The organism is Paraburkholderia youngii, from assembly GCF_013366925.1.
Classification (GTDB): Bacteria; Pseudomonadota; Gammaproteobacteria; order Burkholderiales; family Burkholderiaceae; genus Paraburkholderia; species Paraburkholderia youngii.
In genome coordinates this window covers 5,330,001-6,242,874 of record NZ_JAALDK010000001.1, presented here as the reverse complement: position 1 = coordinate 6,242,874, position 912,874 = coordinate 5,330,001, and the positions used below count along the sequence as shown (strand labels likewise).

The 912,874-nt window shown below is 64.3% G+C and carries 817 protein-coding genes, 6 tRNA genes, 1 other RNA gene, 13 pseudogenes and 2 riboswitches (1 of these 839 running past the window's edge); of the genes and pseudogenes, 455 read left to right on the top strand and 382 right to left on the bottom strand.

Going from position 1 to position 912,874, the window contains the following annotated elements; genetic code table 11:
• The 4 genes from G5S42_RS28455 to G5S42_RS28440 all read right to left on the bottom strand — a co-directional run.
• A protein-coding gene (locus G5S42_RS28455) for an ABC transporter permease (RefSeq protein ID WP_176110660.1) crosses the window boundary here: on the bottom strand, window positions 1-369 show its start. The gene continues 612 nt to the left of window position 1, outside the view; the window shows 369 of its 981 coding nt (coding positions 1-369); the start codon lies at window positions 367-369; the stop codon falls past the left edge of the window.
• A gap of 49 nt (window positions 370-418) precedes the next feature.
• Window positions 419-1,984 carry a sugar ABC transporter ATP-binding protein gene (locus tag G5S42_RS28450; protein WP_217710195.1) on the bottom strand — a complete coding sequence of 522 codons (1,566 nt, stop codon included), beginning with the start codon at window positions 1,982-1,984 and terminating at the stop codon, window positions 419-421.
• 325 nt (window positions 1,985-2,309) lie between these two features.
• The gene (locus G5S42_RS28445) at window positions 2,310-3,329 is read right to left on the bottom strand and encodes an ABC transporter substrate-binding protein (RefSeq protein WP_176109781.1); all 1,020 of its coding nucleotides are present in this window, start codon (window positions 3,327-3,329) and stop codon (window positions 2,310-2,312) included.
• 175 nt (window positions 3,330-3,504) lie between these two features.
• Window positions 3,505-4,557: a LacI family DNA-binding transcriptional regulator gene (locus G5S42_RS28440; RefSeq protein ID WP_176109780.1), complete on the bottom strand. Its 1,053-nt coding sequence runs from the start codon at window positions 4,555-4,557 to the stop codon at window positions 3,505-3,507.
• Between the two features lie 394 nt (window positions 4,558-4,951).
• Between G5S42_RS28440 and G5S42_RS28435 the strand changes: the two genes are divergently transcribed.
• Window positions 4,952-5,905 carry an aldose 1-epimerase gene (locus G5S42_RS28435; protein ID WP_176110659.1) on the top strand — a complete coding sequence of 318 codons (954 nt, stop codon included), beginning with the start codon at window positions 4,952-4,954 and terminating at the stop codon, window positions 5,903-5,905.
• Window positions 5,906-5,952: 47 nt separating this feature from the next.
• Here G5S42_RS28435 and G5S42_RS28430 read toward each other — a convergent pair whose 3' ends face one another.
• Both G5S42_RS28430 and G5S42_RS28425 read right to left on the bottom strand, forming a co-directional pair.
• Entirely contained in the window at window positions 5,953-6,750 is a 798-nt protein-coding gene (locus G5S42_RS28430) for an endonuclease/exonuclease/phosphatase family protein (protein ID WP_176109779.1), read from the bottom strand.
• A 54-nt stretch (window positions 6,751-6,804) separates the two neighbouring features.
• Window positions 6,805-7,365 carry a hypothetical protein gene (locus tag G5S42_RS28425; RefSeq protein ID WP_176109778.1) on the bottom strand — a complete coding sequence of 187 codons (561 nt, stop codon included), beginning with the start codon at window positions 7,363-7,365 and terminating at the stop codon, window positions 6,805-6,807.
• 282 nt (window positions 7,366-7,647) lie between these two features.
• Here G5S42_RS28425 and G5S42_RS28420 point away from each other — a divergent pair, with 282 nt between their 5' ends.
• The 3 genes from G5S42_RS28420 to G5S42_RS28410 all read left to right on the top strand — a co-directional run bounded on the left by G5S42_RS28420 (window position 7,648) and on the right by G5S42_RS28410 (window position 10,530).
• Entirely contained in the window at window positions 7,648-8,625 is a 978-nt protein-coding gene (locus G5S42_RS28420) for an AAA family ATPase (RefSeq protein WP_176109777.1), read from the top strand.
• A 354-nt stretch (window positions 8,626-8,979) separates the two neighbouring features.
• Complete coding sequence (locus tag G5S42_RS28415; RefSeq protein ID WP_176109776.1) at window positions 8,980-10,086, top strand: NAD(P)/FAD-dependent oxidoreductase; 1,107 nt, start codon at window positions 8,980-8,982, stop codon at window positions 10,084-10,086.
• Window positions 10,087-10,218: 132 nt separating this feature from the next.
• Complete coding sequence (locus tag G5S42_RS28410) at window positions 10,219-10,530, top strand: high-potential iron-sulfur protein (protein WP_176109775.1); 312 nt, start codon at window positions 10,219-10,221, stop codon at window positions 10,528-10,530.
• A gap of 122 nt (window positions 10,531-10,652) precedes the next feature.
• Here the strand turns inward: G5S42_RS28410 and G5S42_RS28405 are convergent, their stop codons facing one another.
• Together G5S42_RS28405 and G5S42_RS28400 are read right to left on the bottom strand one after the other, a co-directional pair.
• On the bottom strand, window positions 10,653-12,209 hold the full coding sequence (locus tag G5S42_RS28405) for an amidase (RefSeq protein ID WP_217709965.1): 1,557 nt from the start codon (window positions 12,207-12,209) through the stop codon (window positions 10,653-10,655).
• Between the two features lie 241 nt (window positions 12,210-12,450).
• Window positions 12,451-13,149 (bottom strand): dienelactone hydrolase family protein, encoded by a 699-nt coding sequence (locus tag G5S42_RS28400; protein WP_176109774.1) that lies wholly within the window; start codon window positions 13,147-13,149, stop codon window positions 12,451-12,453.
• 321 nt (window positions 13,150-13,470) lie between these two features.
• Here G5S42_RS28400 and G5S42_RS28395 point away from each other — a divergent pair, with 321 nt between their 5' ends.
• Window positions 13,471-14,574 (top strand): NAD(P)H-dependent flavin oxidoreductase, encoded by a 1,104-nt coding sequence (locus G5S42_RS28395; protein WP_176109773.1) that lies wholly within the window; start codon window positions 13,471-13,473, stop codon window positions 14,572-14,574.
• Window positions 14,575-15,025: 451 nt separating this feature from the next.
• Complete coding sequence (locus G5S42_RS28390; protein WP_018436890.1) at window positions 15,026-16,171, top strand: branched-chain amino acid ABC transporter substrate-binding protein; 1,146 nt, start codon at window positions 15,026-15,028, stop codon at window positions 16,169-16,171.
• Window positions 16,172-16,275: 104 nt separating this feature from the next.
• Here the strand turns inward: G5S42_RS28390 and G5S42_RS28385 are convergent, their stop codons facing one another.
• A complete protein-coding gene (locus tag G5S42_RS28385; RefSeq protein WP_176109772.1) occupies window positions 16,276-17,490 on the bottom strand; it encodes an MFS transporter in 1,215 nt (404 codons plus the stop codon).
• A 252-nt stretch (window positions 17,491-17,742) separates the two neighbouring features.
• Between G5S42_RS28385 and G5S42_RS28380 the strand changes: the two genes are divergently transcribed.
• The 3 genes from G5S42_RS28380 to G5S42_RS28370 all read left to right on the top strand — a co-directional run bounded on the left by G5S42_RS28380 (window position 17,743) and on the right by G5S42_RS28370 (window position 20,674).
• A complete protein-coding gene (locus tag G5S42_RS28380) occupies window positions 17,743-18,405 on the top strand; it encodes a HugZ family pyridoxamine 5'-phosphate oxidase (protein WP_176109771.1) in 663 nt (220 codons plus the stop codon).
• A gap of 397 nt (window positions 18,406-18,802) precedes the next feature.
• The gene (locus G5S42_RS28375) at window positions 18,803-19,105 is read left to right on the top strand and encodes an H-NS histone family protein (protein ID WP_008921239.1); all 303 of its coding nucleotides are present in this window, start codon (window positions 18,803-18,805) and stop codon (window positions 19,103-19,105) included.
• A 285-nt stretch (window positions 19,106-19,390) separates the two neighbouring features.
• Window positions 19,391-20,674, top strand: a complete 1,284-nt coding sequence (locus G5S42_RS28370; protein ID WP_176109770.1) for a cation diffusion facilitator family transporter — start codon at window positions 19,391-19,393, stop codon at window positions 20,672-20,674.
• Between the two features lie 63 nt (window positions 20,675-20,737).
• Here G5S42_RS28370 and G5S42_RS28365 read toward each other — a convergent pair whose 3' ends face one another.
• The 3 genes from G5S42_RS28365 to G5S42_RS28355 all read right to left on the bottom strand — a co-directional run bounded on the left by G5S42_RS28365 (window position 20,738) and on the right by G5S42_RS28355 (window position 22,560).
• Window positions 20,738-21,196, bottom strand: coding sequence for an Lrp/AsnC family transcriptional regulator (locus G5S42_RS28365; protein WP_012431468.1), 459 nt, complete (start codon window positions 21,194-21,196; stop codon window positions 20,738-20,740).
• 90 nt (window positions 21,197-21,286) lie between these two features.
• Complete coding sequence (locus G5S42_RS28360) at window positions 21,287-21,919, bottom strand: 3'-5' exonuclease family protein (protein WP_176109769.1); 633 nt, start codon at window positions 21,917-21,919, stop codon at window positions 21,287-21,289.
• Window positions 21,916-22,560 carry an MBL fold metallo-hydrolase gene (locus G5S42_RS28355; RefSeq protein WP_176109768.1) on the bottom strand — a complete coding sequence of 215 codons (645 nt, stop codon included), beginning with the start codon at window positions 22,558-22,560 and terminating at the stop codon, window positions 21,916-21,918. Before G5S42_RS28355 ends, G5S42_RS28360 begins: the two co-directional genes overlap by 4 nt.
• Before the next feature lie 646 nt (window positions 22,561-23,206).
• Between G5S42_RS28355 and G5S42_RS28350 the strand changes: the two genes are divergently transcribed.
• The gene (locus tag G5S42_RS28350) at window positions 23,207-23,812 is read left to right on the top strand and encodes a septal ring lytic transglycosylase RlpA family protein (protein ID WP_176109767.1); all 606 of its coding nucleotides are present in this window, start codon (window positions 23,207-23,209) and stop codon (window positions 23,810-23,812) included.
• A 122-nt stretch (window positions 23,813-23,934) separates the two neighbouring features.
• Here G5S42_RS28350 and rsmI read toward each other — a convergent pair whose 3' ends face one another.
• Window positions 23,935-24,819, bottom strand: a complete 885-nt coding sequence (rsmI, locus tag G5S42_RS28345) for a 16S rRNA (cytidine(1402)-2'-O)-methyltransferase (RefSeq protein WP_176109766.1) — start codon at window positions 24,817-24,819, stop codon at window positions 23,935-23,937.
• Here rsmI and G5S42_RS28340 point away from each other — a divergent pair.
• The 11 genes from G5S42_RS28340 to G5S42_RS28290 all read left to right on the top strand — a co-directional run bounded on the left by G5S42_RS28340 (window position 24,818) and on the right by G5S42_RS28290 (window position 33,692).
• Complete coding sequence (locus G5S42_RS28340; protein ID WP_176109765.1) at window positions 24,818-25,330, top strand: YraN family protein; 513 nt, start codon at window positions 24,818-24,820, stop codon at window positions 25,328-25,330. The genes rsmI and G5S42_RS28340 overlap by 2 nt on opposite strands.
• Before the next feature lie 148 nt (window positions 25,331-25,478).
• Window positions 25,479-26,066, top strand: coding sequence for a phosphoheptose isomerase (locus G5S42_RS28335; protein WP_176109764.1), 588 nt, complete (start codon window positions 25,479-25,481; stop codon window positions 26,064-26,066).
• 26 nt (window positions 26,067-26,092) lie between these two features.
• The gene (locus G5S42_RS28330) at window positions 26,093-26,884 is read left to right on the top strand and encodes a BON domain-containing protein (RefSeq protein ID WP_176109763.1); all 792 of its coding nucleotides are present in this window, start codon (window positions 26,093-26,095) and stop codon (window positions 26,882-26,884) included.
• Window positions 26,884-27,240 (top strand): c-type cytochrome, encoded by a 357-nt coding sequence (locus tag G5S42_RS28325; protein ID WP_176109762.1) that lies wholly within the window; start codon window positions 26,884-26,886, stop codon window positions 27,238-27,240. Before G5S42_RS28330 ends, G5S42_RS28325 begins: the two co-directional genes overlap by 1 nt.
• Before the next feature lie 62 nt (window positions 27,241-27,302).
• A tRNA-Ala gene (locus G5S42_RS28320) sits at window positions 27,303-27,378 on the top strand.
• 164 nt (window positions 27,379-27,542) lie between these two features.
• The gene (locus G5S42_RS45495) at window positions 27,543-27,983 is read left to right on the top strand and encodes an Arm DNA-binding domain-containing protein (protein ID WP_176109761.1); all 441 of its coding nucleotides are present in this window, start codon (window positions 27,543-27,545) and stop codon (window positions 27,981-27,983) included.
• A 3-nt stretch (window positions 27,984-27,986) separates the two neighbouring features.
• Window positions 27,987-29,201 (top strand): tyrosine-type recombinase/integrase, encoded by a 1,215-nt coding sequence (locus G5S42_RS28310; RefSeq protein ID WP_176109760.1) that lies wholly within the window; start codon window positions 27,987-27,989, stop codon window positions 29,199-29,201.
• A gap of 473 nt (window positions 29,202-29,674) precedes the next feature.
• Window positions 29,675-30,307, top strand: coding sequence for a hypothetical protein (locus G5S42_RS28305; RefSeq protein ID WP_176109759.1), 633 nt, complete (start codon window positions 29,675-29,677; stop codon window positions 30,305-30,307).
• 87 nt (window positions 30,308-30,394) lie between these two features.
• On the top strand, window positions 30,395-31,441 hold the full coding sequence (locus G5S42_RS28300) for an RES family NAD+ phosphorylase (protein WP_217709964.1): 1,047 nt from the start codon (window positions 30,395-30,397) through the stop codon (window positions 31,439-31,441).
• 294 nt (window positions 31,442-31,735) lie between these two features.
• On the top strand, window positions 31,736-32,482 hold the full coding sequence (locus tag G5S42_RS28295) for an HNH endonuclease (RefSeq protein ID WP_246392088.1): 747 nt from the start codon (window positions 31,736-31,738) through the stop codon (window positions 32,480-32,482).
• 868 nt (window positions 32,483-33,350) lie between these two features.
• Complete coding sequence (locus tag G5S42_RS28290; RefSeq protein WP_176109757.1) at window positions 33,351-33,692, top strand: YuaM family protein; 342 nt, start codon at window positions 33,351-33,353, stop codon at window positions 33,690-33,692.
• A gap of 176 nt (window positions 33,693-33,868) precedes the next feature.
• Here G5S42_RS28290 and G5S42_RS28285 read toward each other — a convergent pair whose 3' ends face one another.
• On the bottom strand, window positions 33,869-35,476 hold the full coding sequence (locus G5S42_RS28285) for an HNH endonuclease (protein ID WP_176109756.1): 1,608 nt from the start codon (window positions 35,474-35,476) through the stop codon (window positions 33,869-33,871).
• A 924-nt stretch (window positions 35,477-36,400) separates the two neighbouring features.
• Between G5S42_RS28285 and G5S42_RS28280 the strand changes: the two genes are divergently transcribed.
• Window positions 36,401-39,196 (top strand): type I restriction endonuclease subunit R, encoded by a 2,796-nt coding sequence (locus G5S42_RS28280; protein WP_176109755.1) that lies wholly within the window; start codon window positions 36,401-36,403, stop codon window positions 39,194-39,196.
• Window positions 39,197-39,211: 15 nt separating this feature from the next.
• Entirely contained in the window at window positions 39,212-39,955 is a 744-nt protein-coding gene (locus tag G5S42_RS28275; RefSeq protein ID WP_217709963.1) for a type I restriction-modification system subunit M N-terminal domain-containing protein, read from the top strand.
• Window positions 39,956-40,222: 267 nt separating this feature from the next.
• On the opposite strand, the gene G5S42_RS28270 is transcribed toward G5S42_RS28275, so the two are convergent.
• A complete protein-coding gene (locus G5S42_RS28270) occupies window positions 40,223-41,329 on the bottom strand; it encodes an IS5 family transposase (protein WP_376776852.1) in 1,107 nt (368 codons plus the stop codon).
• Between G5S42_RS28270 and G5S42_RS28265 the strand changes: the two genes are divergently transcribed.
• The 9 genes and pseudogenes from G5S42_RS28265 to G5S42_RS28225 all read left to right on the top strand — a co-directional run bounded on the left by G5S42_RS28265 (window position 41,292) and on the right by G5S42_RS28225 (window position 53,242).
• Complete coding sequence (locus G5S42_RS28265) at window positions 41,292-42,227, top strand: HsdM family class I SAM-dependent methyltransferase (protein ID WP_312883645.1); 936 nt, start codon at window positions 41,292-41,294, stop codon at window positions 42,225-42,227. The genes G5S42_RS28270 and G5S42_RS28265 overlap by 38 nt on opposite strands.
• Window positions 42,224-43,834: a restriction endonuclease subunit S gene (locus G5S42_RS28260; protein WP_217709961.1), complete on the top strand. Its 1,611-nt coding sequence runs from the start codon at window positions 42,224-42,226 to the stop codon at window positions 43,832-43,834. The genes G5S42_RS28265 and G5S42_RS28260 overlap by 4 nt, the downstream gene beginning before the upstream one ends.
• Window positions 43,831-44,064 carry a hypothetical protein gene (locus G5S42_RS28255; protein WP_176104970.1) on the top strand — a complete coding sequence of 78 codons (234 nt, stop codon included), beginning with the start codon at window positions 43,831-43,833 and terminating at the stop codon, window positions 44,062-44,064. The genes G5S42_RS28260 and G5S42_RS28255 overlap by 4 nt, the downstream gene beginning before the upstream one ends.
• Before the next feature lie 84 nt (window positions 44,065-44,148).
• Window positions 44,149-45,649, top strand: a pseudogene (istA, locus tag G5S42_RS28250) (IS21 family transposase).
• Window positions 45,646-46,467 (top strand): IS21-like element helper ATPase IstB, encoded by an 822-nt coding sequence (gene istB, locus G5S42_RS28245; RefSeq protein ID WP_176109753.1) that lies wholly within the window; start codon window positions 45,646-45,648, stop codon window positions 46,465-46,467. Before istA ends, istB begins: the two are co-directional and overlap by 4 nt.
• A gap of 85 nt (window positions 46,468-46,552) precedes the next feature.
• A pseudogene (locus tag G5S42_RS28240) lies at window positions 46,553-48,187 on the top strand (restriction system-associated AAA family ATPase); the annotation flags it as partial.
• Window positions 48,187-49,281, top strand: a complete 1,095-nt coding sequence (locus G5S42_RS28235) for an HNH endonuclease (RefSeq protein ID WP_176109751.1) — start codon at window positions 48,187-48,189, stop codon at window positions 49,279-49,281. The pseudogene G5S42_RS28240 and the gene G5S42_RS28235, both read left to right, overlap by 1 nt.
• 960 nt (window positions 49,282-50,241) lie before the next feature.
• Window positions 50,242-51,774 carry a sensor domain-containing diguanylate cyclase gene (locus G5S42_RS28230; RefSeq protein ID WP_176109750.1) on the top strand — a complete coding sequence of 511 codons (1,533 nt, stop codon included), beginning with the start codon at window positions 50,242-50,244 and terminating at the stop codon, window positions 51,772-51,774.
• 160 nt (window positions 51,775-51,934) lie between these two features.
• Window positions 51,935-53,242 (top strand): solute carrier family 23 protein, encoded by a 1,308-nt coding sequence (locus G5S42_RS28225; RefSeq protein ID WP_176109749.1) that lies wholly within the window; start codon window positions 51,935-51,937, stop codon window positions 53,240-53,242.
• Window positions 53,243-53,304: 62 nt separating this feature from the next.
• On the opposite strand, the gene G5S42_RS28220 is transcribed toward G5S42_RS28225, so the two are convergent.
• Window positions 53,305-54,960 (bottom strand): Na+/H+ antiporter, encoded by a 1,656-nt coding sequence (locus G5S42_RS28220; protein ID WP_176109748.1) that lies wholly within the window; start codon window positions 54,958-54,960, stop codon window positions 53,305-53,307.
• A 239-nt stretch (window positions 54,961-55,199) separates the two neighbouring features.
• Here G5S42_RS28220 and G5S42_RS28215 point away from each other — a divergent pair, with 239 nt between their 5' ends.
• Window positions 55,200-56,486 carry an EAL domain-containing protein gene (locus tag G5S42_RS28215; RefSeq protein ID WP_176109747.1) on the top strand — a complete coding sequence of 429 codons (1,287 nt, stop codon included), beginning with the start codon at window positions 55,200-55,202 and terminating at the stop codon, window positions 56,484-56,486.
• A gap of 35 nt (window positions 56,487-56,521) precedes the next feature.
• Window positions 56,522-57,217, top strand: coding sequence for a copper homeostasis protein CutC (locus tag G5S42_RS28210; protein WP_176109746.1), 696 nt, complete (start codon window positions 56,522-56,524; stop codon window positions 57,215-57,217).
• A 23-nt stretch (window positions 57,218-57,240) separates the two neighbouring features.
• Here G5S42_RS28210 and G5S42_RS28205 read toward each other — a convergent pair whose 3' ends face one another.
• Window positions 57,241-60,828, bottom strand: coding sequence for an indolepyruvate ferredoxin oxidoreductase family protein (locus G5S42_RS28205; RefSeq protein WP_176109745.1), 3,588 nt, complete (start codon window positions 60,826-60,828; stop codon window positions 57,241-57,243).
• Between the two features lie 242 nt (window positions 60,829-61,070).
• A complete protein-coding gene (locus G5S42_RS28200) occupies window positions 61,071-62,048 on the bottom strand; it encodes an ion channel (protein ID WP_176109744.1) in 978 nt (325 codons plus the stop codon).
• Window positions 62,049-62,548: 500 nt separating this feature from the next.
• Here G5S42_RS28200 and G5S42_RS28190 point away from each other — a divergent pair, with 500 nt between their 5' ends.
• Entirely contained in the window at window positions 62,549-63,124 is a 576-nt protein-coding gene (locus G5S42_RS28190) for a DUF3828 domain-containing protein (protein ID WP_246392087.1), read from the top strand.
• Between the two features lie 89 nt (window positions 63,125-63,213).
• Here G5S42_RS28190 and G5S42_RS28185 read toward each other — a convergent pair whose 3' ends face one another.
• The 6 genes from G5S42_RS28185 to G5S42_RS28160 form a co-directional block, all read right to left on the bottom strand.
• Window positions 63,214-63,459 (bottom strand): hypothetical protein, encoded by a 246-nt coding sequence (locus tag G5S42_RS28185; RefSeq protein WP_176109741.1) that lies wholly within the window; start codon window positions 63,457-63,459, stop codon window positions 63,214-63,216.
• 77 nt (window positions 63,460-63,536) lie between these two features.
• On the bottom strand, window positions 63,537-63,767 hold the full coding sequence (locus tag G5S42_RS28180) for a hypothetical protein (RefSeq protein WP_176109740.1): 231 nt from the start codon (window positions 63,765-63,767) through the stop codon (window positions 63,537-63,539).
• 153 nt (window positions 63,768-63,920) lie between these two features.
• A complete protein-coding gene (locus tag G5S42_RS28175) occupies window positions 63,921-64,829 on the bottom strand; it encodes a carbohydrate kinase family protein (protein WP_176109739.1) in 909 nt (302 codons plus the stop codon).
• On the bottom strand, window positions 64,826-66,127 hold the full coding sequence (locus G5S42_RS28170) for an AGE family epimerase/isomerase (RefSeq protein ID WP_176109738.1): 1,302 nt from the start codon (window positions 66,125-66,127) through the stop codon (window positions 64,826-64,828). The genes G5S42_RS28175 and G5S42_RS28170 overlap by 4 nt, the downstream gene beginning before the upstream one ends.
• Complete coding sequence (locus G5S42_RS28165) at window positions 66,124-67,110, bottom strand: LacI family DNA-binding transcriptional regulator (protein WP_176109737.1); 987 nt, start codon at window positions 67,108-67,110, stop codon at window positions 66,124-66,126. Before G5S42_RS28165 ends, G5S42_RS28170 begins: the two co-directional genes overlap by 4 nt.
• A gap of 371 nt (window positions 67,111-67,481) precedes the next feature.
• Window positions 67,482-68,507: a bile acid:sodium symporter family protein gene (locus G5S42_RS28160; RefSeq protein ID WP_176109736.1), complete on the bottom strand. Its 1,026-nt coding sequence runs from the start codon at window positions 68,505-68,507 to the stop codon at window positions 67,482-67,484.
• 533 nt (window positions 68,508-69,040) lie between these two features.
• Between G5S42_RS28160 and G5S42_RS28155 the strand changes: the two genes are divergently transcribed.
• From G5S42_RS28155 to icmF, 4 genes are all read left to right on the top strand, one after another.
• Complete coding sequence (locus G5S42_RS28155; protein WP_312883644.1) at window positions 69,041-69,577, top strand: hypothetical protein; 537 nt, start codon at window positions 69,041-69,043, stop codon at window positions 69,575-69,577.
• Window positions 69,578-70,135: 558 nt separating this feature from the next.
• Window positions 70,136-71,221: a porin gene (locus G5S42_RS28150; RefSeq protein ID WP_176109735.1), complete on the top strand. Its 1,086-nt coding sequence runs from the start codon at window positions 70,136-70,138 to the stop codon at window positions 71,219-71,221.
• A gap of 150 nt (window positions 71,222-71,371) precedes the next feature.
• On the top strand, window positions 71,372-72,304 hold the full coding sequence (locus G5S42_RS28145) for a LysR family transcriptional regulator (RefSeq protein WP_176109734.1): 933 nt from the start codon (window positions 71,372-71,374) through the stop codon (window positions 72,302-72,304).
• A 118-nt stretch (window positions 72,305-72,422) separates the two neighbouring features.
• The gene (icmF, locus tag G5S42_RS28140; protein ID WP_176109733.1) at window positions 72,423-75,815 is read left to right on the top strand and encodes a fused isobutyryl-CoA mutase/GTPase IcmF; all 3,393 of its coding nucleotides are present in this window, start codon (window positions 72,423-72,425) and stop codon (window positions 75,813-75,815) included.
• Between the two features lie 39 nt (window positions 75,816-75,854).
• Here the strand turns inward: icmF and G5S42_RS28135 are convergent, their stop codons facing one another.
• Window positions 75,855-76,814, bottom strand: a complete 960-nt coding sequence (locus G5S42_RS28135) for an NAD(P)H-dependent flavin oxidoreductase (RefSeq protein ID WP_176109732.1) — start codon at window positions 76,812-76,814, stop codon at window positions 75,855-75,857.
• A 315-nt stretch (window positions 76,815-77,129) separates the two neighbouring features.
• On the opposite strand from G5S42_RS28135, the gene G5S42_RS28130 reads away from it, so the two are divergent.
• Window positions 77,130-78,020, top strand: a complete 891-nt coding sequence (locus G5S42_RS28130) for an alpha/beta fold hydrolase (protein WP_176109731.1) — start codon at window positions 77,130-77,132, stop codon at window positions 78,018-78,020.
• A gap of 38 nt (window positions 78,021-78,058) precedes the next feature.
• Here the strand turns inward: G5S42_RS28130 and G5S42_RS28125 are convergent, their stop codons facing one another.
• Window positions 78,059-78,529, bottom strand: coding sequence for an Lrp/AsnC family transcriptional regulator (locus G5S42_RS28125; protein ID WP_176109730.1), 471 nt, complete (start codon window positions 78,527-78,529; stop codon window positions 78,059-78,061).
• Window positions 78,530-78,642: 113 nt separating this feature from the next.
• Between G5S42_RS28125 and G5S42_RS28120 the strand changes: the two genes are divergently transcribed.
• Window positions 78,643-79,581 carry a DMT family transporter gene (locus G5S42_RS28120; protein WP_176109729.1) on the top strand — a complete coding sequence of 313 codons (939 nt, stop codon included), beginning with the start codon at window positions 78,643-78,645 and terminating at the stop codon, window positions 79,579-79,581.
• Window positions 79,582-79,879: 298 nt separating this feature from the next.
• Here the strand turns inward: G5S42_RS28120 and G5S42_RS28115 are convergent, their stop codons facing one another.
• The 6 genes from G5S42_RS28115 to G5S42_RS28090 all read right to left on the bottom strand — a co-directional run bounded on the left by G5S42_RS28115 (window position 79,880) and on the right by G5S42_RS28090 (window position 84,057).
• Window positions 79,880-80,797, bottom strand: coding sequence for an MBL fold metallo-hydrolase (locus G5S42_RS28115; protein WP_176109728.1), 918 nt, complete (start codon window positions 80,795-80,797; stop codon window positions 79,880-79,882).
• Window positions 80,794-81,267: a MaoC family dehydratase gene (locus tag G5S42_RS28110; protein ID WP_176109727.1), complete on the bottom strand. Its 474-nt coding sequence runs from the start codon at window positions 81,265-81,267 to the stop codon at window positions 80,794-80,796. The genes G5S42_RS28115 and G5S42_RS28110 overlap by 4 nt, the downstream gene beginning before the upstream one ends.
• Window positions 81,264-81,509, bottom strand: a complete 246-nt coding sequence (locus tag G5S42_RS28105) for a DUF1289 domain-containing protein (protein ID WP_176109726.1) — start codon at window positions 81,507-81,509, stop codon at window positions 81,264-81,266. Before G5S42_RS28105 ends, G5S42_RS28110 begins: the two co-directional genes overlap by 4 nt.
• Window positions 81,510-81,514: 5 nt before the next feature.
• The gene (locus tag G5S42_RS28100; RefSeq protein WP_176109725.1) at window positions 81,515-82,036 is read right to left on the bottom strand and encodes a YbaK/EbsC family protein; all 522 of its coding nucleotides are present in this window, start codon (window positions 82,034-82,036) and stop codon (window positions 81,515-81,517) included.
• Between the two features lie 35 nt (window positions 82,037-82,071).
• Window positions 82,072-82,998, bottom strand: a complete 927-nt coding sequence (locus tag G5S42_RS28095; RefSeq protein WP_176109724.1) for a hydroxymethylglutaryl-CoA lyase — start codon at window positions 82,996-82,998, stop codon at window positions 82,072-82,074.
• Window positions 82,999-83,115: 117 nt separating this feature from the next.
• Window positions 83,116-84,057 (bottom strand): 2-hydroxyacid dehydrogenase, encoded by a 942-nt coding sequence (locus G5S42_RS28090; protein WP_176109723.1) that lies wholly within the window; start codon window positions 84,055-84,057, stop codon window positions 83,116-83,118.
• A gap of 316 nt (window positions 84,058-84,373) precedes the next feature.
• On the opposite strand from G5S42_RS28090, the gene G5S42_RS28085 reads away from it, so the two are divergent.
• Both G5S42_RS28085 and G5S42_RS28080 read left to right on the top strand, forming a co-directional pair.
• Window positions 84,374-84,976 (top strand): RBBP9/YdeN family alpha/beta hydrolase, encoded by a 603-nt coding sequence (locus G5S42_RS28085; RefSeq protein WP_176109722.1) that lies wholly within the window; start codon window positions 84,374-84,376, stop codon window positions 84,974-84,976.
• A 102-nt stretch (window positions 84,977-85,078) separates the two neighbouring features.
• The gene (locus G5S42_RS28080; protein ID WP_176109721.1) at window positions 85,079-86,116 is read left to right on the top strand and encodes a sulfate ABC transporter substrate-binding protein; all 1,038 of its coding nucleotides are present in this window, start codon (window positions 85,079-85,081) and stop codon (window positions 86,114-86,116) included.
• 107 nt (window positions 86,117-86,223) lie between these two features.
• Here G5S42_RS28080 and bioB read toward each other — a convergent pair whose 3' ends face one another.
• The 11 genes from bioB to G5S42_RS28025 all read right to left on the bottom strand — a co-directional run bounded on the left by bioB (window position 86,224) and on the right by G5S42_RS28025 (window position 98,901).
• Window positions 86,224-87,324 (bottom strand): biotin synthase BioB, encoded by a 1,101-nt coding sequence (gene bioB, locus G5S42_RS28075; protein ID WP_176109720.1) that lies wholly within the window; start codon window positions 87,322-87,324, stop codon window positions 86,224-86,226.
• 52 nt (window positions 87,325-87,376) lie between these two features.
• A complete protein-coding gene (gene bioD, locus G5S42_RS28070) occupies window positions 87,377-88,117 on the bottom strand; it encodes a dethiobiotin synthase (protein WP_176109719.1) in 741 nt (246 codons plus the stop codon).
• A complete protein-coding gene (gene bioF, locus G5S42_RS28065) occupies window positions 88,114-89,298 on the bottom strand; it encodes an 8-amino-7-oxononanoate synthase (protein WP_176109718.1) in 1,185 nt (394 codons plus the stop codon). Before bioF ends, bioD begins: the two co-directional genes overlap by 4 nt.
• Entirely contained in the window at window positions 89,298-90,659 is a 1,362-nt protein-coding gene (bioA, locus tag G5S42_RS28060) for an adenosylmethionine--8-amino-7-oxononanoate transaminase (RefSeq protein WP_176109717.1), read from the bottom strand. Before bioA ends, bioF begins: the two co-directional genes overlap by 1 nt.
• A gap of 448 nt (window positions 90,660-91,107) precedes the next feature.
• Window positions 91,108-92,415 carry a dienelactone hydrolase family protein gene (locus G5S42_RS28055; RefSeq protein ID WP_176109716.1) on the bottom strand — a complete coding sequence of 436 codons (1,308 nt, stop codon included), beginning with the start codon at window positions 92,413-92,415 and terminating at the stop codon, window positions 91,108-91,110.
• Between the two features lie 611 nt (window positions 92,416-93,026).
• Window positions 93,027-93,482 (bottom strand): YchJ family protein, encoded by a 456-nt coding sequence (locus tag G5S42_RS28050; RefSeq protein ID WP_176109715.1) that lies wholly within the window; start codon window positions 93,480-93,482, stop codon window positions 93,027-93,029.
• A 7-nt stretch (window positions 93,483-93,489) separates the two neighbouring features.
• Complete coding sequence (locus G5S42_RS28045; protein WP_176109714.1) at window positions 93,490-94,620, bottom strand: acyl-CoA dehydrogenase family protein; 1,131 nt, start codon at window positions 94,618-94,620, stop codon at window positions 93,490-93,492.
• A gap of 33 nt (window positions 94,621-94,653) precedes the next feature.
• Entirely contained in the window at window positions 94,654-95,331 is a 678-nt protein-coding gene (locus tag G5S42_RS28040) for an SDR family oxidoreductase (RefSeq protein ID WP_176109713.1), read from the bottom strand.
• 27 nt (window positions 95,332-95,358) lie between these two features.
• Window positions 95,359-96,567 carry an acetyl-CoA C-acetyltransferase gene (locus G5S42_RS28035; protein WP_176109712.1) on the bottom strand — a complete coding sequence of 403 codons (1,209 nt, stop codon included), beginning with the start codon at window positions 96,565-96,567 and terminating at the stop codon, window positions 95,359-95,361.
• A gap of 72 nt (window positions 96,568-96,639) precedes the next feature.
• Window positions 96,640-98,457 (bottom strand): bifunctional isocitrate dehydrogenase kinase/phosphatase, encoded by a 1,818-nt coding sequence (aceK, locus tag G5S42_RS28030; RefSeq protein ID WP_176109711.1) that lies wholly within the window; start codon window positions 98,455-98,457, stop codon window positions 96,640-96,642.
• A gap of 39 nt (window positions 98,458-98,496) precedes the next feature.
• The gene (locus tag G5S42_RS28025; RefSeq protein WP_176109710.1) at window positions 98,497-98,901 is read right to left on the bottom strand and encodes a MerR family transcriptional regulator; all 405 of its coding nucleotides are present in this window, start codon (window positions 98,899-98,901) and stop codon (window positions 98,497-98,499) included.
• 158 nt (window positions 98,902-99,059) lie between these two features.
• Here G5S42_RS28025 and G5S42_RS28020 point away from each other — a divergent pair, with 158 nt between their 5' ends.
• Entirely contained in the window at window positions 99,060-100,133 is a 1,074-nt protein-coding gene (locus G5S42_RS28020) for an MBL fold metallo-hydrolase (RefSeq protein WP_176109709.1), read from the top strand.
• A 100-nt stretch (window positions 100,134-100,233) separates the two neighbouring features.
• Here G5S42_RS28020 and G5S42_RS28015 read toward each other — a convergent pair whose 3' ends face one another.
• Both G5S42_RS28015 and G5S42_RS28010 read right to left on the bottom strand, forming a co-directional pair.
• Window positions 100,234-100,677 (bottom strand): lysozyme inhibitor LprI family protein, encoded by a 444-nt coding sequence (locus G5S42_RS28015; protein WP_246392086.1) that lies wholly within the window; start codon window positions 100,675-100,677, stop codon window positions 100,234-100,236.
• Entirely contained in the window at window positions 100,665-101,405 is a 741-nt protein-coding gene (locus tag G5S42_RS28010; RefSeq protein WP_176109708.1) for a LysM peptidoglycan-binding domain-containing protein, read from the bottom strand. Before G5S42_RS28010 ends, G5S42_RS28015 begins: the two co-directional genes overlap by 13 nt.
• Before the next feature lie 170 nt (window positions 101,406-101,575).
• On the opposite strand from G5S42_RS28010, the gene G5S42_RS28005 reads away from it, so the two are divergent.
• A complete protein-coding gene (locus tag G5S42_RS28005; protein WP_312883619.1) occupies window positions 101,576-102,169 on the top strand; it encodes a hypothetical protein in 594 nt (197 codons plus the stop codon).
• Between the two features lie 95 nt (window positions 102,170-102,264).
• Here the strand turns inward: G5S42_RS28005 and G5S42_RS28000 are convergent, their stop codons facing one another.
• The 6 genes from G5S42_RS28000 to argS all read right to left on the bottom strand — a co-directional run bounded on the left by G5S42_RS28000 (window position 102,265) and on the right by argS (window position 109,244).
• Window positions 102,265-103,851, bottom strand: coding sequence for an ABC transporter substrate-binding protein (locus G5S42_RS28000; RefSeq protein WP_176109707.1), 1,587 nt, complete (start codon window positions 103,849-103,851; stop codon window positions 102,265-102,267).
• 281 nt (window positions 103,852-104,132) lie between these two features.
• Complete coding sequence (locus G5S42_RS27995; RefSeq protein WP_176109706.1) at window positions 104,133-104,951, bottom strand: helical backbone metal receptor; 819 nt, start codon at window positions 104,949-104,951, stop codon at window positions 104,133-104,135.
• A 3-nt stretch (window positions 104,952-104,954) separates the two neighbouring features.
• A complete protein-coding gene (locus G5S42_RS27990) occupies window positions 104,955-105,728 on the bottom strand; it encodes an SDR family oxidoreductase (protein ID WP_176109705.1) in 774 nt (257 codons plus the stop codon).
• A gap of 15 nt (window positions 105,729-105,743) precedes the next feature.
• A complete protein-coding gene (locus G5S42_RS27985; protein ID WP_176109704.1) occupies window positions 105,744-106,382 on the bottom strand; it encodes a thiol:disulfide interchange protein DsbA/DsbL in 639 nt (212 codons plus the stop codon).
• A 176-nt stretch (window positions 106,383-106,558) separates the two neighbouring features.
• A complete protein-coding gene (locus G5S42_RS27980; protein WP_176109703.1) occupies window positions 106,559-107,374 on the bottom strand; it encodes an SPOR domain-containing protein in 816 nt (271 codons plus the stop codon).
• 79 nt (window positions 107,375-107,453) lie between these two features.
• Complete coding sequence (gene argS / locus G5S42_RS27975) at window positions 107,454-109,244, bottom strand: arginine--tRNA ligase (RefSeq protein WP_176109702.1); 1,791 nt, start codon at window positions 109,242-109,244, stop codon at window positions 107,454-107,456.
• 458 nt (window positions 109,245-109,702) lie between these two features.
• On the opposite strand from argS, the gene G5S42_RS27970 reads away from it, so the two are divergent.
• Complete coding sequence (locus G5S42_RS27970; RefSeq protein ID WP_013088219.1) at window positions 109,703-110,029, top strand: DUF1840 domain-containing protein; 327 nt, start codon at window positions 109,703-109,705, stop codon at window positions 110,027-110,029.
• Window positions 110,030-110,160: 131 nt separating this feature from the next.
• On the opposite strand, the gene G5S42_RS27965 is transcribed toward G5S42_RS27970, so the two are convergent.
• The 7 genes and pseudogenes from G5S42_RS27965 to G5S42_RS27935 all read right to left on the bottom strand — a co-directional run bounded on the left by G5S42_RS27965 (window position 110,161) and on the right by G5S42_RS27935 (window position 118,382).
• Window positions 110,161-110,358, bottom strand: a complete 198-nt coding sequence (locus G5S42_RS27965; RefSeq protein WP_176109701.1) for an acid-shock protein — start codon at window positions 110,356-110,358, stop codon at window positions 110,161-110,163.
• A 155-nt stretch (window positions 110,359-110,513) separates the two neighbouring features.
• Window positions 110,514-113,240: pseudogene (gene metH, locus G5S42_RS27960) on the bottom strand (methionine synthase); the annotation flags it as partial.
• Between the two features lie 62 nt (window positions 113,241-113,302).
• Window positions 113,303-114,373 carry a homocysteine S-methyltransferase family protein gene (locus tag G5S42_RS27955; protein ID WP_176109699.1) on the bottom strand — a complete coding sequence of 357 codons (1,071 nt, stop codon included), beginning with the start codon at window positions 114,371-114,373 and terminating at the stop codon, window positions 113,303-113,305.
• A 296-nt stretch (window positions 114,374-114,669) separates the two neighbouring features.
• The gene (locus G5S42_RS27950; protein WP_013088223.1) at window positions 114,670-114,927 is read right to left on the bottom strand and encodes a BTH_I0359 family protein; all 258 of its coding nucleotides are present in this window, start codon (window positions 114,925-114,927) and stop codon (window positions 114,670-114,672) included.
• A gap of 119 nt (window positions 114,928-115,046) precedes the next feature.
• Window positions 115,047-115,835 (bottom strand): alpha/beta fold hydrolase, encoded by a 789-nt coding sequence (locus G5S42_RS27945; RefSeq protein ID WP_176109698.1) that lies wholly within the window; start codon window positions 115,833-115,835, stop codon window positions 115,047-115,049.
• A 151-nt stretch (window positions 115,836-115,986) separates the two neighbouring features.
• Entirely contained in the window at window positions 115,987-117,276 is a 1,290-nt protein-coding gene (locus tag G5S42_RS27940; protein WP_176109697.1) for a DUF3108 domain-containing protein, read from the bottom strand.
• A 41-nt stretch (window positions 117,277-117,317) separates the two neighbouring features.
• Window positions 117,318-118,382 carry an IclR family transcriptional regulator gene (locus G5S42_RS27935; protein WP_376776964.1) on the bottom strand — a complete coding sequence of 355 codons (1,065 nt, stop codon included), beginning with the start codon at window positions 118,380-118,382 and terminating at the stop codon, window positions 117,318-117,320.
• A gap of 21 nt (window positions 118,383-118,403) precedes the next feature.
• Here G5S42_RS27935 and G5S42_RS27930 point away from each other — a divergent pair, with 21 nt between their 5' ends.
• The 6 genes from G5S42_RS27930 (at window position 118,404) to rfaE2 (ending at window position 124,651) form a co-directional block, all read left to right on the top strand.
• On the top strand, window positions 118,404-119,387 hold the full coding sequence (locus G5S42_RS27930; protein ID WP_176109695.1) for a fumarylacetoacetate hydrolase family protein: 984 nt from the start codon (window positions 118,404-118,406) through the stop codon (window positions 119,385-119,387).
• A gap of 196 nt (window positions 119,388-119,583) precedes the next feature.
• Window positions 119,584-120,837 carry an ABC transporter substrate-binding protein gene (locus G5S42_RS27925; protein WP_176109694.1) on the top strand — a complete coding sequence of 418 codons (1,254 nt, stop codon included), beginning with the start codon at window positions 119,584-119,586 and terminating at the stop codon, window positions 120,835-120,837.
• 54 nt (window positions 120,838-120,891) lie between these two features.
• A complete protein-coding gene (locus G5S42_RS27920) occupies window positions 120,892-121,749 on the top strand; it encodes an enoyl-CoA hydratase/isomerase family protein (RefSeq protein WP_176109693.1) in 858 nt (285 codons plus the stop codon).
• An 82-nt stretch (window positions 121,750-121,831) separates the two neighbouring features.
• Window positions 121,832-122,656, top strand: coding sequence for a PhaM family polyhydroxyalkanoate granule multifunctional regulatory protein (locus G5S42_RS27915; RefSeq protein WP_176109692.1), 825 nt, complete (start codon window positions 121,832-121,834; stop codon window positions 122,654-122,656).
• A gap of 480 nt (window positions 122,657-123,136) precedes the next feature.
• Window positions 123,137-124,015, top strand: coding sequence for a ferritin family protein (locus G5S42_RS27910; RefSeq protein ID WP_176109691.1), 879 nt, complete (start codon window positions 123,137-123,139; stop codon window positions 124,013-124,015).
• Between the two features lie 153 nt (window positions 124,016-124,168).
• Window positions 124,169-124,651: a D-glycero-beta-D-manno-heptose 1-phosphate adenylyltransferase gene (rfaE2, locus tag G5S42_RS27905; RefSeq protein WP_176109690.1), complete on the top strand. Its 483-nt coding sequence runs from the start codon at window positions 124,169-124,171 to the stop codon at window positions 124,649-124,651.
• 68 nt (window positions 124,652-124,719) lie between these two features.
• Here the strand turns inward: rfaE2 and G5S42_RS27900 are convergent, their stop codons facing one another.
• From G5S42_RS27900 to G5S42_RS27890, 3 genes are all read right to left on the bottom strand, one after another.
• Complete coding sequence (locus G5S42_RS27900; RefSeq protein ID WP_176109689.1) at window positions 124,720-124,959, bottom strand: hypothetical protein; 240 nt, start codon at window positions 124,957-124,959, stop codon at window positions 124,720-124,722.
• 78 nt (window positions 124,960-125,037) lie between these two features.
• Window positions 125,038-125,877, bottom strand: a complete 840-nt coding sequence (locus tag G5S42_RS27895; protein WP_176109688.1) for a type III pantothenate kinase — start codon at window positions 125,875-125,877, stop codon at window positions 125,038-125,040.
• A complete protein-coding gene (locus G5S42_RS27890; protein ID WP_176109687.1) occupies window positions 125,874-126,812 on the bottom strand; it encodes a biotin--[acetyl-CoA-carboxylase] ligase in 939 nt (312 codons plus the stop codon). Before G5S42_RS27890 ends, G5S42_RS27895 begins: the two co-directional genes overlap by 4 nt.
• Window positions 126,813-126,960: 148 nt before the next feature.
• On the opposite strand from G5S42_RS27890, the gene G5S42_RS27885 reads away from it, so the two are divergent.
• The 10 genes from G5S42_RS27885 (at window position 126,961) to G5S42_RS27840 (ending at window position 135,742) form a co-directional block, all read left to right on the top strand.
• Entirely contained in the window at window positions 126,961-128,094 is a 1,134-nt protein-coding gene (locus G5S42_RS27885) for an MlaE family ABC transporter permease (RefSeq protein WP_176109686.1), read from the top strand.
• Entirely contained in the window at window positions 128,091-128,969 is an 879-nt protein-coding gene (locus G5S42_RS27880; RefSeq protein WP_176109685.1) for an ABC transporter ATP-binding protein, read from the top strand. Before G5S42_RS27885 ends, G5S42_RS27880 begins: the two co-directional genes overlap by 4 nt.
• A gap of 46 nt (window positions 128,970-129,015) precedes the next feature.
• A complete protein-coding gene (locus G5S42_RS27875; RefSeq protein WP_176109684.1) occupies window positions 129,016-129,993 on the top strand; it encodes an MlaD family protein in 978 nt (325 codons plus the stop codon).
• Window positions 129,994-130,023: 30 nt separating this feature from the next.
• Window positions 130,024-130,650 (top strand): ABC-type transport auxiliary lipoprotein family protein, encoded by a 627-nt coding sequence (locus G5S42_RS27870; RefSeq protein WP_176109683.1) that lies wholly within the window; start codon window positions 130,024-130,026, stop codon window positions 130,648-130,650.
• Between the two features lie 31 nt (window positions 130,651-130,681).
• Entirely contained in the window at window positions 130,682-131,839 is a 1,158-nt protein-coding gene (locus G5S42_RS27865) for a VanZ family protein (protein ID WP_176109682.1), read from the top strand.
• Between the two features lie 136 nt (window positions 131,840-131,975).
• The gene (locus tag G5S42_RS27860; RefSeq protein ID WP_176109681.1) at window positions 131,976-132,299 is read left to right on the top strand and encodes a (2Fe-2S) ferredoxin domain-containing protein; all 324 of its coding nucleotides are present in this window, start codon (window positions 131,976-131,978) and stop codon (window positions 132,297-132,299) included.
• Window positions 132,300-132,331: 32 nt separating this feature from the next.
• Entirely contained in the window at window positions 132,332-132,976 is a 645-nt protein-coding gene (locus tag G5S42_RS27855; RefSeq protein WP_176109680.1) for an alpha/beta hydrolase, read from the top strand.
• Between the two features lie 322 nt (window positions 132,977-133,298).
• Window positions 133,299-134,528, top strand: coding sequence for a D-alanyl-D-alanine carboxypeptidase family protein (locus G5S42_RS27850; RefSeq protein WP_176109679.1), 1,230 nt, complete (start codon window positions 133,299-133,301; stop codon window positions 134,526-134,528).
• A 13-nt stretch (window positions 134,529-134,541) separates the two neighbouring features.
• Window positions 134,542-135,501: a D-amino acid aminotransferase gene (locus G5S42_RS27845; RefSeq protein ID WP_176109678.1), complete on the top strand. Its 960-nt coding sequence runs from the start codon at window positions 134,542-134,544 to the stop codon at window positions 135,499-135,501.
• Window positions 135,473-135,742, top strand: coding sequence for a DUF493 family protein (locus G5S42_RS27840; RefSeq protein WP_013088246.1), 270 nt, complete (start codon window positions 135,473-135,475; stop codon window positions 135,740-135,742). The genes G5S42_RS27845 and G5S42_RS27840 overlap by 29 nt, the downstream gene beginning before the upstream one ends.
• Before the next feature lie 27 nt (window positions 135,743-135,769).
• Here the strand turns inward: G5S42_RS27840 and G5S42_RS27835 are convergent, their stop codons facing one another.
• Window positions 135,770-136,753, bottom strand: a complete 984-nt coding sequence (locus G5S42_RS27835; RefSeq protein WP_176109677.1) for a transcriptional regulator GcvA — start codon at window positions 136,751-136,753, stop codon at window positions 135,770-135,772.
• Between the two features lie 98 nt (window positions 136,754-136,851).
• On the opposite strand from G5S42_RS27835, the gene G5S42_RS27830 reads away from it, so the two are divergent.
• The 7 genes from G5S42_RS27830 (at window position 136,852) to G5S42_RS27800 (ending at window position 145,065) form a co-directional block, all read left to right on the top strand.
• Entirely contained in the window at window positions 136,852-137,178 is a 327-nt protein-coding gene (locus G5S42_RS27830) for a DUF2917 domain-containing protein (protein ID WP_176109676.1), read from the top strand.
• A gap of 118 nt (window positions 137,179-137,296) precedes the next feature.
• Window positions 137,297-138,022: a lipoyl(octanoyl) transferase LipB gene (lipB, locus tag G5S42_RS27825; RefSeq protein WP_176109675.1), complete on the top strand. Its 726-nt coding sequence runs from the start codon at window positions 137,297-137,299 to the stop codon at window positions 138,020-138,022.
• Between the two features lie 13 nt (window positions 138,023-138,035).
• On the top strand, window positions 138,036-139,043 hold the full coding sequence (gene lipA / locus G5S42_RS27820; protein WP_176109674.1) for a lipoyl synthase: 1,008 nt from the start codon (window positions 138,036-138,038) through the stop codon (window positions 139,041-139,043).
• 125 nt (window positions 139,044-139,168) lie between these two features.
• Entirely contained in the window at window positions 139,169-139,921 is a 753-nt protein-coding gene (ugpQ, locus tag G5S42_RS27815; protein WP_176109673.1) for a glycerophosphodiester phosphodiesterase, read from the top strand.
• 377 nt (window positions 139,922-140,298) lie between these two features.
• Window positions 140,299-141,579 carry a dicarboxylate/amino acid:cation symporter gene (locus G5S42_RS27810; RefSeq protein ID WP_176109672.1) on the top strand — a complete coding sequence of 427 codons (1,281 nt, stop codon included), beginning with the start codon at window positions 140,299-140,301 and terminating at the stop codon, window positions 141,577-141,579.
• A 44-nt stretch (window positions 141,580-141,623) separates the two neighbouring features.
• Window positions 141,624-143,684, top strand: a complete 2,061-nt coding sequence (locus tag G5S42_RS27805; protein ID WP_176109671.1) for a sensor histidine kinase — start codon at window positions 141,624-141,626, stop codon at window positions 143,682-143,684.
• A gap of 31 nt (window positions 143,685-143,715) precedes the next feature.
• Window positions 143,716-145,065, top strand: a complete 1,350-nt coding sequence (locus G5S42_RS27800) for a sigma-54-dependent transcriptional regulator (RefSeq protein WP_176109670.1) — start codon at window positions 143,716-143,718, stop codon at window positions 145,063-145,065.
• Between the two features lie 60 nt (window positions 145,066-145,125).
• Here the strand turns inward: G5S42_RS27800 and G5S42_RS27795 are convergent, their stop codons facing one another.
• Window positions 145,126-145,662 carry a TlpA disulfide reductase family protein gene (locus tag G5S42_RS27795; protein WP_176109669.1) on the bottom strand — a complete coding sequence of 179 codons (537 nt, stop codon included), beginning with the start codon at window positions 145,660-145,662 and terminating at the stop codon, window positions 145,126-145,128.
• Window positions 145,663-145,867: 205 nt separating this feature from the next.
• Between G5S42_RS27795 and G5S42_RS27790 the strand changes: the two genes are divergently transcribed.
• Complete coding sequence (locus tag G5S42_RS27790; protein WP_176109668.1) at window positions 145,868-146,551, top strand: hypothetical protein; 684 nt, start codon at window positions 145,868-145,870, stop codon at window positions 146,549-146,551.
• A 332-nt stretch (window positions 146,552-146,883) separates the two neighbouring features.
• Here G5S42_RS27790 and G5S42_RS27785 read toward each other — a convergent pair.
• Window positions 146,884-148,505 (bottom strand): annotated as a pseudogene (locus tag G5S42_RS27785) (YifB family Mg chelatase-like AAA ATPase).
• 120 nt (window positions 148,506-148,625) lie between these two features.
• The gene (locus G5S42_RS27780) at window positions 148,626-148,880 is read right to left on the bottom strand and encodes an accessory factor UbiK family protein (RefSeq protein WP_176109667.1); all 255 of its coding nucleotides are present in this window, start codon (window positions 148,878-148,880) and stop codon (window positions 148,626-148,628) included.
• Between the two features lie 387 nt (window positions 148,881-149,267).
• Here G5S42_RS27780 and G5S42_RS27775 point away from each other — a divergent pair, with 387 nt between their 5' ends.
• The 7 genes from G5S42_RS27775 (at window position 149,268) to ptsP (G5S42_RS27745) (ending at window position 157,041) form a co-directional block, all read left to right on the top strand.
• Entirely contained in the window at window positions 149,268-149,606 is a 339-nt protein-coding gene (locus G5S42_RS27775; RefSeq protein WP_013088261.1) for a P-II family nitrogen regulator, read from the top strand.
• 46 nt (window positions 149,607-149,652) lie between these two features.
• On the top strand, window positions 149,653-151,164 hold the full coding sequence (locus tag G5S42_RS27770; protein WP_176109666.1) for an ammonium transporter: 1,512 nt from the start codon (window positions 149,653-149,655) through the stop codon (window positions 151,162-151,164).
• A gap of 248 nt (window positions 151,165-151,412) precedes the next feature.
• A complete protein-coding gene (gshA, locus tag G5S42_RS27765) occupies window positions 151,413-152,702 on the top strand; it encodes a glutamate--cysteine ligase (protein WP_018434736.1) in 1,290 nt (429 codons plus the stop codon).
• A gap of 103 nt (window positions 152,703-152,805) precedes the next feature.
• On the top strand, window positions 152,806-153,762 hold the full coding sequence (gshB, locus tag G5S42_RS27760) for a glutathione synthase (RefSeq protein WP_176109665.1): 957 nt from the start codon (window positions 152,806-152,808) through the stop codon (window positions 153,760-153,762).
• A gap of 227 nt (window positions 153,763-153,989) precedes the next feature.
• Window positions 153,990-154,517, top strand: a complete 528-nt coding sequence (locus G5S42_RS27755; protein WP_176109664.1) for a PTS sugar transporter subunit IIA — start codon at window positions 153,990-153,992, stop codon at window positions 154,515-154,517.
• 124 nt (window positions 154,518-154,641) lie between these two features.
• The gene (locus tag G5S42_RS27750; RefSeq protein ID WP_013088266.1) at window positions 154,642-154,911 is read left to right on the top strand and encodes an HPr family phosphocarrier protein; all 270 of its coding nucleotides are present in this window, start codon (window positions 154,642-154,644) and stop codon (window positions 154,909-154,911) included.
• 384 nt (window positions 154,912-155,295) lie between these two features.
• Window positions 155,296-157,041, top strand: coding sequence for a phosphoenolpyruvate--protein phosphotransferase (gene ptsP, locus G5S42_RS27745; protein WP_176109663.1), 1,746 nt, complete (start codon window positions 155,296-155,298; stop codon window positions 157,039-157,041).
• A 98-nt stretch (window positions 157,042-157,139) separates the two neighbouring features.
• On the opposite strand, the gene G5S42_RS27740 is transcribed toward ptsP (G5S42_RS27745), so the two are convergent.
• The 3 genes from G5S42_RS27740 to gpmA form a co-directional block, all read right to left on the bottom strand.
• A complete protein-coding gene (locus G5S42_RS27740) occupies window positions 157,140-157,898 on the bottom strand; it encodes a HesA/MoeB/ThiF family protein (protein WP_176109662.1) in 759 nt (252 codons plus the stop codon).
• 244 nt (window positions 157,899-158,142) lie between these two features.
• Window positions 158,143-159,720 (bottom strand): S41 family peptidase, encoded by a 1,578-nt coding sequence (locus tag G5S42_RS27735; protein ID WP_176109661.1) that lies wholly within the window; start codon window positions 159,718-159,720, stop codon window positions 158,143-158,145.
• 263 nt (window positions 159,721-159,983) lie between these two features.
• Complete coding sequence (gpmA, locus tag G5S42_RS27730; RefSeq protein ID WP_176109660.1) at window positions 159,984-160,730, bottom strand: 2,3-diphosphoglycerate-dependent phosphoglycerate mutase; 747 nt, start codon at window positions 160,728-160,730, stop codon at window positions 159,984-159,986.
• 137 nt (window positions 160,731-160,867) lie between these two features.
• On the opposite strand from gpmA, the gene G5S42_RS27725 reads away from it, so the two are divergent.
• From G5S42_RS27725 to G5S42_RS27705, 5 genes are all read left to right on the top strand, one after another.
• Window positions 160,868-161,293 (top strand): rhodanese-like domain-containing protein, encoded by a 426-nt coding sequence (locus G5S42_RS27725; RefSeq protein WP_013088271.1) that lies wholly within the window; start codon window positions 160,868-160,870, stop codon window positions 161,291-161,293.
• On the top strand, window positions 161,290-161,550 hold the full coding sequence (gene grxC / locus G5S42_RS27720; RefSeq protein WP_062125843.1) for a glutaredoxin 3: 261 nt from the start codon (window positions 161,290-161,292) through the stop codon (window positions 161,548-161,550). Before G5S42_RS27725 ends, grxC begins: the two co-directional genes overlap by 4 nt.
• 149 nt (window positions 161,551-161,699) lie before the next feature.
• Window positions 161,700-162,179, top strand: a complete 480-nt coding sequence (secB, locus tag G5S42_RS27715; protein ID WP_176109659.1) for a protein-export chaperone SecB — start codon at window positions 161,700-161,702, stop codon at window positions 162,177-162,179.
• 22 nt (window positions 162,180-162,201) lie between these two features.
• On the top strand, window positions 162,202-163,200 hold the full coding sequence (locus G5S42_RS27710; protein WP_176109658.1) for an NAD(P)H-dependent glycerol-3-phosphate dehydrogenase: 999 nt from the start codon (window positions 162,202-162,204) through the stop codon (window positions 163,198-163,200).
• A gap of 97 nt (window positions 163,201-163,297) precedes the next feature.
• Window positions 163,298-163,858 carry an O-acetyl-ADP-ribose deacetylase gene (locus G5S42_RS27705; RefSeq protein ID WP_176109657.1) on the top strand — a complete coding sequence of 187 codons (561 nt, stop codon included), beginning with the start codon at window positions 163,298-163,300 and terminating at the stop codon, window positions 163,856-163,858.
• Here the strand turns inward: G5S42_RS27705 and trmL are convergent.
• Together trmL and G5S42_RS27695 are read right to left on the bottom strand one after the other, a co-directional pair.
• Window positions 163,831-164,301: a tRNA (uridine(34)/cytosine(34)/5-carboxymethylaminomethyluridine(34)-2'-O)-methyltransferase TrmL gene (gene trmL / locus G5S42_RS27700; RefSeq protein ID WP_176109656.1), complete on the bottom strand. Its 471-nt coding sequence runs from the start codon at window positions 164,299-164,301 to the stop codon at window positions 163,831-163,833. The genes G5S42_RS27705 and trmL overlap by 28 nt on opposite strands.
• An 18-nt stretch (window positions 164,302-164,319) precedes the next feature.
• The gene (locus tag G5S42_RS27695; RefSeq protein WP_176109655.1) at window positions 164,320-165,105 is read right to left on the bottom strand and encodes a ComF family protein; all 786 of its coding nucleotides are present in this window, start codon (window positions 165,103-165,105) and stop codon (window positions 164,320-164,322) included.
• Window positions 165,106-165,187: 82 nt separating this feature from the next.
• Between G5S42_RS27695 and G5S42_RS27690 the strand changes: the two genes are divergently transcribed.
• From G5S42_RS27690 to G5S42_RS27660, 8 genes are all read left to right on the top strand, one after another.
• Window positions 165,188-166,153 carry a methyltransferase domain-containing protein gene (locus G5S42_RS27690; RefSeq protein ID WP_176109654.1) on the top strand — a complete coding sequence of 322 codons (966 nt, stop codon included), beginning with the start codon at window positions 165,188-165,190 and terminating at the stop codon, window positions 166,151-166,153.
• A gap of 395 nt (window positions 166,154-166,548) precedes the next feature.
• The gene (locus tag G5S42_RS27685) at window positions 166,549-167,025 is read left to right on the top strand and encodes a DUF2244 domain-containing protein (protein WP_176109653.1); all 477 of its coding nucleotides are present in this window, start codon (window positions 166,549-166,551) and stop codon (window positions 167,023-167,025) included.
• A gap of 64 nt (window positions 167,026-167,089) precedes the next feature.
• Window positions 167,090-168,727 (top strand): cytochrome c oxidase subunit II, encoded by a 1,638-nt coding sequence (gene coxB, locus G5S42_RS27680; RefSeq protein ID WP_176109652.1) that lies wholly within the window; start codon window positions 167,090-167,092, stop codon window positions 168,725-168,727.
• Between the two features lie 44 nt (window positions 168,728-168,771).
• Complete coding sequence (gene ctaD, locus G5S42_RS27675) at window positions 168,772-170,385, top strand: cytochrome c oxidase subunit I (RefSeq protein WP_176109651.1); 1,614 nt, start codon at window positions 168,772-168,774, stop codon at window positions 170,383-170,385.
• A 125-nt stretch (window positions 170,386-170,510) separates the two neighbouring features.
• Complete coding sequence (locus tag G5S42_RS43850; RefSeq protein WP_217709958.1) at window positions 170,511-170,645, top strand: cytochrome oxidase small assembly protein; 135 nt, start codon at window positions 170,511-170,513, stop codon at window positions 170,643-170,645.
• A 42-nt stretch (window positions 170,646-170,687) separates the two neighbouring features.
• Window positions 170,688-171,314, top strand: coding sequence for a cytochrome c oxidase assembly protein (locus G5S42_RS27670; RefSeq protein ID WP_176109650.1), 627 nt, complete (start codon window positions 170,688-170,690; stop codon window positions 171,312-171,314).
• Window positions 171,315-171,364: 50 nt separating this feature from the next.
• A complete protein-coding gene (locus G5S42_RS27665; protein ID WP_018419310.1) occupies window positions 171,365-171,574 on the top strand; it encodes a DUF2970 domain-containing protein in 210 nt (69 codons plus the stop codon).
• Between the two features lie 125 nt (window positions 171,575-171,699).
• Window positions 171,700-172,557 carry a cytochrome c oxidase subunit 3 gene (locus tag G5S42_RS27660; protein WP_176109649.1) on the top strand — a complete coding sequence of 286 codons (858 nt, stop codon included), beginning with the start codon at window positions 171,700-171,702 and terminating at the stop codon, window positions 172,555-172,557.
• 191 nt (window positions 172,558-172,748) lie between these two features.
• On the opposite strand, the gene G5S42_RS27655 is transcribed toward G5S42_RS27660, so the two are convergent.
• On the bottom strand, window positions 172,749-172,958 hold the full coding sequence (locus G5S42_RS27655) for a twin transmembrane helix small protein (RefSeq protein WP_008921867.1): 210 nt from the start codon (window positions 172,956-172,958) through the stop codon (window positions 172,749-172,751).
• 111 nt (window positions 172,959-173,069) lie between these two features.
• On the opposite strand from G5S42_RS27655, the gene G5S42_RS27650 reads away from it, so the two are divergent.
• The 5 genes from G5S42_RS27650 to G5S42_RS27630 are packed head-to-tail and all read left to right on the top strand — an operon-like array spanning window position 173,070 to window position 177,201.
• Window positions 173,070-173,786: an SURF1 family protein gene (locus G5S42_RS27650; protein WP_176109648.1), complete on the top strand. Its 717-nt coding sequence runs from the start codon at window positions 173,070-173,072 to the stop codon at window positions 173,784-173,786.
• A 51-nt stretch (window positions 173,787-173,837) separates the two neighbouring features.
• Window positions 173,838-174,524 (top strand): SCO family protein, encoded by a 687-nt coding sequence (locus G5S42_RS27645; protein ID WP_176109647.1) that lies wholly within the window; start codon window positions 173,838-173,840, stop codon window positions 174,522-174,524.
• A gap of 22 nt (window positions 174,525-174,546) precedes the next feature.
• The gene (locus G5S42_RS27640; protein WP_176109646.1) at window positions 174,547-175,656 is read left to right on the top strand and encodes a COX15/CtaA family protein; all 1,110 of its coding nucleotides are present in this window, start codon (window positions 174,547-174,549) and stop codon (window positions 175,654-175,656) included.
• Between the two features lie 5 nt (window positions 175,657-175,661).
• Window positions 175,662-176,567 (top strand): heme o synthase, encoded by a 906-nt coding sequence (gene cyoE / locus G5S42_RS27635; RefSeq protein ID WP_176109645.1) that lies wholly within the window; start codon window positions 175,662-175,664, stop codon window positions 176,565-176,567.
• Window positions 176,568-176,571: 4 nt separating this feature from the next.
• Window positions 176,572-177,201, top strand: a complete 630-nt coding sequence (locus G5S42_RS27630; protein WP_176109644.1) for an SCO family protein — start codon at window positions 176,572-176,574, stop codon at window positions 177,199-177,201.
• Between the two features lie 75 nt (window positions 177,202-177,276).
• Here the strand turns inward: G5S42_RS27630 and G5S42_RS27625 are convergent, their stop codons facing one another.
• Window positions 177,277-177,567, bottom strand: a complete 291-nt coding sequence (locus G5S42_RS27625) for a YciI family protein (RefSeq protein ID WP_176109643.1) — start codon at window positions 177,565-177,567, stop codon at window positions 177,277-177,279.
• A 271-nt stretch (window positions 177,568-177,838) separates the two neighbouring features.
• On the opposite strand from G5S42_RS27625, the gene G5S42_RS27620 reads away from it, so the two are divergent.
• On the top strand, window positions 177,839-178,651 hold the full coding sequence (locus tag G5S42_RS27620; RefSeq protein WP_176109642.1) for a MetQ/NlpA family ABC transporter substrate-binding protein: 813 nt from the start codon (window positions 177,839-177,841) through the stop codon (window positions 178,649-178,651).
• Between the two features lie 78 nt (window positions 178,652-178,729).
• Here G5S42_RS27620 and G5S42_RS27615 read toward each other — a convergent pair whose 3' ends face one another.
• Window positions 178,730-179,656: a bifunctional helix-turn-helix transcriptional regulator/GNAT family N-acetyltransferase gene (locus G5S42_RS27615; RefSeq protein WP_176109641.1), complete on the bottom strand. Its 927-nt coding sequence runs from the start codon at window positions 179,654-179,656 to the stop codon at window positions 178,730-178,732.
• A gap of 367 nt (window positions 179,657-180,023) precedes the next feature.
• Here G5S42_RS27615 and G5S42_RS27610 point away from each other — a divergent pair, with 367 nt between their 5' ends.
• The 5 genes from G5S42_RS27610 (at window position 180,024) to nagE (ending at window position 187,474) form a co-directional block, all read left to right on the top strand.
• Entirely contained in the window at window positions 180,024-180,758 is a 735-nt protein-coding gene (locus G5S42_RS27610) for a GntR family transcriptional regulator (RefSeq protein ID WP_176109640.1), read from the top strand.
• 75 nt (window positions 180,759-180,833) lie between these two features.
• Window positions 180,834-181,937, top strand: coding sequence for an N-acetylglucosamine-6-phosphate deacetylase (gene nagA / locus G5S42_RS27605; RefSeq protein ID WP_176109639.1), 1,104 nt, complete (start codon window positions 180,834-180,836; stop codon window positions 181,935-181,937).
• The gene (locus G5S42_RS27600; RefSeq protein WP_176109638.1) at window positions 181,921-182,937 is read left to right on the top strand and encodes an SIS domain-containing protein; all 1,017 of its coding nucleotides are present in this window, start codon (window positions 181,921-181,923) and stop codon (window positions 182,935-182,937) included. The genes nagA and G5S42_RS27600 overlap by 17 nt, the downstream gene beginning before the upstream one ends.
• An 11-nt stretch (window positions 182,938-182,948) precedes the next feature.
• A complete protein-coding gene (gene ptsP / locus G5S42_RS27595; RefSeq protein ID WP_176109637.1) occupies window positions 182,949-185,543 on the top strand; it encodes a phosphoenolpyruvate--protein phosphotransferase in 2,595 nt (864 codons plus the stop codon).
• A gap of 131 nt (window positions 185,544-185,674) precedes the next feature.
• On the top strand, window positions 185,675-187,474 hold the full coding sequence (nagE, locus tag G5S42_RS27590; RefSeq protein ID WP_176109636.1) for an N-acetylglucosamine-specific PTS transporter subunit IIBC: 1,800 nt from the start codon (window positions 185,675-185,677) through the stop codon (window positions 187,472-187,474).
• A gap of 116 nt (window positions 187,475-187,590) precedes the next feature.
• Here nagE and cydB read toward each other — a convergent pair whose 3' ends face one another.
• The 4 genes from cydB to rpoH all read right to left on the bottom strand — a co-directional run bounded on the left by cydB (window position 187,591) and on the right by rpoH (window position 191,956).
• Entirely contained in the window at window positions 187,591-188,727 is a 1,137-nt protein-coding gene (gene cydB, locus G5S42_RS27585) for a cytochrome d ubiquinol oxidase subunit II (protein ID WP_176109635.1), read from the bottom strand.
• A gap of 34 nt (window positions 188,728-188,761) precedes the next feature.
• On the bottom strand, window positions 188,762-190,354 hold the full coding sequence (locus G5S42_RS27580) for a cytochrome ubiquinol oxidase subunit I (RefSeq protein ID WP_176109634.1): 1,593 nt from the start codon (window positions 190,352-190,354) through the stop codon (window positions 188,762-188,764).
• Window positions 190,344-190,604: a cytochrome oxidase putative small subunit CydP gene (gene cydP, locus G5S42_RS27575; protein ID WP_176109633.1), complete on the bottom strand. Its 261-nt coding sequence runs from the start codon at window positions 190,602-190,604 to the stop codon at window positions 190,344-190,346. Before cydP ends, G5S42_RS27580 begins: the two co-directional genes overlap by 11 nt.
• A 416-nt stretch (window positions 190,605-191,020) precedes the next feature.
• Entirely contained in the window at window positions 191,021-191,956 is a 936-nt protein-coding gene (rpoH, locus tag G5S42_RS27570) for an RNA polymerase sigma factor RpoH (protein ID WP_176109632.1), read from the bottom strand.
• 353 nt (window positions 191,957-192,309) lie between these two features.
• Here rpoH and G5S42_RS27565 point away from each other — a divergent pair, with 353 nt between their 5' ends.
• Both G5S42_RS27565 and G5S42_RS27560 read left to right on the top strand, forming a co-directional pair.
• A complete protein-coding gene (locus G5S42_RS27565; RefSeq protein WP_176109631.1) occupies window positions 192,310-192,873 on the top strand; it encodes an acyloxyacyl hydrolase in 564 nt (187 codons plus the stop codon).
• A 41-nt stretch (window positions 192,874-192,914) separates the two neighbouring features.
• The gene (locus G5S42_RS27560) at window positions 192,915-193,298 is read left to right on the top strand and encodes a nuclear transport factor 2 family protein (RefSeq protein WP_008921685.1); all 384 of its coding nucleotides are present in this window, start codon (window positions 192,915-192,917) and stop codon (window positions 193,296-193,298) included.
• A gap of 189 nt (window positions 193,299-193,487) precedes the next feature.
• Here G5S42_RS27560 and G5S42_RS27555 read toward each other — a convergent pair.
• Window positions 193,488-194,474 (bottom strand): annotated as a pseudogene (locus G5S42_RS27555) (2-isopropylmalate synthase); the annotation flags it as partial.
• 377 nt (window positions 194,475-194,851) lie between these two features.
• Window positions 194,852-195,823, bottom strand: a complete 972-nt coding sequence (gene ybiB / locus G5S42_RS27550; RefSeq protein ID WP_176109629.1) for a DNA-binding protein YbiB — start codon at window positions 195,821-195,823, stop codon at window positions 194,852-194,854.
• A 222-nt stretch (window positions 195,824-196,045) separates the two neighbouring features.
• On the opposite strand from ybiB, the gene G5S42_RS27545 reads away from it, so the two are divergent.
• Complete coding sequence (locus G5S42_RS27545) at window positions 196,046-196,744, top strand: fumarylacetoacetate hydrolase family protein (protein WP_176109628.1); 699 nt, start codon at window positions 196,046-196,048, stop codon at window positions 196,742-196,744.
• A 38-nt stretch (window positions 196,745-196,782) separates the two neighbouring features.
• Window positions 196,783-197,427 (top strand): maleylacetoacetate isomerase, encoded by a 645-nt coding sequence (gene maiA / locus G5S42_RS27540; RefSeq protein ID WP_176109627.1) that lies wholly within the window; start codon window positions 196,783-196,785, stop codon window positions 197,425-197,427.
• 121 nt (window positions 197,428-197,548) lie between these two features.
• Here the strand turns inward: maiA and ftsY are convergent, their stop codons facing one another.
• Entirely contained in the window at window positions 197,549-198,703 is a 1,155-nt protein-coding gene (gene ftsY, locus G5S42_RS27535) for a signal recognition particle-docking protein FtsY (RefSeq protein ID WP_176109626.1), read from the bottom strand.
• A gap of 250 nt (window positions 198,704-198,953) precedes the next feature.
• Between ftsY and rsmD the strand changes: the two genes are divergently transcribed.
• Both rsmD and coaD read left to right on the top strand, forming a co-directional pair.
• On the top strand, window positions 198,954-199,568 hold the full coding sequence (rsmD, locus tag G5S42_RS27530) for a 16S rRNA (guanine(966)-N(2))-methyltransferase RsmD (protein ID WP_176109625.1): 615 nt from the start codon (window positions 198,954-198,956) through the stop codon (window positions 199,566-199,568).
• A 100-nt stretch (window positions 199,569-199,668) separates the two neighbouring features.
• Entirely contained in the window at window positions 199,669-200,178 is a 510-nt protein-coding gene (gene coaD, locus G5S42_RS27525; RefSeq protein WP_176109624.1) for a pantetheine-phosphate adenylyltransferase, read from the top strand.
• Between the two features lie 57 nt (window positions 200,179-200,235).
• On the opposite strand, the pseudogene G5S42_RS27520 reads toward coaD, so the two are convergent.
• A pseudogene (locus G5S42_RS27520) lies at window positions 200,236-200,505 on the bottom strand (winged helix-turn-helix domain-containing protein); the annotation flags it as partial.
• Between the two features lie 102 nt (window positions 200,506-200,607).
• On the opposite strand from G5S42_RS27520, the gene G5S42_RS27515 reads away from it, so the two are divergent.
• Window positions 200,608-200,865: a YfhL family 4Fe-4S dicluster ferredoxin gene (locus G5S42_RS27515; protein ID WP_176109623.1), complete on the top strand. Its 258-nt coding sequence runs from the start codon at window positions 200,608-200,610 to the stop codon at window positions 200,863-200,865.
• A gap of 77 nt (window positions 200,866-200,942) precedes the next feature.
• On the opposite strand, the gene hisC is transcribed toward G5S42_RS27515, so the two are convergent.
• The 8 genes from hisC to G5S42_RS27475 form a co-directional block, all read right to left on the bottom strand.
• A complete protein-coding gene (hisC, locus tag G5S42_RS27510) occupies window positions 200,943-202,022 on the bottom strand; it encodes a histidinol-phosphate transaminase (protein WP_176109622.1) in 1,080 nt (359 codons plus the stop codon).
• 50 nt (window positions 202,023-202,072) lie between these two features.
• A complete protein-coding gene (gene pth, locus G5S42_RS27505) occupies window positions 202,073-202,678 on the bottom strand; it encodes an aminoacyl-tRNA hydrolase (protein WP_176109621.1) in 606 nt (201 codons plus the stop codon).
• 150 nt (window positions 202,679-202,828) lie between these two features.
• A complete protein-coding gene (locus G5S42_RS27500; protein WP_013088318.1) occupies window positions 202,829-203,446 on the bottom strand; it encodes a 50S ribosomal protein L25/general stress protein Ctc in 618 nt (205 codons plus the stop codon).
• Between the two features lie 163 nt (window positions 203,447-203,609).
• Window positions 203,610-204,566 (bottom strand): ribose-phosphate pyrophosphokinase, encoded by a 957-nt coding sequence (locus tag G5S42_RS27495; RefSeq protein WP_008921698.1) that lies wholly within the window; start codon window positions 204,564-204,566, stop codon window positions 203,610-203,612.
• 74 nt (window positions 204,567-204,640) lie between these two features.
• Window positions 204,641-204,717 (bottom strand) — tRNA-Gln (locus G5S42_RS27490).
• Between the two features lie 52 nt (window positions 204,718-204,769).
• Window positions 204,770-205,651, bottom strand: a complete 882-nt coding sequence (gene ispE / locus G5S42_RS27485) for a 4-(cytidine 5'-diphospho)-2-C-methyl-D-erythritol kinase (RefSeq protein ID WP_176109620.1) — start codon at window positions 205,649-205,651, stop codon at window positions 204,770-204,772.
• A gap of 87 nt (window positions 205,652-205,738) precedes the next feature.
• Window positions 205,739-206,371, bottom strand: coding sequence for a lipoprotein insertase outer membrane protein LolB (gene lolB, locus G5S42_RS27480; protein WP_176109619.1), 633 nt, complete (start codon window positions 206,369-206,371; stop codon window positions 205,739-205,741).
• A complete protein-coding gene (locus tag G5S42_RS27475) occupies window positions 206,371-208,212 on the bottom strand; it encodes a tetratricopeptide repeat protein (RefSeq protein ID WP_176109618.1) in 1,842 nt (613 codons plus the stop codon). The genes lolB and G5S42_RS27475 overlap by 1 nt, the downstream gene beginning before the upstream one ends.
• A gap of 87 nt (window positions 208,213-208,299) precedes the next feature.
• On the opposite strand from G5S42_RS27475, the gene mutM reads away from it, so the two are divergent.
• Both mutM and mutY read left to right on the top strand, forming a co-directional pair.
• Window positions 208,300-209,130 carry a bifunctional DNA-formamidopyrimidine glycosylase/DNA-(apurinic or apyrimidinic site) lyase gene (gene mutM / locus G5S42_RS27470; protein ID WP_176109617.1) on the top strand — a complete coding sequence of 277 codons (831 nt, stop codon included), beginning with the start codon at window positions 208,300-208,302 and terminating at the stop codon, window positions 209,128-209,130.
• Window positions 209,131-209,137: 7 nt separating this feature from the next.
• Complete coding sequence (mutY, locus tag G5S42_RS27465) at window positions 209,138-210,271, top strand: A/G-specific adenine glycosylase (RefSeq protein WP_176109616.1); 1,134 nt, start codon at window positions 209,138-209,140, stop codon at window positions 210,269-210,271.
• A gap of 21 nt (window positions 210,272-210,292) precedes the next feature.
• On the opposite strand, the gene G5S42_RS27460 is transcribed toward mutY, so the two are convergent.
• From G5S42_RS27460 to kdsD, 11 genes are all read right to left on the bottom strand, one after another.
• On the bottom strand, window positions 210,293-210,928 hold the full coding sequence (locus G5S42_RS27460; RefSeq protein ID WP_013088324.1) for an LON peptidase substrate-binding domain-containing protein: 636 nt from the start codon (window positions 210,926-210,928) through the stop codon (window positions 210,293-210,295).
• A gap of 39 nt (window positions 210,929-210,967) precedes the next feature.
• Entirely contained in the window at window positions 210,968-211,861 is an 894-nt protein-coding gene (gene rapZ, locus G5S42_RS27455) for an RNase adapter RapZ (protein WP_041734268.1), read from the bottom strand.
• 98 nt (window positions 211,862-211,959) lie between these two features.
• Window positions 211,960-212,928, bottom strand: coding sequence for an HPr(Ser) kinase/phosphatase (gene hprK / locus G5S42_RS27450; protein WP_008921706.1), 969 nt, complete (start codon window positions 212,926-212,928; stop codon window positions 211,960-211,962).
• 80 nt (window positions 212,929-213,008) lie between these two features.
• Window positions 213,009-213,524 carry a PTS sugar transporter subunit IIA gene (locus tag G5S42_RS27445; RefSeq protein WP_083421008.1) on the bottom strand — a complete coding sequence of 172 codons (516 nt, stop codon included), beginning with the start codon at window positions 213,522-213,524 and terminating at the stop codon, window positions 213,009-213,011.
• Between the two features lie 342 nt (window positions 213,525-213,866).
• Window positions 213,867-214,223, bottom strand: a complete 357-nt coding sequence (gene hpf / locus G5S42_RS27440; RefSeq protein ID WP_008921708.1) for a ribosome hibernation-promoting factor, HPF/YfiA family — start codon at window positions 214,221-214,223, stop codon at window positions 213,867-213,869.
• Window positions 214,224-214,393: 170 nt separating this feature from the next.
• Entirely contained in the window at window positions 214,394-215,911 is a 1,518-nt protein-coding gene (locus tag G5S42_RS27435; RefSeq protein ID WP_176110653.1) for an RNA polymerase factor sigma-54, read from the bottom strand.
• Window positions 215,912-216,102: 191 nt separating this feature from the next.
• A complete protein-coding gene (gene lptB, locus G5S42_RS27430; protein WP_176110652.1) occupies window positions 216,103-216,879 on the bottom strand; it encodes an LPS export ABC transporter ATP-binding protein in 777 nt (258 codons plus the stop codon).
• A 17-nt stretch (window positions 216,880-216,896) separates the two neighbouring features.
• Window positions 216,897-217,568, bottom strand: a complete 672-nt coding sequence (gene lptA / locus G5S42_RS27425; RefSeq protein ID WP_176109615.1) for a lipopolysaccharide transport periplasmic protein LptA — start codon at window positions 217,566-217,568, stop codon at window positions 216,897-216,899.
• Window positions 217,569-217,607: 39 nt separating this feature from the next.
• On the bottom strand, window positions 217,608-218,195 hold the full coding sequence (lptC, locus tag G5S42_RS27420; RefSeq protein WP_152851817.1) for an LPS export ABC transporter periplasmic protein LptC: 588 nt from the start codon (window positions 218,193-218,195) through the stop codon (window positions 217,608-217,610).
• Window positions 218,192-218,752, bottom strand: a complete 561-nt coding sequence (locus G5S42_RS27415; RefSeq protein WP_176109614.1) for a KdsC family phosphatase — start codon at window positions 218,750-218,752, stop codon at window positions 218,192-218,194. The genes lptC and G5S42_RS27415 overlap by 4 nt, the downstream gene beginning before the upstream one ends.
• The gene (kdsD, locus tag G5S42_RS27410; RefSeq protein WP_176109613.1) at window positions 218,752-219,735 is read right to left on the bottom strand and encodes an arabinose 5-phosphate isomerase KdsD; all 984 of its coding nucleotides are present in this window, start codon (window positions 219,733-219,735) and stop codon (window positions 218,752-218,754) included. The genes G5S42_RS27415 and kdsD overlap by 1 nt, the downstream gene beginning before the upstream one ends.
• A gap of 205 nt (window positions 219,736-219,940) precedes the next feature.
• On the opposite strand from kdsD, the gene G5S42_RS27405 reads away from it, so the two are divergent.
• From G5S42_RS27405 to purU, 5 genes are all read left to right on the top strand, one after another.
• A complete protein-coding gene (locus G5S42_RS27405) occupies window positions 219,941-221,938 on the top strand; it encodes a monovalent cation:proton antiporter family protein (protein WP_176110651.1) in 1,998 nt (665 codons plus the stop codon).
• Window positions 221,939-222,019: 81 nt separating this feature from the next.
• The gene (locus G5S42_RS27400; RefSeq protein WP_176109612.1) at window positions 222,020-222,586 is read left to right on the top strand and encodes an adenine phosphoribosyltransferase; all 567 of its coding nucleotides are present in this window, start codon (window positions 222,020-222,022) and stop codon (window positions 222,584-222,586) included.
• 159 nt (window positions 222,587-222,745) lie between these two features.
• Window positions 222,746-223,360, top strand: coding sequence for a LysE family translocator (locus G5S42_RS27395; RefSeq protein WP_176109611.1), 615 nt, complete (start codon window positions 222,746-222,748; stop codon window positions 223,358-223,360).
• Between the two features lie 71 nt (window positions 223,361-223,431).
• The gene (locus G5S42_RS27390) at window positions 223,432-224,313 is read left to right on the top strand and encodes an NUDIX hydrolase (RefSeq protein WP_176109610.1); all 882 of its coding nucleotides are present in this window, start codon (window positions 223,432-223,434) and stop codon (window positions 224,311-224,313) included.
• Between the two features lie 81 nt (window positions 224,314-224,394).
• Window positions 224,395-225,264, top strand: a complete 870-nt coding sequence (gene purU, locus G5S42_RS27385) for a formyltetrahydrofolate deformylase (protein WP_176109609.1) — start codon at window positions 224,395-224,397, stop codon at window positions 225,262-225,264.
• A 58-nt stretch (window positions 225,265-225,322) separates the two neighbouring features.
• On the opposite strand, the gene G5S42_RS27380 is transcribed toward purU, so the two are convergent.
• The 3 genes from G5S42_RS27380 to uvrA form a co-directional block, all read right to left on the bottom strand.
• Window positions 225,323-226,549: a PepSY-associated TM helix domain-containing protein gene (locus G5S42_RS27380; RefSeq protein ID WP_176109608.1), complete on the bottom strand. Its 1,227-nt coding sequence runs from the start codon at window positions 226,547-226,549 to the stop codon at window positions 225,323-225,325.
• A 268-nt stretch (window positions 226,550-226,817) separates the two neighbouring features.
• Window positions 226,818-227,903, bottom strand: a complete 1,086-nt coding sequence (locus tag G5S42_RS27375; protein WP_176109607.1) for an AI-2E family transporter — start codon at window positions 227,901-227,903, stop codon at window positions 226,818-226,820.
• Window positions 227,904-227,938: 35 nt separating this feature from the next.
• Entirely contained in the window at window positions 227,939-230,812 is a 2,874-nt protein-coding gene (gene uvrA / locus G5S42_RS27370; protein ID WP_176109606.1) for an excinuclease ABC subunit UvrA, read from the bottom strand.
• 309 nt (window positions 230,813-231,121) lie between these two features.
• Here uvrA and G5S42_RS27365 point away from each other — a divergent pair, with 309 nt between their 5' ends.
• Window positions 231,122-232,309 carry an MFS transporter gene (locus G5S42_RS27365; RefSeq protein ID WP_176109605.1) on the top strand — a complete coding sequence of 396 codons (1,188 nt, stop codon included), beginning with the start codon at window positions 231,122-231,124 and terminating at the stop codon, window positions 232,307-232,309.
• Between the two features lie 146 nt (window positions 232,310-232,455).
• Window positions 232,456-232,998 (top strand): single-stranded DNA-binding protein, encoded by a 543-nt coding sequence (locus G5S42_RS27360; protein WP_176109604.1) that lies wholly within the window; start codon window positions 232,456-232,458, stop codon window positions 232,996-232,998.
• A gap of 145 nt (window positions 232,999-233,143) precedes the next feature.
• On the opposite strand, the gene G5S42_RS27355 is transcribed toward G5S42_RS27360, so the two are convergent.
• Complete coding sequence (locus G5S42_RS27355) at window positions 233,144-233,944, bottom strand: bestrophin-like domain (RefSeq protein ID WP_176109603.1); 801 nt, start codon at window positions 233,942-233,944, stop codon at window positions 233,144-233,146.
• A gap of 261 nt (window positions 233,945-234,205) precedes the next feature.
• On the opposite strand from G5S42_RS27355, the gene G5S42_RS27350 reads away from it, so the two are divergent.
• A complete protein-coding gene (locus G5S42_RS27350; RefSeq protein WP_176109602.1) occupies window positions 234,206-235,852 on the top strand; it encodes a methyl-accepting chemotaxis protein in 1,647 nt (548 codons plus the stop codon).
• A 37-nt stretch (window positions 235,853-235,889) separates the two neighbouring features.
• On the opposite strand, the gene G5S42_RS27345 is transcribed toward G5S42_RS27350, so the two are convergent.
• The 7 genes from G5S42_RS27345 to G5S42_RS27315 form a co-directional block, all read right to left on the bottom strand.
• On the bottom strand, window positions 235,890-236,696 hold the full coding sequence (locus G5S42_RS27345; RefSeq protein ID WP_176109601.1) for a c-type cytochrome: 807 nt from the start codon (window positions 236,694-236,696) through the stop codon (window positions 235,890-235,892).
• Window positions 236,693-238,318 (bottom strand): b(o/a)3-type cytochrome-c oxidase subunit 1, encoded by a 1,626-nt coding sequence (locus G5S42_RS27340; RefSeq protein WP_176109600.1) that lies wholly within the window; start codon window positions 238,316-238,318, stop codon window positions 236,693-236,695. Before G5S42_RS27340 ends, G5S42_RS27345 begins: the two co-directional genes overlap by 4 nt.
• Window positions 238,305-238,877 carry a cupredoxin domain-containing protein gene (locus G5S42_RS27335; RefSeq protein WP_176109599.1) on the bottom strand — a complete coding sequence of 191 codons (573 nt, stop codon included), beginning with the start codon at window positions 238,875-238,877 and terminating at the stop codon, window positions 238,305-238,307. Before G5S42_RS27335 ends, G5S42_RS27340 begins: the two co-directional genes overlap by 14 nt.
• A 2-nt stretch (window positions 238,878-238,879) precedes the next feature.
• Complete coding sequence (locus G5S42_RS27330; protein ID WP_176109598.1) at window positions 238,880-239,056, bottom strand: hypothetical protein; 177 nt, start codon at window positions 239,054-239,056, stop codon at window positions 238,880-238,882.
• Between the two features lie 52 nt (window positions 239,057-239,108).
• A complete protein-coding gene (locus G5S42_RS27325) occupies window positions 239,109-240,449 on the bottom strand; it encodes a c-type cytochrome (RefSeq protein WP_176109597.1) in 1,341 nt (446 codons plus the stop codon).
• A complete protein-coding gene (locus tag G5S42_RS27320) occupies window positions 240,446-241,171 on the bottom strand; it encodes a c-type cytochrome (RefSeq protein ID WP_176109596.1) in 726 nt (241 codons plus the stop codon). The genes G5S42_RS27325 and G5S42_RS27320 overlap by 4 nt, the downstream gene beginning before the upstream one ends.
• Before the next feature lie 553 nt (window positions 241,172-241,724).
• On the bottom strand, window positions 241,725-242,606 hold the full coding sequence (locus G5S42_RS27315; RefSeq protein ID WP_176109595.1) for a LysR family transcriptional regulator: 882 nt from the start codon (window positions 242,604-242,606) through the stop codon (window positions 241,725-241,727).
• Window positions 242,607-242,700: 94 nt separating this feature from the next.
• On the opposite strand from G5S42_RS27315, the gene G5S42_RS27310 reads away from it, so the two are divergent.
• The 8 genes from G5S42_RS27310 to G5S42_RS27275 all read left to right on the top strand — a co-directional run bounded on the left by G5S42_RS27310 (window position 242,701) and on the right by G5S42_RS27275 (window position 253,988).
• On the top strand, window positions 242,701-244,032 hold the full coding sequence (locus G5S42_RS27310; protein ID WP_176109594.1) for an MFS transporter: 1,332 nt from the start codon (window positions 242,701-242,703) through the stop codon (window positions 244,030-244,032).
• Between the two features lie 266 nt (window positions 244,033-244,298).
• Window positions 244,299-244,967, top strand: coding sequence for a response regulator (locus G5S42_RS27305; protein WP_176109593.1), 669 nt, complete (start codon window positions 244,299-244,301; stop codon window positions 244,965-244,967).
• 136 nt (window positions 244,968-245,103) lie between these two features.
• A complete protein-coding gene (locus tag G5S42_RS27300; protein WP_176109592.1) occupies window positions 245,104-245,793 on the top strand; it encodes a response regulator in 690 nt (229 codons plus the stop codon).
• Between the two features lie 108 nt (window positions 245,794-245,901).
• Window positions 245,902-246,546, top strand: a complete 645-nt coding sequence (locus tag G5S42_RS27295) for a response regulator (RefSeq protein ID WP_176109591.1) — start codon at window positions 245,902-245,904, stop codon at window positions 246,544-246,546.
• 249 nt (window positions 246,547-246,795) lie between these two features.
• Window positions 246,796-247,539, top strand: coding sequence for an aquaporin Z (gene aqpZ / locus G5S42_RS27290; protein ID WP_176109590.1), 744 nt, complete (start codon window positions 246,796-246,798; stop codon window positions 247,537-247,539).
• 167 nt (window positions 247,540-247,706) lie between these two features.
• Window positions 247,707-252,119 (top strand): ATP-binding protein, encoded by a 4,413-nt coding sequence (locus tag G5S42_RS27285; protein ID WP_376776963.1) that lies wholly within the window; start codon window positions 247,707-247,709, stop codon window positions 252,117-252,119.
• Window positions 252,120-252,456: 337 nt separating this feature from the next.
• The gene (locus G5S42_RS27280; RefSeq protein WP_176109589.1) at window positions 252,457-252,891 is read left to right on the top strand and encodes a CHRD domain-containing protein; all 435 of its coding nucleotides are present in this window, start codon (window positions 252,457-252,459) and stop codon (window positions 252,889-252,891) included.
• A 128-nt stretch (window positions 252,892-253,019) separates the two neighbouring features.
• Window positions 253,020-253,988: an alpha/beta hydrolase gene (locus G5S42_RS27275; protein ID WP_176109588.1), complete on the top strand. Its 969-nt coding sequence runs from the start codon at window positions 253,020-253,022 to the stop codon at window positions 253,986-253,988.
• On the opposite strand, the gene G5S42_RS27270 is transcribed toward G5S42_RS27275, so the two are convergent.
• Window positions 253,955-254,794, bottom strand: a complete 840-nt coding sequence (locus tag G5S42_RS27270; RefSeq protein WP_176109587.1) for an EcsC family protein — start codon at window positions 254,792-254,794, stop codon at window positions 253,955-253,957. The genes G5S42_RS27275 and G5S42_RS27270 overlap by 34 nt on opposite strands.
• Window positions 254,795-254,931: 137 nt before the next feature.
• Here G5S42_RS27270 and G5S42_RS27265 point away from each other — a divergent pair, with 137 nt between their 5' ends.
• Both G5S42_RS27265 and G5S42_RS27260 read left to right on the top strand, forming a co-directional pair.
• Window positions 254,932-256,527, top strand: a complete 1,596-nt coding sequence (locus G5S42_RS27265; RefSeq protein ID WP_176109586.1) for an MFS transporter — start codon at window positions 254,932-254,934, stop codon at window positions 256,525-256,527.
• 30 nt (window positions 256,528-256,557) lie between these two features.
• Complete coding sequence (locus tag G5S42_RS27260) at window positions 256,558-257,061, top strand: MarR family winged helix-turn-helix transcriptional regulator (RefSeq protein WP_176109585.1); 504 nt, start codon at window positions 256,558-256,560, stop codon at window positions 257,059-257,061.
• Window positions 257,062-257,171: 110 nt separating this feature from the next.
• On the opposite strand, the gene G5S42_RS27255 is transcribed toward G5S42_RS27260, so the two are convergent.
• Window positions 257,172-258,449 (bottom strand): amino acid deaminase, encoded by a 1,278-nt coding sequence (locus tag G5S42_RS27255; protein ID WP_176109584.1) that lies wholly within the window; start codon window positions 258,447-258,449, stop codon window positions 257,172-257,174.
• Window positions 258,450-258,600: 151 nt separating this feature from the next.
• On the opposite strand from G5S42_RS27255, the gene G5S42_RS27250 reads away from it, so the two are divergent.
• The 3 genes from G5S42_RS27250 to G5S42_RS27240 all read left to right on the top strand — a co-directional run bounded on the left by G5S42_RS27250 (window position 258,601) and on the right by G5S42_RS27240 (window position 261,435).
• Entirely contained in the window at window positions 258,601-259,491 is an 891-nt protein-coding gene (locus G5S42_RS27250) for a MurR/RpiR family transcriptional regulator (RefSeq protein WP_176110649.1), read from the top strand.
• Window positions 259,492-259,494: 3 nt separating this feature from the next.
• A complete protein-coding gene (locus G5S42_RS27245) occupies window positions 259,495-260,976 on the top strand; it encodes an N-acyl-D-amino-acid deacylase family protein (protein ID WP_176109583.1) in 1,482 nt (493 codons plus the stop codon).
• Window positions 260,977-261,048: 72 nt separating this feature from the next.
• Complete coding sequence (locus G5S42_RS27240; protein WP_176109582.1) at window positions 261,049-261,435, top strand: RidA family protein; 387 nt, start codon at window positions 261,049-261,051, stop codon at window positions 261,433-261,435.
• A 107-nt stretch (window positions 261,436-261,542) separates the two neighbouring features.
• Here the strand turns inward: G5S42_RS27240 and queF are convergent, their stop codons facing one another.
• From queF to ilvA, 3 genes are read right to left on the bottom strand one after another with little or no spacing between them, the layout of a single operon-like run.
• A complete protein-coding gene (gene queF / locus G5S42_RS27235; protein ID WP_176109581.1) occupies window positions 261,543-262,367 on the bottom strand; it encodes an NADPH-dependent 7-cyano-7-deazaguanine reductase QueF in 825 nt (274 codons plus the stop codon).
• A complete protein-coding gene (locus tag G5S42_RS27230; protein WP_176109580.1) occupies window positions 262,364-263,266 on the bottom strand; it encodes a 5'-nucleotidase in 903 nt (300 codons plus the stop codon). Before G5S42_RS27230 ends, queF begins: the two co-directional genes overlap by 4 nt.
• Window positions 263,267-263,289: 23 nt before the next feature.
• Window positions 263,290-264,855 carry a threonine ammonia-lyase, biosynthetic gene (gene ilvA / locus G5S42_RS27225; protein WP_312883643.1) on the bottom strand — a complete coding sequence of 522 codons (1,566 nt, stop codon included), beginning with the start codon at window positions 264,853-264,855 and terminating at the stop codon, window positions 263,290-263,292.
• A 502-nt stretch (window positions 264,856-265,357) separates the two neighbouring features.
• On the opposite strand from ilvA, the gene G5S42_RS27220 reads away from it, so the two are divergent.
• From G5S42_RS27220 to G5S42_RS27135, 18 genes are all read left to right on the top strand, one after another.
• Window positions 265,358-269,464: a DUF3683 domain-containing protein gene (locus G5S42_RS27220; protein WP_176109578.1), complete on the top strand. Its 4,107-nt coding sequence runs from the start codon at window positions 265,358-265,360 to the stop codon at window positions 269,462-269,464.
• 33 nt (window positions 269,465-269,497) lie between these two features.
• Window positions 269,498-269,926: an HIT family protein gene (locus G5S42_RS27215; RefSeq protein ID WP_176109577.1), complete on the top strand. Its 429-nt coding sequence runs from the start codon at window positions 269,498-269,500 to the stop codon at window positions 269,924-269,926.
• 98 nt (window positions 269,927-270,024) lie between these two features.
• Entirely contained in the window at window positions 270,025-270,438 is a 414-nt protein-coding gene (locus G5S42_RS27210; protein WP_013088372.1) for a gamma-butyrobetaine hydroxylase family protein, read from the top strand.
• Window positions 270,439-270,504: 66 nt separating this feature from the next.
• Window positions 270,505-271,236 (top strand): bifunctional demethylmenaquinone methyltransferase/2-methoxy-6-polyprenyl-1,4-benzoquinol methylase UbiE, encoded by a 732-nt coding sequence (gene ubiE, locus G5S42_RS27205; RefSeq protein ID WP_176109576.1) that lies wholly within the window; start codon window positions 270,505-270,507, stop codon window positions 271,234-271,236.
• Window positions 271,237-271,273: 37 nt separating this feature from the next.
• Window positions 271,274-272,275 carry a Tim44 domain-containing protein gene (locus tag G5S42_RS27200; RefSeq protein ID WP_176109575.1) on the top strand — a complete coding sequence of 334 codons (1,002 nt, stop codon included), beginning with the start codon at window positions 271,274-271,276 and terminating at the stop codon, window positions 272,273-272,275.
• A 162-nt stretch (window positions 272,276-272,437) separates the two neighbouring features.
• A complete protein-coding gene (locus G5S42_RS27195; RefSeq protein ID WP_176109574.1) occupies window positions 272,438-273,082 on the top strand; it encodes a ubiquinone biosynthesis accessory factor UbiJ in 645 nt (214 codons plus the stop codon).
• 15 nt (window positions 273,083-273,097) lie between these two features.
• Window positions 273,098-274,675, top strand: a complete 1,578-nt coding sequence (gene ubiB, locus G5S42_RS27190) for a ubiquinone biosynthesis regulatory protein kinase UbiB (protein ID WP_176109573.1) — start codon at window positions 273,098-273,100, stop codon at window positions 274,673-274,675.
• 95 nt (window positions 274,676-274,770) lie between these two features.
• Window positions 274,771-275,394, top strand: a complete 624-nt coding sequence (locus G5S42_RS27185; protein WP_176109572.1) for a methyltransferase domain-containing protein — start codon at window positions 274,771-274,773, stop codon at window positions 275,392-275,394.
• A gap of 171 nt (window positions 275,395-275,565) precedes the next feature.
• Window positions 275,566-275,898, top strand: a complete 333-nt coding sequence (locus G5S42_RS27180; protein ID WP_176109571.1) for an FmdB family zinc ribbon protein — start codon at window positions 275,566-275,568, stop codon at window positions 275,896-275,898.
• A 75-nt stretch (window positions 275,899-275,973) separates the two neighbouring features.
• Window positions 275,974-276,630, top strand: coding sequence for a DUF502 domain-containing protein (locus G5S42_RS27175; RefSeq protein WP_026228003.1), 657 nt, complete (start codon window positions 275,974-275,976; stop codon window positions 276,628-276,630).
• Between the two features lie 75 nt (window positions 276,631-276,705).
• Window positions 276,706-278,505 (top strand): aspartate--tRNA ligase, encoded by a 1,800-nt coding sequence (gene aspS, locus G5S42_RS27170; protein ID WP_176109570.1) that lies wholly within the window; start codon window positions 276,706-276,708, stop codon window positions 278,503-278,505.
• Window positions 278,506-278,684: 179 nt separating this feature from the next.
• A complete protein-coding gene (gene nudB, locus G5S42_RS27165; RefSeq protein WP_176109569.1) occupies window positions 278,685-279,200 on the top strand; it encodes a dihydroneopterin triphosphate diphosphatase in 516 nt (171 codons plus the stop codon).
• Window positions 279,197-280,456: a cardiolipin synthase ClsB gene (gene clsB, locus G5S42_RS27160; protein WP_176109568.1), complete on the top strand. Its 1,260-nt coding sequence runs from the start codon at window positions 279,197-279,199 to the stop codon at window positions 280,454-280,456. The genes nudB and clsB overlap by 4 nt, the downstream gene beginning before the upstream one ends.
• A gap of 213 nt (window positions 280,457-280,669) precedes the next feature.
• Complete coding sequence (locus G5S42_RS27155; RefSeq protein ID WP_176109567.1) at window positions 280,670-281,269, top strand: TetR/AcrR family transcriptional regulator; 600 nt, start codon at window positions 280,670-280,672, stop codon at window positions 281,267-281,269.
• A gap of 98 nt (window positions 281,270-281,367) precedes the next feature.
• Window positions 281,368-283,155 carry an acyl-CoA dehydrogenase C-terminal domain-containing protein gene (locus G5S42_RS27150; RefSeq protein WP_176109566.1) on the top strand — a complete coding sequence of 596 codons (1,788 nt, stop codon included), beginning with the start codon at window positions 281,368-281,370 and terminating at the stop codon, window positions 283,153-283,155.
• A gap of 123 nt (window positions 283,156-283,278) precedes the next feature.
• Complete coding sequence (locus G5S42_RS27145) at window positions 283,279-285,714, top strand: 3-hydroxyacyl-CoA dehydrogenase/enoyl-CoA hydratase family protein (protein WP_176109565.1); 2,436 nt, start codon at window positions 283,279-283,281, stop codon at window positions 285,712-285,714.
• Window positions 285,715-285,742: 28 nt separating this feature from the next.
• Window positions 285,743-286,942 (top strand): acetyl-CoA C-acyltransferase, encoded by a 1,200-nt coding sequence (locus G5S42_RS27140; RefSeq protein ID WP_176109564.1) that lies wholly within the window; start codon window positions 285,743-285,745, stop codon window positions 286,940-286,942.
• 117 nt (window positions 286,943-287,059) lie between these two features.
• Window positions 287,060-287,830, top strand: a complete 771-nt coding sequence (locus tag G5S42_RS27135; RefSeq protein ID WP_176109563.1) for an enoyl-CoA hydratase — start codon at window positions 287,060-287,062, stop codon at window positions 287,828-287,830.
• A gap of 68 nt (window positions 287,831-287,898) precedes the next feature.
• Here the strand turns inward: G5S42_RS27135 and fdhD are convergent, their stop codons facing one another.
• Complete coding sequence (gene fdhD / locus G5S42_RS27130) at window positions 287,899-288,783, bottom strand: formate dehydrogenase accessory sulfurtransferase FdhD (RefSeq protein WP_176109562.1); 885 nt, start codon at window positions 288,781-288,783, stop codon at window positions 287,899-287,901.
• Window positions 288,784-288,940: 157 nt separating this feature from the next.
• On the opposite strand from fdhD, the gene G5S42_RS27125 reads away from it, so the two are divergent.
• Together G5S42_RS27125 and G5S42_RS27120 are read left to right on the top strand one after the other, a co-directional pair.
• Window positions 288,941-289,417: a nitrate reductase associated protein gene (locus G5S42_RS27125; protein ID WP_176109561.1), complete on the top strand. Its 477-nt coding sequence runs from the start codon at window positions 288,941-288,943 to the stop codon at window positions 289,415-289,417.
• Window positions 289,418-289,610: 193 nt separating this feature from the next.
• Entirely contained in the window at window positions 289,611-292,790 is a 3,180-nt protein-coding gene (locus G5S42_RS27120) for a sensor domain-containing protein (RefSeq protein ID WP_176109560.1), read from the top strand.
• Window positions 292,791-292,853: 63 nt separating this feature from the next.
• Here the strand turns inward: G5S42_RS27120 and G5S42_RS27115 are convergent, their stop codons facing one another.
• Window positions 292,854-293,465 (bottom strand): glutathione S-transferase family protein, encoded by a 612-nt coding sequence (locus G5S42_RS27115; RefSeq protein WP_176109559.1) that lies wholly within the window; start codon window positions 293,463-293,465, stop codon window positions 292,854-292,856.
• A gap of 121 nt (window positions 293,466-293,586) precedes the next feature.
• Window positions 293,587-293,982: an acyl-CoA thioesterase gene (locus G5S42_RS27110; RefSeq protein ID WP_176109558.1), complete on the bottom strand. Its 396-nt coding sequence runs from the start codon at window positions 293,980-293,982 to the stop codon at window positions 293,587-293,589.
• A gap of 205 nt (window positions 293,983-294,187) precedes the next feature.
• Here G5S42_RS27110 and G5S42_RS27105 point away from each other — a divergent pair, with 205 nt between their 5' ends.
• The gene (locus G5S42_RS27105) at window positions 294,188-296,086 is read left to right on the top strand and encodes an ABCB family ABC transporter ATP-binding protein/permease (RefSeq protein WP_176109557.1); all 1,899 of its coding nucleotides are present in this window, start codon (window positions 294,188-294,190) and stop codon (window positions 296,084-296,086) included.
• A 3-nt stretch (window positions 296,087-296,089) separates the two neighbouring features.
• Here the strand turns inward: G5S42_RS27105 and murU are convergent, their stop codons facing one another.
• A complete protein-coding gene (gene murU, locus G5S42_RS27100; RefSeq protein WP_176109556.1) occupies window positions 296,090-296,803 on the bottom strand; it encodes an N-acetylmuramate alpha-1-phosphate uridylyltransferase MurU in 714 nt (237 codons plus the stop codon).
• A 3-nt stretch (window positions 296,804-296,806) separates the two neighbouring features.
• Window positions 296,807-297,874 carry an aminoglycoside phosphotransferase family protein gene (locus tag G5S42_RS27095; RefSeq protein WP_176109555.1) on the bottom strand — a complete coding sequence of 356 codons (1,068 nt, stop codon included), beginning with the start codon at window positions 297,872-297,874 and terminating at the stop codon, window positions 296,807-296,809.
• Window positions 297,875-298,098: 224 nt separating this feature from the next.
• On the opposite strand from G5S42_RS27095, the gene G5S42_RS27090 reads away from it, so the two are divergent.
• The 4 genes from G5S42_RS27090 to rsmA all read left to right on the top strand — a co-directional run bounded on the left by G5S42_RS27090 (window position 298,099) and on the right by rsmA (window position 303,876).
• A complete protein-coding gene (locus tag G5S42_RS27090; protein ID WP_176109554.1) occupies window positions 298,099-300,471 on the top strand; it encodes an LPS-assembly protein LptD in 2,373 nt (790 codons plus the stop codon).
• A gap of 65 nt (window positions 300,472-300,536) precedes the next feature.
• Window positions 300,537-301,901 carry a peptidylprolyl isomerase gene (locus G5S42_RS27085; RefSeq protein WP_176109553.1) on the top strand — a complete coding sequence of 455 codons (1,365 nt, stop codon included), beginning with the start codon at window positions 300,537-300,539 and terminating at the stop codon, window positions 301,899-301,901.
• A 13-nt stretch (window positions 301,902-301,914) separates the two neighbouring features.
• Window positions 301,915-302,925, top strand: coding sequence for a 4-hydroxythreonine-4-phosphate dehydrogenase PdxA (pdxA, locus tag G5S42_RS27080; RefSeq protein WP_176109552.1), 1,011 nt, complete (start codon window positions 301,915-301,917; stop codon window positions 302,923-302,925).
• 108 nt (window positions 302,926-303,033) lie between these two features.
• Window positions 303,034-303,876: a 16S rRNA (adenine(1518)-N(6)/adenine(1519)-N(6))-dimethyltransferase RsmA gene (rsmA, locus tag G5S42_RS27075; RefSeq protein WP_176109551.1), complete on the top strand. Its 843-nt coding sequence runs from the start codon at window positions 303,034-303,036 to the stop codon at window positions 303,874-303,876.
• A 44-nt stretch (window positions 303,877-303,920) separates the two neighbouring features.
• On the opposite strand, the gene G5S42_RS27070 is transcribed toward rsmA, so the two are convergent.
• Window positions 303,921-304,868 carry a DMT family transporter gene (locus G5S42_RS27070; protein ID WP_176109550.1) on the bottom strand — a complete coding sequence of 316 codons (948 nt, stop codon included), beginning with the start codon at window positions 304,866-304,868 and terminating at the stop codon, window positions 303,921-303,923.
• Between the two features lie 189 nt (window positions 304,869-305,057).
• Complete coding sequence (gloA, locus tag G5S42_RS27065; protein WP_176109549.1) at window positions 305,058-305,453, bottom strand: lactoylglutathione lyase; 396 nt, start codon at window positions 305,451-305,453, stop codon at window positions 305,058-305,060.
• A gap of 340 nt (window positions 305,454-305,793) precedes the next feature.
• Between gloA and G5S42_RS27060 the strand changes: the two genes are divergently transcribed.
• The 5 genes from G5S42_RS27060 to G5S42_RS27040 are packed head-to-tail and all read left to right on the top strand — an operon-like array spanning window position 305,794 to window position 309,580.
• The gene (locus G5S42_RS27060; protein ID WP_176109548.1) at window positions 305,794-306,630 is read left to right on the top strand and encodes an ABC transporter substrate-binding protein; all 837 of its coding nucleotides are present in this window, start codon (window positions 305,794-305,796) and stop codon (window positions 306,628-306,630) included.
• Window positions 306,631-306,667: 37 nt separating this feature from the next.
• Window positions 306,668-307,384 carry an amino acid ABC transporter permease gene (locus tag G5S42_RS27055; RefSeq protein WP_176109547.1) on the top strand — a complete coding sequence of 239 codons (717 nt, stop codon included), beginning with the start codon at window positions 306,668-306,670 and terminating at the stop codon, window positions 307,382-307,384.
• A gap of 21 nt (window positions 307,385-307,405) precedes the next feature.
• Window positions 307,406-308,050, top strand: coding sequence for an amino acid ABC transporter permease (locus G5S42_RS27050; RefSeq protein WP_176109546.1), 645 nt, complete (start codon window positions 307,406-307,408; stop codon window positions 308,048-308,050).
• The gene (locus G5S42_RS27045; protein WP_309235086.1) at window positions 308,047-308,799 is read left to right on the top strand and encodes an amino acid ABC transporter ATP-binding protein; all 753 of its coding nucleotides are present in this window, start codon (window positions 308,047-308,049) and stop codon (window positions 308,797-308,799) included. The genes G5S42_RS27050 and G5S42_RS27045 overlap by 4 nt, the downstream gene beginning before the upstream one ends.
• Window positions 308,800-308,830: 31 nt before the next feature.
• The gene (locus G5S42_RS27040) at window positions 308,831-309,580 is read left to right on the top strand and encodes an IclR family transcriptional regulator (protein WP_176109545.1); all 750 of its coding nucleotides are present in this window, start codon (window positions 308,831-308,833) and stop codon (window positions 309,578-309,580) included.
• 9 nt (window positions 309,581-309,589) lie between these two features.
• Here the strand turns inward: G5S42_RS27040 and G5S42_RS27035 are convergent, their stop codons facing one another.
• From G5S42_RS27035 to G5S42_RS27000, 8 genes are all read right to left on the bottom strand, one after another.
• Window positions 309,590-310,483 (bottom strand): M48 family metallopeptidase, encoded by an 894-nt coding sequence (locus G5S42_RS27035; RefSeq protein ID WP_176109544.1) that lies wholly within the window; start codon window positions 310,481-310,483, stop codon window positions 309,590-309,592.
• A 48-nt stretch (window positions 310,484-310,531) separates the two neighbouring features.
• Window positions 310,532-311,290, bottom strand: a complete 759-nt coding sequence (locus tag G5S42_RS27030) for a lysophospholipid acyltransferase family protein (RefSeq protein ID WP_176109543.1) — start codon at window positions 311,288-311,290, stop codon at window positions 310,532-310,534.
• Window positions 311,291-311,329: 39 nt separating this feature from the next.
• On the bottom strand, window positions 311,330-311,884 hold the full coding sequence (gene gmhB / locus G5S42_RS27025) for a D-glycero-beta-D-manno-heptose 1,7-bisphosphate 7-phosphatase (RefSeq protein ID WP_176109542.1): 555 nt from the start codon (window positions 311,882-311,884) through the stop codon (window positions 311,330-311,332).
• A 10-nt stretch (window positions 311,885-311,894) separates the two neighbouring features.
• Entirely contained in the window at window positions 311,895-313,994 is a 2,100-nt protein-coding gene (gene glyS, locus G5S42_RS27020) for a glycine--tRNA ligase subunit beta (protein ID WP_176109541.1), read from the bottom strand.
• A gap of 15 nt (window positions 313,995-314,009) precedes the next feature.
• Entirely contained in the window at window positions 314,010-315,017 is a 1,008-nt protein-coding gene (gene glyQ / locus G5S42_RS27015; protein ID WP_013088411.1) for a glycine--tRNA ligase subunit alpha, read from the bottom strand.
• 182 nt (window positions 315,018-315,199) lie between these two features.
• Window positions 315,200-316,810 carry an FMN-binding glutamate synthase family protein gene (locus G5S42_RS27010; protein WP_176109540.1) on the bottom strand — a complete coding sequence of 537 codons (1,611 nt, stop codon included), beginning with the start codon at window positions 316,808-316,810 and terminating at the stop codon, window positions 315,200-315,202.
• 276 nt (window positions 316,811-317,086) lie between these two features.
• A complete protein-coding gene (gene mnmA / locus G5S42_RS27005; protein ID WP_176109539.1) occupies window positions 317,087-318,349 on the bottom strand; it encodes a tRNA 2-thiouridine(34) synthase MnmA in 1,263 nt (420 codons plus the stop codon).
• Window positions 318,350-318,410: 61 nt separating this feature from the next.
• On the bottom strand, window positions 318,411-318,890 hold the full coding sequence (locus G5S42_RS27000; protein WP_176109538.1) for an NUDIX hydrolase: 480 nt from the start codon (window positions 318,888-318,890) through the stop codon (window positions 318,411-318,413).
• Window positions 318,891-319,172: 282 nt separating this feature from the next.
• Between G5S42_RS27000 and G5S42_RS26995 the strand changes: the two genes are divergently transcribed.
• Genes G5S42_RS26995 through G5S42_RS26985 form a run of 3 tightly spaced genes read left to right on the top strand, consistent with a single transcriptional unit; the run spans window position 319,173 to window position 322,117 of the window.
• Window positions 319,173-320,315, top strand: a complete 1,143-nt coding sequence (locus tag G5S42_RS26995; protein ID WP_176109537.1) for a Re/Si-specific NAD(P)(+) transhydrogenase subunit alpha — start codon at window positions 319,173-319,175, stop codon at window positions 320,313-320,315.
• An 11-nt stretch (window positions 320,316-320,326) separates the two neighbouring features.
• A complete protein-coding gene (locus tag G5S42_RS26990; RefSeq protein WP_176109536.1) occupies window positions 320,327-320,665 on the top strand; it encodes an NAD(P) transhydrogenase subunit alpha part 2 in 339 nt (112 codons plus the stop codon).
• Window positions 320,666-322,117: an NAD(P)(+) transhydrogenase (Re/Si-specific) subunit beta gene (locus G5S42_RS26985; RefSeq protein WP_176109535.1), complete on the top strand. Its 1,452-nt coding sequence runs from the start codon at window positions 320,666-320,668 to the stop codon at window positions 322,115-322,117.
• Between the two features lie 52 nt (window positions 322,118-322,169).
• On the opposite strand, the gene G5S42_RS26980 is transcribed toward G5S42_RS26985, so the two are convergent.
• From G5S42_RS26980 to G5S42_RS26950, 7 genes are all read right to left on the bottom strand, one after another.
• The gene (locus tag G5S42_RS26980; RefSeq protein WP_176109534.1) at window positions 322,170-322,913 is read right to left on the bottom strand and encodes a helix-turn-helix transcriptional regulator; all 744 of its coding nucleotides are present in this window, start codon (window positions 322,911-322,913) and stop codon (window positions 322,170-322,172) included.
• A 38-nt stretch (window positions 322,914-322,951) separates the two neighbouring features.
• Window positions 322,952-323,335, bottom strand: a complete 384-nt coding sequence (locus G5S42_RS26975) for a VOC family protein (RefSeq protein WP_018431914.1) — start codon at window positions 323,333-323,335, stop codon at window positions 322,952-322,954.
• 221 nt (window positions 323,336-323,556) lie between these two features.
• Entirely contained in the window at window positions 323,557-324,843 is a 1,287-nt protein-coding gene (locus G5S42_RS26970; RefSeq protein WP_176109533.1) for a THUMP domain-containing class I SAM-dependent RNA methyltransferase, read from the bottom strand.
• Between the two features lie 188 nt (window positions 324,844-325,031).
• The gene (locus G5S42_RS26965; protein WP_176109532.1) at window positions 325,032-325,781 is read right to left on the bottom strand and encodes a PqiC family protein; all 750 of its coding nucleotides are present in this window, start codon (window positions 325,779-325,781) and stop codon (window positions 325,032-325,034) included.
• Window positions 325,778-327,439: a PqiB family protein gene (locus G5S42_RS26960; protein ID WP_176109531.1), complete on the bottom strand. Its 1,662-nt coding sequence runs from the start codon at window positions 327,437-327,439 to the stop codon at window positions 325,778-325,780. The genes G5S42_RS26965 and G5S42_RS26960 overlap by 4 nt, the downstream gene beginning before the upstream one ends.
• Window positions 327,432-328,082: a paraquat-inducible protein A gene (locus G5S42_RS26955; RefSeq protein ID WP_176109530.1), complete on the bottom strand. Its 651-nt coding sequence runs from the start codon at window positions 328,080-328,082 to the stop codon at window positions 327,432-327,434. The genes G5S42_RS26960 and G5S42_RS26955 overlap by 8 nt, the downstream gene beginning before the upstream one ends.
• Window positions 328,083-328,089: 7 nt before the next feature.
• Window positions 328,090-328,869: a paraquat-inducible protein A gene (locus tag G5S42_RS26950; protein ID WP_176109529.1), complete on the bottom strand. Its 780-nt coding sequence runs from the start codon at window positions 328,867-328,869 to the stop codon at window positions 328,090-328,092.
• 346 nt (window positions 328,870-329,215) lie between these two features.
• On the opposite strand from G5S42_RS26950, the gene G5S42_RS26945 reads away from it, so the two are divergent.
• The 4 genes from G5S42_RS26945 to G5S42_RS26930 all read left to right on the top strand — a co-directional run bounded on the left by G5S42_RS26945 (window position 329,216) and on the right by G5S42_RS26930 (window position 332,583).
• Complete coding sequence (locus G5S42_RS26945) at window positions 329,216-329,776, top strand: cytochrome b (protein WP_176109528.1); 561 nt, start codon at window positions 329,216-329,218, stop codon at window positions 329,774-329,776.
• Between the two features lie 8 nt (window positions 329,777-329,784).
• Entirely contained in the window at window positions 329,785-330,348 is a 564-nt protein-coding gene (locus tag G5S42_RS26940; protein WP_176109527.1) for a YceI family protein, read from the top strand.
• Window positions 330,349-330,458: 110 nt separating this feature from the next.
• Window positions 330,459-331,028, top strand: coding sequence for a YceI family protein (locus G5S42_RS26935; RefSeq protein ID WP_176109526.1), 570 nt, complete (start codon window positions 330,459-330,461; stop codon window positions 331,026-331,028).
• A 277-nt stretch (window positions 331,029-331,305) separates the two neighbouring features.
• On the top strand, window positions 331,306-332,583 hold the full coding sequence (locus G5S42_RS26930; RefSeq protein WP_176109525.1) for an MFS transporter: 1,278 nt from the start codon (window positions 331,306-331,308) through the stop codon (window positions 332,581-332,583).
• Window positions 332,584-332,682: 99 nt separating this feature from the next.
• Here G5S42_RS26930 and secF read toward each other — a convergent pair whose 3' ends face one another.
• From secF to queA, 5 genes are all read right to left on the bottom strand, one after another.
• Window positions 332,683-333,633, bottom strand: coding sequence for a protein translocase subunit SecF (secF, locus tag G5S42_RS26925; RefSeq protein WP_176109524.1), 951 nt, complete (start codon window positions 333,631-333,633; stop codon window positions 332,683-332,685).
• An 18-nt stretch (window positions 333,634-333,651) separates the two neighbouring features.
• Window positions 333,652-335,742, bottom strand: coding sequence for a protein translocase subunit SecD (secD, locus tag G5S42_RS26920; RefSeq protein ID WP_176109523.1), 2,091 nt, complete (start codon window positions 335,740-335,742; stop codon window positions 333,652-333,654).
• 116 nt (window positions 335,743-335,858) lie between these two features.
• The gene (gene yajC, locus G5S42_RS26915; protein ID WP_176109522.1) at window positions 335,859-336,188 is read right to left on the bottom strand and encodes a preprotein translocase subunit YajC; all 330 of its coding nucleotides are present in this window, start codon (window positions 336,186-336,188) and stop codon (window positions 335,859-335,861) included.
• Window positions 336,189-336,398: 210 nt separating this feature from the next.
• Window positions 336,399-337,589 (bottom strand): tRNA guanosine(34) transglycosylase Tgt, encoded by a 1,191-nt coding sequence (gene tgt, locus G5S42_RS26910; protein WP_176109521.1) that lies wholly within the window; start codon window positions 337,587-337,589, stop codon window positions 336,399-336,401.
• Window positions 337,590-337,703: 114 nt separating this feature from the next.
• Window positions 337,704-338,762 carry a tRNA preQ1(34) S-adenosylmethionine ribosyltransferase-isomerase QueA gene (queA, locus tag G5S42_RS26905; RefSeq protein ID WP_176109520.1) on the bottom strand — a complete coding sequence of 353 codons (1,059 nt, stop codon included), beginning with the start codon at window positions 338,760-338,762 and terminating at the stop codon, window positions 337,704-337,706.
• A gap of 189 nt (window positions 338,763-338,951) precedes the next feature.
• On the opposite strand from queA, the gene recG reads away from it, so the two are divergent.
• From recG to ubiA, 6 genes are all read left to right on the top strand, one after another.
• The gene (gene recG / locus G5S42_RS26900; RefSeq protein WP_176109519.1) at window positions 338,952-341,252 is read left to right on the top strand and encodes an ATP-dependent DNA helicase RecG; all 2,301 of its coding nucleotides are present in this window, start codon (window positions 338,952-338,954) and stop codon (window positions 341,250-341,252) included.
• Between the two features lie 104 nt (window positions 341,253-341,356).
• Window positions 341,357-342,316: a LysR substrate-binding domain-containing protein gene (locus G5S42_RS26895; RefSeq protein ID WP_176109518.1), complete on the top strand. Its 960-nt coding sequence runs from the start codon at window positions 341,357-341,359 to the stop codon at window positions 342,314-342,316.
• 411 nt (window positions 342,317-342,727) lie between these two features.
• Window positions 342,728-344,182 carry a catalase gene (locus tag G5S42_RS26890; RefSeq protein WP_176109517.1) on the top strand — a complete coding sequence of 485 codons (1,455 nt, stop codon included), beginning with the start codon at window positions 342,728-342,730 and terminating at the stop codon, window positions 344,180-344,182.
• A 95-nt stretch (window positions 344,183-344,277) separates the two neighbouring features.
• Window positions 344,278-344,442 (top strand): hypothetical protein, encoded by a 165-nt coding sequence (locus G5S42_RS26885; protein WP_176109516.1) that lies wholly within the window; start codon window positions 344,278-344,280, stop codon window positions 344,440-344,442.
• Between the two features lie 156 nt (window positions 344,443-344,598).
• On the top strand, window positions 344,599-345,096 hold the full coding sequence (locus G5S42_RS26880; RefSeq protein ID WP_018431894.1) for a Dps family protein: 498 nt from the start codon (window positions 344,599-344,601) through the stop codon (window positions 345,094-345,096).
• Window positions 345,097-345,330: 234 nt separating this feature from the next.
• Entirely contained in the window at window positions 345,331-346,194 is an 864-nt protein-coding gene (gene ubiA, locus G5S42_RS26875; protein WP_176109515.1) for a 4-hydroxybenzoate octaprenyltransferase, read from the top strand.
• Window positions 346,195-346,326: 132 nt separating this feature from the next.
• Here ubiA and proC read toward each other — a convergent pair whose 3' ends face one another.
• The 6 genes from proC to G5S42_RS26845 all read right to left on the bottom strand — a co-directional run bounded on the left by proC (window position 346,327) and on the right by G5S42_RS26845 (window position 353,524).
• Window positions 346,327-347,142 (bottom strand): pyrroline-5-carboxylate reductase, encoded by an 816-nt coding sequence (gene proC / locus G5S42_RS26870; RefSeq protein ID WP_176109514.1) that lies wholly within the window; start codon window positions 347,140-347,142, stop codon window positions 346,327-346,329.
• A 76-nt stretch (window positions 347,143-347,218) separates the two neighbouring features.
• The gene (locus tag G5S42_RS26865; protein WP_176109513.1) at window positions 347,219-347,941 is read right to left on the bottom strand and encodes a YggS family pyridoxal phosphate-dependent enzyme; all 723 of its coding nucleotides are present in this window, start codon (window positions 347,939-347,941) and stop codon (window positions 347,219-347,221) included.
• A 36-nt stretch (window positions 347,942-347,977) separates the two neighbouring features.
• Entirely contained in the window at window positions 347,978-349,204 is a 1,227-nt protein-coding gene (gene glcF, locus G5S42_RS26860; RefSeq protein ID WP_176109512.1) for a glycolate oxidase subunit GlcF, read from the bottom strand.
• Window positions 349,205-349,212: 8 nt separating this feature from the next.
• On the bottom strand, window positions 349,213-350,301 hold the full coding sequence (gene glcE / locus G5S42_RS26855; RefSeq protein ID WP_018431890.1) for a glycolate oxidase subunit GlcE: 1,089 nt from the start codon (window positions 350,299-350,301) through the stop codon (window positions 349,213-349,215).
• Window positions 350,302-350,482: 181 nt separating this feature from the next.
• A complete protein-coding gene (locus G5S42_RS26850; protein WP_176109511.1) occupies window positions 350,483-351,976 on the bottom strand; it encodes an FAD-linked oxidase C-terminal domain-containing protein in 1,494 nt (497 codons plus the stop codon).
• 129 nt (window positions 351,977-352,105) lie between these two features.
• A complete protein-coding gene (locus tag G5S42_RS26845; RefSeq protein WP_176109510.1) occupies window positions 352,106-353,524 on the bottom strand; it encodes an FAD-linked oxidase C-terminal domain-containing protein in 1,419 nt (472 codons plus the stop codon).
• 222 nt (window positions 353,525-353,746) lie between these two features.
• On the opposite strand from G5S42_RS26845, the gene G5S42_RS26840 reads away from it, so the two are divergent.
• Window positions 353,747-354,301 carry a cob(I)yrinic acid a,c-diamide adenosyltransferase gene (locus tag G5S42_RS26840; protein ID WP_176109509.1) on the top strand — a complete coding sequence of 185 codons (555 nt, stop codon included), beginning with the start codon at window positions 353,747-353,749 and terminating at the stop codon, window positions 354,299-354,301.
• 62 nt (window positions 354,302-354,363) lie between these two features.
• Here G5S42_RS26840 and G5S42_RS26835 read toward each other — a convergent pair whose 3' ends face one another.
• The 6 genes from G5S42_RS26835 to G5S42_RS26810 all read right to left on the bottom strand — a co-directional run bounded on the left by G5S42_RS26835 (window position 354,364) and on the right by G5S42_RS26810 (window position 363,469).
• Window positions 354,364-354,696: a helix-turn-helix domain-containing protein gene (locus G5S42_RS26835; protein WP_008923434.1), complete on the bottom strand. Its 333-nt coding sequence runs from the start codon at window positions 354,694-354,696 to the stop codon at window positions 354,364-354,366.
• Window positions 354,693-355,037, bottom strand: a complete 345-nt coding sequence (locus tag G5S42_RS26830; protein ID WP_176109508.1) for a type II toxin-antitoxin system RelE/ParE family toxin — start codon at window positions 355,035-355,037, stop codon at window positions 354,693-354,695. The genes G5S42_RS26835 and G5S42_RS26830 overlap by 4 nt, the downstream gene beginning before the upstream one ends.
• 201 nt (window positions 355,038-355,238) lie before the next feature.
• Window positions 355,239-356,312: a 3-deoxy-7-phosphoheptulonate synthase AroG gene (aroG, locus tag G5S42_RS26825; protein ID WP_176109507.1), complete on the bottom strand. Its 1,074-nt coding sequence runs from the start codon at window positions 356,310-356,312 to the stop codon at window positions 355,239-355,241.
• Between the two features lie 339 nt (window positions 356,313-356,651).
• Complete coding sequence (gene tldD / locus G5S42_RS26820) at window positions 356,652-358,118, bottom strand: metalloprotease TldD (protein ID WP_176109506.1); 1,467 nt, start codon at window positions 358,116-358,118, stop codon at window positions 356,652-356,654.
• An 87-nt stretch (window positions 358,119-358,205) separates the two neighbouring features.
• Window positions 358,206-359,066, bottom strand: coding sequence for a carbon-nitrogen hydrolase family protein (locus G5S42_RS26815; RefSeq protein ID WP_176109505.1), 861 nt, complete (start codon window positions 359,064-359,066; stop codon window positions 358,206-358,208).
• Between the two features lie 149 nt (window positions 359,067-359,215).
• Window positions 359,216-363,469 (bottom strand): YhdP family phospholipid transporter, encoded by a 4,254-nt coding sequence (locus tag G5S42_RS26810; RefSeq protein ID WP_176109504.1) that lies wholly within the window; start codon window positions 363,467-363,469, stop codon window positions 359,216-359,218.
• 261 nt (window positions 363,470-363,730) lie between these two features.
• Here G5S42_RS26810 and glnE point away from each other — a divergent pair, with 261 nt between their 5' ends.
• The gene (gene glnE / locus G5S42_RS26805) at window positions 363,731-366,529 is read left to right on the top strand and encodes a bifunctional [glutamate--ammonia ligase]-adenylyl-L-tyrosine phosphorylase/[glutamate--ammonia-ligase] adenylyltransferase (protein ID WP_281375065.1); all 2,799 of its coding nucleotides are present in this window, start codon (window positions 363,731-363,733) and stop codon (window positions 366,527-366,529) included.
• Window positions 366,530-366,641: 112 nt separating this feature from the next.
• On the opposite strand, the gene recN is transcribed toward glnE, so the two are convergent.
• Both recN and G5S42_RS26795 read right to left on the bottom strand, forming a co-directional pair.
• Complete coding sequence (recN, locus tag G5S42_RS26800; RefSeq protein WP_176109502.1) at window positions 366,642-368,309, bottom strand: DNA repair protein RecN; 1,668 nt, start codon at window positions 368,307-368,309, stop codon at window positions 366,642-366,644.
• 63 nt (window positions 368,310-368,372) lie between these two features.
• On the bottom strand, window positions 368,373-369,275 hold the full coding sequence (locus G5S42_RS26795; RefSeq protein WP_176109501.1) for an NAD kinase: 903 nt from the start codon (window positions 369,273-369,275) through the stop codon (window positions 368,373-368,375).
• 210 nt (window positions 369,276-369,485) lie between these two features.
• Between G5S42_RS26795 and hrcA the strand changes: the two genes are divergently transcribed.
• The 3 genes from hrcA (at window position 369,486) to hslR (ending at window position 372,170) form a co-directional block, all read left to right on the top strand.
• Complete coding sequence (gene hrcA, locus G5S42_RS26790) at window positions 369,486-370,505, top strand: heat-inducible transcriptional repressor HrcA (protein WP_026227992.1); 1,020 nt, start codon at window positions 369,486-369,488, stop codon at window positions 370,503-370,505.
• A gap of 178 nt (window positions 370,506-370,683) precedes the next feature.
• Window positions 370,684-371,754: a ferrochelatase gene (gene hemH, locus G5S42_RS26785; RefSeq protein WP_176109500.1), complete on the top strand. Its 1,071-nt coding sequence runs from the start codon at window positions 370,684-370,686 to the stop codon at window positions 371,752-371,754.
• A gap of 8 nt (window positions 371,755-371,762) precedes the next feature.
• Window positions 371,763-372,170 (top strand): Hsp15 family ribosome-associated heat shock protein, encoded by a 408-nt coding sequence (gene hslR, locus G5S42_RS26780; RefSeq protein WP_176109499.1) that lies wholly within the window; start codon window positions 371,763-371,765, stop codon window positions 372,168-372,170.
• Here the strand turns inward: hslR and G5S42_RS26775 are convergent.
• Window positions 372,142-372,303 (bottom strand): hypothetical protein, encoded by a 162-nt coding sequence (locus G5S42_RS26775; protein ID WP_176109498.1) that lies wholly within the window; start codon window positions 372,301-372,303, stop codon window positions 372,142-372,144. The two genes, hslR and G5S42_RS26775, sit on opposite strands and share 29 nt — an antisense overlap.
• A 363-nt stretch (window positions 372,304-372,666) precedes the next feature.
• Here G5S42_RS26775 and grpE point away from each other — a divergent pair, with 363 nt between their 5' ends.
• The 4 genes from grpE to pabB all read left to right on the top strand — a co-directional run bounded on the left by grpE (window position 372,667) and on the right by pabB (window position 378,854).
• Window positions 372,667-373,254, top strand: a complete 588-nt coding sequence (grpE, locus tag G5S42_RS26770; RefSeq protein WP_176109497.1) for a nucleotide exchange factor GrpE — start codon at window positions 372,667-372,669, stop codon at window positions 373,252-373,254.
• 332 nt (window positions 373,255-373,586) lie between these two features.
• Window positions 373,587-375,542, top strand: coding sequence for a molecular chaperone DnaK (gene dnaK / locus G5S42_RS26765; protein ID WP_176109496.1), 1,956 nt, complete (start codon window positions 373,587-373,589; stop codon window positions 375,540-375,542).
• Between the two features lie 267 nt (window positions 375,543-375,809).
• Entirely contained in the window at window positions 375,810-376,949 is a 1,140-nt protein-coding gene (gene dnaJ / locus G5S42_RS26760) for a molecular chaperone DnaJ (RefSeq protein ID WP_018431876.1), read from the top strand.
• 18 nt (window positions 376,950-376,967) lie between these two features.
• Window positions 376,968-378,854 (top strand): aminodeoxychorismate synthase component I, encoded by a 1,887-nt coding sequence (pabB, locus tag G5S42_RS26755; protein ID WP_176109495.1) that lies wholly within the window; start codon window positions 376,968-376,970, stop codon window positions 378,852-378,854.
• 49 nt (window positions 378,855-378,903) lie between these two features.
• On the opposite strand, the gene panB is transcribed toward pabB, so the two are convergent.
• The 6 genes from panB to hda are packed head-to-tail and all read right to left on the bottom strand — an operon-like array spanning window position 378,904 to window position 384,066.
• The gene (gene panB / locus G5S42_RS26750; protein WP_176109494.1) at window positions 378,904-379,719 is read right to left on the bottom strand and encodes a 3-methyl-2-oxobutanoate hydroxymethyltransferase; all 816 of its coding nucleotides are present in this window, start codon (window positions 379,717-379,719) and stop codon (window positions 378,904-378,906) included.
• Between the two features lie 37 nt (window positions 379,720-379,756).
• Window positions 379,757-380,437: a deoxynucleoside kinase gene (locus G5S42_RS26745; RefSeq protein WP_176109493.1), complete on the bottom strand. Its 681-nt coding sequence runs from the start codon at window positions 380,435-380,437 to the stop codon at window positions 379,757-379,759.
• Window positions 380,434-380,976, bottom strand: coding sequence for a 2-amino-4-hydroxy-6-hydroxymethyldihydropteridine diphosphokinase (gene folK, locus G5S42_RS26740; RefSeq protein WP_176109492.1), 543 nt, complete (start codon window positions 380,974-380,976; stop codon window positions 380,434-380,436). Before folK ends, G5S42_RS26745 begins: the two co-directional genes overlap by 4 nt.
• Before the next feature lie 51 nt (window positions 380,977-381,027).
• Window positions 381,028-382,638: a polynucleotide adenylyltransferase PcnB gene (gene pcnB, locus G5S42_RS26735; protein ID WP_176109491.1), complete on the bottom strand. Its 1,611-nt coding sequence runs from the start codon at window positions 382,636-382,638 to the stop codon at window positions 381,028-381,030.
• On the bottom strand, window positions 382,635-383,321 hold the full coding sequence (locus G5S42_RS26730; protein ID WP_176109490.1) for a histidinol-phosphatase: 687 nt from the start codon (window positions 383,319-383,321) through the stop codon (window positions 382,635-382,637). The genes pcnB and G5S42_RS26730 overlap by 4 nt, the downstream gene beginning before the upstream one ends.
• The gene (hda, locus tag G5S42_RS26725; RefSeq protein WP_176109489.1) at window positions 383,314-384,066 is read right to left on the bottom strand and encodes a DnaA regulatory inactivator Hda; all 753 of its coding nucleotides are present in this window, start codon (window positions 384,064-384,066) and stop codon (window positions 383,314-383,316) included. The genes G5S42_RS26730 and hda overlap by 8 nt, the downstream gene beginning before the upstream one ends.
• Before the next feature lie 277 nt (window positions 384,067-384,343).
• Between hda and purM the strand changes: the two genes are divergently transcribed.
• Entirely contained in the window at window positions 384,344-385,411 is a 1,068-nt protein-coding gene (gene purM, locus G5S42_RS26720; RefSeq protein WP_176109488.1) for a phosphoribosylformylglycinamidine cyclo-ligase, read from the top strand.
• A gap of 117 nt (window positions 385,412-385,528) precedes the next feature.
• On the opposite strand, the gene miaA is transcribed toward purM, so the two are convergent.
• Both miaA and mutL read right to left on the bottom strand, forming a co-directional pair.
• Entirely contained in the window at window positions 385,529-386,509 is a 981-nt protein-coding gene (gene miaA, locus G5S42_RS26715; protein ID WP_176109487.1) for a tRNA (adenosine(37)-N6)-dimethylallyltransferase MiaA, read from the bottom strand.
• A gap of 45 nt (window positions 386,510-386,554) precedes the next feature.
• Window positions 386,555-388,645 carry a DNA mismatch repair endonuclease MutL gene (mutL, locus tag G5S42_RS26710; protein WP_176109486.1) on the bottom strand — a complete coding sequence of 697 codons (2,091 nt, stop codon included), beginning with the start codon at window positions 388,643-388,645 and terminating at the stop codon, window positions 386,555-386,557.
• Window positions 388,646-388,839: 194 nt separating this feature from the next.
• On the opposite strand from mutL, the gene G5S42_RS26705 reads away from it, so the two are divergent.
• On the top strand, window positions 388,840-389,511 hold the full coding sequence (locus G5S42_RS26705; protein WP_176109485.1) for a VTT domain-containing protein: 672 nt from the start codon (window positions 388,840-388,842) through the stop codon (window positions 389,509-389,511).
• A gap of 122 nt (window positions 389,512-389,633) precedes the next feature.
• On the opposite strand, the gene G5S42_RS26700 is transcribed toward G5S42_RS26705, so the two are convergent.
• The 3 genes from G5S42_RS26700 to G5S42_RS26690 form a co-directional block, all read right to left on the bottom strand.
• The gene (locus G5S42_RS26700) at window positions 389,634-390,452 is read right to left on the bottom strand and encodes a mechanosensitive ion channel family protein (protein WP_176109484.1); all 819 of its coding nucleotides are present in this window, start codon (window positions 390,450-390,452) and stop codon (window positions 389,634-389,636) included.
• A gap of 192 nt (window positions 390,453-390,644) precedes the next feature.
• Window positions 390,645-391,019 (bottom strand): hypothetical protein, encoded by a 375-nt coding sequence (locus G5S42_RS26695; RefSeq protein WP_176109483.1) that lies wholly within the window; start codon window positions 391,017-391,019, stop codon window positions 390,645-390,647.
• Window positions 391,020-391,088: 69 nt separating this feature from the next.
• Window positions 391,089-391,511 carry a hypothetical protein gene (locus G5S42_RS26690; RefSeq protein ID WP_176109482.1) on the bottom strand — a complete coding sequence of 141 codons (423 nt, stop codon included), beginning with the start codon at window positions 391,509-391,511 and terminating at the stop codon, window positions 391,089-391,091.
• A gap of 191 nt (window positions 391,512-391,702) precedes the next feature.
• On the opposite strand from G5S42_RS26690, the gene G5S42_RS26685 reads away from it, so the two are divergent.
• On the top strand, window positions 391,703-392,026 hold the full coding sequence (locus G5S42_RS26685) for a hypothetical protein (protein WP_176109481.1): 324 nt from the start codon (window positions 391,703-391,705) through the stop codon (window positions 392,024-392,026).
• 84 nt (window positions 392,027-392,110) lie between these two features.
• Window positions 392,111-392,290 (top strand): hypothetical protein, encoded by a 180-nt coding sequence (locus G5S42_RS26680; RefSeq protein ID WP_176109480.1) that lies wholly within the window; start codon window positions 392,111-392,113, stop codon window positions 392,288-392,290.
• Window positions 392,291-392,351: 61 nt separating this feature from the next.
• Here G5S42_RS26680 and G5S42_RS26675 read toward each other — a convergent pair whose 3' ends face one another.
• Window positions 392,352-392,591, bottom strand: a complete 240-nt coding sequence (locus G5S42_RS26675) for a hypothetical protein (RefSeq protein WP_176109479.1) — start codon at window positions 392,589-392,591, stop codon at window positions 392,352-392,354.
• Between the two features lie 311 nt (window positions 392,592-392,902).
• Here G5S42_RS26675 and G5S42_RS26670 point away from each other — a divergent pair, with 311 nt between their 5' ends.
• Entirely contained in the window at window positions 392,903-395,137 is a 2,235-nt protein-coding gene (locus G5S42_RS26670; protein WP_176109478.1) for a LamG-like jellyroll fold domain-containing protein, read from the top strand.
• 79 nt (window positions 395,138-395,216) lie between these two features.
• The gene (locus tag G5S42_RS26665; protein WP_246392084.1) at window positions 395,217-395,453 is read left to right on the top strand and encodes a hypothetical protein; all 237 of its coding nucleotides are present in this window, start codon (window positions 395,217-395,219) and stop codon (window positions 395,451-395,453) included.
• 201 nt (window positions 395,454-395,654) lie between these two features.
• Here G5S42_RS26665 and G5S42_RS26660 read toward each other — a convergent pair whose 3' ends face one another.
• Entirely contained in the window at window positions 395,655-395,990 is a 336-nt protein-coding gene (locus tag G5S42_RS26660) for a hypothetical protein (protein WP_176109477.1), read from the bottom strand.
• Between the two features lie 590 nt (window positions 395,991-396,580).
• Here G5S42_RS26660 and G5S42_RS45820 point away from each other — a divergent pair.
• The 3 genes from G5S42_RS45820 (at window position 396,581) to G5S42_RS26650 (ending at window position 397,566) form a co-directional block, all read left to right on the top strand.
• A complete protein-coding gene (locus G5S42_RS45820; protein ID WP_376776888.1) occupies window positions 396,581-396,718 on the top strand; it encodes an ESPR-type extended signal peptide-containing protein in 138 nt (45 codons plus the stop codon).
• Window positions 396,702-397,076, top strand: coding sequence for a hypothetical protein (locus tag G5S42_RS26655; RefSeq protein ID WP_246392083.1), 375 nt, complete (start codon window positions 396,702-396,704; stop codon window positions 397,074-397,076). The genes G5S42_RS45820 and G5S42_RS26655 overlap by 17 nt, the downstream gene beginning before the upstream one ends.
• A 157-nt stretch (window positions 397,077-397,233) precedes the next feature.
• The gene (locus G5S42_RS26650) at window positions 397,234-397,566 is read left to right on the top strand and encodes a hypothetical protein (RefSeq protein ID WP_176109475.1); all 333 of its coding nucleotides are present in this window, start codon (window positions 397,234-397,236) and stop codon (window positions 397,564-397,566) included.
• Window positions 397,567-397,739: 173 nt separating this feature from the next.
• On the opposite strand, the gene G5S42_RS26645 is transcribed toward G5S42_RS26650, so the two are convergent.
• The 9 genes from G5S42_RS26645 to ydfG form a co-directional block, all read right to left on the bottom strand.
• Window positions 397,740-397,815 (bottom strand) — tRNA-Lys (locus G5S42_RS26645).
• Window positions 397,816-398,002: 187 nt separating this feature from the next.
• On the bottom strand, window positions 398,003-398,752 hold the full coding sequence (ybgF, locus tag G5S42_RS26640) for a tol-pal system protein YbgF (protein WP_176109474.1): 750 nt from the start codon (window positions 398,750-398,752) through the stop codon (window positions 398,003-398,005).
• Between the two features lie 20 nt (window positions 398,753-398,772).
• The gene (gene pal, locus G5S42_RS26635; protein WP_176109473.1) at window positions 398,773-399,279 is read right to left on the bottom strand and encodes a peptidoglycan-associated lipoprotein Pal; all 507 of its coding nucleotides are present in this window, start codon (window positions 399,277-399,279) and stop codon (window positions 398,773-398,775) included.
• 32 nt (window positions 399,280-399,311) lie between these two features.
• Entirely contained in the window at window positions 399,312-400,604 is a 1,293-nt protein-coding gene (gene tolB, locus G5S42_RS26630) for a Tol-Pal system beta propeller repeat protein TolB (protein WP_176109472.1), read from the bottom strand.
• Window positions 400,605-400,741: 137 nt separating this feature from the next.
• A complete protein-coding gene (tolA, locus tag G5S42_RS26625; protein ID WP_176109471.1) occupies window positions 400,742-401,782 on the bottom strand; it encodes a cell envelope integrity protein TolA in 1,041 nt (346 codons plus the stop codon).
• A complete protein-coding gene (gene tolR / locus G5S42_RS26620; protein WP_013088523.1) occupies window positions 401,779-402,225 on the bottom strand; it encodes a protein TolR in 447 nt (148 codons plus the stop codon). Before tolR ends, tolA begins: the two co-directional genes overlap by 4 nt.
• A gap of 10 nt (window positions 402,226-402,235) precedes the next feature.
• On the bottom strand, window positions 402,236-402,913 hold the full coding sequence (gene tolQ / locus G5S42_RS26615; RefSeq protein WP_176109470.1) for a protein TolQ: 678 nt from the start codon (window positions 402,911-402,913) through the stop codon (window positions 402,236-402,238).
• A gap of 187 nt (window positions 402,914-403,100) precedes the next feature.
• The gene (gene ybgC / locus G5S42_RS26610; RefSeq protein ID WP_176110647.1) at window positions 403,101-403,565 is read right to left on the bottom strand and encodes a tol-pal system-associated acyl-CoA thioesterase; all 465 of its coding nucleotides are present in this window, start codon (window positions 403,563-403,565) and stop codon (window positions 403,101-403,103) included.
• A gap of 200 nt (window positions 403,566-403,765) precedes the next feature.
• Window positions 403,766-404,512: a bifunctional NADP-dependent 3-hydroxy acid dehydrogenase/3-hydroxypropionate dehydrogenase YdfG gene (ydfG, locus tag G5S42_RS26605; protein WP_176109469.1), complete on the bottom strand. Its 747-nt coding sequence runs from the start codon at window positions 404,510-404,512 to the stop codon at window positions 403,766-403,768.
• Window positions 404,513-404,759: 247 nt separating this feature from the next.
• Window positions 404,760-404,886: riboswitch (ZMP/ZTP riboswitch) on the top strand.
• Window positions 404,887-405,064: 178 nt separating this feature from the next.
• On the opposite strand from ydfG, the gene glyA reads away from it, so the two are divergent.
• From glyA to G5S42_RS26570, 7 genes are all read left to right on the top strand, one after another.
• Window positions 405,065-406,312 carry a serine hydroxymethyltransferase gene (gene glyA / locus G5S42_RS26600; RefSeq protein ID WP_176109468.1) on the top strand — a complete coding sequence of 416 codons (1,248 nt, stop codon included), beginning with the start codon at window positions 405,065-405,067 and terminating at the stop codon, window positions 406,310-406,312.
• 6 nt (window positions 406,313-406,318) lie between these two features.
• Window positions 406,319-406,801, top strand: coding sequence for a transcriptional regulator NrdR (nrdR, locus tag G5S42_RS26595; protein ID WP_008919734.1), 483 nt, complete (start codon window positions 406,319-406,321; stop codon window positions 406,799-406,801).
• 213 nt (window positions 406,802-407,014) lie between these two features.
• Window positions 407,015-407,581 carry a GspH/FimT family pseudopilin gene (locus tag G5S42_RS26590; RefSeq protein WP_176109467.1) on the top strand — a complete coding sequence of 189 codons (567 nt, stop codon included), beginning with the start codon at window positions 407,015-407,017 and terminating at the stop codon, window positions 407,579-407,581.
• Window positions 407,578-408,027 carry a type IV pilus modification PilV family protein gene (locus tag G5S42_RS26585; RefSeq protein WP_176109466.1) on the top strand — a complete coding sequence of 150 codons (450 nt, stop codon included), beginning with the start codon at window positions 407,578-407,580 and terminating at the stop codon, window positions 408,025-408,027. Before G5S42_RS26590 ends, G5S42_RS26585 begins: the two co-directional genes overlap by 4 nt.
• Window positions 408,024-408,830, top strand: coding sequence for a PilW family protein (locus G5S42_RS26580; protein ID WP_176109465.1), 807 nt, complete (start codon window positions 408,024-408,026; stop codon window positions 408,828-408,830). The genes G5S42_RS26585 and G5S42_RS26580 overlap by 4 nt, the downstream gene beginning before the upstream one ends.
• 128 nt (window positions 408,831-408,958) lie before the next feature.
• Window positions 408,959-409,429, top strand: coding sequence for a pilus assembly PilX family protein (locus tag G5S42_RS26575; RefSeq protein ID WP_176109464.1), 471 nt, complete (start codon window positions 408,959-408,961; stop codon window positions 409,427-409,429).
• Window positions 409,430-409,451: 22 nt separating this feature from the next.
• Complete coding sequence (locus tag G5S42_RS26570; RefSeq protein WP_176109463.1) at window positions 409,452-409,883, top strand: type IV pilin protein; 432 nt, start codon at window positions 409,452-409,454, stop codon at window positions 409,881-409,883.
• 87 nt (window positions 409,884-409,970) lie between these two features.
• Here the strand turns inward: G5S42_RS26570 and G5S42_RS26565 are convergent, their stop codons facing one another.
• From G5S42_RS26565 to G5S42_RS26555, 3 genes are all read right to left on the bottom strand, one after another.
• A complete protein-coding gene (locus tag G5S42_RS26565) occupies window positions 409,971-410,486 on the bottom strand; it encodes a DUF3318 domain-containing protein (RefSeq protein WP_176109462.1) in 516 nt (171 codons plus the stop codon).
• A 57-nt stretch (window positions 410,487-410,543) separates the two neighbouring features.
• Window positions 410,544-410,933, bottom strand: coding sequence for a phage holin family protein (locus tag G5S42_RS26560; protein WP_176109461.1), 390 nt, complete (start codon window positions 410,931-410,933; stop codon window positions 410,544-410,546).
• A gap of 133 nt (window positions 410,934-411,066) precedes the next feature.
• Complete coding sequence (locus G5S42_RS26555) at window positions 411,067-411,369, bottom strand: ElaB/YgaM/YqjD family protein (protein WP_026227987.1); 303 nt, start codon at window positions 411,367-411,369, stop codon at window positions 411,067-411,069.
• Window positions 411,370-411,711: 342 nt separating this feature from the next.
• On the opposite strand from G5S42_RS26555, the gene G5S42_RS26550 reads away from it, so the two are divergent.
• On the top strand, window positions 411,712-412,350 hold the full coding sequence (locus G5S42_RS26550) for a peroxiredoxin (protein ID WP_176109460.1): 639 nt from the start codon (window positions 411,712-411,714) through the stop codon (window positions 412,348-412,350).
• A gap of 76 nt (window positions 412,351-412,426) precedes the next feature.
• Here the strand turns inward: G5S42_RS26550 and G5S42_RS26545 are convergent, their stop codons facing one another.
• Window positions 412,427-413,617, bottom strand: coding sequence for an acyl-CoA dehydrogenase (locus G5S42_RS26545; RefSeq protein ID WP_176109459.1), 1,191 nt, complete (start codon window positions 413,615-413,617; stop codon window positions 412,427-412,429).
• Window positions 413,618-413,711: 94 nt separating this feature from the next.
• Between G5S42_RS26545 and G5S42_RS26540 the strand changes: the two genes are divergently transcribed.
• On the top strand, window positions 413,712-414,497 hold the full coding sequence (locus tag G5S42_RS26540) for an IclR family transcriptional regulator (protein ID WP_176109458.1): 786 nt from the start codon (window positions 413,712-413,714) through the stop codon (window positions 414,495-414,497).
• Between the two features lie 39 nt (window positions 414,498-414,536).
• On the opposite strand, the gene G5S42_RS26535 is transcribed toward G5S42_RS26540, so the two are convergent.
• On the bottom strand, window positions 414,537-415,370 hold the full coding sequence (locus tag G5S42_RS26535; protein ID WP_176109457.1) for an EAL domain-containing protein: 834 nt from the start codon (window positions 415,368-415,370) through the stop codon (window positions 414,537-414,539).
• A gap of 266 nt (window positions 415,371-415,636) precedes the next feature.
• Here G5S42_RS26535 and G5S42_RS26530 point away from each other — a divergent pair, with 266 nt between their 5' ends.
• The 3 genes from G5S42_RS26530 to fahA all read left to right on the top strand — a co-directional run bounded on the left by G5S42_RS26530 (window position 415,637) and on the right by fahA (window position 419,696).
• Window positions 415,637-416,992, top strand: a complete 1,356-nt coding sequence (locus tag G5S42_RS26530; RefSeq protein WP_176109456.1) for an MFS transporter — start codon at window positions 415,637-415,639, stop codon at window positions 416,990-416,992.
• 62 nt (window positions 416,993-417,054) lie between these two features.
• A complete protein-coding gene (hmgA, locus tag G5S42_RS26525) occupies window positions 417,055-418,401 on the top strand; it encodes a homogentisate 1,2-dioxygenase (RefSeq protein WP_176109455.1) in 1,347 nt (448 codons plus the stop codon).
• Window positions 418,398-419,696 carry a fumarylacetoacetase gene (gene fahA / locus G5S42_RS26520; protein ID WP_176109454.1) on the top strand — a complete coding sequence of 433 codons (1,299 nt, stop codon included), beginning with the start codon at window positions 418,398-418,400 and terminating at the stop codon, window positions 419,694-419,696. The genes hmgA and fahA overlap by 4 nt, the downstream gene beginning before the upstream one ends.
• Before the next feature lie 107 nt (window positions 419,697-419,803).
• Here the strand turns inward: fahA and G5S42_RS26515 are convergent, their stop codons facing one another.
• On the bottom strand, window positions 419,804-421,336 hold the full coding sequence (locus G5S42_RS26515; protein ID WP_312883613.1) for an outer membrane protein assembly factor BamB family protein: 1,533 nt from the start codon (window positions 421,334-421,336) through the stop codon (window positions 419,804-419,806).
• Here G5S42_RS26515 and G5S42_RS45490 point away from each other — a divergent pair.
• Window positions 421,320-421,661 (top strand): hypothetical protein, encoded by a 342-nt coding sequence (locus tag G5S42_RS45490; protein WP_312883612.1) that lies wholly within the window; start codon window positions 421,320-421,322, stop codon window positions 421,659-421,661. The genes G5S42_RS26515 and G5S42_RS45490 overlap by 17 nt on opposite strands.
• A 52-nt stretch (window positions 421,662-421,713) precedes the next feature.
• Here the strand turns inward: G5S42_RS45490 and G5S42_RS26510 are convergent, their stop codons facing one another.
• The 5 genes from G5S42_RS26510 to G5S42_RS26490 form a co-directional block, all read right to left on the bottom strand.
• The gene (locus G5S42_RS26510) at window positions 421,714-422,874 is read right to left on the bottom strand and encodes an MFS transporter (RefSeq protein ID WP_176109452.1); all 1,161 of its coding nucleotides are present in this window, start codon (window positions 422,872-422,874) and stop codon (window positions 421,714-421,716) included.
• 40 nt (window positions 422,875-422,914) lie between these two features.
• Window positions 422,915-423,463: a hypothetical protein gene (locus G5S42_RS26505; protein WP_176109451.1), complete on the bottom strand. Its 549-nt coding sequence runs from the start codon at window positions 423,461-423,463 to the stop codon at window positions 422,915-422,917.
• Window positions 423,464-423,533: 70 nt separating this feature from the next.
• Window positions 423,534-424,691, bottom strand: coding sequence for an MFS transporter (locus G5S42_RS26500; RefSeq protein WP_176109450.1), 1,158 nt, complete (start codon window positions 424,689-424,691; stop codon window positions 423,534-423,536).
• 173 nt (window positions 424,692-424,864) lie between these two features.
• On the bottom strand, window positions 424,865-425,257 hold the full coding sequence (locus tag G5S42_RS26495; RefSeq protein WP_176109449.1) for an SRPBCC family protein: 393 nt from the start codon (window positions 425,255-425,257) through the stop codon (window positions 424,865-424,867).
• A 34-nt stretch (window positions 425,258-425,291) separates the two neighbouring features.
• On the bottom strand, window positions 425,292-426,125 hold the full coding sequence (locus G5S42_RS26490) for a crotonase/enoyl-CoA hydratase family protein (RefSeq protein ID WP_176109448.1): 834 nt from the start codon (window positions 426,123-426,125) through the stop codon (window positions 425,292-425,294).
• Between the two features lie 142 nt (window positions 426,126-426,267).
• On the opposite strand from G5S42_RS26490, the gene G5S42_RS26485 reads away from it, so the two are divergent.
• Entirely contained in the window at window positions 426,268-426,846 is a 579-nt protein-coding gene (locus G5S42_RS26485; RefSeq protein ID WP_176110646.1) for a plasmid fertility inhibition factor family protein, read from the top strand.
• Window positions 426,847-426,890: 44 nt separating this feature from the next.
• Here G5S42_RS26485 and G5S42_RS26480 read toward each other — a convergent pair whose 3' ends face one another.
• Window positions 426,891-427,886, bottom strand: a complete 996-nt coding sequence (locus G5S42_RS26480) for a 2-hydroxyacid dehydrogenase (protein ID WP_176109447.1) — start codon at window positions 427,884-427,886, stop codon at window positions 426,891-426,893.
• 461 nt (window positions 427,887-428,347) lie between these two features.
• Here G5S42_RS26480 and aspT (G5S42_RS26475) point away from each other — a divergent pair, with 461 nt between their 5' ends.
• From aspT (G5S42_RS26475) to G5S42_RS26440, 8 genes are all read left to right on the top strand, one after another.
• On the top strand, window positions 428,348-430,033 hold the full coding sequence (aspT, locus tag G5S42_RS26475; protein WP_176109446.1) for an aspartate-alanine antiporter: 1,686 nt from the start codon (window positions 428,348-428,350) through the stop codon (window positions 430,031-430,033).
• A gap of 134 nt (window positions 430,034-430,167) precedes the next feature.
• Entirely contained in the window at window positions 430,168-431,850 is a 1,683-nt protein-coding gene (gene aspT, locus G5S42_RS26470; protein WP_176109445.1) for an aspartate-alanine antiporter, read from the top strand.
• A 123-nt stretch (window positions 431,851-431,973) separates the two neighbouring features.
• A complete protein-coding gene (locus G5S42_RS26465) occupies window positions 431,974-433,638 on the top strand; it encodes a bifunctional aspartate transaminase/aspartate 4-decarboxylase (RefSeq protein WP_176109444.1) in 1,665 nt (554 codons plus the stop codon).
• Between the two features lie 157 nt (window positions 433,639-433,795).
• Window positions 433,796-435,019: a pyridoxal-phosphate-dependent aminotransferase family protein gene (locus tag G5S42_RS26460; protein WP_176109443.1), complete on the top strand. Its 1,224-nt coding sequence runs from the start codon at window positions 433,796-433,798 to the stop codon at window positions 435,017-435,019.
• Between the two features lie 717 nt (window positions 435,020-435,736).
• The gene (locus tag G5S42_RS26455; protein WP_246392082.1) at window positions 435,737-436,726 is read left to right on the top strand and encodes a carboxylate--amine ligase; all 990 of its coding nucleotides are present in this window, start codon (window positions 435,737-435,739) and stop codon (window positions 436,724-436,726) included.
• Between the two features lie 36 nt (window positions 436,727-436,762).
• Complete coding sequence (locus G5S42_RS26450) at window positions 436,763-438,016, top strand: FAD-dependent oxidoreductase (RefSeq protein ID WP_176109442.1); 1,254 nt, start codon at window positions 436,763-436,765, stop codon at window positions 438,014-438,016.
• Between the two features lie 61 nt (window positions 438,017-438,077).
• Window positions 438,078-438,962: a polysaccharide deacetylase family protein gene (locus G5S42_RS26445; protein WP_176110644.1), complete on the top strand. Its 885-nt coding sequence runs from the start codon at window positions 438,078-438,080 to the stop codon at window positions 438,960-438,962.
• A 92-nt stretch (window positions 438,963-439,054) separates the two neighbouring features.
• Complete coding sequence (locus tag G5S42_RS26440; protein WP_176109441.1) at window positions 439,055-440,299, top strand: glycosyltransferase; 1,245 nt, start codon at window positions 439,055-439,057, stop codon at window positions 440,297-440,299.
• Window positions 440,300-440,696: 397 nt separating this feature from the next.
• Here G5S42_RS26440 and G5S42_RS26435 read toward each other — a convergent pair whose 3' ends face one another.
• Complete coding sequence (locus tag G5S42_RS26435) at window positions 440,697-441,080, bottom strand: hypothetical protein (RefSeq protein ID WP_176109440.1); 384 nt, start codon at window positions 441,078-441,080, stop codon at window positions 440,697-440,699.
• 221 nt (window positions 441,081-441,301) lie between these two features.
• On the opposite strand from G5S42_RS26435, the gene G5S42_RS26430 reads away from it, so the two are divergent.
• From G5S42_RS26430 to G5S42_RS26405, 6 genes are all read left to right on the top strand, one after another.
• Window positions 441,302-443,521, top strand: a complete 2,220-nt coding sequence (locus tag G5S42_RS26430; RefSeq protein WP_176109439.1) for a succinoglycan biosynthesis protein ExoP — start codon at window positions 441,302-441,304, stop codon at window positions 443,519-443,521.
• 142 nt (window positions 443,522-443,663) lie between these two features.
• Window positions 443,664-444,764 carry a glycosyltransferase gene (locus G5S42_RS26425; protein ID WP_176109438.1) on the top strand — a complete coding sequence of 367 codons (1,101 nt, stop codon included), beginning with the start codon at window positions 443,664-443,666 and terminating at the stop codon, window positions 444,762-444,764.
• Window positions 444,765-444,768: 4 nt separating this feature from the next.
• Complete coding sequence (locus G5S42_RS26420) at window positions 444,769-445,974, top strand: hypothetical protein (RefSeq protein WP_176109437.1); 1,206 nt, start codon at window positions 444,769-444,771, stop codon at window positions 445,972-445,974.
• Window positions 445,975-446,131: 157 nt separating this feature from the next.
• On the top strand, window positions 446,132-447,049 hold the full coding sequence (locus G5S42_RS26415; RefSeq protein WP_176109436.1) for a glycosyltransferase family 2 protein: 918 nt from the start codon (window positions 446,132-446,134) through the stop codon (window positions 447,047-447,049).
• A gap of 57 nt (window positions 447,050-447,106) precedes the next feature.
• The gene (locus tag G5S42_RS26410) at window positions 447,107-448,843 is read left to right on the top strand and encodes a hypothetical protein (protein ID WP_176109435.1); all 1,737 of its coding nucleotides are present in this window, start codon (window positions 447,107-447,109) and stop codon (window positions 448,841-448,843) included.
• A 24-nt stretch (window positions 448,844-448,867) separates the two neighbouring features.
• Window positions 448,868-450,157, top strand: a complete 1,290-nt coding sequence (locus tag G5S42_RS26405) for an oligosaccharide flippase family protein (RefSeq protein ID WP_176109434.1) — start codon at window positions 448,868-448,870, stop codon at window positions 450,155-450,157.
• A 19-nt stretch (window positions 450,158-450,176) separates the two neighbouring features.
• Here G5S42_RS26405 and G5S42_RS26400 read toward each other — a convergent pair whose 3' ends face one another.
• Window positions 450,177-451,388 (bottom strand): MFS transporter, encoded by a 1,212-nt coding sequence (locus G5S42_RS26400; protein ID WP_176109433.1) that lies wholly within the window; start codon window positions 451,386-451,388, stop codon window positions 450,177-450,179.
• A gap of 388 nt (window positions 451,389-451,776) precedes the next feature.
• Between G5S42_RS26400 and xdhA the strand changes: the two genes are divergently transcribed.
• From xdhA to xdhC, 3 genes are read left to right on the top strand one after another with little or no spacing between them, the layout of a single operon-like run.
• Entirely contained in the window at window positions 451,777-453,294 is a 1,518-nt protein-coding gene (gene xdhA, locus G5S42_RS26395; protein ID WP_176109432.1) for a xanthine dehydrogenase small subunit, read from the top strand.
• 34 nt (window positions 453,295-453,328) lie between these two features.
• Complete coding sequence (xdhB, locus tag G5S42_RS26390) at window positions 453,329-455,698, top strand: xanthine dehydrogenase molybdopterin binding subunit (RefSeq protein ID WP_176109431.1); 2,370 nt, start codon at window positions 453,329-453,331, stop codon at window positions 455,696-455,698.
• A 31-nt stretch (window positions 455,699-455,729) separates the two neighbouring features.
• On the top strand, window positions 455,730-456,341 hold the full coding sequence (gene xdhC / locus G5S42_RS26385) for a xanthine dehydrogenase accessory protein XdhC (protein WP_176109430.1): 612 nt from the start codon (window positions 455,730-455,732) through the stop codon (window positions 456,339-456,341).
• 61 nt (window positions 456,342-456,402) lie between these two features.
• On the opposite strand, the gene G5S42_RS26380 is transcribed toward xdhC, so the two are convergent.
• From G5S42_RS26380 to G5S42_RS26370, 3 genes are all read right to left on the bottom strand, one after another.
• A complete protein-coding gene (locus tag G5S42_RS26380) occupies window positions 456,403-457,383 on the bottom strand; it encodes a LysR substrate-binding domain-containing protein (RefSeq protein WP_176109429.1) in 981 nt (326 codons plus the stop codon).
• 202 nt (window positions 457,384-457,585) lie between these two features.
• The gene (locus tag G5S42_RS26375) at window positions 457,586-458,245 is read right to left on the bottom strand and encodes a 2-hydroxychromene-2-carboxylate isomerase (protein WP_176109428.1); all 660 of its coding nucleotides are present in this window, start codon (window positions 458,243-458,245) and stop codon (window positions 457,586-457,588) included.
• Window positions 458,246-458,404: 159 nt separating this feature from the next.
• A complete protein-coding gene (locus tag G5S42_RS26370) occupies window positions 458,405-459,808 on the bottom strand; it encodes a TAXI family TRAP transporter solute-binding subunit (RefSeq protein ID WP_176109427.1) in 1,404 nt (467 codons plus the stop codon).
• A gap of 555 nt (window positions 459,809-460,363) precedes the next feature.
• Between G5S42_RS26370 and G5S42_RS26365 the strand changes: the two genes are divergently transcribed.
• A complete protein-coding gene (locus G5S42_RS26365; RefSeq protein ID WP_176109426.1) occupies window positions 460,364-460,702 on the top strand; it encodes a BON domain-containing protein in 339 nt (112 codons plus the stop codon).
• A gap of 265 nt (window positions 460,703-460,967) precedes the next feature.
• Window positions 460,968-461,216 carry a hypothetical protein gene (locus G5S42_RS26360; protein ID WP_176109425.1) on the top strand — a complete coding sequence of 83 codons (249 nt, stop codon included), beginning with the start codon at window positions 460,968-460,970 and terminating at the stop codon, window positions 461,214-461,216.
• A 45-nt stretch (window positions 461,217-461,261) separates the two neighbouring features.
• On the opposite strand, the gene G5S42_RS26355 is transcribed toward G5S42_RS26360, so the two are convergent.
• Together G5S42_RS26355 and G5S42_RS26350 are read right to left on the bottom strand one after the other, a co-directional pair.
• A complete protein-coding gene (locus G5S42_RS26355; RefSeq protein WP_176109424.1) occupies window positions 461,262-462,050 on the bottom strand; it encodes a sulfite exporter TauE/SafE family protein in 789 nt (262 codons plus the stop codon).
• Between the two features lie 254 nt (window positions 462,051-462,304).
• Window positions 462,305-462,952, bottom strand: a complete 648-nt coding sequence (locus G5S42_RS26350; RefSeq protein ID WP_176109423.1) for a LysE family translocator — start codon at window positions 462,950-462,952, stop codon at window positions 462,305-462,307.
• 214 nt (window positions 462,953-463,166) lie between these two features.
• On the opposite strand from G5S42_RS26350, the gene G5S42_RS26345 reads away from it, so the two are divergent.
• The 4 genes from G5S42_RS26345 (at window position 463,167) to G5S42_RS26330 (ending at window position 468,190) form a co-directional block, all read left to right on the top strand.
• Window positions 463,167-464,060, top strand: a complete 894-nt coding sequence (locus G5S42_RS26345) for a LysR family transcriptional regulator (RefSeq protein WP_176109422.1) — start codon at window positions 463,167-463,169, stop codon at window positions 464,058-464,060.
• 278 nt (window positions 464,061-464,338) lie between these two features.
• Window positions 464,339-465,355: a hydroxymethylglutaryl-CoA lyase gene (locus tag G5S42_RS26340; protein WP_176109421.1), complete on the top strand. Its 1,017-nt coding sequence runs from the start codon at window positions 464,339-464,341 to the stop codon at window positions 465,353-465,355.
• Complete coding sequence (locus G5S42_RS26335) at window positions 465,352-466,599, top strand: CaiB/BaiF CoA transferase family protein (RefSeq protein WP_176109420.1); 1,248 nt, start codon at window positions 465,352-465,354, stop codon at window positions 466,597-466,599. The genes G5S42_RS26340 and G5S42_RS26335 overlap by 4 nt, the downstream gene beginning before the upstream one ends.
• Window positions 466,600-466,684: 85 nt before the next feature.
• Window positions 466,685-468,190, top strand: coding sequence for an MFS transporter (locus G5S42_RS26330; protein WP_176109419.1), 1,506 nt, complete (start codon window positions 466,685-466,687; stop codon window positions 468,188-468,190).
• Here the strand turns inward: G5S42_RS26330 and G5S42_RS26325 are convergent, their stop codons facing one another.
• Complete coding sequence (locus G5S42_RS26325) at window positions 468,191-468,340, bottom strand: hypothetical protein (RefSeq protein WP_176109418.1); 150 nt, start codon at window positions 468,338-468,340, stop codon at window positions 468,191-468,193.
• A gap of 879 nt (window positions 468,341-469,219) precedes the next feature.
• Here G5S42_RS26325 and G5S42_RS26320 point away from each other — a divergent pair.
• The 5 genes from G5S42_RS26320 (at window position 469,220) to G5S42_RS26300 (ending at window position 476,821) form a co-directional block, all read left to right on the top strand.
• Entirely contained in the window at window positions 469,220-470,215 is a 996-nt protein-coding gene (locus G5S42_RS26320; protein WP_176110643.1) for a GlxA family transcriptional regulator, read from the top strand.
• Between the two features lie 90 nt (window positions 470,216-470,305).
• The gene (locus tag G5S42_RS26315; RefSeq protein ID WP_176109417.1) at window positions 470,306-471,907 is read left to right on the top strand and encodes a sugar phosphate nucleotidyltransferase; all 1,602 of its coding nucleotides are present in this window, start codon (window positions 470,306-470,308) and stop codon (window positions 471,905-471,907) included.
• A 53-nt stretch (window positions 471,908-471,960) separates the two neighbouring features.
• Window positions 471,961-473,346, top strand: coding sequence for an undecaprenyl-phosphate glucose phosphotransferase (locus G5S42_RS26310; RefSeq protein WP_176109416.1), 1,386 nt, complete (start codon window positions 471,961-471,963; stop codon window positions 473,344-473,346).
• A 39-nt stretch (window positions 473,347-473,385) separates the two neighbouring features.
• Entirely contained in the window at window positions 473,386-474,528 is a 1,143-nt protein-coding gene (locus G5S42_RS26305; RefSeq protein WP_176109415.1) for a polysaccharide biosynthesis/export family protein, read from the top strand.
• 49 nt (window positions 474,529-474,577) lie between these two features.
• The gene (locus G5S42_RS26300; RefSeq protein WP_176109414.1) at window positions 474,578-476,821 is read left to right on the top strand and encodes a polysaccharide biosynthesis tyrosine autokinase; all 2,244 of its coding nucleotides are present in this window, start codon (window positions 474,578-474,580) and stop codon (window positions 476,819-476,821) included.
• Window positions 476,822-476,925: 104 nt separating this feature from the next.
• Here the strand turns inward: G5S42_RS26300 and G5S42_RS26295 are convergent, their stop codons facing one another.
• Window positions 476,926-477,495: a hypothetical protein gene (locus G5S42_RS26295; protein WP_176109413.1), complete on the bottom strand. Its 570-nt coding sequence runs from the start codon at window positions 477,493-477,495 to the stop codon at window positions 476,926-476,928.
• Between G5S42_RS26295 and G5S42_RS26290 the strand changes: the two genes are divergently transcribed.
• On the top strand, window positions 477,470-478,555 hold the full coding sequence (locus tag G5S42_RS26290) for a hypothetical protein (RefSeq protein ID WP_176109412.1): 1,086 nt from the start codon (window positions 477,470-477,472) through the stop codon (window positions 478,553-478,555). The two genes, G5S42_RS26295 and G5S42_RS26290, sit on opposite strands and share 26 nt — an antisense overlap.
• 346 nt (window positions 478,556-478,901) lie before the next feature.
• Here G5S42_RS26290 and G5S42_RS26285 read toward each other — a convergent pair whose 3' ends face one another.
• Window positions 478,902-479,519 carry a hypothetical protein gene (locus G5S42_RS26285; RefSeq protein ID WP_176109411.1) on the bottom strand — a complete coding sequence of 206 codons (618 nt, stop codon included), beginning with the start codon at window positions 479,517-479,519 and terminating at the stop codon, window positions 478,902-478,904.
• A 320-nt stretch (window positions 479,520-479,839) separates the two neighbouring features.
• On the opposite strand from G5S42_RS26285, the gene G5S42_RS26280 reads away from it, so the two are divergent.
• The 3 genes from G5S42_RS26280 (at window position 479,840) to groL (ending at window position 482,585) form a co-directional block, all read left to right on the top strand.
• Window positions 479,840-480,229: a hypothetical protein gene (locus tag G5S42_RS26280; protein ID WP_176109410.1), complete on the top strand. Its 390-nt coding sequence runs from the start codon at window positions 479,840-479,842 to the stop codon at window positions 480,227-480,229.
• Between the two features lie 371 nt (window positions 480,230-480,600).
• The gene (groES, locus tag G5S42_RS26275; RefSeq protein WP_008923887.1) at window positions 480,601-480,891 is read left to right on the top strand and encodes a co-chaperone GroES; all 291 of its coding nucleotides are present in this window, start codon (window positions 480,601-480,603) and stop codon (window positions 480,889-480,891) included.
• Window positions 480,892-480,944: 53 nt separating this feature from the next.
• The gene (groL, locus tag G5S42_RS26270; RefSeq protein ID WP_176109409.1) at window positions 480,945-482,585 is read left to right on the top strand and encodes a chaperonin GroEL; all 1,641 of its coding nucleotides are present in this window, start codon (window positions 480,945-480,947) and stop codon (window positions 482,583-482,585) included.
• Window positions 482,586-482,788: 203 nt separating this feature from the next.
• On the opposite strand, the gene cysC is transcribed toward groL, so the two are convergent.
• The 3 genes from cysC to G5S42_RS26255 all read right to left on the bottom strand — a co-directional run bounded on the left by cysC (window position 482,789) and on the right by G5S42_RS26255 (window position 485,696).
• Window positions 482,789-483,427: an adenylyl-sulfate kinase gene (gene cysC / locus G5S42_RS26265; protein ID WP_176109408.1), complete on the bottom strand. Its 639-nt coding sequence runs from the start codon at window positions 483,425-483,427 to the stop codon at window positions 482,789-482,791.
• A 26-nt stretch (window positions 483,428-483,453) separates the two neighbouring features.
• On the bottom strand, window positions 483,454-484,665 hold the full coding sequence (locus G5S42_RS26260; RefSeq protein ID WP_176109407.1) for a chondroitin 4-O-sulfotransferase: 1,212 nt from the start codon (window positions 484,663-484,665) through the stop codon (window positions 483,454-483,456).
• Between the two features lie 170 nt (window positions 484,666-484,835).
• Complete coding sequence (locus G5S42_RS26255) at window positions 484,836-485,696, bottom strand: hydroxymethylpyrimidine/phosphomethylpyrimidine kinase (RefSeq protein WP_176109406.1); 861 nt, start codon at window positions 485,694-485,696, stop codon at window positions 484,836-484,838.
• A 299-nt stretch (window positions 485,697-485,995) separates the two neighbouring features.
• Here G5S42_RS26255 and G5S42_RS26250 point away from each other — a divergent pair, with 299 nt between their 5' ends.
• The 8 genes from G5S42_RS26250 to G5S42_RS26215 all read left to right on the top strand — a co-directional run bounded on the left by G5S42_RS26250 (window position 485,996) and on the right by G5S42_RS26215 (window position 493,059).
• Window positions 485,996-486,166 (top strand): rubredoxin, encoded by a 171-nt coding sequence (locus G5S42_RS26250; protein WP_006047743.1) that lies wholly within the window; start codon window positions 485,996-485,998, stop codon window positions 486,164-486,166.
• Between the two features lie 296 nt (window positions 486,167-486,462).
• Window positions 486,463-487,869, top strand: coding sequence for a FimL-related protein (locus G5S42_RS26245; protein WP_176109405.1), 1,407 nt, complete (start codon window positions 486,463-486,465; stop codon window positions 487,867-487,869).
• Window positions 487,870-488,177: 308 nt separating this feature from the next.
• On the top strand, window positions 488,178-488,756 hold the full coding sequence (locus G5S42_RS26240) for a YqgE/AlgH family protein (RefSeq protein ID WP_013088593.1): 579 nt from the start codon (window positions 488,178-488,180) through the stop codon (window positions 488,754-488,756).
• Between the two features lie 10 nt (window positions 488,757-488,766).
• Window positions 488,767-489,207 carry a Holliday junction resolvase RuvX gene (gene ruvX, locus G5S42_RS26235; protein WP_176109404.1) on the top strand — a complete coding sequence of 147 codons (441 nt, stop codon included), beginning with the start codon at window positions 488,767-488,769 and terminating at the stop codon, window positions 489,205-489,207.
• Window positions 489,194-489,733 (top strand): bifunctional pyr operon transcriptional regulator/uracil phosphoribosyltransferase PyrR, encoded by a 540-nt coding sequence (pyrR, locus tag G5S42_RS26230; protein WP_176109403.1) that lies wholly within the window; start codon window positions 489,194-489,196, stop codon window positions 489,731-489,733. The genes ruvX and pyrR overlap by 14 nt, the downstream gene beginning before the upstream one ends.
• Window positions 489,734-489,796: 63 nt before the next feature.
• A complete protein-coding gene (locus tag G5S42_RS26225) occupies window positions 489,797-490,822 on the top strand; it encodes an aspartate carbamoyltransferase catalytic subunit (protein ID WP_008920711.1) in 1,026 nt (341 codons plus the stop codon).
• Between the two features lie 60 nt (window positions 490,823-490,882).
• On the top strand, window positions 490,883-492,163 hold the full coding sequence (locus G5S42_RS26220; RefSeq protein WP_176109402.1) for a dihydroorotase: 1,281 nt from the start codon (window positions 490,883-490,885) through the stop codon (window positions 492,161-492,163).
• A 38-nt stretch (window positions 492,164-492,201) separates the two neighbouring features.
• Window positions 492,202-493,059 carry a lysophospholipid acyltransferase family protein gene (locus G5S42_RS26215; RefSeq protein ID WP_176109401.1) on the top strand — a complete coding sequence of 286 codons (858 nt, stop codon included), beginning with the start codon at window positions 492,202-492,204 and terminating at the stop codon, window positions 493,057-493,059.
• A 36-nt stretch (window positions 493,060-493,095) separates the two neighbouring features.
• On the opposite strand, the gene G5S42_RS26210 is transcribed toward G5S42_RS26215, so the two are convergent.
• Complete coding sequence (locus G5S42_RS26210; RefSeq protein ID WP_176109400.1) at window positions 493,096-493,968, bottom strand: symmetrical bis(5'-nucleosyl)-tetraphosphatase; 873 nt, start codon at window positions 493,966-493,968, stop codon at window positions 493,096-493,098.
• Between the two features lie 171 nt (window positions 493,969-494,139).
• Here G5S42_RS26210 and G5S42_RS26205 point away from each other — a divergent pair, with 171 nt between their 5' ends.
• The 19 genes from G5S42_RS26205 to G5S42_RS26115 all read left to right on the top strand — a co-directional run bounded on the left by G5S42_RS26205 (window position 494,140) and on the right by G5S42_RS26115 (window position 515,932).
• Complete coding sequence (locus tag G5S42_RS26205) at window positions 494,140-495,051, top strand: GDP-mannose 4,6-dehydratase (RefSeq protein WP_176109399.1); 912 nt, start codon at window positions 494,140-494,142, stop codon at window positions 495,049-495,051.
• Window positions 495,052-495,437: 386 nt separating this feature from the next.
• Complete coding sequence (rfbB, locus tag G5S42_RS26200; RefSeq protein WP_013088601.1) at window positions 495,438-496,499, top strand: dTDP-glucose 4,6-dehydratase; 1,062 nt, start codon at window positions 495,438-495,440, stop codon at window positions 496,497-496,499.
• 10 nt (window positions 496,500-496,509) lie between these two features.
• Complete coding sequence (gene rfbA, locus G5S42_RS26195; RefSeq protein ID WP_013088602.1) at window positions 496,510-497,403, top strand: glucose-1-phosphate thymidylyltransferase RfbA; 894 nt, start codon at window positions 496,510-496,512, stop codon at window positions 497,401-497,403.
• Window positions 497,388-497,939, top strand: a complete 552-nt coding sequence (rfbC, locus tag G5S42_RS26190; protein WP_176109398.1) for a dTDP-4-dehydrorhamnose 3,5-epimerase — start codon at window positions 497,388-497,390, stop codon at window positions 497,937-497,939. The genes rfbA and rfbC overlap by 16 nt, the downstream gene beginning before the upstream one ends.
• A gap of 9 nt (window positions 497,940-497,948) precedes the next feature.
• Window positions 497,949-498,875, top strand: coding sequence for a dTDP-4-dehydrorhamnose reductase (rfbD, locus tag G5S42_RS26185; RefSeq protein WP_176109397.1), 927 nt, complete (start codon window positions 497,949-497,951; stop codon window positions 498,873-498,875).
• Window positions 498,876-499,140: 265 nt separating this feature from the next.
• On the top strand, window positions 499,141-500,556 hold the full coding sequence (locus G5S42_RS26180; protein WP_176109396.1) for a mannose-1-phosphate guanylyltransferase/mannose-6-phosphate isomerase: 1,416 nt from the start codon (window positions 499,141-499,143) through the stop codon (window positions 500,554-500,556).
• A gap of 1 nt (window position 500,557) precedes the next feature.
• Window positions 500,558-501,376, top strand: a complete 819-nt coding sequence (locus G5S42_RS26175) for an ABC transporter permease (RefSeq protein WP_176109395.1) — start codon at window positions 500,558-500,560, stop codon at window positions 501,374-501,376.
• A 4-nt stretch (window positions 501,377-501,380) separates the two neighbouring features.
• Entirely contained in the window at window positions 501,381-502,160 is a 780-nt protein-coding gene (locus tag G5S42_RS26170; protein WP_176109394.1) for an ABC transporter ATP-binding protein, read from the top strand.
• A gap of 196 nt (window positions 502,161-502,356) precedes the next feature.
• Window positions 502,357-503,739: a phenylacetate--CoA ligase family protein gene (locus G5S42_RS26165; RefSeq protein WP_176109393.1), complete on the top strand. Its 1,383-nt coding sequence runs from the start codon at window positions 502,357-502,359 to the stop codon at window positions 503,737-503,739.
• Window positions 503,736-505,313, top strand: a complete 1,578-nt coding sequence (locus tag G5S42_RS26160) for a polysaccharide deacetylase family protein (protein ID WP_176109392.1) — start codon at window positions 503,736-503,738, stop codon at window positions 505,311-505,313. The genes G5S42_RS26165 and G5S42_RS26160 overlap by 4 nt, the downstream gene beginning before the upstream one ends.
• Window positions 505,310-506,431 carry a non-hydrolyzing UDP-N-acetylglucosamine 2-epimerase gene (gene wecB, locus G5S42_RS26155; protein ID WP_176109391.1) on the top strand — a complete coding sequence of 374 codons (1,122 nt, stop codon included), beginning with the start codon at window positions 505,310-505,312 and terminating at the stop codon, window positions 506,429-506,431. The genes G5S42_RS26160 and wecB overlap by 4 nt, the downstream gene beginning before the upstream one ends.
• Window positions 506,424-507,677, top strand: coding sequence for a glycosyltransferase (locus G5S42_RS26150; protein WP_176109390.1), 1,254 nt, complete (start codon window positions 506,424-506,426; stop codon window positions 507,675-507,677). The genes wecB and G5S42_RS26150 overlap by 8 nt, the downstream gene beginning before the upstream one ends.
• Window positions 507,674-508,807: a glycosyltransferase gene (locus tag G5S42_RS26145; protein WP_176109389.1), complete on the top strand. Its 1,134-nt coding sequence runs from the start codon at window positions 507,674-507,676 to the stop codon at window positions 508,805-508,807. Before G5S42_RS26150 ends, G5S42_RS26145 begins: the two co-directional genes overlap by 4 nt.
• Window positions 508,808-509,146: 339 nt before the next feature.
• Complete coding sequence (locus tag G5S42_RS26140) at window positions 509,147-510,571, top strand: UbiA family prenyltransferase (protein WP_176109388.1); 1,425 nt, start codon at window positions 509,147-509,149, stop codon at window positions 510,569-510,571.
• 2 nt (window positions 510,572-510,573) lie between these two features.
• Window positions 510,574-511,890, top strand: a complete 1,317-nt coding sequence (locus tag G5S42_RS26135) for an FAD-binding oxidoreductase (protein ID WP_176109387.1) — start codon at window positions 510,574-510,576, stop codon at window positions 511,888-511,890.
• Window positions 511,887-512,627: an SDR family oxidoreductase gene (locus G5S42_RS26130; RefSeq protein WP_176109386.1), complete on the top strand. Its 741-nt coding sequence runs from the start codon at window positions 511,887-511,889 to the stop codon at window positions 512,625-512,627. Before G5S42_RS26135 ends, G5S42_RS26130 begins: the two co-directional genes overlap by 4 nt.
• A 79-nt stretch (window positions 512,628-512,706) precedes the next feature.
• On the top strand, window positions 512,707-513,105 hold the full coding sequence (locus G5S42_RS26125) for a GtrA family protein (protein ID WP_176109385.1): 399 nt from the start codon (window positions 512,707-512,709) through the stop codon (window positions 513,103-513,105).
• 120 nt (window positions 513,106-513,225) lie between these two features.
• Window positions 513,226-514,647, top strand: a complete 1,422-nt coding sequence (locus G5S42_RS26120; RefSeq protein ID WP_312883611.1) for a DUF8728 domain-containing protein — start codon at window positions 513,226-513,228, stop codon at window positions 514,645-514,647.
• A 97-nt stretch (window positions 514,648-514,744) separates the two neighbouring features.
• Window positions 514,745-515,932, top strand: coding sequence for a hypothetical protein (locus G5S42_RS26115; protein WP_176109383.1), 1,188 nt, complete (start codon window positions 514,745-514,747; stop codon window positions 515,930-515,932).
• A 29-nt stretch (window positions 515,933-515,961) separates the two neighbouring features.
• Here G5S42_RS26115 and G5S42_RS26110 read toward each other — a convergent pair whose 3' ends face one another.
• From G5S42_RS26110 to G5S42_RS26100, 3 genes are all read right to left on the bottom strand, one after another.
• On the bottom strand, window positions 515,962-517,125 hold the full coding sequence (locus G5S42_RS26110; RefSeq protein ID WP_176109382.1) for a class I SAM-dependent methyltransferase: 1,164 nt from the start codon (window positions 517,123-517,125) through the stop codon (window positions 515,962-515,964).
• Between the two features lie 77 nt (window positions 517,126-517,202).
• Window positions 517,203-518,276: a zinc-dependent alcohol dehydrogenase gene (locus G5S42_RS26105; protein ID WP_176109381.1), complete on the bottom strand. Its 1,074-nt coding sequence runs from the start codon at window positions 518,274-518,276 to the stop codon at window positions 517,203-517,205.
• A 42-nt stretch (window positions 518,277-518,318) separates the two neighbouring features.
• Window positions 518,319-519,275, bottom strand: coding sequence for a class I SAM-dependent methyltransferase (locus G5S42_RS26100; RefSeq protein ID WP_176109380.1), 957 nt, complete (start codon window positions 519,273-519,275; stop codon window positions 518,319-518,321).
• A gap of 491 nt (window positions 519,276-519,766) precedes the next feature.
• Here G5S42_RS26100 and G5S42_RS26095 point away from each other — a divergent pair, with 491 nt between their 5' ends.
• From G5S42_RS26095 to G5S42_RS26080, 4 genes are read left to right on the top strand one after another with little or no spacing between them, the layout of a single operon-like run.
• The gene (locus tag G5S42_RS26095; RefSeq protein ID WP_176109379.1) at window positions 519,767-520,756 is read left to right on the top strand and encodes a glycosyltransferase family protein; all 990 of its coding nucleotides are present in this window, start codon (window positions 519,767-519,769) and stop codon (window positions 520,754-520,756) included.
• Window positions 520,757-520,805: 49 nt separating this feature from the next.
• Window positions 520,806-521,816, top strand: a complete 1,011-nt coding sequence (locus G5S42_RS26090; RefSeq protein WP_246392081.1) for a glycosyltransferase — start codon at window positions 520,806-520,808, stop codon at window positions 521,814-521,816.
• Between the two features lie 5 nt (window positions 521,817-521,821).
• Complete coding sequence (locus tag G5S42_RS26085) at window positions 521,822-522,412, top strand: histidine phosphatase family protein (protein ID WP_176109377.1); 591 nt, start codon at window positions 521,822-521,824, stop codon at window positions 522,410-522,412.
• Window positions 522,409-523,314 (top strand): hypothetical protein, encoded by a 906-nt coding sequence (locus tag G5S42_RS26080; protein ID WP_176109376.1) that lies wholly within the window; start codon window positions 522,409-522,411, stop codon window positions 523,312-523,314. The genes G5S42_RS26085 and G5S42_RS26080 overlap by 4 nt, the downstream gene beginning before the upstream one ends.
• Before the next feature lie 59 nt (window positions 523,315-523,373).
• On the opposite strand, the gene G5S42_RS26075 is transcribed toward G5S42_RS26080, so the two are convergent.
• From G5S42_RS26075 to G5S42_RS26060, 4 genes are read right to left on the bottom strand one after another with little or no spacing between them, the layout of a single operon-like run.
• Window positions 523,374-524,489, bottom strand: coding sequence for a glycosyltransferase (locus G5S42_RS26075; protein ID WP_176109375.1), 1,116 nt, complete (start codon window positions 524,487-524,489; stop codon window positions 523,374-523,376).
• Window positions 524,486-527,722: a glycosyltransferase family 4 protein gene (locus G5S42_RS26070; RefSeq protein WP_176109374.1), complete on the bottom strand. Its 3,237-nt coding sequence runs from the start codon at window positions 527,720-527,722 to the stop codon at window positions 524,486-524,488. The genes G5S42_RS26075 and G5S42_RS26070 overlap by 4 nt, the downstream gene beginning before the upstream one ends.
• Window positions 527,715-529,910: a glycosyltransferase family 2 protein gene (locus G5S42_RS26065; RefSeq protein ID WP_176109373.1), complete on the bottom strand. Its 2,196-nt coding sequence runs from the start codon at window positions 529,908-529,910 to the stop codon at window positions 527,715-527,717. Before G5S42_RS26065 ends, G5S42_RS26070 begins: the two co-directional genes overlap by 8 nt.
• The gene (locus G5S42_RS26060; protein ID WP_176109372.1) at window positions 529,907-530,878 is read right to left on the bottom strand and encodes a glycosyltransferase; all 972 of its coding nucleotides are present in this window, start codon (window positions 530,876-530,878) and stop codon (window positions 529,907-529,909) included. The genes G5S42_RS26065 and G5S42_RS26060 overlap by 4 nt, the downstream gene beginning before the upstream one ends.
• 507 nt (window positions 530,879-531,385) lie before the next feature.
• On the opposite strand from G5S42_RS26060, the gene G5S42_RS45255 reads away from it, so the two are divergent.
• The 8 genes and pseudogenes from G5S42_RS45255 (at window position 531,386) to G5S42_RS44470 (ending at window position 537,756) form a co-directional block, all read left to right on the top strand.
• Window positions 531,386-531,517 (top strand): hypothetical protein, encoded by a 132-nt coding sequence (locus G5S42_RS45255; RefSeq protein WP_255215120.1) that lies wholly within the window; start codon window positions 531,386-531,388, stop codon window positions 531,515-531,517.
• The gene (locus tag G5S42_RS26055) at window positions 531,514-532,473 is read left to right on the top strand and encodes an NAD-dependent epimerase/dehydratase family protein (RefSeq protein ID WP_176109371.1); all 960 of its coding nucleotides are present in this window, start codon (window positions 531,514-531,516) and stop codon (window positions 532,471-532,473) included. Before G5S42_RS45255 ends, G5S42_RS26055 begins: the two co-directional genes overlap by 4 nt.
• A gap of 52 nt (window positions 532,474-532,525) precedes the next feature.
• Window positions 532,526-533,548 carry an MraY family glycosyltransferase gene (locus G5S42_RS26050; protein ID WP_176109370.1) on the top strand — a complete coding sequence of 341 codons (1,023 nt, stop codon included), beginning with the start codon at window positions 532,526-532,528 and terminating at the stop codon, window positions 533,546-533,548.
• 11 nt (window positions 533,549-533,559) lie between these two features.
• A complete protein-coding gene (locus G5S42_RS26045; protein ID WP_176109369.1) occupies window positions 533,560-535,440 on the top strand; it encodes a polysaccharide biosynthesis protein in 1,881 nt (626 codons plus the stop codon).
• Window positions 535,441-535,911: 471 nt separating this feature from the next.
• Window positions 535,912-536,430 (top strand): DUF2778 domain-containing protein, encoded by a 519-nt coding sequence (locus G5S42_RS26040; RefSeq protein WP_176109368.1) that lies wholly within the window; start codon window positions 535,912-535,914, stop codon window positions 536,428-536,430.
• Window positions 536,411-536,677, top strand: a complete 267-nt coding sequence (locus tag G5S42_RS26035; RefSeq protein ID WP_176109367.1) for a hypothetical protein — start codon at window positions 536,411-536,413, stop codon at window positions 536,675-536,677. The genes G5S42_RS26040 and G5S42_RS26035 overlap by 20 nt, the downstream gene beginning before the upstream one ends.
• A 359-nt stretch (window positions 536,678-537,036) precedes the next feature.
• Window positions 537,037-537,518 (top strand): annotated as a pseudogene (locus G5S42_RS26030) (DUF2778 domain-containing protein).
• A complete protein-coding gene (locus G5S42_RS44470) occupies window positions 537,499-537,756 on the top strand; it encodes a hypothetical protein (protein ID WP_246392080.1) in 258 nt (85 codons plus the stop codon). The pseudogene G5S42_RS26030 and the gene G5S42_RS44470 overlap by 20 nt, the downstream one beginning before the upstream one ends.
• A gap of 213 nt (window positions 537,757-537,969) precedes the next feature.
• Here G5S42_RS44470 and G5S42_RS26025 read toward each other — a convergent pair whose 3' ends face one another.
• Complete coding sequence (locus G5S42_RS26025) at window positions 537,970-539,070, bottom strand: MraY family glycosyltransferase (RefSeq protein ID WP_176109366.1); 1,101 nt, start codon at window positions 539,068-539,070, stop codon at window positions 537,970-537,972.
• A 249-nt stretch (window positions 539,071-539,319) separates the two neighbouring features.
• Here G5S42_RS26025 and G5S42_RS26020 point away from each other — a divergent pair, with 249 nt between their 5' ends.
• The gene (locus G5S42_RS26020) at window positions 539,320-540,885 is read left to right on the top strand and encodes a methyl-accepting chemotaxis protein (RefSeq protein ID WP_176109365.1); all 1,566 of its coding nucleotides are present in this window, start codon (window positions 539,320-539,322) and stop codon (window positions 540,883-540,885) included.
• Between the two features lie 104 nt (window positions 540,886-540,989).
• A complete protein-coding gene (locus G5S42_RS26015) occupies window positions 540,990-542,543 on the top strand; it encodes a hypothetical protein (RefSeq protein ID WP_176109364.1) in 1,554 nt (517 codons plus the stop codon).
• A 79-nt stretch (window positions 542,544-542,622) separates the two neighbouring features.
• On the opposite strand, the gene galE is transcribed toward G5S42_RS26015, so the two are convergent.
• The 4 genes from galE to G5S42_RS25995 form a co-directional block, all read right to left on the bottom strand.
• A complete protein-coding gene (gene galE / locus G5S42_RS26010; protein WP_176109363.1) occupies window positions 542,623-543,645 on the bottom strand; it encodes a UDP-glucose 4-epimerase GalE in 1,023 nt (340 codons plus the stop codon).
• 13 nt (window positions 543,646-543,658) lie between these two features.
• On the bottom strand, window positions 543,659-544,807 hold the full coding sequence (locus tag G5S42_RS26005) for a glycosyltransferase family 4 protein (protein ID WP_176109362.1): 1,149 nt from the start codon (window positions 544,805-544,807) through the stop codon (window positions 543,659-543,661).
• A gap of 119 nt (window positions 544,808-544,926) precedes the next feature.
• A complete protein-coding gene (locus G5S42_RS26000; RefSeq protein ID WP_176109361.1) occupies window positions 544,927-545,757 on the bottom strand; it encodes a glycosyltransferase in 831 nt (276 codons plus the stop codon).
• The gene (locus G5S42_RS25995; protein ID WP_176109360.1) at window positions 545,754-547,016 is read right to left on the bottom strand and encodes an oligosaccharide flippase family protein; all 1,263 of its coding nucleotides are present in this window, start codon (window positions 547,014-547,016) and stop codon (window positions 545,754-545,756) included. The genes G5S42_RS26000 and G5S42_RS25995 overlap by 4 nt, the downstream gene beginning before the upstream one ends.
• Before the next feature lie 328 nt (window positions 547,017-547,344).
• Between G5S42_RS25995 and G5S42_RS25990 the strand changes: the two genes are divergently transcribed.
• The 5 genes from G5S42_RS25990 (at window position 547,345) to G5S42_RS25970 (ending at window position 553,167) form a co-directional block, all read left to right on the top strand.
• Window positions 547,345-548,739 (top strand): phosphomannomutase/phosphoglucomutase, encoded by a 1,395-nt coding sequence (locus G5S42_RS25990; protein WP_176109359.1) that lies wholly within the window; start codon window positions 547,345-547,347, stop codon window positions 548,737-548,739.
• 234 nt (window positions 548,740-548,973) lie between these two features.
• Entirely contained in the window at window positions 548,974-549,915 is a 942-nt protein-coding gene (waaC, locus tag G5S42_RS25985; RefSeq protein ID WP_246392210.1) for a lipopolysaccharide heptosyltransferase I, read from the top strand.
• Between the two features lie 80 nt (window positions 549,916-549,995).
• Window positions 549,996-550,880 (top strand): Kdo hydroxylase KdoO, encoded by an 885-nt coding sequence (gene kdoO / locus G5S42_RS25980; RefSeq protein WP_176109357.1) that lies wholly within the window; start codon window positions 549,996-549,998, stop codon window positions 550,878-550,880.
• A 97-nt stretch (window positions 550,881-550,977) separates the two neighbouring features.
• Window positions 550,978-552,291 carry a lipid IV(A) 3-deoxy-D-manno-octulosonic acid transferase gene (gene waaA, locus G5S42_RS25975; RefSeq protein ID WP_176109356.1) on the top strand — a complete coding sequence of 438 codons (1,314 nt, stop codon included), beginning with the start codon at window positions 550,978-550,980 and terminating at the stop codon, window positions 552,289-552,291.
• 126 nt (window positions 552,292-552,417) lie between these two features.
• Window positions 552,418-553,167: a Fic family protein gene (locus tag G5S42_RS25970; RefSeq protein WP_176109355.1), complete on the top strand. Its 750-nt coding sequence runs from the start codon at window positions 552,418-552,420 to the stop codon at window positions 553,165-553,167.
• A 12-nt stretch (window positions 553,168-553,179) separates the two neighbouring features.
• On the opposite strand, the gene ureG is transcribed toward G5S42_RS25970, so the two are convergent.
• The 21 genes and pseudogenes from ureG to G5S42_RS25870 form a co-directional block, all read right to left on the bottom strand.
• The gene (gene ureG, locus G5S42_RS25965) at window positions 553,180-553,842 is read right to left on the bottom strand and encodes an urease accessory protein UreG (protein WP_176109354.1); all 663 of its coding nucleotides are present in this window, start codon (window positions 553,840-553,842) and stop codon (window positions 553,180-553,182) included.
• Window positions 553,843-553,862: 20 nt separating this feature from the next.
• Entirely contained in the window at window positions 553,863-554,543 is a 681-nt protein-coding gene (locus G5S42_RS25960; protein ID WP_176110642.1) for an urease accessory protein UreF, read from the bottom strand.
• Window positions 554,530-555,138 carry an urease accessory protein UreE gene (ureE, locus tag G5S42_RS25955; protein ID WP_176109353.1) on the bottom strand — a complete coding sequence of 203 codons (609 nt, stop codon included), beginning with the start codon at window positions 555,136-555,138 and terminating at the stop codon, window positions 554,530-554,532. The genes G5S42_RS25960 and ureE overlap by 14 nt, the downstream gene beginning before the upstream one ends.
• A 2-nt stretch (window positions 555,139-555,140) precedes the next feature.
• Window positions 555,141-556,847, bottom strand: a complete 1,707-nt coding sequence (gene ureC / locus G5S42_RS25950; RefSeq protein ID WP_176109352.1) for an urease subunit alpha — start codon at window positions 556,845-556,847, stop codon at window positions 555,141-555,143.
• Window positions 556,848-556,934: 87 nt separating this feature from the next.
• A complete protein-coding gene (locus G5S42_RS25945) occupies window positions 556,935-557,240 on the bottom strand; it encodes an urease subunit beta (RefSeq protein ID WP_176109351.1) in 306 nt (101 codons plus the stop codon).
• 25 nt (window positions 557,241-557,265) lie between these two features.
• A complete protein-coding gene (gene ureA, locus G5S42_RS25940) occupies window positions 557,266-557,568 on the bottom strand; it encodes an urease subunit gamma (RefSeq protein ID WP_008923043.1) in 303 nt (100 codons plus the stop codon).
• 110 nt (window positions 557,569-557,678) lie between these two features.
• Complete coding sequence (locus tag G5S42_RS25935; RefSeq protein ID WP_176109350.1) at window positions 557,679-558,491, bottom strand: transporter substrate-binding domain-containing protein; 813 nt, start codon at window positions 558,489-558,491, stop codon at window positions 557,679-557,681.
• A 215-nt stretch (window positions 558,492-558,706) separates the two neighbouring features.
• On the bottom strand, window positions 558,707-559,576 hold the full coding sequence (locus G5S42_RS25930; RefSeq protein WP_176109349.1) for an urease accessory protein UreD: 870 nt from the start codon (window positions 559,574-559,576) through the stop codon (window positions 558,707-558,709).
• A 74-nt stretch (window positions 559,577-559,650) separates the two neighbouring features.
• Window positions 559,651-559,848, bottom strand: coding sequence for a hypothetical protein (locus G5S42_RS25925; RefSeq protein ID WP_176109348.1), 198 nt, complete (start codon window positions 559,846-559,848; stop codon window positions 559,651-559,653).
• Between the two features lie 59 nt (window positions 559,849-559,907).
• Window positions 559,908-560,267 (bottom strand): hypothetical protein, encoded by a 360-nt coding sequence (locus tag G5S42_RS25920; protein ID WP_246392079.1) that lies wholly within the window; start codon window positions 560,265-560,267, stop codon window positions 559,908-559,910.
• A 151-nt stretch (window positions 560,268-560,418) separates the two neighbouring features.
• A complete protein-coding gene (gene urtE / locus G5S42_RS25915; RefSeq protein WP_176109347.1) occupies window positions 560,419-561,111 on the bottom strand; it encodes an urea ABC transporter ATP-binding subunit UrtE in 693 nt (230 codons plus the stop codon).
• A gap of 50 nt (window positions 561,112-561,161) precedes the next feature.
• The gene (urtD, locus tag G5S42_RS25910) at window positions 561,162-562,025 is read right to left on the bottom strand and encodes an urea ABC transporter ATP-binding protein UrtD (protein WP_176109346.1); all 864 of its coding nucleotides are present in this window, start codon (window positions 562,023-562,025) and stop codon (window positions 561,162-561,164) included.
• Between the two features lie 10 nt (window positions 562,026-562,035).
• Entirely contained in the window at window positions 562,036-563,226 is a 1,191-nt protein-coding gene (gene urtC / locus G5S42_RS25905; protein WP_176109345.1) for an urea ABC transporter permease subunit UrtC, read from the bottom strand.
• 1 nt (window position 563,227) lies between these two features.
• Window positions 563,228-564,862: an urea ABC transporter permease subunit UrtB gene (urtB, locus tag G5S42_RS25900; protein WP_176110640.1), complete on the bottom strand. Its 1,635-nt coding sequence runs from the start codon at window positions 564,860-564,862 to the stop codon at window positions 563,228-563,230.
• Between the two features lie 191 nt (window positions 564,863-565,053).
• Window positions 565,054-566,352 carry an urea ABC transporter substrate-binding protein gene (gene urtA / locus G5S42_RS25895; RefSeq protein WP_176109344.1) on the bottom strand — a complete coding sequence of 433 codons (1,299 nt, stop codon included), beginning with the start codon at window positions 566,350-566,352 and terminating at the stop codon, window positions 565,054-565,056.
• A gap of 414 nt (window positions 566,353-566,766) precedes the next feature.
• Window positions 566,767-567,168: a hypothetical protein gene (locus tag G5S42_RS25890; protein WP_246392078.1), complete on the bottom strand. Its 402-nt coding sequence runs from the start codon at window positions 567,166-567,168 to the stop codon at window positions 566,767-566,769.
• A gap of 96 nt (window positions 567,169-567,264) precedes the next feature.
• A pseudogene (locus G5S42_RS25885) lies at window positions 567,265-567,363 on the bottom strand (rhodanese-like domain-containing protein); the annotation flags it as partial.
• 7 nt (window positions 567,364-567,370) lie between these two features.
• Entirely contained in the window at window positions 567,371-567,796 is a 426-nt protein-coding gene (locus G5S42_RS45815) for an STY0301 family protein (RefSeq protein WP_376776961.1), read from the bottom strand.
• Window positions 567,790-567,942: pseudogene (locus G5S42_RS45810) on the bottom strand (BPSL0067 family protein); the annotation flags it as partial. The pseudogene G5S42_RS45810 and the gene G5S42_RS45815, both read right to left, overlap by 7 nt.
• A 231-nt stretch (window positions 567,943-568,173) precedes the next feature.
• Window positions 568,174-568,497 carry a rhodanese-like domain-containing protein gene (locus tag G5S42_RS25875; RefSeq protein WP_018431735.1) on the bottom strand — a complete coding sequence of 108 codons (324 nt, stop codon included), beginning with the start codon at window positions 568,495-568,497 and terminating at the stop codon, window positions 568,174-568,176.
• 89 nt (window positions 568,498-568,586) lie between these two features.
• Entirely contained in the window at window positions 568,587-569,240 is a 654-nt protein-coding gene (locus tag G5S42_RS25870) for a protein-L-isoaspartate O-methyltransferase family protein (protein WP_176109342.1), read from the bottom strand.
• A gap of 286 nt (window positions 569,241-569,526) precedes the next feature.
• Here G5S42_RS25870 and G5S42_RS25865 point away from each other — a divergent pair, with 286 nt between their 5' ends.
• The 6 genes from G5S42_RS25865 to G5S42_RS25840 all read left to right on the top strand — a co-directional run bounded on the left by G5S42_RS25865 (window position 569,527) and on the right by G5S42_RS25840 (window position 576,449).
• Window positions 569,527-570,615, top strand: a complete 1,089-nt coding sequence (locus tag G5S42_RS25865) for a LacI family DNA-binding transcriptional regulator (protein WP_176109341.1) — start codon at window positions 569,527-569,529, stop codon at window positions 570,613-570,615.
• A 3-nt stretch (window positions 570,616-570,618) separates the two neighbouring features.
• Window positions 570,619-572,106 carry a sugar ABC transporter ATP-binding protein gene (locus G5S42_RS25860; RefSeq protein ID WP_176109340.1) on the top strand — a complete coding sequence of 496 codons (1,488 nt, stop codon included), beginning with the start codon at window positions 570,619-570,621 and terminating at the stop codon, window positions 572,104-572,106.
• Window positions 572,087-573,100, top strand: a complete 1,014-nt coding sequence (locus G5S42_RS25855) for an ABC transporter permease (RefSeq protein WP_013088671.1) — start codon at window positions 572,087-572,089, stop codon at window positions 573,098-573,100. The genes G5S42_RS25860 and G5S42_RS25855 overlap by 20 nt, the downstream gene beginning before the upstream one ends.
• 100 nt (window positions 573,101-573,200) lie before the next feature.
• The gene (locus G5S42_RS25850; RefSeq protein WP_176109339.1) at window positions 573,201-574,163 is read left to right on the top strand and encodes a substrate-binding domain-containing protein; all 963 of its coding nucleotides are present in this window, start codon (window positions 573,201-573,203) and stop codon (window positions 574,161-574,163) included.
• A gap of 68 nt (window positions 574,164-574,231) precedes the next feature.
• Window positions 574,232-575,281 carry a sugar phosphate isomerase/epimerase family protein gene (locus tag G5S42_RS25845; RefSeq protein WP_176109338.1) on the top strand — a complete coding sequence of 350 codons (1,050 nt, stop codon included), beginning with the start codon at window positions 574,232-574,234 and terminating at the stop codon, window positions 575,279-575,281.
• 16 nt (window positions 575,282-575,297) lie between these two features.
• Window positions 575,298-576,449, top strand: a complete 1,152-nt coding sequence (locus G5S42_RS25840) for a Gfo/Idh/MocA family protein (protein ID WP_176109337.1) — start codon at window positions 575,298-575,300, stop codon at window positions 576,447-576,449.
• A gap of 39 nt (window positions 576,450-576,488) precedes the next feature.
• Here the strand turns inward: G5S42_RS25840 and G5S42_RS25835 are convergent, their stop codons facing one another.
• Window positions 576,489-576,749 (bottom strand): hypothetical protein, encoded by a 261-nt coding sequence (locus tag G5S42_RS25835; protein WP_176109336.1) that lies wholly within the window; start codon window positions 576,747-576,749, stop codon window positions 576,489-576,491.
• Window positions 576,750-576,906: 157 nt separating this feature from the next.
• Here G5S42_RS25835 and G5S42_RS25830 point away from each other — a divergent pair, with 157 nt between their 5' ends.
• Window positions 576,907-577,671, top strand: coding sequence for a bestrophin-like domain (locus tag G5S42_RS25830; RefSeq protein ID WP_176109335.1), 765 nt, complete (start codon window positions 576,907-576,909; stop codon window positions 577,669-577,671).
• A gap of 12 nt (window positions 577,672-577,683) precedes the next feature.
• Here the strand turns inward: G5S42_RS25830 and G5S42_RS25825 are convergent, their stop codons facing one another.
• From G5S42_RS25825 to G5S42_RS25810, 4 genes are all read right to left on the bottom strand, one after another.
• Complete coding sequence (locus G5S42_RS25825) at window positions 577,684-578,448, bottom strand: ParA family protein (RefSeq protein WP_176109334.1); 765 nt, start codon at window positions 578,446-578,448, stop codon at window positions 577,684-577,686.
• Window positions 578,449-578,545: 97 nt separating this feature from the next.
• Window positions 578,546-578,956 carry a DUF302 domain-containing protein gene (locus G5S42_RS25820; protein WP_176109333.1) on the bottom strand — a complete coding sequence of 137 codons (411 nt, stop codon included), beginning with the start codon at window positions 578,954-578,956 and terminating at the stop codon, window positions 578,546-578,548.
• 56 nt (window positions 578,957-579,012) lie between these two features.
• Window positions 579,013-580,182: an ABC transporter substrate-binding protein gene (locus tag G5S42_RS25815; RefSeq protein ID WP_176109332.1), complete on the bottom strand. Its 1,170-nt coding sequence runs from the start codon at window positions 580,180-580,182 to the stop codon at window positions 579,013-579,015.
• 51 nt (window positions 580,183-580,233) lie between these two features.
• Window positions 580,234-581,175: a CysB family HTH-type transcriptional regulator gene (locus G5S42_RS25810; protein ID WP_176109331.1), complete on the bottom strand. Its 942-nt coding sequence runs from the start codon at window positions 581,173-581,175 to the stop codon at window positions 580,234-580,236.
• A gap of 243 nt (window positions 581,176-581,418) precedes the next feature.
• On the opposite strand from G5S42_RS25810, the gene G5S42_RS25805 reads away from it, so the two are divergent.
• From G5S42_RS25805 to cobA, 6 genes are all read left to right on the top strand, one after another.
• Window positions 581,419-583,098, top strand: coding sequence for a nitrite/sulfite reductase (locus tag G5S42_RS25805; protein WP_176109330.1), 1,680 nt, complete (start codon window positions 581,419-581,421; stop codon window positions 583,096-583,098).
• Between the two features lie 22 nt (window positions 583,099-583,120).
• On the top strand, window positions 583,121-583,666 hold the full coding sequence (locus tag G5S42_RS25800; protein WP_176109329.1) for a DUF934 domain-containing protein: 546 nt from the start codon (window positions 583,121-583,123) through the stop codon (window positions 583,664-583,666).
• Entirely contained in the window at window positions 583,663-584,409 is a 747-nt protein-coding gene (locus G5S42_RS44465; RefSeq protein ID WP_246392077.1) for a phosphoadenylyl-sulfate reductase, read from the top strand. Before G5S42_RS25800 ends, G5S42_RS44465 begins: the two co-directional genes overlap by 4 nt.
• A 99-nt stretch (window positions 584,410-584,508) precedes the next feature.
• A complete protein-coding gene (gene cysD, locus G5S42_RS44460) occupies window positions 584,509-585,471 on the top strand; it encodes a sulfate adenylyltransferase subunit CysD (RefSeq protein WP_176366993.1) in 963 nt (320 codons plus the stop codon).
• Window positions 585,472-585,495: 24 nt separating this feature from the next.
• The gene (locus tag G5S42_RS25790; protein ID WP_176109328.1) at window positions 585,496-586,812 is read left to right on the top strand and encodes a sulfate adenylyltransferase subunit 1; all 1,317 of its coding nucleotides are present in this window, start codon (window positions 585,496-585,498) and stop codon (window positions 586,810-586,812) included.
• An 88-nt stretch (window positions 586,813-586,900) separates the two neighbouring features.
• Window positions 586,901-587,656: a uroporphyrinogen-III C-methyltransferase gene (cobA, locus tag G5S42_RS25785; protein ID WP_176109327.1), complete on the top strand. Its 756-nt coding sequence runs from the start codon at window positions 586,901-586,903 to the stop codon at window positions 587,654-587,656.
• Between the two features lie 59 nt (window positions 587,657-587,715).
• On the opposite strand, the gene G5S42_RS25780 is transcribed toward cobA, so the two are convergent.
• Genes G5S42_RS25780 through lptF form a run of 3 tightly spaced genes read right to left on the bottom strand, consistent with a single transcriptional unit; the run spans window position 587,716 to window position 590,393 of the window.
• Window positions 587,716-588,096 (bottom strand): sirohydrochlorin chelatase, encoded by a 381-nt coding sequence (locus tag G5S42_RS25780; RefSeq protein WP_176109326.1) that lies wholly within the window; start codon window positions 588,094-588,096, stop codon window positions 587,716-587,718.
• Between the two features lie 47 nt (window positions 588,097-588,143).
• Window positions 588,144-589,292 (bottom strand): LPS export ABC transporter permease LptG, encoded by a 1,149-nt coding sequence (gene lptG, locus G5S42_RS25775; protein ID WP_176109325.1) that lies wholly within the window; start codon window positions 589,290-589,292, stop codon window positions 588,144-588,146.
• Window positions 589,293-589,295: 3 nt separating this feature from the next.
• Window positions 589,296-590,393 (bottom strand): LPS export ABC transporter permease LptF, encoded by a 1,098-nt coding sequence (gene lptF / locus G5S42_RS25770; RefSeq protein WP_176109324.1) that lies wholly within the window; start codon window positions 590,391-590,393, stop codon window positions 589,296-589,298.
• A gap of 137 nt (window positions 590,394-590,530) precedes the next feature.
• Between lptF and G5S42_RS25765 the strand changes: the two genes are divergently transcribed.
• The 3 genes from G5S42_RS25765 to G5S42_RS25755 all read left to right on the top strand — a co-directional run bounded on the left by G5S42_RS25765 (window position 590,531) and on the right by G5S42_RS25755 (window position 593,391).
• Entirely contained in the window at window positions 590,531-592,042 is a 1,512-nt protein-coding gene (locus tag G5S42_RS25765; RefSeq protein WP_176109323.1) for a leucyl aminopeptidase, read from the top strand.
• A 52-nt stretch (window positions 592,043-592,094) separates the two neighbouring features.
• Entirely contained in the window at window positions 592,095-592,511 is a 417-nt protein-coding gene (locus G5S42_RS25760) for a DNA polymerase III subunit chi (protein WP_176109322.1), read from the top strand.
• Window positions 592,512-592,596: 85 nt separating this feature from the next.
• Complete coding sequence (locus tag G5S42_RS25755) at window positions 592,597-593,391, top strand: DUF2486 family protein (RefSeq protein ID WP_176109321.1); 795 nt, start codon at window positions 592,597-592,599, stop codon at window positions 593,389-593,391.
• A gap of 24 nt (window positions 593,392-593,415) precedes the next feature.
• On the opposite strand, the gene G5S42_RS25750 is transcribed toward G5S42_RS25755, so the two are convergent.
• Complete coding sequence (locus G5S42_RS25750; RefSeq protein WP_176109320.1) at window positions 593,416-593,754, bottom strand: c-type cytochrome; 339 nt, start codon at window positions 593,752-593,754, stop codon at window positions 593,416-593,418.
• A gap of 147 nt (window positions 593,755-593,901) precedes the next feature.
• The gene (ilvD, locus tag G5S42_RS25745; protein WP_176109319.1) at window positions 593,902-595,575 is read right to left on the bottom strand and encodes a dihydroxy-acid dehydratase; all 1,674 of its coding nucleotides are present in this window, start codon (window positions 595,573-595,575) and stop codon (window positions 593,902-593,904) included.
• Window positions 595,576-595,733: 158 nt separating this feature from the next.
• On the opposite strand from ilvD, the gene G5S42_RS25740 reads away from it, so the two are divergent.
• Window positions 595,734-596,720, top strand: coding sequence for a LysR family transcriptional regulator (locus G5S42_RS25740; RefSeq protein WP_176109318.1), 987 nt, complete (start codon window positions 595,734-595,736; stop codon window positions 596,718-596,720).
• A gap of 58 nt (window positions 596,721-596,778) precedes the next feature.
• Entirely contained in the window at window positions 596,779-597,684 is a 906-nt protein-coding gene (gene lgt / locus G5S42_RS25735; RefSeq protein ID WP_176109317.1) for a prolipoprotein diacylglyceryl transferase, read from the top strand.
• Window positions 597,685-597,786: 102 nt separating this feature from the next.
• On the opposite strand, the gene G5S42_RS25730 is transcribed toward lgt, so the two are convergent.
• The 5 genes from G5S42_RS25730 to G5S42_RS25710 form a co-directional block, all read right to left on the bottom strand.
• Entirely contained in the window at window positions 597,787-598,512 is a 726-nt protein-coding gene (locus G5S42_RS25730) for an SIMPL domain-containing protein (RefSeq protein WP_176109316.1), read from the bottom strand.
• A 256-nt stretch (window positions 598,513-598,768) separates the two neighbouring features.
• Window positions 598,769-599,227 carry an EVE domain-containing protein gene (locus G5S42_RS25725; RefSeq protein WP_176109315.1) on the bottom strand — a complete coding sequence of 153 codons (459 nt, stop codon included), beginning with the start codon at window positions 599,225-599,227 and terminating at the stop codon, window positions 598,769-598,771.
• Window positions 599,228-599,367: 140 nt separating this feature from the next.
• A non-coding RNA gene (gene ssrS / locus G5S42_RS25720) (6S RNA) lies at window positions 599,368-599,549 on the bottom strand.
• A gap of 78 nt (window positions 599,550-599,627) precedes the next feature.
• The gene (locus G5S42_RS25715) at window positions 599,628-599,942 is read right to left on the bottom strand and encodes a cell division protein ZapA (protein ID WP_013088698.1); all 315 of its coding nucleotides are present in this window, start codon (window positions 599,940-599,942) and stop codon (window positions 599,628-599,630) included.
• Window positions 599,939-600,298: an ATPase gene (locus G5S42_RS25710; protein ID WP_176109314.1), complete on the bottom strand. Its 360-nt coding sequence runs from the start codon at window positions 600,296-600,298 to the stop codon at window positions 599,939-599,941. Before G5S42_RS25710 ends, G5S42_RS25715 begins: the two co-directional genes overlap by 4 nt.
• Before the next feature lie 220 nt (window positions 600,299-600,518).
• Window positions 600,519-600,782: riboswitch (cobalamin riboswitch) on the top strand.
• Window positions 600,783-600,874: 92 nt separating this feature from the next.
• Between G5S42_RS25710 and G5S42_RS25705 the strand changes: the two genes are divergently transcribed.
• From G5S42_RS25705 to cobC, 6 genes are all read left to right on the top strand, one after another.
• Window positions 600,875-602,806: a TonB-dependent receptor domain-containing protein gene (locus tag G5S42_RS25705; RefSeq protein WP_176109313.1), complete on the top strand. Its 1,932-nt coding sequence runs from the start codon at window positions 600,875-600,877 to the stop codon at window positions 602,804-602,806.
• A 39-nt stretch (window positions 602,807-602,845) separates the two neighbouring features.
• Window positions 602,846-603,910 (top strand): FecCD family ABC transporter permease, encoded by a 1,065-nt coding sequence (locus tag G5S42_RS25700; protein ID WP_176109312.1) that lies wholly within the window; start codon window positions 602,846-602,848, stop codon window positions 603,908-603,910.
• On the top strand, window positions 603,907-604,761 hold the full coding sequence (locus tag G5S42_RS25695; protein WP_176110638.1) for an ABC transporter ATP-binding protein: 855 nt from the start codon (window positions 603,907-603,909) through the stop codon (window positions 604,759-604,761). Before G5S42_RS25700 ends, G5S42_RS25695 begins: the two co-directional genes overlap by 4 nt.
• A 35-nt stretch (window positions 604,762-604,796) precedes the next feature.
• On the top strand, window positions 604,797-605,858 hold the full coding sequence (gene cobT, locus G5S42_RS25690; protein ID WP_176109311.1) for a nicotinate-nucleotide--dimethylbenzimidazole phosphoribosyltransferase: 1,062 nt from the start codon (window positions 604,797-604,799) through the stop codon (window positions 605,856-605,858).
• Window positions 605,859-605,931: 73 nt separating this feature from the next.
• Window positions 605,932-606,708, top strand: a complete 777-nt coding sequence (locus tag G5S42_RS25685) for an adenosylcobinamide-GDP ribazoletransferase (protein WP_176109310.1) — start codon at window positions 605,932-605,934, stop codon at window positions 606,706-606,708.
• Window positions 606,693-607,283 (top strand): alpha-ribazole phosphatase, encoded by a 591-nt coding sequence (cobC, locus tag G5S42_RS25680; RefSeq protein ID WP_176109309.1) that lies wholly within the window; start codon window positions 606,693-606,695, stop codon window positions 607,281-607,283. Before G5S42_RS25685 ends, cobC begins: the two co-directional genes overlap by 16 nt.
• A 53-nt stretch (window positions 607,284-607,336) precedes the next feature.
• Here the strand turns inward: cobC and G5S42_RS25675 are convergent, their stop codons facing one another.
• The 4 genes from G5S42_RS25675 to cobU are packed head-to-tail and all read right to left on the bottom strand — an operon-like array spanning window position 607,337 to window position 610,956.
• The gene (locus G5S42_RS25675; protein ID WP_246392076.1) at window positions 607,337-608,296 is read right to left on the bottom strand and encodes a cobalamin-binding protein; all 960 of its coding nucleotides are present in this window, start codon (window positions 608,294-608,296) and stop codon (window positions 607,337-607,339) included.
• A 54-nt stretch (window positions 608,297-608,350) separates the two neighbouring features.
• Window positions 608,351-609,427, bottom strand: a complete 1,077-nt coding sequence (cobD, locus tag G5S42_RS25670) for a threonine-phosphate decarboxylase CobD (RefSeq protein WP_176109308.1) — start codon at window positions 609,425-609,427, stop codon at window positions 608,351-608,353.
• A gap of 33 nt (window positions 609,428-609,460) precedes the next feature.
• Window positions 609,461-610,402, bottom strand: a complete 942-nt coding sequence (cbiB, locus tag G5S42_RS25665) for an adenosylcobinamide-phosphate synthase CbiB (protein ID WP_176109307.1) — start codon at window positions 610,400-610,402, stop codon at window positions 609,461-609,463.
• Window positions 610,402-610,956: a bifunctional adenosylcobinamide kinase/adenosylcobinamide-phosphate guanylyltransferase gene (cobU, locus tag G5S42_RS25660; protein ID WP_176109306.1), complete on the bottom strand. Its 555-nt coding sequence runs from the start codon at window positions 610,954-610,956 to the stop codon at window positions 610,402-610,404. The genes cbiB and cobU overlap by 1 nt, the downstream gene beginning before the upstream one ends.
• Window positions 610,957-611,045: 89 nt before the next feature.
• On the opposite strand from cobU, the gene G5S42_RS25655 reads away from it, so the two are divergent.
• Window positions 611,046-612,572: a cobyric acid synthase gene (locus tag G5S42_RS25655; protein WP_176109305.1), complete on the top strand. Its 1,527-nt coding sequence runs from the start codon at window positions 611,046-611,048 to the stop codon at window positions 612,570-612,572.
• A gap of 57 nt (window positions 612,573-612,629) precedes the next feature.
• On the opposite strand, the gene G5S42_RS25650 is transcribed toward G5S42_RS25655, so the two are convergent.
• Window positions 612,630-613,049 carry a PaaI family thioesterase gene (locus G5S42_RS25650; protein WP_013088711.1) on the bottom strand — a complete coding sequence of 140 codons (420 nt, stop codon included), beginning with the start codon at window positions 613,047-613,049 and terminating at the stop codon, window positions 612,630-612,632.
• A 245-nt stretch (window positions 613,050-613,294) separates the two neighbouring features.
• Here G5S42_RS25650 and G5S42_RS25645 point away from each other — a divergent pair, with 245 nt between their 5' ends.
• Window positions 613,295-613,933 carry a ParA family protein gene (locus G5S42_RS25645; protein ID WP_176109304.1) on the top strand — a complete coding sequence of 213 codons (639 nt, stop codon included), beginning with the start codon at window positions 613,295-613,297 and terminating at the stop codon, window positions 613,931-613,933.
• Between the two features lie 48 nt (window positions 613,934-613,981).
• Here the strand turns inward: G5S42_RS25645 and panD are convergent, their stop codons facing one another.
• From panD to G5S42_RS25625, 4 genes are all read right to left on the bottom strand, one after another.
• The gene (panD, locus tag G5S42_RS25640) at window positions 613,982-614,368 is read right to left on the bottom strand and encodes an aspartate 1-decarboxylase (RefSeq protein ID WP_018431692.1); all 387 of its coding nucleotides are present in this window, start codon (window positions 614,366-614,368) and stop codon (window positions 613,982-613,984) included.
• 60 nt (window positions 614,369-614,428) lie between these two features.
• Window positions 614,429-615,262 (bottom strand): pantoate--beta-alanine ligase, encoded by an 834-nt coding sequence (gene panC, locus G5S42_RS25635; protein ID WP_013088714.1) that lies wholly within the window; start codon window positions 615,260-615,262, stop codon window positions 614,429-614,431.
• A gap of 282 nt (window positions 615,263-615,544) precedes the next feature.
• The gene (locus G5S42_RS25630) at window positions 615,545-616,480 is read right to left on the bottom strand and encodes a segregation and condensation protein A (protein ID WP_217709950.1); all 936 of its coding nucleotides are present in this window, start codon (window positions 616,478-616,480) and stop codon (window positions 615,545-615,547) included.
• 20 nt (window positions 616,481-616,500) lie between these two features.
• Window positions 616,501-616,686, bottom strand: a complete 186-nt coding sequence (locus G5S42_RS25625; RefSeq protein WP_013088716.1) for a DUF3460 family protein — start codon at window positions 616,684-616,686, stop codon at window positions 616,501-616,503.
• A 268-nt stretch (window positions 616,687-616,954) separates the two neighbouring features.
• On the opposite strand from G5S42_RS25625, the gene G5S42_RS25620 reads away from it, so the two are divergent.
• Window positions 616,955-618,802: an autotransporter assembly complex protein TamA gene (locus G5S42_RS25620; protein WP_176109303.1), complete on the top strand. Its 1,848-nt coding sequence runs from the start codon at window positions 616,955-616,957 to the stop codon at window positions 618,800-618,802.
• Between the two features lie 44 nt (window positions 618,803-618,846).
• A complete protein-coding gene (locus tag G5S42_RS25615; protein WP_176109302.1) occupies window positions 618,847-623,193 on the top strand; it encodes a translocation/assembly module TamB domain-containing protein in 4,347 nt (1,448 codons plus the stop codon).
• A 98-nt stretch (window positions 623,194-623,291) separates the two neighbouring features.
• Here the strand turns inward: G5S42_RS25615 and metG are convergent, their stop codons facing one another.
• Entirely contained in the window at window positions 623,292-625,427 is a 2,136-nt protein-coding gene (gene metG / locus G5S42_RS25610; RefSeq protein WP_176109301.1) for a methionine--tRNA ligase, read from the bottom strand.
• Window positions 625,428-625,825: 398 nt separating this feature from the next.
• Window positions 625,826-626,479 carry a YiaD family glycine zipper/OmpA-like lipoprotein gene (locus G5S42_RS25605; protein WP_176109300.1) on the bottom strand — a complete coding sequence of 218 codons (654 nt, stop codon included), beginning with the start codon at window positions 626,477-626,479 and terminating at the stop codon, window positions 625,826-625,828.
• A gap of 341 nt (window positions 626,480-626,820) precedes the next feature.
• On the opposite strand from G5S42_RS25605, the gene apbC reads away from it, so the two are divergent.
• The 5 genes from apbC (at window position 626,821) to G5S42_RS25580 (ending at window position 632,451) form a co-directional block, all read left to right on the top strand.
• Entirely contained in the window at window positions 626,821-627,909 is a 1,089-nt protein-coding gene (apbC, locus tag G5S42_RS25600; protein ID WP_176109299.1) for an iron-sulfur cluster carrier protein ApbC, read from the top strand.
• Window positions 627,910-628,039: 130 nt separating this feature from the next.
• Window positions 628,040-628,576 (top strand): superoxide dismutase family protein, encoded by a 537-nt coding sequence (locus G5S42_RS25595; RefSeq protein ID WP_176109298.1) that lies wholly within the window; start codon window positions 628,040-628,042, stop codon window positions 628,574-628,576.
• Between the two features lie 180 nt (window positions 628,577-628,756).
• Window positions 628,757-629,326 carry a dCTP deaminase gene (gene dcd, locus G5S42_RS25590; RefSeq protein ID WP_176109297.1) on the top strand — a complete coding sequence of 190 codons (570 nt, stop codon included), beginning with the start codon at window positions 628,757-628,759 and terminating at the stop codon, window positions 629,324-629,326.
• 90 nt (window positions 629,327-629,416) lie between these two features.
• A complete protein-coding gene (locus tag G5S42_RS25585) occupies window positions 629,417-631,702 on the top strand; it encodes an arginine/lysine/ornithine decarboxylase (protein ID WP_176109296.1) in 2,286 nt (761 codons plus the stop codon).
• A gap of 2 nt (window positions 631,703-631,704) precedes the next feature.
• Window positions 631,705-632,451, top strand: a complete 747-nt coding sequence (locus G5S42_RS25580; protein WP_176110635.1) for a lysozyme inhibitor LprI family protein — start codon at window positions 631,705-631,707, stop codon at window positions 632,449-632,451.
• A 31-nt stretch (window positions 632,452-632,482) separates the two neighbouring features.
• Here the strand turns inward: G5S42_RS25580 and G5S42_RS25575 are convergent.
• From G5S42_RS25575 to zwf, 4 genes and pseudogenes are all read right to left on the bottom strand, one after another.
• Window positions 632,483-633,408 (bottom strand): annotated as a pseudogene (locus G5S42_RS25575) (bestrophin family protein).
• A gap of 151 nt (window positions 633,409-633,559) precedes the next feature.
• Window positions 633,560-635,476, bottom strand: coding sequence for a bifunctional transcriptional regulator/glucokinase (locus G5S42_RS25570; RefSeq protein WP_176109295.1), 1,917 nt, complete (start codon window positions 635,474-635,476; stop codon window positions 633,560-633,562).
• On the bottom strand, window positions 635,454-636,170 hold the full coding sequence (gene pgl, locus G5S42_RS25565; protein ID WP_176110634.1) for a 6-phosphogluconolactonase: 717 nt from the start codon (window positions 636,168-636,170) through the stop codon (window positions 635,454-635,456). The genes G5S42_RS25570 and pgl overlap by 23 nt, the downstream gene beginning before the upstream one ends.
• Window positions 636,171-636,364: 194 nt before the next feature.
• Window positions 636,365-637,828: a glucose-6-phosphate dehydrogenase gene (gene zwf / locus G5S42_RS25560; protein ID WP_176109294.1), complete on the bottom strand. Its 1,464-nt coding sequence runs from the start codon at window positions 637,826-637,828 to the stop codon at window positions 636,365-636,367.
• Between the two features lie 597 nt (window positions 637,829-638,425).
• On the opposite strand from zwf, the gene G5S42_RS25555 reads away from it, so the two are divergent.
• The 4 genes from G5S42_RS25555 (at window position 638,426) to G5S42_RS25540 (ending at window position 642,917) form a co-directional block, all read left to right on the top strand.
• Window positions 638,426-639,673: an ABC transporter substrate-binding protein gene (locus tag G5S42_RS25555; RefSeq protein ID WP_176109293.1), complete on the top strand. Its 1,248-nt coding sequence runs from the start codon at window positions 638,426-638,428 to the stop codon at window positions 639,671-639,673.
• Window positions 639,674-639,889: 216 nt separating this feature from the next.
• Window positions 639,890-640,828 (top strand): carbohydrate ABC transporter permease, encoded by a 939-nt coding sequence (locus G5S42_RS25550; protein ID WP_176109292.1) that lies wholly within the window; start codon window positions 639,890-639,892, stop codon window positions 640,826-640,828.
• Window positions 640,818-641,675, top strand: a complete 858-nt coding sequence (locus G5S42_RS25545) for a carbohydrate ABC transporter permease (protein ID WP_176109291.1) — start codon at window positions 640,818-640,820, stop codon at window positions 641,673-641,675. Before G5S42_RS25550 ends, G5S42_RS25545 begins: the two co-directional genes overlap by 11 nt.
• Window positions 641,676-641,801: 126 nt before the next feature.
• The gene (locus G5S42_RS25540; RefSeq protein WP_013088733.1) at window positions 641,802-642,917 is read left to right on the top strand and encodes an ABC transporter ATP-binding protein; all 1,116 of its coding nucleotides are present in this window, start codon (window positions 641,802-641,804) and stop codon (window positions 642,915-642,917) included.
• A gap of 85 nt (window positions 642,918-643,002) precedes the next feature.
• Here G5S42_RS25540 and G5S42_RS25535 read toward each other — a convergent pair whose 3' ends face one another.
• The 4 genes from G5S42_RS25535 to trxB form a co-directional block, all read right to left on the bottom strand.
• Window positions 643,003-643,923: a LysR family transcriptional regulator gene (locus tag G5S42_RS25535; RefSeq protein ID WP_176109290.1), complete on the bottom strand. Its 921-nt coding sequence runs from the start codon at window positions 643,921-643,923 to the stop codon at window positions 643,003-643,005.
• A 130-nt stretch (window positions 643,924-644,053) separates the two neighbouring features.
• The gene (locus G5S42_RS25530; RefSeq protein WP_176109289.1) at window positions 644,054-644,713 is read right to left on the bottom strand and encodes a glutathione S-transferase family protein; all 660 of its coding nucleotides are present in this window, start codon (window positions 644,711-644,713) and stop codon (window positions 644,054-644,056) included.
• A 114-nt stretch (window positions 644,714-644,827) separates the two neighbouring features.
• The gene (locus G5S42_RS25525; protein ID WP_176109288.1) at window positions 644,828-645,592 is read right to left on the bottom strand and encodes a Smr/MutS family protein; all 765 of its coding nucleotides are present in this window, start codon (window positions 645,590-645,592) and stop codon (window positions 644,828-644,830) included.
• A gap of 187 nt (window positions 645,593-645,779) precedes the next feature.
• Window positions 645,780-646,781 carry a thioredoxin-disulfide reductase gene (gene trxB / locus G5S42_RS25520; RefSeq protein WP_176109287.1) on the bottom strand — a complete coding sequence of 334 codons (1,002 nt, stop codon included), beginning with the start codon at window positions 646,779-646,781 and terminating at the stop codon, window positions 645,780-645,782.
• Window positions 646,782-647,172: 391 nt separating this feature from the next.
• On the opposite strand from trxB, the gene G5S42_RS25515 reads away from it, so the two are divergent.
• From G5S42_RS25515 to G5S42_RS25500, 4 genes are all read left to right on the top strand, one after another.
• Window positions 647,173-649,482: a DNA translocase FtsK gene (locus G5S42_RS25515; protein WP_176109286.1), complete on the top strand. Its 2,310-nt coding sequence runs from the start codon at window positions 647,173-647,175 to the stop codon at window positions 649,480-649,482.
• 150 nt (window positions 649,483-649,632) lie between these two features.
• On the top strand, window positions 649,633-650,376 hold the full coding sequence (lolA, locus tag G5S42_RS25510; RefSeq protein WP_176109285.1) for an outer membrane lipoprotein chaperone LolA: 744 nt from the start codon (window positions 649,633-649,635) through the stop codon (window positions 650,374-650,376).
• A 314-nt stretch (window positions 650,377-650,690) separates the two neighbouring features.
• Window positions 650,691-650,921 (top strand): hypothetical protein, encoded by a 231-nt coding sequence (locus G5S42_RS25505; protein WP_176109284.1) that lies wholly within the window; start codon window positions 650,691-650,693, stop codon window positions 650,919-650,921.
• A 166-nt stretch (window positions 650,922-651,087) separates the two neighbouring features.
• The gene (locus tag G5S42_RS25500; protein ID WP_176109283.1) at window positions 651,088-651,315 is read left to right on the top strand and encodes a hypothetical protein; all 228 of its coding nucleotides are present in this window, start codon (window positions 651,088-651,090) and stop codon (window positions 651,313-651,315) included.
• Window positions 651,316-651,432: 117 nt separating this feature from the next.
• Here G5S42_RS25500 and cytX read toward each other — a convergent pair whose 3' ends face one another.
• Complete coding sequence (gene cytX, locus G5S42_RS25495; RefSeq protein WP_176109282.1) at window positions 651,433-652,749, bottom strand: putative hydroxymethylpyrimidine transporter CytX; 1,317 nt, start codon at window positions 652,747-652,749, stop codon at window positions 651,433-651,435.
• 224 nt (window positions 652,750-652,973) lie between these two features.
• Here cytX and G5S42_RS25490 point away from each other — a divergent pair, with 224 nt between their 5' ends.
• From G5S42_RS25490 to G5S42_RS25445, 10 genes are all read left to right on the top strand, one after another.
• Window positions 652,974-654,287: a replication-associated recombination protein A gene (locus G5S42_RS25490; protein ID WP_176109281.1), complete on the top strand. Its 1,314-nt coding sequence runs from the start codon at window positions 652,974-652,976 to the stop codon at window positions 654,285-654,287.
• Window positions 654,288-654,351: 64 nt separating this feature from the next.
• On the top strand, window positions 654,352-655,647 hold the full coding sequence (gene serS, locus G5S42_RS25485) for a serine--tRNA ligase (RefSeq protein WP_176109280.1): 1,296 nt from the start codon (window positions 654,352-654,354) through the stop codon (window positions 655,645-655,647).
• Window positions 655,648-655,846: 199 nt separating this feature from the next.
• A tRNA-Ser gene (locus tag G5S42_RS25480) sits at window positions 655,847-655,937 on the top strand.
• Between the two features lie 740 nt (window positions 655,938-656,677).
• Window positions 656,678-658,273: a hypothetical protein gene (locus tag G5S42_RS25475; RefSeq protein ID WP_176109279.1), complete on the top strand. Its 1,596-nt coding sequence runs from the start codon at window positions 656,678-656,680 to the stop codon at window positions 658,271-658,273.
• 489 nt (window positions 658,274-658,762) lie between these two features.
• The gene (gene map / locus G5S42_RS25470; RefSeq protein ID WP_176109278.1) at window positions 658,763-659,548 is read left to right on the top strand and encodes a type I methionyl aminopeptidase; all 786 of its coding nucleotides are present in this window, start codon (window positions 658,763-658,765) and stop codon (window positions 659,546-659,548) included.
• Between the two features lie 92 nt (window positions 659,549-659,640).
• The gene (locus tag G5S42_RS25465) at window positions 659,641-660,174 is read left to right on the top strand and encodes a GNAT family N-acetyltransferase (RefSeq protein WP_026227959.1); all 534 of its coding nucleotides are present in this window, start codon (window positions 659,641-659,643) and stop codon (window positions 660,172-660,174) included.
• Window positions 660,175-660,386: 212 nt separating this feature from the next.
• The gene (gene minC, locus G5S42_RS25460; protein ID WP_176109277.1) at window positions 660,387-661,220 is read left to right on the top strand and encodes a septum site-determining protein MinC; all 834 of its coding nucleotides are present in this window, start codon (window positions 660,387-660,389) and stop codon (window positions 661,218-661,220) included.
• Window positions 661,221-661,325: 105 nt separating this feature from the next.
• Window positions 661,326-662,141: a septum site-determining protein MinD gene (gene minD, locus G5S42_RS25455; RefSeq protein WP_013088749.1), complete on the top strand. Its 816-nt coding sequence runs from the start codon at window positions 661,326-661,328 to the stop codon at window positions 662,139-662,141.
• 14 nt (window positions 662,142-662,155) lie between these two features.
• Entirely contained in the window at window positions 662,156-662,410 is a 255-nt protein-coding gene (gene minE / locus G5S42_RS25450; RefSeq protein ID WP_008922443.1) for a cell division topological specificity factor MinE, read from the top strand.
• A 269-nt stretch (window positions 662,411-662,679) separates the two neighbouring features.
• Window positions 662,680-662,991 carry a YXWGXW repeat-containing protein gene (locus G5S42_RS25445; protein WP_176109276.1) on the top strand — a complete coding sequence of 104 codons (312 nt, stop codon included), beginning with the start codon at window positions 662,680-662,682 and terminating at the stop codon, window positions 662,989-662,991.
• 42 nt (window positions 662,992-663,033) lie between these two features.
• Here G5S42_RS25445 and G5S42_RS25440 read toward each other — a convergent pair whose 3' ends face one another.
• Window positions 663,034-664,470 (bottom strand): chloride channel protein, encoded by a 1,437-nt coding sequence (locus tag G5S42_RS25440; RefSeq protein WP_246392075.1) that lies wholly within the window; start codon window positions 664,468-664,470, stop codon window positions 663,034-663,036.
• 220 nt (window positions 664,471-664,690) lie between these two features.
• Here G5S42_RS25440 and waaC (G5S42_RS25435) point away from each other — a divergent pair, with 220 nt between their 5' ends.
• Window positions 664,691-665,695, top strand: a complete 1,005-nt coding sequence (gene waaC, locus G5S42_RS25435) for a lipopolysaccharide heptosyltransferase I (protein ID WP_176109275.1) — start codon at window positions 664,691-664,693, stop codon at window positions 665,693-665,695.
• 510 nt (window positions 665,696-666,205) lie between these two features.
• Entirely contained in the window at window positions 666,206-666,337 is a 132-nt protein-coding gene (locus tag G5S42_RS45250) for a hypothetical protein (protein ID WP_013088753.1), read from the top strand.
• A 30-nt stretch (window positions 666,338-666,367) separates the two neighbouring features.
• On the opposite strand, the gene G5S42_RS25430 is transcribed toward G5S42_RS45250, so the two are convergent.
• The 6 genes from G5S42_RS25430 to ppc form a co-directional block, all read right to left on the bottom strand.
• Window positions 666,368-666,547 carry a hypothetical protein gene (locus G5S42_RS25430; protein WP_013088754.1) on the bottom strand — a complete coding sequence of 60 codons (180 nt, stop codon included), beginning with the start codon at window positions 666,545-666,547 and terminating at the stop codon, window positions 666,368-666,370.
• Between the two features lie 219 nt (window positions 666,548-666,766).
• Window positions 666,767-668,074, bottom strand: coding sequence for an MFS transporter (locus G5S42_RS25425; protein ID WP_176109274.1), 1,308 nt, complete (start codon window positions 668,072-668,074; stop codon window positions 666,767-666,769).
• A gap of 368 nt (window positions 668,075-668,442) precedes the next feature.
• Window positions 668,443-668,973, bottom strand: a complete 531-nt coding sequence (locus G5S42_RS25420; protein ID WP_176109273.1) for an energy transducer TonB — start codon at window positions 668,971-668,973, stop codon at window positions 668,443-668,445.
• Window positions 668,974-669,335: 362 nt separating this feature from the next.
• On the bottom strand, window positions 669,336-670,742 hold the full coding sequence (gene argH, locus G5S42_RS25415; RefSeq protein ID WP_176109272.1) for an argininosuccinate lyase: 1,407 nt from the start codon (window positions 670,740-670,742) through the stop codon (window positions 669,336-669,338).
• Window positions 670,743-670,906: 164 nt separating this feature from the next.
• Window positions 670,907-671,719: a helix-turn-helix transcriptional regulator gene (locus tag G5S42_RS25410; protein ID WP_176109271.1), complete on the bottom strand. Its 813-nt coding sequence runs from the start codon at window positions 671,717-671,719 to the stop codon at window positions 670,907-670,909.
• A gap of 192 nt (window positions 671,720-671,911) precedes the next feature.
• Entirely contained in the window at window positions 671,912-675,070 is a 3,159-nt protein-coding gene (ppc, locus tag G5S42_RS25405; protein ID WP_176109270.1) for a phosphoenolpyruvate carboxylase, read from the bottom strand.
• A gap of 543 nt (window positions 675,071-675,613) precedes the next feature.
• On the opposite strand from ppc, the gene hemC reads away from it, so the two are divergent.
• From hemC to G5S42_RS25380, 5 genes are all read left to right on the top strand, one after another.
• Window positions 675,614-676,612, top strand: coding sequence for a hydroxymethylbilane synthase (hemC, locus tag G5S42_RS25400; protein WP_176109269.1), 999 nt, complete (start codon window positions 675,614-675,616; stop codon window positions 676,610-676,612).
• Window positions 676,612-678,603 (top strand): fused uroporphyrinogen-III synthase HemD/membrane protein HemX, encoded by a 1,992-nt coding sequence (hemDX, locus tag G5S42_RS25395; RefSeq protein WP_176109268.1) that lies wholly within the window; start codon window positions 676,612-676,614, stop codon window positions 678,601-678,603. The genes hemC and hemDX overlap by 1 nt, the downstream gene beginning before the upstream one ends.
• 2 nt (window positions 678,604-678,605) lie before the next feature.
• Window positions 678,606-679,796 (top strand): heme biosynthesis protein HemY, encoded by a 1,191-nt coding sequence (locus G5S42_RS25390; RefSeq protein ID WP_176109267.1) that lies wholly within the window; start codon window positions 678,606-678,608, stop codon window positions 679,794-679,796.
• A gap of 158 nt (window positions 679,797-679,954) precedes the next feature.
• On the top strand, window positions 679,955-680,989 hold the full coding sequence (locus tag G5S42_RS25385) for an SDR family oxidoreductase (RefSeq protein WP_176110632.1): 1,035 nt from the start codon (window positions 679,955-679,957) through the stop codon (window positions 680,987-680,989).
• A 114-nt stretch (window positions 680,990-681,103) separates the two neighbouring features.
• Entirely contained in the window at window positions 681,104-682,843 is a 1,740-nt protein-coding gene (locus G5S42_RS25380; protein WP_176109266.1) for a SulP family inorganic anion transporter, read from the top strand.
• Between the two features lie 141 nt (window positions 682,844-682,984).
• Here G5S42_RS25380 and G5S42_RS25375 read toward each other — a convergent pair whose 3' ends face one another.
• The 3 genes from G5S42_RS25375 to G5S42_RS25365 form a co-directional block, all read right to left on the bottom strand.
• A complete protein-coding gene (locus tag G5S42_RS25375; RefSeq protein ID WP_312883609.1) occupies window positions 682,985-683,587 on the bottom strand; it encodes a hypothetical protein in 603 nt (200 codons plus the stop codon).
• Between the two features lie 225 nt (window positions 683,588-683,812).
• Window positions 683,813-684,415 (bottom strand): hypothetical protein, encoded by a 603-nt coding sequence (locus G5S42_RS25370; RefSeq protein ID WP_312883608.1) that lies wholly within the window; start codon window positions 684,413-684,415, stop codon window positions 683,813-683,815.
• A gap of 13 nt (window positions 684,416-684,428) precedes the next feature.
• Window positions 684,429-688,196, bottom strand: coding sequence for a type VI secretion system Vgr family protein (locus G5S42_RS25365; RefSeq protein WP_312883641.1), 3,768 nt, complete (start codon window positions 688,194-688,196; stop codon window positions 684,429-684,431).
• 349 nt (window positions 688,197-688,545) lie between these two features.
• On the opposite strand from G5S42_RS25365, the pseudogene G5S42_RS25360 reads away from it, so the two are divergent.
• Window positions 688,546-688,931 (top strand): annotated as a pseudogene (locus G5S42_RS25360) (NADP-specific glutamate dehydrogenase); the annotation flags it as partial.
• A gap of 106 nt (window positions 688,932-689,037) precedes the next feature.
• Here the strand turns inward: G5S42_RS25360 and G5S42_RS25355 are convergent.
• The gene (locus G5S42_RS25355; RefSeq protein ID WP_176109263.1) at window positions 689,038-690,564 is read right to left on the bottom strand and encodes an aldehyde dehydrogenase family protein; all 1,527 of its coding nucleotides are present in this window, start codon (window positions 690,562-690,564) and stop codon (window positions 689,038-689,040) included.
• Window positions 690,565-690,875: 311 nt separating this feature from the next.
• On the opposite strand from G5S42_RS25355, the gene G5S42_RS25350 reads away from it, so the two are divergent.
• The 3 genes from G5S42_RS25350 (at window position 690,876) to G5S42_RS25340 (ending at window position 694,233) form a co-directional block, all read left to right on the top strand.
• On the top strand, window positions 690,876-692,918 hold the full coding sequence (locus G5S42_RS25350; protein WP_176109262.1) for a sigma-54-dependent Fis family transcriptional regulator: 2,043 nt from the start codon (window positions 690,876-690,878) through the stop codon (window positions 692,916-692,918).
• A 182-nt stretch (window positions 692,919-693,100) separates the two neighbouring features.
• Complete coding sequence (locus G5S42_RS25345) at window positions 693,101-693,796, top strand: glycine zipper 2TM domain-containing protein (RefSeq protein WP_176109261.1); 696 nt, start codon at window positions 693,101-693,103, stop codon at window positions 693,794-693,796.
• 143 nt (window positions 693,797-693,939) lie between these two features.
• Window positions 693,940-694,233: a hypothetical protein gene (locus G5S42_RS25340; protein ID WP_176109260.1), complete on the top strand. Its 294-nt coding sequence runs from the start codon at window positions 693,940-693,942 to the stop codon at window positions 694,231-694,233.
• Between the two features lie 98 nt (window positions 694,234-694,331).
• On the opposite strand, the gene G5S42_RS25335 is transcribed toward G5S42_RS25340, so the two are convergent.
• From G5S42_RS25335 to G5S42_RS25325, 3 genes are all read right to left on the bottom strand, one after another.
• A complete protein-coding gene (locus tag G5S42_RS25335; RefSeq protein WP_176109259.1) occupies window positions 694,332-695,651 on the bottom strand; it encodes an MFS transporter in 1,320 nt (439 codons plus the stop codon).
• Window positions 695,652-695,790: 139 nt separating this feature from the next.
• Window positions 695,791-696,549, bottom strand: coding sequence for an SDR family oxidoreductase (locus tag G5S42_RS25330; RefSeq protein WP_176109258.1), 759 nt, complete (start codon window positions 696,547-696,549; stop codon window positions 695,791-695,793).
• Between the two features lie 91 nt (window positions 696,550-696,640).
• Window positions 696,641-698,080 carry an aldehyde dehydrogenase family protein gene (locus G5S42_RS25325; protein WP_176109257.1) on the bottom strand — a complete coding sequence of 480 codons (1,440 nt, stop codon included), beginning with the start codon at window positions 698,078-698,080 and terminating at the stop codon, window positions 696,641-696,643.
• A 297-nt stretch (window positions 698,081-698,377) separates the two neighbouring features.
• Here G5S42_RS25325 and ppa point away from each other — a divergent pair, with 297 nt between their 5' ends.
• Window positions 698,378-698,905, top strand: coding sequence for an inorganic diphosphatase (gene ppa, locus G5S42_RS25320; protein WP_013088778.1), 528 nt, complete (start codon window positions 698,378-698,380; stop codon window positions 698,903-698,905).
• Between the two features lie 231 nt (window positions 698,906-699,136).
• Entirely contained in the window at window positions 699,137-701,233 is a 2,097-nt protein-coding gene (locus G5S42_RS25315) for an FUSC family protein (RefSeq protein ID WP_176109256.1), read from the top strand.
• A gap of 6 nt (window positions 701,234-701,239) precedes the next feature.
• Here the strand turns inward: G5S42_RS25315 and G5S42_RS25310 are convergent, their stop codons facing one another.
• Both G5S42_RS25310 and G5S42_RS25305 read right to left on the bottom strand, forming a co-directional pair.
• Window positions 701,240-701,557, bottom strand: a complete 318-nt coding sequence (locus G5S42_RS25310; RefSeq protein WP_176109255.1) for a GIY-YIG nuclease family protein — start codon at window positions 701,555-701,557, stop codon at window positions 701,240-701,242.
• 10 nt (window positions 701,558-701,567) lie between these two features.
• Window positions 701,568-702,737 (bottom strand): GNAT family N-acetyltransferase, encoded by a 1,170-nt coding sequence (locus tag G5S42_RS25305; protein WP_176109254.1) that lies wholly within the window; start codon window positions 702,735-702,737, stop codon window positions 701,568-701,570.
• 150 nt (window positions 702,738-702,887) lie between these two features.
• Here G5S42_RS25305 and G5S42_RS25300 point away from each other — a divergent pair, with 150 nt between their 5' ends.
• Together G5S42_RS25300 and glnK are read left to right on the top strand one after the other, a co-directional pair.
• Entirely contained in the window at window positions 702,888-704,612 is a 1,725-nt protein-coding gene (locus G5S42_RS25300; RefSeq protein ID WP_176109253.1) for an NAD+ synthase, read from the top strand.
• 101 nt (window positions 704,613-704,713) lie between these two features.
• Window positions 704,714-705,052, top strand: coding sequence for a P-II family nitrogen regulator (gene glnK, locus G5S42_RS25295; protein WP_013088783.1), 339 nt, complete (start codon window positions 704,714-704,716; stop codon window positions 705,050-705,052).
• Window positions 705,053-705,235: 183 nt separating this feature from the next.
• Here glnK and G5S42_RS25290 read toward each other — a convergent pair whose 3' ends face one another.
• The 5 genes and pseudogenes from G5S42_RS25290 to G5S42_RS25270 all read right to left on the bottom strand — a co-directional run.
• Window positions 705,236-706,393: a porin gene (locus G5S42_RS25290; protein ID WP_176109252.1), complete on the bottom strand. Its 1,158-nt coding sequence runs from the start codon at window positions 706,391-706,393 to the stop codon at window positions 705,236-705,238.
• Window positions 706,394-707,010: 617 nt separating this feature from the next.
• Window positions 707,011-707,790, bottom strand: coding sequence for an ABC transporter ATP-binding protein (locus G5S42_RS25285; RefSeq protein WP_176109251.1), 780 nt, complete (start codon window positions 707,788-707,790; stop codon window positions 707,011-707,013).
• Window positions 707,791-707,829: 39 nt separating this feature from the next.
• The gene (locus G5S42_RS25280; protein WP_176109250.1) at window positions 707,830-708,543 is read right to left on the bottom strand and encodes an ABC transporter permease; all 714 of its coding nucleotides are present in this window, start codon (window positions 708,541-708,543) and stop codon (window positions 707,830-707,832) included.
• Window positions 708,540-709,229, bottom strand: a complete 690-nt coding sequence (locus tag G5S42_RS25275; RefSeq protein WP_176109249.1) for an ABC transporter permease — start codon at window positions 709,227-709,229, stop codon at window positions 708,540-708,542. Before G5S42_RS25275 ends, G5S42_RS25280 begins: the two co-directional genes overlap by 4 nt.
• 240 nt (window positions 709,230-709,469) lie before the next feature.
• A pseudogene (locus G5S42_RS25270) lies at window positions 709,470-709,607 on the bottom strand (ABC transporter substrate-binding protein); the annotation flags it as partial.
• 619 nt (window positions 709,608-710,226) lie between these two features.
• On the opposite strand from G5S42_RS25270, the gene G5S42_RS25265 reads away from it, so the two are divergent.
• A complete protein-coding gene (locus tag G5S42_RS25265; RefSeq protein ID WP_176109248.1) occupies window positions 710,227-710,937 on the top strand; it encodes a pirin family protein in 711 nt (236 codons plus the stop codon).
• Between the two features lie 147 nt (window positions 710,938-711,084).
• Here G5S42_RS25265 and G5S42_RS25260 read toward each other — a convergent pair whose 3' ends face one another.
• Window positions 711,085-711,618, bottom strand: a complete 534-nt coding sequence (locus G5S42_RS25260) for a periplasmic heavy metal sensor (protein WP_176109247.1) — start codon at window positions 711,616-711,618, stop codon at window positions 711,085-711,087.
• 218 nt (window positions 711,619-711,836) lie between these two features.
• Here G5S42_RS25260 and G5S42_RS25255 point away from each other — a divergent pair, with 218 nt between their 5' ends.
• A complete protein-coding gene (locus tag G5S42_RS25255) occupies window positions 711,837-712,562 on the top strand; it encodes a response regulator (protein WP_018419780.1) in 726 nt (241 codons plus the stop codon).
• Window positions 712,546-713,862, top strand: coding sequence for an ATP-binding protein (locus G5S42_RS25250; protein WP_176109246.1), 1,317 nt, complete (start codon window positions 712,546-712,548; stop codon window positions 713,860-713,862). Before G5S42_RS25255 ends, G5S42_RS25250 begins: the two co-directional genes overlap by 17 nt.
• Window positions 713,863-713,922: 60 nt before the next feature.
• Here the strand turns inward: G5S42_RS25250 and G5S42_RS25245 are convergent, their stop codons facing one another.
• A complete protein-coding gene (locus G5S42_RS25245) occupies window positions 713,923-714,189 on the bottom strand; it encodes a hypothetical protein (protein WP_013088792.1) in 267 nt (88 codons plus the stop codon).
• 168 nt (window positions 714,190-714,357) lie between these two features.
• A complete protein-coding gene (locus tag G5S42_RS25240; protein ID WP_176109245.1) occupies window positions 714,358-716,049 on the bottom strand; it encodes a sensor domain-containing diguanylate cyclase in 1,692 nt (563 codons plus the stop codon).
• A 776-nt stretch (window positions 716,050-716,825) separates the two neighbouring features.
• On the opposite strand from G5S42_RS25240, the gene G5S42_RS25235 reads away from it, so the two are divergent.
• Both G5S42_RS25235 and G5S42_RS25230 read left to right on the top strand, forming a co-directional pair.
• Complete coding sequence (locus tag G5S42_RS25235; protein WP_176109244.1) at window positions 716,826-718,577, top strand: ABC transporter permease; 1,752 nt, start codon at window positions 716,826-716,828, stop codon at window positions 718,575-718,577.
• Window positions 718,578-718,596: 19 nt separating this feature from the next.
• Window positions 718,597-719,943 carry an ABC transporter ATP-binding protein gene (locus G5S42_RS25230; RefSeq protein WP_176109243.1) on the top strand — a complete coding sequence of 449 codons (1,347 nt, stop codon included), beginning with the start codon at window positions 718,597-718,599 and terminating at the stop codon, window positions 719,941-719,943.
• 67 nt (window positions 719,944-720,010) lie between these two features.
• On the opposite strand, the gene G5S42_RS25225 is transcribed toward G5S42_RS25230, so the two are convergent.
• The 3 genes from G5S42_RS25225 to G5S42_RS25215 form a co-directional block, all read right to left on the bottom strand.
• On the bottom strand, window positions 720,011-720,547 hold the full coding sequence (locus tag G5S42_RS25225; protein ID WP_176109242.1) for a hypothetical protein: 537 nt from the start codon (window positions 720,545-720,547) through the stop codon (window positions 720,011-720,013).
• Window positions 720,544-721,122: a hypothetical protein gene (locus G5S42_RS25220; RefSeq protein ID WP_176109241.1), complete on the bottom strand. Its 579-nt coding sequence runs from the start codon at window positions 721,120-721,122 to the stop codon at window positions 720,544-720,546. Before G5S42_RS25220 ends, G5S42_RS25225 begins: the two co-directional genes overlap by 4 nt.
• A gap of 246 nt (window positions 721,123-721,368) precedes the next feature.
• Window positions 721,369-722,427, bottom strand: a complete 1,059-nt coding sequence (locus tag G5S42_RS25215) for a sigma-54 interaction domain-containing protein (RefSeq protein WP_176109240.1) — start codon at window positions 722,425-722,427, stop codon at window positions 721,369-721,371.
• Window positions 722,428-722,787: 360 nt separating this feature from the next.
• Between G5S42_RS25215 and G5S42_RS25210 the strand changes: the two genes are divergently transcribed.
• The 6 genes from G5S42_RS25210 (at window position 722,788) to otsA (ending at window position 727,586) form a co-directional block, all read left to right on the top strand.
• A complete protein-coding gene (locus G5S42_RS25210; RefSeq protein WP_176109239.1) occupies window positions 722,788-723,105 on the top strand; it encodes an ElaB/YgaM/YqjD family protein in 318 nt (105 codons plus the stop codon).
• 89 nt (window positions 723,106-723,194) lie between these two features.
• Window positions 723,195-723,446 carry a hypothetical protein gene (locus tag G5S42_RS25205; protein WP_176109238.1) on the top strand — a complete coding sequence of 84 codons (252 nt, stop codon included), beginning with the start codon at window positions 723,195-723,197 and terminating at the stop codon, window positions 723,444-723,446.
• Window positions 723,447-723,733: 287 nt separating this feature from the next.
• Window positions 723,734-725,134, top strand: coding sequence for a sigma-54-dependent transcriptional regulator (locus G5S42_RS25200; protein ID WP_176109237.1), 1,401 nt, complete (start codon window positions 723,734-723,736; stop codon window positions 725,132-725,134).
• Window positions 725,135-725,276: 142 nt separating this feature from the next.
• Window positions 725,277-725,513: a hypothetical protein gene (locus tag G5S42_RS25195; RefSeq protein ID WP_376776957.1), complete on the top strand. Its 237-nt coding sequence runs from the start codon at window positions 725,277-725,279 to the stop codon at window positions 725,511-725,513.
• A 200-nt stretch (window positions 725,514-725,713) separates the two neighbouring features.
• Window positions 725,714-725,926: a hypothetical protein gene (locus tag G5S42_RS25190; protein ID WP_169499220.1), complete on the top strand. Its 213-nt coding sequence runs from the start codon at window positions 725,714-725,716 to the stop codon at window positions 725,924-725,926.
• Between the two features lie 232 nt (window positions 725,927-726,158).
• A complete protein-coding gene (gene otsA / locus G5S42_RS25185; protein WP_176109236.1) occupies window positions 726,159-727,586 on the top strand; it encodes an alpha,alpha-trehalose-phosphate synthase (UDP-forming) in 1,428 nt (475 codons plus the stop codon).
• 176 nt (window positions 727,587-727,762) lie between these two features.
• On the opposite strand, the gene G5S42_RS25180 is transcribed toward otsA, so the two are convergent.
• The 5 genes from G5S42_RS25180 to G5S42_RS25160 all read right to left on the bottom strand — a co-directional run bounded on the left by G5S42_RS25180 (window position 727,763) and on the right by G5S42_RS25160 (window position 732,313).
• Window positions 727,763-729,181: an MFS transporter gene (locus G5S42_RS25180; RefSeq protein WP_217709949.1), complete on the bottom strand. Its 1,419-nt coding sequence runs from the start codon at window positions 729,179-729,181 to the stop codon at window positions 727,763-727,765.
• Between the two features lie 117 nt (window positions 729,182-729,298).
• Window positions 729,299-729,802, bottom strand: coding sequence for a YbhB/YbcL family Raf kinase inhibitor-like protein (locus G5S42_RS25175; RefSeq protein WP_176109235.1), 504 nt, complete (start codon window positions 729,800-729,802; stop codon window positions 729,299-729,301).
• 240 nt (window positions 729,803-730,042) lie between these two features.
• The gene (locus G5S42_RS25170; protein WP_176109234.1) at window positions 730,043-730,489 is read right to left on the bottom strand and encodes a very short patch repair endonuclease; all 447 of its coding nucleotides are present in this window, start codon (window positions 730,487-730,489) and stop codon (window positions 730,043-730,045) included.
• Window positions 730,490-730,519: 30 nt separating this feature from the next.
• The gene (dcm, locus tag G5S42_RS25165; protein WP_176109233.1) at window positions 730,520-731,824 is read right to left on the bottom strand and encodes a DNA (cytosine-5-)-methyltransferase; all 1,305 of its coding nucleotides are present in this window, start codon (window positions 731,822-731,824) and stop codon (window positions 730,520-730,522) included.
• 162 nt (window positions 731,825-731,986) lie between these two features.
• Window positions 731,987-732,313, bottom strand: coding sequence for a hypothetical protein (locus tag G5S42_RS25160; RefSeq protein WP_176109232.1), 327 nt, complete (start codon window positions 732,311-732,313; stop codon window positions 731,987-731,989).
• A gap of 198 nt (window positions 732,314-732,511) precedes the next feature.
• On the opposite strand from G5S42_RS25160, the gene G5S42_RS25155 reads away from it, so the two are divergent.
• The 4 genes from G5S42_RS25155 to G5S42_RS25140 all read left to right on the top strand — a co-directional run bounded on the left by G5S42_RS25155 (window position 732,512) and on the right by G5S42_RS25140 (window position 734,980).
• Window positions 732,512-732,703, top strand: coding sequence for a CsbD family protein (locus G5S42_RS25155; RefSeq protein WP_176109231.1), 192 nt, complete (start codon window positions 732,512-732,514; stop codon window positions 732,701-732,703).
• A 229-nt stretch (window positions 732,704-732,932) separates the two neighbouring features.
• On the top strand, window positions 732,933-733,154 hold the full coding sequence (locus G5S42_RS25150; protein WP_176109230.1) for a hypothetical protein: 222 nt from the start codon (window positions 732,933-732,935) through the stop codon (window positions 733,152-733,154).
• Window positions 733,155-733,283: 129 nt separating this feature from the next.
• Entirely contained in the window at window positions 733,284-733,991 is a 708-nt protein-coding gene (locus G5S42_RS25145; RefSeq protein ID WP_176109229.1) for a glutathione binding-like protein, read from the top strand.
• 149 nt (window positions 733,992-734,140) lie between these two features.
• A complete protein-coding gene (locus G5S42_RS25140) occupies window positions 734,141-734,980 on the top strand; it encodes a hypothetical protein (protein WP_176109228.1) in 840 nt (279 codons plus the stop codon).
• A 24-nt stretch (window positions 734,981-735,004) separates the two neighbouring features.
• Here G5S42_RS25140 and G5S42_RS25135 read toward each other — a convergent pair whose 3' ends face one another.
• The gene (locus G5S42_RS25135) at window positions 735,005-735,943 is read right to left on the bottom strand and encodes a class I SAM-dependent methyltransferase (RefSeq protein WP_176109227.1); all 939 of its coding nucleotides are present in this window, start codon (window positions 735,941-735,943) and stop codon (window positions 735,005-735,007) included.
• A 210-nt stretch (window positions 735,944-736,153) separates the two neighbouring features.
• On the opposite strand from G5S42_RS25135, the gene G5S42_RS25130 reads away from it, so the two are divergent.
• Window positions 736,154-736,942, top strand: coding sequence for a hypothetical protein (locus G5S42_RS25130; protein ID WP_176109226.1), 789 nt, complete (start codon window positions 736,154-736,156; stop codon window positions 736,940-736,942).
• 6 nt (window positions 736,943-736,948) lie between these two features.
• A complete protein-coding gene (locus tag G5S42_RS25125; protein ID WP_246392072.1) occupies window positions 736,949-737,341 on the top strand; it encodes a hypothetical protein in 393 nt (130 codons plus the stop codon).
• Window positions 737,342-737,547: 206 nt separating this feature from the next.
• Here G5S42_RS25125 and G5S42_RS25120 read toward each other — a convergent pair.
• Window positions 737,548-737,622, bottom strand: a tRNA-Arg gene (locus G5S42_RS25120).
• Between the two features lie 233 nt (window positions 737,623-737,855).
• A complete protein-coding gene (locus G5S42_RS25115) occupies window positions 737,856-738,047 on the bottom strand; it encodes a rubredoxin (RefSeq protein WP_013088815.1) in 192 nt (63 codons plus the stop codon).
• 309 nt (window positions 738,048-738,356) lie between these two features.
• Here G5S42_RS25115 and G5S42_RS25110 point away from each other — a divergent pair, with 309 nt between their 5' ends.
• The 5 genes from G5S42_RS25110 to G5S42_RS25090 all read left to right on the top strand — a co-directional run bounded on the left by G5S42_RS25110 (window position 738,357) and on the right by G5S42_RS25090 (window position 746,472).
• Window positions 738,357-738,758 carry a DUF4399 domain-containing protein gene (locus G5S42_RS25110; protein WP_176109225.1) on the top strand — a complete coding sequence of 134 codons (402 nt, stop codon included), beginning with the start codon at window positions 738,357-738,359 and terminating at the stop codon, window positions 738,756-738,758.
• A 171-nt stretch (window positions 738,759-738,929) separates the two neighbouring features.
• Entirely contained in the window at window positions 738,930-740,864 is a 1,935-nt protein-coding gene (locus G5S42_RS25105; RefSeq protein ID WP_176110627.1) for an ATP-binding cassette domain-containing protein, read from the top strand.
• A 492-nt stretch (window positions 740,865-741,356) separates the two neighbouring features.
• Window positions 741,357-743,342, top strand: a complete 1,986-nt coding sequence (locus G5S42_RS25100) for a DNA topoisomerase IV subunit B (protein WP_018431606.1) — start codon at window positions 741,357-741,359, stop codon at window positions 743,340-743,342.
• 60 nt (window positions 743,343-743,402) lie between these two features.
• Entirely contained in the window at window positions 743,403-745,724 is a 2,322-nt protein-coding gene (gene parC / locus G5S42_RS25095) for a DNA topoisomerase IV subunit A (protein WP_176109224.1), read from the top strand.
• A 289-nt stretch (window positions 745,725-746,013) separates the two neighbouring features.
• A complete protein-coding gene (locus G5S42_RS25090) occupies window positions 746,014-746,472 on the top strand; it encodes a CopD family protein (RefSeq protein ID WP_013088820.1) in 459 nt (152 codons plus the stop codon).
• Between the two features lie 48 nt (window positions 746,473-746,520).
• Here the strand turns inward: G5S42_RS25090 and G5S42_RS25085 are convergent, their stop codons facing one another.
• The 6 genes from G5S42_RS25085 to G5S42_RS25060 all read right to left on the bottom strand — a co-directional run bounded on the left by G5S42_RS25085 (window position 746,521) and on the right by G5S42_RS25060 (window position 754,243).
• The gene (locus G5S42_RS25085; protein ID WP_176109223.1) at window positions 746,521-747,729 is read right to left on the bottom strand and encodes a chromate transporter; all 1,209 of its coding nucleotides are present in this window, start codon (window positions 747,727-747,729) and stop codon (window positions 746,521-746,523) included.
• Window positions 747,730-747,766: 37 nt separating this feature from the next.
• The gene (locus G5S42_RS25080) at window positions 747,767-750,130 is read right to left on the bottom strand and encodes a bifunctional diguanylate cyclase/phosphodiesterase (protein WP_176109222.1); all 2,364 of its coding nucleotides are present in this window, start codon (window positions 750,128-750,130) and stop codon (window positions 747,767-747,769) included.
• 418 nt (window positions 750,131-750,548) lie between these two features.
• Window positions 750,549-751,448, bottom strand: coding sequence for a PhzF family protein (locus G5S42_RS25075; protein ID WP_176109221.1), 900 nt, complete (start codon window positions 751,446-751,448; stop codon window positions 750,549-750,551).
• A gap of 196 nt (window positions 751,449-751,644) precedes the next feature.
• Complete coding sequence (locus G5S42_RS25070) at window positions 751,645-752,109, bottom strand: RidA family protein (protein ID WP_013088824.1); 465 nt, start codon at window positions 752,107-752,109, stop codon at window positions 751,645-751,647.
• A gap of 104 nt (window positions 752,110-752,213) precedes the next feature.
• Window positions 752,214-753,410 carry an aminotransferase-like domain-containing protein gene (locus G5S42_RS25065; protein ID WP_176109220.1) on the bottom strand — a complete coding sequence of 399 codons (1,197 nt, stop codon included), beginning with the start codon at window positions 753,408-753,410 and terminating at the stop codon, window positions 752,214-752,216.
• 128 nt (window positions 753,411-753,538) lie between these two features.
• Entirely contained in the window at window positions 753,539-754,243 is a 705-nt protein-coding gene (locus G5S42_RS25060) for a VOC family protein (protein ID WP_376776887.1), read from the bottom strand.
• 223 nt (window positions 754,244-754,466) lie between these two features.
• Between G5S42_RS25060 and G5S42_RS25055 the strand changes: the two genes are divergently transcribed.
• From G5S42_RS25055 to G5S42_RS25040, 4 genes are all read left to right on the top strand, one after another.
• The gene (locus G5S42_RS25055) at window positions 754,467-755,924 is read left to right on the top strand and encodes an aminotransferase-like domain-containing protein (protein ID WP_176109219.1); all 1,458 of its coding nucleotides are present in this window, start codon (window positions 754,467-754,469) and stop codon (window positions 755,922-755,924) included.
• Between the two features lie 122 nt (window positions 755,925-756,046).
• The gene (htpG, locus tag G5S42_RS25050; protein WP_176109218.1) at window positions 756,047-757,945 is read left to right on the top strand and encodes a molecular chaperone HtpG; all 1,899 of its coding nucleotides are present in this window, start codon (window positions 756,047-756,049) and stop codon (window positions 757,943-757,945) included.
• A 202-nt stretch (window positions 757,946-758,147) separates the two neighbouring features.
• Window positions 758,148-758,864 (top strand): chorismate--pyruvate lyase family protein, encoded by a 717-nt coding sequence (locus tag G5S42_RS25045; protein WP_176109217.1) that lies wholly within the window; start codon window positions 758,148-758,150, stop codon window positions 758,862-758,864.
• Entirely contained in the window at window positions 758,864-759,340 is a 477-nt protein-coding gene (locus tag G5S42_RS25040; RefSeq protein WP_176109216.1) for a DNA-deoxyinosine glycosylase, read from the top strand. Before G5S42_RS25045 ends, G5S42_RS25040 begins: the two co-directional genes overlap by 1 nt.
• A 21-nt stretch (window positions 759,341-759,361) precedes the next feature.
• Here G5S42_RS25040 and G5S42_RS25035 read toward each other — a convergent pair whose 3' ends face one another.
• The 4 genes from G5S42_RS25035 to G5S42_RS25020 form a co-directional block, all read right to left on the bottom strand.
• Window positions 759,362-760,477: a succinylglutamate desuccinylase/aspartoacylase family protein gene (locus tag G5S42_RS25035; RefSeq protein WP_176109215.1), complete on the bottom strand. Its 1,116-nt coding sequence runs from the start codon at window positions 760,475-760,477 to the stop codon at window positions 759,362-759,364.
• A gap of 311 nt (window positions 760,478-760,788) precedes the next feature.
• On the bottom strand, window positions 760,789-761,265 hold the full coding sequence (locus G5S42_RS25030; RefSeq protein ID WP_176110625.1) for a GNAT family N-acetyltransferase: 477 nt from the start codon (window positions 761,263-761,265) through the stop codon (window positions 760,789-760,791).
• Window positions 761,266-761,273: 8 nt separating this feature from the next.
• Window positions 761,274-761,675 carry a cupin domain-containing protein gene (locus G5S42_RS25025; RefSeq protein ID WP_176109214.1) on the bottom strand — a complete coding sequence of 134 codons (402 nt, stop codon included), beginning with the start codon at window positions 761,673-761,675 and terminating at the stop codon, window positions 761,274-761,276.
• Between the two features lie 81 nt (window positions 761,676-761,756).
• Window positions 761,757-762,584, bottom strand: coding sequence for an AraC family transcriptional regulator (locus tag G5S42_RS25020; protein ID WP_176109213.1), 828 nt, complete (start codon window positions 762,582-762,584; stop codon window positions 761,757-761,759).
• Between the two features lie 358 nt (window positions 762,585-762,942).
• Between G5S42_RS25020 and G5S42_RS25015 the strand changes: the two genes are divergently transcribed.
• The 5 genes from G5S42_RS25015 to G5S42_RS24995 all read left to right on the top strand — a co-directional run bounded on the left by G5S42_RS25015 (window position 762,943) and on the right by G5S42_RS24995 (window position 769,587).
• Window positions 762,943-765,183, top strand: coding sequence for an NADP-dependent isocitrate dehydrogenase (locus tag G5S42_RS25015; protein WP_176109212.1), 2,241 nt, complete (start codon window positions 762,943-762,945; stop codon window positions 765,181-765,183).
• A gap of 129 nt (window positions 765,184-765,312) precedes the next feature.
• Window positions 765,313-766,248: a class I SAM-dependent methyltransferase gene (locus tag G5S42_RS25010; RefSeq protein ID WP_176109211.1), complete on the top strand. Its 936-nt coding sequence runs from the start codon at window positions 765,313-765,315 to the stop codon at window positions 766,246-766,248.
• Window positions 766,249-766,543: 295 nt separating this feature from the next.
• Window positions 766,544-766,786 carry a DUF3311 domain-containing protein gene (locus G5S42_RS25005; RefSeq protein WP_176109210.1) on the top strand — a complete coding sequence of 81 codons (243 nt, stop codon included), beginning with the start codon at window positions 766,544-766,546 and terminating at the stop codon, window positions 766,784-766,786.
• Window positions 766,783-768,333: a monocarboxylate uptake permease MctP gene (gene mctP, locus G5S42_RS25000; RefSeq protein ID WP_176109209.1), complete on the top strand. Its 1,551-nt coding sequence runs from the start codon at window positions 766,783-766,785 to the stop codon at window positions 768,331-768,333. The genes G5S42_RS25005 and mctP overlap by 4 nt, the downstream gene beginning before the upstream one ends.
• A 129-nt stretch (window positions 768,334-768,462) precedes the next feature.
• Complete coding sequence (locus G5S42_RS24995; RefSeq protein ID WP_176109208.1) at window positions 768,463-769,587, top strand: FUSC family protein; 1,125 nt, start codon at window positions 768,463-768,465, stop codon at window positions 769,585-769,587.
• A 40-nt stretch (window positions 769,588-769,627) separates the two neighbouring features.
• Here the strand turns inward: G5S42_RS24995 and G5S42_RS24990 are convergent, their stop codons facing one another.
• The 5 genes from G5S42_RS24990 to G5S42_RS24970 form a co-directional block, all read right to left on the bottom strand.
• Entirely contained in the window at window positions 769,628-770,047 is a 420-nt protein-coding gene (locus tag G5S42_RS24990) for a VOC family protein (RefSeq protein WP_176109207.1), read from the bottom strand.
• Between the two features lie 223 nt (window positions 770,048-770,270).
• Window positions 770,271-771,224: a transaldolase gene (gene tal, locus G5S42_RS24985; RefSeq protein ID WP_176109206.1), complete on the bottom strand. Its 954-nt coding sequence runs from the start codon at window positions 771,222-771,224 to the stop codon at window positions 770,271-770,273.
• Window positions 771,225-771,448: 224 nt separating this feature from the next.
• Entirely contained in the window at window positions 771,449-772,666 is a 1,218-nt protein-coding gene (locus tag G5S42_RS24980; RefSeq protein WP_176109205.1) for a benzoate/H(+) symporter BenE family transporter, read from the bottom strand.
• Window positions 772,667-772,734: 68 nt separating this feature from the next.
• On the bottom strand, window positions 772,735-773,910 hold the full coding sequence (locus G5S42_RS24975; protein WP_176109204.1) for a vWA domain-containing protein: 1,176 nt from the start codon (window positions 773,908-773,910) through the stop codon (window positions 772,735-772,737).
• A gap of 28 nt (window positions 773,911-773,938) precedes the next feature.
• Window positions 773,939-774,781, bottom strand: coding sequence for an AAA family ATPase (locus G5S42_RS24970; protein WP_176109203.1), 843 nt, complete (start codon window positions 774,779-774,781; stop codon window positions 773,939-773,941).
• Between the two features lie 316 nt (window positions 774,782-775,097).
• On the opposite strand from G5S42_RS24970, the gene G5S42_RS24965 reads away from it, so the two are divergent.
• The gene (locus G5S42_RS24965) at window positions 775,098-775,466 is read left to right on the top strand and encodes a c-type cytochrome (RefSeq protein ID WP_013088844.1); all 369 of its coding nucleotides are present in this window, start codon (window positions 775,098-775,100) and stop codon (window positions 775,464-775,466) included.
• Between the two features lie 46 nt (window positions 775,467-775,512).
• Window positions 775,513-775,893 (top strand): c-type cytochrome, encoded by a 381-nt coding sequence (locus tag G5S42_RS24960; RefSeq protein ID WP_176109202.1) that lies wholly within the window; start codon window positions 775,513-775,515, stop codon window positions 775,891-775,893.
• A gap of 100 nt (window positions 775,894-775,993) precedes the next feature.
• On the opposite strand, the gene G5S42_RS24955 is transcribed toward G5S42_RS24960, so the two are convergent.
• The 3 genes from G5S42_RS24955 to rsxB all read right to left on the bottom strand — a co-directional run bounded on the left by G5S42_RS24955 (window position 775,994) and on the right by rsxB (window position 778,158).
• A complete protein-coding gene (locus G5S42_RS24955) occupies window positions 775,994-776,428 on the bottom strand; it encodes a DUF1841 family protein (protein WP_176109201.1) in 435 nt (144 codons plus the stop codon).
• A 136-nt stretch (window positions 776,429-776,564) separates the two neighbouring features.
• Window positions 776,565-777,209, bottom strand: a complete 645-nt coding sequence (nth, locus tag G5S42_RS24950; protein WP_176109200.1) for an endonuclease III — start codon at window positions 777,207-777,209, stop codon at window positions 776,565-776,567.
• A gap of 43 nt (window positions 777,210-777,252) precedes the next feature.
• Entirely contained in the window at window positions 777,253-778,158 is a 906-nt protein-coding gene (gene rsxB / locus G5S42_RS24945) for an electron transport complex subunit RsxB (RefSeq protein WP_176109199.1), read from the bottom strand.
• A gap of 241 nt (window positions 778,159-778,399) precedes the next feature.
• On the opposite strand from rsxB, the gene G5S42_RS24940 reads away from it, so the two are divergent.
• A complete protein-coding gene (locus G5S42_RS24940) occupies window positions 778,400-779,032 on the top strand; it encodes a TetR/AcrR family transcriptional regulator (RefSeq protein WP_176109198.1) in 633 nt (210 codons plus the stop codon).
• A gap of 123 nt (window positions 779,033-779,155) precedes the next feature.
• Here the strand turns inward: G5S42_RS24940 and G5S42_RS24935 are convergent, their stop codons facing one another.
• The 3 genes from G5S42_RS24935 to G5S42_RS24925 all read right to left on the bottom strand — a co-directional run bounded on the left by G5S42_RS24935 (window position 779,156) and on the right by G5S42_RS24925 (window position 782,712).
• A complete protein-coding gene (locus tag G5S42_RS24935) occupies window positions 779,156-780,433 on the bottom strand; it encodes a polyhydroxyalkanoate depolymerase (protein ID WP_176109197.1) in 1,278 nt (425 codons plus the stop codon).
• Between the two features lie 179 nt (window positions 780,434-780,612).
• The gene (locus tag G5S42_RS24930; RefSeq protein WP_176109196.1) at window positions 780,613-782,502 is read right to left on the bottom strand and encodes a glycoside hydrolase family 15 protein; all 1,890 of its coding nucleotides are present in this window, start codon (window positions 782,500-782,502) and stop codon (window positions 780,613-780,615) included.
• A gap of 69 nt (window positions 782,503-782,571) precedes the next feature.
• A complete protein-coding gene (locus tag G5S42_RS24925) occupies window positions 782,572-782,712 on the bottom strand; it encodes a hypothetical protein (protein WP_176109195.1) in 141 nt (46 codons plus the stop codon).
• Between the two features lie 35 nt (window positions 782,713-782,747).
• Here G5S42_RS24925 and G5S42_RS24920 point away from each other — a divergent pair, with 35 nt between their 5' ends.
• Entirely contained in the window at window positions 782,748-782,993 is a 246-nt protein-coding gene (locus G5S42_RS24920; RefSeq protein WP_176109194.1) for a hypothetical protein, read from the top strand.
• Window positions 782,994-783,229: 236 nt separating this feature from the next.
• Here the strand turns inward: G5S42_RS24920 and G5S42_RS24915 are convergent, their stop codons facing one another.
• Entirely contained in the window at window positions 783,230-783,382 is a 153-nt protein-coding gene (locus tag G5S42_RS24915; RefSeq protein WP_013088853.1) for a DUF3096 domain-containing protein, read from the bottom strand.
• A gap of 267 nt (window positions 783,383-783,649) precedes the next feature.
• Here G5S42_RS24915 and G5S42_RS24910 point away from each other — a divergent pair, with 267 nt between their 5' ends.
• The gene (locus G5S42_RS24910) at window positions 783,650-784,969 is read left to right on the top strand and encodes a lactonase family protein (RefSeq protein ID WP_246392071.1); all 1,320 of its coding nucleotides are present in this window, start codon (window positions 783,650-783,652) and stop codon (window positions 784,967-784,969) included.
• A gap of 105 nt (window positions 784,970-785,074) precedes the next feature.
• Here G5S42_RS24910 and G5S42_RS24905 read toward each other — a convergent pair whose 3' ends face one another.
• On the bottom strand, window positions 785,075-789,055 hold the full coding sequence (locus tag G5S42_RS24905) for an FtsK/SpoIIIE family DNA translocase (protein ID WP_176109192.1): 3,981 nt from the start codon (window positions 789,053-789,055) through the stop codon (window positions 785,075-785,077).
• Between the two features lie 113 nt (window positions 789,056-789,168).
• Complete coding sequence (locus G5S42_RS24900; RefSeq protein WP_176109191.1) at window positions 789,169-789,705, bottom strand: META domain-containing protein; 537 nt, start codon at window positions 789,703-789,705, stop codon at window positions 789,169-789,171.
• 258 nt (window positions 789,706-789,963) lie between these two features.
• On the opposite strand from G5S42_RS24900, the gene purT reads away from it, so the two are divergent.
• From purT to G5S42_RS24870, 6 genes are all read left to right on the top strand, one after another.
• The gene (gene purT / locus G5S42_RS24895) at window positions 789,964-791,178 is read left to right on the top strand and encodes a formate-dependent phosphoribosylglycinamide formyltransferase (protein ID WP_176109190.1); all 1,215 of its coding nucleotides are present in this window, start codon (window positions 789,964-789,966) and stop codon (window positions 791,176-791,178) included.
• A gap of 84 nt (window positions 791,179-791,262) precedes the next feature.
• Window positions 791,263-791,475 (top strand): DUF6726 family protein, encoded by a 213-nt coding sequence (locus tag G5S42_RS24890; RefSeq protein ID WP_176109189.1) that lies wholly within the window; start codon window positions 791,263-791,265, stop codon window positions 791,473-791,475.
• Between the two features lie 125 nt (window positions 791,476-791,600).
• Window positions 791,601-791,981 carry an MliC family protein gene (locus G5S42_RS24885; RefSeq protein ID WP_176109188.1) on the top strand — a complete coding sequence of 127 codons (381 nt, stop codon included), beginning with the start codon at window positions 791,601-791,603 and terminating at the stop codon, window positions 791,979-791,981.
• A gap of 239 nt (window positions 791,982-792,220) precedes the next feature.
• Window positions 792,221-793,873, top strand: coding sequence for an acetolactate synthase large subunit (locus G5S42_RS24880; protein WP_176109187.1), 1,653 nt, complete (start codon window positions 792,221-792,223; stop codon window positions 793,871-793,873).
• Window positions 793,874-793,918: 45 nt separating this feature from the next.
• The gene (locus tag G5S42_RS24875) at window positions 793,919-795,355 is read left to right on the top strand and encodes an aldehyde dehydrogenase family protein (protein WP_176109186.1); all 1,437 of its coding nucleotides are present in this window, start codon (window positions 793,919-793,921) and stop codon (window positions 795,353-795,355) included.
• Window positions 795,356-795,701: 346 nt separating this feature from the next.
• Complete coding sequence (locus G5S42_RS24870) at window positions 795,702-797,159, top strand: DEAD/DEAH box helicase (protein ID WP_176109185.1); 1,458 nt, start codon at window positions 795,702-795,704, stop codon at window positions 797,157-797,159.
• Between the two features lie 106 nt (window positions 797,160-797,265).
• On the opposite strand, the gene gluQRS is transcribed toward G5S42_RS24870, so the two are convergent.
• Both gluQRS and G5S42_RS24860 read right to left on the bottom strand, forming a co-directional pair.
• Entirely contained in the window at window positions 797,266-798,156 is an 891-nt protein-coding gene (gene gluQRS, locus G5S42_RS24865; RefSeq protein ID WP_176109184.1) for a tRNA glutamyl-Q(34) synthetase GluQRS, read from the bottom strand.
• Window positions 798,157-798,208: 52 nt separating this feature from the next.
• Window positions 798,209-799,072, bottom strand: coding sequence for a sulfurtransferase (locus G5S42_RS24860; protein ID WP_176109183.1), 864 nt, complete (start codon window positions 799,070-799,072; stop codon window positions 798,209-798,211).
• A 317-nt stretch (window positions 799,073-799,389) separates the two neighbouring features.
• Here G5S42_RS24860 and dnaE point away from each other — a divergent pair, with 317 nt between their 5' ends.
• Window positions 799,390-802,980 (top strand): DNA polymerase III subunit alpha, encoded by a 3,591-nt coding sequence (dnaE, locus tag G5S42_RS24855; protein ID WP_176109182.1) that lies wholly within the window; start codon window positions 799,390-799,392, stop codon window positions 802,978-802,980.
• A 58-nt stretch (window positions 802,981-803,038) separates the two neighbouring features.
• Here the strand turns inward: dnaE and G5S42_RS24850 are convergent, their stop codons facing one another.
• Entirely contained in the window at window positions 803,039-803,800 is a 762-nt protein-coding gene (locus G5S42_RS24850; RefSeq protein WP_176109181.1) for a glycosyltransferase family 2 protein, read from the bottom strand.
• Window positions 803,801-804,045: 245 nt separating this feature from the next.
• On the opposite strand from G5S42_RS24850, the gene msbA reads away from it, so the two are divergent.
• Window positions 804,046-805,839 (top strand): lipid A export permease/ATP-binding protein MsbA, encoded by a 1,794-nt coding sequence (gene msbA, locus G5S42_RS24845; RefSeq protein ID WP_176109180.1) that lies wholly within the window; start codon window positions 804,046-804,048, stop codon window positions 805,837-805,839.
• 149 nt (window positions 805,840-805,988) lie between these two features.
• Window positions 805,989-807,029, top strand: coding sequence for a glycosyltransferase family 2 protein (locus G5S42_RS24840; RefSeq protein ID WP_176109179.1), 1,041 nt, complete (start codon window positions 805,989-805,991; stop codon window positions 807,027-807,029).
• Window positions 807,030-807,086: 57 nt separating this feature from the next.
• On the opposite strand, the gene G5S42_RS24835 is transcribed toward G5S42_RS24840, so the two are convergent.
• Window positions 807,087-808,112: a glycosyltransferase family 2 protein gene (locus G5S42_RS24835; protein WP_176109178.1), complete on the bottom strand. Its 1,026-nt coding sequence runs from the start codon at window positions 808,110-808,112 to the stop codon at window positions 807,087-807,089.
• Window positions 808,113-808,294: 182 nt separating this feature from the next.
• On the opposite strand from G5S42_RS24835, the gene G5S42_RS24830 reads away from it, so the two are divergent.
• Window positions 808,295-809,389, top strand: coding sequence for a glycosyltransferase family 4 protein (locus G5S42_RS24830; RefSeq protein ID WP_176109177.1), 1,095 nt, complete (start codon window positions 808,295-808,297; stop codon window positions 809,387-809,389).
• Between the two features lie 45 nt (window positions 809,390-809,434).
• Here G5S42_RS24830 and G5S42_RS24825 read toward each other — a convergent pair whose 3' ends face one another.
• The gene (locus tag G5S42_RS24825; RefSeq protein ID WP_176109176.1) at window positions 809,435-810,736 is read right to left on the bottom strand and encodes an O-antigen ligase family protein; all 1,302 of its coding nucleotides are present in this window, start codon (window positions 810,734-810,736) and stop codon (window positions 809,435-809,437) included.
• 290 nt (window positions 810,737-811,026) lie between these two features.
• Here G5S42_RS24825 and G5S42_RS24820 point away from each other — a divergent pair, with 290 nt between their 5' ends.
• On the top strand, window positions 811,027-811,872 hold the full coding sequence (locus G5S42_RS24820; RefSeq protein WP_176109175.1) for a glycosyltransferase family 2 protein: 846 nt from the start codon (window positions 811,027-811,029) through the stop codon (window positions 811,870-811,872).
• Between the two features lie 54 nt (window positions 811,873-811,926).
• On the opposite strand, the gene G5S42_RS24815 is transcribed toward G5S42_RS24820, so the two are convergent.
• Window positions 811,927-812,253, bottom strand: coding sequence for a hypothetical protein (locus tag G5S42_RS24815; protein WP_176109174.1), 327 nt, complete (start codon window positions 812,251-812,253; stop codon window positions 811,927-811,929).
• Between the two features lie 198 nt (window positions 812,254-812,451).
• Here G5S42_RS24815 and G5S42_RS24810 point away from each other — a divergent pair, with 198 nt between their 5' ends.
• A complete protein-coding gene (locus G5S42_RS24810) occupies window positions 812,452-813,384 on the top strand; it encodes a recombination-associated protein RdgC (protein ID WP_176109173.1) in 933 nt (310 codons plus the stop codon).
• Window positions 813,385-813,387: 3 nt separating this feature from the next.
• Here the strand turns inward: G5S42_RS24810 and G5S42_RS24805 are convergent, their stop codons facing one another.
• The 5 genes from G5S42_RS24805 to G5S42_RS24785 all read right to left on the bottom strand — a co-directional run bounded on the left by G5S42_RS24805 (window position 813,388) and on the right by G5S42_RS24785 (window position 818,856).
• Window positions 813,388-814,245: a FecR family protein gene (locus tag G5S42_RS24805; RefSeq protein WP_217709948.1), complete on the bottom strand. Its 858-nt coding sequence runs from the start codon at window positions 814,243-814,245 to the stop codon at window positions 813,388-813,390.
• A gap of 560 nt (window positions 814,246-814,805) precedes the next feature.
• Window positions 814,806-816,026, bottom strand: a complete 1,221-nt coding sequence (locus tag G5S42_RS24800) for an MFS transporter (RefSeq protein ID WP_176109172.1) — start codon at window positions 816,024-816,026, stop codon at window positions 814,806-814,808.
• Between the two features lie 91 nt (window positions 816,027-816,117).
• Entirely contained in the window at window positions 816,118-816,591 is a 474-nt protein-coding gene (locus G5S42_RS24795; RefSeq protein WP_176109171.1) for a VOC family protein, read from the bottom strand.
• Window positions 816,592-816,658: 67 nt separating this feature from the next.
• The gene (locus G5S42_RS24790; RefSeq protein WP_176109170.1) at window positions 816,659-817,144 is read right to left on the bottom strand and encodes a VOC family protein; all 486 of its coding nucleotides are present in this window, start codon (window positions 817,142-817,144) and stop codon (window positions 816,659-816,661) included.
• Between the two features lie 149 nt (window positions 817,145-817,293).
• Window positions 817,294-818,856 carry an SH3 domain-containing C40 family peptidase gene (locus tag G5S42_RS24785; protein ID WP_246392070.1) on the bottom strand — a complete coding sequence of 521 codons (1,563 nt, stop codon included), beginning with the start codon at window positions 818,854-818,856 and terminating at the stop codon, window positions 817,294-817,296.
• A 158-nt stretch (window positions 818,857-819,014) separates the two neighbouring features.
• Between G5S42_RS24785 and G5S42_RS24780 the strand changes: the two genes are divergently transcribed.
• Window positions 819,015-819,440, top strand: coding sequence for a TOBE domain-containing protein (locus tag G5S42_RS24780; RefSeq protein ID WP_176109169.1), 426 nt, complete (start codon window positions 819,015-819,017; stop codon window positions 819,438-819,440).
• Window positions 819,441-819,477: 37 nt separating this feature from the next.
• Here the strand turns inward: G5S42_RS24780 and G5S42_RS24775 are convergent, their stop codons facing one another.
• The gene (locus G5S42_RS24775) at window positions 819,478-819,915 is read right to left on the bottom strand and encodes a hypothetical protein (RefSeq protein WP_176109168.1); all 438 of its coding nucleotides are present in this window, start codon (window positions 819,913-819,915) and stop codon (window positions 819,478-819,480) included.
• Window positions 819,912-820,394 carry a lysozyme gene (locus tag G5S42_RS24770; protein WP_246392069.1) on the bottom strand — a complete coding sequence of 161 codons (483 nt, stop codon included), beginning with the start codon at window positions 820,392-820,394 and terminating at the stop codon, window positions 819,912-819,914. Before G5S42_RS24770 ends, G5S42_RS24775 begins: the two co-directional genes overlap by 4 nt.
• A gap of 285 nt (window positions 820,395-820,679) precedes the next feature.
• Between G5S42_RS24770 and msrC the strand changes: the two genes are divergently transcribed.
• Together msrC and G5S42_RS24760 are read left to right on the top strand one after the other, a co-directional pair.
• A complete protein-coding gene (gene msrC / locus G5S42_RS24765; protein ID WP_176109166.1) occupies window positions 820,680-821,180 on the top strand; it encodes a free L-methionine (R)-S-oxide reductase MsrC in 501 nt (166 codons plus the stop codon).
• A gap of 200 nt (window positions 821,181-821,380) precedes the next feature.
• Window positions 821,381-822,190 (top strand): mechanosensitive ion channel family protein, encoded by an 810-nt coding sequence (locus tag G5S42_RS24760; protein WP_176109165.1) that lies wholly within the window; start codon window positions 821,381-821,383, stop codon window positions 822,188-822,190.
• An 18-nt stretch (window positions 822,191-822,208) separates the two neighbouring features.
• Here the strand turns inward: G5S42_RS24760 and G5S42_RS24755 are convergent, their stop codons facing one another.
• From G5S42_RS24755 to upp, 10 genes are all read right to left on the bottom strand, one after another.
• Window positions 822,209-822,607, bottom strand: a complete 399-nt coding sequence (locus G5S42_RS24755; RefSeq protein ID WP_176109164.1) for a VOC family protein — start codon at window positions 822,605-822,607, stop codon at window positions 822,209-822,211.
• Between the two features lie 398 nt (window positions 822,608-823,005).
• On the bottom strand, window positions 823,006-824,475 hold the full coding sequence (rng, locus tag G5S42_RS24750; protein WP_176109163.1) for a ribonuclease G: 1,470 nt from the start codon (window positions 824,473-824,475) through the stop codon (window positions 823,006-823,008).
• A 9-nt stretch (window positions 824,476-824,484) separates the two neighbouring features.
• Window positions 824,485-825,114 (bottom strand): Maf family protein, encoded by a 630-nt coding sequence (locus G5S42_RS24745; RefSeq protein ID WP_176109162.1) that lies wholly within the window; start codon window positions 825,112-825,114, stop codon window positions 824,485-824,487.
• 259 nt (window positions 825,115-825,373) lie between these two features.
• Window positions 825,374-825,844 carry a 23S rRNA (pseudouridine(1915)-N(3))-methyltransferase RlmH gene (gene rlmH / locus G5S42_RS24740; RefSeq protein ID WP_008919684.1) on the bottom strand — a complete coding sequence of 157 codons (471 nt, stop codon included), beginning with the start codon at window positions 825,842-825,844 and terminating at the stop codon, window positions 825,374-825,376.
• A 36-nt stretch (window positions 825,845-825,880) separates the two neighbouring features.
• Window positions 825,881-826,330, bottom strand: coding sequence for a ribosome silencing factor (gene rsfS, locus G5S42_RS24735; RefSeq protein WP_176109161.1), 450 nt, complete (start codon window positions 826,328-826,330; stop codon window positions 825,881-825,883).
• Window positions 826,331-826,334: 4 nt separating this feature from the next.
• On the bottom strand, window positions 826,335-827,090 hold the full coding sequence (locus G5S42_RS24730) for a nicotinate-nucleotide adenylyltransferase (protein ID WP_176109160.1): 756 nt from the start codon (window positions 827,088-827,090) through the stop codon (window positions 826,335-826,337).
• A 10-nt stretch (window positions 827,091-827,100) separates the two neighbouring features.
• Entirely contained in the window at window positions 827,101-828,024 is a 924-nt protein-coding gene (gene hemF / locus G5S42_RS24725) for an oxygen-dependent coproporphyrinogen oxidase (RefSeq protein ID WP_176109159.1), read from the bottom strand.
• 229 nt (window positions 828,025-828,253) lie between these two features.
• On the bottom strand, window positions 828,254-829,537 hold the full coding sequence (gene purD, locus G5S42_RS24720; RefSeq protein WP_176109158.1) for a phosphoribosylamine--glycine ligase: 1,284 nt from the start codon (window positions 829,535-829,537) through the stop codon (window positions 828,254-828,256).
• 104 nt (window positions 829,538-829,641) lie between these two features.
• Window positions 829,642-830,370 carry a YebC/PmpR family DNA-binding transcriptional regulator gene (locus tag G5S42_RS24715; RefSeq protein ID WP_176109157.1) on the bottom strand — a complete coding sequence of 243 codons (729 nt, stop codon included), beginning with the start codon at window positions 830,368-830,370 and terminating at the stop codon, window positions 829,642-829,644.
• 620 nt (window positions 830,371-830,990) lie between these two features.
• Entirely contained in the window at window positions 830,991-831,641 is a 651-nt protein-coding gene (gene upp, locus G5S42_RS24710; RefSeq protein ID WP_013088896.1) for a uracil phosphoribosyltransferase, read from the bottom strand.
• 216 nt (window positions 831,642-831,857) lie between these two features.
• Between upp and G5S42_RS24705 the strand changes: the two genes are divergently transcribed.
• The 15 genes from G5S42_RS24705 (at window position 831,858) to G5S42_RS24635 (ending at window position 847,769) form a co-directional block, all read left to right on the top strand.
• Entirely contained in the window at window positions 831,858-832,637 is a 780-nt protein-coding gene (locus G5S42_RS24705) for an SDR family oxidoreductase (protein ID WP_176109156.1), read from the top strand.
• A gap of 86 nt (window positions 832,638-832,723) precedes the next feature.
• Window positions 832,724-833,113 (top strand): methylglyoxal synthase, encoded by a 390-nt coding sequence (locus tag G5S42_RS24700; protein WP_013088898.1) that lies wholly within the window; start codon window positions 832,724-832,726, stop codon window positions 833,111-833,113.
• Between the two features lie 46 nt (window positions 833,114-833,159).
• Window positions 833,160-834,134 carry a quinone oxidoreductase family protein gene (locus G5S42_RS24695; RefSeq protein ID WP_176109155.1) on the top strand — a complete coding sequence of 325 codons (975 nt, stop codon included), beginning with the start codon at window positions 833,160-833,162 and terminating at the stop codon, window positions 834,132-834,134.
• 178 nt (window positions 834,135-834,312) lie between these two features.
• Window positions 834,313-834,423: a potassium ABC transporter ATPase gene (locus G5S42_RS24690; protein WP_176109154.1), complete on the top strand. Its 111-nt coding sequence runs from the start codon at window positions 834,313-834,315 to the stop codon at window positions 834,421-834,423.
• Window positions 834,423-834,515, top strand: a complete 93-nt coding sequence (gene kdpF, locus G5S42_RS24685; RefSeq protein WP_085484604.1) for a K(+)-transporting ATPase subunit F — start codon at window positions 834,423-834,425, stop codon at window positions 834,513-834,515. The genes G5S42_RS24690 and kdpF overlap by 1 nt, the downstream gene beginning before the upstream one ends.
• The gene (gene kdpA, locus G5S42_RS24680) at window positions 834,512-836,317 is read left to right on the top strand and encodes a potassium-transporting ATPase subunit KdpA (protein WP_176109153.1); all 1,806 of its coding nucleotides are present in this window, start codon (window positions 834,512-834,514) and stop codon (window positions 836,315-836,317) included. The genes kdpF and kdpA overlap by 4 nt, the downstream gene beginning before the upstream one ends.
• Before the next feature lie 95 nt (window positions 836,318-836,412).
• Window positions 836,413-838,524, top strand: coding sequence for a potassium-transporting ATPase subunit KdpB (gene kdpB, locus G5S42_RS24675; RefSeq protein ID WP_176109152.1), 2,112 nt, complete (start codon window positions 836,413-836,415; stop codon window positions 838,522-838,524).
• A 28-nt stretch (window positions 838,525-838,552) separates the two neighbouring features.
• The gene (gene kdpC / locus G5S42_RS24670) at window positions 838,553-839,131 is read left to right on the top strand and encodes a potassium-transporting ATPase subunit KdpC (protein WP_176109151.1); all 579 of its coding nucleotides are present in this window, start codon (window positions 838,553-838,555) and stop codon (window positions 839,129-839,131) included.
• 151 nt (window positions 839,132-839,282) lie between these two features.
• The gene (locus G5S42_RS24665) at window positions 839,283-842,135 is read left to right on the top strand and encodes a DUF4118 domain-containing protein (protein WP_176109150.1); all 2,853 of its coding nucleotides are present in this window, start codon (window positions 839,283-839,285) and stop codon (window positions 842,133-842,135) included.
• Window positions 842,128-842,826, top strand: coding sequence for a two-component system response regulator KdpE (kdpE, locus tag G5S42_RS24660; protein ID WP_176109149.1), 699 nt, complete (start codon window positions 842,128-842,130; stop codon window positions 842,824-842,826). The genes G5S42_RS24665 and kdpE overlap by 8 nt, the downstream gene beginning before the upstream one ends.
• Before the next feature lie 102 nt (window positions 842,827-842,928).
• Window positions 842,929-843,249, top strand: a complete 321-nt coding sequence (gene sugE / locus G5S42_RS24655; protein WP_176109148.1) for a quaternary ammonium compound efflux SMR transporter SugE — start codon at window positions 842,929-842,931, stop codon at window positions 843,247-843,249.
• Window positions 843,250-843,478: 229 nt separating this feature from the next.
• Entirely contained in the window at window positions 843,479-844,090 is a 612-nt protein-coding gene (locus tag G5S42_RS24650) for a DUF4126 domain-containing protein (protein WP_176109147.1), read from the top strand.
• A gap of 101 nt (window positions 844,091-844,191) precedes the next feature.
• Entirely contained in the window at window positions 844,192-846,681 is a 2,490-nt protein-coding gene (locus G5S42_RS24645) for an ABC transporter permease (protein ID WP_246392207.1), read from the top strand.
• Window positions 846,682-846,718: 37 nt separating this feature from the next.
• Window positions 846,719-847,132 (top strand): group II truncated hemoglobin, encoded by a 414-nt coding sequence (locus G5S42_RS24640; protein ID WP_176109145.1) that lies wholly within the window; start codon window positions 846,719-846,721, stop codon window positions 847,130-847,132.
• On the top strand, window positions 847,125-847,769 hold the full coding sequence (locus G5S42_RS24635) for a DUF924 family protein (RefSeq protein ID WP_176109144.1): 645 nt from the start codon (window positions 847,125-847,127) through the stop codon (window positions 847,767-847,769). The genes G5S42_RS24640 and G5S42_RS24635 overlap by 8 nt, the downstream gene beginning before the upstream one ends.
• Window positions 847,770-847,821: 52 nt before the next feature.
• On the opposite strand, the gene G5S42_RS24630 is transcribed toward G5S42_RS24635, so the two are convergent.
• The 11 genes from G5S42_RS24630 to G5S42_RS24580 form a co-directional block, all read right to left on the bottom strand.
• Window positions 847,822-849,873, bottom strand: coding sequence for an ArnT family glycosyltransferase (locus G5S42_RS24630; RefSeq protein WP_176109143.1), 2,052 nt, complete (start codon window positions 849,871-849,873; stop codon window positions 847,822-847,824).
• A 283-nt stretch (window positions 849,874-850,156) separates the two neighbouring features.
• On the bottom strand, window positions 850,157-850,903 hold the full coding sequence (locus G5S42_RS24625) for an SDR family oxidoreductase (protein ID WP_176109142.1): 747 nt from the start codon (window positions 850,901-850,903) through the stop codon (window positions 850,157-850,159).
• Between the two features lie 70 nt (window positions 850,904-850,973).
• A complete protein-coding gene (locus G5S42_RS24620) occupies window positions 850,974-851,561 on the bottom strand; it encodes an LOG family protein (protein ID WP_176109141.1) in 588 nt (195 codons plus the stop codon).
• Between the two features lie 2 nt (window positions 851,562-851,563).
• Window positions 851,564-852,289 (bottom strand): TetR/AcrR family transcriptional regulator, encoded by a 726-nt coding sequence (locus tag G5S42_RS24615; RefSeq protein ID WP_013088915.1) that lies wholly within the window; start codon window positions 852,287-852,289, stop codon window positions 851,564-851,566.
• A 282-nt stretch (window positions 852,290-852,571) separates the two neighbouring features.
• Complete coding sequence (locus tag G5S42_RS24610; protein WP_176109140.1) at window positions 852,572-853,255, bottom strand: diacylglycerol kinase; 684 nt, start codon at window positions 853,253-853,255, stop codon at window positions 852,572-852,574.
• Window positions 853,256-853,275: 20 nt separating this feature from the next.
• The gene (locus tag G5S42_RS24605) at window positions 853,276-854,307 is read right to left on the bottom strand and encodes a glycosyltransferase family 4 protein (protein WP_176110622.1); all 1,032 of its coding nucleotides are present in this window, start codon (window positions 854,305-854,307) and stop codon (window positions 853,276-853,278) included.
• 48 nt (window positions 854,308-854,355) lie between these two features.
• On the bottom strand, window positions 854,356-855,297 hold the full coding sequence (locus tag G5S42_RS24600) for a UDP-2,3-diacylglucosamine diphosphatase (RefSeq protein WP_176109139.1): 942 nt from the start codon (window positions 855,295-855,297) through the stop codon (window positions 854,356-854,358).
• A 728-nt stretch (window positions 855,298-856,025) separates the two neighbouring features.
• Entirely contained in the window at window positions 856,026-856,550 is a 525-nt protein-coding gene (locus G5S42_RS24595; RefSeq protein ID WP_176109138.1) for an RDD family protein, read from the bottom strand.
• Between the two features lie 21 nt (window positions 856,551-856,571).
• Entirely contained in the window at window positions 856,572-857,345 is a 774-nt protein-coding gene (locus G5S42_RS24590; protein ID WP_176109137.1) for a DUF3106 domain-containing protein, read from the bottom strand.
• A 16-nt stretch (window positions 857,346-857,361) separates the two neighbouring features.
• Entirely contained in the window at window positions 857,362-857,784 is a 423-nt protein-coding gene (locus G5S42_RS24585; RefSeq protein WP_176109136.1) for a DUF3619 family protein, read from the bottom strand.
• Window positions 857,781-858,344, bottom strand: coding sequence for an RNA polymerase sigma factor (locus tag G5S42_RS24580; protein WP_008920621.1), 564 nt, complete (start codon window positions 858,342-858,344; stop codon window positions 857,781-857,783). Before G5S42_RS24580 ends, G5S42_RS24585 begins: the two co-directional genes overlap by 4 nt.
• Before the next feature lie 354 nt (window positions 858,345-858,698).
• Here G5S42_RS24580 and G5S42_RS24575 point away from each other — a divergent pair, with 354 nt between their 5' ends.
• The 6 genes from G5S42_RS24575 (at window position 858,699) to G5S42_RS24550 (ending at window position 865,782) form a co-directional block, all read left to right on the top strand.
• Entirely contained in the window at window positions 858,699-860,462 is a 1,764-nt protein-coding gene (locus tag G5S42_RS24575; RefSeq protein ID WP_176109135.1) for an acetolactate synthase 3 catalytic subunit, read from the top strand.
• Between the two features lie 124 nt (window positions 860,463-860,586).
• Complete coding sequence (gene ilvN / locus G5S42_RS24570) at window positions 860,587-861,078, top strand: acetolactate synthase small subunit (RefSeq protein WP_008920618.1); 492 nt, start codon at window positions 860,587-860,589, stop codon at window positions 861,076-861,078.
• Window positions 861,079-861,183: 105 nt separating this feature from the next.
• The gene (ilvC, locus tag G5S42_RS24565; protein WP_008920617.1) at window positions 861,184-862,200 is read left to right on the top strand and encodes a ketol-acid reductoisomerase; all 1,017 of its coding nucleotides are present in this window, start codon (window positions 861,184-861,186) and stop codon (window positions 862,198-862,200) included.
• A gap of 133 nt (window positions 862,201-862,333) precedes the next feature.
• The gene (locus G5S42_RS24560; RefSeq protein ID WP_018420001.1) at window positions 862,334-862,972 is read left to right on the top strand and encodes a phosphatidylserine decarboxylase; all 639 of its coding nucleotides are present in this window, start codon (window positions 862,334-862,336) and stop codon (window positions 862,970-862,972) included.
• Window positions 862,973-862,996: 24 nt separating this feature from the next.
• Window positions 862,997-863,866 (top strand): CDP-diacylglycerol--serine O-phosphatidyltransferase, encoded by an 870-nt coding sequence (gene pssA / locus G5S42_RS24555; protein WP_176109134.1) that lies wholly within the window; start codon window positions 862,997-862,999, stop codon window positions 863,864-863,866.
• A 368-nt stretch (window positions 863,867-864,234) separates the two neighbouring features.
• A complete protein-coding gene (locus tag G5S42_RS24550) occupies window positions 864,235-865,782 on the top strand; it encodes a 2-isopropylmalate synthase (protein ID WP_176109133.1) in 1,548 nt (515 codons plus the stop codon).
• Between the two features lie 126 nt (window positions 865,783-865,908).
• On the opposite strand, the gene G5S42_RS24545 is transcribed toward G5S42_RS24550, so the two are convergent.
• From G5S42_RS24545 to G5S42_RS24535, 3 genes and pseudogenes are all read right to left on the bottom strand, one after another.
• Window positions 865,909-867,471: a SulP family inorganic anion transporter gene (locus G5S42_RS24545; RefSeq protein ID WP_176109132.1), complete on the bottom strand. Its 1,563-nt coding sequence runs from the start codon at window positions 867,469-867,471 to the stop codon at window positions 865,909-865,911.
• Window positions 867,472-867,578: 107 nt separating this feature from the next.
• Window positions 867,579-868,214: pseudogene (locus G5S42_RS24540) on the bottom strand (carbonic anhydrase).
• A 228-nt stretch (window positions 868,215-868,442) separates the two neighbouring features.
• Window positions 868,443-868,994 (bottom strand): hypothetical protein, encoded by a 552-nt coding sequence (locus tag G5S42_RS24535; protein ID WP_176109131.1) that lies wholly within the window; start codon window positions 868,992-868,994, stop codon window positions 868,443-868,445.
• Window positions 868,995-869,181: 187 nt separating this feature from the next.
• On the opposite strand from G5S42_RS24535, the gene G5S42_RS24530 reads away from it, so the two are divergent.
• From G5S42_RS24530 to G5S42_RS24390, 30 genes are all read left to right on the top strand, one after another.
• Entirely contained in the window at window positions 869,182-870,489 is a 1,308-nt protein-coding gene (locus tag G5S42_RS24530; RefSeq protein ID WP_176109130.1) for a branched-chain amino acid ABC transporter substrate-binding protein, read from the top strand.
• 194 nt (window positions 870,490-870,683) lie between these two features.
• Window positions 870,684-870,956 (top strand): 30S ribosomal protein S15, encoded by a 273-nt coding sequence (rpsO, locus tag G5S42_RS24525; RefSeq protein ID WP_008920609.1) that lies wholly within the window; start codon window positions 870,684-870,686, stop codon window positions 870,954-870,956.
• Between the two features lie 346 nt (window positions 870,957-871,302).
• Complete coding sequence (pnp, locus tag G5S42_RS24520) at window positions 871,303-873,438, top strand: polyribonucleotide nucleotidyltransferase (protein WP_176109129.1); 2,136 nt, start codon at window positions 871,303-871,305, stop codon at window positions 873,436-873,438.
• A gap of 145 nt (window positions 873,439-873,583) precedes the next feature.
• Window positions 873,584-874,600, top strand: coding sequence for an NAD(P)H-quinone oxidoreductase (locus tag G5S42_RS24515; protein ID WP_176109128.1), 1,017 nt, complete (start codon window positions 873,584-873,586; stop codon window positions 874,598-874,600).
• A 97-nt stretch (window positions 874,601-874,697) separates the two neighbouring features.
• Complete coding sequence (gene tpiA / locus G5S42_RS24510; protein ID WP_176109127.1) at window positions 874,698-875,474, top strand: triose-phosphate isomerase; 777 nt, start codon at window positions 874,698-874,700, stop codon at window positions 875,472-875,474.
• 82 nt (window positions 875,475-875,556) lie between these two features.
• Window positions 875,557-875,952, top strand: coding sequence for a preprotein translocase subunit SecG (gene secG, locus G5S42_RS24505; RefSeq protein ID WP_176109126.1), 396 nt, complete (start codon window positions 875,557-875,559; stop codon window positions 875,950-875,952).
• Window positions 875,953-876,064: 112 nt separating this feature from the next.
• Window positions 876,065-876,149, top strand: a tRNA-Leu gene (locus tag G5S42_RS24500).
• A gap of 158 nt (window positions 876,150-876,307) precedes the next feature.
• Window positions 876,308-876,667, top strand: a complete 360-nt coding sequence (locus G5S42_RS24495; RefSeq protein ID WP_018420012.1) for an NADH-quinone oxidoreductase subunit A — start codon at window positions 876,308-876,310, stop codon at window positions 876,665-876,667.
• Between the two features lie 62 nt (window positions 876,668-876,729).
• Entirely contained in the window at window positions 876,730-877,209 is a 480-nt protein-coding gene (locus G5S42_RS24490; RefSeq protein WP_006052903.1) for a NuoB/complex I 20 kDa subunit family protein, read from the top strand.
• A 20-nt stretch (window positions 877,210-877,229) separates the two neighbouring features.
• Entirely contained in the window at window positions 877,230-877,832 is a 603-nt protein-coding gene (locus tag G5S42_RS24485; RefSeq protein WP_176109125.1) for an NADH-quinone oxidoreductase subunit C, read from the top strand.
• 9 nt (window positions 877,833-877,841) lie between these two features.
• Window positions 877,842-879,095: an NADH-quinone oxidoreductase subunit D gene (locus tag G5S42_RS24480; protein WP_176109124.1), complete on the top strand. Its 1,254-nt coding sequence runs from the start codon at window positions 877,842-877,844 to the stop codon at window positions 879,093-879,095.
• 133 nt (window positions 879,096-879,228) lie between these two features.
• Window positions 879,229-879,714, top strand: a complete 486-nt coding sequence (nuoE, locus tag G5S42_RS24475; RefSeq protein WP_013088938.1) for an NADH-quinone oxidoreductase subunit NuoE — start codon at window positions 879,229-879,231, stop codon at window positions 879,712-879,714.
• The gene (gene nuoF / locus G5S42_RS24470; RefSeq protein ID WP_176109123.1) at window positions 879,711-881,039 is read left to right on the top strand and encodes an NADH-quinone oxidoreductase subunit NuoF; all 1,329 of its coding nucleotides are present in this window, start codon (window positions 879,711-879,713) and stop codon (window positions 881,037-881,039) included. Before nuoE ends, nuoF begins: the two co-directional genes overlap by 4 nt.
• Before the next feature lie 128 nt (window positions 881,040-881,167).
• Entirely contained in the window at window positions 881,168-883,501 is a 2,334-nt protein-coding gene (gene nuoG / locus G5S42_RS24465; protein WP_176109122.1) for an NADH-quinone oxidoreductase subunit NuoG, read from the top strand.
• Complete coding sequence (nuoH, locus tag G5S42_RS24460) at window positions 883,502-884,566, top strand: NADH-quinone oxidoreductase subunit NuoH (RefSeq protein ID WP_176109121.1); 1,065 nt, start codon at window positions 883,502-883,504, stop codon at window positions 884,564-884,566.
• Window positions 884,567-884,581: 15 nt separating this feature from the next.
• Window positions 884,582-885,070: an NADH-quinone oxidoreductase subunit NuoI gene (gene nuoI / locus G5S42_RS24455; RefSeq protein WP_013088942.1), complete on the top strand. Its 489-nt coding sequence runs from the start codon at window positions 884,582-884,584 to the stop codon at window positions 885,068-885,070.
• Window positions 885,071-885,262: 192 nt separating this feature from the next.
• On the top strand, window positions 885,263-885,955 hold the full coding sequence (locus G5S42_RS24450; protein WP_176109120.1) for an NADH-quinone oxidoreductase subunit J: 693 nt from the start codon (window positions 885,263-885,265) through the stop codon (window positions 885,953-885,955).
• Between the two features lie 20 nt (window positions 885,956-885,975).
• Window positions 885,976-886,281 (top strand): NADH-quinone oxidoreductase subunit NuoK, encoded by a 306-nt coding sequence (gene nuoK, locus G5S42_RS24445; RefSeq protein WP_176109119.1) that lies wholly within the window; start codon window positions 885,976-885,978, stop codon window positions 886,279-886,281.
• Between the two features lie 17 nt (window positions 886,282-886,298).
• A complete protein-coding gene (gene nuoL, locus G5S42_RS24440) occupies window positions 886,299-888,365 on the top strand; it encodes an NADH-quinone oxidoreductase subunit L (RefSeq protein WP_176109118.1) in 2,067 nt (688 codons plus the stop codon).
• A gap of 14 nt (window positions 888,366-888,379) precedes the next feature.
• The gene (locus G5S42_RS24435) at window positions 888,380-889,870 is read left to right on the top strand and encodes an NADH-quinone oxidoreductase subunit M (RefSeq protein WP_176109117.1); all 1,491 of its coding nucleotides are present in this window, start codon (window positions 888,380-888,382) and stop codon (window positions 889,868-889,870) included.
• Window positions 889,871-889,894: 24 nt separating this feature from the next.
• Window positions 889,895-891,367: an NADH-quinone oxidoreductase subunit NuoN gene (nuoN, locus tag G5S42_RS24430; RefSeq protein ID WP_176109116.1), complete on the top strand. Its 1,473-nt coding sequence runs from the start codon at window positions 889,895-889,897 to the stop codon at window positions 891,365-891,367.
• Entirely contained in the window at window positions 891,367-891,663 is a 297-nt protein-coding gene (locus G5S42_RS24425) for a DUF2818 family protein (RefSeq protein WP_018420024.1), read from the top strand. Before nuoN ends, G5S42_RS24425 begins: the two co-directional genes overlap by 1 nt.
• Window positions 891,664-891,708: 45 nt before the next feature.
• A complete protein-coding gene (locus G5S42_RS24420; RefSeq protein WP_013088948.1) occupies window positions 891,709-892,299 on the top strand; it encodes an NUDIX domain-containing protein in 591 nt (196 codons plus the stop codon).
• Window positions 892,300-892,592: 293 nt separating this feature from the next.
• Window positions 892,593-892,838, top strand: coding sequence for a hypothetical protein (locus G5S42_RS44455; RefSeq protein WP_246392068.1), 246 nt, complete (start codon window positions 892,593-892,595; stop codon window positions 892,836-892,838).
• A 63-nt stretch (window positions 892,839-892,901) separates the two neighbouring features.
• Window positions 892,902-893,426 carry a helix-turn-helix transcriptional regulator gene (locus G5S42_RS24415; RefSeq protein WP_176109115.1) on the top strand — a complete coding sequence of 175 codons (525 nt, stop codon included), beginning with the start codon at window positions 892,902-892,904 and terminating at the stop codon, window positions 893,424-893,426.
• 216 nt (window positions 893,427-893,642) lie between these two features.
• A complete protein-coding gene (locus G5S42_RS24410; protein WP_013088951.1) occupies window positions 893,643-894,068 on the top strand; it encodes a DUF1178 family protein in 426 nt (141 codons plus the stop codon).
• A gap of 48 nt (window positions 894,069-894,116) precedes the next feature.
• Window positions 894,117-895,313 carry an acyl-CoA dehydrogenase family protein gene (locus G5S42_RS24405; RefSeq protein ID WP_176109114.1) on the top strand — a complete coding sequence of 399 codons (1,197 nt, stop codon included), beginning with the start codon at window positions 894,117-894,119 and terminating at the stop codon, window positions 895,311-895,313.
• 10 nt (window positions 895,314-895,323) lie between these two features.
• Window positions 895,324-896,451 carry an acyl-CoA dehydrogenase family protein gene (locus tag G5S42_RS24400; protein WP_176109113.1) on the top strand — a complete coding sequence of 376 codons (1,128 nt, stop codon included), beginning with the start codon at window positions 895,324-895,326 and terminating at the stop codon, window positions 896,449-896,451.
• A 34-nt stretch (window positions 896,452-896,485) separates the two neighbouring features.
• Window positions 896,486-896,944 (top strand): MaoC family dehydratase, encoded by a 459-nt coding sequence (locus G5S42_RS24395; RefSeq protein WP_176109112.1) that lies wholly within the window; start codon window positions 896,486-896,488, stop codon window positions 896,942-896,944.
• Complete coding sequence (locus G5S42_RS24390; protein WP_176109111.1) at window positions 896,941-897,417, top strand: MaoC family dehydratase; 477 nt, start codon at window positions 896,941-896,943, stop codon at window positions 897,415-897,417. Before G5S42_RS24395 ends, G5S42_RS24390 begins: the two co-directional genes overlap by 4 nt.
• A gap of 99 nt (window positions 897,418-897,516) precedes the next feature.
• Here the strand turns inward: G5S42_RS24390 and G5S42_RS24385 are convergent, their stop codons facing one another.
• The 6 genes from G5S42_RS24385 to G5S42_RS24360 form a co-directional block, all read right to left on the bottom strand.
• Window positions 897,517-898,218, bottom strand: a complete 702-nt coding sequence (locus G5S42_RS24385; RefSeq protein WP_176109110.1) for a glutathione binding-like protein — start codon at window positions 898,216-898,218, stop codon at window positions 897,517-897,519.
• 126 nt (window positions 898,219-898,344) lie between these two features.
• Window positions 898,345-899,604, bottom strand: a complete 1,260-nt coding sequence (locus G5S42_RS24380) for an acyl-CoA dehydrogenase family protein (RefSeq protein WP_176109109.1) — start codon at window positions 899,602-899,604, stop codon at window positions 898,345-898,347.
• Between the two features lie 57 nt (window positions 899,605-899,661).
• Window positions 899,662-900,768 (bottom strand): phosphotransferase, encoded by a 1,107-nt coding sequence (locus tag G5S42_RS24375; protein WP_176109108.1) that lies wholly within the window; start codon window positions 900,766-900,768, stop codon window positions 899,662-899,664.
• A gap of 20 nt (window positions 900,769-900,788) precedes the next feature.
• Window positions 900,789-901,505 carry a histidine phosphatase family protein gene (locus G5S42_RS24370; protein WP_176109107.1) on the bottom strand — a complete coding sequence of 239 codons (717 nt, stop codon included), beginning with the start codon at window positions 901,503-901,505 and terminating at the stop codon, window positions 900,789-900,791.
• A 21-nt stretch (window positions 901,506-901,526) separates the two neighbouring features.
• Window positions 901,527-902,315: an oxepin-CoA hydrolase, alternative type gene (locus G5S42_RS24365; RefSeq protein ID WP_176109106.1), complete on the bottom strand. Its 789-nt coding sequence runs from the start codon at window positions 902,313-902,315 to the stop codon at window positions 901,527-901,529.
• On the bottom strand, window positions 902,312-903,868 hold the full coding sequence (locus G5S42_RS24360) for a 3-hydroxyacyl-CoA dehydrogenase (RefSeq protein ID WP_176109105.1): 1,557 nt from the start codon (window positions 903,866-903,868) through the stop codon (window positions 902,312-902,314). The genes G5S42_RS24365 and G5S42_RS24360 overlap by 4 nt, the downstream gene beginning before the upstream one ends.
• Window positions 903,869-903,995: 127 nt before the next feature.
• On the opposite strand from G5S42_RS24360, the gene G5S42_RS24355 reads away from it, so the two are divergent.
• Window positions 903,996-904,643: a glutathione S-transferase family protein gene (locus G5S42_RS24355; protein WP_176109104.1), complete on the top strand. Its 648-nt coding sequence runs from the start codon at window positions 903,996-903,998 to the stop codon at window positions 904,641-904,643.
• 109 nt (window positions 904,644-904,752) lie between these two features.
• Here the strand turns inward: G5S42_RS24355 and G5S42_RS24350 are convergent, their stop codons facing one another.
• Together G5S42_RS24350 and G5S42_RS24345 are read right to left on the bottom strand one after the other, a co-directional pair.
• Complete coding sequence (locus G5S42_RS24350; RefSeq protein ID WP_176109103.1) at window positions 904,753-905,925, bottom strand: pyridoxal phosphate-dependent aminotransferase; 1,173 nt, start codon at window positions 905,923-905,925, stop codon at window positions 904,753-904,755.
• A gap of 137 nt (window positions 905,926-906,062) precedes the next feature.
• On the bottom strand, window positions 906,063-906,578 hold the full coding sequence (locus G5S42_RS24345; RefSeq protein ID WP_176109102.1) for a putative toxin-antitoxin system toxin component, PIN family: 516 nt from the start codon (window positions 906,576-906,578) through the stop codon (window positions 906,063-906,065).
• Between the two features lie 57 nt (window positions 906,579-906,635).
• Here G5S42_RS24345 and yaaA point away from each other — a divergent pair, with 57 nt between their 5' ends.
• Both yaaA and G5S42_RS24335 read left to right on the top strand, forming a co-directional pair.
• Complete coding sequence (yaaA, locus tag G5S42_RS24340; RefSeq protein WP_176109101.1) at window positions 906,636-907,418, top strand: peroxide stress protein YaaA; 783 nt, start codon at window positions 906,636-906,638, stop codon at window positions 907,416-907,418.
• Window positions 907,419-907,464: 46 nt separating this feature from the next.
• Window positions 907,465-908,631, top strand: a complete 1,167-nt coding sequence (locus tag G5S42_RS24335) for a M14 family metallopeptidase (protein WP_176109100.1) — start codon at window positions 907,465-907,467, stop codon at window positions 908,629-908,631.
• Between the two features lie 112 nt (window positions 908,632-908,743).
• Here G5S42_RS24335 and G5S42_RS24330 read toward each other — a convergent pair whose 3' ends face one another.
• The 4 genes from G5S42_RS24330 to G5S42_RS24315 form a co-directional block, all read right to left on the bottom strand.
• The gene (locus G5S42_RS24330; RefSeq protein WP_176109099.1) at window positions 908,744-909,355 is read right to left on the bottom strand and encodes a BspC domain-containing protein; all 612 of its coding nucleotides are present in this window, start codon (window positions 909,353-909,355) and stop codon (window positions 908,744-908,746) included.
• A gap of 174 nt (window positions 909,356-909,529) precedes the next feature.
• The gene (locus G5S42_RS24325) at window positions 909,530-910,204 is read right to left on the bottom strand and encodes an energy-coupling factor ABC transporter permease (protein ID WP_176110621.1); all 675 of its coding nucleotides are present in this window, start codon (window positions 910,202-910,204) and stop codon (window positions 909,530-909,532) included.
• 126 nt (window positions 910,205-910,330) lie between these two features.
• Window positions 910,331-911,212 carry a response regulator transcription factor gene (locus G5S42_RS24320; protein ID WP_176109098.1) on the bottom strand — a complete coding sequence of 294 codons (882 nt, stop codon included), beginning with the start codon at window positions 911,210-911,212 and terminating at the stop codon, window positions 910,331-910,333.
• Between the two features lie 213 nt (window positions 911,213-911,425).
• Window positions 911,426-912,640, bottom strand: coding sequence for a DUF2863 family protein (locus tag G5S42_RS24315; RefSeq protein WP_176109097.1), 1,215 nt, complete (start codon window positions 912,638-912,640; stop codon window positions 911,426-911,428).
• Between the last annotated feature and the right edge of the window lie 234 nt (window positions 912,641-912,874).

Here is a 912,874-nt window from a genome sequence, read left to right as displayed (position 1 = left end):
GTTGAACACGCCGCACAGGGCGGCCGCCAACACCGGCAGCACGAACGCGAGCGCGATGCCGAGCGGTCCCGCGATGTTGAGGAACAGCATCGGCGCGAGCGCGCCTGCAATCGCCATCGACGCGCCCACCGACAGATCGATGCCGCCCGTCGCCACGACCAGCGTCATGCCGATGCCGACGATCACGATGGTCACGACCTGCGTCATGTTCACGTTGAAGGTCTGCAGCGACCAGAAATGCGGCGTGAAGATCAGGTTGAACAGCACCATCGCGAGCAGCACGATCACTTCGCGCTGCATCGCGAGATGGCGCCACTTCTGCACGGTGCTCGCGGACCGAGCGGGCGGCGTGTCGGTCGATTGCATCATGGTTGTATCGGCGCCCGGCGCCTCGCCGCGCAGCGGATTGGAATGCAGCTTAAGCGCCATGACGGTCGCCCTCCAGCGCGTCTTCGATATGTGCCGCTCGCGCGGCTTGCGCGAGCGCAGATTGGCCCTCGCTGCCGTAGGCGATCGCATCCATGATCGCGGTCTCGCTCATATCGGCTCCGTTCAGTTCGGCGACCGTGCGGCCGTCGCGGATCACGACCGCGCGATCGGCGACCGCGGTCAGCTCTTCGAGCTCGGACGCGGACAGCAGCACCGCGAGCCCCGCGTCGCGCAACTCGCGCACGATCTTCGCGACGTCGGCTTTCGCGCCGACGTCGATGCCGCGCGTCGGCTCGTCGAGCAGCAGCAGCGCTGGTTCGGCCGCGAGCCAGCGCGCGAGCAGCACTTTCTGCTGATTGCCGCCCGACAGCTCGCGGATCGGCTGATCGGCCGAGCGCAGCTTGATGCCGAGCGAAGCGATGAAGCGATCGACGATCACCTGCTGCTTCTTCACATCGACGATGCCGTTTTTCGCAAGCGTGCGCAGGCAGACGAGCGTCAGGTTGTCGCGCACCGACAGTTCGGGGACGATGCCTTCGCCCTTGCGGTCTTCGGTCAGGTACGCGAGGCCGCGAGCGATCGCGTCCTGCGGAGATTTCAGCGCGACCGTCTCGCCGCCGATCGCGAGCGAGCCTTGCGCCAGCGGATCGGCGCCGAACATCAGCCGCATCGTTTCGGTGCGGCCCGAGCCGAGCAGGCCGGCCAGACCCACCGCCTCGCCGGCGTGCACGTCGAGCGACACGCCGTTGACCTTCGGCGGCGCGCCAAGCTGTGTCGCGCCGATCACCTGCTTGCCGCGCTTCGCGAGATTCGCTTCGCGCGTTGCCGTGTCGTCCTGCACGACCGCGGCGAGCGAGCGGCCGAGCATCGTCGTGACGAGCTGCAGCTTGTCCATCTCGGCCATCGTGCTTTGCGCGACCGTCTGGCCATCGCGCATCACGGTCACGCGATCGCACAGCGCGTAAAGCTCGTCGAGCCGGTGCGACACGAAGATCACCGCGCGGCCGTCGTCGCGCAGCTTGCGCACGACGGTGAACAGCAGTTCGACCTCGCGCTCGTCGAGCGACGACGTCGACTCGTCCATGATCACCATCTTCGCGTCCGACGACACCGCGCGCGCCAGCGCCACCATCTGCTGGATCGCGGTCGAGTAACGGCCGACCGGCTTCTTCACGTCGATCTGCAAACCGAACGAATCGAGCAGCGCCGCCGCGCGCTGCTGCACCGTGCGCCAGTCGATCAGACCGAAGCGGCGCGGCTCGCGGCCCAGAAAGATGTTTTCCGCGACCGAGCGGAACGGTACCAGGTTGATCTCCTGGTAGATCGTGCTGATGCCCGCTTCGCGCGCCTGCTTCGGCGTGCGGAAATCGACCTCGCGGCCTTCGAAGCGCACGCTGCCCGAGCCGCGCCGATAGGCGCCGGTCAGGATCTTGATCATCGTCGATTTGCCGGCGCCATTCTGGCCGATCAGTGCGTGCACTTCGCCGGCTGCCACGCTCAGATTCGCGCCGCGCAACGCGGGCACGCCGCCGAAGCTGATGCCGATGTCCTGCATCTCGAGCAGCGGCGAACGGGTAAGGGGGGAGTGTGGCGTCTCTTTGCCAGATTCCGTCACGGGAGTTCTCCTGATGCGGATGCTGCCGATATTGCCGGATGACCTGTTGCTGGCGACGCGGTCGGGCCGCCCCAGCGCGTGCGGCCCATGTTACGCCCGTATAAAAGCGAAGCGACGGTCCGTCGGTCACGGGCGCGTCGCTTCGAAGCCTTCCCGCCACCCGCCCGACGAGGAGACATTCGTAGAAGGCGGGTGACTTCCTGCTACAACGCCGAAGGGAGTCCCCGGGAATATGCCGCCCCGGGGCACTTCCCGATGCTTGCGATCAATAGCCGTACTGCATGTTCTGCTGCACGTTTTCCTTGTCGTAGAAGCGGTCGGACACCTTGACCCAGGTCGGGATCTTTTCACCCTTCGCATAGCGCTGCGCAACGTCGCAGGCGAGCGGGCCGAAGAACGGGCTCGACTGCACGCTCGCGCCGAGCTCGCCAGCCGCGATCGCGTCCATGCCGCCCTTGGTCCCGTCGATCGTGACGATCTGGATGTCCTTGCCCGGCTGCTTGCCGGCCGCCTTGATCGCGGCGATCGCGCCGAGCGCCATTTCATCGTTGTGCGCGTACACGGCGGTCACGTCAGGATGCGCCTGCAGCAGCGTTTCCATCACCTTGCGGCCGGTGTCGCGCGCGAAGTCGCCGCTTTGCGACGCGATGATCGTCATGCCGGGGTTCTTCGCGATCACTTCGTCGAAGCCCTTCTTGCGATCGTTCGCGGCCGACGCACCCGTCGTGCCTTCGAGCTCGATGATCTTCGCCTTGCCGCCCGTTGCCTTGACGAGCCAGTCGGCGGCGCGGTGACCCTGATCGATGAAGTCCGAGCCGATGAACGTGATGTAGTCGCGGCCCGCCTTCGCGACCGACTGGTCGACGTTGCGGTCGACGAGGATCACCGGAATGCCGGCCTTCTTCGCCTGCAGCACGACCGGCGCGAGCGGCTTTTCTTCGCGCGGCGGGAATACCAGCAGATCGACGTGCTGGGCGATCATGCTTTGAATGTCGGAGACCTGTTTGGAGTTGGAGCCGTTGGCGTCGGTCATCACGATCTGCCAGCCGCATTTCGCGGCGATGTCCTTGAAGCTCCTGGTTTCAGCGAGACGCCACGGGTTGTTGCTTTCGGTCTGCGCGAAGCCGACCTTCAACGGGGTCTTGGTCGCCAGCTTCGGCAATGCGTCGTCGGCATGCGCGGCCGCCGCGCCGACACCGATTGCCAGAGCCAGCAGCGAAGCTGCGAGCGGACGAATCTGCTGCTTGCGCGCGTGCATGCGCGACTGCGTAATGAGCGACGCCATGTCTTCCTCCAGTAACCGGTGACGGTGTATTTGCTTTTTGTGCTGCTCGGGATTGTCTCTGTCCAGCCGGGAGCCCGGCGCTGTTTCGACGGCGAGGATGCAGTTGGCTATAACCCACCGGTGCGCGTTCTTCCCGACCCGACATGCCGATTATTCCACTCGGAATTATTATCGGTCAATCACTAATAATATTAATCGTCGCCGGTTTTGCCTCGGTAATTACCCTGACCGAGGCGCGTTCGACCAGTGGTCCGTCGAGCTTCACCGTGCGATGGCGCACCGGTGCGCCGGCCGCGCGGTTGTGCTCTTCCTGCAGCAACGTCTCGACGGCCCAGCGGCCGAGTTCGTAGTTGGGCAGCACCACCGTCGACAGCGGCGGATGTGTGTGGCGGGCGATTTCCTGGTCGTCGTAGCCGAGCACCGACACGTCCTCGGGCACGCGCAGACCGAGCTGCTTGAGCGCCTCGATCGCGCCGATCGCGGTCAGGTCGTTCGCGCAGAAGATCGCGGTGGGCGGATTGGCTTCGCGCATCAGCGACAGCGTCAGCTCGAAGCCGAGGCCCGAACTCCAGTCGCCGTCGCGCACGAGTTCGGCCGCGAACGGCAGATCGGCGGTCGCGAGCGCGGTGCGGTAGCCCTTCAGGCGGTCTTTCGCGGCGTCCTGCCATGGCTCGCCGTTGATATAGCCGATGCGCCGGTGGCCAGCCTGCAGCAAGTACTCGGTCGCCAGATGGCCGCCCGCGACCTCGGCCGGCACCACCGACGAAAACGTGCTGTCGCCGGTGTAGCAGTTCAGCAGCACGGTCGGCACCTGCGACAGCGCGGCGGGCGGCGCGACCTTGCGCGTGTAGACGGTCGCGTAGATCACGCCGAATACGTGCGGATTGGTGATGACTGTGTCGAGTACCTGTTTTTCGATGTCGGCGTTGCCGTGCGTCGAATAGACGGCGAGCATCTTGCCGCTCGCATACGCTGCGTCGCGCGCGCCGTCGATGTTGACGACCGGGTGTGGGCTCGTGGAGATTTCATCGGCCAGATAGACGATCAGATTGCGCTCGTCGCTCGATGCGGTGAGCGGCTCGCGCAGCGACAGCCGGTAGCCGAGGTCGTGCGCGGCCTTCAGCACCTTGTTGCGGGTGGCCTCGGAGAACTTCGCGCCGGCCGCGTTGTTGAGCACGAGCGAGACGGTGGATTGCGACACGCCGGTGAGCTTGGCGATGTCGGTCATGGTGGGACGGCGTTGAGTCGATTTTTTCATTGTGCGGGCCGCGCTGGGGCGGCGCTGAAGCAGGGGAATGCCAGCGGCATCATGCTGCTGACGGTACCACTAATAATATGCGCGCGGCAACGCGCGCTAACCCGCCAATTGGGAATTGAGCTTACGCTCCGTCACCGGCTCTTTTTGAACGAATTTATTACTAATAATATTGACCGGCAATGCGGTGTCGTGCGATTCTCGCTTGGGGCGGACTGCCGTAGTCCGCCGGCCGCGGGGTGCGCGGCACGTCAAAGGAGATATGAATGCACGTTTCTGTTGCCGCTTTCCGCTCGCGGTTTCGCCTCGTCTGACCATGCGCGACGTTTTCCTGAATCCTGCCCGGCCGGGCGAGGCATATGCCGTGATGCGATCGCCGGCGCAGCTGTCATGGCTCGACGATCCCGCGATCGCCGCGCGCCTCGTCACGTTGTCGGCCGGCGCATTGCGCGCGGTGCTCGCGCCGGACATTGGCGGCGCGCTCGCGGCGTTCTATGAGGTCACGCCGGAAGGCCCGTTGCACTGGCTGCGGCCGGCGCTGCCGGAAGCGTTCGAAGCGCGCGATCCGCTGCGCATGGCGAGCTTCCCGCTGTTCCCGTACTGCAACCGGATTCGCGATGCACGCTTCGCGTTCGACGGCGCGACGATCGATCTCGCCGGAAACGACCCGCATTTCGCCCACGCGCTGCATGGCAACGCGTGGCGTCGTCCGTGGCGCGTCGGAGCGCGCAGTGAAAGCGCGGTGGACTTGCACTTCGAGCACGAGCCCGATGCGAGCGTGACCGGCGACTGGCCGTTTCGTTATCGCGCGCGGCAGCGTATCGAGTTGCGCGGCGGCGCGCTGCACATCACGATGTCCGCACGAAATCTCGCCGATCGGCCGATGCCGTTCGGCATGGGCCATCACCCGTACTATCCGCGCACCGCGGCGACGCGCATCCATGCCGACGTGCAGGCGATGTGGCACGCGGACACCGATGTGCTGCCGACGCATCTCGGCCCGCATCCTGCCGTCGACGCGTTGCGCGCGGGCATGTCACCCGACGCGTTCGATCTGGATAACAACTTTTCGAACTGGTCGCGCGCGGCGACGATCGCGTGGCCCGACGAGCGCCGCAAGCTGACGATGCGCGCCGACGCGCCGTTCGATCACCTGGTCGTGTTCGCGCCGGCCAACGATCCGCAGCTATGCGTGGAGCCGGTCACGAACACGACCGACTGCTTCAACGCGATTGGTACACAAGAGCACGTCGGCGGCTGCGTGTTGCAGCCGGGGGAAGAGATAGAAGCGGCGTTGAGCTGGACACCGAATCGCGAGTGAAGGGAGCACGCGCTTTCCGTTGGCGGAGGCGCAACGAGCGAAAACGTTTACTCCAAGCGCAACTTCGCCATATACGGCAAATGATCCGACAGCCACGCGGTCTCCTGCGTCGGCTGGATCCATTCGACCGGCTGCATGCCGCGCACGAACATCTTGTCGAGCGACAGCGCCGGCGAGAACGCCGGGAACGTGCGCGCCGGTTCGCCGAGCAGCGTCGCGACTTCCTGCAAGCCGTGCTCGCGAAAGAGCGGCACCGAGTCGTTGCGCCAATCGTTGAAGTCGCCGGCCAGCACGAGCGGACCGTCTGGGGCTTCCTTCGCGATCCAGTGCGCGATCCAGTTCATCTGCCGCAAGCGCGCCGGACGCGTCAGCGCGAGATGCGCGCACAGCAGCGTGACGAGCCGCCCGCCGAACGTCGCACGCGCGACCAGCAGGCCGCGCTTTTCGAAGCGGTGCGCGGAAATGTCCCAGCGGCCGCCGAGATCGAGCGGATGCGGCGACAGAATTGCATTGCCGTGCCGCCACGACGGCTTGAACACGTTCGGGCCGAGTGCGACTTCGAGTTCGAGCGCGCGCGCGATTTCGGTCGCCTGACAGTGCCAGACGTCGGTCAGTGGATCGTCCATCGGCGCGCCGAAACTGCTCGCCAACACCGGCGACGGCATGCGCCGCGCCATCGCTTCCTGCAGGAAGTACGCGTCCGCGTGAGTCGATTGAACCCAGCGCTGCATCGCCTGCCAGGCCTGAAAACCGAGCGGTGTGCGGCCTTTGTGCAGGTTCCAGCTCACAGCGACGAAATCGTTCGGCGCGAGGCTCTCGCGGATCAGTTCTTCTGGGTTTCGCATGCCGCGTTATCCACGTGTTCTATTTGAGCGCGCCGGTCAGGCGCGCGGTTCCTTTCAGTTTGGAGTGTTGCCGCCAGTCGCGGCGCCATTGCCGCTCGTGCCGCCATTCGTACCGTGGGCATTCGCACCGTTGCTCACGACGCTCGCGTGCACGCGGTACACGAGATTCGGATTGCGATCGACGATCGTCCAACTCGCCCATTGATCCGGCGGCACCACCAGACCCGGGTGGCTCGCGCTCACCTGGCGCGGTTGCGGCGGCAGCTTGCAGCCGATGTCGGTGCGCCCCGCGCTGTTGTCCTCGAGCGTTTCCTGCGTGTCGATCGAAAACATCACGCCCTCGGGATCGACGCGCAGCGGCGACACCGTGATCGTGCGCGACAGATCGATGCTGCCGGCCGGCTGGTCCTTGCAGCCGACATTGTGTTGCACGACCTGGTGATGCGTATCCGTGCGCGCCTGGCCGACGGTAGTGGTGCCGTCGAACGCATCGATCTGCTGGCCATCTTTCACTACCTGCAATTGCCATTGCACGACCTGCTGCGCTGGCTGTTGTTGCGCGTGGGCGAGCAACGAAGCGCCAAGCAGCATGGCCACGATACTGGTTTTCCACATATAAAGGTTCTCCGCTCACGCGTCGGTTGCGGGGTTGCCTTGCCTCTCGCCGCAGCAGGTCAGAGAGCAATCTTACCCCCGATGGCCGCAACGATTTCTGACACGGTCGACGAGGGCCGGTTCAGCAACAATCCATTCCAGATAAGGATCGGAATGGCAGCGATCGTTAGCAGCAGAGCCGCGCGACTGCTGGCTTGCACGCGTTTGTGTCCTCGCTACACTGGACTGGAATCGGCGCTCAGAAGGCGCCGCCGCTGCAGAATCAGCCAGACGGGGTGAGCGATGACGACAGCAATGGTCAAACAGGAAATCGCCGTGGCCTCGTTCAGCCGGGTGTATGACCTCGATGAGGTCGAAAGCGCGCTGAACGGTCTCGGCGAAGGCGCGAACGAGGCGCTGCGCACAACCTACGAAAAGATGCTGAAAAACGGCAATCTGCGCTTCTGCGTGAAGCCGAACCGGATGCCGTCGATCGACGATCTGATCGACGCGCTGCCCAATTTTTCCTCACCGCTCGACGACATCCGCAAGCAGGTCGCGCTGTGCCTCGAAACCGAGGATCGGCTCGAACTGATGCCGATCCTGCTGCTCGGCGAACCCGGCATCGGCAAGACGCATTTCGCGAAGCAGTTGGCGCGCCTGCTCGGCACCGCGTACCAATATGTCGCGATGAGTTCGCTGACGGCGGGCTGGATTCTGTCGGGCGCGTCGTCGCAATGGAAGAACGCAAAGCCGGGCAAGGTGTTCGATGCGCTCGTGAACGGCAGCTATGCGAACCCGGTCATCGCTGTCGACGAGATCGACAAGGCGACCGGCGATTCGCAATACGACCCGCTCGGCGCGCTGTACGCGCTACTCGAACACGACACCGCCCAGAGCTTCGTCGACGAGTTCGCCGAGATACCAATCAACGCGGGCAACGTGATCTGGATCGCGACCGCCAACGACGAACGCGCGATCCCCGAGCCGATCCTGAACCGCATGAACGTCTACGAGATCGCGCCGCCAGACCACGCCGGCGCGCGACGCATCGCGCAGTCCATCTACGACGAAATCCGCGGCGCGCACAACTGGGGCCTGCGCTTTCCGGAGACGCTCGGCGACGCGACGCTCGATGCGCTCAAGCGGGCATCGCCGCGCGAGATGCGCCGCGCGATCCTGAACGGCTTTGGCGCGGCGCGCATCGCGGGACGCGACCGGGTCGAACCCGCCGATATCCGGCTCGATTACGGAAACCGGCGAAAACCGATCGGGTTTTGACGTTTTCGGCCAGTTTCTTGCACCAATCCCGCGTTTTTCGTGATTTTGGTGGCTGTCGCGGCAATTCGTACAATGTGTGTGGTGAATGCAACGGCAATTATTGCTGTTTTCGCCGTAGATCGCTGGATCAAGCCAGTTTGCGCCGCCGTCACCTGGTCGATGCGCACGAGCGTTTGTCACTTCTGTCTGTACCGAGTCGTACAATTTTCCGTGGGGGTGATAAAAAGACATAAGCAGACCCAGCGGACAGATACGTTCGACAATGAACGGAACGCGGCGGCGAGATGCCGTTCCTGTCTTCCTTCCATCGGCTGAACGAGGCAGCGCGCGGTGCGATGCGCCGCGTCAACGGATATGGATCAGATCGAATGTGTAGTGATCGGTGCCGGCGTGATCGGCCTCGCGACGGCGCGCGCTCTGGCGGCGCGCGGGCGCGAAGTGATCGTGCTGGAGGCCGCCGACGCGATCGGCGTGGGCACGAGTTCACGCAACAGCGAAGTGATTCACGCGGGCATCTACTATCCGCGCGGATCGCTGAAGGCCACGCTGTGCGTGCGCGGCCGCGAAATGCTGTATGACTACTGCGCCGAGCGCAACGTACCGCATTCGCGCTGCGGCAAGCTGCTCGTCGCGACGTCGCGCCACCAGATTCCGCAGCTCGAAAGCATCATGGCCAAAGGGCGCGACAACGGCGTGCTCGACCTGATGCGCATCACCGGCGATCAGGCGCAGGCGCTCGAACCAGCGCTCGAATGCGTGGAGGCGGTATTTTCGCCGCAGACGGGGATCGTCGATAGTCATCAGTACATGCTCGCGCTGCAAGGCGATGCCGAGCGTGACGGCGCCGTGTACGCGTTTCATGCGCCGGTCGAGGCGATCGAGGCTCACAACGGCCGCTTCACGATCGCGGTCGGCGGTGCGGCGCCCACCACGATCAGCGCCGCCTGCGTGATCAACAGCGCGGGTCTGCATGCGAACGCGCTCGCGCGCAAGATTCGCGGGCTCGACCCGCGCCACGTGCCGCCGCTTTACTTCGCCCGCGGCAATTACTTCAGCATCTCGGGGCGCGCGCCGTTCAGCCGCCTGATCTATCCGATGCCGAACGAGGCCGGCCTGGGCGTGCACCTGACGCTCGATCTCGGCGGCCAGGCGCGTTTCGGTCCCGACGTCGAGTGGGTCGACGCGATCAATTACGACGTCGATCCGCGTCGCGCGGAGTCGTTTTATGCGGCGATTCGCGCGTACTGGCCGGCCTTGCCCGATAACGCGTTGCAGCCGGCTTACGCGGGCATTCGTCCGAAGCTTTCAGGTCCTGGTGAACCCGCCGCCGATTTCGTGATTCAGGGGCCGGCCGCGCATGGCGTGCGCGGGCTCGTCAATCTGTTCGGCATCGAGTCGCCGGGTCTGACGGCATCACTGCCGATCGCGCAGCGGGTCTGCGAGCTGGCGGGGCGCGCGTAAGCCCGCGATTACACCGTACCGATCCGCTTATCTCCAGCATTTGGAATATCACCGGAGACGGCTTCGTTGCTATGCTTGGCGAACGCTGTCATCAGAACGGCGTTGATTCCAATATAAATGGAGTGAGTCCCCATGAGATCTTCCCGTCGTACGTTTTTGATCACCAGCATCGGTGTGGCATCGACACTCGCATTGTCGCGCCAGGCGTTCGCCGACGCGCCGAAAGTCTCCGAAACCGATCCGACCGCGCAGGCGCTTGGCTACAAGGCGGACGCGAGCAAGGTCGACAAGGCGAAATTCGCCAAATTCGCGCCTGGCCAGCAATGCAGCAACTGCAGCTTCTTCCAGGGCAAGGCGGGCGATGCCTACGGCGGCTGCCCGATGTTCGCGGGCAAACAGGTCGCGGCCACCGGCTGGTGCAGCGCTTATAACAAGAAGGCCTGATCGAGCCGGCGTGTGATAGCAGGCTTTGCGCGGGATGCGCGGCGACATCGCGGCGCATCCCGCGACTGCGTGCATCGTGGCGTTTTGCGCCAGATGCGGATTGCAGCCGGCCGCTGGATTTCTTAGCGCCGCGCTTTCATCAATGGTGGGCGCCTGTCGAACCACGGCCGTGCCGCCTCGAGTTGCGCGGCGAGTCTGAACAGCGTCGCCTCACCGCCGACACGCGCGGCGAACTGCACGCCGATCGGCAGTCCGCGCGCGTTCCAGTACAAGGGCACCGACATCGCCGGCTGGCCACTCAGGTTGAACAGCTCCGTGCAACCGGCCCAAGCGAATGCCTTGTTCGACGCTTCGAACAGCAGTTTCTTCATCAATCGTTCCAGCGGCATCGTGGTGACCGCGCGCATCTGCATGCGCTCGACGGAACTCGGCCGCATCTCGCCGATCTTGATCGGCGCGGACGCCAGCGTCGCGCACAACAGCACGTCGTAGCGGTTCAGCAGATCGGTCAGACGCGCGGTGATGCGGCGCTGTTCGTCGAGCGCGGCCGGCAAACCCTGCTCGCCGATCTTGCGGCCGACGTGCGCCATCGCCCACGTCGAAATTTCGAACTCGCCGCGCGTCGGCCTGTGGCCGGTGATGCGCTCCGCGTTCAGCACGAGGTCTTCGGCCGTCACCGACCACAGCGTCAGGAACGCATGACGGACCGCCGCGAAATCGACGCCGAGCGACACCGGCTCCAGACGATGGCCGAGTGAGCTCGCGAGTTGCGCGGCGTCGTCGAGCGCGGCGCGCGCATCGGCCGATAACGACGGCGCGAGCATCGGCTCGGTCACGTAGGCGATCGTCAGCGGCTTGCATGGCTCGCGCGTTGCGCCGAGAAAGGTGCCGGGCGCGCCGGCCGGCCGCTCGGCGTTGCCCGCCAGCAGGTCCAGCAGCAATGCGCTGTCGCGCACGCTGCGCGAGACGGCGTGATCGATGCCGAGTTCGCCGGCACTGGCCTGTGCCGCGCGCGGCACGCGACCGCGCGACGGTTTCAGGCCGAACAGTCCGCAGCATGACGCCGGAATTCGGATCGAGCCGCCGCCGTCCGACGCATGCGCGAGCGGCACCACGCCGGCGGCGACCGCCGCCGCCGCGCCGCCGCTCGAACCGCCCGGCGTGTGATCGAGATTCCACGGATTGCGGCACGCGCCGAATAGTTCGGGCTCCGTATAAGGCATCTGGCCGAGCTCGGAGGTGCTGGTCTTCGCGAAGATGTTCAGACCCGCCGCTTTCGCGAGCGCGACGACCGGCGCGTCCTGCGTCGGAATGAAGTGGCGGTAGTGGCGGCTGCCCATGGCCATGCGCAGTCCCGCCACGGGCGCGCCGAGATCCTTGATCAGGAACGGCACGCCGGCGAGCGCGGCGTGGGCGGAGGAGTTGTCCGTTCCGTTCACGCCGTCGGCGCTATTCGCGCGGTTTGCGTCGTCGCGCGATGCGCGCTGGCGGGCCGCATCGTAGTCCTTCAGAACGACTGCGTTGATCGCGGGATTGACGGCCTCGGTGCGCGAGATCGCGACGTCGATCAGTTCGCGCGCGCTAACCTGGCGCGTGCGCACGAGTTCGGCGAGGCCGATGGCGTCATGAGCGAGATAGTCTGATAGCACGTCGTTTGAGCCCTCGCGGTCGGTTGGCATGCTGCGTCGAATTCGCGGCCGGCCATGCACGCGCGACGGCGTCGTTTCGCTCGAATTCGCGTTGCTCCGCTCGGGCGTCGCGCATGTGAAAGACGGCGTGTCGGCCGACACGCCGTCTTTCACAGAGTACCTGAGTTGAGCGCCGACGTGACTGATGTGAATTCGAATGCTCACTTCAAATGCGCGAGCTGGCGATCACATCAGTAACGCGGCGGGTCCGGCTGAATGCCGGAACCGCGAATTACATCCGCTCGCCGAGGAACGTCAGCGTGCGGCCATGCGCCAACGCCGATGCGTGCTGGTTGTACGACGCACGATCCGAGCAGTTGAAGCCATGATCCGCGTTCGGGTAGATGTTGAATTGCACGTCGGCACGACCCGCGAAGCGCTCCTGAATCTGGCCGATGTCCGACGGCAGAATATGCGCGTCGAGCTCGCCGTAGTGGAACTGCATCGGCACCTTGACGTTCGCGGCCTTGTCGAGATGGTTGTGGATGCCGCCGCCGTAGTAGGCGACAGCGGCGTCGACCGAACCGGCCGCTGCGGCCAGATAGGCGAGACGGCCGCCGAAGCAGTAGCCGATCGCCGCGACCTTGCCGGTCACTTCCGGCAGCGCGCGCAAGGTGGCCGCGGCGGCGCCGATGTCGGCGACCGCGTCATCGACCTTGGTCTTCTGCATCAGCTCGATGCCCTTTTCGCGATCCTTGCCCTCATACGTCAACTCCACACGCGGCTGCACGCGCCAGAACACGTCCGGGGCGAGCGCGACATAGCCGTCCTGCGCGTACTGATCGGCGACCGAGCGGATATGGCTGTTCACGCCGAAGATTTCCTGAATGATGATGACGGCCGGTCCCTTGCCGCCCTTCGGCAGCGCGAGATAGCCGCCGAAAGTATCGTTGCCGGCCGGGATGTCGATCCATCGGGAAGTCGTGCTCATGCTGTTCTCCATTGACTCGCGCGAACGCCGCGCGAGGTCGGTGTGTACGAAACGCTCAAGGCCACGCGGCCCTGCAACGGGCGGTTAGTTTGCCATCAAAAGAACCGGCTTGCAGCGAGGCGGGACGGGGCCTCGCGGCCAATGCGGCGCGCTTCGATTCTCGTAAGGCGATTGAAACGATCTCGATTATTCATTTCTCCGCGATGGCGCGGATGGGTACAGTCAGCGTGTAATGGCTCGCGCGTGTCAGCGCATCTCGCGACATCTTGGCGAGCGCATGCGTGAGCACATCGGCGGCTTTGCGCCGGAAAGGAAACGAACATGAACGAAGACAGTTTTGTGACGCCGTTTGCCGAGCGCTTCCAGCTGCGGGTACCCGTCGTGCAGGCGCCGATGGCCGGCGGCGCGACGACGCCGGCGCTCGTCGCGGCGGTATCGAATGCGGGCGGGCTTGGTTTTCTCGCGGGCGCGGCGCTCGCACCGGAGAAGATCGCGAGCGAGGTCGCGGCGATTCGCGCGCTGACCGATCGCCCGTTCGGCGTGAATCTGTTCGTGCTCGATCCCGTCTCGCCCGATGAAGCGACCGTGCGTCGCGCGCTCGACGCGATCGATCCGCTGCGTGCCGAGCTCGGTCTGCCGCCGGGCCAGCCGCTCGCACACTATGCGCCTGACTTTCGCGCGCAACTGGAGGCGCTGATCGACTTGCGTGTGCCGGTCGCCGGCTTCACGTTCGGACTGCTATCGGCGACCGACGTCGAGCGTTTGCATGCGGGAGGCAGCTATGTAGTTGGGACTGCGACGCATGTTGCCGAGGGCATCGCGTGGCGCGATGCGGGTGCCGATGCGATCGTCGCGCAAGGCGCGGAGGCAGGCGCGCATCGCGGCACGTTCATCGGCGCATTCGAAGATGCGCTGGTCGGCACGATGGCGCTCGTGCCGCAACTGGTCGACGCGACCGGGCTGCCGGTGCTGGCGGCCGGCGGCATCATGGACGGTCGCGGCATCGTCGCGGCACTCGCGCTAGGCGCGCAAGCCGCGGTGATGGGCACCGCATTTCTGACCACCCGCGAGAGCGCGATCCCCGAGGTATGGAAAACCCGCGTGCGCGGCACGTCCGATACGTCGACCACGGTGACGCGCGCGATCACGGGCCGTCACGCTCGCGGCATCCGCAATCCGTTGATGCAACGTTTGCGCGAATCGGCGGAAAGCATCGCGCCGTATCCGGTGCAAAACGCGTTGACGCAGGAGCTGCGGCAACACGCGGCGCGCGCGCAGAACGGCGACTACCTGTCGCTGTGGGCGGGGCAGGGTGCGCCGCTCGGGCGCACGCGCGCCGAAGCAATCGGCGCGGCTGAACTGATGGCGCAGCTCGAGCAGGAATGGCGGGCGGCCTCCGCGCGAATCGCCGGGTTCGTGCGTTGATTGCGTGGTCGATTTAAGGTTGATTTAAGTTTTTTACCGTCGTCACATTCCTGTGCGGCACGCCACATTTTTGAGTTGAAAAACCCTTCGAATCTTATGTGACAGAAGCCGGAAAAAGACTAAATCCGCGCCCGCGGAGAAACTTCCCAATTAGCGGAAACCCGCATGGGATGGGGCTTTCCGGCTCGCTCGCCCAAGCCGCGAGCGGCTCGCGCAGGAACTGCGCTATTAGTGTTGTTCCCACTTTCTCAAAAAACTCCCGCAAATTAATTTGTTGGCCTACACTTGCGCGCAAGTACGGTTTGCCAACTGTCACAAACAGTCCGGTAAACGTACTGGCCAAGTGCATGAACGATGCAACCGGCGTGGTCGTCCACGGGACTGAGCGACACGTGTAGGGGAAGCGGGGCACAGGGCGATTACGTTGTTTTGACCGAAACTGGAGACTTACATGAGCATCAAAATTCAAAAGCTGTTGCCGATCAGCGCTGCCGCTCTGCTGTTCGCGACGTTGGCAACATCGGCCGCGGCCGACACGGTCATCAAGATCGGTCACGTTGCGCCGTTGACTGGCGGTATCGCTCACCTGGGTAAGGACAACGAGAACGGCGCGCGTCTGGCCGTTGAGGAAATCAACGCGAAGGGTCTGACGATCGGCGGCCAGAAGGTCACGCTGCAACTCGACGCGCAAGACGACGCGGCTGACCCCCGCACGGCTACGCAGGTTGCGCAGAAGCTCGTCGACGACAAGGTCGTCGCCGTGGTCGGCCACCTGAACTCGGGCACCTCGATCCCGGCATCGAAGATCTATAGCGATTCGGGCATCGTGCAGATCTCGCCGTCGGCAACGAACCCGGCCTACACGCAGCAAGGCTTCAAGACGACCTACCGCGTCGTCGCGACCGACGCTCAGCAAGGCCCGGCACTCGCGAACTACGCGGCGAAGGGCATGAAGGTGAAGAGCGTCGCGATCGTCGACGACTCGACCGCTTACGGCCAGGGTCTCGCGAACGAGTTCGAGAAGACCGCGAAGGCGCTCGGTCTGAACGTCGTATCGCACGACGCGACGAACGACAAGGCCGTCGACTTCCGCGCGATTCTGACGAAGATCAAGGGTGAAAACCCCGACGCGATCATGTACGGCGGCATGGACGCAACCGGCGGCCCGTTCGCCAAGCAGGCAAAGCAGCTCGGCCTGCGCGCGAAGGTGCTCGCAGGTGACGGCGTGTGTACCGACAAGCTGTCGGACCTGGCCGGCGACGCAACCGACAACATCGTCTGCTCGGAAGCCGGCATGGCGCTCGAAAAGATGGCAGGCGGCAAGGCGTTCGAAACGAAGTACGAGAAGCGCTTCGGCCAGCCGATCCAGATTTACGCGCCGTTCACGTATGACGCTGTGTACATCATCGTCGACGCGATGAAGCGCGCCAACTCGACCGAACCGGCGAAGATCCTGGCAGCGATGCCGGCGACCGACTACAAGGGCGTGATCGGCGAAACGACGTTCGACTCGAAGGGCGACCTGCAGCACGGCGTGATCTCGCTGTACAACTACAAGCAAGGCAAGAAGACGCTGCTCGACGTCGTGAAGATGTAAATTCGGTGTGATCGAAGGCGGCGTCGCGCCGCACTTCGATTCGCAGCTTGAGAGGCACGTGGGCCGCGAGGCTTGCGTGCCTTTTCTTTTGTTCACCGCTCCTGTCAGATCTTCAAACGCCGCAGCACCTTCGGCCCGGCGAAGGCGATCATCGCGGCGCACACCGCGACGACCGACAGTCCGATCGTCAGATTGGTCACCTGCGCGACGGCGCCGATGATCACCGGTCCGAGCAGCAAGCCGAAATAGGCCAGCCCCGCGACGTGCGCGAGCCCTTCAGCCGCGTGGATGCCCTTCACGCTCGCCGCCGCCGCGAACAGCACCGGCATCATGTTCGCGAGGCCCAGGCCGATCAGCGCAAAGCCGGCTAGCGCTGCCACCGGATTCGGCAGCAGCAGCGCGTCGACCATCCCGGCGCAGGCGAGCGCCGCGCTGATCATCACGAGCTGGGGTGCGCCGAAGCGGGCGCGCACCGCGTCGCCGGCAAAACGCGCGACTGCCATGCCGCCGGAAAACGCCGCGTAGGCGGCGCTGGCGAGCGCGGGCGTCGAGAGCACGACATCGCGCATATAGACCGTGGCCCAGTCGTACATCGCGCCTTCGGCGATCAGTGCGACCAGCGCCATCGTGCCGAGCGCCCATAGCGCCGGCGAGCGCCAGCGGCTCGCACGTGGTGTCGCCGCATCGGGATGCTCGGCGTGCGGCACGTGCGGCAACACCGACGGGCAGGCGAGCACCAGCACGAGCGCGCTGGTCGCCGCGGCGAGCGCGAGATGCAGGGCCGGCGCCATGCCACGCGACAGCAGCGCCCCACCGACCGCTGCGCCGAACATGCCGCCAAGACTGAACATGCCGTGCAGCGAGGACATGATCGGCTTGCCGAGCGCCTTTTCGACGGCGCTCGCTTCGGCGTTCATCGCGACGTCGAGCGTGGCCATGCCGGCGCCGAAGACGGCCAGCACGACCAGCAGAATCCAGTACGCGGGCACGGCCAGAATCAGCGCCGCGCAGGCGGCCATCGCGAGGCCGCCGGCCAGACAGGCCCGGCGTGTGCCGACCCGCGCGATCCACGACGCATTGGTCACCATCGCGCCGATCGATCCGCCCGCCACCGCGAACAACGCGAACGACAGCATCGCCGGATTCAGATGGAAGCGATCGCGCACCGTCGGCACGTGCACGCCCCACGACGCGTACATCATGCCGGCGATGAAAAACAGCGCCATCGTGGCGATCCGTGCGCGTTGCCGTGCGGTGACGGACAAGTTGCGATGGGCGGCGGGGAGGACGGCGAATTCGGAGGCGTGGTGATCGGGCACGGAGGTCTCGAGGCGGAGGGCGCGAGAAAGCGCATTGAAAGCGGATCTCCGATTTTATCGAAGCGTGGTGGCTAACGCTTGGAGCCGTGGGATCGGGCGCATACGATTGATGGGCTGGAGATGCAACGAAGCGGGATTGCTGGATGTCATGCTTTGGTGCGCCGCTGTTGCTTTTTGAATTGCTGCGCGTGACGGCTTTTGTGCCGCTCACCGCTCTCCCGTTCATTCCAAATTCACCCGAGGAACGCTCAGTTGAACATTCCCGCTCACGCTCCGCTGCATCTGCTGCACACGGCCGCGGTCGGCACGCTCGCCACGCACGCTCGCCAGCCGGAGGGCTTTCCGTATCCGTCGGTGCTGCCGTTCGCGCCGGACGCACGGCATCGTCCGACGATCCTCGTGAGCCGGCTCGCGGAGCACACGCACAACCTGCACGCCGATCCGCGCGCCGGTTTCCTGGCCGTCGACGCAGCCGATGGCGACGTGCTGGGCAGCCAGCGCGTCACGCTGCTCGGCCGCTTCGAGCCGGTCGACTCGAACCCGGAACTGGTGCGGCGCTACCTGCGCTATCACCCGGACGCGGAGCGCTATCTGGCGTTGGGCGATTTCACGTTCTGGATCATGGAGATCGAGCGGCTGCGCCACATCGGCGGCTTCGGCGCGATGGGCTGGCTCGACGGCGCGCAACTCGATCCGCTGCCACCGCTTGCCGCCAGCGACGAGGACGCGCTGATCGCGGAGTTCGGTCGCCGGTTTAGTGGCGCGGGCGGCGTCGAAATGCTGGGCGGCGACCGTTACGGCGCCGATCTGAAACGCAACGGTGTGCGTCGCCGCTTCGCATTCGATGACGCGCGATCCGATACCGGCACATTGCACGCGGCGCTCGAAGTCTGCATCGAGCGGCATGCGGATTAAGCATTTATCGTTTATCGGAAAAACAAGCGTGCGCCAGTCGCAACGAACGGACGCCTGTATCAAAAGTGCGTGCTTATCCGAGCCAAAGCTTTCATGCCGTGAAATGTTTGATGGCCAATAGGCGGTTCAAGTCTCATTTTCTGATAGTTAAATCGGATCAATATGCAGACTGGGGGAATTTTTTCAGCGACGTGCGAAATCACCTATTTGAAAGGCCGCTGTCCGACCCAGAAGCGACGCAGGAAACTTTTTGAAACGAATTTAAATTAATTTTTTCCGGGCGCTTATCCAGCCTTTCTATTTTGTGTTAATCTCGCCATCAAATTCCGAGGCATGAAACCTTCAAAGGCGAGTCGGCAAAAGACCGGCGTCATTTATCCATACCACAAGGGAACCTATGTCTTCTTACAAGGAACTACTCGCGCAGCGCGAGAAGCTCGAAAAGCAGATTGAAGAAGCGAAGTCGCGCGAATACGCGGAAGTCTTGAATGAAATCAAGCAGAAAATGGCCGACTACGGCATTTCGCTGAGCGAACTCGGCGGCGGCCGCGCACCGAAGGGCGCTAAAGCGAGCCGGCCGCGCGCAGGCGTCGCGCCTAAATATCGTGATCCCGAAAGCGGCAGCACGTGGTCCGGTCGCGGCAAGCCGCCGCGCTGGATCGCCGGTCTTGATCGCGAAAAGTTTCTGATCCAGAAGTAATCGAGATCCGGCGGATGGTAAGGGTTTGCCTGCACGTAATGCGGATACTGGCAATCCGCCGCGTTTATAGCCTGCTGCAGAATCTCAAAAAGCCGCGCACCGTTCAGGGCGCGGTTTTGTCATTTGCGGCGCCGGGTTTCTGTCGCATGCACTTCAGGTAGCTGGAACGCGAATGCTTTTCGTTTAGATAAGCGACTGATTTAAAAAGGTTTTTTCGCAGCCTTCCCTGCGCAGGCGAATCGTGGCGGGTACAATAGCAACAACTGACCTTTCCGCCTTTTCAGCATGCCGTCCGCCGCGATCGCCCAAACCGCCGAGAAACAACGCGTTGCACGCAAGAGTACCTTTGCGAGTATTGCGGTCAATACCGTATTGATGACGCTGCAAATCATCATCGGTACGATCGCGCACTCGCAGGCGCTGGTTGCCGACGGTGTCCATTCGCTCGCCGATCTCATTTCCGATTTTGTCGTGCTGATTGCCAATCGGCATAGCGGGGCAAAACCCGACGCCGATCACAATTACGGACATAGCCGTTATGAGACAGTGGCGTCGTTATTTCTCGGCGCGCTGCTGATCTCGGTCGGCGTCGGTATGTTGTGGCGCGCCGGTACGCGGCTCGCCGATCTACAAAATATTCCCGCCGTGCATATGAGCGCGCTCGCGGTCGCGGCGCTCGTACTGGTCTCGAAGGAAGCGCTGTTTCGCTACATGCTGCACGAGGCGAACCGGGTGCGTTCCGCGATGCTGATCGCGAACGCATGGCACGCCCGCTCGGACGCGGCGTCGTCTCTGGTGGTGGGGATCGGCGTGGTCGGAAGTCTCGCCGGCCTGCGGTTGCTCGACCCGATCGCGGCGGCTATCGTCGGCTTCATGGTCGCGCGCATGGGCTGGACCTTCGGTTGGGACGCGTTGCAGGATCTGTCGGACCGTGCGCTCGACGAAACCGCCGCCGCCGACATGCGCGCGCTGCTGATGTCCACCCCGGGCGTGCGTGACGTGCACGAAATGCGCACGCGCAAGACGGGCGATTTCGCGCTCGTCGACGCGCATATCCTCGTCGATCCGATGATTTCGGTGTCGGAAGGCCATTACATCGCGGAGTCGGCGCGTCTGCGTGTGCTGACCGACAAGCGCGTGCTCGATGCGCTGATTCACGTTGACCCGGAAAACGACGCGCTCGCGCATCCACCGGTCGATCTGCCGCCGCGTGAGCGCGTGACCGCCGAGGTCGACGAGGCGCTGGCTGCCGGTGGCTTGCGGGCCGCTGCGGTGAATCTGCACTACCTGAGCACCGGGCTCGACGTGGAGGTGGTGTTGCCGGCGGCGGGGTCTGCTGAAGGGCGCGCTGCGGAGGGTGCCGAAGTCGCTCGTTTGCTGGAGAGCGAGGCGCAGTCGCTCGGCCGCGTCGATCTGACGGCGCTCAAGCGTCGTCTCGGCGCACGCAAGCTCGACGTGCTGCTGCAACGGGATATCTCGGCCGCGCAAGGCGGTTCGGCGGCGGAGCTCAAGACCGGCACCGCTCCCGCCGGTCGGTCAACCGCCACCGAGCCTCACAACGCCACCTGAGTTTGGTCAGTTTCGGACGCCCGAAACCGCGAACTTCCATGCCGCCCGCGGTGGCGGCATCCGTCACAACGGCAACTGCGTATCGAACTTGATTTCGCGCAGCACCACGCTCGTGCGCACCTGCGCGACGGCCGGAATCTTGAAAATGCGTTCGTGCAGAAAGCTGTCGTACGCCTTGATGTCGGGCGCGACGATCTTCAGGATGTAATCGGATTCGCCCGTCGTGCTGTAGCACTCGGTCACTTCGGGGCAGGTAGCGATTTCCCGCTCGAACTGCTCGACGCCGCCTTCGGTGTGACGCGTCAGATGGATATGCGCGAGCGCGCACACGTGCAAGCCGAGCTTTTCGCGATCGAGCAGCGCCGTGTAGCGCTGGATCACGCCCGACTGTTCCATATCCTTGATGCGCCGCCAGCATGGTGTGCTCGACAACCCGACCTGGTCGGAGATTTCCTGCACGGAACGGCGTGCGTCGAGCTGCAGCAGGCGCAGGATCTTCTGTGAGAACGTATCGAGTGTCAACTGCGCCTCCGTTAGCGTCGCCGTATCAACGAATGGTAGAGGGCGCGAAAACGAAACGCAATGTAAAACGGCTCTCGCGAGCGAGATTGCCTAATTTACCGGGTCCGGAGCGGCGTTTTGCCCTGAGCCGTCCCCATCATCCTTGCCGTCCCCCGGCAGCTCGGGCTGACGCGCGCGCAAGTCCTTCAGCATGTTGCAAAAGAGGGCACCCTGCTCGATTGCGTCGTCGAGCGCGACGTGCGTGTGCGGATGCTCGTCGAACCAATGTCTCGGAAAGCGCGGCTTGATGTTCTTGCGGTACGGCAGGCCGGTCATCGCAAACGCGAGCGTCTTGATATCGAGCGCCGACCACGAGAACGGGCAGCGGCCGACGAAGCGCATCATGTACCAAAACATATAGGTGAAGTCGAAGCCAGCCGGCATCGCGACAAACACGGGCTTGCCCGGCAGCGCCTCGACCCAGTCGACATAGGCGCTCAGGGCGGCCTCGGGCTTCTGCAAGTCCTGACGGCAGGCCGCCCATGCTTCCGGCTGGGTCTTCCACCACGCTTCTTGCACTGGATGCGGCGCCGCGCCTTCCAGTAGTTCGAGATTCGCCGAGAACGTCGCGATCAACTGCTTGTCCTCGGTGTATGCGGCGGATGCGAAGCTCAGCATCGAATGCGGGCCTGGGATCGGGCCGTCCGCTTCGACGTCGGTACTGACATAGATTTCGCTGCTCATGCGCCCACTCCGTCGGCGACATAGGGATTCGTGCGGCGCTCGGCGCCGAACGTCGAGGTCGGGCCGTGGCCCGGCACGAACGTGATGTCGTCGCCGAGCGGCCAGAGTTTGTCGCGGATCGAGCGGATCAGGTCCGCGTGGTTGCCGCGCGGGAAATCCGTGCGGCCGATCGAGCCGGCGAACAGCACGTCGCCGACCAGCGCAAGCCGGTGCGCCCGGCTGAAGAAGACCACGTGGCCCGGTGTGTGGCCGGGGCAGTGGTACACCTCGAAGGTTTCGTCGCCGAACTGCACGGTGTCGCCGTCTTGCAGCCAGCGGTCCGGCTCGAAGGCATCGGCCGCGGGGAAGCCGAAGCGCGTGCTTTGATCCGGCAATTTGTCGAGCCAGAAGCGTTCGTCGGGATGCGGACCTTCGATCGGCACGCCGTAGTGGGTGGCGAGCGTCTTCGCGCCGGCGCAGTGATCGATGTGGCCGTGTGTCAGCAAGACCTTCTCGACGGTCACGTTCTGCCGCGCGACTTCGCGTTGGATCATGTCGAGGTCGCCGCCCGGATCGACGACGGCCGCGCGCCCGGTGGTCTCGCATACGAGCAGCGAGCAGTTCTGCTGGAACGGCGTGACGGGGATCAGGGTGACTTTCATGGCTGCAACGACGCGCTGGAAAAACGTTGATTGTACCGGCCTCGCGACAGTCTCCGTCGCCGACGCGACGGGCTTGCGCATGGCATCGTCGCGCCTGTCGCCTGCCCATTTTTGCGATAAATGTGAAGATTGATCAAGGATTGTGGGTGCTCGCCATCCCAAAATTTTTTTTTGGGTATAATGGAGTCCATGCACAAGAGTTGTGCAGCCACAAGGCGACGCATCCTCACAAAACGGAGATGCCGCTCGCTATTCAAGTAAGGGCTGTCGGAATGCCGACGGCCATCAAGTATCGATGCGTTCGATGCACACGTCTTGCCCAGCCAGGCGCCGCGCGCCTGCTACGGAATTAACCTCCGTGACGCTGGGTGGGGCCTACGCCGCCGTTCCTGCGCGCTGAGTTACGCGCGCAAGAACGTGTTTGCCACGTTCGATTGGCGGCATGTGGGGTCTGGTCAGGCTGCCGGGGACAGGTTGCGCCAGACGTGAAAATTAACCGTGCGGTAGCGGCTGAGTGAGCCGCATCCGGGCTTTGACGTACTGCGCTTTTTCGCGCGGCGCGTTGTCGTCCCTACCGCCGGAGCCGCAAGCGACATGCCCAGCAGTTTCGCGGGTGACGCGGCTCGACTATGTGTTTGCACGTCTTATGAAAACTCGGCTATCCCGTGGTCTAGGGACTCTTTTTGCCTTTTTTGTACTGGCCGGCTGCGCCACGCCTCCCGGTGCGAGCGACACGTCCGCGAACGACACGCCGCAACGTACGAAGAACATGCACCTGAGTTCTTTCGGACCGCAATCGTTCGGTAGCGCGCCGGCCTCGAGCCCGGGCACGTCGGACGCGCCTGCGCCGTCGCTGGCTGACGCGAAGCCGCTCACCGACGACGGCGTCGACGTTCCGGACTTCCATCAGATTGGACGTGCGTCGTGGTACGGACGCTTCTTCCACGGCCGCCGCACCGCCAACGGCGAGCGTTACGACATGCACGCCCTGACGGCCGCGCATCGTACGCTGCCGCTCGGCTCGTACGTGCGCGTGACCAATCCGGCCAATTCGCGCTCGGTGATCGTACGGATCAACGACCGCGGTCCGTACGCGCGCGGCCGCGTGATCGACCTGTCGATGGCGGCCGCCGGCATGCTCGACATGCGCCACAGCGGCACCGCGCGGGTCAAGATCGAAGGGCTCACGCAGCAGGAAGCGCGTGCCGAGCTGAACGAGACGCTCGCGTCGAACTCGGATTCGAACAAGTGATGTGACGTGACGGCGGCGGTGATGCCGCGTCGGCTGAACCAACCGTCTGTAGACAAGCGAAGGGCCGCGACATGCGGCCCTTTTCTCTTTCTCTTCCGCCTTTTGCCCGCCCGGCTTTGTCCTCAGGTGTCGGGCTTGTCTTGCTTCAGCGCGAGCGCGCGCGTGTACAGCGCGTTGCGCGATGCGCCCGTGAGCGCCGCCGCGACCTTCGCGGCGCTGCTCACCGTCAATTCTTCGAGCAGGATGCCGAGCAGCGCGTCGTGATCGTGCTCGCCGGCCTCTTCGGGCGAAGCGCCTTCGACCACCAGCACGAATTCGCCCCGCTGCCGGTTCGCATCGGCGGCGAGCCACGTTGGCCCTTCGGCCAGGGTGCTCTGGTGCAGCGCTTCGTGTAACTTCGTTAGTTCTCGCGCGATCAGCAGACGACGCGTGCCGCCGAACGCATCGGCGAGCGCCTGCACCGTCTCGATGATCCGGTGCGGTGCTTCGTAGAACACCATCGCGTGAGGGTGCTGCGCGAGCGCCTGCAAGGCGGCGGCGCGCGCCTTCGGCTTCGGCGGCAGGAAGCCGAGGAACGAGAACGTCGCGACCCAGTCGCCGGTCGCGCTGAGCGCGGTGGCGAGCGCGCTCGCGCCGGGCAGCGGGACCACCGCGAAGCCGGCCTCGCGAACGGCATCGACGAGCTTGGCCCCCGGGTCCGAGATGCCCGGCGTACCCGCGTCGGACACGTATGCCACACGCTCGCCGGCCTGCAGATACTCGATCACGCGCTGCGCGGCGGCGCGCTCGTTATGCTGATGCACGGCGACGAGCGGCTTCGAGATGCCGTAGCGCGCGAGCAGCTGACCGGTGTTGCGGGTGTCCTCGGCGGCGATGCGATCCGCGAGTCCGAGTACGTGCAGCGCGCGCAGCGTGATGTCGGCGATGTTGCCGATCGGCGTGGCCACCACATACAGCGCGGCGGCGGGGTACTGCTGCCCTTGCGCGAGTTCGGAGAGAGGAGTCATGACACGGAAGACACAAACAGACGGAACGAGGCCGACATTGTGCCATGTGGGCTTGCGCGAGCAGGTCGCGCCGAAGACTGCGCAAAAGACGTCCATCAACGTCAGGCCAAAAACCGCCCACAACTTTTCCTGCGCGCACCAGTCCAAATCCGTCGGCGCCGCTTTCGAAGCACGCGCACGAGAGTTTTTGCAGCGCCAGCGTCTGCGCTTCGTCGCGAGCAACGTGACGTGTCGGGGAGGCGAGATCGATCTCGTGATGAGTGATCGCGACGGCGCGCTGGTGTTCGTCGAAGTTCGCGCGCGTGCGCAGCGGCATTACGGTGGTGCTGCCGCGAGCATCGGCTGGCAGAAGCGGCAGCGCATCGTGCGAGCGGCGCGGCACTATCTCGCGACTCGCGCCGCGACGAACCGCGCCCCGCGCGATGAACCCGCGTGCCGTTTCGACGTCGTCGCGTTCGAGAGCGGCAGGCTCGTGTGGTTGCGCGATGCTTTTCGCGCCGACGAACTCTGACGGCCCGCGCGGACAACGCGCGTGAGTGCGATAAACTTGCGCTCGCGTGCCGCGCGAGCGCAAGTTTATCGGCGGCCACAGCCTGGCAGTATGACTTCACAACACGGCCGCACAGTGCGGTCCATTCGCGGTAGAAGATAGAGACTCGATGTCAGTCGAACGCATCCAACAACACTTCCGCGACAGCGCGGCAGTCAAACTCGAAGCCCTGGAAATCCTCTCGATGCCGATCGCCGCCGCGATCGACACGATGTTCGCCGCGCTCGCCAACGGCAATCGCATCCTCGCGTGCGGCAACGGTGGTTCGGCCGCCGACGCTCAGCATTTCGCGGCCGAGCTGATCGGCCGCTTCGAGCGCGAGCGGCCAGGTCTGCCTGCCATTGCGCTCAGCACCGACACCTCCGTGCTCACCGCGATCGCCAACGACTATTCGTTCGAACAGATTTACGCGAAACAGGTCTGGGCGCTCGGTCAGCCCGGCGACGTGTTGCTCGCGATCACCACATCCGGCAATTCCGCGAACGTGCTTGCCGCGATCGAAGCCGCGCATGAGCGCGAAATGATCGTCGTTGCGCTGACCGGCAAGGGCGGCGGACGCGCGCAGGAAGTGCTGAGTGACACCGACATCCACGTATGCGTGCCGTCCGATCGCACCGCGCGCATCCAGGAAGTGCACCTGCTGACCATCCATTGCCTGTGCGACGGCATCGATGCCATGTTGCTCGGCGAAGACTGAGACTGATTTCGAAGGAGAGCTAGTTGATGAGCGTATTCCGCATCAAGAAGACACTGGTGAGAACCGTGCTCGTGGTCGGGTTCGCGGCGGGGCTGTCGGTCACGCTGCAAGGCTGCTTTCTCGCCGTCGGGGCCGCGGCGGGCGGCGGCGCGCTAATGGCGACCGACCGTCGCACGCTCGGCGCGCAGACCGAGGATCGCGAGATTCAGGTGAAGGCGCTGTCGCAGATCAGCCAGAACCTGCCGGACTCCGCGCACGTGAACGTCACGGTCTTCAACCGCCGCGTGCTGCTGACCGGCGAGGTCGCGGGCGAGGTGTCGAAGCAACGCGCCGAGAGCATCGTGCGGAACCTGAACAACGTGAATACGATCGTCAATGAACTGGCGATCATGCCGGCGAGCTCGTTCTCGTCGCGCACCAACGACACCTACCTCGAAACGCGCGTGAAGACCGCGCTGATCGCCGAGAAGAACATTTCGGCGAACAACTTCAAGGTCGTGGCCGAGCGCAGCAACGTTTATCTGATGGGCCTTGTCACAATGGATGAGGGCAAAATCGGAGCCGACGTCACGAGTCGCGTGCCGGGCGTCATGCAGGTCGTCAAGGTGTTCCAGTACATCCAGCCGCAGGAAGCGGAGGCCGCTGCGGCCGCGAGCGCGACGGCGCCGGTGGCCGCCTCGCAGCCCGAGGTTGGTGAGCCGACGGTCGGCGCGATTCCCGATTCGGGGGTGAGCGCGCGACCGCTCGATCAGCAGGCGCCTGCTCCGGTTAATTCGTCGACGGCGGTGCGGCCGGGCAATCCGAAGGCGGTGCCTTGATGCGGGGTGTGACGCTTGGGGGTGTTGTGTTGGCGGTGGTGGTCGGTGCGATGGCGGGCACGATGACGTCGGGTGCTTGCGCGGCTGAGGCCGCACTTCGCGGGCAGCAGGTCGCCGCGGCGAATGCGTGCATGGGCTGTCACGCGGTGGATCGCAAGCTGGTCGGGCCGTCGTTCCAGCAGGTCGCCGCGAAATATAAGGGTGATGCGCAGGCGCCGGCCAAACTCGCGCGCAAGGTGAAGGACGGCGGCGCCGGCGTATGGGGCATGATTCCGATGCCAGCCCATCAATCGATGAGCGATGCGGATATCCGCACGGTGGTCGACTGGGTGCTCGCGGGCGCGCCGTCCAGATGAGGTTTTCCCGAGGCTGGAGGCTTGGCAAAAGGGAAAATGGCTGTGCTAGAATTATTTTCGTTGGGGGGGTAGCTCAGCTGGGAGAGCGTCGCGTTCGCAATGCGAAGGTCGGGAGTTCGATCCTCCTCCTCTCCACCATTCGATATTCCAAGCAAGTCCGCAGAAATCCGGAAACCCCGCGTAGCGTAAGGCTCGCGGGGTTTTTTGTTGCTTGGACGTCCGGTCTGATCCGTTGACATCCTGCCCCGGAAGGGGAAGACTTTGGGGGCTACTGGCAATCCTGCGAAGGCAGTATTCCCCAAATGGCGCTCACCGCTACCGACATCAAGCAAGCCAAGTCCGCCGAGAAGCCGCAAAAGCTGTTCGACGGCGGGGGGCTATTCCTGTTCGTCACGCCCGAGGGCGGGAAATACTGGCGGCTCAAGTACCGGTTCGGCGGCAAGGAAAAGAAACTGGCGTTGGGTGTCTACCCTGAAGTGACGTTGGAGGCCGCGCGAGAGTTAAGGGACGATGCCCGCGCCTCACTTGCTGAGGGAGTCGACCCGGGCGAGACTCGGAAGCAGCAACGCGCCTTCGAGCGGGATGAAGCCAGTCGGCTGGAGGCGTCAATGCGCTTTGCCATGGATAGTGACGGGGCGCTATCGATACGACTGGGGGCTCGCCGCGTGAACCTGACTCCAGCGGAGACCGCCCAGCTTCGCGCATTTCTCCAGGCAACGCGTGAGGTGCTTCCCAAGGAGTGAAGCATGGCACTTACCGACCTAGCTGTTCGCAATGCCAAGCCGACCGGAAAACTCTATCGTCTTTTCGACGAGCGCGGCATGTATCTGGAGGTCTCCGCCACAGGGGGCAAGTGGTGGCGCTTCAAATACCGGTTTGGGGGCAAGGAGAAGCGGTTATCCCTTGGCGTCTATCCAGATATCGGCCTGAAGGACGCACGCGAGAGGCGGGACGACGCTCGCAAGCTCGTGGCGAAGGGTGTTGACCCCGGTGAGCACAAGAAAGCGGTGAAGGCCGCGACACTTGACCGGACCGCGAACTCCTTTGAAGTCGTCGCTCGCGAATGGTTCGCCGGGCAAGAGCCCAGTTGGGCCGAGAGCCATGCGGACAAGATCATCCAGCGGCTGGAAAAGGACGTTTTCCCTTGGCTAGGCAAGCGACCCGTGTGTGAAATTACTGCCCCCGAGGTACTGACCTTGATTCGGCGGATTCAAGAGAGGGGTGCGCGGGATACTGCCCACCGGGCGATGCAGAACTGCGGGCAGGTATTCCGCTATGCAGTGGCGACGGGGCGCGCCGTGCGTGATCCTACGGCTGACTTGCGAGGCGTTCTTCCGCCCGTTAGGCACGAAAACTTCGCGTCCATCACCGATCCTGCGAAAGTGGCGGAGCTGCTACGTGCGATCGATGGTTTTCGAGGCACATTCGTCGTGAAGTGCGCGCTGCTTTTAGCCCCACTGCTGTTCGTTCGGCCGGGCGAATTGCGTAACGCAGAGTGGGCAGGATTCGATCTCGATAAGGCCGAATGGCGCTATTTCGTCACCAAGACAAAAACCGAGCAACTTGTTCCGCTCTCTACGCAAGCTCTGGAGACTTTGCGGGACCTTCATGCGTTGACCGGGCACAGGACCTACGTCTTCCCTGGGCGAGACGCCAGGAAGCCGATGAGCGAGGCTGCGATCAACGCAGCCTTGCGGCGCATGGGGTATGACACGAAAACCGAGATTACCGGTCATGGATTCCGGGCGATGGCGAGAACCATCCTTCACGAGCGGCTTAAATTTCCCGCCGAAGTCATTGAGCATCAGCTCGCGCACAAGGTACCGGACTCGCTGGGTACGGCCTATAACCGCACGAAGTTCCTGGACGATCGTGTTGCGATGATGCAGGCTTGGGCTGACTATCTGGATCGGTTGAAAGCCGGAACGGAGGCGGTGTCGATTCGGCCGCACGCGGGTTGATGCTCGGGGCGTTTGTTTTCTGAGGGTCGACGATTACGATGCTCGTGTCGAGATTCACTTAGCTTTGAACTTTCTGCGTGCGCTCGACTTTTCTCCGGCGAACACAGGTGAAGGCGGGCTCCAGGCAGCGCTGGGACGAAATGACAATCCGCGTTTTTGGTCGCAGATAGAACGGCGAGGAAGAGTGGCGACCGCGGACGCGCCGACATCGAAAGCGCGGACGGTCCCGGCTGGGCGATGCCTGAGGATGCTTCTGCGGACTGTGCGCTCATGAGCGGCACAGGAGACCCCAATCCTGCAGCCGTCCGGTAGGAGCCAATTCCGGACGGTCAAGGTCCTCTTCTGTTACCTTGATATTGGATTCGCTATACGGGGAAGGGCTCAATATCGTGCCGTCATCAGACAAATCCAATATTGGCGCTGTCGCTTCGTCGGTAGACTTGCGTGCGCTCCTTGCGGCTACGGATATATCCGTGGCAGGACGGACCGAGGGGCGAACGACTGAGGACACTGAACTATGGACAATCTGTAGACTGCTCGCCACGCTCAACCAACAAGGCCGGCTGCACTTTCCTCTCAAGATCGAGCACGGAGATAGACCGGACTTCGAGCTAGTTCAGGGCAATAACAGCACGGGGATTGAGATAACCGAGGCCATCAGTCAGAGTTACTCTGCATGCTTGGCCCTCGCTGAGCGGATAAAACCGGACGCCGTGATCGACATGTCTCTTTTCCGTCCGGACTCACCGAGGAAGACCACACAGGAACTCAGAGAGATTATTGCTGCTTCAAGCTTGACAGGTTCGGGCTGGCCGGGGAGTTTAGCGGAGGAAGACTGGGCGACTTTTATCGCAGGTGATATTTCTGGCAAACACGCGAAGCTAGTAGGTTATCGTCAGTTTCCGGTGAACTGGCTCGCCATTTACGATAATCTGCCGCTACCGAACGTGAACCTCGCTGACGCAATAGCGCACCTTGCTCCTAAGATCGCGCCACTGTGGGGCCGGAAACCGTGTTTCGATACGGTTTTCATAGAGCGTGGCCCCGTTATCGTTGAACTTACGCGTTCGAAAAGTACGCATCATATCTTGGTGGATCTGTGGTGAGCCCCTGGCACGACGACGCGGGGGATGTGCCGAACAGCGGAATTTACTTTGCTTCAGGCGCACGCATGCCTCTGATCTGTGACGTTGATGACCCGCTTTTCTAGGATGCCGATGACCGCAACGGGTCTAGGATTGAATGAAGATTCAAACGTGCTCTTGACGCTCAGCTGCTCGGCAGTCGGCAACCAACAACCAATAACCAATCACCACTGGAATGAGCACATGACCCTGGATGATTGCGACCGTATCTTTGACAGGGCACTTAGCAGTGAGACGGAGGCAGAGTTCTGTCACGCCGTGGCGCCCTTGTTCGACCATTACAAGATTCTTTCCCTAAACTGGGGCACGGGCAGTATTTTCTGGCGGGCCCGCATCGTTCAAGGTACGCCGTTCAAAAACCTTATTGAAATGAATTATCCGCCAGCTCACGTTGCACGAGTCGGACGCTTGAACGACGCTGGCTCTCCGTGTTTTTACGTTGCTGCAAGAAAGGAAACCGCGATTGCTGAAGTCGATGCTGAAGAGGGGCACCTTGTTCAACTCGCAGGCTTCCGTGTGCGTGAAGGCAACCCGGTGCGATTGGCACTAGTTGGTGAATTCTCGAACGTTCAAAAGGTCGGGTATATGCACTTTGGTGGAACCGATCCAGACATGGGCATAACCAGATTAATGAACTCAATGCCTCCTCACGATGCATTGAAGCTGATTTATATCGACAAATTCTTCGCTCATGTGCTTGCTGATACCGACGCAAACAAAAGAAATTATCTGATGAGTCGCGCGCTGACACGGGCGATATATAGTAAAGGCAAGGCCGATGGCATTGCTTTTCCGAGTGTCAAGGATCGAGGTGGATTTAATATAGGAGTTAAACCCGACCCCACTGACAAATGCTTTAATAATGTCTGTTGCATGATCGTCAGGGTTTTGAAAAAGCGACGCTTTGGCGTGTTACAGTTTGAGATGGAAAAGTCGGCAAATTCGCTCGACATCGAATCTAATTTTGTTTGGGACGATTCACCGGCAGGACAAAGATTCGCGATTTATGGATTGAAAAAAGAAGAGTTTGAATTGGCGAAGTCTCCAAACGATCCGAACGCATTGTTAGATGTTCTTCATAGGGGGCGCACTTAAATTGCTGCGTATAGGAATACCGAGCGAGCACCAGCGTTTTGGATGTCTGCTATGTAGAGAATGAAAAGACGGCTTCGGGTCGATCACGGCCTTGCGCGTCGGGCGGCGGTCGGCCAACATGCATCACTCATTGGAGGGCCTGCATTGACATTTGAACGTCATCAACACATTTGAAAGCAGCCGGCCGATCTCTCAAGTTCGGAGCTAAGTCGTCTAGACGCGATGCGATAGTTCTATGTTTGTGTATGCGTCACGCGAAGGTACGATATCCATCTCCTATGAATTGAAGAAAAAATGGCCGATAAGAAGCAAAAGCAAAAAAGTACACCGGAAATGATCGAGGTGGGATACGAAATTTCTCGCCGAGTCTACGAAGGGACGTTGCCGGAAAACAAGGCAAATCAGCTTTTTATGTCGCGCCTAGATTTGGAGCCTAATCGAAGCCGAACCGCCAACGGATACTGGCAATGCTATCTATACCTGCTTAACCGTCGCCTCATTCAAAATACAATCTCTGAGGAGGGTTGGCGGTACAACTTCGAAAAAATCGCTGCGTTGGGACCCGGTCTCCTGACTACGGCTCTATATGCGCTCAATAGCCATATTGGGTATGTCAAAAGAAGGAATCCGGCCTACCGCGTTCCAGAGCGGGTTCACAGCCACTTCCTGGCTAGACTGTCCGTGATAGACGGGGGTAACGCAGAAGCAATCGATCTGGACCTTCAGGTCAGGAACGCGCTTCTCGCAACAGAAGATGAGCGTAATCGAGCCATTACGCAAATGCCTACCATCCCGGAAAAGATGACGGTAACGACGACCGTTTATCGAAGGAACCCGTACATCATCGCCCAAGTTCTTTTCCGCTCGAAGGGAAGGTGTGAGGGCTGCCATAAACTGGCGCCCTTCATCCGGCCTGATGGAAGCCCATACCTCGAAGTGCATCACATTCAACGCTTGGCAGATGGGGGACTCGATACTGCAGAGAACGCAGAAGCCCTTTGTCCCAACTGCCATCGAGAAAGACACTTCGGAGCCACATAACGGAACAAAAAATATTTTTTGATGTTTCGCGCGAGCAACAGACTGGAAAAACCTGTGCCGCAGAATCGAACGAGGACCTCAACAAACTACCGCATAGTAACGCGCAGCCACTTGCAACACACATCCCGCAACCGCGATCTCCGGAAGCCCAACCGTTACAGACAGCCTGGCGCACCTGAGCGTCTCATTGGGCAGACTTTGTTGGGCACAGCTACAGACTGCTTACGCGACGTCGCAGACTGACACACGTGACCTTGCATACACTGAGTGGCAACGCTCAGACTAGGAGCGCACGTCGATGCGACGCCTAGTGTTACCACGAACAAACTCGTCAGAGGGGCTTCGCGAACTGCAGTCCCCTAGCGAACAGACTCATCATGTCGATCTCAAGACTTCGCCCAACGTAGTGGTCAGCATGGCCCCATATGCTCGCGGATTTTCGGCAGGAGACAAACGGAATCGCACGCATGGCCTCACAAACTCAACGGGTAGACCTCGCGGAAAACCCCGAACCGCGTGACAAAAAAACGGAATTGCAGATGGGATGGCAGGATAGGCTTGCGCCGGTTTGGGGCGCCATCCATTCGTCGAGTTGATTTTCACGTAGATTGGTTGTTGACTGGTGAGCGGCTGTGGTTGCGAAAGAATAGATTGGGAAGGGTGAAATCGAAATAACATTGCGCCGTGCAACATTGCTTCGTCACATTGGGAAGAATGAGGCCGCCAGACGTGCTGAGAGTGTGCTCGAATTGCATGTTTCCCTTCGCGAGATAAGCCGCCGAGCCGAAGCAACGGCACGTCGCTGCCTCTGGAGTTCTCAACGGACTCGCCGTCCTCGAACTTCACCGACAACAGCTTCGGCACCTCGATGTTCACACGCATCGACGCCCGTATCGCACTCTTTTTCGGCAAGGAGGCGGCAATCGTTACGGCACTTGCTGCAGCATTCACTCAAGTTAAGGATTTAGGCGGCGTGTCATCGCTCTTGAAGACGTTCCAACTCGGCGCTGTTCCCGGGAACTACATGAACTCGATCTTTCTGGCTGCATTGGCCGCCGTTACGGGCCTCGCGCTCGGCGTAATCGATCTTAAAACCCAGCAGGGGCGTTACACGAATCGGGTAGAGCTCGTGGATCTTGCTCTGTTGCTGAGATCGCAATCACGGCCGAAGATGATTATTGAAGAAGCACCGGAAACCGTGTCGACGTGACGTGTGCAGTATTGGCGGGCTCTCGCGCGACTCCGCGAAGGAGCCCTCCTCGATCAGCAACCCATTGACACGCGCAGCAATTCACGAGCCGGCGGCGAACCTCTCGATTTAGTTACTAAGCGTTCCTTAACCGCACCGTGCATTTTTTTGCATAAAGCTGTTTTTTTGACTGGAAATCAGAGGGGCTTAATCATTTCGAGTACGTTCAAACCTCCGGTGTGAATGACCGGTGTGCCGTTGGGCGAATTTCCAGTGTCGAATACTTGATCCCAAAACCCCGCAGGGGGTTTTCCGCCGAAAGCAGTTTGAGATAGTTGGTAATCAACCCATAAAGGCAATCGCCCCAGATGATCGAGAAAATTCCCGATAATGGTCCAAAGCTGGCTAGGAAATTTATATTGAAAAAGTTTCTCTAGACGGACATTTCGTCCGTTCATCGTAAAATAATTTACGATAACCTTTGAGACAAACGGCAGCCAGCCAGTCATTACTTCTTCTCGACCAATGCGATATGCGCGAAGATGATTGTCAGGTATATTGTCTCCTTTCTGAACCTTGCTCTCGATACGATCAACCCCACGTTCGAAATCGTATTTGCCATCTGTGTAAAATTTTTCCGCGATTAGAGACATGAGTTGAACCATCTGTCTGCGCTCTAAGTCGCGGGGATTTTCTCCCTCGGCATTGACCCCATAAAATGGAGATTCAAGCATATCTTTTCCGAGGAACTGGGAAAAAAAGGTTTTTTCGATCGAAGAATAAGAGATTGGCTTGTCCGTTCCTTTTCCACCCCATTCGATAAAATCGCGCAGTTTATTGTCTTCATGGTGAGAAATTGCGTTTCTTTGCGCGTCTAGGACGTAACGGCGCATCTGCGCCTGTTCTCCGCGAAAATGCTCCACGAGGTCTCGCTCGGAGAATCCTTCCTCGCCGGGTCGCTTTCCCTTGTCTTTTAGAAAACGATCGATTCGGTCTCCAAGGATACTGGCACCCAGAAAACGCTGAGTCGATTTGTCGAATGCGACCTGGCGCAGATTCGTTCCGGCATTCGTATTTGCAGTAATCAACACATCGGTATCAGGATCAACGAAAACTCGTACGGGCAACCACGTTTGATCCAGTAGGACTTGCGCCGCCGCCTTATGTTGACCATCAAATATACGTACGCGTGAGCCGCCGGACTCGTTTAGGTCGATCCATGCCAAGGGGACGTGCAGTTGCGGGCGCTTCCTGTGGAATTCTTCTACGAGTCCACGAATCGAGTTGCCAATAGGCCGAGGATTGATTTTGTAGTCGTGATGTAGATATTCGATCGGTAGGCGGAGGAATGCTGTACGCATGCCGGACAAATCATCTCTCCATATTGGAACGGAGGTCTCGTCGTAGAAGCCCTTCTCGGGCATTTTGAAGCACAGATTATCGTTCTCCACGCTAAACCGTATAGAGTGTTTTGACCCGCCATATTCCGAAAGCACGTCGCCGAGGTTTGCTCCACGCGTGTCTTTCGCATCGTGCCGGATTTCTTCAAGTCTATATAGCACACGTGCAACATATAGATGAGACGCCTGCTTACTCTCGTTCGCACGGGCAAATACCAAAGCCCAGTTGCTTTCATCGTCTGGTCCTTTGTCTCGCGATGGAATGATATGATCGATTTCGAGGTCATCTTTAGACAGGTCCATAGCTTTTCGAGTTATGAAGCACTGCCCATTTTGGCGCTGCCAAAGCCGCTCTTTCAACAACCGACGTTCATCCGGCGATAGCCTAGTTAATGCTTGCGACATAAATATCAGTTCTCCTGCCTCTTGTTGGTGGCGATAAACGAACCCTTCATTCGTCAGCCTAGGAAACCCGGCAAGGATGTACCGGCTGCGCAAATATCGCAAGGTCTGGACACACAGTGACTAAATGGGAGACGCGATAGCCGGCGATATGCGCGATGCATAGCTATCCGACGATTTCTCCCAGCCAAGCTTTCATCGATCGGTTCGGGCAGGCCCCGGTCCCCTTGTACCCAAGGCAGACAGCAGCGATCACTGCAACACACGACGTTGACACTACATGTTTCCTGTCCGGCCGGAATCGACATGTTCGTTGCCGGCGACACCAAGGTCTACATCCGCGGCGAATGCCAGCGGTCTAGAGCACGGGATGTCAGATCGCGTCAAACCTCCAGCATGGCTGATCGGCTCGAAGATTGGGTCATTGCCCATAGCGCCTATAGCAGGGAGTCATAGTCGGATGGACGGTGACGTTGTTTGAGTGCTCGCATAGGCAAGTGCCAAGGTGAGCAAATATTCGAAAGGTGGAAGCATTACGAACCTAGGTCGTCGATGTAGATCCGCAGCGGCGACGATGACGGGGTCGCTGATATTCGTTCGGTACTTACGGGCCGATAATTTCCGCGTGGATACCGGATGGGCCCAAATGCAGTTGCGATACAATTTTGCGATTGGAACTCCATGCCGCGATGCGTGCGGTGGCGATCCAAAGGGGAATGCATCTTGGTGGCGGTGCGCATGTTCATTTGAAGAGCATCCAAGTTGCATCAGAGACCCGGCCCAAGCCGACGCGAAAGCCGACCTACATGTTTGTCTAGACGACGTTTTTTGTTTGACCGGACCACAACAACCATACCGATGTCCCAAAGCGCGGGCGATTCTGTTGGCAATTGACGGGACTACCGTCCACCGGGAGGACGGCAAAATATGACCAAATCCGAAGCCCAGACCCGTGGGGAGTTGATTGATCGGCAACTGGCACTTGCTGGCTGGAACGTCAAAGACCCCACCCAGGTAATCGAGGAGTTCAATATCCTCACTGGTCTGTCCGATGGCATGGACGAGCCTCATACCTTTCATGAAGGCCGCCAGTTCAGCGATTACGTCCTCCTAGGTAAGGATCGTAAACCGTTGGCTGTGGTCGAGGCGAAGCGCACAAGCAGAGATGCAGCTCTGGGTCGCGAGCAGGCCAAGCAGTACTGCTACAACATCCAAAAGCAGCTTGGTGTTGACCTGCCGTTCTGCTTCTACTCCAACGGCCACGACACCTACTTTTGGGATGTGGAAAACTACCCACCGCGTAGGGTGGTGGGCTTCCCCACGCGGGACGACTTGGAGCGCTTTGCCTACATCCGCCGTAACCGCAAGCCGCTGACGCAGGAATTCATCAACACTTCGATTGCCGGGCGTGACTACCAGATTCGAGCTATCCGTGCTGTGCTGGAAGGCATCGAGCAAAAGAAGCGTGACTTTCTGCTGGTCATGGCAACCGGAACCGGAAAGACACGTACCTGCATTGCCTTGGTCGACGCACTGATGCGTGCGAGTCATGCTGAGAAAGTGCTCTTCTTGGTGGACCGGATCGCCTTGCGAGAGCAAGCATTGGCCGCGTTCAAGGAGCATTTGCCCAACGAACCCCGCTGGCCCAACGCTGGCGAGAGGATGTTGGCGAAGGACCGCCGCATCTATGTGGCCACCTACCCAACGATGCTCAACATCATCCGGGACGAAACCCAGCAACTCTCGCCGCACTTTTTTGACTTCATAGTGGTCGATGAGAGTCATCGCTCCATTTACAACACATACCGGGAAGTACTGGATTACTTCAAGACGATCACCTTGGGGCTCACGGCCACACCTACCGATCTGATCGACCACAACACGTTTCACCTCTTTCATTGCGAAGATGGCCTACCCACCTTTGCTTACACTTATGAAGAGGCTGTGAACCGTACGCCACCCTATCTGTGCAGCTTCCAGGTCATGAAGATTCAGACCCGGTTCCAGATGGAAGGCATCAGCAAACGCACTATTTCGTTGGAAGACCAGAAGAAGCTGATGCTGCAAGGTAAGGATGTTGAGGAAATCAACTTCGAAGGCAGCCAGCTCGAAAAGCAGGTCATCAACGCTGGCACGAACACCTTGATCGTCAAGGAGTTCATGGAAGAGTGCATTAAGGACGGCAGCGGCGTGCTGCCGGGCAAGACGATATTTTTTTGCTTATCCAAAGCCCACGCGCGCCGTGTCGAAGAAATCTTTGACAGACTCTACCCCCAACATAAAGGCGAGCTCGCCAAGGTGCTCGTCTCGAACGACCCTCGCGTCTATGGCAAGGGCGGCCTGCTCGACCAGTTCACCAACAATGACATGCCGCGCATTGCTATCAGCGTCGATATGCTCGACACGGGCATTGACGTGCGCGAGATTGTTAACCTTGTCTTTGCCAAGCCAATTTACTCCTACACCAAGTTTTGGCAGATGATCGGACGAGGTACGCGCCTCTTGGAAACCGACAAGCCTAAACCTTGGTGTACCGAGAAAGACGTGTTCCTGATCCTCGATTGCTGGGACAATTTTGAGTACTTCAAGCTCCAGCCGAAGGGCAAGGAGCTGAAGTTACAAGTACCTTTGCCAGTGCGACTGGTGGGCCTGCGGCTGGACAAGATCGAAAAGGCGCTCGACACGGGCTACGCGGACGTGGCTGAGCATGAGGTTGCCAAGCTGCGCCTGCAGATTGCCGCCTTGCCCTCGAAATCTGTCGTCATTAAGGAAGCCGGTGTCGCAATTGCGCGGCTTAGTGAAGCAAACTTCTGGATCACTCTTACCCACGATAAGCTCGAATTCTTGCGCGCAGAGATCAAGCCGCTGTTTCGCACGGTCTCCGAAGTTGATTTCAAGGCGATGCGTTTCGAGCGCGACTTGCTCGAATACACCCTAGCTGTGCTCAGCGGAGAGAAGGAGCAGGCCGTCACACTGCGTGACGGTATCATCGAGCAGATTAGCGAGCTACCGCTCTCAGTCGGATTCGTGAAGCAGGAAGAGTCGCTCATCCGCGCCGCTCAGACTAGTCACTACTGGGCCAAGGCCGATGAGGCCACCTACGACGAGCTCGTTCTCAGGCTCGGCCCATTGATGAAGTTCCGCGAGCGAAGCACCAACGCCCCCGTGCATCTCGACTTGACCGACACTCTGCATAACAAAGATTGGGTCGAGTTTGGGCCGCAGCATGAGGCGGTGAGTATCAGCCGATATCGCGAAATGGTCGAAGAGCTCATTACTGAACTCACCAACAGCAACCCCGTTCTGCAAAAACTTAAACAAGGCCAAAACGTAAGCGACGACGAAGCTCGACAGCTCGCCGAAGTGCTGCATGAGGAGCGTCCGCACATCACCGAAGACCTGCTGCGTCAAGTTTACAAGAATCGCAAGGCGCGCTTCATCCAGTTCATCCGCCATATCTTGGGGCTGGAAAAGTTGAAGAGTTTCCCGGACGAAGTCGGTTCTGCGTTCGATCAGTTCATTCGTGCGCACACCACGCTGAATAGTCGTCAAATGGAGTTTCTCAGCTTGCTGAAAAACTTCATCATCGAGCGCGAAAGAGTGGAGAAGAAAGACCTGATCAACGCCCCCTTTACCGTCATCCATCCACAAGGGATCCGTGGCGTGTTCACCCCGGCTGAGATCAATGACATCCTGCAGCTGACCGGACGGTTGGCTGCTTAAAGAATAGGTACGCACATGCTGCAAAATAACCCCGAACTCAAAAGCAAGATCGACCAGCTCTGGAATAAGTTCTGGAGCGGTGGGATCAGCAACCCGCTTACGGCCATCGAGCAAATCACATATCTACTGTTCATGAAGCGGCTGGACGACCTGGACCTTAAGCGTCAGGCGGATGCGGACTGGACAGGAGAGAAGTACACCTCCAAGTTCGATGGCACATGGATTCCGCCTGAAAGCCGCAACCAACTCGAGCCCGAAAAATTCGCAATCGAGAAGCATACGCTGCGGTGGAGCGAGTTCAAGCACATGAAGGCCGAGGAGATGCTGCAACACGTTTCCAGCAAGGTCTTTCCTTTCCTCAAAGACCTGAACGGGGCCGAGTCCAACTTCACCCACCACATGAAGAATGCAGTGTTTATCATCCCTAAGCCGGCGCTGCTGGTGGAGGCGGTGAAGACCATCGACGAAATCTTCGAGGTGATGGAAAAGGACTCGCAGGAGAAAGGCCAAGCATTCCAAGACATTCAGGGTGATGTTTACGAGTTCCTGCTTTCCGAGATCGCCACCGCGGGTAAAAACGGTCAGTTCCGGACACCGCGCCACATTATTAAGCTCATCGCTGATCTGGTACGGCCGCAACTCGGCCACAAGATTGCTGACCACAGCTTGTGGTACCGGTGGTTTCTTGCTCGGAGCCTACCAATACATCGTCACGCAGCTTGCTATCAAGGCAGGCACGCAGAACCTCACCTCAGATGAAGATGGCTTTGTTCGGACTTCGGTGGCCGCCGGCCTGACCGTCAAGGCACAAGCTATTCTGGCCACCTCCCTGTCGGGGTACGACATTGACAGCACGATGGTGCGCCTAGCAGGCTGTTGAAAAGCGCCCCGTCATGACGACCGAAGCTATGTTCAGGAGACTTGCGCGTGCGATATTGCGCTGAATTAACGGTTCACCGCGCGATCTGCGCGGGGCAGGCGCACGCATGCGGCTCGTCTGGCGCGCAGTCTTCGCGCATTGGCGGCTCATCGCGTCGCTCCTCGCGGCACCATCCCTGGCATTCGGGCCATGCGGGTCAGATTGCTCGCAACCATCGTCAGCTTGAAGTGCTGGTCGACGCGCTTGAGGCCGCGATAGACCGTCTGCCGGATCCGCCCGATGGTTTTGCCCCAGCCGAAATGCTCTTCGATTCGTTTGCGGATGATCTGGCTAGTCCGGTAGCCCGCATGCCGCGAAGTGCGACCGTCGATGGCGCTGCCGCCCCAACGCTCATCGTTGCGCGCGACATGCGGTGTCACGTTGCGAGCGCGGCAATCGTTCACGAAGTCACGGGTGTCATACGCCTTGTCGGCGCCAACTGTCTTCGCATGAGTACCTGGCACGCAATCGAGCAATTGCAATGCGCTGGCCCGCTCGGCAAAACCATCTGCGTGACTAACCACGGCGCCGACCACCAGCCCCGAGCGATTCTCCATCAGGATGTGCCCGTGGTAGCACAGGATGGCCGGGCTCTTGTGGCTCTTCTTGAACAATCGCGCCTCCGGATCAGTAGTCGACTCGTGCGTGGCATTGCTACGTCGCTCGCCTTTCCAGTCGGTGTCGGCGTTGCGGCCACCGCCGGCTGGCGGACCATCGTCCGGGCCGTCCTTGCGGCGGAAGCTTTTGTGACTGGCCCACGCCTGAATCAGCGTGCCGTCCACCGAGAAATGCTCTCTCGACAGCAAGCCCCGCTTGTCCGCCAGGCTCATGACTTCGGTGAAGAACGCTTCCACGACTTCATGCTCCAGAAGCCGGTCGCGGTTCTTCGAGAACACCGAGTGGTCCCACACGGCGTCCTCAATCGCCAGCCCGACAAACCAGCGGAACAGCAGGTTGTAGCGCATCTGCTCCATCAGCATGCGCTCGCTGCGTACGGAGTAGAACACCTGCAACAGCAGCGCCCGCATCAGCTTCTCAGGCGCAATCGAGGCACGACCGGTGTCCGCGTAGATGACGCTGAACAGCCCGTTGAGCCGTTTCAACGCATCATTCACCAGCAACCGGATCGGTCGCAACGGGTGATCTGCCGGGACGAAGTCCTCGAGCTTGACCGTCGTGAACAGGGGTTCCTGCATCTCGTCCATTCCGCGCATCGCATCCGCTGCCAAAGATCATGAACACGATATCCATAACGCCCGTCCTTCAAACCCCGTTTACACGGGATCCAAATTCAACAGCCTGCTAGGCCTGATGAACCTGATGATGCACGGAATCGATGAGCCGCGTATCGACTATCAGGACACTCTTAGCAAGCGTTATACCGAGGAAGCCGAATATGACATCGTGATGGCCAACCCTCCATTCACCGGCAGCATTGACAAAGGAGACATCAACGAGAACCTAAGCTTGGACACGACCAAGACCGAGTTATTGTTCGTCGAAAACATTTATCGTCTGCTGAAGAAGGGTGGCACCGCCGGCGTCATCGTACCGCAGGGCGTGCTGTTCGGCTCAGGCAAAGCATTCAAAGAGCTACGTCAAAAGCTCATCGAACGATGCGATCTCAAGGCCGTGATCACTCTGCCAAGCGGCGTGTTCAAGCCCTACGCCGGTGTCGCAACCGCTATTCTGATTTTTACGAAGGTCTGGGGGCCAAAAGATAAGGTAACGAAGCCCGCCACGGAGCATGTCTGGTTCTATGAGATGGCGGCGGACGGCTATAGCCTCGATGACAAGCGCACCAAGCAGAAGGGCTACGGCGATCTACAGGATATTGTTGCCAAATATCACGCTCGCAATGCTCAGATTGACACTGATCGCACCGCTCAATGCTTTATGGTATCGCGCGCAGACGTTGAGGAGGAGGGGTACGACCTTTCACTCTCGCGCTATCGCGAGGACGTCCTTGAGGATGTGCACTACGACCCACCTGGCGTGATTCTCGACCGGTTGATTACGGCCGAGATAGGCGATATGGGCGAAGGGTCCCTACAGAGGATCCAGAGCGGCATCGTCCGCGAATTGCTGGTTTTGAAGGGGATAGTGGGATGAGCTGGGACATGAAGCCGCTCGGCGCAATACTGGAACAATCTGGCCATGATCGCGCTGGAGATCGGGAGTTTCCTGTTTTGTCGATCACAATGAGACACGGACTTGTCGACCAAACGGAAAAGTTCAAGAAGCGTGTGGCTAGCCAAGATACATCTAACTACCGAATTGCCCACAGGAACGAGTTGGTCGTCGGCTTTCCGATTGATGAGGGTGTTCTTGGATTTCAGACGAAGTATCCAGCTGGGATCGTTAGTCCCGCATATGACGTCTGGCGACTCAAGGCCGAGGCCGACTGCCACATTCCGTATCTGGAGCGTTACTTGCGCTCCACTCAAGCGAGGCGGCTGTATGCGTCGCGGATGCAGGGCGCGGTAGCTCGTAGGCGCAGTCTTACCAAGGCGGATTTCCTCAAACTCGAGATTCCCGTTCCTCCGGTCGATGACCAAATTCGCATTGCCTATTTGCTCGGCAAGGTTGAGCGGATGATCGTCCTGCGCAACCAACACCTGCAACAGCTAGACGCACTGCTCAACAGCGTGTTTCTGGATATGTTTGGCGACCCAATGCGGAATGAGAAGGGATGGAAGACCGGATCCCTTGATAGTTACGGATCGTTCAAGAACGGGCTCAATTTTGGCAAGGCAGAAGCAGGCGTCAAGGTGCGCTATCTGGGTGTTGGGGATTTCAAGGGGCATGCAAAAATTGATGAGATGGGCACTCTGTCCTATCTTGATCTCAACACGCTCCCAACTCCTGATTACTTTCTGAAAGACGGTGACCTTGTTTTTGTTCGCTCCAACGGAAACAGGGAGTTGGTTGGAAGGTGCCTGGTTATCTACCCGGGGAGTGAGAGCGTCACGTACAGCGGCTTTTGTATCAGGTTTCGCATCGAGACGCAGATGCTGAACGCGACCTATATAGTCCACATGTTCAGAACACCTTCTATTCGGAGAGCATTGTTTCAGGGTGGCCAAGGCGCCAACATTCAAAACATAAATCAAAAAATTTTGGCGGCACTGCCAATTCCGCTTCCACCAATCAAACTTCAGAGCGATTTCTCCGAGATCGTCAATAGGATTGAAGGATTGAAATTGGAATATCGGCAAAGCCTTGCTGATCTGGGATCTCTGTATGGTGTCTTAAGTCAGCGGGCGTTTAAGGGTGAATTGGACTTGTCACGTGTACCATTGTCCGATACTGCGCAACAGGAGTTACCGCCAGCTATGTACAACGATGTCGAGCCGATTGCAACGACGCCGCAGTCGATCTTCCTGCCCGAAACCAATTTGGTGCATGAAGCAATGGAAAACCGCGAGCGCATAAAAGACCTGCTCGAGTTCTGGCTGGAGGCCTATCGTAGCCAACTTGGTAGCGCGACCTTCTCAGCGCAGAGTTTTATGTCAGCTGCCCAATTTCGCCTGAGCGAACTGCATTCTGATGATGACTTTGCACTGGGGAGTAAGGAGTACGAGCACATTAAGGCGTGGGTGTTTGCCGCACTTGCTGACGGGCGTCTCCTGCAAGTCCGCAACATTACGGAGCAAGTTGAAAAGGGAGGGCCAATTTTTGGCAATCTCGTTGAGCTAAAGTACGGAGCGAGGACTTGAAACTCCTGCGCCTGAAAATCAATGATCCGAAAGGTTTTCGAAGCCTACCGGCCGGATTTGAGCACTACTTTCGCACCGAATGGAGCTTGCAGGAGGAGGCTGCCCGACCCGACGAAGGCTTTACGCCTTTTGTCTGCGCTGGCCCAAACGGCAGCTGGGCGCCGACAATTATCTTGTCCGGTCGATTGACGATTGTGTTGGCCGGTGGTGCGGAGTCGGAGGCGGCGTAGCCGCCGGAGACGACGCACCACCGGCGGCGCCGGGATGATGGGGTCATAGGATGGCTGATCGCGTTCAAGAAGAAGCGAACAGCCATGTCCGGAACCCGAATCACGGACCAGCAGGTCCGCCTCTATATGAGCAAGCGCAAACATCACACTCAGGAAGTCGCTGCTGCCAAATCGGGCATGAGTTCGCGCACGGCACGGCGAATCGAACGCGATGGCCGGTTACCGTCGCAGAAGCCGCATCGCGATTGGCGCACTCGCCCCGATCCATTTGCCGAGGTCTGGGAGAGTGAAGTGCTGCCTCTGCTGCGCAGCGCCCCCGGGCTGAGGGCTATCACGCTGCTGGGCAAACTGCAGGAGACGCATCCGGGCGAGTTTCCTGACAGCATGCGGCGTACGCTGGAGCGACGCGTTAGCCAGTGGCGTGCCCTTGAGGGACCAGGCAAGGAAGTCTTCTTTCCCCAGGAGCATCTGCCTGGCGCACAGGGGCTTTCGGACTTCACCGATATGGGCGGCCTCGGCATCACGATCACCGGCGTGCCGTTCGCCCACCGGCTGTACCACTTTGTGCTCGCGTTCTCGCACTGGGAATACGCCTGTGTCGTCGATGGGGGCGAGAGCTTTGAAGCGCTCTCCCAAGGCTTGCAGAATGCGTTGTGGCAGGCCGGCGGATGCCCACGGGAACACCGCACCGACAGTCTGTCGGCGGCGTTCAGGAATCTGCAGGAACAGGACGACTTCACGGTCCGCTATACCGCGCTGCTCGAGCATTACGGCATGGTCGGCACGCGCAACAACCGCGGGCAGGGCCACGAGAACGGCAGCGTGGAGTCATCGCATCGTCACCTGAAGGAGGCAATCGATCAGGCGTTGATGCTGCGCGGTCATCGCGACTTTGCCGAGCGTGCTGCCTATGACGGGTTCGTTCGCGAAGTCGTCATGCGCCGCAACCGGCGCAATGCTGCTGGATTCAACGTTGAGCGCGAGCATCTGCACGATCTGCCCGAGCGTCGCACGACCGACTTCGTCGAGGAAGAAGCGCGCGTTACCCGCTGTGGCACCTTTTACCGTGCGCGGAATCCTCTACAGCGCACCATCGCGCCTGATCGGCCACCGCCTGCGGGTACGGCTCTATAACGACCGACTCGACTGCTATCTGTCCGGCGCACTGGTGCACAGCACCCAGCGAGGCTCGCGTGTGCCCTACGGCCGCGGCCGCGCCCTCGATTACCGACACTTCATCGATGCACTCAAACGTAAGCCGCAGGCCTTCAGGGGCCTGGCGTTTCGCGACGACCTGTTTCCGCGCGAAGCGTATCGCCGCACCTGGGAGCAGCTTGAGGCAAGACTGGCACAACGCGAAGCCTGCAAGCTCATGGTCGGGCTACTCGAACTGGCCGCGCATCACGGCGTCGAGGCAATCCTGGCCGAACGGCTCGATGCGCTGCTCGCTGCCGGCAAGTTACCCGAGCTGGAGCAGTTGCGTCACGAATTTGCACCGCGTCAGCCCCAGTGTCCCGAAGTGGTGGTTGAGACGCCATCGGCGGCACTCTACGACACGCTGCTCGATGACGAGGTGCCGGTATGAACACCGCTGCTACTTACGATGCCGCCCGTCTGGGGTTGATGCTCAATGAGCTGCGGCTGCCGACCATCGGCCGGCTGTGGCCTGAATTTGCCCAGCGTTCCGACAAGGAAGGCTGGCAGGCCACGCGGCTACTTGGTGCACTGCTCGAACACGAACTCGCCGAGCGCGTGAAACGGCGCATTGAGCGGCACCGCATCGAATCGCATCTGGATCCGACCAAGACGCTCGATACCTTCAACTTCAGCATGGTGCCGATGGTCTCGAAGGCGCACGTCATGGCGCTGGCCAGCGGCGATTCGTGGCTGGAGAAAGGGGCCACGATCCTGTTATTCGGGCCGCCCGGCGGCGGCAAGACACATCTCGGTTCCGCCATCGGCCACGCTCTGATCGACGCCGGTTACCGGGTGCTGTTCACGCGCACCAGCGAATTCGTGCAGAAGCTACAGGTTGCACGCCAGAGCCTGCAGTTGCCGTCGATGCTCGCGAAGTTCGATCATTTCGATCTGATCATCCTCGACGACCTCTCATACGTCCGTAAGGATCAGGCCGAAACCAGCGTGCTGTTCGAGCTGATCGCTGAAAGATATGAGCGGCGCAGCCTTCTGATCACAGCCAACCAGCCGTTCTCCGGCTGGAATGACGTCTTCCCCGACCCGGCCATGACCGTGGCCGCCATCGATCGCCTGGTTCATCACTCGACGATCTTCGAACTGAACGTCGAAAGCTACCGGCGTCGGAACGCCACCGACAACAAGGCAGCACGGCGGCGTCAATTACCGGATCCCGAGCCACAAGGAGCGACAACTATGACCTCTTGAACAGCGACGATTACCCCCGCTGACCGGACAAGATAATTGTCGTTCGGCCGGACTTCATGCTTGACGCTCTACAGGCAGCGGCAAGTCAAACGTGCTCGAGGCGCTAGCAGCGATCTTTTACCAGTTGGAAGTACAGCGTGTTCGACGTAGTTTTCTGCCAGAGGCGCTGGCGACGCAGGAAGATTTGGGGACCCCACATGCCTTCGAACTGGAATACTTGATCAAATTATCGGCTGAAGTACTACCTCTCGATGCGCCGCAGCGCGAGGCTCGGGTGCTTGTGCGCAAAGCCCTCGGCGAATCGCCGCAAGTGATGTGGACAAATTCGGCTGACTTCCCTGGTTTGAGTGAGGGTTTATCGGCGGATGATCCTGTGGGGGAGCGAGAGCGCGACTTTCTCTTGCCTCAACAAGTGCTGGGCTACTCGTCGGGCGAGAACGAGATCCTCAGCCTTCCGTTTTTCAAACTACGCTTTGTCCAGTTCGACGAGTACTGGAACAGCCTAGAAGCTCAACTACAGTACCCAGGTCGCCCGGAAACCCGATTGTCCTATCTCGACAGCGGTTTCAGTCAGGCCATTTTGCTATGCAACCTGCTGTTTCAGGACGAGAAAACGTTACAGCCGTTCCGCGAGGATGTCGGCATCGAGGCTCTGAAGGAGTTTCGAATCGTGATCAGGCGCAGCATTACGGTGTCCGACGAGGTTGCGAACATGTTCGAAGAGAACAATCCCGCGGTGCGCTTGGACGAGCAATCAGGTTTGGCACGCGTCAATTTAATGCATTGGCTGGAATCCACGGATCACACGACGCAGTCTGAGCGCTCCTCATATGTGAACTTTGCCAACTTCGACCCAATCGTGACTCGGCTCAAACGCTGCGCCACACTGAGTTACCGTGACGACGATGCAGACACACTTGTTTTGGACTATTGGGTCAACACGGCGACTCAAGAGGCCTTTAAGGCCAACTTTAAAGATGCGTTAGAGTTATTTCAATCGTTTCAGGTGCTGCTCACACTAAACCTATATGTGGCGAGCGATGCACTCAAGGTTGACCTTTATCGCTCCAGCAGCCACTACGTGAGCGAAACAGTACCAACACTGGCCTCGGATCAGCGCATCATGCGTTTTAAGTTTGTGCGTTTCACCAAGCAGGGCGTGACCGAGCCGATGATGCTCAAGGAGCTCTCTGACGGTGAGCACCAGTTGTTGCACAGCTTGGGACTTTGCTTACTGTTCCGTTATACCAACAGCCTTTTCCTGCTCGATGAGCCGGAAACACACTTTAACCCGGACTGGCGAGCCAACTTCATCAGCCGGCTGCGAGAGTGCTTGCCAGGTGGAAGTGACGTCGGTCAGGAAATGCTGATTACTACGCACACCCCCTTCTTGGTCAGTGACAGCCGACCAGAAAAGGTGCTGGTTTTCAGCAAGGACAGGGCCACGGGCGCTGTAAGCGTTCACCACCCCGACTACAACACTCTGGGCGCATCGATCAACAAGATAACCATGAACACCTTTGGCAAGCGTGACACCATTGGCGCCTACGCACGGGAGATTTTGGACAAACTGCGTGCCCGCTTCACGGAGGGGAACGAAGACCCTTCTGCTTTGATCGAGGAGATCAATCGCGAGCTCGGCGACTCTGTGGAAAAGGTTCTTGTGATCAAGGCCCTCCTCGATAAGGCGGGAGATCGCCAGTTGAAGGGACAGGATTAATGCTGTTTGCCTACATCTATGTGCCTCATCAAATGGAGAAGATGCAAGAGTTCATCGACTTCGTTTTTTACGAGGTGTGGTGCAAAGCACCGATCGGGCTTGAGTTCCATCCCGACCTCTTTAAGGGTAAGCCAGAATTGCAAGGGATCATGTCAGAGTTTGGTTTTGCAGCGCAGGCTCCTGAACGTGGAAAGGAGTTCTACAAGGATGTTAAGGGAATCTATGTTCTCTTCTCCTCATTGTCAGCGCAGGACATAGGGCAGTTCAAACGGTGGTACCAAGGCAACAATAATATCGAGAGCGTTTGCGCGAACGACCCTGCAACACAAGTCGTGCGTTATAGCGACATTCCGGTTACCCACAAAAAGCTGGTTGAACGACTGAGAGCGTTTTTTAAGGATTTGTATTCGAAATCATTGCTTGGTTTGGCAGCGATCAAGGACAAGATCGGCGACATCGATGACCATTACAAGACATTCGTGGCAACCAATAATAAGAAAAAATGTCCATTCTGCGGCGTGAATGATTTGCTCGGTGAATATGCCAGCAAGCGCGAAGCCTATGACCACTACTTACCAAAAGCGCTGTATCCGTTCAATTCGATCAATTTCAGAAATCTAGTTCCGTCCTGCCACCACTGCAATAGTAGCTACAAGACCAGCAAAGACCCGGCACATCCCATAAAAGACCCGGCAGGAGCCTTGCAGCGACGTAAGGTTTTTTACCCTTACGCGATGCAGGCACAAAGCATCGAGATCTCAGTTGAAATCGCACGGACGGATGTTGATGGACTTTGCCCCGAGGACATCGATTTGCAGTTCGGCCCTGCCGCATTGAATGAGGAAATCTTGACTTGGCGGGACGTCTACGGGATCGACGAGCGTTATAAAGATAAGTTATGTGGACCAGACGCAAAGGACTGGATTGAGCAATTCAGAATATTAAATCGAAGAAGCAAGATTACGGCAGATGAATACCTTGAGGACATTGATACCTTGGATAAGTTTGCCAACAGCAATTTCTTGAAATCAGCCTTCGTTAGAGCATGCAAGAACAAAGGACTATTGCAAACACTTGAGAAATACAAGAATTGATCGCCCAGATACTTAAGAGGTCGAAGTGCCGAACATCGCCGCGTAGTGATTCGATCGGGAAGTCAGCTGGACATCGAGTCCCTGCACCGGTCAGTAGTTTGCGGGTGTAGGTGACCCAACATTTAGGCGGTTGCCTCGGCTTCCATCGACCCTCTAGGAATACCGGTTTCCGTATGCGGAACGCTTCTCGGGGCGCCACAGAGTGAAACGACACGCGCCGGATTTTTCGTAATTTCTAGGGTGGCTGGGCGGTGCCGCGTCAAGCCACGGTGAGCGCCTCTTGAGGAAGTGTTGCCGGAAAGCAACGGCAACGCGATGCATTGATACCAGTTTCACTCGTTGTGGTGCCATTTCAAGATCGACATCAATTGGGCGAACCACGACGAAAGCGAGCGTTTGCTGATACGCGGCGGGGACAACATTGGGGGCATTTTGCGAAAACTTGTCAAGGTTATTCATGTAATTCAAAAGGTTGGTTGATTAGTTCGATCCTCCTCCTCACAAAATAGCCGTACGCGATGCTCACCGCAATCCAGTGACGAGCGATGCCATCTTTCACCGACAAGGCCTGCATTATCGAAGACAGGGAGCCGCCTGGCTTCCGCGGGCAGCGATTGGCTACACAACTGGGAGAGCAGCGAGGTAGCACGCAACGTTTGAACGTGACAGCCTCGATTGAATACCCAGGTGACGAGGCCAACTATCCAGCCAATACGCATTTGCTATCCAAATAATCGGACGACGCCTGGATAACCCAGCGATCGGGCGCAAACCCCGTCGGACGCGGCTTCCGGCGCGCCGATTTTGCGCATTCAGGCGAAAATCCGTCTATGCAAACGTTTGCCGATGCGCCACGTCTGCTACGCTAACGCTTTCGTAGGTCGCGTAACTAACGGTACTGCCGGGACGCGGCCGCCTCTTCACGCGCCACCTTCAGCGCAAGCCAAAAACCAAAAACGCATGCCGACGCGCGGACCGAACAACGTGATTGCGATCAGCGTCTTGCTGGCCGGCGCGATCCTCGCGATCGCCGTGTCGCTGCTCGCACAAATGCGCGAAGATGCGTTGCGCCGCGCGCAAGACTCCATCGGCAACATATCCCTGCTGGTCCAGCGTGACGTGTCGCGCAATCTCGAGATCTATGACCTGTCGTTGCGCGCGGTGATCGACGGACTGAAGCAGCCGGGCGTCCTCGATCTGCCGCCGGCGATCCGCCAGATGGTGCTGTTCGACGGCTCGATCAGCGCACAGGACATGGGCTCGGTATTCGTGCTCGACGAGAACGGCAACGTGCGTTTCGATTCACGCGCATGGCCGCCGCGCGAACAGAGCCATGCCGACCGCGACTACTTCAAGACACAGCGCGCTTCGCCCGACGTCGGGCTGTACATCGGCCGCCCGTTCAGCCGGAACGGCACCGACGAGGACCTGCGCATCGCGCTCAGCCGGCGCATCTCGAGGCCGGACGGCAGCTTCGGTGGCGTGGTGGTCGGCACGCTGCGGCTCACGTATTTCCATCGGCTGTTCGACGGCATGAAGCTCGGGCCGAGCGGCTCGATGGCATTGATGCTCAGCGACGGCACGATGCTGATGCGCCGTCCTTACGACCCGAAAACGATCGGCATCAACCTGACCGGCACGGCCAACTTCTCGCGCTTCGTCAAGCAGCCGAGCGGCGACTTCTTCGGCACCGCGGCGATCGACCGTGTCGAGCGCTGGTACGCGTTCCGCCATATCGACGGCTTTCCGCTGATCCTCGACGTCGCGCTGTCCACGCGCGACATCTACGTCCAATGGCGGCGGCGCGCATGGGTCATCGGCACGCTGATCGTCGCGCTCGACGTGACGATCATCGCGCTCGCGATCCTGTTCTCACGCCAGTTGCGTCTGCGCCGCGCGGCCGAGGAAGAGCTGCGCGAACTGGCGCGCACGGACGGGCTGACCGGCCTGAACAACCGCCGCACCTTCGAGGAACACGTGAACGACGAATGGCGACGCGCACAGCGCAACGGCAGGCCGCTGTCGCTGCTGCTGATCGATGTCGACAACTTCAAGGGCTTCAACGACCTGTACGGTCATTCGGCCGGCGACGAAGCGCTGATTGGCGTCGCGCGCTGCATCGCGCAGAACGCGCGGCGTCCGGGCGACACGGCCGCCCGCTTCGGCGGCGAGGAGTTCGCGGTGCTGCTGCCGGACACGGATGCGACGGGCGCGCAGCGGATCGCCGAGCAGATCCGCGCGGCGGTGCAGGCGCTGCAATGCCGCCACGTGGCCAGCACGCATCACGTGCTGACGGTGAGTGCCGGAGCAGTAACGGCGCAGGACGCGGCGTTCGCGACCAGCCGCGCACTCGTCGACGCCGCCGACCAGGCGCTGTATCGCGCGAAGGATGCCGGCCGCAATCGAGTGATGGCCTACGGCGCGGCGACGGACAACTCCTCGCGGGCCGGCTCCGCGGTGACGCCGGACATCGACGCGCGCGGCGCGAAGTGACGCGCACCCGGGCCGTGCTTGTCGGCCCGCTTCATGGCCCGCTTCATAGCCTGCTTGCCAGCCCTTATTGCTCTCCGTAAACTCGCGCGTAATTTCGCCGGACCCACGCCGCAGCGCGTGATCGGCACACACCACGCCGACCCAGAGGAGAATCCCCGCGATGGCCGCATCCTATTTCCCCCGCTGGCGCCGCCAGCCTGCCGCCGCCGAGGGCGGCATCGTCGGCATCGACGAGAGGCTCGGGTGGCCGCAGATGTTCGCGATGGGCGTCCAGCACGTCGTCGCGATGTTCGGCTCGACGGTGCTCGCGCCGCTGCTGATGGGCTTCGATCCGAATCTGGCCATCTTCATGTCGGGGATCGGCACGCTGCTGTTCTTCGTGCTCGTCGGCGGGCGCGTGCCGAGCTATCTCGGTTCGAGCTTCGCGTTCATCGGTCTCGTGATCGCGGTCACCGGCTACGGCGGACACGGAGCGAATCCGAACATTCCGGTCGCGTTGGGCGGCATCATCGCGTGCGGTGTTGCGTACGGGGTGATCGGTCTGATCGTGGCGGCGGTGGGAACGGGCTGGATAGAAACGCTGATGCCGCCGGTCGTGACCGGCGCGATCGTCTGCGTGATCGGTCTGAACCTCGCGCCGATCGCCGTGCATGGCGTGAGCGGCAGCAATTTCGAGTCGTGGATGGCGCTCGTCACGGTGCTGTGCGTCGGCGCGGTCGCGGTATTCACGCGCGGCATGCTGCAGCGTCTCTTGATCCTGGTCGGCCTGCTGCTCGCCTACGTCATCTACGCGATCGTCACGAACGGCCTCGGCATGGGCAAGCCGATCGATTTCTCGATCGTCGCGAACGCCGCGTGGTTCGGTATGCCGCACTTCATGTCGCCGGTGTTCGACCCGCACGCGATGACGCTGCTCGCGCCGATCGCGGTGATCCTCGTCGCGGAAAACCTCGGCCACATCAAGGCGGTCAGCGCGATGACTGGCCAGAACCTCGACCGCTACATCGGCCGCGCGTTTCTCGGCGACGCGCTCGCCACGATCGTATCGGGCTTCGCGGGCGGCACCGGCGTGACAACGTACGCGGAAAACATCGGCGTGATGGCGGTCACGAAGATCTATTCGACGCTGGTGTTCGTGATCGCCGCGTTGATCGCGCTCGTGCTCGGCTTCTCGCCGAAGTTCGGCGCGGTGATCCAGACGATTCCGGGACCGGTGCTGGGCGGCGTGTCGATCGTCGTGTTCGGCCTGATCGCGGTGACGGGCGCACGCATCTGGGTCGTCAACAAAGTCGACTTCTCCGATAACCGCAACCTGATCGTCGCGGCAGTCACACTCGTGCTCGGCGCCGGCGACTTCTCGCTGAAGCTCGGCAGCTTCGGGCTCGGCGGCATCGGCACCGCGACGTTCGGCGCGATCATTCTGTACGCGCTGTTGAGAAGGAAGCCAACGCAAGGGCCGGTGGCCTGAGCTTCTTCTACCGGCACCGGCGTTTCGAGCGCCGGTGCCGAGCCTGATCCAGCAGCGACCTCCTACCTTTTGCGCGCGGTCAGCGCCGTCTCCGACAGATCCACTTCACGCATCAGCTTGTTCATCGTCTCGTCGTTGATGCGCTGGGTGTCGCGCAAATCGAGCAGCGTCTTGCGCTCGGCACGCATCGCCGCGAGCTTCATGCGGAATTCGAGCGCATCGGCACGGCGCGCGAGTTCGCGTGGCGCCTGGTCGTCGTCGAGTGACGCGAGGCGGCGTCGGTACAGGTCCATCACGCGCGCAGTCACGTCGGTTGCATAGGCCTGAGCCGATTCATCGAGGTCCGCGCACTCGGTGTCGTGCAGATGATCGATCGCGCGAATCGCCGATTGAGCGGCCAGCGTGCGCGCGAGCGCTTCCTCGGCCGCGTGCGGGTCCTTGCCGCGCCGCCAGCCGCGCAGCAGCAGCGGCAACGCGGCCACCGCCACCAGCAGCGACAGCAGGATCACGCCCGACGCGATGAAGATCGCGAGATCGCGTCCCGGCAGCGGCGTGCCGTTCGGCAGCACCTCCGGCAGCGACAGCACGCCCGCGAGCGTCACCGCGCCGCGCACCCCGGCCACGGTTGTCACCGACACCATGCGCAACCCCGGCACCGCGTTCGCGACACCATGTTTCGTCGCGCCGCGGCTAGCGAACCAGCGCAGCAGCCACACCCACGCGAAGCGCATCGCATATAGCGCGAGCGCCACCGCAACGATATAGCCAATCAGCAGCACGACTTGCGCGTCGTTGGTTTCATGCGCATCGAGCAGCGCGCGGCCGAGGATGTGCGGAAACTGCAGGCCGAGCATGATGAACACCATGCCGTTGAACACGAACTCGATCATCGTCCACGTGCTCGTGGCCCGCACGCGCGAGGCGACCTGCCACTTCTCCATGATGCTTGCGTAATTCATCATCATGCCGGCCGCGACCGCCGCGAGAATGCCCGACAGCTCGAAGCGCTCGGCGGTCAGATAGGCGGCGAACGGAATCAGCAGCGTCATCACGACGCCGGGCGCGGGATCGCCTTCCTCCGTGAGATTCAGGAAACGCGCGGACACGAAGCTGAACACCGCGCTCACCGCTGCACCGACCGCGAGGCCGCCCACCGCGATGATCACGAAGCTAACCGACGCCGCACGCAGCGAGAACGTCCCGGTCAGCGCGGCGGCGATCGCGAACTTCAGCGCGACGAGGCCAGACGCGTCGTTCATCAGCGCCTCGCCTTCGAGGATATGCATCAGCTGCCCCGGAATCTTGCCCTTGCCGGCGATACCGGACAACGCGACCGCGTCGGTCGGCGACAGCACCGCGGCGAGCGCGAACGCGACCGGCAGCGAGATCTGCGGTACCAGCACGTGCACGAAGTGACCGACGACCAGCACCGTCATGAACACGAGGCCGAGCGCGAGCATCAGGATCGCGCGGCGCGCCATGAAGAACTCGCGCTTCGGAATGCGCCAGCCATCCGCGAACAGCAGCGGCGGAATGAACAGCAGCATGAAGATTTCCGGATCGAACGCGACGTGCAAATCGAGGCGAGGCCACGCGAGCATCGCGCCGATCGCGATCTGCACGAGCGGCAACGGCAGCTTGAACGGCAGTGCGCGGGTCAGCACGCCGGACGCGGCGACGGCCAGTAGCAGGATCAGAACGGTGAAGACAATTTCCATCGTGTATTCCGGGTGGATGAAGGGGGGCCATCCGCGCACCGCAACGGTGCGCGCCACGCCCCCGGGCGGCGCACGAACGCTGTCGCCGGTGCAATCTTTCGGGCGAATTACAGCACAGTGTGCGCCAGCGTGCGCATGGAGCTTGCTTAACCGGTAACGATGACGCACATTTTGAGAGACGGTGTCGGTCTCGTTGCCGTTCCCGTTCTGACCGACCGGTTCTCGCGTGAGAGGATTGCATGACGATTGCGCAACAGGACAGGGCGGCGGGCGTGCCGCACGGCTTCGAGGTCGAGGTGACCTCGGGCCTTCGACGCTATTCGGTGCAGCACGGCGATCTGACGCTGACTAGCGTATTCCAGCCGATCTTCAGTCTGTCGCACTTGCGCGCGGTCGGCTACGAGGGCTTGCTGCGCGCACACGACGCGCTCGATCGCGCGGTGTCGCCGCTCGACGTATTCGGCGACGCCGCGCGCCTCGGCGACGCGCTGCAGATCGACCGGCTCGCGCAGACGCTGCATCTGGAGAACTTCAAGGTGCTCGGCGCGGAGCGCGAATGGTTGTTCCTGAACGTGCATCCGGGCGTGCTGACCGACCCGTATCTCGCGGCCGCTTTGCTCGCGAATCTGCGGCGGCTAGATCTGTCGCCGCGGCGCGTCGTGCTCGAAGTGCTCGAGCAGAGCGCCGAAGATCTCGATCGACTCGCCGACGCGGTGCGCGAGTTCCGCGAGCGCGGCTTCCTGATCGCGCTCGACGATTTCGGCGCCGGCCATTCGAACATCGAGCGGATCTGGCAACTGAATCCCGACATCGTGAAGCTCGACCGCATCATGCTGTCGCACGCCGCGCATCGCGCCGACATGGCGACGATCCTGCCGGGGCTCGTGTCGCTGCTGCATGAAGCAGGCAAGCTCGTGCTGATCGAGGGCGTCGAAACCGAGCACGAAGCGCAGATGGCGCTCGCCTGCAATGCGGACTTCGTGCAGGGGTTTTTCTTCGGCCGGCCGAGTCCGGGTATTGCCGATGCGATCCACACGGCGATTTGCATCGGCGAAGTCACCGAGCGTTATCGCGAGCAGGCCGAGGCACGCGAGCGGCGCAGCGCGAGCCGGCTCGCGCCGTATCTGCGCGCGTTCGAGCGCGCCGCGGAGCGTCTCGCCGCTGGTGAGCCGCTCGACGAGGTGTGCTGGAATTTCCTCGCGCTCGATCACGCGGCGCGCTGTTTTCTGCTCGATGCGAAGGGCCGCCAGGCGGGCCGCAACGTCGTGCTGCGCGCCGATCGCGCGGCGCAGGAAACGCGCTTCCTGCCGCTCGCCGACGCGCAGGGCGCGAACTGGCTGCGTCGGCCGTACTTCAGCGTCGCGATCAATGCGCCGGAGCGCGTGCACGTGACACGGCCGTATCTGTCGATCAACGAGGCGTTGCCGTGCGTGACGCTGTCGGTGGCGACGCGCGTCGGCAGCGAGACCTGTGTGCTGTGCGGCGATATCGACTGGGTCGAGGAAGAACGCGACGCGCGCATCTGACATGATGTCGCTTTAATCGAAATCAGGTTGCGCTCATGTCCGTGCTGCTCGAAGTGATTGCCACGACCGTCGCCGATGCGCGTGCGGCCGCGCAAGCCGGTGCCGACCGTCTCGAACTCGTGACCGCGATGGGCGAGGGCGGTTTGACGCCGAGTGTGGGCTTGATCGAGGCAGTGGTAGCCGCGGTTGGCATACCCGTGAACGTGATCGTGCGGCCGCATAGCCGCTCGTTCGTCTACGACGCCGACGACTACGCGGTGATGCTGCGCGACATCCGTGCGGTGAAGGCGGCCGGCGCGAACGGCATCGTGATCGGCATGCTCGATGCCGAGCGCACGATCGACCGCGACGGTCTCGCGCGCGCGTGCGAAGCTGCCGATGGACTCGCGATCACGTTCCATCGCGCGTTCGACGAGGCGCGCGATCTACGCGAAGCGCTCGACGTACTGCTCGGCTTCGAGGCGGTGACGAATGTGTTGACGTCGGGCGGAAAGCCGTCGGTGCTGCAGGCGCAAGCCGTGGTCAGCGAACTGGTGCGGCAGGCTGACGGCTCGCCTTGCACGGTGCTCGCCGGTGCCGGCTTGACGGTCGATGCGGTCGCGGACTTCGTCAGCAACACGCACGTCGAGGCCGTCCATTTCGGCTCCGGCGTGCGCGTGAACGGCAACGGACTCGCGCCCGTCGATCCGGTGAAGGTGATGCAGGTGCGGGCGCTGCTCGACGCGACTTGAGCCGAACAGCGCAACGAACCTACTTACTTCGCGACCACCACTGGAATGCCGCGCAACTGCCCGGCGCCTTTCATTTCCTCGAGCGACTTCTTCACCGCGACACCGGTCGCCGCATCGATGCCGAGGCGTGCGGCGAGGTCGCGCTCGCCACGCTTGACGCCCGCCAGATTGGCCAGCTTCACGTGCCCATAGCCGCGCACGCGCGCGTGCAGTTCTGCGAGTTTCGCGACGTCGTCGAGATGGCTCGCGTCGAGTTTCGCCAGCGCGCGTTGCAGCGTGGTTTCGTAATCGCCCGCGAGCTCGCGCTCCATCTTGCGCTCGAGCGTGCGGCCGAACGGATCGAGCGCCGTGCCGCGCAGACCGCGCCATTTCGCGAGCAGGCCGAGCACGGGCCACATCCACTGACCATAGGTCTTCTTCGTGGGCACGGCACCGGGCTGCGCGCGCGTAAGCGTCGGCGGCGCGAGGTTGAAGCGGATCGTGAAGTCCTTGCCTGCGACACCCTCGAACTGCGCTTCGAGCGCATCGCGGAACGCGGCATCCGTATGCAGACGCGCGACTTCGTACTCATCCTTCACCGCGAGCAGCCGATAGAACGTCGTCGCGACCGCGCGCGTCACACGCTCGCTCGCCGCATCGACGGCGGTTTCCGCGCGCCGTGCCGCATCGACGAGCGCGCGATAGCGCTTCACATAAGTCGCGCCACCATACGCGAGCAGACGTGCTTCGCGATGCGCGATCAGCTCGTCGAGCGTATCGACTCGCACGCTCGGCTTCGGCGCATGTCGCGACTGCCACAGCGATTCGAGCGCGGCGGGATCGGCCGCGGCCATGCGCCCGATCGAGAACGCGAGTTGATTCATCTGCACCGCGACGTTGTTCAGTTCGATCGCGCGCATCATCGCGGCGAACGACACCGGCACCAGACCGAGTTGCCATGCGAAGCCGAGCATCAGAATGTTCGCGCCGATCGTATCGCCGAGAAAACGCGTTGCGAGCGCTTGCGCGTCGCACGTTGACATGCGCTCTGCACCCGCCGCGTGACGCATCTTGTCGATCAGCGCATCGGCATGCAGCGTCGCGTCGGGGTTCTGCACGAAGCTCGCGTTCGGAATCGCATGCGTGTTGACGACGATGCGCGTGCGGCCATGCCGCACCGTCTGCAGTGCATCGGCACTCGCGCCGACCACCATGTCGCAGGCGAGCAGCACGTCGGCCTGCTGCGTGTCGATGCGCACCTGGTTCAGCCATTCGTCGCGCGCGGCGAAACGCACGAACGACAGCACCGAGCCGCCCTTTTGCGCGAAGCCCATGAAGTCGAGCACCGACGCGCTCTTGCCTTCGAGGTGCGCGGCCATGCTGATCAATGCGCCGACCGTCACGACACCGGTGCCGCCGACTCCGGTGACGAGGATGTCGTACGGCGCGGCATCGAGTGGCGTCGCGGGAGTCGGCAACGCGTTGACGTGGGCAGCGAGCGCCTGCGGATCGAAGGCGACGCCCGCGGCTTTTTTCAATGTGCCGCCTTCGACGGTGACGAAGCTCGGGCAAAAGCCGTTCACGCACGAGTAGTCCTTGTTGCACGACGACTGATCGATGCGGCGCTTGCGACCGAGCGCGGTTTCCACCGGTTCCACCGACAAACAGTTCGACTGCACGCCGCAATCGCCGCAGCCTTCGCAGACTTCTTCGTTGATGAAGAGCCGCTTGTTCGGATCGGGGAATTCGCCTTTCTTGCGACGCCGGCGTTTTTCGGCCGCGCAGGTCTGGTCGTAGATCAGCACGGTCACGCCGTCGGTGTCGCGCAACTCGCGCTGCACGGTGTCCAGCTCGCTGCGATGGTGAAACGTCGTGCCCTGCGGAAACTGGCCGTGATGACCGTCGTATTTCTCGGGCTCGTCGCTGACCACGACGAAGCGCGACACGCCTTCGGCTTCGACCTGTCGCGCGATCTGCGGCACCGAGATGCTGCCGTCGACGGGTTGACCGCCCGTCATCGCGACCGCGTCGTTATAGAGGATCTTGTAGGTGATCGTCGCTTTCGCGGCGACCGCCTGGCGAATCGCGAGAATGCCCGAGTGAAAGTAGGTGCCGTCGCCGAGATTCTGGAACACGTGGCGGGTCTTCGTGAACATCGAATGCGCGGCCCAGTCGACGCCTTCGCCGCCCATCTGAATCAGTCCGGTCGTGTCGCGCTCCATCCACGACGCCATGAAATGACAGCCGATGCCGGCCTGCGCGATCGAACCGTCCGGCACTTTCGTCGACGTGTTGTGCGGACAGCCGGAGCAGAAGTACGGCGTGCGCTTCACGCTGTCCGCCGCGTTCGACAGGATCTGCGGCGCGACCAGATCGACGACGCGTTCGCGGCGATCGAGCGCCGGCTTGTGCTTCGCGAGCCAGTTCGCGAACACCGGCAGAATGCGCGACGGCCGCAATTCGCCGAGCGACGACAGCAGCAACGTGCCATCTTCGGCGTGCTTGCCGATCACGACCGGCCGCGTGCCTTGCGTGCGGTTGTACAGATAGTCCTTGATCTGCTGCTCGATGACGGGGCCCTTCTCTTCGATCACGAGCACTTCGGACAGACCCGACACGAACGCGTCGATGCGCGTCATCTCCAGCGGAAACGACAGCCCGACCTTGTAGATGCGCACGCCGGCCGCGTCGAGATCGGCGACGGTCAGATCGAGCCGGCGCAGCGCTTCCATCAAATCGAGATGCGCCTTGCCGCACGTGACGATGCCGACGTTCGCGTGCGGGCTCGGCGCGATCCATTTGTCGATGCTGTTGATGCGCGCAAACTGGCGCACCGCGTCGAGCTTCGCGTGCAGACGCGCTTCGATCGTCAGGCTCGGCAGATCGGGCCAGCGGTTGTGCAAACCGCCGGCTGGTGCTTCGAATTCCTGCGGAGGTGTCCATTCGGTTTGCAGCGCGTCGAGATCGACGGTCGAGCCCGATTCGACGGTCTCCGAAATCGCCTTGTAGCCGACCCACGCGCCCGAGAAGCGCGACAACGCCCAGCCGTACAGGCCGAACTCGAGCATGTCCGCGATGTTCGACGGATTCACCACCGGCATATGCCACGCCATCATCGCGAAGTCGCTCTGATGGGGCATCGACGACGACACGCAGCCGTGATCGTCGCCGGCGACCACCAGCACGCCGCCGTGCGGCGACGAGCCGTACGCGTTGCCATGCTTCAGCGCATCGCCCGCGCGGTCGACGCCCGGGCCCTTGCCGTACCACATCGCGAATACGCCATCGACGGTACGCTCGGGATCGGCTTCGACGCGCTGCGTGCCGAGCACGGCGGTGCCGCCGAGTTCTTCGTTGATCGCGGGCAGAAAGCGGATGTCGCTCGCGGTGAGCAGTTTTTTCGCCTTCCACAACTGCTGATCGACCATGCCGAGCGGCGAGCCGCGATAGCCGCTGATGAAGCCGGCGGTGTTCAGGCCGCGGGTTTTGTCGAGCGCGCGCTGCATCAGAGGGAGGCGCACGAGCGCCTGAGTGCCGGTCAGAAAGATCCGGCCGCGCGTCGCGGTGAGATTGTCGGAAAGCTTGTAGTCGGCGAGAGCGGGCGTGCCGTCGATGGGCAAGCGAGCGGTCATGGGGGAGTCTCCAATGTTCTGGCTCGGCGCGCGGGTGGTGGGGTCACCGATACCGCGCAGCGAAAGAGACTCTATTTTTTAGCGCTCGCGGGAGTGAATTATTGCTTCTTTAATCGGGCGTGCGCGAATGGGCGCGATGACTCGCGCGTTTCGGCCCGCTTTTGAGCCGGATTTGCCAGGCGGCGGCGCGCTTCGGGTATGCCCTGGGTATCGTGGGGCGTCGAATGGGACTGTGGCTATTGCTACTGCGCGGTGTTCGCCGCGATGTCCGGTTGGAGCGGCGCCGCATCGAGCGGCACGATCTCGTCGAAGTGCGAATAGTCGATGTGGCTCACGCCGTCTTGCTCGCTCATGATGTCGACGAACCGGTGCTGCCAGACGATCTGGTCGCAGGTCCACATGTGGCGCGCCTGCATGGTTTGCGACGTCGATTCGTCGATGCCTTCGAGCGTGAGCAGCAGCGACACGTCGCGGCCCTTCAATGATTCGGCGTTTTCGCCGAACAGCGGACTCGCTTCGTCGATGATGTGCATCAGCGTCCAGCCGAGCTTGAACACCGGGTGCTGGTCGCGTACCAGCGTGAGGTCGTAGAGCTTGCGCAGCGTAAAGCCTTCGATCGACGTCTCCAGACGCATGATGCGCAGCCGCGCGCGTGCCTCGGCGATCACGTTTTGACGCGCGTTGGCCGAGCGCACCATCAACGTCATGCGGCCGTCGATCGGCCGGATCACCGCATAGCGCGCGAACATGATCTTCGCGTGCGGCCGCGAAAAGCGCGCGAAGATCAGCCCGGTCGCCAACGCGATGCTGGACATGCCGATGAAGATTTCGAGCGTCGCGATCCAGTGCGCGTAGACGGTTTGCGGATGCATGTCGCCGTAGCCGACCGTCGCGAGCGTTTCGACGCTAAAAAAGAACGCGCCGCCGAAGCCCTTCGGAAACTGATTCGCAATCGGCGCGTCGCCGAGCATGTAGAGCACGGCGAACACGGTGTTGAGCAGCAGAAACAGCAGCGCGAGCGACACGAAGAACACCGGCCAGCGCACGCCGAGCGCGCGGTGATACAGGTCTTGCCACAACGGCGTCGGCATACCGTGCGCGATCACCATGCGATCGTCGAGACGCATTTCGCGGCTGCCGCGCGGGTGGCGCCTCGGCGCGCTCGTGTCGGTGTCGGGGTCGCCGAGCGTGGAAAAACGGTCTGACGGTTCGCTTGCCATCACGCGCTCGTGGGGATCGATACAGGTACAGCGTAGCATGGCGTGAGACTCATGCAATTGACTAGAACGTGCCGATCAGCTTGATTTCCCTCGTAACTAGCACGGTATTGACGAAGGCTATATTTTTATTCAAAAAAGCTATCTCTATTTAAAATGTTTTCGAGATAATAAAATATCTTGGTTTGTTTTGGATTTGCTGTATGATTTCTAAATCAAAATATGATCGAGATAATCTAATATGTCGTAGAATAAAAATGCTGCTGTCGACTACTTGCAATTGAATGCAAGACCAGTAAGCCGTGGAGAATGCGCCCGGTACGTTAGAGAAGCAATTGAACGAGGCGGAATTGTATTGGCCCGCACACGGTCCGCGAAAGACTACGGGCTTTCGCTGGCTCACGCTGGGTTTCGCGCGGTATCGACTGCCTCTCTCCAAAAAGGCGATGTAATCGCGATCGACGGCATCCATTTGCATCCGCACGGACATATGGCAATGTACGATGGACAATACTGGATTTCCGATTTCAAGCAGTGGCGTGGCTTCTATCCCGGTCCCGATTACCGGTCCGCACGACCGGATTACAAGATCTATCGCCACGATTGAGGTTGCATCCATGAGAAAATATCTGGCGATTTTTGTTGCCACGCTGTTGCTGAGTTTTAACGGCACCTCATATGCAGGAAACCCGACCCACGCCGAACAAGCAACTCCCGAGACCCGCGTAAGAGATTTCTACGCATGGTTCATTCCCCGCCTGGCCGCAGACCGAGACTATCCGATCATGGAAAAGGAGATATACAGGCACGTTGTAAAACCAACCGTCGATTTATTGCGAAAGCAATATCAGGCCAACAAATTGTCCGAAGATGCGGAGTACTTCACGAAAGTACAAGACTTCGACGAGAAAGATTGGTCCGGGCATATAGCGGTGCATCCAGTCTTCATGCTCGACGGCGTGGCGCTCGTGGCTGTTACGTTCGGCTCGAAAGACAAACAGACCAATATCGTGTTTTTGCGCCAGGAAAACGGAATCTGGAAGATCACCAAGGTCGTAGACACGCTCGACTATCGCTGACAGCTCAGCGTTACCTTGCCTGGCGACGCGCAGCGCTCAAGGCCGCCACGGCGCATTTCGACGCGGCCTCAAAAAGCGCGTCGACAAGCTTACGGAAACACGTGCGGCTTCGGAATTCCCGCGCCATGCTCGATATCGTCGACGGCCTGCCGACGCGCGCTTTCCACCGCTTCCGCTTGCTCGGCAAAGCCCGCGTCGCCGCCGACCGTGGTCCACGGCTTGACGGCCTTCTCGCGATGACGGATTTCGTACTCCGCGTCCCAGCGCGCGCCGCTCAGTTCGAGCGGACGAACGTGAATCGAATACACGCCGTATTGGAACAGCTGTTCAGCCATGATCGCCTCCACCCGGTCGAGCCCGCAGCGGCGCGCCGATGCGCGAGCACGCGCGACGCGCTGCCCCTTGGTTCGGCCTACAGTTCGATTTCCCCGAGGATACGATGTGCGAGCGCTTTGGCTTCTTCGAGCGCTTCTCCCGGCGTCGACGACGTCGAGTCGACCTCGTAGAGCGTGGTCTCCTGATCGTCGCTGGGTTCGCCCTCGTCGCGCGCGAGGGTGACGACACCTTGAAAGGCGTCCTGTGCGACTTCCCTTATCGACGCAGTGGCCGTGTAGATCCCTTTGGTGTAGGTGACGTCCTCCATGGCCTCGCTCCTTTTCGCAAAGGTTTCGATATTTTCATCCTAGCACGGCGTGGCGGGATCGGTTCCCGCCCAGGGCGGCTTCGCGCCGCGCGACGCGCTCGACATCCGTCACGCTACGCGCGTCCCAAGGCAGCAGAATTACAGAGCCGCGTTTTACAGCAACGCGACCACCTCGTCGAGCGTCGGCGCGTGCGCGCCGGCGTGGCCGCAAGCCGCCGCGCCGGCCGCGAGCGCGAATGCGAGTTGCTCGGGCCATCTGCGTTGCGGCGCGCTCATCAGGCTGAACAGCAGACCGCCGATCGACGCATCGCCCGCGCCGACCGTATCGACCACTTCGACGCGCGGCGGCTTCGCCTCGATCACCGCGGCGCCGTCGAGCAGCATCGCCGCGTCGGGGCCGCGCGTGACGAGGACGGTGGCGGCCGGATTCATCGCGCGCAATTGCGCGAGCGCGGCGGCTTCGTCGCTGGTCCTGAAGAACATGCGCAAGTCTTCGTCCGAAACCTTGATCAGATCCGCGAGCGCGGCCATCTGGCGCAATGTCGGCTCGTAGCCGTGCTCCATCAGATTGCGATAGTTCGGATCGAAGCTGATCTTCACGCCGTGCGAACGCAACTCGGCAGCGAGCGCCGCGAGCGTATCGCCGAGCGGCTGACGCGCGAGGCTGATGCCGCCGAAGTGCGCCCACTTCACTGCGTTCATCCAGCCGGCCGGTAGCCTGGCTGGATCGAACGCGAGATCGGCGCTGTTCTCGCCCATGAAGAAGTAGGCCGGCGGATGCGTCTGATGCACGATCGCGAGCAGCGGCGGGTGCTCGACGCGCTGCAGGAAGCGCATATCGAGCCCGGCGGCGACGCTCGCGTCCCACAGTTCGTCGGAAAAGTTATCGACGCCCAGCGAGCCCGCGCACGCGGTCGGCAGGCCGAGCCGCGCGACGCAGCGCGCGACGTTCCAGCCCGCGCCGCCCGGACGCGACAGCCAGTGCGATGCGCCGGTGCGCACGAGATCGGTGAGGATGTCACCGGCGGACACGAAAACGGGGAGTTCGGTGGTCGCGCTCATTGTGCTTTCTCCGCTGAAACCGCTGCGGCGGGCGCGGTCGATCCAGCCGACGCGTCTTCGCCGAGCGCATGGGCGAGCACTTCGTAGCACGCGCCCATCGTGTGATAGTCGGTCTTGCCGGCCGGGCTCTTTTCGTCGCTGTACTTGCGGTTGTCGCAAGTCAGGATGCGATACCACGCCCCGTACTTGTGGTCGACGAAGTGCGTCCAGCTATAGCGCCAGATCTCGTCGTACCAGTCCCAGAAGCGCTCGTTGCCGGTGCGCTTGCCGAGCAGCGCGGCGGCCGCGAACGTTTCGGCCTGCACCCAGAAATACTTGTCGTGATCGCACACGGTGCCGTCGGGGCCGAAACCGTAGTAGAGGCCGCCGTGGTCTTCGTCCCATGCGTGCGTCATCGCGGCGTCGAACAGTTCGATCGCGCGCGGCAGCAGCCACGGCAGCGGACGGAAGCGTTCGAGAATCAGCAGCAGCTTCGCCCATTCGGTCTGATGGCCGGGCTGGAAGCCCCACGGACGGAAGATGTCCGAGCTGTCTTCCTCGTTGTAGTGCCAGTCGACCGACCAGTCCGCGTGAAAGTGCTCCCAGACGAGCCCCTGCGACAGCTTCGCCTGGCGCAGCGTGATGTTCGACGCGACCCGCTCGGCGCGATCGAGATACACCAGATGGCCGGTCGCCTCGTGCGCGGCGAGCAGCGCCTCGGTGGTATGCATGTTCGCGTTCTGCCCGCGATACGTGCTGACGCGCCAGTCGGCCGATGCGTCGTCGGCATAGAGGCCGGCGGCGGCGTCCCAGAAGCGGTGCTCCATCAGCTCGAAGGTCGCGCCGATCATCGGTTTCGCTTCTTCGATGCCGGCCATCGCCGCGTGCGAGTACGCGAGCAGCACGAACGCGAGGCCGTAGCAGTGGCGCGTCGCGTCGAGCGTGCGCTTTTTGCCGTCGCGCCATTCGATTTCCCAGTCGTAGCCCTCGTGCTGCGAGTCCCAGTGCGCGTCGCGCAGAAAGCGCAGGCCGTGGCGCGCGTATTCGAGGTGCTTCGGGTCGCCGAACTGCCGGTACGCCATCGCGTAGTTGAACACGTAGCGGCAACTGCTGACCAGGTGGCGCGTGGTGCGGTTGTAGATCGAACCGTCGTCGCGGAAGAAGTGGTAGAAGCCGCCGCTCGGATCGAGCACGTTCGGCGCATAGAAGCGCAGCGTGTCCTCGATGTGCGCGAGCAAAAACTCGCGCTTGCGGAAGCTGGCGACCGGCGGCGCCTTCGCGACGTCGGTGGAAGGGTGATGCGGATCGGTTTTCGTCATGGCGTTTTCACCAAAGTACTGGCACGGGCAACGAGTTGAACGGGCAAGCGGACTTCGAGTTCGGCGGGCGAGTCTTCGAGCAGCAGATCGACGCCGCGTCGGCCGAGCGCCTCCTTGTCGACTGCGATCGTCGATAGCGGCGGGGTGGCGTGGGCGGCGGCAGGAATGTCGTCGAAACCGATGATCGCGATGTCGTCGGGCACGCTGAGGCCGCGCCCGAGGCACACGCGCAGCGCGGCGAGCGCGGCGGCATCGTTGAATGCGAAGACGGCGTCGGGGCGCGGGCCCGGCGCATCGAGCAGGCGCTGCATCGCGCGCGCGGCGCCGGTGTCGGGATCGAGCCCGGCGTCGATGTTCACTTCGAGCGACGGGTCGAACAGCAGCCCAGCTTCGAAGAACGCGCGGCGGTAGCCGAGCGCGCGCTCGGCGATGCTGAAGTGCGCGAGCGAGCCGCCGATGAACGCGACGCGCTTGCGCTGCTGCTCGAACAGATGGCGCATCGCAAGGGTGGCGCCACCGGCGTTGTCGAGATTGACCGAGCGCAGGCCCGGCGACCATAGATCGATCAGCACCAGCGGGCGTTGCATCGCGACCAGCGTGGCGAGCGTTTCGGGCTCGACGAAGCCGGCGATCGCGACGGCGTCGGGCGCGTGCAGGCGCATCTGGTGAATCACGTCCTCGGTCGGCCCGGCGGTCAGCACCGACGGCACGATGCCGCGCTCGCGGCAAGCGTCTTCGACGCCGTGCAGCACGTGCGAGAAAAACGGGCTCGCGGCGAAGTTGTTGTGCTGACGATGCAGCAGGAAAGTCAGGCGGCGGATGCGCGGACGCAGCTGCGCCGAATCGTAGCCGAGTTGCCGCGCCGCTTCGACGACGCGTTCGCGCGTGGCCTCGGAAAGGCCCGGCTGATTTTTGAGCGCGCGCGACACGGTGCCGATCGAAACGCTGGCTGCGCGGGCGACGTCGCGGATGGTTGTGGCCATCGAATGAAGCTGCCGCGCGAGGCGAGGCAGCACGGGTTCAGGTCGGGCGATTGTATAGTAAAACGCTGCTAAAACAGCCCGCAAAACGCCCGCGCAACACCGGTAAATACCCGTATTTAATGGAGTTGTCTGAAGTTGGATTGTTTAGTAAAAAAGACTAAACAATAGGTGAGCCGCCGTTTTAGAGGCACATCCAGAATCGTCCTATGCCATCCGGCCGAGGCGACAACAAGAGCGTTTGCGCGTGAAATAACGACAACGGCCAATGAAGAGCCAAAAGAAAAAGCCGCCCGAAGGCGGCTTGCTTCACACGATCAAAACGACGCTCAGGGAGGGCGCTTATGAATGTCCGGTTCGCATTGCGAGTGTGTTCAACGGCGCGCGACGGCGGCGGCGGGTCGCCGCGCCGCCGCCTCGCTCTCGCCGCTGAGGTCGCGGGCGCCCCAGCGCTGCGCGAGCGCGGCGCAGACCATCAGCTGGATCTGGTGGAACAGCATCAGCGGCAGCACCACGGCGCCGACCGCGTGCGACGCGAAGATCACCTTGGCCATCGGCACGCCGGCGGCGAGGCTCTTCTTCGAGCCGCAGAAGATGATCGTGATCTGGTCCGCGCGATTGAAGCCGAGCCGCTTGCTCACGAAGATCGTCACGCCCAGTGCGAGCGCGAGCAGCACGCAGCTCACCACGACGAGGCCGCCGAGCGCAGAGAGCGGAATCGTGTGCCACAGGCCTTCGGTGACGGCCTCGCTGAACGCGCCGTACACGACGAGCAGGATCGAGCCCTGGTCGACGAACTTCAGCACGCCGCGATTCTTCTCGATCCACTTGCCGATCAGCGGGCGCAACAGTTGGCCGGCCACGAACGGCACGAGCAGTTGCAGCACGATGTTGCCGATCGTGTGCCACGGCGAAGTGCCGCCGCTCGCAGCCTGATTCGTCACGATGAGGCTGACGAGTGCTGGGGTGACGAAGATGCCGAGCAGGCTCGAGGCGGACGCGCTGCATACCGCGGCCGGCACGTTGCCCTTGGCAATGGACGTGAACGCGATCGACGACTGGACCGTCGATGGCAGCGTGCAGAGGAAGAGGACGCCGGCGTAGAGCGACGGCGTGACCAGCGGCGAAAGGACCGGTTTAAGCGCGAGGCCGAGCAGCGGAAACAGCGCGAACGTGCTCAGCAGCACCACCAGGTGAAGGCGCCAGTGCGTCGCGCCCGCAATGATCGCCTCGCGTGACAGCTTCGCGCCGTGCAGGAAGAACAGCAGGCCGACCGCGATGTTCGTCACCCAGTTGAACCCCACCGCGGCCTGCCCATGAACGGGCAGCAGGCTGGCGAGGATCACGGTGCCGACGAGGCACAGCGTGAAGTTATCGGGAAGGAATCTCGGACGGGCCATGTCGCAATCTCAATTCAATGACGCGGTGTGAGCACGGGACGGGCCTGTCAGGGCGCGGTGCGTGCCAATGGGAAACGGCTATTGTTGTCGAAAGTCGATTGAAAACGCAAATTCATTTGCCGAATCGATTAATGAAGTTTGTGCATTGACTCGCGTGGCGCACTCGATTTCAGTATTGGCGACGTGCTCACGCGCCACAAACCGTTTAACCCTTGACGTGGCAAGCGGCGTTTATTTGCAACAAACGGGGTTCGCGCGGAGTAGGCGAAAACGCCTCGAAGCATGCCCCAAAGGCGTACCCGAACAAGGGCTCCAGCGCGGAAAACGCCGCAGTAACAGGGTGTTACATCCACCGACGAGACCTAACACTTTTTGGCTCGACACCCTCTGCCCACGCCCATAAATTACTCAGTCAAAGGCCGCAGGGATGCCTGCGTCGCGGCAGGCACGCGGCGCTTTTCTCCTCCCGCAACAGGTCCATCGCAGCTCGAACGGTGGATTTCAGGCAAGTCTTCGGGCGTGAGAGTCACAAGGTGGACGGGTTGTCGAGAACGAGGCACTGGGCGTGGGGCGCGGTCATCGCCGTGCTGTGCTCGTTCGCCTATGCGAAGGGGCAAGGTGTGCCACATGGCGGCGGTGGCGCCGTGGGCGGCGCTTATTCGCACCACGTTGGCGGGCACGCGCCGCGCATGGAGATCCGCGGCGACGGCCATTACGCCAGGGCGGGTGGCGCGCCTGCTCCGCGCGGCTCGCGCAATGCGACGGCTTGGCGTGACGCACGCGCACAGCGCGGCAATCCGAACATCGCGGACGCCAATTTTGGTTATGGCTTCGGCAGCTACAAGTCCGGCATGCGCCGTGTCGGCGAGCCGTCCAGCTATGCCGGCGCGATCACGCCGGTCAGTGCGGAAGCGCGTCCGGTACCGCATCCACCGTCCAACATGCCGATGCGCAACGGCTCGATCCGCGCCGACGTTGCCCGCTACAACGAAGAGCGCGGCGCCGCGCGTCCAATGCAACGCCCGTCCGACGATCCGCGGCAACCGGGCGGTTCACCCTATCGCAATTAGCTGAGCGCGATTTACCTGATCGATTCGCGTCACGTGGGCAACGTTCGCCGCTACCTGAACGGGTGAGGCTGCCGGCTTTACACGCAACGCGACCGCATGTCACCTGTCGCAAAACCCGTTCTCCAGATCCCTTCCCGCGATCCCCCGCGCGCCTTCCTCTGCGCCGGAGCTCCGAATCTGACGTATCGACGCCACACTTTTTTGAAAACGCTCGGCATCGAAGTATCGGTCAGCGTCAAATCTTGGCATTCTGCCGCGTCGCGTCATCGGCCCTTCATTTAAGGCGTTCCGGCCGCCCTTGCGCGCGGTTCGCCGCATGCCGCATGGCATCCGGGGCGCCGGCCGCAGTCCATCTGAAAGTGTCCTATCAAGCCGATAACCGACCAAACTAATCAGACCGATATACCCGCAATAAGCAGCGATATTTTTGTTTATAAAAATGGTCCGCAAAGATGGACCCGCCCAGATTGACTCGACGATCGAACGGATAACAACAACGTTTCGCGCGAGCGCGCCCTTTCGCACAGCCACACCTTTTTGACAAAGATTGGAGAACCAATGAACACAAGCCTCAGCACCGCGCTGAAGACTACTCTCAAGGCCACCGCATGCGTCGCCGCGCTGGCGAGCGCATCGTCGGCATTCGCGCAATCGAGCGTGCAGCTCTACGGCCAGGTCGACGAATGGGTCGGTGCGCAGAAGTTTCCGGGTGGCAAGACCGCGGTAGTCGTGTCGGGCGGTGGCATGTCGACGTCTTACTGGGGCTTCAAGGGGACCGAGGATCTGGGCAACGGCTACAAGGCGATCTTCACGATCGAAGGCTTCTTCCGCGCGCAGACTGGCGAGTTCGGCCGCTTCACCGGCGACACGATGTTCTCGCGCAACGCGTACGTCGGCATCGAATCGCCGTACGGCACGGTGACGGCCGGCCGTCTGACGACGCCGCTGTTCGTGTCGACGATCTTGTTCAACCCGTTCATCGATTCGTACGTGTTCTCGCCGATGGTCACCCACGTGTACCTCGGCCTCGGTACCTTCCCGACCTACACGACCGATCAGGGCGTGACCGGCGACTCGGGCTGGAACAACGCGGTGTCGTATGCGACGCCGAACTTCAACGGCCTGTCGGCGACGGCGATGTATGCGCTCGGCAACACGACCCAGAACGGCGCGAAGAAGTGGAGCGGCCAGGTTCTGTACTTCCACGGCCCGTTCGCGGCGACCGCGGTGTACCAGTACGTGAACTTCAACAACGTGCCGGGCGACCTCGGCAGCTTCGAAACCTCGGGCGTGCCGGGTCTGCGCAGCCAGAGCGTTGCGCAGGCGGGCGTGTCGTACGACCTGAAGTTCGTCAAGCTGTACGGCCAGTACATGTACACGTACAACAACCAGCAGGTGACGAGCTGGCACGTGAACACCGGACAGGGCGGTGTCACGGTGCCGTTCGGGCCGGGCTCGGTGATGGCGTCGTACGCGTATTCGCGTAACGGCGGCGGTTCGAACCAGACGCGCCAGACAGCGGCGGTCGGCTACGACTATCCGCTGTCCAAGCGCACCGACGTCTATGCCGCGTACATGTATGACCACATCACCGGTCAGTCGAGCGGCAACACGTACGGCGCGGGGTTGCGCGCGAAGTTCTGATTTCGGCCTACGGTTTCAGCGCAAAGCCCGCGTTCCGCCCGGAACGCGGGCTTTGTCGTTTTCAGCGCAGTCGAATACAGGTGTTTGCTGCCGTTCCTTTGATAAACCCGGCAAAATGGCGTGGATTGATTCCTGAAGCGAGCGACTGAGATGGACACCCTCGTCAGCATGAAAGTGTTTCGCCACGTGGTCGACGCAGGTAGCTTCGTCGGTGCGGCGGACAAGATGGAGATGTCCGCGGCGATGGCGAGCAAGCATGTGATGCATCTGGAGCAGCAGCTCGGCGCGCGGCTGCTGAACCGCACTACGCGCCGCGTCGCACCGACCGAGGCGGGCCGCGAGTACTACGAGCGGCTCAGCCAGGCGCTCACCGAACTCGACGAGGCAGGCCAGGCGGTCGGCGCGGCGAGCGTCGTGCCGCACGGGCGGCTGCGGGTGTCGTCGCTATCGGCGTTCGGCCTGAATCACGTGATGGCCGCGGTCGCGGACTACGCCGAGCAGTATCCGCAGGTCACCGTCGATATGACGCTGTCCGACCGCGTCGTCGAGCTGATCGACGAGGGTTTCGACGTCGCGATTCGCGCGTCGCCGGGCGGGCTCAAGTCGTCGTCGCTGATCGCGCGGCAGATCGCGACCGCGCATCTGGTGCTGTGCGCGTCGCCCGCCTATCTGCGCAAGCATGGCACGCCGAAGTGCGTCGCCGATCTCGCGCGCCACAACTATCTGCAATACGCGGGCGTGTCGGCACTCGAAGTCGCGACCGGCGACGCGAGCTCGCGCGTGCGCCTGTCGGGCAACCTGATCGTCAATCAGCTCGAGGCGCAGCGCGTGGTCGTGCTGCACGGCGCGGGCATCGCGATGCTGGGCACCGAGGTGATCGGCAGCGATCTCGCCGAAGGGCGGCTCGTGCCGCTGCTCGTCGACGAAGTGCCGCCGCGCGAACTGCCGATCCACGTCGTCTACACGAGCCGCCGGCATCTGTCGGCCAAGGTGCGCTCGTTCGTCGATTTTCTGGCGGCGCGGTTCGCGAACGAATCGCTGTGGCCGTCGCTTGATGAGATCAAGGCGTTGGCGGTGCGGTAGCGTTTCACGAAGCAGCTAACAGACGCCGCCAATCGGCCGCCCGGCGCCCCGGCGCCGTCTTACCCCGTTTCTATATACTGATTGTCAGCACCCATCAGTTAAATGAATTGGGGGAGACATGACCGATCTGTCCACGCCGCAGCGTGCCGGCAGCCACGAGCTGCCCGCGGGCCGGCGCCTGCGCTTCGTCACCGCCGCCGCACTTTTCGACGGCCACGACGCGTCGATCAACATCATGCGGCGCATCCTGCAGGCGAGCGGCGTGGAGGTGATCCACCTGGGCCACAACCGCTCCGTCGCCGAAGTCGCGACCGCCGCGCTCAACGAGGACGCCGACGGCGTCGCCGTGTCGAGCTACCAGGGTGGTCACAACGAATATTTCCGCTATCTCGTCGAGTTGCTGCGTGCGCGCGGCGGCGAGCGCATCAAGGTGTTCGGCGGCGGAGGAGGCGTGATCGTCCCCGAGGAGATTGCCGCGCTGGAACGCGACGGCGTCGAAAAAATCTACTCGCCGCACGACGGTCAGCGGCTCGGCCTGCAAGGCATGATCGACGACATGATCGCGCGCTGCGTCGAAGGCGCGCGCGCGGCCGAGGCGGCGCGGCCGACGCCGGTGCGCGAATGGGTCGCCGAGCTGGCCGCGCGTCCATTGCCGCTTTGCGTCGAGGCGGATGCTCCACACGGCCGCACTGCCCCCGGCTCGTACCCTGACGATCCCGCCGCGCCGATCTTCCGCCGCCTCGCGCAACTGATCAGCGCGTTCGAAACGAACACCGTCGACGCCGCCGCACGCGACCAGCTATCGACGCTCGCGCACACCACGCGGGTTCCCGTGCTCGGCATCACCGGGACCGGCGGCGCGGGCAAGTCGTCGCTGACCGACGAGCTGATCCGCCGCTTCCGGCTCGACTACGACGACACGCTGAACATCGCCGTGCTCGCGATCGATCCGTCGCGCCGCAAGTCCGGCGGCGCGCTACTCGGCGACCGCATCCGCATGAACGCGATCGGAGAATGGGGCGGCGGCGCACGGGGCGACGCCCGTGTGTATATGCGCTCGATGGCGACGCGCGAGGCATCGACCGAACTCTCCGACTCTCTGCCCGCCGCGCTGATGCTGTGTAAGGTCGCGGGTTTCGATCTGATCGTCGTCGAGACCTCGGGGATCGGTCAGGGCGATGCGGCGATCGTGCAGTTCGTCGACGAATCGCTGTATGTGATGACGCCGGAGTTCGGCGCCGCGAGCCAGCTCGAGAAGATCGACATGCTCGACTTCGCGAGCTTCGTCGCGATCAACAAGTTCGATCGCAAGGGCGCGCAGGATGCGCTGCGCGATGTCGCCAAGCAGGTGCAGCGCAACCGCGCGGACTTCGCGACATCGCCCGATGCGATGCCGGTGTTCGGCACGATCGCGTCGCGTTTCAACGACGACGGCGTGACCGCGCTGTACCTGCGCATCGCCGCTGCGCTGCGCACCCACGGCCTGCGCGACGGCGGCGCCCGGCTTAGTGCTCCCGAAGGTCTGCGCTTTTCGAGCAACCTGCACGCGATCGTGCCACCCGCGCGCGTGCGCTATCTGGCCGATATCGCGCAGACGGTGCGCGGCTATCGCGAGCGGGCCGACGCGCAGGCGCAGATCGCGCGCGAGCGTTGGCAGCTCTTCGAGACGCGCCGCATGCTCGGCGAAGCGGGCAACGACGCCTCATCGCTCGACGCGCTGATCGAGCAACGCAACACCGCGCTCGGCGAGCGCGAACGCAAGCTGCTCGATGCGTGGCCGCAAACGGTGGCCGCCTATACCGGCGACGAACACGTGGTGCGCATCCGCGAACGCGAAATCCGCACCGCTCTGACCGTGACGACGCTGTCCGGCTCCGAAATCCGCAAAGTGTCGCTGCCGAAATTCGTCGATCACGGCGAGATCCTGCGCTGGCTGATGCTCGACAATCTGCCCGGCTATTTCCCGTTCACCGCTGGCGTGTTTCCGTTTCGCCGTGAGAACGAGGACCCGACGCGCATGTTCGCGGGCGAGGGCGATCCGCAGCGCACCAATCGCCGCTTCAAGCTGCTGTCGGAAGGCATGCCGGCCAAGCGGTTATCCACCGCATTCGACTCGGTAACGCTGTACGGCGAGGAGCCGCACGAGCGCCCGGATATCTACGGCAAGGTCGGCAATTCGGGCGTGTCGGTCGCGACCCTCGACGACATGAAGACGCTCTACGACGGCTTCGACCTGTGCTCGCCGGAAACATCGGTGTCGATGACGATCAACGGCCCCGCGCCGACGATCCTCGCGATGTTCTTCAACGTCGCGATCGACCAGCAGCTTGCTTTGAAAGAGCAACAGCAAGGCCGCCCGCTGACCGAAGCCGAACTCGCCGCAACGCGCCGTGCGGCGCTCGAAAACGTGCGTGGCACCGTGCAAGCCGACATCCTGAAGGAAGACCAGGGGCAGAACACTTGCATCTTCTCGACCGAATTCAGCCTGAAGGTGATGGGCGACATTCAGGCGTATTTCGTCGAACACGGCGTGCGCAATTTCTACTCGGTGTCGATCTCCGGCTATCACATCGCCGAGGCCGGCGCGAACCCGATCTCGCAGCTCGCCTACACGCTCGCGAACGGATTCACCTACGTCGAGGCGTATCTCGCGCGCGGCATGTCGATCGACGACTTCGCGCCGAATCTGTCGTTCTTCTTCTCGAACGGCATGGACCCGGAGTACACGGTGCTCGGCCGCGTCGCGCGACGCATCTGGGCGATCGCGATGCGCGAGCGCTATGGCGCGAACGAGCGCAGCCAGAAGCTGAAGTATCACGTGCAGACGTCGGGCCGCAGCCTGCACGCACAGGAGATCGATTTCAACGACATCCGCACGACGCTGCAGGCGCTGATCGCGATCTACGACAACTGCAATTCGCTGCACACCAATGCGTTCGACGAAGCGATCACGACGCCGACCGAGGAATCGGTGCGCCGCGCGGTCGCGATCCAGCTGATCATCAATCGCGAATGGGGGTTGGCGAAGAACCAGAATCCGAATCAGGGCAGCTTCGTGATCGACGAGCTGACCGATCTGGTCGAGGAAGCGGTGCTTGCCGAGTTCGAGCGGCTCACCGAGCGCGGCGGCGTGCTCGGTGCGATGGAAACCGGTTATCAGCGCGGACGGATTCAGGACGAGTCGATGCTGTACGAGCATCGCAAACATGACGGCTCGTATCCGATCGTCGGCGTGAACACGTTCGTGAGCGCGCATCCGCATGAAGCGCCGCGTCCGCTGGTGCTGGCGCGTTCCACCGAGGCGGAAAAGCAGAGTCAGCTGCGGCGGCTACGGGATTTCCAGACGCGCCACCGCGACGCCGCGCCTGAGGCGCTCGAACGCCTGAAGCGCACGGTGATCGACGACGGCAACGTGTTCGCGGTGTTGATGGACGTGGTGCGCGTGTGTTCGCTTGGGCAGATCACCCACGCACTGTTCGAGGTGGGCGGGCAGTATCGTCGGAATATGTAGGCCGCGAGGGGCGGCCCGGCCCGCCCCCGTTCAACACCTTCAGCGCGCGATGCCGAGCCGCGCCTTCGCGTCGTCGTATTCCTTCTTCAGACGCCGCACGAGTTCGGCGACGCCCGGCACGTCGTCCATCAGGCCGACGCCCTGGCCTGCGCCCCAGATGTCCTTCCACGCCTTCGCCTTTTCGCTGCCGAAGTTCATCTTGGTCTTGTCCGATTCGGGCAGCGCGTCCGGGTCGAGCCCCGCGTTCTGGATGCTCTCGCGGATGTAGTTGCCATGCACGCCGGTGAACAGGTTCGTGTAGATGATGTCCGACGCCTTCGCGTTGATGATCGCCTGCTTGTAGCTGTCAACGGCATGCGCTTCTTTGGTCGCGATGAAGCGCGTGCCCATGTACGCGAGGTCCGCGCCCATCGCCTGCGCGGCGAGAATCGAGCCGCCGTTCGCGATCGAGCCCGACAGCACGATCGGGCCGTCGAAAATGCGCCGCACCTCGCCGACCAGCGCAAACGGCGAGGTGGTGCCCGCGTGGCCACCCGCGCCCGACGCAACCAGAATCAAGCCGTCGACGCCTGCTTCCAGCGCCTTCTGCGCATGACGCAGATTGATCACGTCGTGCAGCACGATGCCGCCATAGCTATGCACCGCATCGACGATCTCGCGTGCCGGCGCGCGCAGGCTGGTGATGAAGATCGGCACCTTGTGCTCGACGCACACGCGCACGTCGTGTTCGAGCCGCGCATTCGACTGATGAACGATCTGATTGACCGCGATCGGGCCGATCACCGCATCCGGGTTCGCGGCCTTGTGCTCGGCGAGTTGCGCCTGGATCTGCGTGAGCCACTCGTCGAGCAGCTCGGCTGGACGCGCGTTGAGGGCTGGAAACGAGCCGACGATACCGGCCTTGCACTGTGCCAGCACGAGTTCGGGATAGCTGACGATGAACATCGGTGAAGCGACGACGGGCAGCGCGAGGTTTTGCAGAACGGCGGGCAGTGCCATGGTGCGAATCTCCAGATTGGGCCAACCGATGCGGCGCGCGCCCGGCGGACAGATGAGTTTAGCGGCGGCACGCGGCTGCGGCGTCTCGGGCGGCGAATGCGTATGGCAATCGCACGAAACCGGCATGCCGTAGTCGCGACAAACATTTAAGAACGATCGTTCGATTATAGGCGAAGTGGACGACCACCGCGCGTTAGGGCCATCCGAAGCGGTTCGAAGGAGTATTCAGGTTCCACGTCTGCGTGGGTTATCCCACCTCGCACGGACTTGTCGGCCTTCTACAATGCACGGACCTCAAACGATCAACGAGACGTCATGGCCTTCGAAAATTTCACGCCTTTTCGTGTCCCCGTGGGCGATGTCGATATTTTCGGAGTGAAGGGCGGCGCCGGGCCGCCTCTGTTGCTGCTGCATGGCCATCCGCAATCGCATCTGATCTGGGAACGCTGCGCCGCGCCGCTCGCGCAGCACTTCACGGTGATCGCAACCGATCTGCGCGGCTATGGCGCGTCGGGCAAACCACCGAGCGATGCGACGCACACGCCGTATTCGAAACGCGCGATGGCCGCCGACCATGTCGCGGTGATGCGCCACTTCGGCTTCGAGCGCTTCCTCGTCTGCGCGCACGATCGCGGCGCGCGCGTCGCGCACCGCATGGCGCTCGATCACGCCGAGGCGGTCGAGCGTCTGATGCTGCTCGATATCGCGCCGACGCTCGCGATGTACGAAGCCACCGACCGCACGTTCGCGACGCACTACTTCCATTGGTTCTTCCTGATCCAGCCCGAGCCGCTGCCCGAAACGTTGATCGGCGCGAATCCGGCCGCCTATGTCGACGCGGTGATGGGCGGACGTCACGCGGGCCTCGCGCCGTTCGACCCCGCCGCGCTCGACGCCTATCGGGCAGCGCTCGCGCAACCGGGCGCGGTGCACGCGATGTGCGAGGACTATCGCGCGTCGGCGAGCATCGACCTCGAACATGATCGCGCGGATATCGAGCGCGGCAACAAGATCGGCTGTCCGCTGCGCGTGCTGTGGGGCGACAAGGGCGTGGTCGAAAAATGCTTCGATGCGCTCGACGAATGGCGGCATGTCGCGCGCGACGTGAGCGGCCGCGCGCTATCGTGCGGGCACTATCTGCCCGAGGAAGCGCCGGACGAACTGGTCGCCGAGATGCTGTCGTTTTTCGAGGCGGTCGAAAAATAAGCGCCGGGCCGCTTCGCGCGGCCTTGGTGCGACCTTGGTCAGCCGAGCGGCGGCAGCCGCCGCGCGACCGGCGTCGACTTGACGATCGCGGTGCTGGTTTCCGCGCGCTCGGTCACTTTCGACAGGATCTCGTCGAGCTGCTCGATCGAATGCAGGTACAGGCGGCAGATGAAACAGTCGTCGCCGGTCACCTTGTCGCATTCGACGAACTCCGGAATGCGCCGGATCACTTCCTCCACCAGGTGCAACTGGCCGGGCAGCGGCTTCACGCGCACGATCGCCTGCAGCGTGAAGCCGAGCGCACGCGGATCGATCTGCACGGTGAAGCGCTCGATCACGCGCTGCGCTTCGAGCCGCCGCACGCGTTCGGCCGTGCTTGGCGCCGACAAGCCGACGACGCGCGCGAGTTCGCTGACCGGCTGGCGCGCGTCCTGCGCGAGCGCGGCGAGCAGTGCGCGGTCGGTGTCGTCGAGTGCGACCGGTGCGATCGATGCAAGGCGTTTGCTCATGATGGCCTTCGTTTATGAGGTGAAAAAGCAGTAACGCTTAAGTTTAGCCATGTATTCGCGTGGGTGGATTCATTACACTGCCAGTTATGCAGTCATCAATCCGGGATCGAATCATGGCTTCAAACAAGGCTTCAGCGACGAGCTCGAGCAGTTCGTCCAGCGACATCCGCCGCGGCGCGGCCGAGATGAGTATTGCGATGCTGATGTCGGGCACGATCGGCTGGCTCGTCGTGTCGTCGCAGCAAAGCCCCTTTAACGTGGTGTTTTTCCGCTGCATCTTCGGCGGCGCGACGCTCGCGCTCGTGTGCGCGGTGCTCGGCCTGTTTCGCCGCGAGCTGTTTTCGTGGAAGATGCTCGGCCTCGCGTTACTCGGCGGCGCGGCGATCGTCGTGAACTGGGTGCTGCTGTTCGCCGCGTATTCACGCGCGTCGATTTCAATGGCGACGGCCGTCTACAACACGCAGCCGTTCATGCTGGTCGGGCTCGGTGCGCTGGTGTTTCGCGAGCGCATCAGCGCGTCGACGATCGCGTGGCTCGTGGTCGCGTTCGTCGGGCTCGTGTTCGTCGTGAAGGTCGAGCCGGCCGTGCTCGCGGTGCCGGGGCAATATCTGGTCGGCGTCGCCTATGCGGTCGGCGCGGCGGCGATGTACGCGGTGTCGTCGATCATCACGAAGCGGCTGAAGGGCACGCCGCCGCATCTGCTCGCGCTGATCCAGGTGTCGCTCGGCGTGTTGTTGCTCGCGCCGTTCGTGCGCTTCGACGCGTTGCCGGCAAGCGGGGTGCAGTGGCTCGAACTGGTCGTGCTCGGCGTCGTCCATACCGGTCTCATGTACGTGCTGCTGTATGGCGCGATTCAGAAGCTGCCAACGTCGATGACGGGCGCGTTGTCGTTCATCTATCCGGTGGTCGCGATCATCGTCGATCGGATTGCGTTCGGACAGACACTCGCATGGATTCAGGTGCTGGGCGCCGCGCTGATTCTGCTGGCGGCGGCGGGCGTGAATCTCGGGTGGCGGATCGTGCCGCAAAAGAAGCGCTTATCGTCCACGTAATACCGATTTGACACTCGATCGGATATTGCCAGGGATTCCGGAATAAAGCGCGCGCATTCGAACGCCTAACGCGGCTTGATGACAGAATATGTATGCATTTGTAAAACGCGGTGTCATTTTTCTGTAGGGAAATCACTGATGCGTTGCGAATATTCACACGCGTATCATTGGTGGCGACGCTGATCACGTCCACACAGATGTTCCGCCGCTCGCCTTGTCGGGCGGCTTTCTTTTTGTAGGTACGGTTTTGGTTCCGGGGCGCTTTCGACGGCACCGGCTGAACGGGCCAACCCCACGTTCAACGCCGCGCGAGAATGCGCGTGCCGTCCACTTCGAGCGGTCCACCATTTGCCGCGAGTTCCCCGATCATTCCCGTTAGCAACGCTGGCCATTCGCTGCGTGGCTTCAGCATCGACGCGGCGGCGCGCATCACGGACGCGTCGTCGAGCAAGCGCAAAAGCGTGTCCACGCTCATCTCGCGAACTTCGAGCAGCTTGAATACGATCAGCACCTTCAGCGCGTTCCTCGCGTTGCGCGCGGGATCGGCACGCAACCAGGCTACGCGCGACATCGCGCGGTCGAGCGCCGGTTCGACATGCGTGAACGGCGCGCCGTGGCCTGGGATGACCACGCGCACGTCGAGTGTCGCGATCATGTCGAGCACGGCCTGCTGCTCGGCAAAGCCGCTTTCGCCTTCAAGTTCGGGAAAGATCACGCCGAAGCCGTTTTCCCATAGCGCGTCCGCGCTGATCAGCAAGCGTTCGTCCGCGCAATAAAGCATCAACGAATGCGGATCGTGGCCCGGTGCGCCGAGCACCTGCCAGTCGAGTGCGCCGAGCCGCAAGCGCGCGCCGCGTGCGAGCGTGCCGGAAAAACCGAAGCGCTCGCAGGTTTGACCGGTCGCGCGAAAGCTGAGGCGCGTTTCGTCCCAGTCGCGTACGGCATCGGCTTCGGATGACGGGATCAACGTGCGACACGGCCATGTGGCCTGCAACAGCGTGTTGCCGCCGCAGTGATCCGAATGCAGATGCGTGTTGACGATCAGATCGAGCGGCCGCGTGTGCAACGCATTGCGCACCAGCGCGACCGTCTGCGAAGCGTGCGTCGCATAGCCGGTATCGACGAGCGCCGCGCAGGTTTCATCGACGAGCAGCACATTGTTCGACGACAGCCAGCCGCGCTCGAACACCTGGATCGATGCGGGCAGCGCGATCATGGTGCGGCCGTTTTCGATTGCGCGTGCTCGAGCGCGTCGGGCTTCGGCATCACGAGGATCGTCGAGGTGCCCGTCAGCAGCAGTTCGCCGCGCTGATTGACCACGGTGCCTTCGAGGTAGGTCAGGTCGCCGCTCAGGCTCGGCTTCCAGTGAGCGTCGCGCACACGCCATGTGATCGTCAGCGTGTCGTGCGCCTGCACAGCCTTCTTCAGCTTGATATCGAATTCGAGGCCGAGCGGTTGCGCGTAAGTAGAAAAATGCGTGGCGAGCAGCGCCATGAAATACGCGGTGGGTTGCGTGCCCGACGCGATCAGCCCGCCAAAGCGGCTTTGCGCGGCATACGCTTCATCGTGATGCAGCGGGTTCAGATCGACAACGAGCGTTGCGAACGATTTGATCGACTCCACCGACAACTCTACCGTCGAACTGAACGTCTCACCGAGCGTGACGACGCGCGGCGCGGCTTTCATTGCTTCTCCTTCGCCGTCGATGCGGTGCGGCCAGCAATGAACTCCGCGTGGCGCGCTTCGATCGCGTCCCATACCGCGCGCTTATCGTCGTCGTCGAACGTCGACCAGCCGGCGATTTCGTCCATCGTGCGCAGGCATCCTTCGCACCAGCCGGTCGACGCATCCATCCTGCATACGTTGATGCACGGCGACGGCACGCAGACGTCGCCGGCTTTTTGTTCGTAAGGCTTACTGCTCGCCATCGTGTTCAGGCCGTCTCGCGCAACGCGACATCGACGACCGGCGCGCCCGTCAGCGCGATCAGCTCCTGCGCGGTCAGATTGAACACTGCGTGCGGATGACCAGCGGCCGCCCACAGGCTCTCCAGCTCGAGCAGATCGGCATCGATCAGCGTGACCGGCTCGGTCGCATGGCCGACCGGGCACACGCCACCGATCGCATAGCCGGTTTTTTCACGCACGAACTTCGCGTCCGCGCGGCCGATCTCGCCGACCTGCGCGGCCACCTTCTTTTCGTCGACGCGATTCGCGCCGCTCGCGATCACGAGCACCGGGGCGTCGTCTTCGCGGCGCCGGAACAGGATCGACTTCGCGATCTGCGCGACCGCGCAGCCAAGTCCAGCGGCCGCTTCGGCGGAAGTCTTGCCGGTTTCCGGCAGCATCACGATTCGCCCCGCGTGACCGCGTTCGCGCAGCAGCAGCGCGACGCGGCGTGCCGAGTCGGGCAGCGCGGCGAGATCGTCGGAGTCGAAGGACGCGAGGTCGTTCATCGTTGGAAATCCTGATTCAAAAATGGATGGAGCGTTTATACGCAGGTATTCGCTTCGCTGCGCGCCTTCGCGAGCAGCGCTTTGCCGGCGCGCGACATGTTGGTCCGGCCGATCGCGTTCGAAATGAAGTCGCCGATCTCGACCACCTGGGCGAGGTCGATGCCGGTCTCGATGCCGAGGCCGTTCATCAGGTACAACACGTCTTCGGTCGCGACGTTGCCGGTCGCGCCCTTCGCGTACGGGCAACCGCCGAGCCCCGCGACCGATGCATGAAAAATCTCGATGCCTTCGAGCAGCGCAGCGTAAATGTTCGCAAGCGCCTGGCCGTAGGTGTCGTGGAAGTGTCCCGACAGATGCTCGCGCGGAAACACTTCGGTCACCGCCTCGAACACTTCGCGGGTGCGCTTCGGCGTGCCCACGCCGATCGTGTCGGCGATATCGATCTCGTCGCAGCCGAGCGCCGCGAAGCGCTTGACGACGTCGATGACCGACGCGACCGGCACCTCACCCTGATACGGACAGCCGAGCGCGCACGACACGCTGCCGCGAATCCGCAGGCCATGTTCTTTCGCCGCTGCGGCAACCGGCGCGAAGCGCTCGATGCTCTCGGCGATGCTGCAGTTGATGTTCTTCTGCGAGAACGCCTCGCTCGCCGCGCCGAAGATCACGATCTCGTCGGCGCGCGCGGCGAGCGCGCCTTCGAAGCCGCGCAGGTTCGGCGTCAGAACCGAGTAGATGGTGCCGGCGCGGCGCTCGATGCCAGCCATCACGTCAGCGCCGTCGGCCATCTGCGGCACCCATTTCGGCGACACGAACGACGCCGCTTCGACGTTGCGAAAACCCGCCGCCGACAGCCGGTTGATCAGTTGTATCTTGGTCGCGGTCGGCACGAATTCCTTCTCGTTCTGCAGCCCGTCGCGCGGGCCCACTTCGACGATTTTCACTTGTTGCGGTAAGGCCATGATGTGTCTCCGATCCGATGCGGTTTTACCGCAGTCCCATCCACGATGGGTGCTGCCGCATTGCTGTGATTCAGTTCAGCCCGCGCGCCTGCGACGCGCGCGGGCGTGGGAATTCACCTAGTAGCCGCGCTCCACCTGCACTATTCCGCTCACCTGCTCACCGCGCATCATCGCGCCGATCTTGTCCGCGACCTGCGCGACGCTGTCCTCGCGCAATGTCAGCGCCGACGTATGCGGCGTGATCGTGATGCGCGGCTCGCGCCAGAACGGATGATTGGCGGGCAGCGGTTCCTCGCGGAACACGTCGAGCGTCGCGGCGGCGAGCTGGCCGCTCGCGAGCGCGGCGAGCAGATCCGTTTCGACCAGATGCGCGCCGCGCGCGACGTTGATCAGATATGCGCCGCGCGCGAGCTTCGCGAAGACTCGCGCATTCAGCACGCTTTCCGTGTCGGGTGTATGCGGCAGCAGATTGACGAGCACCTTCGCGCCGTCGAGGAAGCGATCGAACTGCACGTCGCCGGCGAACGTCGCGATGCCGTCGATCCGCTTCGCGCTGCGGCTATAGCCGCGCACCGGCAGGCCGAACGACGCGAGCATTTGCGCGACCTGCGTGCCGAGCACGCCGAGACCGAGCACGCCCACCGTGAACGTTGCGCGCGGATGCGGCTCGAGCACTTTCCAGCGGCGCTCGCCCTGCAGCATCTGGTATTCGTCGAAGCGGCGCAGATAGCGCAGCACCGCATGCGTCACATACTCGGCCATCTGCGCGCCCATGCCGGTATCTTCGAGGCGAATCAGCGGCACTTCGGGCGGCAACGTGCCGGGGTGCGCGCGTTCGAGCGCGAGAATCGCATCGACGCCCGCGCCGAGATTGAAGATCGCGCGCAGCGTCGTGCGGCCGGCCAGCATCTCGCGCGGCGGACGCCAGACCACCGCGAAATCGGCTGGCGCGTTGTCGCCGGGCTGCCATTCGCGCAGCTCGGCCGCGGGCAAAGCGCGCGCGAAGTCGTGCAGCCAGGCGGCGGCTTCGGTGTGCGGGGCGTAGAAGAGTATTTTCATGCGGTACCGATTGCGGCGGCGTCGATCTGCGCATCAGCGGGGCGGACTGTCAGCGCGCCTCGGCGATGGGGCGACGCGAGCGGCATCGGGTCTCCTCCCGTTATGAAATAGGCTTCATTCTACTTTTTCGACGCAAATCGCGCGCGTCTGCGCACGGGCGTGCGCTTCGGGATGCGTGTAGTCGCGGGCGTCGAGCCCGCTCGCACCGGCGCATTTCTTCGTTTGCCCCATAACGAAAGCACAAAATCTTGGTTCATCGACGCGCGACCGAGCGGGACAATGATTGCCCGGATTCCCTGCGCAGCGAGGCACGCACATGCTTTCATGCACCCGATCGAGCTGGCCGCCACGGCTCGTCACCGTTCCCGGCCTGCACGGCAGCGAAGGCGCGCATTGGCAAACCTGGCTGGAGCGGCAGTTCGCGCGCTCGTTGCGGGTCGAGCAGGCCAACTGGGACGCGCCCGATCTCGCGCTATGGGCAAAGTCGTTGCGCGATCTGCTCGCGCGCGAACGCGGTCCGTTCGTGCTGGCCGCGCACAGCTTCGGCTGCCTTGCGACTGCGCATGCGTTGCAGCAGGGCGCACTCGCCAGCGACGTGGTCGGCGTGCTGTTCGTCGCGCCCGCGAGTCCGCGCAAGTTCGAATCCGCGGGACCGTTCGACGCGCGACGTCTGGGCGTGCCGTCGATCCTGATCGGCAGCGAAACCGATCCGTGGATGACGCTTGCCGACGCGCGCAATCTCGCGCAGCGTTTCGGCAGCGCGTTCGTCAATCTCGGCGATGCGGGGCATATCAACACGGCGGCGGGCTTCGGTCCTTGGCCGCGTGCGAAGTACTTCGTCGATACGCTCGTGCACTGCGCGGCGCCGCTGCGCTTTCGCGAGGAGGCGATCGATACGGTGCAGCATGCGCTCGTGTGAGCACCCCGCTGCGGCGCGCGCCAGGTAAGCAATCCGTTAGAATCCCGCGTCATGCCGCGTATGCGCGGCTACAGGTTTTGATCATCGACAGACGGGGAAACAATGAAGGGCAACACGGGGACATCACGCCGGCTCACAGTGGTCGTGACGGCAGGCATCACACTAGTTGCGCTCGCGTTCGGCGGCGTCACGACAGCGCGCGCTGATACGTCGCTGCTGAACGTGTCGTACGACGTGACGCGCGAGCTGTACAAGGACATCAACGCGGGCTTCATCGCGGATTACAAGCAGAAGAGCGGTGAGACGGTGTCGGTGCGGCAGTCGCACGGCGCGTCGAGCGCGCAGGCACTGTCGGTGTTGCAGGGGTTGCAGGCCGACGTGGTGACGATGAATCAACCGAACGACATCGACCTGCTCGCCGAAAAGGGCCACCTGGTCCCCGCCAACTGGCGCGCGCGTCTGCCGGACGATAGCGCACCCTACACGACTACGATGGTGTTCCTCGTGCGCAAGGGCAACCCGAAGCACATCAAGGACTGGGACGACCTCGCGAAGCCCGGCGTCCAGGCGGTGATCGCGAATCCGAAGACCTCGGGCAACGGACGTTATACGTATCTCGCCGCGTGGGGTTATCGCAAGCAGCAGGGCGGCACCGACGCGCAGGCGCTCGACTTCGTGAAGGCGATCTTCCGCAACGTGCCGGTGCTCGATACCGGCGGCCGAGGAGCGACGACGACGTTCACGCAGCGCGGTATCGGCGATGTGCTCGTCACGTTCGAGAACGAAGTCTCGCTGATCGATACGGGTGTCGGCGCGGGCGGCTATGAAGCGGTGTATCCGTCGCTGAGTTTGCTCGCGGCGCCGCCGGTGTCGATCGTCGATAAGGTCGTCGACAAGCGTGGCACGCGCAAGCAAGCGCAGGCATACCTCGACTATCTGTGGTCGCCGGCCGCGCAGGAGATCATCGCGCAGCATCATCTGCGTCCGCGCGACAAGAACGTCTTCGCGAAGCATGCGGCCGAGTTCAAGCCGATCAAGACCTTCACGGTCGAGCAGATGTTCGGCAGTTGGCAGAAGGCGCAGGACACGCACTTCTCCGACGGGGGGACGTTCGATCAGATTATTGTTGATCGGAAGTGAGCGTCGGGCTTTTCGTCAAAAGAAAAGGCTGCCTCACAAAATGAGGCAGCCTTTTTTATTTCCGCACGCTTGGCGCATGCGAGTTACCGATGCAGCGACTCCGCGACTCAATTCGCCGCGCCGTGATCCCCATGCCCATGCGCACATCCTCGCTCGCACTCACTCTGCTCAACTGGCATTTGCAGCGCAGCCTCAGCGCGAATGCCCAGACGCGCGAGCAGCTTGCGGTCCGCTTCCGCCTGCGGGTTGCTCGTGGTCAGCAACTGATCGCCGTAAAAGATCGAATTCGCGCCCGCGAGGAAGCACATCGCCTGCAACGCCTCGTCCATCTGTTCGCGGCCAGCCGATAGACGCACCATCGCGCGCGGCATCGTGATGCGCGCAACCGCGATCGTGCGCACGAATTCGAACGGGTCGATCGGTTCGGTGCCGGTCAGCGGCGTGCCTTGCACCTGCACCAGATTGTTGATCGGCACCGATTCCGGATACGGCTCCATGTTTGCGAGCTGCGCGATCAGCCCCGCGCGTTCGCGGCGCGATTCGCCCATGCCGACGATGCCGCCGCAGCACACGTTGATGCCCGCGTCGCGCACGCGTTCGAGCGTGTCGAGCCGATCCTGATAGGTGCGCGTCGAAATGATCTGGCCGTAGAACTCCGGCGACGTATCGAGGTTGTGGTTGTAGTAGTCGAGGCCCGCATCACGCAGCGCCTGTGCCTGGTGCGTTTCGAGCATGCCGAGGGTCACGCAGGTTTCGAGGCCCATCGCCTTCACGCCGCGGATCATGTCCTTGATCGGCTCGAGGTGGCGATCCTTCGGATTGCGCCACGCGGCGCCCATGCAGAAGCGCGTCGCGCCGTTGTCCTTTGCGAGTTTCGCTGCGGCGAGCACTTCGTCGACCGGCATCAGCTTGTCGGCCGCGAGACCGGTGTCGTGATGCACCGACTGCGGACAGTACGCGCAATCCTCTTCGCAGCCGCCGGTCTTGATCGACAGCAGCGTCGACAGTTGCACCGCATTCGCGTCGAAATGCTCGCGATGCGTTTGCTGCGCGCGAAACAGCAGGTCGTTGAACGGCAATTCGTACAACGCGACGATATCCGCGACGCGCCAGCGCGCGAGCGGCTTCGCTTCAGTGGCGGCGCCCGTCGAATTGCCGTTGGCGGCGCTCGTGTCGGCGCTGCCCGTTGCGATATTCAGTTGTGTCATGTGATCGATCCTCGTGTACGGATGAAATGGGGTTCGGCGCTGCTGGGCAGCGCTATGTCGCGCGCAATTGGCGCAGCGTTTGCAGAAGCCGTCGAATATCGAGCTGTTCGGCCGCAAGTTCTGGGGACAGCGGGCTGATATGCGGCACGATACCGAGCAGCGGCGCGTCGTATGCTTGCGCGAGATGCGTGCGAATCGACGCGATGTTTTCGTCGGCGAAGCTCATATCCGGGTCGATGCGATTCGCGACCCAGCCCGCGAGCGTGAGACCGCGCGCGGCGATTGCTTCGGCGCTCAGCAGCGCATGGCTGATGCAGCCGAGCCGCATGCCGACCACCAGCACCACCGGCAGCTTCAGCGCGACGGCGAGATCGGCGGTGTCCTGCGTCGCGGTCAACGGCACGCGAAAGCCGCCGACACCTTCGACCACGACGACCTCGGCGAGCTTCAGCGCCTCGCGATGGCACGCGACGATGTGATCGACATCGAACGAGACGTTTTCCAGCGCCGCAGCGATGTGCGGCGCAGCCGGTTCCTTCAGCAGATATGGCGTGCGCATCGCGGGCGGCAGCAGCACGCTCGACGCGGCATCGAGTTGGTCCGCGTCTTCGTTGTGCAGCACACCGTTCACTTCGAACGCGCCCGCCGCGATCGGCTTCATCGCGGCCGCTTGCAGACCTTCGCGCACGAAGCCGCGCAATAGCGCCGACGACACGAAGGTCTTGCCGATCTCCGTGTCGGTGCCGGTGACGAACAGCGACAGTGCGCCGCCATCGTTATTCGGGTTGCTCATGCGGCGCGCGCTCCGACTTGTTGCAGCGCGGCTTCGAGCCGGTCGAGATCCGCATGCGAGTGCGCGGCCGACAGCGAGATGCGCAGGCGCGACGTGCCGGTCGGCACGGTCGGCGGACGGATCGCGGGCACCCACAGCCCTGCGCGATCGAGCGATGCGGCGATCTCGAGCGTCGCATCGTTCGCGCCGATGATCAGCGGTTGAACGGCCGTATGCGAATCGACGGGCAGCCACGGCGTCGCCTTCAGCATCGCGCGTGTGCGCTCGATCAGTTGCTGCAGATGCGCGCGGCGCGCATCGCCTTCATCGCCGCCGATGATGCGCAGGCTCGCCGACACCGCATGCGCGGCCGCCGGCACCGACGCGGTCGTGAAGATATACGGACGCGCGCGCTGCACGAGCCATTCGATCACGGTCGCGTGCGCGACCACGAAGGCGCCGGAAACGCCCGCCGCCTTGCCGAGCGTGCCGATCGAGATCAGATGCGGCGAGCGCAGCGCGGCTTGCGCGATCGCGCCGCGGCCCTGCGGGCCGAGCACGCCGAAGCCGTGTGCGTCGTCGACAATCAGCCACGCGCCGTGCCGCTCCGCTAGTTCGAGCAAACGCGGCAGCGGCGCGATGTCGCCGTCCATGCTGAACACCGTGTCGGAGACGATCACCTTGACGTCCGCCTCAGACGCTTCGAGCATCGCGCTCAACGCATCCATGTCGCAGTGCGGATAGATCTGCACATCGGCGCGCGACAGCCGCGCACCGTCGATCAGCGATGCGTGATTGAGCGCATCGGAGAACAGCGTCGTGCCGCGGCCCGCGAGCGCGGTCAGTGTCGCGAGATTCGCCATATAGCCGGTGCTGAAATACAACGCGCGGGCATCGTCGACGAAGCTGCCCGCGAATGCCGCGAGATCGTCCTCCAACCGCGCATGCGCGCGCGAATGACCGCCGAGCAGATGCGAGCCGCCGCTGCCCGCGCCATACAGCCGCGCGCCTTCGGCGATCGCCTCGATCAACTGCGGATGCGCGGCGAGGCCCAGGTAGTCGTTGCTCGCGAAGCCGATCATTTCACGGCCGTCGACCGTCATGTGCGCGGCGCAGGGTGTGTCCGAGGTGCGGCGGCGGCGGCGCAGGCCGCGCGCGTCGATTTCCTTCAGGCCTTCGGCGAGTGTGTCGAGCAGATGCATCAGCGGGCCTCCGCGAGCGTGGCGTCGAAGGTGTCGCGTGTGCGCGCGGCGAGCAGCGCGAGTTCTTCGTCGCCGAGAATGTACGGTGGCATCAGGTATACGGTGGTGCCGATCGGGCGCAACAGTAGCTCGCGTTGGAGCGCGTTTTCGAAGAAGCGGCGCGAGAATGTTTTGGCTCGCTGCGAATCGTCGAGCACCGCATCGAACGCGAAGATCGTGCCGCGCTGACGCAGATTGCGCACCTGCGCGTGCTCGGCGAGCGGTGCGAGCGCGGCCTCGAGCGTCGCCGATTTGCGGGCGTTGGTGGCGAGCACGTCGTCGCTCGCGAACAGATCGAGCGTTGCGAGCGCGGCGCGGCACGCGAGCGGATTGCCGGTGTACGAGTGCGAATGCAGGAAGCCGCGTGCGGTGTCGTCGTGATAGAAGGCTGCGAAGATCTCGTCGCGCGACAGCACGATCGACAGCGGCAGATAGCCGCCGCTGATGCCTTTCGACAGACACAGGAAGTCGGGCCACACGCCTGCCTGCTCGCATGCGAAGAACGTGCCGGTGCGGCCGCAGCCGACCGCGATTTCGTCGGCGATCAGATGCACGCCGTACTGGTCGCACAGCGCGCGCAATCCGGCGACGTACGACGCGTCGTGCATCGCCATGCCGGCCGCGCACTGCACGAGCGGCTCGACGATCAGCGCGGCGATGCGGTTCGCGCGCGCCTCGAACAGCGCGCGCACGTTGTCGAGCGCGCGGCGCGCGACGTCGGCGGCGGTTTCGCCCGCTTGCGCGAGCCGTGCATCGGGCGACGCGACGACGTGCGCGTGACGAATCAGCGGATCGTACGCGTCCTTGAACAGCGCGACGTCGGTCACGCCGAGCGCGCCGATCGTCTCGCCGTGGTAGCTGTTGGCAAGGCAGACGAATTCCTGCTTGTCCGCGTAGCCCCGGTTGCGCCAGCTATGAAAGCTCATCTTCAGCGCGATCTCGACCGCCGACGCGCCATCCGACGCGAAGAACGCGTGGCCGAGCGTGTTGCCGGTCAACGCGTGCAGACGTTCGGCGAGTTCGACGGCGGGTTCATGCGTGCAGCCGGCGAGCATCGCGTGTTCGAGCGTATCGAGCTGCTCTTTCAGCGCCGCGTTGATGCGCGGGTTCGCGTGACCGAACAGATTGACCCACCACGAACTGATCGCGTCGAGATAGCGATGACCCGCGCGATCGTATAGCCATGCGCCTTGACCGCGCGCGACGGGGATCAGCGGCAGACGTTCGTGATGCTTCATCTGCGTGCACGGATGCCATACCGCGCGAAGGCTGCGGGCGACCCAATCTTCAGGGGCGACCCGGGGGGCTGCTGAATTTTCCAAAGAGGTACTCCGAGGTGCTTTTATGCCACGCACGCGTGAGGTCGGTCTCACGCCTTTTTGAAAGGCGTTTCCGCGTTTTCCGCAGACCTATTCCGCTCGCGAGGAACGAGCCTTGGCGAGTGCGCGGGGTCGAGATTAGCGGTTTATTTCGTCGCGCGCATCAGCCGCGAAACGCGTGTTTTTCGCGCTGGCGTCGAGGTTTGCCGCTGTTCGATGCAGCTCGTTCGACTTCGGGATTGAAGCTCGCTAATCGACGGAGATAGCGACGTCAAAGTAATGGGCTGTTACTGGCGAGAATTTGTGGTGAAGAGGTGGTTTTCGCAGGGCGCGCGGCACGAACGCTCGTTGCGGTCATCGTGCAACGGCGGCCCGAATGCAAAAAGGCCTGCTGAATCAGCAGGCCTTCGACACGTCGGAACCGAACTCGAATCCAGATGCGATGCGTACTTCACTCCCGGCTCGCAATCGCTTTCCGGCCATTCGCATCGGCATCACCCGCATCCGCCGTCTGCGAGCTCTGATTGCCCCACACGACCGAGTTATCGACTGCATACAGCCGGCACGGATCGGAGCTCTGCTTCTGGCAATTCGCCACCGCCACCGACATCGGATCGTCGCCGCCCTCGGCCCACGACCACGCGCCCGAATCCGACACCGCGAATGCGCGGCTCGGATACTGATGCAGGAAGTTGCGATAGCCATTGCGGCCCTCGTTGTCGAGGTACGGCACCGCGTCGACGGCGTCGAGCGCAGCGAAGCCGGTTGCCTGCGGCGCGGCCGGATCGGCGACGTGATACTGCACGGCCGTCGGCATGCCGGCGCGCGCGAGGAACGCTTCGACGGCCGGCCACCATACGCGCACGCCGTCGCGGTCACCGACCAGCCGATGCGCGTCGTTCTTGTACTTGCCGAAGTCGACCATCTTCACGCTCGCGCCATGCGCGCCATACGCGGCGTACATGCCGGCGACGAGCGGCGCGTTCCACACCGAATCGTTATCGCCATAGAGCCACAGCGACGGCACCGTGGTCTTCTCGCCGTACGCGCCGAATGCGCGCGTCAGATTGCCTTGCCAGTCCTCGCAGGAGTCCTGGCGCAGGCCGCCCGAGAAATTGATCAGCGCGCGCACGCCGGGCGCCGCTTCGGTGCCGTACGCAATCGTCGCGAGACCGCCATGCGAGGTGCCGGCCACCACGATGTGCGTCGCGTCGACATAAGGCTGCTTCGACATGTAATCGATCGTCGCGGCGACGTCGCCGGCCTGGCCGAGGCCATTGCGTTGGACGTCGCAGCCGTCCTGCTCGTACACGCCGTCAGAGTGGCCGAAGCCCTGGCGGTTCGGCGCGACGACCACGTAGCCGCGGCGCACGAATTCGCGCGCAAACGGCAGCGGGTCGCTGCGTTCCTGTGTGCGCGGATCGCCCGGAATCTTGCCGTGGTTGAACACGATCATCGGGAACGGGCCGCGGCCGTCCGGCTTGTAGATCGTGGTTTCGAGCGTGACAGTGCCGGCGGCGTCGACCGGCACGCGGATGATCTTCTCGTTCAGGTGAGCGGTGGGCAGGTAGACGTCGTCGTCGAGCGCGAGGCGCGGCACACGGGCGCGCGACAGCGGTCCCTGGGTGTCGCTGGTCGGTGTCGCGTTGTGTGCCGAAGGTGAAGAGTAAGCGAGCGGATCGGCGTGCGCGATCGTGACCGCACACGTGGCCGCGGCGCAGATCGCCGCACACTTCGTCAGAACCTTGCTCAACACCATTGACGCACCTGCTTGAAAGACCTGTCCTGAACTCCGTGCTGTCCGGTGGCCAAAAACGCTGCTGACGTTCAGCTTTCGTTCGCGTTTTCGACACAAACAGACTCACTCGCGTGCGTAGTGCGCAAAGCGCACGCACGCAAATCGAGATCGCACGGGATGAACCCAACGGCCGACGCGACCCCACGCGCCGAGGATGAGCGTCACTCGGTGCTCCGGAGCCCGCGCGGCGCGCTTTCGATCAGCGGCCGGTCAGGCTTCCTTTGCATGTTGCGGAACTGGTGTGACCCGCTCTCGCAATGTGACGTCATGAAACTACGGACTCATCCTGGCACGACAATTTTGTTTTGTGCAATCAAGGAGAACCCGCGACGAAAAAATTGCTGCGTCTGCGAATAAGGCCTCAAAGCCTTGCCAGGCATGGGCCGGGGACATGTGGCGGGAAGCGGCGAATAAAGGTCGTGTACGTGCTGTGGCGTGAGGCCAACGAAGGAGCCTGCGCGCGTGGAACGAAAAAAAGCCCGATCCGAGGGCTTTTATGAATTTTGTCGAGAGCGAGAGGCAGGCATGAGAAAGCCTCGACGCGTTATGCAGCGATCACTTAATCAGCCCTGTTACTCATTGACGTCTCCGTCTACATAACGCCAGCGACCATCATCGCCACGCAGGAAGCGGCTCAATTCATGCAGCCGATGCGCACGTCCCCCCACTTTGTAGCGGGCGATGAATTCGACGGTCGCGTGATCGGCATCGCTTTCGGCGAACGCTTTGATCTGCAGTCCGAGCCAACGAGGCGCGTCGGGTGCGGTGGGATCGACGTCGAGATCGGCGGGGCGGGTGCTGGGGTCCCACGTCGCGCGCAGGTAGTCGGTTGCACCGAGCACGTACGCGCTATAGCGCGAGCGCATCAGTTCGAGCGCGTGCGGCGCCGCTTCGCCGCCGTCGATATAGCGGCCGCAGCATTGTGCGAAACGCGGGGCCTTGGTCGGGGTGCCTCCGCGTGCGGCGGGCGCGGCGCCGCCGCATGGACAGTCGACAGGTCTTTGCAGTGACAACAATGGCTTATTCATTGAAATTTCAGTTGAGCGCGCGAGCGATCAGGATCTTCTGGATATCGCTCGTGCCTTCGTAAATCTGGCACACGCGCACGTCACGGTAAATCCGCTCGACCGGGAAGTCGCTCAGATAACCGTAGCCGCCGTGAATCTGCAACGCGGCCGAGCAGATGCGCTCGGCCGCTTCGGAAGCGAACAGTTTTGCCATCGCGGCTTCGGTCAGGCACGGTCGGCCCGCGTCCTTCAGCGACGCAGCGTGCCAGATCAATTGACGCGCGGCTTCGAGTTGCGTGGCCATGTCGGCCAGACGGAACTGCACCGCCTGGTGCGAGAACAGCGGCGCGCCGAAGCTCTCGCGTTCTTTTGCGTAAGTCAGCGCCGCTTCGAACGCGGCGCGCGCCATGCCGACGCTTTGCGCAGCGATGCCGATGCGCCCGCCTTCGAGCCCTGACAATGCGATCCGGTAGCCTTCGCCTTCCGCGCCAATCAGGTTCGCCGCCGGCACACGGCAGTCCTCGAACACGATCTGCGCGGTGTCTGACGAATGCTGGCCGAGCTTGTCTTCGACACGCGCGACTACGTAGCCCGGCGTGCTGGTGGGCACAATGAACGCGCTGATGCCGCGTTTGCCGGCGGTCTTGTCGGTGACGGCCATTACGATCGCGACGTCGCCGTTCTTGCCGCTCGTAATGAACTGCTTGACGCCGTTCAGCACGTACGCGTCGCCATCGCGCGTCGCGGTAGTGCGCAGCGCCGACGCATCCGAGCCCGCTTGCGGCTCGGTCAGGCAGAACGCGCCGAGCATCTCGCCGCGCGCGAGCGGCGTGAGCCAGTCGCGCTTCTGCGCGTCGTTGCCATAGGTGAGCAGGATGCTGCACACGGGGCAGTTGTTCACCGAGATCGCGGTCGACGTGCCGCCGTCGCCAGCCGCGATTTCTTCGAGGATCAGCGCGAGCGCGAGCGCGTCCATGCCGGCGCCGCCATACGCGTCGGGCACCAGCACGCCATAGGCGCCGAGTTCGGCGAGCTGCCGGTGCACGTCGCGCGGAAAGGTGCGCTCGCGATCCCATTGCGCCGCGTACGGCGTGATCGCTTCGCGCACGAAGGTGCGCAGCGCGTCGCGCACCATCAGGTGATCCTGGTCAAGCACCATGAGTGTGTCTCCGATCCGATGCAACCCGGTTGTCTACCAGTCGAGCTGCGTACCGTCGTGCTGAACGAAGCGGCCGTGGAACGCGTCGCGCGATGCCGCCGCCTGCGCCAGCACCTCGCGCATGCCCGCGACGCTGCGCGCCGGATCGAGCGCGGCCTGCGCGCCACCCATGTCGGTGCGCACCCAGCCGGGATGCAGCGACACGCAGGTCGCGCGTTGCGCGTCGAGCGACGCGAGCTTCAGCACGGCGTTCAGCGCCGCCTTGCTGGTGCGATACAGCCAGCCCGTCGTGCCGCTCGCATCGGCGATGCTGCCCATGCGGCTCGAAATCACCGCGAGCACGCCGTCCGTTTCCTCGACGAGCGGCAGCAGGATCGGCAGCAACTGCATCGGGCCGCGCACGTTCGTGTGCATCACGTGATCGAAGTCCTCGGCGGTGATCGTCTCGATCCCTTCGGTGCGCGGACCGTACACGCCCGACACCACGATCGCGACGTCGAGCCGTTCGCCGTCGAGCTTCCAGCCGAGCGCCGCGATCTCTTCGGGGGCGGTGACGTCGAGCATGAAGGTTTCGGCACCGAGCTCGTTGAGCGCGTCGAGCGCGGCGCCGTCGCGCGCGGTCGCGAGCACGCGCCAGCCGCTCTTTTTGTACTGCCGCACGAATTCCTGGCCGATGCCACGAGACGCACCGACGATCAACACTGTTTTCATCGTATTCCTCGAAGTTTGGTCAACGCTTCAGATCAGTTCGATACCCATCGCGGTCGCCTCGCCGCCGCCGATGCACAGCGACGCGACGCCGCGCTTCAGACCGCGATTCTTCAGCGCGCCGATGAGCGTAACCAGAATGCGCGCGCCCGAGGCGCCGATCGGATGCCCTAGCGCGCATGCTCCGCCGTTCACGTTGACCTTGTCGTGCGGCAAATCGTGCTCTCTCATCGCGGCCATCGTGACGACCGCGAACGCTTCGTTGATCTCGTAGAGATCGACGTCGCCGGCGCGCCAGCCGTTCTTCCCGAACAGCTTGCGCATCGCGCCGACCGGCGCGGTCGTGAACTTCGCGGGCTCCTGCGCGAACGTCGAATGACCGACGACGCGTGCGAGCGGCGCGACGCCGAGCCGCTTCGCGGTCGACTCGCGCATCATCACCAGCGCGGCCGCGCCGTCCGAGATCGACGACGAGTTCGCCGCCGTCACGGTGCCGGTCTTGCTGAACGCTGGCTTCAGCGTGGGGATCTTGTCGAGATTGGCCTTGAACGGCTGCTCGTCGCGCGCGATCGTGACGTCGCCTTTGCGGGCCGCCACCGTAACAGGCGCGATTTCCCAGTCGAACGAGCCGTCCTCGTTCGCGCGTTTCGCGCGGTTCAGCGACTCGACCGCGAACGCGTCCTGCGCCTCGCGCGTGAAGTCGAACGACGCCGCGCATTCCTCGGCGAACGTGCCCATCAGACGGCCTTTGTCGTACGCGTCTTCGAGGCCGTCGTAGAACATGTGGTCGAGCACTTGGCCGTGGCCCATGCGCATGCCGCCGCGCGCCTTCGGCAACAGATACGGCGCGTTCGTCATGCTTTCCATGCCGCCCGCGACGATCACGTCGAGCGAGCCCGCGGCCAGCATGTCGTGCGCGAACATCGCCGCGCGCATGCCGGAGCCGCACATCTTGTTCACCGTCGTGCAGCCGGTGGCGAGCGGCAGACCCGCGCCGAGCGCGGCCTGGCGCGCGGGCGCCTGGCCGAGGCCGGCGGGCAGCACGCAGCCCATCACCGCTTCGTCGATCTGCTCGGGCTTCAGACCCGCGCGCTCGACGGCCGCCTTGATCGCGACCGCGCCGAGTTGTGGCGCAGTCAGCGACGCGAAGTCGCCCTGAAAGCCGGCCATCGGCGTGCGCGCCGCGCTGACGATCACGATCGGATCGGCATGGATACCACTTTGAATTGCGTCACTCATGTTTGAGCTCCTTGGTCATAGCTTGGATGGCTACCGCCGCGCGCGGCCTGCTGTGAACCCTCGTGAGATTCATCAAGCCACGCGCACATTCGGCTCGTTCGCCTCTGCATCGGTTGTTTCGGCGAACCGCTCCGGATAACGCACGCAGAAGCGCACGCTCTGGTCGTACGGGAAAAAATCGGGCAACTCGCCCTTCAAGAGAAAATCCTTGTATCGCTGCCACAGTTCGGGCTCGAAGAGATCCGCGTGATGCCGCATGAACGAGCGGCGCACGCGTGGATCGCCGAGCAGGAAGGTGCCGTACGTCTCCGGGAAAATATCGTGCGGACCGACCGGGTACCACGGCTCGTCCGACATTTCGTCTTCCTCGTTGCGCGGCGCCGGCACCGCGCGCACGTTGCAGTCGGTCAGGTACTCGATCTCGTCGTAGTCGTAGAACACGACACGGCCGTGGCGCGTCACGCCGAAGTTCTTGTACAGCATGTCGCCGGGGAAGATGTTCGCCTGGATCAGTTCCTTCACCGCGTTGCCGTATTCCTTGATGCCGTGCTCGATGTCGTCGTCGTTGCCGTTCTGCAGGAACAGATTCAGCGGGATCATGCGTCGCTCGATGTACATGTGGCGAATCACGAGGTTGTCGCCGTCGTATTCGATCAGCGACGGCACTTCCTTCTCGAGTTCGCGCAACAGCGTTTCGTCGAGCCGCGCAAGCGGCAGCGCGACGCTCGAATATTCGAGCGTGTCGGCCATGCGGCCGAGCCGGTCGTGACGTTTGACGAGCAGATACTTCTGCTGGATCTGCGCTCGCGTGGTTTCCTTCGGCGGCGGAAAGTTATCCTTGATCAGCTTGAACACGTAGGGGAACGACGGCAACGTGAACACCAGCATCACGAGCCCCTTGATGCCGGGCGCGACGATGAAGCGGTCGCTCGAATGCTTGAGGTGATGCAGCAGATCGCGATAGAACAGATTCTTGCCCTGCTTCTGCAGGCCCACCGACGTATAGATCTCCGCCTTCGGCTTGGCCGGCATCACCGTGCGCAGAAATTCGACATACGCGGACGGCACTTCCATGTCGACCAGAAAATACGAATGCGAGAAGCTGAAGATGATCAGCAACTGCTCGCGCTTGAGCAGCACGGTGTCCAGTGCGAGCACGCCCGGTTTCACGTGACGCAGCGGCACCGCGAACGGCAGCAGCGCGTCGCCGTTGATGATGCGCCCGACGATGTACGCAGCCTTGTTGCGATAGAACAGTGACGACAGCACATGAATCTGAAAATTCGGCGACTCGTCGAACACGCCGAACGCTTCGCGAATCGACTGCACCACACAGGCGACGTCGCGCGTCAGATCCTCGAACGGCGGGTCGAGCTGGAAGTTCGTGACGACCCGTTCCAGCGTTGCGGCAAGTCCGTCCGTGCCGGGGTAATACGCGCGATAGGTCGGCTTCGCGGCCGGTTCGTCGTTCTCGATGTATTCGGTCGAAATCGCCGGGCGCACGAAAATGAAATCGTTGTTGAAGTACGAGCGGTGCAGGATCTTGCAGGAAACCGAATTAAAAAAGGTTTCCGCGCACTCGGGCTGACGGTGCGTGGTCAGAAGACCAATGTAGTGCAGCTTGATCTGCTGCCACACTTCGCTGTCGATGTTCTCCGCGTCGTACTCGTCTTCGAGCAGGTGCACGCATTCCTGCACGCGATCGTCGTACGACGCGATGCGGTCGCGCGCGAGCCTTTGCAGGCCGTGCCAGTCGCCGGCTTCGAACAGCGTCTTCGCATGGATCGCCGCGTCGCGAAAGATCCGGTAGTGACGGTCGAACCCTTCGAGCATCGTCTGCGCGACGTCGAAACCGATTTGCGACGATAACAGTTTGGGGAAGTGATTCATCACGCGCGCTCCGCAAACGCCGGTCAGAGTCAGGCAGCTTCAGGCAGGTTTCGCGTCGCGCCTCGTGCCATCGAGCAACGCGCGCGCCTGCGCTTCGTACTGCGCCAGATCTTCGAGCGTCGCGTCGAGATCTTCGCGCTGACGTTCGAGCACTTCGCGATGACGCGCGACCGTCGCGAGAAACGCGTGCAATTGCGGCACGGTGTCGGTCGGCGACTCGTAGACGTCCAGCAGGTCGCGGATCTCCGACAGCGTGAAGCCAAGGCGCTTGCCGCGCAGCGTGAGCTTCAGACGCGTGCGGTCGCGGCCGGAATAGACGCGTCGCAAGCCGCTCGAACCCTCGCGGCTCGGTGAGAGTAAACCCTGGTCTTCATAGAAACGAATTGCGCGTGGCGTGACGTCGAATTCGCGCGCGAGTTCGGTGATCGTGTATTGCGTATTCATCGGGACATCTCGTGGCCGCTTGGCCGGCACAAAACCGGATTGAACGATAGAATCGACGTTTACGTTATCGTCAACCTGAGCGGAACGCAACCACAACCAGGCCGACCGGCATCGCATACCTGGCCATGCCGGAGAGTCGTCGGAGGAAGACAGTCCCCATGAATGCACTCGAACACCAACTCCAATACCCGTTCAACGACACGATGCCCGACTCGGGCCGCACGATGGAAGTCGCGCCAGGCGTGCTTTGGCTGCGCATGCCGTTACCGTTCGCTCTCGACCATATCAACCTGTGGCTGCTGCGCGATGAGATCGACGGTCAGCAAGGCTGGACCGTGGTCGACTGCGGCATCACGTCGGACACGATCAAGGCGAATTGGGAGAGCGTGTTCGATTCGGCGCTCGACGGGCTGCCGGTGCTGCGCGTGATCGTCACGCATTGCCATCCGGATCACATCGGCCTCGCGGACTGGGTGTGCGGCGGCGGCGAGCAAAAGCGTTGGGACGCGCGGCTGTGGATGACGCTCGGCGAATACATGCAGGCGCGCGTGATGGCGACGGGCGACGGTTCGAACGCGGGCGGCGAGGCAGCGGCGCGGCATTTCGCGCGGCATGGTTTGAACGACACCGAATCGATCGACAAGCTGCGCAATCGCACGAGCTATTACTCGAGCCTCGTGCCGGCGATTCCGGGGCAATACCGGCGTTTGCGCGAAGCCGAGGACGTGAGGATCGGCGGCAGGACGTGGCGCGTGGTGACGGGTTTCGGCCACTCGCCGGAACACTGCGCGCTGCACTGTGCGGAAACCGGCACGCTGATTTCAGGCGACATGGTGCTGCCGCGTATTTCAACCAACGTGTCGGTGTTCGATATCGAGCCTGAGGGCTCGCCGCTCGAACTGTATCTGGAGTCGCTTGGCCGTTACGAGACGATGCCAGAAGACACGCTCGTGCTGCCGTCGCATGGCAAGCCGTTTCGCGGCGTTCGCACGCGCATTCAGCAACTGCGTGAGCATCACGACGCGCGGCTCGCCGAAGTGCGCGAAGCGTGCGCGGAAAGGCCGCGTAGCGCCGCCGATATCGTGCCGCTGATGTTCAAGCGCCAACTCGATATCCATCAGATGACGTTCGCGATGGGTGAGGCGCTCGCGCATTTGCATCTGCTGTGGCGGGCGGGGGAATTGAAGCGGACGCAGGATGCGGATGGGGTGATCCGGTTTGCGGCGGTGTGATCTCGGACCTTCGCCGCGGGCGGAGAAGCGCGGACGAATAGGTCCGCGCTGGGCGAAGGCACTGAGCGGCGCAACGATGCTGGGTGTCCTCTCATGCGAATTACTTCAAGGGCAAGTCAGACGCAGCGTTGCGTAGTTGCTCGGCTCGCCGGTTGTTGAGTTCGGAAACGCAAGCTAAATGGCGCACTTCGCGCGCACTGCCGGCTCCACCACCACTTAACGAAGCTGCGAAGTCGCATTGAGCCTCACGGTACTGAGCGAATTTTCTGTTTGATGCGGCGAGTTTTGCCTTGGCCTGGTTGACGTACTTGTCGTCTTCATCCCATTTGGAGAGGGTGCCGGCCATCTTCTCCTCGGCGCGTCTGAGGGCTTTCCGACTGGCCTCTGCTTTTTCTGCCAGACAGTCCCGCATCCCCGCTTGCGAGAACGCGCTGCATTCCTCGCGTAAGGCCCGCTCGCTTGCGACGGGAGCAGCTGAGGCCGCGAGGGCCATTGTTGATAGGCAGGCGGCCAGGCCGAAACAGGTCTGCTTCATTGCACGCATAGGGCTACCTTTCCTTTGCGCACCAGTGGCAAAGCGTAGTCGAGCTTCCTGGCGTAATTGATGTCACCGCCTCCGTTGTAACGCTCTGCTATCAATGCCGTGGAGATGGGGCGCCAGCTTGCAATAGTGTTTTGAACCGAAGCTTTCCGGTACTTCAATACCTGTCCGGGGTGCAGAACGGTGGCGGTGGAATTCAGCATTTTTAGCGTGTCGATGGTGGTGCCCTGAGCCTTCGCCATCTTGTCGAGGCTATCCCCTAGCCTGACAGTCATTTCGTAAACCGCAGGGTCAGCACCGAGTACGCTTCGGTACTTATAACGCGCCATGCGCATGAGCAAATAGCCAATGCCAGCACGGATGTTATACGCCGGTATCGTTCTGGCTGAGGCCATTGTCAGCCGTCCTTTCCAGGCTGGCGGCACAATCAAATCGCCGCCTTCTTTGCCCGAAAGCAGCGATGCCAATCCAACATCGCCTGCAACCCCAATGCGCATCGGCTTGGAATTCCACTGAGGATCGTGTGCACCTGTTTCGACCCACAATATCGCCTTGATAATCTGCCAATCCAAGGCCACGTACCCCGAGGTGCCGCGAAGATGGAGGTTGTACTCGTTGACTGCCATCTGGATTTCGCAATCCCAGGAATTCCATCTTGCATCGCTTACAGCCTTGCTAACACCGTCCTGCCACCGTTCGAAACCTGTCCTCGTTGGAGCTTGCATAGCCATAACCATTTCCTCTGCAAAAGTGTGGGCGGGTACTTTGCGAGCAATTATTGGCTTCTTGCATGAGGAAAATTGCATTAGGAGTCGGTATAACGGTCAAAGGCCCGAGATCACGTCGGCAAAAGGTTGCGGAATGTCAGATGCACCCAGCGCGGACTACTATGGAAGATGGTATGACAAGACTTACCCGTTCAGGTGATTGGACGAAGGCGCTTGCAGTACTTTGTCTGGCAGGGTGGTTTGGCGGATGCAGCCTCGCGGCCGGACACTACGGACAAGATCCACAGATGACTCAACCGGACATGACACTGTGGCAGACCATCGACGCCTTGGCGCAGCAAATTCCGTTCACTAAGGCAAAAGTCGAAAGCGTGCTTGCGACTCACCTTGTCGACAGAGATACCACCAAAGATCCAATTCAAAATGCCGAATTCAACTTTTACGTCGGCGGTCCGGGGAAGATGGCAGATGGTGTCGTGGTCGGCAATGTGGGTTTGCGCGTTCGCCACACTGGAGGGCATCCTGGCTTTCTTGCACTCGGGCGGCTGAGCGGCGAATGCGTCACGCTCGCGATGGTCCATGCGCAATACAGCAACCTCAAAATTACGGACTCTCCGCGTGGGCATTCACTGGATGAAACCACGGCATATTCAGCCTTTCTCCCGTGGGGAACCTTGTCCTTCGCTTTCGCTGAACGTAATCGTGATTGTCTCGAAGGCGTATCGTTCGATCCAAAAATCGCCGCCGCAGACAACGCGGTGAAGTAACGGACGACCTCTATCGACCAGGAAACGCTGGGCGCAAAAAAAGCCGACCCGTGAAGGTCGGCCTTATCCTTTCCGCTTTCAACCGCAGCGCAAAATCACTGCACCACCACCGCCCCAAAATTCTGCCGTCCAAAAGGACTCACGTGATACCCGTTCACGCTCGTACGCGTAATCGCGGCCGCGGTCGGGTAGCCGAGCGGAATCCACAGCGCTTCGTCGTGGATGATCTGCTGCGCGGCTTCATACGCTTTCGTGCGCTTGGCGATATCGGACGTTGCTCTGCCGTCGGCGATCAGCTTGTCGAGATCCTGATCGCAGAAGCGCGCGAAGTTGATGCCCGACTTCACCGCGTTGCAACTGAAGAGCGGCGACAGATAGTTGTCCGGATCGCCGTTGTCGCCGGCCCATCCCATGAATAGCGAGTCATGCTGCCCTTGCTTCGCCTGCTTGATCAGTTCGCCCCATTCGATCACCTTGACGTCCGCCTTCACGCCGATCTTCGCGAAGTCGGCCTGCAGCAGTTCGGCACCGGCCTTCGGATTCGGATTCAGCACACTGCCGTTCGGACGCACCCAGATGGTCGTTTGGAAGCCGTTCGGAAAACCCGCGTCGGTGAGCAACTGCTTCGCCTTCGCCGGGTCGTACGGCCAGCCCTTGATCGAGTGGTTGTAGCTCCACGTGTTCGGCGGAAACGGGTTCACGGCCGGCGTCGCGGTATTGTCGAACACCGTCTTCAGATACGTCGTGCGGTCGAACGCCATGTTCAGCGCGGCGCGCACCTTCTGGTTGTCGAGCGGCTTCTGCTGCGTGTTCAGCGCGACGAAGGCCGTCATGAACGCGGGCGTCTGCACGATCGCGAGCGACTTGTCCTTCTTCGCGTCGGCGAGATCCTGCGGCTTCGGCGATAACGCGATCTGGCATTCGCCAGCCTTCACCTTCTGCGCTCGCACGGTTGCGTCCGGCGTGATCGCGTAGATCAGACGCTCGATCTTCGGCTTCGGCCCCCAGTAGGTCGGGTTCGCGTCATAACGGATCACCGCGTCTTTCGTATAGCTCTTCAGCACGAAGGGCCCGGTGCCGATCGGCTTCGCGTTCAGGTCGACCTGCTTGCCGGCCTTCAGCAACTGGTCCGCGTACTCGGCCGAATAGATCGACGCGAAGCCCATCGTCAGGATCGACACGAACGTCGCGTTCGGCTCGTTCAACTCGAACTTCACCGTGTTGTCGTCGACCTTGGTAATCGACTTGATCAGCTTCGGCAGCCCCATCGATTGCGCGTGCGGGAAGCCGCTCGCGCCCGCCACCTTGTGCCACGGATTGCTGTCGTTGAGCATGCGGTCGAACGTGAAGATCACGTCGTCGGCATTCAGCGCGCGGGTGGGCTTGAAGTAGTCGGTGGTCTGGAACTGCACGTTTGGACGCAGATGGAACGTGTAGGTCAGGCCGTCAGGGCTCACTTCCCATTTGTCGGCGAGCGCGGGCACGACCTTCTTCGCGGCTTCGTCGAACGACACCAGCGAGTTGAAGATCACGTCGGCCGATGCATTCGTCGTGACCAGCGAATTGAACTGCACGACGTCGAAGCCGTCGGGACTCGATTCGGTACAGACGGTCAGTGGTTTGGCGAGCGCGAGCGCGGGCGCCGTGAGCAGGATGGCGGCTGCGAGCAGATTGAAGCGCATAGGATCTCCGGTAACGAGCGCAGTCAGGCAGTGCGTCTGGTTGTGTTTATGGCGGCGATGCGTGAGCGGGCAGGAGAGCGCTCCCGGCGCGCGCGTCGCCACGATTGTGATACGTTCCCGGCGCCGCCGTACAGGTCGGGCGATCCCGGCCTGAGGCCGAGGGGCCTGCCTTCGAGGCATGGCCGGCGGCGCGCCTTCGCGAAAGCTTATCGAAGGGCCATTATGGCGACAACAATTTAATCGACATATCCATATGGGGGCGGCGTGGCTGTGTTGCCGCCTCAGACCGCCGCGGCCTGCCGCAGCAGATAGCCGATGCCCTCGATTGCGCGCACGCCGTACCACGACGTCATTTCCCCATCGATGAGCTCGATGCGCTTGCCGGTGAAACGCGGATCGCGCGCGAGCGCATCGCGATGCGCGGCCGTGAAGCGGTACGGCTCGCTCGACAGCAGCACGCGGTCGACTTGCGCGAGCCATGGCGCGGCGTCGAAGTCGAGCGTCGGGTAGCGCGTGGCGCCCGCGCTGCCGCCGTGCACGTCGGGCAACGTGTGCCAGTTCACGAGACGCAGCATCGCGGCGATGTAGGTGTCGCGCGCGACGCTCATCCACGGTTCGCGCCAGATCAGGTACAGCACGTTCTGCGCGGCGAAGGTCTGAGCGGCGGCTTCGCGCAGACGCGCATCGAGCGCGCCGCTCAAGCGCCGCGCTTCTTCTTCACGTCTGAAGATCGCGCCGAGCAGCGCGTACAGCGCGAGGTTGTCGCGCGGCGTCTGCGGATGAGTGACGACGATGTGCGGCAAGAACGCGCGCAGTTGCTCGACGGTGTCGCGTTCGTTTTCGTCGATATTGACGATCAGGTGGGTGGGGCGCAGTGCGCGGATCGCGTCGAGCTTGACGGCTTTCGTGCCGCCGACCTTCGGCACCGCGCGGACCTTGTCGCGCGGATGCACGCAAAAGCCGGTGCGCCCGACGATCTGCCGCTCGAGCCCGAGCGCGAACAGTGTTTCGGTGAGGCTCGGCACCAGCGACACGATGCGCGCGTCGGCGCCCGCGGATTCGTGCGCGACGCCGGCTGCATCGACCGCACGGGGTTGCATGACTTACTCGGTGGCGGCGCGCGGCTTGCGCGGCGCGCGTTCGAACACGCGGTCGTAGAGCCAGCGCGGCAGGACGTGCAGCAACATCGCAGCCACGCGCATCTGCCACGGAAACACCGCGAACGACGTCTGCCGTTCGACCGCTCGTGCGACCTTCGCCGCGAAGCGATCGGCGTCCATCAGGAACGGCATGTTGTACGGATTGTGCTCGGTCATCGGCGTGCGGATATAGCCGGGCGCGATCGTCACGACACCGACGCCGAACGGCCGCATCTCGACGCGCAACGCTTCGAGATACTTCAGCGCCGCCGACTTCGACGCGCTATATGCACCCGAGCCCGGCAAGCCGCGCACACCGGCGACGCTCGCAACGCCGACCAGCGTGCCGCGTTTCGTGTCGGCCATCGCGGCGGCGAACGGCTCGAACGTCGCGACCATGCCGAAGTAATTGATGTCCATCACCTCGCGGAAGGCGCGCAGATCGCCGTGACCGGTCAGCGCGCCGCGGCTGATGCCGGCATTGGCGATCACGACGTCGGGCAGGCCGTGCTCGGCGATGAAGCGCGCGGCCGCATCGGCGAGCGCTTCCGCGTCGCGCACGTCGAGCGCATAGATCGAGACGGTGTTCTGGGGATGGGACTGCTGGAACGCGGCGAGCGCGTCGCCGCGGCGGGCGACGAGGCCGAGAATCGCGCCGCGCCGTGCATATTCGCCGGCGAGCGCGAGGCCGATGCCGCTCGAAGCGCCGGTAATGAAAACCTTCAGCGGAGAGGTCATACCGGCGCCTCGTGATTACATCTTTTTGGCGCGGACTTGGGAGACGAGGTAATCGAGCACCTGGATCGTGCCCGGCAGGGTGCCGGTCGCGGCTGGGCCGGTCAAATACTTGCCCTGCACGGCGAGCGTCGGCACGCCGTCGATCTTGAACCCGTCGAGCAGTTTCTTGTCCTTCTGCAGCGCGCTTTGCGTCGAGAACGAGTTGTACGCTTCCATGTACTTCTTCGGATCGACGCCGAACTTCGCGAGGAATTTGGTCTGGTCTTCCGGCGTCAGCAGATAGTTCTTGTTGACGTGGATTTCGTTGAAGACCTTCGGCGTCAGTTCGTTCGCGAGGCCGAGCGCGTCGAGCGCGTGGAACATCTTCGAGTGCGGGATGAAGTCGTCGCGGAAGGCGACCGGCACGCGGCGGAACACGACGTCCGGGGCCTGCTTCTTGACCCATGCTTCGAGGAACGGGTTGAATTCATTGCAGTGCGGGCAACCGTACCAGAAGAATTCGATGACTTCGATCTTGCCGGCCGGCACGTCGGTAGGTTGCGGCGTGGCCAGCACGGTGTAGTCCTTGCCGGCCACCGGCGCGGTCGGCGACGCATGCGCGCTCGCCGCGATCAGGCCCAGCGAGAGGAACAGGATGCTCAGCAGTTTTTTCATGTCGTGTAGACCCGGATAAGGCGGTGGCGCGGCGACGCCATGCGAAAGGCCCGTCACCGCTGGTGGGATTCGGTGTGGTGGCCCGCCACAATACAGGTCGAAGCGGCCATCGTGCTTGTGACTCGCGCGCCGCGCCGATAGTTCGACGCGCCGCGCGGGCCGGCATTACCGTTTATTTATTGTTTGGTGAAGCGGATCACCGCGGTATCGACACCTGCGTCCGACAGACGCTGACGGCTCGAATTCATGTCCTCGAACTTCGAGAACGGCCCGATGCGCACGCGGTAGTACGTGACGCCGCCGGCATCGCGCTGCGTGACCTTCGATTCGAAGCCCTGGAACGCGAGGCGCGCGCGCTGCTGCTCGGCATCGGCGGCGGTCTTGTACGCGCCGACCTGCAGGAAGTAGCCGGTGTTCGCGTCGCCGGGTGCAGGTGCGGGCGCGGGCGAGGCAGCCGAGCCAGGCTTGACGTTGGCCAGGGTGGTCGCGCTCGAGCTCTTCGGCGCGGAGCCTGCCGCGGTGGCGGCCGGTGCGCTCGAGGTCTGCGGCTTCTTCGCCGGCGCGGGCGCGACGATGCCGCCGGTGCCGTTTTCCTGCGCGGGGTTCGGCGCGACCGCCGTACCGTTGCTATTCGCGTTGCCGCCCGACGGCGGGACTTCGACGATCTGCGGTTCTTCGAGCATGCCCGACTGGGTCTGCGCGTTGGTCTGGCCCGGCGCGGTGTTCGGCGGCGCGGGTTGCGCGGCCTGCGGCACCGGCTGGCCCGGCGTCTTGCCTTGCAGCGGACGGTTCGGATCATATTGCGCCTGGCTCGCGCCGTTGTCGGTCGGCGCCGGTGGCGCGACCTTCGACACGAACGGCGTAGGCGCACGGGTGATATACAGCGCCACCACCACCGCGATCGCCAGGCCGACGATCAGGCCCAGCACGATGCCGAGAAAAGTGCCCCCGGTTTGCTTCGATTGCTTTGTTGTGCGGCGTGGTTTTGCCATCGTACGAATCACCTGCAAAAAGAATCCAGGAACGGCCGCCGATTATAACGACGGCCGCGCGCATATTACGCTGGAGGAGTTACATCTTGACGGGAGCGGAGACGCCGATCGTCGCGAGACCGTTGGCCAGCACCTGGCGCGTGGCCGCGAGCAGCGCGACGCGAGCGTTGCGTTCGGCCGCATCGTCGACCAGCACGCGCTCGGCACGATCATTGTAGAACGAGTGAAATTCGCCGGCGAGTTCTCGCAAGTAGAACGCGACCGCGTGCGGCGCGAGTTCGTCGGCGGCGTGCTGCAGCATGTCCGGGAATTCGGCGAGCTTGTTGAGCAGCGCCATCGAGCGCTCGCTCGCGAGCGGCGCGAGATCGACGCTCGGCAGTGCGCTTTCGTCGAGGCCGTAGCGCGCGTTGCATTCGGCGATCACCGAGCAGATGCGGGCGTGCGCGTACTGCACGTAGTGCACCGGATTCTCGTCGTTCTGCTTCAGCGCGAGGTCGATGTCGAACACGAACTCGGTGTCCGCCTTGCGCGAGATCAGGAAGAAGCGCACCGCGTCGCGGCCGCGGCGGATGGTTTCCTCGTCGATCAGATCGACGGCCGCTTCCGAGCCCGGCATCGCGCCACCCGACCATTCGATCAGGTCGCGCACCGTCACGTAGCTGCCCGCGCGCTTCGAGATCTTCACCTCTTCGCCGTTGCGCATGACCGTGACCATCTTGTGCAGGATGTAGTCGGGGTAGCCCTTCGGAATGCCGATGCCGAGACCCTGCAGACCGGCGCGCACGCGCGCGATCGTGCCGTGGTGATCCGAGCCCTGCACGTTGATGACCTTCGTGAAGCCGCGCTCCCACTTCGCGACGTGATAGGCGACGTCCGGCACGAAGTACGTGTAGGTGCCGTCGGTCTTGCGCATCACGCGGTCCTTATCGTCGCCGTCGTCGGTCGTGCGCAGCCACAGCGCGCCTTCCTGCTCGTAAGTCTTGCCCGCGGCGATCAGCGCGTCGACGGTTTTCTCCACGCGGCCTTCCGTGTACAGCGACGATTCCAGGTAGTACTGGTCGAACTTCACGCCGAACGCCTGCAAATCCATGTCCTGCTCACGACGCAGATACGTGACGGCGAAGCGGCGGATCGCCTCGATGTCCTCGACGTCGCGCGCGCCGGTGACCGGCTCGCCGTCGCTCGCCTCGACCGTGATGCCGTTCAGATAGTCCTTGGCGATGTCGGCGATGTACTCGCCGTTGTAGGCCGACGCGGGCCAGCCTTCGTCGCCGGGGGCGAGGCCGCGTGCGCGTGCCTGGGTCGACAGCGCGAGCGTGTTGATCTGCACGCCGGCGTCGTTGTAGTAGAACTCGCGATGCACGTCCCAGCCCTGCGACTGGAGCACGTGCGCAAGCGCGTCGCCGAGCGCGGCCTGGCGGCCGTGGCCGACGTGCAGCGGGCCGGTGGGGTTGGCCGACACGAACTCGATCAGCACGTGCTTGCCGGCGTCGCGCCGCGAGCGGCCGTACGCGTCCTTCTCGGCGAACACGGCGGCGATCACGCCTTGCTTGGCGGCGGCCGTGAGGCGCAGGTTGATGAAGCCGGGGCCCGCCACTTCGGCAGTATCGATCAGGCCTTTGGCCTGCGGATTGACGAGCAGCGCGTCGACGATCTGTTGCGCGAGCTGGCGCGGATTGGCGCGCAGCGGCTTGGCAAGCTGCATCGCGACATTGCACGCGACGTCGCCATGCGCGGCGACTTTCGGGCGCTCCAGCGCGATGGCGGGCGAGACGAAAGCGGCTTCGGTCGCGCCTTGCGTGGCGGTTGCGACCTGCTTCACCGTGTCGGCGAGCAGTGTTTCGAGTGTGTGTTTATGTGCGGGCAGCATGCTTGTTGCAAGTCCAGTGAGGCAATCCGGTAAGGCGGAAGAGGCGCCAGCCGCGGCCGGTGTCGCAAGCGTGGAGCGGCCGCGCTTTGAGGCGCTGATGGCTGCGTCGCCGGCACAGCGTCCCCAGGCGATGCGGCGACCCGCAACTCAAGCCGCGCAACGCGGTGGACTCCGCACGGCGGCTTGCCGTTACGCAGGCTCGCGCGGTATGCGGATTGCGGCCCATGATTCGACGCCCCCGGTTGCCCGCGTGCGCGATGCTCGTCGAGCCGCGCCGTACGTGGCGCTGGGCGGCGCGCTTTTCCGTTCAGACGGATTTTAGCAGGTGCTAATATGTTCAATGAGCTGCCCGCGAGGGGTGTGGCCGCCGCGCCTTGCCGGCGCCACGTCAGGCGCGCGCAGCTGCAGCCCTTGGGACGCTCGTGCGCTCACCCGACATAACGAAAAAGGGAACAGTCATGCTGATTACTTTCAAGTGCCACGCCTGCCCGGACGTGATGATGCTGGAGAATCTGGCGCAGTATCTGGTCGGCATTGTCGGCAAACGCCTTGGGCAGCGGGGCGTCATCACTCACGACGAACTGGGCCCGGCCATTGAAAAGCTCGAAGCGGCGATCACATCCGATAAGCAGGAGCGCGCCGAGCACGAGGGCCATTTCCACGAGGGCGAGGACGGCCGTGATCGTCACGAGATTCCGCCCGGTCTCGCGCAGCGCGCGTATCCGTTCCTCGACATGCTGCGCGCGGCGCAGAAGGAAAACGCGGATATCGTCTGGGGGATCTGATTTCTGGCGGGTCCCGAGCGCCGCGGTCCGGACTCAGAAGGACTTCGTAAGCGCTCTTTTGGCGCACCAAAGAAAAGAGCCCGCTCGACGCGGGCTCTTTGCCATTCAGAAGGTTTTATCCGCCGTGCCGCTCATTGGCTCTCGGAGGCCGCCGACGCTGCCGCGCCCTTCTTCATCTTTTGCTTCTTCGCCTTTTTGACATGCGCCTCGGTGGGGGGCGAGTAGGAGCTGACCGAGCTCGATCCGCCCGGCGCGGCGGGCTGCGCGAGCGCCATGGAGGCACCCGCGGCCAGTGAAACAGCGGTGAATAACAGTGTCAGCTTCTTCATACGATTTTCTCCGTTGACGGTTGCAATCTCGGTGAGCCGGCGCGTCGTGTTCGCGCCTGACGGGGTGAAAGCCGACTCAGTCTACAAAGCCGAAATTGCCGTGGCGCCAAATATTCAGTCTTTCGGACTCGATATAGTCACGCATCGCTTCACGCTCAAAGCAACGGCGCCAACGCGCGCTCGGCGTCCGCTTTCGAGAGCGACATCCGCTGCGCGTAGTCGTCGAGCTGATCCGCGCCGATCTTGCCGACCGAGAAATAGGTGCTGTCCGGATGCGCGAGGTAGAAGCCCGACACGCTCGCGGCCGGCAGCATCGCCAGCGATTCGGTCACGCTCATGCCGATTTCGTTCGCCTGCAGCACCTCGAACATGTCTCGCTTGACGAGATGGTCGGGGCAGGCCGGGTAGCCCGGCGCCGGGCGAATGCCGCGGTATTTTTCGGCGATCAGTTCGTCGTTGGAGAGGTTTTCGCTGCTCGCGTAGCCCCACAGGTCGCGCCGCACACGCGCGTGCATCGCTTCGGCGAACGCTTCGGCGAGCCGGTCCGCGAGCGCCTTCAGCATGATCGCGCTGTAGTCATCGAGATCCTTCTCGAACTGCTTCTCCTTCACGTCGACGCCAAGACCCGCCGTCACCGCGAACATGCCGATGTAGTCGGCGACGCCCGAGTCCTTCGGCGCGATGAAGTCGGCGAGCGACCGGTTCGGTCGCATCACCCCGTCGACCACCGGCCGCACACTCTGTTGACGCAGATTGCGCCAGGTGAGCGCGACTTCGGTGCGCGATTCGTCCGTGTAGATTTCGATGTCGTCGTCGTTCACCGTGTTGGCCGGCAACAGCGTGATCACGCCGTTGGCCTGCAGCCAGCGGCCCTGAATCAGACGCGCGAGCATCGACTTGCCGTCGGAGAACACGCGTCGCGCCGATTCGCCGACGATCTCGTCGTTGAGGATCGCCGGATATGGGCCGGCGAGATCCCACGTCTGGAAAAACGGACCCCAGTCGATGTAGTTCGCGAGCTCGTTCAGATCGAAGTTCTTGAACACGCGCCGACCGATGAACTTCGGCTTGACCGGCTGATAGCTCGCCCAGTCGATCTTCGTCTTATTGGCGCGCGCTTGGGCGAGTGTGACCATCGGCTGCGCTTTTTTGTTCGCGTGCTGATCGCGGATGCGGTTGTAGTCGGCGTTCAGTTCGTCGATGTACTTCGCGGCGCCCTCGTCGGACAGCAGGCTCGAGGCGACCGACACCGAGCGCGACGCGTCCGGCACGTAGACCACCGGACCCTCGTACTGCGGGGCGATCTTCACCGCCGTGTGCACGCGCGAGGTGGTCGCGCCGCCGATCAGCAGCGGAATCTTCTTCACGCGGAAGTAGTCGTCGCGCTGCATTTCCGACGCGACGTAGGCCATCTCTTCGAGACTCGGCGTAATCAGGCCCGACAGCCCGACGATGTCCGCGCCCTCGACCTTCGCCTTCGCGAGGATCTCATTGCACGGGACCATCACGCCCATGTTGACCACTTCGAAGTTGTTGCACTGGAGGACGACCGACACGATGTTCTTACCGATGTCGTGCACGTCGCCCTTGACGGTCGCGATGATGATCTTGCCCTTCGCGCGCACATCGCCGCCGGCCGCCGCGAGCTGGCGCTTTTCTTCCTCGATGAACGGGATCAGATGCGCGACCGCCTGCTTCATCACGCGCGCCGACTTCACGACCTGCGGCAGGAACATCTTGCCCTGACCGAACAGGTCGCCGACGATGTTCATGCCGTCCATCAGCGGGCCTTCGATCACATTGATCGGACGGCCGCCCTCGGCGGCGATCTTCGCGCGCACTTCCTCGGTGTCTTCGACGATGAAGGTCGTGATGCCGCTCACGAGCGCGTGCGCGAGACGCTTTTCGACCGGCTGGTTGCGCCACTCGAGGTTCTCTTCCTTCTTCGCGGCGCCGCTCTTGAACTTGTCGGCAATTTCGAGCAGACGGTCGGTACCGTCTTCACGTCGATTCAGCACGACGTCTTCGACCCGCTCGCGCAGTTCGGGATCGAGCTCGGCATAGACGCCGAGCTGACCGGCGTTGACGATGCCCATGTCCATCCCCGCCTGGATCGCGTGATAGAGGAACACGGTGTGAATCGCCTCGCGCACCGGGTCGTTGCCGCGAAACGAGAACGACACGTTCGACACGCCGCCGCTCACCTTCGCGTACGGCAGGTTCTGCTTGATCCAACGCGTCGCCTCGATGAAGTCGACCGCGTAGTTGTTGTGCTCCTCGATGCCGGTCGCGATCGCGAAGATGTTCGGATCGAAGATGATGTCTTCGGGCGGGAAGCCGACTTCGTTGACGAGTATCTCGTACGAGCGCCGGCAGATTTCCTTCTTGCGCGCGAACGTATCGGCCTGGCCCTGTTCGTCGAAGGCCATCACGACGCTGGCCGCGCCGTAGCGCCGAATCAGCTTCGCGTGGTGAACGAACTGCTCCTTGCCTTCCTTCAGCGAGATCGAATTGACGATCGCCTTGCCCTGCACGCATTTGAGCCCCGCCTCGATCACGTCCCACTTCGACGAGTCGATCATGATCGGCACGCGCGCGATGTCCGGCTCCGACGCGATCAGATTCATGAAGCGCACCATCGCCGCTTTCGAATCGAGCATCGCCTCGTCCATGTTGATGTCGATGACCTGCGCGCCGTTCTCGACCTGCTGGCGCGCGACGGCCAACGCCTCGTCGAACTGATTGTTCAGGATCATTCGCGCGAACGCTTTCGAGCCGGTCACGTTAGTGCGTTCGCCAACGTTGATGAAGAGCGTCCCGGACGTGACGTTGAACGGCTCGAGGCCGCTAAGGCGCATGGTGTGGTCGGTCATGGCGTATGTACGAGTCGGGTGCGTGCGTTAAGGGGCGTGCTGGGCGTCGGGGTGAAGTGCGTAAGGCCGGCTCAGGCCGCGTCGCGATACTGGCTCGGCCACTTGCGCGGCTTCAGATCGGCGAGCGCCTTCGCGATCGCCGCGATGTGCTCGGGCGTCGTGCCGCAGCAGCCGCCCGCGATGTTCACGAGCCCCGCTTCGGCGAATTCCTTCAGCAGGCCCGAGGTATCCGCGGGCAATTCGTCGAAGCCGGTGTCGCTCATCGGATTCGGCAGACCGGCGTTCGGATAGCACGACACGTAGGTGTCGCACAGCTTGGCGAGCTCGGCGATATACGGGCGCATCAGCGCCGCGCCGAGCGCGCAGTTCAGGCCGAACGTGAGCGGCTTCGCGTGACGCAGCGAGTTCCAGAAGGCCTCGACGGTCTGGCCGGACAAAATGCGGCCCGAGGCATCGGTGACGGTGCCCGAGATCATGATCGGCAGACGCTCGCCGGTGTTTTCGAACAGTTCGTCGAGCGCGAACAGCGCCGCTTTCGCGTTCAGCGTGTCGAAGATCGTTTCGACGAGGAACAGGTCCGCGCCGCCGTCGAGCAGCGCTTTCGCCTGCTCGTAGTACGCGGTGCGCAGTTCGTCGAAGGTCACATTGCGCGCGCCGGGATCGTTGACGTCCGGCGAGATGCTGGCGGTTTTCGGCGTCGGGCCGATTGCGCCGGCGACGAAGCGCGGCTTGTCCGGCGTCGCGTATTTGTCGCACGCGGCGCGCGCGAGCTTCGCCGATTCGATGTTCATCTCGACGGCGAGCGACTCCATGCCGTAGTCGGCCTGTGCGACCGTGGTCGCACCGAACGTGTTGGTCTCGATGATGTCCGCGCCCGCCGCCAGATACTGCTCGTGAATCTCGGAGATGATCTGCGGCTGGGTGATCGACAGCAGTTCGTTGTTGCCCTTGATGTCGCGCGCGTAGTCCTTGAAGCGCTCGCCGCGATAGCTGGCTTCGTCGAGCTTGTAGCGCTGGATCATCGTGCCCATCGCGCCGTCCAGGATCAGGATGCGCGAGTTCAGCAGCGCGGGCAGCGCTGCGCCGCGAGTATAGGCGGGCTCGGAACGGACTGGCGTGATGGATTGAGCAGGCTGGGTCATGGCGGACGAGGGCTTGCGCCGGCGTTGGCGGAAAGCCTGTCATTGTAGCCGCTGACGCGCGGATGCGCCCGGCGGGCGGGAGGCGGGTTTGAGGCGCGACCGGCAAAATCGACCGATACGAATGCGCCGCGTCAGCAATTCAGAACGCGCTAACAGATGAAGCAATAAAAAATAGCCCGGCAAGCCAAAGCCTGCCGGGCCGTTTTCGTTGCCGCCGACCGCAAGATGGAACCCGCCGGACAAGCCGCGCGGTACGGTCGATCGATGTCGCCTGAGCGCCAGCTAAACCCCTCCGGTCAATGCAGAACAACGGGTTGGTGCATCAAGCTGTCGAATTGACCGAGGAATTCGTCGACCTCGTCGAGCGTCGGCTCGCCTTCGATCAGCTTTTGCACATGCTCGCGAAAACGCGCCGCCATTGCACCGTCGATGTAGATTTCGCGCTGCATGTTCTTGTCAACAATCTCGTAGCCGCCCGACTTCATGGCCAGCTGACCTTCCTGCGGAGGAAACTCGACGACACAGTAGTTAGGGCTGTTATAGATCATTTGCATGGCGACACTCCTTATTTCCGTTGGGCTCCTGCCCTTTTCTGCAACATAGGTGGAGCATGGGGGATGGAATTCAAGGGGTGGGTCCGGACGACGCAAGTAAAAAACTCCGGACCTGACGGTTAGACTCGCCGCTCCAGAAACGATTCAAGCAACGCGGCAAAACGGTGAGATTGCTCGACGGGCGCGAGATGCGCGGCATCCAGCAACTCGAAGCGGGCGCCCTCGATCGCCTCCGCTATTGCCTGCGTAGCAGCAGGGGGCGTGCCCGTGTCGTGACGTCCGGCCACCGTCAGCGTAGGCAAGCGGATCGCGCCGTGCTTGCCGCGCAGGTCGAAGTCGCGCAGCGCCTCGCAGGCCATCGCGAAGCCTTCCGGCGGGGTGCGCGCAAATGCCTCACGGATCGGCTCGACCGCTTCGGGATGCCCGGCCTGAAAGTCAGGCGTGAGCCAACGCGCGATCGTCGACGGCAGCAGCGCCTCCATGCCGTCGCTGCGAGCGGTGTGGGCGCGCTGATTCCACAACTCGCGGTTTTCGGGCGGAGTGCCGCCGGTGCTGTCGGCGATCGTCAGCGTGTCGACGCGCGATGGATGGTCGAGCGCGAATTGCTGCGCGATCATGCCGCCGAGCGACAGGCCGACCAGGTGCGTCGTCGGCGCGCCGAGCGCATCGAGCAGTTTGGCAAGATCGTCGGCCAGATCGCGCATGGTGAACGGCTCGCGCGCGACCGCGCTGTGGCCGTGGCCGCGCACGTCGTAGCGCAGCACTGTGTAATCGTCGCGGAAATAGCCGGCCATCTGATCCCAGATGGAAAGATCGCCGCCCAGCTGATGGATGAACGTGAGCCACGGGCCGCCGCCTTCGTTGCTCAGCACGTAGCGTGTTTCGATACCGTTGATGTTCACTTGCATGCAGACTCCTTTGAAGGAAACGCAGTGAAAAAGCGCGGTGGGTCGCCCCGTTCGCGCAAACGGAGGCTCCATTGACGTGCGAGTCAGTGTTGCAAAGTAAGTTTCGCCGATCTCGAGCAGATCTGCTCGTGACAGTGTGTCACGACAAGTGTCACGGTTTGATGATTGTTGGAGCGGTTGAATCGACCGCTGCGGCGGGGGCGGGCTCGGGCGTTACTGCCGATGCGTCGGCCGGCGCCGGCGCAGGGCTCGTGGCGGAGGGGGCAGAGGGGGCTGAGGGCGAGGCATCCACCGCCGACGCCCCATCGACATTTAGCTTGCCGCGCCACACCAGCTCGAACTGGGTACCGTTCGGCTCCGTCTGCAGAATGCGCGCGGGCAGCCAGCCGAGCGACGGCGCGAGCCACACGTCGATGCGGCGCTGGTCGCCATCGTGCCGCGGCAGACGTTTGAAATGACGCGTCTGCAGGTAGCCCTGTGCCGCGCGGATCGTTTCGTCGCCGATCGTCTCGATCGGCCAGTTCTCGCCGCTATCGGAATCGACGACGAAAAACTGTCGCGTCACGCCGGGCTTGTAGGCGTCCGGTTCGCCTCGCACGAGGCTTGCGAGCTGCATCACGACGCTGAAGCGGTCCTGCGCGCCGTCGGGCAACGGTAACGAGGCGGGCGTGCGCGTGAAGCCAATCTTCCCGTCGCTGCGATTGAAGATCGCGATGTCTTCCGCGCGACGGCCACGCTTTTCGCTGTACTGCGCCGGCGCGAGGCCAAACGCGTCGATCCCTCCGTGGCTCGAAAACACGAACGGACCGACGAACGGCAGCGGCACCGATACGACCATTTCGTAGCCTTGCCCATTGCTCGCCCAATGGATCGTGCCGGGCGCGTTGCGCACGCCGTTGTAGAACGTGTCGTAGTCGAGTTCGGCCGATGGCGGCACCGAAAACTTCACGCCCTGCGACGCCTGCGGCGCGCTGGCCGCGCCAGCGGCACTCGCCGCGGCGCCGCTGGCATTGGCATTGACCGGCGCATTCGCGCTCGCGGCGGCGGGCGGCGCGCTTGCCGCGGCCTCCGACGCCGGCGTGGCCGCCGGCTCGTTCGGCTTGGCCGGCTGCAACGCGCTCAACACATGCTGCTCGCGCGGCGGACCTGCCGCGGGCTTGCGTGTGGGCGCGGGTGGGTGCGGTGCCGGCGCGGCCGGCTTTGGCGCCGGTTGACGCTCGACCCTCTCGGGCGTCAGCAGCGCGACCTGCACCGGCACATGCTCGTGATTCGCCGGATTCAGATTCACGCGATTGCGCTCGAACCATTGCGCCGCGATCCAGTGCAAGATCGCCACGACCACGAGCACCGCGATCCAGCGTCCCGCGCGCGCCCCGCGTCCAGGCCCGCTGCCCAAAGCGGGAAGGCGATCACCACGGCGGTTGGCGGAAGCAAAATCCATCGGCGCTTGAATCTGTGAGAGCTTGAAAGGACTGGCGCGTATCAACCGTTGTCGCTACGCGGGATCGCGCTATAGCCGAGTTCGTACGACAGCTTGCGCGCGCATTCGCGCAGCGCGGTATCGATCTCGCCACCCCAGCGGATATCGAACCCGCCTTCATGGCCGAGCGCGACGAGAGCGAGTGCGAGTTCGCCGGTCGAATCGAATACCGGCATCGAAAACGCGTGGATCGTTGGCAGCAGCATGCCTTCGACTCGCGCGGCCTCGTGCTCGCGCACCTCGGCGAGCACCTTGTCGACGTCTTCGCGGGTGCGCGGCGCGCCGCTATGCGACGAACGCCGCGAGTCGGCCAGCTCGCGCTCGATCATCGCCTCGGTCTTGCCGGATGGCAGGTAGGCAGCGAACAGCAGACCGGTCGCGGAACTCAGCAAGGGCATCACGTCGCCGAGTTTCAACGATGCCTTGGCCGGATAGCTCGACTCCATCCAGTGCACCATCGTCGGCCCCTGATTGCCCCACACGGCGATGCCGACCGTCAGATCGAGCCGGTCGCGCAACTCGGCGAGCGCGATGCGCGCGAGCTTCACACCGTCGACCCGCGCAAGCCGCGCGAGCCCCAGCTGCAACGCGAAGCCGCCGAGTTCGTAGCGGCCGGACAGCGGGTCTTGCGCGACCACGCCGAGACGCAGAAAGCTGACCAGATAGCGATGCGCCTTCGCCGGACTCATGCCCGCGCGCTGCGCGAGATCGCGCAGCATCATTGCGCGCGGCTCGTGGGTCAGCACGTCGAGCAGCCTGAACCCGACCTCGATCGACTGGATGCCCGAGCGCAGTTTTTCTTCGCCGGGTTCACCAGCTTCGTCATCGACACCGGTTGCGTCGGTGGCATCGGCGGGGTCGGGCAGTTCGTCGGCGGACGCGGGGTCGGTGCGGGTGCGGATCGTGCCGGAGCGGGCGTTGGCGGACATGTGCAAAAGGCGCGGGCAGCGCGTTCGGTAATCGTAATAGGCGCGTAACGGCGGTGGTGACAGTGACAGCGACGAAGAACACGCACATCTTGGGCCGCGCCGATTCACCATCGTAGAATAGATTCCTTCCATCGTCACTAATACACGGTTCACAGCTCTATGAAACTTGCCTCGCTGAAGGACGGCACGCGCGACGGTCAACTGATCGTCGTGTCCCGCGACCTGCACACGGCGGCCATCGCCGACACGATCGCGCCCACGCTGCAGCGCGTGCTCGACGACTGGGCCTTCTACGCGCCGCAACTGCACGACCTCTACGATGCGCTGAACCAGGGCCGCGCGCGCAACAGCTTTTCGTTCGACGCTAAAGAGTGCATGGCGCCGTTGCCGCGCGCGTTCCAGTGGGCCGACGGTTCATCGTACGTGAACCATGTCGAACTCGTGCGGCGCGCACGCGGCGCGGAAATGCCGCCCGAATTCTGGACCGACCCGCTGATGTACCAGGGCGGCAGCGACGACTTCATCGGCCCGCGCGACGACATCGTGTGCGCATCGGAACAGTACGGCATCGACTTCGAGGCGGAAGTCGCGGTCATCACCGGTGACGTGCCGATGGGCGCGACGCCCGACCAGGCGCTGCGCGGCGTGCGGCTGGTTGCGCTCGTCAACGACGTGTCATTGCGCCACCTGATCCCCGCCGAACTCGCGAAGGGCTTCGGCTTTTTCCAGAGCAAGCCGGCCACGTCGTTCGCGCCGGTTGCGGTGACGCCCGACGAGCTCGGCGAACACTGGCGCGAAGGCCGCGTGCATCGGCCGATGATCGTCCACTGGAACGGCAGGAAAGTCGGCCAGCCCGACGCGGGCACCGATATGGTGTTTCACTTCGGTCAGCTGATCGCCCATGCGGCGAAAACGCGCAATCTGCGGGCTGGTTCGATCGTCGGTTCGGGCACGGTGTCGAACAAGGACGCGAAGCGCGGCTACTGCTGTATCGCGGAGAAGCGCTGCCTCGAAACGATCGAGCACGGCGCGCCGCAAACGGAGTTCATGAAGTACGGCGACACCGTGAAGATCGAAATGTTCGACGACGCGGGCAAGTCGATTTTCGGTGCGATCGAGCAGAGCATCGCGCCGCTCGAATGAAGCGCGGCGCTCACGCGGCGATGCGTTGACGCGGCGATACGTGCGAAAGGGTTTCGCCCGATGCCACCGCCCGCGCGCGCGGCTACACTGACTGGCGCGCCGGCTGGGACGGTGCGAATGTCATAAAGCGTGCAGCAACGCATCGGTAGCACATCGGCAATACATCACAACGAAAATCCCGACGTGAGGAGACAGCATGCCGCGATTCAACTTCCCCGCAGATGGACATCGACGCGCTGATGCGTCACTCGTTCAAGCGCGCACGAGCGCGCGCGGCTCGTATCAACGCGGCCGGCGCTTCGCGCGGCGCGCCGCGACGCTGTGCGCCGCGCTCGTCTGCGCGTTGCCGCTGACATCGTTCGCGCAGGTGAAGATCGGTCTCGTGTTGTCGCTGACCGGACCGGCCGCATCGCTCGGCATTCCCGCGCGCGACACGGTCGCGCTGCTGCCGAAACAGATTGGCGGGCAAAACGTCGAGTACATCGTGCTCGACGATGCCTCGGACACGACCCAGGCCGTGCAGGACACCAAGAAGCTGATCAGCGAGAATCACGTCGACGCGATCATCGGCTCATCGATCACGCCGAATTCGCTCGCGATGATCGACGTGGTCGCCGAGGGCGAAACGCCGATGATCTCGCTCGCGTCGTCCGCGAAAATCATCGAACCGGTCGATGCGAAACGTCGCTGGGTCTTCAAGACGCCGCAGACCGACGCGATGATGGCCTCGGCGATCGCCGAGCATGCGAGCGGACACGGCGTGAAGACGATCGCGTTCATCGGCCAGGCAGACGCGCTCGGCGAGACCTTCTACGCCGAGGTCGCGAAGTTCGCGCAGTTGCATCACATCGACGTGGTCGCGAGCGAGCGCTTCAATCGCACCGATCCGAGCGTGACCGGCCAGGTGCTGAAGATTCTCGCGACTCACCCCGACGCGGTGGTGGTCGGCGCGGCCGGCACGCCTGCCGCGCTGCCGCCGAAAACGCTGCGCGAGCGCGGCTACAAAGGCGTCATCTATCACAACCACGGCGTCGGCAATAACGACTTCCTGCGCGTGTGCGGAGCCGATTGCAACGGCACTTACCTGCCCGCGAGCCCGGTGCTGGTCGCCGCGCAATTGCCGGCCGATCATCCGGCCAGGCGCCTCGCGCTCGAATACATCGCGCGCTTCGAGGCGCAGCACGGCGCGGGCAGCGTGTCGGCGTTCGGTTCGTACACCTCGGACGCGAACGCGTTGCTCGAGCACGCAATTCCGCTTGCGTTGAAGAGCGGTGCGCCAGGCACGCCGGCGTTTCGCCGCGCGCTGCGCGATGCGCTCGAAGGAACCCGCGGTCTCGCGGATACCAACGGCGTCGTCAACATGAGCGCGGCCGATCATCTCGGGCTCGATCAGCGCGCGCGCGTGATGGTCGAAATCACTAATGGCAAGTGGCTCTATCAGCCGCATTGAACGGGTCGCGACGTTCCGCGCGCGACTGAACGAATCACCTACGGACTGCTCACCATGACTCAGTCATCGCAACCGAACGACGCGTACTACGCGCACTACCAGTCGCTGCGTTTGCAGCGTCATCCGCACGGCGTGCTCGAAGTCGTGATGAGCGGCGAGGGCGCGAATAAAAGCGGCCTCGCGACCGCGGACGCACGCATGCATTACGAGCTCGCGGAAATCTGGCGCGACATCGATCGCGATCCCGACACGCGCGTCGCGATCATTCGCGGCGAGGGCAAGGGCTTTTCGGCCGGCGGCGATCTGCAGCTCGTCGAGGACATGGCGAACGATTTCGAGGTGCGCACGCGGGTGTGGCGCGAAGCGCGCGACCTCGTCTACAACGTGATCAATTGCGGCAAGCCGATCGTGTCGGCGATGCACGGGCCCGCGGTCGGCGCGGGGCTCGTCGCGGGGCTGCTCGCCGATATCTCGATCGCGGCGAAGACGGCGCGCATCATCGACGGACATACGCGTCTCGGCGTCGCCGCGGGCGACCATGCGGCGATCGTCTGGCCGCTCCTGTGCGGCATGGCGAAGGCGAAGTACTACCTGCTGCTGTGCGAGCCGGTGAGCGGCGAAGAGGCGGAGCGCATCGGGCTCGTGTCGCTCGCGGTCGACGAAAGCGCGCTGCTGCCGAAGGCGTTCGAAGTCGCGCGCAAGCTCGCCGACGGGTCGCAGACCGCCATCCGCTGGACCAAGTACGCGCTGAACAACTGGCTGCGCACGGCGGGGCCGGCGTTCGATACGTCGCTCGCGCTGGAGTTCATGGGCTTCGCGGGGCCCGATGTGCGCGAGGGCTTGAGCTCGTTGCGCGAGCGGCGCGCGCCGGATTTTGGCGCGGGCCGTCCGCGTCACGACGAACCATCGTGATGTCATACCTCAAACGGTATGATCGAATCAACGCGCGCGGCATCGCGCGCTCTACCTGTCATCCAGCACCGAGGCGACAACCATGACCGACACCACTGGCTCCGCGCCGCCCTTTCCCGGCTTTCCCGGTTTTCCGCCCGCTGAAATGCTCGATCGGATGTGGAGCATGATTCGGCTGTCACCGTTCGGCGCCGCCATGACGGGCGCGCAGCCGGGTGGCGGCACGAGTCCGTCGCTGTCGATGATGTCCGACATGATGGCGCCGCTCACGAGCGTCGAGGAGCTCGACAAGCGCATCACCGACATGCGCGCGGTCGAGCAATGGCTGAAGCTGAATCTGAGCATGCTGCAGTCGGCGATCCAGGCGCTCGAAGTGCAGCGCGCGACGCTCGCGACGCTGCGCGCGTTCGGCGCGTTCGCACAGACCTCGATGTCGCAGGCGGCGGCAGCTGCAACGGGTGCGGCCGCGACTGACGCACCGAGCCCCGCTCCGAGCCCCGCGCCGGCGCCGAGCTGGACGAAGCCCGCTGAGCCCGCGCCCGAAAGCGCCCCTCCAGCCGACAGAGACGACGAGGGAGCGCCCGCGGCACCCGGTTTCGATGCATCCGCGTGGTGGAATCTGCTGCAATCGCAGTTCAATCAGATCGCGCAGTTCGCGATGACGCAGCCGTCCGTCGCGGTCGCGGCGGCGGGCGGGGGCACGCAGGGCAACCCGGAGTCGAAGGCTGCGGATCCGTCGGGCGGCGATCCGTCGGGCGGCGATCCGTCGGGCGGCGATCCGTCGGGCACCGGTGCGCGAAGCGCGAAGCCCGCCGCCAAACGGCCGGCCGCGAAGCGCGTCGCGACATCGGCCAAACGCGCGTCCGGCGAGGGCACGAGCGCCGCAACGCAGAAAAAGTCGACGTGAGCGGGCGGTGCGGGCGACACGCTCGCACCCTGCGCGAATTGCCGACTTTATTGAGAGAAGTCAATGCCATAGCACGCTCGCACCGCTTCTGTCACGGGTTTCGCCGGAGGCGCGTGCTATCATCGTGTAAGCTTGATCTGGCTTTGGGGCGTGCGCCGAAAACAACCAATCCCGCCGCTCTCTCGTCATTCGCCGTCGGCGCTACCGGTGCAGGGCTGGACGGTGCGGTTGTCGACCCAGACTGGCTCGACCTCAGGCAAAGGGTATTCCTCACCCACGGTTGGCCGCGGCGCCCGATTCACGCTCCAGGCGCCAATACAACAGACCGGACTTCTTTGCTGCCCGATGCTTCTGGGCGGCCGGTTAACGCGTAAAATTGAATGCTTGGCCGATAAACGGCATGTCCGTTCGTCACAGGTGAAAACGGCTACACGTAGCAGCAACAGACACACACAGTATGTGCAGAACAGGGGTGGGACTATGAACACCATGCTTTATCCGGAACTTTATAAATCGCTCGAATCCGTTCGATGGGACATGGAGAAGGACATTCCCTGGGACAAATTCGATGCATCGCTGTTGACCGACGAGCAGGCCGCGACGATCAAGATGAACGCGATCACCGAATGGTCGGCCTTGCCCGCCACGGAAATGTTTCTGCGTGACAATCATCACGACAGCGATTTCTCCGCATTCATGAGCGTCTGGTTCTTCGAGGAGCAGAAACACTCGCTGGTGCTGATGGAATACCTGCGCCGCTTCAAGCCGGAACTGGTCCCGACCGAAGAGGAACTGCACGCGGTGCGCTTCGAATTCGATCCCGCGCCGCCGCTCGAAACGCTGATGCTGCACTTCTGCGGCGAAATTCGCCTGAATCACTGGTATCGCCGCGCCGCCGAATGGCACACCGAGCCGGTCATCAAGCACATCTACGAAACCATCTCGCGCGACGAAGCGCGCCACGGCGGCGCGTATCTGCGCTACATGAAGAAGGCGATGGCGCAAACCGGCGACATCGCGCGTGCCGCGTTCGCCAAGATCGGCGTGCTGATGGCGTCGGCGCGTCGCACCGAAAAGCCGCTGCACCCCACCAACCTGCACGTGAACCAGGCGCTGTTCCCGCGCGACACGATCCAGTCGCGTCTGCCGGATCCGGAATGGCTCGAGCGCTGGCTCGACGAGCAGATCCGTTTCGACGACGGCTGGGAAAAGAAAGTCGTCGAGCGCATTCTGCACAACCTGTCGCTGCTGTTCGAACGCACGTTCACCACCGCGCAGGAACTGAACCGTTATCGCAAGGAAGTGGTCACGCGTCTGCAAGCCGCTGAACAAAGCCCGGCGCAGCAGCAACCGGCGTAACGGCTCGGGCGGTGTCAGCACCGTTTCAAATGGCGGTCCGGCAGGCGTGAGCTTGCCGGACCGTTTTGCTTCGAGCCGCCCAGCATGTATCGTGGCGGCACCCGGCATTCCTCTTCCCGCAACTTCGCAACTCCCCAACTCTGTGACCGTGCGATGACCGCCATCTTTGAACGCAAGATTCTGACGCGCGATGCCCTGGTGAAGCTGCGTCCTTCGCTGCGCGCGCCCGTCGTATTTACGAACGGCGTGTTCGATATCCTGCATCGCGGTCACGTCACCTATCTGGCCGACGCGAAGGCGTTGGGCGCGTGCCTGATCGTCGGTGTGAATAGCGATGCATCGGTCCGGATGCTCGGCAAAGGCGACGACCGGCCGATCAACAACGAGGCTGACCGCATGGCCTTGCTCGCGGCGCTGGAAAGCGTCGACTACGTGGTGGGCTTCGGCGAGAAAACGCCGGTCGAGCTGATTTCCGCGCTGCGCCCGGACGTGCTCGTGAAGGGCGGCGACTACGACATGGACGCGCTACCCGAATCGGCGCTCGTGCGCGGTTGGGGCGGCAAGGCGCTCGCGATCGCGTTCGAGCACGATCGCTCGACGACCGCGCTGTTGAAGAAGGTGCGCACGCAGGATTGATGCTGCGTGTTGCCGCGCGAACGCGTGGCGCAATGCCGAGCGTCTAATCGACCGCGTCGCTCGGCCGATCACTGCGGCAACTCCGATGTCGAAACCTGTGCCTGCGGTGCGGGTCCGCCGACCACTGCCTGATCGGCCGCGTCGGCGGCGCTGACGGGGCGCACCTTCAGCCAGTTCGGATGAATCTGGCGGTTCAGATGATTCGGCTCGCGTCCGCTGGCGGTGGGCATCGCGCCGAAGGCGCCACGCAGCGCGACGAAAGCCAGCACGTTGACAACAATCAGAATGGCGATCGGCCAGCGAAGCATCGTGGGTGTTTCCAATCCAGAAAGAAGTTGAGCGCGGGGTGTGAGGGCGCAACTCGGCCGCACCCGCCTGGCAGGCATTCAGCCGCTTTGGCCCGCCGTATCCTCGGTGGCGATCAGCGCGAGCCCCGACAGCACCAGCGAATCGTGGCGAGTATGCGGCACTTTCAGCGCGCTCGCCACTTCGTCGGCGGCGCCGCCGCTGACCACGAGACGCACCGGCACTTGCCATTCATCCTGCAGATCCCGCCACATCCGCTCGATCAGTCCGGCCTGCGCCAGCGTGCAGCCCGCTGACAGCGAGCGCGGCGTATCCGTTGCGAAAAACGGACCGCGTCGTGCCGCGTCGGCTGTAGCGGCCCCGCCGAGCAGACCGCGCGCGTACTTGGCGTCGAGCGTCGGCAGTTGTGCGGTGTGCTCACCGAGCGAGCGCATCATCAGCGTCCAGCCCGGCGCAATCAATCCGCCGATAAACGCGCCGTCCGCACGCAACGCCTCGAGCGTCGTCGCGGTGCCGAAGGTCGCGAGCAGCAGATGTTCGCCGGGAAAGGCCGCGTGCGCGCCGATCATGCCGCACCAGCGGTCGCTACCGAGCGAGTGCGGTGTCGTATAGCAATTGGTCACGCCGCATTGATGAGCGCTCGCGCGGATCGTCGCGAGCGGCAGTTGTGGCCAGAACGCTTCGACGAGCGCGGCGATGTGCGTCGCGATCTGCGTGCCCGCGACGTTGGAGAGCCACGCGCCGCAGGGCGCTGGCAAGTCGGCCCAACCGGTTTGCGAAGCAGATTGCGCGCGTGGCCCGGCAATGTCGTGATGCGCGAGCGCACCGCTCGCCAACTGCGTCCCGTCCGGCTGCACCAGCGCCCACTTGATCCGGCTATTGCCCGCGTCGATCAGCAGATAAGGCGCGCGCTGCGTCATGCGGCACCGTCGGCGAGGCGCAGCGACACGTCGCCGGTCGCGATGCTCCGGCGGCCTTCGGCCGTATCGAGCAGCAACTGGCCGCGTTCGTCGACGCCCGCCGCCACGCCGCGCGCGAGTTCTTGACCCTGCTCGAGCAGCACCACATCGCGGCCCGCGTACGCATGCACTCCGTTCCAGCGAGCCTGGAACGGTGCGAAGCCTTCAGCGCCGAAGCGCTGCAGCATCGGTTCGAGCGCGTTCAATTCGGCGGCCAGCGTATCGGTCAGATTCGCGTTCGGCAGCGCGCGCTGCAACGCGGTCGGCACGGTGCCGCGCGCCTGCGGCGATACCTCGGCGTTCAGCGCGCCGACCTTCGCCGCGAGTTCGTCGGCGCCCTTCACGTTGGTGCCGATGCCGATCACGACCGCGCTCGCGTGGTCGGTGCTCCACGCGGTTTCGATCAGGATGCCGGCGAGCTTGTCGCCTTCGAGCAGCACGTCGTTCGGCCACTTCAGCGCGATCTGTCCGGGACCCGCGACCGGCAGCGAGCGCAGCCCGTCGACGAGCGCGACGCCCACCGCGAGGCTCAAGCCCGCGAGCCCTTCGAGCGGGCGCGGCAATACGCACGCGACTGAAAACAGCAGCGCGTTGCCGGGCTCCGCGTACCACGGCCGGCCACGACGGCCACGCCCGGCGGTCTGCAGATACGCGACGCGCACGATCGGCCGCGGCAGCGCGTTCGCGTGGCGCGGTAGTGCTTTCATGTGGGCCATCAGATCGGCGTTGGTCGAACCGGTTTCTTCGACGATTTCGATCGGCCAGTCATGCGCATGCGCGCCGAACAGTTTGACCGCGCGCTCGCGATCGATGCGCCAGTCGGCCGAAGCCGACGACGAGGCCGCGGCCGCGCTTGCCGCAGCGGGCGGAGAGGCGGGAGTCTTGGAGGCATTCATGCCTCGTATTGTAGCCACAGCAAACCCGCCTGGGACTCGAATGCCGACCGGCGAGGAGGCGACGCGGATCGATGCACATCCTGGCGGACCGGGCGGCCGAGCCTTCGTTACAATGGCCGCTAATCCGATAACCAGATTCACGCGATCCTTGAACTACGACACTCCGCCCGGCCTCGAAGTCGCGGCCGGCAGCCAAGGCAAGATCGTCCGTCTCTCGGGCCAGTGGACGGCGCTCGCGCTCGCGCGCGATCGCGACACCGGGCACGTGATTCCGCAACTGCGTTCGCTGACCGGCGCGCAGGGCATCGGCGGGTGGGACCTGTCGCGCGTCGACAGCATGGACCACGTCGGCGGCCAGGCCCTGTGGCGCGTATGGGGCCGCAAATTGCCGCCGGGCACCGCGCTCACGGACACGCAGCGCGACATCTTCGAGCGCATCGCGCTGCTCGACACGGTGCGCGAGAGCGCCGAGCCGGTCACGCGCTTCGATCCCTTCACGCGTCTCGGCCTTGGCATCTTCTCGTTCGTCGAGCACATGCAGGGCGGTGTCACGATGCTCGGGCGCTTCGTGCTCGATCTGCTCGCGATCCTGCGCAAACCGAAACTCACGCCGTGGACCGAAATCTCCGCGAACATCTACAACGCCGGCGCCCGCGCGCTGCCGATCACTGCGCTCGTCGCGTTCCTGATCGGCATCGTGTTGAGCTATCTGTCGGCACAGCAATTGCGCATCTTTGGCGCGAACCAGTTTATCGTCAATATTCTCGGCCTCGCGGTGATTCGGGAACTCGGCCCGGTCTTGTCGGCGATCCTGGTGGCGGGCCGCTCGGGCTCGGCGATCACCGCGCAGATCGGCGTGATGCGCGTAACCGAGGAGCTCGACGCGATGCGCGTGATGGGCATCCCGCACGGTCTGCGGCTGATCCTGCCGCGCGTGATCGCACTGTCCGTCGCGATGCCTCTGCTCGTGATGTGGACCAACGTGATCTCGTTGACAGGCGGTGCGCTCGCCGCGAAGCTCGTGCTCGGTATCGACATGAGCTTCTTCGCGCGGCAGCTGCCCGTCGTCGTGCCGATCGCGAACCTGTGGATCGGCCTTGGCAAGGGCGCGGTGTTCGGCATGCTGATCGCGCTCGCCGGCTGTCATTTCGGTTTCCGTATCAAGGCCAATTCGCAGAGTCTCGGCGAAGGCACGACGACCTCGGTGGTCACGTCGATCACCATCGTGATTCTCGCGGACGCGGTGTTCGCGATCCTCTTTCAGAACGTGGGGCTCGGATGATCGCGCCACTAACCGAAGCCGTACGCGGCCAGCCCGTACCGTCGATCGCCGAGCCGGTGATCGAGGTGATCGACATCACCAAGCGCTACGGCCGCAACATCGTGCATCAGCATCTGAGCCTCGACGTGCGGCGCGGCGAGATCGTGTCAATCGTCGGCGGCTCGGGCTCGGGCAAGACCACGCTGGTGCGGCAGATTCTCGGCCTCGAGCGGCCGTCGCGGGGCACGATCAAGCTGTTCGGCGAAGACCTCGCCACGATCTCCCCCGAGACCGCGCTGCTGATGCGCAGCCGCTCCGGCATGCTGTTCCAGCGCGGCGCGCTGTTCTCGTCGCTGTCCGTGTTCGACAACGTCGCGCAACCGGTGCGCGAGCTCGGCAAGGTGCCCGAAGACCTGCTGCGCGACATCGTGATGCTGAAGCTCGAAATGGTCGGGCTGCCGTGCAAGCACGCGTCGAAGATGCCGTCGGCGCTGTCGGGCGGCATGATCAAGCGGGTCGGCATCGCGCGCGCGATCGCGCTCGAACCCGAACTGCTGTTCCTCGACGAACCGACCGCCGGCCTCGATCCGCAGGCGTCCGACGAATTCGTCGAGCTGATCTCCGGGCTGCATCGCGCGCTCGGTCTGACGGTCGTGATGATCACGCACGATCTCGATACGATGGTCGCGTTGTCGACGCGCGTGGCCGTGATTGCCGATCGCAAAGTGCTCGTCAACGCGCCGGTCGAGGAGGCCGCGGGCGTCGACCATCCGTTCATCCGCGAATATTTCCTCGGCCTGCGCGGGCGCCGCGCGCTGCAGGCGCTGCCGCCCGAGCGTCGCGCGAAGCTGCCGCGGGCGGCGCTCGAGCCGGCGTCGTCCGAGTTGTCGCTGTGAGGCCGGCCGCCACCAAGCGGGCCGCTACGAACCTGGAAAACTGACCATGGAAAACAAAGCGCATGCGTTCTGGGCCGGGCTTTTCACGGTCGTGCTGACGGCGGCGATCGCGCTGGCCGCGTATCTGTTCAATGTCGACCGCACCGTGCGAGTGCCTTACGACCTGATCGCGCGCACCAACGTGACCGGCCTCTTTGCGGACGCGGCGGTGCGCTTTCGCGGGCTCGACGTCGGCCGCGTACAGTCGATCAAGTTCGATCCGACACATCCCGGGCAGATCCTGATCCGCATCATGGTCGACGAGCACGCGCCGATCACGCATTCGACGTTCGGCAGCCTCGGCTTACAGGGCGTGACCGGCATCGCGTTCGTCCAGCTCGACGATACCGGGCGCGACCTGACGCCGCTGCACTCGTCGGCGCACCAGGTCGCGCAATTGCCGATGCGCCCCGGTCTGTTCGACCAGTTGCAGCAGCGCGGCGACGTGCTGCTGCGCAAGCTCGAAAAAGTCACCGACAACGTGAACGACATGCTCTCGCCGGAAATGGTCGAACAGCTGCACGAGACGGCGGCGAGCATCGCGCAGGCGGCTTCGGGCGTCGCGACGCTGACTCGTGAGATGGCGCCGGTCGCCAGCAAGCTGCCCGGCACGATCGACCAGCTGAACCACACGCTCGCGTCGACCGACCAGATGATCACCGGCCTGAACCGTCCGGACGGACCCCTCGAGCGCAATCTGAACAAGGTCGGCACGGCCGCGCAGCAGGCGGGCGATGCGCTCACGCAGATGAACACGTCGCTGCAGGACCTGTCCGCGCGGGTCGGCTTCGAAACGCTGCCGCGCGTCAATTCGCTGACCGAGGACGTGCGCTCGGCGGCGCAATCGATCGATCGCGCCGCCGACACCTTCAATACCAATCCGCGCAGCGTGCTGTTCGGCGCGCCGCGCGCGGCGCCGGGTCCGGGCGAGGCCGGCTTCGCGTGGCCCGCCGCCGCCGCGCCCGCAGCCCCCGCGGCCCATTAAATTCGCCGGCTAGAACAGAGGAAGATGCCCATGTCACGCTCGATTCACCGACTGTTGTCCTCGCGCGCCGCGCTCGCGGCGCTGCTCGCGTCCGGCGTGCTGGCGGCGGGCTGCGCGGGCACGTCCGCGGTCGTGTCGGACGTCCGCTACGACTTCGGACCGCCGCCGCAGGCCGCCGCCGCGAGCCGGCTGGCGGCCGTCAAGGTGCTCGAGGTCAGCGCGCCGTCCGTGCTCGAATCGGACCGGCTGACGTATCGGCTGAGCTACGCCGATGCGCAGCAGACGGCCGCCTACGCCAACAGCCACTGGACGATGATGCCGTCGCAACTGCTGACGCAGCGCCTGCGCAACGCGCTGAGCGAGCGCGGCACCGTGCTGACGGGCGCGGACGGCGTGAGCGCGCCGGTGCTGCGGATCGATCTGACCGAGTTCGAGCAGGTTTTCGCCAGCCCGACCGACAGCCACGGCGCGATCGCCGCGCGCGCCACGCTGATGCAGGGTGGCAAGGTGGTCGGCCAGCACACCTTCGTCGCGCACGCGCCCGCGCATTCGGCGGATGCGGCCGGCGGCGCGCGGGCGCTCGCCGCGGCCAGCGACGATCTCATCGCGCAGATCACGGCGTGGCTCGGCTCGCAGGCGCTGGTCGCCGCGCAATGACGGGCAGGCAGCGCACGCAAAGGAGCGCCGCATGAGCGAGCGCCCGTGGCTGCGCCGCCCGTCGACGCTGGCACGTCGGGCGCTGCTGCTGTACGCGGCGCTGATCGTGTACGGCTCGTGGTATCCGTTCTCGGGGTGGCGCTCGCTCGGCATCGCGCCGTTCGCCTATCTGTTCGATCCGATGCCGCAGTACCTGACTGCATTCGACGTCGTCACCAACGTGCTCGGCTATATGCCGTTCGGCGCGCTGGTGGTGCTCGCGGTGTATCCGCGCTGGCGCGGCACACTGGCCGTCGCGCTCGCGTTCGTGTTGGGCGGCCTGCTGTCGGGCACGATGGAAGCCGTGCAGACCTATCTGCCGACCCGCGTCGCCTCCAATCTCGACCTTGCGGCCAACACGCTCGGCGCGCTAATCGGCGCGGCGATGATGTCGCCGTTGACCGGCGCGCTGCTCGATCGCGGCCTGCTCAGGCGTCTGCGGCTGCTGTGGTTCGAGCGCGGCCATGCGACGCTCGCGTGCATCGTCGCCGCGTGGCCGTTCGCGACGATGTTTCCGGCGCCGCGCCTGTTCGGCCTCGGCAACTGGCCGCGCGCGCTGTGGCTGAGCGTCGATCCAGCCACCCAGGACGCGCTGCTCGCGTGGACGCCGTCTGCATGGCAGGTCGGCACATGGCCGGCGGCGGCCGCCGCGTGGCTGGACGACGACACATGGGAAGCGCTGATCGCGACGCTGAACCTGTTTGCGGCGCTCGCGCTCGCGTCGCTGCCGATGCGCCGTCATGCGCCGCGCGTGCGCCTGCTGTTCGTGTTCATCGTCGCGACCTTATGCGTGAAGGCCGGCGCGACGTTTCTGCAATCGCAATCGGGCCTCGCGTTCGACTGGGCGACGCCGGGCGCGTTGCCCGGACTCGTGTGCGGCACCGTCGCGGCGCTCGTCGCGCTGCCGCTGCGGCGGCGCGTGCGCGCGACGCTCGCCGGGGTCGCGCTGGTCATCGCACTCGTGTTCGTCAATCTGCTGCCGGTGAATCCGTATTTCGACGCGGTGCTCGCCGACTGGAGACAGGGACGCTACCTGCATTTCAACGGACTCGCGCGTTGGCTCGCGTGGATGTGGCCCTATGCGGCGCTGGTGTGGCTCGCGTTCGCGGTCGAGCGGGCGTGGCTGAAGCGGCGCGTGAAGCCGGCCTGACGTGCTTGCGCTGCGGCCGCCAGGCCGCGGCGCGTGCACAGCCCGGTCGCTATAATCGTCCGCACGACGGGCGCTTCGGCATACCGGATGCCGACTGCGCCATTGCACTTCCTTTCAGGCTCGCCTCCCGAACATCATGGATTCCTTTTACAAGCACCACGTTTTCTTCTGTCTGAATCAACGCGACCCCGGCGCCGAGCGTCCGAGCTGCGCGAACTGCAATGCGCAGGCGATGCAGGAGTACGCGAAAAAACGCGTGAAGCAACTCGGGCTCGCCGGTCCCGGCCAGGTGCGCATCAACAAGGCCGGCTGCCTCGATCGCTGCGAACTGGGCCCGGCGCTCGTCGTGTATCCCGAGGCGGTCTGGTACACCTACGTCGACGAGAGCGACATCGACGAGATCGTCGAATCGCATCTCATGAACGGCAAGGTCGTCGAGCGTCTGAAGATCGATCAATAACGCGAACCACGAAACGATCCACAGGCATCCCGATGAACGTCAACACGAAGAAGTATCTGATCGACGGCCCGGTCGGCAAGATCGAGGTCGCGCTGGACCTGCCCGACGACGTCCGCGATAAAAGCGCCGCGCCGCGCGGCATTGCGCTCGTCGCGCATCCGCATCCGCTGTTTGGCGGCACGATGGACAACAAGGTCGCGCAGACACTCGCGCGCACGCTCGTGCAACTGAACTACGTCACGTACCGGTCGAATTTCCGCGGCGTCGGCCAGACTCAGGGCGAACACGACGCGGGCGTCGGCGAGCGTGACGATCTGTGCGCGGTCCTCGAGCACATGCGGGCCGATCCGGACTTTGGCGATCTGCCGCTCGTACTCGCGGGCTTTTCGTTCGGCACCGTGGTGCTGTCGCATGTCGCGGCGAAGCTGCGCGAGGAAGGCCGGGATATCGAGCGCATCGTGTTCGTCGGTACCGCGGCGAGCCGCTGGGACGTCGCGCCTGTGCCCGAAGGCACGCTCGTGATTCACGGCGAAGTCGACGAGACCGTTCCGATCCAATCCGTGTTCGACTGGGCGCGGCCGCAGGAACTGCCGGTCGTCGTGATTCCGGGCGCCGAGCACTTTCTGCATCGTAAGCTTCACATCCTGAAGCGCATCATCGTCGACGCCTGGCGCTGAAACCGCGCGACACGCGTTTTGCGGGGGACAGGTACGCGCAAACGTGTGCAAATCAACGACACACGCACGAAGTTGACCAGGTAGCGCGCGTATAATGAGCGCTCTTTTTTTGGGCACAGCGCCGCCCAGCCGGCAGAATCGCGCGCCGCGGAATCATTTCGCGGGAGGGCGCGGCCGGGTGCTTAGCGCTGTGCTCGCGAACCGATTGCGTCGCCATCAGTCCAACGGGCGCCCGCCGTTTTACGGCCAGATGCCCCGCCGACCGGCTCCCCCAACTCCGCGCGCCTGTCGCGCAACGTATTTTTCTGCACCAATCGACCCTATGCGTTTCTCCTCCTCTGGCCGCACGTCTTTCCCGTCAGTCGCTTCTTTCATTCCCACTTCGCTCAACCGTGCCATTACCGTCGGCCTCGTGCTGCCGGCCACGCTGGTCGCGAGCACCGCGTTCGCGCAGGTGCCTCCGCCGGGCGTCAACGCGCGCTCGTGGGTGCTCGTCGATGCGACCAGCAACCAGGTGCTCGCGTCCGCCAATGCCGACGAACGCGTCGAGCCGGCGTCGCTGACCAAGCTGATGACCGCGTATCTGGTGTTCGAAGCGCTCGGCACCAAGAAGATCACGATGGATCAGAGCATCGAGCCGAGCGAAGCCGTGCGGCGCGTGCGCAACGACGAGTCGCGGATGTTCATCGAGGCGCTCAAGCCGGTGACCGTGCACGACCTCGTGTACGGCATGATCGTGCAGTCGGGCAACGACGCGGCGATCGCGCTCGCCGAACTGGTGGGCGGCAACGAGGCGCAGTTCGTCGACATGATGAACAAGGAAGCGCAGAAGCTCGGCATGAAGAACACGCATTTCGCCGACGTGAACGGCATGCCCGACCCGCAGCACTACACGACCGCGGGCGATCTCGCGATCCTGTCGGCGCGCCTGATCCGCGACTATCCGGACTACTACAACATCTTCTCGGTCAAGGAATTCACGTACAACAAGATCAAGCAGCCGAACCGCAACCGTCTGCTGTGGATCGACCCGAGCGTCGACGGTCTGAAGACTGGTCACACGCAAGCGGCCGGCTACTGCCTGATCGCGAGCGCGAAGCGTCCGCTGCCCGGCACGACGGACGCGTCGCGCCGTCTCGTCTCGGTGATGATGGGCGAGACCAAGGAACACGACCGCGTGCAGGACAGCCTGAAGATGCTGAACTACGGCTACACCGCCTACGACACGACGCGTCTGTACAAGGCGAACCAGGTCGTGGCCACGCCGCGCGTCTACAAGGGTTCGCAGGACAGCGTGCAGGTCGGCGTGAAGAGCGACCAGTACATCACTCTGCCGAAGGGCGCCGGCGACAAGGCGAAGCCGCAGATCGAACTGAACGATCCGCTGATCGCGCCGATCGCGAACGGCCAGCAGATCGGCACCGCCAAGCTCGTCGCCGACGGCAAGGTGCTCGCGCAGTTCCCGGTGCTCGCGCTGCAGCCGGTGCCGCAAGCCGGTGTGGTCGGCCGCGTATGGGATTCGCTGATGCTGATGTTCAACAAGAAAAAGTAAGGGCTACGTCGCAATGACCGCTGTCTGCGAGGTTTCGCCGGAGCCGATCGTTTATCTGAACGGCGAACTGGTGCCGTTGTCCGAAGCGCGCGTGCCGGTGCTCGACCGCGGCTTCATTTTCGGCGACGGCATTTACGAAGTGGCGCCGTTGTACGCGCACGCGAGCGGCCGCCGCACCGCGTTTCGTCTGAAGCAGCATCTGGCGCGGCTCGGGCGCTCGGTCGGCAAGATCGGCATCGCCAATCCGCTCGACGACGCCGGCTGGCGCGAGCTGATCGAGCGGGTGGTCGAGGCCAACGAAACGGACGGCGGCCTGCGTGCCGATCAGGACGCGATCGCGTACATTCAGGTGACGCGCGGCGTCGCGAAGCGCGCTCACGCGTTTCCGGCCAGCGTGAAGCCGACCGTGTTCGTGATGGTTACCGCGCTGAGCCTGCCCGGCGCCGCGCAGCGGGCGAGCGGCGTCGCGTGCGTGAGCGCGGAGGATCGTCGCTGGCTCAATTGCGACATCAAGTCGGTGTCGCTGCTCGGCAACGTGCTGATGGCGCAACACGCGGCCGAAAACGACGCCTTCGAGACGCTGCAGTTCCGCGATGGTTTGCTGACCGAAGGGTCGTCGTCGAACGTGTGGGTCGTGAAGGATGGCGTACTGGTCGCGCCGCCGCGCAGCAACAAGATTCTCGAAGGAATCCGCTATGGGCTCATCGAGGAGCTGACGGCCGAATGCGGCATACGCTTCGAGGCGCGCGACATCACCGAGGCCGAAGTGCGCGCGGCCGATGAAATCATGGTCAGCTCGGCGACCAAGGAAGTGCTGCCGGTCACGCGGCTCGACGGCGCGCCGGTCGGCGCGGGCCAGCCGGGCGCGGTGTTTGCGGCGCTGTATGCGGCGTATCAGCGAGCCAAGGCGGCCGAAGCCGCCGCGGCGGAAGAAGGAGTAGAGAATGAATCCCGAGAACGACTCACTGTTTGAATTCCCCTGCGATTTCCCGATCAAGATCATGGGCAAATCGCACCCCGAGTTTGCCGCGACGATCGTCGAAGTGGTGCGCGAGTTCGATAGCGAGGTCGATGCGTCGCGCGTCGAGACGCGGCCGTCGAGCAGCGGCACCTACACGGGGCTGACCGTCCACGTGCGCGCGACGAGCCGCGCGCATCTCGACGATATCTATCGCGCGCTGACCGGGCACCCGATGGTCAAGGTCGTGCTGTAACCAACACGCCACACGCGATTTCTCGCCTCACGGCGCGACGCGCAACGCGTCCGCCGGCGTTGGCTCCCCTACCAGGCGCGCACACGCCTCAGGCCCCGCCGCGCAGGCGAGATCGAACAGCTGCCTGAAGCGCGCCACCTCGTCGAACACCCAGTCGCGAAACGCCTTGACCCGCGCGGTCTCCAGCGTCTGCGGGAGGCAGACCAGATAGTATTGCCACGGGCTGGGCCCATCCACATCGAATAGCCGCACGAGCCGGCCTGCTGCGATTTCGTGCATCGCGAGCGAGCGGCGCGTGAGCGCAACCCCCTGGCCGTCGACCGCCGCCTGCAGCAGATTCGACGAATCCTGATACAGCACGCCGCGTTTCGGCTCCGGCCAGTCGGTGAGGCCGGCGGCGTCGAACCACGGGCGCCATAGCTCGTCGTCGGAGCGCAGCAGCGGGACTTTGGCGAGATCGGCCGGGGTTTGCGGCAGCTTGCCGCCGTTGAAGTTGGGCGAGCAGGCCGGGAAGAAAATCTCGTCGAGAAGCAACTCGGCGTGCAGTCCCGGATATTTGCCGAAGCCGAAACGGATCGCCACGTCGACGTCGTCGCGCGCGAAGTCCGTCAGCGCGTTGGTGGTCAGCAGCTCGAGATCCCACTGCGGATGCGCCTCGATAAAGCTGCCGATGCGCGGCGTCACCCAGCGCGCCGCGAACGACGACAGCATCGATATCACGAGGCGCCGCTCGCGGTCGCCGGCGCGGATCGCGCGGGTCGCGTCGGCGAGCTCCATCAGCGCGGCGCGCACCTGGGTGGCGTAGCGGCGGCCGGTCTCGGTGAGGCGCACGCGCTTGCCGTCACGCGCAAACAGCGACACGCCGAGCTCGGCTTCGAGCCCGCGGATCTGGTGGCTGACCGCGCCGTGCGTGACGAAGAGCTCGTCGGCGGCGCGCGAAAAGCTCTCGTGGCGGGCGGCGGCTTCGAACGCCTTGATCGCGTTCAGAGCGGGGAGTTGACGCAGGTCCATCGCAATATTTCTCACATAGACGTGAAAATTGATCGTTTTGCCCAAGTCCTTACTGCACCTAGGATTCTAGTCAGGAAACCATTTTTGGCGAGGGCCTCATGCGAGAAATTTCCTCTAGCATTGCATATGAAATCCGCACTGGCGACACGCTGCCGCTGAAGGTCGCGCGCAGCACGAAGCTGACCGTGCGCGGCGGCGCGGTGTGGGTCACGCGCAGCGACGACACCAAAGACTACTGGCTGCAGCCCGGCCAGACGCTGCATCTGCGCCGCGGCGAGCGGCTCTGGCTCAGCGCCGAGGGCGCCACGTTCGCAAAGGTCACGTTCTTGGTGCCGACCCGCTGCGACAAGCGCGCGCTCAACTGGCTCGCGCGCATCGGCGAGCGCTGGATGATGCGCGTGCGCGGCGGCTGGCGCACGGTTTGAGCGTGGGTGCGGCGGCCGCGCCGCGTCTTACGATGGGGCTGGCGGCGCGCCAGCCCCTCTGCGTTGAGTCCCGTCCCCTCGGGCGCGGTTTCCGAGATTTCGGTAAACTCGCGGGATCATGTGCGCCACCCCTGTTTCTCCGTCTCCTCTAGCTGCCATCGAGCCACCCAAGCTGCGCTGGCTCGGCCTCGAACCCTACCAGGTCAGTTTCGACGCGATGCGTGCGTTCACCGACGCCCGCACCGCCGACACCCCCGACGAAATCTGGCTCGTCGAACATCCGCCCGTCTTCACGCTCGGCCAGGCCGGCGATCCGGCTCACCTGCTCGCGGCCGACAGCAGCATTCCGCTCGTCAAGGTCGACCGCGGCGGGCAGATCACGTATCACGGGCCCGGCCAGGTGGTCGCGTATCTGCTGCTCGACCTGCGCCGGCGCAAGCTGATGGTGCGCGAGCTGGTCACGCGGATCGAGCAGGCCGTGATCGACACCCTGGCGGCGTATAATCTCGCCGGAGAACGCAAGGCGGGCGCCCCTGGCATCTACGTGGCGCCTGGGCCCGAGGCCGGGTCGCATGCCGGCGCGAAGATCGCGGCGCTTGGCCTGAAAATCCGCAATGGTTGCAGCTATCACGGCGTGAGTCTGAACGTGAACATGGACCTGCGGCCGTTTCTCGCGATCAATCCATGCGGCTACGCGGGGCTCGAAACAGTCGATATGGCGACGCTCGGCGTCGCCGCCGGCTGGGACGACGTGGCCCGTACCCTCGCAGCAAGTCTCACCGCAAACCTCGACGGCAATCCCGCGGCCGTCGCCCAACCACAGGCCGGTGCGCTCACCGCCTGACTGGATCGAACGAATGACTGACGTAACCGCGAATTCCGCAGCAGCCAACCCCGCGCCCGAAGGCGTGCCGGCCCCCGCCGCCTACGACGCTACCGCGAAGCAGAAAGCGCAAGCCAAGACCGCGCGCATCCCGATCAAGGTCGTCCCGATCGAAAAGCTGAAGAAGCCGGACTGGATTCGCGTGAAGGCGGCCACCGGCAACTCGCGCTTCTACGAGATCAAGCAGATCCTGCGCGAGCACAATCTTCACACGGTGTGTGAAGAGGCGAGCTGCCCGAACATCGGCGAATGCTTCGGCAAGGGCACCGCGACCTTCATGATCATGGGCGACAAGTGCACGCGCCGCTGCCCGTTCTGCGACGTGGGCCACGGCCGTCCCGATCCTCTCGACGTCGACGAACCGGCCAACCTCGCGCGCACCATTGCGGCGCTGAAGCTGAAGTACGTGGTGATCACGAGCGTCGATCGTGACGATCTGCGCGACGGCGGTGCGGCGCACTTCGTCGAATGTATTCGTCAGACGCGCGAGCTGTCGCCGGAAACGCGCATCGAAATCCTGACGCCGGACTTCCGCGGCCGCCTCGACCGCGCGCTCGGCATCCTCAACGCGGCGCCGCCCGACGTGATGAACCACAACCTTGAAACGGTGCCGCGCCTGTACAAGGAAGCGCGCCCGGGTTCGGACTACGCGCATTCGCTGAAGCTGTTGAAGGACTTCAAGGCGCTGCATCCGCACGTCGCGACCAAGTCCGGCCTGATGGTCGGTCTCGGCGAAACCGAAGAGGAAATCCTGCAGGTGATGCGCGATCTGCGCGAGCACGACGTCGACATGCTGACGATCGGCCAGTATCTGCAGCCGTCGGAGCACCATCTGCCGGTGCGCGCTTACGTGCATCCGGACACCTTCAAGATGTACGAGGAAGAGGCGTACAAGATGGGCTTCACGCACGCCGCGGTGGGCGCGATGGTTCGTTCGAGCTATCACGCCGACGTGCAGGCGCATGGAGCCGGCGTAGTCTGACGCGCTGACGCCTCGCCGCTGTTGCCTCGCCGCTGTTGCCTCGCTTCACGCCCGCAAAAATGAAAAAGCCCGCCGATGTGCGGGCTTTTTTTTGAACCGTTCATCTATCAGTAAGGAAACGACACGTGGCAACTGGGATCGACCGCGGGACCTCCGCGCAATGGCCTTATCCGCGGCTGATCGCGCACCGCTGCGGCGGCACGCTCGCGCCGGAAAACACGCTGGCCGGTTTCGACGCCTGCGTGCGCTACGGCTATCGCATGGTCGAATTCGACGCGAAGCTGTCCGCCGACAACGCGCCGTTCCTGCTGCACGACGACACGCTCGATCGCACGACCAACGGCCACGGGCCCGCGGCCATGCACACCTGGCACCAACTCGCCGCTCTGGATGCCGGCGCGTGGCGCGGCGCCGCGTTCGCCGGCACGCGGCTGCCGACGCTGGCCGACGCGGCCGGGCGTTGCGCGCGCGACGGCATCGCCGCGAACATCGAGATCAAGCCGTGTGCGGGCCGCGAAGTCATCACCGGCACGCTGGTCGCCCAAGGCGCGCTCGAGCTTTGGCGAGGGCAGACGCCGCCGCTCCTGTCGTCATTTTCGTTCGACGCGCTCGCCGCCGCGCGCGCTGCCGCGCCGTCGCTGCCGCGCGGCATGCTGTTCGAGCAGGTGCCGGCGGACTGGTTGAGCATCGTGCGTGAGCTCGACTGCGTATCGCTGCACGCGAGTCACCGTTATCTGAGCGAGCCGCTGGTCGCGCAGATCCGCGCGGCCGGGCTGCGCGTGCTCGCGTACACGGTGAACGATCCGGCGCGCGCGCGGGTGCTCGAAGAATGGGGCGTCGACATGATTTGCACGGATCGGATCGATCTGTTGAGCTGAAGTCGCGCTCGCGAGCTTCGCGCCAACCCCTGCGGGTTTTCCCGCAACCGTGCGCGCACTGGATTCCGGATTCCCCGACAGCATTCGTCCGGATTTCCGGAATCCGGGACGGCGCGCGCCGCGCCTTACCTAAAAACCCATAAAAATCAAGGCTCTCAGTCTGAAATTAAACTGGCATCGACCTTGCAAATTAAAACGCGTGGCCGCCACGGCCCGACATAAAAGCAAGGAGACAACGATGTCCGATTTCCCTTCCCGGTATTTCTGAATTCGTCGTCTTTGCAGCGGCCCGCTACCGTGCGCGCACGTGACGACGTTTCGTTTGCGTGTCGCGCGTCGCGGCAGGTCATTCGCTCATATCCCTCGCAGGAACCATCGTGAAGAAACCTATCCATAAAGTGCTGTACGTCCAGGTGATCGTGGCGATCATCATCGGCATCGTACTCGGACATTTCTACCCGAACCTCGCCACCGACATGAAGCCGCTCGGCGACGGCTTCATCAAGCTGATCAAGATGGTGATCGGGCCGATCATCTTCTGCACGGTCGTGACTGGCATCGCCGGCATGGAAGACATGAAGAAGGTCGGACGCGTCGGCGGCAAGGCGCTGTTGTACTTCGAAATCGTCTCGACGTTCGCTCTGGTGCTCGGCCTCGCCGCCACGCACCTGCTGCGACCCGGCGCCGGCTTCAACGTCGACCCGGCCTCGCTCGATAGCCGCGCGGTCGCGTCGTACGCCGCGAAGGCGCACGGCCAGTCGACCGTCGACTTCTTCATGCACCTGATTCCGGACACGCTGTCGTCGGCGTTCGCGCAGGGTGAAATCCTGCAGATCCTGCTGATCGCGCTGCTGTTCGGCGCCGTGCTCGCGACGGCCGGTGAGAAGGGCAAGCCCGTCACGAACTTCATCGAAGGGCTCTCGCACATTCTGTTCGGCATGGTGCGCATCATCACGAAGCTCGCGCCGATCGGCGCGTTCGGCGCGATGGCCTTCACGATCGGCAAGTACGGCATCGGCTCGCTGCTGCCGATGCTCAAGCTGATCGGCACGTTCTATCTGACCTCGATCGTATTCGTGGTGGTCGTGCTCGGCGCAATCGCACGGATGGTGGGCTTCAACATCCTGCGTTTCGTCGCGTACATCAAGGAAGAGATGCTGATCGTGCTCGGCACGAGCTCGTCCGAAGCCGCGCTGCCGCAACTGATGCAGAAGCTCGAAAATCTCGGCTGCTCGCGCTCGGTGGTGGGCCTCGTGGTGCCGACCGGCTACTCGTTCAACCTCGACGGCACCAACATCTACATGACGATGGCGGTGCTGTTCATCGCCCAGGCGACCAACACCGACCTCTCGTGGGGCCAGCAGCTGACGCTGCTCGCGGTGACGATGCTGACCTCGAAGGGCGCGAGCGGCGTGACCGGCGCGGGCTTCATCACGCTCGCGGCGACGCTGGCCGTGGTGCCGACGATTCCGCTGTCGGGCATGGTGCTGATCCTTGGCATCGACCGCTTCATGAGCGAGTGCCGCGCGCTGACGAACATCGTCGGCAACGGTGTCGCGACGGTCGTCGTATCGGCCTGGGAAAAAGAGCTCGATCGCGCCCGGCTGAACAAGGTGCTGCGCGGCGAGGTGGCGGTCAAAGAGCCGGCCGGCGTTTGAGCCGCGCTCGCCAACCCTGTCGTGACCAGCGCGGACGCTTGAGCATGAAACCGGCGTCCGCGCGTCTTTCCGAGGCGTCTGCTGTCGCTCCGGCGTCCCCGGCACCTTCGACGCCTACCTCGGGCGGCGACCCCTTGCCGCCCTATGCCACAATGTCCGATGCTCATCTATCGGACCTTGCCAACGTGACCCGCCGCCTGCTGATTCTCTTCGCGCTCGCAGCCGGGCTCGTGGCGGCATGCTGGCTCACCTACAGCCTTGCGTGGAAAAGCGGTGCCGACACGCTGCGGCGCAACGCCGCCGTGCGCGCCGAGCGAACCGCGAGCGCGCTCAGGAGCACGCTCGAACGCTACGAATCGCTGCCTTATCTGCTCGCCGAGCATCCGATCGTGCAGGACGTGCTGATCGATCCGAACCCCGCCAACGTCCAGCGCGCGAATCTCTATCTCGAAGACCTGAACCGCCATGCGCGCGCGACGGTCACCTACATCATTTCGCTCGACGGCTACTGCGTCGCCGCCAGCAACTGGCGCGGCCCGGGCAGCTTCGTCGGCGCCGGCTATCAGTTCCGGCCGTATTTCGTCGATGCGATGAATGGCGGCGTCGGCCGCTTCTTCGGCATCGGCACGATTTCGCAGGCGCCCGGCTACTACATCTCGCAGCCGGTGCGGCGCGACGGCAAGATCGTCGGTGTGGCGGTCGTCAAGCTCGACCTCGAATGGTTTCAGGGCGTCGATGCGTCCGAGCCGCTCGTCGTCACCGACGATCATGGCGTGATCTTCCTGTCGTCGGTGCCGGCGTGGAAATACCACACGATCCGGCCGCTGCCCGGCCGGATCGCCGATTCGATCTATCAGGCGCGCCAGTACGCGCAGCAGCCGATCGAGCCGCTGCCGGTGACGGTCGAGCGCATGCTCGAAGGCAATGCGCAGATTCTGCGGATCGGCGGCGGGCGCCTGGCACCGCGCTACCTCGCGTCGCGGCACGCGATGGGCGAGCCGGACTGGCATCTGATCACGATGTCGCCGGTCGATCCCGTCGATGCCGACGCGCTCAAGGCGACCATCGTCACCGGCTTCGGCTACGTGTCGCTGGTGCTGCTCGCGTTCTACTGGCGCATGCGGCGCGCGCGCGTGCGCGAAGTGATGCGCAGCCGCGCGCTGCTGCAGAAGGCGTATGCCGAACTGAACCAGCGCGTCGCCGAGCGCACCGCGGATCTGTCCGAGGCGAACGAGCAACTGCACAAGGAAGTCGCCGAGCGCACCCGCGCCGAACAGGAGCTGCGCGCCGCGCACGACGAACTGATCCAGGCGAGTAAGCTCGCCGCGCTCGGCCAGATGGCGGCCGGCATCACGCACGAGCTGAACCAGCCGCTCGCGGCACTGCGCAGTTTCTCCGACAACACCCGCGTGCTGCTCGAACGCGGCGATCAGGCATCGGCGCGTGAGAATCTCGAAGCGATCGCGGCGCTCACCGAGCGCATGGGCAAGATCACCAATCAGCTGAAGCTGTTCGTCGGCCGCGCGCGGCCACGCAGCGCGCGCGCGTCGGTCGTGCGGGCGCTGCGCAACGTCGTCGCGCTACTGCAGAAGCGTCTGCAGGGCGTCGAGCTCGAATTCGTGCTGACCGATGCCGAGGCAGACACCGTCGCGAAGGCCGCCGCTGCGCCAGGCGGCGCGCGCACGCCGCTGAATCTCGCCGACGATCATCCGGAGCTGATCGCGAATTGCGACGATCTGCGGCTCGAACAGGTGCTGATCAACCTGCTCGGCAACGCGCTCGACGCAACTGCCGGCATGAACCCGCCGCGTATCACGGTCGAGGTCGAGGCCGGCGCCGCGAATCTGTCGATCGCGGTCGGCGACAACGGCCCCGGCATTCCCGACGACGTGTTGCCGCACCTGTTCGAACCGTTCTTCACGACGAAGGAAATGGGCCAGGGGCTCGGCCTTGGCCTCGCGATTTCGTCGTCGATCGCGCGTGATTGCGGCGGCTCGCTGGTCGCGCGCAACGCGCCGCAAGGCGGTGCATCATTCGTGTTGACGCTGCGTCGCGCGCGCGTGCAGACCAGTCCTTCGCACGATCCGCTGACGGCGGGCTCCTGATTTCACACCGACGCATCACCCGGAACACGCAATGAACGATGGCCTGCAAGTGCTGTATATCGAAGACGACGAACTGGTGCGGCGCGCGAGCGTGCAGAGCCTGCAACTGGCCGGCTTCGACGTGATCGGCCATGCATCGGTCGAGGCGGCGGCGAAGCTGATCAGCGCGGACTTTTCCGGCGTGATCGTCAGCGATATCCGGCTGCCCGGCGCGAGCGGCCTCGATCTGCTCGCGCAGTGCCACGAGCGCGCGCCCGACGTGCCGGTGATTCTGGTCACCGGCCACGGCGATATCTCGATGGCCGTGCAGGCGATGCGCGATGGCGCCTACGACTTCATCGAAAAGCCGTTCGCGTCCGAGCGGCTGATCGAAACCGTGCGGCGTGCAATGGAGCGCCGCAAGCTCGTGCTCGAAAACCTCGCGCTGCGCCGTGAGCTGGCTGGCCAGAACGCGGTCGCGCCGCGCATCATCGGCCGTAGTCCCGCGATCGAGCAGGTGCGGCGCCTGATCGCCAACGTCGCGCCAACCGACGCGTCCGTGCTGATCAACGGCGATACCGGCGCGGGCAAGGAGCTGATCGCGCGCAGCCTGCACGAGATGTCGCCGCGGCGTGACAAGCCGTTCATCGCGGTGAACTGCGGCGCGCTGCCCGAGCCGATGTTCGAGTCAGAGATGTTCGGCTACGAGCCGGGCGCGTTCACCGGTGCGGCCAAACGACGGATCGGCAAGCTCGAACATGCATCGGGCGGCACGCTGTTTCTCGACGAGATCGAGAGCATGCCGCTCGCTCTGCAGGTCAAGCTGCTGCGTGTGCTGCAGGATGGCGTGCTCGAGCGGCTCGGCTCGAATCAGCCGATTCGGGTCAATTGCCGCGTGGTCGCGGCGGCGAAGGGCGATATGGCCGAGCATGTCGCGGATGGCTCGTTCCGGCGCGATCTGCTGTACCGGCTCAACGTGGTGACGATCGCGCTGCCGCCGTTGAGCGAGCGTCGCGAGGACATCGTGCCGCTGTTCGAGCATTTCCTGCTCGATGCTGCGGTCCGTTATCAGCGGCCGGCGCCGATGCTCACCGATCGCCAGCGTGCGAGCCTGATGCAGCGCGACTGGCCGGGCAATGTGCGCGAGCTGCGCAATGCCGCCGACCGCTTCGTGCTGGGCATCGCCGACGAACCGGTGCTGTCGTTCGGCGAAGACGACGGGGCCACCCATCCGCTGAAGGAGCGTGTCGAGCAGTTCGAGCGCGCGATGATTGCCGAGGCGTTGGAGCAGGCGGGCGGCGTGGTCGCGGTCGCGGCAGACCGGCTGCAGCTTGGCAAGGCGACGCTCTACGAGAAGATCAAGCGATATGGCCTTGCGGCAAAAGGCGAAGGGGAGCGGTGATCAGGAGGGCACCGGCGGCGGGAGATTGCGCCGGCGCGTTGAGGATCTGCTTGACCCGGCTTAAGCCGCGCCAGCTTTCAGCGCTTTGGCGAGCAACTGGTCGAGTTCCGCGAATTGCGGCTCGCCGACGTAGCGCTTCAGGATCTTGCCGTCTTTATCGACGACGAAGGTGGTCGGCGTGAGCTGCACGTTGCCGAACTGCTTGGCGGCCGAGCCGTCGTCCATGGCGACCTTGAACGGCAGCTGACGCGTTTGCGTGTAGTTGGTCACGTACATCGGCGCGTCGTAGTTCATCGCCACCGCGACGAATTCGAGGCCCTGGCTCTTGAAGCGGTTATAAGTCTCGACCATCTGCGGCATTTCCTTCATGCAGGTGTCGCAGCTCGTTGCCCAGAAATTGACCAAATAAACCTTGCCTTTCAGGTCCGCGGTCGTCAGCTTCTGTCCCGATAGCAGCGTGAAGGTCGCATCTGGCACGCGCTGTTGACCGGCAAACGCCAGGTAACCGGCGACGGCGAGCGCAATGGCCACGGCCACCGCAATCAGATAGCGAAGCGGGTTCGTGCGCCGGGCGGCGGTCGGTGAATTGGAACTCATGGACGGAACCTCGTGAGTCGCGCGCGGCGCGGAACAATGGGTCGGTGCAATGGCGCTCGGGCCGGTGCTGAATAGCTTTTCCATTGTAGCTGCAATGGGGCGGCTGCGCCGAGGTGGCCGAAGCGTGCGACTCGGCGCGACGGGCCGGAAGCCGATCAGCGGATAATGGAGTTTTACGCTCCGCAAGCCCGATCTCTTCCGCCCCATGCTCCAAATCGTTCTTCGCGTCTGCCGCTTGGTTGCCCGCGTTTCGTGCCGCTTTCCGTTGATCCGCCGAATTCCCGCCCGCCGTGCGAACGTATTCCAGCCGGCGGGCCATTTCCTTCGCGCTTTCACGCGACCCGGTCACGCTCGTACCGTGCTCGGCGCGATGACGGCCGCGTTGGCGGTCGGCGTCGCGCTCAGCGCCTGCTCGCCGACCTTCGACTGGCGCACCGTGATGAATAACGACAAGGGCTATACGGTCGACTTCCCGGCCAAGCCGGGCAACGACCAGCGCGCGGTGCAGATCGACGGCACACCCATGCAGATGGCAATGCAGACTGCAGAAGCGGGCAATGCGGTCTTCGCTGTCGGCACCGTGATGCTGCCCGACGATACCGACGCGACGCAGCGCGCCGCACTCGATTTCCTGCGCGCGGGACTGGCGCGCAACGTCGGCGCGACACCCGATGCTCACGCGGTGCAGATCCCGCTGGCGGCGGGCGGCAAGATTCCGGGGCAGGAAATGACGGTGAGCGGCGCCGCGGGCGCCAAACACGAAACGCGCACCGTGTATGCGCGGCTCGTCGCGCGCGGCCGGCACGTGTACCAGGCGGCGATCATCGCCGATCAACCGCTGCCGCAAGACCAGGTCGACCAGTTTTTTTCGTCGTTCCAACTCTACTGAACGCGGTATTTTTGGCCGAACGGACGCGCCTCAGAATGCCGAATGCAGTGAAAGTTCCTTCGCAGGTTTGCGCGCTAATTACCGGTTTACGTTGAGCTTTTTGAGTTACGCGCACAACCTGTGGATAACTCTGTTGAGAAGTCGCCTTCGAAGGCCGCAAAAGCCCATCAGACGGGCCTTTCGTCAAAATCCATGAGCGCAGGGCGTTTTAAAAAAGTCAATTAAATCAATTGCTTGAGGGGATGCCTGTCTGCGCGCTTGCGAGTTGTATCAAAATCTAACAGGATCGTGGCTGTGTGAATAAGTCAAGTCTTGACAGTAGTTTTTTCTCATCATAACGAGCCAAAAGCGCGGCGGTATTGGATTGCCTCGGCGACCTGTGCGGCGCTCGGCATCGCCTCGCCAGCCAGATCCGCGACGGTGCGCGCGACCTTCAACACCCGGTAGTACGCGCGCGCCGACCAGCCAAACCGCTCGCCGGCTTCGCGCAACAGTGCCTCGCCTGCTGCGTCCGGGCGGCACACATCGTCGACTTCGCGCCCGTCCAGTTCGCGGTTGGTCTTGCCTTGCCGGACCAGTTGCCGCTCGCGCGCAGCGCTCACGCGGTGTGCGATCGCCGCGCTTGCTTCGCCGGCGGTAGCGGCGCGGGCCGCGAGTTCGGTGGCGGTCAGAGCCGGAATTTCCAGCTGGATGTCGATGCGGTCGAGCAGTGGTCCCGACAATTTACGCAGATAGCGCGCCGCAACTTCGGGCGTACAGCGGCAGCGCCCGCCCGGATCGCCGCGCCAGCCGCACGGGCACGGGTTCATTGCGGCGATCAGTTGGCAGGCAGCGGGGAAGTCCGCTTGCCAGGCGGCGCGCGAGATCGTGATGCGGCCGGCTTCGAGCGGCTCGCGCAGCGTTTCGAGCACCACGCGGTCGAATTCATAGGCTCGTCGAGAAACAGCACGCCCAGATGCGCGAGCGTGATCTCGCCAGGCTGCGGCGGATTGCGTCCGCCGACCAGCGCCGCCGCGCTCGACGAATGGTGCGGCGCGCGAAACGGCCGCTGCCGCCACTGCGACGGCTTGAAGCCGATGCGGCTCGCCGACAGCAGCGCGGCGGAAGCGAGCGCTTCGTCGTCGGTCATTGGCGGCAGCAGGCCGGGCAGGCGTGCCGCGAGCATCGACTTGCCGGCGCCGGGCGGCCCGATCAGCAGCACGTGATGGCCGCCGGCCGCCGCGACTTCGAGTGCGCGCCGCGCGGCACGCTGGCCGATCACGTCAGCCATGTCCGGCGCCGGAGCGCCGGCGTGCTCGTAGAGCTCGGGTGCGGCGACCGGCCTAAGACGCGCGTCCGGCGCGCCTGCGAGGTGCGCGCATAGCGACGGCAGATCGGCGGCGCCGAACACGTCGACACCGGGCACGAGCGCCGCTTCCGCCGCGCTAGCGGCCGGCAGGTAAAGCTGTGGGGTATGAAACGCCTGCGCGGCTACTTGATCGAGGAGGGCTGGCAACGCGGAACGCGTTTCAGATGATGCGTCGGCGTCTGCGCCGGCGGCGTCTGCGCTCGTCATAGCGCCCCGCGCGGTGCCGCATGCCATCGCGAACGCGCCGCGCATCGGCCGCAGCGCGCCGGTCAGCGACAGCTCGCCGGCGAACTCGCGATGGAGCAGCGATTCGGCCGGAATTTGCCCGCTCGCGGCGAGGATGCCGAGCGCGATAGGCAGATCGAAACGACCGGATTCTTTCGGCAGATCGGCGGGCGCGAGGTTGACGGTGATGCGGCGGACCGGGAAATCAAAACCGCAGTTCTGCAGCGCCGCGCGCACGCGCTCACGGCTCTCGCGCACTTCCAGGTCGGGCAGGCCGACGATCGAAAAGGACGGCAGTCCATTGGCGAGGTGAACCTCGACGGTCACTTCGGGCGCACGGCCAGCGGCCGGCGCGCGGCTGCGCACCACGGCAAGCGACATATTCCCTCCCGTCGGACAGCGCGCTCACTTCGCGCGCAAATCCCCTAAAACGCTGATGACGTCACGGCCCGCTTGCCGGTGATGTGCGGCACTGCGCAGCGCTAAGGCTGCAACCAGTGCTTACGGCGTCTGCGTGAGCGGCAGCTTCTGTTCGAGCTCGGCGACGCGGCGCTCGAGTTCTTCCAGGCGCGCGCGCGTACGCACGAGCACCTGGGTCTGCGTATCGAATTCCTCTCGCGTGACCAGATCGAGCTTCGAGAAGCCCTGCGTCAGCATTGCTTTGACGTTGCGTTCGACATCCTTGGCCGGCGAATTCTTGAACAGATCGCTGACGCGAGCCTGGAAGTCGTTAAAAACGTCGTTCGGTTGTTTCATCGTGTTCCCCTTGGTGCACAAAAAATGTGCATGTTTCATTGCGCCTGTGCCCCGTTGCGGCGAATGGGCGGTCCTGGTGCGCGCGGCTGCTTCGCTGCCGTGGCCTCGTGAGCGTGTTTGGTGCGCGCCTCGCGTTCAGAACGTTCGAACACTCTAGCAACGATCCCCCCGCCGCGCCACCGCCGGCCGCGCCGCTGGCCGTTCGGACAAGGCCGGCCGGGCGCGCTGCGCCACCCGCGCGACGCGCAGTCAGACACGATATGGCATAGGAGTTGCTGTTACTGCCGCGCGCGCACTGCCAGGGCACTTTTACCGGGAGCGCAGGAGACCGCGGTCACGTGTACGCAACGGGGCAGCAACGGTTCAGCAACAACTAGCGAGGATTTCATGAAACTCATTACCGCAATCATCAAGCCGTTCAAGCTGGATGAAGCGCGCGAAGCCCTGTCGGCGATCGGCGTGTCGGGCATCACGGTGACCGAAGTCAAAGGCTTCGGACGGCAGAAGGGCCACACCGAGCTGTATCGGGGCGCTGAATACGTGGTCGATTTTCTGCCGAAGGTGAAGATCGAAGCGGCGGTATCGGACGACATCGTGGATCAGGCGATCGAGGCGCTCGAGCGCGCGGCGCGAACCGGCAAAATCGGCGACGGCAAGATCTTCGTGACGCCGATCGAGCAGGTGGTTCGGATCCGCACCGGCGAGACCGGCGCGGACGCACTGTAAAAAATCAAAGCATAGCGACACGGATCGCGACAAGAGGAAAACCAAGATGCGCAAACTCATGATGTCCCTGCTGATGGCCGGCTCGCTGCTCGCGGCCGGTGTCGGCACCGCCCTCGCGGACGACGCGTCCGCTCCCGCGGCCGCCTCCGCTCCCGATACGACGGCGAGCGCGCCCGCACCGGACGCCTCCGCCGCAGTCGCTGCCCCGGCTGCTTCGGCTCCCGCCGCCGAAGCGTCCGCCGCGCCGGCGGCAAGCGCACCGGCCGCCACCGACGCATCGGCTGCCGCTGCCGCAGCCGCGCCGGCCGCGCCGACCGCACCGTTCTCGGTCGATTCGTCGAAGCTCAACTCCGGCGACACCGCGTGGATGCTGACTTCCACCGCGCTGGTGCTGTTCATGACGATCCCGGGCCTCGCACTGTTCTACGGCGGCATGGTCCGCAAGAAGAACGTGCTCGCGACGCTGATGCAAAGCTTCGCGATCACGTGTCTGGTGACGATCGTCTGGACCGTGGTCGGCTACAGCCTCGCGTTCACGCCGGGCAACTCGTTCATCGGCGGCTTCTCGCGCGTGTTCATGACGGGCATGAACTACATCAAGGGCGACAAGGCCACGACGCTGACCGTCAGCCATCTCGCGCCGACGATCCCCGAGACGGTCTACTTCGTCTACCAGATGACTTTCGCGATCATCACGCCGGCGCTGATCACCGGTGCGTTCGCGGACCGCATGAAGTTCTCGGCGATGCTGGTGTTCATGACGCTGTGGTCGGTCATCGTCTACTCGCCGATCGCGCACATGGTGTGGGAACCGAGCGGCTGGCTGGCGACCGCGGGCATCCTCGACTTCGCGGGCGGCACGGTGGTGCACATCAACGCGGGTATCGCGGGTCTGGTCTGCTGTCTGGTGCTCGGCAAGCGCGTCGGCTACGGCAAGGAGTCGATGGCGCCGCACAACCTGACGCTGACGCTGATCGGTGGCGCGATGCTGTGGGTCGGCTGGTTCGGCTTCAACGCGGGTTCGGCGGTAGCGGCGGACGGCCGTGCCGGCTTCGCGATGTTCGCGACACAGGTGGCGACCGCCGCGGCGGCGCTCGCATGGATGTTCGCCGAATGGGCGGCCAAGGGTAAGCCGTCGGTGCTCGGTATCGTGTCGGGCGCGGTCGCGGGTCTGGTGGCGGTGACGCCGGCGTCGGGCTTCGTCGGCACGGTAGGCGCGCTGGTGATCGGCATCGTCGCGGGCGTGGTCTGCTTCTGGTCGGCCACGTGGCTCAAGCACAAGCTCGGCTACGACGATTCGCTCGACGCGTTCGGCGTGCACTGCATCGGCGGCATCATCGGCGCGATCCTGACGGGCGTGTTCGCGGTCAAGGACATCGGCGGCTCCGACGGCAACGTGATCCTGCAGGCGAAGGGCGTGCTGACGACGCTGATCTACAGCGGCGTGGTGAGCTTCGTGCTGCTGAAGATCATCGACATGGTGATCGGCATCCGCGTGACCGAAGAGCAGGAGCGCGAAGGCCTCGACGTGAGCCTGCACGGCGAGAAAGTCGAATAACGAAGAATCTGTTGCGCTGCGGGCCCGCGCTCCTGGGCCCGCCAGTCTGGAAAAAGCTGATCGCAGCAAAATTCGCCCGCCTTCATGGCGGGCTTTTTTCTTGCTGATCGGGTTGCGAACGGCAATTTTCCGCGCCTATCATCGAGATAGGGAGAATGCATTCGGGTCTGCTTGCGAATGGAGAAACCGTCCCCAAATGGACAAAGCATTTGCTCTACAATCTTTTTTCTCCAGTCTGCGAGTGATCAATGGTTCCGCACCTAGTTACGGCGTTAAACGGCCCGCTGCTCGACCTCGAGCGGAAGATCCTCGACGCCACGCCCGCTATCGAACGCTGGTTCCGGCTTGAATGGCAGGAGCACACGCCGCCGTTCTATTGCTCCGTCGATCTGCGTAACGCGGGCTTCAAGCTCGCGCCGGTCGACACCAACCTGTTTCCCGGCGCATTCAACAATCTGCCGCAGGAAGTGCTGCCGCTCGCGGTGCAGGCCGCGATGGCGTCGATCGAAAAGATCTGCCCAGACGCGAAGAATCTCCTCGTGATTCCGGAGCGCCACACGCGCAACGCGTTCTACCTCGAAAACGTCGCCCGGCTTGCGTCGATCATGCGCCAGGCGGGCCTGAACGTACGCTTCGGCACGCTCGATGAAACCATCAACGGCCCGGTCACGATCGCGCTGTCCGACGGCCAGAAGCTCGTGCTCGAACCGCTCGAGCGCTCGCAGCGGCGCTTGGGGCTGAAGAACTTCGACCCGTGCTCGATTCTGCTGAACAACGACCTGTCCGGCGGCATTCCGCCCGTGCTCGAAAATCTGCACGAGCAGTACCTGCTGCCGCCGCTGCATGCGGGCTGGGCAGTACGCCGCAAGTCGACGCATTTCTCGTGTTATGACGACGTCGCGAAGAAGTTCGCGAAGATGGTCGAGATCGATCCGTGGATGATCAATCCGTATTTCGCGCACGTCGAGGGCGTCGACTTCCAGCAGCGCACCGGCGAGGAAGCGCTGGCCGATGCGATCGACGGCGTGCTGAAGAAGATCGCGCGCAAGTATCGCGAGTACGGCATCTCCGAAAAACCGTATGTCGTGATCAAGTCGGATGCGGGCACTTACGGCATGGGCGTGATGACCGTGCACGACGCGTCGGAAGTCGCCGCGCTGACGAAGCGCGAACGCACGCGCATGGCCGCAACCAAGGACGGCCTCGAAGTGCACGACGTGATCGTGCAGGAAGGCGTGTACACGTTCGAGCGCATCGGCGAGGAAGTCGCCGAGCCGGTCGTCTACATGATCGACCGCTACGTGGTGGGCGGCTTCTATCGCGTGCACGGCAGCCGCGAGCGCGACCAGAACCTGAACGCGCCGGGCATGCACTTCGTGCCGCTCGGCTTCGAGCATACGGCGCTGCCCGATGCGCACGCGAAGCCCGGCGCGGCGCCGCCGAACCGCTTCTATATGTATGGCGTCGTGGCGCGGCTCGGGTTGCTGGCCGCATCGGTCGAACTCGAAAAGACCGATCCCGAAGCGATCCAGGTCTAAGCCATCTCGCGCGGCAGGATGGCGGCATGCGTGCCGCCATCGCCGTCTTCAAAGACTATATTGACGAACAATGTCACGCCCGTCAGGGCGCACCGGGACTTTCATGGACATTCTTTTCATCGCCGATCCGCTCAGCCATTTCAAGATTTACAAAGACTCGACCTACGCGATGATGGCCGAAGCGGCGCGCCGCGGTCACACGGTGTACACCTGCGAGCCGAAGCATCTGGCGTGGACGGGCGGCGATGTCGAAGCGAACGTGCAGCGCATTGCGATCACCGGCGATACCGCCGATCTGCATCGTGACGTCTGGTTTGTCGCCGATGCCGCCGCGCCGCGCGCGCTTGCGAGCTTCGGCGCGGTTGTGATGCGCAAAGACCCGCCGTTCGACATGGAATACGTGACATCGACGTGGCTGCTCGAACTGGCCGAGCGTGGCGGCGCGCGCGTCTTCAACAAGCCGCAGGCGATCCGCGATCATTCGGAGAAGCTCGCGATCGGCGAGTTCGCGCAGTTCGTCGCGCCGACGCTGGTCACGCGCGATCCGGCGCGTCTGCGCGCGTTCCACGAACAGCACGGCGACGTGATCCTGAAGCCGCTCGACGGCATGGGCGGCATGGGCGTGTTTCGCGTGAAGGCGGACGGCATGAACCTCGGCTCGATCGTCGAAATGCTGAGCCACGACGGCGCACGCTCGGTGATGGCGCAGAAATTCATCCCCGAGATCAAGGAGGGTGACAAGCGCATCCTGCTGATCGGCGGCGAAGCGGTGCCATACTCGCTCGCGCGCATTCCTCAGGGTAATGAGGTGCGCGGCAACCTGGCGGCCGGTGGACTGGGTGTCGCGCGCCCGCTCAGCGAGCAGGACCGCAAGATCGCCGATACGCTCGCGCCGGTGCTGGCGGCGCGCGGCTTGCTGCTGGTCGGACTCGATGCGATCGGCGACTGGCTCACCGAAGTCAACGTCACGAGCCCGACGTGTTTCCGCGAGATCATGGATCAGACCGGCTTCGACGTCGCCGCGATGTTCGTCGACGCGCTGGAGCGCGCGGTCGGCTGACGCGCCGACTCTAGCGGCCTTGATTGCCCGGCCGCACCCCCAATCTGTGTAGTAAATCCGCATCAGGCGCGCCGTCGGGATTGGCGCGAAAATGAGGCTGCTACAATGCCCGCTCGCCCGACGATGCATTTCCACCCTCGCGACCCACGGCCGGTCCGGGGCGATGGCGAACCGGGCTCGAGTCCCGGTCCACGGTTTTGGGGCCGTTCTATTGCAGTAAGGCTGACATGGCAGGCATTCTGATCATTGCGCACGCTCCATTCGCCACCGCGTTGCGCGATTGCATTTCCCACATCTATGGCGGTTTGCCGGCGCGTATCGGCGTGATCGATGTGTCGCCGGATTGCGATCCCGCGCAGGTCGTCGCGTTCGCGAATTCGGAAGTCGCGCGGTTGAAGGAAGAGAACGGCGCGCTCGTGCTGACCGATATGTTCGGCGCGACGCCGGCCAACATCGCGGGCCGGCTCGCCACCGAGCCGGATGTGCGCGTGCTGTGCGGCGTCAATCTGCCGATGCTGGTGCGTGCGGTCTGCTATCGCGCGACGCCGCTCGACACGCTCGTCGACAAGGCGCTCGCCGGCGCGACCAAGGGCGTGCACGCGATCGGACCGGCGACGCCGGAACCGGTCGCGGCGTCAGCCTGCCCGGCCGATTGCCTGCCGGCGCTGCCGGCTGACGCGGCGCCCGCCGACTGTGTTCCCGCGTTGCCGGCCGATGCCGATCTGACGCAGAAGCCGGACGCGCCCGGCCTGTAAATCGGGCTGGTTCGCAGGCAAGCTTCGACGGATTCAAGCGGTTTCGCAACGGCGCCAAGCGCATTGCAGCCGCTTTGCAGTTTGACTTTTCACCATTTCATTCACCCGCGCTTCGGACCATCACATGCTGCAACAAGAAACGACAATTGTGAACAAGCTGGGGCTGCACGCGCGCGCGTCGGCCAAGTTGACGCAACTCGCGGGCAACTACCAGGCGGAAATCTGGATGAGCCGCAATGGCCGTCGTATCAACGCAAAGAGCATCATGGGCGTGATGATGCTCGCCGCGGGCATCGGCAGTACCGTGCTGATCGAAACGGAAGGTACCGACGAACAGGAAGCGATGGACGCGCTGTTGAAACTGATCGCCGATAAATTTGGCGAAGGTCAATAACGCCGCGCGCTTTGTGTTCGACAAACCCGAAAATGCCGCGGCTCAGTCCGCGGCTTTTTTTTCGCCGCCGACATTTGAATATCAGAAGAGGCCCGCTGCTAATCGACATTAAGGCTTATAGAAGCGGCGCGAAAGCCGCGGGGAAGAGTGCGTAAGGCCACATGCGCGTAGGGCGACACGCGTTTTCAATGTTTAAACCATATATTGTCCGACGCGTAGAAAGCGCAGCTTCGCGGTGTACGAGGACACCTGTATGCGATAACTCGTGCTGCGCTGCACACACCGCCGACATACTTCAAAAAGGCGCGGAATTTATAATGCCAGGTACAGTCTGAGAGCATTGCAGCGGTTTGCCGCGGCATCACACAACTAGAGGAGGTGCGCGTGTCATTCACGCTGCATGGAATTCCCGTCTCGCGCGGTATCGCCATCGGGCGGGCCTATCTGATCGCCCCGGCAGCACTCGACGTAGACCACTATCTGATCGAACCCGCCCAGATCGAAGGGGAGGTCGGGCGCTTTCGCGCGGCTCAGCAACGCGTGCATGAAGAACTCAACGTGCTGCGCGCCGATCTCGCCGCGGATGCCCCCAGTGAAATGGGCGCGTTCATCGACGTTCACACGATGATCCTGAACGACGTGATGCTGGTTCAGGAAACCATCGACTTGATCCGCACGCGCCGCTACAACGTCGAGTGGGCGCTGACCGAACAGCTGGAAAGACTCTCGCGCCATTTCGACGATATCGAAGACGAATACCTGCGCGAACGCAAAGCCGACATCGAACAGGTCGTCGAACGTGTGCTGAAGGCGCTCGCGGGTGCGCCGGGCATCGTCGACAACGTGCATGGCGCGTGCGATGAAATGATCGTCGTCGCGCACGACATCGCGCCGGCCGACATGATGCAGTTCAAGACGCAGACGTTCCAGGGCTTCGTCACCGATCTCGGCGGGCGCACGTCGCATACCGCGATCGTCGCGCGCAGCCTCGGCATTCCGGCCGCGGTCGGCGTGCAGCATGCGAGCGCGCTGATCCGCCAGGACGATCTGATCATCGTCGATGGCGACCACGGCATCGTGATCGTCGATCCCGCGCCGATCGTGCTCGAGGAATACTCGTATCGGCAAAGCGAGAAGGAGCTCGAGCAGCGCAAGCTGCAACGGCTCAAGTTCTCGCCGACGCAAACGCTGTGCGGCACGCGCATCGAACTGTGCGCGAACATCGAGTTGCCGGACGATGCGCGCGCGGCGATCGAATCGGGCGCGACCGGCGTGGGTCTGTTTCGCACCGAGTTCCTGTTCATGAATCACAAGGACCGGATGGCCGAAGAGGAGGAGCAGTTCAGCGCGTATCGTCGCGCGGTCGAACTGATGAACGGCTTGCCGGTCACGATCCGCACGATCGACGTCGGCGCCGACAAACCGCTCGATTCGATGGCCGGCGGCGACGGCTACGAGACCGCCGTGAATCCGGCGCTCGGCTTGCGCGCAATTCGCTGGAGCCTGTCCGAGCCGCAGATGTTCCTCACGCAGCTGCGCGCGATCCTGCGCGCGTCGGCGTTCGGCAAGGTGAAGATCCTGATCCCGATGCTCGCGCACGCGCAGGAAATCGACCAGACGCTCGATCTGATCCGCGAAGCCAAGCGCCAACTCGACGACGCGGGCATTGCTTATGATCCGAACGTGCAGGTCGGCGCGATGATCGAGATTCCGGCCGCCGCGATCGCGTTGCCGCTGTTTCTGAAGCGGCTCGATTTCCTGTCGATCGGCACCAACGATCTGATCCAGTACACGCTCGCGATCGATCGCGCGGACAACGCGGTCGCGCATCTGTACGACCCGCTGCATCCGGCCGTGCTGCACCTGATCGCGTTCACGCTGCGCGAGGCGAAGCGTGCGGGCGTACCGGTGTCGGTGTGCGGCGAGATGGCGGGCGATCCGGCGTTGACGCGTCTGTTGCTCGGCATGGGCCTGACCGAGTTTTCGATGCATCCGAGCCAACTGCTCGAGGTCAAGCAGGAGGTGCTGCGCTCGCATCTGAAGACGCTCGAAAAGCCCGTGGCCGACGTGCTGGCTTCGTTCGAGCCGGAAGAGGTGCAGGCGGCGCTCAAGCGGGTCGCGCTGGTGTGAATCCGACGCGCTTCGTCTCGCCTCGTTGAACGAAAAAACACCGCACATGCGGCGTTTTTCTGTTTCGGCGTCGTTCGGACGCGCAGTGGGGAACCGCCTCAAGAGCCGTGCGCGTGGCCGCACACCGGGCAATCCGGCTGACGTCCGATGCGCATCGTGTTCCATTCCATTCGCAGCGAATCGAGCATCGTCAGGCGGCCCACGAGCGGCGTGCCGATTGCGCCGATCACCTTCAGCGCTTCGGCAGCCTGCATCGAACCGATGATGCCGACCGTCGGCGCGAACACACCCATCGTCGAGCAGGCGACTTCCTCGAACGGCTGGTCTTCGGGAAACACGCACGCGTAGCATGGCGACGCTTCGTCGCGGAAATCGAAGGTGCTGATCTGGCCGTCGAAGCGCAGCGCCGCGCCCGACACGAGCGGCACGCGATGCTTGACGCACGCGCGGTTGATCGCGTGACGCGTCGCGAAGTTGTCGGTGCAATCGAGCACGACACTCGCGTGCGGCACCTCGCGATCGAGCCATGCATCGTCGACGCGCTCGGCGACCGCGCTGACGACGACCTCGGGATTGATCTGCGCGAGCGTGTCGCGCCCGGACTCGACCTTGCTGCGTCCAACCGACGCGCTGACGTGCAGGATCTGGCGCTGCAGATTGGTCAGGTCGACGGTGTCGGCATCGACGAGCGTCAGACGGCCGACGCCCGCCGCCGCGAGATACATTGCGGCCGGCGAACCGAGCCCGCCCGCGCCGACGACGATCGCGTGGGCGTCGATAAAACGCTGCTGCGCCTCGATGCCGATTTCGTCGACGAGGATATGGCGGGAGTAGCGAAGGAGTTGATCGTCATTCATGGCGGGGCGCGTGGTGTGTCGCTATGTCGCGGTGTCGCGCAAGGAGAGGCAGGCCGGAGGGCCGCGGCGCGCATTCGTGGCTGTTATTTTAATCGCGCGGGGAGGGTGGCTGCTGCGGCTTGCCGTGAGACGCCGCCGGTTAAGCGGCGGCCTGTGCTGAAACTGCTGCGGCGTGTCTTCGCAGACTATCGTGCTGCGAAGACACGCGCGGGTTCGCTGCTTATTGGCCAGCTTATTTGCCGGCTTACTTTCCAGCGGGAGCCGGTGCCGAAGCCGGCGCCGGTCCCGATGCGCCCGGCACCGGTTGCGTCGGCTTAACCGCGACCGGCGCGGAGGCCGACGTGCCCGGCTTGTTCTGCGCGAGACGGCGTTCCATCAGCGATTTGGATTCCTGAACCGGCTTGCCTTCGAGCTTGCCGACCGCCTGTTGCATCATGAAGTCGTCGTTGGAACCGAACTCGACCGGCTTGCGTTCGCGTTCCTTCTGGCGCTGCTCCGGCGTCTTCTTGTCGTTCTGCTCTTCGAGCTGACGCAACTGCTCCATGCGCTCCGACTCGCGCTGCTCGGCTTCCTTCTTCTCGTTCGGGTCCTGCGTGTTCGCAAGGTGATTCGAGTAGTCGACTTCGCGAGTGACGAGCGCGTCGTCCGGATCGCCGTCCGCGTATTGATCGACCGGAAGGTCGGGGCGGATGCCCTTGTTCTGGATCGAACGGCCGCTCGGCGTGTAGTAATACGCGGTGGTCAGGCGCAGCGCGGTGTCCGCCGTCATGGGGCGTACGGTTTGCACCGAACCCTTGCCGAACGTGGTCTTGCCGAGAATCAGCGCGCGGTGCTGATCCTGCAGCGCGCCCGCGACGATTTCCGATGCCGACGCCGAGTAGGCGTTGGTCAGCACGATCATCGGCACGGTCTTGAAGATGGCCGGGACGTCTTTCAGCGGATCGCTGTCGAACGATTGCAGACGGTAGTTATCGTAGGTGTCGCGATAGATCTGCTTCGAATCCGGAATCTGGCCGTTGGTCGACACCACCACCGAATTCGGCGGCAGGAACGCGCCCGCGACGCCGACCGCGCTTTGCAGCAAACCGCCGCCGTTGTTGCGCAGGTCGAGGATGAGGCCCTTCAGGTTCGGCTCCTGGCGCGCCAGATCCTGCAGCTTGGCCGCGAGGTCAGGCGTGGTGCGTTCCTGGAAGCTCGTGATGCGCACGTACGCGAAGCCCGGCGCAACGATCTTGCCCTTCACCGACTGAACCTTGATGATCGCGCGCGTGACGGTCAGCGGGAACGTGCGGTCGTCGGTCTTGCGGAAGATGGTCAGCGTGACCTTGGTGCCCGGCTCGCCGCGCATCTGCTTGACCGCCTGGTCGAGCGTCATGCCGCGCACGGGCTTGTCGTTGATGCGCGTGATCAGGTCGCCCGGACGGATGCCGGCGCGGAACGCGGGCGTGTCTTCGATAGGCGAAATCACCTTGATCAGGCCGTCTTCCGACGAAATTTCGATGCCGAGGCCCGCGAAGCGGCCCTTGGTCTGCTCCTGCAGCTCTTCGTAATCGGTCTTGTCGAGGTACGACGAGTGCGGGTCGAGGCTCGAGACCATGCCCTTGATCGCGGAAGTGAGAAGCTTCTTGTCGTCGACCGGTTCGACGTATTCGTGCTTGATCTGCCCGAACACTTCGGCGAAGAGCCTGAGCTGGTCTAGCGGCAGCGGGGCGACCGCGGCGCTAGCGGGTTGCTGGGCCGAGGCGGAGAATTGCAGGGTGGCAAGGACACCGGTAGCAAGGCCCACGGCAATCAGGCCGATATTTTTCAGGTTCTTTCGCATAGAGTCTATTGCGGTCGGAAGCGCGTGGCAGCGTCGATAAAGATTGGACGGACAAGTATAACTGCACACCCGCCTGCTCAGGGCGCGGTGCAGGCAATCGTGCTTCGACAGTACGGGAAGGTCCTGGTTCTTGCGAACCGGCCCGCGGCTGGCGGGCCGTGCGATACGCCGCGCGGCACAATACAGTTTTTCCTGCCGGGCCGGTTGTCTCCGTGCGGCCCCGGGCCTTCCCGTGGCGAGGGGCCGCGGCCGGAAACGCGCGATCAGCCCGCCTTGCCTTGGCTCGCGACCGCGGCTTGCGCCTTTGCGATCGCGTCCTGGTCGCCGAGATAGTAGTGCTTGATCGGCTTCAGATCTTCGTCGAGTTCATAGACGAGCGGCACGCCGTTCGGGATGTTCAGGCCGACGATGTCGCTGTCCGAGATGTTGTCGAGGTACTTGACCAGCGCGCGGATCGAGTTGCCGTGCGCGGCGATCAGGATGCTGCGCCCAGACTTGATGGCCGGCGCAATCGACTCGTTCCACAGCGGCAGCACGCGCGCGACCGTGTCTTTCAGGCACTCGGTCAGCGGCAGTTGCTCGCGCGGCACCTTGGCGTAGCGCGGATCGGTGTACGGCGCGCGCTCGTCGGTCGGCTCGAGCGCGGGCGGCGGCGTGTCGTAGCTGCGGCGCCAGACCAGCACCTGCTCGTCGCCGAATTTGGCTGCCGTTTCGGCCTTGTTCAGACCCGACAGCGCGCCGTAGTGGCGTTCGTTCAGGCGCCATGAATGCACGACGGGCAGGTACATCAGATCCATCTTGTCCTGCACGTGCCACAGCGTGCGGATCGCGCGCTTGAGCACCGACGTATAGGCGATGTCGAACGTATAGCCCGACTCCTTGAGCAGCACGCCCGCCTGCTGCGCCTCGAGGCTGCCCTGCTCGGTGAGGTCGACGTCGATCCAGCCGGTGAAGCGGTTTTCCTTGTTCCACGTCGATTCGCCGTGGCGGATGAGAACGAGTTTGTACATAAGAGTTGCCGGTCGGTAGTGAGGAAGCGGTCTCGCGCTGTGCGGCGCCTTCGGCGGCGCATCGCCATCGCGTCAAACGGTTATTTTATAATGGTCGGGTTGACCTTTTCGATTTCTCTCTTTCCGGCGGATCTTCCGTGAAGTTTTTCACCGAATACACAAACCTTGTCCTGATCGCAATCGTCCTTATCTCTGGTGGGTTGCTGCTGTGGCCGACCATCAGTCGGCGTGGACGTGGCGGCCTGTCGGCCGCTGAAGCCACCCAACTGATCAACCGGCGCAACGCGGCGGTCATCGATCTGCGGCCGTCCGCCGACTACGCCAAGGGGCACCTGCCCTCGGCACGGCATTTCGAATTCGCGGAGTTGCAGGCGAAAGTCACGCAACTCGCGAAGAACAAGAGCAACCCGGTGCTGCTGGTATGCCAGACCGGCCAGCAGTCGAACAAGGCCGCACGTATCGTGCAGGAAGCGGGATACGCGGAAGTCCATGTTCTCGAAGGCGGCGTCGACGCCTGGCAGAAAGCCGGTATGCCGGTTGTGAAACAAGGAGCAGCCAAGTGAACAAAGTGATCATGTACAGCACCCAGGTGTGCCCGTATTGCCAGATGGCCGAACGTCTTTTAAAGTCGCGCGGCGTCGAGCAGGTTGAAAAAGTACTGATCGACAAAGACCCGGCCCGCCGTGAGGAGATGATGACCCGGACCGGGCGTCGCACGGTGCCGCAGGTGTTCATCGGCGAGACGCATGTCGGCGGCTATGATGACCTTTCCGCGCTCGATCGCGCGGGCGGTCTGACGCCGCTGCTCGAAGCAGCCTGAGTTCGCGCGTTTCGCGCCGCGCGAGCGGGCGGACCACTCGATAAGCCGACGCGTGCGCGCTCCTCGTGGAGCCGGCGAGCCGGCGCAATAATCTGGCGGCCCATGCGTGCATCGGCCGCCGCCACGCATACCTATCAGGAATCACCATCATGTCCGACGAGAATAACCAGCCGTTCTTCAACATCCAGCGCATCTATCTGAAGGACATGTCGCTCGAGCAGCCGAATTCGCCGGCAATCTTCCTCGAGCAGGAAATGCCGTCGGTTGAAGTCGAAGTCGACGTGAAGGCCGAGCGCCTCGCAGAATCCGTGTTCGAAATCCTCGTGACGGGCACCGTTACGGCCAAGGTGTCGGACAAGGTCGCGTTCCTGATCGAAGCGAAACAGGCCGGCATTTTTGACATTCGCAACATTCCTGCCGAGCAGATCGATCCGCTGGTTGGCATCGCCTGCCCGACCATCCTGTTCCCGTACCTGCGCTCGAACATCGCCGACGCGATCACCCGCGCCGGTTTCCCGCCGATCCACCTCGCCGAGATAAACTTCCAGGCGCTGTACGAGCAGCGTCTCGCGCAAATGAGCGCGGCCCAGCAGGGCGACGGCGCGGCGCAAAGCGGCGTCACGCATTAAGGCGCCGCGGGCCGTGCCGGCTATGAAGGTCGCCGTTCTCGGCGCTGGCGCGTGGGGCACCGCCCTCGCCGGCCATCTGGCCGTCAGGCATGACACGGTGTTGTGGGCGCGCGAGTCCGCGCTCATCACCGAGCTTTCCACTTCGCACGAAAACGCCCGCTATCTGGCGGGCGTCGCGTTGCCGCCCGCGCTCCGCTGCGAAGCGGATCTCGGTGCGGCGCTCGATCACGCGCTCGCCGACGATGCGCTGTGCGTGATCGCGACGCCGGTGGCTGGCCTACGCGGTCTGTTGCGCGCGATGCGCGATGCGGGCAAGGTGCCCGCGCATATCGTGTGGCTGTGCAAGGGGTTCGAAGCGGATTCGCAGTTGTTGCCGCACCAGGCGGTCGCGGCGGAATTGCCCGAGCATGCGAGCAACGGCGTGTTGTCCGGACCGAGCTTCGCCCGCGAAGTCGGACAGGGACTGCCGGTTGCGTTGACGATCGCGAGTTCGTCGGCGGTGTGCCGCGAACGCACGGTCGCGGCGTTCCATCACGGTGCGATGCGCATCTATACCGGCGACGACGTCGTCGGCGTCGAAGTGGGCGGCGCGGTGAAGAACGTGCTCGCGATCGCGACGGGCATCGCCGATGGCCTCGGCCTCGGCCTCAATGCACGCGCGGCGCTGATCACCCGCGGACTCGCCGAAATGTCGCGTCTTGGCGTGACGCTTGGTGGGCGCGCGGAAACCTTTACCGGGCTGACCGGCCTCGGCGATCTGATCCTGACCGCGACCGGCGATCTATCGCGCAACCGCACCGTGGGCTTGCAGCTCGCCACCGGCCGCACGCTCGACGACATCCTCGGCGGCCTCGGTCACGTGGCCGAAGGTGTGCGCTGCGCGAAGGCGGTCCTTTCGATCGCACGCGCCCATGCAATCGAAATGCCGATCACCCAAGCGGTCTGCGCGGTGCTGTTCGACGGCGTGGCGCCGCGCGATGCGGTCAGCGCGCTGCTGCGGCGCGATTCGAAGGCCGAATAAAGTCTTTTCTTTCAGCCGTTTAGCGCAAATTCGCGTTGAACGGCTGCCTCACCTGGCTGTCCACTTCTTGAGCGAGACTCAGGTCAGCGAGGTTTTCATGCCCACCTTCAATCTCAGTCACGGCACGTGCACGCTCGAAGCGCGCGTGGTCGATATCACGACGCTCGCCGTCGATGCGATCGTCAATGCCGCGAATACTTCGCTGCTCGGCGGCGGCGGTGTGGATGGCGCGATTCATCGCGCGGCCGGCAAGGAGTTGCTGCGCGAATGCGAAACGCTCGGCGGCTGCGCGACCGGCGACGCCAAGATCACCGCCGGTTATCGGCTGCCCGCGAAGCATGTGATCCATGCTGTCGGTCCAGTGTGGCGCGGCGGCGCGCACGGCGAAGCCGACCTGCTCGCATCGTGCTATCAGCGCTCGCTCGAAGTCGCGCACGAGACTCGTTGCACGAGCATTGCGTTTCCCGCGATCAGTTGCGGCATCTACCGTTTCCCCGCCGACTATGCGGTGAGCATCGCGGTCGGAACCGTGCTCGACACGTTGCCGCGCACACCCCACATGAAGCACGTGATGTTCGCGTGCTTCGACGACACGATGTTCGCGCGCTACGAGGCCGAACTCGAACGCCGTCAGGCGCCGCCCTCGAAGCCGGCCTGACGCCACGCTTCGAACACCACGACCGCCACCGTGTTCGACAGATTCAGACTGCGATTGCCAGGGCGCATCGGCAGACGCACGCGCTGTTCGTTCGCAAAGCGCTCGAGCACCGTATCGGGCAGACCGCGCGTTTCGGCGCCGAACACGAACCAGTCGCCCGGTCGAAAAGCGTGGTCGTGAAAGCGCCCCGAGCCGCGTGTGGTGAACGCGAACATGCGCGACGGGTCGGGCGTTTCTTTGGCGATGAACGCGTCCCAATCGGTGTGCACGTTCATTTCCGCATACTCGTGATAGTCGAGGCCGGCGCGCCGCATTTTGGTGTCGTCGAGAGGGAAGCCGAGCGGCTCGATCAGGTGCAGTCGGGCGCCGGTATTCGCGCACAGGCGAATCACGTTGCCGGTGTTGGGCGGAATTTCCGGTTCTACGAGAACGACGTTGAACATAAGGGGACCACGTAAAAGCTAGTTTTTCGGAGTGCGCAACGCGACGAAGTTCGTGACCCGCCGCGCGCCGGCCGCCTTCAGCGTATGCGCGAGCGCTTCGAGCGTCGCGCCGCTCGTCATCACGTCGTCGACGATGCCGACGTGCAGGCCGCGCACCGGGCGCGCGACACGAAACGCGCGGCCGACGTTGTGCCGGCGCGCATCGAGATCGAGGCGCGATTGCGGCGCGGTGTTTTGCGTTCGTTCGAGCAGCGTCGCGTCGCTGCGCACGTCGAGCGCCCGGGCAAGCGGCCGCGCAATCTGCCAGGCCTGGTTGTAGCCACGCTCGACCAGACGGCGACCGGCGAGCGGCACTGGCGCAATCACGTCGGGCCGCTCGGCCGCGTCGTGCCAGTTGTCCTGAGCAAGCCACGCGAGACGTTGCGCGAAATCGCGCGCAAGCATCAGCCGGGCGCGGAATTTCAGGCCGACCGCGAGGGTATCCAGCGGCGCGCGATAGTCGGCGAGCGCGAAGCTCGCGTCGAACGGCGGCGGCTCGGCCACGCAATCCGCGCAACGATATTGCGCCTGAGCGACCCAGCGTGACGCCGGCAACGGCACCGCGCAAACGGTGCAGCGCAGGCGGCTCTCGTTCCAGTAGGCCGCGTCGCAACCGTCGCACAGCGTCTTATGCGACATATTGCCGCACAGCGCGCACAGGTTCGGCAACGCGACGTTCAAAGCCCGCGGCCATGCCGAATGCAGACCACGCACAAAACGCGCGGCCTGATTTCGACACGACGAGGAAAATGACTGGAATCGCACGGGTGACTGCCGCTGAATGCCGTTCACGCTGAATGGAGGGGAACGAACGAGTATACTTCGAGCTCACGCCAGCACGACACACATGTCCCCAACATCCGCTCAATCTGGCCGTCCGGCCTACGATTCACGGCGCCTCAGGCGTATTTTCGACCGTCGCGCCGCTACCTTCGACGAGGTTGCATTCCTGCCGCGCGAGATTGCGCAGCGCATGCGCGAGCGTCTCGATTACATCAAGGTGGCGCCCTCGAGCGTGCTCGACGCCGGATGCGGTGCGGGCGAAGACATCCCCGCATTGCGCGCGCGCTTTCCCGAGGCGCCGGTGTTCGGCGCCGATCTGTCGCATGGCATGCTGCGCCGCGCGCTGCGTCACGATGCCGGCGACACCAGTTGGCGACGCTTTCTTCCCGCCTCGCTCGGCAAGGCGCTCGGCGCGCGTGGCCCGCGCTTCGCGCAAGCCGATTTCTCCGCGCTGCCATTCGCGGCCGGCGCATTCGAATTCATCTGGTCCAACCTTGCGCTGCACTGGCACTCGCGGCCCGATCTGGTCTTTCCCGAATGGCAGCGGGTGTTGAAGGTCAACGGCCTGCTGATGTTCAGTACGCTCGGCCCCGATACGCTGAAGGAATTGCGCGGTGCCTACGCCGAGATCGAGGCTGCGCACGGCGTCGCGTCGCGCAAGCATGTGATCGACTTCGTCGACATGCATGATCTCGGCGACATGCTCGTCGAGGCCGGCTTCGAGATCCCGGTGATGGACCAGGAGACGCTGACGATCACCTACAAGTCGCCCGAGTCGCTGCTCGCGGACGTGCGCCGCTGGGGTGCATACCCGTTCGAGCGCGATGCGCATGACGGCGCGCTTGCGCGTCGGTTGCACAAAGCCCTGCTCGCCGCGCTCGAAGCGCGCCGGCGCGCTGACGGCACGATCGCGCTGACCTTCGAGGTGATCTACGGACACGCATGGAAAGCCGTGCCGCGTACCACGGCCGAAGGACATGGCATCGTGCGGCTCGAGGACATCGGACGAGGTCCGGGCAAGCGTGGGTAGCAGATTGCGGCGCGGTCATCAACTGCTTGCCGACGGTGCGGTTGACGTGTTGCAAAAGCGGTAAAGAGGACTTCCGTTATGCCTGGGATTTGCCCTCCGAAAGAGCCGCAAAATGCCGGGCAAAATGGCGCGAAGGCTTGTCGCGCCGGGCTTGTGGGCCGATCGGGGCTTGCTTGTCGATGCTATGGATCGCGCCTATAATGCGTCAGTTTGTCGCCCGACGTTCCCACATTTGGGGTGGCAAGCCTGAGGCGCAGGGCTGCAAAATGAAGTGATGCTGTAGGGGTTGGCGCGGTCGCGAGTGATGCTGTACACAGTGATACGAGCGGCGGCCGCGAGATGCATCCGGAAGTAAAAGAAGGCAGGCCGGACGCGACGATTCGCAGGAGGCAGCGATGGGCGCATCAGATCATCTGCTGGCGGATTCAGAACCGGTCCTCAGGGACTGGACCATGAAGCGCAACTGTTCGATATCGCCGCGGCAGTTCGTTTGTCTGTACGCGTCGCTTGCGTTGTTCTCGTTGGCAATTGCATTCATTCTGGTTCTGATCGGCGCCTGGCTGGTGTTGCCGTTCACCGGAATCGAATTGCTGGCGGTAGGTATCGCGTTTGCAATATATGCGCGTCATGCTGTCGATTACGAGCGCATCCGGTTGTTTCCGAACCGGCTCGTGATCGAGCAGGTCAGCGCCGAGCAGATTACGCAGTTCGAATTCAATCCGCGCTGGGTGCGGATAGAGCCGGGCGCAACGCCGCGCGATCAGATCAAGCTGGTCTCGCGCGGGCAGACGATCATGATCGGGCAACATCTCGCGCAAAATCGGCGCGCGCAGTTCGCAGGCGAGCTGCGAATGTGGCTGGCACGTTGTTAGATGGTGCCGGACACGCGGCGTTCAAGGGGGCGCGACACGCTGCCAGCGGGGTCGAGGGGTTTGAATGGAAAATTTGGGTAAGGAAGCTATGAAAACAATCAAGCGAGCGCTCATGAGCGTGCTGGCGACGAGCGGACTGCTTTTCGCCGGTGCCGCCCTGGCAGTGGGCGATGCTCCGGGCGGCCCAGCCGTCAACGCGATCAATCTCCAGCCGCCTGCATCGAGAATCGCTCAGGAGCTGTTCGACCTCCACATGTTCATGCTGCTCCTTTGCACCGTGATCTTCGTCGGTGTATTCGGTGTGATGTTCTATTCGATCTTCGCGCACCGCAAATCGAAGGGCCACCAGGCAGCCAATTTCCACGAGAGCACCACCGTCGAAATCATCTGGACGATCGTGCCGTTCATCATCGTCGTGTTGATGGCGCTGCCCGCTACCAAGGCCGTCGTCGCGATGAAGGACACCTCGAACGCCGACCTCACGATCAAGGTCACCGGCTACCAGTGGAAGTGGGGCTACGACTACGTGAAGGGTCCGGGCGAGGGTATCGGCTTCCTGTCCACACTCGCCACGCCGCGCGCGCAAACCGAAGGCCGCGAGCCGATCTCCACGCTGTATCTGCAGGAGGTCGACAACCCGCTCGTGGTGCCGGTCAACAAGAAAATCCGCATCATCACCACTGCCAACGACGTGGTCCACTCCTGGTACGTGCCGGCCTTCGGCGTGAAGCAGGACGCGATCCCCGGCTTCGTGCGCGACACGTGGTTCAAGGCTAACCGCACCGGCACGTTCCGCGGCTTCTGTACCGAGCTGTGCGGCAAGGAACACGCGTTCATGCCGGTCGTCGTCGAAGTGCTGTCCGACGACGACTACGCCAAGTGGGTCGACACGGAGAAGAAGAAAATGGCCGCCGGCCAGGACGATCCGAACAAGACCTATACGATGGCCGAGCTGATGGAGCGCGGCGGCAAGGTCTACGCGGCGAACTGCGCGGTCTGTCACCAGCCGACCGGCAAGGGCGCGGGCGCATTCCCGGCGCTCGACGGCAGCAAGATCGCCAACGGTCCGATCGGTCAGCACGTGAGCCTCGTGCTGAAGGGCAAGAATGCGATGCCTTCGTGGGCGCCGACGCTGAATGACGTCGAAATCGCCTCGGTGGTCACGTACGAACGGAACTCGTGGGGCAACCACACGGGCGACATCCTGCAGCCGAAGCAGGTCACCGAAGCGCGCAACGGCAAGCTGCCCGAAGGCGGCGACCATCTGGCCGAAGCGGGTGCCGCGGCAAGCGGCGCCGCTGCGGCATCGGGTGCGGAAGCGGCTTCCGCACCGGCGGCTGCATCGGGCAATGACGCTGGCGCGGCTGCTGCGAATAGCGCAGAGGCCACGCTGCCGGCGAGCATCTACTTCGAGACCGGCAAGAGCACGCTGCCGGCCGACGCGAAAGCGGCGGTCGACGCGGCCGCGGCCTACGCGAAGGCGCATCCGGACGCGAAATTCACGCTGTCGGGCTTCACCGACGCAACCGGCTCCGCCGACGTCAACGCGAAGCTCGCGAAGAGTCGTGCCGAGGCCGTTCGCGACGCACTGAAAGCAGCCGGCATTGCCGAAGACCATATTATTTTGAAGAAGCCGGAAACGATCACCGGCGGCACCGACGCGAAGGAAGCCCGGCGCGTTCAGATCAGCCCGGCAGCCTGACGTGTTCATGGTCAGCACCGCAGAATTCGCTTTAGGAGATATTCATGTCTAGCATCGGACACGATGTAGTCGCGGGCCACGAGCACGTGCACGGCGACCATGCCCACGAAACGCCGCACGGCTGGCGCCGTTGGCTGTTCGCCACCAACCACAAGGACATCGGTACGCTGTACCTGATCTTCTCGTTCACCATGTTCCTGTCCGGGGGCGTGATGGCGCTGATGATCCGTGCCGAACTGTTCGAGCCGGGCCTGCAGATCATGCGTCCCGAGTTCTTCAACCAGTTGACCACCATGCACGGGCTGATCATGGTGTTCGGCGCGATCATGCCGGCGTTCGTCGGCTTCGCGAACTGGATGGTGCCGCTGCAGATCGGTGCATCGGACATGGCCTTCGCGCGGATGAACAACTTCAGCTTCTGGCTGCTGCCAGTCGCGGCTGTTCTGCTGGTCGGCTCGTTCTTCTCGCCAGGCGGCGCGACCGCCGCGGGCTGGACGCTGTATGCGCCGCTGTCCACGCAGATGGGCCCGGGCATGGACTTCGCGATTTTCGCGGTCCACCTAATGGGTGCGTCGTCGATCATGGGCGGTATCAACATCGTCGTGACGATCCTGAACATGCGCGCACCCGGCCTCACGCTGATGAAGATGCCGATGTTCGTCTGGACCTGGCTCATCACCGCGTACCTGCTGATCGCCGTGATGCCGGTTCTCGCGGGCGCGATCACGATGGTGCTGTTCGACCGTCACTTCGGCACGTCGTTCTTCAATGCGGCAGGCGGCGGCGACCCGGTCATGTACCAGCACATCTTCTGGTTCTTCGGGCACCCCGAGGTGTACATCATGATCTTGCCGGCGTTCGGGATCGTCTCGCAGGTGATTCCGGCGTTCTCGCGCAAGCCACTGTTCGGCTATAGCTCGATGGTGTACGCAACGGCGTCGATTGCGATCCTGTCGTTCATGGTCTGGGCGCACCACATGTTCGTGACCGGCATGCCGGTGACGGGCCAGCTGTTCTTCATGTACGCGACGATGCTGATCGCGGTGCCGACCGGCGTGAAGGTGTTCAACTGGGTCGCGACGATGTGGCGTGGCTCGCTGTCGTTCGAAACGCCGATGCTGTTCGCGGTGGGCTTCCTGATCGTGTTCACGTTCGGCGGTCTGTCGGGCCTGATGCTCGCGATGGCGCCGCTCGACATCCAGTATCACGGCACTTATTTCGTGGTCGCGCACTTCCACTACGTGCTGGTGGCGGGGTCACTGTTCGCGCTGTTCTCCGGGTGGTACTACTGGGCACCGAAGTGGACCGGCTGGATGTACAACGAAACGCGCGGCAAGATTCACTTCTGGGCGTCGATGTTCTTCTTCAACCTCGCGTTCCTGCCGATGCACTTCGTCGGTCTCGCGGGCATGCCGCGTCGCTATGCGGACTACCCGGCACAGTTCACAGACTGGAACCAGGTGATCTCGATCGGCGCATTCGGCTTCGGTCTGTCGCAGGTCTACTTCCTGTTCGCGGTGGCGCTGCCGGCGTACCGTGGTGGCGGTGAGCTCGTAGAGGCGGGCGACAAGCCGTGGGACGGCGCAACGGGCCTCGAGTGGACCGTGCCGAGCCCGGCTCCGTTCCACACGTTCGAGCATCCGCCTACCGTCGAATAAGCCTCTCCCGGCGAAGTGCCGGGTTCCGGCGGCGCGACACATGCCGCTACCGGAACCGGGCGCTTCGCGAGGCGGCCGCAGTCGGGCGGTCTCACCAGTCAAGAACCGTATTCAGAAAGTCGAGCATGACGCGCAATCCACAGGAAAGACGTACGCCGGAGCAGATTCGCGCGGGCAACAGGCGGATAGGGTTGGTGATGTTCGCGATCGCCGCGGTGTTTTTCGCGAGCGTCATTGTGAAGCAGTGCTGGTTCAGCTAACGCCGCAGTCGCAGTCCGTATGCAGGTTTGTTGAGGATTCAGATGTCGACGCAACCGCCGGCCGAGGCCGACCGCTCTTTCAACCGTTCGATGCTGATCAAGCTGTTCGTCGTCGCTTTGATGATGTTCGGTTTCGGTTTCGCGCTGGTGCCGATGTATCGCGCGATCTGCCAGATCACCGGCGTGAACAACCTCGTGCAGCGCGACGTTTCGGCGCGCGAGGCGAGGAATACGCAGGTCGACATGAGCCGCACGATTTCGATCGAATTCGATGCGAACGCGCGCGGCCTGTTGGGTTTCAAGCCGGAGCAGCGCAGTCTCGACGTGCATCCGGGCGAAGTGACGACCGTCATGTACGACGTCAGCAACGGGCAGTCGCGCACGATCCGTGCGCAGGCGATTCCGAGCTACGCGCCGAAGCAGGCGACTGAGTACTTCAGGAAGATCGAGTGTTTCTGTTTCACGCAGCAGACGTTGAGCGCGAACGAGACGAAGCGGATGCCGGTGGTGTTCGTGGTCGATCCGAAGTTGCCGAAGGACGTGAAGACGATCACGCTGTCGTACACGTTTTTCGAGTTGAACACGCCGGCGGCGGCAAGCGCGGATGACGCGGCGCCGAAGGCAAATTCAGTGAACAACGCGGCAGCCACTCCCGCGAAGCCGGCCTGAAGCAGCTTTGACGGCGCGAGCCACGGACGAACGAAGGAAGACGAAGCGAGATGAACGATAACGGCGGCAGTCCGCGCAAGAGCAGTTTCGGTCAGTCGATGCGCGCGGTGTTCTGGTCGTTTTTCGGCGTGCGCAAGCGCCGCGATCTCGAGGCGGACGCGACGCAGCTGAACCCGCTGCATGTGATCGTGGCGGCGCTGATCGGCGCGGCGGTCCTGATCGGGGTGCTGATTCTGGTCGTGCGCCTCGTGGTCGGTTGAGGCAGTAGCAGGGCACAGCAGCACAGAAGAGCCCGCGAATTAGAGAGAAGCGGTGCGGTATCGACGCGCCGCCGAAGATACAGCCGGAGATTCCGGAACAACTGGACTGAAGTGGAGAATCAAGAATGAGCGGTCAAAACGAGAGCCCGTACTATTTCGTACCGCATCCGTCGCGGCATCCGATCAGCGCCGCTACCGGGTTGCTGGTCATGCTCGGATCGCTTGCGGCCTGGATCAATGACCACACGTGGGCGCCGCTCGGCGTGCTCATCGGTCTCCTGTGGCTGCTCTTTACGCTGTGGCACTGGTTCGGCGACGCGATCGCCGAATCGGAAGGCGGCATGTACGGCAAGAACGTCGACCGCTCGTACCGCTGGAGCATGAGCTGGTTCATCTTCTCCGAAGTGATGTTCTTCGGCGCATTCTTCGGCGCGCTGTTCTATGCTCGCGAAATCGCGATGCATCAGTTGGGCAGCCTCGACTACAAGCTGATCTGGCCGGACTTCACGGCAGTGTGGCCGAACAACGGCCCGGCCGAGCTCGTGGGCACCTACAAGTCGATGCAGCCGTGGCCGGTGCCGACTATCAACACGGCGCTGCTGCTGTCGTCGGGTGCGACGCTGACGGTGTCGCACCACGCGCTGCGCGACAACCATCGCAAGAAGGCGATCGCGTGGCTCGCGGCGACCCTCGTGCTGGGCGTGTGCTTCCTGTTCCTGCAGGGTTTCGAATACTTCCATGCATACCACGAGCTGAACCTCACGCTGGCTTCGGGCATCTACGGTTCGACGTTCTTCCTGCTGACCGGCTTCCACGGCTTTCACGTGTTCCTCGGCGGCACGATGCTCGCCGTCGTGCTGGCGCGCCTGATTCGTGGCCACTTCACGCCGGAACATCACTTCGCGTTCGAAGGCGCGGCCTGGTACTGGCACTTCGTCGACGTCGTGTGGCTCGGTCTGTACGTCGTCGTGTACTGGCTGTAATGCGGTCAGACCCGCGCGCGCTGCTCGTCGGCGCAGGCGCGGGACGTGCGCGCAACACCTGTGAGGCGGCGCGCACGAGCAGTATGCAAGGATGAATGCAGCGCCGCCCTCGACCTGTCAGGGCGGCGTTTTGTTTGGTGGCGTGAAAATTTTGCCGCCGACGCTTTGCGCCGGCGACCTATCCGCGTGCGTCAGCGCCCGTACGGAATCCCGGTCGACTGAATCCAGCCCATCCAGTGTGCGAACAGGATGAACAGGAACAGCGAGATCGACAGGCCCACGCGCGTAGCGAGCGACCAGACCATCCGCTTGGTCTTGCCTTTGTCGTGCATCATGAAATACAGCGCCGACACCATGCTGGCGATGATCAGAGCAAAGGCGATGGGAACGATAATGTGCATGGAACCAACTGAAACCGGAAAGCGCAGTGGCAAGACACCCATTATCGCACCGCGCGCGGGCGTCTGCCGCAGGTTCCCGGCGGCCCTGCACGCGATGACGGAGTACCTGCAATGAAGTTTCGCCTGATTCCCGTGCTGCTGATCCTGCTGGTCGTCGTCGTGACGGTGCGGCTCGGTTTCTGGCAGCGCGATCGTGCGCATCAGAAGGAAGCGCTCGAGGCGCGCATCACGCAGTTCGAAAACGCGCCTGCGCTGCCGGTCAGCGCGGCGCCGCTCGCCCTGAAAGACGTGGAGTTTCATCGGGTGAAAGCGCGCGGCAGTTTCGTCGCGGACAAGGTCGCGTACCTCGATAATCGTCCGTATAACGATCAGCCGGGTTTTTACGTCGTGATGCCTTTTAAACTCGCCGACGGCGGCTACGTGCTCGTCAATCGCGGCTGGCTGCCGCGCAACCTGAGCAATCGCGAGACCATCGCGCCGTACACGACGCCGTCGGGCGAGCTCGAGATCGAAGGGATTGCGCGAGCCGACGCGTCACGCGCGTTCGAACTCGGCGAGGGCGGATCGGCCGCGCATCACCTGATCCGGCAGAATCTCGATGTCGCCGCGTACGCGGCGGAGACCGGATTGCCGCTGCAATCGTTCGTGATCCAGCAGATCGGCGACGCGCACGACGGTCTGGTGCGCGACTGGCCCGCGCCGACCACCGGCGTCGAGCGCAACTACGGCTACATGCTGCAGTGGTGGGGCATGGCCGCCGCGGCGCTCGCGTTCGGTCTGTATGCGGCGCGCCGCGCGGGCAAAAAAGAACACGCGCAGGGCGCGTGAGGAACGCAAGGCACGGCTCGCCGTCGTCCAAACATTGAAAGAGGTTCCGTAGTGTCGACTCATACTCCCCGTTCGCCGGAAGTTGGCAAACCCGCTGGCAAAGCCGCCGGCAAACCCGCCGCGGCCAGGCCGATGCCCGGCCAACCGAACGGCCCGGGCTCGTGGCGGCGCGGCCGCTGGGTGCTGCTGCTGCTCGCGGTGATCTGTGCGGCGCCGATCGCGATCTCGTACTTCATGTACTACGTCATCAAGCCGACCGGCGGCAGCACGAACTACGGCGCGCTGATCGACCCGCAACGGCCGATCCCCGACTCGCTCGTGGTCACCGGCGAGGACGGTAAGCCGCTGAAGCTCGCGTCGCTGCACGGCCGCTGGCTGATGATCTCGGTCGACAACAGCGCGTGCGACAAAGCCTGCGTGACAAAGCTGTACTTCATGCGACAAATCCGCGCAGCGCAAGGCCCGGAACGTGAGCGCGTCATGGAGGTGTGGCTGCGCACCGATGCGGACAAGGTCGCCGATGTGATACAAAGCGCCTACCCCAACACCGACATGCTGATCGCCGATCCGGCGCAGGTTGCCGCGTGGCTGCCCGCCGACACCGGCACGCGGATCACCGACCACATCTACCTGGTTGATCCGAACGGCAATCTGATGATGCGTTTTCCGAAAGACGCGAACCCGAGCAAAATAAAAGGCGACCTGACCAAGCTGCTCAAGTGGTCGACCATCGGCTGATGCCGCAACCTGGGTAAATGAGATGTTCGTATTGCAACTGGGCCTGATCGGCTTGTGTATCGCGTTGCTGCCGCTGTCCTACGTATGGGTCAAGGCCGACGACAACAAATTCCGCAAGCTGGTCTGGCTCACCACCTTCCTGACGCTCGATCTCGTGATGTTCGGCGGCTTCACGCGCCTCACCGATTCGGGCCTCGGCTGCCCGGACTGGCCCGGCTGCTACGGCACGTCGTCACCGTTCATCGCACACGCGGCGATCTCCGCCGCCTATCATGCGATGCCGAGCGGCCCCGTCAGCATGACGAAGGCGTGGATCGAAATGATCCACCGCTACTTCGCGATGGCGATCGGCGTGCTGATCATCGCGCAGGCGATCATTGCGTGGACGGCGCGCATCAAGCGTCGTCCGCTGCACGTGTCACCGTGGTGGCCGACTTCGCTGCTGCTCCTGATCGTCGTGCAAGGCGCGTTCGGCGCGTGGACCGTGACGATGAAGCTGCAGCCGATCATCGTGACCACGCATCTGCTGCTCGGCCTCGCGCTGCTCGGCACCCTCGGCTGGCTCGCGGCGCGCTTGACGCCGCTGCCCGCCTACGAGCCGGAAGCCGCGCGCTGGCGCGCGGCGGCGCTCGCGGGTCTTGGACTGCTGGTACTGCAGATCGCGCTCGGCGGCTGGGTCAGCACGAACTACGCGGTGCTCGCGTGCACCGACTTCCCGACCTGCAACGGCCAATGGATTCCGCCGATGGACTTCGCGCACGGCTTTCACCTGTGGCGCGCGCTCGGCATGACCGGCGACGGCGACGTGATCACGCAGGATGCGCTGGTCGCGATTCACTGGACGCATCGCACGTTCGCGTTCGCCGTGATCGCCTATCTGGTGTGGTTCGCGGTGAAGATGCGCCGCTTCGAGTCGCTGCGGCGACCCGCCAACGGCGTGCTGCTGGTGGTGCTGATCCAGTTCATCACCGGCTTGTCGAACATCGTGCTGCAATGGCCGTTGCCGATCGCGGTCGCCCATAACGGCGGGGCCGCGATCCTGCTGCTATTGCTCGTTATGTTAAACTTTCGAATCGCTTATAGCCGTCCCGGCCGCGCTGCGATCCCTGCGCGCGAAGCCGCGCCAGCGTGACTCACATGGACAGCACAACACTCTCCCAATCGCCCGGCAGCCGGGTCTCCCAATATCTCGCACTGACCAAGCCGCGTGTTACGCAGCTCGCGGTGTTCTGCGCGGTCATCGGCATGTTCCTGTCGACGCCGGGCATGGTGCCGTGGACCGTCCTGATCGGCGGCACCGTCGGCATCTGGCTGTTGGCCGGTGCTGCGTTCGCGATCAATTGCCTCGTCGAGCAGCAGATCGACGCGAAAATGCGCCGCACGTCGTGGCGTCCGTCGGCGCGCGGCGAAATCACTACCCGGCAAATCCTGCTGTTCTCGGCCGTGCTCGGCGGCCTCGGCATGTGGACGCTGTACACGTTCGCCAATCCGCTGACCATGTGGCTGACGCTCGCCACGTTCGTCGGGTATGCGGTCATCTATACGCTGCTGCTGAAGCCGGCCACGCCGCAGAACATCGTGATCGGCGGCGCGTCGGGCGCGATGCCGCCGGCGCTCGGCTGGGCAGCGGTCACCGGCCACGTGCCCGGCGACGCATGGATCCTGGTGTTGATCATCTTCGTATGGACACCGCCGCATTTCTGGGCGCTCGCTCTCTATCGCCGCAAGGACTACGAAAACGCCGGCCTGCCGATGCTGCCGAACACGCACGGCGAAAAGTACACGCGCCTGCATATCCTGCTCTACACGGTCATTCTGTTCGCGGTCACCCTGATGCCGTTCATCTCCGGCATGAGCGGCGTCGTGTATCTCGCGGCGGCGGTGCTACTGGGCGCAGTGTTTCTCGCGTATGCGTGGAAGATCTACCGGGAGTATTCGGACGAGCTCGCGCGCAAAACCTTCCGTTATTCGATCGTCTATCTGTCGCTGCTGTTCGCCGCGCTGCTGATCGACCACTATGCGCGCGTCGTAATCGGCGCGTAACACCATGCTCAACAACCGCTTTGCGCGCGTCGCGCGCGCCGCTGTGATCGCTTGCGCGCTCGGCGCGGCGGTGGGCGGCACACTGCTGATGACCGGTTGCGGCAAGCAGCCGCCGGCTTTTACGAATCTCGACATCACCGGCAATACACAATTCGCCAGCGATTTCTCGTTGCCCGACACGTCCGGCAAGATTCGCACGCTTGCCGACTACAAAGGCAAGGTCGTCGTGCTGTTCTTCGGCTATACGCATTGCCCGGACGTCTGCCCGACGACGATGGCCGAGCTGTCACAGGCGTTGCAGCAACTTGGCCCGGAAGACGCGAAGCGTGTGCAGGTGCTGTTCGTCACACTCGACCCCGAGCGCGACACCCCGCAGTTGCTCGCGCAATACGTGCCGGCGTTCAATCCGAGCTTCGTGGGCTTGCGTCCTGCCAGCGAAGAGCAACTCGCGAAGCTCGCGAAAGACTTCCGCGTCTACTACGCGAAGGTGCCGGGCAAAACGCCCGACAGCTACACGATGGACCACACGGCCGCGAGCTATGTGTTCGACACGGACGGCAAGCTGCGTCTGTTCGCGCGCGATGGTCAGGGCGCGACGCCGTGGGTGCACGACTTCAAGCTTTTGCTCGATTGACGCGTATCGCAGGCGGCTTTTTGTCGCGCCGCCGCTTATGCGTCCTCGCGTCGATCTCTTTTTCGCAACTCGCGCTCAAACCGGGGTCGGCAGATTCAGCCCCGGCGCGATACGCGTTGTCTTGAACTCCGTCACCTCGTAGCGCGCGAGCTGTTGCTCGGCGAACGGATCGCTCGCGAGAATGCGATCCAGCCTGTCGCGCTCGATACGCACCGCGAGGATGATGCCGCCGTCGCGCGGCACTTTCGGCCCAGCCGCGACGAAGATGCCAGCGTCGAACTGCTTGGCGAGAAACGCGCGATGCGCGTCGAGCGCGTCGTCGATACGATCGAGCGGGGCGGTGTAGATCAGGTTGATCACATACATGGTCGTTCTCAGTGTCGGTTGAGTGGGCCGTGCGAGGCCACGGCTCCGGATTATCGGTTAGCCGCCGTTTTGCGTCGCGCTAGCCAGCACGCTCGCGCTCTGCATATCCATATGCGCTAAGGGTATTTTCCAAACTTGCCGCCCATATGAAACAATTTAGGGCTTGGCCGACGGCGCACCAGCAGGAACCGGAGCGCCGCCCATTTTCATCCGGCTCCGGCACCGATCGGGGCCATCGACTCAAACGTCGAACCGCAACAGCGAGAAACACATGCAGCGCAGAAATATCCTCAAAGCCCTCACCGCAGTCGTCGCCGGTGCGGCGATCCTGACCAGCTTCGGCGCGCACGCCGACGACAAGGTCATCAAGGTCGGCACGATCGGCGGCCCGGACGCGCAGATCTGGGAAGTCGTCACCAAGGTTGCGAAGCGCGAAGGCTTGAACGTGAAGGTCGTCGAGTTCAACGACTACATCCAGCCGAACGCCGCGCTCGATGCCGGCGACCTCGACGCCAACAGCTTCCAGCACCAGCCGTACCTCGATAGCCAGACCAAGCAGCGCGGCTACAAGCTCGTCACCGCGGGCCTCACGTACATCTCGCCGCTCGGCGCGTACTCGAAGAAGCTGAAGTCGCTGAAGGATCTGCCGCAAGGCGCGAAGGTCGCGGTACCGAACGATCCGTCGAACGAAAATCGCGCGCTGCTGTTGCTGCAGGCGCAAGGCCTGATCAAGCTGAAGGATGGCGCGGCCACGGGCGGCAACAACGCGACGCCGCTCGACGTCGTCGACAATCCGAAGAAGATCAAGTTCGTCGAGCTCGACGCTGCGCAACTGCCGCGTTCGCTCGCCGACGTCGATGCTGCCGTCATCAACACGAACTTCGCGCTGGCCGCTGGCCTGCAGCCGACCAAGGACGCGATCGCGCTCGAAGACATCCACAGCCCGTACGCGAACCTGATCGCCGTGCGCACGAAGGACAAGGATCAGCCGTGGGTCAAGAAGCTGGTCGCAGCGTATCAGTCGGAAGACGTGCGCCAGTTCATCAAGACGCAGTTCAAGGGTTCGATGGTGCCGTCGTTCTAAGCGACGCGTTCAGCGCGATCGCGAACAGCAATCGCACAGCATCGGGAAAGGCACGCGCCGCACAGGCGCGTGCTTTTTTCATAGCTCCAACTCCCATCTTTCGATCATCAGATCGTGGCCGAAGCGGTGCTGCGTCGCGCTGTCGGCCAGCTTGAACCCAGCGCGCTCGCAAAGCCGCCGCGGCTCCGCCAATGCGCTCGCGGTGGTCAGTGTCAGCTTCGTGTAGCCCGCGCGCCGCGCGAAGCGCACGCATTCGCTGATCAGTTGCGTACCGATGCCGAGCCGCCGCACGTCCGGTTCGACCCACAGCAGGCGTACGCCCGCGACCGTCGTCGAGACTCCCACGAGGCAAACCGAGCCGACCACCAGACCTTCCTGTTCGGCGATCCAGCACTTCTCGCGGACTGGGTCGTTGCGCTGCGCGTACTCGGCGACGACGCGCGCGAGCAAGCCCTCGAACGTGTGATCCCAACCGTACTGCGCAGCGAACCACTGCGCCTGCCGATGCACGAGCCAGCCGCATTCGCCGGTGCGCGGCTGACGCAGCACCACGAGCTCATGCTTCGGTTTGTCGCCGAGCAGCCGCTCGATCAGCTTCATCGCGGCGATCAATTGCTCCTGCGATAGCGCGCTGAGTTTGTCGAGCAGGCCGAGTGCTTCGTTGATGGCGGCGGCGTCGAGCGGTGCGTAGGTGGCGTGGCCGTGCTCGGTGAGCGCGATCAGCGACTGGCGCGCGTCGGTGTCGGACGGGCGGCGCGAGATCAGGTTGCGTCGCTCGAAACTGGTCAGCAAGCGGCTCAGATAGCCACTATCGAGGCCGAGCGCGCGCCCGAGCACCGATGCGGTCTGCGCACGGGCACGCGATAGCTCGTGCAGCACGCGCACTTCCGTCAGCGAGAACTCGCTTCGCGCCAGATGTTCGTGCAGGGCGCCGATGCACTGGGTATAGAAGCGATTGAAATGGCGGACGGCCTGAGCGCGCCGCAGCGCCGCGGAATCAGTCAAGGACGGCTCCCCCGAAACTTTTTATGGTCGGTACAGCGCACTATATCGGCACGACCCTTATTTACAAAGCCAGTCCATCGCAGCCTGGCGCCAACCGGTATTAAACAGGTATTGATCATAGAGGTGTTTTGATACCACTAAAGCCCGGTCGCAGCTCGCTGGTATCGTCAATTGGTCCGATTCGGGAAAGTCCTGGTCCGCGAATCCCTTTCCCAGCAGCCCTTAAAATCGCATCTTAACCTTACCTGGTAAGGCTTTCCGGCCGTCCTGACCAACATGGAACCAGTCCGTTGACTGGTATTATGTTGGTTATATAATGGGCTCTCATTTTTCGAGGCCGTGCTGCTCGCGGCGTCCCTGGAGTCCCATGGAAACTCGCTGGTCCGCATTGATGCCTGACGTGCGCAACGTCACGCCGCTCTACCTGCAGCTCGCGCGCAACCTGGCGACGGCGATCCATTGCGGCGTCTGGTCGGCCGGCGAGGCTCTGCCCTCCGAGCGCACGCTGTCCGACGCGATCGGCGTATCGCGCATCACCGCGCGCAAGGCGATCGAACTGCTGGTCGAGCAGGGACTGATCCGGCGCTCGCGCGGCGCCGGCAGCTTCATCACGCCGCGCGTCGAAGACCCGCTGTCGCGTCTCACCGGCTTCACGAAGAAGATGCAGCAGCGCGGTTTCCGCCCGGATTCGGTATGGCTCGAACGCGATGTGCGCGCTGCCAATCGCGACGAGCTGCTGCACCTCGGCCTGTCGCCCGGGGCGGCCGTCGCGAGCCTGCGGCGGCTGCGGCGCGCGGACGGCATCGTGATGGCGGTCGAGCATTCGGCGCTGCCGGTCGCGATCGTGCCCGATCCGCTCGTGATCGGTGACTCGCTGTACAGCTATCTCGAGCAACGCGGCGCGGCTGTCGTACGCGCGTTGCAGCACTTCCGCGCGGTCAACGCGTCGAGCGAAATCGCCGCGCTGATGGACATCGAACCGCGCACCGCACTGCTGGTCATTACCCGTATCGGCTACAGCGCGGATCAGCGCGCGATCGAGCTGACCGACACCTATTGCCGCGACGGCTACTACGACTTCGTCGCTGAATTGCGCACCTGAACTGCGCGGGCCGCATAGGCCGCAAGTCCGGCGAACGCACTTTTGCCGCATACGTATCACGCACCAGAGAGACCCATGCTGACCGGAAACATACTCACCACCGAAGGGTGGATCCACGGCACGCTCGAATACGAAAACGGCCGCATCACGGCGCTGTCAGGCGAGCGCGTCGATCCGTCGACGAACGACGCACCGTACATCCTGCCCGGCTTCATCGATCTGCACGTGCATGGCGGCGGGGGCGCCGACGTGATGGAAGCCGGCGACGCGATCGAAACGATTACCCGCACGCATGCGCGCTACGGCACCACGAGCCTCCTCGCAACGACGATGACCGCGCCGCGCGACGAACTGATGAACGTCGTCGCCGGGCTCGGCACCGTCACGCGGGTGCGCACGCCGGGCTGCGCGCGGGTGCTCGGCGTGCATCTGGAAGGGCCGTACATCAACCCCGGCAAGCTCGGCGCGCAGCCCGACGCGGCGGTATCGGCGGTGATGGACGAGGTGCTCAAGTATCTGTCGATCGCGCCGATCCGCGTGGTCACGCTGGCGCCCGAGATCGCCGGCCACATGGAGATCATCTCCGAGATGGCGGCGCGCGGCGTGCGCGTGCAGCTCGGCCATTCGCTCGGCACCTACGACGACGCGGTCGCCGCCCTCAAGCACGGCGCGTGCGGCTTCACGCATCTGTTCAACGCGATGTCGCCGCTGCATCACCGCAACCCTGGCCTCGTCGGCGCGGCGCTCGCGCACGCCGAATACGCCGAAATCATTCCCGACCTGCTGCACGTGCATCCGGGTGCGATCCGCACCGCGCTGCGCGCGATTCCGCGCCTGTACGTGGTGACGGACAGCACGTCGGCCACCGGCATGCCCGACGGCGAGTACCGCCTCGGCAGCCAGCACGTGACCAAGTGTCTCGGGGGCGTACGGTTGGCCGACGGAACGCTCGCGGGCAGCACGCTGACGATGGATCAGGCGCTGCGCAATCTTGTCTCGATCGGCCTGCCGATCGCCGATGTATCCCACCGTTTGTCGCGCTACGCCGCCGACTATCTCGGCATCGAGGACCGCGGGCGCATCGCGCGCGGTGCGTGGGCCGACGTGGTCGTCTTCGACCGCGAGCTGGCGCTTAGCGCAACCTACGTCGAAGGAGACGCCATTGTCGAATATGCTTAAAGAAGCGCTCGCGTCCGCCGCAACGGTCGCCGAGCAGCTCAAGGACTCCTCACGCGTCGCGGCGCTCGCCGCGACGCTCGCGCAACAGCCGCGCCACGTCGCGCTGACCGTCGCGCGCGGCAGCTCGGACCACGCCGCCAGTTACTTTGCCTCTCTGACGATGAGCCGCCTGGGCGTGCCGGTCGCGTCGCTGCCGATGTCGGTCGCGACGCTGCAGCAGGCGCCGCTGCAGGTGCGCGATCAGCTTGCGCTCGCGTTTTCGCAATCGGGCAAGAGCCCCGACCTCGTCGGCACGATGAACGCGTTGCGAGCAGCCGGCGCGCTGACGGTCGCCGCTGTCAACGCACCTAGCTCACCGCTCGCCGACGCGTGCGAGTGGCATCTGCCGCTCGTCGCCGGTCCCGAACTGAGCGTTGCCGCGACCAAGAGCTACATCGCGATGCTGTCGATCTCCGCGCAACTGGTCGCGCATTGGCAGAACGACGCCGAGTTGCTCGCTGGACTGAATACGCTGCCCGACGCGCTGGAACGCGCGGGCCGGCTCGACTGGTCGATGGCCGTCAACGAGTTGCGCGGCATCGAGCGGATGATCGTGATCGGCCGCGGCCTTGGCCTCGCGATCGCGCAGGAAGCCGCGCTCAAGCTGAAGGAAACTTCCGGCATCCAGGCCGAAGCGTTTTCGAGCGCGGAAGTGCGTCATGGTCCGATGGAGCTGATCGACCGCGACTATCCACTGCTCGTGTTCGCACCGCGCGGACCAGAGCAGGCGGGTCTGCTGCAACTCGCGCACGACATGCGCGCGCGCGGCGCGCGCGTGCTGCTCGCCGCACCCGATGACGTCGCGCAAGCTTCGCTGCCGCTCGTCGCCACCGCACACGCGGCGCTCGATCCGATCGCCGCCATCCTGTCCTTTTACGTGATGGCCGCGGATCTTGCCGCCGCGCGCGGGCGCAATCCCGACGCGCCACGCCATCTGAACAAAGTCACCGAAACTCACTGACGAGAACGACGATGCGACGTGTCGAGAAGTCCAACCTGATGAGCCATTCCGAAGATCACATTGTTTTGCTTGCACCGCTGACCGGTCCGGTGGTGCCGCTCGCGAAGGTGCCGGACCCGGTATTTTCGGGCGGCATGTTCGGCGACGGCATCGGCGTCGATCCGCTCGAGGGGCGGCTCGTCGCGCCGTGCGACGGCGTCGTCACGCATCTCGCGCGCACCGGCCACGCGGTGACGCTCGAGAGCGCCGAAGGTGCGCAGATTCTGCTGCATATCGGTATCGACACGGTCGGGCTGAACGGCAAGGGCTTTGCGCCGATGGTCGGGCAGGGCGCGCAGGTTCGCGCTGGTGACGTGCTGATCGAGTTCGATCAGGATCAGGTCGCGCTGAATGCGCCGAGCCTCGTGTCGGTGGTCGCGATTGCGAATTCGGAAATGTTCGAAATCATCGAGCGGGCGCCGAACGGTCACGTCAAGGCCGGCGAAACGCCACTGCTGGTGCTGCGCGCGCGCGACGGCGTCAGTCATGACGCGGTGCGCGAGGCGTGCGCCGCGCAGGTGATGGACGAAGCGCGCCGGCAGATCACGCTGACGCACGCGGGCGGTCTGCATGCGCGGCCCGCGGCGCGAGCGCGCGAAGCGGCGCGCGGCTTCGACGCGCGCGTCGAGGTGCGCTACGACGGGCGCAAGGCGCCGATCGAAAGCGTGGTGGGTCTGCTGGGACTCGGTGCCGGCGAAGGCGCGAGCGTCGAGTTGCTCGGCGTCGGTCCGCACGCGCAGGCGGCGGTCGATGCGATCGCCGATGAACTGACGCGCGAAGCGCACGGTGAGGTGGAACACAAGCCCGCGCGGCCGGCGACAGCACCGACGACCGTGGTTGCCACGCCCGCCGCGGGCGAGCCGCTCGCGCCGAATACGCTCGCGGGTGTATGCGCGGCGCCGGGCGTTGCGGTCGGCAAGCTGGTGCGCTGGGACGACGCGGACGTCGATCCGCCGGAGCAGGCGAGCGGCACGTCGGCGGCGGAAAGCCGTCTGCTCGACAAGGCGATCGCGACCGTCGACGCCGATCTCGACGCGATCGTGCGCGATGCGTCGCAACGCGGGGCGGTCGGCGAGGCGGGAATTTTCGCGGTGCATCGCGTGCTGCTCGAAGATCCGACGCTGCTCGACGCCGCGCGCGATCTGATCAGCCTCGGCAAGAGCGCGGGTTTTGCGTGGCGCGAGGCGATCCGCGCGCAAATAGACATCCTGAGTAATGTCGAAGACGCACTGCTCGCCGAGCGGGCCGCCGATCTGCGCGACATCGAAAAGCGTGTGCAGCGCGCGCTCGGCTACACGAGTAGCGCCGCCCGCACGCTGCCGGACGAGGCGGTGCTCGCGGCCGACGAATTCACGCCGTCGGATTTGTCGTCGCTCGATCGCACGCGTGTGACCGCGCTCGTGATGGCACGTGGCGGCGCGACCTCGCACGCGGCGATTCTCGCGCGTCAGGCGGGCATCCCGGCGCTGGTCGCGGTCGGCGACGCGTTGCATGCGATTCCCGATGGCACTCAGGTGGTGGTGAACGCGAGCACCGGCCGGCTCGAATTCGCGCCGACCGAACTCGACGTCGAACGCGCCCGGTGCGAACGCAGCCGCCTCGCCGACGTGCGCGAAGCGAATCGCCGCACCTCGCAACAGGCAGCGGCGACCGCCGACGGCCGCGCGATCGAAGTGGCCGCCAACATCGCCACACTCGACGACGCGAACGCCGCGGTCGACAACGGCGCCGACTCGGTCGGCCTGTTGCGCACCGAGCTGCTGTTCATCCACCGCCCGGCCGCGCCGAGCGCGGACGAGCATCGCCACAGCTATCAGGCGATCGTCGATGCGTTGCGCGGCCGCAGCGCGATCATCCGCACGCTCGACGTCGGCGCGGACAAGGAAGTCGACTATCTGACGCTGCCGCCCGAGCCGAATCCCGCGCTCGGCCTGCGCGGCGTGCGCCTCGCGCAGGTGCGCCCCGATCTGCTCGATGACCAGCTGCGTGGCCTGCTCGCAGTGCGTCCGATCGGCGCCGTGCGCATCCTGCTGCCGATGGTCACCGATGCGGGCGAACTGATCCGCATCCGCAAGCGTATCGACGAACTGGCACGCGAAGCGGGCAGCACCGAGCCGGTCGAAGTGGGTGTGATGATCGAAGTGCCGTCGGCCGCATTGCTCGCCGATCAGCTCGCCCAGCACGCCGATTTCCTGTCGATCGGCACCAACGACCTGACCCAATACACGCTCGCGATGGACCGCTGCCAGCCCGATCTCGCGGCGCAGGCGGACGGCCTGCATCCGGCGGTGCTGCGGCTGATCGCGGCGACCGTCGAAGGTGCCGCGAAGCATGGCAAATGGGTCGGCGTATGCGGCGCGCTCGCCGGCGACCCGCTCGCGATGCCGCTGCTGGTGGGCCTGGGTGTGACCGAGCTATCGGTCGATCCGGTCTCGGTGCCCGGCATCAAGGCACGCGTGCGCACGCTCGACTATCAGTTGTGCCGCCAGCGCGCTCGCGATGCGCTCGCGCTCGACTCGGCGCAGGCGGTTCGAGCCGCAAGCCGCGCGACGTGGCCGCTCGATTGAAAGATTAATCAAATGGAGAACTCGCACGCCGTGCGTCCGGCAGTACGGCTGCCTTCACGCGCGGCGCGATTCTCCGCAATGCTGCACTACTCACCGAAGACTTACCCCACGAGACAAAATTGGAGATACCGATGGATGCAAATCCGTTTCTGAAGATACAGCGCCTGGGACGCGCGCTGATGCTGCCGATCGCGGTGCTACCGGTCGCCGGCCTGCTGCTGCGGCTCGGCCAGCCCGACGTGTTCAACATCAAGATGATCGCCGATGCGGGCGGCGCGATCTTCGACAACCTGCCGCTACTGTTCGCGATCGGTGTGGCGGTCGGCTTCGCCAAAGACAATAACGGCGTCGCGGGTCTGGCTGGCGCGATCGGCTATCTGGTGCAGACCGCGGTGATGAAGGACATCAACGACAAGCTCAACATGGGCGTGCTGTCGGGGATCATCGCGGGGATCGTCGCGGGACTGCTGTACAACCGCTACAAGGACATCAAGCTGCCCGACTACCTGGCGTTCTTCGGCGGCAAACGCTTCGTGCCGATCGTGACAGGCGTGGTCTGCGTGGTGCTAGGCATCATATTCGGCCACGTGTGGGCGCCGGTGCAGAGCGCGATCGATCTGGCCGGCCACTGGCTCACGACGGCCGGCGCGCTCGGCGCCTTCGTGTTCGGTGTGCTGAACCGCTTGCTGCTCGTCACGGGCCTGCATCACATCCTGAACTCGCTGACGTGGTTCGTGTTCGGCAGCTTCACGCCGGCCGGCGGCGCGGCGGTCACGGGCGACCTGCACCGCTTCTTCGCCGGCGACCCGACCGCGGGCACCTTCATGACCGGCTTCTTCCCGGTGATGATGTTCGGCCTGCCGGCCGCGTGTCTCGCGATGTTCCACGAGGTGCCGAAGGAGCGTCGCGCGGTGGCCGGCGGCCTGCTGTTCTCGATGGCGCTCACGTCGTTCCTGACCGGCGTGACCGAGCCGATCGAGTTCAGCTTCATGTTCCTTGCGCCGGTGCTGTATGCGATCCACGCGCTGCTGACAGGGCTGTCGCTCGCGATCTGCTCGGCGCTCGGCATTCACCTCGGCTTTACGTTCTCGGCGGGCTTCATCGACTACGTGCTGAACTTCGGTCTGTCGACGAAGGGCTGGTGGGCGATTCCGCTCGGTATCGTGTACTCGGTCGTGTACTACGGTCTGTTCCGCTTCTTCATCCGCAAGTTCAACATGGCGACGCCGGGCCGTGAGCCCGCCGCTGCGGAAGAGCAGGTCGAGTCGTTCGCGGAGGGTGGTTTCGTCGCGCCGGCGGCCGGTGCGGCCGTGCCGCGTGCGCAGCGTTATATCGCGGCGCTCGGTGGGGCGGCGAACCTGTCGGTCGTGGATGCATGCACGACGCGTCTGCGCCTGTCGGTCGTCGATGCGGACAAGGTCTCCGAAAGCGAACTGAAGTCGATCGGCGCGCGTGGCGTGCTCAAGCGCGGCGCGAACAACGTGCAGGTGATCATCGGACCGGAAGCGGACATCATCGCCGATGAGATGCGTACGGCGATCGCGCAGGGTCAGGGCGACGCAGTGAAGGTGGCGAGTGCTGCCGTGTCGGCGCCGGCTACCGCTGCCGCGCCGGCCGCGCGAAACGCTGGGCACGCCGACGACGCGCAAGGCGGTCCGCTCGACCCCGATCCGCTGCGCTGGCTCGCCGTGTTCGGTGGCGCGGGCAACGTTGTGTCGCTCGATGCGGTCGCGGCGACGCGTCTGCGCGTGGTCGTGCGCGATGCGGCGGCGATCGATCGTCAGCGCCTCGCGTCGCTCGATACCGCGTGGGTGTCGACCGACACGTTCCATATCGTCGTCGGCGAGGCCGCGCAGCGCTATGCGCAGAAGCTGGCCGAGCGGCTGTCGTCGCAAGGCGGTGGCGCGGGCGCGGCGCCGGTGCCGGCTTGATCGGCTGATGGCTGTCGGGCACTGTTGAGAGAAAAAAAGCGGCACCTTGTCCCAAGGTGTCGCTTTCGCGTCTACGACCCAAGCGTGCCGCCTGGCGAGTCACCCGCTGGTGCCGCTCAATACATCGAATGGTGGTTTTCCTTGATCGCAGCGGCGGTCACCTTGCCGCGCATCACGCGATAAACCCAGCCGGTATAGAGGAGGATGATCGGCAGGAACAGGATCACCGCGAACAGCATGATTTCGAGCGTCATCTGGCTCGACGTCGAATCCCACATTGTCAGGCTGCTGCGGCCGTCGAGTGACGAAGGCATGATGAACGGGAACATCGAGAAGCCCGCGGTCAGGATCACGCCGACGACCATCAGTGACGTCGACAGAAACGCCGTCGCCTCGAAGCGCGAGCGTGCGAGCAGCACCGCGAGCACCCCGCCGACCAAACCCGCGAGCGGCGCGATCGCCATCCACGGATAGAGCGCGTAGTTGTTCAGCCACAGACCCGGCGCGCCGATCACGGTCTTCATCAAAGGATTGGAGACCGCGTCGAGCGGCGGCATGTCGACGATCTGATAGCCGCCGATCATCGTCGAGACGAGCGCGCCCGCGATGAGAAACAGCACCACCGCGCACAGCGCCGCGAGCCGCAGCGCCTTCGACGCGCGCTCGTGAACCTCGCCATCGGTCTTCCACTTGACGAACGCCGCGCCGTGCGCGGCCAGCATCGACACGCTGACGAGACCCGTCAGCAGCGCGAACGGATTGAGCAGGCCGAAGAAACTGCCGTGATAGGTGACGCGCAGATCGGTATCGAACGAGAACGGCACGCCTTGCAGCAGATTGCCGAACGCGATGCCGAACACCAGCGCCGGTACGAAGCCGCCGATGAAGAGACCCCAGTCCCACGCGTTGCGCCAGCGCGGATCCTCGCGCTTGCCGCGATAGTCGAAGCCAACCGGACGGAAGAACAGCGCGAACAGCACCAGCAGCATCGCGAAGTAGAAGCCCGAGAACGATGCCGCGTAGGCGAGCGGCCACGCCGCGAACATCGCGCCGCCCGCGGTCACGAACCAGACCTGGTTGCCTTCCCACGTCGCGCCGACCGTGTTCACGACGATGCGGCGCTCGGAGTCCGTCCTGGCGATGAACGGCAGCAGGATCGCCGCGCCCATGTCGAAGCCGTCGGTGAGCGCGAAGCCGATCAGCAGTACACCTATCAATACCCACCAGATCAGTCTGAGAGCTGCGTAGTCCATATGGCTTATTCCTCTGAAGCGGTGTGGCGGCGCGTCACGCGGCCGTGTTCGACAGCGGCTGAGTCACCTGCTGGTCGTTCTCGTGGTGATAGCGGCCGGTATGCAGCGACGAAGGGCCGAGCCGTGCGTACTTGAGCATCAGCATGATCTCGATGACGAACAGCCCCGTGTAGAACAGCACGAAGCCGCCGATGCTCAGATACAGATCGCGCGGCGTCAGTGTCGATGCGGCCAGGTTGGTCGGCAGAATGCCCGCGATGCTCCACGGCTGGCGGCCCATTTCGGCGACGATCCAGCCGAGCTCGGCGGCGAGCCACGGCAGCGGAATCGCGATGACCGCCCAACGCAGGAACCAGCGACGCTTTTCGAGCAGCAGCGTGCGCTGCGCGCAGAACCAGAACGCGAGCACGAAGGTCGCGAGGAACAGCAGGCCGAGGCCGACCATCATGCGGAACGAGAAGAACAGCGGCAGCACTGGCGGAATCGTGCTTTTTGCCGCGGCCGCGATCTGGTCTGGCGTCGCATCGGTGACGTTCGGCGCGAACCGCTTGAGCAGCAGGCCGTAGCCGAGATCGTCCTTGTACTTGTCGAACGCGGCGTGCGCTTCGTCGCTCGAGTCGCCGCCTTTCAACTTCTGCAGCGCCGAGTAGGCGAGCATGCCGTTCTTGATGCGCCCCTCGTTTTCGACGATCAGGTCGCGCAGGCCGACCACGGGTTCGCTCAGCGAGCGGGTCGCGATGATGCCGAGCGCATACGGCACGCGGATCGCGTAGTCGGTGCGCTGCTCCTTTTGATTGGGAATACCGAAGACCGTGAACGGCGCCGGCGCGGGCGCGGTCTCCCATTCGGATTCGATTGCGGCGAGCTTGACCTGCTGGACTTCACCGGTGCGATAGCCGGATTCGTCGCCGAGCACGATTACGCACAGCGCCGACGCGAGGCCGAAACCGGCGGCGATCGCGAACGAGCGCAGCGCGAACTCGGTGTCGCGGCGCTTCAACAGATACCACGACGACACCCCGAGCACGAACAACGCCGCGGTCACGTAACCGGCCGACACCGTGTGCACGAACTTCACCTGTGCGACCGGGTTGAAGATCACCGAGCCGATGTTGTCGAGCTCCATGCGCATCGTCTGGTAGTTGAACGTCGCGCCGACCGGATTGTTCATCCAGCCGTTGGCGATCAGAATCCACAGCGCCGACAGGTTCGATCCGAGCGCGACACAGAACGTGACGATCAGATGCTGCACTTTTGACAATCTGTTCCAGCCGAAGAAGAACAGACCGACGAACGTCGATTCGAGGAAGAACGCCATCAGTCCTTCGACGGCGAGCGGCACGCCGAAAATGTCGCCGACGTAATGGGAGTAATAGGCCCAGTTGGTGCCGAACTGAAATTCGAGCGTGAGGCCGGTCGCGACGCCCATTGCGAAGTTGATGCCGAACAGCTTGCCCCAGAACTGCGTCATGTCCTTGTAGATCTGCTTGCCGGTCATCACGTAGACCGACTCCATGATGACGAGCAACCAGGCGAGGCCGAGCGTGAGCGGCACGAACAGAAAGTGATAAAGCGCCGTGATGGCGAACTGGAGCCGCGACAGTTCTACGACTTCGCTAACGGGCATGTTGATCACCTCCGGACGGATGCGGGGCGGGCACCGACAGCAGCGCCTGCGCGACCTGCCGAGGCGGCAGCATCATGTGCTCCGCCTGCGGATGATTGAAGAATGCGAATTTGAGCGCCATCAGTAGGGCGAACTTGATGACGAGGATGATGGCGATATCGCGCGCCAGGGTTGGACCGCGCACCCACCTGGTGAACCCGCCGCGCAAGCGCGACCGGACAGTGCTGCTGCGATTGAGGGCTAGGGTCATGATCGGTCGAAAGACGACTTCACGCCGGAGAGTCCGGCCGGATCCAGACCGCCCTTGCCGTCGGGCAGTCTGGCGAATGCATGCCGACTGTAGGAGGGAGAACCTCGCGCGCTCAAGGTTAGCCATGCGGCATCACGTCGTGAAACTTGCCGCGTCTGTGCAGTATTGCTACCGGACTCGCGATACGTCAAGAAAGGCTTACCGGGCTCGACAGGCCGGCTTGGGGACAGGCCTACGCGAATGCGCTGCGGCCGGGAGACGCACGAATGGACGAAAGGAATGAAAAAGCCCCGCCGTCTTGCGAGGGCGGGGCTTGAGCGCGATGGTCGCTAAATAGTACGCGACCGGTTACCGTGTGTCGCTTTTACCCAAGTCGTGGGCAGGACACAATTGACGCGCGCATGGCTTCGACGCTTTTACGCGTATTCGGTCAGTGCGCCGCGCATCTTCTTCATCGCGCTGGCTTCGATCTGGCGGATACGTTCGGCCGACACGCCGAACTCGTCGGCCAGCTCGTGCAACGTGGAGCCGCCCGAGCCGTCGTCGGCCACCTTCAGCCAGCGCGCTTCGATGATGCGGCGGCTGCGCGGATCGAGCGCGTCGAGCGCGCTTGCGATGCCGTCGCTTTGTAGCCGGTCGCGCTGACGCGAAGCCAGCACGGCGGTCGGCTCGCTATGCGAGTCGGCCAGATACGCGATCGGCGCGTACGACTCTTCACCGTCTTCGACCTGACCTTCGAGCGCGATATCGCCGCCCGACAGACGCGTTTCCATCTCCGCGACCTCTTCGCGCTTCACGTTCAGTTCCTTGGCGAGACCTTCGATCTCGTCCGGCGTGAACGCGCCGAGGCCCTGCTTGTGGCTGCGCAGGTTGAAGAACAGCTTGCGCTGCGCCTTCGTGGTGGCGACCTTCACCATGCGCCAGTTGCGCAGGATGTATTCGTGGATCTCGGCCTTGATCCAGTGCATTGCGTACGACACGAGGCGCACGTTCTGCTCGGGATCGAAGCGCTTGACCGCTTTCATCAGGCCGATGTTGCCTTCCTGGATCAGATCGGCGTGCGGCAGCCCGTAACCGAGGTAGTTACGCGCGATGGACACGACGAGTCGCAGGTGCGACAGCACGAGGCGGCGTGCGGCCTCCAGATTGTCGTGTTCGCGCAATTCGGTGGCGAACTGGCGTTCTTCCGCCGGCGTCAGCATCGGGATCCGGTTGACCGCCTGGATGTAGGCGTCGATGTTGCCCAGTTGACCGGACAGCAGCGAGGAATGCGAGAGCGCCAGTGCACCTGCCGAAGCGGCCTTAGCCGACGACGGGCTCAAAGTACTCGGAAGGGTCATTGCATGGCTCACGTGTGAAGCTCCTTTGGAATCAGACAATTGCGTACTCAGTAAACGACTCCAGCGATGGATGTTAGCACTCAGATCTGCCGAGTGCTAATACTTAGATGTCGCAGGGGTATCCAAGTTCCGGAAAATCCTATGGAGTCTTGATTTCTGATAGTCATCATACGCTCTATTTGCACTGTGCGTTGAGCCTGTACAAATTACCGTTCGAGGCGGCTGCCGCCTCATGATCGACTGACATCGTTCTGTTCTAAAGTGAATAATTGCTGTTTGGGCGCATAACCTGGAAGATACTTGCCCCTAAATCGTGCGTGGAACAAAGGGGGCGCTCGCTTAATAGTCACCAGAATGGGGGCTGAATGAACAACAAGAATCTTGTGGTCCGTGGACTTACTCTAAAAAGTGCGTTGGCCATTCTGCTGCTGGGTGCGGCGGGCGCGTCCCGGGCTGACCAGTTCGGCGTGCTGGTGGCCGCTGGTGTCGGTGATCGTCACGTCAAGAGGCTCGATCTCGGCGTGGTCTGGGACCCGAACCTCACCTGGTGGCAGATCGGCGACTGGCATTTCGCGCTGATCGGCGAGGCGCACGTCGCGTGGTGGCACACCAATGAAGGAAACGTTCACGACGACATCGGCGAGATCGGTGTGACGCCGGTGATCCGCTTCGTCAAGTCGTCGGGTTTGGTGCGGCCATTCATCGAGGTGGGTGCCGGCGTCGGGGTGCTGACCAGCCCGCGCATTTCTTCCGACTTCACGTTGGGCACCGCGTTCCAATTCTCCGAGATGGCGGGCGTCGGGCTGCAGTTCGGCGCTCATCGGCAGTATGTCGCCGGCTACCGCTTCCAGCATGTTTCCAATGGCGGTATCAAAGAGCCGAATCCTGGTATAAATTTCAGCCAGCTATATTTGCAATATCACTTCTGACCGTGGCCCCTTGCGGCTCGCGGTGTTCGAGGGGCTCTGCAATGGCGGCAAAGATGATCGAAGCGATTCGCGGGCTCGAGCGAGAGCGATTTCGCGCGATGGTCGACGGCGATGGGCAGTCGCTCGACACGCTGCTCGCTGACAACGTGAGCTACGTTCATACGAACGGCAAGCGCGAGACGAAGCGACAGTTCATCGACGGGATCACCGCGGGGCGCCGTCGTTATCGGCAAATCGAGGTGCAGTCGCAAGACGTCCTGCCGGCCGGGCGCGAGACCTACGTGGTCACGGGCCGCGCGCTGATCGAGATGGAAGCGAACAACGGCGCGCTGTTGTTCCCGATTGCCTACACCGCGATTCACACACACGAAGACGGCCAGTGGCGGCTGATCGCATGGCAGGCGACACGTTGCGCGCTGGAGTGAGATTTTCATCGCGGGCGCGCCTCGTGAGCGCGCCCGTCCCGGCAGCCGAATGCGGGGTGCGCGCTCCGCCGCCGCAAGCTCAAGTCGGATTTACGCGGTTGCGCAATCCTCAGCTTTATCGCGGCTGTTTGCGCCGTATTCATCGCGCTCGGCATCCGCGTCGCGCGCCGCGCGTGAGCCGCGCATCGCCACTTCTCCCGCATACGGATGCCGCGCGGCCACTGGAAGCCGCGTGCAGCGCTCCGCCACGCGCCGGATCGTCGCGAGATCCGAAAAATCCAGACCGCTGTCGATAGCCATCGCGTCGAGGTTCATCGCGAGCGTGACGAGGTCGACGTTGCCGGTGCGCTCGCCATTGCCGAACAGACAGCCTTCGATGCGATCGGCGCCCGCCAGCAGCGCGAGCTGCGCCGCGGCCACGGCGGTGCCGCGATCGTTGTGCGGATGCACCGACAGCACGATGCTGTCGCGGTAGCCGAGGTTGCGGTGCATCCATTCGATCTGGTCGGCGAATACGTTCGGCGTGGCCGCTTCGACGCTCGCCGGCAGGTTGACGATCATCTTGTGATTGCGCGTCGGCCGCCACGTTTGCGCGACCGCGTCGCATACCTCGCGCGCGAACGGCAGCTCGGTCGTGTTGAAGGTCTCGGGCGAGTACTGGAAGGTCCAGTGCGTTCCCGGCCGCGCCTGCGCATGTTCCTTGATGACGCGCGTGCCTTCGACTGCGAGCGCCTTGATCTCGTGCTTCGATTGCTGGAACACGATGCGCCGGAACGACGGGCAGATCGCGTTATACAGATGCACGATCGCGCGCGGCGCGCCTTCGAGCGCTTCGAACGTGCGTGCGATCAGCTCCGCGCGCGACGGTACGAAGACTTCGATCGTGACGTCGTCGGGAATGCGCCGCTCGTCGATCAGCTTGCGCACGAAGTCGAAATCGGTCTGCGAGGCCGACGGAAAGCCCACTTCGATTTCCCTGAAACCGATCGCGACCAGCATCTCGAAGTACTCGAGCTTTTGCGCGGCGTTCATCGGTTCGATCAGCGCCTGGTTGCCGTCGCGCAGGTCGGTGCTCATCCAGACGGGCGCGGCGTCGATCGTGCGACTCGGCCATTTGCGGCCGGTCAGCCGCACGGCGGGAAAGGGGCGGTACTTTTCAGCGGGATTGCGCAACATGGTGAGGTGCCTCATTCGTGGTGTCGTCGGCGGAGGGTGGGACGTCGAGCGGTTGGCCGACTGTCACGCATGCACGATGCGGATGCCCGAGGCAACGTGCACTTGATCCTCTCGCTTCGCCCGCGCGGTAAACGGACGAATGCAAACGACGACAGGTTGTGGAGAACTACGACGGGGGTGAAGCGAGACTGCGGGAACTACCGGGAGGACCGCCGACGGCAACCGGAGCTGCCAGCGCGCGGCGCTACGCGTGACTTACGCCAGGCGTAGCGATAGGGGCCGCGCTAGGCGGCCGGAGATAATTCGGAGGGTGTTCGGGAGGGAACGCATGGGGCCAAATGTATGACGGCGTGCACTGGCCTGTCAAGCCGCGACCGTCAGGCCGCCGTCTTCGCGATATCGACGATCAGCTCGACCTGCCGTTCGATCGCGCCCGGCACCGGTGCTTCGCCGCGCAGCACGGCGTCGATCCAGGCGGCCGTGGTCGCCGCGTCGCGCGCTTCGGGCAGCTCGACTTCGGGCGCATCGGGCGAAGAGCGCTCGTGCGGCAGCCGCGTCTCGCAGATGCCGTCATGCAGCCAGTCGACTTGCACCTGGCGGCGCGTATCGGCGACCGCCTCGCCTTCGGTGCCGCGCGCGAGCAGTGCACCGCCGACGGCCGCATCGGGATGCGTGATGAACAGCTGCGTGAGACTGTCGCGATACGGCGGATGCGTGTAATTCACGAGCCGCAGCCCCGCGGGCGCGAATGGCTGCAGCAGCTTCACGAGCGTATGCGTCGAGTTGCGCACGCCCATGCGCCGGCGCAGCGCGAGCAGGCGCGCGAGCTTGGGCGCGAGTACGTCGATCGACGCGAACGCGACGCGACGCTCGGCGAGACCCGCTTCGATCTGCGCGTGCGACTGCGCAGGGACGATGCGCAGATGCGTGAAAATTTCCGCGCTCGTCACGCGACCCGGATCTTCGGTGACGCCGTGCACGAGCACCGGCACGCCTTCGCGCGCGAGCAGCAGCGCGAGCAGCGGCACGAGGTTCGGCTGCTTGCGCGCGCCGTTGTACGACGGAATCGAAACGGGCCGAAACGCGCCGTGGGGCAGCCGCACCGGCTCGAACGACGTATGCGCGGCGGCCAGCATCGCGGCGAGTTCGTCAGCGGTTTCGCCTTTCACGCGATACGCGAGCAGCACCGCGCCGAGCTCGAGATCGTCGACGCGGCCGTCGAGCATTGCGGTGTAGAGCGCGCGGGTGTCGTCCGCGGTCAGCGCGCGGGCGCCGTTCGGACCGCGGCCGATTTCCTTGATGAAGCGGGCGCAGGGGAAGGGAGAAGTCGTATTGGTCGAGTCGGTCATCGTACGCAAGAGGCGGGTGGCGTGCCGCGCTTGGGCGTCGGCTACGGCATTCGGGAAGCTATTCGGTGTGAGTATCGCATCTATGGCGAGCGGGCGAACAGCGGCGAAGCGGGCGCGCGGTGACGCGCGACGGCCCGCCTGACATGCACCCGCGCCGTGCCGCGCGTTACACTCGATGTTTCTCGCCGCCTCGGCGGCGCCCATCGAAAAACGGAGAACGGGATGAGTTACGTGTTTGCACCCGCACCGCAGGTCGCGGTGCCGGTCGTGGGGTCGAGCGAGCAGTTCGCGGTGCGCCGCATCTACTGCGTGGGGCGCAACTACGAAGCGCATGCGCGCGAAATGGGCCACGACCCGGACCGCGAACCGCCGTTCTTCTTCTCGAAGCCGGCCGATGCGGTCGTCTACGTCGCGCCGGGCACCACCGGCGAATTCCCATATCCGTCGCAGACAAAGAACGTCCATTTCGAAATGGAAATGGTCGCGGCGATCGGCGAGGGCGGCAAAGACATCCCCGTCGAGCGCGCGCTCGACCACGTCTACGGCTACGCGCTCGGTCTCGACATGACGCGCCGCGACCTGCAAGGCGAAGCGAAGAAAATGGGTCGTCCGTGGGACACCGCCAAGGGCTTCGATCACTCGGCGCCGCTCGGCCCGATCCATCCGGCTTCGGCAGTTGGTCACATCGGCAAGGGCGCGATCTGGCTGTCGGTGAACGGCGAGGACAAGCAGCGCGCGGACGTGTCGCAGCTGATCTGGTCGGTGGCGGAGACGATCGCGTATCTGTCGACGTTGTTCGAACTGCAGCCCGGCGACCTGATTTTCACCGGCACGCCGGAAGGCGTCGGCGCGGTCGTGAAGGGTGACCTGATGAAGGGCGGCGTGGACGGACTCGGCGAATTCAGCGTACGCGTCGTTTGAGACGGCTTGCGGGCAGGTAGGTGGAGGAGGCAGACAACATGAAGCTCTACAGCTATTTTCGTAGCTCGGCGTCGTATCGCGTGCGCATCGCGCTGAACGTGAAGAACCTGACGTACGACTACGTGCCCGTGCACCTGGTGCGCGAAGGCGGCGAGCAACTAAAGCCCGAGTATCGCAAGATCAACGCGGACTGCATCGTGCCGACGCTCGCCGACGGCAATCATTTGCTGCCGCAGTCGCTCGCGATCATCGAGTATCTCGAGGAGACGCATCCGGAGCCGCCGCTGCTGCCGAAGGCGCCGCTCGATCGCGCCTATGTGCGCTCGGTGGCGCTGCAGGTCGCGTGCGAGATTCATCCGCTGAACAATCTGCGCGTGCTGCGCTATCTAAAGCACACGCTGCGAGTCGACGACGACGCGAAGGACGCGTGGTACCGGCACTGGATCGACGCGGGCTTCGCGACGCTGGAAGCGCATCTCGCCGGCGACGCGCGCACCGGCAAACTGTGTTTCGGCGACACACCGACACTTGCCGACGCGTGCCTGATTCCGCAGGTTTTCAACGCACAGCGCTTCAAGGTCGACACCGCAAAGTTTCCGACGATCCAGCGCATCTACGACCACGCGATGCAACTCGATGCGTTCGCCCGCGCTGCCCCGGGCGCACAGCCGGACGCGGAGTGATCGCGGGATCGCTTGAAGCGTTGACGGCGGCTCGAAACGAAGAAGGGCACCCCGCGGAGTGCCCTTTTCCTTTTTGCGCGCAGCGAGCGGCGAGCGCCGCGGCGGTCAAGCGATTGCGGGATCAGCCGCCCAGCAGCGCGTCCGAAAACTCCTCCGCGCTGAACGGCTGCAGGTCCTCGACCCTTTCGCCGACGCCGATGAAGTACACCGGAATCGGCCGCTGCCGCGCGATCGCCGCGAGGATGCCGCCCTTCGCGGTGCCGTCGAGCTTGGTGACGATCAGGCCGGTGAGGCCGAGCGCGTCGTCGAACGCCCTGACCTGCGTGAGCGCGTTCTGGCCGGTGTTAGCGTCGATCACGAGCAGCACTTCGTGCGGCGCGCCGTCTTGCGCCTTGCCGATCACGCGCTTCACCTTGCGCAGTTCTTCCATCAGATGCAACTGCGTGGGCAGGCGGCCAGCCGTGTCGGCCATCATCACGTCGATCTTTCGCGCGCGCGCGGCGCCGACCGCGTCGAAGATCACCGCGGCCGGATCGCCGCTTTCCTGCGCGACCACGGTCACGTTGTTGCGCTGGCCCCAGACGGCAAGCTGTTCGCGCGCGGCGGCGCGGAACGTGTCGCCGGCAGCGAGCAGCACCGACTGGTGAAAGCTCTGCAGATGCTTCGCGAGCTTGCCGATGCTGGTGGTTTTGCCCGCGCCGTTGACGCCGGCGATCATCATTACGAGCGGCTGCGCGCGGCCGAGCATCAGCGATTTTTCGAGCGGCTTCAGCAACTCGATGAGCAGCGTGCGCAATGCGATTTTGACCTGCTGCGGGTCCGTCAGGCGCTCGGTGCGCACTTTCTCGCGCAGCGATTCGAGCAGGAATTCGGTCGCCTCGACGCCGGCGTCCGACATCAGCAGCGCGGTTTCGAGTTCCTCGTACAGGTCCTCGTCGATCTTCGTGCCGACGAAGATGCCGGTCAGGTTCGAACTGGTTTTCGCGAGGCCGCTCTTCAGGCGCGTGAGCCACGAGCGTTTTGCGCCGGCGTCCTGCATGGGCGGCGGGACGATTTCGACGCTGTCGAGCGCGGCGTCTTGCGGCTCAGGCTGCGGCTCGATGATGGTCGTGACCACAGGCGGAACGGCGGCCGGCGTAGGCTCGACGGATTTGGCGGGCGAAACCGGCTCGACGGCCTCGGCCTCGGGCGTCGCGCCGTCTTGCGCCGCCAGCGATTCGTTTGCGGCGGTATCGGACTCTTTCGAACCCTTGAATCGTTTGAAAAAGCTGAACATGATCTGACGTATGGGAGAGCGCGCCGATGCGCGCAGCCGGCACGGGACCGGCGAAGCGGTGGGCAGCGCCGGGATGCGAAAAGGCGGGGCGCTGGCAGCCGCACATTTTATCAGGCGTGCCGCGGTGCGTCGTATTGGCCGCCCGGGCAAGCTGGACGCGCGCCGCCCCTGTGGTAACGTGGGCGCTCCGGCCCGCGCGCACCGGCGTCGCGGGCGTATTCACCATCTAGCTGAAACTGCACGATACTGCATGCCTCGTTTAGCACCTTCACGCGCCGCTGGCGCTTCGTCCAAAGGCGGCAAGCCGCATGCCATTCGCATCATCGGCGGCGACTGGAAACGCACGCCGCTGCCCGTGCTCGATCTGGACGGCCTGCGCCCGACGCCCGACCGCGTCCGCGAAACGCTGTTCAACTGGCTCGGCCAGCGCCTGGACGGCCAGCACTGTCTCGATCTGTTCGCCGGTAGCGGCGCGCTCGGCTTCGAAGCTGCGTCGCGCGGCGCGGCGCGCGTGCTGATGGTGGAGCGTCATGCGCGCGCCGCCGGCCAGTTGCGCGCGAACCAGCAGCGGCTCGACGCACGCATGATCGAAATCGCCGAGGCGGACGGCTTGCGTCTTGCCGCGAGCCTCGCCCCAGGCTCGTTCGACGTAGTGTTCCTCGATCCGCCGTTCGATGCCGATCTGCTCGGCAAGGCGCTCGCGGTAGCCGTGCCGCTCGTGCGCGCTGACGGCTATCTTTATGTCGAGGCAGGCGAAGCGCTCGAACCGACCGCTCATCAGTCGCTTGCGGGCTGGGAGGTCGTGCGGCAGGGCAAGGCGGGCGCCGTGCACTTTCATTTGCTGCAGCGCGAAAATAAGGAATAATGCGCGTTCCAAAAAAGGGCCGGGCGGTTTATCGTCATCCGCGCCGGTGCGAAATGCGTCGCTTGGACGTGCCCTTTTGTCTGAAAAGAGGAGAAGTCTCATGGTAGTCGCCGTGTACCCGGGCACGTTCGACCCGCTGACGCGCGGTCACGAAGACCTCGTTCGGCGCGCGTCGAGCATTTTCGACACGCTGGTGGTGGGTGTGGCCGACAGCCGTGCCAAGAAGCCGTTTTTCACTCTCCAGGAGCGCCTCGCGATTGCGCACGAGGTGCTCGGCCACTATCCGAACGTCCAGGTGATGAGCTTCAAGGGACTGCTGAAGGACTTCGTGCGGAGCAACAACGCGCGGGTGATCGTCAGGGGTCTGCGCGCGGTGTCGGACTTCGAGTACGAGTTCCAGATGGCGGGCATGAACCGCTATCTGCTTCCGGACGTCGAGACGATGTTCATGACGCCGTCCGATCAGTATCAGTTCATCTCGGGCACGATCGTTCGGGAGATTGCGCAATTGGGCGGCGACGTCAGCAAGTTCGTATTCCCGTCGGTCGAAAAATGGCTGAAGGAGAAAGTCGCGTCGCTGGACCCGCAGGGCGGCGCCCAGGGGACGTGAGCCTGAGTCGCGCGAATGGCCGATTTCGACGGATCATTTATCCGACGCAGTGCAATGTCAGCTACCCTTCGCGGCCTTGGCGAATACCTCGGCAAGCTTGTCGAAGTGTCGGAGGGCGGCGGGCGTTAGCTCGACCTGTTTGCGGCGAGCATCTTCGGTGTCGTTGAGCAGGAGCCAGCCTTTTTCGCGCATTGACGTGATCCGGGCATGCAAGGTGGCCGGAGGCCCGAGCGCACTTTGGGCCATCACCTCTCGAACCGACAGGCGTTCGTTTTTTTGCCTCATGCGAGCAATGAACTCCAGGAGCTTTTCTTCGAGCGGATCGACTCTACATTCTTGTCGAGCCCGGCATAAAGCGCGGGATTGCACGACCGCGCGGGGGCGAAAAAGCTATAATGTGTTGTTTTATCTAGCAAAGTTGGTGGCAGCATGGCCCTGATGATTACCGACGAGTGCATCAACTGCGACGTCTGCGAGCCTGAGTGCCCAAACGACGCGATTTCGATGGGCCCGGAAATCTATGTGATCGATCCGAAGAAGTGCACCGAGTGCGTCGGTCATTTCGACGAGCCACAGTGCATTCAGGTGTGCCCGGTCGAGTGCATTCCGCGTGACCCGAACCACGTCGAAACGCCTGAGGGTTTGATCGCGAAATATCACGCGTTGCAGGCCGCCAAAGGCACCTGACGTGCGCGGGTGACGCGCAAAAGAAAACGGCGAAGGCCAGCGGGCCTTCGCCGTTTCCTTTTGCGGCGGCGTTTCCGTTATCCGACGTAAGCGCTGAAAATACCCCGCAACGCGTCGAGCAGGATGTCGCACTCGGCGTCGGTGCCGACCGAGATCCGCAGATGCTGGTCAATCCGCGGTGCGTTGAAGTGCCGCACGAAAATTTCCTTTTCCCGCAGCCGCGACGCGAGCGTCGCCGCGTCGTACCCTTGATGCCGCGCGAACAGCAGATTCGCGGCCGACGGCACCACCTCGAAGCCGAGCGCGGTCAATTCCGCCGCGAGCCGCTCACGGCTCGCGATCACCTTCGCGCAGCATTCGCGAAACCACGCGTCGTCTTCGTACGCGGCGGTGGCAGCGGCTTGCGCCAGGCGGTCGAGCGGGTACGAATTGAAGCTGTCCTTCACGCGATTGAGCGCATCGATCAGCGCCGCATCGCCGAACGCGAAGCCGACGCGCATGCCGGCGAGCGAACGTGACTTCGACACGGTCTGCACGACGAGCAGATTCGGATAGCGGTCGATCAACGCAATCGCCGACTCGGCGCCGAAGTCGACATAGGCTTCGTCGATCACCACGACCGAATCAGGATGGCTGGCGACGAGGCGTTCGATTTCCGCCAGCGCCAGCGGCCGGCCGGTCGGCGCGTTCGGATTCGGAAACAGGATGGCGCCATTGGGCACCGCGTAGTCGTCGACGTTGATCGCGAAACCCGCGTCGAGCGGGACGGTGCGGTAGTCGACCTCGAACAGCTTCGCGTAGGTCGGATAGAAGCTGTACGTGATATCGGGAAACAGCAGCGGCTTGTCGTGCTTCAGCAAGGCCTGGAATGTCAGCGCGAGCACTTCGTCCGAGCCGTTGCCCGCGAATACCTGGTCGGCGCGGATGCCGTGATACGCGGCGACCGTTTCGCGCAGCTTGCGTGCGCTCGGATCGGGATAGCGGCGCAGTGCGTCGGCGGTGTCGCCGAGCTCGCGGCGGATCGCGTCGAGCACGCGCGGCGACGGCGGATACGGATTCTCATTGGTGTTCAGCTTCACCGGATGCGCGAGCGCGGGCTGCTCGCCCGGCACGTACGGCGTCAGACGGTGAACGATGTCGCTCCAGTAGCGGCTCAAGCGATTCTCCTCGCAGGGTCGATTGCGGGTTTCGAAGGATGTGGCGCGCGTCAGCTGTTATTGCGATGCAGTTGCATCATTGCGCGTTCGAGCTCTCCCTTGATGATCTGCGGCATCACCGCGAGCGCGCGCTCGATCGACGCGTCGATGACCTCTTGCTCTTCTCGCCGCGGCGGCTTCAGCACATAGTTCGCGACGTCCGGCTTCGCGCCGGCGCGCGCGCTTTCGGGGATCAGATCACGCGGATGACCGATGCCGATCCGCAGCCGCCAGTATTGCTGCGACGACAAATGCGCGCTGATGTCCTTCAGGCCATTATGCCCGCCGCTGCCGCCGCCGAGCTTCAGCTTGACGCTGCCGGCCGGCATGTCGAGCTCGTCGTGCGCGACGAGGATCTCGTCGGGAAGAATCTTGAAGAATTGCGCAAGCGCGACGACCGACTGACCAGAACGGTTCATGTAGGTCTGCGGCTCGAGCAGATGCACTTCCTCGCCATGCAACCGCGCCTTCGCGTAAAAGCCGTGAAAGCGCCGCTCGTCGCGCAGCGTCGTGCCAGCCTCGCGTGCGAGTTGATCGACCAGCCAGAAGCCGGCGTTGTGACGCGTCGCGGTGTATTCGGCGCCCGGATTGCCGAGCCCGACGATCAGCTTGATCATGATTGCGTGAGTCCACCAGGTCCGGAAGTGAAATGCACCGGACTAAAAAAAACCGAAAAAAAAACCCGCCAGGGCGAACCTCGGCGGGTCACATCGACCGTTTCATTGGAAACGGATCGAGAGGATTGCTTGCTTCGAACCGAAAGGCTCTTAAGCAGCCGGCGTTTCGCCGCCTTCAGCAGCAGCAGCGTCTTCAGCGATTGCGCCAGCCGGGATCGTTGCAGCAGCGACCACCGGGTTTTCCGCGTCGACGTGGGCGACGAGCGCCACACCTGCCGGCAGCGGGATGTCCTTCGCGTGAACCGATTGACCAGCTTCGATCTTCGCGAGGTCAACTTCGATGAATTCCGGCAGTGCCGACGGCAGGCACTCGATTTCGATTTCGTTGATGACGTGCGAGATCACCGCGCTCGACAGCTTCACTGCCGGGTTGGTTTCCTGGTTCAGGAAGTGCAGCGGCACCTTGGTGTGCAGCTTCTTCGACGCGTCGACGCGCTGGAAGTCCACGTGCAGCACGAGCTGACGGAACGGGTGGTATTGCACGTCGCGCAGCAGAACCTGTTGCGACTTGCCTGCCACTTCCAGATCGAGGATCGACGAGTGGAATACTTCTTTCTTCAGCGCGTGCCACAGGGCGTTGTGATCGAGTTCGATCAGTTGCGTGTCAGCACCAGCGCCATAAACGATACCCGGGGTCTTGCCCGAGTTACGCAGGCGGCGGCTCGCACCCGTACCTTGCTGGGAACGCTCGAAAGCGACTACTTTCATGTTGAATCTCCAATGCACTGCCCGCGACCAGGCAGTAAAAACAGGGCCTCGAAGCCGTAATGGCTGAGGCCCGGGATCGCGGCAAGAACCTTCGTTCGTTCATGCCGATTGTGCAAAAACGCCGCGTGTCGCATCAAGCGGTACGCGGCGTCTTCGCAAATGCTTAACTTTCAGCGAACAGCGACATCACCGAATCGCCGCGGCGGATGCGCGAGAACGTTTCGGCGAGCAAACCGGCGCTCGTCAGCGAACGGATCTTCGCGCACGAACGGGCTTCTTCGCCGAGCGGGATCGTGTCCGTGACTACGAGTTCGTCGAGTGCGGAGGCGGCGATACGCTCGCCCGCGCCGCCCGACAGAACCGGGTGGGTGGCGTACGCGAATACCTGCTTCGCGCCGCGTTCCTTCAGAACCTGCGCGGCCTTGCACAGCGTGCCTGCGGTGTCGACCATGTCGTCCATGATCACGCAGGTGCGGCCTTCGACTTCACCGATGATGTTCATCACTTCGGCGACGTTCGCCTTCGGACGACGCTTGTCGATGATCGCGAGGTCGCAATTGAGTTGCTTCGCCAATGCACGGGCGCGGACCACACCGCCGACGTCCGGCGAAACAACCATCAGGTTGTCGTAGTTCTGCTTGCGCAGATCGCCGAGCAGCACGGGCGTTGCGTAGATGTTGTCGACCGGGATGTCGAAGAAGCCTTGAATCTGGTCGGCGTGCAGATCCATCGTGATGATCCGCTCGACGCCGGCGATTTCCAGCATGTTCGCCACGACCTTCGCCGAGATCGCGACACGCGCCGAACGCGGGCGACGATCCTGACGGGCATAACCGAAGTAAGGGATGGCTGCGGTGATCCGGCCAGCGGATGCGCGCTTGAGCGCATCGACCATGATCATCAGTTCCATCAGATTGTCGTTAGTCGGCGCGCACGTGGATTGCAGGACGAAGACATCCTTGCCGCGCACATTTTCCTGAATCTCGACCTGGATTTCACCGTCCGAGAAACGGCTAACCATTGCTTTGCCGAGGGGAATACCGAGGTTTTTGACGACTTCCTGTGCAAGCGCGGGATTTGCGTTGCCAGTAAAAACCATCAGGCCGTCATGGCTGCTCATCATGCACCTACTTCAGGCTGGGGGCGGGAGAATGTGAATTACTGCGGCGAACTACAGCGAACTACGAGAATTTTTGGCAGGGGAGAAAGGATTCGAACCTTTGCATGCCGGAATCAAAATCCGGTGCCTTAACCAGCTTGGCGACTCCCCTACACTAACTTTGAGCTCCGCCGAACGTGGAGTTTCGTTCGACGATGCAAAACTTATGACGCGAAAGCAAAGAGTGGATGCTGATCCAAGCCCGCGGCTACTGCACTGTTCCATTCGCCGGGCAGCTTGGCTTGCGCCGCTTCTGCTTCAGCTTTGCTACGGAACGCTGCAAAAACACTGGCACCCGATCCGGACATCCGCGCTGGTGCGATGCTCTCAAACCATCGCAACACTTGCGCTACTTCCGCGTACTTTCCTACTACAACCTGCTGCATGTCATTCCGGCCGAAGCTTTCTGGCCATTCAGTGTTGCAGCTGTGTTCTGCAGGAAAGTCCGTAATTATGAGAGGCTTTGTATCTCTTGTCAACGCTTTTTCGGAAAAAATCGCTGCAGTTGGAACCTGCACCCTCGGCGTCACTACCAGAAAGTGACGCGGCGGCAATTGTACAACGTCTAATGATTCTCCGACACCCTCTGCAAACGCATTTTTTCCAAATACAAAGAAAGGCACGTCCGCGCCGAGCTTCAACGCAAGATCCTGCAACTCCTGACGCGGCAGATCGAGCTTCCACAGGCGATTGAGCGCGAGCAGCGTCGTCGCCGCGTCGGAGCTGCCGCCGCCGAGGCCCGCGCCCATCGGCAGGCGCTTGTCGATTTCGATATCGACACCTTCGCGAGAGCCCGTATGCGACTTCAGCAACGTCGCGGCCCGTACGGTCAGGTCATGCTCGGGCGGCACGTCGGCGATTTCGGTGCGGCGCGTGATGAGACCGTCATCGCGTCGCGTGAAGTGCAGCGTGTCGCCCCAGTCGAGCAACTGGAAGACCGTTTGCAGCGTGTGATAACCATCCGGCCGACGGCCGGTGATGTGCAGGAAGAGATTGAGTTTCGCTGGCGCGAGACAGTCGCGCAGCGAATCGGTTGTTTCGATCATGAGTGAAGGCTACATGCGCCACGGTGGCGCCAAACGGGTGGCAAGGTTACGTGAGCGGATGCCGGGACAAATAGCAGCAACGACGACTCACTGATCGAGCACGAGCTTGATGTCGAGCGGCGGCTCCGAGCGACTCAGATTGACGCGCTTCACGCCGGTGGCTGGCGCATCGGCATAGGCGACATAGTCGATCGTCCAGCCATCCTGGGTGATCTGCTTCAGGCGCGACGGTTGCTCGGGATCCTTCTCGGTCTGCGCGCGCGAGGTCGGCGCCGGCGACGGCTGCAGCCAGTAGCGTAACCCTTCGACCGGCAGCGTGAAGCCGAGCGCGTTTTGCATCAGCGTCGACACGTTATCGGCGGTGAGCGGCTGGCGGTTCGGCAGCTCGAGCGTCGCCGAAGCCGGTGACGAGGTCACGATGGCCAGCGTCTGGCCGAGCGGATTGCGCAATTGCAGCGTGACAGTGTCGCCGGTTTCCTGCCACGAGAAATTGCCGTAAGCGTTGCGCTGCTGGCCGTACTGATCGTTGTACTGGATCGCGAAGCGGCCCTGATACGAGCGGCTCGTTTGCGCGGTGACTTCGGTCGCGGCGTTCGACGTGGACGGCCCCTGCGGCTTCACCGATGCGCAGCCGGCCAACGCGACAACCGCTGCCGCCGCGAGACCAAGCGCGATGCCGCGCGGCGCCATGGCAAAAGAAATCAAACGGGAAAGACGCATCAAAGATCGTTTACCTGAAGACGTTGCAACGTTTTGACGAGAGTCTCGTTGTTGGGTTCGAGCTTGCGCGCCTCGCGGAACGCGGCGCGCGCCTGTTCCTGTTCGCCGGCCTTCCACAGCACCTCGCCGAGGTGCGCGCCGATCTCGGCGTTCGGCTGGAGGCTGTATGCCTTGCGCAGCAGCTTGATCGCATCGGCCGTGTTACCCATCCGGTACTTGACCCAGCCGACGCTGTCCATGATGAACGCATCGTTCGGTGCAAGGGCCGAGGCCTTCTCGACCAGCTTGTCCGCTTCCGGCAGGCGCTGGTTGCGATCGGCGAGCGAATAGCCGAGCGCGTTATACGCCTGCGGATTGTCCGGCTGCGTCTCGATCAGCTTGCGCAACTGCGCTTCCATGACGTCGTAATGGCCGGTTTTCTCGGCGGCCATCGCGTAGTCGTAGGTGAGGTCGGGGTCGTCGGGAAAGTTCGCCGTGGCTTGCTGCAGACGCGCTTCGGCCTCCGGGTAGCGCTTCGCGTCGAACAGGATCGCTGCATCGGTGCGCGCGATCAGCGCCACGTCACGCGGATCCGAGGTCTGCAAGTTGGCGAGCAACTGGCGCGCCTCCTCGGTCTTGCCCTGCTTCGCGAGCAGTTGCGCGCGCGTGATCTGCGCGGCCAGGTATTGCTGACTCGCCGGCGAGATCTTGTTCAGCCAGTCGCTCGCGGCCGCCTCATTCTTCTGTTCGAGCGCTAGCTGCGCGAGATAGATATAGGCCTGGCCCGCATCGGCGCCCGGCGTCTTCTCGGCCTGCTGCGCGTATTGAATCAGATAGGTCTGTGCTTCGGGGAGTTTCTTCTGCTGGATCTTGATCAGCGCGAGCGCCATCAACGGCGTCAGGTCGTTGGCGTTTGCCTTGCGCATGATCTCGAACTGCTTCTGCGCGTCGTCGAGACGGTCGCTCGCGAGATACATCTGCGCGAGCGCGAGCCGCGCGTCATGCGATTTCGGATTCTGCTGCACGTACTTTTCGAGCGACGCGATGCCTTCCTTGCGCTCCTCTGGGCCCATCTGCGACAGCACCAACGCCGCGGGCAGATAGTCGGGCTTGATCGTGAGCGCCTGCTCGAGCGACTTGCGCGCACCCGGCGCGTCGTCGGCCAGCAGCTGCTGGCGTGCGACGGCCAGTTGCGCTTCCGGCCGGTTCATGTCGTTCTTCAGCAGGTCCTGCAACACGTGCAGGCCACCGACGCGGTTCGGGCCGCGCGACAACAGCAATTGCAGCGCGAGGATTGCGCTGCCGCGATTTTCCTCAGGTACCTTCGCGAGTTCCTGCGACAGGATCGGCGACGCGTCGTCGGGCTTGCCGGACAGCACGAGCAGCGACGCGTCGAGTTGCGCGGCGCGTTCCGAACCGGGCGCGTACTGTTGCCACAATTGCGCGGCGGCGAGCGCGTCCGATGGGCTCTGCGCGGCCAGCGCGATTTCGGTGGCGCGTTGCGCCATGCGCGGGTCGTGCGTGTCGCGAGCGAGCGCGAGGTAGGTCTGATAGGCCGGTGCTGGCTGATCGCGCTGCAGCGCGATCTCGGCGGCCAGCACCTGGAAGACGATCTGGCTCGACAGAGGCACCCCGGGCAAAGACTTTTCGTCTTGAGGGGTTGACGGACCCAGCGGGTCCGGCATCGTGACCGACGTGTCGTCGGAATCTGGCGACGGGTCCTGCGCATGCGCGGGCACGGCGGCGAGCGCCCACAATGCGAGCGCACCCGCACCAAGCATCCGGCGAGCGGACACGGCGAGCGGCACGTTGGACACACGCGCGCGGCGCTTTGAAAGCAGCTTCACGAAGGACACGTTCATGGAAATCCGTTCAATGTTTCAGTCGATTGTAACGCGCTCGCTACAATACGCGCACAACCACTCACGCAAGTAGCAGACCAATCAGCCATGCCAGAGTTGCCAGAAGTCGAGGTTACCCGACGAGGGATCGAACCGTATGTGTCCGGGCGCAAGGTTGAGCGCGTCGACGTGCGGACGGCCGCGCTGCGCTGGCCGATTCCGGCCGACCTTGCGAAAACCTTGCGTGGCCATGTGGTGCGCAAAGTCGAGCGACGCGGCAAGTATCTGCTGTTCGAAATCGACGCAGGGTGGTTCATCGTGCACCTCGGCATGACGGGCACGTTGCGCGTTTTGCGTCATGTGCCGCATCCGCCTGCCGCGGCGAAGCACGATCATGTCGACTGGATCTTCGACGACTTCATCCTGCGCTATCGTGATCCGCGCCGCTTCGGCGCGGTGCTGTGGCATCCGCGCGAGGAAGGCGACATCCTCGAGCATCCGCTGCTCGCGAGCCTTGGCGTCGAGCCTTTCTCGCCGGCGTTTTCGGGCGCGCTGATGCATCGGTTGACGCGCGGGCGCAAGGTGTCGGTGAAGCAGGCTTTGCTGGCAGGCGACATCGTGGTCGGCGTGGGCAACATCTACGCGTCGGAAAGTCTCTTTCGCGCGGGCATCCGGCCGACCACCGCGGCCGGCCGCGTGTCGCTCGTGCGTTATGAACTGCTGGCCGATGCCGTGCGCGTGACGCTCGCCGCCGCGATCGACAAGGGCGGCAGCACGCTGCGCGATTTCGTCGGCAGCAACGGCGAAAGCGGCTATTTCCAGCTCGACTACTTCGTCTATGATCGCGCGGGCCTGCCATGCCGTGTGTGTGCAACGCCAATCAAACAGATCGTGCAGGGACAACGCTCCACGTACTTCTGTCCCACTTGCCAGCGCTAGATTCTCGATGCCTTCCCGCCTGACTCCAACGATCGCCACGCGCTCCAGCGCGTCCGACACCACGCCCGCATTCACGCCGATACCCGATTTTTCCGCGCGCCTGATCGCATGGCAGCGCCAGCATGGCCGCCACGATCTGCCGTGGCAGAACACGCGGGACCCGTATCGAATCTGGCTGTCCGAAATCATGCTGCAGCAGACCCAGGTCTCGACGGTGATTCCGTACTACGCGAAATTCCTCGCGCGTTTCCCGGATGTCGCCGCGCTCGCCGCGGCGCCGTCCGATGACGTGATGGCATCGTGGGCCGGCCTCGGCTACTACACGCGCGCGCGCAATCTGCATCGCTGCGCGCAGGTCGTCGTCGAGCAGCATGGCGGCGCGTTTCCCGCGTCGGTTGATGAACTCGCCGAGTTGCCCGGCATTGGCCGCTCGACGGCCGCGGCGATCGCGTCGTTTGCGTTCGGTGCGCGCGCGACGATTCTCGATGGCAACGTGAAGCGTGTGCTCGCGCGCGTGTTCGGCGTCGAAGGTTTTCCGGGCGAGAAGAAAGTCGAGAACGCGATGTGGACGCTCGCGGAATCACTATTGCCGTCGAATGCGTCGAACGCGGAGCTCAGCGGCTACACGCAGGGCTTGATGGATCTCGGCGCGACCTTGTGCGTGCGCGGCAAACCCGACTGCACGCGCTGTCCGTTCGCGCCGGACTGCGTCGCCAACGTCACCGGACGTCAGCGCGAATTGCCGACCGCGCGCCCGAAGAAAGCGGTGCCCACGCGCCGCACGTGGATGCTGGTGCTGCGCGACGGCAACGCGGTGATGCTCGAGCGGCGTCCGCCGTCGGGCATCTGGGGCGGTCTGTGGAGTCTGCCCGAAGCCGCCGACGAAGCGAAGCTCGCCGAACGCGCGCGAGCGTTCGGCAGCAACGGTGAAGTGTCGGCGCTTGCGTCGTTCTCCCATGTGTTCACGCATTTCAAGCTCGACATCGAACCGCGGCTTGCCGAACTCGATCGCGGTGTCGGTGCTCTGGCCGCGCTCAACGATGCGGACACCGCCTGGGTTGCGCTCAGCGATCTGGATTCGTTCGGCGTGCCGGCGCCGGTGCGCAAGCTGCTCGCCAGCCTGCATGGTTCGTTGATCTAGCGGAAGGACGACTTCAGGATTTCACAGCAACTGATGCTGCTGCATGTAGTGATGCACGACGTCGATGCGCGCGCCGGCATCGGTCAGTTCCATCAGCTTTTGCCGCGCGCGCAACGCGATTGGCAGCACCTCGGCGAGACGGTTGGACACCCACGACGGATCGTCGAGCCGGAAAGGCTCCGCGAACGGCAGGCTGTCCGGATCGCGTTCGCGGATCGTCGCGATGATCCGTTCGAGCACTTCCGCGCACGCGCCGAATTTGGCCAAGAGCTCGTTGCCTTCGAGCGGCAAGTCGTCGGCGAGCGGCTCGGCCATGCCGACCAGCAGACCGCTCGCTTCGACGCGATGCGACAACAGACGAAAGCGCTTCGTGCCGCGTGCGCGAATCAGCAACATGCCGAATGCCTCGACGTCGCACTCGTCGATTTCGGCGAGACAGCCGATCGTTTCGGGCACCGAAGGTTCTTCCTCACGCGCGACTTCGGCGCCGCTTTTCAGCATGCACACGCCGAACGGTGTTTTTTCGCGCAGGCAGTCACGCGCCATGTCGAGGTAGCGCGCTTCGAAGATTTTTAGCGGCAGCAAGCCATCGGGAAATAGCACCGTATGCAGCGGAAACAGCGGCAAATCGGCGTACACAGTAGGCGTAGAGGACATGGCGCAACGCTTCGGGTTAAGGCCGCGCGATGCGGCCGGTTAAGCCACCAGCTTCGATGATTCGCCGACGTCGACCGGCGCATCGCGGTGCCGCACAATCACATTCGCCGATGTTGCGAGACGCGCGGCAAGCGTCTCCGCGATGAATACCGAGCGGTGCTGGCCGCCCGTGCAACCGATTGCGACGGTCAGATAACTGCGATTGTCGTCGCGGAAATGCGGCAGCCACTTGGACAGGTACTTCTCGATGTCGTCGATCATCTCGTGGACGACCGGCTGCGCATCGAGAAAATCCATCACCGGTTTATCGAGCCCGGTGAGCGGCCTCAATTCATGATCGTAGTATGGGTTCGGCAGCGTGCGTACGTCGAATACGAAATCCGCGTCGAGCGGTACGCCGCGCTTGAAACCGAACGACTCGAACATCAGCACGAGCCCCGCGTCCTCTTGCTCGATGAAGCGTTTGACCCATGCACGCAGCACGTTCGCGCGCAGATTGCTCGTGTCGATCTGATGGCCGAATTCGGCAAGTCCCGCGACCAGTTCGCGCTCGCGTTCGATCGCTTCGGCGAGCGACGTGAGCAGGCCAACGTCCGCGTCGTGCGCGGGCGAGCCAGACAACGGATGGCGGCGGCGCGTTTCGGAAAAGCGTTGAATCAGCGACTGCGTGCTCGCGCTCAGGAACAGCACGCGCACGTCGTGCGAGCGCTTGAGGTCGCGGATCATCGCGGGCATTTCGTCGAGCGACGAACCGGAGCGCGCGTCGATCGCGACCGCGAGACGGTCCTGGCCGTCAGCGGCGAGGTAGGTGGCGAGTTGCTGCAGAAAACGCGGCGGCAGATTGTCGACGCAGTAATAACCCGCGTCTTCGAGCGCGTTCAGGGCAACCGATTTGCCGGAGCCGGAGATACCGGTGATCAGGATTATGCGCATGGAGTCGTCGAAAGCGTAGATTTCATCATAGCATCTGGCCTCCATGCGCGTGCCCGCGTCCTGCCTTCCGCGGGCGCTTCATGGTGCTGTGGTCGGCTTCAGATCAGCTTGCCGGGAAACTGGCTATCGGGATCCTGCATGGCGAGACGTTGCCGATCCATGAAATCGCGCAGCGTGTCGATACCGCGCAACTGCAGGATGGTATTGCGCACGGCCGCTTCGACCAGCACCGCGAGGTTGCGGCCCGCGGCCACCTGGATCGTCACCTTGCTGATCGGCAGGCCGAGCACGTCGACGGTCTGGCTTTCCAGCGGCAGTCGCTGGAATTCGCCATCGGGGCGGCGCACCAGTTGCACGATCAGCTTCAGTTTCATTTTGCGGCGCACCGCCGTTTCGCCGAAGATCGTCTTGATGTCGAGCAGACCGAGGCCGCGCACTTCCAGCAGGTTCTGCAGCAGCGGCGGGCAGCGTCCTTCGACGAAGTCGGGGCCGAGGCGCACGAAGTCGACCGCGTCGTCGGCGACGAGACCGTGACCGCGGCTGATCAGTTCGAGGCCGAGCTCGCTCTTGCCGAGACCCGAGTCGCCGGTCAGCAGCACACCCATGCCGAGGATGTCAAGAAAAACGCCGTGCAGCGTCGCGCGCGGCGCGAGAATGCGCGACATGTAAAGACGCAGACTATCGATCACCGCCGCCGCCGATGTCGGCGTCGTGAACAACGGCGTCGACGAGCGCGTGCAGCGCAGCACGAGCTCCGGCGGTGCCGCGACGCCGCCCGCGACGACGAGAAACGGTGGCTCCAGCGCGATCAGCTCGGCCATGTGGCGCGAGCGGTCTTCATCGGTCTGACGTTTGTAGTAGTCGATTTCCGCATCGCCGAGCACCTGGATCCGGTTCGGGTGGATCAGGTTCAGGTGGCCGACGAGGTCGGCGCTCGACGTGGCATTGGCGACCGATTCCGAAGAGAAGCCGCGCTCCCAGCCTTCATGCCCCGTGAGCCAGCTGAGCTTCAGCATGGCGGCGTTGTCGTCGAAAATGCTCTGGGCGTTGATGCTGGACGTATCCATGAGTCAGTGACTCCAGTGTTAGCCGCTTGCCGGGCCTTACCTGCGTGTGCGCGCGCGTAGGTACTACCGCCGCCATTGCCTCAAGGTTGCCACTGAGTAAGCAGGCGATGCAACGATTCGCGGTCTTCTTCAGTGTGCAGCCGCTCGCGGGCGTCGCGATCGGACAGCAATTGCGCGATCTCGGAAAGAATTTCGAGGTGCTGTTGAGTGGCTTGCTCGGGGACGAGCAGGAAGATCAGCAGCGAGACCGGCTGGCCGTCCGGCGCTTCGAAGGGGATGGGTTCCGCGAGTCTGACGAATGCGGCGAGCGGTTGCTTGAGGCCCTTGATCCGCCCATGCGGAATCGCGACGCCTTCGCCGAGCCCGGTCGAGCCGAGTCGTTCTCGCGCAAAAAGATTGTCTGTGACGGTACTGCGGGCGATGCCGTTCTGGTTCTCGAAGATCAGGCCCGCTTGCTCGAACACGCGTTTCTTGCTGGTGACCGATAGTCCGATGACGACGTTCTCGAGGGGAAGAAATTTGGCTAAACGATTCATGTTGACAGGCGAAAACGTGGCCTGAGTTCTCCCCACCGGGGCGGTTGAGTGACGTTCCATTCGTTCGATGCTGGCGAAGACGGACGGTGAGAGTCGATCGGGAAAGCGTGAGATCTCGACCGGCCGTACTTCATCAGAACTGGCTTGACCCCGATGGTAACCGGAACATTATAGAACAGGGTGACAGCCGATGGTGCGGCGCGCCATCTATGCATATCAGGTTTTTCACCGCTTGCGGCGCGGAATATGTCGCGCTGCGCAAACGTCTGCGCGAATGATTGAGCCTGGCCTCGGCGAGGGCGCACCGGCGCAGAGCGCGCACCGGGCGCTGAAACGAAAAACCGCCCAGTTGCGGGCGGCTTGACGAGTCCCAGAGAAATCAGCAATTCCCGCGAGTTTCTCCTATTGCGGCGGCACGTCCAGTTGCGGCGCCGGCTGATACTTGATCGCTTCGTGCTGATGGCCTTGCAGACGATCCTTGTGGCGTATCACCTGTCTGTCGAGCTTGTCGATCATCAGATCGATCGCAGCGTACAAATCACTGTCACAACTCTCGACGAAAATATCCTTGCCCTTCAGGTGGAGGTTGATTTCCACCTTTTGACGCTTCTCCTTTTCCTTATGGTTGTCGACCGAGAGGACCACACTGCCGTCGATGACCTGATCGAAATGTCTTAGCACCCTGTCCAGTTTGGTGATCACGTATTCGCGCAACGCAGGCGTTACTTCGAGGTGGTGTCCACTGATCTTGAGATTCATAGTGCTTCTCCAAGCTAATGGCCGCTTGGTCCGCACAATGACAAAGGTCCGGTCGATCTGACGGCTTGCCTGTGTCGCCCCCCGGTGACGGACATCTGGCAGGTCGCAGCGGCCGGCCTGTCCGCCAGGTGCGGAGCGGCCGGTAAATGCCCGCTGCAAAACGCGGCGAGCTACAGAGACTTGCGCAGGTTGACTGCCGGGATTTTGAGCGCCTCACGGTATTTCGCAACGGTACGACGTGCGACCACGAAGCCCTGTTCCGCCAGCAGTTCGGCTATGCGACTGTCTGAAAGTGGCGATTTCGGGTTTTCCGCTCCTATCAGTTGTTTGATCAGCGCGCGAATGGCCGTGGAGGAGGCCGCGCCGCCGGTGTCCGTCGAAACGTGCGAGCCGAAAAAGTACTTGAATTCCAGCGTCCCGAAAGGGGTAAGCATGTATTTACCGGTCGTCACACGCGAGACAGTCGACTCGTGTAGGCCCAGCGTATCAGCTATTTCCCGCAAAACCAAGGGGCGCATGGCGATTTCGCCGTGCACAAAAAAGCTCTTCTGACGCTCGACAATTGCCTGCGCCACTCGCAGGATCGTCTCGAAACGCTGCTGGATATTTTTGATCAGCCAGCGTGCTTCCTGCAGTTGCTGGCGCAACGAACCGCTGCCCGGATCGCCGCGGTTATTGCGCAGAATATTCGCGTACAGATGGTTAATCCGCAGCTTGGGCACCACCTCGGGATTCAGCTCCGCCTGCCAGCCCTGTGCCGTTTTGCGCACCATGATGTCAGGCACAACGTAGTCCGCTTCGGCCTTGCCGTAGGCGGCGCCCGGAAATGGTTCAAGCGAGCGGATCAGAACATGCGCGTCGCGCAGATCGTCGTCGCTGGCCTTCAGGTGCTTGCGCAGCCGCGTGAAATCGCGCGCGGCGAGCAACTCCAGGTAATGGCCGACAATGTCTAGCGCAAGCGTGCGCGTGGGCGATGGCTCGAGCCGCAGCAACTGCAGCTTCAGACATTCGGACGCGGACCGCGCGCCGACGCCGGGCGGGTCGAAGCTATGCAGCAGCGCAAGCGCGGCGTTCAGTTCGTCGACATCGACCTCGAGTTCTTCGGGCAGGTCGGCCAGCACTTCTTCGAGCGTGGCGGCGAGATAGCCGTCGTCGTCGAGCGATTCGATCAGGAACGTGATGAGCGCGCGGTCGCGCTGGCTCGCCTGGGTGACACGTAGTTGCGCCATCAGATGGTCGCGCAGCGATGTGCTCGATTCGTGGATTTGCAACGGGGGCAGGTCGTCGTCGTCGGACGCGTTGCCGGAGCGGCCGTAGTCGTCGAGGTTCCACTGTGACGTGTCGCCGCCGCCGTCGCCCGAAAGGCCGTTGTATTCATCGACACCCTGCGGTTCGCCGCTTTCGGCTCGCTCGCCGCTGCCCTCGGACGATGCCGAACCGTTTCCGGCCATCGGGTCGGCCGGCGCCGAGGAGCCCGGTGTCTGGGCGATCACGGAGCCGTCGGCCGCAACCCGCAACGGGCTCGCAATCCACTCGTCTTCGTTTTCGAGGAGTGGATTCTGCGAGATCGCCATGGCGACTTCCTGCTGCAATTCGAGCGTCGACAACTGCAGCAGCCGGATGGACTGTTGCAGTTGCGGCGTCAGCGCAAGATGCTGCGATAGGCGGAGTTGGAGGCTGGCTTTCATGGCAAGTTGAGATTCATTGTAGAGAGTTTGCCACGACCGCGATACCTTGCGGCACACGCAATTTTTGGGTACGCCGAAATGGCGCGCCGCCCGGCGCCAGCCTGCGCCGTCTGACAACGAATGTGCGGTGCCGCAAAATTGGCGCCGCGGCCGGCCGCGCGCGCTCGCGTGGCCGGGGACGCCGTGTGTGCTTACATGCGGAAGTGCTCGCCCAGATAGACGCGCCGCACGCTTTCGTTTTCGATGATGTCGCTAGGCGCGCCGGCGGCTAGCACGCTGCCGTCGCTGATGATGTACGCGTGATCGCAGATACCGAGCGTTTCGCGCACGTTGTGGTCGGTAATCAGGACGCCGATATTGCGCTGCTTCAAGAACTTGACGATTTTCTGGATTTCCAGCACCGCGATCGGGTCGACGCCGGCGAACGGTTCGTCGAGCAGAATGAAGCTCGGATTGGTTGCCAGCGCGCGCGCAATTTCAACCCGACGACGCTCGCCGCCCGACAGCGACAGCGCCGGATTTTCACGCAGATGCGCGATCTGAAGCTCGTCGAGCAGCGCTTCGGTGCGCGACGTGATCGCGTCTTTGCCGAGGCGCTTGCCGTTTTCGTCATGCTGCAGTTCCAGCACCGCGCGAATATTCTGCTCGACAGTCAACTTGCGGAACACCGACGCTTCCTGCGGCAGATACGACAAGCCGAGCGAAGCGCGCTTGTGAATGGGCAGAAGGCTGATCGACTTGCCATCCAGATCGATTTCGCCGGCGTCGAGCGGCACGAGGCCGACGATCATGTAGAACGACGTGGTCTTGCCGGCACCGTTCGGGCCGAGCAGGCCGACCACTTCGCCGCTCTTCACGTCGAGCGACACGTCCTTGACGACCGTGCGCGAGCCATAGCGCTTCTTCAGATTACGCACGACCAGCGAACTGCTGGTGCCGGCCGGCTTGCGATGGGGGAGCGGCGTGATGGTGCTGCTTACGGTGCTCACTGGTTCGGCGCTCCCTGAATGGAGTTGGACGGCGTGAGCGTGGCCGACGCGCCGGTCAGCGGCGCGGCGCCCGCATTGCGCGGCGACAGCATCGCGCGCACGCGGCCGGTGGGGTTGCCCGGACCAGCGACGTCCTTGCCCGCCTTGGCGGTGTAGAAGTCGTTCTGGCCGTCGTAGGTGATCACGCTGCCGTGCACCTGATCGAGCAGCGTCGTCATGCTCTGCAGCCGGCGCACCGTCGCGTTGGTGGTCAGCGTGGTCAGATCCTGCTTGCCGTCGTAATCGATACGGATGGCCGTACCCTCGATGTATTCATCGAGCCCTTCGCGCTTCTGGCGGAAATACGACAGATTGTTGCCGCTCGAGGTGCCGGTCGCGAACTGGTAGCCCTGCGGGTCTTGCGACACTTCGACGCGATCGGCCTTGATCAGGATCGTCCCTTTGGTGGCCACCACGTGGCCGGTAAAGATGCTGACCTGCCGCAGGTCGTCGTAAGTCATGTTGTCAGCTTCGATGTTCAGCGGCTTGTCCTTGTCGGCGCGGTCCGCGTGCGCGAGCGGCGCGAAGCCGACGAGCGGCAACGCGACGACGAGCGCAGCGAGTGCGGCGCGGCACGCGGACAGCGCGCGCGAACGGCCGGTATCAAAACGGGGGAGCGATTCGTTCATGCAGTCACGCCTGGAATGGATTACCCGGTATGCGTTGGCTTAGTGGCCGGAATCGGACGCGGCGATTGCGCCTCTTACATTGCCGAACAATTGCATAAACCGGGTGACATTGTTGTATTTCATGCCGCTGGCAGTCATCACCGACATGCCGCGCTGAAGTTTAACTGGCTTTTCAGTCTCGATCACATCGTCGTTGACGAGGACCCTGAAATGCTCGGAATCAGCCTGCATCTGCGGATCGCCGCCGCCGGGCGCGCGCAGGATGCGGGCGTTCTGGTACAGATTGACGATCGACGCATCCGCGTTGACCGTGCCGGTATCGCCGGTCGCGGTGACGATCGGCTTGCCGGGCTGGAACGCGCGCATTGCCGGTTTGACGAGGTCGCTCATTTCGTCGTCCTCGTAATGGATCAGCGACTGCGCGGTCAGCCGGTACTGCGTCGCGCCCGACTGGTCGAGCTCGGACACCGAGAAGTTGTCCGCGAAGTAGTCCGGCGTGTGCTCTTTCGGGCGCACCTCGTTGTCGGTCTTGCGCGGCAACGTGGCTTGCAGCAGCCACCACGTGATGCCGGCGAGCGCCGCCATTGCGATGAGCGGGATCAGCGAAGTCAGGCGAAACTGGTTCATCCCACGAGGCCCCGTTGCTCGCCGCTGCACGCCGCCGCAAGCAGTGCTTCATATTTGTGCTGCGCGCGCAGCAGCGTATCGACCACTTCGCGTGCCGCGCCGTGGCCGCCGCGCGCCTCGCTGACCCAATGCGCACGCGCGATCACTTCGGGATGCGAATTGGCCGGCGCAGCCGCGAAGCCGACGCGCAGCATTACCGCGAGATCGACCCAGTCGTCGCCCATGTAGCCGCATTCCTCGGCGGTGAGGCCGGTTTGCCGCAGCAGGTCGGCGAACGCCTGCGGCTTGTCCTGCACGCCCTGGTAGACGTGCGTGATGTTCAATTCTTTCACCCGCGCCGCCACGATGCCGGACTGGCGCCCGGTGATGATGGCCGTTTCGATGCCGGCCTGGCGCAGCAGCTTCATGCCGTGGCCGTCCATCGAGTTGAAGCCTTTCATCGTGTCGCCTTCCGCCGTGAACAGCAGGCCGCCGTCGGTCAGTACGCCGTCGACGTCGAAAATCATCAGCTTCACGCGGCTTGCGCGTTCGGTAGCGGTAGGAGGAGCAACGGCCATCAGATCACCTTCTTCGAAAACAGGTCGTGCATGTTGAGCGCGCCGATTAGCTTGCCCGATTCGTCGACGACCAGCATCTGATTGATGCGATAGCGCTCCATCAGTTCCACGGCTTCGACCGCGAGTTGATCCGGCCCGATCGTGCGCGGGCCCGCGGTCATCACCGAACCGATCGGCAACTGGCGAAAATCGCCGTCGCGTTCGAGCACTCGGCGCAGGTCGCCATCCGTGAAGATGCCCGTCACACGGCCTTCGTGGTCGACGACCGAGGTCATGCCCATGCGTTTTGCGGTCAGTTGGAAGAGGGCATCGCTGACGGTCGCGTCGGGTGTGACCTGCGGCAACTGGTCGCCGGTGCGCATGACGTCGCGCACATAGGTAAGCAGGCGTCGGCCGAGCGCGCCGCCCGGATGCGAGCGCGCGAAGTCGTCGCGGCCGAAGCCGCGCGCGTCGAGCACCGCGACCGCCAGCGCGTCGCCGAGCGCGAGCGCGGCGGTGGTGCTGGCGGTGGGCGCGAGATTCATCGGACAGGCTTCCTTCGCGACGCCGGAATTCAGATGCACGTCCGCGAGTTGCGCGAGGCTGGAGCCGGGGCGGCCCGTCATCGCGATCAGCTTCGCGCCGATCCGCTTGATGAGCGGCAGGATTGCCATCAACTCTTCGGTTTCGCCAGAATTGGACAGCGCGAGGAAGACGTCGTCGGCGGTGACCATGCCGAGGTCGCCGTGACTGGCTTCCGCCGGATGCACGAAGAACGCGGGTGTGCCGGTGCTTGCCAGCGTGGCCGCCAGCTTGCGGGCTATGTGACCGGATTTGCCGATGCCGGAGACGACCACGCGCCCACGGCAACCCAGGATGAAATCGACCGCGCCGACAAAACTGCCGTCGAGCTGGTCGCGAAGCGCGCGCACGGCGTCCGCTTCGATGTCGAGTACGTCGCGAGCAAGCGTGAGTGCCCTGTCGCCATTGATTTTCGCTATCATGCGCGGAGTATAGCAAAGGCGCCTGTTCGCCGCGCCGGGCCTGCTGTGCCGGGCCGCTGTCTTCGTCGGCCTGTCGATAGTCTCATTTGCAGCTGCTTTGCAGCTCTTTAGCAGCTTTTTTCCGGCCCAATCCATTATGTCGCACGGCGTTCTCGTGCGCGGTTCCGCTGACGAACGAGGACGCTTCACCCATGCGTTTTTGCCGATGATTTCCCCGCTCGAAATGACGCTGTTTCTGCTGCTGGCATCGGTGGCGGGCGTGGTGATCTTTCGTTTCCTGAATCTCCCGCCGATGCTCGGCTATCTGACGGTCGGCATCGTCGTCGGGCCGCATGCGTTCGGGCTGATTCCCGATTCGGCGGGCGCGCAGAATCTCGCGGAATTCGGCGTCGTGTTCCTGATGTTCTCGATCGGGCTGGAGTTTTCGCTGGCCAAGTTGCGCACGATGCGCCGGCTCGTGTTCGGACTCGGCTTGCTGCAGGTGATCGGCACAGTCGGGGTAGCGGTGTCGCTCGGCTTCGTGCTGGAGCGCTGGGTGCATATCACGTGGCAGGCGTGCGTCGCGCTGGGCGGCGCGCTGGCGATGTCGTCGACCGCGATCGTCAGCAAGATGCTGGCGGAGCGGCTCGAGATCGAAACCGAGCACGGCCGCAATATCTTCGGCGTGCTGCTGTTCCAGGATCTCGCGGTGGTGCCGCTTTTGATCATCATTTCGGCGCTCGGCGGCCGCTCGGAGAATCTGGCCAGCGCGCTCGGCATCGCGGCGATCAAGATCGTCGTGGCCCTCGCGCTGCTGCTGATCGTCGGCCAGCGCTTCATGACGCGCTGGTTCAACGTGGTCGCGCGGCGCCGCTCGCAGGAGCTGTTCATCCTCAATCTGCTGCTGGTGACGCTCGGCGCCGCGTTCATCACCGACAAATTCGGGCTGTCACTCGCGCTCGGCGCGTTCATTGCCGGCATGCTGATCGCCGAGACGCCGTACCGGCATCAGGTGGAAGAGGACATCAAGCCGTTTCGCGACGTGCTGCTCGGGCTCTTCTTCGTGACTACCGGCATGCTGCTCAATCCGCGCGTGATCTGGGAGCATCCCCTCGTCGTGCTGGCGTTTTTCGTCGGCCCGGTGCTGCTGAAGATGGTCATGATTACCGGCCTCGCGCGGCTTTTCGGCGCGACGCCGGGCGTCGCGATGCGCACCGGTATCGGTCTCGCGCAGGCGGGCGAGTTCGGCTTCGTGCTGCTGAACCTGATCCTCGACCGGCATCTGGTCGACGCGACGCTGTTGCAGACGATTCTCGCCGCGATGCTGCTGTCGATGCTCGCCGCGCCGTTCATGATCCAGAACGCGGACCGCGTCGTGCTGCGGCTGTCGTCGACCGAATGGATGATGCAGTCGTTGCAGATGACACGCATCGCGACCCAGAGCCTGAAGCAGAGCGGCCACGTGATCATCTGCGGCTATGGGCGCGCCGGGCAGAACCTCGCGCGCATGCTCGAGCATGAAGGGCTCTCGTATGTCGCGCTTGACCTCGATCCCGACCGCGTCGCGGCGGCCGCGGCGGCCGGTGAATCGGTCGTGTTCGGCGACGCGGGGCGGCGCGAGTCGCTGCTCGCCGCGGGCCTGCATCGCGCGGGCGCGATCGCGATCACCTACGCGAACACGCCGTCGGCAATGCGCGTGCTGCACAACATTCACGAGATGGAGCCGACGCTGCCGGTCATCGTGCGTACCGTCGACGACGCCGATCTGGAGAAACTGCTCGCCGCCGGGGCGACCGAGGTGATTCCGGAGATCGTAGAGGGCAGCCTGATGCTCGCGTCGCACACGCTCGTCGTGATGGGCGTGCCGATGCGCCGCGTGGTGCGGCGCGTCGAGGAGATGCGCGACGAACGCTACTCGCTGTTGCGCGGCTATTTCCACGGCGCCGACGACATCGACGACGACGACGGCCACGAGCAGGTGCGGCTACAATCGGTGCCGGTCGACGAGAGCGCCGACGCGGTGGGCCGTACGCTCGCCGAGGTGGGCCTGTACGAACTCGGTGTCGAAGTGACAGCGATCCGCCGGCACGGCATCCGCGGCGTCGAACCGGACCCGTCGACGAAACTGCGCGCGAGCGACATCGTGGTGCTGCGCGGTCTGCCCGAGCAACTGGCGCAGGCCGAGGAGCGGCTGTCGAAGCACCGCCGCGCCGCCGCGGCCTGAACCCGTGAACCTGGCCCGTTCTGGCGGGCGACGCTAATTCAAGCATTTCACCGGACCTGTCGAGGTCCCTCCGGAGACATCATGTCCAACGCGCTCGCGAGCGCGCCGCTCGATGCGGCCGAGTACATCAGAAGTCACATTCGCACGGTGCCCGACTGGCCGCAGCCGGGCGTGCAGTTCCGCGACATCACGCCGCTCCTGCGCGAGCCGAAGTCGCTGCGCGTGCTGATCGACCTGTTCGTGCAGCGCTATATCGATGCGAAGCTCGATTACATCGCCGGGCTCGATGCGCGCGGCTTCATCATCGGGCCGATCGTCGCGCACGAGCTGAGTGTCGGCTTCATCCCGATTCGCAAGGCGGGCAAGCTGCCGTACAAGCGGATCTCGCAATCGTATGAACTGGAATACGGCACCGCGACAGTCGAGATTCACGAGGATGCGTGCGAGCCGGGCGATCGCGTCGTGATCATCGACGACCTGATCGCGACCGGCGGCACGATGATGGCCGGCAAGCTGCTGCTCGAGCGGCTCGGCGCGGTCGTCGTGGAAGGCGCGGCGATCGTCGATCTGCCGGACCTGGGCGGTTCGAAGCTGCTGTGCGAGGGCGGTCTTGCGCTCTATACAGTGACGAGTTTCGGCGGTCACTGAACCCGGAGGCCGTTACGGCGTGCGCCGTGACGGTCGGGTTTCTCGCCGTACCAGCAGTTAAAGTCGCACAGGCTCCGTTGGCTGCACAAGGCCAACCGGGTTCAACGACATGGCTCACCGCCAGGGCTCACCAGCCGCCCAACCCAGAAGACCACCACGATGCCCAATTTCCTGCTGTTTCTCGCCACTTCGATTGCGATCACCGTGGCGCCCGGCCCGGACAATCTGCAGGTGCTCGCGCGCGGCATCTCGCAGGGCCGCGCGGCCGGCCTCGTCGCCGCGCTCGGCTTTGCCGCCGGCATCACGTTTCATACGACGCTCGCGGCGCTCGGCGTCGCCGCGCTGCTGCGTTCGTCGCCGCTCGCGTTCGAAGCGATCAAGCTCGCCGGCGCCGCGTATCTGGTGTGGATCGGTATCAAGGCGCTGCGCAGTCAGGGGCTCGCGACCGCGCACGAGCGTGCGCCGCAGCCGCTTTCGGCTGTCTTTCGCCAGAGCGTGCTCGGCAATCTGATGAATCCGAAGGTCACGCTGTTCTTCGTCGTGTTTCTGCCGCAGTTCGTGCAGCCCGGCGGCGCGCAGAGCGTGACCGTGCAGATGCTCGAGCTCGGCGCGCTGTTCATGCTGCAGACCGTCGTAGTGTTTTCGCTGTTCGGCGTGTGCGCGGGGATCATCGGCAGCTGGCTCAGACGGCGGCCGCGTGTCGGCCTGTGGCTCGATCGCGTGGCCGGCGCGACGTTCATCGCGATCGGGATTCGCGTCGCACTGCGCGACTGACGCGCGTCACGCAACCCGTCCGCTTCCGCTTTGCCAGGTTCGCCACGACGGCGGACAGTTTGGAGTTTTCGATGACTTTGCCTTGCATCACCGCCGCGCGCCGCTTCGACGCGACCGCGCATCGGCCGTTTCTGATCTGCGCCGAACAGGTCGGCTGGATTCGCGAGCGCGACGTGCCGCTGCTCGCGCGCTGGCCCGACGTGTTTGAGATCGCGAACGACGGCGTGACGCTCTCCGCCACCTTCGATACCGTCCATCTGCGCAGCGCGGCGCTCGCTTCCGTGATCGGCGCGCTCGCCGCCGATGGGCGCATCCCCGGCTGGCGCAACGAGACCTACGCGATCCGCAATGCGTTCGACGCGCCGCCGCTCGCGTATATCGAGCGCGCGGCGTCGCGCTTCTTCGGCACGATGACCTACGCGGTGCATCTGAACGGCGTCGTAGAATATGCGGATGGCGGAGCGCCCTTTGGCGGTGCGCCCTTTGGCGGCGCGCCGCAATTGTGGATCGCGCGCCGCAGCGACACGAAGGCCACCGACCCCGGCATGCTCGACAATGTCGTCGCGGGCGGGATCGGCTGGGGCTTCGGTATCGCCGAAACGATCGTCAAGGAGTGCTGGGAAGAAGCGGGCATTCCAGCGGAGATCGCGGCGGGAGCGGTCGCGGGCCGCACCGCGCACGTGCTGCAATCGCTGCCGGAAGGCACACAGGCCGAGCAGATCTTCATCTACGACCTCGCGCTGCCCGCGGACTTCGCGCCGCGCAACCAGGACGGCGAAGTGGGCGAACACCGGCTCGCGCGCATCGATGAAGTCGCGCGCTGGATCGAGGAAGGCGCGCTAACCGTCGACGCCAGCCTCGCGACGCTCGATTGCCTGCTGCGCCGCCGCTGGATCGACGAGGACGCGTGCGAGGGCATCGACGCGCTGTTCGCGCCGCCGCCGCTGGGCTAACCGAGGCTCATCGGTCAGGCCCGCCCCGCAGCCAGTACCACTGAAACAAACCACGCATTGAAGAAGGGAGTCACCGAGGTCATGTCGACCGATCACAGCTTTATCCTCAAACTGTCGTGCGCCGACCGGCCCGGCATCGTTCACGCCGTGTCGGGCTTTCTGTTCGAGCGCGGCAGCAATATTCTCGACTCCGCGCAGTTCGGGGACAGCCGCACCGGCGAGTTCTTCATGCGCGTGCATTTTCAACAGGTGGGCGGCGATCCGGGCCTCGACGCGCTGCGCGCGTCGTTCGTGGCACTCGCCGAGCAGTTCGGCATGAGCTGGGAGTTGCACGACGCGAACGTGAAGCCGCGCGTCGTGATCATGGTGTCGAAGATCGGCCACTGCCTGAACGATCTGCTGTTTCGCTACCGCACCGGTCAGCTGAACATCGACATCCCGGCGATCATCTCGAACCACAAGGAGTTCTACCAGCTCGCCGCGAGTTACGACATCCCGTTCCATCACTTCCCGCTGCTCGGCGGCACGCCGGAAGCGAAAACCGCGCAGGAAGCGCGCGTGCTCGAAGTGATCAGCGAGCATCAGGCTGACCTCGTGGTGCTCGCGCGCTACATGCAGATTCTGTCGCCGAACCTGTGCGAGGCGCTCGCCGGGCGCGCGATCAACATCCATCACTCGTTCCTGCCGAGCTTCAAGGGCGCGAAGCCGTACTACCAGGCGTTCGACCGCGGCGTGAAGCTGATCGGCGCGACGGCTCACTATGTGACGACCGATCTCGACGAAGGTCCGATCATCGAGCAGGAAGTCGAGCGCGTGGACCACAGCATGACACCGGAACAACTGACGGCGATCGGTCGCGACGTCGAGTGCGTGACGCTCGCGCGTGCGGTGAAGTGGCACGTCGAGCATCGTGTCGTGCTGAACGGCAGCAAGACGGTGGTGTTCCGCTAAAAATTGCACCGCTAACACCGCGCCGCTCGAGGTCGGCGCGGTCCTTTCCCCGCTTGCGTTACGAACGCGCTGCCGCGCCGCCCGTGCTTTTCCCGAGATTCGCGTTTTGCGCGGAACGGCGTCGCGCGCTCAGCTTCTTCAGCCAGATCAGCAGGCCCGTGACGCTCAGCACGGCCACCGCTACCCCCGCCGCGCTGATCAGAATCCGCCCGCCGAGTCCGAGAATGCGCCCCGAGTGCAGCGGATACTGCATCTGCAGGAAGATATCGCCGGCCGTGCCCTGACCGGGAATCCGCGTGGCGAGCCGCTGGCCGGTGGCGGCGTCCCAATACATCCACGGGTTGCCGAGTCCGGCGTCGCCGTGGTCGTTGCCGGCCGTGTAGAAGCCGACGCCATACGCATGCATGAATTCGGCGTAGTAGAGCCCGCCCGGTGGCGCGGCGACATGCATTTCCTTGCCGGCTTGCCCGGCGAGTTCGACGATGCGCTCGCGGCTCAGCACCTGATCGCCCGGTTGCGGTGCGCGCAGGATTTCGGGGTTGCTGAACGGATCGGGCGTCAATGTCGACAGGCGTGACACGATCGGCCGCACCACCTGCGACGACAGATTCATCGAAATCGACGTCAGCGCGACGATTGCCAGCAGGCCCCAGATCCATATTCCTCCGGAGCGGTGCAGATCGAACGTCAGCGCATAGCCGCCGCGTTTCAGGCGGAACGCGAACGACTTGCGCCAGGCCCTCAGGCTCGGAAACGACAGGCACAGTGCAATCACGCTATCGAACAGCCACACGATGCCGACGATCCCCATCAACCACGTGCCGATGTCAACGCCGCCGGTGAACGGCAGCTGCAGCGTGTAGTGCAGCTTGTAGATGAACGGAATCAGGTTCAGCCGCGCGAGCGACACGGCGCCCCATTCGCGGCGTCCCTGGATCTCGCCGGTCACGGGATCGACGGCGATCTGGTTGAAGTCGAGCGGATAGGGCTGCTTCGTCGCCGGGTCCGTGCGCGGCAGCACCATCATTTGCAGCGCGTGACCCGGTTCGACCTCGAGCGGTAAATAGGTCACCCGAAGACGCGGATCGGCGGCTTCGACGCGATTCGCCAGTTCGAGGCCGGGCAGCGTCGGCCCAGCCGTGCGAGCCAGGTAGAACGACGGATTCAGCGCGGCATCCAGCGGGTGCTCCCACGCGATGATCGCACCGGTAAGTCCCGCGACGAACAGAAACAGTGCAGTCGCGACGCCGAACCAGCGGTGCAGGCGGACAAGCTGGCGTCTCATGCGCGAGCCGGGCGGAATCGCGGGCGGGAAATCAGCTGAAACGTCACGATGCGGACTGAGCGTAAATAGGAATTGTTCGCATCTTAGGGGGCGGCGCGTTCGGCTGCAAGTTTTCTGTCAGCAGCAGGCGACGGTGCCGCGTCGCGGGAAGCATAAAAAAAAGCGGCGCCGAAGTGCCGCTTTCGCTTCCGTCGCCTGCGTGGACTGCCGGGCGTGCAGGCCGATGAGCGCTAGTGAGCGCTGACTTTGAAGGCCAACCCAGCCCCGCTCACACCAACCGCAAATAAATCAGCTCACGCTTGATGTACGCATAAAAAATCGGTGCCGCAATGACCCCGGCGATACCGAACGCTGCTTCCATCACCAGCATCGCGATCAGCAGTTCCCACGCGCGCGCCTCGATTTGCCCGCCGACGATCCGCGCGTTCAGGAAGTACTCGAGCTTGTGAATCAGGATCAGGAACACGAGCGACATGATCGCCGCCGGAAAACTGACCGACAGCGCGACCGCGACGATGATCGTGTTCGAGATCAGATTGCCGATCACCGGCAGCAGACCCACGATGAACGTGACGAGCACGAGCGTTTTTGACAGCGGCAGCCGGTCGTGGAAGGTCGGCAGGATCACGAGCAGGAAGATCGCTGTGAATACCGCGTTGAGCGCGGAAATCTTCACCTGCGCGAACACGATGCGGCGAAACGCTTCGGCAAAACGCGTGACGCGCGTGACAAACGCCGTGGACAGCGGCAGCCGCTGCATATGCTTCTGCGCGCCGACCGCGATGATCGCGCCGATGATCATGCCGATCAGCACGTGAGTGAACGCGCGCGCGGCGGTCGTGCCGCTTTGCTGCAGCATGTTCGCGTGCGTGTGCATCAGTTCCGCGGCCTTCGTCTTCATCTGTTCGGTGTCGACCGGCAGATAGTTCGCGACGAACTGCGGAATCCTGCCGCGCGCCTGGTCGATCAGTTGCATGGCCTGATCGAGCAGCGCCTGCACGCTGGGCACGTCGTTCTCGAAATGCGAGATGATGCCGAGCGTGAGCCCCGTCAGCGCGCCGACGATCACCGTCGACAGGAGCACCACCGCGAGCCAGCGTGCCCGCCTGCTCGACATGTGGCGCTCGATGCGCGGCGCGATCATTTGCACGAGCTGAAACACCAGCAGCCCGGCGAGCAGCGCGCCGAGCAGCTTCAGTTCGATGACCGCCCACATGCCGAACAGCATCACGACGTAGCTGCCGATCTCGACCGCCGACAGCTTCGGCAGACTCATGTCGCTGGTCAGCCTGACCGGGCGCGGGCGCAGGTCCTGCACCCGATCTTCTTCGCGCGCCTGATTACGCTTGGTCATGGCTTATCCCGTCTCCAAACCTCGATAGTGCAGCGTTATTTTGTGCTGGCGGCGCGCTTGAGCAGCGGCGCCAGATATTGTCCGGTAAAACTGGCCTTCGACTTCGCGATCTGCTCAGGCGTGCCCTGGGCGATGATCTGCCCGCCGCCGGCGCCGCCTTCGGGGCCAAGATCGATGACCCAGTCCGCAGTTTTGATTACATCGAGATTATGTTCGATGATCACGACGGTATTACCCTGGTCACGTAACCGGTGTATGACTTCCAGCAACAGCGCGATATCGTGAAAGTGCAGGCCGGTGGTCGGTTCGTCAAGGATGTATAGCGTGCGACCGGTATCGCGCTTGCTCAGTTCCAGCGATAGTTTCACACGCTGCGCCTCGCCGCCCGATAGCGTGGTCGCCGACTGACCCAGGCGGATATAGCCTAGACCCACGTCCAGCAAGGTTTTCAGCTTGCGCGCGACGACCGGCACGGCCTTGAAGAACTCATACGCGTGCTCGACCGTCATGTCGAGCACTTCGCTGATGTTGCTGCCTTTGTACTGGATGTCGAGTGTTTCGCGGTTGTAGCGCTTGCCGTGGCACACGTCGCACGGCACGTACACATCGGGCAGGAAGTGCATTTCGACCTTCAGCACACCGTCGCCCTGGCACGATTCGCAGCGCCCGCCCTTCACGTTGAACGAGAAGCGGCCCGGATCGTAGCCGCGCTCCTTGGCGGCCGGCACGCCCGCGAACAGCTCGCGGATCGGCGTGAACAGGCCAGTGTAGGTCGCCGGATTCGAGCGCGGCGTGCGCCCGATCGGCGACTGGTCGACGTTGATCACCTTGTCGAAATGTTCGAGGCCCTCGATCGACTCGTACGGCGCCGGCTCCGTGGCCGAGCCGTACAGATGATGCGCGACCGCCTGGTACAGTGTGTCGTTGATCAGCGTCGACTTGCCCGAACCGGACACGCCGGTCACGCAGGTCAGCAAACCTACCGGCAGATCGAGCGTCACGTTGTGCAGATTGTTGCCGTGCGCCTCGACGATGCGCAGATGCCGCTCGTCGGGTTCCTTGCGCTCGTCCGGGTATTCGATCGTGCGCGCGCCCGACATGTACTGGCCCGTCAGCGACGCCGCGTTCTTCTGTATCTCTTTGGGCGTGCCCTCTGCGATCACCATGCCGCCGTGTTCGCCGGCGCCCGGGCCCATGTCGACCACGTAGTCGGCCATGCGGATCATGTCCTCGTCGTGCTCGACGACGATCACCGAGTTGCCGAGATCGCGCAGATGCTTGAGCGTCGAGATCAGGCGGTCGTTGTCGCGCTGATGCAGGCCGATCGACGGTTCGTCGAGCACGTACATTACGCCGGTCAGCCCCGAGCCGATTTGCGAGGCGAGGCGAATGCGCTGCGCTTCGCCGCCCGACAGCGTTTCCGCGCTGCGTTCGAGCGACAGGTAATCGAGCCCGACGTTGTTCAGGAACATCAGACGCGCGACGATTTCCTTCACGACCTTGTCGGCGATCTCGCGCTTCGAGCCCTCGAGGCGCAGCGTCTGGAAGTAGCCGAGCGCATCGCGCAACGGCCAGCCGCTGATCTCGAAGATGCCGCGCGCGTCGCTGTCGGCGCCGATGCGCACGAAGCGCGCCTCGCGACGCAACCGCGTGCCAGCGCACGCCGGGCACGGCTGGTTGTTCTGATACTTGGCGAGTTCTTCGCGTACCGCGGACGAATCGGTTTCGCGGTAGCGCCGCTCCAGATTCGGGATGATCCCTTCGAACACGTGCTCGCGCACCGACGTGCGGCCGCGCTCGTTGATGTACGAGAACGGAATCTCCTGCTTGCCCGAACCGTACAGCAGGATCTTGCGGACTTTCTCCGGCAGGTCCTCGAACGCGGTGTCGATGTCGAAGTCGTAGAACGCCGCGAGGCTCTGCAGCATCTGGAAATAGAACTGGTTGCGCCGGTCCCAGCCCTTCACCGCGCCCGCCGCCAGCGACAGCGACGGATGCGCGACCACCCGTTTCGGATCGAAGAACGTGATCTGGCCGAGGCCGTCGCATTCGGGGCACGCACCCATCGGGTTGTTGAACGAGAACAGCCGCGGCTCGAGTTCCTGCAGCGAATACGAGCAGATCGGGCAGGCGAACTTCGAGCTGAACAGGTGCTCCTTGTCCGTATCCATTTCGAGCGCGATCGCGCGGCCGTCGGCGAGACGCAGCGCCGTTTCGAACGATTCGGCGAGACGCTGCTTCATGTCGGGACGTACGCGCAGACGGTCGATCACGACGTCGATTGTGTGCTTGTCGTTTTTCTTCAGCTTCGGCAGCGAGTCGACTTCGTAGATTTTCGCGGTGCCTTCGTTGGCGGTGCCGCCTCCCGAGCGCACGCGAAAGCGCACGAAGCCTTGCGCCTGCATGTCCTCGAACAGATCCGTGTGCTCGCCCTTGCGATCGCTGACGACTGGCGCGAGGATCATCACGCGCGTTTCTTCAGGCAGTGCGAGCGCCGCGTCGACCATCTGAGACACGCTTTGCGCTTCGAGCGGAATCTCGTGATCGGGGCAGTAGGGTGTGCCGACGCGCGCGAACAGCAGACGCAGATAATCGTGGATTTCGGTGACGGTGCCGACCGTCGAACGCGGATTGTGCGAGGTCGCCTTCTGTTCGATCGAGATAGCCGGCGACAACCCTTCGATCAGGTCGACGTCGGGCTTTTCCATCAGTTGCAGGAACTGCCGTGCATAGGCGGACAGACTTTCGACGTAGCGCCGCTGTCCTTCCGCATACAGCGTATCGAACGCCAGCGACGATTTGCCGGAGCCCGAAAGCCCCGTGATAACGACGAGCTTGTGACGCGGTAGGTCGAGATTGACGTTCTTCAGGTTGTGGGTGCGAGCCCCACGAATACGGATTTGTTCCACGGATTTATTCCATGAACTGCGGAAAGGGAAAGAGGCCAAACCTGCTACTATAACGACTTTTCCAGACCGCCGTTACGGCGTGCTGACAGCGGGAAAGAGGCGTAGCTGGGGCCGTTTTCCGTGAGTACAAGATGCCGCGAGCGTCGGCGAGGACGGTAGGGCACGGGCTTTGCGCATTGCGATGTCTCTTCGGCGCGGACCTGCCGATATGCCGAGGCTAGCCGCCCGCCTGTTCGTCCTGCTCCACTGTGCCGGCGCTCAAGGCTGTCCCCACGGGCTCGCCGCCCGGTTCATTCAAACAACGCTTCGATGTCCAATCCGTCCGCCATCTCCACACGCATGAGCGCGCCCGAATTGCGCGCGACCGTGTCGCTTGCCGCCATCTTCGCGCTGCGCATGCTGGGTCTCTTCATGATCATGCCGGTGTTCTCGATCTACGCGAAGACCATCCCCGGTGGCGAGAACGTGCTGCTCGTGGGCATCGCGCTCGGCGCGTACGGCGTCACGCAGTCGATGCTCTACATCTTCTACGGCTGGATCTCCGACAAGGTCGGGCGCAAGCCGGTGATCGCGACGGGCCTGCTGATCTTCGCGATCGGCAGCTTCGTAGCGGCGGGCGCGCACGACATGACGTGGATCATCGTCGGCCGGGTGATTCAGGGGATGGGGGCGGTGTCGTCGGCGGTGATCGCGTTCATCGCCGATCTGACCGCGGAGGAACATCGCACGAAGGCGATGGCGATGGTCGGCGGCAGCATCGGCGTGTCGTTCGCGGTCGCGATCGTTGGCGCGCCGATCGTGTTCCACTGGCTCGGCATGAGCGGGCTCTTCACGCTGGTCGGCGTATTCGCGATCCTCGCGATTGGTGTGGTGCTGTGGGTCGTGCCCGATGCGCCGAAGCCGGTGCACGTGCGCGCGCCGTTCGCCGAAGTGCTGCACAACGTCGAGCTGCTGCGCTTGAATTTCGGCGTGCTCGTGCTGCACGCGACGCAAACCGCGCTGTTCCTCGTCGTGCCGCGCATTCTCGAAGCAGGCGGGCTGCCGGTCGCATCGCACTGGAAGGTGTATCTGCCGGTAATGGGGCTGTCGTTCGTGATGATGGTGCCGGCGATCATCGCCGCCGAGAAGCGCGGCAAGATGAAGATCGTACTGTTGTCGGCGATCGCCCTTATCCTGATCGGCCAGTTGTTATTGGGCGTTGCTCCGCATACGATTCTGAGTGTGGCGGCGATCCTGTTCGTGTACTTTCTCGGCTTCAATATTCTCGAAGCGTCGCAGCCTTCGCTGGTGTCGAAGCTCGCGCCCGGTACCCGCAAGGGAGCCGCGGCCGGCGTGTACAACACCACGCAGTCGATCGGTCTTGCGCTGGGCGGGTTGGTCGGCGGCTGGCTGCTGAAGATGAACGGCCAGAGCGCGGTTTTCTTCGCCTGCTCCGGGCTGGTATTTTGCTGGCTTATAATCGCCGCAAAGATGAAACAGCCGCCGCGCAAGGCATAACGCAGCGTACTCGGGGCACTTCCCGAATCATCCAGAACTCACCCGGCGGCGGGCAGAGGCGCTCTTCTGGTCTCGGGCCCGCCGGCCATGAGACGCGAACCGCGTAGTGCCGCGCCGCCTGCAACAGGAATCAACAGGAGAAATTCATGGCATCCGTGAACAAGGTCATTCTGGTCGGCAACCTCGGCGCCGATCCGGAAGTCCGTTATCTTCCGAGCGGCGACGCAGTGGCGAACATCCGCCTTGCGACGACGGACCGCTACAAGGACAAAGCGTCGGGCGAGATGAAGGAAGCCACCGAGTGGCACCGCGTCGCGTTCTTCGGCCGCCTGGCGGAAATCGTGGCGGAATATCTGAAGAAGGGCTCGTCGGTGTACCTTGAAGGGCGCATCCGCACGCGCAAGTGGCAAGCCCAGGACGGCACCGATCGTTACTCGACCGAGATCGTCGCGGAACAAATGCAAATGCTCGGCGGCCGAGGCGGCGCTTCGATGGGTGGCGGCGACGAAGGCGGTTATAGCCGTGGCGAGCCGTCGGAGCGCAGCGGCGGCGGTGGTGGTCGCGGCATGTCGTCGGGCGGCGGCTCGCGTGGCGGCAGTGGCGGTGGCGGTGGCGGTGGCGGCGCGAGCCGTCCGAGCGCGCCGGCTGGCGGCGGCTTCGACGAGATGGACGACGATATCCCGTTCTGATCGTTCCGGCTCAATGCCGACCCGACCAGCGTCCCGCTGATCGACACAACGAGAAAGGCCCGCTTTTTGTGAAGAAAGCGGGCCTTCTGTTTGCCGGCATTTTTTACGTTACACGCGCGCACGGAGCCTGCCTGCCCGCCGAACGTCACCTGCTCAAATGCTCCAACGTGTCCCGCAACGGCAGACTCGAAATCACGATCGGCCCGGTGAACGGCGTATCCAGATCGACGATCACATAAACCGCCGAAGCAATCGACACCGCTCCCAGCGTGATCGTCACCAGCGCCAACGCATTGCGCGGCGCGATCAACCCGAAGCTCAGAAAGATCACGCCTAGCCAGAACGTCAGCGTCCAGAAGAACGGCTGCGAAATCGAGCTGTGCGCTTCCTCGATGATCTTCCAGCGCGCGTCGATGACGCGTCGGTACTGAATCAACGCGTCATCGAGCGCGCGTTGCTGCAACGCATCCTGCGTGCGCAGTTGTCGCAATTGCCTCCCCACCGTGGTCAGCATGTCGCCCAGACGAACGTTTTCGAGTTGCTGCGAATTGTCGGGTGAACCGAGATCGCGCGGGTAGTCGCCGCTCGGCGCGGGCTCGCGCGGCCACGTCGACGCGATCGCCGCCGCTGTGTACTGGCGCAACAGGCGCCGCGACTCGTCGGCCGCGCTGCCGAGCTCACGCAGCGTCGTGTCGAATTCGATCAGCTCGGCCGCATAGGTGCGCATATCGTTCGACGCCGTATCGAAGCTCGATTTCGCCGATGCCGTCATCAAACCCAGCACCAGCGCGGCGAACGTCACCAGCATGCCGATCACGAGCTGCACGAGCTGTACGGTCTCGTGCGCCTTGTGCTCCTCCGGCAGCAGCGGCCGCACCCCGACGCCGAGGCCGGTGGCGATCAGCAGCAGCGCGAACACGAGTACGGCCGAACCGATTTCCGACATGGGCGCGCTCCGGGCGGGAAGGGGCTTCGACAAAAGGGCCGCAGCAAACCGGCTTTGAGACTCCATTGATGTAACGCAAGCGGGGCGAGCGATCAACCATAAAGTTTTCGACCGATACGCCGTTGTCCTCAATGTGCTGTTTGCTTAATTTTCAGACAAGTTGCGGACCGGGCCGAACGGCGTGGGCGCAGCCTGCGTGGCCATGCAGCTATCGTCAACGATACGGAACCATCGGCCGGGCAGCCCAAGGAGACCAGTCCGATGTTGAAAAAGCTGTCGATTCGCACCAGCCTCACTCTGATGATCGTGTTCTTCGGCATCGTGCTGCTGCTCGGCGCGGCTGCGGGATTGTTGTCGCTGCGCTCGTCGAACGCGTCGCTGCAGCAGATGTACACGGTCGACACGCCCGCCGTCGCGGACCTCGAAGGCAGCTCCGGCCAGTTGCTGCGCCTGCGTCTGGCGCTTGCGACCTACGCGTCGCTCGTCGCGCTTAACGACCAGGACGGCGCGAGCGCGGTGCTCAAGCGCTTCGATCAGTACCGCAAAGCCTCCGACGAGCGGCTTGCCCACTATTTGAGCCATGCGGGCACGGATGCCGATGAGCAGCATCTGATCGCCGACATGCAGCAAAAGCGCGACGCGTTTCTGCGCGATGGCGTCGATCCGACGCTCGCCGCGCTGAAGTCGACCGACACCAACGCCTTCCAGCAATTGCAGGCGCATAAGCTGCCGTCGCTGTACAGCGCGTACGAGAAGGCCATGCTCGCGCTCGAGCAGTTGCAGCTCGATCATGGCGCACAGCGCTATCAGGATGCGCAGGAGCTGTTCTACGCGATCTGCACCGCGGTGGCGATCGGCATTGCGCTGTCGCTGGTCGGCGGCTTGCTCGCCCGCTTCGTGCTCGTGCGCGCGATCGTCGCGCCGGTCGATGCGACGATCGCGCAGTTCCAGCGCATCGCCAACGGCGACCTGAGCGGCCGCGTCGAAGTGCTCGGTGGCAACGAAATGGGTCGTCTCGCGGCCGCGCTGCGCAAGATGCAGGAGTCGCTGATCGCGACCGTCAACGCGGTTCGTCAAGGCACCGAATCGATCGATACCGGTGTCACCGAGATCGCAGCGGGCAATGCCGATCTGTCGCAACGTACCGAGGAGCAGGCCGCGGCGCTCGAGGAAACGGCCGCCAGCATCGAAGAGCTGACCTCGACGGTCAAGCAGACGGCCGACAACGCGAAGCAGGCGAGCACGCTCGCGCAGGGCGCCTCGACGCTGGCCGCGCAGGGCGGCGAGTTGACCGAGCAGGTGGTCGGCACGATGCACGGCATCGTCGACGATTCGCGGCGGATCGCCGATATCGTCGGTGTGATCGAGGGGATCGCGTTCCAGACCAACATCCTCGCGCTGAACGCCGCGGTCGAGGCGGCGCGCGCCGGCGAGCAGGGACGCGGCTTCGCGGTCGTCGCGAGCGAAGTGCGCTCGCTCGCCCAGCGCAGCGCGGCGGCGGCCAAGGAGATCAAGGGCTTGATCGATGCGTCGACCGCGCGCGTGGAGCAGGGCTCGCAGCTCGTCGAACGCTCGGGCACGACGATGAACGACATCGTCGGCGCAATCGCGCGCGTCAGTTCGATCATGAACGAGATTGCGGCGGCAGCGCTCGAACAGAGCACCGGCATCGATCAGGTCAATCGCGCGGTCGGTCAGATGGACGAGGTCACCCAGCAGAACGCGGCGCTCGTCGAGCAGGCGGCCGCGGCGGCGAGTTCGCTGGAAGATCAGGCACGGCGCCTGTCGGCGGCGGTGGCGGTGTTCCGGACCGGCAGCGAGCCGCGCGGCGGTGTTGCGGCGCCGGGCACGAAGCGCGCGGGCGGTGTCGGCGCGCGGAGCCTGGATAGCGAGTTTGTGGCGGCGTGACGCGAGCCGTTGCGCTGCGTCACCGCGCAGCTTCCCACTACTGCATGGCCGCGTAATACCTCGACACGGCGTCCATTTCCTCGGGCGTCATCTGCCGCGCGACATGGCGCATCTGCTCGTTGATGTCGTTGTGCCGAGCGCCCGAAGCGAACGCTTGCAACTGCGCGGTCAGATAGGCCGCCGCCAGTCCGCCGAGCCACGGTGCCGCGCCTTTGCGGTCTAGCTGTCCATGACACGCCGCGCACGGCGCGATATTGCGTTGCGGATCGCCCTGCATCACGAGCCTGACAGCAATCGGATCGGGTCCTTCGCCGGCCCGGGTTTTCTCGGCCGCTGGAGCGAGTGGGAGCGACGCGTAGTAGGCGGCCAGATCGTGCAGATCCTGGTCGCTGCGTCCCGCGATGATCTCCTGCATCACCGCGCTTGGCCGCTGGCCGCTCTGAAAGTCGCGCAGTTCCTTGTAGATCGCGTCGGCGTACTGTCCGGCTAGCGGCGGCGCGGTGACCTGCACGGTAGCGAGCACGCCGTGGCACATCGAGCAGTGCTGATTAGCAAGCGTCGCGCCGCGGCCGATCGAATCCGCCAACGGGTGGTTCGCGCCCGAAGGCGGCAATACGACGACGTCGCTCGGCACCTGGCTCTTCTCGTTGCCGCTGTACCAGCTCGACGGCACGCCGGCGGCGCCGCAAATCCTCGCCCACAGGCTGAGGTCGCCGAATGCGCTGCTAGCCGACGGCAGCCATACGAAGCCGATCAGGATCGCGACGATCGCGATCGCAACCGTGCCGCCGACGCTCCACACGAACCACGGATTGCGCAAGGTGAACAGGCGTTCTTCATTCATCGCGGAGCTCCGACGACGACTGCCGGCACCGAAGTCTGCGGCAGTCTGAGCAACTGGACGATCGGGAAGCTGTAGTTGACGACCGTGAGCCCGATCATCAGCGCGACCCACAGGCCGAAGCTGTTGAGCGCGACCGGCACGCGCTCGACCGGGTGCGCCGCGACCGCGAAGCGGAACGCCGGCGGTTCTTCCACGGGGCCGAACTGCGATTTCGCGAGGATATAGACGAACTGCAGGCCGGACACCAGCAGGATCAGGCCGCCCACCGCCGACATGACGACCCACACGCCCTGTCCCTGCACGCCGGGCATCGCGTAGTCGTAATAGGCCATGCGGCGCGGCGCGCCGAGCAGGCCGACCCAATGCCACGGTATCGTGACCACCATCATGCCGATGAACCACAGCCACAATTGCGTACGCATCAGTTTCACCGACACGATCGCGCGGCCGGTCAGTTGCGGCCACAGTTCGTACGCAATCACGAAGTACATGATGACGATCGCGCCGCCGAAAATCAGGTGGAAGTGGCCGGTCACCCACTGCGTGTTGTGCACGGTCGAGTTCAGCTGATAGCTCATGTTGATGAGGCCGCCCGCGCCGCCGAAGCCGAGCATCACGAACGAGAACGCGACCGCCAGCATGATCGGGTTGCTCCACGGCAACGCGGTCAGCCAGCCGAGCGCGCCCCTGCCGCCGCGCAGCCGGCCGGCGATTTCCACCGACGCGCAGATCGTGAACACGGTCAGCAGCGTCGGCACCGACACCATGCCGGTGAACACCGCGTGCACGAACTTGAAGCCAGCGCCGACCTGCGGATCGACGAACAGGTGATGGATGCCGATCGGCATCGCGAACACGAGGAACAGGATGAACGACACCCGCGCCATCGAGTCGCTGTAGAGCCGTCCGCCGATCGAGCGTGGCACCAGCGTGTAGAACGCGATGTAAGCCGGAAACAGCCAGAAGTAGACGATCGCGTGCAGCGTCCACGAGAACAGCACGCGCGCGAGGCCGGCGTCGATCGTATGGGCGAAGCCTAGTGCGACCGGCAGGATCTGGAACAGGATCTCGAGCGCCGCGCCGACCGCGGTCCAGGCCCACAGGTACGCGCCCGCGACGTTCGCGAACATCGCGAGCGGCACGGGCTTGCCCGGGTTCGCACGCTTCCAGATGCGCAGGTTCACATGCATCAGCGCGACCCAGATCCACGAGCCGACCACTACGAGCACGACGCCGAGGTAGTAGAACGGACTGCCGACCATCGGCGGATAGAACGTGTAGAGCACCGAGGCGCGGCCGAGCGCGACCGGCACCATCGCCATCACCGCGCCGACCAGCAGCATGATGAGCGCGGCCCACGCCCATTTGAGGCCGACGAGGCGCTGCCCGAGCGAGAGTTCGACGATCGCGTAGCCGAAGGCCATCGCGACCAGCGTCGGCATCACGTAGGCCATCACGGTGCCGTGCGCGGTGACCGAACGGTAGTACAGCTCAGGATCGCCGATCCACGGCAACAGGGGACTGCGCACCAGCATCTGCCATGCGCCGAGGCATAGCGCGATCGCGAACGTGATGAAGGCGAGCCAGAAATGCGCGAGTACGAGTCGCTTAGCGTGGAACACAGCTCAGTCTCCGTGATTGTCGTGCCTGCTCGAAGAAGGCGGCTTTGTCGATCACCTTCACGTGCGCCCACATGGTCTGATGGCCGAAGCCGCAGAATTCGTGGCACGGCATCGCGTGATCGGCGGGATGGTCGAACTGCGTGTTCAGCGTCGCGACGTAGCCGGGCACGACCATCGTGTTGATATTGGTGTCGGTGACGAGCAGGCCGTGCACGACGTCGGCGCTGGTGGTGCGGATCGTGATCGGCGTATCGGCGGGCACCAGCAGACATTGCGGCGTGAACGAGTACTGCTGCGCGACGAAGCGCACGATCACCGAGCCGTCCGGCTGCACCGCGCTGCCGAGATTGTCTTCGGCGAATTCGCCGGATAGCTGCAGGCGCGACGGATCGATCGTCTCGACGCGCGACGGCGGCATCATCGACCAATGCACGCCCACGAACACGATCACGGCGAGCATCAGCACGATCAGCGCGACCGCGAAGATCGCCCAGCGCCGCTCGGCGCGCAATGCGACCGCATGGCCGCTACCGGGTTGATGAGAGGAGTCGGTCGACATGGTCAGTGGATGATGCCGCGCGGCAGAAACGCGAAAAAGTAGAAGGCGAACCAGATCAGCATCACGATGACGGCGGCGACGCCGGCCAGCGCGATCGCGCCGCGCGGACCGGACGCGACGACGTGTTCGACTTCGCCGTCGGTCGGCGCAGCGGCGCTGGGCGGGTCGTTCGCTTTCATGTCGATGGTTCTCCTATGCGGCGCTTCGGTGTGGCCCTTTCGGGACGGCAACTCAATGCAGCGGTGCCTTGCGCAGCTCGTTGACCTCGCGGGCCGTCACCGGCAGCCCGTGATTGCCCCACGCGGTGCGGATGAACGTGACGACGGCGGCCGCTTCGGCGTCGTTCAGCTCCTGGCCGAACGGCGGCATGCCGAACGGCTGCGGATTGCGTTTGGTGCCCGGCGGGAAACCGCCGTTCAGCACGATGCGGATCGGATTGACGGCCGAGTCCATTTCGATCGACTGGTTGCCCGCGAGCGGCGGGTAGTGCGGCAGCTGTCCTTCGCCGTTGTCGCCGTGGCAGATCGCGCACTTGTCCGCATAGATCTGCTTGCCGAGCGCGAACACCTTCGGGTTCGGCGTCGCGCTCGGACCGGTCTTGCGGCCGCCCTGGTCGGGCAGCGACTTCAGATAGACGGCCATCGCGCGGATGTCTTCCTCGCTCAGATGCTGCAGGCTGTGATAGGTGACCTCGGCCATCGGGCCGTAGACTGCGCCGCGATTGGAGATGCCCGCCTGCAGCAGATCGACGATGTCCTGGATGCTCCAGTCGCCGAGGCCGCCGTCCTTGTCCGAAGTGAGCGACGGCGCGTACCAGTTCTGCACCGGAATCAGCCCGCCCGCGAACTGCTCGCGCGGCGACGAACCGCCCAGCATGTTGATGCGCGTGTGGCACATCGTGCAGTGCCCGAGCCCCTCGACCAGATACGCGCCACGATTCCATTCGACCGATTTGGTCGGGTCGGGCTTGAACTCACCCTCGTGGAAATACAGCGTGCGCCAGCCGTACAGCAGATCGCGCTGATTGAACGGGAAGCGCAGCGTGTGCGGGTGATTCGGCTGACGCACCGGCTCGACGGTCTTCAGGAACGCGAAGATCGCGTCCGAGTCCTCGCGCGTGACCTTCGTGTACTGGGCGACCGGCATTGCCGGATAGATCGGCGCGCCGTCCGGCTTGCGGCCGGTGCGCATCATCTTGAAGAACGCTTCCTCGCTCCACGTGCCGATGCCGTACTGCGGGTCCGGCGTGATGTTCGGCGAGTACAGCGTGCCGAACGGCGTTTCCATCGCGAGCCCGCCGGCGAACAGCCGGCCCCGCGGCGCGGTGTGGCACGCGATGCAGTCGCCCGCGCGCGCGAGGTATTCGCCGCGTCTTACGATCTCAGGGCGAGTGTCGGGACTGGTTCCAGCCTTGGCAGTTGCTTCCGCGCCTTGGGGCGCGGCGGTCGCGGCATGCGCCGGCGTCGTGAGCGGTCCATGGACCAGCAACGCGAGCGCGAAGCTGCCGGTTGCAAGGACGCTAGCCATGCTTGCCGGGCGCAGCCAACCGGGCGGGCGGAGTGTCGGCTTCATTGCGGTTGGCTCCCGCAAGCGAGGGGCAGCCGCTCGGCGGATGCCGGTGCGGGCCGGGGATCGGCGGGACGCGGCTGGCGCGCGAGCCAGTTCGATACCGCGGCGATGTCGTTGTCGTTCAGCTTGAGCGCGATCGTGCGCATGCAGTCCGGCGCGAGCGCGTGGCGGGTGCCTGAGCGCCACGTACCCATCTGTCCGGCGATATAGCTCGCGTGCAAGCCGAGCAGGCCCGGAATGCCCGGCTGCGTGCCGGTCATGCGGGCGCCGTGACAGGCGATGCACGCCGGTATGCCGCGCGCCGGGTCGCCATGCGTCACGAGCTTTTCACCGGCGGCAAGCAGCTTCGGCGACAGGGCGGCGCGCTCGGATTCGGGATAGGGCGGCTGCAGGGCCGCGAAGTACTCGCTGATCTGGCGCAGGTAGTCGTCGGGCAGGAACGCGAGCAGATAGCCCATCGGCGGATAGGTGCGGCCGCCGTCGCGAAACGCGATCAGCTGGTTGAACAGGTACTCGGCCGGCTTGCCGGCGATGCGCGGGAAGTAGTCGTTTTTGCGTCCCTGGCCCTGCTCGCCGTGACACGACGTGCAAGCGCGTATGCGCTGGTCCATCGATGGCGGCATCGCGCCGGACGCGTCGGTGGCCGCTAACGCCGCGCCGCTCCATAGCGCTTGAAGCGCGCACAGCACGAACAGGACCGCAGAGCCGATAGTTTTGCGATACACACCGGGCCTCGTTTTGGAACGTTCTTATCGCTCGATTTATATACCCGGCGCGGGTGTGCGGATTGACTCATGGATCCGGAAACGGCGCATCTCGGGACTAGCTGCTTTTAATTGACTTGCTATTAACCGCTATTCGGAACGGGCTTGTTCGGGAACGCGAACTACAGAAGCGCCATGATGATGCAATTGTCCGGCCAAAACTTTGATCTGCGACAATGATCCGCGCTGGAATGCGCCTGGGACGGCGGCTTTCGGGCTCCAATGAGCGACGCGTGAGGCGCTGAAAAGCGCGTGATATCCAGTAGCAGCGTGCAACAATTTGCTGGATGCGTCAATAGAGAATACGAAGGTAAACGGGCGTTCCGATAATGCGGACCGGCTTGGATGTACGGCTTGGCGCGGTGGATTTGTTGCGCCTCGGCTTATCGATGTCAATGCATCAGGTTGATGCGATTAGCTGATGTCGATCCATAAATTTTGCTGTGAATTTTATTTGTGCCGGGGTCTGCGTCTCATTCGTGTGGTTTCACATTTTGCGCAAACGGCGGTGGCTTCATGCGAAGAGTCGCACGAGCGCATCACGTGCATTGCCGACCAGTTCGCTTTCGCCCGGACGCCGCGGCAACAGATGAAACTCGATGGCGGGCAGCGGCGGCAAGCCGATGTTCGCGGCGCACGCGACCACGCCGCCGCCGAGCGACGACTCGTTCAGACAGGAAATCCCCAGCCCCGCCTTCAAGGCGAGCTGCAGCCCCGCGACGCCCGACGCCGAATGCGACACCACGTACGCTACCTTGTGTTCGTCGAGCAGCTTGACGACGAAGCGCTGCAGCTGACAGGTCGTCGGCAGCAGCACTAGTTGATACGGTGTGGCGTGGCGGGTGGGGGCATCGGCGCAGCTGGCCCATAGCAGCTTTTCGCGCCGCACGACGATGCTCGCGGCACCGGCACCGCGTGCGCGCGGCTGGCCGATGACGAGCCGCGCCGACAAACCGATGTCGAACGACGCGTGATCGTCCGCGCCGCTGTCGATCACCGCGCTCGGCAGCACCGTCACGTGCAGCTTCAGCCGCGGATGCTGTTCCGAAAACGTCTTGAGGATGCGTGCGATGTCGTGCGGGCGGTAGTAATCGGTGATTGCGATGCGCAGCTCGCCGTCGAGCGAGCGGCCTTGCAGGTCGTCGAAGGCCGCTTCGCTCATCGCGATGATGCGGCGCGCATGCTCGAGCAGACGCCCGCCAGCGGGCGTCGGGTTCACACCTTGGCGGCCGCGCACGAGGAGCGGCTGGCCGGCGCGCTCCTCGAGCTTTTTCAGCTGCTCGCTTACCGACGACTGTGACAGGAACACGCGCTCGGCGCCCGCCGACACTCCGCCCGATTCGGCGACGGCGACGAAGGTCCGCAACTGTGCAAGGTCGAAACCACGCTGGCTCATGATTCGGTTTTTCCGATGGCAGTAATCTGAATTTCCGGCTTTTCCGATGGAATGCCCAGCCGTAGCATACCCCCGAATACATGCGGAGGGTGTGATGGAACACAGATCTATGACAGCGTCGCGCGGCACCGGCGAGCGCGGCGCGCGGCATCGCTGGAAGGTGCTGGGCGTGGGCTTTGCCGCGAATGCGAGCTTTTCGGCGGCATTTTCGGGAATTCCGACGACGGCAGTGTTCCTGCGCTCGGACTACCACCTCGGCAACCACGGGCTCGGCCTCGTGCTCGGCATGCTCGGGCTCGGCATTGCGGTCAGCGAGTTGCCGTGGGGACTGCTGACCGACCGTTGGGGCGATCGTCGCGTGCTGCTGCTCGGCTTGCTGTCGACCGCGGCCGCGCTCGCCGGTCTCGCGCTGTTCGTGTCGCCGGGCGACGCGCGGGTGCCCGGCATCGTTCCGCTCGCGCTCGGGCTGCTGCTGGTCGGATTGCTGGGCGGCAGCGTCAACGGATCGAGCGGCCGAGCCGTGATGGCGTGGTTTCGCGAAGGCGAGCGCGGTCTCGCGATGAGCATCCGGCAAACCGCCGTGCCGGCGGGCGGTGGACTCGGCGCATTGGTGCTGCCGGTGCTCGCCTCGCACTTCGGTTTTGCGAGCGCTTATGCGGTGCTGGCGTTGGCATGCGCGCTCACCGCGTGGTTCGCGTGGCGCTGGCTTCACGAGCCCGCGCAGGTGATTGCGACGGCCGGCGCAGCGGCGGCCAGCGGGCGGGGCGCAGACGCTTCGAACGTCGGCGCGCCGCTGCTGATGCGTTCGCCATTGCGCGACATTGCAATCTGGCGCGTCGCGCTCGGCGCGGGCGCGCTGTGCGTGCCGCAGATTGCCGTGATCACGTTCGGCACGGTGTTCCTGCACGACTTCGGGCGTGCCGGCGTGTTCGCGATCAGCGTGACGATGGCCGCGGTGCAGACCGGCGCCGCGGTCGCGCGGGTCTGGAGCGGCGCGTGGACCGACCGGCGCGGCAACCGTCGTGCGTATATGCGGGCATGCAGTCTGTTGACCGCCGTGCTGTTCGTGCTGCTCGCGCTCGCGACCGGGCTCGTCGGCATGCATCGCGCCGGGACGGTCGCGCTGTTCGCGCTGATGATCGTGTTCGGCGGAGTTAGCGCGTCGGCGTGGCACGGCGTCGCGTTCACCGAACTCGCGTCGCTCGCCGGTACGCGCCGCGCGGGCACCGCGCTCGCGATGGGCAACACCTGCGTGTTCCTCACGCTGTTCGTGACGCCGCTCGCGATTCCGGCGCTGCTGTCCATCGGAGCATGGCCGCTGGTGTGGACCGTGGCGAGCGCGTGTGCGTTGCTCGCGTTGCCAGTGTTTCCGCGCGCCGCGTCGACGCGTGCGATGCGCGCGACGAGCGCTTGTGATGCGGCGTGAGAGATGATGTGAACAGCGCCCGCTTTGCGTTTCGGAATTGGTTTTGATTCGATTCGAATAACGCTGCGCATATTGCTCGGTAGAACTATAAATTATCCCAATCAGTCAACCGGATTAGGAACGCTCCGATTGTCGTGAATTTGCGAGGGTGATGAGATGGCTTTTCCGGCACGTCGCTTGATTGACGCGGCGAAGGTCGACGCCTGCCGCCTGCACAGCCACCCCCACACGCATTCCGACCATTCCGATAACGAGCGAGACTAATCGTGACAAATCTTCGAATCATTCTGGCGGACGATCATCCGTTCGTCCTGCTTGGCCTGAAATGGACGCTGGAGGCGCACGAAGGTCTGACTGTCGTCGGTCAGGCGCAGACGCCCACCGCGTTGATCGCGTTGCTGCAACACACACCGTGCGACGTGCTCGTCGTCGATCTTTCCATGCCGGAGCCCGCCGGCGAGATTGGCGACGGACTCGGCCTGATCCAGCGCATTCGTGGCGAGTGGCCGTCATTGCGCGTCGTCGTCGTGACCGGGCAGACGAATGCGGCGATGTTGCGCGTCGTCGCCGCCGATGCCGCAGTCAGCGTGGTCGGCAAAGCCGATTCGCTCGAGGAACTGCCGCGAGCCGTCTGCGACAGTGTGCGCGGCGCGCGCTACCTGGGCCGCTCGGTGGTCGAAACGCTCGAGCGTTCGCAGCCGGACAACGGTCGGTTCGTGTCGGCACTGCTGTTGTCGAAGCGGCAGACCGACATCGTGCGCAGACTCGTGAGCGGCGAGTCCATCGTGCAGATCGCGGCGGCGCTCGGCTGCCATCGCCGCACGGTGAGTCGGCAAAAGCGTGAAGCGATGGCGCGATTGGGCGTGACCGACGACCCCGAGCTCTTTTCCTGTGTGCGCGCCTGCGGCTCGCTCCTCCTCGAACCAGAAAACTAAGCATCGGGCACGCCGTCGTTCGGTCCATTTCAGAGCGCTCTGATGTTTGTCGCAAAAGAAATGCTCGACCATTGCGTGAGCGCCGGTCACACATAACAGGGTGTCGAGAAATGAAAGTATCGAGGAGCGCCAGAAGATGAACCTCATGGCTGCATCAGGCACGCCTGTTCGAACGATCATTGCGGACGATCATCCGCTGGTTCTGCTGGCTATAGAAAATCTGATTGGCAACTATCCCAACCTGAAGGTGGTTGGCCGTGCGGCGGATGTCGCCGAACTGTTGATCGAAGTCGATCGCTGTCCTTGCGATCTCGTGCTGATGGATCTTTGCATGCCAGGAGGGAACAACGAAAACCGGTTCGACATCGTCAGGCAGTTGAAGGCGCGCTATCCCAACGTGGCGCTCGTCATCCTGACAATGGAAACGGAAGCGGCGACGCTGCGCAAGGTGATGTCGCTGGGCGTGGATGGGCTGCTGAGCAAACGTGATCGTATCGATCTGATCCATGTGGCGCTGGTCATGGCGCTGGCGCGCGAGTGTTATGTCGGTCCGGCGGTGCGCGCCATGCTGGCCGACGTAACGCTGACGCAACGTCTCGACTTCGTGCGCGCCACCCTGTCTCGCCGCGAGTTCGAGGTATTTACGCAGTACGCGTCAGGGCTCTGCGTCACGGAAATCGCCCTGCGGTTGGGACGTAGTGTGAAGACGATCAGCGCGCAGAAGTGCATGGCCATGCGCAAGCTATCGCTGAATAGCGACGCCGAACTGTTTCGCTTCGCAGTCGAGTACGGAGTAGTGCCAGACCGGCTTGGTCAGGTCCGCTAACCGGGCGGCAACCTGCCGCGCATGGGCGCGGCGAATAGATCGGCATAACCGGGGAGACACTTTTGGTGCGGTATGCCGATCGACACCATAAGAAAGTCACGGAACAGAATGACAAACAAGATTCACGTCGTCGTGGCGGACGATCACGACTCCATTCGCGCGGGCGTCCGATCGCTGCTGCGCGACAAGCCGAATATCGAGATTGTTGGCGAAGCTGCCGACACCCGTGGTCTCGCGAAGCTGCTCGAAGCCTGCGCGTGCGACGTCGTCGTGTCGGACATCGGCATGCCGGGACTCGACGGAGATACCAGCGCGGTGCCGCTATTGCGTCGGCTGCTTCGGCGCACGCCGCATCCCCACGTGGTCGTGCTGACCATGATTGGGCGCGCGCATGTATTGGCCGGCTTGCGCAATATCGGCGTGACTGGAATCGTCGACAAGCGCGACGCCGTGGACGCATTGATCGACGCGATCGAAGCCGTTGCCGCCGGAGGCACCCATCTATCGGAACAGGTTCGTGCCGCACTGGCGGCCGCGGAGCCTACTTCGCCCCGGCGCGGCGGTGCGATGAGCGCACGCGAGTGGGAGGTGTTTCAACTTTATGTGCGAGGCCTCGCGGTGCACGAAATCGCCACGCGTCTGCGACGTAGCGACAAAACCATCAGCACGCAAAAACGCAGCGCGATGCGCAAGCTCGGACTGGAAACAGAAGCTGACCTGATCAACTACGCCACTCAGATTGGGCTGATATGAGGCGGCGGGATGGTCACATTTTCTTGCTTGCGACGGCTTTGATGTAGTCCTTATCAGACTTATCTGATTGGCATGGCTTGCGGGGGCCCCCAATAATCCTGGCCGCCGCCGGTCATTGCGCGCCTTGCGCCGCAACTGCCGCTATGGCTAGTTCGTGATCCGATTAGCAATGGATCAAGGGAATCCGGTGCAGACATCTTCGCGCGATCGCTCGGAGTCTGTGCCTCGTACTTGACGGATGGGGTAGAGATGGTTGCGCTAGGCAAGCGATTGTGGAGCGAGGGAGTGGGTACGGCCTGGCTCGTGTTCGTCGGCTGCGGCAGTACGGTGTTGGACACCACGGGCATATCGCAGGCTAGTGGCGCGCTGCAGATGTCGTTGGCGTTCGGGCTTGCACTCGCTACTGGCAGCTATGCGTTCGGCAAGATCTCCGGCGCGCATTTCAATCCTGCCGTCACCATCGGTCTGACCGTCGCGCAGCGCTTTCCGGTGCGTGATCTGTTGCCCTATATCGCTGCGCAAATCGGCGGCGCGATAGTCGCCGCGGCGCTTCTCGCCTACCTCGCTAGTGGGCGGCCAGGTTTCGAACTCGCCGCGAGTGAATTCGCGGCGAACGGTTTCGGCGCTCATTCGCCCGCTGACTATCCATTGCATTCGGCGCTCGTCGTGGAAGTCGTGCTGTCGTTCGTGTTTGTCGGGACCTGCCTGCTGGCCGTCGTTCGAAAAGAGTTGGCAACGGTTGCGCCGTTCATCACCGGCGCATGTCTGATGCTCGTCTACCTGGTGTCCATTCCGGTTACCAACGGAGCGGTCAATCCCGCCCGTTCGACAGCGCAGGCAGTGTTCGTCGGCAACTGGGCGCTGGACCAGTTGTGGCTGTTCTGGGCCGCGCCGTTGGCCGGCGCAATCGCGGCTGGCGTGCTGTTTTCGTTTCTGGACGGTCGAGTTGATTCGTCCGCGGTGTCATTGGACGGACAGGGTGACGTTTCGTGAGCGGGGGACGCTACTCACCACTTCCGATCGATGCGAGTTCTCAAGGCGAGGTGACGCTGAGGTTGGGGCTGCGGCGTTTGTTGCGGTGTCTGTGGCAGCGCTCGCCGCGCCACTCAATGATGCGTTGGCTGGCGTTATGTCTGCTGGCGGCTTCGCATGCGGTCTGCATGGCCGCGCCTGCCGGCGCTGCGTCAGAGTCACCCGTCATCTCCACAGTGGGAGCCGATGCTTCCGCTTCGTCACCCATTGCATTTCCTTCCAGACTGACCGTGGGCATACTCGAAGGTGGCTGGCCGCCGTTCGACATCCCGCGGGGTGGCCAGCTCGCCGGCGTCAGCGGCGACCTGTTGCGCGCGCTCGTGGGGCCGAACGTCGTCATCGAGACGAAGAGCTTTCCCGACATGGCCAAACTGGTCGCCGCGGCTTGCGCCGGCGAGGTCGACCTGCTGACGAGCATAGCGCGCACGCCGCAGCGCGAGCGCTGCCTCGGCTTTACGGCTCCCTACTTCCACTCGTTCGCGTCGGCCGTCGTGCGTCGCGACGATGCCCGGCATATGAAACCCACCGACCTCGCCGGCGCGCGTATTGCGATCGAGCGCGGTTTTGCGCGTGAGCGTTTGTTGCGCGCCGGTTTTCCTCGCGCGAAGATCGTCTCGTTCTCGAGCACGCACGAAGCACTGAACGCGGTACTGCATGGCGATGCCGACGCCTATTTCGGCTTCACGCCGGTCGTGCAATACGAACTGGCGACCGACGCGTATCGCAATCTGCGCGTAGCGTTCGAGCAAGGCGGCAAAGCGCTCGACCTGCGCTTTGCGGTATCGCCCCGCCAGCTTGCCTTGCGCGATCAACTGAACCGCGCGCTCGTGTCGATGAATCCCGCCGAGGCTGCCGCGATACGCGCGCTTTGGCTGTCCGGCAACTTCAACGCGGCGCCCGCGACGGGTGCAGCGCGCTTCGCGCTAACGCCGGAAGAAGAGAACTGGCTGCGTTCGCTGCCGCCGCTGCAGATCGGCTTCGACGACGACTGGGCCCCGTTCAGCTATGTTGACGCCGCCGGTCGCCCCGTCGGTCTGACCGCCGATTACCTCGCCTACCTGAGCAGCACGCTCGGTGTCGTGTTCAACCGCGCGCGCACGGCCGACTGGGCCGCCACCATCGACGCGTTCCAGCGCGGCGAGCTCGCGATGCTGTCCTCTACATCGAGTCGCGGGGCGCTTCTCGTGGGCGCCGACCATAGCCGCGTATACGAGAGCGATCCGCTGGTGATCGTCGGACGCAGCGGCGTGCCCACTCCATGCTGGTTCGACGACATCACGTCGTGCCGCGTCGTAATGTCGCCGCACGTAGCCGGTTCGGTGCCGCTCGCGTTGGGGGCGGTGCCGGTCGATCACATCGTCGTCGCGGCGAGCCTGGGCGAGGCGATGCGCATGGTCGCGAGCGGCGAGGCCGACGTACTGGTCGGCAACGCTGCCGCGATCAACGTGCAAATCCGGCAGCATTACACAGGCGCACTCAGGGTGCTCGACTCGCTCGGTGAATCCGACTCGTTATATTTTGCTGTACGCGAGGATCTGAGCCCGCTCGTCAAGCTGATCGATCGCGCGTTGCAGGCGATGCCGGCAGCCGAAAAGCAACGCATCCGGCGCAAGTGGGTGAGCCCCGCCGCGCCGGACAACGCGATGTGGAGCGTGACCGCGGTGCGGTTGCTGCCGGTGCTGATCGGCATCGGCGTCGTGCTGCTGGTCACGTTGCGCGCGTATGTGCTGCTGCAACGCGAAGTCCGCCTGCGCAAGCAGACCGAGCGCGAACTCGCGCTGCAATTGAACTTCCAGGAAACGATGATGAAGACAGTGCCGTATCCGCTCATCGCGAAAGGCCTGGACGGACGATACATCGCGATCAACGAGGCTTATGAGAAAGCGTGTGGGCGGGAGCGGAAGGACGTGCTCGGGCGTACGACGGCCGAGGTCGGCACATGGGGCGACGCTAACAGCCGCGTGCTCGACGACATGACGCGCGAGCTCCTGCGCGGCGGCGGCATCGCTAAAGTCGAACTGCAGTTCGAGGACGGTGCTGGCGAGGCGCGGCATGGGATTTTCTGGACGAGCGTCTGTGAAGGCGACGATGGGCAGCCGGCGTACGTGCTCGGCACGATGGTCGATATCACGGACATCCGGCGCGCCGAAATGCGCGCGCGCGAAACCGAACGGCGCCTGTTCGACGTCACGCACTCGTTGCCGGCCGTCGTGTTCCAGATGCGGCGCTCGCCGGCCGGTGCCTATTCCTTCCCGTACATCGGCGGTGACGCGCGACATCTGCTCGGCGACAGCGATTCGCAGGGCGGGGCGCGAGTCGACTTCCAGCGCATATCGGAGCTGGATCGGCCGCTCGTTCTCGCCGAGCTCGAGCGTTCTGCGATCTGTACCTCTCCGGTGCATATGGAGTTCCGCGTCGAAAGCGCCGGTCAACTCAAGTGGGTGCGGGCCGAGCTGGTGCCGCGGCGCGATGCCGATGGCGGTGTCCTGTGGAGCGGCTATTGGGTCGACGCGAGCGTCGAGCGCGCGCGTTCGGAGGAACTCGCCCGAGCTCGCGATCTGGCCGAGGCGGCCTCGCGCGCGAAGGACAACTTCTTCGCGATGATGAGCCACGAAATCCGCACGCCGATGAACGGCGTGCTCGGTCTCGTCGAAGTGCTCGAACGCACGCCGCTCAGTACCGACCAGAGCGAAATGCTCGGCATGATCCACGAGTCGGCGGGCGCGCTGCTGCAGATTCTCGATGATTTGCTCGACTATTCGAAGATCGAGGCGGGTCGGCTTACGCTCGAAGCCGAGCCGATCGATCTCCGCGAGCTCGTCGATAACGCGGTGGGCCTGCTCGCCGGGCGCGCTCACGAAAAAGGGCTGAAAGTGCGCGTCGACATCGCGAGCGACGCCGCTGCGACGCTCCGTGGCGACAGCGTGCGTCTGCGCCAGATCCTGTTCAACCTGCTCGGCAATGCAATCAAGTTCACGCCGAAGGGCGGGGTGGGTGTCAGCGTAGCGGTCGTCGAAGATTGCGCGGATTCGCAGACGTTGGAGCTGACCGTTCGGGACACCGGCATCGGCATCGCACCCGATGTGCAGGCGGGGCTATTCGAGCCATTCGTGCAGGCTGAGTCGTCCACCACGCGGCGCTTCGGCGGCACGGGCCTGGGGCTGACGATCTGCCGCAAGCTGATCGACCTGATGAACGGCACGCTCACGCTGCACAGCGAACCCGGCCACGGCACGAGCATGATCGTGCGGCTGACGATGCCGATCGTCGAACAGTGCTATCCGATCAACGGTCTGCGCGGCAAACTCGGCGTAGTGGTCACGCGAGATCGACGCATCGGCCGGGCCCTCGCACACTTCGGCAAGGCGCTCGGGCTCGAACTGCGCAGCCTCTCGGCCGATGCGGCGACGCTGGGCAAAAGCGACGTGCTGAGCCGCGCGGATCTGCTGTTCGTCGCCGAGGACGTCACGTTGCCGGCACATATCGGCAGGAATGCGCGCATCGTCACGCTGACCGAAAAACCGAAGCCGACCGGTTACCGCATCCTCGACGATAAGGTGCGCGTCAGCACCAATCCGATTTCGTGGCGCGGCCTCGGCGCCGCGTGTGCGGCCGCGACGACGGGGCTGCCGTCGATGGTCCCGATGGCGTCGCGCGTGGTGGGCGCGCCGTTCACGACCGACGGCATCGCGCCGCCGCCTGATCGCGAACGCGCGCTCGCGAACGGGCGGCTGATTCTTGTCGCGGAAGATCATCCAGTCAATCAGGAGTTGATCCGTCATCAGCTCGCCTTGCTGGGGTTCGCGTGCGACGTCACCAACGACGGCGCCGAAGCGCTCGCCGCGCTGGAATGCACGAGCTATGGCTGCCTGATCACGGACTGCCACATGCCGAACCTGTCCGGCTATGAACTGACCCGTCGCATCCGCGAAGCGGAGGCACTGCACGACGGCGCGCAGCGTCTGCCGATACTCGGCATCACGGCCAATACCGCGCCCGATGACCTGAGTCTGTGCCGCGAAGCCGGCATGGACGACAGTCTGATCAAGCCGACCCGGCTCGCCACGCTGCGCGACCACCTGAGCCGCTGGTTTGGCACTGACGCCGAGTGGCCCCCCGCGCCGGCGGAAACTTCCGATCGCGTCTCGACTGCGTCGGCCGGCGAGCGGCAGGCCACACAACCTGTCGGTGCTGAACCGTTCGTGCCCGTCGACCTCGCACGCATGACGCAGTTATGGGGAAGCGAGTCGACGGTCAAGGCGTTGCTAGATTCATTCGTCTCGTCGATGCGCGACGACATCAACGCGCTGGCGACGTTACTCGAACGCGCGGACATGGAGAGGGTGCACGAGTGGCTGCACCGGGTGATGGGGGCGGCGAGCGTGTTGCAGTATCCGCCGCTCGTACAGGCGCTCGAAGCCTATCGCCGCGTCATTGCCGCGAAGTCGCCGCAGCAGGTGCGTGACGAGGGGTATGCGCTAATTCGGCAATGCGAGGCGATGCTCGATGGGATCGAACAGCAGGCCGGATTGCTCGCGTAGCGAGCGGCGCGCCGTAACTTCGCGCAAACACCCAAGCGATTCAAACGGCGGCAACCCAAATCAGGACGAAAAAAACGCGGCCGAAGCCGCGTTAAAGGTTTGGAGACGTCCTTCGATGAAGGAGTCACTTCTCGCGAGTCGAAGCATACCAGGATTGACATCATTTATTTATTACGAAACGCGCAATTATATTTTCGATTAAATCGACTAAAGCCATTTCGCACTACGTCTTTGCAGGCCATCATTCCAGTCGACTCCATATGATTTGCACTAGTATGTGGAAACTCCGCACGGCCGACACGGCGCCGCGGCGGCGCGTCAATGTCCGGAGAAGACCATGATTTCGCAGCGAAAATTTAATCTGGCCGTAGTGTTGTGGGCGCTTGCATCGAGCGCTGCATTTGCGGATACGGTTGCGCTGAAGGCGAATCTCCAGCCGTCGAGCGAAGTGCCGCCGCGCGTAAGTCACGGGCATGGCATGCTGAATGCGACCTTCGACACGTCCACCCAATCGCTGCAGTGGACTGTTACTTACGAGGGCTTGAGCGGTCCGGTCACCGCCGCGCATTTCCACGGTCCCGCGCCGGTCGGCCAGAATGCGAAGGTCCAGGTGCCGATCGAGAAGAATGGGCTCGCGAGTCCGATCAAAGGCACGGCGAAGCTGACCGAGCAGCAGGTCACGGATCTGATGGCGGGGCAGTGGTACTTCAATGTACATACCGCGCAGAATCCGACGGGCGAAATTCGCGGGCAGGTGTTGCCGGCGAACTAGGCGGACTCGCGGCGGCTGGGCGCGCGTGCCGCGGCCACGATCACAGTCACGCGCCTGGAACCCGCCAAAGCACGGTCCCCTGCCAACCCACGTACCCTGACGGGACTTCAACGAAGGAGCATGTCCCGATGAGCTGGCAAAGCGCGCTCGCGTGCTGGTATTTGCGCAGGCAGTTCCGGCCCGAAACCCTCAAACCGTTTATCAACGTCGAACGGGCGCGCGCGCTGACCTCGAAGCGCGTGTGGTCGCCACGCGTGCCGCGCGGCTGGCATCTGCGCGAAACGTATCGCGCAGGCGACGCGCCGCTCGTCGGCGAATGGCTGGAGCGCGTGGACGGCGGCACGGCCGGCGGCGCGGAGCCCACGGTGCTGTATTGCCACGGCGGCGGCTACTACTTCTGCTCGCCGCGCACGCACCGGTCGCTAACGTTCGCTCTCGCGACCCGCGCGGATGCGCGACTCTTCTCCCTCGACTACCGTCTCGCGCCCGAGCATCGCTTTCCGGCCGCGCTCGACGACGCCATCGCCGCCTATCGCCAGTTGCTCGCGATGGGCATCGCACCCAGCTCGATCGTGATCGCCGGCGACTCGGCCGGCGGCGGTCTCGCGCTCGCCACGCTGGTCGCGCTGCGCGACGGGGGCGCGCCGATGCCTGCGGGCGGCCTGCTGTTCTCGCCGTGGACCGATCTGGCGACCACCGGCGCGAGCCTGCGCACCAACGACAGCGTCGATCCGATGTTCTGCGGCGCCTCGATCGAGCGCGCGGCCAAGGTCTATCTGGGCGACGCGTCGCCCACCCATCCGTACGCGTCGCCGGTCTATGCGGACCAGCACGGTCTGCCGCCGCTGTTCCTGCAGGCGGGCAGCACCGAGGTGCTGCTCGACGACACGCGCCGCGTCGCCGACAACGCGCACGCGGCAGGAGTCGATTGCGAATGCGAGGTGTGGAAAAACCTGCCGCACGTGTGGCCGATGTTCGCGCCGTTCATGCCGGAGGCGAACCGAGCGCTCGATCGCGCGGCCGCCTTCGTGCGACGCACGACGAGCCGCGCCGCTAACAGGGCTCAGGCGTCGAGCGTGATGTCGAGCGTCCGATAGACGGCTTCGATCGTTTGCTGGCCATATTGCCGCTCGAGCCGCCGCACGGTGAAGTGCCCGTGCGCGACCTGCTGGAAATGATCGATAAACACGGTATTGACCATCGCGCCGAGCACCGCGCCGATCGCCGGAATCGATTTGGCCGCGATCTGCTCGCTGACCTGCACCGAAAAGCGCGCGGCGATCGCGTTGATGAGCCGCAACAGAGCCGCCGAGCCGTGGGCCGTGAAGCCCTTGCTGGCCACCTCGGACGACGCCTTCGACACCGCCTGCGCGAGTGCGCCGCGCATGAAGAAGTAGCCGAGGTCGGCGTCGTCGTCCTCGCTCGAGGTGCCGCCCATGCCGAGCACGGTCAGGCATTGCAGCTGCGTGTCGACCGAGGTCAGGTCCTCGCCCTCGCTGCGCGCGATGTCGCAGATCGAGCGAAACATCAGCGTGGTCGTGACGGGCAGCTCGACCGGCAGCGCGAGCAAGCCAAACGCGCCGCCGGCCGCACCGGTCGTCGCGACCGCGAACTTGTGCAGCAGGTTGTTCGGCTTGTCGGGTGCGAGCAGCCTGGCGTCGTCGCGCCGGCCGAGCGTGCGCAGCGCGATCGACAGACATTTGCGCAACGCGGCCTGCGTCGCATCGGACACTTTTTCGTTGGCGAACGCCGGAATGCGCGACAGCAGCTTTTCGATCGGCGCGCCGACGACGCTTGCGAGTTTCATTGCGAGCGCGGGGCTTTCGAGCTGATGTTTGGCGCGCCGCAGCGCGGCGAGGTCCTGCTCCGATAAGGATGGTGCTGCGAGCGAACTCGGCTGCATGAGCCTCCCTGGCATGTCATGGCGTGGGTACTCCAAGTGAGTCTACCGCGTTGCAAGACGTGTTCCGTCCCGCGTGGAGCGTTGCAGCGTGGTATGATTTGCAATCCTTTGACACGTCAACTTTTGCTGCATCAAAAATGGCTGTCCATACCGCCGCCCACCATTCGAGTGGGCAAGTTTTACCATTCCGCGAATCCCTGCTGGCCATGCTCGGCATCTCCTTCGTCACGATGCTGGTCGCGCTCGACCAGACCGTGGTCGGCACCGCGCTGCCCACCATCGTGTCCGAGCTCCGGGGCTTCGAGCTGTATGCGTGGGTCGCCACCTCGTATCTGCTGAGCTCGGTGATCACCGTGCCAATCTTCGGCCGGCTCGGCGATTACTACGGGCGCAAGCCGTTCGTGATCGCATCGATCGTCGTGTTTACCGGCGCCTCGGTGCTGTGCGGCGCGGCCAACGACATGCTGTTTCTCGTCCTCGCGCGCGGCTTGCAGGGCATTGGCGGCGGCATGCTGGTCGGCACCGCGTTCGCGTGCATTCCCGATCTGTTCCCCGATTCCGTCGTGCGGTTGCGTTGGCAGGTGCTGATGAGCTCGGCGTTCGGCATTGCCAATGCAGTCGGGCCGTCGCTCGGCGGTTTTCTGACGCAGTACTACGGCTGGCGTTCGGTGTTCTACGTGAATCTGCCGGTCGGGCTGCTGTCGCTGTTTTTCGTCTGGCGTTTCCTGCCGCATCTGCGGCACGTCGAGCATGAAGGCAAGATGCGGCTCGACTGGCCCGGCGCGCTGTTGATCGCGATCGCGCTCGGCTCGCTGCAACTGTTCGTCGAGTTGTTGCCGAAGCATGGCATCACGCTGAGCGCGTTCGCGCTGCTCGGGCTGAGCGTCGTGTCGGCCATCGCGCTGTGGAAATGGGAAAAGCGTTGCCCCACCGCGATTCTGCCGGTCGACATGTTCCGCAACCGTAGTCTTGCCGCGCTGTTCACGCTGGCCGTGCTCGGCGGCTTCACGATGTTCTCGCTGCTGTTTTACGCACCGCTGCTGTTCCAGGGCGGCTTCGGCATGTCACCGAAAGAGGCGGGCCTAGTGATCACGCCGCTCGTCGTGTTCATCACGATCGGCAGCATCACGAACGGGCGCGTCGTGTCGCGGATCAAGAATCCGAACCTGATGCTGTACATCGGCTTTGCGATGGTCGCGCTGTCATGCCTTGGCATCGTCGTCGCGACCCGTTCGATGCAGCAATGGGTACTGATGTCGTTCATGGTCGTCGGCGGCCTCGGGCTCGGTTTCGTGATGCCGAACCTGACGATCTTCGCGCAGCAGACCGCGGGCCGCGAACACCTCGGCATCGCGACCGCGCTGCTGCAGTCGCTGCGGATGATCGGCGGCATGATCGGCACCGCGCTGACCGGCACGCTCGTGACTCATATGTACACGAGCGGCGTGCGCAGTGCGCTCGACGGCGCGGGCGCGTCGCACTGGTTCGGCGATCTGGGCGATCCCCAGATCCTGATCAACCGCGATGCGCAGACTACGCTCGTCAACCAGCTGACGCACGCGGGCCACGACGGCGCGATGCTGCTCGAAAGCGCGCGCGAGTCGCTGGTCGGCGCGATTCATCTGGGTCTCGCGATGGCCGCGCTGATAGCCGTCGTGTCGGTGTGGCAAAGCCGCCGCGTGCCGCCGGTCAAGCTGCAGCGCAAGCTCGAGCCGGTGATTCACGCAGACTGATTTTTTGACTTGGTGTTGGACAGGCAGATTATGGAAGAACAGGACCGCGTCGCCGTCATGCAGCAATTTGGCCGCACGTATCGGGCATTCATGTCGGCATTCGAGACCCAGGTGGGTCATCCGCTGCCACGCTGGCGCATTCTGCTCGCGCTGCACGAGCAGGCCGGCGAGTCGTCGCAGAAGCGGCTCGTCGAGCGGCTACGCGTCGATCCGGGCGCGCTGACGCGGCAGTTGAAGGCGCTCGAAAGCCTGGGCTGGATCGCCCGCAGCATGGATGCGCGCGATAACCGCGTGACCAACGTGCGCCTGACTGAAGCAGGTCGCGACGCGACCGAAGCGAGCCTGCCGCGTCGCCAGGCGTTCTTGCACGACACGATGGCAGGGTTGCCGGATGAGGCGCTCGCGGCGTTGTCGAGCGCGCTGAAAATGCTGGAGACGCGCATCGGCGAAGTGGCGGCCAATGCGGGCGCAGCGGCCGGCGCCGCTGGAGCAGCCCAGGAAACCGCCGGCGACGAGGCGGCCCAACGCGTGTGATCTTTTCTCCGCTTGCGACGACAAAAAGGCTGTGCGCCCTTGGGCTCACAGCCTTTTTTCTATCGTCGGAAAGCCTGCGCTTCAGCGCGGCGCAATCCACTCCAATCCAATCAGAAAAACGTCTCGATCACTTCCTTCACGCGATACTGCGGATCGAGGACCAGCACCTGCTTCCACTTGTCGAACGTCAGGCACGGATGCGAGATGTCGAACGCGATCATGTCACCCACTTTCAGATCGGCGCCGGCGGGGATGCGCAGATACGCGTGCTGATCCATCAGACCGAAGATTTCCCAGCCTTCGCTCGCGGCGATGTCGCGCGGCGCCTCGTTGCCCGGACGATAGTGGCGCGCCGGCTCCGGCATGCCCGCGTCGAACGCGGAGTCGCGTTTGCCGAGGCCGATGATCGCGCGATCCGGCTCGGGAATCGACTGCACGTACGCCCACAATTGCAGCGCCGGCAGCAAGCCTTCGCCCATTTTCTTCGCGACCGGATTGCGCTTGAAGATGTCGGTCTGCGCCTTGCGATAGATGCCCACGTCATGCGTCAGGTAGCAGCCGGGCCGCAGCACGACCTCGACCTTGCCGGTTTGCGTCGCCTGCGCGAATTCTTCCGCGACCACGTCGTACCACGCCGATCCTGCGCCGGATAACACCGCCGGCGAACGCGCGAAACGTCCTTGCTCGACTAGCTCGCGCGTAACTGCAACCGCACCTTGCAGGAACGCGCGCACGTCGGCTTCTTCCTTCAGCACGCCTTCGTACAGTTCGACGCCCGCGAGCTTCAGCACGTCCGGATAGCGCGCGATCGCGTCCAGCACCGCGTTGCGCTGCGCTTCATCGCGCACGCCGGTGCGCCCGCCCGGCACGCCGAGTTCGAGCAGTACCTGCAGCGGCTTCTTCACCGACGTGAAGAATTCGCCGAGTTGCTCGACCCCTTCGGCCGAATCGACGAGGCAGAAGAATTCGAAATCCGGATCGCTGAGCAATTCGGCGATCATCACCATGTTGTGGCGGCCGACCAGCTGATTCGCCATCAGGACGCGCGACACGCCGCCGTGATACGCCGCGCGCACCTGATGGGCGGTGGCTAGCGTGATACCCCACGCGCCGGTTTCGAGCTGACGGCGAAACAGCTGCGGCGCCATCGTGGTCTTACCGTGCGGCGCGAGCTTGACGCCGTATTCGGCGACGAACGCCTGCATCCACTTCAGGTTGTGCTCGACGCGATCCTCGTACAGCACGGCGGCCGGCAGGCTCACGTCCTCGGCGAGCAGGTTCCACTCGAGGCGCGCGGCGTCCTTCAGCTGGACGCTCGTGCCCGGAACCATGCCCAAGCCCTTGCTATAAGGATCAATCGTCGCGCCCTGATAGTTTGTAACTTTCATGTCTCCGTGCTCCATCGTCCGGTTAAATTCAATCAGATTTGACTTTACCATGTTACCGAAAGTACGATGTCCGGAGAAATGTTATTTAGTACCACGGGTTTCGAAGGCCGCCGCAAAGGGCCGCGAAAGCCGTGCCGCGAAGCCGCCCGCCATGAACAGTAGCGCCGAACCGCTCGCTTTCGACATCGTCGCGCGCATCGCCGAATGTGCGCCGGAACTGCGCTCGGCCGAACGCAAGGTCGCCGCGCTGATCCTCGACGATCTGACCGGCGCGTCGCGCGCGAGCATCGGCGCGCTCGCGCAGCAGGCCGAGGTCAGCATCGCGACCGTCACGCGCTTCGCGAAGGCGGTTGGCTGCCGCGACGTGCGCGAGCTGAAGCTGCGGCTCGCGCAGGCGGCCGCGGTCGGTCAGCGTTTTCTCGAGCGCGACGCAACAAGTGACGCACCCGAGCCGATCGCCACGCGCGTCTTCGACGAACTGCAAACCGCGCTCGCGCACAATCATCAACTGCTGCGCCAGGCGCCGCTCGCCGAAGCGGCGGCCGCGCTGCGCAATGCGCGCATGATTTACGTGTTCGGCATGGGCGGCGGCTCGACCGCGCTCGCCGACGAAATGCGTTTCAGGCTCGTGCGCCTCGGCCGCCCGGTCGCGACCTATCAGGACGGACTGTTGCAGCGCATGGTGGCGAGCACGGTGTCGCGCGACTGCGTGGTGATCGCGCTGTCCACCACGGGTCGCGTGCCCGAGATGGTCGAGAACTGCAAGATCGCGCGCAGCTACGGCGCGACCGTGGTCGCGGTGACCGCGCCCACGTCGCCACTGGCGAAGCTCGCCGACTGGCTGATCCCGATCGTCGCGTTCGAAACCGATTTCATTTACAAGCCGTCGTCTTCCCGTTACGCGATGATGATGGCGCTCGATGTGCTCGTCACCGAACTTGCCGTCAGCCAGGGCGACGAGAGCCGCGAATTGCTGCGCCGCATGAAGCACGCGCTCGATGCGCACCGCGGCGGCGGCGATCGACAACCGTTAGGAGATTGATCCATGCATTCGCATCCCGAAGCCGCCGACACGCTGATCGTCGGCGCGCAACTGTATGACGGCACGGGCGCCCCGCCTGTAGAGCGCGATGTGGCGATCCGCGACGGGCGCATCGCCGCGATCGGCAATCTGTCGAACTGGCTCGCCGAAGAGGTGATCGAGGCCGAGGGGCGCGCGCTCGCGCCGGGCTTCATCGACGTGCACACGCACGACGACACGCACGTGATCCGCTCGCCGCAGATGCTGCCGAAGATCACCCAGGGCGTGACGACGGTGATCGTCGGCAATTGCGGCATCAGCGCGTCGCCGGTGTCGCTGAAGGGCGATCCGCCCGATCCGATGAACCTGCTCGGCGAGCGCGATGCGTTCCAGTACCCGACCTTCGCCGACTACGTGAGCGCGGTGAACGCCGCGCGGCCGGCGGTGAACGTCGGCGCGCTGATCGGCCACACGGCGTTGCGCAATAACCAGATGGACCGGCTCGATCGCGCGGCGACTGCCGAGGAAATCGAGCGCATGTGCGCGCAGCTCGAGGAAGCGCTCGCGCACGGCGCACTGGGCTTGAGCTCGGGGCTCGCGTACGGTTCGGCGTTCGCCGCGCCGACCGAGGAAGTGATGGCGCTCGCCGAGCCGCTCGCCGCCGCGGGCGCGCTCTATACGACCCACATGCGCACCGAGTTCGACGCGATTCTCGACGCGATGGACGAGGCTTACCGCGTCGGCCGGCATGCGCGCGTGCCGGTCGTGATCTCGCATCTGAAGTGCGCGGGGCCGTCGAACTGGGGGCGCAGCGTCGAAGTGCTGAAGTCGCTCGAAGGCGCGCGCGGCGGGCAGCCGGTCGGTTGCGACTGCTATCCGTACAACCGCAGTTCGTCGACGCTCGATCTGAAGCAGGTGACGGGCGACATCGACATCACGATCACGTGGTCCGAGCCGCATCCGGAGATGGCGGGCAAGCTGATCAAGGAGGTCGCCGCCGAATGGGGTGTCTCGCAGCAGGAAGCGGGCAAGCGCCTGCAGCCGGCAGGCGCGGTCTATCACAACATGTCCGAAGACGACGTGCGGCGCATCCTGTCGCATCCGGCGACGATGGTCGGCTCGGACGGCTTGCCGAACGATCCGCTGCCGCATCCGCGGCTGTGGGGCGCGTTTCCGCGCGTGCTCGGCCACTATGCGCGTGATGCCGCGCTGCTGCCGCTCGAAGAGGCGGTGCGCAAAATGACGAGCCTGTCCGCGCGCCGCTTCGGTCTCGCGCAGCGCGGCGAAGTGCACATCGGCTATCACGCCGACCTCGTGCTGTTCGATCCGTCGAAAGTGCTCGACCTGGCGACTTTCGACAAGCCGCAGCAGCCCGCTGCCGGCATCGACGCGGTGTGGGTCAACGGCGTGCTGTCGTATCGCGACGGCGCGGTGACGGGCGAGAGGGCTGGCCGGTTCGTCACGCGCGGCGCACCGTCGAAGGGCGATGCGCAGGGCGCGTTCTGATTTTTATCGATTGATGGCGGCACGCGCGGCGAGGGCGCCGCGCACGTGCCCGACTTTTTAAGGAGTGTGACGATGAAGCGATATGGCGTGGAAGGCGGAAAGGGAACGGGCGGTCAGGTGATGCCGTTCGCGCGCGCGGTCGAAGCGGACGGCTGGCTGTTCGTGTCGGGCCAGACGCCGATGGAAAACGGCGAAGTGGTCAACGGCGGCATCGTCGAGCAATCGCACAAGGCGATCCAGAACGTGTTCGCGATCCTGAAGGAAGCGGGCTATGGCGCCGAGCACGTCGTGCGTTGCGGCGTGTGGCTCGATGATCCGCGCGACTTCGCGTCGTTCAATAAGGTGTTTCGCGAGTATTTTGGCGAGAATCCGCCGGCGCGCGCGTGCGTGGTGTCGTCGATGGTGATCGACTGCAAGGTCGAGGTGGATTGCGTCGCTTACAAGAAGCCGGCGGCCTGAGCGCTTTGACGGCTTCGATGTGACGAGGGCGCCGCAGGCTGTGATGGCCTGCGGCGCCCTCGTTGCGTTTGCCGCCGTGCATGCTCGTGTGCTTGCCCGCGTTGTCGTTACTGCCGCGCGAGCCGCATGTTGTCCGGCATCGGCAGGTTGTAGTTGGTGCGGAACGGGTTGATGTCGAGCCCGCCGCGGCGCGTGTAGCGCGCATAGACCGCGAGCTTCAGCGGTTTGCACATCTTCATGATGTCGACGAAGATCCGCTCGACGCATTGCTCGTGAAAGCCGGTGTGATTGCGGTACGAGATGATGTAGCGCAGCAGGCCCGCGTGATCGATTTGTGGCCCGGCATAGTGGATCTGCACGCTGCCCCAGTCCGGCTGTCCGGTCACCGGGCAGTTCGACTTCAGCAGGTTCGAGAACAGCGTTTCCTCGACCGGCGCTTCGTTGTGCGCCGCGCTCAAAAGCGACGCGTCCGGCTGATAGATGCTCGCCTCGAGTTCGAGCCGATCGAGCGACAGGCCGTCGAATTCTTCCATTTTCAGCTTGCCGAATTCGTGCGGCGTGTGCAGATGCACCGACACCGTCGCGCCGCACGACGCGGACACGTCGCGCCTGATCGTGTCGCGCACGCTCTCGGCCGATTCGAAGGCGGTCTGCGCGAACGAGCCGAGATACAGCTTGAACGACTTGGATTCGACGATGTTCGGCGAATCGGCCGGTACGAAGAACGTCGCGACCGCGATTTGCGGTTTGCCGCGTGTATTCAGCCACGACAGCTCGTAGGCGTTCCAGATGTCGGTGCCGAAAAACGGCAGTCGCGCGGTAATGCCGATCGCCTCGCGGGCATGGCTGCGCGCAATCGGAAACAGCAGCGTCGGATCGTATTGTTCGGCGTAAGTCGAGGACTTACCGAGCGGGGATTGTTCGGGTGTCATGATGCGTTCACGATGCCACTCAGCACGTGCCCAGTCGCCGTTACGACGCGGGCCGATTCGCAGTGGCCGATCTGGTCGTCGAAGAAAAAGTCGGGCTCGAACTCGCGCAGAAATGCGCTCTTGTCGAGGCCGCCGAGGAACATCGCTTCGTCGATTTCGATGTTCCACGCCATCAGGGTGCGGATCGCACGCTCATGCGCGGGGGCCGAGCGTGCTGTTACCAGTGCCGTGCGAATGCGCATCGGCGCGGCCGCGTCCGCCAGTTTTTGCAGCCGGTGCAGCGCTTCGAGCAGCGGCTTGAGCGGACCGTCCGCGAGCGGCAGATGCTTGTTGTCGATCTCGTGACCGACGAACGCGCGCAGGCCGTCTTTCTGGAAGATGCGTTCCGCTTCGTCGGAAAACAAGACCGCGTCGCCGTCGAACGCAATGCGGATTTCGTCCGGGTACTTGCTCGCCATTCTCGCCGATTCCGGCAACACGCGTGCGGCAGGGAAGCCAGCGGCGAGCGCATCGCGCACGTCCTGCTGATTCGCCGACAGAAACAGCGCCGCGTTCAGCGGCTTCAGATAACCGAACGGCGCGCGGCCGCGCGTGAACACCCCGCGCTCGATCGCGAGTCCGTGTTCGCGGCACGAATGAAACGCGCGCAGGCCGCTGATCGGATCGCTGCGCGACAGGATCACCACTTCGACGCGATGACCGACGGCGTTCAGCGCAAGCAATTTGCGGATCAGCGGAAACGCGACGCCCGGTTTCGCGGGCACGTTCAGGCGCTCGCGCTGCAACGCTTCGTAAGCCTTCAGGTCGCCGGCCTCGTAGACGCGGTTTTCTTCCTCGAAGTCGAACAGCGCGCGCGACGAGATTGCGACCACCAGTTTGTCGACAAGCGAAAGCGCCATCGGTGAGTTCCGGTCCGAAGAGATCAGGCGAGGAAGAGGCGGTAGACCGGGTTTTTCGTTTCTTCCCAGCACGGATAGCCGAGCGTTTCGATGAAGCGCTCGAACGCCGCGTGGTCGCTTTCGGGCACCTGAATGCCGACCAGAATCGAACTGTAGTCCGCACCCTGGTTGCGATAGTGGAACAGGCTGATGTTCCAGTTCGGCGCCATCGACGACAGGAATTTCATCAGCGCGCCCGGACGCTCGGGAAACTCGAAGCGGAACAGACGTTCATCGCGCGCGAGCGGCGAGCGGCCGCCGACCATGTAGCGGATGTGCTGCTTCGACAGTTCGTCGAAGGTCAGATCGACGGTCGCGAAGCCGTGCGCTTCGAAGGCGCCGGCGATCTGCGCCGGTTCGCTGCGGTTGCGGATCTGCACGCCGACGAAGATATGCGCCGAGTTCGCGTCGGCGATCCGGTAGTTGAATTCGGTGACGCTGCGCGTGCCGACCAGCTCGCAGAAGCGCCTGAAGCTGCCGCGCTCTTCGGGGATCGTCACCGCGAAAACCGCTTCGCGGGCTTCGCCCACTTCGGCGCGTTCGGCGACGAAGCGCATGCGGTCGAAGTTCATGTTCGCGCCCGACGTGATCGCGATCAGCGTCTGGTTCTCGATGCCTTCCCGTTCGGCGTACTGCTTCGCGCCCGCCACCGCGAGCGAGCCCGCCGGTTCGAGCACGCTGCGCGTGTCCTGGAACACGTCCTTGATCGCGGCGCACAGCGCATCGGTGTTCACGAGCAGCACTTCGTCGAGATATTCGCTGCACAGGCGGAAGGTTTCCTCGCCGACGAGCTTCACCGCGGTGCCGTCGGAGAACAGGCCCACTTCGTTCAGCGTCACGCGCTCGCCCGCCTTCAGCGACGCGGCCATCGCGCACGAATCATCGGTCTGCACGCCGATCACCTTGATCTCCGGGCGCACCGATTTCACGTATGCGGCGACACCGGCCGCGAGACCGCCGCCGCCGATCGGCACGAAGATCGCGTGAATCGGCCCCTGGTGCTGGCTGAGGATTTCCATCGCCACCGTGCCCTGGCCGGCGATCACGTACGGATCATCGAACGGATGCACGAAGGTCAGGCCGCGCTCCTCCTGCAGCTTGACCGCGTGACCGTAGGCATCGCTATACGATTCGCCGAACTGCACGACCTCGACGGTCGGCCCGCCATGCGTGCGGATCGCGTCGACCTTGAGCTGCGGGGTCGTCACCGGCACGACGATGATCGCCTTCACGCCCATGCGTGCGGCCGACAACGCCACGCCCTGCGCATGATTGCCCGCCGACGCGGTGATCACGCCGCGACTGAGCGCTTCGGCCGGAATATGCGCCATCTTGTTGTACGCGCCGCGCAGCTTGAACGAGAACACCGGCTGGTTGTCCTCGCGCTTCAGATAAACCGGATTGCGCAGCCGTGCCGACAGGTTCGGCGCGCGTTCGAGCTCGGTCTCGCGCGCCACGTCGTAGACGCGCGCGGTCAGGGTCTTTTTCAGGTAGTCGTGGGAAGCCATGCGGGTCGCGCGGTGCGCTGTGTGAGACGGGAAAACGTCAATGATAGCGCCAACGGTGCCTGCTCTGGCCGTTCCGCGCGCGGCGGAGAAGGGTGGCACGCCACTGGCCGGGCCGTTTCGGCACCGTTGAGCGAATTTTGCCAAACCGTCCGCCCGGTCAATGGGGTCGCATGCGAAACGCCGCGGGATTCGCCGCCAAATCCCCCGAAGCGCCGTCACCGCCCAGGTTCCTGCCGTCAACGCGTGGCGGGATGATGCGGTAGAATTCCATTTTGGAATAAGGATCGGAAGATGCACTGGCAGCCTCGGATCGCCCATTTGATGCCCGTTCCGCGCGAATCCTGCCCCGCGGCGGAGCGGCATGTCCGCCACGCGCGATCGTGTAGCTGTCCCTGAGTGCCGCGAAGCGACCGCCGTGAGTTGGCCGCCGGTCGTGTTCGCTCCCCTGGAAGCCCTAGAAGATTTCAAGCATTGCGCCCCACGCGCATTGTCGGCCGACGCCTCGTGACGAGCGCGCCAGGCCGACCTACCGAGTCGTCCAAACATGAACGCACCTCAAGTTTTCGAACCGCACGGCGCCGCCGCTGCGGTGGCCGCCGATCCCGAAGCGCGTCTGCGCGAAATTCCCTACAACTACACGTCGTTCTCCGACCGCGAAATCGTCATCCGCCTGCTCGGCAACGAGGCTTGGGATGCGCTCGCCGAACTGCGCGCCGAACGCCGCACCGGACGCTCGGCGCGCATGCTGTACGAAGTGCTCGGCGATATCTGGGTCGTGCGCCGCAATCCGTATCTGCAGGATGACCTGCTCGACAACCCGAAGCGCCGCGCGCTGCTGATCGAAGCGCTCAATCACCGCCTCGCCGAAATCGAGAAGCGCCGCCGCGCCGATTTGCGCGAACACGGCGACGAAGCCGGCGTCGATCGCGCCGCGCGCGTCGAAAAGTTGGTGCAGGCCGCGCGCCGCGCTATCGACCAATTCGCCGGCGAATTCCAGCAGACCTACGACCTGCGCCGCCGCACCACCCGCGTGCTCGGCAAGGTCACGCAGAAGGACAACATCAAGTTCGACGGCCTGTCACGCGTCTCGCACGTGACCGACGCGACCGACTGGCGCGTCGAATACCCATTCGTCGTGCTGACGCCGGACTCGGAAGCCGAAATCGCCGGCATGATCAAGGCCTGCTTCGAACTCGGCCTGACCGTGATTCCGCGCGGCGGCGGCACCGGCTACACGGGTGGCGCGGTGCCGCTCACGCCGTTCTCGGCCGTCATCAACACCGAAAAGCTCGAACAGCTCGGCCCGGTCGAAATGACCCAGCTGCCGGGCGTCGATCGCAAGGTCGCGACGATCTTCTCGGGTGCGGGCGTCGTCACGCGCCGCGTGACCGAAGCGGCCGAGCAGGCCGGCTTCGTGTTCGCGGTCGACCCGACCTCGCTCGACGCGTCCTGCGTCGGCGGCAACGTCGCGATGAACGCGGGCGGCAAGAAGGCGGTGCTATGGGGCACGGCGCTCGATAACCTCGCGTGGTGGCGCATGGTCGACCCGGAAGGGAACTGGCTCGAAGTCACGCGTCTCGAGCACAACATGGGCAAGATCCACGACATCGAAGTCGCGCGTTTCGAGCTCAAGTGGTTCGACGGCAACTACGCGCCGGGCGAGAAGCTGCTGCGCACTGAGGCGCTCGATATCAAGGGCCGCGTGTTCCGCAAGGAAGGCCTCGGCAAGGACGTCACCGATAAATTCCTCGCCGGACTGCCGGGCGTGCAGAAGGAAGGCTGCGACGGCCTCATCACGTCCGCGCGCTGGGTGCTTCACAAGATGCCCGCGCATACGCGCACCGTCTGTCTCGAGTTCTTCGGCCAGGCGCGCGAGGCGATTCCGAGCATCGTCGAAATCAAGGACTACCTGTTCGAGACGTCGCGCCAGGGCGGCGCGATTCTCGCGGGCCTTGAGCATCTCGACGAGCGCTATCTTCGCGCGGTCGGCTATGCGACCAAGAGCAAGCGCAACGCGTTTCCGAAGATGGTGCTGATCGGCGACATCGTCGGCAACGATGCGGACGCGGTCGCGCAGGCCACCTCGGAAGTCGTGCGCATGGCCAACGGCAAGAGCGGCGAAGGTTTCGTCGCGGTCAGCGCCGAGGCCCGCAAGCGCTTCTGGCTCGACCGCAGCCGCACCGCCGCGATCGCGAAGCACACCAACGCGTTCAAGATCAACGAAGACGTCGTGATTCCGCTCGACCGCATGGGCGAGTACACGGACGGCATCGAGCGCATCAACATCGAGCTGTCGCTGAAGAACAAGCTGCAACTGGTCGACGCGCTCGAAGCGTTCTTCAAGGGCGGCAAGCTGCCGCTCGGCAAGAGCGACGACGCGAACGAAATCCCGAGCGCCGAGCTGCTCGAAGACCGCGTGCAGCAGGCGCTCGATCTGCTCGCGCGCGTGCGCACGCGCTGGGAATTCGTGCGCGACAAGCTCGACCTGTCGCTGCGCGAGGCGCAGCACTATCTGGTCGGCCTCGGCTATGAATCGCTCGCGGAGAAGTTTGCCGATCGCGTCGACGCGCAACCGGAAGCAACCGTATTCCACCTCGCCCAAGACCGCACGATCCGCGTGTCGTGGAAGCAGGAAATCCGTGCCGAATTGCGGCAGATTTTCAATGGCGGCGAGTTCAAGCCGATCCTCGACGAAGCCCAGGCGATCCACAAGCAGGTGCTGCGCGGCCGCGTGTTCGTCGCGCTGCACATGCACGCGGGCGACGGCAACGTGCACACCAACATCCCGGTCAACTCCGACAACTACGAGATGCTGCAGGACGCGCACACGGCGGTCGCGCGCATCATGAAGCTCGCGCGTTCGCTCGACGGCGTGATCTCCGGCGAGCACGGCATCGGCATCACGAAGCTCGAATTCCTGACCGACGACGAGATCGGCGAATTCCGCAAGTACAAGCAGCGCGTCGATCCGCATGGCCGCTTCAACGCCGGCAAGCTGCTCGAAGGCGCGGACCTGCGCAACGCGTACACGCCGAGCTTCGGGCTGATGGGCTACGAATCGCTGATCATGCAGCAGTCCGATATCGGCGCGATTTCCGAGTCGATCAAGGACTGCCTGCGCTGCGGCAAGTGCAAGCCGGTCTGCGCGACGCACGTGCCGCGCGCGAACCTGCTATACAGCCCGCGCAACAAGATTCTCGCCACCTCCCTGCTGGTCGAGGCATTCCTGTACGAAGAGCAGACGCGCCGCGGCGTGTCGATCAAGCACTGGGACGAGTTCAACGACGTCGCCGATCACTGCACCGTCTGCCACAAGTGCGTGACGCCGTGCCCGGTGAAGATCGACTTCGGCGACGTGTCGATGAACATGCGCAACCTGTTGCGCAAGATGGGCAAGAAGAAGTTCAACCCGGGCAACGCGGCGGGCATGTTCTTCCTGAACGCGACCAACCCGCAGACCATCAATCTCGCGCGCACCGCGATGATGGGCGTCGGCTACAAGGCGCAACGTCTCGGCAACGAGGTGCTGAAAAAGTTCACGAAGAAGCAGACCGCGCATCCGCCCGCCACGGTCGGCAAGCCGGTGATCACGCAGCAGGTGATCCACTTCATGAACAAGAAGATGCCGGGCAACCTGCCGAAGAAGACCGCGCGTGCGTTGCTCGATATCGAGGACAACAAGATCGTCCCGATCATCCGCAATCCGAAGACGACCACCGCCGACACCGAAGCGGTGTTCTACTTCCCGGGCTGCGGCTCCGAGCGGCTGTTCTCGCAGGTGGGTCTCGCGACCCAGGCAATGCTGTGGGAGGCGGGCGTGCAGACGGTGCTGCCGCCGGGCTACCTGTGCTGCGGCTATCCGCAGCGCGGCTCGGGCCAGTACGACAAGGCCGAGCAGATCGTCACCGACAACCGCGTGTTGTTCCACCGCGTCGCCAATACGCTGAACTACCTCGATATCAAGACGGTGGTGGTGTCGTGCGGTACGTGTTACGACCAGCTCGCCGGTTACGAATTCGAAAAGATCTTCCCGGGTTGCCGGATCATCGACATCCATGAGTACCTGCTGGAAAAAGGCATCAAGCTCGATGGCGTGAACGGCGTGCGCTACATGTACCACGACCCGTGCCATTCGCCGATCAAGACGATGGACCCGGTCAAGCTCGTCAACCAGCTGATGGGTTCGGAACAGGACGGCTACAAGATCGAGAAGAACGACCGCTGCTGCGGCGAATCGGGCACGCTCGCGGTCACGCGTCCCGACATCTCGACCCAGGTGCGCTTCCGCAAGGAAGAAGAAATCCGCAAGGGCGCGGCGAAGCTGCGCGGTATTCCGCTCGTTGCCGAAGCAGGCGCGAACGCGATCAATCCGGCCAATGCATCGGCCGGATCCGCCGGTGCGACCAACGGTTCCGTGCTGAAAGCCGGCGACGGTCCGCAGCCGGGTAACGGCAACGCGGGTTCGACCGACGTCAAGATCCTCACGAGCTGCCCGTCGTGCCTGCAAGGGCTGTCGCGCTACAACGAAGACGCGGGTACCGAGGCGGATTACATCGTGGTCGAGATGGCACGTCACGTGCTCGGCGAAAACTGGATGGCGGACTACGTACAGCGGGCGAACAATGGCGGAATCGAGCGCGTGCTGGTTTAATGGCACGACCGACGATATTTGCCGAGGACGACGATGGACTGCGTTTTTTGCCGTGAAGACGGCGGCGATGTGCTATGGCAGGACGACGCGTTGCGAGTCGTCCTCGCCGACGAACACGACTACCCGGGCTTTTGCCGGGTCATCTGGAACGCTCACGTAGCCGAGTTTTCGGATCTTTCCGCCGACGACCGCGATCACGTGATGAAGGCCGTCTACGCGGTCGAGCGTGCGCAGCGGCGCGTGATGCAGCCCGCGAAGGTCAATCTCGCGAGCCTCGGCAACCAGGTGCCGCACGTGCACTGGCACGTGATTCCGCGTTTCTCGAACGACGCGCATTTCCCCCTGCCGATCTGGGCGCCGCGCCAGCGCACGGTGTCCGAAGCGATGCTGTCGTCGCGTCGCGCGCACGCCACGTTGCTGCGCGAAGCCGTGCGGCAGGAAATCGAACAGGCGCTGGGCTGAGCATCGCTGAATCCACCGCCGCGCACCGCCGGGCTCCGGTGGGTGCGCGGGGCGGCCGAGCCGTCGTTATCACCCCGCCGTTATCTGATGAGGCCAACATGAGCGGATTGACTCCCGAGACGCCGGTGCCGACCGGCGTGGTCGTGCATTCCAAGTCGCGCGTGCTCGAACTGCAGTACGCGAACGGCGAAGCGTACCGGCTGCCGTTCGAACTGCTGCGCGTCTATTCGCCGTCGGCGGAAGTGCAGGGCCACGGGCCCGGCCAGGAAACGCTGCAGACGGGCAAGCGCGACGTGACGATCACGATGATCGAAGGCGTCGGCAATTACGCGCTGCAGCCGACTTTCTCCGATGGCCACTCCACCGGTATCTATTCGTGGGACCTGCTGTACGACATGGCCGTACGTCAGGATGAACTCTGGCGCGCGTATCTCGCCAAACTGGCAGCGGCCGGCATCGACCGCGACACGCCGATGGTGCCCGCCGCAGCTGCGCACGGGCACTGTCACTGATACGATTCGCCCCCGAACGCCGCTCGAGCGGCGCAACATTCAAGAACACGCGAAAGGACGAGCGCGATGAGCAAAACCCACTTCGGCTTTCAATCGGTCGACGAACAGGACAAGGCGCAGAAAGTGGCGGGGGTGTTCCACTCGGTGGCCGCCAACTACGACCTGATGAACGACCTGATGTCGGGCGGATTGCACCGGGCGTGGAAGGTGTTCACGATCGCCCAGGCGAACGTGCGGCCGGGCTACAAGGTGCTCGACATCGCGGGCGGCACGGGCGATCTGTCGAAGGCGTTCGCCAAACAGGCGGGCGAGACGGGCGAGGTCTGGCATACCGACATCAATGAATCGATGCTGCGCGTCGGCCGCGACCGGCTGCTCGACAAGGGCATCATTACGCCGACGCTGCTTTGCGATGCCGAGAAAATCCCGTTCCCGGATAACTATTTCGACGTCGTGACGGTCGCGTTCGGCTTGCGCAACATGACGCATAAAGACATCGCGCTCGCCGAGATGCGCCGTGTGCTGAAACCGGCCGGGCGGCTGCTCGTGCTCGAGTTCTCGAAGGTATGGGACCCGCTGAAGAAGGTCTACGATCTGTATTCGTTCAAGGTGTTGCCGTGGCTCGGCGAGCGCTTCGCCAAGGACGCGGAAAGCTACCAGTACCTGGCGGAATCGATCCGCATGCATCCTGACCAGGAAACTTTGAAAACTATGATGGAACAAGCCGGTCTCGACAACGTCAAATATTACAATTTGTCAGCTGGCGTGGTAGCGTTGCATGTGGGGACCAAATACTAGGGACCCTAACCCATCGATTTTTAAAGGAAAGTGCGAAATGTCCGATTTGAATTTGTTATCTGCTCGTAAGGTTAAGGGGTCGCTGGCGAGAAGAATCGGACTGATCGCGATGGTCGGTCTGCTGACGGCCGGCACCCTTGCCTCTCTCGACGCCGAAGCACGCCGCATGGGCGGAGGCCGTAGCTTCGGCCGTCAATCGAACAGTCTGCAGCAGCGCCAGACGACGCCGCCGTCCCAGCCCGCGCAGAACAATCAGGCCACGCAGCAGAGCGCGCAACCGGCGGCTCCTGCAACCAAGCCCACGCCGCCCGCCGCGCCGAACCGCAATCGCTGGCTGGGCCCGATCGCCGGTCTCGCGGCCGGTCTCGGCATCGCCGCGTTGCTGTCGCATTTCGGGCTCGGCGAGGCGTTCGCCGGCATGTTCGCCAACGTGATCGTGATTGCGTTGATCGCGATGGTCGTGATCTGGCTCATCCGCCGCTTCACCGGCCGCAAGCGCGATGCGGAGCAACCGGCTTACGCGGGCACGGCGCCGTCGCTGAACACCAAAGGCACCGACTATATTCAGGAGCCGCGTTACACCGCGCCGCCGACCGGCTCGTATCTCGAACCGCAGGGCAACCCGTTGACGACGCCATCGCTCGGCGCGACGCCGTCGGTGCCGGCCGGCTTCGATTCGGAAGCGTTTCTGCGTAACGCGAAGGTGTACTTCGTGCGCCTGCAGGCCGCATGGGACGTCGGCAATGTCGATGACATCCGCGAATTCACGACGCCGGAAATGTTCGCCGAAGTGCGCGTCGATCTCACCGCGCGCGGCACGCAGCCGAACCAGACCGACGTCGTGCAGTTGAACGCCGAGCTGCTCGGCGTCGAGGAGCGCGCGACCGAATACTTCGCGAGCGTGCGCTTCTCCGGTTTGATCCGCGAGGCGCCGGGCGCGGCAGCCGAGCCGTTCGTCGAAGTCTGGAATCTGACGAAGGCGAACCGCCCTGGCGAAGGATGGCTGCTTGCCGGCATCCAGCAGGTCGAGCAACACTGACATGCCGAAGCATCGATCGAAAAAAGCCGGCCACGGCACGGCGATTCCTCGCCTCGCGCATCGCTTAGGCCGTTCGGCATAGCAGGCCGCGAAGCGAACGGACGTTACAATGGGAGCCCGCGCAAGCACCTCGCTCGCGCGGGTTTTTTCTTGCCACCTTCGATGACCCTCGCCGCCAAGCCCTTCGCTGCTGCTGTCAATCATCTGCTCGCCCGCGAATCGTGGGCCCGCGAGCGCCTCGCCCCGTACGCGGGCAAGACCGCACGCCTGTCATCTCCACCGGTTGTGCTTGCACTGCTCGTGCAGCCCGACGGCTATCTCGGCACGCTCGACGAAGCCGATGCGCATCAGTTCGACGTGACCGTCTCGGTGCCGTCCGACGCACTGCCGGCCTTCCTGCAAGGTGGCCAGGCCGCAGTGATGAAGCACGTGAAGATCGAGGGCGACGCCGAGTTCGCGACCGTGATCGCGAAGCTCGCCGAGCATCTGCGCTGGGAGCCGGAGGAAGATCTCTCGAAGCTGATCGGTGATGGGCCCGCGTGGCGCATCACGTCGCTCGTGCGTTCGGTCGGCGAGCATGTGCAACGCACCGGCCGCAACCTGCTCGACACGGCAGCCGAGTATCTGCTCGACGAGAATCCGCAGCTGGTGCGCCGTACCGCGCTCGCGGACTTCAACGTCGAGCTGGCGCGCGCGCGTGATTCGCTCGCGCGCGTCGAAAAGCGCATCGAGCGTCTCGAACAGAAGGTCGAAGCCCGCGGCGCGCAAGCGTCGGGCGGCGCCGCCACGTCGCGCGGCACGCGCTAGTCAACGGGCCCAGCCATGCGTTTTCTGCGTTTTCTCAAGATATTTTTCACGGTCATCCGCTTCGGCCTCGACGAAATGATGTTGAGCCGCATCAACGATCGGCGCGTGCGTTTGCTGCTGCGAATCACGACCCTCGGCCGCAAGTTCGATGCGCCTCCGGGCGTTCGTCTGCGGCTCGCACTCGAAAGTCTCGGGCCGATCTTCGTCAAGTTCGGCCAGGTGTTGTCGACCCGTCGCGATCTGCTGCCGGTCGATATCGCCAACGAACTCGCGAAGCTGCAGGACCAGGTGCCGCCGTTCGATTCGGCGGTCGCGATCGCACTCGTCGAGAAGTCGCTCGGCGCGCCGGTCGACGTGTTGTTCGACGATTTCGAGCGGGTCCCGGTCGCGAGCGCGTCGATCGCGCAGGTCCACTTCGCGACGGTGAAGGCCGGCCAGCACGCAGGCAAGGCGGTCGCGGTGAAGGTGCTGCGCCCCAACATGCTGCCGGTGATCGATTCCGACCTCGCGCTGTTGCGCGACATCGCCGTGTGGGCCGAGCGTCTGTGGGCCGACGGCAAACGACTGAAGCCGCGCGAAGTGGTCGCCGAATTCGACAAGTATCTGCACGACGAACTCGACCTGATGCGCGAGGCTGCCAACGGTAGCCAGTTGCGGCGCAACTTCCAGGGGCTCGACCTGCTGCTCGTGCCCGAGATGTACTGGGAATTCTGCACGCCCACGGTGCTCGTGATGGAGCGGATGGTCGGTGTGCCGATCAGCCAGGTCGACACATTGCGCGCGGCGGGCGTCGATATCCCGAAGCTCGCGCGCGAGGGCGTCGAGATTTTCTTCACGCAGGTGTTCCGCGACGGCTTTTTCCACGCCGACATGCACCCCGGCAACATCCAGGTGAGCCTCGATCCCGCGCACTTCGGCCGCTATATCGCGCTCGACTTCGGCATCATCGGCGCGCTGTCGGACTTCGATAAAAACTACCTCGCGCAAAACTTCCTCGCCTTCTTCAAGCGCGACTACCATCGCGTCGCGACGCTGCATCTGGAGTCGGGCTGGGTGCCGCCGACCACGCGTGTCGAGGAGCTCGAAAGCGCGATCCGCGCGGTCTGTGAACCGTACTTCGATCGCGCACTGAAGGACATTTCGCTCGGCCAGGTGCTGATGCGCCTGTTCTCGACGTCGCGGCGCTTTAACGTCGAGATCCAGCCGCAGCTCGTATTGCTGCAAAAGACGATGCTGAACGTGGAAGGACTCGGCCGTTCGCTCGACCCCGAACTGGATCTCTGGAAGACCGCGAAGCCTTACCTCGAGCGCTGGATGAACGAGCAGATCGGCTTGCGCGGCTGGTACGAGCGTTTGAAGATCGAGGCGCCGCAGTGGAGCAAGACGCTGCCGCAGTTGCCGCGTCTCGTCCACAACATGCTGGCCGAGCGCCATCATCCAGTGGGCGGCGCGAACGACGACGTGATCCGCCAGATCCTGCTCGAGCAGAAGCGCACCAACCGTCTGCTGCAAGGCCTGCTGCTGTTCGGCGTGGCGGTCGGCGTCGGCGCGATGCTGGCGCGGGCGTTCCTGGCGCTCGCATACGGCGGTTGAGTGCGGCTGACGGCCCATTGGCCGCGCTGTGTTTCAGCGGCGGTGTCAGCCGCGGCTTGCTGTGACGACAGGGGCAAACCTCAACGAGGCATCCGATGAGCGATCCGACCCAACCCCCCATGCCCGATTTCGCGAACCGCGATCCCAACTCACCCGAGTTCTGGGACGAACGTTTCGAGCGCCGTTTCACGCCGTGGGACCAGGCGGGCGTGCCGTCCGCGTTTCGCGCGTTCGCTGACCGGCACCGCGACGCCGCAGTGCTGATTCCAGGCTGCGGCAGTGCCCACGAAGCGGCATGGCTCGCGCGTCGGGGCAACCTGGTGCGCGCGATCGACTTCTCCGCCGCCGCCGTCGCGGCGGCGCGCGAGCAACTCGGCGCGCAGCACGCATCGCTGGTCGAGCAGGCAGACTTTTTCACCTATGCGCCGCCGTTCACGCCCGCGTGGATCTACGAGCGCGCGTTCTTCTGCGCGCTGCCGCCGACGCGCCGCGCTGACTATGCGCAACGCATGGTCGAACTGCTGCCGTCCGGCGGGTTGCTCGCGGGGTACTTTTTTATCGGCGCGACGCCGAAGGGGCCGCCGTTCGGCATCGAACGCGATGAGCTCGACGCGCTGTTCACGCCACACTTCGAGCTTATCGAAGACGAAGCGGTCGACGACTCGATCGCCGTTTTTGCCGGACACGAGCGCTGGCTCACCTGGCGGCGTCGCGGCTAGCGCCACGCGCCGCTCTTGACAGATCCGCGGGACGCCCCCATCTGGCGCGGTGGCGGGCGCGTCACGCGTCCGCTTCCCGAAATCCGGGGAACGGACATCGTTTGCGGCTATAATTCAAGGCTTTGCAAGCGTTTACAAGATTTCAGTAGGGATTTGGAGTAGGAAAGGATCATGCCGATCTACGCTTATCGTTGCGGGTCATGCGGCTTTGGGAAGGACGTGCTCCAGAAGATGAGCGACCCCCAGTTGACGCAGTGCCCCGAGTGCGGAAAAGACACCTTTAGCAAGCAACTCACCGCCGCCGGCTTCCAGTTGAAAGGCTCCGGCTGGTACGTGACCGATTTCCGCGGCGGCAGCGGCGGCGCGAGCACGCCGGCCACGTCGGAAGGGAAGTCCGAGCCGTCCGCGGCCGCTGCCCCGGCTGAACAGGCTGCCCCGGCCGCGCCCGCGGCCCCCGCCGCAGCGCCCGCCGCCGCGAGCGCGAGCGGTTCCGGCAGCGCCTAGTGGGACCGCCGCCCCGCGCGGGCGGCGTATCTACCGCGCATGGGCTTCGGCCCGCGCAGCTTTCTGGCGGTACACATGACGACGAAGAAATTCACGCTCAAATCGGTGTTTCTGACCGGCCTGCTGGTGCTGGTGCCTCTGGCTATCACACTGTGGGTGCTCGGTCTGATCATCGGCACGATGGACCAGACGCTGTTGCTGCTGCCTACCTCGTGGCAGCCGGAACGCGCGATCGGCTATCGCTTGCCGGGCCTCGGCGCGGTGCTCACGCTCGCGTTCATCTTCGTCGTCGGGCTGTTGACGCAGAACTTCATTGGGCAGAAGCTCGTGAAGTGGTGGGAACTGCTGGTTGCGCACATTCCGGTGGTCGGCCCGCTCTACACCAGCGTCAAGCAGGTGTCCGACACACTGCTGTCGAGCAGCGGCAATGCATTCCGCAAGGCGCTGCTGATCGAGTACCCGCGCCGCGGTTCCTATACGATCGCGTTTCTGACCGGCATCCCGGGCGGCGACGTGGCCAACCATCTGAAGGAAGATTACGTCAGCGTGTACGTGCCGACCACGCCGAACCCGACGTCCGGCTTCTTCCTGATGGTGCCGAAAAGCGAAGTGATCGAGCTCGACATGACGGTCGACGCTGCGCTCAAGTACATCGTCTCGATGGGCGTCGTGGCGCCGTCCGCGCCACCGCCGGCGCCGGTGCGCCGCACCACCGTCGAGCCTCCGCTGTAATGCCGGCGCGCAACGCTTCATGCAGGATCGTCTGCGGCGCGCCGTTCAACCAATGCAAAACGAAAGACAAACATCATGTCGATGAGATCTGAATACTGCGGTCTGGTGACCGAAGAACTGCTGGGCCAATCCGTCTCGCTGTGCGGCTGGGTAAGCCGCCGCCGCGACCATGGCGGCGTCATCTTCATCGACCTGCGCGATCGCGAAGGGCTCGTTCAGGTCGTCTGCGATCCGGATCGCGCGGACATGTTCAAGATTGCCGAAGGCGTGCGCAACGAGTTCTGCGTGCAGGTCAAGGGCGTCGTGCGCGGTCGTCCGGAAGGCACGACCAACGCGTCGCTGAAGAGCGGCAAGATCGAAGTGCTGTGCCACGAGCTGATCGTGCTGAACGCGTCGGTTACGCCGCCGTTCCAGCTCGACGACGACAACCTGTCGGAAACCACGCGTCTCACGCATCGCGTGCTCGACCTGCGCCGTCCGCAGATGCAGCACAACCTGCGTCTGCGCTATCGCGTCGCGATCGAAGTGCGCAAGTACCTCGACGAGCAGGGCTTCATCGACATCGAAACGCCGATGCTGACGAAGAGCACGCCGGAAGGCGCGCGCGACTACCTCGTGCCGTCGCGTACGAACCCGGGCCAGTTCTTCGCGCTGCCGCAGTCGCCGCAGCTGTTCAAGCAGTTGCTGATGGTCGCGAACTTCGACCGTTACTACCAGATCACCAAGTGCTTCCGCGACGAAGACCTGCGCGCCGACCGTCAGCCGGAATTCACGCAGATCGACTGCGAGACCTCGTTCCTGTCGGAGCAGGAAATTCGCGATCTGTTCGAGGCGATGATCCGCCACGTGTTCAAGACGACGATCGGCGTTGCGCTCGACGAGAAATTCCCGGTCATGGAATACGCGGAAGCGATGCGCCGCTTCGGTTCGGACAAGCCGGACCTGCGCGTGAAGCTCGAGTTCACCGAGCTGACCGACGCGATGCGCGACGTCGACTTCAAGGTGTTCAGCACGCCGGCCAACACGAAGGACGGCCGCGTCGCGGCGCTGCGCGTGCCGAAGGGCGGCGAGCTGTCGCGTGGCGACATCGACAGCTACACGGAATTCGTGCGCATCTACGGCGCGAAGGGCCTCGCGTGGATCAAGGTCAACGAAGCGGCGAAGGGCCGTGACGGTCTGCAAAGCCCGATCGTCAAAAACCTGCACGACGAAGCGCTGAAGGCGATCATCGAGCGCACCGGCGCGCAAGACGGCGACATCATTTTCTTCGCGGCGGATCGCGCGAAGGTCGTCAACGACAGCCTCGGCGCACTGCGCCTGAAGATCGGTCATTCGGAGTTCGGCAAGGCCAACGGTCTCGTCGAGTCCGGCTGGAAGCCGCTGTGGGTCGTCGACTTCCCGATGTTCGAATACGACGAGGAAGACAACCGCTACGTCGCCGCGCATCATCCGTTCACGAGCCCGAAGGACGAGCACCTCGAGTACCTCGAAACAGACCCGGCGCGCTGCCTCGCGAAGGCCTACGACATGGTGCTGAACGGCTGGGAAATCGGCGGCGGCTCGGTGCGTATCTATCGTGAGGAAGTGCAGAGCAAGGTGTTCCGCGCGCTGAAGATCAACGCGGAAGAAGCGCAGGCCAAGTTCGGCTTCCTGCTCGACGCGCTGCAATACGGCGCGCCGCCGCACGGCGGTATCGCGTTCGGTCTGGACCGCATCGTCACGATGATGGCCGGCGCCGACTCGATCCGCGACGTGATCGCGTTCCCGAAGACACAACGCGCGCAGGATCTGCTCACGCAGGCGCCGAGCGAAGTCGACGAGCGCCAGCTGCGCGAGCTGCACATCCGTCTGCGTTCGCCGGAACCGAAGGCGTAAAACCGTGGCCGCTTCTCGCGGCCGCAAAAAGCCACACGAGCGAAACGAAAAGGCGCTGAGGTGTTCTCCACCTCAGCGCCTTTTTCATTTTTTGCGTTACAGTGAAGCCACCGCTTTTCCGACCCTTTCGACCGTCATCCGACATGTACCGCGCGTCGCGTCGCGCCCAGTTTTGAGCCATGCCGAAACCGCCGAAAATTCCGCAGTCCGTCCTCGTCATCATTCATACGCCCGCGCTCGACGTGCTGCTGCTCGAACGCGCCGACCATGCCGCGTTCTGGCAGTCGGTAACGGGTTCGAAAGACCGGCTCGACGAACCGCTCGCCGACACGGCGGTGCGTGAAGTCGGCGAGGAAACCGGCATCATGATCGGCGGCGCGCTGGTGCCGCGCAGCGCGTTGTTCGACTGGCAGTACTCGATCGACTACGAGATCTACCCGGAATTTCGTTACCGCTACGAAGCGGGCGTGCTCTACAACACCGAGCACTGGTTCAGCCTGCAGGTACCCGAGCGTATCGACGTGTCGCTCGCGCCGCGTGAACACACCGCCTATATGTGGCTGCCGTATGAAGAGGCCGCATCGCGCTGCTTTTCGTCGTCGAATGCCGATGCGATCCTGCAGTTGCCGCGCCGCCTCGCCGCGCGCCCGATCGACCCCCAATCCGGCCAGCTGGCCGGGGAGCGTGGCCAGTGAGCGCAGGCGGTTCGGGCCGTCTCGCGCGTCTGCGGCATACGTTGCTCGGCCGTCGTTACTTTCAGCGCTACCGCTTCACCGGCAACAACCAGGTCGAGCTCCTGCGCTCCGGCGACGACTTCTTCGACGCGCTGATCGAGCGCATCGATGCTGCAGAGCACAGCGTCGCGCTCGAAACCTACATCTTCTGCGACGACGAAGCCGGCCACGCGGTCAGCGAGGCGTTGCTGCGCGCGGCCGCGCGCGGCGTCAGGGTGCGCGTCATCACCGACGGCATCGGCACCGCACGCCTGAAAATGTTCGAGCAATGGCCGGCGGGCGGCATCGAGCATCGCATCTACAACCCGCATCTGTTCGGCCGCTTCGGCTTTTCGCGCACGCACCGCAAACTGGCGGTGATCGACGATCGGATCGCGTATTGCGGCGGCATCAATATCGTCGATGACTTCGAGAACAACGGCGAGAAGCTGCCCTACCACCGCTGGGACTTCGCGGTCGAACTGCGCGGGCCGGTGGTCGCTGACGTGCGCGACGCGATCGAGGTGCAGTGGCGGCGGATTCGCCTCGGCCATCGGCCGCTCGATTCGTTCAGGCCAGACGTGTCGTCGCAGGACGCCAACTCGCTCGGCAGTCTGCGCCGGCGCCGGCGGCGCCGCAACGAGGAGCTGTGGGCCGGCGGCGAGCCGTGCGTCGCGTTCGTCGCGCGCGATAACCTGATCAACCGCCGTGCGATCGAAAAGGCCTATCTGGCCGCGATCGGCCAGGCACGCCATGAAATTCTGCTGGCGAATCCGTACTTCATGCCGGGGCGCAAGCTGCGCCGCGCGCTGGTGTTCGCGGCGCGGCGCGGCGTGGTCGTGAAGCTGATCATCGGGCGCAAGGAGTTCAAGGCGCTCGATTACGCGGTGCCGTTCCTGTACCACGCACTGCTGCGCGCGGGCGTGCAGATCGCCGAATACGAGAAGACGCTGCTGCACGGCAAGGTCGCGGTGGTCGATTCGAACTGGGGCACGGTCGGTTCGTCGAATCTCGATGCGCTCAGCCTGATGCTCAACAACGAAGCGAACGTCGTGCTCGTCAACGATCTGTCGATCGCGAAACTTCGCGATGCGATTCTCGATGCGTTCACGGACGCGCGCCGGATCGATGAAGCGCACTACGAATCGCGACCGGCGCGCTTGCGCGCGCTGAGCTGGCTCGCGTACACGAGCTACCGGGTCGCGATGAAACTGCTGACGGTGGGCGGCTACGATTGACACCAATAGAACACGCGCGCACTCGTCGGCAACCGTCAATACAAGGCAAACGCCTCTAAAAAATCTCATTGATCTGATGGTCGAAAGCCGCAAAATTAGAGGCCGGTTAGAAACCGGTTTCTAATAAAGTCCTTGTTTCGGGGACGGCAAGCACTCAATAATAGTACGGCCGTTCGATTTTTAATTCGGTCACATTAGAACGGTAGAACAGCTATGCGAAAAGGCGAACAAACCCGAGCCGCGATTCTCGACGCAGCACTCGATCTGGCAAGCCGAGACGGACTGGAAGGTCTGACGATTGGCCTGCTCGCCGAGCGCATGCAGATGAGCAAGAGCGGCGTGTTCGCGCATTTCGGGTCGCGCGAGGATCTGCAGGTCGAGGTCGTGCGCGAATATCACCGCCGTTTCGAAGACGAGGTGTTTTTCCCGAGCCTGCGCGAGCCGCGTGGTCTGCCGCGCTTGCGCGCGATGATTTCCCGCTGGTTCGAGAAGCGCATTCAGGAAGTCACGACCGGATGCATCTACATCAGCGGCGCCGTCGAATACGACGATCGCGCGGACAGCCAGGTGCGCGAGCAACTGGTGTCGAGCGTGACGACGTGGCGTGCGGCGCTCACGCGCGCGATTTCGCAAGCGATGGAAGAAGGGCATCTGCGCGCCGATACCGACCCGCAGCTGATGCTGTTCGAACTGTATAGCGTCACGCTCGGCCTGCATCACGACGCGCGCTTCCTGCATTTGCCGGATGCGGTGCGCCTCACGTGGGCCGCGCTGGAAAAACTGATTAATTCGTATCAGAGCGAAAGCCGTTAGCGGCGTCGCCGGAACTTACCGGAAACGCGCGGCGCACAAGGTCCCTACACGGACCCGGCCAACGGCCTGGCTTTTTGTCAATCCAGGGAGAGGAAGTCATGGGACAGTACGCCGCGCCGCTGCGCGACATGCAATTCGTGTTGCACGAACTGCTCAACGTCGAAGCCGAACTTCGGCACATGCCGAAGCACGCCGATCTCGATGCCGGCACGATCAACGCGGTGCTCGAGGAAGCCGGCAAGTTCTGCTCCGAAGTGCTGTTCCCGCTCAACCACAGCGGCGATCAGGAAGGCTGCACGTATGCCGGCGACGGCGTCGTGACCACGCCGAAGGGCTTCAAGGAAGCCTATCAGCAATACGTCGAAGCCGGCTGGCCGGCGCTTGGCTGCGACCCGGAATACGGCGGTCAGGGGTTGCCCGCGTTCGTCAACAACGCGCTCTATGAAATGCTGAACTCGGCGAATCAGGCGTGGACGATGTATCCGGGCCTGTCGCACGGCGCGTACGAATGCCTGCACGCGCATGGCACGCCGGAACTGCAGCAGCGCTATCTGCCGAAGCTCGTCGCAGGCGTATGGACCGGCACGATGTGTCTGACCGAGCCGCATTGCGGCACCGACCTCGGCATTCTGCGCACCAAGGCCGAGCCGAACGGCGAGGGCTCGTACTCGATCAGCGGCACGAAGATCTTCATCTCGAGCGGTGAACACGATCTGGCGGAGAACATCGTTCACCTCGTGCTCGCGCGTCTGCCGGACGCGCCGAAGGGCACCAAGGGCATATCGCTCTTCATCGTGCCGAAGTTCGTGCCGAACGAAGCAGGCGAGCCCGGCGAGCGCAATGGCGTCAAGTGCGGCTCGATCGAGCACAAGATGGGCATTCACGGCAACGCGACCTGCGTGATCAATCTCGACAACGCGAAGGGCTGGATGGTCGGCGAGCCGAACAAAGGCCTGAATGCGATGTTCGTGATGATGAATGCCGCGCGTCTCGGCGTCGGCATGCAGAGCCTCGGCCTCACCGAAGTTGCGTATCAGAACTCGCTCACCTACGCGAAAGAGCGTCTGCAGATGCGTTCGCTGACCGGTCCGAAGGCGCCGGAGAAGGCCGCCGATCCGATCATCGTGCATCCGGACGTGCGCCGCATGCTGCTCACGCAAAAGGCCTACGCCGAAGCCGGCCGCGCGTTCTCGTACTGGTCGGCGCTGCAGATCGACAAGGAGCTGTCGCATGCCGACGAAGCCGAGCGCAAGGAAGCCGCCGACCTCGTCGCATTGCTCACGCCGATCCTGAAGGCGTTCCTGTCGGACAACGCGTTCGAAGGCACCAATCACGCGATGCAGATCTACGGCGGCCACGGCTTCATCGCCGAATGGGGTATGGAGCAGTACGTGCGCGACGCGCGCATCAACATGATCTACGAAGGCACCAACGGCATCCAGTCGCTCGATCTGCTCGGCCGCAAGGTACTCGGCGACATGGGCGCGAAGCTGAAGAAGTTCGGCAAGCTCGTCGCCGAGTTCGTCGAAGCCGAAGGCATCAAGCCGGAAATGCAGGAGTTCGTGAACCCGCTCGCCGAGATCGGTGAAAAGGTGCAGAAGCTGACGATGGAAATCGGCATGAAGGCGATGCAGAACCCGGACGAAGTCGGCGCCGCGGCCGTGCCGTATCTGCGCACGGTCGGCCATCTGGTGTTCTCGTACTTCTGGGCGCGCATGGCACGTATCGCGCTGGACAAAGAGGCATCGGGCGATCCGTTCTACAAGGCGAAGCTCGCGACCGCGCGGTTCTACTTCGCGAAGCTCCTGCCCGAAACGGCGATGACGATCCGCCAGGCGCGGGCCGGTTCGAAGCCGATGATGGACGTCGAAGAAGCGTTGTTCTAACGCTCACAGATAGGGTGAGGCGCCCGCGCGCAGCGAACCCGCGCTGCCTCGCTCCAGACCACACACCTCGCGCGAAGCATGGCTGACGCTTCGCGCCACCGCACAACTCTCCGGAGAAACGACGTGAGCAATCTGATCATTCGCAAGGTAGCCGTGCTCGGCGCCGGCGTGATGGGCGCGCAGATCGCCGCGCACCTGATCAACGCCAAGGTGCCCGTGCTGCTGTTCGATCTGCCCGCCAAGGAAGGCCCGAAAAACGGCATCGCGCTGAAGGCGATCGAGAATCTGAAGAAGCTGTCGCCGGCGCCGTTCGGCGTGAAGGACGACGCGCAATACATCCAGCCCGCGAACTACGACGACGACATCGAAAAGCTCGCGGAGTGCGACATCGTGATCGAAGCGATCGCCGAACGCATGGACTGGAAGCACGACCTGTACAAGAAGGTCGCGCCGCACATCGGTCGGAACGCGATCTTCGCGACCAATACGTCGGGGCTGTCGATCACCGCATTGTCCGAAGGTTTCTCGGACGAACTGAAGGCGCGCTTCTGCGGGGTGCACTTCTTTAATCCGCCGCGCTACATGCATCTGGTCGAACTGATCCCGACCGCGACGACGCGTCCGGAAATTCTCGATCAGCTCGAAACCTTCCTGACTAGCGTGGTCGGCAAGGGCGTCGTGCGCGCGAAGGACACGCCGAACTTCATCGCCAATCGCGTCGGCGTTTTCTCGATCCTCGCGGTTGTCGCCGAAGCCGAGAAGTTCGGCCTGCGTTTCGACGAGGTGGACGACCTGACTGGCGCGCGCCTCGGCCGCGCGAAGTCGGCGACGTTCCGCACCGCCGACGTGGTCGGTCTCGACACGATGGCGCATGTGATCAAGACGATGCAGGACACGCTGCCGGACGATCCGTTCTTGCCGGTCTACGAAACGCCGGCCGTGCTTGCTGAACTGGTGAAGAAAGGTGCGCTCGGCCAGAAGAGCGGCGCTGGCTTCTACCGCAAGGAAGGCAAGGCGATCAAGGTGCTCGATCCGAAGACCGGCAACTACGTCGACGGCGGCGGCAAGGCAGACGAAATCGTCGGCCGCATCCTGAAGCGCCCGGCTGCCGAACGCCTGAAGCTGTTGCGCGAAACGCAGCATCCGCAGGCGCAATTCCTGTGGTCGATCTTCCGCGACGTCTATCACTACATCGCCGTGCATCTGGAGTCGATCGCCGACAACGCGCGCGACGTCGATCTCGCGATCCGCTGGGGCTTCGGCTGGAACGAAGGCCCGTTCGAAGGCTGGCAGACGGCCGGCTGGAAGCAGGTCGCCGAGTGGGTGCAGCAAGACATCGCGGCGGGCAAGGCGCTCGCCAACGTGCCGCTGCCGTCGTGGGTGCTCGAAGGCGCGGTCGCCGACAAGGGCGGCGTGCACACGGCCGAAGGTTCCTGGTCGCCGGCTACGCAGAGCTTCGTGCCGCGCTCGTCGCTCGACGTGTACAGGAAGCAGGTGTTCCGCGCGCCGCTCGTCGGCGAAACCGGCGCCGATCCGAAGACCTACGGCAAGACGCTGTTCGAGACCGATGCGGTGCGCGCATGGGTCGACGATCGCGCGGGCGAGGACGACGTGCTGATCGTGTCGTTCAAGAGCAAGATGAACACGATCGGACCGGCGGTGATCGAGGGTCTGACGCAGGCGATCGAACTGGCCGAGAAGGACTACAAGGGCCTCGTCGTGTGGCAGTCCACGTCGCTGAAGCTCGGCACGCCGGGCGGTCCGTTCTCGGCGGGCGCGAACCTCGAAGAAGCGATGCCCGCGTTCATGATGGGCGGCGCGAAGGGCATCGAGCCGTTCGTGAAGAGTTTCCAGCAGGGCATGCTGCGCGTGAAGTACGCGAACGTGCCGGTGGTTGCGGCGATCTCGGGCATCGCGCTCGGCGGCGGCTGCGAGCTCGCGCTGCATAGCGCGAAGCGCGTCGCGCATATCGAGAGCTATCTGGGTCTCGTCGAAGTCGGCGTGGGCCTGGTGCCGGCGGGCGGCGGCCTGAAGGAAGCGGCGCTGCGCGCGGCCGAAGCGGCAAGCCAGGTTGGCGCGACCAACGATCTGCTGAAGTTCCTGCAGAAGTCGTTCGAGAACGCGGCGATGGCGAAGGTCTCGTCCTCGGCGCTCGATGCTCGCGCGATGGGCTACCTGAAGCCGTCCGACACGATCGTCTTCAACGTGTTCGAACTGCTCGACGTCGCGAAGAAGGAAGCGCGCGCGCTTGCTGCTGCGGGCTACCGTGCGCCGCTGCGCGCGACACAGGTGCCGGTCGCGGGCCGCTCGGCGATCTCGACGATCAAGGCGTCGCTCGTCAACATGCGCGACGGCCGCTTCATCAGCGATCACGATTTCCTGATCGCGAGCCGCATCGCGGAAGCGGTGTGCGGCGGCGACGTCGAAGCGGGCAGCCTCGTCGACGAAGAATGGCTGCTGCAACTCGAGCGTCGTGCGTTCGTTGAACTGCTCGGCACGCAGAAGACGCAGGAACGGATCATGGGCATGCTGCAGACCGGCAAGCCGGTGCGCAACTAAGCGGTTTGCCGACAAAGGAGATTCACAAATGGCAAAGCAATTGCAAGACGCATATATCGTCGCCGCGAGCCGCACGCCGATCGGCAAGGCGCCGCGCGGCATGTTCAGGAACACGCGCCCGGATGAACTGCTGGTTCACGCGATCAAGTCGGCCGTCGCCCAGGTGCCCGGCCTCGACACCGGCGTGATCGAAGACGCGATCGTCGGCTGCGCGATTCCGGAAGCGGAGCAGGGCCTGAACGTCGCGCGGATCGGCGCGCTGCTCGCCGGTCTGCCGAACACGGTCGGCGGTGTCACGGTGAACCGCTTCTGCGCGTCGGGACTGACCGCGCTCGCGATGGCCGCGGACCGCATCCGGGTCGGCGAGGCGGACGCAATGATCGCGGGCGGCTGCGAATCGATGAGCATGGTGCCGATGATGGGCAACAAGCCGTCGCTGTCGCCGCATATCTTCGATCGCAACGAAGACGTTGGCATCGCATACGGCATGGGCTTGACCGCCGAGAAAGTCGCCGAGCGCTGGAAGATCAGCCGCGAAGCGCAGGACGCGTTCTCGGTCGAATCGCACCGCCGCGCGATCGCCGCGCAGCAAGCCGGCGAATTCAACGACGAAATCGCCGCGTACACGATCACCGACCGCGTGCCCGATCTCGCGACCGGCGAGATCAACGTGAAAACGCGCGAGGTGAAGCTCGACGAAGGCCCGCGCGCGGACACGTCGATGGAAGGCCTGGCGAAGCTGCGCGCGGTGTTCGCGAACAAGGGCTCGGTCACGGCGGGCAACAGTTCGCAGACCTCGGACGGCGCGGGCGCGTTGATCGTCGTGTCGGAAAAGATCCTCAAGCAGTTCAACCTGACGCCGCTCGCGCGTTTCGTCAGCTTCGCGGTGCGCGGCGTGCCGCCGGAAATCATGGGCATCGGCCCGAAGGAAGCGATTCCGGCCGCGCTGAAGGCTGCGGGGCTGAAGCAGGACGAGCTCGACTGGATCGAGCTGAACGAGGCGTTTGCCGCGCAGTCGCTCGCGGTGATCCAGGACCTCGGCCTCGATGCATCGAAGATCAACCCGCTCGGCGGCGCGATCGCACTGGGCCATCCGCTTGGCGCGACGGGCGCGATTCGTGCGGCGACCGTGGTGCACGGCCTGCGCCGCCGCAACTACAAGTACGGCATGGTGACGATGTGCGTCGGTACCGGCATGGGCGCGGCGGGCATCATCGAGCGTCTGTGAGCCGCTGATCTCACCGGGGATCCTTCGGTGATCCAGTGAGGACCGCGCAACGGTTCGCAGGCCGCCCGGCTTGCGAACCGTTTTTACATTCAGCAGGAGCACAAGGAGATGAGCGGGATGACGACGGATATTCTGGTCGAGCGCGCCGATGCGGTGCTGACCATCAGCTTCAATCGGCCCGGCAGGAAAAACGCGATCACGGCCGCGATGTATCAGACGATGGCCGACACGCTCGTAGAAGCGCAGGGCGACGCGTCGGTGCGCGCGATCCTGATTCGCGGCAGCGCGGGCATTTTCAGCGCGGGCAACGATCTCGAAGACTTCATGAAGACGCCACAGGTCGGCGGCAACCCCCCGGTGATCCAATTCCTGCGCGCGATCAGCGCGGCGGAGAAGCCGCTCGTGGCGGCGGTTGCGGGGCCGGCGGTTGGCGTCGGAACGACGCTGCTGCTGCATTGCGATCTGGTCTACGCGGCCGACACCGCGAGCTTTTCGCTGCCGTTCACGCAACTCGGGCTGTGCCCGGAGGCTGCGTCGAGCTTGCTGCTGCCGCGCGTAGCCGGCTATCAGGCGGCGGCGGAAAAACTGCTGCTCGGCGAGGCGTTCGACGCGGCGGAAGCGCTCCGGTTGGGCCTGGTGAATCGCGTCCTGCCGGCGGGCGAAGTCGACGCGTTCGCGGCGGCGCAGGCTGCGAAGCTGGCGGCGCTGCCGGCGTCGTCGCTGCGCGTGACGAAGAGCCTGATGAAACGCGCGAGCCAACAGGAAGTGCAGACGCAGATGACCGAGGAGTTCGTGCACTTCGGCAAGATGCTGCTCGCGCCCGAGGCGCGCGAGGCTTTCAAGGCGTTCTTCGAGAAGCGCAACCCGGATTTCCGGCAGTTCGACTGAGGGACGTACGGCGCAGCCGTGCTTCGGGGCGGGTTTGCCGTGAGTCGCCGCTGCGCCGCTTCAATCGCTCAAACCCGCGGCTGCCAGGTGTCGTAATCGACGTAGCTGCCTTCGCGGCAGAAGCTCACGAGCCGCACGCCCGCCTCGCGCGCAATCGCAATCGCGAGCGACGACGGCGCCGAGATCGTCGCGACCATCGGCACGTCGACGCGCGCAGCCTTGCGCACCAGTTCGTAGCTCGCGCGGCTCGACAGAAACACGAAACCGTCGCGCGTATCGGCGCGCTCGAGCACGAGCTGGCCGATCAGCTTGTCGAGCGCGTTGTGGCGGCCGACGTCTTCGAACGCATAACGGATCGCGCCTTGCGCATCACACCACGCGGCCGCGTGCAGGCCGCCCGTCAAACGCGTGAGCGCCTGGTGCTGGGGCAGCGCGCGCGCGGCGCGCGCGATCGCATCGGGCGCGAGCCGCTGCAGAAAGCCGGTATTTGCTACACGCTGCGGTTTCAAATCGAGCAGATCAATGCTTTCGATGCCGCATACGCCGCAGCCGGTGCGCCCGGCGAGCGCGCGGCGCTTTTCCTTCAGACCGGCGAACGCCTGCTGCACGACCTGCAATTGCACCTCGGCATGCGGCAGTTCGCCGTGCCCGTGCAGTTCGACCTCGATGTCCTGAATATCGCTGCCGCGCTCGACGATCCCCTCGGAAATCGCGAAGCCGACCGCGAACGCTTCGAGATCGCGCGGTGTGCACATCATCACCGCGTGCGAGATGCCGTTGAACACCAGCGCGACCGGCCACTCCTGGCCGACGTGATCGGTCGCGGTTTCGATCGCCGTGCCCCGATGGCGGCGCACCTCGAGTTGCACCGCGCCGGGTTGTTCGTCGCTGTCGAGGTCGTGGGGCTGGCCGTTTGCCGCCTCGGTTGCACGTCCGTTTTCCTGTCCGTTCAAGCTGCTTCACTCCTGTAGCATGCCGCGCGACGGCGGCCCGCCCGGCTCGCCGTATGCTTCGCGGCCGCCGCCGCGCGGGCCGCCGTCGCGCGAATAAGGTTCTAAAATACATCAAGCGACGCCCGTACGCTGTCCGCCACCGACAAGGAGCACTGACATGGGACTCAACGAAGCACCGCTTCTGTTCGACTTCGAAGTCGCGTCTTCGGAGAATTTCACTTATATCCCGATGTCGGTGCGCTTCAATCTCGACCGGTTCGGGCTGCGCATCACGCTCGCGCAGTGGCAGCAACTGCCGCTCGAAGACCGCAAGCTGCTCGCGCGTTTCCCGGTCGAAGAAGACACGCAAATCGAACCGAATTTCGACCACGCGCTGTTCGAGATGCTGCGCACGCACGTGAACATCGAACCGGAGTGGTTCACGCCGGAGGAGTCGCCGGCCTGGCGACAAACCGACAGCGTGCCCGACGGCGTCGCGCATCAGGCGGGGCTCGCCGGACTCGCCGCGCCGAGCGTCGCGCGCTGGGCGGAGCTCGATCCATTCAAACGTTACGTGCTCGCGAAGCTGTCGCGCAAGCCCGAGGCGAACCACGATTTCGTCCCGGCGATGAAGGAATTTGGCGCGGCCGGCTAGGCGCGGCCGGCTAGGCGCGGCCGGCTCCGCAACTCCCCCCAATCCTCAGATTTTTTTCACGCCGACCCTCAACCCGCTTCCGATCGCTGCCGATATCCAAAGGTTGGCGCGTAAAAGATTTGCATCGATGCGGCGCGACGCACCGGTAGCGAGCGCGCTCTCCCGCCCTCGGAACGATTGACGTTCGGAACCCATGAATCCTTTTTTGTCGAAGCGACTGCTGATCAATATTGCGGTCGTGGTCGTCGCGGTCGGTGCAAACGCGTTCGTCGCGTACACGCAGATTCGCGGGCAGCGAGACGCCGATGCGCGCCTCGCGCGCTCGACCAGCGTGCGCCAGAACCTCGATGCCTATCACGCCGCGCTTGGTAAAGCGCTCGCCGCGGTGCACCGCCTGAAGGAATCGGGCGATCCGGTCCCGCCGGACGCGGCCGCTTCGATGACGAACACGCTCGCGAGCCGCGAGGATGCACTGCGCGACGAGCTCGCGAGCGAACCGTCCATGTCGGCGGCGCTCGCCAGCCTGAGCGCGGCGCGGCACGCGCTGCAGCACGATCTCGAGGACACGCTGCGCAACCACGCGAGCGACTTACCCGGCCCGGCCAGCGCGACGTCGGGCGCGGCATCGACCGAAGCACCGATCTCGGCCCACGACGACGCGCGATTCGACCCATCCGTCGACTCCGCGCCGTCCGACCCGCAGCTTGCCCCCTCGCTAGAGCGTGTCGAAGCCGCGCTCGCCTCTTTGCGCAGCGACGAAAACCGTTCGTTGCAGATCGCGCTCGCGGCATCGGCGAGCGACAGCCAGCGCGCGATGTTCGTACTGCTCGTGACGATGCTCTGCGGCAGCGTGCTGCTGATGCTCACGTTCGGCGTGCGCGAGAACAGCGCGCGTGAAAAGCTGCGCAGCGCCCGCGCGCTGGCGCGCAACGACGAGCGTTTTCGCAGCCTGTTCGACGATCACAGAGTGCCGATGTACATCTTCGATCGCGATACGCTGCGCTTTCTCGCCGTCAACGCTGCCGCGATCGAGCAATACGGCTACACGGAAAGCAAGTTTCTGGGCATGACGATCCGCGCGATTCACCCTGATTCCGAAGTTGCGCGCCTCGAGAAGCATCTGGCGCGCAGCGCGGACTTGCGCCAGAGCCACACGATGGCGGGCATCTGGCGGCATCGGCGCAACGACGGCTCGATCATCAGCGTCAACGTGTCGTATCACGCGCTCAGCTTCATGGGCCGCGACGCGTCGTTCGTGCTGGCGGACGACGTGACCGATCAGATCAACGCCGAAGCCGAAGCGCTGCGCTCGAATCAGATGCTCGAAGCGGTGATCGACAACATTCCGCAGCGGATTTTCTGGAAGGATCTGAACTCGCGCTATCTGGGCTGCAACATGGCGTTCGCGCGCGACGCGGGGCTCGCGTATCCCGAGCAGGTGATCGGCAAGAGCGACACCGATTTGCCGTGGCGCGCGTTCGCCGACCTGCTGAACGAGCACGATCGCGAAGTCGCGAGCACCGGCGTGCCGAAGATGAACTTCGAGGTCGACTTCGTGATCGACGGCGTGCATCGCACGAGGGTCACGAGCAAGCTGCCGTTCACCGACGGCGACGGCCGGGTGATCGGCGTGCTCGGCTCGTACACCGACATCACCGAGCAAAAGCGCGCCGATCTCGCGCTGCGTCTGCAAAGCCGTGCGCTCGACGCGAGTGTCAACGCGATCCTGATCACCGCGCCGTCGCCGTCGGGCAATCTGATCGAATACGTGAATCCGGCGTTCATGCGTATCACCGGCTACGATCTCGATGAGGTGATCGGTCACGACTGCCGCGTGCTGCAGCGCGACGACCGTGACCAGGAGGGCGTCGCATTGATTCGCGAGGCGCTCGCGGCGAATCGCGAGGTCAGCGCCGTGGTGCGCAACTATCGCAAGGACGGCGCGCTGTTCTGGAATCAGCTGTTCATCGCGCCGGTGCCGAACGCGGAAGGCGTGATCACCCATCATATCGGCGTCATCAACGACGTGACCGAGCTGATCCGCTACCAGGAGCAGCTCGAATACCAGGCCAACTACGACGGCCTCACGCGGCTGCCGAACCGCAACCTGCTGCGCGACAGGCTCGAACATGCGCTCGTCGTCGCGCAGCGGCATCACACGGGCGTGGCAGTCGTGTTCCTCGATCTCGACGGCTTCAAGAACGTCAACGACAGCCTCGGCCACAGCGTCGGTGACCGGCTGCTCAGCGTGGTCGCCGAACGGCTCGCGCGCTGCTCGCGCACCAGCGACACGGTTGCGCGCCACGGCGGCGACGAGTTCGTGATCGTGATGACCGACACCGTCGACGAGCAATCGCTGATCACGTGGATGGAGCGCGTGCGCGCGTCGATCGCCGAGCCGGTGTGGCTCGACGGCACCGAGCTGTACGTCGGCTGCAGCATGGGCGCGAGCCTGTTCCCGCAGGACGGCGAGGACGCCGAAACGCTGATGAAGAAGGCCGACGTCGCGATGTACCGCGCGAAGGACCTGGGCCGCAACACGTTCCAGTTCTATCAGCCGGAGATGAACGCGAGCGCGGGCGCGCGCCTGAATCTCGAACGACGCCTGCGCCGCGCGCTGCGCGACAACGAGTTCCTGCTGCACTATCAGCCGCAGGTCGATATCGTCAGCGGCCAGATCGTCGGCATCGAGGCGCTGGTGCGCTGGCGCGATCCGGAGGCCGGCCTCGTGCCGCCGTCGTCGTTCATTCCGCTTGCCGAGGAAAGCGGGCTGATCGGGCCGCTGTCGGAGTGGGTGCTGCGCGAGGCGTGCCGCCAGAACAAGGCGTGGCAGGATCAGGGCTTGCCGCCGGCGCGCGTGTCGGTGAATCTGTCGGCGCGGGTGTTCCAGCAGCGCGACATCGCGAAGCTCGTGATGCAGGTGCTCGCCGAGACCGGGCTCGAACCGAAGTATCTCGAACTCGAGCTGACCGAAAGCACGATCATGCGCAATGCGGAAGAAGCGGTGTTGATGCTCAACGAGCTGCACGCGCTCGGCATCGGTCTCGCGATCGACGACTTCGGCACCGGCTATTCGAGCCTCAGCTATCTGAAGCGCTTTCCGGTGGACCGCCTGAAGATCGACCGCTCGTTCGTATCGGATATCGGCGTGTCGGGCGACGACGAGACGATCACGTCGGCGATCATCGCGCTCGCGCATTCGCTGAAGCTGCAGGTGATCGCCGAGGGCGTGGAAACGTCCGCGCAACTCGACTTCCTGAGGGAACGCGCGTGCGACGAGATGCAGGGCTTCTATTTCGCGAAGCCGCTATCGACGGAAGGGATCTCCGAACTGCTGCACGGCGGCTTGGTGCCGGAGCTGGAGCCGGCGTGAAGGGAGCGTGACGCGCGGCGCCCAAGGTCGCCGCGTGTCACCGCGGGTCGCGTCAAACGCCGGTCACTCCGCTGGCGTGTCTTTGAATACCGGCAGGCTTTCCGCGAACGCGGAAAATTTCTCGAGCCGCGGATGATCGGCCTTGCTGACCGCCTCCGGCAGCATCATGTGCGTGAACTGCCACGCGACGGCGACGGCCACGTCCGCCGCGCTCAACTGCTGCTGCGTGTCCGGCAGCGGCCCTTCGCCCAACTCGCGTTCGAGTTCGGCATAGGCGGCGAGCAGTTGCGCTCGCACGCGCTCCACCCACGCTTCATGCTGCTTCTCCTGCGGTCGCAGATTGCGCTCGTAGACGATCTGCACGCTCTTTTCGCACGCGGCGAGCGCGAGACCCGTCAGACGCGCGGCGCGCAACGCCGCGTCGGCTTGCGTCGGGAACAGCGGGGTGGGGCCGGCGAGCGTCGCCAGATACTGCAGGATCACCGTCGAATCCATCACGACCGCGCCGTTGTCGGCGACGAGCGTCGGCGCCTTGACGACCGGGTTGATCTTCGCGAACTGCTCGTAGGTGCGGAATACGGAAATCGACTCGTGTTCGAAGTCGAGCGCGAGCAGCTTCATGCAGATGGCGACGCGCCGCACGTACGGCGAGTCGAGCATTCCGATCAGTTTCATCACGTATCCATTAGAAGAGCGACTATCGGGCGCCCGGCCTCGTGCGCTGATCGGCCGAAACGGCTAGCGGGTGGCGCGGCGCGTGACGCATGGAACCGCTAGCTTAAGCATCCTTGCTGGCTCAGTCCAGCACGGGCAGCGCGCGCGGACGGCGGTCGCTGTCGGTGGCGACGTAGGTGAGGATCGCTTCCGTGACCTTGACGACTTCCTGCGACAGGCGCATCCGCTGCGCGTAGACCTCGACCGACACCGTCACCGACGTATTGCCGGTCTTCACGATATCCGCGTAAAAGCTCAGCAGGTCGCCGACGAACACCGGCTGCTTGAACAGGAACGAATTGACCGCGATCGTCGCGACCCGTCCATTCGCGCGACGGCTTGCCGGAATCGAGCCGGCGATGTCGACCTGCGCCATGATCCAGCCGCCGAACACGTCGCCGTGAATGTTCGCGTCCGATGGCTGCGGCATCACGCGCAGCGCGCAAGGCTTGGAAGGAAGTTGAAGAAGATCGGTCATCGGGACATCCTTGGGAAACGTGTTCGAGTGTATTGACGCGCACGGCCCGAACGGCTGGGCCAGCCCGGCCACAGGCCGCGGAAAGCGCCGCCAGCTGGCTTCTGCGACAATACGGGGGATCAGGAATTGTACGGGAAAGCGCCCAGCCAGGCGCGCGAGCCGCGCCGCTGCGAACTCCGGCAGTTCCACACTCTCCCCACGATTTATGCGCCGCGCTCCTTCGTCAGAACCCTCGCCGATTTCCACCGGACCCCGCAACGACTGGCAAACGATCCTGTCGCTGCTGCCATACCTTGCAACCTACAAATGGCGAGTCGGCATCGCGCTCGGCTGCCTGATCGGCGCGAAGGTCGCGAACCTCGGCGTGCCGATCGTGATGAAGCACATCGTCGACAGTCTCGCGTCGATCCGCCATCTGACCGCGCTCGGCCGCGCGCAGGACGCGCCCGGCATCGTGCTGCTCGGCGGCGTCGGCTTGCTGGTGGTCGCGTATGCAGTGGTGCGGCTGTCCACGTCGTTCTTCACCGAGCTGCGCGAAATACTGTTTTCGAAAGTGACGGAAAGCGCGGTGCGCCAGCTTGCGCTGAAAGTGTTTCGTCATCTGCACGGGCTGTCGCTGCGCTTTCATCTGGAGCGGCAGACGGGCGGCATGTCGCGCGATATCGAACGCGGCACGCGCGGCATCACGCAGCTGATTTCCTATTCGCTGTACAGCATCCTGCCGACGCTCGTCGAAGTCGGGCTCGTGCTCGGCTTTTTCGTCGTCAAATACGAGGCCTATTACGCGATCGTCACGTTCATCGCGCTCGCGGCGTACATCGCGTTCACGGTGAAGGTCACCGAGTGGCGCACGCACTTTCGCCGTACGATGAACGAGCTCGATTCGAAGGCGAATTCGCGCGCGATCGACTCGCTGCTCAACTACGAGACCGTCAAGTACTTCGGCAACGAGGAGTGGGAAGCGAGCCGTTACGACGAAAACCTGAAGCGCTATCGCGCGGCGGCCATCAAGTCGCAGCGTTCGCTGTCGGCGCTCAACTTCGGGCAGCAGGCGATCATCGGCACGGGGCTCGTGTTCATCCTGTGGCGCGCGACCCAGGGCGTGATGGCCGGGCGCCTGACGCTCGGCGACCTGGTGCTGATCAACACGTTCATGCTGCAGCTGTATATCCCGCTGAATTTTCTCGGCGTGGTCTATCGTGAGCTGAAGCAGAGCCTGACCGACATGGACCGCATGTTCTCGCTGCTCGGCGCGCCGCAGGAAGTGCCCGATGCGCCGAATGCGGTGGCTTTGCAGGTCCGCGGCGCGCAGGTGCGTTTCGACAACGTGAGCTTCGCGTACGAGTTTTCGCGACCGATTCTGCACGACGTGAGCTTCACGATCGCTGCCGGCACGACGACCGCGGTGGTCGGCCACAGCGGCTCGGGCAAGTCGACGCTCGCGCGGCTCCTGTTCCGCTTCTACGATCTCGACCGCGCGACGGGCGGCGCGATCCGGATCGACGGGCAGGATATTCGCGATGTCACGCAGGATTCGCTGCGCGCGTCGATCGGCATCGTGCCGCAGGACACGGTGCTGTTCAACGACTCGATCTACTACAACATCGCGTACGGGCGGCCGTCGGCGACGCGCGACGAAGTGATCGCGGCGGCGCGCGCCGCGCATATCCACGAGTTCATCGAGAGTCTGCCGAAGGGCTATGACACGCCGGTCGGCGAGCGCGGGCTCAAGCTGTCCGGCGGCGAAAAGCAGCGCGTCGCGATCGCGCGGACCATCCTGAAGAATCCGCCGATCCTGCTATTCGACGAAGCGACGTCCGCGCTCGATTCACGCTCCGAGCGCGCGATCCAGCATGAGCTCGACCTGATCGCGCGCGAACGCACGACGCTGATCATCGCGCACCGGCTTTCGACGGTCGTGCACGCGCAGCAGATCATCGTGATGGACAAGGGGCGCATCGTCGAGCGAGGCACGCACGCGGAGCTATTGCGCGCGAACGGCCTGTTCGCGCAGATGTGGGCGCTGCAGCAGCGCGCCGCGCAGACCACGGACGCGGTGGAAAGGGCGGAAGCGGTCGGGGCCGGCGAGAGCGCGGCCAAGTAGAGCTCAGCGCGCGCGCAGCAGCCGATCGAGCGCTTCCAGCTGCGCCTGCGTGCCGACGTTTTCCCACACGCCTTCGTACAGCTCGCCGCTCGCGAGCCCACGCGCGATCGTCGCGCGGTAATACGGGCTCAGCGCGCGTCGTGTGCCGCGCGGCAGATCGCGGAACATGCGCGTGTCGTACAGCCCGAAACTGCCGAACGTGAGGCGCGGCTGCGTGTCGAGCGACAGCACGCCGTCGACGAGACCAAAGTCGCCGTTCGGGTGAAACGGCGGATTCGGCACCATCACCAGATGCATGCCGGGCTCGGGCAACGCCTGCAGCGCGCCGGCGTGCGCATGCAGCGCGGCGTAGTCGTAATCGGTGTACACGTCGCCGGCCACCGCGACGAACACGTGATCCGCGCCGTCGTCGGTCAGTAGCGGCAGTGCCTGCGCGATGCCGCCCGCGGTCTCCAGCGCCTCGTGCTCGGGCGAATAGCGCAGTTCGACCTGCCAGCGCGAACCGTCGCCGAGCGCGGCTTCGAGCTGCGCGCCGAGCCACGCATGATTGATCACGATGCTACGGATGCCGGCCCGCGCGAGCCGTTCGATCTGCCACACGATCAGCGGCTTGCCGCCCGCTTCGAGCAAGGGCTTCGGGCACGCGTCGGTCAGCGGACGCATGCGCTCGCCGCGACCCGCGGCGAAAATCATCGCTTTCTTCACGGACATCGTCATCGGTCAGAAGGTATAGCCGATTTCCTGCGCGCGGCCTTCGAGGTCGTCGAGCAGCTTCGCGAACCCGCGCAGCGGCGCGTAACGCTCGGCCACCTTGCGCGCATAGCCGATGAAGCGCGGCAGGTCTTTCATGTAATGCGCCTTGCCGTCGCGGTAGTTGATGCGGCAGAAGAGGCCCAGCACCTTGATGTGCCGCTGCAGCCCCATCCATTCGAGCTGGCGGTAGAACTCGCCGAAATCGGCGTCGACCCGCAGGCCGGTTTTTTTCGCGCGCTCCCAGTAGTACACGAAGCAGTCGAGCTCGAACTCCTCGTCCCAGCTGAGGAACGCATCGCGCAGCAGCGACACGACGTCGTACGTGATCGGCCCGTACACCGCGTCCTGGAAGTCGAGTACGCCGGGGTTCGGCTCGGCGATCATCAGATTGCGCGGCATGAAATCGCGCAGCATGAAGCCTTGCGGCTGCGCGCGCGCGCTCGCGATCAGCAGCGCGAACGTGCGATCGAGCTGCGCGCGCGTTGCGGCATCGACTTCACGGCGAAGGTGCCGGCCGATGAACCACTCGGGCATCAGCTCCATTTCGCGATGCAGGAACGCTTCGTCGAACGGCGGCAGCACGTCTTCGCGCGAGCCGAGCTGCCAGCGGATCAGCGCGTCGAGCGCGTCGCGCATCAGCGTGCGGGCCGCGCGGGTGTCCCCCGCGGCCTGCGCGTCGGTCAGCGCGCCGAGGTAGGACGCGGTGCCGAGATCGGTGACGAGCATGAAGCCCGCGTCGAAGTCCACCTCGAGCACGCGCGGCACGTGCACGCCGGCGGCGTCGAGCAATTGCGCGATCTGCGCGAATTCGCGGCATTTTTCGGGCGGCGGCGCGTCGACGGCGATCAGCGTGGCCGCGCCGTTGCCTTGCGGCGCCTTACCGGCGAGCCGGAAATAACGGCGGAAACTGGCGTCGGACGAGGCCGGAACGATCGTGTCGAGCTCCAGCGCATGATGCGCCGCGTGGCCTTGCAGCCAGGCCTTGAGCAGGGAGAGGCGGGTGTCGGTGAAGTCTTGGGTGGAAGGCAGCGTCATGAAAAGCGGCGGCAAATTCTTGGGGACAACGTCTTGCCATATAATACCCCACGACTTTTTTGACGCGACTCACACGCCAGCTTTCGCGTGCTCCGTTTTACCGCCCGCCTTATCACTCGGCAAATTGGGAATCCAGACGTGCAGCCGACTCTCACGGTCGCGGTGTGCAGGCGGTGGATCGTGATGACGGAAGCTTGCACACGGGTCGACTCGCCAAACGATACATGCCGCCCAGACAGCTTTCCGATACCACTCCTTCCTGTGCAGTAGTGCCGCGCAAAAGGCGGCTCGTCGCGGCGCTCGTCGCCGTTCCGGGCCTGATGCCCGCGCTTGCGCACGCCCAGCTGGTGGGGGAAGCTGCGCAACCGCAAGCGGTCTACCCGCCGTGGGGCATGCAGCTCGCGCCGCAGCTCGAGGAGCATCCGCTGCAAACGGGCCAGCGGCCGGCCACCTTCGTGCTCGGCGACCACGCGAGCGGCACGATCGACCAGGACCTCGCCGCCAAGGGCTCGGCCGAAGTGCGCCACAACACGTCCGTGATCAAGGCCGACGACCTGCACTACGATCAGGACACGGACATGGCCGATGCGTACGGCAATGTCCACGTGATCAATACCGGCAATACCTTCATCGGGCCCGAAGCGCATCTGCGCGTCGATTCGACCGAAGGCTTCATGACCGCGCCGAAGTATCACTTCACGTTGACGGGCGGCTCGGGCAGCGCGCAGCGCGTCGACCTGCTCGACGCCGAGCGCTCGGTGTTCACGAAGGCCACGTACACCGCGTGCGCGTGCACGGACGATCCGGCCTGGTACATCAAGGGCAGCGAGTTCGATTTCGACACCGGCGCCGACGAAGGCGTCGCCTACAACAGCGTGCTGTTCTTCCAGGGCGTGCCGGTGTTCGCGTCGCCGTGGCTGTCGTTCCCGCTGTCGGGCGAGCGGCGCAGCGGCCTGTTGCCGCCCACGTTCTCGCTCAGCTCGTCGAACGGCTTCGAGCTGTCGGTGCCGTATTATTTCAACATCGCGCCGAATCGCGATCTGACGGTCACGCCGCGTGTGATCTCGAAGCGCGGTGTGCAGTTGCAGAGCACGTTCCGCTATCTGTCGCCGACGTATTCCGGTTCGATCACCGGTGAATTTCTGCCTGACGATCGCCTGACGAAGACCAACCGCTACGCGCTGTACATCCAGCACAACCAGAATTTCGGTAACGGCTTCGGCGGCTACATCTACTACAACAAGGTCTCGGACAACACCTATCCGCAAGACCTGTCGTCGTCGGTCAACCAGTTCATGAACGGCCTCCAGCTCCTGTATCAGCAGGAAGCCGGGGTGACCTACAACAACGGGCCGTGGTCCGTGCTCGCGCGCGAGCAGCACTGGCAGACGCTGCAGGAGTCGGTCGCGCCGTACGGCCGCGAGCCGCAGTTGAACGTGAAGTACGCGAAGTACAACGTCGGCGGCTTCGACTTCGGCGCCGAAGCCGACTACACGAACTTCCGCATCACCACCGCGGACCTGACCGAAGGCCAGCGGGTGCTGTTCAACCCGTATGTGTCCTATTCGGTGGTGGGGCCGGGCTACTTCGTCACGCCGAAGGTGCAGTGGCACTTCGCGTCGTACAACCTGAACAACATCGGCACCGATCTGAACGGGGTGCCGAACGCGCAGAAGAATTTCACCGAGTCGATCCCGACCTTCACGTTCGACACGGGGCTGACGTTCGAGCGCTCGGTGCGCCTGTTCGGCCAGGATTTCATCCAGACGCTGGAGCCGAGGCTGTACTACGTCTACACGCCGTACCGCAACCAGAACAACGCGCCGCTGTTCGATACCGCCGAGTCCGACTTCGGCCTCGCGGAAATCTTCACGCCGAACACGTTCGTCGGTAACGACCGGATCGCCGACGCGAACCGCCTGACAGCGGGTCTCACCACGCGCTTCATCAACCCGGCCACCGGCGACGAACGCGCGCGCTTCGTGATCGCGCAGCAGTACTATTTCCGGGACCAGCGTGTCACGTTGCAGCCTTCGCAGACGAGCGCGCAGGCCACGCACTCGGACCTGATCGCGGGTGCGTCGATCAAGCTGGGTGCCGGTTTCGCTTCGGAAACGGCGTTCCAATATAATGCCGACAATAACCAGCTCACGAAGACGAGCGTCGGTTTCGGGTTCAGTCCGGAGACCGGCAAGGTCCTCAACGTGGCGTACCGCTACACCCGCGCCAACACCACGCTCGACAACCAGCCGATCAATCAGGTGCTGATTTCGGGCCAATGGCCGCTGTCGCATCGGATGTACGGTGTCGGCCGGTTCAACTACGACCTCGGTGGCCACCGTATCGTCGACGGCCTCGTCGGCCTGCAATACGACGCGGATTGCTGGACGCTCGGCGCCGGCATCCAGCGCTACGCGAACGGCCTGAACTCGTCGGGACAGAATCAGTCGAGCACGCGGTTTCTGGCGCAGTTGACGTTCAAGGGCTTGTCGAGCGTCGACAATGGGCTGATGACCGCGTTCCGCACCAGTGTGGCCGGCTACACGCCGTTGCCGCCGCCGCCGCCGCCGGAGTCGCGGTTCACCAACTACGAATGACGGTCGCCCGGTCATTCACGGCTTGCGAAAAGACGGGCGAAGCGCCCGACATCATTGGAGTATCTGTGGCAATCATGAAACAGCTTCGCTTGGCAATACTCGCGGCGGGTCTCGTCGCCGCGGCGTCCTTCGTTCCAGTCGCGTCGGTACAGGCGCAGGCATTGGGCGGCAATAGCGGCCAGACGGTCGACACCATCGCCGCGGTGGTCAACAACGGTGTCATCACGCAGCGCGAGCTCGACGAGCGGGTCGGTCTGATCGCGCACCGGCTGAACCAGCAGAACGCTCCGGTGCCGCCGACGGACCAGTTGCGCCAGCAGGTGCTCACGCAGATGGTGCTCGAGCGCATCCAGCTGCAGAAGGCCAAGGAAGACGGCATCAACATCGACGACGCAGCCGTGCAGCGCACGCTCGAGCGTCTCGCGCAGGCGAACAACATGCCGCTCGCAATGTACCGCGCGCGCATCGAGGCGCAAGGCGTGCCCTGGGCCACCTTCTCGAACGACGCGCGCACCGAGCTGACGCTGTCGCGTCTGCGCGAGAAGGAAGTGGACAGCAAGATCACGGTGACGGACGCCGAGGTCGCGAACTACATCGCCAGCCAGCGCGGCCCGGGCGCCGGCCAGACGAGCGACCTGCACATGCAGCACATTTTCGTGAGTGCGCCGCTGAACGCGCCGGAGACCGACATCGAGGCGGCGCAGAAGAAGGCCCAGGGGCTGCTCGCCGAAGCGAAGGGCGGGGCGGATTTCGGAAAGCTCGCGAAGGCCAATTCGCAAGCGCCGGACGCGTCGCAGAACAGCGGCGATCTCGGCTTCCTCGCACCGTCGAAGCTGCCGCCCGAGTTCGTAAAGGCCGCGTCGGCACTGCGTCCGGGTGAGATCAGTCCGGATCTGATCCGCACCAACGACGGCTTCGAAATCGTGCGTCTGGTCGAGCGCCGTGCCGGCCAAGGCAGCAGCGCGGATGCGCCGAAGCTCGTGCAGACGCACGTGCGCCACATTCTGCTGCGCGTCGGCGACGGCCAGTCCGAACCGCAGGCACGCCAGAAGCTGATCGACATCCGCAACCAGATCGCCGCGGGCGGCGACTTCGCGAAGTTCGCGCACACCTACTCGCAGGACGGCTCGTCGTCGCAAGGCGGCGACCTCGGCTGGATCAGCCCGGGCGAGACGGTGCCCGAGTTCGAGCGCGCGATGAACGCGCTGCAGGACGGCCAGATCAGCGAGCCGGTGCGCAGCGAATACGGCTACCACCTGATTCAGGTGCTCGGCCGCCGCGATGCGGAAGGCTCGATTGCGCAGCAGATGGATCTCGCGCGTCAGGCCATCGGCCAGCGCAAGGCGGAACAGGCGTACGCCGACTGGCTGCGCGAGTTGCGCGATACCGCGTACGTCGAAGTGAAGCCGACCACGGCGAACGTGCAGTAACGGAGCCCATGCCATGACGAGCGCTGCTCAGCACGCCCACCGCCCGCTGCAGATCGCGATCACGACCGGCGAGCCCGCCGGCGTCGGTCCCGAACTGACCGCGCAGGCGCTGGCGGGTGCGGCGGCGCACTGGCCTCACGCGCAGTTCACCGTGCTCGGCGATGCGCAATTGCTCGCTGAGCGGGCGCGCGCGGTCGGTGTCGATTGGGCCGCGCTGCTCGCGCAGGGCCCGCGCGTGCGGCTCGAACCTCACCCGCTCGGCGCGCCCGCGCAGGCAGGCAAGCTCGACGCCGCGAACGGCCGCTACGTGCTCGACCTGCTCGATGCGGCGATCGACGGTGCGGTGGCCGGCAGGTTCGACGCGATCGTCACCGCGCCGCTGCAAAAAAGCACGATCAACGACGCCGGTGTGCCGTTCACCGGCCACACCGAATATCTGGCCGAGCGCACCCATACGCCGCGCGTCGTGATGATGCTCGCGGGCACCGGCAAGCGGCCGCTGCGCGTCGCGCTCGCGACCACGCATCTGCCGTTGAAGGACGTGTCGGCGGCCTTGACGATCGAAAGCCTCGTCGCGACGCTGCGCATCATCGATCACGACCTGCGTCATCACTTCGGTTTGCCCGCGCCGCGCATTCTCGTGACGGGGCTCAATCCGCACGCGGGCGAAAACGGCTACCTGGGCCGCGAGGAAATCGACGTGATCACGCCGGCGTTGCAGCAGGTGAACGGCGAGGGCATCGACGCGCGCGGTCCGTATCCGGCCGACACGCTGTTCCAGCCGCGTTATCTCGATGAAGCCGACTGCGTGCTCGCGATGTTCCACGACCAGGGCCTGCCGGTGCTGAAATTCGCGACGTTCGGCGAAGGGATCAACGTGACGCTCGGCCTGCCGATCATCCGCACCTCGGTCGATCACGGCACCGCGCTCGATCTGGCCGGCACCGGCCGCGCCGACGCGGGCAGCCTGATGGCCGCGATCGAGACGGCTGTTTCGATGGCGCAGCATCGTCGCGCGGGCTGACGCACAGGCGACCTGAGCGGTTGCGGTGCCCGTGACGCGCCGCGTGGCGTCGTATTTCCACCGTGACGTCTTTCATTCTCAAGCAGTTTTCTTTCAAGCGTTTCTCCGATGTCCACCAGCAGACAGCAAGGCCGGCACCAGGGCCATCTCGCGCGCAAGCGTTTCGGTCAGAACTTTCTGGTCGACATGGGCGTGATCGATTCGATCGTCGACGTGATCCGGCCGCAGCGCGGCGAGCGCATGGTGGAGATCGGTCCGGGCCTCGGCGCGCTGACCGAACCGCTGATCGAGCGGCTCGCGACGCCCGAGTCGCCGCTGCACGCGGTCGAACTCGACCGCGACCTGATCGGCCGTCTGAAGTCGAAGTTCGGCGATCTGCTCGAACTCCATTCGGGCGACGCGCTCGAGTTCGACTTCGGCTCGCTCGCGGCACCGGGCGACAAGGCGTCGCTGCGCATCGTCGGTAATCTGCCGTACAACATTTCGAGCCCGCTGCTGTTTCATCTGGCGACCTTCGCGGACCGCGTGATCGATCAGCACTTCATGCTGCAGAACGAGGTGGTCGAGCGGATGGTCGCGGAGCCGGGTACGAAGGCGTTCAGTCGCCTGTCGGTGATGCTGCAATACCGCTACGTGATCGACAAGCAGCTCGACGTGCCGCCCGAGTCGTTCCAGCCGCCGCCGAAGGTCGATTCGGCGATCGTGCGGATGATCCCGTACGAGCGGCACGAAATGCCGGTAGTGGACGAAAACGTGCTGGGCGAGGTGGTGACGGCGGCGTTCTCGCAGCGTCGCAAGATGCTGCGCAATACGCTTGCCGCGCTGCGCGATACCGTCGATTTCGACGCGCTCGGCTTCGATCTGCAACGCCGCGCGGAGGACGTGCCCGTCGCCGAATACGTGAGCGTGGCGCAGGCGGTGGCGGCGCGCTCGGCCGCTGCGCCGGAGTAGTCTCAACGTTTGACGACGACGACGGCGCGCCGCCGTCGAGCCGCTTATCGTTTCGCCGGCGCGTTGACGAGCGCGATGCCGGTCAGCACCAGCAGCGCGGCGATCAGAAAGCGCGCGCTGAACGACTCGCCGAGCAGCAGCACGCCGAAGGTCACGCCGAACATCGGCGTCAGAAACGAAAACACCGACAGCCGCGATGCGATATAACGCGTCAACAGCCAGAACCACAACAGGTAGCTGACGAACGCGACGATCACGGCCTGATACGCGAGACTCGCGAACGCGAGCGGCGTCACGCTTTCCACGCGCACTTCACCGAGCGTGAGCGCCAGCGCGAGCAGCACCACCGCCGACACCGTCAACTGATAGAACAGCGTCTTGCTTGCGCTCGTCTGCGCGAGCCGCGAGCCGCGCACGACCACCGTGGTCGCGGCCCATGCGATGCCGGCGAGCACGCCGAGCGCATCGCCGGCCGCGCCCACGAGCGTCGAGCCGTGGGCTGCGCTTGCAGCCGCGCCGGCGTTCGGGTGCAGGAAGCCATCGGCGAACGCGAGCGCTATCCCCGCGAACGCGACGCCGATGCCTAGCCACTGGATGCGCCGCATGCGTTCGCCATCGACGAACCAGTGCAGGCCGAGTGCAATGAAACACGGCGCCGTGTACAGAAAGACCGCCATGCGCGACGCACTCGTCAGCGTCAGGCCGAAAAAGATGCAAACGAACTCGGTCGCGAACAGCACCCCTGCGAGCAGGCCCGCACCGAGCGTGCCGTCGTCACGAAAGAGCGGCGTGCCGCGCGAGCGCGCCCATGCCCACACGAGCAGTGCCGCGATCGTCGAGCGCAGCCCCGCTTGAAAGACCGGCGGCACAGCCGCATTGGTGGTCTTGATCGCGACTTGCTGTAGCCCCCAGATTGCGCATAGGCCGATCATCAACAGGATCGCGAAGCTATCCGGGGCGCGGCGCGCGGGCAGGGCGGTGGTCGTGCTCATCGTGAATAGTCGGCTTTATTTTTTTGATAGTGCCGGCGCGAGACAGGATTGCCGGGCGAATACGCCCGGCAGCACATCCCCGGGTACAACGTGAAGCCGGGCTTTATGGTCGTTCTGGCGCCTCGCCCGGATCTGGGCAGCGGGCGCATGCGTTTCGAGAAGTGTCCAGCGTGAACGATTGAACTCGAGTCAGTCGACTCGTCCCTTCTTCTGTATCAGCTCGATCTTGTAGCCGTCCGGATCGGCGACGAAGGCGATGACCGTCGTGCCGTGTTTCATGGGTCCCGCTTCGCGCGTAACGACGCCGCCGCGTTTCTTCACCTGTTCGCACGCCGCATAGGCGTCGTCGACTTCAAGGGCGATGTGACCGTAGCCGGTTCCGAGGTCGTACTTGCTCGTGTCCCAGTTGTAGGTCAGTTCGATTGCTGCGCCTTCCGATTCGTCCTCGTAACCGACGAATGCGAGGGTGAACTTCCCGTCCGGGTAGTCGTTCTTTCGAAGCAGGCGCATGCCGAGAATTTCGGTGTAGAAACGGATCGAGGCGTCCAGATCACCGACTCGAAGCATGGTATGCAGGATTCGCATGAGTCCTCCTTTGACAGTTTGTCGATAAATGCATTGACCTGCGGGAATTGTAAATGATTGCCTGGTAGGGCGAAGCGGCGCGGGCCAGCCCGACGTAGATGCGCGTAAGGGAATCCGCTCGGATCTAGTTCAACAAAAAGCCGTGGGCAATAAGGGTTTGTGTCCGGTTGCGGGTTCGATATTAGTGTCCAACACTCAGTATCAATCCGGTTCGTCAGATAGCAGTCTGATATATCGGACAATCGATGCGTGACCCGGCGAATTTTTTCAGGCGTGCCGAAAGGCACTCAAGCCGATACGTCTGCCCCGGAACTCTCTTCTCCGCTTAGGACCCCCGCCCATGAAGCTTGCCAATCGAGGCGCCAAAACCGCCCTTCTGTTCGCTGTTGCTGGATTGCTCGCCATCACCGGCTGCACCAAGGTGGCCACGCCGGAGCAGAGCGCGGCGGCAGCTCCGTCGACGCTTCAGGGCGTGTTGCAGCGAGGCACGCTGCGCGTCGGGGACTGCCTGACGTTCGCGCCGTTCGGGTTCTATAACAAAGACGGCCAACCGGACGGCTATGACGTGGACCTCGCGAAGGAACTCGCGAAGCAGATGGGCGTGAAGCTCGAGGTCGTGAATACGACGAGCGCGAACCGGATTCCGAATCTGCAGACCAGCAAGGTGGACGTCGTGTTCTGCAACTTCACGCGCAATCTGGAGCGCGCAAAAGTGATCGAATTCACGGCCCCTTACGTGGTTGCCAGTGAAGCGCTGCTGGTCAGAAAAAACAGCGGTATTCAGTCGATCAAGGACATGGGCGGTCGCACGATCGCGACGGTCAAGGGCTCGACCAATGGCGATGAAGTGCGCTCGCTGAATATCCCCGTCAAGATCCAGGAATACGACAGCTCGCAGGCCGCGATACTTGCCGTCAAGCAGGGGCAGGCCGACGCGATGATCGAGGACAACAACTTCCTCGCGTATCAGGCCAAGCTCGATCCTGAACTTGCGGTCACGAACGAAGCGCTGGTCCCGCTCGAATACAACGCGTTCGGCGTCAAGGCCGGTGATCAGGAATGGCTCAACTATCTGAATCTGTTCCTCTTCAACGTCAATGCGTCGAAGCTCAACGCGCAGCTCTACAACAAGTGGTTCGGCACCGATCCGCGCTATCCGCTCAATCCGCAGTTTTAAAGCGCGGCAGTGAAACCCGCACGTTGGGGAGCATGAGATGAGTTACGAGTGGCTGACTTTGTGGGGCTACGTGCCCGAGTTTTTGAGCGCGAGCTGGCTGACGTTGCAGGTGACCGTGCTGGCATTCGTACTGGCGCTAGTCCTGGGTTTGTTGACCGCGCTTGCCGGCGCTTCTCCGCTCGCGCTGCTTCGGTGGATCGCCCGTGGCTACGTTGAAATCATCCGCAATACGCCTGTCCTCTTGCAGATTTTCATCGTGTTCTTCGGTCTGCCGTCGGCGGGTATTTCGCTCGACGCATACTGGGCGGGGGTCATTGCGCTCGGCCTCAACGTCGGTGCTTACCTGTCGGAAGTGTTCCGCGCCGGCATACAGTCGGTGCCGCGCGGCCAACTCGAGGCTGCCGGCATTCTCGGCCTCGAACGCGCGCAGATCTTCGTCGAGGTCGTCTTGCCGCAGGCGACGCGCGCGGTCTATCCGGCCATCGTCAACTACCTGATCCAGTTGCTGCTCGGCACGTCGCTGCTGTCCGCCATTGCATTGCCGGAGTTGACCGGCACGGCGACCGTGATCAACTCGCGAACGCTTCTCTACCTTCAGACGTTCAGCGTGACGCTCGTCGCGTATCTCGTGCTCAGTAACGTACTGTCCTGGCTCGCGGGCCAGCTCGGCGCGCGGATCTTTCATCCTCCCCTCGCCATGCCGGCGCGCAGCGGTTTCGGGACAGGCTTTATGCGCCGGACGAAGCGGGCCTGATTCCCGGATTGGAGTTGGATCATGTCAGTCGAATTGCTGAAAACCAGTCTATCGATCCTGCTGCAGGGTCTGGTGACGACGCTGTTGCTCTCCATCGCGTCCATCGTGGGCAGCACGTTGATCGGCCTGTTCGCCGCGGTCTTGCGATCGTTCGGACCGTGGGGCACCGACCGCATCGCCAGACTCTATACGGAGCTGTTTCGCGGCACGCCGGTGCTCATCACGCTGATGTTGATCTATTTCGGCGTGTCGTACTTCGGTTATGCGATCGACGTGTTCGCAGCCGGCGTCATTGGCTTGAGCGTCTATCAGGGCGCCTATATCGCCGAAATTTTCCGCTCAGGGATCGAAGCAGTACCCAAAGGTCAATGGGAGGTATCGCAGATCCTCGGCCTCACGCGGGCTCAGGCGTTCTCGTTCGTCGTGCTGCCTCAGACCGGAAAGATCGTGTTGCCGCCTCTCGTCGGTCAGTATCTGTCGCTCATCAAGGACACCTCGATCGTCAGCATGATCGGAATGTCCGAGTTGATGCACGGTGGCCAGGCGATCGTCGACCGGATCGGCAAGCCGGTGGAGATCTATGGACTCGTCGCACTCATTTACTTCGCCGTGTGCTTCCCGCTTTCGCAATGGGTGCGCCACCATGACCGCAGGAGATTGTCGTGAGTAACCAAAGCCAAACCAGGCCGATCATTTCACTGACGGGCGTCAGCAAAGCATTCGGTTCGACGAGAGTGTTGAACGAAATCAATCTCGAGGTCCGCTCGGGTGAAGTGCTGGTGCTGATCGGCGCGTCCGGCTCGGGCAAGAGCACGGTCCTGCGAATCATGGCGGGATTGGAGACCACCGATTCCGGCGAGGTCTGGGTCAACGAGGTGCCCTTGCATGATCCGCGACGAGCACGCGAGATTCGTGGCCACGTCGGCATGGTCTTCCAGCAGTTCAATCTGTTTCCTCACAAGACCGCGCTCGGCAATGTCACGCTCGCGCTGATCAAGGCGCGCCGCATGAGTCCGGCCGACGCGCGCAAGCGCGCGATGGAGACACTCGATCGAGTCGGGCTCGCGGACCGCGCGGAACACTATCCCAGCCAGCTTTCGGGCGGTCAGCAGCAACGCGTGGCGATTGCGCGCGCGCTCGCGGTCGAGCCCGGCATCATGTTTTTCGACGAGGCGACGTCCGCGCTCGACCCGGAGCTGGTCGGCGAGGTCACCGAGGTGATGCGCGGGCTCGCGCGCGACGGCATGACGATGGTCGTCGTCACGCATGAAATGGGCTTCGCTCGCAAGACCGCTGACCGCGTCGTCTTCATGGACAAGGGCGTCATCGCCGAGCAGGGCGATCCGGAGCAGATCTTCGTCAATCCCTCGAACGAACGCACCCGGCAGTTTCTGCATCGAGTTCTCGACCATTGACGGTCGGATCAACGCATTACGGAGTGAATGCATGGCTGTTACAGAGTCGCCTCGGGCGAGAGGCGTGGACCGCGTGATCGCGATCTTCCGGCAATTGCATATCGCCCAACGCCCGCTGACGATGCGCGAACTGATCGAGGCAACCGGTGCGCCGCGTTCGAGCATTTACGAGCTGGTCGCGATTCTCACGGAAGTGGGCTGGCTCGAGACGGCCGCGGATGGCAGCGTGTTTTTTGGGCGCGAGATGCACTACTACGGGTCCGACTATGCCACGCACAACGATCTGATCAGCCGTGCGCATCAATCCATCCTGGGACTGGTGAGGAAGTACGACGAGACCACGCAGCTTTGCATGCTGGAAGGCAACAAGTACACGGTCGTGTTGTCCGAGCACAGTGCGCGGCCCTTCAACATCAGTTCGGACATCGGCGTGAGAGTGCCGATACCTTGGACCGCTACGGGACGTCTGCTGCTGGGTCACCTGAGCGCCGACGAGATTCGCGCGCTGATTCCGGCGGAAGATTTCATTCTCGACAATGGGGCGAGCATCGAATTCGACGCATTCCTGAAGGACGTGCAGGCCGCAAAAGAACGAGGCTACTGCTGCACCGAAGGACTTTCGAACGCGTTCAGGCTGTGTATGGCAGCGCCGATTCGCGATCGTGCGGGACTGCCGATTGCAGCGCTGTGTTTCATGACTGGCCGCGACACGAGCCCGGACAGGCGCGGCGTGATGCTCGACGATCTGTTGCAGTCCGCGAAAGCGCTCTCGCAGAGATAGCGCCCGGCCTCAAAGCGTCGGCAACAACTCCGGCGGATGCGACTTCAGTGTCTGCCGCGCCTCGCGGAATTCCGGAAAAATCGATTCGACCGTCTGCCAGAAGCGCGGACTGTGATTCATCTCGCGCAGATGCGCCAACTCATGGGCGACGACGTAATCGATGATGGACAGCGGAAAGTGGATGAGCCGCCAGTTCAGGCGGATCTTGCCGTCGCTCGAACAACTGCCCCAGCGCGTCGCCGCCGAAGACAGCGCATACGAGCGATAGTTGACGCCGAGCATCTGCGCGTAGATCTCGAGACGTTCGCCGAACAGCCGCTTCGCTTCGCCTTGCAGCCAGCCCTGCACGCGATCCTTGATCTGCTGCGGGTCGGCTTGCAACGGCAGCGGCAATTGCAGCGCGCCGTGCTCGGCGCTGAACGCGAGCATGCCTTGCGGCGCGCCGAGCGTCACCCGCACCGGCTGACCGAGGTAGGGCACTTCGGCGCCATCTTTCCAATCGATCTTCGGCAGCGCACGCTGTTCGACGCGCGTTTGCCATTCGATCAGCTTCGTGAAGATCCAGCGCTGCTTTTCGGTGATCGCGGTTTCGATATCGGCGAGCGTGACCCAACGCGGCGCGGTGATCGTGAGGCCGGTGCTGTCGATCGCAAAGCCGATCGAGCGGCGCGCGGAACGCTTGAGCGCGTAATGCAGCGTGCGGGAACCGATGGTGAGGCTGCGCAGCTTGCTGCCATCCGGCGCGAGCGGCGCGACGGGCGGCCTGGCCGGCGCTGTGCCGGATGAACCCGGCGTGGAAGGTGAAGGAGTCGACGACGTCGACCCCGGCTCGGCGAAGAGCGGGAGATCGAGCTGCCGGTTTTCGAGCGCCGCGGCGGGTTGCGGCGTGGGAGACTTCTGCATCGGCTTCGCTTCGCGCAATACGCCCGCGGGCTTCGAGGGCGTGGCGCGTCAGATGGGAGCGGCGGCGGAGTCGTTAGCCGCCGCGCTGTAGGCAGTCGGATCGATGCGGCGCATTTCGGCTTCGATCCACTGTTCGACGCGCGTGTTCACTTCGTCGGGCGTGAGCCCCGTCGTTTCGATCGGCTTGCCAATCGACACCGTGACTATACCCGGATATTTCGTAAACGAGTTGCGCGGCCACACGCGACCCGCATTGTGCGCGATCGGTACGACCGGCGCGCCGGTCGCGATCGCGAAGCGCGCGCCGCCGGTCTTGTACTTGCCCTGCTTGCCGGTCGGCGTGCGCGTGCCTTCCGGAAACATGATGACCCATGCGCCTTCGGCCATGCGCGCCTTGCCCTGGTTCGTGACCGATTCGAACGCGTACTTGCCTTCCTTGCGGTTGATGTGAACCATCTTCAGCATGCCGAGCGCCCAGCCGAAGAACGGCACATACAACAGCTCGCGCTTGAACACGTAGCACAGCGGTCGCGGCATGATCGCCGGAAACGCGATTGTTTCCCACGCCGACTGATGCTTGGACAGCAGCACGGCCGGGCCGTTGGGCAGGTTCTCGAAGCCTTCGATGCGGTAGCGAATGCCGTTCAGGTAGCGCACCGCCCACAGCGTCAGGCGACACCAGCCGGCCGCCATCCAGTAGCGGTTTTCCGCACGCAGGAACGGAAACGCGATGATGCACGCGGTCGCGTACGGCACCGTGACTACAACAAAATAAATCAGCAGCAGCAGGGAACGGATAAAGCGCATCGGCGTGGTCGGTGAGGGTTGGGAGCGCGCGGTGCGCGTTTATTCCTGCGCGTCGGCGAGAAAGTCGAGCGCGAACGCGCGCAGGTCGTCGTGCACGATCGTGCCTTCGGGCAGGCCGCCCGCGGCGAGGGTCTTGCGGCCCTTGCCGGTCAGCACCAGATGCACCGGATGACCGAGCGCCGCGCCCGCTTGCAGATCGCGCAGCGAATCGCCGACGGTCGGCGTATGCGCCGGATCGACCTCGAAACGCTCGGCGATCATCTTCAGCATGCCGGGCTTCGGCTTGCGGCATTCGCAGTGATCTTCCGCCGTATGCGGGCAAAAGAACACCGCTTCGATGCGGGCGCCGACCGCGGCCGCCATCCGATGCATCTTCAGATGCATCGCGTTCAACGCGTCCATGTCGAACAGACCGCGGCCGATGCCCGACTGGTTCGTCGCGATCGCGACGCGATAGCCCGCCTGGTTCAGACGTGCGATCGCTTCCAGCGCGCCGGGCAGCGCAACCCATTCGTCCGGCGACTTGATGAACGCGTCGGAGTCGACGTTGATCACGCCGTCGCGGTCGAGGATCACCACTTTCTTGATCGGCATGGCGCGGTGCTCAGGCGGCGAGTCGGGAAATATCGGCGACGCAGTTCATCTGCTGATGCAGCGCGCCGAGCAGAGCCAGACGGTTCGCGCGCAACGCCGGGTCTTCCGCGTTGACCATCACGTCGTTGAAGAACGTGTCGACCGGCTCGCGCAGCGCGGCCAGTGCCGTCAGCGCACCGGTGTAGTCGCGCACGGCCAGTTGCGATTGCACGCGCGGCGTCACCTGTTCGAGCTGCTCGTTGAGCGCCTTCTCCGCTGCTTCGGTGAGCAAGCCGGGCTGCACGCCGCCGTTCGTCACGCCTTCCGACTTCTTCAGGATGTTCGAGATCCGCTTGTTGGCCGCCGCCAGCGACGCCGCTTCGGCCAGCGACGCAAATTCGCGCACCGCGTCGAGGCGCGCGACGATGTCGTCGAGCCGCGTCGGGTTCAGCGCGAGCACCGCGTCGATTTCGCCGGCCGCGTAGCCGCGTTCGCGCAGCAGCCCGCGCAGGCGGTCCATGCTGAACTCGTAGATCGCTTCGGTGGAATCGGCGACGTTCGGCATGCCGGCGAATTGTGCATAAGCGATACGCAGCAGATCGACGAAGTCGACGTTCAACTGCTTCTCGATCAGGATGCGCAGCACGCCGAGCGCATGACGGCGCAGCGCGAACGGGTCTTTTTCGCCGGTGGGCTGCAGGCCGATGCCCCAGATGCCGACCAGCGTTTCGAGCTTGTCGGCGAGCGCGACGACGGTGCCGGTCGCGGTGGTTGGCAACGCGTCGCCCGAGAAGCGCGGCTGGTAGTGTTCCGAGCATGCGAGCGCGACTTCTTCCGCCTCGCCATCGTGGCGCGCGTAGTATGTGCCCATCGTGCCTTGCAGCTCGGGGAATTCACCGACCATGTCGGTGATCAGGTCGGCCTTCGCGAGGCGCGCGGCGCGGGTCGCGCGCGCGACGTCGGCGCCGGTCATTGCGGCGATCGCGCCGGCCAGCCCTTCGAGCCGCTCCACGCGTTGCAGCGCCGAGCCGAGCTTGTTGTGATAAACGACGTTCGCGAGCAGCGGCACGCGATCCACGAGCGGCTTCTTCATGTCCTGCGTGAAGAAGAACTTCGCGTCGGCGAGACGCGGACGCACCACGCGCTCATTGCCTTCGACGATCTCGACCGGCGTCGCCGTCTCGATGTTCGACACGATCAGGAAGCGCGAGCGCAGCTTGCCGTTCGCATCGGTCAGCGCGAAGTATTTCTGGTTGGTCTGCATCGTCAGGATCAGGCATTCCTGCGGCACCTGCAGGAATTCGTCCTCGAAGCGGCACTCATAGACGACCGGCCATTCGACCAGCGACGTCACTTCGTCGAGCAGCGCCTCGGGCATCACGACCTTGTCTTCGCCGGCATGCGCGAGCAATTGCGAGCGGATCGCTTCCTTGCGCCTGGCGAAGCTCGCGATTACGCGGCCCCGGTGTTCGAGCGTTTCGGCATAGGCCTGCGCGTGCTGGATCTGCACGAAGCCTTCGGACAGGAAGCGGTGGCCGAGGGTGGTGTCGTCGGCGTCGATGCCGAGCGCGCTGATCGGCACGATTTCTTCGCCATGCAGCGCGGTTAGACGATGCACCGGGCGCACGAACTGCACGCTCGACCCGTCCGGGCGCTGATACGTCATCACCTTCGGAATCGGCAGCTTTCCGAGCGTTTCGTCGAGCGCGGCTTGCAGGCCGTCGGCGAGCGTCGCGCCCGGCGCGGCGTAGCGCAGGAAGAACGCTTCGGCTTTACCGTCCTGCGCGCGTTCGAGGTCGTTCACCGTGAAGTCGGGGAAGCCGAGCGCGGCGAGCTTCTTCGCGAGCGGCGCGGTGGGCTGGCCGTCTTTATCGAGCGCGACGGAAACCGGCAGCACTTTTTCGCGCACGTGTTTTTCCGGCGCGACCGCGCGCACGTTGTGAATCGTCACCGCCAGACGGCGCGGCGTGGCAAAGCGTTCGAACGACGGTTCGCCTTCGATCAGGTCGCGCGCCGCGAGGCGCTGCGCAATGCCCTCGGCGAAGGCGTCGCCGAGACGCGCGAGCGCCTTCGGCGGCAGTTCTTCGGTCAGCAGCTCGACGAGCAGGGTAGCGTGTTGAGATTGAGTCATTGGTTGAAGTTCTCGTCAGTCCTGGTCGATCTTGCGTTCGACTTTCAGCGGCGGCGCCCACGCGGGCATCGCGGCGTCCTGCTCGTCGGTGGTGAGGCCGGGCACGCCATGCACCGGATTGCCGAGCATCGGGAAGCCCAGCTTTTCGCGCGAGTCGTAGTAGGCCTGCGCGACCAGACGCGACAGCGCGCGAATCCTGCCGATGTACGCCGCGCGTTCCGTGACCGAAATCGCGCCGCGCGCGTCGAGCAGGTTGAACGTGTGGCCGGCCTTCAGCACGAGTTCATAGGCGGGCAGCGCGATCTGCGCATCGATCATGCGCTTCGCTTCCGCTTCGTAGCTGTTGAAGAACGTGAACAGCAGATCGACGTTCGCGTGCTCGAAGTTGTAGGTGGACTGCTCGACCTCGTTCTGGTGATACACGTCCCCGTAGGTCAGGCGGCGCAGTTCGGGGCCGTTCGGGCCTTGCTCTTCCCACTCGGTCCAGACGAGGTCGTAGACGTTCTCGACCTTCTGCAGATACATCGCGAGGCGTTCGAGACCGTAGGTGATTTCGCCGAGCACCGGCTTGCAGTCGAGACCGCCGACCTGCTGGAAGTACGTGAACTGCGTCACTTCCATGCCGTTCAGCCACACTTCCCAGCCGAGACCCCAAGCACCGAGCGTCGGGTTTTCCCAGTCGTCCTCGACGAAACGCACGTCGTTCTGCTTCAGGTCGAAGCCGAGCGCTTCGAGCGAGCCGAGGTACAGGTCGAGAATGTTTTCCGGCGCGGGCTTGAGCACCACCTGGTACTGGTAGTAGTGCTGCAGACGGTTCGGGTTCTCGCCGTAGCGGCCGTCTTTCGGGCGGCGCGACGGTTGCACGTAGGCGGCGCGCCACGGCTCGGGGCCGATCGCGCGCAGAAAAGTATGGACGTGGGACGTGCCCGCGCCGACTTCCATGTCGATCGGCTGGAGCAACGCGCAGCCCTGCTTGTCCCAGTAGGACTGCAAGGTCAGGATGATTTGCTGAAACGTGAGCATGAAGTGCCTTTCGGGCATGGGGGGCCGTGCCGCGTGCGCCTAAGCGCGCGAGCGGGCCGTGGAGCGAAGTGCTAAACCCGAGATTTTAACGGAAAGGAAGGGGGGCGGCCCGTTTTACGAGGGCGGACGGGCCGCGATGCGGCTTTTGGGCGACAGGCGGCGCGGCGAGGTTCCGCGCGCACTCAGCAAGCCGCCAGCTCCGCCTTCGGCGAGAACGAATCGCTTTGCGCGATCGACCAGTACTTCTCGAACAGCGTATAGCGAAAGTTGCCGTTCAGCAGATCGTTCGGTTCGAGATACTTGAGCAGCTCCGACATCAGCCGCACCTCATGCGAAGACACGCGCCGCACGATGTGATGCGCGCGCAGCTCCGCCGGATGCCGCAGCCCGGCGGCCTGGATGATTTCCTGCAACGCATGTAGCGTGTTGTGGTGGAAGTTGAACACGCGATCGGCCTTGTCCGGCACCACCAACGCGCGCTGGCGCACCGGGTCCTGGGTCGCGACGCCGGTCGGGCAGCGGCCGGTATGGCAGGTCTGCGCCTGGATGCAGCCGACCGCGAACATGAAGCCGCGCGCCGCGTTGACCCAGTCGGCGCCGATCGCGAGCGTCTTCGCGATATCGAACGCGGTGATCATCTTGCCGCTCGCGCCGATGCGGATGCGCTGCCGCAGACCGATGCCGACCAGCGTGTTGTGCACGAGCAGCAGCCCTTCCTGCAACGGCACGCCGACGTGATCGGTGAATTCGAGCGGCGCTGCGCCGGTGCCGCCTTCCGCGCCATCGACGACGATGAAGTCCGGCAGGATGCCCGTTTCCAGCATCGCCTTCGCGATTCCGAAGAATTCCCACGGATGCCCGATGCACAGCTTGAAGCCGGTCGGCTTGCCGCCCGACAGCGTGCGCAGCCGCTCGACGAATTCGAGCAGCTCGCGCGGCGTCGCGAACTCGGAGTGCGTCGCCGGCGAGATGCAGTCGCGGCCCATCGGCACGCCGCGCGTCTCGGCGATTTCGGGCGTGATCTTCGCGGCCGGCAACACGCCGCCGTGACCCGGCTTCGCGCCTTGCGACAGCTTCACCTCGATCATCTTCACCTGCGGCTCGGCGGCCTGCTTCGCGAATTTTTCGGCGTTGAAGGTGCCGTCGTCGTTACGACAGCCAAAATAACCGGATGCGATTTCCCAGATGATGTCGCCGCCATGTTCGCGGTGATATTTCGACATCGAGCCTTCGCCGGTGTCGTGCGCGAAGTTGCCTTTCTTCGCGCCGAGGTTCAGCGCCATGATCGCGTTGGCCGACAGTGAGCCGAAGCTCATCGCCGATACGTTGAAGATCGACATCGAATACGGCTGCGCGCGATCGGGGCCGACGACGATGCGAAAGTCGTGACCATCGAGCCTGGTCGGCGCTAGCGAGTGGCTGATCCATTCGTGCGCGATCGCCTTCACGTCGAGTTCGGTGCCGTACGGGCGGCTATCCACATCGTTCTTCGCGCGCTGGTAGACGATGCTGCGTTGCGCGCGCGAGAACGGCTTTTCGTCGGTATCGTCTTCGACGAAATACTGGCGGATCTCCGGCCGGATGAATTCGAAAATGAAGCGCAGGTGGCCCCACAGCGGGTAGTTGCGGAGGATCGCGTGGCGCTGTTGCGTCAGGTCGAACACGCCGAGCGCGACGAGTGCGGCCGGCACGATGATCCAGAACCACGACAGGCGAGGCGTCGTGGCGAGCGCGGCACATACCGCGGCGAGCGCGATTGCGCACCACATGGCCAGATAGCGTCGAGAAAACATGGGGACTCCAGTGCAGTGAAGATCATTGCGGCGGGATCGTCCGCGCGAGGGGCGCGGGCGGTACCCGTCGCGAAGGAAAACTGGCGGCTGCGGGTCACGGCGCGGCGTGGCCGGTCGAAGCCCGAAGATGAGGCCTGCGAATGGAAGCCAGGCGTCGCACGCGAAGGTGAAGCGAGTGTGACCGCGCGAGGCGGGGGAAACAAGATGAACGGCGACGATGAACGGCGCGCGCGTGTCGGAGTGGTGTGACCCGCCGCGCGCGCCGTTATGCATCGCTCAACGCGCGCCGAGCAACGCCGCTTTTTGCCGCGGGGTCTGCGGCTCGTCCTGCGAGGCGCGTTGCGGCTGCTTCGGCTTATGCGCCTGCTTGCGACGCTGCGCGCGAGTTTGCTTCGGCGCCTGGTCCGGCGGCAGCTCGGCCGGTTGCCCGGTCATCGCGCGTTCGATGATGCCGCCGCCGAGGCACACGTCGCCGTCGTACAGCACCGCCGATTGTCCCGGCGTGACGGCCCATTGCGCGGCGTCGAAGGTCAGCTCGAACAGGCCTTCGCCCGAACCGCCTGCCGCCGCGGCGTTGAACGTGCACGCCGCGTCGGCCTGCCGGTAGCGCGTCTTCGCGCCGCACGCGAAGCCGTCGGCCGGCGGCTCGCCCGCGACCCAGCTCGTGTTGCCCGCCGATAGCGTATGGCACAGCAGCCACGGATGATCGTGCCCCTGCGCGACGTACAGCGTATTGCTCGGAATATCCTTGCCCGCGGCGAACCACGGCTCGCCGCTGCCGTCCTTGCTGCCACCGAGACCGATGCCCTTGCGCTGGCCGAACGTGTAGAACGCGAGCCCGATGTGCTCGCCGACGGTCTTGCCGTCGGTAGTCTTCATTGGCCCCGGCCTGGTCGGCAGATAGCGGTTCAGGAAGTCGCGGAATGGCCGCTCGCCGATGAAGCAGATGCCGGTCGAATCTTTCTTTTTCGCATTCGGCAAGCCGATCTGCGCGGCGATCTCGCGCACTTTGGTCTTGGGAATTTCGCCGAGCGGGAACAGCGTCTTCGACAACTGCGCCTGGTTCAGCCGATGCAGGAAGTACGACTGGTCCTTCGTATGATCGAGCGCCTTCAGCAGCTCGAAGCGGCCGTCGCGCTCATGGTTCTGGCGCACGCGCGCATAGTGGCCGGTCGCGATGGTTTCCGCGCCGAGCGACATCGCGTGATCGAGAAAGGCCTTGAACTTGATTTCGGCGTTGCACAGCACGTCCGGGTTCGGCGTGCGGCCGGCCGAATATTCGCGCAGGAATTCGGCGAACACGCGGTCTTTGTATTCGGCCGCGAAGTTGACCGCCTCGACGTCGATGCCGATCAGGTCCGCCACCGACACCACGTCGATCCAGTCCTGGCGCGTCGAGCAGTATTCGCTGTCGTCGTCGTCTTCCCAGTTCTTCATGAACAGGCCGACCACGTCGTAGCCCTGTTCCTTCAGCAGCCACGCGGTAACCGACGAATCAACGCCGCCCGACATGCCTACTACGACTTTACGCTTGCTCATAAGGTACTCACTGGGTGCTGCATGACTGCATGGATCTTGTGGGAGGCCGCTCGTGACGGCCTTATCGCTTCGGCCCGACCGAATGGGTATGGACGAAGTCGAGCGGGAAACGTCGGCCGGCCAGGTAATCGTCGATGCACCGCATCACGAGCGGGGTGCGATGCCGCTCGGGGCATTCGCGCAACTCATCGGCGCTCATCCACAGCGTGCGGACGATGTCGGGATCGAGCGAACTCGCCGGGTCCGGCTCGCCGCTCCCGCCGCAATAGGTGAAACGCAGGTACGTGGTGCCCGCCCGGTCCGGCCGCTCGAAGTGGGTCATGTACATGCCGACGAGCGCCTCGGGCGCGAACGGATGGGCGGTTTCCTCGAACGTTTCGCGGACCACCGCTTCCAGCAGCGTTTCACCCGCCTCGAGATGGCCGGCGGGCTGGTTCAGGCGCAGGCCGGCGGCGGTGTGTTCCTCGACCAGCAGGAAACGCCCGTCACGCTCGACGATCGCCGCGACGGTCACGTGCGGCAGCCAGGTTTCCGGTTTCATGGCTGCGCATTTTACCGGTTATGCGCGCCGGCTGCCGGGCGCCGCACCGACCCCTGCCGGGCAATGGCCGGCGTAAGCTGACGGCCGGTTCGCGGCGGATTCGCAGCACGTTCGCGACCGATTCGCAACAGTTTGGCGGTCTGCCGCGCATTCGCATCGACCCCGATTTTGGCGGGGTGACGGTTTCGGTTAAAGTGGGGCCTGCGTTAGCCGTTGCATGTGCAAGCCGGCGAGCCTCGTCGGCAGATCTGTCGTCAAACAGGAAGTCGAGGAGGAACAACGATGCACATCGGAGTGCCAGCCGAAACGCGCGCGCATGAAACCCGCGTTGCCGCGACGCCCGAAACGGTCAAGAAATACGTGGCTCAAGGCCACCGGGTCACGCTTCAAAGCGGCGCCGGCGCCGGCGCGAGCTTTCCCGATGACGCCTATACGGCAGTGGGCGCGGAAATCGTCGATGCCGCCACCGCGTTCGGCGCCGATCTCGTCCTCAAAGTCCAATCCCCCACCGATTCCGAACTGCCGCTGCTCAAGCGCGGCGCGACGCTCGTCGGCATGCTCGACCCTTTCAACGCCGAGAACGCGGGCAAACTCGCCGCGGCCGGCGTCACCGCGTTCGCGCTCGAAGCCGCGCCGCGCACCACGCGCGCGCAGAGCCTCGACGTGCTGTCGTCGCAGGCGAATATCGCCGGCTACAAGGCGGTGCTGCTCGCGGCGACGCTGTATCCGCGCTTCATGCCGATGCTGATGACCGCGGCCGGCACCGTGAAGGCCGCGCGCGTGCTGATTCTCGGCGCGGGCGTGGCCGGCCTGCAGGCGATTGCCACCGCGAAGCGCCTCGGCGCGGTGATCGAAGCTTCCGACGTGCGCCCGGCCGTCAAGGAGCAGATCGAATCGCTCGGCGCGAAATTTCTCGACGTGCCCTACGAAACCGACGAGGAGCGCGAGGCCGCACAGGGTGTCGGCGGCTATGCGAGGCCGATGCCGCCGTCGTGGCTCGCGCGCCAGTCGGCTTTGGTCCACGAGCGCGCGAAGCAGGCCGACGTGGTGATCTCCACCGCGCTGATTCCGGGCCGCCCCGCGCCGACGCTGCTGTCGGTCGAAACCGTGCAGGCGATGAAACCGGGCTCGGTGCTCGTCGACCTCGCGGCAGGACGCGGCCCCGAAATCGACGGCCGGCGCGGCGGCAATTGTCCGCTGACCGAAACGGACCAGGTGGTGGTGCGCTATGGCGTGCAGATCGTCGGCTATACGAATCTCGCCGCGATGGTTCCCGCCGACGCATCGTCGCTATACGCGCGCAACCTGCTCGACTTCCTGAAGCTGATCGTCACGAAGGAAGGGCTGCTTAACATCGATCTCGCGGACGATATCGTCGCGGCCACGCTGCTGGCCCGCGATGGCCAGGTCACACGCAAAGCATAGGGAGACCGAAGATGGAAGTCCTCAATCACACGGTGATCAACCTGATCATCTTCGTGCTGGCGATCTACGTCGGCTATCACGTGGTCTGGAACGTCACGCCTGCGCTGCATACGCCGCTGATGGCGGTGACCAATGCAATCTCGGCGATCGTGATCGTCGGCGCGATGCTCGCGGCGGGTCTCACGGTGGGCAGTGCGGGCAAGTTCTTCGGCACGATCGCGGTGGCGCTCGCGGCCGTCAACGTGTTCGGCGGCTTTCTCGTCACGCGGCGAATGCTGGAGATGTTCAAGAAAAAAGAGCCGAAGAAGCTGGAATCCAAACACCAGGCTGGTGGCAGGGAGGGTGCGTAAATGAGCCTGAACGTCGTCACATTGCTGTATCTGGTCGCGTCGGTCTGCTTCATCCAGGCGCTCAAGGGGCTGTCGAATCCGAAGAGCGCGCGCGCTGGCAATACCTTCGGCATGGTCGGTATGGCGATCGCGATTCTGACCACCATCGCGCTGATCTCGCGGCAGGCCGAGGTACTCGGCTCCAATCTCGGTCTCGGGCTCGGCCTGCTGCTGTTCGGGCTCGTGATCGGCGGCGCGATCGGCGCGTTCGTCGCCGCGCGCGTCGAGATGACCAAGATGCCCGAACTGGTCGCGGCGATGCACTCGCTGATCGGTCTCGCGGCCGTGTGCATCGCGTACGGGGTCGTGTCGGAGCCGGCCGCGTTCGGGCTCGTCGATCCCGAGGTGCCGATCGAGGGCTTCCTGCCGTACGGCAACCGCATCGAGCTGTTCATCGGCACCTTCGTCGGCGCGATTACGTTTAGCGGCTCGGTAATCGCGTTCGGCAAGCTGTCGGGCAAGTACAAGTTCCGGCTGTTTCAGGGTGCGCCGGTCGTCTACGGCGGCCAGCATCTGATCAACCTGATGCTGGCGCTCGCGATGCTCGGCTTCGGTGTGCTGTTTTTCCTCACGCAGTCGTGGCTGCCGTTCATCATCATGACGATCATCGCGTTCGTGCTCGGCGTGCTGATCATCATTCCGATCGGCGGCGCGGACATGCCGGTGGTCGTGTCGATGCTGAACTCGTACTCGGGCTGGGCGGCGGCGGGCATCGGTTTTTCGCTGAACAACCCGATGCTGATCATCGCCGGCTCGCTGGTCGGCTCGTCGGGTGCGATCCTGTCGTACATCATGTGCCGCGCGATGAACCGCTCGTTCTTCAACGTGATCCTCGGCGGCTTCGGCAACGAGCCGGGCGCGGCCGCGGGCGGCTCGGCCGAGCAGCGGCCGGTGAAATCGGGTTCGGCCGATGACGCGTCGTTCATGATGGGCAATGCGGAAACCGTCGTGATCGTGCCGGGCTACGGGCTGGCCGTGGCGCGCGCGCAGCATGCGCTGAAGGAATTGACCGACAAGCTGGTCGAGAAGGGCATCGAGGTGAAGTATGCGATTCACCCGGTGGCCGGCCGCATGCCGGGTCACATGAACGTGCTGCTCGCCGAAGCCGAAGTGCCGTACGACATGGTCTACGAGATGGACGATATCAACGGCGAGTTCGGCCAGGTCGACGTGGTGCTGGTGCTCGGGGCGAACGACGTGGTGAATCCGGCCGCGAAGAACGATCCGAAGTCGCCGATCGCGGGCATGCCGATCATCGAGGCGTACAAGGCGCGCACCGTGATCGTGAACAAGCGCTCAATGGCGGCGGGCTACGCTGGGCTCGACAACGATCTGTTCTACATGGACAAGACGATGATGGTGTTCGGCGACGCGAAGAAGGTGATCGAGGATATGGTGAAGGCGGTCGACTAGATCGTCTGTGGTGAGCAGCCGTCAGGATCGCGGTGCATCGCCGCGATCCTTTTCATCTGTTCGGCCTCGCGTTCACATGCCGCAGCAAATCCGCGAGCCGCCTGCCTTCCTGATCCGGATACGTCTCGAGCACTGTCAGATCGCGCATCTTCTCCAGCCCGAAGTTGCGGAAATCACTGCGCAGCTCGCACCATGCGCCGAGCGTCCAGCGCGCGCCCCAGTACGCGAGCGCGAGCGGCCAGACGCGGCGCTCGGTGTCGGCGCCGTTCGCGTCGGTGTACGCGAAGCGCACCACCTGGCGCGTGTCGATCGCGCGATGCAGCGTGTCGAGCTGCGTCGAAAAATCTCCCTTGATGTGAAACGACGGCGCGAAGATCGCGAGCCGTTCGAGCGCTGCGCGCTTGTCGGCGGGCATCGCCGATGCGATCTTGGCAAGCGCGCCGCGCGCGCCGCTCGCGAAGCCCGCGCCGCCCCACGATTCGAGCATGCGCGCGCCGGCGGCTAGCGCGGCGAGTTCGTCGGCGGTGAAGGTGAGCGGCGGCAGACTCGCCGAGCGCGACAGCCGATAACCGATGCCTGCTTCGCCTTCGATCGGCACGCCCGACAATTGCAGATCGCGCACGTCGCGATAGACGGTGCGCAGCGAGATGTCCAGCCAGTCGGCCAGTTGCTGCGCGGTGGTCAGTCGCCGGCCGCGCAGCAGCTCGGCGATCTGGAACAGGCGGTCGGCGCGGCGCGTCATCGTGGGCGTCGGGTAGAGGAGGAAGGGGACGGTCCCGCGATGATAGCGCCGCATGGCGGCATTCGGTTGGGGCGCGGTGGCTGCGGATGCGCTTAGCCGTTGGTGCGCGAATGCAGCCCGAGGCGGTTGCCTTCGGTATCGGTGAAGAACGCGATATAGCCGATGTCCTGCGGCAGCTTGATCACCGGGCCGTCGGTCTTGCCGCCCGCCCGTTCGATGCGCTCGAGCGCGGCGTCGACGGTGGGCTGCGCGTTCAGGTAGACGGTGACGCCGTCGGCGGCCGGCGTCATCGACGGACTATGGACGATCGCGCCGCCGGTCGCGGGCTCCTCGTAGCTGAACACGGCAATCGGCTGGCCGCCGATCTCCTGACGATTCAGCGGGGCGTCGAGCGCGGCTTCGTAGAAGCGCACCGCGCGATCGAAATCGACGGACGGGATTTCGAACCAGGCAACCACTTTGGGCAATGCGGACATGACACTCTCCTTCGATTGGCAGTAGGCCGTTCAAGCGCCGGATGGCGTGAGAAGGAGTGTGCGGGGGTGCTGCTGACAGCGTGGTGGCAGTAGGGTGGGGAACGGGTAGCCTGCTCTTCGAGCGGGCGCCGTCGAAGGAAGGGAAACGGCGTGACATGGCGCAAAAAAACCGCGGCACGAGGTCCGCGGTTTCGATGTCGACTTGCCCGACCGACGCAGCTTCAACCCGCCTGCGTATCGCCCTGCGGACGCTGCCGCACGCTGCCGGCGATCAGGTCGAAGCGGAACAGCCGGCATTCGAGCGCGCCGTTGAAGAGCGGCGTCTTCGTCGATTCGCGCAGCCGCAGTTGCCCCGGCAGCTTGCGATCCGACGTCAGGATGAACGCGTGCCATCCGGCAAAGCGCTGCTTCAACGCATTGCCGAGCAACTGGAAAAACTCGCTGTCCGGTGCTTCTTCCTGAATGCGGCGGAAGCCGTCGTCGCCGCGATTGCCGCGGCCTTCGCGAAGCTCGCCGCGCGCATTGCGGCCGCGCACTTCGATCCGCTCGCCATACGGTGGATTCGCGACGAGGATGCCCGGCGCCGAGGTAGGCGGCGTCATGTCGCGCGCGTCGAGCTGCTTGAGCGCAATGGCCGGCAAGCCGGCGCGCTCGAAGTTCGCGCGCGCTTTTTCGAGCATGTCTCCGGAGATGTCGCTGCCGAAGATCTGCAGATCCGCGCCGCGCGAGCCGCGCGCCGCGTTTTTCGCTTCGAGCGCGGCGCCCCGCAGCGTTTGCCAGGTCCGCGTATCGAACTGTATGAGCTTTTCGAAGCCGAAGCGCCGCTGCACGCCCGGCGCGATGTCCAGCGCGACCTGCGCCGCTTCCGCGAGGAACGTGCCGCTGCCGCACATCGGATCGTAGAGCGGCGTGCCGGCCTGCCAGCCGGTCAGACGCAGAATGCCCGCCGCAAGGTTCTCGCGCAGCGGCGCCGCGCCCTTGTCGAGACGCCAGCCGCGCTTGAACAGCGGATCGCCGGACGTATCGAGGTACAGCGTGCAGTCGGTCGCGGTCAGGAACGCGAACACGCGCACGTCGGGCATCGCGGTATCGATGCTCGGTCGCGCGCCGCTTTTTTCGCGCAGACGATCGCAGATCGCGTCCTTCACGCGCAGCGTGGTGAACTCGAGACTGCGTAGCGGCGACTTGATCGCGGTGACGTCGACGCGCAGCGTCTCGTGCGCGGAGAACCACTGCTCCCAGCGCTGCTCGAGCGCGAGCGCGTAGATGTCCTGCTCGCCGCGATAGGGCCGCTGCGCGATTTTCAGCAGCACGCGGCTCGCCAGACGCGAGTGCAGATTGGCCGCCATGCCGGCGGCCCAGCCGCCGCGGAAATGCACGCCGCCCGGCACCTGGGCGCCGGCCGTGAACGGGGCGCCGTTCAGATGTTTGGCGGCAATTTCGGCGAGTTCGGCCGCGAGCGGAGCTTCGAGCCCGCGCGGGCAAGGAAGGAAGAAATCGAAGGACATTGAGGTTGCCGCAAGGCGTTGGATAAGGCGCTATTGTACGCGGTCGGGCTCGGCGGGCCGGCGCGATTGGCGCGCCGGGCCGTCGTTTGCGTCGCTTGTCGTTGCGTGATCTCGCCTCGCGTACCGCCTGGGCCGGCGATGCCCGCAGGCATGCGCACGCCGTTGAGCTGGTTGCGCCGCCGGGCCTGTCAGGCGCCGGCTTCCGCGGCCGTTCCCGCCGAAGGGCAGGGCGGCACGACCGGCGTCGCGGCCGGCCTGGACGAAGACGAAGTCCGGCCCGTCGTGCTGGTGGTAGTGGCGGCCGCTGCCGCCATCGCGCGTACGCCCGTCGCGATCTGCGTCGACACTTGCGCGAGCGCGCGCCGATGTCCGTCGACGAGCGCGTCGTACCCGCCTCCGACCGTCTCGCTGACCACGCTGCGACACGTCATCACCGCATTGCTGCGCACGGCCCGCACGCTCCACACCGCATCGATCAACGCATGCGAGCCGGGCCACGACTCGAAGCGCTGCACGTTCATCGCGATCCGGTAGACGGCCGCGTCGTCGGGGTGAGCGGTGCCGAACGTGTCGATGGTGCCGAGCTGCTGCGTCAGATTCGTCGACAGCGCGCGGCGGATCTCATCGCCGGGCAGCGAGGCCCAGCGTTCCTGTTCGAGCAGCTGCACCTGAGTCGGCCCGGTCTGCACGACCAGCTGGTTTCTCGCCACCTGCGGCGGCACGTTGACCGGCGCGACTTCGATCAGCCACGCGGGCGCGGCGCCCGTGCGCGCGGCGGCGCCCGCGCTTTCCGCGCCGCCCAGCGTATAGAAACGGCTCGACGGCGACGAGCACGCCGCGATCGCGAGCGCCGCGGCCAGTGCGGCGCCATACACGACGCCGCGGACGGCACCGCGCACGAGCGCGCGCCGCGGACGGGGGAGCCGGGCAAACATCATGGTTTGTCTCCTGATTTACCGCGCAACAACGATTCGGGATGACGCTCGAGGTAATCCGACAGCGCATTCAGCGACTGCAAGGTGCGCGTCAGTTCCTGCAACGCCTGATGAACGTCGGACTGCATCGGCGAATCCTGCTGCAAGGTTGCCTGGGCCGAACTGAAGGTCTGCTTCGCGGCGCTCAGCGTGTCGCGCGCCTGCGGCACGACTTCCTTGTCGAGACGCGAGAACAGCTGATCGGCGTTCTTCAGCGCGGTGTTCAGGTTCGCGCCGATCTGGTCGAACGGCACCTTGTCGAGTTTCTTCGCGATGTCGGCGACCTGCAGCTGCAATTCGTCGAGCGTGTTCGGAATGGTCGGCAGCTCGAGCGGGTCCTTCGTCACGTCGACCTTGGCCGGCGCCGCTTTCGGGAAGATATCGAGCGCCACATATAGCTGGCTCGTGATCAGGTTGCCGGTGCGCAACTGGCCGCGCAGGCCGTGCTTGACGAGCTCCTGCAGCATGTTCTCGCCGGCGAGCGTGCCCGGCTGCGGCGCGCTCTCGCGGAAGCGCTTGCCGAGTCGGTCCGGGTACAGGTTCATCGTGACCGGCATCGTGAAGCTCTGCGTCTTCGGATCGTAGTCGATGCCGATATTGGTCACCTGGCCGAGCACGATGCCGCGGAAGTCGACCGGCGCGCCGATCGACAGCCCGCGCAGCGACTGGTTGAAGTTCATCACGACACGCAACGGGACGCCGTCCGGTTCCCGCATCGCGTCCGCTTCGTCCGAAGCGAGGCGGAACGTCTGGTTGTTCGGCGCCTGCGGGCCCATGTTCTGGCCGGTCGGTGACTGGAACGACAGACCGCCGACGATCACCGTCGCGAGCGACTGCGTGTTCAGCTTGAAGCCGCTCGAATCGAGCCGCAGATCGACGCCGCTGGCATGCCACCAGCGCGTGTTGGTGCCGACGTACTGGTCGAACGGCGCCGACACGAACACCTGCATCGTCACGCCGGTGCCGCTCTTGTCGAGCGAGAAGCCGACCACCTGGCCGACCTGAACGCGCCGGTAGAAGATCGGCGAGCCGATGTCGATAGACCCGAGCGACTCGCCGTGCAGCGTGTACTGACGGCCTTTCTGGTCGCCGGTGATGGGCGGCGGCGTTTCGAGGCCGACGAAGTCGCTCTCGCTGTCGCTCGAGCGGCCCGCGTCGGCGCCGATATATGCGCCCGACAGCAGCGTGGTCAGGCCCGATACGCCGCTCGCGCCGACGCGCGGACGCACCACCCAGAAACGCGAGTCCTTGACCGCGAACTTGCCGCCTTCCTTGGTGAGCTGCACCTGCACGAGCACGTGCGACAGATCCGGTGCCAGCGTGATGGTCTTCACTGAACCGATCGCGACGTCCTTGTACTTGACCTGGGTCTTGCCCGGCTCGAGCCCTTCCGCGCTGATGAAGCTAATCGTGATCACGGGCCCGCGCTCGGTCACCGACCTGATCACGAGCGCAATGCCGATCAGCGCGGCGATCAGCGGAATCACCCAGACGAGCGATGGCAGCCAGCGGCTGCGTGGTTCGATGTCGGGGTCGGGCAGTTGGGGCGGCAGTGTTGGTCCGTTCGAATCGTTGCGCGGCGCGTCACCTGGAGCGGGCGTCGGTCCTTGCGGGCTAGTCATGGTCGAGATCCTGAGGTGTTGGGGTACTGCTTTCCACGGGGTCCCAGATAAGGCGTGGATCGAATTGCATGGAGGCGAGCATCGTCAGGATCACGACCGAGCCGAACGCAATCGCGCCGGGCTCGGCCGTGATCACGGCCAGCGATTTGAAACGCACGAGCGCCACGGTCAGCGTGACGACGAACACGTCGAGCATCGACCAGCGGCCGATGCGCTCGACCATCCGGTACAGCGTCGTGCGCTGTTGCGGACGCCAGCGCGAGCGGCGCTGCGCGGTGATGGTCAGCAGCACGAGCACCGAGAGCTTCAGCATCGGCACCATGATGCTGGCGATGAACACGATCACCGCGAGCGGCCAGTCGCCCGAGGTCCAGAAATAGACGACGCCGCTCATGATGGTGTCGTCCTCGGAGCCGAGCAGCGATGACGTGTGCATCACCGGCAGCAGATTCGCCGGAATATACAGCAGCGCTGCGGCGATCAGCAGCGCCCACGTGCGCATCAGACTGTCGGGGTTGCGCGAGTGCAGATGCGCGCCACAGCGGCTGCAGTGCTGCGGCGTGATCGAGCGGATGCGCGGTTCGACGCGCCCGCACGCGTGACAGGACACGAGGCCCGCGCGTTTCGCGGTGACGTATTTCATCGGGGGCTCATCCTTCGCGGGGCGCGGGCGGCAAGCCGGGCGGAGCGCTGCCGGCGGCACCGTCAGCGCTGCCACCCGTCGAGCCGGCGACGCGCGTGGACGGCGCCGGCGGACCGGCGAGCGAGCCGAGCGCGAGTGCCGCGCTGTCGGCCGGCGTGCGCGGCAACGGCCGATCGCCGCCCGCGTCGATCTCGTCGGCGACATCCCACAGCACACGCGGATCGAACGTGACGACGACCGCGAACATCAGCGTCAGCGCGCCGAACGCGAACAGCGCCGCCTCGGGGATCACGCGCGCGAGACTGACCATCTTCACGATCGTGATCAGCACGCCGAGCATGAACACTTCGATCATTCCCCACGGCCGCACGAACTGGATCGCGCGCAGCACGCGATTGAAATGCGGGGGCACGTAGCCGGAGCGCAGCGGCACCAGCACGTACAGCAGCGCGACGAGTTCGGTGAGCGGAAAGAGGATCGTCGAGCAGAACACCATCACGGCGACGATCTCCATGTCCTCGCCCCACAGCGCGACGAGCGCGCCGAACAGCGTAATCTGAGACGTGATGCCGTTGGTTTCGAGTTCGACGATCGGAAAGCCCTGCGCGATCACGAACGTGATCAGCGCGGCGAGCGTCAGTGCGCAGATCGCGTCGAGCTTGCGCGATACGCCGCGAAAGAGCGTCGCGCGGCAGCGCGGACAACGCGCGGCGACGCGCCCGACAAGCTGTGGCTTGCGGAACAGCGTATCGCATTCGTGGCACGCGATCAGGTTCTCATGTTCCATGCGGCAGATGGGCTAACGACGTAGTGGCGGCGTGCAAGGCCTGCTCTTTACGAGGGAAGGGGCGGCAGTGAGCAGCAATAGTACCAAACGCGGCCTCGCGACCGACGCGAAGCGCGCGCGGCGCGCTCCGGCGTGCTGCGCTGCAAAATTCGGGCCCGTTCCGCCGATGCGCTGCAGCCAGCTTTGCGCGCTTGGGGTAGCATGGCGCCCGTGGCATCCCCAGCGGCCTTTTCTGGCGATGATGCCGGCCGCATCGGCGGCGCGCGCCGTGCCGGTGCACGGCAGGGATCGCGGAATAGCCGGCCGCGGTGCGCCGTTAACTTCTAACAGCCTGCGTTGATCTGTCATGACACTCAATCCATCGTTCGGTACCCGGGAGTCGTACACGCGGACCGCCATCGCGTTTCACTGGCTGATCGCATTGCTGATCGTCTGCGGCTTTGCGCTCGGCTGGGTGATGACCGACATCCCGGGCTTCACACCCACCAAGCTGCGCTATTTCTCGTGGCACAAATGGATCGGCGTGACCGTGTTCGCGCTCGCGATCGTGCGCATCCTGTGGCGCGCGACCCATGCCGGACCGCCGATGCCGCGCCGCATGCCGGCCTGGCAGCGCGCTGCCGCGCATCTGACGCATCTGCTGCTGTACGCGCTGATGATCGTGATTCCGGTGTCCGGCTATCTGTACAGCTCGGCGGCGAACGTGCCGGTCGTCTACCTCGGGCTGATCCCGCTGCCGCGAATCATCGCGCCCGATCCGCACCTGAAGGAACTGCTGAAGAACCTCCATATCGCATTGAATTACACGTTGCTCGTGCTGGTCGCGCTGCACGTCGCGGCGGCGCTCAAGCATCAATGGCTCGATCGCGACGGCCTGCTGTCGCGCATGATCCCCTTCCTCAAATAAGGACAACCATGAAGGTTTCGTTTTATCGCTACATGCTCGCCGCATTCGCGGCGGCGTCGCTGAGCGCCGCGGGCGCGGCGCTCGCGCAGGTCGACGTCGCGAAGAGCTCGGTGACGGCCACCTCGAAACAGATGAACGTGCCGGTCGAAGGCAAGTTCAACAAGTTCACCGCGCAGGTCAGCTTCGATCCGGCGAAGCCGACGGCCGGCAGCGCGCAGATCGACATCGACGTCGCCAGCTTCGATCTCGGCGACGAGAGCTACAACGAGCAGGTGCGGGGCAAGGAATGGTTCGACGCGAAGACTTTTCCGCGCGCGACGTTCGTCTCGAGCGAGATCGCGCCGGCTGGCGGCAATCAGTTCAAGGTGACCGGCAAGCTGACCATCAAGGGCAAGTCGCAGACGGTCATGATGCCGGTCACGGTGAGCCAGCAGGGCGCGACGCAGACCTTCGACGGCGCGCTGCCGATCAAGCGCTCGCAGTTCGACGTCGGCACCGGCGAATGGAAGGACACGTCGGTCGTCGCCGACGAGGTCGTAATCAAGTTTCATATCGTCGCCGCGCACAAGTAACGCGCGCGGCGTTCGCGATGTGCGCCGCGCCAGTGGGGCGCGGCCGTTTTCCCACCGCAGGTTGCACCGCGATTTTCAACGCAAAACAGGAGCACGAATTGAAAACGTCCATGTTGATCGCTGTTGGCGCGCTGGCTTCGTCGCTGTCGCTCGGCGCCTTCGCCGCCGATACCTATATGCTTGATCCGATGCATACGTTTCCGAGCTTCGAGGCCGACCACTTCGGCGGTCTGTCGATCTGGCGCGGCAAATTCACGAAGACCACGGGCTCGGTGACGCTCGATCGCGCGGCCAGGACCGGCACTCTCGACGTGAGCGTCGATCCCGCTTCGGTGCAGACCGGCAACCCGAAACTCGACGAGCACCTGAAATCCGACGAGTTCTTCGACGTCGCCAAGTATCCGACCGTGACCTACAAGGGCACCGAGATCAAGTTCGACGGCGATAAGCCGGTCGAGGTGATCGGCAATCTGACGATTCGCGGCATCACGAAGCCGGTGAATCTGAAGGTCGATTCGTTCAAGTGCATGCAGCATCCGGTGCTCAAGCGCGAAGTGTGCGGCGTCGAGGCGAGCACCGAATTCAATCGCGCCGATTACGGCATGGACTTCGGCGCGAAGTACGGCTTCAGCATGCAGACGCGCCTGCATATCCAGTCGGAAGGCATCAAGCAGCAGTAAGCGCGACGGCATCTTCGCGCTGCACCGCAACACGAAAACCGCTTCGGTCGTTCTCCGACGAAGCGGTTTTTTATCGCCCGTAGCGAACGGCGCGGCCCTGCGTGGCGCGTATCGGACTGCATCCACCCGCATCGTGCATTTGTCGCTCGCTTCACCTTTATTTTTTCAGTTAAATAGAGCGCACGCAGTCATGCCGGTGGTGCGCGTTGCCGGGATGGCCAACGCGGACGTCACGCGTTGCTTCGAATAAATATTTCGCGCAGCACAGGAGATCTGGATGAATGCAACGACAGCAGCAAGCGTCGCGGGAAGCCGGCAGAATTCGTGGCGCGCGGTGGCGGCCGCCTCGATCGGCAACGCGCTCGAATGGTTCGACCTCGTGGTCTACGGCTTTTTCGCCGTGACCATCTCCAAGCTGTTTTTTCCGGCCGGCAACGACACCGTGTCGCTGCTGCTGACGCTCGGCACCTTCGGCGTGTCGTTCTTCATGCGACCGCTTGGCGCGATCGTGATCGGCGCGTACTCGGACCGCGCCGGGCGCAAGGCGGCGCTCACGCTTTCCATCCTGCTGATGATGAGCGGCACGCTGATCATCGCGATTCTGCCGACCTATCAGAGCATCGGTCTCGCCGCGCCGCTGATCCTCGTGCTCGCGCGGCTGATGCAAGGTTTCTCGGCCGGCGGCGAGTTCGGCAGCGCAACCGCGTTTCTCGCCGAGCACGTGCCGGGGCGGCGCGGCTTCTACGCGAGCTGGCAGATGGCGAGCCAGGGCCTGACGACGCTGCTTGCGGCCGGCTTCGGCGCGTTGCTGACGGGCGGGTTGTCGCCGGAGCAGATGACGTCGTGGGGCTGGCGCGTGCCGTTCTTCTTCGGTCTGCTGATCGGGCCGGTCGCGTTCTACATCCGCACCAGGCTCGACGAGACGCCCGAATTCCTCGCCGCCGAAACGACACAGACGCCGCTGCGCGACACGTTCGCGACGCAGAAGCTGCGGCTCGTGATCGCGATGGGCGTGGTGATCCTCGGGACGGTGTCCTCCTATCTGATGCTGTTCATGCCGACTTATGGCGTGCGGCAACTGGGGCTCGCGCCGTCGGTCGCGTTCGCGGCGATCGCAGTGACGGGTCTGATCCAGATGGTGTTCTCGCCGGTGGCCGGGCATTGGTCGGATCTGCATGGACGCACGCGCATCATGCTCGGCGCGGCCGTGCTGCTGTTCGTGCTCGTCTATCCGGCGTTCGCGTTCCTGATCGCGCATCCGAGTTTCGGCACGCTGATCGTGTGGCAGATCGTGTTCGGCTTTCTCGTCAGCGGCTACTTCGGCGCGACGCCGGGCCTATTGTCGGAGATCTTCCCGGTGCAGACGCGCACGACCGGCATGTCGCTCGCGTATAACATCGCGGTGACGATTTTCGGCGGCTTCGGGCCGTTCATCATCGCGTGGCTGATCAGCGTGACCGGCTCGAAGGCGGCGCCGAGCTACTACATGATGTTTGCCGCGCTGCTGAGCATCGCGGCGCTGATTGGCGCGCGGCGCAAGCTGGGGTTTCGCTAAGTTCGAGGCGGTGGCGACCGCGCACGGCGTAAACGCAAAAGGCCGATTCGACAGAACCGGCCTTTTTTATTCGCGCAATCCTCAGCAACTACGTGTGCATCAAACCTGCGCGCCAGCGTTCGGATCGTCCGGATTGTGGCTTTCTTTCTTTTCCTTGATCAGGTCTTCGCGCTTGACGCCGAACCACATCGCGAGCGCCGCGGCGACGAATACCGACGAGTAGATACCGAACAGAATACCGACCGTCAGCGCGAGCGCGAAGAAGTGCAGCGTCGGCCCGCCGAACAGGAACATCGAAAGCACCATCATCTGCGTGCAGCCGTGCGTGATGATGGTACGCGACATCGTGCTGGTGATTGCGTGGTTGATCACTTCGATCACGCTCATCTTGCGTTCGCGGCGGAAGGTTTCGCGAATCCGGTCGAAGATAACCACCGACTCGTTGACCGAATAGCCGAGCACCGCGAGCACCGCGGCCAGCACCGACAGCGAGAACTCCCACTGGAAGAACGCGAAGAAGCCGAGAATGATCACGACGTCGTGCAAGTTCGCGATCACGCCGGCGACCGCATACTTCCATTCGAAGCGGAACGATAGATAGATGACGATACCGACCACCACGCACGCGAGCGCGAGCAGACCGTCGGTAGCGAGTTCCTTGCCGACCTGCGGACCGACGAACTCGACGCGCTGCAACTGCACCTCGGGCGTATCGGCCTTCAGCGCGCTCATCACCTGCTCGCTCTGCTGCGCGGACGTGAGGCCCGGCTTCAGCGGCAGACGGATCAGCACGTCGCGCGCGGTGCCGAAGTTCTGCACCTGCGCGTCGGCATAGCCGAGCTTGCCGAGCGTGGCACGCACCGGGTCGAGCGGCACCGCGCCCGGATACTGAACCTCGATCACCGTACCGCCGGTGAATTCCACCGACAGATGCAGCCCGCGATGCACGAGGAAGAACACCGCGGCGAGGAAAGTGATCAGCGAGATCGCGTTGAAGATCAACGCGCGCTGCATGAACGGGATGTCTTTGCGGAAACGGAAAAATTCCATGGTCTTGTTCTCCGGGACTCAGCGGGATGAACCCGGTTTCTGCGGCGTCGAGCCATTCGACGTCGGCGTGCCCGGCGCATTGCGGCGGCGCACGGTCGGCTTCGTGCGACCCTGCGCGCCGGCTGCGGCCGGTGCCTTCGAGCTTGCCTTCGCGCTCGCCTTCGCCGTGGCGATGGCCTGCGCGGTGTCGGTCGCGGCGTCGCTGCTGCCGAGGCCGCCGGCGTAAGCAGCCGAGCCGGCGACTGCCGCTTGCGGACGCCACACCTGGCCGATCGACAGCGACTTCAGCTTCTTCTTGCCGCCGTACCAGAAGTTGACGAGACCGCGCGAGAAGAACACCGCCGAGAACATCGACGTCAGAATGCCGATACAGTGGACGATCGCGAAACCGCGCACCGGACCCGAGCCGAACGCGAGCAGCGCGAGGCCGGCGATCAGCGTGGTGACGTTCGAGTCGAGAATCGTCGCCCATGCGTGCGCGTAGCCGTTCTGGATGGCCAGTTGCGGCGGCGCGCCGTGGCGCAGTTCTTCACGCACGCGCTCGTTGATCAGCACGTTCGCGTCGATCGCCATACCGAGCGCGAGCGCGATAGCGGCGATACCCGGCAGCGTGAGCGTGGCCTGCAGCATCGACAGCACCGCCACCAGCAACAGCAGGTTCACGGACAGGCCGATCATCGAGATCACGCCGAACAGCATGTAGTACGCGATCATGAACACGGCGATCGCCGCGAAGCCCCACACGACCGAGTGGAAGCCCTTCTTGATGTTGTCGGCGCCGAGGCTCGGGCCGATCGTGCGTTCCTCGATGATTTCCATCGGCGCGGCGAGCGAACCGGCGCGCAGCAACAGCGCGAGGTCGGCGGCCGCTTGCGGGGTCGGCTGGCCGGTGATCTGGAAGCGGTCGCCCAGTTCCGACTGGATGGTCGCGACCGTCAGCACTTCGCCCTTGCCGCGCTCGAACAGCACCATCGCCATCGGCTTGCCGATGTTGTCGCGCGACACCGCGCGCACCGCGCGGCCGCCGGCCGAGTCGAGACGGATGTTGACCGACGGGCGCTGATGCTCGTCGAAGCCCGCCGATGCGTCGATGATGCGGTCGCCGGTGAAGATCACCTGCTTGCGCAGCAGCACCGGTGCCTGGTTGCCTTGCGTGAAGAGTTCGTCGCCCGGGGGCACCGGGTCGTTCGGGTTCGGATGCGTGTTGACCGGGTCGGCGAGGCGCGCTTCGAGCGTCGCCGTGCGGCCGATGATGTCCTTCGCCTTCGCGGTGTCCTGCACGCCCGGCAGCTCGACGACGATACGGTCCGCGCCCTGCTGCTGGATCACCGGCTCGGCCACGCCGAGTTCGTTCACGCGGTTATGCAGCGTCGTGATGTTCTGCTTGAGCGCAGCGTCCTGCACCGCGCGCTGCACGGCCGGCGTGAAGGTACCGACCAGCTGCACGCCGCCGTCCGCGCCGGTGTTCGGCTGCGAGGTCCATTGGAGTTCGCTGACGCCGCGGCCGAGCAGCTTGAGTGCCGCGTCCGCCGTGGCCTGATCGGCCAGATTCACAACCACCGACTGGTTCACGCGATTCACGCCGCCGTCGCGGACGTTGTTGTCGCGCAGCAGCGTGCGCACGTCCGAGGCGTCAGAATCGAGCTTCTTGTTCAGTGCGCCGGCCATGTCGACCTGCAGCAGGAAGTGCACGCCGCCGCGCAGGTCCAGACCGAGATACATCGGCAGTGCGCGCAGGGCGGTCATCCAGGTCGGCGATGCGCTTTGCAGGTTCAGTGCGACGATGTATTGCGGATCGTTCGGATCGCTATTGAGCGACTTCTGCAGCAGGTCTTTGACGCGCAACTGCGTGTCCGTGTCCGTCAGGCGCACGCGGATGTTCGCGTTGGTCTGCGAGTTGTCGAACGTGACTGCGGTCGGCTTGATCTGATTGCCCGCGAGCGCGGCTTCGACCGACGCCAGCGTGGTGGCGTCGAGCCTGACCGTGGCCTTGCCGCTCGACACCTGCACCGCCGGCGCTTCGCCGTACAGATTGGGCAGCGTGTACACGAGGCCGATGACCAGAGCCACCAGCATCACGGCGTATTTCCAGAGGGGGTAGCGATTCATGAGTGGTCCAACGGGAAGGTTGGCTTGGATGCGATGCGTCCGGCGATGAGCGCGGGCCGTTCAGCGAAGTGCCTGAACCGCCGGCGAGGCCGCGCCGGACGCGAGGAGTGCAGGCCTTACAGCGACTTGATCGTGCCCTTCGGGAGAATTGTCGTGACCGACGCCTTCTGCACGGTGATTTCCGTGCCTTCCGAGATTTCGATGCCGACGTAGGCTTCGCCCACCTTCGTCACCTTGCCGACGATGCCGCCGTTCGTCACGACTTCATCGCCCTTGGCCATCGCTGCGAGCATGTTGCGATGTTCCTTCTGACGCTTCATTTGCGGGCGAATCATGATGAAGTACAGCACGCCGAACATCAGGATCAGCGGCAGGAAGCTCATCAGGTTTGATTCGACACCACCTGCTGCAGCGCCTTGGGCGAAGGCATTGGAAATGAACGACACGTTGGTCTCTCCGTTATTGGTCAAACAAACGAACAAAAAATCAGCCGATTATTCTACCACCGGCCATACGCACGCCGGCACGGCGAATCGGCTTTGCGATCAACCGTTTAAAGGTCCGATGCGGGGCAAATTCAGCGGTCAGCGAAAGCAAATTGTAGGTTGTCCGCGTGCGGCATAGGCAGTCTTCAGTGGCATTCGCCTACCGGGCCGTCAGGACGACGGTTCGACGCCGCGCGCCCGGTCTTCGTGGAAGCGCTTGCGGAACGCGTCGAACAGATTCGCCTCGATCGCATCGCGCATTTCCTGCATCAGTTCGAGGTAGTAGTGCAGGTTGTGGATCGTGTTCAGCTGCGCGCCGAGGATTTCGCCGACGCGATGCAGGTGGTGCAGATAGCCGCGCGTGAAGTTGCGGCAGGTGTAGCAGCCGCATTGCTCGTCGAGCGGGCGCAGCGAGTTCCTGTGCGTCGCGTTGCGGATCTTGATGTCGCCGAAGCGCGTGAACAGCCAGCCGTTGCGCGCGTTGCGCGTCGGCATCACGCAGTCGAACATATCGACGCCGGCCGCGACGCCGGCCACCAGGTCTTCCGGCGTGCCGACGCCCATCAGGTAGTGCGGCTTGTTGGCCGGCAGCTTGGGGCCGATATGGTTCAGGACCCTCATCATGTCTTCCTTCGGCTCGCCGACCGACAGACCGCCGATCGCGAGGCCGTGGAAGTTCTTCTCGGCGAGACCGGCGAGCGACTCGTCGCGCAAGTCCTCGAACATGCCGCCCTGCACGATGCCGAACAGCGCATTCGGATTGCCGAGGCGCTGGAATTCGTCGATCGAGCGCTGCGCCCAGCGCATCGACATGCGCATCGATTCAGCGGCTTCCTTGTGCGAGGTCGGGATGTTGTTGGTCGCGTACGGCGTGCATTCGTCGAACTGCATCACGATGTCCGAGTTCAGCACCTTCTGGATTTGCATCGACACTTCCGGCGACAGGAACAGCCGGTCGCCGTTGATCGGCGACGCGAACGTGACGCCGTCCTCGGTGATCTTGCGCAGATCGCCGAGCGAGAACACCTGGAAGCCGCCCGAGTCGGTCAGGATCGGCTTCTTCCAGCCCATGAAGCCGTGCAGGCCGCCGTGCGCCTCGATCGTTTCGAGGCCGGGGCGCAGCCACAGATGAAACGTATTGCCGAGGATGATCTGCGCGTGCATTTCGTCGAGCTCGCGCGGCTGGACTGCCTTCACCGTGCCGTAGGTGCCGACCGGCATGAAGATCGGCGTCTCGACCACGCCGTGGTTGAGCGTGACGCGGCCGCGGCGCGCGAGGCCGTCGGTGCCGAGCAGTTCGAATTTGAGGCCATTCTCCGGACGCTCGTGGGCAGGATGCTGCGAGGGATGACCAAGGGTCATGGGGATCACTCCTGTGCTACCGGAGAACAGTCCGGCGCAATCAATGAAAACCGCCACGAAGGATCGCGGCGGCTAGGAAAACTGCCAATACGCTGAAGCAGTGCTCGAACCGGCTCAGGCATCGCGCCGCGTCAGCAGCATCGCGTCACCGTAGCTGAAAAAGCGATAACGCTCGTCGATCGCATGACGATACGCGGCGCGAATCGTCTCGACGCCCGCGAACGCCGACACCAGCATCAGCAGCGTCGACTTCGGCAAATGGAAGTTCGTGACGAGCCGATCGACCACGCGGAAGCGGTAGCCCGGCGTGATGAAGATGTCGGTTTCCGCGCTCGCCGCGGCGAGCGCATGGCCGGCCGCTTCGGCGTCGCGCGCGGCGGCTTCGAGCGCGCGCATCGACGTGGTGCCGACCGCGATCACGCGGTTGCCGCGCGCTTTGGTCGCAGCGATCCTGTCCGCCAGCTCTTGCGGCAGGTGATACCACTCGCTGTGCATCTTGTGCTCGGCGATGTTTTCGACCCGCACCGGCTGGAATGTGCCAGCGCCGACGTGCAGCGTCAGCGTCGCGCGTTCGATGCCGAAGGCGTCGAGCCTCGCGAGCAGCGCGTCGTCGAAGTGCAGGCCGGCGGTCGGCGCGGCGACCGCGCCCGGGTTCTGCGCGAATACGGTCTGATAGCGGGTTTCGTCGGTCGCGTCGGGATCGTGCTCGATGTACGGCGGCAGCGGCAGACGGCCGTATTGCTCGATCAGCGTCAGGCAGTCGTCGGGGAAATGCAGCGTGTAGAACTGATCGACGCGCTCGCCGACGGTGACGTCGAACGCATCGGCGAGACGGATCGTCGTGCCCGCCAGCGGGCTCTTGCTCGCGCGGATCTGCGCAAGCGCGCTGCGCTCGCCGGTCAGGCGCTCGACCAGCACTTCAATCTTGCCGCCGCTCGCCTTCTGGCCGAAGAAGCGCGCCTTCAGCACTTTGGTATCGTTGAAGACCAGCAGATCGCCCGGCGCGAGGCACTCGGGCAATTCGGTGAAGCGGCGGTCGATCAGGCGCGCGGCGCCGTCGGCGGCGCCCGCGGCGTCCACGTCGAGCAGACGGCTTGCGCTGCGCTCGGGCAGCGCGACTTGCGCGATCAGCTCGGGCGGCAGATCGAAATCGAAATCGGAAAGCGTAAACATGCGAACGACTGGAAGCGGATTGGTACTGATTTGGGACTGAATTGAGCCGAAGCCGGAGCCGGGCGGCTATGATGGCGGGACGCCGAAGCGGCCCGCGTGCGCGTTGAGCCGCATCTTGCCCACGCTGGATGCGCGCAGAGCGGCACGTTTTTTTCGACAGCAGCCGATATTGTACTTGCGAAGCAGCCCATGCCTTTGTCCGACCGCCGATCGTCCGTTGCCACCCTCGAAGCGGGCGCCGAGCCGCGCCGCCGCGGTGCGCGAGCGGAGGCGGGGGAACGGGAGGCGGCAGAAGGTGGCGCGCAAGGCGGCATGATCGCCGCAGGCCATGATGCCGGGCGCGACAGCGACCCGGCCAGCGGCGACAAGCCCGCCGCCAAAACCAGAGCCACGGGGAAAGCGGCCGCCAAACCTGCAGCCAAAGCCCCCGTCAAAACCGCCGACAAGCTCGCCAAACTCGGCCTCACACGCGACATCGACCTCGTGCTGCATTTGCCGATGCGCTACGAAGACGAAACCTCGCTGACGCCGATCGGTCACCTGCTGCCCGGCGGCATCGCGCAAACCGAAGGCGTCGTATTCGACAACGAGATCGCCTATCGCCCGCGCCGGCAGCTGCTCGTGAAGCTGCGCGACGCCGACGGCGACGAACTGGTGCTCCGCTTTCTGAATTTCTACGGCTCGCAGGTCAAGCAGATGGCGCTCGGCGCGCGCCTGCGCGTGCGTGGCGACGTGCGCGGCGGCTTCTTCGGCATGGAGATGGTGCATCCGACCGTGCGCGTCGTCGATGAAGACACGCCGCTGCCGCAGGCGCTGACGCCGGTCTATCCGAGCACCGCGGGCGTGTCCCAGGCGTATCTGCGCAAGGCGATCGACAACGCGCTCGCGCGCACGTCGCTGCCGGAGCTGCTGCCCGCGCCGGTCGCACGCGCGTTTCTCGACCCGCTCGGCGTGCCGGCGCTGATGGACGCGGTGCGCACGCTGCATCACCCGGACGCGCAGTCGGACGAAACGGCGCTGATCGACGGCACGCATCCAGCGTGGGTGCGCATCAAGTTCGAGGAGCTGCTCGCGCAGCAGATGTCGCTCAAGCGCGCGCACGACGAGCGGCGCAACCGCGCCGCGCCGGCGATGCCGCGCCGCAAGCTCGGTGACGAATCCGCGCTGGTCGCGCGTCTGTTGAAGGCGCTGCCGTTTTCGCTGACGGCCGCGCAGCAGCGCGTCGGCGGCGAGATCGCGCTCGATCTGACGCAGCCGCATCCGATGCAGCGCCTGTTGCAGGGCGACGTCGGCAGTGGCAAGACGATCGTCGCGGCGCTCGCCGCCGCGCAGGCGATCGACGCCGGCTACCAGGCCGCGCTGATGGCGCCGACCGAAATCCTCGCCGAGCAGCACGCGCGCAAGTTGCGCGGCTGGCTCGAGCCGCTCGGCGTGAATGTCGCGTGGCTCGCGGGCAGTCTGAAGACGAAGGAGAAGCGCGCCGCGATCGAAGCGGCCGCGCTCGGCACCGCGCAGCTGGTGATCGGCACGCACGCGATCATCCAGGACGCGGTCGACTTCGCGCGCCTCGGGCTCGTGATCGTCGACGAACAGCATCGCTTCGGAGTCGCGCAACGGCTCGCGCTGCGCGCGAAGGCGCGGGGCGCCGCCGACGGCGCGTCCGACTTCCAGCCGCATCAATTGATGATGTCCGCGACGCCGATTCCGCGCACGCTCGCGATGACCTACTACGCGGACCTCGACGTCTCCACGATCGACGAACTGCCGCCGGGCCGCACCCCGATCCTCACGAAGCTCGTGTCCGACGCGCGCCGCGAAGAGGTGATCGGCCGCGTGCGCGAGGCGGCGCTGACGGGGCGCCAGGTGTACTGGGTGTGTCCGCTGATCGAGGAAAGCGAGACGCTGCAGCTGCAAACCGCGGTCGAGACCTACGAGACGCTCGTGGCCGCGCTGCCCGAGTTGAGGGTCGGCCTCGTGCACGGGCGCCTCGCGCCCGCCGAAAAGGCCACGGTGATGGACGCGTTCTCGCGCAACGAGATCCAGCTGCTGGTCGCGACCACGGTGATCGAGGTGGGCGTCGACGTGCCGAACGCGTCGTTGATGGTGATCGAGCACGCGGAGCGCTTCGGTCTCGCGCAACTGCATCAGCTGCGCGGACGGGTGGGGCGCGGCAGCGCCGCGTCGGTCTGCGTACTGCTGTACACCGGACCGCTGTCGATGACCGCCCGCGCGCGCCTGCAAACGATGCGCGAAACCACCGACGGCTTCGAGATCGCCCGCCGCGACCTCGAAATCCGCGGACCCGGCGAGTTCCTCGGCGCGCGGCAGTCGGGCGCGGCGATGCTGCGTTTCGCCGACCTGCAAAACGATCAGCACCTGATCGAGCCCGCGCGCGAAGCCGCCGCCACACTGCTGGACCAGTATCCGGACGTAGTCATCCAGCATCTGGCGCGCTGGCTCGGCGCGCGCGAGCAATATCTGAAAGCCTGAGCGCGAGGCCACCGCCACGAACGGAACGGCTAAAAGGTTGGCGAACCGACCCTATAGGTGTATAACTAGAACCTATCGAATCTATCGCACTGATTGATCCCCGAATGACGCTCACCGAATTGAAATACATCGTGGCGGTGGCCCGCGAGCGGCACTTCGGCCGGGCCGCCGAAGCGTGTTTCGTCAGCCAGCCCACGCTGTCCGTCGCCATCAAGAAGCTCGAAGACGAGCTGAACGTGCAGATTTTCGAGCGCGGCACCAGCGAGGTCAGCGTCACGCCGATCGGCGAACAGATCGTCACGCAGGCGCAACGCGTGCTCGAGCAGACGCTCGCGATCAAGGAAATCGCCAAGCAGGGCAAGGATCCGCTGGTCGGTCCGCTGCGCCTCGGCGTGATCTACACGATCGGGCCGTACCTGCTGCCCACCCTCGTCAAGCAGATGATCCAGCGCGTGCCGCAGATGCCGCTGATGCTGCAGGAAAATTACACGCTGAAGCTGATCGAACTGCTCAAGCAGGGCGAAATCGACGTCGCGATCATGGCGCTGCCATTTCCCGAAACCGGGCTGATGCTGCGCCCGCTGTACGACGAGCCGTTCGTCGTTGCGCTGCCCTCCGGTCACGCGTGGGAAAGCCGCTCGAAGATCGACCCTGACGATCTGAAGCAGGAAACCATGCTGCTGCTCGGCAGCGGCCACTGCTTCCGCGATCATGTGCTCGGCGTATGCCCCGAGCTGATGCGCTTTTCGCAGAATGCGGACGGCATCCAGAAGACCTTCGAAGGTTCGTCGCTCGAAACGATTCGTCATATGGTCGCGAGCGGCGTCGGCATTACCGTGCTGCCGCGCATGTCGGTGCACGAGGTCAAGCCGCATGCGGGCGGTATCGACGCGGGCCTGCTCAGCTACGTCGCGTTCGACGAGCCGGTGCCCGATCGCCGCGTCGTGCTGGCGTGGCGCAAGAGCTTCACGCGCATGCCAGCGATCGATGCGATCTGCGAGGCAATCGCCGCGTGCGAGCTGCCGGGCGTCAAAAAACTCGATCTGCCCGCTGCCGTCAACTAACGCGCGGTCATCCCGCAGCCGCGCCGGATCACGGCGCGGCCTGCCGCCAAAAAGGGCGCGAGCCCTATCGAATAGATTAAATTAATCAAATACGAATACTCGATAGCTATTGCTATAGTTTCCTCCATGGATCGCCCGATCCCCTGATTCGATAAGGCTCAGCCTCCGACTCCCCAGTCGGGGCGTCAGACAAGCCAGGAGGAAAACATCATGCAAGCAGTTTCACAGCCCATCCACGCTTTTCCCGCCCAACCGACCATGACGGCCGCCGCGCCGAGTATCCGCGCGGTCGCGATGTCGTTGCTGGTCGACCGGGTGCTGGCCGCCTGACGCGCCTAGCCATGACGGCGTCCGTCCCGCACGGATGCCGCGCGATTTCCTCTGATCCAATAAAACCACGCAGGAGTGCTCATGTCCGAACGTAAGCTCACCAATGCCGCCGGCGCGCCCGTCGCCGATAACCAGAACTCGATGATCGCCGGCCGGCGCGGCCCGGTGGTGCTGCAGGATGTCTGGCTGCTCGAGAAGCTCGCGCACTTCGATCGGGAAGTGATTCCCGAGCGTCGCGTTCACGCGAAGGGTTCGGGGGCGTTCGGCACGCTGACGGTCACGCACGACATCTCGCGCTACACGAAGGCGAAGGTGTTCGCGCAGGTCGGCAAGGAAACACCGCTTTTCATGCGCTTTTCGACGGTGGCCGGCGAGCGTGGCGCGGCCGATGCCGAGCGCGACGTGCGCGGCTTCTCGATCAAGTTCTACACCGAAGAAGGCAACTGGGACGTGGTCGGCAACAACACACCGGTGTTCTTCATCCGCGATCCGCTGAAGTTTCCGGACTTCATTCATACGCAGAAGCGTGATCCGTACACGAACCTGCGTAACAACGTCGCGGCGTGGGATTTCTGGTCGCGTCATCCAGAGTCGCTGCATCAGGTGACGATTCTGATGAGCGATCGAGGGATTCCGAAGAACTACCGGCAGATGCACGGCTTCGGCTCGCACACGTACTCGTTCATCAACGCCAACAATGAGCGTTTCTGGGTCAAGTTCCACTTCAAGTCGCAGCAGGGCATCGAGAACTTCACCGACGCCGAAGCCGCGCAGGTGGTCGCCAATGACCGCGAAAGCGCGCAGCGCGATCTGGTGAACAGCATCGACGCGGGCAACTTCCCGAAGTGGCGCTTCGCGATTCAGGTGATGCCCGAAGCGGATGCGGCGAACTACCGCTTCAACCCGTTCGACATCACGAAGGTGTGGTCGCAGAAGGACTATCCGTTGATCGACGTCGGCACGATCGAGCTGAACCGCAACGCGGCGAACTATTTCGCGGACGTCGAGCAGGCGGCGTTCACGCCGGCCAACGTGATACCGGGCATCGGCTTTTCGCCGGACCGTCTGTTGCAGGGGCGTCTGTTCTCGTACGGCGATACGCAGCGTTACCGGCTCGGCATCAATCATCATCAGATTCCGGTGAATGCGCCGCGCGTGCCAAACCCGCATTCGTTCCATCGCGACGGCGCGATGCGCACCGACGGCAATCTCGGCGGCAACGTGAATTACGAGCCGAATCGCTTCAGCGACTTCGCGCAGGACGCGAACGCATCGGAGCCACCGCTCGCGGCTGGCGCGGTCGCGCGTTACGAGCATCGCGAGGACGACGACTACTACACGCAGCCGCGCATGCTGTTCGCGCTGTTCGACGACGCGCAGCGTCAGCGTCTGTTCGGCAATATCGCGCGACATATCGACGGTGTGCCGCCGGACATCATCGCGCGTCAGATCGAGCATTTCCGCCGCGCCGATCCGGCTTACGCGGAAGGTGTGATCTCGGCGCTCGCCGCGTTGCAGGAAGGCAGAAACCGCTAGGCGTCCAGTACGCGGCGCATGGCAAGGCAGTAGCACAGTAATCGACGGCGCAGCGCGTTGCTGCGGCCGTCACGAGACGAACCGGGAGTACGATCATGATTCAGATGATGATGGCAAGCATCGGCGGTTCGACCGCCATGCCGAGCATGCAGGTGCAACGGCAGGTGTTGATGCTGCGCAAGGCGATGGGCGTTGCGATCGTCGCGAGCGGCTTTGCGGTAATCGCCGCGCAGGCGTTGCAGCACGCGCTGGGCGGCTAAGCGCAGTAGCGCCGGGATGGCGGCGCAGCAAGGCCTCCGGAGCACGTCTTGAGCGAAGCTTGCGGCATTTCACGCTACACTGTCGAACAGTTTTATTCGTGTTTCCGCAGACCCTCATCTGCCGACCGGTTCGTATCACTCTTCGAAGGAGTCATCATGGCCAAGAAAGAAGCCGCAGCAGCCGTACAGCACGTCAACATCGGGATCAGCGACAAGGATCGCAAGAAGATCGCCGAAGGGTTGTCGCGTTTGCTCGCCGACACCTACACGCTGTACCTGAAGACCCACAACTTCCACTGGAACGTCACGGGTCCGATGTTCAACACGCTGCACCTGATGTTCGAAACGCAGTACAACGAACTGGCGCTCGCGGTCGACTCGATCGCCGAACGCATCCGCGCATTGGGCGTGCATGCGCCGGGCACCTACAAGGATTTCGCGAAGCTGTCGTCGATCCCCGAAGCGGACGGCGTGCCGGCCGCGGAAGACATGATCCGCCAACTGGTCGAAGGCCAGGAAGCGGTGGTGCGCACCGCGCGCGCGATCTTCCCGGCGACGGAAGCCGCCAACGACGAGCCGACCGCCGACCTGCTCACGCAACGCATGCAGACGCACGAAAAGACCGCGTGGATGCTGCGCTCGCTGCTCGCGTGATTTGGCGCGGCTAAGCCGGCCAAGTCACGTACGAATGCAGGTGCGGGCAACACCCGCGCCGTGCCAGAAACGCACAAGCCTCCCTGCACGGGAGGCTTTGTTTTTTGCGCCGCCGCCGCGTGATGCAGGGGCGCGAGCGCGAGGCACTTCGATACGCTGCCAGATGAATTCAGAGCCACCGTGCGCTTCCCGTAAAATAGGCGCACCGTGTTCGCACTTCACCGAATTCGTCCCATGTTCGCCCGACTTCCCCTGTATCTGCGCCTCGTGCGCATGGACAAACCGATCGGCAGCCTGCTGCTGCTGTGGCCGACGCTCAACGCACTGTGGATCGCTTCCGGCGGTCATCCGTCGTGGCAATTGCTGGTGATCTTCACGCTCGGCACGGTGCTGATGCGCTCAGCCGGCTGCGCGATCAACGACTACGCGGACCGCGATTTCGACCGCCACGTGAAGCGCACCGAGAACCGGCCGATCACGTCCGGCAAGATCAATGCGTGGGAGGCGGTCGTGCTGGCCACCGTGCTGTCGCTGATCGCTTTTCTGCTGATCCAGCCACTCAATGCGTTGACCAAGGAGTTGTCGGTGGTCGCGCTGTTCGTCGCCGGCACGTATCCGTTCATGAAGCGCTTCTTCGCGATTCCGCAGGCGTATCTGGGCATCGCGTTCGGCTTCGGCATTCCGATGGCGTTCGCCGCGGTGCTGGATCACGTGCCGCTGCTCGCATGGGTGATGCTGGTCGCGAACATCTTCTGGGCCGTTGCGTACGACACCGAATACGCGATGGTGGATCGCGACGACGACATCAAGATCGGCATCCGCACGTCGGCGCTGACTTTCGGTCGCTTCGACGTGGCTGCGGTCATGCTCTGTTACGCGGTGACGCTGGGGATTTACGTCGGCATCGGCCTGACGCTCGGGTTTGGTCTGCTGTACTGGCTCGGCTGGGCGGTCGCGGTGGGTTGCGCGATCTATCACTACACGCTGATCCGCAATCGCGAGCGCATGCCGTGCTTTGCCGCGTTCCGTCACAACAACTGGCTCGGCGGCGCGTTGTTCGCGGGGATTGCCGCGCATTACGCGGTGACCTCGTTTTAATTCGCGTCCGCGCTTTTCTGGCTTCAAAACGCTGGTGTTTCTACACGCCGTAGCGCGCGTGCCCTTAATTAGAAAAGGCAGGCGCGCTACGGCGTGTTAGTTTCCGCTGATTCTTTTCGACGCCGGTTCGCGTTACTGCTTGCCGAACTCGTCGCCCATCTCGCGCGCCCGTGCATCGGCGGCCAGTGCGCCCCGCACGATCGCGTCCTTGATGCCGCTCGCGTCGAACGAGGCGAGCGCTGCCGCGGTCGTGCCGCCTTTCGAGGTCACGCGCTCGCGCAGCACGCTCGGCGGTTCGTCGGAATTGGCCGCGAGTTGCGCGGCGCCCGTGAACGTCGCGACCGCGAGCGCGCGGCCCTGTGCTTCATCCATGCCGAGTTGGCGCGCGGCTTCCTGCAGCGCTTCGATGAAATAGAACACGTAGGCCGGCCCGCTGCCCGAGATCGCAGTGACCGCGTCGATCTTCGCTTCGTCGTCGAACCAGACGGTTTCGCCGACCGCGCCGAGCACCTGCGACGCGAGCGCGCGGCCCGCTTCGTCGACGCTGCCGCTCGCGACGAGACCCGTCACGCCCATGCCGATCAGCGCCGGCGTATTCGGCATCACGCGCACGATGCGGCTATGGCCATTCAGCCAGCGCGACATGTCGCCGATGCGAATGCCCGCGACGATGCTGACGATCAGTTGCGACGCGCGCAGATGCGCCGCCAGCGTCTCGGCGACGCTCTTCAGGATCTGCGGCTTCACCGCGAGCACGACCGCGTCGCAGTCGGCGAGCGTGCCGTCGGCGGCCGCGCCGGTGCGGATGCCGAATTGCTGCTCGTTGCGCTTGCGCGCGTCTTCGTTCGGATCGATCGCATATAGGTCAGCGGGCGCGGCGCCCCGCTTGATGAGGCCGCCGATCAACGCCGCGGCCATGTTGCCGCCGCCGATAAACGCAATTTTCATGATGGTCCGGATAGCTTCAGATGAGATGCGGTGAGGGCTTCGCGCAGCCAGGTTCGCGCAAGGCCCGTGGAAAAGCTCAGTGCGAGTAATCGCGTGCGCCGAAGATCGCGGTGCCGACGCGCACGATCGTCGCGCCTTCGAGCACGGCGGCTTCGAGATCGGCCGACATGCCCATCGACAACGTATCGAGCTCGAGCCCGTCGTTACACAAGCGCTCGAACAGCTCGCGCAATTTGCGATGCGGCGCGCGCTGTTCTTCGAGATCGCCGCCCGGTTCCGGAATCGACATCAGTCCGCGCAGCTTCAGCTTTGGCAGTGCGGCGATCTGGTGCGCGATGGCGGCCGCCTCGTCGGGCGCAACGCCGCTCTTCGACGCCTCGCCGCTGACGTTGACCTGTAGGCAGACGTTGAGCGGCGGCAGGTTGTCGGGGCGCTGCTCCGACAGCCGCTGTGCGATCTTCAGCCGATCGACCGAATGCACCCAGTCGAAATGCTCGGCAACGGGGCGCGTCTTGTTCGATTGCAGCGGCCCGATGAAATGCCATTCGAGCGATGCGCGCAGATCGGCGAGCGTCTGGATCTTGTCGAGTGCTTCCTGCACGTAGTTCTCGCCGAATGCGCGCTGACCGGCCGCATGAGCGGCGCGCACGGCATCGGCGGGAAACGTCTTGGAGACCGCGAGCAGCATCACGGACTGCGCATCGCGGCCGGCCGCTTGCGCGGCGCGGGCGATGCGCTCGTGCACGTCGACGAGACTCTGAGCGAAGTGGTCGGAGAAACGGTGAGGCAGATCGGACATGGAACGAACCGGTGTTCAGCGAAGACGATGCCCCGATTATACGGACAGCATGTGCTCGACCAATTCGATCCAGTGCGCGACCGGCGTCGACGTGCCGCTTTGCAGATGCGCGATGCAACCGACGTTCGCCGACACGATCACCTGCGGCTCCTGCGCCTGCAAACGCTCGAGCTTCTGGTCGCGCAGCGCGTACGACAGGCGCGGCTGCAGCAGCGAGTAGGTGCCGGCCGAGCCGCAGCACAGATGGCTGTCGGTGGGGAGGCGCACTTCGAGGCCGAGCGCGCTGAGCAGTTGCTCGACTTTGCCGCGGATCTGCTGGCCATGCTGCAGCGTGCAGGGCGGATGGAACGCGACCGTGTGTACCGAGCGGCGGCGCGTGATCGCGACGAGCCGTTCTTCGAACTCGGGCAGAATTTCGGAGACGTCGCGCGTCAACTCGACGATGCGGCGCGCCTTCTCCGCATACTCGGGATCGAGGCGCAGCAGGTGTGCGTATTCCTTGACCGTCGCACCGCAGCCCGACGCGTTCATTACGATCGCTTCAACGCCCTGTTCGACGTAGGGCCACCATGCGTCGATGTTCGCGCGCACGTCGTCGAGTGCTTCTTCGTTGTAGCCGAGGTGCAGGCGGATCGCGCCGCAGCAGCCGGCTTCGGGCGCGATCAGCGTTTCGATACCGAGCGCGTCGAACACGCGCGCGGTCGCGATGTTGACGTTCGGCATCATCGACGGTTGCACGCAGCCCGCGAGCATCAGCACCTTGCGTTCGTGTGTCGCGCTCGGCCATTCGAGCGGGCGTTGACGCGCAGGGACCTTGTCGCGCAGCTTCTTCGGCAGCAGGCCGCGCACATGCTGGCCCAGCCGCATCGCGGGCGTGAAGATCGCGCTGTTCGGCAGCACGCTCGCGAGCAGCCGCCGCATCAGCCGCTGATTGAGCGGACGCGTGACCTTCTCTTCGGTGAGCTTGCGGCCGATTTCGACGAGCCGCCCGTATTGCACGCCGGACGGGCACGTCGTTTCGCAGTTGCGGCAGGTCAGGCAGCGGTCCAGGTGTACCTGGGTGCTGCGCGTGACCGGCGCGCCTTCGACCATCTGCTTGATCAGATAGATGCGCCCGCGCGGGCCGTCGAGCTCGTCGCCGAGCAGTTGATAGGTCGGGCAGGTGGCCGTGCAGAAACCGCAATGCACGCATTTGCGCAGGATGGCGTCCGCTTCGTTGCCATCGGGGGTATTGCGAATGAAGTCCGCGAGGTTGGTTTGCATCGCGTCGCTCAGAAGTCGGGGTAGAGACGGCCGCGGTTGAAGATGCGGGCCGGGTCGAATGCATGTTTGAGGCCGCGATGGATTTTCATCAACGGCGCGGGCAGCGGTGTGAATACGCCGGCGCTGCGGTCGTAGCCGTGGCCGCTGCGGAAAATGGTTGCGTGGCCGCCGGCCTGCTTCGCGCTGATGCGCACGGTTTGCGCGTCGGTGTCGGTGATCCACCAACGCTGGCCGCCGCCCCATTCCATCAGTTGCGCGCCGGGCAGCTGCAGCGGCTCGGTGATCGACGGCAGCGCGAGACGCCAGAGCGCGGCCTTCGGCGGAATGCTTGCAAAGAACGAGTCGGTCTGTTCGCGCAGGCCGCCCCAGAAGCGCTCGGCTTCGACCGCATCGACGACTTCGCCACCGAGCCCGGTGCGCGCGGCCTTGACCGCGGCCTCCGCGCCGCCCAGGCGCACCGCGAGCGTGCCGTTGCGCCATGCGCTGGCGGTGATGGGCAGCGGCCGGCCGCCCCATTCGTTGAGCTTGCGTACCGCGTCGGTGCCATTCATGTCGAATTTCAGCGTGGCTTCGGCCTGCGGGCGCGGCAGCACTTTGACCGACAGCTCGAGGATCAGCCCGAGCGTGCCGAGCGAGCCCGCGAGCAGCCGCGACACGTCGTAACCCGCGACGTTCTTGACGACCTGGCCGCCGAAGTGCAGCACCTGGCCCTGGCCGTTCATCACGACGGCGCCGAGCACGAAGTCGCGCGCGGCGCCGACGGCCGGCCGGCGCGGCCCGGAAATGCCCGCGGCGATGCAGCCGCCGAAGGTGGCCTGCGGACCGAAGTGCGGCGGCTCGAACGCCAGCATCTGGTCGTGTTCGGCGAGCGCGGCTTCGATTTCCAGCAGCGGTGTTCCCGCGCGCGCGGTGATCACGAGCTCGGCCGGATCGTACGCGATGATGCCGCGATAAGCGCGCGTGTCGAGGATCTCACCTTCCAGCGTCTGGCCATACCAGTCCTTGGTGCCGCCGCCACGGATGCGCACCGCGCGTCCCTCGGCGCTGGCCGAGCGCACGCGTTCGGACCATACGGCGACGATGTCGTCCTCTTCCATGGTGTCCTGCTCGTTGTGTTTCGTTTGATTGTACCGGGCGGCGGCTCGCTGGCAAGCCGGAGCGCACCCGCATGACGGGGCGCGGCATCGGTCTGAAGGGGCGGCGCAAATCGCCGTGCAGGCCGCGCCCGCATCGGCGCGGGCGCGGCACACGGTGGCTGCGCGATGCAGACGCCAACCGCTAGAAGCGCGGCAGCTCGGGATGTGGCAGCAGTCCGCCGCGCACGTGCATCTTGCCGTATTCGGCACAGCGCGCCCGCGTCGGAATGCCCTTGTCGGGGTTCAACAGACCGGGCGCGTCGAATGCTCGCTTGACCGCGTGGAACGTGTCGCGCTCCTCGGGCGAGAACTGCACGCACATCGAATTGATCTTCTCGATGCCGACGCCATGCTCGCCCGTCACCGTGCCGCCCAGCTCGACGCAAGCTTCGAGGATGTCGGAACCGAACAACTCGGCGCGATGCCACTCGTCCTGGTCGTTGCCGTTGAACAGGATCAGCGGATGCATATTGCCGTCGCCGGCATGGAACACGTTGATGCAGCGCAGCTGGTACGTTTTCTCCATCTCCTCGATGCGCGCGAGCAGCGGCCCGATACTTCGGCGCGGCACGGTGCCGTCCATGCAGTAGTAGTCCGGCGAGATGCGGCCGGCGGCCGGAAACGCGTTCTTGCGCCCGGACCAGAAGCGCAGGCGCTCGGCCTCCGTGCGCGAAATCTGGATACGGGTAGCGCCGTGCTCGCGCAGCACCGCGGTCATGCGCACGATCTCGGCCGCGACTTCCTCGGGCGTGCCGTCCGATTCGCACAGCAGGATCGCCGCCGCGTCGAGGTCGTAGCCCGCGTTGACGAACTCCTCGACCGCGCGCGTGGCGGGCTTGTCCATCATCTCGAGGCCGGCCGGGATGATGCCCGCCGCAATGATGCCGGCAACGGCGTCGCCGCCTTTGACGACATCGTCGAAGCTGGCCATGATGACCTGCGCCGTTTGCGGCTTCGGGATCAGCTTGACGGTGACCTCGGTGACGATCGCGAACATGCCCTCGCTGCCGATCAGCACCGCGAGCAGATCGAGCCCCGGCGCGTCAGGCGCGAGCGAGCCGAATTCGACGATCTCGCCGTCCATCGTCACCGCGCGCACGCGCAGCACGTTGTGCACGGTGAGGCCGTACTTCAGGCAATGCACGCCGCCCGAATTTTCGGACACGTTGCCGCCAATCGTGCAGGCAATTTGCGACGACGGATCCGGCGCGTAGTAGAGGCCATACGGTGCCGCGGCTTCGGAGATCGCGAGGTTGCGCACGCCCGGCTGCACGGTCGCGATGCGCGCATACGGGTCGACCTCGACGATCTTGCGAAAGCGCGCGAGCGACACCACGACGCCGTGCCGAATCGGCATTGCGCCACCGGAGAGCCCGGTGCCCGCGCCGCGCGGCACGATGGGCACCTCGAGACGATGGCAGATCTGCACGATGCGCTGCACCTGCGATTCGGTTTCCGGCAACGCGACCGCGAGCGGCAGACGCCGGTACGCGGCGAGGCCGTCGCAGTCGTACGCGACGGTATCTTCCTCGCGATACAGCAGACAGTGGGTCGGCAACACAGCCATCAGCGCCTGCACGACTTCGCGCTGACGCTGCGCGAGGACTTCGGCCGACAGTTCAGCGGGTGCGTTCATGTGAGTTGTCTCCTCGTGGCTTGCGCCGGTCCGGCTTCCAGGTTCGAGCCGGCTGTTTCGGGCGGCCTGCTTCGCGTCACTTGCGTGTTCGGGCCGGCGGCTTGTCGCGGCCGGCCTTCGCAATGTAGATCAGGCCGCCGCCCAGGCGAAAATCTTGCCCGGGTTCATCAGATTGCGCGGGTCCAGCGCGTGCTTGATGGAGCGCATCGTGTCGACCGCGACGTCGCCGTGCTCCTCGAGCAGAAAACCCATTTTGTGCAGACCGACGCCATGCTCGCCGGTGCAGGTGCCGTCCATGCGCAGCGCGCGCTGCACGATGCGATGGTTCAGGCGTTCGGCTTCTTCGAGCTCTTCGGGCTTGTCCGGATCGATCAGGATCGCGACGTGGAAATTGCCGTCGCCGACATGGCCGACGATCGGGCAGGGCAGCGGTGACGCCAACAGATCCTGCTCCGTTTCGACCACACACTCCGCCAGACGCGAGATCGGTACGCAGACGTCGGTAGTCACCGCGCGCGAGCCGGGCTTCAGTTGCAGCATCGCGAAATAGGCGTTGTGACGCGCGTTCCACAGGCGGCTGCGGTCTTCGGGGCGCGTCGCCCATTCGAAGCCTTCGCCGGCATTTTGCGCGGCGATTTCCTGCACGAGTTCGGCCTGTTCCTTGACGCCGGCCTCGGTGCCGTGAAATTCGAAGAACAAGGTGGGCGCTTCGCGCAGCGTCAGATTCGAGTGGCGATTGATCGAGCGGATCGCCAGCGAATCGACGAACTCGACACGCGCGATCGGCACGCCGATCTGGATCGTCTCGATGACCGCGCGCACCGCATCGCCCATCGACGGGAACGTGCACACCGCGGCCGACACCGCCTCCGGCTGCGGATAGAGGCGCAGCGTGATTTCGGTAATCACGCCGAGCGTGCCTTCCGAGCCGACGAACAGGCGCGTGAGGTCGTACCCCGCCGACGATTTGCGCGCGCGCGAGCCGGTCTTGATCACGCGGCCATCGGCGAGCACGACCGTCAGGCCGAGCACGTTCTCGCGCATCGTGCCGTAGCGCACGGCGTTGGTACCGGACGCGCGGGTCGCCGACATGCCGCCGATGCTCGCGTCCGCGCCCGGGTCGATCGGGAAGAACAGGCCCGTGTCGCGCAGCGCTTCGTTCAGTTGCTTGCGCGAGATGCCGGGCTCGACGGTGACGGTCAGGTCTTCGGCGTTGATCGACAACACCCGGTTCATCTCCGACAGATCGATCGACACGCCGCCTTGCACGGCAAGCAGATGTCCTTCGAGCGACGAGCCATTGCCGTACGGAATGATCGGCACGTCGAACTGGCCGCACAGCTTGACGGCGGTTTGCACGTCTTCGCTCGTGCGCGCGAAGACGACGGCGTCAGGCAATTGCGGATCGAACGGCGATTCGTCGCGGCCGTGGTGCGCACGCACGGCTTCGGCAACGGAGACCCGATCGCCGAAGGCGGCTTTGAGCTGGTTCAGCAATTCGGCGGGAAACGGCCGGCGTAGCGGCGCCGGCGGTACGGGATGGTTCACGCATGTCTCCTGTCGAGCGGAGTTGGCGCTTCAACGCTTACTCCGGTCCGATGAAAGTTTCTTTAGGTAACAGCCTGTTTGCAGCAGCTGTTTCATTTTACGCCGTTCGCCCGCCAGGAGGCGCTGGGCCGGCTTCCGCTCATATAATGGCGGCGATTTCGCGATGCGCGCAATATGGACAAACGTGATGGCCGCATCGTCACTGAATACAGGGGAGACATTATGGGCAATCGCCTCAGCAAAATCGCCACTCGCACCGGCGACGACGGCACTACTGGTCTCGGCGACGGCCGCCGTATGCGCAAGGACAGCGCGCGAATCGCCGCGATCGGTGACGTCGACGAACTCAATTCGAACCTCGGCGTGCTGTTGTGCGAGAACCTGCCCGAAAATGTACGCGCGGCGCTGGTCGCGATTCAGCACGATCTGTTCGATCTGGGTGGCGAACTGTGCATTCCGGGTCATACGATGATCACCGAGCGGCATCTCGCTCAGCTCGACGGCTGGCTCGCCGACTACAACGCCACGCTGCCGCCACTGAAGGAATTCATTCTGCCGGGCGGTTCGCGCGCGGCTGCGCTCGCGCATGTGTGCCGTACCGTTTGCCGCCGAGCGGAGCGCGCGATCGTCGCGCTTGGCGAACACGAGACGCTGAACGCGGCGCCGCGTCAGTACGTGAACCGGCTGTCCGATCTGCTGTTCGTGCTGGCGCGCGTGCTCAATCGCGCGGACGGCGGCACCGACGTGCTGTGGCAGCACGATCGCGGCGCGCCTTGAATGGCGACGCCCATGCGCATATAGATAGGTTCTGAGCTTCGCACGAGCCGACGCTCAACCGCTCAACCGACGGCGAGCGTAACCGGCTTGCCGATGCGGCTCAGCATTTCAACGAGCGTGTCGATCGTGAACTTGGTGGTTTTCTTGTTGACGACGTCTGACACGCGCGGACGCGACACCATCAGAATTTCGGCCGCCTCGGCCTGCTTCAGATGATGCTGTTCGATCCACGTGGACAGCTCGGTCATCAACTGTTCCTTGAGCAGCCGCGTGTCATTGATCTGCTTTTGCGACGCCGCGTGAAGGCGCTTCGCTTCCTCGGCGGAAAAACCGAGTTCGAGGAACACGTTCGCGCCGGCTCGCGTTACGTGACGAATGTTGGTGTCGATCGTCATGGCTGGGTGGTCCTGTAATGAGTGATGGCGCGATAGCGCGTTTCGGCAATTATTCTGTCGCGCAGTCCGAGCTTCTGCGTTTTCTTCTGAAAGCAATGCAGCACGCACAGCGCTTCGGCATATTTGGCCACGTACATCACGCGAAAAATACCGTCCTCGTCTCTGATGCGAATTTCGCGAGTTCCCGCGCCGATAGACTCGAACGGTTTCCAGTCGTCAGGGTCGAGTCCTGACTGAATATTGTGAAGCTGAAACCCAGCGAGACGACGCGCTTCGTTGGGAAAAGCAAGCAAATCATGGTAGCTGGAGCCTAACCAGCGAACTTCTTTTTCCTGCTCCATCGCCACCTCATGTATAAAATCTTATACGCACTCTCCAGCCCAGTCAAGTCGTGCAAGCAACCAGGCAACGAGCTATGACGATAGCGAGGCGGCCGGCTCAGTACCATTCGTCCGAATGGCCAATAAAAAACCCGGTTCGAAATCGAACCGGGTTTTCTACGGACTACCGACAAGCCCCCGCGATGGCGGCGGGGCAGGCGTTCAGTTGCCGCTGCCGCGCGCGACGCGGCGTTGCTTGACCGCTTCGGCAAGGCCTTCGAGCACGGCGACGCTTTCGTCCCAGCCAATGCATGCATCGGTAATGCTCTGGCCGTACGTGAGCTGGCAGCCTTCCTTCAGATCCTGGCGACCCGCGACGAGGTGCGACTCCACCATCACGCCAACGATGCGCTCGTCACCCGCGGCGATCTGACGGCCGACGTCCGCGCACACCGGAATCTGGTTTTCGTGCTTTTTCGAGCTGTTCGCATGGCTGGCATCGATCATCAGACGCGCGGCGAGACCCGCCTTGCCGATGTCCGCGCAGGCCGCATTGACGCTGTCGGCGTCGTAGTTCGGCGTTTTGCCGCCGCGCAGAATGACGTGGCAGTCCTCATTGCCCGCGGTCGATACGATCGCCGAGTGCCCGCCCTTGGTGACCGACAGGAAGTGGTGCGGCTGCGAGGCGGCCTTGATTGCGTCGACGGCGATCTTCACGTTGCCGTCCGTGCCGTTCTTGAAGCCGACCGGGCACGACAGTCCCGAAGCCAGCTCGCGATGCACCTGCGATTCGGTCGTGCGCGCGCCGATCGCCCCCCACGAGATCAGATCTGCGATGTACTGCGGGCTGATCATATCGAGGTACTCGGTGCCGGCGGGCAGACCGAGTTCGTTGATCCGCAGCAGCAGCTCGCGCGCGGTGCGCAGGCCTTCGTTGATCTTGAAGCTGTTGTCCATGTGCGGGTCGTTGATGAGACCCTTCCAGCCCACCGTCGTGCGCGGCTTTTCGAAGTACACGCGCATCACGACTTCGAGTTCGCCGGCAAAGCGCTTGCGCTGCTCGATCAGACGTCCCGCGTATTCGATGGCGGCCTTCGGATCGTGAATCGAGCACGGGCCGATCACGACGATCAGACGGTCGTCCATGCCGTGCAGAATGCGATGCATTGCGGTGCGCGATTCGTAGATCACGTTGGACACCGTCTCGTCGCAAGCAAACTCGCGGATCAGGTGAGCGGGCGGCGTGAGTTCCTTCAATTCGCGGATGCGGACATCGTCGGTATTGTGCGGGGGCATGTGGTTCTCCTGAATCGGTTCGTAGCGTGTTCGCGTGGGTCAAATAGGTATCGAAATGCGTGAGGCGAAAAAAAACCGCCAGGCTAGCTGGCGGTTTTTCGGGAATTCTCGGTGTCCTGCGTGTACTAACACCCCTCTCGATCCGCCAGCGGTCTGAGATACCAAAAAAAGTAAAAATAAAACTTGGCGGACATGGCGAAGTGAATGCGTCGCTGGTCAAAAAAGGTGAGTGACTTTATAACCCGGTACAGGCTCGGCTGACAAGCCGGGACGTCGAAAAATGCGGAAAACCCGCACGGTTCGCGCTTTGCGTGCGCGAATCGTGCATTCACGTGCCAATCAGGCCGTGCCGCCGACCGTCATCTTCTCGATGCGCAGCGTCGGCTGACCGACGCCCACCGGCACGCTCTGGCCTTCCTTGCCGCACACGCCGACGCCCGAATCGAGCTTCATGTCGTTGCCGATCATCGTGACGTACTTCAGCGATTCCGGGCCGCTGCCGATCAGCGTCGCGCCCTTGACCGGATACGTGATCTTGCCGTTCTCGATCATGTATGCCTCCGAGGCCGAGAACACGAACTTGCCGTTCGTGATGTCCACCTGACCGCCGCCGAAGTTCACCGCATACAGGCCGTTCTTCACGGACGCGAGGATTTCCTGCGGGTCCTTGTCGCCGTTGAGCATGTACGTGTTGGTCATGCGCGGCATTGGCAGCGCCGCGTACGATTCGCGCCGCGCGTTGCCGGTGACCGGCATCTTCATCAGGCGCGCGTTCAGCGTGTCCTGGATGTAGCCCTTCAGGATGCCGTCCTCGATCAGCGTCGTGCACTGGGTCGGATTGCCTTCGTCGTCGATATTGAGCGAGCCGCGGCGGTTCGGCAGCGTGCCGTCGTCGACCACGGTGACGCCCTTCGCGGCGACCTGTTCGCCGATGCGTCCCGCGAACGCCGACGAGCCCTTGCGGTTGAAGTCGCCCTCGAGCCCGTGACCGATCGCTTCGTGCAGCAGCACGCCGGGCCAGCCCGGGCCGAGCACGACGGTCATTGCGCCGGCCGGCGCCGGACGCGCGTCGAGATTGACGAGGGCCGCGTGCACCGCATCGTCGACATAGCGCGACAGCACTTCATCGGTGAAATAGCCGTAGTCGAAACGTCCGCCGCCGCCGCCGCTGCCGATTTCGCGGCGGCCGTTCTGCTCGGCGATCACGGTGACCGACACGCGCACGAGCGGCCGGATGTCGGCCGCGAAGCCGCCGTCGCTGCGTGCGACCAGCACCACGTCGTATTCGCCGGCCAAGCCCGCCATCACCTGCTGGATGCGCGGATCGCGGCCGCGCGCCATCTGTTCGATGCGCTCGAGCAGCTTGACCTTCGCGGTGGCGTCGAGCGAATGCAGCGGGTCGGACGGCAGGTACAGATCGCGTCCGGCGATGCCGGTCAGCGACGACGCCACCTTGATCTTCTGCTTGCCGCCGCCCGCCTTGGCGATTGCGCGCGTGGCGATGGCCGCCTGGCGGATCGCTTCGGGCGACAGGTCGTCCGAGTAGGCGAACGCGGTACGGTCGCCCGACACGGCACGCACGCCGACGCCCTGGTCGATGCTGAAGCTGCCCGATTTCACGATGCCTTCCTCGAGACTCCACGCTTCGCTGCGGGTGGTCTGGAAGTACAGGTCCGCGTAGTCGACGCGGTGCGTGAAGATTTCGGCGAGCGTGCGCGTGAGCAGCGACTCGTCGAGGCCATAGGGCGTGAGGAGGATGTCCTTGGCGGCGGCGAGATTACGGATACCGGGTTCGATGATGTTCATGCGAAGTATGTTCTGCTCGATACGAAGGGGTCGGGGAGCGCCTGCGTCGGTATATGCATGGCAGGCGCGGCAGTTTCAATGTCGGTTTCAGGTCAGCACGCGGTGACGCCATGCCGGCAGGCTCTGCCGCACTTCGTCGATGCGCGCGCGTTCGAGGTTGCCCGCGACCACGCCGGCGCCCTCGTCGCGCACCGCGACGATCTCGCCCCACGGGTCGATCAGCATGCTGTGGCCCCAGGTGCGGCGGCCGTTTTCATGTTTGCCGCCCTGCGCCGCGGCGAGCACATAGCACTGGTTTTCGATCGCGCGGGTGCGCAGCAGCAGCTCCCAATGCGCGCGGCCGGTCGTGTAGGTAAACGCGGACGGCACCACGATCAGCGCGCAGTCGCCCATGCGCCGGTACAGCTCGGGAAAGCGCAGATCGTAGCAGACCGACAGGCCGACCCGGCCGAATGGCGCCTCGAAGCTTTGCACCGAGGTGCCGGGCCGGATCGTGCGAGCTTCGTCGAACGATTCATCGCCTTTTTCGAAGTTGAACAGGTGGATCTTGTCGTAGCGCGCGGCTTCGTTGCCGAGCGGGTCGAACACCAGCGTCGTGTTCAGCACGCGCGACGCCTCCGGCGCATTCAGCGGCAGGGTGCCGCCGATCACCCAGAGCCGGTGGCGGCGCGCGGCGTCGGCCAGAAAGCGCTGGATCGGGCCATCCCGATGCGGCTCGCGCACGGCGAGCTTGTCGGTGTCCTTGAAGCCCATGAAACAGAAATACTCGGGGAGCAGCACGAGCTGCGCGCCGTCGGCGGCGGCTTCGGCGATCAGGCGCTCTGCGTCGGCGAGATTGCGATCGCGATCCGGCGTGCTGACCATCTGCAGCGCGGCGACCCGAAAGGGGCTGGCGACAGAGCCGGACGTTGCGGCGGATGCGGATGATGTGACGTGTGTTTCGCTCATGAGCGTGTCGAAAGACTCCCGGCGGGCGGCGGTATGAAGCGCGGGCACCGCATGGTTCTGGGCTGGCTCGGCCCCGTTGGCGCATCGAGTTGGCAGAGCGGCACGAGCGGCCGCGTGGAACGAGACAGCGGCGCCAGGGAAACCGAAGCTCAGTGCGCTTCCACGGTCGAAGCCGGAGCGTCAATCTTACCCCGTTCGCCCGTCACCCGCTGAACCTGCGGTTTGGACCACGAACCGGTGATCGCGTAGTCGCGCGCGAACACGTGCGACACCCCATGTGTGAAGGCGATATCGGCGACCAGCGCGCCGAGGCCGATCAGCGGATTGATGATCGTCGCGGCGATCACCGCGGAGCCGGCGCTGACGGTCGGTATCACGTGCAGGTGCAGGTTCTGGGTTCTCTGCGCGATGTCGACCGAGCCCACCATTTCGGCGCGGGCCGGCGCGGTCACCATCCTGAAGTTGTCGGTGCGGGCGATGCCGTCATGAATCTGCGCGGTACCGGTCACGCTCGAGAACGGCAGGCCCTCGCCGAGCACGTCGCGAAAATCGAGCGTGGCGATGCGCGCGAGGCTTTGCAGGCTCAGCACGCCGAGCAGCGTTGCGACGCCTGGATCGACCTTCAGGATCTGGCCGTGGCGCAGATCGAGCGCGAGGTTGCCGTTCAGCGTCGAATAGTCGATCGTGGTCGGGCCGCCCTGCCACACGGCCTTGCCCTGGATAGAGCCGATGCCGCCCTTGAGCGTTCTCGGCAGACCGAAGCGCTCGAGCATCGCGCCAGCGTCCTTGATGTCGAGCTTGAAATCGAACACGGTGCGGCGCGGCGTGGCCTCGTCGGCCGAGATGGGCAGTTCGGTCGAGGTGCGCCAGTTCGCGGTCGCGGTGAGCGTCGCGGTAGGGTTCGTCACGTCGAGCTTGTCGAGCTGCCACACCGGCACGCCGTTCTCGTCGTAGTTGTGCGCTTCGACCTCGAGCCGGCCGACGTTGCGGTCGTGCACAATCAGCTCGTTGACGACCAGATCGATCGACGGCATGTTCAGCGCGGGCGCCGACATCGCCGGGCCGAGCAGGTCCTTGTCCGCGACCGATGGAATCACGACGCGTGCGAAGCGCGCCTGCAGTTCTCCCGGCGATTCGCGGGTCACGCCCGGCAGCCACGACACGTGGCCGGACACCTGATTCGACGCGATGTTCGCCTGCCACGTGCGGTCCATGTGCGACGCGCCGACGATCACGTTGTCCCAGTGACGCTTGAGAAGCGTCAGCGTGTCGATGTGCAGCGCGAAGCGGTTCGGCAGGAACTGCGTGAGCATCGGATTCGGCGCGGCGGCGGGGGTGGTCGCGCTGCTGGCGTTGGTTGCGCTATTGCCGCCGTTCGCGCCGCCGTTCACGCCATTCGCGCCGGCCGCGCCCGCGCGCAACTGCGCGGCGAGCGCGCGCCAGGCATCCGCGTTGAACTCCTTGATGTCCACCGCGGCGACCACGCCCTCGGACGGCAGCTCGACCGCCCGGTTCACGCCGATCGCGCCACGCACGACGGTCGGTGGCGTACGCGGCTGCGCGCTCGGCCGATAGCGCAGCAGATACGTGGCGGCGACCGGCCCCAGCGTCAGGTCGGCGCGTTCGAGGCCGGCTTCGCCCGGCACCGTCGACGGATTGACCGCGAAATGCAGCGGCATCGGTGTGCCGGCCTGCTTCTTGAACGGCGCTGGAAAATCGAGCGCGAGGCCGCTCAGGTCCGAGTTGGCGCTGACCTGCGGCAGGCGACCCCTCGCGCCGGCGACGCGCAACGCATAAGGCGCGCTGCCGCTCATATGCGTGAGCACCTGCGCGGCCGCGCCGGGGGGATGCAGCTCGCGCGCGGCATCGACGGCGACGTGGCCGTTGAGCGCGAGCGCGTATGTGCCGTCTTGCCGCAAGCCGCCGTTCGCATGCACGTCGCCGCCAAGGAACTGTCCGGAGAGCCGCTCGACCTCGGCCGTTCGTTCGGTGAAGTGCACCCGGCCGTTCAGCCGCGACAGCGGCGGCGCATTGCTCACGCTCAGGCGATTGTTGAGGAAGCCTAGCGCGCCTTCGACGCCGACATGCGGCTTCGGCGTACGCGGGATCGTCAGCTTCAGCGCGAGGGACGCGGGCCCTTCCGCGCGAATCTTTTCGGTCTGATGCCGCGCCATGATGCCGAGTGAGCTGCGGTTCACGTAGTCGAGCATGTCGGCGAGCGGGCCGCGGCCGTTGCCCTGGATGGTGAGGTTCGAGCCTTTGGTGCCGAGGTCGTCGATGCGGCCGTTCACGCCGGTCAGCGCGACGCGCTTGTAACGGCCGCGGTCGATGTCGAAGCGCAGCACGTTCTGCTTGAGTTCGAACACGCCGTTGATGCCGTCGAGCGGCGGCCAAACGTTTGGCGTGCCGTTGCGCATGTTGCGCGGCGGGAACGGCGTCGGATCGAACTTGCCGCCGGTGAACGGCGCGACGATGTGAAAGAGGCCTGCGTCGGGGTCGCGCGCATAGGGGAACTTGGTCAGGTCGCCGTGCACTTCGATCGTGCCGCCGCGCGACACGCCAGCCTGCAGGCCGTGGCCCAGGTAAATGCGCAGCTTTTCGCTGACCGCGGTCGGCAGATAGCGGGCGATACGGGTCACCTGCGCGCGCTGGAAGTCGGCTTTCAGGTCGAGCGAGCCGCGGCCGTGGCCGGGATTGCTGTAGCTCGCGGTCGCGCTTGCCTCGACGTCGGGGTTCGATACGCTGAAATCGTTGAGCTTGACCGCGAACGCGGGACGCGTGTCGCCGGGTGCCTTCTTGCCCATCGTCCACTCGGCGCGGCCGCGCAGACGCGCGAGCGTCAGACGCGGATCGTCGAACACGCCTGGCAGCGTGATCGCCACGTTGGACGTATCGAGGTTCGCGCGGCCGCCTCTTTCGTCGGCGTCGACGGTGCCCCACAGGTTCTCGATGCCGGGAATGCCGGCGCGCGGGTGGCCGCGCGGGGTCAGGCCAGGCCCCGGCTCCTGGGCGGCGAAGCTGATGCCCTGCAGATCGCCCTTGAAGCGATAACGCTCGATCGGCTCTGCACCCGTCGGCCGATGGTCGCTGCCCACTTCTCCGGATTCCGGTTTGTCGCGCTCGACCTCGATCACGTAGTTCGCGACCAGCCCGCGCGGATTGATGCGCACGAGTTCGTTCAGAAAGTGCCGCGGCAACGGCAGCGCGCGGCTGAATTCGGCGAGGATGCCGAGATCGACGCGATCGCCGCTGATGCTCAAAAGCTGCCCGTGCTGCTGCGACGCGGTCCGGTAGCGGCTGTCGAGGGTCCGGAAGCGCAGGATGCGCGTGAGCGGCGTGCCGTCTTCGAGCGGCGGCTGGCCGAGCTCGGCACGCAGGTCCGACAACTGCAGCCGGTACTCGCCGTCGTCTGCCTCGACGCGCCACAGAAAGTGGGCGATCGGCACGAGCAGCTTTGGCTGGGTCGGGCGCACCCGCATCGCGACGTCGTTGCCGTTCAACTGGCCGGTCGCCTGGTTCATGCGGCCTTCGCTGAAGTCGATCCAGATTGCATTGTCGATGCGGCCGGCGAACGTCTCGATCGGGAATTCGACGTAGCGCGCAAGGGTTGGCAGATCGACCGGGCCCGTCGACATATACACCTGGCCGCTCCAGTTGATCGGCTTGCCGATCGCGGAGAGCGGCGCGTGGCGAAAGTGCGTGCGGAAGTCGAGCGGGCCTTTCAGCACGCTGCCGTCGGGCGGCGCCTGCAGCGCCATGCGGTGGTCGCGGCCGTCATTGAGGATCGCGATGCGGATATCGCGCAGCGCCAGTTCGGGCTCGTGGCGGGTCGCGTCGCGCCAGCGCAGCACGCCGCCGCGCACGACGATCGCCTGCTGACGCAACAACCAGGTGGACAGCGCGTCGTTGCCGCTGTGGCGCGTCGGTACCGGCACGCCCGCGACCGACAGCACGCCGTCGTCGCTGCGCGACACCAGCACGTCCGGCTGGTCGACGATCAGGCTCGACAGCGCCGGATGAAACTCCCATAGCGAGCGCCAGGATACCGTCGCGGTGGCGTGCGGAATCGTGAGCGCGGGTTGGCCGTCGTGATCGCGGATGACGAGGTTGGTGACGTCGATCCCAGGCTGGAAGCCGCTCCAGTGCGGCGCGAGCCGGCCGATCGTGAATTGGGTGCCCAGCTTGTCGGAGACTGCGGCTTCGATGCGCGGCCGGAACATGTCGACGCGCGGCAGCACCACGTAGCGCAAACCCAGAAACACTCCGCCCGCGATGAAATAGAGGACGAGTGCGAGCGTGGCGAGCACGCGCAACGTCCGACGCAACACGATGTGGTCGCTTCCGCTCACGTGCCGGACCTGCGATGGGGCTTGCGGGTCGGCGGATTCGTTTCGCTCGGACATGCTGCGGCGGCTGGGCGTATGGTAGTTTTGCGTGTTAACGACGAAATGTAACACACGGGAAAGCGTCGGCGGACTTCCTGCAAACCCTGTCCGAAAGCCGGTGACGGGGATTCGCGAGGCGGTTCGGCACCGGCTTCGGCATGCTTGCCGCCGCGTGCCGGTTGCACAATAGAACGATATGACAGCGACCCCGAAACGACACCCCTACATCGTCAGAATACCGCCGGACAAATTCGATCAAGCAACGAGCGAGCCAGATTTTTGATGACTGACGCAACCCTCCTGAGTTCCAGCTATTCGCACTATGCCGCGCGCGCCGCCGCTGCCCGCCCGCAACTGGTCGCGCATGTCAGCGCGCTGGCCGACGAACCGCTGACGCGCGAGCGCATCGACGCGCGTCTCGACGCACTGTGCGCCGAGGCGGCTGGCCCCGCCGGTGCGCCGGTCAACGAAGATGCGCTGAAACGCGCGCTGCGCCAGTTGCGCACCGAAGTATTCTGCGCGGTGATGGAGCGCGACCTGGCCGGCGAAGCCGATATCGCCGAAGTCACCGGCGCGATGACCGATCTCGCGGAAACGACGATCCAGCGCGCGCTGACGGTGTTGAGCGCCGAGCTGGAAGCGCTATATGGCGAGCCGCGCGACCAGCAGGGCGAGCGGCTCACGCTCGGCGTGGTCGGCATGGGCAAGCTCGGCGGGCGCGAGCTGAACGTGTCGTCGGATATCGATCTGATCTTCGTCTACGAGGACGATGGCGAGACCACCGGCGGCCAGCGCTCGCCGCTCGCGACCCAGGAGTTCTTCACGCGGCTCGGCAAGCGGCTGATCGGCGCGCTCGCGGAAGTCACCGCCGACGGCTACGTGTTTCGTGTCGATATGCGTCTGCGGCCGAACGGCGATTCGGGCCCGCTCGTGTGCAGCCTCGGCATGCTCGAAGAGTATTTCTACGTGCAGGGCCGCGAGTGGGAGCGCTACGCGTGGATCAAGGGCCGGCTCGTGTCTGAGGGCGCAAGCGCCGCGGCGCAGCGGCTGCAGAAGCAGCTCGATGCGATCGTCACGCCGTTCGTCTATCGACGCTATCTGGATTTCGGCGTGATCAGCGCGATCCGCGCGCTGCATCTGCAGATCCGCCAGGAGGCGCAGCGCCGCGCGTCGATGCGCCCCGACAAGGCCGACGACATCAAGCTCGGCCGAGGCGGCATCCGTGAAATCGAGTTTAGCGCGCAGGTGTTCCAGCTGATCCGCGGCGGCCAGGACGCCGGCTTTCGCGTGCGGCCGACGCTCGCCGTGCTGCGCCATGCGGCCACGCATGGGTTGATGGACCCGTCGGTGTGCCTGAAGCTGTCGCAGGCGTATCGCTTTCTGCGCGAGCTCGAACATCGTCTGCAATACCGCAACGACGCGCAGACTCATGCGATGCCCGTCGATGCCGAAGACCGCGCGGCGCTCGCGCGCGCGATGGGCTGCGACGACTACCCGGAATTGATGACTAAGCTCGACGCGCATCGCGAGTTCGTCGAACAGCAGTTCGACCAGATTTTCGCCGACAAGGTGGGCGGCCGCGACGGCTGCGGCGCGCCCGAGGACGGCGCGGCCGCGTGGGTGTGGAGCAGTGCGCTCGCCGACGATAGCGCTGACGACGCGCTGCGCGCGCGCCTCATCGAACTCGGTGTGGCCGAACCCGGCGAGTTGCTCGCGCGGCTGCAGGCGGTGTGGCGCTCGTCGCGCTACACGGGCCTGAACGAGCGCAGCCGGCAGCGCTTCGACATCGTCGCGCAGCGCGCGCTCGAAGCCGCGCGCACGCTGGAGCCGGCCGGCCGGCGCGGCGATACGGTCGCGCGCCTGTTCGATCTGCTCGAAGCGGTGAGCCGGCGCGGCGCGTATCTGGCGCTCTTGACCGAGTATCCGCAGGCGCTGCATCAGGTGCTGTCGGTGCTGGGCGGCTCGCGCTGGGCGGCCGGCTATCTGATCCGCCATCCGCAACTGCTCGACGAACTGCTCGACGGCGAGGCGATCAACAGCCCGTTCGACTGGCCCGAATTCAAGCGTACGTTGCGTTTGCGGCTCGCCGCCGCCGACGGCGTCGAGCAGCAGATGGATCTGCTGCGCCACGCGCATCATGCCGAGGTGTTCCGCATTCTGCTGATCGATCTTGCCGGCAAGCTGTCCGTCGAGCACGTCAGCGACCGACTGTCCGAGCTCGCCGACGCGGTGCTCGACGTGACGATCGAAGCCGTGTGGAATCAATTGCCCAAACGTCACCGCGACGTGCCGCGCTTCGCGGTGATCGCCTACGGCAAGCTCGGCGGCAAGGAGCTCGGCTACGCGTCGGACCTCGACCTGATCTTCCTGTATGACGATCCCGACGATGCCGCGGCCGACGTCTACGCCACCTTCACGCGGCGCCTAATCACATGGCTGACCACCGCGACCGGCGCCGGCACCTTGTTCGACATCGATCTGCGGCTGCGGCCCAACGGCGAGTCGGGCCTGCTCGTCACCGATCTCGACGCGTTCCGCCGCTACCAGCTGCGCGAAGGCGACGCGGCGAATACCGCGTGGGTGTGGGAGCATCAGGCGCTGACGCGGGCCCGCTACTGTGCGGGCGATCGGGAGATCGGCGCGAAGTTCGAGGCGATCCGCGAACAGGTGCTGACGACACCGCGCGAAGCGCCGCCGCTCGCGAAAGAGATTGTCGAGATGCGCGCGCGTGTCGAAGCGGGTCACCCGAACCAGACGCCGGCGCTATTCGACCTGAAGCACGACCGCGGCGGCATGGTCGATATCGAGTTTACCGTGCAGTACTGGGTGCTGCTGCATGCGGCGCGCGATCCCGAACTGATCCGCAATACCGGCAATATCGCGCTGCTGCGCGAAGTGTCGCGTTTCGGGCTGATGAGCGAAGCGGAAGCCGAGACGGTCGGCGCTGCCTATCGGCGCTATCGCAAGCTGCAGCACACGCTGCGGCTCGATGGGATGGAGAAGGCGCGGGTCGATCCGGCGCTGGTCGCGGCCGAGCGCGAGGCGGTGCTGGCGTTGTGGAAGAGGGTGTTTGGGTAATGGCGCTTACGCATTTCGCGTAGCGCTATCGCATCATGCGCGGCCGGGATCTGTGTGACGTCCCGGCCAATCCCACTCAGGCCGTGTGCGGTGAGCTGCGCATGGCGCAATCTCAGGCGGCCAGCATTTCCTTCGCGTGCTTGCGCGTGGTCGCCGTGATTTCGAGACCGCCGAGCATGCGCGCGACTTCCTCGATGCGGCTCGCCTTGTCGAGCGAGGTCACGCTGCTGAGCGTGCCGCCGGTGCCGTTGCTCATCTTGGCGACCTGGAAATGATGATCGCCGCGCGCCGCGACCTGCGGCAGATGGGTCACGCACAACACCTGGCGCGCCTCGCCGAGTTGATGCAATAGCCGCCCGACCACTTCGGCCACGCCGCCGCCGATGCCCGTATCCACTTCGTCGAAGATCAGCGTCGGTGTCGGGCTGGCCGCGCTCGCGATCACTGCGAGCGCGAGACTGATACGCGCGAGTTCGCCGCCCGACGCGACTTTCGCGAGCGGCCGCAGCGGCACGCCGGCGTGACCGGCCACGCGGAACTCGATCTGCTCGAGCCCATGCGCACCGCCTTCGGGCAACGGCACCAGCGCGACTTCGAAGCTGCCGCCTTTCATCGACAGTTCCTGCATGCCGGTCGTGACCGCCTCGCCGAGCGCCTTGCCCGCTTTGGCGCGTGCCTTCGACAGTTTTTTAGCCTCGGCGACGAACGCGTCCTTCGCTTGCGCCTCGGCGGCGCGCAGGCCGTCGAGGTCGGCGGCGGCGTCGAGCGCGGCCAATTGCTTGCGGCGCGCTTCGTGTTCTTCCGGCAGCGTCTCGGGCTGCAGACGGAATTTTCGCGCGGCCGAGTGCAGCGCGTCGAGGCGCTTTTCGACCTGCGCGAGCCGCTCTGGATCGAGCTCGAGCTTCTGCGCGTAGTGGCTCAGCGAATACGCGGCTTCCTGCAACTGGATCTCGGCGGGTTCGAGCGCGGCGAGCACGTCGTTCAGCGCCGGGTCGATCTCCGCGAGGTCGCGCACCTTCGACACGATCGAGCCGAGATGCGTGATCATCGCGTCGTCCGACTCGGACAGGGCGCCGAGCGCACCCTGCACGCCGTCGATCAGATTCGCGGAATGCGACAGCCGCCGGTGCTCGGTGTTGACCTCTTCCCATTCGCCCGGCTGCGGCGCGAGCTTATCGAGTTCGGTGAGTTGCCACGCGAGTCGCTCGCGTTCGAGTTGCAGCTCGCGATCGCGAGTTTGCGCGTGCTCGACCGCCTGCGCCTTGTCGCGCCACGTGCGCCACGCGCGTGTCACGGCGGCGGCCAGGTCGGACAGGCCCGCGTGCGTGTCGAACAGCTCGCGCTGCGCGTCCGGGCGCATCAGCAACTGGTGCGCATGCTGGCCGTGAATATCGACGAGCATCTCGCCGACCTCGCGCAGCTGCGCGAGCGTCGCGGCCGTGCCATTGATGAACGCGCGTGAGCGGCCGTTCGCGTCGACCACCCGCCGCAGCATCACGGTGCCGCCGTGCTGGCCGTCGTCGGCCGCGCCGAGCGCCTGGGCGTCGAGCCATTGATCGACCTGCGCGTGCGTTTCGAACTCCGCGGTGATATCGGCGCGGCTCTCGCCGGTGCGCACGACGCTCGCCTCGGCGCGCGCGCCTAGCGCGAGCGCGAGCGCGTCGATCAGGATCGATTTGCCGGCGCCGGTTTCGCCCGAGAAAACGGTAAAGCCGCTGTCGAATTCGAGGTCGAGCGCGGCGACGATGACGAAGTCGCGTATCGAGAGGTGGCGAAGCATGGAGGTCGTCGGGTAGCTTGGATTCGGGTGGCGGCCGCGGCGGCGCGGGCTTGAAAGCGCCGCTTACGGCCTCGGGTCTTCTTCGTGCGACGGGTACTCGTGCCAGTGCAGCTTCTTGCGCAGCGTCGCGTAATAGCTGTAGCCGACCGGATGCAGCATTGGCACCGTGTGACGCGAACGGCGCACCTCGATCGTGTCGCCGAGCTCCAGCGACGTGAACGACTGCATGTCGAAATTGACGTTCACTTCGCGCCCGGAAACGATCTGGATGCTGACCTTCGAGTCGTCCGGCAGCACGATCGGCCGGTTCGACAGCGCGTGCGGCGCGATCGGCACGAGCACGAAGCCCTGCAATTGGGGATGCAGGATCGGCCCCTGCGACGACAGCGCGTACGCGGTCGAGCCGGTCGGCGTCGCGACGATCAGGCCGTCCGAGCGCTGGTTGTACATGAAGCGGCCGTCGACCGACACGCGCAGCTCCGCCATGCCCGAAAAACCGCTACGGTTGACCACCACGTCGTTGAACGCGAGCGCGTGATAGATCGACGTGCCGTCGCGCACGATGCGCGCTTCCAGCAGCAGGCGCTCCTCGCGCTCGAAATTGCCGGACAGCATTTGCGGCACGATCTCGCGCATGTCGGAGATCGGAATGTCGGTGATGAAGCCGAGCCGTCCGTGGTTAATGCCGATCAAGGGCGTGCGATATGGCGCGAGCTGGCGACCGATGCCGAGCATCGTGCCGTCGCCGCCGAGCACCACGGCGACGTCGGCGCGCGCGCCGATCTCGGCGGGACGCAGCGCCGGATAGTCGGTTACGCCGATCTCGGCGGCGGTGTCGGCTTCGAACACGACTTCGAGGCCGAGCTTCGCGATGCACGCGGCGAGCGCGGTCAGCGGCTCGCCGATGCCTGGCGTATTGCTGCGCCCGACGAGCGCAACGGTCTTGAACTGGCTGGTCACTTGCATGCCGGCATTACACCATAGGTAGGGCCTGAAAAGAACCGCAGGCCAACCCGGTAGCGGGCTGGTGCACGCGGGGCGTCTGCGCATGTCGCGATTATCGTTAGAATGGTGAAGACCCGATGACATGCGCGCCCGCTGACGGCGCCGCATTTGCCGGGAGCGGGTGCCGCGGGCGCTCGCGGCTGCGATGCCATTGAGCTAAAATTTTTCGTCATGCTAGATCCTCGCGCACAAACCCTCCTCAAAACGCTGATCGAGCGCTACATCGCTGAAGGTCAGCCGGTCGGCTCGCGCACGCTGTCACGTTACTCGGGCCTCGAGCTGAGCCCGGCCACGATCCGCAACGTGATGTCGGACCTCGAGGATCTGGGGCTCGTGATCAGTCCGCACACGTCGGCGGGGCGCATTCCGACGCCGCGCGGCTACCGTCTGTTCGTCGACACGATGTTGACGGTCGAGTCCGCCGCCGACGAAGAAGCGGTGATGCGCGCGGTCAAAACCACGCTGCAGGTGGGCGAGCCGCAGAAGATCGTCGCCGCGGCGGCGAGCGTGCTGTCCAACCTGTCGCAGTTCGCCGGCGTGGTGCTCACACCGCGCCGCAGCCACGTATTCAAGCAGATCGAATTCATGCGCCTGTCCGACAAGCGCATTCTGCTGATCATCGTGACGCCCGAAGGCGACGTGCAGAACCGCATCCTCGCCACCCAGCGCGACTTTTCGCCTTCGCAGCTGGTGGAAGCCTCCAATTACATCAACGCGCACTTCGCGGGCCTCTCGTTCGACGAAGTGCGCCGCCGCCTGCGCGAGGAAATCGACGAGCTGCGCGGCGACATGACCTCGTTGATGCACGCGGCCGTCACCGCGAGCACCGACGAATCCGATACCGGCGAGACTGTGCTTATCTCCGGCGAGCGCAATCTGCTCGAAGTCGCCGATCTTTCGTCGGACATGGCGCGTCTGCGCAAGCTGTTCGATGTGTTCGACCAGAAGACCAGCCTCCTTCAGTTGCTCGACGTGTCGAGTCACGCGGCGGGTGTGCAAATTTTCATTGGCGGCGAATCGACGCTGGTGCCGATCGAGGAAATGAGCGTCGTCACCGCGCCGTACGAGGTGAACGGCAAGATCGTCGGCACGCTCGGTGTGATCGGACCGACCCGCATGGCCTACAACCGCGTGATTCCGATCGTGGACATCACCGCGCGGCTGTTGTCCATGACGCTCAGCCAGCAGTAGTCCTCGCGCTCCGCGGCGCCGCCGTCATCGCAGCCCGTGCCGGCCATGATGCGCGAACGGGCGGCGTCTGCCAATCGTCCGAATGGCCAGGGTACGGCGACGCCCGGCCGAACCCGCGCCGCTATAATGAATCTCCATTGAATCGACTCGCCGCGTGAAGCGGTGACTTCTGCTGCCTATGCGCTTCGACCTCGAGCGGCCATCACAGAACGCCACATCGCATCGCGTCGCCGTGTTGCTGATCAACCTCGGCACGCCCGACGCGCCGACACCGCGCGCGGTGCGCAGCTATCTCGCGCAGTTCCTGTCCGATCCCCGCGTGATCGAAATTCCCGCGTTGCTGTGGCAGCTGATTCTGCGTCTGCTGATCCTGCCGCTTCGCGGCCGCAGTTCCGCCAGGAAGTACGCGGCGGTATGGATGCCCGAGGGCTCGCCGCTGCGCGTGCACACCGAAAAGCAGGTCGAGGGTTTGCGCCATCTGCTGCAAGTCAACGACTACACGGTGCTGGTCGACTACGCGATGCGCTACGGCACGCCCGGCATTCCGGCAATGCTGAACCAGCTGAAGCTCGCCGGCGCCGAGCGCGTGCTGCTGATGCCGATGTATCCGCAGTATTCGGCGTCCACCACGGCGACCGCGTTCGATGAAGCCTTTTCCGCGCTCAAGCGCATGCGCAACCAGCCGGAAATCCGCACGGTTCGCCAGTACGCCGATCACCCGGCATATATCGCGGCGCTCGCCGCGCAGGTGCGTCACCACTGGCATCTGCACGGCCGCCCTGATTTCGCGGCGGGCGACAAGCTCGTGCTGAGTTTCCACGGCGTGCCCAAGCGCACGCTCGACCTCGGCGACCCGTATCACGAGCAATGCCAGCAGACCGGTGCACTGCTGATGCAGGCGCTCGAATTGACGCCGGTCGAATGCCGCATCACGTTCCAGTCGCGCTTTGGTAAGGCCGAATGGCTGCAGCCTTACACGGCGCCGACGTTGAAGGAACTGGGCGCGGCAGGCGTGCGGCGTGCTGACGTGTTTTGTCCGGGTTTCACCGCCGACTGCCTCGAAACGATCGAGGAAATCGGCATGGAAGTGCGCGACGAATTTCTGCAGGCGGGTGGCAAGGAGTTTCACCGGATCCCCTGTCTGAACGCGTCTCAGCCGTGGGTTGCCGCGCTCGGCGAAATCGTCGCGCAGCATCTGCAGGGCTGGCCGGTGCAGGCGGTGCCGGTGCCGCACACGACAGGAGCTTGAATACGCAGATGAACTACCGCATCTCAACCGAACCGGGCGCGAAACTGCGCATCGACAAATGGCTGTGGGCCGCGCGTTTCTTCAAGACGCGTTCGCTGGCCGCGGATGCGGTCGACAAGGGGCGGGTGCGCATCGGCGGCGCGGCCGTGAAGCCGGCCAAGGACGTGCGTGTCGGCGATCTGGTCGAAATCGAGATCGAGCGCTACGTGTGGCAGGTCGAGGTGCTGGGCGTGTGCGACGTGCGCGGCCCGGCGAGCGTGGCGCAGACGCTTTACGTTGAAACCGCGCAGAGCAAGGAGAAGCGGCAGGTCGAGCAGGAACGGCGCAAGGTGTATCACGAGCCGGCGGCCGCGCTGCACGGGCGACCGACGAAACGCGACCGGCGCACTATCGACAGATTTTCGGGTGGGAACTAAAAAACTGCTCGACCGTGGCGTGTGCGCCACCGTACTCGGTGGTGTGGTCGTTAACCGCGCCGGACATGCAGATGGTCGTGGTGCCCGCGATCAGTACCAGTGCGACCACCCCGATTGCAACGGTCAGTTTCACGGTACTCCTCTCGATGGGCTGAAACGGGCTATCGGAACGACTGTCAGGTGTCGGTAAGGCTTACGTCAAATTAGGGTTAACGTGCGTTGCCGCTCCATGACTGGAGAATAGGTCAGTTGCGGGCTGCACTCAATCCCTATCTGATTGCGCCACATGAATGCCTGTTACGGCGCATTTCGCCTGCACGACGGTGGTGCGAAAAAACCTCGGAGCCGCTTGAAACGGCTATTTCAGACCCCATCTGGGGTCCGGTCTGGCGGATCGGCGCGAAGACACCTGTCGCGATTTTGCAAAGCACGAATCGTACTGTGTCGGAACGGCTTTTTCCGTCTTTGCTTTTACTTTTTAACGACTTTCAGCGACATGGAAAACACGCAAGAGAACCCGACGAGCCAGAATCCCACGCCCGCCGACGAAGCCGCGCGCCAGGCCGCCGAGGCGGCTGAGGCCGGCACTCAACAGCAGGACACCGGCGCCACCACTGAGTCCGCCCAGGCTGCCGCCGAGCAGGCGCTGGCCGACGCTCAGGCGAAGATCGCCGAGTTGCAGGAAGACTTCCTGCGCGCGAAGGCCGAAACCGAAAACGTGCGCCGTCGCGCTCAGGAAGACGTCGCCAAGGCGCACAAGTTTGCGATCGAGAACTTCGCCGAGCATCTGCTGCCGGTGGTCGACAGCCTCGAGGCGGCCGTTGCCCATTCGTCCGACGACCTGCAGAAGGTCCGCGAAGGCGTCGAGCTCACGCTGCGCCAGTTGAGCGGCGCGCTCGAGAAGGGCCGCGTCGTGGCGATCAATCCGGTCGGCGAAAAGTTCGACCCACATCGCCATCAGGCCATTTCGATGGTGCCGGCCGACCAGGAGCCGAACACCGTCGTCGCGGTGCTGCAAAAGGGCTTCGTGATCGCGGACCGCGTGCTGCGTCCCGCGCTGGTGACCGTCGCCGCGCCGAAGTAAGCACGTCGAAGCGCACCCCGGGCGTCCGCGCCGGCGGCGTCTGCCTCGTCGCTTCGGATCGCCGCGCGCCGCAAAACATCCAGTCGATTCAGGCACTTCCGGCGAACCCCGCCGGGGGCGCCGTGCAAGCGGGCGGAGCGGGTTCGCAGCAAGGATCCACGAGCCCGCCCCTTGATTGAAAAAAATTAAAGACCGCATCGCAATAGAGGTCTTGAAAACGATGTGGCCGCACTTATTTTGAGTGCAGGTAGGAATTGAGAGCGGATCGTCCCGCCGCCAGATGGGCCAACCGGGCGCTTTCCGCAGCGATCAAAGTCAGGAGATTTGTAAAAATGGGCAAAATCATCGGCATCGACCTCGGCACGACCAACTCGTGCGTGGCGATCATGGAAGGCAACTCGGTCAAGGTCATCGAGAACTCGGAAGGCGCGCGCACCACGCCGTCGATCATCGCTTACATGGAAGACAGCGAGATCCTGGTCGGCGCGCCGGCCAAGCGTCAGTCGGTCACGAACCCGAAGAACACGCTGTTCGCCGTCAAGCGCCTGATCGGCCGCCGCTTCGAAGAGAAGGAAGTGCAGAAGGACATCGGCCTGATGCCCTACAAGATCATCAAGGCCGACAACGGTGACGCATGGATCGAAGTGCGCGACCAGAAGCTCGCGCCGCCGCAAATCTCGGCCGAAGTGCTGCGCAAGATGAAGAAGACCGCTGAGGACTACCTCGGCGAGACCGTCACGGAAGCCGTGATCACGGTGCCGGCGTACTTCAACGACAGCCAGCGTCAGGCCACCAAAGATGCAGGCCGCATCGCCGGTCTGGAAGTGAAGCGGATCATCAACGAACCGACCGCAGCCGCCTTGGCATTCGGTCTGGACAAGGCTGAAAAGGGCGACCGGAAGATCGCCGTGTTCGACCTCGGCGGCGGCACGTTCGACATCTCGATCATCGAAATCGCGGACGTCGACGGTGAAATGCAGTTCGAAGTGCTGTCCACGAACGGCGATACGTTCCTCGGCGGTGAAGACTTCGACCAGCGCATCATCGACTACATCATCGGCGAGTTCAAAAAGGAACAGGGCGTCGATCTGTCGAAAGACGTGCTCGCGCTGCAGCGCCTGAAGGAATCGGCTGAAAAGGCCAAGATCGAGCTGTCGTCGAGCCAGCAGACCGAAATCAACCTGCCGTACATCACGGCCGACGCGTCGGGTCCGAAGCACTTGAACCTGAAGATTACGCGTGCGAAGTTGGAAGCGCTGGTTGAGGAACTGATCGAGCGCACCATCGAGCCGTGCCGCGTGGCCATCAAGGACGCAGGCGTGAAGGTCGGCGAAATTGACGACGTGATCCTGGTCGGCGGTATGACCCGTATGCCGAAGGTGCAGGAAAAGGTGAAGGAGTTCTTCGGCAAGGACCCGCGCCGTGACGTGAATCCGGACGAAGCCGTGGCCGTTGGTGCCGCGATCCAGGGCCAGGTGCTGTCGGGCGACCGTAAGGACGTGCTGCTGCTCGACGTGACCCCGCTGTCGCTCGGCATCGAAACGCTCGGCGGCGTGATGACGAAGATGATCAACAAGAACACCACGATCCCGACCAAGCACGCACAGGTCTACTCGACGGCTGACGACAACCAGAGCGCCGTGACGATCAAGGTGTTCCAGGGTGAACGCGAAATGGCAGCGGGCAACAAGCTGCTCGGCGAGTTCAACCTCGAAGGCATTCCGCCGGCACCGCGCGGCGTGCCGCAGATCGAAGTGAGCTTCGACATCGACGCGAACGGCATTCTGCACGTCGGCGCGAAGGACAAGGCGACCGGCAAGGAAAACCGCATCACGATCAAGGCGAACTCGGGTCTGTCCGAAGCCGAAATCGAGAAGATGGTGAAGGATGCGGAAGCGAACGCTGAAGAAGATCACAAGCTGCGTGAGCTGGCCGACGCTCGCAACCAGGGTGACGCACTCGTCCATAGCACGAAGAAGGCGCTGACCGAGTACGGCGACAAGCTCGAAGCGGGTGAGAAGGAGAAGATCGAAGCCGCGTTGAAGGAGCTCGAGGACACGCTGAAGAGCAGCTCGAGCGACAAGGCCGCGATCGAAGCGAAGATCGAAGCGGTGGCCACGGCCTCGCAGAAGATGGGCGAGAAGATGTACGCCGACATGCAGGCTGCGCAAGGTGCCGAAGCGGCAGCGGGCGCGGCGGGCGGTGCCGGTGCCGGTGCATCGGCCGGCGCGAGCCAGCAGGCCGACGACGTGGTCGACGCCGAGTTCAAGGAAGTGAAGAAGGACTAAAGCCAGGTCGGCATCCGACCGTAAAGCCGTGCACAGCGATGTGCGCGGCCCGGCTGCACGAGATTGCGCCCTTGGGGCGCCTTGAGTGCAAGAGCGGTTTTTCGCGCCTGGCGAGCCTTTTGGGTTCTCCGGGCACGTTCGTTTTATGGAGGGCGTTGTTTTGAACCGTGTCGAGACGCGGCGCAGACAGCGGCCGGACGAGTCGTAAGACTCCACAGCATTCACAAGGAGCTACCGCGTCGCTTTGCGCGGCGGCGTTGAACCGATATGGCGAAACGGGATTACTACGAGGTTCTGGGCGTCGCAAAGAACGCGAGCGACGACGAAATCAAGAAGGCTTATCGCAAGCTCGCGATGAAGCACCACCCCGACCGCAATCCGGGCAACAAGGATGCGGAAGAGCATTTCAAGGAGGTGAAGGAAGCCTATGAAATGCTGTCGGATTCGCAAAAGCGCGCCGCGTACGATCAGTACGGTCACGCGGGCGTCGATCCGAACATGGGTGGGGCCGGTGCGCAAGGTTTCGGCGGCTTTGCCGATGCATTCGGCGACATCTTCGGCGACATCTTCGGCCAGGCGGCCGGCGCTGGCGCACGCGGAGGCGGCCGCGCGGGTCCGCAGGTGTATCGCGGCGCGGATCTGCGCTACAGCATGGAAATCACGCTCGAGCAGGCCGCACACGGCTACGACACGCAGATCCGCGTGCCGAGCTGGGTTTCGTGCGAAGTCTGTCATGGCTCGGGCGCGAAGCCGGGCACCAAACCGGAAACCTGCCCGACCTGTAGCGGCTCGGGTTCGGTGCGCATGTCGCAGGGCTTCTTCAGCATCCAGCAGACTTGCCCGAAGTGCCACGGCAGCGGCACCTACATCCCCGACCCGTGCAATCACTGCCACGGCGCGGGCAAGGTGAAGGAAACCAAGACGCTGGAAGTGAAGATCCCGGCCGGTATCGACGACGGCATGCGCATCCGCTCGGCCGGCAATGGCGAGCCGGGCATCAACGGCGGACCGTCGGGCGATCTGTACGTCGAGATTCATATCAAGCAGCACTCAGTGTTCGAGCGTGACGGCGACGATCTGCATTGCCAGATGCCGATCCCGTTCACCACCGCGGCGCTTGGCGGCGATATCGAAGTACCGACGCTGGCCGGTCGCGCAACTTTCACCGTGCCGGAAGGCACGCAGTCGGGCAAGACGTTCCGTTTGCGTGGCAAGGGCATCAAGGGGCTGCGTTCGAGCATCGCTGGTGATCTGTACGTGCATGTGCAGGTCGAAACGCCGGTCAAGCTCACCGAAGCGCAGCGCGACCTGCTCAAGCAATTCGAAAAGGCGCTCGTGGAAGGCGGTGCGCGGCATAGTCCGCAGAGCAAGAGCTGGTTCGATCGGGTGAAGAGCTTTTTCGATTGATCTGATTTGGCGGTCAGCATGACGGTGGACAGGCGCGGCGCGGTGTTCGCGCTGCTTGACGATTGCGGTGCAACGGCGGCGCGTCCGTCGAGCCGCTTGTACACGGGTTTCGTGCGCGAGCGGGTCTGCACCGAGGCGGCGCAGCTCGAAGCGGCGTGCGACAGCGTCGCGGCCGATACCCGCAACGGCCTGCACGCCGTCGTGCTGGCCGACTATGAATTTGGTCGTGGGCTCGTCGGTATCGACAAGCTTCGGTCCACTGAAACGCAGCGTGGCAATGCCACGCTGCGTTTTTTATTGTTCGAACGCTGTGCGAAGCTTGCGCGCGACGAGGTCGACGCGTGGCTGATGACGCGTGACAACGGTGCTCCGGAGCCGTCGGTCGCGGGCACGGCGAACGTGCGCGAGAGCGTCGATCGCGCCGAATTCGATGCGTCGATCGACGCGATTCACGCTGCGCTGCGCGCGGGCGATTCCTATCAGGTCAACTACACGTACCGCCTCGGCTTCGACGTGTTCGGCTCGCCGCTTGCGTTCTATCGGCGTTTGCGCGCGCGCCAGCCGGTGTCGTTCGGCGCGCTGATCGCGTTGCCCGGCGATGCGTGGGTCCTGTCGTGTTCGCCCGAATTGTTCGTCGAGAAGCACGGCCCGACGTTGCGCGCGCGGCCGATGAAGGGCACGGCGCCGCGCTCGCAAGATCCCGCCATCGACCGCGGCAACGCCGAGTTCCTCGCCACCGATCTGAAGAACCGCGCCGAGAACGTGATGATCGTCGATCTACTGCGCAACGATCTGTCGCGGGTTGCGCGGATCGGTTCGGTCAATGTGCCGGCGCTGTTTTCGGTCGAGCCGTACGCGTCGGTGTGGCAGATGACGTCGACAGTGGAGGCGACCTTGCTCGCCGGCACCTCGTTCGCGACGATCCTGCGTGCGCTCTTTCCCTGCGGCTCGATTACCGGTGCGCCGAAGCATCGCACGATGCAGTTGATCGACGAACTGGAAAGCACGCCGCGCGGACTTTATACCGGCGCGATCGGCTGGCTCGATGCGCCGGACGATGATCAGGATTGCGGCGACTTCTGCATGTCGGTCGCGATCCGCACGCTGACATTGACTACGTCGACGGCGCAAGCCGGCGGCACGGACGGGCTGCGCGGCAGCATGGGCATCGGCGCGGGCATCGTGCTCGACAGCGTGGCCGCCGACGAGCACGAGGAGTGTCGATTGAAAGCACGTTTTCTGACCGGCGCCGAGCCCGGCTTCGAACTGTTCGAAACGATGTACGCGACGCGGGAAGACGGCGTGCGGCATCTGGAGCGGCATTTGCGGCGCTTGTCGTCGAGCGCCGCGACCCTTGGTTTCGGGTTCGACGAAGCGCGCATTCGCGAGGAGATTTCAGCGCGGTGCGCCACGCTGCCGGCGCAGACGCCGCATCGTATGCGGCTTGCGTTGAGCAAAAGCGGCGCGACGCAGATCACCGCCGCGATACTTACGCCGTTGGCGGATGCGATCGTTGGGGTTCTGCTCGGCCCCGAAGCGCAGTTCGCGCCAACCCAGGCCGCCGATCCGTTGCTGCGCCACAAGACCACGCGCCGCGCCGACTACGACCGCGGCTGGCGCGAAGCCGAGGCGAAGGGCGCCTTTGACACGCTGTTCTTCAACGAACGGGGCGAACTGACCGAGGGCGGCAGATCGAATGTGTTCGTGAAGCTCGCGGGACGATGGTGGACTCCGCCGCTCGCCTCGGGCGTGCTGCCTGGCGTGATGCGAAGCGTATTGCTCGACGGGGCCTCGGACCTGCAGGCGGGTGAAAAAGTGCTGACGCAGCAGGACGTGCTGAACGCCGAAGCGCTGCTCGTGTGCAACGCGTTGCGCGGCGCGATATCCGCACGGGTTGTTGCTTAGAGCGCTGAGACAAACCGGAATGCCGCGCACCCCGCGCGGCAAACATACATCAGAACGTGTGCTCGGCGCCTGGAAACGTGCCGTCCTTCACCGCCCGCACATACGCCTCGACGGCGGCCTGAATGTTCGGCTGTCCCTGCATGAAATCTTTCACGAAGCGCGGCCGCTTGCCGGGGAAAATACCGAGCATGTCGTGCAGCACGAGCACCTGACCCGAGCAGTCGAGACCCGCGCCGATGCCGATCGTCGGAACGCGCAGTTGCCTCGTGACCTCGCCCGCGAGTTGAGCCGGGATCGCTTCCATCAACAGTGATTGCGCGCCGGCGGCCTGCATCGCGAGTGAATCGCGCAGCAGCTGGCTCGCGCCCGCTTCGGTCTTGCCCTGCACCTTGAAGCCGCCGAATGCATGCACCGACTGCGGCGTCAGACCCACGTGCGCGCACACCGGAATCGAGCGCTCGACCAGAAACCGCACCGTATCCGCGAGCCATTCTCCGCCTTCGAGCTTGACCATCTGCGCGCCCGCGCGCATCAGTTCGACCGAACTCCTGAACGCATCTTCGCGCGTGCCGTACGTGCCGAACGGCAGGTCCGCCATGATCAGCGCCGACGGCCGCGCGCGCGAGACGCTCGCCGTGTGATACGCGATGTCCGCCAGCGTCACGGGCAGCGTGGTCGCCTGGCCTTGCAGCACGTTGCCGAGCGAGTCGCCGATCAGCAGCACGTCGACGCCCGCGCGATCGAGCAGCGCGGCGAAGCTCGCGTCGTAGCAGGTGAGCATCGCGATCTTTTCGCCGGCGTCGCGCATTGCCTGCAGTTTCGGCACGGTGATCGCGCTCCGGCTCGCTTCCTGCAAATAAGTCATGGTCAATCCAGTGAGAAAAATGAACTAGCCGCGCCGCTTACAGCGACGTGGCTTTGACAAAGAATTCCTTGCGGCCGCGCATCGTCTCGATGCGTTCGGCGAGCAGCGCAAGGTCCGCGTCGGAGTCGAGCGGATTCAGGTGTTCGGCGTTGACCGTCAGCACGGGCGTGCGGTCGTAGTGGTAGAAGAATTCGTTGTACGCGTCGCACAGCGCGCGCAGATACGCATCGGAAATCTGCAGCTCCATCGGCACCGCGCGCTTCTGGATGCGCGCGAACAGCACCTCGGGACTCGCCTGCAGATAAACGACGAAGTCCGGCTCCGGCGCACTGACGTCGAGCCGCGCGGCAAGCGCGCGGTACAGCTGCCACTCGTCTTCCTGCAAGGTCAGACGCGCGAAGATGTCGTTTCGCTGCGTGATGAAGTCGGCGATCAGCGGCGTGCCGCTCGCCTGCGCGGCGCCCACTTCCTGCGCCTGCTGCGCGCGTTGCAGCGCGAAGTGCAACTGCACCGGCAGCGCATAGCGCGCGGTGTCGCGATAGAAGCGTTCAAGAAACGGATTGTCCTGCGAGCGCTCGAACAGTTCGTGCATCGACCAGCGTTGCGCGAGGCGCCGCGCGAGTGAGGTCTTGCCGACGCCGATCGGCCCCTCGATCGCGATATAGCCGAACGGCGGACGCAGCTGCGGCGCGGTGACCGTGAGCGGCGGCGAACTCATTCGCAACGGCCTTTCCCGGCGGAATTACCGGCGAGCGCATTGAGCATCGGACACTGGCAGGGCCCCTTCACCTTCTCGATGCGCTGATCGCTGACGCTATCGAGCAGCGCGGCGGCCCGGCCATGTTGCGGAATCACGATCGCCGCATCGATCTCGACGAGCGGCACCAGCGCAAACGCGCGCTCGACGAGGCGTGGATGCGGCACGATCAGGTCGGCTTCGTCGATCGATTGATCGCCGTACAGCAGGATGTCGAGATCGAGCGTGCGCGGCGCATTGCGGAACGGCCGCTCACGGCCGAAATGATGCTCGATCTTGTGACACAGCGCGAGCAGATGCCGCACGGGGAGCGTCGTCTCCAGCTTCACGACGCAATTGAAATAGTCGTCGCCGCCCGCGTCGATCGGGGCAGTGCGATATAGGCTCGATTTGGCGAGCACGGTGATGGTGTGCTGTTGTGCGAGGCACACCACCGCGTCTTTCAGGGTCTGGCGCGCGTCCCCGAGATTCGCGCCGAGGCCAAGATAAGCAACCGTCATGGCATAACTTCCTGCAGCTATCGTTTCGACGGCTCTTCCGCGAACGCCGCGTCAGTCTTCGTGCGAGCCTTCGCGGCTCGCGTCGTTGTCCGTGCGTTCGGCGGACGAGCCGCCCTCCACCCCGTCACCTGATTTGCGGTTTCTGGCGCCACCGCGCCGCCGTCGTTTTCTGGGGCTCCGGTCTTTCCCGCCTTGCGTGAGCAATGCCTCGCGCGCGGCGGCGTCTCCTTCGATGAACTCCGTCCACCACGTACCGACCGACTCGTCAAGTTCGCCCGATGCGCAGCGCAACAGGAGGAAATCATACCCCGCTCTAAATCTTTGGTGTTCCAGCAGCTTCAGCGCGCTGCGGCCCGAGCGCTTTTCGAGGCGCAGCTGCAGACCCCAGATCTCGCGCATGTCGGCCGAGAAGCGCTTGTGGATCGCGAGCTTTTCGGTCTGCATGTCGAGCACTTCGTCCATCGCGCGATGCAGCGCGGGCACCGGATACTCGCCTTCGGCCTCGAACTTCTGCCAGCGCTGCTGCACGTCGTGCCACAACAGCGTCGCGAACAGGAAGCCCGGCGACACCGGTTTGCCGGCGAGCACGCGTGCATCTGTATTAGAGAGTGCCAGAGAAATGAATTTCTCGCCGGTCGGCTGCTCGAGCACCACGTCGAGCAGCGGCAGCAGCCCGTGATGCAGGCCTTCCTGGCGCAGCCGCTTCAGGCACGCGAGCGCGTGACCCGACAGCATCAGCTTCAGCATTTCGTCGAACAGACGCGCGGCGGGCACGTTGTTGATCAGATCGGCCATCTTCTCGATCGGCGCGCGCGTGGCGTCGTCGATGTCGAAGTCGAGCTTGGCGGCGAAGCGCACGACACGCAGCATGCGCACCGGGTCCTCGCGATAGCGCGTGGCCGGGTCGCCGATCATGCGCAGCAGGCGCGTGCGCATGTCGGCCATGCCGTTGTGGTAATCCAGCACGGTTTGCGTGGCCGGATCGTAGTACATCGCGTTGATCGTGAAGTCGCGGCGCGTGGCGTCCTCGTGCTGCTCGCCCCACACGTTGTCGCGCAGCACGCGGCCGCTCGCGTCGACCGCGTGGGTGCGGCGGTCGAGCTCGTCGCGCTTCAGACGCTTCGGCGGCGGCGCGTCGGCCGCGGGCGGATCGACCAGCGCGCGGAACGTCGAGGTCTCGATGATTTCCTGGCCGAACTGGACGTGCACGATCTGGAAGCGCCGGCCGATGATGCGCGCGCGGCGGAACAGCTTCTGCACCTGTTCGGGCGTCGCGTCGGTCGCGACGTCGAAGTCTTTCGGCTTCACGCCGAGCAGCAGGTCGCGCACCGCGCCGCCGACGATGAACGCGCGGAAGCCCGCCTGTTGCAGGCCCTCGGTTACGCGGATCGCGTTGCGCGAGATCAGCGTGGGGTCGATGCCATGCACGTCGTGCGGAATGATGACGGGGACGTCCGGTTCGCGCGGCGCTTGTGCGGCGGCAGCGGCGGTGGATTTGCGACGCGGCCGCGCGGCCGTGCCGGAAGCGGTCGTGCCGGATACGGACTTGCCGCGCGCCGGCGGCTTGTCATTGGCATTGCCGTCGACGCTGGCGGCGGAGAGCGTGTCGTCAGCGCTCGCCGCGTCCTGGCCGAATAGCTTGCGGATGAGTTTCTTGATCACGAGGGTTGGAAGAGTTCGAGGATGCGCCAGCCTTTGGCCTGCGCATGGGCGCGCAACGTGTCGTCCGGATTGGTCGCGATGGGATCGGTGACTTTTTCGAGCAGCGGGATGTCGTTGTGCGAATCGCTATAGAAATAGCTGTGCTCGAAGTCGCTCCACGTCTTGCCGAGCGACGCGAGCCACATTTCGGTGCGCACGATCTTGCCTTCCTTGTAGCTCGGCGTGCCGGTCGGGCGGCCGGTGTAGGCGCCGTGCGGATCGCCGCCGACGGTCTCCGCCTCGCACGCGATCAGCGTGTCGACACCGAACGCCTGGGCGATGGGACGCGTGATGAATTCGTTGGTCGCGGTGACGACGCAGCAAAGGTCGCCCGCTTCGCGATGCTGTTTCACGAGCTCGATCGCCACCGGCTGGATGGCCGGCGTGATGACCTCGTGCATGTACTGCGCGTGAAAGTCCGCGAGCTGCGCGCGCGAGTACTTCGCGAGCGGTGTCAGCATGGCGATCAGATAAGCGTGAATGTCGAGCTTGCCGGCCTTGTAGTCGGCGTAGAAGCGGTCGTTTTCACGGGCGAAATTTTCGGCGTCGACCATACCTTTTTTCACCATGAAGCGGCCCCATTCGTGGTCGCTGTCGGTGGGAATGAGCGTGTGGTCGAGATCGAAGAGTGCAAGATTAGCCATGGGGGCCTATTTTACTTGAAGCCGGAAGAGCGGCGTGTGAACCCGGTGTGGTGGCGGGCTCGGGCGACGCGAGCATCGTGCGCAGCAGCGGTAGCGTGACCGCGCGTTTCTGTTCGAGCGAGAAGCGGTCGAGCGCGTCGAGCAGCGCCATCAGGCTCGGCATGTCGCGGCGAAAGTGAGTGAGCAGGTAGGCCGGCACGTCGTCGGCGAGCATGATGCCGCGCTCGCGCGCCGCGCGTTTCAACACCGCGGCCTTCGCGTCGTCGGGCAGCGGCGCGAGGTGAAACACGAGACCCCAGCCGAGCCGCGTGCGCAAATCCTCGCGCACCGTCATGCCGATCGGCGCCGCGTTGCCCGCGGCGACGAGCGCGCTGGTCGGATGCGCGCGCACCTCGTTGAACAGGTTGAACACGGCGATCTGCTGAGCGGCCGACAGCGCGTCGCAGTCGTCGATCGCATAGAGCGCGACGCGCGGATCGAAGCCGAAGGCGGCGAGGCTGCTTTGCGGACCGGCGAAGCGCGCATGTCCCGGCGGCGCTTCGTGCACCAGTGCCTGCAGCAGATGCGTGCGGCCGCTGCCGGCTTCGCCCCAGATGTAGAAGGTGCGATCGGCGACCGGTCCGGAGGCGAGCGCGTCGTCGAGCTCACGCAGGCGCGTGACCAGCTCGGCGTTCGCGCCGGCGAAGAAATTGTCGAATGTCGATGGCGGCGGGGTGCCGAGATCGAGCGTCAGTTGACGAAGCACAGTAGGTTAATGCCGAAAATGAGGCTCGGGCCGCGAGTGGCCCGGACCGCGGGGCCTGGAACGTTGCCAGGCGCTCAGTTGTCGTGAAGCGTGCTCGCCGGGTCGTGAGGCCGCAGGTCGCGAAGCGCGACGGACGGAAATGCGCGGGGCGGCGGCGCCGGAATCGGGGTATCGTGTTGCAAAGGTCGTTTCCAGGATCTCGTCGGAGCGCGCGAATTCCAGCCACGCGGCCAGCATCGGGTAAAATCGCATTTTACCGACCTTCGAGCTTTTCCCCATGAATCAACCGAAATCCGCCCAGCCTTCACCCGATTCGGCCCAAGGTTTGTCGTATCGCGACGCCGGCGTGGACATCGATGCGGGCGACGCCCTCGTCGACGCCATCAAGCCCTTTGCCAAGAAGACCCTGCGCGACGGCGTGCTGGGCGGCATCGGTGGATTCGGCGCGCTGTTCGAAGTGCCCAAGAAGTACAACGAACCGGTGCTCGTGTCCGGCACCGACGGCGTCGGCACCAAGCTGCGTCTCGCGTTCCAGCTGAACAAGCACGACACGGTCGGCCAGGATCTGGTCGCGATGAGCGTCAACGACATCCTCGTGCAGGGCGCCGAGCCGCTGTTTTTCCTCGACTATTTCGCCTGCGGCAAGCTCGATGTCGGCACGGCGGCGACCGTCGTGAAGGGCATTGCACACGGCTGCGAGCTGTCGGGCTGCGCGCTGATCGGCGGCGAAACCGCGGAAATGCCGGGCATGTATCCGGACGGCGAATACGATCTGGCCGGTTTCGCGGTCGGCGCGGTGGAAAAGAGCAAGATCATCGACGGCAGCAAGATTGCTCCGGGCGACGTGGTGCTCGGGCTTGCGTCGAGCGGCATCCATTCGAATGGCTTTTCGCTGGTGCGCAAGATCATCGAGCGCGCCAATCCCGATCTGAACGCGGACTTCGACGGCCGCTCGCTCGCCGACGCGCTGATGGCGCCGACGCGCATCTACGTGAAGCCGCTGCTCGCGCTGATGCAGCAGCTCGAGGTGAAGGGCATGGCGCACATCACCGGCGGCGGCCTGGTCGAGAACATTCCGCGCGTGCTGCGCGAGGGTCTGACGGCCGAGCTCGATCATCGTGCGTGGCCGCTGCCGCCGCTGTTCTCGTGGCTGCAGAAGCACGGCGGCGTCGCCGATGCGGAAATGCACCGCGTGTTCAACTGCGGTATCGGTATGGCGGTGATCGTGTCTGCCGCGGATGCCCAGGCGGCGATCGGTCTGCTGTCCGCGGCGGGCGAGCAGGTCTGGAAGATCGGCACGGTCCGTGAAAGCGCGGCGGGTGAAGCGCAGACGGTCGTGGTCTAACGATTGACGAGGGTTCGCGTGGCGTGCCGCAACGGCGCGCCGCGCGGGCTTCAAATCCCTTGCTTCACATTTCCCGCTTTGAATCCCCGCTTCAAATCCCCGCTTTAGGTCCCCGCTTTAGGTCCCTCTAATTCCCTCACTTCGATCGGCGTCTCCAACCAGCGTCTCGATCAACTCCACCACCCGCGCCGTCGCGTGCGGATCGCAGCAATCCACCACCTGTCTCTCCGGCATGCTGCGCAGCCACGTGAGCTGCCGCTTGCAGAGTTGCCGCGTCGCGAAGATGCCCTTGTCGCGCATGGTCCGATAATCGACCGCGCCATCGAGGTATTCCCACACCTGCCGATAGCCGACGCAGCGCATCGACGACATCTCCGGCAGCAGGTCGCCGCGCGCGCGCAGCTTGACCACTTCATCGACGAAACCGTGCGCGAGCATCGCATCGAAGCGCTGCTCGATGCGCGCGTGCAGCAAGCCACGCTCGGACGGCTCCAGCGCGACCGGCACGAAGCGCCATGCCGACGCGGCGTCGTCCGTGCGCGCGGGCGCGGCGAGCAGCGCCGACATCGGCTGGCCGGTCAGCATGAACACTTCTAGCGCGCGCTGGATGCGCTGCGAATCGTTCGGCGCGAGACGCGCGGCAGTGGCCGGATCGAGCGCGGCGAGCCGTGCGTGTAGCGCCGGCCAGCCGTCGCGGGCGGCGTCGGCGTCGAGCGTCGCGCGTAGTTCGGCATCGGCGCCGGGCAGGTCGTTGAGCCCCTGCGTGAGCGCCTTGTAGTACAGCATCGTGCCACCGACCAGCAGCGGCAGCCGACCGCGCGCATGAATTTCACCGACGAGCCGCAGCGTGTCGGCGCGAAACTGCGCGGCCGAGTACGAGTCGGCGGGATCGACGATATCGATCAGATGATGCGGCGCGACCGCGCGTTCTTCCGCAGTCGGCTTCGCGGTGCCGATGTCCATCTCGCGATAGACGAGCGCCGAGTCGACGCTGATGATTTCGACCGGCCGCCGCGCGGCGAGCGCGAGCGCCGCGGCGGTCTTGCCGGACGCGGTCGGGCCGAGCAGGCACGGGATCAGGGTAGGGCGTGACGTCATGAGCAAGCGGGCGCGCGGCGCGGGCGGTGTGATCGAACGCGGCGGTTACTGGCCGCGCATGAACAGCCGATCGAGATCGGCCAGCGTCAGCTGATACCAGGTCGGACGCCCGTGGTTGCACTGGTCGGCGCGCTCGGTCGCTTCCATCTGGCGCAACAGCGCGTTCATTTCGTCGAGCGTCAGACGCCGGTTCGCGCGCACCGCGTGATGGCACGCGAGCGTGCCGAGCAATTCGTGCTGACGCTCGGTCAGCACGCGCGAGCCGCCGAACGCGTGCAGGTCGGACAGCACCGCGCGCGCGAGCGCTTGCAGATCGGCGTCCTTTAGCAGCGCGGGGACGGCGCGGATCGCGAGCGTGGTCGGCGACAGCACCGCGAGGTCGAAGCCGAGCGCATCGAGCGTATCGCGTTCTTCCTCGACCGTGCCGATTTCGACCGGATCGGCCTGCATCGTCTGCGGAATCAGCAGCGGCTGCACGGCGATCGCTCGGTCGGCGAGCGCGTTCTTGAACTGCTCGTACAGGATGCGCTCGTGCGCGGCATGCATGTCGACGATCACGAGCCCGTGGCGGTTCTGCGCGAGCACGTAGATGCCGTGGATCTGGCCGAGCGCGAAGCCGAGCGGCTGATCGTCGGTGGCGTCGAATGCGGGGGCAGCCGGGCGCGACGCGAACGGTGCCGCGTCATATGGCGACGTCGTTTCGCTCGCCGAGTCGCGCGCTTCGAACAGCGACGCGCCTTCGACCCGGCCCGCGAGCGGATCCTTGCGGCCGAACAGCGCGTCGTAACCGGCGAGCGGTTGCGCGACCGGCAGCGTGCCTTGCGTCATGCGCGCCTGGCGCATCCACGTGTTGCCGGGCTGCGAGGCCCCGAAGCTGCCGAAGCCGCCGCCAAAGCTGCCACGGCTTCCGGCGGCGAAGCCCCCGCCGCTCGAAACACTGGCGCCCGCGCCGATGCCGTCGCCTGCGCCGCTTGTGCCGCCCAGCGGCGTCGAACCAAACGAAGCCGGTTCACCGGCCGACGGTTCCAGGTGCGCCGCATGCCCGCCAGCCGTCGTTTCCGGCGACGCGCCCGCGTGCCGCGCGAGCGCGCGCTGCACCGCATGGAACACGAACTGGTGAATCGAGCGCGAATCGCGGAAACGCACCTCGATTTTCGACGGATGCACGTTCACGTCGACGCCCTCGGGCGGCAGATCGAGGAACAGCACGTATGACGGATAACGCTCACCGTGCAGCACGTCTTCATACGCGGCGCGCACTGCGTGCGTGAGCAGCTTGTCCCGCACGAAGCGGCCGTTGACGAAGAAATACTGTTGATCGGCGCGGCCGCGGCTTGCGGTCGGCAGACCGGCGCAGCCGTAGATTGCGAGCGGACCGGCGGATTCGTCGAGCGGCAGATGGGCGGTCGCGAACGTGTCGCCGAGAATCTTCGCGACGCGCGCGGGCGGCTCGCTCGCGTTCCAGTGTTCGACGGCCTTGCCGTTGTGCAGCACGGAGATCGCCACGTCCGGCCGCGCGAGAGCGGCGCGGCGGATCTGTTCGAGACAGTGGCCGAGTTCGGTCTGTTCGCTCTTCAGGAATTTGCGGCGCGCGGGTGTGTTGAAGTACAGCTCGCGGACTTCGATCGTCGTGCCTTGCGTGCCGGCGGCGGGGCTCAGCACGCCGGTTTCCGCATCGATGCGCACCGCGTGCGGCACGTCGGCGGTGCGGCTCGTGATGCTCATCTGCGCGACCGACGCAATCGACGCCAGCGCTTCACCGCGGAACCCGAGCGTCGCGACCGCCTCGAGCTCGGCAAGCGAGCGGATCTTGCTGGTCGCATGGCGGGTCAGTGCGAGTACGAGTTCGTTCTCGGGGATGCCACAGCCGTCGTCGGTGATCGAGATGCGTTTGACGCCGCCTTCGTCGAGCAGGATGCGCAGCGTCTGCGCGCCCGCGTCGAGCGCATTCTCGAGCAGCTCCTTAACCACCGACGCCGGCCGCTCGACCACTTCGCCGGCGGCGATCTGGCTGATCAGTTGATCGGGGAGCGGCTGGATCGCGCGCAGCGGACGCGGCGCGGGCGCCGCGCGGGAGCCGTCGGAGGGTGCGGCCGCGGCCGCGGTGCCCGCAGGCGTTTCTGAGAATTCGGACATGGCGAAATTATAGCGACTCGGCGTACGTCGCCCGTGCCGGTGCCCGACCCGCAGTTTTTTAATCGACCCGAGGCACTTTCTGTATCATGTCGCGGGCACTTCGCAGCGGTCGGCCCGCCGCTTGCTGCCCCTGTTATCGGGTCGCGCGACGGCCGTTTTTCCTCTACGCAATCATCGGTTTATAAGGACATTCCTTGGATACGTTGCTCCATTTCGCCAACCTTGTCCTACACATCGACAAGTTCCTCGGGGACTTCATCCAGGTGTATGGCACCTGGGTCTACGCGGTGCTATTCGCGATCGTGTTCGCAGAAACCGGACTCGTGGTTCTGCCGTTTCTGCCGGGCGACTCGCTGCTGTTCATCGGCGGCGCGTTCTGCGCGGCCGGCCAGATGCATCTCGGGCTGCTGATCCTGCTGCTGTTGGTGGCTGCGATCGGCGGCAATACGACCAACTATCTGATCGGCCGTGCGATCGGACCGCGTGTGTTCAATTCGCATATTCCGGTGCTCGAGCGCTTTCTCGATCGCGCCGCGCTGCAGAAGACTCACGATTTCTATGAGAAACACGGCGGCAAGACGATCGTGCTCGCGCGTTTCATCCCGGTCGTGCGGACCTTTGCGCCGTTCGTCGCCGGTGCGTCGTCGATGACCTGGAGCCGCTTCCAGATGTTCAACGTCGTCGGCGCGCTGTCGTGGGTGCTCCTGCTCGTGCTGCTCGGCTATTTCTTCGGCAACATTCCGTTCATCCGTCAGTATCTGAACGTGATCGTGCTGGTCGGTATCGGCGCGGCAATTGTGCCGGTCGTGCTCGCCGCGTTGTGGAAGATGCTGCGCAAGAATGGCGCGAACGCGAGTACGCGTTGACGAGCTGTAGCCGGCTGTAGTTCGGACCTTGATGACCAGAAGGCGTCGCGAATCTCGCGACGCCTTTTTTCATGCCGCGATGCCGGCGACCCGTGCCGGCTTCGCGCGCACGTTAGGTCACATCAATCGCGCGTGATCGCGCGCGGCGCGAGCGGCGTTTCCGGCGTCGGGTAGCCGGCTTCCTTGAAGGTCTGCACGATCGCGCGATTGGTGTCGAAGTAGACCTGCCAGTAGTTCTGATTGGACGAGTAAGGGCGTACGCACAGCAACGGTCCTTCCGGCGTGAAGCTCAACACCTCGATGTCCGGCGCGGGGTTTTCGGACACGTTCGGAATCTTTGCGACGGCGGCTTTCAGACGCGCGATCGCATCGGTCGGATCGACGCCGTTGGCGATCTTCGCGGTCAGCTCGACGCGCCGGAACGGCAGCACGCTGTAGTTCGAGATCGTGTCGGAAAAGATCTTGTTGTTGCCGACGATGGTCATCACGTTGTCCGGCGTGACGATCGTCGTGCCGAACAGGCCCAACTCGGTGACGGTGCCGGTGACGCCCGCGGCCGTGACGAAATCGCCGACCTTGAACGGTCGCAGCACCTGCATGAACACGCCGGCCGCGAAGTGCGCGAGCAGGCCGCCCCACGCAGTGCCGATCGCGAGGCCAAGACCGGCGAGCAATGCTGCGAACGACGTTGTCTGCACACCGAAGATTTGCAGGATTGCGAGGACGAGCAGCAGGTTCAGCAACGCGCCGAGAATCGACGCGAGGTAGTGGGCGAGCGTCGGATCGACCTTGCCGTTGCGAGCGAGCACCTTGCGCAACAGGTTGGAGATCAGCCCGATGACCCAGCGGCCGACGATCCACAGCACGATGGCGCCGAGCACCTTGGTGCCGATGTCGATGCCCCGGGTCATGATGAATGCACGTGCGGTTTCGATATCCAAGATGTTCCTCGTTATAAGTTGCCATCAACGGATTGAACGACGGTGGTGCCATGACCCACAACGCGCGGTCTTCGGGAGTTATAGCCGACGGCGCCCGCATGCGCAAGGACCGTTCCTGCTCTGTTCGCGGGCGGCAATTGAGAGACGAAAAATGGCGGGGCGTATGTGAGAAGCCGCTCGAGCGCGCCGCCCCTACATGCGCAATCGCGATTCGGAATACGGTGACGTGCAGATGACAACCGCGTTGTCCTGGTCGTTTTTCACGGCTCGCCTGCGCTTCGACACGCGATGCCATGAGAACGCGATCACGATTGCGAGCGCATATGCGCCAGCACGCCGAAGAAATAGAGTCGGCCGGACGAATTGTCCATAGCGACTCTGCGCGTCGGCGAACACGACAAAAGTCAACAAGCCGTCGAGCACGCACGCAAGCAGCGCGAGCACGATGAAAATTGCCGGGCCGCTCAACGCGGCACCCGACCCGAACCGGTTATACAGTCGGCAGGCCATCGATACGATGGCGAGCAAGGCGAGGTTCGATAGCAGATCGAACAGAAAGTTGGTCATTATCGGTTCAATGAAAAAGCAATGCGCCGTGGGGTTGTGGGGTTGCCGGAACGGATGCTCACGCAAGGTTCAGACATGCTCCGCTGATCCGGCGGCGATCATTGCATATCTTTTCATCTCGATAAATAACCAGAAAAAGCGATAGCCGTGTCGCGCTTTCTTTCGAGCGTTTTTATGCGCAATCGGAATGTGAAAAGTTCTTTGCAAATTTATAGTACTGCGACGGACTCCGATTGCTGCGCGTCGGAAGCGATAAGAAATGCCGAGTTGCAGCGTCGGATACCATCGAAAAGGCGAGGCCTTATTGCGTAGTTGCTGCAATCCAGTGTTGATGATCTGTTTAGTCATCTCCGGTCCTGACGCCTGCGATAGTGCCGACGACAGTGTGTACGAGGTCTTCGGAATGCGGTAGACGACACCGAGATCGACCACGAGCCCCCAGCAGCCTTTGGCTCCCGGATGCAAGCCATAGCCGATGCCGAGGTAGCTCATCGCGCTCGCCGGGAAAGGCCGGCGACGGTGCGTCGTCAATGAATGACCCGTTGCGTCGCAACACTCCGCCACTGTGGTGAAAATGCCAAATCGAACTTGTTGGTATTTTGAAACGTCGCGCCGTGCGTTTATACGTGCGAGGATCAGATCATCGTATTCCTGATACGAAGATCCAGACTCACGGGGGCTCCATGAGTAGCATTCCGCTTATCTGGGCAGCGGTGCCGCATAACAGCGACGGTGTTGTCTTTCAGATCCAGCTTGGCCGCGGGCTTCAGCGTTTTCACGTGTCGCGGCGGGTGCTCGAGGACGTATTCGGGCTCGAACGAAAAGCGTCCGACGCGCGCCAACTCGAATTGTTCTATGTGCACGAGCAGCGCATCCTCGCGCGTGCCAGCGCCAAGCGTTCGCTGGCCAGTTCGGCCACTGTTTCACTGCAGGCCACCGATTTCGGCGTGTCGAACGACCGGGAGCGTTGGGAGAGGCCGAGCGGCATCGCGCACGGCCTCATGTAGGCGGGCCGGTGTTTCACACGCAGCGGCGAGGCTGCCTGTCAGCGTGCATTGAACTGCGCTTCGAACACTTCGAACGTACCGGGGATGACCTCGCGCGCGGATGAAGATTGGCGGCCGTGGCCGCTTGCGCGCGCCGAACTTCGACGACATCAGATAGATCCGGTGCTGCTGTTCATCGAGCGCCATCGTTTTTGCGCCTTCCTGCGTTGGCCTGTTCTGCGCAACCGTGTAGTGGTCCGCATCGTCTTCATGCACGATCGTTAGCGTGCGGTCCGCGCCGTTCGAACTGGGCGCGAGCTTCAAGGACGGATCGAAAGCCGCAGCATCAGGGCGGCCCCCCTATCAACACCTCGGCCACGCGACGGCCCGACGTCGCATCGACGATCATCGTGCGGTGATTGGCGCAAACCGAAAACAGACGCTCGCTGGCCGGATCGATGGCGACGGTCAGACGCCCCGTTTTGAACGTCGTGCCGATCTGGTAGTTGTCGGTCTGTTCCGGTGGAACGACACGTACTTGAGTCCCGGCGTAATCGTCGAACCGTTCTGCAGTTGCCAGGCGCATTGCAGATACGGCCGGAATGTCAGCATCGTGTCGTTCATCGTAAAGTTCTGCGAAATGAACGCGAAGTTAAGCGACGCATCGGCATTGGAGTTGTCGCGGGCGTTCCTGCTCGGTCCATAGGATTTTCCCGCGCCAGGTTTCAGGCAATCCCTACACGATTCCACCGTCAGGAAACAGCAGTTTGTGTCGATAACACGGAAGGAAGTGTCTCTGCTGCACCAGTTCGCCGTCCACCGACGCAAACGTTTGCTAGCGGGGCACCCCCACCGGATCAGTTTTGTCAGCCACGGCCTCATAAACGGAATCGCGATATGGATCGAACCAAAACAAGCAGTTTCACCTTGGCAGTGTCGCGCCGCACCTTTTTGCACAGTCTCGGCGCGTTGGCGCTGAGCGCATGCGGCGGGGGCGGCAGCGTCGGCGAAGCGGCCGTGAGCCGCTCGGCCGTTGCGAGGGCGGCGAGCATCAACACGGCCAGCCTCGTGCTCGCACGAGCGGCAACCGGCGAGGCCGCCGTTGCGACGAGTGGCGCGTTCGTGCATCCGGGGCTCCTGCACACGCAGACCGACTTCGACCGCATGGCGCAGAAGGTCGCCGCGCAGGCGCAGCCCTGGTACGCCGGCTTTCAGGTGCTGACCGCCAACGGCCACACGCGACTGTCCTGGTCGCCCCGGCCGGCCGCGCAGATCAATCGTGGCGGCACCGGACCGCAGAACTATCCGCAGCTCTATGGCGACATCGCCGCCGCCTACGCTTGCGCGCTGTACTGGAAAGTCACTGGCGACACGGCATACGCCGACAAGGCGGTGCAAATCATGAACGCGTGGTCCTCGACGCTGCAGAGTCTCGCCGGCGACACCAACGTCGATCTGGCCGCCGGCATCTATGGCTACGAGTTCGCGATCGTCGGCGAGATCATGCGCAGCTACCCTGGCCTCGCCGCAGCGGACCTCGCGGCGTTCCAGTCGATGATGTCCAACATCTTCTATCCGATCAACATCGACTTCCTGAACCGCCACAACAACACCGACTACACGCACTACTGGGCCAACTGGGACTTGTGCAGCATGGCGTCGATCATGGCGATCGGCGTGCTCTGTGACGACCGCGCGATGTTCGACGAAGCGGTCAACTACTACCTGAGCGGGCTTGGCAACGGTGCGATTGCGCAGGCGGTCTACTACCTGCACCCGGGCTACCTCGGCCAGTGGCAGGAGAGCGGGCGCGACCAGGGGCACAACAACCTCGGCATCGGGCTGTGCGGCGCCATCTGCGAGATGGCCTGGAACCAGGGCATCGATCTCTACGGCTACGACAACAACCGCTTCCTCGCCGGCGCGGAGTACGTGGCGAAGGCGAATCTCATTCAAGCCGACGGAACCTACCTCACGGTGCCGTACGAGAGCTATGCGAATGTCGACGTAGTGCAGCCCGGGTTTTCGACGGCCTCGCAAGGCGATATCCGTCCGATCTGGGCGCTCGTCTACAACCACTATGTCAATCGCAAGGGGCTGGCCGCGCCGTGGTCCGAGAAGTTCGCGCTCGCGATCCAGCCGGAAGGCGGCGGCGGCAACTACGGTACGACGAGCGGCGGCTACGACCAGCTCGGCTACGGCACGCTCGCCTACACGCGCGATCCGGTGACGCCGGCCGCCGCGCCGAGCGGCGTGACCGCCTGGCCGGCGGCGGGGCAGGTGGTGCTGTCGTGGTGGGGCGTGGCGAATGGCACGAGCTACAACGTCAAGCGCGCCGCGAATTCGGGTGGCCCGTACACGACCGTCGCGAGCGGCATCACCGACGTGCTGACCTATACCGACAGCCCGCAGGCCGGCGTGTGGTACTACGTCGTCAGCGCGACGACGGCAGCGGGCGAGAGCGCGAACTCGAACGAGGTCGTCGCGGTGACGGCCGTGCAGTTGCATACCTGGCTGAGCTTCGACGAGTCGAGCGGCACGACCGCGGCTGACGCGACCGGCAACGGCCATACGGGCACGCTAGTCGGCGGCGCGTCGCGCACCGCTGGCAAGTCCGGCAACGCGGTGCTGCTCGACGGCTCGAGCGGCTACGTCAGCCTGCCCAACGACATCGTCGGGGACGTCTCGGATTTCACGATCGCGACGTGGGTGTTCCGCAATTCAAACAGCACGAAGCTATGGGAGCGCGTGTTCGATTTCGGCACGGGCACCGGCCGTTACATGATGCTCACCCCCGACAGCAGTGGTGGCACGGTGCGCTTTTCGATCACGCTCAACGGGTCTCACAACGAGCGTCAGGTCAATGGCAACGCGCCGCTGCCGAGCGGCCAATGGACCCATGTGGCCGTGACGCTCTCGGGCACGACGCTCACGCTGTACGTCAACGGCAGCCAGACCGGCCAGACGACGGGCGTGGCGTTCGCGCCGTGGCATCTCGGCCCGAGCGCGCAGAACTGGATCGGACGTTCTCAGTACGCGGCGGACCCGTACTTCAACGGAGCGATCGACGAGTTTCGCATCTATCGCGGCGCGTTACCGCCGGATCGGATCGCGACGCTCGCGCAGGGTTGATTGTCAGCGTGAACTTCTTCGTCAAAAGGACTACAACACGTGCACGGCAGGCGGCAGCCCGTCGCTGTCGAACATCGTCGTGAACGGCGCATATGCGACCCAATCGCTGTCGGGCGCCTACACGAAGATGGACGGGCGCAATTCGAGCTATCCGGTCAACGCCTGGCTGGCCAACGTCAGCCTGGATGCGACCGCGCAAAGCGGCGACCAGTATGCGAATGTCGGCTTGTATAACTCGAACGTCACGCCGTCCGGAACCGGCGTGACCACATCGAGCTTCACGACGATGGGAAGCGTGCCGAACTGCGCTTTCTGAAACCGCCAATCCGCTGCGCGCCCCATCCGACGGAACCCGTCAGCGGTCCGTGCGCATGGGGGAAACGGGATAGCCGATCCGGAACCTGCCGTCGCGAGTCCGACGAGCGAGGCGCGCCCGGCCGGCTCGTCTAGCTCGTCCGGCTCCGAGCCGAGCGTCGGGCGTGACGATCCCGGGCTCATCGTCGCGGAAAACCACGAGCTAATCGTAAATGCCGCGCTGCTCGACCTGATCAATTCTTTCCTGCTGCGGAAGACGGACGACGATCGGGCCGATCAGTTGCGGATCTATCTGAAAAGCGAACTGCCGTCGCCCGCGTACGGCGAAGCGGAGCGGATCGTCGAACGTTACCAGGCGTACATAAGAGCGCACGACGAGTTGCTCGCCGCTCAACATCTTGCCGGCGCGACGGATGCATCGGCGCTCGACATAGAACGCGTTGCGGTCTGGTGTCAGCAGCGCGACCGCTTGCGGCGAAGCATACTGGGCGATACCGTCGTGCAGGCGTAGTACCAGAACGATGACGCGCAACTCCAATCAGGTACTTCAGGAGTGGAGGCAGCGCGCCGAGGATGATCAGGCGCCGGAATTGTCCGCACAGCAGCCGCGATATCCGGTTCCTCACTGGCGCAACAAGAGCGACGAAGAGCGCCATCGCCAGTACATGCTGCGTGTACTCGATCGCGCTATGGCGAGCTTCGAGGAGTTGAGTCGCGACTCGAGACTTTGACGCGCGGTGCGGCTCGCGCGCCTGCTGAGCCTCGAAGAGGTGATGGAGCAGTTCAGCGGTCTTTCGATATCTGCCCAGGTCTCGATCGTTGGTCTGTTCGAAGATGCCTTGGCCGATGTTCGCGTGGTATTGACACGCCTGAACGCATCGTAGTCGGACAGGCAGACCTCAGGGATTTTCGTACCTGAACTGCTGATGTTCGTTTCAACTGCCCGCCCCTGCGCGGGCTTTTTGTGCTTGCAAAAAAATCACTCGACCGGAATGGGATAAATCTGAATTCATTGCTTTTGTTGCGCAATTAATTGATTTAACAATATTTTTCCTCTTTGTTATGGAGCGAACTCTAATCGGCCGTTACCTTACGAACCCTGATTGCTTGGTAACGTGAATTGGCAAAGTGAATAAAGATAACTATCGGCTGATATTCAGCAGTCTGAGAAACATGCTGGTTGCCGCTGCGGAGACCGCCACGGCAACTGGAAGGCAAGCCGGACAGAGCTCGGTTTGCTGCTGCCTGGTTGCACGATACCGCTGAGGATACGGCCGTTCCCCTGTCATTGATTGAGACGGAATTCGGTACACGCGTCGGGCAACTTGTCGGCGAACTGACCGCAATATCAACACCTGAGGATGGCGACCGGGCCACGCGCAAGGCACTGGACCGGACGCATACCGCGCAGGCATCGGCTGCGGCGCAGACGATCAAGGCGGCTGACCTCATATCGAACCTGAGTACGGTTGAGGCTCGTGACCCGCAGTTCGCAGCAGTCTACATGCGCGAGAAGCAGCTATTACTGGAGGTGCTGACGAAAGCTGATGAGCGCTTGCGAAGTGACGTGCGCGCTATCATCGAAGACTATTTCACTCGGCAAGGGAGCGACGAACGGGCCTGATAAATCACTGCCATCACGCTTAACCCTGTCGGTTGTTCCCTCGCACCTACGTAAGTTCAGTATGGGCAAATCTCAGAAAGCGCCGGGTATGCGACTCATCTGTTTTCACTGCATCCGGTGTGACGCGTCAATTACCCGTATCTTGACGGTTGGGAACATGTCGCAGTACACCACACACGGCGGCGAGTCGTGGAAATGGGGCGAGCCCTGCTTTGCCTTGGGGTTCGCGATCAAGGAGCGCGGCGAGGTATGGCAAGCCTACGCGGGTTGCTGGCTTGTACAGGAAGATGACCTGATCGGGTTGAGCGTCACGCCTCGGGTTGAGCGCACGTATGGCTGCTGCGGAATGACAGGCCAACGCGGCCCCAACCTCGTATGTCGGTGCGGCGAGCATGTCGCCAGCGCCGAAACGGATTGCACCGTGCCGAACTTTGTCGCGCTGAGCAAGGCACAGGTGTACGCAGTAAGACTGCGCCTTCACGCCGCGTAGAACGAAAACATCGCGGCTTGCAAAAGTGATAGCTTTTGATAGCAGGGTTTGGTCGAAGGCTAGCGACCCGCACGTCGATCCGACGTTGATCGAATTTGCCTACACAGCGCCTACACGCACCCACAAAACAAATAGCCCATCCGGTTAGGGATGGGCTAAGTGCTTGAAACTAATGGTAGGCCGTACGGGATTCGAACCTGTGACCAACGGATTAAAAGTCCGCTGCTCTACCAGCTGAGCTAACGACCCAAAAGAGAAGCGAAATTATATCGGCGAACCGATGATCTGTCAACACTACGAGGCCATCAGGCCAATGTGAAAAGCCCGGGCATTACTACCCGGGCTTTCCAGCGAGAGGCGCGCGTGGCTATCACTTCGGACACTGCGCGTTACTGCCAACAACTACTTCAAAACGTGATCAATCCGCCACCACGAACTACTTGATCTGCGACAGCTTGCTCTGCGCCGACTGCGCGACGTCCGAGCCGGCGTATTGCGCGACGATCTGCTCGAGCGTCTTTTTCGCCGCGGCCTTCTGGCCTTGTTCGAGCTGATTGTTCGCGATCGCGAGCAGCGCTTCCGGGGCGCGCGGATGCTGCGGGTACTTGGCCACGATACCTTGCCAGACCGCCGTCGAACCCTTGTAGTCGCGCAGTGCATACAGCGCGTTGCCGAGCCAGTATTGCGCGGTCGGCTGATAGGGGCTGGTCGGATATTTGGAGATGAAGCTGCGGAACGATGCTGCGGCGGTCTTGAAGTCTCCGCTGCGGAACTGCTGTGAAGCCGTGTTGAACGCATCGGTTTCACCCGGCTGGACCTCGCCCTGGACACCATCCACCGTCTGCTGCTGCGGCTCGAATTTCTTCAGGCGCGTGTCGAGATCGGTGTAGTAGTCCTTCTGCTGCTTTTGCAGCGTCGTGAGCTGGTTCGCCATGTCCTCGTTCTGTCCGCGCAGAGTCGCGACCTGCTGGTTCAGCTGGTCGAGACGGTTGGACTGATCGAGGATCGTGCGCTGCGCCGCCGACAGCTGGCTCGACAGACTATCGGTCTTCGAGCGCAGATCGAGAATGGCCTGGCGGGCCTGATCGTCGTCGAACATGCCCGCATGGGCGGGCACGGCCACGAGGGCCGTGCCTGCGACGCAGGCCGCTGCGGCAACCCGCAGCCAGGAGAAACGATGCGTCATTCGGCTTATCACCCGTTGACTTACTGTTGATACACGAGGTCGGCGCGGCGGTTCTGTGCCCACGACGCTTCGTCATGACCCGTTGCCAGCGGCTTTTCCTTGCCGAGGCTCACGGCTTCCATTTGCGAATCCGACACGCCCATCAGCGACAGCGAACGACGCACGGCTTCAGCACGCTTCTGGCCGAGCGCGAGGTTGTATTCGCTCGTACCGCGCTCGTCGGTGTTGCCCTGGATCAGCACGTGACGCTGCGGGTGACCCTTCAGATATTGCGCGTGTTGTTGCAGCAGCGGTTGATAGTCGTCCTTCACCGAGTAACTGTCGAAGTCGAAGTAGATGCTGCGCTTTGCGAGCGGGCTGTTCGGATCGTTCAGCGGGTCGACGTTGACCGTCGCGACGTCGTTCGGATTCGGTTGAGCCGAGCCTGCGCCCTTGCCGGCGTTTTCGTCGAGCTTGACGCCAGAGTGACATGCGGCCAATGCACCGACCATCACGACGGCGAATGCGAAACGAAGTTTGGACATCATTTGATTACTCTCCTTGTGTTATTGCATCAACGTTATTGCATAAACGGGCCCCAGGATGGCTCGCGTACGCTGCCCCCCTGAACGGACAGGACCTGCCGAGTGCGACCATCGGTCGATACTGCGGCCAACACGCCACGGCCGTTCACCTGAGTGGCGTAAAGAATGTACTGACCATTCGCCGCGAAGCTCGGCGATTCGTCATGTGAGGTGTCCGTCAGGCCCGTGGCGGTTCCGCCTTGCAGGTCCTGGATGTACAGCTTGAATGCACCGCCGACGCGCGAGATGTAGGCAAGCTCCTTGCCGTCAGGACTCACACGCGGGCTGGTGTTGTAGCTGCCCGTAAACGTGACGCGTTGCGCGTTGCCCGCGCTTTCACCTTGCGCCGGCATCTTGTAGATCTGTGGAGCGCCGCCGCGGTCGCTCGTGAAATAGATCCACTGACCGTCAGGAGAGTAGGTCGGCTCGGTGTCGATCGAGCTGCCCTGCGTCAGACGACGCAGACCGCTGCCGTCCGCGTTGACCGCGAAAATCTGCGTATTGCCGGTGCGCGACAGCGCTACGGCGAGCGTGCGGCCATCCGGCGACCACGCCGGCGCGCTGTTGTTGCCCTTCTGGTCCGATACGACGATGCGCCGGCCGGTGGGCAGGTCGTGGATGTAGACGATCGGCTTTTTCTTCTCGAACGACACGTACGCGACCTTGGTGCCGTCCGGCGACCAGGCCGGCGAAATGATCGGCTCGGGGCTCGACAGCGCAATATGCGCGTCCTGGCCGTCCGAATCCGAGATCTGCAGCTGGTAGCGGTTGCCCGACTTGATCACATACGACAGGCGCGTCGCGAACACGCCGCGGTTGCCCATCAGCTTGGCGTAAATGTAGTCCGCGACCTTGTGCGCGCTCATGCGCAGACCGCTCTCCGGGCTCACCAGCACGAGGCCGCCGAGGCTTTCGCCCTTGACCGTGTCGTAGAGCTTGAAGCGCACTTCGTACTGGCCGTTCGGCAGGCGGTTCACGCTGCCCGCGACGAACGCGTTGGCGCCCTTCGCCTTCCATGCGCCGAGGTCGACGGAATCGGTCTCGGACACCGGCGTCGAGCCTGCGTCGATATTCGTGAATTTGCCGCTGCGTTGCAGGTCCTGACGCACGATCGTGCTGACCTGCTGCGGGGAGTTCGCTTCATTGGCGAAATTCGCCGTTGCGATCGGAAACTGTGTGGATCCGACGCCCGTCACGAGGACGTTGAGTTGTGCGTTGGCGGCGCCGCCGACGGCGATCAGGCACGTTGCCACGAGTGTTCGCAGGCCTAGCTTGGTCATCAAACTCATGCTGTATGGGTTCCTCAAAACGGTTTTACTTAATACTCGAAGACAGCAGACAGACCGGGAAACGGCTATTTCGTTCCCGCGCAACGCCGGCCTGGTGGGGCGCGGCGCTGGATGTCAGTCGGCTGTCAGCCTGCACATCAAGCCGCCGGCCGCAGCGTGATAGTGAAGTAGTCCGGCGTCTTGCCATTCACGTCCCGCGGCATCGGATCGGAGGCTTTCACCGCCCGCAACGCGGCGGCGTCCCACGCGGCGTTGCCGCTGCTGTGGGTAATGTTTGCGCTCAGCTGATTGCCGTCCGGCGAACAGCGCACGGCGATCACGGTCTCCAGACCTTCCGTTTCGCCGCCCCAGTTCACATGCTGAAGCACCAGCCGGCGCACCTTGTCCGCGTAACCTGGCGATGCCGCCGTGCCCCCGGAGCCGCTACCCGTTCCGCTCTTGCCCAGTCCGTTGCTGCTCGAACTGCTGCCGCCGACGCCGCCAGCCAGACCCTGCATTTGCGCCAGCCGCGCGCGACGGTCCGCATCGAGCTGCTTCTTCGCTTGTGCCGCCGCTTCGGCTTGCGCCTTCGCCTTCGCCGCCTTCTCGGCCTCAGCCTTCTTTTGCGCTTCCGCCTGAGCCTGCTTTTGCTGCTGCTCCTGCTGTTCCTTCAGTTGCTGCTGCTTCTGCTGCTCGGCGAGCTGCTGCTTGAGCTTCTCGGCCTGCTGCTGTTGCTGTTGTTGCTGTTGCGCCTGTTGCTGCTTGAGCTTGGCGGCTTTCTGCGCCGCGAGTTGGGCCGCCTGTTCGGCCGCCAGTTGTTGCTGACGCTTCGCTTCCGCTTCCTGCTGCTCTTTCAGCTTCAACTGGCGCTGCTGTTCGGCCAATTGCGCGGCGCGAGCCGCTTCCTGCTGCTGACGCTTCTTTTCCTGCAGCGCGATGTCGGCCTGCTCGTCGCGCACGGGCGGGGCAGGGGCGACCGGCGCGGGCGGCGGCGTGACGACGGGATGCGGGATCGCGGAATCCGGCACCTCGGTCCACAGTTCCGCCTGCTCGCCCTCGGGCGTGCTGTTTTGCCACTGGATGCCGTGATAAAGAAAGAATCCGAGCAGCGCATGCATCACCAGCGCGAACAGAAAAGCTCGCCCGGTACCGCGTTCACGCGGTGGCTGAAGCGGATATTCGGTGTTCTTGCGGATCATTGCGATTTGACAAGCAATCCAACGCGCTTGACGCCCTGAGCCTTCAACTCGGACATCACATTCATCACGACTTCGTACTTCACGGTTTTGTCGGCGGCGATCACGACGGGCTGATCCGGGTGCGATTGTGCCCGATCGGCGATGAAACCTTTGAGACCAGCTTTCGTCATGTCTTCCTGCTGCTGCGTGCCGGAGTCGTCCTTGTACTTGACGCTCATGTTGCCGTCCGCGCGGATGTTGACGATCACGGGCGGGGTCTGCTGCTGCGGCGCGGCGCCGCCGACGGTCGGCAGATTGACGATCGACGGTGCGACGAGCGGCGCCGTGACCATGAAGATCACGAGCAGCACGAGCATCACGTCGATGTACGGCACGACGTTGATGTCGGCCATCGCGCGCCGCGAGCGCGAGCCGCGCATGCTGGAGGAGCGTGAGCCTGCCATCGGGGCCTCCTTAGTGTGCCTGACGCTGCAGGATGTTCGAGAACTCTTCGATGAAGGTTTCGAAACGGATCGCCAGACGGTCGATGTCGTGCGCGTAGCGGTTGTAGGCGACCACTGCCGGAATCGCCGCGAAAAGGCCGATCGCGGTGGCGGTCAGCGCCTCGGCGATGCCCGGCGCGACGTTCGCGAGCGTGGCCTGCTGCACGTTGGCGAGGCCGCGGAACGCATTCATGATCCCCCACACCGTGCCGAACAGACCGATATACGGGCTGACCGAACCGACCGAGGCGAGAAACGCGAGGTTCGCTTCGAGCACGTCCATTTCGCGCTGGAACGATGCGCGCATCGCGCGCCGGGCGCCGTCGAGAATTGCGCCGGCATCGTTCAGGCGTTTCTCTTTGCCTTTCAGGAATTCGCGCATGCCGGACTCGAAAATCCGCTCGAGCGCGCCGATCCTGTGGCGGTTGTTCGCGGCGCTCTGATACAGCGCCTGCAGGTCGCCGCCCGACCAGAAATCACGCTCGAAGCGTTCAGTTTGCGCGCGCGCCCGGCGAATCGCAAACCACTTGCGGAAGATGAAAGTCCAGGAGAGTAGCGACAGCAACAGCAGCAGAGCCATGACGGCCTGGGCCAGCAGGCTCGCGTTGAGTACGAGTGAAACGATCGACAGATCTTGTGTAGTGTTCATAAAGGTTCGTTTTAACGTCCCGGGAAGGGGGCGTCCGGCTGCAAAGCCGCTTCAAGCTTGCCGTGGGCAAAACGGAAGCTTCGGCGATATCGAAGCCGAACCATGCTTTGTGCAACCTGACCGGTATGAGTTCACTGGCCCCGTAACAACGAGGCTCAGGTATCGTCCGTTGACATGCCGCCGTGGTTCAGTCCGCGCTCTCGCCGACGCCCGGTCCGTGCCGCAGCGCGGCAAGAACCGAAGGCGGGATCGCGGCTGGCCGCAGCGTCGTGCGGTCCACACAGCCAACCCGGACCGACCCGCTGGCAAGCAACGTGCCTTCGCGCCAGGCTTCCTGCACGAAGTCTACCGAAGCTCGGCCAAGACGCTCGATCCGGCTGATAATTTTCACGAGATCGTCGAGCCGGGCCGGAGTCCGGTAATCGACCGCGGTACTGCGCACGATGAAAATCGCGTCGTTTTCTTCCGCAAGCCGATGCTGGTCGACGCCGCACGCGCGCAGCCATTCGGTGCGAGCCCGTTCGAAAAATTTCAGATAATTGGCGTAAAACACGATGCCGCCGGCGTCGGTATCTTCGTAATACACGCGGATGGACCACGTGTAGCCGATTTCCGTGCCTGGCTGGCTGGTCGACATATTCATGCGGCGCATTCTACCGGAACGCAAACTCCGGGGTCTGTTTCGAAGTGTGAGTTGCGGGTGGCGGGTGTCGGCGGCGATGGTGGCCGGCTTTGCCGGCCGCGCCGGGACTGGGGGAGCGGGATATTGGCGCGCCGCGAGAAAAAGCCAGCACGGTGACGGGCGGCGGCGCGACCAATGGAAGGGGCGGCTGTCGCCGCCCGCCTTCAAACTCAGCCGCGATGCACGGACAGACCCGCAAACGACTGTGCGACCGGCATCAGCTCGATCGTGTTGATGTTGACGTGAGCCGGGCGCGTGGCGATCCAGTAGATTGAATCGGCGATGTCTTCGGCCGTCAGCGGCTGCACGTTTTCGTAGACCTTGGCGGCCTTGTCGTCGTCGCCGCGATAGCGCACGTTCGAGAATTCGGTGCCCCCGCACAGACCCGGCTCGATGTCGGTCACGCGCAGCGCGGTGCCGGCGAGGTCGGCGCGCAGGTTCAGGCTGAACTGGCGCACGAACGCCTTGGTCGCGCCATACACGTTGCCGCCTGCGTACGGCCAGCGGCCCGCCACCGAACCAAGATTGAAGATATGTCCGCGATTGCGCTCGACCATGCCGGGCAGCAGCGCATGCGTGACCTGCACGAGGCCCGTGCAATTGGTCTCGATCATGGTGTTCCATTCGTCGAGGCTCGCCTTGTGCGCCGGCTCGGTGCCGAGGGCGAGGCCGGCGTTGTTGACGAGCACGTCGATTGCGGCGAAGTCGGCCGGCAACGAGGCCGGCACGGCTTCGACGGCGGCGCGGTCGCGCACGTCGAGCTCGTACGGCAGCAGCGCGGCGCCGAGTTCGTCGGCGAGTGCCTGGAGACGGTCCTTGCGGCGAGCAGTGGCGACGACACGATGGCCGCCCTTGACGAACGAGCGGGCGATGGCAGCGCCGAAGCCGGCCGACGCTCCTGTGACAAACACGATCATTGCAGTTCCCTGGTCGGTAAGAGACAAAGGCCCCAAGCCTACTTCCAATGCCGCGCTGCGGCAAGGATGCACGAGCCGGATCGGCGGCTGCCGCGGCGGCGCGCAACGGGTGCGCGGCGCGGTCGGGGTGCTTTCGTCAGATGGTTGCGCAGCGGGGTCGCCAGACCGTCCGCAGGGCCCGCCAGCAGCCGCCGGAGCGCCCGCAAGTCGGTTGCCTATTCGGGCCTCTTCCAATACACTAACGCGCTCGACCCTGCGTGACTGGCGATAGAACCGAGTCGTCCGACTCAGCCGATTCAACCAATCGGGTTCAAGGTGGAACAACCCACCGTGAAGCGCAGGGTGCCGTTTTGCCGTTCGCCTGGGCAGCCGTGAACCGCGCGCATTAATCTGCGCTGACGGTGGCTGGCCTGCCTCGCGTATGCGGCGACTCTCCACTCGCCAAGTCAGGGCAAGCCTCGCCGCCCACAGCGCTGCGTACCCCGCTGTGTACCCTCTACGCAGGATTCGGCGCACGATCCGGTCAACCTGAAAACACTCAACGGAACCCGTATGTTTGACAGAGCCCAAAGCACCATCGCCAACGTCGATCCTGAACTCTGGAAGGTCATCGAGCAGGAAAACCGCCGTCAGGAAGAGCACATCGAACTGATCGCGTCGGAAAACTACACGAGCCCGGCCGTGATGGCCGCGCAAGGCTCGCAACTCACCAACAAGTACGCCGAAGGGTATCCGGGCAAGCGCTACTACGGCGGCTGCGAATACGTCGACGTCGCCGAGCAGCTGGCGATCGACCGCGTGAAGCAGCTGTTCGGCGCCGAAGCCGCGAACGTGCAGCCGAACTCGGGCTCGCAGGCCAACCAGGGCGTGTTCTTCGCAATGCTCAAGCCGGGCGACACGATCATGGGCATGAGCCTCGCCCACGGCGGCCACCTCACGCACGGCTCGCCGGTCAACATGTCGGGCAAGTGGTTCAACGTGGTCAGCTACGGCCTGAATGAAGCCGAAGACATCGACTACGACGCCGCTGAAAAGCTCGCCCAGGAACACAAGCCGAAGCTGATCGTGGCGGGCGCATCCGCATTCGCGCTGCGCATCGATTTCGAACGCATGTCGAAGATCGCGAAGTCGGTTGGCGCCTACTTCATGGTCGACATGGCGCACTACGCCGGTCTGATTGCCGCGGGCGTCTATCCGAACCCGGTGCCGCACGCCGATTTCGTCACCACCACCACGCACAAGAGCCTGCGCGGCCCGCGCGGCGGCGTGATCCTGATGAAGGCCGAGTTCGAGAAGCAGATCAACTCGGCAATTTTCCCGGGCATCCAGGGCGGTCCGCTGATGCACGTGATCGCCGCGAAGGCCGTCGCGTTCAAGGAAGCACAGTCGCCGGAATTCAAGGCGTATCAGCAGCAGGTCGTCGAGAACGCCCGTGTGCTCGCTGAAACGCTGGTCAAGCGCGGTCTGCGCATCGTGTCGGGTCGCACGGAAAGCCACGTGATGCTGGTCGACCTGCGTGCGAAGAAGATTACCGGCAAGGCTGCGGAAGCGGCACTCGGCGCGGCGCACATCACGGTCAACAAGAACGCGATCCCGAACGATCCGGAAAAGCCGTTCGTGACCTCGGGTATCCGCGTGGGTTCGCCGGCGATGACCACGCGCGGCTTCGGCGTGAAGGAAGCCGAGCAGGTCGGCAACCTGATCGCCGACGTGCTGGACAACCCGGAAGACGCCGCGACGATCGAGCGCGTGCGCGCGCAAGTCGCGGAGCTGACCCAGCGCTTCCCGGTTTACGGCTAAGCCGTCATGCATTGCCCCTTCTGCCGCCACGCCGATACGCAGGTCGTCGACTCGCGCGTATCCGAAGACGGCGCGACGATTCGCCGGCGCCGCCGCTGCCCGGCCTGCGACAAGCGTTTCACGACGTATGAGCGGGTCGAGCTGGCGTTGCCGTCGGTCGTCAAGAAGGACGGCACGCGCACGGAATTCGATCGCCGCAAGATCGTCGCGAGCATGCAACTGGCGCTGCGCAAGCGGCCAGTTGCGGTGGACGCGATTGAAGCGGCGGTCGCCCGCATCGAGTATCAGCTGCTCGGCAGCGGCGAGCGCGAGGTGCGTAGCGAGCGCCTCGGCGAACTCGTGATGAACGAGTTGCGCGCGCTCGACACGATCGCTTACGTCCGCTTCGCCTCCGTATACCGGCGCTTCGAAGACGTCTCCGAATTCGAGGACGTGATCGAGGAATTTCGCCGCGCCTCTTCCCCGCCCAAACCTTCCCGCAAGCGCTGAGCGCACGTGTGCCGCAGCTGAGCTGCGGTCATTCGCATCCATCGCCTCGCGCATTTCGCGCTTTTCTTCACGCATCGCTTCTCCCGCCTCCGTGATCGATCGTCACGTGCATTGTTGCGTGCGCTAACGTCTGAATGCCACCTGGCCATTCGGACGATGGTCGGCGCGCTCGCAAATCGCTAGATTGGCTGCATCCGTTCGAAACGCTCAGGGATGCAGATGAAAATCAAGGGAACTCGCCGGCCATCGCGCGCCGGTTTCACGCTCGTCGAGACGCTGGCGGTGATAGCACTGGTGATGCTGATGGCGGTGATGGCGATGCCGTCGTTCGCCGCATGGCATATGCGAGATCAGGTCGACTCGCGCTCGAAGGCGCTGCTGTCCACCTTCGCGTATGCGCGCAGCGAGGCGCTGCGGCGCGGCGCGCGCATCACGGTGTGTCGCGTCGATGCCGCGCGCGTCTGTCTTGCGTCGGGCCAACCCTGCGCCGACGGCGTCGCCGACTGGGCCTGTGGTTGGGCCGTATTCGCCGAACGCGGCGGCAAGCCGGCGTTGTTGCGCGCGCAGCCGGCGCTCGCGGCGGTGAGCATCGCCGGCGTGCAGACGGATATGACGTTCACGCCGCCCGCAGGGCAACTGATCGGCGCGTTTCGAAGTTTCGATATCGCGCCGCGCAGCCCATCGAAGTCGATGCAGGGAAACCCGTGGCGGCGCTGCATCAGTGTCGCGGCAGGAGGTCGCGCGCGGATCTCGGAGGGCGCGTGTGGAGCGACGTCATGAGATGGCCCGCATTCAGTACTGGTGTGCGTGCGCAAGCGTCGGCATCTGGCGGCAGTTCGTTGATCGAGGTGATGCTGGCCGTCGCGTTGGTCGCGGTAAGCGCGCTGGGGTTGATCGCGGCGCAGGTGTGGACCGCACGTGAAGCGCACGCAATGTCGCTGCGCGAGAGCGCCACGTGGATAGCCGACTCGATCGCCGAAGCGACGCGCACGCCTTCCGTGGGCAATGCCGCACTCGATCAATCGAGCGGGTGGGCGAATGTTCTGCTGCCGCAAGGCGACGCATCGATCGGCGAGAGCGGCGTGGTCGCGTCGGCGCGGGTGACGTGGGCGTCCGTGCGAGACCGGCCCATTGCGGGCGATGGGATCGGGCCGCCGGCGGAGCCTTGCGGCGACGTCGATGCACCGGCCGGATCGTCGTGTGTCGCGTTGGCGTTCGCGAAATGAAGCGGCCGCATTGCCCACGCGGTCACACGCTGGTCGAATTCCTGATCGCGATGGCGCTTGGGCTGATCGTGACCGCGGGCGCCGTGTCTCTTTACACGGCGCAGCGCAACGCGTTCGTGCAGGCGAGCAACGCGACCCGGATTCGCGAAGCCGGCTTGACCGCGCTGATGCTGATCGGCCAGCAATTGCAGATGGCCGGCTTCGTCCCTGCCGACGTCGTTGGCTATAACGCGGCGCCTGCGCTGTTCGGCTGCTCGGGCGGTCGCCCGACCGGCGCCGACGACAACCTCGCTTGCACCACGTTGAGTACAGGCTCCGATGGCGTCGCGGTCCGTTACGTCGCAGACGTCGTATCGACGTGGCCATCGTCGAGCGGGCAGGTCACCGACTGTGTCGGCCAGGCCGTCAAGAGCAGCGATGCAGTCCTTGGCGATCAGGGCGCGCCGGTGGTCAATCGATACTTCGCCAACGTCAGCGGCTCGACCGGCGAGCCGGAGCTTTACTGCGTCGGCAGCGGCAATGCCGGGTCCGCGCAGCCGCTGGTCGAAGGCGTCGAGCGCGTGCGGTTGCGCTACTGGCTGGGCGGGGCGGCCAATGCTGTGAATGCGTCGGCCGTCGCGGCGGATCAATGGACGAACGTCGTCGCGGTGGATGTCAGCGTGCTGGTGCGCGGCGCGCCGCAAGGACGGCGCTCGAAGTACGTCGATTGCGATGGCGTGAGTACGCTCGGCAGCGACTTGCGGCCTCGACAGGCGTTTTCGCGCAGAGTGGCGCTGCGCAATCGCGCGGAGGTGTCGTCGTGATAAACCGTGACTCAGCAACGCAACGCTGTCGCGCGTACGACATATGCGGCGGGGCAAGTGCAAAAGCGAAACGCTTAGTTAGGCGAAGTTGTCGGGACGGTGTCCGACGCGCACATCAACGCGGTGTCGTGCTAGCTATCGTGCTGTTGATCTCGGCCATGATGCTCGCCACGTCCGCGATCTGGTTCGAAACATCGCTCGCAGCCGCTCGCGCGGCGACCAATGCGCGCGACTATCTGCAAGCTTTCCATGCGGCCGACTCGGCGCTGAGCTTGTGCGCGCGCAACGTGCAATCGGCACCTGGCGACGCGCCCAATGGGCCGCTAACATCCGGTGAGCCGGCTCAATGGAGGCTTGTGGCCGCGTTCGACGCAGGCGCCATCACGCCTGTGCCGCAATGGCCGGGATCATCGCGTGCGCCGCAATGCCTGATCGAGCCTTGGCGTCTCTCGACTCGACCCAACGCGAGCGCTTATCTGCTCACCGCGCGCGGCTTCGGGCAGAGCGGCGAGTCACAGGTCTGGTTGCAGATGGAACTGGTGACCGAGGATGGCACGATCGAGCGTCATTGGCGGCGCATTGCCGCGAGACCATTTTGAGGAACGCACCGACTGGACACGTATGAAAAGGCCGAACACATCCGCATTCACGCTGCTCGAACTCGTGATCGCGCTCGCGATTGCCGCCACGCTCGCCGCGTTTGCGATCCCTTCGTATCGAAGCCACATCGCGCGCACCCATCGCATCGACGCGGCGTCGGCGTTATATCGGGCTGCGCAATTCGTCGAGGCCGCGGCGAGCGATGGCGTGCCGGCCTTGCCACCGGGCATCGATCAGGCGCCGCAGTTCGGCGCGCCGGTGTATCGCGTGCGCGTGCTGCCCGCGGACGATACGAACGGCGGCTATTCGATCGAAGCGGTTCCAGCGGAAGCGGGCCCGATGCGCGATGACCCGTGCGGCGCGTTCACGCTGGACGCGACAGGTCAGCGAGGCAATAGAAATGACACGAGCGGCGCGGCGCCCACGAGCAGCGAATGCTGGAATACGGGTTAGCGGGTGAATTGAAAACCGACGCGCGCAGCCTTGCGAGCGAGACATCCGAGAGTTCGCAGATCGCAGCCACTCGCAGCGGCCAGGACCTCAATAGCCGCTTCTCGTCGAATCGGCCTGCTCTGCCGCCGACTGCGCCGTAGCGGAAGCCGCCGCGGCCGCCCGCGCCGCCGCCGACTCGTTATTCATCTGTTGCCAGACCCGGACCGCTTCCCACGCGCCGAGCGCAAGGCCGCCCCACTTGAGCGCGGGCCTCGCGCTCCTGATGACCGTCGCGCGCAGCGGTTTGGCGAGCAACAGCGAAACGATCGAGCTGATCAACGGGTACTGCTTGAGCAATGCGCCGATCGTGCCCGCGTTGAGCACGCTCGCCTTCGGCCCTTTGCCGACGCGCAAGCCGCCGAAGCCGGGGATCACGAACTTGAGCCAGCTGAAATGCGTGACGGCCCGGCGCAGTTCGAAGGCGGCCTGCGCGAGCTCGACGCGTTCGACATCCGCGCGCACGAGCAGCAATTCCTTGCGCAGCGCCCGCAGATGCGGGGCGCTCAGATCCTTCGACGGATGGCGCTTGTTACGAAAGGCTGTATCGGGACGGGATGGGCTCATGGCGTGTCGGCGGGAGTGGAGGTGAGGCGATGGATCGGATGCAGACAAACTTGCCCATCAGTCGCGGCTGCGAAACGCTTCGCGATCCTTTTCGAACTCGGCGAGGGTCGCTTCGAATACCAGCGGCGCATTGCGCAAACCGCTGCGCGCCTTCAGCGCACAGGCGAGCCCAGCAATCGCGTAGACCGCGGTGATGCCGGCAAGCGCCTGCCATCGGTAGGTGTCCCAGAAGGCAATGGCGACGAGTGCGGTCAACGCGATCAAGGCCATCGTGGCGAGCATCATCGCGGCAAGGCCGAGAAACAGCACGCCGAGCAGGCGGTCTTTTTCCTCGGCGAGTTCGATGCCCACCAGTTCGAGCCGCGTCTGCAGAATCGCAAACACGGAACTGAGAATACGGCGCAACGGGCTGTGTTCTGCGCGCTGCGAGTGTGTTTCGGTCGTCATGGCTGTGGGCGTTGCGCGTGAGGGCCTGGCCAGCGCGCACGCGCGCCAGCAGAAGGGGACCGGCGAGGCTCGCGCCGGTCCGCCCGTATCGCCGGTGCGCCGGACATGCCTGCTCCGGCGGATTCATCGGCCTTTACTTGCGATTGATCAGCAGACCGACCACCATGCCGATGCCGGCGGCGATACCGATGGACGCCCACGGATGTTCGTGCACGTAGTCGTCGGTAGCGCGGGCAGCCTTCTTCCCTTTTTCGACGACCACGACCTGAACGTCGGCTGCTTTTTCTTTCGCCTGCTTCAGGCGCGTCAGCGCGGTCTCGCGCAGTTCGGACGCGCGTTCGCCGGTAGCGCTCGCGGCCTGTTTCAGCAGGTCTTCAGCGTCCGCGAGGACGGTTTTGATATCCGACATCAATCTCTCCTTGTTGACTTCCGACATTGACAGCTCCCTTTGTCTCACGCTACGCGTAAATCGTAACCAAAGAAACGGTCGCTGGCGAGCCTAGTGCCGGTTGCCGGCCACCGACGCACGATCCGTTCCCGGCAGCGCGTGGCGACACCAGGTTGAGGGCACTTTGCTCCAGACCGGTATCGGATTGAGTTGATCTGTCCCGCAAAGTTTCCATCAAACCGGAGAAAATTACAAAAACGCATAAAGTACTGACGCGATCTTGGTTCGCCATGTACCACCGCGGCCTTATGCTTTATCGTGACGGGCCGTCGCGGGCACACGCCCGCGACCATATCTGGATACGTTCCGAATACCTACAGGAGATGCACTATGAGTCTACGTCTTGGCGACATTGCGCCGGATTTCGAACAGGAGTCGAGCATTGGCCGTATCAGTTTTCACGACTGGCTCGGCAATAGCTGGGGCGTGCTGTTCTCGCATCCTGCCGACTTCACGCCGGTCTGCACGACCGAGCTGGGCCTGACCGCGAAGCTTGCAAGCGAGTTCGAAAAGCGCAACGTGAAGACGATCGCGTTGTCGGTAGACAGCGCGGAGTCGCACAAGGAGTGGATCAAGGACATCAACGAGACGCAGGCCGCCAACGTCGGTTTTCCGATTCTCGCGGACGGCGATCGCAAGGTCTCCCAGCTTTACGACATGATTCATCCGAACGCGAACGAAACGTTCACCGTGCGTTCGCTGTTCGTCATCGATCCGAATAAGAAGGTGCGTTTGATCATCACGTATCCGGCGAGTACCGGCCGCAACTTCGACGAAGTGCTGCGCGTGATCGATTCGCTGCAACTGACCGACAGTCACTCGGTCGCGACGCCGGGCAACTGGAAGCAGGGCGATGACGTCGTGATCGTGCCGTCGCTGAAGGACGAAGAAGTGATCAAGCAGAAATTCCCGAAGGGCTACAAGGCACTGCGTCCGTACCTGCGCATGACGCCGCAGCCGAACCAGTAAGCTGCGCGGCATCAAACAGAAAAGCCGGTTCGAATGAACCGGCTTTTTTTGCACCATCGGAACGCCAGCATCGGCATCAGAAGAACGCCTGAATACCCGTCTGCGCACGGCCGAGGATCAGCGCATGAACGTCGTGGGTGCCTTCGTAGGTGTTGACGACCTCGAGGTTCACCAGATGGCGGGCGACGCCGAACTCGTCCGAAATACCGTTGCCACCGAGCATGTCGCGCGCGAGGCGGGCGATGTCGAGCGCTTTGCCGCACGAATTGCGCTTCATGATCGACGTGATTTCGGTGGCGGCCGTGCCTTCGTCCTTCATGCGGCCGAGGCGCAGCACGCCTTGCAGCCCGAGCGTGATTTCGGTCTGCATATCGGCGAGCTTCTTCTGGATCAACTGGTTCGCGGCAAGCGGCCGGCCGAACTGCGTGCGATCGAGCACGTACTGCCGCGCGATGTGCCAGCATGCTTCCGCCGCGCCGAGCGCGCCCCAGGCGATGCCGTAGCGCGCCGAGTTCAGACATGTGAACGGACCGCGCAGGCCGCTGACGCCCGGCATGATGTTCTCTTCCGGCACGAACACATCGTCGAGCACGATTTCACCGGTGATCGACGCGCGCAGCCCGATCTTGCCGTGGATCGCCGGCGCCGACAGACCCTTCCAGCCCTTCTCGAGAATAAAGCCGCGGATGTGGTCCTTGCCGTTTTCCTCGAGCTTCGCCCACACGACGAACACGTCGGCGATCGGCGAATTGGTGATCCACATCTTCGAGCCCGACAGCGAATAACCGCCATTGACCTTCTTCGCGCGCGTGACCATGCTGCCCGGATCGGAGCCGTGGTTCGGCTCGGTCAGGCCGAAGCAGCCGATCCACTCGCCGCGCGCGAGCTTCGGCAGATATTTTTCCTTCTGCGCGTCCGAGCCGAACTCGTAAATCGGCACCATCACCAGCGACGACTGCACCGACATCATCGAGCGATAGCCGGAGTCGACACGTTCGACTTCACGCGCGATCAGCCCGTACGCGACATAGTTCAGACCGGGGCCGCCGTACTGTTCGGGAATCGTCGGGCCGAGCAGGCCGAGTTCGCCCATTTCGCGAAAGATCCCGACATCGGTCTTTTCATGGCGGAACGCTTCGAGCACGCGCGGCAGCAGCTTGTCCTGCGAGTAGGCCGCGGCGGCGTCGCGCACCATGCGTTCGTCTTCGGTCAACTGCTGATCCAGCAGCAACGGATCTTCCCAGTGAAACTGCGCGGCTACGGCCATGACGTATCTCCTGATTTCACGCTCAGAACAAGCTTGACTTGAGTTCCGCGTTGCGAAACAATGTTTTGCAAACGACGCCCGAGTGTAGCACCCTATGACGCTGCCATCCACTTTCTCCGCTCCGCTCGACGAACGCAAATTCGTCGTCGCCCTTGCCCGCGGGCTGGACCTGTTGCGCGCGTTCCGGCCGGGCGACACGATGCTCGGCAATCGCGATTTCGTCGAACGCACGGGTTTGCCGAAGGCAACCGTGAACCGGCTCGCCTACACGCTGACCGTGCTCGGCTATCTGCGGCTCGACGAAAGACACGGCAAATATGCGCTCGACGCGGGCGTGCTGTCGCTCGGCTTCGCGCTGCTATCGGGCAGCGACATGCTCGAACTCGCGCGCCCGCACCTGCGCAGCCTCGCGCGCGAGGTCGGCGCGGCGGTTTCGCTCGGGTGCCGGGATGGGCTCGACATGGTGTATCTGGAGACGATTCGCAGCGAGACCGCGTTGACGCTCGGCCTCGCATCCGGCTCGAAACTGTCGATGCTGACGAGTTCGATGGGCCGCGCGTATCTCGCCGTGCAGCCGCTCGACGCGCGTACCGCGTTACTCGCGGAACTGAAAAAAGCGGCAGGCAGGGCAGGGGCGATGCTGGTCGCCGAAGCCGAACAGGAGATCGCCGCGTTCGCGACGGAGCGCTGCTGCTACTCGTTTCGCGCGTGGCATGACGACGTGAACGCGGTCGCGGTGCCGTTTCGCGAGCCGCGCGAAAACCGCTGGCTCGTGCTCAGCTGCAGCGGGCCGGCATCATCGATGGGGGAGGAAGTGTTTCGCGAGAACGTCGCGCCGCGCCTGAAGGCGCTCGCGGCGCGGCTAGGGGAGCCGGGCTGAGGGATGGCCGGGGCGCCCGGGTCAACCGGCCCCGCCGTGTCACGCCGCGCGATCGTGATAATGCGCGTTGAACAATGGCCCTTGCACGAACCGCACGTCGTACTGCTGTAGCGCGGAGAACTGCGTCTCGTCCATCACGCGATTGAAAATCAGCGGCACCCGCAGCCGGCCTGCGTAGCCGACGAGCGGCTTCACGGTCGCATCGCGCAACGCGGCCGCCGCATCCATCTTGATGAAATCGAGCCGTGCGGTTTCCGATACCGACAGGATCTGCCCCGCGTTCGACAGATTGCCCGCCACCTTGAAGCCGTAGTGCTGATAGCTGCGCGTCAGATAGCCCAGAAACGTCTTGTGCGCGACCGCCGCCGCCGGCAGCTCGATGACGATGCGCGTCGGACTCAAATTGAACGACGTCAGCACGCTCGAAAAATGCCGGCCGTGGTCGTACTTCACGCTCTTCAACAGCCTCTCGTGCACGCGTAGAAACAGCAGCCCATGCCGCTGCGGCCCGAAGAAGTTGATTGCGTGCAGCGCGCGCGACATACGATCCAGCGCGACCAGCTGCTGATCGTCGGCGATGTTGTCGAACGGATCGAACACGTCGAACGGCGGTGCGCCGAGCCGGTGCGTGACCGCCTGAAAGCCGAGCTCGTCACCGAAGCGGTCGACCCCTTCCGCGCCGCATGACAGCGACTGCGCGAGCCCATGCACGCTGATGTCGAAGATCGGCTCGTAGGCGCTCGTGAGCTCGATGCCGTCGAAATGCGCGAGCGCAATGCCGGCGTGCGCGCCTTGTCCCATGGCCAGATGCTCGCCGAGAAACGGGTGATGAGCGGCGCGGGCGATCAGATCGGGGATGGTCGGCGAAATCATGAAGGCGAATGAAAGGCGACGATGAACGCGCACCGGGCGCGTGGCTGCGCGACGCGATGGCCGCATCCATTGATGGTAGCAGTACGCGCCCTGCGCAGATTAACAAAATGCTCATAACGTTATTGGCCTAACGCTTATTGGCCGGGGCTCAGCGCGCAATCACGAGGTTGGCACGCACGTTTCCAGGGGTATACGTTAGTTTCACTATTCGTAATTCGTTTTACTATTCGTAAAACCTGATTCCGCCCAATTCGAGGGAGGCCCCAATGAGTGACCAACCCGCCGCCAATGTGATCGAAGTCGAGCGCGTGCTTGCCGAAACGCATCGCCCGACTTTTCAGGCGATGCTGCTCGCGCTGTGCGGGCTGTGTCTGCTGATCGACGGCTTCGACGCGCAAGCGATGGGCTATGTCGCGCCCAGCGTGATCGCCGAATGGCATGTCGCGAAAACCGCGCTCGGCCCCGTCTTTAGCGCGAGCCTGTTCGGCATGCTGCTGGGCGCGCTCGGGCTGTCGGTACTGGCCGACCACATCGGCCGCCGGCCGGTGCTGATCGGCGCGACGTTCTTCTTCTCGCTGTCGATGCTCGCCACGCCGTTCGTCGCGACGATTCCCGCGCTGATCACGCTGCGCTTCATCACCGGTCTCGGGCTCGGCTGCATCATGCCGAACGCGATGGCGCTGGTCGGCGAATTCTCGACGCCCGCGCATCGGGTCAAGCGCATGATGTTGGTGTCGTGCGGCTTCACGCTCGGCGCGGCGCTCGGCGGCTTCGTCAGCGCCGCGCTGATTCCGGCCTACGGCTGGCGCGCGGTGTTCTGGGTCGGCGGCGCGGTGCCGTTGCTGCTCGCGTTCGCGATGCTGGCGACGCTGCCGGAGTCGCTGCAGTTTCTGGTGCTGAAAGGGCGCAGTGCGCGCGCAGCGAGCTGGCTGGCGAAGTTCGACCCGGCCTTGCCGATCAACGCGAACACGCGCCTCGTCGTCAGCGAAAAGCGCAACGACGGCGCGCCGGTCGCGGAGCTGTTCCGCGCGGGACGCGGTCCGGTCACGCTGATCCTGTGGGCGATCAGCTTCATGAACCTGATCGTGCTGTACTTCCTGTCCAACTGGCTGCCCACCGTGATGCGCGAAGCCGGCTACACGCCGGGCACGGCGGTGATCGTCGGCACGGTGCTGCAGACGGGTGGCGTGATCGGCACGCTGCTGCTCGGCTGGTTCATCGAGCGCATGGGTTTCGTGCGCGTGCTGTTCGCGTGCTTCGCGGTTGCCACGGTCGCGGTCGGCACGATCGGCGCGGTCGCGCATCTGCTGCCGTGGCTGCTCGTCGTCGTGTTCGCGGGCGGCTTTTGCGTGGTCGGCGGACAGCCGGCGGTCAATGCGCTCGCCGGGCATTTCTATCCGACCGCGCTGCGCTCGACCGGCATCGGCTGGAGTCTCGGCATCGGCCGGATCGGTTCGGTGATCGGGCCGCTCGTCGGCGGACAGCTGATCGCGCTGAACTGGTCGAATGCCGCGCTGTTTCATGCGGCGGCGGTGCCGGTGCTGTGCTCGGCGCTGCTGGTGGTCGTGCTCGCGGGCGCAACGCGGCAACCCGGGCGCGCGTCCGAAGCGGAGCCCGCCTGAGCCTGACTGCAAAGATCACGTAGCACCCGGGAAAGAATCGAGCAACTCGCGGAGAACCTTGTATGGATACCTCAACACGTACGCCGGCCGACCAACGCCTGCGACCTGAAATCGAGCCCGGCTATCAGTCGGGTTTCGCCAACGAATTCGCGACCGAGGCGTTGCCGGGCGCGCTGCCGACCGGCCGCAACTCGCCGCAGCGCGCGGCCTATGGTTTGTATGCCGAGCAGATTTCGGGCACGGCGTTTACGGCGCCACGCGGTCACAACCGTCGCTCGTGGCTGTACCGGATTCGCCCGGCGGCGATGCACAAGCCGTTCACGATGCTGCCGTCGGAGCGGCTCGTCGCGAACTTCGCCGAGGTGCCGCCGACGCCGCCGAACCAGCTGCGCTGGGACCCGCTGCCGATGCCGGGCGAGCCGACCGATTTCATCGACGGTTGGGTCACGATGGCGGGCAACGGCTCGGCAGAAGCGATGAGCGGTTGCGCGATCCATCTGTACGCGGCGAACCGTTCGATGCAGAACCGCTTCTTCTACAACGCCGACGGCGAACTGCTGATCGTGCCGCAACAAGGCCGCCTGCATATCGCGACCGAAATGGGCCGTGTCGATATCGAGCCGTTCGAGATCGCAGTGATTCCGCGCGGCGTGCGCTTCGCGGTCAGCCTGCCGGACGGCAGCGCGCGCGGCTATATCTGCGAGAACTTTGGCGCGCTGCTGCGTCTGCCGGAACTGGGGCCGATCGGCTCCAACGGTCTCGCGAATCCGCGCGATTTTCTGACGCCGCACGCCGCGTATGAAGACCGCGAAGGCGCGTTCGAACTCGTCGCGAAGATGAACGGCAATCTGTGGCGCGCGGACATCGGCCATTCCCCTCTCGACGTGGTCGCGTGGCACGGCAACTACGCGCCGTACAAATATGACCTGCGCCGCTTCAACACGATCGGCTCGATCAGCTTCGATCATCCGGACCCGTCGATCTTCCTCGTGCTGCAATCGCAAAGCGACACGCCGGGCGTCGATACGATCGACTTCGTGATCTTCCCGCCGCGCTGGCTCGCCGCCGAAGATACGTTCCGCCCGCCCTGGTTCCATCGCAACGTCGCGAGCGAGTTCATGGGGCTCGTGCATGGCGTCTACGACGCGAAGGCCGAGGGCTTCGTGCCCGGCGGCGCGAGCCTGCACAACTGCATGACGGGCCACGGTCCGGACGCGGACACGTTCGAGAAGGCGTCGCATATCGATACCTCGGTGCCGAAGAAGGTCGACGACACGATGGCCTTCATGTTCGAAACACGCACGCTGATCAAGCCGACGCGCTTCGCGCTCGAAACCGCGCAACTGCAGGCGCATTACTACGAGTGCTGGCAAGGCCTCGAGAAACACTTCAATCCGGAGCAACGATGAACGCGGTGAACGATCTCCAGGCGACGCTCGATGCGTCGCGCAAAAGCTGGATCGAGTCGGCCAACGAGCCGGCTAGCGACTTCCCGATCCAGAACCTGCCGTTCGGCATTTTCAGCGATCGTGGCAACGACGCGCGCCGCGTGGGCGTCGCGATCGGCGATCAGATCGTCGATCTCGGCGCGTTGCAGGCAGCGGGTCTGCTGAGCGTGCCGGCGCAGAACGTGTTCGCGCGCGATGCGCTGAACGATTTCATCGCGCTCGGCCGCGACGCATGGCGCAGCGTTCGAATCCAGCTGAGCCAACTGCTCGCGCGCGACACCGCGACGCTGCGCGACGATGCCGCGTTGCGCGCGAAGGTGCTGATGAGTCAGGCCGATGCGCGTCTGCATCTGCCGGTGCAGATTCCGGGCTACACGGATTTCTATTCGTCGAAGGAACATGCGACCAATGTCGGCTCGATGTTCCGCGATCCGAAGAATGCGCTGCTGCCGAACTGGTCGGAGATGCCGATCGGCTACAACGGACGGGCGTCGTCGGTGGTCGTGAGCGGCACGCCGGTGCGTCGTCCGAATGGTCAGCTGAAGCTGCCGGAACAGGAGCGGCCGGTGTTCGGCGCGTGCCGCAAGCTCGATATCGAACTGGAGACGGGTTTCATTATCGGCGGCGGCAATGCGCTGGGGGAGCCGATCGCGTGCGAGGACGCGGAAGCGCACATCTTCGGCATGGTGCTGCTCAACGACTGGAGCGCGCGCGACATCCAGCAATGGGAATACGTGCCGCTCGGTCCGTTCAACGCGAAAACCTTCGCGACGACGATTTCGCCGTGGGTCGTCACGCTCGATGCGCTCGAACCGTTTCGCGTCGCGCAGCCGGTGCAGGAGCCAGAGCCGCTCGCGTATCTGCGGCATCGAGGAAAGCATGCGTTCGACATTCACCTCGAAGTGAGCTTGCGCGCGCCACGCGCGCGGCAAGCGAGCACGATCGCGCGGACCAACTTCAAATTCATGTACTGGACGATGGCGCAGCAACTCGCGCATCACACGGTGGCAGGCTGCAATACGCGGGTGGGCGACCTGATGGGCTCGGGGACGATCAGCGGGCCGACCGAGGATTCGTACGGCAGCCTGCTCGAACTGACGTGGAACGGCAAGAAGCCGCTGGAGCTGCAGGAGGGCGGTACGCGCACGTTCATCGAGGACGGCGATGAGTTGACGCTGGTCGGCTGGTGCCAGGGCGACGGGTATCGCGTCGGGTTCGGCGCGTGTGCCGGAGAGATTCTGCCGGCGCGAGAGTGAGCGCGCGGCAGTCACGATGAACGAGGGCCGGCAACGAATGCCGGCCCTCGTCGTTTGTGCGAGACCGTGGGCGCGCCGTGTCGCAATGACCCGGCGCGTCGTCCGCTTCACCCACCCAGCAAGCCGAACACGGCCACGCCGTTCGTCGTGCCGACATACACCTTGCCGTTCGCGATCATCGGTGTGATGAACTTGTTGCCGGTGCCGAATTGATCGCGCGTGCCCATCTGGTTGCTGTTGTAAAGCTCGTTGAGCGTGACCGGGTCGAACGCATGCAGTGCCGCGACGTTGCCGTTTTCGGCGGCCCATACGATGCCATTCGTCGTGCCATTCGCCGAGATGCTCGGCGTCGTGCCGGGATAGGCGAACGTCATCGCGCTTTGCGCGGTTGGGGTGATCGACAGCTTCGCATTGGTCACGGTGAATGCCTTCAGATGATCGCCGACCGAGCCGAAATACACGCGCCCGTTGAAATAGGCGGGCATGCCGAACTCGCCGCCGGCCAGCTGCGCGGGAATCTCCTGATAGATGTTGTCGGTCGTCGGGTTGAACTTGCCCATCGAATCGCGATTCAGCACGTAGATGGTGCTGTCCTTGCCCGCGCCGAGCGTCAGATGCTGCACGACGCCGTTCGCGTCGGTCAGGTCCGGCAGCACCAGTGCGCCGCCGGAGCCGAGGTCGATGTCGTCGTTGGACTCCTGCACGAGGTTCGTCATCGCGAAGTAGTCCGCGACCGACAGGCCGCCCGACGTGCCGAGCTTCAGGAACGTATTGCCGAAGTCGTTGTTGGCCGGAAAGCCGCTCGAGGTCATCGTCGTTTCGAAGGTGCCGTTCGCATCGAGCAGATAGATCGACGAGCCGTCCGACGCCGGTCCCGCGCCACTCATCCAGATCGCGCCGCCGATGCCGTTAGGCGTCACGTTGAGCACGGTGGTCTGCTGCAACGTGTCGGCGCCGTAGCCCATGATCCAGCCGGTATAGCCGCCGTGGTCGCAGTGCGAGGTCCATGATGTGTAAAGCGTGCTGCCGAGCAATAGCAGCCCCGCGCGCTCCGCGTACAACGACGTGGTGAACGGCAGGACTCCGTTCGTATTGCCCGCGCCAGTGCCCGGGTAAGAGGCGACGGCGACTTCGGTGGGACCGTTCAGCAGTTCGGCGCCGGTCGCGAGGTCGAGCGCGTGAATGCGATGATGGTAGCCGCCGGCCGCGTCCTTCGACATCGCGACGACATAGATCGTGCCGTGCGTGCCGCGCGAACGGTCGATCACCGGTGTCGAGGTGATGCCGATCGTGTTCACGATCTGGCTGCAGCCGAGATCGTCGCTCGGAGTTTCGCCGCTGCCGAGTGTGCGCACCTGCCACAGGGTCGCGCCGGTGTCGGCATCGAATGCGTACACGGTGTCGTTCTCGGTCGCGACGTATAGCACGTTGTGCGTGCCGCCTGCGATCGCCAGCGAAGCGACGAATAGCGGCTGCGCGTCGACCTTGCCGTCGACACTAAAGAAGCCGACCTTGCCGAACTTCGTCGCCGTCACGTTGGCGGGCGTCAGCGTGGATTCGCCGAGGTTCTGGCCGGTGCGCGCAATGTCGTTGTGATATGTGAGCACGTCCTGCACGGCTGCCGTGGATGTATCGCCCATCGACGTGCCCGAACCGCTGCCCGAGGTACCGGTGCCGGTGCCGCCGCTCGTGGTGCCACCGGTGGTGGTGCTGCCGCCGCTTGCCGCGGCTGGGGTCGATGCGCCGGATGAGGCGCTGCCGCCGGCGCTCGTGCCCGTCGGGGCACTGCTGTTTCCGCCTCCGCCGCCTCCACAGTTTGCGGCGACGATCGCGGCTACCGCGATCGCCGTGCCCAACAGGCTGGCACGGAGCAACAAGCGCATCGAGACCATGGCGGACTCCCCGTTGCTTGCGGTGGCACCACCAAATATGGGCCGTGTCGAGTGCCCGCGCAACGTGGGTTGAAGATTATCACCCGGCGTATAGATCGTAAAAGCCAGCAACTAGCGTCTAATCGTCAACTCGCCGCCCGCAGCGTGATCCGCCGACGCTCCCACCACGCCGCCACCAGAAACGCGAGCGCCGCGCACAACAGCACGCCGATCACCGCATCGTGGCCGACCGTTTTCATCAACGCGCCGGCGACGAGCGGGCCGCCGAAGCTCGCCGCGCTCCACGACGCGCCGACCAGCGAACTCGCCGACACCAGCGCGACACCGCGAAAGCGCTCGCCGCAGGCCACCAGCGACAGCGTGTAGATCGCGCCCGCGGCCGCGCCGAGCACGTACAACAGCGGCCAGCGCAGCCACGGCAAGCCGACTGCCCACGGCAGCAGCGGCAACAACGCGACGACCACGATGCCGCAGCCGATATGCACCCGTTCGCGACCGAGCCGGTCGGCGAGCCAGCCGATCGGAAACTGCATCGTCGTGTCCCCGAGCAGCAGCGCGGACGCGAACAGCACGGCCACTTCGCTCGAAATGCCATGCGACATCGCGAACAGCGGCAGCAGCGATAGCGCGATCGTGTCAAACAGAGCGAAGAAGCCGGTGCCAATCACGAGCGCGGGCATGCGCGGCAGTACGCGACGCCAGCCGCCATGCTCGGCGTGTTCTTCGCTCGATGCATGCGGCGTGGCGCGGATCGCCGCGAGCAGCGGCAGCGCGAGCAGGAAGATCGCGCCGCACAGCAGAAAGCGTCCCTGCGTGAAGCCCGCGATCTGGCTCACCAGCACCGGCCCCGACATCTGGAACAGCGTGAAGTTGGTCGCGTAGATCGCGATCACGCGGCCGCGCGACGCATCGTCGGCGAGCTGGTTGACCCACGCTTCGCCGATCGTGAACAGCAGCATCAGCGCCGCGCCGCACAGCACGCGCAGCAGCGCCCATAGCCACAGGTTCGCGGTGAGCTGCATCAGCGCGGTCGCGCAGGCCACCACCAGCACCGCGCCGACGATCACCTGACGGCCGCCGAAGCGCGCCGCGATCCAGCCGGCGAGCGGCACCACGGCGAGACCGCCGCCCGCCTGCGCGGCGGTCAACAGGCCGACCACGTCGGTGCCGTAACCGGCTTGGGCGAGCGCGAGGGCGGTGAGGGGAAGGGTGGCGCCGCTGCCGAGTCCGACGACGGCGACGCTCAGGATCAGCGCCAGGAAATCGCGGGTGAGGATGACTTTCATCGGCGGCGATGCTACTACGCGTGCGGGGGGCGCGCGATCTTCATCCCATCGGCGGATTGCCGCGTCGCGGCGGTATCGTCAGACCGCTCAGACGGATTTGCGTGAGACGCTCGTCGTCATCGACGCCGATCGCGAGCGTTGGCGCAATACCGTACCAGTGAGACACGTTACCCCACGACAGATAAAGGGTGCCGTCGCGAGGCTCGTAAAAGACCTCCGGCGCGCCCATGTCGTCCGCATGTCCGTGGGCGTCGAATTCTGACTCGATGTGTGGAGTTTCGTCGCTTGGCTCTGCCAGTTCGGACGTGCGGACGGCCCATCGCTCAGGATTGGTGTAAAAGTCCAATCCGGTCAATCGGTGATGCTGGTCGACAAGCATCGATAAGGTGCCCGCCGTGAGGACATAACGGGGCGCGCCAATGTGGAAGCGTGCATCCAGCAAGTCGCTGAGATTGTTTTGCGGGTCCGGCGGCGCAGCCAAAGGCGGATATGTGACCTCACAGGTCAGCGTAGAGCTCTGTTCATCCCACCGCATGACGGCGGAAACGCCGGTGGCAGGGGTAGTCGTGTAGACGATGGGATGCTTCATCGAAGAGATTTATAGGCAAAGTGCAGAATGGTGTGATCGCTTTCTCGAACCACGACTTCGGCCGGCAAGCTCACCCCGCCACCGCCACCCGCCGCTCGATCGACACCGACCACAACGTCAGCAACAGCGCACCCAGCGCGGTCGCGACGCCGACCCACGGCAGCGTCGTCAGCGGCGCGCCAGCGCCGATCGCCATGCCGCCGAGCCACGCGCCGGTCGCGTTGCCGAGGTTGAACGCGCCCTGATTCAGCGTCGACGCAAGATTCGGCGCATGACTCGCGCGATCGACGATCAGCATCTGCAGCGGCGGCACGATCGCGAATGCGAGCACACCCCACACGAACACGGTCAGCATCGCCGGAATGCGCGCGTGCATCGTGCCCGCGAACACGCACAGAATCACGACGATCGCCATCAGGAACGCGAGCAGCGACGGCATCAGCCGCCAGTCCGCGAGCTTGCCGCCGAGCGTGCTGCCGACCGTCAGACCGAGGCCGAACAGCAGCAGCACCAGCGTGACCGCGTGCGGCGTGAAGCCGGTCACGTCCTCGAGAATCGGCGTGATGTAGGTAAAGGTCGAAAACAGGCTCGCCGACGCAAGCACGCTGATGCCGAGCACCATCAGCACCTGCGGGCTCTTCAGCACGCTGAACTCGCGCACGAGGCTCGCCTTGTGCATCTTGATCTTCGCAGGCAGGCACACCGCGAGCGCGGCCGCCGCCAGCACACCGATGCCGGTCACGGCCCAGAATGTGGCGCGCCAGCCGACCGCCTGGCCGAGCGCGGTGCCGAGCGGCACGCCGAGCACATTGGCGAGCGTGAGGCCGGTGAACATCAACGCGATCGCCTGCGCGCGGCGATTCGGCGCGACGAGGCCTGCCGCGACCACCGAGCCGATGCCGAAAAACGCGCCGTGGCAGAACGCCGTGACGATGCGCGCGGCCATCAGCACCGCGTAACCCGGCGCGATCGCGCACAGCAGATTGCCGACGATGAACACGCCGATCAGGCTCATCAGCGCCTTCTTGCGGGGCATGTTGGCGACCGCGATCGCGACGATCGGCGCGCCGATCGTCACGCCGAGCGCATACGCGGACACCAGCATGCCAGCCGCCGGAATCGACACGGACAGATCGCGCGCGACGTCGGGCAACAGCCCCATGATGACGAACTCGGTGGTACCGATTCCAAACGCGGCAACGGCAAGGGCAAGCAGAGGCAAAGGCATGGCGATGATGGGGCGTGTGGCGCGTGAAGCGGCGCGAAAAACAGGCGCCGGGCGGCCGTTTCCGAAGGCGGAAACGCTGTCGCCGGATAGGGGAAAACAGTAGGGGATTCTACCTAAGTCAAATCTGCCTTGCAGGCCGTCAGGGCGGCTGTTGTTTTTATGGAAAGCGGCGCTCAGTGTCGCGCCAGGTTGCGCTGCAGCGCCGCGCAGCCCGCATCCACCAGCATTTCGACCACGGTTGCGCGCTCGTCGGGCTTGAAGTCGCTGATCCAGATCACGCGGCAACGCGTGGGCGTGTCGGCGACGACCTGCAACGTCGAGTGATGATGCTCGAAGCGTCCGCCGCCCACCGAGTAGGCGAGCCGCAGGTGCGCATCGTCGACGGCGATCACGCGTTCCTCGACCACGGTGCCGTCGGCGAACGTGACCCAGCGCAGCTCGCCTTCCATGCGCGCCTCGGTCAGCACGCCCGCGAACGCGCGGGCGACGTCGGCGGGATCGCGCAGCGCGGCCCATGCATCGGCCGCGGCGGTTTCCACGGCGATTTCCCGGTAGATCGTAGCCATCGCAGTTCCTCTCTTCGATTCAGGTAAGCATGTCTCAACGATTGGGCGGCGCCGGCTGATCCGCGTCGAACCTGTCGCCATGACGGCCCGCGCCCGACGCAAAGCGCGCCGCGCCCGCCACGCCCTCGGCGAAGACCGCCGCGTAGCCGCCCGCGCCTTCGCGCCGCAACGCCTCGGTGAGATCTTCAAGCGTGCTGTTCTCGAGCACGGAGCGGCGATCGGCGAGCAGCGCCGCCTGCGGAAACGCCGCGAGCTCCGCGGCCAGTTGCTCGGCGGCCGCGCGCGCTTCGCCCTTCGGCACCACGCGGTTGGCGAGCCCTAACGCGAGGGCTTCGCGCGCATCGACCGCGCGGCCGGTCAGGATCAGATCGAGCGCGCGCGACAAACCGATCAGCCGCGGCAGCCGGATCGTGCCACCGTCGATCAGCGGAATGCCGACGCGCCGGCAGAACACGCCGAGCACCGCGTCTTCCTCGACGACGCGCAGATCGCACATCGCGGCAAGCTCGAGTCCACCCGCGACCGCGTAGCCGGCGATCGCGGCGATCACCGGCTTGCTGAAGCGTGTGCGTGTCGGTCCCATCGGACCCGGGCCGCTGCCGTCGGCGTGCAGTTCGTTGCGGCGCGTGTCGTCGGTGAGTGCGCTCAGGTCGGCGCCCGCGCAAAACGTGCCGCCCGCCCCGAACAGCACGGCCGCGCGCCATGCGGGCTCGGCCTCGAAGCGGCTGAACGCGGCGCTCAATGCGTCGGCCACCTGGCGGTCGACCGCGTTGCGCCGCGCGGGCCTGTCCAGCACGATCGTCGCGACGCCGTTGACGTCATGCGATTCGATTCGCACGTGGCTATTGAAATGTTCGGTGGTTATCATCGTTATGTATACCTGAAGGGTATCTGAAGCGCCGTATTCGCCTGCTGATCAGGCGGGGTTGCCAACCGCTCATGCAGCGCAATTAATCCGGTAGGCCGTCATGTTTTCGTCACATCCGGCTCGTAGCGTGAGCGCTCTATTAATGCGCTGGCGTCCTGCCGTCAGCTTGCCGAGTGTGCCTTTGTCCCTGCCTTTGCCCAATTCATCCCCGGCCTCCGCACCGACCAGCGCCGAAACGGTCTGGATCGTGCCGTTGCGTCAGCATTCGTGGTACGACCATGTGCGTCTGAAGCGCGTATTCGTCACCGACGGCACGCGTCACCAGGTGGTGCTCGTCGATCTGCGCAAGCTGCTCGTGTGCGCGAATCGCGACAACACCGATTACGTGCTGAAGCCGGTCGCCGAATGGCACGCGGGCAAGGTCCCCGGCATTCGCGAGTTTCTCGATCCCGACAGCGCGCGCATTCCGCAGATGCCCTACGTGACGATCTCCACGCGACGAGCGCCGGGACTGCTCGGCTGGATCGGCATCGAGCGCGAGGGGGTGGTGGCGTTTCGCAACGGCCAGCATCGCGCGCGCTATCTGGCCGAGGCGGGCGCGCGCTGGTGTCCGGTCGAAGTGCACGAGCGCGAGGCGGCATTGCTGCGTGAGCTGTGCGGCGCGGCCGATGATGCCCGCACCGAGATTCGCGCGACCCAACTGGGCGACAGCGACGTCTGACTTTCGCGGTCCTCGGCAACTCCCATAGGCCCCGGTTATCACCGCTACCCCGCCTGCACGAGGTTGCGCGGCGTGCCCGCCTGCCACGCCGCGATGTTCGCGAGCGTGGTCTGCGCGATCTCGGTCATCGCCTCGCGCGTGAAGAACGCCTGGTGCGCGGTGACGATCACGTTCGGGAACATCAACAGACGCGCGAGCACGTCATCCTGCAGCGGCAGATTCGAATGATCCTCGAAGAAGATGCCGCCTTCTTCCTCGTACACATCGAGCCCGAGATGGCCTAGCTGGCCGTCCTTCAACGCGCCGATCAGGGCGTTCGCCTCGACGAGCCCGCCGCGCCCGGTGTTGATCAGCATCGCGCCGCGCTTCATCTTCGCGAGCGCGGCGCGGTTGATCAGATGATAGGTGTCGGGCAGCAGCGGGCAATGCAGACTGACGATGTCCGATTCGGCGAGCAAGGTATCGAGCGGCACGTAGCGCGCGCCGAGCGCGATCAGTTCGTCGGCGTGCGGCCCCGGGTCGTAGGCGAGCACCTGCATGCCGAAACCCGCCATGATGCGCCCGAATACCCGGCCGATGATGCCGGTGCCGATCACGCCGACCGTCTTGCCGTGCAGGTCGAAGCCGAGCAGCCCATGCAGCGAGAAGTCGCCTTCGCGCGTGCGCGCCACAGCGCGTGGCAGGCGCCGGTTCAGCGCGAGAATCAGCCCGACCGCGTGCTCGGCGACCGCATACGGCGAATAGGCCGGCACGCGCGCGACCGGCAGGCCGAGCCGCTCGGCCGCGGCGAGGTCGACGTGATTGAAGCCCGCCGAGCGCAGCGCGATCATGCGCGTGCCGCCCGCATGAAGCCGTTCGAGCGTGGCGGCGTCGACGTTGTCGTTGACGAACGGGCAGACCACGTCGTAGCCATGCGCGAGGATCGCGGTCTCGCTGTCGAGTGGGGATTCCTGGAAATGCAGTTCATAGCCATGCGCGGCATTGGCTTCGGTGAATGTATCGACGTCGTATTGACGACTGCTGAACAGGATCGTGCGCATATGAGGCTCCGAAGAAGCGTGCTTTAGACGTGATTTGCGAAGTCGGTTTTCGTAAAAAATAACATTGACAGGGGTGCCGAACTGCAATATCAAATAACGAGCATTCCGAACAAAGCATGTACAAACATGCGGCGAGAAACTGGCCAAACAGCAGATTATCTTTTCCACGATGTTAGGCGACTTCGCGATGAAAGAGTAACTGTCGGGCGTTCGGGAAATCGTTTCACCGCCGGCATTGCCTGGCGGTGCGTTCGTCCAGGCGCGCCGGTGCCCGCTGTGCGGCGCTTCCGGCATCCATTGCGTGGTTCTCCTGTCATCGCAGCGTTCTTTGAGGTGTCGTGCATCGCGCCCGTTGCCTGCGCGACGTCACCATCGCGTCACCTTGGTCAGACGGTTTGATTCGGTTTTCAAACGGTTGGTGTTCCGTTTTTCGTTAATCAACTGTAAATCGGCGAGCCAACATGATCGGTGAATTGCTGAGATCGCAACCCGAAATCGCACTATTCGCATGTCTCGCCATTGGCTATTTCATTGGTTCGTTTCATATCGGCCCGATTCAGCTCGGCGGCGTGTGCGGCACGCTGATCGTCGCGCTCGTGCTCGGGCAGAGCGGTGCGCGCATCGCGCCCGACCTGAAGAACATCGCGTTCGCGCTGTTCATCTTCGCGCTCGGCTTCACCGGCGGGCCGCAGTTCTTCGCGAACATCGGGCGCGGCTGGCGCTATGGGCTGCTGTCACTGATCGAAATCGTCTCGGTGCTGGTGCTGATCATGATCGCGGTCAGCGTGCTGCGGCTCGACGTCGGCACCGCATCTGGACTGCTCGCGGGCGCGGCGACCGAGTCGGCGGTGATCGGCACCGCGTCCGAGGCGATCGCGAAGCTCGGTCTCGGCGACGCGGCAACCCAGCGTCTGCAGGCCAATATCGTGACCGCTTACAGCGTCAGCTACCTGTTCGGCCTGGTCACGATCGTGCTGTTTACGAGCCAGTTCGCGCCGCTGCTGCTGCGCGTCAATCTGCGCGAAGAAGCCGAGCGCGTGTGGCGCAAGCTCGGCGGCGAGGGCGCGTTCAGCGAAGGACAGAGCGCGGCCGCGCCGGCGCTCGTCGGCCGCGCGTTTCGAATCGGCAAGGCCGCCGGCATCACGGTGCGCGCGCTCGAGGAGCAATACGGCTACAACCTGACCGTCGAGCAGATCGAGCGCCACGGCGCGGACCTGCCGGTCGCCATGGAGATGCGGCTCGCGGCCGGCGATGTCGTGCTCGTCGCCGGACGGCGCGCGGCGGTCGTCGCGGCGGCGTCGGCTGGCCTCGGTGAAGAGGTGCTGGGCGCCGATTTCGGCCAGGTGTTCGCGCAACGGCTCAACGTGGTGCTGACGCGGCCCGACGTCGATGGGATGACGGTCGCGCAACTGCGCGCGCAGGCCAAGCCGGAAAACGCGCGCGGCGTTTATATCGCTGCGATCACGCGGCTCGAATCGACGATTCCCGCGCTGCCCGGCACCGATCTGCATCGCGGCGACGTGCTGACGCTGGTCGGCGCGAAAGCCGACGTCGAACGTGGCGCGAAGCGGCTCGGCTATGTATTGCCGCCGACCGAAAAGACCGACTTCGTCTATCTCGGCCTCGGTGTGCTGGTCGGTATGGCGATCGGGCGGCTCGGCGGCACGATCGGCGGCGTGACGCTCGCGCTCGGCACAGGCGGCGGCTGTCTGCTGTCGGGGCTGCTGTTCGGCTGGGTTCGCTCGCGCCATCCGCTGGTCGGCTCGCTGCCGTCGGCGGCCGCGCAGATCCTCAAGGACTTCGGACTCGCGACGTTCATCGCCGCGGTCGGGCTGTCGGCCGGTCCCGACGCGATCAAGCTCGTGCGCGAGTACGGGCTCGCGCTGCCGCTCGCCGGCATCCTGATGGTGCTGGTGCCGGGCCTGTTGTCGCTATGGGTCGGCCATGCGCTGTTGAAGCTCGAAGCGCCGATGCTGCTCGGCGCGATCGCGGGCCAGCAGTGCAGTACGCCGGCCATCAGCGCGCTCGTCGGCGTGGCCGGCAATTCCACGCCGGTGATCGGCTACACGATCACCTATGCGCTCTCCAACATCCTGTTGCCTTTGATGGGGCCCGTGGTGGTGGGCCTCGCCGGCAAGCTCGGCTAGCCGGACTTGCCGAAGCCGCATGCCGCGCGGCGTTTCGCACTTCGCGGCAAATCAGGCGCTCGCGCCGCACAGGTGCGCGCCGTACCCGTGCCGGGTATCGCCAACGAACCCGACAACTACTCAGCGAGGGCGCGATGGACTGGCTACACAACATCTTTCACAAGTCACCGGAGATGGCGCTGTTCCTGTCGCTCGCGGTCGGCTATTTCATCGGGCAGATCAACTTCGGCAAGTTCCAGCTCGGCGGCGTGGGCGGCTCGCTGCTCGCGGCGGTCGTGATCAGCCAGGCGGGCGTGACGGTCGACAACGGCGTGAAGGCGGTGATGTTCGCGGTGTTCATCTACGCGGTCGGCTACGACTCCGGGCCCGGCTTCTTCAACTCGCTGAACCGCAAGACGCTGCGCGAGATCGCGATGGCCGTGTTTCTCGCGGTCACCGCGCTGATCACGGTGGTCGTGTGCGCGAAGCTGTTCCATCTGAACAAGGGGCTCGCGGCCGGACTCGCGGGCGGCGCGCTCACGCAGTCGGCGATCATCGGCACCGCGGGCGACGCGATCGCGCGGCTCGGCCTGCCCGCCGATCAGGTCAGATCGCTGCAATCGGACGTCGCGATCGCGTACGCGGTCACCTACGTGTTCGGTTCGCTCGGCGCGATCATCGTGTGCGTGAACATCCTGCCGAAGTTCATGGGCCAGGGCTTGCGCGAAGCGTCGATCGAGGCGGAGCGCGAGCTGTCGTCGGGCGCGCCGACGCGCGGACCGGGGCAGGTGGCGGCGCTGCCCGAACTGGTCGGGCGCGCATACCGGATCGACTTCAGCGCCGGCAAGAGCGTGCAGGCGGTCGAGTCGCTGCACGGCGAAGGTCTGACGATCGAGCGCGTCAAGCGCGGTAACCAGCAGATCGAGCCGAAGCCCGACTTCGTGCTGCAACCCGACGACATCGTGCTCGTCGTGGGCCGCCGCGAGGCGGTCGTCGCGTTCGGCGCGAAAGGCAACGAGGTCGGCGACGCCGAGGACATCGGCGTCGTGATGCAGACGCGCGAAGGCGTGTTCACGCGCAAGGGCATGAATCACACGACGATCGCGGCCGCGCGCCAGATGATCGATCGCGACATGCGGCACGGCGTCTACGTGCAGAGCATCACGCGCGTCGGGCAGCCGCTGCCGGTGTTGCCCGAAACCGAGCTGCAGCACGGCGACGTGATCACCTTCTACGGCGCGCCGAAAGATACCAAGCGCGCGGTCGAAGCTGCCGGCTACGAGCTGCCGTACAGCAACAAGACCGATTTCATCTACATGGGCGTCGGCCTCGTGATCGGTCTGCTGATCGGGCTGATCGTCGTCAACGTGGGCGGCGTGCCGCTCACGCTCGGCTCGGGCGGCGGCTGTCTGCTGGCGGGCCTGCTGTTCGGCTGGATGCGCGGCAAGCATCCGATGTACGGCGTGATGCCGTCGGCCGCTTCGCAATTGCTGAAGGACTTCGGGCTCGCCGCGTTCGTCGCGGTGGTCGGTCTGAACTCGGGCCTGCAGGCGGTCGTCACGGTCAAGCAAAGCGGCGTGACCATCTTCCTGCTCGGCGTGTTCGTCACGCTGTTTCCGCTTCTGCTGACGATGCTGTTCGGCCGTTACGTGCTGCGCTACAACAACGCGGCGATTCTGGCCGGCGCGCTGTCCGGTTCGCGCAGCGCCAACCCGGCGTTCGGCGGCGTGCTCGATAAGGCCGAAAGCGCGGTGCCGACCGTGCCGTTCGCGATCACCTATGCGATCGCGAACGTCGCGCTGACACTGCTCGGGCCGCTGGTCGTCGGGCTCGTGTAGCGCGCTCCCCCGACGTTGATCGCACGGTTGTCGAAAGCCGTTGCGTATCGATCCCTGTAGCCGGCCGCAACCGGGACCCCTCGCCACGCCGGCGTGTTTCACCTCTTCACTGGAGAACGCATCATGGCTAAAGAGAAGGGCGATAAGAAACGCTCGGGCGTGGACGCGGGTCTTGCCGCGCTGAGCCCGTTCGAACTGAAGGACGAACTGATCAAGGCCGCCGGCGGCGGCGCGGTCGAGCGGGCCGCCAACATCGCGATGCTCAACGCCGGCCGTGGCAATCCGAACTTTCTCGCGACGATCCCTCGCCACGGCTTCTGGCAGCTCGGCCTGTTCGCGATGCGCGAGTCCGAGCGCTCGTTTGCGTACATGCCCGAAGGCGTCGGCGGTTTTCCGCGCCGCGACGGACTCGCGGAGCGCTTCGACCTGTTTATACGCGAGAACCGCGGCGTGCCCGGCATCGACTTTCTGCGCGGCGCGGTGTCGTACGTGCGCGATCAGCTCGGGCTGTCCGGGACCGACTTTCTGTATGAGATGTGCGAGGGCATTCTCGCGTCGAACTACCCGGTGCCCGACCGCATGCTGAAGCTGTCGGAAATCATCGTCGGCCAGTATCTGCGCCGCGAGATGATCGGCAAGCATCCGTTCATCGGCGAGTTCGACATCTTCGCCGTAGAAGGCGGTACTGCGGCGATGACCTACATCTTCAACACGATGCGCGAGAACCATCTGATCAAGGCGGGCGACTCGATCGCGCTCGGCATGCCGATCTTTACGCCCTACATCGAGATCCCGGCGCTGAACGACTATCAGCTGAAAGTCGTGCATATCAATGCCGACGTCGCGCACGGCTGGCAGTACTCGAAGCAGGAGCTCGACAAGCTGCGCGATCCGAAAGTGAAGGCGTTCTTCCTCGTGAACCCGAGCAATCCGCCGTCGGTGAAGATCGACGACGCGAGCCTCGAGCACGTCGCGGATATCGTCAAGGATCGGCCCGATCTGATCCTGCTGACCGACGACGTATACGGCACGTTCGCCGACAACTTCGTGTCGCTGTTCGCGCTCGCGCCGAAGAACACGATCCTCGTCTATTCGTACTCGAAGTATTTCGGCGCGACCGGCTGGCGTCTCGGCGCGGTGGCCACGCATCGTGACAACGTGCTCGACAAGCTGATCGGCGAACTGCCGGCCGACGTGAAGAAGGAGCTGCATCGTCGCTACGAGTCGATCACGACCGAGCCCGACAAGCTGAAGTTCATCGACCGGCTCGTGGCCGACAGCCGCACCGTCGCGCTCAATCACACGGCCGGGTTGTCGACGCCGCAGCAGGTGCAGATGGTGCTGTTCTCGCTGTTCTCCTTGATGGACACGCCCGACGCGTACAAGAACGCGCTGAAGCGCCTGATCCGCAAGCGCAAGCAGGCGCTGTACGAGGAAGTGGGCATCGCGTTCGAGGACGACGATCCGAACCAGGTCGACTACTACACGATCGTCGACATCGAATTCCTCGGTGAAAGAGCCTACGGGCGCGAGTTCGTCGACTGGCTGCTGAAGAACACCGAGCCGTCCGAGCTGCTGTTCCGGCTCGCGCGCGAGGCGCGCGTGGTGCTGCTGCCGGGCCGCGGCTTCGGCACCCAGCACCCGTCGGGGCGCGTGTCGCTCGCCAATCTGAACGAGTCCGACTATCGCAAGATCGGTCGGGCGATGCGCAGGCTGATCGAGGAGTATGTCGAGCGCTACAACGCGGCGACCGGCAGCAAGCTCGACAAGAGCAAGGTGATGAAGTGACTGGCGAGGGTGTACCGGTCGCGCCTGGCGGCCCGCGACCCTGGCCAAAAAACTTGCGCAATCGCGCGGTTCGGTGAATGATCGGACGAACGGCCTCGAGCGGCATATCTGCGGCGAGGCCGTTCGTTCCTTTGCGCTTCACCTTCACACACCGATCATGCCGACTTCAACCTCTACTACCGTTGCTTCGTCCGTCCCCTGTCCGGTTGTCGAATCGCTCGACGCCATCCTTCCCGAAGAACCGCTGCTGATGATGGGCGCCGGTCCCGTGCCGATTCCCGCCGCGGTCGCGAAGGCCAATGCGATCGTGATCAACCATCTGGGCGGCACGATGGCGAAGGTGGTGAACCAGGTGAAGACGATGGCGCGCTACGTGTTCCAGACGCAGTCGAAGTGGGTGCTCGGCGTGGCAGGACCGGGATCGGGCGCGATGGAGATGGCGATCTGCAATCTCGCGTGGGAAGGCACGCGCATGCTGTGCATCAAGAACGGCTTCTTCAGCGACCGCATGGGCGAAATGAGCCGGCGCGTCGGCGCGAAGGTGACCACGCTCGAAGTCGCGGACCGCACGGTCGCGAGTCTCGATCAGGTCGCCGACGCGCTGCGCCGCGAGCGTCCCGAGGTCGTCACGGTCGTGCAGGGCGAGACTTCGAACACCGTGTGGAACCATCATCTGAAAGACATCGTCGCGCTCGCGAAGGAAGCCGGCGCGCTCGTGATCGTGGACGCCGTCTGCACGCTGAGCACGATGCCGCTCGAAATGGACAACTGGGGCATCGACGCGGTGATTACCGGCGGCCAGAAGGGCTTGTCGTCGATTCCGGGTGTGTCGCTGATCGCGTTCTCAGACGCGGCGTGGGCGCGCGTCAAAGGCCGCACGGTGCCCAACACGCACTGGTGCCTCGATGCGTCGCTGGCGGAAAACTTCTGGCACAACGCCGGCTATCACTACACGGCACCGGTGTCGGGCGTACTCGCTTTGCACGAGGCGCTGCGGCTCGTCTGCGCGGAAACGCTGGAGAAGCGCTTCGCGCGCCATCTGAAATGCTCGCTCGCGTTGCAGCAGGGCGTCACCGCGATGGGCCTGCAACTGTATGCGCCGGAGAATTGCCGGCTCAACTCGGTGATCGGCATCGAGGTGCCTGACGGCCTGAGTCCCGCCGACGTCTGCGCGCATATCTCGCGACAGCATCAGGTGGAAATCGCTGGCTCGTTCGGTTTGCCGATCGTGCGGATCGGCCAGATGGGCGAGCAGTGCCGCGAGCACAACCTGTTTCGCACCGTGCACGCGCTCGGCCGCACGATGGTCGATCTTGGCGTCAAGGTCGATCTGCCGGCGGGTGTCGCGGCGCTCGAGCGCGGATTGAGCGAAGGTAAATAAGGCATTTTCCGACGCGCTACGAATAGCATTCGCAGCGCGTATTTTTTGTGCGATCCAGCACTTTATAGTCCCATTAGAAAGTTTTTTTCCGCCATTATCGCGTTGCAATAAATTAATGCTTCGCAACGTTTTTACATAACAAATGCATAATTGGCGAAACCCTTACGCAATAAGGCTGAGCGCCTTTCGAAAGGGTTTTTTCTGTTCATACTTTCTTTTGCTCTCTGTGCGCCGGCGCACGTATCGAGATCAGGCGGAAACGTAAAGTAGGTCACGGCGAGCGCAGCGCAATGCGCTCGCTGCGGTAAATCGCAAGACCATGATTCGACACACGGCGCGTGCCAGGACGCGCCTGCCGCGCTCATGCATGCTTTCCGCCGAAACACAGCTTTAACGCCGAAGCGCCCCCGCGAGGCGATAAAAAGGATTTCTATCCGATTCGATAGTTCGATCGCGTGGAGTCTCGAAGCATGTCTTCGAGGGCCCATGCACGTACGAAGCAAGGAAATCGACACTATGGCGAGCGCATACGACTCAGGTCAATCGGCAGGGGTTATTGTTGGAGCAGAGTTGAACGGACTGGGGGTGGCGCGATCGCTCGCGCAGGCCCGCGTTCCGGTTGTCGCAGTCGATACGAGGAGCCGCGCGGCGACGTGGTGCCGACACGTTCATGCGCATCAGATAAAAAGTTTTGTTGGGAAAATATTCGTCGACGAAATGATCGAACTCGGCAAGCGTTTCGATCGTCTGCCGGTTCTGATTCTGACCGACGAAGACGCGGTGCATGCGGTGTCGGAAAATCGGCTGGCTTTGTCGCACTGGTATCGATTCCGTTTGCCCGCCGACGACACCGTCAAGATGTTGTCGAGCAAGGCGCGCTTTCACGAATTCGCACAGAGCCACGGCTTTCCGGTGCCGCGCTCGGTCGTGCTCGAAAAGCTTGCCGACATCGAACGGCTGGCCGAATTGCGCTACCCGTGCGTGCTGAAACCAGACGACAAGCGCAACGTGCTGCGTGGCGAGAAAGAACGCGCGGTGCGCGTCGACACGCTGCAGCATGCACGCGATCGCGCGATCGCGATGCTGGCGACACCAGGCGGAATCATCGCGCAGGAGTGGATCGAAGGTCCCGACAGCAACATTCACTTCACGCTGTTCTATCGCGGCGCCGACGGCAACATGGTCAGCATGTTCACCGGCCGCAAGGTGTTGAGCTCGCCGCCGGGCGTCGGCAACACCGCGATCTGCGTGGCCGCGCCCGAAGCGCGCGGGACGCTCGAACCGCTGACGCGGCGCTTCGCCGAGGCGGCCGGTTTCGACGGCATGGGCAGCATCGAGTACAAGTGGGACGACAACTACAACGAGTTCGTGATGGTCGAGCCGACGGTCGGCCGCACGGACTGGCAGGAGGAGATCGCGACGCTGTGCGGCGTCAACATTCCGCTTGCCGCGTACCGCCATGAACTCGGCCTGCCGTTGCCAGTCGAGCGCCCGAGCCGGCTACCGGTTGCGTGGCGCGCGACGTTTTCCGACCGGCCGCCGCCCGAACTGCTGAGCGAACGCACCAAAATTTTCGATGGCTATTTCCGCTGGGACGATCCGTTCCCAGCGTTGCAGCACTATGTCGTGATGAATCCGCTCCGACGCATGAAGCGCAGCTGGAAAAAAGCGATCAGGGCGCCCGAGTCGCGTCAGGCGAAAGCCTGACGCTGGCGACGAGAGCCCGTCCCCTGGAGACCAGCAATGTCTTTGACCGATACCATCATCATTGGCGCGGGGCCCTACGGGTCATCTCTTGCCGCGCATCTGAAGGCCGCCGGCGTGGATCACCAGATCCTCGGGGAACCGATGGGAGCGTGGCGAAACTACATGCCGCCCGGCATGCTGCTGCGCTCCGAAGCTTTCGCGTCGAGCATGCACGCGCCGCGCAGCGGCTTTACCGTCGAAGACTTCTGCCGCCTGAAAGGCCTGCCTTACCGGCCGCTCGGCATGGCGCTGCCGCTCGAGACCTTCGTCGAGTACGGGCTGTGGTTCCAGTCGAATCTGGTCGGCGATATCCAGCCGGTCGACGTGCTCGCATTGCGCCGCGTCGGCGATCAGTTCCAGCTGTCGCTGAGCGACGGCCGCTCGCTCGCCGCGCGCCGGGTCGTGATCGCGCTCGGCCTGAAGGGCTTCGCGCAAACTCCGCCGGCGCTGCAGGACTTGCCGCCGCAGTATGCGTCGCATTCGGAGCTGTACGGCAACCTCGAGTGGGCGCGCGGCAAGGACATTGCGATCGTCGGCGGCGGGCAGTCGGCGCTCGGGCTGTCCGCGCTGCTCAACGAGCTCGGCGCACGCGCGCACGTGCTGATGCGCGAGAGCAGCGTGGTGTGGCACGAGCGGCCGCACGGCGGGCGCAACATCCTGTCGCGCATCAAGGGGCCCGACGCGGGGCTCGGGCGCGGCTGGCGGTCGCTGTTCCTGTCCGAGTTTCCCGGCGTGTTCCACATGCTCGACCCGCGACGCCGCAAGCTGATCATGGAGCACACGTATGGCGCGTCTGGCGCGTGGTGGCTGCATGATCGCGTGGTCGGCAAGGTACAGATATCGCATCGCACCGTGGTGCGCTCCGCGGCGATCGAAAACGACCGCGTCGTTCTGAACGTGCTGACCGACGGCAAGGAAGCACGCGTGAGCGCCGATCACGTGATCGCCGCGACCGGCTTCAAAACCGACATGCGCCAGCACGCGTTCCTGTCGAAAGATCTGGCCGACGCGATTTCGAATCAAGGCGGCATGCCCGACCTGAGCTCGCACTACGAAACGCGCGTGCGCGGCCTCTATGTGATCGGACCCGCGTCCGCGCATAGCTTCGGGCCCGTGATGCGCTTCGTCTATGGAACCAAGCACGCGTCGCCGACCGTGGCGCGGCACCTTATCGGCTCGTTGAAAGCGGGCTCGCGGCAACGCGCGTGGCCCGTCGCCCATGCACCCATGCCGGAGCGCTCAGGTGAATAAGACCCAAACAACGGGTGCGTCTGTGCACTCGCGCCTGTCCGATCGCTACCGCGGGCCCCGCATGAAGCGCTACAAGGCGCTCGTGAAGGAGATGCTCGCGGGCTTCGTGTTGATGTCAGGGCTCGCGTGGTGCACGCGCAAGCTGCTGTGGCGCGATCGCGTAGCCGTGCTGCTTTATCACGATCCCGATCCGGACACGCTCGACCGTCACCTGACCTATCTGAGCAAGCTGTGCGAGTTCGTGCCATTGACCGACGTCAGCGCGCCCGGCCGCGGCCGGCCGCGCGTGGCGATCACGCTCGACGACGGCCACGTGGGCAACGCGAAGCTATTGCCGGTGTTCATCAAGCACAAGGTGCGCCCGACGATCTTCCTGTGCAGCCGCATCGTCGGACGGCCGCGCAGTCACTGGTGGCTGCATCCGGGTTCGCTGCGCGTCGGCCATGAACGTCTGAAGCGCATGACGAACGAAGAGCGCCTCGCCGCGCTGGCGGCTCAAGGCTACCAGCAGGACGGCGACGACCGGCCGACCGGCCTGTCGATCGAACAGATGCAGGCGATGCGCGAGCACGTCGACTTCCAGGCGCATACGCGCTTCCATCCGATCCTCACGCATTGCAGCGACGCTGAAAGCGAGGCCGAAATCAGCGACAGCCGCCGTGAAATTGCGGCGCTGCTGCAACAGCCGTGCGAGCACTTCGCGTATCCGAACGGCAATTACGGCGAGCGCGAAGTGGAGTTCGTGCGCGCGGCGGGCTTCAAAACCGCGCGGACCTGCGACATCGGCTGGAACGATCAGCACACCGATCCGTACCGGTTGCGCACGATCATCATCGACGATGCGGCGTCGACGCTGCGCTTCGCGGCGCAATTGAGCGGCATTGCGCTGTTTCTGCGTTATCTGCGCGAGAGGGGCGGCTGGCGCGGCAAGTTTCCGCAGTTTTGAACAGGGGGAGCGCCCGGACCAGGCGATTGGTCCGGGCAAGCCGTCCGGGTTCTTCGCGAGACGGCACGAGAGGCAGACAACAGGAGGGGAACATGCAGCGTTGCAGGGTACTGGTGATCAACGATTACGCGCACATGGGCGGCGCGGAAGTGGTCTATCAACAATCGGCCGAGCTATTGGGCACGCTGCGCGGCGTCGAGGTCGAGCGTTTCGACGATAGCCAGTTTTCCGGCCGCTCGACGATGCTGACGCGCTCCTGGAACATGACCGCCGCGCGCGCACTCGAAAAGACGCTGCACCGTTTCCGGCCGCATCGGCTGATGGTGCACAACTACCACAACGTGCTGTCGCCTTCGATTCTCAGCGTGATCGCGCACAACCAGCGTCAGTTCGGTTACCGCGCGTATCACACCTGCCACGACTATCACCTCGTCTACTACAACCCGTCGCTGCAGTACTTCGACAAGGACAAGCGGCCGATCATTCTGCCGCTCGACGTGCTGCGCACCCGCGCGGTCCTCACGTTGCGGCCGACGCCGAAGGGCCTCGTGCACGATCTGATGACGAAGGCGTGGTGGCATGCGGTACGCGCGGCCTATCAGCCCGCGCGCGTGTTCGACAGGATCTTGTGCCCGAGCCTGTTCATGCAGCAGGCGCTGCATCGCGTGGGCATCGAGAACACGGTGATCGTGCACAATCCGTCGGCGGTGCCGAGCGCGATGCCGATCGTCACGGTGCGTGGCAAGGAACGCTTCAACATCGCGTTCGTCGGACGGATCTCGCCCGAGAAAGGCCTGCTGCAATTTCTGACGCTCTGCGAGGCGGCGGGCTTCGAGCGCATCAATAGCATCGGCGTGTATGGCGACGGGCCGGATCGCGCGGCGATCGAAGAACGTTACGCGTCGCTGATCGCCGAGCGCAAGCTGATCCTGTTCGGCACGATGCCGCAGCAGCAGTTGTTTCCCGCGATGCGCGAGTTCGCCGATGCGGTGGTCGTGCCGTCGGTGGGCGCGGAGAACGCGCCCCTCGTCGTCGTCGAGGCGGCGATGCTCGGCCTGCCGGTGCTGATTCGCGATGGCGGCAGCATGGCGGTGACCGCGGAATCGGTCGGCAACAAGATCAAGTTCAATTTCGATCCGGGCAGTCTGAAACAGGCGCTCGGCGAGTTGGCCGTTCATCTGGCCGATGAGCACAGAAAGTACGACGTCGGAGAATATCTGCCCGAGCATTACGCGCGGCGTCTGGCCGAAATCATGCACATCGGCGAAAGCTCGGCGCCCATCGCGCCGTCGCGCCGGCGCGCGCGTTATGCAGATAATCCGCGTCCGGCGCCCTGAAAATAGTCGGCGCTGATTGTGGCGAACGGCGTGTATATCCGCACGCTTATCGTCGCTTTAAACATGCGTTTTTTATTGCGTGATTTGTCTGAAGCAATCCTGTAGCAATCGGCTTTTGTGTGCGCTGCCGAACGTTGTAAGGACGGGCTCTCTGAATATTATGATTGCCAAGAAAGGCTTTTTATCGAGCGTTGTAGCGCGCCGACGAAACGGCAGACTCATCAAAACAAGAGCATGTGCATGTCGTGAGCGTTTGCGTGGAAAAACGGCGGACGAGACGCGGCTAATCGGGGAAATATCTCTACCGGGCCCGGCAGTCAGCTCAACCCAAACAGGAATGTGGCCGCAAGCGGCCACATCAGCGATACGGGGGATCCAGACGGTGATGCGCTACAGCTCAGCGCACGCTGTACGGATCGGAGGTCTCGGGAGACGCGTAGGTCTGGTCTGAATTCCACAAATCGCTGCCGTAGGGGTCCGCTGAGTTCTTGCCGCGGACAGGCTGTGCAACGCTTGTACGTTTCTGCTTCGGAAGGCTGTTTTTAGTTTGGGTGTACACGTTGGGCGCGACATAGCGGTTCTTTTTTGCGTATGCGAGATCCGACGGAGAGCCGTAGAGCGTCGGTGAACTGGCCGCATGAGGCGTCATCGCGTCGAGTTGCGAGTGCTTGGCGACATAACGCGGGGCATAAGCGGAAGAGGAGGCGGACACGATGATCTGGGCGTATCCCACCTGGGCAGTCAGTAATACCGGTAATACGGCGGCAAGAAGTTTTTTCATTTCGGTCTCCGTAAGAACGCGAGTGGTGCGATGTTAGGGAAAAGAGCCGAGCTCGCATAGGTGCTGTTACACACAAAGGTAGCCGATGTGGCGTAAATCGGCTACCCCCGTCCGATCGAGGCGGTCGGCTCGATCGGACACCGGCGTCACTGGATGCGGCGACGTGCCGGTTCGGGCGCCGGGAAGAAGTGGGAAACCGTCGGGACTTTGGGAGAACTCGCATGAACCAAAGCAGTGCACCATTCGATAGCCGGAACAACAACAGCGAACATCCGCCGGCAGGCTTCGCGAACTATCTGGATGCGCTGTATGACAACCGCAAGCTGATTGCCCTCACGACGGCCATCGCGGTTGCGCTCGGCATCGGTTATTCGGTGTTCTCCGAACCCGTCTATCGCGCGGACATCCTGGTGCAGGTCGAAGAGAACGCGGGTACCTCGTCCAAGAGCGTGATCGGCGATGTGTCCGCGATGTTCGACGTGAAGACCGCGACGTCCGGCGAGGCCCAGGTGATCGGCTCGCGCATGGTGGTGGGCCGCGCGGTCGACAAGCTCAATCTCGACATCGAAGCGGCGCCGCGCTACTTCCCGCTGTTCGGCCGCTGGCTCGCCCGTCATTCCGATCATCTGTCGACGCCGGGACCGCACGGCTACGTGTACGGCAACGAGCGCATCAAAGTGTCGAAATTCGATGTGCCGGAAGAGCTGTTCGATCGTCCGTTCGTGCTGAGGATGGGCGAGGGATCGAGCTACGAGCTGCAATACGGCAAGCTGAAGCTCGAAGGCACTGTCGGCCAGGCGCTGAACGCGACGACCAACTACGGGCCGCTGACGCTCGTCGTCGACCGGATCGACGCGAAGCCCGGTGCGACGTTCGAGGTGCGGCGCCAGTCCGCGCTGACGACGACCGAAAAGCTGCGCAAGGAATTGACGATCTCCGAAAAAGGCAAGGAGTCCGACATCCTCGGCGTGTCGCTCGAAGGCAGCGATCCGAATAAGATCAGCGCGATTCTCGGGACCATCGCGGGCGAATACGTGAGCCAGAACCTGAAGCGCAAATCCGAGGAAGCGGAGCGTTCGATCCGTTTCCTCGAAATGCAGCTTCCGGAAATGCGCCAGCAGCTTTCCGATTCGGAAACGCGCTTCAACGACTTCCGCGCGAAGCATGGCACCGTCGATCTCGGCGAGGAAGCGACCAACCTGTTGCAGCTGTCGGTTCAGGCGCAGACGCGGCTCGCGGAACTCCAGCAGAAGCGCAATGAACTGCTGTCGCGCTTCACCGACCAGCATCCGGCCGTGCAGTCGGTCAACGCGCAGTTGCGCGCGGCGCAACAGGAAGCGAAAGATCTCGCGAGCCGGACGCAGTCGCTGCCGCCGCTCGAACAGAACGTGCTGCGCCTGCAGCGCGACGTGCAGGTCGGCACCGAACTCGACACCTCGCTGCGCAATACGCTCGAACAGCTGAAGCTGATCAAGGCGGGCAAGGCCGGCAACGTGCGCATCGTCGACGGCGCCGTCGCGCCCGATACGCCGGTGCGGCCCAAGCCGCTCCTGATCATCATCGGCGCGCTGATGCTCGGCGTGTTCGTCGGTTCGGTGATTGCGCTCGTGCGTCAGCGTCTGTTCGACGCGATCGACGATCCGTACGAAGTCGAGCTGCGCACCGGTCTGCCGGTCTACGCGAGCGTGCCGTTCAGCCGTCAGGAAGAGCGCTTCGCGCACAGCCGTCGCCGGCCGGAGTCGAAGGCGCTGGTGCTCGCGGGCGAAGCGGTGATCGATCCGGCGATCGAAAGTCTGCGTGGCTTTCGCACCGCGCTCGAATTCACGATGACCAAGGCGCGCAACCATATCGTGCTGATCACGGGCCCGACGCCGGGCATCGGCAAGTCGTTCGTGTCGCTGAACCTCGCCGCGGTCATCGGTGCGACCGGCAAGCGCGTGCTGCTGGTCGACGGTGACCTGCGCCGCGGCTTCCTGCATCGGCATCTCGGCGGCGATCGCGGTCCCGGCCTGTCCGATCTGATCCAGGGCGCGTACCGCCCCGAAGAGCTGATTCGCGCGACCCGTTTCCAGGGTGTCGATTTCATCGCCAGCGGCCGCCAGGTTGCGAGCCCGAGCGACGTGTTGTCGAACACGCGGCTCGAGTCGGTGCTGCGCCAGGTCGCGACCGGCTACGACGTCGTGCTGCTCGACGGACCGCCGGTGCTGCTCGCCGCGGATGCGGTGCGGCTCGCGTGCGTGGCTGGCACGACGTTCTTCGTCGCGCGTCAGGGTGTGACGGGCATCGGCGAGCTGCGTGAGTCGGTCCGCCAGATGCAGAAGGTCGGCCTGCCGGTGCGCGGCGTGATCATGAACGGACTGAAGATGCGGCCGGGACGCTACAGCTACGGCTACGGACGCTATCGCTACGCGGCCTACATCTATAAACCGTACGACCGATGAACCCGGGCGCGTGGTTCGCGACGCTCCCGCGGTGCGGGGCGTAGCGCCCGAACGGACCGATCAGAAAACCAACATAGCAATGCGAAGGGATCTTACGGCCGCGCTTGCCGAGCGCACACCGTACAGGCAAGGGACTACTCGGATGAAACAGCTATTTGTCACGCCTTTTCTGCCTCAGAAAAACGCGCCGCAAGCTGGCCACCGGTTGGCCTACGACTACCTGATCAAACTGAGCGCGGAATCGGAGCTCGACGTGCTGATCGTGTCGCGCGTGCCGGTCGACGAAAAAGACATCGAGTTTCGCGCGAACGTGCGCAACGTCTACATCCAGTACGTGAGCCGGTTCGACCTGATTCCGTCGTTCCTCGCGAATCCGCTGACGTTTTCACCGCGCCTGTTCTCGCGCTATAAGCCCGCGATCGGCAAGTTCCTTTGCGAGCTCGTCGACAGGCACCGTTACGACACGGTGCGGCTCGAATTCTCGCAATGCTTCACGTATGCGCAGAATCTGCGCGAGCGTTTCCACGACGGCGTGAAGATCGTGATGTGCGCGCATGACGTGCAGATCCAGGTGATGCTGCGCATCAAGTCCATCGAAGGATGGCTGTTTACACGGCAGACCTTCATGCTCGAACAGCGTCTGCTGAAGCTGGCCGACAAGGTGCTCGTGCTGTCGAGCAAGGACGCGCAGCTGATCAACGGCCTGTACCCCGGGGTCGGCACGGTGCAGGTCGTGCCGATCTCGCTGCCGGCGTTTCTGAAGGAAGTGCGGCGCTCGAAAGACACGGTCGAAAAAGGCAACATCCTGTTCTGGGGGGCGATGCAACGCCGCGAAAACGAAGAGGCGCTGCTCAATTTCATCGACACGATTTTTCTGCCGCTGCGCCGGCGCGGTCTGCAACTGAAGCTGTTCGTGGTCGGTTCCGATCCGAGCGAGCGCGTGAAGCGCCTCAACAGCGACGATATCTGCGTGACCGGCTTCGTCGAAAATCCGGGCAAGTACTTCGAGGCCGCCGCTATCGGCGTGGTGCCGCTGCTCTCGGGCGCCGGCGTCAAGCTCAAGACGCTCGAGATGCTCGCGGCGAAACTGCCGGTCGTGTCGACGCCGCTCGGCGCGGAAGGCGTCGAGCACGACGGCACCTTGCTCAATGTCTGCGAGATCGATGAGTTCCAGCGCGTGATCGAGCGCATCTACCGCGGGGAACCGGTCAACGTCAACGCCTCCGTGGCGTATCAGGCGTGACGCCATGATCGCCACCATCGCCTATCTGCTGGCCGTCGTACTGTGCGCATCGCGCGGCGTGCTCGAGTATCTGATCGGCAAGGACGCCGCCTATCTGATCCAGGTCGGCGGCATCGTCGGACTGCTCGTGTGGTACATCTCGCCGACGGCGATCGCCGCTTACTTCCGCGACGAAGGACGCTTGTCGTTCGGCATGCTCTTGGGCATGCTGTTCGCAATCGGGCTGTCGATCGTCGCGACGCTCGCAGTCACAGATCAGCTCGGGCCGGCCTACCTGTTCGTCTTCATCTTCACGCTGTTCATCTATTTCTACGCGATCTCGAACTATCAAAGGCGTTTCGTGCGGCCCCGCTTCGCCTATGTCGGGCTCGTGCTGATCGCGCTGATCGAGGCGGGCGTCGCGCTCGCGCAGCAGCAGAACGTGTTCCCGATCGATCTGCCCGGCGCGACTTACGGTTTCGACAATCTGCGCGCGCCGTCGCTGACCGGCAGCTATCTGCATTACCCGCTGTTCGTCGCGATTGCCGCGTCGCTGTGCGGCGTCGACTATCTGGTGCGCAAGAACGTGCTGTCGGGCCTCGCATGCGTGGTGCTAAGTTTCGCGATTTTCTCGGCACTGTCGCGCAGCGGCATGCTGATCGTTCTCGGCACATTCGGGCTCGCGTTCGTGCAGGGACCGATCCAGTTCATCACGAGAAACGCGAAGCTGATCGTTGCCACTATCTTCGCGACGATGGCCATCATGATCTTCGGCGTCGCGGTGAGCAGTCAGAACGATAGTGTCGTCAACGTCGGCACCGAACGGATCATCGGCGCGACCGACCTGCAATCGGACGGCAACGACGGCCGCACCGAAGCATGGGAAAAAGCCAAGTCGCTCGTATTGCCGGTCAACGCGATCGCGGGCACGTACTTCGGGCTCGTCACGAACTCGGCGCCAGAACCGGTGAAACAGGAGTTCGGCGTCGTCGAATCGAGCGTGCTGCAGCAGATTCTGAATATCGGCCTGATGGGCGCGATCTTCTATTACGGCGTGCTGATATCGGTGACGAAACTCGTGAGCAGCGCAAGCCGGATTGCGTTGTGTGTATGGGCCGCTTTATTTCAAACGTTCTTCTATCAATCGATCGAAGTGATTCCGTTTGTCTTCATCCTGATGACATTGCCGGTGTTCGATTACGTGGACGGACCGCGTCGAAACAGCGCGTAGCGAACCGCAAGGCAGTGCATGCCAGATCGTCCGCATCGCGCGGACGAGCAGTGGGTAGTCGATAGTGCGCGCGACGAGCGCGAAGCATGGTGAACGAACTGGAAAGCCGTGTTTGGGGGTAATTCCACGAACACCTGATGCAAAGCAGGAGGTGGGGATGAACCTGAAGGGAATGATCAGTGTGGTGATCGTCAATTACAACACGCCGAAACTGGTCGGAAATTGCGTGCGCTCCGTGCTGGAACTTTCGATTGCGGATAAGGAGGACATCGTCGTAGTGGACAACGCTTCACCTGACAATTCGTTTTCCTATCTGAGGGAGACGCTTCCGACAGGAGTGAGGCTCGTCAAAACGTCGATCAATCGCGGCTTCGGAGCCGGCGTCAATTTCGGCATGGTCGGTTGTCTGCGCGAACTCGTGCTCGTGCTGAACCCGGACACCTATTTCGTCGATACATCGCTCGAAAACGCCGTGCAGTTGTTCGAGACGGAGAAGGATGTCGGCCTCGTCGGTCTCGATCTGGTCTACCCGGATGGCGAGCGGCAGTTTTCCGCGCGGCGCTTCTATTCGATGCTCGACATACTCGGCCGGCGCTCGCCGCTCGGGCGGCTCGGCGTGTTCAAGCGCCGCATCGACCTCCACATGATGCGCGAAGCGTGGGCCGCGGGCACGCCGTTCGAAGCCGACTGGGTGCTGGGCACGGGCTTTATCGTGCGGCGCGCATTGTTCGGCGAACTCGGCGGCATGGACGAGCACTTCTTCCTCTATATGGAGGATGTCGATTTTTGCGCGCGCATCTGGCAGGCGGGCTACCGCGTGCTGTGCGTGCCGGGCGCGCGGCTCACGCACGAGCATCAGCGCGCGTCGGCAGCGGGCTTGCTCAGCAAGGCGGGACGCCGGCATATGAACAGCTTGTGGCGCTTCAGCCGCAAGTATCGTGTGCCGCTGTTCAGACCGCCAGGCGTGCAGGGCCTGATGCGCGGCGCGAAGGCGCATGCGCTGCCGGTCCCGATGGCCGCCGTGAGCGCGCGTGCGGCGGCCGCCGAGCAGGCGCAAAGCATCACGATCGAGTGACGCCTCGCGCCGTATCGACGTGAAAAAAGCAGGAGTAACGCAATGGGGGAGGGGTAGATGAAAACCCGGCGACAGGCGCTCAAGACGTTCCTGCTCGGCGGCCTGGCCGGGGCCAGTGCAAGCGCAGCCGATCTGGGCATCGCGCGCGCGACCGGGTACGCGCCGCGCGCGCCCGACGCGTTCGCGACCGTGGGTAACGGCGCGGCCGACGGCGCAGGCGGCATCCTGCGCGTAGCCGCGTCCGTGCCCGAGCGTGCCGCATCGGAACCGGTCGCGCCGAGCTACTTGAAGACGCTCAGCGACATCGTCGCGGGACTCGAGGTCAGCGTCGCGCGCTTCGTCGATCCGCGCAGGCTGGCGGCGATCCAGCGCGGCGCGTCCGGCTACGATGTCGGCGCCGAACTGCGGGAGGCGTTCGCAAGCGGCGCGCGCGGGCTATATCTGCCGCGCGGCATCTGGCGTTACACCGGCGAGCTGACCACCGCGAACGGTTCGAGACTGCGCGGCGACGGCGGCGGCGAATACGTGGTGATCACCGACATCGCGATGGGGGCGACCGTGCTGGAGAGACAGGACGCGGGCGGCCCGACGTCGGCGGCGCTGAAGCTCGGCGACTCGGCGTTCGTCGAGCATGTGCAGGTGCGGCCCGCGCATTACGACAAGGTCGTCTACTACCTCGCCAACTATCCGGCGCACACCGGCAACACGGCGATCGGCATTCACTTCGGCACGTCGGCCGGAGCGAGTCGTTGCACGGCGATCGGCTTTTCGCGCGCGGGCTACGAACTCGGCGTCACGTCGACGCTCGAGCGCTGCTATGCGTACATGTGCGAGCGCGGCTTCTACGCGACCGAGCACACCGACGGCTCGCTGATCAACTGCATCGGCATGTTCTGCCATACGGCCGGCGCGGATATCGTCGACAACTTCTGGCAGGTGATCGGCGGACGCTGGGAATGGAATGCGCGTCACGGCGTGATTCTCGGCGCGGAGTCGCTGATCGTCGGCGCGGTGTTCGATCGCAATGGCTTTGCCGGCGTCTATATGAAGAGCGGCAACTGGGGCAAGGTGGTGAACGGCAACTACTTCTCGCGCAACGGTTGCGGCGGCGACGGCAAGATCGGCCGCTGGAAGTTCTCGACGCGCGGCCATCCGTCGTACCTCGATGTGCCGCCCGGTCAGAGTTGCCACATCCAGATCGACTACCAGCAGGGCGCGACGATCGTCGGCAATCGCTACCGTCCCGGCCAGGACGACGAGAACGCCGGCTGCGACGGCCCGCAGTTCGTGTACGGCAGTTCGACCGCGCCGGGCAGCACGCCGCTCGACGGCATCACGATTCAGGGCAATTTCGGCGATCGCGCCGGCGATTCGATCGTCGGTTACGCGAAGGCGTATCCGGGCGGCGGCGCGATCGCGGGCGGCAAGGACGCGAGCCTCGTGCATGCGCTGAATCTCGGCGTCGGCTACGAACGCGGCGGCGTCGCGGCGGCACTGCATTGCGGAAACCAGACTGTCTCGCAGGAGACGACGCGCATCTCGATCAACGTGCTGCGCTCGACCTCGGGCCGCGTGGTGCTGCGCGCGGCAACACGCGGCCATGCTCTACTCGCCGAAATCCTGTTCGCAACCGACGCAAGCGACGCCAACTACAAGACCGTCGTAAGCAATCTGATCGGCAATGCGGTGAAGAGCGCGGTATTGAACGCAAATAGTGAAGACGATCGCTACAACAAGATCGATGTCGCACTAAGTGAACCTGCTTTCGTATCGTATTCTGTTTTTTCGACTTGAGATTTAACTGCAAACAGGACGATTGTGTCGACGAGAAACGTCATCATCGCGCTGTATTCGGTGTATGCGCTCAACTACGTGCTGCCGCTCGTTACGTTGCCGTATCTGTCGCACGTACTTGGGCCGGCCGGGTTGGGCGTGATCGGTTACGCGCAATCGATTTCGCAGATTCTTCTCGTCATCGTCGACTTCGGCTTCGGCCTGTCGAGCGCGCGCAAGGTGGCGGTGCACATTGGCAATCCGCAAGTCGTGAACCGCATCTACTGGTCGACTACGATCGGCCGCGCGATTCTCGCGTTGCTGTGCTCGCTGGTGCTGGTCGTCTGGGCGTTCGCCGCTCACATGTCGCCGCAGGAGCGCGGTGCGACGCTGCTCGGCTCGCTCGTGATCTGGGGCGGCGTGCTGACGCCGGGCTGCTTCTACGAAGGCACGCAGCGCCTGCCGGTGCTCGCGGGCACGCTGCTCGCCACACGCGTGGGTCTGCTGATTCCGCTGTTCCTGTTCGTGAAGACTCGCGACGACGTGATGCTCGCGGCCGCGCTGCAATATGCGCCGACCTTCGTGTGCGGCTTGATCCTGATGGGCGCGCTGATCTGGAAGCGCGAGATTCTGCTGACCGTGCGGGTCGGTTGGGTCGACGTGATGGCCGAGGCGAAAGAGGCGTATCACATCTTTCTCGGCTCGGCGCTGACGTCCGTGTACATGTACGCGAACGTGATCATGCTGCGCATGATCAGCGGCCCGGGTGCGGTCGGCTATTACGTGGCGGCCGAGCGACTCACCAACGCGCTGCGCGCGTGCACGGCGCCGGCCATCCAGGCGTTCTTTCCGAAGATCTGCGTCGCGTACGAGCGCAACGACTTCGGCTATATCCACAAGGTCAACCGCGGCTTCATGCTCGCGTTCGCGGCGTCGGCGGTGCTGATCCTGGTCGGCTTTACGGTGCTCGGCGAATGGTTCGTCGGACGTTTTCTCGGCGAGGCGTTCGGCGAGACGTTCCGCATTTTGCGCGTCCTCGTGTTCGTGCCGGCAATCGTCGGCATGACGACGACCCAGGTCATGTTGACGGTGATCGCGTCGGGCAATCAGTCGTTGCTGAAGCGGATCTATCTCTACGGCGCGCTGTTCCATCTGGTGCAGGCGCCGATCAGCATCTACTTCTGGGGCGGCGTCGGCACCGCGTGCTCGGTGGCCGCGACCGAGCTGTTCATGCTGATCGCCGTGTACAACGTGTCGAGCCGGATCAATCACGGCCAGATCGCAGTGCGCTCGCAGACGGCGATCAAGCAGGAGATGGCCGCGGAGAGGGATTAGCCGCCGAGACGGACGGTGTTCACTGCGCGGTGGACAGATTGGTCACTTTCGCGTTGCGCAGATACAGCACCGTCGATAGCACGACCGCCGCGGCGGCCGCGAGCGCGGCAAACAGGAACACCGAGCCATAACCGAACTCGCCGGCGATATACCCCGCCAGCGGCCCGGTGATGCCGAGCGACAGATCGAGAAACACCGAGTACGCGGACAGTGCCGCGCCGCGGCTCGCCGGCGGCACCAGTCCGACCGCCTCGACGCCGAGCGCCGGAAATACCAGTGCGAAGCCGAAGCCAGTCAGCGCGGCGCCCGCGAGCGCGATATGCGGCTCGGGCGCGAGCCACAGCATCAACAGACCCGCGCATTCGAACGAGAACGATGCGATCGCGACGCGAAAGCCGCCGTAGGTCTTGATCGTGTTCGCGAACAGCAGGCGCGCGCCGATGAACAGCGTGCCGAACAGCGTCAGCGACAGCGCCGCGTTCGGCCAGTGCTTCGCCGCATAGAACAGCGTGATGAAGGTCGCGATCGAGCCGAAGCCGGCCGAGCCGAGCGCGAGACCCATGCCGTGCGGCAGCACGCGCGTAAACACGCTGCGATACGACATCCGCTCGCCGTGCACGACCGGCACCGGCGCGATCAGACGCGCGAGGTAATAGCCGAGCCCTGCCAGCGCGATCACCAGGATGCCGAGCGCGGTGAAGCCGATCGAGCGCGAGATCATCACGCCGAGCGGCGCGCCGATTGCCAGCGCGCCGTAGGTTGCGATGCCGTTCCACGAAATGACCCGGGCGTTGTTCGACGTGCCGACCCGGCCGATCCCCCACAGGATCGCGCCGGTGCCGCACAGACTCTCGCCGAAACCGAGCACGAGGCGGCTGCACACCAGCAGCGCGAGGCTCAGCACCGGCCAGGAACCGGCCAGCGCGGCGAGCAGCAGCAGCACGCCACTCGCGCCGCAGCCGAGCAGACCGATCGATACCGTGCGCTTCGGCCCGAGCGTATCGGCGGAGCGGCCCGCGAGCGGCCGAGACGCGAGCGTCGCGAGGTACTGCACGCTGATCGCCGCGCCGGCCAGCACTGCGCTGTAGCCGAGGTCGCCGTGCACGTAGCCGGGCAGCACCGCGAGCGGAATTCCGATCGCGAGGTAGCAAAGAAAGGTGAAAAAGACGACTGGAATGATTTGCAGGGTCGTCGCAAATTCGCTGCGGGCGGGCGCGGAGTCGGTGGACATCGGGAAAACGAGACTTGAAATCGGCGAGGAGGCGTGATTCTCCCATGGAACCGATTCCCTTGCAGGGCTTGCCTAAAAAATGGGACGAACTGATGGCGGGTCGAGACCCGATAAAGGTCCGTTTTCGCGCGTTGGCCCCGTGATTTTCTGGCGAGACGGCTGGCTTGCCGCGCTAGAGCATGTCATTTCATCTGCATAAAGCCAAAAAAAACGGCAAAAGCGTCCGATCAACATAAGCGTTGCCGCGCCCAAATCCATCTGTATATCGCGCCACGAATATGTCCCCCATGCGATTCAGGCTATGGGTTGCGTTTATTGACGGTGATAGCTTTCAAACCATCGACGCGGCGTGTCCGCGCGAACACCGAACAGACGAGAGCACCGAGACATGACCGAGCCGATTCGCTTCTATCACCGCAACGCGATCCGCGAAATCCAGGACGCGCCCGTCACCCGCACGGTGCTGCAGTATCTGCGCGAAGACGTGCATTGCACCGGCACCAAGGAAGGCTGCGCCGAAGGCGACTGCGGCGCCTGCACCGTCGTGATCGGCGAGCGCAACGCGGCGGGCGGCGTCGACTTCAAGGCGGTCAACGCCTGCATCCAGTTCGTGCCGACGCTCGACGGCCGCGCGCTCTTCACGGTCGAAGACCTGCGCCAGCCGGACGGGTCGCTCCATCCGGTGCAGCAGGCGATGGTCGATTGCCACGGCTCGCAGTGCGGCTTCTGCACGCCGGGCTTCATCATGTCGATGTGGGCGCTCTACGAGAAGCACGGCCACGAGCACGGCTGCGCGAACCGCACAGTGCCGTCGCGCGAGGCGATCGGCAATGCGCTGACCGGCAACCTGTGCCGCTGCACCGGCTACCGGCCGATCGTCGATGCGGCCGAGCGCATGTTCGACGCGCCCGCGCCGACCGCGCCGCTCGACGTGAAGGCGCTCGCCGACACGCTCGCGACGCTCGAACGCGACGACACGTTCCAGTACGAGCACGCGGGCCAGCGCTTCGCCGCGCCGCGCACGGTCGCGGCGCTCGCGCAGATCAAGGAGCAGGAACCAGCCGCGCGCATCCTCGCGGGCAGCACCGATATCGGCCTGTGGGTCACCAAGCAGATGCGCGAACTCGGCAACCTCGTCTACGTCGGTCAGATCGCCGAGCTGCAAAAGCTCGAAACCAATGACGACTGGATCGATATCGGCGCCGCCGTCAGCGTCGAAAGAGCGTATGCCGAGATCGCGAAGCAGTATCCGGAGCTGACCGAAATGTGGCAGCGCTTCGCGTCGCTGCCGATCCGCAACGCCGGCACGCTCGGCGGCAACATCGCGAACGGCTCGCCAATCGGCGATTCGATGCCGGGGCTGATCGCGCTCGGCGCGCGCGTGATCGTGCGCGGCGGCGACATCGAGCGCGAGATGCCGCTCGAAGACCTGTACCTCGCGTATCAGAAGAAGGACATGGCCGAGCACGAGTTCGTCGTCGGCCTGAAGGTGCCTGCGCGCGGCGGCGCGCGCAAGAATCTGCGCTTTCGCACCTACAAGCTGTCGAAGCGCTTCGATTCGGATATCTCGGCCGTCTGCGCGGCGTTCTCGTTCATTGCCGACGGGGACGTGATCCGCGAACCGCGCATCGCGTTCGGCGGCATGGCCGCGACGCCGAAGCGCGCGCTCAATGCCGAAGCCGTGCTGCGCGACGCCGCTTGGCACGAGGCGACCGCGCAGGCCGCAATGCTCGCGCTCGGCAACGACTACGCGCCGCTCACCGACGTGCGCGCGACCAGCGACTACCGCCTCGAGGCGGCGAAGAACACGCTGTACCGCTTCTGGCTCGAAACGCGCGCGCGGGAGCCGCTGCCGAAGAGCGCGCTCGATGTGCGCGCGGTCGCGCCGGCCGGCGCGAGCGTTTGAGCGCCGCGCGTCCACGGATACGGAGAACCCAACAATGAACCAGCAAGCCGAACCGTTCCTGAAGGAGCTTCAGGATCTCGACGAGTTCACCCAGGTGCACGTGTCGCGTCCACACGAGTCCGCGCATCTGCACGTGAGCGGCCGCGCGACCTACACCGACGACATCCCCGAAGTGGCCGGCACGCTGCACGCGGCGCTGGGGCTGTCGTCGAAGGCGCACGCGAAGATCGTGTCGATCGCATTCGACCGGGTGCGCGCGACGCCCGGCGTGGTCGCGGTCTTCACCGCCGACGACATCCCCGGCGCCAACGACGTTGGCCCGATCGTTCATGGCGACGATCCGATCCTCGCCGACGGCGTCGTGCAATACGTCGGCCAGCCGATGTTCATCGTGGTCGCCAGCTCGCATGAGGCCGCGCGGCTCGGCGCGCGGCGCGCCGAGGTGGTCTACGAGGAACTGCCGGCGGTACTGACCGCGCAGCAGGCGCGCGCCGCGAACCAGTTCGTGCTGCCGCCGATGAAGCTCGCGCGCGGCGACGCCGGCACGAAGATCGCGCGCGCCGCGCATCGCGAGGCCGGCGAGATGCTGCTCGGCGGCCAGGAGCAGTTCTATCTGGAAGGGCAGATCTCGTACGCGGTGCCGAAAGATGACGACGGCATGCACGTCTACTGCTCGACCCAGCATCCGAGCGAAATGCAGCACCTCGTCGCGCACACGTTGGGCGTTGCATCACACAACGTGTTGATCGAATGCCGGCGCATGGGCGGCGGGTTCGGCGGCAAGGAATCGCAGTCGGCGCTGTTCGCCTGCTGCGCCGCGCTCGCCGCATGGAAGCTGCTGTGTCCGGTCAAGCTGCGCCCCGATCGCGACGACGACATGATGGTGACCGGCAAGCGCCACGATTTCCACTACACGTACGAAGTCGGTTACGACGAAGACGGCGTGATCGAAGGCGTCGCGGTCGACATGACCTCGCGCTGCGGCTTTTCCGCGGACCTGTCGGGCCCAGTGATGACGCGCGCGCTATGCCACTTCGACAACGCGTACTGGCTGTCGGATGTATCGATCGACGGCTTCTGCGGCAAGACCAACACGCAGTCGAACACGGCGTTTCGCGGCTTCGGCGGTCCGCAAGGCGCATTCGCGATCGAATACATCCTCGACAACGTCGCGCGCTCGTGCGGCATCGATGCGCTCGACGTGCGCCGCCGCAATCTGTACGGCAAGACCGAGCGCAACGAGACGCCGTACGGCCAGATGGTCGAAGACAACGTGATTCACGAGCTGATCGACGAACTGGAAGCGACCAGCGACTATCGCGCGCGCCGCAAGGAGATCGACGCATTCAACGCGAACAACGAGATCCTCAAGAAGGGCCTCGCGCTGACGCCGGTCAAGTTCGGCATCGCGTTCAACGTCACGCACTTCAACCAGGCCGGCGCGCTCGTGCATATCTACACCGACGGCTCGGTGCTCGTGAATCACGGCGGCACCGAAATGGGCCAGGGGCTGAACACCAAGGTCGCGCAGGTCGTCGCGCATGAACTCGGCGTCGGCTTCAAGCGCATTCGCGTGACCGCGACCGATACGAGCAAGGTCGCCAATACATCGGCGACGGCTGCTTCGACCGGCTCCGATCTGAACGGCAAAGCCGCGCAGGACGCCGCGCGCCAGTTGCGCGAGCGGCTCGCCGCTTTCGCGGCCGAGCGCTACGGCGCGGGCAGCGTGACCGCGCGCGACGTGCGCTTCGCGCATGATCGCGTGGTGGTCGGCGAGGTCGCCTTGCCATTCGAGGAAGTGATCGCGAAGGCTTATCTCGCGCGTATCCAGCTATGGTCCGACGGTTTCTACGCGACACCGAAGCTCTACTGGGATCAGTCGAAGCTGCAAGGCCGGCCGTTCTATTACTACTCGTACGGCGCGGCGGTATCGGAAGTCGTGATCGACACGCTGACCGGCGAAATGCGCGTGCTGCGCGCCGATGCGCTGCACGACGTGGGCGCTTCGCTGAATCCGGCGCTCGACGTCGGCCAGGTGGAAGGCGCGTTCATTCAGGGCATGGGCTGGCTCACCACCGAGGAGCTGTGGTGGAACGCGGGCGGCAAGCTGATGACGCACGCGCCGTCGACGTACAAGATCCCGACTGTCAACGACGTGCCGCCGGTCTTTAATGTCAAGCTGTTCAGGAACCGCAACGTGGAGGACAGCATCCATCGTTCGAAGGCGACCGGCGAGCCGCCGCTGCTGCTGCCGTTCTCGGTGTTCTTCGCGGTGCGCGACGCGGTGTCGGCGGTGGGCGGCCACCAGGTCAATCCGCCGCTCAATGCGCCCGCGACCAGCGAGGAAATCCTGAAGGCGGTCGGAGCGGTGCGCGCCGCGACCGCGGCCGCTCGGCAGGCGTGATGGCGAATGGCGGACGAGCGGGGAGCGCGATATGGAAGCACGCCTGAACAATTATCTGAACGGCACCGGCGCCACCGACGATGCTGCACCGGTGCGGATCGGCCGGCGCAGCGTCGCGTCCGAACTGGCAGCGCGGCCGGCGCCGATGCACATCGTGCTGTTCGGCGCGGGGCATGTCGGCCATGCGCTCGTGCAACTGCTTGGCAGCCTGCCGTGCGTGGTCCAGTGGGTCGACGAACGCGACGAGCTGTTTCCCGACGAAACGCCGCCCAACGTGCAGGTCGAAGCGACCGACACACCCGATGCGATCGTCGACGCGGCGCCGCCCGGCGCGTGGTTTCTGGTGATGACGCACAACCATGCGCTCGATTTTTCGCTGGCCGCGCGCATCATGCGACGGCGCGATTTCAGCTACTTCGGCATGATCGGCTCGAAGACGAAGCGCGTGAAGTTCGAGCGGCGTTTGCTCGCGCGCGGCGTGGAGCTGGAGCGGCTCGCGGAGATGACCTGTCCGATCGGCGTCGAGGGCATCGTCGACAAGGCGCCCGCCGCGATCGCGATCGCGGTGTGCGCGCAACTGCTGCGGGTGAGGACACGGCAGGCCGCGAGCCAGATCCACGCAACCGAGCAGATCATGGCATAGGCCACGCGCAAAGGCTTGCGCGAGTGTTCGAGGGGGACGGGCTCATACGCCGTCCCCTTCTTTATTTGCCGCTGGACGGTTGTTGGCCCCGCTGCGGCGTCTTCGCGCGCGGCGTCTTGCGCGCGACCAGCTCATCCGACACCTCGGACATCAACGTCCTCAGCCAGCCGATATCGCTCGGCCGATCCGGCTGCGGATGCCACAACTGATAGCAGCGGATGCGCGGAAACGCGATCGGCACATCGACGACCGCGAGCGGCAGCATGCTCGCGTAGTGCATCGCGAAGCGCCGCGTGGTCGTGAAGATCAGATCGGATTGCAGAAGCGTCTGCGCGACGAGCCCGAAGTAGGGCAGCGTAGCGACGATGCGCCGGCTCGCCTTCGCGCGCGCGAAGCCGGTATCGATCGCGCCGCCGCGCGTGCCGCTGTACGGTGTCGGCGCCAGATGCGGCGCGGCCAGATAGGCGTCGCGCGTGAGCGGCTCGCGCGCGAGCGGATGGTCCGCGCGCATCATGCACACGACGGTATCGGCGAACAGGTCGCTGCGCTCGAAGCGCGGATCGGGCTTCGGCCAGTTGCCGATCACGAGATCGAGTTCGCCGGCGTCGAGCGCGGCCGAATGATCGAGCAGCGGCCCCAGCGATTCGATTTCCAGCCGCGCATGCGGCGCCGCTTCGCGAAATCGCGCGATCACGGTCGGCATGAAGAAGTCGTTCAGATAGTCGGGCGCGGCAACGCGAAACGTACGGCGTGAGCGGCCCGGGTCGAAATCGCCGTGCGGCGTCGCGACGAAATCGACATCGCGCAGCACGCGCTGCGCGGCCGCGAGCAGCGACTCGCCGTATTCGGTCGGCACCATGCCCGACTTGCCGCGCACCAGAATCGGATCACCGAGCGTTTCGCGCAGCTTGCGCAGTGCGGTGCTGATCGCGGGCTGGGTCTGGTTCAGCCGCATCGCGGTCTGCGTGACGCTGCGCTCGACGAGAAGCGTGCGCAGCACGCGCACGAGCCAGATATCGAGTGAGGCGGCGGTGTCGTCCATGGTCGAAGCGTGGTGACGCGGGCGCAGCCGATCGGCTCGCCGCGCGGCGAGCGCGTGGGGTGCGAAAGCTTATAACCTTAGGCCCGTTTGCGCGTCGGCGGCATAGCGGGCGCGGTATGGCCGGCATCAGCGCGGCGTGTGCCGGCGGCGCTTCGTTCGGGCGGAAGCCGCAGCCGCGGCGCGGCGCGCTGCCGCCGCCGTGTTATGGCGCCGGTGCCGGCTTGTCCGCGAGGCCCCAAGGCAACGAACTGATCCGCTTCACTTCGCGCGATTCGAGCCAGTTCGGCGTGCGCGCGCAGTACAGCACCATCGGCAGCGCGTCTTCGCCCCAGAACAGCTGATCGTTCAGACGAAACGTCGGCACGCCATAGACGCCGAGGTCGATCGCATCGGCGGTATTGCGCTGCAGTTGCGCCTGCACCGCTTCGTCCCGGATCAGCTCGGGGCCGTCCGGCTTGCCGACGCGTTCGCACAGTTCGGCGAACGCTTCGTCGCTCGACGGGTCGCGCCCGTCGCGCCAGATGAAGCGGAAAATCTCGCGCACGAATTGCACGTCGCCGTTCGCGGCGGTCGCGAGCAGCAGCGGTTTCATCGAATCGAACGGATGGGCGGGCGGCATCTTGTACGGAATGCCGAGCTGCTCCGCGCGAAACAGCGCATGCCGGTACATGAAGGTGCGCTTGGCGGGCACGCTGTACGCGGAGCGCTGGCCCCAGTGGCGATACAGATCGTTCAGCACGACCGGCGTGAATGCGAAGTCCATGCCGGGCCATTTGTCGTGTTGCTCGAGCAACAGGTAGGTGAACGGCGAGACGAAATCGTAAAACCACAGCGGCTGTTGGGCGTCGATGCCAACTGTCATAAAGGTCTCCCGGATTGCCTGGGTCGGACGGAGCGGAGGGTGCGTCCGTTATCTCATCAAAATTGTAGCGATCTTACGCGGTGCGCTCCCGGCTTGCACCGGTCGATATCCCCTGGTGGACGGCGGCGGGTGCGGGTTCAGGCGGTGTAGCCGGCGCGCTCAGCCTTTGACTTTATCGGCCGCCTGCTCGTCGGCTTCGTCCAGCCCGCCCGACGTGTCGCGGCTTGCCATGAGCCGCCGCCGCACGAAGCCGATGTGCTCGCGCAGCACGTAGAACTGGTCCGCGTACGCGAGCGGCATCTTCATGCCGTTGACCGAGTCTTCGATCGTGTCGAGCCGCTCGATCAGCGACGCGCGTTCGGCCGACGAGTGTTCGCTGAGCGCGCTGCGCTCGATCGCGATCAGCGCGCCGTACCAGCGATAGATGCGCGACTTGACGCGCCACGCGTACAAGCCCGGCACGACGCGCAGCGCCGGCACCAGCAGCACGATCAGCGGCACGACGATCACCAGCAGGCGGTCCGCGAGGCTCGCGATCCAGAACGGCAGCGTCCGGTACAGGAAGCTCTTGCCCGACTTGTAGTAGCGCGCGGCATCGTCGGACAGCGGGAAGTCGTGCGCGAGCGGCGCGGGGAATTCACCGGCGCGCTGCATCGTCGTCGCGCCGCCGTGCACTTCGCGCGCGGCTTCGATCAGCAGATCCGACAGCGCCGGATGCAGCGAATCGCGCGCGATCAGCTCGGCGGTCGGCGCGACGATGCTGATCGAGTTCGCCGGCAGGTTCTTGCCGAGGTCGAACGCGCCCATCGGCACCTTCAGCTGCGTCAGGTACGGAAAGCGGCGGGTGTACGCGTCGGCCTGCGAGAAATCGTAGAAGCGCACGTTCTGCGTGCGGTAGAGCTTGCCCATCACGGCCGGCTGCGCCGAGTCGCCGGCGAGGAAGGTCGCGTCGATCGTGCCGTCGATCAGCGCGTCGGCGGCTGCGTCGCCCGTCAGCGGCAGCAGTTGGGTCGGGCCGCCCGGCACGATGCCGTTGGCCTTCAGCAGCGCGAGCGCGAGTTCGCGCGTGCCGCTGCCCTCGGGGCCGATCGCGAGGCGCTCGCCCTTGAAGCCGGACAGCCAGTCGACCGGCGCGCCGCGATAGAAGATCGCGAGCGGCACGTAAGCGACGCTGCCGAGCGACATCAGGCTTTTGTCCTTGTCGACCGCGGCGGGCGCGATGCCGCTCTGCACGAAGCCGACATCGACGTTGGCGTTGGGGTCCAACAGCCGCTTCAGATTTTCCTGCGAGCCCTGCGAGGCCAGCACGTTCAGCGTGATGCGGTTGCGCGCGAGGATCGCCTTGTACTTCTGCGCGGCGATCCAGAATGTGCTGCCGACCGGGCCGGCGCTAATCGTCAGCGTATTTGGCGGGGCGGGCTGGATCAGCCGCACGGCGGCCCAGATCGCGACGATCACGAGCAGCACGAGCGGGCCGAACGAGACCGCCAGGTCGCGCCACGAGATCGCGACAAAACGGGCGACGAGACGGGTAGGGCGGCTGCGGCCGGTGTCAGGCTTCATCGGATCTTCTGAAAACGGCGGTCGGTCGGGCTCGAATGCGCGCAGGCGGCTTGGGCGGCGGGCCAGCACGCGTCGCGCCGATGGTACCTGAGATTGGCACGGCCGCGAATCGCGTAGCCGCCCGTCGCGCCGACAAACGCGTAACAAATGGTGAGCGTCGCGGGTGCCCGCCAGCACGACGCCCAGGCAATTTTTGCGCGACCACGGAGCGTGTCCGTCTTTATCCGGTACGCATGACGCAGCCGCTGTCGGTGCGCCACGCCGCGCGCTAAACCCTTTGCGCTTCTGTGCCGGCTAGATTAAATTGTGCATCGCTACCGCGATCCAACGTTTGCGGCGATATCCCGGCAAGACGGACAAGAACCGGGCACGTCGGCGGAATTCGCGGTTTGCCGGTTACCGATTACCGGTAATCAGCCTCTCTCGCCTCTTGCACATCGTGTCAGACGTTGATGGCCGTCGCGCACGCGCGCGTTCGCGCGATGACGGCCGCCCGTAGTCGTAACGAAGCCGCTTGTTGATGCGGTCCAATGTGAAACCAAGGAGAAGAGAGCTATGAAAACGGTCGGTTTTCTGAAAACACTGGGTGCGGTCGTGGCGATGGTGGCGGCGTGCAGCGTCTACGCCCAGAACGCTCCAGATACGGCGTCGGCGGCAGCCACCGTCAAGGCCGGCAAGGCAGCGAATCACGAACTTGGCCGTAAGGTGCGCCACGCGCTGACCAAGACCCAGGGTCTCGACGTGTCGCATATCGCCGTGCGCGCGCGTGGCGGTGCAGTGACGCTGACCGGCACGGTACCGGACCAGGGCCAGGCCGAGAAGGCCGGCGAAGCCGCCAAGGGCGTCGAGGGCGTGACGTCGGTGACCAACAAGCTGACGGCGAAGCAACAGTAAGCGGTGCGCGTGCGCGCGGCGCCGCAAGGCCCGCCTCGCGAGGTCTATCAATCGATTCGGAGGCTCCGGCATTTTCGCCGGAGCTTTTTTTTTCGCCGCCGGTTTTGGGCGCGAGACGGCCGAGGTTTGCGGGACCGCAGCAATGCGGCTTACCGCACGCACAGGTGCTGATCGAGGCGCGCCTGTCCCTGCTTCGTGCGCTGCGGCACATTACCGATGCATCGCGCGGGGTACTGTGACGAAGAGGGAACGGGGAGCCAAGCTCATGCAAACCACGCAGTTTCGCTACATCGATCTGCCGATCGGCGATCGCGCGGCATTCGAACTGGTGTGCGCAAGACACGGTTTCGCGCCCGCGCATTTCGACATCAGCGCGAGCGCGGCACCCGGTGAGCCCGCGCACGAGCGGGTCGTCACCGTGCGGCGTGTCGACTGGTCACGGTCGTATCGCGACGGCCACGGTCAGTGGGTCCGGCAGTTCGAGGCGGATCTGACCAGCCGGTTTTTCAAATAGACAGCGCTCGCGGCGTGTGCGCTTGACGCGTCTTCAGCGGGCGGCTCACGACAACACCAGCCGCACGCCGACCAGCGTCAGCGTCGCCGCGAGCAGATTGCGCAGCAGTACTTCCGGCGCGCGCGACGCCAGATAGCTGCCGATTGCGATGCCGGGCAGCGATCCCACCAGCAGCGACAGCAGCATCGACCAGTCGATCGAGCCGAGCAGCCAATGTCCGGCGCCCGCGAGCAAGGTCAGCGGGACCGCGTGCGCGATGTCGGAGCCGACGATGCGTGTCGTCGGCAGCAGCGGATACAGCAGCAGCAACACCGTCACGCCGATCGCGCCCGCGCCCACCGACGTCAGCGACACCAGCGTACCGAGGATCGCGCCGGTCAGCATCGTCAGCGCGAGCGTGCGCCCCTGGCTCGGCGCGCGTAGCTTGCGCGCGCCGAGCGCCGCAAGCTGCGGACGGAACACCAGCGCGATCGCGGTAACCAGCAGCGCCGCGCCGAGCACGACCTGGATCAGCCGGCCCGCGCCCGGCGTGTCCATCCCGTAGCGATGCAGCAGGATCAGCGTGATGGTGGCCGCGGGCACGCTGCCGGCCGCGAGGCGCAGCGTGATCTGCCAGTCGACCGAGCCCTTCAGGCCGTGCACCAGCGTGCCGGTCGCCTTGGTGGCGGCCGCGTACAGCAGGTCGGTGCCGACCGCGGTGGCAGGGTGCACGTTGAATAGCAGGACGAGGATCGGCGTCATCAGCGAGCCGCCGCCGACGCCCGTCAGCCCGACCAGAAAGCCGACGAACAGGCCAGAGACGGAGTACAGCAGATCGATGTGGGGGAGTGCCATTGAACGGACAGCTGACGCAGCGCGGGTGAAGGGTTGGGCGGCAAGGCCGGCGGACGCGCCGGGGCGGCTGGCGGCGGCGGTGTGCGGTGTGCTGCACGGCCGCGTCGGCCGGCGCCTGAGCGGCGAAAGGCGCTATTGTCGCAAAACTGCCGCGCCCGCGTGCGGCACTTACTCAGGGGAGCGCGTCGCGGCTGGCAGCGCGCTGCGTTCGGCGGGTGCGGCGCGGATGCGCCGCATCGCGTGCGAAGCGCCGCTCAGAGCGCGCGGCGGATTTCGACGACGCCGAACGCCGCGAGCATCAGGCCGACCACGCGATCGATCGCATGGCGCAGCCTGCTGCCGATCGCATGACGCGCGAGCGACACCATCGTCACCAGACAGCACCACCACGCGATCGAGCCGGCGAACACGCCGCCGACCGTCGTCAGCGCGATGGCCGGCGAGAACGCGCCGCGCGGTGCGAGCGTCGTGAACAGCGCCGCGAACATGATGATGGTCTGCGGATTGGTCAGCGTCAGCAGCAGCGCGCTCGCGTACGCACGCAGCGCGCCGGCGCGGCCGATCTGCGCGAGCTTGCCATTGCCGTTGCCGTTGGCGCCGGCGCTTTCAGCGGGCGGCTTCTGCAGCAGCGCGCGCACGCCGAGATACAGCAGGAACAGGCCGGCGAGCAGATGCAGCGGGCGGTCGTACGCGAGCATGAACTGCGAAATGCCGACGAGGCCGAGCGCGGCGATCAGCCCGTAGGCCGCGTCGCCGCTCGCGATGCCGAAGCCGATCGCAAGTCCCGCGCGCGGGCCGCCGGTCAGCGTGCGGCGGATGCACAGCATGCCCATCGGGCCGACCGGCGCGGCGATCGCGAGGCCGACGCCGGCGGCGGTGAAAAACAGACTGGTGGTGGACATGAGCAGGTTCTCGAGCGGTTGTTCTGGTTGGAGTGTGCGGTGCAGGCGCGGCCCGGTCGTCCGCGGGTAGCCGACGCACCCGTCAGCATAGCCAGACCGCAAATCGCGGGCAAGCTCGGGCAAGGGCGAAACGCATGGCTGGGTGACTGCTCGTCAGCGCCCGCCGTCGTCAGGGCATAATTCCCCATTCCCAACTCCCAAATCCGCTTCGCCGATGTGGCAAATCGATCAGGTCACGCTGCGCTTGTTCATCGCCGTGTGCGAGGAAGGCACGATCGCGCGCGCGGCCGAGCGCGAGTTCATCGCGCCGTCGGCGGTCAGCAAGCGGCTCGCCGATCTCGAAGCGCTCGTCGATGTTGCACTGCTGTCGCGCAGCCAGCGCGGCGTGCGCGCGACCGCCGCGGGCGAAGCGCTGTTGCGCCACGCGCGGCTCATCATGCGCGGCCACGAACGCTTGCAGGCCGAGCTCAGTGAATACGCGGCCGGCGCGCGCGGCCATGTGCGGGTGCTGGCGAACGTGTCGTCGATGGTGGAGTTCTTGCCCGAGGCGTTGTCCGCGTTTTTGCAGGCGAATCCGGCGATTCGGGTAGATGTCGAGGAGCGCGTCAGCGCGGACATCGTGCGCGGGCTCGAAGAGGGCGTCGCCGATCTGGGCATCTGTCGCGACACGGTGCCGCTCGGCAGTCTCGACACGCTGCCGTATCGCGCCGACCATCTGGCGCTGATCGTGCCGCGCGCGCATCCGCTCGCGGGCGAGACGCAGGTCGGCTTCGAACAGACGCTCGGATTCGATCATCTGGGGCTCGCCTCCAATGCGTCGGTCAACGCGCTGATGCAGCGCATCGCGCTGGAGAAGGGCAGCGAGTTGAACTACCGCACCTATGTATCGACGTTCGATGCCGCCTACCGCTTCATCCAGGCGGGTCTCGCGGTCGCGATTCTGCCGCGCGAGGCATTGCCGCGCCATGCCGCCAACGAGTACGGCATCGTCGCCGTGCCATTGCGCGACGCGTGGGCCGAGCGGCGCTTCGTTATTTGCATGCGCGATCGCGCGGCGTTGACGCTGGCGGCGGCGCGCTTGCTCGAGCATCTGTTGGACGCCAGGTAAGACGGGAGACGCACCTGGTCTCTCGCACCGGCAGTCCCTCTCAGCTCCCCCCGGCGACGCCCTTCGCCACCTCTCCACACAAACCCCTAAGCATTTCACCCAGGCGAGCGCCAAAGCCCGCCCTATCGGCCTGAGCGGCCATCGCGAGCGGCGATGGCGGGCGTCGTCAATGCAGACTTTGCCGCGCGTCTGCGCGCGAGCACGCTGTGATCCAGTTAGGGCATCACTTCTATCCAACGGGCGTCCGAAGCCCGCGTCCACGAACAGGATTCAAACCGATGAATGACACCCGCGAGCGCGTCGTCGTGACCGAAGTCGGTCTGCGCGACGGTCTGCAAAGCATTGCCCGCATCATGTCCACCGACGACAAGCGCCGCTGGATCGACGCCGCCTACGCGGCCGGCGTGCGTCATATGGAAGTCGCGTCATTCGTGCCGGCGAAGCTGCTGCCGCAAATGGCCGACGCCGCCGCAGTAGTCGCCCACGCCCGTAGCTATGACGATCTGAGCGTCACGGCGCTCGTGCCGAACCTGAAGGGCGCGCAGCGCGCGCTCGATGCCGGCGTAGAGCGCATCGTCGCGCCGATTTCGGTGAGCGTCGCGCATAGCGTCGCGAACGTGCGCAAGACGCCCGCCGAGATGATCGACGCGTTCGCCGCGATGCGTGAACTGATCGATCGCGCGACTTCGGCGGGTGGGCGTCGCGTCGAGTTGATCGCCGGTTTGTCGACGGTGTTCGGCTGCACGCTGCAAGGCGCGGTGCCGTACGCGGATATCGCCGCGATCGCGCGCGCCGCGGTGCAGGCCGGCGCCGACGTGATCGCGCTCGGTGACACGACCGGCGAGGCGACGCCGCGCCAGGTCGGCGAGGTGATCGAGCTGGTGCGCGACCTCGCGGGCGACAGGCTCCGCTCGCTGCACTTCCACGACACGCGCGGCCTCGGTCTTGCCAACACACTGGTCGCGCTGCAGCACGGGATTCGCGAATTCGATGCGTCGCTGGCCGGTCTCGGCGGCTGTCCGCATGCGCCGGGCGCGACCGGCAACGTCAATACCGAAGACCTCGTCTTCATGCTCGACAGCATGGGCTACGACACCGGCATCGACATCACGCGGCTGCTCGCCTCGCGCGCGGTGCTCGCGCAAGCGCTGCCGGGCGAGCCGCTGTATGGCTATCTCGCGCGAGCGGGATTGCCGAAGCAGTTCGCGCATGGGCAACCGACCGCGCGCGAATCCGCGGGCTCCTCCGAATTTTTGCGTTATTCCCATTCTTCCGCTCCGCAGGTGCCGCAATGACTCCGCTTTCCTCCGCTACCTCAGCTTCGTCTTCGACGTCTTCGCCGCAGCCGGGCACGTTGCCGCTCGCGGGCATCCGCGTGATCGAGTTGTCGCATATGGTGATGGGCCCGACCTGCGGCATGATCCTCGGCGACCTCGGCGCCGAAGTGATCAAGGTCGAGCCGCCGCGTGGCGACAGCACACGCCGGCTGCTCGGCACCGGCGCGGGGTTTTTCCGCACCTTCAATCGCAACAAGAAGAGCGTCGCGCTCGATCTCGACAGCGAAGCCGGTCTCGCCGCGCTGAAGCAACTGGTCGATAGCGCCGACGTCTTCGTCGAAAACTTCAAACCCGGCCGCATGGCGAATCTCGGCCTCGACTACGCGACGCTGCGCGAGCGCAATCCGAAGCTGATCTACGTGTCGCACAAGGGCTTTCTCAGTGGTCCGTACGAACATCGTCTGGCGCTCGACGAAGTCGTGCAGATGATGGCGGGCCTCGCGTACATGACCGGGCCGGTGGGCCGTCCGCTGCGCGCGGGCAGCTCGGTCAACGACATCATGGGCGGCATGTTCGGCGCGATCGGGGTGCTGGCCGCGCTGCACGAGCGGCACACGAGCGGCCGCGGCAAGGAGGTGCAGAGCGCGCTGTTCGAGAACTGCGTGCTGCTGAGTGCGCAGCACATGCAGCAGTTCGCGGCCACCGGCGTGGCCGCAGCGCCGATGCCCGAGCGCATCAGCGCCTGGGCCGTCTACGACGTGTTCACGCTCGCGCACGGCGAGCAGATGTTCATCGCCGCGACCGGCGACGCGCAGTGGCGCGCGCTGTGCGCGATTCTCGAGCGCGACGATCTGCTCGCCGATGCGCGCCTCGCGACCAACAACGACCGCGTGCTCGCGCGCGGCTGGCTGCTGCCGACGCTCGGCGAAAGCCTGAGCCGTTTCGACGGCGCGACGCTCGTGCCGCTGTTCGAGCGCAATCACATTCCGTTCGCGTCGATCACGAAGCCCGAAGAGCTGTTCGACGACCCGCACCTGAACGCGAGCGGCGGTCTCGTGCCGTTGACGCTCGACGACGGCAGCGAAACCGCGATGCCATTGCTGCCGATTTCGCTCGACGGTGCGCGTCTCGGACCGCGCCAGCCCATCGCGAAGATCGGCGAGCACACCGTCGACGTGCTGCGCGAACTCGGCTTCGACGAGGCGCGGATCGCGGAGCTGAGCGGTGGCGTGCAATCGCGGGAGCCGCGCGCGGCTGCGTGAGCGGCTGCACGAGCGGCTGCACGAGGGCCGTGCCGCGCCGCACCCGTTGCAACGGGCAATAGACCAAAAACTCTGGAGACAGACGATGAAATCGTCGAATCAGGCGATGTACGCCACTGCGCTCGGCGAAGCGGCCGGCGCGCTCGATGGCTCACCCACGGACGCGGGCGCCGGTGCGGCAGCGGCGGGCCGCGCCGGCGCGATCGCGCTCGATGGCGCGCGGATTTCCGCGCGGCTCGACCGGCTGCCCGCGACCCGCACGATCTGGCAGCTCGTGATGCTGCTGAGCTTCGGCATGTTCTTCGAACTCTACGACCTGATGTACTCCGGCTACATCGCGCCGGGGCTCGTGCATAGCGGGCTGCTCACGGCCACGACGCGCGGGCTGTTCGGCACGAGCGGCGTCGCGAGTTTCATCGCCGCGCTGTTCGCGGGCCTGTTCATCGGCACGGCGGCGTGCGGCTTTCTCGCCGACCGCTTCGGCCGCCGCGCAATCTTCACGTGGTCGCTGCTGTGGTATACGGCGGCCAACGTCGTGATGGCGTTCCAGCACACGGCGCTCGGCTTGAACTGCTGGCGCTTTATCGCGGGCATCGGCATCGGCGTCGAGATCGTCACGATCGGCACGTATATCTCCGAGCTCGTGCCGAAGCACATTCGCGGGCGCGCTTCGGCGTGTTCGCAGGCGGTCGGCTTCTGCGCGGTGCCGATCGTCGCGTTCCTGTCGTATCTGCTGGTGCCGCAACGGGTGTTCGGTCTCGATGGCTGGCGTGTGGTCGTGCTGATCGGCGCGATTGGCGCGATCGTCGTGTGGTGGATTCGCAGAGGTTTGCCGGAGAGCCCGCGCTGGCTCGCGCAAAAGGGCCGCCTCGAAGAAGCCGACGCGGTGATGACGCGTCTCGAAGCACGCGTCGCGCGCGAGTACCAGCGCCAATGCGGCCTGCCGTTGCCCGAGCCCGCGCTGCCCGAACCGGTGCGCGCGCGGGCGGCGTTTCGCGATCTGCTGGTGCCGCCGTATCGTAAGCGCACGCTGATGCTGATCATCTTTCACGTGTTCCAGACGATGGGCTACTACGGCTTCGCGAACTGGATTCCGACGCTGCTGATCAAGCAGGGCGTCACGGTGACGACGAGTCTGATGTACGCGAGCATCATCGCGATCGCGGCGCCGCTCGGTCCGTTGCTGGGATTGCTGATCGCCGATCGCTTCGAGCGCAAGAGCGTCATCATCTGCATGGCGGCGGTCAACGTCGTGTGCGGACTCGCGTTCAGCCAGGCGCGCGAGACGGTGCTGCTCGTGAGTCTCGGCGTGTGCCTCGTGCTCGCGGGCAACATCATTTCGTACAGCTATCACGCGTATCAGGCCGAGCTGTTTCCGACCGGCATCCGCGCGCGCGCGGTCGGCTTCGTTTATTCGTGGAGCCGGATTTCGGCGATGTTCTCGGCGTTCGCGATCGCCGCCTGCCTCGGCCGCTTCGGCGTGAACGGCGTGTTCGTGTTCATCTCGGGGGCGATGGCGATCGTCATGGTCGCGATCGGTACGCTGGGGCCGAAGACGCGCGATGTCGCGCTCGAGGATCTTTCGAAGTAGCTAGGAGTCCTGGCGAGTCTCGTCGTTGCTCGACAGCCGGTCCGACACGTTGCCGAGCAGCAGCGCGAGCAGCACGACGCCGATCATGGCGAACAGGAACCCGCCGATCATCGTGGCAAGTATCAGCGTGATCCATGAAATGCCGTTCATGTGTGCGGTTCCAGCGCGTTTGTCGGGGGCATCGTAGCCCGTTCAACATCATTTCTATGTGCGCTTGCCCGCCGTAAGCCTGTCAGGCGACGCCGAACTATCGTCGCAGCGTGCCATTACGCGGCGCGTTCTGGATGGGTGTCACCTTCGTTGCGTACCGCGAAGCGGGCTTCGTTCGCTGTCCGCGACCATCCTTGCGAAGAACCGCATAGTGCCTTTCCGCAATCGGTTGGCGGAAATGCACCCGGTCGCACCCGATGTATTCCGCCATTGGCCCGCCTATTGCGGTGACGCTAAAGTTGTCGGATATCAATGTTTCAGGTCTGAAACGTTAATCGCCATGTTTATATTCCAACCGCCAATAAAAATGATTTAAATAATCTATTCTGGCGCGTTGAGTGCCTGTATTGGACGGTGGAAATGGGCGGTCGCGCGGCGCTTGCACCGATGGTCAGCGCAGCTTGCCGATGAAGCTGGGCTTGCCAAGGGGGTGGGGTGCATTCCACTCATCGTCGGCGGATCCCAGCAAAAAATCGCTTTTAAAATACGCGCCAGTGGGTGAATAAAGCGGAGGTGCGCCGTTTTTCGAGTAGCCCCACAGTGTGCGCTGGCGTACGCATTCATTTTTCAAATTGCTTTAAGATTCACGAGTGCATATTCAACCATATGCGGATAGACGATTAATCCATTGAAAAGACGGTCGCTTCGGTATTGAGCCGAATTGCACTGGCCGATCATGTGGTCATAGCGCCAATATGTCTGCACTTTCGGACATGGCGGCAGAGCGTCGGAGGTCGTCGCTATGATGCACTGCGCGGAGTTCGCATTGCGCGTGATCGTCAAAGGTGTAGTTGATCGTTTTCTGTCGAGAGGATGACTATGACCTGCGCGAGTCTCGAGTCTGCAATGCTGCGCTGGGTGCATGCGCCGAACAAGGGCGTGCGTCGTGTCGCGATTCTGTTGTTCAACGACTGCTCGCTGCAAGGAGCGGGAGTTATCGCCGAGGTGTTCCAGGCTGCCAACGAACTCTCCACTTCTGGTTCGGGCGCGTGGCTGTACGACGTATCGTTTTTATCCGCCGACGGCGGCATGGTGAGTTCGTCGTCGGGGTTGCGCGTATGGACCGACGGACTCGACGCGCGCCATTACGTCGGCTTCGATGCGCTCTATGTGGCGGGCGGCAAGGGCGCGGCGTCCGCAGCGCGCGATGAGCGTGTGCTCGGATGGCTGCGGCGGGTGCGTCGCAACACCGCGATGATCCGCTCGATCGCCGAAGGGCGCGCGGTGCTCGACGCGGCGGCGCTGCCCGAGGACAAGGATGCGAGCGACCTGCGCCAGCCAACTGTGGCCAGGAATGGTACGGGTTCGGCAGAGCAGGGTGCCGTCGAACTGAGCGACCGGCTGGAAGCGATGCGCAGCGCGCTCGCGATGATCAAGCGCGATCTTGGCAACGCGACCGCACGCTCGGCAGCCGAACGGCTGCTGTCGGACTCGTGCACGAACCTCGCGCCGCTGCTCGGCGAGGACGGCGGCATGAGTCCCGGCGACAAGGTTCGCGCGGCGGCGCGCTGGCTGCAGGAAAACTGCCAGCAGGCGATTTCGATTGCGGATGCCGCGCAGTTCGCGGCGATGAGCGAGCGCAACTTTCTGCGCCGCTTCAAGATGGAAATGGGTATTACGCCGTCGAGTTTCCTGTTGCACGAGCGCCTCGCGGTGACGTGCAGCCTGTTGACCGAATCGGAATTGCCGGTCGACAAGATCGCCCGTCGAACCGGGATGGGCAACGGCGATCGGCTCGCGAAAGTGTTTCGCAAGCGAATGAGGATTTCGCCGACCGAGTTCAGGATTCAGAGCCGCCGCATGGCGGGCGAGTAGCACCGGCGGAGCCAACCCGGTCACCGCGCAGTGCAGGCGGGGACGGGTCCGTTGTTCGTTGTACCTTGCAGACCGATAAGGATTCCCGATATGTTGACGCAGGCAGGTGTGAGCGCCCGATCCGTCGAGCCGAACGGCGCAAGCGCCGGGGTTGCTGGCGCGCGCTGCGCGCACATCGTCCCGGTCATTCTCGCGGGTGGCTCGGGCACGCGGCTTTGGCCGGTGTCGCGCGAAAACTTTCCGAAGCAGCTGATCGACGTGGTCGGCTCCGACTCGCTGCTGCAGGCGACCGCGCGGCGGCTCGAGGGCTTCCCGGCGGGCTGGAGCGTCGACGCATCGCCGATCGTCGTGTGCGGCGAGGAGCATCGCTTCGTGATCGCCGAACAGTTGCATGAAAACGGCGTCGACGCGCGTCTGATCGTCGAACCCGCGCGCCGCGACACGGCGCCGGCGCTGACACTCGCGGCATCGCTCGCGTGCGCCGCCGGCGACGACGCGATCCTGATCGTGATGCCGGCCGATCACGCGATCGCGGACGTGCCCGCGCTGCAGCGCGCGCTGGCGTGCGCGGCGCACCACGCGAGCGAGGGCGCGATCGCGACGCTCGGCGTGCCGCCGACGCGTCCCGACACCGGCTTCGGCTATATCCGCATCGGCGCGGCATTGGCCGCCGGCGGCCACGCGATCGACGGTTTCGTCGAGAAGCCCGCCGAGGAAATCGCGCGGCAATACCTGAGCGCGGGCACCTATTGGTGGAATAGCGGCATCTTCATCGTGCGTGCGCGCGTGTGGCTCGACACGCTCGCGTCGCTGCGGCCCGACATGCATGCGCCGTGCACGAGCGCGTTCGCGAGCGGCAAGCAGGACGGCGACGTGTTCCGGCCGTCGCACGACACGTTCCTCGACGTGCCCGCCGATTCGATCGACTACGCGGTGATGGAGCGTCTGACCGAACCGCCGCCGGCAGAAGGCGACAGCGCGAGCAACGCCGAAACGCAAGGCGCGGCGCAGAGCGAGACGCAAGCTCGAAACCCGGCCGCGGTCATGCCGCCCGGCGTCGTGATCCCGCTCGAAGCCGGCTGGTCCGACCTCGGCTCGTGGGACGCGGTATGGGCCGCGATGGAGAAGGACCCGAACGGCAACGCCGGGCGCGGGCGCGTGACGTTCGAAGGCGCGGTGTCCTGCTATGCGCATTCGGAAGGGCGGCTGGTCGCGTGCGTCGGCACCGCCAACGTCGTCGTGGTCGAGACCGCCGACGCGGTGCTCGTGGTGGACCGCTCGCATGTGCAGGACGTCAAGGGGCTCGTGTCGCGCATCAAGGCGCAGCACGCGCCGGAGGCCGACGCGCATCGCAAGGTGCGGCGCCCGTGGGGCTTCTACGATTCGATCGATCGCGGCGAGCGCTTCCAGGTCAAGCGCATCGTCGTGACGCCCGGCGCGAAGCTGTCATTGCAACTGCATCATCATCGCGCCGAGCATTGGGTGGTCGTGCGCGGCACCGCGCTCGTCACGCGCGGCGAAGAGCAGTTCCTGCTCAGCGAAAACGAATCGACCTATATTCCGCTCGGCACGCGTCACCGGCTCGAAAACCCGGGCAGGGTGCCGCTTGAAATCATCGAAATTCAGTCGGGTACCTATCTCGGCGAAGACGACATCGTGAGGTTCGACGACAACTACGGCCGCTGCCCGTAGGCAGCCCATGCACACCCTTTTTGCGTACAGGAAGGCAGAACGAGGTAAGGACAATGCGCAAGTTTCAGGATCTGCTCGCGCGGATTTTCGATGTCGCTTTGGTATTGGCGGGCGCGACCGTGGCGTCACGGATTCGCTTCGACTATCTCGGCCAGTCGGGTTTCTACTGGGCGCTGGTGATGTTTTCGGCTGCGTTCGCGCTCGCGATCTTCCCCGCGTTCGGGGTATATGAATCATGGCGCGGCCGCTCGAAGCTCGGGCTCGCCGGGCAGGTGTCGCTCGCGTGGCTGATCGTGCAGGCCTGCGCGCTCGTGCTGATGTACTCGCTGCATCGCATCGATATCGTGTCGCGGCTGTGGTTCTCGTACTGGACGGCGACGACGGGCGGCCTGCTGATCGCGAATCGGGTGATTACGCACGCGGTGCTCGCGCGGGCGCGCGGCGCGGGCATGAACCTGCATCAGGTCGCGATCGTCGGCAGCGGCTCGCAGTGCGATGCGATCCTGCGTCGCATCGAGTCGGCGCCGAGCGCGGGCTTTCGCGCGACCGCCGTCTACAACACGCGCCCGGACGACTCTGGCGTCACGAATCCGCGCGTGCCGGTGTTCGATCGCGTCGATCTGCTGGCCGACTACATCCGCAGCAACGACGTGCACGAGCTATGGCTGATGCTGTCGCTGTCCGAAGAGCCGCTGATCTGCGCGCTGATCGACGAGTTCCGCGACGACCTCGTGAATATCCGCTTCATGCCGGACGTGCGCAGCCATGCGCTGTTCGAAGGCAGCGGCGTGGTCGATCTGCTCGGCGTGCCGGCGATCAATCTGGTCGCCTCGCCGCTGTCGGCCAACGCGATGCTGAAGAAGGAAATTTTCGACCGGCTGTTCGCGGCGACCGCGATCGTGGCCCTCGCGCCGCTGCTCGTTTGCATCGCGATCGCGGTGAAGCTCTCGTCGCGTGGACCGGTGCTGTTCAAACAGAAGCGCAAGGGCGCGGACGGCCGCGTGTTTACGATCTACAAGTTCCGCTCGATGCGCGTGCATACCGAAGCGAAGGGCACCTTGAGCCAGGCGACGCGCAACGACAAGCGCGTGACGAAAGTGGGCGCGTTTTTGCGCCGCACGAGCCTCGACGAGCTGCCGCAATTTTTCAACGTGTTGCGTGGCGACATGTCGGTCGTAGGACCGCGTCCCCATGCGCTCGAGCACGACGACCTCTATCAGAAGGTGGTCGCGGGCTATATCAATCGCTACCGGATCAAACCGGGAATCACGGGCTGGGCGCAGATCAACGGCTTCCGTGGCGAAACCGACCGCATCGAGAAGATGGAGCGTCGCGTCGAACATGACCTGTACTACCTGGGTCACTGGTCGTTCGCACTCGATATGCGGATCATCGGCGCGACGATTGTCGCCGGACTGGTGCATCGAAACGCTTATTAGAAAGTCATAACAACGCCTCGGGGCGAAGGAGTAAAGATCATGAGCTCACTTGGTTTTCGCACAGGAAGTCTTGTGGTTTTCGCTAGTGCAGCAGTATTGCTTTCCGGATGCCAAATCGTGCCGGGACAACGGATGATCACGCCGGCCGGGATTCAGGACACGGGTGGCGAATTCAGTACCGAAGCTTCGCAGCAGAAGCAGATTCCGATCACCGATATCAATCTGGAACTGCTGAAGAAGATAGGTGCCGATCAGAAGGCTTCCCAACTGCCGCCGGAGACGGCGGGGCTGTTCGGCAAGCCGGCGCCGTACAAGCTGGGCCCTGGCGACGTGCTGCAGATCGTCGTGTGGGATCACCCGGAACTCGCGGCCGCTCTTGGCCAGCCGCCGAGCAATTCGCGCCCTAGCGATGCGATGCCGGGCTTCCTGATCGATGAAACCGGCGACATCCAGTTTCCGTATGCGGGCACACTGCACGTCGTGGGCAAGACCGTCTCGCAGATCCAGCGCGAATTGAATCAGCGTTTGAGCAAGGTGTACCAGAAGCCTGAGATAACGGTGCGCGTCGCGTCGTTCCGTAACGCGACGGTGTATGTCGATGGCGAAGTGCGCACGCCGGGCACGCAATCGATCAACGACGTCCCGATGTCGCTGACGAACGCGATCGGCCTGGGCGGCGGCTTCACCACGACCGCGGATCGCAGCCGCGTCGATCTGATCCGCAACGGCACGACCTATAGGCTGAACATCGACGACCTCGTCAAACGCGGCCGCAATCCGTCGGAAATCTATCTGCAGCCGGGCGATACCGTGCGCGTGAACGCGCGCGAAGACAGCGGCGTCTACGTGATGGGCGAAGTCAACAAGCCGGCCACGGTGCTGCCGCTGCGCAACGGCTCGCTGACGCTGTCGCAGGCGATCTCGGACGGCGGCAGCTTCGACTCGAACACGGCCTCGGGGCAGCAACTGTTCGTGATCCGCAATTCGACCAGCGAGTCGCCGCAGATCTATCACCTCGATGCGACTTCGCCGGTGGCGATGCTGCTCGCGAACCAGTTCGAGCTGCAGCCGAAGGACATCGTGTACGTCGGCCAGGGCGGTCTCGTTCGCTTCAACCGCGTGCTGAACCTGCTGTTGCCGGCGATCAACGCGGCGGTGACGGGAGTCGTCGTGTCGAAGTAACGCAGGCGTGACGCGATATCTGAACCGGCAGGCCTTGTTGGGTGAAAACATGGCAATCAATTACGAAAATCGCTACGCCGGCGTGTATGAACCGGGGCAGTTGCATCTGTCGGACTACGTGCGCACGATCGTGCGCGGTTGGCGCACGATCCTCATCGTGACGCTGATCGCGCTCGCGCTCGGTAGCGCATACGCGTTCCTCACGCCGCCGGTCTATCGTTCGGACGTGCTGTTTCACGTTCAGGACCGGACGGCGAACGCGGCGAACGTCAATGCGAACGGCCGGGATGCGGCATCGCCGCTTCCCGGCGCGTACGATTCGAAGCCGTCGACCGCGGCGCAGATCGAGCTTTTGAAGTCGCGTCTCGTCACCGAGGAAGCGGTCCGCGCGCTGCACCTCGACATCACGGCGAAGCCGCGTTATCTGCCGGTGATCGGCAGCAGGATCGCGGGACTCGTGAACGGGCACTGGTGGTTCCGGCTGCCGTCGTTCATCAACCTGCGCGGATTCGCGTGGGGCAACGAGAGCATCGCGGTGTCGCGCTTCGACGTGTCGAAGGACCTGTACGGCGAGACCTTCACGCTGGTTGCGGGCGCCGGCAACACCTTCATGCTGCGCGATCCTCACGGCAGCGCGATTCTGTCAGGGCGCGTCGGCGAGACCGTGCAGACCGATACCGCGGTCGGGCCGATCACGCTGCACGTCGACACACTGGTCGGCGCGCCGGGCTCGCGTTTCGAACTGACGCGCGCTTCGACGCTCGGCACGGTGGAGCGTCTGGCGAAGACGATGGTCGTGCAGGAGACGGCCGAGGACTCCGGCGTGATCCGCGTGAGCCTCGAAGGCGCCGACCCGGCGCTGACCGCGGCGATCGTCAACAACGTGGCGCGCCAGTTCGTGCGCCAGGATCTGGCGAGCCGTTCGAGCGAGTCCGATCACACGCTCGCATATCTCGAGCAGCAACTGCCCGCCGCGCGCAAGGCGCTCGACGATGCGGAAGAACGCTACGGCAAGTTCCGCAATACCCATGGCACCGTCGATCTCGGCGAAGAAAGCAAGCTGCTGCTGCAGCAGATCGTCGACAACAAGACGAAGCTGCTCGATCTGCAGCAGCAGCGCGCGGAGCTATTGCAGAAGTTCACGCCGAACCATCCGACGGTCGCCGCGCTCGATGCGCAGATCGCCGCATTGCAGGGCGCGCAGAGCACGATGAACCGCAGCGTCTCGACGATGCCGGACACCGAGCAGACCGCGTTGCGTCTGCAGCGCGACGTGCACGTGAACACCGATCTCTACACGAACCTGCTCAACAGCGTGCAGCGGCTGCGGGTGGCGCAGGCCGGGCAGGTGGGCGGCGTGCGCGTGGTGGATTTCGCCGAAACGCCCGACGATCCGGTGCGGCCGAAGCGCATGCTGGTGATTTTGATGTCGCTCGGCGCCGGCCTCGTGCTCGGCTTGCTGCTGGTGTTCCTGAAGCGCGCGATGCGCGGCGGCGTGGAGCGCCCGGACGAACTCGAGGGGATGCTCGGCGTGCCGGTATTCGCGGTGGTGCCGCGCAGCCAGACGCAATTGCGTCTGCAGGAAAAGGTGTCATTGCGCCAGCGCGGGCAGCATGTGCTCGCGCAGCAGGCGCCTGAGGATCTCGCGGTGGAGGGCGTGCGCAATCTGCGCACGTCGCTGCAGTTGTCGCTCGATCATGCGGCCAACAACGTCGTGATGATCACCGGGTCGCGGCCCGATGCGGGCAAGTCGTTTCTGTCGGTGAATCTGGCGACGCTGGTCGCGTCGGCAAACAAACGCGTGCTGATCATCGACGGTGACATGCGGCGCGGCGACGTGCATTCCCATTTCGGCGTCAGTCATCGGCCGGGACTGTCCGACGTGCTGTGCGGCGGCGATCTCAACGCGATGATCCAGCGCGACGTGCTGCCGGGCCTCGACGTGCTCGCGAAAGGCACGCTCCCCTCGCACCCGGCCGAACTGCTGATGAGCCGACGCTTCGAGGCTATGCTCGAGGTGCTGAAGCCGCAATACGACGTCGTGATCATCGATACGCCGCCGGTGCTCGCCGTGACCGATTCGACGCTGATCGGCAAATACGCGGCGACGTCGCTGCTGGTCGTGCGGCATGGGCGTCAGCCGCTGCACGAGATCATCGAGACCGCCAAACGCCTGCGTAACGGTGGTGTCGGCCTGCGCGGCGTGCTGCTCACCGATGTGCCGCAGGAAGCCGCGTTCCTCGGCTCGGGGTATCAGGGCGGCTATTACGGCTACGACAGCATCGTCGGTTGACACGGCCGCCCGCGCAGCGCGTCTTTTGGGGGGCGCCGCGCGGGCAGGCGTGATTGGCGGCATGCTCGTGCCGCCATCTGGCGAGATCCCTCGCAATCCTTAGCTCAGTGGTGACGCAACAGATCGCGCAATGCGTGCGACTCTTCCGCCGGCGGCTCCACGGTCTGCCACGCCGACGGCGGGATGGTCTGCCACGCCGATTCGTGCGACGCGAGCGAGACGAGGCGCTGCGCGTCCTTGCTGCTCGAATCGATCCGCAACGCTTCGTTGGCGTTGTGCGACGCGCACTCCCAACGTCCGACGTTGCTACAGCCGCGCGCGAGACTCAGCAACGCGTCCCGTTGCTGCTCTAGCGTGCTGACCTGGGCGCGCATGCCGCGCGCGTCGCGATTGTTGGGCTGCGCGGTGATGGCCGCGGCCAGGCGCGCTTTGGTCGCCGACAGATTGCCTCGTTGCAGATAGCCGCGCGCGGCTTTCAGATTGCGCTCGGCGTCGGCGCGCTGCTTGTCGGCCAGCGTGAGCGGGGCGGCCAACGTGTCGGTGTTGCTGCTGTGGTTGGTGTTGATCGACGCGACCGCCGTACCGCGCGGCGTGGGCGCGGCGACGCCCGCGCCCGATTTCGTGGTTGGCGCTGCGGTGGGTGCGGTCGTGACGACGAGTGGAGACGATGGCACGACGGTCGGCGTGGTCGCAACGACTGACGTTGACGGTCGGGCCGGGACGGGTGCAGTCGCCACGACTGGCGGTGACGAATGCGCTACGGCCGGCGCGGACGCGACGACGGTCGGCGCGGTCGCCACGACGGGCGGTGACGAGCGCGTCACGGTGGGCGCGGACGCGACGACGGGTGGTGCTGCGCGAGCTACGGTCGGCGTGGTCGCCACGGCCGGCGGTGCCGAGCGCGCTACGGTTGGCGCGGACGCGACGACGGGCGGTGACGAGCGCGTCGCGGTGGGCGCGGTCGCCACGACGGGCGGCACCGAGCGCGCTACGGTTGGCGCGGTCGCCACGACGGGCGGTGACGAGCGCGTCGCGGTTGGCGCGGTCGCCACGACGGGCGGCACCGAGCGCGCTACGGTCGGCGCGGTCGCCACGACGGGCGGTGACGAGCGCGTCACGGTAGGCGCGGACGCGACGACGGGCGGTGCTGCGCGAGCTACGGTCGGCGTGGTCGCCACGACGGGCGGTGACGAGCGCGTCCCGGTCGGCGTGGTTGCCGCGACAGGCGCCGCCGAGTGCGCTACGGTTGGCGCGGTCGCCACGACGGGCGATGAGGATGGTGCGACGGTCGAGGTGGTGGCCACGACTGGCGGTGACGACCGCGCCAAGGTTGGCGCGGTCGCAACGACAGGCGACGAGGACGGCGCGACGTTCGGCGCGGTCGCCACGACCTGCGGCGCCGATGACGCGACAGGCGCGCTCACGTTCGCCGGTTGCTGCCGCGCGACGACCACGGGACGCGGCGCTTGCGCGACGATCGACGCGGGCGTCGGCGCCGCGGCAACCGACGGCGCCGCATGCCGCACAACGCTCTGCGCAGGGACTTGCCCAGGCGTGTCAGGGTGCACTGTGCCGAAGACCGTCACTGGCGTGTCGACGCTCGCATCGTCGTCGAGAAGAACGAAGCCGATATACACGGCGCCGAGCGTCGCGAGCGCGGCCGCGGTTAGCGCAAGCGGGTGCCGCCGTCGACGTCCGCCCGGCTCGAACGTGGCCTCGTCGAGCAATTCGTAGGGGCTCATCTTCGTTTGCGCGGAGCGCCGCGAGGCACGGTCCGCGGGCAAGCTCGCGGCCGCTGGCAGCGGGTCGAGTTGCGCTCGCGATGTACTCAGCGCCCAGGATCGCGCGGTGCGCTCGCCGGGCTTGTCGTCCGTATCGAACGAATCGATCGGCAGCGCATGGCATGCGGGACACGGCGAAAAGCGGCCCGGCAGCGGCACGCCGCAGTATGCGCAGTGATGGAAAAATGGCTGGTCGGAAGTCGAGTCGCGCGGCATGGCCGTGTCGCTCCACTGGCGCCGAAGGTCGGCGCCATTAAAAAGAATGAATGCGACGACGCTCGCAGGCGGCGTCGGCCGAACTACTGGACGACGTAACCGCGCGCCTGCATGCACGCGCCGTAGGCGGCCCAATAGCGGGTCATCGGAGGCTCGGGCGCGGGCAGCGGCGGCAGCTTCACGTTCGACGCCGCGTTGGCCTGCATCGAAGCGCCCGCTCCATCCGACGCGCCGGCTGCCGCGCTCGCGCCCGGTGTCGCCGCCGATGCGCTCGGCGGTGCATTCGCCGTCGCGGTGGCCGGTGCCCCTGGCGCACTGGCGCCGTTCGCGGCTTCGTTCACGGGCTTCGCCGACGCTGCGCCGCTAGGCGCTTGCGCGCCGGCGAGCGGCGCGCTCGCGGCTTCGGGCGCGCTCGCGTTCCACGGCAGCGGCGTGGCCGAGAAGGAACTGGGGGGAAGCGGGGGTTTCGACGGTATCCCGGTCGACGCACCTTTGGCCGCCGGCGGATGACGCGGCGGAATCTGCGACTCGTGGGCCATGTTGACCCCGGTCACGCGGTTCGCCTCGGCGTAGCACATCGCGTTATCGATGCTGCGCTCGTAAGGGCTCTGACTTCGGATCGGATAGGTGACTGGCCGCCACGCGAACGCGGCAGTGCTCGTCACCAATAGCGTCAGTACGGTATATGTTTTAAATGCCATCGCAGTCACTCCCGCAGCGATGTCTCGCCTTTTTGTGTTTGATTTCGTGTCGTGTTCGAGCTTGTTGTCGATGCCTGGCGCTCGTGCTTCTGTCGCGGCCTGCCGATAGGCCGTGGCGTTGCGGTGCTCGTGCCACGGCTCCCCGGAAGGGCACGTCGCGAATGCCGCTTTAACGAGCGTAGCACCGCGGCTTGGCCGCGCGATGCATCGAATAGCGCGTGAAAACGCCATCGTGCAGTGCAATCAGGACACAATCGGCGAGGCGGCGTTGAAGATCGGGACAATCCCTGGTCGCCACGAAGGATCGTCAGGAGTCGAAGATGAAGAATCCATCGTATCGCTATCGACCGCTTTGCGCTGCGCTTTGTTTGTCGATGCTGTCGCTCGCCGCGCCGCTCGCGAGCGGCGCGAGCGACGCCAACATGAGCGCGGAGACGGCGGGCGAGCGGGCGAGTTTCGCGCAGGCGTTTTGCGGCGTGTCGCCCGAGCGCATCGGTGCCTATAAGGAGCGGCTCCGAAAGGTGCTGACCGGAGCGACCGATTTCGATCAGCACTGGGACGCGGGCTGGCATCGCGCCGACGACACCAATAGCCAGATGAACGCACTACGCGAGCGAGACCCGAAGGAATTCGCCGCGCGTATCAAGGTCGATTGCGAACGGCTCAAGTGGATGGCAGGTAACGCGTTGCGCCCGCCTGCGCAGAAGTGAGTCGAACCATGCTCGATCGGACGGGGGTTTTCCCTGGAAATGGCAGATCCGACGGTATCGAGTACGGTGCGCGGCTGCTGTTTGTCTGCGATAGCGCCCCTTCGCCGTGCGGCTACAAGCCGCAAATCTCGCCGCAAGTATTTGTTTTTGCTCGGGTTCGCAGCTCAGACGCATGATTGCGCCGGCGCGCCGGCACCGCGCCGGTCGTGCAAAACCTCGCCCGCAGCGCCGCTGCTCCCTACTTCTTGAATTTGTCACTACCCGTCCATATAATTAGCACTCGCTGCACGAGAGTGCTAACAACATCTCCGGTTGGCTCGTCCAGCCGGGTTTTCTCAGCGTTCTTCAGTCTCAATCAGAGAGGAGTATGTATGAACCTTCGTCCTTTGCATGATCGCGTGATCGTCAAGCGTCTGGATCAGGAAACCAAGACCGCGTCGGGCATCGTGATCCCCGAAGCCGCAGCAGAAAAGCCGGATCAAGGTGAAATCCTCGCAGTCGGCCCGGGCAAGCGCGACGACAAGGGCGCAGCGATCGCCCTCGACGTGAAGGTCGGCGACCGCGTCCTGTTCGGCAAGTACGCAGGCCAGACCGTCAAGGTCGACGGCAACGAACTGCTGGTGATGCGCGAAGAAGACATCATGGCCGTGGTGCAGAAGTAAGCGCAAAGTCGCTACTTCCCCGGTTATATCCAAAGTATTCAAGGAGTTAGAAGATGGCAGCTAAAGACGTCGTATTCGGTGATTCCGCCCGTGCCAAGATGGTCGAAGGCGTGAACATTCTCGCCAACGCCGTGAAGGTCACGCTGGGTCCGAAGGGCCGCAACGTGGTCCTCGAGCGCAGCTTCGGCGGCCCGACGGTCACCAAGGACGGTGTGTCGGTCGCAAAAGAGATCGAACTGAAAGACAAGCTCCAGAACATGGGCGCGCAAATGGTCAAGGAAGTCGCTTCCAAGACCAGCGACAACGCAGGCGACGGCACGACGACCGCTACGGTTCTCGCGCAATCGATCGTCCGCGAAGGCATGAAGTACGTCGCATCGGGCATGAACCCGATGGACCTGAAGCGCGGCATCGACAAGGCTGTTGCAGCCGCAATCGAAGAACTGCGCAAGATCAGCAAGCCGTGCACGACCAACAAGGAAATCGCCCAGGTTGGCGCGATCTCGGCGAACAGCGATTCGTCGATCGGCGAGCGCATCGCTGAAGCAATGGACAAGGTCGGCAAGGAAGGCGTGATCACCGTCGAAGACGGCAAATCGCTGCAAGACGAGCTGGACGTCGTCGAAGGTATGCAATTCGACCGCGGCTACCTGTCGCCGTACTTCATCAACAACCCGGACAAGCAAGTTGCCGTGCTCGACAACCCGTTCGTGCTGCTGCACGACAAGAAGGTGTCGAACATCCGTGATCTGCTGCCGGTTCTGGAACAAGTCGCGAAGGCTGGCCGTCCGCTGCTGATCATCGCTGAAGACGTCGAAGGCGAAGCGCTCGCAACGCTGGTCGTCAACAACATCCGCGGCATCCTGAAGACCGTTGCTGTGAAGGCACCGGGCTTCGGCGATCGTCGTAAGGCGATGCTGGAAGACATCGCGATCCTGACCGGCGGCCAGGTCATCGCAGAAGAAACCGGCCTCACGCTCGAGAAGGCAACGCTGGCTGAACTGGGCCAGGCGAAGCGTATCGAAGTGGGCAAGGAAAACACCACGATCATCGACGGCGCTGGCGAAGCAGCGAACATCGAAGCTCGCGTCAAGCAAGTGCGCAAGCAAATCGAAGAAGCGACCTCGGACTACGACCGTGAAAAGCTGCAAGAACGCGTTGCCAAGCTGGCAGGCGGCGTTGCAGTGATCAAGGTCGGTGCTGCGACCGAAGTCGAAATGAAGGAAAAGAAGGCACGTGTCGAAGACGCACTGCACGCAACGCGCGCAGCTGTGGAAGAAGGCATCGTCGCTGGCGGCGGCGTCGCGCTGATCCGTGCGCGTACGGCGATCGCTGGCCTGAAGGGTGCTAACGCCGATCAGGACGCAGGTATCAAGATCGTTCTGCGCGCAATGGAAGAGCCGCTGCGCCAGATCGTCACCAACGGTGGCGAAGAAGCGAGCGTCGTCGTGGCAGCGGTTGCTGCTGGCAAGGGCAACTACGGCTACAACGCAGCGACCGGCGAGTACGTCGACCTGGTTGACGCAGGTGTCGTGGACCCGACGAAGGTGACGCGCACGGCGCTGCAAAACGCAGCTTCGGTTGCTGGCCTGCTGCTGACGACCGACGCAGCTGTCTGCGAACTGCCGAAGGAAGAAGCTCCGATGCCTGGCGGCATGCCCGGCGGCATGGGCGGCATGGGCATGGACATGTAATTCCGCTCGGGCCTCGTGGTCCGGCCGCGTGGTTGAACTGCCGCGCGTCTGGATCACGGACGAGGCCCGCTTGGAAGATCATGTGGGGGAGTGCGCCGCGAGGCGTTTCCTCAAACGAAAAAACCCGCTCAGGCGGGTTTTTTCGTTTGGAGCCGGCGTTGATGTGGCGGCCAGCAAGCGCTTCCGGACGCCCTTTGTCCCGATCAGGCGCCCGCGACGTGAGCCGTACGCTGAACCGATCTTCCGAGACACTTTTCGCGCAGGTAGTGGAAAATCTGCGCGACGCTTTGCGCGGGGCTCAGCGTTCCGGTTTCGACGTGCAGGTCAGGATCGAGCGGTGCTTCATAGGGCGCTGATACGCCGGTGAACGAGCTGATCTCGCCAGACCTCGCTTTCGCGTAAAGACCTTTGGGATCGCGGCTTGCGCAGGTGGCGAGCGAGGCGGACACGTAGGTTTCGACGAACTTGTCGGCTCCGATGATCTCGCGCGCCATTGCGCGGTCTTCGCGTAGCGGTGAAATCAGCGCGGTAATCACGATCAAACCCGCATCGTTCATCAACTGGGCGACGTGCGCGACGCGGCGGATGTTTTCGCGCCGGTCGTCGCGCTCGAAGCCCAGGTCGCTCGCCAGACCGTGGCGGATGTTATCGCCGTCGAGCACATAGCAGGCATGACCGAGCGCGATTAGCCGCTCTTCGAGCGCGAACGCCAGTGTCGATTTACCGGCGCCGGACAGGCCGGTCAGCCAGATCGTGGCGGGCGTCTGATCGAATATGCGCATGCGGTCCTGCGCCGCGATCTTGCCGGTGAAGCGTTGCACGAAGATGGGCGGCTCTTTCATGTATAAGTTCTCCTGACTCCTTTGGCTCACTCGCAGTGCCAGCCTTGTCGCCACGTGCCAGCGTTGTGCAGGCGTTCCGTGGAATCCGCGATCGTAACGCAAAAGCCTTCTGGGATGCCGTCTGGCAGCGCAATCGAAAATCCGCTGTTCGAACTCGGATAGCCGGCGCTTGCCACATCGGGCCGCGGCTCGCCGCTGAGGCCGGTTGCGACGATCTGCGCGCCGATCCGCACTTCGAGCGGCACTTGCCGCTCTGGTCTGCTCAAGTTGACGGCCCAGCCGCGCACTACACCGTCCCCCACCGTGTCGACGAAGCCGTCGAACAGGTCGGCTAGCGGACGCCGCTGGCTTTGCGCGAACTCCAGATAAGTATCGATCGGCGTCAGATCGAAGCGGCGGATCACCTCATGCACGCGCGACAGGAATGAGCCGTCGATGCCCAGAACCGTTGCGCTATAAATGTGCGGATTCTCGAGCCGATTTATTTCTGCCTGGATCACGCGGACCAATTCAAGCGCATTCGAAAAGACGCTGCCCGACTCTTTGGCATAAGCTTCGACGATGCGATTGGCATCGCGAAACAGCTCGTAATCAAGGCTATTGTCATCGATAAATTTCTGTCTTGCTGCTTCGCTTAACAGTGCTGTGCCATTCGGTTTGCCATTAATGCGGTTCGCTTCGAAGCAGAACGGTAATTTCATTCCGGTCGAACCGCACAACCTCAGTAAGAATTCGCTCATGTCCTCGCAGACGCCGACGGTACCGATATGTTCGCGCAAATGGATTTGCGCGACGGCGAGGGACGCTTCGTTGACCGCCGGTTCGCCGCTCAGCATCTGCACGAACAGGTTCCGGCCGCCGAGCGATTCGCTGACCCACTCGTCGAGCGATAGCACACCTTGAAGCGCCATAGCCTCCGGCGTCGACACGCTGACTCCGCGCATGATTTGGCCGTTCTTGCCGTTCGCGGCATACCGGTAGTGAGAGATGTGGCGCGCGAGCGGATCGCGCAGGATCGTGCAGTAGTTGACCGGATGTTTCATCACCCGATGAATCCCAAACGGATGATGTCCACCGCCGACTTGTGTCTCGAGAAGCTTCGCGCGACAGTTTCCCCACCCATCCTGATCCCAAACAAAGCTAATGAATTGATCATTACCTTTATTCAAATCAAAGCACGAAATCACGGTAGAACCGCCGCATTTCGGTGGATGGATAAAAAAGGTTGGGAAAGACATGTGGGGACATATGGCTGTCAGTGATGCGTAAAGTCTAGACAAAAGGTGTCATTGACGTTGTAACGTTTAATTACGCAGGAACACGTCTGGTTACATTGGCGCGAAAGACGCACTAAATGAAAAAACCCGCCTAATAGCGGGTTTCTAGTCGATACCGATGAATGACGAGGTCAGTGTCGCGCTTCCCCGGGCGCTGCGCCCTTGCCTTGGGCCGGCGGGGTCTCGTCGTCGCTGCTGCGTGCCCAGAAGAAACGATCGGGCATGTACGCCCCCATGCCAGGCCGGAACGCATTGCGCACCGCCTGATACAGATACTCCTGGCTTTCGCGCACCGCTTCCGCGGGCTCCTGGCCGTTGGCGAGCAGCGCGGCGATCGCCGCGCCAAGCGTATCGGTCAGGCCCGTCAGCCGATGGGGCGCACGGTCCCACAAGTCCTGACGCAACTGGCCGTCCTCGCTGAAGAGCGTGTTGACGAGCCGGTGCGTGCCGGTTTCGGTCGACAGAATGTACTCGCAGCCCTGCGACAGCAGATGCGAGATCGCGGCGTCGAGGCTCGGCGCCTCCGCGTCGCCGTCGGGCTGCGCAAGCGCGAGCAGCGTCGACGAGTCGGCGACCAGCAGCGTGGTTTGCGGGGCGAGCAGATCGGCGATCGCTTCGCGCAGTTCGTCGGCGGCGAGCACGTGTTCGTCGTCGAGCGTGAAGTCCGGGGCGAGGATCAGCGGGACATCGTCGTAGTCGGCAACCACTTCCGCGATCGCGCTGACCACCTCGGCGCGCGTGCACGCGCCGACCTTGAAGGCGGCGATCGGCATGTCCTCGAGCAGCATGCGCGCCTGCGTCGCGACGATGTCAGGGTCGAGGCCGGTGACTTCATCGCAGCTCGCCGAGTCGCGCACGGTATAGCCCGTGAGCACGGATACGCCGTGGCAGCCCATGCTGGCAAGTGTCATCAGGTCCGCCTGCAGGCCGGAGCCGCCAGTGGGATCGGAGAGACCGAAGGTGAGGACGATCGGAGGCGTGTCGCTGGGCATGAAAATGGATAAGAAAAGCAGGATTTCGGCGCACAGTGCGCAATTGGCTCAATTATGCGGCCTAAACCGTTGACAGGGCGTTTTTTCGCGCGGCTTGCCCGAGGGCCCACTCTACCGTGTCGCTGGCGCCCGCCCAACGCGTGGCAAGACGCCGCAAGCGGCGCTGGCACGGCGCGCGGGCGCCCCGCCGAAGGCCGGTCCACGCTGCGGTTGCGCGTTTTCGATTGCTAGGCATGGGGGCGCCAACACGGTACCATCATGGCTCCCGTTTTCCCCGGACTCAACGACGCGACAAAAGAATGGAATATCAAAGCTGGATGTGCCTGATTTGCGGCTGGATTTACGACGAAGAGGCCGGCTTGCCCGACGAAGGCATTGCGCCGGGCACGCGCTGGGAAGACGTGCCCATCAACTGGACGTGTCCCGAGTGCGGAGCGCGCAAGGAAGACTTCGAAATGGTCCAGATCTGAAGCACGGCAAGCCCCCGGAAGCTTCGGCCCCAAAACGGTGTCCCGAGGTTCGCTCCCGAACCTGAACCCTGAGCTTCAATCCCGAAAGTGAGCGGTGTCGCCACCGCACAATTGCTGCAATCGCTTGATGCGTCCGGCGCGCCCGGCGCCTGTCTGAGCGCGCTGGCGCGGAACATCGCCGGACGCGTCGTGTCGCAACGGTAGTCTGTCATTGTCCTGTCGCCGGTTCGCGCGGTGGCCGCTCACTCGGCACGCGGCGCGAAGCGACGGCGCCGTCAGCTTCGTGTCGCCTGCCCATGACTCCTCGATCCGCAGCACCCGTTTCCATCGATGCACTGCCGAACCCGCGCGGCGGCGCGGTCCGCCCGGCGGAACTGGCGCTCGCCGAGGCGTCGCTCGCGTTCGAGCAGCGCCACGAGAGCGGTGCCGCGCTGCTGCGTGCGTCGCATGCCTTGCGCACGGCGGGCTGGCTCAGCGCGCAGCGTTTCGCCGACGCGCTGGTGCGGCTCTCGCCACTCGCGAGCGATGAGTCGGCCGAAGCGCAAAGCGCCCGGCCTGTGTTCGGCGCGGCGCTGCGCGACTTCCGCGCGGCGCTCGAACGTCACAATCTGCGCGAGCTCAGCTGCTCGCCGACGCTGTTCAACCATTACCGCGAGCTGTGCGCGCAACTCGTCGAACCCACGCCGGGCTCCGCCGTCGCGTTCGAAGAGCTCGCGCTGTGCGCGCGGCCGGTGCCCCCGGCGTCGCTGCACGCTCAATCGGCCGATCAGCTGGCACATCTGCGGGCGCGCTACGAGCGCGCTCTGCTGCCGGTGCTGCGCTCGCAGGCCGACACGGGTAGCGCGGTGGCGCTTGCGGTCACGAACGCCGCGCTCGACGAGCTCGACGCCGTGTTCACCGAACTCGCCGGCCCCGATCCCTACGACTTCTGGCGGCTCGCTCGCGCCTGCGCGAAGGCGCTGCGCGCGCGCGGCCACGCAATTCGCGATATCGAAGCACGGCGCTTTTACGCGCGCTGCAACCTGGCGCTCGCCGATCACGCGCGCGGCATCGAGCGCGCGCCGCGTTCGCTGGTGCGCGCGACGCTCGCGCTGCTGTGGCGCGACTACGCGCTGTTCGGCGCGGCCGCCCAGGACGCCGACCAGGTCGAGGTGCTGCACGATTACGGCTTGACCGTCGACTGGCACGTCGCCGGCACGCAGTCGTCGGAAGCGCTGTGGGAGGCGCGCGCGCTCGAGGTGCAGTCGCTGCCGCACACGCGCGATCTCGGCGTGCTGAGTGTCAACGCGAACGCGTACGAAGATTTCCTGCAGACCGCCGAAGCGTCGATCGAGGCGCTCGCCGCGCATGCCCGCGCGGCCGATCAGCCGGAGAAAGCCGACCCGAGCGAAGCACTGCAGGCGGGCGACGCCGCCTACCGGCTCGGCTCGGCCGCCTGCGCGCTCGGCCTCGGTCATGTGGCGCTGCTCGCCGATGCCCTCGGGCTCGCATGGCGGCGTCGTGCGCATGCGGCCGTCGCGACGCCGGCGGTGCGCGTACACGTGATCGTCGGCGCGCCGGCGGCCGACACGCTCGAGCAGGCCGCCGAGGCGTTGCGCGCGTCGCTGCACAAAGTCGCCGCGGGCGTTGGGCCGGCCGGCGGCAGCTTCACGCAGGCGGCGCTCACCACGCTCACGCGCGCGATCGAGCAGGGCGGCGCGTGAAGCGCAAGCCAGGCCGAACCAAACGCGCGACGTGGCGCGCGAATTGCGTCCGCAACGCCTCGACCGACGCGCGCCGAATCCGCTGAAACCCATTTTGACGAGTCACAATCCCGCTACTTCGCGACACGCGTCGAACCTGCCGTTCTACGCGGTGTTTCGGCGCCTGATCGCGGCATGGCGCGAGTCGCGCGCGTGATAGAGTGGAACTTGATCCGGCGTCGATGACGCCGCACGTCGCGTGCAACCCAACGCGTTGCAATGCTCAAAGCAGCCCGCCATCGCGCATCGTCTTTGCTAAAATCCGAACTATGTCCAAGAGTACCGATCGCATCAATCTGACCAACCAGTTCCTGATCGCCATGCCGAACATGGCCGATCCGACGTTTTCAGGAACGGTGGTCTACCTTTGCGATCACAGTGAGCGCGGCGCGCTCGGCCTCGTGATCAACCGGCCGACCGATATCGACCTGGAAGCGCTCTTCAATCGCATCGATCTGAAGCTGGAGATCGAACCTCTTCTCCATGTTCCCGTGTATTTCGGCGGCCCGGTGCAAACCGAGCGCGGCTTCGTGCTGCACGATCCGAAAGGCGGCAGCGCGTACACGTCGTCGATGTCGGTGCCGGGCGGGCTCGAAATGACCACCTCGAAAGACGTGCTCGAGGCCGTCGCGAGCGGCAACGGTCCGGAGCGTTTCCTGCTGACGCTCGGCCACGCCGGCTGGGGCGCCGGTCAGCTCGAAGACGAAATCTCGAAGAACGGCTGGCTGACGGTCGAGGCCGATCCGAAGATCGTCTTCGACGTGCCGGCCGAAGATCGTCTCGAAGCGGCGCTCGCGCTGCTCGGCGTGTCGCTGTCGATGCTGTCGGGCGAGGCCGGGCACGCATGAGGGGCCGCGCATGAATCTGCCGGCCGGACGTGAGGCGACGCTGCTTGCGTTCGACTACGGCGTGAAACGCATCGGCGTGGCGGTCGGCAATTCGCTGACGCGCCGCGCGCGGCCGCTCGTCGTCGTGCAGAACCGCAGCAAGGAGTACCGTTTCGAAGCGCTCGGCAAGCTGATCGCCGAATGGAAGCCCGATGCGCTGGTGGTCGGCCTGCCGATGCACCCCGACGGCACACCGCACGAGCGCACGCAGCTCGCGAAGCGCTTCGGCAACCAGCTGAACGGCCGCTTCAATCTGCCGGTCACGTGGGTCGACGAGCGCTACTCGTCGGTCGAGGCCGAGGCGCAAATCCGCGCCGGCAACGCCCGCATCGACATGCTCGATGCCGAAGCCGCGAGCATCATCCTCCAGCAATATCTTGACGGACTTTCCGACGATCATGAGTTCCATTGACGCCGAAGCGCTGTATCGCGCGTTGCTCGACCAGATTCGCGCGGCCTATGGCGAGCAGCTCGCGGCAGCGCACGACGGCGCCCAGGCGGCGGTGCTCGCGGGTATCCATAGCGGCGGCGCATGGCTCGCCGAGCGGCTCGCGCGCGACCTGAACCTGCCGAGCTTCGGCGTGGTGAACGTCGCGCTGCATCGCGACGACTACGCGAAGAAAGGGCTGCACGCGCAGGCGAGCCCGACCTCGCTGCCGTTCGCGGTCGATGGCAGCCGCATCGTGCTGGTCGACGACGTGCTGTACACCGGCCGCACGATTCGCGCGGCGGTGAACGAGCTGTATGACTATGGCCGGCCGGCGTCGGTCGAACTCGCGGTGCTCGCCGATCGCGGCGGACGCGAGTTGCCGGTGGCGGCGCGCTTCGTCGGCGGCGTGGTCGACGTGCCGGCCGACGCGACGCTCGTGCTGGCCCACGAAGACGACGGCGGGGGCGGCCAGCGGTTCTCTTTTCACACTGAAGCACGCGTTGATTGAAACTTGCGCGAGCAACGCGCCGACCTCGATCACGTTGAAGCCCGTATTTGAAGCAGGTACATCATGAACACCGCCACCCAGGCTCCGCAAGATTCCTCCGCTAGCGCATCCGAGCGCTTCCGCTACGGCTTCCTGAAGGGCAACCCGCAGCTCACGAAGAACGGCGAGCTCAAGCATCTGCTGTCGATCGAGGGCTTGCCGAAGGCCATCGTCAATCACATTCTCGAGACCGCCGACCAGTTCGTCAGCGTGACCGACCGCGAAGTGAAGAAGGTGCCGCTGTTGCGCGGCAAGTCGGTGTTCAACCTGTTCTTCGAGAACTCGACGCGCACCCGTACCACGTTCGAGATCGCGGCCACGCGGCTGTCGGCCGACGTGCTGAATCTGAACATCAACGCGTCGTCGACGAGCAAGGGCGAATCGCTGCTCGACACGATCAACAACCTGTCGGCGATGCACGCGGATCTGTTCGTCGTGCGTCATGCGTCGAGCGGTGCGCCGTTCCTGATCGCGCAGCATTGCGCGCCGCACGTGCACGTGATCAACGCCGGCGACGGCCGTCACGCGCACCCGACGCAGGGTCTGCTCGACATGTACACGATCCGCCACTACAAGAAAGACTTCACGAAGCTGCGCGTGGCGATCGTTGGCGACATCCTGCATTCGCGCGTCGCGCGCTCGGACATTCATGCGCTGACTACGCTCGGCGTGCCCGAAGTGCGCGCGATCGGTCCGCGCACGCTGCTGCCGGGCGGCCTCGAACAGATGGGCGTGCGCGTGTTCCACAACCTCGACGAAGGGCTGAAGGACGTCGACGTCATCATCATGCTGCGCCTGCAGAACGAACGCATGAGCGGCGCGTTGCTGCCGTCGTCGCAGGAGTACTTCAAGAGCTGGGGGCTGACGCCCGAGCGTCTCGCGCTCGCCGCCCCGGATGCGATCGTGATGCACCCCGGTCCGATGAACCGCGGCGTCGAGATCGACTCGCAGGTCGCGGACGGCCCGCAATCGGTGATCCTGAATCAGGTGACGTTCGGTATCGCGGTGCGCATGGCGGTGATGGGGATCGTCGCGGGTAACAACGATTAAGCAGCGACTCATCAGGAAGCCGAAGCACAGGCTGAACCACAGGTTTAACAAAGGCAGCGCATGAAGATTCATATTCAAGGCGGCACGCTGATCGATCCGGCAGCGGGCACCGAACAGCAGCAGGATATTTTTATCGAGGCGGGCAAGATCGCCGCTCTCGGCCAAGCGCCGGCCGGCTTCCAGGCGGAGCGCACGCTTAACGCCCACGGACTGTCGATCGCGCCGGGTCTCGTCGACCTGTGCGCGCGTTTGCGCGAGCCGGGCTACGAGCACAAGGCGACGCTCGGCTCGGAAATGGCCGCGGCGCTCGCGGGCGGCGTGACGAGCCTCGTATGTCCGCCGGACACCGATCCGACGCTCGACGAACCGGGCCTCGTCGAAATGCTGAAGTTCCGCGCGCGCAATCTGAACAAGGCGCACGTGTATCCGCTCGGCGCGCTGACGGTCGGTCTGAAGGGACAGGTCATCACCGAGATGGTCCAGCTGACCGAGGCGGGCTGCGTCGGCTTCTCGCAGGCCGATACGCCGATCGTCGATACCCAGGTGCTGATGCGCGCGCTGCAATACGCGAAGACCTATGGCTTCACCGTGTGGCTGCGTCCCGTCGATGCGTACCTCGGCAAGGGCGGCGTCGCCGCGAGCGGAGCGCTGGCGTCGCGGCTCGGTTTGTCGGGCGTGCCGGTGTCGGCCGAAACGATCGCGCTGCATACGATCTTCGAACTCGTGCGCGTGACCGGCGCGCGCGTGCATGTGTCGCATGTGTCGTCGGCGGCGGGCGTCGCGCTCGTGCGCGCGGCAAAGGCCGAAGGCCTGCCGGTGTCGTGCGACGTCACCGTGAACCACGTGCATCTGATCGACCTCGACATCGGCTATTTCGACGCGCAGTTCCGGCTCGATCCGCCGCTGCGTCAGCAGCGCGATCGCGAAGCGATCCGCGCAGGCCTCGTCGACGGCACGATCGACGCGATCTGCTCGGCGCACACGCCGGTCGACGACGACGAAAAACTGCTGCCGTTCGCCGAAGCGACACCGGGCGCAACCGGCCTCGAACTGTTCCTGTCGCTGACGGTCAAGTGGGCCGACGAAGCGGGCGTGCCGCTCGCGAGCGCGCTCAATCGCATCACCGCGGCGCCGGCGCAGGTGCTCGGCCTCGAAGCGGCTGGCCGTATCGCGGTCGGCGCGGCGGCCGACCTCTGCGTGTTCGACCGTCATGCTCACTGGCGCGTCGAGCCGCGCGCGCTGAAGAGCCAGGGGCACAACACGCCGTTCCTCGGCTACGAGCTGCCGGCGCAGGTGCGCGCGACCGTCGTGTCGGGTCAGTTCGCGTACGAGCAGCGCTGAGCGGCATCGTCTCGGTCCAGTCAAGGAAAGCCCCGCCCATGAAGCTCGCGTTACGCAAGATCCGTCTCATCACGCATCTGCTGCACGGCATGTGGACCGTCGCGACGCGCTTTCCGAACGCGAGCGCCGAGCGGCGTCACGCGCTCAATCGCGCGTGGTCGCTGAAGATGCTGCGGCTGTGCGGCATGCGCCTTGTCGTGCATAACGATGCGGTGCGGCTCGATCGAGGCGCGCTCGTCGTCGCCAATCACATCTCGTGGATCGACATCTACGTGATCAACGCGTGGCGGCCGACGCCGTTCGTTTCGAAGGCGGAGATCCGTCAATGGCCGGTGGTCGGCTGGCTCGCGCAGCAGCTCGACACGGTGTTCATCCAGCGCGAGAAGCGCAGCGACGCGAAGCGGATCATGCACGAACTCGCCGATCGCCTCAGTGCGGGTGAACTGATGTGCGTGTTCCCCGAAGGCACGACGTCGAACGGGCTCGAGTTGCTGCCGTTTCACGCGAACATGTTTCAGGCGGCGGTGTCGGCCGGTGTGCCGGTGCAGCCGCTGTGCATCATGTACGAGGATGCGCAGGGCCGGCAGTCGACCGCACCCGCGTATATCGACGATGTCTCGTTGTCCGACTCGCTCGACATGCTGTTGCGTGGCGGTCCGCTAACCGCTCACGTCTATGTCGGCGCACCGCTCGCACCGAACGCTGACCGGCGGATGCTCGCGGCGCAGGCTCAGAACGTGGTGGCGAACGCGTTGCGGGACATGCAGGCCGGCAACGCAGTGGCGGGGACGGTCGCGCAAGAAGGCGACGTGGTAGCTGCCGCGTCGTCGAGCGACGCCGCCGAGACGCCGGAAACGCTGATCGAGCCCGTCGATCAGCCGCGCCGCTCGGCCTGAGCGGCGGCGCTGCCGGGCAGCGTCGCCGGCTTCTGTTCAATTGCCCCCGCGCGGCACACCGCACGAATCGCAATCGACCTGCGTCAACGTACGCTCCGCAGGATTTCGCGCGAGCCGTACCGCCGACAGCTTCTGCCCCCACACGCAACCCGAGTCGAGGCCGATCAGGTTGTCGCGCAGCATCAGGCCGAGCGCGGCCCAATGACCGAACACGACGGTCACGTCTGCGGTCCGGCGCGACGGCACGTCGAACCATGGCATACAACCGCTCGGCGTGGATGCGAGCGTGCCGCTGCTGCTGAAATCCATCACCCCATCGGCGCTGCAAAAGCGCATGCGCGTCAACGCGCTGCACGTAACGCGCAGACGCTCGATTCCCTTCAGGCCCGGCTTCCAGCGGTTCGGCTCGTTGCCGTACAGGCCGGCAAGCGTTTCTTTCCAGTTCGGCGCACGCAGCGCGCGCTGCAATTCGTCGGCGAGTTCCAGCGTCAGCGTCGTATCCCATTGCGGCAGCACGCCCGCGTGCACCATCAGCATGCCGTTGTCGAAATGCGCGAGCGGCCGGTGACGAATCCACTCGAGCAGATCGGCGGCATCGGGCGCGGCGAGGATGTCTTCGATCGTGTCGCCTTTCTTCGACTTGCGAATCCCCGCGGACACCGACAGCAGATGCAGATCGTGATTGCCGAGCACCGGCACCGCGCGCTCGCCGAACGCGATTACGTCGCGCAATGTGTCGAGCGAGTCGGGGCCGCGGTTGATCAGATCGCCGGCGAACCACAGCGGTGTGCCGTCCGGAGGCGCGGCTTTGGCGAGCAGTTGCTGAAACGGCGCACGGCAGCCTTGCAGATCGCCGAATGCAAGAGGAACGAGGGGAGCGGACGTACTGGAAGCGTTGTGGGGTGTCATCGAGGAAATCGGATCGATTCGATACGCGCGGTGTTGCACGACGCGTGCCACGCTGGGCAGAGCAGCAAGCTAGCGTGACATAATAGCCCGTTTGCGGTTCGGATATCGCGCTATGGACCGCGCGCTATTCCAATACAACAACAGGATGACTCTCTCGTGAACGAAGCCAGCATGTCGTCTCCCGCCGCGAAGCAATCATTTCGCACGCTCGTCACCGGTGCGAACGGTTTTACCGGCCGCTATCTGGTCGAGAAGCTGATCGGGCGTGGGCACACCGTGATCGAAGCGGTGTCCGGCCGCGACGAGCCCGACACGCCGACACGCGTCAAGCTCGATATCACCTCACCGGAAGACTGCCGGCGTGTGCTCGACGCCGTGCGGCCCGATTACATCGTGCATCTGGCCGCGATCAGCTTCGTGGGACACAACGATCCGCTCGACTTTTATCGCGTCAACGTGATCGGCACGCTGAACCTGCTGGAAGCCTGCGCCGCGATCGGCCACGTGCCGCGCAAGCTGCTGATCGCAAGCAGCGCGAACGTGTACGGCAACGTCAGCAGCGCCGCGATCGACGAGAGCTTTGCGCTGACGCCGGTCAATCATTACGCGGCCAGCAAGGCCGCAATGGAAGCGCTGGTGCGCACATGGTTCGACCGTCTGCCGATCCTGATCGTGCGGCCGTTCAACTACACCGGCCGCGGCCAGGCGGTGAATTTCCTCGTGCCGAAGATCGTCAGCCACTTCGCGCGTCGCGCGGCGTCGATCGAACTCGGCAACATCGACATCGCGCGCGACTTCTCCGACGTGCGTTATGTGGCGAGTGCGTACGAGGCGTTGCTCGACTCCGATGTCGCCGCCGAGATCGTCAACGTCTGCACCGGCAAGCCGTATTCGTTGCGTGAGATCCTGGCGACCGCGAGCGAACTCACCGGTCACGACATCGAAGTCCAGGTCAATCCCGCCTTTGTCCGGCAAACGGACGTCAAGATGCTTGCCGGATCGCCCGCCAAATTGCAGTCGCTGGTGCCCGCGGTCGAGTCGATCCCGTTCATCGATACGCTGCGCTGGATGCTCGCGGCCTGAGCGCGTTCGCGCGAGCAATCTTCTGATGGTCTGCATTCGCGGCCTTTCGCGGCGCTTTCGCCTGTTCTTCCTGTTCGTTTCCCAGTCTTTGCGCGCCGTACCGCATAGTATGTCGTGCAGATCATTACAAGCGTCAAAATGCGCGTAACCGCACCGAAAGGCTCCATTTTGCAGGCCAGCGGCAACGAATTCTGTCAAGCTGTTTCAAGTTGTTAGGGTTCTAGTTTTTGCACTGGGCAGCTTTATAATTGGGGCTTCATAAAATTGGCGTCTGAGTGTCCGCTCTCCGCGGGACGCGTCGGTCGGCCAGAGAAACAGCACACCACACGGGGTGAACAGGTCGCAAGTTCTTCGCTGCCTGTCACTAACATCGACAAGGGAATTAAATGATCCTGGTAACGGGCGGTGCCGGCTTCATCGGCGCTAATTTCGTGCTCGACTGGCTGAATGCGTCGGACGAAGCGGTGCTCAACGTAGACAAACTGACCTACGCCGGCAACCTGGGCACGCTGAAGTCGCTACAGGGCAATTCCAAACACATTTTCGCGCGCGTCGACATCTGCGATCGCGCCGCGCTCGACGCGCTATTGGCGGAACACAAGCCGCGCGCCGTGCTGCATTTCGCGGCCGAGAGCCATGTGGATCGCTCGATTCACGGTCCGGCCGATTTCGTGCAGACCAACGTGGTCGGCACCTTCACGTTGCTCGAAGCGACGCGCAGCTACTGGAACACGCTGGGTGAAGCGGAGCGCGCCGCGTTTCGCTTCCTGCACGTGTCGACCGACGAAGTGTTCGGCTCGCTGTCCGCAACCGATCCGCAGTTCTCCGAAACGACGCCTTATGCGCCGAATAGCCCCTATTCGGCGACCAAGGCCGGCTCGGATCACCTCGTGCGCGCCTACCATCACACGTACGGCCTGCCGGTGCTGACCACCAACTGCTCGAACAACTACGGTCCGTACCAGTTCCCCGAAAAACTGATTCCGCTGATGATCGCCAACGCGCTCGGCGGCAAGCCGCTGCCGGTGTATGGCGACGGGCAGAACGTGCGCGACTGGCTGTACGTCGGCGACCACTGCAGCGCGATCCGCGAAGTGCTCGCGCGGGGCACGCCGGGCGAGACGTACAACGTCGGCGGCTGGAACGAGAAGAAGAATCTCGAGGTCGTGCACACGCTGTGCGACCTGCTCGACCAGCAGCGTCCGAAGGCGGCGGGCTCCTATCGCGACCAGATCACCTATGTGACGGATCGTCCGGGCCACGACCGCCGTTACGCGATCGACGCTCGCAAGCTCGAGCGCGAACTCGGCTGGAAGCCGGCGGAAACGTTCGAGACGGGGCTCGCCAAAACGGTCCAGTGGTATCTCGACAACCAGCAATGGGTCGACGAAGTCGCTTCGGGCGAATACCGGAAGTGGGTCGAGACCAACTACGCGCAGCGCGCGTAAAGGCACGGCAATGGCGCGCAAAGGCATTATTCTCGCGGGTGGTTCGGGCACCCGCCTGTATCCGATCACGCATGTCGTCTCCAAGCAACTGCTGCCGGTGTACGACAAGCCGATGATCTACTACCCGCTGTCCACGCTGATGGTGGCGGGTATTCGCGACGTGCTGATCATCTCCACGCCGCAGGACACGCCGCGCTTCGAGGCGATGCTCGGCGACGGCAGCCAGTGGGGCATGAATATCCAGTACGCGGTGCAGCCGTCGCCGGATGGGCTCGCGCAGGCGTTCATCATCGGCCGCGAGTTCGTGAACAACGATCCGTCGGCGCTGATTCTCGGCGACAACATCTTCTACGGCCACGATCTCGCGAAGCAGCTCGAACGCGCCGACGATCAGACCGAAGGCGCCACCGTGTTCGCATATCACGTGCAGGACCCGGAGCGCTACGGCGTAGTCGAATTCGACAAGCAGTTCCGCGCGCTGTCGATCGAAGAAAAGCCCGCCAAGCCGCGTTCGAACTACGCGGTCACGGGTCTGTACTTCTACGACAAGCAGGTCTGCGACATCGCCGCGGACATCAAGCCGTCCGCACGCGGCGAGCTCGAAATCACCGACGTGAACTCGCGCTACCTCGCGAACGCGGCGCTCAACGTCGAGATCATGGGCCGCGGCTATGCGTGGCTCGACACCGGCACGCACGATTCGCTGATCGAAGCCGCGACCTTCATCGCGACGCTGCAGAAGCGTCAGGGTCTGGTGGTCGCGTGTCCGGAAGAGATCGCCTACCGGCGTCAGTGGATTGACGGCGAGCAGCTGCTCGCGCTCGCCAAACCGCTCGCGAAGAATGCCTACGGGCAATACCTGCAAAACATTCTCACGGATCACGTCGCATGGCCATCCAGGTAAGCGCAACCTCACTGCCCGAAGTCAAGATCATCGAGCCGAAGGTGTTCGGCGATGCGCGCGGCTTCTTCTTCGAAAGCTTCAATGCGCTCGAATTCGCCGAGAGGGTCGAGCCGGACGTCGAGTTCGTGCAGGACAATCACTCGCGCTCGGCGCGCGGCGTGCTGCGCGGTCTGCACTATCAGATCCAGCATGCGCAGGGCAAGCTCGTGCGCGTGGTCGAGGGCGAGGTATTCGACGTGGCCGTCGACATCCGCAAGAGTTCGCCGAACTTCGGCAAGTGGGTCGGCGTGACGCTGTCGGTCGAAAACCACCGGCAGCTGTGGGTGCCGCCCGGTTTCGCGCACGGCTTCGTCGTGCTGTCGGAGTCCGCGCAGTTCCTCTACAAGACCACGGATTACTGGTTTCCCGAGCACGAGCGCAGCATCGTATGGAACGATCCGTCGATCGGCATCGAATGGCCGATCGACTTCGAGCCGCTGCTCGCGGCCAAGGATGCGGCGGGCAAGCGTCTCGCCGACGCCGAAGTCTACGCATAGGGGAAACGCATGAGCGCACACGACGCGACACGGACGATTCTCGTCACCGGCGTAAATGGCCAGGTAGGCTATGAGCTCGCGCGCACGCTGCAAGGGCTCGGCAACGTGGTCGCGGTCGACCGCTCGCGGCTCGATCTGTCGAACCTCGATCAGATTCGCGCGGTGGTGCGCGACGTGCGTCCCGCGCTGATCGTCAATCCGGCCGCTTATACCGCGGTGGACAAAGCCGAAGAAGAGCGCGATCTGGCGATGCGCATCAACGGCGAAGCACCGGGCGTACTCGCCGAGGAAGCGAAAAAGCTCGGCGCCGCGCTGATCCATTATTCGACCGACTATGTGTTCAACGGCACGAAAGAAGGCGCATACGTCGAAGACGATCCGACCGATCCGCAGAACGTCTACGGCCGCAGCAAGCTCGCGGGCGAGCAGGCGATCGCGGCGAGCGGCGTGAATCACCTGGTATTGCGCACGAGCTGGGTATACGGCACGCGCGGCAAGAACTTTCTGCTGACGATGCTGCGGCTCGGCGTCGATCGCCCCGAGCTGAAGGTGGTCGCCGACCAGATCGGCGCTCCCACCTGGTGCAACACGATCGCGACGCTGAGCGCGCATCTGTGCGCGCAAGCCTTCGCCGCCGAAGACAGCGCGAAGTGGTGGAGCGAGCGTTCGGGCATCTATCACCTGTGCGCGGGCGACGCGACGTCGTGGCACGGCTTCGCGTCGGCGATCTTCGAACTCGCGGATTTGCCGAACAAGCCGAACACGCTGCCGATTCCCGCCTCGGATTACCCGACGCCGGCCAAGCGCCCAGCCAATTCCAGAATGTCGAACGACAAGCTGGCGCGCGTGTTCGGGCTGGCCGCGCCGCATTGGCGCGACGCGCTGAAGCTGTGTTTGACGGACGGTTTTCCGAAGTCGCCGGTGGCGAGGACCTAAGTCGCGGTTTCGACGCGGGGGCTCCCCAGCTCCGATGCGGCGAAGCTGCCGCGCATGTCGCTCGCCATGACGCCGTCGTGGTCCTGTACCGATCGAAGCGATGGTTCCCTGACAATGGTGAAAGGGGGCGGCGGTAGAATGTCGCTCGACGTGAGCGCGTTCCAGGCGCGGATTTCGCGTTCTATGCGCAGTAGATTGCCAACGTGTTTCAACCGTACGCAAAACCAGTGTGGCCGCGTAAAAAATACGGTATTGAGAGGGATCTGTGAGTTTGTTACCGATCATTCTGTGCGGCGGAGCGGGATCGCGGCTTTGGCCGGTCTCGCGCGAATCGCACCCGAAGCCGTTCATCCGTCTCGCGGACGGCGAAAGCCTGCTGCAGAAAGCCTTCCTGCGGGCGGTCGCGTTGCCCGGCGTGAAGGAAGTGCTCACGGTAACCAACCGTGAGCTGTTCTTCAAGACCGAGGACGATTTCCGCGAGGTGAACCGCAAGAACATCGCGACCTCGTTCATTCTCGAACCGTTCGGCCGCAACACGGCCGCCGCGGTTGCCACGGCGGCCTTGCACACGGCGAAGGCGCATGGCGAAGACACGGTGATGCTGGTGCTCGCGGCCGATCACCTGATCGCGGATCAAACCGCGTTCGCCGCGGCGGTCGCGCGTGCGCAGACGCTTGCGCAGGCCGGCAACGTGGTGACCTTCGGCATGCATCCGGATGCGCCCGAAACCGGCTACGGCTATATCGAAGCCGATGGCGAGCGGGTCGTGCGCTTCGTCGAGAAGCCATCGCTGGAAAAGGCCCGCGAGTATCTGGCGTCGGGCAGGTTCGTGTGGAACTCGGGCATGTTCTGCTTCACGGCGGGCACGATCCTGAAGGAAATGCGCGTGCATTGTCCGGACATTCTCGATGCCGCGGCCGAATGCATGGACAAGTCGCCGTCCGCCGAAGGAAAGAGCGGCGCGCAGGTGCGTCTCGAGCCGGGCTGCTTCGGCGCGGTGCCGGAGCTGTCGTTCGACTACGCGGTGATGGAGAAGTGCGAGCACGCGGCGGTCGTGTGCTGCGACCTCGGCTGGAGCGACGTCGGTTCATGGACCGCGCTGTCCGACCTGTCGCCGGCCGATGCGAGCGGCAACCGCGTGGAAGGCGAGGCGCTGCTCGTCGACGTGAAGAACTCGTATCTGCGCAGTGCTGGGCGTCTGATCGGCGCGGTCGGCGTCGACAACCTGATCGTGATCGACACGCCGGATGCATTGCTCGTCGCGCACCGGGATCGCGCGCAGGACGTGAAGCAGATTTTCGCGGAGCTGAAGTCGCGCGGCCACGAGACGTACAAGGTGCATCGCACCGTGCATCGGCCGTGGGGCACGTACTCGGTGCTCGAAGAGGGGCCGCGTTTCAAGATCAAGCGCATCGAGGTGAAGCCGGGCGCCAGCCTGAGCCTGCAGATGCATCATCACCGCAACGAGCATTGGGTCGTGGTAAGCGGCATGGCGAAGGTCGTCAACGGCGAGAAGGAATTCTTCGTGTCGACCAACGAGTCGACCTACATCCCGGCGGGTCACAAACATCGCCTCGAAAATCCGGGCGTCGTCGAGCTCGTGATGATCGAAGTGCAAAGCGGCGAATACCTGGGCGAAGACGATATCGTTCGCTTCGAAGACATTTACGGACGTACTTGAGATGGATATCAGTTTTACCAACGACTCCGAAGACCTGACACGTCACAACGAGCGCGACGACCTGCTGGTCGGCATGAAAGCGGTGCGGGTCTGGGGCACGCTCGGCTGGCACGACATCCGGCAGCGCTATCGCCGCTCGGTGCTCGGGCCGTTCTGGTTCACGCTCAGCACGATCATCATGGTGGTCGTGCTCGGCGCGTTGTATTCGACGCTGCTGAACCAGGAAATCTCGGACTACCTGCCGTATCTGGCGGTGGGTCTCGTCGTGTGGGCGTATCTGGCGTCGGTTGCCAACGAAGGCTGCATGGCCTTCATCGGCTCGGCCTATCTGATCAAGCAGATCAGGCTGCCGCTGACGGTCCACGTATGCCGCATCGCCTGGCGCAACTTCGTGATCCTGCTGCATAGCCTGCCGGTCGTCGTCGTGCTGCTGTTCGTGTTCGGCCACTGGCAGGGCTGGGAAATCTTGCTGGTGCCGTTCTCGCTCGTGATCCTGCTGCTGCACGGCGTGTGGCTCGGCGTCACGCTCGGCGTGCTGTGCGCGCGCTTTCGCGATATTCCGCCGATCGTCACGAACCTGATCCAGGTCGTGTTCTTCTTCACGCCGGTCATGTGGTCGCCGGAAATTCTGAAGGACCGCGCGTGGGTCGCCGAATACAACCCGCTGTATCACCTGATCGAAACGGTGCGCGCGCCGCTCACCGGCCGCCCGACCCACTGGGAGTCGTGGGCGTGGTCGATTGGTCTGTTGATCGTCGGATTCGCGTTCGCGCAGATCCTGATGAAGCGTTTCCGTAATCGCGTTCCTTACTGGCTTTGATATTGTGAGTTCCTCATCGATTGTCGCTCGTAACATCTCCGTCGAATTTCCGATTTACGAGAACTCGCATCGCTCGCTGAAAAAGGCGGTGCTCAATCTGACGACGGGCGGCCGGATCGGCCAGGACGCGGGTCGCCATGCGGTCGTGCGCGCGATCGACGACCTGAGCTTCACGTTCAGCGAAGGCGAGCGCATCGGCCTGATCGGCCACAACGGCTCGGGCAAGACGACGCTGCTGCGCACGCTGTCGGGCGTCTATGCGCCGGTGCGTGGCGAGTTGAAGGTGCAGGGCAAGATCGCGTCGCTGCTCGACGTGTCGATGGGCCTCGACCCCGACGCGACCGGCTTCGAAAACATCTATCTGCGCGGCATTCTCGACGGGCTGAAGCCCGCGCGCATCCGCAGCAAGATCGACGAGATCGCCGAGTTCAGCGAACTCGGCGACTACCTGAATCTGCCGGTGCGCACCTATTCGAGCGGGATGATGCTGCGCCTCGCGTTCGCGATCTCGACGAGCGTCGAAGCCGACATCCTGATCATGGACGAATGGCTCAGCGTCGGCGACGCCGAGTTCAGCGTGAAGGCGGCCGAGCGCCTGGAAGGCCTCGTCGGCAAGGCGGCGCTGCTGGTGGTGGCGTCGCACGATCCCTCGCTGGTCGCGCGCGTGTGCAACCGCAAGATCTCGATGGAGCACGGCAAGATGGTCGCAGACGAACCCGTGCTGCCGCCGCCGGAACCGATCGACGAGCCGCTCATCAGCCACACCGCGCAGCTGCCGCACTGAGCACACGGGCGCGCGGCCGGCGCGGCGCGTTGCGCGCCGGCCCTATGCGCCCCATAGCGACGTGCGCCCTGCGAATGCGCCGGCGGCAGGCGAATCCGACGGCTTGGCGGCTTGCCGGCTCTTCGGCGCCAACCAGTCCCGCAGTTCAGCAACACCCTCGTGGCAGTCGCCCGAGGCGTAACAAGGTTCGAATTTGATGCGAGCTAATCACCCATTTCTGCGCTACTCCGAATCCCTGCTGGTGCGTCAGCCGTTTCGCACACTGAAGGGTTTCGCGGGCGGCTATATCGCGTATCCGATTGCGGAGAACGCCGAAAAGCGCAACGTGCGCCCGAAAATCCGCGAGCTGCGCGAGCACTATTCGCTGCCGATGCCGCATCGCCGCCGCATCGCGCTCGAACGGCTCGTCGCCACGCTCGAATTCGCCGGCGCGAAGGTGCCTTACTATCGCGACCTGTTCCATGCGAAGCAGTTCGATCCCGCCAAGGTCAAGGACGACCCGCGCTACCTGGAAGAACTGCCGTATCTGACCAAGGACATCATCCGCGAGCAGGGGACGCGTCTGTTGTCGGGGCCGCTCGAGGCGGGCAAGCACCACGCGTGCAAGACCGGCGGCTCGACCGGCCTGTCCACGACGATCTACTACGACCTGGAAGGCGCCGATTATTCGTCGGCGGTCACCAACTATTGCCGCGAGCGGATCGGCAAGCTGCGCCATCGTTCGGAGCTGCACTTCGCGTGCCGCTTCCCCGATCAGGCGGTGCCCGAGTGGCCATCGCGCGAAGACTTCAAATGCTTCGCGATGAATCGCAGCAACATCTTCTTCGACCGCATCGACGATCAAGGCCTCGAGGAAATGTGGCGCACGCTGAAGCGCCGCCGCCCGTATCTTGCGCATTCGCATCCATCGACGATGTACGCGCTCGCCTGCTACGTGCAACGCAAGTACGGCGGCGGCAAGGCGTTCCAGGTGTTCGAGTCGAGCGGCGAGCTGCTCGAGCCGCATGCGCGCGAGATGATCGCGAAGGCGTTGCGCTGCCGCGTGATCGACCGTTACGGCCTCGCCGAGCTCGGTGTGATGGCCTACGAGCTCGACGGTCATGAGGGCGGCTTCCAGATCCTCGAATCGGAAGGCTGGCCGGAAAGCCGCGTCGCGCCCGACAACCCCGATGGCGCGCACGAACTCGTGTTCACCGGTTTCCGCAACCGGCTGATGCCGCTGATCCGCTACACGACGGGCGACCTCGCCCGCGTGCAGGAGACCGAGAAAGGTTTCTTCCTGACCGACGTGGTCGGCCGGATTCACGACGTCGTGCCGATCAACGGCGTCGCGCATCCCACGCACCACATCCAGGACATGCTCGATCACCGCGTCGGCGGCATCCAGGAATTCCAGATCGATCTGCGCACGACGCCGCCCACCTTGCGCCTCGTGCTCGAACCGCACGCGAACGCGGAAGAGACGACCGCGAAGCTGCGCCACTTCTGGCAGGACGCATTCACGATCGCTTACGTCGGTCACGACGATTTCGTGCGGGTGGGCAGCCGCGCCAAATTTCGCCACGTGGTGAGCGCATGATCGGCGTCGCATTTCCGGATGCGCGCGCCGACGCTGGCCAATATGTGCTGGCGGCGCTGCGGCGCTCGGTCAGTGGGACCCAGGCGCAGGCGATCACGCGCAGCATGCTGCACGAAATCGCGCCCGACGTCGTGGTCGCGGTCGACGCGCCCGACGCGTGGAGCGCCGACCTGATCGCCTACGTGAATGCGCGGCCGCGCAAGCTGATCGTATTCGGCCATATGCCGATCGCGCTCGCGGGCTATCTGCGCTATCGGCCCGCGGCCTTGTCAACCGAACTGGCACAAGCGAGCCGCAGTGCATCGGCGCCTTCGGGCGAGTCGCGCGAAAGCGCGGCGGCGGTGCGCTACGGCGCGCTCGCGCGGACACTCGGCGGCGCGGTCTGGCATCGCCCGTTCGAGCGCTTCGATTTCACCGACGAATGGAACAACCTCGGCTACGGCGCGATTCGCGCCGACGGTTCGATCTGGGCGCTCGCGGAAGCGCCTGAAGTCCCGGCCGAGACAGAACTGGCCGCGGTCGTCGTGAACGGCGAGCGGCAGTTCGCGTATGCGGCGCTGTGGGATGCGGGCGCATCGGGCGTGCTGTGGTTCAACCGGCCGGTCGGCCCGTGCGATTCGTTCGAATGGCGCCTCGTCGAGCAGTTTCTGTCCGGCTACCGCTCCGATTCGCTGCCGTGTCAGCCGGTGCTGAGCGAACTGCCGTGGGGCTATGACGCGGCGATCACGTCGCGGCTCGATTGCGACGAGGACGTCGAATCGGCGCGCCCGCTGTGGCAGGCGTATCGGCGTCTCGGCGTGCCGTTCACGCTCGCCGTGCATACGCAGAACCTGCAACGCGGCGGCCAGCACGACATCCTGCGCGAACTGCTCGCCGATCGGCAACAGGGCGCGGTGCTGTCGCACACGGCGACGCATTCGCCGAACTGGGGCGGCAGCTACGACACCGCGATCGCGGAAGGTGCGCAATCGGCCGAACTGCTCGAACGCGCGACCGGTGTGCCGGTGCGCTACGCGGTGTCGCCATTTCACCAGTCGCCGCCGTACGCGATGCGCGGCCTGATCGACGCGGGCTACGCGGGCTGCATCGGCGGCATCATCCGCAACGATCCCGAGTTTCTGACCGCGCGCGGCGGCGCCCTGGCCGGCTTGCCCGCGGGCTTCGTCGGTCATAGCCAGCAGTGCATGCTGCACGGCGATTGCATGCTGAAACAGGGCGATCCGCTTGCGATCTTCAAGCAGGCTTTCGACACCGCATACGCGACCAACACGCTGTTCGGCTATCTCGACCATCCGTTCTCCGAGCGTTACGCGTACGGCTGGTCCGACGAGGCGGCGCGCATCGACGCGCACGAGCAGTTCATCGCCTACATGCGCGGCAAGGCGCGACGGCCTCTGTTCCTGCACGAGGAAGCCGCGCTCGATTTCCTGCGCTTTCGCTCGCTCGCGCAGATCGTCGAACAAGACGGCGTATTCAGCGTCGTCACGCCATGCGCCGACACGACGCCGCTCGCGCTCGGCGTCGAGTTCCGGGGCGCTCATACCAAGGTCGAGGCGGGGAAAGCACTGCGATGAAAGTCATGGTGGTGATGGGCACGCGCCCCGAGGTCATCAAGCTTGCACCGCTCGTGAGAGCGCTGCGCAGCGAGTTCGACACGATCGTCTGCGCGAGCGGGCAGCACAGGGACATGGCCGCGCAGGCGCTCGAATTCTTCGGCATCGAACCCGACATCTCGCTCGAAACGATGCACCCGGGGCAATCGCTGAACGCGCTCGCGTCGCGCCTGATCGCCGCGCTCGATCGCGCGCTCGACGAAGTGCGCCCCGACTGGGTGATCGTGCAGGGCGACACGACGACCGCGTTTTGCGCGGGCTTCGCGGCGTTCCACCGTGGCATCCGCGTCGGCCACGTCGAGGCGGGGCTGCGCACCGGCGATCTCACGAGTCCGTTTCCCGAGGAAGCGAATCGCAGCCTGCTCGGCCGCATCGCGACGCTGCACTTCGCGCCGACCTCGCGCGCGCGCGACAGCCTGCTTGTCGAAGGTGTCGCGGCCGCGAAGATCGTCGTGACCGGCAACACGGTCGTCGATGCGATCGGCGAAGTGCGCGCGAGCTGGAGCGTCACGCCGCCGACGAGTCCGCTGCCCGCATGGCACGGCGCGCAGCAGCAGCACGTGCTCGTGACATGCCATCGGCGCGAGAATTTCGGCGACGTGCTGCAGGACATCTGCCGCGTGCTGCGCGATTTGTGTCAGCGCTATAGCGAATACCGCTGGGTGTTCCCTGTGCATCTGAACCCGGCCGTGCGCGAGCCCGTGCATCGCGAGCTCGATGGCATTCCGAATCTCGCGCTGATCGAGCCGGTCGACTATCCGACGAGCCTTTACCTGATCAGCGGCAGCGCCGTCGTGGTCAGCGATTCGGGCGGCCTCCAGGAGGAAGCGCCGACCTTCGGCGTGCCGGTCGTCGTGATGCGCAATCACACCGAGCGCCGCGAAGGTGTCGATGCCGGCTTCGCGACACTCGCGGGCCAGAGCGCGGCGAGCATTGAAAGTGCGGTAATCGGCTGGCTCGACGATCCGGCGCGGCGCGCCGCGCTGCGCGATCGCGCGAATCCGTACGGCGACGGGCTGGCGTCGCGGCGCATCGTCGACAGCCTGCGCGGCCGACCGGTCGAGGTGTTCGTTGGCTGACGGCAAGAACCCCGTGCTTCCCCCGCAAGACTGCGTGCTGTTTTCGACCGCCGACTGGGACGAGCCGTACTGGACCAACAAGCAGCACACCGCTAGTATCCTCGCCGCGCGCGGCTGGCGGATCCTGTATGTGGAAAGCGTCGGCTTCCGTTCGCCGAAAGTGGCCAGCGGCCGCGACTGGTCGCGCCTGTGGCGGCGCCTGTGGCGCGGCGTGCAGTCGCTCGTGCTCGGTCCGCCGCGCCGCGCCGACAACATCTGGGTGCTGTCGCCGCTGATGGTGCCGGCCGGGCATCATCTGCCGTTCGTGCGCTCGCTGAATCAGGCGATGCTGCGCTTTTCGGTGAACCGCTTCGCGAGGTCGCGTCGCTACGACAAGCCGGTCGTGTGGACCTACCACCCGTACATGCTCGATGCGATCGCGACGCTGCCGCGCGGGCCGCTGGTTTACCACTGTGTCGACGATATCGCGGCGATTCCGGGTGTCGACGTCGACGCGTTCCGCAATGCCCAGCAGGATCTGCTCGGCCGCTGCGAGGCGGTGTTTACGACCGCGCAGTCGCTGAAGGACGTGTGTCTGCCGTTCAACCCGAATACACATTTCTTCGGCAACGTCGTCGATGAAGCGCACTTCGGCACGGCGCGCGAAGACGGCCCGCTGCCCGCCGAGCTCGCCGCGATCGACGAGCCGAGGCTCGTGTATCACGGCGTACTGTCGGACTTCAAGGTCGACCTGCCGCTGCTGCTGCAGACCGCGCAGGCGCGGCCGGGGTGGCAATGGGTGATCATCGGCGAGGAGCGCGAAGGCCAGCGCAGCGACCTGCTCGCGCAGCTCAAGCGTCTGCCGAACGTGCATCTGCTCGGCTACCGGCCGTATCGCGCGCTGCCGCAGTATTTGCGCGGCATGCGGGTCGGTGTGCTGCCGACGCTGATCAACGAATACACGCACTCGATGTTTCCGATGAAGTTCTACGAATATCTGGCGGCCGGTTTGCCGGTTGTGTCGACGCCGCTCGATTTCGCGAAGGAACCGCGCGCGGGGCTCGAGGTGGGCGGCGATGCGGAAGCGTTCATCGCTGCGATCGACAAGCAGCTTGCACGCGGCAAGCTGAGCGCGGACGAAGCGCGCGCGGCGGTCGGCGAGAACACGTGGGAAGCGCGGCTGGACAAGATGCTGGCGATTACTTTCCGCTACCCGCAAGCGGGCGGCGGCAGCGCGCAGCCACACGGCGCGGAGGTGCGCACGTGAGGGTCGTTCATGTGTACCGCACCTACTTCCCGGACCCGCCCGGCGGCCTGCAGGAAGCGATCCGCCAGATTGCGCTGGCGACGCGCGAGCGCGGCGTCGAACCGCGCATCCTGACCCTGTCGCCGAGCCCGACGCCGACCGTGGTCGAGCGTCCCGAAGGGCAGGTGATCCGCGAGAAATCGTGGGCCGCGCCTGCATCGTGCGATCTCGGCGGGCCGTGCTCGGTGGTCAGGTATCGCGAGATGGCCGACTGGGCCGATGTCGTGCATTTTCACTTCCCGTGGCCGTTCGCCGACGTCTTGCATCTGCTCGGCCGCACCAAGAAGCCGACGGTGATGACGTACCACTCCGACATCGTGCGGCAGAAGCTGCTCGGCACTGTCTATGGGCCGCTGATGCGGCGCACGCTGCGCAGCATGTCCGCGGTGGTCGCGACGTCGCCGGCCTATGCGCGGACCAGCGAGACGCTCGCCGCGTGCGTGTCGAAGGAGCGTTTGAAGACGATTCCGCTCGGCATCATCGACTATCGCGACGAGCCGCAGCCGCTCGACGCGCAGCGCCAACTCGAGAGCCGGCTCGGTATGGTGCCGGGCGAGCCGTATTTTCTGGCGCTCGGCGTGTTGCGCTACTACAAGGGACTGCATACGCTCGTCGAGGCCGCCCGGCATGTGCAGGCCAAAATCGTCATTGCAGGCTCCGGGCCGGAGCGCGAGCGGCTCGCCTCGTTGGCGCGGCAGCGTGGCGCGAGCAACGTCGTGTTTGCCGGCCAGGTCACGCATGAGGAAAAGGTCGCGCTGCTCAAGGGCTGTCGCGCGATGGTGCTGCCCTCGCATTTGCGCTCCGAAGCGTTCGGGATGGTGCTGGTCGAAGCTGCGATGTTCGGCAAACCGATGGTGTGCTGCGAAGTTGGGTCCGGGACGTCGTTCGTCAACGAGGATGGCGTGACGGGCTTCGTCGTGCCGCCGGAGGCGCCGGAACCGCTGATCGCCGCGATCAACCGGCTGGCGCTGGATGAAGCACTGGCGCGCGGCATGGGGGCGGCGGCGCGGCAGCGATATGAGCGGCTATTTTCCGGGCCAGCGTTGGGAAACGCATATAAATCGCTGTACGAGCAAGTATTGTCTTACTGAGTCGCTATTTTCTTTCCCGGTATTGCGCCGAAAAGCTTGCGAAGGTGTTTAATTCACGTTTGTTCGCGCTAATTCGGCCTATAAGCGAGATGTTGGTATTATCTGCGCCGTTGAGCCCGGTACACTGATTAATCTGCTTCGTCAAAATCTCGCAGGCTCATGGTTGTTAAATCAGTCGGCAATAAGTTGACAGGTAAATTTGCGGCGGGTTGTAGGGCAGGGCGCGAGATGGTAGCGTGACGCAGCTTTACGCGGTCAGGATATCGAACGCGCCAGAACCGATTTCTACGACATCGCTTCGCCTTCCACACTCTTTTCTGCTTTGCGACGGTTTACTGAATGAGTAGCAAACCCCTCGTTGTCGATCTGGATGGAACTCTCATTCGCTCGGACGTTCTGATTGAATGCGGTTTTGCTTTTACCCGATCCGCTCCGCATCGGTTCTACGAGCCGCTTCTGTGGTTCGTGCGCGGCGGTAAAGCCGGGCTCAAAGCGCGCCTCGCCGAAGCGACCGATATCGACGTCACCGTCCTGCCCTACGACCCCACGGTCATCGAGTGGCTGAGGGAGGAACGGGCCGCCGGGCGCTCGCTCGTGCTGGCGACCGCTAGCCATGAACGCTACGCGAATGCGATCGCCGATCATCTTGGACTATTCGACAAAACCTTCGCCACGCATAGCGACATCAATCTGTCCGCGCATCGCAAGCGCGACAGGCTCGTGGCCGAGTTCGGCGAGAAAGGCTTCGACTACGCGGGCAATTCGCACGACGATGTCACAGTCTGGGCCGCGGCTGAGCGTGCCTATGTGATCAATCCGTCGAGTGGCGTAGAGCGCGCGGCCCGCAAGCAGGGCAACGTCGAGCGCGTGATCGACCAGCGCTCCGCATGGCCGGGAACGTGGGCGAAGTCGCTGCGACTGCATCAGTGGCTGAAAAATCTGCTGATTTTCGTTCCGCTGCTCGCGGCGCATCAACTGTCGGACGCCGCGCTGGTCGTTTCCGCGCTGCTCGCTTTTTTTGCCTTCGGTGTCTGTGCGTCGAGCGTCTACCTGTTGAACGATCTGCTCGATCTCGAGGACGACCGGCATCATCCGACCAAGCGCAAACGCCCGCTTGCCTCGGGCGCGTTGCCGCTGGTGTGGGGCGCGGCGCTTTTTCCGGTTCTGCTGGTGGTGGGCGGCGCGATCGCATGGTTCTGCCTGCCTCATAAATTCGCGCTGGTTTTGCTGGGATATTACGTACTCACGCTGGCCTATTCGTTATATCTGAAGCGGCGAGTCATGATGGACGTGGTCGTGCTGGCCATGCTTTATACGACGCGCATCATCGCCGGAAGCGCCGCGATCGATGCGCGGCTCTCGTTCTGGCTGCTCGCGTTTTCGCTGTTCGTTTTTCTCAGCCTCGCGCTCGTCAAGCGGTATGCGGAACTGCACGCATTGAAGGAGCGCGGCCTCGTGAAGTCGCGCGGCCGCGGCTATGTCGCGAGCGATCTGCCGTTAATTTCGTCATTAGGCGCGGCCTCGGGCTATCTGTCCGTGCTGGTTCTCGCTCTTTATATTCAGGACGGCAATACGGCGAGCCTCTACCGGCACCCGCAGTACATCTGGGTGGCCTGTCCTCTGCTGCTTTACTGGGTGAGCCGCACGTGGATCATCGCGCATCGCGGTTCCATGCATGACGACCCGATCATATTCGCGGCAAAAGACCGAAGCAGCTGGCTCATCATGGCGCTATGCGGCGCGGTGTTCTGGATGGCGATCTAGCCATGTCCAAGGTTCAATCCTGGGGGCGCTATCCGTACGCGCCGCAAGATGCCCATCCGATCGCCTGGCGCGATACGGCCGCGGCCGTCTGGCGAAGTGTCGGCGGTGCGCAGCGCACGACCCTTGCGTTTGGCAATGGGCGCAGTTACGGCGACAGTTGCCTCGCGTCGTCAGGGCACGTGGTCCAGACGCTGCCGCTGGACCGGCTGATCCTGGCTGACTGGCAAAACGGCGTGTTGCGCGCTGAACCTGGCATGACGCTCGAGCAGATTCTCGACGTGGCGATTCCCCGTGGATGGATGTTGCCGGTGACGCCGGGCACGAAGTACGCGACCTTGGGCGGCGCGATCGCCAACGACGTGCACGGCAAGAATCACCATGTGCGCGGCACGTTTGGCCGGCATGTGCGTCGCTTCTCCTTGCTGCGCAGCGACGGCGCGCAGTTCGAATGTACGCCGGACCTGCACCCTGAGTACTTCGCCGCAACGATTGGCGGCCTTGGCATGACCGGGTTGATCACGTGGGCGGAAATCCAGTTGATGCCGATCAAGTCGAGCATGCTCGACGTGACCAGCATTCGCTTCGCCAATCTCGACGAGTTCTTCGCGCTGTCCGAACGGCTCGACGAACTGCATGAGTACAGCGTGGCGTGGGTGGACTGTCAGAGTCGCGATGCCGCGTTAGGCAGGGGCATTTTCATGGTCGGCGATCACGCTTGCGAAGGCGGACTCGACGTCGAACGCCGCAAGACGCGGACGGTGCCGTTCACGTCGCCGATCCCCGTTTTCAACCGCTTGACGCTGCACGCCTTCAACGAACTGTACTACCGGCGGCAGCGCGCGAACGCGGTTCGCTCGACCGTCAGTTACGACTCGTACTTCTATCCGCTCGACAGCCTGCTTGAATGGAATCGCATCTATGGCCGCTCGGGCTTTCAGCAGTATCAATGCGTGATGCCGGCGCCCGTTGCGCGGGACGCGACGCGGGCCATTCTCGACGCGATTGCCCGCAGCGGCACGGGGTCGATACTTGCCGTGCTCAAGCGCTGCGGCGCCATCGAATCGCCGGGCTTGCTGTCTTTTCCGCTCGAAGGCACGTCGCTCGCGCTCGATTTTCCGCAGCGCGAGGAATCGAATCGCAAGCTCTTCGACCGGCTAGATGCGATCGTGCGCGAGAGCGGCGGCCGTCTGTATCCTGCCAAGGACGCGCATATGTCGGGCGAAGATTTTCGCGCTGCCTATCCGCAGTGGGAACAGGTCGAAGCGCTGCGTGATCCGGCCTTGCTGTCACGCTTTTGGGAACGAACTACTCGAGTATGAAAAACATCGTTATCGTAGGCGCCACTTCGGCGATCGCCATTGCCTGTGCACGGCAATGGGCTAAACAGGGCGCGCGCTTCTTTCTCGTCGCGCGCAACATGGAGCGCCTCCAGCAGGTTGCCGACGACCTGAAGGCGCGTGGTGCACAAGAGGTGCTGTGCCAGCAGTTGGACATCGATCAGCTTGGTGAACATGCCGCCATGATGCAGCGCTGTTCGGCCGAGTTCGGCGCGCTCGACATCGTGCTGGTGGCGCCCGGTACGCTGCCTGACCAGCAGGATTGTCAGAACGATGCCGACGTCGCGGTCCGCGAGTTCAATACCAATGCCGTGTCGATCATCGCGTTGCTGACCCGTTTCGCGACTGTGATCGAGCAGCAGCGGCGCGGCACGATCGCGGTGATATCGTCGGTGGCCGGCGATCGCGGTCGCCAGTCGAATTATCTGTACGGCAGTGCCAAAGCCGCGCTCTCCGCGTTTTGCGAGGGTCTGCGCGCGCGCCTGTTCAAAGCGGGCGCGCATGTGGTGACGATCAAGCCTGGTTTTGTCGCTACGCCAATGACAGCGGGCCTTCCGTTGCCGGGACCGCTTGTTGCTACGGCGGACAAGGTCGCGGGCGATATCGTGCGCGCAGTGGAAAAGGGCAGGGATGTCATTTATACGCCGTGGTTCTGGTGGGGCATCATGCTGATCATTCGCTCCATTCCTGGCCGCGTGTTCAAGCGGCTCTCGTTGTGATGCATTGCGCGCGTCGCGGTGAAGCGTTGTTCGATCTTTCTGACCGGGTGTGCCTCTCGTGAACTCATCGGCAACTTCCATGAGCGCTTCGCGCCTCGTGATCTTTTACGCGATGTTCGCGGCGATTTCGATCGCCGCGAACATCGGTCTTCAGAAGCTCTCGCTGATCACCTATTCGGGAGCGTTCAGCGTGCCGCTGTCCGTGGTCGTCGGAACGGGTGGCGGGCTGGTGGTGAAGTTCCTGCTCGACAAGCTGTGGATCTTTCGATACCAGCATCGCGATCTATCGCACGGCATACAGAGTTTTCTGCTGTACACGGTGATGGGGCTCGCCACTACCGCGATTTTCTGGGGCTTCGAATTCGGCGCGGACTCGATCTATCATTCCGAGCCTGCCCGGTTTACGGGAGGCGTGATTGGCCTCGTGATTGGTTACGTCGTCAAATACCGGCTCGACAAGAAGTTCGTTTTTGCCTGATTGCGGCAATGCATTGATTTTTGTAGTTGCGCTACTGCCGCGCGCGCGTAATCAAAAAAATATTGACCAACGAATATGCAACGATTTAGACAGTACCTTTCGGAGAACGCGCTTCTACTGGTGGTCACCATTGCGGTGGGTGGTTATCTCTCATGGCAGACGCGCAACTATCAGCTCGATGATTCGCTGATCTATTTGCGATACTTGCGCAATCTGTTTGACGGACAAGGGCTCACCTACAACGCGGGCGATCGCTTCAACGGGCTGACCTCGCCGTTGTATTCCTACTTGCTGATCGTGGCCAACGTGGTGGCCGGAAATTTGCAGTACACGACGATCTTTTTGTCGTTCGTATTCCTGTGCGCGGCCGCGATCACCGGAGCGCATCTGCTGGCTAGCGGGAAATACGGACAGACGCTGTGTGCGCTGATCGTCGTTTCCTTCAATTACTTTTACAGCACCTTTGGGATGGAAACTTCGCTGTTTCTGTTCCTCTCAGCGCTTGCATTAATACTCTATCGCAGGGAGCAATTTTTTGGTCTAGGTGTGGTGCTGGGCCTGCTGTTCATCACGCGCAGCGAAGGTGTGTTCCTTGGCCTGGTCGTGGTCGTCGATTACCTGATCAAGAACAGAAAACTGCCGCATGTTAAGTATGTCGTTGCGCCGGTCATTTTGCTCGCGGCCAATTTCATCTTTAACTATTACTACTACGGCGCGTTTCTTCCGGCTACCGGTAATGCGAAGCTCGGACAGGGCAAGTCAGGGTACTGGGGCGAGGGACTGATTTTTCTCCACGTGCAGTACATGAAGGACGCTTTCTTCGGCGGCAATTTCCGACTGCTCACGTTCATGCTGCCGGTCGGTCTCGTCGGCGTGCTGTCGAGTCTCGGCAAAAGGATTACGTGGCTGGTTGTTCTTTATGTCGTGCTGCTGGGTTCGTTTTATGTATTTCTGCATATTCCGAATTACCACTGGTACTACGCGCCATTCTTCTTCTTCGGCTTGCTGTTCGTTGGTGTCGGTGCGTGGAAGGTGCTCAGCTTCACGTACGAGCGGTCCAGGGAGAGTACTGTTTTCCTAACGCTGTTCCTTGCGTTTTTTCTCGTCACCAGCGGATTCGTCTACCACAGCTTTGGTATCGCGAACGTGCAGCGTGGCCCGATGGACGCATACAAGAATATCGGTGAATGGATTAAAGCCAACACACCGGGTAATGCGGTCGTTGCAAGCGTCGAGATCGGAACCGTGGGGTGGTATTCCGACCGGCACATCATCGACATTCTCGGGCTGATCAATCGATATAACGCAGACTACATTGCTCGCAAGGATCCTTACTCCTGGCTTTCGAAGTACAGCCCGGATTACATTCTCGTGCATGAGCCGCTGTGGTCCTTCGAGGCAAGCGCGAATTGCCTGCTCGCGAGCCACGCGTATGCGCCCGTGGACGCGTTCGATTTCGCTGGTTACCGCCTGCTACGGCGTAGTGACGACGCGCAGGCGCAGCAGCAGATTCAAACATGTGCAAAAGGGCCGCGAGCCTGATAAGCCGCAGTGGCACTCGTGAACGGCCGACTCGATGTTCGAGTCGGCAGTCGATTTCTGCTCATCTTTTGTTCTAAAGAAATAACGAATTGCTGTTATGCGGCGAGAGAAAACCTGCCTTTTCCCATTGCTGATGTTCTTATGCGCGTTGCTGCTCATGTGGTATCGGGCGCCACAGCGCATCGAGCACGGCTTTCTATGGGCCGAAGACGCCACGATCTTTATCGCGCAAGCGCACGAACTGGGTATCCGGTCATTCGTGCAGGGCTACTCCGGCTATTGGCATTTCGTTCCGCGTCTCGTCGCGTGGCTGCAGATGAAAACGACGCGGATCGACGAGGCGCCGTACTTTTTCATGTGGGCATGTGCGTTGATTACGGCCGGTTCGAGCGCCTACTTGGCTCACGCGTTTCGGATTTTCTCGCGTCCCATCGCCGGGCTGCTCGCACTCGGACCTTTGCTGGTCCCGCAGACGGGCGAGACGCTGCTGAACGTGACGAATATTCAATGGATACTCCTTCCGACGCTCATCGTTCTGCTGTGGGAAAACCTGTTCAATCCGCCGACATCCTGGTATAGCCCTCGGGCCTTGGCGGCTGCCATCATTGCATTGACGGGCCCGTTTGGCATCATCACGTTCGGCCCTGCCGTGCTGGCTTGTATCTATGCGTGGCGTCGAGGGAAATTTTCATCTCGTCAGACTGGATTTCTGCTCGCGTACACCGCGGGCGTAGCGGGGCAGGTTTACGCGGTCGCAACCAATGCGTCGCCGCCGCTCGATTTCGGCCCGGCGCCGTATGTGTGGCGTTATGGCGCCCGGATGATCCGCGAGCTGTTTTGCGGTCTGCTGCCTTCGCCGGATAGCGCTCCGCTCATCGCTGGCTTGATCCTGGCGATAGTGTTGGTGTTCGTCGTAGCGAGCTCGCGAGCGGTTCTTGCCTGTCTGCTGCTCGCGCCGATGGCGGGCATGATCTGGTTGCTCGGCGCGGCGCGATCGACTCCGTACTCGCTACACATGGAGTGGTACGGCTTCGGTGCCCGGTACATCTATCCCGCCTTGCTGTTCTTTTTCTGGGCCGCGCTGCTGTCGATCGCAACCTCGAGCTCGAAGCTGTCAAGGGTACTGGCGGGTGGCTTTGCCGTGGTTATGCTGCTGGCCAGCGCCACGCAGTTTCGCGCGTCGGAATGGCCAATGTGGAGCATTACGGCGAACGACAACGGGCATTCGCTAAAGATCGCGCCTAACTGGGCGGTACAGATTCCTGATAGCGCGCCCAGCCATTAAGCCCTCGAGCGTTTCTCCGCTCTCGATCGTTACCTCGTTTCAACGGCGACCGCAACTGGCGCAGCCTGGGTCGCCGCGGGGGCCGGGCGCAAGGCCCGCCCTTCCCGCCACCCATGTTGCAGGTAATGCTGACCCGCGTTCACTCCCGCCGCCGCCACGTCCGTATTGACGGCGAGATATTCCTGTTCATTGAAGCTCGGGGGCAATTCGACCGCTACGTCCGGGTCCAGTTCGCTGGGCTGTCCGCTCACGCGCGGCGTGCTCTTGCCGGCGCCGGGTTCGGCGCATAGTTCCTTCAGTTTGCGGTGCGTGCGCCAGAACGGCACGGCCGGTGTTGCGTCGTTAGCCATGCGCTCCATTCGGCGCCAGCTGTCGGCAATATATCCGCGATCGCGCGAGCGCCTCATCACGACAGAAAACTCGATATCGTTGTGCAGCGTGTCGTTGAAATCTTCACAAGCGAAATCGATCAGCTCCATTTCGCAAAGCTCGGCGATCAGCTTTGCAAACGAGCGCGGCGTGAAAACCCAGCAGTGAACGTCGTGATAGGTGCCGTTCTCGAAGGCGTCGCGTGCGATATGCAGCGCGCCCTGCCATGTATGGAGCCGCTTGACCGAACGCGGGTCGATCTGTTTTTGCCATGCTTCCAACGTCGAGATATCGGCGGCGGACAGGCAGTGATCCAGCAGCGAGTAGGGCTGCGGTATCCGGGCACGGGATATATAGCTTGCCAGCACTTCGGGCAGCCGGCTTTCGCGGCGGAAGTAATCGAAAGTGTAGCGCCGGTCGGGCACGGCGAGCCGAACTTCGCCGGTCCGCTTGAGGACCGTGGCCAGTTCTCTTAGCCACGTCACGAGATCAGGAACATGTTCGACAACGTGAGAGGCCACCACGTAGTCGACATAGCGGCCTTTGATCGCTTCATGCAATGTATTGCGCCCCCACACGGCGTCGACATCGACGATCTCATTGACGTTGAGATGAGGATCGTCCTTGTACTTCTCCCGCAGGTGCGGCGTGTCCGTATGGTCCACGTAAATGATTTCGCCGCCGTCGCTGCGTCGTACGAGAGGCCAGCAAAGCGGGCCGATTTCCACGCCGACGCTGTCGTTGACGTTCAGTCCTTTCAGCAAACGGCAGCGCCGCTTATCTCGAATTTCGTCGATGCTTGGAGCATTGTCTTCCTTCGCCATGTTGCCTCCTCGTATTGGACGGCACAGCTTCCAGTGATGGCCGATGTTCACCGCATTGCGCGAGACCGCTTACGCCATCAGGTATGCATCTGCACCTTGATCGAGTCCGAACTCTTGTCGCTGGCCAGACGGAAGGCCTCGTCGACGTCGTCGAGGCTCAGGTCGTGCGTGATCATGGCTCGCAACGTATCGCCCTTGCGCGCCAGCAGATCGATCGCGAGCGCGAAGTCGTGCTGACCGTCGACATAGCCGTAGCAGTTCGGCAGATGAATCGTCAGTTCCTTGATGTGCGGCTTGATGATCTCGATGTTCCTGAAGCCGTGATCGAAGGCGCCGAGCACGCACACGTGGCCGAGCGGGCGCACGAACTGACAGGCGAAGTCGAAGGTGTCGGCCGTTCCGCCGACCGCTTCGATCGCATAGTGCGCACCCAATCCGCCGGTTGCCTGCTCGACCACGGCGAGCGCTTCGGCGCGATCGGACGGCAAGATCGCGGCGGCGCCCATTGCCAGCGCCGCGCGCGCCTGAGCCGCGTGTCTCGCGACCACGTAGACTTTTTCGCTGCCGGCGTCCAGCGCCGCGGCGAGTGCCGCGAGGCCTATCGTGCCCGCGCCGATCACCACGCCGACCGAGCCGCGCGCAATCGGCATCTTGCGGCACCCGTGGATGCCAACCGCCACCGGCTCGACGATGGCGCCGAGCTGATCGTCGACGGCATCGGGCAGCGGGAACACGCCCGCTTCTTTGGTGCGCACGTACTCGGCAAAGCCGCCGCCGAATGGAAACTCGCGGGCGCGGCAGTGAATCGGCGTGCCGAGTTTGCAGTACTCGCATTTGCCGCACGCGGTGCCCAACACCATGTCGGTCGTCACGCGCTGGCCGACGCGCACGTTCGTCACACCGTCGCCGATCTCGACCACGGTGCCGCTCAGTTCGTGGCCGTTCGGGAAGCTTTGATGCACGTCGACGTTCCGGTAGGCGTGCAGATCGCTGCCGCAGATGCCGACGCTCGCCACCTTGACGATCACGGTGCCAGGTAGCAGATCAGGTACCGGGATGCGGCCGATCTTCATTGCGCGCACGCCGTCTTGCAAGCCGGCTCGCATGGACGCGCCTGCGGCGCGATGCTCGAGCGCCTTCGTCGAAGTCATCTATGAATCTCCGCAAAATGCGAAACGTTTGCGCTGCAGCGCCTAACGAGTCTTTCGAATCCAGAAGCTCGCGCCGGGATTGCGCATGAAGAGCGGCATCCGTGCGTTCATCAGATCCGCGTGGAAGTGTCCCATGAAGGTATTCATCAGGACAACTTCGAACGCGCTGTTGTACTGGAGGAAGGCGCGCAGCAGATAGGCTTCGTTCCACGCGCGGCCTTCGTAGATCCACTGCGGCGGGTATTCGAGCGGCAGGAACACATCGTGGAAGTGCACGTGCACGCCGGGCGCGAGGATCGGCAGTATCTCGAAGACGATGCGGTTCACATCGCTGCCGATCTTGCTCACGTGCGACGAGTCGACGAACAGGATGTCGTTCGCTTCGAGTTCCGCGAATACCGACAGGTCGACGTCCTGCGCGAGCGACTTGACGATCTTCGAGGTGACCTTGTCCTTCTCGGTCAGCAACGACAGCAAGCGTTCGTTGTTCGGTTCGACGAACGTGCACTGGATCTGCCCGTCGAAGAACAGGTCGTTGGTATCGAGCGAAACGGCGGACGAGAATCCCGAGCCGATCTCGACGATGCGGCGCGGTCGCAGGTGGCGAATCATGCAGTACAGCGACGTCGCGTCGCCATACGAGAACATCACGTTCTCGAAGTAGAAGCGCAAGCCGTCTTTCTTGTGCGGCTCGAACGGCATCTGGCCGTAGTACTTGTCGGCAAATGCCTCGACGAGCCGCACCTGCGCGTCTTCGTTGAACTCGATGCCGGGCAGCGTGCGCGAGACGTTGCCGAACAGCCTTGCTTCGTCCTGCTTGATGTCGGGAATCGACGGGATCGGCGAATAGTAGTGGCCCGGAGGCACGTCGCCGAGATTCGAAAAGTGCGGAATGTTGACCTGAAGCGCGTCGCGATACTTGTTCCGTTCAGCGATCAGTTCAGCAATCTCGGGATGCTGCGCGGCAAGTGAATCGAGAAGTTCAGGCGATGCCGACATCTTGTTTCTCCACTTGAAGGAATTTGCGAAAAGCCGTGACAGAAGTGCACATCGATAACGGTATGCGGATTGGCTTGCGGCCAGGCATTTCAGGCTGGCCCAGTCTATCGTACCGCCAGTATTCTGCACGCCCAATACTTCCCAATGTTCCGACATAAACCAGCATTTACGGTTACTTACAAATTATTCGTCGGAGTACTCGACAGGTGTGCAAGCCCGTCGGATAGCGCGCTCAGGCTGCAATTGAGCGGGAATGAGATCGGAGTGGCCGCCGTTTTCGGTCAGCGATGTAATGTTACAAATGCCTGGCACAAGGGGCTCGCTGCGTCGCCGGGGCGGTCGTTTGCGCTCCGATTTGGCGTAAAATCAAGCCCCTGCCGATAACGGTCCGCGCCTCGTTCGCAAGTGGCGCGAGCGCGTGAATTCCGCACCGTCCGGCGGACGGCAGCAGCGCCCAACAAACGGGACGATTCGGGACGGAGCCCCGCAATATGCATTTCAAAATTCTCCTGACTACTCACAGTACCGCGTTCATGACGAGCGGTGGTGGTGAGTCGGAACTCGTGCAGGTCGCCGAACTTCTGAACGATTCGGACGTACAGGCCGACATTTACGGCATTCGCAGCCGCCCCCTACGCTTTTACGACGCGGTGATGCATTTCTCCGTCCATGCGGACGGCGAAGCGATCGTTCGCGAAACGGTGAATCAAGGCAAGAAGCTGTTCCTGTGGCCGAACGTCTGGTGGTTGAACGCGCCCGACCCGGCGGAAATCAGCCGCATCGAGGCGTTCGTGCAGCGTGCAGAGCGGCTGCTGTTCAAGTCCGCCACCGAGCTCGCGCACTTCAACACATACATCACGGTCGATCCAGGCAAATCCGTGGTGGTGGGCTCCGGCATATCCGACCGGTTCCTGCTGCCCGCCGACAAGGACTTGCTCCCGACGGTCTGCGACGTCTCAGACTACGTGCTGTGCCTCGGCCTGATCGAGCCGATCAAGAATCAGCTCGAACTGATCCGCGCGCTGAACGAGCTCGAGATCAACGGCTTGATGGTCGGCGGTTTCAGGGACGAGGAGTACTACCGGCAGTGCGTTCGCGAAGCGCATCGCGGCATTCATTTCCTGCCGTTCATCCAGCCGTGCAGCGCGCTGTTGCGCTCCGCGATCGCGAGCGCGCTGGTGGTGGCGGAGCCGAGCTTCGATCCACCCGGCCGCTCGTGTCTCGAAGGCGCGTTCGTGAAGAAGCCGCTCGTCATGGTTGATGGGGATTGGCAGCGCGAGCACTTCGACGACAATGTCTGGTATGCGGCGTCCACCCGCGCGCCGGACATCGTTCCCGCCCTTCAGGGTGCCCTGACCGACCCGGCCAGGGACGAAAAGATTGAACGTAACTACCAACGCGTCTATGCACGGCACTCGTCGAGCACGGTAGCAGCAGACCTAATCAGACACCTGATCGATGCCGGCCTCACAAATTACTAAAATTCCCCGACTGCTGGTCGTACAGCGGCGCTCCATGACCGATGGGCGAATGAATTCACGCACCATCGGCGCACGCTTCGCACCTTTGCTTTCGTATATGCAGCGCCATCAACTGATCGAGTGGGAGCAGATCTCGGAAGCGGACGTTGGCGTCAGCCATCTGCATCGCTTCGACGTCGTGCTGTTCAACAAGCACGTGTCGAACCTGTCGCTGAAGATCATGCGGATGGCGAACGAACTCGGTCTTCATACGATTTACGATCTCGACGACTGGCTGCTCGATCTGCCGTCGTGGAGCGTGCTGGAAATGAACGAGGACGTGCTCTACAACGTGCTCGCGATGATTCGCGAAGCGAGCGCGGCCACGGCGTCGAACGCGCTGTTGCAGGAGCGCATGCGCAAAGTGCGGCGCTCCGACGACGTGCTGATCATCCCGAACGGGTTCGACGATCAGGCGTTCGACCTGTCGCCGGAACTGTGGACCGAAGCGCAGCCGCCCAAGATCATCTTCTCCAATCTCGACGGCATCAAGCTCGTGAGCTTTCGCAAGGAGTTTTTCGGCACCTTGCGCAGTTTTCTCGCGCGTCACGAAAACGTGACGATCGACTTCTGGGGCGATCCGTTTCCGGAGCTCAATACGATTCCTCGTATGACCCATCGCGGCAGCCGCGGCAACCTCGAATACAAGAAGGCCATTCGCGACGAAGGCTACACGTTCGCGATCGTGCCGCTCGGCGCCGAAGAGGATCCGGAGACGCTGTTTTTCAACTCGTGCAAGTCGCCGATCAAATACGCGGACTACGGCAGCCTCGGCATCCCGAGCATCTATTCCGATTGCCCGACCTACCGCGAGAACGTCAAGCATCGTGAGACCGGATACATTGCGTCGAACACGGCCGAGAGCTGGGCACGAGCGCTGGAGGACATGCTTGGCGACGCGCAGCTTCGCCAGTCGATCCGCCGCAACGCCTACGCCGACGTATTCGACCGTTTCAGCGTGCGACGCATTTCGTCGATGTTCCTGAAGGCCTTGCCCGGCCCCAAGTCCCAAAGCAGCTAACACCTATGGATCTTCTTCTGATTCGCCACGGCCAGTCGCATGCGAACGTGGCCGGCCTGTTGAACTCGACCGAACAGGACGAGTTGACCGAACATGGCCTGCAGCAGGCCGCGAAGCTGCGCACGCTGATGGAAAGCCACGGCTTCGTGCCCGACCGGGTTTTTTCGAGCCCGTGGCGGCGTGCGTTGCAGACCACTGAAGTGCTGTTCAAGGACAGCAGCGACTGGACCGTCGACGCCCGTCTCGGCGAAACCAACGCAGGGCGCTTCGCGACCTGGAAGGCCGAGGATTTTCGTCTGGCGTTTCCCGACTGGGGCAAACATCTGTCGGACCGATACGAGGGCGGCGAGTCGCATCTCGAACTGGCTACGCGTTCGGTGAACTGGCTCGAGGAGGAGGTGCTGCGGTATGCGGAGCAGCCCGGCCTGATCGCCGCGGTGTGCCACGCGGGACCGATCTCGGTGATCTCGCAATACCTGCTGAACGTGCCGTTGTCCCGATTTCCCAACGTGCTGGTACCGAACGCATCGCTCACGCTGTTCCGGCGCAACGTGCATACCGGAAACTTTTATCTGCAGATTGCAGGGCTGTCATGAGTGCATCGATCAAGATCTTCGAGCCGCTTTACGCGCCGGGGCAGGTCCTGTCCGAACCGGCTTTTCATCCGCTCGAGATGCGCGACAACGCGCACGCAGCGTGGCGCGAGTTCTATATCCTCGTCGACATGTACCGCAAGGGCATGCATCGGCAGCAGCAGATCACCGGCCTGTTTTCGCCGAAGTTCGCACTGAAGGCGCGCATCGACGGCAGCCGGTTTCTGGAGTTCGTGAAGGCCAATACCGACGCCGACGTCTGGATGATCAATCCGTTTCCGCAGCTTGCGTATTTCTCGTACTCCGCGTGGATGCAGGGCGAGCACGCGCATCCGGGACTCGTCGAACGCGGCCAGCAACTGCTCGACGCCTGCGGCATTGCGTGGAATCTGCGCGAGGCGCCCCGTCAGTCGCCGCACACGCTGTGCTACTGCAATTTCTGGGTCGGTTCGCAGTCGTTCTGGGAAAACTACGTCGGCAAGGTGCTCGAGCCGATTGCCACGTTCCTCGAAACGCAGAGCGGCACCGAAGCCGCGCGCGGTGTGCTGGAGCCCACGATCCACTCGGACGACGCCCCGTTCCTTCCATTCGTTGCCGAGCGTCTGTTCAGCACCTATCTGTCGCTGCATCCCGAGTTGAAGGTGGCGGCCTATCCGATCGAAGGCGATCAGGTGCTGGACTATTGCGTCAGCGACTTCGAAAAAGACATCGTGCGCTACATGCAAAAGCCGATCGACGCGGCGGATCGCGCGCCGGTCTTTCCGCCCGAACAGATTGCGTTGATGGATTTGCTGTGCACGCTAGCGCAGAAGTACGTGCGCGCGCATTTCTCGTTCACGCCGCACCCGCATACGGGGCAACCGATCGACTTCGACAGGGCCGGCAAGCCACCTGTGAACCAGTGACGCGGCGCGATCGGGTTCGATCGCGCCGATATGCGTTGGTCAGCGGCGGCGCTGACTCTCTATCTCTTCTCAGCGGAAACGGTCGCCGTACCCGCGCGCGCATGCGTTGACGCGGCCGCGATGCCGACACCGGCGCTGATGAAAACGTTGCGCCATACCTCGTCGCTGGCACGTTGCAGGACGCCGTCGGCGTGCTTGACGAAGGCCGTGTCGATCGGACTGCGGCCGTTGGTCTGGCCGAGGCGCTGCGTGATCACCGGTATCCAGGCGGCGAGTTCGGCATTGGCGTCGAACACGCAGTCGGGCGGGCAAATCTCCTGAGCGGCCGTACCGCCGCGCACGAATACGGGCTTGCCGTAATGCATCGCTTCGAGCACCGGCACACAGAAGCCTTCGTGGCGGCTCATCGCAAGCAGCGCGTGGGCGGATTCGTAGCACTCGAACAGATCGGCGTCGTCGAGCATGCCCTTGAAGTCGACCTGCTCGAGCACGCCGAGACGCCGCGCGTGATTGATCAGAAATTTCAGGTAATCGTAGTTCGGCGTGCTGCCGACGATGCTCAGCGTCGCGCCGAAACCACGCTGCTTCAGCAGCGACAGAATCTCGATGCCGTCCTCGATGCGTTTATGCGGCACCACGCGGCCCACCATCAGCAGGTTGGGCTCAGGGCGCTTGCGGCCCTTGCGCGGCCGTTCGCGCCGGAACACGTACATATCGGGAAAGATCGGCGGCACGACCTTGATGGCGTGCGCCGCGACGATGCCGGCGAGGCTCGCCGCCGTGCTGCGCGAATTCGCGACGACGGTGTCGGCGCGCGCGAGCAGCGGCAATTGCACGAGTGCCTTCTCGCACAACTGCGCGGTGCGCGGTTCCAGCGCGCGCAGCAACTGCGGGTCCGTCACGCCGTGGACGTAGCAGATCTTCCTGCAGTCGAGGGCGAGTATCCGTTCGAGGTACGGATCGTAGATCGAGTAACTCAGCAGGACCACATCGTCGCGAGTGACCTCTTCGAACAATGCGTCGAGCGGGCGCACTCCATTTGTTCCCTCCTCGAAACCGCTCGCATACAGCTCGGCCCTCATGCCGAGACGCTCAGCCATGCGTACGAAACCGATGCAGTGGTTACCCACCGCATCGCCTGAGAAAATGTCCGGAGCACATACCCTCAGCGTCATGTCGTCTTCGCCTCCGCAATGTCGTTCAACCGCCGCGCATACGCGCGTGCGACTGCCTCAACTGAGTAATCGCGCTCGATGCGCGCCTTCCCCGACAGTGCGATGCGCTCACGGAGTGGCGCATCGTCGATCATGCGTTTGAGCTGTTCCGCCGCGATCGATACATCCGGATCGCACCAATACTGACCTTCGGCGAACAGGTAGTCGCCAGGACGCAGCGGCACGAGTTCGCCGTCTACGAGAAATGCGGTGTCGGGTTCGCAGAAGTCGACATTGCCCGAGAAGTTCGTGACTACGACCGGCTGCCCCAACGCCATCGCCTCGGCAATCACGCGGCCGAAACCTTCGCTCCGGTGCAGCGAAATGTACGCGTCGCAGCAGGCCATGAAGTCGGTCGAGTCCTGGCGGCTCAGACGCTCGGACACGATGTGGATGCGGCTATCGCCCGCGGCCAGGTCGAGCACGGCGCGCCACACCGGGTCGTCGTCGCGCACGTTCATCGCCTTGATGACGAGCCCGACGCCCGGTGAGCTGTTGCCGAACGCCTGCTTGAACGCCTGCACGCCGGCGAGCGGGTTCTTGCGGCTCAGCCACGAGTTGCCGTCGAACATCAGGTAGAACAGGAACTCGTTGGTCGGCAGGCCAAAGCGTTCGCGCTTCGGCTCGAGCGGCGCGGGCACTTCGACCGCCATCGGCATCTGGTAGACCGGCGTGTTGCCGAGCCGGCTGTAGACGCTCTGCACGAAGCGGCTCTGCGCCCAGATTTCGTCGACCATCTGATGCACGTTGCCGAACGCGTTCGGCCAGTGGGGCAGTTCCCACGGCCATGCGCCGATCTTGTGCGTGGGCGCGTCGATCAGCTTGCGGCCGCCTTCCAGCGCGAGCCGCACCATTTCGGGCGCCGGCAGGCAGATCAGGCTGATGTTGTACTTGAGCTCATCGCTGATCAGATGATCGACCGAGTGTTCGAGACGCGCGGGTCCCGCCATCGGCGCATTGAGCAGCGTGACCGGCGTCGACGACAGTTGCAGCACGCGCGCGGCCATGCGCGCGTCTTCGCCGAGGCCGAGCACGCCCTGCGGGAAGCCGATGATGTTGACGCCGAATTCATAGCCGACGCCTTCGACGCGCGCGTGATAACGGGCGGGCTCGGGCGCGTCGTCATCGGCTTCGTCGTCGGCGCTGTCGGCCCAGCGCACCTTCAGCGAGCCGACCAGCGGATATTCGCTCGGCGCCCACTCGTTCCACCAGCGCACGAGCTGGTCGCGGCCTTCCGTGGTGTTCAGGTCGTACACGGCGCGCAGATCCGGGCGGTCGTTCGCGATCATCGTCAGGAAGCGCGGCAGCGACGTGTTGTCGGCCGGCTGCTCGTCGTCGATTCTCGCGAGCTCTTCGGCGAGATGAGCCGGCGTCCATTTGATCGCGTAGTACTCGTCGTGGCCGTGCTGGTCCCACCACGCGATGAAGCCGAGCCGCTCGCTGAAGCTGTTCAGGTTGAACGACGCCTGCAGGTCGGGGCGCTCGTTCCAGATCAGCAGCAGAAAGCGCGGCAGCAGCGGCAGCGCGCCTTGCTCGCCGGCTTCCCCGGCGAACAGGGTGTCGGGCAACGGCGGGATCACCCAGTGAAGCGCCGGATACTGTTGCTGCCCATGTTCGATCCACCACGACAGGCACTTCAGACGCCCGGTGAAGGTGTCGAGCGAGCAGAGTTCCTGCAGATCCTGGCGCTCGTCATGCAAGAGCCGCAAAAAGCGCGGCACCGGCAGCCAGTCGGCGTGCGTGCCCCATTCGGGCTCGAACATCAGCGCGGGCGTGGCGGGCTGCACCCATTCGCCCTCGCGTGCTTCGGCGAGATCTGTCGGCGACCATTCGATCGCGTTGTACTCGCTGTGCCCGTGCTTTTCCCACCACGCAATGAAGGCGAGCCGCTCGCGGAAGCTGCTCAGGTTGAACGACGCCTGCAGGTCGGGCCGCTCGTTCCAGATCAGCGGCAGAAAGCGCGGCAGCAGCGGCAGCGCGCCTTGCTCGCCGGCTTCCATTTTGAACAGGCTGTCGGGCAACGGCGGGACGCCCCAGTTAATCGCCGGATACTGTTGCTGCCCGTGCTCGATCCACCACGACAGGCACTTCAGGCGCCCGGTGAAGCTGTCGAGCGAGCAGAGCTCCTGCAGGTCCCGGCGCTCGCTGTGCAGAAGTCGCAGGAAGCGCGGCACCGGCAGCCAGTCGGCGTGCGAGCCGAATTCCGGCTCGAACATCGCGGCGGAGGGCGTGGGCGGCACCCATTTGATCGCGTGGTACTGATGCTGGCCGTGTTCGATCCACCATGACAGGCAGCTGAGCCGCCCGCGGAAGGACTGCAGCGTGAAGGTCGCCTGCAGGTCCGGCCGGTCCTTGTAGATCTCGCACAGGAAGCGCGGCACGTAAGGGCCGCCGTCCGCGGGAGGCGCTTCGGGCTCGAGCATGAAGCCGCCGATCGGCGGCTGCGACCACTTGATGCGCGGATACTCGCGCTGGCCGTGGTCTTCCCACCAGCTGAGCGCGTTGAGCCGCGACGTGAAGCTGTTCAGATTGAAGGCGCTGCGCAGATCGGGCCGCTCGGTCGTGATGAGCGCGAGGAAGCGCGGAAACGGCATCGCGCTGGAGTCGGGTGCGTCGATCGGTTCCAGCAGCCCCGGCCACGCGATCGGCGGATGCCACGTCACGCGTGGACAGGTGACCTGCCCGTACTGCTCCCACCAGTCGAGGACGTTCAGATAGCCGGTCAGCGTGTTCAGGTTGAACGCCTGGGACAGATCGCCGCGATTGCGCACGATCGTCGTCATCAGCTTCGGCAATTGCAGGCCGGCTTCTTCGAGCACGGTGACGGGTTCGTGCAGCGTTTCGCTCAGATGCTTCGCATCGAGCACGCTCGGTTTGGTCGAACCGAGCCAGTACGTGACGGCGTCCGGATGCCGCTCGATCAGCGTGTCGTTATCGAGCCGGCGCAGATATTCGAGGTCTTCCTGTCGCAGTACCCAGTCGAAGTCCGGATACGTCTCGCGCGCCGACATTTCCCACCAGAAGTACAGCGTGACGCGGTCATCGAGCACTTTGGAATTGAAGCGCGCGAGATCGGCTCTGAACTTCATCAGAAAGTAGATCGCGCTCGGCAGGCAGAACAGTTCCCCCGGCGATGGATGGCGGTACTCCGCCAGCCATCCGGTCTTATTTTTTTGGGGTCCCAGATTAATCAAGATTGGCAATCCTTGAAGGCCAGGCAAAAGAAAAATCGTCGGCAGTCAGTGTCAGATTCGGTGAATAGCAGGGGTCGTTCATCAACAGATGTCCCCAGCGCTGTCTGACCAACTCGGATTCCTGGTTGAAGCGGCTGATTTTTTCCGGTGTGTCTTCGGCGCCGCGGGTTGCCGATTCGTGATGATAAAGCTCCGCGTAGGGCGTCCACACATTGCGGTAGCCCGTTTGCCGCACGCGCAAGCAAAAATCGATGTCGTTGTAGGCGACGTGTAACTGTTCGTCGAGGCCGCCGACTTCCTTGTAGATCGATTGGCGGATCAGCAGGCACGCGGCGGTCACCGCGCACATCACGTTGCGCAGGCGCGCGCGCGCGAAGTAGCCGGGGTGCGTATTGGGGAAATGCTTGTGCGCATGGCTCGCGATCCCGCCGACGCCGAGCACCACGCCACCATGCTGGATCGTGTCGTCCGGATACAGCAGCTTCGCGCCGACCGCGCCGACATTCGCCTGCAACGCGACCGACACCATTTCCTCGAGCCAGTCGGCGTTGATCACTTCGATGTCGTTGTTCATCAGACACACGAAGTCCGCGGTGCTCGCGAGCGCGACGCGGTTGTTCAGCGCCGAGTAGTTGAACGGCGAATCGTCGCGTACGACCTTGATGCGCTCGTCCTGTTGCAGGCGGGCGAACAGGTCGTGCGTTTCCTGCTTGACCGAGCCGTTGTCGATGATCGTGATGCGGAAGTTCGGATAGCTCGACTTCTGCCGCACCGATTCCACGCATTGCTCGACGAGTCCGGCGGAATCGCGCGTCGGAATGATGATCTCCACCGACGGCAGCACCTCGGGCAGGTCGTACACGACCTTGTTGAACGCGTCCGTGCCCGGCGCGTGCTCGGTGTGCGCGTGGATGCCGTTGCGCGCGAGATGTTCGTCGAGCGCGCGCATCGCAGCGATGTGCGCATACGGCTTGGCTTCGTGGCCGGCCGCCGTGCTTTCGGGAATCATGCGCCAGTGGTACAGCGCGCGCGGCACGTGATACACCGTGTGATGGCCCGCGCGGTCGATCACGCGCAGCGCGAGGTCATAGTCCTGCGAGCCTTCGAAGCCGGCTCTGAAGCCGCCGACCTCCTTCATCACCGAAGTCTTGTACACGCCGAAATGCGAGATCATGTTCTGGCTCAGGAACAGATCGTAGTTGAAGTCGCATTTGAAGTACGGGTCCGAGCGGACGCCGTCGATCGAGATCTTGTCTTCGTCGCTGTAGATCACCGTCGCGTCCGGATGCGCGTTGATCAGTTCGGCGACGCAATAGAGCGCGAGCGGATGCAATTCGTCGTCGTGATCGAGCAGGCCGACGAAGTCGCCGACGGCGAGTTCGAGCGCCGTGTTGCTCGAGTTGCTGATGTGGCCGTTGGTCGTGCGATACGCGATCTTGATGCGCGGATCTTTCGCCGCGTAGCTGTCGAGCACCTGCTTGACCTCGGGGTTCGTCGAGCAGTCGTCGGCGATACAGAATTCCCAGTTTTCGTAAACCTGATTGACGACCGAATCGATCGCCATGCGCAGCCATTTGGCCGGCGTGTTGTAGGTCGGCATCACGATGCTGATGAGCGGCTGCAGCGCCCAGGTTTTCGAGCGCGCGCGCAGTACCGGGTAATGCGAGGCGGGCGGCTCGTGCCGTTCGATCCATTCCTGATACGTGTGACCGACGGTGGGTGCCGGCGCGGGCTGCGCGCCGCCGCCCCACGACGCCATTCGGCGTGCGCGTTCGAGCAGCTCCGTCGGGCAGTCGGCGTCGGCCACCAGTTCGACCTTGAAGCCGTTGATGGAAAACAGTCCCGAGCGCGCGATCGGATCGAGGCGCAGCGGACCGACCAGCGGCGGAAACGCGACCACCTGATCCACCTTGCCGTTAGCGTCGACCACGAGGCCGATAGTCGCGTGCTCCGACATGCCCGCGCCCGCATCGAAGTAGATCATGCACGGCGAGGCCGGCATGTCTTCTTTCGCAAGCTCGAACGAAATGCACGCGGCGCGACCCGACAGCTCCTCCCATCCCGTCAGCTCGAACTGTGGATCGCTGTTCGTCGCTTTCCACGCGAACCTGGAATCCGAGGCGGCCTCGACGTGATTCAGGGGACGAAGTTCAAAGTTCTTCATGATGTTCGTCACGGGTTTTGTCATTTCGTCAGCAAGGAATCGTAGAGGTCTTTCAGGGGCGACAGGACGGCCTGCCAGGTCAGATCTCGCGTCGGGGCCGCGGCAGCGCCGCGCGGTTGCGCGAGCGCCGCGCGGATCGAACCGGCAATGCTGTCGACGTCGAACGGATCCAGGTAGGCGACATGCTGCGCGAAATATTCTTCGGTAGAGCCAACTTTCGTCACCGCGATGCGCGCGCCCGCCGCATGCGCTTCGAGCGCGGCGAGCCCCGGCGTTTCGAGCGTGCTCGGCAGCACGAACGCTTCGCAAGCCGCGTAGGCCGAGCGCAGCAGCGGCGAATCGTGAGGCAGCGTGCCGGCGTAGACGACTTGCTCGCCACCCTCGTCGAAGCACGTCTTCGCATATTCGGGATCGCGCTGATGGCCGATCAGCACGAGCTTCAGTTCGGGGAACGATTTCATCGCGCGGATCAGCGCGAGCTGGTTCTTGCGCGGCTCGATGTTGCCGACGTTCAGGATGAAGCGTCCTTCGATGCCGTATTCACGGCGGAACGGCTCCGGCGCGACTGGCTCGTAAAAGCTCGGTTCGACGCCGTTCAGCACACTCGCAAATTTTTCGCGCGGCAGATCGAAGATGCGCGCGAGCGTATCGCACTCGATCTCGGAGTTCGCGACCACACGGTCCGCGAGAGAAAACTGATGATGGATCTCGCCGATCGGATAGAGGTGCCTGGTTTCTTCGGTCACCCACAGGCTCGACGACACGACGAGCGGCAAGCCGAGTTGCTTGACGAAGTTGCACAGGTGCACCGAGCCACCGACGCACGAGAAGAAATGCACCACGTCGTGTTCGAGAAAACGCGGCTTCCACGGATCGAACAGCGTGACGTCGACGCCATGCGCGGGCAGATGCTTGTGATACGCAAGCAACTGGATTTCTCCGCCGCCGGGGGTGTGGAAAGCCATCGGGTAGGTGGCGAACAGCACTTTCATAGATCGGACTCTAGTCGCTCAAACAGTTCTTTTCTTCAGACCAGCACATCGTGGCACGCCGCTGCGCGTAGCGCGCGGGATCGGCGGCGAGACCGGCAGGTTTCGGGGCATTCACGTGGATGCGCGCCGCGCGCTTGCGCGGCCTTCAGGCGTTGACTTGCCGGTGCGCGGGCCGGGGCCTGTTCGCACGGCCAGCGAGCAGGCCTGAGTGTGCTGTTGTCGAGCACGTCGGATCGATACCACGAATTCCACATGCGCGAATATGTTTGAGTTGTTACGAAGTGTACGAACGACGCGCCAGCGGGCGCAGGTCCGTTTTATTATCACGGCCCGACGCTCGTGCCGCGTGTTGGGGCTGCCGGCGTGGTCGCGGCGGCGCAGACATTCTAGCGCCCAGGTGACGCGCTGCCATCCCTGACGACTCGCAGGCCGCGACGGGTGTCGCCCGAATACAATACGTTCCCAGCCAGACTTCCTGAGAAAGCACCGCCGATGCCAGATTGTATCGTGTCTGATCCGCCTTTCCCGCCGTTTGCGGCCGTGTCGAGTCCCGACGGCGATCGTCCGTTTGCGTGGGTCGCGCGGCATGGCGTCGGCGAAGTCGAGCGCCGCGAAGTGCGTGACGGAGCGTTGCGATGAGTCTGCAGATCCTTGTCACCGGAGCCAACGGTTTCGTCGGCCAGGCGGTGTCGCGCGCGCTGCTGCGGCGGGGCGATCGGGTGACCGGCGCGGTGCGCCGGCCGCAGACCGCCGCCGAGGGCGTGCGCGAATGGCTGCTCGATACCGAAGACTTCGCGGGTATCGACCAGCGCTGGCCGGTCGCGCTCACCTGCGATGCGGTGATCCATCTGGCATCGCGCGTGCACGTGATGCAGGAAACGCTGACCGAGCCGCTCGCCGCCTATCGTGCGACCAACGTCGAGGGCAGCTTGCGGGTCGCGGCCGCGGCACGGCGCGCGGGCGTGCGGCGCTTCGTGTTCGTCAGCAGCATCAAGGCGGTGGGCGAGGCGAGCAGCGGCCGGCCGATCGCCGAAACGGATCAGCCCGCGCCGTCCGATGCATATGGCATCTCGAAACTGGAAGCCGAGCGCGCGCTGTTCGACTACGGCCGCTCGGCGGGACTGGAAATCGTCGTGGTGCGCCCGCCGCTGGTCTATGGACCGGGCGTGCGCGCGAACTTCCTGCAGCTGATGAACGCGGTCGCGAAGGGCATTCCGTTGCCGCTCGGCGCGGTCAGCGCGCTGCGCAGCCTCGTGTTCGTCGATAACCTCGCGGACGCGCTCGTGCACTGCGCGACCGATCCGCGCGCGGCCGGTGAAACCTTTCACGTGACCGACGGCCGCGATCTCACCGTGCCGGAGCTCGCGCGGCTGTTGGCCACCCAGCTTCACGTGCCCGCGCGGCTCGTGCCGGTGCCGGCCAGCCTGCTGCGTGTCGCGGGCCGCCTGACCGGCCGCTCGGCGCAGATCGACCGGCTGATCGGCGAGCTGCGCGTCGACAGTTCGCATATCCGCGAATGTCTTAACTGGTCTGCGCCGCATACGGTCGAGCATGGGCTGCTCGAAACCGTCGCGTGGTATCGCTCGACGCATTGACCACGTACCGAACCCGCCTCGACTCCGACCTGATCCGCTAACGCTATCGACGATGCCGCTCGCCGCACATTCTGCCTCTTCCGTCGTCTCTCTACTGCCGTGGGGCGTCGCCGCGCTGGCCGCCTGCGCGGCGATCCTGTGGACGCTGCTGCGCACCGGCCTCGCGTGGCGGCTCGCCACCGACATCCCCAACGACCGCTCGCTGCACACGCGCCCGACGCCGCGCGTCGGCGGCTGGGGCATCGTGCCGGTCGTGGTGTTGCTGATCGCGCTCGCGGTGCCGTCGCTGTGGCTGCCCGCGCTTGCCGCGGCGTTGCTCGCGGCGCTTTCGCAGATCGACGATCGCCGCGGCCTGCCCGCACGGGTGCGCTTCGGCGGCCATGCGGCGGCGGTGGCGGCGCTGATCGCCGTCTATCCAGCCGACGTGCCGTGGTGGGCGCTCGCGTGCATGGCGGTCCTGCTCGTGTGGCTCGTCAATCTCTACAACTTCATGGACGGCTCGGACGGCCTCGCGGGCGGCATGGCGCTGTTCGGCTTCGGCGGCTACGCGGTGGCCGCCTCGCTGTCGGCGCATGCGGACCCTGCGCTCGCGACGGCGAGCCTGATCGTCGCGGGCGCGGCCGCGGGCTTTCTGCTGTTCAACTTTCACCCAGCGCGCATCTTTCTCGGCGACGCCGGCTCGATCCCGCTCGGCTTTCTGGCCGGCGCGCTCGGCTATTGGGGCTGGCGCGAGGGCGTCTGGCCGGTGTGGTTTCCGGCGCTGTGCTTTGCGCCATTTATTGGCGATGCGTCGGTCACGCTGCTCAAGCGCCTGCTGCGCGGTGAAAAATTTTGGCAGGCGCATCGTGAACACTACTATCAAAGACTGGTGCAGTCGGGTTTGGGGCATGCATCGACCGCGTGGATTTGGTACTTGTTCATGGCGGCGGGCATAATGCTTGCTCTCTGGGCGCTACAATTCGCCCTTCTGTATCAATGGCTGGTTGTCGTCGCATGGGCTGCCGTGCTGGTCATAGCAGGGCTGTGTATTGATCGCCGCTGGCGGCGCCATGTGTCCCGTTCCGGGCCAATCTGAGGTTCTGCGCAATGAAAAGCTTCAAAGCCAGATGGCTTTCGTTCAGTGCGTTTGCGTTCGACCTGTGCGCGGTGGCCATGGCCTGGCTGCTGGCCTATGTGATCCGGTTCAACGGGCCGGTGCCCGCGCCGTTCTGGTCGAGCGGGCTGCATGCACTCGTGTGGGTGCTGCTGATCTACGCGGTGATGTTTCGCAGCTACGGCCTCTATCGCGGCATGTGGGTGTTCGCGAGCCTGCCCGACCTCGTGCGGATCGCGAAAGCGATCGGCGTCGGCGCGCTCGTCGTCGTGATCGGCTCGGCGCTGTTGCAGCCCGCGCCGGTCGTGCCGCGCTCGGTGCTGATCGTGTCGCCGATGCTGCTGTTCCTGACCATGGGCGGCTCACGCGCACTGTATCGCGCGGCCAAGGAGTTCTATCGCTACGGCGGCCTGGTCGGCCAGGGCAAGCCGGTGCTCGTGCTTGGCGCAGGCAATGCCGGCGCGAACCTCGTGCGCGAGCTGAAGCGCTCGGGCCAATGGCGCCTCGTCGGTCTGCTCGACGACGATCCCATCAAGCAGGGCCGTGAAATCTATGGCTATCGCGTGGTTGGCGCGATCAGCGATCTGCAGAAGATCTGCACGGAGCTGAAGGTCGAGCACGTGATCATCGCGGTTCCGTCGGCGTCGGTGGAAGCGCATCGGCGCATCGCCACGCTGTGCGTGCGCGCCGGCGTACGCGCGATGACGCTGCCCGCGCTCACGCCGCTCACGCAAGGCCAGGCATTCCTGTCGCGGGTGCGGCAGATCGATCTCGAAGACCTGCTCGGCCGCGACCCGGTGACGATCGATACCGAGCACGTCGCCGCGCTGCTGAAGAACCGCGTCGTGATGGTGACGGGCGCGGGCGGCTCGATCGGCTCGGAGCTGTGCCGGCAGATTCTGCGCTTCGGTCCGGTGCAACTGGTCGCGTTCGACATTTCCGAGTTCTCGATCTATCGCCTGAACGAAGAGCTGCGCGACAAGTATCCGGAAGTGTCGGTGGTGCCGCTCGTCGGCGACGTGAAGGATTCGCTGCTGCTCGATCAGGTGATGGCGCGCTACTGTCCGCACATCGTATTTCATGCGGCGGCCTACAAGCACGTGCCGTTGATGGAAGAGGTCAACACGTGGCAGGCGGTGCGCAACAACGTGCTCGGCACGTACCGCGTCGCGCGCGCGGCGATCCGCCACGACGTCGCGCATTTCGTGCTGATTTCGACCGACAAGGCCGTCAACCCGACCAACGTGATGGGCGCGAGCAAGCGGCTCGCGGAGATGGCGTGCTCGGCTCTGCAGCAGCAGGGCGCGCGGCGCACGCAGTTCGAGACAGTGCGCTTCGGCAACGTGCTCGGCAGCGCGGGCAGCGTGATTCCCAAGTTCCAGGAGCAGATCGCGCGCGGCGGCCCGGTGACGGTCACGCATCCGGAAATCACGCGGTTCTTCATGACGATTCCGGAGGCGTCGCAGCTCGTGTTGCAGGCGTCGAGCATGGGGCGCGGCGGCGAGATTTTCATTCTCGACATGGGCAAGCCGGTGCGTATCGCCGATCTCGCGCACGATCTGATCCGCCTGTACGGCTTCACCGAAGAGCAGATTCGCGTCGTGTTCACGGGTTTGCGCCCGGGCGAGAAGCTTTACGAGGAACTGCTCGCCGATGACGAAACCACCACGCGCACGCCGCACCCGAAGCTGCGCATCGCGCAGGCGCGCGAGGTGCCGGACAGCCTGATCGACAACCTGCTGCCGTGGCTGATGCAGCATCGCGTGCCGGCCGACGATGAAGTGCGGCGCGATCTGCGGCGCTGGGTGCCGGAGTATCTGCCGGCGACGGCGACGACGCTGCGTAGTGTGGCGCCGGCGACGCGGGTGTCGTAGGCGGTTCGCTGCCGCGAGTCATTGGAGTAGTCGGAGCATTGAATCAGTACTCGCGAAGGCAGGTCATTCGCCCCGTTGAAATTGGCCGTCGGATGTTTATCGTTAGAAGCCCCTGCAGACATGCTGGGGCTTTTTTTTATTTTTGCCCAGGAGAGTTGACGACCATCGCGCACACCCCGGCTTTTCGGAGTTCTCTGATAGCTCCGCCCAGCACATACACCTAGCATGGACCCGTTGCCACCCGGTATGTCTTTCCCGCTGAGGTGGTGGCTCGGTTGGCTCTTTTTTCTGTGATGCAAATGTTTTGCGCGCCCAGTGGCGCGCTTTTTTTGTCCAGGCGAAAGAGGCGACAAATCCGGAGTCGTCCTGTAGCGCCAGCAGCCCGCGCGCCTATGGCAAAGATTTTACCAACGGGAGGAACCCATGCAGGACACGATGACCTACAGCCAGCGCAAGCAGGAGGCGTGACATATGGCCTACACCGGCAAATTTCTCGTGAACAACGAGCCCCTAGCACCGCTCACCATTAATGGCATCGGCACGTTCGACGCCTATTCGGGCAACAATCAATACCGCAATCGGGGCGGCTGCACAACGGTGCCCGATAACGGTCCCATCCCTGCCGGCAAGTACTGGATCGTGGACCGTCCCACGGGCGGCATCGGCTCTCAGGCTTACGCGTGGGCTATAGACAGTCTCAATTCGGTCGTAGGCCATCCGTCGAATCACCGTGAATGGTTCGCCCTGTATCGGGACGATGTGGCGATTGATGACTGGACATGGGTTAATGGTGTCAAGCGCGGGCAGTTCCGGTTGCATCCGGCAGGCGGGAGCGGGATTTCGCTTGGCTGTATTACGCTGCCGAGCCATAGCGATTTCATGAGAATCCGCCACGCGCTGCTGCACACGATGCAAATTCCCGCACGTTGTTCGGGGCTTCGCGCCTACGGAACAATTGAGGTCATCACTCATGGCAACACTTGCCCGTAGGGTGCTCAAGGTCGTGCTGTTTTGCGGCCTGTTCCGTCTTTTGCTGCCGTACGTCCATCCCTATCCCGTGGAGTGGACCGAAAGCGAGTCGCGCGCATGGTTGCACGTCGCCAACTGGTTGGGCATCCGTGACCCCGATGATCTATTTTTCTGGGTGACGGTAGCCATGAATCTCACTGCGACTACGCTGGTCTATATGGCAATCATGAAACTATGGCGGTGGTATCGCCCGAAGCGGGGGGCTTAAGGCATACCGAACAATTGAGGTCATCACATATGGCAACACCTGTCCAAAGGGTGCTTAAAGTCCTGCTGTTTTTTCGGAGTTGGCTGAAGCCTGCGCCCGGCACATACACCTAGCATTGAACCGTCGCCACCCGGTATGTCATTGCCGCTGAGGTGACGGCTCTGTGGACATTCTCATGATGCAACTGTTTTGCGCGCCCCTGAGGCGCGCTTTTTTTGCCCAGGCGAGAGAGGCGGCAAATCTGCAGTCGTCCTGTAGCGCGCCAGTGGGCCGCGCGCCTAGGGTCAAGATTTCAGCAACGGGAAGCACCTATGCAGGACGCAATGACTTACAGGCAGCGTAATCAGGAGGCGTGAAACATGGCTTACTTCGGCAAATTTCTCGTGAACAACGCGCGGCTGTCGCCGCTCACGATCAATGGCCTTGGCACGTTCAACGCGTATTCAGGCAACGATCAATAGCGCAATCGGGGCGGCTGCACGGCGGTTCCGAACAAGGGGCCGATTCCCGCCGGTAAGTATTGGATCTTGCCTTGGCGAAGGGTACGTGGAATGCCGCATGGGGTAGCCCAACGAATCACAATGAATGGTTCGCCCTGTATCGGGATGACGGCAGCATTGATGACTTTACATGGGTCAATGGTGTCAAGCGCGGGCATTTCCGGTTGCATCCGGCAGGCGGTGAAGGTGCTTCACTCGGCTGCATCACCCTGCCGAGCCGCGGTGATTTTCTGGTCATCCGCAACTCGCTGTTGAACACCAGTACGATTCTCTCCGGCCGTCCGGGGCTTCGCGCGTACGGAACAATCGAGGTCATCACGTATGGCAATACTTGCCCGTAGGGTGTTCAAGGTCGTGCTGTTTCTGTGTCTGTTCGTTCTTTCGGTTCGCTATGTTCGCCCGTATCCCTATCCAATGACGGAGAGCCATCTAGCCGTCTGGTGGCGTGCTTCGGATTGGCTTGGCATCCGGGACCCCGGAGATCTAATTTTCGTGACGTGGGTGACTATCGAACTGATCGTAGCGGTGCTGGCGTATGTGGCGATCATGAAGCTATGGCGGTGGTATCGCACGAAGTAGACGAAAGCGTCGGCGACGGGGTTTTATTTTTCCCGTGCATTAATGAATTTCGAGGGATCTCGGTGACGAGAGGGTTCTATTACTACATTTCGAGCCGAGTAAGCGGAATTCGAATTTTCGGCCGATACCCATGCTACATATGAGCCACTTTCGAGGCGGCTAAGGCTATTTCGACCAAAAAAAGGCGCCCTCGGGCGCCTTTGTCGTTTCCACCTACCGCTTCTCCTTCCTCACCACCATCCACCTCGGCGACTTGAACCGCACGATGCTCACGTAAAGCCACACGTAAGTCGCCGCAAATACGACAACGAAGCAGAACAGATGCAGCGTGTGCCGCCAGAACAGCGTCGCCGGCACGACCGCGATCAGGCACAGCAGCCACAGGTACGGCGACGTCAGCGAGTTGCGGCGCGTCAGCTCGCGCGCGGTGCGCGCGCCGACCGCCCAGCGCATCAGCCGCTTGTAGACCAGCATATGCAGATGCACACCATCCGGAATGCCCGGCGACATGCCGCGAATGAACTTCTTGCGGTAGATCGAGAAGCAGGTCTCGAAGATCGGGTACATGAAGAGCAGCACCGGATACCACGCGGATACATCACGATTGCGCATCACGAGCAGGATCGACAGCTCGGCGAGCATGAAGCCGATGAAGTACGCGCCGCCGTCGCCGAGAAAAATCAGCCCGGCCGGGAAGTTCCAGATGAAGAAGCCGAGCACCGCGCCCATCATCATGAATGACGCCGACAGCACGACCGGGTCGTGCACCTGGAACGCCACGTACGCGAGCGACGCGAACATCATGAACGCGACCATCGACGCGAGGCCGTTGAAGCCGTCGATGATATTGATCGCGTTGGCGAGCGCCGCGACCGCGAGCACCGTGACCACGAACGAGATCGCCGCATATGACAGCAGAAAGTCGAGCGGCGGCACGCTGATGCGCGTGACCGCGATGTCGAGAAAGAACCAGGCGAGGGCGGCGGCCGCCATCGTGCAGACGAGGCGTACGAGCGGCGACACGCGCTTGGTCAGATCCTCGACGAGCCCCGAGCCGAACGCCGGCATGCCGCACGCGATCAGCCCGAGAATGCTGCCCGACACGGCCGGATACGCACGATGCAATTGCACCGCGGCGGCGAGCAGCCCGAGCAGAATCCCGGTCCCGCCGATGCGCGGCACCGGACGCACATGGAATTTCTGCACGCCGGCCAGATCGGTATCGGTCGAAAATTTTTCATGCAGATGCGCATAGCGCACGATCAACAGCGTGATCAGCAGAGAGACGAGAAAGCCGAGCGCAAAACTAAGCATGAAAATGGGCCTGAGCGAAGACGCGGAATTATACAAACGAAACGCACGGCGGCCGGCGTGCGGCAGGGACGCAAAGCTTTCAGGCGGGGCAGCAGGAATATCCCAGATAGCGAGATCGAAGCGGCCCGCAGAGGCCCGTCAGCACTCGCTCCTCATGGATTCCCCCTATACGCCGCATGCGCGCCGCAACCGTAAACCTGGATGCGACGAAGTGTCAGTCGCGCGCAACAAAGGCGTTCCGGAGACCCCATGCTAAACAACATCACAATTCGCGGCGGACTGACGCTCGTGATCAGCGTATTCGTCGCCTTCCTGCTGACCGTCATCGCTGTCGGATACGGCGCGCTGAAGCTCGCCAACGACAGCCTCGACGACACGCAGCGCAGCGAGGCCGCGCTGTCGCATCTGAAGGCGAGTTCCGAGAAGCTTCTGCAGGTGCAACTCGCGCTGGGCACCTATCAGACGTTGTTCAGTATCGGCAAGCAGACCGACGATCTGCTGCCGGCCGCGCACAAGGTGCTGGTCGAATCGAACGACGATTTCCACAACTACATGGCCGGCCCGTTCGCGAGCGACGCCGAGCGCAAGCTCGCGCACAGCGTCGGCGAAGCGCGCGCGGCGCTCGTCGACAAGGCGCTCGAACCGGAATTCAAGGCACTGACCGACTTCGACTTCAACACCTTCCGTACCATCCAGGGGGATACCGCGAACAGCCTGTACGCGTCTTACTCGAAGGCGATCGACGCGCTCGAAAAAGCGCAGATGGACAATCAGCATCAGCAGGCCGCGACCGGCGCGCGCCGCTTCCAGCTCGCGACAGTGCTGTTCGGCGCGATCGCGGTGATCGCGCTCGTGATTGCCGTGGGCGCGCGCGTCGCGTTGTCGTCGGCGCTGATCAAGCCGGTCAACGCGACGGTCAAGCACTTCGAGCGCATCGCGGCCGGTGACCTGAGCGTCGCGATCAAGGTGAAATCGCGCAACGAGATGGGTCAGCTGCTCGGCGCGCTGACGCGGATGCGCGACGGCCTCGTCGAAACGGTCGGCAAGGTGCGCGGCAGCACGAGCGCGATCACGCAGGGGGCGAACGAGATCGCGTCGGGCAATGCCGATCTGTCGGCGCGCACCGAGCAGCAGGCGGCCGCGCTGCAGGAGACCGCGGCGAGTATGGAGCAGCTGTCGGCGACCGTGAAGCAGAACGCCGACAACGCGAAGCAGGCGAACCGCCTCGCGCACGGCGCGCTCGACACGGTCACGCGCGGCGGCAAGGTGGTGTCGCGCGTGACGGAGACGATGGACGGCATCAGCGATTCGTCGCGCAAGGTCACCGAGATCATCGGCATGATCGAGGGGATCGCGTTCCAGACCAACATCCTCGCGCTGAACGCGGCCGTCGAAGCGGCTCGCGCGGGTGAGCAGGGCCGCGGCTTCGCGGTGGTCGCCTCGGAAGTGCGCAGCCTCGCGCAGCGCTCCGGCGCGGCGGCCAAGGAGATCAAGGAGCTGATCGGCGAGTCGGCGGCGAAGGTCGAGGAAGGTGCGTCGCTGGTGTCGGATGCGCAGAAGACGATTCAGGAAGCGATGAAGGCCGTCGAGCGTGTGACCGGCGTGATGAGCGAGATCGAGGCGTCGGCACTCGAACAGAGCGACGGCATCGAGCAGGTCAACAAGGCGGTGTCGCAGATCGACGAGGTCACCCAGCACAACGCGGCGCTCGTCGAGCAGGCGGCGGCCGCGGCGAAGTCGCTGGAGGAGCAGGCGGTCATTCTGAAGGATGCCATTGCCGTGTTCCGGCTCGAAGAGTCGGGGGCGGCGGCTTAGCGTCCGGCCGGAAGAAATGCGTGGCTGTCGATGACATAGCGCGCCGACAGCTACCTTAGAATCCTGTTTTCCATCTGGTTGGATAAAACGAAAACAGGTGTTCGATGCTCAAAGGGTTGGCAGCGTTCGTGATTTCGGCGCTCTGTGTCTGGCTTTTCATCATCGTGTTCGGTCAGACCTTTCCGTCAGCGCAATTGCACGAGGTCGGTGACTTTGCGGCGAACTCGTTGCTGATCGACGACGCAAAGCATCTGAAGCTGCTCGTCGGACATTACTCGCGCGTGGGGTTCAATCATCCCGGTCCTGCGCTTCTTTACGCGCTTGCCGCGGGCGAGATCGTATTTTTCGACCTGACGCACGCGGTCGCGTCGCCGTTTTCCGGTCAGATCCTTGCGGTTGCGCTGCTTTCCGCTTTCTGGATCGCGGCAATCGGGACGCTTTTGATCAGGATGCAGCAGGCGACGAGGGGCGCCACCGCGGCAGCTGTCGTCACCACGGCCCTATTCGTTGGTGTCACCGCTTACATCAACTACCAGGCCTTCGCGGGTCCCTGGTTCCCGCATCTCTACTACTTTGCCTTTGCGGCGTTCACGGTGTCCGTAGCCGCATTGATCATGGGACGCGCAGACGGGCTTATGCTCCTTGCCGTAAGCCTTGGATTTTTGCTGAACGGTCATGCTTCTTTTCTGGGTATGACGGCCGTCATGCTGGGGTGCGCGCTGATAGCCAATACCTGGATTTCCGTCAGATCGGGTTCCAATGAAACCTGGGTCTTGAGCCGGCAATTCCTCGCAGGCAATGTTCGAACGATTGCCGTTGCACTGGCGATCGTGGTGCTTTTCCTCATTCCTCTCGCGATCCAGACGATCCTTCATTTTCCCGGACCGCTCGCTGAATATGCCGCTTTTAGCCACGTCCACCGAGCGAATCGTTTAGTGGACGCCGCGCGCTTCGCCGGAGTTTTCTGGAGTAACGGACTCTTCGGCATCCTGCTGGGCGCGGCGGCTTGTGCTGTGCTCGTGACGAACGATCCCGCGCGCGACAATGAAAGCCGCGTCGCGCCTGAGCGTGCATTGTCGCTGGCGCTGGCGAGCGCGACAGTCGCCTTCGTCTTCTATGCCGCTTTCGGCGTCGACGATCTTTCGCTGACCTATGTCGGAATTTTCTACTACGTCGTTCCTGCTCTGGCGCTGACGCTGCTGGTCAAGCGCTTCGTCGACAATGTGGCAGCGGCGACCGTGCCCGTTGCCGTGATCGTTTGTGTGATCGTGGCGGCTTTCACGGCGATCCGGATTCATCAGCCGCCTGAAAACGTTTCCCAGTACGACGATCCGCGAATTCCGGCTGCTTACTCGACTATCCGCAATCTCGATGTGGGGAGCGGCATCGCGGTCTTCGACCTCGATGGATCCGCGGATTGGGAACGGCTGTGGCCAATTCTGGTGGGCATCGAAGCGTACGCGAAGCGTCAGGGCAGTGTGCCGTTTTGCATCGCGCAAAACTGGCAGCTCGTGTTCAGCCGAGCGGCGCACTGCACGCCTGACGAAATGCGAGGCGCCCACAGGCGTTTTCTGGTGTCGGCGGTGCCGAAGGAAGGAATGACCGGTGCGTTGAACGTTGCCGGCTTGTATTTTTATCCGCGCGAATCCGCGCAGTAGGCGAGCAAACGGCGGCGGTATCCGCGTTATGCGAATGCCGCCGCCGTTTTTTATCCCGACGCGATGACGCCGAAGCGCGTTAAGCAAACCCCTGCGGATTCGTCGACTGCCAGCGCCAGTGGTCCGCGCACATGCGCTCGATACCGAACTGCGCGCGCCAGCCGATGATCTTCTCGGCCGCGCTCGGGTCCGCGAAACACTGCGCGACGTCGCCCGGGCGGCGCGCGACGATCTCGTACGGCACCGGTCGGCCCGACGCCTTCTCGAACGAGCGCACCACGTCGAGCACGCTATAGCCCTGGCCCGTGCCCAGATTGACGACGAAGCTCGCATCGCGCTCGGCGAGCGCATCGAGCGCGGCGAGATGCCCGCGCGCGAGATCGACCACGTGGATGTAATCGCGCACGCCGGTGCCGTCGGGCGTCTCGTAGTCGCCGCCGAATACGCGCAGCTTTTCGAGCTTGCCGACCGCGACCTGCGCGACGTACGGCATCAGGTTGTTCGGAATGCCGGCCGGATCTTCGCCGATCAGGCCGCTCTCATGCGCGCCAACCGGATTGAAGTAGCGCAGCGTCGCGATGCGCCACGACGGGTCCGACACTTCCAGATCGCGCAAGATCTGCTCGGCAATCAGCTTCGATTGACCATACGGATTGGTCGCCGACAGCGGGAACGATTCGTCGATCGGCGAGCTTTTCGGCACGCCGTACACCGTGGCCGACGAACTGAACACGAACTGCTTGACGTTGCGATCGCGCATCACGCCGAGCAGCGTCAGCAGGCTGCCGACGTTGTTCGCGTAATACTCGATCGGCTTCGCGACCGATTCGCCGACCGCTTTCAGCGCCGCGAAATGGATCGCGCCGGTGATCGGATGCGCATCGAAAATGCGCTGCAGCGCGGCTGCGTCGCGCGCGTCGTTGTCATAGAAGCTCACCGCACGGCCGGTTATTTGCTCGACGCGCCGCAACGATTCGCGCTTGCTATTCACGAGGTTGTCGATCACCACGACGTCGTAGCCGCCGTTCAGCAGTTCGACGCAGGTGTGCGAGCCGATGAAACCCGCGCCGCCGGTTACCAGAATCGTGCCCTTTGTGGTCATGCTGTTGCTCCCATTAAAGTAAAACACCCGTGATTTTCTGGACCAGGTCTTTATACGTTTCGACGACCATGCGTTCGTCGAATTCGGTCGCGACTTTCTGCCGGCCGCGTTCCGCCATCGCGCGCCGCTCCGCGTCGCTCATATCGAGCATGCGCGCGAGACTCGCGGCGAGGCTCTGCGCATTACGCGCTTCGCACAACAAGCCGTTGACACCGTCGGCCACTACCTCGCGGCAGCCGGGCACGTCGGTCGCGACGATCGGCCGGCCCATCGCCGATGCTTCCATCAGCGTGCGCGGCACGCCTTCGCGATACGACGGTAGCACGACACAATCGGCATCGGCGATGAACGGCCGCACGTCGTGCGCTTCGCCCAGATATTCGATCACGCCCTCCTGTTCCCACGCGGCGACTTCGTCGCGCGTGATCGCGCTCGGATTGTCGACGCCGACCGGCCCGAGCAACTGGAAGCGCGCATGAGGATAGCGCGCGCGCAATTGCCGCGCGGCCTCGACGTATTCGCCGACGCCCTTGTCCCACAGCAGCCGCCCGATCAGCACGAAGCGAAACTCCGCCCGAGCGCGCAGCGGCGTGAACGCGAACTGTTCGAGATCGACGCCCTCGCCGTGCAACAGCCGCGCGCGCTCGGGATGCGCGAGCAGCTTGCCGTCGATGAACGCGGCCTGATCGTCGCGATTCAGGAACCACACTTCACGCGGAAAGCGGAACGCGAAACGATACAGCCTTTTAGCAATCTGCGCGGCGCGGCTGTGCTGGATGAACACATAGCCGAGCCCCGTGGTGACCGCCACCGACTGCACGCCAGCCAGCTTCGCCGCGATCGAGCCGTAGATATTCGGCTTGATCGTGTAGTGAAACACCACGTGCGGACGGATCGTCCTGTACTGCCGATAGAGCGCGAAGAGCGTGCGCAGATCTTCGCCCGGACTCGTGCCCTTCGACGCCATCGGCAGCTCGATGCAACGGCAGCCCATCGCGGCGAGCAGCTCGAACGTGCGGTCGCGCGGCGCAAGCACCGTCACATCGACCCCGCGCCCGATCAGTGTGCGGATCAGCCCTTGCCGATACGTATAGATTGCCCAGGCCGTGTTGCAGACGAGTGTAATGCGCAGCGCGGGCGTCGACTTGAAAGAGGGCTTCATGCGAAAAAGGGCACGGCGTTGAATGAAGTGTGGACCAGTGATACGAAAACAGCGCCGTACGCAGCGGCGCGAAGCTCAGCGAACCATGCGGCAGCGACAGCGCTCACACGCGGCGCGCCTCAACGGCTCGCGCGCGGCGTGAGCAGCGCGCGCTTGACCCGCTGCAACGTGCGATAAGGCAGCAGCAGATGCGACAGATTCTTCGCGAGGCCCAGCCAGTCGTATGGATTGGCCACGTTGAAATAGCGCAACTGCAAACGCAGCGTCGAACCGATCTGCCGGCGCCGCTTCGTCGCGCTGATGCCGCCTTCGTTCAGCTCATAGAAAAGGCCGAGCTCCGGCAGATTCGCGCAGTCGTAGCGTTCCATCAGACGTAAGAACAGATCGAGGTCCTCGGCCGAAGGATACGCGGCGCGGTAGTTGCCGACTGTGCGGACGGCATCGATACGCAGCATCATCGACGGATGCGCGAGGCACGAGCGGAAAAAGCGCTGGCGCCGAATTACATGGGGCTCGGCCGGCGGCGTCAGCATGAAAAGCGGCTCGCCCGCACGCGTGACGACCTGGGTCCACATGCCGAGGCCCGCCACGTTCGGATGCGCTCCCATGAACGCGCGCTGCTTCGCGAGCCGCTGGGGCACCGCGCGATCGCCCGCGTCGATGCGCGCCGCAAAACGAAAGCCGCGCTGCGCGAGCGCATCGATGCCGGTTTGCAGCGCGCGCTCGATGCCGCTGTTGCGCGCCATGCGCAGCACTTCGATCTTCAGGTTCGGCAGCGTGGGCGCGACGATCGGCGGTGTGCTGCCGTCATCGACGATCAAAACGTGCACCAGCGCACTTTCTTCAAACGACGCGAGCGTAGAATCGACGTCCGCCTGGCCGTTGTAGGCGGGCATCAGCACCGCGACGTCGTCGAGCGTGGTTTGCGCGGTGGCGGATGAATTCGTCATGGGCGCAATTTGAAACGGATGTAATAAAGATTAACCGAGGCGGCCGCCAGATAGCCGGCCGCGAGGCCGACGAGCGCGCCATACGCGCCGAGTCGCGGGATCGCCAATAGATTGACGGCGAACGCGACGGCGAGCGCGAGCAGCCACTTCGCCAGCAACACGAACTTGGCCTGATACTTGAGCACGACCAGATTGCCGATCGCCTCGATACCGGCGGGCACCGACAGCCACACGGCCCAGCGGAAGATCTCGATCGCGCCTTCGAAATCCGGCCCGAACACGCGGCGGATGATGAAGCCCGCGAGCAGATCGAGCACGAACGCGCCGCACACCATCAGCACGGCGGTCAGCGCGGTGAGCCGCCACATGTTGCGGCGCAGTTGCGCGATGCCTTGCACGCGGTAGACGAAGGCGGGCGCAATGGTTTGCGCGAGCATCAGCGCGAGCGTGATCCAGTTTTCATTCAACTGCTGGGCGGCCGAGTAGCGTCCGAGGTCGGCGAACGAAATCGCGCGCTCGAGCATCAGCCGGTCCAGCTTCAGGAACAGATACATACAGATGAGCCCGAGCCAGAATACCGTGCCCGCGCTCGCGAAGTGCTTGAAGAGCGAACGTTCGACATGCCAGCCCAGCTTGCCGCCATGCCGGCGCATGAAGTAGAGCAACAGCACCGCGCCGATCGCCGCCGATTCGAGCGCCCACAGCCAGCCGAAACGTGCGGGCGCGGCCGTCGCGCGCACCAGCAGATAGACGAGGCCGGCCTTGATCACAGCGGTGCTCATGCTGGTCAGCAACTGCGGCTTGCTGTAGGTCATGCTTTGCAGCCACGCGTTGATCACGCCGACGAACGGCTCGCGAAACAGCATCGTGAGCGCGAGGCCGGCGAGCATCGCGCCGACGAGCGGCTCGAAGAAATGCAGCGCAATGCCGAGCCACGTGAGCAGCAGCGCGACGGCCGAGACGGAGAAACGCAACGCGAACGCGCTGCCGAGTACGGTACCGAGTTGTTCGGGCGGCCGGTTGACGATGGTCGGTACGAGGATTTCCGCGCCGCACACCCATGTGATCGGCGACAGCACCAGCAGCAGCGTGTTCGCGTACTGCCATTTGCCGAACGTATCGGGTCCGAAATAACGCGCGAGGATGCCGCTGATCACGATTGCCACGCCGATCTGCGTGAGCCGTTCGAGACCCAGCCAGACGATGTTCGTAAACGCGCGCGTGACGTCGGGATTGGCGAAGCGCTTGAGTGTCAGCATCCGTTGGCCGCTCGCCGCTGCGCGTCGGTCAAGCCACCTCGTGCGGCCATGCATGCGGCGCTATGCGCGTTCGCCCGCCCGGCCGGCAGCCACGGCAACTTTACAAAGGGAGGGCGTCTAAGCATTAGAATGGCGTTATTCAGGCTGGTCAGAAGAACGCAATTATAAGTTGGAACCGGACCGCTTCCGGCAAGGGCGCAACGAGGCGTGATAACGCGATTTTTTAACGCGCGTATTACGGTGGTTTTTAATGCGATTTTTTCCGCGTTTTTACCGGTTATCGTCTGTGCGCAGGTCAAAATTTTCCATTGCACGCAAGTGAGCCAACATGATCTCCAAATCGATTTTCAAGGCGTATGACATTCGTGGCGTCATTGGCAAGACGCTCGACGCGGACGCAGCGCGTTCCATCGGCCGCGCCTTCGGCAGCGAAGTGCGCGCGCAGGGCGGCGACGCGGTCGTGGTCGCGCGCGACGGGCGCCTGTCGGGCCCCGAACTGATCGGCGCGCTGTCCGACGGCCTACGTGCGGCCGGCGTCGACGTCGTGAACGTGGGTATGGTGCCCACGCCGGTCGGCTACTTCGCGGCGAGCGTACCGTTGAAGCTCGCGGGCGGCGAGCGCCGGGTCGACTCGTGCATCGTCGTGACCGGTAGCCATAATCCGCCGGACTACAACGGCTTCAAGATGGTCCTGCGCGGCGCGGCCATTTACGGCGAGCAGATCCTCGCTCTGCATCAGCGCATCGTCGACGAGAACTTCGCCGACGGTAACGGCAGCTACACCGAATACGACATCGCCGACGCGTATCTCGAGCGCATCGCGAGCGACGTGAAGCTCGCGCGTCCGATCAAGATCGTCGTCGATACCGGCAACGGCGTGGCCGGCGCGCTCGCACCGAAGCTGTTCAAAAAGCTCGGTTGCGAACTGGTCGAGCTGTTCACCGAAGTCGACGGCAACTTCCCGAATCACCACCCGGACCCGGCGCACCCGGAGAACCTCGAAGACGTGATTCGCGCGCTGAAGGAAACCGATGCGGAAATCGGCTTCGCGTTCGACGGCGACGGCGACCGCCTGGGCGTCGTCACCAAGGATGGCCAGATCATCTACCCGGACCGTCAGCTGATGCTGTTCGCCGAAGAAGTGCTGTCTCGCAACAAGGGCGCGCAGATCATCTACGACGTGAAGTGCACGCGCAATCTCGCGAAGTGGGTCAAGGACAAGGGCGGCGAGCCGCTGATGTGGAAGACCGGCCACTCGCTCGTGAAGGCGAAGCTGCGCGAAACCGGCGCGCCGCTGGCCGGTGAAATGAGCGGACACGTGTTCTTCAAGGACCGCTGGTATGGTTTCGACGACGGCCTGTACACCGGCGCGCGTCTGCTCGAGATCCTCACGCGCGTCGCCGACCCGAGCAAGCTGCTGAACTCGCTGCCGAATTCGCACTCCACGCCCGAGCTGCAACTGAAGCTCGAGGAAGGCGAGAACTTCGAGCTGATCGCGCGTTTGCAGCAGAACGCCAAGTTCACCGGCGCGGACAACGTCGTGAAGATCGACGGTCTGCGCGTCGAGTATCCGGACGGCTTCGGCCTCGCGCGTTCGTCGAATACGACGCCGGTCGTCGTGATGCGTTTCGAAGCCGACAACGACGCGGCGCTCAAGCGCATCCAGGACGACTTCCGCCGCGTGATTCTCGCGGAGAAGGCCGATGCGAAACTGCCGTTCTGACGGCTGATGCGGCGGCGCGCTTCGATATTCGTCAAGACGGATCGAAGCTCGCCGCTACCGAACGCGGCGCGGGTTGCCTTACCGCGCCGCGTTTTTCATGTCTTTGATATCCGACGCGCTAGAATTGCGGTCCTTTCAACGCATCTTCGAGCCGGATAGCCGGTTTTCCCACTCTTGAGCGCGCAAAAGATACTCATCGTGAGGGTGTCGTCGCTGGGCGACGTCGTTCACAACATGCCCGTGATCGCCGACATCCGGCGCCGCCATCCCGAAGCGCAGATCGACTGGCTCGTCGAGGAGAGCTTCGTCGGGCTCGTGGAGCTCGTGAGCGGCGTGCGGCGCGCGATTCCGGTGTCGCTGCGGCGCTGGCGCAAGCGCATCCTGTCCGTCGACAACTGGCGCGAGATCGGCGCGTTTCGTCGCGCGCTCGCCGCCGAGCACTACGATCTGGTGATCGACTGCCAGGGGCTCATCAAGACCGCGTGGGTCGCTAGCATGGCGCGCGGACCTCTCGTCGGCCTCGGCAACCGCACCGACGGCGCCGGCTACGAATGGCCGGTGCGCTTCTTCTACGGGCGGCGCGTGCCGATCGCGCCACGCACGCACGTGGTCGAACGCACGCGGCAACTGGTGGCCGCGGCGCTGAACGATCCGCCGCCGCAACCCACCGACGACATCGACTTCGGTCTCGATACGGGCCGTGCCGCGCTCGCGCTGTCGCAAGCCAATCTGAATCTGCCGGTGCCGTACGTGGTGTTCGTGCACGCGACTTCGCGCGCCGACAAGCAGTGGCCCGACGCCGCGTGGATCGAACTCGGGCAAACGCTGGTGCGGCGCGGCGCGTCGATCGTGCTGCCGTGGGGCAGCGACGCCGAGCGCGCGACCAGCGAGCGGCTCGCGAAGGAATTCGGCGCGGCCGCGATCGTGCCGCCGAAGCTGTCGCTGCCGGCGGTGGTCGGGCTGATCGATGGCGCGGCCGCGACGGTCGGGGTCGACACAGGTCTGGTCCACATCGCGGCGGCGCTGAAGCGGCCCACGGTCGAGTTGTACAATTTCTCGACTGCGTGGCGCACCGGCGGGTACTGGTCGCCGAACGTCGTCAATCTCGGCGCGGCCGGTCAGCCGGCTACGCTGCAGCAGGTCAAGTCGGCGCTGGCCGCGTTTGGTTTGCTGTAACCCGGGCCGGCAGTCATCAGCACGGGCTGTCACCCGCCGGTGCGCTTCGCCTTGCGCACCCTCCGTTCCCAAGGGCGATCATGAACGAATCCCAGATCATCGAAGTAGCGAACGCCGACTGGCACGGCTGCAACCTGTCCGTGCCGCGCGAGACGCTGCTCGCCGGCGTCGAGCGCGGCAAGGTGCTGTACTTCCCGAACCTGCGCTTCGCGATCGACGGCGGCGAGCAGGCGCTGCTCGACCCGGCGCTCGCCGATCCGAACCGCAAGAACATCAGCCTCGAACCGAACGGCGGCGCGCTGCACGGCGTGGCCGGCGATGCGGTCACGCAATCGGCGGTGCGCGCGTTGATCGCGCGTTATCAGGCGAATGCGCGCACGCTCGTCGACGGGCTCTTTCCCGAGTACAACGGCAAATTGCGTGTCGCGCCGACGAGCCTGCGGCTGCATCAGGTCGAGACACGCGAAACCTCGTGGCGCAAGGACGACAGCCGTCTGCACGTCGATGCGTTTCCGTCGCGGCCTAACTACGGCGAGCGCATCCTGCGCGTGTTCACCAACGTGAACCCACATGGCGTGCCGCGCGTATGGCGCGTCGGCGAGCCGTTCGAGGACATGGCGCAGCGCTTCCTGCCGCGCATCAAGCCGCAGATGCCGGGCTCCGCGTGGCTGCTGAACCTGCTGCATGTGACGAAGTCGCCGCGCAGCGAGTACGACCATCTGATGCTCAATCTGCACGACGGCATGAAGGCCGACCTCGACTATCAGAAGACGAGTCCGCAAGAGACCATGCCGTTTCCGCCGGGCAGCGTGTGGGTGTGCTTCTCCGACCAGACTTCGCACGCGGTGATGTCCGGCCAGTTCATGCTGGAGCAGACTTTCTTCCTGCCGGTGAAGGCGATGGCGCAGCCGGAATGCGCGCCGCTCGGCATTCTCGAGCGCCTGAAGGGCAGGGCGCTGGTTTGAGCGCGGCGGTCGATTCGAGGGCCGGGCAGGTGCCGGCCCGCATCGCGCGTATCAGCGCCGGAGACTTTGCGACGAAGACGAACCACGCGGAGCGCCGATGCTAAGAGCGATCTATCGCGCGCTCTGGTGGCTGATCGCGCCGCTTGCCGTGCTGCGTCTGTTGATCCGTTCGCGCAAGGAGCGCGGTTACCGCGAGCATATCGGCGAGCGCTTCGGTTATTCGCGTGGACGCTTGCCCGAAGACAACGCGCCGTTGATCTGGGTGCATGCGGTGTCGGTTGGCGAGACGCGCGCCGCCCAGCCGCTGATCGATGCGCTGATGAAGGCGCGCCCCGACGCGCGCATTCTGCTCACGCACATGACGCCGAGCGGCCGCGCGACCGGCAGCGAAATTTTCGGCGACCGCGTGTTGCGCAGCTATCTACCGTACGACATGCCGCATGCGGTACGGCGCTTCTTGCGCGCGTGGCGGCCGTCGCTCGGTCTCGTGATGGAAACCGAGGTATGGCCGACCTTGATCGACGAATGCCGGCGCGCCGACGTGCCGCTCGTGCTGACCAATGCGCGGATGTCGGCGCGGTCGTTCAAGCGCGCGGCGAAGTTCGGCGGCGCGACGAAGGACGTGTTCGGCGGCTTCGCGCGCGTGCTCGCGCAGAGCCCGTCCGATGCCGAGCGGCTGACCTCGCTCGGCGCGCGCAACGTCGCGGTGCTCGGCAATCTCAAGTTCGACATGAGCACGCCGCCCGAACTCGCGGCGCGCGGCCACGCGTGGCGCGCGGCGATCGGCACGCGGCCCGTGTGGGTCGCGGCGAGCACGCGCGAGGGCGAAGAGGCGCTGGTGCTCGACGCGTTCGCGGCGCTCGGCGTCGACGATGCGCTGCTGATTCTGGTGCCGCGTCACCCGCAACGCTTCAATGAAGTCGCGGCGCTCGTCGAGAAGGCGGGGTTGCGGCTCGAACGCCGATCGAACTGGGCACCCGATGCCAAGGTCGCGTCGGCCGCGCGCATCGCCGGCGATGGCGTGCCACCGCTGCCGCGCGACGTGAACGTGCTGCTCGGCGATTCGATGGGCGAGTTGGGCGCTTACTACGCGGCATCGGATCTTGCGTTCATCGGCGGCAGTCTGCTGCCGCTCGGCGGACAGAACCTGATCGAAGCGTGCGCGGTCGGCGTGCCGGTGCTGATCGGGCCACACGTTTTCAACTTCACGCAGGCCACCGCCGATGCGGTCGCGGCCGGTGCCGCCGTGCAGGTGCAGGACCCGGCCGATCTGGCGCGCGCACTGCGCGAGCTGTTCGGCGACAAGTCGCGGCGGCTCGCGATGGGCGGTGCGGCTGCCGCGTTTGCGGCGAGGCATCGCGGGGCGACGGCGCGGACGGTGGATGTGTTGGCGGCGTTGTTGCCGGAGTGACCAAGGGTGCCGCGCGAAGTGGCCCCTGGTCTTGCGCTTCACGCGCCCACAAATAAGTTATTCTCCGCACATTGGGGTTCTGCAAGCACCGGCCCTGCCATCTGAACTGCTTTCTCAACACCTGCGATGACGCTTTTCACCGAACTCGGTTTTCAATGGGATCGCGCTGCGGTACCACAGAACATTCCGGTCCATTCGATCAAACGGGCGTGTTTCCGTTTTCATCGCATGCTGCCGGAATTCGTCTGGGATGCGAGTGTGCTGGAAGGGAATCCGTTTACGTTCCCCGAGGTTAAGACGCTTCTCGACGGCGTCACGGTTGGCGGACGGAAAATCTCCGACCAGGAACAGATCCTCAATCTCGCCGAGAGCTCGAAACGTCTGCTGGTGATCGTCCAAAACGGTCAGTTCGCACTCGACAAGGCGACTTTCTGCGACCTGCATCGCCTCGTCGCGCGTAACGAAGCGCTCGAATGGGGTGTTTTCCGCGGTGAAGGTGAAGAGACGCGCTATACGCCAGACGTCGCGTTGGGTGAGGCGGGGCGATATACGCCTTTGCCGACCGTGCCTGGTGCTCCAGAGCTCAACCGGGTTTTTGGCGCAGGTGTCCGCGCGCTCAGCGAAGAAGTTTCCAATTCATTCGAACGCGGCTGTGCGTTCTTCCTGTTCGGCGCGTTGCAGCAGTTTTTCTTCGACGGCAACAAGCGCACGTCACGCTTCATGATGAACGGCGTGCTGATGGCAAACGGTATCGATGCGATCAGCGTGCCCGCTCAGCGCGTGGCCGACTTCAACGAGAAGATGGTGCGCTTCTATCTGTCGAAGGATGGCAGCGAAATGATGGCATTCCTGCACGAATGCCATCCTGGCGAGTGACACGTCACTGGCTCACACCTTCAACAACCCCTTCTTCTCAATAAACTTCACCACCTCGTCGAGCCCCTCGAGCACCTTCAGATTGCACATCACGAAGGGCCGCTCGCCGCGCATCTTCTTCGCGTCCGACGCCATCACGTCGAGGTTCGCGCCCACCAGCGGCGCGAGATCCGTCTTGTTGATCACGAGCAGATCCGACTTCGTGATGCCGGGTCCGCCCTTGCGCGGAATCTTCTCGCCGCCCGCGACATCGATCACATAGATCGTCAGGTCCGACAACTCCGGGCTGAAGGTTGCCGCGAGATTGTCGCCACCCGATTCGATGAACACGATGTCGGCGTCCGGAAAACGCGTGAGCATGCGGTCCACCGCTTCGAGGTTGATCGACGCGTCCTCGCGGATCGCCGTGTGCGGGCAGCCGCCCGTCTCGACACCCATGATGCGCTCGGCCGGCAGCGCGCCCGCGACGGTCAGCAGACGCTGATCCTCTTTCGTATAGATGTCGTTCGTGATCGCGACGAGGTCGTACTGGTCGCGCATCGCCTTGCACAGCATTTCCAGCAGCGTGGTCTTGCCCGAGCCGACCGGGCCGCCGACGCCCACGCGCAGCGGCGGCAGCTTCTTCGTGCGGGTCTGGGTCGCTGTATGGGAAGCCGGATGATGAGGTGCGTTCATGATGGATCGTGGAAATCGTGTTACGAGCGGAAGAGCCGCGAATACTGCGACTCGTGGCGCGCCGACAGAATGCCGAGCTGCGGTGCGAATGTGTTGAGGCCGTCACGCGAAATGGCGAGCCCGCGCGCGACGGCTGCGTCGATCGGTTCGCGCAGCGCGACGATGATGCGCTGTCCCGCGAGCTGGCCGAGCGGCACCGCCTTCAACGCGGCGGCGGCCTGGTTCTCGACCCAGCTGAACGCGTAGGCGGCGAGCGCGGCATCGGTGGACGCATCGTGCGCGTAGGCGGCGAATGCGAACGCGCTCGGCAGCGCGAGCGGCGCGAGCGACGCGAGCGTTTCGCGCCTCGCCGCATCGCCCCATTCGAGCGACACGCACAACTGCCGCAGCGACCACCCCATCTGCTCGGTTTCGCGGCGCAGTTCGGCGGACTCGCGGCTCGCGAGGAATTCGGCGTTGGCGTCGGCGAGTTCGACGGCGTCGTGCGTGCGCCAGCGTTCGATCTGCTGCGCGAGGAACGGCAACTCGCCGCGCGCGAGCACGTCAGTCAGCCCGCACTCGATCCACGTGCGCGCGGAGTCGGCGTCGGTGATGAGTTGCGCTTCGATCGCCGCTTCGAGACCCTGCGAATAGCTGAACGCGCCGATCGGCAGCGCCGGCGACGCGAGATGCAGCAGCGCTGTGAGTTCAGCGATGCGCATGGTGATGCGAGTGGTGCCCATGTCCGCACGATTCGTCGTGCACGTGGTCATGGTCGTGGTCGTGCGAGTGCTCATGCCCATGATGCTCACCAAACACCTGTTGCGCGATCGCATAGTCCTCGGCGAACGTCTCGTCGTGCCCATGCTTGTGCCCGCCGCCATATGCACCGGTCTCAGGGTGGAACGGCAGCGACACCTGCTCGAGCGTCGCGCCGATGCGCTCGAGCATGTCGGCGAGCACCGGATCGTATTCGAGCTTCAGATAATCGGTGCCCACTTCGACCGGCGTATGACGATTGCCGAGGTGATACGCGGCGCGCGTCAACGTCAACGCGTCCGAAGCGCGTACCACAAGCACGGCGTCGTCAGCCGCGACGACACGCACGAGCCCGCCATCATCGGCGACGAGCACGTCGCCATCGCGCAGCACGGTGCCGCGCGGCAACAGCAAGGCGATTTCCTCGCCGTTATCGAGCGTCGCGGCAAGACGGCTCTTGCGGCGTTCATCGAACGCGAGCGTCAACGTCGGCGCTCGCTTGACGAGTACGGGCGCAACCTTCAGATGCGGCGCGAGAAGTTTGTTCAGTGTACGCATGGTCAGAACAGGAAATAGCGTTGCGCCATCGGCAGCACGGTGGCCGGATCGCAGGTCAGCAGCTGGCCGTCGGCGATCACCTGGTAGGTTTCCGGATCGACGCTGATGTTGGGGCGCCACGCGTTGTGAATCATGTCGGCCTTCGTCACGCTGCGGCAGTTCTTCACCGCGACGATGCGCTTTTCCAAACCATAGCGTTCGGCGACGTTCGCGTCGGCGGCGAGTTGCGACACGAAGGTCAGCGACGTGCGACCCAGCGCGCCACCGCGCGTCGCGAACATCTCGCGATAATGTACGGGCTGCGGCGTCGGAATCGATGCATTCGGATCTCCCATCTGCGCCATCGCGATCATGCCGCCCTTCAGGATCAGCGACGGCTTGATGCCGAAAAACGCCGGCTCCCAGAACACCAGATCGGCCCACTTGCCAGGCTCGATCGAGCCGACCTCATGCGCGATGCCGTGCGTGATCGCCGGATTGATCGTGTACTTCGCGACGTAGCGCTTCGCGCGGAAATTGTCGCGACGCGCGTTGTCCTCGGGCAGCGCGCCGCGTTGCACCTTCATCTTGTGCGCGGTCTGCCACGTGCGGATGATCACTTCGCCGACGCGGCCCATCGCCTGCGAATCCGAAGATAGCATCGAAAGCGCGCCGAGATCGTGCAGGATGTCCTCGGCCGCGATCGTCTCGCGGCGAATCCGCGATTCGGCGAACGCGATGTCTTCCGCAATCGACGGATCGAGGTGATGGCACACCATCAGCATGTCGAGATGCTCGTCGAGCGTGTTGACCGTGTACGGCCGTGTCGGATTCGTCGACGACGGCAGCACGTTCGCTTCGCCGCACACCTTGATGATGTCCGGCGCGTGGCCGCCGCCCGCGCCTTCGGTGTGATAGGTGTGGATCGTGCGGCCCTTGAACGCTGCAACGGTCGTTTCGACGAAGCCCGCTTCGTTCAGCGTATCGGTGTGGATCGCAACCTGCGTGTCGGTATCGTCGGCGACGGAAAGACAGTTGTCGATCGCCGCGGGTGTCGTGCCCCAGTCCTCGTGCAGCTTCAGGCCGATCGCGCCAGCGGCGATCTGTTCGGTCAGCGGTGCCGGCTGGCTCACGTTGCCCTTGCCGAGAAAGCCGAGATTCATCGGATAACCATCGGCCGCTTGCAGCATGCGTTCGAGATGCCACGGCCCCGGCGTGCAGGTCGTCGCATTCGTGCCGGTCGCGGGGCCGGTGCCGCCGCCGAGCATCGTCGTCACGCCGCTCGCGAGCGCTTCCTCGATCTGCTGCGGGCTGATGAAGTGGATGTGCGTATCGATGCCGCCCGCGGTCACGATCAGCCCTTCGCCCGCGATCACTTCGGTGGCCGCGCCAATCGCGATCGTCACGTTCGGCTGAATGTCGGGATTGCCGGCCTTGCCGATCGCCGCGATGCGGCCGTCCTTGATGCCGATGTCGGCCTTCACGATGCCCCAGTGATCGAGGATCACCGCATTCGTCACGACGGTATCCACGACCTCGGCATGCACGCGCTGCGACTGGCCCATGCCGTCGCGAATCACCTTGCCGCCGCCGAACTTGACCTCTTCGCCGTAGGTTGTGAAGTCGCGTTCGATCTCGATCAGAAGTTCGGTGTCGGCGAGGCGCACGCGGTCGCCGGTGGTGGGGCCGAACATCTCCGCGTACGCGCGGCGGCCAATGCGTAGTGTCATGGTGTGGGTCCGGAGTGAGCTACAAGCGGGCTAAAAGCAACGCATGGCGGAGCAGGGCGGTCGAAACGCCAGGGCGCGGGCAGCGCATCACAGCTTGCCCATCACCTTGCCGTTGAAGCCGTACACGACGCGCTCGCCCGCCAGCGCGACGAGTTCGACCGTGCGCTCCTGGCCGGGCTCGAAGCGCACCGCGGTACCCGCCGCGATATTCAGCCGAAAGCCGCGCGCCGCTTGGCGATCGAATGACAGCGCGGCGTTCACTTCGTAGAAGTGGTAATGCGAGCCGATCTGCACGGGACGGTCGCCGGTATTCGACACGACCACCGTGACCGTCGCGCGGCCCGCGTTCAGTTCGTGCTCGCCGTCGTCGATGAGGAGTTCGCCGGGAATCATGGGGCCTGCCTTGACGAAGAGGACTTCAGGGAATCGGATGATGGACGGTGACGAGCTTGGTGCCGTCGGGGAACGTCGCTTCGACCTGGATGTCGGGGATCATTTCGGGGACCCCCTCCATCACGTCGGCGCGCGTGAGCAGCGTGGTGCCGTAGTGCATCACCTCGGCGACGCTCTTGCCGTCGCGCGCGGCTTCCATCAGCGCGGCGGTGATGAAGGCGACCGCTTCCGGATAGTTCAGCTTGAGGCCGCGCGCACGGCGCCGTTCGGCGAGCAGCGCGGCGGTGAAGATCAGCAGCTTGTCCTTCTCGCGAGGTGTCAGCTTCATCGGGGTGTGGGTCTCGGCGTTGAGGTGTCGTGGCGGCGTGGTCGTCGCGCCATCAGCCGGTCACGGTATCAAGCCCGGCTAACGGCGCGCTTACAGTCGTGCTTGCAGGATCACAGATCGGCAGGCAGCGGTGCGCCGAACCACTTCTTCGACATCGCACCGAGCGTGCCGTCGTGTTTGGCCTGTGCGATGGCGGCATCGACCTTCTGTTGCAGACGGGGCTCGTTTTTATTCATGCCGACGAAGCACGGCGAGTTCTTGATCACGAACTTCGGTTCCGGACGGCGCGGCGGATTTTTCGCGAGGATCGCGGCCGCGACGATGTTGCCGGCCGCGATCAGCTGCACCTGGCCGGACAGGAAAGCGGCGATCGTCGCGTTGTTGTCCTCGAAGCGTTTGATCGTCGCGTTCGGCGCCATCTGCGTGAGACCGATTTCCTCGAGCGCGCCGCGCGTCGCGCCGACGGTCTTGCCTGTCAGATCGGCAGGACCGCTGACCTTGATATCGGCGGGACCGAACACGCCCTGGTAGTACGGCGCGTACGCGCTCGAGAAGTCGATCACTTTCTCGCGCTCAGGCGTTTTGCCGAGCGACGAGATCACGAGATCGACCTTGCCCGTTTGCAGGTACGGAATGCGGTTCGCGCTGTTGACCGGCACCAGTTCGAGCTTCACGTTCATCGCTTTGGCGAGCAGCGCGGCCGTGTCGATGTCGTAGCCCTGCGGCTTCATGTCGGGACCGACCGAGCCGAACGGCGGATAGTCTTCGGGCACGGCGACCTTCAGCACGCCGGCCTTGGCGATGTTGTCGAGCGTGTCGGCGTGCGCGGCGCCCGCATGAAACGCGAGGTCGGCGACGATGGGCAGGGCGAGCAATGCGGCCAGCAAGGTGCGGCGCGCGGAGCGGGAGAGGGTGCGGGTCATCGGCGTGAGCGGTGGTGGTGTCGTTGGAGTCGGGTCGTCGCTGGCTTCTTCGTGTCCGGCCGCGAAGTGGCGAATGCAACGCAAACTGTGTGCCATCGCGCTGGGCTGTGGCTGGGCGGCACGCTGCGCCAGCTAGCGCACATGGTTGGGGCGTGCGCGTGCGCCGCCTTGGTGCGCGAAGAGGGTGATGAAGGCGAAAGAAGGAAGCCGCGCGCTCAGGTCGACCAGATCCGCAACGGCACCGCCGCGACACCGTGCACGACTGGCCGCAGTTGCAGCCAGCAGCGCGTGAGCGCGTGCTGCAGCGTTTCCATCGAGCGTGACACGGCGCGCACGAGCAGTACGCCGTTGGTCACGCACGAGGCTGCCGCTCGCAACGTGTCGTCGAACGGCAGTTGCGCGGTGAGCGACTCGGCGAGCGCGTCGTCGCAAGCGGCGCCTACGGCCCACAGCGTGCCGTAGGCCGGAAAGCCGGCGAGACCCTGCGGCGCGTCGCGCAGCGGATCGTCGGCGCTGAGAGTCGCGCGTTCGAACCACAGCAGCTCGCCATTCGCGCCGACGATGCGCGACACCGCGCGCAAGCTACCCGCCGACCAGCGTTCGCCGGCCGCCTGGCGTCCGAGCTGCGTCGCGTCCCAGCCGATCGCGCTCGCGCCGGCGCCGAGCGTCAGCGAAAAATCGAGTTGCGCGTTCGCGTGATCGAACACGATGTTGTTCTGCGGCAGCCAGTCGAGCTTCGCCTGTTCGCCGACCCTGAGCGCGATGCACTGCCGCGCCGCGCGGCCATTCGACTTGTACCACTTGGTTGCGCCCGGCGTCGTCAGCACCGCATGTGTGTGCGCGGCGAGCGTGATGTCGATGTCGAGCTGATCGCCACCCGCGACGCCGCCGGGAGGATGCACGATCACCGCGTGACAGATCGCCGGGCCTTCCGGATAGAGCGGCCGTTGCACGCGCAGCGGCCCATCGTGAAGCCGGTGCGCGAGCGTCGTGCGAGCGTCGCCGCCGACGAAGCCGAGTTCGAGTCGCGCGCGCCACGAGGAGTGCGCGGCGGCGAGCGAGGCGTGATTTTCGTGGAGCGACATGCGGATGAAAGGGGGGGAACCGGCGTGCGGCGAGGATAGCACGCGGTCGCGGCGCGAGAGCCGCGCGGCAGCGACTACGACGCAGTGCCTTCAGGCGAGGCCTCGGTCACCGACAGTACCTTGATGCCCTCCCACTGCGGATGCAGCAGCCGCAGCAGCGCGACGATAGCGCGCGGGGTGTTTTCCTGGACGGTCAACGAGTCGCTGCCTGTCTCGATTGCTTTCTTGCCATGTCGGCAGTACTGATACTCGACGTGAACCGTCACGGACATGCTTTTCTCCCTTCTTTAACGATGTTGTGTTGCTAACGCTGGTTTTACCGCGGCAGTGACTAGCCCACGCGGGTCGGCGCGGCGTGATCGTCCACGCCGCGTTCCGCGCGATTGATGAATCCGCAGTCGAGCAAGAGCTGACAGAAAGCTTCCGGCGAACACGACGGACCGGTCGTCTCGGCCATTCTCGCGAGGACGTCGGGGAACGACGCAAGCACGTGCCAGCTGTCGTAGTACGCGTGCAACTGGGGCGCGAGTTCGTTGCCGAGCTTCTCCCAGCGCACCGACAGCATGCCGACCGTACCGCCGCTGTCCACCTCGAATAAACCGAAGGTGACCGCCGACACCACGTTCATCACCCTGCAATAGGAGGCTGGGTTCCTGTAAAACTCGCGTCTGACCTGCTTGTTGTCGTCCATGGTGTCCACCTCGTCGAACCGTTGCGGCGCTGCCTAGCCTGTGTAACGGTTGCGCGGCGGATAACTTGAGTGGTGAGCTTCAGTCGCGTCAGACGGGGCCGACGGCGCGGGCCGCAAGCTTTCTAATGGCTGTTGCAGATTGAAAAAACGCTTACACGGCAATCAAACCCCGCACTCCATCGGCATCCATGTTCGCCCCTTCACCGCCCGCGATGATTTCGCCGCGACTCATCACCCAGTAACGATCGGCGATCGCTTTGGCGAAATCGTAGTACTGCTCGACGAGCAGCACCGTCATGCCCATGTCCTCGACGAGCTGCCGCAGCGTGCGGCCGATGTCCTGAATGATCGACGGCTGGATGCCCTCGGTCGGCTCGTCGAGGATCAGCAGTTGCGGCTCGCTCATCAGCGCGCGGCCGATCGCGAGCTGTTGCTGCTGACCGCCGGACAGATCGCCGCCGCGCCGGTTGCGCATGTCCTCCAGCACCGGGAACAGCTCGTAGATGCGCTCGGGGATTTTCTTCGGCGACCTTCTGCTGGCGGCGCCCACCAGCAGGTTTTCCTCGACGGTCAAGCGCGGAAAAATATCGCGGCCCTGCGGCACGTAGGCGAGCCCCTGGGCGACGCGCGCATGCGTGGGTAGTTTCATCAGCGGTTCGCCGCGCCACGCGATCGCACCGCTTTTCGCGGGCACGACGCCCATCAGGCAGCGCAGCAGCGTGGTCTTGCCGACGCCGTTGCGCCCTAGCAGCACCGTCAGCTTGCGGTCGGGCACCGTGAGCTTCACGTCGCGCAGAATATGGCTGCCGCCGTAGTACTGGTTCAGTCGGTCTACTTCGAGCATGGTTCAGTCATCCTGTCGGGTTGACGATGCGGTACCGCCTCGAGCTGCAATCAGCGGCCGAGATAAGACTCGATCACGGTCTCATCGCGCTTCACTTCGTCGAGCGTGCCATGCGCGAGCACGCGGCCTTCGGCCATCACCGTCACCTTGCCCGTGTCGCCCGCGAGCGCCGCGACGAACTCCATGTCGTGCTCGACGACCATCATCGAGCAGGTGCCGCGCAGGTGGTTGAGCAATTCGGCGAGCTGCATCGTTTCGTCGTCGGTCATACCGGCCGCGGGTTCGTCGAGCAGCAGCAGCGCTGGGCGTTGCATGAGCAGCATGCCGATTTCGAGGCGCTGCTTCTGGCCGTGCGATAGCTCGCCGGCGAGCCTGCGCGCTTCGCTTTCCAGCCCGATCAGCGCGAGCGTTTGCTCGATGCGCGCCTGCGCGTCGCGATCGAGCCGCGCGCGCAGCGACGCCCACCAGCCCTTGTCGGTTTTCATCGCGAGTTCGAGGTTTTCCCACACCGGATGCTGCTCGAACACGGTCGGCTTCTGGAACTTGCGGCCGATGCCGGCGCGCGCGATCGCCGGTTCGTTCATCCGCGTCAGATCGATCGACTGGCCGAGAAACACCTTGCCGTGATCGGGTGCGGTCTTGCCCGTGATCACGTCCATCATCGTCGTCTTGCCCGCGCCATTCGGACCGATGATGCAGCGCAGTTCGCCCGCGTCGATCGCGAGCGACAATGCGTTGAGTGCGCGAAAGCCGTCGAAGCTGACGGTCACGTCTTCGAGGTACAGGATCGTGCCGTGCGATACGTCGATCTCGCCGGGCACGACCGTGTGCCCCATGCTCGCGACGCCGCTCAGCGAGCGTTGCGCCGGTGCTTCGGGCAAATCCAGATCGGGAACCATCGGGTTTTCGTTCATCAGCAGTTCCTCAGCGGTTTCTTTTGCGCGTCAGCAGATCGGCGAGACCCATGATGCCGTTCGGCAGCAGCAGCGGCACCAGCACGAAGATCAGGCCGAGAAAGAACAGCCAGTATTCGGGGAAGTTCGCCGTAAAGAAGCTCTTCGCGCCGTTCACCGCGAACGCGCCGATGATCGGTCCGATCAGTGTGCCGCGTCCGCCGACCGCCACCCAGATCGCCATTTCGATCGAGTTGCCCGGCGACATCTCGCCCGGATTGATGATGCCGACCTGCGGCACGTACAACGCGCCCGCGATGCCGCACAGCACCGCCGACACGGTCCACACGAACAGCTTGTACGCGAGCGGGCTGTAGCCGAGAAACATCAGCCGCGTTTCGCCGTCGCGCACCGCGGTCACGACACGGCCGAGCTTCGACGTGACGATCGCGCGCGCGCCGATGAACGCGGCGATCAGCACCGCGAACGTGATCAGCAGCAACACGGCGCGGGTGCCCTGATGCGTGATCGGAAAACCGCCGATGCGCTTGAAGTCGGTGAAGCCGTTATTGCCGCCAAAGCCCGTTTCGTTGCGATAGAACAGCAGCATCGCGGCGAAGGTCATCGCCTGCGTGATGATCGACAGATACACGCCCTTCACGCGCGAACGGAACGTGAAGAAGCCGAACACCCACGCGACCACGGCCGGCACCAGCACGACGAGCAGCAGCGCGTAGCCGAGATGCTGCGTGCCTTGCCAGTACCACGGCAACTGGTGCCAGTCGAGAAACACCATGAAGTCGGGCAGATCGCTGCCGTACTTGCCGTCGTGACCGATCGCGCGCATCAGGTACATACCGATCGCATAGCCGCCGAGCGCGAAGAACAACGCGTGACCCAGACTCAGGATGCCGCAGTAGCCCCACACCAGATCGAGCGCCAGCGCGGCGATCGCATAGCACATGAACTTGCCGGTCAGCGTCATCGCGTACGCGGACAGATGCAAGGCGCTCGTCTGCGGAATTACCAGCGCGGCGAACGGCACGCCGAGGCCGACCACGATGATCAACGCGATCAGCGCGAGCCACGCGCGACGCGACAGCAACGCGGGCCGCGGTGGCAGGCCGAGCGCAAAGCCGGTGTTGAACTCGCGCGCGGCGCCGGCACCCGCGCGCGACGACGCTGCGGAAGAGGGGTTCGCCGATGAAGTAGCCGATGCCATCTCATGCCTCCGCGCTGCGGCCCTTCAGGGCGAACATGCCCTGCGGACGCTTCTGGATGAACAGCACGATCAGCACGAGCACCGCGATCTTCGCGAGCACCGCGCCCCAGAACGGTTCGATCGCCTTGCTGACGAGCCCGAGGCCGAAGCCGCCGAGCACGGTGCCCGCAAGCTGGCCGACACCGCCTAGCACGACCGCCATGAAGGAATCGATGATGTAGCTCTGGCCGAGGTCGGGCCCGACATTGCCGATCTGCGACAGCGCGCAGCCGCCGAGCCCCGCGATGCCCGCGCCGAATGCGAACGCATACGAATCGACGCGCGCGGTTTTTACGCCGACGCACGCGGCCATCCGGCGGTTCTGCGTGACCGCGCGCACGAACAGACCCAACCGAGTGCGCGTGAGCACGGCCCACGCGATCGCGACGACGATCAGCGAGAACGCGAGAATCGCGAGCCGGTTGTACGGCAGGATCAGGTTCGGCAGGACGGTGACGCCGCCGCTCATCCACGACGGATTGACGACCTGGACGTTCTGCGCGCCGAACAGCATGCGGGTCGCCTGAATCAGGATCAGGCTCACGCCGAAGGTGGTCAGCAGCGTTTCGAGCGGGCGGCCGTACAGATGCTTCAGTACGAGCCGCTCGAGCACGATGCCGACCAGCGCGGCCGCGACGAAGGCGGCCGGTATCGCGAAGAGCGGATACCAGTCGAACGCGTTGGGCGCGAAGCGCTGAACGAGGTTCTGCACGACGTAGGTCGCGTAGGCGCCGATCATCAGGAATTCGCCGTGGGCCATGTTGATCACGCCGATCAGGCCATACGTGATCGCCAGGCCGAGCGCGGCGAGCAGCAGCACGCTGCCGAGCGACAGCCCGGCGAACAGCGTGCCCGCGATCTGGCTGCGGCGCTGGATCGCATCGAGCTCGTCGATGCCGCTTTGCGCGGCCGCGCGCACGCGTTCGTCGGTTTCGGCAAACGTGCCGTCGGCTTTCTTCGCGACTAGCGGGCGCAGCAACTCGTTCATTTCGAGGTCGTGGCGCGCGGCGACCAGTTGCACGGCTTCGAGACGCTTCGAAGGGTCCGGGTCGTGCAATGCGCTCATCGCCCACAGCGTGTCGAGACGCTTCTTCAGCGCGGGATCGGTTTCTTTGGCGCGCGCGGCGTCCACCAGCGGTTTGATCGATGGATCGGGGTTTTTCAGCAGCGCATCGATGGCGGCTGCGCGTGTCGCCTGGTCGGGCGACGCGAGTTGCAGACCCGACAGCGCGCCCGCTACTTTCGAGCGCAGCAGGTTGTTCAGCGTGATGGGTTGCCCGTCGTTCGCGGCGACCGGTTGGCCGGTGACGGCATCGCGGGTGGCATCGCCGTCCTGCAGCAGTACCGCGCCTGAGTCGGTGGCGAGCGCGCTGTCGTCGGCGAGGGCCTTCAGCACCGCGAGCGACGCGGTATCGTGCGTGGCGATCAGTTTGTCGATCGCGGCGGACTTCGCCTCGAAGTCGTCGCCGGCGAGCGGCGCGACGTCGGCCTGGGTCAGCGCGAATGCGGCGCCCGGCGCGGCGGCGAGAAGGACCGCGAGCGGCAGCAGGAGCGCCGCGCCGCGTCGTCGTACGGAAGTCGGAAATGAAAACGCCATGATGGCCTTTTGCACTGGATTGAATCGATGAGCCGCTCGGACGCGCGAGGGTGCCGCCGCCGCTTCAGCGGGGCGTCGCCGCGCGTGCGCTGCGCGTGCCGGTACGCAGGCCGCACGTCGCGGCACGCGGCTGCTGCGGCGAGATACGCGCGGTTCGCCGCGCGCGCCACGGTGCGACTCACGCCGACACGTCACGCAACGCGCGAGCGCCGCAGGAACGCCGGAATCGAGCTGACCACATCCGGCTTGCCCGCATTGCCGGCGATGAACGGGCTCCACGGTTGCGCGCGGATCGGCCCCTTGGTACGCCACACGACGTTGAACTGGCCATCCGCGCGTACCTCGCCGATCATCACCGGCTTGTGCAGATGGTGGTTGCCGTCCATCTCCAGCGTGAAGCCCGACGGTGCCGCGAAGGTCTGCCCGACCATCGCGACGCGCACCTTGTCGACGTCGGTGCTCTTTGCTTTCTCGACCGCCTGCTTCCACATATGGATGCCGACGAAGGTCGCCTCCATCGGATCGTTGGTCACTCGCTTCGTGCCACCCGGCAGGTTGTTGTCCTTGACCCACGTGGCCCATTGCTTCTTGAACTTCTCGTTGGACGGGTTGCGCACCGACATGAAGTAATTCCAGGCCGCAAGATTGCCGACGAGCGGCTTCGTATCGATGCCGCGCAGTTCCTCTTCGCCGACCGAGAACGCGACGACCGGCACATCCGACGCCTTCAGCCCCTGGTTGCCGAGTTCCTTGTAGAACGGCACGTTCGAATCGCCGTTCACGGTCGAGATCACCGCGGTCTTGCCGCCTTGCGAGAAGGTCTTGATGTTGGCGACGATGGTCTGATAGTCGCTGTGACCGAACGGCGTATAAACCTCCTGAATGTCGGCTTCCTGCACGCCCTTCGATTTGAGGAACGCGCGGAGGATCTTGTTGGTCGTGCGCGGATACACATAGTCGGTGCCGAGCAGGAAGAAGCGCTTCGCGCCGCCGCCTTCGGCGCTCATCAGGTATTCGGTCGCGGGAATCGCCTGCTGGTTAGGAGCTGCGCCCGTATAGAACACGTTGCGCGACATTTCCTCGCCTTCGTACTGCACCGGATAGAACAGCAGGCCGTTCAGTTCCTCGAACACCGGCAGCACCGACTTGCGCGACACCGAGGTCCAGCAGCCGAACACGACCGCGCATTTGTCCTGCGTGAGAAGCTGGCGCGCCTTCTCGGCGAACAGCGGCCAGTTCGACGCCGGGTCGACGACCACCGGCTGGATCTGACGGCCCATCACACCGCCGTTCTTGTTGATGTCGGCGATCGTCATCAACGCGGTGTCTTTCAGCGACGTCTCGGAGATCGCCATCGTGCCGGACAGCGAATGCAGGATGCCCACCTTGATCGGACCGCTATCGGACTGCGCGTGCGCGAACGGCACGCGGCCCGCGAGCGCGAGCGCGCCGGACATGGAGCCGTACTTCAACAGACTGCGACGTTTCATGTGCTTTCCCCTTGTCATTGATGGTCACTGTTTATGAGCGCCGATTTCAGCCAGCCTGGCTGAGCTCGCACGGCTTGCCGCTCGTCTACTGCAAGGCATATGCCATGTGATGCATTCGACGCAATGCGCGTGCGATGCCTGTGGTGGCGCGGTTATGGGCGCGGGGGGGGCGACTCGGTCCATCGATGGCACGGCGCGAAACTGGTGCAGTCGCGCGCGGCGCGCCTCGTTCGGGTGCGCGTCGCGCCGCGACGAAGCGTGCTTCGACGCCAGCGAAGCGTCGCTGGCGCAGGCGGGGCGTCGGTGGTGCATAGGCGCCTTGGGGGCGCCGCGCTTTTGTGCATGGCGTGGGCGCGCTGCCCACACCGGATTCAGCTAACAAATTTTTAGGAAGCGGTGTGTCACGCAATGAGCTTAATCTGGTCCAACCATTAAACACGACAAAACTTGCCGTTCGGGTAACGGGGAACTATTCCAGTCTGGCAAATCCCTTTTTTGAAATCCTTCCAAGGACTGGTAACCACTCACATTCCAGTTGTGCCCACTTGCGTGCTCAACTTCCACAATCTTGAATCGACACTGGCGACCTCGATTTTTCAAGTGAAAGACAATGCGTCTTTGATCATCGCTGAAATTCTTTTCCAAGATTTCGTAGCGTGTCGACTTACAGACGCTATACGTTGAATTCCATTCAATTGTGTTGGCTCGCACGTAGAGCGCACCGGAACACGCACGACCTGTTCCCTCAAAATCCCCTTTAAAACCGCCTTCGGCGCCAATCGCTATATTTGATATGCTGTAGAGAATGATGCACATCGCCGAAATCTTCACTGAGCACATAATTTAGTCTTGCGCCGCTTTAACGCGCTACCTTCGCGCCAAACCTCAATAAGTCGGAACCGACCGATCGACCTAACGCGACCATGCGTCTATCCCACCTTGCAGATTCAACACGTTGGCATGTCCGCGGGATTCGAGGAACATCGCCTCCTGCACGGTGCGCTGCTCGTGAGCCTGACTAGTCGCAGCTAATCTTCTTGACGACTCGACCCGGGCCATAAACAAGCTGGCATTCTTTATAGGAAGCGGGTAGTTGCCTTGTAAGCACGATGCCAGTGCCGTCATATCGACACCCGAGCCAGACCGGGATACCGCTTGATCCAAAGCGCCACCGGGCTATTCGGTCGTGGCCCGTCAACGCTGTGTCGCTAGTAGGGACGATGCTTGCGTTCTTTTTAGGATCGTCATCGAAGAATGTTATCCCCTGCAAAAATCGGGGTGACGTATCCAGCTGGGGAGTCCATTCCTGGGATATCGGTTGACTCAATGACTCATTGACTGAAATTGATGGCAAGCACGTCAATGCTGTTGCGCAAGCCTGATTCGCGAGAGCGGCGCCAAGTGACGCGATTACCGCTACCGCAAATAGATTAGATTTCACCATTCGATCACCGAGAAAGCATTCGCATCGTTGCTCAAGCCACTGCAATGCGGATGCCAATAAATAGTTCGCCGGCGTACCCGGTTCTGACTGTTCCACTGATCCATGACCTGAATACCACTAGCGTCCTGTCCGAGATAGATAGCAGCGGTCTCGTCGTGACTTTAAAGCCTCGAAGACTACGCGCGAAACTCCACCGTCCGTATGCGCCTATTCCGAAAAGATATGGCTGAATAACGAGTATGCAAAAAACAAAGACCCCGCAAGCCAAAACCTTGACTTGCGGGTCTTTGCCCCCATCCAGGCACAGCACAAAAGAAAAACGGCGCAAGGACCATCAGCCCTTGCGCCGTTTCAACGCGCTACCTTCGCGCCAAACCTCAATAAGTCGGAACCGACGGATCGACCTGACGCGACCACGCATCGATGCCACCTTGCAGATTGAACACATTGGTGTGTCCGCGCGATTCGAGGAACATTGCGACCTGCGCACTGCGCGCGCCGTGATGGCAAATGCAGACGATCTGCGCGTCGTCATCGAGTTCCTCGCTGCGCGCGGGAATCTCGCGCATCGGAATCGACACGACGCCGGCCATCGACGCGGTTTGCAGTTCCCACGGCTCGCGCACGTCGAGCAGCACGGGTGCGGGACGCGAGGTATCGGCGAGCCATTCGGCGAGTGCGGGAGCGGTCAGATTTTGCATCAGCGAGACATCCAGTTCGTGGGACGGTGGGCTTACTCGCCGCCCGTCCAGATCAACAATACAACTCGAAGCGCAGCGAAAACCGCCGCTTAGAATCTGAACCGCGCCGGCTGCACTGCATTGGCGAGCGGCTCGACATAGGTTTCGAACACGTCGGAGATGCGGTATTGCTTCTCGTCGATGCGCGTGATGATTTGCGCCTTCATCACCGGCGCGCTGCCGACGAACGCCGCGAGACGGCCGCCGACCTTCAGCTGTTCGAGGATTTCCTGCGGCAGCACCGGCAGACCGCCCGACACGCAGATCACGTCATACGGCGCCGCGCCGCTCCAGCCGCGCGAAGCGTCGCCGGTCGCGACTTCGACGTTCAGCACGCCGTTGGCGATCAGGTTGCTCTTCGCAAGCTCGGCCAGTTCCGGTTCGATGTCGATGCTCAGCACGTGTTGCGCGCGATGCGCGAGCAGCGCCGCCATGTAGCCCGAGCCCGCGCCGATTTCGAGCACGCTTTCGTGCTTCTTCACCGCCAGCTCCTGCAGCACGCGCGCCTCGACGCGCGGCGCCAGCATGTGCTGGCCGGCCGGCAGCGGCACTTCGAAGTCGGCGAAAGCGAGGTCGCGGTAAGCGGCGGGGACGAAATTCTCACGTTTGACGATCGACAGCAGATTCAGCACGTCCTGGTCGAGCACTTCCCAGGGGCGGATCTGCTGTTCGATCATGTTGAAACGCGCTTGCTCGATGTTCATGGTGGATTCGGCGGTTTTGGTTTGGCGAGCGGGCGACGATTGCCGCTGACTTTTGTCCTGACCCGGCCACGGCGGATTGCCGGCGGCCGCGGCCTCCGAAAGGCGTTCGCTTTGCAAGCCGCGTCAGGAGAACTGCGGGATTGTACCAAATGGCCGACTTGCACCGGACGCTCGCGGGCAAGTGCCAGGCCGGCCGCCCCCGTGTTAATCCCTAGCGATCCGGGCTTGCGATTCGCATCGCCATCGCCACAAAATGTAATCGATTACATTTTCGCTGCGAGGTCGTGTGTCCCGAACGCCGTCCCGATCGTCGCCGGCCGCGTCGTCCGGCGCGAGCAGTCAACCGCTACGTCCGCCGCCGAGGCGCTCGCCGCGCACGGCCGATGGGCCGTCGATCGCCGGCGTGGCCGAGCAGGCGGGCGTGTCGGTCGCGACGGTGTCGCGCGTGCTGAACGGCCACGACAATGTGCGGCCCGCCACGCGCGACAAGGTGCTCGCGGCGATCGACGCGAGCGGCTACCGCGTCAACGAACTCGCGCGCAATCTGCGCACCGCCGAAAGCCGCCTGCTGCTGACGATGGTGCCGGACTTCGGCAATCCGTTTTACGCGGAGATCGTGCGCGGCATCGACAGCGTCGCGCGTCAGCACGGCTACTTCATGCTGCTATGTGACACCGGCGCGGACCCGGGCCGCGAGCGCAGCTACTTCGACATGCTGCGGCGTCGCCGCGCGGACGGCGCGATCTGTCTCGATCCGGCGACGATCCAGCAGGCGCTCGGCGAGGCGTCGCAGGCGCTGCCGTGGGTCGCGTGCTGCGAGTTCGATCCGGAGATGGGCGTGCCGTACGTCGGCATCGACAACTATCGCGCGGCCGGCGACGCGGTGCGCCATCTGCTCGCGCGCGGTCACCGGCGCATCGGCCTGATCAATTCCGACGTCGACTATCTGTATGCGCGCCAGCGTCAGCAAGGCTACCTCGACGCGTTGAGCGACGCGGGCATCGCGCCCGATCCGCGCTGGCGCATGAATCTGAACAGCCTCGATTACGAGGCGGGCGCGTCCGCCGCAGCCGGGTTGATGCAGCAGTCCGATGCGCCGAGCGCGATCTTCGCGGTGTCGGACACGCTCGCGATCGGCGTGATCCACGGCTTGCGCAGCGTCGGCAAGCGCGTGCCCGACGACGTCGCGGTGACCGGCTTCGACGACATCTCGCTCGCCGCGCAGATCGATCCGCCGCTCACGACGATCGCGCAGCCGATGCGCGAGCTCGGCGAGACCGCCGCGCGTTTGCTGCTGCAGCGTCTCGCGAATCCGCAGGCCAACGTGCCGGGCGTGCTGCTGCCGCATCGTCTGGTGATTCGTGGGAGCGCGTGAACCATGAGCCTCGCGATCCGCTTCGACGACATCCGCAAGGACTTCGGCCCGGTGCGCGTGCTGCACGGCGTGAGCTTCGAGCTGGCGCCCGGCCGCATCTACGGTCTGCTCGGCGAGAACGGCGCGGGCAAATCGACGCTGATGAAAATCCTCGCCGGTTATGAAGCGGCAACCTCGGGCAGCGTGCTGGTCGATGGTCACGCGCAGCGCTTCGCCGGTTCGCGCGACGCCGAGGCACAGGGCATCGTGCTGATCCACCAGGAATTCAACCTCGCCGAGCATCTGACGATCGCGCAGAACATGTACCTCGGCCACGAGAAGCGCCGCGGCTGGTTCGTCGACGACGCCGCGATGCGCAGCGACGCCGCGCGCTATCTCGCGCAGGTCGGGCTCGAGCGCGCGCCGGACACGAAAGTGCGCGAGCTGATCGTCGCGGAAAAGCAGATGGTCGAGATCGCGAAGGCGCTGTCGCGCCGCGCGCGTCTGTTGATCATGGACGAGCCGACCGCGACGTTGACGCCCGCCGAAACCGAGCGGCTCTTTGCGCTGATGCTGAAGCTGAAGGCCGATGGCGTGACGATCGTCTACATCTCGCACAAGCTCGATGAAGTGGAGCGCATCACCGACGAGGTGATCGTGATGCGCGACGGCCGCTTCGTCGCGCGCGGTCAAACCTCGGGGCTCGCGCGTCAGCAGATGGCGAACCTGATGGTCGGACGCGACGTGTCCGACATGTTCCCCGACAAGCAGACAGTGCCCGCCGACACGCCGGTCGCATTGCGTGTGAACGGCCTGACGGTGCCCGACTGGGTCGAGGATCTGAGCTTCGACGTGCGCGCGGGCGAAGTGCTCGGCTTCGCGGGCCTCGTCGGCGCGGGCCGCACCGAGGCGTTCGAGGCAATCATCGGCTTGCGCAAACGCACCGGCGGCACGATCGAAATCGCCGGCCGGGCAGTCGATCTGAAGAACCCGCGCGAGGCAATGCGCCACGGTCTCACGTATCTGAGCGAGGACCGCAAGGGCAAAGGCCTTCATGTCAACATGAGCCTGCAGGACAACGTCACGCTGATGACGCTCGAACGCTACGCGCATCCGCTGCTCGATCTGAAAGCGGGGCGCGCGGCGTTGCAGAAGGCCGTCGGCGAATTCGGCATACGCACCGGCGACCTGTCGAGCCGTGCGCGCATGCTGTCGGGCGGCAACCAGCAGAAGCTCGCGCTCGCGAAGTTCCTGCAGCCCGACCCGAACGTGATCGTGCTCGACGAACCGACGCGCGGCGTCGACGTCGGCGCGAAACGCGACATCTACTTCCTGATTCATCGTCTCGCCGCGCAGGGCCGCGCGGTGATCGTCATTTCATCCGAACTGATCGAGCTGATCGGCTTGTGCCATCGCGTCGCCGTGATGCGCGCGGGACACCTGCAAGCGACGCTGACGCTCGAGCATCTGACCGAAGAGGAGTTGATCGCTCATGCGACCGGCACCCACTGAAGCCGTGCAATCACGGCGCGCGCTGCGCGTCGCGCAGCGGCTCTACACGCTCGGGCCGCTCGCCGGGCTGATCGTGCTGTGCATCGTCGGCACGCTGCTCAACCGCGACTTCGCGACGCTCGACAACCTGATGAACGTGCTCACGCGCACGTCGTTCATCGGCATCATCGCGGTCGGCATGACCTTCGTGATCATCTCGGGCGGCATCGATTTGTCGGTCGGCTCGATGGCGGCATTGATCGCCGGCATCATGATCTGGCTGATGAACGGGCTCGCGGCCGGTGCTACCGGTCATGCGTTGCCGCCGTTGCTGATCGTGACGATCGGCATCGTCGCGGCGTTCGTGCTCGGCGCGCTGTTCGGCTGCGCGCATGGGCTGCTGATCACCAAAGGGCGCATCGAGCCGTTCATCGTCACACTCGGCACGCTGGGGATTTTCCGCGCGGTGCTGACATGGCTCGCCGATGGCGGCGCGCTGACGCTCAACGATTCTCTCTCGAATCTGTATGGTCCCGTCTATTACGCGAGCCTGTTCGGTGTACCGGTCCCGATCTGGGTGTTCCTCGTGGTCGCGGCGGGCGGCGCGCTGATCCTCAATCGCACCGCGTTCGGCCGGCACGTGCAGGCGATCGGTTCGAACGAGCAGGTCGCGCGTTACGCGGCGATTCGCGTCGATACGGTCAAGATCGTCACGTACGTGCTGCTCGGGATCTGCGTAGGCGTGGCTACGGTGCTCTACGTGCCGCGCCTCGGCTCCGCCACGCCGACCACCGGCCTGTTGTGGGAGCTCGAAGCGATCGCGTCGGTGGTGGTCGGCGGCACCGCGCTCAAGGGCGGCGAGGGACGTGTGATCGGCACCGTGATCGGCGCGATCCTGCTGTCGGTGATCGCGAACATCCTGAACCTGACCAGCATCATCAGCGTGTATCTGAACGCGGCGGTGCAGGGCGTGGTAATTATTTTCGTCGCGTTCGTGCAGCGCGGGCGGCGGTAGACGTGCGTTTCAAGCAGGTGTAGCAAGGCAGGCGCGGTAAACCAACGGCAGGTCCGAAAAATCGGGGCGAGCGAACGCCTCTTGATTGGAGACACACACCATGAAGCAAGTCATTCGAGCGATCGGCGCCGGCGTGCTGGCGTTGGGGATACTGGGCACGGCGGGCGCGGCGCGCGCCGACGACAAGGTCACGCTGGGCGTCGCGATTCCGACGGCCGATCACGGCTTTACCGGCGGCATCGTCTGGTGGGCGAACAAGGCGAAGGAGGATCTCGAGAAGGCGCATCCCGATCTGAAAGTGATCGTGAAAACGGCGGCCAACGCGCCCGAGCAGGCGAACCAGTTGCAGGATCTGGTGACCGTCAACAAGATCAACGCGCTCGTGATCTTCCCGTACGAATCGGCGACGCTGACACAACCGGTCGAGCAGGTGAAGCGCAAGGGCGTGTACGTGACGGTGGTCGATCGCGGTCTGACCAACACGAGCGCGCAGGATGCCTACGTGGCCGGCGACAACACGGCGTTCGGCAAGATTCCCGCCGAGTACCTGGCGAAGGCGCTCGACGGCAAGGGCAACATCGTCGCGCTGCGCGGCATTCCGACCACGCTCGACAACGAGCGCTGGACCGCTTTCACCGGCGTGCTGAAGAACTACCCGGACATCAAGATTCTCGACGCGAAGTACGCGAACTGGAATCGCGACGACGCGTTCAAGGTGATGCAGGACTACCTGACGCGCTTCAAGCACATCGACGCCGTGTGGGCCGCCGACGACGACATGGCGGTCGGCGTACTGAAGGCGATCGATCAGGCCAAGCGCAACGACATCAAGATCGTGTTCGGCGGCGCGGGCTCGAAGGGCATGGTGAAGAACGTGATGGACGGCGCGCCGATGATCAAGGCCGACGTGTCGTACTCGCCGAAATTCATCTACGACGCGATCAAGCTGACGGCCGAAGCTCGGCTGAAGGGCGACAAGCTGCCGCCCACGACGATCATTCCGTCGGTGCTGATCACGAAGGAAAACGCCCAGCAGTTCTATTTCCCCGACTCGCCGTTCTGAGCGGCGCTCCGAGCATCGTCTAACGCGCGCGGGTGCGGCCCGCGCGCAACGTTCGAGGAACCGTAAAGATGAAAACCATCAAAGGGCCGGCGATTTTTCTCGCGCAGTTCATGGGCGACGACGTGCCGTTCGATAACCTCGCGCATCTCGCCGATTGGGCCGCGTGTCTCGGCTTCAAGGGCATCCAGGTGCCGTGCGACCCGCGCCTGATCGATCTCGAGAAAGCGGCCGCGAGCGACGCGTACTGCGACGAACTGCGCGAGACGGTCGACAACGCGGGCGTCGCGATCACCGAACTATCGACGCATCTGCAGGGCCAACTGGTCGCCGTGCATCCGGCATACGACACGCTGTTCGACGGCTTCGCCGCGCCGCACGTGCGCGGCAAGCCGGCGGCGCGCACCGAGTGGGCGATCGCGCAGATGAAGCTCGCGGCGCAGGCGTCGCGTCGCTTGGGCCTGAGCACGCATGTGTCGTTTTCGGGGGCGCTCGCGTGGCCGTATATCTACCCTTGGCCGCAGCGGCCGGCCGGTCTCGTCGAAACTGCGTTCGACGAACTCGCGCGCCGCTGGACGCCGATTCTCGATGCGTTCGACGCGGCCGGCGTCGACGTCTGCTACGAACTGCATCCGGGCGAAGACCTGCACGACGGCGTGACGTTCGAGCGCTTTCTCGCGGCGGTCAAACAGCATTCGCGCGCGAACATCCTGTACGACCCGAGCCATTTCGTGCTGCAGCAGCTCGACTATCTCGCGTTCATCGATATCTATCACGAGCGCATCAAGGCGTTTCATGTGAAGGACGCGGAGTTCCGTCCCACCGGCAAGCAGGGCGTATACGGCGGGTATAGCGGCTGGGTCGAACGCGCGGGGCGCTTTCGTTCGCTCGGCGATGGGCAGATCGACTTCGGCGCGATCTTCTCGAAGATGGCGCAGTTCGATTTTCCGGGCTGGGCCGTGCTCGAATGGGAATGCGCGTTGAAGCATCCGCACGACGGCGCGCGCGAAGGCGCGGAGTTCATTCGTCGGCACATCATCCGCGTGGCCGAGCGTGCATTCGATGACTTCGCGGGCAGCGGTGTCGATATCGCGCAGTTGAAGAGCGTGCTGGGCATCTGACATGGGAGCGCAAACGATGCAGCGAAGAAGGCTCAGGCTGGGCATGGTCGGCGGCGGGCAGGGCGCGTTCATCGGCGCGGTGCACCGGATCGCCGCGCGGCTCGACGATCGCTTCGAACTGGTGGCGGGCGCTTTGTCGTCCGATCCTGAGCGCGCGCGGGCGAGCGCCGTCGAAGCGGGCATCGCGCGAAGCTACGCGGACTGGCGCGAGATGGCGCGCGCCGAGGCCGCGCGCGACGACGGCATCGACGCGGTCGCGATCGTCACGCCCAATCATCTGCACGCGCCGGTCGCGACGGCATTTCTCGAAGCGGGCATCCACGTGATCTGCGACAAGCCGCTCGCGGTCTCGCTCGCCGAAGGCGAAGCGCTCGCGAAGCTCGCGCAGTCATCAAAGCGGCTGTTTGCGGTGACGCATACCTATTCGGGCTACCCGCTGGTGCGGCATGCGCGCGAACTGGTCGAACGTGGCGAGCTGGGCGAGATACGCGTCGTGCAGGTCGAGTATGCGCAGGACTGGCTCGCCGAGCCGCTCGAAACGGGCGGCGCCAACAAGCAGGCGGGCTGGCGTACCGATCCGGCCTTGGCGGGGCCGGCCGGGTGCCTCGGCGATATCGGCACGCACGCGTATCAGCTGGCCGCTTTCGTGACGGGGACGATGCCGCGCGCGCTGTCGGCCGAGCTGCACACGTTCGTGCCGGGGCGTCGTATCGACGATCACGTGCAGGCGATGCTGCGTTATGCGAACGGCGCGCGCGGCATGTTGTGGGCGAGCCAGGTGGCGAGCGGCGCGGAGAACGCGCTGCGCTTGCGCGTGTATGGCACGAAGGCGGGGCTCGCGTTCGATCAGGAGGAGCCGAACGCGTTGTGGTTCACGCCGCTGGGCGGCGCTGCCGAACGATTGACACGCGCGCGTGTGAAAAGTGCGGTTGCCGCGCATGCGACGCGCGTGCCGGCCGGGCATCCGGAAGGCTATCTGGAAGCGTTCGCGCAGTTGTACAAAGATGCGGCGTTGCAGATCGATGCACTGAACGAAGGCCGCGCACCGCCGGCGGAAAGCCTGTTGTTGACGACGGTCGATGATGGCGTCGACGGATTGCGGTTTATCGAGGCGGTGCTGAAAAGCAGTGCGGCGGACGGGCGGTGGGTGGACATCGAAGGGGCGTAAAGCATCGCAACGAAGCGCCAGGTCGGCGAAGCTGGAGCGTCAACCGCCCTTGCTTTTCTTGATCTGCGCTTCGAACGCGATATCGAGCTTGCTGGCCTTGCGCGGTTTCTGCGGGCCGTAGGCGTCGACGAACTTGACGAAGTCGTCGAGCGTCAGCGGGTCGGATACCTTCTGGTCGACTCCGGTCGATTTGTCCACCAGATAGAACAGGCCGCCGGACAGGCTGATCGCGGCGAAGCGCGGGTTGCCGGTGCGCGTTTTCAGGCGCTCGACGGCGTGGATGGCTCGGGTGGTGCGCATGATGGGGACTGCGGCTGCTGATTGACGAGAGCGTTACTTTAACAATTTTGCTGACGGTGTGCGGATGGCGCCAACGGACGAAAACACGCGATGAACCTAGACCCGCTCAGCCCCGAGCTACCGCGTCTCACGCGGATGTCCGCAACGGAGGCATTGCATGCAAGCATTCGTCGATCATCCTGGCACGCTGTTCGTGGTACTGCTGGGCGCGTTCGTCGGCGCGATCACTTTTGGCGCATTGGCGCTGCGCCGCGTTTTCGCATTGAAGAGCGAGGAGCGCGAAGATTTCACGATCGTGGAGACGTCGACGTTGACGTTGCTCGCGCTGCTGATCGGCTTCAATCTGTCGATGGCGGTCAATCGCTACGATCAGCGCAAGAACCTGGAGGAAAACGAAGCGAACGCGATCGGAACCGAGTACGCCCGGGCCGATGTGGTCGCGCCGCCCGTCAGCGCGCAGATCAAGGCTGAATTGACGCATTACGCGCAATTGAGACTCGCGCATTTTCAAACCCGAGATGCGCAGGAAATCGCTCGCATCGAGGCAGACACCGCGAAGTCTCAGGCCGCACTTTGGCGCCTCGCGGCACAGGTCGCGAGGGACCAGCCGACGCCGATCGGCGCCGTCGTGATGACCGGCATGAACGACGTCCTCAATTCGCAGGACTATTCCCAGGCGGCGTTGTTGAACCGGATTCCGCTGGGCGCGTGGACGCTGATGATCGTGATCGGACTATTTGCGTGCGTCGTGCAAGGTTATGGAGCGAGAGGCAGCGTGCGACGAGGCATCCTGATTATCGTGCTGCCCGTTACGGTTGCTCTGTCGCTGACGCTGATCGCGGACATCGACAGTCCGCGAGGCGGGATCATTCATATCGAGCCGCAAAACCTCGCGCGGCTGCTGAGATCGCTGGGGCAATGACGTCGCTCGGGCTTACTCGCTCAATTCGCGATGCAACGCCCGATACTCCTGCGCGAGCTTATGCCCCGGATCGAGATGAATGACGGGCGTCGCCAACTGATGCGACTCACGGATCTTCACCGACGATGACAAGCGCGACCCCAGCACCGGCAAGCCTTCGCCGATCAGTTCGTCGACGAGCTTCTGCGGCAGGCTTGCGCGCGGCTGGAACTGGTTGATGACGATGCCTTCCACCTGCAGCGCGTCGTTGTGATCCTGCTGGATCTCCTTGACGTTTTCGAGCAGCGTGTAGAGCGCGCGACGCGAGAAGTCGTCGCAGTCGAAAGGAATCAGACAACGCTCGACGGCGATCAGCGCCGAGCGTGTGTAGAAGTTGAGCGCGGGCGGCGTGTCGATGTAAATCGCGTCGTACATCGCGAGTTCATTCAGCGCGTCGCGCAGCTTGTAGATCTTGTAGCGCGATTCGAGCTTGCCGTGCAGCGTGTCGAGATCGGGATGGGCGGGCATCACGTCCAGATTCTCGAAGCGCGTCGGATGGATGTACGAGGTCGCTTCCACGGGCTTGAAGCTGAAGCCGAGCGCGGTTTCGAAGAAGCCTGCGACAGTGGGGTGGACTTCGCTCGCCTGCGGACCGAGCAGATACTGGGTCGAATTCGCCTGGGCATCGAGGTCGATCACCAGCGTGCGCAGCCCTTCGCTCGCGCTGATGGCCGCCAGGTTGCAGACGATGGTCGATTTGCCCACGCCACCTTTCTGATTGAATACAACGCGCCGCATGATCTCCCCTTGAACGGAAGCGGTTACAAAGGGCCCAGCATACCTGAGTCGCGTGACGGCGAAGATTTCGATGGGTTGTTCGTGACCGTTCGACGCTTTACCGCGCGGCCGCATCCACGAGGGCGGCCACACCGCTCACCGGCTTCATCAAGTCGTCCGGCAGACCGTGACGTTCGCGAAGATAGGCCGTCGAGTTGAAGGATAGCCACGCGCGGCCGTCCGCGTCTTCCCATACGAGCACCTTCAGGGGAAGATCGAGCGCGGCGGTCGGCGCGAGTTGCATCAACGGTGTGCCGGCTTTGGGATTGCCGAAGATCAGGAGCTGGCTGAACGGCATCGTCAGTCCCGCGCGCTCAGCGTCGCCGCTGAAATCGATGCACGCGAAAACGGTCAGTCCGCGCTCCAGAATGATGGTTTGCAGACGCTCGGCCGTCGCGCTGCCCGCGTAGGCGCTTGGAACGGTGACGATGCCAGTGCTGGCGTTCTCTGCGATTGAAGCGGTGGCCATCTTGCCTCCCGTAGTTCTATCGAAAGGCGGAGCGTCATCGACGCCCCGCTGCCGGATTACTGGCTCAGATAAACGAACTTACCATTCTTGATGGTACCCATCACGCTAGCGCGCTGATCGAGACCGACGTGATCTTTCGGGCTCGTATTGACGACCCCGTTCGGCACCACCAGCTCATGCGCGTGCTCGAGCTCATCGCGCAACGCGACGCGAAACGCCGGCGTGCCCGGCTGCGCGGTCTTCAACGCGCGCGCGACGGCGTCCTGCAGGCGCGGGTACACGCCGGCCGCATCGCCCGCGAACTGCGTGACGCTGCCGGGGCCGTACTTCGCTTCGTACGCGTCGACGAACGCGAGCGCCGCCTTCTTCGACGGATGATCGGCCGGCAGCGTGCGCGCAACGACGACTGGCTGCGTCGGGAACAGCGTGCCTTCCACGTCTTTACCGCCGAGCTTGATGAACTCCGGCGTCGCGATGCCATGCGTCTGATAAATCGGCCCCTTGTAGCCGCGCTCGATCAGCGTGCGCTGCGGCAGCACCGTCGGCGTGCCCGCGCCGGCGATCAGGATCGCGTCGGGCTTCGCGGCCATCAGCTTCAGGATCTGGCCGGTCACGCTCGCGTCGGTGCGGTTGTAACGCTCGGTCGCGACCAACTGGATATGCCGCAGCGCCGCGAACTTGCTGAACTCGTTGAGCCAGCTTTCACCGTAGCCGTCCGCGAAACCGATGAAGCCGACCGTTTTCACGTTGTGATTCGACATGTAGCGCGTCATCACATCGGCCATCGCGCTGTCGGTCTGCGCCATCTTATACGCCCAGACCTTCTTGCCTTCCTGCGGTTCGACGACGCTCGCCGAGCCGATCAGCGTGATCATCGGCGTCTGGCTGTCGGCGACCGGATCGAGCGCGGCCATCGCGGCCGGCGTGATGTTCGGGCCGACGACTACATCGACGTGGTCCTCGTTGATCAGCTTGCGAATGTTGCGCACCGCGTTGCCGGGGTCGGACGCGTCGTCGAGGAAAATGTAGTCGGCTTTCTGGCCGGCGATCGTCTGCGGCCACATCAGCATCGCGTTCTTGCTGGTGATGCCGATCACGGCGGCCGGCCCGGTGTTCGACAGATCGATGCCGACTTTCAGGTCGGCGTGCGCCGCGCCGGCGACGAGCAGCGCCGCGGCCGCGAGGCCGCGCAGGGTGTTGCGCACATTATTGTTATGCAACTTCATCAGAAGTGTCTCCGTAGCGAAAGGGCGGTATGGAAGCGGTATGAAAGCGGTTCAAAGCTCATAGGTTTCGTGTTCGCCCTTCAGCGCCTGCTCGATCAGCTTGCGGTTCAGGCTCGGCGACAGCAGCTCGACCAGCGTGTACACGTAGCTGCGCAGATACGCGCCCTGTTTCAGCGCGACGCGGGTCACGTTGCTGCCGAACAGATGGCCGACCGGCATCGCGCGCAAATGGCGGTCGCGCTCGCCGTTGAACGCGATGTCGGCCATGATGCCGACGCCGAGGCCCAGCTCGACGTAGGTCTTGATCACGTCGGCGTCGATCGCCTCGAGCACGATGTCCGGATGCAGCCCGCGCAGGCGGAACGCCTCGTTGATCTTGGTGCGGCCGGCGAACGCGTTGTCGTACGTAATCAATGGGTACTGGGTCAGGTCGTCGAGCGACAGCAGCTTGCGCTCGAGCAGCGGATGGTCGGGCTGCATCACTGCGACGTGGTGCCACTGGAAGCAGGGCAGCGACACCAGATCCTTGTAGTTCGAGATCGCCTCGGTCGCGATCGCGAGGTCGGCCTGGTCGTGCAGCACCATTTCGGCGACCTGGGTCGGGCTGCCTTGCAGAATCGAAAGGTGGACCTTCGGGAAGCGCTTCTTGAACTCGGCGATCGCCGCCGGCAGCGAGTAGCGCGCCTGCGTGTGGGTCGCGGCGATCGTCAGGTTGCCCTGATCCTGCGCCGCGTAGTCCTTGCCGACCCGCTTCAGGCTTTCCACTTCCTGCAGGATTTTTTCGATCGATTGCAATATGATGCGGCCCGGCTCGGTCAGCGAACGCACGCGCTTGCCGTGGCGGGTGAAGATTTCGACGCCGAGTTCGTCCTCCAGCTCGATGATCGCCTTCGAGACCCCCGGCTGGCTCGTAAACAGCGCCTTGGCCGCTTCGGTGAGGTTGAAGTTCTGCCGCACAGCCTCGCGGACGAAGCGGAATTGGTGCAGGTTCATATATAACCTCGCCGCATATAAAAAGAATTTTTTAGTCGTTTGAAATATAAGGCGAGTTTATTACGATCTGTCCATCTTTTTCAATATGGATATCTGTTTTTGTTATAAGCAAATGAGCGATGGGTCTAAACGCTTGCTTGCGACAGCTGACAAACACGGATATTCGAGCCGCGGCGGAACCGGAGCGCCGGCCGCCGGACCGTCGTGTGTCACGCAAGTTTCGAAAAAAATTGGGGTCCCCGAATGTACCAATACGATCAGTACGACCAGACCATCGTCGATGAACGGGTCGCGCAGTACGCCGATCAGGTTCGCCGCCGCTTGTCGGGCGAATTGAGCGAAGAGGAGTTCCGCCCGCTGCGTCTGCAGAACGGCCTGTACTACCAGCGTCACGCGTACATGCACCGCATCGCGATCCCGTACGGCAATCTGCGCAGCGACCAGATGCGCGTGCTCGCGCAGATCGCGCGTGAACACGACCGCGGCTACGGCCATTTCTCCACGCGCTCGAACATCCAGTACAACTGGATCAAGCTCGAAGAAACGCCGGAAATCCTGCGCAAGCTCGCCGCCGTGCAGATGCACGGCATCCAGACCTCGGGCAACTGCATTCGCAACATCACCGCCGATCAATTCGCCGGCGTCGCACCCGACGAAGTCGTCGATCCGCGTCCGTGGGCCGAAATCCTGCGTCAATGGTCGACGTTCCACCCCGAGTTCGCGTGGCTGCCGCGTAAGTTCAAGATCGCCGTGTCGGGTTCGAAGGAAGACCGCGCGGCCGTGCAGATCCACGACATGGGCGTGTATCTGAAGAAGAACGCGCAAGGCGAACTGGTGGTCGACATTCTGGCGGGCGGGGGTCTCGGCCGTACGCCGATCGTCGGCGCGATCATCCGCCGCGATCTGCCGTGGCAGCATCTGCTGACCTACAGCGAGGCCGTGCTGCGTGTGTACAACCGCTACGGCCGCCGCGACAACATGTACAAGGCGCGGATCAAGATTCTGGTGAAGGCGCTGTCGCCGGAGAAGTTCTCCGCGCAGGTCGAGGAAGAGTGGCAGCACCTGAAGGACGGTCCGTCGACGCTGACGCAGGCCGAAGTGGATCGCGTGTCGCAGTACTTCGCGCCGCCCGCTTACGACAAGCTGCCGGATACCGATGCGTCGTTCGAAAAGCATCTGCTGGAAAACCGCGCGTTCGCACGCTGGGTCGAGCGTAACGTGCGTCCGCACAAGGTCGCGGGCTACGCCTCGGTCACGTTGTCGCTGAAGCCGGCCACGGTCGCGCCGGGCGACGCGACCGACGCGCAGATGGAAGCGGTCGCCGACTGGGCCGACGAGTACTCGTTCGGACAGATCCGCGTGTCGCACGAGCAGAACCTGATTCTCGCCGACGTGAAGAAGCGCGACCTGTTCGCACTGTGGGAAAAGGCCAAGGCGCAGGGTTTCGCGACGCCGAACATCGGCTTGTTGACCGACATCATCTCGTGCCCGGGCGGTGACTTCTGCTCGCTCGCGAATGCGAAGTCGATCCCGATCGCGCTTGCGATCCAGGAACGCTTCAACGATCTGGACTACGTGTACGATCTCGGCGACGTGTCGCTGAACATCTCGGGCTGCATCAACGCTTGCGGTCACCATCACGTCGGCAACATCGGCATTCTGGGCGTCGACAAGGACGGCTCCGAGTGGTACCAGGTGACGCTCGGCGGCGAGCAGGGCACGGGCGCGACCGGCGCTCACCTTGGCCGCGTGATCGGCCCGTCATTCTCGGCCGAGGAAATGCCCGACGTGATGACGAAGGTGATCGATACGTTCGTGGAAAACCGCCAGGAAGGCGAGCGTTTCATCGATACGTACACCCGCATCGGCATCACGCCGTTCAAGGAGCGCGTGTACGCCGCGCGTCAACCGGCTCACGCGTAACCGCGAAAAGGATACTGAACAGATGGCTTCTATCATCAAGAACCGCGACATCGTCAACGACGACTGGAGCGTCGTGCGTGCCGCGGAAGACGGCGCTTTGCCGGCGGTGAGCGAACTGCCGGCCGGCAAGGTCATCGTGCCGCTGGTGCTGTGGCAGGCCGAGCGTGAAGCGCTGCTCGCCGCGCGCGGCGCCGCCGACATCGGCGTGTGGCTCGCGCCGGATAGCGAACCGGCGGACCTCGCCGGCGACTTCGACAAACTCGCTGTGATCGCCGTGGACTTCCCGGTGTTCCGCGACGGCCGCGGCTACAGCATCGGCCGTCTGCTGCGCGAGCGCTATGGCTACAAGGGCGAACTGCGCGCGATAGGCGACGTGCTGCGCGACCAGGTCAGGCTGATGTTCCGCTGCGGCTTCGACGCGTTCGCGGTGCGCGCGGACAAGGACATCAACGACGCGCTGAAGGCGTTCGACGACTTCACCGTGCAGTACCAGGGCGCCGTCGATGACCCGTCGCCGCTGTTCCGCCGCCGTGCCGCACAGGCTGGCGTCGACAAGGTGCCGGCATGAACACCGCCCAATCGTTGAGCCCGGAGCTGGCAGCGAAGGTCGAGCGACTCGACGCGCTGCTCGACTCGATCGCCGCGCGGCACGCGAACGTGAAGCTCGCGAGCAGCCTCGCCGCCGAAGACATGCTGCTCACGCACGCAATCCTGTCGCGCGGCGTGAAGGTCGGCATCTTCTCGCTGAACACGGGCCGTCTGCATGCGGAAACGCTCGGCATGCTGGACCGCGTGAAAGAGCGCTACGGTTACGACATCGAGCAGTTTCATCCGCAGGCGGCGGCGATCGAGCAGTACGTGGGCGAACACGGCCTGAACGCGTTTTACGAAAGCGTCGAGCTGCGCAAGCGCTGCTGCGAGATCCGCAAGGTCGAGCCGCTCAATCGCGCGCTCGCCGACGTCAGCGCCTGGGTGACCGGGCAGCGCCGCGAGCAGTCGGTCACGCGTGCCGAGCTGCACGAGGAAGAGCACGACGGCGCACGCAACATCGCCAAGTTCAACCCGCTCGCGGACTGGACCGAAGCTGAAGTCTGGGATTATCTTAAGGCGTTCGATGTGCCGGTCAATCCGCTGCATGCGCGCGGTTATCCGAGCATCGGCTGCGAGCCGTGTACGCGTGCGATCCGCCCCGGCGAAGACAGCCGGGCGGGGCGCTGGTGGTGGGAGTCGCGCGATACGAAGGAATGCGGCTTGCATATCACGGCGATTACCCCGATTGCGGTCGAGCGCAACGAAGACGCGCCGGCCTGAATGCCGCGCACGAACTTGCGGTCGACCGCCGCCGAAACCGATCTGAATACTTCCGCCCGCACGCATGCGCTTGCCGGGCGAATCAACGAAGGACCCGCTATGAGCACCACGCTCGATTCCACTGTCAACGCTCCGCTTGCCAACACGGTCAACCGGATGGATCACCTCGATTGGCTCGAAGCCGAGTCGATTCATATCCTGCGCGAACTGGTCGCCGAATGCAGCAAGCCGGCGCTGCTGTTTTCGGGCGGCAAGGATTCCGTCGTGGTGCTCGCGCTTGCACTGAAGGCGTTCGGCCTCGGCGCGAACCGCAAGACACAGCTGCCGTTCCCGCTCGTGCATATCGACACCGGTCACAACTACGACGAAGTGATCGACTTCCGCGATCGTCGCGCGCAAGAAATCGGTGCGGAACTGGTGGTCGGTCATGTCGAAGATTCGATCAAGCGCGGCACCGTGCGTCTGCGTCGCGAAACGGATTCGCGCAATGCCGCGCAAGCGGTCACGCTGCTCGAAACGATCGAGCAATACGGCTATACCGCGATGATCGGCGGCGCGCGCCGCGACGAAGAAAAGGCCCGCGCGAAGGAGCGCATCTTCTCGTTCCGCGACGAATTCGGCCAGTGGGACCCGAAGGCGCAGCGCCCGGAACTTTGGAGCCTGTACAACGCGCGTCTGCACAACGGCGAACATATGCGCGTGTTCCCGATCTCGAACTGGACCGAGCTCGACGTGTGGCAGTACATCGCGCGTGAGCAGCTCGAACTGCCGTCGATCTACTACGCGCATCAGCGCGAGATCGTGCGCCGCAACGGGCTGCTGGTGCCGGTCACGCCGCTCACGCCGATGCGCGAAGGCGAGACGAGCGAACAGGCACTGGTGCGTTTCCGCACGGTGGGCGACATCAGCTGCACGTGCCCGGTCGAAAGCGACGCGGATGACATCGAGAAGATCATCGCCGAGACCGCCGTTACCGAAATCACGGAACGCGGCGCGACGCGGATGGACGATCAGGTCTCTGAAGCTGCGATGGAACAACGCAAGAAGCAAGGCTATTTCTAAGCACACGACGAGGGCAATGCAATCATGAGCAGTATTCACCAACCAGAAGACCTCGGCGTGCTGCGTTTCATCACCGCGGGCAGCGTCGACGATGGCAAGAGCACGCTGATCGGTCGCCTGCTGTACGACAGCAAGGCGGTATTGAGCGACCAGTTGTCGGCGCTGTCGCGCGCGAAGAACAAGCGCACCGTCGGCGACGAAATCGATCTGTCGCTGCTGACCGACGGCCTCGAAGCCGAGCGCGAGCAGGGCATCACGATCGACGTCGCGTACCGCTACTTCGCGACCGCCAAGCGCAAATTCATCATCGCCGATACGCCGGGCCACGAGCAGTACACGCGCAACATGGTGACGGGCGCGTCGACCGCGCATGCGGCGATCATCCTCGTCGACGCGACGCGCGTGACGTTCGAAAACGGCGTCGCGCAACTGCTGCCGCAAACCAAGCGTCATAGCGCGATCGTCAAGCTGCTCGGTTTGCAGCACGCGATCGTCGCGATCAACAAGATGGACCTCGTCGACTACAGCGAAGCGCGCTTCAACGAGATCCGCGACGCGTATGTCGAACTCGCGCGTCACCTCGGACTGCAGGACGTGCGCTTCGTGCCGGTGTCGGCGCTCAAGGGCGACAACATCGTCACCGCGAGCGAGCGCATGCCGTGGTACGCGGGCCAACCGCTGCTCGACGTGCTCGAAGCGCTGCCGGTCGAAACCGCGAGCGGTGAGGCGCTGCGCTTCCCGGTGCAGTGGGTCGCGCGTCAGGACGGCAGCCAGGCCGACGATTTCCGCGGCTACATGGGCCGCGTCGAATCGGGCGAAGTGAAGCTGGGCGACACGATCGTCGTGCTGCCGGCCAATCGCGAAGCGACCGTGGCCGAGATCATCGCGCCGGTGGTCGGCGGTACCGCGCAGGTGGACCGCGCGTTCGCCGGTCAGACGGTGACGATCCGTCTCGCCGAAGACGTCGATGTGTCGCGCGGCGACACCTTCGTGCTGCGCGCAGCGGCGCCGGAACCGGCGAAGAAGCTCGAAGCGGACCTGTGCTGGTTCGACGACACGCCACTGTCGACGCAGCGCAAGTATCTGCTGAAGCAGACCACCAACACGGTATTCGCGAAGATCGGTGCGATCAAGGAAGTGCTCGACGTGCATACGCTGTCGCAGGCGACCGATCGCAAGGAACTGGCGATGAACGACATCGGTCGTGTCGCGCTGACCTTGCAGAAGCCGCTCGTATGCGATGCGTACGACGCGCATCAGGGCACGGGCGCGTTCGTGCTGATCGACGAGGCGACGAACCACACCGTCGCGGCCGGCATGATCCGGGCGTTTTCCGCCTGAGTTCAGCATAGGCCGGTAGGCGACGGCAGGGCGACGCAGGCGGCGCAACGCGCCGCCTGCGTGCGCTCCAACGAACAGGTTGAGGTCAATGGGTAAGGTTTATCTGATCGGCGCGGGACCCGGTGCCGCGGACCTGATTACGGTACGCGGCGCGCGGCTGCTCGGCGCCGCCGACGTGGTGCTGCACGACGCGCTGGTCGAGCCGGCGATGCTCGACTACGCGCCCGCGCGCGCGAAGCGCATTGCGGTCGGCAAGCGCTGCGGCCAGCTATCGACGGCCCAGCAGTTCATCAACAAGCAGATCGTCGATGCGGCTTTGGAGCACGACGTGGTCGTGCGTCTGAAGGGCGGCGATCCGATGCTGTTCGGCCGCGCCGACGAAGAGATGCGCGCGCTCGAAGCCGCGGGCATCGAGTATGAGGTGGTGCCGGGCATCACCGCCGCACTGGCGAGTGCGGCCACGCTGAAGCGTTCGCTGACGTTGCGGGGCGTGTCGCGCAGCGTCGCGCTCGCAACCTTCAGCCGCGCGCCTGGTTCCGACGAGATCCGCGAGCAGGTCAACGCCGATTCGCTGGTGTTCTACATGGGCCGCGACAGCGGCGTCGAGATCGCACAGCAACTGATTGACGCCGGCAAGCCCGCGACGACGCCCGTGGCGATCGTCGAGGCGTGCAGCACGCCGCGCGAACGCATGCTGACGCTGACACTCGAAGATCTGGCGGCGGGCGAAGCGCAGCGCTGGGTCGATGCGTCGCAGCCGAGTCTGTTGATGATCGGCGAGGCGTTCGCGGCGCGGCAGAACGAGGCGAAGCGCTCGTCGAACGGGATGCTGGTCGCGGCCTGAATGTCCCCGGCAGGGCCGGCCTGAAAGAGCGGCGAATCTGAACAACTAGAACGAAAAAATCAGAGCTGCCGCAAGCAATACTGCGCGAGCGCATCGAGCACCGAATCATCCTCACCGACCGCCACCGCGCAGCGAATCTCGACACCGGGGTGCGCTGCGCGGCATTGCTCGACGAGCGCGGGCAAATCCGTGCGGACATGTCCGCCTTGGCCGAAGAACACCGGCACCACGGTGATCGCAGCGCAGCCTTGCGCGACGAGTTGCGTGACGGCCGCGGGCAGGTCGGGTTCCATCAGCTCCAGAAAGGCGAGCGTAACCGCCTGCGCTTCGCCCGTTGCCGCGCGCGCGGCGCGCAGCTTGTCGGCGAGTCGCTCGAACGGCTCGCGCCAGCGCGCATCGCGCGCGCCGTGGCCAAACAGAATCAGTCCGTGCATAGCCATCGCATCAGCTCCTGACGATGCCCCTCAACGCCCTCTGGCGTTGTGAGTTAGTGCCGGTCGACCCACTTCAACCCGACGAGCCCGAGCACCAGGTAGATGAGCCCCGGCGTCGCCGCAGTCAATGGCGCGGGCCACGTATTGAGCGTGCCGATGTGCGAGAACAGCGTGTTGAACAGCTGGAAGCTCATGCCGAGCATGATGCCGCCGAACACCTTCATGCCGACCACGCCCGCGCGCGTATGCAGATACGCGAACGGCAGCGACAGCACCAGCATCACGAACACCGCGAACGGATACAGTACCTTTTTCCACAGCGCGATTTCATAGCGCTGCGTGTCCTGATGGTTTTCGGTCAGATGCTGGATATAGCGGAACAGATTGAACATCGACATCCGGTCCGGCGACACCAGCAGCACCGACAGAATCTGCGGCGTCAGCTCCGAGCGCAGCGAATACTCGGGCAGCGTGACCTGGTTCGCGCGATACACCGGATTGAGCGCATCGTCCGGCGTGCCGGGAACTCGGGCCACGTCGAGCAGTTGCGTGTCGGTCACGCCGGTCAGCAGCCAGTGGCCCGGTGGTTGATAACGGCCGCTGTGCGCGATTCGGATGTTCGACAGACGGAACTTCGAATCGAACTCGTAGATGCGCACGTTGCTGATCGTCGCGTCGGGTCTCAGTTCGCCGACGTTGACGAAGCGCGTGACCTGCTCGCCGTCGGCGCGCTCGGTCAGCGTGTCCTTGACCCACACGCCCGACTGGAAGTTGCTCGACACCGACGAGCCGAGCGCCTCGAGCCGCACACGCTCGGACAGCTGATCCGTGTACGGTCCGACCACTTCGCCGATCAGATAGGTGAGGATCACGAGCGGAATGCCGATTTTCAGCAGCGAGCGCAGCGCCCGGTTGGTGGCGAGACCGGACACGCGGAAGATCGTGTACTCGGAGTTGGCCGCCATCTGCGCGAATACGTAGATCGCGCTGATCAGCGCCGCGACCGGAATGATTTCATAGAAGCGCGACGGCGTTTGCAGTGCGACGCGCAGCACCGCGTACTGAAACTTGTAGTTGCCGTGGCCGACCGAGTTCAGTTCGTTGATCAGGTCGAAGAAGAAGAACAGACCTGAAAATGCAAACAGGATGAAGACGAACGTGAGATAGATCTGACGCGCGAAATACCTTTCATAAATGCGCATCGGTCAGGCTCCCTGCGAACGGCTGAACATGGCGCGTGTGAACAGCGGCCGGTTGCGCACCCGCATCCAGAAGATGAACGCGACGATGCCGAGCACGATCACGTGCAGGATCACGAGCCCGATGCCGAACGACATCTTGCCCTGCTCGATCCACGCCTGCACGACGTTCAGCAGATTCGAATAGGTGAGGTAGATCAACACGGCCATCACGAGGTTGATCGTGCGGCTGCGCCGCGGGTTCTGGTGCGCGAGCGGAATCGCGAGCAGCATCAGGTTGATCGCGATCAACGGCAGACCCGCGCGCCACGCGAATTCGGCAAGGTTCTCGTTGGTCGGATTGCGCAGCAGCGTCATTGTCGGCAAGCCGGTGGTGGTCGGTGTATTGACGACCGGCTGGCTCTGGATCTTCACGCCGTAGCGCTCGAACTCCATGATGCGGAAATCGGGGTGGCCCGGCTCGCCGTCGTAGCGGCGGCCGTTTTCGAGCACGACGAAGCGGTCGCCATTCTTGTGCGTCTCGATGTGGCCGTTCTTCGACACCACGACGTTGACCTTGCCGCCCTCGGTGCTCGTCACGAACACGTTTTCCACGTGCCCCTGATCGGGCGACATCTTCTCGATGAAGAACACGCGGTGCGTGCTCGGCGATTCGCGGAACTGCCCGGGAGCCAGCAGCGAGACTTCGTCGCGCTGCTGGAAGCGCGCGCGGATCAGCTTGCTCTGCTGGTTCGACCACGGCCAGCCGACGAACACGAAGAACATGATCAGGATGATGATCGGGGTGGCGAAGATGCCGATCGGCTTAATGAATTGCGTGAGACTGACGCCCGAAGACAGCCATACGACCATCTCGGAGTCCTTGTACCAGCGCGTGAGCACGAACAGGATCGACACGAACAGCGTGGCGACGAGCATGATGGCCAGATAGCCGATCACGGTGAGGCCGATCAGGACCAGCACGTCGCGCGGATCGATCTCACCCGAGGCCGCGAAGCCGACGATGCGGATCATCATCGTCGTCAGCACGAGCGTGAGGAGAACCATGAACACGGCGCCAGCCGTGTACGCGAGCTCGCGCTGGAGGGAGCGTTCAAAGATCATTATTGATGACGAGAGGGGGCGCTCACGGCGACGCGGGGGTTCGTTCCCGTCACGCCTCCGGTGCAGCCGCCGCGGGAAAAATAGCGGATAATTGCGGCTTTCATCCTAAGCCCAGATTTTATCCGAGGACAAGCGCGATGGACTTTAGCATAAAAGCCTGTGATTGGACCAAAGGCTCGACGAACGGTTTCCTGACCGGGAAATCCGATTGCATCGTGATCGGTGTGTTCGAGTCGCAAACGCTGTCGGGCGCCGCGCTGGAGATCGACGCGGCCACCAAGGGCCTGCTCACGCGCATCATCAAGGCGGGCGACATGGACGGCAAGGCGGGTGCCACGCTGTTCCTGCACGAAGTGTCGGGTATCGGCGCGTCGCGCGTGCTGCTCGTCGGCCTCGGCAAACAGGATGCTTTCAGTCAGAAAGCCTACGGCGAGGCGGTCCGCGCTGCGGGGCGCGCGCTGCTCGGCACGAAGATCGTGCAGGTCACGTTCACGCTGGCGCAACTGCCGGTGCTCGAACGCACGGCCGACTGGTGCGTGCGCGCCGCGATCCTCGCGCTGCGCGAGCTGACCTACCGCTTCACGCAGATGAAGAGCAAGGCGGACAACACGCCGCGCGCGTTGAAGCGCGTCGTGATCAGCGTCAACACCGGCGACGAGAAGGCCGCCAAGCTGGCCGCCAAGCAGGGCGCCGCGCTTGCGAACGGCATGGACCTGACGCGCGACCTCGGCAATCTGCCGAGCAACGTCTGCACGCCGACCTATATTGCGAACACCGCGAAGAAGCTCGCGAAAGACTGGAAGCTGAAGGTCGAGGTGCTCGGCGAGAAGCAGTGTGAAGCGCTGAAGATGGGCTCGTTCCTGTCGGTCACCGCGGGCGCGGTCGAGCCGGCGCAGTTCATCGTGCTGCAGTACCAGGGCGGCGCCGCGAAGGCCGCGCCGGTCGTGCTGGTCGGCAAGGGCGTCACGTTCGACACAGGCGGCATCTCGCTGAAGCCGGGCGAGGGCATGGACGAGATGAAGTACGACATGTGCGGCGCGGGCTCGGTGCTGGGCACGCTGCGCGCGGTCGCCGAAATGGGTTTGAAGATCAACGTGGTCGGCATCATTCCGGCCGTCGAGAACATGCCGTCGGGCACGGCGACCAAGCCGGGCGACATCGTCACCAGCATGAAGGGCATCACGATCGAGGTGCTGAACACCGACGCCGAGGGCCGCCTGATTCTGTGCGACGCGCTCACCTACGCGGAGCGCTTCAAGCCGGCCGCGGTGATCGACATCGCGACGCTGACGGGCGCCTGCATCATCGCGCTCGGCCATCACAACAGCGGCCTGTTCTCGAAGGACGATGCGCTCGCGGGGGAACTGCTCGACGCGTCGCGCGAAGCGGCCGACCCGGCCTGGCGCCTGCCGCTCGACGACGAGTACCAGGATCAGCTGAAGTCGAATTTCGCCGACGTCGCGAACATCGGCGGGCGTCCGGCCGGCAGCGTGACGGCCGCTTGCTTCCTGTCGCGCTTCACGGATTCGTACCCGTGGGCGCATCTCGACATCGCCGGCACCGCGTGGAAGAGCGGCGCGGCGAAGGGTGCGACGGGTCGTCCGGTGCCGCTGCTCGCGCAGTTCCTGATCGACCGCGCCGGCCAATGACGCAGTGCGGTAAGCGCGCGTACGGCGCACGGCAAGCGGGGCGGAGCGGCCGATGACGAGAATCGACTTTCACTCGAACGTCGGCGATTCGCTGCTGTACGCGTGCCGCCTCGCGCGCAAGGCGTATCTGGCGGGCCAGCCGCTCGTCGTGCTGGCCGAGCCCGCGCGCCTGCGCGCGTTCGACGAAATGCTGTGGACCTTCTCACCGCTCGACTTTGTGCCGCACTGCATGGCGGGCACGCCGCTTGCCGCCGATACGCCCGTCGTGCTGGCCACGAATCTCGACGAGGTGCCGCATCATCAGGTGCTGCTGAATCTTGGCGCAACGGTGCCGGCGCAATTCGCGCGCTTCGAAAGATTGCTCGAAGTGGTCGGTAACGCACACGAGGAACTCGCTGCGGGCCGCGAGCGCTATCGCTTCTATCGCGATCGCGGCTATGCTTTGAACAACTACAAGCAGGGCGGGTAGTTCGTTCCGCTCTCGCGTCATGGCCGCGAGGAGCGCGGCATGCGGACCGCCTGCCCTGGCTTCGACTCAAACACGGAGAGCGCACGTGTCCGATCCCAACGACAATTCGATTCCGATCCTGAACGAGGTCATCGTGCCGGGCCGCGCGCGCGAAACGCGCGAGGCGTCGGCCGATGGCGCCGCACCCGCGCCCCAGGGCACCAAGCCCGCAACACCAGCCGCCGCGCAACCGGCGGCGCGCGAGCAGGGATTGCGCACCGAGCCCGCGTTCGCGCCGCCGGCCGCGCATCCGGCCGCGCATTCGGCCGAACCGACGCTGGCGCCCGAGCCCGTGCTCGCGCCGCAGCCCGTGCCCACACCCGAGCAACTGAGTTCGCCCGAGCCGGTTCTCGCGCCGCAGCCGGCGCAGACCGAACTTCATCAGCCGCACGTGGCCGATCACACGCACGCGAGAAAGCAGGTCCGGCCGCATCACGGCATTCATGCGCGACACGGGCATGAGGAGCTGCATGAAGGCCTGCATGAGGACGTGGCCGAGGTGTCGCCCGGTGTGTTCGATCGTACCGAGCCCTTCATACCGCTCGAAGCCGGCGCGACCGTGCCGCCGGATCTCGACCATGAAGGCGCGCACGAAGCCGCTCCCGCTCAGCCCCGACTCGATGCCGACGCGCTCGCCGAACGTTTGCACGGACGCTTCCAGCGTTTTCTGACGGGCGAGGGGCGCGGCATCATCGAGGCGCGTTGCCGCGATGCAGTGCAGCAGCACACGAGTCTGCTCGTCAGTCAGATCACGCGCGAAGTCGCACAGACGCTCGAAGCCGAGATGACCGATTGGGTCCGTGAAGCGGTGGAAGAAGAAATCGCGCGGGGCTCGCGTTGACGCCGCGGCGACGCGAGAGGTCCGTTATTTGAGTGTCAGCACCCAGGCCGCCAGCGTGGCCGCCTGATCGGGCGTCAGCTGCGTGTTCGCGGGCATCGGTACGGTTCCCCATGCGCCGGTGCTGCCATCGAGGATCTTGTGCTTAAGATAGGTCGCGGCGTCGTCGCGACCCGCATACCGGATAGCGACGTCGTGCAGCGCCGGCCCCATGAACGGGCGGTTGACCGAGTGGCAACTCATGCAGTTCTTCTGCTGGGCGAGCGCGAGGCCGGCTGCTTCGGCACGGGCTGCGGGACTGGTGGCGCTCAATGCGGCGGCGAGCGCAACAGAAGCTGCTACGGCTGCGTACGACATCGATTTCATTATGGTCTCCGCCAGTGCAGATGCCCGGCTCGTGGTGCACGCATTATAAGAGCAAAGGGGCGCACGGATTTTCGTGCGCCCCTGGCGTTTTTGCGTAGCGTGGCGGCGGGTTCGTCCAGCGGAGCGGGGCGCGCCGGCCCGTAGCAATCAACCCGTCACCGCCCCCCGATTCGCCGGCAGCGCGAGCGCGAAATACTTCGCCATCACGCCGCGTGTATAACGCGGCTGCGGCGCCTGCCATGCGGCGCGGCGGCGCTGCAGCTCGGCATCGTCGATGTTCAGTTGCAGCAGCAGCCGGTGCGCGTCGATCGTGATCGAATCGCCTTCCTGCACGAGCGCGATCGTGCCGCCGACGAACGCCTCCGGCGCGACGTGCCCGACCACCATGCCCCACGTGCCGCCCGAGAAGCGGCCGTCGGTGATGAGCCCAACCGATTCGCCGAGCCCCTTGCCGATGATCGCCGAGGTCGGCGCAAGCATTTCCGGCATGCCGGGGCCGCCCTTCGGGCCCAGATAGCGCAGCACGACGACATCGCCGGCGACGATCCTGTCGGCGAGGATCGCTTCGAGCGCGCTCTGCTCGTCGTCGAATACGCGCGCCGGACCCGTGATGACCGGGTTTTTCAGCCCGGTGATCTTGGCGACCGCGCCGTCTTCGGCGAGATTGCCCTTCAGGATCGCGAGATGGCCTTCGGCGTACAGCGCGTGGTCGGCGGGGAAGATCACCTGCTGATCGCTGCGCGGTTTGCTGGGTACGTCTTTCAGCTCCTCAGCGAGCGTTTTGCCGGTGATCGTCATGCAATCGCCGTGCAGAAGCCCGGCGTCGAGCAGGATCTTCAGCACCTGCGGAATGCCGCCCGCCTTGTGCAGATCGGTGGCGACATACTGGCCCGATGGTTTCAGGTTGCAGATCACCGGCACTTTCTTGCGCATGCGCTCGAAGTCCTCGATCGTCCATTCGACCTCGGCCGCGTGCGCGATCGCCAGATAGTGCAGCACCGCGTTGGTCGAGCCGCCGGTCGCCATGATCAGGGCAACCGCGTTTTCGATCGACTGCTTCGTGATGATGTCGCGCGGCTTCAGATCCTTTTTCACCGCTTCGACGAGTACGCGCGCCGATTCGGCGGCCGAGTCGACCTTCTCCTGGTCGGGATTCGCCATCGTCGACGAATACAGCAGCGACATGCCGAGCGCCTCGAACGACGAGCTCATCGTGTTGGCCGTATACATGCCGCCGCACGAACCGGTCGACGGACACGCGTTCTTCTCGATGCCCTCGAAATCCTCCTGCGACATGCGGCCCGCCGTGAATTCGCCGACCGCCTCGAACGACGACACGATCGTCAGATCGGTGCCTTTCCAGTTGCCCGGCCGGATCGTGCCGCCATACACGTAGATGCCCGGCACGTTCATGCGCGCGAGGCCGATCATGCCGCCCGGCATGTTCTTGTCGCAGCCGCCGATCACGACCACGCCGTCCATCCATTGGCCCTGCACGCAGGTCTCGATGCAGTCGGCGATCACCTCGCGCGACACCAGCGAGTACTTCATGCTTTCGGTGCCCATCGACATGCCGTCCGAGATCGTCGGCGTGCCGAAGGTCTGCGGATTCGCGTCGGCGCGCTTGATCGCGGTGACGGCCGCGTCGGCGAGACGCTGCAGGCCGGCGTTGCATGGCGTGATCGTCGAGTGGCCGTTGGCGACGCCGATCATCGGTTTGTCGAAATCCTCCTTCTGGTACCCGAGCGCGTAGTACATCGAGCGATTCGGGGAACGCGCGATGCCTTGCGTGATGTTCTTCGAACGACGGTTGTAGGCCATGGGGAGCTCCAGGTCTGGCTGTTCTGACGAGTGCGCACGCGGCGCCCGCGCGCGCATCCGTTCAGTGTAGTTCCGCCAGACCGCGCGAACAGGCGGTTTTGCATGGCCGGCGTCGCATGTATTATTCGCGGCTGTTCAGGTCGTAAAATATATTAATCATGCTGCCGACGATTCCTGATCTGCGCCAGTTGCGCTATTTCGTCACCGTCGCCGAGGAAAAGCACTTCGGGCGCGCGGCCGCGCGTTTGTCGATGACGCAGCCGCCACTGTCGCAGGCGATCCGCGCGCTCGAAGAGACGCTCGGCGTCGAGCTGTTCGCGCGCACCAAGCGCTCGGTGGAGCTGACCGCGGTCGGCGCCGATCTGCTGCCGGAGGTGCAGCGGCTGCTCGCGGCGGCGGAGGGTTTAAGGCCGCTTGCGCAGAGCCTCGCGCGCGGCGAGGCGGGCGTGCTGTCGCTCGCATTCGTGTCGACCGCGGACTACGGCCTGCTGCCGCTGCTGCTGCGCGATTTCGGCGCGCGGCATCCGCGCGTGCGGCTCGAGCTGACCGAGGCGACCAGCGACGTGCAGGTCGAGGAACTGGTGGCCGGGCGTATCGACGCGGGTCTGGTGATCGCGCCGCTGCCGTCGCGGCGTGCATCGCAGCTGTCGTGGCTGCCGATCGCGCGCGAGCCGCTCGTGATCGCGATGTCGACGGAGATGGCGCGAGGCTTGCAGGGCAGCGTAAACAAAAACGGCAAGGGCAAGCCAAATGAAGACCCCGCCGCCGAATGGCTCGACACGCCCGTCAGCCTGCGCGATCTCGGCGACGCGCCGCTCGTGATCTTCCCAAGACGTCTCGCGCCAGGCTTTTATGACATCATTATGGATTGCTACGGCGTCGCGGGCCTCGCGCCAAGGATCGGCCAGGAGGCGATCCAGATGCAGACCATCGTGAGTCTCGTGTCGGCCGGCATGGGCGTCGCACTGGTGCCGCAATCGTTGCGTAACCTGCGGCGCACGGGCGTCGTGTACCGGCCGTTGTCCGAGTCGGTGCCCGCGATCGAAACGGGGCTCGTCTGGCGTACCGACGAGGTCAGCCCGGTGCTGGCGGGCTTCATCGACATCGTGCGCGCGCATGCGGCGAGCGTGGCGTCGCGCGTCTAGATCCCGCTTCTGATCCCTGTAAAACTGCTTTCGAACCTGAACTGCCCATAACTACACGATGCTCATTCACCCGAATTTCGACCCTGTCGCCATCCATCTGGGGCCGCTCGCCGTGCGCTGGTATGGCTTGATGTACCTCGTCGCGTTCGTCGCGGCGATCGTGGTCGCCCGGCTGCGGCTGCGGCTGCCGTACGTCGCCGCGCAAGGCTGGACCGCGAAGGACATCGACGACATGCTGTTCTTCGGCGTGCTGGGCACGATCCTCGGCGGCCGGCTCGGCTATGTGTTGTTCTACAAGGCCAGCTTCTATTTCGCGCATCCGCTCGACATCTTCAAGGTGTGGGAAGGCGGTATGTCGTTTCACGGCGGCTTTCTCGGCGTCACCATTGCGATGATGCTGTTCGCGTATCAGCGCAAGCGCTCGTGGCTGCAGGTCACCGACTTCGTCGCGCCGATGGTGCCCACGGGCCTCGCGGCGGGGCGGCTCGGCAACTTCATCAACGGCGAGCTGTGGGGCCGCGTGACCGATCCGGCCGCGCCGTGGGCGATGCTGTTCCCCGGCGCCGCGCCCGACGACGCCAGCTGGCTCGCCGCGCATCCGCAATTGGCCGCGCAATGGCATCTGAACGAAGTGTTTGCGCAATATCACATGCTGCCGCGGCATCCGTCGGAGCTGTACGAGATCGCGCTCGAAGGCGTGGCGCTGTTTTTCGTGCTGATTTTCTTCTCGCGCAAGCCGAAGCCGCTCGGCGCGATCTCCGCAATGTTCCTGATCGGCTACGGCCTCGCGCGCTTCACGGTCGAATTCGCGCGCGAGCCGGACGATTTCCTCGGCCTGCTCGCGATGGGGCTGTCGATGGGTCAATGGCTGTCGTTGCCAATGATCCTCGCGGGCATCGGCCTGATGGTGTGGGCGTATCGCCGTGGGCGCCGCGAGCCGGCGCAGGCGGTTGGCGCGAACTGAGCCGCGCCCGGCCAGCGTAGCGAACGCTGCATGAAAAAACGCCACGGCATCGATGGATGCCGTGGCGTTTCTCTTTGAAGCGCCGGCGTTCGCGCGTGCGCGTCACTTCATCTGCACCGACCCCGACACGTTGACCGTCACCGTCGAGGTGCCGCCTTCGAGCGGCATCGGCGCGCTCTTCGCGTCGGCGCCCATCGCGCGTGCGCTCATCATCATCATCGGACGCGGCATCACGCCGCTGTGATTCACGTTGACCTCGCGGATCGAATAGCCGCTAAAGCCGAACGCCTGCGACGATGCCGCGGCCTGCTCGCGAAACGATTTGATCGCCTCGCCGCTGAGCCGCTGTTCGGCGGCGCGCTGCGCTTCCGGCGACAGCGAGAAACGCACGTTACCTACCTGCATGATCGATGCCATCTGTCCGGCGAGCTTCGATGCCGCGGCGAAGTCGCGCGATTCGAGCACGACTTCCGTGCGGCCGCGCCACGCCGAGATGCGTCCGTCGCGGTCCGTTGACGGGAAGATCGAGAACGCACCCGAGCGCGCGGTTACGCCGGCCACGCCGCGCGCCTTCTGCAATGCCGCGTCGGCGCGTTGGTTCAGCGTCGACGTCAACGCCGACGGCTCGCTCGCTTCCTGCTCGTAAAACAGCGTGATTTCGACTTCGTCCTGCGGGACTTCCGCGCTCGCCTGCGCATTCAGCGACAGCACGCCCGAGGGCTGCGGCATCATGGTCTGCGCGCGAGCGGGCGCCGGGTTCAGCGCGAGCGCCACAGGCGCGCCAAAGGCGAGCGCGAGTGCGAGGGCCCGTGCGGTTTTTGTCGTCATGGCTGGAATCCTTGTTTGAACAGGTTGTGCACGTTCGACGCGTGCGCCGCGTGATGACGCGATGGTGGCGCGCGGTTTGACGGATGCGCTGGCGAATGGATCGGGATGCCGTCGAACGGTTGGTTCGAACTCGCGCTTTCGTCGAGCGATTAGGCGCGTCTTACTGGCGCTTGGTTCCCCAATTAGTACTTCGCCGCCGCATCGGAAATGATGGCCCGGACGCGATCAGGACACGTGCCGCGTCGCGCATTTGCCCTTAAACCAGCTGTTTAGTGATGAAGCGCCATTCGGCGTCGGTCACCGGAGTGATCGACAGACGGTTGCCTTTGGCGAGCACGCGCATGTCCTGCAATTCGGCATGCTCGCGCAGCGCGGCCAGCGGAATCAGTGGGATTTTCTTCTTGAACACGACGTCGACGAGCATCCAGCGCGGCGTTTCCCGCGACGATTTCGCGTCGTAGTACGGACTCTTTTTATCGAACTGCGTCGGGTCCGGATACGCGGTCGACGAGACTTCCGCGATGCCCGCGATGCCGGGTTCCGGACAGCTCGAATGATAGAAGAGCACGCCGTCGCCGACCTGCATCACGTCGCGCATGAAGTTGCGCGCCTGATAATTGCGCACGCCGGTCCACGGCAAGGTGCGATGCGGTGCGTTGGCGAGGTCGTCGATGCTTGCTTCGTCCGGTTCGGACTTCATCAGCCAGTAGCGCATGAATCGGAGTGAGCGTGTGAGATTGAACGAGGCGCCAACAACAGGCGCGCGCGGAAAAGCACCTGAAACAGGCACACAAAAAGAAAAAACGACGACCAAAGAAAAACGGCATCGAACCGAAGTCCGATGCCGTTCCAGATAAGGTCCCCGCCTTAGCCGCTAGGCCGGCATCCTGAACCGAGGGTTCAGAATTGGTCGCAGTTAGCAACACTTCGGGTACATCAGACAGAGTGACGCGCACACCCGTGCTACAAATTTCCGCAACCGTGCACATGGCATTGGTTCAAGGAATATATGACCTTGGCGAACCAGGCAGGGAAGCTAAACCGATGAAGCTACAACACATACCGTTGAACATGTGACCGGTTCGAAACCGGCCCGCTATTGAGTCAACTACTGCTTACTGCATGCTGTACTGCTCAATCACAGTACCTAGCTGTTCGTTCATTTGCTGCATTGTACGCCGGATTTCTTCAGCAGGAAATGCTTCTCCGTGTCGCACGCTGCTTTGCAGCTTAAGCAGTTCCGATGCCAGCGACAGCGCCGCCATCACCGCGATGCGATCGGTGCCGCGCACGTTGCTGCCGCTGCGGATTTTCTTCATCTCCGCGTCGACGCGCGCGACCGCCTCGAGCAGCGCGCCTTCCGTTTCGGGCGAACAGGCGAGACGGTAGGGTACTTCGAGAATCGATACTTCGATCTGCTTGGTGGTCATGCGCTTTCTCCGTGTCGGCTCACGTCGCCTTCCGCTTCCTCGTGTTCGGGCTGGGCGGACTCGAGCAGATCGAGCTGGTTATCCGGTTCGCTGCTTGCGCGTGCGCGCGGCAATTTTTCGAGAATCGCATTCAGGCGCACCTGAGCGTCGTCGATCTTGGCGGACAGCGCGTCGCGTTCCGCTTGCAGTGCATCGCGCTCGGCACGCAATTGCGCGAGTTCGGTGTGCGTGGCTTGTACTTCGGCACGCGTTTGCGCGAGTTGCTCTTCGAGCGCGATCCGCGCTTCGTTGTGGCGCTTGCTGATCGCAATCAGCTTGCCGATGTTCTGGGAGAGTGATTCGAGTTCGGTGAGCATGTGCTGCGTCCTCTAAAGACATCGCATTTTAGCGCGGAATATTACAGGTTCCGACAATTGTCTCGTTTCGAGACGTAACAGCATCGCTTCATGCAGGTTCGTTGCGAGTCGTGTCGTCGACCATAAGATCAAAGACCGGCAATCCATCGGACAATAACCTGCATTCGACAGAACGGATCGCGCTCCGGTTGGCCTTTCTTGACGCCCCGCGAAGCCGCTCCTACACTTCCCGCACTCTGGTGCCCGCGCGCGCTTTTCGGCGCGCGCAGTTAAACGGGAAGCAGGGCGCGCGCGGTGCCAAACCGGATGCGCGAACCTGCGCTGCCCCCGCAACGGTAAACGACCGCATGTGATGTGCTCATGCAGGTCGGTCCTTGTCGCACGGTTGGAAGTTCAATCTGCGAGTGTGCCACTGCGCGTCACGCGTGGGAAGGCGGGATCGATGTGTCGTAGCCCGGATACCGGCCAGAAAAGAGGGACGTCCCCCGCGAAAACGTTAAACATGGGGGGACGCCTCGTGACGCGTCGGCCTGCGGGGAAGCAGGCCGTGCATGCTATCCACAGGAATGTCATCCCATGTTGTCCCCCATCGCCCGCGCGACGCTGCTCGCGTTCGCGAGCCTGCCGCTCGTCGCGCATGCGCAAAGCGCCGAGCCTGTGCCTTCATCGTCCGCTGCGGATGCAAGCACCGCGAACGCCCCAAACGTTGCGGATGCGGCCAATCCCGCTTCCGCCGATGCATCGGGCAACGTGCTCTCGCCGATCGTCGTGACCGCACAACGCGGAGCGCAAGCGTTGCGCGACGCGATCCCGCAGACCACGCAGTTCGATCAGCAGGACATCGCCGACACGACCGCGACCGATCTGCCCGGCCTGCTGCGACTCGCACCCGGCGCGCAAATCTCGCGCACGGGTGGCCCCGGTTCGACCACGAGCCTCTTTCTGCGCGGCGCGTCGTCGACACAATCGCTGCTGCTGATCGACGGCGTGCGCGTCGATTCGGTGAGTCTCGGCTCCTCTCAGCTCGCACAGATTCCGCTCGACCAGGTCGATCACGTCGAAGTCGTGAACGGCAACGTGTCGGCGCTGTACGGCTCGGGCGCGATCGGCGGTGTCGTGCAGGTGTTCACGAAAGACGGCGGCGATCATCCGCCGCGCTTCAATTTTTCGCTCGGCTACGGCAGCTATCACACGCAGACGCAAACGGCCGGCGTGAACGGCGCGCTCGATCAGGACGGTCGCACGACCTTCAACATCTCGCTCGCGCGCACGAAGAACGACGGCTTTTCGTCGCTCGATCCGCTCGAGGCGCCGGGCGCGAATCCGAACGCGAACGGCAATCTGAACGAGAGCATCAGCGCGTCGCTGCGCCACAAGTTCACCGACAAGTGGGATGCGGGTGTCAGCTACTTCCAGTCGAACAACAACAACAGCTACGACAATGCGTACGGCGTGCCAACCGATCTGAACAACCTCTATAGCAAGGTGCGTCAGGTGTCGGTGTTTGCGAACGGCAAGCTGACCGACTGGTGGACCACCCACTTCACGCTCGCCGAGGGCGACGACCGCAGCGTATCGAACACCAATGGCATCTACAACGACCGTTTCGATACCGACAATCGCCAGTACACGTGGCAGAACGATTTCGCGCTCGCCGCGAACCAGAAGCTGCAATTCGGCTACGAACATCTCGACCAGACTCTCGACTCCGACACGTTCGCCGCGCCCGACCGTCACGTCGATTCGGTCTTCGCCGGCTACAGCGCACGCTTCGGCCGCAACCAGATTCAGGCCAACGTACGCCGCGACCAGTACTCCGATTTCGGCGGAGCGAACAGTTACTATCTCGGCTACGGTTTCGACATCACGTCGCGCTGGAAGGTAACCGCAAGCTATTCCGATGCGTTCCGCGCGCCGAGCTTCGACGATCTGTACTATCCGATCAGCGGCAACCCGTCGATCCAGCCGGAGCGCAGTCACTCGGTCGAAGCCGGTTTGCAGTACGCGACCGACGCGCTCGGCGTGATGCGTCTGAACGCATTCCAGACGCGCTATACGAATCTGATCGACTACGTGCAGACGATCCCCGGCATCTATCTCGCGGAGAACGTCGGCCATGCGAAGGTGCAGGGACTCGAAGGATCGTGGAGCGGTCATGTCGGCAAGACCGACGTACGCGCGACATTGACGCTGCAGAACCCGGTCGATCTCGACAGCGGTACCGACCTCGTGCGACGCGCGCGACGCTTCGGGTCGTTCGCGGCGAATCGCAGCATCGGTGGATGGCGGGTTGGGGGCGAGTGGATCGTCAGCGGTCCGCGTCCAGACAGCACCGGCAAGCTCGGCGGTTATGGCATCGTGAATCTATCGGCGCGCTACAACATCACGAAGGCGTGGTACGTCAGCGCGCAAATCGACAATCTGTTCAACAAGGACTATGAGACGGCCTACTCGTATAACTCGCCGCGACGCGGTGCGTATGTCACGCTCGGCTGGCGGCAGCAGTGACGCGCGCGCCGGGTTGGCCGCATGCGTGAGCGCACGCGGATGAGTCGCGCGTCCGGTTCGCTGTCCGCCGCGATGGCAACGCCGCGCCCGATGAACGCGAAACGCGCGGCCGCGATCTGGCTCGGACTCGCGCTCGCCGCCGTCGCGCTGCTCGGCGCGTCGCTGGTGCTCGGCAGCGTGCCGCTCGCGCCGTCGCGCGTGCTTGCGGCGCTCGTGCCAACGCACACGTTCGGCGCCACGGGCAGCGACGATCTCGCCGGCGAAATCGTGCGCACGTTGCGATTGCCGCGCGCGCTCGCAGGCTTCGCGTGCGGCGCGTTGCTCGCGCTCGCCGGCGCGCTGCTTCAGGTGCTGCTGCGCAATCCGCTGGCCGAGCCGTACGTGCTCGGCGTGTCGGGCGGCGCGGCCAGCTTCGCGCTGGTCGCGATGATCGCGGGCGGCGCCTGGTGGATCGTCGATGCGAGCGCGTTCGCGGGTGCGTTCGTGTCGATCCTGCTGGTGCTCGGACTCGCGCGTCGCGAACTGTGGCGCGGCGAGCCGCAGGACACGTCGCCGCGTTTGCTGCTGACCGGCGCGGTGATCGCGGCCGGGTGGGGCGCGATGATCACGCTGCTGCTCAATCTCGCGCCCGATAGCCGTCTGCGCGGCATGCTGTTCTGGCTGACCGGCGACCTCAATGGCGGCGCGCTGCCGTGGACCGCGCTGATCGCGCTCGCGCTCGTGTTGCTCGCGATCGTGCCAGCCGCGCCGCGTCTGAACGTGCTGCTGCGCGGCGACGCAGCCGCGCAAGCGCTCGGCGTCGCGGTAATGCCACTGCGTTTGCGCGTGTACCTGGTCGCGTCGCTGGCGGCAGCCGCGGCGGTGACGACCGCGGGCACGATCGGCTTCGTCGGTCTCGTCGTGCCGCATATGCTGCGGCTCGCGTTCGGCAACGACCAGCGCATGCTGCTGCCGGCGGCTGCACTCGGCGGCGGCGTCGCGGTGATGGGCGCGGATCTGATCGCGCGGACCGTGATTGCGCCCGCGCAATTGCCGGTCGGCGTGATCACGTCGCTGGTCGGCGTGCCGGTGTTCCTGTGGATGCTGCTCAAACGCCGCCGATGATGCAAGCCGAACCCAGCCCCACCTCTTCGATGCTGAGCACGCAGCGCCTGACACTGCGCGCCGGCGCGCGCACCTTGCTCGACGCGTTCACGCACACCTTCAATGCGGGCGAAGTCTGGTGTATCGCCGGGCCGAACGGCGCGGGCAAGACCACCTTGCTGTCGACGCTGGCGGGCCTGTTGCATCCGGCGGCGGGCCATGTCGAACTCGATGGCGTGCGCGTGGCCGACTGGCAGCCGCTGCCGCTCGCACGGCGCCGCGCGCTGATGCCGCAAAGCGCGGCCGATGCGTTCAATGCCAGCGTGCTCGACATCGTGCTGCTGAATCGCTTCCCGCATCTGGGCGGTTGGGGCTGGGAGCGCGATGAAGATCGCGCGGCTGCACAGGCGGCGCTCGAATCGCTCGGCCTCGCGGGCTTTGCGGCGCGCGACGTGCTGTCGCTATCGGGCGGCGAGCGTCAGCGCGTCGCGCTCGCGGCAGTGCTGTGCCAGGACGCGCCGCTGTTGCTGCTCGACGAACCGTTGTCGCATCTCGACCTGCATCACCAGATCGACTGCCTCGAAGCGCTCGTTGCATGGACGCGCGAGCCGGGACGCAGCATAGCGCGCAGTGTGCTGTTCTCCTGCCATGACCTGAACCTCGCGCGCCGCTTCGCGACGCATGCGTTGCTGCTCGACGGCGCGGGCGGCGCGTATGCGGGCCCGGTGCGCGACGTGCTGACGCCCGCGTTGACGAGCCGCGCGTTCGGCTATCCGCTGATTCTGATTCGCGATGGCGAGCACGAGGCGCTGATTCCCGCGCCGCGCGCGCGTCATGAATCGCCTGCCGGTCATGAGGAAAAGTCAGGCTGACTATTAATCCCCTATACCTTGTTTCGATCACAACTATGACTCGCATCCCACTCCCGGCCGGTTTGCCCGAAGTCGCGCCGCTCGATCAGACGCTGCGCGCCGAGCTGCAACGGATCATCGATACGCGCACCAAACCGCCCGGCAGCCTCGGCCGGCTCGAAACGCTCGCGCGCCAGATGGGCCTGATCCAGCGCAGTACTCGTCCTAGCGTGCAGCGGCCCGCGATGATCGTGTTCGCGGGCGATCACGGTATCGCCGCCGAAGGCGTGAGCCCGTATCCGCAAGCGGTGACCGCGCAGATGGTCGCGAACTTCATCGCGGGCGGCGCGGCGATCAATGCGCTCAGCCGCGTCGCCGGTCTCGAACTCGAAGTGGTCAACGCGGGCATCGCGACGCCGCTGCCGTCCACCGACGGACTCGTCGATATTCCGGTCGGGCCCGGCACGCGCAACTTCGCGCACGAAGCCGCGATGACGCAGGCCGAAGCGCTCGCCGCGATGCAGGCAGGCGCCGCGCGCGTGCGTCATCACGCGGCGCTCGGCACTAACGTGATCGGCTTCGGCGAGATGGGCATCGCGAACACGTCGGCGGCCGCGTGTCTGATGAGCCGTCTGTGCGGCGTGCCGATCGACGACTGCGTCGGCCGTGGCACCGGTCTCGACAATGCCGGGCTCGCGAAGAAGCGCAACGTGCTCGCGGCGGCGCTCGCGCGTCATGCGGACGCCAGCGCGCCGCTCGACGTGCTCGCGACCTTCGGCGGCTTCGAAATCGCGATGATGACGGGCGCATTTCTGGCGGCCGCCGAGGCGCGCATGACGATTCTCGTGGATGGTTTCATCGCGACGTCGGCGCTGCTGGTCGCCGATGCGCTCTCGCCCGACGTGCGCGAGTACTGCGTGTTCGCGCATGCGTCGAACGAGGCCGGCCATCGGCGCATGCTCGATCATTTCGGCGCGCAGCCGCTGCTGTCGCTCGACATGCGGCTCGGCGAGGGCACGGGCGCCGCGCTCGCGGTGCCGCTGCTGCGCGCGGCGGCGGCTTTCTTCAACGAGATGGCCAGCTTCGATTCCGCGGGCGTCGCGGATCGCGAACCGTGACGCGCTCGAACCCACGCTTCGCGGCAACGCGAAGCTCGGCCCGCATCGCAGCGAACATGCACTCGAGACGTCCATGAACCCGCTCGCGGAACTGCGCTATTTCTTCACGGCGCTCGGTTACTTCACGCGTGTGCCGGTGCCGCGCTGGGTCGGCTACGAGCCGCATTATATGAACGCGGCGGCGCGCTATTTTCCGCTCGTCGGCGTGCTGGTCGGCGGCGTCAGCGCGCTCGTCTATCTGGCCGCGCTGCGCGTGTTTCCGGCGGGCGTCGCGGTGCTGCTGTCGATGGCCGCGTCGCTGCTCGTGACGGGCGCGTTCCACGAGGACGGTCTGGCCGATTGCGTCGATGCGTTCGGTGGCGCCTATACGCGCGACGATGCGTTGCGCATCATGCACGACTCGCGCATCGGTGCTTTCGGTGCCATCGCGCTCGTGATCGCGTTGGCGATCAAGTGGCAAACGCTCGCCGCGTTGCCGCCGCTTTCCGCCGCAAGTCTGATGGTTGCGGCGCATGGCGCGAGCCGCGCGTGCGCGATCAGTTATCTGGCCACGCTCGACTATGTGCGCGCCGCGGGCAAAGCCAAGCCGGTCGCGCAGCGTCTGAGCGGGCTGGCGCTGCTGTGCGCCGCGCTGTTCGGGCTGCCGTGGCTGCTGTGGCCGAACGGCCCCGGCGCGCCCGACTGGCGTTTCGCCGCGCTCACGTGTGTCGTGCTGTTGGCGCTGCGCTTCGCGATGGGCCGTTATTTCGTCAGACGCATCGGCGGCTATACCGGTGACTGTCTCGGCTTCGCGCAGCAAATCTTCGAATTGAGCATCTATCTGGTGGGGCTTGCATGGATATCGTCCTGATTCGACATCCCGCTGTCGCGCTCGAGGCGGGGGTTTGTTACGGCCATAGTGATGTCGCGTTGGCGGAAAGCGCCGAGGTCACGTCCAATGCGTTGGCGGTCAAGCTCGCGAGCTTGCAGGTGCCGGCGCCGCGCGTGCTGATCACGAGTCCGCTCACGCGCTGCGCCGCGCTCGCGAACGAGATCGCCAACGACTTCGGCTGCGTGGTCAGCCACGACGAGCGTCTGAAGGAGATGGACTTCGGCGAATGGGAAGCGCAGCGCTGGGATACGATCGATCGCGCCCAGCTCGACGACTGGGCCGCCAATTTCGAGCATGCGCGCGCGCATGGCGGCGAGAGCGTCGCGCAATTCGTCGCGCGTGTGCGAGCGTGGTTCGATGCGTTCGCGCTGACGCGCGAGCTGTCGCCCGCGTACGTGGTCACGCACGCGGGGGTGATGCGCGCGATCGCGTCGTGGGTGCTGGAGGTGCCGCTCGCGCGTTGCCTGCAGTGGTCGCTCGATATGCCCGGGATCGTCTGGTTGCGGCGTAACGACGAGACGCTGCAGTGGTCGCTGGTGCGATGGAATGCGTGACCCGCGTGGTCATGCGGAGAACTGAGCGTATTTTTTGCGCGACCCGCGGCGCGTCATGGCGCGGGTTTGTTTGCGCGCGAGCGCGCCAGTTCGAGGTCCTCGCACAGTTGCCGCGCGCCTTGCGCGATGCGCGGCGCGGGGCGATTGATCAGATCGCCGTCGATCGCAAACAGGTTGTCGTTCGCGACGGCCGCGAGACGCGGCCACGCGCGCCATGCGTCGAGTTGCGGCAGCGTCGTGTCGGGCTGCGTCGCGCCGGGCGCCGCCGTGACGATCGCCTGCGGATTCGCCGCGAGCACCGCTTCGGTCGATACGGTCGGCACGAGCGGCTGCAAGTCCGCGAACACGTTGCGGCCGCCGCATAGCGTGATCACGTCGCTGATCATGTGCTCGCCGTTGAGCGTCATCAGCGGCCGGTCCCATACCTGATAAAACACGCTGACTACGGGGCGATTCGCATACCGCGCGCGCAGGCGGCCGATGTCGTCGCGATAGGCGGCCGCCGCCGCGTCCGCGCTCGCGGAGGTGCCTAGCAGCCGGCCGAGCTTCGTCAGCGACACGGCGATATCGTCGAGACGGCGCGGCTCGCTGAAAAAGAGCGGCACGTGCAGCTCGCGCAAGCGCTCGAGCTGACGCTGCGCATTGCCATGCCGCCACACGACGATCAGATCCGGTTTCAGCGCGACGATGCGTTCGAGGTCGAGCGCCTTGTTGTCGCCGACGCGTGGCAGTTGTTTCGCTTCGGGCGGATAGTCGCTGTACGACACCGCGCCGACCATCTTCGGGCCGCCGCCCGCGGCGTACAGCAATTCGGTCACGTGCGGGGCGAGGCTGATCACGCGCTGCGCGGGCGCGGCGAGCATGACGGTCGCGCCGCTGTCGTCGGTGACGGTGATCGCGGCGTGCGCGCTCAGCGCAGTTAGAGCGAGCGCTGCGGCGCTGAACCAAGGGATGAAGTGGCGCGCGGGCGCGGCAAAGCGAGCGGAGCGAGTGAAGCGAGTGAAGCGGGTCATCGGGCGAGGGCGGATCACGAAGCGTTGAACGGCTGGGGTGCGAAGGACGGTGCGCTAACCCGAGCGCGCGGTATCGATCGAATCAACCGCCTGTTGAAGCAGTTGTTCGAAGCGGGTCCATTCGGCCTCATCGCCCGGCAGCCCGAAGCGCACGCTGGCCGATGGCACCCGGGGCGATGGCGGAAAAAGACGCGTCCACACGCCGCGCTGCGCGAGCGCTTCATGCAATGCGGCGGCGCGCGCATCGTCGGTCCATGCGAAAAGCGGCGTGCCGCGAGTCGCGAAACCGTGCGCATGCAACAGCCCGGCAAGCCGTGCGCTTTCGCCGATCAGCCGCTCACGCATCCGCGTTTGCCACGCGGCATCGGCGAACGCGGCGCTCACCGCATGACGCGCGGGACCGCTGACCGTCCACGCGCCCAATCTGTCGCGCAACGCGGCGAGCAAGGCGGGCGCGCCCAGTACGAAGCCGGCGCGCACACCCGCGAGCCCGAAGAACTTGCCGGGCGAGCGCAACACGACGAGCCCGTCCCGCTGCGTCTGCGCCGCCAGCGACGCGACGCGCGCGGCCGGCAGCGTATCGGCGAACGCCTCGTCGACCAGCAGCGTGCCGCCGCGTTCGCGCAGCTGCGCGTGCCAGTTCAGCAGCCTCGCGGCATCGAGATGCGTAGCCGTCGGATTGTTGGGATTGACGATCACGACATGCGTGAGCGCGGCGGGCAGCGTGTCGCGATGCACGTCGAGCGGCGCGACCTCGTGTCCGGCGCGCGCGAACGCGGGCCCGTACTCGCCGTAGGTCAGCGGCGCGATGCCGAGCGTCGCGCGCGGCAGCAACGCGGGCAGCGCGCGAATCGCCGCCTGGCTGCCGGCCACCGGCAGCACATGCGCGGCATCGGGTGCGCCGTAGTAGCGCGCGGCCCGCTCGGCGAAGCCGTCGCCTTCGTCGGGCAAACGACGCCACGCGTCGGCGGGCAGCGGCGGCACCGGATAGCCGTGCGGATTGATGCCGGTGGACAGATCGAGCCACTGTGCGTACGGAATGCCGTAGCGCGCCGCCGCTTCGTGCAGGTTACCGCCGTGTGCGATCGGATCGCCTGCGGCGTGTTCGCGCGCTTGTGTCCGCTCGGTCATGCGCTCATCCCATCGCTACGCGTGTCGTTTCGCTCAGCCATGAAACGGCACGCTCAACAAGGCCAGCACGATCAGTACGGCCAGCCACAGAATCACCGTGCGTTCGACCAGCATCAACGCGGCGCCCACATGACGCGCCTCGGCGCGATGCCCGAAGCCCAGCGTCGGCCGATGCTCGAGCGTGCCGTGATACACGGCGGGGCCGCCGATCAGCACGTTCAGGCTGCCGGCGCCGGACGCCATCACCGGTCCCGCGTTCGGGCTGTCCCAGCGGGGCGCCTGCTCGCGCCAGCAGCGCCATGCGGTCAGCGTGTCGCCGAGCAGCGCGTAGCTGGTGGCGGTCAGCCGCGCGGGAATCCAGTTCAGCACGTCGTCGATGCGCGCGGCGGCCCAGCCGAAGCGCAGAAAGCGCGGCGTGCGATAACCCCACATCGCGTCGAGCGTATTGGCGAGGCGAAAGCCCAGCGCGCCAGGCCCGCCCGCGAGCGCGAACCAGAACAGCGCGCCGAAGATCGCGTCGTTGCCGTTTTCGAGCGCCGATTCGACCGCGGCGCGCGCGAGCGCGGCTTCGTCGGACTGACTGGTGTCGCGCGACACGATCCGCGCGGTCAACTCCCGTGCGGTGGCGAGATCGTGCTGGCCGAGCGCCCTCGAGATCGGCGCGATGTGATCGCGCAGGCTGCGCGCGCCGAGCGCGAACCACAGCAGCGCGACATGCAGCGCGCAGGCCGCGAACAACGGCAGCACGGCGACCAGCCACCACGCGATCAGCACCGGCGGCAGCACCGCGAGCGCCCACGCGAGCAGCCCCTTGAGCCGCAGACGCCGGTCGTGATTGAAGCGCGCCTCGATGCGCGCAGCCCAGTTGCCGAAGCCGACCAGCGGATGCCGGCTGCTTGGCTCGCCGAACCAGCGATCGACGGCGACGCCCGCGACCGCGAGCGTCGCGATCAGCGGCATCGTCAGCGGCGGCATTACGCGCGGCTCGCGCTTTTCAGCGCGAGCGGCAGTCCCGCGACCATCAGCGTGGCCGCGCTGCTCAGTGCGGCGATGCGCTGATTGAGGCGGCCGAGTTCGTCGACGTAAAGACGGGTGGCTTCGCCGAGCGGCACGACCCCGAGCCCGATCTCGTTGCTGACGACGATGATCTTGCCGCGCGCGCCGGCGAGCGCCGCCTCGAACGCGGAGGCCTGCTCGTAGTAGTGCGACAGCGGCGGCGCGGCGCCGTCGGCGGGACACAGCAGGTTGGCGAGCCACAGCGTCAGGCAATCGATCAGCAGACACCGGCCCGGCGCGTCGTGTTGCGCGAGCGCGCCCGCGAGATCGTCGTCCGCTTCGACGAGCCCCCAATGCGCGGGCCGCCGCTCGCGATGATGCGCGATGCGCGCGTTGAATTCGGCGTCGTCGGTGACGCGGGCGGTGGCGATGTAGGTGACGGGGAGGGCGCTGTCGCTGGCGAGCCGCTCGGCATGCGCGCTCTTGCCCGAGCGGGCGCCGCCGAGGACGAAGGTGAGGTCGCGGGGAGTCATGCTCTGATTGTACCGGCGCGATGGGATAATGCCGCTCGATTCCATTGCAACGCCACTGTCCACCTTTCACCTGCACCGCCGTGATCCGAATGCCCATTTCCCCCGACACCCTGCCCGTGCCTCGCGGCACGCTGATGATCCAGGGCACCACGTCCGACGCGGGCAAGAGCACGCTGGTCGCGGGACTGTGCCGCCTCGCGCGGCGCGCGGGCGCGCGCGTCGCGCCGTTCAAGCCGCAGAACATGGCGCTGAACAGCGCGGTCACCGTCGACGGCGGCGAGATCGGCCGCGCACAGGCATTGCAGGCGCTCGCCGCGGGCATCGACGCGCACACCGATCTGAACCCGGTGCTGCTGAAGCCGACCAGCGATCGCGGCGCGCAGGTGATCATTCACGGCAAGGCGCGCATCAATCTCGACGCGCGCGCGTATCACGACTACAAGCCGGTCGCGTTCGAGGCGGTGCTGGAGTCGTATGCGCGGCTGCGCGCGGCGTACGACACGATTTTCGTCGAAGGCGCGGGCAGTCCGGCCGAGATCAATCTGCGCGAGCGCGACATCGCGAACATGGGTTTCGCGGAGGCGGTCGATTGCCCGGTCGTGCTGGTCGCCGACATCGACCGCGGCGGCGTATTCGCGCATCTGACCGGCACGCTCGCGTGTCTGTCCGACAGCGAGCAGGCGCGGGTGCGCGGTTTCATCATCAACCGCTTTCGCGGCGACATCGGTTTGCTGAAGCCCGGGCTCGACTGGCTGGAAGCGAAGACCGGCAAGCCGGTGCTCGGGGTCGTGCCGTATCTGCACGGCCTGACGCTCGACGCCGAGGACATGCTGCCGCCCGAACTGCGCGCGGCGGCGAGCGGGGGATCGCGCCGGCTGCTGCGCGTGGTCGTGCCGGTGCTGCCGCACATCAGCAACCACACCGACTTCGACGCGTTGCGCGCGCATCCGCAGGTCGATTTTCACTATGTGCGCGCGGGTACGCCGCCGCCGGCCGCCGATCTGATCATCCTGCCGGGCTCGAAGAACGTGCCGGACGACCTCGCGTTTCTGCGCGCGCGGGGCTGGGGCGACGTGCTCGCGCGGCATCTGCGCTATGGCGGCCGGGTGATCGGCATTTGCGGCGGCATGCAGATGCTGGGCCGCGAGATCGCCGATCCGCATGGCGTCGAAGGCGCGCCCGGCACCTTTGCGGGCTTCGGTTGGCTCGACTATGCGACGGTGCTCACGCGCGACAAGACGCTGAAGAACGTGAGCGGGCGCCTCGCGCTGCCCGGCGCACCGGACGTCGCCGGCTACGAGATTCATATGGGCGAGACGCGCGGACCGGCATTGGATACGCCGGCGCTGCGGCTCGACCGTGCTGGTCCGCGCGAGGGCGGCGCGGACTTCGGGCGTCCCGATGGCGCGTTGTCCGCCGACGGCCAGATTCTCGCGACCTATGTGCATGGCCTGTTCGACACGCCCACCGCGTGCGCGGCGCTGCTCGCGTGGGCGGGGTTGAGCGATGCCGAAGCGGTGGACTATCCGGCGTTGCGCGAGGCGTCGCTGGAGCGACTGGCCGACACGCTCGCCGAGCACGTCGATATGCGCGGGCTGTTCGCGGCGCTGGGGTGACGCTTTGCGCCGACCTTTTCGATCGGATCGAAAGCCATTGCTGCGCGGGCGGGTCGCTTAGTACAACACCATCTGCGTGCAACGAAACAGTGCGATGGTCTTACCATCGGGACCAGTGACCGTCGCGTCCCAGACCTGCGTGCTGCGCCCAAGGTGCACACTCTTCGCGACCGCGCGGATCGTGCCCTGCGTCGCGGTGCCGAGGAAGTTGCTCTTCAGCTCGACCGTCGTGAAATTGCGCGAATTTTCGGGCAGATGCGCGATGCACGCGTAGCCGCAGGCGGTGTCGGCGAGGCCGATCACGGTGGCCGCGTGCAGGAAGCCGTTCGGCGCGAGCAGTTCCTCGCGCACGGTCAGTTCGGCGATCAGCGTGCCTTGGTCCACGGTCAGCACGCGCAGGCCCAGCAGGTCCGGCAGCGTGCCCTTCTGGCGCTCCTGCAGGCGTTCGACGGTGTATTCCGGGCGCAGTTTGCTCATGAGATTTCAGGTCCTTGTCGATAAAAACGGCGGTTTGCGGCGGCCGTTTCGCGATGCGGGGGTTTCGGCCGCGCGGGATTTGTCGATATTATCAACGGCTGAACCGGTGGGCGTACCTGGAAGCCGAACTTCGAACGGCAGCGTTCATGGAGCCCGCCGGCGCCGGTTACAGCGGATCGGCGGGTACGGAGCAATAGCGCGGCAAACCGGCTGGCAGCGGTCCAGCCTTCTTTCCGGGAGATTTCATGTCGGTGATCGTGGTGGCGAATCCGAAGGGCGGCGTGGGCAAGAGCACGCTATCGACCAATCTGGCCGGCTATTTCGCCGCGGAGGGCGAATGGGTCGCGCTGGCCGACCTCGACAAGCAGCACTCCGCGCATGCGTGGCTCGAATTGCGGCCCTCCACGCTGCCGACCATCGAAACCTGGGAGGTCAATCCCGACACGCCGGCCAAGCCGCCGAAAGGCCTCGAGCACGCGGTCGTCGACACGCCGGCCGGCCTGCATGGCAATCGCATGAACATTGCGCTCGATCTCGCCGACAAGGTGATCGTGCCGCTCCAGCCGTCGATGTTCGATATTCTCGCGACCCAGGAATTTCTCGAGCGGCTCGCGAAGGAAAAGGCGGTCAGGAAGGGCGCGATCGAGATCGGCGTGGTCGGCATGCGCGTCGATGCACGCACGCGCTCGGCCGAGCAGCTGCATCGCTTCGTCGAGGGATTGAAGCTGCCGGTGCTCGGCTTTCTGCGCGACACGCAGAACTACGTGCAGCTCGCGGCGCACGGCCTGACGCTGTGGGATGTCGCGAAAAGTCGCGTGGAGAAGGATCTCGAGCAGTGGCAGCCGATCGTCGAGTGGACGAACGGCATGGGAAAGAAGGGCTGAGGCGGGGGGGCTGCCCGCCATCAGTGAAGCATCGAGCTGAGGCCTCGCTCAGCTCCAGGCCTGCGTGGGCACGTGGTCGCGGCTGCCCTTGATCTTGTTGTTTTCATCGACGAACACGAGGTCCGGCTTCCAGCCCGCCTTCAGCTCCGCCTCGTCGACCACCGCGAACGCCGCGATGATGACCAGATCGCCGAGCTGCGCGCGACGCGCGGCCGAGCCGTTCAGCGAAATCATGCCGCTGCCGCGCTCACCCTTGATTGCGTAGGTCGAGAAGCGCTCGCCGTTGTTGATGTTCCAGATGTCGATGCGCTCGTTTTCGACGATGTTCGCCGCTTCCAGCAGGTCTTCGTCGATCGCGCACGAGCCCTCGTAGTGGAGCTCGCAGTGCGTGACCGCGACGCGGTGAATCTTCGACTTCAGCATATTGCGTTGCATGATCAATCCAATCCTGTGTGACCGCGCAGTGTAACTGTGTTTGCGCGGGCGGGTGCGGCGTCAGATTTCGAGGTTGTCGATGAGCCGGGTCGCGCCGAGCTTCGCGGCGGCCAGCACGACGAGCGGTGCGTTGGCGTCCTGCGCGCCGGGCGCGATCAGGTTCGAGCGCTTGCGGATCGCGATGTAATCGGGATTCCAGCCGCGCGCCGCGAGCGTCGCTTTGGCCGACTCCTCGAGCTTCGCGAAGTCGCGCTCGCCCGCGAGCACCGCGTCGCGCACCCGATTGAGTTCGGCGGCCAGCATCGGCGCCTCGGCGCGCTCGGCGGCCGAAAGGTAGCGGTTGCGCGAGCTGAGCGCGAGGCCGTCGGTGTCGCGCACGGTTTCGGCGGCGACGATGTCGGTCGGCAGCGCGAATTGGTGGCACATCTGGCGCACGATCATCAGCTGCTGATAATCCTTCTTGCCGAACACCGCGACGCGCGGCTGTACGCACGACATCAGCTTCATCACCACGGTACAGACGCCGTGGAAGAAGCCGGGGCGGAATTCACCCTCGAGGATGTCGCCGAGATCGTGCGGCGGATGGACGCGATACTCCTGCGGCTCCGGATACATGTCCTTTTCGGTCGGCGCGAACAGCACGTAGACGCCTTCCTTCTGCAGCTTTTCGATGTCGGCTTCGAGCGTGCGCGGATATTTGTCGAAATCCTCGTTCGGGCCGAATTGCAGGCGATTGACGAAAATGCTCGCCACGACCGGATCGCCGTGCTGGCGCGCGAGGCGCATCAGCGACAGATGGCCCTCGTGGAGGTTGCCCATCGTCGGCACAAAGGCCGTGCGATTCTGGCCGCGCAACTGGTCGCGCAATTCATGGATCGAGCTGATGACTTTCATGATCGGACAGGGATAGGCTCGCGCGGCGCGCGATCCGGTTGGCGCGACACCTGGCGGAATAGCGCGGGTCATCGCCTCGCCGGCAAATGACGGGTTCGGAGCGCGGATTGTAGTGGATTTGGGCAGCGTGCGCACCGAATCGCGGCGGCTGCTCGGAGCAACGCGCCGCGCGCTTGTCGCGCGGTTCCCGCTGAGGCCCGCCAGGCTTCGCTGCGAGGGTTCCTAACGATTTTCCCGCGGTTGCGGCCCCGATCCGACCGTTGAGCGGCTGTCTTTCCGCACTCAGGCCGGCAGATACGCCAGTCGCACGTAAATCGGCGCGAACGGCTCCGCCTGAGTGATTTCGACGAGTGATTCACGGCACAGCTCGAGCACGGCGATGAAGTTCACGACGACCACCGGCACACCGCGGCTCGTGTCGAACAGATCGGAAAACTCGATGAAGCGCGCGTTCTGCAACTGCCGCAGGATCAGGCTCATGTGCTCGCGCACCGACAGTTCCTCGCGCGAAATCTTGTGATGCTGGACCAGCTTCGCACGCTTGATCACGTCGGCCCACGCGGCGCGCAGGTCGTCGCTGTTCACGTCTGGAAAACGCGGCGTGACGCTCTGCTCGATATAGACCTCGGCGCGCAGGAAATCGCGCCCGAGCTGCGGCAATTGGTCGATGCGTTGCGCGGCGAGCTTGATCTGCTCGTATTCGAGCAGGCGGCGCACGAGTTCGGCGCGTGGGTCTTCGGCTTCCTCGCCGGTGTCGGCCTTCTTGACCGGCAGCAGCATGCGCGACTTGATCTCGATCAGCATCGCGGCCATCAGCAGGTACTCGGACGCGAGTTCGAGATTGGTCTTGCGCAGTTGCTCGACGTAGCCGAGATATTGCTCGGTGACATCCGCCATCGGGATGTCGAGCACGTTGAAGTTCTGCTTGCGGATCAGGTACAGCAGCAGGTCGAGCGGCCCCTCGAAGGTCTCGAGGAACACCTCGAGCGCGTCCGGCGGGATGTACAGGTCGTTCGGCAGCTTGAACAGCGGCTCGCCGTACAGACGCGCGAAAGCGACGCCGTCGACCGTGTCGGGCGTCGAATCGGTAGCGGGCGTGGCAAGCGCGGTGTCGGACGGTGCCGGCGCTGGGCCGCGAACCGGGCCGTGTATCGGGCCGTGAACTGGGCCGTGAAGCGGGCCGTGAAGCGGACCATGCACCTCGTCAGCGTGACTCATCGTCGGCGTGACTGGAGCGCTTAGAAGTTCTGGTAGTACGAGTATGGCGTCTGCTGCACGCGCGAAGCTTTCTGCTCGGCGCGCTCTTCCAGATCGATCGGCTGTTTGTCCCACAGCAGTGCGCGGCCTTTGCGTTGCTCGGCCTCCAGATTGGGCTTCTGTTGCTTGAGCTGGTTCAGGAACTGGGTGATGTCCGATTGATACATGGCTCGACGTCCGTGGTGGGTAAGGTGGCGGCTCTCGGTCTGGCCGCTGCGCGGTGCCGCGAGGAGGGCGCCGTCGTCCGCGATTTTACCGCATGCGCCGCGCGCGGTCGAAAATCGCCGCAAGCCGTCTATTTTCGAGATGAAGCGCGGGGCGCCGCCAAGGGCACGACAGGGGCCGATTAGGGTCGCATTGTGGTCAAATAGCATGCCTCGATCGCGCAGCGCGGCCGGGGCGCGAGAATTCACTCATTGAGGCCGGAGGTCCTGTTTGGCGGGAGGTACGATCGACAAGCCGCGTGTGTGGCGCGGCGCAACCGGTCAGACGCGAGGGCGCGCGCGTGAGCGCGAGTCGCTCGCGCGGTGCTGGCTGCGCGTGTCGCTCGCCTTCGGCCTCCTGATGATGCTGCTCGCCGGGGGCGAGGCCTGCGCGGCGAGCAAGGCGCCGAGCTACAAGGTCGAGGTGGTCGCCGAGCCGCGCGCGCTGCGCCGGCTCCTCGAACAGAACCTCGATATCTCGCGTTTCGCGAAGCGCCCCGACGTCACCGACGACCAGTTCTCGTTCCTGATCACCGCGACGCCGCAGCAGGTGCGCGATCTCGCCGCGACGCAGGGCTATTTCTCCCCGCTCGTCAGCACCGACGTGCGCACAGTCGACAACATGCGCCAGGTCACTGTGCGCGTCGAGCCGGGTCCACAGACCAAAGTCACGTCGGTCGATCTGTCGTTTCGCGGCGCGGTGCTGACCGAAGACCCGTCGCGCGAAAACGCAACGCGCTTCGCGTTCTCGCTGCACGAGGGCCAACCGTTCTCGCAGGGCGACTGGGACGACGCGAAGAACGCGTCGCTGCGCGAGCTGCAATCGCGCCGCTACCTCGCCGCGAAGATCTACCACTCCGAGGCGCTGATCGATCCGCGCACGCACACCGCGAAGCTGTCGGTGATCTACGACAGCGGGCCGACTTTCACGATGGGCCAGCTCGACGTGCAGGGCACCAGGCGCTATCCGGAACGCATCGTCCATAACGTCAATCCGATCTCGCCGGGCGACATCTACGACACGCGCACCGTCGCCGAGCTGCAGCGGCAACTGCAGAACACCCCGTACTTCGCGAGCGTGGCGATCGACCTCGACAACGACCCCAGCAAGCCGCTCGACACGCCGGTGCACGTGAAGGTGTCGGAGTTTCCGTATCACAGCTTCCGCGGCGGCGTAGGCTATTCGACCGACAACGGTCCGCTCGTGCAGGGCGGCTACACGTATCTGAACACGTTCGGCGCGGCGTGGCCGTTCACCGTCGAGGGCCGCGCCGACCAGACGCAGCAGTACGGCCAGGTCCAGCTATCGATGCCGCCGGGCCTGCACGGCTGGACCAATAGCGTGCTCGCGTCGTACACGACCACCGACGTCTCCGACACGCGCATCTACAGCATCCGCGGCGGCGTGCAGCGCTCGCGCACGTCGCAGTTTCTCGACTACAGCTATTCGCTGCTGTTCTACGACGATAAGCTCGACCAGAACGCCGCGCCGCCGACTCGCGCGCACGCGCTGGTGCCGGGGTGGTCGTGGACGCGGCGCGACACCGATGACCCGCTGTTCCCGCGCCGTGGCAACCTGATCCACGTCGAGGCGGGCTTCGCGGTCAAGGGAGTGCTCGCCGACCAGTCGTTCATCCGCGGCTACGCGCGCGGCCAGCAGTATTTCCCGATTGGCGACAACGACATCGTGCTGATCCGCGCCGAACTCGGCGGCGTCTTCACGAGCGGCAGCTCGAGCGGCATTCCGGCGTCGCTGCTGTTCCGCGCGGGCGGTTCGAACTCGGTGCGCGGCTACGGCTTCCAGAGCATCGGTAACAACGTTGCCGGCTCGGTCCTGCCCACCAAATACCTGGTGACGAGCGCGGCCGAATACCAGCACTGGTTCTCGCGCAACTGGGGCGGGGCCGTGTTCTTCGACATCGGCACCGCCACCGACACCTGGGGCGAGAAAATTTTCTATCCGGGCGCCGGCGTCGGCGCGCGCTGGCGCAGCCCGGTCGGCCCGGTCAATCTCGATGTCGCTTACGGAATCCGCGACAACCGGGTGCGGCCGTATATCACGCTCGGCATCGCGTTCTGACGTTTGACGACATCCCGCCACCTTATTTGCCATCGTATTCACGCATGACCACCGACGTCACCGACCCGCCCAACGCGCAGCCGCCCGGCGCCACGCCGCCAGGACCGCCGGACGGGCAGCTGCCGCCCGACACGCCGCCGCCGAAGCGGCGCTGGGGCCGGCTGCTGCTGAAGACGATCGCGGGCACGGTGATCATGCTGGTGCTGCTCGCCGTACTCGCGGTCGGCCTGTTGTACGGCGCGCTGACGACCGAACGCGGTACCGCGTATGCGTGGCACGCGGCCGTGAAGCTGCTGGGCGGCCGGCTCGCCGGCACGCTCGACGGCGGCACGCTCGCGCAGGGCGTGCAACTGCGCGACGTGCGCTGGCGCAGCCTCGACGGCAACGGCACCGACATCCAGATCGACCGCGTCGCGGGCAGTTGGGCGCTCGCGCGCGAGCCGTGGCGGTTCACCATCGATTACCTGCACGTCGGCACGATCGAGGCGCGCGTGGGACCGTCGTCGCCGAGCAGCAACGAGCCGATGAAACTGCCGCAAGATCTGCAATTGCCGATGCAGCTGGAGATCCGCGACGTGCGGGTCGAGCGGCTGCTGCTGCACCAGGGCGCGTCGACGACGGAGCTGTCGAGCTTCGCGTTTCATGGACGCAGCGACGGGCGTCATCACGAGGCCGCGATCGACCGGCTCGAGACGCCGTTCGGGGCGCTGACGGCAGCGGCGAAACTCGATGGCGTGCAACCGTTCCCGCTCAGCGGCGAAGTCGGTTATTCGGGCAAGGTCCGCGATGAAGCGGTGCAGGTCGCAGGTCACCTGAGCGGCACGCTCGAGCAACTGGTCGCCGAGCTCGATGCGAGCGGCATCAAGCTCGCCGGCCACGCGCGGGTCGAAGCGGCGCCGTTTGCCGCGGTGCCGTTGCAGCGCGCGACGCTGAGCTTCGATCATGTGAATCCGCAGGCCTTCGCGCCCGGTGCGCCGTTGGCCGATCTGGCGGTGCGCGCGGAGTTGCAGCCGGTGGAGTCCGGCGCGGCCAGCACAGCCAACGCAGCGAGCGCGGCCAGCGCGGCCGAACCGTCGGCCGCCAGCCATCCGCACCACGTGTTCGGCGGCCATCACGCGCCGGTCGAACCGGCGGCGGGTTTCGCCGTCGCCGGCCATATCTCGATCGTCAACGCGAAACCCGGCGCAATCGACCAGAAACTGCTGCCGCTGATCGACGCGAACGCCGACGTGCGGCTCGACGCCCACACGCAGAGCATCGCCAACCTGAACGTGCGGCTCGTGCGCAACGCGACGCTCACCGGCGGCGGCACGCTGAGCGGCCGGCACGGCCAGCTCGATCTGAACGTCGCGCGGCTAGACCTGAACGCGCTGCAGGCGACCGTGCGGCCGACGCAACTGTCCGGCCCGATCGGCATCCGCCTGAACGACGACATCCAGAGTCTGACGCTCGATCTCGCCGACCCCGCCGCCGCGCTGCGCGCGCAGGGCAAGATCACCTTCGACCCCGCACGCATCAGCTTCAACGACGTGCGCGTCACGTCGGGCCGCGGCCGCATCGATCTATCGGGCGCGCTGAAGCACGATGCGAACTCGACCTACAACCTGAAGGCGCAACTGACCGATTTCGATCCGCTGTCGCTGACCTCGCAGATGCCGGCGCGCACGCCCGTCACGAGTTCCGGCGCGCCCGCCGCGAGCGGCGCGCGGAGCGAGCGGCAAGCGCAGGCCGCGGCGCTCGCGGGCAGCACCGCTGGCGCGAAGAGCGCGGCGCCCGGCGACCAGGCCGCGGCCATCGCGAAGAACACCGCGCAGGCCGCGGTGCAGACCGAAGTGCTCGAGCGCAGGACACCTGCGCCCGCGCCCGCGCATCGCGCAGCCGGGCGCGCGGCCCCGCGCCCGGCCACACCCGCGCGCAGGATCGAGGCGCGCGTAACGGCCACGATCACCGCGGCCGGTGTGCTCGCGCCGGTCTTCACGACGCGCGCCGAATTCACGCTCGGCCCGAGCGTCTACAACGATCTGCCGCTGACGGGCGGCGGCATGATCCAGTTGGCCGGCTCGCGAATCCTGCCGAGCCGCGCGAATCTTTCCGTAGCGGGCAATCAGGTCAATCTGCAAGGCAGCTTCGGCGCGGCCGGCGACCGGCTGCGCTTCGCCATCGACGCGCCGCAGCTCGATCGGCTCGGCTTCGGCCTCGCGGGTGCGGTCGCCGCTGACGGCGACGTGACCGGCTCGTTCGCGCATCCGAACGTGACGCTGAATTACAAGGCCGACAGCGTCGTATTCGCGAGCAACCGCGTCGGCCACGCACAAGGCCATGCCGAGTTGCGCGACGGCGCGAACGGCGCGCTCGCGTTCACGACCGACGCGCGCAATGTGAGCGCGCGCGGCGTGGACCTCGCCGCGCTGACCGCCCGCCTGTCCGGCACGCGCGCGAATCACACGCTCGAAGCCGCCGCGACCGGCAAGCTGCAGGACCGTCCGCTTGACCTGACGCTCGCCGCCAACGGCAAGCTGACCGACACGCGCGACGGCTCGCGCTGGGACGGCACCGTCACGCGTCTGCAGAATCGCGGTACGCCGGCGCTCAATCTCGAATCACCGCTCGCGGTCAGTGCCGGGCCGGGCCACCTGACGCTCGGCGCGACGCGCCTGACGATTGAAGGCTCGGTGCTGGCCCTGAAGTCGTTCGCGTTCGATCACGGCCGCATCCAGTCGACTGGCAGCCTGACCGATGTGTCGCTCGCGCACTTGCAGGAGCTGCGTCGCCAGATCACCGGCGAGCCGCCCGCCGTGCGCACCGACCTCGTGTTCGACGGCGACTGGGACTTCTCGCTCGGCGCGACGGCCAGCGGCCACATCGAGCTGCGCCGGCGCAGCGGCGACGTGACGGTCGAAATCGGCCGCGGGCTCGCGTCGATGGGCATTGGCGCGATTCGCGCGCGCGCCGAATTCACTGGCGGCGACCGGCTCAACGCGACGGTGCATGCGCAGGCGAGCCGCATCGGCGTGATCGATGCCGACGCGCACACGCCGCTTGTGCTGCGCGACGGCATGTTGACCGTCGATCCGCAGAGCGCGCTGTCGGGCAACGTCAACGCGAACGTGCCGTCGCTGCGCACGACGGGCGGCCTGCTCGGCCCGAGCTACCTGCTCGACGGCCGTCTCGCGCTGCAACTCGCGCTCGGCGGCACGGTCGCGAAGCCGAACGTGACCGGCTCGCTGACCGGCGACGGTCTGTCCGCGACGGTGGTGAGCCAGGGCGTGCAACTGAAGGACGGCGTCGTGCGCATCGCGCTGTCGCAGAACACGGTGGACTTCCAGCAGGTCGAGTTCCACGGCGCGAGCGGCACGCTGCGCGCGACCGGCCGCGTGCGCCTCGACAGCGCGGAGCCCGACATGACCGCGAGCATCGTCGCGGACAAGCTCGATGTGTTCGCGTCGCCGGACCGCCATCTGTCGCTGTCGGGCAGCGCGAACATCTCGAACGGCGGCGTGGAGCGCGGCCCTGTGATCGACGGCAAGTTCGTGGTCGACCGCGCGCTGTTCGATTTGCCCGAGCAGGCCGCGCCGAGCCTCGGCGACGACGTCGTGATCATCCGCCCGGACGGCACGCGCTCGGGCGGCCGGCCGCGTCCGACCGAAGGCGGCCAGCAACCGGCGAGCCCGTTCGCGCCACGCGCGAACATCGAGATCGGCCTCGGCAACGACTTCCGCTTCCGCGGCAAGGGCGCCGATCTCGGCCTCGCCGGTACGATCACCGCGACGAGCGCGCCGAATACGCCGCTGCGCGCGGTCGGCAACGTGCGCGTCACGCCGGGTTCGACCTACACCGCATTCGGCCGCAAGCTCACGATCGAGAACGGCTTCTTCACGTTCAACGGTCCGGTCACGAATCCGGGCATCAATATCCTCGCGATGCGCCGCAACCAGCAGGTCGAGGCCGGCGTGCAGGTTACCGGCACGCTGCAGGCGCCGGTCGCGCGGCTCGTGTCGGAACCGAGCGTGCCGGACAACGAAAAGCTGTCGTGGCTGCTGTTCGGCCACGGCACCGACCAGGGCAACAACCTCGGCCAGCAGAGCACGATGACGACCGCGCTCGCGCTGCTCGGCAGTGCGACGGGCGCGCGGATCGCGCAGACCGTCGGGCTCGACGAGTTTTCGATCGGCCGCAGCGATGTCGGTCTGACCGATCCGCAAGTCGTGATGGTGTCGAAGGCGATCAACGAGTGGCTCGTGATCGGCTACGAGCAGGGGCTGCAGTCGGCCAGCAATGCGATCAAGGCGACGATCAATCTGACGCGGTACTGGTCGCTGGTCGTCTACGGCGGCACGTTCTATGGCGCCGACGTACTCTACACGCGGCGCTTCGATCGGATCGCGTGGTGATGAGGCCAGCCTAAAAAAAACGGCACGCCTGGAAGCGTGCCGTTCTCGTCAAATCTGCGTGCTGCGAGGTGGGTCGGGGCGCCCGAAAGCGCCGCGCGTTACTTCACGCGCATGCCGGGCTTCGCGCCGCTATGCGGCTCGAGCACGTAGAGGCCCGGTTCGGCCTTCTCGTCCGCGGCCGAGGCCGCCAGCACCATGCCTTCGGACATGCCGAACTTCATCTTGCGCGGCGCGAGGTTCGCGACCATTACGGTCAGCTTGCCGATCAGCTGCTCCGGCTGATACGCGGACTTGATGCCCGAGAACACGTTGCGGGTATTCTCTTCGCCGACGTCGAGCGTCAGTTGCAGCAGCTTGTCCGAGCCTTCCACCGCCTTGCAGTCGACGATCTTCGCGATGCGCAGATCGACTTTCGCGAAGTCGTCGATCGAGATGATGCCGGACTCTTCTTCCTTCGCGGCGGCGGCGGCCTTGGCGTGGGCCTTCGCCTTCGCCTTCGCGTCGGCCGCCGCCGCTTCCGGCGTGGCCTGCAGCGACTCGCGATTGGCCGCGAGCAGCGCCTCGATCTGCTTCGGATCGACGCGCGTCATCAGATGCTTGTACGCGTTGATCGGGCGCGCCGAGCTGAGCGGCACGGTGGCGTCGGCCCACACGAGCGGCTCGATGCCGAGGAACGCCTCGACCGCTTCGGCCAGCTTCGGCAGCACCGGCTTCAGCGCGAGCGACAGCAGGCGGAACGCCTCGATGCTGACGCTGCAGGTCTCGTGCAGCGCGACCGCGTTGGCCGGGTCTTTCGCCTGATCCCACGGCTTCGCGGTATCGACGTACGCGTTGACCGCGTCGGCGAGCTCCATGGTTTGACGCAGCGCGCGGCTGTACTCGCGTGCCTCGTAGTGCGCGGCGATCTGCGGCAGCGCCGCGCGCAGCGTGCCGAGCAGCGGATGGTGCATCGCGCTGTCCTGCACGCGGCCGTCGAAACGCTTGATCAGGAAGCCGGCCGCGCGGCTCGCGATGTTCACGTACTTGCCGACCAGATCGCTGTTCACGCGCGCCTGGAAGTCGTCCAGATTCAGGTCGAGGTCTTCCATCGTGCTGTTCAGCTTGGCCGCGAAATAGTAGCGCAGCCATTCCGGATTCAGGCCGGTGTCGATCACGCTTTGCGCGGTGATGAAGGTGCCGCGCGACTTGGACATCTTCGCGCCGTCGACGGTCAGAAAGCCGTGCGCGAACACGTTGGTCGGCGTGCGATGGCCCGAGAATTCGAGCATCGCGGGCCAGAACAGCGTGTGGAAATACAGGATGTCCTTGCCGATGAAGTGGTACTGCTCGGCCGTCGAGCCCTGGCGGACCCACGCGTCGAAATCGAGGCCGCGCTTTTCGGCGAGGTTCTTGAAGCTCGCGTAGTAACCGACCGGTGCGTCCAGCCACACGTAGAAATATTTGCCGGGTGCGCCCGGAATCTCGAAGCCGAAGTACGGCGCGTCGCGCGAGATGTCCCAGTCGGCGAGCTTGGCTTCGCCGGCCTCGCCGAGCCATTCACGCATCTTGTTGGTGGCTTCCGGCTGCGCAAGGCCGCCGACCCATGCGCGCAGGAAGTTCTCGCAGCGCGGATCGGACAGGCGGAAGAAGTAGTGCGTCGAGGTCTTGCGGATCGGCGTCGCGCCCGAGACGACCGAGTACGGATTGACGAGCTCGGTGGGCTGGTAGGTCGAGCCGCAGACTTCGCAGCTGTCGCCGTATTGGTCTTTGGCGCCGCATTTCGGGCACTCGCCCTTGATGAACCGGTCCGGCAGGAACATTTCCTTGACCGGGTCGTACGCCTGTTCGATCTCGCGAGCGTCGATCAGCCCCGCTTCCTTCAGCGCGAGGTAGACGTTTTCGCTGAGCACGCGGTTTTCGTCGGAATCGGTCGAGTAATAGTTGTCGAACGAAATGCCGAAGCTGTCGAAGTCGCGCTTGTGCTCCAGCCACACGCGATCGATCAGCTGTTTCGGCGTCAGTCCTTCTTTTTCCGCGCGCAGCATGACCGGCGTGCCGTGCGTGTCGTCGGCGCCGACGTAGTAGACCTCGTGGCCGTGCATTCGCAGCGCCCGGACCCAGATGTCCGTCTGGATATATTCGACCAGATGGCCGATATGAATCTGCCCGTTCGCATACGGAAGGGCCGACGTGACGAGAATCTGACGGCGGCCGGACGGCGCGCCTGCGGGGAGGTCGGTGGCGGGTGCTGACATAAGGATCGGGGTGCCTGCGGTGGGACGAAACGATGATTTTAGCAGGGCGCACGCCGCACGCGGGCTGGGACGCGGCGGGCTGGACGAGCGGAGCGGAAGGGGATCGGCGCCGTGGTGAGGGACAACCGGGGCGACGCCCGCGAGCGAAATGCAAAACCGCGCGGGCAAAAAAAACCGGGGTCGATAAACCCCGGAGCAACAACGACAAGAGGAGAATGGTGACGTGATGGCTTCGCCAGTCACGTACCGTAAAGAGAGACCGCGGATTTTCCGTAGAGTTCGAAATTTTTTTCGATTTGCCGGCAAACCGGTCGGGCGGCTCGTTCCGCCGGCCAGCCGGGCTCGTGTGGCCGCAACACCCGGCCGGCCCGGCGGCGCTTTCTCCTTTTGACTTGCCCTTATTGCGTTGCGTGCTGGGCGGTGGCCCGCAGGTAGATCTCGACGCGACGGTTCGCCGCACGACCGGCTTCGGTGTTGTTGTCGGCGATCGGCTGGTTCGGGCCCATGCCGGTGGCCGACAGGCGCTGCGGCGCGATACCGCGTTGCGTCAGATAGCCGGTCACGCTCTGCGCGCGGTTGACCGACAGCGTCTGGTTGTATTGCAGCGAGCCGGTGTTGTCCGTATGGCCAACGACCGATGCGACGACTTCCGGATTCTGCTGCAGCGTCTGCGCGAGCTGGTCGAGCACCGGCGCGAACGTCGGCTTGATCGCGTAGCTGCTGGTGTCGAACGTGACCGAACTCGGGATGTTCAGCTTCAGCGAGCCGTCCGGCTGCTCGGTGATCTGCGTGCCGGTGCCCTTGGTCGCGCCCGACATGCGGTTGCGGATGTTGTCCCAGTTGTAGCCGGTGATGCCGCCCACCGCCGCGCCGGTGGCCGCGCCGATCGCCGCGCCCTTGCCGCCGCCGAAGATTGCGCCGAGCGCGGCGCCGGCACCGGCGCCGACGCCGGTGCCGACTGCTGTGTTGGTGCCCTGTTGGGTCGCGCAGCCGGCAATCAGTGAGCCGGCCACGGCGAATACGGCCACGCGAGTCATGATTCTTGCATTCATTTTGGTTTCCTTTCGAGTGCGAATAAACCAGCGGGTAGCGGTCAGTCTATGCAGTGAACATTACGGCAATGCAGCGACCACTCAGAAGGGTTCGGGAACGATTTCTGCGCCTTGCTTCGCGCGGTCCTACACCGAAGCAGGGTCTTCGGGCACCGTCTGCCGTCCGACACTACAATAATGCCTGAAACACGCAGCGGTGCGACCCTACGGCGTCCCGCGTGCCCCGAAGGGTGCCCGGCACGTAAGATTTTCGCAATGCCGCATAACAATTTCTTGCAAATTCCGCCGCGTGCGCGATTCGTCCATCTCGCCACGCCGCACCTCTTCCCCACGGAGTATCAATGAGTATCGATCGGGCTTTGGTCGACGCCGCTGTCGCGGCCGTCACTGACCCCAACACGGGCGCGCCGTACGCGGCCGCGAAGAGCATCCGCAGCGTGGTTGTGGAGGGCGACGCGGTCAGCCTTCAGGTGACGCTCGGCTATCCGGCGAAAAGCCAGTTCGACACGATCCGCCAGCAGTTCGCCGACGCGCTGCGCGCGGTGCCCGGCGTCGCGAACGTGCGCGTCGAGGTTTCGCAGCAGATCGCTGCGCACACGGTGCAGCGCGGCGTGAAGCTGCTGCCCGGTGTGAAGAACATCGTCGCGGTTGCGTCGGGCAAGGGCGGCGTCGGCAAGAGCACGACCGCCGTCAATCTCGCGCTCGCGCTGGCGAGCGAGGGCGCGTCGGTCGGCATTCTCGACGCCGACATCTACGGCCCGTCGCTGCCCACCATGCTCGGCATCGAGGGCCGCCCCGAATCGCCCGACGACAAATCGATGAACCCGATGACGGGCCACGGCGTGCAGGCCAACTCGATAGGCTTCCTGATCGAGGCGGACAACCCGATGGTATGGCGCGGCCCGATGGCGACCTCGGCGCTCGAACAGCTGCTGCGCCAGACCAACTGGCACGAACTCGACTACCTGATCGTCGACATGCCGCCCGGCACCGGCGACATCCAGCTGACGCTCGCGCAGCGCGTGCCGGTCACGGGCGCCGTAATCGTCACGACGCCGCAGGACATCGCGCTGCTCGACGCGAAGAAAGGCCTCAAGATGTTCGAAAAGGTCGGCATTCCGATCCTCGGCATCGTCGAGAACATGGGTCTGCACATCTGCTCGAACTGCGGCCACGAGGAGCACATCTTCGGCGCCGGTGGCGCCGAGCGCATGAGCAAGGAGTATGGCGTCGACGTGCTCGGCAGCCTGCCGCTCGACATCACGATCCGCGAGCAGGCCGACTCGGGCCATCCGACGGTCGCCGCGGACCCGAACGGGCGCATCGCGGAGATCTATCGCTCGATCGCGCGCAAGGTCGCGGTGCATATCGCCGAACGCGCGCGCGACATGAGCTCGAAGTTTCCGAACATCGTCGTGCAGAACACCTGAGCGGCCGTTCGGGCAAGGGATTAGGGGCGATCTCGATCCCTATTTTCACGAGCTCTCGCGGTATCATGTCGACTTCACGAGTTCGGCTCGGCGGCCGCAGGGGCGGCCGCCAGGCCGACAAGAGGATCGCATGGGAAAACGAATCGACGGGCACGCGGTACATGCGTTCATCGTTCTGACTGCCGGCTGTGTGCTGTTGAGCGGCTGTGGCGTCTTCCTGAGACCACAGGAAAAGCGCGCCGACGCGCAATTGCTGCCCACCGTGGGCAATCAGGCCCACGGCCTCGTGACCTTTATCGAGCGCTCGGACGGCGTCCAGGTCACCTACAATCTCACCGGCTTGCCGCCCAATAGCGACCACGCGCTGCAGGTGCACGAGCGCGGCGACTGCAACGCCGCCGACGGCTCCAGCGCCGGTCCGGTATTTTCACCGGCGGCCGAACGGCTCAAGGCTGGCGCGCGCGTCGAGGGCGACCTCGGCAACATCCACGCGGACGCGAACGGCGTGGCCACCGGCTTCATCGTCGCGCCGGACGTGTCGCTCGACGGCATCCGCTCGGTGCTGCAGCGCGCGGTTTTGCTGCACCGCGACGCGACCGATCCCTACGCGTACCCTCAGCATGGCGCTGGCACGGCCATCGCCTGCGGCGTGATTCGCCAGCAGTGAACGGCGAGCGCGCTTTCGCCGCCAGGCCACCGCTCGGTGGCGCACATGACGCCATCGGCGGCAGCGATTCCGTGATCGCGTAAAATAAGCGGCCTTCGCCGGCTGAGCGCCGCAGCGCCGCCGGCGGTTTTCATCTATCTTTTCGTCACACCTGACACTCACGTCGAGCAGCGTTCACCTATGACCATCAAATCTGACAAGTGGATCCGGCGCATGGCCGAGTCGCACAAGATGATCGAGCCGTTTGCGCCCGATCAGGTTCGCGTCTCCAAAGACGGCCGGAAGATTGTCAGCTACGGCACCTCGAGCTACGGCTACGACATTCGCTGCGCCGACGAATTCAAGATCTTCACCAACATCAACTCGACGATCGTCGATCCGAAGAACTTCGACGAGAAATCTTTCGTCGATTTCAAGGGCGACGTCTGCATCATCCCGCCGAACTCGTTCGCGCTCGCGCGCACGGTCGAGTACTTCCGCATTCCGCGCAGCGTGCTGACCGTGTGCCTCGGCAAATCGACGTATGCGCGCTGCGGGATCATCGTCAACGTGACGCCGTTCGAGCCGGAATGGGAAGGGCACGTCACGCTCGAGTTCTCGAATACGACACCTTTGCCTGCGAAAATCTACGCGAACGAAGGCGTCGCCCAGGTGCTGTTTTTCGAAAGCGACGAGATTTGTGAAACGTCGTACGCGGATCGCGGCGGCAAGTATCAAGGTCAGCACGGCGTCACGTTGCCGAAGACCTGACGTCGGCAGCGTCTGAACCCACCAGTTATTCGGGTGACCGCTGCGCTTTCTACGTAACGCAGCGGTCGTTTTCTTTTTGGAGAATCGCCCATGAAGTTCCGTTTCCCCGTCGTCATCATCGACGAAGATTTCCGCTCCGAGAACATCTCGGGTTCCGGCATCCGGGCTTTGGCCGAAGCCATCGAGAAAGAAGGCGCGGAAGTGCTCGGGTTGACGAGCTACGGCGATCTGACCTCGTTCGCGCAGCAGTCGAGCCGCGCGTCGTGCTTCATCCTCTCGATCGACGACGACGAACTGCTGCCGTACGTCGACAACGTGGTCGTCGAAGGCGAGACACCCGAACTCGCGGCCGCGATCGTCGCGCTGCGCGCGTTCGTGACCGAAGTGCGCCGTCGCAATGCCGATATCCCGATCTTCCTGTACGGCGAGACGCGCACCTCGCGCCATCTGCCGAACGACATCCTGCGCGAACTGCACGGCTTCATCCACATGTTCGAGGACACGCCGGAGTTCGTCGCACGCCATATCATCCGCGAGGCGAAGGTGTACCTGGATTCGCTCGCGCCGCCGTTCTTCAAGGAACTGGTGCAGTACGCGGAAGAGGGTTCGTACTCGTGGCACTGCCCGGGCCACTCGGGCGGCGTCGCGTTCCTGAAGAGCCCGCTCGGCCAGATGTTCCACCAGTTCTTCGGCGAGAACATGCTGCGCGCCGACGTCTGCAACGCGGTCGACGAACTCGGCCAGCTGCTCGACCACACCGGTCCGGTCGCGGCCTCGGAGCGCAACGCCGCGCGCATCTTCAGCGCCGACCACGTGTTCTTCGTGACCAACGGCACGTCGACGTCGAACAAGATCGTCTGGCACGGCACGGTTGCGCCGGGCGACATCGTGCTGGTCGACCGCAACTGCCACAAGTCGATCCTGCACGCGATCACGATGACCGGCGCGATTCCAGTGTTCCTGACGCCGACCCGCAACAACTTCGGCATCATCGGCCCGATCCCGCGCAGTGAGTTCGAACCGGAGAACATCCGCAAGAAGATCGAGGCGAATCCGTTCGCGCGCGAAGCGCTCGCGAAGAACCCGAACCTGAAGCCGCGCATCCTGACGATCACGCAAAGCACGTACGACGGCGTGGTCTACAACGTCGAGATGATCAAGGAGATGTTGGGCGAATGGCTCGACACGCTGCACTTCGACGAAGCGTGGCTGCCGCACGCTGAATTCCACGAGTTCTATCAGGACATGCACGCGATCGGCGCGGGCCGTCCGCGCATCGGCGCGATGGTGTACGCGACGCACTCCACGCACAAGCTGCTCGCCGGCATCTCGCAGGCGTCGCAGATCGTCGTGCAGGATTCGAAGAACAGCCGCTTCGACAAGCATCGCTTCAACGAGGCGTATCTGATGCATACGTCGACGAGTCCGCAGTACGCGATCATCGCTTCGTGCGACGTGGCCGCGGCGATGATGGAAGCGCCGGGCGGCACCGCGCTCGTGGAGGAATCGATCGCCGAAGCGCTCGACTTCCGCCGCGCGATGACCAAGGTCGACACCGAATACGGCGACGACTGGTTCTTCAAGGTGTGGGGCCCGGACCAGTTCGCCGAGGAAGGCATCGGCTCGCGCGAAGACTGGATGCTGCGTCCGGACGACGCGTGGCACGGCTTCGGCCCGCTCGCCGAAGGCTTCAATATGCTCGACCCGATCAAGGCGACGATCGTCACGCCCGGTCTCAACATGGACGGCGGCTTCGACGACACCGGCATTCCGGCGGCGATCGTCACGAAGTACCTGGCCGAGCACGGCATCATTGTCGAGAAGACGGGCCTGTACTCGTTCTTCATCATGTTCACGATCGGCATCACGAAGGGCCGCTGGAACTCGATGGTGACCGAGCTGCAGCAGTTCAAGGACGACTACGACACCAACCAGCCGCTGTGGCGCGTGCTGCCCGAGTTCGTCGCGCATCATCCGATGTACGAGCGTGTCGGCCTGCGCGATCTGTGCCAGCAGATCCACAGCGTGTATCGCGCGAACGACATCGCCCGTCTGACGACCGAGATGTACCTGTCGAGCATGGAGCCGGCGATGAAGCCGTCCGACGCATTCGCGAAGCTCGCGCACCGCGAGATCGACCGGGTACCGATCGACGAACTCGAAGGCCGCGTCACGTCGATCCTGTTGACGCCGTATCCGCCGGGCATTCCGCTGCTGATTCCGGGCGAGCGCTTCAACAAGACCATCGTCAACTATCTGCGTTTCGCGCGCGAGTTCAACGAGCGCTTCCCAGGCTTCCATACGGATATCCACGGGCTCGTCGGCGAAATGGTCAACGGGCGCATCGAATATTTCGTCGATTGCGTGCGCTTCTGACGATGGCGTGGGTGAAGTTGCTGACGGGCCTGCCCGCTATCGGGCCTTGGCGGCGCGCGGCCGGCGTGCTGAGCTTCGCGCTCACGGCCGGTACCCTGGTGCTCGTCGCCATCGCTAGTCCGGCGGCGCATGCGGAGGTGGCCGCCGCCGATCCGATCGATGCGGCGATGCGCACGTGTCTCGCGCGCGCCGACATGTCGACGACGATCGGGCAGGTGCAGTGCATGGACAATGCGCGCATCGGCTGGATGGCCGCGGTCGATAGCGCGTACCAGCAGTTGCTCGCGAAGGTGCCGCCCGCGCGGCGCAGGCTATGGGAAAAGAGCCAGTCGAGCTGGCTCGCGTCGCGCGATGCCGAGAAGCAGCTGCTCGCCGCGGTGTTCGCAACGACCCAGGGCTCGATGTACGTGCTTTCCGAAGCCGACATGCAACTGCAGCCGGTTCGCGACCGCGCGCTCGTGCTGCGCAGCGCGCTCGCCGATGCGAGCGGTCCGGCGCCGCGCCGGCCGCGCGCGTGCAACGCCGATGCGCGTTGCGAACACGCGATGTTCGATCTGAACCGCTACTACCGTGTGCTCGAAGCGAAGATGCCGGCGAAGTCGCGGCCGACGCTGGTGCACGCGCAACGCGCGTGGAATGCGTATCTGACGGCATCGACGCCGCTCGTCGACGAGCGCGGACGTATCGACATCATCGGCGCGCGCGTCGCGACGATCAAACGGCTCTCCGAAACGGCCGGCAACCACTGACGGCCGCCGAGCGGCGCGACCCGCCGCAGATTCAATCCCATCGAACCCCATCTGCGCGCGGCTGAGGCGGCGCAAGCGCCGGCTCGCCGCGCAGATCGCGCATCGCATCCTCGATGATCGCGGACATCGTGTTGAGCGCGAGGTCGTTGTCGTCGGTGCCGAACGGTTCTTCGAGCTGCGACGCGATCGCTTCGTGCGCCATGAACGTGTACGCGACGAACACCGCGAACACCGGCGTGAAAATGCCGATGCTGTTGACGAGCCCGAACGGCAGCGACGCGCAGAAGAAGTACACGGTGCGGTGGATCATCACCGAATATGCGAACGGCAACGGCGTCGAAGCGATGCGCTCGCAGCCGCCGATCACGTCCGATAGTCCGTTCAGATTGCGGTCGAACGCGAGCGCCGTGATCGGATCGAGAGTGCCCGCGCGCGCCGCGCGCTGCACCCATTCGCCGAGGCACAGCATCAACGTGGCCGGCTTGTAGCGTGATCCCATCACTCGTTCGAGCAGTGCGCCGGGCAGCCGCGCGGCAAGGTCGTCGCGCGGTTCGGTCTTGCGCAACTGGTGACGCAGCGCATGCGGGAGCGCGCTAAGAATCGCCAGGAACGCGGCGGCTTCTTCTTTGGGCAACTCGGGCGACGGCAACGTCAGCGCCTGGCGCGTCAGCGAGCGCGACTCGTTGAGCAATTGCCCCACAGCTTGCGCGCTTCCCACCAGCGGTCGTAGCTCGCGTTGTTGCGAAAGGCGAGAAACACCGCGAGCGCAATGCCGACCAGCGAGAACGGCGCGATCGAATTCAGGTTCAGGCTGACGGGCAGCAGATGATCGTGCGCGGCGAGCGCAATGATCGAGATGACAAAGATCAGAAAAAGCCGCGGCAGCAACTGCGGCAGCACCGAGCCGCGCCACGCGAGCAGCATGCGGAACCAGTGGAGATGCGGGCGAATGATCATGGACGCGCGGTTCGTCTGAAGCGATAGAGCGCTCATTATCGATCGCTTTTCGTGTCCCCCGAACAGAAAAACCCGCGGCGGGTGCATCGTCTCCGATGCGCACGCCGCGGGTTCGTCCACCGCAAGCGAAGCGGACAGCGCTAAGTCAGCCTCAGTCGCGCGCCGACGAAGCCGCGCCGTGACTCAGCCAGTCGAGTACGGCCGTCGCGTCGTCGTCGGCGCCTTCGCGCGCTTTCTCGACGGTCTCGGCTACTTCATCGCTCGGCACCGCGCGGCGAATCGCTACGCCGACCGCAAGAATGTCGATCATCACGAGGTGCAGAATGCGCGAGATCATCGACAGTTGCGACTCGCGAATCTCGATGTGATCGGTTTCCAGCGCGACGGTCGCGCGCTTCGCGAGCGGCGTGTTGCTCGACGTGATCGCGATCACCTGCGCGCCGGCCTGCATCGCGACGTCGAGCACGCGCAGCAGCTCGGGCGCGCGCCCCGACTTCGACACCGCGACGATCACGTCGCCTTTGCCGAGCAGCGCGGCCGAGGCCGCCTGCATGTACAGATCCCCGTACGCGATGGTCGGAATACCGAAGCGGAAGAACTTGTAGTGCGCATCTTGCGCGACGATGTTCGAGTTGCCGAGCCCGTAGAACTCGATGCGCCGCGCGCCGTTCAGCAGGTCGATCGCGCGTTCCACGTGCTCGAAGTTCAGATGCTCGCGCAACTGCAGGATCGCCGACACAGTATTGTCGAGCACCTTCGCGCCGAAGTCGGTCGCGGTGTCGCCGAGATGCACCTGGCTGTGGCTGACCGGAATCGTGCCGGTCAAACCGGTCGCGAGCTTCAGCTTGAAATCGGACAGCCCCTGGCAGCCGAGCGAGCGGCAGAAGCGGATCACGGTGGGCTGACTGACGTCGGCCTTGCGCGCGATGTCGACGATCGGATCATTGATGATCGAACGCGGATGGTTCAGCGCGAGGTCGGCGACGCGGCGCTCGGCCGGCGTCAGCGCGTCGCGCATCTGGCGAATCCGCTCGAACACCGCCGACGAGCTGCCGCCCGCGCGGTTCGACAACTGCTCCGCGAGAATCGCCGATACGCCGAGGAACGCCGGGTATTCGGCGGTGATCACGTAGGTCGGCACATTCTGCAGATACGCCTCGAAGCGGCCCTTCGCCTCGAAGCGCTGGCGGAACGACGAACGCGCGAACAACTCACCGAGACGCGGCACGACACCGCCGCCGATATAGATGCCGCCGAGCGCGCCGAGCGTCACCGCGATGTTGCCGGCGAAGGTGCCGAGAATGCCGCAGAACACGTCGACCGATTCGGCCGCGAGCGGCTCGCCTTCGTGCGCGCGCTTGACCACCTCGGCCGGATTGACGCTGGCCGGCACGCGTTTCTTGTCGCGGCCCGCGAGCGCGCGATAGATCACCTCGAGGCCCGGACCCGCGGCCACCCGTTCGAACGACACGTGCGACCACTTCTTGCGCGCGTAGTGCAGCACGATCTCTTCGCGTTCGTCGGCGGGCGCGAAGGTGGCGTGGCCGCCTTCGCTGCCGAGCGCGATCCAGCGGTCGTCGGCGGGGATCAGGCCCGACACGCCCATGCCGGTGCCGGGGCCGAGCAGGCCGATCACGCTGTTGGGCCGGCGCTGGCCGCCGCCCACCTGCACGCGCTGCGTGTCGGTGAGGCCGGGCAGCGCCATCGCGAGCGCGGTGAAGTCGTTGACGACGAGCAGCGTGTCGAAGCCGAGCGTGCGGCGCGTCGCTTCGATCGAAAAGGTCCAGTCGTGATTGGTCATGCTGACCTGGTCGCCGTCGACCGGGTTCGCAATCGCGATCGCCGCGTGATTGACGCGGCCGATCTTCGTGTCCTGCAGATACTTCTTGATGACGTCGGCGACGCTCGGATACTCGGCGCAAGGATAGACCTGCACCGAGCCGATTTCGCCGGGGCCCGTCTCGAGCGCGAAACGCGCATTGGTACCGCCGATGTCGGCCAGCAGCCTCGGTCCATCGGCGTGCTGGGCCGCGCCCGGCACAGCTTTAGTTTGCACACCAGTAGACATCGAGTCTCACTCCCTTGTCGTTTGCCAGTTGCGAGATGGCATTTTTTTGTAGCGCAGCGGATGCGGCGTTGAGCACGTCCATCTTGCGCGGTCCTGCAATCAGCAGAAACAGATGCTTGACGTCCTTCAGCGCGGACAGCGACCAGCTCACGCGCGCGTGCGGCGCCGCGCCCGGATGCACCGCGACGAAACGCTCGGTCGTGGTGATCGCGTGATCCCATTCGGGCGCATCGGCGAAGATCGACGCGGTGTGGCCGTCTTCGCCCATACCCAGCACCGCGACGTCGGGTGCCGTGGCGAAGCGCGCGTCCCCGTTCAGCGCGGCAACGTGCGAGTGCAGATCCTGGCTGGTGTCGACGAGCGGCAAGAAGGTCGCGTGTTGCGCGGCGTTCTGCAGCAACGTGGCGCGCACGAGCTGCGCATTGCTCGCGCTATCGGTCTCCGGCACCCAGCGGTCGTCGACCAGCGTGATCGCGATGCGGGGCCAGTCGAACGTCTGCGTCGACAACGTTTGCAGAAACGGACGCGGGCTGCTGCCGCCGGACACGGCCAGCATGGCCGGGCGCGCGAGCGGGGTTGACGTCCCGGTGCCGGCCGCCTGTGCGGCAAGCGACGCATGCAACGCGTCGCCCACCGCTTTCGCCAGCGCGTCGGATTGGGCGCGCTGGTCGTCGAAAGCGTGAAGCTCGATCACTTCTCCTCCGTGCTGCATTCTTGTTGGATCTGCGGAATCAGCCTGACTGCTGTCGCGCGATGCCTGCATGGCGGGGTGGCCCGCAGATGCCTGACGCGATACCGGCGCGACTCCGTTCAGTTCGTCGGTGGTGTTGCCGGCGCCGCGCGCCGAAATGTTCATCGCGCGCGGCGCCGTCTGTCAATTCATCAAACTCAATTCTCTTCTTCGAGCCAGCAGGTGCCGTGCTGGGCGAGCATCGCGCTCGCCGCGGCCGGTCCCCACGTGCCCGCCGCGTACGGCTTGGGCGGCTTGGTCGAGGCTTTCCATTCGTTCAGGATCGGCTCGACCCAGCGCCATGCGGCTTCCTGTTCGTCGCGCCGCACGAACAGCGCGAGGCGCCCGTGAATCACGTCGAGCAGCAGCCGCTGATACGCCTCCATCTGGCCTTCGCGGAAGAACCGGTCGAACGCGAGATCGAGGTACACGCTCGCGAGGTTCATACCCTCGCCGGGCTGCTTCGCGAGACAGTACAGACGAATCGTCTCGTTCGGCTGCAGACGGATCACGAGGCGATTCGCGCCCGCGCGCAGCGCCGACGCGCCAAGCGCCGAATGCGGCACCGCACGGAAATTCACGACGATCTCGGCGACGCGATCGGCGAGCCGCTTGCCGGTACGCAGGAAAAACGGCACGCCGGCCCAGCGCCAGTTCTCGATCTCGACCTTCAGCGCGACGAAGGTCTCGGTCGAGCTGTCCGGCTTCACGCCGTGCTCGGTCGCGTAGGCCGGCACCGTGTTGCCGCGGATCACGCCCGAATGATACTGGCCGCGCACCGCGACCTTGCCGATTTCCTGCGAATCGACCGGTTTTAGCGCGCGCAGCACGCGCAGCTTCTCGTCGCGAACCGAGTCGGAATCCATCGAGTGGGGCGGCTCCATCGCGACGATCGACAGCAGCTGCAGCAGGTGGTTCTGCACCATGTCGCGCAGCGCGCCGGTATTGTCGTAGAAATCGCCGCGCGCTTCGACACCGAGTTCCTCGGCGATCGTGATCTGGATGCTTTCGACCCATTCGCGGCGCCACAGCGGCTCGAACAGCGCATTGCCGAAGCGCAGCGCGAGCAGGTTCTGCACCGGCTCCTTGCCGAGGTAATGGTCGATCCGGTAGATCTGCTCTTCCGCGAAAATTTCGCCGACCGCGTCGTTGATTGCGTTCGACGACTTCAGGTCGTAGCCGAGCGGCTTCTCGAGCACGATGCGCGCGTTGTTATTCAGACCCACCGCGGCGAGCGCATGGCAGATCGGCACGAACAGCGACGGACCGGTCGCCAGATAGAACACGCGGATGCCGGGCATATCCTGGATCGCGTCGCGCAGTTGCGCGAAGTCAGCCGGATTGCCGAGATCGATCTTCACGAACTCGATGCGCGCGAGGAAGCTCGTCCACGCGGCTTCGTCGAGGCCGTTTTTCGACACGTGCGGCTTGACGTGACCGTCGACCCACTGCAGGTACTCGCCGCGATCCGCGATGTGCCGCGCGACCGCGACGATCTTGCCGTTGTCGGCGAGCATGCCCCCCGCGCGGTGCGCCTCGAACAGCGCGGGCAGGATCTTGCGCATCGACAGGTCGCCGGTGCCGCCGAAGAGAACGAAGGTGAAGCTTGAGTCGGTATGCATGAGTCTCCGTCGATGTCCTGAAAGGCCGCCGCGCTGATCGGACACCGCACGCGCAGCGACCTGGAAGAGCGACCGTAGTCCGATAAAATATTTTTTGACACTGAATTGTAGTTTAACTACAATCCAAATCAAGAGGTAGCGTTAATTCGAAGAAAAAAGCGTGCGCTGTGCAGACGAATTGCACGTTTTTTGCGAATCGGCGGGCGTCCCCGGCATGCTAACGGACAATGGGGCAACGCTTTCCGGTACGCGCCAGCAGGGTGCCGGCGGACCTTACGGAAAGCCGGGGAGTCGACGGGCTTGCGGGTCGTTTCCGTGGCCGACGTCAGGCTGGCGTCGGATTGGTGTATGAGGTACCTCGAGTCTGCCGCGCGATGCGGGCAGGCAAAAATCAAAAGAGGAGACAGTCAGTTGCATCCCGAATCACTCACCTCTTGAGCGTCTAGCGGCCGGACATCGGTCCGCCGGCACATGCCCTCGCGCATGCGCCCGACCATGCTCGATCGCCCAGTTTTTGCCTGTTTGAACCAACCACAGCACCCTGGCGACATCAGGGGCCATTCGTTTTTTTGTTCAGGTGTCTGGAGGAGATAAGCAATGAAATTTCGCGCGATCATGGGCGCTCTGTGCGCTGCGGGTCTGATGTGTGGCGTGTCGGCCGTGCAGGCCGCCGAGTCGATCGAAGTGCTGCACTGGTGGACTTCGGGCGGCGAATCCAGGGCCGTCGGCGTCCTCAAGGACGACATGACGAAGCAGGGCTACACGTGGAAGGACTTCGCGGTCGCAGGCGGCGCTGGCGCGGCTGCGATGACGGCACTGAAGACGCAGGTGATCTCGGGCAACGCGCCGAGCGCCGCGCAGATCAAGGGCCCGCTGATCCAGGACTGGGCTTCGCAGGGCGTGCTGGTGCCGATCGACTCGGTCGCTGGCGACTGGAAGAAGAACCTGCCGCCGCAAGTCGACAAGATCATGCAAGCGGACGGCCACTATGTCGGCGCGCCGTTCTCGGTGCATCGCGTGAACTGGCTGTACATCAACAAGGCGGCACTGGACAAGGCAGGCGGCAAGGTGCCGACCACGTGGCCTGAGTTCTTCGCGGTGGCCGACAAGATGAAGGCCGCGGGCATCCAGCCGATCGCGATGGGCGGCCAGCCGTGGCAAGACCTGACGCTGTGGGAAGACGTCGTGCTGTCGGAAGGCGCGGACTTCTACAAGAAGGCGCTGGTCGACCTCGACGAGAAGACCCTGACCTCGGAGAAGATGGTCCAGGTGTTCGACACGGTCCGCAAGATCCAGGGCTACTTCGACGCGGGCCGCACGGGCCGTGACTGGAACCTCGCCACGGCGATGGTCATCAACGGCAAGGCCGGCATGCAGTTCATGGGCGACTGGGCGAAGGGCGAGTTCACCAACGCCGGCAAGAAGTCGGGCACGGACTACATCTGCGCGGTGGTGCCGCAAACGGACAAGGCCTACACGTTCAACGTCGACTCGTTCGTGTTCTTCCAGCAGAAGGGCCAGAAGGCCGCGACGCCGGGCCAGCTCTCCCTCGCGAAGACGATCATGTCGCCGGAGTTCCAGGAGCAGTTCAGCCTGTACAAGGGTTCGATCCCGGTGCGTCTCGGCGTGCCGATGGACAAATTCGACGACTGCGCGAAGAAGTCGTACGCGGATGAGCAGATCGCGATCAAGGCCGGCGGTTATGTGCCGTCGCTCGCTCACGGCATGGCTCAGCCGGATGCCGCGGCAGGCGCGATCTCCGACGTCGTCACGAAGTTCATGAACTCGCAGCAAGATTCGAAGACCGCGGTTCAGGCTCTCGCGAAGGCAGCGAAGACCAAGTAAGCGCAAGTACGAAGCGTTGCGCCCGGCCGCTTGCATCTGAAGCGCTGGGCGCGCCCTTCGGGCCGTGTCGGGTCGGACCTCATCTGCTTTGATTCGCAGCGCAGTCCGGCACAACGCGGCTTACCCGGGTTTCATGGAGTCACACCCAGGCCGTCGCGGTCCCGCGCCATTCGCGCACGGGCAGCCCGGCGGTACAGTTTCAGCAGGAGTCGAGTAGTGACTGCTTCCATCAGCGGGAACGGGAAAACGGCCACCGTCGCCCGCCGCACGTCGCCCATAGCGGCCCTTGCCGATCGCTATATTCCGAAGCTGGTGCTCGCACCCAGCGTCGTGATCAGCCTCATCTTCGTGTATGGCTTTATCGCAATTACCGGCTATCTGTCGCTGTCTACTTCGCGACTGATGCCTCGTTGGGAATTCGCGGGTCTCGACCGCTATCGCGAGCTGTTCCAGAACGACGTGTTCTGGACTTCGGCCGCGAACCTCGGCTGGTTCGGCATTCCGTTCATCGGTATCTGCATCGGTCTGGGTCTGTTGCTCGCGATCCTGCTCGATCAGCAGATCCGCAACGAAGGCGCGCTGCGCGCCGTGTTCCTGTATCCGATGGCGCTGTCGTTCATCGTGACCGGCACCGCGTGGCAATGGATTCTGTCGCCGGGCATCGGCATCGAGAAGGTGTTTCACGACTGGGGCTGGACGAGCTTCGAGTTCAACTGGCTCGGCGACCCGGACCGGGCGATCTTCTGTATCGTGATCGCGGCGGTCTGGCAATCCACCGGCTTCGTGATGGCGCTGTTCCTCGCCGGTTTGCGCGGCGTCGACAGTGAAATCTTCAAGGCCGCGCAGATGGACGGCGCGGGCCTGCCGACCATCTACCGCAAGATCGTGATTCCGAGCATGCGGCCGGTGTTCTTCTCCGTGCTGCTGATTCTTTGCCACATCACCATCAAGACGTTCGACCTGGTCGTCGCGCTGACCGCCGGCGGTCCGGGCACGTCGTCGTCGCTGCCGGCCATCTTCATGTACACGTTTTCGTTCAATCGCGGACAGCTCGGCGTCGGCGCGGCCTCGTCGATCATGATGCTCGCCACCGTGGTGGCCGTGCTCGTGCCGCTGATGTATCTGGAATCGAGGAGCACCCGCAATGCAATCTAAGATGACGATAAGCCGTGCCGTCATTTACGCGGCCCTGCTTCTGTTCGCGCTGTACTTCCTGTTTCCGCTGTACGTGATGCTGTCGACGTCGTTCAAGGACATCGATCAGCTGCGCACCGGCAACCTGCTGACCCCGCCGACGAGTTGGACCTTCGCGCCGTGGCTCAAGGCGTGGAGCGGCGCATGCACGGGCGTGCGTTGCGAAGGCATGCAGCCGTTCTTCATGAACTCGGTGCGCATGGTGATTCCGGCCGTGCTGATCTCGTCGATCATCGGCGCGTTCAACGGCTACGTGCTCACGCACTGGCGCTTCCGCGGGGCCGATCCGATCTTCACGATGCTGCTGGTCGGCTGCTTCATCCCGTTCCAGGCGATCCTGCTGCCGATGGCGCGCCTCGAAGGCATCCTCGGCCTGTCGAACACGGTGAGCGGTCTGGTGCTCGTGCACGTGATCTACGGTATCGCGTTCACCACGATGTTCTTCCGCAACTTCTACGTGAGCGTGCCGGCTGAACTCGTGAAGGCGGCGCGTATCGACGGTGCGGGTTTCTTCACGATCTTCACGAAGATTCTGCTGCCGGTGTCGCTGCCGATCTTCATGGTGTGCCTGATCTGGCAATTCACGCAGATCTGGAACGACTTCCTGTTCGGTATCGTGTTCTCCGGCGTCGATTCGATGCCGATCACCGTGGCGCTGAACAATCTCGTGAACACCTCGACCGGCGTGAAGGAATACAACGTGGACATGGCCGGCGCGATCATCGCGGCGCTGCCCACGCTGCTCGTCTACATCATCGCCGGACGTTACTTCGTGCGCGGCCTGACCGCGGGCGCGGTGAAGGGCTGACCAGATTTGACCCCGGGGGCGTGCCCCCGAGAGCGCGGCGGCGCTTCGGCCAATCAGCGTGACTGATCGGGCGCCGCCGTCAGACAGACGTTTTCAGGCAGTACCAGAGACAAGAGGATTCACAGCATGGCAAGCCTTTCCATCCGTGACGTGTACAAGACCTACCCGAACGGGGTGCCGGTTCTGAAGGGTGTCAACATCGACATCGAAGACGGCCAGTTCCTGATTCTGGTCGGCGGCTCGGGCTGCGGTAAGTCGACGCTGCTCAACATGATTGCCGGTCTCGAAACCGTGACCAAGGGCGAGATCCAGATCGACGGCAAGACCGTCAACAACCTGTCGCCGAAAGATCGCGACATCGCGATGGTGTTCCAGTCGTACGCGCTGTATCCGTCGATGACGGTGCGCGACAACATCTCGTTCGGCCTGAACATCCGCAAGGTGCCGAAGCAGGAGCAGACGCAGATCGTCGAGCGCGTGTCGAACACGCTGCAGATCAAGCATCTGCTCGACCGCAAGCCGGGCCAGCTGTCGGGCGGCCAGCGTCAGCGTGTCGCGATGGGCCGCGCACTTGCGCGCGATCCGGTGATGTTCCTGTTCGACGAGCCGCTGTCGAACCTCGACGCGAAGCTGCGTATCGAGATGCGCTCGGAAATCAAGCTGCTGCATCAGCGCCTTGGCACGACGATCGTCTACGTGACGCACGACCAGATCGAAGCGATGACGCTCGGCGACCGCATCGCGGTGATGAAGGACGGCATCGTGCAGCAGTTCGGCGCGCCGCAGGAAATCTACGACTCGCCGTCGAACCTGTTCGTCGCGGGCTTCATCGGTGCGCCGCCGATGAACTTCATCGAAGGCAAGCTGGTCGAGCAGGGCTCGGGCGTCGGCATCGAACTCGATACGGGCATCGCGCGCAAGGTGCTGGTGCTGCCGTTCGATTCGGCGAAGGTGCGCTCGCACGTCGGCAACAACGTGATTCTCGGCCTGCGTCCGGAGCGCATCACCGATGCGCGCAGCGCGCACGGCGACGACTCGAAGCTGCAGCCGGTCGAAGTGAAGGTCGACGTGATCGAGCCGACCGGTCCGGACACGCTGGTGTTCGCGCAGGTCAACGGCAAGCGCATCGTGAGCCGCGTGCACCCGGCGTCGAACCCGCAACCGGAGAAGAACGCGACGCTGCTGTTCGATACGTCGAAGGCGGTGTTGTTCGATCCCGCGAATGAAGAGCGCATTGCGTAAGCGGTCGCATACGCGCTAGAGACGCCGCTTCAGAAGAGCCCCATGCGTTCAGTTGCGCGTGGGGCTTTTGCTTTTTTTGCAGCCGTCATGCCGACTCTGGCAAACGCAAATCCGGATTGCTGCGCGCGAGCTCGCCGACCCAATCGATGAACGCGCGCAGCCGCGAACTCAGATTGCGGCGGTGCGCATACAGGATCGACAGCGGCGTGCCGGGGCTCGTGTAGTTGCCGAGAATCTCCGTGAGCGCGCCTTGCTCGATCAGCTCGGCGACCATGAAGCGCGACGGCTGGATGATGCCGTGGCCCAGCACGCCCGCGGTGATGTAGACGGAGCCGTCGTTGACGGCGAGCGTGCTGTCCATCGCGACGCGCTCGATTTCGCCGTCGACTTCGAATTCGAACGGGAAGGTCCGGCCGCTGCGCGCGGACACGTAGTTGACCGCGCGATGCTCGCCGAGCTCGGCCAGCGTGGTCGGCGTGCCGAACTTCTGCAGATACGCGGGCGACGCGCATGTGACGATGCGCGCAAGCCCGATGCGCTTCGCGACGAGGCTCGACTCTTCGGGCGTGCCCATGCGGATCACGCAATCGACGCCGTCCTGGATCAGATCGATGTTGCGATCCGCGAGACCGAGACGCACGTCGATCGCGGGGTATTGTTCGTAGAAGTCGTCGAGCGCGGGCAGCAGCAGCGAGCGCGCGAGCGTGCCGGACGTGTCGACGCGGATCGTGCCGGCCGGATTCTCACGCTTGTTCGATAGCGACGACTCGGCATCGGCGACGTCGGCGAGAATGCGCACGCAGCGCTCGTAGAACGACGCGCCGTCTTCGGTCACGCTGACCTGACGCGTCGAGCGGTTCAGGAGCCGCACGCCGACGTGTTCCTCGAGCGCCTGGATCGTGCGGCTGACCTTCGCGCGTGGCAGATCGAGCGATTCCGAGACCTTGGTGAAGCTGTTCGCTTCGACCACGCGCGTGAAGATCTCCATCGCTTCGAAACGGTCCATGGTGTGCCTTGTGGGTGGTGAGCCAAAAGAAGGGCGGGGCAGGCTTGCGACACGACAGGAAGTCTACAGCCACGAAATCAGGTTGTCTGCCGTGCCCCGTTCGCGCGAATCTGCCACCGCCGCTCGCGGCTCAATCCCGGTCTGGCGCACCCAGCGGAAATAGCGGCCGATACGGCCGCGCCTCGTCGACCGCGCGGGCGAACGACGGCCGCGCGAGCAGCCTCTGCCGGTACGCGCGCACGTGCGCGAACGCGGAGTCGATCGGATGCGTCCAGTCGGCGTAGAACAGAAACGGGGCGGCGCCGCAGTCGGCGAGGCTGAAGCTGTCGCCGGCGGCCCATTCGCGCTCGGCCATGTGGCGGTTGAGCCAGGCATAAGCGGTGTCGAGCATCGCGCGTGCATCGGCGACGCCACGCGCGTCGCGCTCGGCTTCGGGACGCAGGCTATCGAACACGACCTTTTGCTGCGGCGTCGAAATGTAGTTGTCGAAGAAGCGGTCCAACATGCGCACATCGAGCGCGGCGCGCGGGTCGGCCGGCAACAACGCGACAGGCCCCGGATACTGCAGGCCCAGATATTCGATGATGATGGTCGCCTCGACCACCGTGCGCCCGCCGTCGACGAGCACCGGGAAGCGCTTGATCGGCCACAGCGCGGCGAATTCGGCCATGATCTGCGGGTCGTCGTACGCGAGCACGCGCATCTCGAACGGCGTGCCGTTTTCGTACAACGCGGTCAAGGCCTTCTGGCAGTACGACGAGAACGGATGGGCATAAAGCTTCAGGGGCATCGCGATCACCTTTGAAGGTTGCACAGCACGAATCCACGGTGGCGACGAGAGCCACCGCGCGACGGCCAGGCTGGCCGTTTACCCCACGACGAACGACGGCCGAAAAAATCGACCTCAGACCTTCAGGTTCGTATGCGGCGGCAACGAACCCGGCTGCAACAGCACGACCACCGCGCCGGCGCCGCCGTCATGCGGGCGCGCCTGACAGAACGCGATCACTTCGGCTTTCTGCACGAGCCACGCGCGCACTTTGCCTTTCAGCACCGGCTCCTTGCCGATCGACCCCAAACCCTTGCCGTGAATCACGCGCAGGCAGCGCAGGCCGCGCTTGACCGATTCGCGAATGAATTCCGCGAGCGCCTCGCGTGCTTCCTCGCGCCGCATGCCGTGCAGGTCGATCTGCGCCTGCACGATCCAGTCGCCACGCCGCAGCTTGCGCACGACGTCGCGGCTCACGCCGGGGCGGCAATACGACAGCGTTTCGTCGGTTTCGAGCAGCACTTCGGGGTCGAACTCATCGGAAATCGCTTCGTGCAGCACCGCTTCCTCATCGAGCAGCGTCTGCACCGGCAGCGGCGGCGGGGGATTGCGCGTGAGCGTCGCACGTGGCGGAATCGCGAGCGGCGCGACTTCGCCGATCTCGCGGCGGAACAGATCGGCGTCGGCGGCCGCTTCGCGCTGCGCCGCTCGCGCCGCCGCCTGTTCGCGCTCGCGCCGCTCGGCGTCGCCCTTCAACGCTTCACGCAACGCCCCGAGTCCGGCGAGCCCGGACGCGCGATCGAGCTTCGGCGCAACGGCGGGCGCGGCTGTTGCGGGTGCGGGGCGCGGGGCGGCTTGCGGGCGTTTCGGTTCGTTCGGATGGGGCTGATTCTTCGGCATGTCGGCAATACAGGCGGAGAGGTCGGTGGGTGGTGCGAAGCTGAGGCGGCAAAAACGACAAAGGCCGCCGGCATTGCAGCCGCGGCCTTCGTGAGCCAACGACGGCAGCGCTGCGCGCCACCGTCATTTTACTGTCGCGCCCGTTGTCGCGACATTGTGTCGCCGTATGGCGCCGCGGATCAGCGGATCACCGGTCCGCTTCCGCGCTCATCGCGTGCTCGCCGGCCATCTCGTTGATGGTCTCGAGATAGCGCTGTGCATCGAGCGCGGCCATACAGCCGGTGCCCGCGCTCGTGATCGCCTGGCGATAGATATGGTCCTGCACGTCGCCGGCGGCGAACACACCCGGCACGCTCGTCGCGGTCGCGAAACCGTTCAGGCCGCCCTTGGTGATGATGTAGCCGTTCTTCATCTCGAGCTGGCCTTCGAAGATGTCCGTGTTCGGCTTGTGGCCGATCGCGACGAACAGGCCCTGCAGCGCGATGTCGGTGGTCTCGCCAGTCTGCGTGTGCTTGATGCGCAGGCCGGTGACGCCGGAGGCGTCGCCGGTTACTTCTTCGAGCACATGGTTCCACTTGATTTCGACGACGCCTTCCTTCTCTTTCGCGAGCAGACGGTCGATCAGAATCGGCTCGGCGCGGAACTTGTCACGGCGATGGATCACGGTGACCTTCTTCGCGATGCCGGCGAGGTACAGCGCCTCTTCGACGGCCGTATTGCCGCCGCCGATCACGGCAACGTGCTGCTGCTTATAGAAGAAGCCGTCGCAGGTGGCGCAGGCCGACACGCCCTTGCCCATGAACGCCTCTTCCGACGGCAGGCCGAGATATTGCGCCGATGCACCCGTCGAGATGATCAGCGAGTCGCAGGTGTATTCGCCCGAATCGCCGATCAGGCGAATCGGCTTCTCATCGAGCTTCGCCGTGTGGATGTGGTCGAAGATGATCTCGGTGTTGAAGCGCTCGGCGTGCTCGAGGAAGCGCGCCATCAGTTCCGGGCCTTGCACGCCGTTGGCGTCGGCGGGCCAGTTTTCGACGTCGGTCGTGGTCATCAGCTGGCCGCCTTGCGCGAGGCCGGTGACGAGTACCGGCGCGAGGTTGGCGCGCGCCGCGTAAACCGCCGCCGTGTAGCCGGCGGGGCCGGAACCGAGAATCAGAACCTTGGCGTGTTTCGTTGCAGTTGCGGGCATGATCGAATCCTTGTACGGCGCGCGGCTCGCCATTGCGTAGCCGTGCGTTTTTGAACTGAAACTGTAGATGGGTATCAGACCGGCATTATAAAGGGCGGGGCCTACGGCTGCGCCATCAAGCTTTCTGATCGCCGCGATAGCGTGGCGGCGTGGGCGCGCGGTGCGAGCACGCGGCGCGATACGACGAATTCAGCGCGCGTCGCTCATCCATTTGTGGTCAAACCGCCAAGTTACCGTCATTTACAGCCTCGCGCGGGACACAGCGTTTACAATAGCCCGGATCGAAGTTTCCGGTAGCCGGGATCGGGCCTGAAGCCGCGCGCGGCGCGGCTCGGGCCGCGTTCCCGGCGGCAGTTTCAGCCTGAACCGGCTACCCCAGGCAACAGGATCAATGGCAAAAGCTCCCTATACCGCGAGCGCGCAGGCATTGCCGCACCGCATGTCGCGCCTCTTCACCGAAATCCGCTGGATTCTGCAGGTGGCCCTCGGCGTGTTCCTGCTGATGTCCCTCGTCAGCTACAGCAGGCACGACCCGAGCTGGACCCATGCCGCGCAGGTCGACCATATCTCGAACTGGGCGGGCCGCGTCGGCGCGTGGACCTCGGACATTCTGCTGCTGCTGTTCGGCCTGTCCGCCTACTGGTGGATCGTGCTGCTCGGCCGCCACATCTCCGCGAACTACCGGCGCATCACCCGCAACGAAGAGCCGCAGGACGACGACGCGCCGCGCGGCGTCAGCTGGCTCGCGGACGCGTTCGCGTTCATGCTCGTGCTGCTGTCGTGCAACGGCCTCGAGGCGCTGCGCATGTGGTCGCTGAGAGTGCAGTTGCCGCGCGCGCCGGGCGGCGTGATCGGCGAGGCCGTCGCGCGCGGCATCTCGCATGCGCTCGGCTTCACCGGCGGCACGCTCGCGCTGCTGCTCGGTCTGGGGATCGGGTTGTCGCTGTACTTCCGGTTTTCGTGGCTGTCGGTCGCGGAGAAGGTCGGCGAATCGATCATTTCCGCGGTGACGTTCGCGAAGCTGCGCCGCGAGGCCGGGCTCGATCGCAAGCTCGGCGAAGCGGCTGCCGTGAAGCGCGAAGGCAAGGTCGAGAAGGGCCGCGTGCGCATCGAGGAGCACGAGCCCGTGGTGATCGTGCCGCCGCTCGCCACGCCGGCGAAGTCGGAGCGTGTCGAGAAGGAACGCCAGGTGCCGCTCTTCACCGATCTGCCCGGCGACTCCACGCTGCCGCCCATCTCGTTGCTCGACCCCGCGCCCGCCGCGCAGGAAACCATTTCCGCAGACACGCTCGAATTCACGTCGCGCCTGATCGAGAAGAAGCTGAAGGACTTCGGCGTCGAAGTGAGCGTGGTCGCCGCGTATCCGGGCCCGGTCGTCACGCGCTATGAAATCGAGCCGGCCACCGGTGTGAAGGGCAGTCAGATCGTCAACCTCGCGAAGGACCTCGCTCGTTCGCTGTCGCTCGTGTCGATCCGCGTCGTCGAAACGATTCCGGGCAAGAACTACATGGCGTTGGAGCTGCCGAACCAGCGCCGTCAGACCGTGAGCCTGTCCGAAATTCTCGGCTCGACCGTGTATGCGGATGCCGCGTCGCCGCTCACGATGGGTCTCGGCAAGGACATCGGCGGCAAGCCGGTGTGCGCGGACCTCGCGAAGATGCCGCATTTGCTCGTCGCCGGCACGACCGGTTCGGGCAAGTCGGTCGGTATCAACGCGATGATCCTGTCGCTGTTGTACAAGGCGAGCGCCGAGCAGGTGCGCATGATCCTGATCGATCCGAAGATGCTCGAAATGAGCGTCTACGAAGGCATTCCCCACCTGCTGTGTCCGGTCGTCACCGACATGCGTCAGGCGGGCCACGCGCTGAACTGGGCGGTCGCCGAGATGGAGCGCCGCTACAAGCTGATGAGCAAGGTTGGCGTGCGTAACCTCGCCGGCTACAACAACAAGATCGACGAAGCGACCAAACGCGAGGAGAAGCTGCCGAATCCGTTCAGCCTGACGCCGGACGATCCGGAACCGCTGACGCGTTTGCCGAACATCGTGATCGTCATCGACGAACTGGCCGACCTGATGATGGTCGTCGGCAAGAAGGTCGAAGAGCTGATCGCGCGAATCGCGCAGAAGGCGCGCGCGGCCGGCATCCATCTGATACTCGCGACGCAGCGTCCGTCGGTCGACGTGATCACCGGCTTGATCAAGGCCAACGTGCCGACCCGTATGGCGTTCCAGGTGTCGTCGAAAATCGACTCGCGCACGATCCTCGACCAGCAGGGCGCCGAGTCGCTGCTCGGCATGGGCGACATGCTGTATCTGCCGCCGGGCACTGGTTTGCCGGTGCGTGTGCACGGCGCGTTCGTGTCGGATGACGAAGTGCATCGCGTCGTCGACAAGCTCAAGGAGCAGGGCGAGCCGAACTATATCGAGGGCATTCTCGAAGGCGGCGTGAGCGGCGAGGGCGACGAAGGTTCGGCGGGAACCGCGTCCACCGAAGGCGAGTCGGATCCGTTATACGACCAGGCGGTCGACGTCGTGCTGAAGAACCGCCGCGCGTCGATTTCACTGGTGCAGCGGCATCTGCGCATCGGCTACAACCGGGCGGCGCGTCTGCTTGAACAGATGGAGAATTCGGGCGTGGTGTCGGCGATGTCGTCGAACGGCAATCGCGAGATTCTGGCGCCGGCGCGCGAAGCGGAATAGCCGCAACAAGCCATTGCGGCTATTGCGAGCGCCGCTGCGTATACCGCCTGTGCGCTATTGCGGCTCGACGCCGGGCCAGTCCCTTTGTGTTCAGCGAGGGCGGCGAGCCGGCACAGCCCATCACCGAATTCATTCAACGGAGAAATACCTATGCAAGCAATCGCGCGGCAGGATGCCCGACAGCGTAAAGCGGGCCGCCTCGGCGAGCGCGTGTGCCGCGGCATGCGCAAGATCGCGCGCGCCGCCGGCAGTGTCGCGATCGGTGCGTCGCTGCTCGTTGCGTCGCACGCGTTCGCGAGCGGCACCGAGCAACTGAAGGCCTTTGTCTCGCAGGTCCATTCGGCGCGCGGCACCTTCGTGCAACAGGAAGTGCGCGCGCCGAGCAAGGCGCAGGGCGCGAGCGGCGCGCTGTCCACCGCGAACCCGGGCAAGCCGACCACGTCGAGCGGCACGTTCATGTTCGCGCGGCCCGGCAAGTTCATCTGGCAATACGAGAAGCCCTACTCGCAATTGTTGCAGGCGGACGGCGACAAGCTCTTCGTCTATGACAAGGATCTGAACCAGGTGACGGTGCGCGCGCTCGGCAACGCGCTCGGCGCGAGCCCGGCGGCGATCCTGTTCGGCAGCAACGACCTGGAGAAGAATTTCACGCTGCGCGACGCGGGCATGAAAGCCGGCATCGACTGGCTCGAACTGACGCCGAAGGCGAAGGACACGCAGTTCGAGCGCGTCGGCATCGGCTTCAAGGACGGCAATCTGGAAGCGATGGAATTGCACGACGTGTTCGGCAACGTCACGCTGCTGACGTTCTCGAACATCCAGAAAAATCCGCCACTGCCGTCCGATGCGTTCAAGTTCACGGTGCCGAAGGGCGCGGATGTGATCAACGGGTGAATCGCGCGGTGCGCGCCGGCGAAGCCGCGCTTGTCGAGCGCGGCTTTTTTATTGTGCGCGGCACGAGGCGCGTGGATTGCTCAGGATGCGCGCTCTGTGCCGCGATCAAAATCAAATCGTCGTGCCGGCAGACGTAATGATTTAGTGCGAGACTGTAAAGACCGCCATCGCTGATGGGCCGAGTTAGCGCGTACGATCATTTCCAGGATTGGGCGCACAGTCTCTAACAATTTTTTGCTGCAACGCAACAAAATAACGCCTAAACTGATTGAAGCTGGTTGTCGCTTCGAATGTCTGGAAAGGTGAGGCATGTCATGAGATTGTCTTCTTCACACGAGTTACGCTTGTCGCCGTCCCTCCATGTATTCGAGCAGGAGGGCGGATGGCATTGGGGAATCACGGTTCCACGGTCAGCCGGAAGTGGTTTCAAGGTCGTGGCATACAGCGAAAAAACCTTTATCGATGAGGCCGAAGCCCATCGGGAAGGCAATCGCGCGCTTGAACGTTTTGCCGACGCGCCGTCGGTTTCCCTCGACCGGCAATAACGCCATAGATTTTTTATGCATATAAGGTGCACATTATTTCGATCGCCGGTGAAAACCGCAATTGTTACCTGTCGGTAATACTTTGATATGCAACGAATTGCATATCTTTTTTGACTTCCGAAAAATCGTAGCGATAATGTCTCGTTTTTGAGATATCGCTCTTACCTTGACTTTAGCGGAATATGAAACCACCCACGCGCTCAGCGTGGAACTGGACGGCGTGAACTATGCCGGAACCTATCGCGTCATGACGGGCACCGTCGTCGTCCACTTCGCGAACGAGAGCAAATTCGCGTCGTACGCACCGAACCGGCCCGAGACCGTCGCCCGTTGGCTGCTCACGGACCTGTGTCGAAAGGTCGAATCGCGTCGGCGCAAAGCCGCGAAAAAATAGCCGGCGGCGCGAACAGCGGCTGACGGTTTCAGGTCATAAAAAGACCTGCAATTGCACTGCAGGTCTTTGTTACTTTCTGGCGGCCGCGTCTAACGCAACGCGCTTAGACTAATGCGCTCATGCATACGCAGTCTTGCGCGCCGATACGAACACGTAGTAGCACACCGCACCGATCGCGAGCGACGGCAGCGTCGCGCCGAGATTCGGCAGCCATTGATTGATCACCTGATACGAGGCGATGCCGATCGCCCATGCGACGAACGCGCTCAGGTGCCAGCCGCCCGAGAAGCCGTAGCGGCCGCGCACATCGGCGAGCACCGCGGCATCGATGCGACGCTTGCGCACGATGAAGTGATCCATCAGCACGACGCCGAACAGAGGCGCGAATACCGAGCCGATCAACAGCAGGAAATTCTGGTACTTCGCCATCGGCACGAGCAGCGCGATCAGCGTGCACAGCGCGCCGAACGCGCCTGACAGCAACGGCACGCTCGCCCGCGTCCAGAACGTGCCGGTCGACACCGCGGCCGAGTGGATATCGGCGAACGCATTGTCGATTTCGTCGATCAGGATCAGCAGCAGCGCAAACCCGCCGCCTGCTTGCGCGAGCGCGCCGGTCAGCAATGCATCACCGCCGCCGGCCGCGAGGCCATAGACCGCGCCGAGCGCATAGAACCAGATGTTCGCGATGCCATAGCCGTACAGCGTGCCGCGGAACGTCTCGCCGGCGCGGCGGCCGAAGCGCGTGTAATCGGCGATCAGCGGCAGCCACGACAGCGGCATCGCGACCACGAGGTCGACCGCGCCGCCGAACGACATCTCGCCGGTGCCGGGACGCTGCATCAGATCGGCGAGATTGTGGCGCGCGAGCAGGTTCCACGTGAGCCACGCGGCGCCCGCGAGCAGCAGCCAGATCCCCCACTTGCGCAGAAAGCGCCGCACGAAAGACAGCGGGCCGCTGATCGCGAGCAAGGTTGCGAGCAGGCCGAAGATCACGGTCCACACGAGCGGCATCGACAGGCCGAAAGCCTGCTTCGCGAGCGCATCGGCGGAATCGCGCATCACGATTACCTCGAACGAGCCCCAGCCGACCAGTTGCACCATGTTCAGCACGGCCGGCACCGACGCGCCGCGCACGCCGAGCGTCGGACGCAGCGACGACATCGCCGCGAGCCCGGTGTCGGTGCCGATCACGCCCGCGAGCGCGAGCAACACGACGCCGATCACGCTGCCGAGCACGATCGCGACGAGCGCATGCGGCAGCGACAGCCCCGGCACCAGCAGCGCGCCCGCCTGGGCGACGAGCAGGCCGATGCCGAGCGAGAACCACAGGGCGAACGCGTCGCCGGTACGGAACGCGCGGCGCGCGTCGGGCACCGGCGAGAGCGGCGCGTAGGTGGAGCCGGCTTGGCCGGCGACAGAATCTTGAGCCATCTGATGTGTGTTCCTCCTGGTGGTGCGGTGAAGCTCTGCTGTGAATTTATGCGCTGGCGGCGCGCCGGGTCGGCCATCGCGCCGTCGCCGTCACTGTCATAATGCAGGACGTTGCCCGCGTTCTTGCCTCTGATTGCGGCAGTGCGCGGGCTTTGCGCTTGTCCTGCGCGGCGCCGCTCGAACGCGGTGCGTACCCGGAAAGCCGAGATTATCCCCAAAACGTCATGTTTGAAGAAACCCGTGCCAATGTTCCGCTCGCCGAACGCCTGCGGCCACGCAATATCGACGAAGTGATCGGCCAGTCGCATCTGCTCGGTCCGAACAAGCCGCTCAGGGTCGCGTTCGAATCGGGCGAGGCCCATTCGATGATCCTGTGGGGCCCGCCAGGCGTCGGCAAGACCACGCTCGCGCGGCTGATGGCCGATGCGTTCGACGCGCAGTTCATCGCGTTGTCCGCGGTGCTGTCGGGCGTGAAGGATATCCGCGAGGCGGTCGAGACCGCGCAGATCCATCGCGCGAACGGCCATCAGACGCTGGTGTTCGTCGACGAGGTGCATCGCTTCAACAAGAGCCAGCAAGACGCGTTCTTGCCGCACGTCGAGTCGGGCCTGTTCGTGTTCGTCGGTGCGACGACCGAGAATCCATCGTTCGAGGTCAACAGCGCGCTGCTGTCGCGCGCCGCGGTCTACGTGCTGAAGAGCCTGACAGACGACGAACAGCGCGAGTTGCTCGAGCGCGCGCAAAAAGAACTCGGCGGCCTCACGTTCACCGACGATGCGCGCGCCGCGCTGATCGGCTCCGCCGACGGCGACGGCCGCAAGCTGTTGAACAACCTCGAGATCGTCGCGCGCGCGGCCGCGCAGCAGAAGACCACCGAAATCGACGGCGCGTTATTGGGCAGCGCACTCGCGGAAAATCTGCGCCGCTTCGACAAGGGCGGCGACGCATTCTACGACCAGATCAGCGCGCTGCATAAATCGGTGCGCGGAAGCAACCCGGACGGCGCGCTGTACTGGTTCTGCCGCATGCTCGACGGCGGCGCCGACCCGCGCTATCTGGCGCGTCGCATCGTGCGCATGGCGTGGGAAGACATCGGCCTCGCGGACCCACGCGCCGCGCGCATCACGCTCGACGCCGCCGAAACCTACGAACGTCTCGGCTCGCCCGAAGGCGAACTCGCGCTCGCGCAGGCGATCATCTATCTGGCGGTCGCGCCGAAATCGAATGCCGGATACAACGCGTACAACGAGGCGCGGCGTTTCGTCGGCAAGGACCAGTCGCGCGCGGTACCGGTGCATCTGCGCAACGCGCCGACGAAGCTGATGAAGGAACTCGGCTACGGCCACGACTATCGCTATGCGCACGACGAACCCGATGCGTACGCGGCCGGCGAGACCTATCTTCCGGACGGCATGCGCGAGCCGCATTGGTACGAGCCGACGCCGCGTGGCCTCGAAGGCAAGATCGGCGAAAAGCTCGCGCGGCTTGGCGAGCTCGATGCGCGGTGGCGCGCCGAGAACAAGCCGAAGAAGGCTTGAGGCGTTTCGCCTTGGCCGGTGCGTTAAAATCGCGGTTTCATACAACGAACATCCGTCCCATCCCATGCTCGACATCCAGTTGCTGCGCAAAGACCTCGACGGCGTCGCCAAACGCCTCGCCGACCGCGGCTATACCCTCGACGTCGCGGCCTTCACCGCGCTCGAAGCGGAACGCCGCGATACCCAGACCCGTACCGAAGAACTGCAGGCGCGCCGCAACAGCCTGTCGAAGCAGATCGGCGCGATGAAAGGGCGTGGCGAAGATACGTCGGCGGTCATGGCCGAAGTGAGCGGCATCGGCGACGAGATGAAGGCGTCGGCGGTCAAGCTCGAAGACATCCAGAAGCGTCTGTCGGATCTGCTGCTCGGCGTGCCGAATCTCGCGCACGAAAGCGTGCCGGTCGGCAACGACGAAGCCCATAACGTCGAAGTGCGCCGCTGGGGCACGCCGCGACAGTTCGACTTCGAAGTCAAGGATCACGTGGACGTCGGCACGCCGCTTGGCCTCGACTTCGAGACAGGCGCGAAGCTGTCGGGCGCGCGCTTCACGATGCTGCGCGGCCAGATTGCGCGGCTGCATCGCGCGCTCGCACAGTTCATGATCGACACGCACACGCAGCAACACGGCTATACCGAGATATACACGCCGTACATCGTGAATCCGGACATCCTGTACGGCACCGGCCAGCTGCCGAAGTTCGCGGACGATATGTTCCGCGTCGAGAAGGGCGGCGGTGAAAGCACGGTCACCCAGTATCTGATCTCGACCTCGGAAATTTCGCTGACCAACACGGTGCGTGAGAGCATCGTCGAAGCGGACGCACTGCCGATCAAGTTGACTGCGCACTCGCCGTGCTTCCGCTCGGAGGCGGGCTCGTACGGCCGCGACACGCGCGGCATGATCCGCCAGCATCAGTTCGACAAGGTCGAGATGGTGCAGGTCGTCGCTCCTGACGCATCGTACGACGCACTCGAGCAGATGGTCGGCCATGCCGAGGCGATTCTGCAGAAGCTCGAACTGCCGTATCGCGTGATCACGCTGTGCACCGGCGACATGGGTTTCTCCGCAGCGAAGACCTATGACCTCGAAGTATGGCTGCCCGCGCAGAACACCTATCGTGAGATTTCGAGCTGCTCGAATACCGAGGCGTTCCAGGCGCGACGCATGCAGGCGCGTTTCCGCAACGCGCAGGGCAAGCCGGAACTCGTGCATACGCTGAACGGTTCGGGTCTCGCGGTGGGCCGCACGCTCGTCGCGGTGCTCGAGAACTTCCAGAACGCCGATGGCTCGGTGACGGTGCCCACGGCTCTGCGGCCTTACCTCGGCGGCGTGGAGCGGCTGGACGTGCCGGCGGCCTGAGCGTCACCGGCATGTGCGCAGGCGCGGTATCGTCGCGTTTCTGACGGTGCCGCTGCCGGCACCCAGGCCTCTCGGAAAAAAAATTTGGAAGTTTTTTCGTCGAGGGACTTGGAAAACTGATTCCAGCTGTTTTATAATCTTTTTCTCCCAAGCAACGGCCCGCTTGGATCCGACGAAGCAGCAGCGAGTTGGAATACCCGGAAAGGTGGCAGAGTGGTCGAATGTACCTGACTCGAAATCAGGCGTACGGTTTCCCCGTACCGTGGGTTCGAATCCCACCCTTTCCGCCAAATTCTGAAACCCCTTGATCATCGAGATCAAGGGGTTTTTGTTTTTGGGTCTTCGAATTGTTTTGCCAAGGCAATCCGATATTGTTCAAGCATTATTTCTATTGGCGAAATCTATTGTTTCAATTTTTTGTACATGAGCTATTCGCTGCTCGTGGTCTTTCTCATTCCCATTTCCATACAAATCCCTTAAACGATACATGCTGCGCCGTCTCCTGATTCATATGCGGGGACATATGAGGAATGTGGCCGTCGCGCGCTATAGGGGGTCGAAGTAAGAAAATTTGCGGGCGACCCGCCCCCCGATCGACTTCTTAAGGTGCGAATCTTCGCGGACCCAACACATCTCCGCAAGATCTGCCTTTTTTTACAAATAAATACGATTTTTGGTTGGGCTCGGTCATTCGTTCAGGGTACGATTTACGCCGTCAGCAGCTTTTACGGGAATAATTTTCCTGTAAGACAAGAGTTGCGGCAGTAATCGGTAAAAGGTTCGCAAGGCAAACGTTTGCGGACCGACGCGCACCAGCATTGTCAATCTGGACCACCGCGAGGAGCCTCTTCGCGAGCATCGGTTCAATCGGACATCACAGACGTGCGTTCCACGGCACCTCAGGACTAATGTTTTTAAGGAATGCAAATTCATTTGCATCCAATCCTTATGCATTGTCCGTCCGAATCACAGCGAATTCACCTTTGGTCTTTTTATCGGGAATTTTCCCGACATTTGGAATTACTCTGCGATGATAAAACGACGTCAATTCATTGGGGGTCTCACGGCCCTGAGCGCAAGTTATCTTTTGGCCGCATGTGGTGGCGGTGGATCCGGCACCGCGGACGACAAGACTGCCGCTGCTGCCGCTGCATCCGGCGCTTCCGGTACCGCGGCTTCCAAAACGGCCGTCGCAAAGACGAGCGATCCGAACAGTGTCTCCATTCCGCCCGCCTCGTCCATCACGGACAACTCCGGCAACGTCTGGACGCTGTCCGGAGGTGTCGGTGGCTCGGTCTACTGCAACGGTTCGCCGGCAAGCAACACCTACAACGTGCAGATGGTCCTGTTTTACGCCGGCGTGATCTATCACGAGGGCACGGGTGGTCAGTTCTACCAATGGACGGGCTCGGGCTGGAAAGGTTGCATCGACCCGCGCCTCGGTGGCACCTCGGCTGATGGCACCACGATCCCCGGTTCGTCGTACATCATCGACAAATCCAACAACATCTGGACGGTGAACAACGGTGTCATTCTCTGCAATGGGGCGCCCGTAGGCAACACGTACAACGTCTCGCTGCTGTTGTGGTACGGCGGCAAGATCTGGCATTGCGGCACGGGTGGCCAGTTCTACGTGAACAACGAGACCGCCGGTCATTGGCTGCCATGTAGCGATCCGCGCACCGCGATCGCACCGGCCGCGGGCATGTTCTACGGCATGAACGGCCACTTCGACTACACCTACACGCCCCAACAGGTCGTGTCGATCCTGAAGGGCATGGGCTGCACCAGCTATCGCGTGGGCTGCACCAACTCTTCGAACCAGCTGAACGCACTGATCGGGCTTGCGCAGGCTTTCCAGTCGGCGGGCATGACGTTGGTCGTGCTGATCAATCAGGGCGTCTACGACTCCAATGGCAACGTGTTCGCCAACGAGAGTGCCGCTTACAACCAGGGTTACTCGGTCGCCCAAGGCATCGCGAACGCACTGAAGCCGTATGGCGTGAACATTTACGAATGCGGCAACGAGTTGACGCGCACGAACGCCACCGTATTGGACTTCACCTCTGCGGGCACGAAGGCGTCGGACTTCAACAACGCGAACTGGCCGGCGATGCGCGGCGTGATGCGCGGCATGATCGACGGCGTGAAGTCGGTTCAGTCCAACGCGAAATGCGGCATCAACTTCTGCGTGAACGATGTCGGCGCAGCGGACGCGCTGTGGGAAGGTATGCAGCCCGATGGTAGCGGCGGCCACCCGACCGTGCGCTGGGATATCACCACGTGGCACAACTACGAGGTGTATGGCGACGTGTTCTCGCTCGGTGCGGACGGCGCCCAACCTGGCTTCGATCTGCCGACCTATTGCAAGGCCCGTTACGGCGTGCCGTTCCTCATCACCGAGTGGAACACCGGACCGGAACGGGACGAGACCTATCGTGGGAACTACATCACGACGAGGCTCGGCGAGTTCTATCAGAATCGCAAGACGCACAATATCCAGGGCGTCATGTATTACGTGCTCGACAGCGGCGACCAGACGTTCGGCATCTTGAAAAACGGCACGCCGTTGAACCCGGCGTACAGTGCGTTCCAAAGTTTCACCGCAGCTAATCCCGACAACTAAGCCGGGGATCTCGACGCAAGCAGCCTTGCGCGTCAGTCAGAATCGCGCCCGAACCCTTGTCTCAGCGTATCGAGGCTAGGGGGCGGGTGTCTCATGCGACTCGAACCCCCTCCATTACCTCCGTCAACGCGCCCGGCGACGACCGCGAAGCCGAGCGGACCCACAATTTAGTACGGGAAACTGAACGATGGGCGTTGCATGGCTCGATCAACGTTCGAGCCTTCTCGCCGCAAGTCCATGTGAACGCGCAAGCCGGGCAAGCCGACCACGCACGAACGGGTCACCCCGATTCGGGCGCGTGCCCCGGCATCGCCCCCCTTAGCGCCGCCGCCTTCCGAGCATCTTTTCAGCCGGTTTGCCCGGGGTCCCTCCGCGATCCTCTGTACAATTGCCCGAAATCGCCCATCGAGCGGCGGTTGCGGGCCGCCGGGCTTTCGCGCGCGGCGGGTCATCTCGCGTTTGGACCCGCGACTCACATCGACTGAATTCATGGCCATTACCTACAAGACTCCCGACGATATCGCGAAGCTGCGCATTGCAGGCCGCCTCGCGGCCGATGTGCTGGCAATGATCGGCGAGCACGTCAAGGCAGGCGTCTCGACCGACGACCTCGACGCGCTGTGCAACGACTACATCGTCCATACGCAGAAGGCGATTCCGGCCAACGTCGGCTATCTGGGCTTTCCGAAAACCGTCTGCACGTCGGTCAACCATGTCGTGTGCCACGGCATTCCGAATCGCGGCGAGATCCTGAAGGACGGCGACATCATCAACATCGATGTCGCGATCATCAAGGACGGTTATTTCGGCGACACCAGCCGCATGTACTGCGTCGGCCAGCCGAGCACGGTCGCGCGTGCGCTGATCGACACGACCTACGAGGCGATGGTGGCCGGCATCCGCGAGGTGAAGCCGGGCGCGACGCTCGGCGACGTCGGCCACGCGATCCAGAAGGTTGCGCAGCGCGAGGGCTTCTCGATCGTGCGCGACTACTGCGGGCACGGCATCGGCAAGATCTATCACGAGGACCCGCAGGTGCTGCACTACGGCCAGCCGGGGCAGGGCGTTCGCCTGAAGCCGGGCATGGTCTTCACGATCGAGCCGATGATCAACGCGGGCCGCGCCGGCACGTCGGTGCAGCGCGACGGCTGGACCGTGATCACGAAGGACCGCTCGTTGTCGGCGCAATGGGAACACATGGTCGCAGTGACCGACGACGGCTATGAACTGCTGACGCCGTGGCCGGACGGCACCGGCGACTACGACGCACCGTGAGCGGGATCGCATATTCTGGTCAATAATAAATTTGACTCGCCGGCCGGTTCGGTTAAAGCTACGCGTTAGGGTTTCCAGGGGTTTTCGTCTGCATGAGTCCGTCATTGACCGTTCGCCGCATCACTGCTGATCAGGGCGCCGTTTTTCGCGAACTCCGCACCGCCTCGCTGCGGGAGGCGCCATATGCCTTCGGCGCGACGCTCGAGGATGCGTTGTCGGCCGATGCCGCCAGTTTCGACGCGACCGCGGCGAATCACGCGGTTTCGCAGTCCGTCGGCACCTTCCTGCTCTACACCGAGGGCCATCCGGCCGGCCTCGTCGAGGCGCATTTCGACGACACCGCGGCGCGCCGCGCGTTCGTCTGCGAATTGTGGGTGGCGCCGGCCGTGCGTCATCTGCGCGGCGGCGAACTGCTCGTCGACACCGCGAGCAGCTGGCTCGCGAATGCGGGCGCCACGGAAATCTACGCGTGGGTCGCCGACACGAACCGCAACGCGATGCGCTTCTACGAGGCGCTCGGCTTTGGCCCGACCGGCGAGCACCGGCGCGTCGAGCGCGCGCCCGAGCAGGTCGAAAGTCTGCTGGTGCGGCACGTGCCGACTACCTCGCAGGTGCTTCAACAGTGATCACCCGGGCGGCGCGTTGCGCGTGCCGCTCGTCTTCGCCGTCCGTTCATCACGGTCTTTTTCCCCCCAGTATTTTTGTTGCGCACCGTCGCGCGTCGATAGCATCGACGACACGCGTCGCGCCCACGCGCGCGAGCACCGATTCTCCCGGGAAAAATAGTGGCCGCGCGCACGTACGCCTGTAAAATACGCAAAATTTTTTGCCGAACGCTATGTCGCCCAAGAAATCGCCCTTTTTCGAACTGCGCAGCGGCTCTGTCGACACGCTGATGTTCGTGGTCAAAACGACCGACCTCGATGCGATGCGTGTCGAGCTGACGCGACGCTTCGAGGCGACCCCCGAATTCTTCGCTAACGACGTCGTCGCGATCGACGTACGGCGTCTCGCCGACAGCGAACGCGTGCCGCTCGCCGATATCGCGCAACTGCTCGACAGCGTGCGCATGCGTCCGGTCGGTGTGGTCGCGAATGCGGAGCAACAGTGGGCGACGGAGTCGGGATTGCCGCTGCTCGAAGCGCGCGACCGACGCGGCGCGCCGGCCAGACAGGCCGATGAGGACAGCACGGCGAGCGCGGCAAGCGCGGCGGCAGGCGCCGAGGCAAGCGCCGGCACGAGCGCGGCCACCAGCACCGCATCCGCAACCGCCAGCACCGCTTCCGCCGCCGTCGAACCCACCTCCGCCGCCGAGCCGGTGCGCCTCGCCACGTCGCCGCAAACGATGGTGGTCGACAAGCCGCTGCGCTCCGGCCAGCGCATCTACGCGAAAGGCGATCTGGTGGTGCTCGGTCTCGTCAGCTATGGCGCCGAGGTGATCGCGGAAGGCAACATCCATATTTACGCGCCGCTGCGCGGCCGGGCATTGGCCGGCGTGCAGGGCAATCACGACGCGCGCATCTTCTGTACGTGTCTCGAACCGGAACTGATCTCGATCGCGGGCATCTATCGAACGACTGAGAACCCGCTGCCGGCCGACGTGCTCGGCAAGCCGGTGCAGATCTGGCTCGAAGACGAAAAACTGATGATCGAACCGCTGCGGCTCACGTAAAGCGCCGAGAAACGCGCGCTGCCCGAGCGATTTCGGCACGCGGCGTTTCAGGGCGACGCGCGCCGCGCATCAATTGACGCATTTGACGAACACAAGGTAAGGGTAATGGCAAAAATCATTGTGGTGACTTCGGGCAAGGGTGGCGTGGGCAAGACGACCACGAGCGCGAGCTTTGCGTCGGCCCTCGCGTTGCGCGGCAGCAAGACCGCCGTGATCGACTTCGACGTCGGCCTGCGCAACCTCGACCTCATCATGGGCTGCGAGCGCCGCGTCGTGTACGACCTGATCAACGTGATCCAGGGCGAAGCGAATCTGAACCAGGCGCTGATCAAAGACAAGAAGTGCGAGAACCTGTTCATCCTGCCGGCCTCGCAGACGCGCGATAAGGACGCGCTGACGATGGAAGGCGTCGAGAAGGTCATCAACGATCTGATCGCGATGGACTTCGAATACATCGTCTGCGATTCGCCGGCCGGTATCGAGTCGGGCGCGCTGCTTGCGATGCACTTCGCCGATGAAGCGCTGATCGTTACGAACCCGGAAGTGTCGTCGGTGCGCGACTCCGATCGCATTCTCGGCATCCTGTCGTCGAAGACCAAGCGTGCGATCGAAGGCAAGGAGCCGATCAAGGAGCATCTGCTGATTACCCGCTACAACCCGAAGCGCGTCAGCGAAGGCGAAATGCTGTCGCTGACCGACATCCAGGAAATTCTGCGCATCGATCTGATCGGCGTGATTCCGGAGTCGGAAGCGGTGCTGCACGCGTCGAACCAGGGTCTGCCGGCCGTGCATCTGGACGGCACCGATGTGGCCGAAGCCTATAAGGACGTCGTGTCGCGTTTCCTCGGCGAGCAGAAATCGCTTCGCTTTGTCGATTACCAGAAGCCCGGGCTGCTGCAGCGCCTCTTCGGCACCAAGTAAGGGGAGCGCACGTAATGTCGATTCTTTCGTTTTTGCTGGGCGAGAAAAAGAAGTCCGCGTCGGTAGCGAAGGAACGCCTGCAGTTGATCATCGCGCACGAGCGCGCCGGCGGCCATGCGCCCGCCGATTATCTGCCTGCGTTGCAACGCGAACTGGTGGCCGTGATCTCGAAGTACGTGAAGATTTCCGATGACGACATTCGCGTGAGTCTCGAGCGTCAGGACGATCTCGAAGTGCTCGAAGTCAAGATCGAAATACCGCAGGCCTGAGCTTCCGATGGACCGCGGTCCATCTCGCATCATGTGCAGGACGTCGCATTGCATCGTGTTGGTTCGACGCGATGGCGTGCGGCGTTCGGCTGTTGCTCTGGCTTCTGTCTGAAGCCGTCTCTTCGCGCCTGCACGGCGCTCCTCATTTCCCGGTCGAAATAAACCGTTGCACTTCAGCGGGTGCCGTTACACGCGCATCGTCAGCCTCGTGTCGCCCTCGCGCATTAAACGGGTAACGCCGCATCCGGTGTTCAACCTAAGAGGAAATCATGAACAGAAGCTTTCGCCTGCTGCTTGCCAACACCGTTCTGATCGCCGCGGGTGCCGCCGCGATCGCCTCGGCTTCGGCCGCGGAAGTCATCATCGTCGCGCCGTCCGCGCCGCCCGTCGAACGCTTCGAAACGGTGCCCGCGGCGCGCGCCGGCTATGTGTGGGATCACGGTCACTGGCGCTGGGATCACGGCCGCTACGTGTGGGTCGCCGGGCACTGGCAGGCCGAGCGCGTCGGCTATCACTGGATGCCCGGCCACTGGATCGAGCATGGTCCGAACTATCGCTGGGTCCCGGGACACTGGGCTTGATGCGGCCGTCGATCGTGCTTGCGCCGCGCCGCGCGTGGTCGTCTACTGACGCGGCGAGCCGGAAGCATCCGTCGTGATGTCGTCTGCGGCATCACCGGCGGGCGGCTCGCCGTCGACGCTTCCCGCTTCCGGCACCTCGACCTCGGGCACTTCCGGCACCGGCGCGGGCGCCGGTTGCGGCAGCGGCGCCATGTAGCGCTCGGCGAGCGACTCATAAAGCGGCGGTGCGAACAGGCGCGACACGCGGCTCGCGATCAACGCGGTGGCCATCAGCGAAATCACGAGCGCGTGACCGTCGATCATCTCCATCACGATCACGAACGACGTGATCGGCGACTGCGTGACCGCGGCCAGATAGCCGACCATCGCGAGCGCGATCAGCATCGGCAACTGCATCGAATCGAACACCATGTGCAGCAGATTGCCGAAGCCCGCGCCGATCGACAGCGACGGCGCGAAGATGCCACCCGGAATGCCGGGCAGGTACGAGCCGACCATCGCGATCATCTTCAGGAACGGATAGAACACCGACAACTGCCCGTGTCCCTCCAGCAGGCCACGCGCTTCGGTATAGCCGCTGCCGAACGTCGTGCCGCCCGCGATTACGCCGACCACGGCGATTGCGAAGCCGCACAGCGCGGCGAACACGACCGGCCGCTCGCCGTGCAACTGACGCAGCGGCGCCGGAATCCAGCGCGCGGTGTTGAGCAGCAGCCAGCCGAAAATGCCGCCCGCGATGCCCGTGACGATTGCGGTGAGCACCACCGCGACGGCGAGCAGATCGGGGAAATGCGCGCCGATCCTGATCGTGCCGAAATACGTGTAGTTGCCATTCAGGCCCAGCGCGACTACACCCGCAACGACGATCGCGGTGATCAGCACACCGCTCGTGCGGGCCTCGAAGCTGCGCGTCAATTCCTCGATTGCGAACACGACGCCCGCGAGCGGCGTATTGAATGCCGCCGATAAACCCGCTGCCGCGCCCGCCAACGCGAGCTGCCGTTCGATCTGCGCATTCGAGCGCGGATAGAAGCGGCGCAGATTGAACATCAGCGCGGCGCCGACCTGCACGGTCGGTCCTTCACGGCCGATCGTCAAGCCGCCGAGAATCGCGATAAACGATACTCCGATCTTGCCGAGCAGAATTCGCAGCGAGAGCAGCCTCGCGCCGTACCCGCGCTGCTTCGTGTGCAGCGTCGCGATGACCTGCGGGATGCCGCTGCCCTCGGAGCCGCGAAAGAACTTGCGCGTGAGCCAGACCGCGAGCGCCGCGACCACAGGTGTGATCACGAGCGGTGCCCACGGATATCGCTGCCGGACATCGAGAAACGCGTCATAACCCCAGTCGATCAGACGCGCATAGAGCACCGCGACCAGACCGACGGCGATGGCACCGAGCCAGAAGATGCCGTATTGCCGCCACAGGCGTTTCGTGCGCCGCATGACAGCGTGCGAACGGGAAGGGAAGGGCCGGGACATGAATTGGATTCGTGCAAAGGGCCCAGTATAAAACGTGCGGGACAGGCCTGAATGCGTGAAAGACTTTTGAAAAAATGAACTACGATGGATTGTCAGGCGTATATCTTTTGTTGTAATTCGCCGTATTGAAAACCGGACCGGGCACAATGCCCATTTGGCAGGGGAGCGGTAATAACGTCGGCTAGAATAGTTTCCACTTCGGAAAACGAAGAGACCCTCAATGAAGCGAATCCTAATCGTCAAGGTCACTTCACTAGGCGATATCGTGCAGGCGCTGCCAGTCGTCGCCGATATCAAACGCGCATTTCCTGGTGTTCAGGTGGATTGGGCGGCGGACGAAGCATTTGCAGAAGTCGTGCAGTGGAGCCAGGGCGTCGATCGCGTGCTATGCGCGCCGCTGCGCCGCTTCAAGAAGTCGCGTCGCTGGAGCGATCTGAAGGCGATCTGGGCATCGATCGGCGAGCTGCGCGCGTATCACTACGACTACATCATCGATATTCACGGCGTCTACAAGAGCGCGATCATCGCCTTCCTCGCGCGCTCGTCGCGGCGCTTCGGCTATCAGTCTCAGGATCTGGGCGAGCGGGGCGCCGCGTTCGCCTATACCGGGCGTTTCGGTCCACGCCCGCAAGGCAGCGCGTGGCACGGCATGCGCATCAGCGCTAGCGAGGTGCTCGGCTACGAAGTGGAAGGCCCGCCCATCTACGGCCTGCGGCTACCTGCAGTCGTGCCGCAGCCGTTCGCGACGCAGGACGCGCCTGTCGCGGCGCTCTTTCATGCCACCTCGAAAGCCGAGAAGAAATGGCCGCTCACCCATTGGGTGGCTGTCGGGCGCGAGTTGAGCGAGCGCGGGTTTCGTGTGGTTCTGCCGTGGGGTTCGGACGGTGAGCTTGCCGAAGCCTTGCAGATCTCCGCACAAGTGCCGGGCGCGACCGTGCTGCCGCAAATGAGCGTGACCGAAGTCGCGCAGATGATCGACGCGTGCGCGCTCGTGGTCGGTACCGATACGGGCTTCGTGCACCTCGCGCATGCGCTGCAGAAGCGCACCGTGATGATCTTCGTCGCGACGTCGCCCTCGCATTGCGGCGTCGAGACGCCGTATCGCTCGACCTCGATCGGTGACGGTCGCTCGGTACCGCCCATTAGCGCGGCGCTCGAAGCGATCGACTATGTACACGCGGCAGAGCCGGTCCTCGCTATGCAGCACGGATCGGCCGCCGCCTGAGTTCACGCAATCGTTTGCGCAAAAGAAAAAGAGGCGCGACGCGTAGTCCACCCCTGCGGGCGGGGACTGCATCGTCGCGCCTCGAAGAACGCCCGTGTCGGGGAACAGCGGGCGGAGAGGAATCGATTACACGTCTGTTAAAACTGTCGCTTTTCGTTGGACGCCGCAGCGTCCGATGCGCGCACGCCAAGGCGGCCAGCGGGTAGGTCGCGGTGCATCGAGGCTCGCGCGGCGCGCGTTGAACCGCTCGATTGCGGCGACGCTGGCGCGGCCAGCAAGGCTTCGATCGCGACAGTGCGCTCAACGGAGTATAGGCGGTGTTTTTCGCCAGGGCGGCGTGATCAGGCGATAGCGGGGCAGGTCGTTCGAACACGCCGGTCCACCGCGCCGATCCTGTAACGGCCCGGTGATCTTCCCTTACAAATGGCAACGTTCGCCGCGGCGCGCATCGTGTCCAATCGGGTCATTCGGGGTTTGCGCTCGAATCAATCCGACTCGATGGAGAACAACATGAAACGCTTGATCCTGACTCTCGTGGCCGGCGCACTGCTGGCATCGGCGCTCGGCGGTTGCGTCATTGCGCCGGCGCCGGGCTACTACTACGGCGGCGGTGGCTACTACCATCACGGCTACTACCGCTAAGCCGCGCTCGAGCTCCTCGATCCACTGGTCTCAGGCGACCAGCATTTCGAATGCGACCACCGCGGCAATAGCCGCGGCGTTCGCGGCCAGCGCCTCGACCACGATGGATTTCCATGACGCCGGACGGAAGCGCAGCGCGAGCAGCAGCGAGCCGAGCAAGGCCAGCGCGATGATCATCACGATATCGGCATTGTGAAGATGGACGTTCATGCGAGTCTCCCTGTTTTTTATAGGGTTATGTCAGGGAGTATAGGCAAGTCAAAAAGACGCGCAAGGCGGGGGACTACCCGGGCCGCCGAGCGGAAATGTCGAAGCAATAATGCCCATTGCATATTGGCGCAGACGCGTAAAAACTGCGCGTGAGCGGCATCGGTCGAACTTCGGCAAACGCGAATCGACGCAAGCGTGGTTGCGTCGATTCGCATTGCATCACTTCATCAGACTCGCGTCACGCGTCTCGCGCATGCAAAGCACGCCGACGAGACTCACGGCCGCCGCGACCGACACGTACGCGCCGACCCACGGCAAGCCGCCATGCGCGGCCAGCACCTGCGCGATATACGGCGCGACCGACGCGCCGAGAATCCCGCCGAGGTTGTATGCGACGCCGGCTCCCGTATAGCGCACATTGGTCGGAAATAGCTCTGGCAGCAGCGCGCCCATCGGCGCGAACGTCACGCCCATCAGGAACAGCTGGATCACGAGGAACAGCAGCACCAGCAACGGCTCACCGCTGCCGAGCAGCGGCGCCATCGTGAAGCCCGACAGGATCGCCGCGATGATGCCGACGATCAGCACCGGCTTGCGCCCGAAGCGGTCGCTCGCGCGGGCCGACAGCGGCGTCGCGATCGCCATGAACACGACCGCGATGCACAGCAGGCCGAGGAACGTCTGCCGCGGAATATGCAGCGAGCCGACGCCGTACGACAGCGAGAACGTCGTCGCGTTGTAGAACAGCGTGTAGCAGACCACCATCGCGAGCGCGCCGAGCACGGTCGGCACCCAGTGCTGCGAGAACAGCGTCGCGATCGGCACGCGCACGCGTTCCTTGCGCTCGATCGCGGCCTGGAACGCGGGCGTCTCGGCGATCTTCAGCCGCACGTACAGGCCGAGCGCGACCAGCACCGAGCTGACGAGGAACGGCACGCGCCAGCCCCAGCTACGGAACTGCTCGTCGGAGAGCGACATGGCGAGCGCGAAGAACAGGCCGTTGGACGCGAGAAAGCCGATCGACGGTCCAAGCTGCGGAAACATGCCGAACCAGCCGCGTTTGCCGGCCGGCGCGTTTTCGGTGGCGAGCAGCGCGGCGCCGCCCCATTCGCCGCCGAGGCCGATACCCTGGCCGAAACGCAGCACGCACAGCAGGATCGGCGCGAGGCTGCCGATCGCGTCGTAGCCCGGCACGAAGCCGATCAGCGTGGTCGACAGGCCCATCACGAGCAGCGACGCAACCAGAGTCGACTTGCGGCCGATGCGATCGCCGAAGTGGCCGAACAGGAACGAGCCGATCGGTCGCGCGACGAACGCGATGCCGAACGTGACGAACGCGGACAGCGCTTGCGCGGTGGCCGAGCCATGCGGGAAGAACACCGGTCCGATCACGAGCGCCGCGGCGGTCGCGTAGACATAGAAATCGTAGAACTCGATCGCGGTGCCGATGAAGCTCGCGAAGATGATCCGCGCGCGACTGTTTTGCCCGCTTGCGGGCTGAGCCGCGGAAATCGGCGAAGTGGACATGCAGGGGTCTCCAATTGTCGTGAGGCCGCGGCGCGCCGAGCCTTGATTCGCAGACAGGCGGCGCGCGAGGGCGGCATCCTCGTTGAGGTATAGGTTTGGGCGCCGCACGCGGGTGGCGCCGCGGCTGAGTCGGCTCATGCGCCGCGCCGACGGGTGTGCGGGCGGCGTGAGCCATGCCGGAAGGCTCCGGCGCGGGGAATCGGAAAATTATAGCGAGCGCGCTCGTCGCGCAGCAATGGCGGCGTAAGCTTGCGCGGCAACGAGGGGTGCGTTGAGAGCTATGCGCAATGACTCGAGCAGGTCACCTGTGGCCTGGCCGATGCGGTGATGCGCGAGATGGCGCGTGTCAGCGCACGCGCCAAGCACGCTCATTCGTACGTTTCCGCTTGCGGCGAGGCGAGCTCGCGCAACTGGAACTTGCCGTTGTCGTTGAACAGCCAGTCTTCGAACAGCTCGAGCTGGCCGCGGCCGTTCAGCAGCTTGCCGGGCGGTAGCGGCAGCGGCGCCGAGCGGCGCAGCGACGCGAGCGCGGTGCTTTCGGCTTCGTCGTCGCCGTTGGTGCGATACACCGACGACTGGACGATGCGTCCATCACGATCGACGGTGAACGACACCACCACCAGCGAGCGCAGCATCGGCTGAGGCCTGCCCTGGAGCACATACGACGGATTGCGCTCGACGATTCGTCGCGCGACCGCGTCGCGATATTGATCGAGCGTCGCGCTGTTGATCGCGGCGACCGGTGTGCTGACGGTTTCGTGCGGCGTCAGCGGAGTGATCGTGCAACCGGCCACGGCAACGACACCAAGCGCGGCGAGCAACAGCCGATGCCTGGGTGCTGCGGTGAAGAAGTGCGGGGCCACACGGGGAACAGAACGGGGAGAAGTGCGCGAGAGCATCGTCGACGAACCGCGAGGAGAACCTGATTGAATGGTAGTCAAAAACCGGCGGGATTCAATTGGCGTTCGCCCGCTGAATGTCGTTGCGCATGTGCCGCTGACGCGCTTTGCTTTCCGATGCAGTGGCCGGAAATATGCACGCGTTGGTCGGCGGGCGAAACCCGCCTACACTCTGGCGGCCTCATGCTAAGGCATCGGTGGAAGTCTTTTCAGCCCGCTTCTCGCGGGCTTTCTTTTACCTGCGATTCGCCAATTGCACGCGGCAACAAAAAAGGCGAACCCGCCAAACGGGTCCGCCTTTTCGCTCTCGGTTCAACCAGCCACGCCGCAAGCCCAGGCTCACGGCGCTGCCCAATCGTCGATTACTTCAACGCCGCACGCGCCGCCTTCACCGCGGCCAGCACCTGCTCAGGCGCGGTGCCGCCCGGATGATTGCGGCTCGCCACCGAGCCCTCGAGCGTCAGATACGAGAACACGTCGTCGCCGATCAGATGCGCGACGTTCGGCAGTTCGCTGCGCATTTCGTCGAGCGTCAGGTCCGCGAGGTCGCAGCCGCGGTCGGCGCATACGCGTACCGCGAGCGCGACGGCTTCGTGCGCGTCGCGGAACGGCAGGCCGCGCTTGACCAGATAGTCGGCGAGGTCCGTCGCGGTCGAGAAGCCTTGCAGCGCGGCGTCGCGCATCGCCTGCGGCTTGACCGTAATGCCGGCGACCATTTCAGCGAAGATGCGCAGCGTGTCTGCGACCGTATCGACGGTGTCGAACAGCGGCTCCTTGTCTTCCTGGTTGTCCTTGTTGTACGCGAGCGGCTGGCCCTTCATCAGCGTGAGCAGCGCCATCAGATGACCGTTCACGCGGCCGGTCTTGCCGCGCGCGAGCTCGGGCACGTCCGGGTTCTTCTTCTGCGGCATGATCGACGAGCCGGTGCAGAAACGGTCGGCCAGATCGATGAAGCCGACGCGCGGGCTCATCCACAGCACCAGTTCTTCGGAGAAGCGCGACACGTGTGTCATCACGAGCGCGGAGGCGGCCGTGAATTCGATCGCGAAGTCGCGGTCGGAAACCGCATCCAGCGAATTCGCGCAGATGCCGTCGAAGCCGAGCGTCTTCGCCACGGCGTGACGATCGATCGGATAGCTGGTGCCGGCGAGCGCAGCCGCGCCGAGCGGCAGACGGTTCACGCGCTTGCGGCAGTCGACCATGCGCTCGGCGTCACGCGAGAACATCTCGACGTAGGCGAGCAGGTGATGGCCGAACGTGACCGGCTGCGCGACCTGCAGGTGCGTGAAGCCCGGCATGATGGTCGCGGCGTTCTGCTCCGCGATGTCGAGCAGCGCTATGCGAAGTTCGGTGAGCAGCCCGCCGATGCGGTCGATCTCGCCGCGCAGCCACAGGCGGATGTCGGTCGCGACCTGGTCGTTGCGCGAGCGGCCGGTATGCAGGCGCTTGCCGGCGTCGCCGATCAGCGCGGTCAGGCGCGCTTCGATGTTCAGGTGCACGTCTTCGAGATCGAGCTGCCATTCGAACTCGCCGCGCTCGATTTCACCCTTGATCTGCGCCATGCCGCGCTGGATCGCGGCGAGGTCGTCGGCGGAAATGATCTTCTGCGCGGCGAGCATCGACGCGTGCGCGAGCGACCCTTCGATGTCGACGAACGCCAGACGCTTGTCGAAGAAGACCGACGACGTATAGCGTTTGACGAGCTCCGACATCGGCTCCGAGAAGCGAGCCGACCAGGCTTCGCCTTTTTTGTGCAGTTGGGACGTCATGGTGTTGGGCGGTAAAAACGAGCGGTGAAGAGGCTGGCGACGCGAGTGCGCGAGTCGTGCAGAAGCGCCGCCGCAGCGAAGAAAGACGGAGATTTTAACACCGGGCGAGGGCGGCCAAGGCGCTGCCGCCCATCGCGGACCCATTCGCGGGCCCATTCGCGGGCCTATTCGCGCACCAGCACCACCAGCTTCAGATCTTCGCGATGCGCGGGCTTGAAGGTGATCTGGTCATAAACGATGCGCCCGTCGCGCGGATGGTTGAACTCGCGCCTGCCGCCCTCGCGCCCGCCGACGTCCTGCGAGGCCCAGTAGCGCGCGAACTCGTCGCTCGCGGCTGAAAGCGAATCGATCAGCCCACGCGTGGGCGCATCGTTCAGATGGCGGATCGAGTCGGCGCGGAATTCGGCGGCAAGCCGTCGCGCGCGCGTTTCCCAATCGACGATCAACGCGCGCGCGGCCGGCTCGGTGAACGTGTAGCGCAGCAGGTTGCGGTCGTGCGCGCCGTCGAGCCAGCCGACGAACAGATCGGCCGCGCGCTCGTTCCACCGGAGCGCATTCCACTGCCGGTCGAGCACGTAGGCCGGCGTGTCGATGAGCTGCACGGTTTGCAGCAGCGTGGCGGGTGCATCGGCGGCGGCCGGATCGGGCTCGGCCGGATCGCGCTGCGCGGCCAGCTCGAACAGATACGCGCGCTCGGCGCGCGACAGCTGCAACGCGACCGCGATGCGCGCGAGCGCATCGGCGGAAGCGGACACCGGCCGGCCCTGCTCGATCCACGTGTACCAGGTCGGGCTCACGCCGCATAACTGCGCGACTTCCTCGCGCCGCAGACCGGGCGTGCGGCGGCGCGGCCCTGGCGGCAGACCGACCGCCTGCGGCGACAGCCGCTCGCGATGGGCGCGGATGAAGTCGCCGAGTGCGCGGGCCGGCGTAGCGTCGAGCGGCGGCGGGTGATCGGCGGAGGACGGCGTCGTCATGCTATCGGCTGAGCGTGGAGGGGAGCAATAGAGATACCAGAATAATTGCCGGACTTGTACTGGTACATGGCGGGCTCTATTGTAGCGGCTGGATTCGCGCAACGCGTTGTTCGCCATGTCGACGCGCAATGAAAAAAGCCGGGTGTGGCCTGCGTCGGCCACACCCGGCTTTTGCTTGCTTCAGCGTCGAGCTCAACCGGTATTGCGCAACCCCGCCGCGATTCCGTTGATGCACAAATGAATGCCGCGCCGCACGCGCGCATTGGTGTCGCCCGCGCGATAGCGCTTGAGCAGTTCGACCTGCAGGTGATTGAGCGGGTCGAGGTACGGGAAGCGGTTCTTGATCGAGCGCGCGAGCAGCGGATTCTCGGCGAGCCGCTCGCTCTTGCCGGTGATCTCCGACAACACTTTCGACGTGCGTTCCCACTCGGCAACGATGCGCTCGAACACGTGCTTGCGCAGCTTCTTGTCGGTCACGAGCGCCGCATAACGCGACGCGACCGCGAGGTCGGTCTTCGCGATGACCATGTCCATGTTCGACATCAGGTTCGCAAAGAACGGCCAGCTCTTGTGCATCTTCTTCAGCAGCGCGAGGCGGCGGGCGCGTTCCGCGTCCGACGGCGCGCTGTCCAGATGCTCGGTGACCGCGCTGCCGAAGCCGTACCAGCCGGTCAGCAGCAGCCGGCATTGGCCCCACGAGAAGCCCCAAGGGATCGCGCGCAGATCCTCGATCTTGCGCTGCTTGGGGTCCTGCAGCTTGCGCGACGCGGGGCGGCTGCCGATGTTCAGCTCCGCGATCTCCGCGATCGGCGTCGACTCGAAGAAATACTCCTTGAAGCCCGGGGTTTCGTAGACGAGCGCGCGATACGTGGCCATCGCCGTATCGGACAGCTGCTGCATCGTTTCCTCGTACACCGGCAGCTCGGCCAACGTGTGGTCGTGCGGCAGCAGCGACGCTTCGAGCGTCGCGGCCACGACGGTTTCCAGATTGCGCCGGCCGATTTCCGGATTCGCGAACTTGCTCGCGATCACTTCGCCCTGCTCGGTCAAACGGATCTGACCGTCGACGGTGCCCGGCGGCTGCGACAGGATCGCCTGATAGGTCGGGCCGCCGCCGCGGCCGACGGTGCCGCCGCGTCCATGGAACAGACGCAGCGTCACGCCGCGTTCGTTGAACAGCGACAAGAGCGCCAGCTCCGCGCGATACAGCTCCCAGTTCGACGTCAGGAAGCCGCCGTCCTTGTTGCTGTCCGAGTAGCCGAGCATCACTTCCTGCTCGTTGCCCTGATGTTCGATCAGCGTGCCGATGCCCGGCAGCGCGAACAGATCGCGCATGATGTGCGGAGCATTGCGCAGATCGGGGATCGTCTCGAACAGCGGGATCACCATCAGGCCCGCGCGCGCTGGGTCGTGCTCGTCGCCGAGACGTCCGCGCAACAGGCCGGTTTCCTTCTGCAGCAGCATCACCTCGACCAGATCGCTGACGGTCTCCGTATGCGAAATGATGTAGTTGCGCACCGCGCGCGCGCCGAATTTTTCGCGCGTGAGGCGCGCTTCCTCGAGCACCGCGAGCTCGCTCTTCACGAGGTCGGAGTACTCGGCGTAGGGCACGCGCAGCGCGCGCGGCTGCGCGAGTTCGGCGAGCAGCACGTTCAGCTTGTCCGCTTCCGACAACCCCGCGTAGTCGTCCTCGACACCGGCGCGCTTCAGCAGCTCGGCGATCACCGCTTCGTGGATGTCGGAGCTTTGCCGCAGATCGATGCTCGCGAGATGGAAGCCGAACACTTCGGCCGCGCGAGCGAGCGGTGCGAGACGCGGCGAGGCGAGCGGCGCACCGTGATGCTCGGCGAGCGAATCGATCAGCACGTGCAGGTCGCGCACGAAATCGGCGGCGTCGTCGTAGGGGATAGCGCGAATCGGCGCGACGCCGCGGCCGGCGCTGCGCAGCGGCACGCTGCCTTCGCCGAGACGCACGCGCGCGCTCGCCGCGAGCCGCGTGTAGATGCCGATCAGCGCGCGACGATACGGCTCGTCGGTGCGATGCGGCGAGTGGTCGGGCGAGATGTCCGCAAGCTCGTTGAGCGCATCGCTCGTGCCGACGAGCACATTCGACATCGATAGCTCCTCGCCGAGCTTGTGCACCTGCACCAGGTAGTGCTCGAAGATCACCGCGGCCTGACGGGTGATGGCGTTTTCGAGCGTTTCGGCGGTGACGTTCGGATTACCGTCGCGATCGCCGCCGATCCAGCTGCCCATCTGGAAGAACGGCGGCAGGCGCGCTTCGAGGCCATGCTCCTTCAGCGCTTCCTCGATGTCGGCATACAGCGCCGGCAGTTCTTCGAGGAAGGTGCTGCGGTAGTACGACAGCGCGTTCTCGATTTCGTCGGCGACCGTCAGGCGCGCGTCGCGCAGCATCCGCGTTTGCCACAGCGACGTGACGCGCGCGCGCAGCATCGCTTCGTTGTGCGCGCGCTCGCGATTCGTCAGCGGCTGGTCGCGCTCGGCGAGCAGCCGCGCGATGTCGTGCTGCGCGTCAAGAATGCTCTTGCGCTGCACCTCGGTCGGGTGCGCGGTCAGCACCGGCATGATCAGCGCGTCGTCGAAAAACCGCTGCAGCACCGGCGTCGCGGCGGCACCGGCCGCGACGAGCCGCTCGAGCGCATGCGCGATCGTGCCCGGCTGCGAGGCCGAGCCCGCGAGCGCATGAATGCGGTGACGACGGTTGCGGTGGCGGTCCTCGGCGATGTTCGCGAGATGCGAAAAATAGCTGAACGCGCGCACGACGCTGACGGTCTGCTCCGGCGTCAGCGAGCGCAGCTTCTTGTCGAGCGTCTGTGCGGCGGCGCTATCGTCCTCGCGACGGAAGCGCACCGCGTTCTGCCGGATCGTTTCGACGACGTCGAATACGGCGTCGCCTTCCTGCTCGCGCAGCACGTCGCCGAGTAGCCGGCCGAGATAGCGGATGTCCTGGAACAGCGGGTGGTCCTTGTCCTCGCGCGTGCGGCCGCCGTTCTTCACGGTGGGCGCGGCGGCGGGCTCAGCTTGCGACACGGCCTCGAGCTTTTCCGTTTCAGCGGCGCGCGGGGGTGTCGCGTCGCCTTCGATCTTGATCTTGACCTTGGCCGGCTTGCTGGCGGTGGCCGAAGTCGCGGCTTTTTCGGCCTTGCCGGATTTCGTTGCTTTGGGCGCCTTGTCCTGCTTGACGGGCACAGAGGTTTGCGAGGCCTTCGAGGCCTTGGCGGCTTGCGCGGCAGCGTTGGACAGGACGTCGGGCGCCGCGGCGTCGGCCGGGCGAGCGGTGGGCGAGGCAGTGTTGCGGCGGGCGGGGCGCGCCGATCCGGAAGACGTCACGATGAGTTTCCTCGGGGAAGCCAGGGTCTGTTGATTGATGAACTGCGACTGCGAACTGCAACCAGCAAGTACAACGTGAACTGCGTGCAACAGGGACTGCGCAACGGACTGCAAGACAGACTGCTAATGCGACTGCAATAAAGACCTGAGACGGCGGACTGCAAACGGCGACTGCCGACCCGCTACCAATCGAGCCGCGCGTGCCGCACCGCGTGCGAGGAACCACGCAAGCGCTGCCGATCGCGCGACGCCGACGAGGGAGAAGGGAGCCACGGGCTGCCAGCCCGCGAAGAGACTGAACACGCGGCACGCATTGCCGCAGCGTGTTCGCCGCATTGCATCATCCCGCATGCCGCCGCGCGGCGCGCGAACGACCGTGCGTGACAACGCTGAATGGGGGCCTTCGCGCGCGGCGCGGAGCCCGTCTCCTCCGTCGATACCGCTTGCGCACAGCGCCCTGCGGTGCCTTGGAACCCAAGGGCACAAAAAAGGGCGCGTGCTAACATTGATTGTTATTCGATCCCGACATCAAGCAGCAAGCTAATGAACACCGAGACGTTTTCCACGCCACCCCACACGCTTGTCATTGCGTCGCGAGAGAGCCGCCTTGCCATGTGGCAAGCCGAGCACGTGCGATGTGCGCTGCACAAATTATATCCATCTTGTGACGTAAAAATCCTCGGAATGACGACACGTGGTGATCAGATTCTCGATCGCACGCTGTCGAAGGTTGGTGGTAAGGGGCTCTTCGTGAAAGAGCTCGAAGCCGCGCTCGCCGATGGCCGCGCCGACCTTGCGGTGCATTCGCTGAAAGACGTGCCGATGGAGTTGCCCGCCGGTTTCGCGCTATCCACCATCATGGAGCGCGAGGACCCGCGCGACGCGCTCGTGTCAAATCAGTACGACTCGCTCGCCGCGCTGCCGGCCGGTGCCGTGGTCGGCACCTCGAGCCTGCGCCGTGAAGCGATGCTGCGCATGCGCTATCCGCATCTCGACGTGCGGCCGTTGCGCGGCAATCTCGATACCCGACTCGCCAAGCTCGATCGCGGCGACTACGCGGCGATCATTCTGGCCGCGGCAGGGCTGAAGCGTCTCGGTCTCGCCGAGCGCATCCGCGCGCTGCTCGATCCCGAGGATAGTCTGCCCGCGGCGGGCCAAGGCGCGCTCGGCATCGAGATTCGCGCCGATCGCGCGGACCTCGCCGCATGGCTCGCGCCGCTGCATCATCAGCACACGGCGGCGGCCGTCGAAGCGGAGCGGATGGTGTCGCGCGCGCTCGGCGGCAGCTGCGAGGTGCCGCTCGCCGCCTACGCAACGTGGGGCGACGGCGCGCTGCATCTGCGCGGCATCGTCGCGACGCCGGACGGCCAGCGCGTACTGAGCGCGCAGGCGTCGGCGCCGGCGCCCACCATCGAACGCGCGCTCGCGCTCGGCGAGGAAGTGGCGCAGTCGCTCGCGCACCAAGGCGCGCTCGAGATCGTCCGCGCGCTCAGCACCGCGAGCGGTCCCGCGGCCGCGCCCGGCGCGGCGGCCAGCGAGTGATGGCCGCCGGCACGCCCGGGAAGGCGCCGTTCACGGTCGTGATCACGCGGCCGGCCGGCCAGTCGAGCGAACTCGTCGAACGGCTCGAAGCAGCCGGACTCGCGTCGCTCGACTTTCCGCTGATCGACATCGCGCCCGTCATCGACGACGCGCCGTTGTGCGCCGCGCTCGCGTCACTCGAACGCTACGCGCTGGTCGTGTTCGTGTCGCCGAACGCGGTCGATCACGCGTTCGCGCGCCATCACGATATCTGGCCGCACGCGCTGCCGGTCGGCGTGGTCGGTCCGGGCAGCGTGCATGCGCTCGCGCGCCACGGCGTCAGCGCGCCGGAGCATCGCGTGATCAGCCCCGCGGCGGGTGCCGACGACGAATCGACGAGCTTCGACTCCGAGGGCCTGTTTGCGGCGATCGAGGCGCAACTCGGCGCCGCGGGCCTCGAAGGCAAGCGCGTGCTGATCGTGCGCGGTGACGGCGGCCGCGAATGGCTCAGCGAGCGCCTGCGTGAAGCTGGCGCCGAAGTCGACACGGTCGCCGCGTACCGGCGCATCGTGCCGGAGCCGTCGATCGGCGCCTGGGCGCGCGTGCACGAACTGCTCGCGGGCGCGCCGCACGCATGGCTTCTGACCAGCTCCGAAGGCGTACGCAATCTGCAGGAACTCGCGCACGATCATCTAACCGCCGGCGAGATCGAGCAGCTCAAACACGCGCCGCTCGTCACGCCGCATCCCCGCATCGCGCAGACCGCGCGGGCATTGGGTTTTGATAGGATTACGGTGTCCGGCGCGGGCGACGAGCGCATAGTCCGCGCCCTCGTGGCCGCGGCCGCCGTGCCTCCCGTCGTCCAACCGGTATCGTCCAACCCGGCTCAACCACGCATGACTGAAACGAACGCATCCACGAACGCCTCACCTCAGCCGCCGGCAAGCGCCGCCTTGCCGCCGAATCAACCCTTCACGCCGTACGAAGCGCAAAAGCGCCGCAGCACGAGCGGACCGCTGCTGTGGCTTGTCATCGTGGTGATCGCATGCGCGGTGGGCGTGGGCGGCTTCGCGATGAACCGCAAGCTGGTGCGCACCGAGCAGGAGCTCGCGCAGCGTCAGCAGGCCAACGACACGCAGACCAACGAGCTGCGCATCAAGATCGACCAGGCGCTCGCCACCGTGCATCAATCGGACGCGCAGGTCGCGCAGCTCGAAGGCAAGCTTGCCGATGCGCAGGCCGCGCAGCAGGCGCTGCAACAGCAGTACGCGGATCTCGCGCGCAATCGCGACGACTGGACGCTCGCCGAAGTCGGGCAGATGCTGTCGGCGGCCAGCCAGCAGTTGCAGCTGACCGGCAATACCCAGCTCGCGCTGTTCGCATTGCAAAGCGCCGATACGCGCCTCGCGGCGTCCGATAGCCCGCAGGCGCTCGCCGTGCGCAAGGCGATCGCGCAAGACATCGACAAGCTGAAGGCCGCACCGTCCACCGATCTGACCGGCCTCGCGATCAAACTCGACAACGCGATCGATCACGTGAGCGGCCTGCCGCTGTCGGGTGAAGCACCGATTCCGCGTGCCACGCCGCACGCGGCCACGTGGGCCGACACCGCGAAGGTGGCGGCGGCCACCGGCAAGCCGCGCTGGGAAGTGTGGATCGACGAGGTCACGCACGGCATCGGCGAACAGCTGTCGAGCCTCGTGCAGGTGCGCCGTATCGATAACGCGGACGCGATGCTAGTCACGCCGGATCAAGGCTACTTCGTGCGCCAGAACCTGAAGCTGCGTCTGCTATCGGCGCGTCTCGCGCTGCTGTCGCGCAACCAGACCACGCTGAAGTCCGACTTGCAGGCGGCGCAGTCCGCGTTGACGCGCTACTTCGACACTTCATCGAAAGACACGCAGATGGTCATTGATCTCGTCAAGCAGGTGGACGCCGGTTCGGCTGCGGTCGAGCTGCCGAACCTCGATACGAGCCTGCAGGCCGTCAATCAATACCGGAACCGGGGTTAATCATGGCGATCCGGGGACTTCTATGGCTCGCGGCGCTGTTCGCCGTCGCGGTCATGCTCGCGGTGGGCGGGCGCTTCGACGCGGGGCAGGTGCTGCTGATCTATCCGCCGTACCGCGTCGACATGTCGCTGAATCTGTTCATCGTCGGGCTGGTGGTGCTGTTCATCCTGCTCTACGCGCTGTTGCGCATTATCCGCAATATCTGGCGCATGCCGCAGCGCGTCGCCGCGTACCGGGCGCGCGCGCGTGTCGCGAAGGCGCACGCGGCGTTGCGCGACGCGATCGGCAACCTGTACGCGGGACGTTTCTCGCGCGCGGAAAAGGCTGCCAAGGACGCGCTCACGAATGGCGACAACAAGGGCGCGGCCGGTTTGATCGCGGCGACCGCCGCGCATCGCATGCATGAGTACGGACGGCGCGACGAATGGCTCGCGCAGATCGACGAAGCCGAGTGGCAGGACGCGCGCCTGATGGCCACCGCCGACATGCGCGCCGACGGCCGCGACGCCGACGGCGCGCTCCATGCGCTGACCGAGATGCAATCGCAAGGGGCGCGGCGCATCCACGCGCAGCAGATCATGCTGCGTGCGCAGCAGCAATTGAAGAACTGGGGCGAAGTGCTGAAGCTCGTCAAGACGCTGGAGAAGCGCGAGGCGATCCATCCGGCGGTCGCGGTGCGGCTGCGTCAGCTGGCGGCGGAAAATTTGCTGCGCGACCGTCGCCACAACGCTGAGGCGCTGCTCGAATTGTGGCATTCGCTGTCGGCGACCGAGCGTCATTCGCCGCGCCTCGCCGATACCGCCGCCGAACTGCTGGTTGCGCTGAATCGTCCGCAGGAGGCGCGCAAGATCGTCGAGGAAGCGCTTGCGCAGAACTGGGATGCGCGCCTGTTGCGCCGCTATCCGGACACGGCCGGCGGCGATGCGTTGCCGCTCATCCAGAAGGCCGAGGCGTGGCAGAAGGATCGGCCGGAAGACGCGGACCTGATGTTCGCGCTGGGGCGTCTGTGCCTGCATCAGCAGTTGTGGGGCAAGGCGCAGTCGTTCCTCGAACGCGCGCTGAAGCTCGCCGACAACGAGACGCTGAAGATCCGTTCGCATCGCGCGCTCGCGCGTCTGCACGAGCAGCTTGGAGACACCGACAAGGCGAGCGAGCACTATCGCGAGAGTGCGTTGGCGATGAACGTGACGTGAGTTAAGCCTCTTTAGCCGCTACCGGATGGCCGCAGCCTCGCGCTGCGGCCATTTGTTTTTACGGCGCCTCTGTCCGCCTCGAATCGGCGGGACTGCGCTTTGCTTCACACCTCACTGGATGCGCAACCTGGGAGGTGTTCAAAGTGGCCAGCGACGCTATGACGGTGCAAACCGACACCCGCAGCGGCGACGTCGAGCGCGAGGGCGTCGTCGTCATTACAGGGGCAAGTGCCGGCGTGGGGCGCGCCACCGCGTCCGAGTTCGCGCGGCAGGGCTATGACGTTGGGCTGATCGCGCGCGAGCCGCGACGGCTCGCGCGTGCCGCCGAGGAGATCGCCGCGACCTATGGCGTGCGCGCACTCGCGTTGCCCGCCGACGTCGCCGATGCAGATGCGATCGAGCGTGCCGCGCAGCGCGTAAATCGCGAGCTGGGCGGCATCGACGTGTGGGTCAACGTCGCGATGGCGACCGCGTTTGCGCCGGTGTCCGCGCTCAGTGCGCGCGATGTCGAACGCGGCACGCAGGTGACCTATCTGGGGCAGGTCAACGGCATGCTGGCGGCGCTCCCCGTGATGCGCGCGCGCCGGCACGGGACGATCGTCAATGTCGGCTCGGCGCTCGGGTACCGGTCGGTGCCGTTGCAGTCGATCTATTGCGGCGCGAAGTTCGCTGTGCGCGGCTTTACCGATTCATTGCGTTCCGAGTTGCTGCACGACGAGGTCGATATCCATCTGACGATGGTCGATCTGCCCGCGGTCAATACCCCGCAATTCGACTGGGCGCTCAATCGCACGGGGCGCAGGGCGCGGCCGGTGGCGCCGGTATTTCAGCCGGAAGTGGCGGCGCGGGCGATCTACTTTGCGGCCACTCATCGGCGGCGGCAGGTGTGGGTCGGGTGGTCGACGGTCAAGGCGATCCTCGCGAACCGGATCGCGCCGACGCTGCTCGACCACTATCTCGCGCGTGCGGGTTACGACGGGCAACTGACCGATGAACCATTGCCCGCCGATGCGCCCGCGAATCTCTACGAGCCGGTGCCCGGCCACTACACCGCGCATGGCCGCTTTGACGATGAAGCGCGCGCGTACTGCTGGGAGCTGTTTACCGATCGGCATCGCAACGCGGTGTATGGCGCGGCGGTGCTGGCGCTGGCAGGGGGCGTCGGGTGGCTGCTGAGGCGCAAACGGCCTTGATACGCAATCGGTGTGCCTCCTCCCTGTCGCCGATGAAAGGTCTGGACTATCCTACGAATGACAGGGCCGCCCACAATCCGTGGCGCGGCGTCCTCGACTGCGAACATTCCAAAAATGGAAGCGGACAGGCCAGTTCCTCACAAAGAGCAGACCACTGCAAGCAGCGCGCACCGCTGGATGCGCTGGTTGCCGGGACTGACGGTGCTCAAGGCGTACCGCTTGAGCTGGCTGCCGAGCGATCTGACGGCCGGACTGGTACTGACCACGATGCTGGTACCAGTCGGCATCGCTTACGCGGAGGCATCGGGGGTCCCCGGCGTGTTCGGCCTCTACGCGACGATCGTCCCGTTGTTGGCGTACGCGCTGTTCGGCCCGAGCCGGATTCTCGTGCTCGGCCCCGACTCCGCGCTTGCGGCTCCGATTCTGGCGGTCGTCGTGCAAGTGGCGGCGGGCGACCCGTCGCGCGCGATTGCGGCGGCCAGCATGATGGCGATCGTGTCCGGCGTGTTCTGTATCGTGATGGGCTTGCTGCGGCTGGGATTCATCACAGAATTGCTGTCTAAGCCCATTCGATACGGCTATATGAACGGCATCGCGCTCGCGGTGCTGATCAGTCAGTTACCCAAATTGTTTGCCATTTCGATCGAAGAGCGCGGGCCATTGCGGGACATCGTGAGCCTCGTGCAGGCCATCGCCGATGGCAAATCCAACTGGTACAGCTTCGCGGTGGGCGCGGGAAGCCTCGTGCTGATCCTGTTTCTCAAGCGCTTCGAGAAACTGCCGGGCATCCTGATCGCCGTGATCGTCGCGACGTTATGCGTGAGCGCATTGCACCTCGATAGCGTCGGCGTGAGAGTGCTCGGCAAGATCCCTCAAGGCCTGCCGACCTTTGCGCTACCATGGCTCACCGACGCCGATCTGGTGAAGATACTGCTCGGCGGCTGCGCGGTCGCGCTGATTTCGTTCGCGGATACCAGCGTGCTGTCGCGGACTTTCGCGGCACGTTTTCGCAGCCGCGTCGACCCCAATCAGGAGATGGTCGGGCTCGGCGTGGCCAATCTCGCGGCCGGCCTGTTCCACGGTTTCCCGATCAGCAGCAGTTCGTCGCGCACGCCGGTCGCCGAGGCGGCGGGCGCGAAGACGCAACTGACGGGCGTCGTCGGCGCGCTGGCGGTCTCGGCGCTGCTGCTGGTCGCGCCCAACCTGATGCACTACCTGCCCAACAGCGCGCTCGCCGCGGTTGTCATCGCGGCGGCGATCGGCCTGTTCGAGATCACGGACCTGAAGCGGATTTTCCGCATCCAGCAATGGGAGTTCTGGCTGTCGATGGCCTGCTTTGCCGGCGTCGCGGTGTTCGGCGCGATTCCAGGCATCGGCTTCGCGGTGGTGATCGCGATTATCGAGTTTCTGTGGGACGGCTGGCGACCACACTACGCGGTGCTCGGTCGCGTCGAGGGTTTGCGCGGCTATCACGACCTGGAGCGTTATCCGCACGCGGAGCGAATCCCCGGACTCGTGCTGTTTCGCTGGGATGCACCGCTGTTCTTTGCGAATGCCGAGCAGTTTCAGGAGCGCCTGCTCGAAGCCGTCGCCGAATCGCCGGCACCCGTCAAGCGCGTGGTGGTGGCGGCCGAACCGGTGACGAGCGTGGACGTCACCTCGGCCGACATGCTGCGGGAGCTGACGCGCTCGCTCGACGAGCGCGGGATTGCACTGCACTTTGCGGAGATGAAAGATCCGGTTCGCGACAAGCTCAGGCGCTTCGAGCTGACCGATCTGATCGGCGATGCGTGTTTTCATCCGACGGTCAGTAGCGCGGTTGATAACTATGTCGAGACGGTTGGGGAGGGATAGTTTTCGGAGCTGAGGCTAGATTCACCGGGGAACGGGTTTGTGCCTGGCGTTTGCTTTTGAAATGCCTGTGAAAACGGTATGGGGCCGCGCCAGTTCACTCCTGTTCTTCGTCATCGGGCGACACCCTTTGCCACCAGCTGTTCACGACGGATTCTGTTCACGGTGGTGCGGTCGCAGCGCGGAATAGTCGCGATCAAGATGAACGTCCATCAGGACCGGCGTTTTGGATTCGTCAGGCGCCGAGTCCTTTGGGTCGGGGTCCCCGAAAGCAAACTCGACGTCCACCGGAAATCGGCTGGTTGGCAGGTCTGAGGCACGATAGCGATAGTGATGCAGACGAACCTGCGGCGGTACTGTTCCCATATCGTTGCCGGGCCGCCTCTCGCCATTGCCGTCGATCCAGTAACCGATATCGACCTGGAGGAGATCTTCCAGTGTCGAGCGGTTAACGTCGGTCAATAGTGGACTGAAGCGGATCGTGAAGTGCGTCGCGACTTGCTTCACTTTTGCGCGGTCGGGGGAGGGGTCGAGCGGATCGGGTATCGCAACTACGATGATTTGCGTATCCGGCAAGACCCGATTCACGAAGGAATACTCCGTAACACCCACCACACCGCGCTCAGGCCGCGCCGCAAGAATGCGGCCGAATATCGTATGTGCGGGATCGAAGGGCTGGTCGTCCCGCAGGATCGCTATTGCCGTGGTCAATATTCTGAAGGCCATGTCGCGCTGCTCGTCGGTCACAGTGTCCCTCGTCTCAGTTTCTGGCGCTGACGGTCCTGTGGGCGTCGACGTACTGGGCTGTGCATGTACCGGGATTGCGAACGAGAGGATCACCAGGATTGCGCCAGTAGGCCTGAACCACTTCCGCGCAAGCGTAGGCGTCTTCTTCATGAAGTTGGCTCCTATAGCCGGTTTCAAATTTCGCCATTTTTTGTGCTGTTTGCGCAGAGACGTTCAACAGGTCACTCAAGACGGGCTTTGTTCACGGCGTCGCGGTTTCAGCGCGGAATAGTCACGATTCAGTAGAACGTCCATTAGGACCGGCGTTTTGTGTGCGTCCGGCGCCGGGTCCTTTGGGTCTGGGTCGCCGAAAGCAAATTCGACGTCCACCGGAAATCGGCTCGTTGGCAGATTCGAAGCACGATAGCGATAGCTATGCAGCCGAATCTGCGGCGGAGCCGTGCCCATATCATTGCCGGGCCGTCGCTCGCCATTGCCGTCGATCCAGTAACCGATATCGAGCTGCAGGAGATCTTCCAGCGTCGAGCGGTTAATGTCGGTCAATAGTGGACTGAAGCGAATCGTGAAGTGGGTCACGACTTGCTTGACTTTCGTGCGGTCGGCGGAGGGAGCAAGCGGATCGGGTACCACATAGAGAATGATTTGCGTCCGCGGGAAAGCCGGATTCACGAAGGAATACTCCGTCCCACCTCCTTTGCCGCGCAGAGGGTCAGCCGCAAGAACGCGGCCGAAAATCGTATGAGCGGGATCGAATGGCTGGTCGTCCCGCAGGATCGCTATTGCAGTGGTCAAAATGCTGAATGCCATATCGCGCTGGGCGTCGGTCACAGTCGGTCTCATCTCAACTCCTGGCCCCGACGATCCTGAGGGCGTCGGTGTACTGAGCTGTGCATGTACCGGGATTGCGAACGAGAGGATCACGAGGATTTTGCCAGTAGGCCTGGACCACTTCCGCGCAGGCATAGGCATCTTCTTCATGAAGTTGGCTCCTATAGCCGGTTTCGAATTGCACCATTTTTTGTGCTGTTTCAGGAGATACGTTCAGCAGGTCACATACCTTCCTTTCGGCAAGCGGGAGATCTCGGCTGAGATACTCCCGACCGGGCATGTCCTGCATGTAAGAGATCAGCCAGTAGTAGTGGAAGACAAGCATCCTGTGCAGACCGATGTGAACGCGGTGATCGTCAGGTAGTGGCGTGTTCCCAGCCGCTGTATAGGCTTCTTTTAGCATCGTCGACCAATACAACCTCTGGACATTCGGCAGGTCTTTGTAGTCGTCTGGAAAGTGCTGAAGCAAAGAAAACATCCAGAAGTACTGTTGGCAGTGGCGAGACTCGTGATACAGCGTGTCGGCAAATGCCTTGAGGCGGTTATCCAGCAAGGTCGGCTGGTGCTTGAGTTCGACGATGTGCGCGATCTCGCTCTCGTTGACGGCGATAAGCCAGTACTTCCCGATGAATGCGGCACTGACGTCCTGTCGCAGGTTGTACTGCGTTGTCCGCTCTGGATCGACTATCACGATCTGTGGCATGCCATCACTAGTTTCCGGACTAGCGGCATCGCGTCGTGGCAATCCAAAGGGCCCGGCACCAAGCGCGTCTTCCAATTTCGGCATGACCGCGTTTTGAATCATTCTTATCGAATCGGCAGTCAACGGCCAAGCCACCCCGCCCCAATCGATCCCCTGCAACGCAGCCTTAATCGCAGCCGCATAAGCCTTGGTCACCGGGTACTCGACACCCTTGCGCATCGACATATCGGCGGGCGTGTCACCCTCGGCCGCACCATTGACGAAGTGATAAAACCGCAGCCCGAAGTTCATCGGATCGCACGAGACGAATTCGGGTCGTTTATCTTCCGTCGTCGCGCTCTCGTTCGGAGAGGCCACGGCCTTTCCTGCGACCGTGGCACTGCGTTTCTCGGCATTGGGTACAGCGCCAGCGAATGACTCGTTCGCCGCCCTGATCACTGCGCCTCTGCTAACCGCAATCACTTTATCCGGCTCGCTCGCGGCAAGCAGTTCGACCGTCGCGAACGCAAGCATGTTGCTGGTGACGAGACTCGTTTCGCCAAGCGCGTTGGTCACACCCTGAATCAGTTGACCATCGTCGAGCGTGATCCGATATGGCTGACTCGGCAGCGCAAAGCCGGAATCGTGTTCGATCAGAACATGATGCGCCGCCAGTCTGCCGGGATCATCTGGCGTGACGGGCAGACTGACAGGCCGTGCCGCTGGCCCGTCGGTCCGATGACCGCTCGCATGGACCCGATGCTCGCCACCCGTATAGACCTTGTACCCGTCCGAATTGATGACTACTTTCGTATTACCAGCATGCAAGACGATTTCCTTGCTGGCCATCAGATTGATCGAATCGGTTCTACTGATGATACTGACGACACGTTGCGCGATGATCTCGACGTCGTCGTTTTGCGCGTCGATCTGCACCTTGCCCGATGCGGCCTTGAGCCGGATGCCGAGATGTTGCGCAAACACCCGCACGCCGTTGACCGCCGACGCCAGCAGCGATTTCACCGCCGCGACGCTGACGTGTCCGCCCGCGCTGAGCGCGATGTGTTCGGCACTCGCCACGTGCGTGCTTTGCGCTGCCGTGAGACCGAGACCCGCCGCGCTGCCCAGCACCAGGTCGGGCTGGGTCAGTTGCGGAAAGGGAAGCTCCGCGCTTGCCTTGCCGCGAATCGCGTCGTTCTGCGCCTTGATGGCCTGCGCGACCTCGCTTTGACTGGTCTGCTGTTCCTGTGCCTCGTACCGCCGCGCGAGACTCGCGAGGTTCTCGTGGGTGTCGCGCGCCTGAGTGAGGCGCGCCACGGTCTCACCGGCATCCTTTGCCGGCGTGCTAGCGCCGTGACGTGCCTCGGTGGTGATCAGCATGCCTCGGTTGGCTCGCGCGACACCCCATGCGTTCGTCGCCAGTTCCCAGCCTTCACCGCGTGCCTGCTGCCGGCCTGCGTCGCGCACGACATGCGTGTTGTAGCCCAGCACGAGGCGCGACTGTGCGTGGTCGCTGGCGATCTGTGCCTGCAGTTGGCCCGGCGTGTCATCCAGTACGACGTGATTGGTCTGGCTCGCGCAGCCGGCCTTGAGCTCGCTGCTAAGGATGCCCGAGAGCGCCTGGTTGTCGGGCAGCCTCCAGGGCGGCTGATTCTGGCCGTTGACCATCCGGTCCGACACGTAAGGCTTGTCCGGGTCGCCTTCGTGATAACTGACCGTGACCTCCTGACCGATGCGCGGCGGATAGATCGCACCGAAGCCGTTGCCTTGCCACGGCGACGACACCCGCACCCAGCAACTGGCGCTGTCGTTCTTCGGGGCAAGCCGCGCCCACGCAAAGCGCACCTTCACGCGTGCATATCCATCGACCCATATCGGCTGATCCTCGGGGCCGACCACGATTGCCGTTTCCGCCGCGCAACGCGGCTTTTTCTTCTGACGATTTTTGAAGAACGTATTGGCGGGTTGGAGCACGAAGTCGGTCGCGCACTGGCGCAGCGCATCGTTCGTGTCCGCGCCGGGTGACCGCGTGTTCTGCGGTGCATTACGGATATCGAGGGTCGTCGATACGACCAGGTACTCGGCGTTGACTTCCCGCAGCGGATGGTTGTCGAGCCAGAATGTTTTCCCGGTTGTCAGACCGCGCAGATTCCCTTGACCCTTCAGCCGCAGACGATGACCGCGCATTGCATCGACACGCACGCTCGCGAGGTGCCCGGCTTCATCGCGGAAGTCGCTCCGCTCACCTGACAGTCCCGTCGCACCCGCAAGCGGCTGCGAATAGTCGCCCCAGCCGTATTGCTCGATGTTGTCGTGGGCCTGCTCACTGCGGCACTCGTACTCGCCCTCGAAGCGCGCGCCGGGGCGCGTGTAGTCGTAATCGATCAGGCTGACCTTGCCTGGCGTGATCTGATGCGATACCTCGAGCTTGTGAACGTGCTCCTCGTCGACGTGCCTGCTGTCGGGCGCATGGTAGCGCAGCGTGTCGTATGCGTTGTCGTGTCGTTTGTGCGAGCCGGGCGAATCGCACAGTACCAGCGTCATTCCGTCGAACAGGTAGTAGATTCCCCATTCTCTCCAGATCCGCGTGAGGAAATCGAAGTCGGATTCCCACATCTGCCGGACATAGTCCCGCTTCGGGTAGCCGTTGCGCAGGCCGGGCGCGCCGAGTTCCATCACGACCGGGAAGTGATATCGCTCCTTGAGTACCCGGTCCGTGATGTCCACCACGCTGGCGTCCTGGAAGATCCTGCTGTCGCAGTTCTTCGTGGCCAGCCACAGCCAGGGACGGACGACGAGGCGGTAATAGGCGCGCCGTTCATCGGCACCCATCTGTTTGATGCCTGTGATGAGGCCCGACATCGTGCGGCGGCCGGCGCTCGCGTGTGCCACGTCGCCGCGTACCAAGCCATGACGACCGAACAATCCGTTGCCGTCGAAAGCGATCGAAATGTCGATGACCTTGCCGATCAGGCGATCAGGCACGACGAGTTCCTGTGCTTGCCACACTCCGAGCGTCGGACTTTCGATCGTCGCGACATCGAGCGTGTATCGATAAAGCTTGCCTAGGGTTTCGGCGCCGCGCAGACGGAGCGGCACCAGCAAAGGCGCATTGCCCCATGTGGGTAATGCGTCAGAGGAAAGACCCAGGATGTGTTCACGGGGGTGAGCAAGTTCTCGCAATTGGCACGCTCACGATGCAATCAGAATCGCGCCGCAGCCCGTGCTGTTGCCTGCGAGCCGGATCATTGGCCGGCCGTTGCCGTTCGTCATAGTCGTTCCTTGTGATGTGCGAACGACAAGTATCGGGACGGAGATGACCCGCGGCGATCGGAATTGGATGAATTTTTAGCGTGATTAAGCAATAAATTTGATTCGTCGGGCGAAGGACTCTTCATGGCGATCAACATCGCAGGACCAGCGACCCGATTCCTACAATTGAATTCATTGCGACACGCAAAACGAACTGAATGCCGAGGACGCCGCAACTGATCAAAAACGGCGTGCTTTGCGTCGCGGAAGGCGCCAACATGCCGTCGACCAACGACGCGGCCAGGTGCTTCGAAAGCAACGGCGTTCTGTACGCCCCTGGCAAGGCCAGCAACGCCGGCGGTGTCGCCACGTCGGGTCTGGAAATGAGTCAGAACGCCATGCGCATCTCCTGGCTGCGCGAAGAAGTCGATGCACGTCTGCACGACATCAATGCGCAGCATTCATGAAGTCTGCCTGCGACATGGCCGCCGCGACGACGGTTCGGTCAGCTATGTGAACGGAGCGAATATCGCCGGCTTTGTGAGGGTCGCCGACGCAATGCTGGCACAAGGCGTGATCTGAGCGGCGGGTGGCCTGCCAGCGCAATTGCTTGCCCCCGCGCCTACCCAACGTGTGGGGCACGCGGGGGTAGAGCGCGCGTCGTCAGCGAACGACGCGCGCCCTTCGCTCAGAAGAACCCAAGCGCCTCCGCCTGATAGCTGACCAGCAGACACTTCGTCTGCTGATAATTCGACAACGCCATCTTGTGCGTTTCGCGCCCGATCCCCGACTGCTTATAGCCACCGAATGCCGCGTGCGCCGGATACAGGTGATAGCAGTTGGTCCACACGCGTCCCGCCTCGATCTCGCGTCCCATCTTGTAAGCGCGCGTCCCATCGCGCGTCCATACGCCCGCGCCCAGGCCATAGTACGTGTCGTTCGCGAGTTCGATCGCTTGCTGTTCGTCCTTGAACGTCATCACCGAAGCGACCGGCCCGAAGATTTCCTCCTGGAACACGCGCATATCGTTGTTGCCGAACAGCATCGTCGGCTTCACGTAGAAGCCCTCGCCGAGACCGGCGCCGGGCGTGGCGCGCTCGCCACCGACGAGGCACCGCGCCCCTTCGTCCCGGCCGATGTCGATATACGACAGGATCTTGTCGAGCTGCTGCTGTGATGCCTGCGCGCCGATCATCGTTTCGAGGTTCAGCGGATGGCCGGCCTTGATGCGTTCCACACGGGCGATCGCTTTCTCGATGAAGCGCTCGTAAATCGACTCCTGAACCAGCACGCGCGATGGGCACGTGCAAACCTCGCCCTGATTCAACGCGAACATCGCGAGACCTTCGAGCGCCTTGTCGAGGAACGCGTCGTCGCGATCGAGCACGTCGGCGAAGAAGATGTTCGGGCTCTTGCCGCCGAGTTCGACCGTCGACGGAATCAGGTTGTCCGCGGCTGCGTGCAGGATGCGCCTGCCGACCGGCGTCGAGCCGGTGAACGCGATCTTCGCGATGCGCTTGCTGGTGGCGAGCGCTTCGCCCGCTTCCCTGCCGAAGCCGTTGACGATATTGATGACCCCGGCAGGCAATAGATCGCCGATCAGTTCGATCAGCACGAGTACCGAAGCCGGCGTCTGCTCGGCGGGTTTCATCACGATGCAGCAGCCGGCCGCGAGGGCGGGCGCGAGCTTCCATGCGGCCATCAGCAGCGGGAAATTCCACGGGATGATCTGGCCCACCACGCCAGCCGGCTCGTGAAAGTGATAAGCGACCGTGTTGTCGTCGATCTCGGAGATGCCGCCTTCCTGCGCGCGGATGCAGCCCGCGAAATAGCGGAAATGATCGACGGCGAGCGGCAGGTCCGCGGCCATGGTTTCGCGCAGCGGCTTGCCGTTATCGATTGTCTCCGCGACCGCGAGCAGCTTCAGGTTCTTTTCCATGCGCTCGGCCACCGCGAGCAGCAGGTTCGCGCGCTCCGTCACCGACGTCTTCGCCCATTTGCGGCGCGCCGCGTGCGCGGCGTCGATCGCGAGGTCGATGTCCGCGGCGGCCGAGCGAGGCACGCGGCAAAACGGCTGCCCGTTGATCGGCGACACGTTGTCGAAATAGTCGCCGCCGACCGGTGGCACCCACTTGCCGCCGATGTAGTTTTCATAACGCTGGCGATAGGGATACTCGATGTCGATGCCAAGAGCTTTCAGGTCAAATGGATTCATCACTTGTCTCCGTTTTGTGATGGTGATCGGGTGACTGCGCGGGACCACATCAGGCAGGAACCATACCAATGCATCGACATGCGAAATTTCAGGGATCGGGCTGGGCTATAAAGCGGAAGTGTTCCGTTTCGGAACAGATGCGCGGGCAGCGGTTGTTCAGAATCGCCGCAGATTCGGCCGACGCTGATGCAGATCAACGATGCGGGCCCGCGCGGGGTCACGGCGGGCGTCGGGCGGACTGGCAAACGGAGTATTCTGTCGACACGCATCAAAAGCGTCCGGCACGAGCCGGGCGCACCAAGGAGGAGACAATGCGCGAAGACGTTCATCCGGTCAGCGTGGCGGCGGCTAACCGCTCCAAAGCTTGGCCCGCACCGGCGATCCAGAAAGCCCACGAACGCTCCGAGACGTTCGGCCTGCGCGCATCGTTCCGGCCGGATTACGACATCCTGTCCGACACGGGCCTCGCGCTGATGCGCGAGCAGAACCAGGTGCTGTGCGCGCATGCGATGCCGGTCATGGAGACGCTGCGCGAGCAGATCGTCAATACGCAAAGCATGATCGTGTTGACCAACGCCGAAGGGTTGATCCTGCATTCGATCGGCGACGACGACTTTCTGCATCGCGCGGAAAAAGTGGCGCTGCGGCCTGGCGCGAACTGGGCCGAGGATCGTCAAGGGACCAACGCGATCGGTACCTCGCTCGCCGAGGGGTGTGCGATGGTCGTTCATGGCGATCAGCACTATCTGGCGGCGAACCGCTTCCTGACCTGTTCGAGTGTGCCGATTCTCGATCCGTATGGAGATCTGATCGGCGTGCTCGACGTGACGGGCGACCACCGCAGCTATCACCAGCACACGATGGCGCTCGCGAAGATGTCGGTGCAGATGATCGAAAACCATCTGTTCTCGACTGCGTTTCGCGACGTGCTGCAAGTGTCTTTTCACGGACGGCCGGAGTTTCTCGGCACGCTGATGGAAGGGATCATTGCGTTTACCGATGATGGTCGCTTTCTGTCCGCGAACCGGAGTGCGCAATTTCAGTTGGGCTTGTCGCTAGCTGCGTTGCGCGCGCATACGCTGTCGTCGCTGTTTCAGATCTCGTATGGGCAACTGATCGACCGTTTGACGCATGGCGTTGCGCCGCATCTGATGCTGAATCTGCACAACGGTGCGGTGGTTTGCGCACGTGGGCAGTTCAGGCGGGCGTCGTTTGGGCTGGAGCGCGGGGCGGTTGACGTGCAGGGTGCAGCCGCACCGCGACCGGTGTGTGCGAATGCGCGTCAACCGGCTGCGGGACTATCGCGGCTCAGCGATCTCGATACCGGTGATGCTCGTGTGTCCGCACTGATTGCGAAGGTTCGCAAGGTGCTCGGCAAGGATATTCCGATTCTGATCACCGGCGAGACCGGTACCGGCAAGGAGTTGCTCGCGCAGGCGATTCACAACGATTCGCCGCGACGTGATGGGCCGTTTATTGCGGTCAACTGCGCTTCGATTCCAGAGTCGCTGATCGAATCCGAGCTGTTCGGGTATGAAGAGGGGGCGTTTACCGGCGCGCGGCGTAAAGGGGCGATCGGCAGGCTGATGCAAGCGAATGGAGGCACGCTGTTTCTCGATGAGATTGGGGATATGCCGTATTCGTTGCAGGTGCGGTTGCTGCGTGTTTTGCAGGAGCGGATGGTGACGCCGCTTGGGGCGATGCGGTCGGTTCCTGTCGATGTCTCCGTTATTTGCGCGACACACCGCAACTTGCGCGAGATGATTGCGCAGAATCAGTTTCGTGAGGATCTCTACTATCGGATCAACGGGCTTGCGGTTCGGTTGCCGGCGTTGCGCGAGCGGAGCGATCTGGCGGTCGTCGTTCAAAAGATGCTGCAGTGGGAATCAGTGGAAAGCGGGGGGCGACAGGCGCTTAGCGTTGCGGCTGATGTGATGGCGGCGTTCGGGCGGCATGCGTGGCCGGGTAACTGCCGGCAACTGGCTAATCTGCTGCGGACTGCGGCGGCGATGGCGGAAGAGGATGGGGTGATCCGGTGGGCGCATTTGCCGGATGATTTTTTGGAGGATGTGCGTGGTGCGGGTTGTGGCGACGACGGCGCAGGTCAAGGTGACTCTGCCGTATCGGCCGTCGCCGACGTTGCGAATGCGGACGCGCTTGCCACAGGCGAAGCGTCGGTACGCGACGGCGCGCGGCTGCAGGATGTCGCCGCATCAGTCGTCGCGATGACGCTGGCGCGGTACGGCGGCAACGTTTCGGCGGCGGCGCGTGCGCTTGGCGTGTCGCGGAACACCATTTACCGGAGGATGCCAGCGGCGCAGTCGCAGTCGGGACGGAGCGCGGAAAAGGATTGACGCGGAAGTTTTCGCGGGCCCAATCGATCATGGCCGGGAGACCGGCCATTGTTTTTTCTATAAGTCGATCTGGATGTCAGCGGTGACCCGGCGAACTACAACTGCTTACACATCTCACAATAGCCGGGTCCACCGACTCGATGGCATCGGCGTTCTTGCAGGCACATACCACGGAGCCAGCAATGACCACCAACCTGCCTTCCGATTCATCCGCGCGCAGCCGCATTCATCCTCTGGTCGCCGGAGCTGCCGTTGCTGTGATTCTCGCCAGCGGCACCGGCATTGCCGCAATGACCGGTCTGCTTCCGACATCCCGAGCGCTAACACCGCCGCCGTCGCAAACTGCATCGGTTGCGGTGAAGCCGGCCAGCACGCCGCTCGACTCGGCTAAACCGTATGCGGAGCAACAAGGCACGCGGACCAACACGGTGAGCGAATCCCATGTTCATCCCCACCACAGCAGTGCGTCGTCGCCCGCGCCCAGATACGCGCATGACGATAGTTACCGTGATGCCACGCAGCCGCCATCTCGACCCGTTGCCGTCGACCCTGATGCAGGTGAAGTCGTCGCGGTCAACGCGGTCCAAACGCAGCAGCCGACCACCGGACTCGGTGCAGTAGGCGGTGCGGTGGCGGGCGGGCTGCTGGGCAATCAGGTTGGTCAAGGTCGCGGCCGTGTTCTGGCGACGATAGCGGGTGCGGTTGGCGGCGGCCTTGCCGGTAACGGCATCGAACATGCGGTACGCAAAGCTGCCACCTACCAGGTCCAAGTCAGGATGCAGGATGGCAGTTATCGAAACTTCAACTACGACAATCAGCCTGCCGTTCAGGTTGGTGAGCGGGTGCATGTCTATGGCGATTCTCTGAGTGCTTCGTAAGCACGCGGAGAACTGGAGGGCACGAGGCCTTACAAACGGTTACCAGACTGACACTTCACGTTTATTTGCCAACCAGAGCCACACATACAATCGATATCGCTAAATCGCATCAACAACCGATGCCAGCGAACAGGGAGAGAAACATGAAGCGCAGCTTCATTTTGTGGATTGCAGGCGTTTGCGCTGCGTGCGCTTCCAGCGCTGCGCTGGCTCATGTCGACCTTGGTGTTTATCTTGGCGCGCCGGGGCCGGTTTATGTCGCGCCGCCTCCGGTGGTCTACGAGGCGCCACCCGTGACGTACGTGCCTGCTCCGGCCTATGGCTACGGTTACGGCTATGGGTACCAGTACAACGACGACCGTGACAGGCACTGGCGCCATGACCATGGCTGGCACAGGGGCTGGGAGCACCGTCATCACGGGGACGATGACGACTGATCTGGCAGGCCATTCGATGGTTGGAAGCTCGTACCCATGGCAACAAAAAGCCCTGGCGCAGAAAGACCGCCAGGGCTTTGCTCATCTGCGAGTCTGTTTCATCTATTAACCATCCTCGCCGGCACACTAATAGCAAGCAAACCGCCGAGCACCATAAACGCCGCGAGCATATACATCCCTGAGTCATTAGCCGCGGTAACCTCTTTCAACCACCCCACAGCATAAGGACTAAGGAACCCCGCCAGGTTCCCAATGGAATTAATCATCGCGATCCCCGCGGCCGCCCCAGTCCCAGCAAGAATCGCCGTAGGCAAACTCCAGAACAACGGCAGGGTAGTGAGGATGCCCATCGTAGCCAGCGTCAATCCGGTCATAGCAAGCACGGTGTTATGCGTCCAAACGACGGAAAGCACGAGCCCCACAGCACCAAGAAACGCCGGCACCGCAATATGCCACCGCCGTTCCCTCGACCGGTCCGCACTCCGCGCAACGAACACCATCGCCACGACAGCCGCCGCAAACGGCACCGCCGACAGCAAGCCGATCAAAAACGCATCGGTAACGCCGGTCGATTTGATGATCGTCGGCAACCAGAAACTCACCCCATAAAGCCCCATCACAAACGAGAAGTAGGTGAGGCTGAACATCAACACCCGTCCGTTAGTGAGTACCTGCCGAATCGGCATATCGTGCTTGGTCGCTTCCTCGGCCGACACCTGACTCTCGAGCAACTGTTGCTCTTCCCGGGTAAGCCACCTGGCGCTCGAAATCCGATCGTCGAGCACCACGAACACGATGATCCCAACCAGCACCGAAGGTATCCCTTCGAGCAGAAACAGCCACTGCCACCCGTGCCACCCGTTCACGCCGTTAAAGTTCTTCAGGATGTACCCAGACACCGGCCCGCCGATCACCCCAGACAGCGCAATCGCCGTCATAAACCAGGTCGTCATCCGCCCACGCCGATGCGCCGGATACCAGTAGGTGAGATACAAAATAATCCCAGGAAAGAACCCCGCCTCGGCAAGCCCGAGCAAAAAGCGCATCACGTAAAACATCGTCGGCGTGGTGACGAACATCGTCAGCACCGATATCACGCCCCACGAAACCATGATCCGCGCGATCCAGACACGCGCGCCGACCTTATGCAGAATCACGTTGCTCGGCACTTCGAAGATGAAATAGCCGATAAAGAAAATCCCCGCGCCGAAGCCGTACACCGCATCGCTCAAGCCAAGATCCGTGCTCATCCCCAGCTTCGCGAAACCGACGTTCACACGGTCCAGATACGCAACGATGTAGCACAGCATCAACAGCGGCGCGAGCCGCCAGGTAACCTTGCGATAAGTCGCCTCTTCGAACGTCGAAGGCGGCGCGCCAGCGCCGGGATGGTGGAGCGGATCTGCAGGACTAGCCATGACTGTGTCTCCTCTTGTTATGGAATTGAAATGCCACCGCCGGTCGATTCTATCCGCGCCAGGTCATTTGCACGACGAATCGATATTGGGGGAAAACACTGACTGCGCACGCAGCGCGTGCGCAGCGTCAGACCCACCACTACACGCAGCGCCCCCCATCCACTTCGAGGCACACGCCGGTAATGAACTCCGCCTCATCCGAAGCCAGATACAGCGCCGCATTCGCAATATCCTGCGGCGTCGAAAACCGCCCGAGCGGTATCCCCGCGAGGAACTTCTGCCGATTCTGCGGCGTATCCTCGACCCCCATGAACTCGGACAGCAGCGCGGTCTCACCGATTACCGGATTCACGCAGTTCACGCGAATCCGCTGCGGCCCGAGTTCGACGGCGAGCGACTTGCTGGCGACGATCACCGCGCCCTTGCTGCCGTTGTACCAGACGAGCCCCGGCCGCGGCCGCACGCCCGCCGTCGACGCGATATTGATGAAGCTGCCGCCGCCTTGCCCGCGGAAATACGGCACGAACTCCTGCACGCTCCAGTAGATGCTCTTTACGTTCACCGCATAGACGCGGTCGAACTCGTCCTCGGTCACTTCGAGCACCGGCTTGTTGCGATGCGTAGTGCCCGCGTTATTGACGACGATCTGCACGCTGCCGAAGTCTTCGAGCGCGGCTTCGCGCAGCGTGCGCCAGTCGTCGCGATGCGCGACGTTGCCGGGCACCGCGATCGCTTTTCCGCCCGAAATCGCGATCTCACTCGCGACGCGTTCGGCGGCCGGCCCGTTGAGGTCGTTGACCACGACGTTCGCGCCTTCGCGCGCAAAGGTCTTCGCGATGCCTTCGCCGAAACCCGAACCGCCGCCCGTGACGATGGCCGTTTTACCTGTCAACCGCATGATGTCTCCGTTGTTTGTGATGGATAGAGCGATGCGTTGCTGCATGTAACGCGCTGGTCGCGCTGATCGCGAGCGAGCCCTGCCGGATTCGCTAGCCGTGGCGGATCGCGATCGTCTTCAGCACCGTAAAGCCATACAGCGCCTCGAAGCCTTTCTCGCGGCCATGCCCCGAATGCCTGACGCCGCCGAACGGCAACTCGACGCCGCCGCCCGCACCATAGTTGTTGATGAATACCTGGCCCGAGCGCACGCGTCGCGCGAGCCGCATCTGGCGCGCGCCATCGCGTGTCCAGATACCGGCGACGAGTCCGAACTGCGTGCCGTTCGCGAGCGCGAGCGCTTCGGCTTCGTCGCGGAACGACATCGCGGCGAGCACCGGGCCGAACACTTCGTCGCGCGCGAGGCGGTGGCTCGCGGGGACATCGCGCAGCAAGGTCGGGGCTTGGTAGAAGCCGCTTTCAGGCGCTTCGGGAATCACTTCGCCGTGCGCAGCCATTGCGATGCCGTCGTGTTGCGCGTCCGACAGGAAGTCCCACACGCGCTGCTGCTGTTTCGCGCTGATCAGCGGCCCGCAGTCGAGGTCGGCTTTCGACGGCCCGACGCGCAGTGCCTGAAAGGCGCTGCTGAGCCGGTCGAGCAGCGGCTCGTAAATGGCCTGCTCGATCAGCACGCGACTGCCCGCCGAGCAGGTTTGCCCGGCGTTCTGCACGATCGCGGAAATCAGCACCGGCAGCGCGGCGTCGAGATCGGCGTCGGCGAAGACGATTTGCGGCGACTTGCCGCCGAGTTCGAGCGTGACGGGGACGTGGTTTTCGGCGGCCATCTGCGTGACGAGCTTGCCGGTTTCTGGCGAGCCAGTGAACGAGATGTGATCGATGCCCGGATGACGCGCGAGCGCGGCGCCCGCTTCGTGTCCGTAACCGGTGACGATGTTCAGCGCACCGGCCGGCAGGCCGGCTTCGGCGGCGAGTTCCGCGACACGCAGTACGGAAAGGCACGCGTCCTCGGCCGGTTTGACCACGCACGCATTGCCGGTCGCCAGTGCCGCGCCGACGCTGCGCCCGAAAATCTGCATCGGGTAATTCCACGGCACGATGTGGCCGGTCACGCCGTGCGGCTCGCGAATCGTCAGCACCGTGTAGCCGGATTGGTAGGGCAGGGTCTCGCCGTGCAGCTTGTCGGCCGCGCCGGCGTAGAACTCGAAGTAGCGGGTGAGGGCAGCGGCGTCGGCGCGCGCCTGCTTGAGCGGCTTGCCGGTGTCGCGCGCTTCGAGCTGTGCGAGGTCTTCCTGGCGCGCGGCCACCAGCAGCGACAGCCGGTACAGCACACGGCCGCGCTCGGCGGCGGCGAGCGCGCCCCAGGCTCCGTCGAACGCGCGGCGCGCCGCGTGCACGGCGGTGTCGATATCGGCCTCGGTGCCGCGCGCGAGGCGCGTGAACGGCTGGCCGTCCGATGGATCGAGTACGGCGATCGATTCGCCGCCGGAAGCGGCGCACCACTCGCCGCCGATGAAATGCCGTGCTTCTTCCATGCATGCTCCTTGATGACGTGCGGCCGGGGTGCGGCGGCGCGGGTTCGAAGGGGAGACACAAAACGGTAGAGACGCGAAGCGAGACTCGCCAGACGATTATCGCGCCGATCCGACCGCGGATGCCACCTGCCGATTGGCTATAATGGCGCATTCCGTACGGTCCGGTGCGCGGCCCCGTCGTTCGGGGCGAGAGGGCTTCAGGGCCTGGCGTTCGCGGTTCGCACGCAGTTCGCACCGCATCCGCAGCCCGCGCGCCGTTCGCCGCCTTCCGATTTCCATCCCCTTCAGAGAGCGCTCATGAGCTTCAATCACGTTCCCGCAGGCAAAGACCTTCCGCACGATTTCAACGTCATCATCGAAATCCCGGCGCAAAGCGACCCGGTGAAGTACGAAGCCGACAAGGAGCTGGGCCTGCTCGTCGTCGACCGTTTCATCGGTACCGGCATGCGCTATCCGGCCAACTACGGCTTCATTCCGCAGACGCTGTCGGGCGACGGCGATCCGGTCGATGTGCTGGTAATCACGCCGTTCCCGCTGCTGGCAGGCTCGGTCGTGCGTGCCCGCGCGCTCGGCATGCTGCAGATGACCGATGAATCGGGCGTCGACGCGAAGCTGATCGCCGTGCCGCACGACAAGATCTGCCCGATGACGGCGAACCTGAAGTCGGTCGACGACGTGCCTGCTTACCTGAAGGACCAGATCAAGCACTTCTTCGAGCAATACAAGGCGCTCGAGAAGGGCAAGTGGGTCAAGGTCGAAGGCTGGGCCGACGTCGATGCCGCCCACAAGGAAATCAGCGAAGGCGTGGCGAACTACAAGAAGTAAGCGCACCACGGTTCATCCGCTCGCTGCATGCAGTACGAAAACCGCGCCAGTCCGCAAGGACCGCGCGGTTTTTTTATGCGCTTTGCGGCGCGCATAACCTGAACGCATCGCTTCGATGAACGGAACGCATTTTTATATTTAGGTGTAAACCCTTATCATTCGCCGCACGAGCTCGCGCGCGAACTCACGGCATCCACGCGCGTTTCCATCACTTCAACGAGCACTATCCGGATGATGAACCGCAGCAAGTCCCACTCGACATCGCCGCGCTGGTCGACCCGGCTGAATTCGGTCGTCAGCGCGATCTATCGCAAGCGGCCGGTCTGGATGGTGTCGTTCGCGGCGAGCGAGGCGAATCTGTCGGAGGGCTTGAGGGCCGCGTGCGCATCGACGGCGATGCTCGCGCTCGGCAACGTGCTGCACGATCCGGTGTTCGCGTGGGCCGCAATTGGCGCGTTCTGGACCTGCCTCGCCGATGCGGCCGGCTCGAACCGCGCGCGCTTCATGTCGATGATGGGCTTCGCGCTGCTGTCGACGCTGTGCGGGGGCATCGCCGCGTTCGCATCCGCGTCGGGCACCGCGTGGGCCGCGCTCGCGGTGCTCGCGTTCACGACGCTCGGCGCGTTCGGCCGCATCTGGGGCGCGGCCACGTCGCAGGTGACGATCCTCGCGGCGACCGCTTGCGTCGTGATGGTCGATCGGCCGATGCATGACGCGCGAGCCGGTGTCGAGTTTCTCGGCGTCTATCTGCTCGGCTGTCTGTTCGCGATCGTGCTGAGCCTGACCGTGTGGCGCATCCATCCGTTCGGCGCGAGCCGCGCGTCGCTGCGCACGGTGTATCTGCGCCTCGCCGATATCGCGTTCGATAGCGCGCGGCTCGTCGGCGGACGAGCCGCGCCGCGCGAATGGGCCACGCATGCCGCGCGCTTTCGCGCCGATGCGCGCGCGTCGCTCGAACGCTCGCGCGATGCGCTCGCGAACGTGCCTGCATCGAAAGCGGGCGGCGCGGCCGTCTATGACACGCTGCTCGGCTTGCTGACCGATGGCGAAGCGTTGTTCGCTTATCTGATCGCGGTGTCGGGCGCGGGCGAGAAAGTGCCCGACGATCCGCGCCGCACGCAACGCGCGGTGCGCCTGCTCAATGCGATCGGCGAAGTGCTGAGCGACATCGGCAGCGCGACCGGCGACGCGCGCTGGGAACGTCTGGCGGAGCCGCAGGCGCGTCTGCGGCGTTTCGCGCATCGGCTCGAAAGCGCGCTGCTCGAACCGGTGAAGCTGCAATCCGGTTTCGAGCTCGTCGATTTCGCGCCGCGTGAGGTGCATGCCGAGCCGTGGAGCGCATGCGTCGCGCGTTATACGGCGCGCGCGTGGTCGGCGCTGAAGGCGAACCTGTCGTGGCAGTCGGTCGGCTTGCGCCATGCGGCGCGTGTCGGCGTGACGACGACCGCGGGCTTCGTCGTGATTCGGGCGCTCGGTCTGCCGTTCGGCTATTGGGCGACGATGGCCACTCTTCTGATCCTGCAGCCGTCGATCGCCGCGACCTGGCCGCGCAGCATCGAACGCGCGGCGGGCAGTATCGTCGGCGGCGTGCTCGCGGCGGCGATCGGCTACGCGATTCATTCGCCGCTCGGCATCTCGCTCGCGGTGTTCCCGCTCGTGATGGCGACGATGGCGCTGCGCCCCGTCAGCTACAGCCTGTTCGTGCTGTTCCTGACGCCGACCTTCGTGCTCGTCGCCGACTTCGCGACGCCGGGCGCCAACGAACTGTCGTTCGCGCTGACGCGGCTCGGCAACAACGTGCTCGGCTGCGTGCTCGCGCTCGTCGCGACCTTCCTTCTGTGGCCGACGCGCGAGAAGCTCGACCTGCGCGTCTATCTCGGCGACGCGGTGCGCGCGAATCTCGCGTATCTGCGCGCGTCGCTCGAAGCGCCGCGGCACAGCGGCAAGGAGATCGAGCAATTGCGCCGCGCCGCGGGTCTCACCAGCAACAACGCGGAAGAAGCGATCGGCCGCGTGCGGCTAGAAAAGCTCGAGGACTCGATGGCCGATACCGTCACGCTGACGGTGCTGAGTCTGCTGCGGCGGATGGCCGGCACCGCGACGCAGTTGCGCCTTACCGCGAACCGTCGCGACGTGCATAGCGAACTCGACGAATGGGTCGTGGCGATGAGCGCGGCGATCGAGGCCGCGCTGAACCGCACGTTGCGGCCAGTGCGGCTCGAGTTACCCGCGCGCGAGCGGTTGACGTCGCTGGAAGCGGATGTGGTGGGCGAGCTCGCGCGCGTGCATCGGCTGTTGACAGAGAGGATGCGGGAGGCGAGGGGGTAGCACGACTCAGCCGTCGGTACTCGCGCCGTCGTCAGCGGCGTCGTTCACTGCCACCGCCGGCAACACCGACTGCAGCGTAAACACCCCGGCCGCCAGCGCCCGCTTATCGGCGGCCGTGAGCCGCTTGACCCAATACTCGGCGCTCGACGCGCTCGACCGGTCCGCCAGCTCGAACGACGCCAGCACTCGCACCGGCTTGCGCGAGCGCGAATAACGCGCGCCCGTGCCGCTCACGTGTTTGTCGAAGCGGGCAGCGACATCGGTCGCGATGCCGGTATAGACGCTGCCGTCCGAGCATTCGAGCAGATAGAGAAACCACGCCATAACCGCGCTTCTAGCCTTTGAACGGATTGTGTTCGCGCAGCTCGTCCACGTATGCGTGGATGCTGTTCTTTTCGTTGTCGAGGAAATGGCCGACCGCATCGGCGAACGCCGGATGCGCGAGCCAATGCGTGGAGCGCGTGACCGTCGGCAGAAAGCCGCGCGCCATCTTGTGCTCGCCCTGCGCGCCGCCCTCGAATGCGCCGAGTTTTTCTTCGATGCAGAATTCGAGCGGCTGATAGTACGCGGTTTCGAAGTGCAAGCACGGCACGTGTTCGAGCGCGCCCCAGTATCGGCCATACAAGGTGCCGCCGGTTTTGTCGTCGCGCTGATAGACGACGAGCGAGCTCGCGATCGGCTTGCCTTCATATTCGGCGATCACCAGCAGCAGATTCTCCGGCATCGACGCGCCGATCATCCGGAAGAAATCGAGGTTCAGATACGGACTCGAAAAATGCTCGCGATAGGTTTGCCGATAGCACTTGCTGAAGAAGCGCCAGTCGGCATCCTTGATGTCTTCGCCGCGGATGCGCCGCATCGTGATGCCGGCCTCGTGCACCTTGCGACGTTCGGCGCGAATGTTCTTGCGCTTCTTCTGTTCGAGCGTCGACAGGAAGTCGTCGAAGTCGCGGTAGCCGTCGTTGAGCCAGTGAAACTGCACGCCTTCGCGTTGCATCATGCCGATATCGGTGAGCGCGTCGGCTTCGCTCTGCGTCGGAAACAGCACATGCAGCGACGACACCTCGGCCTGCTCGGCGAACGCCATCAACGTGGCCGCGAGATGGCGCAACGCGTGCTCGTTCGCCGATAGCAGGCGGTTGCCCTGCACCGGCGTGAACGGCACCGCGCATAGCAGCTTCGGGTAGTAGGGCAGGCCGTTGCGCTTGTACGCGTCGGCCCAGGCCCAGTCGAACACGTACTCGCCGTAGGAGTGACCCTTCAGATAGACGGGGGCCGCCGCCGCGAGCTTGCCCGTGCGTGCGTCGGTCAGTGTGACGAATTGCGGCGCCCAACCGGTGTCGGGAACCGCGCATTGCGTCGCGTTCAGCGCGCTCAGAAACTCGTGCCGCAAAAACGGCGTGGGCTGCGGCTGCGCGGCAAGGAGGGCGTTCCACTCGGCGGCGTCCACCTCGGAGGGCGATGCCAGAATGCCCGTGCGATAATCGATACGTTGCTGGTTCAATCTGAGTGACTGTTTGCAATGACCGGCGCGGCGCGATGAAGCTGAAGCTGCCACGTCGTTCGTTGAGTTCGTTTATCCGGTTTGTTCAATTCCGTCGAGCCATCGAGCCGCGGTACCGCGAGCCGTGAAGGCTTGCCTGTCGATCCTGCCATGAAGACCCGAATCGCTCTTGCTCAAATCAATGTCACCGTCGGCGACTTCGCCGGCAACGTCGCGAAGATCGTCGCCGCCGCGCGCGCCGCGCACAGGGATGGTGCGAAGCTGCTGGTCGCGCCTGAACTCGCGTTGTCGGGTTATCCGCCCGAAGACCTGCTGCTGCGCCCCGCGTTCTATACCGCGAGCGCGGCCGCGTTGGCCGATCTCGCCGCGCAGTTGAAGCCGTTCACCGGTCTGCATGTGATCGTCGGTCATCCGCTGCGCGACGGGTCGGACAACCTCGCGCACAAGCTCGTGCACAACGCGGCGAACGGCCATGTTAATGCAAACGCGCCGATCGAGCGCGGCGTGCCGCCGGTCGATACCTTCAACGCGGCGTCGCTGATCGTCGACGGCGAAGTGAAGGGCACCTATCGCAAGCAGGATCTGCCGAACACCGAGGTGTTCGACGAAAAGCGCTACTTCGCCGCGGACCCGCAGCCGTTCGTGTTCGAACTGGATGGGATCAAGTACGGCGTCGTGATCTGCGAGGACGCATGGCATGCGTCGGCCGCGCAGATGGCGAAGGCCGCGGGCGCGCAGGTGCTGCTGATTCCGAACGGCTCGCCATATCACCTGAACAAGGAAGCGGTGCGCTTCGACATCTTGCGCGCGCGCATTCGCGAGACGGGCATTCCGATGGTCTATGTGAATATGGTCGGCGGGCAGGACGAACTCGTGTTCGACGGCGGCTCGTTCGTGCTCGACGCGCAGGGCGCACTCGTCGCGAAGCTCGCGCAGTTCGAGGAAGCCACGGCGATCGTCGAGTTCGAGGACGGCAAGCCGTTGCCGGCCGCGATCGCGCCGGAGCAGTCGATCGAAGCGCAGGTGTACGCGGCGCTCGTGATGGGCGTGCGCGACTACATCGGCAAGAACGGTTTTCCGGGCGCGCTGATCGGTTTGTCGGGCGGCGTCGATTCGGCGCTCGTGCTGGCCGTTGCGTGCGACGCGCTCGGCGCCGACAAGGTGCGCGCGGTGATGATGCCGTCGCGCTACACGGCCGACATTTCCACGACCGACGCCGCCGAGATGGCGCGCCGCGTCGGCGTGCGTTACGACGAGATCGCGATCGCGCCAATGTTCGATGCGTTTCGCGCGTCGCTCGCCGAAGAGTTCGCGGGCCGCGCCGAAGACGCGACCGAAGAGAACATTCAGGCGCGCATTCGCGGCACGCTGCTGATGGCGCTGTCGAACAAATTCGGCTCGATCGTGCTGACCACCGGCAACAAGAGCGAGATGGCGGTCGGCTACTGCACGCTGTACGGCGACATGGCCGGCGGCTTCGCGGTGATCAAGGACATCGCGAAGACGCTCGTGTACCGGCTGTGCCGCTATCGCAACGCCGCCACGACGTTTGCAAAGCGCGACGTGATTCCCGAGCGGATCCTGACGCGTGCGCCGTCCGCCGAGCTGCGCGAGAACCAGACCGACCAGGACAGCCTGCCCGAATACGAAGTACTCGACGCGATCATGCGCATGTACATGGAGGAGGACCGTTCGCTCGCGGAAATCATCGCGGCGGGCTATCGGGTCGACGACGTGAAACGGGTCACTCGCCTGATCAAAGTCAACGAGTACAAGCGCCGTCAGGCGCCGATCGGCATCCGCGTCACGCATCGCGCGTTCGGCCGCGACTGGCGCTATCCGATCACGTCGCGCTACACCGAACCGGTGGAGTGAAAGACGGCACCCGCGCGCGGATGCCGCAATGCATCCGGCGCGGCGTAGAATAAAAATCATCTTTTCCCTTTTCACTCTTCCCATCAAGAGACGAGGTCGCCATGAAGCGCATCACCGCAGTCATCAAACCGTTCAAACTCGACGAAGTGCGCGAGGCGCTCGCGGAAGTCGGCCTCACCGGCCTGACCGTTACCGAGGTCAAGGGGTTCGGCCGCCAGAAAGGGCATACCGAGCTGTATCGTGGCGCGGAGTACGTGGTCGACTTTCTGCCGAAAGTGAAGATCGAAGTCGTGGTCGCGGACAGCCAGTGCGATCAGGTCATCGACGCGATCATCGGCGCGGCGCGCACCGGCAAGATCGGCGACGGCAAGATCTTCGTCGCGGATGTCGAGCGCGTGATCCGCATCCGTACCGGCGAAGAGAACGAAGCGGCCGTCTAAAGCCGCGCAAGCACGCACCGGCCCGGTGCGCGCAAGAACTCAAATTCGGCCGCCGAAGAAAAAACGGTGCAATACCCTTGCGGATATTGCACCGATACGCGCCTCTCGCAGCAGCGTGAAAAAGATTCTCTTGAAGAAACCTGTATTACACCCGAGGTGTGACCCTCGGGGCGCACCGTTCGATTAGAACGAGTGCTGGATGCCTGCGTACACGCCGGTTTGCTGGCGGCCTTGCAGCGGGTTGTCCGTTGCAGCGGCGAAGCCCGCATTGTTCGCGTTCAGACCGAAGTTAGCATTGCGGCTGTTGCGCACCGTTGCCGCCTGCAGGTCGAGCAGCGTGCGCTTCGACAGGTTGTACGAACCGCCAACCGTGTAGATCGTCGCATTGCCCGCGCCGTTGTTGCCGTTCACGTGATAGACCGCCGCGATCAGCGCTGCAGCCGGCGTTGCCTGCCACGTCACACCGCCCCATTCGTGATCCAGGGTGGTCGGCTGACCAGGAGCAACGTTCGTCGCACCTGCCGAGCGGACTGCCTGGTAAGCGGCCTGAATCTTGAACTGGCCGAGGAACACGTTCACCAGAGCTGAGTACTCGCGCGATGCCGCGAATACGCCGTTGCTCGTGTTAGCCGTATTGATGCCGTTGTTGGCGACCGGGCCACCCCACAAACCGCCGGTCGTCGGGTTGCGAATTTCGTCGTACAGACCGCGGATCTGGAACAGCGAGGTCGTGTAGGTGACCTGCGCGCCAGCTTCGCGACCTTGCGGCGTCGTGCCGTTACCGTTCCAGCTCGTCGCGTTCGACAGCGCGTATTGACCGTAGAAGTCAAAGCCCGCGATCTTCGGCGACTGGTACGCGAAGTTGTTGCTCGACTGCGGCCAGTTGCGGCCACGCACGAGCGATGCCGACGACCAGTCGGACTGACCGAACGGGTCGAAGTCCCACACGCCGTTCGAGATGAAGAGCATGCGGCCCATCGTGAACGTACCGAACTGGTCGTTCGAAATGCCGACCGTTGCCCAGCGATTGAAGAGACCACCGCCGCCAGGACCCGCGCCCGTCATCGTGTTGAACGAGCCTTCCAACTGGAACAGAATCTTGTTGCCAGCGCCGATGTCCTCGACACCCTTCATGCCCCACAGGCTGGTGCCCCAGTCGCCGCTTTCCGCCTTGAAGCGGTTCGAGCTGGTGTTGGCCGCGCCGTTGGCGTTAGCGCCGGTCGGGACGCCCGACATGTACTCGAGACCTGCATCCAAACGGCCATACAGCGTGACGCTGCTCTGAGCGTGTGCAACAACGCCGGCCGACATCAGCGCAGCGACGAGCAAAGCTTTCTTCATCTTCTCCTCCATACCCTGTCAAAAAAAGAAACCCAGTACTGCGAGTGGTGTTCGGACGCGATCAGCGCCGAACAGAAAGCGGTACCAGGGGAGAGTGGCGGGTGGATAGGGGTGCTCCTGCCATGACATGTAGCGTCGAGCTATCTTTGCGTCATGCCGATCCCACGCCGACCGGTTCTCCTCTGTGTTTTGAAGTGAAACTACTTTTAATCAACTTTGTTTTGCTACTTTGGTTACCAATTTATCAAAAATAACTTTAACTGGGAGAAGAAATTAGTACCGTCCACAGGCGGTGTCGCCAAATTGCAATACGAATGTGCGGCGGAACCCGGAGGAACCTCTCGGAAAATGGCGCAGAGCCTTGTCCGGCAAGGGAAGCGCGGCTCAGAAGGGGACGCATTAAGGATTGTCACTATTGACGAGTCAAAAGTGGCAGGTTAGGGCGAAAACCAGGCCGGAATAGCCCGTTTTGTGGGATTTTCGGCGCTTTTTCGTCGTTCGAATGGCCGGGGGAAGGGCGCGGTAGAAATGAAAAAGGCGCTCGTAAGCGCCTTGTAAAACTACATTGACTACATTTTCGATGTTTATTCGCATCGTAAGTCGCGGGGCAATTTTTATTACTTGAGACTGCCCGACAGGAATTGCTTCAGACGCTCGCTTTTCGTGTTTTTGAACACTTCGTCGGGATGGCCTTCTTCCTCGACGCGGCCCTGGTGCAGGAACATCACATGGTTCGACACGTTGCGCGCGAAGCCCATTTCGTGTGTGACGACGATCATCGTGCGGCCTTCCTCGGCGAGCTTTTGCATCACCTTGAGCACTTCGCCGACGAGCTCCGGGTCGAGCGCCGAGGTCGGTTCGTCGAACAGCATCACATCCGGGTGCATCGCCAGCGCCCGCGCAATCGCCACGCGCTGCTGCTGGCCGCCCGACAGATGCGACGGATACTGCTTCTCGAGACGCGGCGCGAGGCCGACTTTCTCCAGATATTCGCGCGCGCGGTCCTCGGCTTCCTTGCGCTTCAGACCGAGTACATGCACCGGCGCCTCGATGATGTTCTCGAGTACGTTCATGTGCGACCACAGGTTGAAGTGCTGGAACACCATCGAAAGCTTGGTGCGCACGCGCTGCAACTGTTTCGGGTTCGACACGCGCAGCGCGCCGTCTTTGGCGGTCTGCGTGCGCACTTCCTCGCCGTCGACGAAAATGCGCCCCGCGTTCGGCTGTTCGAGAAAGTTGATGCAGCGAAGCATCGTGCTCTTGCCGGAGCCGGACGAACCGATCACGCTGATCACGTCGCCGGCATTGGCTTTCAGCGACACGCCCTTGAGGACTTCGTTGTCGCCGTACTTTTTGTGAAGCTCGTCGACGAAGAGCTTCTGCTTCTTGGAATTCATCAGGATCCTTAACGAGCTTGCTTGTCCAGGGACGCGCAGTTACTTGCCTTGCGGCCGCAGGTAAGCGAGCCAGCGACGCTCGGCGCGGCGGAACAGCCACACGAGCGCGAAAGAAATACACAGATACAGCAGCGCGGCGATGCCGAACGCGTTGAACGACTGATACGTCGCGGAGTTCACGTCGCGCGCGATCTTCAGGATGTCCGGCACCGTGGCCGTGAATGCGACCGTGGTCGCGTGCAACATCAGGATCACTTCGTTGCTGTAGTAGGGCAGTGCGCGGCGCAGCGCCGACGGCAGAATCACGCGCCGGTACAGCGTGAACGACGACATGCCGTACGCGCGCGCCGCTTCGATCTCGCCGTAAGGCGTCGCTTTGATCGCGCCCGCGAAGATTTCGGTCGTGTACGCGCAAGTGTTCAGCGTGAACGCGAGCAGCGTGCAGTGCATGCCGTCGCGGAAGAACGCGTTGGTCAGCTCGTTGTTGCGGATGATCTCGAGGCTGTAGAGCCCCGTGTAGCACAGCAGCAGTTGCACATAGAGCGGCGTGCCGCGGAAGATATAGGTATAGAGCCACACGAGGCCCACGAGCCATTTCTTCTTCGACACGCGCGCGACCGCGAGCGGCACCGAAAGGCAGAAGCCGAGGCCGATCGACACGACCAGCAGCCACAATGTGATTGCGACACCGGTGAAGCGATAGCCATCGGTGAACAGATAGTTGCGCCAGTATTGCTGAATGATCTCGATCATAGATCCGCCTTTCGCACGCCGGTCGAGTAACGCTTTTCGAGGTACATCAGCACGAAGTTCGACACTGTGGTGATGACGAGATAGATCGCCCCCGCGAGCAGGGTGAAGAAGAAGAACCGCAGGGTGCCCTTGCCGGCGTCCTGCGAGGCCTTGACGACGTCGGCGAGACCGATGATCGACACCAGCGCGGTCGCCTTGACCATCACCTGCCAGTTGTTGCCGATGCCCGGCAGCGCGAAGCGCATCATCTGCGGGAACATCACGCGCGAGAACACCTGCCAGCTCGTCATGCCGTAGGCCGCGCCCGCTTCGAGCTGGCCGCGCGGCACCGCGAGAAACGCGCCGCGGAACGTCTCGGTGAAGTACGCGCCGTAGATGAAGCCGAGCACCGCGACGCCGGCCACGAACGGGTCGATGTCGATCTGGTCCCAGCCCATCGCGTCGGTCAGGTTGTTAAGCCAGATCTGGATGCTATAGAACAGCAGCAGCATCAGCACGAGATCGGGCACGCCGCGCACGAGCGTCGTGTAGACGGTGCCGATGCCGTTCGACAGGCGGTTCTTCGACAATTTCGCCGCCGCGCCGAGCAGGCCGAGCACGAACGCGAGCGCGAGCGAGAACACCGCCAGCTTGACGGTTTGCCAGGTGCCGCTGAGGAGTAGCGGGCCGTAGCCTTGAAGGAACATAGGAAGTCCTCGACGATGCGTTTCTCGCGCACCGCGAAAGACGCGGCCCGCGATGCGCCGCGTCGGGGTCGAGCGCCTGGCTCGCCGTGATCCGCGGCGCACAGCGTGCCGCTGTGCAAATCATGCCGCAGAAACGTTGGTGGCTCCTGCAGCGCGCTTTCGGGACTTTCGTCTCGGATTGTTTTGAATCTACTGCCTGGTATTGCCACCTTCGGTTGTCACCTTCGGTGCCACTTGCACGACGATGTCGCCATTAGGCGCCTTCGATTCGAATGGCGGATAACTGGCGTCGACCCCGATGCGCACCGTTTTCCATTCTTTCGCCATCGCGCCGGTGGCCATGACTGCCAGAGCCACGCACAGTGCGAACTTCTTCATGTTTCTCCTGAACCAATCTGATCGTCGTGATGACTCGACCCGACGAGCGCCGGCCGAGGGCCGACGGTCGCTATTCTAGGCGGTCAAAATTGCCGTGCCGCAGGGATTGTCGCCGCGTGCTCGTCGTTCTTGCGCGGGCGGTTCGTCCGACGTGGAGCGCTGTTCCGGTGCATTCGGTGCTTGCCGGACGTGCCTCGCGCGGGTGTGGCGCCGAGTCGGAGCCCGTCGCGCACCGGTTGCGGCCGGCCCGGCGAGGCTTGCCGGCGCGGCCTGCACGTCCCGCTGGACGTCCACGCGGCTTGAAAAGCGCGGTATTTTACCCGAAGAGCGGCAAGCTGCCAGTGCGGGGCGGCAGCGAGCGGCAAGACGCCGCGCAGCGCGTTGTGCGTGCGCGACGCCGGCGCGGTTTTGCGGGCGCCGGGCATCCGGGCGCCGGGCATCCGGGCGCCGGGCATCCGGACGCCCGCCTTTCCGCGCGGTCAGCTCGCCGGCCGCGTCGTGCGTGCGATTGCATGCAGCGATGGAACGCTGCGGTGCGGTCGCGCACGATTGTTTAGTGGGCACGCAGCCCCTACATTCCTCGCATCGCTCTGATTGAGTACTTACCGGGAGACTTTCCATGATCGAGATTCGCCGCTCCGCAGAACGCGGTCACGCCAACCACGGCTGGCTCGACTCGTATCACAGCTTCTCGTTTGCCGATTACCGCGACCCCGAGCATGTGCACTTCGGACCGCTGCGCGTGATCAACGAAGACCGCATCGCCGGCGGCCAGGGTTTCGGCGCGCATGGGCATCGTGACATGGAGATCGTCACGTATGTGCTCGAGGGCGCGCTCGCGCATCGCGACAGCATGGGCAACGGCTCGACGATCCGTCCCGGCGACGTGCAGCGCATGAGTGCGGGCACCGGCGTGCAGCACAGCGAGTTCAACGCGTCGCGCGACGAACCCGCGCATCTGCTGCAGATCTGGATCATTCCGCGCCGCGCGGGCGATCAGCCCGGCTACGAGGAAAAGCGCTTCGACGCCGACAGCAAGCGCGGCCGCCTGCGCGTGATCGCGTCGCCCGACGGCCGCGACGGCTCGGTGACGATCCATGCGGACGCGTCGATCTACGCGGGACTGTTCGACGGCGCCGAACACGCGACCTTCGCAATACCGGCCGGGCGTCTCGCCTATCTGCACGTCGCGCGCGGCACGCTGAGCGTGAACGGCACGGTGCTCGAAGCGGGCGATGCCGCGAAGCTCAGTGATGTCGACACGGTGACGCTCGAAAAGGGCGACGACGCGGAAGTGCTGCTGTTCGATCTCGGCCAGTTGAACGGCTGATCCGAGCGGTCGATTCGCGCGGGCCCGCGGCCAGCGGATCGAGCCGCGAGCAGCGCCAAACGGCAACGCCACGGAAAACCTCTTCCGTGGCGTTTTTCTATTTGCGAGGCGCCTTCCCTGGCACGCCTCGCGGATGCAACGCGCCGCTTACTGATTAGCGGCCGGCGCCGACGCCGCGCCTTGGTGATGCTCCCAACGCTCGCGCATCTTCTCGTGACGCTGTTCCATCCGCGAGAAGCGCTGCTTGATCGCCGTGCTGACAGTGGTCTTCTGCTGGTCGTTCAGGCCGTTATAGAACTTGAGCCATGCGTCGGTGGTTTGCTGACGCAGTTGCGCGTCCTTCTGCTCGATCTGCTGATGCGTCGCGGCCATCGCGTTCAGATCGAGGATCGGCTGCTGCTGCGCGGCCTTGAACTGGTCGTGAGCCTGGTTGTGGTTCGCGCGCATCGCTTCATGATTCTGCTTCATCGTATCGAGCGCGCTTTGCCACAACTTTTCCTGATCCGCGTTCAGCTTCAGCTGATCGTGGAGTTGGGTGAGTTCCTTCATGAAGTGGCCGTGCCAGCCGCCAGGGCCGCCGTGCGCCTGCTCGGCGGGTTGAGCGGCGTAAGCGGCGCCCGCGCCGATGGCGAGAGCGGTGGCAGCAACGGCGAGAACGCGCGACATCTTTTTGGTGGACATATGAGGCTCCTTGTAATGGAATAGCCGACGATGCAACCGGTCTTTGGACTGCCTGCACTCGGTAAGGCACAGCGTAGAGAACCGCGTGCGCCGCTGTGTTACGCGCCAGGACGCCGCTATTACCAGCAATTACGCGCGGCTTTCACCGTAACACCCGGTAACCCTTCAGACCGTTTGGAAAACGAAATCCCTTTCTGCCGCGCGTTAAACTTCATTTCATGGCTACTCAAATCCTGGTCGTCGACGACGACGTCGAACTGCGCGATCTGCTGCGCGACTATCTGGCCCGTCAGGGCATCGAAGTTTCGGTGCTGCACGACGCGGGCTCACTCGAACGGCGCCTCGAGCGCGAGCGCCCCGACCTCATCGTGCTGGACCTGATGATGCCCGGCGTGGACGGCCTCACCGCGCTGCGCAAGCTGCGCGCATCGGGCGACGATATCCCTGTCATCATGCTGACCGCGCGCGCCGACGACGTCGACCGTATCGTCGGCCTCGAACTCGGCGCGGACGACTACCTCGGCAAGCCGTTCAATCCGCGCGAACTGCTCGCGCGCGTGCAGGCGGTGCTGCGGCGGCGCCGCACGCTGCCGTCGGCGGCCGCGCCCGAACAGCGCGAACCGTTCAGCTTCGGCCGCTTCACGCTGGATTTCCAGTCACGCACGCTGCATCTCGAAGACAAGCCGCTCACGCTGTCGGGCAGCGAGTTCGCTCTGCTGAAGATCTTCGTCAATCACCCCATGCGCACGCTCACGCGCGAGCGCCTGCTGGAACTGCTGCACGGTCCCGAGTACGACGGTACCGACCGCGGCATCGACGTGCAGGTGTGGCGCCTGCGTCGCATTCTCGAAACCGATCCATCCACACCGCGCTTCATCCAGACTGTGCGCGGCCGCGGTTACGTGTTCGTGCCGGACGGCGAGCAGCATGCGTCGGCCCATTGATTCGCTGTTCGGGCGGCTCGCACTGCTCGTCGTCGCGGTGCTGATGTTGTCGCATTTCGCGTGGTACGCGCTGATGCGGCTCGAACGTTCGCAACTGCAAACGCGCTACGCGGTCGAGGAAGCGACCTTCCTCGTCGACGCGGTGCGTCAGCACGTCGCCCGCACACCGGATCAACCGTTGCCGTCGCGCGTGAAGCTGGTCGACCCGGCCAGCCCGGATGTACCGGCAGCCAGCGCGAACATGCCGCCGCCGCTCGAGCGTTTCGTCGAGGACGTGCGCGACCGCATGCCGGCCGACACCCAGGTGCGCATCAGTCCGCCCGGCGGACCGCCCACGCTATGGGTGCGCGCCGCGACTGATCGAAACTGGATCGTCGTGCCGGTTCAACCGCTGCGCATGCCGCGCTCGCTCGACCGCACGGTGTCGTGGCTCGTCATTATTTTCTCGTTCGCGGTGATGGCAGCGCTGTTCGCCGCCTGGGCTCTCCAGCGGCCACTGCGCTTGCTCGCGCAGGCGGTCGCGCGCTTCGGCCGCGGGCTGCCGGTGCCGCCGGTGCCGGAGCGCGGGCCGCGCGAGTTGCGGCAACTCACACATGGCTTCAATCAGATGGTGCAGGAAGTCGCGCGCACCGAGAACGATCGCGCGGTGATGCTGGCCGGTGTCGCGCATGACCTGAAGACGCCGCTCGCGCGTCTGCGGCTGCGCGCCGAAATGATGGACGACGCGAAGACACGCGACGGCGTCGTGCGCGACGTCGATTCGATGACGCATATCGTCGAGCAGTTCCTGCTGTTCGCGCACGACGGAGCGGACCGCAGCGAACCCGTGGAAGTCGATGCACAGTGCGAGCGTGTCGTGCGCAGTTATCGGGCGGTGGCCAGCGGCGCGCCGATCGTACACACGGAGCTGAACGCCGGGCCGTCGTTTCAGCTGCCTGCCGCCACGCTCGACCGGATCCTGTCGAACCTGATCGACAACGCGCATGCGTATGGCGCGCCGCCGGTGGTCGTCGCGACTGCGCGCACACCGCAGGGTTTTACGCTATCCGTTAGCGACAACGGCAAGGGCATCGCCGCCCAGGATCTGATCAGCGCGAGCCGGCCGTTCGTGCGGCTCGATCCGGCGCGCGGCGGCAACGGCCACAGCGGGCTGGGCCTTGCGATCGTCGAGCGGCTGGTGCGGCGCGCGGGCGGTGAGTGGGAAATCGGCAATCACGACGGCCGCGGTTTGCGGGTGTTGATGAGCTTTCCGTTCGAAGTGCTGCCGCGGGTTGCGACGGCCTCGGAAAATGCGTGGTAGGAGCGGGGTATTGGAGTCGCGATGCGCGCGCGGGGCGTCGGCATCGCGAACGGCGAGAGGTCAGTCCGAAAACAGCGTATTCAACGCATTCGCCGTTTCGCTATCGACGGTATTCCACGTCACCGATTCCGCCTCGAAAATATAGTGCGTCGTATATTTGCCCAGCCGCGCGAGTATTTCCTCCTGAATCAATTCCGGCGCGACCTCCAGTTTCAGATACCACGCGGTCGACGACAGACGCGTCTGGAACGCGCCGTATTCGGCGAGCAGATGGTCGAATGCCTCAGCGTCCTGATCGCGACAGACGATCACCAGATTTCCCTTCATGCGAATCTCCCGTTAGTGCGGTAGTGACACTCCGATATCAGGATTGATGATACCTGCTTCGTTGCGGGAAGCTCGGCGTCGTTTTAGCGCGGGCAGGGTGTTGGCGTGGGTTGGCTAAGCGGAGAGGGCGATACCGTCGCGCTGAGTACTTCGGCTAGCGTCGGGCATTCACCATGCGTTCACCGCCGTGCGCGCAGGCGGTGCGGTATCGTCGGGCGGCAGCGCTTCGGTGCGGTCGCGCCCGCCGGTTTTCGCCGCGTACAGCGCGGTATCGGCCCGGCTCATCAGGCGCTCGGGCAGATCGTCGGGCGACAGCTCGGTGATGCCGATGCTCACGCTCAGCCCCGCCGCGGCCGGCAGCTTCGGCGAGGGTATCGCTTTCAGCCGCAGCCGCAGACGCTCGACCACCTCGCGCCCGCCTGCCAGATCGGTGGCCGGCAGCAGCAGGCCGAACTCTTCGCCGCCGAGCCGGCCGATCGCGTCGGAGCTGCGCAGCTCGGCGCGACACGTATCGACGAAATGTTCGAGCGCGCGGTCGCCGGCGGCGTGGCCGAAGCGGTCGTTGATCTGCTTGAAGTGGTCGAGATCGGCGATCGCCATGCACAGCGGCTCGCGGCCCGCGTGCGCGCGATCGATCTCGTGGCGCAGCAGGTCGAGGAAATAGCGCCGCGACAGCGCGCCGGTCAACGCATCGTGCCGCGCCTCGGCCGACAGCAGCGTATTGGCCGACTGCAACTGCTCGGCGAGATCGCGGGTCGCGCGATGGTGGCGCCGCTCGCGCACGTAGGACACGGTGATCACCCACGCGAGCGCGACGGTGCCGGACAGCGTCAGGAACACGAGCAGATGGTCGCGCTTGTGGTTGCGCAGCAGTTCCGGCCACGCGGCGAGCGGATCGACCAGATGCGCGGAGAGTCCGGAGTTCAGGCCACCGCGGTTCTGATAGAGCGCCGGGGCCGGCTGCTCGATCATGCCGAACAGCTGCGCGGCGACCGAGGCCGGCACCCACGGCGCCTGCTCACGCACTTGCGTGTCTTCGCGGATCAGCATGTCGGGGAACGTCTCGCGGCGGTAGATGATGCGCCGCTCGGCGGGGCTCATCTGCGTGACGCGCGAGTTCGGCAATGCGTGGCCTTCGAGCGCGCTGTTGTGCGCCATGATGATGACGCCGTTGTCGTCGGCGACGAAGGTGCCCGCGTGCGCGACCCAGTGGCGCAATCGCGCGATGCCGACCTTGGCCACCACCGCGCCGACCAGCAGCCCCTTCGAGTACACCGGCGCGGCAATGAAGATGCCTGGCTCGCCGCTCGCGCGACCGACGCCGTAGGCTTCAGCGAACGCGCCGAGCAGTGCGCTCGTCAGATAGCCGCGCGCGCGCATATCCATGCCGACGAACGATTGCTGCGCGCCCTCGGGGTTCGACATCGTGCTGCTGGAGGCGACGCAGATGCCGTTCGCATTGACGATCCAGACCTGGTCGAGCCCGGAGAAGCCTTGCGCTTCATGCAGGAATCTGCTGACCGCGGCCATCTGCGGGTCCTTCAGCAACGCGGCCCGCAAGGCGGGTTCCGCCGCCTCGCCGTTCACGGCATAATTCTGCGATTGCACGAGGGCACGCTGGACCACGTCCATTTCGGCCATGGTTGCGGGGATGGCGCGGGACATCGCGAGGTCGCTGGCAATCACTTCAGCCATGTTGTCGACGATCGACGTGGACATTTGCCGCTGCGTGTGCAACGCCGCGTCCAGCTCTTGCTGTACCATCCGGTCCGCGACCATGCCAGCCACGAACCAGCAGACGAGGACGATCAGCACGAAGCTGACCGGCCCGGCTACCTGGCGCAAGGTTGTCCTGTTCATCGACCCTCTGATCCGTCTGGCTGTGACATGCAACTTGCTTGTTGGTGGGCAGCGCGCTCTCAACGCTGTGTCGTTATCTGCGTCAGCTGCGGTTTCGCTCCGTCACGAGCGACGCGCGCTGCGCCGTCGCCATGCCCGGAATGAATCGCTGATAAACAGGTACGTCGTTTCCCGATTTTAACCGTCGCGAAGCACGTTGCCACCGTTATTGCTGGGATGCTGTCTGCATATGCCGCGCCGATCAGATTCTTAACGGCAGCCGCGCGCCATTCTTGATAGTTGCGCGGGCAGATGGAGCGAATGAGCGGCGGCGGCCGCGGCGACGCGCCCATGTGGCTTGCGCGCCACGCCGCGAGACAGCCTCGCGACGTGTCACGCCGAAGTACGCGCAAGCAGAGTACAGTGCGGCGCGGCGACGCGGGCCGGGGCTTGCTGAAGCCTTACGCCGCGCGTGCGACGCCGTCTCGCGATTTGCGGCGAAAGGTTGTGCCTGAAACATAGGATGGTGTAGTGTCGTGCCGTCCAAAACGAGGAAAGCCCGCCAGCCCTCGGGCGGCGCACGCGGCGACAGGAGTTCGGCGTGATGGTTGTGGTCGTGGGCGACGCGTCCACGTAACTGCCCATTGCCGGCCCATGTGTCTCCAACGCTAACGATTTACCACGCACGCGCGTTTTGCCATGCCTGATTTCCGCTTTCCGGACCGACCCATAGACCGCCGCGGAGCCGCGGCCTCCTTCGAGCGTTCGAATGCCTGTTTCAAGAGGGAGGGCATCTGATGGATTTCAGCTTCAACCTGAAGCGCACCGCCAATGCGTCGGCATGGCGGGTGTTGCCCAACCGCTGGGACTTCGTCGCGTTCCCGCTGATCATCTGCCTGATCGCGATGGCGTCGATCGGCTTTCACGAGACGCTCGCGCCGATGTCGACGCTAAAGACCCAGGCGATCTCGCTCGATCCGGCCAACCTGCCCGAGTACGCGATGCGCACCACGCTGCGCATGCTCGCGGCGATGGTCGCCTCGCTGATCTTCACGCTGGTCTACGGCACGCTGGCCGCCAAGAGCCGCCGCGCCGGCCTCGTGCTGGTGCCGATTCTCGACATCCTGCAGTCGGTGCCGGTGCTCGGCTACATCTCGTTTACGGTCACCTTCTTCCTCGCGATGTTCCCGGGCCGCGTGCTCGGCGCCGAGCTCGCCGCGATCTTCGCGATCTTCACGAGCCAGGCGTGGAACATGACGTTCAGCTTCTACCAGTCGCTGCGCACGGTGCCGCGCGACCTCGATGAGGTGTCGCGCGGCTTTCACCTGACTTCGTGGCAGCGCTTCTGGAAGCTCGAAGTGCCGTTCTCGATGCCGGGCCTGATCTGGAACATGATGATGTCGATGTCGGGCGGCTGGTTCTTCGTCGTGGCTTCCGAAGCGATCACGGTCGGCAACAACACGATTACGCTGCCGGGCATCGGCGCCTACCTCGCGCAGGCGATCAGCGACAAGAACCTGCACGCGATCGGCTGGGTCATCCTCGCGATGACGGTCGTGATCCTCGCCTATGACCAGCTGCTGTTCCGTCCGCTCGTCGCGTGGGCCGACAAGTTCCGCATGGAGTTCACCAGTTCGGGCGATGCGCCGGAATCGTGGCTGCTCGACCTGATCCGCCGCACGCGTCTGATTCACCGGCTGCTGGTGCCGCTCGGCTGGATGTTCGCGCGCGCGGCGCGCGTGCGTTTCCAGTTGCCGGCGTTCAGCGCACCGCGCTTTCACATCCCGCAGCGCGAGAAGAACTCGAAGCTCGGCGACATCATCTGGGCGGCGATCGTGCTGCTTGCCACGCTCTACGTGGTGTACCGCGTGTTTCTTTATGTGCGCACCGGCGTCACGCTCGACGAGATCGGCCACGTGTTCGTGCTCGGCCTGATCACGCTGCTGCGCGTGGTGGTGCTGATCGCGATCGCCTCCGTGATCTGGGTGCCGGTCGGCGTGCTGATCGGCCTGCGCCCGGCGCTCGCGGAAAAGGTGCAGCCGCTCGCGCAGTTCCTCGCGGCGTTCCCGGCGAACCTGCTGTTCCCGGTGTTCGTGATCGTCATCGTGCGCTTTCACCTGAATCCGGACATCTGGCTGTCGCCGCTGATCGTGCTCGGCACGCAGTGGTATATCCTGTTCAACGTGATTGCCGGTGCAAGCTCGTATCCGAACGACTACCGCGAGGCGGCCAAGAATTTTCACATTCGCGGCTGGCAGTGGTGGCGTCAGGCGATGCTGCCGGGCATTTTTCCGTACTACGTGACGGGCGCGATCACCGCGTCGGGCGGTGCGTGGAACGCGAGCATCGTAGCCGAGTTCGTGCAGTGGGGCGATACCAAGGTCGCCGCGCATGGCCTCGGCGCCTATATCGCGCAGACCACCGCGGCGGGCGACTATCCGAAGATCATCGTGGGCATCGCCGTGATGTCCCTGTTCGTGACCCTGTTCAACCGTCTGCTGTGGCGTCCGATGTACGCCTACGCCGAAGGCAAGCTCCGTCTAGATTGAGAAATGAAGGCTTAACGCGATGCAAAATCCTAAAGCTGCTATGACCGCCGCGCCGATCCAGACGCCGCCGAAGCCCCCGCGCCTCGGCGAGGAAATCCTGCGCGTCAAGGACGTGTGCCGCGGCTTCAACAAGACTCAGGGTGAACTGCTCGTCCTCGACGACGCGAATCTGTCGCTGCGCGAGGGCGAGATCGTCGGTCTGCTCGGCCGTTCGGGCTCGGGCAAGTCGACGCTGTTGCGTATCATCGCCGGCCTGATCGAGCCGACCGACGGCGAAGTCACGTACATGGGCAAGCCGCTCGAAGGCCCGGCCAAGGGCGTGGCGATGGTGTTCCAGACTTTCGCGCTGTTTCCGTGGCTGACCGTGCTGCAGAACGTGGAAGCGGGTCTCGAGGCACAAGGCGTCGGCGCGTCGGAGCGGCGCACACGCGCGCTCGCGGCGATCGACCTGATCGGTCTCGACGGCTTCGAAAACGCGTATCCGCGCGAGCTGTCGGGCGGCATGCGTCAGCGCGTCGGCTTCGCGCGTGCGCTCGTCGTCGATCCGACACTGCTGCTGATGGACGAGCCGTTTTCCGCACTCGACGTGCTGACCGCCGAAACGCTGCGTACCGACCTGCTCGATCTGTGGACGCAGGGCCGCATGCCGATCAAGGCGGTGCTGATCGTCACGCACAACATCGAGGAAGCGGTGTTCATGTGCGACCGCATTCTGGTGCTGTCGTCGAACCCGGGCCGCGTGATCGCCGAGATCAAGGTGCCGTTCAAGCATCCGCGCAATCGTCTCGACCCGGCGTTCCGTCGTCTCGTCGACGAGATCTACGCGAAGATGACCGCGCGCCAGACCGACGAAAAGACCAAGAAGGGGCTCGAGCTCGGTAGCTGGCTGCCGCACGTGTCGACCAACCTGATGGCCGGTCTGATCGAGACACTCGCCGCCGCGCCGTATCACGGCCGCGCGGACATGCCGGAAATCGCGCGCTCGCTGCATCTGGAGGTCGACGATCTGTTTCCGATCGCCGAAGTGCTGCAGCACCTCGGTTTCGCCGACGTGCGCGAGGGCGACATTTTCCTGACGCCGCCGGCGCGCGTGTTCTCCGAGTTCGGTACCCAGGAACGGAAGATGATGTTCGCCGAGCATCTGCTGCGGCACGTGCCGCTCGCGGCGCGGATCAAGAAGGTGTTGAACGAGCGGCCGGGGCATCGCGCGCCGCGCGTGCGCTTCGAGCAGGAGCTGGAAGACTTCCTGTCGGACAGCGCGGCGGAAGAGACGCTCGACGCGGTCATCAACTGGGGCCGTTACGGCGAGATCTTTTCGTATAACGATCAGACGGAAATCTTCAGTCTGGAAGACGTGGAGTCTTGAGCCCGGGTTGCCGCGGAAACGACCGCGGTTCAGACAAAAAGGCGGCGAGGAAAACTTCGCCGCTTTTTTATTGCAGGTTGCCCCAGCGTGCGACCGCCGGCTCGGCCGTCGCCCACTTCCAGCCCTTGTCCTGCTGGCACGCGCTCGCCGTGAACCACCTCTCGGGCGCGTTCGGGCCGTCGCCGTCCTGCACCGAGAACACGAAGTCTTTGCACAGCGCGAGCGCCGAGTTGACCGCGCGCGTCACGCGCACCTGGCCGTGACCGTTTTCGATCGGCAACGTGTGTTTGACCGACCACGGTTTCGTTTCGCCGACCGCCATCGTCCCAACCAGCGCCGCCATCAGATCCTGCTGATCCTTGTGCATGCTGCGCATGTAGCGCGCGACCGCTTCGTCGGTGGCGGCCTGCACCGCCACGCCGACGCCGAGCGCGACGGCCGGATTGCTGGTCACGATGCCCGAAGCGACACCCGCCGCCGCGCCGCTCGCGGCGCCGATCGACGCGCAGCCGCTCGCCAGCAGGCTCGCGCCGACGCATAGCGCGCCGGCCGCGATGAGCCGCAGCCGATCACTCATCGGAACGCCAGGCGAACGCAATATCATTGCAGCGCACCCCAGCGCTCGGTGGCGGGTTCGGCCGATGCCCAACGCCAGTCCTTACCGTCACGGCAAACCGACGCGATGTAAAACGCGCTGCTAGCGGGCTTGTCGCGTGTTGCGTTCTGATCGACGGAAAAGACGATTTCCTTGCAATCGAGCGCGCCGGTGCTGATCAGGCGGCTGACGGTCACGCGGCCGTGCTCGTCGTCTTCGATCGGGAAAGAGTGGGTGATGCTCCAGGGAGCGACCGCGCCGACCTCGAGCGGACCGGCCGCCTGCGCGATGCTGTTCTGCGTATTCGTGTGGACCACGCGCTCCGAGTACTGCACGCCGGCGCGCGCGGCGGCGACCGCGCCAAGACCGATACCGGTCGCGACCGCCGCATTGCTGGTGACCTTGCCCGCGACCGCGGCACCCGCGATACCGGCGCCCGCGACCGCGCCTTCCGAGTACAACGAGCTACAGCCGCTCAATGCGGACGACACCGCCAGCGCCAGTGCGAGCAGCGCTGCTACGTGGGGGCGTTTGCCTGCGACAACGGACTTCGCGTCGTCAGCCCACACCATGTTCTTTTGCATTTCTCCCGTCCCTGCCCGTACAGGTGCCTGCGTTCACGCGTCGCGCGTGTAAACGAAGGACACGTCGTTTATTACGCTGCCGCATTGTGCAGGATGCGTTTTGTAATTGGCAGCGAAAAAATGCAAGAAATTGCAAAACATCGTGCGTCGCGATGTTTTCTGCTGCACGGGCGGAATGGCTTGCCTGGCTCTGCCAGGTATTTGGGAGGCCGCCGCCAGCGGCGAACGGCCTACGTTGCAGCGTGCCTACGAGTCGGCTTCGTCTTCGCCGCTTTCGTCGCCGTATGCGCTCAGCCGGTTGTACAGCGTTTTGAGGCTCACGCCGAGTGCTTTGGCCGCGCGCCGCTTGTCGCCGCCGCAGTACTTGAGGGTGCCGAGAATGATCTGCTTCTGCGCGTCGGCGAGCGGCGTGCCGATCCACACGCTCATCGCGTCGCCTTGCGTGACCGCTTTCTTGACTCGCGACGCAAGATGCGGATGCGGCAATTCGACGGTCTTCTCCGCGAGAATGAACGCGCGATACACGGCGTTCTTCAACTCGCGCACGTTGCCCGGCCAGGACCACGAACGCAGCGTTTCGATCGAGCGTTTGCTGAAGCTCTTGTTGGTGGATTCCTGCTGATTCAACTGCGCGAGGAAGTATTGCGCAAGCAGCTCGCGATCGTTTTCGCGCTCGCGCAGCGGCGGCGCGCGCAGCGGAAACACCGCGAGCCGGTACATCAGATCCTCGCGCAAGCCGTTTTCCTTGACGGCCACCGCCGGGTCGCGATTGGTCGCGGCGATCACCCGCACGTTGCCGCTGATCAGCTCGTTGCCGCCAACCCGATAGAACGTGCCGGTTTCGAGCGCGCGCAGCAGCTTGACCTGGCGCACCGGCGCCATCTCGGTGATTTCGTCGAGAAACAGCGTGCCTCCGTTCGCATGTTCGAAGTAGCCGATGCGGCCTTGGACCGCGCCGGTGAAGCTGCCTTTTTCGTGGCCGAACAGCTCGGCTTCGATCAGCTCATCGGGAATCGCGCCGCAGTTCACGGCGACGAAAGCGCCGTCCTTGCGGCCGCTGCGCTCGTGGATGGTGCGGGCGATCAGCTCCTTGCCGGTGCCCGATTCGCCGATGATCAGCGCGGTAGCGTCGGTATCGGCGACGCGTTCGATCTGCTCGTACAGATCGAGCATCACCGGCGACGAGCCGTACAGCAGCCCGTACGATTTCAGTCCCGCGACGGCATCCCCGACGCGCTGCTTCGCTTGTGGCGAAGCATTGCCGCCGGCGGACACGGTGGGCGAGTCCAGATCGATTGACGCCATAAAAGGGGGAGTCCTGTGCAAATGAAGTTCGTGATGCGGCGCGCAGGCCTTGAATGCGAGAGACCGTACAGCCACTATCTCATAAAAGACGATTTAACCATTTCGACACGGATTCCGGCAATCGAACCGGCAGCCGCTGCGGCAGTCGTGCGCGCAATCGGTCGAAAGTGCTCGAAATTGGCCTTTTTCAGCACGTTGAAGCGGTAAATATACCGGGCACATGCATTGCATCATTGACCGTTTGACCGAGTCGTGCGAGCTTTTGACGGCTACGCCGCGGCGGCGCGGGTGAGCGTAGGGCGGCAACCCGGCAACCCGCATCGCGCGGCCACGAACGCCGAATCAGACGAGGAGTGAACGATGACCGACACCACGCAACAACTTGCACTCGGCGGACAGAAAATCGTCGAGGATCTTCGGGTGCTGCTGAGGGACTCGGAGGAAATGCTGCGGCTCGCCGCCAACGTGCCGGGCGAAAGCGTCGATGCGTTGCGCGACCGGCTCGGCACGCATGTTGAAACGCTGCAATCGACGCTCGGCGATGCGCAACGCAACGTGCATCGCCGCTATCGCGAGGCGGCGGTCAGCACCGAGCACTATGTGCGCCATAACCCGTGGCGCTCGCTCGCGCTCGCGGCGGGCGCCGGATTTCTGCTCGGCGTGCTGGTCGCACGATAGAGGCGGCGCGGCGAGCGACGTTCGCCTCGGCTCGCGGGCTCGTCTGGCACGGCCGGCACTCATCCGCATCACGATCCAAGGAGTTCATGATGACACGACCCACGATTGGTTTTTTTGGCGCATTGATGGCACTCGGCGGCTTTCTGGCGGTTCGCTACGTGCAACACAAACGCACCGGCCAGATTTCCCCGACCCGCGAGCTGAGCCGCTGGGAAAACGAGGGTGGTGCGGTCGCGGCGCCGGCAACCTCGTCGACCGAGCTCGCGCCCGCGTCCCGGAGCACCAACGGTTCAGGGCAGGCTGACGGCGAACACCGCGCATGGCCATTTCCGCGTGGCTGAAGCACGGCGCACGAATCCCAAGGTGGGCGGGGGTGCAGCCAGATCGGCGGTCGGCGCCTGGAAGCGATTGTTAAATGGATTCTATAAACCCGTATAATAGGCAAATAGACAACAATGATGCGGTAATCGGCCAGAATTTTGCCATCATTGTTGCGATTTTTCATTAAATGGTCGGCGGCGCGGAACACACGTCGAATCCGCGTGATGCAGCCGACCCGATCCAGCGGCATGCCCATGGGGATGATCCGCATATTTTCTGACCCACGCTTGCAGGCTTTCGAAACGCGATGCCACATGTACTGATTGTCGATGACGACGCAAGTACCCGCGAGGCGCTTTCCGCCATCATTGGGGAAGACGGGCTGACCACCGCCACCGCGGGCGATCTGCGCGAAGCGCGTATTCAACTGATCCGGCAGATGCCGGACGTCGTATTCACCGACCTGAAGCTGCCTGACGGCAGCGGGGTCGATCTGTTCGAAGATCTTGATCCGCGCTCCGGCGTCGAAGTGATCGTGATCACGGGTCACGCAACGGTCGAGTCGGCGGTCAGCGCGCTGAAAATGGGCGCGGCCGACTACCTCGTAAAACCGATCAACATGCAGCGCGTGAAGGCGATCCTCTCGCGCCTGCCGCGCCCCGGCGACCTGAAGGCCGAGATCGGCACGCTGCGCGGCGAGTTGCGCCGCATGGGCCGCTTCGGTTTGATGCTCGGCAATTCGCCGGCGATGCAGGAGGTCTACGACCAGATCAGCCGCGTCGCGCCGACGGCGGCCTCGGTGATGCTGGTCGGCGAATCGGGCACCGGCAAGGAAGTCGCCGCGCAGACGCTGCACGAGCTGAGCCTGCGCCGCAAGCACGCGTTCCTCGCGGTCAATTGCGGCGCGATTTCGCCGAATCTGATCGAGTCGGAAATGTTCGGCCATGAGCGCGGTTCGTTCACCGGCGCGGATCGGCAGCACAAGGGCTATTTCGAGCGCGCGAACGGCGGCACGCTGTTCCTCGACGAAATCACCGAGATGCCGATCGAGCTGCAGGTGAAGCTGCTGCGCGTGCTCGAGACCGGCATGTTCATGCGTGTCGGCACGACCAAGGAAATCGAAACCGATGTGCGTCTGATCGCGGCCACCAATCGCGATCCCGAGCAGGCGGTGCTCGAAGGCAAGCTGCGGCTGGACCTTTACCACCGGCTGAACGTGTTTCCGATCAGCCTGCCGCCGCTGCGCGATCGCGGCAAGGACGTGGAGCTGCTCGCGCAATCGTTCCTCGATGAGCTCAACGAGCGTCACGGCACGAAGAAGCATTTCCCGGTCGCGGTGAAGGAAATGCTGCTGTCGTATCCGTGGCCAGGCAATGTGCGCGAACTGAAGAACTACGTGCAGCGCGCGCACATCATGTCGAGCGCGGATTCGGATGCCACGGCGACCGTGCCGTTGCAGATCACGCTATCGAAGCCCGCGACCGGCACCGCGATCACGATCCCCTTCGGCACCTCGCTCGCGGAAGCCGACCGTCAGCTGATCCTGGCGACGCTCGAGCAATGCGGCGGCGTGAAGACGCGCGCCGCGGAAATTCTCGGCATCAGTCTGAAGACGCTGTACAACCGGCTCGTCGAGTACGGCAACGATACGCGCGACGACGGCGATCCCACCGACGAATCACGCGCGCTCGGCGGCGCGGACGCCTGATCCGCGCTCGTTCGCGCGTCGTCCGCATCATCAGCGATCGCCCGCCCGCGCTTGCGGGCGGCCGATCCGAACGGCACAGGCCTTGCTGCGCTCCAGTGGAACGCAAAACGAGGTCACCGACATGCCGCACCTGCCGCCGCACCTGCCGCATTACGCTGCCGTTTCCCCGCCGTCCGGGCCGTTGCACGCTCACCGGCCCGAACCGGTCGAGCCTCCCACCACCCCGCCGAACCCGGCCGAACCCGATACGATCCCCGGCCCGACCCCCGATCCGATCGAACCCGTGGAACCGGTCACGCCGCCGATCGGCGATCCGCCGCCGCAGCCAACGCAGACGCCTCAGGCCGCCGATCGTCAGTGGCGAGCGCTGCAATGCTGATGCGACCCTCGATGCCGTCATGCAGCTGCGCACTCGATGCAAACATCTCCGCACTGCAGCGGACCGTGGCCCCGGTCCGGTGCAGTGCATTGCTGTATTTGTTACAAAGCCGGCGCATGTTTTACCGGCAATTTACGGTTTCGCCCCCTAGACTGTAGGGATGCCGCAACAAGCGGCGGGCTTCCCCCGGAGGCACCATCATGAGACACCCCGCATTGCGACGTTCCGCGCGGCACTCCAAGCGCGGGCCACGGCCAGCCGATGTCCAGACTGAGCCGGCGGAGTCGCCGGACCCGGCCGCGCAGAACCGGATCGCCCCGCATACGCCGCCGGACGGCGAGCACAACCAGGGCGGGGTACGTCAGGAAGGCCTCGAATACCAGCGCGATCTGGGCTCGGAACAGGACGCCTGACGCAGCGCAGTAACCGGGCGGGGCATACCGGCGACCGCGAGGCCGGTAAGAAAGACCTCCGCTTTGGTCAGATTAAACAGAAAAATTTTCTTCGCAATTGGCGATGATTGCGGGGATCAGCTCGTTTGTCACATTTTCATACAACTTTATTTCCGATATCTCAAATATCGGCACATTGCTTGCATGCACCGTTTTGGCGCAATTCCGCATACAACGAAACAATGGAGCACTAATGAGCAGATTGATCGTGGTATCGAATCGTGTCGCACCGATTCAGGAAGCGCGTCCGGCAGCGGGCGGGCTCGCGATCGGCGTGCTGGACGCACTGAAGGAAACCGGCGGCGTCTGGTTCGGCTGGAGCGGCGAAACGGTCAGTGAGCCATCCGCGCCCGTGATCGAGAAGCAGGGCAACGTCACCTACGCGACGGTGGGCCTCACCAAGCGCGATTACGACGAGTACTACCGCGGGTTTTCGAACACCACGTTGTGGCCGACCTTCCACTATCGCAACGACCTGTCCCGCTACGACCGCGAGGACTACGCGGGCTACCAGCGGGTCAACGCGACGCTCGCGAAGCAGTTGAAGGAACTGCTCAAGCCCAGCGACATCATCTGGGTGCACGACTACCATCTGCTGCCGTTCGCGCGTTGCCTGCGCGATCTCGGCGTGAAGAACCCGATCGGCTTCTTCCTGCACATTCCGTTTCCGGTGCCCGAGGTACTGCGGACGATTCCGCCGCACGAGGAGATCGTCAAGGCGATGTGCAGCTACGACGTGATCGGTTTTCAAACCGAAGCGGATCGCCAGTCGTTCGTCGACTATATCGAGCGCGGTCACCACGGCACGTCGAGCGAAGACGGCATGGTGCACGCGTACAACCGCTTCCTGAAGGTCGGCGCGTACCCGATCGGCATCTATCCCGATGCGATCGCCAAAGCCGCCGAGCAGTTCACCGACCGCAAGGCGGTGCGCAGCCTGCGCGACGGTATGCGCGGGCGCAAGCTGATCATGAGCGTCGACCGGCTCGATTATTCGAAGGGGCTGGTCGAGCGCTTCCAGGCATTCGAGCGGCTGTTGCAGAACGCGCCCGGCTGGCACGGCCGCGTGTCGCTCGTGCAGATCGCGCCGCCGACCCGCGCCGACGTGCAGACCTATCAGCGCATCCGGCAGACGCTCGAAGGCGAAGCGGGCCGCATCAACGGCCGGTTCGCGCAGCTCGACTGGACGCCGATCCAGTATCTGAACCGCAAGTACGAGCGCAATCTGCTGATGGCGCTATTCCGCCAGTCGCAGGTCGGCTATGTGACGCCGCTGCGCGACGGGATGAACCTGGTGGCCAAGGAGTACGTCGCATCGCAGGACCCGGCCGATCCGGGCGTGCTCGTGCTATCGCAATTCGCGGGCGCGGCCGAGCAGCTGCCGGGCGCGCTCGTCGTCAATCCGTTCGATCTGTCGCAGATGGCCGAAGCGCTCGAACGCGCGCTGTCGATGCCGCTCGCCGAGCGTCAGGCGCGTCATGCGGACATGATGGAGCCGATGCGCGAGAACAATCTGTCGGTTTGGCGCGATACCTTCCTCGACGATCTGCGCCACGTCGCGACCGCCTCTTCGGTGACGGCCAAAGCGGTAAAGCTCGCTGACGTGACGGCATCGTCTTGAGCGGACAGTCGCGGCCCGCGCGGGCGGGCGACGGGCGGGCCGGTCACGTCGTGAATGAAGTGACAACGAAGATCGAAGCAAAAAGGGCGTGCATCGCGTCGTGCGATGCACGCCCTTTTTCGTGGATGCGTTGCACGTCCAACGGCCACATTCAGGCCACAACGCGGCCACCACCCTCAAGCCGGCTGCGTCGCCTTCTGCACGACCCGCATCGTGCTGACGACTGCCGCGACCGCCGAAAACCCCGCGGCCACATACAACGCGATGACCGTCCCGCTTTGCGGGGCGACGCCGAAGATCAGCGCGACCAGCGCCGCGCCGAGCGTTTGCCCGGTCAGGCGGGCGGTGCCGAGCATGCCGCTCGCGCCGCCGCTGCGTTCGCGCGGCGCGGATGACAGCATCGTGCGATTGTTCGGCGACTGGAAGATACCGAAGCCCGCGCCGCACAGCGCCATGCGCCACGAAATCTGCAGTGCGTCGGGGTGAGGCCCGAGCGTCGCGAGCAGCAGCAGGCCGACCGTCATCGCGGCGAGCCCGACGCCGCCGAGCCAGCCGGACGATATCCTGTCCGACAGGACCCCTGCGATCGGCGCCGCGATGATGATGATCGCGGGCCACGGCGTCATCAGAAGACCGGTTTCGACCTGCGACATACCGAGCGTTTCTTGCAGCAGGAACGGTAGCGACACGAACGCGAGCATCTGCGCGCAGAACGAGCAGACCGAGGTGCCGACCGACAGCGCGAACACCGGAATACGCAGCAGGTCGATCGGCAGCAGCGGGGCGGGCCGCGTCAGTTGCCGGCGCACGAAGAAGTAGCCGACCACCAGAGCGCCGAGTGCTTCGAGCGTCACGTAGCCGAAGCGCTGGCCATGGCCGAGGCCATCGACAGCGAAAATCAGCAAGCCGAATACGATCGCGTTCATGACCGCGCTCAGATAGTCATACGGCGATTCGTGGCCGGGGTTCATCGGCAGCGCCTTGAAGCCGCCGACGATCGCCGCGATCCCGATCGGCACGTTGATCGCGAACAGCCACGGCCACGTGGCGATCGCGAGCACGCCCGACGCGGCCGTCGGCCCGACCGCCGACGACACCGCCACCACCATCGCATTGATCGAGACGCCGCGCCCGAGCTGCGCCGGGGGATAGATCATGCGCACCATCGCGGTGTTCACGCTCATGATGCCGGCCGCGCCGAAGCCCTGGACCACGCGCGCGAGCGCGAGCGTCGCAAGCGAGTTCGACAGCGAGCAGCCGAGCGACGCGACCGTGAACAGGATCAGACCCGACAGATAAATGCGCCTATAGCCAATGCGGTCGCCGAGCGACGCCATTGGCAGCAGCGAGATCGTGATCGCGAGCTGATACGCGTTGACGACCCAGATCGACGCGGCGGCGCTCGCATTGAGGTTGCGCGCGATCGTCGGCAGCGCGACGTTGGCGATCGCGCTGTCGAGCACCGCGAGCGTCAGCGACAGCGCGATGACGAGCATCGCCCAATAGCGTTGCGGAACCGGCAGGCCCAGTTCCTTGCCTTCGAAGCGGGGAGTGGAGGGCGTCGGGCCATCCGTGCGCGGGGAGGGTGCGTGCATCGATTGTTCGATTTGTCGGAGATGTTGCCGCGCCTGTGCGCGGCTACGCGCTGGCCGCTGCGGGCGCATCGGTCGGCGCGGCGCCACCGTTGCCGGGACGCCGGCGCCGCGCTCGCGTCATTTGAGTTCGTAGAGGCCCGTGTGGGTCGTCGAGTCGATTTCGTTCAGATGCGTCAGGAAGCGCGCGACCGCGTTGGTGGTTTCCGCGCTGACCGGCAGATGCGGCACCTTCAGCGCATGCAGCCGGAAAATATAGCGATGCGTGCGATCGCCGCGCGGCGGCGCGGCGCCGCCGAAGCCGACCGTCCCGTAGTCGTTGCGCAGCTGGATCGCGCCGTGCGGCAGCAGCGTGCCGTCGGCCTTGCCGGCGTTGCGCGGCAGCGAGCGCGCGTCGGCAGGGATGTTGACGACGACCCAATGCCAGAAGCCGCTGCCGGTCGGCGCGTCGGGATCGTGAACGGTGAGCGCGAAGCTTTGCGTGTCCGCGGGCGGCGCTTCCCATTGCAGTGACGGCGAGATGTTTTCGCCGTCGCCGCCGAACGCCTTGTCGTTGTACTCGTGGTCTTTCGGCATGAAGCCGTTGGTGGGAAAGTCGTCGGACCAGAGACGGAAGTCAGCCATGATGTGCCTCCCTTGTTGATTGCTTCTGGGAACGTCGGAGTGCGCGATGTCCCGGCGGCGAGGCGCATCTCGCGGCATGCCGGAGCGCGTGAGGAAGTGCCGTGAAAGCGCCGGAAAAGCACCCGGAAAACGCCGCCGAAGCGTGCCTCGAAGGCATCTCGAAAGCACGCCGGGTGAGCCTTTCGAGTGTAGCACCAGCGGCCGCGAGACTCGCGCGAGCAGGGCAGCCCGCGCGTGGTTTCAGCCGCGTTCCTCGAACTCCGGCGCGTCGCTTCTGATCCACGCGACGAGCCGCTCGATCACGCCCGCGATATCGCGATTCGCACCCCGCAAAGCGCATTCCCACACGACCGCGACGCGCCAGCCGCTCGCGAGCAGCGCGGCGCGCACCTTGTCGTCGTTGCTGCGATTGCGGCCGATCTTGTCACGCCAGAAGTCGGGCCGCGTCTGCGGCCATTTGAACAGATGACAGTCGTGGCCATGCCAGAAGCAGCCATGCACGAGCACCACCGCGCGATAGCGCGGCAGCACGATGTCGGGGCGGCCGGGCAGATCGCGCGCGTCGAGCCTGAAGCGCAGGCCCTGCCGATGCAGCAGGCTGCGGATCAGGACCTCCGGCCTGGTGTTGCGGCCGCGAATGCCGGACATCATCCGGCTGCGCGTCGCGCTATCGACGATATCGACCATCGTCAGTGGGCCAACGGGTCGCGCGGCCGCTCACGCGTAGAGCGGCAGGGAGTGTTTCGACGCATCGCGGGTCGGGTGGGCGAGCAGGGTTTGCACATGCGGCAGCATGATACGCGCCACTTCGCGCATCACCGGCATCACGACGCTGTTGCCGAACTGCCGGTAGGCCTGCGTATCGCTGACCGGAATCCTGAAGGTGTCGGGAAAGCCCATCAGCCGCGCGCATTCGCGTGGCGTCAGACGACGCGGGCGCAGCGCCTCGCCTTGATAGACGAGTATTTCGGAGCCGTCCTTGTGATAGCGCGCGGACAGGGTGCGCGTCACGCTGTCCGGATAGGCCATGCCGAAACCGAAGCCGTTGCCCGCCGCGCGATGCTTGGCCGCGTAGTTCTGCAGATACGCCCACAGCTTCGGGGTGAGCGTGTACTTCGGCTGCACACGGCGCGCGGCGTGATCGAAGAAACGGTCGTGGTCCCACGGCAGCACGGGTTCGGTACCGTCCGTGCGATGCAGGATCGCGCCGAGCCGCGGACCCTCGTCGGGCAGCCGCAGGTCGTCCCACGTGAACGCGGTCTTGCCGCGAAAGCCGACGATGATGATGCGCTCGCGATGCTGCGGCGTGAAATGCTGGCCATCGATCACGCGGTAGTGCACCTCGTAGCCGAGCTCGTCGCGCAGCGTTTGCAGGATCACGTCGAAGGTGCGGCCCTTGTCGTGCGACAGCAGGTTTTTCACGTTTTCGAGCAGGAACGCGGCGGGGCGCTTCGCGGCGATGATCCGCGCGACGTCGAAAAACAGCGTGCCCTGGGTCGTGCATTCGAAACCGTGCGGCCGCCCCAGCGCGTTTTTCTTGCTGACGCCGGCGATAGAAAACGGCTGGCACGGAAAGCCGCCGAGAAGCACGTCGTGGCTCGGCACGTCCTCGGCGGGAAATGTGACGATGTCGCCGATCAGCGCGTGCGCGCCGCCGCTCGCGGCGTTGCCGCCGTAGTTCTGACCATAGTTCTCGCGATAAGTCCGCGTCGAGAATTCGTTCCACTCGCTGGTGAACACGCATTCGCCGCCGTGCGCCTCGAAGCCCATGCGAATGCCGCCGATGCCCGCGAACAGATCGATGAAGCTAAAACGCGCCGCGTCGCCCGCCTGTTGCGCCTCACGCGCGCGTTGCCGCAGCAGATCGCGCAACGCGGGTTCGAGCATCGCGGGACAAGGCGTTTCACCTTTTTCCCAGCGACGCACCGTCTTGATGTCCTTGCCGACATGGGCTGCGATTTCGCGTTGGGTGAAACGGGCGCGCGCCTGCTTGAGCAGGTCGAACGGGGCGACGAGGGTCACGTGGCGTCCTGGCTGGGAATTTTTGCGGACATTATGACCTAAGGTCGTCCCCTTTCCCTATTTTTAGCGCCGATTGATCAGGATTTTTTCGCGATATGTCGCGCCGCTGCGTTTGTCCGCGGCGGGTGCGGAAGCGGTGAGGCGGCGTGCGGCTTGGCGAGTTCAGGCCGACTTCGCTTTCTTCGCCCGCTCAGCCGGTTCGAATCGCGAGGTCGGCGCGGGCGCGAAGCGTTCCCATTCGGGCAGCGGCGTCGAGGCGAGCCGATCGAGTTGCAGCAGCAGGCTGTCGACTTTGTCCAATTGGGCGGGAGAAAGCTGGCCGCTGTCGACCAGCGCGGTCAGCCGTTTGCGCCAATAGGTGGCTGGCAGGATCGGACCGCCGAAATCGCCGCGCAGCGATACGTGCATCACGCGCGCGATGTGCGCGATGTCGTGGTCGATTAATGCGGCTTGCGATGATCCCGAAACCGTAGTGTCCGTATGGTCCATGACTCCTCCCTGAACGGATTTACGGCCGTGCGCGGCGAGACTTTAGGCCATATTTGATAAAAAGTTTGCCGATCGCGCATCGGCGTTCGTCGATGGCGCCGCGCGCGGAACGGCCCCGGGAACAGCCCTTGCTGAATCCCACATACCGGCGGAATACCGCGCCGGCATCTCTGTCGACTACGCATATGGGAGCCGAACATGAACAAGGATCAAGTGAAGGGCGTTGGCGAGCAGGTCAAGGGCAAGGTCAACGAGGCCGTCGGCAAGGCCACGAAGGACCCCGCGAAGGAACTCAAGGGCGACATGCAGCAGGGCGCCGGCAAGGTGCAGAAGGCCTATGGCGATGCGAAGGAAGACGCCAAGGACGATGCAAAGCGCGGTCATCACTAAACCCGTTCGGTGTAGGTTGCCGTAACGGCGAGGCGTCGCGACGGTCGCGGCGCCTTTGTTTTTTGTGCAGCGCAGAGCGGGGCGCGCCAGTCCGGTTTCACTGTCTGGGTCGCGGCTGACGCTGGCGCGCCAGCCGGCCTGGGAGTAACCCGTGATCGCGATGATCGGCATTCCGCACGCGCCGCCAGCCCTTTAGACTTGGCGCAAATCCCACGTGGAGGTCGCGCCAATGACACCCGAAAAGATACTTTCGATGTTCGAACGGCAGTACCTGGAAGGCAAGGCGCCGCCCGATCTCGAAGCGACCTGTGCGAGCTTCGCGACGTGGCTTGCGGGCGCGTGGGAACTGCTCGACGGCACCGAGAAGACGCTGCTGCTGACGGTCGGAGCGACGCTGTGGCGAGAGGGCTTCAACCTGCGCGCGGGCACGGCGACGAAGGACTTGTGGTGATCCGCCGATTGCGAACGGCGCTGTTGCCACGGCGTTTGTAAGGTCTTCGAGCGGCCTCCGCACGCGTTCTGGCGAGTCGGTTTATATTGGGCGGTCCTGCAATTTCTGTCCCTATGGCGACCCGAACCCATGACCGATTTATCCGCTTTCGCGATCACGAAAAAATGGCCGGCCGAGCATCCGGACCGGATTCAGCTCTATTCGCTGCCGACGCCCAATGGCGTAAAAATCTCGATCATGCTCGAGGAAACCGGCTTGCCTTACGAGCCGCATCTGGTGCGCTTCGATACCAACGATCAGATGACGCCGGCGTTTCTGTCGCTGAACCCGAACAACAAGATTCCCGCGATCCTCGATCCGCACGGCCCCGACGGCAAACCGCTGCCGCTGTTCGAATCGGGCGCGATCCTGATCTATCTGGCCGACAAAAGCGGCCAGCTGATCCCAAAGGACGCCGCCGGGCGCTACGAGACGATCCAGTGGGTGATGTTCCAGATGGGCGGCATCGGTCCGATGTTCGGCCAGGTCGGCTTCTTCCACAAATTCGCCGGCAAGGAGTACGAGGATAAGCGTCCGCGCGATCGCTACATCGCCGAATCGAAGCGGCTGCTCGGCGTGCTGGAGCAGCGCCTCGAAGGACGTGCCTGGGTGATGGGCGATCGGTATTCGATCGCCGATATCGCGATCTTCCCGTGGGTGCGCAATCTGGTCGGCTTTTATGAGGCCGGAGAGCTGGTCGGCATTCAGGACTTCCCGAACGTGCGGCGCGTGCTGGCTGCGTTCGTCGAGCGTCCGGCGGTGGCGCGCGGCCTGAATATTCCGCAGCGGCCGGCCTGATCGCCTGAGTGGCCTCGACGGTTTTTCGTGTCCTTGAAAATATTGCCGCTGACCGCGTATAACCTTTTTAGGTGAGTAAAGTTCTTACCGGCTTTTCGGGCGACCTTCGCGCGGCAGCGCCGTGATGCGATCGGACAAAAGGTGAAGCAATGAGCGCCGTTACATTGTTCGCATGGTCCGTTCCGGCGTATTTCCAGGGTTCCGTGGTCGATCACACCTGGGTCACGACTTACGACAGCCGCGTGAAGATATACCCGGCGCTGGCGGACGTCCTGCTCGCTGGCGAGCACTATTGGTACAGCTGGGGCGGCTTCCACGCCCGAGGTGGGACGCCCGTCAGTGCGGATGGTTTTCTGGCTTCCGGCGCGGCAAATCTGCTTTATGCTAGTTGCTTATGTAAGCCCGATGTGGACCCGAACATCGATCCGGCCGCCTGTGGAACGATCTTCAGCTATGGTCGCGATGGTGTATGCCATCAGCTGTCGAATCAGATTCTTTGGGCGACCGGCGGCGCTGGAGCGGCTCCGGCTACGGTTCGCACGTCCAGGGGCTACTGGTTGAGCAACGCGGTCTTCGGAACGTACGGCAAGCAGCATGCTGCATGGACGAGCAAAAAGATTCAGTGCTCGACACCAAGCGGGAGTAACGCCATGAAGCCAGCACATCAGGAATCCGATGTCGACGATTTTCAGGAGCATCTTCAGGCGACCTTGAAGGGTCCCGACGCGCAAGCGAAGATCAAGTCGTTGATGAATCATCGCCGCGCATTTATGGTGCGAGTCGAGCGTTTGCAATACGCCCCGCAGGGCAGCGATGCTCCGTCGGCCTCGGAGCTCAATCAGGCCTATTCCTCTTTTCTCCACGACGCTGCCGAGATTCTGGGCGCCGAGGACTTCGAGCGAGTATTCGGTGAACGCCCACAGGATCAAATGAACGTCGTCGATCCTTCGATATACGAGCAAAGTCTCCGTCGGCCGATGCAAAAATAACGGAGCCGTTGGACTGGCGTCGCCTCAGACGCGTTTCGCGATCACCGTCGTCGAACTCGCAATGTCGAGATTCTTTTTTGCGCTTAGCTGTTTCACGAACGATCGATCCAGCAGCGTCGGCGGGCCCTGCAGAATTTCTTCGACCGTGAGCGCCTTGAATTCTTTCAGGGCATCTTCGTCGAGACCTTCCGCCCACTCGCTCATGATCCAGTAAATCGACCAGATGGCCGTTGTCGATTCCGGCACGTATACGCGTTCGGCTTTGATCCCGGAGCCGAAGAGATTGAGAATCCCCTCGGCAGTCATGTTGTAGTAGTGATGCGGGTAGCCGTGAGTGGGTTGGGTGAGCGGAACCACTACCACAAGGTCGCCTCCCGGCTTCAACACGCGAAGAATTTCTTTGGCGGCGGTGAATGGATCCTTCACATGTTCGAGCACATTCAACGACAGAAGGCCATCGAACGATGCATCTTTGAATGGCAGAACTTCGCCGACACCTCGCACATCGGTGGAAGGATAGTTGGTGATGTCAAAATTGATCACGTTTTCGTAGATCGCGGGGCGGCTGCCTGCCCCACAATCCAGAATGATCCCCGACGGATGGCGCTCGATCATATTCAGCGCATCCTGATCGTACAGATTGCTTCCAGCCAGTTCCGAGTCGTAGATGTCGAACTGGGAGCGCAGCTCGGGCGACAAGAAATCGAAAAACTTCCCGTCGTCGCTATAGGGCATATCGGTGCGAAGGACCGACTCGATTCTTTTTCTGCGTGCCTGCCTGGATTGAGCGGCCACCCGTGCATCTTGCCTGCGATGACTTTCGGAGACTCCGAATACTTCGAAATGCGATCTTCCCGATCGTAATGCGCCGAGCCTGACCGCCTCAGCGACGTCCGGATTTGCTGCGAGATAGGCCTGCTCGCAAAAATTCAACGCAGTGACGCATTCAAGCGCTTGATCCATGTCGGTCCTCGGAAACGTTTCGAAGTCGGCTCGCAGATTATAGCGATCTGAGGTTTTCGGGCAGTGCTGGTTTGGCGATGTTGTCGAACGGCGCGCGAATGAATGTTATCGATTGTGTCGGTGCTGTCGCCCGGTCTCCCGCTTTGTGCTACGTATACCCGCTTCAGATCAATTGGAAGGCGCGATGCGCGTTGACGGAGTTATAGATAGATGGTGATTGACTTCAAAGTCGGAGCACATCGGCGCTGCACGCTCTACACGCGGCGGGAATATCGCGGCAACCCCTTGAGCGACGAGGCGCGCACTGGCCGGCAGCTCATTACCTCGGCCGCATCGTCGGAATTCGCACGCGACAGCCGCCAGCTAAGTCGGCTTCTCCAATTCATGCGCGACGCGCGCCTCGGCGCAGCCGCCAGCGGCGCTGCTCCAGAACAACTCGTGCGAGTCCTGCAAGCCGCCGTGGAGCGCGGCGATGTGATTGCAGTCGCGTCTAAGTCACGTGCCTCGAGCAGAAGAGGAGCGTCGATCGATCAGGAGATACGGCCGTATTACGAGACCGTCACGCCGTCGCAGCTGTTTCGGCGCGCGCTACCCGTTGTGCGTGCCAGGAATGCATTCCAACGGCCCGTACTTCCGCGACTGGCCGCTGACGATGATCTCGCCATCTGGTTCGCTCGCCCCGGTGACGTGCTGCCGGATGGAACCATCGCTACGCCGGTATCAACGCCGCTTGGCGATGCGCAGGCGTTCGACTACCAGTCCGAGATGCCGGGCGGCGCAGCAGATGAAGTTGCCGGGATGCCGTTCAAAGGCGCGCCGGGGACATGGATTTCCAGCATGCCGGGGACGATGCCACAGTTGCGTCAGTTCGGGCCGAATGGCACGCCGCTGACGGACTTTGACCTTGAAGCGCACCACGGCAATCCAAATCCACACGCGCACAATTGGGACGGCTACATCCGCGACGAGGGCGCGCCGGTCTCCTTGCTCCCGTGGTAAATCGATATGACAGAGGAAATATTGAAGGCTTGGGGCTATTTCCACGACTGGTTTCTGGACAGCGTGGTCATTGGCCCGAATACCGAGCCCCGGACGCTGACGCTTGGTCTGTACCTCGCCAATAGGCGCGCGGTGGTCACGTTCAACGGCGTGACTTGTGTTTCAGTTGAACATCTTGGCTTGCTGAATATCGTCTACGGCATTCACATCGTAGCTCCGGACGACGCTAAGCACGCGCGGGCTAGTGCCGTACTGGAAGCCGGCGAGCGACTTACCGACAAGAAGGCCGCACTGCTGGTCTTCGTTTATTCCACTCTCGGTGCCGAACTCGCGATTGAGTGTGACTCGCTTCGGGTCCATGAGACCGACGACGGAATACGTGGTCCTCGGCTCCCGTGATCGCTAAACGGAAGCGGGACCGCCCGGCTAAAGCGATGCGGGCGGTACGCCCGGACGAGCTTCCTGAACAGCTGTCCGGCGACGGCAACGAGGACGAACTACCAGAAGAACCGAGCGAGACGATGGAGAATCACATTCGCGGCGACTCGTCAGTGCAGATGGGGCCCATGTTGTAATACTTTTACGGGCAACGCCGGGAAGCTATCTGGTCCCCCTGACAGGAATCGAACCTGTATCTAGCGCTTAGGAGGCACTTGTTCTATCCATTGAACTACAGGGAGAGGACCGGGCCGGACAGATCGGCGAGGACTCGGTGAGTCCAGACTGACCGGCGAGCGCAGAGTATATCAAACCTGCGCGGGCAAAAGGAGAGCAAGCCAGCAACCGCCCGCGCGCCCCAAAAACCCCGGAAAAACAAACGGCCACGCAGACATCGCCTGCGGGGCCGTGCAAACCACCTGACCATCCGGCGAAGCGCACGCAACCGCGCCCATCGCCCGACGTCATTCCAACTTTAAAACTCGACTACCGCGAACTCCGCCTTGCCCACGTCGCACAGCGGGCAGCGCCAGTCTTCAGGGATGTCGGCGAAGCGCGTGCCCGGCGCGATGCCTTCTTCGGGCAGGCCGTCTTCCTCGTTGTAGATCCAGCCGCAAATCAGGCAGACCCAGCTCTTGTATTCCGTCACTTCGATTACTTCGCTCACGACACTCTCTCTCGTTCAATGCAATGGCCGGCTTGCTCTGCCCCTTTATGGGGCGGCGCGGCGACCCGCAATATTACCGGAATCGGTCAATCCAGCCGCAGACGACCGGTGCGGCGCCGTCGCAACGCATCCACGACGTGCCCGGGCTCGCGGCGACCAGCCTCGTCACACAAAGCGTGTACGCCTGGCTCTGCAAGCTATCTGATTCGACAGACGTGGCGCCCGCCTGGCATGGATTGCGACTATTGGTCTCAGACCGGGCCGCTGGCGGTATCGCGTGGACGAGTTTCGCTTCTAAAGGAGAAACCGATGTTTAAAAACAGACGGTTGGTCGGCATCGTGGCGGCAGGACTGCTCGGCGTGTCGGGCGTGGCGCAGGCGGAGGGCGTGACCTTCGTGCAACCGGCGGACGGCGCGACCGTCACCAATCCGGTCCACGTCGTGTTCGGCCTCGACGGCATGAAGATCGCCCCCGCGGGCACGATGACGGAGGGCACCGGGCATCATCATCTGCTGGTCGACGGCAAGCCGCTGCCGAAGGGCGAGGTCATCGCCGCGACCGACAAGTCGCTGCACTTCGGCAAAGGCCAGACCGAAACAGATCTGACGCTGCCGCCGGGCGACCATACGCTGACGCTGCAATTCGGCGACGGCGCGCATCGCTCCTATGGGCCGCAGATGAGCAAGACGATCACGGTGCACGTCAAGTAAGCCGTTGTTCGAAGGCCGGACCGGCGCACGCGTGTCGCCGGCCCGCACCGATTGCGTTGCACGCCGCCTTGCACGCCGCCTTGCACGCATCTCCCGCCCGTCATCCCTGCGACCGGCCCCGCGCCCGGTACAATGAGCAGTTCCGACTCATCGCTGTCTTCTCCCATTCCCATGTCGCTTTACACCATTACCGGAGCCCAGCTCGCGTTCGGTCACGTCGCGCTGCTCGACCATGCGGATTTCTCGCTCGAAGCGGGCGAGCGCGTCGGGCTGATCGGGCGCAACGGCGCGGGCAAGTCGTCGCTGTTGAAGATCGTCGCCGATCTGGCCAAACCCGACGACGGCCTCGTCTCGCGTCAACAGCATCTAAGCACGGTCTACGTGCCGCAGGAGCCCGAGTTCGACGCCGACGACACCGTGTTCGACGCGGTCGCCGCCGGTCTCACCGAGGCGCGTGCGCTGCTCGACGAATACGACGCGGTCGCGCACCAGCTCGCCGACACGCCCGAAGGCGCCGAACACGACGCGCTGCTCGCGCGCATGAACACGCTGCAATCGTCGCTGGACGCCGCGGACGCCTGGAACTGGAGCACCCGCGTCGCGACCACGCTGCAGCAGATCGGCCTGAACGGCGAGGCGCGCGTCGGCTCCCTGTCGGGCGGCATGCAGAAGCGCGCGGCGCTCGCGCGCGCGCTCGTCGTGCAGCCCGACGTGCTGCTGCTCGACGAGCCGACCAACCATCTCGACTTCGACGGCATTCGCTGGCTCGAAGATCTGCTGGTGTCGCTGCGGGCGGGGCTGCTGTTCATCACGCACGATCGCGCGTTTCTCGACCGCGTCGCGACACGCATCGTCGAACTCGATCGCGGGCGGCTGCTGTCGTATCCGGGCAATTTCTCCGCATATCAGACGCGCAAGGCGCAGCAGCTCGAAGTCGAGCGTATCGAAAACGAGAAGTTCGACAAGCTGCTCGCGCAGGAAGAAGTGTGGATTCGCAAGGGCGTCGAGGCACGCCGCACGCGCAGCGTCGGCCGCATCGCGCGTCTCGTGCAGATGCGCAACGAGCGCGCCGAACGCCGCAACGTGCAAGGCAACGTGAAGCTCGACGTCGGTCAGGGCGAGAAGTCCGGCAAGATCGTCGCGGAACTGACGGACGTGACGAAGCGCTACGGCGAGCGCACGGTGGTGGACCGCTTCACGGCCACGGTAATGCGCGGCGACAAGATCGGCTTCGTCGGGCCGAACGGCGCGGGCAAGACCACGCTGCTGAAGCTGATCCTCGGCGAACTCGCGCCGGATGAAGGCAATGTGCGCGTCGGCACCAATCTGCAGGTCGCCTATTTCGATCAGATGCGCGCGGCGCTCGATCTGGAAAAGAGTCTCGCGGACACGATCAGCCCCGGCAGCGAGTGGGTCGAAATCAACGGCCAGAAGAAGCACGTGATGAGCTACCTCGGCGACTTCCTGTTCGCGCCGGAGCGCGCGCGTTCGCCGGTCAAGTCGCTGTCGGGCGGCGAGCGCAACCGGCTGTTGCTTGCGCGTTTGTTCGCGCGTCCGGCCAACGTGCTGGTGCTCGACGAACCGACCAACGACCTCGACATTCCGACGCTCGAACTGCTCGAAGAACTGTTGATCGATTACGACGGCACGGTGCTGCTCGTCAGCCACGACCGCGCGTTTCTCGATAACGTGGTGACGTCGGTGATCGCATCGGAAGGCGGCGGCAAGTGGCGCGAATACGTCGGCGGCTTCACGGACTGGCAGACGCAGCGCGATCGCTCGGAGCAACTCGCGCTAGAAGCACAGAAGGAATCGGGCAAGGAAGCCCCGAAAGAAGCGGCGCCGAAGGAAAGCGCCACGGGCCGCAATGCGCAGCGCAGCGCGAAGTTGTCGTTCAAGGAACAGCGCGAACTGGAGGCGCTGCCGAAAATGATTGCCGACCTCGAAGCCGAACAGAAGGCGATCGGCGCGCAGCTCGAAGACGGCTCGGTGTTCGCGAAGGATGCACGCGAAGGCGCGCGTCTGACCGAGCGCTATGCCGAGATCGACGAAGAGCTGATGCTCGCGCTCGAGCGTTGGGACGAGCTGGAAAACCGCGTCAAGTGACGCAACGTGGTTCGCGCGCCGCATGGCGCGCTTCCTCACGCATGAGCTGATGCAGCCTGCGCGGGCGGCACGAAAACAACAGCGAACGCCGCCGCGCATGCATTGAAGGTTATGCGGGCGCACGCCCGTGCAGTCCGCCGATACCCGCGGCTAGCCATTGCGCCGTCGTCCCGCGAGACGTCCATCCTCCGGCGCGTGTCCCCCAGCGCCCGCCGCGCCTTATCCAGTCGGCCAATTCAGCGCGACGTCAATTGCCGCCGTGATCGAAATCAGTACAATACCCCGCGAACAGGCTTCCCCGGCGGGCTGAGCGTCGTTGCCCGGCCTTCGAGCGCGCCAGCGGAGGCCGCGCAACAAAACAGCTTGCCCGCACTGCGGGCACCCCGCCTAACCCTGTTGTTTCGTTTCGCTTTTTTTGAAAACTCAACGCATTGTCCACGGCCCTGTCCACAGGACCTGTGGACAACGATGAACCGACGCACCGAGTCAATCATGTCTACGAAAAAGCCAAACGCCGCGTATAGCGAAGCGTCGATCAAGGTGTTGAAGGGTCTTGAGCCGGTCAAGCAACGACCCGGCATGTACACCCGCACCGAGAATCCGCTGCACATCATCCAGGAAGTCATCGACAACGCATCGGACGAAGCCCTCGGCGGCTACGGCCGGCAAATCACGGTCACGCTGCACGCGGACCATTCGGTCTCGGTCGACGACGACGGCCGCGGCATTCCGTTCGGCCTGCACCCCGACGAGGGCGTACCGGTCGTCGAAATCGTTTTCACGCGCCTGCATGCGGGCGGCAAATTCGACAAGGCCGCCGGCGGCGCTTATACGTTCTCGGGCGGTTTGCACGGCGTCGGCGTGTCGGTCACGAACGCGCTGTCCACGCGGCTCGACGTCACCGTGTGGCGCGACGGCAAGGTGGCCGAACTGAGCTTCGCGCACGGCGACGTCGCGAAGCCGCTCCAGGTGCGCGCCGCCACCAAGGCCGACAAGAAATCCGGCACGCGCGTGACCGCGTGGGCCGATCCGAAGTACTTCGATTCGCCGAACCTGCCGCTCGGCGAGTTGCAGCGTCTGTTGCGCTCGAAGGCGGTGCTGCTGCCGGGCGTCGAAGTCACGCTCGTCAACGAAAAGACCGGCGAGCAGCAAAGCTGGAAATACGAAGACGGCCTGCGCGGGTATCTGCTCGAAGGCATGAACGGCAGCGATCTGCTGATCCCGCTGTTCGAGGGCGAGCGCTACGCGGAAAGCTCGCGTTCGAGCGAAGAGACGTTCGCCGAGGGCGAGGGCGCGGCGTGGGTCGTCGCGTGGAGCGAGGAAGGGCCGCTCACGCGCGAGTCGTACGTGAACCTGATCCCGACACCCGCGGGCGGCACGCATGAGTCGGGTTTGCGCGACGGTCTCTATCAGGCGGTCAAGAGCTTCGTCGAGCTGCACAACCTGCAACCGAAGGGGGTGAAGCTGCTCGCCGAAGACGTGTTCGCGCGGGTGTCGTTCGTGCTGTCGGCGAAGGTGCTCGATCCGCAGTTTCAAGGGCAGATCAAGGAGCGCCTGAATAGCCGCGACGCGGTCAAGCTGGTGTCGTCGTTCGCGCGGCCGGCGCTCGAGCTGTGGTTGAACCAGCACGTCGAGCACGGCAAGAAACTCGCGGACCTCGTGATCAAGCAGGCCCAGGCGCGCACGCGCGCGGGCCAGAAGGTCGAGAAGCGCAAGAGCTCGGGGGTCGCGGTGCTGCCCGGCAAGCTGACCGATTGCGAATCGACGGAAATCGGACGCAACGAGCTGTTCCTCGTCGAGGGTGACTCGGCGGGCGGCTCCGCGAAGATGGGCCGCGACAAGGAGTATCAGGCCATTCTGCCGCTGCGCGGCAAGGTGCTGAATACGTGGGAAACCGAGCGCGATCGCCTGTTCGCGAACAACGAGGTGCACGACATTTCGGTGGCGATCGGCGTCGATCCGCATAATCCGGACGACAAGGTCGATCTGTCGAATCTGCGCTACGGCAAGATCTGCATTCTGTCGGATGCCGACGTCGACGGCTCGCACATCCAGGTGCTGCTGCTCACGCTGTTCTTCAAGCATTTCCCGCAGCTGATCGAGCGCGGCCATGTGTGCGTCGCGCGGCCGCCGCTGTTTCGCGTCGATGCACCCGCGCGCGGCAAGAAGCCCGCGCAGAAGCTCTATGCGCTCGACGAAGGCGAACTCGAGGCGATTCTCGACAAGCTGCGCAAGGACGGTGTGCGTGACAACCAGTGGTCGATCAGCCGCTTCAAGGGGCTCGGCGAAATGAGTGCCGAGCAGCTGTGGGACACGACGATGAATCCCGACACGCGCCGCCTGCAACCGGTTGCGCTCGGTGAACTCGACTACGACGCGACCGTCGCGCGCATGACGATGCTGATGGGCAAGGGCGAAGCGGCGTCGCGCCGCAGCTGGCTCGAAGAGAAGGGCAACGAAGTGGAAGCGGACATCTGAGCGCCTTGCGCCTCGATGCGGCATACGACACTTCAAGCCAAACACGGACACGGAATCTAGATGGACGACGATAACACTCTCGACCTTTTCAACGAGCCGCCGTCGGACGGCGACGTGCTGACGCTCGGCAACTACGCGGAGCGCGCGTACCTCGAGTATGCGGTCAGCGTGGTCAAGGGCCGCGCGCTGCCGGACGTTTGCGACGGCCAGAAGCCGGTGCAGCGCCGCATCCTGTTCGCGATGAACGAGATGGGCCTCGGCGACAACGCGAAGCCGGTCAAATCGGCGCGCGTGGTCGGCGACGTGCTCGGTAAGTATCACCCGCACGGCGACCAGTCCGCGTACGACGCACTCGTGCGTCTCGCGCAGGACTTCTCGATGCGCTATCCGCTGATCGACGGCCAGGGCAACTTCGGCTCGCGCGATGGCGATGGCGCGGCGGCGATGCGATACACGGAAGCGCGTCTGACGCCGATCGCGAAGCTGCTGCTCAGTGAGATCGACCAGGGCACGGTCGACTTCATGCCGAACTACGACGGCTCGTTCGACGAGCCGAAGGTGCTGCCGGCGCGTCTGCCGTTCGTGCTGCTCAATGGCGCATCGGGCATCGCGGTCGGTCTCGCGACGGAAATTCCGTCGCACAACCTGCGCGAAGTCGCAAGCGCCGCGGTCGCGCTGATCCGCCATCCGAAGCTTTCGCACGCGGAGCTGATGCAGCATGTACCGGGTCCGGACTTCCCGGGCGGCGGCCAGATCATTTCGAGCGAGGCGGAAATCGCCGCCGCGTACGAAACCGGCCGCGGCAGCCTGAAGGTGCGCGCGCGCTGGAAGATCGAAGACCTCGCACGCGGCCAGTGGCAGCTCGTGATCACCGAACTGCCGCCGAACACGGCCGCGCAGAAGGTGCTCGAGGAAATCGAAGAACAGACCAACCCGAAGATCAAGCTCGGCAAAAAGGCGCTGACGCCCGAGCAGTTGCAGACCAAACAGACGCTGCTCGCGCTCGTCGACGCGGTGCGCGACGAATCGGGCAAGGACGCGCCGGTGCGTCTCGTGTTCGAGCCGAAGTCGAGCCGCATCGATCAGACCGAGTTCGTCAACACGCTGCTCGCGCATACGAGCCTCGAATCGAACGCGCCGCTGAACATGGTGATGGTGGGTGGCGACGGCCGGCCGCGTCAGAAGGGCTTGAGCGAAATCCTGCACGAGTGGATCGCGTTCCGTTTCGCGACGGTCACGCGCCGCACGCGGCATCGTCTGTCGAAGGTCGACGACCGCATCCATATTCTCGAAGGCCGGATGATCGTCTTCCTGAATATCGACGAAGTGATCCGCATCATTCGCGAATCGGATGAGCCGAAGGTCGCGCTGATGGCCGCGTTCGGACTCACGGACCGCCAGGCCGAAGACATCCTCGAAATCCGGCTGCGTCAGTTGGCCCGTCTCGAGAAGATCAAGATCGAGAAGGAGCTGGCCGAGCTGCGCGACGAGAAGGCCAAGCTCGAGGAACTGCTCGGCAGCGAACCGGCGATGAAGCGCCAGCTGATCAAGGAAATCGAAGCCGACGCGAAGCAGTACGGCGACGAGCGCCGTACGCTGATCCAGCAGGAAAAGCGCGCTACGTTCGAAGCGCGCGTGGTCGACGAACCGGTCACGGTGGTGGTGTCGCAGAAGGGCTGGGTGCGCGCGTTGAAGGGCCACGGGCTCGACGTCGCGGGCTTCAGCTTCAAGGCTGGCGACGGCCTCTACGCGGCGTTCCAGTGCCGCACGCCCGACATGCTGATCGCGTGGGGCAGCAACGGGCGCGTTTATTCGGTCGCGGTGGCGCAACTGCCGGGCGGGCGTGGTGACGGCGTGCCGGTCACGTCGTTGATCGAACTCGAATCGGGCAGCCATCTGATGCACTACTACGCGGCGTCGGCGGACCAGGCGCTGCTGCTCGCGTCGAGCAACGGCTTCGGCTTTATCGCGAAGGTCGGCGACATGGTGAGCCGCGTGAAGGCAGGCAAGTCGTTCATGACGATCGACGCCGGCGCCGCGCCGCTCGCGCCGATGCCGATGCTGCCGGGTGCGGTGCAGGTCGCGTGTCTGTCGTCGGGCGGGCGTCTGCTCGTGTTCGGCCTCGACGAGATGAAGACGCTGTCGGGCGGCGGCCGTGGCGTCACGCTCATGGCGCTCGACGACAAGGAGACGCTCGTGCAGGCGCTCGCAATCGACAAGGCGGGTGTGATGCTGATCGGCACACGCCGCGGCGGCCGCGTCGACGAGGAGAAGCTGGCGGGTGCCGAGCTTGCGGCGCATGTCGGCAAACGCGCGCGCAAGGGTCGCGCGCCTGACAGCAAGCTGAAGCTCGACGGCATGCGTCCGGTGCTGCCGGCTTAGTAGAGTCGATTTAACCAAGTTTGACGCTGGAAAGCCACGGGCGCCTGCTAGCATGCGGGGCGCTCGCGGTCCGGTCACAACAAGTCCGTCGCGCAAAGGGTGTGGAAGCAAACGGGGTGCGGCGGCGGCGCGGCCCGATGAAGGTGCCGCGATTACAACCACAAAATACGCTGCAATCGACGTCGATACCCGGAACTGCCTGTATCACGTATGGTCGAACGCGCTCAGTTGCTGCTGAGCGGGATTAAGTGTCCAAAACGGTGTGGCGTCGTCGGGAGAGGAAAACTACATGAACAAGGCTATCGAAGTCGCGCTTTTTCTGCATCTGCTCGGGGTGGCGGTGTGGGTTGGCGGTATGGTGTTCGCGCATTTCTGCCTGCGCCCGGCGCTCGGCGATCTGTCGCCGCAACTGCGCCTGCCGCTGTGGGAGTCGGTGTTCGGCCGCTTCTTCAACTGGGTCGGGGTGTCGGTGCTCGTGATCCTGATCAGCGGCGGCTTCCTGCTGATGCAGTTCGGTGGCGGTCATGCCACCTGGCCATTGCATGCGATGGCCGGCCTCGGCATCGTGATGATGCTGATCTTCGGGCATATCCGCTTCGCCGTGTATCCGCGCATTCGCCGCGCGGTGCAGGCGCAGAAGTGGCCCGATGGCGCGCGGGCGGTCGGTACGGTCCGCCGTCTCGTGCTGATCAATCTCGTGCTGGGCGTCGTGACGATCGGCGTCGCGGTGCTGTCGCGCGGATTCTGATCCGCCTATCGCCAACGGCGCGACAGGCTTCGTGCGGACCGCGACGCGTCACGTCGTGACGCCGTACGCGAGCCACAAACCGCACGCCACCGCCACCATTCCATACACGGCGTACACCGGCACCTTCAGCTTCGCGAAGCACATTGCGGAGAACGTCGCGGTCAACAGATAGATCGGTTCCAGCGGTACATGCGCGGCAATGCGCAGTACCGCGACCGCGAGAAACGCGGTCGTGACCGCGCGCAGAATCCTCATGCCGTGCTCGAAGCGCGGGTTCACCTTCAACAGATGCAGATGCCGCTGCGCGAGCACGACGAGGCAGCCAGACGGCACGAATAGCGCGAGCGTCGCGATCAGCGCGCCGAGCCAGCCATCGACGAGATAGCCGAAGAACGGCACCACGTTCAGCAAGGGTCCCGGAGACAACGGCGACAGCGTAAACGCGAGCGTGAAGTCGTTATCGGATACGCCGATCGCCGGCGTGACGAACAGCGTCTTCAGCACCGGCAACGCCGAGAAGCCGCCGCCGAACAGCGTCATGCCGGCGCCGGCGAGACGCGGCCACAGCAGCGCGAGGTCATAGCGATGCGGCAGCGGCAGCGCAAACAGCACGAGCAGGACGCCGAGCGCGGCCAGCAGCCGATAGTCGCCGCGCCGAAGCGACACGGCCAGCCGCGAGTCGTGCTCCGGGCTCGCGAACCAGCCGATGCCGAATGCTGCTCCCAGCATCACCACATACGCCGCGGCGCTATGCGCATAGAGCAGCGCGATGCTGCCGAGCAGCGCCGCCGTCCATTCGAGCTTGCCGCGCACCAGCGCACGCGTCTGCTTGTACCAGGTGAGCGCGATCAATGTCGCAAGCACGACGCTGAAGTGATGTAGCAGCGTCTGCGACGCGATCGTATGCACGACGGGCGTGCGATAGAAGATCGCGAACAGCGTCATCAGTGTGAAGAAGGGCAGCACGCTCGCCACACCGGCGACCCATGCGCCCGCGCGTCCGCGCAGCGCGTGTCCGAGCTGCACGGCGACGTTGCAGCCGACGGGTCCCGGCACCATCCACGCGAGCGCGATCAGATCCGAGAACGCCACGCGCGAGAGTCGCCCCTCGCGTTCCACGTAGTGATGCTCGAGCTGCGCCATCAACGCGAGGCCGCCCCACGACAGCGCCGACAAGCCGCACACGACCCGGAACAGCGTCCATAGCGGTTCCCGTCGCCCGCGGCGGGCAGCCTCCTCACTCGTGATGGTCGGCATCGGCGCTGCGGGGGCCCGCGGTGCGGGCGCCCGTCCTTTAATTGCTGGTGCTGGATACGCTGCTTGCGCTGTCGGCCAGGTGCGCGACGCGGCGGCCGCTGGTGTTGTTCATGCCGCATACCCCGAAGCGCTCGAGCAGCGCCGGAATCGCCTCTGCCGGCACCGGACGCGAGAACAGGAAGCCCTGCGCCTCGATATGGCCGAGCGCGGCCAGCCACGCAATCTGCTCTTCGGTCTCCGTGCCTTCGACGACCACCGTGAGTCCGAGCGAGCGCGCGAGGTTGACGATCGCGGTGACCATCACGCAGACGCTGCGGTCGCCCGGAATCGCCTGGACGAACGAGCGGTCCACCTTCAGCGTATCGACGGCGAAGCGGTTCAGATAGGACAGCGATGAATAGCCGGTGCCGAAATCGTCGAGCGCGATGCGTACGCCGAGACGCTTCAGCGCGAAGATTTTTTCGGAAACGACTTCCGGAAATTCCATCATCGTCGTTTCGGTGATTTCGAGTTCGAGGCGGCGCGCGGAGATGCCGGTTTCCTCGATCGCGCGCGAAATTGTTTCGAACAGGTCGCCACGCCAGAACTGCACCGCCGAAATGTTCACAGCGAGCGACAGCGTGTCGTAGCCCTGCTGCTGCCACTGCGCGAGCTGACGGCATGCGGTCTCGATCACGAAGTCGCCGATCGGCACGATCAGCCCAGTGGACTCGGCCACGGGGATGAACTCGTTGGCCGGGATCAGCCCGTGCTGCGGGTGGTTCCAACGCACGAGCGCTTCGAAGCCGGTGATGCAGCGACGCGCCAGATCGATCTTCGGCTGATAGGCGAGGAACAGTTGCCCTTCGGCCAGCGCGACGCGCAGCTGCTGTTCCCACTTCATCAAATGATCCGCGCGATGCGACAGATGCGGCGAATAGAACTGGTAGCAGTTCTTGCCGGCGTCCTTCGCGCTGTACATCGCGAGGTCGGCTTTCTTCAGCAGGTCGATCTCGCTTTCGTTGGCGACCGAGTACAGCGCGATGCCGATGCTCGCATGCAGCACGAACGAACTGCCGCGCACCTCGAACGGCTTCGAGAACGCTTCCGCGGCGGCTTCGGCGAGCGCGACCGCGCGCTTCTCGACATCGTCGCCCTTGATCACGACGACGAACTCGTCGCCGCCGATGCGGGAGAGCGTGCCTTCGTCGCCGACCGCGGTCGCGAGGCGCGAGGCCGTCATCTGCAGCACGATGTCGCCGGCGTTGTGACCGAGCGTGTCGTTGACGGTCTTGAAGTTGTCGAGGTCGATGAAAAGAATCGCGAGGCGGCCGAGATTGAACGGCTGCGCGACGTCGTGGCGCAGCGCCTGCAGCGTCGCGTAGCGATTGCGCAGGCCCGTCAACAGGTCGTATTCGACGAGATGCGTCATCTCGCGCTCGCGGCCGAGCAGCTTGCCGATCAGGCCGGTCGCTACGCCGAAGAAGCTGAGCATCGCGAGCGAGATGAAGCCTGCCATCAACAGATAGACGTTGCGCGTGTGGTTGTAGTCGGCGAATTCTTCGCCCTGCGAAAGACCGACGAGCACGCCGAGCGGATAGCCGTCGATGTGCCGGTACGACACGATACGCGTGACGTTGTCGATCGAATCGACGTAGGTGCCCGACACGTGCTCCGAAGTCGGATACGTGCCGCTCGCGGTGAACGTGCTGCTGGCTTTGTTGGCGTTGCCGGTGCGGCGCGCGAGCACGGTGCCGTTGTCGGAGATCACCGCGATCACGCCTTCGCGGCCGATCGCCGCGTTGTTGTAGAAGTCCGACGTGAAGTAGCTCGGGTCTTCGGAGACCACGACGACGCCCGCGAACGAGCCGTCAGGATGATTCAGGCGCCGCGTCATCTGCAGCGTCCAGTGACCCGAGATGCGGCCGAGCACTGGTTTGCTGATGTATAGCTGGTCGTCGTTCTCGTGCTCGTGGACCTTGAAGTGCTCGCGGTCGGACAGGTCGATGTGAGCGGGATTCAGTTCGGCCGTGTTGGCGATCAGTCTGCCGTGCTCGTCGATCAGCGACACCTGCACGAGCGTTTCGCTTTGCACGACGCCTTTTTCGACCGTGCTCGCGAGATCGAAATGATTCGGCGTCTTTTCGAACTCGTACTTGACGAAGCGCGTGATCTGATCGACCTGGTGAATCGCCTTAATGGTGTGCTGCTCGAGCGCCGAGGAAAGAATGGCGGAAGACGCCATCGCTTCGCGGTACGTCGCGTCTTTCTCGACCGATAGCCGCGCGAAGATCACGGTCCACAGCAGGATCAATACGAGTACGCCGAGTGCTGGAATAACGAGCAACGCGCGCCGGCGCGTGATCATCGGATCGCGTCGCGGCCTGGCTTCGCGCGGGTCGGAGAAGCGGGACTGAGTCATCGCGCGGCCCTTGGCTGGGGGTGGGTCGCTTGCAAACGCACGGGCATCGACTGCGCGAAATAAATGGATGGCTGCATGGTGACCAAGGTGCCAAAGCTGCTGCGCAGGAGGAGAGGGCGTGGCGCCGCGCCTGACCGTCCACAGGTCATCGGATTCGACCGCTATATACCGTTCGATATTACTGAATGCGACTCGATTAAGGAAGGGTCCGCGCATGGGGTATACGCGGGCGCGGCGAGCACCTCGGTCCGGCCGCTCATGAGCCCTGCATGGCCGGTTTCTGGCAAGGGTTTTGCCGTCCAGTCGCGATGAATTCGGACAACCAGGTATGGCGACGTCATAGTGATGCGGCTTTTTGTGGTGTGAAGCGGCGAGATGCGGCGTGTCGCGGTGCCTCGCGCGCGAGGCCGCGGTCCGCTTACGCGAGCCGGCACGTGCCGTCGATGATCGTTACCGCAGGCCCGCCGATCCAGATCTTGCCGCGTGCATCGTCATAGTGGACCGACACGTCGCCCGCGCGCCCGAGCGCGGTGCCCTGGCGCGCCGTGTAGCGCGTGCCGGGACGACGTTGCTGCAGACTCAGCAGACCCGCGAGCGCGGCGTTGGCGCTGCCCGTCACCGGGTCTTCGCCGGTGCCGAAGCCGCCGCCCGCCATCAGGCAACGGACTTCGAACGTTGCCGGGCCGTCAGCGTCGTGCGGACCGTATACGGCGACGCCGTGCGTGTCGACCGAATGCACGAGCTCGGCTAGCGCCGCCGCATCGGGTTCGAGCGCGAGGCAGTCGCGGGCCGAATCGACCCGCACGACGAGCCACGGCGCGCCGTTATCCACCGCGCATGGCGGCGCGGTAAAGTCGATCGCCTGACTACGTAAAGCCGTAGACAGCGCCTCGTAACGATGCTCGGCGAGCGGCGTCACGCGCGCGGGTGGCGCGGCGAACGCCCATGCGCCGTGCGTAGCGTCGGCGCCATCGAGCGCTTCGAGTTCGACGAGACCCACGCCGCATTGCTGGATCAGCTTGCCAGCCTGCTTCGGCTGGTAGCCGCTTTCGCGTAAAGCATGCGCGGTGCCAAGCGTCGGATGACCGGCGAACGGCAACTCGCCGCCGGGCGTGAAGATGCGCACGCGATAGTCGGCGGCGGCATCGGTCGGCTTCAGCAGAAAGGTGGTTTCGGACAGATTGGTCCAGCAGGCGATGGCCTGCATCTGCGCGGTATCGAGCGCGTCGGCATCGAACACGACGGCAAGCGGATTGCCCTTGAACGGTGTCGACGTGAACACGTCGACCTGTTTGAAACGAACGGTGTGAGCGGACATCGACAGGCCCCGGCGCAATGGACGTTGAGGGAATTCGCGGATTCTATCCGGCTGCGCGGCGACGATCCACCGTCGCCATAAAACAAAAACGCGCCGCCGGTGCGTGACACCAGACAGCGCGTTCGCCTCGCGATGCCGCGTGAATTATTTGCGAATCTCACGCGGCATCGCCTGCATCGTCATATCGCTTCGATGCTTATTCGACCTCGGCGATCAGTTCGATCTCGACGCACGCGCCGAGCGGAATCTGCGCGACGCCGAATGCCGAGCGCGCGTGTTTGCCGCGCTCGCCGAACACGTCGGCGATCAGCTCGGACGCGCCGTTGGTGACCACATGCTGCTCGGTGAACTCGAGCGTCGAGTTCACGAGGCTCATCAGCTTGACGATGCGCGTGACGCGGTTCAGGTCGCCGACGTGCGCATGCAAGGTGGCGAGCAGATCGATTGCGATCGAGCGCGCGGCGGCCTTGCCTTCGTCGGTGCCGAGCGTCGCGCCGAGCTTGCCGACCCAGACCTTGCCGTCCTTCTTCGCGATGTGACCCGACAGGTACACCGTGTTGCCGCTTTGCGCGCTCATCACATAGGCCGCTGCCGGCGCACCCGCTGCCGGCAGTTCGATGCCGAGTTCCTTGAGCTTGTCGTACACATTCGATTGAGCCATGTCGTGTCCTCGTTACGGTGAGATTGCATGAATGCAGGCGGGGCGAAGTCCGCACGCAACGCGCGTGCAAACTTCGCCCCGGTGGCAGTGCGGCTAACGCCGTTTTAAATTTTCGCGCGCACGAGTGCGCCGAGACGCGCCACGCCTTCGTCGATTTTAGCGGGCGGCACGGTGACGAACGACAGACGCAGCGTATTGTGCTGCGCCTCGCTCGCGAAAAACGGAGCGCCCGGCACGAATGCGACGTTTTGCGCGACCGCTTCTTCGAGCAGCTTCATCGTGTCGATGCCCGCCGGCAGCTTGACCCAGATGAACATGCCGCCTTCCGGACGGTTCCAGCTGACGCCTTCGGGCATATAGCGTTCCAGCGCGGTGAGCATCGCGTCGCACTGGTTGCGATACAGCTCGCGGATCGTCGGCACGTGCGTGTCGAGGAAGCCGTCCTTGACCACTTCGTGCACGATGCGCTGCGTGAAGCTCGGCGTGTGCAGGTCGGTGGCCTGCTTGGCCTGCACGAGTTTGAAGATCAGTTCCTCGGGCGCGATGATGAAGCCGACGCGCAGACCCGGCGCGAGCACCTTCGAGAACGAGCCCAGATAGACGATGTGATCGGGCGCCATCGACAGCATGGTCGGCAGCGGTTCGCCCGCGTAGTCGAGCGCGCCGTAGGGGTCGTCCTCGATCACCGGGAACGGCGAGCTTTTCGCGAACTCGGCGAGCGCGCGGCGGCGTTCGACCGGCAGACGACGGCCGGTCGGATTCTGGAAATTCGGCTGTGTGTACAAGAGACGCGCGCCTGTGATCAGTTCCGGCGTCAGGCCTTCCGGGATCAGGCCCTGTTCGTCGGTCGGAACCTGCACGTAGTGCGGCTCGTACATCGAGAACGATTGCAGTGCGCCAAGGTAGGTCGGCGTTTCGACCAGCACCGGGCTATCCGCGCAAACCAGCACCTTGCCGAGCAGGTCGAGTGCCTGTTGCGAGCCGGTCGTGATCAGCACCTGCGACGGGCGGATCTGCGCGCCGTTGATCGAGTAGCGTTGCGCGACCCATTCGCGCAGCGGCAGATAGCCTTCGGTCGCGCTGTACTGCAGCGCAGCGGCGGGCGAGTCGCGCAGGATGCGGTCGGATGCCTCGCGCATGCGCTCGGCCGGGAAGGTGGCCGGCGAGGGCAGGCCGCCGGCGAAGGAGATGACTTCGGGCCGTTCCGTGACCTTCAGGATTTCGCGAATCGCGGAGCTGGTGAGCTTGCGCGCGCGTTCGGACAATTGCCACGTCGGGGCTTTCAGGTCGCTTTGGTCCATGATCTCCTCTGCTGGTATTTCTGGAACCGGTCAAAACTTCAATTATCGCGCGACTCGGCAAGCATTGCCGCCGGGAGCGCCCCGGGGTTGCCCCGGGGTTGCCCCGCGGTTGCACAATCGCGCGCTGCTTATCCGAGGGTTCGTGGACCCTCGGGTGTTTCAAATTCGGCGACGAGCGCCGCGGCGCCGTCGGTCGGCTGGACGTCGAGCAGGTGCGCGGCGCCGAGCCAGCGCAGTTGCTCGCCAATCGGCTCCGGCCGCGGATGCACGGCTTTCAGCGCTTTCAGCGCGAGGTTCCTCGGTGCCAGCGACTGCGACGGATGCCGCGTCGAGTCCCACTGGATCAGCGACGGCAGCACGCCGTCGCCAGCGCCTTGCCAGGCGGGGAACGAGCCGTCGTCGGGCACCGTCAGGCCCCACGTGAAATCGCCGCGCGTCATCGGCACGACCGGCGCGATGCGCTGCGGATACTGCGCCTGCCACGTCGCGAGACGCTTCGGCCGCTCGACGCGCGCGACCCAATGCGACAGATACGGCCCGTTTTCGAGTCGCGCCTGCGTCGCCGGGTCGTCGAGCGCGAACAGGCGCGGGCGCGGCGCGGTGCCACCGGTTGTGTCGGCCGCGGCGCGCGGATCGATCGCGATCACTTCCAGGTAGACGCCGCCCCACAGGCCGAGCAGGCGATTGTGGGTCCGCATCAGCGGATGCGCGCCGCCGCCGGCCGGGGCGACGCCGAGGATATCGGCGACGTACTGGACGCCTTCATCCAGCGTGCGCGCGGAGACGACGAGGTGATCTAGACTGATGAGCGATGGGGCTGTCAGGGCTGTCATGGCGGATCGACGGAAAACGCTGTTCTGCGCAAGGGCCCGTTGCGCGCCACGCGTGTAGGCTACGCTGCCGGGGCCGTAAGCATAACCGTTTGCCGGATCGGCGGGCCATGCGAATGGTTTCGTATGCCCTGACCACCCTTCGCTGGATTCAAATGTAACGGCCGCGACCTGCACAGTAACGGTACAATCGACTCGATACTGTTCGGTACAGTTGGAGCCCGTCATGTCCGTCCCGCTTGCCCAGATTCCCGCCCCGCACGATACCGCGTCGCTGACGCTGGTCGAACAGCTCGTCCAGTGGGCGCGGCGCCGCATCGAGGAGCGCGTGTTCCGCCCCGGCATGCGCATGCCGTCTATCCGCAAGCTCGCGCTCGACAAGGGCGTGTCGCGCTTCACGGTGGTCGAAGCGTACGAGCGGCTCGTCGCGCAGGGTTTCCTGGAGTCGCGGCGCGGCTCCGGCTTCTATGTACGCGAGCGCCAGGGCGGCGCAGCCACGGTCTCAGAACTGCACCCGCGCGCCGAGACGCTGGCCGCGCCGGCCAATATCGACGTCGTCTGGCTGCTGCGCAACATGCTGCATACGGGCGCGCGGCCCGAGCGCAGTCCGGGGCTCGGCTATCTGCCGGCCCGCTGGCTCGACGGCGACCTGATCACCAACGCGCTGCGCACGCTCGGCCGGCAAAGCGGCATGCAGATGCTAGGCATCGGCACCGCGCAAGGTTTCCTGCCGCTGCGCCAGCAGTTGCAGACGCGGCTCGAGGAGCTGGAGATCGGCGCGTCGCCCGAGCAGATCGTGATGGTGTCCGGCATCACGCAGGCGATCGACCTGATTTCGCGCATCTACGTGAGGCCGGGCGACGCGGTGATCGTCGGCGATCCGGCGTGGTTCCAGATGTTCGGCTGCTTCGCGTCGCAGGGCGCCCGATTGGTCGGTATGCCGTACACCCCGGACGGTCCCGATCTCGACGCGCTCGAAGCGCTGGTTCAGGAATGGCGCCCCAAAATGCTGGTGATCAACTCGGTGCTGCAAAACCCGACCGGCACCTCGCTGACCGCCGCGCAGGCGTTCCGCATCCTGCGGCTTGCCGAGGCGTACGACTTCATCGTCGTCGAGGACGATATCTACGGCGACCTGTGCCCGCCCGGCTACCCGGGCACGCGGCTCGCGAGCCTCGATCAGTTGAAGCGCGTGATCTACCTCGGCAGCTTTTCGAAGACGCTCGCGCCGAATCTGCGCGTCGGTTTCATCGCGTGCGCGCCGGAAGTCGCTATGGTGGTCAGCAATCAGAAGATGCTGGTCGGCATGACGAGCCCCGAACTCAACGAGCGCGTGATCTACAAGATCCTGACCGAGGGCCACTACCGGCGGCACGTCGAGCGGATTCGCGCGCGGCTCGACGGCGTGCGCGAGAAGGCCGTGCGGATGATCGAGAAGGCCGGCATGAAGCTGTTCCTGACGCCGACGGCAGGCATGTTCCTGTGGGCCGACACCGGCGTCGATGCGGGCGCGCTCGCCGCGGCCGGTCACGAAGCTGGCTTCCTGCTCACGCCGGGCGGCCTGTTTTCGCCGCAGCAGTCGCCGAGCACGTGGATGCGCTTCAATATCGCCAATTGCGGCGATCCCGAGCTGCCGGCGTTTCTGAGCCGTTATCTCGACGGCGTCGCGCGCCGCGCCTCTTGAAACCGCGCCGGATCGTCCCCAATTGCGCGGACGATCCGGCGGTCCGGCGCTCCGGCCCGGCTGGCCTTGACAGGTTGCGCCGCCGCCCATCCCCCCATTCGCAACAGAGAGGAAGTCCGACCATGGCACAAGAAACCATGAGCTTTCAGGCAGAAGTGAAACAACTTCTGCAACTGATGATCCATTCGCTGTACAGCAACAAGGAAATCTTTCTGCGCGAGCTGATCTCGAACGCGTCCGACGCGGCCGACAAGCTGCGCTTCGAGGCGATCGAAAACAGCGCGCTGTACGAAAACGATCCGAATCTGCGGATTCGCGTGTCGTACGACAAGGCCGCGCGCACCGTCACGGTCGACGACAACGGCATCGGCATGAGCCGCGACGAAACGATCGCCCACCTCGGCACGATCGCGCGTTCGGGCACCAAGGAATTCTTCGGCAAGCTGTCGGGCGACCAGCAGAAGGACGCGGCGCTGATCGGCCAGTTCGGCGTGGGCTTCTACTCGGGCTTCATCGTCGCCGACAAGATCACCGTCGAGACGCGCCGCGGCGGCTTGCCGGCCGCCGAAGGCGTGCGCTGGGTCAGCGCGGGCGAGGGCGATTTCGCGGTGGAGACCATCGAGCGCGCCGCGCGCGGCACGACCATCACGCTGCATCTGCGTGCCGATGAGGACGAACTGCTGTCGTCGTATCGGCTGAAGTCGATCATTCAGAAGTACTCGGACCATGTCGCGCTGCCGATCCTGATGCAGAAGGAAGAGTGGGACGCGGAAAAGAGCGAGATGGTCACGAAGGACGAGGACGAGACCGTCAACCAGGCGAGCGCGCTGTGGACCCGTTCGAAGAACGACATCACCGAAGATCAATACAAGCAGTTCTACCAGCATATCTCGCACGATCATCAGGACCCGCTGACGTGGACGCATAACCGCGTCGAAGGCCGCAGCGAATACACCCAACTGCTGTACGTGCCGGCGCACGCGCCGTTCGATCTGTGGAACCGCGAGCAGCGCGGCGGGCTGAAGCTGTACGTGAAGCGCGTGTTCATCATGGACGACGCCGAGCAATTGCTGCCCACCTACCTGCGTTTCGTGAAGGGTGTGGTCGATTCGGCCGATCTGCCGCTCAACGTGTCGCGCGAAATCCTGCAGGAAAGCCGCGACGTGAAGGCGATCCGCGAAGGCGTGACGAAGCGCGCGCTGTCGATGCTCGAAGAACTGGCGAATTCGGACGAAGCCGCCGACAAGGAAAAGTATGCCAGCTTCTGGAAGGAATTCGGCCAGGTGCTGAAGGAAGGCATCGGCGAGGACTTCGCCAATCGCGAGCGCATCGCGAAGCTCCTGCGCTTTGCGACGACGCATACGGGCACGGCCGAGCAGACCGTGTCGCTGGCCGACTACGTCGCTCGCATGAAGCCCGAGCAGACGAAGATTTACTACGTGACCGCCGACACCTGGCAAGCCGCGTCGAACAGCCCGCATCTCGAAGTGTTCCGCAAGAAGGGCGTCGAAGTGCTGCTGCTGACCGATCGCGTCGATGAATGGATGCTGTCGTTCCTCAACGAATTCGACGGCAAGCCGCTGCAAAGCGTCGCGCGCGGCGATCTCGATCTCGGCGCACTGAACGACGAGGAAAAGCAGGCGCAGGAGAAGATCGGCGAAGAGTTCAAGCCGCTCGTCGAGAAGATGAAGGAAGCGCTGAAGGACAAGGCGAAGGACGTGCGTCTGACCTTCCGCCTGACCGACTCGCCGTCGTGCCTCGTTGCCGACGACGGCGAAATGAGCGGCTACCTGCAGCGCATGCTGAAGGCCGCGGGCCAGCAGGCGCCGGAGTTCCATCCGATTCTCGAAGTGAATCCGGAGCACGCGCTCGTCAAGGGTCTGCATGCCGATAGCGCGAATTTCGACGACTGGTGCCATCTGCTGTTCGATCAGGCATTGCTCGCCGAAGGCGGCGCGCTGGAAGATCCGGCGAGCTTCGTGAAGCGGACCAATGCGTTGCTGCTGTCGCGCGCGGGTTGAGTTTCAGTGAAGGCGAACCGGGAGCGTTGATGGCGTTCTTATTGGATTGACGCTCTGTGGTGGTTCGGCAATGCGCTGCTTCGGCAGCGCATTTTTTTTTGCCCGTCGGTTCGCGCCGGCTTCTTGCTTGGAGCGGCGCGCGATCAGCGCAAGCGTCGCTGCGAAAAAATGCCGTCGGAGCGCGCCGCTATAATCCGACACCATGCCTATCCGTTTCAATCCCGCCGACCCCCACTGGCGCGTCGCGCCCTTGCCCACTTTCAGCGCTGCCCAGAAAGACTGGCTGACCCGCGGCGGTTCGCTGACCGCGCATCTGCGCGCGCTCGGCGCGGTCGCGGTGCGGGTGACGCGCGAAGCGATCGCGCTGCCGTGGCCGGACGAAGCCGCCGCGCTCGGACTCACGCCGCGCGCGCCCGTGTGGGTGCGCGAAGTAGTGCTGTCGGTCGATGGCGTGCCGTTCGTCGCCGCGCATAGCGTGACGCCGCGTGCCGCGAGCGTCGGCATCTGGCAGGCGACGCGGCGGCTGCGCACGCGGCCGCTCGCCGAGTTGCTGTACAGCGATAGCGGCGTCGCGCGTTCGTCGCTGGTGAGCCGCAGGGTGGGGAAGCGGCATCCGTTGTATCGGCTGGCCGCGCGTGAGATCGGCGGTGGCGTCGTGGATGAGCCGCATGCGCTGGTCGCACGGCGCTCGGTGTTCGAGCGCCACGGCGCGCCTTTGATGGTGTCCGAATGCATGCTGCCGGCATTGTGGGAGCATCTGGCCTGGTTGGAGCAGGCGGGGCGCCCGGGCGCCGCGACCGAGCGCGTTCCAGCCGCGCATGTCGCGCACGAGCGGATACGCGACCACGGCCGTCCGCTCGATCACACCGCGTCGCGCGCGCATGCCGCGCCGCGCACGTCGGACGATCGGAGCCGCTGATGTTGCGCGGCTTTCCGCCGGTCGTCGCGGCCGATACGCACACGCTGATACTCGGCAGTTTTCCCGGCGAAGCGTCACTGGCCGCGGCGCAGTATTACGCGCATCCGCGCAACCAGTTCTGGCGCCTACTCGGCACGGTGCTCGGCGAACCCGCGCTGCACGGGTTGCCGTATGAAGAGCGCCTCGCACGCGTGCTCGCGCATCGGATCGGCATCTGGGATGTGCTTGATGCATGCCATCGTCAAGGCAGTCTCGACTCGGCGATCCGCCATGCGCAGCCGAACGACTTCAAGTCGTTGCACGAGCATGCGCCGTTGCTTAACAAGGTTTGCTTCAACGGTAAGACGGCGGGGCGGTTCGCGCCGGTCATCGGTGCGGCAGGCTATCGAACGCTCGTGTTGCCGTCGTCGAGCCCGGCGAATGCGACGCTGTCGTTCGAACAGAAGCTCTCGTGTTGGCGGCAGATTCTTTCCTGACGAAATTCGGAGGAAGGGTATTTAGTTCGGCAGCAGCGAGCCGCTACGAATAGGCTCGGCTCCAGCGACACACGCGACCTCCAGCCCCGCGGTGGCGAAGCGCGCACGTTGCCGCGCATATAGCACGCCGGCGACGGAGTTCGTGATCGTGACGACGCGGCCGGTCAGCGGATCGACGATGTCGGCGATCGCCTCGCCGGGATCGACCCAGACACCGAGCGGCGCGCGGAACACGAGCACGCCGGAGATCGGTGCGACGAGCGGCTCGCTGCCGGAGAAAGGCGTGGCCTGGAACGCGAGCTCCGGCAACGGCGCGGGTGTGCCGTCGATGACGCCGCGAAACGTCAGGTATTCGACGATCGCATTCGCGTCGCGCTCGGCGAACGCGTAGCTCACGTCCGCCTGGCCGCGCAGCTCGATCGTTACCGAGATCGAGCCATTCGGAATCGGATAGCGCTCGCCGTAGCGGGCACGCAGCTCGGACCAACTGAAGCTGTGAATCTCGTCGAACGGATTGCCGATCGAATTGAGCGCGAGCAGCGAAGTCTTCGCGTCGAGATAGCGCGCGAGTGGCTCGACGTCGGGCCACGTGTCGGGGTTCGTGAACAGATGCATCGCCGCTTCGAAGTCGCAGTGCAGGTCGAGCACGACGTCGGCATCGTATGACAGGCGCTGCAGCGCGAGGCGCTGCGATTCGAGCTCGGTGGTCGGCGTTTGCTCGGCGAGCGCCTCGCGCATTGCGGCGCGCACGGCGCGCAGGTTCCGTTGCGCGTCGCCGGTCAGGTGAGGCTCGATGCGCGGCATCACGAGCTCGGCCAGATTGTGGAAGTTGCGATTGAAGTTCGCCGCGGTGCCGCTTTCGAAGCGGCCAACCATGTGCCCGAGCACCCGCTGGTTGAGGCCGATCGGATTGGGTACCGGCACGATGACGATTTCGCCGCGCAACCTGCCCGCCGTCTCGAGGGCGGCGACGCGTTGGCGCAGTTCCCATGCGACCAGCATCCCCGGCAGCTCGTCGGCATGCAGCGACGACTGGATGTAGATCTTCTGTCCGCCCGTCGGGCCGTAGTGGAAGCTCGTCAGGTACCGCTCGGTGCCGAGCGACGGGGAAATCAACGGATGGGTTTGTGTTTGCATGATGGTGTGAATGTTGCCGGCCGCCGTGCGGGCGCGGGGGTTCCCGCGCCATTGCCTGTCAGCTGACGTATACGTCGAAGTTGAAGTGGCTGGCTTCGAGCTTCAGCTCAGTTGTATAGACAAGATAGAGAATTGAAGATGATGGCGGAAGTAGGGTTTTCGCTGACGATGGGCGGCGTGCCCTCATATAGGCGGGGGTTTCGCGTGAAACGAAAATTCGAAGGAGGAATCGAGGCGCGCGCTGTAGCAATAGATGTATATGCAACCTGCGTGCTATGGAGGAGGGTCCGAAGACGAGCGATGCCGCGCCGTCAAAGCTCGAGTGCAAGAAACCTCGTGCCCTCGACCGGATTTGCGTAGTAAGGCGCGATTTCCACGAACCCTAATCGCTCGTAGATGCGCTGCGCGAAAGCGGTTTTCGGCACCGAGTCGAGGACCAGCTTCGAGAAGCCCAACGATTTTGCTTTCCCGATCACCGACGTCACCAGCGTTTCGCCGAGACGCATCCCTCTGAATGCGTCGCGAACGAACAGGCGCTTGATTTCGGCGGTCCCCGCACTATGGCGCAGTAGCCCCGCGCAACCGGCGAGTTCGCCGCCGGCATCGGCGACGAAGAACATGCCGGATGGCAACGTGTAAACCGCTTCGAACGCGTCCATTTCGGCATCGAATCCACGGTACGACAGATCCAGATCCAGCCACTGGACATACTCTCGGATCACCGCGACGAGCTTGCGCGTATCGGCGGGGAAAACGGCTTCGCGAACAACCGGCAGCGGCGTTTGCATGGCGGTTCTCAGATCCATACGTCGTTTTCGGCCGTTCTTTCGTTGGTCGTATCGCCGGTGTTGACGACGCCGCGCGGTTCGATCAGCAGCAGCTTCACTTCGGAGCCGGCATACGGCTTGTGCTCGACTCCCTTTGGAACCACCGCCATTTCTCCGGCGAGCAGTTCGATCGAGCGATCGCGGAAGTCGATGCGCAAGCGCCCTTCGAGAACGATGAAAGTTTCGTCGGTGTCGGCATGCCGGTGCCAGACGAAATCACCGGCGATCTTCACGACCTTGAACTGATAGTCGTTCATTTCGGCAACGACGCGCGGCTGCCAGTGGTCGTCGATCTGACGGATCTTGTCGAGCAGATTGATCGTCTGGTACTGGCCGCGTTGCTCGGGTCCTGGCTGGGAATCGCTGTGCATGGTGGCTCCGTTAGGGTGATAGCTGGAACAGAGCTTAGGCCGGCCGCCGGCGGGTGTCTTGAACGATCGTGCAAGCCTGCGCTAGCCGGCGCGCCGATCGCTCGTCATCGCGAGCCAACGCGCGGGCGGGATCCCGTATGCGTGGCGAAAATGCCGGGTCATATGGCTCTGGTCGGCGAAGCCGGCCGCTGCCGCCGTGTCCACGAGGGAAACGCCGCGCAGCATCATCGCGCGCGCCGCTTCGAGCCGGCGCATGACCAGGTAGTGATAGGGGCTGGTGCCGTAAAAGGTTCGGAAATCGCGCGACAGGCTCCAGCGATCCTGTCCGCTGACGGCGGCAAGTTCATCCAGCGTGACGACGCGGCTGCTCGATGCGTGCAGATATTCCCGTGCCCGCTGCGCTGCCGCGAAATCCGCGGACCTGCGCGCAGCTCGGGTACCCGATACGCTATCCAGCGCGAGCGCGAGGCCGGCGAGCGCGTCGTCGCGCTCGAGCGGCTCCGCGTCGCCGCGCATCTGGCGCAACGCTGTCTTCGTCGCTTCGAACAGCCGTGGATCGTTCGTGACCCCGCCTTCGACGAATGGCAGCGGCCGGCCTCCGAGGACCTCCTGGATGGCGGCCGGGTGCACGTAAATCATCTGATAACGGAATCCCTCCTGCGTACCGGCCTGACCGTCGTGCGCTTCGTCGGGATGCAGCACCATCGTCTGGCCGGGCAGACTGGTGCGCAAGCCGCGCCGGTAGTGAAAGCATTGAACGCCGGCGAGCGTCAGGCCGATCGCGTAGGTGTCGTGCCGATGCAGGGAGTACGCATTGCCGTGGAAAAAGGCCTCGATGCGTTCGACTCCGTTGGTGGGCTCCGAACGGGAAATCCAGTCGGATTGGGCTTTGCTGGTATCGCCGTCCATGACGCTCTCCGGCTTCGATTGGCAGATCTGCGGGAATCCCCGTACATCAGCTCATTGTATCGATGTGGCCGTGCGACGCACGTGCCAGCCCGGCTGGCAAGTCGCACGTTCCTGCGCGCCGGTTCGGCTGCTCTTGCGTCAGCCCAAAAATGAGGCAGAATCCAGACGTGCGACCCGCTGCGCGACGCAGTCCGCCGTGTTCGCTTAATCGTTCCGCTTTGGCGTTCCAGGGCCCCGCATCGCCATTCGCCGCGCACAGCGTTTGTGTCCTCGTGTTGTCGTTTTCCTGATCGACGCTTGCGCATCCTGCCGGTATCACGCGCGAGATGCCTCTCAACCGCCCGCCCAGAGCCTAGCAATGACGACCCAGCAACCGACCATCATCTACACCCTCACCGACGAGGCCCCGCTGCTCGCGACCGCGGCGTTCCTGCCGATCATCCGGACCTTCACGAGGCCGGCCGGCATCGAGGTCGAGACCAGCGACATCTCGGTCGCGGGCCGCATCCTCGGTGAGTTCCCCGAATTTCTGACCGAAGCGCAGCGGGTGCCAGACAACCTCGCTGAACTCGGTCGCCTGACCTCGTTGCCCGACACCAACATCATCAAGCTGCCCAACATCAGCGCATCGGTGCCGCAACTGACGAGCGCGATCAAGGAACTGCAGGCGAAGGGCTACAAGGTGCCCGACTATCCCGAAGATCCGAAGACCGACGCAGAGAAGGCGATCCGTCAGCGCTACTCGAAGTGTCTCGGCAGCGCGGTCAATCCGGTGCTGCGCGAGGGCAACTCGGACCGTCGCGCGCCGGCCGCGGTGAAGAACTACGCGCGCAAGCATCCGCACAGCATGACCGAATGGAGCATGGCGTCGCGCACGCACGTCGCCACCATGCGACATGGCGACTTCTATCACGGCGAAAAATCGATGACGCTCGATCGCGCGCGCGACGTGAAGATGGAACTCGTCACGAAAAACGGCAAGACGATCGTGCTGAAACCGAAGGTCGCGCTAGAGGCCGGCGAGATCATCGACAGCATGTTCATGAGCAAAAAGGCGCTGCTCGCGTTCTATGAAGACCAGATGGAAGACGCGCGCAAGACCGGCATGATGCTGTCGCTGCACGTGAAGGCGACGATGATGAAGATCTCGCATCCGATCGTCTTCGGCCACGCGGTGAAGGTGTTCTACAAGGACGCGTTCGCGAAGCACGGCAAGCTGTTCGACGAGCTCGGCGTGAACGTCAACAACGGCCTCGTCAATCTGTACGAGAAGATCGAGGCGTTGCCGGAATCGCAGCGCGAGGAAGTGATCCGCGACCTGCACGCGTGCCACGAGCATCGTCCGGAACTGGCGATGGTCGATTCGGCGAAGGGCATCTCGAACCTGCACGCGCCGAACGACGTGATCGTCGATGCGTCGATGCCGGCGATGATTCGCGCCGGCGGCAAGATGTGGGGCGCCGACGGTCGTCCGAAAGACACCAAGGCGGTGATCCCGGAGAGCACGTTCGCGCGCATCTACCAGGAGATCATCAACTTCTGCAAGACCAACGGCGCGTTCGATCCGGTCACGATGGGCACCGTGCCGAACGTCGGCCTGATGGCGCAGAAGGCGGAAGAATACGGCTCGCACGACAAGACCTTCGAAGTGCCGGAAGACGGCGAGGCGCGCATCGTCGATCTCACGAGCGGCGAGGTGCTGCTTACGCAGAACGTCGAGCAGGGCGACATCTGGCGCATGTGCGAGGTGAAAGATGCGGCGATCCGCGACTGGGTCAAACTCGCGGTCACGCGCGTGCGCAATTCGCGCACGCCCGCGGTGTTCTGGCTCGATCCGTATCGCCCGCACGAGGCGGAACTGATCAAGAAGGTCGAGGCCTACCTCAAGGATTACGACACCACCGGCCTCGACATCCAGATCATGTCGCAGGTGCGCGCGATGCGTTACACGCTGGAGCGCGTCGTGCGCGGGCTCGATACGATCTCGGTCACCGGCAACATCCTGCGCGATTATCTGACCGACCTGTTCCCGATCATGGAGCTGGGCACGAGCGCGAAGATGCTGTCGATCGTGCCGTTGATGGCGGGCGGCGGCATGTACGAGACCGGCGCGGGCGGTTCGGCGCCGAAGCACGTGAAGCAGCTCGTCGAAGAGAACCACCTGCGCTGGGACTCGCTCGGCGAATTCCTCGCGCTCGCGGTATCGCTCGAAGAGCTGGGCATCAAGACCGGCAACAACCGGGCGAAGATCCTCGCGAAGACGCTCGACACCGCAACCGGCAAGTTGCTCGACAATAACCGCAGCCCGAGCCCGAAGACGGGCGAGCTCGACAATCGCGGCAGCCAGTTCTATCTGGCGATGTACTGGGCGCAGGAGCTGGCCGCGCAAACGGACGATGCCGCGCTGGCCGCGCAGTTCGCGCCGCTCGCGACGCAGCTGACCGCCAACGAGCAGGTGATCGTGGCGGAGCTCGCGTCGGTGCAGGGCGCGCCGGCGGACATCGGCGGCTATTACAAGCCGGACCTGAACAAGCTCGAAGAGGTGATGCGGCCGAGCCGCACGCTGAACGAGGCGCTCAAGGCGGTACGCGTCGAGTGACGTGCTGGGTCTGAAGTGAGGTGATGTGCACACGGGCCGCCGGCGGGCGGCTCTGCGTAATCGTGCGCGCCGCGAATGCTATGCTCTCGGTCGACCAAAAATCATGCGCCCGCGGCGCGACATCCACACATGACGAAACTGATCAAGCGCGCTTCGGCCGAGGCGCGCGCTTTCCGTAACCGGGACGCCGAAGCCATCGGCGGCAAGCAGAAAATCGCGCCCAGACAGGCGCCAAAAACCGCACGCAACGCGAACCGCGCCGTCGACCACGAGCTTCATGACGCGCAGCAAATCGAAACGCCGCGCAAGCCGCGCTTTGCGCCGGTGACGTTCTCCGAAGAGGGCGGCGTGCGCTACCTGCATTTCGGCACGGAATGGGTGCAAGGCGCGATGCGTCTGCGCAAGCCCGATCACATCGAACTCGAATACGCGCAGCAGATGATGGCCTGGCTGCTGTTTCTCGAAACGCCGAAGCGCATCGTGCAGCTGGGGCTCGGCGCGGCGGCGCTGACCAAGTTCGCGCACCGCTTCCTGAAGAGCGCAAAGGTCGAGGCCGTCGAACTGAATCCGGCGGTCGTGGTTGCCGCGCGCACGATGTTCGAACTGCCGCCCGACGATGCGCGTCTGACGGTGCACGAAACCGACGCATGGGACTTCGTCAACGAGAGCGCGAACCACGGCACCATCGGCGCGCTGCAGATCGACGTCTACGACGCGACCGCGCGCGGCCCGGTGCTCGACAGCGTCGGCTTTTACCGGGCGGCGCGCGCATGTCTGACCGACGCGGGCATCGTCACGGTGAATCTGTTCGGCGATCATCCGAGCTTCGTGCGCAACATGAAGCGCCTGAACGAAGCCTTCGACGGTCGCGTCGTCGCGCTGCCCGAAGTGCACGACGGCAACCGCATCGCGATCGCGTTCTCGGGCCCCGCGCTCGACGTGCCGTTCGCCGCGCTCGACGCGCGCGCGAAGCTGATCGAAGCCGAGCTCGGCTTGCCGGCGCGCAAGTGGATCAAGGGCCTGCGCGAATCGACGGGTCAGACGGGCGCATCGTTTGCCATCTGAGCGCTGAATTCCGATCAGCGCGCGAAGAATGAGGCGGCCGTGCCGGCGTATCAGTCGGCACGGCCGTTTTGCTTCCGGTATTTTTTTCACGTCGATGCTGCAGCGTGATCCAGTCTGCATCGTTGGACGCCAATGTGCCTCGGGGTCGCCCCGGCTTGACCGGGCGTTCGCCACTCCTATACTCTTGCGAGGCTTTCGGGGAGCCCGTGGCGGACCGCGGGACGACCACCCGCTGAGTTCCTCCTCCCGTCGACCACGGGCAGATAAATTCAAAATAGGAAAAACAGGAGACGTCATGGCTCACGACGCCGACGTGAACAAAGCCAGCAAGCACTGGCTCTGGCTATTGCTGCTACCGTGGATCGCGATGATCTGGGTGCCGTCCTACAACCGGATCGAGCCGCAGCTGTTCGATTTCCCGTTCTTCTACTGGTATCAGCTGCTGTGGGTGCTGATCAGCGCGGTCATCACCGCGTTCGTCTATGTGAAGACCAAGTCCCGCTATACGGGTCGCCCGAACGGGGGCGCACAACGATGAACCCCATTGCAACCTTTGTCTTCGTTCTGTTTTTCATCGGCGTCACGATTCTTGGCTTCGTCGCGGCACACTGGCGGCGCGGCGATCTCGCGCATCTGGAAGAGTGGGGTCTGGGCGGGCGGCGCTTCGGCACGATCGTCACGTGGTTCCTGCTCGGCGGCGACCTGTACACCGCCTACACCTTCATCGCGGTGCCGGCGCTCGTGTTCGGCGCGGGCGCAACCGGCTTCTTCGCGCTGCCGTACACGATCCTGATCTATCCGTTCGCCTTCGTCGTGTTCCCGAAGCTGTGGAGCATCGCGAAGCGCCACGGCTACGTGACCTCGGCGGACTTCGTTTCGGCCCGCTACGGCAGCCGCATGCTCGCGCTCGCTGTCGCCGTGACCGGCATCGTCGCGACGATGCCGTACATCGCGCTGCAGCTGGTCGGTATCGAAGTGGTGATCGGCGCGCTCGGTTTCGACACCACCGGCTTCGTCGGCGATCTGCCGCTGATCATCGCGTTTGCGATCCTCGCGGCCTACACGTACACGTCGGGCCTGCGCGCGCCGGCGATGATCGCGGTGGTCAAGGACATCCTGATCTACGTGACGATCTTCGCCGCGATCATCGTGATTCCGCCGCAGCTGGGCGGCTTCGGCCATATCTTCGGCGCGGTCCCGCCGGCCAAGCTGCTGCTGAAGTCGCCGGACGTGTCGAGCCTGAACGGCTATAGCGCGTACGCGACGCTCGCCGTGGGTTCGGCGCTTGCGCTGTTCCTGTATCCGCACTCGATCACCGCGGTGCTGTCTTCGAAGTCGGGCAACACGATCCGCCGCAATATGGCCTTGCTGCCGGCGTATTCGCTGGTGCTCGGCCTGCTCGCGCTGCTCGGCTTCATGGCGCTCGCGGCCGGCGTGAAGGACATGCCCGAGTTCGCGCCGTACTTCAAGGCCTTCGGCCCGAACTTCGCGGTGCCGGCGTTGTTCCTGCACTTCTTCCCGTCGTGGTTCGTCGGCGTCGCGTTCGCGGCGATCGGTATCGGCGCGCTGGTGCCGGCGGCGATCATGTCGATCGCGGCGGCGAACCTGTACACGCGCAACGTGCACAAGGAGTTCATCAACCGCAACATGACGCACGAGCAGGAGACCAACGTCGCGAAGCTGGTGTCGCTGATCGTCAAGGTCGGCGCGGTCGCGTTCATTCTCGGTCTGCCGCTCACGTACGCGATCCAGCTGCAGCTGCTCGGCGGGATCTGGATCATCCAGACGCTGCCGGCCATCGTGCTCGGTCTCTACACGCGTGTGCTCGACTATCGGGGTCTGCTGCTCGGCTGGGCGGCAGGTATCGCGACTGGCACGTGGATGGCGATTTCGTTGAACCTCGCGAGCTCGATCTTCACGATTCATCTGTTCGGCATCGCGATTCCGGGCTATGCGGCGGTGTGGTCGCTGATCGTGAACCTCGTGGTGTCGGTGGTCGTGAGCCTGATCGTGCGCGCGGTGGGCATGCAGCGCGCCGAGGACCGCACCCGTCCGGAAGACTACCTGGACATCGTCGAAGGCTGATTCCGGCTGCGACTTCACGCTCTGAAACACGCAACGCCCGCCGACGCAAGTTGGCGGGCGTTTGTGTTTGCGGGGCACTCCAGGGCAGGATAGCGGAACCGTCCTTTCACGCGTTCGCCGCGCGCCGCCATGGCTGCTGCCGATACTCCCACCGTGATCTCCCGCCGCGCGGCGCTGAGCCGGATGGTGCGCGCGGTCACGTCGCCGTATTACCGCTACCGCCACGCGAAGGTGCTGCATAGCCTGCGCGTCGGCCTCGCGATGCTGGTGTCGATTCTGGCGACGACCGGCATCGATATCCCGCACGGCATCTGGTCGTCGGTGACGCTGCTGGTCGTGATCGGCGGCTTGCAGCATCACGGCAATATCCGCAAGAAAGCGGCCGAACGCGCGGCCGGCACGCTGCTCGGCGCGTCGATCGGCCTGTTGCTGATCGTGCAGCAGAACTTCATCGGCTCTCTGCCGCTCACCTATGTGCTGGAGGCGATCATCGCGTCGATCTGCGCGTGGTTCGCGATCGGCTCGTCCGGCTATATCGGGCTTCTGACCGCGATCACGATGTGCATCGTCGCGGGCCACGGCGACAACCTGATCGACGTCGGCCTGTGGCGCACGTTGAACGTGCTGATCGGCATCGTGATCGCGCTGGCGTTTTCGTTCGCGTTTCCACTGCACGCGACGTATTCGTGGCGCTACGGGCTCGCCGCCAATCTGCGCGAATGCGCGGGCATCTACGCGCGGCTGCTCGACGGCGAGACGATCACCGAGGAGGAGCAGGTCAAGCGCTTCCTGCGGATCAACAAGCGGCTCGTGCAACTGCGCTCGCTGATGCCGTCGGTCGCCAAGGAAATCGACGTGCCGCAGGCGCGGCTCGAGGAGATCCAGCGGCTGCATCGCTCGGTGCTCAGCTCGCTCGAACTGCTGGCCACCGGGCCGCTGATGAACGCCACCGCCGCCGCGCGCAGCGCCTATGCAGCGCAATGCGGCGCCGAGGTGCGCGCCGTGCGCGCGATCCTGTTGTCCACCGCGCGCGGGCTGCGTTTCGGCCGTCCGTCGCGCTTCGGCATTCCGGCCGCGGCGCCGCTCGCGAAGGGGCATGGCGACGTGGCCACCGCGTTGCCGCCCGACTGGCAAGGGCCGTACTGGCTCGGTCAGCGGCTCGCGGAGCAGGTGGACCGGCTGCGCGCGCTATTGCTGGAGACCGAGCCGAACTGGAACATCGAGCGGCACGAGCGGGTGACGCGTGGCGGGTAGGTGGTCGAATGGCCGAACCCAAACGCTCGGCCGCTAAGCCTCAAACCTGCGGCGGCAGCGTGACCATCCACATCATGCCGAAGCGGTCCACCACCATTCCGAAGCCCTTGCTCCAGAACGTTGGCTGGAACGGCATCACGACCTGGCCGCCATCGGCGAGCGCGTTGAAGCATTTTTCCGCCGACGCGCTGTCTTCGACGGTCAGCGACAGGCTGAAGCCATTGAACGGGCCGGCCGCCGGATCGCAGTTGCCGTCGGAAGCCATCCACGTGCTCGAGCCCAGCTGCACGTTCGCGTGCATGATCTTGTCGGCGAGTTCGGGGCGTGGCGGGTTTTGCGCGTCGGGTGGCGCGTCCTTGAACAGCATCTTGAAGGTTACCTGGGCGCCGAGTTTGTCGGTGTAGTAGTCGAGCGCTTCCTGGCAACGGCCGTTGAAGAACACGTAGGGCTGAACATACATGATCGTCTCCCTGGTCAGGCGTTGGGCGGGCGCCCTCGTTCCTCGCCAGCTCAGGCGGGGAGGGGCGTGCAGTCGATTGTAGTCGCAGCGTAAACGAGGAGCGGCGCCGAACCGTGAGATTCGGCGCCGCTCGTCATGGATCGCTTTCGAGCGGAGCGGGCGCGGCGCGGCGAGCGTGAACGTGAGCGTCACGCAGCCAGCCACGTCCGCCGCCCGCGGCACCTCAGCGCAGCGTGTCGATCAGTTTTTCCAGCTTGATTGCGTCAGCGGCGAACGTACGAATGCCTTCGGCGAGCTTCTCGGTCGCCATCGCGTCGTCGTTGACGAGGAAGCGGAACGACTTTTCGTCGACCGGCACGCGCTCGATGTCCGCGTCCTGCGACGCCTCCGGCGACAGCTTGCGCTCGATCTTGTCGGTGCTGTCGTGCAGCTTTTGCAGCAGGTCGGGGCTGATCGTCAGCAGATCGCAGCCGGCCAGTTCCAGGATCTGCGAGGTTGTGCGGAAGCTCGCGCCCATCACTTCGGTTTTGTAGCCGAACTTTTTGTAATACCCATAGATGCGGCGCACCGACTTGACGCCCGGGTCGTTGGCGCCGCCGTCTTTCGCTTCGTCCCACGCGCTGCCGGCGCTCTTCTTGTACCAGTCGTAGATGCGGCCGACGAACGGCGAGATCAGCTGCGCGCCAGCTTCTGCACAGGCCGCCGCCTGCGGGAGCGAGAACAGCAGCGTCATGTTGCAACTGATGCCTTCCTTCTGCAGCACCTCGGCCGCGCGCACGCCTTCCCACGTCGACGCGAGCTTGATCAGCACGCGGTCGCGTTCGACGCCGTGCTCCTTGTACAGCGCGATCAGCTCATGGGCTTTCTTGATCGAGCCTTCGATGTCGAACGACAGGCGCGCGTCGACTTCGGTCGACACCCGCCCGGGGATGATCTTCAGGATTTCGGTGCCGAACGCGATCAGCAACTGGTCGATGATCGCACCGACCGGTTTCGACGCATGCGCCTTCACGGTCTTTTCGAGCAGCGGCCGGTAGTCGTCTTTCTGCACGGCCTTCAGAATCAGCGACGGATTGGTGGTCGCATCGCGCGGCTTGTACTGCGCGAGCTGCTGGAAGTCGCCAGTGTCGGCCACCACGGTGGTGTATTGCTTGAGTTGGTCGAGTGCGGTTGTCATGTTCGGGCCTTCAGGGCGCGTGTGCGCCGTGGTTCAGGAGAAATGAGGACGCCGCCGCGCCGGCTGGACGAAACAGAGCAATCAGCCGGCGCCGGCGGCCGCGGGTCAAGCCGCAGCGCGTCCCGCGATGGCGCCGGGAAACGCTGCCGGATACATCTATTCTATGGCGGATCGCCGACGACGGCATGAACACCGGGTACGGACAGCCGGGCATGGCGATTCGTTCACACGCGCCGCGCGTTCAGCACGACTTGCGTGATCACGCCGGCGACGAGCCCCCAGAATGCCGAGCCGATCGACAGCAGCGTGAGCCCCGAGGCGGTCACCATGAACGTAACGAGCGCCGCCTCGCGCTGCCGCGTATCCTGCATCGCATTGGCGAGGCCGCTCATGATCGAGCCAAATAGTGCGAGCGCCGCGACGGAGACGACCAGTTCCTTCGGAAACGCCGCGAACAGCGCGGCGATCGTCGCGCCGAACACCCCCGCGAGCAGATAGAAAATGCCGCCCCATACGGCCGCCGTGTAGCGCCTCGCGGGGTTTTCGTGCGCTTCGGGGCCGGTGCAGATCGCCGCCGTGATCGCCGCAAGATTGATGCCGTGCGAGCCGAACGGCGCGAGCAGCAGCGACGCGACGCCGGTCGTCGCGATCAGCGGCGCGGACGGGGTCGTATAGCCGTCGGCGCGCAGCACCGCGATGCCGGGCACGTTCTGCGAGGCCATCGCGACCACGAACAGCGGAATGCCGATGCTCACGCACGCCGCCACCGAAAACGACGGCATCGTCAGCACCGGATGCGCGAGCGCGACGTGAAAGTGGCTGAAGTCGAGCAGCCCGAGGCCGCCGGCCGCGGCCGTGCCGACCACCAGCGTGGTCGGAATCGCGTAACGCGGCACGAACCGTTTGACGATCAGGTAGGTGAAGAACATCGTCAGCACGAGCGCGGTCTGGTACTGCGCGGCACGGAAAATCTCGATGCCGATCTCGAACAGGATGCCCGCGAGGAGCGCCGCCGCGAGGCCGGACGGAATCCGCTTCATCAGCGCGTCGAACCAGCCGGTGACGCCGACCAGCGTCAGCAGCGCCGCGCAGAAGATGAACGCGCCGATGGCCTGCGCATACTCGACATGCGGCAGCGACGCCACCAGCAGCGCCGCGCCCGGCGTCGACCACGCGATCACGATCGGCGCGCGAAAGCGCAGCGACAGGCCGATCGTGCAGAGGCCCATGCCGATCGACAGCGCCCAGATCCAGGACGAAATCTGCGCGTCGCTCAGATGCGCGGCCTGGCCCGCCTGGAACATCAGCACGAGCGAGCTCGTGTAGCCGGTCATCGCCGCGACGAAGCCCGCGACGATCGTCGACAGCGACGTATCGGCGAGCGGGTTGAAGCGCCTCTGCGGCGCGGCGGGGGACAGCTGGGGCGACGGGGACGAACTCATGCGAGGGCTTTCTTGTTGTGGAAATTAAAGCGTCAAGACGGGGATGTTGGAACGGCGGCGTTATCTGGTCACTTGCTCAGCACCCGCATGGCCGTCTCCAGGCCCGCGAGCGTCAGCGGATACATGCGGTGGCCCAGCACTTCGCGGATCGCGCTGACCGACTGCCGATATGGCCACAGCGCTTCCGGTTCCGGGTTCAGCCACGCGAAGTGCGGGAAATGATCGGCGAGCCGGCGCAGCCACACCGCGCCGGCCTCGGCGTTGTTGTACTCGACCGAGCCGCCCGGCTGCAACACTTCGTACGGGCTCATCGTCGCGTCGCCGACGAAGATCAGCTTGTAGTCCGGCGTGAACTTGTGCAGCACGTCCCACGTCGGCGTGCGCTCGGCGTGGCGGCGGCGGTTGTTCTTCCACAGGAAGTCGTACACGCAGTTGTGGAAGTAATAGAACTCGAGGTGCTTGAACTCGGCCTTCGCGGCGGAGAACAGCTCCTCGGTGCGCTTCACGTGATCGTCCATCGAGCCGCCGACATCGAGCAGCATCAGCACCTTCACGTTGTTGTGCCGCTCGGGCACCATCTTCAGATCGAGCCAGCCGGCGTTCGCGGCGGTGCTGCGGATGGTGTCGGGCAGGTCGAGCTCTTCCGCGGCGCCCTCGCGGGCGAAGCGGCGCAAGCGCCGCAGCGCAACCTTGATGTTGCGCGTGCCGATCTCGACCTGGTCGTCGTAGTCGCGGTACGCGCGCGCTTCCCAGACCTTGACGGCGGTGCGATTGCCGGTCGCGTCGCCGCCGATGCGCACACCCTCGGGGTTATAGCCGCCGTTGCCGAACGGCGACGTGCCGCCCGTGCCGATCCATTTGTTGCCGCCCTCGTGGCGCTCCTTCTGCTCGTCGAACAGTTCCTTCAGGCGCTCCATCAGCTTGTCGATGCCGCCCATCGCCTCGATCTGCGCCTTTTCCTCGGGCGACAGATCGCGTTGCAGCTTCTTCTTCAGCCAGTCGAGCGGAATCTCGAACGCGAGCTCCGAGCTTGCCGCGACCCCGTTGAAAAAGGCGCCGAACGCCTGGTCGAACTTGTCGAAGTACTGCTCGTCCTTCACGAGCGTGATGCGCGACAGGTAGTAGAACTCGTCGAGCGACGGCGCGATCACGTTGGCCTTCAGCGCTTCGAGCAGCGTCAGGTATTCCTTCACCGAGACCGGCAGTTTGGCGGCGCGCAGCGAGTAGAAGAAGTCGATCAGCATGCTGGATGTCCTGCGGCGCGGTGCCCGCTCAACGGTTGTTGCGGTTCATGAACAGCAGCCGCTCGAACAGGCCCACGTCCTGTTCGTTCTTCAGCAGCGCGCCGTGCAGCGGCGGCACGATCTGCTTGTGGTCGGCCGAGCGCAGCGCTTCGGGCGGAATGTCTTCGGCGAGCAGCAGCTTGAGCCAGTCGAGCAGTTCGGAGGTGGACGGCTTCTTCTTCAGCCCCGCGACGTTGCGCAGCTCGAAGAAGCTCTGCAGTGCGGCGGCGAGCAGGTCCTTCTTGATGCCGGGGTAGTGCACGTCGACGATCTGCTGCATCGTCGTCGCGTCCGGAAACTTGATGTAGTGGAAGAAGCAGCGGCGCAGGAACGCGTCGGGCAATTCCTTCTCGTTGTTCGACGTGATGATCACGAGCGGGCGATGCTTCGCGCGCACCAGCTCGCGCGTCTCGTACACGTAGAACTCCATGCGGTCGAGTTCGCGCAGCAGGTCGTTCGGGAATTCGATGTCGGCCTTGTCGATCTCGTCGATCAGCAGCACGCTCTGCTCGTCCGATTCGAACGCCTGCCACAGCACACCCTTGACGATGTAGTTGCGGATGTCCTTCACGCGTTCGTCGCCGAGCTGCGAATCGCGCAGTCGCGACACGGCGTCGTATTCGTACAAGCCCTGCTGGGCCTTGGTGGTCGACTTGATGTGCCATTGCAAGAGCGGCATGCCGAGCGCGGCGGCGACTTCCTCGGCGAGCATGGTCTTGCCGGTGCCGGGTTCGCCCTTGATCAGGAGCGGACGCTTGAGCGTCATCGCGGCGTTGACCGCGAGCTTGAGGTCGTCGGTGGCGACGTACTGCGATGAGCCTTCGAAACGCATGGCGAGATGCTCTTGTGCGGGAAAAAACCCAGTATAAGTCAGAAGGCCTGTTGGCCCGAAACCGGCTCACGTATGTTGTCAGCCGTGCCGGGGTAGACGCGCCGGCGCCGCTGTGGCGTCATCGCGAAGCCGCCGCGAGCATGGCGCGCGGCCCGTCCAGACGGGCGTTGCGCGGCTCCCGCGTGTTGTGGACGTTCGGCGCGGCGTCGCGGTACAATGGGCCCGATTTTTTTGGCCTGCGTGGCCACCTCATAAGAAGAACGGCCGGACCGCTGCCTTTGTGGGCACCCGTTTCCCCTCAAGCCAGGTTACATCTATGAATAAATTCGTCGGCAAACACGTCGTGATCGCAGCGCTGTCGGTGCTCGCGGGGTACGCGGTCAGTGCGCAGGCAGCGGATGTCGTAGGCAACGCCAAGGCGGGCCAGGACAAGGTCGCGATGTGTATCGGCTGCCACGGCATCCCTGAATATCGTACGGCTTATCCAGAGGTTTTCCGCGTGCCGAAGCTCGGCGGGCAAAATCAGGCCTACCTCGAGATCGCGCTGCGCGCCTACAAGAAGGGCGACCGCCATTTCGACACGATGCATGCAATCGCAACGTCGCTGTCGGATCAGGACATTGCCGACATCGCCGCCTACTACGCAGCGCAAACTGCCGCTTCGAAAAACAATCCCGACAAGTGATCGGCGTCGGTCACCAGTACATCCAATTCGCGGGATAGGAGATTTCATGATCAAGCCCCAACAGGCACTCCACACGGTATTCAAGGCGGTCGGCGCGGCGGCGGTAATCGGTCTGGCCGTGGCGAACGTCGCTCACGCGGCTGACGCGGGCAACGGCAAGGTGCTCGCCGACAGTCACAACTGCGCGGCCTGCCACGGTCCCGGCCTGAACAAGCCGGTGAGCCCGGAGTATCCGAAGCTGGCCGGTCAGCACTCCGACTATGTGTACTGGGCGCTGCGTCAGTACCAGATGGGCACCGGCAATCCGCACCTCGGCCGCAACAACGCGATCATGCAGGCACAGGTGCAGAGCCTGTCGCTAGGCGACATGAAGGACATCGCCGCTTACGTCGAATCGCTGGAAGGCGACCTCGTGCAGAAGAAGTGAGCGTAGGGCGCGGATTTCGCGCCGCGGCTTCAAAAGCAAAACACCCCGCCTTGGCGGGGTGTTTTGCTTTGAGGGCATCGAGCCGGGGTTTGCGGTCGCTTCAGTCGCGCGTCGCGCGCCGTTCGATGCGCTGCAAATACGCGTCCGTGTCCGGCGGCGTGCCGGTGCGCTGCGCTTCCCAGATGGTTTCGCCGAGGCAGTCCATGATTGCGTGCTGCGCCTCGTGCGTCGAGCCGAGGCGTGCGGCGAGCCGCTCGTGCGCGGCGCGAATGCCGGGCGGCTGATCGATCGACAGCTGTTCGGAGATCGCCAGATGCATCGACAGATGCAGGAACGGATTGGTCTGGCCGCGCTCCGGCGAATAGTCCTGCGCCTGCGCAGCGGGGGCGTCGGTGAGGTCGGCGTGATATTCCGGATGCTCGACGATCCAGTCGGCGGCGATCGCCTCGAGCGGCGTCAGAATCTCGCCTTGGCGCTGTTTGCGCCAGGTGTCGGTGAAAAAGAGGCGAACTTCGTCGCGGCTGGGATTGAACATCGTGGAACCGGTGCGTGGGAGTGGGGCGCGACGGCGTGTGTACGGGGGGCGCACTGCGTGTAAAGCATCATTTTACGCGGCGGCCGTTCGGGCTGCAGGCGCGCCGCGCGGTCTGGGGTTTCGAGTTGGGCTGCCCTTAAAGATCGGGCGGCGGGGTCTTCGGCCGGAACTCGCACAGCGGCTCGATCACGCAATGCCAGCATTCGGGGCGGCGCGCCTTGCACACGTAGCGTCCATGCAGGATCAGCCAGTGGTGCGCGTCCTTCCTGAATTCGGCTGGCGTGAATTTTTCGAGCGCTGCTTCGACCGCGCGCACGTCCTTGCCGGGCGCGAGGCCGGTGCGGTTGGCGACGCGGAATATGTGCGTGTCGACCGCGATGGTCGGATGGCCGAACGCGGTGTTCAGAATCACGTTGGCCGTTTTGCGGCCGACACCCGGCAGCCCTTCGAGCGCCTCGCGATCCTCGGGCACCTCGCCGCCGTACTGGTCGAGCAGAATGCGACAGGTCGCGATCACGTTCTTCGCCTTCGTGCGATACAGGCCGATCGTCTTGATATAGCTCGCGACACCTTCCTCGCCGAGGTCGAACACCTTCTGCGGTGTGTTCGCTACGGGGAACATCCTGCGCATCGCCTTGTTGACCGACACGTCGGTCGCTTGCGCCGACAGCAGCACCGCGATCAGCAGTTCGAACGGCGTCGTGTACTCGAGTTCGGTGGTCGGGTGCGGATTCAGGCTCTGAAGCGTTTCGTAGATCGCGCGGCGTTTGTTCGCGTTCATTCGGAGCGGGTCCGTGTGAGTGAGAAGGGTTGCGCGGGCGAGGTCAGCGCGCGGTCGGCGGCGAGCTGGACGGCGGCTTTGACTCGTCGGACTCGTTGGACGACGGCTCCGAGCCGTGTGTACCCTCGCCGCTGGCAAGACCGAGACGGCGGCGGCGCGCTTCGGCTGCATCGATCTGTGCCTGCACGTCGGCGCTGACGTTCTCGGTGTTCAGCGGCCCCTGGCCTTTCGCGGCCATCTCCTCTTTCTTCTTGCGCGCGCGTTCGAGCGCGGCCTGGATGATCGCGCGTTTTTTCGCTTCGGCGTCGTCCGCACTCGGGGTAGCCGGGGCCTCGGACGGCGTTGTCGCGCCGCTCGCGGGAACCGCGCCCGACGCAGCCGCCGCCGGCGCGCTCGCACTCGCGGCTCGCCGCGCCGCAGCACGCGCTTCGGCGGCGTTGCGCTCGCGCGCGAGACGGCCCTCGTGGCGGTTATGACGCGCCCGCGCCGCGTCTGCCTCGCTCTGGCTCCATGCATCCCAGCCGGTGGCCTCGCCGGTGACGGGCAGCATCGCGATGCAGTCGACCGGGCAGGGGGGCACGCACAGGTCGCAGCCGGTGCAGAGCTCGGCGATCACGGTGTGCATCTGTTTCGGTGCGCCAACTATCGCGTCGACCGGACATGCCTGCATGCACAGCGTGCAGCCGATGCACACCTGTTCGTCGATAACCGCCAAGGGGCGCGGACGTTCGACGCCATTGGCGGAATTGAGCGGAATCACCGGTTTGCCGAGTAGCGCGGCGAGGCGCGCGATGCCCTCGGCACCGCCGGGCGGGCACTGGTTATAGTTCGCCTCGCCGCTGGCGATGGCTTCGGCATACGGACGGCATGCGGGATAACCGCACTTCGTGCATTGCGTTTGGGGCAGCAGATCTTCGATGCGATCCGCGAGTGTTTTGACGTCTGTCACGGTTACGGCGCGGGGGTTTGCCGTGCGAGCGCACGACCTGAACTAAATAGCACATTATCGCCGATTTCCCGGATTGCCATTCGCAATCCATGTGCCATAATCGAAGCGCTTCATTCGAAAGTCCGCAGAAAAGGGTGTGTTTCCCAACCACGACGCGCCCGCTAAACGCCGCCAACAAAAAGGCTCGAGGAGAGGCCGGCGGCGCGATCCGGATAACGCGGCTCACGAAGACGATGCCACCATGAATCAGCCGAAAATCAAAAGAGATCCTGAAGGCACGAGGCGCCGCATCTTGCTTGCGGCGGCGGAAGAGTTTGCAAATGGAGGACTGTTCGGCGCACGAGTCGATCAGATCGCTCGCCGCGCCGAAACCAATGAACGCATGCTCTATTACTACTTCGGTAGCAAGGAGCAGCTATTCACCGCGGTACTCGAGCACGCGTTCAGCGCACTCAACGAAGCGGAACGCACGCTCGAACTCAACGGAGTCGCGCCCGTCGAGGCGGTTACACGTCTCGCACATTTCGTGTGGGACTACTACCGCGATCATCCCGAGTTATTGCGACTCATCAACAACGAGAATCTGCATGAAGCACGCTATATGCAGAAGTCGACACGCATACGCGAAATGATCTCGCCGATCGTCGCCACGCTTGGCGGCATCCTCGAACGCGGGCAACGCGCGGGACTGTTTCGCACCAACATCGACCCACTGCGTTTTTACGTGACGCTTTCGGGCATGGGCTACTACATCGTGTCGAACCGCTTCACGCTCGAAGCGACGCTCGGGCGCGATTTCAGCAGCGCCGCCGAACGCAGCGAGGTGATTCAGATGAATACCGAACTGCTGCTCGCGTATCTGTTGAGAAAGTAACGGCCCGTGCTGCGGTGATCGCCGCCGCGGCAGAACATCAGTATCACGAATGAAGCGCGATAAAAAAGCCAACGGCCTCGAAGGAGACCGTTGGCTTTTCATATGCTATTGCAAGTTTAATGCTCAGGCTTCGACTTTTTCTTTCGCCGTTTTTGCAGTCTTGTTGTGCTCGAGAATGAAGTCGCGCAATTGCGGGTAAATGATCGTGCGCCAGCGGCGGCCCGAGAAAATGCCGTAGTGGCCGCATTTTTCCGCGGTGAAGTGACGCTTGTTCTTCGCCGCAATGCCGCTGCACAGGTCGTGGGCCGCGTACGTTTGGCCGTCGCCGGAAATATCGTCGAGCTCGCCTTCGATCGTAAACAGCGCGGTCGTCGTGATGTCCTGAGGCCGCACCGGTTCGCCGTTGACGACCCACGTGCCTTCGGCAAGACGGAATTCCTGGAACACGACGCGGATCGTGTCGAGGTAATAGTCGGCATCCATGTCGAGCACCGCGTTGTACTCGTCGTAGAAGCGGCGATGCGCTTCGGCGTCGTCCTCGTCGCCGCGCAGCAGGCTCTGGTAGAAATCCCAGTGCGATGCCGCGTGACGCTCCGGATTCATCGCGACGAAGCCCGTGTGCTGCAGGAAGCCCGGATAGACCTTGCGGCCCGTGCCCGGATAGTTCGGCGGTACCGTGAAGATCACGTTGTTCTCGAACCACTCGTATGAGTGCTGCGTGGCGAGCGAATTGACCGAGGTCGGGCTCTTTCGCGCGTCGATTGGGCCGCCCATCATCGTCATCGTGCGCGGCGTGTCCTCGCCGCGGCTCGCCATCAGCGAAATGGCGGCGAGCACCGGCACGGTCGGCTGGCACACCGAGATCACGTGCAGATTCTTCGCGCCGATATGGCGAATGAATTCCTGGATATACGCGATGTAGTCGTTCAGACCGAACCAGCCGGCCTCGAGCGGCACCATGCGCGCGTCGATCCAGTCGGTGATGTAGACCTTGTGGTCTTGCAGCAACGTGCGCACGGTGTCCCGCAGCAGCGTGGCGTGGTGTCCTGACAACGGTGCGCAGACCAGCACGACCGGCTCGTCTTTCAGTTGGCTGACAGCTTCGCTGTCGTCCGCGAAGCGCTTGAAGCGCATCAGACGGCAGAACGGCTTTTCGATGATCGTCTGCTCGACGATCGGAATGTTATGTCCGTCTTTAACAATCTGATGAATGTTGAACTCGGGCTTTTCGTAATCCTTGCCGAGCCGGTAAAGCAGTTCGTAGCCGGCGGACAGGCGTGTGGCGCCCGGCACATAGGCTAACGGACTGGCCGGATTCGCAAATGATTTCGATGCGGCCTGGGCCCAGGCGGTGAGGGGGCTCAACATCGCCCGGCTGAATTCGTGCAGTTGATAGAGCATGTTTGCTCCGTTTTAAGCGGTTCGCATTGGGCTTCGCAAACACGCGTGAAGCGTTGCGGCGGGCCATTGTGGTTGTGGGCACATTGTTGTTGGCCGACAGTCGGATCGATAATATCGAACAAAGCAATCTTGTGCAATGCAACAATTTTCGCATTCAGTGTACGCAAACTGTCACGGCGTCATGCTAGTGGCGATGCTGCCCCGCCGCTATAAGGGCTTGCCTGAACCTCAAGCTCTGTGGAGCGCATGCCGTTATGCGCGGGATGGCCGGTCGCCTGCGCCATTTCCTGCTCATGCTTCATCAGGTTCAGTCCGGTGTGCACGAGCGCCACGTGCGAGAACGCCTGCGGAAAATTGCCGACCAGACGTTTTTCGACCGGATCGTACTCCTCGGACAGCAGGCCCACGTCGTTGCACAGCGCGAGCAGCCGCTCGTACATCTCGATCGCTTCCCGCACGCGCCCCTGCAGCGCGAGGTTATCCACCATCCAGAACGAACACGCAAGAAAGGTGCCTTCTCCGGGCGGCAGGCCGTCATCGTATTCGGTCGTGCGGTAGCGCATCACGAAGCCGCCGTGCATCAGATCTCGCTCGATCGCCTCGACGGTGCCCTTGATGCGCGGGTCCTGCGGCGGCAGGAAGGCGACCAGCGGCATCAGCAGCACGCTCGCGTCGAGCTGGTCGCTGCCGTAGGACTGCGAGAACGCGTTCAGCTTCGGATTCCACGCCTTCTCGCAGACCTCGGCGTGGATCGTGTCGCGCGTCGCGCGCCATTCGTCGAGCGGGCCGTCGAGCTTGAACATTTCGGCCGAGCGGATCGCGCGATCGAACGCGACCCACGCCATCACCTTCGAGAACGTGAAATGCTCGCGGCCGCCGCGCGTCTCCCAGATGCCTTCGTCGGGTTCGCGCCAGATCGTGGTCAGATGCGCGAGCATCGCGCGCTGCACGCTCCACGCGGTGACGTCCGCCTGCAGGCCGCCCACGCGCGCGAGATGCAGCGCATTCATCACTTCGCCGTAGACGTCGAGCTGAAGCTGCCCGACCGCGTTGTTGCCGATGCGCACCGGTTTCGCGCCCTCGTAGCCGGGCAGCCAGTCGATTTCGAATTCGGGCAGGCGTCGCTCGCCGCCGATGCCGTACATGATCTGCAACTGGTCCGGCGCGCCCGCCATCACGCGGCCGAGCCAGCTGCGCCAGGCGCGCGCCTCGTCGTAGTAGCCGCCGCGCATCATCGCGAGCAGCGTGATGGTCGCGTCGCGCAGCCAGCAGTATCGATAGTCCCAGTTGCGCGTGCCGCCGAGCTTCTCCGGCAGCGACGTGGTAGGCGCCGCGACGATGCCGCCGGTCGGCTCGTAGGCGAGCGCGCGCAGTGTGATCAGCGAACGGCGGATCGGCTCGGCCCAGCGTCCTTCGACAGTCCCGCGCGCCGCCCATTCGAGCCAGTGGTTCTCGGTGCGCGCGAGTGACGTGTGCGGGTCGCGCGCGGGCGGAATGCGCAGATGCGACGCCGCATACGCGAGCGAGAACGGCACGCGCTCGCCCGCGGTCACCGTAAATTCCGCGACGGTCTTCATATCTTCGCCGTGCAGTTCGACCGGCGTGCGCAACACCGCGGTGTCGGGGCCGACGATCGCCTTGATGCCGCTGTCGTGCTTGAGCTTGTCGACCCATGGGATCGAGAAGCCGTAGTCGAAGCGCAGCACGAGTTCCATCTTCATGCGCACGGTGCCGCGCTTGCCGACGACGATGCGGATCAGCTCCGACCAGCCGTTGCCTGGCGGCATGAAATCGATCAGCGTGACGGCGCCGTCGGGCGTTTCGAAGTCGGTTTCGAGGATCAGCGTTTCACCGCGATAGCGCCGCGTAATGGTCGGCGCGCCGTGCTCCCCCCGGGTGGCGGGGGCGATCTGCCAGCGACCGTTGTCGGGCGTGCCGAGCAGCGCGGCGAAGCAGGCGCCCGAGTCGAAACGCGGCCAGCAGAGCCAGTCGACGGACCCCTCGCGGGAGATGAGCGCGGCGGTATGGCCGTCGCCGATGAGTGCGTAGTCTTCGAGGTGTGCAGGCATGGAAAGCGTGTCGAAAAACGAGTCGTTATTACGGATGGCGACAGCAGCCGCGCTTCGAGTGGGTGTTAATTACCGGACCACGATCGGCAGTGTTTGGTTCACCGCATAGTGCGGCAAAACGCGGGTTGGAAAATTGTCAAATCCATGCATAAAATCAGATTTCATGCCGATGTCCGGTGACCTGCCGGACTGCGAATCGGCCTTGCTCATGGCGCATGCAGACGCCGTTTCCGAGGACGAAAGCCATGCTGAACCCTTCGAAATCCGATTGCATCACGATTCTCTCGGCCGCCAGCCAGCTTGCCGGCGACTCCATGCTGCCACTCGATCATGACCGGCTCGGATTGAGCCGCAACGGCATGCTGGCTGCCGCGTCCTTCCTGGTCGAGCGGGCCTGCTTCCGGCGCTATCAGCAGAATGCCGATCATTATGCGGTCGGCGCGCTGTCGTTGCAGGGGCGCTTGCGCCTCGAACAACTGGCAAACGGTTGAGCGGCCGCACCGAGCGTTCGTAGCGCGGGCTGCTGCTCGCGTATCCGCATCTTCGCGCCACGTCACGTCGATTGTTCGCGTGGCGCGATGCCCGCTTTCCGCCTATGTCACCGCGTGACCCAGGCCGCGCTTTCATGCGTGCGAGTGCCGCTGGCACCGCGCGAACCCTCTTTTCTCGCAAATTGATCTCGAGACCGGGCGCAAATACCGCGCCCGGGTATCGCGTCGCCTGTCGCTTACAGATGCGACGAGCCCACGCCGAAGATTCCGATGATGCCGATGATGATCAGGTAAAGCGCGACGATGTAGTTCAACAGGCGCGGCATGATCAGGATCAGGATGCCGGCGATCAGCGAAACGAGCGGGCCCAGGCTGAGAGTGACGTTCATGGAGACTCCGTGGTTGACACGCGTGATGCGCGATTGAGAAAACTCTTGAAAAACCGCCCCGGCTTGCGGGAGCAAAGCCGCTGGCGCAGCCCGCGCGTCAGCGGTGGATTCACTGCATGATCCGACCTAACGCTCTTATACTGACTTCGACAACAACAACGCGGAACGACGCTCGATTCGCGGCGCGGCAGACCAGACACCGTTATAACCGCTCGTACCCCGGCTCATACGCGAGCCCGTACAGACAACCGATGTCGAGGAGGACTCATGCTTCACCGTCGCCGTGCCGCCGGGTGTGTCGCCGCGCGCCCAGTTCCGGCTTCTGCTTTTACTTCTGTTCTTGCCAGTGTTGCCGTACAGGGTTCCGGTCCGCGTGGCGCGGACCGCGTCGCCCGTTCGATGATAAAAGGTTTCCTGCTCATGGTTTCGATGCTTGCTTCGCACGCGTATGCGCAAGATTCTGGCCCGGTCCCCGCGGACGGCGTCTATACGATGCTGGTCGGCACTTACACCAGCGGCAAGAGCGAGGGCATCTACGTGTTTCGCTTCGACACGAAGACCGGCGCGGCGACCCAGGTGTCGGTCGCGCAGACGGTCAATCCATCGTTTCTGGTCGTGAGCCGTGACCGCCGCTTCGTCTATTCGGTCAACGAACTGCCCGGCGATAATGGCCCGGCCACGCAGCGCGGCAACATCAGCGCGTTCGGCTTCGATGCCGCGCGCGGCCAACTGACGTTTCTGAACAAGGTGTCGTCCGATGGCAATGACCCGTGCTATCTGAGCATCTCGCCGGACGGCAAGTATCTGCTGACCGCGAACTATTCGGTCGCGCCCGACCCGGGCGGCAGCTTCGCGGTGTTTCCGCTGCAGGCGAACGGCCAGGTGGGCGCCTCGGTGCAGACCGTGCATCACGAGGGCGGCGGGCCGGTGAAAGGGCGGCAGGATAACTCGCACGTGCATTCGACCGTGTTCTCGCCTGACGGCCACTATCTGTTCGCGCAGGATCTCGGCGCCGACAAGCTGTACTCGTACCGTTACGCGCCGCAGAGCAGCGCCGGCGCGGGCCCGTTCGTCGTGACGGACTGGGGCTACGCGCAGCAGAAAGCCGGCACGGGTCCACGCCATCTGATCTTCAGCGCCAACGGCAGGCACGCCTATCTGACGAGCGAACTCGCGGCGACCGTCAGCACGTTCGACTACCAGGACGGCAGACTGAAGCTCGTGCAGACGTTGCCATTGAGCGAGCCCGGCTTCAAGGGGCAGGTGGCCGCGGCGGCGATCCACATGTCGCCGGACGGACGCTTCGTGTATGCGTCCAATCGCGGCGACGCGAACGAGATCGTGATGTTCTCGGTCGATCCCGCCAATGGGCATCTGAAGCAGATCGGCCGGCAATCGAGCCTCGGCAAATCGCCGCGCGAGTTCACCATCGATCCGACCGGCAACTGGCTGATCGTCGGCAATCAGTTGAGCGACACGGTCTACGTGTTCAAGCGCGATCAGCAGACGGGGCTGCTCGATCCGAATCCGAAGCAGCATTTCGAGCTCGGCTCGCCGGTCGATTTCAAGCTGGTGTCGCCGTCATGACGCACGGCGCGCGCGGGTAAAGAAAAACGGACAGCTCACATCGTGAGGCTGTCCGCTTTTTTCGCCCGTGTCGTTGCCGACCCGGCCTGGCGATTCACCGGCCGCTCATTCCGCCGGCCCCGGCGCCAGCACTTCGCGGCTGCCGTTGATGCTCATCGCCGACACGAGCCCGGCCGTCTCCATCTGTTCGACGAGCCGCGCCGCGCGGTTATAGCCGATGCGCAATTGCCGCTGCACCGACGAGATCGACGCGCGCCGCGTGCGCACGACGAACGCGACCGCTTCGTCATACAGCGGATCGGCTTCCGCATCCGGCGCTTCGCCGAACAGGTCCTGGGCCGCGCCGCCATCGGTGGCCGGGCCGTCGAGAATGCCTTCTTCGTATTGCGGCTCGCCGAACTGCTTCAGATACTCGACGATCGCATGCACTTCCTCGTCGGCGACGAACGCGCCGTGCACGCGCTGCGGGTAGCCCGTGCCCGGCGGCAGGAACAGCATGTCACCCTGGCCGAGCAGCGACTCGGCGCCCATCTGGTCGAGAATCGTGCGCGAGTCGATCTTCGACGACACCTGGAACGCGACGCGGGTCGGAATGTTCGCCTTGATGAGACCGGTAATCACGTCGACGGACGGCCGCTGCGTCGCGAGGATCAGGTGGATGCCGGCCGCGCGCGCCTTCTGCGCGAGCCGCGCGATCAGTTCCTCGATCTTTTTGCCGGCGACCATCATCAGGTCGGCGAGCTCGTCGATGACGACGACGATCAGCGGCAGCGGCGCGAGCGGCTCGGGTGCATCGGGCGTGAGCGAGAACGGGTTGCCGAGCTTCTTGCCCTTCGCCTCGGTGTCGCGGATCTTCTGGTTGAAGCCCGCGAGATTGCGCACGCCGACCGCCGACATCAGCCGGTAGCGCTTCTCCATTTCGCCGACGCACCAGTTCAGCGCATTGGCCGCGAGCTTCATGTCGGTGACGACCGGCGCGAGCAGATGCGGAATCCCTTCGTAGACCGAAAGCTCGAGCATCTTCGGGTCGATCATGATCAGACGTACTTCCTCGGGCGTCGCCTTGAACAGCAGCGAGCAGATCATCGCGTTGATCGCGACCGACTTGCCCGAACCGGTCGTGCCCGCCACTAGCATGTGCGGCGCCTTCGCGAGATCGGCGACGACCGGATGGCCGGTGATGTCCTTGCCCATCGCAAGCGTCAGTTGCGAGTGCGAGTTCTGGTAGACGCTCGCTTCGAGGATTTCGGAGAGCCGGATCGTCTGCCGCTTCGCGTTTGGCAGTTCGAGGCCCATGCAGGTCTTGCCTGGAATCGTTTCGACCACGCGGATCGACGTGAGACCGAGACCGCGCGACAGGTCCTTCATCAGACCGACGATCTGGCTGCCGCGCACGCCGAGCGCCGGTTCGACTTCGAAGCGCGTGATGACCGGACCCGCCGATGCGCCGACTACCGTCACCGGCACCTTGAATTCCTGCAGGCGCTGCTCGATCAGCTGGCCGGTTTCGCGGAGCTTTTCGTCCGAGATCGGCTCGACGTCGGCGTCGGCGGGGGCGAGCAGATCGAGCGTCGGCAGTTCGACCATCGATGCAGCCGGCGCATGGAACTCGAAGCCGTTGACCGGCGCGTGGCCGCGCAGCGGCGCGCGGGCGGCGGGCTCGGTGGCGGGTTGGGTCAGCGGTTGCGGTGTGGGCGCGGAAGCAGGCGACGGAGTGGGTGACGGTTCGGCTGCCGGTGTGTTCGTGACATACGTCGCGTTTGCGTCGAGCGAAGGCTCGATGCTGGTCGCCGGCGCGGCAACGCCAGGGAAACGGACCACGTTCGAGACGACGGCTGGGGCGGTTGCCGGTGTAGCCAGGTTCGCCGCGCTCGTTGAAGTCGACGACGGCGAGGCGTTCGTGGGGTCGATCGCGGGCTCGGTCGCAGCGGGCAGGGCAGGGGCGAGCGACGTCGCATGCGTCGGCGGCGTTGCTGGCTCACCTGGCCGCGCGCCTTCGTTCGCGGTCGGGCCGAGTTTGCTCTCCCAAGGCACGAGCGTTTTGTCGATGACGATTTCGGCGACAGGGGCCGGCTCTTGCTTCGGTGTCGCGGTGTCGGCGGTCGCAGGTTCGACGGTTCGCGCGGATTCTTCCCCCTGCGATGACGGGACGCTGGGGTTTGTCGTCGTCCGGTCTTCGATCGCCGGTACGTCTTCGTGCGTAGCGTCGTCCTGCAAGCTGGCTGCAAAGCGCTGGAACGGCGTCGCCCTCGCCGCCTCGTGTTGCGGCGCGCTTGCAGCAGGTTCCGCGGCGGCAGGCTCAGCCGCAGCGGATGCCGACGGCTCGACAACCGCGGGCGTGCCGGTGACAGCGTCCGCGCACACGGGATCGGCCGGCGTCTCTGCGACAGACGCGGGCTCTGCAATCGCGGATTCGACAGCCACAGCCGCAGCCGCCACGCCGGCCACCGGCTCGATCGCAGGCGTCGTCAGCGGCGCGGCCGTGAGCGGCGGATGAATGACCGGCGGTTCGGTCGGCCATTGCGCAACCGCTTCGTTGGCGCTCTCGACCGACGTGTCGGACTCGACCACCTCATGCTCAGCCGGCAACTCCACAGGTGACGCTTCTTGCTGCGACTGCGCCGGCGACACCGTCTCGCCGTTTTCGACAGGCAGCACGTCCGGCAGCGCCGGCGGCACGTCGAACGTTGTCAACATACGTTCCACGTCGCCAATCTTTGCGCCATCGCCGCCACGGCTGCGCGCGAGGCTCACGCCGGCCATGTCGGTCCAGCGCGCGGTGTTTTCCGCGATGCTGCGCAGCGTTTCCTCGACGCTCGCCGGCGGCGCGACCGTCGACGCGTTCGCCATCGTTCGCGTGAAGTCCGGCGTAGGGCGGCGCACGGTCGACGGCAATGTGACACCGTTGGCGCGCTGAGCCGCCGGGAACGGCTGACGCGGAGTCGCGCCGCGATTGAGCGGCGCGCTGCCGTCTGCTGGACGTGGCAGCGGCGACGGACGGCTGCCGCGGCCCGCGGCATTCATGGATCCCGCCGTCATGCCGATCCCGGCGCCCGACGTGGCGGACCGGCCCGCCATGGCCTGTGCCGCTCGCGCCGACACGCCGGCCGCATTGGCGGCCGTCGCCGCCAATGCGGCGCTGGAGCCGAACGGCGCGGCCACGCGCTGTTCGCCGACCGAGCGCCGACCGGCCTGCGCAGCGCTATCATGAACCGACATGCCCGATGAAGCCGATGCACCCGGCGATCCCGCCGCGGTCGCCGCGCGCGGCTCCGTCGTGCGCAGCCAACCCGCCGGCGCGACCGGCTCGGTCGGCACGAATGGTGCCGTGGACCTGTCCGGAGCTTTGTCCACCGGTGGCGCCTGCGTTGCCATCGACGCTCCCGGACGCAGCGGCGCGCTCGACCCCGTGCGCAACACCGGCTCGATCTGCCTGGCCGGCCCACGCGCCGCGCCAGCGGCCGCATCGGCGCGCCACTTTGCGCCGGCGCCACGGGCGGCAGCCTCCTTGCTACCCGCGACGCCAGCCGCGGCACTGCCCGCAGCGGCGGCGCCCACGCCGCGCCCGCTCGCGGGCGGACGCCACACCGTCGGCCGCGCGTAGCGACCCTTGCTGTTGCGCGGCGCCATCGTGTTGGTAGCGGGCGAAACGTGCGACGGCGCGCCGTCGTCGACGGTGCGGTGGCGGCGCGCATCCTCGTCTCGCTTCGCGAGTCCGCGCGACAACCCGAGGCCGAACGCGCCGTCGGCCCAGGCGGCGACCTCGCTCCAGCGGAAGTCGATGAGCCAGGGCAGGCTGATCAGGAGCAGCGCGAGCGCCGCGAGCGGCGTGCCGATATGGCCGAGCAGACGCCCAAGCCCGGCGGCCAGCGCATGACCGAAACCATTGACGCCGGCAATGCCGATCAGCGAGCCCTCGAGCGTGCAACTCGCGATCAGCACGCAGACGAAGCCGAGCCACAGCCGGATCGTGCCGGGGCCGCGCAGACCCGCACCGCCCGGCAGCATCGACTTCACGAGGCGCCACAAAAGAGGAATGAACCAGACGGCCGACCCGCCGAACCAGCCGAAAACTACCGTGTGCATACCAGACATCTACGAATGACGGAGCGCGCGAGAAGCGCAATCCGTCGAGTTTAAACGGCGCAGCGCGCGGCTTCGAAGGCCGGCGCGAGTCCCGAACGCGGCGCAAACTCGCATCACTTGTCGCTGCGATCGAACATCAGCGTGTCGCCGTTCTCGAGGATCAGCTGCATCTGCTGTGGCGCGCGCATCTGCACGCCGGTGCGAGCGATGCGTTCGAGCGCTTCGAGGAACGGCTTTTCGATGTCGCCGCCCGGCGACACGCACGCCTTGCGCGTGCCGGCGAGGGTGCCGAAGCTGAGCTTGCCGTCCTTCAGCAGGTATGAACCCATGAAGCGGTTGCAGCCGGAAAAGCCGCTCGCATGGCGTCGGCCGCCTTCGGTCGACAACGTGAGCGTGAGCGGCTCCTGATCCTTCGACGGCACCGCGCGCGCCGTGCCGTCGGCGTTCTTCCACGAGCTCAGCACCCAGCTGCTGTCGTCGAGCAGTTGCACGGCGGCGGGATTGAATGGATCGGGCGGCGGCGCCGACGAATCCGGATGCTTCGGGATCGCGCAGGCCCCGAGCAGCGCGGCGATGCTCAACGCGGCGACGGCCGTGCGCAGGCACGGAGTGATGCGCGCAAGACGTCGCGGGCGGGAGCGGATGAGCATGGCGTCGTTCCTGTTCAAACTGGCGAAGGCGTAAGGGTAACGTACTAAGCTTGTCGTGCGCGAGCGATGCGCGCGGTGGCGCGGTCGCGGCTGCGAACGTCGACGAGGCGGCACGCTTGCGCCCGACCGCCACGGCCTCGCGAGCGGACTCAGAGCGCACCCTGAACGCACCCTGAGCGCCGCGCGGCAAGGGGGCCGCATGTTAACATCGCGGTCTATCCAATCCCACCCTCATCCCGACTTTTATCTGGAGTTCCCATGCAGATCGGCCAACGGATCGGCACCCCCCTTTCTGAATCCGCGACGCGCGTGATGCTGCTCGGCGCCGGCGAGCTCGGCAAGGAAGTGATCATCGCGCTGCAACGGCTGGGCGTCGAAGTGATCGCCGTCGACCGTTACCCGAACGCGCCGGGCCATCAGGTCGCGCATCGCGCGCACGTGATCGACATGACCGACCGCGCCGCGCTGCGCGCGCTGGTCCAGCAGGAGCGCCCGCATCTGATCGTCCCCGAAATCGAGGCGATCGCCACCGACGAGCTCGCCGCGATCGAAACCGAGGCGCTCGCCGAGGTGATCCCGACCGCCCGCGCCACCCAGCTGACGATGAACCGCGAAGGCATCCGCCGCCTCGCCGCCGAGGAGCTCGGCCTCGCGACCTCGCCGTACGCATTCGCCGATTCGCTCGACGAGCTGCGCGCGGGCATCGCGAAGGTTGGCTATCCGTGCGTCGTGAAGCCGGTGATGTCGTCGTCGGGCAAGGGGCAGTCCGTATTGCGCCGCGACGCCGACGTCGAACCCGCGTGGCAGTACGCGATGGCGGGCGGCCGCGTGAATTTCGGGCGCGTGATCGTCGAGGGTTTCATCGACTTCGAATATGAAATCACGCAGCTCACCGTGCGCGCGATCGACCCGGCTAGCGGCGCGGTCAGCACGTATTTCTGCGACCCGATCGGCCACGTGCAGGTCGCGGGCGACTATGTCGAATCGTGGCAGCCGCAGCCGATGAGCCCGCTCGCGCTCGAGCGTTCGCGCGAGATCGCGCACAAGGTCACGGCGGCGCTCGGCGGCCGCGGCCTCTTTGGCGTGGAACTTTTCGTGCGCGGCGACGACGTATGGTTTTCGGAAGTCAGCCCGCGTCCGCACGACACGGGGCTCGTCACGCTGTGCTCGCAGCGCTTCTCGGAGTTCGAACTGCATGCGCGCGCGATCCTCGGCTTGCCGGTCGACACGTCGCTGCGTGCGCCGGGTGCGTCGGCGGTGATCTACGGTGGACGCGACGAGACCGGCATCGCGTTCGAAGGCGTCGCGGCGGCACTCGCGGTGCCCAACTCGGACCTGCGCCTGTTCGGCAAGCCGGAGAGCTTCGTCAAACGCCGCATGGGCGTCGCGCTCGCGACCGGCGCGAACATCGACGAAGCGCGCTCGCGTGCGAAGCACGCCGCTGCGGCGGTTCGGCCGGTGTCGGCGAAGTAACGAGCAGGGGCAGGCGGCGACGCGCGGCGTGGGCCGCAATCGTTGCTGGCTTATCGCAGCAAAGAGATCGGAGTAGGGGATCGTATGGCGCTTGAATCGCGCAGCAATCCGTGGCGTGGCGCGCTTCGCCGGGTCGGCGCACTCGGCGTGGCGTTCGCGCTGTGTGCCGGGATCAGCGGCTGCGGGCTCGCGGCGGCGCCGTGCCGGATCGCTTCGGCGGGACTGAAGATAGTGCCGGTCGTCGGGCACGTCGCCGCCGCGCCGACCGATGCGTGTGCCGAGGTGATCGATCCTTGAAACGTCGTCGAACTGTCCGTGAATTGCCCACGAGCTTCCTGTAACCCGCCTGTGACCCGTCTGTGACCGGCGTGGCGGCCGGTATGCCTTCCCTGCCTGACCCCCCGCAACAATCGAGGTGTTCGATGAAGACATGGCGTGTTGCATTCCTCACCGCAGCATCGATGGTGGCCTCGCTGGCGGCATCTTCCGGCGGCGCCTCGGCCGCGCCGTTGCAGTTCAAGCACATCGAAGGCAAGAACCACCAGACGCGCAAATACACGTGCGCGACCGGCAAGATCCTGCAGGTTACCTACTGGAACGCGCAGAACGGCCAGAGCTTCGCCGTGCTGCCGGTGAAAGGCACCTCGATGCTGTTCGTCAACACGGTCTCGGCGTCCGGCGCGAAATACCAGGCCGGCAGCTATACGTGGTGGACCAAGGGACCGCGCGCCAATCTTTATGACCTGACGAGCGGCGAGAACGCGCCGCCGATTCTCTCCGACTGCGTAACGGTGATTCGCTGATTCATTGATCGGCGCGCACCTGCACGTCATGCGGCGGGTTCATCCTCTGCCGCCGCCTGCTTCCTCTCGCGCCCGGCTTCCTGCCCCTCGCGCGCATCGTTTCCATTCGAGTAGTAAGCTGTCCAGCATGGTGTTTGCCATGCCGTTTGCCATGCCGCGCGCGCGATGCGGTGTTTCGCGCGCAGCCGTCGTTGTCGTCTTCGATTGTCCGTCCCCCGAGTCATCAAGCGAGACCCTCAATGAAAGCATCGGACCTGTTCGTCAAATCGCTGGAAGCCGAAGGTGTCGAGTACGTGTTCGGCATCCCCGGTGAAGAAAATCTCGATCTGCTCGAGTCGCTGCGCCGCTCGAAAATCCGTCTGATCCTCACGCGCCACGAGCAGGCGGCCGGCTTCATGGCCGCCACCTACGGGCGGCTCACCGGCCGCACGGGAGTATGTCTGGCGACGCTCGGCCCCGGCGCGACCAACTTCGTGACTGCGGCCGCCTACGCGCAACTGGGCGGCATGCCGATGCTGATGGTCACCGGCCAGAAGCCGATCAAGTCGAGCAAGCAGGGGCACTTCCAGATCGTCGACGTGGTGCGGATGATGGAGCCGCTCACCAAGTACACGCGGCAGATCGTGTCGATCGGCAATATTCCGGCGGCGGTGCGCGAGGCGGTGCGCCGCGCCGAGGAGGAGCGCCCGGGCGCCGCGCACCTCGAATTGCCCGAGGACGTCGCGCACGAGGAGGGCGACGGCAAGCCGATTCCGAAGAGCTACAGCCGCCGTCCGGTCGCCGAGGAGAAGGCGGTCGCGCGCGCGGTCGAGGCGATCACCGCCGCGAAGCATCCGCTCCTGATGATCGGCGCGGGCGGCAACCGCAAGACCACGACGAAGATGCTGCGCGAGTTCGTCGATCAGATCGGCATTCCGTTCTTCACGACGCAGATGGGCAAGGGCGTGATCGACGAATCGCATCCGATGTGGCTCGGCAACGCGACGCTCTCCGACGGCGACTTCGTGCATCGCGCGATCGAGCACGCGGATTGCATCATCAACGTCGGTCACGACGTGATCGAAAAGCCGCCGTTTTTCATGCGCAGCGGCGAGGCGGGCGAGAAGACCGTGATCCACGTGAACTTCCTCGGCGCCGAAGTCGATCCGGTGTATTTCCCGCAGATCGAAGTGGTCGGCGACATCGCGAATGCGGTGTGGCAGCTGAAGGAGAGCCTGAAGACGCGTCAGGAGCATTGGGACTTCACGCGCTTCAAGGAGATCAAGGAGCACTTCGAGGCGCATCTGGTGAAGGGCCAGCACGACGACCGCTTCCCGATGTACCCGGTGCGGATCGTCAACGACGTGTACGAGACCACGCCGGTCGACGGCATCGTGTGTCTGGATAACGGCATGTACAAGATCTGGTTCGCGCGCTACTACCGCGCGCACGAGCCGAATTCGCTGCTGCTCGACAACGCGCTGGCGTCGATGGGCGCGGGGCTGCCGTCGGCGATCGCAAGCAAGATCGTGCATCCGGAGCGCAAAGTGATCGCCGTGTGCGGCGACGGCGGCTTCATGATGAACTCGCAGGAGCTCGAAACGGCGGTGCGCCTGAAGCTCGACCTGGTGATCCTGATCCTGCGCGACGACGCGTTCGGCATGATCCGCTGGAAGCAGGAGAACATGAACTTCCCGGACTACGGCATGACGCTTGCGAACCCGGATTTCGTCGCCTATGCGCAGAGCTATGGAGCTCAGGGGCATCGGGTCGAGGCCGCCGAACAGTTCGCGCCGCTGTTGCGCGAGTGCTTCGTGACGCCCGGCGTGCACGTGATCGACGTGCCGATCGACTATTCCGACAACGAGCGCGTCCTCAATCGCGAGATCAAGCGGCTGTCCGCGCGGCTTTGAGCCTCTGTGCATCGACGCTTTGATTCGATTCAAGGAGAACGCGACATGTTGCAGAAAACCTATCCGTACTACCTCGCGAATGAGCCGGTGGCCGCCAACACCGATCTCGAAGTCACCGACAAATTCAGTGGCGAAGTCGCCACCCGCGTCGCGATGGCCGACGCGGCCGCGATCGACAAGGCGATCGGCCTCGCGGTCGATGCGATGCCGGCGCTGCGCACCTACCCGCCGTTCAAGCGCCAGGCGGTGCTCGAACACTGCGTTAAGCGCTTTCGCGAGCGCTACGACGAGCTCGCGCTCGCGCTGTGCATCGAGGCGGGCAAGCCGATCAACGATTCGAAGGGCGAGGTCACTCGCCTGATCGATACGTTCAAAGTCGCCGCCGAGGAAAGCGTGCGAATCGACGGCGAGATCATCAATCTGGAGATTTCGCCGCGCGCGAACGGTTACCACGCGTACGTGAAGCGCGTGCCGATCGGGCCGTGCTCGTTCATCTCGCCGTTCAATTTTCCGTTGAACCTCACTGCGCACAAGGTCGCGCCGGCGATCGCGGCGGGCGTGCCGTTCGTGCTGAAGCCGGCGAGCCGCACGCCGGTCGGCGCGCTGATCATGGGCGAAATTCTTGCGGAAACCGATCTGCCGAAGGGCGCGTTTTCGATTTTGCCCGCGCACCGCGACGGCGCCGACCTGTTTACGACGGACGAGCGCTTCAAGCTGCTGTCGTTCACCGGGTCGCCGGCGGTCGGCTGGGAGCTGAAACGCAAAGCCGGCAAGAAGAAGGTGATTCTGGAACTGGGCGGCAACGCGGCGGCGATCGTCGACGGCGATCAGGGCGGCAAGCTCGACTACGTGGTCGAGCGGCTCGCGTTCGGCGCGTTCTATCAGTCGGGGCAGAGCTGCATCGGCGTGCAGCGGATTCTTGCGCACGCGAGCGTCTACGATGCGCTGCGCGAGAAGCTGATCGCGAAGACGAAGTCGCTGGTGATGGGCGATCCGAAGAACGAGAAGACCTTCGTCGGGCCGATGATCTCCGAATCGGAGGCGAAGCGGCTCGCCGGCTGGATGGACGGGGCGGTGCAGGCGGGCGCGCAGATCGTCGCGGGGGGCAAGGTCGACGGCGCGATGTTCGAGGCGACGCTGCTCGAAGGCGTGAAGCGCGACACCGATCTGTATCGCAAGGAGGCGTTCGGGCCGGTCGCGATCCTCGAGCGCTTCAACGATTTCGAGGCGGCGCTCGCGCAGGTCAACGACAGCGACTTCGGCCTGCAGGCCGGCGTGTTCACCGATTCGCTCGCGCATGCGCATCGCGCCTGGGATGCGCTCGAAGTGGGCGGCGTCGTGATCAACGACGTGCCGTCGTTCCGCGTCGACAACATGCCGTATGGCGGCGTCAAGGATTCGGGGCTGGGGCGCGAGGGCGTGCGCTATGCGATCGAGGATATGACCGAGCTGCGGCTGATGGTGATGCGCGAGACGTGGTGAGCGGTCGCTCTGACGCGGGCAGGGCGCGCGCGGGACGGCTGACGAACGCCGCGCGCCGCCCGCCCAGGCGCCCGGCTGTCATGCCACTGTCGTTTGTGCGCACTACGCTGCGACCGAAGCAACGGCCGCGAGCGGCCGGCCAGCCGGCCGTCGCGAGCGTTTTTGCTGAAGTGCTACAATACTGGGCTTTCGGCGGGTGTTTCCGCCAACCGGAGCCGGCCGCATTAACCGAACTCAGACGGGTCTCGCGCGGAACGACGTGGCTCCGCCTTCATCCTGATGCCCTCCGCGGCCCCGACCGCTGCCGCGCGCATCCGCGCCACGCGCCTTTTTAGCGAAAGCCACCATGTCCGACACAGCCGTCACGCCCAGCACTGAGACTTTTGATCAATTCGGCCTCGCGCCCGACATCCTGAAGGCCATCAAGGAATCGGGCTACACGTCGCCCACGCCGATCCAGGCGAAGGCGATCCCGGTCGTGCTGGCGGGCCGTGACGTGATGGGCGCCGCGCAGACCGGTACCGGCAAGACCGCGAGCTTCTCGCTGCCGATCATCCAGCGTCTGCTGCCGCAAGCCAATACGAGCGCGTCGCCGGCTCGCCATCCGGTGCGCGCGCTGATCCTCACGCCGACCCGCGAACTCGCCGACCAGGTGGCCGCGAACGTGCAGGCCTACGCGAAGCACACGGCGCTGCGCAGCGCGGTCGTGTTCGGCGGCGTCGATATGAATCCGCAGTCCGACCAACTGCGCCGCGGCGTCGAAATCCTGATCGCGACGCCGGGCCGTCTGCTCGATCACGTGCAGCAGAAAACCGCCAACCTGGGCCAGGTGCAGATGCTCGTGCTCGACGAAGCCGACCGCATGCTCGACATGGGCTTCCTGCCCGACCTGCAGCGCATCCTGAACCTGCTGCCGAAAGAGCGCCAAACGCTGCTCTTTTCCGCGACGTTCTCGGGCGAAATCAAGAAGCTCGCCGCAACCTATCTGCGCAACCCGCAGACCATCGAAGTCGCGCGCAGCAACTCGACCGCGACCAATGTCACGCAGGTCGTCTACGAAGTGGCCGAGGGCGACAAGACCGGCGCGGTCGTGCAACTGATCCGCGAGCGCGGCCTGAAGCAGGTGATCGTGTTCTGCAACAGCAAGATCGGCGCGAGCCGGCTCGCGCGCAGCCTCGAACGCGACGGCGTGGTCGCGACCGCGATTCACGGCGACCGCTCGCAAAGCGAGCGCATGCAGGCGCTCGACGCGTTCAAGCGCGGCGAGGTCGAGGCGCTGGTCGCGACCGATGTCGCCGCGCGCGGTCTCGATATCGCCGAACTGCCGGCGGTGATCAACTTCGACTTGCCGTTCAACGCCGAAGACTATGTGCACCGGATCGGCCGGACGGGCCGCGCGGGCGCATCGGGCGACGCGCTGTCGCTGTGCAGCCCGAACGAGCGCAAGCAACTGGCCGACATCGAGAAGCTGATCAAGCGTCCGCTCGACTTGCAGCGCCTGACCGTCGAGGCGCCGGTGCGCCATCATCACGATGATCGTTCGCTGCGCCGTGAGCGCAGTGAATCGCGCGACGAGCGCAGCCGCCGTCGCACGGGCGGGGCATCGGGTTCGTATGACCGTCCGCATCATCATCATCGCGCGCAACCGATCGACGATTTCTTCCTGAAGCCGTACGAGCCGTCGCCGGCATCGGTGCACAAGGTCGAGGAGACGGCCGCGCCGCAAAAGGCAGCGCCGAAGCGGCAACTGGCCGCGTTGCTCGGTGGCTTCGGAATGCCGAGGAAGACGCCTTCGTCGTCGTAAGACGGGCTGTCGGGTTCGGAGCTCGGGGTGCAACGCCCCGAGCGTAAAGCGGTGGAGCCGCGCGTTCCGATGCTTCGGAAAGCGCAGCAGACTCCACGCATGCGCATCATCTGGATGCGCGAATGTTCATCCGTTTTGCCCAGGCCGCGGTCGCGGCGCTGTAGAACTGCTCGAGCGTCGCGGGCGGCTCGCTTCCCAGTTCGAGTCCCAGATGCCGTGCCGCCGCGCCTAATGCTTCGAGCGGCTTGTCGCTATCGAGCGCGGTCGCGCCGGTCTGTTTGCTCAGCTTCTCGCCGTGCTCGTTCGTGACGACCGGCACGTGCAGATATTCGGGCGTCGCCACGCCCAGACAACGTTGCAGATAAATCTGCCGCGCCGTCGAATCCATCAGATCCGCGCCGCGCACGATGTGCGTAATGCCCGCGTCCGCATCGTCCACCACGACCGCCAGCTGATACGCCCATTGATCGTCCGCGCGGCGCAGCACGAAATCGCCGACCTCGGTCGCGAGGTTTTGCGTCTGCGGACCCTGCCAGCGGTCGTCGAACGTGATCACGGCCGAGTCGCCGTCGGGCACACGCAGGCGCCACGCGCGCGCGGGCTTGCCGTGCAGACCGGTGCGGCAGGTGCCGGGGTAGGCGAGCGTGGTGTTGCGCGCGTGCGCGTGCAATAGCGAATCGGCGATTTCCTTGCGCGTGCAGCCGCACGGATAGACGAGACCGGTCGATTTCAACCGCTCCAGCGCCTGCTGATAGTGCGCGATGCGCTGGCTTTGCCAGAGCGGCGTTTCGTCGGCGCGCATGCCGAAGCGTTCGAGAGTGGCGAGGATGTCCTCGGCGGCACCGGGCACCGTGCGCGGTCCGTCGATATCTTCGACGCGCACGAGCCACGCGCCGCGCTGCGCGCGCGCGTCGAGCCAGCTCGCGAGCGCGCTGACCAGCGAACCGAAATGCAGCGGGCCGGTTGGCGACGGTGCGAAGCGTCCGCGATAGGTCATGGTGTGGGGAGGTCAGGCGAGGCGCCCGCGCCGCGAGGCACCCCGGCTGTCATTACGCGGCGCACGCGGCCTTGCTGTCCGGATGGCACGCCGGACAGGTCTTGCCCGCGACGTACATCGGCGATTGCTGTTGCTCGGGCGTGACCACCGCGCGGCAGCCGAAGCATTGCGCGGTCGCGGTCGGTTCGAGTTGCGGATTCAGTGCGGTGCGATAGTCGAACACGAAGCAGTCGCCGTGATAATGCGCGCCGCCCACTTCCTCGAAGTATTTGAGGATGCCGCCTTCGAGCTGGTACACGTTCTCGATGCCGACTTCTTTCATATGGATCGCGGCCTTCTCGCAGCGGATGCCGCCCGTGCAGAACGACACCACCGTCTTGCCTTCGAGATCGGTGCGGTTGTTCTCGATCACCTCGGGGAATTCGCTGAACTTCGTGATGCGATAGTCGAGCGCGTTGTCGAACGTGCCGACGTCGACTTCGAACGCGTTGCGCGTGTCGAGCATCACGACCGGACGGCCTTCGTCGTCGTGACCGCGGTCGAGCCAGGTCTTCAGCGTGGGCGCGTCGACGAACGGTGCGCGGCCGAGCTCGGGGCGGATCGCCGGCTTTTTCATCGTGATGATTTCGCGCTTGAGCTTGACCAGCATGCGCGTGAACGGCTGCTTGTCCGACAGGCTTTCCTTGAACTGCAGATTCGCGAACTTGCCTTCGAACAGCGCGTCGTGGCGGATGTAGTCGATGAACGCGTCGGTGTTCTCGCGCGTGCCGGCGATGAACAGGTTGATGCCTTCCGGCGCGAGCAGGATAGTGCCGCGCAGGCCGAGCGCATTGCAGCGTTCGGTGACGAATGGGCGCCAGGCGGCGGTGTCTTCGATGGTCGCGAATTGATACGCGGCGAGATTGACGATACTCATGTGTGTTCTGCGGTAAAGATGGCCGGCGTGGCGAAGGGCGGCGGGCCGTGCCGCCGCTGTTGCGCCCCCGTATAAGACCCGGGGTTTGGCGCGCGGTTTCGCGCGCGTTTGCCGTGCGCGTTTGCCGTGCATTTGCCAGTTGAATGGCCAGGCCGAAACAGGCGAAACCTCTATTATCCCTCAACCGGGGATTTTCCCCGGCCTGGCCGAATGGCTAACGGGTTGCGCTAGCGCAAACAACCCTCTCGCCGACCTCGTCCTGGCCGGATGGCCAACGCGCCGTTTAGAACTGAAATCTGCGGAAGGGTGGGGTTACAATGTCGCCCATGTCAGATCCCCGCTTCGTCCATCTCCGCGTTCACTCCGAATTCTCGATTGCCGACGGCATCGTGCGTCTCGACGACATCGTCGCGGCGGCGGCCAAAGACGGTCAGGGCGCGCTTGCGCTCACCGACCTCGGCAACGCGTTCGGCCTCGTCCGTTTCTACAAGGAAGCGCGTGGCAAAGGAGTCAAACCCATTGCCGGCTGCGACGTCTGGATCACCAATCCGGACGACCGCGACAAGCCTTCCCGTCTGCTGCTGCTGGTCAAGGACCGCCGCGGTTACCTCAACCTTTGCGAATTGCTCAGCAAGGCCTCGCTGACGAACCAGTATCGCGGCCGTGCGGAAATCGAAGCCGGCTGGCTCGAAACCGGTTTGGGCGAAGGGCTGCTCGCGCTGTCGGGCGCGCAGCAGGGCGACATCGGTCTTGCGTTGGCGGCGGGCAATGAAGAGGCGGCGAAGCGCAATGCACGGCATTGGGCGAAGGTGTTTCCGGGCGGCTTTTATATCGAGCTGCAGCGCTACGGTCAGCCTGGCGGCGAGCAGTACGTGCAGCAGGCGGTCGCGCTCGCGGCATCGCTGAAACTGCCGGTCGTCGCGACGCACCCGATGCAGTTCATGACGCCGGACGACTTCACCGCGCACGAAGCGCGCGTGTGTATTTCCGAAGGCGATATTCTCGCGAATCCGCGTCGCCAGAAGCGCTTCACGTCCGAGCAGTATTTCCGCACGCAACAGGAAATGGCCACGCTGTTCGCGGACATTCCTTCGGCGCTCGCGAACACGGTGCAGATCGCCAAGCGCTGCAATCTGACGCTCGAACTCGGCAAGCCGAAGCTGCCGCTCTTTCCGACGCCCGACGGCATGTCGCTCGACGACTACCTGGTGCAGCTGTCGAAAGAGGGCCTCGAAAAGCGGCTCGAACAGCTGTATCCGGACGAGGCCGAGCGCGACGCGCAACGCCCGACCTACTACCAGCGCCTCGAATTCGAGTGCGGCACGATCATCAAGATGGGCTTTCCGGGCTACTTCCTGATCGTTGCGGACTTCATCAACTGGGCAAAGAACAACGGCGTGCCGGTCGGTCCTGGCCGCGGTTCGGGCGCGGGTTCGCTGGTCGCCTATGCGCTCGGCGTGACCGATCTCGATCCGCTGCGCTACAACCTGCTGTTCGAACGTTTCCTGAATCCGGAGCGGGTGTCGATGCCCGACTTCGATATCGACTTCTGCCAGCACGGCCGTGATCGCGTGATCCAGTACGTGAAGGAAAAGTACGGCGCGAACGCGGTGTCGCAGATCGCGACGTTCGGCACGATGGCGGCCAAGGCGGCGGTGCGAGACATCGGCCGCGTGCTCGATCTCGGCTACATGTTCACGGACGGCGTCGCGAAGCTGATCCCGTTCAAGCCGGGCAAGCACGTGACCATCGCCGACGCGATGAAGGAAGAGCCGCTATTGCAGGAGCGCTTCGACAACGAAGACGAAGTGCACCAGCTGCTCGAACTCGCGCAGCGCGTAGAGGGCTTGACGCGTAACGTCGGTATGCACGCGGGCGGCGTGCTGATCGCGCCCGGCAAGCTGACCGATTTCTGCCCCCTCTATACGCAGGGCGACGACAGCGGCGTCGTCAGCCAGTACGACAAGGACGACGTCGAGGCGGTCGGCCTCGTGAAGTTCGACTTTCTGGGCCTGACCACGCTGACCATTCTGGATTGGGCCGAGCGCTACATCCGCCGCCTCGATCCGTCGAAGCAGGACTGGTCGCTCGGCCAGGTGCCGCTCGACGACCCCGCGTCGTTCTCGATTCTGAAGAAAGCGAACACGGTCGCCGTGTTCCAGCTGGAAAGCCGCGGCATGCAGGGCATGCTGAAGGACGCGCAGCCCGATCGCTTCGAGGACATCATCGCGCTCGTCGCGTTGTACCGCCCGGGTCCGATGGACCTGATCCCGAGCTTCTGCGCACGTAAGCACGGCCGCGAGGTGGTGGAATATCCGGACCCGCGCGTCGAACCTGTTCTGAAAGAGACCTACGGCATCATGGTCTACCAGGAGCAGGTGATGCAGATGGCGCAGATCATCGGCGGTTACTCGCTGGGCGGCGCCGACCTGCTGCGTCGCGCGATGGGTAAGAAAAAGCCCGAGGAGATGGCCCAGCACCGCGAGATTTTCGCGGAAGGCGCGGCCAGGAACGGCCTCACGCGCGAGAAGTCCGACGAAATCTTCGACCTGATGGAGAAGTTCGCGGGCTACGGCTTCAACAAGTCGCACGCGGCTGCGTATGCGCTGCTCGCCTACTACACCGCGTGGCTGAAGGCGCACCATCCGGCCGAATTCATGGCGGCCAACATGTCGCTCGCGATGGACGACACGGACAAGGTCAAGATCCTGTTCGAAGACTGCCTCGCGAACAAGATGGCCGTGCTGCCGCCGGACGTGAACCTGTCGGCGTATCGCTTCGAGCCGGTCGCCGAGGCCGACGGCAAGCGCTCGCGCACGATCCGTTATGGTCTCGGCGCAATCAAGGGCAGCGGCCAGAACGCGATCGAAGAAATCCTGCGCGCGCGCGAGGACGGCCGCTTCATCGACATCTTCGATTTCTGCAATCGCGTCGACCGGCGCATCGTCAATCGACGCACGATCGAAGCGCTGATTCGCGCCGGCGCGTTCGATACGCTGCATGCGAACCGCGCGCAGCTGATCGCATCGGTGTCGCTCGCGATGGAAGCGGCCGAGCAGGCGGCGGCCAATGCGCTGCAGGCGGGTCTGTTCGACATGGGCGACGCGCCGTCGCAAGGCCACGAACTCGTCGACGAACCGGAGTGGCCGGAAAAGCGCAAGCTGCAGGAAGAAAAGGCCGCGCTCGGTTTCTACCTGTCGGGCCATCTGTTCGATGCATACAAGGACGAAGTGCGCCGGTTCGTGCGCCAGAAGATCGGCGAGCTGAAGGAAGGGCGCGACAAGCTCGTTGCGGGCGTGATCGTATCGCTGCGCACGCAGATGACCCAGCGCGGCAAGATGCTGATCGCGCTGCTCGACGACGGCACCGGTCAGTGCGAAGTGACAGTCTTCAACGAGGTCTTCGAAGAACACAAGCAGCTGTTCAAGGAAGACGAACTGCTGGTCGTGCAGGGCCAGGCGCGTAACGACGCGTTCACGGGCGGCATCCGCTTCACCGTCGAAACGGTGATGGATCTCGGCCGCGCGCGCTGCCGCTACGCGGACTCGCTGAAGGTGCAGATGAACGGCAACGCTGACGCGCAGGCATTGCGCCGGGTGCTCGAAGCGCACACCGCCGGCAAGGAAGAGCCGGCCGGGGCAGCCGCGTCGGCGGCCGCCACTCGTGGCAACGGCGGTGGCAACGGCGGTGGCAACGGCGGCGGCCGTGGCGGCTTCGGCGGCGATGGCGGTCGTCAGCGTCAGGCGGTGCAGATTCCGAATGGACTCGCGGTGCAGGTGGTTTATCGCAGCGAGCATGCGCAAGGCGAAATGCGTCTGGGCGACGCGTGGCGCGTGAAGCCGACCGACGAACTGCTCGCCGCGCTGCGCGGCGAGTTTGCGGGAAGCTCGATCGAGATCGTGTATTGAGCGAGGTAGGCGGTGTGGATCGGCCGGTGCCGCGTGTACCGGCTAATCTGAGCTCAGCTTATCGCCCGCCCGTTTTTTCCAGCCGCGCCAGCTTCAGAAACCGGTAGTACACCGTCTCCGCATTGAACAGCGCGATCATCAGCCCGGCGCGGCCATCCAGAAAACCGCGCCGCAGCAGATAAGTCCGTACGAACGCCCACAGGCCGCGCCCGATCGCAAGGCGAATGCTGCCTTTCTGCCCGGCCTCGTAACGCTGCCGTGCGCCGGCCGTTGAATACGCGTCGAGCTTGCGCAGCACGCCCTCGAAGTCCTCGTACGAGTAGTGCATCAGCTTGCCGGTCAGGCGTTGCGCGGGCGTATCGAACACGAGGCGCTCGTGCACGAGATCGTCGGAGAAACGCGCGGTGCCGCGTTTGAAAAGGCGCGGAATCCAGTCCGGATACCAGCCGCTGTGATGAACCCATTGGCCGCAGAAGCTCGACAGACGGTCCACCGCGTAGACGTCGGCGGCGGGCGCGGCGAGCGCCGCGCGAATCGATGCGGCAAGTTCCGGCGTGACGATTTCGTCGGCGTCGAGCGACAGGACCCAGCTGGTGGTCAGTGCATCGACCGCACGGTTCTTTTGCGGGCCGAAGCCCGGCCAGTCCGTTTGCTCGATGACACGCGCGCCGTGCGCGCGGGCGATGTCGGCGGTGCCGTCGGTGCTGCCGCCGTCGATCACGACGATCTGATCGGCGAAGGCCACGGCCTGCAGGCATTCGGCGAGCCGCGCCGCCGCGTTCCGGGTGATGATGGCAACGCCAAGAGTGGTTTCTTGCATACCTGAGTTGCGTGGAGGACGAAGTGACGGAGCGGGGCCCCGCGACCCGGCAATCGAGCAGCGAGTATACACATCCCATCCGGCCCTGCACCACAGCGCGTATCGGCCAAGGTGTTGCGCGCATGCCGTCGCGCGCCGAGCGCCGGCCGTCATCTGCAACCGATTACAATGCTCTTTTTTGATATTCCACGCGGCCACCCAACCCTGCGCCGCGTGCTCGCCGTTCCGCATTTCCAGAGGATTCCTTGAGCGCGAAGCCAACGTTAAGCAAACCCATGGGTTCAGGCGATGCGTCGTCGCCGGCCGTCGTCCTGCGGCGCCTGTGGCCATTCATCAAGCCGCTGCTGTGGGTCGTGCTCGGCGCGATCGTCGCGATGGCAGTGAGCGCCGGCACCGACGCCGCCATTCCCGCGCTGCTCAAGCCACTGCTCGACAAGGGCTTCGGCTCGCACGCGGTCGACAAGACCAAGTGGCTCGTGCCGATCGCGGTGATCGGCCTCGCGCTGATTCGCGGCGTGTCGCAGTATGCGTCCGGCTATCTGCTCGCGTACGTGTCGAACAAGATCCTGCTCGAGCTGCGTCTGAAGATGTTCGACCGCATGATCCACACGAGCGTCGCGTTCTTCCAGCGCGAAACCGCGAGCACGGTGATCAACGCGATCGTCTTCGAGGTCAACCAGATTCTGAACGTGCTGCTGAGCGTGATGGTCACGCTCGTGCGCGACTCGCTGACGGTGATCTTCCTGCTCGGCTATCTGTTCTATCTGAACTGGCGCCTGACGTTGATCGTCGCGGTGCTGCTGCCGGGCATCGGCTGGCTGGTCGGCAAGATCAATCGCCGGCTGCGGCGCCTGAACCGCGAGCATCAGCTGCTCACCAACGAGCTGTCGTACATCGTCGAGGAGACGGTGGGCGGCTACAAGGTCGTCAAGGTGCATAACGGCGAGCAGTACGAGATGGACCGCTTCAACTCGATGAGCCGGCGCCTGCGCGGCTACGCGATGCGCATGACGGTGTCCGGCGGCCTCGCGCAGCCGTTGACGCAGTTCCTCGCGTCGATCGCGCTCGCGGTCGTGATCACGATCGCGGTGGTGCAGTCGTCATCGGACCAGACGACGGTCGGCGGCTTCGTCGCGTTCGTCACGTCGATGCTGCTCATCATCTCGCCGCTCAAGCATCTGATGGACGTGAACCAGCCGTTGCAGCGTGGTATGACCGCGGCCGAGCTGATCTTCGGTCTGATCGACGAGCCCGCCGAGCCGAAGGGCGGCGGTAGGCCCCTTGCTCGCGCGCGCGGCGAGGTCGAGTTCCGCGACGTGTCGTTCAACTACGGCACCAGCTCCACGCACAACCGTCACACGCTCGACCAGGTGTCGTTCAAGGTCGCCCCGGGCGAGATGGTCGCGCTTGCGGGTCCGTCGGGCAGCGGCAAGACCACACTCGTGAACCTGCTGCCGCGCTTCTTCGATCCGACCGGCGGCGCGATCCTGGTCGACGGCGTCGCGCTGCCCGAGTACGACCTGCACGCGCTGCGCAGCCAGATCGCGATGGTGAGCCAGGACGTCGTGCTGTTCAACGACACGATCGCGCACAACGTCGCGTACGGTCAGGAGGTCGATGCGGAGAAGGTCAAGGCGGCGTTGCGTGCGGCGAACCTGTGGGACACCGTGCAGGCGATGCCGCAGGGCATCGAGACGCTCGTCGGCGACAACGGCATGATGCTGTCGGGCGGCCAGCGCCAGCGTCTCGCGATCGCGCGCGCGATCTACAAGGACGCGCCGATTCTGATTCTCGACGAAGCGACGTCGGCGCTCGATTCAGAGTCCGAGCGCCACGTGCAGGCGGCGCTCGAAACGCTGATGAAGGGCCGCACGACGCTCGTGATCGCGCACCGGCTGTCGACCATCGAGCGCGCCGACCGCATCCTCGTGATGGAGGCGGGCCGGATCGTCGAGCGTGGCAGCCATCGCGAGCTGCTCGAGCACGACGGCCTGTACGCGCATCTGCATCGGATCCAGTTCCAGCAAAGCCCGGTTTGATCCGGCACATTGCGGCCCCAACCGCTAATCGCCTATCCGGCCCATTATCTGGGCCGGTGTTGCGTTTAAGTCTCAATTGGTTGCGCATTTTCGGCGCTCATCGCATGCTGGCGGGCAATCACGGTCCGCCTGGCGGAAATCGACTGCCTATGTTTGACGACGATCCGAGCAAGCCGCTCGTCTCCATCGCGCTCGCGACGTACAACGGCCGCACTTATCTGCCCGAGCTGCTGGCTTCGCTCGAAGCGCAGAGCTGGCCGCATCTCGAAGTCGTGGTATCCGACGACGCATCCTGCGACGGCACCCGCGAACTGCTCGCGTCGTATACGGGACGCGTGCCGGTGCGGCTCGTCGGCGATGGCACACGGGCGGGCATCGTCGGCAATTTCGAGCGCGCGCTCGCCGGCTGCCGCGGCGACTACATCGCGCTTGCCGACCAGGACGACGTCTGGGCGCCCGAGAAAGTCGCCGATCTGATGCGGGAGGTGCGGCGCGCGGAAAGCGCGGGCGACGGCGCCGCCACGCCGGCGCTCGCGTTCTGCGACATCGAGCTCGTCGACTCGACGCTGTGCCGTCTGTCGCGCTCGCTGTTCGATATCACCGCGAAGTCGCGCTGCGCGACGCGCTTGCGCGATTTTCTGCTGAGCAACCATGTGCCCGGCTGCGCGATGCTCGTCAACCGCGCGGCGCTCGATCGCGCACTGCCGTTCCCGCCCGGCATCGTGATGCACGACTGGTGGCTCGCGATGGTGGTTGCGTCGTTCGGCGAGATTCGCCACGTCGCGGCGCCGCATCTGAAGTATCGGCAGCATGACGGCAACGCGGTCGGCGCGAGCGCGACCAACGAGCGCGCGGTGCGTGACGAATGCGGCGCCGAGGCGGCACGGCGGCGCGGCGCGAGCCGGCGGCGGCAGATCGAAGCCATCGCGGATCAGGTGCGGGTGTTCACGCGCCGCTTCGGCGCCGAGCTGCCCGTCGATGCGCGTCACGACATGTACGCGTTTTCGCGCGGTGTCGCGAGCTGGCGCGGCGCGTTCGAGTTCGTGATGATCAGTCACACCGGCGAGACCTTCGTGCGCTCGGTGAAGATGCTGCGGCGCTTGCGCGCGAGTGTGCTGAGCTTCGGCGTCGAACTGCGAAGGCCGGGTCTCGCGCGACGCTTGCGGCAGCGGCGGGGCGCGTCGCGCTGAGTTTCGTGAGCCGCGCCGCATCGAGCCGCAAAGCGCGGTCAGACCTTACTGTCGTCTTCAGGCCTTTCCGCCCCGCACGAGCCGCTTGAGCCAGATGCCCGGTGCATAGACCACCGGGCAACTCGCATACAGAAACATCCGAATCCGCAGCCCGAGCTTCACGCCGGCGCTGCGCGTCACGAGACCAATGCGTTCGCCAAGACTGCCCGCTTCGAACATCGCATGGATGAACTGCTCGCGCGCGAGCTTCGGCGCCATCGCCGCGCGCATGCGTTCGCCGACGCCGGCGATCTGAGCATCGCGCTGCAGCTGCGCAAGTTCCGCGAGTCCGTAGCGATTGCTCTGCCGCATCCGCGCGATCAGCTCGTCGACCGACTGGTAGCGACGCTTGCGCGAGAGTCCGCCGCGCCGGTAGCGCACCAGCGGCTCGCGCAGACTGATCGCGCCGCCCGATAGGATCGCGCGCAGCACCATGATCTGATCCTCGGCCGCGGCGCCCGGCAGCATCGGCCCGAAGCGCTCGATCAGGCGTCGCGACCACGTATGCGCGGCGCCGATCAGCCACGGACGCTCGACGAGCCAGTCGTCGAAGCTGCGATAGCGGTCGAGCTCGGTCGGGCTCACGCGCTCGTGCACGTGACCCGTTTCGTCCATGTCGGCGAGATCGGTCGCGATCAGGTCGGGGCGGCGCCCATGCGCGAGCCAGCAGTCGACGACGCGCTCGCAGCGCTCGGGCGCCGACATGTCGTCGCCGGCTGCGACGAACAGCAACTCGCCCTGCGCCAACTGCGCGAGTTGCGACAGGTGCGCGCTGATGCCCTGGTTCACCAGATTGCGCCGCGCGATCACGCGATGCGGCCCGCTGTAGCCGGCGAGCGCCGCTTCGATCGCGGCGTAGGTCGCGTCGCGGGACGCGTCGTCGGAGACGATGATTTCGAGCGGCTCGTAGGTTTGCGCGAGCGCGCTGCGCACGGCGTCGCCGATCTGCTCTGCCTGGTTGTAGGCGATCACGAGCATCGAGACGAGGGGGCGGGCGGTGTCTGCGGTTGCAGGGGGTGCGAGGTGCGCCAGGCTATCGGTCATGGAGTCGGGGAGAAAGCGATTGGCCTAGATTCTAGCCGCTGACGGCCGCGCCGCGCGACGCGCACGGCAAACCCGAGCCCCCGCGAGCTGAACCCGGCGAAATCCATCCTTTACAATTGCCGCTGCCCCGAAACTGCGCACCCGCGGACTCGTCCGCGCGTGCGCCTCACCGAGACCGATCCTTGTCAGAGCCGACCCTCGACCCGAACCAGCGGCCCCTCACCGACATCGCGCTGACCGCCCAGGCGCTGAAGAACAGCGGCGGCGCCGAGCGCTACACGCGCGACGTGATCGCCGGCCTGCATCGGCTCGGTCTGCGCCCGACGCTGTTCGCGCGCGAGATCGACGAGGCGCTTCCCGAGGCCGCGTGGATCGATGCCCAGCCGCTCAACGTGCGCTGGGCGCCGCGCAAGCTGCGCAACCTCGCGTTCGACTGGCGTCTGAAGCAGCGTTTGAAGCGGCATCGTCCGGCGTGCGTGTTCTCGATCAATCACTCGACGCATGCCGACGTCGCATTGTGCGGCGGAACGCATCCGGGTTCGCTCGAAGCCGCGGGCCGCACCGCGCGCCGCAGCGACGAATGGCAAATCGAGCTCGAGCGGCGCGTCTACACGCGGGCGCGCGCGATCGTCGCGCATTCGCAATTGATGAGCCGCGAGTTGCAGCGTTTCTATCACGTGCCGGCAGCGCGCATCGACGTGCTTTATCCGCCCGTCGACACCGCCCGCTTCAAGCCGCTCGACGCCGCCGCGCGCGCGGCCGTGCGCCGCCAGCTCGGCGTGCCCGACGATCGCGTGATGTTCGTGTTCTCGTCGACGAGTCACGAGCGCAAGGGCTATCCGTTGCTCGAAGCGTTTTTCTCGGGCACGACGCTGCCGGTCTGTCTCGTCGTCGCGGGCCGCCCGGTGCCCAAAACTGGCGACACAATTCGTTACGCGGGTTACAGCAAAGAGATCGAAAAGCTGTTCGCGGCCGCCGATTTCACGGTCGTCGCGTCGGCGTACGAGCCGTTCGGGCTCGTCGGTGTCGAGTCGGTGATGTGCGGCACGCCGCTCGTGATCGCCGACAACGTCGGCTCGGCGGAGACCGTGACCGGCGCCGCGAAGATCGAGTTTTCGCGGCAGTCCGAGGGCAGTTTCGAGCGTGCGATCGGGCAGGCGGTCGAACGCGTGAAGAGCGGCGCCGCGCGCATCGCGGCGCCGCGCGACAGCCTCGTGTACGACCCGAGCGTCGACGCGCACGTCGCGGCGCTTTACGAGGTGTTCACGCGAGGATGAGGGCGGCGCTCCGCGCTCGGGCAGCCGCTTCTCGTCGAATCGGAATCAATCGCGCGGCTGCGTCTCGCGCACGAGCGCGGCTGGCGTCGGCGCGGCCGGCGCTTCGCTGCGCAGCTCGCGCTTGCGTGCATCGATCATCGCCAGCAGTGTCGCTACCAGCAGCGCGAGCAGTACCGTCACCATGACCGGCACCAGCACGTCGATCGTGAGGCCGAAGATTACCGTGCTCGACGCGACCGCCAGACCGGAATACGACGCGGCGCGAATCGCCGGGTCGCTCGCATGCCGGTGCCGCCAGAAATACACCGTCATGCCGTAGTAGAACAGCAGCAGGCAGATCACGCCGACCGCGCCCATCTCGGCCAGGGTCGAGAAGAAGTCGCTATGCGCGCGTTCGTTGACGATCTCGGCCTTCACCTCGCCGCGCTTGGCCATCGCGCCGAGCTCGTTGACCAGATGGCCCTTGCCGACGCCCCACAGCGGATGCCGCTCGACGATCATCCGCGATGCGTTCCACAGTTGCAGGCGCAGACCGGTGGCCGTGAAGTCTTCGCCCTTGTGCATCATCGATACATCGTTCGGCACTTCGGCGAAGCGCTTCTGGACCCGTTCGGTCGACAACAGCCCCCCCGCGCCGATCACGATCACGAGCGTCGCGACCAGCAGGCGCTTTTTCCGCGTGAACCAGTGGTACTGCATGCCTAGCAGCACGACGAACACCGGCACCGCGAGCCAGCCGCCGCGCGAGCCCGACAGAAACGACGCATAGCCGCCCGACACCAGCGCGAGCACGCGCGGCACGAGCACGCGCCAGTCGCGCGGATTGTCCCAGCCGAGCGTGAATACCGAGAGGAACGCGAGCAGCAGCGCGGTATCGCCGAACGGAATCGCGTTCGTGTACGAGTTGTTCAGACGGTTCGCATCGGTCCAGCCGCCGGGCGGCTGATTGATGATCGCCCATGCGCCCACCGCGAGCGCGCCGGCCGCACAGCCCCACCCGATCATGCGCAGATTGCGCGACGGCAATTGGCGCAGCAGCAGGAACACCAGCAGCGCAAACACGAAGCGCGCGACCGAGTCGAGTTCGCGTGGCAGCCAGTAGCCGAGCGCCAGCTGCTGCGCGCCGATCCCGACGACGAACGCGAGCATGCCGATCGTGAACCAGCGATAGGTGCGCAACGCGGAGAAATAGCCCGGCATGCGCCGGTTGACGATGGCCGCGCCGAGCGCGAGCGCGACGAGTACGAAAAAGCAGTAGCCGGTGCCGCCGCGCCACATCAGATTGACCGCGGGCGCGAGAAACAGCAGGGCCGACGTGAGCCAGACCAGACTGGAAGCAAAAATCATAGGTCTACGTTATCGATGAGCACACTACCGTTCCGGTGGTGAAATTGCAGGGGACGCCGGACCATTTGAGGTTTTCAAGACGGCAGAGCGATCCGGATTATAACCATGCGCTACCTTGCGGAATGCTTGCTGCCGCACGCGGTAAGGTACCGTCGGCCCGCGGTATTCGGCGTGGCGGCGGCAGGCGGCGCCTGTCGTGCGCGCAGACGGGGGGCGGTACAATCGCGCGACATTCATGGCCGGCGCGCGGCGCATGCCGCGCCCCGCGCCCAGCTCAACGGACCGACTCGATGTTCTCAATCATCATCCCGACCTGGAACAACCTGCCTTATCTGCGCCTCGTGATCAAAAGCCTGCGCCGTCATTCGACGTATCCGCACCAGATCATCGTGCACGTCAACGACGGTTCGGACGGCACGCTCGCGTGGGTGCGTGACGAGGGCATCGAGCATACGGCGTCGCCCGGCAATATCGGCATCTGCCACGCGGTCAATATCGCGGCGGCGCGCGCGACGCAGGACTACATCGTCTACATGAACGACGACATGTACTGCTGCCCGGGATGGGATGAAGCGCTCGTCAAGCGTCTCGCGCAGATGCCGGCCGACAGGCTGTTCATGTTGTCGGGCACGATGATCGAGCCGGTCGATTCGGGCAATCCGTGCGTGGTCGTACGCGACTTCGGCCGCGATGCCCAGGTGTTTCGCGCCGACGAGCTGGTCGCTGCCGCGCCCAGTCTCGTGCGTGCCGACTGGCGCGGCGCGACGTGGCCGCCGACGCTCGTGCATCGCGACTGGTGGTTCAAGGTGGGCGGCTACAGCAGCGAGCTGAGCCCCGGCATGAGCAGCGACAACGATTTCTCGATGAAGCTGTGGGACGCGGGCTGCCGCGTGTTCGTCGGCGTCGGCGACAGTCTCGTCTATCACTTCCAGCAGAAGAGCACCGGCAAGATCGTGAAGAACGACGGCCGTCGCCAGTTTCTCAACAAGTGGGGGATGACGCAGGCGACGTTCGACCGCTATTACCTGCGCCGCGGCACCGCCATCGACGGTGCGCTAGCGGTCAGCGAGCCGGAGCGCACCGGCCGGCTGCGCCGGGCGCTGCTGAAGTCGCGCATCAAACGCGCGTTGGGCTGACTGGCGCCGAACCGAAAACGGCGGCTCGACGCGCTGCGGGTGTCGTTGCGGGTGTCAAACGCCGCCCGTCACGAGCGGCAGCACCGTCAGGTCCGGATGCGTGCCGTCGACGATGCTGCGTCCCACGTGCACCGCTTCGTAGAGCGCGTCGTCGACACTCGCGAAGCTCTCCTCGCCATCCGCGTGAAACGGCACCGCATGGCCAGGAAGCTGGGGATTGGCGCCCGGATGACAGACGTAGCCTAGATACGTGTAGCGACTCTTTTGCGTGGCCGCGTCGGCGGCATGCGCCGGGTCGGGCGGGTCCTTTGGAACAGGTGACACGTGTATCTCGAAGCCCTCGTATTGCACCGTTTGCCAACTTGCGGTTTGGTCGGCCATGACCGCCTCCGTCTAGCTCTGTCCTGTCCAAAAGTCTAGGTGATTTGCCGCCAAAACGCGCGGATGCGCGGGCCTGTAGTCGGAAGATTTTTGCTTTATTTCTGAAAATCGGCAGTATCCACGATCGCGTCGGCCAGAACGCCCCGTCTGGTTCTCGTCGGATAAAATGCTGCGCTTTGCCTAAATCCGACTTCGCTCATGTGGTTCAAAAACCTTCAGCTGCACCGTCTGCCCGCTCCGTGGTCCGTCACCCCTGAACAGTTGCAGAAGTGGCTCGCGCCGTACGCGTTCGCGCCCGGCCAGAGTGTCGAGATGCAGGCCCAGGGGTGGGCGCCGCCGCGCGACGGCGACTCGCTCGTCTACGCCATGAATGGTCAGATGCTGCTGACGTTCCGTGCCGAGAAGAAGCTGCTGCCCGCGTCGGTGGTCACCCAGATCACGCGCGAGCGCGCGGCCGAGCTCGAGGAGCAGCAGGGCTTCAAGCCGGGCCGCAAGCAGATGCGCGACCTGAAAGAGCAGGTCACCGACGAGTTGCGCCCGCGCGCATTCAGCATCCGCCGCGATACGCGCGTGTGGATCGATTGCACGAATGGCTGGCTCGTGATCGACGCGGCGTCGCAGGCGCTCGCCGACGATGTGCGCGGTCTGCTCGTCAAGTCGATCGACCAGTTGCCGCTGATGACGGTGCGCGTCGCGCAGTCGCCGGTCGCGGCGATGACCGGCTGGCTGCTCGACGGCGACGCGCCGGCGGGTTTTACGCTCGATCAGGACACCGAGCTGCGTTCGCCCGCCGAGGGCAACGCGACGGTCCGCTATGTCGGACATGCACTGGACGCCGAAGACATGCGCCGCCATATCGAGGCAGGTAAGCAATGCATGCGGCTGGCGATGACGTGGAACGATCGCGTGTCGTTCGTGCTGACGCCGTCGCTGACGATCAAGCGCATCGCGCCGCTCGACGTGCTCAAGGAAGCGAGCGATCCGACCGCGCAGAACGACGACGAACGCTTCGATTCGGACGTCGCGCTGATGACGGCCGAACTCGACCGCATGCTGCGCGATCTGATCGATGCACTCGGCGGCGAGCAGGGCGAGCAAGGGTTCGCGCTGCCGCAGGCCGTGGCGGCTTGAGCGTCAGATTCTCGTGCTGTCGAGTGCTTCGACGAGGGTCCAGTAAGGCGTGATCGAGCGCAGACGGATCGGGTAGATCCGCCGCAGCAGCGCGAGCGTCGCGTCGCTATCGGTGAGCTGATAGATGCCCGACACGCGTAGATCGGCGACGTCGGCGGCACAGCGCAACACGCCGGCGTGATAGCGCGCGAGTTCATCGACGAGGTCCGCGATACGCATGTCGTTCGCGTAGAGCAGGCCACGCGTCCACATCGCCTCGCGTGGGTCGAGCGTGAGCGGCGCCGCGATGCCGTCGCGCGTGAACCTGCACCATTGGTCCTGCGTCAGCATCAGCGCCGCGGTCGCTGCCGGCGTCGCCAGCGCGTCGCCGCGAAACGCAGCCACGCGCGTGAAACCATCGCGTTGCTGCACACTGAACTGCGCGCCACGCGCTTCGACGACGCCTTCGGCCGTTTGCACGAGTAAAGGCGCATGAGTCGTTCGGGTGCCAGCGCTGCCGCGGACATCGCTCACGGGCCGCACCATGATTTCCCCTTCAAGCAGATGAACGCGCCGAACGTTCGCTTCGAACGCGACGTCGATCGCGCTCGCGCTGCCCAGCGTGATCTGGGAGCCATCCGCGAGCAGTATGTCATGCAGTTCGCCGGTCGCGGTGCGGAAGTCGGCGGTCCATGTGCGCCATGGCGGGCGGCTCGCGAGCCAGCCCGCGGGCGCGGCGATGGCGAGCCACGACAGCGCCTTTAGCGCGCGTCGCCGTCCCGCCGACACGCCGACAACCCCCGCGTCTTCGCGTAGCGCGGTGCCGGCTTCGCGCCGCAATTCATGATTGGCCTGTCTTTCCGTATTCGACTCGCAAAGCATTTTGATTAAATGTGCTGCATTCTGAACGCAATTGACAGATGTGATTCATCAATTGAATTTTGCAAATCACATTTAACAATCCATGCCTATTGAATTGGCTATTTCCGGTTGAATGTGAACCTGAGTTCACATCGGGGTTACGCACGCACACCCGGTAATTTCAGATCAGGCAGACACATTGTCACCGATACAAAAAAACTGCGCCATGCGTGTGACTTTACTTTTTCATGAATGTTTGGCCGTGAAATACGGCTAATTGTGCCGCAAGCGAACGTAGCCCTTTCGTCATGAATTACAGAGTGCCGGGTTTAGCTGGGCCACGCGGATCATCGCCGTCCTGCGCGCGGGCGAGTTCCCGGTTGCGTTGCAACCTGTCATGCATCATGACTTCCGTTCGAGCATGAACCCCGGTAAAGCTCCGTGCGCTGCCGCACCTTCGATGCAGACGAAAAAACGACAGCCGTATCAAAGGCTTGCGGCTTTTTCCAGGAAGTTATGCACAGATTTGCCAACAAAAACTGTGGGTAACTTTGCGAGTATGGTCGCGTGTCGAAGCGCTGTCAGTCTTCGAGCGCCCACGCGCGCTTGCGGCGCAGCAGCGCCGAGCCGATCGATACCGCGGCGCCGATGCCGCCCATCGTCAGCGATAGCGCGACGATCAGTGGGCCCGTTTGCGTACGAGCCGAGAACACGCCGACCAGCAGGCCGGCGAGCGGCTGCGTCAGATTGTTCAGCAAAATCGCGACGCCGATCGTCTTGCCGTAGTCCTCGGGCGGAATGATCTGCAAACGCGCGCTGCGGATGTACACGTTGAACATCTTGTCGAAGCCGACGATCAGCAGAAAGCCGAGCGCATAGCCCCACGGCGACGCGCTCGCGCCCGCGATCACGCCGCCCGCGCAGATCGTCACGAACGCGACGAGACCGAGCACGCGCGCGGGCCAGCCGGCGCGCGCCACCGTCAGCAGCACCAGCACCGTGGCGACCGCGCCGGCCGTTTGCAAAGCTGCGTAGTAGCGATTGGATTGCGCATGCAAGCCCGTCACCATCGCCGCCGATGTCGCGAGCGTGACACCGATGACGAGGTTCTCCGCGGCCGCGAGCATGATGACCTTTTTCAAACCCGGCAGCGTCCACACGTGCTTGAGCGCGATGCGCAGCGGCGTGCTCCAGCGAGCGGCGCGCGCGAGCGATTGAGCGGACCCGGGCGAGCGCGCGCGAAAACCGCTCAGTCGCTGCCAGACCAACAGCGCCGCGTCGGCGCACAGAAACAGCACGCCGGTCGCGGCGACCACCCATTCCCAACGCCACACACCGAGCAGCAGGGCGGCGAGCATCGGCCCGAGCACAAAGCCGAGCTGGTCGGCCAGTTGCGAATAAGCGAGCACTTTCTGGATCTGCTGCGTGCTGAAGATCTGCGGCAGCATCACCTCGCGCGCGACGAGCCCCTGGCTCGTCAGCACGCCGCACGCGGCCGACAGCGCGATCAGCCAGCCGATGCCGCCGAACAGCGCATACGCGGCGATACCACCGAAGCACGCGAGTGCGCGCACTGCCTGGCTCAGCCGCATCAGACGCAGCGGCGGGAAGCGGTCGCAGAGCGCGCCGAAGAACGGGAACACGAGGTAGCGCGGCAGCGTTTCGATGAAGAACGCGAGGCCCGACCATGAAACCTGGCGCGTCGTTTGATAGACGACGAGCGGCACCAGAAAGAGCAGGATCTGATCGGCGAGACGCGCGATGAACAGCGAGTAGAAGAACGCCTGATGGTTGACGCGCACCGTGGTTGTCTCGCCGTGTTTGGGTGGAGTCCGATCCTATCAAAAGATCGCGCAAGCGAGGGAAGGCGGGGCGCTCGCTGCCGACGCGGTCCTACTCGCCGCGATACGCCTGTTCCAGCGGCGCGATATCGAGCTTGACCATCTTCATCATCTGCGCCATCACGCGGCTTGCCTTCGCGCGATCCGGATCGCGCAGCATCTGCAGCAGAACGTTGGGCGTGATCTGCCACGACACGCCGAAGCGGTCCCGCAGCCAGCCGCAGGCCACCGGCTCGCCGCCGTCGAGCAGCTTCGACCAGTAGCGGTCGACTTCTTCCTGCGAGTCGCAGTGAACCATCAGCGAGATGGCCGGCGTGAATTTATATTGCGGGCCACCGTTCAGCACCATGAACTCCTGGCCTTCGATTTCGAAGGTGACGGCGACGACCTCGCCCGCCGGTCCGGGGCCGGCGTCCGTGGAGTGCAGCGTAGTGGCGATGCGCGAAGCCGGAAACACCGACGTGTAGAACTCCGCGGCTTCTTCCGCATTGCCGTCGAACCACAGGCACGGCGCGATTTTCTGCATGGCGTTGCTCCTTCGGGACGGGTGTCGGTGGGGCCGGGCGTGCGTTCGCCCGACGCCCACCTTCAGCTCACTTCTTCTCTTGGGACGAACAATCCATCGCGGCCATCGCCTTCTGGATTTCCTCGGCGCTAAGGTCGCGCTTGTGCGTCGCGAGCGACCAGCTGTGGCCGAACGGGTCTTTGACCTGGCCATAGCGGTCGCCCCAGAACATATCGGTGACGGGCATCGTGACGGTCGCGCCTGCGTCGACCGCCTGTTTGAAACTTGCGTCGACGTCCGGTACGTAGTGGTGAATCGTGACCGGCGTGCCCTTCAGCGTGTTCGGGCCGAAGGTTTGGTGCTCGGGCCATTCGTCGGTCAGCATCAGCATCGAGTCGCCGATTTTCAGGGTCGCGTGCATCACCTTGCCGTCGGGGCCGGGCAGACGGACCTGTTCGACGGCGTTGAAGGCTTTCGTGTAGAACGCGATCGCATCGGCGGCGTTCTTGCAGATCAGGTACGGCGTGAGTGAGTGCATCCCTTCCGGGATCGGTTTGACTGCGGCGCTGGACATGACGGTGACTCCTTGAAGTAACGGTTCCTCAGTGGAAAGACCGGCTGCGTGAGCTGGGTCTTCAACGTTACGACGAGTTCGTGACCGTTGGATCGACACTCCGGGAAAAATATTTTCGGGCCCGGGCGAGGGCGAGTCGCCGTTGTCATTCACCCCGCCGGATTGTCCTCGTCCGCAGGCGGCGCGGACGACGGCGCCACACTGCCGGCCGGTGCGCCGAGGATGCTGATCTGGAACGTCCGCGTCGCGGCGAGCGACTGCAGCGTCGCGTCCTCGGCGATGCGCTCGTCGAGCGGCAGGATTACCGAACCACCGATCACCGCGCGCCGGCTGTTGTCGGCCGGACGCAGGCCCCACACGTCCTGATAGACGACCGGGACCGTGGCGCCGTTGCGCGTCGTGGTGCCGAGGTACAGCATCACGTGGCCGCCGATGTAGATCAGCGTGCGCAGCGGCACGCCATGCCGCGCCAGATAGTCGAGCCGCTCGGCGGGCGTCGAGTCCGACAGATCGATCATGCGGCCGGCGCTCATCTGCGTCGACGAATGGCGCGGCAGCCACACGCCGAACGCCGCGAAGATGCTTTGCAGTTCCGACGAACAATCGTTGTAGAGGCCGCTGTTCCCCCAGCCGTACGGCCGGCCGATCAGCGCCTTCAACAGCATCGCGAGATGGCGCGGTGTCGCGGTGAGCGGCATCGGCGTGATCTGCGTGGTGTCGAGCGACGCGGTGCGGATCAGCGCGCGGCCGTCGACGTCGCGCGCGGGAACGAGTAGCTGGAGCGCGCCTGCGTTGGTGCTGGTCGCGGCTGGCGATGCGGAGCCACCCGTCAGCAGCGGCAGCATCGTCCCGGCCGGCGCGTTGAAGCGGAATACGTCGCGGCTGTCGTTGACCGCCGCCGACGCGGCGATCACCGCGCCCAGCGACTTGCCGGCCGCCGTGCGCCATTGATCGATGAAACGATCGTCGGCGAACGCCACGCCGTCGCTGCGCACCCAGCCCTGCACGTCGGGCGTCTGCACGTAATGCCATGCACCGTCGACGCTGCTGCCGAGCACATAGAGCGGCGTACCCGGCCGCACCGCCGAAATCTGCAGGTTGTCGAACGGATAGCCTTCGCCGGCCAGGTGACGGTCGTAGAACGACGGATCGGTGGTTGGCAGTTCGCGCACCATCAGGTTGCCGGTCGCGATCGCGCGCCGCTCGGGCTGATACACCGGCGCTTGCGTGAACTGCGCGACGTTGATGTTGCGCGCGATCGCGTCGATCCACGCCTTGTCGTGCGGCCGGAAGTTTTCGCCGTAACCGATGACGCCGCCATGCTTGCCGGTGTTGTCGAACTTGTCGATGCGGCGCTGTTGCAGTGCGGCAATGTCCTCGCCCTGTTCGCCAAACACGCGTGCGCTCACCCAGGCGGGATTCCATGGCGACGGCGCGTTCTCGCCCGTGCCGAAGTAGCGCGCGAACAGCGCGTCGAAGTGTGCGCGCTGCTCGGCGGCGCTGAGAAACGGCCGATCGTAGTCGGGGCTGTTCGGATCGAGCCAGTGATCGACGTTCTGGTCGTAATGGGCGAGCGGAAACAGCGTGACGTTATCGACGAAAGCGTGCGTGCCATGCGGCGGCGTTGGCGTGCCGCACGCGACGAGCATCGTAACGGCGGCGCATAGCATGGCGGTGCGGCAGGCACGGCCGGAGAGAACGGCGACTGGCATAAAGATTCGGCGTATGAGGTGCAAGGCCACGATGATACGGTGCCGGCGATACCCGCGGCGCATTGGATGTTTGGTGGCGGCGCGCGCGGCATCCGCTACACTCGCTTTGTCCGTCCACCCGCGCGTTGCCACGCGCTTCAATCGACAGGGAGCACGCTATGAAAACCAGCGCCCGCAATCAGTTCAGCGGCGAAATCACTGACGTCACGCACGGTGCCGTCAACGACGAAGTCACGCTGCGCACGTCGGACGGTCTCGAGATCGTCGCGATCATCACGCACGGCAGCGCGAAATCGCTCGGGCTCGCGGCTGGCAAGCAGGCGTTTGCCCTCGTGAAGGCATCGTCGGTGATCGTGATGGTCGATGTCGCGAAGCACCAGGTGTCGGCGCGCAACTGCGTCGAAGGGACCGTCGCGGCCGTGACGAAGGGCGCGGTCAATTCGGAAGTGACGATCGGTGCAGGCGGCGCACAGATCGCGGCGATCATCACGAACGACAGCGTCGAGCGTCTTGGCCTCGCGAGCGGCAAGACGGCGACGGCGATTTTCAAGGCGTCGAGCGTGATTATTGGGGTCGATCAGTAGCAGGCCCAGGCCTTTGGGACGGGTACTCAACGAGATCTCACTTATCCCGCAGCGCGCGAACGATGATGCCGTCCCATCCAAACACAATCCTGTGAGCGTCCATCCGGAAAACCGCAAAACAATTGTCGCTATCTACGACAACGGTTCTAGCGGGCAATCCGGTTTCATTCACGCGAAGCCCGAACTGATCTTTCAACGCCGAAAGCGTGTCGATTCGTTTGACGGTAAAACCTGTGTTCGGCTTGCAGGTTTCACTGTCGAAACTCATGGATTGCGGCGTAATTGTCATCGTCATGCCGAGAATCCTTTTTGCTTCGGGGATGCCACCAGAAATATCGGCGTAGTCAACTACATCGGTCACGACCCAATTGCCGACGAAATCATTAATCGTCGCGTGTGGTGTTTGTGCCGCGCACACGCTCGCCGAGGCGGTCAGTGCGAGAGCGACATATGCAAAAATCTTGTGGCCTGTCATTGTGCGGACTGCCGGAACGGTGCGGATTCTCGTTGGCGCCGGCTCGTTAGTCCCCGGCTTCTCTTCGCAGGACCGATCTTTCGGCCATTGCGATCGCGCGGGGTAATCATCACATTGAGCATCATTTTTTCTGCGACGGCTGTCATGTCTCCGGTATTTGCGGGACCTAGCGCGTCGCGTGTGTTCTGGCGTGACGAGTTATAAGCAAAAGACACGGCAGCATCGAACTGTGCCTGAGTCAATTCGTACTGCGTGACCACGGTTTTAACTGCTGCCTCTGCCTCACGAACCCGATTTCGCAGGATAGTGTTTGCCTCTTCGGGAACAACCGTTCGCGCTAGTTCCTCCGCCGTACACGGACCGAAGTGGGCTAATGTGCCGATGCCCCAGGTGCAATTACCATTCTTTGGTGCATCGTTGTAGTAGCGCATAACGACGCCTTCATTTATACGAAGGGCGGTATAGCCTGCTTCACTCATGGATTTATCTGAATTTGCGTTTGGCATCGAGTATCTTAAAAAAGCAGATCGAATGGAGTGAGTAATATAACAAAATAGAACTCGCAAAAATCAGTTTGAGTTAAAATAATGCGAAATGAGTTATTTATAATATTAAGATAGAATCTGAAAAGGGCAAATTGAGAATTGGAGGGGACGCGAGCATATGCGCGCGGTGTGTGTCGCCGCGTTCGACATCCGCGCGTGGGGATTGCGCTTGCTTTAAACTTTGCCGTTTACCATCCCGCTCTGATTAGAGACCCCGTCATGTTCCAAGTTTCCTCTACCTCGCATCTGCCGAAAGCCGCGCAATATGAAGAACTGGTTGCGCAGGCGCGCGCGCTCTTGGCCGGCGAAACGGACTGGATCGCCAACGCCGCGAACTTCTCGTCGTTCGTCTTTCATTCGTTGAGCGATCTGAACTGGGCCGGCTTTTACTTTCACGACGGCCGCGAACTGGTGGTCGGCCCGTTCCAGGGCAAGCCCGCGTGCGTGCGCATTGCACTCGGCAAGGGCGTCTGCGGTACGGCCGCGCAAACCCGTCAGACCCAGGTCGTGCGCGACGTGCACGAGTTTCCTGGTCACATCGCGTGCGATTCGGCGTCGCAATCGGAAATCGTCGTGCCGCTCGTCGCGCCCGACGGTACGCTGATCGGCGTGTGGGATGTCGATAGCCCGATCATCGCGCGCTTCGACGAGGAGGACGCGAAGGGCATGCAAGCGTTGTGCGCGGTGTTCATCGAGGCAGCGCTGCCGCGCGGCGTGTAACGTCGCGAATCGCGCCGAGCGCGGCGCGCAGAATGAAGCGCAGATCGTCCATCTCAATCTTTGAGACGCTCGAGCGCATCTTCTTTATGCCGTCGAGATCGACGCCCGGTTACAAGTCGCGTACCGCATCTTGCGACCGATGGACAGGAACGCGTCGTGCTGGCTCTGCATCGGTATCGATCAAGCGGACCAAGCCGACGATGGACGACTCCCTCTACCGTTTCTTTCATCTTCAGCCGTCACTGCTCGTCACGCTGACACACGACGTCGTTGATATCGCGATTGCCGTGCTGATCGTCGTGATTGGCTGGTGGTTGTCGAATCGCGTCGGCGCGATGTTAGCGAAGGCGCTCGCACGCACGCACGCGGACCCGACCCTCGCGCCGATGCTCGCGGCGATGGGCACGTGGGCCGTGCGCGTGCTCGCCTTCATCGCGGCGCTCGGTGAAGTCGGCATCGCGACCGCGAGCGTATTGGCCGTGCTCGGCGCGGCTGGCCTCGCGATCGGCCTCGCGCTGCAAGGCACGTTGCAGAACATCGCGGCCGGCATGATGCTGCTGTTGCTGCGACCGTTTCGCGTCGGCGACGTGATCGAAGGCAGCGGCGCCGCGGCTGGCATCGTCCGCGAGGTGGGGCTCTTCACGACGCGGATCGAACGCGGCGACGGCAACATCGTGTTCGTGCCGAATAGCCAGATCTGGAGCAATCCGGTGATCAACTACAGTTGTGGCGGGACGCAGCGCATCGAGGTCGACGTGGAACTCGCGCAGCGCAAGGACGTGGATGCGGCGATCGGGCAACTGCAGAAACTCGTGGCCGACGAGCCGCGTGTGCTGAGCGGTTCGACGCTTGCACCGGTGGTGTCGGTTGCGGATTATCCGGCGGATGGCGGCGCGACGTTAAGGATCGCCGCGTGGGTCAGGTCGCCGGACGCGTCGTTGGCTGGCGGCGATCTGCAACAGAGGGCGCAGTCTGTGCTGGAGCAGGCGGGGTGTGAGGTGGCGGCTTAGGCCTCGAGAGGTTCGGGTTTAGGGTTTCGCGGCATGGCATACGGCCTCGATGCGATTGCCGGCCGGGTCGATCAGAAATGCGGCGTAGTAGCCGGGGTGATAGTGGGGCCTCAAGCCAGGTTGGCCGTCGGATTTGCCGCCGGTCGAGAGTCCCGCTTTGAAGAATGCATCAACGTGCTCGCGGGACGGCGCTTTGAAGCACCAGTGACGTTTGTTTTCTGTTATTTCATTTGGATCGAGATACACGGCCAAATAGGTCGATGAGGTGTCGTCGATCGTGCAACGCTCGCCGTAGCCTAAGGCGGTGGGACGGTCGAAGACTTTGCTCGTGCCGAGAGCTGACATGATGGCGTCGTAGAAAGGGCGGGCTGCCTCGATGTCGGGAACGCCGATCGATACGTTATCGAGAAGCTGCATTAGATGTCTCCCTCTGGAAGTTGCGCTGAGTTTATACCTTTGACTCGTTTCAACAGGGCTTGGCGATGCGCAGGCGTTCGACTATCAGCCGGATATGCCGGCGGGTGTTTTCGCTCGCGGAGGTTAGGATGTGGATCCAGTGGATCGATAGTCGCGACGACTCGAGGGGGGCCACGCTCAGCGAGCAGAAGGGTGATGAGTACGTCCAGAAACTGAGGGCTGGAGCTCGCCTGTTATTTGTTCTCGAGCCGTCGTGTGGTGCTGAAATGGCCGTGCTTTGCGAATCACTTTCGCTAAAGGCGAGAATCTGAATCGGGTGCTGACAAGAACATCGAAAAGCTGATGCGGGCACTGCGCCCAGACCGGTATGAATGATCCGGCCTGATCCGGGGCAATACCTACATCAGCACGATATCGTACTGCTCCTGACTCAAATTCGACTCCACCTGCAACGACACCGGCTTGCCGATGAAATCGATCAGCATCGCCAGATGCTGCGACTCTTCCTCGAGAAACAGATCGATCACCTGCTGCGCAGCGACCACGCGGAACTCGCGCGGATTGAACTGCCGTGACTCGCGCAGAATCTCGCGCAACACGTCATAGCACACCGTGCGCGCGGTCTTCACCTGCCCCTTGCCCTGGCAAACCGGGCACGGTTCGCACAGCACATGCGCGAGCGACTCACGCGTACGCTTGCGTGTCATCTCGACGAGCCCGAGCTGCGAGAAGCCGTTGACGGTCACCCGCGTGCGATCGCGCGACAACGCTTTCTTCAGTTCCCCTAGCACCTGGTCGCGATGCTCGGCGTTTTCCATATCGATGAAATCGATGATGATCACGCCGCCCAGGTTGCGCAGCCGCAATTGCCGCGCGATGGTATGCGCGGCCTCGAGGTTGGTCTTGAAGATCGTGTCGTCGAAGTTGCGCGCGCCGACGTAACCGCCGGTGTTCACATCGATCGTCGTCATCGCCTCGGTCTGGTCGATCACGAGGTAGCCGCCCGACTTCAGGTCCACGCGACGCGACAGCGCGCGCTGAATCTCGGCCTCGATGTTGTACAGATCGAATAGCGGCCGCTCGCCGGTGTAGTGATGCAGCTTCGACGATACCGCCGGCGTGAACTCGGCCGCGAAATCGGCGAGCATCTGATGCGTCTCGCGCGAATCGACCTGGATGCGCGACGTTTCATCGTTGACGAAATCGCGCAGCACGCGCTGCGCGAGATTCAAATCCTGGTAGAGCAGGCTGGTGGGCGGCATGCGCTGCGCCTGCGACAGAATCGTCGCCCACGTCTTGCGCAGATACGCGACATCGGCGGCGAGCTCTTCGCTCGTCGCATCCTCGGCGATCGTGCGCACGATGTAGCCGCCTTTCTCATCGGCGGGCAGCACGGCGGTCAGACGCGCGCGCACGGCCTCGCGCTCGGCTTCGCTTTCGATCTTCTGCGAGATGCCGATGTGCGGCTCCTGCGGCAGATACACGAGCGTGCGCCCGGCGATGCTCACTTGCGTGGACAGCCGCGCGCCCTTCGTGCCGATCGGGTCCTTGACGACCTGCACCATCAGCGTCTGACCTTCGAAGACGATCTTTTCGATCGGCTGATGCGGTGCTTGATGTTGCGCTTCGCCGGCAATGCGCGGATGCCAGATGTCGGCGACGTGAAGGAATGCGGCGCGTTCGAGGCCGATGTCGATGAACGCCGATTGCATGCCAGGCAGCACGCGCACGACCTTGCCGAGATAGACATTGCCGACGCGCCCGCGCGACAGCGTTCGTTCGACATGAAGTTCCTGGACGGCGCCCTGTTGAACGAGCGCGACGCGCGTTTCCTGCGGCGTGACATTGATCAGGATTTCTTCATTCATGGTGTTGTTCTAGAAGTCGATGCGCGCTGCACGCAGGAGGGCAGCGGTTTCAAAAAGCGGCAAACCCATGATACCCGAATAGGACCCGTCTATATGCTCGATAAACTCCGCCGCGCGTCCCTGCACGCCATAGGCACCCGCCTTGCCGAGCGGCTCTCCGCTCGCCGCATAGCGACGCAACGCGTCTGCGTGCACTGCAGCAAAACGCACCTTCGACACCGACAACGCCGCTGGCAGCAGCGCGCCGTCGGCATCGATCACGGCGAGCGCGGTCAGCACTTCGTGCGTGCGGCCCGCGAGGCGCGTGAGCATCGCGACCGCATCGTCGGCGTCGATGGGCTTGCCGAGAATCGCGTCGTCGATCGTGACGGTGGTGTCGGCGACGAGGATCGGCCGCACCGCGTGACCAGCGGCCACGAGACGCGCGCGCGCCGCGTGCGCTTTCGCAATGCATACGCGCCGCACGTAGTCGCGCGCGTGTTCGCCGGGCCGTTCGGCTTCGAGCGCTTCGGCGTCTTCATCGGGGCGCGGCAGCAGCAATTCGAAACGCACGCCGAGCTGTTGCAGCAGCTCCTGGCGGCGCGGGCTTTGCGAGGCGAGGTAGACGAACGGATGCAGCGAAGCGGAGGGCGTGAGCATGAACGGGTCTCGATGGAGCGGGGAACGGATGGCGTGGCGGCGGTGAACGCGGATGGGCGTGGAAGAGCGGGCGGGGCGAGCTTGATTCGGCGACGCGATCGATGCGCCGAATCCATTCATGGCATCGATGCGCGGCGCGTCGGGCGCATCATCGCATGAAGTGGCGGCAATGCGTTCAAGAAGCGTATCGATCAGAGCACCCGCGACGTGCCATCAACAACGAACGGTTGCCCAGGCGTCGCCGCGCTGGCTCCGGCACTCACGCGCGATGATACGGGTGATTTTGCGTGATGGTCCACGCACGGTAAAGCTGTTCGGCCAGCAGCACGCGCACCATTGCGTGCGGCAGCGTGAGGCTCGACACGCGCAGCATCATATCGGCGCGTGCTTTCAGCTCGGGATCGAGACCGTCCGCGCCGCCGATCAGAAAGGCCACGTCGCGGCCGTCCTGCTGCCAGCCCGGCAACGCGCCCGCGAGCTGCATCGTGGTCCAGTCCTTGCCGCGTTCGTCGAGCGCGACGATGCGCGCGTTCTTCGGCAACGCGGCTTCGATCTTCTGCCGCTCGGCGGCCATCACGCTTTCGGCCGAACGGCCCGACGAGCGCTGCTCCGGTTTGATCTCGCGCAGCTCGATGCGCAGCTCGGGCGGCATGCGCTTCGCGTATTCGTCGAAGCCGGTCGCGATCCAGTCCGGCATCTTGTGGCCGACGGCGAGGATATGCAGTTTCATTGCGAGGAAACTAGCGATGTGGCCGACACGGCCCGCTTACTTGCGGCGCGCGCTAGTCTTGCGCGCGGGCTTCGCGGCAGGCAAATCCTCGTCTTCCTCGTCGTCGGGCTCGCTTGCACGCGCGCCGCCGAACGGACTCGGCGTGGACAGCTTGATGCGCACCGGCTTGTCGCCCCATATTTCCTCGAGGTTGTAGTACTGGCGCAGCGCCGGCTGCAGGATGTGGACGATCGCGTCGCCGCAATCGACCAGCACCCATTCGCCGATGTCCTCGCCCTCGGTGCTGACGATCTCGCCGCCGGCTTCCTTCACGCCTTCGCGCACGCTCGACGCGAGCGCCTTGGTTTGCCGGTTCGACGTGCCACTCGCGACGATCACGCGATCGAACAGCGAGGTCAGGTGGCTGGTGTTGAACACTTTGATGTCTTGCGCCTTGACGTCTTCGAGAGCGTCGACGATTACGCGCTGCAGTTTGCGAATATCCATGGAGTTACCGGTGGTACAGATGATGTTGAAGAATATAGTCCCACACCGCGGCGGGGACGTGACTCGTGGCCTGATCCTGGGCGGTGTCGCTCGCACCCGCGTGGACCAGCCGCTGGTTGACCTGCTCGCGCAGCTGCGCGCGAATGTCGGTGGCCGAAACGTTGAACGCGAGCGTCGTGTCGATCAGCAGATGGCCGCAGGGCGTGGCCTGCAGCACCTCGGCTTTCGCGCGGCGCGCGGCGATTTCCCTCGCCACCGCGGGGGCGACCGAGGCGAGGTCGAAGCCGGGCCGCGTGGCCGCGCCGATATGCGCAAGCTCGAACAGGCGCCGCCAGTCGCGCCACGTGTCGAGATGCACCAGTTGATCCGCGCCGATCAGCAGTGTGATCGATGCGTCGTCGCCTTCGCGCTCGCGCCAGCGTTGCAGCGTGTCGACCGTGTAAGTCGCGCCCTCGTGCTCGATTTCGTCGGTCGCGACGCGCACCGTCACTCCGGGGATCGCGAGCGACGCAGCCGCCGCGCGCGTCATTGCGAGTCGATGTTCGGCAGACGATACGTCGGCTTTCTGCCACGGCTGGCCGGCCGGCAGCAGCACCAGTTCGGTCAGCCGCAGCACATCGGCGAACCGCCGCGCGAGCGCGAGGTGACCGTCGTGGATCGGATCGAAAGTGCCGCCCAGAAGACCGATCCGGCGGGGCAGTGCGACAGGGTGAGCGTTCGGCTTCAGGTGAGGATCCTTTGTCGTGACCGTAAGCGACACGGGCGGCGCGTCACACCCACTCGCGCGGCACGAGGAAATCGCTGTACAAGCGAGCTTCCGGCGTGCCCGGCTCGGGGTGCCAGTTGTAGCGCCAGTTCACCACGGGCGGCATCGACATCAGGATCGATTCGGTGCGTCCGCCGCTCTGCAGCCCAAATAGTGTGCCACGGTCGAAGACCAGATTGAACTCGACGTAGCGCCCGCGCCGGTAGGCCTGGAACGCGCGTTCGGCTTCGCCGTAGGGCGTATTGCGGCGCCGCTCGATGATCGGCAGGTACGCCTTGAGAAAACCTTCGCCGACGCTTTTGAGCATCGCGAACGATTGCTCGAAGCCGGGCGCCGAGAAATCGTCGAAGAAAATCCCGCCGATGCCGCGCGCCTCGTTGCGGTGCTTCAGGAAGAAATACTCGTCGCACCAGCGCTTGAAGCTCGGGTACAGGTCCGCGCCATATGGCGCGAGCGCGTCGCGGCACACCTGATGGAAATGCCGCGCGTCCTCTTCGTAGCCGTAGTAGGGCGTCAGATCCATGCCGCCGCCGAACCAGAACACCGGCTCTTCGCCTTCCCTGGTCGCAATGAGCAGGCGCACATTCATGTGCACGGTCGGGCAGTGCGGATTGTGCGGGTGCAGCACGAGCGACACGCCCATCGCCTCGAAACCGCGCCCGGCCAGTTGCGGCCGCGCGGCGCTCGCCGAGCCCGGCAGCGCGTCGCCGGCGACGTCCGAGAAGCCGATGCCGGCGCGCTCGAAGAACTGGCCGCCTTCGAGAATCCGCGTGACGCCGCCGCCGCGCAGCTTCTCGCCAGGTCCGCGCTGCCATGCGTCGGTCGCGAATGCGGTGCCGTCGAAGGCGCCCAGCGTGTCGGCGATATGCGATTGCAGGCCTTGCAGCCAGTTGCGCACGGCTTGTGCGTCGTAGCTCGAATTGCTCATGAATGCAGGTTCTTCGAAAGAGGGCGACGGCCGCGTTCGCGCCGGGTTGGCTGCCGGGACGCTCGGACCGCGCGTTCGGATGAAAGCGGCTTGCCGCTTCGGTCGATCCGCGGGCTCCGTGCCCGCCTGTCGCGACGAGCGCGAAAAATGCAGTGTAGCGCGCGTCGTGCCGCGCGCCCGCGGCGCGCTGTCGCGTGGGCGCCGCTCGCACGGCGCCCAGCGGTACCGCTTATTTGCCGTCGTGCTTGCGATTGAGCGCGCGATAGCCGATGTCGCGGCGGTACTGCATGCCGTCGAAGGCGATCTGGTTGATCGTGTGATAGGCGGCCGCCTGCGCGGTGCGCACCGAATCCGCCAGACCGACGACGCACAGCACGCGCCCGCCCGAGGTAGTCAGCTTGCCGTCCGTCAGCGTGGTGCCGGCGTGGAACGTGACCGAATCCGCGGTTTCGGGGGGAATGCCGTTGATGCGGTCGCCCTTCCTCGGTGTGTCCGGATAGTTGTGCGCGGCGAGCACGACGCCGAGCGCGGTACGGCGGTCCCATTCGAGCTCGACGGTGTCGAGCGTGCCGGCGATCGCATGTTCGACCACTTTCGAATAGTCGCCCTTCAGACGCGCCATGATCGGCTGCGTTTCGGGGTCGCCCATCCGGCAGTTGAATTCGAGCGTCTTCGGGTTGCCTTGTGCGTCGATCATCAGGCCCGCGTACAGGAAGCCGGTGTAGCGGATGCCTTCCTTCTCCATGCCGCGCACCGTCGGCAGGATGATTTCGCGCATCACGCGCGCATGCAGCTGCGGCGTGACGATCGGCGCAGGCGAGTAGGCGCCCATGCCGCCCGTGTTCGGGCCCTGGTCGCCGTCGAGCAGACGCTTGTGATCCTGGCTCGAAGCGAGCGCGAGCACGTGCTTGCCGTCGACCATCACGATGAAGCTCGCTTCCTCGCCGGCGAGGAACTCCTCGATCACGACGCGCGCACCGGCGTCGCCGAGCTTGTTGTCCGACAGCATCATGTCGACCGCGGCGTGCGCTTCTTCCAGCGTTTGCGCGACCACCACGCCCTTGCCGGCGGCGAGGCCGTCGGCCTTGATCACGATCGGCGCGCCCTTGGCGTCCAGATACGCGTGCGCGGCGGCGACGTCGGCGAAGGTTTCGTACTCGGCCGTCGGGATGCCGTGGCGCTTCATGAACGCCTTGGCGAAATCTTTCGAGCTTTCGAGCTGAGCGGCTTCTTTGGTCGGCCCGAAGATCTTCAGACCGCGCGAGCGGAACAGGTTGACGATGCCTGCCGCGAGCGGCGCTTCCGGCCCGACCAGCGTGAACGCGATCTGTTCTTTTTCGACGAAATCGGCGAGCGCGGCCGGATCGGTGATGTCGACGTTGAGCAGACGCTCATCCTGAGCGGTGCCGCCGTTGCCGGGCGCGACGTAGACGAGCTGAACCCGCGGCGATTGCGCGAGCTTCCATGCCAGCGCATGTTCGCGACCGCCGGAACCGACGACGAGTAACTTCATGTGAATCCCCGAGACTTAAAAACCATAAACGGCCGAGCGCTGTGCTCGGCCGTGCAATAAACCATCGACAGCAAGGGCAAACGATGCGAAAGCCCGGCGCGCCATTACTCGCCCGCGATCGACGCGTTTGTATAGACTTCCTGCACGTCGTCCAGATTTTCCAGCGCGTCGAGCAGCTTCTGCATTTTCACGGCGTCGTCGCCGGTGAATTCGACTTCGGTCTGCGGCTTCATCGTGACTTCGGCCAGTTCGGCCTTGAAGCCCGCCGTTTCGAGCGCTGTCTTCACCTTCGAAAAATCGTGCGGCGGGCACAGCACTTCGATACTGCCGTCCTCGTTCGTCACGACGTCGTCGGCGCCCGCCTCTAGCGCGGCTTCCATCAGCGAGTCTTCGGCGGTACCGGGCGCGAACAGGAACTGGCCGACGTGATCGAACATGAACGACACCGAGCCGTCCGTGCCCATGTTGCCGCCGTTCTTCGAGAACGCGTGACGCACTTCCGCGACCGTGCGGGTGCGGTTGTCGGTCATCGTGTCGACGATCACCGCCGCGCCGCCGATGCCGTAGCCTTCGTAGCGGATTTCCTCGTAGTTCGCGCCTTCCGCGCCGCCGACACCGCGCTGGATCGCGCGGTTGATGTTGTCCTTCGGCATGTTGGCGTCGTACGCCTTGTCGACCGCGAGCCGCAGACGCGGGTTCGAGTCGATTTCGCCGCCGCCCATACGCGCCGCGACCTGGATTTCCTTGATGAGCCGCGTCCAGACCTTGCCGCGCTTGGCATCGGCCGCTGCTTTCTTATGCTTGATGTTGGCCCATTTCGAATGACCCGCCATACTTTTCTCCGTCGCGCGCGCCAGCGGGGCGCACGCATAGTGCAATTGTCGTTGCGATGTCGGCGCCCCGCGGGTTGCGCCTCGCGTGTCGTGTCCCGATCCCAAACCGTCAGGTGAAAGGCTGCCGCCCGCTCGCGCTCGTTGCTCGCGCTTGTCGCTCGGCTTGGCCCGTCGGCGCGGCCACTCCTGCCGCCGATCTCAGCCTGGCCGTTCCCGCGCGTCGTTCCACGCTTGCCCGCCGGCAGGCGTTCGAGCCGGTTCATGCATGAGCCGCGGCCCAAGCGGGGCCGCAGGGCGGCAGCGCGATGGAAGCGGGGCAGCTTGCGCGGCCAGGCGCCGCATGACCTGATGCGAAGGCGCGGGGCGCCGGTCGAAATTGCAGACGGTGGTGCGAGTGATCGTGCGAGTCGAGCCGCTCATCGAGCGGATTCGAATTTTATCACGCCGCGAGGGTGCGGCAGAGGGGGCCGCGGCGCGAAACCGGCCGCAAATGCAATGAAATCGAAGTGAAAATGAATGGAGGCGGCGCGGATGTGTCACCGGGACGGCCGGATGCCGTCGAAAGCGGGGGCGGCTTTAGGGCAGGGACACCGCCGAACCACCCCGCCGGCTCCTGCGCGTCAGTTCTTCGTACCGAACAACCGGTCGCCCGCGTCGCCCAGGCCCGGCACGATGTACGCATGCTCGTTCAGATGCGAATCGAGCGACGCGACGAACAGCTTGACGTCCGGGTGCGCGTCCTGGAACACCTGCACGCCTTCGGGCGCGGCGACGAGCGCGAGGAACAGGATGTTCTCGGCGGCCACGTTGCGGCGCTTGAGCACATCGACCGCGTGCACGGCCGAGTAGCCGGTCGCGACCATCGGATCGCAGAGGATGAACACGCGGTCTTCGAGGTCCGGCAGCCGCACCAGGTATTCGACCGGCCGATGATCCTCCGCGCGATACACGCCAATGTGGCCGACCCGCGCCGACGGTACCAGCTCGAGCAGGCCGTCCGACATGCCGACGCCCGCGCGCAGCACCGGCACGATCGCGAGCTTCTTGCCGGCGATCACCGGCGCGTCGATCTCGACGAGCGGCGTGGTGATGCGGCGCGTCGTCATCGGCAGGTTGCGGGTGATTTCGTAGCCCATCAGTAGCGTGATTTCGCGCAGCAATTCGCGGAACGTGCGCGTCGACGTGTCCCGGTCGCGCATGTGCGACAGCTTGTGCTGGATCAGCGGGTGATCGAGGATGAAGAGATTGGGGAATCGGCTGTCCTGGGTCATGGCGGGCTCGCGCGCGGCGGCAAGGTGGATCGGTTCGGCGCGCCCATCCGTTGGTTTCACCAGCGCCCGAAGCTCGGACGAACGGAGGAAATGCGCGCCACCGCGCAAGTTTACCGAAAGAGTACCGCCCGGCGATACCTGAGATTGAAGCGACGCGGCACAGTCCGCCACCGATTCTTCTAGAATCTGGGGAAACTTCGCTACGAGGGCATCCACATGGACTTGGGAATCGCAGGACGTACCGCGCTGGTTTGCGCGGCGAGCAAAGGTCTGGGACGCGGCTGCGCGGAAGCGCTCGCGGCCGAGGGCGTCAACCTGACGATCGTCGCGCGCACCGCCGAAACGCTCGAAGCGACCGCCGAGGCGATCCGCAAGCAGAGCGGCGTCGAGGTGAAGGCGGTCGCATGCGACATCACCACGCCCGAAGGGCGCGCCGCCGCGCTCGCCGCCTGCCCGCAGCCGGACATTCTCGTCAACAACGCGGGTGGCCCGCCGCCGGGCGATTTCCGCGACTTCACGCACGACGACTGGATCCGCGCGCTCGAAGCCAACATGCTGACCCCGATCGAGCTGATCCGTCAGACCATCGACACGATGAGCGCGCGCGGCTTCGGGCGCATCGTCAACATCACGAGCTCCGCGGTGAAGGCGCCGATCGACGTGCTCGGCCTGTCGAATGGCGCGCGCTCGGGGCTGACCGGTTTCGTCGCGGGTCTCGCGCGCAAGGTCGCGCCGACCGGCGTGACGATCAACAACCTGCTGCCGGGTCTGTTCGATACCGACCGCATCGCGGTCACGATCGAGGCGCAGGCGAAGACGCACAACATTTCCATCGACGAAGCGCGCAAGCAGCGCATGAAGACGATCCCCGCCGGGCGCTTCGGCAATCGCGAAGAATTCGGCCGGGCCTGCGCGTTCCTGTGCAGCACGCATGCCGGCTACATCACCGGGCAGAACTGGCTGATCGACGGCGGCGCGTATCCCGGTACGTACTGAGCTGGTACGTACTGAGCACGCACGTACCGACGTCACCCGTCACATCACAACAACGATATTCACAACGGTTTGAGGAGTCTTAAGTCATGAGCACCCGCATTGCGCTGATCGCACACGATCACAAGAAGGACGACATCGTCAAACTGGCCGGCGAATACGTCGACACGCTCGCGCGCTGCGAGATCGTGGCGACCGGCACGACCGGCGGACGCATCAGCGACGCGCACGGCCTCACGGTCGAGCGCATGTTGTCGGGCCCGCACGGCGGCGATCTGCAGATCGGCGCGCAGCTCGCCGAAGGGCGCGTTGACATGGTGATTTTCCTGCGCGACCCGATGACGCCGCAGCCGCACGAGCCGGACATCAACGCGCTGGTGCGCGCGTGCGACGTGCACAACATTCCGTGCGCGACGAATATTTCGACCGCGCGCATGGTGCTCGACGTGCTGACGCTGCGCCTGTCCGGCGAGGCGTGAGCGCGCGGCTCCCCGCACCCATACCCCTACAGAACAAGGAGACATGATGGTCAAGGCAATCCGTTTCGACAAAACCGGCGGCCCCGAAGTCATGAAATGGGTCGACGTCGAGGTGGGCGAGCCCGGTGCGGGCGAGATCCGCATTCGCCAGACGGCGGTCGGCCTCAATTACATCGACGTGTATTTCCGCACCGGCCTGTATCCGCTGCCGCTGCCGGGCGGGCTCGGCATGGAGGCGGCCGGCGAGGTCAGCGCGCTCGGCTCGGGCGTGAGCGGTCTGAAGGTCGGCGATCGCGTTGCGTATGTCGCGCGGCCGCCCGGCGCGTACGCGCAGGAGCGCGTGCTGCCGGCCGCGCAGGTCGTCAAGCTGCCCGATGCGGTCAGCGACGAGCAGGCCGCGTCGGTGATGCTGCAAGGCTTGACCGCGCAGTATCTGCTGCGCCGCACGTATCGGGTGAAGGCCGGCGACACGATCCTGATTCAGGCCGCGGCGGGCGGCGTCGGCCTTCTCGTGTGCCAGTGGGCGAAGGCGCTCGGCGCGACGGTGATCGGCACGGTCGGTTCCGACGAAAAAGCCGAGATCGCGAAAGCGCACGGCTGCGATCACGCGATCGTCTATACGCGCGAAAACTTCACGAAGCGCGTACGCGAGATCACCAACGGCGCGGGCGTGCCGGTCGTCTACGATTCGATCGGCAAGGACACCTTCGAAAAGTCGCTCGACTGTCTCGCGCCGCTCGGCCTGTTCGTGAGCTTCGGCAACGCGTCGGGTCCGCTGCCGCTGATCGACTCGTCGGAATTCGCAGGACGCGGTTCGCTGTTCTTTACGCGCCCGACGCTTTTCACCTACATCGCGAAACGCGCCGATTACGAGGCGATGTCGGCCGAGTTGTTCGACGTGCTGAGCTCGGGCAGGGTCAAGACGAGCATCAATCAGCGCTATGCGCTGCCGGATGTCGGCCAGGCGCATGCGGAGCTCGAAGGGCGCCGCACGACGGGGTCGACGATCCTGCTTCCGTAAAAAATCTTCGCGGCCTCCGGCTGCGCTACCCGACCTTCACCAAGGCCGTTTCATCGCGAGATGAAACGGCCTTTTCCGTTTACGCGATTTTTACGCGCACCGCGCAATCTTTGACCGGCCCTTTAGGCGGATCGGCATACCGTTCTACCTATCCAAAATCCGTAAATGGGGAACACAAATGGATGTGTTGTATGTCGGTGGCCTGGCGCTGTTTGCCGTGCTGACCTTTGCGCTGATTGGCGGCTGCGAGAAGCTGATGCAGTTCCGTCGCGGACAGGGAGTGCGCTGATGACCTGGATGCTGTGGCTGGCCGGCGCGTCCACCGCGCTGCTGTTCATCTATCTCGTGTATGCGCTGCTGCGCGCGGAGGACATTGAATGAACACGAACGATGTCCTGCAGGCGAGTCTTTTTATCGTCGTGCTACTGGCCGCCGCGGTGCCGGTGGCGAGCTATCTTGGCGCCGTGATGGACGGCAGCTCAAGCGTGGTGCGCTTCGGCGCGCCGCTCGAACGGCTGCTTTACCGTATCGCGGGCGTCGATCCATCGCAGGAAATGGGCTGGAAGCACTACGCGATCGCCACGGTCGCGTTCAACGTGTTCGGCGTGGCATTCCTGTACGTGCTGCTGCGTGTGCAAGGATGGCTGCCGGGCAATCCGCAGCAGTTCGGCGCGATGTCGGTCGACAGCGCGTTCAACACCGCGGTCAGCTTCGTGTCGAACACCAACTGGCAGGACTACACGCCCGAGCAGACGGTCAGCTATCTGACGCAGATGCTCGGCCTGACCGTGCAGAACTTCCTGTCGGCGGCGACCGGGATCGTCGTCGTGATCGCGCTGATTCGCGGCTTCGCGCGTCATACCGCGCAGACGATCGGCAACTTCTGGGTCGACATCACGCGCGTGACGATGTACGTGCTGATTCCGATGTCGATGATCATCGCCGCGCTGCTGATGAGCCAGGGTGTAATCCAGAACTTCAAGGCCTATCAGGACGTGCCGACGCTGCAGACCACCACCTACGCCGCGCCGAAGCTCGACGCGCAAGGTAATCCGGTGAAGGACGCAAAGGGCAATCCGGTGACGGTCGATACGCCCGTGAAGACGCAGACCATCGCGATGGGTCCGGTCGCGTCGCAGGAAGCGATCAAGATGCTCGGCACCAACGGCGGCGGCTTCTTCAACGGCAACTCCGCGCATCCGTACGAAAACCCGACGCCGTTCTCGAACTTCGTGCAGATCTTCTCGATCCTGATCATCCCGGCGGCGCTCGCGCTCGTGTTCGGTCGCGTGATCGGCGACCGCCGCCAGGGTGTCGCGGTGCTTGCGGCGATGACGATCGCGTTCGGCGTCTGCGTGTTCGGCGAGATCAGCGCCGAGCAAAGCGGCAATCCCGCGTTCACGGCGCTCAAGGTCGATCAGTCGGCGAACGCGCTGCAGGCGGGCGGCAATGCCGAAGGCAAGGAAACGCGCTTCGGTATCGCGCAGTCGGGCATCTTCACGGTCGCGACCACGGCGGCTTCGTGCGGCGCGGTCGCCAATACGCACGATTCGTTGACGCCGATCGGCGGCCTGTACCCCATGCTGTTGATGCAGCTAGGTGAAGTGATCTTCGGCGGTGTCGGTTCCGGCATGTACGGGATGCTCGTGTTCGCGCTGCTCGCGGTGTTCGTCGCGGGGCTGATGATCGGGCGTACTCCTGAATATGTCGGCAAGAAGATCGAGGCCTACGAGATGAAGATGGTGTCGATCGTGGTGCTGCTCACGCCGCTGCTCGTGCTGGTGGGCACCTCGATAGCGGTGCTGACCGACGCGGGCAAGGCCGGCATCGCGAACCCCGGCGCGCATGGCTTCTCCGAAATCCTCTACGCGTTCAGCTCGGCCGCGAACAACAACGGCAGCGCGTTCGCGGGGCTCACGGTGAATACGCCGTTCTACAACTGGCTCACCGCGATCGCGATGTGGTTCGGCCGCTTCGGCACGATCGTGCCGGTGCTCGCGATCGCCGGCTCGCTCGCCGCGAAGAAGCGCATCGGCGTTACCGGCGGCACGCTGCCGACGCACGGCCCGTTGTTCGTCGTGCTGCTGCTCGGCACGGTGCTGCTGGTCGGCGCGCTGACCTACGTCCCGGCGCTCGCGCTCGGTCCCGGCGTCGAGCATCTGATGATGATCGGCGTGCAGTGACGAGTGACGCGGGGCCTCGATCAACGACGCCCAACGACCGAACAGGCGCTTGCACGCGGCAAGCCCGCAAGCGCACAAGGATATTCGAGGATTCAATGACTGAACATAACGCTACGCGGTCCATGTTCGACCCGGCGCTGCTGCGTCCGGCGATCGTGGACTCCTTTAAAAAGCTCACGCCGCGCACGCAGTTTCGCAACCCGGTGATGTTCTGCGTGTACGTCGGCAGCATTCTGACGACCATTCTGTGGATCGCCGCGCTCGGCGGTCAGGCGGAGGCGCCCGCCGGCTTCATTCTCGCGGTCACGCTATGGCTGTGGTTCACGGTGCTGTTCGCGAACTTCGCGGAAGCGCTCGCCGAAGGCCGCTCGAAAGCGCAGGCCGCGTCGCTGCGCAGCGCGAAGAAAGACGTGATGGCCAAGAAGCTCAACGAGCCGCACCCGAAGTCGCCGATCCGCATCACCACCGCGACCGATCTGCGTAAAGGCGACGTCGTGCTGGTCGAAACCGGCGACGTGATTCCGGCCGACGGCGAAGTGATCGACGGTGTCGCATCGGTCGACGAATCGGCGATCACCGGCGAATCGGCGCCGGTGATCCGCGAGTCGGGCGGCGACTTTTCGTCGGTGACGGGCGGCACGCGCGTGCTGTCGGACTGGATCGTCGTGCGCGTCACGGCGAATCCGGGCGAGGCATTCCTCGACCGCATGATCGCGATGGTCGAAGGCGCGAAGCGTCAGAAGACGCCGAACGAAATCGCGCTGACCATCCTGCTCGTCGCGCTGACGATCGTGATGCTGCTCGCCACCGCGACGCTGCTGCCGTTCTCGATGTTTTCCGTCGAGGCCGCCAAGGCTGGTCATGTGGTGACGATCACCGCGCTCGTCGCGCTGCTCGTGTGTCTGATTCCGACGACGATCGGCGGCCTGCTGTCGGCGATCGGCGTGGCCGGCATGAGCCGCATGATGCAGGCGAACGTGATCGCAACCTCGGGCCGCGCCGTCGAAGCGGCCGGCGACGTCGACGTGCTGCTGCTCGACAAGACCGGCACCATCACGCTCGGCAACCGCCAGGCGTCGCAGTTTCTGCCCGCGCCGGGTCTGAGCGAAGAGGCGCTGGCCGATGCCGCGCAGTTGTCGTCGCTGGCCGACGAAACGCCGGAAGGCCGCAGCATCGTCGTGCTCGCGAAGCAGCGTTTCAATATCCGTCAGCGCGACATGGCCTCGCTGCACGCGGTGTTTCTCGCGTTCACCGCTCAGACCCGCATGAGCGGGGTCGATCTGTCGCCGCAAGGAACGCCCGCCGGAACCCACGGCCGTGAGATCCGCAAAGGCGCGGCCGATGCGGTCAGGCACTACGTCGAGGCGAACGGCGGCCGTTTCCCGAATGAAGTCAGCAATGTGGTCGCCGAGGTCGCGCGACGCGGCAGCACACCGCTCGTGGTCGCCGAGAAGGGCGAGCAGGGCGCGCGCGTGCTCGGCGTGATCGAGCTGAAGGACGTCGTGAAGGGCGGCATCAAGGAGCGCTTCGCCGAGCTGCGCAAGATGGGCATCAAGACCGTGATGGTGACGGGCGACAACCGTCTGACCGCCGCCGCGATCGCGGCCGAAGCAGGCGTCGACGACTTCCTCGCCGAAGCGACACCGGAGACGAAGCTCGCGACGATCCGCGCGCACCAGGCTGAAGGGCGTCTGGTCGCGATGACCGGCGACGGCACCAACGACGCGCCCGCGCTTGCGCAGGCCGACGTCGCGGTCGCGATGAACACCGGCACCCAGGCAGCCAAGGAAGCCGGCAACATGGTCGACCTCGATTCGAATCCGACCAAGCTGATCGAGATCGTCGAGATCGGCAAACAGATGCTGATGACGCGCGGTTCGCTAACCACGTTCTCGATCGCCAACGACGTCGCCAAGTACTTCGCGATCATCCCGGCCGCGTTCGCATCGACGTATCCGGCGCTGAATGCGCTGAACGTGATGCATCTCGCGACACCGACCTCGGCGATCATGTCGGCGGTGATCTTCAACGCGCTGATCATCGTGCTGCTGATTCCTCTTGCGCTTAAGGGCGTGCGCTACCGCGCGCTAGGCGCCGCGATCCTGCTGCGCCGCAATCTGCTGATCTACGGACTCGGCGGGATCATCGTGCCGTTCATCGGCATCAAGCTGATCGATATGGTGCTGGCCGCGTTCGGCTGGGTATGAGATGGATGAAAAGGGAAAGAGACTCATCATGAAAAATCTGTTCCGTCCGCTGATCGTGATCTTCGCGGTGCTGACCGTGGTCACCGGACTCGCTTATCCCGCGGTGATGACCGCGTTCGGCCAGGCGGCGTTCCACCACCAGGCCAACGGCAGCCTGATCGAGCAGAACGGCAAGGTGGTCGGCTCGCAGCTGATCGGCCAGCAGTTCGACGCGCCTCAGTATTTCTGGGGCCGCCTGTCGGCGACGAGCCCGATGCCGTACAACCCGCAGAACTCCGGCGGCTCGAACCTCGGGCCGAACAACCCGGCGCTGCTCGACGAGATCAAGGGCCGTCTCGACGCGCTGAAGGCCGCGGGCACCGACATGTCGAAGCCGGTGCCGGTCGATCTGGTCACGTCGTCGGGCAGCGGGCTCGATCCGGAGATCAGTCCGGCCGCGGCCGCGTACCAGCTCGAGCGGGTCGCGCAGGCGCGCCACCTCGCGCCGAGCGACGTGCAGGCGCTCGTCGAGCGCTACACGACGGGGCGCCAGTTCGGCGTGCTCGGCGAGCCGCGCGTGAACGTGCTGAAGCTCAATCTCGCGCTCGATGAAAAAAAGCGCGGTTGACGCGAAACGCAACGGCAACGCATCAGCCGCGCTTGCGGTTCATCGACAAAACAGCGGCGTCCGCGTGGCGCCGCTGCGCCATTTGCGGGCCGGCGCGGGCCGTGCCAACATGCAGGCACCGCCGCTCGCACGACTATGACAATCACTGAGCATGAACCGCCCCGATCCTGACGAACTGCTCGACAAGCTGCAGCGCGACGAAGAAAAGCGCCTGCGCGGCAGGCTGAAAATTTTCTTTGGCGCGTCGGCAGGAGTCGGCAAAACCTACGCGATGTTGCAGGCCGCGCGCCGCCGCAAGGAAGAGGGTGTCGACGTGCTGGTCGGCATCGCCGAAACGCACGGGCGCGGCGAAACCGCCGCGTTGCTCGCGGGGCTCGACGTGCTGCCGCTCGCGCATATCGAGTATCGCGGCCGCAAGCTCGGCGAGTTCGATCTCGACGCCGCGCTCGCGCGCAAGCCGCAACTGATCCTCGTCGACGAACTCGCGCATTCGAACGTGCAGGGCGCGCGCCATCTGAAGCGCTGGCAGGACGTCTACGAACTGCTCGACGCCGGCATCGACGTCTATACGACCGTCAACGTGCAGCACCTGGAGAGCCTGAACGACGTGGTTGGCCAGATCACCGGCATCCGCGTGTGGGAAACCGTGCCCGATCGCGTGTTCGATCATGCCGACGAAGTCACGCTCGTCGATCTGCCGGCCGAGGAACTGCTCGACCGCATGCGCGACGGCAAGGTGTACATGGCGCAGCAGGCCGAGCGCGCGGTGCGCAACTTCTTTCGCAAGGGCAACCTGATCGCGCTGCGCGAACTGGCACTGCGCCGCACCGCCGATCGCGTCGATGCGCAGATGCGCGAGTACCGCGCCGATCGTTCGATCCAGCGCATCTGGCAGGCGCGTGAGCGGCTGCTGGTGTGCGTGGGTCCTGGTCCCGAAGCGCCGGCGCTGGTGCGCTCGGCGGCGCGCCTCGCCGCGAGCCTGAAGGCCGACTGGCTCGCGGTCTATGTCGAAACGCCCGCGTTGCAGCGTCTGCCCGACGCGCGCCGCGCACGCACGCTGAACGCGCTGAAGCTCGCCGCCGAACTCGGCGCCGAAACCGCGACGCTCGCCGCCACCGATGCGCTCGACGCGTTGATCGGTTACGCGCAGGCGCGCAACGTATCGAAGCTGGTGGCGGGCGCATCGTCGCGCACGGGCGTGAGCCGCTGGCTGCGCCGGCCGCTCGGCGAGCGCATCGCCGAGAAGAGCGGCGATCTTGATCTCACGCTGATTCGCGTGTCGTCGGAGCGCGACGGCGGCGAACAGCGCCATCTGTTGAACACGACCGCGAACGCGTGGCGCGAGGCGTTGAGCGCGGCGCGCGAGCGTCGCTCGCCGCCGCGCGCGTATGCGTTCGCGCTCGCGATCGGCGCGGCGATCACGCTGCTGTCGAGCCAGCTGATCGACCGCATCGATCTGACCAACCTGGTAATGCTGTATCTGCTCGGCGTGATCTTCACCGCGGTGAAGCTCGGGCGCGGGCCGGGCGTCGTGCTGTCGTTCGCGAGCGTCGCCGCGTTCGATTTCTTCTTCGTGCCGCCGCGCATGTCACTGTCGGTGTCCGATACGCAGTACCTGCTGACGTTCTTTGGCATGCTGCTGACATCGCTCGTGATCAGCCATCTGACTTCGAGCCTGCGCCGCGAGGCGAGCGTCGCGCGACGCCGCGAGCAGCGCACCGGCGCGATGTACGAGATGGCGCGCGAGCTCGCCGCGGCGCTTGCGACCGAGCAGATCGTCGGCATCGGCACGCGGCACGTGAGCGAGGTGTTCGGCGCGCGTGTCGCGATCCTGCTGCCCGACAGCGCCGATCAGGTCAAACAGAAAATCGAGGACCCCGACCCGGCGATCACGCTCGAAGGCGACGCGCTCGACCTCGACGTCGGCCAGTGGGTCTACGATCAGCAGAAGCCGGCCGGCCACGGCACCGACACGCTGCCGGCCGCCGCGGCGCTGTATCTGCCGCTAAAGGCGCCGATGCGCACACGCGGCGTGCTCGCGGTCGTCGTGCGTGACGAGCGCGAGCTGACCGTGCCGGAACAGCGGCGCATGCTCGATGCGTTCGCCGCGCAGATCGCGCTCGCGCTCGAACGCGTGCATTACGTCGATATCGCGCGCGATGCGCTCGTCAACATGGAGTCGGAACGGCTTCGCAATTCGCTGCTGTCGGCGATATCGCACGATCTGCGCACGCCGCTGACGACGATCGTCGGGTTTTCATCGATGCTCGCTCAGGGGCAGCGAGGGCAGGGGCCGACCGACCCGCAATCCGCAGCGCGTCGTAACGACGAACTCGTCGATGCAATCCACGAAGAAGCGCTGCGCATGACCGACATCGTCACGAATCTGCTCGACATGGCGCGCCTGCAGGCCGGCAGCTTGCAGCTGAACCAGCAATGGACGCTGCTCGAGGAGACCGTCGGCGCCGCGCTGCGCGCGTGCAAGCGCGTGCTCGCCGATCATCCGGTGCAGGTCACGCTGCCCGCCGATCTGCCGCTGCTGCATCTCGACGCGGTGCTGATGGAGCGGCTGTTCTCGAACCTGTTCGAGAACGCGGCCAAATACACGGCGTCCGGCACGCCGCTCGTGATCGGCGCGCAGCAGATCGACGCGGATGGCGCGCCGTTCGTGCGCGTGACGATCGACGACAACGGCCCCGGCCTGCCCGCCGGCATGGAAGCGCGCGTGTTCGAGAAGTTCACGCGCGGCGAGAAGGAATCGGCGAAACCGGGCATCGGCCTTGGCCTCGCGATCTGCCGCGCGATCGTCGAGGCGCACGGCGGTACAATCGGCGCGCTCAACCGGACGGCCGCGGATGGCCACATCGAGGGCGCGCGCTTCTGGTTCACGCTGCCGGTCAAGACGCCGCCCGACGCGCCCGAGACGTTCGATACGCTCGAAGACGAAGGCGCCGCCGCCGCCGCCGCCGACCTCAATCCGCTCACCCGACCCGCCCATGAGTGACCTGAGCATCACCGTCGTTCTGATCGAAGACGAAAAGCAGATACGCCGCTTCGTGCGCACGGCGCTCGAAGGCGAGGGCATCGCCGTGTACGACGCCGAGACCGGCAAGCAAGGGCTCGTCGAAGCGGCGACGCGCAAGCCCGATCTCGTGATCGTCGATCTGGGCCTGCCCGACACCGATGGCCTCGACGTGATCCGGGAGCTGCGCGGCTGGAGCGAGCTGCCGGTAATTGTGCTATCGGCGCGCACCCAGGAAAGCGAAAAGGTCGCCGCGCTCGACGCCGGCGCCGACGACTACCTGACCAAGCCGTTCGGCGTGTCCGAGTTGCTCGCGCGCATCCGCGCGCATCTGCGGCGGCGCAATCACGGCGGCGCGAACGAATCGCCGCAGGTGCGCTTCGGCGCGGTCACCGTCGATCTCGCGCTGCGCCAGGTCACGCGCGACGGCGCCGCGGTCCATCTGACGCCGATCGAATACCGGCTGCTCGCGACGCTCGTGCGCCACGCTGGCCGCGTGCTCACGCACCGGCAGCTGCTGCGCGATGTGTGGGGGCCGTCGCATGTCGAGAGTCACCACTATTTGCGCATCTACATGGCGCACCTGCGCGGCAAGCTCGAGCGCGATCCCGCGCAGCCGGAGCATATCGTCACGGAGACGGGCGTCGGGTATCGGCTGGTGGGCGCGGTGTGAGTTCGTCCGCGAAGCCGCTCCGTTATAATCTCCCGACGTAAGGACGACCTTACGCTTCTATCAATCATCGGGGACGGCCCCATTTTTCATGGAGCTGTTTCGATGTCCTGGTTTCTTCTGTTGATCGCCGGTTTGCTCGAAGTCGCGTGGGCGGCCGGTCTCAAAACTTCCGAAAGTTTCACCCGTTTCTGGCCGTCCGTCTTCACGGTCGTGACCGCGCTCGGCAGCTTCGCGCTGCTCGCGCTCGCGATGCGGCAACTGCCGCTCGGCACGGCCTATGCGGTGTGGACAGGAATTGGCGCGGTCGGCGCGTTCATTTTCGGCGTCGTGATGATGGGCGAGGCGCTGACGCTCGCGCGCGTCGCCAGTGCGTCGCTGATCGTGATCGGCCTCGTCGGGCTGAAGCTGTCGTCGGGGCACTGACCCTCGGCTACGTCCGCCCGGCGCGCGGCCGCCATTGCCTGTAAGCCACAGCGCGGCCTCGCCGCTCTACGTTCTGCGAATCATCGTAGCTATAATGAGACAGCAACGACGTTGAGATTGCCCGCGGCCTGGCTGGCGCGGCCGGCTTGGCAAGCCTGACGGCTTCGGCGCGGAATCCCGCTGGTTCCCGTCGCGGCGTCCGGCAAGCACAAAGCGCGTGGAGGCGGCCATGCTTGAATCACTTTCGCTTGCAGCGGGCCTTTCATGGGGCAGCGGTCTGCGCCTCTATCTGACGGTCCTTTTGGCCGGCGTATTAGAACGTCTTGGCCTGATTCACTTGCCGAACACATTGTCCGCGCTGTCATCGCCATGGGTGATCGGCGCGGCGGCCGTGCTGACGCTGGCCGAGTTCCTCGCCGACAAGATCCCCGCGTTCGACACGCTGTGGGACGCGATCCACACTTTCATCCGCATTCCGGCCGGCGCCGTGCTGGCCGCCGGCGCGCTCGGCCACGCCGATCCGACGCTGCTGACCGTCGCCGCGCTCGCGGGCGGCACGCTCGCCGGCACTGCGCATCTTGCGAAGGCGGGCACCCGCGCGCTGATCAATCTGTCGCCCGAACCGCTGTCGAACGTCGTCACGTCGACCGCCGAGGACGGCCTCGCGGTTGGCGGGGTACTGCTTGCGCTATTCGTGCCGCTCGCGTTTCTGGTCTTGATGGTAGGCTTTCTGCTACTCGCGGCGTGGGCATTGCCGCGATTGTGGCGTGGCGTGCAGGGCGGTTTTCGCGGCATGGCCACGCACATGGTGTCGCGATTGGCGAGGAGCAGGCACGATTGAGCGAAGCACTACCAGGATCTAAGGCGGGTTCAAGAACGCGCGCCGATACGAGACCGGCGCGCCGGCTCGGCGGCATCGATCTGTTGCGCCAGGCCATGCGGATGACGGCGCGCGACTGGCGCGCGGGCGAACTGACGATGTTGCTGCTCGCGCTCGTGCTGGCGGTCGCGGCGTTGTCGAGCGTCGGGTTTCTGGGCGACCGGCTGCATCAGGGGCTCGAGCGCGATGCGCGGCGCATGATCGCCGCCGACTTCATCGTGCGCGCCGATCATCCTGTCGATCCGCAATTCGCGGCCGAGGCGCACGCCCTGGGCCTGCGCACCGCCACCACGGCGATCTTTCCCAGCATGATCAACTCGACCGGCGCGCAGCCGGCGTCGCGGCTCGCCGCCGTCAAGGCGGTGTCGCCGGGCTATCCGTTGCGCGGCGCGCTGCGCATCGCGGCGGCGCCGGGTGCGGCCGATCATCCGGCGACGTCGATTCCGGCGCCGGGCACCGTGTGGGTCGACCAGGAATTGCTCGACGCACTGAAGCTGAAGGTCGGCGATGCGGTGAAGGTCGGCAATCGCAACTTCACGGTCGGCGCGCTGATCACGCGCGAACTCGATCGCGGCTTCTCGTTCGTCAACTTTTCGCCGCGCCTGATGCTGCGCGCCGACGAAGTGCAATCAACCGGCCTGATCACGTACGGCAGCCGGGTCACGTACCGGTTGCTGGTCGCCGGGTCCGACGACGCTGTCGCGCGCTTCGCGCAGTTCGCGCACGAGCACGTCGACGCCGGCAAGATGCGCGGCGTCGCGCTCGAGTCGCTGCAGGACGGCCAGCCGCAGGTGCGTCAGACGCTCGATCGCGCGGGCCATTTCCTGACGCTCGTGTCGCTGTTGACCGCGCTGCTCGCGGCGGTCGCAATCGCGATGGCCGCGCACCGCTTCATGCGCCGGCATCTCGACGGCTGCGCGGCGATGCGCTGTCTGGGCGTGAGCCACTCCGCGCTACGGGCGTTGTTCACGCTCGAATTCGTCGGGCTCGGCGTGATCGGCGGGGCGCTCGGCGTGGCGCTCGGCTATCTGGGGCATCTCGCGCTGCTGACGTGGCTCGGCGGCCTGATCGACGTGGTGCTGCCGCAGCCGACGCTGTGGCCCGCGCTCGAAGGTGTCGCGGCCGGCCTCGTGCTGCTGCTCGGCTTCGCGCTGCCGCCGCTGGTGCCGCTCACGCGGGTGCCGCCGGTGCGCGTGCTGCGGCGTGAATGGGGCGAGGAGGGCCGCACCGCGTGGGCCGCCTACGCGTTCGGCATCGTGCTGTTCGCGGGGCTGCTGATCCTCGCCGCCGGCGAATTGAAGCTCGGCGGCATCGTCGCGGGTGGATTCGCGGGCGGGTTGCTGGTGTTCGCCGGCATCGCACGGCTCGCGTTGTGGGGCGCGGCGCGCGTGGTGCGCAGCGAGCGCGTCAATGCGGGCATCGGCTGGCGCTATGCGCTCGCGTCGCTCGAGCGGCGCAGCAGCACGAGCGCGCTGCAGATCACCGCGCTCGGCATCGGCCTGATGTGCCTGTTGCTGATCGCGATGACGCGCAACGACCTCGTGCAGGGGTGGCGTAAATCGACGCCGCCCGATGCATCCAACGAGTTCATCATCGACATCCAGCCCGATCAGCGCGACGCGGTCACGCAGTATCTGGACGCGCACGGCATCGCTGGTGTGGACTTGTCGCCGATGGTGCGTGGGCGGCTCGTCGCGATCAACGGCAAGGCAGTCAACCCGGACTCGTTCAAGGGCGCGGACGCGCGGCGTCTGGTGGACCGCGAGTTCAACCTGTCGTACACGACGCAACTGCCCGACGACAACCGGATCGCCGCGGGCAGCTGGTTCGGCGATACGACGAAGCCGCAGATTTCGATCGAGCAGGGTCTCGCGAAGCTGATCAACGTGAAGCCCGGCGATGTGCTGCGCTTCGACGTGACGGGCCTGACTGTCGAGGCGCCGGTGACGAGCGTGCGCAAGCTCGACTGGGGGTCGTTCAAGGTCAACTTCTTCGTGCTGATGCCGCCCGTCTCGTTGCAGGACTTCCCGGCGACGTTCATCACGAGCTTCCATCTGCCCGCGGATAAGCAGTCGACGATCGACGGCCTGATCGCCGCGTATCCCAATCTGACCGCGATCGACACCGGCCCGATCCTCGCGCAGGTGCAGCGCGTGTTGCAGCAGGTGATCGGCGCGGTGCAGTTCCTGTTCGCGTTCACGCTCGCGGCCGGCGTGCTGGTGCTGTACGCGGCGCTTGCCGGCACGCGCGACGAGCGTATGCGAGAATCCGCGCTGCTGCGCGCGCTGGGCGCATCGCATCGTCAGGTGCGGGCGGTGCAGGTGGCCGAGTTCGTCGCGGTCGGTGCGCTGGCCGGCCTGATGGCGGCGGCCGGCGCGCAGATCATCGGCTCGCTGCTGGCCACGCACGTGTTCGAGTTTTATCTGGACTTCGATCCGTGGCTGCTGCCGGCGGGCATTGGCGCCGGTATCGCGTGTGCGGGCGTCGGCGGGTGGCTGAGTCTGCGGCATGTGTTGGCGCGGCCGGCGCTGCAATCGCTGCGCGACGCGTGAGTTTTCTTTGTGATGTTTATTTGCTGTTGAGCAGGGTATGAGCGATTTGAACGACGAAGTGTCCTCGGACAAGCCGACGGCCTTCGAACTGGTGGGCGGCGAGGCGCGTGTGCGCGAACTGGTCGACCGGTTTTACGACCTGATGGATCTCGAGGCGGATTTCGCCGGGATTCGCGCGCTGCATCCGGCATCGCTCGAGGGTTCGCGCGACAAGCTGTTCTGGTTTTTGTGCGGCTGGCTCGGCGGTCCCGATCATTACATCAGCCGCTTTGGCCATCCCCGTTTGCGCGCGCGGCATCTGCCGTTTGCGATCGCGTCGAGCGAGCGCGACCAGTGGTTGAGGTGCATGGCGTGGGCGATGGAGGACATCGGTTTGCCGGAGCCGCTGCGCGAGCGCCTGCTCGGTTCGTTCTTCGAAACCGCCGACTGGATGCGCAACCGCAATGGCTGACACGCCGCAGCACGCCGCCTCGGCACCGTACTCGGTCGAAGCCGACTACGCGGCGCTCGAGCCGCGCGCGCGAGAGATTCTCGACTGCTGGTTCGGCGCGCCGGGCACGCCGGAGCACGGCACGGAGCGCAAGCTCTGGTTCGAGCGCAATGACGCCGTGGATGCGATGCTGCGCGAACGTTTCAGTAACCTGATCGATGCGGCCAACGCGGGTGAGCTCGACGCATGGCAGGCCACGCCGTTGGGCGCGTTGGCGCTCGTGATCGTGCTGGACCAGTTTTCCCGCAACTGCCATCGTGGGACGCCGCGCGCTTTCGCGACCGACAGCAAGGCGCTGCAAACCGCGCAACGAATGGTCGCGAGCGGCGCCGATCGGCTGTTGCCAGGCGTGCAGCATCGCGCGTTCGCGTATCTGCCGTTCGAGCACGATGAATCGCTCGCTAGCCAGCAGGAGTCGCTGCGGCTCTTCAAACAGCTCGCGCAGGAGCCGGGCGGTGAAGGCTACTATCAATACGCGCTGCGCCACGCGAAAGTGATCGAGCGGTTCGGCCGCTTTCCGCATCGCAACGCGTTGCTCGGACGTGAATCGAGCGACGAGGAGATCGCGTTTCTGCGCGAGCCCGGTTCGTCGTTTTGAATTAGCACGGTCGCGCGCGAGGCACTCGGCCGGCGCGACGCGTTGCGCGGCTTTACTCGTCGCCGTGTATCTTGCCCGCCACCGGCGTACGCACGAACACGCGCAATAGCTCATCCGAATCACCCGGCCGCGCGCCGGACCAGAACAGCCGCCATTCGCCGGCCGGCGGCCGCGCGTTGTCGCGGCGGCTTTCCTCGATCAGCCACGTGCAGGCGGTCGTGCGCGGATCTTCGCTCGGCTGATGCACGATGCCCGTGTAGTAGAAGAGCATCGGCGCTTCGGATTCGCCGAGTCCGGAGCTTGCCATGCAGTCGCCGTCGTTCCATTCGATATCCATCTTCGCGCCGAGGTCGCGGAACACCGAGCGGTAGCTTTTCGCGTAGTCGAGCCACGGCAGCAGCAGCGTGCTGACGAGCCCCCAGACTAGCATCGCGCCCGCGCACCAGCTGAGCGCGCCGCGCCATTTGCCCGCGTACTTGAACGACGGCAGCAGCCACAGCCAGCCGATCGTCAGCACCAGCGCGGCGATGATCAGCGCGGGCGAAATCGGCAGCACCCAGTCGAGCGGTAGCCAGCGGCCGAGCAGATGCAGCGACGCATGGTTGCTCGCCGGGTTCGTCATGGTGGACCAGACCATCCACACGAGTGCGGCCGCGCTGCCGAACAGCACGCGGCTCGTCATATCCCAGCCGGTATGCAGGCGCGCCGGCAAGCGTTCGACGCCCTGCATCGCGACCAGCGCGAGCGGCGCGATGAACGGCAGGATGTAGAGCTCGCGGACCGTCGCCGAAGTTTGCAGCACCGCGAAACCGGTGCCCGCGAACAGCATCGGCAACGCCACGCGCGGATCGCGCCAGCGCCGCCATGCGCCACCGGCGAGCGCGGCCAGCGCGAGCGGCACGACCGGAAAACCGACGCTCAGCACGGTGCGCAGCACGAACAGGTGGCTCTCGTTTTCGGAGCCGAGCTCGGCGACCGAAAAACCGAAGAAGCGCCCGACGTTGTTATCCCACAGCCATACCTTGAAGAGCGCCTCGGAGCGCAGGTAGAAGCAGATCGGCCAGATCAGCGCGAATGGCGCGCAGACGAGCGCGGCGAGGCACAGCGCGCCCGCGAAGCCGCGGCTGCGGCATGCCGGATAGAGCAGCAGCGCCGCGCAGGTGGTGGCGCCGAACACGAGCGGCACGAACAGCCCCTTGGCAAGCAGCGACACGCCGACACCCGCGCCGAACATCGCCGCGCCGCTGAGGATCGCGTGACGCCGCGTGCGGGCATCGAGCGGTTTGATCTGCCGGGCGGCCTGAGCATGCATCGGGAAATACGAGGCCGCGCCCGGGTCGTCACGCAGATGCACGAGCACGAGTTCGAACAATCCGCAAAACCCGAGCGCGGCGCCGGCCATCAGTGCGACGTCGGTCATCATGTCGTGCACGTGCTTGACGACGACGAGCGTGCCGCCGAACAGCGCGAGCGTGCCGATCACGCGCAGGTCGAACCAGCTCGGCACAGCGACCGCGCGACGTGCGACCCGCGCGGTGTAGTACACCGTGAGGCCCGCGAACAGCGCGCTCGCGAGCCGTGCCGCATCGTGCAGCGGCAGATAGCGGCCGAACATCCACGCGAAGCCGGTGGCGACCCAGTCGTAGATGGGCGGCTTTTCGACGAAGGGCTGGCCGGCATTGGTCGGCACGACCAAATCGCCGGTATCGAGCATGTGCTGGACGATGCCGAATGTGTAGGTTTCGTCCTGCTTCCATGGCTCGTGGCCGAGAATGCCGGGGACGAGCCACGCGCAGAGGATCGCCAGCGCGACGAACCACAGCAGCGGGCGGATCGCCGCGAGCGCGCGCCAACGCTGCAGGCCGCGCGTGGCGCGGTCGGCGGAAACCGCTGAGCCCGATGCGTGCGCGGTGTCGACGCTGTGGTTCGCGAGCGCCGAATCTGCGGTGTCTCTAATGGCGGGCTGGACCTGCGCGCCGGCAAACGGGTGCGCGGTGCTGGCGGTAAGCGCGGCCTCTTGCGCACGGCCAGCTGGAGCGGCCGAGGTCGCGGCCGTCGCGCTGGCATTGTGCGCGCGCCAGCGCGTGGACTGCTTGTCTTGCATGGATGTCTCTGGTCAGCGTACGCGTCGGCGTTGGCCTCGTACCTATGTTTTGCTTACGTCGCCTGCAAATGCATTCGATCCGGTCGATTGTATCGCTGCATTATTACGGAAGATTACAGTCGCGGGGAGGCGCTCGCATTCGATGAGCGGCTGTGTCGGTTTCACGACAAATCGACGGGAATACGTGGAACGAGAGGAGGTGTGGAGCGCGGAACAAGGCGCGGCCGTAGCGGACCGCGCTCTGCGTTCAAGGCTTGCGTGTCCACTTGCACGCGACGTTCGCTCACCGGCCGCCGGCAACGTCGAACAGCGCGCCCGTCACGTACGACGACGCATCGCTGAGCAGCCATACGATGGCCTCGGCGACTTCGTCGGCGCTGCCGGGGCGGCCGAGCGGCGTGGTCGCGCCCAGTTGTGCGGCGCGTTCCGGCTTGCCGCCGCTCGCGTGGATCTCGGTGTCGATCAGACCCGGACGCACCGCGTTCACGCGCACGCCCTGCGGGCCGAGTTCTTTTGCGAGGCCGATGGTCATCGTGTCGATGGCGCCTTTCGATCCCGCGTAGTCGACGTATTCGTTCGGCGAACCCAGCCGCGCCGCCGCCGACGAAACATTGACGATCGCGCCGCCTGAGCCGCCGCGCTGGGTCGACATACGCCGCGCCGCTTCGCGTGCGCACAGATAGGCGCCGAGCACGTTGACGTCGAACACGCGTTTCAGACGCGCGAAGTCCATATCGGCGAGCTGGCTCGACGGCGCGACGATGCCGGCGTTGTTGACGAGCGCATCGATGCGGCCGAAGGTTTGCTGCAGCGTATCGAACATGCCGGTCACGTCGGCTTCGTTCGCGACATCGCCGGCGATTGGCAGCGCGCGGCCGCCCGCATGTTCGACTTCGGCGACCGTCTGCTGCGCGGCGGCGAGGTCACGCACGTAGTTCACGCCGACACACCAGCCGCGCGCGCCAAGCAGACGCGCGGTGGCGCGGCCAATGCCGCGGCTGCCGCCGGTGATGAGAACAGCTTTCGTCATCGCAACCTCGTCGTTGGGGTGATGCGTGCGCGGCGGTCCGCCCTTGAGTTCGAGTTCGGCGGAACGGGATTCAGATCGCGTCGCTTTGCACTGCCGCCCATTTGTCGCGTGCGGGCGGCGCGTAACGTTGCAGCTTGCCAATCAACGCGAGCGGATCGGCGTCGATTTGCAGCATGTCGAGATAGGTCTTGCGCAGGAAGCCTTCGTCGACCGTGTGCTGAAGCACGCGGACCAGCGGCTCGTAGAAGCCGCCGGTGTTCAGCAGCGCGACCGGCTTGCCGTGATAGCCGAGCTGCGCCCACGTGAAGACCTCGAACAGCTCCTCGAGCGTGCCCGCGCCGCCCGGCATCGCGACGAACGCATCGGATAGTTCGGCCATCATCTTCTTGCGATGATGCATGTCGGGCACCACGTGCAGCTCAGTCAGGCCGTTATGACCCACCTCCTTGCTGACGAGCAGTTCGGGAATCACGCCGATCGCGCGGCCGCCTTCGGCCATCACGGTGTCGGCGATCACGCCCATGAGTCCCACTTTGCCGCCCCCAAACACGAGCGCGAGATCGGCCTCGACGAGGGCGCGGCCGAACGCGCGCGCCGCCTGCGCATACAACGGTTTGGCTCCCATAGAAGAGCCGCAATAGACACACACCGACTTCATGCTCAACTTTCCTTCGATTCGTTGCGAGGCGCGGCGCCTTCACGCGGCGGCAAGTAGTCGTAGAACTCGCGCTTGGGCAGTGTGCCGGATACGAGGTCGTCGAACAGCTGCCGCGAGCGGCCGCGCAGATAGGGCGCCATCAGCGAGACGATCTGCACGCTGACCTGATGCAGCTCCTCGCGGATCGCTTCCTGCTCGTTGTATTTGCGCGGATTCATCACGAACTGATATGACAGCCAGTACGTGCCGATCACGCCGACGTTGGTCGCGATCACTTGCATTTCCTGCGGCGTCGCGACCATTTCGCCGTCGGCGACGAGTTGCTCGCAGAACTGGCTCGCGAAGCGCACCTTGTGGCTGATGATCTGCTTGAAATGCGTCTCGAGCGTGCGGTTGCGCGCGAGGAGGTCGTTCAGGTCGCGGTACAGGAAGCGGTAGCGCCAAGTGAAATCGACCATGTACTGCAGATACGACCACATTTCGTCGATGGTCGCACGATGGTCGTCGGGGAAACGCAGACGCTTCTCGATCTCCTGCTCGAACTGGCTGAAGATGCTGTTGATGATGTCGTCTTTGTTGCGGAAGTGGTAGTACAGGTTGCCTGGGCTGATTTCCATTTCCTCGGCGATCGTCGTCGTCGTGACGTTCGGCTCGCCGATTTCGTTGAACAGCTTCAACGACAGTTCGAGAATCCGTTCGCGCGTGCGGCGGGGAGGTTTGGCTTCCATGTCGTCCGGCCCTGGTTATGCCGGGCTGGGGCGCATGGCGGCGTGCCGCTGCTGCGTGTTCCACCCGGATGCGGTTGGTATATTGAGCTCTCCCGAACCCGCCGACACGCGGCAGGCCCCCCGAAAGGGCAGGATGAGGCGAGGCGCGGATACGTTTGCGCGAGCGCTTTCCTGTGAGACCGTTAAACGATTATAAACCGAGCGTTCTAATACCCAACCGCCTGCGCGGATATTCAACCTGTTGGACATGGCCCAAGCGTGCGCTTCAACCCGCGTCGAGACTCAAAGCCACGCGCGAACCCAGCCGACCACCAGCGGCCCGACGATCACCCCCCACGTCATCACACACATGCCGAGCGCGACCATCACGGCCGCGCTGCCGAGATCCTTCGCGCGGCGGGAGAGCTCGTGACGTTCGAGCGAGATCCGGTCGATCGCCGCTTCGACGCTCGAATTGAGCAGCTCGACGATCAGCACGAGCAGCACCGAGCCAAGCAGCAGCACGCGCGACACGGGATCGACGGGCACCACGAGGCCGCACGGAATCAGGATCGCGGCCAGCGTGAGTTCCTGACGAAACGCGCTTTCCTCGCGAATCGCGACGCGAAAACCGGCCAGCGAGTTTTTCATCGCGTGCCATGCGCGCGTGAGGCCGCGGTTGCCTTTGTAGGGGTTGAAGGGCAGCGGGGCGAGCGGGTCGTCGGGGCTGAGGGGTTCGTTGGGGGCGTCGTGGCTCGAGTCGCGGGTTGTGTCGTGGCTGGCGTCGCGTTGCACGCCGCCCGAGACGCTCGGGCCGCCGTTCCTGGACCTCTCGCCGTTCACCCGATGCACGGTATCCGCATGCCCGCTCACACCCGGCTCGCGGACATCGTCGAACGGTTCGATGCTCGTGGTGTCGGGGCTGGACTCGACGGCGCGCAGCGCGCCGTTCGACGCGCCTTCGGCGCTGGATCGACTGCTTCGCATGGATAGCTCCGCGCGCCGCATCACGCAGCGGCGCTTTCCTCACGATACGCCGTGCCGCGCAGTGGCTTCAAATGCGCGGCGAATTGTGCGGACGCCGCTGCCCACGAAAAGCGCTCGGCCCATGCGCGCGCATGCGATCGCTCGATCTTCAGCGCCTCGAGACAGGCCTCGCGCAGATCCTCGTGCATCGCACCGGCGCCGCCGTCGCCGAGCACGTCGATCGGGCCGGTGACCGGATATGCGGCCACCGGCGTGCCGCATGCGAGCGCTTCGAGCAGCACGAGCCCGAACGTGTCGGTGCGGCTCGGAAACACGAAGACGTCGGCGGCCGCGTAGACCTTCGCGAGTTCGGCCTGCGACAGCACGCCCAGATAGTTGACCTGCGGGTAGCGCGACTTCAGTTCGGCGAGCGCCGGACCTTCGCCCGCGACCCACTTCGAGCCGGGCAGATCGAGCTGCAAGAAAGCCTCGACGTTCTTCTCGACCGCCACGCGTCCCACATACAGGAAGATCGGCCGCGCGGTGTTGAGCACCTTCGAGTCCATCGGCCGGAAGATCTCGAGATCGACGCCGCGCGTCCACAGCACGACATTGGTGAAGCCGAACTTTTCGAGGTCCTGCTTGACGACGGGCGTGGGCGCCATCACCGCGAGCGATGGCTCGTGGAACCAGTGCAGAAACTTGTAGGTCGCCGCGAGCGGGATGCGAAAGCGCGCCTGCACGTACTCGGGAAAGCGCGTGTGATACGCGGTCGTAAACGGCAGCTTGTGCTCGATCGCATATGCGCGCGCGGCCATGCCGAGCGGACCTTCGGTCGCAATGTGCAACGCATCGGGCGCGAAACGGTCGATGCGCTCGCGCAGCCGGCGGCGCGGCAGCAGCGACAGGCGTATCTCCGGATAAGTCGGGCACGGGATGGTGCGGAATTCGAGCGGTGTCAGCAGATCGACCTGATGGCCGAGCGCGGTGAGTTCGCGCCGGGTGTTCTTCAGCGTGCGCACGACGCCGTTGACCTGCGGCTCCCATGCGTCGGTGACGATCATGATCTTCATCGCGTTGTTCATCGCTGCGGGCCCTGTGGAATTGGAGAGTGGAACTGCTCAGGCAGTGGCGCGGGCTTTTTGCGTGCCCTTCTGGGGCGCGCGCAGCGCGGTCCAGAAGACCACCTTGAGTTCGCCTTCATAGGTCTCGACGAGCGCCGACAGACTCTCGACCCAATCGCCATCGTTGCAATAGAGCACACCGTCGATCTCGCGCATTTCGGCCTTGTGGATGTGCCCACAGACGACGCCGTCACAGCCGCGGCGACGCGCTTCGTCGGTCATCACGGTTTCGAACGACGAGATGAAGTTGACCGCGTTCTTGACCTGATGCTTCAGGTATTGCGACAGCGACCAGTACGGGAAGCCGAGCTTGCTGCGAATCCGGTTGAACCAGCGGTTCAGCACGAGGATCATCGTGTACAGCGTGTCGCCGAGATAGGCGAGCCATTTCGCATGCTGGATCACGCCGTCGAACAAATCGCCGTGCACGATCCACAGCCGCTTGCCGGCGAGCGTCGTGTGGAACGCTTCGCCGCGCACGTGGATGTCGCCGAACGCGAGGTCGCAGAACTGGCGCGCGGCTTCGTCGTGATTGCCGGGCACGTAGATGACCTGGGTGCCTTTGCGCGCTTTGCGCAGCACTTTCTGCACGACGTCGTTGTGGGCCTGCGGCCAGTACCAGCCTTTCTTCAACTGCCAGCCGTCGATGATGTCGCCGACCAGGTACAGGTACTCCGATTCGTTGTGGCGCAGGAAGTCGAGCAGATAACCGGCCTGGCAGCCGCTCGAGCCGAGATGGATATCCGAGAGCCAGATCGTGCGATAGCGATGCGGATCGTCGTGGCCGTCATCGGGATGATCGGCGTGGGCGTCGAGTGATGGCGTCGCCGGCAGCGGCAGGCCGTGATGAGTAGAACCCGGGGCGGGCCGGAACGCGACGGGGTCGACGCTCGGACCGGTTTGACGAAACAGGGAAGTCGCGGACGTATTGGGGTCCATGGCTCACGCGTCGAGTGGCGGTGCCCGTATTGGGCCAGGCGCGAGTGACTCTGCCGTGACAGTCACGAGAAGTTCTTATTACGGTGGGGTCCTGGCGGGGCCTGTTTTTTTCGTTGTTCTGGCCTTTTTGGCCTTTCCTTGCTGGCTTGTCGGTCTATTAGCGTTGCCCCTGTGCGGGGCGGCACCTACTTTCTTTGCTGCTGCAAAGAAAGTAGGCAAAGAAGACAGCTCAAACCGCCAGCTCATAAGCGGGTCCCCTGGCTTGGCAGGGGTAGTGGTGCATCTGGAATCCGTGTCCCCGCACATTCCCGTTCGTGACAAAGCCATCATCCATCCCACTCCGCACTACGTGCGTCGCGGACGGGTCTGCCAGGGAAACCGGCAGGTTGCCTCGGCGAGGCGCCGAAACAACGAGGGGTTTTGGAGCGGGGATTCGGCGCTCGGAGCGCCGCCGGAAGAATGACTGCCGTGTCACGAACGCGGAATGTGCGGGAGCACGGATTCCAGATGCACCACTACCTCACGCGGACCGAGGGACCCGCTTAAGAGTTAGCGGTATGAGCTGTCTTCTTTGCCTACTTTCTTTGCAGCAGCAAAGAAAGTAGGTGCCGCCCCGCACAGGGGCAACGCTAATAGACCGACAAGTCAGCAAGGAAAGGCCAACACCGCAAGAACAAAGACAAAAAGCCCTAACCCCGCCAAAGGCGGCAACGCATTCAGCACGCGCGCTAGCGCACAACCTGGACCACCCGCGTCCCCGCGAGCCGATCATGCAAAAACTGCCGCTGCGGATCAAACCGCCCACTCGCGGACCAGACCACGAACCAGACGCCCGCAAAAACAAGCGTCTGCGGCACCCGCAAGCCAAGAAGCGGATGCACGGCCAGCGGCGGCAAAAACCACAACCAGGCGAGCACATACCGCGCAATCGCCCGTCCAACGGAAACCGGCCCGCCATCAGCGCCAACAACCCGTAACCGCCAGGTTTTCATCGGCAGCGTCTGGCCACCATGCGTCCAGAACCAGACGAAATACACGCCAACCACGAAGCCAATCCAGCAGGCGAGCAGGTTGTGATGCGCGAGCCCGTTACGCTGCTGCGTCAGCGTGCTGAACAGATAGCCGGCGAGAAACACCACGCCGAACAGAATGACCGCCTCGTAGAGCAGCGCCGCCAGCCGTCGCCGGACGGTGGGCGCCGTGCCGCCGAGCGCGGCGGCGGGCAGGCTGGGAGTGACGAGCGACTGGGACACGTAATGGGCTCGGGATCGGGATCAGGAGCCGTGGAAGATCGCCGGCGCCTCGGCCGGCGACACCGGCACCGGCGTCGCCGGCACGAAGCTGCCCGGCGCCGGAATCGCGGGGGTGGCCGGCAGCGAGGCCGCGGCCGGTGCCGAGGCGCCCGGTGCGGCGCTCGCCGCCGCGGCAGCGCTGGCGCCCGCGCCGTGCTCGCGCGCGTTCAAGAACCGGTCGATGCCCTTGATCTCATTGCGAGCCGACGGCGGCGCGCTGACGACGCTGGGGCGACGCTTGCGCTCACTGGCGGCGAGCCGCTCCTTCGTTTCTTCGGGCAGTTGTTGGTACGCCTTCCACGCGTTCTGGCGCGCTTCGCGCGGCAATTCCTTCGAAACCTGGTAGTTCTCTCGCGCGACGCGGCGCTGATCGGGCGTCATGCGCACCCATTCGCTCATGCGCTCATGCAGACGCTTTTGCGCATCCGGCGACATCTTTGCGTATCGCGACGCGATCTTGATCCACTTTCGCTTGCGTTCGTCGCTGTACGAATCCCACTGCGATGCGAATGGTGCGAGAGCGATATGCTCATCGGCGCTTAGACGCGACCACGCGAGCGGGCTGTTGCTGCCGGGCAGGCTAGGCAAGTCGACGGAAAGTGCGGGGGCGGGCGCGGGCGCGGCGACGTTGACGCCGGGCGACGGATGGCCCGCCGGGGACGGGCTCGGATGAAAGCGCGGATAGGTCGCGACGAACGACACCAGTGCCGCGATCGTGCATCCGAAAACAACGGCCAGGCCGCGCTTGTAACTCACCCGAGGAATCTCCCGCTCAGTGGGCGCGTGAAAGATACGCGTTGAAGCCGTGGTCGAGATAGGCATTGAGCGGCAGGTCGTCGCTAAGCATGGCGGCATCGATATCGGCGAGTTCGGCGGTGCGCTGCTGGTCTTCCCAGTACGCGATGCCGATCAGGCTCACCACCAGCGCGGCGAGCGGCCACGCGAGCGCGAAGCGGCGCAGCGACCAGCGGCGGCGCGGCTCGAAGCCTCTCTGCGGCAACCCGGCCGGCATGCCGGCGAACGCAGGCACGAACACCGGCGCGCTGACGGCTTCGGGCTTCTTGCGCGCCAACGCGGCGCGACGCGCGGCGGCGAGCCGGTCGACGGTGGCGGGAGGGAGGCTGGCGGTGTTTTCGTCGAGCGCGCGGCGCAGTCGACGCGCAAACTCGAGTTCTGTGTTTTCGAGGGAGCTCATAGCGTGATTCCTTTCGCCTTGAGCGCTTGCGCCAGCGTGTGGGTGGCCCGGGAGCAGTGCGTTTTCACACTGCCTTCGGAGCAGCCCATTGCGGCGGCAGTCTCGGCGACATCCATATCCTCCCAATAACGCATGAGAAACGCCTCCCGTTGACGTGCCGGTAATTTCTGGATCTCGTCGTCGATCAACTGCAGGACCTGCTCGCGCTCGAGCTTCTGCTCGTTGCTCTCGGCGCCAGCCGAACCCGCCTCGGCCTCGAAGGTTTCCAGCGGGTCGAATTCGTCGTCGTCGGCGTTGCCGAGCGACGAGAACAGACTAACCCAGGTATTGCGTACTTTGGCACGACGGAAGTAGTCGTGTGTCGCATTCTGCAGAATACGCTGAAACAGGAGGGGCAGTTCGGCGGCCGGGCGGTCGCCGTATTTCTCGGCGAGCTTGATCATCGCGTCCTGCACGATGTCGAGGGACGCATCGTCGTCCCGCACGGCGTAGACCGTCTGCTTGAACGCGCGCCTTTCGACGCCCGCCAGAAAATCGGCGAGTTCCTTGTCTGATGCCATCCGTGTGGGGTCGGCGCAGCAAGCGTGCGCGTAATCGGTCGAAAAATGTCGTAAAACTCGCGGATGCTAACAAATTTTTGCTCAGATTGGGGTGAAACTGCTGAACCTTGCAATTGCATGACAATCACATTCCGTCCGATCGCGTGCTCCTGCGGGTGTCCTAATGGCAATATTTTCTTGACCGCGAGCGCGCCAACAGCTATCGTCGCTGGTTCGCAACATAAGTGAGTTGTCTCAATTGAGGTGTGGCCCAAGAAGCCCGCCTGTCAACTGGACGCGCCGCTTGAACCCGAGCCACAAGCCCGGCAGAGAGCACCCGATCAATTTTTTGCCGAAAATTCGAAAGGTGAATCAATGAATATGCCCAGCGCGGAATTCTCCACGTCGGATACGACCCCCCCTCACGAAGCAGACTCTATCGGCGCCACCGTGCTCATGAAGGCACTGGCCGACGAAGACGTCGAATTCATCTGGGGCTATCCCGGCGGCTCGGTACTCTACATTTACGACGAGCTGTACAAGCAGGACAAGTTCCAGCACGTGCTGGTGCGCCACGAGCAGGCCGCCGTGCATGCTGCCGACGCCTATGCCCGCTCCACCGGCAAGGTCGGCGTTTGTCTCGTGACCTCCGGCCCCGGTGTCACCAATGCCGTGACCGGCATCGCCACCGCCTATATGGATTCGATCCCGATGGTCGTGATCAGCGGCCAGGTGCCGACTGCCGCGATCGGTCAGGACGCATTCCAGGAATGCGACACGGTCGGCATCACGCGTCCCTGCGTGAAGCACAACTTCCTCGTGAAGGACGTGCGCGATCTCGCCGCCACCGTCAAGAAAGCTTTCTACATCGCCCGTACCGGCCGTCCCGGCCCTGTGCTGATCGACATTCCGAAGGACGTGTCGAAGGCGGCGTGCCAATACGAGCCGATCAAGAGCGTGTCGCTGCGCTCATACAACCCGGTCACGAAGGGCCACTCCGGTCAGATCCGCAAGGCGGTGTCGCTGCTGCTGTCGGCGAAGCGCCCCTATATCTATACCGGCGGCGGCATCGTGCTCGCGGACGCGTCGCGTGAGCTGAACCAGTTTGCCGATCTGCTTGGCTATCCGGTCACCAATACGCTGATGGGCCTTGGCGGCTACCGCTCGAGCGACAAGAAATTCCTCGGCATGCTCGGCATGCACGGTACGTACGAAGCCAACATGGCGATGCAGCACTGCGACGTGCTGATCGCCATCGGCGCGCGTTTCGACGACCGCGTGATCGGCGATCCGAATCACTTCGCGTCGCGGCCGCGCAAGATCATCCATATCGACATCGATCCTTCTTCCATTTCCAAGCGCGTCAAGGTCGACATTCCGATCGTCGGCGACGTGAAGGAAGTGCTGAAGGAACTGATCGAGCAGTTGCAGACGGCCGAGCATGGCCCCGACACCGCGGCGCTCGCCGAGTGGTGGAAGGACATCGAAGGCTGGCGCGCGAAAGACTGCCTGAAGTTCGACCGCAAGAGCGACATCATCAAGCCGCAGTACGTGGTCGAAAAGGCGTGGGAGCTGACCGACGGCAACGCGTTCGTGTGCTCCGACGTCGGCCAGCACCAGATGTGGGCCGCGCAGTTCTACAAGTTCAACAAGCCGCGTCGCTGGATCAACTCCGGTGGCCTCGGCACGATGGGCTTCGGCTTGCCTGCCGCGATGGGCGTGAAGATGGCCCATCCGGACGACGACGTGCTGTGCATCACGGGCGAAGGCTCGATCCAGATGTGCATCCAGGAGCTGTCGACCTGCAAGCAGTACGACCTGCCGATCAAGATTATTTCGCTGAACAACCGCTACCTGGGCATGGTGCGCCAGTGGCAGCAGATCGAATACAGCAAGCGCTATTCGCATTCGTACATGGATGCGCTGCCGGACTTCGTGAAGCTCGCCGAAGCGTACGGTCACGTGGGCATGCGCATCGAGCGCACGGCCGATGTGGAGCCGGCGCTGAAGGAAGCGCTGCGCCTGAAGGATCGCACGGTGTTTCTCGACTTCCAGACCGATCCGACCGAAAACGTCTGGCCGATGGTTCAGGCCGGCAAGGGCATCACCGAGATGCTCATGGGTTCGGAAGATCTTTAACGACGGGGCGCACGGGTAACTCCAGCGCCGGCTTCGTGATGCGCGCCTTCACAAAAGGCGAAAGCAGACGAAGCGGCGCCGCTCCGCTCGCAGACATCGACACTACATCTGGAAGAAGCGAAACATGAGACACATCATTTCCGTCCTGCTGGAAAACGAACCGGGCGCATTGTCGCGCGTGGTGGGTCTGTTCTCGGCACGCGGCTACAACATTGAAACCTTGACGGTGGCTCCGACCGAAGACCGTTCGCTGTCGCGCATGACCATCGTCTCCGTTGGCTCGGACGACGTGATCGAACAGATCACGAAGCATCTGAACCGCCTGATCGAGGTGGTGAAAGTGGTCGACCTTACCGAGGGCGCCCACATCGAACGCGAGCTGATGCTGATCAAGGTGAGGGCGGTCGGCAAGGAACGTGAGGAGATGAAGCGGATGTCGGACATTTTCCGCGGCCGCATCATCGACGTCACCGAAAAGACCTACACGATCGAACTGACGGGGGCGAGCGACAAGCTCGACGCCTTCATCGAGGGGCTCGACTCCACGGCGATTCTCGAGACGGTCCGCACGGGCAGCTCGGGCATCGGTCGCGGCGAGCGCATTCTGAAGGTCTGACGTCACGATCGAACGGCCGGGCAACGCGGCATCGCCCAACCGGCAATAACAACATTCGCAGTACCTGAATTTTTCTGAATCATCGAATCTAGCCAAGGAACCGACATGAAAGTTTTCTACGACAAGGACGCCGATCTCTCCCTCATCAAGGGCAAGCAGGTCACCATCATCGGCTATGGCTCCCAAGGCCATGCGCACGCGCTGAACCTGAAGGAAAGCGGCGTGAACATCACGGTCGGTCTGCGCAAGGGCGGCGCATCGTGGAGCAAGGCTGAAAACGCTGGCCTGCAAGTCAAGGAAGTCGCGGAAGCGGTGAAGGGCGCGGACGTCGTGATGATGCTGCTGCCGGACGAGCAGATCGCCGACGTATACGCGAAGGAAGTTCACGCGAACATCAAGCAGGGCGCAGCGCTCGCTTTCGCGCACGGCTTCAACGTTCACTACGGCCAGGTGATCCCGCGCGCCGACCTCGACGTGATCATGATCGCGCCGAAGGCACCGGGCCACACGGTTCGCGGCACCTACTCGCAAGGTGGCGGCGTGCCGCACCTGATCGCGGTTGCCCAGGACAAGTCGGGCGCAGCGCGCGACATCGCGCTGTCGTACGCAGCGGCTAACGGCGGCGGCCGTGCCGGCATCATCGAAACGAACTTCCGCGAAGAAACCGAAACCGACCTGTTCGGCGAGCAGGCTGTGCTGTGCGGCGGTACCGTCGACCTGATCAAGGCTGGCTTCGAAACGCTGGTCGAAGCGGGCTACGCGCCGGAAATGGCGTACTTCGAGTGCCTGCACGAACTGAAGCTGATCGTCGACCTGATCTACGAAGGCGGCATCGCGAACATGAACTACTCGATCTCGAACAACGCCGAGTACGGCGAGTACGTGACGGGTCCGCGCATCGTGACCGCTGAAACGAAGAAGGCGATGAAGGCCGTGCTGACCGACATCCAGACCGGCGAATACGCGAAGAGCTTCATCATCGAAAACAAGGCTGGCGCACCGACGCTGCAATCGCGTCGCCGTCTGACGGCCGAGCACCAGATCGAGCAGGTTGGCTCGAAGCTGCGCGCAATGATGCCGTGGATCGCGAAGAACAAGCTCGTCGACCAGTCGAAGAACTAAGCGTCTCGACGTCACGAGGTCCGGCGCGGCGCCTTCAGCGCGGCGGCCGGACCAGTCAAAAAGCCGTCCAAGGGTGCTGAACCCTGGGCGGCTTTTGCTATCCTACGGTTTTACAAAAACACAGAAGCCATCCATGAATTACCCTCATCCGATCATCGCGCGAGAAGGCTGGCCGTTCATCGCCATCGCGGCCGTCGTTGCATTACTGGTTCACGCCTTCGCGGGGTTCGGCTTTGCGTGGCTCTTCTGGCTGATCCTGATCTTCATCGTGCAGTTCTTCCGCGATCCGGCGCGTCCGATTCCGACCCAGGCCAACGCGGTGCTGTGTCCCGCCGACGGTCGCATCGTCGCGGTGGAAACCGCGCATGACCCTTATGCGAATCGCGAAGCGCTGAAGATCAGCGTGTTCATGAACGTGTTCAACGTGCACTCGCAGCGCTCGCCGGTCGACGGCGCGATCTCGAAGGTCGAATACTTTCCCGGCGCGTATCTGAACGCCGCGGTCGATAAAGCCTCGCTCGAAAACGAACGCAACGCGGTCGTGATCGAGATGGCCGGCGGCCAGACGGTCACGTCGGTGCAGATCGCCGGGTTGATCGCACGGCGCATTCTTTGCTACGTCCGTGCCGGCGAGCCGCTGACCCGTGGCCAGCGCTACGGATTCATCCGCTTCGGTTCGCGCGTCGACGTGTATCTGCCGGTGGGCAGCCGCCCGCGCGTATCGATCGGCGAGAAGGTGTCGGCGTCGTCCACGATCCTCGCCGAGCTGTAAAGCGGCATACAGGAGGTTGTCCGAATGGCCGCATTCAAACCGCGTCGACCTCGCAGCAGCGGACCGCTGCCGCGTCCGTTTCGTCGCAACAAGCCGGTGGTCACGGAGTCGCCGGCCGTCGACAGCCGGCGCGCGCAGCGTCAGCAATTCCTCAGAAAGCGCGGCATCTACCTGCTGCCGAACGCGTTCACCACGGCCGCGCTGTTCTGCGGTTTCTTCGCCGTCGTGCAGGCGATGAACGTGCGCTTCGAGATCGCGGCGATCGCCATCTTCGTCGCTATGGTGCTCGATGGCATGGACGGCCGCGTCGCGCGCATGACGCATACGCAAAGCGCGTTCGGCGAGCAGTTCGACAGCCTGTCGGACATGGTGTCGTTCGGGGTTGCGCCCGCGCTCGTGATGTACGAGTGGATACTGAAAGACCTCGGCCGGTGGGGCTGGCTCGCGGCGTTCGTCTATTGCTCCGGCGCGGCGCTGCGGCTCGCGCGTTTCAATACGAACATCGGCGTGGTCGACAAGCGTTTTTTCCAGGGCATGCCGAGCCCGGCCGCGGCGGCGCTGATCGCCGGTTTCGTGTGGCTCGCCACCGACAACCGCGTGCCGCTGAAGCTCGTTTGGCTGCCGTGGGTCGCGTTCGTGCTGACCATCTATGCGGGCGTGACGATGGTGTCGAACGCACCGTTCTACAGCGGCAAGGCGCTCGACGTGCGGCATCGCGTACCGTTCGGCGTGATCCTGCTGGTGGTGGTCGCGTTCGTGCTGGTGTCGTCCGACCCGCCGCTGATGCTGTTCGGTCTGTTCGTGCTGTACGGTCTGTCCGGCTACGTGTTCTGGGCGTATCAGGCGATGCGCGGCCGGGCCAATCCGGCGCGTTCGATGTCGCACGACCGGTGACGATTCGAACTTCGCTGCATCGCAGCGACATACCAAAAACGGCAGCCCACGTGCTGCCGTTTTTCGTTGGCTGATGCTGTTACGAGCCCGCTTCGGAGCGCGCCGCAGGCCGCCCTGGCGTGCATTGCGTGGTGGCTGGAATGCCGCTATAGTCGTCGGATCAGTGCGTTGGCGTGGCCGATTTTGCCGGGTCGGCGAGCCCGTTCGCTGCGCCGCGCCATCATGCGTGGTTCTCGCCCTTATGCGTTTTTGCGTTCCGTCCGCGCCGGCCGCGATCATCGCGATCGCCCTACCTTGCCAGCGGTGGCGCCCATCGTCCTATTCCAAAACCAAGTCCCACATCTGAACGACTCCCGAGGAGGCCCGACATGTCCGACAAACTGATCATTTTCGACACCACGCTGCGTGACGGCGAGCAATCGCCCGGCGCGTCGATGACGAAGGAAGAGAAGATCCGCATCGCCAAGCAACTCGAACGGATGAAAGTCGACGTGATCGAAGCGGGTTTCGCGGCCAGCTCGAACGGCGACTTCGACGCGATCCATACGATCGCCGGTCTGGTGAAAGACAGCACGATCTGCTCGCTTGCGCGCGCGAACGACAAGGACATTCAGAAGGCCGCCGACGCACTGAAACCGGCCGATCATTTCCGCATCCACACGTTCATCGCGACGTCGCCGCTTCACATGGAAAAGAAGCTGCGCATGACGCCCGAGCAGGTCTTCGAGCAAGCCAGGCTCGCGGTGCGTTTCGCGCGCAAGTTCACGGACAACGTCGAATTCTCGCCGGAAGACGGCAGCCGCTCGGATATGGACTTCCTGTGCCGTGTGCTGGAAGCGGTGATCGCCGAAGGCGCGACCACGATCAACATCGCGGACACGGTCGGCTACGGCGTGCCGGAGCTCTATGGCCAGCTCGTGAAGACGCTGCGCGAGCGCATTCCGAACTCGCACAAGGCGGTGTTCTCCGTGCATTGCCACAACGACCTCGGCATGGCGGTCGCGAATTCGCTCGCCGGCGTGCAGATCGGCGGCGCGCGCCAGGTCGAATGCACGATCAACGGTCTCGGCGAGCGCGCGGGCAATACGTCGCTCGAAGAAATCGTGATGGCGGTGAAGACCCGCAAGGATTACTTCGGACTCGAAGTCGGTCTCGATACGACTCAAATCGTGCCGGCCTCGAAGCTGGTGTCGCAGATCACTGGTTTCGTCGTGCAGCCGAACAAGGCCGTGGTCGGCGCGAACGCATTCGCGCACGCGTCGGGCATCCATCAGGACGGCGTGCTGAAGGCGCGCGACACCTACGAAATCATGCGTGCGGAAGACGTGGGTTGGACCGCGAACAAGATCGTGCTCGGCAAGCTGTCGGGCCGCAATGCGTTCAAACAGCGTCTGCAGGAGCTCGGCATCGCGCTCGACAGTGAAGCCGAACTGAATACCGCGTTCGCGCGTTTCAAGGAACTTGCGGATCGCAAGGCGGAGATTTTCGACGAAGACATCATCGCGATCGTCAACGAGGAATCGGCCGAAGCGCACGAGAAGGAACACTACAAATTCCTGTCGATGTCGCAGCATTCGGAAACCGGCGAGCAGCCGCACGCGAAGGTCGTGTTCTCGGTAGAGGGCAAAGAGATCACCGGCGAAGCACGCGGCAACGGCCCGGTCGACGCCACGCTCAACGCGATCGAAACGGAAGTGGGCAGCGGCTCCGAGCTGCTGCTGTACTCGGTCAACGCGATCACGACCGGCACTCAGGCACAAGGCGAAGTGACCGTGCGGTTGTCGAAGAGCGGGCGCATCGTCAACGGCACCGGCACCGATCCGGATATCGTCGCGGCGTCCGCGAAGGCGTATTTCTCGGCGCTCAACAAACTCTATTCGAATGCGGACAAGTTGAATCCGCAGCGCTCGGAGTAACGCGAACATGGCGCGCCGGTAGCGCGCAATCTCGACGGTGAATCGAAGGAGAAGCCCCGCAATGCCTGGCACGCGGGGCTTTTTTTCGCGGTCATCGCGCGGGCGCGATGACCCGATACGCGGGGACTACTCCGCTGTCGTGCGCCGCAGCGACCAGCCGCTCGTTGCGCGCGCCTGCTCGCGGACCTGATATCTGAGGTCGACGGTGATTCCGCGGCGGGGCGCATCCGCGACGAACGCATCCAGCAGTTCGCGCACGTCGTGATCGACGAAATCGGCGCGTGTCGCGTCGACGATGACGGTGGCGCCATCCGGAATCTGCTGCAGATAGTGCTTGAGCGGCACCTTGCCGAGAAACGACACGTCCTTGCGAAACGACAGCAGGTAGTGATCGCCATGCTGCGCGAGCACGATCGGGCCGCGCAGGTTTGCGTACAGCGCGAACAGCATGCTGCACAGTATGCCGAGCACGATACCGATCAGCAGATCGGTGACGAGCACACCGACGACCGTGACGATAAACGGTGCGAACGGCGCGAATCCCTGTCGCGCGAGCCCGGCGAACAACGACGGCTTGGCGAGTTTGAACCCGGTGAAGATCAGGATCGCGGCAAGGCAGGCGAGCGGGATCAGGTTGATCACGCTGGTGAGCGCGAACACGCTGACGAGAAGCAACACGCCATGAACGATCGCTGAGAGCCGGCTTTTTGCGCCGGCATGCACGTTCGCGGAGCTACGCACGATCACCGCGGTGATCGGCAGGCCACCGATCGCACCCGCGATCAGATTGCCCACGCCCTGCGCCTTCAGTTCGCGATCGGGCGGTGCGCGGCGGCGTTCCGGATCGATCTGTTCGACCGCTTCGAGGCTCAGTAGCGTTTCGAGACTTGCGAGGATGGCGATCGTGATCGCAACGCGCCATATGTCTGGATTGATGAGCTGGGCGAACCGTGGTCCGAAGTCGGCCGACGTGAGCACGGCTTGCAGTGCCGCGAACGATTCGAGCGACGGCAACGCGACCCGCCGTTCGGCGGCCGGTGCCAGCGATGGCGCGACGAGATCGAGAGCAAGCGTCGCGCCGATGCCGAGCAGCACCACCGCGAGCGGCGCCGGCATGATGCGCACGACAGCGAAGCGGCGCAGCGCGCGGGTTTCCCAGCCGGCGAGGATCGCTAGCGACAGCAGCGTGATCAGCACGGCGGTCAGCGAGATTGGGCCGAGCGGCGTTGCGAGCGCCGCCGCCGAGTGGGCGGAATGAGCGGTGCCGGACAGCCCCAGCGCTACGGGAAACTGCTTGAGGATCAACAGCACGCCGATGGCCGCGAGCATCCCCTTGATCACCGGCGACGGCACGTAGGCGGCGAACCGGCCAGCCCTGAGCATGCCGAAGCCGAACTGGATGACGCCCGACAGCAGCACAGCCAGCAGGAAAGCGGAAAAGCCGCCAAGCCGCGCGATGCCGTCGACGACGATCACGACGAGGCCCGCGGCCGGGCCGCTCACGCTCAGGCGCGAGCCGCTCAGCGCGGCAACCACGAGCCCGCCAATGATGCCCGACACCAGTCCGGCAAATGGGTCGACGCCCGATGCGTGAGCAATGCCGAGGCAAAGCGGCAGCGCCACCAGAAAAACGGCCGTTCCGGCGAGCACGTCGCGCTGGAGCGCGGAGAAGGGGGTTTGAGTATCCATGGAGTCCAGAAGCGAGAGGTGGGGCGGCGGGCGACGAACAGGGGGCTCGATGAGGATTCCGCTGTCGGCTCCGTCCGCGGTTCGAATCGCGGGTGCGACGCGCTTCGCTAGGCCGCGCTGTGCGCGGCGGTCGGGCATGTCATCGCGTCGTCGGCGCTGTAGCCGGAGGTGAGAACCTTGATGCGCCCGTCGTCGAGCGCAAAGATCCAGCCGTGCACGAGCGGCGCCGGATCACTCTCGTGCACGATCGGGCTCGCCCGTAGCTGCCGCACCTGTTCGAGCACGTTCAGCTCGGCGAGGCGGTTGACGCGATCCGATTCGGTCGCCGCGCCGTCCAGTTCCGGGTGATGCGTTTGCGCGAGCGCGCAGAGCGGCGCGATACGCCGGTTTACATGGGGCAGCGCGGGGTCCGGGGGCAGCAGCGCGGCGCGCACGCCGCCGCAGCCATAGTGTCCTCAGACGATCACGTGGCCGACTTTGAGCACTCTCACCGCGTATTCGAGGACGCTCGCGACGTTGTCGTCGCCGGGATCAAACAGGTTGGCGATGTTGCGATGGACGAACAGATCGCCGGGCTCGCAATGCGTGATCGTTTCGGCGGGCACTCGGCTGTCCGCACAGCCTATCCACAGAATGTGTGGATTCTGTCCGCGCATGAGGTCGCGAAAGAATGCCGGATTGCGCGTCGCGGTTTCATGGGCCCACGCGACGTTGGCGACCAGCAGGTGTTTGGGGCGGTTCATCGTAGCAGCTCCGTAACAGAGGCAATTGACCTGGCACCGGACCGGAACCGCAGTTGCGCGGTCGATCGTCAGGCGGTGCACGAACGGTGTTTACAATAACCTTTCTTTTGCGAAGTTGTTGACGTGAACAGGATAAAATTCGTCTTTATGCTTAGAGAATAAAAAAGCTGCCTACGGAAGGCAGCTTTATTGAGATAGCGTTCTTCCTTCGAAGATCGCGCTCAGCATTCAGAACAGGCTGCGGCGGTCGGGCTCGTGCAGCGGGTCGGGGGTCTTCTGCATGAGGCGCAAGATGCCCTGGTCATCGAAGTAGAAGCTGTACAGCATGTACCAGACGTTGTCCTCGAGATAGCGATAGGTCCAGACTTCGCGCCTCATCATCGGGAAGTACGACGTTTCGACCGGACGGCCGAAGTTCACCAGTACGTCGCTGCGCGTCCATTTGCCGATCTCGGCGCGGTAGAACTCGTTGGGTTGCAACACCTGGCGCATGTTGACGACCTTGCCGGCCGCGTCGATGTCGGCGGCGGTGGTGGTTTCGCCCATCGGTTGGGTCGGCCACATCAGGCGCTTGCCGCCGTCGGGCAGGTCGTAGGTTTCGCGCGGCGGTCCGAGCCGCGCGATCACCGTCGATGCATCCGCTCCCTGTTGATACTGCTGCCACGGCTGGGCGCAGCCGGCGAGCGCGAGCACGCTCAGGCAAACGAACGCGGCGCGCCGCAGACTCGCGCCGGCCGGGGTTGTGATAGAGGCCGCCGTGCGGTGATGGCGGTTCGACATGTATTCCTCCGATGGCGTTTGAATAGCGGTTCTTATCATCGAGACCCACCATTTTGACACGCGCCGTGGCGGAAGAATGGCGCCACCCGAACGTGGGTCGCCTCCAAAGGAGAACGGATGCGCCGGCTTGCCTATTCCGTGCGCGTGGTTCTATGATCCGCGCTTCGAAGATTCAGGCAGGACGACCATGACGGCGGTGTGGCAACGGGCGGCGGCGATTGCGCTGACGACGATCTCAATTTCGGCGGTGGCCGTTGGCGTGGCTCAGGCGACGAGTTCGGGGGTGAATCCGACCGGCAAACCCACGGGCACCCCGATCCGGCTCGCGCTGATCGAAGGCATGTCCGGCCCGTTCGCGAACGCGGGCGCGGCGGTCGAGCGCAATCTGCGTTTCGGCGTCGAGCAGGTCAACGCGCGCGGCGGCGTGACGCTCGCGGACGGCGCGCATCCGTTCGAACTCGTCGTGCTCGACAGCAAGGGCAGCGCGGAGGAAGCGCTGACGCAAATGCGCGCAGCCGCGGATCGCCATATCGGCTACATCCTGCAGGGCAATAGCTCGGCGGTCGCCGCGGCGCTCATCGGCGCGATCGACAAGCAGAACAGCCGCGAGCCGGACAACCGGGAACTGTTCCTGAACTACTCGGCCGACGACCCCGCGCTCACCAACGCGAGCTGCAGCTTCTGGCACTTCCGCTTCGACGCGCACGCGGGCATGCGGATGGCCGCGCTCGCCGAGGTGATCGAACGCGACAAGACGGTGAAAAAGGTCTACCTGCTGAACCAGGACTACAGCTTCGGCCACGACGTGAGCAGCCTCGCGCGCTCGACGCTCGCGGCGAAGCGCCCCGACATCGCGGTGGTCGGCGACGAATTTCACCCGATCGGTCGAGTGAAGGACTTTGCGCCGTACATCGCGAAGATCCGCGCGAGCGGCGCGGACGCCGTGATCACCGGCAACTGGGGCAACGACCTGACGTTGCTCGTGAAGGCGGCGCGCGAGCAGGGCCTCGACACGAAGTTCTACACGTTTTATGGCAACAGCCTCGGGGCGCCGGCCGCCCTCGGCGACGCGGGCGTGGGTCACGTGATCGCCGTGGCCGAGTGGCATCCGAACGTCGGCGGCGCGCCCTCCGATGCATGGTACGCGGCGTTCCGCGCGCGCTATCCGGCCGCGCAGGACGACTATCCGGTGCTGCGTATGCCACTGCTGCTCGACACACTCGCCGCCGCGATGAACCGCGCCGGCAGCGCCGATCCGACGGCGGTCGCGAAAGCGCTCGAGGCAATCCGCTTCGACAACGGTTTTCACGCATCCTGGATGCGCGCCGACGACCATCAGCTGATCCAGCCCCTTTACGTGATGCAGATGGACAAAGCCGGCACACCCGGCGTGCATTTCGATAACGAAGGTTCCGGCTACGGCTTTCGCACGGTGCTGGCGCTATCAGCCGAGCGCACGGTATTGCCGACGGTCTGTCGGATGCGGCGCCCCTGAGCGACGCGCGATTCGCCTTGCTAGTGCGGGCTTCGCGGCAGAAGTCGGCTGTGCTACAATACGCGTCCCGTTGTTCGGCTGGGTTCTCATTCAGCTAATTCAGCCACGAACGGGGCTCAGTAAATTGTGAAACGGGTATCCCACGGCACGGCCTTTCTTCCGTGACCGCCTGTCCAGTTATCAAGGAAATTGACATGTCCGCAGTTGAAGCAAGCAAGAAGTCCGAAGTCGTCGCGCAATTCGCACGCGCAGCTAACGACACCGGCTCCCCCGAAGTTCAGGTCGCGCTGCTCACGACCCGTATCAACGAACTGACCTCCCACTTCAAGGAGCACACGAAGGATCACCACAGCCGCCGCGGTCTGCTGCGCATGGTGAGTCGCCGTCGCAAGCTGCTCGACTACCTGAAGGGTAAGGACGCGGATCGGTACCGCAGCCTGATCGAGAAGCTGGGTCTGCGTAAGTAATCGGCCAGTCGTTCAGCAAGATGCCTGTGTCAGTTTCGCTGATACAGGCATTTTGTTTTTGCACGGCGCGCTTCGTGTAACGCGCACCGCCTGTGATCCGCGGCGTATGCCGGTTCGCGCGGCGTCCACGGGCAAGCGTAGTAGCAGTAGCAGAGCAGCAGTAGAAAAGCAGTAACAGGAAACAAGGCCGGGCTTCAGGGCAGAGTTTTGTGTCATTCCAGCGGTTCGCGCGCGCGTGCAGCACGTGACTCTCTGGAATGGCATAGCACGACTCTTCCCATGCGGCGCCGGCCCCGGCGTTGCCGCGCCGCTTCCGGTCCGCGCGGCATTACGATGAGGAAAAGCAATGACTATGTTCAATAAGATCGTCAAAGAGTTTAAGTGGGGGCAGCACAACGTTCGCCTCGAAACCGGTGAAATCGCTCGCCAGGCGAGCGGCGCGGTGATCGTCGACGTCGAAGACACCGTGGTGCTCGCCACCGTGGTCGGCGCGAAGACCGCGAAGCCGGGCCAGGACTTCTTCCCCCTCACCGTCGATTACATCGAAAAGACCTACGCCGCCGGCAAGATCCCGGGTGGCTTCTTCCGTCGCGAAGGCCGTCCGTCGGAGGGCGAGACGCTGATCTCGCGACTGATCGACCGTCCGCTGCGCCCGCTCTTCCCGGAAGGCTTCTACAACGAAGTGCAGGTCGTGATTCACGTGCTGTCGCTGAATCCGGAAATCCCCGCCGACATCCCGGCGCTGATCGGCGCATCGGCGGCGCTCGCGGTGTCCGGCCTGCCGTTCAATGGCCCCGTCGGCGCGGCACGCGTGGCCTACATCAACAACGAATACGTGCTGAATCCGACGCGTCCGCAGATGAAGGAATCGGCGCTCGACCTCGTCGTCGCCGGTACGGAACGCGCGGTGCTGATGGTCGAATCGGAAGCGCAGCAGCTGAGCGAAGAGGTGATGCTCGGCGCCGTCGTGTTCGGTCATGAGCAGATGCAGACCGCGATCGACGCGATCCACGAACTAGTCCGCGAAGGCGGCAAGCCCGAGTGGGACTGGCAGCCGGCCGCGAAGAACGAAGCGCTGATCGCGCGCGTCACGGAACTCGCGCAAGCCGATCTGCTCGCCGCTTACCAGATCCGCGACAAGCAGGCTCGCTCGACCAAGCTGAAGGAAGTCTACGCGGCGACCTCGGCGAAGCTCGAAGAAGAAGCGGCGGCAGCCGGTACCGTGGCGGCCGACAAAGCGTCGGTCGGCAACGTGCTGTTCGACATCGAAGCGAAGATCGTCCGTACCCAGATCCTGAACGGCGAGCCGCGTATCGACGGCCGCGACACGCGCACCGTGCGCCCGATCGAAATCCGCACCGGCGTGCTGCCGCGTACCCACGGCTCGGCGCTGTTCACGCGCGGCGAGACGCAGGCGCTGGTGGTCGCGACGCTCGGCACGAAGGGCGACGAGCAGAGCATCGACGCGCTGGAAGGCGAGTACCGCGAACGCTTCATGCTCCACTACAACATGCCTCCGTTCGCGACCGGCGAAACGGGCCGCGTCGGTTCGCCGAAGCGCCGTGAAATCGGTCACGGCCGTCTCGCCAAGCGCGCGCTCGTCGCGTGCCTGCCGAGCGCCGACGAATTCGGCTACTCGATCCGTGTCGTCTCGGAAATCACCGAGTCGAACGGTTCGTCGTCGATGGCTTCGGTGTGCGGCGGCTGCCTCGCGCTGATGGACGCCGGCGTGCCGATGAAGGCTCACGTCGCCGGTATCGCGATGGGCCTGATTCTCGAAGGCAACCGCTTCGCGGTGCTGACCGACATCCTCGGCGACGAAGATCACCTCGGCGACATGGACTTCAAGGTCGCGGGTACGGAACAAGGCGTGACCGCGCTGCAGATGGACATCAAGATCCAGGGCATCACGAAGGAAATCATGCAGGTCGCGCTCGCGCAGGCTAAGGAAGGCCGCATGCACATTCTCGGCAAGATGACCTCGGCCGTGGCAGGCGCGAACACCCAGCTGTCGGAGTTCGCACCGCGCATGATCACGATCAAGATCAACCCGGAAAAGATCCGCGACGTGATCGGCAAGGGCGGCTCGGTGATCCGTGCGCTGACCGAAGAAACCGGCACGACGATCGACATTTCGGACGACGGCGTCGTCACGATCGCGAGCACGAACAGCGAAGGCATGGCCGAAGCGAAGCGTCGTATCGAAGCGATCACGATGGAAGTCGAAGTGGGCCAGGTGTACGAAGGCACCGTGCTCAAGCTGCTCGACTTCGGCGCGATCGTGAACATCCTGCCGGGTAAGGACGGTCTGCTGCATATTTCCGAGATCGCGAACGAGCGCATCAAGGACATCAACGACTATCTGAAGGATGGCCAGCAGGTGAAGGTCAAGGTCATCCAGACGGACGAGAAGGGTCGTGTGCGTCTGTCGGCGAAGGCACTGCTGAACGACGCGCCGCAAGGCGAACCGACGCCGCAGTAAGTCGGTAACGGACAAACGGCCGGCCGTGTTATGCACGCCGGCCGTTTTTCATGCAGGATGGATTGCGTTGCGTATTCGAATCGCAGCGCTACGGCGGACGGCAGCAACGGGTAGGCAACGCAATCCAATCTTGGAGTTGACGCAGATGAAAGCGATCGAAATCACTGAATTCGGTGCCCCGGAAGTCCTCAAGCTGGCGGAGCGTCCGACGCCGCAGCTCAAGGCTGGCGAGGTGCTGATCAAGGTGGCGGCATCCGGCATCAATCGTCCGGACGTGTTTCAGCGCAAGGGCGGCTATGCGCCGCCGCCGGGAGCGTCGGATCTGCCGGGGCTGGAGGTGGCGGGCGAGATCGTCGGCGGCACGATCGAAGCGAAGAACAATCCGTTCGGTCTGAAGATTGGCGACCGCGTTTGCGCGCTGCTCGCGGGCGGCGGCTATGCCGAGTATGCGGCGGCGCCGCTTCTGCAATGCCTGCCCGTGCCGGCGGGATTGTCGGACGTCGAAGCGGCTTCGCTGCCCGAGACTTTCTTCACGGTGTGGAGCAACGTGTTCAATCGCGCGCAGCTCGGCCAGGGTGAGGGCGGCGCGAACGAAACGCTGCTCGTGCAGGGCGGATCGAGCGGCATCGGCGTGACGGCGATCCAGATTGCGCACGCGCTGGGCTTCCGTGTGTTCGCCACCGCAGGCTCGGACGACAAGTGCCGCGCGTGCGAAGCGCTCGGCGCCGAACGGGCGATCAACTACAGGACTGAGGATTTCGTCGAAGTCATCAAGTCGCTGACCAACGATCGTGGCGTCGACGTGATCCTCGACATGGTCGCGGGCAGCTACGTGCCGCGCGAACTGTCGGCGCTCGCCGACGGTGGCCGCATCGTGCTGATTGCGCTGCTCGGCGGCGCGAAGGCGGAGCTGAACCTGAACGAAGTGCTGCGTCGCCGCCTGACCGTTACCGGTTCGACACTGCGGCCACGGCCGATCGAGTTCAAGGCACAGATCGCCGCGCAATTGAAAGAGCGCGTATGGCCGCATCTCGAAGCCGGGCGCATCAAGCCGGTCGTGCATCGCGTGTTTCCCGCCGCCCAGGCTGCCGACGCGCATACGCTGATGGAAAGCAGCACCCACGTCGGCAAGATCGTGTTGACGTGGGGTCAGGAGGCTTGACACCATCGGTTTGACCCGATCCACCCCACGCAGTAAAATTGCGCGTTTTGCGCGCGCCGGAGCAGGTCGGACTGGCAAGACAGGACAATACGAGACGATGTCTAATCAACAACGAGCCAAACTGGTAGTCGGTAACTGGAAGATGCATGGGCGGCTCGCCGCGAACGCCGCGTTGTTGCGCGCAGTCGTGCAGGGCGCCAATGAATTGCCGGCCGACGTGCGCGTCGGTGTCTGCGTGCCGAGCCTCTATGTCGCGCAGGCGCAGTCGCTGCTCGAAGGCAGCCCGGTCGTGTGGGGTGTGCAGGACGTGTCCGCGTTCACGCATGGCGCCTATACCGGCGAAGTGGCTGCGCCAATGGTGACGGACTTCGGTGCCACGTTTGCGATCGTCGGGCATTCGGAGCGGCGCGCGTATCACCGCGAAAGCGCCGAGCTGGTCGCGGTGAAAGCGCAGCGTGTGCTCGAGGCGGGTTTGACGCCGATCGTGTGCGTCGGCGAAACGCTCGAAGAACGCGAGGCTGGTTCGACCGAGCAGGTCGTCGGCGGTCAGCTCGACGAAGTGCTCGCGAAGCTGTCGTCTCAGGACGCGGCTCGCCTCGTCGTCGCGTATGAGCCGGTGTGGGCAATTGGCACCGGCAAGAGCGCATCGGCGGCACAGGCGCAGGCCGTGCATGCGTTCCTGCGTGCTCGTCTCGCGGCAAAGGGTGCGGCAGACGTACCGTTGCTGTACGGCGGCAGCGTGAAACCGGACAACGCGGAAGAACTGTTCCGTCAGAACGATATCGACGGCGGCCTGATCGGCGGCGCGTCGTTGAAAGATCAGGATTTCCTGGCGATCTGCAAGGCGGCCGCTGCGACCAGCGTGGCGGGTTAAGCAGGGCGTCTCGACGAGGATGACTCCTTTTCGCGCAACACACAGTGTGCGGCGCGGTTAAATAAAGACTCAGGTGAGTGTGATGCTGTATTTGAAAACATTGATTATCGTCGTTCAGTTGTTGTCCGCGCTCGGGGTCATCGGCCTCGTATTGCTGCAGCACGGCAAAGGTGCCGACATGGGCGCAGCTTTCGGCAGCGGCGCATCGGGTAGCCTGTTCGGTGCGACGGGTTCGGCGAACTTCCTGTCGCGTACCACGGCGGTGCTCGCAGCGCTGTTCTTTGCCACGACCTTGGCGCTCACTTACCTTGGTGCGTATCACGTGAAGCCGTCGGCAGGCGTGCTGGGCGCGGCGGCTACTGCACCGATCGCGGCTTCGCCTGCTTCCGCACCGGCTGCGGGCTCGGCTCCGGTGGCGGCATCGCCCGCAGTGCCGGCTTCGCCTGCGTCGGTTCCGGCAACGGGTGTGCCGAAATAAATTTTCTGTAGGCGTGCTCTTGTGCGTTGAACAATCTGTTTAAACAAGTTACAATTCAAGTCTTGAAGCGATTCGCGGGTTTTACAAGTTGTTTTCCCGGATTGCATCTAGTGCCGACGTGGTGAAATTGGTAGACACGCTATCTTGAGGGGGTAGTGGCGAAAGCTGTGCGAGTTCGAGTCTCGCCGTCGGCACCAAATGTTATCTAAATGCCAGCCGCTTGCTTCGCTTCGGCTGGCATTTTCACTTCTGGCGTATGGCTGTAGGGCTTACGTCATGCGTGTTGAGGAAGTGATTTCGCGTCAGGGGTGCTATGCTCCTGACGGCACTCAGAACCAACCGATTGAGGATTGTCTTGAACCTCGCAGCCTATTTCCCCGTTTTGTTGTTCCTTATTGTGGGCACCGGTTTAGGCGTAGCACTGGTCAGTATCGGCAAGCTCCTCGGTCCCAACAAACCCGACACCGAAAAAAACGCACCGTACGAGTGCGGCTTCGAAGCATTCGAAGATGCGCGCATGAAGTTCGATGTGCGTTACTACCTCGTCGCCATTCTCTTCATCATTTTCGATCTTGAAACCGCGTTCCTGTTCCCGTGGGGCGTGGCATTGCGTGACATCGGCTGGGCCGGGTTCACGGCAATGATGATTTTCCTGCTCGAGTTCCTGCTTGGTTTTGCCTACATCTGGAAGAAGGGCGGCCTCGACTGGGAATGATGGATTAATCGCCGGTTTGCGTGGGTGGCCAGGCTTGCCGCCCCGTCTGGAGTGGAAAGCAAATGAGTATCGAAGGGGTCTTGAAAGAAGGGTTTGTCACCACTACGGCAGACAAACTGATCAACTGGACGCGCACCGGCTCGCTGTGGCCGATGACGTTCGGTCTCGCATGCTGCGCGGTCGAGATGATGCATGCGGGCGCCGCCCGTTATGACCTCGACCGTTTCGGTGTCGTGTTCCGTCCGAGTCCGCGTCAGTCGGATGTGATGATCGTCGCCGGTACGCTGTGCAACAAGATGGCGCCCGCTCTGCGCAAGGTCTACGACCAGATGGCGGAGCCGCGTTGGGTGATCTCGATGGGCTCGTGCGCGAACGGTGGCGGCTATTACCACTACTCTTACTCGGTGGTGCGCGGCTGCGACCGGATTGTCCCGGTCGACGTGTACGTGCCGGGTTGTCCGCCCACCGCGGAAGCGCTGGTGTACGGCGTGATCCAGCTGCAAGCCAAGATTCGCCGCACCAACACCATCGCCCGTCAATAAGGCCAAAGCCTCCCCACAATATGGCAAGCAAACTCGAGACCCTGAAAGCGAACCTCGAGGCGGCCTTTGGCGGCCTCCTGACGAGCGTGACCGAGTCGGTCGGTGAATTGACGATCGTCGTCAAGGCTGGCGACTACCTCAACGTGGCAAAGCGCCTGCGCGACGACCGCTCGCTCGGTTTCGAGCAGTGTGTCGACCTGTGCGGCGTCGACTACCAGACCTATGCTGAAGGCGCTTACGACGGCCCGCGTTTTGCAGCAGTGCTGCATCTGCTGTCGGTGCAGAACAACTGGCGTCTGCGTCTGCGCGTTTTCGCGCCGGACGACGACATGCCGATCCTGCCGTCCGTCGTCGATATCTGGAATTCGGTCAACTGGTACGAGCGCGAAGCGTTCGACCTGTACGGCATCGTCTTCGAAGGTCACCCGGACCTGCGCCGCATTTTGACCGACTACGGTTTTATCGGTCATCCGTTCCGCAAGGATTTCCCTGTCTCCGGCTACGTCGAGATGCGTTACGACCCGGAAGAGAAGCGCGTCGTCTATCAGCCGGTGACGATCGAGCCGCGGGAAATCACGCCGCGCGTGATCCGCGAGGATCGCTATGGCGGTCTGAAACACTAAGGGAACGTCATGGCAGAGATCAAGAACTACACGCTCAACTTCGGTCCGCAGCACCCGGCAGCGCACGGTGTGTTGCGTCTCGTGCTCGAACTCGACGGCGAAGTGATTCAGCGCGCCGATCCGCACATCGGTCTACTGCATCGCGCGACTGAAAAGCTCGCCGAAAGCAAGACGTTTATCCAGTCCGTGCCGTACATGGACCGTCTCGACTACGTGTCGATGATGGCCAACGAGCACGGCTACGTGCTTGCCATCGAGAAGTTGCTCGGCATCGACGTGCCACTGCGCGCGCAATACATTCGTGTACTGTTCGACGAAATCACGCGCGTGTTGAATCACCTGATGTGGATCGGCGCGCACGCGCTCGACGTCGGTGCGATGGCGGTGTTCCTGTATGCGTTCCGTGAGCGCGAAGACCTGATGGACGTGTACGAAGCGGTGTCCGGCGCACGGATGCACGCGGCCTACTACCGTCCGGGTGGCGTCTACCGCGATCTGCCTGACGCAATGCCGCAATACAAGGCGTCGAAGATTCGCAATGCGAAGGCGTTGTCGAAGATGAACGAGAACCGTCAGGGTTCGCTGCTCGACTTCATCGACGACTTCTTCAGCCGTTTCCCGAAGTGCGTGGACGAATACGAAACGCTGCTCACCGACAACCGGATCTGGAAGCAGCGTCTGGTCGGCATCGGTGTGGTCAGCCCGGAGCGGGCGCTGCAACTCGGCATGACCGGCGCGATGCTGCGTGGCTCGGGCGTCGAGTGGGACCTGCGCAAGAAGCAACCGTATGAAGTTTATGACAAGCTCGACTTCGACATTCCGGTCGGCGTGAATGGCGATTGCTACGACCGCTATCTGGTACGCGTCGAAGAAATGCGTCAATCGTGCCGGATCGCGAAACAGTGCATTGAGTGGCTGCGTAAAAATCCCGGCCCTGTGATGACGGACAATCACAAGGTGGCGCCGCCGTCGCGCGTCGGCATGAAGTCGAACATGGAAGATCTGATCCATCACTTCAAGCTGTTCACCGAAGGCTTCCACGTGCCCGAAGGCGAGGCGTACGCCGCAGTCGAACATCCGAAGGGCGAGTTCGGCATCTATCTGATCTCGGACGGCGCCAACAAGCCATACCGTCTGAAGATCCGCGCGCCGGGCTATGCACACCTGTCCTCGCTTGACGAAATGGCCCGCGGCCACATGATCGCCGATGCCGTGACGATCATCGGCACGCAGGACATCGTGTTCGGCGAAGTGGATCGCTAGGACGTATTCATCGACGCGCGTCCGCGGTCGTTGCACCGCCACGCGCGTCAAGCAAAGGAACGCCGGGTCTGTCGCAGTATCACGTGAGCGACAGGTTTTCGTTCGGTAGGAATTGAAAGAGTCGTGTCTGAAAATGATCTCAGCTGAAGGCCTGAAAGAAATCGATCGTGCGGTCGCAAAGTACCCCGCCGATCAGAAACAGTCCGCCGTGATGTCGGCGTTGGCCACTGCTCAAACCGAGCATGGCTGGCTGTCGCCCGAACTCATGCAGTTCGTCGCGGATTATCTCGGCATGCCGGCAATCGCCGTGCAGGAGGTAGCGACCTTCTACACGATGTATGAGACCTCGCCGGTCGGTAAGTTCAAGATCACGCTCTGCACGAACCTGCCGTGCCAGCTCGGCCCTGACGGCGGCTCCGAAAGCGCCGCTGAATACCTGAAGCAGAAGCTCGGCATCGACTTCGGCGAAACCACGCCCGATGGCAAATTCACGCTGAAAGAAGGTGAGTGCATGGGTTCGTGCGGCGACGCGCCGGTGATGCTGGTGAACAACCAACGCATGTGCAGCTTCATGAGCCGCGAGAAGATCGACCAGCTGCTCGAGGAACTTTCGAAATGACGGCTTTACACGATCGTCACATCAAACCGCTGATTCTCGCCGGACTGAACGGCGACAACTGGCATCTCGAAGACTACGTGGCGCGCGGCGGTTATGCCCAGCTGCGTCGCATCCTGGAAGAAAAGATCGCGCCCGAGCAGGTGATCGCCGACGTCAAGGCGTCGGGTCTGCGGGGCCGCGGCGGCGCGGGCTTCCCGACCGGTCTGAAGTGGAGCTTCATGCCGCGCCAGTTCCCGGGCCAGAAGTACCTCGTCTGTAATTCGGACGAGGGCGAGCCGGGTACGTTCAAGGACCGCGACATTCTGCGCTTCAATCCGCATTCGTTGATCGAAGGTATGGCGATCGGCGCGTACGCGATGGGCATCACGGTCGGCTACAACTATATTCACGGCGAAATCTGGGAAGTCTATAAGCGCTTCGAAGAAGCGTTGGAAGAAGCTCGCCGCGCCGGATTCCTCGGCGACAACATCATGGGCTCGGGCTTCTCGTTCCAGCTGCATGCGCACCACGGTTACGGCGCTTATATCTGCGGCGAGGAAACCGCGCTGCTCGAATCGATCGAGGGCAAGAAGGGTCAGCCGCGCTTCAAACCGCCGTTCCCGGCGAGCTTTGGCGTGTACGGCAAGCCCACCACCATCAACAACACCGAAACGTTCGCGGCGGTGCCGTTCCTGCTCGCCATCGGACCGCAGAATTACCTTGAAATCGGCAAGCCGAACAACGGCGGCACGAAGATTTTCTCGGTGTCGGGCGACGTCGAGCGTCCGGGCAATTACGAAATTCCGCTCGGCACGCCGTTCGCGACGCTGATGGAACTCGCCGGCGGCATGCGCGGCGGCAAGAAGATCAAGGCCGTGATTCCTGGCGGTTCATCGGCGCCGGTGATTCCGGGCGAGATGATGATGCAGACCGACATGGATTACGACTCGATCGCGAAGGCTGGCTCGATGCTCGGCTCGGGCGCGGTGATCGTGATGGACGAGACGCGCTGCATGGTGCGCTCGTTGCTGCGCCTGTCGTACTTCTACTACGAAGAGTCGTGCGGTCAATGCACGCCTTGCCGTGAAGGCACGGGCTGGCTGTATCGCGTCGTACATCGTATCGAGCATGGTCTCGGCCGCCAGGAAGATCTGGATCTGCTGAACTCGGTCGCGGAAAACATCATGGGCCGCACGATCTGCGCGCTCGGCGACGCGGCAGCCATGCCGGTTCGGGGCATGCTCAAGCACTACTGGGACGAATTCGAATATCACGTCGCCCACAAGCATTGCCTCGTCGGCGGCCATGCCGGCACGGCGGCGGCGCCCGAAACAGTGGCAGCCTGAGTCGCGCCGACAGATTTGGCTGACGAATAACTACCAGACGAACACCTCAACCGCAGGATTCATCGCCCGAAGCGGGCGATGAACAGGCGAACGATTGAGCGGTAACAGGTTAAGGAAGATTGACCATCATGGTTGAACTGGAAATAGACGGCAAGAAAGTCGAGGTGCCTGAAGGCAGCATGGTGATCCAGGCTGCGCATAAGGTCGACACCTACATTCCTCACTTCTGCTATCACAAGAAGCTGTCGATTGCGGCCAACTGCCGGATGTGTCTGGTCGATGTCGAGAAGATGCCGAAGGCCGTGCCTGCGTGTGCGACCCCGGTGTCGGCCGGCATGATCGTGCGCACCAAGTCGGACAAGGCGGTGAAAGGTCAGCAAGCTGTGATGGAATTCCTGCTGATCAACCATCCGCTCGATTGCCCGATCTGCGACCAGGGCGGCGAGTGCCAGTTGCAGGATCTGGCCGTCGGTTACGGCAAGTCGTCGTCGCGCTATAGCGAAGAAAAGCGCGTGGTGTTCCACAAGAACGTGGGCCCGCTGATCTCGATGGAAGAGATGTCGCGCTGCATTCACTGCACGCGTTGCGTGCGCTTCGGCCAGGAAATCGCCGGCGTGATGGAACTCGGCATGCTGGGCCGCGGCGAGCATTCGGAAATCACCTCGTTCGTCGGCAAGACGGTCGACTCGGAACTGTCGGGCAACATGATCGACCTGTGCCCGGTCGGCGCGCTGACCAGCAAGCCGTTCCGCTACAGCGCCCGTACCTGGGAGCTGTCGCGCCGCAAGTCGGTGAGCCCGCACGATTCCGTTGGCGCGAACCTCATCGTGCAGGTGAAGAACAATCGCGTGATGCGCGTTCTGCCGTTCGAAAACGAAGCGATCAACGAGTGCTGGATTTCGGACAAGGACCGCTTCTCGTACGAAGGTCTCAACAGCCCCGAGCGTCTGACCAAGCCGATGCTCAAGCAGGGCGGCCAGTGGGTCGAAACCGACTGGCAAACCGCGCTCGATTATGTGGTCAAGGGCCTGAAGGGCATCGCGGGCGACCACGGCGCGAACGCGCTTGCGGCGTTGTCGAGCGCGCACAGCACAATCGAAGAACTGTTCCTGCTGAAGCAGATTGCGCAAGCGGTCGGCACGCCGAACGTCGACTTCCGTCTGCGTCAGTCGGACTTCTCGGCCCCCGTTACCGGCGCGCCGTGGCTCGGCGGCACGATCGCCGATCTGTCGAACGTCGATGCGGCGCTCGTGATCGGCTCGGATCTGCGTCGTGATCATCCGCTGTTCGCCGCGCGTCTGCGCCAGGTCGCACGCGGCGGTTCGGCGCTCACGTTGATCCAGGCCACCAACGACGACGCGATGATCCCGCAGGCGCACCGTGTGGTCGCCGCACCGTCGGCATGGCTCGAGGCGTTGGCAGGGATCGCTGGCGCGGTGGGCGAAGCGAAGGGCGTCGCACTGCCGGAAGCATTCGCCGGCACGCAGCCGACGGACGCGCACAAGCAGATCGCGAAATCGCTGACCAACGGCGCACTGCGCGTCGTGCTGCTCGGCAACGACGCGGTCCGTCATACGGACTTCGCGGCGATCCACGCCGCGGCTCAATGGATTGCCGAAGCGACCGGCGCCACGCTCGGTTTCCTGACCGAAGCGGCCAACACGGTCGGCGCGCACCTCGTGAACGCGCTGCCGGGCGAAGGCGGTCTGAATGCACGCGAAGTGTTCGAGCAACCGCGCAAGGGCTATCTGCTTTTGAATCTCGAGCCGGAATTCGACACGGCCAATCCGGCTCAAGCGCTTGCAGCGCTGAAGCAGGCCGAGATGGTCGTCGTGATGTCGCCGTTCCAGACCGGCGCCGACTATGCCGACGTGCTGTTGCCGATTGCACCGTTCACCGAAACGGGTGGCTCGTTCGTCAACGCGGAAGGCACGGTGCAGGCTTTCAACGGCGTCGTGCGTCCGCTCGGCGACACGCGTCCGGCGTGGAAGGTGTTGCGCGTGCTGGGCAGCCTGCTCGGCGCGCCGGGCTTCGAATACGACACGGTCGAAGAAGTGCGCACAGCGGCGCTCGGCGACGGTGACGTCAGTTCGAGGCTGTCGAACCGTACCGGCGTCGCGGTGACGCGCGGCCAGGCCGTGAAGGCGGCGGAAGGCAAGTTCGAGCGTCTCGCGAACGTGCCGATCTATCACGCCGACGCGCTGGTGCGTCGCGCGGAGTCGCTGCATCTGACCGCGGCGGCCCGTACGGCGAATTCGGTAGGCTTGCCGGCTGCGCTGTTCGACAAACTGGGTTTGAAAGAGGGCGACGCGGTGCGCGTTCGTCAGGGCGAGCAAGCGGTGCAGTTGCCGGCCGTGCGCGACGCGAATCTTGCGGAGACGGTCGTCCGCGTATCGGCGGCTACGCCTGCCGGTGCAGCGCTGGGCAGCCTGTTCGGTGAACTGGTGGTGGAGAAGGCGTAAATGAGCTTGTTCGATACGATCAACTCGGGCGGCGCCCAGCTTCTCGGTGTGGCATGGCCTACGGTGTGGGCGTTCGTGCGCATCCTGGTGGTGGCCGTCGTGATCCTGCTGTGCGTCGCTTACCTGATCCTGTGGGAGCGTAAGCTGATCGGCTGGATGCACGTGCGTCTCGGTCCGAACCGCGTCGGCCCCGGCGGCCTGTTGCAGCCGATCGCCGACGTGCTGAAGCTTCTACTCAAGGAAGTGATCCAGCCTGCCCAGGCGAGCCGCTGGATCTACGTCATCGCGCCGATCATGGTGGTGGTGCCGGCGTTCGCGGTGTGGGCGGTGATTCCTTTCCAGGCGGGCGCGGTGCTCGGCGACATCAACGCGGGTCTGCTGTACGCGATGGCGATCTCGTCGATCGGCGTGTATGGCGTGATTCTGGCCGGCTGGGCGTCGAACTCGAAATATGCGTTCCTCGGCGCGATGCGCGCCGCCGCGCAGATGGTCTCGTACGAAATCTCGATGGGCTTCGCGCTGGTGGTCGTGCTGATGACGGCCGGTACGCTGAATCTGTCGGGCATCGTCGGCTCGCAGGAGCAGGGCTTCTTCGCCTCGCACGGCCTGAATTTCCTGTCGTGGAACTGGCTACCGCTGCTGCCGATGTTCGTCGTGTACTTCATTTCGGGCATCGCCGAAACGAACCGTCACCCGTTCGACGTGGTGGAAGGCGAATCGGAAATCGTCGCGGGTCACATGATCGATTACTCGGGCATGGCGTTCGCGCTGTTCTTCCTCGCCGAGTACATCAACATGATCGTGATATCGGCATTGGCTGCAACACTGTTCCTTGGGGGCTGGAGCGCTCCGTTCGGGTTCCTGTCGTTCATCCCGGGCATCTTCTGGCTCGTCCTCAAGGTTTTCCTGCTGTTGTCGGTGTTCATCTGGGCGCGTGCCACGTTCCCGCGCTACCGCTATGACCAGATCATGCGTCTAGGCTGGAAGGTCTTCATTCCGGTCTGCGTGGTGTGGCTCGTGGTGGTCGGCTTCTGGATCATGTCGCCGTTGAACATCTGGAAATAAAGGGCGGACGAACCCATGACCGCAATCCAAAACTTCTTCAAGACTTTCTTCCTCACGGAACTGCTGAAAGGCCTCGCGCTGACCGGACGCTACACGTTCCAGCGCAAGGTCACCGTGCAGTTCCCGGAAGAAAAGACCCCGATCTCGCCGCGTTTCCGCGGTCTGCATGCGCTGCGCCGGTATGAAAACGGCGAGGAGCGCTGCATCGCCTGCAAGCTGTGCGAAGCAGTGTGCCCGGCACTCGCGATCACGATCGAATCGGAAACGCGCGCGGACAACACGCGCCGCACGACGCGCTACGACATCGACCTGACCAAGTGCATCTTCTGCGGTTTCTGCGAAGAGAGCTGCCCGGTCGACTCGATCGTCGAGACGCACATTCTCGAGTATCACGGCGAGAAGCGCGGCGACCTGTACTTCACGAAGGAAATGCTGCTGGCCGTTGGCGACCGCTACGAAGCACAAATCGCCGCCAACAAGGCAGCCGACGCACCGTATCGTTGAAGCGCTTTCCCGCTGATGCAGTAAATGCGGCAGTAAAAGCATTAACACGGCCTGCTGTCGGGCCGACCGCCGCGGCCTGAACGCCGCGGCACGGCGCACCTGTGTGGCGGTACTGGCGGTTTGCTCCGCTTTTGCCAACCGCGCGTGCCAAAGAACAATGCCTGACGATGGCCTAACGATGAACCGGTAATCATGGAATTCACGACCGTACTGTTCTACATCTTCGCGCTGCTCCTCGTGGTTTCAGGGCTGAAGGTGATCACCTCCCGCAATCCAGTGGCGTGCGCACTGTATCTGGTGCTGGCGTTCTTCAACGCAGCCGCGATCTGGATGCTGCTCGAGGCGGAGTTCCTCGCGATCCTGCTGGTGCTGGTCTACGTCGGCGCGGTGATGGTGCTGTTCCTGTTCGTCGTGATGATGCTGGACATCAATCTCGACGTGCTGCGCAAGGACTTCAAACGCTTCGTGCCGATGGCATCGGCAGTGGGCGCGATCATCGTGATCGAAACCGCACTGATCCTGTGGCACGGCTACGGCGCGACGGCTACCGCACTGCACGACACGGCCTCGGCCGCCGCCGGTATGGGCGACTGGTCGAACACGCGCCTGATCGGCAAGGTCATCTACACCAACTACATCTTCGCGTTCGAAATCGCCGGCCTGATTCTGCTGGTCGCCATCATCGCGGCGATCGCGCTGACCACGAGCCACAAGAAGGACAGCAAGCGTCAGAACGTCAGCGCGCAGGTCAAGGTGCGTGCTCAGGACCGCGTGCGCGTCGTGAAGATGCCGTCGGAGAAAACCGCGGCGACCATCGCGGCGGAACAAGCGGCTGCCGCGGCAGCCGCAGCAGCAGCCGACTCGGCAGCAGCCAAGAACAGCTGAGCGGACAGGAGATAGAAATCATGTTGACCCTTGCCCATTACCTCGTCCTCGGCGCGATCCTGTTTGCGATCAGCGTCGTCGGCATTTTCCTGAACCGCCGCAACGTCATCATCATCCTGATGGCGATCGAACTGATGCTGCTCGCGGTGAACACCAATTTCGTCGCGTTCTCGCACTATCTGGGCGACGTGCACGGCCAGGTTTTCGTCTTCTTCGTGCTGACGGTTGCTGCAGCCGAATCGGCGATCGGTCTCGCAATTCTGGTGACCCTGTTCCGTAGTCTCGACACGATCAATGTCGAGGATCTCGATCAGCTCAAAGGTTAATTTCAGGAAAAGCGGTTATGTCCACGATACTCAATGAAAACCTGCTGTTGGCAATTCCGCTGGCACCGCTCGCCGGTTCCCTGGTTGCAGGGCTGTTCGGCAAGGCGATCGGGCGGGCGGGTGCGCATTCTGTCACGATCCTCGGCGTCGCGATTTCGTTCATCCTGTCGGTCATGGTCTTCTTCCAGGTGATGGACGGCGCGAGCTTCAACGCGACCGTTTATCAATGGATGTCGATCGGCAAGACACAGCTCGAAGTCGGCTTCCTGGTCGACTCGCTGACCGCGATGATGATCGTCGTGGTCAACTTCGTGTCGCTGATGGTGCACATCTACACGATCGGCTACATGGCCGACGACGACGGCTACCAGCGCTTCTTCTCGTACATCTCGCTGTTCACGTTCTCGATGCTGATGCTCGTGATGAGCAACAACTTCCTGCAGCTGTTCTTCGGCTGGGAAGCGGTGGGTCTCGTTTCGTACCTCCTGATCGGCTTCTACTTCAAGCGTGAGAGCGCGATCTACGCGAACATGAAGGCGTTCATCGTGAACCGCGTCGGCGACTTCGGTTTCCTGCTCGGCATCGGTCTGCTGTTCGCGTTCGCCGGTTCGATGAACTACGGCGAAGTCTTCGCAAAGCGTACCGAACTCGCGGCGCTGAACTTCCCGGGTACCGACTGGGGCTTGCTGACGGTGGCCTGCATTTGCCTGTTCATCGGCGCGATGGGTAAGTCGGCGCAGTTCCCTCTGCACGTGTGGCTGCCGGACTCGATGGAAGGTCCGACGCCGATCTCCGCGCTGATTCACGCTGCGACCATGGTGACGGCCGGTATCTTCATGGTTACGCGCATGTCGCCGCTGTTCGAACTGTCCGATACGGCGCTGTCGTTCGTCATGGTCATTGGTGCGATAACCGCGCTGTTCATGGGCTTTCTCGGCATCGTCCAGAACGACATCAAGCGTGTGGTCGCTTATTCCACGCTGTCGCAGCTCGGTTACATGACGGTCGCGCTCGGCGCGTCGGCTTACTCGGTCGCCGTGTTCCACCTGATGACGCACGCGTTCTTCAAGGCGCTGCTGTTCCTCGGCGCGGGTTCGGTGATCATCGGCATGCATCACGATCAGGACATGCGCAACATGGGCGGCCTGCGCAAGTACATGCCGATTACGTGGATCACGTCGCTGATCGGTTCGCTCGCGCTGATCGGCACGCCGTTCTTCTCGGGCTTCTACTCGAAAGACTCGATCATCGACGCGGTGAAGCTGTCGCATCTGCCGGGCTCGGGTTTCGCGTACTTCGCGGTGGTCGCAAGCGTGTTCGTAACCGCGCTGTATTCGTTCCGCATGTATTTCATGGTGTTCCACGGCGAGGAGCGCTTCCGCAATCCGAAGCACCCGGAATCGCCGATGGGCGCGGAAGCCGCGTCGCATGCAAATGGCGCGCACGGCCACGACGACCATGGCCATGGTCACGGCGACCACGCTCACGAACCGCACGAAACGCCGTGGGTCGTGTGGGTGCCGCTCGTGCTGCTGGCGATTCCGTCGATCGTGATCGGCGCGATCGGCGTCGGTCCGATGCTGTTCGGCGACTTCTTCCAGCACGGCGTCGCGTTCGACAAGGTGATCTACATCAGCGAGAACCATCCGGCGCTGCATGAGATGGCCGAAGAATTCCAGGGCTGGGCGTCGATGGGTCTGCACTCGGTGTCGGGCCTGCCGGTATGGCTCGCGCTCGCAGGCGTGGTGGTCGCATGGTTCCTGTATCTGGTCCGTCCGGATCTGCCCGCTGTCATCAAGCGCGCATTCGGCCCGATCTACACGTTGCTCGATAACAAGTACTACATGGACAAGATCAACGAAGTCGTGTTTGCGCGGGGCGCTGTGGCCATTGGCCGTGGTTTGTGGAAGGAAGGCGACGTGGTCGTGATCGACGGCATCGTGAACGGCAGCGCACGCTTTATCGGCTGGTTCGCTAGCGTGATCCGCTTCCTCCAATCCGGTTACATCTACCACTACGCGTTCGCCATGATCATCGGCATGCTGGGGCTCCTGACCCTGTTTGTAACGCTCGGCGGCAAATAAGGCGAGAGACACTCATGCACGCTTATCCGATTCTCAGCATCGCGATCTGGTTGCCGATCTTCTTCGGTCTGCTGGTCCTCGCGATCGGCAACGACGAGAACCCCGCTCCCGCGCGCTGGATCTCGCTGATCGGCTCTGTCCTGAGCTTCCTCGTCACGCTGCCGCTGATCACCAGCTTCGATTCGAGCACCGCCGACCTGCAGTTCGTCGAGCAGGCGAACTGGATCGAGCGCTTCCACATCATGTATCACCTCGGCGTGGACGGCATTTCGATGTGGTTCGTCTCGTTGACCGCGTTGATCACGGTGATCGTCGTGATCGCAGCGTGGGAAGTGATCACGAAGAACGTCGGCCAGTACCTCGCGGCCTTTCTGATCCTTTCGGGCATCATGGTCGGCGTGTTCAGCGCGGCCGACGGCATGCTGTTCTACGTGTTCTTCGAGGCGACGCTGATCCCGATGTACATCATCATCGGCGTGTGGGGCGGGGCGAACCGCGTGTACGCGGCGTTCAAGTTCTTCCTGTACACGCTGGCGGGCTCGCTGCTGATGCTGGTTGCGCTGATCTATCTGTACAACGAGACCGGCTCGTTCGACATCGCCACGTGGCAGCACGCGCAGATCGCGATGACGCCGCAGGTGCTACTGTTTATCGCGTTCTTCCTGGCCTTCGCGGTGAAGGTGCCGATGTGGCCGGTGCACACGTGGTTGCCGGACGCGCACGTGGAAGCGCCGACCGGCGGTTCGGTCGTGCTGGCCGCGATCATGCTGAAGCTCGGTGCGTACGGTTTCCTGCGCTTCTCGCTGCCGATCACGCCTGATGCGAGCCATTTCCTCGCACCGGTCATCATCACGCTGTCGCTGATCGCCGTGATCTACATCGGTCTCGTTGCGATGGTGCAGGCCGACATGAAGAAGCTGGTCGCGTATTCGTCGATTGCGCACATGGGCTTTGTCACGCTCGGCTTCTTTATCTTCAATCAGCTCGGCGCGGAAGGCGCGATCGTGCAGATGATCTCGCATGGCTTCGTGTCGGGCGCAATGTTCCTGTGCATCGGCGTGCTTTACGACCGCATGCACTCGCGTCAGATCGCCGATTACGGCGGCGTCGTCAACGTGATGCCGAAGTTCGCGGCGTTCGTGATGCTGTTCGCGATGGCGAATTGCGGCTTGCCGGGCACTTCCGGTTTCGTCGGCGAATTCATGGTGATTCTGGCCTCCGTCCAGTACAACTTCTGGATCGCGAGTGGCGCGGCAGTCACGCTGATTCTCGGCGCGGCCTACACGCTGTGGATGTACAAGCGCGTGTACTTCGGCGCAGTCGCGAACGACCACGTGAAGAACCTGCTCGACATCGACCGTCGCGAATTTTTCATGCTGGCAGTGCTCGCCGCACTGACGCTGTTCATGGGCCTGTATCCGAAGCCCTTTACCGATGTGATGCACGTATCCGTGGAAAACCTCCTCTCCCACGTTGCGCAATCGAAGCTGCCGTTGCCTCAGTAACGACGAGCGGAGGAATTTAAGACCATGCAAAACGCCCCTATGACTGCTCTGTTGCCTGACGCATTGGTGATGTTCGCCATTGTCATCGCGTGGCTCAACGACACGTTCGTCGGCCCGGAGGGTCGCCGTACAACGTATTTCATCGCGTTCTTCTCGACGCTCGTCGCCGGGATCTGGTTCGCGGTGAATGCGTTCGACCCGCAAGTGCATTACTTCTTCGATCACATGTACGTGGTCGATCCGTTCGCCAACGTGATGAAGGCGGTGGTGTCGCTCGGCTACGCGGTGACGATCGTTTATTCGCGTCGCTACCTCGAAGACCGTAGCCTGTTCCGCGGCGACTTCTTCCTGCTCGGCATGTTCTCGCTGCTCGGCCAGATCGTGATGATCTCGGGCAACAACTTCCTGACGCTGTATCTCGGTCTGGAACTGATGTCGCTGTCGCTGTACGCGGTGATCGCGCTGCGTCGCGAAGTGGCGTCGTCGAACGAAGCGGCGATGAAGTACTACGTGCTCGGCGCGCTGGCTTCCGGTTTCCTGCTGTACGGTGTTTCGATGCTGTATGGCGCGACCGGCTCGCTGGACCTGAACGAAGTGTTCAAGGCGATTAACACGAGCCACTACGATCCGACCGTGCTGCTGTTCGGCGTGATCTTCATCGTGGCGGGCGTGGCGTTCAAGATGGGCGCGGTGCCGTTCCATATGTGGGTGCCCGACGTGTACCAGGGCGCACCGACGGCGATGACGCTCATCGTCGGTGGCGGTCCGAAGGTCGCGGCGTTCGCGTGGGGTCTGCGTTTCCTCGTGATGGGCCTGCTGCCGCTGGCGGTCGAATGGCAACAGATGCTGGTGATTCTGGCGGCGCTGTCGCTGATCGTCGGCAACATCACCGGTATCGTGCAGCGCAACGTCAAGCGGATGCTCGCGTATTCGGCGATCTCGAACATGGGCTTCGTGCTACTCGGCCTGCTCGCCGGCGTGGTCGACCAGAAAACCACGGGTGCCGCGAGCGCGTACGGCTCGGCGATGTTCTACAGCATCGTCTACCTGATCACCACGCTCGGTACCTTTGGCGTCATCATGCTGCTCGCGCGCCGCGACTTCGAAGCGGACACGCTGGAGGACTTCAAGGGCCTCAATCAGCGCAGCGCGGTCTTCGCGTTCGTGATGATGATCATGATGTTCTCGCTCGCGGGTATTCCGCCGGCAGTCGGCTTCTACGCGAAGCTCGCCGTGCTGCAAGCAACGATGAACGCCGGCCTGACCTGGCTTACCGTGCTCGCGGTGATCACGTCGCTGTTCGGCGCGTTCTACTACCTGCGTATCGTCAAGCTGATGTACTTCGACGAGCCGCAAGACAAGTCGGCGATCGTGGCGGACACGAGCACGCGCGCGTTGCTCGCGTTGAACGGCGTCGCCGTGCTGGTGCTCGGTATCGTGCCGGATCCGCTGTTGCGCGCCTGCCTGCAGGCGATCCAGCACACGCTGTTGCTCTGATGTCCGCTGCGGGCTGGTTTATCGTGCTGTTGGCGCTAGTCGGCGCCAACCTACCGTTCCTGAATCAGCGCCTCTTCGCCGCGGTGCCGTTGAAAGCGGCGAAGAAAAGCGCCTGGCTCCGGATTGCCGAATTGATCGTGCTGTATTTCGTGGTCGGCGCGCTGGGCTTTTTGCTCGAAGCGCGCGCGGGAAATCGCTTCGAGCAGGGCTGGCAGTTTTATGCGATCACGTTCGCTCTGTTCGTCGTGTTCGCTTTTCCCGGCTTTACCTTCCAATATCTCGTCAAACGCCGCTGACGGCGTCTCGCCGTCGCGCGCGCCTGGCTGTTCTGAGGTCCGCACATGGCTGAACTTCCCAATCACGACGCCGCGCTAACCGAGACTTGTATCGACAGCAAGACGGTCCATCAGGGGCCGTTCATGACGGTCAAGTACGATACGGTCCGACTCCCGGACGGCAAACATGCGACGCGCGAATACGTTCAGCATCCGGGCGCCGTCATGGTGATCCCCTTATTCGATGACGGTCGCGTGCTGCTCGAAAGTCAGTATCGCTATCCGATGGGCAAGGTGATGGTCGAATATCCGGCCGGCAAGCTCGACCCGAACGAGGGCGCGCTGGCGTGCGCGGTGCGGGAACTGCGCGAGGAGACCGGCTATACCGCACGCGAGTACGTGTACCTGACACGGATCCACCCGATCATTTCTTACTCGACCGAATTCATTGATATCTATCTGGCGCGGGGCTTGACCGCGGGCGAGCGCAAGCTCGACGAAGGTGAGTTTCTCGAACTGTTCACCGCGACCGTGGAGCAAGTGTCCGAGTGGGTGCGCACGGGCAAGATCACCGATGTGAAGACGATCATCGGTACTTTCTGGCTCGAGAAAGTGCTGTCGGGCACGTGGCCGACCGAGGCGCCCGAGACGGTGTAAGTTCGCGTCAGCCCGGTAGCTGATTTAACCAAGCCCCTGTTGGTCGATGACCGGCAGGGGCTTCGTCATTGGCTCCGCGGTTTCTTTCTGGCTCAACAAAATGCCGTTTCCTATGCCATCTGGCTGGCTCGTCGTGGCTCCGCCGGCCGGCTAGTATGAACCCTCCGATTACCGAGTCCGTCGTCGATTTTGTTTGGGATAACCGACGCTACTCATCGGAGTGATCTGATTCCGGTTCAATCATGGGTTGTCAATTGACAACTCGAAATTGAGCGGCTACATTGGAGGTGTCGATGGTTCGAGGAAGGCACAAGAAGAAAGAGATCGAGGCCGCATTGGCGTACGCGGAACAGCACGGCTGGCGCGTTCAGGACGGCGGAAGAGGTCATGCGTGGGGAAAAATCTATTGCCCGTACCAAGACGCCGAATGTCGGTGCGGAGAGTTCTGTATATCGAGCGTCTGGAGTACGCCGAAGAATCCCGGCAATCACGCCAGACACTTGCGGCGCATTGTCGGCAACTGCGCGGCACGGCGCTAGTGGGTTCGTAGGCAGCAAACAGGAATCGCAATAACCTGGGCTCAACAAAGACAGGAGTAACGTATGGAATATGTGTTCACGTTGAAGTACCGCCTCGCCGCGGAAGACTGCGATGCAGACGCAATCGTCGAGCGGTTGGGCGAAGCGGGGTGCGACGACGCCACGATTGGCGTCGGGCAACCAGGCCGCCTCGCGCTGCTTTTCACCCGTGAAGCCACGAGCGCATTCGAGGCTGTCACCAGCGCGCTCAAGGACGTGAAACGCGCTGTGCCGTCCGCGCAACTGGTCGAGGCAGGACCTGACTTCGTGGGGCTGACCGACGTGGCCGAAATGGCGGGAGTGTCGCGGCAAAACATGCGCAAGCTGATGCTGAACAACGCCATCGACTTTCCGCCCCCGGTCCACGAAGGCAGTGCGTCGGTGTGGCATCTGACCGACGTCCTCGAATGGCTGACCGCGCGCGGCGGGTACGAGATTGAGATTGGTGTCGCGGATGTCGCAAAACTGGCGAAGCAGATCAATCTGACGAAGGAGGCCCGTCAGATTGAACCGCGCGTGAGTCGTCAACTCGGCAATCTCGTGGTGTAGCGGTGCGCCGCAAGCGGGCTGGAGAACCGAGCAAGTGTGGCACCGGTTAGCGCTCGGGCCGCCTTCGGCAGCACATGCCGTAAAGCGTTAAAATCGCGCACCCACGTGATATTCCGTAGCGGCAGCTGGCGGCTGTGCGTCGGTCCTGAGGTTTTACGAACGATCGTTCACAAATATCCATTTTGCGCTAAACTGGCACGCAAGCCCTGATTCCACATGAAGGTCCTCGATTTACAGTGTCCGCATGGCCATCGGTTCGAAGGCTGGTTCGCTTCGGCTGATGACTTCGAGTCGCAGCAGTCCCGCAAGCTTGTCGAATGTCCGATCTGCGGTGCGCACGAGGTGAGCCGTTTGCCGTCGGCACCGCGTCTGAATCTGTCGGGCGCGACCGACTCAAAAGCGCCGGCGGGCATGGAGCAAATGCAGGCGCACATGATTCGCGCGCTGCGCGAGGTACTGGAGAAGACCGAGAACGTGGGCGACCGCTTCGCCGAGGAAGCGCGGCGCATTCACTACAACGAAGCGCCCGCGCGCAGTATTCGTGGTGTCACCACACCCGAGGATGCGCGTGCCTTGGTCGAGGAAGGCATCGAAGTGATGCCGCTGCCGGTCCCGGCTGCGCTGAAGGAACCACTGCAGTAGCGCGGTGGCTCCAGGCGGCTGGGTGGTGGCGGCCAGGAGACACTACGCATGAATCTGGACTATTCCCCCGCTGAAGACGCGTTCCGCGCCGACATCCGCGCCTGGCTCGAAGCGAATCTGCCTCGCGAACTAAGCGACAAGGTTCTCAATCACAAACGTCTTTCCCGCGAAGACTTCGCAAGCTGGCACAGGCTGCTCGGCATGCGAGGCTGGTCGGCGGTCGCGTGGCCGCGCGAATACGGCGGCCCCGGCTGGGACGCGACCCAACGACATATCTGGGAAGAAGAGTGCGCGCGTGTTGGCGCACCTACCGTGCTGCCTTTCGGCGTGTCGATGGTTGCGCCGGTGCTGATGAAGTACGGCAACGAGGCGCAGAAACGCCACTATCTGCCGCGCATTCTCGACGGCACGGACTGGTGGTGTCAGGGCTATTCGGAGCCCGGGTCGGGTTCCGACCTTGCGTCGCTGCGCACTCGCGCCGAGCGTGTCGGTGATCATTACGTGGTCAACGGTCAGAAGACCTGGACCACGCTCGGCCAGCACGCCGACATGATGTTCTGCCTCGTGCGCACCGACAGCGGCGCCAAAAAGCAGGAGGGCATCTCGTTCCTGCTGATCGACATGAAAACGCCGGGCATCACTGTGCGGCCCATCATCACGCTCGACGAAGATCACGAAGTCAATGAAGTGTTCTTCGAGGACGTCAAAGTCCCGCTCGACAATCTGGTCGGCGAAGAAAATCGCGGCTGGACCTATGCGAAATATCTGCTTGGGCACGAGCGTACCGGCATCGCGCGAGTCGGTGCGTCGAAGCGTGAACTGGTGTTTCTCAAACGTGTCGCGCTGAATCAGAAAAAGAACGGCAAGCCGCTGCTGCACGATCCGGTGTTTGCGGCAAAGGTCGCGAGTCTCGAAATCGAGTTGATGGCGCTCGAAGTCACCGTGCAACGCGTGGTGGCGAACGAGGCGGGCGGTCGCGGCCCGGGCCCGGAAGCGTCGATGCTGAAGATCAAGGGCACGGAAGTGCAACAGGGACTCACCGAACTGATGTTCGAAGCGATCGGTCCGCTGGCCGCGCCGTTTGACGTGCCGTTCCTCGAAGGCGAACGCGAGCACAGTCTTGCCGGCGACGACGATGCCGCGCCGCTTGCCGCGTACTACTTCAACTTCCGCAAGACGTCGATTTACGGCGGCTCGAACGAAATTCAAAAGAACATCATCGCGCAGATGATTCTCGGACTTTGAGGAGCGGCGCATGGACTTCACTTTCAACGACGAACAGCAGCAATTTGCCGATGCGCTGCGCCGCTATCTCGAGAAGAGCTACGGCTTCGAAGCGCGCCAGGCGATCGTGCGCTCGGAGGCGGGCATATCGGCCGATCATTGGGCAGCGTTCACCGAGTTGGGGCTGACCGCGTTGCCGGTGCCAGAAGCGCAGGGCGGCTTCAACGGCGGCCCGATCGACATGCTCGTGGTCATGCAGGAACTCGGTCGCGCGCTCGTCGTCGAGCCGTATTGGGCGACCGCGGTCGGCATCGAAGCACTGCGGCTCGCCGGCACCGGCGACGGCGAAGATGCCGCGCTGCTCGAACGGGCGGCCCAGGGCGAAGCCAAACTGGCCGTGGCGTTTCATGAGCCGCATGCCCGCTACGATCTGTTCGACCTCGCGACGACCGCGAGCGCGCAGGGCGTGCAGTACACGCTGAGCGGCAGCAAATCTGTCGTGCTGCACGGTGCGCAGGCGGACCACTGGATCGTGCCGGCGCGCCTCGATGGCGAGATCGCACTCTTCGTCGTCGCGCGCGACGCGACCGGCGTCACGCTTACCGAGTACCGCACCATCGACGGTCAACGCGCCGCAACCCTCGAACTCAACGGCACGCCCGCGCGCCGGCTCTCCGGCGAACATGCGGGGGCGGCAACGCTCGAGCAGATCGCCGACTACGGCACGCTGCTGCTGTGCGCGGAGGCGATCGGCGCGCTCGACGCGCTCAATCACGCCACCGTCGAATATACGAAAACGCGCCAGCAGTTCGGTCAGCCGATCGCGCGTTTCCAGGCGCTGCAGCACCGCATGGTCGAGATGCTGATCCACGCGGAGCAGGCGCGCTCGATCACGTATCTCGCAGCGATGCGCTACGCGAGTGAAGACACGAACGAGCGCCGTCGCGCGATCTCCGCGGCCAAGGTACGGGTCGGCCAGGCCGCGCGTTTCGTCGGTCAACAGTCGGTGCAGTTGCACGGCGGCATGGGTGTCACGAACGAAGTGGCGGCCGCGCACCTATTCAAGCGCCTCGCGATCATCGAGACCACGCTCGGCGACGTCGATCATCATCTCGCGCGGTTTGCCACGCTGCCCGGATTTGCGGTCGCCGAAGTCTGATCGGGCCGTTCCACCGAACCAAGGAGGTGCACTGATGAAAATCAGTTTCGAAGACATGGAAGTGGGCACGAGCCACGAAATCGGCAAGCACACGTTCACGCGCGAGGAGATCGTCGAGTTCGCGCGGAAGTTCGATCCGCAGCCGTTTCATCTAGACGAAGCCGCCGCAGCCGAATCGCCGTTTCGCGGGCTCGTAGCGAGTGGCTGGCACACGTGCTCGGTGATGATGGGCATGCTCGTGCGCAAGGTGCTGGCGGATTCGACGTCGATGGGTTCGCCCGGCATCGACGAGATTCGCTGGTTGAAGCCGGTGCGAGTCGGCGACACGATCACGATGATGAACGTCATCGTCGATAAGCGCGTGTCGCAGAGCAAGCCCGATCGCGGCATCGTGTCGACGCGCTGGGAGGGCATCAATCAGCACGGCGACACCGTGATCACGGTGCGCTCGAACGGCATGTTCGGCCTGCGCAATCCGGGAGCGGCGGCATGACGGCGAGCGCGGCGACGATCGCCGTTTTCGACAGTGCGGATGCTCTGCGCGCGCTCATCGGCGCGGAGCCGCTCGTCAGCGAATGGCTGAGCGTCGATCAGGACAGGGTCAACCGTTTCGCCGAGGCGACCGGCGATCATCAGTGGATTCACATCGATCCCGAGCGGGCCAAACGCGAATCGCCGTTTGGCGGGCCGATCGCGCATGGGTTTCTGACGCTGTCGCTGATTCCGGCTTTGCTCGGCAAGACGCTGAGAATCGAGCAGCGCATGGGCGTGAACTACGGCTTGAACCGCGTGCGTTTCATGTCGCCGGTACTCGTGGGGTCGTCGCTGCGTGGGAAGTTCGCCGTCGAATCGGTGACCGACGTAGACAACAACGGTGTCCAAGTCGCGTGGAACGTGACGCTGGAGCGTCAAGGCGGTGAACGACCGGTGTGCGTCGCGGAGTTCATCACCCGGCATTACTTCTAGCGCTCGCCCTTCGCAGGTGAACTGAAAAAGCGCGAGCCGGCAGGCATGCCGCTCGCGCTTTGTGTTTGTGTCCAGCCGCGTCAGCAAGACGGCGCGCAACTAGTGTTTCGCGTACTGCGTCGCGCCAAACAGAATCTCTTTCGCCTTGTCGTCCATCAGCGGCTCGCGCGCGGATGCGAGCACGTCGACGCCGCGCACGACCGCCGGCCGCGCGGCGATCTCTTCATGCCAGCGCTTCACGTTCGGCAACGAATCGAGATCGACGCCTTGATTGTTCCACGAACGGGTCCACGGAAACGCGGCGATGTCCGCGATCGTATAGTCGTTGCCCGCGAGGTAACGCGTCTTGCCGAGTTGCGTGTCCATCACGCCGTACAGGCGTCGCGCTTCGTTGGTGTAGCGATTGACCGCGTATTCGATCTGCTCGGGCGCATACACGCGGAAGTGATGCGTTTGGCCGAGCATCGGACCAAGCCCGCCCATCTGGAACATCAGCCATTGCAATGCCGCGTAGCGCCCGGCCGGGTCGGTCGGTAGAAACTTGCCGGTCTTCTCGGCCAGATAAATCAGGATCGCACCCGATTCGAATAGCGCGAACGGCCGTCCGTCGGCGGCTTCCGGACCTTCGGAATCGACCAGCGCGGGAATCTTGTTGTTGGGACTGATAGCGAGAAATTCGGGCTTGAACTGGTCACCGGCACCGATATTCACGGCATGCACGTTGTAGGGTAGGCCCGTCTCCTCGAGCATGATATGAACCTTGTGGCCATTCGGGGTCGCCCAGCTATAGACATCGATCATCCTGGCTCCTTGTTCGTCAAAGCGGCGCCGCAAAGAGGGCGCCGCCGTTGTCGAAAATTAGAGCATAGATCGCGCGATGCTGCTTGCAGTGACCTCAACGGCCGCACTCGCTTTGGGCCGAAGCACTCAAACCCGCGTGACCGGCATTTCCACGCGAGCCGCCGCACCCGCATCCATATGACGCGCGAGTTCGAGCTTGGCGATCGCGTTGCGGTGCACTTCATCGGGGCCGTCGGCGAAACGCAGCGTGCGCGCCGACGCATACGCATACGCGAGCGGGAAATCGTCGCTGACACCGCCGCCGCCGTGCGCCTGAATCGCCCAGTCGATCACCTGACACGCCATGTTCGGCGCGACCACCTTGATCATCGCGATCTCGCCGCGCGCGCCCTTGTTGCCGACGGTGTCCATCATATACGCGGTCTTCAACGTGAGCAGACGCGCCTGCTCGATCATGCAGCGCGCTTCGGCGAGACGCTCCTGCGTGACGCCTTGCGACGCAACCGGCTTGCCGAACGCGACACGTTGCAGCGAGCGCTTAGCCATCAGTTCGAGCGCGCGTTCGGCGAGACCGATCAGGCGCATGCAGTGATGGATGCGCCCCGGGCCGAGACGGCCTTGCGCGATTTCGAAGCCGCGGCCTTCGCCGAGCAGCAGGTTGGTGGCGGGCACGCGCACGTTGTCGAGCGTGATCTCCATGTGGCCGTGCGGCGCATCGTCGTAACCGAACACCGTGAGCGGACGATGCACGGTGATGCCGGTGGCGTCGGCGGGCACGAGGATCATCGACTGCTGCTGATGGCGCGGCGCGTCGGGATCGGTCTTGCCCATCACGATATAGATCGCGCAGCGCGGGTCGCCCGCACCCGACGACCACCACTTGTGGCCGTTGATCACGTAGTGGTCGCCATCGCGCACGATGCTGGTCTGGATATTCGTCGCATCCGACGACGCGACCTCCGGCTCCGTCATCAGAAACGCCGAACGGATCTGCCCTTGCAGCAGCGGTTCGAGCCACTCGCGCTTGTTGTCTTCGCTGCCGTAGCGCTCGATCGTCTCCATGTTGCCGGTGTCCGGCGCGTTGCAGTTGAACACTTCGGGCGCCCAGGGCACGCGGCCCATGATCTCGCACAGCGGCGCGTATTCGAGATTCGTCAGGCCGGCGCCGCGCTCCGATTGCGGTAGGAACAGATTCCACAGGCCGGCATCGCGCGCCTTCTGCTTCAGCTGTTCGATCAGTTCGGTGGGTACCCACGCGTTGCCGTTCTGGCGATTGCGCGCGATCTCCGCATAGAACGCCTGCTCGTTCGGGTAAATGTGCTCGTCGAAAAAGGGGAGCAGTTTTTCGCGCAACGCCTGGACCTTCGGGGTGTAATCGAAATTCATCTGGGACCTCGCGGGTAACGGACTGCGAATAATCGGAAGCAGGGCGAGCCCTCGTGCCTAGAGAACCTTCTGCGCGTAATGCCAGGCCAGTTCGGCCATCGGCTTCGCGCGCCGGCCGGCGTCGAGCGCCTGCGCGCTCGACGCGGTACCGTCGACGGCGCGCTTCATGATCCCTTGCAGGATCGCGGCGATGCGGAACATGTTGTAGGCCAGATAGAAATTCCAGTCGCCACGAATCTCGAGGCCAGTGCGTTGGCAATAACGCTCGACGTACCGCGCTTCATCGGGAATGCCGAGCGCGGCCCAATCGAGTCCCGCTATGCCGCGGAACTGTGCCGGGTCGACATGCCACGCCATGCAGTGATACGCGAAGTCGGCGAGCGGATCGCCGAGCGTCGACAGTTCCCAGTCGAGCACCGCGAGCACGCGCGGCTCGTTGCGATCGAAGATCAGGTTGTCGAGCCGGTAGTCGCCGTGCACGACCGACACGCGCTCGTTCGTTTCGGCCGGCATATGCTGCGGCAGCCAGTCGATCAGCCGATGCATCGCGTCGATCGGTTCGGTCTCGGATGCCAGATATTGCTTGCTCCAGCGGCCGATCTGGCGCGCGAAGTAATTGCCTGGCTTGCCGTAGTCGGCGAGGCCGGCGGCGGCGACGTCGACGCTGTGCAACGCCGCGATCACGCGATTCATTTCGTCATAAATTGCGGCGCGCTCGGTCGCCGTCATGCCGGGCAGCGATTGGTCCCACAGCACGCGGCCTTCGACGAACTCCATCACGTAGAACGCGCGGCCGATCACGCTTTCGTCCTCGCACAGTGCGAGCATCCGCGCGACCGGCACGTCGGTGCCGGCGAGCGCGTGCATCACGCGATATTCGCGTTCGATCGCATGCGCGGACGGCAGCAGCTTCGCGGCGGGGCCGGGCTTCGCGCGCATCACGTACGAGCGCTTTGGCGTGATCAGCTTGAACGTGGGATTGGATTGTCCGCCCGCGAATTGCTCGAGCGTGAGCGGTGCCGCGAAGCCGTCGACATGTCCTGCCAGCCACGCGGCGAGCGCGTCGTGGTCGAAACGTTGCCGGTCGTTGACCGGGCGGGTGCCCTCGAAAGCCGAGTAGTCCTGTCTGCCTGCGGGTTCGCCGGTCTGCGTGGCTTGCGCCATGTGTCTCCTCCAGTTCGGTGTCAGCTACGCTGGAATCGGATGAATTGTGCGTAGAGCATTTCCATCGTGGTGTTGCGAACGTCGCGATGCAACGGCGACGGCGGTGAATAGTTGAGCATGCGCAGCACCCAGTCGCGCGGCGCGGCGCCGACGTCGAGCGCATTGATGCAGCCGGTCGCCTGCGACAGATGACCGAAGAAGGTGCGGCCGCCCGCCGTCAGCGCGTGCGACAGGATCGCGCGATTGACGCCGCCGTGCAGCACCAGCAGCACGGTATCCCACGACGTGTCCTCGCGCAGCGCCGCGACGGCCGGCAGCACGCGATCGAACAGCTCGCCGATCGTTTCGCCATCGAGAAAGCGCATGCTCTCCGGCACGATGCCGTCGAACACGCCGAGAAACGCCGCCTCGATATCGCTCGGCGGAATGCTGCCGAGCCGCCCGCCGCGAATCTCCTGCAATGCGGGCTCGATCTCGGGTTCGACCTGCTGACCCGTTTCGACGAGCACGCGCCGCGCGGTTTCGATCGTGCGCGGCAAGCCGCTGACGATCACGCGGTCGAAGCGCACCTGCTGCTCGGCGAACACGCGGCCCGCCGCGCTCGCCTGCTCGCGGCCGTTCGCATTCAGCGGCACGGTTTCGGGATCGATCGCGCGGCCGGAGTCGTCGAAGTAGGTGACGTCGCCGTGACGCATCAGGAAGATGCGGCGCCGTTTCGGCAGTTGATAGTCGGGCATGTCGGGCGGCTCTCTCGTCGCTTATCTGTAAATCGGCGCGCGCTTTTCGAGGAACGCGCTGATGCCTTCGAGACCGTCGCGATGATGCAGCGACGCGACGAAGTTATCGCGCTCGGCGACCAGGTGATCCGCGAGCGGCTGCGTGCCGGCCGCGGCGATCAGCCCTTTGATGCGGGAGACCGAATTGGGCGAAATCGCGCCGAGCTCGTCGGCCCACGCGAGCGCGTTATCGAGCGCGGCGCCGGCTTTGGTGAGCCGGTTGACGACGCCGAGTTCGTGCAGACGCGCGGCGCCGATCGGTTTGGCTTCGATCAGTACCTCGTTGGCCAGTTGGCGCGGCAGCGACTGCGCGAGGAACCACGAGCCGCCGCCGTCGGGCGTCAAGCCGACGCGCGCGTACGACATCGCGAACTTGGCGTTGTCCGCCGCGACGATCAGATCGCAGGCGAGCGCGAGCGAAAATCCCGCGCCGGCCGCCGCGCCTTCCACCGCGGCAATGACCGGCTTCGACGACAGGCGCAGCGCCGAGATCCATTGCGCGAGCATGTCGATGCTATCGGCCTGCACGGACGGATCTTTCGCGCGATTTTCGAGCAGCCGGTTCAGGTTGCCGCCCGCGCAGAAGAAGTCGTCGGCGCCGGTGATCACGACGGCGCGAATCGACGGATCGCGCTCGACGGTATCGAATGCCTCGATGCCGGCCGCGTACATATCCGGATGCAGCGCATTGCGCGCACCGGGATTCGAGAGCGTGAGGACCAGCGTGGATTCGCTGCGGGCGGGGCGCGAAGCGAGCAGGGCGGCGCTCATGATTGGGTCTCCGTTTGAATGTCGGCGGCGTCTTGCTGGGTGAGCGAGAGGCCGAGTTGCGCGCGTCTTGCGAGCCACGGCGACGGCCGATAGCGCGGTTCGCCGAGCACGCTGTGCATGTTGCGCAGGATCGTGAGAATGGTGGCGGCGCCGAGCGCATCACCGAGCGCGAGCGGTCCGCGCGGATAGCCGAGACCGAGCATCACGGCAAGGTCGATGTCCTGCGGCGTCGCGATCTGCTTTTGCGCAATATCGCAGCCGATATTGACGATTGTCGCGACCACCCGCTGCGCGACGAAGCCGGTCGAATCGCGGATCACGGTGACGGGGATGCCGTCGGCGGCGAACAGCGCATGCGCGCTGTCGCGCGCGGCGCGTGTCGTGGCCGGCGTGGTCATCAGCGTGCGGCGTTGCGCGCCGACGAGCGGGAAGAGTGCGTCGACGGCGACGACGCGGCTCGCGTCGAGCGCTTCGTCGACCGCGGCGGTGGTCGCGTCGTGGCCGAATGGCGTGACGACGATCAGCGAACCGGCGGCGGGCGTCTCGCCCTCGTCGAGCTTCACGCCCGCTTTGCTGACCAGTTGCACGACGGCCTCATACGCGTCGCGATAGCGCCGGCTGACCCACACGCTTTGCGGCAGCGTGGCCGGCGCGGGTGCTTCGGCGGGAACCTGTTGTTTGCCGTCCACGTAGCGATAAAAACCTTCGCCGCTCTTGCGGCCGAGCAGTCCGCCCGACAGCCGCGTGCCCGTAATCGGCGACGGCGTGTAACGCGGTTCTTCGTAGAACTGGTGATAGATCGACTCCATCACCGGATGCGACACGTCGAGCGCGGTCAAGTCCAGCAGTTCGAATGGGCCGAGGCGAAAGCCGGCCTGCTCGCGCATGATGCGATCGATGTCCGCAAAGCTCGCGATACCTTCGCTCGCCACGCGCAAGCCCTCGGTATTCATGCCGCGGCCCGCGTGATTGACGATGAAGCCGGGCATGTCCTTCGCGCGCACCGGCGTGTGGCCCATACGGCGGGCGAGATCCATCAGCGCGTCGCCGGCCTCGGGGTCGCTGCGCAGGCCGTCGATCACTTCGACGACCTTCATGAGCGGCACCGGATTGAAGAAGTGATAGCCGACCACGCGTGACGGATCGGTGCAGCCCGCGGCAATCGCGGTGATCGACAGCGACGACGTATTCGACGCGAGGATGCAGCGGCCGCTGACCACGGTTTCGAGCTCGCGAAACAGTGCCTGCTTCACCTCGAGCTTTTCGACGATCGCCTCGACGATCAGATCGCAGCCGACCAGTTCGCTCACCGCCTGCACGCCGCTGACGTTGGCGAGCGCGGCGAGCGAGCGCGACTGCTCGAGCTTGCCTTTGGCCGTCAATTTGGCGAAAGTCTCCGCGAGATAGTCGCGCGCGGCGCCGACGGCGGCCGCGTTGGTGTCGTAGAGCCGCACACGCAGGCCAGCGAGCGCCGCGATCTGCGCGATCCCGCGGCCCATCGCGCCAGTGCCGACGATGCCGATGGTCTCGATGCTGAAATTGCGAGAGTTCATTGAGATGCCCGACTCCATGGTTATTTTAGAATAGCACGATCGTGCAGTTTCTTGGATGATTCGATGTAAAGCCGCTGCTTCGACCTCGACGCGCGGTCTCACACACCATGACCCAAGGAGACACCCGATGATCAAGCTGTGCGGTTTTGCACTTTCCAACTACTACAACAAGGTCAAGTTCGTGCTGCTCGAGCATCGCATCGAGTTCGAGGAGCACCTCGTGAAGCCGAGCCAGGACGAAGCGCTGCTCGAGCATTCGCCGCTCGGCAAGGTGCCATATCTGCAGACCGAGCACGGCGATCTGTGCGAGTCGCAGTGCATCGTCGAATACCTGGCTGCACGTTTTCCCGACAAGCGGATCTTCTCCGCCGATCCGTGGCAGGCCGCCAAGGAGCGCGAAATGATCTTCTTCGTCGATGTGCATCTCGAGTTGACGGTGCGCAATCTGTACAAGGAAGCGTTTTTCGGCGGCACGGTCAGCGACGCGACGAAAGGGCGCGTCGAGAAGCTGCTCACGCATCACATCGCCGGCTTCAAGCGGATCGCAAAGTTCGCACCGTATCTGTGCGGCGAGCAATTCAGCGTCGCGGATACCGCCGGTTACGTGAGCCTGCCGCTCGTCGGTATGGCGACACAGACCATTTACGGCCGCGATTTTCTGCTCGAAGCGGGGATCGACTGGAAGAGCTACGTGAAGACGATCAACGCGCGGCCGGCTGCGCAGCGCGTGACCGAGGATCGCAAGGCCTGTGTCGCGGCGTCGCGGGCGTCCTGAGGCGATGACGGCAGTGCGGTGAAGCGCGCATGGGTGTGAAGGGCACATCCGTGCCGCAAAGCGCGATGGCGAGGAACGCAGGTTCGTTCGTGGCATCGCGCAAGGCATCCTAGAGCCGCGTGAGCCGTTCGAGCGCGGTAGCGAGCGTGCCCTCCTGCTTGGCGAAGCAGAAGCGCACGACGCCCGACTCGTGAGCCTCGTGATAGAACGCCGAGACCGGAATCGCCGCGACGCCGATCTCGCCGGTCAGCCATTGCGCGAATTCGGCTTCAGGCAGGTCGCTGATCGCAGAATAGTCGACGCACTGAAAGTACGTGCCCGTGCACGGCAGCAAGCGGAAGCGCGAATTCGCGAGGCCCGCGCGGAAGAAATCGCGCTTGCGCTGATAGAACGCCGGTAGCTCCACATACGGCGCCGGGTCCAACATGTAATCCGCGAGGCCGATCTGCATCGGCGTGTTGACGGTGAACACGTTGAACTGGTGCACCTTGCGGAACTCGGCGCTCAGCGCGGCGGGCGCGGCCACATAGCCGACTTTCCAGCCGGTCACGTGGTAGGTCTTGCCGAAGCTCGACACGACGAAGCTGCGCTGCGCGAGTTCCGGGTAACGCGCGACGCTTTCATGCGGCGCGCCGTCGTAGACCATGTGCTCGTACACCTCGTCGGACAGGATCAGCACGTTGGTGCCGCGCACGATCTCCTCGAGCTTGCGCATATCCTGTTCGCGCCATACCGTGCCGGTCGGATTGTGCGGCGTGTTGATCATGATCAGCCGCGTCTTCGGCGTGATCGCGGCGGCGAGCTTGTCGAACGGGATTGCGTAGTCGGGTGCGTCGAGCGTGACGAAGACCGGCTTGCCGCCCGCCAGTTCGATCGACGGCAGATAGCTGTCGTAGGTCGGTTCGATCACGATCACTTCGTCGCCCGCATGGACCGTGCAAAGAATCGCGGTCAGCAACGCCTGCGTGGCGCCCGCGGTCACGGTGATTTCGCTGTTCGCGTCGTAGCGGCGGCCGTACAGATTCGCGATCTTGTCCGAAATCGCCTGACGCAGCGGCAGCACGCCGGCCATCGGCGGATATTGGTTGTGGCCCTCGCGCATCGCGTTCGCGACCGCGTCGACGATGCGCGGATCGCAGGCGAAGTCGGGAAAGCCCTGACCCAGGTTGACCGCGCCTTTTTCCGCGGCGAGCGCGCTCATCACGGTGAAAATCGTCGTGCCGACGTTCGGCAGGCGAGACGGAAACGTGGGGCTCGTGGGCGTGTCGTGCGGTGCGTTCATGGCTTCGTGGGTAGCGGGGCGATAAGGTGGGCCTGGTTTGTCCGGATTCTCGAACTGTGTTGCGATGGGCGAAGCCTGATTGTAGGGAATCGCGACACGCTGTGCGCGCCGCGGGCGTTACCTACGGGCGGCCGGCTTCACGCGCTGACGGCCTCGCCCCCAGCATTCTGCACGATGCCGACTTCCGCGGCGAACGGTGCCGGCGGGGCGATCCTGAAGCCGAAATCGCGCGCGATGCGTTTCGCGAGCTTCAACACCGCACGGTCTTTCGACACGAGCCAGTCGGCCCGTGCCGCATGCGCGAGCTCGAGAAACTTCTGGTCGTCGCGATCCTTGCATTGGGGCAGTGGCCGGGCGTGATCGGTGGACTCGGTCGGCTCGGATGGCGCAGGCGGCTCGAACAGTTGGGCCAGCCGCGCGACCACCGCGAGCGCAGCCGCTTTGTCGACGTTGCGATGCGCGAACTGTGGATAGTCGAGCACGTAGGCGAGCTCGGCGAGGCAACGCGCGTCGATTAGCGCGGTAAGCGCGCCGCTTTCGAGCGCGGCGGCGATCGGCCGCGTGTGCGGGTCGTCGAATACGAGAATATCGATCCACACATTGGAATCGAGTACGACGCGCAACGCGCCGCTTGAGGCGAGGGAACGGGGCATTCGTTACAATCGGGCTTTCGTCTTTGACCGCCAGGCACGGCGTGCCTGCAAGCCTCTATGATAATCGTTCTGTCGCCGGCGAAATCGCTCGACTACGACACCCCGCCGCACGTCAAAAAGCACACGATCCCCGATTTCGTCGATGACGCCGCTGAACTGATCAGCGGCCTGCGCCGTTTGTCGCCGCAACAGATCGCTTCGCTGATGAGTATTTCCGATCAGCTCGCGCACCTCAATTTTCAGCGTTACGCGGACTGGTCGCCGCAATTCGGCACGCACAACGCCAAGCAGGCGGTGCTCGCTTTCAACGGCGACGTGTACGAAGGTTTCGATGCGAAGTCGTTGTCGTCGGCCGATCTCGACTATGCGCAAAATCATGTGCGCGTTCTGTCTGGCCTCTATGGCCTGCTGCGTCCGCTGGATCTGCTGCAGCCGTACCGGCTCGAAATGGGCACGCGCTTCGTCAATCCGCGCGGCAAGGATCTATACGCGTTCTGGGGCGAGCGGATCACGCACGCGTTGAACGCGCAGTTGGAGAAGAATGCGGACACCTCGCGCGTGCTGGTCAATTGCGCGTCGGGCGAATACTTCAAATCGGTCAAGCCGAAGCTGCTCGACGCGCCGGTGGTCACGCCGGTGTTCGAAGACTGGAAGGGCGGCCGCTACAAGATCATCAGCTTCCATGCAAAACGCGCGCGGGGCTTGATGGCGCGCTTCGCGGTGGAAAACCGCCTCGATCGTCCCGAGCAACTGAAGGACTTCGACGCCGAAGGCTACGCGTTCAGCGCCGAAGCTTCGAACGACTCCACTTTCGTATTTCGCCGCCGCGTTGCGGAATGAGCAGGCCGCTGCGCTAAAAAAGCAGCGTGCAATCAGGAAGACTCTGATGACCTTATCGATTACGAGCAATTTCGACGCAGGCGCAATCGATGTGCTGTCCTGCGAGGACGCCGGCAATATTCGCCTGCGCGTGCGGCCCGACAGCCACGCCGAGTTCGCGCAGTGGTTCTATTTCCGCCTGTCGGGCGCGGCGGGCGAGCGCTGCGTGATGAGCTTCGAGAACGCCGCCGCGTGCGCGTTCGCGGAGGGCTGGCGCGACTATCGGGCAGTCGCGAGCTATGACCGCGTGAACTGGTTTCGCGTGCCGACCTCGTACGACGGCCGCGTGCTGACGATCGACCATACGCCCGATTTCGACAGCATCTATTACGCGTACTTCGAACCGTACAGCGAGGAGCGACATGCCGAGTTTCTCGGCGCCGTGCAGCAGATGCCGCACGCGTCGCTGACCGAGCTCGGCAAGACGGTCGAAGGGCGGCCGATTTCGCTGCTCACGCTCGGCACGCCGCCCGCGGACGATGCCGCCAACGCCGCGCCCAAAAAGAACATCTGGCTGATCGCTCGCCAGCATCCGGGCGAGACGATGGCCGAGTGGTTTATCGAAGGGTTGGTGAAGCGCCTCGTGGGCTGGGGAGACTGGGCGGGCGACCCGGTCGCGCGCAAGCTGTACGATCACGCGGTGTTTCACATCGTGCCGAACATGAATCCGGACGGCAGCGTGCGCGGCAATCTGCGCACCAACGCGGCCGGCGCGAACCTGAATCGCGAATGGATGGAGCCGGACGCCGCGCGCAGTCCCGAGGTGCTGGTGGTGCGCGACGCGATCCACGCGACAGGCTGCGACCTGTTCTTCGATATTCACGGCGACGAGGCTTTGCCGTATGTGTTCGTCGCGGGCTCCGAAATGCTGCCGGGCTTCACCGAGCGGCAGGGGCGCGAGCAGAAGGCGTTCATCGACGCGTTCAAGCACGCGAGTCCGGATTTTCAGGACAAGTATGGCTATGCGGCGAGCAAGTATCGCGAGGATGCGTTGAAGCTTGCGTCGAAGTACATTGGCAATGAATTCGGCTGTCTGTCGTTGACGTTGGAAATGCCGTTCAAGGACAACGTGAATCTGCCCGACGAACGCGTGGGCTGGAACGGTGAGCGCAGCGCGTCGCTTGGCGCCGCAATGTTGCAGGCGATTCTGCGTCACGTGGAGACGTTCGCCTGAATAGGCGGACGGCTGGACACAAAAAAGAGGCACGCACGGAAAAAGTGCGTGCCTCTTTTTTATTGGGGCGACTGATCGGACGCTGGCGCGGCTCGATCAGCGCCAGATGCGGTTAGCTCTTCTTCGAGCTCTTGTTTGCCGATTTGCTCGACGTCGTGCGCGACGATTGGCCCGAGCCTGACTTCGACGACTTCTTCGGCGTCTTGCCGCCGACCGCGTGCTTGCCTTTGCCGCTTTTGTGCTTGCCCGATCCCTCGCTGCGCGCGCGGTTCGGCGGTACCGGGTCGTTCCAGCTGAACGCGAGCATTTGCGATCCCACGTAGCCGCAGCGGAATTTCAGATCGGCGGGCTCGCCCGAGTTGTTCTGGCGCACACCGACGCCTTCGACGGTGACGATACTGTCCACCTTGACGCGCTGCTTGCCTTCGTCGAACGAGTCATTCCACGGCGTGACGGACGAGTGCGCGCTGTCGAACGAACTGGACGGAAATTCGACGTGGTCGAACGCGGTCGACGTGCTCGCGACGAAGTCGCCATGCGCGGCGCAGTCCGCGACGAGCGGATCCGCGTGCATTTCGGTGATAAATCTTTTGACGAGGTCGTTGTGCTGTTCGAGCTGATCAGCGAATGCGGGAGCCGCGCAGATGAGCGAGAGACTCGCTGCGCAGGCTGCCAACCGGCCGATCGCCCGCAGCAACCGGCTCGGTACATTGGTGCGATCCATCTAGTTCTTTAGACGCAAATGGGAGATGAGGCAAATAAGATGCCCCGCGCAAGGGTTGAGTTCAATCTTGCTGCAAATATTCTGTCTTGTCCTGATTGGCGTGCCCGGAAAGTCTCCAGCGACGAGGCGCTGATTGTCACAGATCCGCCGCACGCGACGCCAAAGCGCGCATTCTCAGGTGCGCGGGCCGCCCAGGCGATAGCGCCGCACGTCGTAGGTGGTAACCCACGCCGGACGATAGACCGCGATCAGCGCGGTCGCCATGCCGGTGAACCATGCTTCGCCGGTGGCGAGCAGCAGCACGCTGAGCGCGTAGCCGACCGGCACCACGGTCATCGAACCGCCGGACACCGCGACATGGAGGCCGAGCGCAGCCGCGGCGGTGAAGGACACGGCGATGGCGGGCGAAACGAAACCCTGGCCGAAGATGAACATGAAAAGGTTGCGCGGCAGCCACGCGGTGCAGATGCGCTGGAGCAAGGTCGACACGGCGACGGGCAGGGCGCCGTACACGAGGAACGTCAGCGCGATGCCTTGCCACGGCGCATCGAAGACGATGGCGGCGAGGCCCGTGACCAGCGCCATCGCGATCAGGGCGAGTCCCCAGTCGAATAGAGTGACGACGAGCGTGGCGCCGAGAAGGTGCATCACGGTGCCGTCGTCGAGCCAGGCGTTGCTCGCCCACAGCACCGACACCGCGACGATTATTGCGAGCCAGACATGCTGGAGCGTGCCGTCCTGAAGTCTTTTGAAAGGATTTTTCCACAGCGCGAGCGCGATCGCCATCGCGGTGGCAATCCAGCCACCGACAGCGACCCAGAACGGAAGCGGTGTGTAGAGGAAACCCATGAGTCTCATATTACTCGTTGGACGACAAAAGGTGTGAGCGGATTCCATGCCAGCCCGCCCTCGACGCTGCGCGCATGCCGCTGCGGACATGCGGATGTTCTAACCGTACGCGCGGCGCGACCCGCGTCATGCGGAGTCCGGCCTGACCGACTTCCGCGCGGGCTTGCCGTGTGGGGTTTCACCGTACGAAGTGGCGGGCTCCGCGGCCATCGGCAGCGCGCTGCTGGTGTCGCTGCCGGGCAACGGGTACTGGAAGCGCGCGCGTTGGCGTCGCCGGAGCGGAACCGGGCCAGGCTGCCCGCGTATGACCGGCTGCGCGCCGTGCTCGCCGTTGTTGCGCAGCACTTGCAAATGATTCGTGAGCCAGCCGTTGTAAAGCGCGACCGCGGCGGCGCGATTGGGTGCGCCGAGTTGCTGGAATATGCTCGTCAGGTGGATCTTGACCGTGCCTTCGCTAATGCCGAGCGTGCGGGCGATCATCTTGTTGGTGCTGCCCATGTGCACGCAGCGCATGATCTGCTCTTGCCGCGGCGACAGCCCGCTCGAGAGTTTGTTGCGGCGGGGCGGCGGACTTTCTTCATCGAACGTGCGGATCGTGGTGTCGGTCGGCAGCGGCGGATCGATCGCCAGCGCGCCGGGCGGCACGTAGTGACCGCCGAGCAGCACCATTTCCAATGCGCGCACGATCAGGCAGGGATCGGTGTCGCGTGGAACGACGCCGAGCACACCCTCGTCCATCAGCGCACGCACGAGCGCGGGCAAGGTCCCGTCGGTGAGCACGCTGATGCGCAGGTCGGGGAAGTGGCTGAGCAGCGCGCGAACTTGTGCAACCGACATCCAGTCCTCCCAGTCGATCACGACGAGATCCGGCCGATAACGCTTGAAAGGACGTTCGAGCAGACGCCATTCGTCGGCCTCGGTGAAGCGCGCCAGCCGGTCGATCTGCCGCAGCAAGGCTTTGAGTCCATCACGTCGTTCTGCATTTGAATTGAGAATCGCGAAGCGCATGCATGTCTCCAGATGTATCGGGCGAAATGGCGCGACGCATCTGTGGGATTCGTAAAGCTGACCCGAGCACGGCGATGCGTCACCGTGCCTATGATGACAAATTCCCTCCGTTTTGACGGCTGTCCAAAAGGCATAAGAAAAGCGGACATTCAACGAAAAAAGCCCCGTATAGACGGGGCTTTTTCGCGATAAGGTGGGGATGGGGACGCGGGATTAGTGGAAATGTGGTTGCGCGGGCTCGGCGTCCTCGGGCATTTCCGCGTGGACGATTTCGCCGAGCGGGTCCGCATACAGCGGCACGCCGCAGTCGTCGCAATATTCCGGCTCGAAGCGGCCCGCGTGGCGGCGCACATCCGTGATGCCGGTTTCCTTCAGCAGCGCGACGATTTCCTCCAGCGGCTCGTCCGAGCCGGTGACTTCTTCCGGCTCCTCGTCGATGCCCGCCTCGCCGTTTTCGCGGCCGTAGAGCGGCCACACGACACCGTAGATCACATCGTTGCTGCCCTTGCGCGTGAAGCCGACGCGGTACTCATCGATGCGCCGTTCACCGAAGCCGGCGACCACCGCGCGCAGATCCTGCGGCGCCGCGCCAATGGTGTCGAAAAGATAACGCACGGCGGTCCGCACAGTGTGCGGACGCACGCTTTCGTCGGCGTCGCGGCAGGCCGAGTAGTAAGCATCCGGCAGCAGACATTCGAATTCACAGCCCGGCAGCACGACCGATAGGTTCGCGCCGCCTTGCGTGGCCCATTGCTCGAGACATTGGCCGCGCTCGATCCGCGTGCCGTGCTCTTCTTCCTGCCACCGAAACGTCGCTTCGCCGACGGGCGCGGCGACTACGGCAAGCAGAAAGCGCGGGTCCGCCAGAATCGGCGAGGTCTCCGGCAGTTCGCCGAAATTGAGCTTCGCGTTGCCGCCGCTGACCGCGGCTTGCGCAAGTTGCTGGGCGATGCGCCAGGTTTCGACGTGATGGCGCGGCAACTGGTCGATGCTGTACAGGAACGGAGCCATTGCCACTCGCGTGTTCGCGGCGAGCACGTGCGCTTGCAGGTGTGCGCGCAGGGCGTCGGCGGCGTCGGACTTGAGCGGGCCGGACGGGATCACGTAGCGGGTCCAGGCGAGCACGGGAGCTGCGATCAGCAGCGCTTCGTAAGACACGCCTTCGTGTTCGATGACGAACGATTCGCTATGCGTTTCCGCCATGTCGGCCAGCGCGCCGTAGGCATCCGGATGGTTTTGCTGCAGATGGTCGAGCGCGGCGTCCAGCGTAGTCTGGTTGGCGTTGCGCACGACTTTGGCCAGCAGCGCGTCGAGCTTCGCTTCCCAGAAGCGATCTTCGGTACGGCTGCCCGACGCGAAAAGCGCGAGCGAGAGACCGACGAGCTTGTCGGCGTCGGGAGGGAGACGTTTGGCGATTCGCGAGCGCATAAATCCAGAAAAATTGGGGGCACGGAACCTTATATTCTAGTCTTTTCCAGGCAGCTATATGGCTTGGTCGGCAATCTTCGGGCAGATTCGAACTCTTTCATCTAAAAAAATGCGTTCGCCGCTGGCACGTCGCACGCGACTCGTAACGCCCTGGCCGGATGGGATACGACACGCCGGACGCCCGACTCGCTTCTATACTTACGGCGTTTAGCGGGCGCCTGACGGGCGTGTGTC

What these genes read in the sequence shown, in the direction of transcription:
- G5S42_RS24420 (WP_013088948.1), top strand. Translation starts at nt 891,709, where the DNA reads ATGGCTGAACTTCCCAATCACGACGCCGCGCTAACCGAGACTTGTATC.
- tolB (WP_176109472.1), bottom strand. Translation starts at nt 400,604, where the DNA reads ATGAGTTTGATGACCAAGCTAGGCCTGCGAACACTCGTGGCAACGTGC.
- G5S42_RS25875 (WP_018431735.1), bottom strand. Translation starts at nt 568,497, where the DNA reads ATGCAAAATCTGACCGCTCCCGCACTCGCCGAATGGCTCGCCGATACC.
- G5S42_RS28375 (WP_008921239.1), top strand. Translation starts at nt 18,803, where the DNA reads ATGTCTTCTTACAAGGAACTACTCGCGCAGCGCGAGAAGCTCGAAAAG.
- G5S42_RS26585 (WP_176109466.1), top strand. Translation starts at nt 407,578, where the DNA reads ATGAGATGGCCCGCATTCAGTACTGGTGTGCGTGCGCAAGCGTCGGCA.
- G5S42_RS26330 (WP_176109419.1), top strand. Translation starts at nt 466,685, where the DNA reads ATGAAATCGTCGAATCAGGCGATGTACGCCACTGCGCTCGGCGAAGCG.
- glcE (WP_018431890.1), bottom strand. Translation starts at nt 350,301, where the DNA reads ATGGAAGAGGACGACATCGTCGCCGTATGGTCCGAACGCGTGCGCTCG.
- G5S42_RS26110 (WP_176109382.1), bottom strand. Translation starts at nt 517,125, where the DNA reads ATGGCGAAGGAAGACAATGCTCCAAGCATCGACGAAATTCGAGATAAG.
- cytX (WP_176109282.1), bottom strand. Translation starts at nt 652,749, where the DNA reads ATGGCTCAAGATTCTGTCGCCGGCCAAGCCGGCTCCACCTACGCGCCG.
- G5S42_RS28340 (WP_176109765.1), top strand. Translation starts at nt 24,818, where the DNA reads ATGACACGGAAGACACAAACAGACGGAACGAGGCCGACATTGTGCCAT.
- G5S42_RS26115 (WP_176109383.1), top strand. Translation starts at nt 514,745, where the DNA reads ATGCGGCGAGAGAAAACCTGCCTTTTCCCATTGCTGATGTTCTTATGC.
- G5S42_RS25815 (WP_176109332.1), bottom strand. Translation starts at nt 580,182, where the DNA reads ATGAAGTTGCATAACAATAATGTGCGCAACACCCTGCGCGGCCTCGCG.
- maiA (WP_176109627.1), top strand. Translation starts at nt 196,783, where the DNA reads ATGAAGCTCTACAGCTATTTTCGTAGCTCGGCGTCGTATCGCGTGCGC.
- kdoO (WP_176109357.1), top strand. Translation starts at nt 549,996, where the DNA reads ATGAACGAATCCCAGATCATCGAAGTAGCGAACGCCGACTGGCACGGC.
- G5S42_RS24315 (WP_176109097.1), bottom strand. Translation starts at nt 912,640, where the DNA reads ATGCGCTCGCGAATCGCCAAACGTCTCCCTCCCGACGCCGACAAGCTC.
- G5S42_RS27930 (WP_176109695.1), top strand. Translation starts at nt 118,404, where the DNA reads ATGAAACTTGCCTCGCTGAAGGACGGCACGCGCGACGGTCAACTGATC.
- G5S42_RS24745 (WP_176109162.1), bottom strand. Translation starts at nt 825,114, where the DNA reads ATGCTCACGCCCTCCGCTTCGCTGCATCCGTTCGTCTACCTCGCCTCG.
- G5S42_RS28360 (WP_176109769.1), bottom strand. Translation starts at nt 21,919, where the DNA reads ATGAGCAGCGAAATCTATGTCAGTACCGACGTCGAAGCGGACGGCCCG.
- G5S42_RS28045 (WP_176109714.1), bottom strand. Translation starts at nt 94,620, where the DNA reads ATGGTGCTTGACCAGGATCACCTGATGGTGCGCGACGCGCTGCGCACC.
- G5S42_RS26560 (WP_176109461.1), bottom strand. Translation starts at nt 410,933, where the DNA reads ATGACGACCGAAACACACTCGCAGCGCGCAGAACACAGCCCGTTGCGC.
- G5S42_RS25160 (WP_176109232.1), bottom strand. Translation starts at nt 732,313, where the DNA reads ATGGACCATACGGACACTACGGTTTCGGGATCATCGCAAGCCGCATTA.
- G5S42_RS25645 (WP_176109304.1), top strand. Translation starts at nt 613,295, where the DNA reads ATGTCGGTGATCGTGGTGGCGAATCCGAAGGGCGGCGTGGGCAAGAGC.
- G5S42_RS25705 (WP_176109313.1), top strand. Translation starts at nt 600,875, where the DNA reads ATGTTGTCCCCCATCGCCCGCGCGACGCTGCTCGCGTTCGCGAGCCTG.
- G5S42_RS24860 (WP_176109183.1), bottom strand. Translation starts at nt 799,072, where the DNA reads ATGAGTATCGTCAATCTCGCCGCGTATCAATTCGCGACCATCGAAGAC.
- urtE (WP_176109347.1), bottom strand. Translation starts at nt 561,111, where the DNA reads ATGCTCGAAGTAGACCGACTGAACCAGTACTACGGCGGCAGCCATATT.
- icmF (WP_176109733.1), top strand. Translation starts at nt 72,423, where the DNA reads ATGACCGATCTGTCCACGCCGCAGCGTGCCGGCAGCCACGAGCTGCCC.
- G5S42_RS28135 (WP_176109732.1), bottom strand. Translation starts at nt 76,814, where the DNA reads ATGGCACTGCCCGCCGTTCTGCAAAACCTCGCGCTGCCCGTCGTCGCT.
- G5S42_RS25205 (WP_176109238.1), top strand. Translation starts at nt 723,195, where the DNA reads ATGACACGACCCACGATTGGTTTTTTTGGCGCATTGATGGCACTCGGC.
- G5S42_RS27395 (WP_176109611.1), top strand. Translation starts at nt 222,746, where the DNA reads ATGCCCAATTTCCTGCTGTTTCTCGCCACTTCGATTGCGATCACCGTG.
- G5S42_RS27390 (WP_176109610.1), top strand. Translation starts at nt 223,432, where the DNA reads ATGACTTTGCCTTGCATCACCGCCGCGCGCCGCTTCGACGCGACCGCG.
- G5S42_RS28330 (WP_176109763.1), top strand. Translation starts at nt 26,093, where the DNA reads ATGAGCGTATTCCGCATCAAGAAGACACTGGTGAGAACCGTGCTCGTG.
- ispE (WP_176109620.1), bottom strand. Translation starts at nt 205,651, where the DNA reads ATGATCGAAACAACCGATTCGCTGCGCGACTGTCTCGCGCCAGCGAAA.
- G5S42_RS24405 (WP_176109114.1), top strand. Translation starts at nt 894,117, where the DNA reads ATGAATCTGGACTATTCCCCCGCTGAAGACGCGTTCCGCGCCGACATC.
- G5S42_RS26095 (WP_176109379.1), top strand. Translation starts at nt 519,767, where the DNA reads ATGCATTTCAAAATTCTCCTGACTACTCACAGTACCGCGTTCATGACG.
- sugE (WP_176109148.1), top strand. Translation starts at nt 842,929, where the DNA reads ATGTCCTGGTTTCTTCTGTTGATCGCCGGTTTGCTCGAAGTCGCGTGG.
- G5S42_RS28445 (WP_176109781.1), bottom strand. Translation starts at nt 3,329, where the DNA reads ATGGCGTCGCTCATTACGCAGTCGCGCATGCACGCGCGCAAGCAGCAG.
- G5S42_RS25250 (WP_176109246.1), top strand. Translation starts at nt 712,546, where the DNA reads ATGCGTCGGCCCATTGATTCGCTGTTCGGGCGGCTCGCACTGCTCGTC.
- lgt (WP_176109317.1), top strand. Translation starts at nt 596,779, where the DNA reads ATGCTCATTCACCCGAATTTCGACCCTGTCGCCATCCATCTGGGGCCG.
- G5S42_RS25085 (WP_176109223.1), bottom strand. Translation starts at nt 747,729, where the DNA reads ATGCCGACCATCACGAGTGAGGAGGCTGCCCGCCGCGGGCGACGGGAA.
- G5S42_RS26350 (WP_176109423.1), bottom strand. Translation starts at nt 462,952, where the DNA reads ATGTCCACCACCAGTCTGTTTTTCACCGCCGCCGGCGTCGGCCTCGCG.
- G5S42_RS26465 (WP_176109444.1), top strand. Translation starts at nt 431,974, where the DNA reads ATGGCTAAAGAGAAGGGCGATAAGAAACGCTCGGGCGTGGACGCGGGT.
- G5S42_RS27180 (WP_176109571.1), top strand. Translation starts at nt 275,566, where the DNA reads ATGCCGATCTACGCTTATCGTTGCGGGTCATGCGGCTTTGGGAAGGAC.
- G5S42_RS24900 (WP_176109191.1), bottom strand. Translation starts at nt 789,705, where the DNA reads ATGCTCATCCGCTCCCGCCCGCGACGTCTTGCGCGCATCACTCCGTGC.
- G5S42_RS28145 (WP_176109734.1), top strand. Translation starts at nt 71,372, where the DNA reads ATGGACACCCTCGTCAGCATGAAAGTGTTTCGCCACGTGGTCGACGCA.
- gmhB (WP_176109542.1), bottom strand. Translation starts at nt 311,884, where the DNA reads ATGCCGATCAAGAAAGTGGTGATCCTCGACCGCGACGGCGTGATCAAC.
- G5S42_RS26795 (WP_176109501.1), bottom strand. Translation starts at nt 369,275, where the DNA reads ATGCAAGTGACCAGCCAGTTCAAGACCGTTGCGCTCGTCGGGCGCAGC.
- G5S42_RS28205 (WP_176109745.1), bottom strand. Translation starts at nt 60,828, where the DNA reads ATGACCGCTCGCTTGCCCATCGACGGCACGCCCGCTCTCGCCGACTAC.
- G5S42_RS24580 (WP_008920621.1), bottom strand. Translation starts at nt 858,344, where the DNA reads ATGGCATCAGACAAGGAACTCGCCGATTTTCTGGCGGGCGTCGAAAGG.
- G5S42_RS25350 (WP_176109262.1), top strand. Translation starts at nt 690,876, where the DNA reads ATGCGCGAAGACGTTCATCCGGTCAGCGTGGCGGCGGCTAACCGCTCC.
- G5S42_RS27945 (WP_176109698.1), bottom strand. Translation starts at nt 115,835, where the DNA reads ATGCAAGTGAACATCAACGGTATCGAAACACGCTACGTGCTGAGCAAC.
- G5S42_RS28220 (WP_176109748.1), bottom strand. Translation starts at nt 54,960, where the DNA reads ATGGAAATTGTCTTCACCGTTCTGATCCTGCTACTGGCCGTCGCCGCG.
- tolR (WP_013088523.1), bottom strand. Translation starts at nt 402,225, where the DNA reads ATGGCAGGCTCACGCTCCTCCAGCATGCGCGGCTCGCGCTCGCGGCGC.
- G5S42_RS28310 (WP_176109760.1), top strand. Translation starts at nt 27,987, where the DNA reads ATGGCACTTACCGACCTAGCTGTTCGCAATGCCAAGCCGACCGGAAAA.
- pssA (WP_176109134.1), top strand. Translation starts at nt 862,997, where the DNA reads ATGGCCGCATTCAAACCGCGTCGACCTCGCAGCAGCGGACCGCTGCCG.
- urtA (WP_176109344.1), bottom strand. Translation starts at nt 566,352, where the DNA reads ATGAAACGTCGCAGTCTGTTGAAGTACGGCTCCATGTCCGGCGCGCTC.
- G5S42_RS24615 (WP_013088915.1), bottom strand. Translation starts at nt 852,289, where the DNA reads ATGGAAGCCAAACCTCCCCGCCGCACGCGCGAACGGATTCTCGAACTG.
- G5S42_RS25515 (WP_176109286.1), top strand. Translation starts at nt 647,173, where the DNA reads ATGGCAAAAGCTCCCTATACCGCGAGCGCGCAGGCATTGCCGCACCGC.
- G5S42_RS24390 (WP_176109111.1), top strand. Translation starts at nt 896,941, where the DNA reads ATGACGGCGAGCGCGGCGACGATCGCCGTTTTCGACAGTGCGGATGCT.
- lptF (WP_176109324.1), bottom strand. Translation starts at nt 590,393, where the DNA reads ATGATCTTTGAACGCTCCCTCCAGCGCGAGCTCGCGTACACGGCTGGC.
- G5S42_RS26945 (WP_176109528.1), top strand. Translation starts at nt 329,216, where the DNA reads ATGACACTCAATCCATCGTTCGGTACCCGGGAGTCGTACACGCGGACC.
- G5S42_RS25055 (WP_176109219.1), top strand. Translation starts at nt 754,467, where the DNA reads ATGTCCGTCCCGCTTGCCCAGATTCCCGCCCCGCACGATACCGCGTCG.
- G5S42_RS24870 (WP_176109185.1), top strand. Translation starts at nt 795,702, where the DNA reads ATGTCCGACACAGCCGTCACGCCCAGCACTGAGACTTTTGATCAATTC.
- G5S42_RS27910 (WP_176109691.1), top strand. Translation starts at nt 123,137, where the DNA reads ATGAACACCATGCTTTATCCGGAACTTTATAAATCGCTCGAATCCGTT.
- G5S42_RS25530 (WP_176109289.1), bottom strand. Translation starts at nt 644,713, where the DNA reads ATGCCCCTGAAGCTTTATGCCCATCCGTTCTCGTCGTACTGCCAGAAG.
- G5S42_RS27050 (WP_176109546.1), top strand. Translation starts at nt 307,406, where the DNA reads ATGTCAGTCGAATTGCTGAAAACCAGTCTATCGATCCTGCTGCAGGGT.
- G5S42_RS26440 (WP_176109441.1), top strand. Translation starts at nt 439,055, where the DNA reads ATGCAGCGTTGCAGGGTACTGGTGATCAACGATTACGCGCACATGGGC.
- G5S42_RS27995 (WP_176109706.1), bottom strand. Translation starts at nt 104,951, where the DNA reads ATGCAACCCCGTGCGGTCGATGCAGCCGGCGTCGCGCACGAATCCGCG.
- hslR (WP_176109499.1), top strand. Translation starts at nt 371,763, where the DNA reads ATGAACTACCGCATCTCAACCGAACCGGGCGCGAAACTGCGCATCGAC.
- nagA (WP_176109639.1), top strand. Translation starts at nt 180,834, where the DNA reads ATGCTGACCGGAAACATACTCACCACCGAAGGGTGGATCCACGGCACG.
- G5S42_RS27620 (WP_176109642.1), top strand. Translation starts at nt 177,839, where the DNA reads ATGCAGCGCAGAAATATCCTCAAAGCCCTCACCGCAGTCGTCGCCGGT.
- G5S42_RS28280 (WP_176109755.1), top strand. Translation starts at nt 36,401, where the DNA reads ATGACCAAATCCGAAGCCCAGACCCGTGGGGAGTTGATTGATCGGCAA.
- hpf (WP_008921708.1), bottom strand. Translation starts at nt 214,223, where the DNA reads ATGAATCTCAAGATCAGTGGACACCACCTCGAAGTAACGCCTGCGTTG.
- G5S42_RS24585 (WP_176109136.1), bottom strand. Translation starts at nt 857,784, where the DNA reads ATGAGCTCCCTCGAAAACACAGAACTCGAGTTTGCGCGTCGACTGCGC.
- parC (WP_176109224.1), top strand. Translation starts at nt 743,403, where the DNA reads ATGGACGACGATAACACTCTCGACCTTTTCAACGAGCCGCCGTCGGAC.
- lptG (WP_176109325.1), bottom strand. Translation starts at nt 589,292, where the DNA reads ATGCGCATTTATGAAAGGTATTTCGCGCGTCAGATCTATCTCACGTTC.
- gluQRS (WP_176109184.1), bottom strand. Translation starts at nt 798,156, where the DNA reads ATGACCTATCGCGGACGCTTCGCACCGTCGCCAACCGGCCCGCTGCAT.
- G5S42_RS27775 (WP_013088261.1), top strand. Translation starts at nt 149,268, where the DNA reads ATGAAACTCATTACCGCAATCATCAAGCCGTTCAAGCTGGATGAAGCG.
- G5S42_RS24360 (WP_176109105.1), bottom strand. Translation starts at nt 903,868, where the DNA reads ATGAACTCTCGCAATTTCAGCATCGAGACCATCGGCATCGTCGGCACT.
- G5S42_RS28040 (WP_176109713.1), bottom strand. Translation starts at nt 95,331, where the DNA reads ATGAAAACAGTGTTGATCGTCGGTGCGTCTCGTGGCATCGGCCAGGAA.
- pyrR (WP_176109403.1), top strand. Translation starts at nt 489,194, where the DNA reads ATGAGTTCCATTGACGCCGAAGCGCTGTATCGCGCGTTGCTCGACCAG.
- G5S42_RS26570 (WP_176109463.1), top strand. Translation starts at nt 409,452, where the DNA reads ATGAAAAGGCCGAACACATCCGCATTCACGCTGCTCGAACTCGTGATC.
- G5S42_RS26460 (WP_176109443.1), top strand. Translation starts at nt 433,796, where the DNA reads ATGCCGACTTCAACCTCTACTACCGTTGCTTCGTCCGTCCCCTGTCCG.
- groL (WP_176109409.1), top strand. Translation starts at nt 480,945, where the DNA reads ATGGCAGCTAAAGACGTCGTATTCGGTGATTCCGCCCGTGCCAAGATG.
- G5S42_RS26580 (WP_176109465.1), top strand. Translation starts at nt 408,024, where the DNA reads ATGAAGCGGCCGCATTGCCCACGCGGTCACACGCTGGTCGAATTCCTG.
- lipB (WP_176109675.1), top strand. Translation starts at nt 137,297, where the DNA reads ATGTGCGCCACCCCTGTTTCTCCGTCTCCTCTAGCTGCCATCGAGCCA.
- G5S42_RS28400 (WP_176109774.1), bottom strand. Translation starts at nt 13,149, where the DNA reads ATGAGCACGACTTCCCGATGGATCGACATCCCGGCCGGCAACGATACT.
- nagE (WP_176109636.1), top strand. Translation starts at nt 185,675, where the DNA reads ATGGATGCAAATCCGTTTCTGAAGATACAGCGCCTGGGACGCGCGCTG.
- G5S42_RS28190 (WP_246392087.1), top strand. Translation starts at nt 62,549, where the DNA reads ATGGACAATACTGGATTTCCGATTTCAAGCAGTGGCGTGGCTTCTATC.
- G5S42_RS28170 (WP_176109738.1), bottom strand. Translation starts at nt 66,127, where the DNA reads ATGACGAAAACCGATCCGCATCACCCTTCCACCGACGTCGCGAAGGCG.
- G5S42_RS24365 (WP_176109106.1), bottom strand. Translation starts at nt 902,315, where the DNA reads ATGAGCGCCGCCCTGCTCGCTTCGCGCCCCGCCCGCAGCGAATCCACG.
- G5S42_RS24330 (WP_176109099.1), bottom strand. Translation starts at nt 909,355, where the DNA reads ATGGATCGCACCAATGTACCGAGCCGGTTGCTGCGGGCGATCGGCCGG.
- rsfS (WP_176109161.1), bottom strand. Translation starts at nt 826,330, where the DNA reads ATGGATATTCGCAAACTGCAGCGCGTAATCGTCGACGCTCTCGAAGAC.
- G5S42_RS26890 (WP_176109517.1), top strand. Translation starts at nt 342,728, where the DNA reads ATGTCCGAACGTAAGCTCACCAATGCCGCCGGCGCGCCCGTCGCCGAT.
- G5S42_RS25540 (WP_013088733.1), top strand. Translation starts at nt 641,802, where the DNA reads ATGGCAAGCCTTTCCATCCGTGACGTGTACAAGACCTACCCGAACGGG.
- G5S42_RS25605 (WP_176109300.1), bottom strand. Translation starts at nt 626,479, where the DNA reads ATGAATGCAAGAATCATGACTCGCGTGGCCGTATTCGCCGTGGCCGGC.
- G5S42_RS26555 (WP_026227987.1), bottom strand. Translation starts at nt 411,369, where the DNA reads ATGTCGGAAGTCAACAAGGAGAGATTGATGTCGGATATCAAAACCGTC.
- G5S42_RS24610 (WP_176109140.1), bottom strand. Translation starts at nt 853,255, where the DNA reads ATGCGAAGCAGTCGATCCAGCGCCGAAGGCGCGTCGAACGGCGCGCTG.
- G5S42_RS24705 (WP_176109156.1), top strand. Translation starts at nt 831,858, where the DNA reads ATGGACTTGGGAATCGCAGGACGTACCGCGCTGGTTTGCGCGGCGAGC.
- upp (WP_013088896.1), bottom strand. Translation starts at nt 831,641, where the DNA reads ATGACCCAGGACAGCCGATTCCCCAATCTCTTCATCCTCGATCACCCG.
- G5S42_RS27495 (WP_008921698.1), bottom strand. Translation starts at nt 204,566, where the DNA reads ATGAGCAGCCATGACGGCCTGATGGTTTTTACTGGCAACGCAAATCCC.
- G5S42_RS27245 (WP_176109583.1), top strand. Translation starts at nt 259,495, where the DNA reads ATGCATTCGCATCCCGAAGCCGCCGACACGCTGATCGTCGGCGCGCAA.
- G5S42_RS24535 (WP_176109131.1), bottom strand. Translation starts at nt 868,994, where the DNA reads ATGTCGAACCGCCATCACCGCACGGCGGCCTCTATCACAACCCCGGCC.
- G5S42_RS27115 (WP_176109559.1), bottom strand. Translation starts at nt 293,465, where the DNA reads ATGAAACTGATCGGAATGCTCGACTCGCCGTACGTGCGGCGCGTCGCC.
- folK (WP_176109492.1), bottom strand. Translation starts at nt 380,976, where the DNA reads ATGACGGTTGCTTATCTTGGCCTCGGCGCGAATCTCGGGGACGCGCGC.
- G5S42_RS25585 (WP_176109296.1), top strand. Translation starts at nt 629,417, where the DNA reads ATGAAGTTCCGTTTCCCCGTCGTCATCATCGACGAAGATTTCCGCTCC.
- G5S42_RS28355 (WP_176109768.1), bottom strand. Translation starts at nt 22,560, where the DNA reads ATGAAAGTCACCCTGATCCCCGTCACGCCGTTCCAGCAGAACTGCTCG.
- nudB (WP_176109569.1), top strand. Translation starts at nt 278,685, where the DNA reads ATGCCGAAACCGCCGAAAATTCCGCAGTCCGTCCTCGTCATCATTCAT.
- cysD (WP_176366993.1), top strand. Translation starts at nt 584,509, where the DNA reads ATGAGCACCACGCTCGATTCCACTGTCAACGCTCCGCTTGCCAACACG.
- G5S42_RS25290 (WP_176109252.1), bottom strand. Translation starts at nt 706,393, where the DNA reads ATGAAGAAAGCTTTGCTCGTCGCTGCGCTGATGTCGGCCGGCGTTGTT.
- G5S42_RS28180 (WP_176109740.1), bottom strand. Translation starts at nt 63,767, where the DNA reads ATGGAGGACGTCACCTACACCAAAGGGATCTACACGGCCACTGCGTCG.
- G5S42_RS25100 (WP_018431606.1), top strand. Translation starts at nt 741,357, where the DNA reads ATGTCTACGAAAAAGCCAAACGCCGCGTATAGCGAAGCGTCGATCAAG.
- G5S42_RS28295 (WP_246392088.1), top strand. Translation starts at nt 31,736, where the DNA reads ATGGCCGATAAGAAGCAAAAGCAAAAAAGTACACCGGAAATGATCGAG.
- G5S42_RS25760 (WP_176109322.1), top strand. Translation starts at nt 592,095, where the DNA reads ATGACGAGAATCGACTTTCACTCGAACGTCGGCGATTCGCTGCTGTAC.
- hrcA (WP_026227992.1), top strand. Translation starts at nt 369,486, where the DNA reads ATGCTAGATCCTCGCGCACAAACCCTCCTCAAAACGCTGATCGAGCGC.
- G5S42_RS25825 (WP_176109334.1), bottom strand. Translation starts at nt 578,448, where the DNA reads ATGCGGCGCGTTGTATTCAATCAGAAAGGTGGCGTGGGCAAATCGACC.
- G5S42_RS25330 (WP_176109258.1), bottom strand. Translation starts at nt 696,549, where the DNA reads ATGCGGTTGACAGGTAAAACGGCCATCGTCACGGGCGGCGGTTCGGGT.
- nuoL (WP_176109118.1), top strand. Translation starts at nt 886,299, where the DNA reads ATGTCCACGATACTCAATGAAAACCTGCTGTTGGCAATTCCGCTGGCA.
- ubiB (WP_176109573.1), top strand. Translation starts at nt 273,098, where the DNA reads ATGCGTTTTCTGCGTTTTCTCAAGATATTTTTCACGGTCATCCGCTTC.
- G5S42_RS25200 (WP_176109237.1), top strand. Translation starts at nt 723,734, where the DNA reads ATGCCACATGTACTGATTGTCGATGACGACGCAAGTACCCGCGAGGCG.
- G5S42_RS24965 (WP_013088844.1), top strand. Translation starts at nt 775,098, where the DNA reads ATGAATAAATTCGTCGGCAAACACGTCGTGATCGCAGCGCTGTCGGTG.
- G5S42_RS26020 (WP_176109365.1), top strand. Translation starts at nt 539,320, where the DNA reads ATGCTAAACAACATCACAATTCGCGGCGGACTGACGCTCGTGATCAGC.
- G5S42_RS26485 (WP_176110646.1), top strand. Translation starts at nt 426,268, where the DNA reads ATGCGCTGGCGTCCTGCCGTCAGCTTGCCGAGTGTGCCTTTGTCCCTG.
- G5S42_RS26960 (WP_176109531.1), bottom strand. Translation starts at nt 327,439, where the DNA reads ATGACTAGCCCGCAAGGACCGACGCCCGCTCCAGGTGACGCGCCGCGC.
- G5S42_RS27840 (WP_013088246.1), top strand. Translation starts at nt 135,473, where the DNA reads ATGAATCCCGAGAACGACTCACTGTTTGAATTCCCCTGCGATTTCCCG.
- G5S42_RS24940 (WP_176109198.1), top strand. Translation starts at nt 778,400, where the DNA reads ATGAATCAGCCGAAAATCAAAAGAGATCCTGAAGGCACGAGGCGCCGC.
- G5S42_RS25570 (WP_176109295.1), bottom strand. Translation starts at nt 635,476, where the DNA reads ATGTCTACTGGTGTGCAAACTAAAGCTGTGCCGGGCGCGGCCCAGCAC.
- G5S42_RS26075 (WP_176109375.1), bottom strand. Translation starts at nt 524,489, where the DNA reads ATGACGCTGAGGGTATGTGCTCCGGACATTTTCTCAGGCGATGCGGTG.
- G5S42_RS26695 (WP_176109483.1), bottom strand. Translation starts at nt 391,019, where the DNA reads ATGACCAACTTTCTGTTCGATCTGCTATCGAACCTCGCCTTGCTCGCC.
- G5S42_RS25325 (WP_176109257.1), bottom strand. Translation starts at nt 698,080, where the DNA reads ATGGAAGAAGCACGGCATTTCATCGGCGGCGAGTGGTGCGCCGCTTCC.
- G5S42_RS26360 (WP_176109425.1), top strand. Translation starts at nt 460,968, where the DNA reads ATGCAAACCACGCAGTTTCGCTACATCGATCTGCCGATCGGCGATCGC.
- galE (WP_176109363.1), bottom strand. Translation starts at nt 543,645, where the DNA reads ATGACCACAAAGGGCACGATTCTGGTAACCGGCGGCGCGGGTTTCATC.
- G5S42_RS28165 (WP_176109737.1), bottom strand. Translation starts at nt 67,110, where the DNA reads ATGGCCACAACCATCCGCGACGTCGCCCGCGCAGCCAGCGTTTCGATC.
- G5S42_RS26420 (WP_176109437.1), top strand. Translation starts at nt 444,769, where the DNA reads ATGATCGCCACCATCGCCTATCTGCTGGCCGTCGTACTGTGCGCATCG.
- G5S42_RS26835 (WP_008923434.1), bottom strand. Translation starts at nt 354,696, where the DNA reads ATGACGATCGACACCAACATTCGTCACGTAACGCGAGCCGGCGCGAAC.
- G5S42_RS26670 (WP_176109478.1), top strand. Translation starts at nt 392,903, where the DNA reads ATGGATCGAACCAAAACAAGCAGTTTCACCTTGGCAGTGTCGCGCCGC.
- G5S42_RS27670 (WP_176109650.1), top strand. Translation starts at nt 170,688, where the DNA reads ATGTCGACGCAACCGCCGGCCGAGGCCGACCGCTCTTTCAACCGTTCG.
- G5S42_RS27940 (WP_176109697.1), bottom strand. Translation starts at nt 117,276, where the DNA reads ATGGATTTTGCTTCCGCCAACCGCCGTGGTGATCGCCTTCCCGCTTTG.
- G5S42_RS27310 (WP_176109594.1), top strand. Translation starts at nt 242,701, where the DNA reads ATGGAACACAGATCTATGACAGCGTCGCGCGGCACCGGCGAGCGCGGC.
- G5S42_RS27415 (WP_176109614.1), bottom strand. Translation starts at nt 218,752, where the DNA reads ATGGCCGTTGCTCCTCCTACCGCTACCGAACGCGCAAGCCGCGTGAAG.
- G5S42_RS26105 (WP_176109381.1), bottom strand. Translation starts at nt 518,276, where the DNA reads ATGACTTCGACGAAGGCGCTCGAGCATCGCGCCGCAGGCGCGTCCATG.
- tpiA (WP_176109127.1), top strand. Translation starts at nt 874,698, where the DNA reads ATGTCTAATCAACAACGAGCCAAACTGGTAGTCGGTAACTGGAAGATG.
- G5S42_RS24605 (WP_176110622.1), bottom strand. Translation starts at nt 854,307, where the DNA reads ATGAAGATCATGATCGTCACCGACGCATGGGAGCCGCAGGTCAACGGC.
- G5S42_RS25675 (WP_246392076.1), bottom strand. Translation starts at nt 608,296, where the DNA reads ATGACCCGCTTCACTCGCTTCACTCGCTCCGCTCGCTTTGCCGCGCCC.
- G5S42_RS25625 (WP_013088716.1), bottom strand. Translation starts at nt 616,686, where the DNA reads ATGTATCAATCGGACATCACCCAGTTCCTGAACCAGCTCAAGCAACAG.
- G5S42_RS26815 (WP_176109505.1), bottom strand. Translation starts at nt 359,066, where the DNA reads ATGAGCGAAACACACGTCACATCATCCGCATCCGCCGCAACGTCCGGC.
- serS (WP_176109280.1), top strand. Translation starts at nt 654,352, where the DNA reads ATGCTCGACATCCAGTTGCTGCGCAAAGACCTCGACGGCGTCGCCAAA.
- G5S42_RS25015 (WP_176109212.1), top strand. Translation starts at nt 762,943, where the DNA reads ATGACGACCCAGCAACCGACCATCATCTACACCCTCACCGACGAGGCC.
- yaaA (WP_176109101.1), top strand. Translation starts at nt 906,636, where the DNA reads ATGATAATCGTTCTGTCGCCGGCGAAATCGCTCGACTACGACACCCCG.
- dnaJ (WP_018431876.1), top strand. Translation starts at nt 375,810, where the DNA reads ATGGCGAAACGGGATTACTACGAGGTTCTGGGCGTCGCAAAGAACGCG.
- G5S42_RS28450 (WP_217710195.1), bottom strand. Translation starts at nt 1,984, where the DNA reads ATGCAGGACATCGGCATCAGCTTCGGCGGCGTGCCCGCGTTGCGCGGC.
- G5S42_RS28150 (WP_176109735.1), top strand. Translation starts at nt 70,136, where the DNA reads ATGAACACAAGCCTCAGCACCGCGCTGAAGACTACTCTCAAGGCCACC.
- G5S42_RS26990 (WP_176109536.1), top strand. Translation starts at nt 320,327, where the DNA reads ATGGAAGTCCTCAATCACACGGTGATCAACCTGATCATCTTCGTGCTG.
- G5S42_RS26125 (WP_176109385.1), top strand. Translation starts at nt 512,707, where the DNA reads ATGAGCGCTTCGCGCCTCGTGATCTTTTACGCGATGTTCGCGGCGATT.
- G5S42_RS25990 (WP_176109359.1), top strand. Translation starts at nt 547,345, where the DNA reads ATGATCTCCAAATCGATTTTCAAGGCGTATGACATTCGTGGCGTCATT.
- tolQ (WP_176109470.1), bottom strand. Translation starts at nt 402,913, where the DNA reads ATGAACACTACACAAGATCTGTCGATCGTTTCACTCGTACTCAACGCG.
- metG (WP_176109301.1), bottom strand. Translation starts at nt 625,427, where the DNA reads ATGTCAGCACCCGCCACCGACCTCCCCGCAGGCGCGCCGTCCGGCCGC.
- lipA (WP_176109674.1), top strand. Translation starts at nt 138,036, where the DNA reads ATGACTGACGTAACCGCGAATTCCGCAGCAGCCAACCCCGCGCCCGAA.
- G5S42_RS26995 (WP_176109537.1), top strand. Translation starts at nt 319,173, where the DNA reads ATGCACATCGGAGTGCCAGCCGAAACGCGCGCGCATGAAACCCGCGTT.
- G5S42_RS25210 (WP_176109239.1), top strand. Translation starts at nt 722,788, where the DNA reads ATGACCGACACCACGCAACAACTTGCACTCGGCGGACAGAAAATCGTC.
- G5S42_RS25715 (WP_013088698.1), bottom strand. Translation starts at nt 599,942, where the DNA reads ATGACCACCAAGCAGATCGAAGTATCGATTCTCGAAGTACCCTACCGT.
- G5S42_RS24925 (WP_176109195.1), bottom strand. Translation starts at nt 782,712, where the DNA reads ATGAGCAAGGCCGATTCGCAGTCCGGCAGGTCACCGGACATCGGCATG.
- G5S42_RS28225 (WP_176109749.1), top strand. Translation starts at nt 51,935, where the DNA reads ATGGCCGCATCCTATTTCCCCCGCTGGCGCCGCCAGCCTGCCGCCGCC.
- G5S42_RS25420 (WP_176109273.1), bottom strand. Translation starts at nt 668,973, where the DNA reads ATGCTCTCGCGCACTTCTCCCCGTTCTGTTCCCCGTGTGGCCCCGCAC.
- mnmA (WP_176109539.1), bottom strand. Translation starts at nt 318,349, where the DNA reads ATGAGCAAGCGTAAAGTCGTAGTAGGCATGTCGGGCGGCGTTGATTCG.
- G5S42_RS25310 (WP_176109255.1), bottom strand. Translation starts at nt 701,557, where the DNA reads ATGGCGTGGTTTCTCTATCTGCTCGAATGCTCGGACGGCAGCGTCTAT.
- G5S42_RS26320 (WP_176110643.1), top strand. Translation starts at nt 469,220, where the DNA reads ATGACCTGCGCGAGTCTCGAGTCTGCAATGCTGCGCTGGGTGCATGCG.
- hemH (WP_176109500.1), top strand. Translation starts at nt 370,684, where the DNA reads ATGCGCTTCGACCTCGAGCGGCCATCACAGAACGCCACATCGCATCGC.
- G5S42_RS26005 (WP_176109362.1), bottom strand. Translation starts at nt 544,807, where the DNA reads ATGAAGCCCTCTTTCAAGTCGACGCCCGCGCTGCGCATTACACTCGTC.
- secG (WP_176109126.1), top strand. Translation starts at nt 875,557, where the DNA reads ATGCTGTATTTGAAAACATTGATTATCGTCGTTCAGTTGTTGTCCGCG.
- G5S42_RS26490 (WP_176109448.1), bottom strand. Translation starts at nt 426,125, where the DNA reads ATGATAACCACCGAACATTTCAATAGCCACGTGCGAATCGAATCGCAT.
- G5S42_RS24760 (WP_176109165.1), top strand. Translation starts at nt 821,381, where the DNA reads ATGGACGACTCCCTCTACCGTTTCTTTCATCTTCAGCCGTCACTGCTC.
- G5S42_RS27405 (WP_176110651.1), top strand. Translation starts at nt 219,941, where the DNA reads ATGATTTCCCCGCTCGAAATGACGCTGTTTCTGCTGCTGGCATCGGTG.
- G5S42_RS26880 (WP_018431894.1), top strand. Translation starts at nt 344,599, where the DNA reads ATGGCCAAGAAAGAAGCCGCAGCAGCCGTACAGCACGTCAACATCGGG.
- hmgA (WP_176109455.1), top strand. Translation starts at nt 417,055, where the DNA reads ATGGATACCTCAACACGTACGCCGGCCGACCAACGCCTGCGACCTGAA.
- G5S42_RS27565 (WP_176109631.1), top strand. Translation starts at nt 192,310, where the DNA reads ATGAACAACAAGAATCTTGTGGTCCGTGGACTTACTCTAAAAAGTGCG.
- G5S42_RS26895 (WP_176109518.1), top strand. Translation starts at nt 341,357, where the DNA reads ATGACGCTCACCGAATTGAAATACATCGTGGCGGTGGCCCGCGAGCGG.
- secB (WP_176109659.1), top strand. Translation starts at nt 161,700, where the DNA reads ATGTCCGACGAGAATAACCAGCCGTTCTTCAACATCCAGCGCATCTAT.
- G5S42_RS26060 (WP_176109372.1), bottom strand. Translation starts at nt 530,878, where the DNA reads ATGAAAGTGCTGTTCGCCACCTACCCGATGGCTTTCCACACCCCCGGC.
- cydB (WP_176109635.1), bottom strand. Translation starts at nt 188,727, where the DNA reads ATGGACTACGCAGCTCTCAGACTGATCTGGTGGGTATTGATAGGTGTA.
- G5S42_RS25545 (WP_176109291.1), top strand. Translation starts at nt 640,818, where the DNA reads ATGCAATCTAAGATGACGATAAGCCGTGCCGTCATTTACGCGGCCCTG.
- rfbC (WP_176109398.1), top strand. Translation starts at nt 497,388, where the DNA reads ATGGCCATCCAGGTAAGCGCAACCTCACTGCCCGAAGTCAAGATCATC.
- G5S42_RS24345 (WP_176109102.1), bottom strand. Translation starts at nt 906,578, where the DNA reads ATGCCCCGTTCCCTCGCCTCAAGCGGCGCGTTGCGCGTCGTACTCGAT.
- G5S42_RS24715 (WP_176109157.1), bottom strand. Translation starts at nt 830,370, where the DNA reads ATGGCGGGTCATTCGAAATGGGCCAACATCAAGCATAAGAAAGCAGCG.
- G5S42_RS25425 (WP_176109274.1), bottom strand. Translation starts at nt 668,074, where the DNA reads ATGTCCACTTCGCCGATTTCCGCGGCTCAGCCCGCAAGCGGGCAAAAC.
- glcF (WP_176109512.1), bottom strand. Translation starts at nt 349,204, where the DNA reads ATGCAAACCAACCTCGCGGACTTCATTCGCAATACCCCCGATGGCAAC.
- G5S42_RS28390 (WP_018436890.1), top strand. Translation starts at nt 15,026, where the DNA reads ATGAGCATCAAAATTCAAAAGCTGTTGCCGATCAGCGCTGCCGCTCTG.
- G5S42_RS28120 (WP_176109729.1), top strand. Translation starts at nt 78,643, where the DNA reads ATGGCTTCAAACAAGGCTTCAGCGACGAGCTCGAGCAGTTCGTCCAGC.
- G5S42_RS27735 (WP_176109661.1), bottom strand. Translation starts at nt 159,720, where the DNA reads ATGCGAAAGAACCTGAAAAATATCGGCCTGATTGCCGTGGGCCTTGCT.
- G5S42_RS28230 (WP_176109750.1), top strand. Translation starts at nt 50,242, where the DNA reads ATGCCGACGCGCGGACCGAACAACGTGATTGCGATCAGCGTCTTGCTG.
- nuoK (WP_176109119.1), top strand. Translation starts at nt 885,976, where the DNA reads ATGTTGACCCTTGCCCATTACCTCGTCCTCGGCGCGATCCTGTTTGCG.
- G5S42_RS24325 (WP_176110621.1), bottom strand. Translation starts at nt 910,204, where the DNA reads ATGGGTTTCCTCTACACACCGCTTCCGTTCTGGGTCGCTGTCGGTGGC.
- G5S42_RS25280 (WP_176109250.1), bottom strand. Translation starts at nt 708,543, where the DNA reads ATGATCGAGATCATTCAGCAATACTGGCGCAACTATCTGTTCACCGAT.
- G5S42_RS26685 (WP_176109481.1), top strand. Translation starts at nt 391,703, where the DNA reads ATGAGTAGCATTCCGCTTATCTGGGCAGCGGTGCCGCATAACAGCGAC.
- G5S42_RS28270 (WP_376776852.1), bottom strand. Translation starts at nt 41,329, where the DNA reads ATGCGCGGAATGGACGAGATGCAGGAACCCCTGTTCACGACGGTCAAG.
- G5S42_RS27125 (WP_176109561.1), top strand. Translation starts at nt 288,941, where the DNA reads ATGGGACTCAACGAAGCACCGCTTCTGTTCGACTTCGAAGTCGCGTCT.
- groES (WP_008923887.1), top strand. Translation starts at nt 480,601, where the DNA reads ATGAACCTTCGTCCTTTGCATGATCGCGTGATCGTCAAGCGTCTGGAT.
- pnp (WP_176109129.1), top strand. Translation starts at nt 871,303, where the DNA reads ATGACTATGTTCAATAAGATCGTCAAAGAGTTTAAGTGGGGGCAGCAC.
- G5S42_RS27660 (WP_176109649.1), top strand. Translation starts at nt 171,700, where the DNA reads ATGAGCGGTCAAAACGAGAGCCCGTACTATTTCGTACCGCATCCGTCG.
- zwf (WP_176109294.1), bottom strand. Translation starts at nt 637,828, where the DNA reads ATGCATACCGACTCAAGCTTCACCTTCGTTCTCTTCGGCGGCACCGGC.
- G5S42_RS24780 (WP_176109169.1), top strand. Translation starts at nt 819,015, where the DNA reads ATGAAAACCAGCGCCCGCAATCAGTTCAGCGGCGAAATCACTGACGTC.
- G5S42_RS27780 (WP_176109667.1), bottom strand. Translation starts at nt 148,880, where the DNA reads ATGAAACAACCGAACGACGTTTTTAACGACTTCCAGGCTCGCGTCAGC.
- nuoE (WP_013088938.1), top strand. Translation starts at nt 879,229, where the DNA reads ATGATCTCAGCTGAAGGCCTGAAAGAAATCGATCGTGCGGTCGCAAAG.
- G5S42_RS25235 (WP_176109244.1), top strand. Translation starts at nt 716,826, where the DNA reads ATGGATTTCAGCTTCAACCTGAAGCGCACCGCCAATGCGTCGGCATGG.
- G5S42_RS26940 (WP_176109527.1), top strand. Translation starts at nt 329,785, where the DNA reads ATGAAGGTTTCGTTTTATCGCTACATGCTCGCCGCATTCGCGGCGGCG.
- G5S42_RS28415 (WP_176109776.1), top strand. Translation starts at nt 8,980, where the DNA reads ATGGATCAGATCGAATGTGTAGTGATCGGTGCCGGCGTGATCGGCCTC.
- G5S42_RS24335 (WP_176109100.1), top strand. Translation starts at nt 907,465, where the DNA reads ATGACCTTATCGATTACGAGCAATTTCGACGCAGGCGCAATCGATGTG.
- apbC (WP_176109299.1), top strand. Translation starts at nt 626,821, where the DNA reads ATGAGTATCGATCGGGCTTTGGTCGACGCCGCTGTCGCGGCCGTCACT.
- purD (WP_176109158.1), bottom strand. Translation starts at nt 829,537, where the DNA reads ATGAAGTTACTCGTCGTCGGTTCCGGCGGTCGCGAACATGCGCTGGCA.
- G5S42_RS25615 (WP_176109302.1), top strand. Translation starts at nt 618,847, where the DNA reads ATGACCACCGACGTCACCGACCCGCCCAACGCGCAGCCGCCCGGCGCC.
- G5S42_RS28350 (WP_176109767.1), top strand. Translation starts at nt 23,207, where the DNA reads ATGAAAACTCGGCTATCCCGTGGTCTAGGGACTCTTTTTGCCTTTTTT.
- ftsY (WP_176109626.1), bottom strand. Translation starts at nt 198,703, where the DNA reads ATGTTCAGCTTTTTCAAACGATTCAAGGGTTCGAAAGAGTCCGATACC.
- panB (WP_176109494.1), bottom strand. Translation starts at nt 379,719, where the DNA reads ATGACTTATTTGCAGGAAGCGAGCCGGAGCGCGATCACCGTGCCGAAA.
- G5S42_RS24700 (WP_013088898.1), top strand. Translation starts at nt 832,724, where the DNA reads ATGAGCACCCGCATTGCGCTGATCGCACACGATCACAAGAAGGACGAC.
- G5S42_RS28125 (WP_176109730.1), bottom strand. Translation starts at nt 78,529, where the DNA reads ATGAGCAAACGCCTTGCATCGATCGCACCGGTCGCACTCGACGACACC.
- G5S42_RS25385 (WP_176110632.1), top strand. Translation starts at nt 679,955, where the DNA reads ATGACGGTGCAAACCGACACCCGCAGCGGCGACGTCGAGCGCGAGGGC.
- G5S42_RS26505 (WP_176109451.1), bottom strand. Translation starts at nt 423,463, where the DNA reads ATGAAGCATCCCATCGTCTACACGACTACCCCTGCCACCGGCGTTTCC.
- G5S42_RS28010 (WP_176109708.1), bottom strand. Translation starts at nt 101,405, where the DNA reads ATGGCTATGCAAGCTCCAACGAGGACAGGTTTCGAACGGTGGCAGGAC.
- G5S42_RS44465 (WP_246392077.1), top strand. Translation starts at nt 583,663, where the DNA reads ATGAACACCGCCCAATCGTTGAGCCCGGAGCTGGCAGCGAAGGTCGAG.
- G5S42_RS28325 (WP_176109762.1), top strand. Translation starts at nt 26,884, where the DNA reads ATGCGGGGTGTGACGCTTGGGGGTGTTGTGTTGGCGGTGGTGGTCGGT.
- G5S42_RS24575 (WP_176109135.1), top strand. Translation starts at nt 858,699, where the DNA reads ATGAATATGCCCAGCGCGGAATTCTCCACGTCGGATACGACCCCCCCT.
- G5S42_RS25800 (WP_176109329.1), top strand. Translation starts at nt 583,121, where the DNA reads ATGGCTTCTATCATCAAGAACCGCGACATCGTCAACGACGACTGGAGC.
- G5S42_RS25005 (WP_176109210.1), top strand. Translation starts at nt 766,544, where the DNA reads ATGGCTCACGACGCCGACGTGAACAAAGCCAGCAAGCACTGGCTCTGG.
- G5S42_RS26690 (WP_176109482.1), bottom strand. Translation starts at nt 391,511, where the DNA reads ATGAGCTACCTCGGCATCGGCTATGGCTTGCATCCGGGAGCCAAAGGC.
- G5S42_RS26865 (WP_176109513.1), bottom strand. Translation starts at nt 347,941, where the DNA reads ATGTCCGATCTGCCTCACCGTTTCTCCGACCACTTCGCTCAGAGTCTC.
- G5S42_RS26495 (WP_176109449.1), bottom strand. Translation starts at nt 425,257, where the DNA reads ATGGCTACGATCTACCGGGAAATCGCCGTGGAAACCGCCGCGGCCGAT.
- G5S42_RS27985 (WP_176109704.1), bottom strand. Translation starts at nt 106,382, where the DNA reads ATGAAAAAACTGCTGAGCATCCTGTTCCTCTCGCTGGGCCTGATCGCG.
- G5S42_RS27215 (WP_176109577.1), top strand. Translation starts at nt 269,498, where the DNA reads ATGGACTGCGTTTTTTGCCGTGAAGACGGCGGCGATGTGCTATGGCAG.
- G5S42_RS26035 (WP_176109367.1), top strand. Translation starts at nt 536,411, where the DNA reads ATGGCAACACTTGCCCGTAGGGTGCTCAAGGTCGTGCTGTTTTGCGGC.
- G5S42_RS27220 (WP_176109578.1), top strand. Translation starts at nt 265,358, where the DNA reads ATGAACGCACCTCAAGTTTTCGAACCGCACGGCGCCGCCGCTGCGGTG.
- lptA (WP_176109615.1), bottom strand. Translation starts at nt 217,568, where the DNA reads ATGAACGAATCGCTCCCCCGTTTTGATACCGGCCGTTCGCGCGCGCTG.
- G5S42_RS27445 (WP_083421008.1), bottom strand. Translation starts at nt 213,524, where the DNA reads ATGGAACGTCACTCAACCGCCCCGGTGGGGAGAACTCAGGCCACGTTT.
- G5S42_RS27770 (WP_176109666.1), top strand. Translation starts at nt 149,653, where the DNA reads ATGCGCAAACTCATGATGTCCCTGCTGATGGCCGGCTCGCTGCTCGCG.
- G5S42_RS25040 (WP_176109216.1), top strand. Translation starts at nt 758,864, where the DNA reads ATGTTGCGCGGCTTTCCGCCGGTCGTCGCGGCCGATACGCACACGCTG.
- G5S42_RS24980 (WP_176109205.1), bottom strand. Translation starts at nt 772,666, where the DNA reads ATGAGTTCGTCCCCGTCGCCCCAGCTGTCCCCCGCCGCGCCGCAGAGG.
- recG (WP_176109519.1), top strand. Translation starts at nt 338,952, where the DNA reads ATGCCTTTGTCCGACCGCCGATCGTCCGTTGCCACCCTCGAAGCGGGC.
- G5S42_RS25180 (WP_217709949.1), bottom strand. Translation starts at nt 729,181, where the DNA reads ATGCACGCACCCTCCCCGCGCACGGATGGCCCGACGCCCTCCACTCCC.
- coaD (WP_176109624.1), top strand. Translation starts at nt 199,669, where the DNA reads ATGGTAGTCGCCGTGTACCCGGGCACGTTCGACCCGCTGACGCGCGGT.
- G5S42_RS26225 (WP_008920711.1), top strand. Translation starts at nt 489,797, where the DNA reads ATGAACACCGCCACCCAGGCTCCGCAAGATTCCTCCGCTAGCGCATCC.
- G5S42_RS26050 (WP_176109370.1), top strand. Translation starts at nt 532,526, where the DNA reads ATGCCGCTCGCCGCACATTCTGCCTCTTCCGTCGTCTCTCTACTGCCG.
- G5S42_RS24630 (WP_176109143.1), bottom strand. Translation starts at nt 849,873, where the DNA reads ATGCAAGACAAGCAGTCCACGCGCTGGCGCGCGCACAATGCCAGCGCG.
- G5S42_RS26950 (WP_176109529.1), bottom strand. Translation starts at nt 328,869, where the DNA reads ATGGAACATGAGAACCTGATCGCGTGCCACGAATGCGATACGCTGTTC.
- G5S42_RS24355 (WP_176109104.1), top strand. Translation starts at nt 903,996, where the DNA reads ATGATCAAGCTGTGCGGTTTTGCACTTTCCAACTACTACAACAAGGTC.
- G5S42_RS27260 (WP_176109585.1), top strand. Translation starts at nt 256,558, where the DNA reads ATGGAAGAACAGGACCGCGTCGCCGTCATGCAGCAATTTGGCCGCACG.
- G5S42_RS27665 (WP_018419310.1), top strand. Translation starts at nt 171,365, where the DNA reads ATGAACGATAACGGCGGCAGTCCGCGCAAGAGCAGTTTCGGTCAGTCG.
- dnaK (WP_176109496.1), top strand. Translation starts at nt 373,587, where the DNA reads ATGGGCAAAATCATCGGCATCGACCTCGGCACGACCAACTCGTGCGTG.
- G5S42_RS28115 (WP_176109728.1), bottom strand. Translation starts at nt 80,797, where the DNA reads ATGATCGCGCTGCCCGCATCGATCCAGGTGTTCGAGCGCGGCTGGCTG.
- G5S42_RS27110 (WP_176109558.1), bottom strand. Translation starts at nt 293,982, where the DNA reads ATGACCGATCTTCTTCAACTTCCTTCCAAGCCTTGCGCGCTGCGCGTG.
- ctaD (WP_176109651.1), top strand. Translation starts at nt 168,772, where the DNA reads ATGTCTAGCATCGGACACGATGTAGTCGCGGGCCACGAGCACGTGCAC.
- G5S42_RS24875 (WP_176109186.1), top strand. Translation starts at nt 793,919, where the DNA reads ATGTTGCAGAAAACCTATCCGTACTACCTCGCGAATGAGCCGGTGGCC.
- G5S42_RS25110 (WP_176109225.1), top strand. Translation starts at nt 738,357, where the DNA reads ATGTTTAAAAACAGACGGTTGGTCGGCATCGTGGCGGCAGGACTGCTC.
- G5S42_RS28200 (WP_176109744.1), bottom strand. Translation starts at nt 62,048, where the DNA reads ATGGCAAGCGAACCGTCAGACCGTTTTTCCACGCTCGGCGACCCCGAC.
- G5S42_RS27315 (WP_176109595.1), bottom strand. Translation starts at nt 242,606, where the DNA reads ATGAGCCAGCGTGGTTTCGACCTTGCACAGTTGCGGACCTTCGTCGCC.
- G5S42_RS28110 (WP_176109727.1), bottom strand. Translation starts at nt 81,267, where the DNA reads ATGAAAGCCGCGCCGCGCGTCGTCACGCTCGGTGAGACGTTCAGTTCG.
- G5S42_RS44455 (WP_246392068.1), top strand. Translation starts at nt 892,593, where the DNA reads ATGGTTCGAGGAAGGCACAAGAAGAAAGAGATCGAGGCCGCATTGGCG.
- G5S42_RS24530 (WP_176109130.1), top strand. Translation starts at nt 869,182, where the DNA reads ATGACGGCGGTGTGGCAACGGGCGGCGGCGATTGCGCTGACGACGATC.
- G5S42_RS24415 (WP_176109115.1), top strand. Translation starts at nt 892,902, where the DNA reads ATGGAATATGTGTTCACGTTGAAGTACCGCCTCGCCGCGGAAGACTGC.
- G5S42_RS25685 (WP_176109310.1), top strand. Translation starts at nt 605,932, where the DNA reads ATGAACCCGCTCGCGGAACTGCGCTATTTCTTCACGGCGCTCGGTTAC.
- G5S42_RS26165 (WP_176109393.1), top strand. Translation starts at nt 502,357, where the DNA reads ATGCGAGCTAATCACCCATTTCTGCGCTACTCCGAATCCCTGCTGGTG.
- glyS (WP_176109541.1), bottom strand. Translation starts at nt 313,994, where the DNA reads ATGACTCAATCTCAACACGCTACCCTGCTCGTCGAGCTGCTGACCGAA.
- G5S42_RS26680 (WP_176109480.1), top strand. Translation starts at nt 392,111, where the DNA reads ATGACCTCGCGCGCGGATGAAGATTGGCGGCCGTGGCCGCTTGCGCGC.
- ptsP (WP_176109637.1), top strand. Translation starts at nt 182,949, where the DNA reads ATGCGACGTGTCGAGAAGTCCAACCTGATGAGCCATTCCGAAGATCAC.
- G5S42_RS26885 (WP_176109516.1), top strand. Translation starts at nt 344,278, where the DNA reads ATGATTCAGATGATGATGGCAAGCATCGGCGGTTCGACCGCCATGCCG.
- G5S42_RS24380 (WP_176109109.1), bottom strand. Translation starts at nt 899,604, where the DNA reads ATGAATTTCGATTACACCCCGAAGGTCCAGGCGTTGCGCGAAAAACTG.
- aceK (WP_176109711.1), bottom strand. Translation starts at nt 98,457, where the DNA reads ATGAATCACTTCCCCAAACTGTTATCGTCGCAAATCGGTTTCGACGTC.
- G5S42_RS26985 (WP_176109535.1), top strand. Translation starts at nt 320,666, where the DNA reads ATGAGCCTGAACGTCGTCACATTGCTGTATCTGGTCGCGTCGGTCTGC.
- tgt (WP_176109521.1), bottom strand. Translation starts at nt 337,589, where the DNA reads ATGACCCTTGGTCATCCCTCGCAGCATCCTGCCCACGAGCGTCCGGAG.
- G5S42_RS25135 (WP_176109227.1), bottom strand. Translation starts at nt 735,943, where the DNA reads ATGGATCAAGCGCTTGAATGCGTCACTGCGTTGAATTTTTGCGAGCAG.
- hemC (WP_176109269.1), top strand. Translation starts at nt 675,614, where the DNA reads ATGAACACCGAGACGTTTTCCACGCCACCCCACACGCTTGTCATTGCG.
- G5S42_RS24375 (WP_176109108.1), bottom strand. Translation starts at nt 900,768, where the DNA reads ATGGCGCAAGCCACGCAGACCGGCGAACCCGCAGGCAGACAGGACTAC.
- G5S42_RS28085 (WP_176109722.1), top strand. Translation starts at nt 84,374, where the DNA reads ATGCTTTCATGCACCCGATCGAGCTGGCCGCCACGGCTCGTCACCGTT.
- G5S42_RS25105 (WP_176110627.1), top strand. Translation starts at nt 738,930, where the DNA reads ATGTCGCTTTACACCATTACCGGAGCCCAGCTCGCGTTCGGTCACGTC.
- G5S42_RS27345 (WP_176109601.1), bottom strand. Translation starts at nt 236,696, where the DNA reads ATGAATGAAGAACGCCTGTTCACCTTGCGCAATCCGTGGTTCGTGTGG.
- xdhA (WP_176109432.1), top strand. Translation starts at nt 451,777, where the DNA reads ATGACCGAGCCGATTCGCTTCTATCACCGCAACGCGATCCGCGAAATC.
- G5S42_RS25820 (WP_176109333.1), bottom strand. Translation starts at nt 578,956, where the DNA reads ATGGCCACCGCTTCAATCGCAGAGAACGCCAGCACTGGCATCGTCACC.
- G5S42_RS25035 (WP_176109215.1), bottom strand. Translation starts at nt 760,477, where the DNA reads ATGCAAACACAAACCCATCCGTTGATTTCCCCGTCGCTCGGCACCGAG.
- G5S42_RS24975 (WP_176109204.1), bottom strand. Translation starts at nt 773,910, where the DNA reads ATGCTGATCGACTTCTTCTACTCGCTGCGCGCCGCCAAACTGCCGGTC.
- G5S42_RS28095 (WP_176109724.1), bottom strand. Translation starts at nt 82,998, where the DNA reads ATGGCCTTACCGCAACAAGTGAAAATCGTCGAAGTGGGCCCGCGCGAC.
- G5S42_RS26955 (WP_176109530.1), bottom strand. Translation starts at nt 328,082, where the DNA reads ATGAAATACGTCACCGCGAAACGCGCGGGCCTCGTGTCCTGTCACGCG.
- G5S42_RS26380 (WP_176109429.1), bottom strand. Translation starts at nt 457,383, where the DNA reads ATGGACGACACCGCCGCCTCACTCGATATCTGGCTCGTGCGCGTGCTG.
- G5S42_RS27070 (WP_176109550.1), bottom strand. Translation starts at nt 304,868, where the DNA reads ATGAGCACGACCACCGCCCTGCCCGCGCGCCGCGCCCCGGATAGCTTC.
- G5S42_RS27630 (WP_176109644.1), top strand. Translation starts at nt 176,572, where the DNA reads ATGCTCAACAACCGCTTTGCGCGCGTCGCGCGCGCCGCTGTGATCGCT.
- nrdR (WP_008919734.1), top strand. Translation starts at nt 406,319, where the DNA reads ATGCATTGCCCCTTCTGCCGCCACGCCGATACGCAGGTCGTCGACTCG.
- G5S42_RS27750 (WP_013088266.1), top strand. Translation starts at nt 154,642, where the DNA reads ATGCTGCAACAAGAAACGACAATTGTGAACAAGCTGGGGCTGCACGCG.
- G5S42_RS26100 (WP_176109380.1), bottom strand. Translation starts at nt 519,275, where the DNA reads ATGTCGGCATCGCCTGAACTTCTCGATTCACTTGCCGCGCAGCATCCC.
- G5S42_RS25335 (WP_176109259.1), bottom strand. Translation starts at nt 695,651, where the DNA reads ATGGCTAGTCCTGCAGATCCGCTCCACCATCCCGGCGCTGGCGCGCCG.
- G5S42_RS24915 (WP_013088853.1), bottom strand. Translation starts at nt 783,382, where the DNA reads ATGAACGTCACTCTCAGCCTGGGCCCGCTCGTTTCGCTGATCGCCGGC.
- G5S42_RS24790 (WP_176109170.1), bottom strand. Translation starts at nt 817,144, where the DNA reads ATGTCCAGCGCCGCAGTCAAACCGATCCCGGAAGGGATGCACTCACTC.
- G5S42_RS26210 (WP_176109400.1), bottom strand. Translation starts at nt 493,968, where the DNA reads ATGACACCCCACAACGCTTCCAGTACGTCCGCTCCCCTCGTTCCTCTT.
- G5S42_RS26810 (WP_176109504.1), bottom strand. Translation starts at nt 363,469, where the DNA reads ATGTCCGAGCGAAACGAATCCGCCGACCCGCAAGCCCCATCGCAGGTC.
- G5S42_RS26045 (WP_176109369.1), top strand. Translation starts at nt 533,560, where the DNA reads ATGAAAAGCTTCAAAGCCAGATGGCTTTCGTTCAGTGCGTTTGCGTTC.
- G5S42_RS28395 (WP_176109773.1), top strand. Translation starts at nt 13,471, where the DNA reads ATGAACGAAGACAGTTTTGTGACGCCGTTTGCCGAGCGCTTCCAGCTG.
- G5S42_RS24350 (WP_176109103.1), bottom strand. Translation starts at nt 905,925, where the DNA reads ATGAACGCACCGCACGACACGCCCACGAGCCCCACGTTTCCGTCTCGC.
- pdxA (WP_176109552.1), top strand. Translation starts at nt 301,915, where the DNA reads ATGACGAGCGCTGCTCAGCACGCCCACCGCCCGCTGCAGATCGCGATC.
- G5S42_RS27200 (WP_176109575.1), top strand. Translation starts at nt 271,274, where the DNA reads ATGTCCGATTTGAATTTGTTATCTGCTCGTAAGGTTAAGGGGTCGCTG.
- G5S42_RS26530 (WP_176109456.1), top strand. Translation starts at nt 415,637, where the DNA reads ATGAGTGACCAACCCGCCGCCAATGTGATCGAAGTCGAGCGCGTGCTT.
- G5S42_RS27030 (WP_176109543.1), bottom strand. Translation starts at nt 311,290, where the DNA reads ATGCGCTTTATCCGTTCCCTGCTGCTGCTGATTTATTTTGTTGTAGTC.
- G5S42_RS24850 (WP_176109181.1), bottom strand. Translation starts at nt 803,800, where the DNA reads ATGCAAGAAACCACTCTTGGCGTTGCCATCATCACCCGGAACGCGGCG.
- tal (WP_176109206.1), bottom strand. Translation starts at nt 771,224, where the DNA reads ATGACAACCGCACTCGACCAACTCAAGCAATACACCACCGTGGTGGCC.
- G5S42_RS25010 (WP_176109211.1), top strand. Translation starts at nt 765,313, where the DNA reads ATGACGAAACTGATCAAGCGCGCTTCGGCCGAGGCGCGCGCTTTCCGT.
- G5S42_RS26375 (WP_176109428.1), bottom strand. Translation starts at nt 458,245, where the DNA reads ATGACAGTTGGCATCGACGCCCAACAGCCGCTGTGGTTTTACGATTTC.
- G5S42_RS27375 (WP_176109607.1), bottom strand. Translation starts at nt 227,903, where the DNA reads ATGACCAAGCGTAATCAGGCGCGCGAAGAAGATCGGGTGCAGGACCTG.
- G5S42_RS28090 (WP_176109723.1), bottom strand. Translation starts at nt 84,057, where the DNA reads ATGAAAATACTCTTCTACGCCCCGCACACCGAAGCCGCCGCCTGGCTG.
- G5S42_RS27500 (WP_013088318.1), bottom strand. Translation starts at nt 203,446, where the DNA reads ATGAAAGTAGTCGCTTTCGAGCGTTCCCAGCAAGGTACGGGTGCGAGC.
- G5S42_RS27040 (WP_176109545.1), top strand. Translation starts at nt 308,831, where the DNA reads ATGGCTGTTACAGAGTCGCCTCGGGCGAGAGGCGTGGACCGCGTGATC.
- G5S42_RS28000 (WP_176109707.1), bottom strand. Translation starts at nt 103,851, where the DNA reads ATGCGCTTCAATCTGCTCGCAGCCGCCATCCTGCTCACGGCGCCCGCG.
- G5S42_RS27650 (WP_176109648.1), top strand. Translation starts at nt 173,070, where the DNA reads ATGAAGTTTCGCCTGATTCCCGTGCTGCTGATCCTGCTGGTCGTCGTC.
- G5S42_RS25255 (WP_018419780.1), top strand. Translation starts at nt 711,837, where the DNA reads ATGGCTACTCAAATCCTGGTCGTCGACGACGACGTCGAACTGCGCGAT.
- G5S42_RS27010 (WP_176109540.1), bottom strand. Translation starts at nt 316,810, where the DNA reads ATGTTTTCTCGACGCTATCTGGCCATGTGGTGCGCAATCGCGCTCGCC.
- map (WP_176109278.1), top strand. Translation starts at nt 658,763, where the DNA reads ATGGCCATTACCTACAAGACTCCCGACGATATCGCGAAGCTGCGCATT.
- G5S42_RS27890 (WP_176109687.1), bottom strand. Translation starts at nt 126,812, where the DNA reads ATGAATGCCTCCAAGACTCCCGCCTCTCCGCCCGCTGCGGCAAGCGCG.
- glyA (WP_176109468.1), top strand. Translation starts at nt 405,065, where the DNA reads ATGTTTGACAGAGCCCAAAGCACCATCGCCAACGTCGATCCTGAACTC.
- G5S42_RS45495 (WP_176109761.1), top strand. Translation starts at nt 27,543, where the DNA reads ATGGCGCTCACCGCTACCGACATCAAGCAAGCCAAGTCCGCCGAGAAG.
- G5S42_RS24770 (WP_246392069.1), bottom strand. Translation starts at nt 820,394, where the DNA reads ATGAGTGAAGCAGGCTATACCGCCCTTCGTATAAATGAAGGCGTCGTT.
- G5S42_RS27460 (WP_013088324.1), bottom strand. Translation starts at nt 210,928, where the DNA reads ATGTCCTCTACGCCTACTGTGTACGCCGATTTGCCGCTGTTTCCGCTG.
- G5S42_RS27950 (WP_013088223.1), bottom strand. Translation starts at nt 114,927, where the DNA reads ATGCAAATGATCTATAACAGCCCTAACTACTGTGTCGTCGAGTTTCCT.
- G5S42_RS24810 (WP_176109173.1), top strand. Translation starts at nt 812,452, where the DNA reads ATGTGGTTCAAAAACCTTCAGCTGCACCGTCTGCCCGCTCCGTGGTCC.
- G5S42_RS27685 (WP_176109653.1), top strand. Translation starts at nt 166,549, where the DNA reads ATGGGCGCATCAGATCATCTGCTGGCGGATTCAGAACCGGTCCTCAGG.
- G5S42_RS28435 (WP_176110659.1), top strand. Translation starts at nt 4,952, where the DNA reads ATGCGATCGCCGGCGCAGCTGTCATGGCTCGACGATCCCGCGATCGCC.
- cobU (WP_176109306.1), bottom strand. Translation starts at nt 610,956, where the DNA reads ATGACTCCCCGCGACCTCACCTTCGTCCTCGGCGGCGCCCGCTCGGGC.
- miaA (WP_176109487.1), bottom strand. Translation starts at nt 386,509, where the DNA reads ATGACGTCACGCCCTACCCTGATCCCGTGCCTGCTCGGCCCGACCGCG.
- G5S42_RS28210 (WP_176109746.1), top strand. Translation starts at nt 56,522, where the DNA reads ATGTCCGTGCTGCTCGAAGTGATTGCCACGACCGTCGCCGATGCGCGT.
- G5S42_RS25030 (WP_176110625.1), bottom strand. Translation starts at nt 761,265, where the DNA reads ATGCAAACGCCGCTGCCGGTTGTTCGCGAAGCCGTTTTCCCCGCCGAT.
- G5S42_RS26310 (WP_176109416.1), top strand. Translation starts at nt 471,961, where the DNA reads ATGCGCAAGTTTCAGGATCTGCTCGCGCGGATTTTCGATGTCGCTTTG.
- G5S42_RS25130 (WP_176109226.1), top strand. Translation starts at nt 736,154, where the DNA reads ATGGTGATTGACTTCAAAGTCGGAGCACATCGGCGCTGCACGCTCTAC.
- dcd (WP_176109297.1), top strand. Translation starts at nt 628,757, where the DNA reads ATGACCATCAAATCTGACAAGTGGATCCGGCGCATGGCCGAGTCGCAC.
- G5S42_RS25045 (WP_176109217.1), top strand. Translation starts at nt 758,148, where the DNA reads ATGCCTATCCGTTTCAATCCCGCCGACCCCCACTGGCGCGTCGCGCCC.
- G5S42_RS25830 (WP_176109335.1), top strand. Translation starts at nt 576,907, where the DNA reads ATGCAAGCATTCGTCGATCATCCTGGCACGCTGTTCGTGGTACTGCTG.
- G5S42_RS26435 (WP_176109440.1), bottom strand. Translation starts at nt 441,080, where the DNA reads ATGAAAAAACTTCTTGCCGCCGTATTACCGGTATTACTGACTGCCCAG.
- G5S42_RS25410 (WP_176109271.1), bottom strand. Translation starts at nt 671,719, where the DNA reads ATGACGACGCCGTCCTCCGCCGATCACCCGCCGCCGCTCGACGCTACG.
- G5S42_RS24645 (WP_246392207.1), top strand. Translation starts at nt 844,192, where the DNA reads ATGACGGCGCGCGACTGGCGCGCGGGCGAACTGACGATGTTGCTGCTC.
- rsmA (WP_176109551.1), top strand. Translation starts at nt 303,034, where the DNA reads ATGTCCACCAGCAGACAGCAAGGCCGGCACCAGGGCCATCTCGCGCGC.
- G5S42_RS27335 (WP_176109599.1), bottom strand. Translation starts at nt 238,877, where the DNA reads ATGTCGACCGACTCCTCTCATCAACCCGGTAGCGGCCATGCGGTCGCA.
- G5S42_RS25740 (WP_176109318.1), top strand. Translation starts at nt 595,734, where the DNA reads ATGCTGCCGACGATTCCTGATCTGCGCCAGTTGCGCTATTTCGTCACC.
- secD (WP_176109523.1), bottom strand. Translation starts at nt 335,742, where the DNA reads ATGAATCGCTACCCCCTCTGGAAATACGCCGTGATGCTGGTGGCTCTG.
- G5S42_RS26745 (WP_176109493.1), bottom strand. Translation starts at nt 380,437, where the DNA reads ATGAGTTCGCCGCCGCTCACGGTCACCGCGCCGCAGCTGCGTCCGCCG.
- G5S42_RS26515 (WP_312883613.1), bottom strand. Translation starts at nt 421,336, where the DNA reads ATGGGCGATACATCCACGGCAGCCGTGCAGGACGTGCTCACATATCAC.
- G5S42_RS25725 (WP_176109315.1), bottom strand. Translation starts at nt 599,227, where the DNA reads ATGCGCTACTGGCTGATGAAGTCCGAACCGGACGAAGCAAGCATCGAC.
- G5S42_RS27105 (WP_176109557.1), top strand. Translation starts at nt 294,188, where the DNA reads ATGCGCCGCGCTCCTTCGTCAGAACCCTCGCCGATTTCCACCGGACCC.
- hemDX (WP_176109268.1), top strand. Translation starts at nt 676,612, where the DNA reads ATGGCCGCCGGCACGCCCGGGAAGGCGCCGTTCACGGTCGTGATCACG.
- G5S42_RS28005 (WP_312883619.1), top strand. Translation starts at nt 101,576, where the DNA reads ATGACAAGACTTACCCGTTCAGGTGATTGGACGAAGGCGCTTGCAGTA.
- G5S42_RS26245 (WP_176109405.1), top strand. Translation starts at nt 486,463, where the DNA reads ATGACTCCTCGATCCGCAGCACCCGTTTCCATCGATGCACTGCCGAAC.
- G5S42_RS26015 (WP_176109364.1), top strand. Translation starts at nt 540,990, where the DNA reads ATGCTCAAAGGGTTGGCAGCGTTCGTGATTTCGGCGCTCTGTGTCTGG.
- G5S42_RS28160 (WP_176109736.1), bottom strand. Translation starts at nt 68,507, where the DNA reads ATGGCCCGTCCGAGATTCCTTCCCGATAACTTCACGCTGTGCCTCGTC.
- G5S42_RS28035 (WP_176109712.1), bottom strand. Translation starts at nt 96,567, where the DNA reads ATGAGTGACGCAATTCAAAGTGGTATCCATGCCGATCCGATCGTGATC.
- G5S42_RS25075 (WP_176109221.1), bottom strand. Translation starts at nt 751,448, where the DNA reads ATGTCCGCTCACACCGTTCGTTTCAAACAGGTCGACGTGTTCACGTCG.
- otsA (WP_176109236.1), top strand. Translation starts at nt 726,159, where the DNA reads ATGAGCAGATTGATCGTGGTATCGAATCGTGTCGCACCGATTCAGGAA.
- ureE (WP_176109353.1), bottom strand. Translation starts at nt 555,138, where the DNA reads ATGCGTACACTGAACAAACTTCTCGCGCCGCATCTGAAGGTTGCGCCC.
- G5S42_RS27255 (WP_176109584.1), bottom strand. Translation starts at nt 258,449, where the DNA reads ATGAAAGTTACAAACTATCAGGGCGCGACGATTGATCCTTATAGCAAG.
- queF (WP_176109581.1), bottom strand. Translation starts at nt 262,367, where the DNA reads ATGACACCCGAACAATCCCCGCTCGGTAAGTCCTCGACTTACGCCGAA.
- G5S42_RS25970 (WP_176109355.1), top strand. Translation starts at nt 552,418, where the DNA reads ATGACGCTTTTCACCGAACTCGGTTTTCAATGGGATCGCGCTGCGGTA.
- mutM (WP_176109617.1), top strand. Translation starts at nt 208,300, where the DNA reads ATGCCAGAGTTGCCAGAAGTCGAGGTTACCCGACGAGGGATCGAACCG.
- G5S42_RS27690 (WP_176109654.1), top strand. Translation starts at nt 165,188, where the DNA reads ATGTCCCCAACATCCGCTCAATCTGGCCGTCCGGCCTACGATTCACGG.
- G5S42_RS26250 (WP_006047743.1), top strand. Translation starts at nt 485,996, where the DNA reads ATGGAATATCAAAGCTGGATGTGCCTGATTTGCGGCTGGATTTACGAC.
- G5S42_RS25240 (WP_176109245.1), bottom strand. Translation starts at nt 716,049, where the DNA reads ATGAACAGGACAACCTTGCGCCAGGTAGCCGGGCCGGTCAGCTTCGTG.
- G5S42_RS25070 (WP_013088824.1), bottom strand. Translation starts at nt 752,109, where the DNA reads ATGGCTCAATCGAATGTGTACGACAAGCTCAAGGAACTCGGCATCGAA.
- G5S42_RS27250 (WP_176110649.1), top strand. Translation starts at nt 258,601, where the DNA reads ATGAACAGTAGCGCCGAACCGCTCGCTTTCGACATCGTCGCGCGCATC.
- mctP (WP_176109209.1), top strand. Translation starts at nt 766,783, where the DNA reads ATGAACCCCATTGCAACCTTTGTCTTCGTTCTGTTTTTCATCGGCGTC.
- G5S42_RS25065 (WP_176109220.1), bottom strand. Translation starts at nt 753,410, where the DNA reads ATGGACCAAAGCGACCTGAAAGCCCCGACGTGGCAATTGTCCGAACGC.
- G5S42_RS25345 (WP_176109261.1), top strand. Translation starts at nt 693,101, where the DNA reads ATGACCACCAACCTGCCTTCCGATTCATCCGCGCGCAGCCGCATTCAT.
- bioD (WP_176109719.1), bottom strand. Translation starts at nt 88,117, where the DNA reads ATGAGCAACCCGAATAACGATGGCGGCGCACTGTCGCTGTTCGTCACC.
- G5S42_RS25630 (WP_217709950.1), bottom strand. Translation starts at nt 616,480, where the DNA reads ATGAGTCACGCTGACGAGGTGCATGGTCCGCTTCACGGCCCGCTTCAC.
- G5S42_RS27845 (WP_176109678.1), top strand. Translation starts at nt 134,542, where the DNA reads ATGACCGCTGTCTGCGAGGTTTCGCCGGAGCCGATCGTTTATCTGAAC.
- G5S42_RS27990 (WP_176109705.1), bottom strand. Translation starts at nt 105,728, where the DNA reads ATGACCTCTCCGCTGAAGGTTTTCATTACCGGCGCTTCGAGCGGCATC.
- G5S42_RS27795 (WP_176109669.1), bottom strand. Translation starts at nt 145,662, where the DNA reads ATGAGTTCCAATTCACCGACCGCCGCCCGGCGCACGAACCCGCTTCGC.
- nuoG (WP_176109122.1), top strand. Translation starts at nt 881,168, where the DNA reads ATGGTTGAACTGGAAATAGACGGCAAGAAAGTCGAGGTGCCTGAAGGC.
- G5S42_RS27970 (WP_013088219.1), top strand. Translation starts at nt 109,703, where the DNA reads ATGCTGATTACTTTCAAGTGCCACGCCTGCCCGGACGTGATGATGCTG.
- G5S42_RS25090 (WP_013088820.1), top strand. Translation starts at nt 746,014, where the DNA reads ATGAACAAGGCTATCGAAGTCGCGCTTTTTCTGCATCTGCTCGGGGTG.
- G5S42_RS24620 (WP_176109141.1), bottom strand. Translation starts at nt 851,561, where the DNA reads ATGAAGTCGGTGTGTGTCTATTGCGGCTCTTCTATGGGAGCCAAACCG.
- G5S42_RS25430 (WP_013088754.1), bottom strand. Translation starts at nt 666,547, where the DNA reads ATGAACGTCCATCTTCACAATGCCGATATCGTGATGATCATCGCGCTG.
- proC (WP_176109514.1), bottom strand. Translation starts at nt 347,142, where the DNA reads ATGAAAATTGCGTTTATCGGCGGCGGCAACATGGCCGCGGCGTTGATC.
- G5S42_RS24650 (WP_176109147.1), top strand. Translation starts at nt 843,479, where the DNA reads ATGCTTGAATCACTTTCGCTTGCAGCGGGCCTTTCATGGGGCAGCGGT.
- purT (WP_176109190.1), top strand. Translation starts at nt 789,964, where the DNA reads ATGCAGATCGGCCAACGGATCGGCACCCCCCTTTCTGAATCCGCGACG.
- G5S42_RS27090 (WP_176109554.1), top strand. Translation starts at nt 298,099, where the DNA reads ATGCCGCCCAGACAGCTTTCCGATACCACTCCTTCCTGTGCAGTAGTG.
- G5S42_RS26040 (WP_176109368.1), top strand. Translation starts at nt 535,912, where the DNA reads ATGGCCTACACCGGCAAATTTCTCGTGAACAACGAGCCCCTAGCACCG.
- G5S42_RS26055 (WP_176109371.1), top strand. Translation starts at nt 531,514, where the DNA reads ATGAGTCTGCAGATCCTTGTCACCGGAGCCAACGGTTTCGTCGGCCAG.
- G5S42_RS26840 (WP_176109509.1), top strand. Translation starts at nt 353,747, where the DNA reads ATGGGCAATCGCCTCAGCAAAATCGCCACTCGCACCGGCGACGACGGC.
- purU (WP_176109609.1), top strand. Translation starts at nt 224,395, where the DNA reads ATGTCGACCGATCACAGCTTTATCCTCAAACTGTCGTGCGCCGACCGG.
- minC (WP_176109277.1), top strand. Translation starts at nt 660,387, where the DNA reads ATGTCGCCCAAGAAATCGCCCTTTTTCGAACTGCGCAGCGGCTCTGTC.
- aspS (WP_176109570.1), top strand. Translation starts at nt 276,706, where the DNA reads ATGTCGATGAGATCTGAATACTGCGGTCTGGTGACCGAAGAACTGCTG.
- G5S42_RS27870 (WP_176109683.1), top strand. Translation starts at nt 130,024, where the DNA reads ATGTCACGCTCGATTCACCGACTGTTGTCCTCGCGCGCCGCGCTCGCG.
- htpG (WP_176109218.1), top strand. Translation starts at nt 756,047, where the DNA reads ATGGCACAAGAAACCATGAGCTTTCAGGCAGAAGTGAAACAACTTCTG.
- G5S42_RS26675 (WP_176109479.1), bottom strand. Translation starts at nt 392,591, where the DNA reads ATGCGCCTGGCAACTGCAGAACGGTTCGACGATTACGCCGGGACTCAA.
- G5S42_RS24435 (WP_176109117.1), top strand. Translation starts at nt 888,380, where the DNA reads ATGCACGCTTATCCGATTCTCAGCATCGCGATCTGGTTGCCGATCTTC.
- ybgF (WP_176109474.1), bottom strand. Translation starts at nt 398,752, where the DNA reads ATGACGCATCGTTTCTCCTGGCTGCGGGTTGCCGCAGCGGCCTGCGTC.
- G5S42_RS24795 (WP_176109171.1), bottom strand. Translation starts at nt 816,591, where the DNA reads ATGCAGAAAATCGCGCCGTGCCTGTGGTTCGACGGCAATGCGGAAGAA.
- G5S42_RS28300 (WP_217709964.1), top strand. Translation starts at nt 30,395, where the DNA reads ATGACCCGCTTTTCTAGGATGCCGATGACCGCAACGGGTCTAGGATTG.
- urtD (WP_176109346.1), bottom strand. Translation starts at nt 562,025, where the DNA reads ATGAACGAAAACCCGATGGTTCCCGATCTGGATTTGCCCGAAGCACCG.
- G5S42_RS27580 (WP_176109634.1), bottom strand. Translation starts at nt 190,354, where the DNA reads ATGCCCGTTAGCGAAGTCGTAGAACTGTCGCGGCTCCAGTTCGCCATC.
- G5S42_RS25925 (WP_176109348.1), bottom strand. Translation starts at nt 559,848, where the DNA reads ATGTCCGTGACGGTTCACGTCGAGTATCAGTACTGCCGACATGGCAAG.
- G5S42_RS26935 (WP_176109526.1), top strand. Translation starts at nt 330,459, where the DNA reads ATGTTGATCGCTGTTGGCGCGCTGGCTTCGTCGCTGTCGCTCGGCGCC.
- G5S42_RS27270 (WP_176109587.1), bottom strand. Translation starts at nt 254,794, where the DNA reads ATGCAGCCGAGTTCGCTCGCAGCACCATCCTTATCGGAGCAGGACCTC.
- cobT (WP_176109311.1), top strand. Translation starts at nt 604,797, where the DNA reads ATGACTCGCATCCCACTCCCGGCCGGTTTGCCCGAAGTCGCGCCGCTC.
- G5S42_RS25215 (WP_176109240.1), bottom strand. Translation starts at nt 722,427, where the DNA reads ATGGCGTCAATCGATCTGGACTCGCCCACCGTGTCCGCCGGCGGCAAT.
- G5S42_RS27240 (WP_176109582.1), top strand. Translation starts at nt 261,049, where the DNA reads ATGAAGCGATATGGCGTGGAAGGCGGAAAGGGAACGGGCGGTCAGGTG.
- msrC (WP_176109166.1), top strand. Translation starts at nt 820,680, where the DNA reads ATGTTCCAAGTTTCCTCTACCTCGCATCTGCCGAAAGCCGCGCAATAT.
- G5S42_RS28025 (WP_176109710.1), bottom strand. Translation starts at nt 98,901, where the DNA reads ATGAATACGCAATACACGATCACCGAACTCGCGCGCGAATTCGACGTC.
- G5S42_RS27035 (WP_176109544.1), bottom strand. Translation starts at nt 310,483, where the DNA reads ATGCAGAAGTCTCCCACGCCGCAACCCGCCGCGGCGCTCGAAAACCGG.
- ppa (WP_013088778.1), top strand. Translation starts at nt 698,378, where the DNA reads ATGAGCTTCAATCACGTTCCCGCAGGCAAAGACCTTCCGCACGATTTC.
- trmL (WP_176109656.1), bottom strand. Translation starts at nt 164,301, where the DNA reads ATGTTCAACGTCGTTCTCGTAGAACCGGAAATTCCGCCCAACACCGGC.
- G5S42_RS25580 (WP_176110635.1), top strand. Translation starts at nt 631,705, where the DNA reads ATGGCGTGGGTGAAGTTGCTGACGGGCCTGCCCGCTATCGGGCCTTGG.
- G5S42_RS25835 (WP_176109336.1), bottom strand. Translation starts at nt 576,749, where the DNA reads ATGCGCACCACCCGAGCCATCCACGCCGTCGAGCGCCTGAAAACGCGC.
- G5S42_RS26175 (WP_176109395.1), top strand. Translation starts at nt 500,558, where the DNA reads ATGGATATCAGTTTTACCAACGACTCCGAAGACCTGACACGTCACAAC.
- G5S42_RS25870 (WP_176109342.1), bottom strand. Translation starts at nt 569,240, where the DNA reads ATGAACATCGAGCAAGCGCGTTTCAACATGATCGAACAGCAGATCCGC.
- urtB (WP_176110640.1), bottom strand. Translation starts at nt 564,862, where the DNA reads ATGGCGTTTTCATTTCCGACTTCCGTACGACGACGCGGCGCGGCGCTC.
- coxB (WP_176109652.1), top strand. Translation starts at nt 167,090, where the DNA reads ATGGAAAATTTGGGTAAGGAAGCTATGAAAACAATCAAGCGAGCGCTC.
- G5S42_RS24665 (WP_176109150.1), top strand. Translation starts at nt 839,283, where the DNA reads ATGAACCGCCCCGATCCTGACGAACTGCTCGACAAGCTGCAGCGCGAC.
- G5S42_RS27920 (WP_176109693.1), top strand. Translation starts at nt 120,892, where the DNA reads ATGACTCAGTCATCGCAACCGAACGACGCGTACTACGCGCACTACCAG.
- G5S42_RS24385 (WP_176109110.1), bottom strand. Translation starts at nt 898,218, where the DNA reads ATGATCGATGTCTATAGCTGGGCGACCCCGAATGGCCACAAGGTTCAT.
- G5S42_RS27475 (WP_176109618.1), bottom strand. Translation starts at nt 208,212, where the DNA reads ATGAACGTGTCCTTCGTGAAGCTGCTTTCAAAGCGCCGCGCGCGTGTG.
- G5S42_RS27740 (WP_176109662.1), bottom strand. Translation starts at nt 157,898, where the DNA reads ATGAATGACGATCAACTCCTTCGCTACTCCCGCCATATCCTCGTCGAC.
- G5S42_RS26220 (WP_176109402.1), top strand. Translation starts at nt 490,883, where the DNA reads ATGAAGATTCATATTCAAGGCGGCACGCTGATCGATCCGGCAGCGGGC.
- G5S42_RS25225 (WP_176109242.1), bottom strand. Translation starts at nt 720,547, where the DNA reads ATGATATTGCGTTCGCCTGGCGTTCCGATGAGTGATCGGCTGCGGCTC.
- G5S42_RS25935 (WP_176109350.1), bottom strand. Translation starts at nt 558,491, where the DNA reads ATGACCCGCACCCTCTCCCGCTCCGCGCGCCGCACCTTGCTGGCCGCA.
- G5S42_RS26130 (WP_176109386.1), top strand. Translation starts at nt 511,887, where the DNA reads ATGAAAAACATCGTTATCGTAGGCGCCACTTCGGCGATCGCCATTGCC.
- G5S42_RS26025 (WP_176109366.1), bottom strand. Translation starts at nt 539,070, where the DNA reads ATGCTTAGTTTTGCGCTCGGCTTTCTCGTCTCTCTGCTGATCACGCTG.
- G5S42_RS27925 (WP_176109694.1), top strand. Translation starts at nt 119,584, where the DNA reads ATGCCGCGATTCAACTTCCCCGCAGATGGACATCGACGCGCTGATGCG.
- cobD (WP_176109308.1), bottom strand. Translation starts at nt 609,427, where the DNA reads ATGACCGAGCGGACACAAGCGCGCGAACACGCCGCAGGCGATCCGATC.
- G5S42_RS25890 (WP_246392078.1), bottom strand. Translation starts at nt 567,168, where the DNA reads ATGTGCATCATTCTCTACAGCATATCAAATATAGCGATTGGCGCCGAA.
- minE (WP_008922443.1), top strand. Translation starts at nt 662,156, where the DNA reads ATGTCGATTCTTTCGTTTTTGCTGGGCGAGAAAAAGAAGTCCGCGTCG.
- G5S42_RS28370 (WP_176109770.1), top strand. Translation starts at nt 19,391, where the DNA reads ATGCCGTCCGCCGCGATCGCCCAAACCGCCGAGAAACAACGCGTTGCA.
- G5S42_RS27850 (WP_176109679.1), top strand. Translation starts at nt 133,299, where the DNA reads ATGCGTTTCTCCTCCTCTGGCCGCACGTCTTTCCCGTCAGTCGCTTCT.
- glnK (WP_013088783.1), top strand. Translation starts at nt 704,714, where the DNA reads ATGAAGCGCATCACCGCAGTCATCAAACCGTTCAAACTCGACGAAGTG.
- G5S42_RS25175 (WP_176109235.1), bottom strand. Translation starts at nt 729,802, where the DNA reads ATGGCTGACTTCCGTCTCTGGTCCGACGACTTTCCCACCAACGGCTTC.
- G5S42_RS27265 (WP_176109586.1), top strand. Translation starts at nt 254,932, where the DNA reads ATGGCTGTCCATACCGCCGCCCACCATTCGAGTGGGCAAGTTTTACCA.
- G5S42_RS27610 (WP_176109640.1), top strand. Translation starts at nt 180,024, where the DNA reads ATGGAAACTCGCTGGTCCGCATTGATGCCTGACGTGCGCAACGTCACG.
- G5S42_RS25995 (WP_176109360.1), bottom strand. Translation starts at nt 547,016, where the DNA reads ATGCTGACACTCAAGCGCTTCGCCAATCCCGACGTCACGCGCGCGTTT.
- aqpZ (WP_176109590.1), top strand. Translation starts at nt 246,796, where the DNA reads ATGGTTGCGCTAGGCAAGCGATTGTGGAGCGAGGGAGTGGGTACGGCC.
- argS (WP_176109702.1), bottom strand. Translation starts at nt 109,244, where the DNA reads ATGCTGCCCGCACATAAACACACACTCGAAACACTGCTCGCCGACACG.
- G5S42_RS28055 (WP_176109716.1), bottom strand. Translation starts at nt 92,415, where the DNA reads ATGGTGTTGAGCAAGGTTCTGACGAAGTGTGCGGCGATCTGCGCCGCG.
- G5S42_RS26480 (WP_176109447.1), bottom strand. Translation starts at nt 427,886, where the DNA reads ATGCGCACGATCCTGTTCAGCAGTCGTCAATACGACGTCGATACATTC.
- G5S42_RS28175 (WP_176109739.1), bottom strand. Translation starts at nt 64,829, where the DNA reads ATGAGCGCGACCACCGAACTCCCCGTTTTCGTGTCCGCCGGTGACATC.
- G5S42_RS27360 (WP_176109604.1), top strand. Translation starts at nt 232,456, where the DNA reads ATGGCATCCGTGAACAAGGTCATTCTGGTCGGCAACCTCGGCGCCGAT.
- nuoH (WP_176109121.1), top strand. Translation starts at nt 883,502, where the DNA reads ATGAGCTTGTTCGATACGATCAACTCGGGCGGCGCCCAGCTTCTCGGT.
- G5S42_RS25710 (WP_176109314.1), bottom strand. Translation starts at nt 600,298, where the DNA reads ATGCTCACCGAACTCGAATCACTCTCCCAGAACATCGGCAAGCTGATT.
- G5S42_RS25475 (WP_176109279.1), top strand. Translation starts at nt 656,678, where the DNA reads ATGATAAAACGACGTCAATTCATTGGGGGTCTCACGGCCCTGAGCGCA.
- ureC (WP_176109352.1), bottom strand. Translation starts at nt 556,847, where the DNA reads ATGACACTACGCATTGGCCGCCGCGCGTACGCGGAGATGTTCGGCCCC.
- G5S42_RS27000 (WP_176109538.1), bottom strand. Translation starts at nt 318,890, where the DNA reads ATGAAACCGGAAACCTGGCTGCCGCACGTGACCGTCGCGGCGATCGTC.
- G5S42_RS25380 (WP_176109266.1), top strand. Translation starts at nt 681,104, where the DNA reads ATGGAAGCGGACAGGCCAGTTCCTCACAAAGAGCAGACCACTGCAAGC.
- G5S42_RS27860 (WP_176109681.1), top strand. Translation starts at nt 131,976, where the DNA reads ATGGATTCCTTTTACAAGCACCACGTTTTCTTCTGTCTGAATCAACGC.
- G5S42_RS28425 (WP_176109778.1), bottom strand. Translation starts at nt 7,365, where the DNA reads ATGTGGAAAACCAGTATCGTGGCCATGCTGCTTGGCGCTTCGTTGCTC.
- G5S42_RS26135 (WP_176109387.1), top strand. Translation starts at nt 510,574, where the DNA reads ATGTCCAAGGTTCAATCCTGGGGGCGCTATCCGTACGCGCCGCAAGAT.
- G5S42_RS25300 (WP_176109253.1), top strand. Translation starts at nt 702,888, where the DNA reads ATGAAGACCCGAATCGCTCTTGCTCAAATCAATGTCACCGTCGGCGAC.
- G5S42_RS25355 (WP_176109263.1), bottom strand. Translation starts at nt 690,564, where the DNA reads ATGAATCCATTTGACCTGAAAGCTCTTGGCATCGACATCGAGTATCCC.
- pal (WP_176109473.1), bottom strand. Translation starts at nt 399,279, where the DNA reads ATGATGTCCAAACTTCGTTTCGCATTCGCCGTCGTGATGGTCGGTGCA.
- G5S42_RS27830 (WP_176109676.1), top strand. Translation starts at nt 136,852, where the DNA reads ATGCGAGAAATTTCCTCTAGCATTGCATATGAAATCCGCACTGGCGAC.
- G5S42_RS24320 (WP_176109098.1), bottom strand. Translation starts at nt 911,212, where the DNA reads ATGCGCTTCGCGATTCTCAATTCAAATGCAGAACGACGTGATGGACTC.
- G5S42_RS25060 (WP_376776887.1), bottom strand. Translation starts at nt 754,243, where the DNA reads ATGACAGCCCTGACAGCCCCATCGCTCATCAGTCTAGATCACCTCGTC.
- G5S42_RS26540 (WP_176109458.1), top strand. Translation starts at nt 413,712, where the DNA reads ATGACGCTGCCATCCACTTTCTCCGCTCCGCTCGACGAACGCAAATTC.
- G5S42_RS24960 (WP_176109202.1), top strand. Translation starts at nt 775,513, where the DNA reads ATGATCAAGCCCCAACAGGCACTCCACACGGTATTCAAGGCGGTCGGC.
- G5S42_RS25945 (WP_176109351.1), bottom strand. Translation starts at nt 557,240, where the DNA reads ATGATTCCCGGCGAACTCCTCATCGACGACGGCGAGCACGAACTGAAC.
- G5S42_RS26215 (WP_176109401.1), top strand. Translation starts at nt 492,202, where the DNA reads ATGAAGCTCGCGTTACGCAAGATCCGTCTCATCACGCATCTGCTGCAC.
- G5S42_RS25845 (WP_176109338.1), top strand. Translation starts at nt 574,232, where the DNA reads ATGAAAACCATCAAAGGGCCGGCGATTTTTCTCGCGCAGTTCATGGGC.
- G5S42_RS25390 (WP_176109267.1), top strand. Translation starts at nt 678,606, where the DNA reads ATGGCGATCCGGGGACTTCTATGGCTCGCGGCGCTGTTCGCCGTCGCG.
- G5S42_RS27965 (WP_176109701.1), bottom strand. Translation starts at nt 110,358, where the DNA reads ATGAAGAAGCTGACACTGTTATTCACCGCTGTTTCACTGGCCGCGGGT.
- G5S42_RS25190 (WP_169499220.1), top strand. Translation starts at nt 725,714, where the DNA reads ATGAGACACCCCGCATTGCGACGTTCCGCGCGGCACTCCAAGCGCGGG.
- G5S42_RS26355 (WP_176109424.1), bottom strand. Translation starts at nt 462,050, where the DNA reads ATGGCACTCCCCCACATCGATCTGCTGTACTCCGTCTCTGGCCTGTTC.
- G5S42_RS25780 (WP_176109326.1), bottom strand. Translation starts at nt 588,096, where the DNA reads ATGGCTATGCACGGACTGATTCTGTTTGGCCACGGCGCGCGCGATGCG.
- G5S42_RS26965 (WP_176109532.1), bottom strand. Translation starts at nt 325,781, where the DNA reads ATGATGTTTGCCCGGCTCCCCCGTCCGCGGCGCGCGCTCGTGCGCGGT.
- G5S42_RS24920 (WP_176109194.1), top strand. Translation starts at nt 782,748, where the DNA reads ATGCTGAACCCTTCGAAATCCGATTGCATCACGATTCTCTCGGCCGCC.
- aspT (WP_176109446.1), top strand. Translation starts at nt 428,348, where the DNA reads ATGATCGGTGAATTGCTGAGATCGCAACCCGAAATCGCACTATTCGCA.
- G5S42_RS25695 (WP_176110638.1), top strand. Translation starts at nt 603,907, where the DNA reads ATGATGCAAGCCGAACCCAGCCCCACCTCTTCGATGCTGAGCACGCAG.
- G5S42_RS26370 (WP_176109427.1), bottom strand. Translation starts at nt 459,808, where the DNA reads ATGAAGCCTGACACCGGCCGCAGCCGCCCTACCCGTCTCGTCGCCCGT.
- G5S42_RS24755 (WP_176109164.1), bottom strand. Translation starts at nt 822,607, where the DNA reads ATGCAGCTTCTCGATAACGTATCGATCGGCGTTCCCGACATCGAGGCA.
- G5S42_RS27755 (WP_176109664.1), top strand. Translation starts at nt 153,990, where the DNA reads ATGGCAGGCATTCTGATCATTGCGCACGCTCCATTCGCCACCGCGTTG.
- G5S42_RS24805 (WP_217709948.1), bottom strand. Translation starts at nt 814,245, where the DNA reads ATGCTTTGCGAGTCGAATACGGAAAGACAGGCCAATCATGAATTGCGG.
- G5S42_RS26365 (WP_176109426.1), top strand. Translation starts at nt 460,364, where the DNA reads ATGAAAACGGTCGGTTTTCTGAAAACACTGGGTGCGGTCGTGGCGATG.
- urtC (WP_176109345.1), bottom strand. Translation starts at nt 563,226, where the DNA reads ATGGCATCGGCTACTTCATCGGCGAACCCCTCTTCCGCAGCGTCGTCG.
- G5S42_RS26565 (WP_176109462.1), bottom strand. Translation starts at nt 410,486, where the DNA reads ATGAGCCCATCCCGTCCCGATACAGCCTTTCGTAACAAGCGCCATCCG.
- nth (WP_176109200.1), bottom strand. Translation starts at nt 777,209, where the DNA reads ATGAACGCGAACAAACGCCGCGCGATCTACGAAACGCTTCAGAGCCTG.
- G5S42_RS24820 (WP_176109175.1), top strand. Translation starts at nt 811,027, where the DNA reads ATGTTCTCAATCATCATCCCGACCTGGAACAACCTGCCTTATCTGCGC.
- G5S42_RS25805 (WP_176109330.1), top strand. Translation starts at nt 581,419, where the DNA reads ATGTACCAATACGATCAGTACGACCAGACCATCGTCGATGAACGGGTC.
- G5S42_RS27710 (WP_176109658.1), top strand. Translation starts at nt 162,202, where the DNA reads ATGAAGGTCGCCGTTCTCGGCGCTGGCGCGTGGGGCACCGCCCTCGCC.
- G5S42_RS24370 (WP_176109107.1), bottom strand. Translation starts at nt 901,505, where the DNA reads ATGCCCGACTATCAACTGCCGAAACGGCGCCGCATCTTCCTGATGCGT.
- G5S42_RS26090 (WP_246392081.1), top strand. Translation starts at nt 520,806, where the DNA reads ATGAATTCACGCACCATCGGCGCACGCTTCGCACCTTTGCTTTCGTAT.
- cysC (WP_176109408.1), bottom strand. Translation starts at nt 483,427, where the DNA reads ATGAAAGAGCCGCCCATCTTCGTGCAACGCTTCACCGGCAAGATCGCG.
- G5S42_RS24935 (WP_176109197.1), bottom strand. Translation starts at nt 780,433, where the DNA reads ATGCTCTATCAACTGCACGAATTCAGCCGGGCGATGTTGAGCCCCCTC.
- G5S42_RS24930 (WP_176109196.1), bottom strand. Translation starts at nt 782,502, where the DNA reads ATGCCTGCACACCTCGAAGACTACGCACTCATCGGCGACGGCCATACC.
- G5S42_RS26000 (WP_176109361.1), bottom strand. Translation starts at nt 545,757, where the DNA reads ATGACGAATTCATCCGCCACCGCGCAAACCACGCTCGACGACGTCGCG.
- G5S42_RS25535 (WP_176109290.1), bottom strand. Translation starts at nt 643,923, where the DNA reads ATGGACCGTTTCGAAGCGATGGAGATCTTCACGCGCGTGGTCGAAGCG.
- G5S42_RS27800 (WP_176109670.1), top strand. Translation starts at nt 143,716, where the DNA reads ATGAACGATGGCCTGCAAGTGCTGTATATCGAAGACGACGAACTGGTG.
- G5S42_RS25860 (WP_176109340.1), top strand. Translation starts at nt 570,619, where the DNA reads ATGAGCCTCGCGATCCGCTTCGACGACATCCGCAAGGACTTCGGCCCG.
- G5S42_RS28440 (WP_176109780.1), bottom strand. Translation starts at nt 4,557, where the DNA reads ATGACCGACATCGCCAAGCTCACCGGCGTGTCGCAATCCACCGTCTCG.
- ruvX (WP_176109404.1), top strand. Translation starts at nt 488,767, where the DNA reads ATGAATCTGCCGGCCGGACGTGAGGCGACGCTGCTTGCGTTCGACTAC.
- G5S42_RS25960 (WP_176110642.1), bottom strand. Translation starts at nt 554,543, where the DNA reads ATGCGCATCGCTGAACTCACAGCGCTGCTGCATCTCGCGTCGCCGGCG.
- G5S42_RS25260 (WP_176109247.1), bottom strand. Translation starts at nt 711,618, where the DNA reads ATGTCCACCAAAAAGATGTCGCGCGTTCTCGCCGTTGCTGCCACCGCT.
- G5S42_RS45815 (WP_376776961.1), bottom strand. Translation starts at nt 567,796, where the DNA reads ATGGTGAAATCTAATCTATTTGCGGTAGCGGTAATCGCGTCACTTGGC.
- G5S42_RS28080 (WP_176109721.1), top strand. Translation starts at nt 85,079, where the DNA reads ATGAAGGGCAACACGGGGACATCACGCCGGCTCACAGTGGTCGTGACG.
- G5S42_RS28020 (WP_176109709.1), top strand. Translation starts at nt 99,060, where the DNA reads ATGAATGCACTCGAACACCAACTCCAATACCCGTTCAACGACACGATG.
- G5S42_RS25855 (WP_013088671.1), top strand. Translation starts at nt 572,087, where the DNA reads ATGCGACCGGCACCCACTGAAGCCGTGCAATCACGGCGCGCGCTGCGC.
- kdpC (WP_176109151.1), top strand. Translation starts at nt 838,553, where the DNA reads ATGAAAAATCTGTTCCGTCCGCTGATCGTGATCTTCGCGGTGCTGACC.
- G5S42_RS25650 (WP_013088711.1), bottom strand. Translation starts at nt 613,049, where the DNA reads ATGAGCAAACTGCGCCCGGAATACACCGTCGAACGCCTGCAGGAGCGC.
- G5S42_RS26730 (WP_176109490.1), bottom strand. Translation starts at nt 383,321, where the DNA reads ATGGCTAATCTTGCACTCTTCGATCTCGACCACACGCTCATTCCCACC.
- G5S42_RS24550 (WP_176109133.1), top strand. Translation starts at nt 864,235, where the DNA reads ATGTCCGACAAACTGATCATTTTCGACACCACGCTGCGTGACGGCGAG.
- G5S42_RS27140 (WP_176109564.1), top strand. Translation starts at nt 285,743, where the DNA reads ATGGCAAAGCAATTGCAAGACGCATATATCGTCGCCGCGAGCCGCACG.
- ydfG (WP_176109469.1), bottom strand. Translation starts at nt 404,512, where the DNA reads ATGATCGTGTTTGTCACAGGAGCGTCGGCCGGCTTCGGCGCTGCCATC.
- G5S42_RS27560 (WP_008921685.1), top strand. Translation starts at nt 192,915, where the DNA reads ATGGCGGCAAAGATGATCGAAGCGATTCGCGGGCTCGAGCGAGAGCGA.
- kdpA (WP_176109153.1), top strand. Translation starts at nt 834,512, where the DNA reads ATGAACACGAACGATGTCCTGCAGGCGAGTCTTTTTATCGTCGTGCTA.
- G5S42_RS27900 (WP_176109689.1), bottom strand. Translation starts at nt 124,959, where the DNA reads ATGCTTCGCTGGCCGATCGCCATTCTGATTGTTGTCAACGTGCTGGCT.
- G5S42_RS27210 (WP_013088372.1), top strand. Translation starts at nt 270,025, where the DNA reads ATGAGCGGATTGACTCCCGAGACGCCGGTGCCGACCGGCGTGGTCGTG.
- G5S42_RS27350 (WP_176109602.1), top strand. Translation starts at nt 234,206, where the DNA reads ATGTTGAAAAAGCTGTCGATTCGCACCAGCCTCACTCTGATGATCGTG.
- G5S42_RS24775 (WP_176109168.1), bottom strand. Translation starts at nt 819,915, where the DNA reads ATGACAGGCCACAAGATTTTTGCATATGTCGCTCTCGCACTGACCGCC.
- rfaE2 (WP_176109690.1), top strand. Translation starts at nt 124,169, where the DNA reads ATGACCGCCATCTTTGAACGCAAGATTCTGACGCGCGATGCCCTGGTG.
- G5S42_RS25285 (WP_176109251.1), bottom strand. Translation starts at nt 707,790, where the DNA reads ATGAATTCCAAGAAGCAGAAGCTCTTCGTCGACGAGCTTCACAAAAAG.
- G5S42_RS25840 (WP_176109337.1), top strand. Translation starts at nt 575,298, where the DNA reads ATGCAGCGAAGAAGGCTCAGGCTGGGCATGGTCGGCGGCGGGCAGGGC.
- rfbB (WP_013088601.1), top strand. Translation starts at nt 495,438, where the DNA reads ATGATCCTGGTAACGGGCGGTGCCGGCTTCATCGGCGCTAATTTCGTG.
- G5S42_RS27895 (WP_176109688.1), bottom strand. Translation starts at nt 125,877, where the DNA reads ATGACGCAGCGCGCGCCTTATCTGCTGATCGACGCGGGCAATAGCCGG.
- G5S42_RS26980 (WP_176109534.1), bottom strand. Translation starts at nt 322,913, where the DNA reads ATGCGGCGCTATCATCGCGGGACCGTCCCCTTCCTCCTCTACCCGACG.
- G5S42_RS28335 (WP_176109764.1), top strand. Translation starts at nt 25,479, where the DNA reads ATGTCAGTCGAACGCATCCAACAACACTTCCGCGACAGCGCGGCAGTC.
- G5S42_RS27705 (WP_176109657.1), top strand. Translation starts at nt 163,298, where the DNA reads ATGCCCACCTTCAATCTCAGTCACGGCACGTGCACGCTCGAAGCGCGC.
- G5S42_RS27055 (WP_176109547.1), top strand. Translation starts at nt 306,668, where the DNA reads ATGAGTTACGAGTGGCTGACTTTGTGGGGCTACGTGCCCGAGTTTTTG.
- trxB (WP_176109287.1), bottom strand. Translation starts at nt 646,781, where the DNA reads ATGCCCGCAACTGCAACGAAACACGCCAAGGTTCTGATTCTCGGTTCC.
- G5S42_RS26240 (WP_013088593.1), top strand. Translation starts at nt 488,178, where the DNA reads ATGTCCAAGAGTACCGATCGCATCAATCTGACCAACCAGTTCCTGATC.
- G5S42_RS25150 (WP_176109230.1), top strand. Translation starts at nt 732,933, where the DNA reads ATGACACCCGAAAAGATACTTTCGATGTTCGAACGGCAGTACCTGGAA.
- G5S42_RS25020 (WP_176109213.1), bottom strand. Translation starts at nt 762,584, where the DNA reads ATGGACGGCGATACCAGCAAAGCCCAATCCGACTGGATTTCCCGTTCG.
- G5S42_RS24545 (WP_176109132.1), bottom strand. Translation starts at nt 867,471, where the DNA reads ATGGATACTCAAACCCCCTTCTCCGCGCTCCAGCGCGACGTGCTCGCC.
- G5S42_RS26255 (WP_176109406.1), bottom strand. Translation starts at nt 485,696, where the DNA reads ATGCCCAGCGACACGCCTCCGATCGTCCTCACCTTCGGTCTCTCCGAT.
- ubiE (WP_176109576.1), top strand. Translation starts at nt 270,505, where the DNA reads ATGAGCAAAACCCACTTCGGCTTTCAATCGGTCGACGAACAGGACAAG.
- G5S42_RS26970 (WP_176109533.1), bottom strand. Translation starts at nt 324,843, where the DNA reads ATGTCCTTCGATTTCTTCCTTCCTTGCCCGCGCGGGCTCGAAGCTCCG.
- ybiB (WP_176109629.1), bottom strand. Translation starts at nt 195,823, where the DNA reads ATGACCGACTCGACCAATACGACTTCTCCCTTCCCCTGCGCCCGCTTC.
- bioB (WP_176109720.1), bottom strand. Translation starts at nt 87,324, where the DNA reads ATGACACAACTGAATATCGCAACGGGCAGCGCCGACACGAGCGCCGCC.
- G5S42_RS28100 (WP_176109725.1), bottom strand. Translation starts at nt 82,036, where the DNA reads ATGAACGACCTCGCGTCCTTCGACTCCGACGATCTCGCCGCGCTGCCC.
- G5S42_RS28285 (WP_176109756.1), bottom strand. Translation starts at nt 35,476, where the DNA reads ATGTCGCAAGCATTAACTAGGCTATCGCCGGATGAACGTCGGTTGTTG.
- G5S42_RS24490 (WP_006052903.1), top strand. Translation starts at nt 876,730, where the DNA reads ATGAGTATCGAAGGGGTCTTGAAAGAAGGGTTTGTCACCACTACGGCA.
- G5S42_RS26830 (WP_176109508.1), bottom strand. Translation starts at nt 355,037, where the DNA reads ATGGAGCAGGAAAAAGAAGTTCGCTGGTTAGGCTCCAGCTACCATGAT.
- G5S42_RS43850 (WP_217709958.1), top strand. Translation starts at nt 170,511, where the DNA reads ATGACGCGCAATCCACAGGAAAGACGTACGCCGGAGCAGATTCGCGCG.
- G5S42_RS24515 (WP_176109128.1), top strand. Translation starts at nt 873,584, where the DNA reads ATGAAAGCGATCGAAATCACTGAATTCGGTGCCCCGGAAGTCCTCAAG.
- G5S42_RS25850 (WP_176109339.1), top strand. Translation starts at nt 573,201, where the DNA reads ATGAAGCAAGTCATTCGAGCGATCGGCGCCGGCGTGCTGGCGTTGGGG.
- G5S42_RS25445 (WP_176109276.1), top strand. Translation starts at nt 662,680, where the DNA reads ATGAACAGAAGCTTTCGCCTGCTGCTTGCCAACACCGTTCTGATCGCC.
- G5S42_RS26500 (WP_176109450.1), bottom strand. Translation starts at nt 424,691, where the DNA reads ATGCCTTTGCCTCTGCTTGCCCTTGCCGTTGCCGCGTTTGGAATCGGT.
- G5S42_RS24635 (WP_176109144.1), top strand. Translation starts at nt 847,125, where the DNA reads ATGGCTGACACGCCGCAGCACGCCGCCTCGGCACCGTACTCGGTCGAA.
- G5S42_RS24695 (WP_176109155.1), top strand. Translation starts at nt 833,160, where the DNA reads ATGGTCAAGGCAATCCGTTTCGACAAAACCGGCGGCCCCGAAGTCATG.
- G5S42_RS28275 (WP_217709963.1), top strand. Translation starts at nt 39,212, where the DNA reads ATGCTGCAAAATAACCCCGAACTCAAAAGCAAGATCGACCAGCTCTGG.
- G5S42_RS25140 (WP_176109228.1), top strand. Translation starts at nt 734,141, where the DNA reads ATGAGCGCCGTTACATTGTTCGCATGGTCCGTTCCGGCGTATTTCCAG.
- G5S42_RS26335 (WP_176109420.1), top strand. Translation starts at nt 465,352, where the DNA reads ATGACTCCGCTTTCCTCCGCTACCTCAGCTTCGTCTTCGACGTCTTCG.
- istB (WP_176109753.1), top strand. Translation starts at nt 45,646, where the DNA reads ATGAACACCGCTGCTACTTACGATGCCGCCCGTCTGGGGTTGATGCTC.
- G5S42_RS45250 (WP_013088753.1), top strand. Translation starts at nt 666,206, where the DNA reads ATGAAACGCTTGATCCTGACTCTCGTGGCCGGCGCACTGCTGGCATCG.
- G5S42_RS27865 (WP_176109682.1), top strand. Translation starts at nt 130,682, where the DNA reads ATGAGCGAGCGCCCGTGGCTGCGCCGCCCGTCGACGCTGGCACGTCGG.
- G5S42_RS28235 (WP_176109751.1), top strand. Translation starts at nt 48,187, where the DNA reads ATGCTGTTTGCCTACATCTATGTGCCTCATCAAATGGAGAAGATGCAA.
- glyQ (WP_013088411.1), bottom strand. Translation starts at nt 315,017, where the DNA reads ATGCTCACGTTTCAGCAAATCATCCTGACCTTGCAGTCCTACTGGGAC.
- mutL (WP_176109486.1), bottom strand. Translation starts at nt 388,645, where the DNA reads ATGTCCGAATTCTCAGAAACGCCTGCGGGCACCGCGGCCGCGGCCGCA.
- G5S42_RS27790 (WP_176109668.1), top strand. Translation starts at nt 145,868, where the DNA reads ATGCTCCAAATCGTTCTTCGCGTCTGCCGCTTGGTTGCCCGCGTTTCG.
- ybgC (WP_176110647.1), bottom strand. Translation starts at nt 403,565, where the DNA reads ATGCGCCGCATGAATATGTCGACCAGCCAGCCAGGCACGGAAATCGGC.
- G5S42_RS24785 (WP_246392070.1), bottom strand. Translation starts at nt 818,856, where the DNA reads ATGCCAGTCGCCGTTCTCTCCGGCCGTGCCTGCCGCACCGCCATGCTA.
- G5S42_RS28215 (WP_176109747.1), top strand. Translation starts at nt 55,200, where the DNA reads ATGACGATTGCGCAACAGGACAGGGCGGCGGGCGTGCCGCACGGCTTC.
- G5S42_RS26930 (WP_176109525.1), top strand. Translation starts at nt 331,306, where the DNA reads ATGAATGCAACGACAGCAGCAAGCGTCGCGGGAAGCCGGCAGAATTCG.
- G5S42_RS26455 (WP_246392082.1), top strand. Translation starts at nt 435,737, where the DNA reads ATGATCGAACTCGGCAAGCGTTTCGATCGTCTGCCGGTTCTGATTCTG.
- G5S42_RS24600 (WP_176109139.1), bottom strand. Translation starts at nt 855,297, where the DNA reads ATGGACCCCAATACGTCCGCGACTTCCCTGTTTCGTCAAACCGGTCCG.
- panD (WP_018431692.1), bottom strand. Translation starts at nt 614,368, where the DNA reads ATGCAACGCAATATGCTGAAGTCGAAGATTCACCGCGTCGCGGTCACG.
- G5S42_RS26415 (WP_176109436.1), top strand. Translation starts at nt 446,132, where the DNA reads ATGAACCTGAAGGGAATGATCAGTGTGGTGATCGTCAATTACAACACG.
- G5S42_RS26085 (WP_176109377.1), top strand. Translation starts at nt 521,822, where the DNA reads ATGGATCTTCTTCTGATTCGCCACGGCCAGTCGCATGCGAACGTGGCC.
- G5S42_RS27285 (WP_376776963.1), top strand. Translation starts at nt 247,707, where the DNA reads ATGGCCGCGCCTGCCGGCGCTGCGTCAGAGTCACCCGTCATCTCCACA.
- G5S42_RS26140 (WP_176109388.1), top strand. Translation starts at nt 509,147, where the DNA reads ATGAGTAGCAAACCCCTCGTTGTCGATCTGGATGGAACTCTCATTCGC.
- mutY (WP_176109616.1), top strand. Translation starts at nt 209,138, where the DNA reads ATGCCTTCCCGCCTGACTCCAACGATCGCCACGCGCTCCAGCGCGTCC.
- G5S42_RS24995 (WP_176109208.1), top strand. Translation starts at nt 768,463, where the DNA reads ATGGCTGCTGCCGATACTCCCACCGTGATCTCCCGCCGCGCGGCGCTG.
- kdpE (WP_176109149.1), top strand. Translation starts at nt 842,128, where the DNA reads ATGAGTGACCTGAGCATCACCGTCGTTCTGATCGAAGACGAAAAGCAG.
- cobC (WP_176109309.1), top strand. Translation starts at nt 606,693, where the DNA reads ATGGATATCGTCCTGATTCGACATCCCGCTGTCGCGCTCGAGGCGGGG.
- grpE (WP_176109497.1), top strand. Translation starts at nt 372,667, where the DNA reads ATGGAAAACACGCAAGAGAACCCGACGAGCCAGAATCCCACGCCCGCC.
- argH (WP_176109272.1), bottom strand. Translation starts at nt 670,742, where the DNA reads ATGACGTCCCAACTGCACAAAAAAGGCGAAGCCTGGTCGGCTCGCTTC.
- G5S42_RS27545 (WP_176109628.1), top strand. Translation starts at nt 196,046, where the DNA reads ATGAGTTACGTGTTTGCACCCGCACCGCAGGTCGCGGTGCCGGTCGTG.
- pabB (WP_176109495.1), top strand. Translation starts at nt 376,968, where the DNA reads ATGACGGTGGACAGGCGCGGCGCGGTGTTCGCGCTGCTTGACGATTGC.
- recN (WP_176109502.1), bottom strand. Translation starts at nt 368,309, where the DNA reads ATGCTTCGCCACCTCTCGATACGCGACTTCGTCATCGTCGCCGCGCTC.
- G5S42_RS25810 (WP_176109331.1), bottom strand. Translation starts at nt 581,175, where the DNA reads ATGAACCTGCACCAATTCCGCTTCGTCCGCGAGGCTGTGCGGCAGAAC.
- G5S42_RS26400 (WP_176109433.1), bottom strand. Translation starts at nt 451,388, where the DNA reads ATGTCCACCGACTCCGCGCCCGCCCGCAGCGAATTTGCGACGACCCTG.
- G5S42_RS25275 (WP_176109249.1), bottom strand. Translation starts at nt 709,229, where the DNA reads ATGTTCCTTCAAGGCTACGGCCCGCTACTCCTCAGCGGCACCTGGCAA.
- minD (WP_013088749.1), top strand. Translation starts at nt 661,326, where the DNA reads ATGGCAAAAATCATTGTGGTGACTTCGGGCAAGGGTGGCGTGGGCAAG.
- purM (WP_176109488.1), top strand. Translation starts at nt 384,344, where the DNA reads ATGAATCAACCGAAATCCGCCCAGCCTTCACCCGATTCGGCCCAAGGT.
- G5S42_RS24480 (WP_176109124.1), top strand. Translation starts at nt 877,842, where the DNA reads ATGGCAGAGATCAAGAACTACACGCTCAACTTCGGTCCGCAGCACCCG.
- ureG (WP_176109354.1), bottom strand. Translation starts at nt 553,842, where the DNA reads ATGAACGCACCTCATCATCCGGCTTCCCATACAGCGACCCAGACCCGC.
- G5S42_RS25230 (WP_176109243.1), top strand. Translation starts at nt 718,597, where the DNA reads ATGCAAAATCCTAAAGCTGCTATGACCGCCGCGCCGATCCAGACGCCG.
- G5S42_RS25220 (WP_176109241.1), bottom strand. Translation starts at nt 721,122, where the DNA reads ATGCAAAAGAACATGGTGTGGGCTGACGACGCGAAGTCCGTTGTCGCA.
- G5S42_RS26425 (WP_176109438.1), top strand. Translation starts at nt 443,664, where the DNA reads ATGAAACAGCTATTTGTCACGCCTTTTCTGCCTCAGAAAAACGCGCCG.
- G5S42_RS24640 (WP_176109145.1), top strand. Translation starts at nt 846,719, where the DNA reads ATGAGCGATTTGAACGACGAAGTGTCCTCGGACAAGCCGACGGCCTTC.
- G5S42_RS27365 (WP_176109605.1), top strand. Translation starts at nt 231,122, where the DNA reads ATGTCCAATCCGTCCGCCATCTCCACACGCATGAGCGCGCCCGAATTG.
- G5S42_RS25655 (WP_176109305.1), top strand. Translation starts at nt 611,046, where the DNA reads ATGCCCATTTCCCCCGACACCCTGCCCGTGCCTCGCGGCACGCTGATG.
- G5S42_RS27855 (WP_176109680.1), top strand. Translation starts at nt 132,332, where the DNA reads ATGAACGTCAACACGAAGAAGTATCTGATCGACGGCCCGGTCGGCAAG.
- G5S42_RS25555 (WP_176109293.1), top strand. Translation starts at nt 638,426, where the DNA reads ATGAAATTTCGCGCGATCATGGGCGCTCTGTGCGCTGCGGGTCTGATG.
- panC (WP_013088714.1), bottom strand. Translation starts at nt 615,262, where the DNA reads ATGAAAGTCATCAGCTCGATCCATGAATTGCGCGACCAGTTGCGCGGC.
- G5S42_RS24825 (WP_176109176.1), bottom strand. Translation starts at nt 810,736, where the DNA reads ATGATTTTTGCTTCCAGTCTGGTCTGGCTCACGTCGGCCCTGCTGTTT.
- ilvC (WP_008920617.1), top strand. Translation starts at nt 861,184, where the DNA reads ATGAAAGTTTTCTACGACAAGGACGCCGATCTCTCCCTCATCAAGGGC.
- G5S42_RS27955 (WP_176109699.1), bottom strand. Translation starts at nt 114,373, where the DNA reads ATGACCCAGCCTGCTCAATCCATCACGCCAGTCCGTTCCGAGCCCGCC.
- aspT (WP_176109445.1), top strand. Translation starts at nt 430,168, where the DNA reads ATGGACTGGCTACACAACATCTTTCACAAGTCACCGGAGATGGCGCTG.
- G5S42_RS24690 (WP_176109154.1), top strand. Translation starts at nt 834,313, where the DNA reads ATGGATGTGTTGTATGTCGGTGGCCTGGCGCTGTTTGCCGTGCTGACC.
- G5S42_RS26510 (WP_176109452.1), bottom strand. Translation starts at nt 422,874, where the DNA reads ATGAAAGTCATCCTCACCCGCGATTTCCTGGCGCTGATCCTGAGCGTC.
- G5S42_RS24400 (WP_176109113.1), top strand. Translation starts at nt 895,324, where the DNA reads ATGGACTTCACTTTCAACGACGAACAGCAGCAATTTGCCGATGCGCTG.
- G5S42_RS25125 (WP_246392072.1), top strand. Translation starts at nt 736,949, where the DNA reads ATGACAGAGGAAATATTGAAGGCTTGGGGCTATTTCCACGACTGGTTT.
- rpsO (WP_008920609.1), top strand. Translation starts at nt 870,684, where the DNA reads ATGTCCGCAGTTGAAGCAAGCAAGAAGTCCGAAGTCGTCGCGCAATTC.
- G5S42_RS27195 (WP_176109574.1), top strand. Translation starts at nt 272,438, where the DNA reads ATGACCCTCGCCGCCAAGCCCTTCGCTGCTGCTGTCAATCATCTGCTC.
- G5S42_RS25170 (WP_176109234.1), bottom strand. Translation starts at nt 730,489, where the DNA reads ATGGTCGATATCGTCGATAGCGCGACGCGCAGCCGGATGATGTCCGGC.
- G5S42_RS27120 (WP_176109560.1), top strand. Translation starts at nt 289,611, where the DNA reads ATGAATCCTTTTTTGTCGAAGCGACTGCTGATCAATATTGCGGTCGTG.
- G5S42_RS26450 (WP_176109442.1), top strand. Translation starts at nt 436,763, where the DNA reads ATGTCTTTGACCGATACCATCATCATTGGCGCGGGGCCCTACGGGTCA.
- G5S42_RS27435 (WP_176110653.1), bottom strand. Translation starts at nt 215,911, where the DNA reads ATGAAAGCCAGCCTCCAACTCCGCCTATCGCAGCATCTTGCGCTGACG.
- G5S42_RS24425 (WP_018420024.1), top strand. Translation starts at nt 891,367, where the DNA reads ATGTCCGCTGCGGGCTGGTTTATCGTGCTGTTGGCGCTAGTCGGCGCC.
- queA (WP_176109520.1), bottom strand. Translation starts at nt 338,762, where the DNA reads ATGTTTACGCTTTCCGATTTCGATTTCGATCTGCCGCCCGAGCTGATC.
- G5S42_RS26285 (WP_176109411.1), bottom strand. Translation starts at nt 479,519, where the DNA reads ATGGCATTTAAAACATATACCGTACTGACGCTATTGGTGACGAGCACT.
- G5S42_RS26315 (WP_176109417.1), top strand. Translation starts at nt 470,306, where the DNA reads ATGTTGACGCAGGCAGGTGTGAGCGCCCGATCCGTCGAGCCGAACGGC.
- G5S42_RS25765 (WP_176109323.1), top strand. Translation starts at nt 590,531, where the DNA reads ATGGACTTTAGCATAAAAGCCTGTGATTGGACCAAAGGCTCGACGAAC.
- G5S42_RS25465 (WP_026227959.1), top strand. Translation starts at nt 659,641, where the DNA reads ATGAGTCCGTCATTGACCGTTCGCCGCATCACTGCTGATCAGGGCGCC.
- gshB (WP_176109665.1), top strand. Translation starts at nt 152,806, where the DNA reads ATGGACATTCTTTTCATCGCCGATCCGCTCAGCCATTTCAAGATTTAC.
- G5S42_RS28015 (WP_246392086.1), bottom strand. Translation starts at nt 100,677, where the DNA reads ATGCGTGCAATGAAGCAGACCTGTTTCGGCCTGGCCGCCTGCCTATCA.
- G5S42_RS25145 (WP_176109229.1), top strand. Translation starts at nt 733,284, where the DNA reads ATGACCGATTTATCCGCTTTCGCGATCACGAAAAAATGGCCGGCCGAG.
- G5S42_RS27300 (WP_176109592.1), top strand. Translation starts at nt 245,104, where the DNA reads ATGAACCTCATGGCTGCATCAGGCACGCCTGTTCGAACGATCATTGCG.
- G5S42_RS25790 (WP_176109328.1), top strand. Translation starts at nt 585,496, where the DNA reads ATGAGCAGTATTCACCAACCAGAAGACCTCGGCGTGCTGCGTTTCATC.
- rsmI (WP_176109766.1), bottom strand. Translation starts at nt 24,819, where the DNA reads ATGACTCCTCTCTCCGAACTCGCGCAAGGGCAGCAGTACCCCGCCGCC.
- lptC (WP_152851817.1), bottom strand. Translation starts at nt 218,195, where the DNA reads ATGAACCAGTTTCGCCTGACTTCGCTGATCCCGCTCATCGCAATGGCG.
- G5S42_RS26305 (WP_176109415.1), top strand. Translation starts at nt 473,386, where the DNA reads ATGAGCTCACTTGGTTTTCGCACAGGAAGTCTTGTGGTTTTCGCTAGT.
- aroG (WP_176109507.1), bottom strand. Translation starts at nt 356,312, where the DNA reads ATGCCCCCGCACAATACCGACGATGTCCGCATCCGCGAATTGAAGGAA.
- G5S42_RS24450 (WP_176109120.1), top strand. Translation starts at nt 885,263, where the DNA reads ATGGAATTCACGACCGTACTGTTCTACATCTTCGCGCTGCTCCTCGTG.
- rfbA (WP_013088602.1), top strand. Translation starts at nt 496,510, where the DNA reads ATGGCGCGCAAAGGCATTATTCTCGCGGGTGGTTCGGGCACCCGCCTG.
- G5S42_RS25750 (WP_176109320.1), bottom strand. Translation starts at nt 593,754, where the DNA reads ATGAAATCGATGTCGTACGCAGCCGTAGCAGCTTCTGTTGCGCTCGCC.
- G5S42_RS27875 (WP_176109684.1), top strand. Translation starts at nt 129,016, where the DNA reads ATGGAAAACAAAGCGCATGCGTTCTGGGCCGGGCTTTTCACGGTCGTG.
- G5S42_RS24625 (WP_176109142.1), bottom strand. Translation starts at nt 850,903, where the DNA reads ATGACGAAAGCTGTTCTCATCACCGGCGGCAGCCGCGGCATTGGCCGC.
- G5S42_RS27295 (WP_176109591.1), top strand. Translation starts at nt 245,902, where the DNA reads ATGACAAACAAGATTCACGTCGTCGTGGCGGACGATCACGACTCCATT.
- G5S42_RS24970 (WP_176109203.1), bottom strand. Translation starts at nt 774,781, where the DNA reads ATGCGTTTCGAAGGCTCATCGCAGTACGTCGCCACCGACGACCTCAAG.
- tolA (WP_176109471.1), bottom strand. Translation starts at nt 401,782, where the DNA reads ATGATCCGCAAGAACACCGAATATCCGCTTCAGCCACCGCGTGAACGC.
- nuoI (WP_013088942.1), top strand. Translation starts at nt 884,582, where the DNA reads ATGACCGCAATCCAAAACTTCTTCAAGACTTTCTTCCTCACGGAACTG.
- rfbD (WP_176109397.1), top strand. Translation starts at nt 497,949, where the DNA reads ATGAGCGCACACGACGCGACACGGACGATTCTCGTCACCGGCGTAAAT.
- G5S42_RS27325 (WP_176109597.1), bottom strand. Translation starts at nt 240,449, where the DNA reads ATGAAGCCGACACTCCGCCCGCCCGGTTGGCTGCGCCCGGCAAGCATG.
- cbiB (WP_176109307.1), bottom strand. Translation starts at nt 610,402, where the DNA reads ATGCCGCCGCTGACGATGCCGCTGATCGCGACGCTCGCGGTCGCGGGC.
- cobA (WP_176109327.1), top strand. Translation starts at nt 586,901, where the DNA reads ATGGGTAAGGTTTATCTGATCGGCGCGGGACCCGGTGCCGCGGACCTG.
- G5S42_RS25265 (WP_176109248.1), top strand. Translation starts at nt 710,227, where the DNA reads ATGATCGAGATTCGCCGCTCCGCAGAACGCGGTCACGCCAACCACGGC.
- wecB (WP_176109391.1), top strand. Translation starts at nt 505,310, where the DNA reads ATGAAAGTCATGGTGGTGATGGGCACGCGCCCCGAGGTCATCAAGCTT.
- G5S42_RS26850 (WP_176109511.1), bottom strand. Translation starts at nt 351,976, where the DNA reads ATGAACGCACCCGCTGAACTGTCGGCCGAAGTCCTCGCGCAGCGTCAG.
- bioF (WP_176109718.1), bottom strand. Translation starts at nt 89,298, where the DNA reads ATGCATCTGCTCGACACACTCGCCGAAGGCCTGAAGGAAATCGACGCG.
- G5S42_RS28405 (WP_217709965.1), bottom strand. Translation starts at nt 12,209, where the DNA reads ATGCCAACCGACCGCGAGGGCTCAAACGACGTGCTATCAGACTATCTC.
- rsmD (WP_176109625.1), top strand. Translation starts at nt 198,954, where the DNA reads ATGCCTCGTTTAGCACCTTCACGCGCCGCTGGCGCTTCGTCCAAAGGC.
- waaC (WP_176109275.1), top strand. Translation starts at nt 664,691, where the DNA reads ATGAAGCGAATCCTAATCGTCAAGGTCACTTCACTAGGCGATATCGTG.
- G5S42_RS26430 (WP_176109439.1), top strand. Translation starts at nt 441,302, where the DNA reads ATGAACCAAAGCAGTGCACCATTCGATAGCCGGAACAACAACAGCGAA.
- G5S42_RS27805 (WP_176109671.1), top strand. Translation starts at nt 141,624, where the DNA reads ATGAAACCGGCGTCCGCGCGTCTTTCCGAGGCGTCTGCTGTCGCTCCG.
- G5S42_RS28420 (WP_176109777.1), top strand. Translation starts at nt 7,648, where the DNA reads ATGACGACAGCAATGGTCAAACAGGAAATCGCCGTGGCCTCGTTCAGC.
- lolA (WP_176109285.1), top strand. Translation starts at nt 649,633, where the DNA reads ATGCAAGCAATCGCGCGGCAGGATGCCCGACAGCGTAAAGCGGGCCGC.
- G5S42_RS25595 (WP_176109298.1), top strand. Translation starts at nt 628,040, where the DNA reads ATGGGAAAACGAATCGACGGGCACGCGGTACATGCGTTCATCGTTCTG.
- G5S42_RS27150 (WP_176109566.1), top strand. Translation starts at nt 281,368, where the DNA reads ATGGGACAGTACGCCGCGCCGCTGCGCGACATGCAATTCGTGTTGCAC.
- pth (WP_176109621.1), bottom strand. Translation starts at nt 202,678, where the DNA reads ATGATCAAGCTGATCGTCGGGCTCGGCAATCCGGGCGCCGAATACACC.
- G5S42_RS24410 (WP_013088951.1), top strand. Translation starts at nt 893,643, where the DNA reads ATGAAGGTCCTCGATTTACAGTGTCCGCATGGCCATCGGTTCGAAGGC.
- G5S42_RS26590 (WP_176109467.1), top strand. Translation starts at nt 407,015, where the DNA reads ATGCAGATGAAAATCAAGGGAACTCGCCGGCCATCGCGCGCCGGTTTC.
- fahA (WP_176109454.1), top strand. Translation starts at nt 418,398, where the DNA reads ATGAACGCGGTGAACGATCTCCAGGCGACGCTCGATGCGTCGCGCAAA.
- hemF (WP_176109159.1), bottom strand. Translation starts at nt 828,024, where the DNA reads ATGAGCAATTCGAGCTACGACGCACAAGCCGTGCGCAACTGGCTGCAA.
- G5S42_RS28260 (WP_217709961.1), top strand. Translation starts at nt 42,224, where the DNA reads ATGAGCTGGGACATGAAGCCGCTCGGCGCAATACTGGAACAATCTGGC.
- G5S42_RS26975 (WP_018431914.1), bottom strand. Translation starts at nt 323,335, where the DNA reads ATGTCCGCATTGCCCAAAGTGGTTGCCTGGTTCGAAATCCCGTCCGTC.
- G5S42_RS27355 (WP_176109603.1), bottom strand. Translation starts at nt 233,944, where the DNA reads ATGTCGGAAATCGGTTCGGCCGTACTCGTGTTCGCGCTGCTGCTGATC.
- G5S42_RS25315 (WP_176109256.1), top strand. Translation starts at nt 699,137, where the DNA reads ATGATGAACCGCAGCAAGTCCCACTCGACATCGCCGCGCTGGTCGACC.
- kdpF (WP_085484604.1), top strand. Translation starts at nt 834,423, where the DNA reads ATGACCTGGATGCTGTGGCTGGCCGGCGCGTCCACCGCGCTGCTGTTC.
- G5S42_RS28105 (WP_176109726.1), bottom strand. Translation starts at nt 81,509, where the DNA reads ATGGCGAGCAGTAAGCCTTACGAACAAAAAGCCGGCGACGTCTGCGTG.
- G5S42_RS28410 (WP_176109775.1), top strand. Translation starts at nt 10,219, where the DNA reads ATGAGATCTTCCCGTCGTACGTTTTTGATCACCAGCATCGGTGTGGCA.
- G5S42_RS24835 (WP_176109178.1), bottom strand. Translation starts at nt 808,112, where the DNA reads ATGACCGATAGCCTGGCGCACCTCGCACCCCCTGCAACCGCAGACACC.
- G5S42_RS26345 (WP_176109422.1), top strand. Translation starts at nt 463,167, where the DNA reads ATGTGGCAAATCGATCAGGTCACGCTGCGCTTGTTCATCGCCGTGTGC.
- G5S42_RS28130 (WP_176109731.1), top strand. Translation starts at nt 77,130, where the DNA reads ATGGCCTTCGAAAATTTCACGCCTTTTCGTGTCCCCGTGGGCGATGTC.
- G5S42_RS27175 (WP_026228003.1), top strand. Translation starts at nt 275,974, where the DNA reads ATGACGACGAAGAAATTCACGCTCAAATCGGTGTTTCTGACCGGCCTG.
- G5S42_RS26340 (WP_176109421.1), top strand. Translation starts at nt 464,339, where the DNA reads ATGAATGACACCCGCGAGCGCGTCGTCGTGACCGAAGTCGGTCTGCGC.
- ubiA (WP_176109515.1), top strand. Translation starts at nt 345,331, where the DNA reads ATGTTCGCCCGACTTCCCCTGTATCTGCGCCTCGTGCGCATGGACAAA.
- G5S42_RS24560 (WP_018420001.1), top strand. Translation starts at nt 862,334, where the DNA reads ATGAATTACCCTCATCCGATCATCGCGCGAGAAGGCTGGCCGTTCATC.
- cydP (WP_176109633.1), bottom strand. Translation starts at nt 190,604, where the DNA reads ATGACCCTAGCCCTCAATCGCAGCAGCACTGTCCGGTCGCGCTTGCGC.
- G5S42_RS27185 (WP_176109572.1), top strand. Translation starts at nt 274,771, where the DNA reads ATGAGCGATCCGACCCAACCCCCCATGCCCGATTTCGCGAACCGCGAT.
- kdsD (WP_176109613.1), bottom strand. Translation starts at nt 219,735, where the DNA reads ATGATAGCGAAAATCAATGGCGACAGGGCACTCACGCTTGCTCGCGAC.
- cyoE (WP_176109645.1), top strand. Translation starts at nt 175,662, where the DNA reads ATGGACAGCACAACACTCTCCCAATCGCCCGGCAGCCGGGTCTCCCAA.
- G5S42_RS26650 (WP_176109475.1), top strand. Translation starts at nt 397,234, where the DNA reads ATGTCGCAGTACACCACACACGGCGGCGAGTCGTGGAAATGGGGCGAG.
- G5S42_RS27060 (WP_176109548.1), top strand. Translation starts at nt 305,794, where the DNA reads ATGAAGCTTGCCAATCGAGGCGCCAAAACCGCCCTTCTGTTCGCTGTT.
- gshA (WP_018434736.1), top strand. Translation starts at nt 151,413, where the DNA reads ATGGTTCCGCACCTAGTTACGGCGTTAAACGGCCCGCTGCTCGACCTC.
- G5S42_RS27135 (WP_176109563.1), top strand. Translation starts at nt 287,060, where the DNA reads ATGACGACGGATATTCTGGTCGAGCGCGCCGATGCGGTGCTGACCATC.
- G5S42_RS28430 (WP_176109779.1), bottom strand. Translation starts at nt 6,750, where the DNA reads ATGCGAAACCCAGAAGAACTGATCCGCGAGAGCCTCGCGCCGAACGAT.
- G5S42_RS25920 (WP_246392079.1), bottom strand. Translation starts at nt 560,267, where the DNA reads ATGGACGACAACAAGCAGGTCAGACGCGAGTTTTACAGGAACCCAGCC.
- G5S42_RS27880 (WP_176109685.1), top strand. Translation starts at nt 128,091, where the DNA reads ATGATCGCGCCACTAACCGAAGCCGTACGCGGCCAGCCCGTACCGTCG.
- G5S42_RS26325 (WP_176109418.1), bottom strand. Translation starts at nt 468,340, where the DNA reads ATGAACGGCATTTCATGGATCACGCTGATACTTGCCACGATGATCGGC.
- G5S42_RS24485 (WP_176109125.1), top strand. Translation starts at nt 877,230, where the DNA reads ATGGCAAGCAAACTCGAGACCCTGAAAGCGAACCTCGAGGCGGCCTTT.
- G5S42_RS25930 (WP_176109349.1), bottom strand. Translation starts at nt 559,576, where the DNA reads ATGTCGCTCCACGAAAATCACGCCTCGCTCGCCGCCGCGCACTCCTCG.
- G5S42_RS25025 (WP_176109214.1), bottom strand. Translation starts at nt 761,675, where the DNA reads ATGCACAGCGATTCCCAGCCAGGACCCGAGCAACGCGGCCAGTACCAG.
- G5S42_RS26205 (WP_176109399.1), top strand. Translation starts at nt 494,140, where the DNA reads ATGTCGTCTCCCGCCGCGAAGCAATCATTTCGCACGCTCGTCACCGGT.
- G5S42_RS26080 (WP_176109376.1), top strand. Translation starts at nt 522,409, where the DNA reads ATGAGTGCATCGATCAAGATCTTCGAGCCGCTTTACGCGCCGGGGCAG.
- G5S42_RS24955 (WP_176109201.1), bottom strand. Translation starts at nt 776,428, where the DNA reads ATGTTCAATCCCAGCCGCGACGAAGTTCGCCTCTTTTTCACCGACACC.
- G5S42_RS25525 (WP_176109288.1), bottom strand. Translation starts at nt 645,592, where the DNA reads ATGCCGAAGAATCAGCCCCATCCGAACGAACCGAAACGCCCGCAAGCC.
- lolB (WP_176109619.1), bottom strand. Translation starts at nt 206,371, where the DNA reads ATGCGTCTTTCCCGTTTGATTTCTTTTGCCATGGCGCCGCGCGGCATC.
- G5S42_RS28185 (WP_176109741.1), bottom strand. Translation starts at nt 63,459, where the DNA reads ATGGCTGAACAGCTGTTCCAATACGGCGTGTATTCGATTCACGTTCGT.
- nuoF (WP_176109123.1), top strand. Translation starts at nt 879,711, where the DNA reads ATGACGGCTTTACACGATCGTCACATCAAACCGCTGATTCTCGCCGGA.
- G5S42_RS26260 (WP_176109407.1), bottom strand. Translation starts at nt 484,665, where the DNA reads ATGTCTTTCCCAACCTTTTTTATCCATCCACCGAAATGCGGCGGTTCT.
- G5S42_RS26065 (WP_176109373.1), bottom strand. Translation starts at nt 529,910, where the DNA reads ATGACAAAACCCGTGACGAACATCATGAAGAACTTTGAACTTCGTCCC.
- G5S42_RS27275 (WP_176109588.1), top strand. Translation starts at nt 253,020, where the DNA reads ATGAGCTGGCAAAGCGCGCTCGCGTGCTGGTATTTGCGCAGGCAGTTC.
- G5S42_RS25440 (WP_246392075.1), bottom strand. Translation starts at nt 664,470, where the DNA reads ATGTCCCGGCCCTTCCCTTCCCGTTCGCACGCTGTCATGCGGCGCACG.
- hprK (WP_008921706.1), bottom strand. Translation starts at nt 212,928, where the DNA reads ATGGATACGTCCAGCATCAACGCCCAGAGCATTTTCGACGACAACGCC.
- G5S42_RS28050 (WP_176109715.1), bottom strand. Translation starts at nt 93,482, where the DNA reads ATGAATAAGCCATTGTTGTCACTGCAAAGACCTGTCGACTGTCCATGC.
- G5S42_RS27640 (WP_176109646.1), top strand. Translation starts at nt 174,547, where the DNA reads ATGTTCGTATTGCAACTGGGCCTGATCGGCTTGTGTATCGCGTTGCTG.
- G5S42_RS28290 (WP_176109757.1), top strand. Translation starts at nt 33,351, where the DNA reads ATGTTCACACGCATCGACGCCCGTATCGCACTCTTTTTCGGCAAGGAG.
- G5S42_RS27625 (WP_176109643.1), bottom strand. Translation starts at nt 177,567, where the DNA reads ATGTATGTGATCAACCTGATCTACACCGCCCCGCTCGATCGTATCGAC.
- ilvN (WP_008920618.1), top strand. Translation starts at nt 860,587, where the DNA reads ATGAGACACATCATTTCCGTCCTGCTGGAAAACGAACCGGGCGCATTG.
- G5S42_RS27230 (WP_176109580.1), bottom strand. Translation starts at nt 263,266, where the DNA reads ATGGCGCTTTCGCTTGTCGACAAACTGGTGGTCGCAATCTCGTCGCGC.
- G5S42_RS27915 (WP_176109692.1), top strand. Translation starts at nt 121,832, where the DNA reads ATGACCGACACCACTGGCTCCGCGCCGCCCTTTCCCGGCTTTCCCGGT.
- G5S42_RS25505 (WP_176109284.1), top strand. Translation starts at nt 650,691, where the DNA reads ATGAGATTGTCTTCTTCACACGAGTTACGCTTGTCGCCGTCCCTCCAT.
- G5S42_RS26300 (WP_176109414.1), top strand. Translation starts at nt 474,578, where the DNA reads ATGGCAATCAATTACGAAAATCGCTACGCCGGCGTGTATGAACCGGGG.
- G5S42_RS24880 (WP_176109187.1), top strand. Translation starts at nt 792,221, where the DNA reads ATGAAAGCATCGGACCTGTTCGTCAAATCGCTGGAAGCCGAAGGTGTC.
- G5S42_RS27330 (WP_176109598.1), bottom strand. Translation starts at nt 239,056, where the DNA reads ATGAAAGCGAACGACCCGCCCAGCGCCGCTGCGCCGACCGACGGCGAA.
- dnaE (WP_176109182.1), top strand. Translation starts at nt 799,390, where the DNA reads ATGTCGCCCATGTCAGATCCCCGCTTCGTCCATCTCCGCGTTCACTCC.
- kdpB (WP_176109152.1), top strand. Translation starts at nt 836,413, where the DNA reads ATGACTGAACATAACGCTACGCGGTCCATGTTCGACCCGGCGCTGCTG.
- rapZ (WP_041734268.1), bottom strand. Translation starts at nt 211,861, where the DNA reads ATGCGCATAATCCTGATCACCGGTATCTCCGGCTCCGGCAAATCGGTT.
- G5S42_RS27400 (WP_176109612.1), top strand. Translation starts at nt 222,020, where the DNA reads ATGTCCAACGCGCTCGCGAGCGCGCCGCTCGATGCGGCCGAGTACATC.
- G5S42_RS24840 (WP_176109179.1), top strand. Translation starts at nt 805,989, where the DNA reads ATGTTTGACGACGATCCGAGCAAGCCGCTCGTCTCCATCGCGCTCGCG.
- tldD (WP_176109506.1), bottom strand. Translation starts at nt 358,118, where the DNA reads ATGAACATCATCGAACCCGGTATCCGTAATCTCGCCGCCGCCAAGGAC.
- G5S42_RS27280 (WP_176109589.1), top strand. Translation starts at nt 252,457, where the DNA reads ATGATTTCGCAGCGAAAATTTAATCTGGCCGTAGTGTTGTGGGCGCTT.
- G5S42_RS27515 (WP_176109623.1), top strand. Translation starts at nt 200,608, where the DNA reads ATGGCCCTGATGATTACCGACGAGTGCATCAACTGCGACGTCTGCGAG.
- G5S42_RS25730 (WP_176109316.1), bottom strand. Translation starts at nt 598,512, where the DNA reads ATGACGACAAAAACCGCACGGGCCCTCGCACTCGCGCTCGCCTTTGGC.
- G5S42_RS25155 (WP_176109231.1), top strand. Translation starts at nt 732,512, where the DNA reads ATGAACAAGGATCAAGTGAAGGGCGTTGGCGAGCAGGTCAAGGGCAAG.
- waaA (WP_176109356.1), top strand. Translation starts at nt 550,978, where the DNA reads ATGCTAAGAGCGATCTATCGCGCGCTCTGGTGGCTGATCGCGCCGCTT.
- murU (WP_176109556.1), bottom strand. Translation starts at nt 296,803, where the DNA reads ATGACGATGTCCGTGAAGAAAGCGATGATTTTCGCCGCGGGTCGCGGC.
- gloA (WP_176109549.1), bottom strand. Translation starts at nt 305,453, where the DNA reads ATGCGAATCCTGCATACCATGCTTCGAGTCGGTGATCTGGACGCCTCG.
- G5S42_RS25245 (WP_013088792.1), bottom strand. Translation starts at nt 714,189, where the DNA reads ATGAAGGGAAATCTGGTGATCGTCTGTCGCGATCAGGACGCTGAGGCA.
- secF (WP_176109524.1), bottom strand. Translation starts at nt 333,633, where the DNA reads ATGGAATTTTTCCGTTTCCGCAAAGACATCCCGTTCATGCAGCGCGCG.
- ureA (WP_008923043.1), bottom strand. Translation starts at nt 557,568, where the DNA reads ATGAAGCTGACACCTCGCGAGAAGGACAAGCTGCTGATCTTCACCGCC.
- nuoN (WP_176109116.1), top strand. Translation starts at nt 889,895, where the DNA reads ATGCAAAACGCCCCTATGACTGCTCTGTTGCCTGACGCATTGGTGATG.
- G5S42_RS44470 (WP_246392080.1), top strand. Translation starts at nt 537,499, where the DNA reads ATGGCAATACTTGCCCGTAGGGTGTTCAAGGTCGTGCTGTTTCTGTGT.
- xdhB (WP_176109431.1), top strand. Translation starts at nt 453,329, where the DNA reads ATGAACCAGCAAGCCGAACCGTTCCTGAAGGAGCTTCAGGATCTCGAC.
- G5S42_RS27155 (WP_176109567.1), top strand. Translation starts at nt 280,670, where the DNA reads ATGCGAAAAGGCGAACAAACCCGAGCCGCGATTCTCGACGCAGCACTC.
- rlmH (WP_008919684.1), bottom strand. Translation starts at nt 825,844, where the DNA reads ATGAAACTGCATATCCTCGCCGTCGGCCACAAGATGCCGGACTGGATC.
- xdhC (WP_176109430.1), top strand. Translation starts at nt 455,730, where the DNA reads ATGGAAGCACGCCTGAACAATTATCTGAACGGCACCGGCGCCACCGAC.
- G5S42_RS27980 (WP_176109703.1), bottom strand. Translation starts at nt 107,374, where the DNA reads ATGGCAAAACCACGCCGCACAACAAAGCAATCGAAGCAAACCGGGGGC.
- G5S42_RS27095 (WP_176109555.1), bottom strand. Translation starts at nt 297,874, where the DNA reads ATGACGCTGCCTTCCACCCAAGACTTCACCGACACCCGCCTCTCCCTG.
- waaC (WP_246392210.1), top strand. Translation starts at nt 548,974, where the DNA reads ATGCCCGTGATCGCCGACATCCGGCGCCGCCATCCCGAAGCGCAGATC.
- gpmA (WP_176109660.1), bottom strand. Translation starts at nt 160,730, where the DNA reads ATGTACAAACTCGTTCTCATCCGCCACGGCGAATCGACGTGGAACAAG.
- G5S42_RS25700 (WP_176109312.1), top strand. Translation starts at nt 602,846, where the DNA reads ATGAGTCGCGCGTCCGGTTCGCTGTCCGCCGCGATGGCAACGCCGCGC.
- G5S42_RS24905 (WP_176109192.1), bottom strand. Translation starts at nt 789,055, where the DNA reads ATGCACACGGTAGTTTTCGGCTGGTTCGGCGGGTCGGCCGTCTGGTTC.
- G5S42_RS25080 (WP_176109222.1), bottom strand. Translation starts at nt 750,130, where the DNA reads ATGACTCAGTCCCGCTTCTCCGACCCGCGCGAAGCCAGGCCGCGACGC.
- G5S42_RS27835 (WP_176109677.1), bottom strand. Translation starts at nt 136,753, where the DNA reads ATGGACCTGCGTCAACTCCCCGCTCTGAACGCGATCAAGGCGTTCGAA.
- G5S42_RS26550 (WP_176109460.1), top strand. Translation starts at nt 411,712, where the DNA reads ATGAGTCTACGTCTTGGCGACATTGCGCCGGATTTCGAACAGGAGTCG.
- G5S42_RS24890 (WP_176109189.1), top strand. Translation starts at nt 791,263, where the DNA reads ATGGCGCTTGAATCGCGCAGCAATCCGTGGCGTGGCGCGCTTCGCCGG.
- G5S42_RS24990 (WP_176109207.1), bottom strand. Translation starts at nt 770,047, where the DNA reads ATGTATGTTCAGCCCTACGTGTTCTTCAACGGCCGTTGCCAGGAAGCG.
- G5S42_RS26545 (WP_176109459.1), bottom strand. Translation starts at nt 413,617, where the DNA reads ATGGCCGTAGCCGCGCAGTTTCACTGGGAAGATCCGTTGCTGCTGGAT.
- G5S42_RS26445 (WP_176110644.1), top strand. Translation starts at nt 438,078, where the DNA reads ATGAAGCGCTACAAGGCGCTCGTGAAGGAGATGCTCGCGGGCTTCGTG.
- G5S42_RS24885 (WP_176109188.1), top strand. Translation starts at nt 791,601, where the DNA reads ATGAAGACATGGCGTGTTGCATTCCTCACCGCAGCATCGATGGTGGCC.
- G5S42_RS26280 (WP_176109410.1), top strand. Translation starts at nt 479,840, where the DNA reads ATGAAGAATCCATCGTATCGCTATCGACCGCTTTGCGCTGCGCTTTGT.
- G5S42_RS26535 (WP_176109457.1), bottom strand. Translation starts at nt 415,370, where the DNA reads ATGATTTCGCCGACCATCCCCGATCTGATCGCCCGCGCCGCTCATCAC.
- G5S42_RS25490 (WP_176109281.1), top strand. Translation starts at nt 652,974, where the DNA reads ATGTTTGAAGAAACCCGTGCCAATGTTCCGCTCGCCGAACGCCTGCGG.
- G5S42_RS24910 (WP_246392071.1), top strand. Translation starts at nt 783,650, where the DNA reads ATGCTTCACCGTCGCCGTGCCGCCGGGTGTGTCGCCGCGCGCCCAGTT.
- G5S42_RS27380 (WP_176109608.1), bottom strand. Translation starts at nt 226,549, where the DNA reads ATGAGACGCCAGCTTGTCCGCCTGCACCGCTGGTTCGGCGTCGCGACT.
- G5S42_RS24395 (WP_176109112.1), top strand. Translation starts at nt 896,486, where the DNA reads ATGAAAATCAGTTTCGAAGACATGGAAGTGGGCACGAGCCACGAAATC.
- G5S42_RS26410 (WP_176109435.1), top strand. Translation starts at nt 447,107, where the DNA reads ATGAAAACCCGGCGACAGGCGCTCAAGACGTTCCTGCTCGGCGGCCTG.
- G5S42_RS26160 (WP_176109392.1), top strand. Translation starts at nt 503,736, where the DNA reads ATGATCGGCGTCGCATTTCCGGATGCGCGCGCCGACGCTGGCCAATAT.
- G5S42_RS27655 (WP_008921867.1), bottom strand. Translation starts at nt 172,958, where the DNA reads ATGCACATTATCGTTCCCATCGCCTTTGCTCTGATCATCGCCAGCATG.
- G5S42_RS25340 (WP_176109260.1), top strand. Translation starts at nt 693,940, where the DNA reads ATGAAGCGCAGCTTCATTTTGTGGATTGCAGGCGTTTGCGCTGCGTGC.
- ilvD (WP_176109319.1), bottom strand. Translation starts at nt 595,575, where the DNA reads ATGGCCTACAACCGTCGTTCGAAGAACATCACGCAAGGCATCGCGCGT.
- G5S42_RS24815 (WP_176109174.1), bottom strand. Translation starts at nt 812,253, where the DNA reads ATGGCCGACCAAACCGCAAGTTGGCAAACGGTGCAATACGAGGGCTTC.
- rng (WP_176109163.1), bottom strand. Translation starts at nt 824,475, where the DNA reads ATGAATGAAGAAATCCTGATCAATGTCACGCCGCAGGAAACGCGCGTC.